This is a genomic window from Paraburkholderia sp. GAS333 (assembly GCF_050435665.1).
GTDB lineage: Bacteria > Pseudomonadota > Gammaproteobacteria > Burkholderiales > Burkholderiaceae > Paraburkholderia > Paraburkholderia fungorum_A.
The window spans coordinates 170,240-1,092,985 of record NZ_JBNDKS010000003.1 but is presented as its reverse complement, the minus strand read 5'-3'; the positions used below and the strand labels follow the sequence as shown (position 1 = coordinate 1,092,985).

803 protein-coding genes, 6 pseudogenes and 1 riboswitch (2 of these 810 only partly in view) are annotated in these 922,746 nt (G+C 60.7%); of the genes and pseudogenes, 452 read left to right on the top strand and 357 right to left on the bottom strand.

Translation table 11 applies throughout. The features are described from left to right. On the top strand, positions 1-822 hold the 3' portion of the coding sequence (lysA, locus tag ABH945_RS20660) for a diaminopimelate decarboxylase (RefSeq protein ID WP_429251748.1). It extends 420 nt beyond the left edge of the window; 822 of the gene's 1,242 nt are visible here — the last part of the coding sequence; its start codon lies off the left edge, out of view; the stop codon is at positions 820-822. A 20-nt stretch (positions 823-842) separates the two neighbouring features. Here lysA and ABH945_RS20655 read toward each other — a convergent pair whose 3' ends face one another. Beyond that, entirely contained in the window at positions 843-1,763 is a 921-nt protein-coding gene (locus tag ABH945_RS20655; protein WP_074770824.1) for a LysR family transcriptional regulator, read from the bottom strand. A gap of 117 nt (positions 1,764-1,880) precedes the next feature. On the opposite strand from ABH945_RS20655, the gene ABH945_RS20650 reads away from it, so the two are divergent. Continuing rightward, complete coding sequence (locus ABH945_RS20650) at positions 1,881-2,648, top strand: transporter substrate-binding domain-containing protein (protein WP_429251747.1); 768 nt, start codon at positions 1,881-1,883, stop codon at positions 2,646-2,648. A 40-nt stretch (positions 2,649-2,688) separates the two neighbouring features. Beyond that, positions 2,689-3,804 carry a succinylglutamate desuccinylase/aspartoacylase family protein gene (locus tag ABH945_RS20645; protein ID WP_429251746.1) on the top strand — a complete coding sequence of 372 codons (1,116 nt, stop codon included), beginning with the start codon at positions 2,689-2,691 and terminating at the stop codon, positions 3,802-3,804. An 80-nt stretch (positions 3,805-3,884) separates the two neighbouring features. Here the strand turns inward: ABH945_RS20645 and ABH945_RS20640 are convergent, their stop codons facing one another. The 3 genes from ABH945_RS20640 to ABH945_RS20630 all read right to left on the bottom strand — a co-directional run bounded on the left by ABH945_RS20640 (position 3,885) and on the right by ABH945_RS20630 (position 6,876). Beyond that, on the bottom strand, positions 3,885-4,151 hold the full coding sequence (locus tag ABH945_RS20640; RefSeq protein ID WP_429251745.1) for a cupin domain-containing protein: 267 nt from the start codon (positions 4,149-4,151) through the stop codon (positions 3,885-3,887). A gap of 132 nt (positions 4,152-4,283) precedes the next feature. Continuing rightward, a complete protein-coding gene (locus ABH945_RS20635) occupies positions 4,284-6,434 on the bottom strand; it encodes a phosphocholine-specific phospholipase C (RefSeq protein ID WP_429251744.1) in 2,151 nt (716 codons plus the stop codon). 76 nt (positions 6,435-6,510) lie between these two features. Next, positions 6,511-6,876, bottom strand: a complete 366-nt coding sequence (locus ABH945_RS20630) for a hypothetical protein (RefSeq protein WP_429251743.1) — start codon at positions 6,874-6,876, stop codon at positions 6,511-6,513. 220 nt (positions 6,877-7,096) lie between these two features. Here ABH945_RS20630 and ABH945_RS20625 point away from each other — a divergent pair, with 220 nt between their 5' ends. From ABH945_RS20625 to ABH945_RS20610, 4 genes are all read left to right on the top strand, one after another. Beyond that, positions 7,097-9,085 (top strand): amylo-alpha-1,6-glucosidase, encoded by a 1,989-nt coding sequence (locus ABH945_RS20625; RefSeq protein ID WP_429251742.1) that lies wholly within the window; start codon positions 7,097-7,099, stop codon positions 9,083-9,085. A 50-nt stretch (positions 9,086-9,135) separates the two neighbouring features. Further along, positions 9,136-11,946, top strand: a complete 2,811-nt coding sequence (locus ABH945_RS20620) for an MGH1-like glycoside hydrolase domain-containing protein (RefSeq protein ID WP_429251741.1) — start codon at positions 9,136-9,138, stop codon at positions 11,944-11,946. A gap of 215 nt (positions 11,947-12,161) precedes the next feature. After that, positions 12,162-13,775, top strand: coding sequence for a glucose-6-phosphate dehydrogenase (gene zwf, locus ABH945_RS20615; RefSeq protein WP_429251740.1), 1,614 nt, complete (start codon positions 12,162-12,164; stop codon positions 13,773-13,775). 138 nt (positions 13,776-13,913) lie between these two features. Continuing rightward, positions 13,914-14,672, top strand: coding sequence for an ROK family protein (locus ABH945_RS20610; RefSeq protein WP_074771246.1), 759 nt, complete (start codon positions 13,914-13,916; stop codon positions 14,670-14,672). A 41-nt stretch (positions 14,673-14,713) separates the two neighbouring features. On the opposite strand, the gene ABH945_RS20605 is transcribed toward ABH945_RS20610, so the two are convergent. Then, positions 14,714-15,709 (bottom strand): aldo/keto reductase, encoded by a 996-nt coding sequence (locus tag ABH945_RS20605; protein ID WP_429251739.1) that lies wholly within the window; start codon positions 15,707-15,709, stop codon positions 14,714-14,716. A 454-nt stretch (positions 15,710-16,163) separates the two neighbouring features. On the opposite strand from ABH945_RS20605, the gene ABH945_RS20600 reads away from it, so the two are divergent. The 6 genes from ABH945_RS20600 (at position 16,164) to ABH945_RS20575 (ending at position 26,386) form a co-directional block, all read left to right on the top strand. Then, a complete protein-coding gene (locus ABH945_RS20600) occupies positions 16,164-18,416 on the top strand; it encodes a TonB-dependent receptor (protein ID WP_429251738.1) in 2,253 nt (750 codons plus the stop codon). Between the two features lie 109 nt (positions 18,417-18,525). After that, positions 18,526-19,209, top strand: a complete 684-nt coding sequence (locus ABH945_RS20595; RefSeq protein ID WP_074770813.1) for a Fe2+-dependent dioxygenase — start codon at positions 18,526-18,528, stop codon at positions 19,207-19,209. Further along, a complete protein-coding gene (locus tag ABH945_RS20590) occupies positions 19,206-19,928 on the top strand; it encodes a PepSY-associated TM helix domain-containing protein (protein WP_074770812.1) in 723 nt (240 codons plus the stop codon). The genes ABH945_RS20595 and ABH945_RS20590 overlap by 4 nt, the downstream gene beginning before the upstream one ends. Before the next feature lie 360 nt (positions 19,929-20,288). Next, the gene (locus ABH945_RS20585; RefSeq protein WP_429251737.1) at positions 20,289-25,226 is read left to right on the top strand and encodes a response regulator; all 4,938 of its coding nucleotides are present in this window, start codon (positions 20,289-20,291) and stop codon (positions 25,224-25,226) included. Positions 25,227-25,330: 104 nt separating this feature from the next. Further along, positions 25,331-26,020 carry a nitroreductase gene (locus ABH945_RS20580; protein ID WP_074770811.1) on the top strand — a complete coding sequence of 230 codons (690 nt, stop codon included), beginning with the start codon at positions 25,331-25,333 and terminating at the stop codon, positions 26,018-26,020. Positions 26,021-26,074: 54 nt separating this feature from the next. Further along, complete coding sequence (locus ABH945_RS20575; RefSeq protein WP_074771244.1) at positions 26,075-26,386, top strand: high-potential iron-sulfur protein; 312 nt, start codon at positions 26,075-26,077, stop codon at positions 26,384-26,386. A gap of 28 nt (positions 26,387-26,414) precedes the next feature. Here ABH945_RS20575 and ABH945_RS20570 read toward each other — a convergent pair whose 3' ends face one another. Next, entirely contained in the window at positions 26,415-26,765 is a 351-nt protein-coding gene (locus ABH945_RS20570) for a DOPA 4,5-dioxygenase family protein (protein WP_074770810.1), read from the bottom strand. Between the two features lie 35 nt (positions 26,766-26,800). Then, on the bottom strand, positions 26,801-27,292 hold the full coding sequence (locus ABH945_RS20565) for a GNAT family N-acetyltransferase (protein WP_429251736.1): 492 nt from the start codon (positions 27,290-27,292) through the stop codon (positions 26,801-26,803). A gap of 392 nt (positions 27,293-27,684) precedes the next feature. Between ABH945_RS20565 and ABH945_RS20560 the strand changes: the two genes are divergently transcribed. The 3 genes from ABH945_RS20560 to ABH945_RS20550 all read left to right on the top strand — a co-directional run bounded on the left by ABH945_RS20560 (position 27,685) and on the right by ABH945_RS20550 (position 29,961). After that, on the top strand, positions 27,685-28,092 hold the full coding sequence (locus tag ABH945_RS20560) for a hypothetical protein (protein WP_429251735.1): 408 nt from the start codon (positions 27,685-27,687) through the stop codon (positions 28,090-28,092). Positions 28,093-28,215: 123 nt separating this feature from the next. After that, positions 28,216-28,485 (top strand): DUF1488 domain-containing protein, encoded by a 270-nt coding sequence (locus ABH945_RS20555; protein WP_429251734.1) that lies wholly within the window; start codon positions 28,216-28,218, stop codon positions 28,483-28,485. Between the two features lie 1,002 nt (positions 28,486-29,487). Further along, positions 29,488-29,961: a hypothetical protein gene (locus ABH945_RS20550; RefSeq protein WP_429251733.1), complete on the top strand. Its 474-nt coding sequence runs from the start codon at positions 29,488-29,490 to the stop codon at positions 29,959-29,961. Between the two features lie 109 nt (positions 29,962-30,070). Here ABH945_RS20550 and ABH945_RS20545 read toward each other — a convergent pair whose 3' ends face one another. Beyond that, complete coding sequence (locus tag ABH945_RS20545) at positions 30,071-32,023, bottom strand: hypothetical protein (RefSeq protein ID WP_429251732.1); 1,953 nt, start codon at positions 32,021-32,023, stop codon at positions 30,071-30,073. A gap of 430 nt (positions 32,024-32,453) precedes the next feature. On the opposite strand from ABH945_RS20545, the gene ABH945_RS20540 reads away from it, so the two are divergent. The 4 genes from ABH945_RS20540 (at position 32,454) to ABH945_RS20525 (ending at position 35,132) form a co-directional block, all read left to right on the top strand. Continuing rightward, positions 32,454-32,807, top strand: coding sequence for a YciI family protein (locus ABH945_RS20540; protein WP_429251731.1), 354 nt, complete (start codon positions 32,454-32,456; stop codon positions 32,805-32,807). A 147-nt stretch (positions 32,808-32,954) separates the two neighbouring features. Beyond that, entirely contained in the window at positions 32,955-33,371 is a 417-nt protein-coding gene (locus ABH945_RS20535) for a YciI family protein (protein WP_074770803.1), read from the top strand. Between the two features lie 51 nt (positions 33,372-33,422). Continuing rightward, positions 33,423-33,854 carry a VOC family protein gene (locus ABH945_RS20530; protein WP_074770802.1) on the top strand — a complete coding sequence of 144 codons (432 nt, stop codon included), beginning with the start codon at positions 33,423-33,425 and terminating at the stop codon, positions 33,852-33,854. A 3-nt stretch (positions 33,855-33,857) separates the two neighbouring features. After that, positions 33,858-35,132 carry an RNA polymerase sigma factor gene (locus ABH945_RS20525; protein ID WP_429251730.1) on the top strand — a complete coding sequence of 425 codons (1,275 nt, stop codon included), beginning with the start codon at positions 33,858-33,860 and terminating at the stop codon, positions 35,130-35,132. Positions 35,133-35,168: 36 nt separating this feature from the next. Here ABH945_RS20525 and ABH945_RS20520 read toward each other — a convergent pair whose 3' ends face one another. The 6 genes from ABH945_RS20520 to ABH945_RS20495 all read right to left on the bottom strand — a co-directional run bounded on the left by ABH945_RS20520 (position 35,169) and on the right by ABH945_RS20495 (position 39,878). Continuing rightward, positions 35,169-35,786: a LysE family translocator gene (locus ABH945_RS20520; RefSeq protein ID WP_429251729.1), complete on the bottom strand. Its 618-nt coding sequence runs from the start codon at positions 35,784-35,786 to the stop codon at positions 35,169-35,171. A gap of 76 nt (positions 35,787-35,862) precedes the next feature. Further along, the gene (locus tag ABH945_RS20515) at positions 35,863-36,441 is read right to left on the bottom strand and encodes a DUF4337 domain-containing protein (protein WP_074770799.1); all 579 of its coding nucleotides are present in this window, start codon (positions 36,439-36,441) and stop codon (positions 35,863-35,865) included. A gap of 209 nt (positions 36,442-36,650) precedes the next feature. After that, positions 36,651-36,827, bottom strand: a complete 177-nt coding sequence (locus tag ABH945_RS20510; RefSeq protein WP_074770798.1) for a DUF1427 family protein — start codon at positions 36,825-36,827, stop codon at positions 36,651-36,653. A 63-nt stretch (positions 36,828-36,890) separates the two neighbouring features. Further along, a complete protein-coding gene (locus tag ABH945_RS20505) occupies positions 36,891-37,856 on the bottom strand; it encodes a quinone oxidoreductase family protein (RefSeq protein WP_429251728.1) in 966 nt (321 codons plus the stop codon). Positions 37,857-38,005: 149 nt separating this feature from the next. Beyond that, positions 38,006-38,815 carry an AraC family transcriptional regulator gene (locus ABH945_RS20500; RefSeq protein WP_429251727.1) on the bottom strand — a complete coding sequence of 270 codons (810 nt, stop codon included), beginning with the start codon at positions 38,813-38,815 and terminating at the stop codon, positions 38,006-38,008. Between the two features lie 118 nt (positions 38,816-38,933). Further along, positions 38,934-39,878, bottom strand: coding sequence for an AEC family transporter (locus tag ABH945_RS20495; protein WP_429251726.1), 945 nt, complete (start codon positions 39,876-39,878; stop codon positions 38,934-38,936). A 122-nt stretch (positions 39,879-40,000) separates the two neighbouring features. On the opposite strand from ABH945_RS20495, the gene ABH945_RS20490 reads away from it, so the two are divergent. Then, entirely contained in the window at positions 40,001-40,867 is an 867-nt protein-coding gene (locus ABH945_RS20490) for a LysR family transcriptional regulator (RefSeq protein WP_074770794.1), read from the top strand. A 7-nt stretch (positions 40,868-40,874) separates the two neighbouring features. Here ABH945_RS20490 and ABH945_RS20485 read toward each other — a convergent pair whose 3' ends face one another. Continuing rightward, on the bottom strand, positions 40,875-41,525 hold the full coding sequence (locus ABH945_RS20485) for a VC0807 family protein (RefSeq protein ID WP_429251725.1): 651 nt from the start codon (positions 41,523-41,525) through the stop codon (positions 40,875-40,877). Between the two features lie 213 nt (positions 41,526-41,738). Here ABH945_RS20485 and ABH945_RS20480 point away from each other — a divergent pair, with 213 nt between their 5' ends. Then, positions 41,739-42,275 carry a GNAT family N-acetyltransferase gene (locus ABH945_RS20480; RefSeq protein ID WP_429251724.1) on the top strand — a complete coding sequence of 179 codons (537 nt, stop codon included), beginning with the start codon at positions 41,739-41,741 and terminating at the stop codon, positions 42,273-42,275. 25 nt (positions 42,276-42,300) lie between these two features. Here the strand turns inward: ABH945_RS20480 and ABH945_RS20475 are convergent, their stop codons facing one another. Further along, positions 42,301-43,032: a GNAT family N-acetyltransferase gene (locus ABH945_RS20475; protein WP_429251723.1), complete on the bottom strand. Its 732-nt coding sequence runs from the start codon at positions 43,030-43,032 to the stop codon at positions 42,301-42,303. A 121-nt stretch (positions 43,033-43,153) separates the two neighbouring features. On the opposite strand from ABH945_RS20475, the gene ABH945_RS20470 reads away from it, so the two are divergent. From ABH945_RS20470 to ABH945_RS20460, 3 genes are all read left to right on the top strand, one after another. Next, a complete protein-coding gene (locus ABH945_RS20470; protein ID WP_429251722.1) occupies positions 43,154-44,686 on the top strand; it encodes a PLP-dependent aminotransferase family protein in 1,533 nt (510 codons plus the stop codon). 267 nt (positions 44,687-44,953) lie between these two features. Then, entirely contained in the window at positions 44,954-45,286 is a 333-nt protein-coding gene (locus ABH945_RS20465; protein ID WP_074770789.1) for a hypothetical protein, read from the top strand. A gap of 131 nt (positions 45,287-45,417) precedes the next feature. Continuing rightward, the gene (locus ABH945_RS20460) at positions 45,418-45,999 is read left to right on the top strand and encodes a flavin reductase family protein (protein ID WP_429251721.1); all 582 of its coding nucleotides are present in this window, start codon (positions 45,418-45,420) and stop codon (positions 45,997-45,999) included. Between the two features lie 60 nt (positions 46,000-46,059). On the opposite strand, the gene ABH945_RS20455 is transcribed toward ABH945_RS20460, so the two are convergent. Beyond that, positions 46,060-46,545, bottom strand: coding sequence for a GNAT family N-acetyltransferase (locus tag ABH945_RS20455; RefSeq protein WP_074771243.1), 486 nt, complete (start codon positions 46,543-46,545; stop codon positions 46,060-46,062). 373 nt (positions 46,546-46,918) lie between these two features. Between ABH945_RS20455 and thrS the strand changes: the two genes are divergently transcribed. Continuing rightward, positions 46,919-48,133 (top strand): threonine--tRNA ligase, encoded by a 1,215-nt coding sequence (gene thrS, locus ABH945_RS20450; RefSeq protein ID WP_429251720.1) that lies wholly within the window; start codon positions 46,919-46,921, stop codon positions 48,131-48,133. Positions 48,134-48,346: 213 nt separating this feature from the next. Here the strand turns inward: thrS and ABH945_RS20445 are convergent, their stop codons facing one another. The 17 genes from ABH945_RS20445 to ABH945_RS20365 all read right to left on the bottom strand — a co-directional run bounded on the left by ABH945_RS20445 (position 48,347) and on the right by ABH945_RS20365 (position 65,220). After that, a complete protein-coding gene (locus tag ABH945_RS20445; protein WP_074770786.1) occupies positions 48,347-49,105 on the bottom strand; it encodes a GGDEF domain-containing protein in 759 nt (252 codons plus the stop codon). 12 nt (positions 49,106-49,117) lie between these two features. Beyond that, the gene (locus ABH945_RS20440; RefSeq protein WP_074770784.1) at positions 49,118-49,504 is read right to left on the bottom strand and encodes a DUF1987 domain-containing protein; all 387 of its coding nucleotides are present in this window, start codon (positions 49,502-49,504) and stop codon (positions 49,118-49,120) included. Positions 49,505-49,522: 18 nt separating this feature from the next. Next, positions 49,523-50,086, bottom strand: a complete 564-nt coding sequence (locus tag ABH945_RS20435) for a SiaB family protein kinase (protein ID WP_074771241.1) — start codon at positions 50,084-50,086, stop codon at positions 49,523-49,525. Positions 50,087-50,100: 14 nt separating this feature from the next. After that, entirely contained in the window at positions 50,101-51,216 is a 1,116-nt protein-coding gene (locus ABH945_RS20430) for a SpoIIE family protein phosphatase (protein WP_074770783.1), read from the bottom strand. A gap of 353 nt (positions 51,217-51,569) precedes the next feature. Then, entirely contained in the window at positions 51,570-52,403 is an 834-nt protein-coding gene (locus tag ABH945_RS20425) for an AraC family transcriptional regulator (RefSeq protein ID WP_429251719.1), read from the bottom strand. An 80-nt stretch (positions 52,404-52,483) separates the two neighbouring features. After that, a complete protein-coding gene (locus ABH945_RS20420; RefSeq protein ID WP_429251718.1) occupies positions 52,484-53,974 on the bottom strand; it encodes a DHA2 family efflux MFS transporter permease subunit in 1,491 nt (496 codons plus the stop codon). 169 nt (positions 53,975-54,143) lie between these two features. After that, positions 54,144-54,821: a glutathione S-transferase gene (locus ABH945_RS20415; RefSeq protein WP_074770779.1), complete on the bottom strand. Its 678-nt coding sequence runs from the start codon at positions 54,819-54,821 to the stop codon at positions 54,144-54,146. A gap of 113 nt (positions 54,822-54,934) precedes the next feature. Next, positions 54,935-56,158, bottom strand: coding sequence for a dienelactone hydrolase family protein (locus tag ABH945_RS20410; protein ID WP_429251717.1), 1,224 nt, complete (start codon positions 56,156-56,158; stop codon positions 54,935-54,937). A gap of 24 nt (positions 56,159-56,182) precedes the next feature. Further along, a complete protein-coding gene (locus ABH945_RS20405) occupies positions 56,183-57,823 on the bottom strand; it encodes an AMP-binding protein (RefSeq protein WP_429251931.1) in 1,641 nt (546 codons plus the stop codon). A gap of 86 nt (positions 57,824-57,909) precedes the next feature. Beyond that, positions 57,910-58,305, bottom strand: coding sequence for a RidA family protein (locus tag ABH945_RS20400; protein WP_429251716.1), 396 nt, complete (start codon positions 58,303-58,305; stop codon positions 57,910-57,912). Further along, a complete protein-coding gene (locus ABH945_RS20395) occupies positions 58,302-58,745 on the bottom strand; it encodes an acyl-CoA thioesterase (RefSeq protein WP_074770771.1) in 444 nt (147 codons plus the stop codon). The genes ABH945_RS20400 and ABH945_RS20395 overlap by 4 nt, the downstream gene beginning before the upstream one ends. Continuing rightward, on the bottom strand, positions 58,742-59,950 hold the full coding sequence (locus tag ABH945_RS20390; protein ID WP_429251715.1) for an acyl-CoA dehydrogenase family protein: 1,209 nt from the start codon (positions 59,948-59,950) through the stop codon (positions 58,742-58,744). Before ABH945_RS20390 ends, ABH945_RS20395 begins: the two co-directional genes overlap by 4 nt. A 1-nt stretch (position 59,951) precedes the next feature. Next, on the bottom strand, positions 59,952-60,803 hold the full coding sequence (locus ABH945_RS20385; RefSeq protein WP_429251714.1) for an enoyl-CoA hydratase family protein: 852 nt from the start codon (positions 60,801-60,803) through the stop codon (positions 59,952-59,954). A 25-nt stretch (positions 60,804-60,828) separates the two neighbouring features. After that, positions 60,829-61,389: a MarR family winged helix-turn-helix transcriptional regulator gene (locus tag ABH945_RS20380; RefSeq protein WP_429251713.1), complete on the bottom strand. Its 561-nt coding sequence runs from the start codon at positions 61,387-61,389 to the stop codon at positions 60,829-60,831. Beyond that, positions 61,386-62,162 carry an SDR family NAD(P)-dependent oxidoreductase gene (locus ABH945_RS20375; RefSeq protein WP_429251712.1) on the bottom strand — a complete coding sequence of 259 codons (777 nt, stop codon included), beginning with the start codon at positions 62,160-62,162 and terminating at the stop codon, positions 61,386-61,388. Before ABH945_RS20375 ends, ABH945_RS20380 begins: the two co-directional genes overlap by 4 nt. Further along, positions 62,159-64,531, bottom strand: coding sequence for a bifunctional salicylyl-CoA 5-hydroxylase/oxidoreductase (locus ABH945_RS20370; protein WP_429251711.1), 2,373 nt, complete (start codon positions 64,529-64,531; stop codon positions 62,159-62,161). The genes ABH945_RS20375 and ABH945_RS20370 overlap by 4 nt, the downstream gene beginning before the upstream one ends. A 377-nt stretch (positions 64,532-64,908) precedes the next feature. Further along, entirely contained in the window at positions 64,909-65,220 is a 312-nt protein-coding gene (locus ABH945_RS20365; protein ID WP_083380104.1) for a hypothetical protein, read from the bottom strand. A 1,452-nt stretch (positions 65,221-66,672) separates the two neighbouring features. Here ABH945_RS20365 and ABH945_RS20360 point away from each other — a divergent pair. Next, on the top strand, positions 66,673-67,428 hold the full coding sequence (locus ABH945_RS20360; RefSeq protein WP_429251710.1) for a response regulator: 756 nt from the start codon (positions 66,673-66,675) through the stop codon (positions 67,426-67,428). Between the two features lie 173 nt (positions 67,429-67,601). On the opposite strand, the gene ABH945_RS20355 is transcribed toward ABH945_RS20360, so the two are convergent. The 7 genes and pseudogenes from ABH945_RS20355 to ABH945_RS20325 all read right to left on the bottom strand — a co-directional run bounded on the left by ABH945_RS20355 (position 67,602) and on the right by ABH945_RS20325 (position 74,073). Further along, entirely contained in the window at positions 67,602-67,955 is a 354-nt protein-coding gene (locus tag ABH945_RS20355) for an EamA family transporter (protein ID WP_429251930.1), read from the bottom strand. Positions 67,956-68,213: 258 nt separating this feature from the next. Further along, positions 68,214-69,164, bottom strand: coding sequence for a helix-turn-helix domain-containing GNAT family N-acetyltransferase (locus tag ABH945_RS20350; protein ID WP_429251709.1), 951 nt, complete (start codon positions 69,162-69,164; stop codon positions 68,214-68,216). 376 nt (positions 69,165-69,540) lie between these two features. Beyond that, positions 69,541-69,654, bottom strand: a pseudogene (locus ABH945_RS20345) (IS6 family transposase); the annotation flags it as partial. 33 nt (positions 69,655-69,687) lie between these two features. After that, positions 69,688-70,449, bottom strand: coding sequence for a class I SAM-dependent methyltransferase (locus tag ABH945_RS20340; RefSeq protein ID WP_429251708.1), 762 nt, complete (start codon positions 70,447-70,449; stop codon positions 69,688-69,690). Between the two features lie 27 nt (positions 70,450-70,476). After that, the gene (locus ABH945_RS20335; RefSeq protein WP_074770750.1) at positions 70,477-71,538 is read right to left on the bottom strand and encodes a glycosyltransferase family 2 protein; all 1,062 of its coding nucleotides are present in this window, start codon (positions 71,536-71,538) and stop codon (positions 70,477-70,479) included. A 13-nt stretch (positions 71,539-71,551) separates the two neighbouring features. After that, on the bottom strand, positions 71,552-72,838 hold the full coding sequence (locus ABH945_RS20330) for a glycosyltransferase family 87 protein (protein WP_429251707.1): 1,287 nt from the start codon (positions 72,836-72,838) through the stop codon (positions 71,552-71,554). Beyond that, positions 72,835-74,073 carry a glycosyltransferase family 87 protein gene (locus ABH945_RS20325; protein WP_429251706.1) on the bottom strand — a complete coding sequence of 413 codons (1,239 nt, stop codon included), beginning with the start codon at positions 74,071-74,073 and terminating at the stop codon, positions 72,835-72,837. The genes ABH945_RS20330 and ABH945_RS20325 overlap by 4 nt, the downstream gene beginning before the upstream one ends. Positions 74,074-75,077: 1,004 nt before the next feature. Here ABH945_RS20325 and ABH945_RS20320 point away from each other — a divergent pair. From ABH945_RS20320 to ABH945_RS20265, 12 genes are all read left to right on the top strand, one after another. Next, positions 75,078-75,248: a Flp family type IVb pilin gene (locus ABH945_RS20320; RefSeq protein WP_074770748.1), complete on the top strand. Its 171-nt coding sequence runs from the start codon at positions 75,078-75,080 to the stop codon at positions 75,246-75,248. A gap of 200 nt (positions 75,249-75,448) precedes the next feature. Further along, a complete protein-coding gene (locus ABH945_RS20315; protein WP_429251705.1) occupies positions 75,449-75,976 on the top strand; it encodes an A24 family peptidase in 528 nt (175 codons plus the stop codon). A 114-nt stretch (positions 75,977-76,090) separates the two neighbouring features. Continuing rightward, positions 76,091-76,915: a Flp pilus assembly protein CpaB gene (cpaB, locus tag ABH945_RS20310; RefSeq protein ID WP_074770746.1), complete on the top strand. Its 825-nt coding sequence runs from the start codon at positions 76,091-76,093 to the stop codon at positions 76,913-76,915. Positions 76,916-76,994: 79 nt separating this feature from the next. Then, complete coding sequence (locus ABH945_RS20305; RefSeq protein ID WP_429251704.1) at positions 76,995-78,902, top strand: type II and III secretion system protein family protein; 1,908 nt, start codon at positions 76,995-76,997, stop codon at positions 78,900-78,902. A 20-nt stretch (positions 78,903-78,922) separates the two neighbouring features. Then, on the top strand, positions 78,923-79,237 hold the full coding sequence (locus ABH945_RS20300; RefSeq protein WP_074770744.1) for a hypothetical protein: 315 nt from the start codon (positions 78,923-78,925) through the stop codon (positions 79,235-79,237). 82 nt (positions 79,238-79,319) lie between these two features. Beyond that, entirely contained in the window at positions 79,320-80,528 is a 1,209-nt protein-coding gene (locus tag ABH945_RS20295) for an AAA family ATPase (protein WP_429251703.1), read from the top strand. Between the two features lie 17 nt (positions 80,529-80,545). Next, entirely contained in the window at positions 80,546-81,913 is a 1,368-nt protein-coding gene (locus ABH945_RS20290; RefSeq protein WP_429251702.1) for a CpaF family protein, read from the top strand. Between the two features lie 52 nt (positions 81,914-81,965). Beyond that, positions 81,966-82,943, top strand: a complete 978-nt coding sequence (locus ABH945_RS20285; protein WP_429251701.1) for a type II secretion system F family protein — start codon at positions 81,966-81,968, stop codon at positions 82,941-82,943. Between the two features lie 46 nt (positions 82,944-82,989). Further along, positions 82,990-83,961 carry a type II secretion system F family protein gene (locus ABH945_RS20280; RefSeq protein ID WP_429251700.1) on the top strand — a complete coding sequence of 324 codons (972 nt, stop codon included), beginning with the start codon at positions 82,990-82,992 and terminating at the stop codon, positions 83,959-83,961. Positions 83,962-84,051: 90 nt separating this feature from the next. Next, entirely contained in the window at positions 84,052-84,504 is a 453-nt protein-coding gene (locus ABH945_RS20275) for a TadE/TadG family type IV pilus assembly protein (protein ID WP_074770738.1), read from the top strand. Positions 84,505-84,580: 76 nt separating this feature from the next. Then, positions 84,581-85,036: a TadE/TadG family type IV pilus assembly protein gene (locus tag ABH945_RS20270; protein ID WP_429251699.1), complete on the top strand. Its 456-nt coding sequence runs from the start codon at positions 84,581-84,583 to the stop codon at positions 85,034-85,036. Between the two features lie 34 nt (positions 85,037-85,070). After that, positions 85,071-86,387 (top strand): pilus assembly protein TadG-related protein, encoded by a 1,317-nt coding sequence (locus tag ABH945_RS20265; protein ID WP_429251698.1) that lies wholly within the window; start codon positions 85,071-85,073, stop codon positions 86,385-86,387. A 140-nt stretch (positions 86,388-86,527) separates the two neighbouring features. Here ABH945_RS20265 and ABH945_RS20260 read toward each other — a convergent pair whose 3' ends face one another. Together ABH945_RS20260 and ABH945_RS20255 are read right to left on the bottom strand one after the other, a co-directional pair. Beyond that, positions 86,528-87,784: an MFS transporter gene (locus ABH945_RS20260; protein WP_074771239.1), complete on the bottom strand. Its 1,257-nt coding sequence runs from the start codon at positions 87,782-87,784 to the stop codon at positions 86,528-86,530. Between the two features lie 223 nt (positions 87,785-88,007). Beyond that, positions 88,008-89,690: a glycoside hydrolase family 43 protein gene (locus ABH945_RS20255; protein ID WP_429251697.1), complete on the bottom strand. Its 1,683-nt coding sequence runs from the start codon at positions 89,688-89,690 to the stop codon at positions 88,008-88,010. 576 nt (positions 89,691-90,266) lie between these two features. On the opposite strand from ABH945_RS20255, the gene ABH945_RS20250 reads away from it, so the two are divergent. The 3 genes from ABH945_RS20250 (at position 90,267) to ABH945_RS20240 (ending at position 93,031) form a co-directional block, all read left to right on the top strand. After that, complete coding sequence (locus ABH945_RS20250; protein ID WP_429251696.1) at positions 90,267-91,208, top strand: aldo/keto reductase; 942 nt, start codon at positions 90,267-90,269, stop codon at positions 91,206-91,208. A gap of 31 nt (positions 91,209-91,239) precedes the next feature. Further along, a complete protein-coding gene (locus ABH945_RS20245) occupies positions 91,240-91,623 on the top strand; it encodes a nuclear transport factor 2 family protein (RefSeq protein WP_429251695.1) in 384 nt (127 codons plus the stop codon). 415 nt (positions 91,624-92,038) lie between these two features. After that, a complete protein-coding gene (locus tag ABH945_RS20240) occupies positions 92,039-93,031 on the top strand; it encodes a TRAP transporter substrate-binding protein (protein WP_074770726.1) in 993 nt (330 codons plus the stop codon). Between the two features lie 87 nt (positions 93,032-93,118). On the opposite strand, the gene ABH945_RS20235 is transcribed toward ABH945_RS20240, so the two are convergent. From ABH945_RS20235 to ABH945_RS20225, 3 genes are all read right to left on the bottom strand, one after another. Continuing rightward, entirely contained in the window at positions 93,119-93,547 is a 429-nt protein-coding gene (locus ABH945_RS20235) for a YciI family protein (protein WP_074770724.1), read from the bottom strand. Between the two features lie 134 nt (positions 93,548-93,681). After that, entirely contained in the window at positions 93,682-94,329 is a 648-nt protein-coding gene (locus ABH945_RS20230) for a hypothetical protein (RefSeq protein ID WP_429251694.1), read from the bottom strand. Between the two features lie 22 nt (positions 94,330-94,351). Beyond that, positions 94,352-95,008: a DUF429 domain-containing protein gene (locus tag ABH945_RS20225; RefSeq protein WP_429251693.1), complete on the bottom strand. Its 657-nt coding sequence runs from the start codon at positions 95,006-95,008 to the stop codon at positions 94,352-94,354. A 199-nt stretch (positions 95,009-95,207) separates the two neighbouring features. Here ABH945_RS20225 and ABH945_RS20220 point away from each other — a divergent pair, with 199 nt between their 5' ends. After that, positions 95,208-96,080, top strand: coding sequence for an AraC family transcriptional regulator (locus tag ABH945_RS20220; RefSeq protein WP_429251692.1), 873 nt, complete (start codon positions 95,208-95,210; stop codon positions 96,078-96,080). Here the strand turns inward: ABH945_RS20220 and ABH945_RS20215 are convergent. Together ABH945_RS20215 and ABH945_RS20210 are read right to left on the bottom strand one after the other, a co-directional pair. Continuing rightward, a complete protein-coding gene (locus tag ABH945_RS20215) occupies positions 96,062-96,433 on the bottom strand; it encodes an MmcQ/YjbR family DNA-binding protein (protein ID WP_429251691.1) in 372 nt (123 codons plus the stop codon). The two genes, ABH945_RS20220 and ABH945_RS20215, sit on opposite strands and share 19 nt — an antisense overlap. 181 nt (positions 96,434-96,614) lie before the next feature. Then, positions 96,615-97,505: an SDR family oxidoreductase gene (locus ABH945_RS20210; protein WP_429251690.1), complete on the bottom strand. Its 891-nt coding sequence runs from the start codon at positions 97,503-97,505 to the stop codon at positions 96,615-96,617. A gap of 98 nt (positions 97,506-97,603) precedes the next feature. Here ABH945_RS20210 and ABH945_RS20205 point away from each other — a divergent pair, with 98 nt between their 5' ends. Further along, complete coding sequence (locus tag ABH945_RS20205) at positions 97,604-98,500, top strand: helix-turn-helix transcriptional regulator (protein ID WP_429251689.1); 897 nt, start codon at positions 97,604-97,606, stop codon at positions 98,498-98,500. A gap of 56 nt (positions 98,501-98,556) precedes the next feature. Here the strand turns inward: ABH945_RS20205 and ABH945_RS20200 are convergent, their stop codons facing one another. From ABH945_RS20200 to ABH945_RS20190, 3 genes are read right to left on the bottom strand one after another with little or no spacing between them, the layout of a single operon-like run. Next, positions 98,557-99,969, bottom strand: a complete 1,413-nt coding sequence (locus tag ABH945_RS20200; RefSeq protein WP_429251688.1) for an MFS transporter — start codon at positions 99,967-99,969, stop codon at positions 98,557-98,559. A 51-nt stretch (positions 99,970-100,020) separates the two neighbouring features. Then, entirely contained in the window at positions 100,021-101,010 is a 990-nt protein-coding gene (locus ABH945_RS20195) for a PDR/VanB family oxidoreductase (protein ID WP_429251687.1), read from the bottom strand. Between the two features lie 36 nt (positions 101,011-101,046). Continuing rightward, positions 101,047-102,363 (bottom strand): Rieske 2Fe-2S domain-containing protein, encoded by a 1,317-nt coding sequence (locus tag ABH945_RS20190; protein WP_429251686.1) that lies wholly within the window; start codon positions 102,361-102,363, stop codon positions 101,047-101,049. A gap of 291 nt (positions 102,364-102,654) precedes the next feature. Between ABH945_RS20190 and ABH945_RS20185 the strand changes: the two genes are divergently transcribed. The 4 genes from ABH945_RS20185 to ABH945_RS20170 all read left to right on the top strand — a co-directional run bounded on the left by ABH945_RS20185 (position 102,655) and on the right by ABH945_RS20170 (position 107,012). Beyond that, positions 102,655-103,776 carry an FAD-dependent monooxygenase gene (locus ABH945_RS20185; RefSeq protein WP_429251685.1) on the top strand — a complete coding sequence of 374 codons (1,122 nt, stop codon included), beginning with the start codon at positions 102,655-102,657 and terminating at the stop codon, positions 103,774-103,776. A gap of 40 nt (positions 103,777-103,816) precedes the next feature. Next, on the top strand, positions 103,817-104,593 hold the full coding sequence (locus ABH945_RS20180) for an IclR family transcriptional regulator (RefSeq protein WP_429251684.1): 777 nt from the start codon (positions 103,817-103,819) through the stop codon (positions 104,591-104,593). A 286-nt stretch (positions 104,594-104,879) separates the two neighbouring features. Beyond that, positions 104,880-105,974, top strand: coding sequence for a porin (locus tag ABH945_RS20175; protein ID WP_429251683.1), 1,095 nt, complete (start codon positions 104,880-104,882; stop codon positions 105,972-105,974). Positions 105,975-106,049: 75 nt separating this feature from the next. Further along, on the top strand, positions 106,050-107,012 hold the full coding sequence (locus tag ABH945_RS20170) for an AraC family transcriptional regulator (RefSeq protein ID WP_074770693.1): 963 nt from the start codon (positions 106,050-106,052) through the stop codon (positions 107,010-107,012). 19 nt (positions 107,013-107,031) lie between these two features. On the opposite strand, the gene ABH945_RS20165 is transcribed toward ABH945_RS20170, so the two are convergent. The 5 genes from ABH945_RS20165 to ABH945_RS20145 all read right to left on the bottom strand — a co-directional run bounded on the left by ABH945_RS20165 (position 107,032) and on the right by ABH945_RS20145 (position 112,268). Continuing rightward, entirely contained in the window at positions 107,032-108,657 is a 1,626-nt protein-coding gene (locus ABH945_RS20165; RefSeq protein ID WP_429251682.1) for a methyl-accepting chemotaxis protein, read from the bottom strand. Between the two features lie 216 nt (positions 108,658-108,873). Then, positions 108,874-109,752, bottom strand: coding sequence for an ATP-grasp fold amidoligase family protein (locus ABH945_RS20160; protein ID WP_429251681.1), 879 nt, complete (start codon positions 109,750-109,752; stop codon positions 108,874-108,876). Positions 109,753-110,355: 603 nt separating this feature from the next. Next, a complete protein-coding gene (locus ABH945_RS20155) occupies positions 110,356-110,715 on the bottom strand; it encodes a superinfection immunity protein (RefSeq protein ID WP_074770687.1) in 360 nt (119 codons plus the stop codon). Between the two features lie 42 nt (positions 110,716-110,757). Next, positions 110,758-111,036: a hypothetical protein gene (locus ABH945_RS20150; protein WP_429251680.1), complete on the bottom strand. Its 279-nt coding sequence runs from the start codon at positions 111,034-111,036 to the stop codon at positions 110,758-110,760. Positions 111,037-111,251: 215 nt separating this feature from the next. Next, complete coding sequence (locus tag ABH945_RS20145) at positions 111,252-112,268, bottom strand: alcohol dehydrogenase (protein WP_429251929.1); 1,017 nt, start codon at positions 112,266-112,268, stop codon at positions 111,252-111,254. A gap of 658 nt (positions 112,269-112,926) precedes the next feature. On the opposite strand from ABH945_RS20145, the gene ABH945_RS20140 reads away from it, so the two are divergent. Then, entirely contained in the window at positions 112,927-113,358 is a 432-nt protein-coding gene (locus ABH945_RS20140) for a CBS domain-containing protein (RefSeq protein ID WP_429251928.1), read from the top strand. A 66-nt stretch (positions 113,359-113,424) separates the two neighbouring features. Here the strand turns inward: ABH945_RS20140 and ABH945_RS20135 are convergent, their stop codons facing one another. Next, positions 113,425-114,549: an MBL fold metallo-hydrolase gene (locus ABH945_RS20135; protein WP_429251679.1), complete on the bottom strand. Its 1,125-nt coding sequence runs from the start codon at positions 114,547-114,549 to the stop codon at positions 113,425-113,427. A gap of 81 nt (positions 114,550-114,630) precedes the next feature. On the opposite strand from ABH945_RS20135, the gene ABH945_RS20130 reads away from it, so the two are divergent. Beyond that, the gene (locus ABH945_RS20130; protein ID WP_074770679.1) at positions 114,631-115,245 is read left to right on the top strand and encodes a TetR/AcrR family transcriptional regulator; all 615 of its coding nucleotides are present in this window, start codon (positions 114,631-114,633) and stop codon (positions 115,243-115,245) included. A gap of 38 nt (positions 115,246-115,283) precedes the next feature. Here ABH945_RS20130 and ABH945_RS20125 read toward each other — a convergent pair whose 3' ends face one another. The 3 genes from ABH945_RS20125 to ABH945_RS20115 form a co-directional block, all read right to left on the bottom strand. Then, entirely contained in the window at positions 115,284-116,195 is a 912-nt protein-coding gene (locus tag ABH945_RS20125) for a LysR family transcriptional regulator (protein ID WP_074771236.1), read from the bottom strand. 293 nt (positions 116,196-116,488) lie between these two features. Continuing rightward, on the bottom strand, positions 116,489-116,725 hold the full coding sequence (locus ABH945_RS20120; protein ID WP_429251678.1) for a tautomerase family protein: 237 nt from the start codon (positions 116,723-116,725) through the stop codon (positions 116,489-116,491). Between the two features lie 47 nt (positions 116,726-116,772). After that, a complete protein-coding gene (locus ABH945_RS20115; RefSeq protein ID WP_429251677.1) occupies positions 116,773-117,483 on the bottom strand; it encodes an SDR family NAD(P)-dependent oxidoreductase in 711 nt (236 codons plus the stop codon). A 363-nt stretch (positions 117,484-117,846) separates the two neighbouring features. On the opposite strand from ABH945_RS20115, the gene gstA reads away from it, so the two are divergent. Continuing rightward, positions 117,847-118,455: a glutathione transferase GstA gene (gstA, locus tag ABH945_RS20110; protein WP_429251676.1), complete on the top strand. Its 609-nt coding sequence runs from the start codon at positions 117,847-117,849 to the stop codon at positions 118,453-118,455. Positions 118,456-118,620: 165 nt separating this feature from the next. Continuing rightward, entirely contained in the window at positions 118,621-119,430 is an 810-nt protein-coding gene (gene bla, locus ABH945_RS20105; protein ID WP_429251675.1) for a class A beta-lactamase, read from the top strand. A gap of 11 nt (positions 119,431-119,441) precedes the next feature. Here the strand turns inward: bla and ABH945_RS20100 are convergent, their stop codons facing one another. Further along, positions 119,442-119,804: a winged helix-turn-helix transcriptional regulator gene (locus ABH945_RS20100; RefSeq protein WP_074770669.1), complete on the bottom strand. Its 363-nt coding sequence runs from the start codon at positions 119,802-119,804 to the stop codon at positions 119,442-119,444. Between the two features lie 143 nt (positions 119,805-119,947). Between ABH945_RS20100 and ABH945_RS20095 the strand changes: the two genes are divergently transcribed. Then, the gene (locus ABH945_RS20095) at positions 119,948-120,580 is read left to right on the top strand and encodes a glutathione binding-like protein (RefSeq protein ID WP_429251674.1); all 633 of its coding nucleotides are present in this window, start codon (positions 119,948-119,950) and stop codon (positions 120,578-120,580) included. On the opposite strand, the gene ABH945_RS20090 is transcribed toward ABH945_RS20095, so the two are convergent. Further along, positions 120,581-120,835, bottom strand: coding sequence for a hypothetical protein (locus tag ABH945_RS20090; RefSeq protein ID WP_074770665.1), 255 nt, complete (start codon positions 120,833-120,835; stop codon positions 120,581-120,583). It lies immediately after the preceding gene. A gap of 753 nt (positions 120,836-121,588) precedes the next feature. Here ABH945_RS20090 and ABH945_RS20085 point away from each other — a divergent pair. From ABH945_RS20085 to ABH945_RS20045, 9 genes are all read left to right on the top strand, one after another. Next, positions 121,589-122,566 (top strand): PhnD/SsuA/transferrin family substrate-binding protein, encoded by a 978-nt coding sequence (locus ABH945_RS20085; RefSeq protein ID WP_429251673.1) that lies wholly within the window; start codon positions 121,589-121,591, stop codon positions 122,564-122,566. A gap of 133 nt (positions 122,567-122,699) precedes the next feature. After that, entirely contained in the window at positions 122,700-123,725 is a 1,026-nt protein-coding gene (locus tag ABH945_RS20080; protein WP_429251672.1) for an amidohydrolase family protein, read from the top strand. Positions 123,726-123,808: 83 nt separating this feature from the next. Then, positions 123,809-124,654 (top strand): amidohydrolase family protein, encoded by an 846-nt coding sequence (locus tag ABH945_RS20075; protein ID WP_074770658.1) that lies wholly within the window; start codon positions 123,809-123,811, stop codon positions 124,652-124,654. Between the two features lie 131 nt (positions 124,655-124,785). Further along, complete coding sequence (locus ABH945_RS20070) at positions 124,786-126,036, top strand: MFS transporter (RefSeq protein ID WP_429251671.1); 1,251 nt, start codon at positions 124,786-124,788, stop codon at positions 126,034-126,036. Positions 126,037-126,116: 80 nt separating this feature from the next. Then, positions 126,117-127,103, top strand: coding sequence for a protocatechuate 3,4-dioxygenase (locus ABH945_RS20065; protein WP_074770654.1), 987 nt, complete (start codon positions 126,117-126,119; stop codon positions 127,101-127,103). Between the two features lie 47 nt (positions 127,104-127,150). Then, complete coding sequence (locus ABH945_RS20060) at positions 127,151-128,008, top strand: HpcH/HpaI aldolase family protein (RefSeq protein ID WP_074770652.1); 858 nt, start codon at positions 127,151-127,153, stop codon at positions 128,006-128,008. Then, positions 128,009-129,559 carry an acetolactate synthase large subunit gene (locus ABH945_RS20055; RefSeq protein WP_429251670.1) on the top strand — a complete coding sequence of 517 codons (1,551 nt, stop codon included), beginning with the start codon at positions 128,009-128,011 and terminating at the stop codon, positions 129,557-129,559. It begins immediately after the preceding gene. 28 nt (positions 129,560-129,587) lie between these two features. After that, positions 129,588-130,481 (top strand): phosphate ABC transporter substrate-binding protein, encoded by an 894-nt coding sequence (locus tag ABH945_RS20050; protein WP_429251669.1) that lies wholly within the window; start codon positions 129,588-129,590, stop codon positions 130,479-130,481. A 180-nt stretch (positions 130,482-130,661) separates the two neighbouring features. Beyond that, positions 130,662-132,566, top strand: coding sequence for a hypothetical protein (locus tag ABH945_RS20045; protein ID WP_253189778.1), 1,905 nt, complete (start codon positions 130,662-130,664; stop codon positions 132,564-132,566). Positions 132,567-132,735: 169 nt separating this feature from the next. Here ABH945_RS20045 and ABH945_RS20040 read toward each other — a convergent pair whose 3' ends face one another. The 4 genes from ABH945_RS20040 to ABH945_RS20025 all read right to left on the bottom strand — a co-directional run bounded on the left by ABH945_RS20040 (position 132,736) and on the right by ABH945_RS20025 (position 138,164). After that, complete coding sequence (locus tag ABH945_RS20040) at positions 132,736-134,172, bottom strand: aldehyde dehydrogenase (NADP(+)) (protein WP_429251668.1); 1,437 nt, start codon at positions 134,170-134,172, stop codon at positions 132,736-132,738. A 96-nt stretch (positions 134,173-134,268) separates the two neighbouring features. Then, positions 134,269-135,411: an MFS transporter gene (locus ABH945_RS20035; RefSeq protein WP_429251667.1), complete on the bottom strand. Its 1,143-nt coding sequence runs from the start codon at positions 135,409-135,411 to the stop codon at positions 134,269-134,271. A 268-nt stretch (positions 135,412-135,679) separates the two neighbouring features. Continuing rightward, positions 135,680-136,663, bottom strand: coding sequence for a hypothetical protein (locus tag ABH945_RS20030; RefSeq protein WP_429251666.1), 984 nt, complete (start codon positions 136,661-136,663; stop codon positions 135,680-135,682). A gap of 562 nt (positions 136,664-137,225) precedes the next feature. Further along, positions 137,226-138,164, bottom strand: coding sequence for a helix-turn-helix domain-containing protein (locus ABH945_RS20025; RefSeq protein WP_083380099.1), 939 nt, complete (start codon positions 138,162-138,164; stop codon positions 137,226-137,228). Between the two features lie 1,227 nt (positions 138,165-139,391). Between ABH945_RS20025 and ABH945_RS20020 the strand changes: the two genes are divergently transcribed. The 3 genes from ABH945_RS20020 (at position 139,392) to ABH945_RS20010 (ending at position 144,165) form a co-directional block, all read left to right on the top strand. Then, positions 139,392-140,417: a porin gene (locus tag ABH945_RS20020; RefSeq protein ID WP_429251665.1), complete on the top strand. Its 1,026-nt coding sequence runs from the start codon at positions 139,392-139,394 to the stop codon at positions 140,415-140,417. Positions 140,418-141,732: 1,315 nt separating this feature from the next. Beyond that, positions 141,733-142,659: a helix-turn-helix domain-containing protein gene (locus ABH945_RS20015; RefSeq protein ID WP_429251664.1), complete on the top strand. Its 927-nt coding sequence runs from the start codon at positions 141,733-141,735 to the stop codon at positions 142,657-142,659. Positions 142,660-142,992: 333 nt separating this feature from the next. After that, positions 142,993-144,165, top strand: a complete 1,173-nt coding sequence (locus tag ABH945_RS20010; protein WP_429251663.1) for a lactonase family protein — start codon at positions 142,993-142,995, stop codon at positions 144,163-144,165. 4 nt (positions 144,166-144,169) lie between these two features. Here the strand turns inward: ABH945_RS20010 and ABH945_RS20005 are convergent, their stop codons facing one another. After that, the gene (locus tag ABH945_RS20005) at positions 144,170-144,934 is read right to left on the bottom strand and encodes a hypothetical protein (protein ID WP_429251662.1); all 765 of its coding nucleotides are present in this window, start codon (positions 144,932-144,934) and stop codon (positions 144,170-144,172) included. Positions 144,935-145,212: 278 nt separating this feature from the next. On the opposite strand from ABH945_RS20005, the gene ABH945_RS20000 reads away from it, so the two are divergent. Both ABH945_RS20000 and ABH945_RS19995 read left to right on the top strand, forming a co-directional pair. Then, complete coding sequence (locus tag ABH945_RS20000; RefSeq protein ID WP_429251927.1) at positions 145,213-145,566, top strand: cupin domain-containing protein; 354 nt, start codon at positions 145,213-145,215, stop codon at positions 145,564-145,566. Positions 145,567-145,828: 262 nt separating this feature from the next. Continuing rightward, the gene (locus tag ABH945_RS19995) at positions 145,829-147,301 is read left to right on the top strand and encodes a chitinase (protein WP_429251926.1); all 1,473 of its coding nucleotides are present in this window, start codon (positions 145,829-145,831) and stop codon (positions 147,299-147,301) included. A gap of 172 nt (positions 147,302-147,473) precedes the next feature. On the opposite strand, the gene ABH945_RS19990 is transcribed toward ABH945_RS19995, so the two are convergent. Beyond that, the gene (locus ABH945_RS19990; RefSeq protein WP_253189773.1) at positions 147,474-147,815 is read right to left on the bottom strand and encodes a HigA family addiction module antitoxin; all 342 of its coding nucleotides are present in this window, start codon (positions 147,813-147,815) and stop codon (positions 147,474-147,476) included. 130 nt (positions 147,816-147,945) lie between these two features. Then, positions 147,946-148,575 (bottom strand): aspartate/glutamate racemase family protein, encoded by a 630-nt coding sequence (locus ABH945_RS19985; protein WP_429251661.1) that lies wholly within the window; start codon positions 148,573-148,575, stop codon positions 147,946-147,948. Positions 148,576-148,959: 384 nt separating this feature from the next. Here ABH945_RS19985 and ABH945_RS19980 point away from each other — a divergent pair, with 384 nt between their 5' ends. The 3 genes from ABH945_RS19980 to ABH945_RS19970 all read left to right on the top strand — a co-directional run bounded on the left by ABH945_RS19980 (position 148,960) and on the right by ABH945_RS19970 (position 152,180). Next, on the top strand, positions 148,960-149,166 hold the full coding sequence (locus tag ABH945_RS19980) for a hypothetical protein (RefSeq protein WP_429251660.1): 207 nt from the start codon (positions 148,960-148,962) through the stop codon (positions 149,164-149,166). A gap of 872 nt (positions 149,167-150,038) precedes the next feature. Then, a complete protein-coding gene (locus ABH945_RS19975) occupies positions 150,039-151,571 on the top strand; it encodes a methyl-accepting chemotaxis protein (RefSeq protein WP_429251659.1) in 1,533 nt (510 codons plus the stop codon). A 153-nt stretch (positions 151,572-151,724) separates the two neighbouring features. Further along, positions 151,725-152,180 carry a hypothetical protein gene (locus ABH945_RS19970; RefSeq protein ID WP_074771232.1) on the top strand — a complete coding sequence of 152 codons (456 nt, stop codon included), beginning with the start codon at positions 151,725-151,727 and terminating at the stop codon, positions 152,178-152,180. A 43-nt stretch (positions 152,181-152,223) separates the two neighbouring features. Here ABH945_RS19970 and ABH945_RS19965 read toward each other — a convergent pair whose 3' ends face one another. Beyond that, positions 152,224-153,615, bottom strand: a complete 1,392-nt coding sequence (locus ABH945_RS19965; protein ID WP_429251658.1) for a DHA2 family efflux MFS transporter permease subunit — start codon at positions 153,613-153,615, stop codon at positions 152,224-152,226. Next, the gene (locus tag ABH945_RS19960) at positions 153,612-154,040 is read right to left on the bottom strand and encodes a MarR family winged helix-turn-helix transcriptional regulator (protein WP_429251657.1); all 429 of its coding nucleotides are present in this window, start codon (positions 154,038-154,040) and stop codon (positions 153,612-153,614) included. The genes ABH945_RS19965 and ABH945_RS19960 overlap by 4 nt, the downstream gene beginning before the upstream one ends. Positions 154,041-154,178: 138 nt before the next feature. Between ABH945_RS19960 and ABH945_RS19955 the strand changes: the two genes are divergently transcribed. Continuing rightward, entirely contained in the window at positions 154,179-154,508 is a 330-nt protein-coding gene (locus ABH945_RS19955) for a hypothetical protein (protein WP_429251656.1), read from the top strand. 80 nt (positions 154,509-154,588) lie between these two features. Here the strand turns inward: ABH945_RS19955 and ABH945_RS19950 are convergent, their stop codons facing one another. Beyond that, positions 154,589-155,131, bottom strand: a complete 543-nt coding sequence (locus tag ABH945_RS19950; protein WP_429251655.1) for a hypothetical protein — start codon at positions 155,129-155,131, stop codon at positions 154,589-154,591. A 349-nt stretch (positions 155,132-155,480) separates the two neighbouring features. Continuing rightward, positions 155,481-155,801, bottom strand: a complete 321-nt coding sequence (locus ABH945_RS19945; protein WP_074770616.1) for a pyrimidine/purine nucleoside phosphorylase — start codon at positions 155,799-155,801, stop codon at positions 155,481-155,483. Positions 155,802-156,308: 507 nt separating this feature from the next. Here ABH945_RS19945 and ABH945_RS19940 point away from each other — a divergent pair. The 6 genes from ABH945_RS19940 (at position 156,309) to ABH945_RS19915 (ending at position 163,019) form a co-directional block, all read left to right on the top strand. Next, positions 156,309-157,283, top strand: coding sequence for a hypothetical protein (locus ABH945_RS19940; protein ID WP_074770614.1), 975 nt, complete (start codon positions 156,309-156,311; stop codon positions 157,281-157,283). Between the two features lie 240 nt (positions 157,284-157,523). Further along, positions 157,524-159,473 (top strand): putative bifunctional diguanylate cyclase/phosphodiesterase, encoded by a 1,950-nt coding sequence (locus tag ABH945_RS19935; protein ID WP_429251654.1) that lies wholly within the window; start codon positions 157,524-157,526, stop codon positions 159,471-159,473. Positions 159,474-159,494: 21 nt separating this feature from the next. After that, on the top strand, positions 159,495-159,914 hold the full coding sequence (locus tag ABH945_RS19930) for a hypothetical protein (protein WP_429251653.1): 420 nt from the start codon (positions 159,495-159,497) through the stop codon (positions 159,912-159,914). 177 nt (positions 159,915-160,091) lie between these two features. Further along, positions 160,092-160,316, top strand: coding sequence for a hypothetical protein (locus ABH945_RS19925; protein WP_074770607.1), 225 nt, complete (start codon positions 160,092-160,094; stop codon positions 160,314-160,316). Between the two features lie 356 nt (positions 160,317-160,672). Continuing rightward, a complete protein-coding gene (locus ABH945_RS19920) occupies positions 160,673-162,370 on the top strand; it encodes a fibronectin type III domain-containing protein (protein WP_074770604.1) in 1,698 nt (565 codons plus the stop codon). A gap of 208 nt (positions 162,371-162,578) precedes the next feature. Continuing rightward, complete coding sequence (locus ABH945_RS19915) at positions 162,579-163,019, top strand: hypothetical protein (RefSeq protein WP_074770602.1); 441 nt, start codon at positions 162,579-162,581, stop codon at positions 163,017-163,019. Between the two features lie 12 nt (positions 163,020-163,031). Here the strand turns inward: ABH945_RS19915 and ABH945_RS19910 are convergent, their stop codons facing one another. After that, a complete protein-coding gene (locus tag ABH945_RS19910) occupies positions 163,032-164,180 on the bottom strand; it encodes a peptidyl-alpha-hydroxyglycine alpha-amidating lyase family protein (protein WP_429251652.1) in 1,149 nt (382 codons plus the stop codon). 324 nt (positions 164,181-164,504) lie between these two features. Here ABH945_RS19910 and ABH945_RS19905 point away from each other — a divergent pair, with 324 nt between their 5' ends. Continuing rightward, on the top strand, positions 164,505-165,266 hold the full coding sequence (locus tag ABH945_RS19905; protein WP_074770598.1) for a glycosyltransferase family 2 protein: 762 nt from the start codon (positions 164,505-164,507) through the stop codon (positions 165,264-165,266). Positions 165,267-165,271: 5 nt separating this feature from the next. On the opposite strand, the gene ABH945_RS19900 is transcribed toward ABH945_RS19905, so the two are convergent. Then, a complete protein-coding gene (locus ABH945_RS19900; protein WP_429251651.1) occupies positions 165,272-166,273 on the bottom strand; it encodes a flippase-like domain-containing protein in 1,002 nt (333 codons plus the stop codon). A 243-nt stretch (positions 166,274-166,516) separates the two neighbouring features. Continuing rightward, positions 166,517-166,867 (bottom strand): DUF4148 domain-containing protein, encoded by a 351-nt coding sequence (locus ABH945_RS19895; RefSeq protein WP_429251650.1) that lies wholly within the window; start codon positions 166,865-166,867, stop codon positions 166,517-166,519. A 736-nt stretch (positions 166,868-167,603) separates the two neighbouring features. Between ABH945_RS19895 and ABH945_RS19890 the strand changes: the two genes are divergently transcribed. Beyond that, the gene (locus tag ABH945_RS19890) at positions 167,604-167,897 is read left to right on the top strand and encodes a DUF1330 domain-containing protein (protein WP_074770592.1); all 294 of its coding nucleotides are present in this window, start codon (positions 167,604-167,606) and stop codon (positions 167,895-167,897) included. Between the two features lie 104 nt (positions 167,898-168,001). On the opposite strand, the gene ABH945_RS19885 is transcribed toward ABH945_RS19890, so the two are convergent. The 3 genes from ABH945_RS19885 to ABH945_RS19875 form a co-directional block, all read right to left on the bottom strand. Further along, complete coding sequence (locus ABH945_RS19885; RefSeq protein ID WP_429251649.1) at positions 168,002-168,853, bottom strand: carbohydrate ABC transporter permease; 852 nt, start codon at positions 168,851-168,853, stop codon at positions 168,002-168,004. Then, positions 168,850-169,740, bottom strand: a complete 891-nt coding sequence (locus ABH945_RS19880; protein ID WP_429251648.1) for a carbohydrate ABC transporter permease — start codon at positions 169,738-169,740, stop codon at positions 168,850-168,852. Before ABH945_RS19880 ends, ABH945_RS19885 begins: the two co-directional genes overlap by 4 nt. A 178-nt stretch (positions 169,741-169,918) precedes the next feature. After that, positions 169,919-171,151 carry an ABC transporter substrate-binding protein gene (locus ABH945_RS19875; protein ID WP_429251647.1) on the bottom strand — a complete coding sequence of 411 codons (1,233 nt, stop codon included), beginning with the start codon at positions 171,149-171,151 and terminating at the stop codon, positions 169,919-169,921. Positions 171,152-171,492: 341 nt separating this feature from the next. Here ABH945_RS19875 and ABH945_RS19870 point away from each other — a divergent pair, with 341 nt between their 5' ends. The 3 genes from ABH945_RS19870 to ABH945_RS19860 all read left to right on the top strand — a co-directional run bounded on the left by ABH945_RS19870 (position 171,493) and on the right by ABH945_RS19860 (position 174,347). Next, positions 171,493-172,266, top strand: a complete 774-nt coding sequence (locus tag ABH945_RS19870; RefSeq protein WP_429251646.1) for an SDR family oxidoreductase — start codon at positions 171,493-171,495, stop codon at positions 172,264-172,266. Positions 172,267-172,337: 71 nt separating this feature from the next. Then, positions 172,338-173,420, top strand: coding sequence for an ABC transporter ATP-binding protein (locus ABH945_RS19865; RefSeq protein ID WP_074770582.1), 1,083 nt, complete (start codon positions 172,338-172,340; stop codon positions 173,418-173,420). 63 nt (positions 173,421-173,483) lie between these two features. Further along, positions 173,484-174,347 (top strand): MurR/RpiR family transcriptional regulator, encoded by an 864-nt coding sequence (locus ABH945_RS19860; RefSeq protein WP_429251645.1) that lies wholly within the window; start codon positions 173,484-173,486, stop codon positions 174,345-174,347. Here the strand turns inward: ABH945_RS19860 and ABH945_RS19855 are convergent. Beyond that, entirely contained in the window at positions 174,344-175,264 is a 921-nt protein-coding gene (locus tag ABH945_RS19855) for an IclR family transcriptional regulator (protein WP_429251644.1), read from the bottom strand. The two genes, ABH945_RS19860 and ABH945_RS19855, sit on opposite strands and share 4 nt — an antisense overlap. After that, a complete protein-coding gene (locus ABH945_RS19850) occupies positions 175,261-176,121 on the bottom strand; it encodes an IclR family transcriptional regulator (protein ID WP_429251643.1) in 861 nt (286 codons plus the stop codon). Before ABH945_RS19850 ends, ABH945_RS19855 begins: the two co-directional genes overlap by 4 nt. 267 nt (positions 176,122-176,388) lie before the next feature. On the opposite strand from ABH945_RS19850, the gene ABH945_RS19845 reads away from it, so the two are divergent. The 5 genes from ABH945_RS19845 (at position 176,389) to ABH945_RS19825 (ending at position 181,659) form a co-directional block, all read left to right on the top strand. Further along, positions 176,389-177,348 (top strand): MBL fold metallo-hydrolase, encoded by a 960-nt coding sequence (locus ABH945_RS19845; protein WP_429251642.1) that lies wholly within the window; start codon positions 176,389-176,391, stop codon positions 177,346-177,348. Positions 177,349-177,395: 47 nt separating this feature from the next. Continuing rightward, the gene (locus ABH945_RS19840) at positions 177,396-179,108 is read left to right on the top strand and encodes an FAD-dependent oxidoreductase (protein WP_429251641.1); all 1,713 of its coding nucleotides are present in this window, start codon (positions 177,396-177,398) and stop codon (positions 179,106-179,108) included. 54 nt (positions 179,109-179,162) lie between these two features. Next, entirely contained in the window at positions 179,163-179,399 is a 237-nt protein-coding gene (locus ABH945_RS19835; RefSeq protein ID WP_429251640.1) for a DUF2783 domain-containing protein, read from the top strand. Between the two features lie 143 nt (positions 179,400-179,542). After that, positions 179,543-180,877, top strand: a complete 1,335-nt coding sequence (locus tag ABH945_RS19830; protein WP_429251639.1) for an MFS transporter — start codon at positions 179,543-179,545, stop codon at positions 180,875-180,877. Between the two features lie 83 nt (positions 180,878-180,960). Further along, positions 180,961-181,659, top strand: a complete 699-nt coding sequence (locus tag ABH945_RS19825) for a 4'-phosphopantetheinyl transferase family protein (RefSeq protein ID WP_429251638.1) — start codon at positions 180,961-180,963, stop codon at positions 181,657-181,659. A 16-nt stretch (positions 181,660-181,675) separates the two neighbouring features. Here ABH945_RS19825 and ABH945_RS19820 read toward each other — a convergent pair whose 3' ends face one another. The 3 genes from ABH945_RS19820 to ABH945_RS19810 form a co-directional block, all read right to left on the bottom strand. Then, positions 181,676-182,497 (bottom strand): hypothetical protein, encoded by an 822-nt coding sequence (locus ABH945_RS19820; protein WP_429251637.1) that lies wholly within the window; start codon positions 182,495-182,497, stop codon positions 181,676-181,678. A 12-nt stretch (positions 182,498-182,509) separates the two neighbouring features. Further along, on the bottom strand, positions 182,510-182,989 hold the full coding sequence (locus ABH945_RS19815; RefSeq protein WP_074770553.1) for a hypothetical protein: 480 nt from the start codon (positions 182,987-182,989) through the stop codon (positions 182,510-182,512). A gap of 171 nt (positions 182,990-183,160) precedes the next feature. Beyond that, the gene (locus ABH945_RS19810; protein WP_429251636.1) at positions 183,161-183,820 is read right to left on the bottom strand and encodes a nitroreductase family protein; all 660 of its coding nucleotides are present in this window, start codon (positions 183,818-183,820) and stop codon (positions 183,161-183,163) included. 335 nt (positions 183,821-184,155) lie between these two features. On the opposite strand from ABH945_RS19810, the gene ABH945_RS19805 reads away from it, so the two are divergent. Further along, positions 184,156-185,409, top strand: coding sequence for a YbfB/YjiJ family MFS transporter (locus tag ABH945_RS19805; RefSeq protein WP_429251635.1), 1,254 nt, complete (start codon positions 184,156-184,158; stop codon positions 185,407-185,409). A 302-nt stretch (positions 185,410-185,711) separates the two neighbouring features. On the opposite strand, the gene ABH945_RS19800 is transcribed toward ABH945_RS19805, so the two are convergent. Continuing rightward, positions 185,712-186,185, bottom strand: coding sequence for an Lrp/AsnC family transcriptional regulator (locus ABH945_RS19800; protein ID WP_074770549.1), 474 nt, complete (start codon positions 186,183-186,185; stop codon positions 185,712-185,714). A gap of 390 nt (positions 186,186-186,575) precedes the next feature. Between ABH945_RS19800 and ABH945_RS19795 the strand changes: the two genes are divergently transcribed. After that, entirely contained in the window at positions 186,576-187,196 is a 621-nt protein-coding gene (locus ABH945_RS19795) for a LysE family translocator (RefSeq protein WP_074770547.1), read from the top strand. An 81-nt stretch (positions 187,197-187,277) separates the two neighbouring features. On the opposite strand, the gene ABH945_RS19790 is transcribed toward ABH945_RS19795, so the two are convergent. The 9 genes from ABH945_RS19790 to ABH945_RS19750 form a co-directional block, all read right to left on the bottom strand. Beyond that, a complete protein-coding gene (locus ABH945_RS19790; RefSeq protein ID WP_429251634.1) occupies positions 187,278-187,664 on the bottom strand; it encodes a hypothetical protein in 387 nt (128 codons plus the stop codon). Between the two features lie 622 nt (positions 187,665-188,286). After that, a complete protein-coding gene (locus ABH945_RS19785) occupies positions 188,287-189,087 on the bottom strand; it encodes an SDR family oxidoreductase (protein ID WP_429251925.1) in 801 nt (266 codons plus the stop codon). Positions 189,088-189,271: 184 nt separating this feature from the next. Next, positions 189,272-189,427 (bottom strand): DUF3309 family protein, encoded by a 156-nt coding sequence (locus ABH945_RS19780; protein WP_074771229.1) that lies wholly within the window; start codon positions 189,425-189,427, stop codon positions 189,272-189,274. Positions 189,428-189,582: 155 nt separating this feature from the next. Next, positions 189,583-190,824, bottom strand: coding sequence for a YbfB/YjiJ family MFS transporter (locus ABH945_RS19775; RefSeq protein WP_429251633.1), 1,242 nt, complete (start codon positions 190,822-190,824; stop codon positions 189,583-189,585). Positions 190,825-190,912: 88 nt separating this feature from the next. Continuing rightward, positions 190,913-191,527 (bottom strand): TetR/AcrR family transcriptional regulator, encoded by a 615-nt coding sequence (locus tag ABH945_RS19770; protein ID WP_429251632.1) that lies wholly within the window; start codon positions 191,525-191,527, stop codon positions 190,913-190,915. A 209-nt stretch (positions 191,528-191,736) separates the two neighbouring features. After that, positions 191,737-191,949 carry a hypothetical protein gene (locus tag ABH945_RS19765; protein ID WP_074770542.1) on the bottom strand — a complete coding sequence of 71 codons (213 nt, stop codon included), beginning with the start codon at positions 191,947-191,949 and terminating at the stop codon, positions 191,737-191,739. 316 nt (positions 191,950-192,265) lie between these two features. Continuing rightward, positions 192,266-192,484, bottom strand: coding sequence for a hypothetical protein (locus ABH945_RS19760; protein ID WP_429251631.1), 219 nt, complete (start codon positions 192,482-192,484; stop codon positions 192,266-192,268). Positions 192,485-192,667: 183 nt separating this feature from the next. After that, a complete protein-coding gene (locus tag ABH945_RS19755) occupies positions 192,668-192,952 on the bottom strand; it encodes a hypothetical protein (RefSeq protein WP_074770540.1) in 285 nt (94 codons plus the stop codon). A gap of 88 nt (positions 192,953-193,040) precedes the next feature. Then, positions 193,041-193,319: a hypothetical protein gene (locus tag ABH945_RS19750; protein ID WP_074770539.1), complete on the bottom strand. Its 279-nt coding sequence runs from the start codon at positions 193,317-193,319 to the stop codon at positions 193,041-193,043. Between the two features lie 415 nt (positions 193,320-193,734). Here ABH945_RS19750 and ABH945_RS19745 point away from each other — a divergent pair, with 415 nt between their 5' ends. Continuing rightward, a complete protein-coding gene (locus ABH945_RS19745; protein ID WP_429251630.1) occupies positions 193,735-195,912 on the top strand; it encodes a protein kinase domain-containing protein in 2,178 nt (725 codons plus the stop codon). Positions 195,913-195,957: 45 nt separating this feature from the next. On the opposite strand, the gene ABH945_RS19740 is transcribed toward ABH945_RS19745, so the two are convergent. Both ABH945_RS19740 and ABH945_RS19735 read right to left on the bottom strand, forming a co-directional pair. After that, complete coding sequence (locus ABH945_RS19740; RefSeq protein WP_429251924.1) at positions 195,958-197,157, bottom strand: SUMF1/EgtB/PvdO family nonheme iron enzyme; 1,200 nt, start codon at positions 197,155-197,157, stop codon at positions 195,958-195,960. Positions 197,158-197,175: 18 nt separating this feature from the next. Beyond that, positions 197,176-197,874, bottom strand: a pseudogene (locus tag ABH945_RS19735) (caspase family protein); the annotation flags it as partial. Positions 197,875-198,266: 392 nt separating this feature from the next. Here ABH945_RS19735 and ABH945_RS19730 point away from each other — a divergent pair. The 9 genes from ABH945_RS19730 (at position 198,267) to ABH945_RS19690 (ending at position 210,873) form a co-directional block, all read left to right on the top strand. Beyond that, positions 198,267-198,752 carry a DUF4399 domain-containing protein gene (locus ABH945_RS19730; protein ID WP_429251629.1) on the top strand — a complete coding sequence of 162 codons (486 nt, stop codon included), beginning with the start codon at positions 198,267-198,269 and terminating at the stop codon, positions 198,750-198,752. Positions 198,753-198,798: 46 nt separating this feature from the next. After that, positions 198,799-199,233 carry a DUF4399 domain-containing protein gene (locus tag ABH945_RS19725; RefSeq protein ID WP_074770535.1) on the top strand — a complete coding sequence of 145 codons (435 nt, stop codon included), beginning with the start codon at positions 198,799-198,801 and terminating at the stop codon, positions 199,231-199,233. Between the two features lie 267 nt (positions 199,234-199,500). Continuing rightward, positions 199,501-199,782 carry a hypothetical protein gene (locus ABH945_RS19720; protein WP_074770534.1) on the top strand — a complete coding sequence of 94 codons (282 nt, stop codon included), beginning with the start codon at positions 199,501-199,503 and terminating at the stop codon, positions 199,780-199,782. Between the two features lie 158 nt (positions 199,783-199,940). Further along, positions 199,941-201,485, top strand: a complete 1,545-nt coding sequence (locus tag ABH945_RS19715; protein WP_429251628.1) for an efflux transporter outer membrane subunit — start codon at positions 199,941-199,943, stop codon at positions 201,483-201,485. Between the two features lie 228 nt (positions 201,486-201,713). Beyond that, positions 201,714-204,305 (top strand): FHA domain-containing protein, encoded by a 2,592-nt coding sequence (locus ABH945_RS19710; protein ID WP_429251627.1) that lies wholly within the window; start codon positions 201,714-201,716, stop codon positions 204,303-204,305. Beyond that, positions 204,283-205,656 carry an HlyD family efflux transporter periplasmic adaptor subunit gene (locus ABH945_RS19705; protein ID WP_074770532.1) on the top strand — a complete coding sequence of 458 codons (1,374 nt, stop codon included), beginning with the start codon at positions 204,283-204,285 and terminating at the stop codon, positions 205,654-205,656. Before ABH945_RS19710 ends, ABH945_RS19705 begins: the two co-directional genes overlap by 23 nt. A 48-nt stretch (positions 205,657-205,704) precedes the next feature. Then, positions 205,705-206,457: a peptidylprolyl isomerase gene (locus tag ABH945_RS19700; protein WP_074770531.1), complete on the top strand. Its 753-nt coding sequence runs from the start codon at positions 205,705-205,707 to the stop codon at positions 206,455-206,457. Position 206,458: 1 nt separating this feature from the next. Then, complete coding sequence (locus ABH945_RS19695) at positions 206,459-209,515, top strand: peptidase domain-containing ABC transporter (RefSeq protein WP_429251626.1); 3,057 nt, start codon at positions 206,459-206,461, stop codon at positions 209,513-209,515. Positions 209,516-209,517: 2 nt separating this feature from the next. Then, positions 209,518-210,873 carry a sigma-54 interaction domain-containing protein gene (locus ABH945_RS19690; RefSeq protein ID WP_429251625.1) on the top strand — a complete coding sequence of 452 codons (1,356 nt, stop codon included), beginning with the start codon at positions 209,518-209,520 and terminating at the stop codon, positions 210,871-210,873. A 16-nt stretch (positions 210,874-210,889) separates the two neighbouring features. On the opposite strand, the gene ABH945_RS19685 is transcribed toward ABH945_RS19690, so the two are convergent. Both ABH945_RS19685 and ABH945_RS19680 read right to left on the bottom strand, forming a co-directional pair. After that, positions 210,890-211,660, bottom strand: coding sequence for a PP2C family protein-serine/threonine phosphatase (locus tag ABH945_RS19685; RefSeq protein WP_429251624.1), 771 nt, complete (start codon positions 211,658-211,660; stop codon positions 210,890-210,892). A 5-nt stretch (positions 211,661-211,665) separates the two neighbouring features. Continuing rightward, entirely contained in the window at positions 211,666-211,953 is a 288-nt protein-coding gene (locus tag ABH945_RS19680; protein WP_074770527.1) for a hypothetical protein, read from the bottom strand. A 481-nt stretch (positions 211,954-212,434) separates the two neighbouring features. Between ABH945_RS19680 and ABH945_RS19675 the strand changes: the two genes are divergently transcribed. After that, complete coding sequence (locus tag ABH945_RS19675; protein WP_429251623.1) at positions 212,435-212,929, top strand: lecithin retinol acyltransferase family protein; 495 nt, start codon at positions 212,435-212,437, stop codon at positions 212,927-212,929. A gap of 26 nt (positions 212,930-212,955) precedes the next feature. Continuing rightward, on the top strand, positions 212,956-213,210 hold the full coding sequence (locus ABH945_RS19670) for a hypothetical protein (RefSeq protein WP_429251923.1): 255 nt from the start codon (positions 212,956-212,958) through the stop codon (positions 213,208-213,210). Here ABH945_RS19670 and ABH945_RS19665 read toward each other — a convergent pair. Continuing rightward, the gene (locus tag ABH945_RS19665) at positions 213,207-214,085 is read right to left on the bottom strand and encodes a LysR family transcriptional regulator (protein ID WP_429251622.1); all 879 of its coding nucleotides are present in this window, start codon (positions 214,083-214,085) and stop codon (positions 213,207-213,209) included. The genes ABH945_RS19670 and ABH945_RS19665 overlap by 4 nt on opposite strands. Positions 214,086-214,407: 322 nt before the next feature. Between ABH945_RS19665 and ABH945_RS19660 the strand changes: the two genes are divergently transcribed. Beyond that, positions 214,408-214,899, top strand: a complete 492-nt coding sequence (locus ABH945_RS19660) for a DUF4126 domain-containing protein (RefSeq protein ID WP_429251621.1) — start codon at positions 214,408-214,410, stop codon at positions 214,897-214,899. 127 nt (positions 214,900-215,026) lie between these two features. On the opposite strand, the gene tehA is transcribed toward ABH945_RS19660, so the two are convergent. From tehA to ABH945_RS19640, 4 genes are read right to left on the bottom strand one after another with little or no spacing between them, the layout of a single operon-like run. Then, positions 215,027-216,034 (bottom strand): dicarboxylate transporter/tellurite-resistance protein TehA, encoded by a 1,008-nt coding sequence (gene tehA, locus ABH945_RS19655; protein ID WP_429251620.1) that lies wholly within the window; start codon positions 216,032-216,034, stop codon positions 215,027-215,029. 60 nt (positions 216,035-216,094) lie between these two features. Beyond that, a complete protein-coding gene (locus tag ABH945_RS19650) occupies positions 216,095-216,289 on the bottom strand; it encodes a hypothetical protein (protein WP_429251619.1) in 195 nt (64 codons plus the stop codon). 45 nt (positions 216,290-216,334) lie between these two features. After that, positions 216,335-216,685: a response regulator gene (locus ABH945_RS19645; RefSeq protein WP_074770522.1), complete on the bottom strand. Its 351-nt coding sequence runs from the start codon at positions 216,683-216,685 to the stop codon at positions 216,335-216,337. 6 nt (positions 216,686-216,691) lie between these two features. Continuing rightward, positions 216,692-218,197: an RAD55 family ATPase gene (locus ABH945_RS19640; protein WP_429251618.1), complete on the bottom strand. Its 1,506-nt coding sequence runs from the start codon at positions 218,195-218,197 to the stop codon at positions 216,692-216,694. Positions 218,198-218,567: 370 nt separating this feature from the next. On the opposite strand from ABH945_RS19640, the gene ABH945_RS19635 reads away from it, so the two are divergent. Together ABH945_RS19635 and ABH945_RS19630 are read left to right on the top strand one after the other, a co-directional pair. Then, positions 218,568-219,614 carry a phytoene/squalene synthase family protein gene (locus ABH945_RS19635; protein ID WP_429251617.1) on the top strand — a complete coding sequence of 349 codons (1,047 nt, stop codon included), beginning with the start codon at positions 218,568-218,570 and terminating at the stop codon, positions 219,612-219,614. Positions 219,615-219,882: 268 nt separating this feature from the next. After that, positions 219,883-220,131, top strand: a complete 249-nt coding sequence (locus ABH945_RS19630; RefSeq protein ID WP_429251616.1) for a hypothetical protein — start codon at positions 219,883-219,885, stop codon at positions 220,129-220,131. A gap of 347 nt (positions 220,132-220,478) precedes the next feature. Here the strand turns inward: ABH945_RS19630 and ABH945_RS19625 are convergent, their stop codons facing one another. Then, positions 220,479-220,796 carry a DUF4148 domain-containing protein gene (locus ABH945_RS19625; RefSeq protein WP_074770518.1) on the bottom strand — a complete coding sequence of 106 codons (318 nt, stop codon included), beginning with the start codon at positions 220,794-220,796 and terminating at the stop codon, positions 220,479-220,481. 326 nt (positions 220,797-221,122) lie between these two features. Then, on the bottom strand, positions 221,123-221,401 hold the full coding sequence (locus ABH945_RS19620; RefSeq protein ID WP_143026377.1) for a transposase: 279 nt from the start codon (positions 221,399-221,401) through the stop codon (positions 221,123-221,125). A 401-nt stretch (positions 221,402-221,802) separates the two neighbouring features. On the opposite strand from ABH945_RS19620, the gene ABH945_RS19615 reads away from it, so the two are divergent. Further along, positions 221,803-222,666 (top strand): EAL domain-containing protein, encoded by an 864-nt coding sequence (locus ABH945_RS19615; protein ID WP_429251615.1) that lies wholly within the window; start codon positions 221,803-221,805, stop codon positions 222,664-222,666. 174 nt (positions 222,667-222,840) lie between these two features. Here the strand turns inward: ABH945_RS19615 and ABH945_RS19610 are convergent, their stop codons facing one another. Both ABH945_RS19610 and ABH945_RS19605 read right to left on the bottom strand, forming a co-directional pair. Beyond that, entirely contained in the window at positions 222,841-224,106 is a 1,266-nt protein-coding gene (locus tag ABH945_RS19610) for an isoprenylcysteine carboxylmethyltransferase family protein (protein ID WP_074770516.1), read from the bottom strand. A gap of 90 nt (positions 224,107-224,196) precedes the next feature. Continuing rightward, positions 224,197-225,336: a collagen-like triple helix repeat-containing protein gene (locus ABH945_RS19605; protein WP_429251614.1), complete on the bottom strand. Its 1,140-nt coding sequence runs from the start codon at positions 225,334-225,336 to the stop codon at positions 224,197-224,199. Between ABH945_RS19605 and ABH945_RS19600 the strand changes: the two genes are divergently transcribed. Next, the gene (locus ABH945_RS19600) at positions 225,248-226,024 is read left to right on the top strand and encodes a hypothetical protein (protein WP_429251613.1); all 777 of its coding nucleotides are present in this window, start codon (positions 225,248-225,250) and stop codon (positions 226,022-226,024) included. The two genes, ABH945_RS19605 and ABH945_RS19600, sit on opposite strands and share 89 nt — an antisense overlap. A 357-nt stretch (positions 226,025-226,381) precedes the next feature. On the opposite strand, the gene ABH945_RS19595 is transcribed toward ABH945_RS19600, so the two are convergent. Next, on the bottom strand, positions 226,382-227,542 hold the full coding sequence (locus tag ABH945_RS19595; protein WP_429251922.1) for an iron-containing alcohol dehydrogenase: 1,161 nt from the start codon (positions 227,540-227,542) through the stop codon (positions 226,382-226,384). Continuing rightward, complete coding sequence (locus tag ABH945_RS19590) at positions 227,542-227,850, bottom strand: putative quinol monooxygenase (protein WP_429251612.1); 309 nt, start codon at positions 227,848-227,850, stop codon at positions 227,542-227,544. The genes ABH945_RS19595 and ABH945_RS19590 overlap by 1 nt, the downstream gene beginning before the upstream one ends. Positions 227,851-228,330: 480 nt before the next feature. On the opposite strand from ABH945_RS19590, the gene ABH945_RS19585 reads away from it, so the two are divergent. Beyond that, complete coding sequence (locus ABH945_RS19585) at positions 228,331-229,002, top strand: RNA polymerase factor sigma-70 (RefSeq protein WP_429251611.1); 672 nt, start codon at positions 228,331-228,333, stop codon at positions 229,000-229,002. A gap of 97 nt (positions 229,003-229,099) precedes the next feature. Here ABH945_RS19585 and ABH945_RS19580 read toward each other — a convergent pair whose 3' ends face one another. Further along, positions 229,100-230,605, bottom strand: a complete 1,506-nt coding sequence (locus ABH945_RS19580; RefSeq protein WP_429251921.1) for an MFS transporter — start codon at positions 230,603-230,605, stop codon at positions 229,100-229,102. A 349-nt stretch (positions 230,606-230,954) separates the two neighbouring features. On the opposite strand from ABH945_RS19580, the gene ABH945_RS19575 reads away from it, so the two are divergent. Continuing rightward, positions 230,955-231,866: a LysR substrate-binding domain-containing protein gene (locus ABH945_RS19575; RefSeq protein WP_429251610.1), complete on the top strand. Its 912-nt coding sequence runs from the start codon at positions 230,955-230,957 to the stop codon at positions 231,864-231,866. A gap of 411 nt (positions 231,867-232,277) precedes the next feature. Then, complete coding sequence (locus ABH945_RS19570; protein ID WP_429251609.1) at positions 232,278-234,506, top strand: NADP-dependent isocitrate dehydrogenase; 2,229 nt, start codon at positions 232,278-232,280, stop codon at positions 234,504-234,506. A 5-nt stretch (positions 234,507-234,511) separates the two neighbouring features. On the opposite strand, the gene ABH945_RS19565 is transcribed toward ABH945_RS19570, so the two are convergent. The 5 genes from ABH945_RS19565 to ABH945_RS19545 form a co-directional block, all read right to left on the bottom strand. Then, positions 234,512-234,676 (bottom strand): hypothetical protein, encoded by a 165-nt coding sequence (locus ABH945_RS19565; RefSeq protein ID WP_429251608.1) that lies wholly within the window; start codon positions 234,674-234,676, stop codon positions 234,512-234,514. After that, the gene (locus tag ABH945_RS19560; protein WP_074770510.1) at positions 234,676-234,906 is read right to left on the bottom strand and encodes a hypothetical protein; all 231 of its coding nucleotides are present in this window, start codon (positions 234,904-234,906) and stop codon (positions 234,676-234,678) included. The genes ABH945_RS19565 and ABH945_RS19560 overlap by 1 nt, the downstream gene beginning before the upstream one ends. A gap of 421 nt (positions 234,907-235,327) precedes the next feature. After that, positions 235,328-236,149 carry an alpha/beta fold hydrolase gene (locus tag ABH945_RS19555; RefSeq protein WP_429251607.1) on the bottom strand — a complete coding sequence of 274 codons (822 nt, stop codon included), beginning with the start codon at positions 236,147-236,149 and terminating at the stop codon, positions 235,328-235,330. A gap of 42 nt (positions 236,150-236,191) precedes the next feature. Then, a complete protein-coding gene (locus tag ABH945_RS19550) occupies positions 236,192-237,694 on the bottom strand; it encodes a DASS family sodium-coupled anion symporter (protein ID WP_074770508.1) in 1,503 nt (500 codons plus the stop codon). 222 nt (positions 237,695-237,916) lie between these two features. After that, positions 237,917-238,837, bottom strand: a complete 921-nt coding sequence (locus ABH945_RS19545; RefSeq protein ID WP_429251606.1) for a LysR family transcriptional regulator — start codon at positions 238,835-238,837, stop codon at positions 237,917-237,919. A gap of 238 nt (positions 238,838-239,075) precedes the next feature. Between ABH945_RS19545 and ABH945_RS19540 the strand changes: the two genes are divergently transcribed. Both ABH945_RS19540 and ABH945_RS19535 read left to right on the top strand, forming a co-directional pair. Further along, positions 239,076-240,335 (top strand): MFS transporter, encoded by a 1,260-nt coding sequence (locus ABH945_RS19540; protein ID WP_429251605.1) that lies wholly within the window; start codon positions 239,076-239,078, stop codon positions 240,333-240,335. Between the two features lie 238 nt (positions 240,336-240,573). Beyond that, a complete protein-coding gene (locus tag ABH945_RS19535) occupies positions 240,574-241,743 on the top strand; it encodes an alkene reductase (protein ID WP_429251604.1) in 1,170 nt (389 codons plus the stop codon). Here the strand turns inward: ABH945_RS19535 and ABH945_RS19530 are convergent. From ABH945_RS19530 to ABH945_RS19510, 5 genes are all read right to left on the bottom strand, one after another. Beyond that, positions 241,740-242,771, bottom strand: coding sequence for a LysR family transcriptional regulator (locus ABH945_RS19530; protein WP_429251603.1), 1,032 nt, complete (start codon positions 242,769-242,771; stop codon positions 241,740-241,742). The two genes, ABH945_RS19535 and ABH945_RS19530, sit on opposite strands and share 4 nt — an antisense overlap. 15 nt (positions 242,772-242,786) lie before the next feature. After that, a complete protein-coding gene (locus ABH945_RS19525) occupies positions 242,787-243,371 on the bottom strand; it encodes a TetR/AcrR family transcriptional regulator (RefSeq protein ID WP_074771223.1) in 585 nt (194 codons plus the stop codon). Between the two features lie 131 nt (positions 243,372-243,502). Next, complete coding sequence (locus ABH945_RS19520; RefSeq protein WP_429251602.1) at positions 243,503-244,624, bottom strand: Gfo/Idh/MocA family protein; 1,122 nt, start codon at positions 244,622-244,624, stop codon at positions 243,503-243,505. A gap of 78 nt (positions 244,625-244,702) precedes the next feature. Then, positions 244,703-245,449 carry an SDR family oxidoreductase gene (locus tag ABH945_RS19515; RefSeq protein ID WP_429251601.1) on the bottom strand — a complete coding sequence of 249 codons (747 nt, stop codon included), beginning with the start codon at positions 245,447-245,449 and terminating at the stop codon, positions 244,703-244,705. Positions 245,450-245,778: 329 nt separating this feature from the next. Next, positions 245,779-246,489, bottom strand: coding sequence for a FadR/GntR family transcriptional regulator (locus ABH945_RS19510; protein WP_074770501.1), 711 nt, complete (start codon positions 246,487-246,489; stop codon positions 245,779-245,781). A gap of 480 nt (positions 246,490-246,969) precedes the next feature. Here ABH945_RS19510 and ABH945_RS19505 point away from each other — a divergent pair, with 480 nt between their 5' ends. The 3 genes from ABH945_RS19505 (at position 246,970) to kdgD (ending at position 250,835) form a co-directional block, all read left to right on the top strand. Further along, on the top strand, positions 246,970-248,313 hold the full coding sequence (locus tag ABH945_RS19505; protein ID WP_074770500.1) for an MFS transporter: 1,344 nt from the start codon (positions 246,970-246,972) through the stop codon (positions 248,311-248,313). A gap of 151 nt (positions 248,314-248,464) precedes the next feature. Next, positions 248,465-249,817, top strand: coding sequence for a glucarate dehydratase (gene gudD, locus ABH945_RS19500; RefSeq protein WP_074770499.1), 1,353 nt, complete (start codon positions 248,465-248,467; stop codon positions 249,815-249,817). Positions 249,818-249,917: 100 nt separating this feature from the next. Next, positions 249,918-250,835, top strand: a complete 918-nt coding sequence (gene kdgD / locus ABH945_RS19495) for a 5-dehydro-4-deoxyglucarate dehydratase (RefSeq protein ID WP_074768106.1) — start codon at positions 249,918-249,920, stop codon at positions 250,833-250,835. Positions 250,836-250,946: 111 nt separating this feature from the next. On the opposite strand, the gene ABH945_RS19490 is transcribed toward kdgD, so the two are convergent. From ABH945_RS19490 to ABH945_RS19480, 3 genes are all read right to left on the bottom strand, one after another. Further along, positions 250,947-252,455, bottom strand: coding sequence for an MFS transporter (locus ABH945_RS19490; RefSeq protein WP_074770498.1), 1,509 nt, complete (start codon positions 252,453-252,455; stop codon positions 250,947-250,949). Between the two features lie 338 nt (positions 252,456-252,793). Beyond that, on the bottom strand, positions 252,794-253,249 hold the full coding sequence (locus tag ABH945_RS19485) for a type II 3-dehydroquinate dehydratase (RefSeq protein ID WP_074770497.1): 456 nt from the start codon (positions 253,247-253,249) through the stop codon (positions 252,794-252,796). Positions 253,250-253,306: 57 nt separating this feature from the next. After that, positions 253,307-254,710, bottom strand: coding sequence for an MFS transporter (locus ABH945_RS19480; RefSeq protein WP_429251600.1), 1,404 nt, complete (start codon positions 254,708-254,710; stop codon positions 253,307-253,309). 336 nt (positions 254,711-255,046) lie between these two features. Here ABH945_RS19480 and ABH945_RS19475 point away from each other — a divergent pair, with 336 nt between their 5' ends. Beyond that, on the top strand, positions 255,047-255,826 hold the full coding sequence (locus ABH945_RS19475) for an IclR family transcriptional regulator (protein ID WP_074770495.1): 780 nt from the start codon (positions 255,047-255,049) through the stop codon (positions 255,824-255,826). A 15-nt stretch (positions 255,827-255,841) separates the two neighbouring features. Here the strand turns inward: ABH945_RS19475 and ABH945_RS19470 are convergent, their stop codons facing one another. Then, complete coding sequence (locus ABH945_RS19470) at positions 255,842-256,909, bottom strand: SDR family oxidoreductase (protein WP_429251599.1); 1,068 nt, start codon at positions 256,907-256,909, stop codon at positions 255,842-255,844. A 275-nt stretch (positions 256,910-257,184) separates the two neighbouring features. Next, entirely contained in the window at positions 257,185-258,063 is an 879-nt protein-coding gene (locus ABH945_RS19465) for an NmrA family NAD(P)-binding protein (protein ID WP_429251598.1), read from the bottom strand. Positions 258,064-258,179: 116 nt separating this feature from the next. On the opposite strand from ABH945_RS19465, the gene ABH945_RS19460 reads away from it, so the two are divergent. From ABH945_RS19460 to ABH945_RS19445, 4 genes are all read left to right on the top strand, one after another. Beyond that, the gene (locus ABH945_RS19460; protein WP_429251597.1) at positions 258,180-259,073 is read left to right on the top strand and encodes a LysR family transcriptional regulator; all 894 of its coding nucleotides are present in this window, start codon (positions 258,180-258,182) and stop codon (positions 259,071-259,073) included. A 213-nt stretch (positions 259,074-259,286) separates the two neighbouring features. Then, positions 259,287-260,351, top strand: a complete 1,065-nt coding sequence (locus ABH945_RS19455) for a porin (protein ID WP_429251596.1) — start codon at positions 259,287-259,289, stop codon at positions 260,349-260,351. An 804-nt stretch (positions 260,352-261,155) separates the two neighbouring features. Beyond that, complete coding sequence (gene cynS / locus ABH945_RS19450) at positions 261,156-261,599, top strand: cyanase (protein ID WP_074771220.1); 444 nt, start codon at positions 261,156-261,158, stop codon at positions 261,597-261,599. 88 nt (positions 261,600-261,687) lie between these two features. Then, the gene (locus tag ABH945_RS19445) at positions 261,688-262,395 is read left to right on the top strand and encodes a dienelactone hydrolase family protein (RefSeq protein ID WP_429251595.1); all 708 of its coding nucleotides are present in this window, start codon (positions 261,688-261,690) and stop codon (positions 262,393-262,395) included. 117 nt (positions 262,396-262,512) lie between these two features. On the opposite strand, the gene ABH945_RS19440 is transcribed toward ABH945_RS19445, so the two are convergent. Together ABH945_RS19440 and ABH945_RS19435 are read right to left on the bottom strand one after the other, a co-directional pair. Then, positions 262,513-263,259 carry an SDR family NAD(P)-dependent oxidoreductase gene (locus tag ABH945_RS19440; RefSeq protein WP_429251594.1) on the bottom strand — a complete coding sequence of 249 codons (747 nt, stop codon included), beginning with the start codon at positions 263,257-263,259 and terminating at the stop codon, positions 262,513-262,515. Between the two features lie 54 nt (positions 263,260-263,313). Then, positions 263,314-264,201: an alpha/beta fold hydrolase gene (locus tag ABH945_RS19435; protein ID WP_429251593.1), complete on the bottom strand. Its 888-nt coding sequence runs from the start codon at positions 264,199-264,201 to the stop codon at positions 263,314-263,316. 200 nt (positions 264,202-264,401) lie between these two features. Between ABH945_RS19435 and ABH945_RS19430 the strand changes: the two genes are divergently transcribed. Next, entirely contained in the window at positions 264,402-265,280 is an 879-nt protein-coding gene (locus tag ABH945_RS19430; protein ID WP_429251592.1) for a LysR substrate-binding domain-containing protein, read from the top strand. 75 nt (positions 265,281-265,355) lie between these two features. On the opposite strand, the gene ABH945_RS19425 is transcribed toward ABH945_RS19430, so the two are convergent. Beyond that, entirely contained in the window at positions 265,356-265,970 is a 615-nt protein-coding gene (locus ABH945_RS19425; RefSeq protein ID WP_074770488.1) for a methylated-DNA--[protein]-cysteine S-methyltransferase, read from the bottom strand. Between the two features lie 292 nt (positions 265,971-266,262). Between ABH945_RS19425 and ABH945_RS19420 the strand changes: the two genes are divergently transcribed. Then, complete coding sequence (locus ABH945_RS19420) at positions 266,263-267,654, top strand: leucine-rich repeat-containing protein kinase family protein (RefSeq protein ID WP_429251591.1); 1,392 nt, start codon at positions 266,263-266,265, stop codon at positions 267,652-267,654. Next, positions 267,651-268,613, top strand: coding sequence for a substrate-binding domain-containing protein (locus tag ABH945_RS19415; RefSeq protein ID WP_074770486.1), 963 nt, complete (start codon positions 267,651-267,653; stop codon positions 268,611-268,613). Before ABH945_RS19420 ends, ABH945_RS19415 begins: the two co-directional genes overlap by 4 nt. Positions 268,614-268,650: 37 nt before the next feature. Here ABH945_RS19415 and ABH945_RS19410 read toward each other — a convergent pair whose 3' ends face one another. The 3 genes from ABH945_RS19410 to ABH945_RS19400 all read right to left on the bottom strand — a co-directional run bounded on the left by ABH945_RS19410 (position 268,651) and on the right by ABH945_RS19400 (position 271,021). Continuing rightward, positions 268,651-269,082: a PRC-barrel domain-containing protein gene (locus tag ABH945_RS19410; RefSeq protein ID WP_074770485.1), complete on the bottom strand. Its 432-nt coding sequence runs from the start codon at positions 269,080-269,082 to the stop codon at positions 268,651-268,653. A 107-nt stretch (positions 269,083-269,189) separates the two neighbouring features. Further along, a complete protein-coding gene (locus ABH945_RS19405; RefSeq protein WP_429251590.1) occupies positions 269,190-270,029 on the bottom strand; it encodes a metallophosphoesterase in 840 nt (279 codons plus the stop codon). 509 nt (positions 270,030-270,538) lie between these two features. Then, positions 270,539-271,021 (bottom strand): MarR family winged helix-turn-helix transcriptional regulator, encoded by a 483-nt coding sequence (locus ABH945_RS19400; RefSeq protein WP_074770483.1) that lies wholly within the window; start codon positions 271,019-271,021, stop codon positions 270,539-270,541. A gap of 65 nt (positions 271,022-271,086) precedes the next feature. On the opposite strand from ABH945_RS19400, the gene ABH945_RS19395 reads away from it, so the two are divergent. After that, positions 271,087-271,566 carry a carboxymuconolactone decarboxylase family protein gene (locus tag ABH945_RS19395; RefSeq protein WP_429251589.1) on the top strand — a complete coding sequence of 160 codons (480 nt, stop codon included), beginning with the start codon at positions 271,087-271,089 and terminating at the stop codon, positions 271,564-271,566. Positions 271,567-271,641: 75 nt separating this feature from the next. Here the strand turns inward: ABH945_RS19395 and ABH945_RS19390 are convergent, their stop codons facing one another. Further along, positions 271,642-272,130 (bottom strand): BON domain-containing protein, encoded by a 489-nt coding sequence (locus tag ABH945_RS19390; RefSeq protein ID WP_429251588.1) that lies wholly within the window; start codon positions 272,128-272,130, stop codon positions 271,642-271,644. A 151-nt stretch (positions 272,131-272,281) separates the two neighbouring features. Here ABH945_RS19390 and ABH945_RS19385 point away from each other — a divergent pair, with 151 nt between their 5' ends. Continuing rightward, positions 272,282-272,914 (top strand): LysE family translocator, encoded by a 633-nt coding sequence (locus ABH945_RS19385; RefSeq protein WP_429251587.1) that lies wholly within the window; start codon positions 272,282-272,284, stop codon positions 272,912-272,914. A 14-nt stretch (positions 272,915-272,928) separates the two neighbouring features. Here ABH945_RS19385 and ABH945_RS19380 read toward each other — a convergent pair whose 3' ends face one another. Together ABH945_RS19380 and ABH945_RS19375 are read right to left on the bottom strand one after the other, a co-directional pair. Continuing rightward, a complete protein-coding gene (locus ABH945_RS19380) occupies positions 272,929-274,248 on the bottom strand; it encodes an MFS transporter (protein WP_074770480.1) in 1,320 nt (439 codons plus the stop codon). Positions 274,249-274,281: 33 nt separating this feature from the next. Continuing rightward, complete coding sequence (locus tag ABH945_RS19375; protein ID WP_429251586.1) at positions 274,282-275,436, bottom strand: M20 aminoacylase family protein; 1,155 nt, start codon at positions 275,434-275,436, stop codon at positions 274,282-274,284. 227 nt (positions 275,437-275,663) lie between these two features. Here ABH945_RS19375 and ABH945_RS19370 point away from each other — a divergent pair, with 227 nt between their 5' ends. The 11 genes from ABH945_RS19370 to ABH945_RS19320 all read left to right on the top strand — a co-directional run bounded on the left by ABH945_RS19370 (position 275,664) and on the right by ABH945_RS19320 (position 288,255). Further along, positions 275,664-276,164: a MarR family winged helix-turn-helix transcriptional regulator gene (locus ABH945_RS19370; protein ID WP_429251585.1), complete on the top strand. Its 501-nt coding sequence runs from the start codon at positions 275,664-275,666 to the stop codon at positions 276,162-276,164. A gap of 147 nt (positions 276,165-276,311) precedes the next feature. Continuing rightward, positions 276,312-276,962, top strand: coding sequence for a PepSY-associated TM helix domain-containing protein (locus ABH945_RS19365; protein ID WP_429251584.1), 651 nt, complete (start codon positions 276,312-276,314; stop codon positions 276,960-276,962). 25 nt (positions 276,963-276,987) lie between these two features. Beyond that, entirely contained in the window at positions 276,988-277,512 is a 525-nt protein-coding gene (locus ABH945_RS19360) for a DUF2271 domain-containing protein (RefSeq protein WP_429251583.1), read from the top strand. A 122-nt stretch (positions 277,513-277,634) separates the two neighbouring features. Further along, positions 277,635-278,456, top strand: coding sequence for a DUF4198 domain-containing protein (locus tag ABH945_RS19355; protein WP_429251582.1), 822 nt, complete (start codon positions 277,635-277,637; stop codon positions 278,454-278,456). A 165-nt stretch (positions 278,457-278,621) separates the two neighbouring features. Next, positions 278,622-279,596 carry an FAD:protein FMN transferase gene (locus ABH945_RS19350; protein WP_429251581.1) on the top strand — a complete coding sequence of 325 codons (975 nt, stop codon included), beginning with the start codon at positions 278,622-278,624 and terminating at the stop codon, positions 279,594-279,596. Positions 279,597-279,670: 74 nt separating this feature from the next. After that, positions 279,671-281,227, top strand: coding sequence for a sulfite reductase subunit alpha (locus ABH945_RS19345; RefSeq protein WP_429251580.1), 1,557 nt, complete (start codon positions 279,671-279,673; stop codon positions 281,225-281,227). Between the two features lie 449 nt (positions 281,228-281,676). After that, on the top strand, positions 281,677-284,013 hold the full coding sequence (locus ABH945_RS19340) for a TonB-dependent hemoglobin/transferrin/lactoferrin family receptor (protein ID WP_429251579.1): 2,337 nt from the start codon (positions 281,677-281,679) through the stop codon (positions 284,011-284,013). A gap of 153 nt (positions 284,014-284,166) precedes the next feature. After that, positions 284,167-285,261, top strand: a complete 1,095-nt coding sequence (locus ABH945_RS19335; RefSeq protein WP_429251920.1) for a hemin-degrading factor — start codon at positions 284,167-284,169, stop codon at positions 285,259-285,261. Continuing rightward, on the top strand, positions 285,258-286,169 hold the full coding sequence (locus ABH945_RS19330) for a heme/hemin ABC transporter substrate-binding protein (protein ID WP_074770474.1): 912 nt from the start codon (positions 285,258-285,260) through the stop codon (positions 286,167-286,169). Before ABH945_RS19335 ends, ABH945_RS19330 begins: the two co-directional genes overlap by 4 nt. A gap of 115 nt (positions 286,170-286,284) precedes the next feature. Beyond that, entirely contained in the window at positions 286,285-287,385 is a 1,101-nt protein-coding gene (locus ABH945_RS19325) for a FecCD family ABC transporter permease (RefSeq protein WP_429251919.1), read from the top strand. A 39-nt stretch (positions 287,386-287,424) separates the two neighbouring features. Next, a complete protein-coding gene (locus ABH945_RS19320; protein ID WP_429251578.1) occupies positions 287,425-288,255 on the top strand; it encodes a heme ABC transporter ATP-binding protein in 831 nt (276 codons plus the stop codon). 43 nt (positions 288,256-288,298) lie between these two features. Here the strand turns inward: ABH945_RS19320 and ABH945_RS19315 are convergent, their stop codons facing one another. The 4 genes from ABH945_RS19315 to ABH945_RS19300 all read right to left on the bottom strand — a co-directional run bounded on the left by ABH945_RS19315 (position 288,299) and on the right by ABH945_RS19300 (position 291,375). Beyond that, complete coding sequence (locus tag ABH945_RS19315; protein WP_429251577.1) at positions 288,299-289,300, bottom strand: NAD(P)H-quinone oxidoreductase; 1,002 nt, start codon at positions 289,298-289,300, stop codon at positions 288,299-288,301. After that, complete coding sequence (locus tag ABH945_RS19310; RefSeq protein ID WP_429251576.1) at positions 289,297-289,635, bottom strand: carboxymuconolactone decarboxylase family protein; 339 nt, start codon at positions 289,633-289,635, stop codon at positions 289,297-289,299. The genes ABH945_RS19315 and ABH945_RS19310 overlap by 4 nt, the downstream gene beginning before the upstream one ends. Before the next feature lie 13 nt (positions 289,636-289,648). Further along, entirely contained in the window at positions 289,649-291,085 is a 1,437-nt protein-coding gene (locus tag ABH945_RS19305; RefSeq protein ID WP_429251575.1) for an NAD-dependent succinate-semialdehyde dehydrogenase, read from the bottom strand. 68 nt (positions 291,086-291,153) lie between these two features. Then, entirely contained in the window at positions 291,154-291,375 is a 222-nt protein-coding gene (locus ABH945_RS19300) for a hypothetical protein (RefSeq protein WP_429251574.1), read from the bottom strand. A 130-nt stretch (positions 291,376-291,505) separates the two neighbouring features. Here ABH945_RS19300 and ABH945_RS19295 point away from each other — a divergent pair, with 130 nt between their 5' ends. The 3 genes from ABH945_RS19295 to ABH945_RS19285 all read left to right on the top strand — a co-directional run bounded on the left by ABH945_RS19295 (position 291,506) and on the right by ABH945_RS19285 (position 293,594). Continuing rightward, on the top strand, positions 291,506-292,444 hold the full coding sequence (locus ABH945_RS19295; protein WP_429251573.1) for a LysR family transcriptional regulator: 939 nt from the start codon (positions 291,506-291,508) through the stop codon (positions 292,442-292,444). A gap of 87 nt (positions 292,445-292,531) precedes the next feature. Then, complete coding sequence (locus tag ABH945_RS19290) at positions 292,532-293,116, top strand: glutathione binding-like protein (protein ID WP_429251572.1); 585 nt, start codon at positions 292,532-292,534, stop codon at positions 293,114-293,116. Between the two features lie 70 nt (positions 293,117-293,186). After that, positions 293,187-293,594 carry an RcnB family protein gene (locus ABH945_RS19285; protein WP_074770458.1) on the top strand — a complete coding sequence of 136 codons (408 nt, stop codon included), beginning with the start codon at positions 293,187-293,189 and terminating at the stop codon, positions 293,592-293,594. A gap of 152 nt (positions 293,595-293,746) precedes the next feature. Here the strand turns inward: ABH945_RS19285 and ABH945_RS19280 are convergent, their stop codons facing one another. Next, positions 293,747-294,742: a TauD/TfdA dioxygenase family protein gene (locus ABH945_RS19280; protein ID WP_429251571.1), complete on the bottom strand. Its 996-nt coding sequence runs from the start codon at positions 294,740-294,742 to the stop codon at positions 293,747-293,749. A 260-nt stretch (positions 294,743-295,002) separates the two neighbouring features. Here ABH945_RS19280 and ABH945_RS19275 point away from each other — a divergent pair, with 260 nt between their 5' ends. Beyond that, on the top strand, positions 295,003-295,407 hold the full coding sequence (locus tag ABH945_RS19275) for a VOC family protein (protein WP_074770453.1): 405 nt from the start codon (positions 295,003-295,005) through the stop codon (positions 295,405-295,407). Between the two features lie 90 nt (positions 295,408-295,497). Here ABH945_RS19275 and ABH945_RS19270 read toward each other — a convergent pair whose 3' ends face one another. After that, entirely contained in the window at positions 295,498-296,277 is a 780-nt protein-coding gene (locus ABH945_RS19270) for an SDR family NAD(P)-dependent oxidoreductase (RefSeq protein ID WP_429251570.1), read from the bottom strand. A gap of 141 nt (positions 296,278-296,418) precedes the next feature. Here ABH945_RS19270 and ABH945_RS19265 point away from each other — a divergent pair, with 141 nt between their 5' ends. Next, the gene (locus ABH945_RS19265; protein WP_429251569.1) at positions 296,419-297,309 is read left to right on the top strand and encodes an AraC family transcriptional regulator N-terminal domain-containing protein; all 891 of its coding nucleotides are present in this window, start codon (positions 296,419-296,421) and stop codon (positions 297,307-297,309) included. 64 nt (positions 297,310-297,373) lie between these two features. Next, positions 297,374-297,832 (top strand): FAD-dependent monooxygenase, encoded by a 459-nt coding sequence (locus ABH945_RS19260; protein WP_429251568.1) that lies wholly within the window; start codon positions 297,374-297,376, stop codon positions 297,830-297,832. A gap of 27 nt (positions 297,833-297,859) precedes the next feature. Here the strand turns inward: ABH945_RS19260 and ABH945_RS19255 are convergent, their stop codons facing one another. Further along, positions 297,860-299,056, bottom strand: a complete 1,197-nt coding sequence (locus tag ABH945_RS19255) for a GGDEF domain-containing protein (RefSeq protein ID WP_074771213.1) — start codon at positions 299,054-299,056, stop codon at positions 297,860-297,862. 433 nt (positions 299,057-299,489) lie between these two features. Between ABH945_RS19255 and ABH945_RS19250 the strand changes: the two genes are divergently transcribed. Beyond that, positions 299,490-299,906: a DUF6632 domain-containing protein gene (locus ABH945_RS19250; RefSeq protein WP_074770447.1), complete on the top strand. Its 417-nt coding sequence runs from the start codon at positions 299,490-299,492 to the stop codon at positions 299,904-299,906. Between the two features lie 450 nt (positions 299,907-300,356). Here ABH945_RS19250 and ABH945_RS19245 read toward each other — a convergent pair whose 3' ends face one another. Then, positions 300,357-301,001, bottom strand: a complete 645-nt coding sequence (locus ABH945_RS19245; protein WP_429251567.1) for a glutathione S-transferase family protein — start codon at positions 300,999-301,001, stop codon at positions 300,357-300,359. A gap of 318 nt (positions 301,002-301,319) precedes the next feature. Here ABH945_RS19245 and ABH945_RS19240 point away from each other — a divergent pair, with 318 nt between their 5' ends. The 4 genes from ABH945_RS19240 (at position 301,320) to ABH945_RS19225 (ending at position 308,259) form a co-directional block, all read left to right on the top strand. Further along, the gene (locus ABH945_RS19240) at positions 301,320-302,819 is read left to right on the top strand and encodes an efflux transporter outer membrane subunit (protein ID WP_429251566.1); all 1,500 of its coding nucleotides are present in this window, start codon (positions 301,320-301,322) and stop codon (positions 302,817-302,819) included. A gap of 75 nt (positions 302,820-302,894) precedes the next feature. Continuing rightward, a complete protein-coding gene (locus tag ABH945_RS19235; RefSeq protein WP_429251565.1) occupies positions 302,895-304,151 on the top strand; it encodes an efflux RND transporter periplasmic adaptor subunit in 1,257 nt (418 codons plus the stop codon). Positions 304,152-304,160: 9 nt separating this feature from the next. Beyond that, on the top strand, positions 304,161-307,541 hold the full coding sequence (locus ABH945_RS19230; RefSeq protein ID WP_429251564.1) for an efflux RND transporter permease subunit: 3,381 nt from the start codon (positions 304,161-304,163) through the stop codon (positions 307,539-307,541). Between the two features lie 61 nt (positions 307,542-307,602). Then, positions 307,603-308,259: a TetR family transcriptional regulator gene (locus tag ABH945_RS19225; RefSeq protein ID WP_074771212.1), complete on the top strand. Its 657-nt coding sequence runs from the start codon at positions 307,603-307,605 to the stop codon at positions 308,257-308,259. Between the two features lie 139 nt (positions 308,260-308,398). On the opposite strand, the gene ABH945_RS19220 is transcribed toward ABH945_RS19225, so the two are convergent. From ABH945_RS19220 to ABH945_RS19200, 5 genes are all read right to left on the bottom strand, one after another. Then, positions 308,399-309,061 carry an acyltransferase gene (locus ABH945_RS19220; RefSeq protein ID WP_429251563.1) on the bottom strand — a complete coding sequence of 221 codons (663 nt, stop codon included), beginning with the start codon at positions 309,059-309,061 and terminating at the stop codon, positions 308,399-308,401. Positions 309,062-309,222: 161 nt separating this feature from the next. Next, positions 309,223-310,371: an FAD binding domain-containing protein gene (locus ABH945_RS19215; RefSeq protein WP_429251562.1), complete on the bottom strand. Its 1,149-nt coding sequence runs from the start codon at positions 310,369-310,371 to the stop codon at positions 309,223-309,225. 120 nt (positions 310,372-310,491) lie between these two features. Further along, on the bottom strand, positions 310,492-310,671 hold the full coding sequence (locus tag ABH945_RS19210) for a hypothetical protein (RefSeq protein WP_429251561.1): 180 nt from the start codon (positions 310,669-310,671) through the stop codon (positions 310,492-310,494). Positions 310,672-310,772: 101 nt separating this feature from the next. Continuing rightward, positions 310,773-311,153 carry an NUDIX hydrolase gene (locus ABH945_RS19205; RefSeq protein WP_074770430.1) on the bottom strand — a complete coding sequence of 127 codons (381 nt, stop codon included), beginning with the start codon at positions 311,151-311,153 and terminating at the stop codon, positions 310,773-310,775. A 141-nt stretch (positions 311,154-311,294) separates the two neighbouring features. Next, entirely contained in the window at positions 311,295-312,311 is a 1,017-nt protein-coding gene (locus ABH945_RS19200; protein WP_429251560.1) for a fatty acid desaturase family protein, read from the bottom strand. Between the two features lie 407 nt (positions 312,312-312,718). Here ABH945_RS19200 and ABH945_RS19195 point away from each other — a divergent pair, with 407 nt between their 5' ends. Further along, positions 312,719-314,524: a cytochrome P450 gene (locus ABH945_RS19195; protein ID WP_429251559.1), complete on the top strand. Its 1,806-nt coding sequence runs from the start codon at positions 312,719-312,721 to the stop codon at positions 314,522-314,524. A gap of 14 nt (positions 314,525-314,538) precedes the next feature. Here ABH945_RS19195 and ABH945_RS19190 read toward each other — a convergent pair whose 3' ends face one another. The 4 genes from ABH945_RS19190 to ABH945_RS19175 all read right to left on the bottom strand — a co-directional run bounded on the left by ABH945_RS19190 (position 314,539) and on the right by ABH945_RS19175 (position 317,734). Continuing rightward, entirely contained in the window at positions 314,539-315,588 is a 1,050-nt protein-coding gene (locus tag ABH945_RS19190; RefSeq protein ID WP_429251558.1) for a DUF2278 family protein, read from the bottom strand. A 286-nt stretch (positions 315,589-315,874) separates the two neighbouring features. Beyond that, positions 315,875-316,336: an SRPBCC family protein gene (locus ABH945_RS19185; protein WP_429251557.1), complete on the bottom strand. Its 462-nt coding sequence runs from the start codon at positions 316,334-316,336 to the stop codon at positions 315,875-315,877. Then, complete coding sequence (locus tag ABH945_RS19180; RefSeq protein WP_074770420.1) at positions 316,333-316,668, bottom strand: ArsR/SmtB family transcription factor; 336 nt, start codon at positions 316,666-316,668, stop codon at positions 316,333-316,335. The genes ABH945_RS19185 and ABH945_RS19180 overlap by 4 nt, the downstream gene beginning before the upstream one ends. A gap of 160 nt (positions 316,669-316,828) precedes the next feature. Continuing rightward, positions 316,829-317,734: a LysR substrate-binding domain-containing protein gene (locus ABH945_RS19175; protein WP_429251556.1), complete on the bottom strand. Its 906-nt coding sequence runs from the start codon at positions 317,732-317,734 to the stop codon at positions 316,829-316,831. A gap of 125 nt (positions 317,735-317,859) precedes the next feature. Between ABH945_RS19175 and ABH945_RS19170 the strand changes: the two genes are divergently transcribed. After that, positions 317,860-318,432 carry a nuclear transport factor 2 family protein gene (locus ABH945_RS19170; RefSeq protein ID WP_074770416.1) on the top strand — a complete coding sequence of 191 codons (573 nt, stop codon included), beginning with the start codon at positions 317,860-317,862 and terminating at the stop codon, positions 318,430-318,432. A gap of 99 nt (positions 318,433-318,531) precedes the next feature. Here ABH945_RS19170 and ABH945_RS19165 read toward each other — a convergent pair whose 3' ends face one another. The 3 genes from ABH945_RS19165 to ABH945_RS19155 all read right to left on the bottom strand — a co-directional run bounded on the left by ABH945_RS19165 (position 318,532) and on the right by ABH945_RS19155 (position 322,184). Further along, complete coding sequence (locus tag ABH945_RS19165; RefSeq protein WP_429251555.1) at positions 318,532-320,166, bottom strand: bifunctional 3-(3-hydroxy-phenyl)propionate/3-hydroxycinnamic acid hydroxylase; 1,635 nt, start codon at positions 320,164-320,166, stop codon at positions 318,532-318,534. Between the two features lie 140 nt (positions 320,167-320,306). Continuing rightward, positions 320,307-321,251, bottom strand: a complete 945-nt coding sequence (locus ABH945_RS19160; protein WP_429251554.1) for a VOC family protein — start codon at positions 321,249-321,251, stop codon at positions 320,307-320,309. Between the two features lie 84 nt (positions 321,252-321,335). Further along, entirely contained in the window at positions 321,336-322,184 is an 849-nt protein-coding gene (locus ABH945_RS19155; RefSeq protein WP_074770409.1) for a fumarylacetoacetate hydrolase family protein, read from the bottom strand. Here ABH945_RS19155 and ABH945_RS19150 point away from each other — a divergent pair. Further along, positions 322,104-323,054, top strand: a complete 951-nt coding sequence (locus tag ABH945_RS19150) for a TetR/AcrR family transcriptional regulator (protein WP_253189765.1) — start codon at positions 322,104-322,106, stop codon at positions 323,052-323,054. The two genes, ABH945_RS19155 and ABH945_RS19150, sit on opposite strands and share 81 nt — an antisense overlap. Before the next feature lie 72 nt (positions 323,055-323,126). Here ABH945_RS19150 and ABH945_RS19145 read toward each other — a convergent pair. Both ABH945_RS19145 and ABH945_RS19140 read right to left on the bottom strand, forming a co-directional pair. Then, a pseudogene (locus ABH945_RS19145) lies at positions 323,127-323,348 on the bottom strand (hypothetical protein); the annotation flags it as partial. 131 nt (positions 323,349-323,479) lie between these two features. Beyond that, positions 323,480-324,277: an SGNH/GDSL hydrolase family protein gene (locus ABH945_RS19140; RefSeq protein ID WP_429251553.1), complete on the bottom strand. Its 798-nt coding sequence runs from the start codon at positions 324,275-324,277 to the stop codon at positions 323,480-323,482. Between the two features lie 412 nt (positions 324,278-324,689). Here ABH945_RS19140 and ABH945_RS19135 point away from each other — a divergent pair, with 412 nt between their 5' ends. Next, the gene (locus ABH945_RS19135; RefSeq protein WP_429251552.1) at positions 324,690-326,459 is read left to right on the top strand and encodes a hypothetical protein; all 1,770 of its coding nucleotides are present in this window, start codon (positions 324,690-324,692) and stop codon (positions 326,457-326,459) included. Between the two features lie 169 nt (positions 326,460-326,628). Here the strand turns inward: ABH945_RS19135 and ABH945_RS19130 are convergent, their stop codons facing one another. Further along, positions 326,629-327,579, bottom strand: coding sequence for a helix-turn-helix domain-containing protein (locus ABH945_RS19130; protein WP_429251551.1), 951 nt, complete (start codon positions 327,577-327,579; stop codon positions 326,629-326,631). A 474-nt stretch (positions 327,580-328,053) separates the two neighbouring features. Here ABH945_RS19130 and ABH945_RS19125 point away from each other — a divergent pair, with 474 nt between their 5' ends. The 5 genes from ABH945_RS19125 to ABH945_RS19105 are packed head-to-tail and all read left to right on the top strand — an operon-like array spanning position 328,054 to position 334,689. Further along, positions 328,054-328,776, top strand: coding sequence for a response regulator transcription factor (locus ABH945_RS19125; protein ID WP_429251550.1), 723 nt, complete (start codon positions 328,054-328,056; stop codon positions 328,774-328,776). After that, a complete protein-coding gene (locus ABH945_RS19120) occupies positions 328,776-330,071 on the top strand; it encodes an ATP-binding protein (RefSeq protein WP_429251549.1) in 1,296 nt (431 codons plus the stop codon). The genes ABH945_RS19125 and ABH945_RS19120 overlap by 1 nt, the downstream gene beginning before the upstream one ends. A gap of 56 nt (positions 330,072-330,127) precedes the next feature. Next, a complete protein-coding gene (locus ABH945_RS19115) occupies positions 330,128-331,675 on the top strand; it encodes an MDR family MFS transporter (RefSeq protein ID WP_429251548.1) in 1,548 nt (515 codons plus the stop codon). Between the two features lie 15 nt (positions 331,676-331,690). Beyond that, entirely contained in the window at positions 331,691-333,343 is a 1,653-nt protein-coding gene (locus ABH945_RS19110) for a tannase/feruloyl esterase family alpha/beta hydrolase (protein ID WP_429251547.1), read from the top strand. Then, positions 333,340-334,689: a hypothetical protein gene (locus ABH945_RS19105; protein WP_429251546.1), complete on the top strand. Its 1,350-nt coding sequence runs from the start codon at positions 333,340-333,342 to the stop codon at positions 334,687-334,689. Before ABH945_RS19110 ends, ABH945_RS19105 begins: the two co-directional genes overlap by 4 nt. Positions 334,690-334,720: 31 nt before the next feature. Here the strand turns inward: ABH945_RS19105 and ABH945_RS19100 are convergent, their stop codons facing one another. Further along, positions 334,721-335,434 carry a helix-turn-helix domain-containing protein gene (locus ABH945_RS19100; RefSeq protein ID WP_074770386.1) on the bottom strand — a complete coding sequence of 238 codons (714 nt, stop codon included), beginning with the start codon at positions 335,432-335,434 and terminating at the stop codon, positions 334,721-334,723. Positions 335,435-335,611: 177 nt separating this feature from the next. On the opposite strand from ABH945_RS19100, the gene ABH945_RS19095 reads away from it, so the two are divergent. The 11 genes from ABH945_RS19095 to pruA all read left to right on the top strand — a co-directional run bounded on the left by ABH945_RS19095 (position 335,612) and on the right by pruA (position 347,310). After that, positions 335,612-336,631: a transporter substrate-binding domain-containing protein gene (locus ABH945_RS19095; protein ID WP_429251545.1), complete on the top strand. Its 1,020-nt coding sequence runs from the start codon at positions 335,612-335,614 to the stop codon at positions 336,629-336,631. 9 nt (positions 336,632-336,640) lie between these two features. Then, positions 336,641-337,459, top strand: a complete 819-nt coding sequence (locus ABH945_RS19090; RefSeq protein WP_429251544.1) for an amino acid ABC transporter ATP-binding protein — start codon at positions 336,641-336,643, stop codon at positions 337,457-337,459. Position 337,460: 1 nt separating this feature from the next. Continuing rightward, positions 337,461-338,147: an amino acid ABC transporter permease gene (locus tag ABH945_RS19085; protein ID WP_074770384.1), complete on the top strand. Its 687-nt coding sequence runs from the start codon at positions 337,461-337,463 to the stop codon at positions 338,145-338,147. After that, a complete protein-coding gene (locus ABH945_RS19080) occupies positions 338,144-338,797 on the top strand; it encodes an amino acid ABC transporter permease (RefSeq protein WP_429251543.1) in 654 nt (217 codons plus the stop codon). The genes ABH945_RS19085 and ABH945_RS19080 overlap by 4 nt, the downstream gene beginning before the upstream one ends. A 53-nt stretch (positions 338,798-338,850) precedes the next feature. Then, the gene (locus ABH945_RS19075) at positions 338,851-339,231 is read left to right on the top strand and encodes a RidA family protein (protein ID WP_074770380.1); all 381 of its coding nucleotides are present in this window, start codon (positions 338,851-338,853) and stop codon (positions 339,229-339,231) included. Further along, positions 339,231-340,487, top strand: a complete 1,257-nt coding sequence (locus ABH945_RS19070) for an FAD-dependent oxidoreductase (protein WP_429251542.1) — start codon at positions 339,231-339,233, stop codon at positions 340,485-340,487. Before ABH945_RS19075 ends, ABH945_RS19070 begins: the two co-directional genes overlap by 1 nt. A 45-nt stretch (positions 340,488-340,532) precedes the next feature. Next, the gene (locus ABH945_RS19065; RefSeq protein WP_429251541.1) at positions 340,533-341,783 is read left to right on the top strand and encodes an NAD(P)/FAD-dependent oxidoreductase; all 1,251 of its coding nucleotides are present in this window, start codon (positions 340,533-340,535) and stop codon (positions 341,781-341,783) included. A 325-nt stretch (positions 341,784-342,108) separates the two neighbouring features. Continuing rightward, positions 342,109-343,263: a porin gene (locus ABH945_RS19060; protein ID WP_429251540.1), complete on the top strand. Its 1,155-nt coding sequence runs from the start codon at positions 342,109-342,111 to the stop codon at positions 343,261-343,263. 250 nt (positions 343,264-343,513) lie between these two features. Continuing rightward, a complete protein-coding gene (locus ABH945_RS19055; protein WP_429251539.1) occupies positions 343,514-344,368 on the top strand; it encodes an N-formylglutamate amidohydrolase in 855 nt (284 codons plus the stop codon). Positions 344,369-344,463: 95 nt separating this feature from the next. Then, a complete protein-coding gene (locus ABH945_RS19050) occupies positions 344,464-345,465 on the top strand; it encodes a LysR family transcriptional regulator (RefSeq protein WP_074770370.1) in 1,002 nt (333 codons plus the stop codon). A 234-nt stretch (positions 345,466-345,699) separates the two neighbouring features. Next, positions 345,700-347,310 (top strand): L-glutamate gamma-semialdehyde dehydrogenase, encoded by a 1,611-nt coding sequence (pruA, locus tag ABH945_RS19045; RefSeq protein ID WP_429251538.1) that lies wholly within the window; start codon positions 345,700-345,702, stop codon positions 347,308-347,310. Between the two features lie 94 nt (positions 347,311-347,404). On the opposite strand, the gene ABH945_RS19040 is transcribed toward pruA, so the two are convergent. Continuing rightward, the gene (locus ABH945_RS19040) at positions 347,405-348,748 is read right to left on the bottom strand and encodes an MFS transporter (protein ID WP_429251537.1); all 1,344 of its coding nucleotides are present in this window, start codon (positions 348,746-348,748) and stop codon (positions 347,405-347,407) included. 285 nt (positions 348,749-349,033) lie between these two features. Here ABH945_RS19040 and dapA point away from each other — a divergent pair, with 285 nt between their 5' ends. The 8 genes from dapA to hutG all read left to right on the top strand — a co-directional run bounded on the left by dapA (position 349,034) and on the right by hutG (position 357,423). Next, positions 349,034-349,927, top strand: a complete 894-nt coding sequence (gene dapA, locus ABH945_RS19035) for a 4-hydroxy-tetrahydrodipicolinate synthase (RefSeq protein ID WP_429251536.1) — start codon at positions 349,034-349,036, stop codon at positions 349,925-349,927. A 52-nt stretch (positions 349,928-349,979) separates the two neighbouring features. Next, positions 349,980-351,026, top strand: coding sequence for an ABC transporter substrate-binding protein (locus tag ABH945_RS19030; RefSeq protein ID WP_429251535.1), 1,047 nt, complete (start codon positions 349,980-349,982; stop codon positions 351,024-351,026). Between the two features lie 60 nt (positions 351,027-351,086). Beyond that, positions 351,087-351,923, top strand: a complete 837-nt coding sequence (locus tag ABH945_RS19025) for an ABC transporter permease (RefSeq protein ID WP_074770360.1) — start codon at positions 351,087-351,089, stop codon at positions 351,921-351,923. Further along, entirely contained in the window at positions 351,920-352,774 is an 855-nt protein-coding gene (locus tag ABH945_RS19020; protein ID WP_074770358.1) for an ABC transporter permease, read from the top strand. The genes ABH945_RS19025 and ABH945_RS19020 overlap by 4 nt, the downstream gene beginning before the upstream one ends. A gap of 92 nt (positions 352,775-352,866) precedes the next feature. Beyond that, the gene (locus ABH945_RS19015; RefSeq protein ID WP_429251534.1) at positions 352,867-353,970 is read left to right on the top strand and encodes an ABC transporter ATP-binding protein; all 1,104 of its coding nucleotides are present in this window, start codon (positions 352,867-352,869) and stop codon (positions 353,968-353,970) included. Between the two features lie 7 nt (positions 353,971-353,977). Then, complete coding sequence (locus tag ABH945_RS19010; protein ID WP_429251533.1) at positions 353,978-355,426, top strand: FAD-binding oxidoreductase; 1,449 nt, start codon at positions 353,978-353,980, stop codon at positions 355,424-355,426. Continuing rightward, complete coding sequence (locus ABH945_RS19005) at positions 355,427-356,623, top strand: alpha-hydroxy acid oxidase (RefSeq protein ID WP_429251532.1); 1,197 nt, start codon at positions 355,427-355,429, stop codon at positions 356,621-356,623. Next, positions 356,620-357,423: an N-formylglutamate deformylase gene (gene hutG / locus ABH945_RS19000; RefSeq protein ID WP_429251531.1), complete on the top strand. Its 804-nt coding sequence runs from the start codon at positions 356,620-356,622 to the stop codon at positions 357,421-357,423. The genes ABH945_RS19005 and hutG overlap by 4 nt, the downstream gene beginning before the upstream one ends. A 170-nt stretch (positions 357,424-357,593) precedes the next feature. On the opposite strand, the gene ABH945_RS18995 is transcribed toward hutG, so the two are convergent. The 4 genes from ABH945_RS18995 to ABH945_RS18980 are packed head-to-tail and all read right to left on the bottom strand — an operon-like array spanning position 357,594 to position 361,089. Further along, positions 357,594-358,523 carry an electron transfer flavoprotein subunit alpha/FixB family protein gene (locus ABH945_RS18995; RefSeq protein WP_429251530.1) on the bottom strand — a complete coding sequence of 310 codons (930 nt, stop codon included), beginning with the start codon at positions 358,521-358,523 and terminating at the stop codon, positions 357,594-357,596. After that, positions 358,524-359,273, bottom strand: coding sequence for an electron transfer flavoprotein subunit beta/FixA family protein (locus ABH945_RS18990; RefSeq protein WP_429251529.1), 750 nt, complete (start codon positions 359,271-359,273; stop codon positions 358,524-358,526). A gap of 18 nt (positions 359,274-359,291) precedes the next feature. After that, positions 359,292-359,891, bottom strand: a complete 600-nt coding sequence (locus tag ABH945_RS18985; RefSeq protein WP_074770346.1) for a HutD/Ves family protein — start codon at positions 359,889-359,891, stop codon at positions 359,292-359,294. A 10-nt stretch (positions 359,892-359,901) separates the two neighbouring features. Further along, on the bottom strand, positions 359,902-361,089 hold the full coding sequence (locus ABH945_RS18980; RefSeq protein ID WP_074770344.1) for an NAD(P)/FAD-dependent oxidoreductase: 1,188 nt from the start codon (positions 361,087-361,089) through the stop codon (positions 359,902-359,904). Between the two features lie 372 nt (positions 361,090-361,461). On the opposite strand from ABH945_RS18980, the gene ABH945_RS18975 reads away from it, so the two are divergent. From ABH945_RS18975 to ABH945_RS18965, 3 genes are read left to right on the top strand one after another with little or no spacing between them, the layout of a single operon-like run. Then, complete coding sequence (locus ABH945_RS18975; protein WP_429251528.1) at positions 361,462-362,538, top strand: ABC transporter substrate-binding protein; 1,077 nt, start codon at positions 361,462-361,464, stop codon at positions 362,536-362,538. 57 nt (positions 362,539-362,595) lie between these two features. Next, positions 362,596-363,666 (top strand): hypothetical protein, encoded by a 1,071-nt coding sequence (locus ABH945_RS18970; protein ID WP_074770340.1) that lies wholly within the window; start codon positions 362,596-362,598, stop codon positions 363,664-363,666. 12 nt (positions 363,667-363,678) lie between these two features. Further along, entirely contained in the window at positions 363,679-365,250 is a 1,572-nt protein-coding gene (locus tag ABH945_RS18965; protein WP_429251527.1) for an AMP-binding protein, read from the top strand. Between the two features lie 72 nt (positions 365,251-365,322). Here the strand turns inward: ABH945_RS18965 and ABH945_RS18960 are convergent, their stop codons facing one another. After that, entirely contained in the window at positions 365,323-366,327 is a 1,005-nt protein-coding gene (locus tag ABH945_RS18960) for a LysR family transcriptional regulator (protein WP_429251526.1), read from the bottom strand. A 239-nt stretch (positions 366,328-366,566) separates the two neighbouring features. On the opposite strand from ABH945_RS18960, the gene ABH945_RS18955 reads away from it, so the two are divergent. Continuing rightward, positions 366,567-368,240, top strand: coding sequence for an electron transfer flavoprotein-ubiquinone oxidoreductase (locus ABH945_RS18955; protein WP_429251525.1), 1,674 nt, complete (start codon positions 366,567-366,569; stop codon positions 368,238-368,240). A gap of 580 nt (positions 368,241-368,820) precedes the next feature. Continuing rightward, the gene (locus tag ABH945_RS18950) at positions 368,821-370,557 is read left to right on the top strand and encodes a methyl-accepting chemotaxis protein (RefSeq protein ID WP_429251524.1); all 1,737 of its coding nucleotides are present in this window, start codon (positions 368,821-368,823) and stop codon (positions 370,555-370,557) included. Positions 370,558-370,671: 114 nt separating this feature from the next. Here the strand turns inward: ABH945_RS18950 and ABH945_RS18945 are convergent, their stop codons facing one another. Beyond that, positions 370,672-371,805: an AraC family transcriptional regulator gene (locus ABH945_RS18945; RefSeq protein ID WP_429251523.1), complete on the bottom strand. Its 1,134-nt coding sequence runs from the start codon at positions 371,803-371,805 to the stop codon at positions 370,672-370,674. 149 nt (positions 371,806-371,954) lie between these two features. Between ABH945_RS18945 and ABH945_RS18940 the strand changes: the two genes are divergently transcribed. Continuing rightward, positions 371,955-372,389, top strand: coding sequence for a GFA family protein (locus tag ABH945_RS18940; RefSeq protein ID WP_074770334.1), 435 nt, complete (start codon positions 371,955-371,957; stop codon positions 372,387-372,389). A 125-nt stretch (positions 372,390-372,514) separates the two neighbouring features. After that, positions 372,515-373,348, top strand: coding sequence for a class I SAM-dependent methyltransferase (locus ABH945_RS18935; RefSeq protein WP_429251522.1), 834 nt, complete (start codon positions 372,515-372,517; stop codon positions 373,346-373,348). A 265-nt stretch (positions 373,349-373,613) separates the two neighbouring features. Here ABH945_RS18935 and ABH945_RS18930 read toward each other — a convergent pair whose 3' ends face one another. Both ABH945_RS18930 and ABH945_RS18925 read right to left on the bottom strand, forming a co-directional pair. Next, positions 373,614-374,015 (bottom strand): hypothetical protein, encoded by a 402-nt coding sequence (locus ABH945_RS18930; RefSeq protein ID WP_429251521.1) that lies wholly within the window; start codon positions 374,013-374,015, stop codon positions 373,614-373,616. Further along, positions 374,012-375,388, bottom strand: coding sequence for a voltage-gated chloride channel family protein (locus tag ABH945_RS18925; protein ID WP_429251520.1), 1,377 nt, complete (start codon positions 375,386-375,388; stop codon positions 374,012-374,014). Before ABH945_RS18925 ends, ABH945_RS18930 begins: the two co-directional genes overlap by 4 nt. Positions 375,389-375,468: 80 nt before the next feature. After that, positions 375,469-375,539: riboswitch (Fluoride riboswitch) on the bottom strand. Between the two features lie 315 nt (positions 375,540-375,854). Here ABH945_RS18925 and ABH945_RS18920 point away from each other — a divergent pair. Both ABH945_RS18920 and ABH945_RS18915 read left to right on the top strand, forming a co-directional pair. Beyond that, positions 375,855-376,484 (top strand): TetR/AcrR family transcriptional regulator, encoded by a 630-nt coding sequence (locus ABH945_RS18920; protein ID WP_429251918.1) that lies wholly within the window; start codon positions 375,855-375,857, stop codon positions 376,482-376,484. Between the two features lie 84 nt (positions 376,485-376,568). Further along, positions 376,569-377,540, top strand: a complete 972-nt coding sequence (locus ABH945_RS18915) for a DMT family transporter (protein WP_429251519.1) — start codon at positions 376,569-376,571, stop codon at positions 377,538-377,540. Positions 377,541-377,787: 247 nt separating this feature from the next. On the opposite strand, the gene ABH945_RS18910 is transcribed toward ABH945_RS18915, so the two are convergent. From ABH945_RS18910 to ABH945_RS18900, 3 genes are all read right to left on the bottom strand, one after another. Then, positions 377,788-379,083, bottom strand: a complete 1,296-nt coding sequence (locus ABH945_RS18910; protein ID WP_429251518.1) for an SUMF1/EgtB/PvdO family nonheme iron enzyme — start codon at positions 379,081-379,083, stop codon at positions 377,788-377,790. Between the two features lie 119 nt (positions 379,084-379,202). Then, on the bottom strand, positions 379,203-379,859 hold the full coding sequence (locus ABH945_RS18905; RefSeq protein WP_074770316.1) for a helix-turn-helix domain-containing protein: 657 nt from the start codon (positions 379,857-379,859) through the stop codon (positions 379,203-379,205). Positions 379,860-380,542: 683 nt separating this feature from the next. Next, positions 380,543-380,731, bottom strand: a complete 189-nt coding sequence (locus ABH945_RS18900; RefSeq protein ID WP_171910317.1) for a DUF3563 family protein — start codon at positions 380,729-380,731, stop codon at positions 380,543-380,545. A gap of 301 nt (positions 380,732-381,032) precedes the next feature. Between ABH945_RS18900 and ABH945_RS18895 the strand changes: the two genes are divergently transcribed. Next, on the top strand, positions 381,033-381,332 hold the full coding sequence (locus tag ABH945_RS18895; protein WP_074770312.1) for a hypothetical protein: 300 nt from the start codon (positions 381,033-381,035) through the stop codon (positions 381,330-381,332). Positions 381,333-381,429: 97 nt separating this feature from the next. On the opposite strand, the gene ABH945_RS18890 is transcribed toward ABH945_RS18895, so the two are convergent. Beyond that, the gene (locus tag ABH945_RS18890; protein ID WP_074771206.1) at positions 381,430-382,113 is read right to left on the bottom strand and encodes a response regulator transcription factor; all 684 of its coding nucleotides are present in this window, start codon (positions 382,111-382,113) and stop codon (positions 381,430-381,432) included. A 193-nt stretch (positions 382,114-382,306) separates the two neighbouring features. Here ABH945_RS18890 and ABH945_RS18885 point away from each other — a divergent pair, with 193 nt between their 5' ends. Further along, entirely contained in the window at positions 382,307-383,638 is a 1,332-nt protein-coding gene (locus tag ABH945_RS18885; RefSeq protein ID WP_429251517.1) for a sensor histidine kinase, read from the top strand. A gap of 37 nt (positions 383,639-383,675) precedes the next feature. Here the strand turns inward: ABH945_RS18885 and ABH945_RS18880 are convergent, their stop codons facing one another. Continuing rightward, positions 383,676-383,858 (bottom strand): hypothetical protein, encoded by a 183-nt coding sequence (locus ABH945_RS18880; RefSeq protein WP_143026368.1) that lies wholly within the window; start codon positions 383,856-383,858, stop codon positions 383,676-383,678. A 200-nt stretch (positions 383,859-384,058) separates the two neighbouring features. Next, complete coding sequence (locus ABH945_RS18875) at positions 384,059-385,378, bottom strand: phospholipase A (protein ID WP_429251516.1); 1,320 nt, start codon at positions 385,376-385,378, stop codon at positions 384,059-384,061. Between the two features lie 728 nt (positions 385,379-386,106). Between ABH945_RS18875 and ABH945_RS18870 the strand changes: the two genes are divergently transcribed. Then, positions 386,107-387,537, top strand: coding sequence for a Do family serine endopeptidase (locus ABH945_RS18870; RefSeq protein WP_429251515.1), 1,431 nt, complete (start codon positions 386,107-386,109; stop codon positions 387,535-387,537). Between the two features lie 51 nt (positions 387,538-387,588). Here ABH945_RS18870 and ABH945_RS18865 read toward each other — a convergent pair whose 3' ends face one another. The 4 genes from ABH945_RS18865 to ABH945_RS18850 form a co-directional block, all read right to left on the bottom strand. Then, positions 387,589-389,007 (bottom strand): efflux transporter outer membrane subunit, encoded by a 1,419-nt coding sequence (locus tag ABH945_RS18865; protein ID WP_429251514.1) that lies wholly within the window; start codon positions 389,005-389,007, stop codon positions 387,589-387,591. Beyond that, positions 389,000-392,200, bottom strand: a complete 3,201-nt coding sequence (locus ABH945_RS18860; protein WP_429251513.1) for a multidrug efflux RND transporter permease subunit — start codon at positions 392,198-392,200, stop codon at positions 389,000-389,002. Before ABH945_RS18860 ends, ABH945_RS18865 begins: the two co-directional genes overlap by 8 nt. A gap of 10 nt (positions 392,201-392,210) precedes the next feature. Then, a complete protein-coding gene (locus ABH945_RS18855; RefSeq protein ID WP_429251512.1) occupies positions 392,211-393,413 on the bottom strand; it encodes an efflux RND transporter periplasmic adaptor subunit in 1,203 nt (400 codons plus the stop codon). Between the two features lie 561 nt (positions 393,414-393,974). Beyond that, positions 393,975-394,454: a universal stress protein gene (locus ABH945_RS18850; protein WP_074770299.1), complete on the bottom strand. Its 480-nt coding sequence runs from the start codon at positions 394,452-394,454 to the stop codon at positions 393,975-393,977. A 316-nt stretch (positions 394,455-394,770) separates the two neighbouring features. Here ABH945_RS18850 and ABH945_RS18845 point away from each other — a divergent pair, with 316 nt between their 5' ends. Further along, a complete protein-coding gene (locus ABH945_RS18845; RefSeq protein WP_074770297.1) occupies positions 394,771-395,460 on the top strand; it encodes a FadR/GntR family transcriptional regulator in 690 nt (229 codons plus the stop codon). A gap of 229 nt (positions 395,461-395,689) precedes the next feature. Here the strand turns inward: ABH945_RS18845 and ABH945_RS18840 are convergent, their stop codons facing one another. Beyond that, a complete protein-coding gene (locus tag ABH945_RS18840; protein WP_429251511.1) occupies positions 395,690-396,283 on the bottom strand; it encodes an acyl-homoserine-lactone synthase in 594 nt (197 codons plus the stop codon). A 149-nt stretch (positions 396,284-396,432) separates the two neighbouring features. Between ABH945_RS18840 and ABH945_RS18835 the strand changes: the two genes are divergently transcribed. Continuing rightward, positions 396,433-396,750, top strand: a complete 318-nt coding sequence (locus tag ABH945_RS18835) for a hypothetical protein (RefSeq protein ID WP_074770293.1) — start codon at positions 396,433-396,435, stop codon at positions 396,748-396,750. Here ABH945_RS18835 and ABH945_RS18830 read toward each other — a convergent pair. After that, the gene (locus ABH945_RS18830; RefSeq protein WP_429251510.1) at positions 396,734-397,438 is read right to left on the bottom strand and encodes a helix-turn-helix transcriptional regulator; all 705 of its coding nucleotides are present in this window, start codon (positions 397,436-397,438) and stop codon (positions 396,734-396,736) included. The genes ABH945_RS18835 and ABH945_RS18830 overlap by 17 nt on opposite strands. Positions 397,439-398,125: 687 nt before the next feature. On the opposite strand from ABH945_RS18830, the gene ABH945_RS18825 reads away from it, so the two are divergent. The 7 genes from ABH945_RS18825 to araD all read left to right on the top strand — a co-directional run bounded on the left by ABH945_RS18825 (position 398,126) and on the right by araD (position 405,446). Continuing rightward, entirely contained in the window at positions 398,126-398,248 is a 123-nt protein-coding gene (locus tag ABH945_RS18825; RefSeq protein WP_429251509.1) for a hypothetical protein, read from the top strand. Between the two features lie 25 nt (positions 398,249-398,273). Then, a complete protein-coding gene (locus tag ABH945_RS18820) occupies positions 398,274-399,212 on the top strand; it encodes an SMP-30/gluconolactonase/LRE family protein (RefSeq protein ID WP_074770289.1) in 939 nt (312 codons plus the stop codon). A 269-nt stretch (positions 399,213-399,481) separates the two neighbouring features. Further along, positions 399,482-400,651 (top strand): extracellular solute-binding protein, encoded by a 1,170-nt coding sequence (locus tag ABH945_RS18815; protein ID WP_074770286.1) that lies wholly within the window; start codon positions 399,482-399,484, stop codon positions 400,649-400,651. A 75-nt stretch (positions 400,652-400,726) separates the two neighbouring features. Further along, entirely contained in the window at positions 400,727-401,809 is a 1,083-nt protein-coding gene (locus ABH945_RS18810; protein WP_429251508.1) for an ABC transporter ATP-binding protein, read from the top strand. After that, positions 401,806-402,684 carry an ABC transporter permease gene (locus tag ABH945_RS18805; protein ID WP_429251507.1) on the top strand — a complete coding sequence of 293 codons (879 nt, stop codon included), beginning with the start codon at positions 401,806-401,808 and terminating at the stop codon, positions 402,682-402,684. The genes ABH945_RS18810 and ABH945_RS18805 overlap by 4 nt, the downstream gene beginning before the upstream one ends. Continuing rightward, positions 402,684-403,610, top strand: coding sequence for an ABC transporter permease (locus ABH945_RS18800; protein WP_074770280.1), 927 nt, complete (start codon positions 402,684-402,686; stop codon positions 403,608-403,610). The genes ABH945_RS18805 and ABH945_RS18800 overlap by 1 nt, the downstream gene beginning before the upstream one ends. A 60-nt stretch (positions 403,611-403,670) precedes the next feature. Further along, entirely contained in the window at positions 403,671-405,446 is a 1,776-nt protein-coding gene (araD, locus tag ABH945_RS18795) for an L-arabinonate dehydratase (RefSeq protein ID WP_429251506.1), read from the top strand. 123 nt (positions 405,447-405,569) lie between these two features. On the opposite strand, the gene ABH945_RS18790 is transcribed toward araD, so the two are convergent. Next, positions 405,570-406,175, bottom strand: a complete 606-nt coding sequence (locus tag ABH945_RS18790) for a short chain dehydrogenase (RefSeq protein WP_429251505.1) — start codon at positions 406,173-406,175, stop codon at positions 405,570-405,572. 247 nt (positions 406,176-406,422) lie between these two features. Continuing rightward, positions 406,423-406,875 carry a DUF3005 domain-containing protein gene (locus tag ABH945_RS18785; RefSeq protein WP_074771204.1) on the bottom strand — a complete coding sequence of 151 codons (453 nt, stop codon included), beginning with the start codon at positions 406,873-406,875 and terminating at the stop codon, positions 406,423-406,425. Positions 406,876-407,209: 334 nt separating this feature from the next. On the opposite strand from ABH945_RS18785, the gene ABH945_RS18780 reads away from it, so the two are divergent. Continuing rightward, positions 407,210-407,443, top strand: coding sequence for a hypothetical protein (locus tag ABH945_RS18780; RefSeq protein ID WP_074770274.1), 234 nt, complete (start codon positions 407,210-407,212; stop codon positions 407,441-407,443). Between the two features lie 211 nt (positions 407,444-407,654). Then, positions 407,655-408,581, top strand: coding sequence for a serine O-acetyltransferase EpsC (gene epsC / locus ABH945_RS18775; protein ID WP_074771203.1), 927 nt, complete (start codon positions 407,655-407,657; stop codon positions 408,579-408,581). 157 nt (positions 408,582-408,738) lie between these two features. On the opposite strand, the gene ABH945_RS18770 is transcribed toward epsC, so the two are convergent. The 3 genes from ABH945_RS18770 to ABH945_RS18760 all read right to left on the bottom strand — a co-directional run bounded on the left by ABH945_RS18770 (position 408,739) and on the right by ABH945_RS18760 (position 411,282). Further along, positions 408,739-409,254: a metal-dependent hydrolase gene (locus ABH945_RS18770; protein WP_074770272.1), complete on the bottom strand. Its 516-nt coding sequence runs from the start codon at positions 409,252-409,254 to the stop codon at positions 408,739-408,741. Positions 409,255-409,432: 178 nt separating this feature from the next. Beyond that, a complete protein-coding gene (locus ABH945_RS18765; RefSeq protein ID WP_074770270.1) occupies positions 409,433-409,930 on the bottom strand; it encodes a hypothetical protein in 498 nt (165 codons plus the stop codon). Between the two features lie 200 nt (positions 409,931-410,130). Next, positions 410,131-411,282 (bottom strand): porin, encoded by a 1,152-nt coding sequence (locus ABH945_RS18760; RefSeq protein WP_429251504.1) that lies wholly within the window; start codon positions 411,280-411,282, stop codon positions 410,131-410,133. A 672-nt stretch (positions 411,283-411,954) separates the two neighbouring features. Here ABH945_RS18760 and ABH945_RS18755 point away from each other — a divergent pair. Further along, positions 411,955-412,491, top strand: a complete 537-nt coding sequence (locus ABH945_RS18755; protein ID WP_429251503.1) for a hypothetical protein — start codon at positions 411,955-411,957, stop codon at positions 412,489-412,491. A gap of 280 nt (positions 412,492-412,771) precedes the next feature. Here ABH945_RS18755 and ABH945_RS18750 read toward each other — a convergent pair whose 3' ends face one another. Continuing rightward, complete coding sequence (locus ABH945_RS18750; RefSeq protein WP_429251502.1) at positions 412,772-413,206, bottom strand: hypothetical protein; 435 nt, start codon at positions 413,204-413,206, stop codon at positions 412,772-412,774. Between the two features lie 239 nt (positions 413,207-413,445). Between ABH945_RS18750 and ABH945_RS18745 the strand changes: the two genes are divergently transcribed. The 6 genes from ABH945_RS18745 to ggt all read left to right on the top strand — a co-directional run bounded on the left by ABH945_RS18745 (position 413,446) and on the right by ggt (position 420,460). Continuing rightward, positions 413,446-414,159 carry a CDP-alcohol phosphatidyltransferase family protein gene (locus ABH945_RS18745; protein WP_074770262.1) on the top strand — a complete coding sequence of 238 codons (714 nt, stop codon included), beginning with the start codon at positions 413,446-413,448 and terminating at the stop codon, positions 414,157-414,159. Further along, positions 414,156-414,983, top strand: a complete 828-nt coding sequence (locus tag ABH945_RS18740) for a HalD/BesD family halogenase (RefSeq protein WP_074770260.1) — start codon at positions 414,156-414,158, stop codon at positions 414,981-414,983. The genes ABH945_RS18745 and ABH945_RS18740 overlap by 4 nt, the downstream gene beginning before the upstream one ends. Then, the gene (locus ABH945_RS18735) at positions 414,980-415,999 is read left to right on the top strand and encodes a flippase-like domain-containing protein (RefSeq protein ID WP_429251501.1); all 1,020 of its coding nucleotides are present in this window, start codon (positions 414,980-414,982) and stop codon (positions 415,997-415,999) included. The genes ABH945_RS18740 and ABH945_RS18735 overlap by 4 nt, the downstream gene beginning before the upstream one ends. A gap of 27 nt (positions 416,000-416,026) precedes the next feature. Next, a complete protein-coding gene (locus ABH945_RS18730; RefSeq protein WP_074770256.1) occupies positions 416,027-416,791 on the top strand; it encodes an NTP transferase domain-containing protein in 765 nt (254 codons plus the stop codon). Between the two features lie 218 nt (positions 416,792-417,009). Further along, positions 417,010-418,413 (top strand): MFS transporter, encoded by a 1,404-nt coding sequence (locus ABH945_RS18725; RefSeq protein WP_074770254.1) that lies wholly within the window; start codon positions 417,010-417,012, stop codon positions 418,411-418,413. Positions 418,414-418,726: 313 nt separating this feature from the next. After that, the gene (gene ggt / locus ABH945_RS18720; RefSeq protein ID WP_429251500.1) at positions 418,727-420,460 is read left to right on the top strand and encodes a gamma-glutamyltransferase; all 1,734 of its coding nucleotides are present in this window, start codon (positions 418,727-418,729) and stop codon (positions 420,458-420,460) included. A gap of 142 nt (positions 420,461-420,602) precedes the next feature. On the opposite strand, the gene ABH945_RS18715 is transcribed toward ggt, so the two are convergent. After that, a complete protein-coding gene (locus ABH945_RS18715; RefSeq protein ID WP_429251499.1) occupies positions 420,603-421,664 on the bottom strand; it encodes a S1C family serine protease in 1,062 nt (353 codons plus the stop codon). A 318-nt stretch (positions 421,665-421,982) separates the two neighbouring features. Here ABH945_RS18715 and ABH945_RS18710 point away from each other — a divergent pair, with 318 nt between their 5' ends. Then, a complete protein-coding gene (locus ABH945_RS18710) occupies positions 421,983-422,390 on the top strand; it encodes a VOC family protein (RefSeq protein WP_429251498.1) in 408 nt (135 codons plus the stop codon). A 291-nt stretch (positions 422,391-422,681) separates the two neighbouring features. After that, positions 422,682-423,608 (top strand): polyphosphate kinase 2, encoded by a 927-nt coding sequence (ppk2, locus tag ABH945_RS18705; RefSeq protein WP_074770246.1) that lies wholly within the window; start codon positions 422,682-422,684, stop codon positions 423,606-423,608. Between the two features lie 116 nt (positions 423,609-423,724). Here the strand turns inward: ppk2 and ABH945_RS18700 are convergent, their stop codons facing one another. Continuing rightward, on the bottom strand, positions 423,725-425,311 hold the full coding sequence (locus ABH945_RS18700; protein WP_074770244.1) for an inorganic phosphate transporter: 1,587 nt from the start codon (positions 425,309-425,311) through the stop codon (positions 423,725-423,727). A gap of 343 nt (positions 425,312-425,654) precedes the next feature. On the opposite strand from ABH945_RS18700, the gene ABH945_RS18695 reads away from it, so the two are divergent. Continuing rightward, positions 425,655-426,536, top strand: a complete 882-nt coding sequence (locus tag ABH945_RS18695) for a CHAD domain-containing protein (RefSeq protein ID WP_429251497.1) — start codon at positions 425,655-425,657, stop codon at positions 426,534-426,536. Between the two features lie 210 nt (positions 426,537-426,746). Then, complete coding sequence (locus ABH945_RS18690; protein WP_429251496.1) at positions 426,747-428,324, top strand: sensor domain-containing diguanylate cyclase; 1,578 nt, start codon at positions 426,747-426,749, stop codon at positions 428,322-428,324. Between the two features lie 63 nt (positions 428,325-428,387). On the opposite strand, the gene ABH945_RS18685 is transcribed toward ABH945_RS18690, so the two are convergent. From ABH945_RS18685 to ABH945_RS18675, 3 genes are all read right to left on the bottom strand, one after another. Continuing rightward, positions 428,388-429,437 (bottom strand): VTT domain-containing protein, encoded by a 1,050-nt coding sequence (locus ABH945_RS18685; protein ID WP_074770240.1) that lies wholly within the window; start codon positions 429,435-429,437, stop codon positions 428,388-428,390. Positions 429,438-429,760: 323 nt separating this feature from the next. Beyond that, complete coding sequence (gene folE, locus ABH945_RS18680) at positions 429,761-430,396, bottom strand: GTP cyclohydrolase I FolE (RefSeq protein WP_074770238.1); 636 nt, start codon at positions 430,394-430,396, stop codon at positions 429,761-429,763. Positions 430,397-430,529: 133 nt separating this feature from the next. Further along, positions 430,530-431,459 (bottom strand): LysR family transcriptional regulator, encoded by a 930-nt coding sequence (locus tag ABH945_RS18675; RefSeq protein WP_429251495.1) that lies wholly within the window; start codon positions 431,457-431,459, stop codon positions 430,530-430,532. A gap of 454 nt (positions 431,460-431,913) precedes the next feature. On the opposite strand from ABH945_RS18675, the gene ABH945_RS18670 reads away from it, so the two are divergent. The 5 genes from ABH945_RS18670 to pcaC all read left to right on the top strand — a co-directional run bounded on the left by ABH945_RS18670 (position 431,914) and on the right by pcaC (position 436,179). Further along, positions 431,914-432,621, top strand: a complete 708-nt coding sequence (locus tag ABH945_RS18670) for a 3-oxoacid CoA-transferase subunit A (protein ID WP_074770234.1) — start codon at positions 431,914-431,916, stop codon at positions 432,619-432,621. A gap of 14 nt (positions 432,622-432,635) precedes the next feature. Beyond that, positions 432,636-433,295 carry a 3-oxoacid CoA-transferase subunit B gene (locus ABH945_RS18665; RefSeq protein ID WP_074770232.1) on the top strand — a complete coding sequence of 220 codons (660 nt, stop codon included), beginning with the start codon at positions 432,636-432,638 and terminating at the stop codon, positions 433,293-433,295. A 306-nt stretch (positions 433,296-433,601) separates the two neighbouring features. After that, positions 433,602-434,981, top strand: coding sequence for a 3-carboxy-cis,cis-muconate cycloisomerase (locus ABH945_RS18660; protein ID WP_429251494.1), 1,380 nt, complete (start codon positions 433,602-433,604; stop codon positions 434,979-434,981). A gap of 5 nt (positions 434,982-434,986) precedes the next feature. Next, a complete protein-coding gene (pcaD, locus tag ABH945_RS18655) occupies positions 434,987-435,778 on the top strand; it encodes a 3-oxoadipate enol-lactonase (RefSeq protein ID WP_429251493.1) in 792 nt (263 codons plus the stop codon). Continuing rightward, entirely contained in the window at positions 435,775-436,179 is a 405-nt protein-coding gene (pcaC, locus tag ABH945_RS18650) for a 4-carboxymuconolactone decarboxylase (RefSeq protein WP_074770226.1), read from the top strand. Before pcaD ends, pcaC begins: the two co-directional genes overlap by 4 nt. A gap of 57 nt (positions 436,180-436,236) precedes the next feature. Here pcaC and ABH945_RS18645 read toward each other — a convergent pair whose 3' ends face one another. Then, positions 436,237-436,974, bottom strand: a complete 738-nt coding sequence (locus tag ABH945_RS18645; protein WP_429251492.1) for a TetR/AcrR family transcriptional regulator — start codon at positions 436,972-436,974, stop codon at positions 436,237-436,239. A gap of 399 nt (positions 436,975-437,373) precedes the next feature. Here ABH945_RS18645 and ABH945_RS18640 point away from each other — a divergent pair, with 399 nt between their 5' ends. The 11 genes from ABH945_RS18640 (at position 437,374) to ABH945_RS18590 (ending at position 451,541) form a co-directional block, all read left to right on the top strand. After that, on the top strand, positions 437,374-438,984 hold the full coding sequence (locus ABH945_RS18640) for a 6-hydroxynicotinate reductase (protein ID WP_074770222.1): 1,611 nt from the start codon (positions 437,374-437,376) through the stop codon (positions 438,982-438,984). Between the two features lie 27 nt (positions 438,985-439,011). Beyond that, the gene (locus ABH945_RS18635) at positions 439,012-439,938 is read left to right on the top strand and encodes a UPF0280 family protein (RefSeq protein ID WP_429251491.1); all 927 of its coding nucleotides are present in this window, start codon (positions 439,012-439,014) and stop codon (positions 439,936-439,938) included. Next, positions 439,914-440,504, top strand: coding sequence for an amino acid synthesis family protein (locus tag ABH945_RS18630; protein WP_074770218.1), 591 nt, complete (start codon positions 439,914-439,916; stop codon positions 440,502-440,504). The genes ABH945_RS18635 and ABH945_RS18630 overlap by 25 nt, the downstream gene beginning before the upstream one ends. Before the next feature lie 48 nt (positions 440,505-440,552). Further along, positions 440,553-441,137 carry an amino acid synthesis family protein gene (locus ABH945_RS18625; RefSeq protein WP_074770216.1) on the top strand — a complete coding sequence of 195 codons (585 nt, stop codon included), beginning with the start codon at positions 440,553-440,555 and terminating at the stop codon, positions 441,135-441,137. A gap of 170 nt (positions 441,138-441,307) precedes the next feature. Continuing rightward, a complete protein-coding gene (locus ABH945_RS18620) occupies positions 441,308-443,260 on the top strand; it encodes an ABC transporter permease (protein WP_074771201.1) in 1,953 nt (650 codons plus the stop codon). Then, positions 443,257-444,066, top strand: a complete 810-nt coding sequence (locus ABH945_RS18615; RefSeq protein ID WP_429251490.1) for an ABC transporter ATP-binding protein — start codon at positions 443,257-443,259, stop codon at positions 444,064-444,066. Before ABH945_RS18620 ends, ABH945_RS18615 begins: the two co-directional genes overlap by 4 nt. Continuing rightward, entirely contained in the window at positions 444,063-444,776 is a 714-nt protein-coding gene (locus ABH945_RS18610; protein ID WP_074770212.1) for an ABC transporter ATP-binding protein, read from the top strand. The genes ABH945_RS18615 and ABH945_RS18610 overlap by 4 nt, the downstream gene beginning before the upstream one ends. Before the next feature lie 76 nt (positions 444,777-444,852). Next, positions 444,853-446,052 (top strand): amidohydrolase family protein, encoded by a 1,200-nt coding sequence (locus ABH945_RS18605; protein ID WP_429251489.1) that lies wholly within the window; start codon positions 444,853-444,855, stop codon positions 446,050-446,052. A gap of 31 nt (positions 446,053-446,083) precedes the next feature. Beyond that, the gene (locus ABH945_RS18600) at positions 446,084-446,608 is read left to right on the top strand and encodes a (2Fe-2S)-binding protein (protein WP_429251488.1); all 525 of its coding nucleotides are present in this window, start codon (positions 446,084-446,086) and stop codon (positions 446,606-446,608) included. Beyond that, positions 446,605-450,225 (top strand): molybdopterin cofactor-binding domain-containing protein, encoded by a 3,621-nt coding sequence (locus tag ABH945_RS18595; RefSeq protein ID WP_429251487.1) that lies wholly within the window; start codon positions 446,605-446,607, stop codon positions 450,223-450,225. The genes ABH945_RS18600 and ABH945_RS18595 overlap by 4 nt, the downstream gene beginning before the upstream one ends. Before the next feature lie 107 nt (positions 450,226-450,332). Beyond that, positions 450,333-451,541, top strand: coding sequence for an ABC transporter substrate-binding protein (locus ABH945_RS18590; protein WP_429251486.1), 1,209 nt, complete (start codon positions 450,333-450,335; stop codon positions 451,539-451,541). A 111-nt stretch (positions 451,542-451,652) separates the two neighbouring features. Here ABH945_RS18590 and ABH945_RS18585 read toward each other — a convergent pair whose 3' ends face one another. After that, positions 451,653-451,904 carry a hypothetical protein gene (locus tag ABH945_RS18585; RefSeq protein WP_007178046.1) on the bottom strand — a complete coding sequence of 84 codons (252 nt, stop codon included), beginning with the start codon at positions 451,902-451,904 and terminating at the stop codon, positions 451,653-451,655. 316 nt (positions 451,905-452,220) lie between these two features. On the opposite strand from ABH945_RS18585, the gene ABH945_RS18580 reads away from it, so the two are divergent. Continuing rightward, complete coding sequence (locus tag ABH945_RS18580; RefSeq protein ID WP_429251485.1) at positions 452,221-452,745, top strand: DUF6496 domain-containing protein; 525 nt, start codon at positions 452,221-452,223, stop codon at positions 452,743-452,745. 183 nt (positions 452,746-452,928) lie between these two features. On the opposite strand, the gene ABH945_RS18575 is transcribed toward ABH945_RS18580, so the two are convergent. Beyond that, the gene (locus ABH945_RS18575; RefSeq protein WP_429251484.1) at positions 452,929-454,257 is read right to left on the bottom strand and encodes an aspartate aminotransferase family protein; all 1,329 of its coding nucleotides are present in this window, start codon (positions 454,255-454,257) and stop codon (positions 452,929-452,931) included. A 184-nt stretch (positions 454,258-454,441) separates the two neighbouring features. Between ABH945_RS18575 and ABH945_RS18570 the strand changes: the two genes are divergently transcribed. Continuing rightward, on the top strand, positions 454,442-455,857 hold the full coding sequence (locus ABH945_RS18570; protein WP_429251483.1) for a PLP-dependent aminotransferase family protein: 1,416 nt from the start codon (positions 454,442-454,444) through the stop codon (positions 455,855-455,857). A 15-nt stretch (positions 455,858-455,872) separates the two neighbouring features. Here ABH945_RS18570 and ABH945_RS18565 read toward each other — a convergent pair whose 3' ends face one another. The 5 genes from ABH945_RS18565 to ABH945_RS18545 form a co-directional block, all read right to left on the bottom strand. Then, positions 455,873-456,496, bottom strand: a complete 624-nt coding sequence (locus ABH945_RS18565) for a LysE family translocator (protein ID WP_074770198.1) — start codon at positions 456,494-456,496, stop codon at positions 455,873-455,875. 1,535 nt (positions 456,497-458,031) lie between these two features. Beyond that, positions 458,032-458,784: a hypothetical protein gene (locus tag ABH945_RS18560; protein ID WP_429251482.1), complete on the bottom strand. Its 753-nt coding sequence runs from the start codon at positions 458,782-458,784 to the stop codon at positions 458,032-458,034. Positions 458,785-458,788: 4 nt separating this feature from the next. Next, positions 458,789-460,228, bottom strand: a complete 1,440-nt coding sequence (locus ABH945_RS18555) for an AAA family ATPase (RefSeq protein WP_429251481.1) — start codon at positions 460,226-460,228, stop codon at positions 458,789-458,791. 670 nt (positions 460,229-460,898) lie between these two features. After that, positions 460,899-461,786, bottom strand: coding sequence for a hypothetical protein (locus ABH945_RS18550; RefSeq protein WP_429251480.1), 888 nt, complete (start codon positions 461,784-461,786; stop codon positions 460,899-460,901). Positions 461,787-462,177: 391 nt separating this feature from the next. Then, positions 462,178-462,990, bottom strand: a complete 813-nt coding sequence (locus tag ABH945_RS18545) for a TatD family hydrolase (RefSeq protein WP_429251479.1) — start codon at positions 462,988-462,990, stop codon at positions 462,178-462,180. 658 nt (positions 462,991-463,648) lie between these two features. On the opposite strand from ABH945_RS18545, the gene ABH945_RS18540 reads away from it, so the two are divergent. The 3 genes from ABH945_RS18540 to ABH945_RS18530 all read left to right on the top strand — a co-directional run bounded on the left by ABH945_RS18540 (position 463,649) and on the right by ABH945_RS18530 (position 469,517). Then, positions 463,649-464,227: a hypothetical protein gene (locus ABH945_RS18540; protein WP_429251478.1), complete on the top strand. Its 579-nt coding sequence runs from the start codon at positions 463,649-463,651 to the stop codon at positions 464,225-464,227. 236 nt (positions 464,228-464,463) lie between these two features. Then, positions 464,464-466,077: a hypothetical protein gene (locus tag ABH945_RS18535; protein WP_429251477.1), complete on the top strand. Its 1,614-nt coding sequence runs from the start codon at positions 464,464-464,466 to the stop codon at positions 466,075-466,077. 146 nt (positions 466,078-466,223) lie between these two features. Then, positions 466,224-469,517, top strand: a complete 3,294-nt coding sequence (locus tag ABH945_RS18530; protein WP_429251476.1) for a DEAD/DEAH box helicase — start codon at positions 466,224-466,226, stop codon at positions 469,515-469,517. Between the two features lie 56 nt (positions 469,518-469,573). Here the strand turns inward: ABH945_RS18530 and ABH945_RS18525 are convergent, their stop codons facing one another. From ABH945_RS18525 to ABH945_RS18510, 4 genes are all read right to left on the bottom strand, one after another. After that, a complete protein-coding gene (locus ABH945_RS18525; protein ID WP_429251475.1) occupies positions 469,574-469,795 on the bottom strand; it encodes a helix-turn-helix domain-containing protein in 222 nt (73 codons plus the stop codon). 276 nt (positions 469,796-470,071) lie between these two features. Then, on the bottom strand, positions 470,072-470,218 hold the full coding sequence (locus ABH945_RS18520) for a hypothetical protein (RefSeq protein ID WP_429251474.1): 147 nt from the start codon (positions 470,216-470,218) through the stop codon (positions 470,072-470,074). A gap of 968 nt (positions 470,219-471,186) precedes the next feature. Further along, positions 471,187-471,315, bottom strand: a complete 129-nt coding sequence (locus ABH945_RS18515) for a hypothetical protein (protein ID WP_429251473.1) — start codon at positions 471,313-471,315, stop codon at positions 471,187-471,189. A gap of 282 nt (positions 471,316-471,597) precedes the next feature. Then, positions 471,598-471,879, bottom strand: coding sequence for a hypothetical protein (locus ABH945_RS18510; protein ID WP_429251472.1), 282 nt, complete (start codon positions 471,877-471,879; stop codon positions 471,598-471,600). Between the two features lie 1,628 nt (positions 471,880-473,507). Here ABH945_RS18510 and ABH945_RS18505 point away from each other — a divergent pair. From ABH945_RS18505 to ABH945_RS18490, 4 genes are all read left to right on the top strand, one after another. Then, positions 473,508-473,966, top strand: coding sequence for a hypothetical protein (locus tag ABH945_RS18505; RefSeq protein ID WP_429251471.1), 459 nt, complete (start codon positions 473,508-473,510; stop codon positions 473,964-473,966). An 80-nt stretch (positions 473,967-474,046) separates the two neighbouring features. Beyond that, positions 474,047-475,564 carry a hypothetical protein gene (locus ABH945_RS18500; RefSeq protein ID WP_429251470.1) on the top strand — a complete coding sequence of 506 codons (1,518 nt, stop codon included), beginning with the start codon at positions 474,047-474,049 and terminating at the stop codon, positions 475,562-475,564. 28 nt (positions 475,565-475,592) lie between these two features. Beyond that, the gene (locus tag ABH945_RS18495) at positions 475,593-476,654 is read left to right on the top strand and encodes an aldehyde dehydrogenase family protein (protein WP_429251469.1); all 1,062 of its coding nucleotides are present in this window, start codon (positions 475,593-475,595) and stop codon (positions 476,652-476,654) included. A 229-nt stretch (positions 476,655-476,883) separates the two neighbouring features. After that, positions 476,884-477,411 (top strand): MBL fold metallo-hydrolase, encoded by a 528-nt coding sequence (locus ABH945_RS18490; protein WP_429251468.1) that lies wholly within the window; start codon positions 476,884-476,886, stop codon positions 477,409-477,411. Positions 477,412-477,964: 553 nt separating this feature from the next. Here the strand turns inward: ABH945_RS18490 and ABH945_RS18485 are convergent. The 6 genes from ABH945_RS18485 to imuA form a co-directional block, all read right to left on the bottom strand. Then, positions 477,965-478,774 (bottom strand): hypothetical protein, encoded by an 810-nt coding sequence (locus ABH945_RS18485; RefSeq protein WP_429251467.1) that lies wholly within the window; start codon positions 478,772-478,774, stop codon positions 477,965-477,967. 19 nt (positions 478,775-478,793) lie between these two features. After that, a complete protein-coding gene (locus ABH945_RS18480; RefSeq protein WP_429251466.1) occupies positions 478,794-480,479 on the bottom strand; it encodes a hypothetical protein in 1,686 nt (561 codons plus the stop codon). A gap of 820 nt (positions 480,480-481,299) precedes the next feature. Then, positions 481,300-482,262: an SOS response-associated peptidase family protein gene (locus tag ABH945_RS18475; RefSeq protein WP_429251465.1), complete on the bottom strand. Its 963-nt coding sequence runs from the start codon at positions 482,260-482,262 to the stop codon at positions 481,300-481,302. A 44-nt stretch (positions 482,263-482,306) separates the two neighbouring features. Next, complete coding sequence (locus tag ABH945_RS18470) at positions 482,307-485,456, bottom strand: error-prone DNA polymerase (RefSeq protein ID WP_429251464.1); 3,150 nt, start codon at positions 485,454-485,456, stop codon at positions 482,307-482,309. Positions 485,457-485,462: 6 nt separating this feature from the next. Next, positions 485,463-486,932, bottom strand: coding sequence for a Y-family DNA polymerase (locus ABH945_RS18465; RefSeq protein ID WP_429251463.1), 1,470 nt, complete (start codon positions 486,930-486,932; stop codon positions 485,463-485,465). Beyond that, a complete protein-coding gene (imuA, locus tag ABH945_RS18460) occupies positions 486,862-487,569 on the bottom strand; it encodes a translesion DNA synthesis-associated protein ImuA (RefSeq protein ID WP_429251462.1) in 708 nt (235 codons plus the stop codon). The genes ABH945_RS18465 and imuA overlap by 71 nt, the downstream gene beginning before the upstream one ends. Positions 487,570-487,819: 250 nt before the next feature. On the opposite strand from imuA, the gene ABH945_RS18455 reads away from it, so the two are divergent. The 3 genes from ABH945_RS18455 (at position 487,820) to ABH945_RS18445 (ending at position 489,353) form a co-directional block, all read left to right on the top strand. Further along, positions 487,820-488,071 carry a hypothetical protein gene (locus ABH945_RS18455; protein ID WP_429251461.1) on the top strand — a complete coding sequence of 84 codons (252 nt, stop codon included), beginning with the start codon at positions 487,820-487,822 and terminating at the stop codon, positions 488,069-488,071. Between the two features lie 81 nt (positions 488,072-488,152). After that, on the top strand, positions 488,153-488,815 hold the full coding sequence (locus tag ABH945_RS18450) for a ParB-like protein (protein WP_429251460.1): 663 nt from the start codon (positions 488,153-488,155) through the stop codon (positions 488,813-488,815). Positions 488,816-488,852: 37 nt separating this feature from the next. Continuing rightward, positions 488,853-489,353, top strand: coding sequence for a DUF421 domain-containing protein (locus ABH945_RS18445; RefSeq protein ID WP_429251459.1), 501 nt, complete (start codon positions 488,853-488,855; stop codon positions 489,351-489,353). A 75-nt stretch (positions 489,354-489,428) separates the two neighbouring features. Here ABH945_RS18445 and ABH945_RS18440 read toward each other — a convergent pair whose 3' ends face one another. Next, entirely contained in the window at positions 489,429-490,463 is a 1,035-nt protein-coding gene (locus tag ABH945_RS18440; RefSeq protein ID WP_429251917.1) for a flavodoxin family protein, read from the bottom strand. A 244-nt stretch (positions 490,464-490,707) separates the two neighbouring features. On the opposite strand from ABH945_RS18440, the gene ABH945_RS18435 reads away from it, so the two are divergent. Next, on the top strand, positions 490,708-491,844 hold the full coding sequence (locus ABH945_RS18435; protein WP_429251458.1) for a glutathione-independent formaldehyde dehydrogenase: 1,137 nt from the start codon (positions 490,708-490,710) through the stop codon (positions 491,842-491,844). Positions 491,845-492,009: 165 nt separating this feature from the next. Then, positions 492,010-493,260 (top strand): phosphatidylserine decarboxylase family protein, encoded by a 1,251-nt coding sequence (locus tag ABH945_RS18430; RefSeq protein ID WP_429251457.1) that lies wholly within the window; start codon positions 492,010-492,012, stop codon positions 493,258-493,260. 144 nt (positions 493,261-493,404) lie between these two features. On the opposite strand, the gene ABH945_RS18425 is transcribed toward ABH945_RS18430, so the two are convergent. The 4 genes from ABH945_RS18425 to ABH945_RS18410 form a co-directional block, all read right to left on the bottom strand. Beyond that, positions 493,405-493,680 carry a hypothetical protein gene (locus ABH945_RS18425; protein ID WP_429251456.1) on the bottom strand — a complete coding sequence of 92 codons (276 nt, stop codon included), beginning with the start codon at positions 493,678-493,680 and terminating at the stop codon, positions 493,405-493,407. A gap of 551 nt (positions 493,681-494,231) precedes the next feature. Further along, the gene (locus tag ABH945_RS18420; protein WP_429251455.1) at positions 494,232-494,987 is read right to left on the bottom strand and encodes an esterase/lipase family protein; all 756 of its coding nucleotides are present in this window, start codon (positions 494,985-494,987) and stop codon (positions 494,232-494,234) included. A gap of 196 nt (positions 494,988-495,183) precedes the next feature. After that, on the bottom strand, positions 495,184-495,582 hold the full coding sequence (locus tag ABH945_RS18415; RefSeq protein ID WP_429251454.1) for a phasin family protein: 399 nt from the start codon (positions 495,580-495,582) through the stop codon (positions 495,184-495,186). Positions 495,583-495,855: 273 nt separating this feature from the next. Continuing rightward, positions 495,856-496,731, bottom strand: coding sequence for a manganese catalase family protein (locus tag ABH945_RS18410; RefSeq protein ID WP_429251453.1), 876 nt, complete (start codon positions 496,729-496,731; stop codon positions 495,856-495,858). An 866-nt stretch (positions 496,732-497,597) separates the two neighbouring features. On the opposite strand from ABH945_RS18410, the gene ABH945_RS18405 reads away from it, so the two are divergent. The 9 genes from ABH945_RS18405 (at position 497,598) to ABH945_RS18365 (ending at position 504,804) form a co-directional block, all read left to right on the top strand. Further along, positions 497,598-498,152, top strand: coding sequence for a low affinity iron permease family protein (locus tag ABH945_RS18405; RefSeq protein WP_429251452.1), 555 nt, complete (start codon positions 497,598-497,600; stop codon positions 498,150-498,152). Then, positions 498,153-498,419 (top strand): DUF6723 family protein, encoded by a 267-nt coding sequence (locus ABH945_RS18400; protein ID WP_429251451.1) that lies wholly within the window; start codon positions 498,153-498,155, stop codon positions 498,417-498,419. It begins immediately after the preceding gene. 73 nt (positions 498,420-498,492) lie between these two features. Beyond that, entirely contained in the window at positions 498,493-498,660 is a 168-nt protein-coding gene (locus tag ABH945_RS18395; RefSeq protein WP_429251450.1) for a hypothetical protein, read from the top strand. 9 nt (positions 498,661-498,669) lie between these two features. After that, positions 498,670-499,581 (top strand): YihY/virulence factor BrkB family protein, encoded by a 912-nt coding sequence (locus ABH945_RS18390; RefSeq protein WP_429251449.1) that lies wholly within the window; start codon positions 498,670-498,672, stop codon positions 499,579-499,581. 97 nt (positions 499,582-499,678) lie between these two features. Next, positions 499,679-500,026 (top strand): response regulator, encoded by a 348-nt coding sequence (locus ABH945_RS18385; protein WP_429251448.1) that lies wholly within the window; start codon positions 499,679-499,681, stop codon positions 500,024-500,026. A gap of 262 nt (positions 500,027-500,288) precedes the next feature. Then, positions 500,289-501,998: a hybrid sensor histidine kinase/response regulator gene (locus ABH945_RS18380; protein WP_429251447.1), complete on the top strand. Its 1,710-nt coding sequence runs from the start codon at positions 500,289-500,291 to the stop codon at positions 501,996-501,998. A gap of 36 nt (positions 501,999-502,034) precedes the next feature. Continuing rightward, positions 502,035-503,309, top strand: coding sequence for a sensor histidine kinase (locus ABH945_RS18375; RefSeq protein WP_429251446.1), 1,275 nt, complete (start codon positions 502,035-502,037; stop codon positions 503,307-503,309). A 251-nt stretch (positions 503,310-503,560) separates the two neighbouring features. Further along, positions 503,561-503,941 carry a response regulator gene (locus tag ABH945_RS18370; RefSeq protein WP_429251445.1) on the top strand — a complete coding sequence of 127 codons (381 nt, stop codon included), beginning with the start codon at positions 503,561-503,563 and terminating at the stop codon, positions 503,939-503,941. A 134-nt stretch (positions 503,942-504,075) separates the two neighbouring features. Next, positions 504,076-504,804: a haloacid dehalogenase type II gene (locus ABH945_RS18365; protein WP_429251444.1), complete on the top strand. Its 729-nt coding sequence runs from the start codon at positions 504,076-504,078 to the stop codon at positions 504,802-504,804. Positions 504,805-505,173: 369 nt separating this feature from the next. Here the strand turns inward: ABH945_RS18365 and ABH945_RS18360 are convergent, their stop codons facing one another. Continuing rightward, a complete protein-coding gene (locus tag ABH945_RS18360) occupies positions 505,174-505,794 on the bottom strand; it encodes a rhomboid family intramembrane serine protease (RefSeq protein WP_429251443.1) in 621 nt (206 codons plus the stop codon). Positions 505,795-507,424: 1,630 nt separating this feature from the next. Between ABH945_RS18360 and ABH945_RS18355 the strand changes: the two genes are divergently transcribed. The 5 genes from ABH945_RS18355 to ABH945_RS18335 all read left to right on the top strand — a co-directional run bounded on the left by ABH945_RS18355 (position 507,425) and on the right by ABH945_RS18335 (position 513,696). After that, a complete protein-coding gene (locus ABH945_RS18355; protein WP_429251442.1) occupies positions 507,425-508,528 on the top strand; it encodes a metallohydrolase in 1,104 nt (367 codons plus the stop codon). A gap of 12 nt (positions 508,529-508,540) precedes the next feature. Beyond that, positions 508,541-510,766, top strand: coding sequence for a ThiF family adenylyltransferase (locus ABH945_RS18350; protein WP_429251441.1), 2,226 nt, complete (start codon positions 508,541-508,543; stop codon positions 510,764-510,766). Between the two features lie 26 nt (positions 510,767-510,792). Next, positions 510,793-511,866, top strand: coding sequence for a DUF6765 family protein (locus tag ABH945_RS18345; RefSeq protein ID WP_429251440.1), 1,074 nt, complete (start codon positions 510,793-510,795; stop codon positions 511,864-511,866). Positions 511,867-511,920: 54 nt separating this feature from the next. Beyond that, the gene (locus ABH945_RS18340) at positions 511,921-512,586 is read left to right on the top strand and encodes a hypothetical protein (protein WP_429251439.1); all 666 of its coding nucleotides are present in this window, start codon (positions 511,921-511,923) and stop codon (positions 512,584-512,586) included. A gap of 81 nt (positions 512,587-512,667) precedes the next feature. Beyond that, on the top strand, positions 512,668-513,696 hold the full coding sequence (locus tag ABH945_RS18335) for a hypothetical protein (RefSeq protein ID WP_429251438.1): 1,029 nt from the start codon (positions 512,668-512,670) through the stop codon (positions 513,694-513,696). Between the two features lie 9 nt (positions 513,697-513,705). Here the strand turns inward: ABH945_RS18335 and ABH945_RS18330 are convergent, their stop codons facing one another. The 5 genes from ABH945_RS18330 to ABH945_RS18310 form a co-directional block, all read right to left on the bottom strand. Further along, complete coding sequence (locus ABH945_RS18330) at positions 513,706-514,062, bottom strand: helix-turn-helix domain-containing protein (RefSeq protein WP_429251437.1); 357 nt, start codon at positions 514,060-514,062, stop codon at positions 513,706-513,708. Between the two features lie 155 nt (positions 514,063-514,217). Beyond that, positions 514,218-514,352: a BPSL0761 family protein gene (locus tag ABH945_RS18325; RefSeq protein ID WP_429251436.1), complete on the bottom strand. Its 135-nt coding sequence runs from the start codon at positions 514,350-514,352 to the stop codon at positions 514,218-514,220. Positions 514,353-514,599: 247 nt separating this feature from the next. Then, entirely contained in the window at positions 514,600-515,544 is a 945-nt protein-coding gene (locus ABH945_RS18320) for an HAD domain-containing protein (RefSeq protein ID WP_429251435.1), read from the bottom strand. A 438-nt stretch (positions 515,545-515,982) separates the two neighbouring features. Continuing rightward, entirely contained in the window at positions 515,983-516,195 is a 213-nt protein-coding gene (locus ABH945_RS18315) for a BPSL0761 family protein (protein WP_429251434.1), read from the bottom strand. Positions 516,196-516,650: 455 nt separating this feature from the next. After that, positions 516,651-517,169 carry a DUF6471 domain-containing protein gene (locus ABH945_RS18310; RefSeq protein WP_429251433.1) on the bottom strand — a complete coding sequence of 173 codons (519 nt, stop codon included), beginning with the start codon at positions 517,167-517,169 and terminating at the stop codon, positions 516,651-516,653. Between the two features lie 1,522 nt (positions 517,170-518,691). Between ABH945_RS18310 and ABH945_RS18305 the strand changes: the two genes are divergently transcribed. The 5 genes from ABH945_RS18305 to ABH945_RS18285 all read left to right on the top strand — a co-directional run bounded on the left by ABH945_RS18305 (position 518,692) and on the right by ABH945_RS18285 (position 527,826). Further along, positions 518,692-519,414, top strand: coding sequence for a hypothetical protein (locus tag ABH945_RS18305; RefSeq protein WP_429251432.1), 723 nt, complete (start codon positions 518,692-518,694; stop codon positions 519,412-519,414). A 1,112-nt stretch (positions 519,415-520,526) separates the two neighbouring features. Continuing rightward, complete coding sequence (locus ABH945_RS18300) at positions 520,527-522,131, top strand: TniQ family protein (protein ID WP_429251431.1); 1,605 nt, start codon at positions 520,527-520,529, stop codon at positions 522,129-522,131. Beyond that, positions 522,110-523,039, top strand: a complete 930-nt coding sequence (locus ABH945_RS18295; protein WP_429251430.1) for a hypothetical protein — start codon at positions 522,110-522,112, stop codon at positions 523,037-523,039. The genes ABH945_RS18300 and ABH945_RS18295 overlap by 22 nt, the downstream gene beginning before the upstream one ends. 546 nt (positions 523,040-523,585) lie before the next feature. Further along, complete coding sequence (locus tag ABH945_RS18290; protein ID WP_429251429.1) at positions 523,586-525,889, top strand: hypothetical protein; 2,304 nt, start codon at positions 523,586-523,588, stop codon at positions 525,887-525,889. 1,148 nt (positions 525,890-527,037) lie between these two features. Next, on the top strand, positions 527,038-527,826 hold the full coding sequence (locus ABH945_RS18285) for a metallophosphoesterase (protein ID WP_429251428.1): 789 nt from the start codon (positions 527,038-527,040) through the stop codon (positions 527,824-527,826). A 75-nt stretch (positions 527,827-527,901) separates the two neighbouring features. On the opposite strand, the gene ABH945_RS18280 is transcribed toward ABH945_RS18285, so the two are convergent. The 8 genes from ABH945_RS18280 to ABH945_RS18245 all read right to left on the bottom strand — a co-directional run bounded on the left by ABH945_RS18280 (position 527,902) and on the right by ABH945_RS18245 (position 536,146). Beyond that, entirely contained in the window at positions 527,902-528,321 is a 420-nt protein-coding gene (locus ABH945_RS18280) for a histidine kinase (RefSeq protein ID WP_429251427.1), read from the bottom strand. A gap of 51 nt (positions 528,322-528,372) precedes the next feature. Next, positions 528,373-529,128 (bottom strand): COG4705 family protein, encoded by a 756-nt coding sequence (locus tag ABH945_RS18275; protein WP_429251426.1) that lies wholly within the window; start codon positions 529,126-529,128, stop codon positions 528,373-528,375. A gap of 287 nt (positions 529,129-529,415) precedes the next feature. Beyond that, positions 529,416-530,543 carry a porin gene (locus tag ABH945_RS18270; protein WP_171910315.1) on the bottom strand — a complete coding sequence of 376 codons (1,128 nt, stop codon included), beginning with the start codon at positions 530,541-530,543 and terminating at the stop codon, positions 529,416-529,418. Between the two features lie 182 nt (positions 530,544-530,725). Next, positions 530,726-531,421: a response regulator gene (locus ABH945_RS18265; protein ID WP_429251425.1), complete on the bottom strand. Its 696-nt coding sequence runs from the start codon at positions 531,419-531,421 to the stop codon at positions 530,726-530,728. Between the two features lie 33 nt (positions 531,422-531,454). Continuing rightward, complete coding sequence (locus ABH945_RS18260) at positions 531,455-532,837, bottom strand: sensor histidine kinase (protein WP_429251424.1); 1,383 nt, start codon at positions 532,835-532,837, stop codon at positions 531,455-531,457. A gap of 47 nt (positions 532,838-532,884) precedes the next feature. Beyond that, positions 532,885-533,925 carry an ABC transporter substrate-binding protein gene (locus ABH945_RS18255; protein WP_429251423.1) on the bottom strand — a complete coding sequence of 347 codons (1,041 nt, stop codon included), beginning with the start codon at positions 533,923-533,925 and terminating at the stop codon, positions 532,885-532,887. A 159-nt stretch (positions 533,926-534,084) separates the two neighbouring features. Continuing rightward, the gene (locus ABH945_RS18250; RefSeq protein WP_429251422.1) at positions 534,085-535,479 is read right to left on the bottom strand and encodes a sensor histidine kinase; all 1,395 of its coding nucleotides are present in this window, start codon (positions 535,477-535,479) and stop codon (positions 534,085-534,087) included. Beyond that, a complete protein-coding gene (locus tag ABH945_RS18245) occupies positions 535,469-536,146 on the bottom strand; it encodes a response regulator (RefSeq protein ID WP_074771196.1) in 678 nt (225 codons plus the stop codon). The genes ABH945_RS18250 and ABH945_RS18245 overlap by 11 nt, the downstream gene beginning before the upstream one ends. A gap of 249 nt (positions 536,147-536,395) precedes the next feature. Here ABH945_RS18245 and ABH945_RS18240 point away from each other — a divergent pair, with 249 nt between their 5' ends. The 7 genes from ABH945_RS18240 (at position 536,396) to ABH945_RS18210 (ending at position 544,694) form a co-directional block, all read left to right on the top strand. Beyond that, on the top strand, positions 536,396-537,415 hold the full coding sequence (locus ABH945_RS18240; protein WP_429251421.1) for an ABC transporter substrate-binding protein: 1,020 nt from the start codon (positions 536,396-536,398) through the stop codon (positions 537,413-537,415). Between the two features lie 39 nt (positions 537,416-537,454). Then, positions 537,455-538,249: an ABC transporter ATP-binding protein gene (locus ABH945_RS18235; protein ID WP_007178237.1), complete on the top strand. Its 795-nt coding sequence runs from the start codon at positions 537,455-537,457 to the stop codon at positions 538,247-538,249. Between the two features lie 16 nt (positions 538,250-538,265). Continuing rightward, entirely contained in the window at positions 538,266-539,129 is an 864-nt protein-coding gene (locus ABH945_RS18230) for an ABC transporter permease (RefSeq protein ID WP_074770184.1), read from the top strand. A 332-nt stretch (positions 539,130-539,461) separates the two neighbouring features. After that, complete coding sequence (locus ABH945_RS18225; protein ID WP_429251420.1) at positions 539,462-540,382, top strand: class I SAM-dependent methyltransferase; 921 nt, start codon at positions 539,462-539,464, stop codon at positions 540,380-540,382. Positions 540,383-540,862: 480 nt separating this feature from the next. Continuing rightward, entirely contained in the window at positions 540,863-541,393 is a 531-nt protein-coding gene (locus tag ABH945_RS18220; RefSeq protein WP_429251419.1) for a 2Fe-2S iron-sulfur cluster-binding protein, read from the top strand. After that, positions 541,393-542,379, top strand: coding sequence for an FAD binding domain-containing protein (locus ABH945_RS18215; RefSeq protein WP_429251418.1), 987 nt, complete (start codon positions 541,393-541,395; stop codon positions 542,377-542,379). Before ABH945_RS18220 ends, ABH945_RS18215 begins: the two co-directional genes overlap by 1 nt. Further along, the gene (locus ABH945_RS18210) at positions 542,379-544,694 is read left to right on the top strand and encodes a xanthine dehydrogenase family protein molybdopterin-binding subunit (RefSeq protein ID WP_429251417.1); all 2,316 of its coding nucleotides are present in this window, start codon (positions 542,379-542,381) and stop codon (positions 544,692-544,694) included. The genes ABH945_RS18215 and ABH945_RS18210 overlap by 1 nt, the downstream gene beginning before the upstream one ends. 100 nt (positions 544,695-544,794) lie before the next feature. Here the strand turns inward: ABH945_RS18210 and ABH945_RS18205 are convergent, their stop codons facing one another. Both ABH945_RS18205 and ABH945_RS18200 read right to left on the bottom strand, forming a co-directional pair. Beyond that, a complete protein-coding gene (locus ABH945_RS18205) occupies positions 544,795-544,950 on the bottom strand; it encodes a hypothetical protein (protein ID WP_171910314.1) in 156 nt (51 codons plus the stop codon). A gap of 109 nt (positions 544,951-545,059) precedes the next feature. Then, a complete protein-coding gene (locus ABH945_RS18200) occupies positions 545,060-546,250 on the bottom strand; it encodes an Ig-like domain-containing protein (protein ID WP_429251416.1) in 1,191 nt (396 codons plus the stop codon). Positions 546,251-546,528: 278 nt separating this feature from the next. Between ABH945_RS18200 and ABH945_RS18195 the strand changes: the two genes are divergently transcribed. After that, positions 546,529-546,999, top strand: a complete 471-nt coding sequence (locus ABH945_RS18195; RefSeq protein WP_429251415.1) for a ribonuclease — start codon at positions 546,529-546,531, stop codon at positions 546,997-546,999. Positions 547,000-547,086: 87 nt separating this feature from the next. On the opposite strand, the gene ABH945_RS18190 is transcribed toward ABH945_RS18195, so the two are convergent. Further along, positions 547,087-550,014, bottom strand: a complete 2,928-nt coding sequence (locus tag ABH945_RS18190; protein ID WP_429251414.1) for an ATP-binding protein — start codon at positions 550,012-550,014, stop codon at positions 547,087-547,089. Between the two features lie 1,029 nt (positions 550,015-551,043). Continuing rightward, positions 551,044-551,562 carry a Dps family protein gene (locus ABH945_RS18185; protein WP_429251916.1) on the bottom strand — a complete coding sequence of 173 codons (519 nt, stop codon included), beginning with the start codon at positions 551,560-551,562 and terminating at the stop codon, positions 551,044-551,046. 308 nt (positions 551,563-551,870) lie between these two features. Here ABH945_RS18185 and ABH945_RS18180 point away from each other — a divergent pair, with 308 nt between their 5' ends. The 12 genes from ABH945_RS18180 to ABH945_RS18125 all read left to right on the top strand — a co-directional run bounded on the left by ABH945_RS18180 (position 551,871) and on the right by ABH945_RS18125 (position 564,630). Next, positions 551,871-552,506 carry a hydrolase gene (locus ABH945_RS18180; RefSeq protein WP_074770170.1) on the top strand — a complete coding sequence of 212 codons (636 nt, stop codon included), beginning with the start codon at positions 551,871-551,873 and terminating at the stop codon, positions 552,504-552,506. Between the two features lie 179 nt (positions 552,507-552,685). After that, positions 552,686-554,554 (top strand): amidohydrolase, encoded by a 1,869-nt coding sequence (locus ABH945_RS18175; RefSeq protein ID WP_429251413.1) that lies wholly within the window; start codon positions 552,686-552,688, stop codon positions 554,552-554,554. A gap of 54 nt (positions 554,555-554,608) precedes the next feature. Next, the gene (locus tag ABH945_RS18170; RefSeq protein WP_074770168.1) at positions 554,609-556,078 is read left to right on the top strand and encodes a mechanosensitive ion channel domain-containing protein; all 1,470 of its coding nucleotides are present in this window, start codon (positions 554,609-554,611) and stop codon (positions 556,076-556,078) included. 121 nt (positions 556,079-556,199) lie between these two features. Next, complete coding sequence (locus ABH945_RS18165; protein WP_074770166.1) at positions 556,200-557,021, top strand: alpha/beta fold hydrolase; 822 nt, start codon at positions 556,200-556,202, stop codon at positions 557,019-557,021. A gap of 60 nt (positions 557,022-557,081) precedes the next feature. Further along, positions 557,082-557,723 (top strand): HD domain-containing protein, encoded by a 642-nt coding sequence (locus ABH945_RS18160; RefSeq protein WP_074770164.1) that lies wholly within the window; start codon positions 557,082-557,084, stop codon positions 557,721-557,723. Between the two features lie 59 nt (positions 557,724-557,782). Beyond that, entirely contained in the window at positions 557,783-558,052 is a 270-nt protein-coding gene (locus ABH945_RS18155; protein WP_429251412.1) for a DUF1427 family protein, read from the top strand. 40 nt (positions 558,053-558,092) lie between these two features. Next, positions 558,093-558,776: a YoaK family protein gene (locus tag ABH945_RS18150; protein WP_429251411.1), complete on the top strand. Its 684-nt coding sequence runs from the start codon at positions 558,093-558,095 to the stop codon at positions 558,774-558,776. Between the two features lie 70 nt (positions 558,777-558,846). Continuing rightward, positions 558,847-559,797, top strand: coding sequence for a glyoxalase (locus tag ABH945_RS18145; protein WP_074770158.1), 951 nt, complete (start codon positions 558,847-558,849; stop codon positions 559,795-559,797). A 7-nt stretch (positions 559,798-559,804) separates the two neighbouring features. After that, the gene (locus ABH945_RS18140; RefSeq protein ID WP_074771193.1) at positions 559,805-561,289 is read left to right on the top strand and encodes an alginate export family protein; all 1,485 of its coding nucleotides are present in this window, start codon (positions 559,805-559,807) and stop codon (positions 561,287-561,289) included. A gap of 57 nt (positions 561,290-561,346) precedes the next feature. Next, on the top strand, positions 561,347-563,074 hold the full coding sequence (locus ABH945_RS18135) for an FAD-dependent oxidoreductase (protein ID WP_074770156.1): 1,728 nt from the start codon (positions 561,347-561,349) through the stop codon (positions 563,072-563,074). A gap of 78 nt (positions 563,075-563,152) precedes the next feature. Next, positions 563,153-564,142, top strand: a complete 990-nt coding sequence (locus ABH945_RS18130) for an MBL fold metallo-hydrolase (RefSeq protein ID WP_429251410.1) — start codon at positions 563,153-563,155, stop codon at positions 564,140-564,142. A 44-nt stretch (positions 564,143-564,186) separates the two neighbouring features. Further along, complete coding sequence (locus tag ABH945_RS18125) at positions 564,187-564,630, top strand: DUF3331 domain-containing protein (protein ID WP_429251409.1); 444 nt, start codon at positions 564,187-564,189, stop codon at positions 564,628-564,630. A gap of 18 nt (positions 564,631-564,648) precedes the next feature. Here the strand turns inward: ABH945_RS18125 and ABH945_RS18120 are convergent, their stop codons facing one another. Together ABH945_RS18120 and ABH945_RS18115 are read right to left on the bottom strand one after the other, a co-directional pair. Further along, complete coding sequence (locus tag ABH945_RS18120; RefSeq protein WP_429251408.1) at positions 564,649-566,067, bottom strand: ATP-binding protein; 1,419 nt, start codon at positions 566,065-566,067, stop codon at positions 564,649-564,651. 13 nt (positions 566,068-566,080) lie between these two features. After that, positions 566,081-566,794 carry a response regulator gene (locus ABH945_RS18115; protein WP_074771190.1) on the bottom strand — a complete coding sequence of 238 codons (714 nt, stop codon included), beginning with the start codon at positions 566,792-566,794 and terminating at the stop codon, positions 566,081-566,083. Positions 566,795-566,988: 194 nt separating this feature from the next. Between ABH945_RS18115 and ABH945_RS18110 the strand changes: the two genes are divergently transcribed. The 10 genes from ABH945_RS18110 to ABH945_RS18065 all read left to right on the top strand — a co-directional run bounded on the left by ABH945_RS18110 (position 566,989) and on the right by ABH945_RS18065 (position 576,553). Continuing rightward, positions 566,989-568,209, top strand: a complete 1,221-nt coding sequence (locus ABH945_RS18110; protein WP_429251407.1) for an ABC transporter substrate-binding protein — start codon at positions 566,989-566,991, stop codon at positions 568,207-568,209. 38 nt (positions 568,210-568,247) lie between these two features. Continuing rightward, complete coding sequence (locus ABH945_RS18105) at positions 568,248-569,291, top strand: FecCD family ABC transporter permease (RefSeq protein WP_429251915.1); 1,044 nt, start codon at positions 568,248-568,250, stop codon at positions 569,289-569,291. Next, entirely contained in the window at positions 569,288-570,133 is an 846-nt protein-coding gene (locus ABH945_RS18100; protein ID WP_074770148.1) for an ABC transporter ATP-binding protein, read from the top strand. Before ABH945_RS18105 ends, ABH945_RS18100 begins: the two co-directional genes overlap by 4 nt. A gap of 131 nt (positions 570,134-570,264) precedes the next feature. Further along, on the top strand, positions 570,265-571,419 hold the full coding sequence (locus ABH945_RS18095; protein WP_074770146.1) for a porin: 1,155 nt from the start codon (positions 570,265-570,267) through the stop codon (positions 571,417-571,419). A gap of 254 nt (positions 571,420-571,673) precedes the next feature. After that, entirely contained in the window at positions 571,674-571,952 is a 279-nt protein-coding gene (locus tag ABH945_RS18090; protein ID WP_429251406.1) for a hypothetical protein, read from the top strand. Continuing rightward, positions 571,949-572,263 (top strand): hypothetical protein, encoded by a 315-nt coding sequence (locus ABH945_RS18085; protein WP_429251405.1) that lies wholly within the window; start codon positions 571,949-571,951, stop codon positions 572,261-572,263. Before ABH945_RS18090 ends, ABH945_RS18085 begins: the two co-directional genes overlap by 4 nt. A gap of 47 nt (positions 572,264-572,310) precedes the next feature. Then, positions 572,311-573,996: a PepSY-associated TM helix domain-containing protein gene (locus tag ABH945_RS18080; RefSeq protein ID WP_429251404.1), complete on the top strand. Its 1,686-nt coding sequence runs from the start codon at positions 572,311-572,313 to the stop codon at positions 573,994-573,996. A 775-nt stretch (positions 573,997-574,771) separates the two neighbouring features. Then, a complete protein-coding gene (locus ABH945_RS18075; protein ID WP_429251403.1) occupies positions 574,772-575,440 on the top strand; it encodes a CsgG/HfaB family protein in 669 nt (222 codons plus the stop codon). 65 nt (positions 575,441-575,505) lie between these two features. Continuing rightward, entirely contained in the window at positions 575,506-575,877 is a 372-nt protein-coding gene (locus tag ABH945_RS18070) for a DUF4810 domain-containing protein (protein ID WP_429251402.1), read from the top strand. A 10-nt stretch (positions 575,878-575,887) separates the two neighbouring features. Further along, positions 575,888-576,553 (top strand): DUF799 domain-containing protein, encoded by a 666-nt coding sequence (locus tag ABH945_RS18065; RefSeq protein ID WP_429251401.1) that lies wholly within the window; start codon positions 575,888-575,890, stop codon positions 576,551-576,553. A 197-nt stretch (positions 576,554-576,750) separates the two neighbouring features. On the opposite strand, the gene ABH945_RS18060 is transcribed toward ABH945_RS18065, so the two are convergent. Continuing rightward, the gene (locus tag ABH945_RS18060; protein WP_429251400.1) at positions 576,751-578,946 is read right to left on the bottom strand and encodes a TonB-dependent receptor; all 2,196 of its coding nucleotides are present in this window, start codon (positions 578,944-578,946) and stop codon (positions 576,751-576,753) included. A 339-nt stretch (positions 578,947-579,285) separates the two neighbouring features. On the opposite strand from ABH945_RS18060, the gene ABH945_RS18055 reads away from it, so the two are divergent. The 4 genes from ABH945_RS18055 to ABH945_RS18040 all read left to right on the top strand — a co-directional run bounded on the left by ABH945_RS18055 (position 579,286) and on the right by ABH945_RS18040 (position 582,580). After that, positions 579,286-579,717 (top strand): response regulator, encoded by a 432-nt coding sequence (locus ABH945_RS18055; RefSeq protein WP_429251399.1) that lies wholly within the window; start codon positions 579,286-579,288, stop codon positions 579,715-579,717. A gap of 385 nt (positions 579,718-580,102) precedes the next feature. Further along, complete coding sequence (locus ABH945_RS18050; RefSeq protein WP_429251398.1) at positions 580,103-581,140, top strand: MerR family transcriptional regulator; 1,038 nt, start codon at positions 580,103-580,105, stop codon at positions 581,138-581,140. Between the two features lie 25 nt (positions 581,141-581,165). Further along, the gene (locus ABH945_RS18045; protein WP_083380082.1) at positions 581,166-581,789 is read left to right on the top strand and encodes an RNA polymerase sigma factor; all 624 of its coding nucleotides are present in this window, start codon (positions 581,166-581,168) and stop codon (positions 581,787-581,789) included. A gap of 113 nt (positions 581,790-581,902) precedes the next feature. Continuing rightward, positions 581,903-582,580, top strand: coding sequence for a dihydrofolate reductase family protein (locus ABH945_RS18040; RefSeq protein WP_429251397.1), 678 nt, complete (start codon positions 581,903-581,905; stop codon positions 582,578-582,580). 73 nt (positions 582,581-582,653) lie between these two features. Here the strand turns inward: ABH945_RS18040 and ABH945_RS18035 are convergent, their stop codons facing one another. Next, positions 582,654-583,430, bottom strand: a complete 777-nt coding sequence (locus ABH945_RS18035) for a DUF4410 domain-containing protein (RefSeq protein ID WP_429251396.1) — start codon at positions 583,428-583,430, stop codon at positions 582,654-582,656. A 255-nt stretch (positions 583,431-583,685) separates the two neighbouring features. On the opposite strand from ABH945_RS18035, the gene ABH945_RS18030 reads away from it, so the two are divergent. Further along, positions 583,686-583,826 carry a hypothetical protein gene (locus ABH945_RS18030; RefSeq protein ID WP_216350619.1) on the top strand — a complete coding sequence of 47 codons (141 nt, stop codon included), beginning with the start codon at positions 583,686-583,688 and terminating at the stop codon, positions 583,824-583,826. Positions 583,827-584,179: 353 nt separating this feature from the next. Here ABH945_RS18030 and ABH945_RS18025 read toward each other — a convergent pair whose 3' ends face one another. Next, positions 584,180-584,623, bottom strand: a complete 444-nt coding sequence (locus tag ABH945_RS18025) for a hypothetical protein (protein ID WP_429251395.1) — start codon at positions 584,621-584,623, stop codon at positions 584,180-584,182. A 349-nt stretch (positions 584,624-584,972) separates the two neighbouring features. Here ABH945_RS18025 and ABH945_RS18020 point away from each other — a divergent pair, with 349 nt between their 5' ends. The 4 genes from ABH945_RS18020 to ABH945_RS18005 all read left to right on the top strand — a co-directional run bounded on the left by ABH945_RS18020 (position 584,973) and on the right by ABH945_RS18005 (position 587,735). Then, on the top strand, positions 584,973-585,398 hold the full coding sequence (locus ABH945_RS18020; protein ID WP_074770128.1) for a phasin family protein: 426 nt from the start codon (positions 584,973-584,975) through the stop codon (positions 585,396-585,398). A gap of 56 nt (positions 585,399-585,454) precedes the next feature. Beyond that, the gene (locus ABH945_RS18015; protein WP_429251394.1) at positions 585,455-585,880 is read left to right on the top strand and encodes a hypothetical protein; all 426 of its coding nucleotides are present in this window, start codon (positions 585,455-585,457) and stop codon (positions 585,878-585,880) included. Positions 585,881-585,996: 116 nt separating this feature from the next. Next, positions 585,997-586,446, top strand: a complete 450-nt coding sequence (locus ABH945_RS18010) for a DUF2844 domain-containing protein (protein ID WP_171910338.1) — start codon at positions 585,997-585,999, stop codon at positions 586,444-586,446. A gap of 11 nt (positions 586,447-586,457) precedes the next feature. After that, positions 586,458-587,735 carry a DUF3443 domain-containing protein gene (locus ABH945_RS18005; RefSeq protein ID WP_429251393.1) on the top strand — a complete coding sequence of 426 codons (1,278 nt, stop codon included), beginning with the start codon at positions 586,458-586,460 and terminating at the stop codon, positions 587,733-587,735. A 452-nt stretch (positions 587,736-588,187) separates the two neighbouring features. Here the strand turns inward: ABH945_RS18005 and ABH945_RS18000 are convergent. Beyond that, a pseudogene (locus ABH945_RS18000) lies at positions 588,188-589,252 on the bottom strand (zinc-binding metallopeptidase family protein); the annotation flags it as partial. A 428-nt stretch (positions 589,253-589,680) separates the two neighbouring features. On the opposite strand from ABH945_RS18000, the gene ABH945_RS17995 reads away from it, so the two are divergent. From ABH945_RS17995 to ABH945_RS17985, 3 genes are read left to right on the top strand one after another with little or no spacing between them, the layout of a single operon-like run. After that, positions 589,681-593,166, top strand: a complete 3,486-nt coding sequence (locus tag ABH945_RS17995) for a DUF2126 domain-containing protein (protein ID WP_429251392.1) — start codon at positions 589,681-589,683, stop codon at positions 593,164-593,166. A gap of 29 nt (positions 593,167-593,195) precedes the next feature. Continuing rightward, positions 593,196-595,874, top strand: coding sequence for a circularly permuted type 2 ATP-grasp protein (locus tag ABH945_RS17990; protein WP_429251391.1), 2,679 nt, complete (start codon positions 593,196-593,198; stop codon positions 595,872-595,874). Next, positions 595,871-596,761, top strand: a complete 891-nt coding sequence (locus ABH945_RS17985) for a transglutaminase family protein (protein WP_074771187.1) — start codon at positions 595,871-595,873, stop codon at positions 596,759-596,761. The genes ABH945_RS17990 and ABH945_RS17985 overlap by 4 nt, the downstream gene beginning before the upstream one ends. A gap of 77 nt (positions 596,762-596,838) precedes the next feature. On the opposite strand, the gene ABH945_RS17980 is transcribed toward ABH945_RS17985, so the two are convergent. Next, on the bottom strand, positions 596,839-598,464 hold the full coding sequence (locus ABH945_RS17980) for a DUF2957 domain-containing protein (protein WP_429251390.1): 1,626 nt from the start codon (positions 598,462-598,464) through the stop codon (positions 596,839-596,841). 663 nt (positions 598,465-599,127) lie between these two features. Here ABH945_RS17980 and ABH945_RS17975 point away from each other — a divergent pair. The 6 genes from ABH945_RS17975 to ABH945_RS17950 all read left to right on the top strand — a co-directional run bounded on the left by ABH945_RS17975 (position 599,128) and on the right by ABH945_RS17950 (position 604,765). Then, complete coding sequence (locus tag ABH945_RS17975) at positions 599,128-599,550, top strand: MarR family winged helix-turn-helix transcriptional regulator (protein ID WP_074770114.1); 423 nt, start codon at positions 599,128-599,130, stop codon at positions 599,548-599,550. Positions 599,551-599,631: 81 nt separating this feature from the next. Beyond that, positions 599,632-600,054, top strand: coding sequence for a MarR family winged helix-turn-helix transcriptional regulator (locus ABH945_RS17970; protein WP_074770112.1), 423 nt, complete (start codon positions 599,632-599,634; stop codon positions 600,052-600,054). Positions 600,055-600,136: 82 nt separating this feature from the next. Next, a complete protein-coding gene (locus ABH945_RS17965; protein WP_171910312.1) occupies positions 600,137-601,246 on the top strand; it encodes an HlyD family secretion protein in 1,110 nt (369 codons plus the stop codon). 7 nt (positions 601,247-601,253) lie between these two features. Beyond that, positions 601,254-602,825 carry a DHA2 family efflux MFS transporter permease subunit gene (locus ABH945_RS17960; RefSeq protein WP_429251389.1) on the top strand — a complete coding sequence of 524 codons (1,572 nt, stop codon included), beginning with the start codon at positions 601,254-601,256 and terminating at the stop codon, positions 602,823-602,825. Positions 602,826-602,835: 10 nt separating this feature from the next. Beyond that, on the top strand, positions 602,836-604,269 hold the full coding sequence (locus ABH945_RS17955) for an efflux transporter outer membrane subunit (protein ID WP_429251388.1): 1,434 nt from the start codon (positions 602,836-602,838) through the stop codon (positions 604,267-604,269). Between the two features lie 100 nt (positions 604,270-604,369). After that, on the top strand, positions 604,370-604,765 hold the full coding sequence (locus ABH945_RS17950; RefSeq protein WP_429251387.1) for a VOC family protein: 396 nt from the start codon (positions 604,370-604,372) through the stop codon (positions 604,763-604,765). 115 nt (positions 604,766-604,880) lie between these two features. Here ABH945_RS17950 and ABH945_RS17945 read toward each other — a convergent pair whose 3' ends face one another. From ABH945_RS17945 to ABH945_RS17935, 3 genes are all read right to left on the bottom strand, one after another. After that, a complete protein-coding gene (locus ABH945_RS17945) occupies positions 604,881-605,072 on the bottom strand; it encodes a hypothetical protein (RefSeq protein ID WP_429251386.1) in 192 nt (63 codons plus the stop codon). Between the two features lie 282 nt (positions 605,073-605,354). After that, positions 605,355-606,368 (bottom strand): aldo/keto reductase, encoded by a 1,014-nt coding sequence (locus ABH945_RS17940; protein ID WP_429251914.1) that lies wholly within the window; start codon positions 606,366-606,368, stop codon positions 605,355-605,357. A gap of 162 nt (positions 606,369-606,530) precedes the next feature. Beyond that, positions 606,531-607,439 carry a LysR family transcriptional regulator gene (locus tag ABH945_RS17935; RefSeq protein ID WP_074770096.1) on the bottom strand — a complete coding sequence of 303 codons (909 nt, stop codon included), beginning with the start codon at positions 607,437-607,439 and terminating at the stop codon, positions 606,531-606,533. Between the two features lie 125 nt (positions 607,440-607,564). Here ABH945_RS17935 and ABH945_RS17930 point away from each other — a divergent pair, with 125 nt between their 5' ends. From ABH945_RS17930 to ABH945_RS17895, 8 genes are all read left to right on the top strand, one after another. Further along, on the top strand, positions 607,565-608,362 hold the full coding sequence (locus tag ABH945_RS17930) for a carboxymuconolactone decarboxylase family protein (RefSeq protein ID WP_429251385.1): 798 nt from the start codon (positions 607,565-607,567) through the stop codon (positions 608,360-608,362). 49 nt (positions 608,363-608,411) lie between these two features. Beyond that, positions 608,412-609,215, top strand: a complete 804-nt coding sequence (locus tag ABH945_RS17925; protein WP_429251384.1) for a shikimate dehydrogenase family protein — start codon at positions 608,412-608,414, stop codon at positions 609,213-609,215. Positions 609,216-609,318: 103 nt separating this feature from the next. Further along, positions 609,319-610,077 (top strand): SDR family oxidoreductase, encoded by a 759-nt coding sequence (locus tag ABH945_RS17920; RefSeq protein WP_429251383.1) that lies wholly within the window; start codon positions 609,319-609,321, stop codon positions 610,075-610,077. Positions 610,078-610,299: 222 nt separating this feature from the next. Next, positions 610,300-611,577 carry a NupC/NupG family nucleoside CNT transporter gene (locus tag ABH945_RS17915; RefSeq protein WP_074770090.1) on the top strand — a complete coding sequence of 426 codons (1,278 nt, stop codon included), beginning with the start codon at positions 610,300-610,302 and terminating at the stop codon, positions 611,575-611,577. Between the two features lie 15 nt (positions 611,578-611,592). Continuing rightward, positions 611,593-611,982 carry a cytidine deaminase gene (locus tag ABH945_RS17910; RefSeq protein ID WP_074770087.1) on the top strand — a complete coding sequence of 130 codons (390 nt, stop codon included), beginning with the start codon at positions 611,593-611,595 and terminating at the stop codon, positions 611,980-611,982. Further along, entirely contained in the window at positions 611,979-612,950 is a 972-nt protein-coding gene (locus tag ABH945_RS17905; protein WP_074770085.1) for a nucleoside hydrolase, read from the top strand. The genes ABH945_RS17910 and ABH945_RS17905 overlap by 4 nt, the downstream gene beginning before the upstream one ends. A gap of 248 nt (positions 612,951-613,198) precedes the next feature. Beyond that, positions 613,199-614,134, top strand: coding sequence for a 2-dehydropantoate 2-reductase (panE, locus tag ABH945_RS17900; protein WP_074770083.1), 936 nt, complete (start codon positions 613,199-613,201; stop codon positions 614,132-614,134). Between the two features lie 98 nt (positions 614,135-614,232). Next, a complete protein-coding gene (locus ABH945_RS17895; protein ID WP_074770081.1) occupies positions 614,233-614,532 on the top strand; it encodes a hypothetical protein in 300 nt (99 codons plus the stop codon). A gap of 56 nt (positions 614,533-614,588) precedes the next feature. Here the strand turns inward: ABH945_RS17895 and ABH945_RS17890 are convergent, their stop codons facing one another. Next, positions 614,589-615,161 carry a cupin domain-containing protein gene (locus tag ABH945_RS17890; RefSeq protein WP_074770079.1) on the bottom strand — a complete coding sequence of 191 codons (573 nt, stop codon included), beginning with the start codon at positions 615,159-615,161 and terminating at the stop codon, positions 614,589-614,591. Positions 615,162-616,090: 929 nt separating this feature from the next. Here ABH945_RS17890 and ABH945_RS17885 point away from each other — a divergent pair. The 7 genes from ABH945_RS17885 to ABH945_RS17855 all read left to right on the top strand — a co-directional run bounded on the left by ABH945_RS17885 (position 616,091) and on the right by ABH945_RS17855 (position 625,135). Then, complete coding sequence (locus ABH945_RS17885; protein WP_429251382.1) at positions 616,091-617,632, top strand: peptide MFS transporter; 1,542 nt, start codon at positions 616,091-616,093, stop codon at positions 617,630-617,632. A 255-nt stretch (positions 617,633-617,887) separates the two neighbouring features. Continuing rightward, the gene (locus ABH945_RS17880; RefSeq protein WP_429251381.1) at positions 617,888-619,366 is read left to right on the top strand and encodes a PLP-dependent aminotransferase family protein; all 1,479 of its coding nucleotides are present in this window, start codon (positions 617,888-617,890) and stop codon (positions 619,364-619,366) included. A gap of 505 nt (positions 619,367-619,871) precedes the next feature. Beyond that, entirely contained in the window at positions 619,872-620,324 is a 453-nt protein-coding gene (locus ABH945_RS17875) for an HU family DNA-binding protein (protein ID WP_074770073.1), read from the top strand. Positions 620,325-620,707: 383 nt separating this feature from the next. Then, positions 620,708-622,117, top strand: coding sequence for a circularly permuted type 2 ATP-grasp protein (locus ABH945_RS17870; protein WP_429251380.1), 1,410 nt, complete (start codon positions 620,708-620,710; stop codon positions 622,115-622,117). A gap of 193 nt (positions 622,118-622,310) precedes the next feature. Continuing rightward, positions 622,311-623,261: an alpha-E domain-containing protein gene (locus ABH945_RS17865; protein WP_074770069.1), complete on the top strand. Its 951-nt coding sequence runs from the start codon at positions 622,311-622,313 to the stop codon at positions 623,259-623,261. 11 nt (positions 623,262-623,272) lie between these two features. Beyond that, positions 623,273-624,100, top strand: coding sequence for a transglutaminase family protein (locus ABH945_RS17860; protein WP_429251379.1), 828 nt, complete (start codon positions 623,273-623,275; stop codon positions 624,098-624,100). A gap of 162 nt (positions 624,101-624,262) precedes the next feature. Beyond that, positions 624,263-625,135, top strand: coding sequence for a proteasome-type protease (locus ABH945_RS17855; protein ID WP_074769892.1), 873 nt, complete (start codon positions 624,263-624,265; stop codon positions 625,133-625,135). Between the two features lie 212 nt (positions 625,136-625,347). Here ABH945_RS17855 and ABH945_RS17850 read toward each other — a convergent pair whose 3' ends face one another. Together ABH945_RS17850 and ABH945_RS17845 are read right to left on the bottom strand one after the other, a co-directional pair. Then, on the bottom strand, positions 625,348-626,523 hold the full coding sequence (locus tag ABH945_RS17850; protein WP_429251378.1) for a porin: 1,176 nt from the start codon (positions 626,521-626,523) through the stop codon (positions 625,348-625,350). Between the two features lie 409 nt (positions 626,524-626,932). Further along, positions 626,933-628,288 carry a YihY/virulence factor BrkB family protein gene (locus ABH945_RS17845; RefSeq protein ID WP_074769888.1) on the bottom strand — a complete coding sequence of 452 codons (1,356 nt, stop codon included), beginning with the start codon at positions 628,286-628,288 and terminating at the stop codon, positions 626,933-626,935. Positions 628,289-628,609: 321 nt separating this feature from the next. Here ABH945_RS17845 and ABH945_RS17840 point away from each other — a divergent pair, with 321 nt between their 5' ends. Then, positions 628,610-629,149: a YbaK/EbsC family protein gene (locus tag ABH945_RS17840; protein ID WP_429251377.1), complete on the top strand. Its 540-nt coding sequence runs from the start codon at positions 628,610-628,612 to the stop codon at positions 629,147-629,149. Positions 629,150-629,257: 108 nt separating this feature from the next. Here ABH945_RS17840 and ABH945_RS17835 read toward each other — a convergent pair whose 3' ends face one another. The 8 genes from ABH945_RS17835 to ABH945_RS17800 all read right to left on the bottom strand — a co-directional run bounded on the left by ABH945_RS17835 (position 629,258) and on the right by ABH945_RS17800 (position 641,769). After that, complete coding sequence (locus ABH945_RS17835; RefSeq protein ID WP_074769885.1) at positions 629,258-629,704, bottom strand: histidine kinase; 447 nt, start codon at positions 629,702-629,704, stop codon at positions 629,258-629,260. A 185-nt stretch (positions 629,705-629,889) separates the two neighbouring features. Further along, on the bottom strand, positions 629,890-631,377 hold the full coding sequence (locus tag ABH945_RS17830) for a SulP family inorganic anion transporter (RefSeq protein WP_429251376.1): 1,488 nt from the start codon (positions 631,375-631,377) through the stop codon (positions 629,890-629,892). 271 nt (positions 631,378-631,648) lie between these two features. After that, complete coding sequence (locus ABH945_RS17825) at positions 631,649-632,239, bottom strand: BPSL1445 family SYLF domain-containing lipoprotein (RefSeq protein WP_074769879.1); 591 nt, start codon at positions 632,237-632,239, stop codon at positions 631,649-631,651. Between the two features lie 310 nt (positions 632,240-632,549). Beyond that, the gene (locus ABH945_RS17820; RefSeq protein ID WP_429251375.1) at positions 632,550-633,938 is read right to left on the bottom strand and encodes an FAD-binding oxidoreductase; all 1,389 of its coding nucleotides are present in this window, start codon (positions 633,936-633,938) and stop codon (positions 632,550-632,552) included. Between the two features lie 414 nt (positions 633,939-634,352). Next, positions 634,353-635,114: a 3-oxoacyl-ACP reductase gene (locus ABH945_RS17815; RefSeq protein ID WP_429251374.1), complete on the bottom strand. Its 762-nt coding sequence runs from the start codon at positions 635,112-635,114 to the stop codon at positions 634,353-634,355. A gap of 1,142 nt (positions 635,115-636,256) precedes the next feature. Next, positions 636,257-637,588 carry a hypothetical protein gene (locus ABH945_RS17810; RefSeq protein ID WP_429251373.1) on the bottom strand — a complete coding sequence of 444 codons (1,332 nt, stop codon included), beginning with the start codon at positions 637,586-637,588 and terminating at the stop codon, positions 636,257-636,259. A gap of 852 nt (positions 637,589-638,440) precedes the next feature. Next, positions 638,441-639,100, bottom strand: coding sequence for a ligase-associated DNA damage response endonuclease PdeM (gene pdeM / locus ABH945_RS17805; protein ID WP_429251372.1), 660 nt, complete (start codon positions 639,098-639,100; stop codon positions 638,441-638,443). Continuing rightward, positions 639,097-641,769: a ligase-associated DNA damage response DEXH box helicase gene (locus tag ABH945_RS17800; RefSeq protein WP_429251371.1), complete on the bottom strand. Its 2,673-nt coding sequence runs from the start codon at positions 641,767-641,769 to the stop codon at positions 639,097-639,099. Before ABH945_RS17800 ends, pdeM begins: the two co-directional genes overlap by 4 nt. A gap of 186 nt (positions 641,770-641,955) precedes the next feature. Here ABH945_RS17800 and ABH945_RS17795 point away from each other — a divergent pair, with 186 nt between their 5' ends. From ABH945_RS17795 to ABH945_RS17780, 4 genes are all read left to right on the top strand, one after another. Next, on the top strand, positions 641,956-642,813 hold the full coding sequence (locus ABH945_RS17795) for a carbon-nitrogen hydrolase family protein (RefSeq protein WP_429251370.1): 858 nt from the start codon (positions 641,956-641,958) through the stop codon (positions 642,811-642,813). Between the two features lie 202 nt (positions 642,814-643,015). Beyond that, positions 643,016-643,366 carry an FKBP-type peptidyl-prolyl cis-trans isomerase gene (locus tag ABH945_RS17790; protein ID WP_253189818.1) on the top strand — a complete coding sequence of 117 codons (351 nt, stop codon included), beginning with the start codon at positions 643,016-643,018 and terminating at the stop codon, positions 643,364-643,366. Positions 643,367-643,501: 135 nt separating this feature from the next. Beyond that, entirely contained in the window at positions 643,502-643,963 is a 462-nt protein-coding gene (locus ABH945_RS17785; RefSeq protein ID WP_429251369.1) for a DUF488 family protein, read from the top strand. 174 nt (positions 643,964-644,137) lie between these two features. Beyond that, positions 644,138-645,211 (top strand): DUF6765 family protein, encoded by a 1,074-nt coding sequence (locus ABH945_RS17780; protein WP_429251368.1) that lies wholly within the window; start codon positions 644,138-644,140, stop codon positions 645,209-645,211. 81 nt (positions 645,212-645,292) lie between these two features. Here ABH945_RS17780 and ABH945_RS17775 read toward each other — a convergent pair whose 3' ends face one another. Next, the gene (locus ABH945_RS17775) at positions 645,293-645,532 is read right to left on the bottom strand and encodes a hypothetical protein (RefSeq protein WP_074769859.1); all 240 of its coding nucleotides are present in this window, start codon (positions 645,530-645,532) and stop codon (positions 645,293-645,295) included. A 529-nt stretch (positions 645,533-646,061) separates the two neighbouring features. On the opposite strand from ABH945_RS17775, the gene ABH945_RS17770 reads away from it, so the two are divergent. The 11 genes and pseudogenes from ABH945_RS17770 (at position 646,062) to ABH945_RS17720 (ending at position 658,136) form a co-directional block, all read left to right on the top strand. Beyond that, the gene (locus ABH945_RS17770; RefSeq protein ID WP_074769857.1) at positions 646,062-646,400 is read left to right on the top strand and encodes a hypothetical protein; all 339 of its coding nucleotides are present in this window, start codon (positions 646,062-646,064) and stop codon (positions 646,398-646,400) included. 231 nt (positions 646,401-646,631) lie between these two features. Next, positions 646,632-647,495, top strand: a complete 864-nt coding sequence (locus ABH945_RS17765; protein WP_429251367.1) for an H-NS family nucleoid-associated regulatory protein — start codon at positions 646,632-646,634, stop codon at positions 647,493-647,495. Positions 647,496-647,517: 22 nt separating this feature from the next. Beyond that, positions 647,518-648,003, top strand: coding sequence for a hypothetical protein (locus tag ABH945_RS17760; protein WP_074769853.1), 486 nt, complete (start codon positions 647,518-647,520; stop codon positions 648,001-648,003). 159 nt (positions 648,004-648,162) lie between these two features. Beyond that, the gene (cls, locus tag ABH945_RS17755; protein ID WP_429251913.1) at positions 648,163-649,425 is read left to right on the top strand and encodes a cardiolipin synthase; all 1,263 of its coding nucleotides are present in this window, start codon (positions 648,163-648,165) and stop codon (positions 649,423-649,425) included. A 434-nt stretch (positions 649,426-649,859) separates the two neighbouring features. After that, positions 649,860-650,634 (top strand): annotated as a pseudogene (locus tag ABH945_RS17750) (alpha/beta fold hydrolase); the annotation flags it as partial. 211 nt (positions 650,635-650,845) lie between these two features. Further along, on the top strand, positions 650,846-651,415 hold the full coding sequence (locus tag ABH945_RS17745) for a methyltransferase family protein (RefSeq protein ID WP_429251366.1): 570 nt from the start codon (positions 650,846-650,848) through the stop codon (positions 651,413-651,415). A gap of 7 nt (positions 651,416-651,422) precedes the next feature. After that, positions 651,423-652,733 carry a glycosyltransferase gene (locus tag ABH945_RS17740; RefSeq protein WP_429251365.1) on the top strand — a complete coding sequence of 437 codons (1,311 nt, stop codon included), beginning with the start codon at positions 651,423-651,425 and terminating at the stop codon, positions 652,731-652,733. Further along, positions 652,730-654,337 carry a DHA2 family efflux MFS transporter permease subunit gene (locus ABH945_RS17735; protein WP_429251364.1) on the top strand — a complete coding sequence of 536 codons (1,608 nt, stop codon included), beginning with the start codon at positions 652,730-652,732 and terminating at the stop codon, positions 654,335-654,337. Before ABH945_RS17740 ends, ABH945_RS17735 begins: the two co-directional genes overlap by 4 nt. Positions 654,338-654,348: 11 nt before the next feature. Then, the gene (locus ABH945_RS17730; RefSeq protein WP_429251363.1) at positions 654,349-655,335 is read left to right on the top strand and encodes a glycosyltransferase family 2 protein; all 987 of its coding nucleotides are present in this window, start codon (positions 654,349-654,351) and stop codon (positions 655,333-655,335) included. An 8-nt stretch (positions 655,336-655,343) separates the two neighbouring features. Then, entirely contained in the window at positions 655,344-656,879 is a 1,536-nt protein-coding gene (locus tag ABH945_RS17725) for an efflux transporter outer membrane subunit (RefSeq protein WP_429251362.1), read from the top strand. Next, positions 656,880-658,136, top strand: coding sequence for an HlyD family efflux transporter periplasmic adaptor subunit (locus ABH945_RS17720; RefSeq protein ID WP_429251361.1), 1,257 nt, complete (start codon positions 656,880-656,882; stop codon positions 658,134-658,136). Here ABH945_RS17720 and ABH945_RS17715 read toward each other — a convergent pair. From ABH945_RS17715 to ABH945_RS17680, 8 genes are all read right to left on the bottom strand, one after another. Then, positions 658,133-659,086, bottom strand: coding sequence for a hypothetical protein (locus tag ABH945_RS17715; RefSeq protein WP_429251360.1), 954 nt, complete (start codon positions 659,084-659,086; stop codon positions 658,133-658,135). The genes ABH945_RS17720 and ABH945_RS17715 overlap by 4 nt on opposite strands. After that, positions 659,080-659,880, bottom strand: a complete 801-nt coding sequence (locus ABH945_RS17710; RefSeq protein WP_429251359.1) for a MetQ/NlpA family lipoprotein — start codon at positions 659,878-659,880, stop codon at positions 659,080-659,082. Before ABH945_RS17710 ends, ABH945_RS17715 begins: the two co-directional genes overlap by 7 nt. Then, positions 659,877-660,959, bottom strand: coding sequence for a formylglycine-generating enzyme family protein (locus ABH945_RS17705; protein ID WP_429251358.1), 1,083 nt, complete (start codon positions 660,957-660,959; stop codon positions 659,877-659,879). The genes ABH945_RS17710 and ABH945_RS17705 overlap by 4 nt, the downstream gene beginning before the upstream one ends. 7 nt (positions 660,960-660,966) lie before the next feature. After that, the gene (locus ABH945_RS17700) at positions 660,967-662,913 is read right to left on the bottom strand and encodes an arylsulfatase (RefSeq protein WP_429251357.1); all 1,947 of its coding nucleotides are present in this window, start codon (positions 662,911-662,913) and stop codon (positions 660,967-660,969) included. Positions 662,914-663,035: 122 nt separating this feature from the next. Beyond that, positions 663,036-663,578: a hypothetical protein gene (locus tag ABH945_RS17695; protein ID WP_429251356.1), complete on the bottom strand. Its 543-nt coding sequence runs from the start codon at positions 663,576-663,578 to the stop codon at positions 663,036-663,038. 161 nt (positions 663,579-663,739) lie between these two features. After that, positions 663,740-664,951, bottom strand: a complete 1,212-nt coding sequence (locus ABH945_RS17690; protein ID WP_429251355.1) for a diguanylate cyclase domain-containing protein — start codon at positions 664,949-664,951, stop codon at positions 663,740-663,742. A gap of 169 nt (positions 664,952-665,120) precedes the next feature. Further along, complete coding sequence (locus tag ABH945_RS17685; RefSeq protein WP_429251354.1) at positions 665,121-665,768, bottom strand: response regulator; 648 nt, start codon at positions 665,766-665,768, stop codon at positions 665,121-665,123. Further along, complete coding sequence (locus tag ABH945_RS17680) at positions 665,765-667,177, bottom strand: cache domain-containing protein (protein WP_429251353.1); 1,413 nt, start codon at positions 667,175-667,177, stop codon at positions 665,765-665,767. Before ABH945_RS17680 ends, ABH945_RS17685 begins: the two co-directional genes overlap by 4 nt. A gap of 291 nt (positions 667,178-667,468) precedes the next feature. On the opposite strand from ABH945_RS17680, the gene ABH945_RS17675 reads away from it, so the two are divergent. Beyond that, positions 667,469-667,666: a DUF3311 domain-containing protein gene (locus ABH945_RS17675; protein WP_074769825.1), complete on the top strand. Its 198-nt coding sequence runs from the start codon at positions 667,469-667,471 to the stop codon at positions 667,664-667,666. After that, positions 667,663-669,144 (top strand): monocarboxylate uptake permease MctP, encoded by a 1,482-nt coding sequence (gene mctP, locus ABH945_RS17670; RefSeq protein ID WP_074769823.1) that lies wholly within the window; start codon positions 667,663-667,665, stop codon positions 669,142-669,144. Before ABH945_RS17675 ends, mctP begins: the two co-directional genes overlap by 4 nt. Positions 669,145-669,244: 100 nt before the next feature. Here mctP and ABH945_RS17665 read toward each other — a convergent pair whose 3' ends face one another. The 4 genes from ABH945_RS17665 to ABH945_RS17650 all read right to left on the bottom strand — a co-directional run bounded on the left by ABH945_RS17665 (position 669,245) and on the right by ABH945_RS17650 (position 674,648). Next, positions 669,245-669,928, bottom strand: a complete 684-nt coding sequence (locus tag ABH945_RS17665; protein WP_429251352.1) for a Fe2+-dependent dioxygenase — start codon at positions 669,926-669,928, stop codon at positions 669,245-669,247. Then, the gene (locus ABH945_RS17660; RefSeq protein ID WP_429251351.1) at positions 669,925-670,710 is read right to left on the bottom strand and encodes a tetratricopeptide repeat protein; all 786 of its coding nucleotides are present in this window, start codon (positions 670,708-670,710) and stop codon (positions 669,925-669,927) included. The genes ABH945_RS17665 and ABH945_RS17660 overlap by 4 nt, the downstream gene beginning before the upstream one ends. A gap of 10 nt (positions 670,711-670,720) precedes the next feature. Further along, the gene (locus ABH945_RS17655) at positions 670,721-672,970 is read right to left on the bottom strand and encodes a TonB-dependent receptor (protein WP_429251350.1); all 2,250 of its coding nucleotides are present in this window, start codon (positions 672,968-672,970) and stop codon (positions 670,721-670,723) included. A 445-nt stretch (positions 672,971-673,415) separates the two neighbouring features. Then, positions 673,416-674,648, bottom strand: a complete 1,233-nt coding sequence (locus ABH945_RS17650; protein ID WP_429251349.1) for an NAD(P)/FAD-dependent oxidoreductase — start codon at positions 674,646-674,648, stop codon at positions 673,416-673,418. A gap of 257 nt (positions 674,649-674,905) precedes the next feature. On the opposite strand from ABH945_RS17650, the gene ABH945_RS17645 reads away from it, so the two are divergent. The 4 genes from ABH945_RS17645 to ABH945_RS17630 are packed head-to-tail and all read left to right on the top strand — an operon-like array spanning position 674,906 to position 679,850. Then, the gene (locus tag ABH945_RS17645) at positions 674,906-675,703 is read left to right on the top strand and encodes a DUF3348 domain-containing protein (RefSeq protein ID WP_429251348.1); all 798 of its coding nucleotides are present in this window, start codon (positions 674,906-674,908) and stop codon (positions 675,701-675,703) included. Positions 675,704-675,713: 10 nt separating this feature from the next. Beyond that, positions 675,714-678,593, top strand: a complete 2,880-nt coding sequence (locus tag ABH945_RS17640) for a DUF802 domain-containing protein (protein WP_429251347.1) — start codon at positions 675,714-675,716, stop codon at positions 678,591-678,593. Further along, a complete protein-coding gene (locus ABH945_RS17635; RefSeq protein ID WP_074769811.1) occupies positions 678,590-679,237 on the top strand; it encodes an OmpA family protein in 648 nt (215 codons plus the stop codon). Before ABH945_RS17640 ends, ABH945_RS17635 begins: the two co-directional genes overlap by 4 nt. Further along, on the top strand, positions 679,230-679,850 hold the full coding sequence (locus tag ABH945_RS17630) for a DUF2894 domain-containing protein (RefSeq protein ID WP_429251346.1): 621 nt from the start codon (positions 679,230-679,232) through the stop codon (positions 679,848-679,850). Before ABH945_RS17635 ends, ABH945_RS17630 begins: the two co-directional genes overlap by 8 nt. Positions 679,851-679,889: 39 nt before the next feature. Here the strand turns inward: ABH945_RS17630 and ABH945_RS17625 are convergent, their stop codons facing one another. Further along, the gene (locus ABH945_RS17625; protein WP_429251345.1) at positions 679,890-680,189 is read right to left on the bottom strand and encodes a zf-TFIIB domain-containing protein; all 300 of its coding nucleotides are present in this window, start codon (positions 680,187-680,189) and stop codon (positions 679,890-679,892) included. 75 nt (positions 680,190-680,264) lie between these two features. Next, on the bottom strand, positions 680,265-681,017 hold the full coding sequence (locus tag ABH945_RS17620; RefSeq protein ID WP_429251344.1) for a TerC family protein: 753 nt from the start codon (positions 681,015-681,017) through the stop codon (positions 680,265-680,267). Between the two features lie 121 nt (positions 681,018-681,138). Here ABH945_RS17620 and ABH945_RS17615 point away from each other — a divergent pair, with 121 nt between their 5' ends. Further along, the gene (locus tag ABH945_RS17615; RefSeq protein WP_429251912.1) at positions 681,139-682,020 is read left to right on the top strand and encodes a LysR family transcriptional regulator; all 882 of its coding nucleotides are present in this window, start codon (positions 681,139-681,141) and stop codon (positions 682,018-682,020) included. A 140-nt stretch (positions 682,021-682,160) separates the two neighbouring features. Here the strand turns inward: ABH945_RS17615 and ABH945_RS17610 are convergent, their stop codons facing one another. Both ABH945_RS17610 and ABH945_RS17605 read right to left on the bottom strand, forming a co-directional pair. Further along, positions 682,161-683,321 (bottom strand): porin, encoded by a 1,161-nt coding sequence (locus ABH945_RS17610; RefSeq protein ID WP_074769801.1) that lies wholly within the window; start codon positions 683,319-683,321, stop codon positions 682,161-682,163. Positions 683,322-684,015: 694 nt separating this feature from the next. Next, positions 684,016-685,353, bottom strand: coding sequence for an MFS transporter (locus ABH945_RS17605; RefSeq protein ID WP_429251343.1), 1,338 nt, complete (start codon positions 685,351-685,353; stop codon positions 684,016-684,018). 136 nt (positions 685,354-685,489) lie between these two features. Between ABH945_RS17605 and ABH945_RS17600 the strand changes: the two genes are divergently transcribed. Both ABH945_RS17600 and ABH945_RS17595 read left to right on the top strand, forming a co-directional pair. Then, positions 685,490-686,233: an ArsR/SmtB family transcription factor gene (locus ABH945_RS17600; protein ID WP_429251342.1), complete on the top strand. Its 744-nt coding sequence runs from the start codon at positions 685,490-685,492 to the stop codon at positions 686,231-686,233. A gap of 15 nt (positions 686,234-686,248) precedes the next feature. After that, positions 686,249-686,923 (top strand): HAD family hydrolase, encoded by a 675-nt coding sequence (locus ABH945_RS17595; protein ID WP_074769795.1) that lies wholly within the window; start codon positions 686,249-686,251, stop codon positions 686,921-686,923. A 51-nt stretch (positions 686,924-686,974) separates the two neighbouring features. Here the strand turns inward: ABH945_RS17595 and ABH945_RS17590 are convergent, their stop codons facing one another. Next, positions 686,975-687,667: a hypothetical protein gene (locus tag ABH945_RS17590; RefSeq protein WP_429251341.1), complete on the bottom strand. Its 693-nt coding sequence runs from the start codon at positions 687,665-687,667 to the stop codon at positions 686,975-686,977. A 498-nt stretch (positions 687,668-688,165) separates the two neighbouring features. On the opposite strand from ABH945_RS17590, the gene ABH945_RS17585 reads away from it, so the two are divergent. From ABH945_RS17585 to ABH945_RS17575, 3 genes are all read left to right on the top strand, one after another. Then, entirely contained in the window at positions 688,166-689,128 is a 963-nt protein-coding gene (locus ABH945_RS17585; protein WP_074769791.1) for a response regulator, read from the top strand. 23 nt (positions 689,129-689,151) lie between these two features. Next, the gene (locus ABH945_RS17580; protein ID WP_429251340.1) at positions 689,152-690,582 is read left to right on the top strand and encodes an ATP-binding protein; all 1,431 of its coding nucleotides are present in this window, start codon (positions 689,152-689,154) and stop codon (positions 690,580-690,582) included. Between the two features lie 200 nt (positions 690,583-690,782). Then, positions 690,783-691,109, top strand: coding sequence for a DUF4148 domain-containing protein (locus ABH945_RS17575; protein WP_429251339.1), 327 nt, complete (start codon positions 690,783-690,785; stop codon positions 691,107-691,109). 293 nt (positions 691,110-691,402) lie between these two features. Here the strand turns inward: ABH945_RS17575 and ABH945_RS17570 are convergent, their stop codons facing one another. The 5 genes from ABH945_RS17570 to ABH945_RS17550 are packed head-to-tail and all read right to left on the bottom strand — an operon-like array spanning position 691,403 to position 698,158. Further along, a complete protein-coding gene (locus tag ABH945_RS17570) occupies positions 691,403-692,890 on the bottom strand; it encodes an MmgE/PrpD family protein (protein WP_429251338.1) in 1,488 nt (495 codons plus the stop codon). 60 nt (positions 692,891-692,950) lie between these two features. Then, positions 692,951-694,621 (bottom strand): carboxylesterase/lipase family protein, encoded by a 1,671-nt coding sequence (locus tag ABH945_RS17565; protein WP_429251337.1) that lies wholly within the window; start codon positions 694,619-694,621, stop codon positions 692,951-692,953. Between the two features lie 42 nt (positions 694,622-694,663). Beyond that, on the bottom strand, positions 694,664-695,401 hold the full coding sequence (locus ABH945_RS17560; RefSeq protein ID WP_074769783.1) for an MmgE/PrpD family protein: 738 nt from the start codon (positions 695,399-695,401) through the stop codon (positions 694,664-694,666). Further along, on the bottom strand, positions 695,394-696,749 hold the full coding sequence (locus ABH945_RS17555) for an MmgE/PrpD family protein (protein WP_429251336.1): 1,356 nt from the start codon (positions 696,747-696,749) through the stop codon (positions 695,394-695,396). The genes ABH945_RS17560 and ABH945_RS17555 overlap by 8 nt, the downstream gene beginning before the upstream one ends. After that, positions 696,746-698,158 (bottom strand): MFS transporter, encoded by a 1,413-nt coding sequence (locus tag ABH945_RS17550; protein WP_429251335.1) that lies wholly within the window; start codon positions 698,156-698,158, stop codon positions 696,746-696,748. Before ABH945_RS17550 ends, ABH945_RS17555 begins: the two co-directional genes overlap by 4 nt. A 244-nt stretch (positions 698,159-698,402) precedes the next feature. On the opposite strand from ABH945_RS17550, the gene ABH945_RS17545 reads away from it, so the two are divergent. Together ABH945_RS17545 and ABH945_RS17540 are read left to right on the top strand one after the other, a co-directional pair. Further along, positions 698,403-699,116, top strand: a complete 714-nt coding sequence (locus ABH945_RS17545) for a GntR family transcriptional regulator (protein WP_429251334.1) — start codon at positions 698,403-698,405, stop codon at positions 699,114-699,116. 81 nt (positions 699,117-699,197) lie between these two features. Then, positions 699,198-700,499, top strand: coding sequence for an MFS transporter (locus ABH945_RS17540; RefSeq protein WP_429251333.1), 1,302 nt, complete (start codon positions 699,198-699,200; stop codon positions 700,497-700,499). Between the two features lie 78 nt (positions 700,500-700,577). On the opposite strand, the gene msrA is transcribed toward ABH945_RS17540, so the two are convergent. The 3 genes from msrA to msrB form a co-directional block, all read right to left on the bottom strand. After that, positions 700,578-701,315 (bottom strand): peptide-methionine (S)-S-oxide reductase MsrA, encoded by a 738-nt coding sequence (msrA, locus tag ABH945_RS17535; RefSeq protein WP_429251332.1) that lies wholly within the window; start codon positions 701,313-701,315, stop codon positions 700,578-700,580. Positions 701,316-701,381: 66 nt separating this feature from the next. Next, on the bottom strand, positions 701,382-703,244 hold the full coding sequence (locus ABH945_RS17530; protein ID WP_429251331.1) for a cytochrome c biogenesis protein DipZ: 1,863 nt from the start codon (positions 703,242-703,244) through the stop codon (positions 701,382-701,384). Between the two features lie 86 nt (positions 703,245-703,330). After that, positions 703,331-703,846, bottom strand: coding sequence for a peptide-methionine (R)-S-oxide reductase MsrB (gene msrB, locus ABH945_RS17525; RefSeq protein ID WP_074769771.1), 516 nt, complete (start codon positions 703,844-703,846; stop codon positions 703,331-703,333). A 212-nt stretch (positions 703,847-704,058) separates the two neighbouring features. Here msrB and ABH945_RS17520 point away from each other — a divergent pair, with 212 nt between their 5' ends. Further along, positions 704,059-704,805, top strand: a complete 747-nt coding sequence (locus tag ABH945_RS17520; RefSeq protein WP_074769769.1) for a response regulator transcription factor — start codon at positions 704,059-704,061, stop codon at positions 704,803-704,805. Continuing rightward, the gene (locus ABH945_RS17515; RefSeq protein WP_074769767.1) at positions 704,802-706,295 is read left to right on the top strand and encodes a sensor histidine kinase; all 1,494 of its coding nucleotides are present in this window, start codon (positions 704,802-704,804) and stop codon (positions 706,293-706,295) included. Before ABH945_RS17520 ends, ABH945_RS17515 begins: the two co-directional genes overlap by 4 nt. Before the next feature lie 19 nt (positions 706,296-706,314). On the opposite strand, the gene ABH945_RS17510 is transcribed toward ABH945_RS17515, so the two are convergent. Then, the gene (locus tag ABH945_RS17510) at positions 706,315-707,151 is read right to left on the bottom strand and encodes a DMT family transporter (protein WP_074769765.1); all 837 of its coding nucleotides are present in this window, start codon (positions 707,149-707,151) and stop codon (positions 706,315-706,317) included. Between the two features lie 392 nt (positions 707,152-707,543). On the opposite strand from ABH945_RS17510, the gene ABH945_RS17505 reads away from it, so the two are divergent. From ABH945_RS17505 to ABH945_RS17490, 4 genes are all read left to right on the top strand, one after another. Further along, positions 707,544-708,578 carry a M14 family zinc carboxypeptidase gene (locus ABH945_RS17505; protein ID WP_074769763.1) on the top strand — a complete coding sequence of 345 codons (1,035 nt, stop codon included), beginning with the start codon at positions 707,544-707,546 and terminating at the stop codon, positions 708,576-708,578. Continuing rightward, the gene (locus ABH945_RS17500) at positions 708,575-709,357 is read left to right on the top strand and encodes an alpha/beta fold hydrolase (RefSeq protein ID WP_429251330.1); all 783 of its coding nucleotides are present in this window, start codon (positions 708,575-708,577) and stop codon (positions 709,355-709,357) included. Before ABH945_RS17505 ends, ABH945_RS17500 begins: the two co-directional genes overlap by 4 nt. Positions 709,358-709,521: 164 nt before the next feature. Beyond that, on the top strand, positions 709,522-714,360 hold the full coding sequence (locus ABH945_RS17495; protein WP_429251329.1) for an NAD-glutamate dehydrogenase: 4,839 nt from the start codon (positions 709,522-709,524) through the stop codon (positions 714,358-714,360). Between the two features lie 155 nt (positions 714,361-714,515). Continuing rightward, positions 714,516-715,421 (top strand): cation diffusion facilitator family transporter, encoded by a 906-nt coding sequence (locus ABH945_RS17490; protein ID WP_074769757.1) that lies wholly within the window; start codon positions 714,516-714,518, stop codon positions 715,419-715,421. A 69-nt stretch (positions 715,422-715,490) separates the two neighbouring features. Here ABH945_RS17490 and ABH945_RS17485 read toward each other — a convergent pair whose 3' ends face one another. Continuing rightward, positions 715,491-716,471 (bottom strand): aldo/keto reductase, encoded by a 981-nt coding sequence (locus tag ABH945_RS17485; RefSeq protein WP_429251328.1) that lies wholly within the window; start codon positions 716,469-716,471, stop codon positions 715,491-715,493. A gap of 236 nt (positions 716,472-716,707) precedes the next feature. Between ABH945_RS17485 and ABH945_RS17480 the strand changes: the two genes are divergently transcribed. Then, positions 716,708-717,781, top strand: a complete 1,074-nt coding sequence (locus ABH945_RS17480) for a purine-nucleoside phosphorylase (RefSeq protein ID WP_074769753.1) — start codon at positions 716,708-716,710, stop codon at positions 717,779-717,781. 261 nt (positions 717,782-718,042) lie between these two features. On the opposite strand, the gene ABH945_RS17475 is transcribed toward ABH945_RS17480, so the two are convergent. Together ABH945_RS17475 and ABH945_RS17470 are read right to left on the bottom strand one after the other, a co-directional pair. After that, complete coding sequence (locus ABH945_RS17475) at positions 718,043-718,348, bottom strand: DUF4148 domain-containing protein (protein WP_429251327.1); 306 nt, start codon at positions 718,346-718,348, stop codon at positions 718,043-718,045. A gap of 224 nt (positions 718,349-718,572) precedes the next feature. Next, positions 718,573-719,577, bottom strand: coding sequence for a LysR family transcriptional regulator (locus ABH945_RS17470; RefSeq protein ID WP_074769749.1), 1,005 nt, complete (start codon positions 719,575-719,577; stop codon positions 718,573-718,575). Between the two features lie 174 nt (positions 719,578-719,751). Between ABH945_RS17470 and ABH945_RS17465 the strand changes: the two genes are divergently transcribed. The 9 genes from ABH945_RS17465 to ABH945_RS17425 all read left to right on the top strand — a co-directional run bounded on the left by ABH945_RS17465 (position 719,752) and on the right by ABH945_RS17425 (position 732,535). Next, positions 719,752-720,606, top strand: a complete 855-nt coding sequence (locus ABH945_RS17465; protein WP_074771172.1) for an alpha/beta hydrolase — start codon at positions 719,752-719,754, stop codon at positions 720,604-720,606. 45 nt (positions 720,607-720,651) lie between these two features. After that, positions 720,652-721,929 carry an efflux RND transporter periplasmic adaptor subunit gene (locus ABH945_RS17460; protein WP_429251326.1) on the top strand — a complete coding sequence of 426 codons (1,278 nt, stop codon included), beginning with the start codon at positions 720,652-720,654 and terminating at the stop codon, positions 721,927-721,929. 73 nt (positions 721,930-722,002) lie between these two features. Beyond that, complete coding sequence (locus tag ABH945_RS17455; protein WP_429251325.1) at positions 722,003-725,188, top strand: efflux RND transporter permease subunit; 3,186 nt, start codon at positions 722,003-722,005, stop codon at positions 725,186-725,188. Between the two features lie 13 nt (positions 725,189-725,201). Beyond that, positions 725,202-726,797, top strand: coding sequence for an efflux transporter outer membrane subunit (locus ABH945_RS17450; RefSeq protein WP_429251324.1), 1,596 nt, complete (start codon positions 725,202-725,204; stop codon positions 726,795-726,797). Positions 726,798-727,164: 367 nt separating this feature from the next. After that, positions 727,165-728,004, top strand: a complete 840-nt coding sequence (locus ABH945_RS17445; protein ID WP_429251323.1) for a MetQ/NlpA family ABC transporter substrate-binding protein — start codon at positions 727,165-727,167, stop codon at positions 728,002-728,004. A 55-nt stretch (positions 728,005-728,059) separates the two neighbouring features. Then, the gene (locus tag ABH945_RS17440; protein ID WP_429251322.1) at positions 728,060-729,220 is read left to right on the top strand and encodes a methionine ABC transporter ATP-binding protein; all 1,161 of its coding nucleotides are present in this window, start codon (positions 728,060-728,062) and stop codon (positions 729,218-729,220) included. Continuing rightward, the gene (locus ABH945_RS17435; protein WP_074769736.1) at positions 729,213-729,869 is read left to right on the top strand and encodes a methionine ABC transporter permease; all 657 of its coding nucleotides are present in this window, start codon (positions 729,213-729,215) and stop codon (positions 729,867-729,869) included. The genes ABH945_RS17440 and ABH945_RS17435 overlap by 8 nt, the downstream gene beginning before the upstream one ends. 75 nt (positions 729,870-729,944) lie before the next feature. Continuing rightward, positions 729,945-731,147, top strand: a complete 1,203-nt coding sequence (locus tag ABH945_RS17430; protein ID WP_429251321.1) for an acyl-CoA dehydrogenase family protein — start codon at positions 729,945-729,947, stop codon at positions 731,145-731,147. Positions 731,148-731,206: 59 nt separating this feature from the next. Beyond that, on the top strand, positions 731,207-732,535 hold the full coding sequence (locus ABH945_RS17425) for an Nramp family divalent metal transporter (protein WP_429251320.1): 1,329 nt from the start codon (positions 731,207-731,209) through the stop codon (positions 732,533-732,535). 129 nt (positions 732,536-732,664) lie between these two features. Here ABH945_RS17425 and flhC read toward each other — a convergent pair whose 3' ends face one another. The 6 genes from flhC to ABH945_RS17395 all read right to left on the bottom strand — a co-directional run bounded on the left by flhC (position 732,665) and on the right by ABH945_RS17395 (position 737,175). Further along, entirely contained in the window at positions 732,665-733,255 is a 591-nt protein-coding gene (flhC, locus tag ABH945_RS17420; RefSeq protein WP_074769734.1) for a flagellar transcriptional regulator FlhC, read from the bottom strand. 14 nt (positions 733,256-733,269) lie between these two features. Next, positions 733,270-733,590 (bottom strand): flagellar transcriptional regulator FlhD, encoded by a 321-nt coding sequence (gene flhD / locus ABH945_RS17415; RefSeq protein ID WP_020068239.1) that lies wholly within the window; start codon positions 733,588-733,590, stop codon positions 733,270-733,272. Positions 733,591-734,124: 534 nt separating this feature from the next. Next, positions 734,125-735,348, bottom strand: coding sequence for a YeeE/YedE family protein (locus ABH945_RS17410; protein WP_429251319.1), 1,224 nt, complete (start codon positions 735,346-735,348; stop codon positions 734,125-734,127). 170 nt (positions 735,349-735,518) lie between these two features. Beyond that, a complete protein-coding gene (locus ABH945_RS17405; RefSeq protein WP_429251318.1) occupies positions 735,519-736,373 on the bottom strand; it encodes a helix-turn-helix domain-containing protein in 855 nt (284 codons plus the stop codon). Between the two features lie 134 nt (positions 736,374-736,507). Beyond that, on the bottom strand, positions 736,508-736,810 hold the full coding sequence (locus ABH945_RS17400) for an addiction module antidote protein (RefSeq protein WP_074769728.1): 303 nt from the start codon (positions 736,808-736,810) through the stop codon (positions 736,508-736,510). Further along, on the bottom strand, positions 736,807-737,175 hold the full coding sequence (locus ABH945_RS17395; protein WP_429251317.1) for a type II toxin-antitoxin system RelE/ParE family toxin: 369 nt from the start codon (positions 737,173-737,175) through the stop codon (positions 736,807-736,809). Before ABH945_RS17395 ends, ABH945_RS17400 begins: the two co-directional genes overlap by 4 nt. Positions 737,176-737,481: 306 nt before the next feature. On the opposite strand from ABH945_RS17395, the gene ABH945_RS17390 reads away from it, so the two are divergent. The 6 genes from ABH945_RS17390 to ABH945_RS17365 all read left to right on the top strand — a co-directional run bounded on the left by ABH945_RS17390 (position 737,482) and on the right by ABH945_RS17365 (position 740,530). Beyond that, complete coding sequence (locus tag ABH945_RS17390; RefSeq protein WP_429251316.1) at positions 737,482-737,850, top strand: nuclear transport factor 2 family protein; 369 nt, start codon at positions 737,482-737,484, stop codon at positions 737,848-737,850. A 34-nt stretch (positions 737,851-737,884) separates the two neighbouring features. Then, positions 737,885-738,418: a hypothetical protein gene (locus tag ABH945_RS17385; RefSeq protein WP_253189759.1), complete on the top strand. Its 534-nt coding sequence runs from the start codon at positions 737,885-737,887 to the stop codon at positions 738,416-738,418. Positions 738,419-738,488: 70 nt separating this feature from the next. Beyond that, entirely contained in the window at positions 738,489-738,950 is a 462-nt protein-coding gene (locus tag ABH945_RS17380; protein WP_074769722.1) for an RbsD/FucU family protein, read from the top strand. A gap of 165 nt (positions 738,951-739,115) precedes the next feature. Next, positions 739,116-739,523 carry a VOC family protein gene (locus ABH945_RS17375; protein ID WP_429251315.1) on the top strand — a complete coding sequence of 136 codons (408 nt, stop codon included), beginning with the start codon at positions 739,116-739,118 and terminating at the stop codon, positions 739,521-739,523. Between the two features lie 238 nt (positions 739,524-739,761). After that, positions 739,762-740,193, top strand: a complete 432-nt coding sequence (locus ABH945_RS17370; protein ID WP_074769718.1) for a DoxX family protein — start codon at positions 739,762-739,764, stop codon at positions 740,191-740,193. 64 nt (positions 740,194-740,257) lie between these two features. Then, positions 740,258-740,530, top strand: coding sequence for a hypothetical protein (locus tag ABH945_RS17365; RefSeq protein WP_074769716.1), 273 nt, complete (start codon positions 740,258-740,260; stop codon positions 740,528-740,530). 156 nt (positions 740,531-740,686) lie between these two features. Here ABH945_RS17365 and ABH945_RS17360 read toward each other — a convergent pair whose 3' ends face one another. Both ABH945_RS17360 and ABH945_RS17355 read right to left on the bottom strand, forming a co-directional pair. Beyond that, a complete protein-coding gene (locus ABH945_RS17360; RefSeq protein WP_429251314.1) occupies positions 740,687-742,318 on the bottom strand; it encodes an MFS transporter in 1,632 nt (543 codons plus the stop codon). Positions 742,319-742,482: 164 nt separating this feature from the next. Beyond that, on the bottom strand, positions 742,483-743,784 hold the full coding sequence (locus tag ABH945_RS17355; RefSeq protein WP_429251313.1) for an MFS transporter: 1,302 nt from the start codon (positions 743,782-743,784) through the stop codon (positions 742,483-742,485). A 357-nt stretch (positions 743,785-744,141) separates the two neighbouring features. Here ABH945_RS17355 and ABH945_RS17350 point away from each other — a divergent pair, with 357 nt between their 5' ends. Beyond that, a complete protein-coding gene (locus tag ABH945_RS17350; protein ID WP_074769712.1) occupies positions 744,142-744,834 on the top strand; it encodes a response regulator transcription factor in 693 nt (230 codons plus the stop codon). Between the two features lie 102 nt (positions 744,835-744,936). Here the strand turns inward: ABH945_RS17350 and ABH945_RS17345 are convergent, their stop codons facing one another. Then, on the bottom strand, positions 744,937-745,842 hold the full coding sequence (locus ABH945_RS17345; RefSeq protein WP_074769710.1) for a dihydrodipicolinate synthase family protein: 906 nt from the start codon (positions 745,840-745,842) through the stop codon (positions 744,937-744,939). A 347-nt stretch (positions 745,843-746,189) separates the two neighbouring features. Here ABH945_RS17345 and ABH945_RS17340 point away from each other — a divergent pair, with 347 nt between their 5' ends. The 6 genes from ABH945_RS17340 (at position 746,190) to ABH945_RS17315 (ending at position 751,419) form a co-directional block, all read left to right on the top strand. After that, positions 746,190-747,146 carry a 4-hydroxyproline epimerase gene (locus ABH945_RS17340; protein ID WP_429251312.1) on the top strand — a complete coding sequence of 319 codons (957 nt, stop codon included), beginning with the start codon at positions 746,190-746,192 and terminating at the stop codon, positions 747,144-747,146. After that, entirely contained in the window at positions 747,143-748,276 is a 1,134-nt protein-coding gene (locus ABH945_RS17335) for an NAD(P)/FAD-dependent oxidoreductase (RefSeq protein ID WP_429251911.1), read from the top strand. Before ABH945_RS17340 ends, ABH945_RS17335 begins: the two co-directional genes overlap by 4 nt. A gap of 278 nt (positions 748,277-748,554) precedes the next feature. Then, entirely contained in the window at positions 748,555-748,827 is a 273-nt protein-coding gene (locus ABH945_RS17330; protein ID WP_429251311.1) for a (2Fe-2S)-binding protein, read from the top strand. Continuing rightward, a complete protein-coding gene (locus ABH945_RS17325) occupies positions 748,824-750,182 on the top strand; it encodes an FAD-dependent oxidoreductase (protein ID WP_429251310.1) in 1,359 nt (452 codons plus the stop codon). Before ABH945_RS17330 ends, ABH945_RS17325 begins: the two co-directional genes overlap by 4 nt. A 129-nt stretch (positions 750,183-750,311) precedes the next feature. Then, positions 750,312-751,079 carry an AraC family transcriptional regulator gene (locus ABH945_RS17320; protein ID WP_074769700.1) on the top strand — a complete coding sequence of 256 codons (768 nt, stop codon included), beginning with the start codon at positions 750,312-750,314 and terminating at the stop codon, positions 751,077-751,079. Positions 751,080-751,089: 10 nt separating this feature from the next. Next, entirely contained in the window at positions 751,090-751,419 is a 330-nt protein-coding gene (locus tag ABH945_RS17315; protein ID WP_074769698.1) for a hypothetical protein, read from the top strand. 114 nt (positions 751,420-751,533) lie between these two features. Here ABH945_RS17315 and ABH945_RS17310 read toward each other — a convergent pair whose 3' ends face one another. From ABH945_RS17310 to ABH945_RS17300, 3 genes are all read right to left on the bottom strand, one after another. Next, a complete protein-coding gene (locus ABH945_RS17310; protein WP_429251309.1) occupies positions 751,534-751,794 on the bottom strand; it encodes a hypothetical protein in 261 nt (86 codons plus the stop codon). Between the two features lie 187 nt (positions 751,795-751,981). Then, a complete protein-coding gene (locus tag ABH945_RS17305) occupies positions 751,982-752,314 on the bottom strand; it encodes a hypothetical protein (protein ID WP_074769694.1) in 333 nt (110 codons plus the stop codon). Positions 752,315-752,547: 233 nt separating this feature from the next. Next, the gene (locus ABH945_RS17300; protein ID WP_429251308.1) at positions 752,548-754,431 is read right to left on the bottom strand and encodes a bifunctional sugar phosphate isomerase/epimerase/4-hydroxyphenylpyruvate dioxygenase family protein; all 1,884 of its coding nucleotides are present in this window, start codon (positions 754,429-754,431) and stop codon (positions 752,548-752,550) included. 353 nt (positions 754,432-754,784) lie between these two features. On the opposite strand from ABH945_RS17300, the gene aroQ reads away from it, so the two are divergent. From aroQ to ABH945_RS17285, 3 genes are all read left to right on the top strand, one after another. Next, complete coding sequence (gene aroQ, locus ABH945_RS17295) at positions 754,785-755,240, top strand: type II 3-dehydroquinate dehydratase (RefSeq protein ID WP_074769690.1); 456 nt, start codon at positions 754,785-754,787, stop codon at positions 755,238-755,240. 92 nt (positions 755,241-755,332) lie between these two features. Next, positions 755,333-756,211: a shikimate dehydrogenase gene (locus tag ABH945_RS17290; protein ID WP_429251307.1), complete on the top strand. Its 879-nt coding sequence runs from the start codon at positions 755,333-755,335 to the stop codon at positions 756,209-756,211. A gap of 58 nt (positions 756,212-756,269) precedes the next feature. Continuing rightward, positions 756,270-757,631: an MFS transporter gene (locus tag ABH945_RS17285; RefSeq protein ID WP_429251306.1), complete on the top strand. Its 1,362-nt coding sequence runs from the start codon at positions 756,270-756,272 to the stop codon at positions 757,629-757,631. Between the two features lie 101 nt (positions 757,632-757,732). Here the strand turns inward: ABH945_RS17285 and ABH945_RS17280 are convergent, their stop codons facing one another. The 5 genes from ABH945_RS17280 to ABH945_RS17260 form a co-directional block, all read right to left on the bottom strand. Continuing rightward, positions 757,733-758,431 carry a TetR family transcriptional regulator gene (locus ABH945_RS17280; RefSeq protein ID WP_074771168.1) on the bottom strand — a complete coding sequence of 233 codons (699 nt, stop codon included), beginning with the start codon at positions 758,429-758,431 and terminating at the stop codon, positions 757,733-757,735. A gap of 115 nt (positions 758,432-758,546) precedes the next feature. Beyond that, the gene (locus tag ABH945_RS17275) at positions 758,547-759,836 is read right to left on the bottom strand and encodes an NAD(P)/FAD-dependent oxidoreductase (protein ID WP_429251305.1); all 1,290 of its coding nucleotides are present in this window, start codon (positions 759,834-759,836) and stop codon (positions 758,547-758,549) included. 198 nt (positions 759,837-760,034) lie between these two features. Then, complete coding sequence (locus ABH945_RS17270) at positions 760,035-760,817, bottom strand: anti-sigma factor (protein ID WP_074769682.1); 783 nt, start codon at positions 760,815-760,817, stop codon at positions 760,035-760,037. Continuing rightward, positions 760,817-761,386, bottom strand: a complete 570-nt coding sequence (locus tag ABH945_RS17265; RefSeq protein WP_074769680.1) for an RNA polymerase sigma factor — start codon at positions 761,384-761,386, stop codon at positions 760,817-760,819. The genes ABH945_RS17270 and ABH945_RS17265 overlap by 1 nt, the downstream gene beginning before the upstream one ends. Positions 761,387-761,911: 525 nt before the next feature. After that, on the bottom strand, positions 761,912-762,844 hold the full coding sequence (locus ABH945_RS17260) for a dihydrodipicolinate synthase family protein (RefSeq protein WP_074769678.1): 933 nt from the start codon (positions 762,842-762,844) through the stop codon (positions 761,912-761,914). Positions 762,845-762,990: 146 nt separating this feature from the next. Between ABH945_RS17260 and ABH945_RS17255 the strand changes: the two genes are divergently transcribed. Both ABH945_RS17255 and ABH945_RS17250 read left to right on the top strand, forming a co-directional pair. Next, the gene (locus tag ABH945_RS17255) at positions 762,991-763,941 is read left to right on the top strand and encodes a LysR family transcriptional regulator (protein WP_429251304.1); all 951 of its coding nucleotides are present in this window, start codon (positions 762,991-762,993) and stop codon (positions 763,939-763,941) included. Positions 763,942-764,171: 230 nt separating this feature from the next. Beyond that, positions 764,172-767,252, top strand: coding sequence for a transglycosylase domain-containing protein (locus ABH945_RS17250; protein ID WP_429251303.1), 3,081 nt, complete (start codon positions 764,172-764,174; stop codon positions 767,250-767,252). Between the two features lie 50 nt (positions 767,253-767,302). Here the strand turns inward: ABH945_RS17250 and ABH945_RS17245 are convergent, their stop codons facing one another. From ABH945_RS17245 to ABH945_RS17230, 4 genes are all read right to left on the bottom strand, one after another. After that, positions 767,303-768,529: an ROK family transcriptional regulator gene (locus ABH945_RS17245; protein WP_429251302.1), complete on the bottom strand. Its 1,227-nt coding sequence runs from the start codon at positions 768,527-768,529 to the stop codon at positions 767,303-767,305. A 30-nt stretch (positions 768,530-768,559) separates the two neighbouring features. Beyond that, positions 768,560-769,369 carry an ATP-binding cassette domain-containing protein gene (locus ABH945_RS17240; RefSeq protein WP_429251301.1) on the bottom strand — a complete coding sequence of 270 codons (810 nt, stop codon included), beginning with the start codon at positions 769,367-769,369 and terminating at the stop codon, positions 768,560-768,562. Between the two features lie 19 nt (positions 769,370-769,388). Further along, positions 769,389-770,375: an ABC transporter permease gene (locus ABH945_RS17235; protein WP_074769668.1), complete on the bottom strand. Its 987-nt coding sequence runs from the start codon at positions 770,373-770,375 to the stop codon at positions 769,389-769,391. 117 nt (positions 770,376-770,492) lie between these two features. Next, on the bottom strand, positions 770,493-771,497 hold the full coding sequence (locus ABH945_RS17230; RefSeq protein ID WP_074769666.1) for a sugar ABC transporter substrate-binding protein: 1,005 nt from the start codon (positions 771,495-771,497) through the stop codon (positions 770,493-770,495). 876 nt (positions 771,498-772,373) lie between these two features. Between ABH945_RS17230 and ABH945_RS17225 the strand changes: the two genes are divergently transcribed. The 5 genes from ABH945_RS17225 to ABH945_RS17205 all read left to right on the top strand — a co-directional run bounded on the left by ABH945_RS17225 (position 772,374) and on the right by ABH945_RS17205 (position 777,142). Next, the gene (locus ABH945_RS17225; protein ID WP_074769664.1) at positions 772,374-773,084 is read left to right on the top strand and encodes a hypothetical protein; all 711 of its coding nucleotides are present in this window, start codon (positions 772,374-772,376) and stop codon (positions 773,082-773,084) included. Positions 773,085-773,382: 298 nt separating this feature from the next. Next, positions 773,383-774,243: a TauD/TfdA dioxygenase family protein gene (locus ABH945_RS17220; protein ID WP_429251910.1), complete on the top strand. Its 861-nt coding sequence runs from the start codon at positions 773,383-773,385 to the stop codon at positions 774,241-774,243. A gap of 58 nt (positions 774,244-774,301) precedes the next feature. Beyond that, positions 774,302-775,354 (top strand): ABC transporter substrate-binding protein, encoded by a 1,053-nt coding sequence (locus ABH945_RS17215; protein ID WP_429251300.1) that lies wholly within the window; start codon positions 774,302-774,304, stop codon positions 775,352-775,354. An 82-nt stretch (positions 775,355-775,436) separates the two neighbouring features. Further along, a complete protein-coding gene (locus tag ABH945_RS17210; protein ID WP_429251299.1) occupies positions 775,437-776,267 on the top strand; it encodes an ABC transporter ATP-binding protein in 831 nt (276 codons plus the stop codon). Next, positions 776,264-777,142 (top strand): ABC transporter permease, encoded by an 879-nt coding sequence (locus ABH945_RS17205; RefSeq protein ID WP_429251298.1) that lies wholly within the window; start codon positions 776,264-776,266, stop codon positions 777,140-777,142. The genes ABH945_RS17210 and ABH945_RS17205 overlap by 4 nt, the downstream gene beginning before the upstream one ends. A 73-nt stretch (positions 777,143-777,215) precedes the next feature. Here ABH945_RS17205 and ABH945_RS17200 read toward each other — a convergent pair whose 3' ends face one another. Then, complete coding sequence (locus tag ABH945_RS17200) at positions 777,216-777,989, bottom strand: flagellar brake protein (RefSeq protein ID WP_429251297.1); 774 nt, start codon at positions 777,987-777,989, stop codon at positions 777,216-777,218. Between the two features lie 262 nt (positions 777,990-778,251). Next, positions 778,252-779,295, bottom strand: a complete 1,044-nt coding sequence (locus ABH945_RS17195) for a LacI family DNA-binding transcriptional regulator (protein WP_429251296.1) — start codon at positions 779,293-779,295, stop codon at positions 778,252-778,254. Positions 779,296-779,487: 192 nt separating this feature from the next. Here ABH945_RS17195 and ABH945_RS17190 point away from each other — a divergent pair, with 192 nt between their 5' ends. The 5 genes from ABH945_RS17190 (at position 779,488) to ABH945_RS17170 (ending at position 786,095) form a co-directional block, all read left to right on the top strand. Beyond that, complete coding sequence (locus ABH945_RS17190; RefSeq protein ID WP_429251295.1) at positions 779,488-780,660, top strand: ABC transporter ATP-binding protein; 1,173 nt, start codon at positions 779,488-779,490, stop codon at positions 780,658-780,660. Positions 780,661-780,671: 11 nt separating this feature from the next. After that, complete coding sequence (locus ABH945_RS17185) at positions 780,672-782,657, top strand: beta-galactosidase (RefSeq protein ID WP_429251294.1); 1,986 nt, start codon at positions 780,672-780,674, stop codon at positions 782,655-782,657. 101 nt (positions 782,658-782,758) lie between these two features. After that, positions 782,759-784,015: an ABC transporter substrate-binding protein gene (locus ABH945_RS17180; RefSeq protein WP_074769650.1), complete on the top strand. Its 1,257-nt coding sequence runs from the start codon at positions 782,759-782,761 to the stop codon at positions 784,013-784,015. Positions 784,016-784,262: 247 nt separating this feature from the next. Beyond that, on the top strand, positions 784,263-785,234 hold the full coding sequence (locus tag ABH945_RS17175; protein ID WP_074769648.1) for a carbohydrate ABC transporter permease: 972 nt from the start codon (positions 784,263-784,265) through the stop codon (positions 785,232-785,234). A 9-nt stretch (positions 785,235-785,243) separates the two neighbouring features. Further along, the gene (locus ABH945_RS17170) at positions 785,244-786,095 is read left to right on the top strand and encodes a carbohydrate ABC transporter permease (RefSeq protein ID WP_074769646.1); all 852 of its coding nucleotides are present in this window, start codon (positions 785,244-785,246) and stop codon (positions 786,093-786,095) included. 79 nt (positions 786,096-786,174) lie between these two features. On the opposite strand, the gene ABH945_RS17165 is transcribed toward ABH945_RS17170, so the two are convergent. The 3 genes from ABH945_RS17165 to ABH945_RS17155 all read right to left on the bottom strand — a co-directional run bounded on the left by ABH945_RS17165 (position 786,175) and on the right by ABH945_RS17155 (position 790,031). Further along, positions 786,175-787,320, bottom strand: coding sequence for a substrate-binding domain-containing protein (locus ABH945_RS17165; RefSeq protein WP_074769644.1), 1,146 nt, complete (start codon positions 787,318-787,320; stop codon positions 786,175-786,177). A gap of 72 nt (positions 787,321-787,392) precedes the next feature. Beyond that, positions 787,393-788,394 carry an ABC transporter permease gene (locus tag ABH945_RS17160; protein WP_074769642.1) on the bottom strand — a complete coding sequence of 334 codons (1,002 nt, stop codon included), beginning with the start codon at positions 788,392-788,394 and terminating at the stop codon, positions 787,393-787,395. Beyond that, the gene (locus tag ABH945_RS17155) at positions 788,391-790,031 is read right to left on the bottom strand and encodes a sugar ABC transporter ATP-binding protein (RefSeq protein WP_429251293.1); all 1,641 of its coding nucleotides are present in this window, start codon (positions 790,029-790,031) and stop codon (positions 788,391-788,393) included. The genes ABH945_RS17160 and ABH945_RS17155 overlap by 4 nt, the downstream gene beginning before the upstream one ends. A 251-nt stretch (positions 790,032-790,282) precedes the next feature. Here ABH945_RS17155 and deoC point away from each other — a divergent pair, with 251 nt between their 5' ends. From deoC to ABH945_RS17120, 7 genes are all read left to right on the top strand, one after another. Next, positions 790,283-791,317, top strand: a complete 1,035-nt coding sequence (gene deoC, locus ABH945_RS17150; RefSeq protein WP_074769638.1) for a deoxyribose-phosphate aldolase — start codon at positions 790,283-790,285, stop codon at positions 791,315-791,317. Between the two features lie 16 nt (positions 791,318-791,333). Then, complete coding sequence (locus tag ABH945_RS17145; protein WP_429251292.1) at positions 791,334-793,739, top strand: aldehyde dehydrogenase family protein; 2,406 nt, start codon at positions 791,334-791,336, stop codon at positions 793,737-793,739. A 61-nt stretch (positions 793,740-793,800) separates the two neighbouring features. Continuing rightward, positions 793,801-794,781 carry a ribokinase gene (locus ABH945_RS17140; RefSeq protein ID WP_253189758.1) on the top strand — a complete coding sequence of 327 codons (981 nt, stop codon included), beginning with the start codon at positions 793,801-793,803 and terminating at the stop codon, positions 794,779-794,781. A gap of 21 nt (positions 794,782-794,802) precedes the next feature. Next, positions 794,803-795,852, top strand: a complete 1,050-nt coding sequence (locus ABH945_RS17135) for an ABC transporter permease (protein ID WP_429251291.1) — start codon at positions 794,803-794,805, stop codon at positions 795,850-795,852. Between the two features lie 102 nt (positions 795,853-795,954). Then, on the top strand, positions 795,955-796,959 hold the full coding sequence (locus ABH945_RS17130) for an autoinducer 2 ABC transporter substrate-binding protein (protein ID WP_074769632.1): 1,005 nt from the start codon (positions 795,955-795,957) through the stop codon (positions 796,957-796,959). 74 nt (positions 796,960-797,033) lie between these two features. Next, entirely contained in the window at positions 797,034-798,593 is a 1,560-nt protein-coding gene (locus ABH945_RS17125; protein WP_429251290.1) for a sugar ABC transporter ATP-binding protein, read from the top strand. Between the two features lie 25 nt (positions 798,594-798,618). Further along, entirely contained in the window at positions 798,619-799,677 is a 1,059-nt protein-coding gene (locus ABH945_RS17120; RefSeq protein WP_429251289.1) for an ABC transporter permease, read from the top strand. Positions 799,678-799,696: 19 nt separating this feature from the next. Here ABH945_RS17120 and ABH945_RS17115 read toward each other — a convergent pair whose 3' ends face one another. From ABH945_RS17115 to ABH945_RS17095, 5 genes are all read right to left on the bottom strand, one after another. Beyond that, the gene (locus ABH945_RS17115; RefSeq protein WP_074769626.1) at positions 799,697-800,422 is read right to left on the bottom strand and encodes a DeoR/GlpR family DNA-binding transcription regulator; all 726 of its coding nucleotides are present in this window, start codon (positions 800,420-800,422) and stop codon (positions 799,697-799,699) included. Between the two features lie 149 nt (positions 800,423-800,571). Further along, on the bottom strand, positions 800,572-801,288 hold the full coding sequence (locus tag ABH945_RS17110) for an energy transducer TonB (RefSeq protein ID WP_429251288.1): 717 nt from the start codon (positions 801,286-801,288) through the stop codon (positions 800,572-800,574). Then, on the bottom strand, positions 801,281-801,679 hold the full coding sequence (locus ABH945_RS17105) for an ExbD/TolR family protein (protein ID WP_074769622.1): 399 nt from the start codon (positions 801,677-801,679) through the stop codon (positions 801,281-801,283). Before ABH945_RS17105 ends, ABH945_RS17110 begins: the two co-directional genes overlap by 8 nt. Next, positions 801,676-802,323, bottom strand: a complete 648-nt coding sequence (locus ABH945_RS17100) for a MotA/TolQ/ExbB proton channel family protein (protein ID WP_429251909.1) — start codon at positions 802,321-802,323, stop codon at positions 801,676-801,678. The genes ABH945_RS17105 and ABH945_RS17100 overlap by 4 nt, the downstream gene beginning before the upstream one ends. A gap of 22 nt (positions 802,324-802,345) precedes the next feature. After that, on the bottom strand, positions 802,346-804,697 hold the full coding sequence (locus tag ABH945_RS17095; RefSeq protein ID WP_429251287.1) for a TonB-dependent receptor: 2,352 nt from the start codon (positions 804,695-804,697) through the stop codon (positions 802,346-802,348). A 537-nt stretch (positions 804,698-805,234) separates the two neighbouring features. Between ABH945_RS17095 and ABH945_RS17090 the strand changes: the two genes are divergently transcribed. From ABH945_RS17090 to ABH945_RS17080, 3 genes are all read left to right on the top strand, one after another. Beyond that, positions 805,235-805,441, top strand: coding sequence for a hypothetical protein (locus ABH945_RS17090; RefSeq protein ID WP_429251286.1), 207 nt, complete (start codon positions 805,235-805,237; stop codon positions 805,439-805,441). Between the two features lie 240 nt (positions 805,442-805,681). Beyond that, entirely contained in the window at positions 805,682-807,598 is a 1,917-nt protein-coding gene (locus ABH945_RS17085; protein WP_429251285.1) for an SMP-30/gluconolaconase/LRE-like region family protein, read from the top strand. A gap of 119 nt (positions 807,599-807,717) precedes the next feature. Next, the gene (locus ABH945_RS17080) at positions 807,718-808,050 is read left to right on the top strand and encodes a DUF2322 family protein (RefSeq protein ID WP_074769614.1); all 333 of its coding nucleotides are present in this window, start codon (positions 807,718-807,720) and stop codon (positions 808,048-808,050) included. 4 nt (positions 808,051-808,054) lie between these two features. On the opposite strand, the gene ABH945_RS17075 is transcribed toward ABH945_RS17080, so the two are convergent. Beyond that, entirely contained in the window at positions 808,055-809,032 is a 978-nt protein-coding gene (locus ABH945_RS17075; protein WP_429251284.1) for a LysR family transcriptional regulator, read from the bottom strand. Between the two features lie 120 nt (positions 809,033-809,152). Here ABH945_RS17075 and ABH945_RS17070 point away from each other — a divergent pair, with 120 nt between their 5' ends. From ABH945_RS17070 to ABH945_RS17060, 3 genes are all read left to right on the top strand, one after another. Then, positions 809,153-810,010 (top strand): oxidoreductase, encoded by an 858-nt coding sequence (locus tag ABH945_RS17070; protein WP_429251283.1) that lies wholly within the window; start codon positions 809,153-809,155, stop codon positions 810,008-810,010. 259 nt (positions 810,011-810,269) lie between these two features. Then, the gene (locus ABH945_RS17065; protein ID WP_429251282.1) at positions 810,270-810,560 is read left to right on the top strand and encodes a hypothetical protein; all 291 of its coding nucleotides are present in this window, start codon (positions 810,270-810,272) and stop codon (positions 810,558-810,560) included. A 75-nt stretch (positions 810,561-810,635) separates the two neighbouring features. Continuing rightward, positions 810,636-810,785 (top strand): hypothetical protein, encoded by a 150-nt coding sequence (locus ABH945_RS17060; RefSeq protein WP_429251281.1) that lies wholly within the window; start codon positions 810,636-810,638, stop codon positions 810,783-810,785. Between the two features lie 114 nt (positions 810,786-810,899). On the opposite strand, the gene ABH945_RS17055 is transcribed toward ABH945_RS17060, so the two are convergent. Beyond that, positions 810,900-811,316 carry a hypothetical protein gene (locus ABH945_RS17055; protein WP_429251280.1) on the bottom strand — a complete coding sequence of 139 codons (417 nt, stop codon included), beginning with the start codon at positions 811,314-811,316 and terminating at the stop codon, positions 810,900-810,902. Positions 811,317-811,531: 215 nt separating this feature from the next. Between ABH945_RS17055 and ABH945_RS17050 the strand changes: the two genes are divergently transcribed. From ABH945_RS17050 to ABH945_RS17040, 3 genes are all read left to right on the top strand, one after another. Beyond that, positions 811,532-812,323 carry an alpha/beta fold hydrolase gene (locus tag ABH945_RS17050; protein WP_429251279.1) on the top strand — a complete coding sequence of 264 codons (792 nt, stop codon included), beginning with the start codon at positions 811,532-811,534 and terminating at the stop codon, positions 812,321-812,323. Between the two features lie 354 nt (positions 812,324-812,677). Continuing rightward, the gene (locus ABH945_RS17045; RefSeq protein ID WP_429251278.1) at positions 812,678-813,646 is read left to right on the top strand and encodes a peptidoglycan DD-metalloendopeptidase family protein; all 969 of its coding nucleotides are present in this window, start codon (positions 812,678-812,680) and stop codon (positions 813,644-813,646) included. A gap of 990 nt (positions 813,647-814,636) precedes the next feature. Continuing rightward, positions 814,637-815,503: a sterol desaturase family protein gene (locus ABH945_RS17040; protein ID WP_074769600.1), complete on the top strand. Its 867-nt coding sequence runs from the start codon at positions 814,637-814,639 to the stop codon at positions 815,501-815,503. Between the two features lie 25 nt (positions 815,504-815,528). Here the strand turns inward: ABH945_RS17040 and ABH945_RS17035 are convergent, their stop codons facing one another. The 5 genes from ABH945_RS17035 to ABH945_RS17015 all read right to left on the bottom strand — a co-directional run bounded on the left by ABH945_RS17035 (position 815,529) and on the right by ABH945_RS17015 (position 822,063). Next, a complete protein-coding gene (locus ABH945_RS17035) occupies positions 815,529-816,710 on the bottom strand; it encodes an MFS transporter (RefSeq protein WP_429251277.1) in 1,182 nt (393 codons plus the stop codon). After that, on the bottom strand, positions 816,707-817,501 hold the full coding sequence (locus ABH945_RS17030) for a DeoR/GlpR family DNA-binding transcription regulator (protein WP_429251276.1): 795 nt from the start codon (positions 817,499-817,501) through the stop codon (positions 816,707-816,709). Before ABH945_RS17030 ends, ABH945_RS17035 begins: the two co-directional genes overlap by 4 nt. 133 nt (positions 817,502-817,634) lie before the next feature. Further along, positions 817,635-819,119, bottom strand: a complete 1,485-nt coding sequence (locus tag ABH945_RS17025; RefSeq protein WP_429251275.1) for a PepSY-associated TM helix domain-containing protein — start codon at positions 819,117-819,119, stop codon at positions 817,635-817,637. A 33-nt stretch (positions 819,120-819,152) separates the two neighbouring features. Beyond that, positions 819,153-821,552, bottom strand: coding sequence for a TonB-dependent receptor (locus ABH945_RS17020; RefSeq protein WP_429251274.1), 2,400 nt, complete (start codon positions 821,550-821,552; stop codon positions 819,153-819,155). Between the two features lie 109 nt (positions 821,553-821,661). Next, complete coding sequence (locus ABH945_RS17015; protein WP_074769592.1) at positions 821,662-822,063, bottom strand: DUF2946 domain-containing protein; 402 nt, start codon at positions 822,061-822,063, stop codon at positions 821,662-821,664. 239 nt (positions 822,064-822,302) lie between these two features. On the opposite strand from ABH945_RS17015, the gene ABH945_RS17010 reads away from it, so the two are divergent. Continuing rightward, positions 822,303-824,459, top strand: coding sequence for a tetratricopeptide repeat protein (locus tag ABH945_RS17010; protein ID WP_429251273.1), 2,157 nt, complete (start codon positions 822,303-822,305; stop codon positions 824,457-824,459). 148 nt (positions 824,460-824,607) lie between these two features. On the opposite strand, the gene ABH945_RS17005 is transcribed toward ABH945_RS17010, so the two are convergent. Together ABH945_RS17005 and ABH945_RS17000 are read right to left on the bottom strand one after the other, a co-directional pair. Continuing rightward, complete coding sequence (locus ABH945_RS17005) at positions 824,608-825,912, bottom strand: LysR family transcriptional regulator (protein WP_429251272.1); 1,305 nt, start codon at positions 825,910-825,912, stop codon at positions 824,608-824,610. Then, positions 825,912-826,613 (bottom strand): GntR family transcriptional regulator, encoded by a 702-nt coding sequence (locus tag ABH945_RS17000; protein ID WP_429251271.1) that lies wholly within the window; start codon positions 826,611-826,613, stop codon positions 825,912-825,914. The genes ABH945_RS17005 and ABH945_RS17000 overlap by 1 nt, the downstream gene beginning before the upstream one ends. Before the next feature lie 458 nt (positions 826,614-827,071). On the opposite strand from ABH945_RS17000, the gene ABH945_RS16995 reads away from it, so the two are divergent. The 14 genes from ABH945_RS16995 to ABH945_RS16930 all read left to right on the top strand — a co-directional run bounded on the left by ABH945_RS16995 (position 827,072) and on the right by ABH945_RS16930 (position 845,530). Next, complete coding sequence (locus ABH945_RS16995) at positions 827,072-827,917, top strand: gallate dioxygenase (protein WP_074769583.1); 846 nt, start codon at positions 827,072-827,074, stop codon at positions 827,915-827,917. Continuing rightward, positions 827,914-828,273 (top strand): protocatechuate 3,4-dioxygenase, encoded by a 360-nt coding sequence (locus tag ABH945_RS16990; protein WP_429251270.1) that lies wholly within the window; start codon positions 827,914-827,916, stop codon positions 828,271-828,273. The genes ABH945_RS16995 and ABH945_RS16990 overlap by 4 nt, the downstream gene beginning before the upstream one ends. Before the next feature lie 133 nt (positions 828,274-828,406). Then, positions 828,407-828,946, top strand: a complete 540-nt coding sequence (locus ABH945_RS16985; protein WP_074769579.1) for a hypothetical protein — start codon at positions 828,407-828,409, stop codon at positions 828,944-828,946. Between the two features lie 142 nt (positions 828,947-829,088). Beyond that, positions 829,089-829,637 carry a carboxymuconolactone decarboxylase family protein gene (locus ABH945_RS16980; protein ID WP_429251269.1) on the top strand — a complete coding sequence of 183 codons (549 nt, stop codon included), beginning with the start codon at positions 829,089-829,091 and terminating at the stop codon, positions 829,635-829,637. Positions 829,638-829,723: 86 nt separating this feature from the next. Beyond that, entirely contained in the window at positions 829,724-830,617 is an 894-nt protein-coding gene (locus ABH945_RS16975; protein ID WP_429251268.1) for a helix-turn-helix domain-containing protein, read from the top strand. A gap of 110 nt (positions 830,618-830,727) precedes the next feature. Next, positions 830,728-831,342: a sigma-70 family RNA polymerase sigma factor gene (locus ABH945_RS16970; RefSeq protein WP_429251267.1), complete on the top strand. Its 615-nt coding sequence runs from the start codon at positions 830,728-830,730 to the stop codon at positions 831,340-831,342. Then, on the top strand, positions 831,332-832,408 hold the full coding sequence (locus ABH945_RS16965; RefSeq protein ID WP_429251266.1) for a FecR family protein: 1,077 nt from the start codon (positions 831,332-831,334) through the stop codon (positions 832,406-832,408). Before ABH945_RS16970 ends, ABH945_RS16965 begins: the two co-directional genes overlap by 11 nt. A gap of 78 nt (positions 832,409-832,486) precedes the next feature. Then, a complete protein-coding gene (locus tag ABH945_RS16960) occupies positions 832,487-834,973 on the top strand; it encodes a TonB-dependent siderophore receptor (protein ID WP_429251265.1) in 2,487 nt (828 codons plus the stop codon). Positions 834,974-835,131: 158 nt separating this feature from the next. Next, positions 835,132-835,953 (top strand): alpha/beta hydrolase, encoded by an 822-nt coding sequence (locus ABH945_RS16955; protein ID WP_429251264.1) that lies wholly within the window; start codon positions 835,132-835,134, stop codon positions 835,951-835,953. A 425-nt stretch (positions 835,954-836,378) separates the two neighbouring features. Beyond that, positions 836,379-837,575, top strand: coding sequence for a non-hydrolyzing UDP-N-acetylglucosamine 2-epimerase (gene wecB, locus ABH945_RS16950; protein WP_429251263.1), 1,197 nt, complete (start codon positions 836,379-836,381; stop codon positions 837,573-837,575). 126 nt (positions 837,576-837,701) lie between these two features. Beyond that, the gene (locus tag ABH945_RS16945; protein ID WP_429251262.1) at positions 837,702-839,888 is read left to right on the top strand and encodes a cellulose biosynthesis cyclic di-GMP-binding regulatory protein BcsB; all 2,187 of its coding nucleotides are present in this window, start codon (positions 837,702-837,704) and stop codon (positions 839,886-839,888) included. Next, entirely contained in the window at positions 839,885-842,080 is a 2,196-nt protein-coding gene (locus ABH945_RS16940) for a glycosyl transferase family protein (RefSeq protein WP_429251261.1), read from the top strand. Before ABH945_RS16945 ends, ABH945_RS16940 begins: the two co-directional genes overlap by 4 nt. Continuing rightward, positions 842,077-844,569 (top strand): NfrA family protein, encoded by a 2,493-nt coding sequence (locus tag ABH945_RS16935; protein WP_429251260.1) that lies wholly within the window; start codon positions 842,077-842,079, stop codon positions 844,567-844,569. The genes ABH945_RS16940 and ABH945_RS16935 overlap by 4 nt, the downstream gene beginning before the upstream one ends. 151 nt (positions 844,570-844,720) lie before the next feature. After that, the gene (locus tag ABH945_RS16930) at positions 844,721-845,530 is read left to right on the top strand and encodes a hypothetical protein (RefSeq protein WP_429251259.1); all 810 of its coding nucleotides are present in this window, start codon (positions 844,721-844,723) and stop codon (positions 845,528-845,530) included. Here the strand turns inward: ABH945_RS16930 and ABH945_RS16925 are convergent. Next, complete coding sequence (locus ABH945_RS16925) at positions 845,511-846,545, bottom strand: SGNH/GDSL hydrolase family protein (protein ID WP_429251258.1); 1,035 nt, start codon at positions 846,543-846,545, stop codon at positions 845,511-845,513. The genes ABH945_RS16930 and ABH945_RS16925 overlap by 20 nt on opposite strands. 383 nt (positions 846,546-846,928) lie before the next feature. On the opposite strand from ABH945_RS16925, the gene ABH945_RS16920 reads away from it, so the two are divergent. The 3 genes from ABH945_RS16920 (at position 846,929) to ABH945_RS16910 (ending at position 848,428) form a co-directional block, all read left to right on the top strand. Further along, a complete protein-coding gene (locus ABH945_RS16920; protein ID WP_429251257.1) occupies positions 846,929-847,660 on the top strand; it encodes an AzlC family ABC transporter permease in 732 nt (243 codons plus the stop codon). Beyond that, positions 847,653-847,952 (top strand): AzlD family protein, encoded by a 300-nt coding sequence (locus ABH945_RS16915; RefSeq protein WP_429251256.1) that lies wholly within the window; start codon positions 847,653-847,655, stop codon positions 847,950-847,952. Before ABH945_RS16920 ends, ABH945_RS16915 begins: the two co-directional genes overlap by 8 nt. Before the next feature lie 146 nt (positions 847,953-848,098). Then, positions 848,099-848,428, top strand: coding sequence for a DHCW motif cupin fold protein (locus ABH945_RS16910; RefSeq protein WP_429251255.1), 330 nt, complete (start codon positions 848,099-848,101; stop codon positions 848,426-848,428). Positions 848,429-848,431: 3 nt separating this feature from the next. On the opposite strand, the gene ABH945_RS16905 is transcribed toward ABH945_RS16910, so the two are convergent. After that, the gene (locus tag ABH945_RS16905; RefSeq protein ID WP_429251254.1) at positions 848,432-849,358 is read right to left on the bottom strand and encodes a LysR family transcriptional regulator; all 927 of its coding nucleotides are present in this window, start codon (positions 849,356-849,358) and stop codon (positions 848,432-848,434) included. Positions 849,359-849,460: 102 nt separating this feature from the next. Here ABH945_RS16905 and ABH945_RS16900 point away from each other — a divergent pair, with 102 nt between their 5' ends. Continuing rightward, positions 849,461-850,882 (top strand): aldehyde dehydrogenase family protein, encoded by a 1,422-nt coding sequence (locus tag ABH945_RS16900; RefSeq protein WP_429251253.1) that lies wholly within the window; start codon positions 849,461-849,463, stop codon positions 850,880-850,882. Between the two features lie 16 nt (positions 850,883-850,898). Here the strand turns inward: ABH945_RS16900 and ABH945_RS16895 are convergent, their stop codons facing one another. The 6 genes and pseudogenes from ABH945_RS16895 to ABH945_RS16870 form a co-directional block, all read right to left on the bottom strand. Next, positions 850,899-851,198 (bottom strand): RNA-binding protein, encoded by a 300-nt coding sequence (locus ABH945_RS16895; protein WP_429251252.1) that lies wholly within the window; start codon positions 851,196-851,198, stop codon positions 850,899-850,901. Positions 851,199-851,223: 25 nt separating this feature from the next. Next, a complete protein-coding gene (gene fabI / locus ABH945_RS16890) occupies positions 851,224-852,006 on the bottom strand; it encodes an enoyl-ACP reductase FabI (RefSeq protein WP_429251251.1) in 783 nt (260 codons plus the stop codon). Positions 852,007-852,008: 2 nt separating this feature from the next. Further along, positions 852,009-853,187 carry an acetate/propionate family kinase gene (locus ABH945_RS16885; protein ID WP_429251250.1) on the bottom strand — a complete coding sequence of 393 codons (1,179 nt, stop codon included), beginning with the start codon at positions 853,185-853,187 and terminating at the stop codon, positions 852,009-852,011. Between the two features lie 13 nt (positions 853,188-853,200). Continuing rightward, positions 853,201-854,178: pseudogene (locus tag ABH945_RS16880) on the bottom strand (phosphate acetyltransferase); the annotation flags it as partial. 39 nt (positions 854,179-854,217) lie between these two features. Continuing rightward, positions 854,218-856,506, bottom strand: coding sequence for a DUF3141 domain-containing protein (locus ABH945_RS16875; RefSeq protein WP_429251249.1), 2,289 nt, complete (start codon positions 856,504-856,506; stop codon positions 854,218-854,220). 361 nt (positions 856,507-856,867) lie between these two features. Continuing rightward, complete coding sequence (locus ABH945_RS16870) at positions 856,868-857,413, bottom strand: thioesterase family protein (protein WP_074769537.1); 546 nt, start codon at positions 857,411-857,413, stop codon at positions 856,868-856,870. Between the two features lie 438 nt (positions 857,414-857,851). Between ABH945_RS16870 and ABH945_RS16865 the strand changes: the two genes are divergently transcribed. Next, the gene (locus ABH945_RS16865) at positions 857,852-858,961 is read left to right on the top strand and encodes a Rieske 2Fe-2S domain-containing protein (protein WP_429251248.1); all 1,110 of its coding nucleotides are present in this window, start codon (positions 857,852-857,854) and stop codon (positions 858,959-858,961) included. A 110-nt stretch (positions 858,962-859,071) separates the two neighbouring features. On the opposite strand, the gene ABH945_RS16860 is transcribed toward ABH945_RS16865, so the two are convergent. Next, positions 859,072-859,767 carry a mobilization protein gene (locus tag ABH945_RS16860; protein WP_074769533.1) on the bottom strand — a complete coding sequence of 232 codons (696 nt, stop codon included), beginning with the start codon at positions 859,765-859,767 and terminating at the stop codon, positions 859,072-859,074. Positions 859,768-860,454: 687 nt separating this feature from the next. Between ABH945_RS16860 and ABH945_RS16855 the strand changes: the two genes are divergently transcribed. After that, positions 860,455-861,093: a hypothetical protein gene (locus tag ABH945_RS16855; protein WP_429251247.1), complete on the top strand. Its 639-nt coding sequence runs from the start codon at positions 860,455-860,457 to the stop codon at positions 861,091-861,093. A gap of 171 nt (positions 861,094-861,264) precedes the next feature. On the opposite strand, the gene ABH945_RS16850 is transcribed toward ABH945_RS16855, so the two are convergent. After that, positions 861,265-861,942, bottom strand: coding sequence for a DJ-1/PfpI family protein (locus ABH945_RS16850; protein ID WP_429251246.1), 678 nt, complete (start codon positions 861,940-861,942; stop codon positions 861,265-861,267). A 177-nt stretch (positions 861,943-862,119) separates the two neighbouring features. Here ABH945_RS16850 and ABH945_RS16845 point away from each other — a divergent pair, with 177 nt between their 5' ends. Beyond that, complete coding sequence (locus ABH945_RS16845; protein WP_429251245.1) at positions 862,120-863,088, top strand: GlxA family transcriptional regulator; 969 nt, start codon at positions 862,120-862,122, stop codon at positions 863,086-863,088. A gap of 221 nt (positions 863,089-863,309) precedes the next feature. Next, positions 863,310-864,047 (top strand): hypothetical protein, encoded by a 738-nt coding sequence (locus ABH945_RS16840; RefSeq protein ID WP_074769525.1) that lies wholly within the window; start codon positions 863,310-863,312, stop codon positions 864,045-864,047. A gap of 88 nt (positions 864,048-864,135) precedes the next feature. Here the strand turns inward: ABH945_RS16840 and ABH945_RS16835 are convergent, their stop codons facing one another. The 5 genes from ABH945_RS16835 to ABH945_RS16815 form a co-directional block, all read right to left on the bottom strand. Beyond that, positions 864,136-864,927 carry an MHYT domain-containing protein gene (locus ABH945_RS16835; RefSeq protein ID WP_074769523.1) on the bottom strand — a complete coding sequence of 264 codons (792 nt, stop codon included), beginning with the start codon at positions 864,925-864,927 and terminating at the stop codon, positions 864,136-864,138. A 773-nt stretch (positions 864,928-865,700) separates the two neighbouring features. Next, on the bottom strand, positions 865,701-867,311 hold the full coding sequence (locus ABH945_RS16830; RefSeq protein WP_429251244.1) for an efflux transporter outer membrane subunit: 1,611 nt from the start codon (positions 867,309-867,311) through the stop codon (positions 865,701-865,703). Next, positions 867,308-870,631, bottom strand: coding sequence for an efflux RND transporter permease subunit (locus ABH945_RS16825; RefSeq protein WP_074769521.1), 3,324 nt, complete (start codon positions 870,629-870,631; stop codon positions 867,308-867,310). The genes ABH945_RS16830 and ABH945_RS16825 overlap by 4 nt, the downstream gene beginning before the upstream one ends. Then, positions 870,628-873,780 carry an efflux RND transporter permease subunit gene (locus ABH945_RS16820; RefSeq protein ID WP_074769518.1) on the bottom strand — a complete coding sequence of 1,051 codons (3,153 nt, stop codon included), beginning with the start codon at positions 873,778-873,780 and terminating at the stop codon, positions 870,628-870,630. The genes ABH945_RS16825 and ABH945_RS16820 overlap by 4 nt, the downstream gene beginning before the upstream one ends. Before the next feature lie 15 nt (positions 873,781-873,795). Next, entirely contained in the window at positions 873,796-875,058 is a 1,263-nt protein-coding gene (locus tag ABH945_RS16815) for an efflux RND transporter periplasmic adaptor subunit (RefSeq protein WP_429251243.1), read from the bottom strand. Between the two features lie 749 nt (positions 875,059-875,807). Here ABH945_RS16815 and ABH945_RS16810 point away from each other — a divergent pair. Continuing rightward, entirely contained in the window at positions 875,808-876,323 is a 516-nt protein-coding gene (locus ABH945_RS16810; RefSeq protein ID WP_429251242.1) for a DUF1697 domain-containing protein, read from the top strand. Positions 876,324-876,405: 82 nt separating this feature from the next. Here ABH945_RS16810 and ABH945_RS16805 read toward each other — a convergent pair whose 3' ends face one another. Together ABH945_RS16805 and ABH945_RS16800 are read right to left on the bottom strand one after the other, a co-directional pair. Further along, the gene (locus ABH945_RS16805) at positions 876,406-877,863 is read right to left on the bottom strand and encodes an amino acid permease (protein WP_074769512.1); all 1,458 of its coding nucleotides are present in this window, start codon (positions 877,861-877,863) and stop codon (positions 876,406-876,408) included. 324 nt (positions 877,864-878,187) lie between these two features. After that, the gene (locus ABH945_RS16800; RefSeq protein ID WP_429251241.1) at positions 878,188-878,853 is read right to left on the bottom strand and encodes a GntR family transcriptional regulator; all 666 of its coding nucleotides are present in this window, start codon (positions 878,851-878,853) and stop codon (positions 878,188-878,190) included. Between the two features lie 243 nt (positions 878,854-879,096). On the opposite strand from ABH945_RS16800, the gene ABH945_RS16795 reads away from it, so the two are divergent. Further along, complete coding sequence (locus tag ABH945_RS16795) at positions 879,097-881,367, top strand: alpha/beta hydrolase domain-containing protein (protein ID WP_429251240.1); 2,271 nt, start codon at positions 879,097-879,099, stop codon at positions 881,365-881,367. Positions 881,368-881,419: 52 nt separating this feature from the next. Beyond that, positions 881,420-882,226, top strand: coding sequence for a hypothetical protein (locus ABH945_RS16790; RefSeq protein ID WP_429251239.1), 807 nt, complete (start codon positions 881,420-881,422; stop codon positions 882,224-882,226). A 20-nt stretch (positions 882,227-882,246) separates the two neighbouring features. On the opposite strand, the gene ABH945_RS16785 is transcribed toward ABH945_RS16790, so the two are convergent. After that, positions 882,247-883,200, bottom strand: coding sequence for a quinone oxidoreductase family protein (locus tag ABH945_RS16785; protein ID WP_429251238.1), 954 nt, complete (start codon positions 883,198-883,200; stop codon positions 882,247-882,249). 49 nt (positions 883,201-883,249) lie between these two features. Continuing rightward, positions 883,250-883,501 (bottom strand): hypothetical protein, encoded by a 252-nt coding sequence (locus tag ABH945_RS16780; RefSeq protein ID WP_074769502.1) that lies wholly within the window; start codon positions 883,499-883,501, stop codon positions 883,250-883,252. A 98-nt stretch (positions 883,502-883,599) separates the two neighbouring features. On the opposite strand from ABH945_RS16780, the gene ABH945_RS16775 reads away from it, so the two are divergent. The 3 genes from ABH945_RS16775 to ABH945_RS16765 all read left to right on the top strand — a co-directional run bounded on the left by ABH945_RS16775 (position 883,600) and on the right by ABH945_RS16765 (position 887,666). Then, on the top strand, positions 883,600-884,397 hold the full coding sequence (locus ABH945_RS16775) for an AraC family transcriptional regulator (RefSeq protein WP_429251237.1): 798 nt from the start codon (positions 883,600-883,602) through the stop codon (positions 884,395-884,397). A 216-nt stretch (positions 884,398-884,613) separates the two neighbouring features. Beyond that, on the top strand, positions 884,614-885,777 hold the full coding sequence (locus ABH945_RS16770; protein WP_429251236.1) for a GAF domain-containing protein: 1,164 nt from the start codon (positions 884,614-884,616) through the stop codon (positions 885,775-885,777). 83 nt (positions 885,778-885,860) lie between these two features. Next, on the top strand, positions 885,861-887,666 hold the full coding sequence (locus ABH945_RS16765) for an NAD(P)/FAD-dependent oxidoreductase (RefSeq protein ID WP_429251235.1): 1,806 nt from the start codon (positions 885,861-885,863) through the stop codon (positions 887,664-887,666). Positions 887,667-887,740: 74 nt separating this feature from the next. On the opposite strand, the gene ABH945_RS16760 is transcribed toward ABH945_RS16765, so the two are convergent. After that, on the bottom strand, positions 887,741-888,055 hold the full coding sequence (locus ABH945_RS16760) for a helicase (protein ID WP_074769494.1): 315 nt from the start codon (positions 888,053-888,055) through the stop codon (positions 887,741-887,743). A 233-nt stretch (positions 888,056-888,288) separates the two neighbouring features. On the opposite strand from ABH945_RS16760, the gene ABH945_RS16755 reads away from it, so the two are divergent. Then, positions 888,289-889,587 (top strand): TAXI family TRAP transporter solute-binding subunit, encoded by a 1,299-nt coding sequence (locus ABH945_RS16755; RefSeq protein WP_429251234.1) that lies wholly within the window; start codon positions 888,289-888,291, stop codon positions 889,585-889,587. A gap of 36 nt (positions 889,588-889,623) precedes the next feature. Here ABH945_RS16755 and ABH945_RS16750 read toward each other — a convergent pair whose 3' ends face one another. Then, a complete protein-coding gene (locus tag ABH945_RS16750) occupies positions 889,624-890,199 on the bottom strand; it encodes a GNAT family N-acetyltransferase (RefSeq protein WP_429251233.1) in 576 nt (191 codons plus the stop codon). A gap of 564 nt (positions 890,200-890,763) precedes the next feature. On the opposite strand from ABH945_RS16750, the gene ABH945_RS16745 reads away from it, so the two are divergent. The 4 genes from ABH945_RS16745 (at position 890,764) to ABH945_RS16730 (ending at position 897,717) form a co-directional block, all read left to right on the top strand. Then, positions 890,764-892,977, top strand: coding sequence for a beta-glucosidase (locus tag ABH945_RS16745; protein ID WP_429251232.1), 2,214 nt, complete (start codon positions 890,764-890,766; stop codon positions 892,975-892,977). 175 nt (positions 892,978-893,152) lie between these two features. Beyond that, entirely contained in the window at positions 893,153-894,055 is a 903-nt protein-coding gene (locus ABH945_RS16740; RefSeq protein WP_429251231.1) for a LysR family transcriptional regulator, read from the top strand. A gap of 127 nt (positions 894,056-894,182) precedes the next feature. Beyond that, on the top strand, positions 894,183-896,123 hold the full coding sequence (locus ABH945_RS16735) for an aconitase family protein (protein WP_429251230.1): 1,941 nt from the start codon (positions 894,183-894,185) through the stop codon (positions 896,121-896,123). A gap of 124 nt (positions 896,124-896,247) precedes the next feature. Beyond that, positions 896,248-897,717: an MFS transporter gene (locus tag ABH945_RS16730; RefSeq protein ID WP_429251229.1), complete on the top strand. Its 1,470-nt coding sequence runs from the start codon at positions 896,248-896,250 to the stop codon at positions 897,715-897,717. A gap of 76 nt (positions 897,718-897,793) precedes the next feature. Here ABH945_RS16730 and catC read toward each other — a convergent pair whose 3' ends face one another. The 3 genes from catC to ABH945_RS16715 all read right to left on the bottom strand — a co-directional run bounded on the left by catC (position 897,794) and on the right by ABH945_RS16715 (position 900,325). After that, entirely contained in the window at positions 897,794-898,072 is a 279-nt protein-coding gene (gene catC / locus ABH945_RS16725) for a muconolactone Delta-isomerase (RefSeq protein ID WP_074769480.1), read from the bottom strand. Positions 898,073-898,168: 96 nt separating this feature from the next. Then, positions 898,169-899,296, bottom strand: a complete 1,128-nt coding sequence (locus tag ABH945_RS16720; RefSeq protein ID WP_074769478.1) for a muconate/chloromuconate family cycloisomerase — start codon at positions 899,294-899,296, stop codon at positions 898,169-898,171. Positions 899,297-899,401: 105 nt separating this feature from the next. Then, the gene (locus ABH945_RS16715) at positions 899,402-900,325 is read right to left on the bottom strand and encodes a LysR family transcriptional regulator (protein WP_429251228.1); all 924 of its coding nucleotides are present in this window, start codon (positions 900,323-900,325) and stop codon (positions 899,402-899,404) included. Between the two features lie 175 nt (positions 900,326-900,500). Here ABH945_RS16715 and catA point away from each other — a divergent pair, with 175 nt between their 5' ends. The 7 genes from catA (at position 900,501) to ABH945_RS16680 (ending at position 908,147) form a co-directional block, all read left to right on the top strand. After that, positions 900,501-901,436, top strand: coding sequence for a catechol 1,2-dioxygenase (catA, locus tag ABH945_RS16710; protein ID WP_429251227.1), 936 nt, complete (start codon positions 900,501-900,503; stop codon positions 901,434-901,436). A gap of 118 nt (positions 901,437-901,554) precedes the next feature. Continuing rightward, positions 901,555-902,913, top strand: a complete 1,359-nt coding sequence (locus ABH945_RS16705) for a Rieske 2Fe-2S domain-containing protein (protein WP_074769472.1) — start codon at positions 901,555-901,557, stop codon at positions 902,911-902,913. Further along, positions 902,910-903,398 carry a benzoate 1,2-dioxygenase small subunit gene (benB, locus tag ABH945_RS16700; RefSeq protein ID WP_074769470.1) on the top strand — a complete coding sequence of 163 codons (489 nt, stop codon included), beginning with the start codon at positions 902,910-902,912 and terminating at the stop codon, positions 903,396-903,398. The genes ABH945_RS16705 and benB overlap by 4 nt, the downstream gene beginning before the upstream one ends. Before the next feature lie 40 nt (positions 903,399-903,438). Further along, positions 903,439-904,461, top strand: a complete 1,023-nt coding sequence (gene benC, locus ABH945_RS16695) for a benzoate 1,2-dioxygenase electron transfer component BenC (protein WP_429251226.1) — start codon at positions 903,439-903,441, stop codon at positions 904,459-904,461. Next, positions 904,458-905,234 (top strand): benzoate diol dehydrogenase BenD, encoded by a 777-nt coding sequence (gene benD, locus ABH945_RS16690; RefSeq protein WP_429251225.1) that lies wholly within the window; start codon positions 904,458-904,460, stop codon positions 905,232-905,234. The genes benC and benD overlap by 4 nt, the downstream gene beginning before the upstream one ends. Positions 905,235-905,313: 79 nt before the next feature. Next, the gene (locus tag ABH945_RS16685) at positions 905,314-906,570 is read left to right on the top strand and encodes a GTPase (protein ID WP_429251224.1); all 1,257 of its coding nucleotides are present in this window, start codon (positions 905,314-905,316) and stop codon (positions 906,568-906,570) included. Then, positions 906,567-908,147 carry a GTPase gene (locus ABH945_RS16680; protein ID WP_429251223.1) on the top strand — a complete coding sequence of 527 codons (1,581 nt, stop codon included), beginning with the start codon at positions 906,567-906,569 and terminating at the stop codon, positions 908,145-908,147. Before ABH945_RS16685 ends, ABH945_RS16680 begins: the two co-directional genes overlap by 4 nt. A 107-nt stretch (positions 908,148-908,254) precedes the next feature. Here the strand turns inward: ABH945_RS16680 and ABH945_RS16675 are convergent, their stop codons facing one another. After that, positions 908,255-910,621: a DNA polymerase II gene (locus tag ABH945_RS16675; protein WP_429251222.1), complete on the bottom strand. Its 2,367-nt coding sequence runs from the start codon at positions 910,619-910,621 to the stop codon at positions 908,255-908,257. A gap of 224 nt (positions 910,622-910,845) precedes the next feature. Between ABH945_RS16675 and ABH945_RS16670 the strand changes: the two genes are divergently transcribed. Then, a complete protein-coding gene (locus ABH945_RS16670; RefSeq protein WP_074769446.1) occupies positions 910,846-911,271 on the top strand; it encodes a PRC-barrel domain-containing protein in 426 nt (141 codons plus the stop codon). Between the two features lie 89 nt (positions 911,272-911,360). On the opposite strand, the gene ABH945_RS16665 is transcribed toward ABH945_RS16670, so the two are convergent. The 10 genes from ABH945_RS16665 to ABH945_RS16620 form a co-directional block, all read right to left on the bottom strand. After that, entirely contained in the window at positions 911,361-912,371 is a 1,011-nt protein-coding gene (locus tag ABH945_RS16665; protein WP_074769444.1) for a DUF2891 domain-containing protein, read from the bottom strand. 16 nt (positions 912,372-912,387) lie between these two features. Then, a complete protein-coding gene (locus ABH945_RS16660; RefSeq protein WP_074771161.1) occupies positions 912,388-913,338 on the bottom strand; it encodes a DUF979 domain-containing protein in 951 nt (316 codons plus the stop codon). Further along, positions 913,338-914,027 carry a DUF969 domain-containing protein gene (locus ABH945_RS16655; protein WP_429251221.1) on the bottom strand — a complete coding sequence of 230 codons (690 nt, stop codon included), beginning with the start codon at positions 914,025-914,027 and terminating at the stop codon, positions 913,338-913,340. Before ABH945_RS16655 ends, ABH945_RS16660 begins: the two co-directional genes overlap by 1 nt. A gap of 264 nt (positions 914,028-914,291) precedes the next feature. Continuing rightward, positions 914,292-915,623, bottom strand: coding sequence for an NAD(P)/FAD-dependent oxidoreductase (locus ABH945_RS16650; RefSeq protein ID WP_429251220.1), 1,332 nt, complete (start codon positions 915,621-915,623; stop codon positions 914,292-914,294). After that, on the bottom strand, positions 915,623-916,915 hold the full coding sequence (locus tag ABH945_RS16645) for an NAD(P)/FAD-dependent oxidoreductase (protein WP_429251219.1): 1,293 nt from the start codon (positions 916,913-916,915) through the stop codon (positions 915,623-915,625). The genes ABH945_RS16650 and ABH945_RS16645 overlap by 1 nt, the downstream gene beginning before the upstream one ends. Before the next feature lie 69 nt (positions 916,916-916,984). Further along, positions 916,985-918,553: a DUF3138 family protein gene (locus ABH945_RS16640; RefSeq protein ID WP_074769436.1), complete on the bottom strand. Its 1,569-nt coding sequence runs from the start codon at positions 918,551-918,553 to the stop codon at positions 916,985-916,987. A 37-nt stretch (positions 918,554-918,590) separates the two neighbouring features. After that, positions 918,591-919,502 carry an ABC transporter permease subunit gene (locus ABH945_RS16635; protein ID WP_074769434.1) on the bottom strand — a complete coding sequence of 304 codons (912 nt, stop codon included), beginning with the start codon at positions 919,500-919,502 and terminating at the stop codon, positions 918,591-918,593. Beyond that, the gene (locus ABH945_RS16630; RefSeq protein ID WP_429251218.1) at positions 919,499-920,473 is read right to left on the bottom strand and encodes an ABC transporter permease subunit; all 975 of its coding nucleotides are present in this window, start codon (positions 920,471-920,473) and stop codon (positions 919,499-919,501) included. The genes ABH945_RS16635 and ABH945_RS16630 overlap by 4 nt, the downstream gene beginning before the upstream one ends. Beyond that, positions 920,470-921,633: an ABC transporter ATP-binding protein gene (locus tag ABH945_RS16625; RefSeq protein WP_074769430.1), complete on the bottom strand. Its 1,164-nt coding sequence runs from the start codon at positions 921,631-921,633 to the stop codon at positions 920,470-920,472. The genes ABH945_RS16630 and ABH945_RS16625 overlap by 4 nt, the downstream gene beginning before the upstream one ends. A gap of 214 nt (positions 921,634-921,847) precedes the next feature. Continuing rightward, positions 921,848-922,746, bottom strand: partial view of a polyamine ABC transporter substrate-binding protein gene (locus tag ABH945_RS16620; RefSeq protein ID WP_074769428.1) — the 3' portion only. The gene runs 223 nt beyond the window's last position; the window shows 899 of its 1,122 coding nt (coding positions 224-1,122); its start codon lies off the right edge, out of view; the stop codon is at positions 921,848-921,850.

The window sequence follows — 922,746 nt, the reverse complement described above, 5'->3', positions numbered from 1 at the left end:
GGTCACGGGCACAGCAATAAGACCAACACGGGCGGCGAGCATAGCAAGCACGGCGTCTGGCTCGATGACGTGCCGCGCGCACTGGAGATCGTGCGGCGTTATCGGTTGAAGCTGGTCGGGTTGCACATGCATATCGGCTCGGGCGTCGATTATGCGCACCTGTCGCGCGTGTGTGATGCGATGGTCGATGCAGTGACCGGTCTCGGCCACGATATCGAGGCCATCTCGGCGGGCGGTGGTCTGTCGGTGCCGTATCGCGAAGGCGAGCTGCGTATCGACACCGGCCACTACTTCACGCTGTGGGACGCCGCGCGTCGGCGGATCGAAGCGCATGTCGGACATCCAGTGAGACTGGAAATCGAGCCGGGGCGTTTTCTGGTGGCGCAGGCCGGTGCGCTCGTCGCGGAGGTGCATGCGCTGAACCGTCGGCCCACGCGGCAATTTGCTTTAGTCGATGCCGGATTCAACGATCTGATGCGGCCGTCGCTTTACGGCAGCCACCACGAGATAAGCGTGCTGAAAAGCAGCGGCGTGCCGAGCGATGCGCCCGTTGAACCGCATGCGGTAGCGGGTCCGTTGTGCGAAGCCGGCGATGTATTCACGCAAGCCGAAGGCGGTGTCGTTATCGAACGATCGATACCCGCGCCGGAAGTGGGCGACTTCATCGTGTTTCATGACGCGGGCGCTTACGGGGCGTCGATGTCATCGAACTACAACAGCCGGCCGCTTGCGCCCGAAGTGCTGCTGGAGGCGGGCAAGCCACGGCTGATCCGGCGTCGGCAAACGATCGACGAACTGATCGCGCTCGAAGCGTTCGCCTGACGCTGCACCTCGGCGAGGTGTCACCGCGCGCGCACCGTGCGCGTGTACGAAGCGATCATCGTCGCCAGTTCCTGCGCGGCGGGCGTGAGCGGAATCGCCGCGCGTTGCAGCAGGCAAACGTTCTGCTCGACTGCCCGCTCGCGCACGGCGATTGCGGTAAGCGTGTTCGCAAACGGCCCGCGCTTCACCACGACCGACGACTCCAGCGACAGACAATCTGTCGCGCCGACCAGATGCAGCGTTTCGTACAAACCTTCGACCGTCGCGATGATTTTCGGCGGCGGCAAAGCGTGACTCTCGAACAGATGATTCAGGCGATTCATCTGCGGATCGTCGGTGAGATTCGGCGAGCGCGTCGCGACCCAGGTGCAATCGGCGAGTTCGGCCAGCGACGTCGCGCCCGCTTTCGGATGACCCTGCCGGCACACGATCACCGGATCGGACGGATACAGCGGCGTCACCGATAGATCCGCCGTGTCCGTATGTTTCGACACCAGCGCCGCCGCGAAATCGAGCGTGCCCTCGCGGATCCACGAGATCATCATGCGCGACGTGCCGGTGCGCAGATGCACGGCAACCCGCTCGAAGCGCGTGCGAAATTCCATCAGCACCGGCGCGAATGCGTCGACGAGCGGTTCGGTGGTCATCCCGAACGTGACCTCGCCGACATAATCGCCGCGCAATTGCTGCACTTCCTGCTCGGCCCGCTCGCATTCGCCGATGATCGCCCCGGCCCGCTGCAACAGCCGCTGCCCCAGCGCAGTCAGCGCAATGCCGCGATTCGTGCGCGTGAACAGCGTCGCGCCGAGCATCGATTCGAGGTTCTGCAATTGCTGCGTGATCCCGCTCTGCGCGATGCCTAGCGCCCGCGACGCCGCACGAATGCTGCCGTGCTCGGCGACGGCGGTGAATGCGCGCAACTGCGAGATCGTCAATGCCATGCAGTCTTCCGGTTCTGGTGATCGGTAAAAGTGATCATGATAGTCCGAATGGGACTTCTTTGAAGCGCGGCAACCGCTTACGATGCGTGCAATCCGCCCAAAACCACACCTCGCCCCATGAAAATTCCGCTGATGATCCTGAGCGCCGCGCTGACTTTCAGCAGCGGCGCGTTTGCCGCTGAGTCGACCACCTTGCGTCTGGGCATCGACCCGAGCTATCCGCCGATGGACGCCAAAGCGCCCGACGGCAGCTTCAAGGGCTTCGACGTGGACCTCGGCAACGAAATCTGCCGGCGCATCCACGCGCGCTGCCAGTGGGTAGAACTCGAATTTTCGGGCATGATCCCGGCGCTTCAGGCGCGCAAGATCGACGCGATTCTCTCGTCGATGGCGATCACCGAAAAGCGCGAGCAGCAGATTCTGTTTTCGTCGAAGATCTTCCAGTTCAAGTCGCGTCTGGTCGCGCGGCAAGGCTCGCCGCTCGCGGGCGGTGCGAACGCGCTGACGGGCAAGCAGATCGGCGTGCAATCGGGCACGCAGTTCGAGGCGTATGCGTTGAAAAACTGGGCGCCGCTCGGCGCGCACGTGATCGCGTACAAGGGGCAGGACGAAGTGTTCGCGGACTTGCAGAACGGCCGCCTGGACGGCGCGTTGCTCGGCTCGGTCGAAGCGGACATCGGCTTTTTGCGCACGCCCGCAGGCAAGGGCTTTGCGTTTGTCGGCGAGCCGCTTTCGATGGGCGACCGTGGCGTCGGTATCGGTCTGCGCAAGGATGAAACGGCGGTGCAGGCGTCGATCAACGCGGCCATCGCGTCGATGCTCAAGGACGGCACGTACGCGCAGATCGCGAAGAAGTACTTCGACTTCGATCCGTACGGCAATTGATTCTCTTATTTCTCACTTTTATTGCGCAGGCTTTCCGCTCATGAACAGGCAATCGACTCCGCTTCTATCGCCGGCTATCGGCACGCACCGCGAACTGGTGTCGTTTCATTTCGGCCCTGAAAATAGCGGTCAAAAGATTTATATCCAGTCGTCGTTGCACGCGGACGAAACACCCGCGATGCTCACGACCGTGCTGCTCAAGCGTCGTCTGATCGAACTGGAGAAGCAGGGTCTGCTGGATGCGGAAATCGTGCTGGTGCCGGTGGCGAATCCGGTCGGTCTCGGCCAGTACGTGCTCGGTCAGTTTCTCGGACGTTTCGATCTGGGCAGCGGCAAGAACTTCAACCGGCACTTCCTGCAATTCTCGAAACTCGTCGCGCGCGCGAAAGAGGCGTTGAGTTCCGACGTCAAGGAGAACCGCCGGATCGTTCGCGAGTTGATCGCGGCGGAACTCGCGGAGCAAAAGCCGCTGACCGAATTCGAATCGCTGCAACTGGCGATGCTGAAGCTCTCGTTCGACGCCGACGTCGTGATCGATCTGCATTGCTCGCTCGAAGCCGCGATGCACCTCTACACCAGCGAGGCCGCGTGGCCCGAGTTCGAGCCGTTGTCGCGCTATCTCGGCGCGCAGGCGTCGTTGCTCGCGACCAATTCGGGCGGCGAGTCGTTCGATGAAACGCACAGCCTGTTGTGGTGGACGCTGCAGCAGCAATTGCCCGCGGACAAACCGGTGCCGAACGGCGCGATTGCGGTGACGGTGGAGTGTCGCGGACAGCGGGACGTTTCGTACGAAGTGGCGCAGCAGGACGCCGACGCGATCGTCGATTACCTCGTGTGGCGCAAGGCGATCCGGCTCGACGCGAAGCCTTTGCCGGAGTTGCTGTCGCCCGCTACGCCGCTGGCCGGGAGCGAGCAGTTTTACGCACCTGTCAGCGGGATTCTCGTGCATCGCGCGACAATCGGCGACACGATTCGTGTCGGCCAGGCGCTGTTCGATATCGTCGATCCGCTGACCGACGAGACTACGACCATCTGCAGCAACACGGAAGGTGTGCTGTATATGCGACGCGCGATCCGCTTCGTGACCACGGGTGCGCCGTTGGGACGCGTAACCGGAACGCGCGCATTCAGAACCGGCGTCTTGCTGGGCGCGTAACTTTTCATTTGCCTGAAAAAGAACGGGAGCGTTTTCTGCAAGTCAGAAACGCTCCCGTTTTTTATTGCCTGTTCGTGTGGCTATTTTCGTCCGACCAGATACGTCACGCCATTTGGACCGTAGCGTTCCGAATGCGCTTCGTTGGCCTGCAAATGGAAAACATCGCCGACCTTGTACGCGCGTTCCTGATCGCCGACGCGAATGTGCATATCGCCATCGACGATCAGCGCCTTCGCTTCGAACGGATGCTGATGAACATCCATCGCCGAGTTGGCTTCGCGGGTCACTAAAACGGCCTCGGGGAAGCCATCTTTCGTCAGGCTTTCGGTGAATGTGTCGCGATCCATGAGGTCACCATCGGGGGAAATAGTGACGACGACTTTAACGCTTTCCGCCCGATCGTGCAGGACCGTGCCGGGCTTCGATCAAGCTGTCTTGCGTAACGCAGCCACTCAACCGAAGCCCGCCGTGACACGCGCTTAACTCACCACCAGCACCGGCGCCACCGCTGCCGGATCGCTGATACTCGGGCGACCGTTCTCGACGTGCCCGGCGAGACGGCGCGAGAAGCTCGCGTCATCGTTGCTCGTTACCGTCAGGTCGTACCAGTGATGACTCGACGCCAGCACCCAGGCTTCTTCGATCGCGATACCGGCCGGCACCAGAACAGGACGCGCACGTGCGCCGTACGCGTTATCGGTCACTGTCAGACGCGCAATCCCGCCGCCGCTATTGCTGAATTTCAGGAACACGTTGCCGTTCGCGACGTCGTATTGAACGATCACTTCGGGCTGAGCCGGCTTGTTGCCGATATGCAGGCCCGCAAGCTGCGTCGTTTGCGAAGTCGCCTGCGTATTGCCCGCGAACTTGCGCACGAAGCCGTTCGGCCCGAACACTTCGAACGTGTACACGCCGTTCGTCGTCGTCAGATCGAAGGTCTCGCTGAGCGACTTGCCCGCTTCGACCGTATAGCGCCACGGACCGTCCGTGCGATTCGTCGCGTACACGTAGAAATGCGCGCCCTGATCGCCGGTGTTGGCGATCGTGATCGAGAACGTATTCTTCGACACGTTCGCCGAGCCGTTCACATGCAGTTCGTACGGCAACGCACGCGCGAAACGAATCCCGCTTTCCTGCGGATCGATCGTGCCAGGCGTCGCCGGAACGGTCGGCTTCGGCTGCGTTGCGCACTGGTTGTCGGCGATGCTCTTGTAGTTGCTGGTGTCCGGCAGCGGCGGCACTTTCGAGTCCGGCGTGCGGAAGTCGAACGCGGTGGTCAGGTCGCCGCACACCGCACGACGCCATGCGGTGATGTTCGGCTCGTGCACGCCAAAACGCGTTTCGATGAAGCGGATCACTGACGTGTGATCGAACACTTGCGAACACACGAAGCCGCCCTTGGTCCACGGCGACACGATCGTCATCGGCACGCGCGGGCCGAGGCCGTACGGATAGCCGTCGGCGGTATAGCTGCCGCCGCGCTGCGGATTGACCACGTTGTGAATCTCGCCCTCGGTGCTGACCGTCGACTTGCCTTGCGCGGCGGTGGTCGCCGGTTGCGGCGGCACGAGGTGATCGAAGAAACCGTCGTTCTCGTCGTACATGATGAACAGCACGGTCTTGCTCCACACCTCGGGATTCGACGTCAGCGCGTCGAGAATCTGCGACGTGTATTCCGCGCCGTATGCGGGCGTATATTGCGGATGCTCTGAGTATGCAGCCGGCGGACACAACCACGACACTTGCGGCAGCTTGTTCGCGAGCACGTCGGCCTTCAGGTCGTCGATCGTGCGCACGGTTTGCGCGCGCTCGTACAGCGGCGTGCCCGGCTGCGCGTTGATGTAGTTCGTGAAGTTCTGCAGGATGTTGGTGCCGTAGTTGCCGTTCAGCGGATCGGCGCCCGTCAGCCCCTGCTGATAGATCTGCCACGAAATGCCCGCAGCCTGCAGGCGCTCGGGATAAGTCGTCCACGAAAGCAACTGATAATTCGGCGGACCGTCGCCGTCCACCCAGTCGTTGTTGTCGAGCAGCGGTCCGCCCATCGTGCCGCTCGGATCGACCATGCCGGTCATCAGATACGCGCGGTTCGGGTGCGTCGGTCCGGGCAGCGAGCAGAAATACGCATCGCAGATGGTGAACGCATCGGCCAGCGCATAGTGGAACGGAATGTCGCTGCGCAGGTGGTAGCCCATCGTCATGTCGGTCTTGTTGGCCGGCCACTGATCGTAACGGCCGCCGTCGATCGCATACTGAGTCTTGTACCACGAGTGATCCAGATCGCCGACGCATTGCGCGCTGGTGGTGGCCGTGTTCAGATGGAACGGCAGCACCGGCTGGGTCGGGTCTTCCTTCGACGGCTGGTTCCACACCGTCTTGCCGTTCGGCAGCGGAATCGGGAAGCGGTCGTTGTAGCCACGCACGCCACGCAGGTGGCCGAAGTAGTGGTCGAACGAGCGGTTTTCCTGCATGAACACGACGATGTGCTCGACATCGCGGATCGTGCCGGTGCGCGAGAATGCAGGCACGGCAAGTGCGTTACGGATCGACTCGGGCAGCGCGGTCATGGCGGCAGCAGCGCCCGCCGACGAAGCCACGGTCTGCAGGAAACGGCGACGGCTATTTGATGTCATCGAATATCACCTTCTGCGGGGGGAAAGAATGGCGCGTCGTGCGCACCGGTGGAATTGGGTCGACTACCGAGGCCGTTCAGTTGCTGCTCTTGCCGTCGCCAGGTGCGTAGCGCATGACGGGGGCAATCTGCTGGTTGTCGGCAGCGAGATTGGCCTGCATGGTCTCTGCGACCGGATCGGAGGCGGCGGGGTCGGCGGCGAAAGTGGCGGACGGTGCGGACGCGCTGGGTGCGAATGCTGCAATCGAGGCGGGCATGCTTTGCTGCGCGGCGTCGTTAGCAACTTTGCCCTGCGATGAAGATGACGACGTGGCCGAAGAGGTCGTGGGCGGTGCGGAATCGTCCGCGCCACAACCGCTCAACGCTCCGCTCAGCGCGATGCTCGATGCGATCGTCGCCATGGCAACCCGTGCAGTGCGGCCCAGATGTTTGTCTCTTTTCATCTCTGCATCCGTTTTTGTGAAAGCGCGTGCAGTCTCCAATCCTTTCAAGAAATAATTGTGAAACGTTTGCGAGTAGTAAAACTTTCTCTAATTCGTCGGTTTTTCGAAAGGAAATGGAAAGTAACAGGAAGGACAATGGTCACTGAAGCGCCATTTGCCTGACATATAGCAATTCGCAGCAATTCGGAAAATTTAATGGTTTTGCATAACGGCTAATTCCATGACACGCATAGAGCGAGCTTTCGACATGGCCCGATTCGAGGACGAATGGCTGGAAGCGGATGGCTTCGGCGGCTTCGCGTCGGGCACGGTGGGCACCCTTCGTACGCGGCGCTATCACGCGCTGCTGCTCACGGCGACGCGTCCGCCTGGCGGGCGCACGGTGCTCGTCAACGGCGTCGAAGCATGGCTCGAGGCGGGCGGGCAGCGGTATCCGCTGAGCATGCAGCGTTATGCGCCGGATGTGATCTACCCGGACCTCAGCGCGAGTCTCGCCGCATTCGATACCGCGCCGTGGCCCACGTGGCGCTTCCAGTTGAATGCGCAAACGTCGGTCGTGGCCGAAGTGCTGGTGAGCAAGGTGACCCGCGAAACGGTATTGCGCTGGCGTATTGAAAACGCCGAAAAATCTGCAGAAATGATGGCGCTTGTATTGAAAGTGAGGCTATTGCTATCGGGTCGCGATTACCACTCGCTTCATCATGAGAATTCCGCGTTTAATTTCAATGCGCAAATCAGCGACGATAGCGCGTGCGTGAATTGGCAACCCTATGGCGATTTACCGGTCATTCACGCCGCAACGAATGGCGCTTATACGCACGCGCCCGACTGGTATCGAAACTTCTGCTATGTCCGCGAGCGGGAGCGAGGCCTCGATTTCACCGAAGATCTCGCGACGCCTGGCGTGTTCAGCTTCAATCTCGCCGACGCCGATGCGGTGATGATTCTCAGCGCGACGAGCGCGGCGGTGGCGTCGGCGTCTTCCTGCGTGAGCGCGCAGACGGCCGCCGGTCATGCCGCCGAACTCATGAGCGCCGAGCAGCAGCGCCGCGCGAAACTAGGCTCGCGCCTGCAACGTTCCGCCGATGCCTATGTGGTCTCGCGCAACGGAGGCCGCACGATTCTCGCGGGCTTCCCGTGGTTCACCGACTGGGGCCGCGACACGTTCATTGCCATGCGCGGCTTGCTGATCGCGTCGAACCGGCTCGACGACGCCGAGGCGATTCTGCTCGAATGGTCGGGGACGCTGTCCGAAGGCATGCTGCCCAATCGCTTCCCCGATTACGGCGATACACCCGAATACAACTCCGTCGATGCATCGTTGTGGTTCGTCGTCGCCGTCCACGACTATCTAGCGACCCCTCATGCAAGCGCTGAAACGCGAGCGCGTCTTCAGCAGGCGGTTGAAGCAATCATCACCGGCTACACGAACGGCACGCGCTTCAACATCCACGCGAGCACTGAAGACGGCCTTCTGAGCGCAGGCGTTCCCGGCGTGCAACTCACGTGGATGGACGCAAAGGTCGGCGATTGGGTAGTCACGCCGCGCATCGGCAAACCGGTCGAGGTGCAGGCGCTGTGGATCAACGCTTTGCGCATTGCAGCAAGCTGGAATCCGCAGTGGCAGCAGGCTGCCGCGCGAGCGTTGCAAGCGCTTCATGAACATTTCATCGACCCGTCCACGCAGATGTTGTTCGATAACGTCGACGTCGATCATGTAAAGGGCGCGACAGATCGCTCGATTCGGCCGAACCAGATTTTTGCGGTAGGCGGTCTGCCGTTTCAATTACTCGATGGCGCGGCGGCGCGCGCGGTGGTCGATCAGGTCGAGGCGCAGTTGCTCACGCCAATGGGTTTGAGAACGCTCGCGGCATCCGACCCCGCGTATCGCGGCCATTACGGCGGCTCGCCACTCGCGCGCGACGGCGCCTATCATCAAGGTACGGTGTGGCCTTGGCTGCTCGGGCCGTTCGTCGAGGCGTGGCTGCGGGTTCGCGGCAACACAACCGATGCGCGCGTCGAAGCCGAACAGCGTTTTCTCGCGCCGCTGTACGCGCATCTCGATCACGCGGGCCTTGATCATCTGTCTGAAATCGCGGATGGCGACGCGCCTCACGCGCCTGCGGGTACGCCGTTTCAGGCGTGGTCGCTCGGCGAGTTGCTGCGCATTGAAAGCCTGCTTGCCGGGTTGAAGCCCACGTCCGCGTAAACCGCGCTACGATGTGTGTCCCACCGCAAGCCCGATGCAAGGACGTTGTCATGCCACCGCTGCGCGCTGCCAATCTGCTCGCCACCATCGAAGGTTCCCGACTGCACTCCGCCGACTGTGCCCACTGGCAACGCTGGGGGCCGTATCTGAGCGAGCGTCAGTGGGGCACGGTGCGCGAGGACTACAGCGCAGACGGCACCGCGTGGGACTCGTTCCCGCACGACCATGCGCGTAGCCGCGCGTATCGCTGGGGCGAAGACGGCATTGCCGGTTTCGGCGACGACAAGCTGAGCTGGTGCGTATCGCTCGCGCTGTGGAATCGTAAGGACCCGATCCTGAAAGAGCGTTTGTTCGGCGTCACGAATTCGCAAGGCAATCACGGCGAGGACGTGAAGGAGTTGTACTTCTACGTCGACGGCACGCCGACGCATTCGTACATGCGCATGCTCTACAAGTATCCGCACGCAGCTTTTCCGTATAACGACCTCGTGCAGGAAAGCGCGCGCCGTGGCGGCGACATGCCGGAGTACGAAATTCTCGACACCGGCGTGTTCGACGATCTGCGTTATTTCGACGTACAGGTCGAATACGCGAAGCACGCGCCCGACGACATCGTGATGCGCGTGACCATCGAAAATCGCGCGGATCAGGCGGCGTCGCTCGATGTGCTGCCGCAAATCTGGGCGCGCAATTCGTGGTCGTGGAAAGAGAACAAAGACAAGCCATCGCTGGTCGCGGGAACCGATCACGACGGTGGCGTTCATCTGGTGGGTCGTCAGCATGGTCATGAGCCGATCGTCGTGACCGCCTGGTCGGACGACGCGCCGCAAATCAAATGGCTGTTTTGCGAAAACGATACGAACGTCAAGCGTCTTTTCAACATGGACGGCGCGGGTCCGTTCAAGGACGGCTTCAACGACTACCTCGTGCAGGGCGACCAGCATGCCATCCGCGACGACGCGGGCACCAAGGCCGGCGCGCACGCGGCGCTGGAACTCGCGCCACATGCACGTGCTGTCGTCTACATGCGCTGGCGTCCGCAGTCGGCTCCCGACGATGTGCAGTTCGACGCCGAGGCCGTTTTCGCGCGGCGTATCGCGGAAGCCGACGAATTCTATGGCGCGTTGCAGCACGAAATAGCCGATCCCGATGCAAGGCTCGTGCAGCGCCAGGCGCTGGCGGGCATGCTGTGGTCGAAACAGTATTACCAGTACGACGTGCAGCGCTGGCTCGAAGGCGATCCGCTGCAACCTGCGCCGCCTGCCGGGCGCAAACACGGCCGTAATGCGGACTGGCGGCATCTGTGCAACGCGGACATCGTGTCGATGCCCGACAAGTGGGAGTACCCGTGGTACGCATCGTGGGACCTCGCGTTTCATGCCGCGGCATTCGCGCTGATCGACCCGGCGTTTGCGAAGCGTCAGTTGCTGTTGCTGGTGAAGGACCGCTATCAGCATCCGAACGGCCAGCTACCGGCATACGAATGGGCGCTCGGCGACGCCAATCCGCCGGTGCATGCGTGGGCCGCGTGGCGCGTCTACGAGATCGACCGCGCGATGACCGGCAAGGCGGATCGCGATTTCCTCGAACTCGTCTTTCATAAGCTGCTGCTGAATTTCTCGTGGTGGGTGAATCGCAAGGACGCCGACGGCCACAATATTTTCCAGGGTGGTTTTCTCGGACTCGACAACGTCGGTATCTTCGACCGCTCGTCGCCGCTGCCGACCGGCGGTCACATCGATCAGGCAGACGGCACCGCATGGATGGCCGCGTACGCGCTCGACCTGATGCGTATCGCGCTCGAACTCGCGTACGCGAATCATGTGTTCGTCGATATCGGCGTGAAGTTTTTCGAGCACTTCCTGTATATCGCCGAAGCGGTGAGTTGCGACGACGGTTGCGATACCGGCCTGTGGGACAGCGAAGACGAGTTCTTCTACGACAAGCTGCGCCTGCCCGACGGCAGCAATATTCCGATGCGCGTGCGGTCCATCGTCGGCCTGATTCCGCTGTTCGCCGTGCACGTGCTCGAAGAACGTCTGCACGGCGGCCTGCCGTGTCTGCGCGAGCGGCTCGTGTGGTTCCTCGAACATCGTCCCGATCTGGCGAAGCTGGTGTCGCGCTGGAACGAGCCGGGCAAAGGCAACGCGCTGCTGCTGTCGCTGCTGCGCGGGCATCGGATGAAAGCATTGTTGCGGCGCGCACTCGACGAAAGCGAATTCCTCTCCGATCACGGCGTGCGCGCGCTGTCCCGATACCATCGCGACCACCCGTTCGTGTTCAATCACAATGGCGACAGCTTCACGGTGAAGTATTTGCCGGCTGAATCCGACACGCGCGTGTTCGGCGGTAATTCCAACTGGCGCGGTCCGGTGTGGATGCCGGTGAATTATCTGCTGATCGAATCGTTGTACGAATTTCACCGCTATTACGGCGACAATTTCCGCGTCGAGTATCCGACCGGCTCGGGGCAAAAGTTCTCGCTTAGCGAAATCGCCGACGAACTGGCGCGTCGCGCGACCACTCTATTCCTGAAGAACAAGGACGGCGAGCGGCCGGTGATGGGCGCTTATCCGCTGTTGCAGGCCGACCCGCGCTCGCGTGATCTGATCCTGTTCCACGAGTATTTTCACGGCGACAATGGGCGCGGCGTCGGCGCTTCGCATCAGACCGGCTGGACCGGACTGGTCGCGCTGCTGCTGCAACCGCGTGTGATGGCCGCATCCGGCAATGTGCCGGTGACGGGCGAGCCGGAAGCGGCTGCTGCCGCTGCGCCGGCTGCTGCTGCGTCTGCGCCTGTTCATGCGGCGGAGTCGGTGCCGGAGCCGGCCGCTGTCGAAGCCGGCTCGGCGATCAAGTAACTCAATTAACTTAGGTAGCGAGTAGCGCGTTTCGATCCGGGCGCACCGGCACTGCGCGTGAAACACCAGCGTCAAAGTGCGGCACATGGGGTTACATAAGCCCTACAACCTCGCGTGCCGCGCAAATCGTCAGAATCGTTTTTGAACTGTGCGGGTTCGTGCGTGGTCTTTCATGTACCGCCACGTTGTTCCATTGGCTTCCTCAAGTGAATCCCATGCCGACTACACCGAACGCTCAAGCTTCCGATCAATCCACCGTCAATCAAACGCCTAGCTGCAAGGTCAGCGCAAGCCCGCAGGAGGCGCCTGCGTCGCCGGCCGGCAAGCGGCCCGCGCCACCCTGCACGCTGGTGATCTTCGGCGCGGGCGGCGACCTGACCAAGCGTCTTCTGATGCCCGCGCTCTACAACCTCGCCGTCGATGGCCTGCTCGACAATGGCATGAAGATCATCGGCGTCAATCATGGCGAGCGCGAAACGACGGAGTGGGTCGACGACCTGCACAAGTCGCTCGAACAGTTTGCCGCCGACAAAGCCAGCACCTTCCACGCGGGCAAGCTCGACGACAAAGCATGGGACTGGGTCGCGCAACGCCTCGAATACATGGCAGGCGAGTTCGAAAGCGACGACACGTTTGCGAAGCTCAAGCAGAAGCTCGATCAATCGTCGGGCGGTAACGTGATTTTTTATCTCGCGGTCACGTCGCGCTTTTTCAAACCGATCGTCGAGCATCTCGGCAAAGCCGGATTGCTGAAAGAAGGCGACGGCGATAAAGGCGGTTTCCGCCGCATCGTCATCGAGAAACCGTTCGGCACCGACCTCGCTTCGGCGCGCGATCTGAACGCGCACATCCTGTCGTACGCGAAAGAAGAGCAGGTGTATCGCATCGATCACTTTCTCGGCAAGGACACCGTGCAGAGCATTCTCGCGGTGCGTTTCGCGAATGCGCTGTTCGAGCCGGTATGGCGGCGCGAATATATCGACAGCGTGCAGATCACGGCAGCGGAAACGATCGGCGTGGAAGGGCGCGGCAAATTCTACGAGCAGACCGGTGCGTTTCGCGACATGCTGCCGAACCACCTGTTCCAGTTGCTCGGTATGGTCGCGATGGAGCCGCCCAATTCGTTCGACGCCGAAGCCGTGCGCGACAAGAAAGCCGATATCTTCGACGCGATCAAACCGCTGACGCCCGACGACGTGGTCTTCGGTCAATACGAAAAAGGCCCTTCTGGCGTGGGCTATCGTGAAGAACCGGACGTCGCGCCGGACAGCACGACCGAGACCTATGCCGCCGCGCGCGTGTTCGTCGAGAACTGGCGTTGGGCTGGCGTGCCGTTTTATCTGCGCACGGGCAAACGGCTCGCCGCGCGTCGCACGGAGATTTCGGTGCAGCTCAAGCCGGTGCCGTTCCGTCTGTTCCGCGACACGCCGGTCGATGCGCTCACGCCGAACGTGCTGACCTTGCGCATCGATCCCGCGCACGGCACGAGCTTCGACTTCAACGTGAAAACACCGGGGCCGGTGATGCAGGTCGGCGCCGTGCAGTCATCGTTCGATTACAACGACTTCTTTACCGAGCGCGCGAACGTCGGCTACGAGACGCTGCTGTACGACTGCATGCTCGGCGACGAAACGCTGTTTCAACGCGCGGACAGTATCGAGACGAGTTGGAGCGCGGTCGACGACGTGCTGCATCCGAAAACCGGCGGCGCGGTGCCGGTGCATGGTTACGCATCCGGCAGCGAAGGACCGGCGCAGGCAGATGCGTTGCTCGCGCGCGACGGGCACGCATGGCGTCCGTTGAAGCAGGAACCGGTCGAGAAGAAGTAATTCCAGCATCCGCGATCAACATAATCGGGGGACACCTTGGCAACACGTAAAACCACAGGCAAGACAGTCAGTAAGACAGCCGGCAAGACCACGAGCGGCGCAACGCGCAATGCGAAAGCGACGGCCAGCACCGAACGTATTCTCGCGATCGACGTGGGCGGCACCGGCCTGAAAGCCGCGATCATCGACGCTGACGGACAGATGAAAACCGAACGCGTGCGTGTGGCGACGCCGCACCCGTGCACGCCCGCGCAACTGGTGGACGCGTTGTTCGCGTTAGTGACGCCGCTGGTCGAGCAGCAACCGCCCACGCTGATGTCGATCGGCTTTCCCGGCGTGGTGCGTGACAACCGCATTCTGACCGCGCCGCATTTCGGCGTGGAAGGCTGGCACGACATTGCGCTTGCGGATTCGCTGGCGCAACGGCTGGGCGGCTTGCCGGTACGCATGATCAACGACGCCGAAATGCAGGGCTTCGCCGCGATCGAAGGACACGGCCTCGAATTCGTGCTGACGCTCGGCACGGGCGCGGGCACCGCGATGTTCCGCGACGGCGAGCTGATGCCGCATCTCGAACTCGCGCATCATCCGGTGAGCAAGAAAGGCGTCGCATACGACGAATACATTGGCGACGCCGCGCGCGACAAAGTGGGCAACAAGCGCTGGAACAAGCGGGTCGAGAAAGTGATCGGCATTCTCGATTCACTCGTGAATTACGACAAATTGTGGATCGGCGGCGGCAATGCGGCGCGTCTGAAGTTCGACTTGCCGGCCAACGTGGCGACCGTTTCGAACGACGCCGGTATTGAAGGCGGCGCGCGTCTGTGGCATCCGAAATCTTTCCGCGAGACGCGGCAGTTGCCGGAAGCCAATCAGCGCAGCGGGCATTTCAAGTAGGCGCGGGTTCAGGCCTTCAGCAAGACCTGCCGCGCCTGTGACTAGCGCGCGGCATCCCCCCAGCGATACTGCACGCTGGCTTCGTCGAGTTGCGTCTTGATCTGCGGATCGAGCACGAGTTCGCAGGCCGCGAGCGTATCGCTCAATTGTTCCGCGCGGCTCGCGCCGATAATCGCCGACGTAATCAGCGGATTGGCGAGCACCCACGCGAGCGACACGCGTGTCAACGACTCGCCGGTCGTTGCGGCAATCGCCTTCAGTTGCTCGATGGTCTCGAACTCGCGTTGATGCCAGTAGCGCTCCTGATACATCGCGCCCGCCTTGCCGACGGTCTCGGTGAAGCGCCCGGTCGCAGGTGTCGCATCGAGTCGATGCTTGCCGGTCAGCAAGCCGCCCGCAAGCGGGTTGTAGGGCATCACGACCAACCCTTCCTCGCTCGCCAACGGCAGCAATTCCCGCTCGATCTGACGGAACAGCAGGTTGTAGCGCGGCTGCACCGACACGAAACGCGCCGTGCGCAACACATCTGCGCGTCCTAAGGCGCGCGCGAGCCGGTAAGCGAGGAAGTTCGACACGCCGATATAGCGCGCCTTACCCGAGCGCACGATCACGTCGAGCGCTTCGAGAGTTTCGTCGAGCGGCGTGTTCGCGTCGTCGGAATGAAGCTGGTAGAGGTCGACGTAATCGGTGCCGAGGCGGCGCAGCGACGCGTCGATTGCGTCCAGCAGATGTTTGCGCGACGCGCCCTGATCCCAGGCCGCCGGTCCCATTTTGCCGACCGCCTTGGTCGCCAGAATGAAGCGCTCGCGTTTGCCCTTCAGCCAGCGCCCGACGATTTCCTCCGTGCGCCCGGCAATATTTTCGCCTCCGCCGAGCGGATACACATTGGCGGTATCGATGAAATTCACGCCGGCATCCGCCGCCGTATCAAGAATGCGATGTGAGACGTCTTCCTCAGTTTGCAGGCCAAAAGTCATCGTGCCGAGACACAGGCGTGAAACGTTCAGGCCGGTATGGCCGAATTTGCGGTATTGCATGACTCACTCCGGGATGGACGGGGCACTAGCGCGATGCAGTGTTGCAAAAAGGATAAACGGAGTCGCGATTTAGTGTGCTTCACAACGGCAATCTGACGTTATTTATTTGAAAGAATAAAGAGACGCTTTAAATATCCAGAATCCCTATGCAGATTGGTTTTTAAATTGTCTGATATTACAAATAAGTAATAAAACGCGATGAGACATAGGCTGATCTTTACAAACACCATTCGCTCGTAAAATTCTGAAACAATTTCATTACATCCGGTTAGATAAGTCGCGATTGTAGGGTTGTAAGGCATGTGGAATGATAGCGATTCTCATTTAAAAACAAGCCAGCCACCCCGTCATCGCGTGCTCGACGAGCGCGAACGGCAGCCAGCCACTTGCGTTTTTGTCATCGATTCCATGGCATTCATGCGAATTCGGCACGCGCACATCTGACGGGATTTCCATGTTCAACCACACGCCGCTCGCGACTGCGTTAGCGCTAGCTTTTGCCATTCCATTTGCAACACCCGCAGTGGCGCAGACCGCGCCCCAGGCTACATCGCAATCCGCGACCGACAACGCAGCGACCGGCGCAAACGCAAACGCAAACGCAAACGCAGCGACGAACACAGCAACAACCGCAACGAAACCAGCCGCCGCCGACAGCGGCACCTTGCCGACCATCGGCGTCGCCGCGCAAGTCGAGCAACAGGACTTCCAGGCCGAGCGCTCGAACGTCGGCGCGAAGACGCCGACTGCGCTGCGCGACATCCCGCAGACCGTGACGGTCATCAACAAGGACGTGCTCGCGTCGCAAGGCGCGACGTCGTTTCAGGACGCGCTGCGCAACGCGCCGGGCGTGACGATCGGCGGCGCGGAAGGCGGGCAGATCGGCAACAACATCAACCTGCGCGGCTTCACGGCGCAGAACGACATCTACCTGGACGGCTTCCGCGATCGCAATCAGTACTATCGCGACACCTTCGACCTCGAAGAAATCGAAGTGCTGTACGGTCCTTCGTCGATGCTGTTCGGTCGTGGCTCGACGGGCGGTGTGATCAATCAGGTCAGCAAGAAAGCGAACCTGAAAGACTCCGCGGAAATCTCGACGACGGTCGGCACCGACGACCACTACCGCACCTCGGTCGACGTGAATCACAAGCTGAACGACACGTCGGCGATCCGCCTGAACGCGTTCGGCCAGAGCATCGGTTCGACGCGGGACGTGATGAAGAACAAGGACTTCGGCATTGCGCCGGAAGTGCGCTTCGGCATCGGCACGCCGACCGAAGTCACGCTGTCCGCGCTGATCCAGCACAACCACGACCAGCCCGACTACGGCATCCAGGCGTTGAACGGCCGCCCTGCGCCGGTGTCGCGCAACACGTTCTACGGCCTGACCAGCGACCGCACGATCCAGGACGTGCAGACCTTCAACGCGTCGATCAAGCACAAGTTCTCGGACGCGCTCACGTTCACCAACCAGACGCAGCTCTCGCACTCGATGACCGATGCGCGCGAAACCGCGCCGCAAGCGGTGTTGACCGGTCCGCTCTCGACGAGCACGGCGTTGACCAACGGCAATTTCACGACGCTGCCGCCGTCGGAACTGTTCATCAAGTTGCAGAGCCACGATCGTGTGATCGAGAACCACTCGATCTACAACGACACGATGGTCGAATACAAATTCGACACCGGCCCGATCAAGCACGACATGATCGCCGGTATCGAACTCGGCCACGACAGCTACACGAACCAGGCCTACACGCGTAACAACCTGCCGGTCGTGACGATGGTCGACCCGGCGATCATGTCGTCGCCAGCCGGAGTGACGACCACGGTCGGCAACTTCGCCGATTCGGGGTCGAACGAAATCGCCGCGTATTTGAACGACACCGTCTCGCTGAATCAGCACTGGAAGGTGATTGGCGGCCTGCGCTGGGATCGCTTTCAGGCGCAGATCCACAACACGGTCAGCCTGCCGTCCTACGCGACGCAGACTAACTTCTTCACCAGCGTCCGCGCCGGCGTGATTTATCAGCCTAGCGACTGGCAGTCGTATTACGTGTCGTACGGCACGTCGTTCGACCCGTCGCTCGAAGCGTTGACGCTGACCAACCTGACGCAGAACCTCGCGCCGGAGTCGACCAAATCGTATGAAGTGGGCGGCAAGTGGGATCTGCTGGGCGGCAATCTGTCGGTGAATTCCGCGTTCTTCCGCGAGGAAATGGACAACGCGCGCACCCAGGTGTCGACGACCGAATACGAGCTTGACGGCGACATCCGCGTGGACGGATTTCAGGCCGGCGTGACGGGTCACATCACCGACAAGTGGCAGATTTTCGGCGGCTATACGTACATGGACGCGATCATCCTGAAGGCCGCCGACGGCACGCAGGGTCACGTACCGGCCAACACGCCGCGCAATACGCTGACGTTGTGGTCGACCTACGCGATCACGCCGCATTGGGAGATCGGCGGTGGTCCGACCTACATGTCGCCGCGTTACGCGTCGAACACGAACTACGTGCGCGTGCCGGGCTATACGCGTTGGGACGCGACGGCTGCGTATCACGCGAAGAAGTACGATGTGCGCCTGAATCTGCTGAACCTGACCAACAAGGAATACTTCGACGCGCTGATTCCGTCCGACGGCGGCCGTTCGGTGCCGGGCATCGGCCGCACGTTGCTGGCGACGTTCGATTACCGCTTCTGATCGATTCACGCGAATCGGATGCGTCGGGCTTGCCGGTCTGGTTAACTTCGGTAACACGAACTCGCGAGAACACGCCGGGCAACCGGCAAGCCGACACAAAGGAAACACAATGTTGCTGCATATTCCGAACGTACTGGATACAGAGCAGTTGCGCTTCGTGCGCGAGCGGCTCGACCAGGCGGGCGACGCCTGGGTGGATGGCCGCGCGACTGCCGGTTATCAAGGTGCGCCAGTCAAGCGCAACCAGCAGATCGCCGAGTATTCGCCGGTGGCGCGCGAACTCGGCGACGTGGTTGTCGCGTCGATCGAACGCAACCCGCTGTTCATCAGCGCGGTGCTGCCGAACCAGGTGTATCCGCCGCTGTTCAATCGTTACGAAGACGGCATGCATTTCGGCAGTCACGTCGACGGTGCGGTGCGGGTCTTGCCCAACGGCGTGAAACTGCGCACCGACGTATCGGCGACGCTGTTCATTTCCGATCCGGCCGATTACGACGGCGGCGAACTCGTCATCGAAGACACCTACGGCGTGCAGCAGGTGAAGCTGCCGGCGGGCGACATGATCGTCTACCCGGCCACCAGCCTGCATCAGATCACGCCGGTCACGCGCGGGGTTCGCGTCGCCAGTTTCTTCTGGGTGCAGAGCCTCGTGCGCAGCGACACGCAGCGCGCGTTGCTGTTCGATATGGACACCGCCATTCAACGTCTGAATGCAACCCACGCCGACGATGCTGCACGCCGCAGCCTGGTCGGCTGTTATCACAATCTATTGCGTACCTGGAGTGAAACGTGAGCGTACCCGAGACTATCGATCTTCAACCGCCTGCTGGCATGGAGCGCGCGGCGCGCGAGCCGCACCGGCTCGACAGCGACGAGCTGAAGTCGCGCCAGAAGCGCTCGCGGCGCGCGACCTTCGTCAAGTGGCTGCGCAAGGTGCACGGCTGGGTCGGTTTGTGGGGGGCGGTTTTAGGCCTGCTGTTCGGCACGACCGGGTTCTTTCTGAATCATCGGGGCGGCCCGCTCAGAGTGTCGACCGGCGAGCCGCAAGTGTCGTCGATGCAGGTGCCGGTGCCGCAACCCGCGCCGGACACGCCGCGCGAACTCGGCAAATGGCTCAAGCACGAACTCAAGCTGACGGGTAATCCGGGCCGCGTGCAGAAAGAGCCCGCGCATCCGGTTGCGTGGGGCGACCGCAGCGTCGTTCAGCCTGAACACTGGCAATTGAATTTCGCGTCGCCGCGTGAGAATACGTCGGTTGAATACTGGGTCGGCAATGGCTTTGTGACGGTCAAGCGCAGCGAGAACACCTTCCTCGCGATGCTGACGAACCTGCATAAAGGCGTCGGCCTGAGCGTCGGCTGGGTGCTGCTGATCGATACGCTTGCAGGCAGTCTGATTCTTCTGTCGCTCACCGGCGTTCTGCTGTGGACGGAGTTGAACAAGCGCAAGACGGTTGGCGTGGTGCTGGTGCTAGGGTCGATTGCGGCCGCCGTTTGCATGGCCACGATGTAAGAAAAGCCCGTTTTTAAGGCTGCGAAACCGGTCGGCGTGTGAGTTGCCTCATGAAAGCCCGATCGGGAAATTCGCCTCGTACGCACTCTTCGTCGAGGTATGTTTTACCGCGATTTTCCGGCTGCGCCGCGTCGTTCTCCGACGCGGCCAACGCGACCTGGCCGAAAACGCGCAAAACCTCGCAAATCCCCGCCGTATCGGGCGTTCACGCGCCGTCTCTCCTTCCTCCGCGATGCCGCTCCATGCGAGAATCGCGCTATATCTATGGCGTCGTTCTCGTTAGTGGTCCGTCGGACCCGGGCACCGCTTTTGCGACGCCGGTCCGCACGAATCGAATGCCGCCGCGTGAAGGAGATCGCGTTGAAAGAGCCGGACCGTTTCCTGCCTGATGCACCCCCCGCCGAAGTTGCCGCGCAGTCGTTTCTCGCGGGCGGCGGCGAACTGGGCGCATTGATCCGTGCTTATGACTGGAGCCGCACCGAACTCGGCGATCCCGACACCTGGCCGCAAGGACTGAAGATCGCGATCCGCATCATGCTCACGTCGCGGCAGCCGATCTGGATCGGCTGGGGCAAGGAGCTGCTCTACTTCTACAACGACCCGTATAAATCGATCATCGGTGGCAAGCATCCGGTTGCGCTTGGTCAGCCGACGCACGTCGTGTGGCGTGAAATCTGGTCCGACATCGAGCCGCTGCTGAACACTGCGCTCGCGGGTGCCGAAGGCATTTTCGTCGAGCAGAAGCTGCTCATCATGGAGCGCAACGGCTTTCCCGAAGAAACGTATTACACGTTCTCGTACAGCCCGATTCCCGGCGATGACGGCGAGCCCGGCGGCATCATCTGCGCGAATAGCGACGACACCGCGCGGGTGGTCGGCGAGCGGCAACTTGCGCTGCTGAAGGAACTCGCGGCGGCGAGTCCCGATGGACGCGACTGGCGCGAGGCATGTCAACTGAGCGCGGCGGCGCTACGCACCAATCCGCAAGACCTGCCGTTCGCGTTGCTTTACGCGGGCGCTCCGGGCAGCGATACGGTCACACTGGTCGGGGCAAGTGGCATCGTGCCGGGGCAGCCCGGCGCGCCCGAGTCGATGCGGCTCGAAGGCGACGATAGTGACGCGCCGTCATGGCCGGTCGCCGATGTGTTCAGGATTCAGGCGCCGCACATGGTGCGCGGTCTGACCGAGCGATTCGGTGCCGCGTTGCCGGCTGGCCCGTGGCATCTCGCGCCGGAGCAGGCGGTGATTCTGCCGGTGTCGGCGGGGAGCGAAACAGCGCATACGGTGGTGCTGGTCGCGGGTCTGAACCCGTGCCGTCTTTTCGACGATGCGTATCGCAGCTTCCTGAATCTGACGGCCGGTCAGATCGGCGCGGCGATCGGCTACGCGCAGGCTTACGAAGAGGAACGGCGGCGCGCGGAAGCGCTGGCCGAAATCGATCGCGCGAAGACGACGTTCTTCTCCAACATCAGCCACGAATTCCGCACGCCGTTAACGCTGATGCTCGGCCCGCTGGAGGAATTGCTGGCCAGGCCGCCGTTGCCCGTCAGCACGGACAACGACGCGCAACACGCTAACCCCGACGACCGCGCGTTGATCGAAATCACGCATCGCAACGGCTTGCGTTTGCTGAAACTCGTCAACGCGCTGCTCGATTTTTCGCGGATCGAAGCCGGGCGTATGCAGATTCATCCGCAGCCCACCGATATCGCGTCGTTCACCGCCGAACTCGCGTCGCTGTTCGAATCGGCGATTCAGGCGGCGGGCTTGCGGCTCGAATTGCAGATTCCGTCGCGGCCCGTCATCGCGCGACTCGACCGCGAGATGTGGGAAAAGGTCGTGATGAACCTGCTGTCGAACGCGTATAAGTTCACGTTCTTCGGCACGATCCGCGTGGCCGTGCAGGCTACGCAGAACGGTGGCGTCGAGGTCAGCGTGGCGGATAGCGGTATCGGCATTGCACAGGAAGAAGTGCCGCGCCTGTTCGAGCGCTTTCACCGTGTGGCGGGTGCGCCGGGCCGTTCCGTCGAAGGCAGCGGGATCGGACTCGCGATGGTCCAGGAACTCGTGAAGCTGCATGGCGGCACCGTGCGGGTCGACAGCGAATTGGGCAAGGGCGCTTGCTTTACCGTCACGTTGCCGCGCGTCGCGGTGCTGCCGCCAACCGGCGACGAAGCGGTGAATGCCGCGATGAGTCCGAACGCGCGAACCTATGTCGACGCCGCTTTGCGCTGGAGTCCCGAGAACGAAATTCTCGCCGAGGACGTGCCGCAAAACACCGCTGTGACGGCCGAATCGGCAAGCCCCGGAAGCGCGTCGGCAACGTCCGCGCGCGTGCTGGTTGTCGACGACAACGCCGATCTGCGCGAGTACATGAGCCGCATTCTGCGCGCAGCGGGCTACGACGTGCGCGTCGCCACCGACGGCGAAGCGGCGCTCGCGGCCGCGCGCGCGGAGCCGCCCGATCTGGTGCTGTCGGACGTGATGATGCCGCGCCTCGACGGCTTCGGACTGCTGCGCGAACTGCGCGCCGATCCGGTGTTGCGCGAGACGCCGGTGGTGATGCTGTCGGCGCGTGCGGGCGAAGAGGCGCGCGTCGATGGCATCGAGCAGGGTGCCGACGACTACCTGACCAAACCGTTTTCGTCGCGCGAATTGCTGGCGCGCGTGGCGGGCAATCTGCAACTCGCACGCTTGCGCCGCGAGACCGAAATGAAGCTGCGCGAGGAGTCGCGCACGCTCGAAATTCTCAACCGCGTCGGCTCGACCGTGGCCGCCGAACTCGACCTGAAGCGCGCCGTGCAGATCGTCACCGACGCCGCCACCGAACTCACCGGTGCCGCGTTCGGCTCGTTCTTCTACAACGTCCTCGACGAAAAGGGCGGCAGCTACATGCTGTACACGCTGTCCGGCGTACCGCAAGACACGTTCGAAAAATTTCCGATGCCGCGCAACACGGGCGTGTTCGCGCCGACCTTCGGCGGCGAAGGCATCGTCCGTTCCGACGACATCACGAAAGACCCTCGCTACGGCCACAACGCGCCGCATCGCGGCATGCCCGAGGGCCATCTGAAAGTGCGCAGCTATCTCGCCGCGCCAGTGCAGTCGCGCAATGGCGAAGTGGTGGGCGGGCTGTTTTTCGGTCACCCGGAAGTCGGCGTGTTCACCGAGCGCGCCGAGCGGATCGTCACCGGGATCGCCGCGCAGGCCGCAATCGCTATCGACAACGCGCGTCTGTACGAAGCCGCGCAGCGCGAGATCGCCGAGCGTACCCGGGCGCAAAGCGAGCTGCGCGATCTGAACGAAACGCTGGAGCGTCGCGTGATCGAAGCAGTCACCGACCGCGACCGGTTGTGGGAACTGAGCGAAGACCTGCTCGTGGTGGCCGATATCGAAGGGCGCCTGCAGCGCGTGAGTCCGTCGTGGAGCAGCATGCTCGGCCACAACCTGCACTGGCTGAAATCGCGTTCGTATGTGGAACTGGTGCATCCCGACGACCTCGGCATAGTCGGTATGCATCTGGCGGAACTGCGCCGCACGGGTGTGCCGGTGCGCTACGAAAACCGCGTCAGGCGGATCGACGGCACGTGGCGCTGGGTCGCGTGGACACTCGCGCTCGACCCCGACACCGAGCGCATTCACGGCGTGGGCCGCGACGTCACGGCCGACAAGGAAACGACCGAGGCGCTGCATCACGCCGAAGAAGCGCTGCGCATGGCGCAGAAAATGGAAGCGATCGGCAAGCTCACGGGCGGTGTCGCGCACGATTTCAACAATCTGCTGCAAGTGATCGGCGGCAATCTGCAGCTGCTCGCGAAAGACGTGGCCGGTTCCGAGAAACCCGAGCAGCGGGTGCGCAATGCGCTCGCCGGCGTCGCGCGCGGCGCGAATCTCGCGTCGCAATTGCTCGCGTTCGGGCGGCGTCAGCCGCTCGCGCCGAAGGTTGTCAACCTCGGCCGCTTCGTGCGCGGTCTCGACGACATGCTGCGGCGCGCGCTGGGCGACGGCGTCGAAATCGAAACCATCGTGTCGGGCGGGTTGTGGAATACGCTGGTCGATCCGTTCCAGGTCGAAAACGCGCTGCTGAATCTGGCGATCAATTCGCGCGACGCGATGACCGGCCACGGCCGGCTCACGATCGAGGCTGGCAACGCCGCGCTCGATGACGCCTACGCCAAACGCAACGCCGAGGTCACGCCGGGTCAGTACGTGATGCTGGCGGTCACGGATACGGGCGCGGGCATGTCGCCGGAAGTGCGTGAGCGTGTGTTCGAACCGTTCTTCACGACCAAGCCCGAAGGACAGGGCACCGGGCTCGGGTTGAGCATGGTGTACGGCTTCGTCAAGCAGTCGGGCGGCCACGTGAAGATCTACAGCGAACCGGGGCACGGCACCACGATCCGCGTGTATCTGCCGCGCGTGCGCGAAGAGGAAGACCTCGAAACGAATGTCGATGCCGGTCCCGCGAAGGGCGGTAGGGAAACGATCCTCGTCGCCGAGGATGACGAAGAAGTACGCACGACGGTGGTCGAGATGCTGTCCGATCTCGGTTATCGCGTGCTGAAAGCGAAGGATGCGCAAAGCGCGCTGGCGATCGTCGAAAGCGGCGTGCCGATCGACATTCTGTTCACCGACGTGGTAATGCCCGGCCCGTTGCGCAGTACCGAACTCGCGCGCAAGGCCCGCGAGCGTTTGCCGTCGATCGCGGTGCTGTTCACGTCGGGCTATACCGACAACGCGATCGTGCATTCGGGGCGGCTCGACGAAGGCATCGAGTTGCTCAGCAAGCCGTACACACACGAAGCGTTGGCGCGCAAGGTCCGCTATGTATTGCAGACGCAGAATCCGCAGGCAGCGGAGCTTGCCGAACTCGAGCAGGAGCGTTTGCAGATCGATCCACCGGTTACGTCGGCGAGTGCCGACAGCTTTACCCCTGAGGCACGCATGCGAATTTTGCTGGTTGAAGACGATGAACTGATCCGTGTCAGCACGGCCGAATTGCTACGCACCTTCGACTTCGACATTCTCGAAGCCGAAGGCGAGGAAGACGCGAAGCGAATACTCAGCGAGCACGCGATCAACGTGATGCTGACCGACGTAGGGCTGGCGGGCAAGTCGGGCGTCGATCTGGCAATGGACGTATGCCGTGAGCGGCCGGATCTGCGAGTGATCTTTCTGACCGGCTATGACCTCGTGCTGACGCCGGAGCAACGTGAGGTTTTGCCGCACGCTATCTCGCTGCGCAAACCTTACGAACTGACGCATCTGATCGACGCACTGAACGCGCCGCAGAGCTGAGATTCGCGGCCGCACCGGAGCGTGCAGGGCTGCGAGCGGAACCTCGCCCGCTCGCGCTAGAATTCTCGCAACCTTCAAGTTGCAGGCTCTGCCGGAATCCGCCGATGACCACCCCTGCCAATCCCGTCGACGCTGCGCTTATCACGCGGCGTTCGATCCGCGCGTTTCTTCCCACGCCGGTGCCGCGCGCCGAGATCGAGGCCATTCTCGAAGCCGCCGGCCGCGCGCCGTCCGGCACCAACACGCAGCCGTGGAAAGTCTATGTGGTGACGGGCGAATCGCTCGCGGGTCTTTCGCGCGATCTGCTCGCCGCTTACGACGATCCGCAACGCGACGCGCTGTATCACGAGGAATATCCGTACTATCCGCAGCGCTGGGTGTCGCCGTATCTCGACCGGCGGCGCAAGATCGGCTGGGACCTGTATGGGCTGCTCGGTATCGAAAAGGGCGACAAGGCGCGCATGCATCAACAGCACGCGCAGAACTACCGTTTCTTCGGTGCGCCGGTGGGTCTGTTCTTCACCATCGACCGCGTGCTGGAGCGCGGCAGCTGGCTCGACTACGGCATGTTCCTGCAGTCGATCATGACGGCGGCGCGCGGACGCGGACTCGATACGTGCCCGCAGGCCGCGTTCACGCAGTTTCATCGGGTGATTGGCGAGCACCTCAAGCTGGACGAAAACGAGCAACTGGTGTGCGGCATGTCGCTCGGTTACGCCGACGAACACGCGCTGGTCAACACATTGCGCACCGAACGCGAGCCGGTCGAACGGTTCGTGCGTTTCATCGAATAACCATAACCATTGCGCGCGCGAACAGCGCGCCCCCACCTTACCCGGACCACTATGATGAAAACATCGCGCCGTCAATTTCTGATGCTGGGTGCGGGCCTCGGCTCATCGCTCGTTTTAAATGGCACGGCATTCGCCGACGCGGCCAGCACGCTCAGCGAATCCGACCCGGCTGCGCAGGCAGTCGGCTATACGGAAGACGCATCGAAGGTCAATAAGGCGAAGTTCCCTACCTATGCGGCCGGACAAACGTGCGCAAGTTGCTCGCTGTTCCAGGGCAAGGCCACGGACGCATACGGCGGCTGCACGTTGTTCGGCACCAAACAGGTCGCGGCGCGGGGCTGGTGCAGTTCGTACTCGACAATGTGACGCCACAGCGCGTGCGGCCTCTGACAGGCTAGCCAAACACCTTCAGCACAAGCTCGTGCGAGCGGCCGATCCAGACGGCCGCATCGCGATGATCGCGCAATGCGTTGCCGGTATTCGGATGCATGAAAATATCGAGCGCGCCGTGGTTCAGCGTGAGCCAACCCACCACGTCCGCAAATTGCGTTTGCGTGAATTCGAGCTGAAACGACCACATGGGATGCGGCCCGACCGGTCGCTCATGGAAGCGGCCGATCTGCAGCTTGTCGTTCCAGAAGGCTTCGATCTGTTCGCGGAATGCCCATGCGGCGTCGCGGCTGGTCGAATCGAAATAGATGTGAGCATGCCAGCTTGAGATGGCAGAGGTGTCGCGAAGAGTCATTACAGGTCCATTGTCTATCTGGCTTTATCCGACATTCATTCTGCTTCAGTTTCCGCCGACGTGCGCGCCGCGCGCCTCATGTGAAACTGTGTCTCATCTTCGCCGACGATCTCGAAGCCGAGCCGATCGTACAGCCGTTTCGCGGGATTGCCCTTGAGCACCTTCAAGGTGACGGGCAATGCGTCGGCTTCGGCGGCACGCAGCACAACCCGTAGCGCGCGTTCGCCAATGCCGCGTCCTTGCAGCGCAGGCGAAATCTGGATTTGCACGACGACCCATTCGGCGTCCGTGCGATGCGCTTTCAGCAAACCGGCGGGCACGCCGTCGAGACATATCACCTGCGCTGCGTCGTAACGATGCAGCAGACGCGCGCGATGCGCGGCGTCGTCAGCCGGTTCGCCGACGCGCGTCAGGTGGCCGGTCATCGTGGCTTTGCGCAATGCGAACAGGAAGGCTTCGTCGGCGGGAATTGCCTGGCGCAGCGTGAGGTTGGGCTTCGGGTCGGACAAGTCGGTGATGTTCTGCACGGGTGGCTGATCCGGCTACCAGGCCGGTTAGTAAGAATGGTCGTGAATTGTCGTGTTGGCAGCGCTTTTTTACCACGGGCTCATGTTTCGCTCTCTCGATCAGGGCACCCGACGCGCCTGTGTGTTTCTTGCGCAGAAGGTCGTTTCCACGGGCCGTCGGCCGGTATCGGCATGCGGCGCGTCAGGCGCGGTGTGTGTTTGCGCGGTATCAGACAGAGCGAGACCGGCGCTTGAGTTCAGATCACGATATCAGGCGCGATACGGTTCGTACTCGTTGGCATGCGCTTTGCTTTTGCCTCACTCGCGCAGTGCCGGCACGCGCAGGTTAGAGATGTCGTACGCGAAACGTCGTACCTCCGAGGAACGGGGCCAACCCTGCATAAAAACGAAAAATGCTGAACACGAAACCACACACTGTCACGCGCGTAGTCGATGGCGAAGCCGTCACGCTCGTCTTTTACCCTGATACCGGGTGTCTGCGTTTTGCGGGTGCCCGAGGCGTCTGCCATGAATTGCGGCCGCCGCATTCATGGCTCGCGATGTCGGCCGCCGCACGCGGAAAATGCCGTGACGCGCAGGCGGTAACCCACGGTTTGAGCATGCTACTGGAAGACTTTTGCGCGAAGCGTCCGCGCTGGTTGAGCGGCCCGGAACGTGTGTCGGCTGATGAGGCTGCTTTCGAGCCTGCTCGTGAATCCGTTTTTGAGCGCGCTTGCGGCACCGCGCAGGAAGCGGTTCGCGAAGTGACGCGCGAGACCGCAGGCCAGTTCGCCGATTTGCGTATTCGTGCCACGGCGTAACGGTCGCGCTTGGCGCGTCGACCGATACGATTCGATGAACGTGTCTGCGGTTATATTCAGTTTTCCCGACGACGTTTCGTTTTACACGGCGGGCAGTTTTTTTGTGATCTAGCGAGGTGGGCCATGGAAGTAATCGAGCTTGAGCCTAGCGTCTCGGCAGATGGACGCGCAGTCGTTTTCCAGCTTTCGACGCGCGGACGGGACCTCGAATGCGCGGTCACGCGCGAGGCGTTGGAACAGCACTTCTGGTTGCAGCGCGGCGCGGGCGAGGCGCGCATCCTCAAGGCGTTCGCGGATGGCCGCAAGCGCATTACCGCGGTTGCCGAAAGAAAGATGCTGGCGCGTCCCGGCGAAAAAGTTTTGCTGACCATCAGCGATTTCGCGGCGCGTTGAGATCGATTGAACGCTTATTTCGCGCGTGTTTCCGGCGAAGTTTCTTGCCGATACAAGCGCTCTGAATGAAACGGGCGACCCGGCAATCGGGGCGCCCGTTTCATTCACATCTGACGAAATAGTGCTGTTACACCCATTCGTCAAATTAGCCTGCCAAACTCCCTCGTTTCGCCCAATTGCATTCGCGCGGTCGCGCATAAACTGTTTTCCATGGCGCGACAAATCACCGAGCTCCATCGGCGCGGTCTCCCCCCGCGTTGTTTTGAACCGTACCGTTGATGGCAGTTTGCCGCGGTTGTCGAGCGGCAGGGCAGTAGTGCAGTAGGAAGTAGAAGCAAGGTAAATAACGCGTCATTCATGCAATAGGCGCGAGATTAGCTGGGGGTTGTAGCAAAGGTGGTTGAAGGCGAAGGACCTGGTTTTAATACGAAGCACAGCAGTAAGTCAGTTAGCTCCGGTAATAAAGCTTTATGCAGTAGGGGTCGCAGTAACAGTAGCAATAGCGGTGAAAAGCAGTAACAGTATGAATCGGTCAGGCAGTACCGTTTGACAGTGCAGCAAGTAAATGTTTTTGCATTCGTAGTTTCACGTTGCAACAGCTTTGTTTAGTTTTGGTGGTTATAGGTCGGCAAGCATCCACGCGCGAGTACGACTGTTCCATCCTGTCAGACCCTGTTCCCTCACCGGAACAGGGTTTTTTTTCGTTCAGAATGCGTCGGATAGCTTGCATTCGGCAGAACCGTGCCGATATACAGTCATTGCACTTCGCGGATGGACGCACTTCGTTCGGCCCGTGAACCGCAACGTGCCACGCGTGAAAACAGAGCAACGAAGTTCGATAGTTCACGCCGGTATTAAAAGTTGCTTGCTTCGACGGCTTTGTGGACTCACATTAGAGGCCAGAGTCGCCGGTGCATCGGCGGCGTTTGTCATCGGAAACCACCGGAAAAGCGCCGGAATCCGCTGATAAAGCTGAGAGTTAGAGAAGGAGTCTGAAACAATATGTCCAGTAAATCGCGAGTCCGTAAGCCCCATCAGCCGGCCATGTCGCCGCTGCTGCGCGCGTTGACCTACAGCAGCACGTCGCACGAGCCGGTCACGTCGGCGATGCTGATGCAGAGCTACAGCGCCCTCGACGCATTCCGGCGCGGCCACGGATCGCGGAATCTGCACACCACGTTGAGCCGGCATTTGCTGGTGTCCCAAGAACTCGCGCGACTCGGCCTGGGCGACGAATTTCTCGCCGACATCGAGAGCGCGCATGCGGCGATGGTTCGACTCGACAAGCATGAGCACGACGGCGGCCTCTGGACCCTGGAAGACAGCGACTACGCGCGTCTGTGCACCGGATTGGCGATTCTCGACGGCCAGTTGTCCATTGCGTCGCTGAGCGAGATCGCGAGCGCGGAGGCGAGGATGATCGAGGGCTTGATGAGGTCCGCGAAAGTCCATGCGATTGCCGAAGCGGCGGTGTGAGTCGCACGGCGTGCGTGCCGTGACGTGGGTGCCGCAAGCCTGACACCGCAAACACCGTTTCAAGCGCGCAATTGAAAAACGCCCCGAGGGGCGTTTTTTTATGCGGCGATCAATCGTTGTACTGCGTCACATCGTAGTACTCGACGCCGCTCTGCCCACCTCCCAACTGAACCGCTCGCGAGCCGCCCGTGGTCAGCGCCGGGAACGGGCAATTCGTGCAACTCTGCACGCCCTGTTGATTGACGCCCGCACTCACCGTCGCCTGATACTGGCCGGTCGTGGTGTTAGCCGGCACGCCGACAAAGAAGCCATCGACCTGCGAAGTCGAACCGCTCGCGACAGCGGCAGCCTGAATCTGCACCGACGTCACCGGATACGCGACATCCGCGCCATTCACGAGACTCGACCACGTGAGGCTCATCGCGTATTGCGTGCCGGCCAGCGAACCGCTCGGCGTCAGGAACTCGGTGGCGATGTCCGACAGCAGCGTCGGCCATTCGACCGTGCTGCCCGCCGCCGCATTCAGCGGACTGCCCGGATTGACGATCGACGACTGGCCCAGTTGCGCACCGTTCTGGTCGTAGAAGGTGACCGTGTAGGTCGAATAGAGCGGCACGGTGCTCGCGTCGACCGATGTTGCCGCGTAGGAGCCGCTCGTGGTCGGCGCCGTGAAACTCGCCGACGACGACAGCGACTTCCATGACCAGTTATACGACTCCGTATTGCTCGTGGTCGTGGCCGGGGTGACAGGCGCGGCGCTCAACACCGCGTCCGATAGCCCCAGCTTGCTGCTGCCCAGTGCGACGCGCGGCATCAGCCAGACCGGCGACGCGAGGCCCGGACCCGTCACCGAAGCCGAATAGACCGTCGGATTCAGCGCCGTCGGAATCGAGATCGCGAGACCCGACTCGTAGCGGTTCACGTCGGCGAGGCGCGTGTCGAGGAACGTGCGGCGCTGGATCTGCGAGTTGATCGCGGCGGCGAATTGCGACTGGTTGCCGATCAGATCCCACGTGAGTTGCGAGCCGCTCGCGAGCGTCACCGGCGTGGCGAGCGGTTGCGCGATGCTGAAAAGCGCACCGCCGACGCCGCTTGCGAGCGTGAACGGCAACTGCACGAGCGCGAGTTGCTTGCCGTTGCGCGTGAAGAAAGCCAGCGTTTTCGGCGAACCGAAGACCGCGCCGGTGAAGGCCGCTTCCGTCGACGCGTGCCCGATGGCGAGATCGGCGGAACCGTTTTCGAGGAACGCGGAATCGATCGCGGGCGAGCACGACGTATTGAGCGCGCCGTTTGCCGCGCAGGCAGTCAGCAGCGAAGCGAGAGGTTCGAGGTAGTTGGCCGCGACCGTGGGCGCGACCAGCGTCGTCGACGAAGTGGTTTTCGTGTTCAACGCGATGGTGGTGCCGGGCGCGGCGTTCGATACCAGCATCGAGCCGCCGTTGGCCGCCGCAACGACCGACACCGTGTCGATGACCGCGTCCACGCCCGTGTGGTTAGGCGTGAACGCCGCACCAACCGGATCGAAGCCCGCCGACGTCACGCCGTTCTGCGTGAAAATGTTGGCGAGGATCGTGTCGAGCGTGATGGTCGCGAGTTGCACGGACGGCACGGTTACTGCCGCAAGTTTGGACGTGGTCGCGAGGTCGGCCGGATTGCCGGAAGTGGTCAGCATGGCGGCGAGCGCGGTGGTCAACGTCGTGACGTTGACGGTGGCGGTCGCCTTGCTCGGCAACTGCGCCAGCACCGCCGACAACGGCGCCGAGATGCCGCGCGCATCGGTGGCGACGAATAGGAGCGGCGCGGTCATGCCCTTCACCGACATCGTGTACGCGCCTTGGGCGTCGGTGGTCGCGGTGGCCTGGGTGCCGGTGGCATCGGTCAGCGTGACAGTCGCGCCGGCCAGTGGGCCGCCCGTCGCCACCGTGCCGCCGACCGAGGTCGTGGTCACCGTCGACGACGAACCCGACGACGGGTCGGAACTGTCGCCGCTACAGGCGCTGAGTTGCAGGAAGGCAAAAGCCACGGCGGCTGCGATGCCGGTGCGCACTGACGTTCGATGCATGAATTTCCCCGATACCCGGATTATTTGATTCGCGTGCTGATTGCGTGCAATACCGGCAGATTTTGCCGAATAAGGATGCCTGGCTATGCCGCGTGGCGTGGTCGGCGCTAATGCGGATTATCCAGTGTGACTAAAAGATAAAACGGCAATTTCACGGCGAGCTTTAGCGAGTTCGGAGAATACTTCAAAGCGGCGTTAATGTGTCGGACGACAAATGTTAATGCGCGCTCTAAATGGCGCTGACGAGTCTCCGTAAGAAAACGCCATTAACCGCTGAACGAGGTTTGCCGCAGCCAGAAGCGCTTGCTAGACTGCCTTTCGCCTGGCCGCTGTCGTTGTCTTTTTTGGCGCCGTCGTTGGCGTATTGGCGACAGATAGCCCGGCTCCTGCACGACGTCCGCTTTAGCGGCGCGATCAATTTGGAGACGCCATGTCTTATCTGCTGCTCATCGTCGAACCCCCGAATCAACGGATCGAACGCGGCGAGGCGAAAGGCCGCGAAGTCTACGCCCAGATGGCCGACTTTGCCGCCGGTCTGAAGGAGCGCGGCAAGCTGCTGGCGGTCGAATCGCTCGTTTCACAGAACGACGCCGTGCGCGTGCAGGTTCGCGACGGTCAGCCGAAATTCCTCGATGGACCCTTCGCCGAGGCCAAGGAAATGATCGGCGGGTTTTTCCTGCTCGATTGCGAAACCCGGCAAGAAGCGGTCGAGATCGCGCAGGCGTGTCCTGCGGCGTCATGGTGCACCGTCGAAGTTCGCAAGGTCGGGCCATGCTTCATCTGAAGTCGCGCTTTAAAGGGCGATCGGTTTAAGGGTTTTGCCTGGTCGGTCGATTCGGGTGTCGATCCGGCTGCGCGCCGCTCGTCGTGTGAGTAAGGGGCCAGCCAGAGAACGCGGCTCCTCACCTCACGACGACAAGGAGAAGTGGCGATGCGTTTCATGATCCTCGTAAAAGCGACGGCCGCCAGCGAAGCCGGCGAAATGCCCGACGTCTCGCTGATTGCGGCAATGGGCGCGTATCACCAGCAACTGGCGAACGCCGGCGTGCTACTCGACGCCACCGGATTGCAGCCGAGTTCGAAGGGCTGGCGCATTCGCTACAGCGGCGGCCAGCGCACGGTGGTCGACGGGCCGTTCCCGGAGACCCAGGAACTGCTCGCCGGTTACACGTTGATTCAGGTGCGCTCACGCGAGGAAGCGATGGAGTGGGCGCGGCGCTTTCCCGCGCCGTTCGGCGAAGGCGCCGATGGGGAGATCGAGGTGCGTCAGTTGTTCGAACTCGACGATTTCGAGTCCGGTCCGGAGATAGAACGGTTTCGCGATCTTGAAGCGACGCGACGCGAATAGCGTTGCCAGCAAACGGTGCCCCGATTCAGCTCGCGCTCAAAGGACTCCATCATGCACAAGCAGATTTACGTCAATCTCGCCGTCGACAATCTCGACCGCTCGAAAGCGTTTTTCAGCGCGATCGGCTTCCGCTTCGATCCGCAATTCACCAATGCGCAGGCCGCGTGTCTGATCCTCGGCGACAACATTTACGCGATGCTGCTGGTCAAGCATCTGTTTGGGTCGTTCACGCGCAAGGCGCTCTGCGACCCGCGTGAGAGCACCGAGGCGCTGGTGGGTTTGTCGTGCGAAAGCCGTGGCGAGGTGGACGCGCTGGTCGCGAAGGCGCTCGCCGCCGGTGGTTCCGTGCCGCGCGCGCCGCAGGATTTCGGCTTCATGTACGGGCACGGTTTCGAGGACATCGACGGCCACATCTGGGAGTTGATCCATATGGACCCGGACGCGCACGCCGCGGCTCAGGCGGCCGCTCAGGTGACAGGCTAGGCTGTGACGGTACTGGCCACCCATCGTGCCATCGAGGCAGTCTGGCGGATCGAATCCGCCAAGGTCATCGCCCACGTCGCGCGGATCGTGCGCGATGTCGGGCTCGCCGAGGAACTGGCGCAGGACGCGCTGGTGTCCGCGCTCGAACATTGGCCGGACGCGGGCGTGCCCGACAATCCGGGAGCATGGCTAATGGCGACCGCGAAGAACCGCGCGCTCGACCGCTTGCGCCAGGAAGCGCTGCATGCGCGCAAACGCGAAGAGCTGGGTCACGATCTCGACGCGCAGGAGGCGCATCTCGTCCCCGATTTCGTCGATGCGCTCGATGCCGCGCGGGCCGACGACATCGGCGACGATCTGCTGCGGTTGGTGTTCACCGCGTGTCACCCCGTGCTGTCGACGGATGCGCGGGTCGCGCTGACGCTGCGCCTGCTCGGCGGCCTCACCACCGATGAAATCGCCCGCGCATTCCTGGTGCCCGAGCCGACCATCGCGCAACGAATCGTGCGCGCCAAACGCACGTTGTCGGCGGCGAAAGTGCCGTTCGATGTGCCGCAGGCGGACGCGCGCGCGCCGCGTCTCGCGTCGGTTCTGCAGGTGATCTATCTGATTTTCAACGAAGGTTATTCGGCGACCGCCGGCGACGACTGGATGCGTCCCGCGCTCTGCGAGGAGGCGCTGCGGCTGGGGCGCGTGCTCAGCGGTCTGGTGCCGGACGAGAGCGAAGCGCACGGCCTCGTCGCGCTGATGGAGATTCAGGCGTCGCGCACGCGTGCGAGGACCGACGCGCAGGGGCGTCCGGTGCTGCTGCTCGATCAGGACCGCAGCCGCTGGGACCCGCTGCTGATTCGTCGCGGTCTCGCCGCACTCGGCAACGCGTATGCGCTAGGCGGCGCGGGCGGTCCGTATGCGTTGCAGGCCGCGCTGGCCGCGTGTCATGCGCGCGCCCGCCGTGCCGAAGATACCGACTGGGTGCAGATCGTCGCGTTATACGACGCGCTGTTGCAGGTCACACCGTCGCCGGTGGTCGCGTTGAATCGCGCGGTGGCGGTGGGGATGGCGTTCGGCCCGGCAGCCGGTCTGGACATCGCCGATGCGCTCGCCGACGATGCCGCGCTTGCCAATTACCACTGGTTGCCGAGCGTGCGCGGCGATCTGCTGGTCAAGCTGGGCCGGCTGGACGAAGCGCGCGCCGAGTTCGAGCGCGCCGCATCGATGACGCGTAACGCTCGCGAGCGCGAGTTGCTGCTCGAACGCGTGCGCGACCTCGAGCATTGAAACGCGGCCGCATCTGAAGCAGCCGCGTAGCGTCAACTAGCGGATCAGTTGACGCACGCCCAACGCGACGATCAACCCACCGCATATCCGGTCGACCCACGCCTTGCTGCGCCGGTACGCCGATGCGATTCGCGAATGCGACAGCGTCAGCGCGACAAAGCCGTACCAGCTACCCGCCGTCACGCAGACCATGCCGAGCATCGCGGCAAACGTGCCGATGCTCACATGCGCCGGTGCAGCCGACGAGAACACGGCGGCGAAAAACGCCATCGATTTCGGGTTCGCGATATTGGTCGCGAAGCCTTGAGCGAACGACTGACGGAAGCCGCCTGCGGGCGCGTCAACGCTCGGCGCCGGTTTTCCCGCCGACGCGTTGAAGATCAACCGTCCGCCGAACCAGATCAGATAAGCGGCGCCGGCCACTTTCACCGCCAGCGCGAGCCACGGAAACGCGGCGAATACGATGCCCACGCCGAGAATCGCGCAACTCGCCCAGAACAGATTGACCAGCACGATGCCCGCGACCACCGCGAGCGCTTCGAGTCGCGTCGCCGACGCCGCCTTGTGCGCGACCGCGACGAAGTTCGGACCGGGAATCACGACACCGGCGATGTACACGGAGAAAACGCCTAGAACGGCGGAACCATCGATCACAGCACACTCCTTAAGTCGGACCTATGACGCCACGCGGAAAGCAGCGGCGCGCGCACGTCGTTATCCGCGTGACGCGTCACAGGCCGAAAAACGCAACGGCGGCGGTGACCACGCCCGCTGCCGCCACACCGAACGACAGGTTGCGCATCCAGTTCTTGCGCGTCAGCAGCGTGATCGCGCACAGCGCAATCGCGACCTGGATCAGCAGCGTGGCCTGCGCCCAGCGATGGTGGCCGTGCAGCAGCGCTTCGCTGTGGGCGTCGTTATCGAGCACTTCCTTCTCGATCTCCTCGGCCTTCGCGCGGATCGGCGCTTTCTGCTGCTTGTATTTATCGACATCCGCGAGAAATTTGGTGTGCGCGTCGCTGTTGTTCGCCGACAATGCCGCGCCGAGTTCCGCGAGGTTTTCCTTCTCGCCCTTGGCCTGATAGTAGTTCCACTGGTTCGACGCTTCGGTCTTCTTGATCGCGGCTTCGTTCTTGTAGAACAGCGCCAGATTTTCGGCGTTGCCGCTCTGGTACGCACACAGCGCGCCGATCGTCGCGAGGATCGCCGTCATCACGGCCATGCGGCTCGCAAACGGGTCCGCGTCGTGATGACCGGCGTGTTCAACCGCATGGTCGTGCAGACCGTGCACTTCGTATTCTTCAGACATCCGATTCTCCGAGGCAATGCTTTTCTTGTGGCCGGGCTGGGCACCTGTGCGTAGCGCGCAAGGTGAGCGAACCGGCGGGGCTCAATCTTAGCGTGTGAGCACCGTGGATGGAAAAGCCGCGAGTTTGGAGAGCGGATCGCCGCCGAGGTTCAGTGCGATCGACGGCGGGTTTCAGCGGGCGGGCATGCAACGCGGCATCGTCGCCGTGTTCAATGAAGGCCCGTCGCGAACCACGTCCGCACGAACGGAATCAGATGCTCCCCGGCGAGCATACCGAGCAGCCCGACCAGCGCGACGGTCGGCGGCGCGGGCGACTTTACTTCCATCACGCTGTAAATCAGGCCGACCACGACGCCCGCAGCCAGCGAAACCAGATACGCTTTCATGTTCGTTGTATCCCTTTGAGAAGGCGGTTCGTTACGGGTAACGCCCGCCGTTCGCTTTGGCCATTACATACGGATGACGACGCGTCCGCGCGTGCCGGCGGCCACGGCCTGATACGCGTCGCGGGCCCGTTCAAGCGGGAATTCCTGCGCGATCGCCGGCCCGGTCAGCTTGCCGCTTTCGAAGCCTTCGACCAGCGCCGTCATCAGCGGGGCCGATTCGGCGACGCCGAGTTTCGCGCTGTCCACGCCGAGCAACTGTGTCTCGTTGTGATAGAAATCGATCAGGTCGAACTCGACGCGGCGCTTCCCCGTTCCGCTGATCTCCAGCACGCGGCCACGGCGTTTGACGAGACTCAGCGCGGTCTCGAAGGCGACCCCGCCGACGGTGTCGTACACCACGTCCGCGCCTTCGCCATTAGTCAGCGCACGCAGCTTGTCGGTGACGTTTTCGTCGAACGGAACGTAGTCGTCGATCAACCGGCCTGCCGGGGTAGCCGCATCGAGCGGATGACGGTCGACCGCGATCACGCGAGCACCGCGCGCTTTCGCAATCTGCACGACCGCCCCGCCGACACCGCCGCCCGCGCCGATCACCGCGATGGTTTCGCCCGCTTGCAGATGCGCGTACTCGACCGTGCCGAGCCACGCAACCACGAAGTTCACGCCAATCGCGGACGCGGCGGCGTGGCTCAGCGTGGCCGGTTTGCGCGACAGCGCCGCGAGCGGAATCTTGATGAACTCGGCGTGCGTGCCGTCGCGGGTGAAGCCGATGTCGCCGCCCGTGCCCCACACTTCTGCGCCGAGCCATGCTTGCGGGCCGTCCACGACCACGCCGCTGAAGTCGCGGCCCGGCACGCGCGGCAACGTGGTGTGCTCGAAATGACCGGATACGTTTTTGACGTCGCTCGGATTGACCGATGCCGCCACGACGCGGACGACCGCGCTGTCCGCGTCGGCCTGGGGAGTGGGCAGATCGACGTAATCGAGTACGTCGGGGCTGCCGGAAGACTTGAACTGAATCGCTTTCATCGTGCGTGGCTCCTGATGGAATTGGCTGGATGCAATGACCGCATTGACTGTGTTTGTGCGGTGAATTAAGCGTCAGTCTAGGTGACCGGCGAAAAGGTATCAGGACAAAGGTTTTCGAATTTCGGACAAAAAGGGACGGGAAGGAATGGCTAGTCGGCCAGCCCGGCCGAAGCCGCCTCGCTCAACGTGCCGCCCGGATCGAAGCCGGTCGGCGGCGCACCGAGTTCACGCCGGAACATGTCGCTGAAACTGCTCGGCTGAAACCCCAGCGACCGCGCGATGCTGCTCACCGACCGTCCTTCAGCGAGCCATGACACGGCTACCGCGAGTTGCACCTGCCGCCGCCATTCCGCGAAACCGATGCCCAGCTCGCGCGTAAAGAGCCGCGCCAACGTCCGCACGCTCGCGCCAGCGGAGGCCGCGTGTTGCTCGAAGCTGATTTCAATCGACGGATTCCCGATCACCGCGCGGCATAGGGCTTCGAGCCGCCGGTCCGACGCGTCGGGCAGCGCGATGCGCAGCGACGAGCGCGGTGCGTGCGCGAGCTCCAGCATTGCAAGGCGGTAGGCGGCGTCGAGATAGACCTGATCGCGGGCACGGCTGTCCTCGTGTTCCGCGATCGACGTAATCAGCTCGCGCAGCAGGCCGTTGACCTCGAACACGTCGCTGCGCCGGCTCAGGTGGCCGACTGTGCGCTCGTGGAAATAGATGTTGCGCATCTCCACGTCGCTCATCATGTGGATCGAGTGGAGCGTGCCCGCGGGCAGCCATACCGCGCGCTGCGGCGGCACGACCAGCGCTTCGCGGCCGACCTCGACCCACATCACCCCCGACACCGCGTACAGCACCTGCGCCCACGTATGCGAGTGAGGATCGATGCGCAGCCCGCGCGAATAATGCCGCGCTAGCGAGCGGGCATCGGCGTCGTCGTCGAGTTGGGGAGGGCGGGCTTTGGGCACGGCGAGTCGGAACGCGCTTCGCGTATCGGAGGGACGCGGACCCGGGCGGTCCGTGAGCGAAGCATAGCGCGATGCGGGAAGCCTTCGCTATGTCCGCGCACGGCGGCGAACGGCGGGTTCAGGTGTGATGGCCCAACACGATCAGGAGCAGCGAGATGGTGATGACCGAGCCGATCGTCGACAGCAGAATCACGCGCGACGTGATGTGCGCTTCGCGCCGGTAGAACTCCGCGAGCATGAACGGGCCGGTGCCGGTGGGCAGCGCGGCGAGCACGACGGCCATCTCGACCATCGTGGACGGAAGCCCGAACACGCGCGCTGCGAGCCACCATGTCAGCGCGGGTTGCACGACCAGCTTGACGCCGGTCAGCAGCAGCGAGATGCCGCCCGCACCTGGTTCGGCCGGCCGCTTTTCCGCGAGGAACAGGCCGAGGCTCACCAGCGCGCACGGACTCGCCGCGCCCATCAGCAGCTTCAGAAACGTCTCCGCGCTCGCCGGCAGCGCGACGTGCAGGCTGGCGAACAGCACGCCCGCGATCGGCGACACGATCAGCGGATTGCGCGCGAGCGAACCCAGCACTTTCAGACCGAGCTTGTGCGGCCTGCGCTCGGTCTGCAAGCCGATTTCAATCAGTACGATGGCCAACGCGAACAGCACGCACGCGACGATGATCGTGGCGATCGTGCTCGGCGTGAGGCTCGCGGGGCCGAACGCGATCAGACCGAGCGGGAAGCCGATATAGCCGGTGTTTGGATACGACGCTGCAATCGCATCGACGCTGGCGTCGGCGAGATGGCGGCCGCTGATCAGGCGCGCCGCGAGAATCAGCGCGAATACGACTACACATCCAATCGAAAACGCCGCGACGAACGCCGGTTGATACAACTGCTGCCAGGTGGCATGCGCCATCGTGTCGAACAGCAACGCGGGCAGCGCCAGCCAGACCACGAACCGGTTCAGCTCCGACGCGGAATTCGGGCCGAGCACGCCGCTGCGGCGGCACGCAAAGCCCGCCAGAATCAGGCCGAAAACGGGGAGCAGAATCTCGAGAGTGGCGAACATCGGTGCAGAAAATGTGAGCGGATTGGCGAGCCGCCAGCGTAGTGGCTTACGTTGATACAATCAAATACCGTTTAAAGGCTTCGACAATACCTTTTTTGCATCGTCATTCCGGGAGGGGTTGAGTGATCGACATCAAGCCGCTGCGTTACTTCGTGACGCTTGCCGAGACGCGTCATTTCGGGCGGGCGGCGGCGCGTCTGAATCTGTCGCAGCCGCCGTTGAGCCGGCAACTCGCGGCGCTGGAGTCGAATCTGGGTGTCACGCTGATCGAGCGCAGTCCGCGCAGCGTGACGTTGACCGCGGCGGGCGAGCGTTTTTATGCCGACGCGAAAGCAATTCTCGCGTCGGTCGAACAGGCGTGTAGCAACGCGCAAGCCGCCGCGCACGGCGACGCGGGCAAGCTCGCAATCGGCTTCACGATGTGCTCCGCTTACAACGTCGTGCCCGGCTATGCGCGCGCGTTCGGGGCCGCGTATCCCGAGGTCGCGTTGAATCTGCGCGAAGTCGTCTCGAACGATCTGGCCGCGCAACTGCTCGCCGGTCAGATCGACGCGGCCATCATGTTTCCGAATGTGCCCGACCGGAGCCTCGCCACCCGCACGATCGTCACCGAGCCGCTGTGCGTGGCGTTGTCGCGCAACCATCCGCGAGCGCGTGCGCGGCGCTTGAAGATCGGCCAGCTGGCAGGCGAACCGTTCGTGCTTGCATCGGAAGAAGTCGCGCCGATCCTGCGCGCGACCATTCTCGAACACTGCCGCTCGGGCGGTTTCGAGCCGGACATCCGCTTTGAAGTGCAATTGCAGCAGACCGTGCTGAGTCTCGTCGATGAAGGTGTGGGCGTTGCGCTGGTGCCGTCGTCGATGCGCAAGGCGCAACTCGCGGGCGTGGTGTTCCGGCCGCTGGTCGATGCGCCGTTGATCGAGCAGGTGCTGGCGTGGTCGCCGGCGAATCGTAATCCTTGTCTCGCGCGGTTTCTCGAACTGGCGTGAGGGCGCGTTATCCCGTCACGGGGGGATCGTCGTCAGGCGGATAACGCAACGCGTCGCGTCTGATTAGCCTGCGGCACCAGAAGGTCCAGAGCGTCAGCCCGCCGTAGACTGCGTAACTCAGAAGCCGGGAAGCGAGCGCCGAGCGCGGATCGTTCGGCCAGTGCCAGACAATCGCGCTGCGCAGAATGTTTTCGCCCAGCATGCCGATGCCCCACACGAGCGTCATCAGGCGGATGTAGGCGGCGAGCGTGGGGCGCTCGCGCCAGCGTCGCTCGAACAGATGAGCGCTGTGGGGATCTTCGCGCGACATCGTCGAGCGCGCGAGGTAGAACGCCAGCGGGCGCGGGAGCGCGAGCGACACCAGAAACGACGCGCCGATCATGCCCGACACCATCGGGTCTTCGAGTGACTTCAGCCGAACATCGCCGCCTGCGGCCAGTGCGATCAGCGATAGCGCGATGCCGGCCAGCACGAGCGCGCTGAGCGCGTCGAAATGACGGTAGCGCGCGAGGTCCAAAGTCATCCACGCGACCGGCGGGAGGGCCGATGCGACCATGCCGCCTTGCAAGCCCCAGTGCGGGAACGCGAGCCGGTAAGCGAGCCAGGGGAGGGCGACGTTGACGAGCAGTGCGCTGAGGTAGCGCAGGCGGGGTTTCATCGGCGGGAGTTGGTGAGTTGGCAGGCGTGGCGATGTGAAGCCGGTCACGCAGACATCTGCTGGCAGTGTAGGGCGAAGTCTGGTGGCTTGTCATGGGGCGGCCACGCAAATAACAAGCCGCCACCGCCGACAAAAGCCTGGCCCGCACGAAATCTGCGATCATCGATCCCGCGCCGTTCTGAGCCATCCAGCTAACCATCCGTCCGTCAGCCAATGCCCGCCCAGCCCACCACCCTCAACACGCCCCGCCTGACCCTGCGCCCCCACACACGCGACGACTTCCTCGAAAGCTATGCGATGTGGTCCGATCCCGAAGTGATCCGCTATATCGGCGGCCAGCCGTTTACGCGCGAGGAGGTGTGGGCGCGTCTGCTGCGCTATGCCGGACATTGGGCGATGCTCGGCTTCGGCTACTGGGTGGTGCGCGAAACGCAGAGCGGGCGCTTCCTCGGCGAAGTCGGTTTCGCCGACTACCATCGCGAGATCGAGCCGTCGTTGCAGGGCACGCCCGAAGTCGGGTGGGCGCTCGACCCGTCGGTGCACGGACGCGGCTACGCGACCGAAGCCGTGCGCGCCGCGCTCGATTGGGCCGACGCGAACTGGCCGGGCGGCGAAACGGCCTGCATCATTGCACCGGACAATCTGCCGTCGATTCGCGTCGCACACAAGTGCGGATACCGCGAGCAGTGTCACACGACGTACAAAGGCAAGCCGACCGTCCTGCTGAGGCGGACGGCCAACGCGAAGTGACCATCCGCGTGACGGTGGCTCCGTTTTATTGAGCGGCGCCCCCGCGCTCGCGCGCAATCAGATCCACCAGCTTTTCCACCTGCTGGCCCTGCGCATCGAAGTTCGCCGCATCGAGCCACTGCGCGTAGCTCGCACGCAGCGCCGGCCATTCGCTGTCGATAATCGAAAACCACGCGGTATCGCGATTGCGTTCGCGATACACGATCGCCTGCCGGAAGATGCCTTCGAACGTGAAGCCGTAACGCAGCGCGGCGGTGCGCGACGGCCCGTTCAGCGAATCGCATTTCCATTCGAATCGACGGTAGCCCCATTGATCGAACACCTGCGTCATCAGCAGAAACATGGCGTCGGTGGCGATGCGCGTGCGCTTCAGGCGTGGCGAGTACGTGACATGCCCGACTTCGATCACGCCGTTCGCGCGATCGATACGCATCAGCGCCAGCGTGCCGACCGCCTTGCCGGTCGCGAGATCGATCACCGCGTGATGCAACGGGTCCGCCGACGCCGCCATGCGCGTCAGATGTTCGCGATAGGCGGCGAGGCTGTCGAACGGGCCGACCGCCAGATAGGTCCAGTCGCGAGCATCGGCGGCTGAGCGATACGCGTCGTAGAGGTCTTCGGCGTGACGGGCGACGTCCACCGGTTCGATCCGGCAATAGCGGCCTGTCAGCGGCTCGCGGCCGGGTGCCTGTGCGCCGTGCCAGCCTGGCAGGGCTGTGCCGATCGGCTGGTCGAACTCGTTACGTCTGACTTCCATGACTGCTCTCCTGTCGTGTCGGCCGCAAAGGGCCGTTGGCGATTCGTCGATGACAGAACGATACGTCAAACGTGGTATGTTCAAAAGATCCACGATTGATCGATTTGATAGGTCCACCAGCATGATCGAGATCATCGGCCCGCTGCTCCGTTCCGCCGACGCAGCGAACCTAGGCAGCAGCACTCAAAAACCCGCACCGCTGCAAAAGCAGCTGATCGAGCGGCTTCAGCAGGCGATTCTCAACGGCCGCCTGCCGGCAGGCTCGCTGCTGCCCTCGTCGAGGTTGCTCGCGGTCGAGATGGGCGTGTCGCGCAACACCGTGGTGATCGCGTACGAGCATTTGGCGGCGGTCGGTTATGTCATCGCGGATCAGCAAGGCACGCGCGTGAATCCGCTGTCGGGTTCCAGCGTGCGCGACGGCGAGATGACCGGGCAGCCCGTCGCGCCGGAGGTCGCGTACGCGACGCGAGTCGGCCAGTTCGCAGCGACCCGCACGCACGCCGACAACACGTTCCCGCTGACGCCCGGTACGCCCGCGCTCGACCGCTTTCCGCTGACCGCGTGGCGGCGCGCGCTCGAACGTTCGATGGAGCACGCGTTGCCCCTTGCGCTCGGCTACGGCGAGCCGACGGGCGAACCGGCGTTGCGCGACGCGATTGCCGCGCATCTGCGGATGGCGCGCGGCGTGCGCTGCGAAGGGGCGCAGGTGGTGATCACCGAGGGCGCGCAGGAGGCGCTGAACCTGTGCGTGCGGCTCTTCACGAATCCCGGCGATACCGCATGGGTCGAGGATCCCGGTTATCGCGGCGCGAAGGCGGCGTTCAATCTCGGCGATCTGCGCATGCTGCCGGTTCCCGTCGACGCCGAGGGCATGGCCGTGGCGCCCGGCGCGTGGCTCGCGCATCCGCCGAAGCTGATCTACACGTCGCCCGCGCATCAGTATCCGACCGGCGCGGTGTTGTCGGTCGCGCGTCGTCTCGCGTTGATCGAGCAGGCGCGGCGCAGCGGCGCGTGGCTGATCGAGGACGACTACGACGGCGAGTTTCGTCATACCGGTGAGCCGATTGCCAGCATGCAGGGTCTCGTCGACGATGCGCCGGTTCTGTACGTCGGCTCGTTCAGCAAGACGATGTTTCCGGCGCTGCGGATCGGCTTCGTGGTGCTGCCGCGCGCGATTGCCGGACGGACTGCCGTCGCGTTGCAGGAAATGCTGCGCGGCGGGCATCGGCTGGAGCAACTGGCGCTGGCGAGATTCATCGAAAGCGGCGAATTCGGGCGGCACCTCGGGCGCATGCGACGGCTGTATCGCGAGCGTCAGCAGGCGCTGCGCGACGCGCTCGCCGCGCATTTCGCGCCGGCGCAGATTCTCGGCGGCGACTGCGGGATGCATCTGACGCTTCGGCTGCCGCCGGCTCTGGACGATCGAACCCTTGCCGAACGGGCGCGCGCTGAGGGACTGAATCCGCGCGCGCTGTCGAGCTTCGCGTTGCATCCCGGTCCGGCGACGAACGGGCTGGTGATCGGCTACGGCAATACCGCCGCCGAACAACTCGCGCCTGCTGTTCACACGTTAGCCTCGCTGGCGCGCGATATGAGCGGGAAGGAAGCGCGCTCGCAAAGCGCGTCGAAAGTACGAACCCGCCGGCTACGCTGACCGCGCAGAGCGCCGCCCTAGCGCCCCGCGGCGTTGCTTGCACTTTTGAATTTGTCCGCGCGCCCCATGTCGCGCTATCGTGTCGCTTATGCGCGCCGGTTCCGGCAAACCGATTTTCGCCGGAACGTCGCGCAGATCATGCCCTGCATACCGCACCGCAACATCGCATGACAGGCGTCATGCCGGTCACGTTGCAGGCCCGGTGCGCGGGCCATGAAGCAAACCTTTGTTGTAGCTACCTTGACGATTTATCTGACCGGAGACGACATGAAGGAAATCGAACCGACCCCGTGGTTTGAGCTTGACGCCCACACGCCTGTTCACGAAGGCTGGTACGAGGTGCAATTGACGAGCGGGGACACGGCGTTTGCGAAATTCGGCGAGGGCGTGTGGACCGAGAAACCGTTGCTGGTGTTCACGCACTGGCGCGGATTGTCCGCAGACCCATCGAAAGCCGCCGAGGGCGAGGCCGAATCGATTAGCGCAGAGGCCACCGCGGCCCAGGGCGTGCGCGCCGCATGGAACGCATTCTTCCCCGGACTCGGCGAAGAACAGCACAAGCCGCTGGACGCCGTGCCCAACGGTAAAGCCCCAGATTGAGTGATCCCCGGGCGGCGGCTCGCGGGTCGCCGCCCTGAGCGCTCTCCCGCCCTCCGGGCGCGGTCCCGCTACCATCTTCGTGATCGCTGTCGCCGTTTTACCCTCTTACCGTCTCACCCAAACAAGGACGTATGAAAGTCACCCGAGAACCCGTGGCGTTGTCGCGGGCTACGCAATTGCTGAATCATGGGCCGGTCACGATCATCACCAGCGCGCACGGCGGTCGCACCAACGTGATGGCGGCGTCGTGGGCGATGCCGCTCGATTTCAATCCGCCCAAGGTCGTCGTGATCGTCGACAGCCGCACGCTGACGCGGCAATTGATCGAGGGCAGCGGCGTATTCGGCCTGCAACTGCCGAGCCGCGGATTCGCCGCACAGACGCTCGCCGTGGGCACCAACGCGGGCGCGGAACTCGACAAGTTCTCCGCATTCGGGCTCGAAACATTTCCGGCTCAGGAGATCGACGTGCCGATGCTGGCCGGCTGCATCACGTGGATGGAATGCAAGGTGATTCCGGACGATAGCCAGCGGCACGACATGATCATCGGCGAGGTGGTCGCCGCGTATGCGGACAGCCGCGTGTATTCGAACAACCGCTGGCACTTCGGCGACGATCCCGAATTGCGCACCTGCCATTACGTGGCGGGCGGCAGCTTCTTTGCAACCGGTGAGGCTTTCGAAGTGACACCGGTGAGTGCGTCGGTGGAATGATTTTTGTGCAAGCGGCTCATCGACCGGGCCGCTTGATATCCACTTGATGCGCAGACCCGCTCAGTTAGCGCCTTCGGCAAACGCCGTCAACGCGTCCCCGGCGAGGCGATAGCGCACCCACTCGCTCTGCGCGCTCGCGCCGATCGATTCATAGAAGCCGATGGCCGGCTCGTTCCAGTCGAGCACGCTCCACTCGAAGCGGCCGCAGCCGGTTTCGCAGGCAATGCGCGCGAGGTGGCGCAGCATCTGTTTGCCCGCGCCGCTGCCACGCGATTGCGGGGACACGTACAGGTCTTCCAGATACAACCCCTGTTTGCCGAGCCACGTCGAATACGAAAAGAAGTACACGCAAAAGCCGACGGGCTCGCCGTTCATCTCGCAGATCAGCGATTTCGCCGACGAGCTCGCGGAGAACAGACTCGCTTCGATATCTTTGACGGTTGCGACGACTTCGTGCTCCGCTTTTTCGTACACCGCGAGTTCGGTGATGAAGCGAAGAATCAACGCAGCGTCGGACGTATTGGCGGGGCGGATGTGAATAGTCAAGGCAAGGTACCCGGTAATTGGCGTGGCGGATCGAAGTCGCAGAAACACGTCTCTCTGCTTCGGATCGGGCATCTATCGTAGCGCTTATCGCAACATCGTGGCAGCGAGTTCCACGATTGAAGATTGACGCCGCACGGTCCGATCGTTTATCGTCGATCCATGGACTTCCACTCGATTCCCTTCGCTGCTGTCACCACCACGACGACCACCTTCACCGGCGGGTCGTCTGGAGGTTGCGCACGCTAGAAGCACGAAGCTGTGGCAAACCACCCAAGGCCCCGCCGGAAACGGACGGGGCCTTTGTCGTTTCTGGACCTCCGTTTGCGGCATCTCTTTGCATCAACCGCACTATCCGTTCAAATGGAGCGTCACCGTGGACAACATCGATCATCGTGTTCTAGGCAATAAGCTGGATCTTTTTCATCAGCAGGAAGAAGGCGCAGGCATGGTCTTCTGGCATCCGAGAGGCTGGGAGCTGTATCGCGTGCTCGAGGATTACGTGCGGGTGCGCATGCGTCGCGCGGGCTTCCGCGAAATTCGCACGCCGCAATTGCTGGCGCGTTCGCTATGGGAAAAGAGCGGTCACTGGGACAAGTTCGGTGCGGCCATGTACTCGCTCGCGGATGCCGAAGAAGGCCGCGCGCTTTGTCTGAAACCGATGAGTTGTCCGTGTCATGTGCAGGTGTTCAATCAGCGTGTGCGTTCGTATCGCGAGTTGCCGGTGCGGTATAGCGAATTCGGCGCATGTCATCGCGATGAACCGTCGGGATCGCTCGAAGGTTTGAAGCGCACGCGCGCTTTTGTGCAGGACGACGCCCACGTGTTTTGCGCGCATGCGCATATCGAAGCCGAAGTGGGCCGCTTCTGTTCGCTGCTGCGCACGATCTACGCGGACCTCGGTTTTCCCGCGTTCAAGGTCGCGCTTGCTACGCGTCCGGCGCTGCGAGCGGGCAGCGACGAAATGTGGGATCGCGCGGAAGAGGCATTGGCCAACGCCGCGCGTGCCGCCGGTCTGGAGTTCGAGATTCTCGAAGGAGAGGGCGCTTTTTACGGGCCCAAACTCGAATTTCATTTGCTCGACAGCCGCGAGCGCAGTTGGCAATGCGGCACGGTCCAACTCGACTTCGTGCTGCCCGAGCGGCTCGACGCGGAGTTCGTCAACGAACGCAATGAACGCGAGCGTCCCGTGATGATTCATCACGCGGTACTCGGCAGCATGGAGCGGTTTATCGCAATGCTGCTCGAGCATCACGAAGGATGGTTGCCGGTATGGCTCGCGCCCGATCAGGTTGTCGTCGCCACGATCAGCGACGCGAACGTGGACTACGCGCAGGAGTTGATGCAGGCACTCGACGACGCAGGTATCAGGGCAAGCCTCGACAGCCGGCCCGAGCGGCTGGAAAAGAAGATCGTCGATGCACGCGAGAAGCAGATACCGATTCTGGTTGCGCTAGGTTCGCGCGATCAGCGTGAGCGGACGATCAGCGTGCGGCTGCGCGATGGAAAGCAGTTGTCGTTTGCTTTTGCGGAGGGTGTCGAGTATTTGCGGCTGGCCGCGTTGGCGCCGGTTGTTCCTCCTCGGCCTTGAAGCACGGCGTTCGCTTCGAGCCTGGTTCCTCGTCGTTCCGGTTCGAAGCGGACGCTAGAACCGGCGCGGTAGTCGAGCGGCTCGGCGAGACCTTGCATCCCTATCACCTGCTGGGCGGCGGCACCGCGCTGGTCGGTGTGATCGTCGCGCAGAGATTCAGGCGGACCGCTCAGCAGCCAGTGGCGGTTCAGAGGTAGAGCAAGTGCAGGCCCGTCACTCCGCTTGCGGCGTGACGGGCGACGCCGATAGCGGATCGGCGAATTCCACCCGGTCCCGCCCGCCTCGCTTGGCCTTGTACAGCGCGGAATCCGCGAGCCCGTACGCGGTATCGAAGTCGGTCCGCGCCTCGTTGGCGCTCACGCCGAAACTGGCCGTTATGCGGCGATTCACCGGCGGCTCAAAGACGTGATTGCGAATGGCCACACGCATTTCATCGGTCAGATCGAGTGCATCGGCGAGATCGTGGCCCGGCAACAGCACCGTGAACTCTTCGCCGCCCACCCGGCCAATGAGGCCCCGCTCGCCGACGATCCGCCGCAGACAATCGACGATGCCGAGAATCACCGCATCGCCGACCGGATGCCCAAAATCGTCGTTGACCTTTTTGAAGTCGTCGATGTCGAGCAGGATCATCACCGCGCGGTCGATGCGCAGCGCCTTGCTCGTGCGTTCGATCACCGCGCTGCGGTTCAGCACGTCGGTCAACGCGTCGTGGGTCGCGCGATATTGCAGTTGTTGCGTGAGCGCATGCATCTCGCGCTCGGCGCGGTCGCTGCGGCCGATCAAACGGCGCGTTTCGCGCATCAAACGCTCGTAATGCCCGATCAGCTCGCCCAGCGCCTGGTGGCATGCGTGAGGGTCGGCGCTGGCGTCCGCGTAAATTTCGCGTGCCTTCTCCAGCGCCTCGCTCTCGTTCTGGAACAGATCAGGGGCGTCGTTCGAAGCGGAGTTCAAAGAGACAGTTGAAGGCACCGTTTACCTTCCTTACGTCGCAACCGGACAATCGGTGAACTGGATCGCCGTGAAGTCGGCTTGCAATTCCTCGCCGAATTCGAGAATTGTTTCGTCCTCGGCATCGCGGAACCAGTTCACCAGCACGCGATTTCCCGACGATGCCGCTTCGTCCAGCGCATCGAACACGCTGAACAGCATCTTCGTGCTCGAACTGTTGAAGTAGGTCAGCGTGACGTCCACGGTGATCGAGCTATCGTTGCAGCCTGCGAGGTAAGTGCGAAGCTGCTCGATGACAGGCGCGTAAAACGCCGCCGCATTCTCGGGATACGACTCGCCTCTGAGCGTCAGCACGTTCTGGTCGAATCTGAAATCGACTTCCGGCGACGTCGACGTGGCCGCAATATAAAAGTTATCCATGGCGCTTGTTCATCGTAATCAGATGATGGTCTTCAGGCAAAACAGTGTGGTGTCGGGAGCATCGGCGCGCGGATGAAAAGCGAATTCCAGCGGCGCGCTCGCGTCGCGAGCCATCGTCAGGAAGCCGAGCCCGGCGCCTTTGCTTTCTTCCGGCGTGTCGGCGCGCAGCGTCTGTTTGTATGCCTGCTTGATTTCTTCGAGCGACATATTGCGCAGCGGCTCGAGCCGCTTGCGCAGATCGTCCACGGCGGTTGTCGCAACAGGATTCATGCACAGCATCAGATGGCGCTCGCCGTCGTAGCTGATGCACACCGCGCCCTCGCGTATCGCGCCACCGTTGTCCAATCCTTCGACGAGTGCGTCGGACGAATAGTGAACGATATTCTGCGCGATTTCGATAAAGGACGAAAACAGTTTTCGCCGGATAGGCGCGCTGATTCCCGCTACTTCCAGTTGCAGCTTCACAACCTCGCTCATTGCCGCGACGATGCTGTGGGAGAAGTAGCCCTTGTGATAAAAAATCAGATTACGTCTTTGAGCGAGATCGAAAAACGCGCGATCCTGGTCGGAAAGTTCGAACATTTTCATTAACTACCTTAAACGCGTGCAAAGAAAAGCATGACATCGTCGCGGCGCGTCTGCGCGCCTTGCCAGTCAGCCAATGCGCGTTGCAGTCCTTCGCATAGCGCGGCTAGCGGTTGGGTACGGTGCGCGACGATGTAATCGAGCGCGCGGCGCCGTCCAAAAGAAATCTTTCGCGGACCGCCGATCTGGTCGATCAGCCCGTCTGTCGACACGAACAGCAGGCTTCCCGGCGGCAGCGAAACGTGGCTCAAGGCCCACGTATAGTCCGCGAGACTGTCGACGTAACCGACGCCCATGCGGTCGCATGCCATGCTCTCGAAGTGGTCGGCATCCGGCCGCAAAACGTGTAGCGCGATGCGTGCGCCGGCGAAATACAGTTGCCGATGGGCGGCGTCGAACCAGAAGAAAGCGGCGTCGAGGCCGTCGTTCGACTGCGGCGATTCACCTTCTCCATGCACCTGGCCCAGCAATCCCTTGACGTTGCGATTCACGGCCGCGAGCAGCGCGGCCGGATCGCGCGGGCCGAGTTTTTCGAGCGCCTGCGACAACGAAGCCGACGCCAGCAGCGTCATGAACGCGCCGGGCACGCCGTGCCCCGTGCAGTCGGCGGCGGCGCCGAACCAGCCGTCGGCAAATGAAGCGAAGTGGTAGAAGTCGCCACCGACGACATCGCGCGGTTCCCAGACCAGCGCCGCATCCGGCAGCGTCGTCGACAGCATGTCGCGCGACGCCCGCAACATGGCTTGCTGGATCACGCTCGCATATTCGATGCTCTGCATGATCTGGCGATTCTTCTCCGCCTGGATTTCCGCCACCGCGCCCAGTAGCTGAACGCCGCTGGCCAGTCCGACGAAGTGCCCTGCGCGCGTCACGATGAAGCCGTCGGACAGCGCCTTTTCACCCACTTCGACTGTCTTGAACGTGAGCGCCTCGATGCTCATGTCCGCGTCGACGATGAGCGGCTCCTTGTCCATGAACGCGATACAACTCTTCTTGTCGTAAAGCTCGCGGTGAAACGGCTTGCTCATCTGCGACAGCAGGATATCCCGGTTGATCAGTCCGATCGGGCGGCCGCTTTCCAGCACCGCGAGGCTGATCATGTCCCGCCGCGAGTAGAAAATTTCCATCGCCGATGCGTTCGTATCGGCTGCATCGATAGCGGGAAATTCCTGGCATAGATCGCCTGCGCAACGCGGGCTTCCGGAGACACCAGAGCGACCAAAATGCGCGAGCGCGGGATGCATGGCAGGGCTACCCGTTGGACAAGGAAACCAGCACGCTAATCGCTCTTTATGTCGTTTTTGTTAAATATGATGATTAGAGGAAATAATCAAAATGACGCTGTATTGGGCGGCTGCGCGCAAAAGTGCCCGGCAAACGTTTTCGGTTTGATTACAACCGCGAATCGGCCGTCAACGCGCGTGTCCGGTGGTTGCAGCGTCGGTGGTGAGGGTGTTGTTTTGATGGCGCGACGGCTGACTCAGCTCCTGAGCGGCAACCATATTTCCAACCCGCCCATCCCGCTGACCGGATCGAACTTTTCGTCGTATCGCTCGAACATCGGCGCATCGGCTGGCACATGCCCCGACGCAGGCAGCCACTGATTCCAGATCGTGTTCATGGTGCGGCGTATCGTCGAAATATGATCGCGATGCGTGAACACGACGTACCTTTGCGCGGCAATCCGCAAACGGTTCAGCTCCGCCGGCAGCGTCGAAAAATCGCTGACCTCGACACCGCACAGGTAGTCGAAGTTGCCGGCATCGTCCGCGTTGTAGCACACGCCGTAGGCCACGTTGCCCACTTGCGTCGGCACCTTGCCGAAGTACGGCCCGAAGCGCTGCCATTGCGATGGAATCGCGGTGCTGGTGTCGCACGAATAGCGCTCGTTCAGACCGGCGACGAGAAACGGCTTGCCGTCTTCGAAACGAGGCGGCTCCAGATGAGAAAGAAGAGTTTGGTCCATTTTGATCGGCTCCACGATGACGAGATTGTCGAGATGGCCTCGCGCGCGCAGTGCTTCAGGCGTCAGCCCGAACTGCTCGCGAAACGCGCGCGTGAATGCTTCGTGAGAGCCGTAACCGGCGTCGAGCGCGACAGCCAGGATATCCGGCGCACCGTCTGCGAGCCGCCGCGCGGCTTCGCTCAGGCGGCGCGCGCGGACGTAGCGCATGACCGGAAACCCGGTCGCCGCTTCGAAAGCGCGCGCGAGGTGAAAGCGCGACACGCATCCGCAGCTAGCAATGTCGTCGAGCGTCAACGCCTGCGCAAAGTGACTTTCGATAAACCACAGCGCTTTTCCAACCGGGTTCATGACGACTCTCGTGTCTGCATGGAACCAGCTTAGCCAATGACCGCTTCACGCATTTGATCGCGCTTGCGGTTTTGCAGCGCTCAATAGTTCTCCGCTGCCCTTTCGTTGCCGGCCGCGCGGGATGGTTCCGACGCTGCAGGCGCACCGTGAGCGTCCGCGCCACTGGCTTGACCTGGCCGCAATAGCAAGCCGCCCAGCACGCCCGCAGCCGCCGCGAAAATCGCGCCGCACAGGAAGGCCAGGTGATAGCCGCTATTGAGCGCCGCCGTCGCGCCCGCCGACGCCAGCATCGCGTCACTGCGCGCAGCGGCAAGACTGGCCAGCACAGCAAGCCCCAACGCACCGCCCATCATGAACGACGTATTGACGATGCCGGACGCAAGCCCCGAATCGCCCGGATCGACATCGCTCATGGCCGCGAGCAGCATCGGGTTGAATGCGATGCCCGCGCCGAAGCCGAGCAGGATCATGCCGGGCAACACGTCGGGCACGAAGCTGCCGTCGACCGGTGCGCGCGCGAACAGCGCGAGACCGCACGCCGCCACCAGCAGACCGACCGCTAGCGGACGGCGCAGGCCAAAGCGCATGACCACCCGCGCCGACAGCCCGAGCGAGAAGAATCCCATGATCAGATTGGCGGGCAGGAACGCCAGCCCGACCTGCAACGGCCGGTAACCGAGCACGCGTTGCAGATACAGCGCTGAGATGAAGAACCACGCGAACATCGCCGCGGCCCACAGCACGCCGACCACGTTCGCGGTGGCGACATTGCGCAGGCCGAACAGGCCGAGCGGCATCAACGGATGCTGGACGCGTGCCTCGATGACCAGGAACGCGGCGAGTAGCGCGAGCGCGACGAACAACAAGCCGAGCGTCTGCACGGACGTCCAGCCTGCTTCGTTGCCGTTCACGACCGCGTAGACCGCCAGCATCAGCGAGGCCGTGACCGTGACCGCGCCGGCCACGTCGAGCCGCTCGCCGTGAGCGTGGCCGCGCGCGGACGGCAGCAGCGCGACACATAGCGCGTAGACAGCGATGCCGATGGGCAGATTGACCAGAAAAATCCAGTGCCAGCTAAGCAGGTTGGTCAGCAAGCCGCCGAGCAGCACGCCGATGCTGCCGCCGCCCGCGCAAACGAAGCCGTACACGCCCATTGCTTTCGCGCGCTCGCCGGATTCGGTGAACAGATTCATGATCAGCGACAGCGACACCGCGGAGACGATCGCACCGCCCAACCCCTGCACGGCCCGTGCGGCCACCAGCAGGATCTGCGAGTTCGCCATGCCGCAAGCGAGCGACGCCAGCGTGAACAACGTGATGCCGCCGAGGAACAGCTTGCGGTGGCCGTACAGATCGCCGAGCCGCCCGCCGAGCAGCAGGCAGCCGCCGAAGGTCAGCATGTATGCGTTGACGACCCAGACCAGCGAGGTTTCGGTGAAGCCGAGATCCGCCGCGATGGACGGCAACGCGACGTTGACGATGGTCGTGTCGAGCACGATCATCAGCACGCCGAGACACAGCACGATCAGTGCTAGCCAGCGCTGCCTGCCGTGGATGGAATGATGGGTCATGCAGACGCTCCTTGGCCGCGCGCCTGAAGAGGGTTCAGGACATGCCGCCGCGCGGCGACGCGTCGGCAATCGATTGAGATTGAGAACAGGGAATTTTTCAGTCTAGCACCGGCCAGTTTTGCGTCACAACTACGAAATCCTGGGCGGCGCGTGGCGTGCGGCGCGCGTTTCAATCGCCGCCGACGATTTCGTACTTGCCGCCGCGCTCGAGCGCGCGCTGGTACGCCGGCCGCGCGTGAATGCGTTTCAGGAACGCGGTTATCGCGGGAATCTGGCCTTCCATTCCGCCGCGCGCGGTCGCGGCTTCGAGCGGGAAGCTCATCTGCACGTCGGCGGCCGTGAAATCGTCGCCGACGAACCAGCCGGTCCTGCTCAATTCCGTATTGATATAGCCGAGGTGCAGCTTCAATTGCGGATCGATGAAACTGGATTGCAATGTGGCCGCGATCTTGCGCGCAATCGGTTTGGCGAAGAACGGCATCGGCGCACCCGCAATGCGCAACGCGACCAGTTTCAGCAGCAGCGGCGGCATCGCGGAGCCTTCCGCGTAATGCAGCCAGTACGTGTAACGCAGATGCTCGGGCGTGCCCGCTGCCGGAGCGAAGCGCCCCTGTCCATATTTACCGATCAGATATTCGATGATCGCGCCCGATTCCGCGATGGTCTGTCCGTCGTCGGTAATAACGGGCGACTTGCCGAGCGGATGCACCGCGCGCAACTCAGGCGGCGCGAGCATCGTTTTCGGATCGCGCTGATAACGCTTGATCTCGTACGGGACGCCGAGTTCTTCGAGCAGCCACAACACGCGTTGCGAGCGGGAGTTATTCAGATGATGGACAGTCAGCATGGGTCGAAGGAGGTTGGCCTGTGAAGTGTCACATCATAGGGATGATGTGCCGAGGCGGGGCTCTAGTTGCACCACCCCGGTATCCCGAAGCCTTACCTATGCCACGCCCGCGCTCAGGCCCGCGCCTTGCTGCCCATCAGCGCGTTCGAAGGCAGCGTTTCATCGAGCAGCTTGCGGGCGCTTTCGATGCCCGCTACCGGCAATCCCTCAGGGTTCAGCAGGCCGACCTGGACGAGCACCGAAGCCTGATCCCAGTAGATGTGCTCGTTATAAAGCTTGTCGCCGCGGAAACAGACGACGGCCAGCATCGGCACTTCGAAATACTTGCCGGTGGGCGCGACGCCCGGCAGCAGCCAGTCGATTTCGCAGGTATGCGTGCAGCTAAAAATGAATTCGTCGACGATACGGTCGGAACCGATGGTGCGCGAAATCGGAATCAGCTTCGTGTCGACCGGATTCGAGTTGACGAAGTGATGCGTATAGAAGCTCTTGAGTCGGTCATGGCCGACACCGCCGGTCATCGTCGGAACATGGTTGACGTACGGTTGCGCGACCATGGTCGGCATGACTGCATCGACGTCGCGCGTGGCGAACTCGTGATAGCAATGCGCTTCCCACAACGCGTTCAGATCGTAGACCGGGCCGAGCACTTTGCGCAGCAACGCGAGCGTACGCGAATACGCCATCATGGCAGCTGGTTTGTCGTATTGCGCACGGGCGGGCGCCGCGAACGCGTGATCGCAACCGGCGTACACGTATTGCTCGATTTGCGGACGCGTGCGCAGCGCCGCGCTGATTCGCTCGCGCGTTTCCGGCGGACAATGCGCGTCGTTTTCGGGGAAGTGGAACACCATCGGGCAGCGAATCGCGGGCACTTCGTCGAGGTACGCTTCGAGGCCGACGCCGTAATAGCTGACCGCGCAGTCCACGTCGGTGCGCGCCGCGCTCAGAAACGCGAGCTTGCCGCCGAGGCAATAGCCGACCGCGCCGACCTTGCCCGCCTGCTCGGGCAGTGCGCGCAACGCGGCGACGGTGGCTGCGATATCGTCGACGGCGAGATCGGTATTGAATTTGCCGAGATAGCCAAGCGCCTGCTGCATGTCGGCTTCGCCGTAGCCGAGGTCGATGCCAGGTTTGATGCGCCAGAACAGGTCCGGCACGAGCACCACATAGCCTTCTTCGGCATAGCGGTCGGCGGTCGCCTTCATCGTATCGTTGACGCCGAAAATCTCCTGCAACAGCACGAGTCCCGGACCCGAACCTTGCGCGGGGCGCGCGACATAAGCGTTGAAACGGCCGCCATCCTGCGCGACGACTTCGATGAAAGAGCCAGCCATGCGATGCCTCGTGGGGTGAGTGGTTTATGTCATCTTGCGCAACTCGAAGCGTTTGAGCTTGCCGGTTTCGGTGCGCGGCAAGGCATCGACGAAAGAGATCACGCGTGGGTATTTATACGGCGCCACGCTATTTTTCACGAAATCCTGCAGTTGCGCGACCAGTTTGTCGTCGGCTCCAAAACCTGGGTTGAGCACGACGAATGCCTTGACGATCTGCCCTCGGGTTTCGTCTGCGACGCCCACCACGCCGCATTCGGACACCGCATCGTGCTGCAGCAGCACGCTTTCCACTTCGGGACCGGAGATGTTGTAGCCGGCGGAGACGATCATGTCGTCGGCGCGGGCCTGGTAGAACACGTAGCCGTCTTCGTCGAGATAGACCGAATCGCCCGGCAGATTCCAGCTGTCGCGCACGAAGTTCAACTGCCTTTCGTCGGCGAGATAGCGGCAGCCGGTCGGGCCGCGTACCGCGAGTTTGCCGACCGTGCCGGGCGGCACGGGCTGCATCGCGTCGTCGACGGCCCGCACCACGTAGCCCGGCACTGCACGGCCAATCGCATGCGGTCGGATCGCGTCGCCCTGCGCCGAAATGAAAATGTGGATCAACTCGGTGCCGCCAATTCCGTCGATCATGTCGATGCCGGTCGCGTTGTGCCACAGCAGTCGCGTCGAGTCCGGCAACGCCTCGCCCGCCGACACGGTTTTCTTCAGGCTCGACACGTCGTGGTGAGAAACGAGCGGTGCCATTTGCCGGTAGAAGGTCGGCGCGGTGAACATGATGGTTGCTTGAAAGCGTTCGACGGTTTGCAGCAACGTCTCGGGCGAGAGCTTCTCGATCAGCACGGTGGACGCCCCCACGCGCAGCGGAAAGCACAACAGCCCGCCCAGGCCGAACGTAAAGGCGAGCGGCGGCGTGCCGCAAAAAATATCGTTCGACGAAGGCTTGAGCACGTGACGTGGGAACAGGTCGCACATCATCAGTACGTCGCGATGAAAATGCATGCAGCCTTTCGGTGCGCCGGTCGTGCCGCTGGTGAACGCGATCAGGCAGACGTCGTCGGCCGCGGTGTCGCATGCGGTGAAATCAGAGGGCTTGTTGATCGCGAGCGTATCGAGCGAATCGGCGGCGTCGTCGTGGAACAGGCGCGTTTGCTTTAGCGTCGGGCAATGAAACTCGTCGGCTGGGTCGGTGCAACGCGCGAGCTCGTCGGTCAGGCGCGCGTCGCAGAGTGCCGCGCTAACCTGTGCCTTGTCGATGATCTGCTTCAATTCTTTCGCGCGCAGCAACGGCATGGTCGGCACCGCGACGAGACCCGCTTTCAGCGCGGCGAGCGCGGCGACAGCCATCTGCAACGTATTCGGCCCGCGCAGCAAAACGCGGTTGCCGGGCCGCAATCCCATTTCGTCGACCAGTACGTGCGCGGTCCGGTTCACCAGTGCGAGCAACTCGCCGTATGTGGTGACGCAAGGCTTGTCGTCCACCAGCGACCAGATCGCAGGGCGGTCACGATGACCCGCTTCGATCGTTCCGTCGAGCAGTTCGGTTGCGCAATTCAGACGCGCGGGGTAAGCCACGTCCGGGTTGTCGAGCAGAAAAACGGGCCATTGATCCTGCGGCGGAAGATTGTCGCGCGCGAAAGTATCGACGTGTGCTGACGGTTCCATCATGGGTCTCCGGGCGTTGAGCCGGCTGAATGCGCTTCGGTTGGCGTAGTGGGCTGCGTTCGGTCCTGCGGGTTCTTCGGGGCCGCTTACTGCGGGATTACGGCGGTCGCTTCGATCTCGACCTTCGCTTCGTCTTCGATGAGCGCGACGACCTGGACCGCGCTCATCGCAATGTCGTAGTCGCCGATCAACTCGCGAAACGCGCGGCCAATGTCTTTCAGCGACGCGAGATATTCGCGTTTGTCGGTGACGTACCACGTCAGCCGCACCAGGTGCTCTGGTTTGCCGCCTGCTTCGTGCAGCACGGCGACGACGTTCTTGAGCGCCTGAATGGCTTGCGCGGCGAAGTCGGTGGTCTGGAAGCGGGCCTGTTCATCCCAGCCAATCTGCCCGGCGATAAAAACCTGCGTGCCGGTGGCGGCGACGCCGTTCGCGTAGCCGCGCGGCTTGATCCAGCCTTCGGGAAGGAGAGCTTTTTTCATGAACGATGCGCCTCGGTGGAATCGGGCTGTGGAGCAAACGTCGCGAGCGCGCTCGCGATGTCGGCGGGAATATCGATCGACTTGCCGGCTTCGAGCGACGTGGTGACGAGTACCTGCTTCGCGCTGAAGCGTGTCTCGCCGTTGCAATGGCCGACGATATCGATGCTGATCGAACGGCGGCCAATCGCGGTCACGCGCAAGGTCAGCAGGATCGTTTCGCCCATCTGGCTCGGCCGCGAAAACTCGCAGTCGAGTTTGACGATGGGCAGACCGACGCGTCGCCGCGCGATCAGGTTCGCGTAGTCGATGTGAAGGCCTTCGTTGAACCAGTCTTCGACCAGAGCGTTGGTCATCACCAGATATTGCGGAAAGAACACGATGCCCGCCGGATCGCAATGCGAGAAGCGGATTTGCACGGGCCTTTCGAATGACGCGCTCATTGCGTGTTTTCCTTCGCGGCGGCGGCAGCGTGCACCTTCAACAGATCGCGACCGATAATCAGTTGCTGCACTTCGGTCGCGCCTTCGTAAATGCGCAGCGCACGAATCTCGCGGTACAGCATCTCGACAGCGGTGCCACTCTGCACGCCCATGCCGCCAAAGAGTTGCACGGCCGCGTCGATCACCTGCTGCGCGCCTTCGCTCGCGTGCCACTTCGCCATCGCGGCTTCACGGGTGACGTTTTCGCCCTGATCGCGCAACCACGCGGCGCGATAGACGAGCAACGCGCTGCTGTCGATGGTCAACGCCATTTGCGCGAGCTTGGCCTGCGTCAGTTGAAAATCGCCGAGCGTCTGCCCGAACATCTTGCGCGACGACGCACGCGCGAGGCCCTCGGCCATCGCATGACGCGCGAAACCCAGCGATGCCGCCGCCACCGACGTGCGGAAAATATCAAGAGTTCGCATGGCGAGTTTGAAGCCTTCGCCGGGTGCGCCAAGCATCTGGCTGCGCGGCACGCGAGCGCCGGCGAAATGCAGTCGCGCGAGCGGATGCGGCGCGATGACGTCGATACGTTCAGCGATCTCGAGCCCCGGCGTATCGGCGTCGACAATGAATGCGCTGATGCCGCGCGCGCCGGGCGCTTCGCCGGTTCGTGCGAATACGACGTAGAAATCGGCGATGCCGCCGTTCGAAATCCACGTTTTATCGCCGTCGAGCACGTACGCGTCGCCGTCCTCTCGCGCGGACAAAGCCATCGCGGCGACATCCGATCCCGCTTCCGGCTCCGACAAGGCGAACGCGGCGAGCGCGGTGCCGTTTGCGACGCGCGGCAGATAGTGCGACTTCTGCTCATGCGTGCCGCCGAGCGAGATCGCACCCGAGCCGAGGCCTTGCATGGCCAGGGCGAAATCGGCGAGACCCGAATGTTTGGCGAGCGTTTCCCGCAACAGACAGACGGCGCGCGTGTCGATCGTGTCGCCGTGACCGCCGTAGGCGACGCCGCCCACGCCATATTTCAGCCAGCCCGCAGCGCCAAGTTCGCGTACCAGATGACGGCAGGTTGCGTCCACGTCTGTGTGATCTTCGTGCGTGAGATTCTTGCTACACCATGCTTCGATGCCTTGGGCGAGTTCGCGATGACGCGGCTCGAAAAACGGCCACGCCAGCGCGCCATGCAGATCGATGTTGTGGTTGGCGCTCAACTCAGTCTCCTTCGAATACGGGACGGGACTTCGCCGCGAACGCGCTGTATGCGCGCTCGAAATCGCGTGTGCTCATGCAGATGGCCTGTGCCTGCGCTTCCGATTCGATCGCTTCGTCGATGCTCATGCTCCATTCCTGATGCAGCATTTTCTTCGTGATGCCGTGCGCGAACGTCGGTCCGGCGGCGAGATCGGCGGCGAGTTTCTGCGCCTCGTCGACGAGCGCCGACGGTTCGCAAAGGCGGTTGTAGAAGCCCCATGCATGACCTTCGTCGCCACTCGCCGAACGGCCGGTGAACAGCAATTCGGCAGCACGTCCCTGGCCGATGATGCGCGGCAGGATCGCGCATGCGCCCATATCGCAACCGGCGAGGCCGACGCGCGAGAACAGGAACGCAAGCTTGCTGCGTGCAGTGCCGAGGCGCATGTCGGACGACATCGCGAGAATTGCACCAGCGCCCGCGCAAACGCCATCGACTGCGGCGATGACCGGTTGCGGGCAATGGCGCATGGCCTTGACGAGGTCGCCGGTCATGCGCGTAAAGAGCAGCAGTTCCGGCATCGGCAGATCGATCAACGGCGCGATGATGTCGTGCACGTCGCCGCCGGAACAGAAATTCTCGCCCGCGCCGTGGATCACCACGGCCTTGACGTCGGTCGCATAAGCGAGATTGCGGAACAGGTCGCGCAACTCCGCATACGATTCGAACGTCAGCGGGTTCTTGCGCTCCGGGCGGTTCAGCGTGATCGTCGCGACCTTGCCCGTCACCGACCAGCCGAAGTGCTGCGCCTCGTAATTCGCGAGCGTCAGGCGGTTGCCGGCCAGCAGCGCGTCGGCGTTGGATCGTGTCATGGTGTCTCCTCCGGTTCCGCGCGCGTCAGTCTTTCAGACTGTCGAGCAGATGTTTTTTGAGCTTGCCAAGGCGCTGATGCGTGCGCGACTTGTCGTCGAGGCTCAGGCCGCCGAACAATTCGACGACCCACTGCTCGTGCGCGACCGCCATTTTGTCGAACGCTTTGCGGCCGGCCGGGGTCAGGCATACGCTGATCGAACGACGGTCGTTCGGATCGGTGTCGCGCGAAACCAGGCCTTCCTTTTCAAGCTGATCCGTAATGCCGGTGATGTTGCCGCCGGTCACCATCAAACGGCGCGACAACTCGGTCATCTTCAAACCTTCAGGCTGACGTTCGAGTTGCGCCATCAGATCGAATCGCGGCAACGTCGTGTCGAATTCGTTACGCAGACGCTTGCGCAATTCGGCCTGTACGAGGTTGGTGGTGGTCAGCATGCGCAGCCACAAACGCAGACCCATATGACTGTCCGCGCCCGTACTCATTTCGAGGTCCACGACATTCTCCGCAGGTTTGGCGATGCCTTTGCGCGGCGGTTTCGTTTCGGCCGCACCCGCGGCCTTTTTTACATTCGATGACTTGGTCACATGACTTCTCCACCAGAGATGGAAATGGATTGCCCCGTGATAGCGTCCGAACCGGGCTGGCACAACCAGAGCACGCTGTTGGCGACCTGTTCGGGACTCACGAAGCGATGTTGGGGATTCGAGCGCAGCAAGGTTTCGCGCGCCTGCTGTTCGGTGCGCGAGGTTTTGCTGGTGATCTGTTCGAGCGATGCCTGCAGCAGTTCGGTTTCCGTATAGCCGGGGCAAACTGCGTTGACAGTGATGCCTTTGGTCGCGACTTCGAGCGCGAGCGATCGGGTGAGTCCGATCACGCCATGTTTCGCGGCACAGTATGCGGCGACGTACGCATAACCGGTTTGCCCCGCCGTGCTGGCGACATTGACGACGCGGCCGTGACCGCGTTCGAGCATGCCGGGCAGCACCGCTCGCGTGCCGAGAAACACACCGGTGAGGTTCACGTCGAGCATGCGCCGCCACAACGCCACGTCGGTGTGCGTGAAAGGCGCGGCTTGCGCCTGACCCGCGTTGTTGACGAGGATGTCAACGGAACCCGCCTGCTCGAACGCATCGGCAACCGACTCCTCCTGCGTGACGTCGACACCGATACACGCGACGTCCCCGAGCACGCTGCATTTCTCGCGCTGCGTATCGAGGCGTTGCACGTTGCGGCCCATCAACGTGACACGCGCGCCTGCGCGCAGCAGTGCTTCGGCGATGGCCGCGCCAATGCCGCTGCCGCCGCCAGTGACGACGGCGTGTTGTCCCGCGAGCGTCGATTGAGTGGGTGTGTTCACGTAGTTCCCTCGGCGCGTTGCGCGCGTTCCTGTGCAGACAGCCCGGCATTCGCGGCAGCTTGCGCGCGCTCGCGTTCCAGATTGCGTTCGAGTTGCGACTTCGCGGCGGTGTAGGGCTTCGGCCACATCACATCGAAATAGCCGATTTTTGCGGCCTCATTCAGCGTCCACGACGGATTCGCCAGATGCGGACGCGCAATCGCGCAGAGATCGGCGCGACCCGCAGCGATGATGCTGTTCACGTGATCCGCTTCCGAAATCGCGCCGACTGCGATGGTCGCGATGCCTGCTTCGTTACGCACGCGATCGGCGAACGGCGTCTGGAACATGCGGCCATACACCGGCTTTTCCGCCTTGCTGACCTGACCCGACGACACGTCGATCATGTCCGCACCAGCGGCCTTGAATGCGCGCGCGATCTGCACGGCGTCGTCGGGTGTCGTGCCGCCTTCGACCCAATCGGTCGCAGAAATACGCACGGAAATCGGCTTGTCTTGCGGCCACACTGCGCGAATCGCGTTGAACACCTGCAGTGGATAACGCAGACGGTTGTCGAGTGAACCGCCGTATTCGTCGGTGCGATGATTGGTCAGCGGAGACAGGAAGCTCGACAGGAAATAGCCGTGCGCGCAGTGCAATTCGAGCCAGTCGAAACCGGCCTCTGCCGACATCTGCGTAGCGCGGACGAATTGCGCCTCGATTTCACGCAACTCTCCCTGAGTGGCTTCGTGCGAAAGCTGGCTGACGTCCCGCAGATACTGTTGCGGCGAGGCCGACACGAGTGGCCAGTTGCCCTCGGTGAGCGGTTGATCGATGCCTTCCCACGCGACACGCGTCGACCCTTTAGCGCCGGAATGGCCGAGCTGAATGCCGATCTTCGCATCCGACTGCGCGTGTACGAGATCGACGATGCGCTTCCATGCAGTGAGATGTTCGGGTGCGTACATGCCAGGGCACGCCGGCGTGATGCGCGCTTCGGGCGACACGCAGGTCATCTCCGTCATCACCAGCGCGGCCCCGCCCATCGCGCGCGCGCCGAGGTGCATCAGGTGATAGTCGCCGGCGATCCCGTCGACGGCTGAATACTGCGCCATTGGCGACACGACAACGCGGTTTTTCAGCGTGACGCCGCGCAGTTTGAACGGCGTGAACATCGGCGGGACCGAATGCGTTTGCGGGGCACGCTCGACACCTGAACGTTTTGCGAGCCAGTCTTCGAAGCCGGACAGATAATGCGCGTCGCGTTCACGCAGGTTTTCGTGCGAGATGCGCTGCGAGCGAGTGAGAAGCGAATACGCAAACTGTTCCGGCTCGAATGACGTATAGCGATCGACATGCTCGAACCATTCGGTCGAATTGCGCGCGGCGTTCTGAATGCGCAATACGCCGATGCTGCGCACGTCCGTGTAGTGCTTCAGCGCGGCGGCTAAATCACCGGGATGCGCGCCGATGCTGTTCGCGAGTTCAATGGCGTCTTCGAGTGCGAGCTTGGTACCCGAGCCGATCGAAAAGTGCGCGGTGTGCGCGGCGTCGCCCATGAGGACGACCGGCGTTTGCGAGCCGTCGGCGTTGTCGCGCCAGTGCACCCACTCGCCATTGACCACGCGCGGAAAGCGGATCCATTGTGACGAGCCGCGTAAATGCGCCGCGTTCGATAACAACGCGTTGCCGTCGAGATACTTCGCGAACAGCTTCTCGCAGAACGCGATGCTGTCTTCCTTGCTCATTTCGTCGAGACCGGCGGCGCGCCACACGCGCTCCGGTGTTTCGACGATGAAGGTGGATGTCTGGTCGTCGAAGCGATAAGCGTGTGCCTGGAACCAGCCGAATTCGGTTTCTTCGAAAGCGAAGGTGAAGGCGTCGAAAAGCTTTTTCGTGCCGAGCCACACAAAGCGGCAGTCGCGCAGATCGATATCGGGTTGATAGGTGGTGGCGTATTTCTGGCGGACCGCGCTGTTCAGGCCGTCGCACGCGATGATCAGATCGGCTTCGTAGACGCTGTCGTCTGTGACCTGGGTTTCGAAAACGAGTTTGACGCCGAGTTCTTCGCAGCGCGCCTGCAGGATATTCAGCAGACGTTTGCGCCCGATGCCGCAAAACCCGTGGCCCGACGAGCGGACTTTCTCACCGCGAAAATTTATTTCGATGTCGTCCCAGTGGTTGAATGCCTGGAGGATCGCATCGGCGCTAGGGGCGTCGGCGGCGCGCAGGTTGCCGAGCGTCTGGTCGGAGAACACGACGCCCCAGCCGAAGGTGTCATACGGACGGTTGCGCTCGACGACCGTGACTTCGTAGTCCGGGTTGCGGCGCTTCATCAAAAGGCCGAAATACAACCCCGCCGGACCGCCGCCGATACAGACAATGCGCATGCTTGTTCCCCAATGTGGACTCTGCTGTGGGGATTAATTTAGGCTTTGATAGTTTAGATGTCAAGTAAATTGAGGTGGCCGACCGGGGGGAGATGTCTTGTGTTGATCCGAGAGAATAAAGTCAGTCATTAGAGAATTAAGTCATTCATGGCGCCTCGTGGTCCGAGGCTCAAGGGGCGCCTGAGTGGACGAAGTGGAGATTCGGCGGAATCTGGCGAAGTTGGTGATGGTGGATTCGGAGGGCGAAGCTCGTTAGCGCGATTGCAAGTGAAGGCCCAACAAACGTATCGCTTTCCGGCCCTTGTCCGGTCCAGCCTCAGGGTTCACTCAAAATTACTGCATAGGTAGGTCAGGATTCAGCGCAAATCAACACTCATCTAGTGGATAGCGCTCCTGAAGACAGGATCGGCATAAAGTTTCGCCAACAATGTCTGTACGATCTGTGGGTAAGCCTGGGTTGCATTAGTAACAGCCACAAAACCTAAAAGCGACGAGTCCCAATTGCCGATAGCGGTCTTAACGCTGTCGTAGACAATGTCCGACCCGCGACGCACGACAAACCGTGCCGAGATAATCCCCTGCCCCTGCGAAAAACCTAGTGCGTCGATGTCATTCTTCAGTAGCACTCCACTTACTTCGAACTTCGCGTGCGACGACAAGTCCCCTGCAACGGCAAATTCCTGCTCCATTGCGTTTGACAGGTAGGTACCAAACGATCCACCGACTGGCGAGTGCATCCGGGCCGCGCGTAAGAAGACTGGATAAGGGTTATCGTGAGTCTCCGGTGCGTCAAACGGTTCGATACGTCCTTCGACTGGACCCAAAGACTTCAAGGCCTGAAGGTTGTCAACGGACGGTGCATATCTAGCTGCGTCGACTGACGTGCATGCGGCAAGAATGCAACTTAACGTCAAGCACACAACAGTCCTGTTCAACATCAAATATTTTCCATTGTTGGATCGTTCTACAAGTAATTGAGCTAACTTCCGGCAGCAGCGCTCAAATCAAAGCCAACAGAGCGGCTAGTGGCATCGCCCAAAAATCGATCGCACGTTGATCGTGAGAGATGGAATTGAGTGCTCAGTCACGCAGATGGATGTTATCTGAACAGGCATTGCGTTTGATTTCAGCTATTCGCTTCGATTATTGCAGTGCGGAAACAATGCGCGCCCCAACGAAACAAAGCGCTCATCATTTCGGTAAATTTCCAGCGTAATCTGCAATTCATCGACGCACGATTTATCGGCAGAATTTATTGAATCTGAAGTTACGCCTTATCGACCGGTCGCGGAAACGCGAGTCCAGCCCGTCGACAACGTCGCTTATTTGCAAGCTGCCAGATTCCGATGACGAACACGAAACGGCACGCGGGCATTTGCTGCCGACACACCCAACATGCCGTCGCCGACACTCAACGGGTGTTCGCGGAACTGTTATGACCGGCTACACATGATTGTTGATTGCGCTGAACATCTCTGAATCCTTCTTTTTAAATATTCTGAAGCATCCTTCCTTCTGGAGGGATCTTTTGGATCGAAGTCGGCAATTTTTTGTTTCCCGGGAGGTTATCTTGAATATTGGCTCTGTGACTAACACCCAATGGACCAGGCCGTCCTACCAGCCAGTTGCCCAGTCATCGGATTGGGATCCACTCGATCCATTGGTAAGCGTCGCGTGTGACATCGTTACTGTCGCGATAGCGGTAGCGCCAGTGGTTGGCCTGCTGGGAAGTATCATCGACATCTTCGTCTGATCGAGCGTCGGCTGCCCACGTCCATTTTTTTTTCGCGCTGCGCTGATTGCGATCCGCTTAAGCGCAGATCAGGCGTGGGAGGTCGTCTATTGTTTTCCAGATCGATGTAGAACGAGGGATTCGGATAGTAGAAGCACTGTGCGTACGAAGCACGCCGCTCACTTCGTGGAAAGTAGCTTCTAGCGGCTGCCGATAATCTTTCGGTTGTCTGCTTGCTGCGCTGAATCCGCTCGAGTCCAGCGATCAACTATCAACAGCACCAAAGCACGATCAGGAATCGACGTATGACGTGCTGTTTATTTCACCCCCGACATAATATGTCGCCCCGGCCCCAATCTCGATGGGCAGACGAAATCAGGAAAGCCACCATCCAGGCTAGCGTTGGGAAATGACTTTTATGCCGCACATTCTAATAGTTGATGTCGAAGAGGAAATCAGGTCCTTGCTGACCGACTTTTTCCGCAAGCACGGCCATGAGGTCAGCGCGGCGATCAACGGAGAGACGCTGTTCGCTGCAATTGAACGCCAGCCGGTCGATCTCGTTATCCTCGACGTCATGCTAGAGGGCGAGGACGCGTTCAGCCTCTGCCGGCAACTGCGCGCCACATCGAAGATACCTGTCATCATGCTCACCGCGTTTGCCGATCACGTCGACAGAGTCATGGGGCTTGAGATTGGCGCCGACGACTACCTGGTCAAGCCCTTCGACGCGAGGAAGCTATTGGCGCGAGTGAAGGCTGTTTTGCGCAGGACGAGAGATGCGGAATACACGGCAGGAAGCACATCAACAAGACCAGTCTTTCTTTTCGCTGACTGGCGATTTGACATCGCCAAACGTGAACTTCGATCGACAGACAATACGTTGACGATCCTGTCGAGTAATGAGTTCGATATCCTGCTTGTATTTGCCGAGCATCCGCAACGGATACTGAGCCGTGAACAGTTACTGGATATGGCTCGCGGTTCAACCTGTGAAGCCTACGGTCAAAGCATCGATGTTCAGGTCGGCCGCCTTCGCCGCAAGCTCGACACGCACGTGAGCGGCGAATCCGTCATTCGAACAGTCCGCGGAGGCGGATATATGTTCACTCCAGTGGTGTGCTGCGGATGGCCAGAATGCCGAGATGCTCCGGCGAATCACTGATTTGACGGTCGAAATCGAGGGGCGGGGAGATCCGTCATTTCGCTTGTCAGTGTCCGATTGCGAAGAAGCGGTCATCAGGGTTGCGCGTTTACGCCGGTTTTGCCCTTGGTGAGTCATGCCTACAGTCACGTTGCTGACTTCGCTGTTGCGTCATTGTCTGCGTGGCGTTGTTTTTACGTAGCCAAAACTAGTCCGGCCGTGACCATGACAAGCGACGTCACCAATGCGAGTGACGGCAAGCAGGCCGCTTTCACTAGTTCAATGATCGCGGCCGTAACCGGACCCAATGCCTGAAATGCTACGACGCGACTTGCATCCATCTTTGCCCGCGCCCACAACCAACAAAAATATCCTGGTCCGCTTGAAAGACCGATGAATAAAATATTGGCCCATTGCAAACCCTTGAGGGACGGCATGAGCGGCTGTCGCGTTAGTAAGCAATATCCGCTCAACAACAAAGCAGCGGCTCCCATCGCCAGTAAACAGGTTGTTAATGCCGGATAGCGACGAAGAAAGGGGCGATACAAGTTACTGGTAACTGCGCCGACAAGCTTGGCGCCCAACAGAGCGCAAAACCCAAAAAGACTGGTTATGTGAGACGACGTGTCGGTCCGACCAGTACCGCAATACCGATCAGATACCGCAGAAAGGCGAGCGTGGCTGGCGAAAGTTCACCCGCGACCGCTCTCGTGGATACCATGACCGCACTAACCAAAGCACCGGACGTTGCGGCCGCAAGTGTCGCTCTTACGTTGATGGTCATTTCGAGCCAATGCGGTTCAGGATTATTTTCCGGGTCGAACGAACTGCTGCTCGATCACCTTGATTCCCCATTGACCGCCCGATTCCTCATTCGCTAGTTCGAACCCAAAGGACTCATAGAGTCGCCTTGCCGCATCCAACCCTTTGAATGTCCAGAGCTGGGTTGCATCGAAGCCTTGCTGGTCGCAAAAATTCACGGCCGCAGACAGCAATTGCCGGCCCGCACCGCCGCCGCGACAGCCTTCGTCGAGGATGAACCAGCGCAAATGCGCTTGATTGTTGCCAAGGTCCTGTCCATCAATGGCGATTGAACCGACGATGCAGTCGTTTTGAATTGCGGTCCAGATTTGGTTGCGCTGCTCACCAAGTCGGCCTGCGAATTCGGCCACGCCAGTCGCGACCTGACTTTCAAAGAACTGCCCAAAGCCTGAGTGACGTGAATAGAACGCAGCATGCATTTCAGCGACGCGGCCGATAATGCCAGGACGATACCCGGTATCGATTTGTATGTTGCTTCGCGTCGACGTTGCCGTCCCCTCACGGCGCGCCGTCAACGCGTGGGCGTATGCGTTAAGTCCGTCAGCGATAGCTTGCTGTCGTGAAGGGTTAAGGTTTTCAAGCGCAGACGTCACCTGCATTCTGCCGTAGGAATGAATCTTGTCGAGGGTGCGCTTGCCTTTCTTGGTCAGGAAAAGCTGTTTAACGCGGCCGTCATTGTCACCAACGGCCTCCTCAAGTTCACCGGCTTCGATGAGCTTAGCCACCATTCGGCTGACACTGGATTTCTCCAGGCTGAGGGCCTGGACAAGTTGCGCGGCCGTTGAGGCACCGTTGGTACCGATTTCCAGCAAAGCGTGGACCGCCGATGGGGAGTAATGAGTACCGGCCAAAGTAGTCTGCATGAATCCAAGCTCTCGAACCATGGTGCGTGACGCGGCGCGGATTTCATCAATGAGGGACGGACGGGCGTTCATGGGTAGGCTCCAGATCAACATGGTTGCACTATACAACAATAAAGTTGCATAATACAACCAGTTGATTTGGCGTGACCGTCGTGCCTGAATCAGGCAGAACAGCGAGCGATGCAATAGCAAACAACAATCGAACTGCGAAAAGCCGGTTTCGGACGAACGTCCGCTGTCAATCAAGCACGAGCCACAAAGCAGGTCCGTTAGACCTTGGTGCGAACGTCTCGTCATGGCCCGAAACCGGAAGATCACTCTCTACCCGCATCCAACTTCTTCGCGAGGTTATGTCAACGCGTCCGGCAAAAGCGCGGCCGACAGGGCTCGTACTCGGCAGCAGTGAGTTGACTCTCCGGCGGCGAGATTGACCTTCACAGTTGGATCGGACAAGCCGGCGACTCGCTCCTTTAGCCTTCTCCAGAACCGGCAGCATCCTGATAGCCTGGCGGTGCACCGTTGAATGGTCGACAAGAATTCCGTGTTCCGTCTTTATCTCTTCCTAGTGCCGAAGAGCGGCCTGCTTCGCGCGACCTCATTCGCCCACGTCCCCGGTAGGCTTCCGCAACACAGCGAGCAACGACAAGCCGAAAGGCAGCGCACCGTGCGCAAGCCAGTGCCGTTCGACACTAAACAGACCATAGAGCGCCGCATTAAACGGTTGCGCTGGAACCGGAGCGCCCGTCGCGGCGTTGAAACCCGTCAGGCGCGATAACCACCGCGCGGCCGCCGCAAGAGGAAATAGCAGCGTATTGAAATAGCTGATGCGCTCGATGTCGTACCCGGCCGCCTCGATGCATCGCGTGAGCGTTGCCCGGCTGTAGCGTCGGTGGTGCCGCAGGAATACGTCGTGAGCGCTCCACAGACTCGGGCACGCTGGCACCGTCAACACGATCACGCCGCCTGGGGCCAGCAACGATTGCATGCGCGCGAGCGATCCAGCGTCGTCGGCGATATGTTCGAGGCAGTCGAAGAAACAGATGAGGTCGAAGCGCTCGCCGGCTGCCGTGCCGAAAGGCACGTCATCCGGGCAGCGACCGGCCCGGATATCAAAGCGGCCACCGGTTTTTCGCGCGCACAGTGCACGCGCGGTGCGGTCCATCTCGAGACCGCTTACCGTCCCGAATCCGGCCAGCATGTCGAGGTTGCCGCCGGTGCCGGAACCCACTTCCAGCACTCGCGCATTGGGTGGCAAGGCGAGGCTGCGCAGCACCGCTTGCAACACCTTGCGCCGGCCGCGGAACCACCAGTGATCGGCTTCGGTTTCGGCCATTTCCAGATAGGCGTCAGGGGACATCGTCGGCTCCTTGGCAGTGAATCCGGCTTATTGACCGACCACGCGGACGCTGGGCGCAACGCGCCTGCGAACGACCTCGGGGCGCGCCACATGAACTGGCCGTACCGGCTGGCGGTCCCGATGCAGCACGGTCACTTTGGTCTTCGCCTGATATCGGCGTCGCACGAGATAGACCGGGCGCTTTTTCGATTCGTAGTAAATGCGTCCGACGTATTCACCCACCACGCCGATGCCGATCAGCTCGATGCCGCTCATGAACAGCATCAGCGAAATCGTGGACGCGTAGCCAGGCACCGGGTTTCCCGACCACAGCGTACGCGCGACGATGTACCCGCCGTAGCAGAACGCCAGCGTTGCAATCGAGAGACCAATGTAGGTCCAGCTGCGCAACGGCACCGTACTGAAGCTGGTGATGCCTTCGAGCGCGAAATTCCACAGCTTCCATCCCGAGAATTTCGAGTGCCCGGCGCTGCGCGGTTCGCGTTCGTATTCGACGATGACAGTCCGGTAGCCGACCCACGCAAAGAGTCCCTTCATGAAGCGGCGGCGTTCGGGCAGGCTGCGCAGGGCATTGACGACCTGGCGATCGATCAGCCGAAAGTCGCCGACGTTTTCCGGCAGCTTCACTTCGGATAGCGCGTTATGGACGCGGTAATAGAGTCCCGCCGCCGTGCGTTTTGCGAAGGAATCACAGGCGCGATTGGTCCGTTTGGCGGCCACGACCTCGGCGCCCGCGCGCCAGTGCTTCACCATCACGGGGATCAGGCCCGGCGGGTCCTGCAGATCCGCGTCGATAGGAATGACGGCGTCGCCCACCGCTTCGTCGATACCGGCGGTCAACGCCGCTTCCTTGCCGAAGTTGCGCGTCAGGTCGATGACACGGATGCGCTTGTCGTTCGTGCTGGCGGCGATCAACTGGTCGAGCGTACCGTCGCTACTGCCGTCGTTGACGCAGACGATTTCGAAGCGCGTGTGTTCGATCGATTCGAGAATCGGCACCACGGCGGTAAAGAAGCGCTCTACCGCCTGTTCTTCGTTGTAGAACGGCACAACGAGCGAGATCAATGGTTTGTTGACAGGAGTGGACATGTTTTTCCCCGATCTATTTTTGTTGGTCTATGTAATGAGTGGGCATGGCACGTATTGCGATGCCGTTGCGTTCGAGCGCAATGCGTCGCACCAGCATGCCGAGTGTAGTCATGGTGAGAAGCGGCAAAAACTGGAACGGCAACCGGGTGACGATCACCATGCCGGCGAGAGGCGCGAGCCACAGCACGATCAGCCATTCGCGTTCGCCGCGCAGCCATCCACGGCGTAAGCCGTCATTGCAATACCAGGCGATGAGCACGCCGTACCACGCAAGGTCGTAGTCGTACAGATAAGGGCTGACAAGCAGGCTTGCGCAAACGAGCGTCGCTGCGCGCAGCGCATGGCTGCACGCGTTACGCCACGCATACCAGACGGCGGCAGTCGCCAGCGACGCGCTGATTGCCTGAGCCGCGTAACCGGCCGTCAACGGCGCGTGGGCCAGTTTCATCAGCGCGAGGGCGGTCGGCATGCGCGCCAGGAAGGCCCGGCCCGATTCAACGAAACCGGCTGCCATACCCGCGTTGTGCATGAATGCGACGAATGTAGCTGGGCCGAACCATATTGCTGCGAGCGCGAGCGTCGTTAAGGTGGTCAGCATGAACGCCAGCAATGCGCGCCATGAACGTGCGAAAAGCAGAGCCAGCGGAAACAGCACGACAAGATGCGGTTTCATGCATAGCAATCCAAAGCATATTCCGGCAACGACAGGCCGGCGAGGCAGCGCAAGTAGTCCGGCTGCGGCGAGTGCTGCGGTCAGCATGCCGTTTTGCCCCGCGACTGTCACCACCGCGACGCCAGGGAAGGCGAGCGCGACCAGAATCGTTATACGGTGCGGCACGATCGAGTGAATGGTTTTGACGAACAGCGCTGTCGTGCCGGCAATGAATGTCACCGCGGCAGCGTGCAATGGCAGCAGGGCGAGCGGCGACATGATCACCAGGGTGTTGGGCGGATACAGCCACGGCAGCATGCCGCCCATGGTGCGGAAGTACGGCGACGCACTCGCTTCGACGCTGGTCAACGCGTTGATGTTGTAGGCATCCACGGCATGGCCGTGAAGCGCAAGAAACGAGGCGCTCCAGAAGGGCAGGATATCCATTGCTATCGGCGGAAAACCGGCAAGCTGCTGCCACACCACGCGATAGAGATAGATGATGAAGACGGCGACGTAGCAGACCAGCACCACGGACGCATAGATCGACATACGTTTGCTGTCGAGCCAATGGGCGCTGGTGATAGCGGTGGTGCCACGCATCGTCATGCTGGTCACCGGCAGTTTGCGCGAGGAGGGCAGGCTCATGACGTCATCTCACCGGCGATCCGCACGCGGCGGAGGATCAACAGCAGCATCGACAGCAGGATGAGCGGGCCGATCTGCGGACCTTGAATCAGCCGGTTGAAGTACTCATAAAGCGGCAACAGCCACGCGAGCACCAGAACCGGCTGTTCAGCGCGACGCCATCCGTTGTCGAAGCCGGTTGCCATCAGGCAGGCAACAGCGATACCAGACCAGGCCAGTTCGTAGCCCCAAACGTAGGGATTGACGACGAGGGTGGCGACGCCCAGCGCAGCGGCGCGCAGGCGGGTGTCGCGCGTGTGGATCCAGACATGGCAGGCCGCCGCAATGGCGATCAATGCCGCGCACGCCTGCCCCGCATACGCCAATGCGAGTGGTGCGCCGCCTTCGCGCAGCACGGCGAACGGAGTGGGCGAGGCGAGCCAGTAGTCACGACGATGTTCCAGCACGACTTCTCGAGCGAGCTTCGTGCCCGCCAGAAACATCGGCAACGATTGGGCGCCGCTGGTGATGATGCCCAGAATGCCGAACAGCGATGCGCTCAATGCGGCGAAACCCAGCGTGCGCCATGCCCGCGCGGCGATCAACACGAACGGGAATAGCAACGCCATTTGCGGTTTCATCGCCAGTAAGCCGATGCACGCACCGGCGCGAGCCGGGTGGCGAATCAGCCAGTGAACGGCTAATGCGGCCAAGCCGGCGGTCAGCAGAGAGTTTTGTCCGACCACGGCGGCCACGAACACGCATGGAGAGGCAGCAACGAACAGCCACGCGTGACCCGAACGGCTCATGCTGGAAGCAAGCCGGGAGACGCCGAGCGTCGCGAATACGAAGAGCAGCGTGCTGAGTCCGATAAAAAGAAAGTAGGCGACGACAGGCGGTATCAGCGCGAATGGTCTGACGAGCAGCAGAAACGTGGGCGGATACAACCAGGGAAGAAAGCCGCCCCGTGGATACTGGAACAGCGCCTTCTGGATTTTTTCGAAGTAGGTGTAATCGTAGACTTGCCACGCGGGGCCGTGCAGCATCGCGTTCGAAGCCGACCAGAAAACCGAGAAATCGACACCCGGTTTCGGGAGATCGCCAGCAGTGAACCCGTCGCTTACCTGCGCCCAGAGCACAAAGAAAACGGCGTACAGGATCAGCATCGCGCCGCTATACACGGCCACGCGTTCAGCAATGAGAACATTGCGAATGGGTTTTGCGCGGCTGCGCAAACCGGGTTGTAGAAGGTCCATGATCCCCGCCGTTCTGTTGTCCGGATGTGATCCCGTAGATCCATCCAGATGCTCTATTTTTTGTTTCAGATTACTAATCGTATTCAATCGGCTTCGTTTGATAAGCGTTGTTTTTGCGTTGCCGATTGATTCATTGTGTGAAGAAAATTAACCGACTTGCAAGCGCCTAATTTTCTTCCTCAAGGGTGAGAGGTATCAGAGACCTCTTCTGGCGAGGAAAGCGGACACCCTTATGTGCGCTACCACTCAAACCGTTCTCAGCGCTGAGACGGGTTATGCAAAACGAATGTTCGCAGAACGCCGCTTTTCATATGAACCGAGACCGTTGCCGTACCAGGGTATGTCCTGGGTAAATCGTTTGGAGCCCCAGCCGGCGGGCCTCTACAGGAATTTCGACAAGGGCCGACGACACCGGAAACTGTCGCAGGGGTGAGACGTTTCGTGCGCAAGCGGGAGGGACCGCGTGGGGCGTCAATGCGAAACCCCTGTGTTTTCAATCTCTTGGTCGAGCTGGCATCCCGCTTGCTCTAAAGGGGATGCGCCAAGTTGACGACCCGACCAGCTCGACAACGAAGCGCCCCAGAAGCAGACCGCGAGTTTTTGAAGTCGCGACTGCTTAAAGAGAGCGCCGGCTTGGACCGGCAGCCGGAAATGACGCAATACGGGGTAGAACATGACAATCAAGTCGAAAAGACTGACTGACCATCGCAAGTGCAGGGCGAACCACACGCTCACACGCCACCAATGGCTTGCAGCCGGCGCATCTCTGTTCGCCCGCTGGCTGCAACGCCTGACCTGCGAAGCGGCCACGCTGCTCTGCCCACCGGCCTCTATTTATTCCGTTTCGCTGAAGCCTGCCCCAGTGCGGATCAATACCTGCACACAGGCGAATCTTCGTCGAACGTAATCTCGCTTCACCTATTTTTTCCTGCAGTGCCGGTAGTGCGTACCCTCGGGCCAATCCTGGTCAAGGGCATTTATTTAGACATCCATAGGAGTCTGTCATGAAGAACATCATCGCTCAAGCTTCCCGTTTTGTCCGCGACGAAGACGGCATTTCGGCCATCGAATATGCGCTGCTCGGCTCGCTGATCGCCATTGTCATTGGCACAGCAATGACATCGCTGGCGACGGCCATCAAAACGACTTTCGACAATATCGCCACCGCTCTTTAGTGCGCCCACGGGCGGGCGAACGGGAGCTTCCGGTTCGTCCGTACCGGGTTGAGAGTCAGCCGTCGATGGCGCGCCTTCCCAGGCGCTGCCAACGGTGCGGCCAGCACGCCGGCTATCCGGCGAACAAATTCTTTCCGGCTGCAGTGAAGCGTTGCTGCAGCCGTAGCGTGAACAACCAGTCCGACGGAGCGAGACCTTTCATGACACCGCTGCCCCTGCCGCCGCAACCTGTGCCTTTGTGCGTGATCGTGCTGGTCATCGTGGCGGCCAGCACCGACATCGTCACGCGCCGGATTCCGAATCGCGTGATTGCGATCGGCCTGGTGGCGGCGCTTGGCGTACAGCTCTGGTTACATGGACTGGCGAACGGAGCGCTCGCGTGGCTGGCGGGCGCCGCGTGTGGCTTCGCGTTGCTATTGCCGTTCTATCTGGTACGCGGCATGGCCGCTGGCGACGTCAAGTTGCTGCTGACGGTCGGCGCATGGGTCGGCCCCGTCATGACGTTTCATATCGCGCTGGTCACGCTCGTGATCGGCGGAGTGTGGTCGGTTGGGTTGGTGGTGGGCCGCCGTCGCGTCGCGCAATTGCTGATCAATTTGCGGCAGATCCTGACGCCGCAAACGTCGTCGAGCGGCGGGAAATTAACGGCATCGGTGGGCAGCATTCCGTACGGTGTCGCGATCGCGGCCGGCACGCTCGGCATGTTGTTCGCGGCGACGTTCCCGTAACGCAAAGAGGTTGAAAACAATCCTGCCACCGGCGAGAACCGCCTGAGGCAATCGTATCGAAAGCGGACATCCGGCGGGACCGGACGTTGTGATGAACCATGCAGGAGTGTTGCCATGAAAAACAGTCGCGCTTTAGTCATGCTTGCTTTTGCCGTGCTGGCCGGCCTCGCCGCCGTGGTGCTGGCGTCGCGCTGGCTGTTGCAGACCTCGTCGAGCGCCGTGACGCCGGTTGTAGTGGCCGCGGGCGTCGTCAACCTCGGCGAGCCGATCACGCCCGCGCTCGTCCACACGATCAACTGGCCCACGGGCAGCGTTCCGCCCGGTGCTTTCGTCGACGACAAAGCGCTCCAGGGACGCGTCGTGCTGACGAGTCTCGCACCTGGCGAGCCGGTGCTCGAATCGAAGCTCGCGCCGGTCGGTACGAAAGGTGGACTCTCGGCGGTGATCGGCTCGGGCCGTCGGGCGATCACGGTGCGCGTCAACGACGTGGTCGGCGTGGCGGGTTTTGCGTTGCCTGGCAATTACGTCGACGTGATCGTGAATACGCAGCGACCCGCCAGCGTCGACACGCAACAAAGCATCTCGAAGATCGTACTCGAACAGATTCTGGTGCTCGCGGTAGCGCAGCAGGTGAGCCGCGACGACACCGCGCCGAAAGTGGTCAACGCAGTCACGCTCGAAGTGACGCCCGAGCAGGCCGAGAAGCTCGACCTCGCGCGCAGCGTCGGCACGCTGTCTCTCGTCCTGCGCAATCAGATCGACAAGCAGACACCCTCGACGGACGGCGCGACCAAACTCACCTTGCTCGATATGCCGGCATCGGCGCCAGCGGTCGAGCCGGTTCATCCGGTGCGTGCGCACTACGCGGCGCGGCCGGCGCCGAAGCGCGACTGCATCGGTGTGCTGTCGGGCGCGACGGGCAGTGTCGAGTGTTTTTAATCCGGCGCGGCGTTCGGCACGACACATTCAAAAACGACGGTCTCGGCGCATCGGCATCGAGCAACGGGGGCATAAGAACATGAAAACAGAACTGGGGTTCTCATCCGGCAGCCGCACGCGTCGTCGCGCGCTGAGCGGGACAGTGCTCGCTGCAGCGCTGTGCGCTGCAATGGGCATGGCGCAAAACGGCGCAGCGCAGGTGATGAACGGCGCGCCTGCGCCCGGTCAGGGCGCTGCGAACGCACCGTTGCCGGTTGGGCGCGGTCCCGTGCCGATGATGATCAGCATGGCGCCGATGTCGGCCGCACCGTCGGCCGGCGGCAAGTCGATCGGCAATGCGCCGTTGAGTGGCCCAAGCTGCACAGGCGAGATTACCGATGAATCGAGTGTCGCGGTCCCGGTCGGCAAGTCGGCGCTCGTGCCGCTTGCCGAACCGGCACGCAACCGCACGCTCGGCAACCCGATCGTCGCGCAGGCCACGCTGGTGTCCGCGCGCACGCTCTACGTCGTGGGCATGACGGTCGGCACGACCAACATGATCGTGCAGGGACGCAGCGGCCGCTGCCAGATCATCGACGTGATCGTCAATGTCGATTCGGACGGACTGCAGCGAACCCTGCAGCAACTGTTGCCGTCCGAGCGCAACATTCGCGTCTCGAGTGCCGCAGGCAATTTCGTGCTGGCGGGCAATGTGTCGAATCCGCAGGCCGCGCAGCAGGCGGTGGAGATCGCCAACGCATTCGCGGGCGCGCAACCGACCCAGCAACAGCAGGCAAGCACCACGAACTTCGCCGGCGCGGCCGCCAGCCTGAGTCAGCAGAGTTCGAGCGTCAGCAAGCCATCAGAGATCATCAACATGATGACGGTCGGTTCGCCCCAGCAGGTGATGCTCGAAGTCAAAGTCGCCGAAGTCTCGAAGACCCTGCTCAACCAGTTGGGCGCGGCGGTCAATATCCAGGGCGGCTTCGGGTCGTGGACCGGCGCGCTGGTGAGCAGCCTGCTCGCGGGCGTGGGTAACGGCATCGCTGTCAGCAAGGCGAACAACCGGCCGTTCAACATCGCCGTCGATGCGCAGAAGAGCGACAGCCTCGGCAAGATTCTCGCTGAGCCCAATCTCGTGACGCTCAGCGGTCAGGAAGCGTCGTTCCTCGCCGGTGGCAGGGTCTTCATTCCGGTGCCGCAAAGCAACGGCACCGGCGGCTCGACCATCACGCTGCAGGAAGAAGAATTCGGCGTAGGTCTGAAATTCACACCGACCGTGCTGGCGGGCAGCCGCATCAATCTGAAGGTCGCGCCTGAGGTCTCCGAACTGTCGCCGACCGGGGTCACCGTGACCTCATCCGGCACCAGCGGCTCGGCGATCCTGCCGCTCATCACGACCCGGCGCGCGGCGACCACCGTACAGATGAACGACGGCGAAAGCTTTGCGATCGGCGGGCTGATCCAGAACAACATTACGGGCTCGCTCAAGGCGGTTCCGGGTATCGGTGAAGTACCGGTGCTGGGCGCGCTGTTTCGCAGCACGTCGTTCCAGCAGGACCGCACGGAACTCGTTTTCATCATCACCGTGCATCTCGTGAAGCCTCTGCCAAGCGGCGATTATCCGCTGCCGACCGACAGTTTCCACCCGACCTCCGACGCTGCCGTCTACGCCACCGGCAACATGGAAGGCCGTCAGCCTCAACAAGCGGCCCCAGCACCCACAGCGCCGAATGCGCCGCAAGCGCCGGCACCTGCACCGGTACCGGAGTCGAACACGCCGGCTGCGTTGTCGCCGCGCGATACGCAGGTCGGCCGGGAGCCTGCGGTGGCAGTCGGCTCGCCGGAGAGTGCGGGGGCGTCGATGGCGACACCGCTGCCACCCGCTAACGCACCTTCCGTCAGCGGCGCCGCACCGAATCCCGATGCGACGCAGCAGCGGTCCGCAACGGGCGATCAGCAGGTACTCGCCAAAGCGGGCGCAACCCCTCCCGCAGATGCACGTTAAAGCGTGGCCAGGAGAATCTCATGACACTCGAACATCTTGTTTTGGCTGGCCGCGCGGCACTCGTGCTGACGCTGGGCGCAGCGCTCGGCGGTTGCATGACGAGCACGCCGACGTGGGACGCGCATTTCGGCGACGCCGTGCGTACCGTCAGCCAGATGCAGATCATCGATCCGCACGCGGGCGAGCACACGCCGTCCACGCCGGGCGTCGACGGCAAGGCGGCGGTGGCGGCACAGAACGCCTACGACAAATCGTTCCAGACGCCGCCGTCCACGTCGAATGCGTTCGTGATCGGCATCGGCAATGGCAACGGCGCTGGCACCGGCGGGCAGTGATACCTGTGACCGCCCCGCGTCTTGCGCATTTCGCTGACGGCAACCTCCGTCGGTCCATCTGGTTCGTTGCGGTGAGAACATCATGATCAATGTCCTGGCCCTCTCTGAAGACAGCACCCGGCTCGCGCAGATCGTGCGTCTGATCGGCGAATGCGGCGGTTGCCGGACCACCCGCGCGACCGGCAAGCCGTCGCGTCTGAGCGAACGGGGCGACAGTCTCGATGCGTTCGATGTGCTGATGGTCGACGCGGAGTCGCTCACCGACGCCGAACTTGCCGTCGTCGAGAGTCTGCATCACGCGCATGCGCGGCTCACCTGCATTCTGGTGACGCCCGACACGTCGTCGCCAACCCTGATCGCCGCCATGCGCGCGGGTTTTCGCGACGTGCTCGGCTGGCCGCTCGATTCACGGCCGCTGGGCGAAGCGCTGCGTCGCGCGCAGGCCCAATGCGCGCCCGGCCACGCGCACGACACGCGGATCCTTTCGTTCATGTCGTGCAAGGGCGGCGCGGGCACCAGCTTTATCGCCAGCAACGTGGCGCACGCGATTGCGAGCAGCGCGCAAAAGCGCGTATTGCTGATCGATCTCAACCAGCAATTCGCCGACGCCGCTTTTCTCGTGTCCGACGAAACGCCGCCTTCGACGTTGCCGCAAATCTGTTCTCAGATAGAGCGCATGGATCTCGCGTTTTTCGATGCGAGCCTCGTGCATGTCAGCGAGCACTTTCACATCCTGGCGGGCGCGGGCGACCCGATCAAGGCGGCCGAACTGCAGGACGACCGGCTCGAATGGATTCTCGGCGTGGCGGTGCCGCGTTACGACTTCGTGCTGTTCGACCTCGGCCAGACCATCAATCAACTGTCGATGCTCGCGCTCGACAGCAGCGAGCAGATCCATATCGTGCTGCAGGCGAGCATGCCGCATGTGCGGGCCGGCCGCAGGCTGCAGGAGATTCTCGGTTCGCTCGGCTATGCACCCGATCAGATGCGGCTCCTGCTGAACCGCTACACGCGCCATGCCGAGCGTCCGCGCGCGGCGCTCGAACAGGTGCTGGGCATGCAGGCGTGGCAGGTCATCCCGGAGGATGCGGCAGTCGTATCGGACGCGATGAATCAGGGCTTGCCGGTTCTGACGACCGCTCGTAAAAGCGACGTCGCGCGCAGCCTGCAAACGCTCGCGCAAAACATTGTGGGCGGCGTGCCGGCATCGGGGCGGCAGCCCGCGGCACGCACGTCGTTGTTGTCGCGGCTGGTTAGCCGTCCGGCGGCGCCGAAACTCGAAACGATGTAACGCCAGAGGGGATCATCATGTCGCTTCGTCAACAGCTTTCCGCGCAACGCAACCCGCCGTTGGGCGCTTTACCGGACCAGGCCGATCCGGGCGCTGGCATGATGCGCGCGGCGTATCAGAAGCTCAAGCGCGAGGTTCATCAGGCCGTGCTCGAACGCGTCGAACTGGAGCGTCTGTCGCGCCTGCCCGCCGATCAGGTCCGGCAGGAAATCGCCGCGCTGATCGGCCGCATTCTCGAAGATCAGAAGGCGCCCGCTAATGATCTCGAACGCAGGCAACTCGTCGTCGATGTACACGACGAGATGTTCGGCTTCGGGCCGCTCGAAGTCCTGTTGCGCGACCCGACCGTGTCGGACATTCTGGTCAATACGCACCGCCATACCTATGTCGAACGGCGCGGGCGTCTCGAAGCGACCGACGTGACGTTCTACGACGACGCGCATCTGATGAAGGTGATCGAGAAAATCGTCTCCGGCGTCGGGCGGCATATCGACGAATCGAGCCCGATGGTCGATGCGCGTCTGCCGGACGGCTCGCGCGTGAACGCGATCATCCGGCCATGTGCGATCGACGGGCCGCTGCTGTCGATCCGCCGCTTCGCGGTCAAACCGCTCGAGGTGTCCGACCTCGTCGAATTGCAGAGCCTGACGCCGCCGATGGCAGAAGTGCTCGATGCGCTCGCACGCGCCAAGGTCAACATTCTGGTGTCGGGCGGCACGGGCAGCGGCAAGACCACACTGCTCAACGTTCTCTCGGGTTTCATTCCCGCCGACGAACGCATCGTCACGATCGAAGATGCGGCCGAACTGCAATTGCGCCAGCCGCACGTGCTGCGGCTGGAGACGCGCTCGGCGAACATCGAAGGACGCGGCGAGATCACGCAGCGCACACTGGTGCGCAACGCGCTGCGGATGCGGCCCGACCGGATCATTCTCGGCGAAGTGCGCGGCGCCGAGGCGCTCGACATGCTCAACGCAATGAACACCGGCCACGAAGGCTCGCTGTCAACGATCCACGCCAATACGCCGCGCGATGCGCTAACGCGGCTCGAAAACATGATCAGTCTCGGCGGCCTGTCGCTGCCGACCAAAACCATGCGTCAGCAGATTGCTTCGGCGATCTCGGTGGTCGTGCAGGCCGTCAGACTGACCGATGGCCGCCGCAAGATCGTCAGCATCTCTGAGCTGACCGGACTCGAAGGCGACATGATCAACATGCAGGAGATCTTCGTTTTCAAACGCTCCGGTGTCGATTCGAAAGGCACGGTTCGCGGACACTTCTGCGCGACCGGCGTGCGGCCGAAGTTCGCCGAGCGTTTGCAGGCATTCGGTGTTGCGCCATCGGATCAGATCTACGATCCGGCCCGCCGGTTCGAAACGACATGACGGGTCGAACTTTCGCGCGTGAGCGGGCGGACCGCTGTCTGAGGAGACTCGCATGAAGCCGATTTTCTACGCATCGATCGTTTTGTTGTTCGTTGCCGTGGCGCTGGCAATGGAAGGCGTCTACGAATACTGGAACAGCCGGCATGGACCGGCCGCACGCCGCGTCGATTCGCGGATTCGCGCGGTATCGGCGGGCGGACAGGTCAGCCGGGAGCGCCTCTCGATTCTGAAGACGCGCATGCTGGCCGGTTCGTCGTGGTCGGAAAGCCTCATGTTGCGCGTGCCGCGCGTGCATGCCATCGATCTGTTTCTGCAGCAGTCGGGACTGACGTGGACGGTGGCGCGGCTCATCGGTACATGCGCGGTCATGCCGCCGCTCGTGCTGCTGCTGGGCAGCCTGGTCGCCGCGCCGCTGGTTCTGACGGCGGGCGCCGCCGCGTTCTGCGCGATGCTGCCGGTGCTGTATGTGAAGCGCCACCGCAACAGGCGCATCCGCCAACTCGAACGGCAACTGCCGGATGTCTGCGACATGCTGGCCCGTGCATTGCGCTCGGGGCACGCATTTACCGGTGCGATCGACATGGTGAGCACCGAGTTCCCGGAGCCGATGAGCGGCGAATTCCGCATTACGTTCGATGAAATCAATTACGGCGTGTCGATCAGCGAAGCGTTGACGAATCTCGCGACACGCGTGCCGATTCGCGATTTGCGCTACTTCGTGATCGCCGTGCTGATCCAGCGCGAGACGGGCGGCAATCTTTCCGAAGTGCTCGACAGCATTGCCGCGCTGATCCGCGAACGGGCAAGGCTGTTCGACAAGGTTCGCGTTCTCTCTGCCGAAGGCCGGATGTCGGCCTGGGTGCTGAGCCTGCTGCCGTTCGTCACGGCGGTCCTGTTGATGCTGGTCAATCCGGGCTTTATGGACGTGCTGTGGGAAGACCCGGTGGGGATCAGGATGGTTGGGGTCGTCGTTACGTCGATGGTGTTCGGGATGCTCTGGATGCGGCACATCGTCAGGATCCGGGTGTAGGGACGCCGCGCGGAATCATGCGCACGAATTTAATCGAGGAGAGGTCATGCAAACGCTCAACGTGACGCAGATGCTGCTGCTCGCTGCGGTCTTCGCCGTTGTGTTCGCCGCCGCATTCGGCGTGATGCACTTTTTCGCGCCACGCGACCTGCGTCGGCGGATCGAGCAGGCGGGCGGCGCGCAGGTTGCGGCAGGAGGCGGCGAGACACCGGAGTCGCCGGATATTCCCTGGTTTGAAAGGCTCGCGGAGATTTCACAGCCGCTATCCAGATTGTCCCTTCCGAAAGACGGCTGGGAGAAATCCGCGCTGCGGCTGCATCTGATGAACGCGGGCTGGCGATCGCCCAGCGCTGCGCCGGTCTACTTCGCCGCCAAGACCGCGCTGGCCGTCGTGTTGCCGATGCTGGCGTTGCTCTGGCTGCTCGGCGCATCGATCGATGCAACGACCAATGAACGCCTGGCGATCCTGACGATTGTGGGCGCGCTGGGTTTTTATCTGCCGAACATCGTGCTGACCCGGCGCATTGCGTGGCGCAAGCGGGTTCTGGTCGAAGACTTTCCCGATGCGCTCGATCTGATGACGGTTTGCGTCGAATCCGGTCTGGGCCTGGATGCATCGCTGATGCGAGTGAGCGATGAAATCAGACTGAGCAGCCCGGTGGTGGCAAGCGAGCTTGAACTGATGTTGCTGGAAATGCGTTCGGGGTTCTCGAAGGAAAAAGCGTTGCGCAATTTTTCGCTTCGCACAGGCGTGGAAGATATCGATTCGTTTAGCGCGATGCTGGTTCAGGCGGAGCGTTTCGGCACGAGTGTGGGGGCGTCGCTGAGAGTGTTGTCCGACACGCTGCGTACACGGCGGCGTATGCGCGCGGAAGAGAAGGCCGCCAAAATCGCGGTGAAACTGCTGTTCCCGCTTATTTTCTGCATTTTCCCGGCGCTGCTCGCGGTGTTGCTGGGACCGGCGATGATTCATATCGTCCGTGAAGTGTTTCCGAGTATGGGCGTCGTCTCGTTTTGAGGACGGTGCTTTTGCGCGCTGTCGGAGTAACGAAATAAACGCTCACTGGACAATTGACTGACGTACTCATCGACGCACGGGGAGGGGCCAATGAAACGGAAAAATCAGCACGGCGGAGCGGCGGTGGAGTTCGCTCTTGTGCTCCCCATCCTGCTTGCGTTGCTGTTCGGCACGGTGCAATTCGGCTGGCTGGTGAACAACTATCTGACGTTGACGAATGCGGCCTCGCTTGGTGCACGCCTGCTGGCCTCGGAGCGTGGCTACGCCAAGCCCTATACCGATACGCAACAGGCCATCCTGAGTTCCACGGCCTCGCTGACAAGCGCGCTGACCATCACGATGAGCGTGGGCGGCAGCACCTGTTCGAGCGACAGCACTTGCGCGGCCGCGTTAGGAACATCGACCGTCGCGCCGACCGCTGGAACGCAAGCGAAGATATCGCTCGGATACTCATTTTCGCCCATTTTCAGCGGCACTTTATTCAACCTCAAGTCGATCATGCCGACCAGCCTGAGCGCGAATATGTCCGAGATCGTGCAATGAATATCGACCTGCACATTTGTCGGCAATGCGCCGTTGATGTCGAACACTGCTGCGCTTATGTGAGCAGGAGCCGATCATGACGTTAAAGAAACAGAAGGGCATCGCTGCCGTCGAGCTTGCCATCACGCTCCCTGTGCTTCTGCTGATCGTGCTGGGGCTCGCGCAATTCGGCTGGATGCTCAGCAATTACATGATGGTCTCGAATGCCGCATCGGCGGGCGCACGCTATTTCGCTGCGCAGCGCGGCACGACGAATCCCTATACCGGTACGCAGGCCCAGGTGCAAACGTCGGCGGCGGTGTTGAACAGCAGCAACCTGTCGATCACGGCGTCGGTCAATGGCGGCAACTGCACGAGCGATGCAGCGTGCGCCGCCGATCTGACGAGTGCCGCAAGCGGAGCCGCCGTTGCGAACGCGGTCGTGACGGTTACGTATAGCAATTTTTCGCCTTTATTCAAGGGCTCTTTGTCCGGTCTCTATTCGATGATGCCATCGGCGCTCGTTGCGACGGCAGTCGAGCGCGTGCAATAGACCAACCGGTTCGACAGTTTGGGAGGCGTGCATCATGAGAAGAAATCTGAAGTGTCGTGCTACGCCGGCGAAGCAACAGGGCGCCGTCACCGTGGTGGTGGCTTTATCGATGGTTGTTCTGTTGGGTTTTGCCGCGCTTGCCGTCGATTACGGTTATCTGGCTTATAGCCAAAAACGCTTGCAGAGCGCGACGGATGCCGCCGCGCTGGCAGGAGCCGTCGACCTCTGGACGCAACCGTGGACGACGGTCGTCACTAACGCACAGGCGTTCACGGCGGGGCAGGGCAACACCATTCCAGGCGGCGTTAACGCGGCGACGGCGACGATCACCGGGCTGACGTTGTCCAGCGTGACGTTGCCGTACAAACAGGCGGTATCGGGATACAACGGCATCAAGGTGACGCAACAGGCGACTGTGCCGATGTTTTTCGCCAAGGCGTTGGGCTTGAAATCGCAGACGATCAGCGCCACCTCGCAGGCCGCTGCGGGGGGCGGGTCCGAACCTGCTCTCTATAACGTGATGATCATTCTCGACACCACGAAATCGATGAGCACCACCACCGACAGCAATTGCAAGAATTCAAAAGGTGTCGCGCAGACAAGACTGCAGTGCGCGCAGGCGGGCGCGCTGCAATTGCTGACCGGCTTGACCAATGCCGGCGACAAGGTCGGATTGATGGCGTTTCCGCCGCAAACCTCGTCGACCTATAACTTCTCGTGCTCGGGCAAGGCGGCCACCATCGCCAGCAGTTATTCGGCTACGGGTGCCAGTTACCAGATCGCATCCGCAAGCACGGGCTATCTCGGCTCCAACATGCAGGCGAATACCAGCTCCGCCATCGTTCAGGCGCTGGGTGGCGGGAGTTGTTCCGGGTTGCCGGCACCGGGCGGCCTCGGCACGTTTTACGCTCAGGCGATTACGGCGGCGCAAACATCGCTGGCCGCAACGGCATCGACGGAAAGCCCCCCCGGCCAGAACGTGATCATTCTGCTGAGCGACGGAATAGCGGAGTCTTCGATCGCTCAACTGGGCAGCACGTACAGCAGCACCTATGGAAGTGAGTGCCAGGCGGCTATCAACGCGGCTTCTGCCGTCAAGAGCAATACGGGAACCTTGATCTATACCGTTGCTTATCTCGGTGGCGAGGCAGCGTCGGCGCCGGGTTGCGGCGATGGTAACGACAAACTCACCGCCTGCAATACGATGGCCGCCATCGCGACGAACTCGTCGTATTTCTATTCCGATACGTGTTCGAATGCCGCTGGTGGAACCAATAGTCTGAATTCCTTGTTTACGCAGATTGCCTATAGTCTGACGAAGCCACGGTTGATTCCGCTGAATGCTTCGTGATGAGGAGCGGGATGGGCGTGTCAGTCAAACCATCCCGCTATTTTTTGTGCGTTTGCCGTTGTTCTTCCTTTCGCAAAGCCAGTTTCAATCCTCATGCAAGGCAATCGTTATTCCACTCGGCTTTCACGGGAAAACCACGCCTACTGTTCCAGCAGCGTCGGACAGGTTTCCGCCACATGAGCGGTCGGAATGATCGCGTCCAGCTTGACGCGAACAAACGTCCATAGCACAGCCGCGCCGATCAGATCGAATACAGCCAGAAGAATGAAAATCGGCGTGTATCCGACGTGGCCAACCACCGCTCCGACGATCAACGTAAAGCAGAATTGACCAATAGCGCTAATGGTCCCCACGCATCCCGTCACAGTCGCAACCTCGTTTTTGCGGAACAGGTCACTCGACATGGTGATAACCGTCACCGATAACGTCTGATGAGCAAAGCCGCCCAAACATAGCAGTGCAATCGCCGTCAAAGGATGCGCAACAAAGCCGACGAGCGGTACGGGCAACATCATCAAGGCACCGAAGGTAAACGCACATCGTCGGGCGTTGACCACGCTCATCTTCGTATATTTAAGCAGTGCTCCGACGAGCGCTCCACCGAAGACGCTGCCGATATCTGCCGCGAGAAATGGTAGCCATGCAAACAAGGCAATTTGCTTGAGATCCATATGTCGCACGGTACTCAGATAAAGCGGCAGCCAGAAGCTGAGCGTGATCCACGTTGGGTCAGCGAGAAATCGCGGCAAGGCGATACCCCAGAAATTGCGTTGCCGGATGATCGAATAAATGGACGGTCGCGCAGCGCTCGCCTGCAAATGCTTTTCCTGACCGGAAAGTATGTATTCCTTCTCGCGCGATGAAATGGCGCGGTGTTTCTCCGGCGAGTCATAGAGCCACAGCCAGAGAGCCAGCCATATAAAGCCGAGCCCGCCCGTGAACACGAACGCGAACTGCCAGTTATAGAACAGCGTTGCCCAGACGACGAGCGGCGGCGCGAGCATCGAACCCAACGACGCACCGATGTTGTAGATGCCGCCCGCGAGACCTCGTTCCTTCGCGGGAAACCATTGCGACGTGGCCTTCATCCCCGCCGGATGGACGGCGCCCTCGGGCAATCCCATGAGCCCTCGTGCCACCGCCAGGCCTTGCCAGGAGTGGACCAGGCCATGAGACATGGTGATGACCGACCACGCGACGCAGAACAGCGCAAAGCCGACCTTCAGCCCAATGACATCGATGACATAACCGGTGATCGGCTGTAGTGCGTTTGTGATCGTAAAGGCGCTCAGCACATACGAGTACTGCTGCGCGGTTAGATGCAACTGCGTGGTGAGCGTTGGAGCAGTGACCGCAAGCGTGCTTCTCGTCAGGAAATTCAGGCATGACGCAAGCATGATGGTGCCGATGATCCACCATCTCAGACCGCGGATTTTGTATGTCACTTCGTCTCCTTTTTTTTAGAACGCTAATGCGTGATCGCCGAATAAAAAGCGAAGCCTGCAATGGGCCGTTGGCGATCACCGGGGATGCAAAGGTTCTGGGCATAACCTCGCAGATCGGCACAAGGCCGCTGATGCGAGGTTCACCGCTTTATCATTAACTTGCGAGGGTTGCGCTTTACGCAGGCAACGGGTGATAAGAGAAAAGTTTGAAGTCAGCCGGCTCGCGGAAGCCGAGCATGTCGTTGACCGTGATCCCTACGAAAGCCCCTGTGAAACCAATCGGGGTCGCGTATTCATCGCTCAGCTTAGTGAAATCCTTTTCAAGACCGACGTCTACCCAGGCGCCGTCGTCCGAACGATAGGAGAAGCGCAGTTTTGTGTTCTCCACGCGGACCCGCAGGCTGGTCTCGCCGCCTTCCGGCAGTACAGCGAGACGGTTTTCATAGGCAAAACTGCCCGCGTCCATTTCCATGTATGAGAGGATCTTCGTCCCGTCGTCGTCGCAAGTGATGAACAGGTAGTAGAACGTGTTCTCGTCGTATCGCGCCATGAGTCCGGCCATGTGCAGATACGAACCCGGCGAGAACTCCAGCGTCGTTTCGACTTCGAATTGCCAGTCACGCACGCGGCACGCCAACAGGCTTTGATGGAAACGCGACGTCGGCGACTCCTGGCCGCGTATTCGAAGAAAGCCGGGGCGCTCTTTCAGATTGCACCATGCGTCGTCCTTCGGTACTCGCAGACTTTGCAGTTCGAGAGGCAGCGTGGAGCAGTGGCTGAAATCGACATGCCAACTGCTATCGAGGTTTTGCTTCACATCGGAATGCACGGAGAATGACTCCGGTGGAATCACACCTGCGTCGCTGAGACAGGGCCAGTCGTTTCGCCATTCAATCGACGCAAGACAGGTCTCGCGGCCCAATGGTGAACGTTTCGTCTGCGGATCAATTGGCCGGGAACCGAGGTACGTCATATACCACTGTCCTTGCGGACCTTCGACCAGATTGCCGTGGCCGGTGCGCTGGATTCGTCCGCTTGCATCGCGTGAAGTCAGCATGGGCGTTTCCGGATGAAACTCGTAAGGCCCAAAAATCTCGCGCGATCTCGATACGCAGGTCGCATGGGTGTAGCCCGTCCCACCTTCTGCCGTGATGAGGTAGTACCAGTCACCTTTCTTCATTAAATGCGGCGCTTCGTAGATCTGGCACTTCATGAAGTAATCGGTTCTCAGATTCGCGCCTTTATAGATAACGCGCTCTTCGCCAACCAGCCTTTTCTCCTCGACCGAGTATTCGCGCAGAATGATGCCCGCGAAAGGATCTGCGTGGATGCCCCTGAAATCGCGGCGAATATATGCCAGCCACTTCTTGCCCGTTTCGTCGTGGAATAGCGACGGGTCGTATCCGCCTGACACGAGATGTACTGGCTCCGACCACGGGCCGGTAATGTCCGGGGCTGTCACGAGATAGTTGTGCATGTCGCGCAGCGGCGAAATCTTCTGTTCGCCTTTCCATGCCTTCGTGTCGGTGTAGACGAGCCAGTAGAGACCATCGTGATACGACAGCGCGGGCGCCCAGATGCCGCCGGAAGGTTGTTCCCCAATGAGGTTCAACTGCGAAAGACGGTCCAGTGGCGTGGCCTTCAGCTCCCAGTTGACGAAGTCTTTCGATTCATAAATAAGAACGCCTGGATACCATTCGAACGTCGATACGGCGATGTACCACGCGTCGTTACCGCGACATATACAGGGGTCAGGATTGAAGCCGCGCAGAACTGGGTTTTGAACAATGCTCATTAGAGAAGGGGTTTTCTTGGGGGAATCGGGGAGTGCGGTCTGATCGGCCTGGTCCACTTTCATCAGCGGGTGGACGAACTGGATCTTTGATTTGCCGAATTAAGTTACCGGTAACAATTTCGAATGTAGCACACGGCTTTGAAGACGTTCAAGCCAGATGGTGGGAGGGTATTCCCTCACTTGTGCGGGTTGCTGGCGGGACTTGCAGGCGACGAACTGCGAAGCGCCACACGTTTTCTTTTCGTGTTTTATTTTTTGCAATCGGAATCAGCTTGAGTGTGCCGTGTTGCCCCGATCTGCTTTCTGCGCGGCAAGTAGTTAATCGCAATCGATGCATCGCAAGTTTCGCAATCGACTCGAATCGCTTTTCTGGAAGTAAATGGAGCGCGAAGCAAGCCTCAAACGTACAGGGAGCGAGCGCCTCGAATATCGCGGAATTACCGAAGAATGCACGCTACCGCCCCGTCATTCATTTGCTACACTTGATCGACGACCAGGCCCTTTCGACGCCTGATTCGACACTGCAAACTTCCGCATCTCCCGCTCGCTGCGTGCTGAAAAGAAGGGCCTTTCGCCACCCTTACAGTTCCGCGCTTCCGTCTTTTACTCCAACGCACGAAATAGTGCCGGGGTGTCTCCATGAATGAGTCTGCCGATTTCCGGAGCAAAGAGATCGTGCTTGAACACGGACGCGGTTCCATGCCCGCGCTCGGATTCGGCACGCTGATTCCCGATGCCGCCACGACCGTCAGCGCAACGCGAGATGCGCTGAAAGCAGGCTATCGCCACTTCGATTGCGCCGAGCGATATCGCAACGAGCGCGAAGTAGGGGAGGCTCTTCGCGTAGAACTTGCTGCCGAAGGAATTGCGCGCGAAGACATCTTCGTGACGACGAAATTGTGGAACTCCAATCATCGGCCGGAGCGTGTCGGGCCGGCTTTCCATGCAAGTCTCGAAAGGTTTGGCCTCGACTATCTCGATCTCTATCTGATTCACACGCCGTTCGCATTTCAACCCGGCGACGAGCAGGACCCGCGCGATGAAAACGGCCAGGTCATCTACGACGAAGGCGTGACTTTGCTGGAGACCTGGCAAGCGATGGAATCTCTCGTCGACAACGGAAAGTGCGGTGCCATAGGGCTCTCCGATATTGGGCTGAAGGAGTTGCAGCCGTTATACGAATCGGCGCGAATCAAGCCAGCCGTCGTGCAGGTCGAAGCACATCCTTATCTTCCGGAAACTGAGTTGCTGGAGTTCTGCAAAGAGAACGGAATTGCATTTTTGGCCTTCGCGCCTTTGGGTCACGGAATCAGACCAGGGCCGCTCGAAGACCCCGTCATCTTGCGAATTGCCGCGCAACTTGGCAGAACGCCCGCACAAGTTCTGCTCGCGTGGGCCATTCAGCGTGGCGGAGCTTTGCTCACCACGCCGAAAACAGCCGCTCGCTCGCGAGAGAACTTCGATATCTCCGCGCTTCCGGCAGAAGCGTTCGACGAGATCAATCGAATCGAGACGCGGCAGAGGTATAACGAAGTCGTCAAAACCGGTAGTCCCGGATTTATTCCGCGACGTACGCAGTAGAGCGACGTGACCGGTTATATGGAGACATTCCATGCACGAAGAGAACATACGCGACGCGCTAATTGCGCATTGGCAGGCGTCGGCGGCCGGCGACCTCGAAGCGGAACACGATATTTATGATGACGATGTCATTTGTGACTATCCGCAATCGGGTGAGCGAATCGTGGGGCGAATTAATTTGCAGGCGTTGCGTGGTCATCATCCGGGCAAACCGTCGGGATTCGGGGTCCGGCGAATTCAGGGCGAGGGTCATCTGTGGGTCACCGAATACACCATTACCTATAACGGGCGCGCGGCCTTCACGATCAGCGTCATGGAGTTTCGCAACGGCAAAGTCGTTCACGAGACGCAATATTTCTCGGAGCCGTTCGAGGCGCCGGATTGGCGGACGCAGTGGGTTCAGAAGATTCCCTGATCGGAGATGTAACGATAATCAGGGGAGTCGGAGCATGAAAAGAATGATTGAGGAGACTTCGCTCGTCGTACAACATAAGCAGGTTTTCTTGCCGCTTATCCCGCTCGAATCTCTCTCACACGCGTAGACGATCTTCACGCGAGCGCGTCAGCACTTTGTTGCCGACAGCATGGAGAATAATCGCCAGATTCTCCCTGCGAACTCATCTGGATTGCGCCTCTTTCACGGGTAAACACCGTATATACAACTTACATCGAGCTTAATAAAATTTGTACGTTGTCATACAACGTGTTGGCTATTCGCGCACGCAGCGGTTAGGTCAATCCATTAATGCACTCGCGGCGATTAAACACGGCCCGCACGCTGGAAAGCACCGCCGCAATCCATCAGACGCGCTATTTTTGAAGAAATCACGATGAAAAAGAAATTTGCCTCTGCCCATCTTCCGACAATTATCGCGGCCTCGTTGCTGGCGTTTAGCGCAGTCTCGGCGCACGCGCGGACGTTCCGCGTCGCCGATGTGCATGGCGACACCTATCCGACCAATATGGCCGTGAAGTTCATGGGCGAAGAGATCAACAAGGCGACTGGCGGCAAGGATTCGGTGAAGGTCTTCGGCAATAGCGCATTGGGTTCGGAAAACGACACGATCGACCAGGTACGCATCGGCGCGCTCGACATGACCCGCGCTAACGGCGCGGCGTTCAACGAGATCGTTCCCGAATCGATGATTCCGTCGCTGCCGTTCCTGTTCCGCGACATCGATCATTTCCGCAAGGTCATGTACGGCCCGGAAGGCCAGAAGATTCTCGACGCGTTCCAGGCGAAGGGCATGATTGCGCTGACGTTCTACGAGAGCGGCGCGCGTTCGATGTACGCGAAAAAAGCGATTCATTCGCCCGCCGACATGAAAGGTCTGAAGGTGCGCGTTCAGCCTTCGGACCTGATGGTCGACGAAATCAGGGCGATGGGCGGCACGCCGACGCCGATGCCCACCGCCGAGGTCTACACGGGTCTGAAGACGGGGCTGGTGGACGCCGCGGAGAACAATCTGCCCACGTATGACGAAGGCAAGCACTTCGAAGTCGCAAAGGTCTATTCGGAAACGCAGCACTCGATGACGCCGGAAGTGCTGGTGTTCTCGAAGAAGGTGTGGGACACGCTGTCGCCGCAGGAGCAGCAGATCATCAAGAAGGCGGCGGCCGATTCGGTGCCGTACTACCAGAAGCTGTGGACCGCGCGCGAAAACGATGCGGCGAAGACGGTCACGAATGGCGGCGCGACGATCGTCACCGCAGCGCAAATCGACCGTCCTGCTTTCGTGAAGGCGATGCAGCCGGTGTGGGCGAAGTACGAAAAGACCCCGCAAATGAAGCAACTCGCGGATGAAATCCAGGCAGTCCGGTAAGCCGGGATATAACGTCGTGCAAAAACACACAGCACGATGAAAGTATTGCGACGCAGCGAACGCTGCGTCGCAATAAGCAAAATGTGATCAGCGATTCTGCGCGTCGATTTGCTGCCGCAACCGCTTCTCCTGTTCCTGAAGCTCCGGTGTAAAAGCTTCGCCGAAATCCGCCGCTTCATAAAACGGTCGAATTTCGACATCCGAATCGCTCATCATCGGATTCGGGCAGCGGCGCACCCAGTCGATCGCTTCATCCATCGATTGAACCTGCCAGATCCAGAATCCGGCAATCAACTCCTTGGTTTCGGCAAACGGGCCGTCATGAACGGTTCGGTCCTTGCCGGAAAACCTCACCCGCACCCCTTGCGAGCTTGGCTTCAGCCCGTCGCCGCTTTGCATGATGCCGGCGCTGACCAGCTCTTCGTTGAACTTGCCCATCGCCGCGATGAGTTCCATGCTCGGCATCTGCCCGGCTTCGGATTCGGGTGTCGCCTTGATGATGACCATGACGCGCATTTGAACTTCTCCTGAGAAAACGCTCGGTGTCGGGTGGTGTCGAGAGGCAATCGCCGCCTCTACCACTACGACGGACGGCGATCCAGAAAATCGACATGTGCCGCGCGCCGTTCGCGATTTTTGTTGCGTTTCGATCAGCGCCCGCTTTTGCCGCGGCCATTTCGCTGCCGACGCACGAAGAGAATGCCGAATCCGGCCACCAGAAGCAACGCGACGATCAGGCCGATGCTCATGCCGGTCGTGCCACGGGAGTCCACTGGCGCGGACGCAGCTGGCGCTCCCGCAGCCGACGACGCCTGTGGCGCAACCGGTTGCGGGAGCGCGACCCCGGCGGCACTGCCCTGGTGAACGAGCGAGGCCTCCGACGTCGCCACTGCAACTTGAGGGGCAACAGACGGCACCGCATCTGGTGCGGGTCCGACCGGCGCCGAGTCGGTCGACGACGCAATCGCCGGAGCCTGCGCAGCTTGCGGCGTGGCGGTGACGGACCTGGTCATCGCCGTCCACTGGGCGAATGCCACGTCGATGCAATGCACGTCCGTGCAGGCGTTACGCGATTGCCGCCACTGCGCGATCTGTGCCGCGGATATCCTTCCGGCGTTCAACAACGCTTGTTGCTGCGCGAAGATATCGTCGTATTCGTTGTTCAGAATGGCGTGGTCACAGATGACGCGTTCAGCCGGTTGCTGGGTCGACGCACATTGAAGATCGCTCGCCATTGCAGCGGTCGACCCGAACGCTGCGATCGAGAGCAGCAAAATCAGATAGTGTCGTAAATGCACCTGTACTCCTGGTATGTGATTGCTATGACTGGTTCGCCAATGCCAGATTGTGCTGCGCGGGGACCACGATGAATCCCCCCGACTCGTCGCCGTGGGCCACGACGCTTCCTTCAAGCAGCAGATTCGCGGTCAGCGCGCAAAGCGCCGCATCCACCTCGTCGATAGACTTTAGCGATATCGTCTGAATGCCGGCCTCTTCGAGAACTTGCCGCCGCTGCGTTCGCTTCTGCTTCGCCGATACCGCTTCGTTCTTCAGAAGCGCGCAGGTTATCGCGTGAGGAAACGTTTCGAAGCACACACGGTCGATAGTCTTCGCTGCATTCGTGTAAAGCGGAAAGTGCGGCGCGAACACGTCGTAGATGCGCTCGCCGTTGAACATCCATCCGTAGAAACCGCTTTTGCTGGCGAGAGCGAGTTCGCGGGTCGGTGTCGCAAACAGAGAAATTCTCAGCTGCGCGAGCGCTCTCTCGGCTTGCCTTCCGGCCTCGCCGGTTCGCCATCGACAAGGCGCATCGATTCCCACTGCCGCTACGTCGAACTGCATGCATTTTTCGAGCATCTGCTCAGGCGTTTCCTTGCGGACGTTGCAGAGGATTTCGGCGCCACGCAGGATAACGAGGTTATTTCCCTTGCTGCTTCCGCCAATATCGATTCCCGCTACTGCCCGTGGGGACTTCATGATGCAATTGCCTCCCGGCTGAATTCGCGCCAGTCGTAAAGTATGTCGGCCCGAGGCCCGGCGGCAAACTCCGCTTACTTTTATTTACCTTGCCTAACATGATTCGTGCCCGGATCACCACCGGGCCGATCGAGCAAGCGCGGCTAGGCACGATGTCCGCGCGATGCGGGACCATAACGGAAATCGCACGATCCAGACCATGCAAGCTCATACCGACGCCGCCACTGCCTACGCCAAACGCTTCGAAACCGTCCTCGCCTATATCGATGCGAACCTCGACGGCGACCTGTCGGTGGAAGCACTCGGTCGTGTAGCGAACTTCTCGAAGTTCCATTTTCACCGGCAGTTTGCCGCGTATGTGGGCGTGCCCGTCGCACGTTATGTGCAACTGATGCGCCTGCGAGGAGCCGCTCGCCGGCTGGCATCGCAGCCGCCCTGCACGGTACTCGATGCCGCGTTCGATGCGGGGTTCGACAGCCCCGAATCGTTCAGCCGGGCGTTCAGACGCGCGTTCGGCACGACGCCGAGCGGCTTCCGGCGGCAGCCGAAATGGCAGGTCTGGAGTGCGACTTTCGTTGTCCCCTATCTTTCAAGGAAACTGACCATGCAAGTGCGAATCATCGATTTTTCGGAAACGCGGGTGGCCGCGCTCGAACACCGTGGAGCCGCTGGGCTCGTCAACGAGAGCGTGCGGAAATTCATCGACTGGCGCAAGCAGAGCGGGCAATCGCCGCTGCCGTCGAGCAGGACCTTCGGCATCCCGCACAACAACCCGGATACGACGCCTGAAGATGAATTTCGCTTCGATATCTGCGGAGAAATTGACGAAGCGGTTGCGCCGAATGTCTATGGCGTGCGCGAGGTCGTTATTCCGGCTGGCCGATGCGCGGTAGTTCGGCATACGGGATCGACCGACCATGTCGGCGAGACGATCTATCCGATCTACCGCGACTGGCTTCCGGCAAGCGGAGAGGAGTTGAGGGATCATCCGCTGTTCTTCCACTACCTGAGCGTGTCCCAGGACACGCCGCAGGATCAGTGGCAGACGGATATTTATATCCCTTTGGTGTGACGGGGTATGACGGTTCGCGAAACGCGCGGCGCGGAAACCGCCGCGCAAGCCTGCGTCAACAGTTCCCTCAATGCGGCCTGCGTGATGGCCGACAGACGCACGAGCACGGACGGATAACGCTCATAGTGCCCGGTAAGGTAGTAAGTCTCGGGGTGCTGTTCCAGCAGCCGCGCGCGATGATCGAAATCGATACGCACGACGATGCAATCCGGCTCCGCCGATTTGTTGGTCGGCACACACGCGAGGATTTTGCGATCGAACTTGAGCGCGGGTGCTCCGTACGCGGTGCCGTCGGTGACACCCGGCAGACTTAGCCCGAGTTTTCGCACCGTTTCGAAGGTGAGGGTGGCCATCGGCAAGGTCCTTTTAAAGGTCCACTTTGATTCGGCTAGTGGCAGTTTGCCATGGTCGGGGTTGCCATGCGGGGCTGCGATCCGGGGCGGCGATCCTCGGCGGTCTTACGCAGATCGGGCGTCGGATCGCTGCAGGATCCGACGCCCGATTTATCAGGTTGCCGGGCGTCGCGTTGAACGATCAGGCGTCGTAACGCGCTTCGTCGAGATCGGCGATCAGCGTCGGGCCCGAGGGATGCCAGTCCAGCCGCGCCTGCGTCCACGCGCTGGAAGCGGGCATGTCCAGTCCGACGAACATCGCCATCCAGCCGAAATGGGCGGCGGCTTCCTCGGGCGCGATCGAAACGACTGGCAGTTTCAAGCCACGGCCCAGCGCCTCGGCGATTTCCCGGCTGCTGACACCTTCCTCTCCGACCGCGTGATAGCGCGCGCCGCGCTCGCCGGCTTCCAGGGCGAGCCGGTATAGACGCGCGACATCGGACAAATGACCCGCCGCCCAGCGGTTGTGGCCATCGCCGACATAAGCGGCGACACCCTTTTCTCGAATCATGCCGATCAGCGGCGTGATGAGGCCCTGCCGGAACGGATTGTGGACTTGCGGCAGCCGCACGACCGAGACGTTGAGCCCGGCGTCCAGCAGTTCATTCCCCGCCAGTTCCGACGCGATACGCGGATTCGGATGATCGATATTGAACACGTCTTCGGTGGCCGGCTCGCCGTGCTTGCCGAGGCCCATGCCGGTCCCCGACGTGATGATCAGCGGACGGTCGGAGCCCGCGAGCGCGGAGCCGAGCGCCGCGATGGCACGCCTGTCCTTCTCGCAGTTCTCGACGAATCGGGAGAAATCGTGATCGAACGCCGTGTGGATCACGCCATCCGCTTTCGCCGCGCCGCTGCGCAGGCTCTCCACGTCCTCCAGCGTGCCCCGATGCACTTCGACGCCCGCGTCGACAAGCGCCTGTGCGCCCGCGTCGGAACGCGTCATGCCGATCACCTGATGACCGGCCTTGAGCAACTCGGGAACAATCGCGGAACCGACAAAACCGGTCGCGCCGGTAACAAAAATTCGCATGATGAAGCCTCCTTGGTCATGACAGGTTCACTATCCGGCCATTTGTTATCCCGTTAAAGTAGTGACCCCATCATAGTAAAACGACTAACAGGCTCATCATGTCGGTGAACACCCCCCGATCGCTGGGAGATTTTCTGAAAAGCCGCCGCACGCGCCTCGATCCGGCGAGCTTCGGCTTTTCCGGGCGCCGCCGCACGCCGGGTTTGCGCCGGGAGGAGGTTGCGCAGCGCGCGCATATCAGCCCGACCTGGTACACGTGGCTCGAACAGGGACGCGGCGGCGCGCCATCGGCGGAAGTGCTGGAGCGGATTTGCGGCGCGCTGATGCTGACCGACGCCGAACGCGAGCACCTGTTCATGCTCGGGTTGGGGCGGCCGCCGGAGGTGCGCTACAAATCGGCCGAGGGCGTCAATCCGCGCATGCAGCGTCTGCTCGATTCGCTCGAGGCCAGCCCGGCGATCATCAAGACGCCGACGTGGGATGTGGTCGCGTGGAATCGCGCGGCGGCGGTCGTGCTGACCGACTACGGCGCATTGCCGCCCGATCAGCGCAATATTTTGCAGTTCCTGTTCCGCAATCCTCGCGTGCGTGCAAAGCAGCACGACTGGGAAACCGTCGCCCGTTTCGTGGTGGGTGCGTTCAGGGCGGATGTGGCGCGGGCGGGTCTGATGTCGGAAGCCGGTGAACTGGTGGACGAACTGAGCCGGATCAGCCCGGAGTTCGACGCGCTATGGCGCGACAACGAAGTGCACAATCACGAAGATGGAGACGGCGTGAAGCGCCTGACGCATCCGAAGCTCGGGCTGATCGAACTGGAGTACTCGGCTTTTTCCGTCGATGGCCGGCCGGATCTCGGCATGATCGTCTATACGCCGCTCGATCGCGAAGTCGCGCAGCGAATCAGGGAGCTTGCCGCGAGTGCTTCGTTGGCGACTTCCACGTTGCCAGAAGCGCCCGGCACGAATGGCCCGGAAGTCGGCATCGGGGCGCAATGACGTCAACGGCCACGATCGTCTGGAAGCGTCGTGGCCGCTGTCGCGCTTTCACGTTGTTAGCTGGCGATTTCGTCGAGCGTCCGGCCGCCTGTCTCCAGTGCGAACGCCCCCATCACGACGGCGCCGAACAGCGACACGATGCCGAAGTAGCCGAACACCGCCTCGACGTTCAGATACGTCAGCAGCGCGCCGATAATCACCGGACCCACCACCGACGCCAGCCGCGTAATCGCCGATGCAGCCCCGGCGCCGCTCGCGCGAATTCGCGTCGGATACACCTCGGGCGCGTAGACATAGACGCCGCATTGCACGATCGCGATCATCGCCACGCTGATCGACGCGAGCACCAGTACCTGTTCGGCAGGCACACGCGTGCCGCTGAACGCGAGGTAAAGCATCGGAACCGCCGCGCCGAGAAACGCGATCGAAAAAGTTTTCTTGCGACCGAGATAGTCGATCACGAAGATGCCGATGATCGTGCCGATCAGCGTCGCGATCATGCTGATCATGCCGTAGCGCAACGCGACGTTCAGCGGCAGGTGATAGACCGTTCGGTACAGCGACGGCAGCCACACCAGAATGCCGTAGGTCGTCAGGCTCGCACAGCAGGCGAGCACCCAGACCACCATCGTCCGGCTCGCGAAGCCGCGTGTGAATAGCGCGCGAAACGATTCCTTCTTTTCGGTTGCCTTCGATTCCACCATCTTCAGCGCGCCCAGCTTTGCATACTCGGCTGCAGGCATCGATTGCTCGATTCGTTCGACAATCCGGCGTGCTTCGTCAGTGCGTCCGTTGATGGCGAGCCAGCGCGGCGACTCCGGCGCGGCGCGCGGCAGAATCGCGGCGAGCACGATGGGCAGCGCCCCGACCAGAAACATCACTTGCCAGCCGTACGCGGGAATCAGCCACATCGCAGCCACGGCGGCGATCAGATTGCCGACCGCGAACGTCGATTGAAGGATGAAGATCAGCCTGCCGCGCAGCTTCGCAGGGCACAGTTCGTTCATGTAGGTCGCCGACACCGGCGACTCGCCGCCGAGTCCGATCCCCTGAAAGAAGCGCAGCGCGATGAACACCGCGTAGCTCGGTGCGAACGCGGACGCGAGGCTGCCCAACGCGAGAATCACCAGCAGCCAGCGCAACACGCGCAACCGGCCAAAGCGCTCAGCCGCCGCGCTGAAGGCCAGCGCGCCGATGAACTGGCCGACGTAGCCGCCTGCGACCAGCCAGCCCGCATTGGCCGGACTCAAATGCCACAGGCCGATCAATACCGGCAGAACAAAGGCGATGGTCAACGCGTCGAAGGCGTCGGTCATGTGGACAAAGCCGACGACCCCCAATACCCGCGCATGCCAGCGCGTGAACGGCAGCCGTTCGATGCGCGCCGAGATTGCCGCCGCGTCCTGGTGATCGCCGGTGCGCGCGCTAATTTCCGCGTCGTACTCTTTAACCGTACTCGAGAGTTCCATCATGTCCTCAAAGGGGGGAATTGCGGGGAGGTGCGCGGCTTTAGATGAAGCTCATGCGAGATCGAGGACCAGCGTTCCGCTCTTCGCGCCGGATACGCAAATCATCATCACGTTGCCTGCGTTTCGTTCGGATTGCGTCAGCACTGAATCGCGATGCTCGGGGCAGCCGCCCAAGACCCGCGTTTCACAGGCGCCGCATAACCCTTCGCGACAGCTATAGTCGACGTCGACATTCGCTTCCAGCAGAGCGTCCAGCAGCGGTTTGCCTGCGGGCACGTCGAGCGTTCGGCCGCTGCGGGCGAGTTCGACGGTGAAGCCGGTTTGCGGTACGTCGGCGACGGGTACGCTCGCGGCAAAGCGTTCGATATGAACGTTGCCGATACCGGCCGCTGCGCACGCCGTTTCGAAGCCGTTCAACATCGCGTTCGGACCGCAGCAGTACGCGTGAACGTTCTCGTTTTGCTGCGCGAGGAAGGCGGTGAGATCGAATGGCCGACCATCGTGTTCGTCGTCGAAATGCAACTGGATGTCGCCGCCGAGCGCGGACAGTTCATCGAGAAACGCGGCCTGTTTCCGGCTGCGTGAGCAATACACCAGCCGCACGTCACGCCCGGCTTCACGCAGGCGACGGTACATGCACAGCATCGGCGTGATGCCGATGCCGCCCGCGATCAAGACAGTCGACGCAGCGTTTTCATCGAGCGCGAAGTTGTTGCGCGGCTGGCCGATCGCGACGATCGACCCGCAGCGCAATTGCTCGTGCACGTAGCGTGAACCGCCGCGGCTCTTCTCGTCGTTCAGCACGCCGATTACATAGCGGCCGGTGTCATCCGGCGAATTGACCAGCGAATAACTGCGCGTGACTCCATTCGACAGATGCAGGTCGATATGCGCGCCTGGCGCGAACGGCGGTAATGCGTCTCCATTTACCGGCACGAGTTCGATACTCAGAACCCGCTCTGCTTCGTGACGTATCGTGCGAATCCGCGCGCTGAGGGTCGCGGTTCGCGCTGTCGTGCCGCCGGCTGTTTGCTCGTCCATATGTTCAGACTCTCGATAGATTGCTTCGACACGCCGTCAGGTCGACTCGGCTTCTTCTTTCTGACGCGCACCGTGTACGGAGAAGAACCGCGCGCGGTTCACCTTCTGCCCAATCGCCGCTTCATACGCGTCGCGAACATGGTCGGGCTGTCCGTATTGCCCGATGAAATCGCGCAGATACGCACCGAGCAGCGGATGCGCCGATAACGCCTCACGCGTCATGCCGCCGAGCATTTCGTCGCGACATGCCGACGGCAGAAAGACGTTGTGATTCGCCGCGCTATCCGTGATCAAACCCTTCGGCGTCTTGCCTGCCGCGACGGCTTCGAGTTCTTCGAAGAAGCGTCGACGCAGCATCACGATGCCGCGATCGCTCGCACCGAGTGTCTCTTTCGTGCGATCCGTAATGGCACCCTGACCGACCCACGCAGCGAAGTCCTGATTCGCCACGTGGCTCGTGATCCAGTCGCCGTTTTCGTCGCGAATAGGTCCGTACCAGGAGGGAATCTTCTCCTGCACGTACGGCTCCTGTTCCTTCGGCACCTTGTTGAATACCCACAGCAGACTCAGCGTGTTTTCATCGTCAATAGGCACGCGCCATTCGAAGTGGTGTCCGAGATAAAACGCATTCGGCCACAACGTCACGCGTCCGGTGGTCCACATCGGGTTCTGTTCGCTTTCATGCGCGCGCAGACGCTTGTAGACGAAGCCGTAGTCGAACTCCTCGTACTTCGTGCTCAGGTGCGTCGGCACATGTTCGGAGTGACTGTCCTGCTGACGTTCGGTCCAGTTGTTGTGCGTCCACTCGAAGTGGATCGGATCGATCGAGTTTTCCTGGCACTGAAACCAGTTGCACGGAATCTCCGCCATCACGACCTGCGCGAAGCCGTTCGTATAGTTGAAGGGCTCCCAATCCGGCAATTCCGGCGCGGGTGCCGGACCCATATACGCCCAGATCATGCCGGCCTTCGCGCGCACTTCATACGCGGTGATCTTCGTCTTCTGACGAAGCCGTGCGTCGACATCGACAATCTCTTCATACGGCTGATGCGTGCACTGGCCTTTCGCATCGAACTCCCAGCCGTGATACGCGCAACGCAGACCACATTGTTCGACGAAGCCGAACGCGAGGTCCGCATTGCGATGCGGGCAACGCCGTTGCACCAGGCCGAATTTGCCGCCCAGATCCTTGAACAGCACGAGGTCCTCGCCGAACAGGCGAATCGGCCGTACGGATTTCTGGTCGAATTCGCTGACTCCCGCGACCGGGTGCCAGTAGCGGCGCAGATAGTCGCCCATCGGTGTGCCCGGACCCACTTCGGTCAGCAGCTTGTTCTTTTCGTGACTCAACATGTTTTGTGTCCTCGAAGGTTGAAAACCTGGCGGCGCCGTAGTCGCGCACTGCCAGCGATGAGCAAATTCTTGGCGACGCCCCTGGTTCGCACAACCTCCTCAAAATCCAAAAAGGTTGCCGTTCGTCTCACGCGCTGCTGCGCTTCGTTCGTCCGATGGGGCGGGTTTTTCCTGGTTTTTTTCTGCTTGCCGTCAAAAATAATCTTGCCCAGAATGCATGTTCATTTATGTTCTATATGTTCAAAAATGAACAGATAGAGCGCGCTGACGTGACACAAAGTGAGAAAAGACATGCTGAAGATCGGAATCATCGGTGGCGGGATTGGCGGGCTGGCGGCGGCAATCGCTTTGCGCAAGGCGGGGCATCGGGTCACCGTGTTCGAGCAGGCGGAGCGCTTCGGGCGCGTCGGGGCGGATATCAACCTGACGCCGAATGCGGTCCGCGCGCTCGACGGGCTCGGCGTCGGCGCGCAATTGCGCGAGACGGCGGCGCGGCCCAACGCGCGCATCAGCCGGATGTGGGACACCGGCGAGGAGACCTCGCGTCTCGCGATGTCGGACGAAGCGGAGCGCAAATACGGCGCGCCGCAATTGACGATGCATCGCGCGGACGTGATGACGGCGCTTGAGCACGCGCTTCAGCCCGGTGAGCTTCAACTCGGCAAGCGAACCGTCTCGTTCGACCAGACCAAAGACAGCGCGACCGTTACGCTCGCCGACGGCTCGACGCACGCGTTCGATCTGCTGCTCGGCGCGGACGGCATCCACTCCGGCGTGCGCAAATTCCTGTTCGGCGACGAGCGTCCGCAGTTCACCGGCATCGTGTCGTATCGCGCGGTGGTGCCGGCCGAGAGGCTGAGCGGCGGCGATCTCGGCGCGTTCGTCAAATGGTGGGGGCCGACCGACGATCTGCAGATCGTCACGTTCCCGCTGAACCGGGGCCGCGACGTGTTCATCTTCGCGACCACGTCGCAGAGCGACTGGACCAACGAATCGTGGACCGCGCCGGGCGACCCCGACGCACTGAGAAGCGCGTACGCCGCGTTTCATCCTGAAGCGAAGGCATTGCTCGCCGCGTGCGACACGGTGCTCGCGTCGGCGTTGTATATTCGCGATCCGCTGCCGAAATGGACCGGCGAACGCATGGCGCTACTCGGCGACGCCTGCCATCCGATGATGCCGTTCATGGCGCAAGGCGCAGGCATGGCGATCGAAGATGCGGTCGTGCTGTCGCGTGCTTTGACTGATGTTTCGCCGGACGGCCTCGGCGTCGCGTTGTCGCGATATGAACACGCACGTCAGGAACGCACCGCGAAAATCCAGATCGGTTCGCGCGGCAACAACTGGCTCAAGACCGGCGGCAACGCCGATTGGGTCTACGGTTACGATGCGTGGTCCGTGCCGCTGGCGTGATCAGGCGTGCAAAACCGCGCCAACACTTGAACGCGTATAGATGACAGATACCTCCGACAATCCGAAGACTGGTGACAACTCGGCATCGCCGGTGGAACGCGCGTTCCGCCTGCTGCGCTTCATTGCCGAGGGCGGTTCGACCGCGAATCTCAGCGACGTCGCGCGGCAGATCAACGTGAACCGCGTAACGGTCATGCGTCTGCTCGACTCGCTGAAAGCGGCCGAATTGATCGAGGCCAATCCACAGGGTGGATCGCATCGGCTGGGCATGTCGTTTCTGACGCTCGCGGCGAGCGCGCTCGGGTCGTCCGATCTGATGGCGCGTGCGCGTCAGGTGCTGCCGGGGCTGGTCGAGCGGACGGGGTTGTCCGCGTATCTGGCTGTGCTCGAAGGGGCCGAAATCATCTACCTGCTATGCGAGACACCGGACACGCCGCTCGTGAGCCGGATCCGCGTGGGCAGCCGGATTCCCGCGCATCGAGCAACGCCAGGACTCGCGATGCTAGCGAATCTGCAACCGGCGGCACTCAACGCGCTCTACGCCGACGATTCCAGCGACAACGCCAAACTCGACTGGAACGCGCTCGATCAGGCACTCGAGACGGTTCGAAAAAACGGCTGCGCATGGAGTTTTTCCGGCCTCGAAGCGGGCATCGATTCCTGTGCCGCTGCCGTCAAAAACAGCGAGGGAAGCGTGTTGGCGGCACTGAGCGTCGCGGGTCCGAACACCGCTTTTTCATCGGATGAATCGTTGCGCGACACCGTCGAGATCAGCGTGAAAGCCGCTGCCGATGCGCTGTCGCGTTCGAGTCTCTAACCCGCTGTTTCGCCCTTGGTGAGTCGCCCGCCGTTCTGACGTCGCCGAATCAAAAACGGGACGATCGGATACTTTTCCGGGAGCCAAGGTCCTTGGCGCATATTTTTGCGTCACCAAGAATCTTCCCATCTGCTTGCCATGATGTGCAGAAAGACCGGCGAGCGATGCGCGATGTGCATCAAAGGAACGCAGCTTCTTCTTGCACCGCGCTTTGGGGAGGTCGATCGGCGTCGATTGCCTCCAAACCCACAATGATAAGCATTGCTGCGCAAAGGTTTGGTGAAACATGAAGGTGACAAGAACGGCTTTTTCCGCTTCATTGATGGCAGCAGTCTCCGTGCTCGCAACCGGCTACGCGCACGCGCAAAGCAGCGTGACGCTGTACGGGATTGTCGATACGGGCGTGCAGTACTACAACAACGCGGCAGGAGGCGGCTCGCTCGTCGGCATGCCCACGTTGACCGGCGAAGTGCCGTCGCGCTTCGGGCTGCGCGGCACCGAAGATCTTGGCGGTGGCTACAAGACATTCTTCGTACTGGAAAACGGCTTCGCGATGAATAGCGGTGCGCTCAATTACGGCGGACGCCTGTTCGGCCGCCAGGCGAATGTCGGCGTGAGTTCTCCGTATGGCTCGCTGACACTCGGCCGTCAGATGAACATGTCGATGTACGTGCTGACGAACGCCGACGTGATCGGCCCGTCGATTCACTCGATGGCGAGTTTCGACAGCTATCTGCCCAACGCGCGCAGCGACAACGCCGCCGGCTACATGGGCAAGTTCAGCGGCTTCACGGTAGGCGGCACGTACAGCACCGGACGCGACGCAGCGGGCCCGGCGGGACCATCCGCGACGAATTGTGGCGGCAACGTTGCCGGTGATTTCGTCGCGTGCCGTCAATACACGATGATGCTTGCGTACGACGCGTCGCAATTTGGCGTCGCCGCTTCGTACGATGTGATGCGCGGCGGCACGGGCGCATCCGCGCCGCTGTCGAACCCGGCTTACACCGACACCCGGACGATCGTCGATGGTTACGCCACGTTCGGCTCAGCAAAAGTCGGCGGCGGCTGGATTCGCCGCAATACGTCGGCGGCCGTGCATAGCCAGTCCGACATCTATTTTCTCGGCGCCACGTACCACGCAACGCCGGCGCTATCATTCGATGCACAGGCGTTGCGCTATCTGTTGCGCGAGACGTCGGACTCGACGCTGTTCGTCGCGCGCGCGAATTACCTGTTGTCCAAACGTACGATGGTTTATACGTCGGTCGGCTACATGACCAACAGTTCGCGCGGTGCGGCGGCGGTGGCGGCGGGCGGAACGGTCGGCACCGGAGAAAACCAGCTTGGTGTGATGGCGGGCATCCAGCAGCGCTTCTAGCATCGGCGGCGCGCGTCTTCTGAATGCAGTCAGTCAGGACCGGCACCACGACAGGAAGATCCACGGAGACTCACAATGGCAACAGATCTTCTGAGCGACATTCTGGCCGATCTGCGGGCGGACGCTGTCGTGACCGGGCGCTTCACGTTGAGCGCGCCGTGGGCGATCCGCAAGCCCGCTGTATCCGGTGCGTCATTTCGGATGTGTACCGGCAGTCCCTTTTATCTCATCGTGGCAGGCGAGCCGCCGGTGTATGTCAAACCCGGCGATTTCGTGTTGTTGCCGCACGGGCATGAGCACATCATGGCGTCGTCGCTCGATGTGCGGCCGGTGCCTTTCGATTCGCTGATGGCCGACAAAGGCATTCACCCGCGTTTCGACACGCCGCTCGAATTTACGGCGGGCGGCGGCGGCGAAACCAGCGAGCTTTACACCGGCATCGTCGTGTATCGCGACATCATGCGCAGTCCGCTGTTCTCGGTATTGCAGACACTGATCCACGTGCGCGCCAATGACCCCGCCGTCGCGCCGTGGCTGGTCAGCACGCTGCAAAGCTTCATTCAGGAATCGATGACGTGCCAGCCCGGCTGGGCGATCGCCGCATCACGGCTCGCGGATGTGCTGTTCGTGCAGCTATTGCGCGCGCATTTGCAATCGACCGCGGACAATTCCGGCTGGCTGCGCGGTCTCGCCGATCCGCAGATTGGCCGCGCGGTGGCGCTGATTCACCGCGAGCCGCGTCGCGACTGGAGTGTCGCGGGACTCGCGGCGGCGGCGGGCATGTCGCGTTCGCGATTCAGCGCGCGCTTCACCGAGCTGGTCGGCGATACACCCATCGGTCATCTGACCGCGTACCGGATGTATCTGGCGAGCGGTGAGCTGACGCGCGGCAGACGCACGCTGATCGAGATTGCGGAGAACGTCGGGTACACATCGGAGAAAGCATTCGCGCGCGCGTTTCACCGATGGGCCGGTATGGCGCCGAGGCGATATGCGCGCAGTGTGCGGCCTCTGGACGACCTCGGCGCGCACACCTGAGGCCGCATCAAGGCACCGGTCAGAAAGTCTGCCAGTCCATGCCGGGCTCGGCCTTGCTTCGCGGCGAGGCGGACGGACGAAACGCCGCCGCATTTGCACTCGCGCCCAACATCGACTCATCGCGCAACTTGAACACCGCCACCGCATCACGCAGCGAATTGGCCTGCTCGGAAAGCGCCTGCGCCGCGGCGGACGCCTGCTCCACGAGCGCCGCATTCTGTTGCGTGACTTCGTCCATCTGCATGACGGCGATGTTGACCTGATCGATGCCCGTGCTCTGTTCCTGCGACGCCGATGAAATCTCCTCGACGATATCGTTCACGCGCTGCACCGATCCGACGATATCGGCAATGATCTGTCCCGCGTCGCCGACGAGTGCCGAGCCCGAGTTCACCCGTTCGCCCGATTGCGCGATCAGCTCCTTGATCTCTCTCGCCGCCGTCGCGCTGCGTTGCGCAAGCGTGCGGACTTCGCCCGCGACCACTGCGAAGCCGCGTCCCTGTTCGCCCGCGCGCGCCGCTTCGACCGCCGCGTTGAGCGCGAGAATGTTGGTCTGGAAGGCGATCGCGTCGATTACCGAAATGATTTCCGCGACCTTGTTCGAACTATCGGTAATGCCCTGCATAGTCTCGACCACCTGGCCCATCATGGCGCCGCCGCGCGACGCGGTCTGCGATGCCGTGCCGGCAAGTGCGGAAGCCTGCTGCGCATTGCCCGCGTTCTGGCGGACGGTGGACGTGAGTTCTTCCATGCTCGCCGCCGTTTCTTCGAGCGACGCCGCCTGTTCTTCGGTACGTGTCGACAGATTCAGATTGCCCGCCGCGATTTCGGCGCTGGCCGTCGCGACGCCTTCGGCATTGAGGCGCACTCGCGCGACGACGTTCGACAGGCTCGCCTGCATCTCCTTCAACGCGCCGAGCAGTTGGGCGATCTCGTCTTTGCCGCTGGAATACAGGTCCATCGACAGGTCGCCCGTCGCGACAGCGCGGGCGCAATCCAGCGCACGGCCGAGCGGCCGCGAGACGGTGCGGCTGAACAGAAAGCCGCCGATCATCGACAGCGCGAGCACGACAAGCATCAGCACGACGCTGATTTGCGTTGCGTGACGCGCGTCGATGGCGGCCTGGGCGGATACCTGCGCGCTGTCGTCGGAAATTTTCTTCACGGCCTGTTCGAGAAGCGCCGAGGGTTCGCGGTCCACGCCGGCCACGGCGGTGTCGCCCGCAACCGGATCGAATCCCGCCGACCTGAACGCCTCGAAGCCCTTGCGATATCCGTCGCCCATCGACGTGTGCGCCGCCGAGAACTTCTCGATCAGCGCGCGGCTTTCGCCGTCGGGCAGCTTCGCGTTCAGTTGGGCGGCGAGCGCGTCGACAGTTCTCTCGCGTTTCTGAAAGGCCGTCCAGTATTTGTCGAGTTGTACGGGGTCCTTGCCGCGCAGCAAGGTGTCTTTCCACTCCTGCACCTGGAGCTTGAACGCGACGAGCGTGGCCGACACCATGCGCTCATTGGCGACGTTGTCCTGCACGGTGACGCTGTACGCGTCGATCGATTGATTGAGGGCGAAGATGCCGTACAACGCGCCCGCGAACATCAGCAACAGGGCGACGGCGAAGGCGAGAGGGATTTTAATGCTGAGTTTCACTGAGGATTTCTCGGAACGATGGGTCGCGGCGGACGCGCGAGCGGACCGCAGTTTATCGGCCTGGCGGCGAGAAACTGAAGGTGATTTCGGCTTTCGTTTTATTACGGAGAAAATCGCGTGAAAACTACGCGAAAAGCGAAGTGATATGCGTGGAATGCACGCCCCCGCATTGACCCTTTAAGAACGCGAACGCATGGCTGTTTTCATCGTCGCGTGTCACGTCAAAAACCGACCCCACTCGAAATCGACGCAGTCGGGCCGCATCGGAACTACGCCCGCGCCGGGGGTGAAGGTTAGCTCGCCAAAATACACATCATTGTTCGGCGCATACAGGTCGACGCGCACGTAATTGAAATCCGCGGAAAGCACGGCTGCGGTTTCCAGCATCAACTCGAGATTGTCGGGCGGCGGCGAGGGCGTCGCACTGCGAGCGTAGGGTCCGATGCCGACCTCGAGATGATTCCACTGCGCGTCGTAAACATCGCCACGGGTATCGTCTCCGAAGCGATCCGAGATCACGACGATGAACATTCTCGGCCTGCCTGCTTCGCCACCGAAGCAATGTACCTTGTAGTCGGCGGGAATCCGGCCCCGTGCGTCGAGCAGCAGATCTTCGAAGAAAATGCGTGGCTGGATCTGCCGGTAGTGACGTTCGCGCGCGATCTTGTAGAAGTCGGTAGACATCCATTGACTCGCGAGACACTGCAAATTTTCAAACGTGATCTGCTTCTTGTCCCTGACCACTTCGACAAAGCTGCTCCCGTGATTCGCCTTCATCACGAAAGAGTCCGGCAATGTATCGAAGACTGCTTGCGTGAATACATTCGGCGCAGAGATAAGCGGGACGAGATGTTTTTCGCCGACCTTGGACCGGACATATTCGCGTACCGCAAGCTTGTCGGACAAGGCGCCGTACCGCGGATCAGGCCGCAAACTGCGTTGCAGGATCTTCTCGTTGAAGGTCGTCGGTCGAAATAGTTTTGGGAAGCGGCCAACGTGCTTCCGGTGCAGAAGACTCAGGAAAATTGCATCGGGAAGAAGCTGCTTCGCACTGTCCTTCATCCGTCGAACCAGCGCGTCGGGTGAGCGGGGCATGGTGAGTCTCCCAACAATGACCTGTCATTCGTGAGTCGTCAGGCAGGTTCGCAGATAACCTGATTTTGTCTTCCGGATTCGACTGTCGGGCTGCTTTCACATCGTTCTAGCAGCGAGATTGTCGTGTTGCTACGGCGCCGCAAATTTCGCCTGAGCGTTTTTCGAAATGTCGCGCACCATGCGCGTGCACAAGTCTTCAGCAGACGAACACAGCCTTGTTGCGCTGAAGCATAGGCGCGAGAAAAGCGATTGGAAGCGGGTGGCACAAAACGAAGAGATATCGGCTGATTAGGTTGTACGTTTTGACTCTATGGAGGTGCGAGAGAAGTGCCAGGTAGAAATGTGACCGCATCGCCAGATGCGACTTGGAAGTTGGCGCGTCGCGATATTGCAGAAGGTATCTGCGAAATGAACCGGATTGGGGACGCAGAGGGAGTTCGCAAGCGTGCCCGAAATTAGTGCGGCTGCGCGCAATGATGCGAATTCAACAATTGCGGGCGCATGCGGGTATTACGCACTTGCCACGATGAGATGATTTTCCTGCGTAAATCCAGCCATATTTGGAAACGGACGTCCTGAAGTGCCAGGACGTCCGCTCTATTCCTAAAACCTTTCCTGCCGATTAGTGTTCGCCGCAATGCGTGCCACGATCGGCACCAGACGCGGATTAAACATCGGAATCGAGCTTTTCCGGCTTGATGCGCGGGCCACGATCGCATCGATCGTGACGCGCGCGACCGCGCGTTGTGCCCGTTTCGCGAAGTGCCTCATGCGACGATCGCTGACAGGGTGGCGCGCCCACACCAGCGCAGCGAACCAGCCGATCACCGTCCATCCGAGCAGGATGTTCACCATGGTCACCGCGAACGCATCTTCGCGTTCTCTTGCATCGGCGATGATCGACGGCGCGAGGTAAAGCATCACTGCGCCGAGGAACACTGCACCTTCGATAATTTTCAACATGTCGACACCTCGCTACAACCCTGGTCAACGAACCATTTCAGATTAGTGTTTCGAGTACAGGCGACCAGACGACCCAACCGTTTCGCGGCTACCGGATTCCGACGACGACGCGACCACGCCGCCATACGAATCGTTTACCGAACCCACTGCGCTGTTGTTGTGTTCCGCAGCGACGGTTTGCGCGCTCTGGCCTCGTTGCGATGCGGGCGCACCGACCGAAGGGCGATATGAAGGAGCCGGACCATAACCGCTGGCAAATGCCGGCGCGGCGATCGACGTGGCTGCTGCGACGAGCAATGCTGCAAGAAGTTTGTTCTTCATCATGACTCTCCAATCCAGTTTAAAAGGGTGCCGCGAGTCGGGTGAGACGTACGCGGCTGATGGATTGGAGTTTAGATGTTGCCTATCTTTTTTCTATACCGATAGGTTGAAATCACAATTGCTGTGAATCGAACAATGCTGTTGACGGTTGGCGTAAGGGCAAAAAAAGGGGCCGCTATTACGACCCCCTCCCGTCTAGCCGGGCAAGCCACCGTTCACGCAACCTTCAACACCACCCGGAACCGCGCCGCGCCGCTCATCATCCGGTCGTACGCTTCGGGCGCGCGCTCGAGCGGAAACTCTTCGATCATCGGCTTGACGCCGGACAACGCGCTGAACGCGAGCGTGTCCTGCGAATCGGCGGACGTGCCTGACGGCCATCCCTGAATCGAGTTGCGGCCCATGATGAACTGCGCGATCGGAACCTCGACGGGTTCTTCCGAAATGCCGACCATGATCAGCTTCCCGTTCAGTCCCAGGCCGCCGACTGCCGCGCTCATGGCCTTGCCGCTCGTGACCGTCGCGAGAATCACCCTGGCGCCGCCGAGCTTCGCGAGTTCTTCGGGAATACTCTGCGTTTTACTGTCGATGTAGTGGTGTGCGCCGAGTTGTTTCGCCAACGCGGCCTTGTCCTGTCCACGAGCGATAGCCACGGTGTTGAAGCCCATCTTGCGCGCGAACTGCACGCCGAGGTGTCCGAGTCCGCCGATACCGAGAATCGCGACCACATCGCCCGCGCGAGCGCCGCTATTGCGCAACGCGTTAAACGTGGTGATCCCTGCGCACAACAACGGCGCTGCATCCGCGTCGGACAGATCGTCAGGAATACTCGCAAGCGCTTCGACCGGGGCGACGACGAATTCCGCATAGCCGCCGTCGTAGCTGATGCCGGGCACCTGGGCTTTTTCGCAGAGAACGAAGTCGCCTTGGCGGCAACGGGCGCATCGTCCGCAATGGCCGCCGTGCCAGCCCACGCCGACGCGCTGTCCCACTTTCCAGCCTTCCACGCCCGAGCCGATCGTGTCGATGACACCGGCTATTTCATGGCCCGGTACGCGTGGAAATTGCAGACCCGGCCATTGGCCCTCTTTGGTCAGCGAATCGCTATGGCATATTCCGCACGCCTGAACCTTGATGCGAACCTGCCCTTCGCCGGGTTCGGGAACATCCAGTTCGACGAGCTTCAACGGACCTCCCGCTTCCGCTACCTGTACCGCCTTCATTCTGGCCATGGACTTCACCTCGCTGGTCGTCGTCATGATCGGCATTCTGAAGGGATGGACCGGTTGCTTCGCCATCCCGCAGCGTTGATTGAACACGCGCAAATGCAGCGCCGCGCTTCACGCGCGTCGATGTCGCCTGTTGACCATAGTTGATAAACAGACGGAATCCAACCTGTCGAATCGCGGCCGATGGGCTCAGTCGCGCCGGTGCATCGCGCTAATGACGAAACGCGAAGTGGGAGGCGGGATGTGGCTCATCGCTGGTTGCCGTGCGTTTGCATGCAGGCAATCCGGCGCAACGGCGAGTCAGTGCTGACCCGCGTTCAGCAGCATCCAGATTTGCCGCGTGGGCGGGCCGGCGAGCACTCGCACGAAGGCGCCGCGGCATCGAACGCAGGTGTAATGCTCTTCGACTCGCGTCTCCCCCGCAGCGCCCATGCCGTTGAGTGAAAGCTCCGGGTGCGGAGCGTCAGTGGAAGGTTGTCCGTAGAGGTCGGCGCACTTGGCGCAAGGTTGAATCCAGAGGTCCATCATCAGATTGCCAGTAATTGCGGCCGTTGCCGACCAGATTTGCAGGTTGGTGCAATATATACGTCCTCGTTCGAAACGGGTCAGAAAAAGGCGCGCGATGCGTCAACTCACCACTGAATCGGAAAGTAAAAATACCATGCGCATAGAAGAAATCATGACGCCGCGAGTCGTCACTGTCGGATTCGACGACACGTTGGCGTCAGTGAAGGGGATCTTCGATGCCGTGAAGTTTCATCATCTGCTGGTTGTTGAAGATGGTGAACTTCAGGGCGTCGTGTCCGATCGCGATTTGCTCCGGGCGATGAGCCCGTTTATCGGAAGTGTCGTAGAGACACAGAGGGATGTTGGAACCCTCGGTAAGAGGGTGCATCAGATAATGAGCCGCAAGCCGGTAACGTTGCGGCCCGATGCGAGTGTGGAAGAAGCGGTCAGGCTTTTTCTCGCGCACGAGATTTCGTGCATTCCTGTGGTCGATGAGAAGTTTCGGCCTGTGGGTATTGTGAGTTGGCGCGACATTCTGCGAACCATGGGCGGTGAAGCCAATAGCGCCCCGGCGGATGTAGCTTAAGAAAGCGACACTCATTCCGCAACGGGCGATATCGATGCGTCGATATCGCCCGGACAACCATTCGCTTCAGGAATTCGCCTGCCCGGCGCGGCACGAAAATCGACGGCGGGACGCCTTCGGCGTGTCCTCGACCTCGACCACGTTGCGCCACCAGCGCTCGCCCCGATGCGGCGCGGCGAGATCCAGCCGCTCGCCCATGCGCGGCGTCGACAGCGTGATGCCGCGTGCCGCCGCGAGGCCGATCACGCGCTCAAACGGCTCGTACCAGCGATGCATCGCCAGATCGAATGTGCCGTTATGAATCGGCACCAGCCAGCGGCCACGAAGATCGACGTGCGCCTGCACGGTGTCGTCAGGCTGCATGTGGACGTACGGCCATTGGGCGTCGTAAGCGCCGGTCTCGACGAGCGTGACGTCGAACGGACCGAGACGCTCGCCGATCGCCTTGAAGCCGTCGAAATAGCCTGTGTCGCCGCTGAAAAACACCCGCAAGTCCTGATCGACGATCACCCATGACGCCCACAACGTGCTGTTGCCGTCGAACAGACTGCGGCCGGAGAAGTGTTGGGCGGGCGTCGCGGTGAACGTCAGTCCGTCGATTTCCGCGCTCTGCCACCAGTCGAACTGACGCACTTTTTTCGCGTCGATGCCCCATTCGATCAGCCGGTCGCCGACGCCGAGCGGCGTCAGAAACACGCCCGTCGTGGCGGCGAGCGCGAGCACCGTGTCGCGATCGAGATGGTCGTAATGATCGTGCGACAGAATCACGCCGCGCAGCGGCGGCAAGTCGGCCAGCGCGATGGGCGGCGCGTGAAAGCGCTTGGGACCGAGCCGCCGGAACGGCGACGCGCGTTCGGCGAACACCGGATCGGTCAGCCAGAATTCTCCGCGCAGCTTGAGCAGCAGGGTGGAATGTCCGAGCCGGTACAGGCTGCGGTCGGGCGCGGCTTCGAGTTGCTCACGGGTCAATGAGTCGACCGGGAGCGCGCCTGTCGGCACGGTGCCGGACGGCTTCCTGAACAGCATGTTCCACATGATGCGCAAGGTCTTGCCGAAACCTTCGACCGGACGCGCCCGGGCGTTGCGAAAGCGCTCGCCGTCATGTTGCGCCGACGTGTGCGACAACGCGCGCCCGCGTTTCGCTGCGGTAAAACCCAGAGTACGGCCGAGGAAATCGCTGAACGAAGTCATGAAACGTCCCAAAGCGGAAAGTAGACTTGGTAGTGTAGTTTATCGTCGGGAAAAGTAAACTGCCTGGTGTAAAATTTAAAGATGGAACCGACTCTCCCCCATCAACGGCTGACCGATCGCAAGCGCCTTGCGGTGATCGGCGCGGCCACCGAAGAATTTCTCGCCGCCGGCTTCGACGCGACCAGCATGGATCGCATCGCCGCGCGGGCGAACGTCTCGAAACGTACGGTCTATAACCACTTTCCGAGCAAGGAAGCGTTGTTCGCGGCAATCCTGCAGCAGTTGTGGGACGCAAGCCACATGGGCGATGCGCAGTCTTATCGCGCGGATCAGCCGTTGCGCGCGCAGTTGCTCGAATTGCTGTCGCGCAAGCTGAGGCTGATGAATGACGAGGCGTTTCTTTCGCTTGCGCGCGTGGCGATCGCGGCGGGCATCCATTCGCCCGAACGCGCGCGGGACATGGTTGCGCGAATGGGCGAGCGCGAAGAAGACCTGACGGTATGGATTCGCGCGGCCGCTGCCGATGGACGGCTGAAGGCAGCCGATCCGGTGTTCGCGTCGCAGCAGTTGCAGGGGCTGGTGAAGTCGTTCGCTTTCTGGCCGCAGGTGACCATGGGACAACCCGCACTCAGCAAAGCGGAGCAGAAGAAGGTTGCCGAATCGGCGGCGGACATGTTTCTCGCGCGCTACGAGTAAGCGCGTGGCAGGTCGGCTTGCAACGGTGGATTGCGTGACTACGGTCCGAGCTTTTCCATCAGGAAGTCGACAAAACTGCGCACCCGCGACGATAGATGCCGCGCATGCGGATACAGCAACACGAATGGCCGCGAACAACCGCCATAGGGAATCAGCAATTCCTTGAGCGAGCCTTCCGCGATGTCCTTGTCGACGATAAAACGATAGGTCTGGAAAAGGCCCGCACCGTGGCGCGCGAGCGTCACGCCCGCCAGCACGTCGCCCGACGCCGAGCAACCGCCGCGTGTCGTCAACTCGGTCACTTCGTCGTTCAATTTGAACAGCCACGGCAGATTGCGCCCGGTACTCGGTAACGCGTATTGAATGCAGTCGTGATTCGCCAGATCGTCCGGGGTTTTTGGTTTGCCCGCACGCCGCAGATAAGCGGGCGATGCAACCACCACCAGTTCCGCATCCTCGATCGTGCGCGCGATCAGACCTGAGTCGCTTGGGGCACTTCCGCGAATGGCGAGATCAAAACCTTCGTCGGCGAAATCGATATTGCGGTTGCTGAGGTGCGTCTCGACCGTGACGCCAGGAAAACGCGCGCGAAATTCCGCCAGCAGTGGTAGCACGCGATAGTGGCCGTACGGTGTCGGCATGCTGATCCGCAAAACACCGCTGGCGGCGGTTTGCTGGCCGGTCGCTTCGCGCTCGGCGTCGGTGAGCAGGCTCAGTGCCTGCCGGCATTGCTCGAAGTACCGCCGTCCTGCGTCGGTCAGGCGGATCTGGCGGGTGGTCCGCACAAACAGGCGTACGCCGAGCCGCTCCTCGAGTCGCGCGACCGAACGGCTCACGGCAGCAGGCGTGACGCTGGCGGCATTCGCGGCGACGGTGAAACTTTCGAGTTCGGCGGCAAGGCAGAACAGTTCGATGCTGCCCAGAAGAACATCTTCAAATTGGCGCTGCATGGATTCGGGCGATCTGCGGTAGCGCGCTTGTCCGGCCTCGGCAGATGGCGCCAGGTACGGCCACGAGACGAACGCAACGGGCGGCGCGGGTCGCTTCGCTGCGTAACGAGGGTCCGGACAGAATATCAGGACGCTGGCCGAGCGAACGCTATGCGTGCAGCGTCGCGTGCAATCGGGCGACATGGCGGAATCCAGTATCGCGGGCCTGGCTTCATGGCCCGCCACGCCGGAAAGGGCGCCACGCGGTGTTGCGGGGCGCCCTGTTCCCATTCAACGCCGATCGGATGGCCGGATCAGCCAGGCGTCGAATTGCGCTGCTTGCGATACGTCTCGACCGGCAGGCCGCCCCAGCCCCAGTTCTCCATCTCCACTTCCTGAATGACGACGAACGTCGCTTCGAGCGGCTTGTTCAGCACATCGAGCAGCACCTGGCTGACGCCTGCGATCAACCTGGCTTTTTCGTCCGCGGTGACGGAATCGTTGCCGGGTTGGGACCCTTCGCGGGTCACCTGAATGGTGACGATAGGCATGTCGTTCTCCTGTGCCGTCGGTTGATGGAATCTGATGTCGAAGTCGATCAGTGGCCCGCGCTCTGGCCGCCGTCCACGTGCAGGATTTCGCCTGTCACGAAGGGCGCGGCATCGAGATACAGCACCGCGTTCACGATATCGCTCATTTCGCCCATATGTCCCATCGGATGCAGCGCGCCCAGCGCCGCGTGAGTCTCCTGCACGTGCATCGGCGACTTGATGATGCCTGGCGACACCGCGTTGGCGCGAATCCCCCGCTTTGCATACTCGATGGCGAGCGACCGCGTGGCCGCGTTCAATCCGCCCTTGGTCAGCGACGCCAGCACCGACGGTACGCCGTCGATCGCCTGGTCGGCGAGCGTGGTCGTGATCGTGACCACATGGCCGCTCGCGTTCTTCTCCATCTCGGCAATGGCCAGTTGCGTGATGTGGAAGAAGCCGGACACGTTGACGCCGATAGCGGCTGCGTAATCCTCAGCGGTGTACTGCGTAAAAGGCTTCGCGATGAAGATGCCCGCGTTGTTGACCAGCGTATCGATACGGCCAAAGCGGGCGACCGCTTCCGAGATCACGCGACGCGCGGTGGCCGGATCGGCGATATCGCCCGCGATGCTCAGGATGCCGGGATCGTCCGACGGCTTCACCGACCGGGCGGTGGCGACAACGCGGTAATCGAGCTTGCGGAACGCGCTGACCATTTCTGCGCCGATGCCTTGCGACGCGCCGGTAACGACAACGACTTTGTGTGATGTGCTCATGATGAATGCTCCAGACGGGTAGACGAGTACTTGGGATCAGGTGCGGATCGGGCCATCGGCTCCGATAGGTATGAAATCTAGGCGCATTGGCGCTGGTTTCGAATACCCGCCATGGACAAACAGTCTTTCGTACCAGGTACAAGTGAGTTGAGGAGCAGAGCGGCGCGGCCTCATGGATGCGTACTGGCAAACCCATGCGATTCGGCTTCACTGCAAGTAGATCACCGGCGAGCCGTCCGATGATTTTTTCAGCGACAACCGCCCGGAACGCAACGTGCCCGGCTACTATCCGATGCGTGCGCGTAACGGCCCTTATAGTTGGGCACATGCAGCACAATCGTTAAAATTTTTCAGGAATATTCGATGAAGCTTTATTACTATCCGGGCGCGTGTTCACTGTCGCCGCATATCGTCGCGCGAGAGGCGGGTGTAACACTGGAACTGGAGAAGGTAGACATCAAAACGAAGCGCACCGAAAGCGGCGCGGATTTTTTGCAGATCAACCCGAAGGGCAGCGTACCCGCTCTGCAGTTGGACAACGGCGAGTTGCTGACTGAAGGACCGGCAATCGTGCAGTACCTCGCCGACCTCAATCCCGAAAGCGGACTGGCGCCCGCAAACGGCACGCTTGCGCGTTACCGTCTTCAGGAATTGCTGGGCTTCATCAACTCCGAGTTGCACAAGGGCTACTCGCCGCTGTTCAACCCCGCGACGCCGGAAGCCGTGCGCGCGGAACGGAAAGAGGCTTTGCACAAGCACTATTCGTTGCTGGAGCAGCGCCTCGCCGAACAGCCGTGGTTGCTCGGCGACGAGTTCTCGGCGGCCGACGCGTATCTGTTCACCGTGACCAACTGGGCCGGTCATGTCGGTCTGGACCTGTCGCGGTTCAGCGCGATCGCGGCATTCCAGCAACGCGTCGTGACGCGCGCGCCCGTTCAGGCCGCGATGAAGGCAGAAGGGTTGATTGCTTGATCGACCGATTAGCGGTGTAGCGGCATGGGAATCGCTGGCGACGTGTAGTTCGACGCAGGGCGATTCTCATCGACATCAAGTACAAGACAACGGGACGATACAGTGACGATTTCCACAACACGCCGCAGCGTGGCCTTCGGTCTGCCTCTTCTACTCGGAATGAGCATGGCCGCGCCGCTCTTCGCCGCCGAGTCTCCAATAGCCGATATCGAACGTCGTTATGGCGGACGCCTTGGCGTATTCGCTATCGATACCGGCTCCGGAAGAACGCTCGCCTATCGCGCCGACGAGCGCTTTCTGATGTGCAGCACCTTCAAGGGACTTTTGGCCGCACAGGTACTTTCACGCGTGGACTCGGGCAAGGAAAGTCTCGAACGTCTCGTGCATTACACGGAGAAAGACCTCATCTTTACTTCGCCGGTCACCAAGGCCAATGTGATGCGCGGCGCAATGTCAGTCGGCGCTCTTTGTCAGGCGATCGTCGAAGTGAGCGACAACACGGCGGCGATCCTGTTGATGAGAAGTGTCGGCGGTCCCGAATCGTTGACCCGATTTGCGCGAAGTCTTGGCGATAACGTGACGCGCTCTGACCGCTATGAGCCAACGTCGAATGCCTATAGCGGCATGCTGGATACGACTACGCCACGAGCCATTACCACGTCTGCCAGCCGTATTCTTCTGGGCGATGTACTGAGCGTTCAATCGCGTCGTCAACTGGAAGCGTGGATGGTTGCCTGCAAGCCTGGCCTCAACCGTATTCGCGCTGCTTTACCAGCGGATTGGCTGGCCGGCGATCGTCCCGGCACGAGTGTCGAAGAAGAAACAAACGACTACGCAATCGTGCGGCCGCCAGATCGTGCGCCGCTTCTTGTCGCTACGTATTACGATGCACCTGGCGTCAGCATGGAGCTTCGCGAGACCGTGTTGCGCGAAGCCGGTCAGGTCTTCGTGAAATGGGCGGGGACGAGTGCCTGACGATCTTTCGATCAGGCCGCCGCCTGATCCTCGTCGGGTTCTTCAGTTAGCTCATATCCGGGACGCGCCTTGAGCCACAGGCCGAAATCCCGCATGACTTCGACGACGGGCCTCAGACGTTGACCGTCGTCGGTGAGTTGATATTCGACTTTCACCGGCACTTCCGGAAATACGGTCCGCTGGATAAGCCCGGCCTGTTCGAGTGCGCGAAGATCCAGTGTGAGCATGCGCTGCGATATGCCGTCGACGTCTCTGCGCAAATCGTTGAAACGTTTCGGCCCGTCCAGAAGATACGAAACAAGCAATAAGCGCCAACGTCCGCCGAGCAGGCGCATCGCTTCTTCAACGGAACAGCCGGTTGCACTTCTTTTCATCGATCCACCTTCACCCAGTATATTTTTTGTGCCTACCGCACAAACTTCTGCCTTCTTCTCTTTTTGTTCCTGCCGCGCCATATTAGCCGCGTTGCCACGAAAGCGCGTGGCAAATGCCAATCGTCATGCACAGGAGAGAACACATGAAGTTGTATCACGCACCGGGCAGTTGCTCACAAGCGATTCGAATCGTCCTGGAAGAAGCGGGAATAGAAGCGCAATTGATCAAGGTGGATGCACGCAAGCATCTGGTAGAAGACGGTTCGAACTATTACGACGTCAACGCGCTAGGTTATGTGCCGTTGCTTGAATTGGACGACGGCGCGCAATTGCGCGAGGGACCTGTGATTGCGCAGTACCTTGCCGATCAGCGGCCCGAGTTGGAGTTGGCACCCGCGCCTGGCACGATGGATCGCTATCGGCTTCTCGAATGGTTGAATTTCCTGACCTCTGAAATTCACAAGGGCTTTATTCCATTGCTGTATGCCGTCGCCGCCGGCAAGTATGTCGATACAGCCAGGCCGAAGCTCGAAAGCCGATTCGCATGGGTCGACCGGCAGTTAGCGGGAAAGGAGTTTCTGATGGGCGGCAAGTTCACGATTGCCGATGCCTATCTTTTTTCGCTAACGGGTTGGGGCCGGGCTGGCTGGATGAAATCCGTTTATAACGCGGACATCGATCTGACGCATCTCCGTAACCTGCAAACCTGGTATGAGCGGATAAGAAGTCGGGCGGCAGTGCAACGTGTGCTGGCGGTCGAGGGAATGCTGGGCTAATCAGTCAGAGCAAAGAATTCCCGCCAGCAACGCTTCGAAGACTTCGCTTCGCTCTTTGGCTTTGTCCGAATTCGCTTTCGACCATGCACCGATCACCGCCGCCTGTTGTTCAAGCGGGAGGCGTCTGAACATGTCGGCCCCAAATTCCCGTATGAAATCGTCGCCATGCAGATGAGTCAACGCATTGGCCGACAAAAGGTTGCCCGGCGCATGCGGATTCACCCGCACTCCATTGACAAAATAACCGACAGCCATCGCGTACCCCTCCGTGGGTTGATGGAAGCATCATAGGTCCGAGAAAAATAAGTCAATTTTCGATTGAAAGAGAGATTGCTCTAATAGTCACGACCGTTGCGGTTTAAATATTCAAACGGGAAAAGCAAAATCTATGGGTGTTGCTACACGGAAAATGCGGGAGTTTTTTAATCGTCCGTCTAATTTTTGATGCAACGTCTGCAACGACGTAGCGCAATCGCTCCTGTCGATTGGCATCCCGAAGCAGAATCCTCAGGCTGCAAACACCGTTTCGTGTTGCGAGCGCTTGCGGCACCCGCCCCCAACTCTTGGGCCACGCAGCGCGAACCGGTTTTCCCGATGCTGTTTTAGATCGAGCAACCTGGGTGTAGCCGACGTCAGAATCCCTGACGTCGGCGAACCGCGCTGCGCTCTGTAATCTGACGAAATAAAAGGGCCACGTCCGCATTTTTTCGCCGGCGATGGCGAAGACGCGCCACACTATTCCGGCATCACCAACCCGACCACACCCGCTTGTTTCGCCCCGGCAAGCGCTGCTCGCCGTTGGTCGCAGCCGCTGCTCAAAACCGCAGCACGCAAGCCCGTAGCCCCCGCTCGGCGTGGCTTGCGGGCCAATCCACAAAAGTGCCATTGAATGTAACTTTTGTGTAGGGACGCGCGACCCGTCCTCCAATATTCTTACCCTATCGAGACGATACGTCCGGCGCTGGTGTCTTCAACCGGTTGCTGGCGACGACTAATCCACAGGAGAGGATGTTGACCAAGAAAGTCCCGCTCAAAATTGCAATCGCTGAGCATCCGCATACGTCTGCCATCCGTAACGGTTCCATCCCCATTGAGGGCGTCGACGCCGAATTCGTGACCGTTCAGCCGCAAATCGGCGCGTTTCGCCGGATGGTGCGCGACGTCGAATTCGACGTCTGCGAGCTGGCTCCGACGACCTATATCATCGCCCGCGCTTATGGCGCGCCGTTCGTCGGTCTGCCGATTTTCGTGGTTCGCCGCTTCCACCACGGCGGCCTGCTGGTTCGCCCGGATGCGGGCATCAAGCATCCGAAAGACCTCGAAGGCAAGAAAGTCGGCGTGCGTGCGTACTCGGTTACGACCGGCGTGTGGACCCGTCAGGTGCTGATCGACGAGTTCGGTCTGGATTCGTCGAAGGTCACCTGGGTGGTCGATGACGAAGAGCATGTTCAGCAACTGAAGCTGCCGGAAAACGTGATTCATGCGCCGGAAGGCAGCTCGCTTGCCGAAATGATGGCGTCGGGCGAACTGTCGGCAGGGTTTGCCGCTGCAGCCGGTATCGGCCGCACGGGCGCGCCGACGGGCGGCTGGAAGGAAGTCGAAGCGGACTACCCGGACCTGCTGCCGAACGCGACCGAACTCGAAACCGAATATTTTGCACGCACCGGCGTTTATCCGATGCACGGCACGATCGTCGTGAAGGACTCGGTGCTGGCCGAGCATCCGTGGATCGCGAAGTCGATTTACGACGCGTTCGCGCAAGCCAAGAAAGAATGGCTGGTCCGTCTGGATGCAGGCGAAGCGACAGCGGCCAGCGACAAGAAGTATCTGGAACTGCGCAAGATCGTCGGACACGACCCGCTGCCGTACGGTCTGCAGGAAAACCTGAAGACGATCGAGACGCTGGAAGCGACCGCATTCAAGCAAGGTCTGACGCCGCGCCGCATGGCGATCGACGAACTGTTCGTTGATCCGCTGGCGAAGTAAGCCGCCGATTCGAACGCAACAAGATGCACTGGGCCGGAGCGAGGGTGGATGCCTTCAGCGCCGGTCAAATGAGACAAGCTGCATAGGACCGGAGTCAGCGCTGAAGCGCTAACTCCGGTCGACAGGAGACACCATGATTATCGATTGCCACGGTCACTTCACGACCGTTCCCGCGTCGTTTCGCGCATGGCGCGCGAAGCAGGTTGAATTTGCCAACGACCCCGCCAACGCACCGTTGCTCGACGGCGCACGTGTCAACGACGACGAAATCCGCGAAGCCATCGGCAATGGTCAACTGAAGCTGCAACGCGAACGCGGCAGCGACCTCACGCTGTTCTCGCCGATCGCCGGCCTGATGAGCCACCACCTCGGTAACGAACGCACCAGCCTCGAATGGGCCCGCGTATCGAACGACCTCGTGCATCGCGTGACCGAACTGTATCCGGACAACTTCGCGCCGGTCTGCCAGTTGCCACAATCGCCGGGCGTCGCGCCTGCGAACAGCGTCGCCGAATTGCGCCGTTGCGTCGAGGAACTGGGCTTCGTCGGTTGCAACCTGAACCCGGACCCGAGCGGCGGCTACTGGACCGGCACGCCGGTGACGGACCGTGAGTGGTATCCGATGTACGAAGCGCTCGTCGACCTCGACGTGCCCGCGATGATCCACGTCGCTGCATCGTGCAACCCGTGTTTCCACGGTACAGGTGCCCATTATCTGAACGCGGACACGTCGGTGTTCATGCAGATTCTGCAATCGGATCTGTTCAAGGATTTCCCGACGCTGCGTCTGGTGATTCCGCACGGCGGCGGCGCAGTGCCTTATCACTGGGGCCGTTATCGCGGCATGTCGCTGGAAATGCGCGACCGTCCGCTCGAAGGTCTGCTGAACAATATCTTCTTCGACTCGTGCGTGTATCACAAGCCGGGCGTGGAACTGCTGACCAAGGTGATTCCGTCGGACAACGTGCTGTTCGGCTCGGAAATGATCGGCGCGGTTCGCGGCAAGGATCCGGCAACGGGTCAGTACTTCGACGACACGAAGCGTTATATCGACGCGTGCGAGGCGCTGTCGGAAGAAGACCGCTACAAGATTTTCGAAGGCAATGCACGTCGCGTGTATCCGCGACTCGATGCACGCCTGAAGGCGCAAGGCAGGTAAGCGCGAGAACAGGCGGCTAGCAATGCGGCTCATAAAGCGGTCCGCGAGGGCCGCCTGTCAACCCGACAAGCACAGAGACACTCATGACAATCGTTGATATTCACCCGCACATCATCTCCGACAACGAATCGCTGTATCCGCCGGCACCGTTGTTCGGCAAGCGTTCGGACTGGTCGAAGGAGCGCCCGACTACCGTCGAGACGCTGATCGAATCGATGGACGCAGCCGGTGTCGCGAAGGCCGCCGTCGTGCATTCGTCGACCACCTACGGCTTCGATAACAGCTACGTCGTCGATGGTTGCGGTCAATACGCCGATCGCCTCGTGGCAGTCGGTTCGGTCGACGTGCTGCAACCTGACGCACCGGAGAAGATCCGCGAATGGGTCAAGCGCGGCCTCGCGGGCCTGCGCCTGTTCACCGGCGGCAGCACGAAGGAATTCGACCCGAGCGAACTCGACGATCCACGCTCGTTCGAAGCATGGGAATTGTGCGGCGAACTCGGCCTGCCGATGTGTATCCAGACCGGCCCGATCGGCTTGCCGCAAGTGACCGCGCTCGCCAAGCGCTTCCCGAACGTCGCGATCGTTCTGGATCACCTGGGTCGTCCGGAAGTCGCCGATGGTGCGCCGTACGCGAAGGCACAAAGCCTGTTCGATCTGGCTCCGCTGGAAAACATCTACATGAAGCTCACGCCGCGCATTTTCGGCGACGTGAAGAAGGAAAAGGCCAGCGCGGAAACGTTCTTCCCGCGTGTGGTCGAAGCCTTCGGCGCGCAACGCATGGCGTGGGGTTCGAACTATCCGACGTCGCCGGGAACGCTTGCGGAGATTCTCGCGACCGCTCAGGCAGGTCTCGCCAGCCTGAGCGAAGAAGATCGCGCGTGGATCTTCGGCAAGACGGCACAGAAGCTGTACCCGGCTCTGGCCTGATTTACCGCTGTATCCGGGCCGGCCATTCGAGGCGCTGAAGCAGGCGTTTTGCAGAATTGGCCGGCACGCAGAGTTCAAACAAACTTAAGAGAAACAAGCAGATGGAGACAAGAAATTCTGTGCGACCCGGGATGGCAAGCCGCTGGGCCGTACTCGCGCTCCTTGCGCTTGGCGTGCTGATTTCCTTCGTCGACCGAACCAGTATTTCGTCGACGCTGGCGGACCCAGGCTTCGTTCAACATTTCGCGCTGACCGACATCGACCGCGGCTGGATCAACGCGGCGTTCTTCTGGTCATACGGCGTATTTCAGGTTCCGATGGGCTGGGTGGCCGACCGCTATGGCGTGAAATGGCCGTACGCGATCAGCTTCGCGCTGTGGTGTATCGCCACCGCGTTGATGGGCGCAGTGACGGCGCTCGCGAGCCTCGTCGTGATGCGGTTGATCATCGGCATGGCCGAAGCGATTGTGATTCCCGCGAGCTATCGCTGGATCCGCAACAACTTCGACGAAAGCCAGAACGGCCTCGCCGTCGGCATTCTCGCGATGGGCAACAAGTTCGGTCCGGCGATCGGCGCACCGGTCGGCGCGTGGTTCATCGTCAACTACTCGTGGAAGATGATGTTCATCGCAACCGGCCTCGCCGGTCTGCTCTGGCTCATCCCCTGGCTGCTGATGGTGCGCAACGACCTGCCGACAAAAGCTGCCCTCACGCAGGCCAACCGCAGCGCCCGCACGGTGACGTTCGGCAGCATTCTGTCGAGCCCGGTGGTGTGGGGCGGCATGGTCACCAACTTCTGCTACGGCTACTTCACGTTCTATTGCATGACCTGGATGCCGTCGTATCTGGTCGAGCAACGTGGTCTGTCGATTACGCGCTCCGGGCTCTTCACGTTCTTCAGCTTCGCCGGCATCGCCATCGTGGCGGCGCTCGCGGGCTGGGCGGCCGACCGGATCATAGCGCGCGGCCATAACCCGATCACGGTGCGCAAGGTATTCACGATCGCGGGCTTTATCGGCGGATGCACGGTGCTGTTCGGTGCCTACGCGCCGACCCTGCAGATGGCGCTGTTCTGGAATGTGCTGTCGCTGTCGCTGCTCGGCTTCGTGACCGCGAACAACCTGGTGCTGTCGCGTCTCACGCTGATCCCGAAGCAGACCATCGGTCTCGTGACCGGTGTGCAGCAACTTGCCACCAGCCTTGCCGGTGGTGTGGCGGCGAGCCTCTCGGGCTGGCTGCTGCATGTGAGCGGAAGCTACGACCTGCCGATGATGGTGATCCTCGGATTCCTCGTTGTCGGCGCACTGGCCACGGCAATTCTGTACCGCCCCGAATGGGCCCCCAAGGTGACCGAGTCCCACGGATCGCTGCGGCGAGCCTGAGTAATCACGGCCTGGCCGGCATAGCCTGGATGGCTGACATACCGGCCTTGTTGAACACACTAATTCATTGAGAAACGTAAATGGCGAAGATCGTATTCGGGATGGCCGTGCCGCACAGCGGCATGCTGGGGCAAGCACCTGAGGACTGGCTCAAGAACGGGGAACGTGACCGCAACAATCCGGAACTGTGGTTCCGTAACCGGACATGGACGTATCCCGAACTTGAAGCGCACCGTGGCGCCGCATTCGAAAAATTCCTGACCATCGAGGAACGCACTGCACGCGCTGCGCGCTGCCGTACCGCACTCGACAAGATGGCCGAAGCGTATCGCGCAGCGGACGTGGATGTCGCGATTATTCTGGGCAAGGACCAGAAGGAAATCTTCACCGACTTCTCGCCGTCGATCGCGATCTATACCGGCCAGGAAGTACACAACGGTCCGCCGCAACGTTCGGTGTACGCGCCGGACCATCACGTCACGCACCAGTGTCATCCGAAGCTGGCGACGTACCTGATCGATCATTTCCAGCGCGAAAACTTCGATCTGACCGATCTGTTTGCATGGCCCGATAACGTGTGGATGAAACCGCTGCCGGAATATCCGGTCGTGCCGCACGCATACAGCTTCGTGTATCACCAGATCATGGGCGACAACCCGCCGCCGCACGTGCCGATCATCATGAACTGCTTCTATCCGCCGACCCAGCCGTCGATGGCGCGTTGTATCGATTTCGGCCGCGTGTTGCGCGATGCGATCAATGCATGGCCGGACGATGTGCGCGTCGGCATCTTCGCGTCGGGCGGCCTGTCGCACTTCGTCAACGACGAAGAGTTCGACCACAGCATCATGAAGATGCTGGGCGACTACGACTACGACGGCCTTGCCGCAGTGGACAACCGCTCGTACCAGTCGGGCACGTCCGAAATCAAGCTCTATGTGAGCGTGATGAAAGCGGTGCAGGAAACCGGCGCGGAAATGACGCTGGTCGACTACGTGCCCTGCTGGCGCACGGCCGCGGGCACTGGCGAAGGTATGGGTTTCATGTATTGGAAAGCGGCCGACTGATCGCGCCACGCTGACCCTACGCACCAAATTTACGAGAGAGAAAGACCATGAGCGACACCCGCCTCAACAGCATCATTCGCGCCTTCGAATCGGGCAAGACTGCGTACACCGCGTTTTCGAAACTGGACAAGCAGAACGCAATCGAAATGAGCGATGCGCCGTACGACGGCATCGTCTTCGAAATGGAGCACAACCCGTACGACGTGTCCGCTCTCGGCGATGCGTTGCAGTACATGCTGAACCGCAAGCAGATCGCCGAGTCCGGTTCGGTGGCTCCGCGTGTGACGCCGATTGCGCGCATCCCTGCGAACGGTGTCGAGATGAATCAGGCGTTTGCGAAGCAGGTGCTCGATCGCGGTGCTTACGGTGTCGTGTGGCCGCACGTCGCGACCGTCGAGCAGGCATATAACGCGGTCGCATCGTGCCGCTATGCACGTCCGAAAAATGCGCCGCTGTATGAGCCGAAGGGCGCACGTGGCGACGGTCCCGCGACGGCCGCGCGCTACTGGGGCTTGAGCATGGCCGACTACTACAAGAAGGCCGACGTGTGGCCGCTCGCCCCCGAAGGCGAAATCCTCGTCGGCCTGATGTGCGAAAGCACCGAAGCCATCGACAACCTCGACGACATCCTGTCGAACGTGCCGGGCATCGGCTTCATCCTGATCGGCGAGGGCGACCTCAGCCAGCAACTCGGCCTGCCGCGTCAGTACGAACATCCTGAAGTGCTCGACGCGATGCGCCAGATCGTCGAGACCTGCCACAAGCACAACGTGGTGGTCGGCAATCCGCACACGACCGCGAAGAATCACGACCGTCTGGTCAAGGAAGGCTACCGCTTCCTGATGTCCGCGCCGCAACGCAGCTATGGCGTCGTCGGTGCAGCACGCGAGCTGGCGGGGTATTAAATGAACGGAGCCGAAAGCCTGGTCCAGACGCTGACAGCGCAGGGCGTCGATATCTGTTTCGCGAATCCCGGCACGTCGGAGATGCACTTCCTGAAGGCGCTGGAGAATCCGGCGATGCGCAGCGTGCTGTGCCTGTTCGAAGGCGTCTGCACGGGCGCAGCGGACGGCTACTACCGGATGAAGGGCACGCCCGCGTCCACGCTGCTGCACCTGGGGCCGGGCCTCGCGAACGGGCTGGCCAACATCCACAATGCGAAGCGTGCATCGTCGGGGATGGTCAACATCGTGGGCGAGCATTCGGCTTCGCATCTGAAGTACGATCCGCCGCTCACGTCCGATATCGAAGGGCTCGCGCGTCCGTTGAGTCACTGGGTGCGTCGTGTGGAGTCGTCGCATACGGTCGCGTGGGATGTGGCCGCTGCGGTGTCGAAGGCGAGCGAACACGTCGGCCAGATCGCGACGCTGATCCTGCCGGGCGATGCATCGTGGCAGGAAGCGGGTGAAGCGGTCGTGCCTTCGCGTGCGGTGACGTCTGAAAAAGCAAAAGCGCCTGATGTCGCACGCGTCGAGCACATCGCGAAGGTGCTGCACTCGGGCGAGCCGACGCTGATCGTGCTCGCCGGTCATTCGACCAAAGGCCGTGCGGTCGAACTCGCGGGCAAGCTGAAGGCGGCCACCGGCTGCCGTATCGCGACGCAGTTCTTCAGCGCGCGGATCGAGCGCGGTGCAGGGCGCGTGACGCTCGAACGCATTCCGTATGCGGTCAATCAGGCGGTCGACTATCTGAAGGGCTTCAAACACATCATCACGGTGGAAACCACCGAGCCGATCGCGTTCTTCAGTTATCCGGACAAACCGAGCCTGCTGAAATCAGCGGGTACCAGCGTGCATGAACTGGTCGAAATCGGCGAGGACGGTGTTGCAGGACTGGAGATGCTGGTCGAAGCCGTGGGCGCATCGAACGCGAAAGCGGTGCTTCAGCAACGCGCCGATTCCACGCCGCCGACCGGCGCACTCGGGCCCGCCAGCATCGCGCAGGCACTCGCCGCCGCGTTGCCGGAGAACTGCATCCTCGTCGACGAATCGCTGACCACGGGCCGCGAAACGATGGGCTTGACAGTCGGCGCGGCGCCGCACGATCTGATCAACAACATGGGCGGCTCGATCGGCTACGGCACACCGGTTGCCACCGGCGCGGCGCTCGCGTGTCCGGACCGGCGCGTGTTCTGCATGGTCGGCGACGGCAGCGCGATGTACACGATCCAGTCGCTGTGGACCCAGGCGCGCGAGAACCTGAACATCACGACGATCATCTTCGCGAATAACAGCTACGCGATCCTGAAGGCCGAGTACGCGAACATGGGCGCGGGTGCGCCGGGCGAGCGCGCGCTGGCGATGATCGACATCGACCGTCCGCGCATCGACTGGCTCGCGATGGCGAAAAGCATGGGCGTGCCCGCTGTTTCCGTCGATACCGCCGAAGCATTCCACCAGGCCATGGCGAACTCGGCGAACGAGTCGGGCCCGTGCCTGATCGAGGTCAGGCTGTAAATCCAATCAAGCTTAAGGACCCCCATCAATGACAACGAACTTCACCGGCGTGCCGACGCTGCGCACGAACCTGGCCGATTACGCGGTCACGAAAGCGATGAAAGACGGCCGCGTCAGCTCAGATATCGTGAACCTCGATTTCTGCGGCCCGACGCCCGCGCACAACGGCTTCAAGGCGATGGTGCGCGAGAATAAATTCGACGCGGGCGAACTCGCGATCGTCACGTTCCTGCAGGCGAAGGCGTACGGCAAGCCGTACGTGCTGCTGCCGACGCCGATCTCGGGCCGCTTCCAGCATCACTGTGCGGGCTACAACCTCGACTTCGGTCACCTCGATCCGAAAGATATCGAAGGCAGGAAGGTCGGTGTGCGCACGTACACGCAGACCACGGCGCTGTGGATTCGCGGCATTCTGCGTCACGAATATGGCGTCGATCTCGACAAGGTGCAATGGATGACGCTCGGCGACGGTCACCTCGCCGAGTACCGCGATCCGAATAACTGCGAGCGGCTGCCGGCCGGTTCGTCGATCCCGGAGATGATGCTCAAGGGTGAACTGGCCGCTGCGCTGCTCGGCGAAGACATGCCGAAGGACGAGCGCGTGCGCACGCTGGTGCCGAACGCGCAGGCGGCGGCGAAAGACTGGTTCGCGCGTGAAAACGTGGTGCCGATCAATCACATGTTCGTCGTGCACGAAGACGTGTCGAAGCAGCGCCCGGATGTGGTGCGCGAGTTGTACCGGATGGTGGTCGAGAGCCGCAATCTCGCTGAAGGCGTGCCGGCCGTGTTCCCGCCGATCGGGCTTGAAGCGAACCGCAAGGGATTGCAGCTTGCGATTGATTGGGCGCTGGATCAGAAGATCATTCCGCATCGTCTTTCGGTCGATGAACTGTTCGACGATGTAACCGGAAGTCTCGGCTAAATGCCGCTGCCGTCCAGAGAAATGCAGGAAAAAAGTGGTAATACGCAAGAAGTCGAAGTAAGGAAGAAAACCATAACGCGTTGACTAGAATAGCGACGCAGGAGGCCGTTGAGCGGTGTAGTCCGCCGCTCAACCAAGCATAATTAACGGAGGCATTTCGCTGTGTATTTAAACTCGTCTTTGAAAAAGCTCCTGGCTTATTCGGCCATCGGGGGCACGTGGATTGTCATCTCGGCAGGCGCGCAGGCCGCGACGCAAACTGCTACCCAAGGCACGGCATTGCTCGACCGCCTGGGCCCGGTGACTTCCGATCTGTATGTGGCGAATGCCGACGGTAGCGACGAACACAAACTGCTGCAAACTCCCGGCTTCGACTACCACGCTTCTTTCTCGAAAGACGGTCAGTGGATCGTCTTTACGTCGGAGCGCGACGGTTACGGCGAAGCGAATCTGTATCGCGTGAAAGTGGACGGCACCGATCTGAAGCGTCTGACCGATCACATCGCCATCGACGACGCGGCCGTTGTTTCCCCCACCGATCCTAATGTCATCGCCTTTGTTTCATCGCGTCGCGGTGAAGACAAGTTCGGCACGACCAACATCTGGACGCTGAACATCGCGACCGGCGCGCTGAAAAACGTCACCGGCGATATCAAATTCGATCCGAGCAAGCCGCATAGCTTCTTCCGTCCGTCGTGGTCGCCGGATGGCAAGTGGATCGCGCTGTCTTCCGACATCGGCTCCGAGTGGCGCGGTCACAATCTGCCGGTCGGCTGGGAGCGTACGCAGGAAAGCAGCATCTACATCATTCATCCCGATGGCTCGGGCTGGAAGAAAGTGGCCAGCAACCCCGGCTTCGACGAAGGTTCGCCGTCGTGGTCGCCCGATGGCAAGCGCGTCGCGTTCTATGAAACGCCGGTCGAATCGACCTGGGGTGCGCACCGTCCTGAGTTGATCAACAAGGTCAGCTCGCAAATCGTCTCGGTCAATCTGTCGGACCTGTCGCGGACCCAGTTGACGTCGACGCCGGGCTTCAAGGTGTTCCCGCAATATATCTCGGACACCAACGTTGCTTATCACGTGAAGGGCGGCGAAACCGAAGGTCTGTACACGACCGCTGGCGCATTCCGTTCGACCGCGAACTCGGGTATCCGCTCGCCGCATTATTCGGCGGACGGCAGCAAGGTGGTTTACGAAAAGATCACGATGCGTCCGGCGCATCCGAACGGCACGCCGATGTTCAGCTTCGACCCCGCATGGAACTACCGTTATATCGACGTGTTCCCGCAATTGTCGGCGGATCACAAGAAGCTGGTGTACACGGAAAAGGCGATGGGCTCGTCGATTGCCGTCATCAATCCGGACTTCACCGGCTATCAGCGCATCTACGATCCGGCCAGCAGCGGTCTCGATCCGGACATGATCAAGAAGGGCCTCGCGGGTGCATTCCAGCCGACGTGGTCGCCGAATCGCGAGTGGGTGGCGTTCGGTATCGGCGACTGGTTCTTCACGCGTGGCATGGGCCCGGGCCGTATCGCACGGATCAAGGCGGACGGCAGCATGGACAACAAGCCGGAGATCCTGACCGACGGTTCGATCAATGCCGGTTTCCCGAGCTACTCGCCGGACGGCAAGAAGATCGTGTACCGCGTGTGGAGCCCGAAGGTTCAGGGTCTGCGCGTTCTGGATCTCGACACGCGCGAAACGAAGGTGCTGACGACCGAAGCGGACAACCTGCCGGGCTGGTCGCCGGACGGCAGCAAGATCGTGTTCACGCGCAAGGAAATCAACCCGACCGATCCGAACAAGTTCCACTACGACGTATACACGATCAAGCCGGATGGCTCGGACGTGACGCGTCTGACCACGCCGGGTGCGAACCAGGGTCACGCCGTGTGGCTTTATGATGGTCGGATTGGCTATAGCTCGGGTGTCTACGGTTTCCGCGACGAACTCGCGCTGTACGACAACACGTTCCAGCCCGACGGCCAGAACTGGGTGATGAATGCCGATGGCTCGGATCAGCACGCTATCACCGATACGCTGTGGGAAGATTCGATGCCGCTGTACGTGCCGAATCAGTAAGTTGGTTTGTGATGTGACGTAGTCAAAGCGCCGTGCGAGAGCACGGCGCTTTTTTTTATGGCGATTCAGTCTCGCTTAACACGCAGGCGACGACAAACAAAAATGCCCGCGAGAGTGGGACTCGTCGCGGGCATCCGGGTACGTCGAACAAGCTATTTATTCACCGATATCAGCAGGGACGTCCCGCGCGTTCAGCCAGCCACGCAGGTGCGCTTTGAAGCGCGACAGGCCGCAGGAAACGATCCATCGCCGCATAGCCGACCGAGGTCGTGAACGGTTCCGTCGATGCGGGCCACGGGCCGCCGTGCTGCTGGCTGCGCGTCACGGCCACGCCGGTAGGCACGCCGCTGAACAGAACGCGTCCGGCAATTTGCGTCGCGCAGCGCGTGATTCGGCGCACGTCGGCGGAATCGTTTTCTGCGCCCCACAAGGTGACCGTCAAGCTTCCGCCGACAGCGTTGAGAACCTTGACGACTTCATCTGCCGACTTCACGCGCACGACCAGGCAGGCGGGACCAAAAACTTCTTCGCGCAACGCATGATCGGCGATGAAGTTCTCTGCGCTGGTTCGCGCGAGCAACGGACGTGGCGGCGCAGTGTCGTCGCCATTCGAGTCTGATGGCAGAACAGTTTGCACACCTGGCGTGCCAGTCAGACGCGCAACGCCCGCATCGAAGTTGCGCTTCATGCCGGGCGTCAGCATCGTGTGGGTCTTTTTTGTTTGCAGCGCATCGTGCAGCGCGTTCTCGAACCGGTCGGCGTCCGCGCCTTCGAACAGAACGACGACGCCAGGACTCGTGCAAATCTGCCCAGAACCGAATTCGATCGACGATGCCAGCGCTTGCGCCAGTTCTTCGGCCTGTGCGGCGAGTGCAGGCGGCAGTGCGATCACCGGGTTGATCGAGCCGAGTTCGCCATAGAACGGAATAGGCCGCGGACGCGCATTCGCTTCTGCCCACAATGCCGAGCCGCCTTTGTACGACCCGGTGAACGCAACGGCCGCGATGGCGGGATTGCGGACCAGCGCGACGCCCACGTCGATGCTCGCACCTTCGACGAAGCCGATCACACCGGCAGACAATTCCTGCATCGTCAGTACCGATTGCGCGAGTTCGAAAACGCGGCGCGACAGCTTCGGATGACCAGGATGCGCCTTCACTACGACCGGGCAGCCGGCGGCAAGGGCGGACGCGGTATCGCCGCCCAGAACCGAAAACGCCAGCGGGAAGTTGCTAGCCGAGAACATCGCGACCGGTCCGAGCGGAATGCGCACGCGAGTCAGATGCGGACGTCCTACGGGCGGTGCGCCTGCGATGGCTTCGTCGTCGGTCAGCGAGAAGGCGCTGCCTGCTTCGATATGGTCGGCGAATCCGTTGAACTGGAACGCGGTGCGGTCGAGTTCGCCATTCAGTCGCGCGGCGCCCAGCGAGCTTTCTTCATCGGCGAGGCGGACCAGTTCTTCGCGATTGGCGACCAGCACAGCGCCCAGTCCACGCAGAAGTTCTGCGCGCGTTTGCGCGGATGACTGAGCCCAATCGTCGGCTGCGCTCGCCGCCGCCGTGACGGCAGCCTGAATCTGCGCGGCGGTGTATTCCTGAATCTGCATGACTACTCCAAAAAGGATGGAAGATAAATCTCGTATACGGATGGGCGTTGGCCGCGGCGGTTGGTGTTATCCGCATTGAGTTCGGAGCGTGTCGCTCTACGAAGTCGTCAATTTCGCCCGCTGAGCCAGCGACGGAAACAGCCTCATCCAGAGCGCCACGATCAACACCGTGCTCGCTCCGCCGACCAGCACGGAAGGAACCGCGCCGAGCCAGCCGGCCGTTATGCCGGACTCGAATTCGCCCAGTTGATTCGATGCGCCAATGAAGATCGAATTAACGGCGCTCACACGGCCGCGCATCTCGTTAGGCGTTTCCAGTTGCACCAGCGATTGCCGCACGACGACGCTGACCATATCGAATGCGCCGGTTAGCATCAGCGCGACCAGCGACAACATGAATGAGTGGGAGAGCGCGAAAACCAGCGTCGAAAGGCCGTATAGCGCGACCGAGCCGAACATCATTTTTCCGACACGCCGCTGGATCGGATAGCGTGCGAGGTAGAGAGAGACTAGTAACGCGCCTACTGCAGGCGCCGAACGCAAGAGCCCCAATCCCCACGAGCCGATATGCAGAACATCACGCGCAAAGATCGGCAATAGCGCGGTTGCGCCGCCGAAAAGAACCGCGAATAGATCGAGGGAAATCGCGCCGAGTACTTCTTTGCGCATCCAGATAAAGTTGATGCCCGCGAACAGGCTTTGGAGTGTCACCTGCTCGCGAGGCGGACGTACATGTTGATGACGGATCAGGTAGACCATCACGGCCGCGAACAGGCACATTCCCGCGCACACGCCATACACGACAGATGCACCTGCCACATAGATAAAGCCGCCAATCGCCGGCCCGATGATGGTGGCGCATTGCGATCCGGCGGAATTGATGGCGAGCGCCTGCGGTAATGCGGGCAGCGGCACGAGCGTGGGCAGAAGCGCCTGCTGCGTAGGCAACTGGAAGGCTTTCGCCATACCTAGTCCGATCGACGCGAGCAGGATGACTTCGCGCCCCAGCCAGCCTCCCAACGTGCCCGCAATCAGGAGCATGGCTACGCTGAACTGTCCTATCAGGCAAGCCATCAGAATGAAGCGGCGATCATACCGATCCGCGACCTGACCCACGATCAGACAGAGCGCGAGTGCAGGAACAAACTGCGCCAGGCCGACCATGCCGAGGTCATACGCGCTGTGCGTGATGTCATACATCTGCCAGGCGACGATCACCATGAGCATCTGATTGGACATGGTCGTCGCAACGCGGCTCAGAAAGAAGTATCGGAAAGATGAAATCTCGAGAACCGGGTTCTTCATGAAAAAAATAGACTGATAGAGAACTGCACAACACACTGCGCACGACATTCAGAACCGCGTAAAAAACGACGCGGACGTTTCGACAATGCGACCCCAAAAGTACTCAAACTGAACGGCAACAGAACATCAAACCTATTTCTCAAACGACTATTGGCGACCCGTTTAAGGAGTCGCCAATAGGCAGGTTCACTACAGACGCCGATTAGAAATGGATTTCAGCCTGGAACATCGGAACCGATGTAATCGTGCCGACCGTTTCGCTAGTCGGTGAACCGTACATGTGGTACCAGTACTCGTAACCGAAGCCCGCATAAACCGTTCGCGGATGACCGATGAATGAGCCGAGGTCTGCGAGCAACGAAGCGCGGGTGAGGAATTCGGTCTTCGTCTGAACGCCGAAGCCATCCTTGCCCTTCGGGCCGGTCATGCTGGCGAAGCCACGGAACATCAGCGGCACAGGACCCACGCGGAACGGATACAGCCACGAGCTTTCGATGTGCCATGCAGCGTTGTAGTGCACGTCCACGCCGACGATACCGTTGTGGTTGCTTTCGGTCCGCACACCTGCGGTCAGGTTCCAGAAGCCGCGCGGCAGCGCGAATTCGATAGTCGGACCGAGAACGAGCATGCGGGCACGTTGTGCGTAGGCGTCGTTCTTTGCACCGAACTCATAACCGCCGGTCAGGCCGACGTCGCGAATCACGCCGATACCGATCTGCTTGCCGAAGATCTTGCTGGCGCTCAGCGTGACGCGGCCCACGCTATACACTTCCTGCGCGCCACTCGTATTCGGGCCGCCAACCTCGGGATTCGCGGAGTTCGACACGAGATAGTCGACGTTGAATGCGTAGCTACCGAAGCGGAAACCGCCGGTCGTCGTCAGGTAGCCGATGTTCTGCGTAACCTTGTCGGCAACGCCCGGGTAATGGAAGTTGCTGCCGACGCGATAACCGATAAATGTATCGTTCCACGACACCGGCGGGACACCGGTCTGCTCGCCCGACTTCAGATCCGGAAAGGTGAGAGGCGCGTTAGCGTTCGCCGGAGTCTGCTGGGTCGACTGCGCCTGCGGCGGTGCGGACTCGGTGGGAGCCGTGACCTCTTCGGCGAAACCGAACTCGCTCAAACAGCAGAACATGGCCACGCCGAGAAGCGGCTTGCGCAAAGCTTTAGAAATTTTTTTCATGTCTCCGTCCATATAGATTTTTTTATCGGCTCCGGTTTCGCTCAACTCTGTTGATGACGTAATGGGAGCCAGATACCCGAGGCGCAGCTGTCAAAGCCGGTCGACGTACCGTTTCAGCAAAAGGCTGGCGATGTGCCAACTCGACGCTGTGCGTTTTATTTGAATGTGCTTTTTGTCTCCGTCGAAATTGGACTTTTGTTTATTGGCGAGGCGTGGCCGTTTTCGACTCTTGATTCGCCGCACCGTGGGCAACTAGCTGATCAATCCGGCACTGGACAGTTCTGTCGCGGTGGTTGGAGGGAATAGTATTGGATGGCTGCGCGTCTGCCTTTACACAAAAGTGAGATTCGCTGGCATTTTTTGCTGCACGTCGGGAGGGGGATGTCGTCCGCGATTGCGGACTGATTTGCACCGGTGGAGTTAGTGCGAAACGGGGCGCTTCAGCTTGAAGAGAGAGCTGGGAGTCGGAGAAGAATCGAGAAGAGAAAGAAGGCCGGGAAAGAGGGGGAGGCTTCGCCGCCAATAAGAAAGACGAATGCGAAGCCTCTTGCGAAGTGGCGATTTATTTCGTGCGTTGGGACTGCTCTCTGGCAGTCACCCGGAACTGACTCGGCGCTTCGCCGACCTCTCTGCGGAAGAAGCGCGTGAAGTACGCGGCGTCTGAGAAGCCGAGCCCGAAGGCGATCTGTTCTACCGACATCTCGCCGAAAATCAGATTCCGCTTCGCCTCGGTGATGATGCGCGCGTGGATCATCTTGGTCGGACTTTGCCCGGTGGCAGCCGCGCAGGCCGCACGCAACTGAACCAGAGACACCGCCATCTTCGACGCATAGGCCTGCAACGGCAGGTTCTGCCGGTAATGTTGATCGATCAGTTCACGAAAGCGGTCGGCCAGGCGGATCTCGTTGCGTGATGCACCGCCATTGTCGGGCTGGTCGAGTTGGGTTCCGCGAACCAGCATCAGGAAGATCTGGGTCAACAGGGCCTCTGTTCCGACCACATGACCGAACGTCTTCGATTCGAGTTCCTGTGCGAGACGCGTGACCAGGCCGAAGAACTCAGCGGCGGACCCGGCTGCCGAAGACAGCGCGATCATTCGGGGCAGCGACCACAACTGGATGAACTCGTGGAGTCTGGCGTTGACCTGGGTCAGATAAGACACCTCGATTGTCACGACCCATCTGTCTACGTCGATTTCGTAATCGAGTCCGTGCACGCACTCTGTTGGCAGCAGCAATACGCAGGGCCCCTCGAACGGGACGCTCGAACCTTCTAGATTCATTACGCCACGACCGCTGCGAACGAAGATCACCTGGCCGTATTCCGGGTGCGCATGAGGTTCGGTTCGCCAACGGCCCCGCTCGGTCACGTGGCCGATATTCACAAACCACTTCTCTTCTTCTTCAGGGCGGTCGACATACAAACGGACCTTCGGTACCGTTTTCAGCGCTACTTTGTTGTTCGGTTGGCGTTGATATTTTGTCATCGCACTGTGTGTCATAAAGTCTCCTTGGCGAAGATCAACGGGTCGATCTGATGAAGGCCGGTCGTCGCATCACGGCGCTTGCGCAGAAAGATTTTCCGGCACTGTCCCCTTTAAAACCCTATCTCACCGGTCAAACCGCGGCAAGTCGTTCTCGCGACGCTATGAGCGGCGGCTGACTCTGATCAAGAACCGGGTCGCAAACTTTGACGCGACGAGCAGTGGGTTTGTTTCAGGAAAACGTGAGCGCCAAAACCGCAAGCATGACATATGTCGCGACAAGGTTGCTGTCCAGCTTGCACTGAGCGCTGGATTTGGGTCTCGCTGAGCCGGACGAGGAAGGCTCCAGGAGCGATCGTGCCCTATCTAACCGACAGAAAAAAATGCCAGTGAATCTACGTTTTGTGTAAGGACTATCGATCGGGCATCAAATATTCTTACAACAGAGACAGGTCCACAGCGATGAGGCTCGCTTAGAGAGCGCTGATGGGGCACCAAACACCGCCTACATGACCATGCAAAAAATGCAGGCAACAAAGTGAAAGCCGCCGGAGACGGGCGGCTGGCATCGCTATTTTTTCGCGTCGCCTGAATGCCTGCAAGCAGGCTAAGGCGGCGCGATGCAGTAGCCGTTCAATTCCAATAAAAATGCAATGGAGACGCACATGCGGGAAGGGACACCTCGTGGCCTGTTCGGCGCCATACGAGTCATTGCCGCGAGACGGACGCGACATTGCAACTCGACGCCGGAAAGAACGGGCCGCACGGACCATGCGTGTGCGAAGGTTCGCCGAGAATCGTGCAGCGTCGCCGTTGGCCGTTCGGTTGACGAGAGTTCCTCGTTCTACCTCTGGCGTCTTCTCGCCACCTCTTCATCTGTTCTGACAGCCGGCATCTTCGACTGCTTTGGCTTCGACATCTTGCACCAGTGCTTCTACAGCGCGATTCGCATTCCACGTTCAACTTGCAGCACCGCGCTTTTTCAATTCGCCAAAGGGATGCCGATCCCACTCCGGCTGCTTAAGCCCCAACCCTCTTCTGCTCACGCTGCTACGTGCGAACTGCGCACCGGCGAGACACTCACGGCATTTCTTGTGGCTTAGCCGCCAACTTCATTCTGGTTACTTTCAAAGGCACGATGTTTTCTGGAAATTAGAAATACGAACGAAATCATAAATTCTCAATTTGGCGCAACAGACCGCTGAATGATGAATTTTAAAGAACACACATTGATTCGGAGACTAGATGAAAAAGTGGCTCACTCTCGTGTCGGGCGTTGCATCGGCGTGTGCGTTTAACGCGGCTTATGCGCAGTCGTCGGTGACGCTCTATGGCGTCATCGACAACGGCATCGAGTATCAGAATGCAGGCAGCGGCGGAGCGGTTCGCGCCACGTCGGGCGGCCTGTTCGCAAGCCGGTACGGGCTGAAGGGCAGTGAAGACATTGGCAATGGACTGCACGTCAATTTTCAGTTGGAACAAGGATTCAGCGGTGCGACGGGCGCGGCCGCGAGTGCGACGGCAGCGTTTAATCGTCAGGCGTGGGTGGGGTTGTCGGGTGATTTCGGCGAGACGCGGATCGGTCTGCAGAATACGCCGCAGTACATCTTCCTGAATCCCGAACTCGATCCGCTGGCGGTCATGAGTGTCGGGTCGCCGATGAACAACTTCAACACCTTGACTGTTCGCGTGAATAACGCGATCTCGTACTTCACGCCGACGATCTATGGTTTGACAGCGCAGTTCATGGTCGCGATGCGCGATTCGACGACCAAGCCGTCGAACGGGTTCCAGTTCTATAACGCGGTGGTCCGCTACGTCAACGGCCCATTCCATCTCGCGGCCGGTTACGAGCAGGCCGACAATGCAACTGGAACTTCGACGCTGAAAGTGTTGAACGTCGGTTCGTCGATTACCGTGGGGAATGCGCAGTTCTATCTGGCGTATCACAACGAACGTCAAACCGACAACAGCGTGAAGCGGGACGTGTACGCCGCATCGACGTCATACTCGTTCACTCCCGCCGACGATCTCTCGGTAATGTACGGTTACGCACATGACCGCACGGGCGCGGGCAATAACGCACAGCAAATCGGTCTGACTTACGAGCATCTTCTTTCGAAGAGGACGACACTGTATGCATCGGCGGGCTTTATTCAGAACCGCGGCCTCGCGCAATTCAGTCTCAATGGTACTAACTATCAGGGTCTTAAAGGTGCACCGGGTGCGAACACGCGCGGCGTAGCTTTGGGGATCATGCATCGCTTCTGATGCAGAGTGCGCCGGTACTGCGAAAGCGGTACCGGCGTCCGGGTAAATGACAGGTTTGTCGCACGGAAATGTATGGAAAAATATGAGCTGTTTCCGTGATATGTCAGCAGTGTTAGGATGGCATCGCTTCGCCGGGCGGCTTTAGTTTTTTGAAAGTTTATCCGCTATAAAAAGTGTGCTTATCCGGTTCTCGATAGAAGGTCTATGAGGCTTTCCTTCAAAGCTTGATCAAGGGTAAACACTGTCTTGATCTGCTGTTGTCGTATTCATTATTGAAGACGGAACGCAGAAGTATTCGTCAGAATGTTCGCCAACGCTGAACCTTTTTCAACGTCGGTGAGCCAACGCAGAGGCGATTTGATCGAGGCCCACGGGGCTGTTAAATTTCTGTGCCGAGCAGTGAACCTCTTCTATCGTACGACGATGGCGCGAGGCGAGGTGTAAGCCGATTCTGGATGAAGAATTGTGGTCACGTATCGAACCGTAGTTGCCGCCCTTGGTGCACATGTGCATCTGGCATGTTGGGCACAAGCTGGCGCCGCACCCGGCCGCGCTTGCGAGCACTCCGTTCGTGCTGACAATAGACTGACTCGCTCGCGGGCTCCTCAGTGGAACAGGTTATGGTTTGGGCACGACCGGAAGAGATCGGACGAGCCGAACAGAAGTTGGCGTTTGGGGCTGGTTGCTGACGGTCTTTCCAAACCCGTTGAGCGTGGTCGCCCAGATTGGCCTAAGGCAGATAGTGTTCGAGTCGTCGCCGGCTCACGCAACGGAGGCAACCGGCAGATCAGGCCAGAGTCTACTGCCCGAGCACCATACGGTTTCAGGCGTGCTGTCGCTCCCAGCGCCAGCGATATTCCTGCCGCCACGATTGGCGCGCACCTTTACGATGGCACGCAACTGCCACATCAGCCTGACACGACCTCTGCATCGCAAGAACTTCAAGGTCGATCAATCAAAAAGCCCATAGCACTTCGCGCCGAGTACAGCGGCGTCCCCGGCAAGCATCGCCGGGCGGTTTGTTCTATAAGTTCCGCCGTGTCCGTAACTGTTGCGAACGTCGCGGCGATATCCCGGGAACATTCTTCCAAACCGGTCGTGCGAGAAGGCTGCATTGAAGCGGCGCCGGTGATCGACAGTTCACTCAGCAAACCGGCTGGCAATCGCGCGATGAAGATTGGCGATCGCTCGACTAAAAAATTGCGACCCATGCGGAATCAGACAGAGAACCTTTCCGCGTGAGCCATTGCATTTCAATGGCAGCCGCCGTCGAGTGCGATGTGGCCGCCAAGGAGACTTTATGACACATAGTGCCGTGGCAAAGTATCAGCCCAAGTCCGTTCCCAAAACGAAACGGGCCACCGTTCCAAAAGTTCGCCTGTACGTCGAGAAGCCTGAAACGAAGAACTGGTTCGTGCATGTCGGGCATGTCACCGAGCGGGGCCGCTGGCGCACCGAACCCCATGCGCATCCCGCGTACGGTCAGGTTATTTTTGTTCGCAGTGGGCGCGGGGTGATGAACCTCGAAGGTAGCAGCGTGCCGTTTGAAGGCCCTTGTGCATTGCTGTTGCCGACCGAATGCGTTCATGGTCTCGACTACGAAATCGATGTCGACCGATGGGTGGTGACAATCGAAGTCTCCTATCTGACGCAGGTCAATGCGAAGCTTCGCGAGTTCATCTCGCTCTGGTCACTGGCCCGAATGATTCCGCTCTCCTATTCCGCTGAAGCCGGAATGGAGTTTTACAGCCTGATTAGCAGCCTCAAACAGGAAGTCGAGTCGGAGGCGGTAGGCCATGTGGTCGGCACTGAGGCATTGCTCACGAGTCTTCTGCTGATGCTGGTTCGTGAAACACGTCTGGATCAGACCAGCAACGAAGGCGCAATTCGAAACGACATTCGTCAGGTAGACCGATTCCGCAAGCTGATTGATGAACACTACCGGGAGAACCTGCCGCTGCAAGACTATGCGTCGATGATGGCGGTGTCCCTGGTGCAATTGCGAGCGGCGTGTGCGTCAGCGTCGGAACAAAGCCCGACGAAGATGATTCACGCGCGCATCATCACGGAAGCGAAGCGGAATCTTATATTCGGTGATATGTCGGTGGAGCAGATTGCCTTCTGGCTCGGCTTCGCCGACGCTGCGTACTTCACGCGCTTCTTCCGGCGAGAAGTGGGCCAGGCGCCGAGTCAGTTTCGCGTCGCCGCGCGGCAACAGCCTGAACGAAAGGTTTTGTCGTAGTAAGCTGCGCTCGCCAAGTCTTTATCGATGAAATGGAAAAGCTCGATCGTGGCGTCGGAGTAAGCGATGTCAACGTATCTGGTCGAACAGAAAAAATGCCAGCGAATCAGACTTTTGTGCAGGGACGCTCGCTGGTTAATCGAATACCCTTAAACCGATTGTTCTCGCCCGATGGCACTCAAAGCTCTGGTCATTTGCATGGAGCCAGATCAGCGGCATGCCGGAAAGAGAACAATGGATGACTACTTTCTCGCGGCTATCGGTACTTGACCGCGAGCAGTATTCATTTCTCTCACACCCTCTGTGTCTCAACATTACTCGAATATGACCCGGTTGTTCCAGAGAAATAGCCTGGCGCGCTTCGGCGTGCTGGCTGCACTTTCCGTGCTTACCCTGTCCGCTTGCACGCTCGACAAACCTGCTGGCGCTGCCGCAACTTCGTCGGCGTCGGCGCACTCCGAATTCGTCTACATCGGCACGTTGCAGAGCCAGATAAGCGGACTGCGCCTCGACACTTCCACTGGCGAATTAACGGCAATCGGCACCGTTGCTCAAGGCCTCAAATCCACGTGGGTGACCGCACATCCTGAACTGCCAATTCTTTATGGCGTCGACGATGACAGCGCCAAGGAAGGCAGCATCACTGCCTACGCGGTGAATCGCGGGACTGGCACGCTCAACCCGATCAACGCGACGCACACGGGCGGCCACGGCACGACGTTTTTGCGTTTCGATGTCCCGTCGAATACGCTGCTCGGTGCCAATTACAACAGTGGGTCCGTGTCGAGTGTCGCAGTCAATGCCGACGGCAGCATGGGACCTCTCGTGTCTACGGTAACGGAAACAGGGTCCGGGCCAAGTCGCCGGCAGACGAGCGCGCACGCGCACAGCATTGCAATCGATCCGACCGGGCGCTACGCGCTCGTTCCCGATCTGGGCGCGGATCGCGTGTTCATCTATCGCTTTGATCGCGCAACGCGCGCTCTGTCAAAAGATGACGGCGCCGGTCAGCATGAGTTCGTTGCGCCGGCGGGAAGCGGTCCTCGTCATCTCGCGTTCGGGTCGAGCGGTCAATACGTTTATCTGCTGACGGAGATGAGCGCGGAGATCATGGTGCTGCGTTGGGACGCAGTACAAGGTCATTTGACGCTGGTGCAATCGCTGCCCACCAGCACTCAGAACTTTCAGGGCGTGAAGAGCGGAGCCGAGATTGCGGTCAGTCACGATGGGCGCTTCGCGTACGTCGAAGACCGCGGAGAGAATTCGATCGTCGTTTATCGAATTAGCCCGGAATCGGGGGAGCTGTCGCTCCTTCAGCGCATTTCGTCCGGTGGTGACAAGCCATGGGGATTCGGTATCGATGCGTCGGGCAAATGGCTGGTGGTCGCGAATCAACGTAGCGGCAAAGTGAATGTGTTCAGCGTCGATACTGCGTCCGGCATGGTGTCGGACACAGGCAAGTCGGCTGCCGTTACGTCGCCGACCAGTGTTGCGTTTGTGAAGTAACGTGCTATGTGACGCCCTCGCTCGATGAATCGACGGGGCGCCAGCGACCTGAATCAGGGCACAATTCCGCAGGTGTCCCGTTCACCAGAATCTGTTCGTGGGCCAGTTGCAACGAGGCCGAAGACACGACATTGAATGCGATGTTCAGCGCCCGCGCGACGCGGGCGTCTTCGATTGGCAATTCCCAGGTCAGGAAGATCTGCACGCTGTCCATGTTCTGCGTGAAGTCGGCCGCATTAAAGCCGCTGCTGCCGCGCTGGATGACGCCGTGAGGCTGGCCGGTATCGAACACGACAACCGTGCCTCTGGTGATGGGAATACGCAGACCTATAGACGGAAAGTGCAGGTCCTGGCCGCTGTCGTCGCACAGAAAGAGGTTGCAGAAGGCTGCTCCCCCGTACTGCGCGCCGTCATGGTGATATCTCGCGCCCCGGCAGGCCATGAGCGCCACGTCGCTGGACGCGAGTACTTCAGGCATGCCAAGCGCGGCTGTCCAGTCCGACGCAGCCTGCACGCAGTGCTTATAGTCCGGCCATCGCATCAACGCTCGGGCCAGGGGCATGACCTCGACATCGCCGGGTTCCAGAATCACCTGCGACGATATTTCTCTTTCCCAGTCTGCTAGCAGACGTGCTGACGGTGCGGGTATGTCGACGGTGCCTGTCAGCACGATATCGCTCACGCGCCGACTGCGGATCGCGTCGCCGCTCTGGAAATAGGACGTCACTACGTCTTGCGAGGGGTGCTGGGAGGAGTTCATCCAGCGCATTGTAGCGATTCCCAGAAACCGTTTCGATGCAAGCCGGACAGCGGCAATAGACTGCAAACGAAGCGTTGGGGCATGGCTCATCGATGCGACCGGTTGCACTGAGGAAAATGCGGACGATAAAAGTTAATGAATAAAAAGTCTCATAATTTTTATGGTTCAGTGTGAAAAATATATCAGGTGAATTTTATTCGCATGTTTGTGAAATTTGTTGATTTGTTTTATCTATAAATGAGGGTTAGTCTGGGTATGTCGGGAAGGCAATAAGCCAGGTGCATGACATGATCCAGCCAATCGATATCGAAGCAATCGCCCGCGGCGACATTCAGCGGTATTCGAACCAGGTGCTGACCAGCGTGAACGACCATGACGTTCATCTCAGCATCATGCAGACGCCTTACTTCTGGCACCTGCATCCCGATTCAGATGAGACATTTGTTGTTGTCGAAGGCACGCTCGCGGTCGATATGGACGACGGAACCGTCAATCTGCAAAGAGGGCAGATGCTGAGCGTGCCGGCGGGCGTGCGTCATCGAACGAGGCCGGTGACTGCACGTTCGGTCAATCTCACGGTTGAGAGGACTGACGCGACTACCGTCCGATGTGATGCGCCGCCGCATTGGACGGGTCCATGATCCGCATCTCGGGCGACCATGCGCTTACGCAGACATCCGTCCATCTGCTTCATGACAATTTTGAATAAATTTATTAGCCAATCAATACGCATTTAAAGATCATTTTTATATTCATAAAGCGTATAAATTTATTGTTATATGCTGAATCGTCTATCAAATAGGCAAACGTTTGCCAATAATACTCTCCGCATTCATACCGGGGACGTCGAGCGTGTCGGTTTGGCTCAGCGTCTCCTTAAAAAACGGAGAAGAAATGAAAAAAATGTCATCGAGGATTCTGCTTGCATCGGCCCTCAGCGTGGGTGCCGCCAGTAGTGCGTTCGCTACCGGCGTGTATGCACCGTATGTCGACGTCACCGCCTGGCCTACGCCCGCGTTCGACGTGATCGGCGTCCAGCAAGGTATCCAGCAGTTCACCATGGCCTTCGTGGTCGCCGGCAATAACCAGTGCGTTCCATCGTGGGGCGGCGTGCAGAACATCGGCGCCGGCAATACATCAGACCTGCTTACGTCCCTCTCCACGTCGCTGACCAACTACCGCGCGAAGGGCGGCGAAGTGTCGGTGTCGTTCGGCGGCGCCAACGGCGAGCCGCTAATGCAGGCCTGTACGACTGCGGCCACGTTGCAGAGCGCGTATCAGACGGTGATCGACAGCTACGCGGCGACGCACATCGACTTCGATATCGAAGGCGGTGCGCAGGAAGACACGGCGGCGATCACGCGCAATTTCCAGGCGGTCAAGGCGCTGCAGTCTGCGATGACGGCGAAGGGCTCGACGTTGCACGTCACGCTCACATTGCCGGTCATGCCGACGGGTTTGACGCAGGACGGTGTCAATATTCTTAACTCCGCGATTGCCAACGGCGTGACGTTCGACGCCATCAATGTGATGGCGATGGATTACGGCAGCGCGTCGATCGAGATGGGTTCGGCGGCGACACAGGCTGCCACGTCGCTGTACTCGCAACTCGACACGGCGTTCAAGGCGGTCGGTCAGACGAAGACGGATGCGCAACTCTGGCAGATGGTCGGCATCACGCCGATGATCGGGATGAACGACGTGCAGGGCGAAACATTCACGCTCGCCGATGCGCAGACGGTGTTGAACGTTGCGCGCACTGACGATGTTGGCATGTTGAGCAACTGGTCGGTGGGACGCGATCAGTCGTGTCCGGGCAATGGCGCATACACGTCGTCGAGTTGTTCGGGCATCACGCAGACACCGTATGCGTTCGCCGCGATCTTCAGACAGATCAATGGTCACTGGGGCACGGGCGTGACGCAGGACGCGTCGTATAGCGGCTCGGCGGCCACCGGCAGCGCGGGTAGCAGCAGCTCGGGCAGCTCGTCGGGAAGCAGCTCCAGCAGTGGCTCCGGGAGCAGCGGTTCAGCTAGCAGCGGGTCGTCGGGATCGACAGGAACCGGTAGCACGGGAAGCTCAGGCACGACTACGCCGGCGAACGGCGCGGCATGGTCGTCCGCGCAGGTTTATACGGCCGGTATGACGGTGACTTATCAAGGCGCCACTTACAAGGCGCAATGGTGGACGCAAGGAGATGTGCCCGGGCAGGCCGCAGTGTGGACGCAGTTGTCGGGTCCGCTTGCGACGTGGTCGTCGACGATGGCTTATTCGGGCGGCACATGCGTGACCTACCTCAACGCGAAATATTGCGCGCAGTGGTGGACTCAGGGCGATACGCCGAACAAGGGCGGAGTGTGGGTGCTGTCGAACTGATTGCTTCTCACGTATTGCGGGTTCGATGTGTCGCGGACGCAAGCCTGAAATGGCGATGCACGACGTCTTCGAACGGCATCGAAGAATTGTCGCAATACGATTGTGAGAGGTAGAAAAGACTGCGGGCATCGCCGATAACTCGACGATGCCCGCGGGAGAAGCTCGAATAACGTTAGAACAATGCCTGCTGTTGCTCGGGGACGATTCGCATGACGTTGAGTTCGTCGAATCGCAAACGTGCTCTTGCAAGATCGTGAAGCAACTGTCGTTGCAGCCAGATTTCGGCACTGATGCCGAATGCCTTGTCGAGTCGCAAGGCCATTTCGGGTGAAATGCCGGCTTTGCCGCTCAAAAGATTGGTGAGTGCCTGCCTGCTGATGCCCAACGCTGCTGCGCCATCGGTGACGCTCAGGTTGAATCGGGCGAGACAGGTCTGTCGAATCAAAGCGCCAGGATGAGAAAAGTCGGAATCTGCCATGGCCCGAACAATATAAGCGATGACGATAGCTGTCAACTGACAAGCGCCTGTTGTCTGGTCTGGCTGTTGCAAAGTCGCCGCACGAGCAGGTGCATTACGAATGCATTACCGTGCGGCTTCTTATTCCGGCCTGCTCGGACTGCACTAAAGCAGCGACGCTCCTGAACTACCGAGCCGCATTGCTATCCGCAATCGCCTGCAACGCGGCATGCGGACTATCGAGTACAACACGTCCCGCATGAACCAGAGGCGCGGCCTGCGCCATCCACGGATGAGCGAATGCCACAACACTAGCGCCCGCGTCATACGCTTGATTTGCGGCGCGCGCGACTTTGGCGAGGCATGCATCGAGATTGCCGCCGGTAAACAGATCCCAGATTCCGGCGACGTTGACTACTTTCACTGAATCGACTTTCTCGTTCACATACTCCGCGAAAAGACGACGAGTGGGCTCGACGGAAGACTCGAGCGCGCACAACACAACGATGTGTCCGCCGATACGCGCGGCGGTCGCAGCTAATGCGGCGTCTGCCCGCACGATTGGGACTGGCAAATCATCAATGGCCGCCGCGACCGAACTCAATGTGGCACACGTGACGACTACTGCGTCGGCACCAGTCGATAACTCCACGAGGCAATGCTTAATCTGCCCCGTGATTTCCGCAGTGACTATTCCAGTCTGCTGGATGGCTAAGCGGAGATCAGTCCGTATTTCGTGACGAAGCTGTTCGCTCAACAAGCCCAGGTCCTTCGCCGCGTCGTCGAAAATTTTCCTGTTGCCTTCCAGCGTGTGCAAGAAAGAGATGCGCATTGTCTTTTGCTCCGTGCGGTTATCGGGGCGGGCCGGTTGCCAGCGACATGTCGGAATGGATTGTTGCAGTACTCGATTCGCCGGACAAGGCAACTGCGAATACCGGTATTCCCAGTACCTGCATTCGAATGATCTGGCTGGTCGCGCACTGAAAGAACTGATTGAAATACGGTCGATATACATCCGTTAAAGACGCAATACGATTCGGTAATTTCTTGTAAGGACTATTTCAATTGCAAGTTGTTTTACCGGGAAATGTGTCGGCTAGTCACGAATAAAAAGTACTGGTGCACACAGTGTTTCGGCTTTCTCACGAAATAACACAAAACTTTTCCACTCAATACCCAAACACGCTTGCAGGTAAGGAGAATGTTCCATATTATTTCAACGTTTCCTGCATGTGCCGAGAACCTCAAGAAGATTTGCAGAAATTGGAGTGGTGACTCCGACAGCAAAGGTCGGGAAGCCAGGCTGGTTTTAGCGCTGTATTCAATGAAATTCAACGCGGCTGCGTCGCTGAATTTCTTCATTGAGTACATGAGCGGCATCGTGCTACGAAAAACTTACTGGAAGTGACCGGTATTACGGCTCGTTAAGCGTTGGCGATTGTTGCCTGAGTGAAAACCGGTCACGACACTCGTTTCTTACTGGAGGTGTGCGTGAGTATCAGTTCCGTGGCAAGTGCCCTTTACTCACCGATGTATCAGTCGGCATATCAATCGGCCAGTCAATCGACAACGTCGTCGGCGAGTTCGAATCCTATTCAGTCCGTTGCGCGTTTCGCCAGCGATGTTTCCTCTGCCGCCTCGAGTGTGGTGCCGGTACTCGGGTTGCTAGGCAGCATCATCGATGTGTTTGTTTGAAGGCTGCACAAACGCCTTTAACCGAATAGATGTTGCAGGTAGAGAAGAGGCGCGACGGCCACGCTAATTAACGGTGGCTTGTCGCGCTCGTGACCTTCTGTCCAACCGGTTTTAGCGCGGCAAACGCCCATTGCATCACCCATACCTCGACGGCTCACCAGAGCCGCGAGCGTCTCTGCAGTCCATCCCTGCCAATTCGGTCGCCTGGTTTTTCTTGTGTTCGACAGGCGACGCCCTCGCCGCATCCGTCTATCTGAAGTTGGCCGCATGACGTCAGCTAACAAAAGTGCCATTGAAACTCACTTTTATGCAGAGACGTGTGCCCTATCCTCCAATATCGTTAGCGAATCGAGGCGATAAGTCCGGCCCCTGGCCACCCGGCCCGCGTATCGATAAAAAATCGGGTCATCGTCGAAACCTCGGCAATCGCGTCAACAATCAAGACCAGAAAGCGATTCCGTGAGATGCCTCGCCAAAAAAATTAACGGAGACCCGACACGCTTTCGATCTCGCCATCAGCTACATGGCAAAGCGTGTCGACATAGCCCGCGTTCAGCGCGTGGGCTTTACTTAAGAGGCTGATACATGAAACTGGTCCATCAACTTCCCCTGGCGTTGGGGGCTGCGTTGCTGGTGGCATCGGCGGCGGGGTTGTTCGGGGTTTTCCAGATGAACGATGCCGCCAGCGCATACGAACGGATCATCGAGGTAGATGGTGCTCAAGCCCGCCAGGTGTCCGATGCGCTGATCGCTTTCAAGAACCAGGTGCAGAACGGCAAGGACATCGTGCTGCGCGGCAAGAATCCTCAGCAACTCGACAAGTACTGGAGCGCGTTCCAGAAATACGAGCAGGCTGTGCAGTCCGCCACCGAAAAGCTCGCGGTCGAATTGCCGCCCGGCGAAGCGCGCACGAAGATCGAACGATTCAATGTTCTGCACAAGGAGATGGGGCAGGCGTATCGCAAGGCACTCGACCAGTTGAAGGCGTCGGGCTTCGATATCGCCGTCGGCGATCAGGCGATGGACGGCATCGACCGGGAGCCGGTAATCCTGCTGCGCGAGTCCGGTGTCAAGATTGTCCAGCGGGCCGTTGCGGCGGGCGCATTGGCCAGGGCGAAGCAGACGCGCGCAATCTTCGTGAGCTTCGGCGCGTTGGCGCTGACGGTGCTGGCCGGTATTGCAGGCGCCGTGATGTTTTCGCGCGCGATGACGCGCAAGCTCGGCGGCGAGCCCGACGACGCACGCGAAGCGGCGCGCCAGATCGCTCAGGGCAAGCTCGATGTCGACCTGCACGTGCAACCGGGCGACACCGAGAGCCTGATGGCCGCGATGAAGGCGATGACCGTCTCGCTCGCGGATATCGTCGGCCAGGTGCGCAACAGTAGCGACTCCATCGCGACCGGCTCGGCGCAGATCGCGTCCGGCAACGCGGACCTGAGCCAGCGAACCGAGGAACAGGCGAGCGCGCTTCAGCAGACGGCGGCGTCGATGGAACAACTCAGCGCCACTGTCAGGCAGAACGCCGAAAATGCACGTGAAGCGAGCAACCTGGCGTCGGGCGCTTCGTCGGTTGCGCTGAAGGGCGGCAACGTGGTGAGCCAGGTTGTCGAGACCATGAAGGGTATCAACGAGAGTTCGCGCAAGATCGCGGACATCATCGGCATCATCGACGGTATTGCGGCGCAGACCAATATTCTCGCGCTCAACGCGGCCGTCGAAGCGGCGCGCGCGGGCGAGCAGGGCCGCGGCTTCGCGGTTGTCGCGACCGAGGTGCGCAGCCTCGCGCAGCGCAGCGCCCAGGCGGCACGCGAGATCCAGTCGCTGATCTCGGCGAGCGTCGCGCGGGTCGATCACGGCAACACGCTGGTCGACGAAGCGGGCGCGACGATGGCGCAGATCGTCGGCGCGATTCAACGCGTGACGGTCATCGTGAGCGAGATCAGCCGGGCAAGTGCAGAGCAGAGTAGCGGCGTCGAGCAGGTGGGCGCAGCGGTGGGTCAGATGGATCAGACCACGCAGCAGAACGCCGCGCTGGTCGAACAGAGTGCGGCGGCCGCCGAGAGCCTGAGGCAGCAGGCCGCGCGGCTGGTTGATTCGGTCGCGCAGTTCCAGCTTTAACGTTGCAGGCGCCAAGCTGACATTTGTCTTCACATTGATTCGCGCCAGGCATTCCGGCGCGCGAATGCACGTGAGACCACGGACGCCAATTCTGCGAAAGCCTGCTGCGCACAGCTATAATCGCGCTCGAACGTGGCTATAGAGGTGTTATCCGTGAAGAAGATCGCTGCTTTTGCGCTGGTTGCGCTTGCATTGGCTGGTTGCTCATCGCCTGAGAAGCAGGAGACGAAGGCGCAGCAATTCCTCCACAACGAAAGCGGTCTCGCCGACGCGCAACGTAACGCGGCGGTCGATTGCGTTCCGGCGAATTGCGACGCGGCCTGGGCGCTGACCAAACGCTATATCGAGCAACACTCCGAGACGAAGGTGACGCGAGCCGACGCGGTCGCTATCGAAACCGACGCGCCTTACGACTCGGGCGAAGCCGCATTTTCAGCGAGCCGCGACGCGAAGGGCAGCGGCGCGACGCTCACGCTGTTCGCGCAATGCCGCGGCATGTACGGGCCCGACGGTGCGAAGGGTTCGGATTACGACGAATGCGCAGAGAAAATCCTCAAGACGCAGAATGGTTTTGTGCCCTTCCTCAGGACGCACGCGTCGACTCAATAAGCGTATCAGGAGCAGATCGCCGGGCCTGAATTGCCAGGATAAGTCAGGCTTCGGCGGCGCGTTGAATTCGTAGTGGAAGTAAAAGCGCCGCTGCGAAAGCCAGCAAATGCAGAGCGCTGAGTGCCGCAAAGGCCACGAGGAATTGCTGGGGTTCGGCACTAGCAGGGCTCTGTGTGGTCAACGAGATGATCACGGCGAGAAGCGTCGTCGCTATCGGGCCGCTGATTCTTTGCGCGATATTGAGCGCCGTATTGGCGACGGGCAACCTCGCTTTCGGAATCGACGAATAGGCGGCCGATATCGATGGAATGCTGATCGTTCCCTGCCCGGCGCCGGCCAGAAACAGGCTGATGACGGCCCATGTGGCCGAGAATTGGTGCGCTGTCATCCACAGGAACGCCAGTGTGCTCAGGAAGGCCAGCAACGCGCCTCCAGCCGCGACTTTGCGGCAGCCGAATCTCTCTGTCAGAAATCCCATTAGCGGAAACGAGCACATCATGCCGACGCCGGTCGACGCGACGAGCCAGCCCGCATGTGCGGCCGACAACCCGCAGCCCGCGATCAGGTATAAAGGCACCACGAGTTGCCGGCCAAACATCACGCCATTGGCGAAAAACTGCGTAATGGCGGCGACGGAGAACGTGCGGTTCGCAAAAATCCGCACGTCGATCAATGCGTAATTGCCCTTGCGCGCCGAGTGCAGCAGAAAGCCCGCCAGACAGAGGCCGCCCGCCAGTAGAAGCCAGCGTCCGTCGTTGCGCGAAGCGTTCTGCAGCCCGTAGATAACAGCCACGAGTCCCGGTGAAATAAGCGCAAAGCCGACGAAATCGAATGGGCGCTTCTGTGAGGCCAGAGTGTCGCCGGGAAGCAGCAACGCGGCCAGTGCGACGCCGAGAATGCCGACCGGCACGTTGAGATAGAACAGCCACGACCACGTGGAGTGGGCGAGAACCGCACCCGCCAATACCGGACCGAGAATGGGGCCGAGCAGAATGGGCAACGTGGCGTAGCCCATCACACGCGCCATGTTTTTTCCTGCTACGCGCGCAATCATCATTTGCGTCATGGGCGCGAGCACACCGCCTATCAGCCCCTGAAATACGCGTGCGCAGATCAACTCCGTCATTGTTTGCGCAGCGCCGCATAGAACCGACGCCAATGTAAAGCTCGCAAAGCCGATCAGATAGAGACGCTTCGCGCCAATCCGGTCGACGAGCCAGCCATTGAGCGGAAGCATTAACGCCATAGCCAGCAAATAGCCGCTGACGATCCATTGCGCAGTCGCTATCGACGAATCGAGTGCGTGGCTTATCGCCGACAGCGAGACATTGACGACGGTCGAATCGATCTGCGTCATGAACGGTCCGATCACGGCGACGATCGCCACTTTCCAGACCAGCGCGTCGACGCTATTGCTGCCGCTTTTGCCGCTCATTTCCCCGCCAGCTTTCTGATGATGTCGGCGGCTCTGAACAAGGTATCGCGCTCATCGGCGTCGAGTTCGGCGATAGCCTGCGAGAGCCACATCTGCTTGGCCTCGCGATTCTGCTTGCGCAGCTGAACGCCTTTTGGCGTGAGCTCGATCAGCATTTGCCGGCCGTCTGTTGCATGCGGTTTGCGCTTCACGATGCCCATTTCTTCGAGCGAATTGACGGTCGTGCCCATCGACTGCGGCTTCATGCATTCGGCGCGTGCGAGTGCTGCGGTGGTGGCCGGACCGTCATTCGCCAGTCGCGACATGACCACCGATTCGGTCATTGAAAGCTCGCTGGTGCCGCCTTCATTGCGGGTGCGGCGCAGCAGCAGTCCGACCGCCTGCATCAGGTCGAGGACGGATTGCTGGAAAGTTTTACTGGGCATGTGCTTCGGAGCGTATTCAGATTGAGCAGGTATCAAGCATGAATTTATTCAGCCAAACTTGCAAGGTAAACTTGCAAGTTTGGCTGAATAGTGAGAATCTTGGCTCACACGTCGTTGTGACGATGGGAGAGCGTTCAGATGCCGCCGTATCACCATTACCTTTCGTACTTCTTTGGCGGAGCGTTTGTCGCCAATGCCATTCCGCACTTTGTCAGCGGAATGATGGGCCGGTCTTTTCAGAGTCCGTTTGCGAAGCCGCCAGGTAAAGGCCTGTCCTCAGCCATGGTCAATGTGCTGTGGGGAGCGTTTAATTTTGTGGTGGGTTATCTGCTGATTTGCCGTGTCGGCGATTTCGATATTCGTGTCACGGCGGATGCCACTGCGGCCGGTCTCGGCGCGTTGCTGATGGCAGTGATGGCGGCGCATTTATTCGGGCCTTTTCACGGAGGCCTGCCCGAGGGCAAGTAATTCGTATTGCCGACGCAGGCTATGTCGGCAATACGAAAGTACTGTTATTTATGCTGTGTTGTCGCGAGCGGAGAACAGTATTACTTCGCCGCGCCGACCAGAGCGAACGCGTCGTATTTTGGATTGATTGGCGTATGCGGCATGTGCGTAATTGCTTCTTCTACCAGAGGCTCACAGGCGCTGTAATCCGATCCGATGCTGTCGCTATGCGCCTGCGGAAAGTTGACGGCGAGTACCTTGCCGCCCCAGCGATCCACGGTCGCTGTCATGCTGCATTTGCCTGCGCCGCCCACTTTCACGTCGAGCAGGACGAGGGTCATATCTAACGCAGAGTCCGAATTGGAGAAATTCCACTGAGCGGTCATCCGGTCAGTCGGGCCTCCCGTGCTAATCACTTTCATTGTCTTGTCGGGAATACCGACCGATTGCACCAGATCGAGAATATTTGACCCGACGAGTTCGCCGGTTTGTTCTCGCGCTTCGTGCATCCGGTAAGTTGCACAACCCGACAGCAGAGTGATCAGAAAGAGGACGGTAATTTTGGGGATTCGCAAGGGAGTATCTCCGTTGGCGCGCATGGACCGATACGCAGTAGATGACAGGAACAGGGCGGCGCGAATCACTCGAACAATGCGAGCCGCAGCATCGGACTGCTATTGATTGCATCATTCCCTGAGATGGATTTCAGGCACTCCCAATTGCGAGTTGGTGGATGCAGTGTTCCTGCACGAGTGCCTGAAGTGTTCACTTCATCTTCTAACGGATCGACTGTCGGCGGGATAGTTCAATGGAATATCCGACAGGCGCGCGTTGTTACCGCGAGTCCTTACGGTGCATTACGAAACGCTGATTGGATGTATGGATTTGAGCGCTGTGCGCGCGCTCCGCAATGCGTCAGAAAGCATTGCGAACAGGGTGATCAGGTTCTTCTCCGGCACAGACGAAGGTCGCCTGTGCCTTCATGCGCGGTTCTTACAGATAGCTGCAAATGTAATCGAGCGTTTCAGTCACGTCGATATCGAAGCGGCTCTTGCCCGGGACCGAAAACGATTCGCCAGCGCCATACGTCTTCCATTCTTCGCTGCCTTCGAGACGGATGCGGCATTGGCCGGCCTGAACTTCCATCAGTTCCGGCGCGTCTGTGCCGAAGTTGAGCGTGCCCGGCAGGATGATGCCGAGCGTCTTGCGCGTGCCGTCGGCAAACAGAACTGTATGGGACACGCACTTGCCGTCGAAATAAACGTTGGCACGTTTGATAACGGAAACCTGATCGAATTGGGTTGCTGCCGACATGGCTGTCTTCCTCTGAATTGTCGTGAATGGATGAATGAGCGGCGCCTCGCGGCGAATCGCTGCGCGATCTGCGTAGCCCGCCTGCGCGAACTTTCGTTGCGGCGCGAGTCCGCCATCATACCGAAAGTCCCTGCACCGGCGGCCGACAAGAGGCGCCCAGAAGCGTGAAAACCGGGCGGCATTCAGCGCAAATTATTCAGCAGCCACATATCGTTTTATTTCCGTATTTTACGCTCCATGACAACTCCGGTACTCGTGAAAATCGACTACGCTTAATGGCGGAATACAAAAAAATCGCCTTAAATCAAAGCTCTCGAAATTCGAATAATTTCATCGTCATAAATAGTAATGTTTTTTCAGGAATTTATTCGCGTAATGCGAATGCCGATTGTTAGCGTAATTCATATTGAATGAGCGAGGTCGTGCCACAATTTCCACAGGCAACGACTGGATTCGTTAGCTGTTAGCCGCTGTGCTTCCCACTACGAACCGACATCTACCACGACGATGCAATTCACGAGGATCCTTGCCTGCGCCGCTGCTGCCCTGTGCGCGCGCGGTGCGTCTGCTCAGGAGATTTCTTTCTACGCTGGCCCGTTAACCGGCGGGCACGCCCACTCCTATTCGTGGGCACTCGATTACACCGAAGGTATTAACCAGTATTTCGCAGGCAGTCTCACGTGGCTCAATGAAGGCCATATCCCCGATCATCACCGCGATGGACCGGTCGCCCAATTGTGGGGACGACTTCCGCTGATGCAGCGACGCCTGGTCTTTTCGCTCGGCGTCGGCCCTTATCGCTACTTCGATACCGAAGCCGCTTCGCAAGGTGCGGGCTATTCGAATACTCATGGCTGGGGCGTCGTTTATAGCGCGCGTGCCACGTGGTATTCGTCGCACCGCTGGACCGGCAATCTGCAACTCAATCACGTGCAGGTGGCGGGCGGGGAGTCGACTACGGCGGTCATGCTCGGCATCGGCTATCAACTGGACGCACCCGACACGCCGGGCCCGCGCGATTTCGCACTGCCGCGCACGAGCAAGGTCACGAACAACGAAATCACGTTGATGGCGGGCACGACGATCCTGAACAGTCTCGAATCGCAGACTTCGTGGGCTGAAGCGATCGAGTACCGGCGTGGACTGACCAACTATCTCGACGCCACGGTCGGCTATCTGCACGAAGGCAGCGGCCTGACCGCGCGTCGGGACGGCGCGACCGCGCAACTGTGGCTGACCCGCGCGTTCCTCGACGAGCGCCTGTCGCTCGGCGTCGGCGCGGGCGCTTACGCGGCGATCCATCATGGCGATTCGGGCGACACCAGAACGAGCGGTGACGGCATCTTGTCCGGCCTCGTGTCGATGTCGGCGTCGTATCGCGTCACACGCAACTGGTCGGCGCGCGTTACGTGGAATCGCGTGATGACCCGCTATAGCCGCGACACCGATGTGATTCTGGGCGGTATCGGTTACCGGTTCTAAACGCGCGCAACGGTCCAGCGCGGCAAAGTTCAGAGCGGTGACGACAACGCAGCCTGTGGTCAGTCCCACACAACACGTGTGAAATTTTCCCGCTCGCCGACGCGCAGACACCGGCGCTTCATGTCGAAATGCGACACTTTTGACAACACCTCCTCCCCGAATAACCTGACGAATTAAGTTTACGTAATAATTGCTGCGCACGACCGTTTGAGTCCACCAACCATCAGAAATGCGCAGGTCATGGCTTTTAGCGAACCAAGGTCTCCATTTTTCAAGTGGGTCGTGTCTTCCGCTCAAAACCTGAGCGCGGACAATCGGCAGATCCTGCTTGCAAATCTGTTCACGCGTACCTTATCGATCGTATTCGCGTCGATCTGCGAAATCAGCGTTTGCGCCACCGCGTATTACCTCTATCCCATTCCCCTCTATGCAGCGTGGGGCGGCGCTGTCATCGCGTTGCTCATGGTCCGGCTTGCGTTGATCTGGCTGTCCCGCGTGCGCAGCGCCCAAAACCGGCCCACGCCTACTTCCGCGTTTCTGCTGGCGAGTCTGCTGTGGAGCGTGCTGTTCGGATTCGGCACTCTGTTATGCAACATTAGCGGAAGCCAGACGCTCTTCCTGCTTGGAAACGTTTGTGCGGTCGGGGTGATCGGCGGACTGGCGGGGCGCAACGCCGGCACGCCGCGGCTCGCGCTTTTGCAGATCACGTTTATTCTCACGCTGCTCGGCATCGGCGCGGTGCTGTCGCCCGGTAACGGCAAGCTCGTGCTGCTGTTTCAGGCGCCGTTCTGCGCGGCTGGCTTCTTCACGGTGGCGCTGCGCAGCAATCGCGACACGGTCGCGTTGTTGCTGGCGCGCGAAAACAGCCACCGTCTCGCCCATCAGGACAGCCTCACCGGTTTGCCAAACCGCGCGCGTATCAGCGAACTTCTGCTGGAGCGCACCGAGTTGGGCGCGTTCCGGCAGGATCAGTCGTTTGCCGTTCTGCTGATCGACCTTGATGGTTTCAAGGCCATCAACGACAGCCTGGGCCACGCTGCCGGCGATCAGATTCTTCAGGAAGCGGCGACTCGTCTGCGTGAAGTTCTGCCCGGCGGCGATCTGGTTGGACGTCTCGCGGGCGACGAATTCGTCGCGATTTCCGACTGCTCGCGAGAGGTGCGGGACGCCCGCGTTCTGGCCGACCATATCGTCAAGACACTCGCGCGGCCATTCGCGCTGAGCGAGGCGCTCGTGCATATCGGCGCGAGCGTCGGCGTCGCGCTCTACCCGGAGCACGCGAAAACAGGACCGCAATTGCTGATTTGCGCCGACCGGGCGTTGTATGCGGTCAAACGCAGCGGTAAAAGCGCGTTCGCGGTGTTCGACGCCGACAAGCACGTATCGGATGAAAGCCTGAGTCTTTTGCGCAGCGATCTGGAAGGGGCGCTCAAATCGTTCAGCGGTTTGCGCATGGAGTATCAGCCGATTGTCGACCTCGGCAATGGCGCGGTGACGGGTCGTGAAGCGCTGTTGCGCTGGACGCATCCCACGCGAGGCGAGTTGCCGCCGTCCGCGTTTATTCCGACCGCGGAACGCACCGGCCTGATCCTCGCATTGGGCGAATGGGTGCTGCTGCAGTCCTGCACGGAAGCCGTGAAATGGCGCGATAAAGCCATCGTCGCTGTGAACGTGTCGCCGGTTCAGTTGCGCGAAGAATCATTTGCATCGACGGTCTCGGCCATTCTCCGCAGAACGAAGCTGCCACCTGTGCGCCTTAATATCGAGGTCACGGAAACCGTGTTGTTGAGCGACGACGTGGTTACCCGGCGCAATGTCGCGAGGCTGCGCGCGTTGGGAATCGGACTGGCGCTCGACGATTTCGGTACCGGCTTTTCCACCATGTCTACCCTCGTACGCTTCTCGTTCGACAAGCTGAAGATCGACAGTTCGTTCGTGCGAGAGTCTGTGCACGGGCGCGAATCCGCAGCGGTGGTTCGCGGAATCGTGGCGCTGGCACGGGAAATCGGCATGCCGACCACGGCGGAAGGCATCGAGACACAGGAGCAGTTGAATTTCGTGCGCGTGTGCGGCTGCACACACGCCCAGGGCTTTCTACTAGGCAAACCGGTGAGGGGCGAAGAGATTGCGCAGATCGACGAGTTGCTTGCGACGAGTTCCGAAGACACAGCCGCGAATGCCCGCCACTGAATTTCGCTACGAAGGACAAGCATGAACGCGGCTTTGCAATTTCAGTTGAGGCTGACTGTTTCGCCCGAACTCGCAGAAGCCTTGCGTGCAGATGCGACTGCCACGACCCGTCCCGCGCTCCAGGATATTTTGCGCCGGCACAACGCTTCACTGAAGTGTCAATTCGATGCATTCGCCGACTACGTGAGCGAGGCAGAGAGGCTCGGAACGGAACACTATCCGCTTTATCAGTGGACTCGCGAAACCATTGAGAACCCGGAGAAGAAAGCGAAGTATCTGCAATCGTTCACGGTCTATGTGAACGGCGCGGAGGTGTATGAAAAGAGCGTGACGGATGCATTGGAAGAGGAGCTACTTAAGCTGGTCGCCGCCAATGGTATTACGCGCGTTTCCAGGTTCGATACCAATCCGGCGAATAATCCACAGCCGCCCGCGCGTTAGCCGGATCGAGCATCTTAAGAGCTTCGGGATCACGCTCACGCTTTCGCCGTGCTTACAGACTTCGTTCGAAGCGCGAACCCTCGCGGCTGCATCACATCATTAATTCGGTTTTACTTTCCGCGACATCGCGTCGACTTCGTGAGAGGATGCAAATTCACTATTTTCACGGAGAGCGACATGGGACTTTTGGACGAAGCAGGAAAGATCGCGGGAGCAATCGCTGCCGTTGAAGCCGCTGAAAAAGTGGACCCGGAAGCCGGTCTTCTGACCAAAGGCATCGCCGCGATTGCCGGCTTTGAAGGCGCGGGCAAGCTCGAATCGATGATCGAGAAGAAAGACGACGACACGCAGCAAGCCGACAACGTCCAGGCGTCGGACGACAATACCAATCCGCAGACCTGAAAAAGAGCCGGGTACGCGTAGTACACGCAAGGTCGGCCGTTGAGTCGTATAAGCGTGAATTTGAAAACGCTAAACAGCGGCCTCCTTGCGATTCCCTGTCGGTCTCGTCGCTGCAAAAAATTCTGAATACCCGCACGTTTCTGTCAATCCGGCAGCCTTTGCCTGCCACTCAAGCAATGCTCTTTCTGTTCTGTTGTCTGTGATCCTGAGCCCTGGCGTATCCGTTTCTTTCATCTGGATGTCATAGCTTCGCAGCTAGGATCGCTGGAAACCTTCGTCACGCACTCGTCCGGCCGTGCACGATGCACGCCGCTCAGGTCCTGGCGTTCTTCCACCCCACTACAAGAACACAAGACATGTCGAACAGAAAAGTCACCAGTCCTTCTGCAACTGATGATCAGGGCGCATCCATTGTCTCGCGTCGAGGGTTTTTGAAGTTCGCCGGCGCGTCCAGTCTGGCAACGGCGGCGGGCACGCTTGCATCGGCGGCGCGGGCGGGCAGCAGCACGCCTGACGGCACGCCCGAGCAAATCCACCTGACCTGGGGCAACGACCCGGCCAGCGAGGTTATTGTGTCGTGGGCATCGCTGGCGCCGGCCGTAAAGCCGCTGGTGCGCATCAGCGGGGGAGACAGCGGTCGGCAAACGGTGCACGCGATTCAAAGCACCTATACCGACGGCCTCAACGGCGAGGTCGTGTTCACCTATCACGCGCGTCTGCGTGATCTGAAGCCGGACACGAATTACCAGTACGAAGTGACCGCCGAGAACGACAGCAACGCGGGTCAACCTTTCACCGCGAGCTTCCGCACCGCGCCGCACGGCCGCAAGCCGTTTCGCTGGACGAGCTACGGCGATCTCGCCACGCCGAATACCGGTTGGGTTCTGTCGTCGCCGCAAAGCCGCTTCGCGGTGCAGGCAGTCGAGCGTTTTCAGCCGCTGTTTCACCTGCTCAACGGTGACCTCTGCTACGCCAATCTGAACCCGACGCAACAGCCTGAAGTGTGGCGCGACTTCGGCAATAACGCACAGACGTCGGCGGCGAATCGTCCGTGGATGCCATGTCCCGGCAATCACGAACTCGAATTCAATAACGGCGAACAGGGCCTGGCGTCGTATCTCGCGCGCTATACGCTGCCGGATAATCACACGCGTTTTCAGGGGCGCTGGTACACCTTCCGCGTGAGCTCGGTGCTCTTCGTTTCGCTCGATGCCGACGACGTCGTCTATCAGGACGCGGCCGCTTTCGTCGCAGGTCCGGCACCGCTGGTGCCGGCCGCGAGCACGGGCAATCCGCCGATTCAACCGGGCACCTCGCTCTATGTGCGCGGATATAGCGGCGGCGAGCAGACGCGTTGGCTGGAAAACGTGCTGAGCCGTGCATCGAAGGACGACGACATCGACTGGATCGTCGTGCAGATGCATCAGGACGCGCTGAGTTCGTCGCAGACGGGCAACGGCTCGGACAAGGGCCTGCGCGAAGCGTGGCTGCCACTGTTCGACCGTTACGGCGTCGACCTCGTGCTCTGCGGGCACGATCACGACTACGAGCGCAGCTATCCCGTACGCGGTTGCAATCACAACAAGGGCACCGACATCGCCTCCGGGCGTCCGGTCGATACGTTGCAGCCGAAGCCGGTGATGTCGGCGGTATCGGCGGGGGCGTCGACATTCGACACGAGCCACGGCACGATTCACCTGATCCTCGGCGGCGGCGGCACGAGTGCGCCGCTCGACGTGTATGGCGTCGATGCGGGCACGGGTTTGCCGCAAGCACGCATCTTCACGCGGCCCAACCGCCCCGTTGCATCGACAACGACCGCAGGCACGTTCGTGCGAGCCGGTGCGGATGCCGTCGAAGATGCAATCTGGTCGGCGCAGCGCGACACCGGCACGGGCTACGGCATTGCGGTGTTCGATCACGATCCGGGTCATCCGGGCGGCGAGACGAGCATCACGATGAACTACTACCACGCACCCGGCGCCGATCAGACACCAACGCCGAACTATGAACTGTTCGAAACGATCGAGCTGAAAAAGAAACGCCGCGGATAGACACGTAATACGCGTTAAATAAGCAATCAATCGCGGGCCATCGTCATTCGATGACCCGCGATTTTGCTTTTCGCGCGGCGCGTCAATCCCCTGGCGTCGAGTCGCTTCATTTTGTTACACGTCTTACCGAGGTCCTGCGAGGCGGTTACAACGGGCTTTCAAAAACGTCGTTATACTCGCGCCGTCTCAAAAACAAAACTACCTCGATATGTCGAACAGATTCATCCGGATGGTCGCTGTGGCGGCACTCACCGCAGCAGCGTCGTTGTCGGCAATGGCCGGCGATATGAACAACATGCTCGGCGGTGCGCTCGGCGGCGTCGCGGGCGCGGCCCTGGGCGGCGCGGTGGGCGGCAGCACCGGCGCGGTGATCGGCGGTGCGGTCGGCGGCGGCGCAGGCGGCGCGGTCACGTCGAACCGGCGCGAGCGCACGGGTGCGATCATCGGCGGCGCGCTGGGCGGCGGTGCGGGCACGGCGGCCGGCAATGCCATGGGCGGTCGCGGAGGCGGTCTCGTCGGGGCGGCATTGGGCGGCGGCGCGGGCTCGGCGCTGGGCGGCAACATCTCGCGTTCCAACTCGTATTCGAACGATTATTCTCGTGGATACCGCTCCCGCAACCGTCATCACAAGCCACGTCATTACGACTGAGCGGCGAGTGAATCACGCGTGCAGAATCAGCTTCTGCACGCGCCAGTTCAACAGCTCGGCGACGAATAGAACATTCTCCGATGGGCACGCCATCTGATGAATCCAGCCGAACTGTTTCGGCTGCTTGCCTGCTTTGCCGAGTACGCCGAGTACCTTGCCGTCGAGCGTCATCTTGTAGATGCGGCCGGGGAATGCGTCGGCGCTGTAGAGCACCTGATTCGGTCCCGGTGAAATGCAGATGGCCCACGGTGAGCCCGGCGCAAACGTGCCCGCTGCAATGGCCGCTTCGTCGGGCATGTTGCCGATTGCCGGACGCGCGTCGGGCGGCACGGGTACGTCGATCGTGAACTGCCGTTTGAAATTACCTTCGGTGTCGAACACCTGAATGCGCCGGTTGCTGCGATCCGCGACGTAGATGTTGTCGTGCGCATCGAGCGCAATACTGTGCGGCGTATGAAATTGTCCCGGACCCGTGCCACGGTCGCCCCATGACTTGATCCAGTTGCCGTCGCGATCCACTTTGGCGACGCGCGAGTTGATATAGCCGTCGCTGATATACGTGTTGCCTGCGACGTCCCACGCCACATCCGTCACCTGACGGAAGCGGCCGGGTTCGGAAGGCAGCGGCGGATTGGGATGCTTGAGCGGCCCGGTTTCTTCGTCGGCGGCCTCCTGCTTGCGGCCAAATACCATCGCGACGCGTCCATCCGGGGTGAACTTGATCACCATGTCGGAGCCTTTGTCCGTCACCCAGATGTTGTCCTGCCGATCCACCTTGACGGTATGCGCGAACGACCACGCGTACAGGTTGTGGCCGATCTCGCGGATAAAGCGTCCGTCGGGCGAAAACTCCAGAAGCTGTGCGGCCGCTGCGCCATAGGCAGGCCCGCTGGTGTTGCCGCGAGACAGTACGAAGATGTGGCCGCGCGAATTGAGCGCGACACCGGAACATTCGCCCAGATAGGTGTCTTTCGGCAAAAGAACGGGGTTGGCAACGGAGTCGTAAGCAATCGACGGCACGTCCTGTGCATCGGCAAAAGCGGTGGGCATGGCGAGTGCCGCAGCGGAGCCGGCGATCAGACTCATGAACATGCGGCGGCTCATTGCCCGATGCTCTGTACTTCCACAACACGGACAAAACGACCCATAGTGTTCGCTCATTCGATGTCTCCTTTTGTGGGCTGTGACGTGATCGGCGTACACGGGCTCGTCACATGCAAAGGCAATCGTAGTGCACAAAACGCTTAATAGCTAAGCTGGTTTTCGCGTGGATGTATGAGAGGTTTCGAAGTGAGGCGACCATGGTTGCATGATCATGTTCAAGCGGACCGAGTGGCGGCACGATCTTTGCGAACCGTCTTTGCGATTCACGCCGGGTCACAAAAGTAGTGGGTACGCTCGCGTATGATGGGCAGCGACTCTAATACCCTTTCATTGCGCATGACGTAACAGTTATAGCGTTCAATGCACACCTTTCATTTGCCTATGACCGCCAGCTCCTCTGCATACGGTTCGCAATTCATCTCGTGCATCATCTGCGCATATAACGAAGCGCCTCGCATCGGGCAAGTACTCGCCGTCGCCGCCATGCATGCGGCGTTGGGCGAAGTCATTGTCGTCGACGACGGGTCCACCGACGGCACGGTCGATATCGTCAAACAGTTTCCTTCCGTACGTCTGATCGCGCGCGCCACGAACGGCGGCAAAAGCGCAGCGATGATGGATGGCATCGCCGCCGCACGCGGTGATCTGCTGATGCTGCTGGACGCCGACCTCAAAGGGCTTGCTACAGAGCATATTAGTGCGCTCGCGGCCCCCGTGATTACAGGCCGCGCGGATGTCAGCATCAGCCTGCGGCAGAACAGTCTCGCGATTTTTCGTGCTATCGGCCTCGACTTCGTTTCGGGCGAGCGCGTGGTCAGGAAGGCGTTGTTGCAGGAGTCGGTCGTGCAGATTCGCGCGCTGCCACGCTTCGGCATCGAAGTGTTTATGAACCGCCTGATCATCGATCGACGCCTGCGAATTGCTGTCACGCATTGGCCGCATGTCACCCAGGCACGCAAGACCGAAAAGCTCGGCTATTGGCGCGGCGTTCGCGCGGAATGGCGGATGATTGCCGACCTGCTGCGGGTGGTCTATCCGCTTGCATTGATCTCGCAGACGGTACGGTTATCGCGCCTGAGGGTCGCGCATGGGCGCGTGTCTTTTGCGACTCGCATGAGGGGCGTTCCAGACACGCCGCAATAATCCGCTTACGCGCGTTTGGTGCCGACGCGAACGAGCGCCAAAGCCGCAATGCCGAAGGCTCCCAACGCCAGCGGACAGAATAGTGTTGCGAATCGCCAGAGTATGAGGGCGGTTCCGACTGCCGCTCGCGGTACCCATGAGCCGAATGCGGCGGCAAGCCCGAGGTCGCCGCCACCGCCGCCAGCGGGAATGCCGGTCCACAGCGCGGCATGCAGGACCAGCGCCTGGACGGCCACGACAAAGCCCGGCGGCAGCGCATAACCCAACTGAAGCAGAATGAACCACAACGCGCCATAGCGGAGCAGCCATTGGGTCGTGGTCAGCAGAAGCAGCACGGCGAGTTGCCAGCGTGGTCCGGTGAGTAGATGCGTCCATTGCTGGCGCACGTTGACGACGAACGCGCGCCACTGCGCGGGGCGCTCATTTTTTATGCCGACACGTTCGAGCACGCGGTGAACACTCGCACCGAGTTGTCGCCGGTATCGCCAGATGCCGAATGCCAGCGCGATAACGCCAAGCGAAACGCAGGCCGCGACTTGCAGCGACATCGGCGCAATCAGCCCGCTCACCAAACCGATACAAGAGACGATCGAAACCGGCACTGCTATTGCAAAGAAGGCGAGATCGAGCGCCTGGTCGCCGCTGACGACGGTGGTCGCCTGGGTCCACGACGCGCCGGCGCGTTGCAATAGCCCGAGATTCACGCCATATCCCGCTGCGCCGAACGGTGAGCCCAGAAACGCCGCATCGGTGACGAAGGTGATCGCAAGCGTGCGCGGAAACCGTATGTGCAGGCCCAACGCGGTCTGCATCAATTGCTGCTTGCCTGCTTTGGCCATTGCACTGACGAGCGCACTCGCGGCCAGCATGACGATGAGATGAGGCGACGCAGCCTGCAGTCCGGCCACGATGGCATCAGAGCCCAACAGAAACGGCGCACCGATGGCGAAGCCGACGCCGATGATGGCCAGCAAAATGGTCGCACCGAGTGCAAGCGGTTTCGTCAAAGGAGTGTCCTGAGCAGGTCCGTCGGAGCAAACCTCGAACGTTACGACATACGTGTGTCGGAAAAGTGTCGGGGCGGTGTCCGGGGTATGTGTCAGGAAATTTTTGGGCTTGATTGCGCTGGGGTGGTGTGATGAGCGGTTAGTGCAAGGAGGGCGATAATCTGCTTGCGGGACTATTGCTCAACAAATTAGTAGGAATCCTGCTTGTGGAACAAGCGAAGCAGGATTCTATATATGCATCGATTAGCTACCGAAGAAAGGATTGCAAAAACTTACCGGGCCTACGCATTCCGGCGTCATCTGCATGCGTTCGGGCTTGCCGGAAGAAGAGTTGCCATTCTGGGGCATGCCGCCGTATTCGGACTGAGTGGTTTGCGAGCTATCCTGCGCGGCGATCTTTGCTTCGGCAGCCTGGATATCGGCGGGATAGTTGGCGTCGTCGCTCGTCGAAGGGTTGTAGCCCGCCTGTTCGACGCGGATCAGATCGGCGCGCACTTCAGCGCGTGTGAGCGGTGCATTCGATTGAGCGAAGCTCAGAGCGGGAACAGCCAATGCGCCGGCAGCGAGAGCGAAACAAACGAGAGCTTTTTTCATGATGGAAATTCCTTTAAACGGGATGAGTTGACTGGTAGAAATAGCCGAGACAATGCGGCGTGTTTAGCTACCGAAATATGGCGTGCAATAACCAGCGGGGCCGACACACTGTTGCGTATTCGTCGGCTTGTGTTCTTTTGCCGAAGCCTGAGTCATGACGCCAATCGAAGCAAAGAGCGCCATTGTCGCGAAGGTGAGAAATTTGAGTTTCATTGCGGATGCCTAACTAATTAATGATGAAGATCGCCGTACGCGTGAGTGCAAGGTGAAGCTGTTCGTGCGCCTGGATACGGTCCGTCTGAGACTGGAGCGGCATTCGAAGGCTTTGCCTGAATCGGCAAGCCGGATGTTTGCTGCTGTCTACGTATGGTCAAACACGATGAGGCTTCCTTTTATTCCCAATTTTTTCGATGCCATGAATTTTTTTTGACAGCGTCAGCGTGATGCCTTGGGCGAGCCGCCATACAAACGGCTGACAACATGGGGTAGAAGGTACGTGCTTATTGCTGCCTCCCCCGGCCAGGCGGTCGATACAGGCCTACGTCACGCGACGGAACAAGGGGCGTTTGCCCGAACAGCTATGAAGGGAGCGATTGCAGAAACCTCGCGCATCGCGACCGAAAAAGTACGATCGTCTCCGCTCAGGCACGAATGCCCGCGCCACCGAACCGCACCATCTCTCTTTGCTACTATGTCGGCAGCGTCAGCTTCCGAACCGAAGAACAAGGAGATTCAAATGAGCAAAGGGTATTGGGTAACCAGCTATCGCAAGACGAACGACGCGGCGAAACTCGCCGCCTATGCGCAACTCGCCGCGCCGGCAGTGGCCGCTGCCGGTGGCAAATTCATCGTGCGCGGTGTGGCGGATGAAGCGCGTGAGCAGGGCTTGAAAGAGCGGACGGTCGTCATCGAGTTTGCGACCTACGAACAGGCGGTCGCCGCTTACGAAAGCGACGCGTACAAGAAGGCGCTCGAAGCGCTGGGCGACGGTGTGGAGCGCGATCTGCGGATTGTGCGCGGCACGGAATAACGCGCGCTATCGGAATAAGGGCGCCCCGGGTGATAGCGGGCGCCCTCGAATGAATGCAAAGCGCGCGGCAGAACAAAACCTGTTTGCCGCGCGTTACGCAGGTTTTACTTAACTGCTCCCAAAGCCAGGCCCTTCACCAGATACCTCTGCAGCCAGGCGAACACAATCGAAACCGGCAAGGTGGCGCAAAGCGTAGCGGCCATCACCAGATGCCATTCGACGACGTATTTCCCCGCGACCATATCCGTCACCTGCACCGTGAGCGTCTTGTTTTCCGGCGAACGGATCAGCGTATAGACAACGGCAAATTCATTCCATGCATTGATGAACGTGAAGATCGCGGTCACGACAATTGCCGGCACCGCCAGCGGCAGGAATACCTTGAACACCGCCCGGGTGCGCCCGCATCCTTCGAGCCACGCCGACTCTTCGAGATCTCGTGGCACGGTCTGAAAGTACGACGACAGCATCCATACGGCAAACGCGATATTGAACGCCGCGTAAGACACGATCACGCCGATCTTCGAGTCGACCAGATTGCCGTCCCCAAACGGAATCATTGCGGCAAGCCTGAACAGACCGACCACCAGCAGAATCGGCGACAGCATCTGCGTGACGAGTAGAAACTGGCGATACAAACCGCGTCCGCGAAATGGAAAGCGGGCTAGTGCATAAGCGGCCGGCAGGCTCACCGCGAGCGCGAGCGCCGTGGACAGCAAGCTGATGATCGTGCTGTTACGCAGCGCCACGCCGAAGTTGGCGGCTTCCCACATATCGACGAAATTGCGCCATTGCCAATGCACGGGCAACCAGCGCGCCGGGTAGACGAAGATTTCCGAAGCCGGTTTCAACGCGGTGAACAACATCACCGCGAACGGAAACAATACGACCACTACGAGTGGCGACAACGCGAGCCAGCACCACAACGAGCGCTTCATCTTGACGCTGAGGCTCATGACGGATCTCCTTCTTTCGCGGGCTGCAGGCGCAGATAAGCGATCGAGAAAACGAACAGCATGACGAGCATGATCAGCGAGACGGCGGCTGCTTCGCCGGGACGCCCCAGCCGGAAACCAAGCTCATAGAGATACGTGACGAGAATGTGCGTGCTGTTGTCGGGGCCGCCTTGCGTCATCACCCAGATAATCGGGAACGAGTTGAACACGTAGATCACGTTCAGCAGAATCGTCATGTTGATGAACGGCTTCAACAACGGCATGGTCAGCTTGCGGAACTGCTGCCACGCGCTCGCGCCGTCCATGCGCGCGGCTTCGTAAATATCGCCCGGCACCGACGACAAACCGCCGAGCAGAATCGTCACCGTAAAGGGAATCGACACCAGAATGCCGACGGCGATCTCGACCGGAAACGCGAGTTCGGGCGTGGCGAGCCAGTGAATCGGGCCGCTAATCAGCCCGAGTCTCTGCAACGTGACGTTGACCATCCCGTAGTCGTCGTTGAAGGCCCAGCGCCAGACCACGGCGGTCATGGTCAGCGAGACGGACCACGGCAGCATCACGATGGTGCGTGCTACGCCGCGTCCATAGAAATCCTGGTTCAGCACCAGGGCTACCGGCACGGAAATCAGCACTGTGCCGCCCACGACGCTGATGGTCCAGACAATCGTTCGCCGGGCGGAGGCGAGGAATATGGGGTCGTCGAAAATCGTCTGGAAATTCTGCAGACCGGTGAAGTCGCGAATCGCGCCGAAACGCGATACCTCATGCAGCGATTGCCACACGATGTTGAAAATCGGATAGCTGATGATGAACAGCGCCAGTATCAAACTCGGCGCAATCAGCAACCAGGGCGCTTGCAGGCGCGAAGAAGCGGAACGGCTCATGCGTGCTCGATCGTAAGACGCGTCCGCGTTAGTCAGTGGGCGCGACGGGATGGGCCGGATAGTGCAACGAGTGCAGCTAGTGCATTACGACCGAAACGCGCACCGCCCTGGTCTATGGCGGCGCGCGTTCCGTATTCAGACAAAGACAAACACAATCACGAATAGATCACCGCAGGGTTCAATGACCCAACGACTTGTTCGCCTGGGTAGCCGCCGCATTCAACGCGTCGGCCGGTTGCGCCTTGCCGAGATAGACCGACTGCATTGCATCGGTCACGGCCTTCGCGGTGTCTTCCCAGCCCGTGACGGTCGGTGCGAAGTGGGCAGTCGGCAGCAACGCGACGAACGCCTTGGTGTCCGGGTCGTTGAACGCCGGGTCCGTTGCTTCAGCCTTGGTGGTCGGCAGGAAGCCTTCGGTCGTCGTGAACTCGACACGCGGTTCCTTGGTGAACAGATAGTCGAGGAACTTCCACGCCGACTTCTTCACCTTCGAGTTCTTGAACATCACGATCGAATCCGTCACGGCGTACGTGGCGTGCGTCGTGCCCATTGGAATCGGATCGATACCGTACTTCAGATTCGGCGCTTCCTTCTTGATCTGCTTCGCGAGGAACGGTGCCGAGATCATCATCGCGACGCGGCCCTGCTTGAACAGGTTCTGCACGTCTTCACGGCTGTAGCCGGTCACGCCGGGTTGCGTCAGACCCTGATCGATCATCGACTTGTACAGCGTGGCCGCCTTGATGCCGGCCGGCGAATTGAACGCTGCCTTGCCGTCCTTACCGACCACGTCGCCGCCATTGGTCCACAGCGCGTAGTAATAGTAGACGTCGGTTTCGATTTCCTTGCCTTGCAGACCGAAGCCCGCAATACCCTGCGCCTTCAGTTTCTTCGACGCGTCGATCACGTCGTTCCACGTTTTCGGGCCGTCGGGATAACCGACTTTTGCAAGCAGATCCTTGTTGTAGTAAAGCGCGCGTGCCGAAGCGGCGATCGGCAGACCGTAGGTCTTGCCGTTGATCTGACCAGGAGCGAGGAACGGACCGATGAAGCGGTTCTTGAAGCTCGCGTCCATGTAGCCGTCGAGCGGTTCGGCCACGTCGTCCTTCACGAAGTCGAGTAGCCAGCGCGTGCCGACAATCGCGAGGTCGGCGTTGGCGTTACCTGAAATGTCCGTTTGCAGCTTCTGTTGCAGCGTGTCCCAGTTCACGTCTTCGATCTTGATCGTCGTGCCGGGGTTGGCCTTTTCGAAATTGCGGGCCATTTTTTCGAAGTACGGTGCGGTCGCATCGCTGTAGTGGGCGACGGTCACGCGAACCGTGTCGGCGTGAGCCGCGACGGCGATACCTGCAAACGCGAGCGCGACGGCGACTTTGCCTAGCGCGAGGGAAGCACGGGCATGCAACGACATTTCTCTCTCTCCTGTGTCGGCCGGAGTCGGCGCTTGAGCGCTTTTTTCCGGTCCCATCAACTCAACGATGGTGGGGTGGTCTGCTGCCGTCGCCGGCCGCTTGGGGTGAATTGTTTGAAAAAATCCTACATGACGCAAAATTGCTTGTCACGTAGGGTCTGCCATATTTTTTCTCAGCCCGTTTTGTGCATAAGATGCTGTAAAGCAGGGGTATTCTGCATAACGCAATGTCACGCATACCCAAACTTCGGGATGACTAGACAAGCAGTGAACTTCGCGTTTGTAGGAAATTTACACGCTAATCCGGCGCCGGTTGGCGAAGGTCGAGGAGCGAGGCGGACATGAATCGTGTGGTGTTGGTAACGGGCGCTTGCGGTGGCATCGGCAGCGTGTTGTGCAGGCGTTTCGTCGAGCAGGGCGACACGGTGCTGGCGCTCGACGTCGACGCGGCCGCGCTGAATGCGTTGACCGCGCAACTGGGCGACGCCCATGTCACACCGGTCGTCGCTGATCTCGGCGATGCCGCCGCGGTGCAGCACGCGGTGGCCGAAGCGGTGAAGTTGCGCGGCCCGGTGGATGTGCTGGTTGCCAACGCGGGCGCGGCACAAGGGCTGACGCTCGCCACGACCGACGTCGCCACCTGGCAGCGCGACGTTCATCTGAATCTGAACGGCACGTATCACACGGTCGAAGCGGTGCGCGCGTCGATGATCGAACGGCAGCGCGGCGCGCTGGTGTTGATCGGCTCGGTGAACGGACTCGCCGCGCTCGGTCATCCCGCGTATAGCGCGGCGAAAGCGGGGCTGATCAGCTACACGAAAGCGCTGGCCATCGAGCTGGGCCGTTACGGCATTCGCGCGAACATCGTCTGTCCGGGCACGGTGAAGACGCAGGCGTGGCAGGCCCGTGTCGACAAGAATCCGAAGGTGTTCGAGGATCTGAAAAAGTGGTACCCGCTACGCGATTTCGCCACGCCCGACGACATTGCCGACGCCGTGCTGTTTCTCGCCTCGCCAATGGCGCGCGTCATCACCGGTGTCATGTTGCCTGTCGACGGCGGCCTGATGGCGGGCAACCGGTTGATGGCCGAAGAACTGACACTCGAATCGCTTTGAACCGGTATCACGCGAATTTCGCCTGATACACGAACCACGCAACGCAAACGCAGCAAGACGATGAGGACAGCATGGCAGCAGTGCAACTGAGCGGCATCTTCAAACGCTATGGCGACACGCAGGTGGTGCACGGCATCGATCTCGACATCGACGACGGCGAGTTCGTCGTGCTGGTCGGGCCGTCCGGCTGCGGTAAAAGCACGCTGATGCGCATGGTGGCGGGGCTCGAAGAGATTAGCGGCGGCGATCTGATGATCGGCGGCACGCGCGCGAATACGCTCGCGCCGCAGCAACGCAATATCTCGATGGTGTTCCAGAGCTACGCGCTTTATCCCCATCTGTCGGTCTACGAGAATATCGCCTTCGGGCCACGCATTCGTAAGGAATCCTCGGAGAGTTTCAAGCCGCGTATCGAAGCTGCGGCGAAGATGCTGAACCTGGGCGGCTATCTGGACCGCCTGCCGCGCGCTTTGTCGGGTGGTCAACGGCAACGGGTGGCAATGGGGCGTGCGGTGGTGCGCGAGCCGTCGCTGTTCCTGTTCGACGAACCGCTGTCCAATCTCGACGCGAAGCTGCGCGTGCAGATGCGTACCGAGATCAAGGCGCTGCATCAGCGGCTTAAAAACACGGTGATTTACGTCACGCACGATCAGATCGAAGCGATGACGATGGCCGACCGCATCGTCGTGATGAACGCGGGGCGCATCGAGCAGATGGGGCGTCCGCTGGAGCTTTACGATCGTCCTGCGAACCTGTTTGTCGCGAGTTTTCTCGGCTCTCCGTCGATGAATTTCGCCGAAGGCGTGATCGTGAATCGCGCGCAAGGACAAGGTCTCGCGCTGAAACTCGCAGATGGTGGCGAGATCGTGCTGGAAAGCACGCCTGCCTCGGCGAAAGTCGGCGCGAAGGTGACGCTCGGCGTGCGGCCCGAACACATCGAGACCATGACGGCCGCGCCGGACGCGGCCATGGATGTCGACGTGGTCGAGCCGACCGGCGCGGAAACGCATCTGTATGGAAAAATTGGCGGCAATACGTGGTGCGTGACGACTCGCCAGCGCTCGAGCGTCGAGCCGGGCCAGCGTGTCACGCTGCGTTTTCCGGCTCAGCATATTCATCTGTTCGATACGGAGAGCGGACGCAGGCTGGTCTGAACCGCGTGTTGCCGATAAAGGCTGCGCACCACGCGGATTCATTTAACCCTTAAGGAACACCGGGTGTCCGCACCGAACTTGATTCCCCACATCCGCAACGCATTGGTCAGCTTGCGGCCCGCCGAGCGCAAGGTCGCCGAGATGGTGCTGAGCGACGTCGATTTCGCGATGCGCGCGAGCATCACCGAACTCGCGCAGCGCGCGGAGGTGTCCGAGCCCTCGGTCACGCGCTTTTGCCGCGCGATCGGCGCGCATGGTCTGCGTGACTTCAAGATGTTGCTGGCGCAAAGCGTGGCGGGCGGACTGCCGTATGCGTCGACGGCGGTCGCGCGCGACGACGACGTGCAGACCTTGATGGACAAGGTGGGCGAAGCGGCGATCGACGGCATTACGCATGCGCGCAGCGCGCTCGATCCTACGGTCGTGGAGAGCGCGATTGCGGCTTTATCGAGCGCGGGGCGAGTGTTTTTCTTTGGCGTGGGATCGGGATCGGGACTGGTCGCGCAAGATGCGGCGCTGCGGTTTTTACGGCTCGATATCGCATCGACGGCTTTTACCGACGGTCATCTGCAACGGCTTTACGCCGGTTTGATGGAGCCCGGCGATGTCGCGTTTGCGATCTCGCATTCGGGACGCAGCGTCGAAGTGAACGAGAGCATCCAGATTGCGAAGGAACGAGGTGCTACGACCATCGCGTTGACCAATGTCGGCTCGCGGCTGGCATGGCTGGTCGATATTCCCTTGCTGCTGCGCGTACCGAGTCCGATCGATCCGAATACGCCAGGCGTCTCGCGGCTCGTGCATCTGTGCATCATGGATGCGCTCGCTATCGGCGTCGCGCTTAAAGCAGGTCCGAAGACGCTCGAAAAGATGCGGCATGCGAAGGCGCGTCTCGCGTCGCACGAGCCGGAAGCGACCGGGAATTAGGCGCTTTTCTCTGCGCCACGCTGTTCGCGGGGATGTTCGCCTATCGCCGCAATCCAGCCGAATCTGCGCGACAATCGCAATGTCGCCGCGCGCAAGGTCTGCGCCGGGCCGCCCGCCGTTTCGCTGTCGAAGCTCCCACTTGGACCCATCAACGCAAGCACGAGGCAGATGCTGCCCGTGTGATCGAGCACCGGCGCGGCCAACGTGCTGATGCCAGGCACGGGCCGGCTCAAGGCTGTGTCGATGCCGTCCGCGCGAATCTGCGCGAGGCGCTGCGCGTAGGCTTGAGTCAGCGGTGCGAGCGAGTTTGCTACGACGCCGCCACCTGCTTTCGAAGCTGCGGTCTTTCCCGCAAACACCTCCGCGGCATCGGCACCCGCGAGCCGCAGATGATCCTGCATCAGCAGACCCACACGCACGTCGTCCGCGACATAGGCGGAAAACACGCGGCCAATCGCGGTATTCACCAGCGACATCACCGTGCCGACCCGCAAGCTCACATGCAACGGCCGCGCCGATTCTTCCAGCCGCACGACAGTCGGCCCTAGCGGACCGAGCACGGCCATCGCGACACTCATCCCCGTCGATGCCGCCAGTTCGACCACTTCAGGCTCCGCTTCGCGCGTCGGCGAAAGACGCTGCAAGCCGATCAAACCCAACTCCAGTGCGAGCGGCCCCGCTGCGAAACAACCGGACGCGTCGCGGTCGAGCAAGCCGATTTTCAGCAGACTCACCAGATGCGGAAACGCCTTCGCGGGCGGCATGCCGGCAGCGGCGGCGAGATCGCGCAGGCTCAAGGGCCGCGCCGCGGCGACCAGTGAACCAAGCAACTCGCCAGTGTTGTCGAGCGACTGGATACCGCGCTGCGGTTTCGCATCGGCGGACGAAAGGGGGGAGAGGTCGGGAGAATCGGTCACGATGCGGAAGACGCTAACAGGGACGGCGCGGCGGCCAGTTCGATGCCGATATCGCGGGCGGTGGCAAGCAATGCGCGGGCTGTGGCGCTGTCGGCGGCGACGTCGATCGAACCGGTCGAGCCGATCACGGTCAACGCGAGCAGCAGGCGGCCGTCGCTATCCAGCACGGGCGCGCTCAGACTGCTGATGCCGGGGCTCGGCGCATCCACGCTGGATTCCAGGCCGCGCGTGCGGATCGCGTTCAGCGTGGCCTGGAACGCGGCGCTCTGGTCGGGCGGAATCATCGCGCTGCTGGCCGGGCCACCTGATTGATTCGCCCACATCCGGGCCAGCACGTCGGCGGCCAAATAAGCGCAAAACACCCGTCCCGTCGATGTCGCCGGAAGCGACATCAACGTGCCCACATGCAGATTGACGTGCAGCGGAAACCCCGCGTGCTCGTAGCGCACGATGGTCGGCCCCTGCGGCCCGGCAATACAGATCGCGACGCTGAAGCCAATTGCCTCGGCCAGCGCCGCCACGCGCGGCACGGCGGCGCGAAACGCGGGCTGATTCTCCAGATGCAGCAAGCCGAGCCGCAGCGACAGCGGCCCCGGTTCATAGCGCCCCGACAACTCGTCCCGCTTGATGAGGCCCAGGCGGCTCAGACTCACCAGATACGCATGGGCTTGCCCCGGCGCGATCTGCGCGGCGCTGGCGAGATCGGATAAAGCCAGCGGTGTGCGCGCCTGCGCGAGCGCAAGCAGGACGCGGCCGCCCACTTCCACGCTCTGGATGCCGCGTTGCGTCTTACCGCCGTCCGTCGTCTCGCTGCCGCCCGCGCCTTGGCCGGTGGCCGGTTTCGCTGCTTTGCCCACACCCGCGCCCGTCCGTAAAAAGGGTCCATGTTAACCGAATGGCCATCCAGTTCCGTCTCCATCTTAGGCTTCGTACAATTTGCGTATAGCGATACATTTCGCCATTGACAAATAAACTGGGCCAGCCATAAGATGCATTCACCCCGACACACCGGCGCATTCACAGAGCAGAAACGGGGCGAGACAAGTCCTCCCATATCGTCAGCCCGCACCAGCCGGTGCGCCGCCGGCCGTCTCGCCTCACGTCCAACTTCGACGGAGACAAGCATGGCAAAGGCATTCGCATCCCAGGCCGACCTGGAAGTCAAGAAAGTCACGTGGACCCAGTTGTCCGAGAACGCGTACGCGTACACCGCCGAGGGCGATCCGAACTCAGGCGTGATCATCGGCGACGACGGTGTGCTGATCGTCGACACCACCGCCACGCCCGCCATGGCGCAGGATCTGATCGCGAAGATCCGCAGCGTCACCGACAAGCCCATCAAATACGTCGTGCTGTCGCACTATCACGCGGTGCGCGTGCTCGGCGCGTCGGCCTATTTCGACGAAGGCGCGCAGCAGGTGATCGCGAGCCGCGGCACGTACGAGATGATCGTCGAGCGCGGCGAGGCCGATATGAAATCGGAAATCGAACGCTTTCCGCGTCTGTTTGCCGGTGTCGAAACCGTGCCCGGTCTGACGTGGCCGACGCTCGTGTTCGACAAGGAAATGACGCTGTTTCTCGGCAAGCTCGAAGTGCGCATCGCGCATCTCGGCGCGGGTCATACAAAGGGCGATACGGTCGTGTGGCTGCCGTCGCAAAAGGTGCTGTTTTCCGGCGACCTCGTCGAATATGACGCAGCGTGCTACTGCGGCGACGCGCAACTCGAACAGTGGCCCGCCACGCTCGAAGCGCTGCGTGCGCTGAATGCGGAGAAGCTGGTGCCGGGCCGCGGCCCCGCGCTGCTGACTCCGGCCGATGTGAACAAAGGTCTCGACTACACCAAAGACTTCGTCACCACGCTGCTGCAGGCAGGCCGTGAAGCGTTCAAGGACAAGCTCGATCTGAAGGCCGCGATGGCGCACACGCGCAAGGCGATGGACCCGAAGTTCGGCCACGTTTTCATCTACGAGCATTGCCTGCCGTTCGATGTGTCGCGTGCTTTCGATGAAGCCAGCGGCATCACGCATCCGCGCATCTGGACCGCGCAGCGCGACAAGGAAATGTGGGACGCGCTGCAGGGCTGACAGCAACGATAAGCGCAAAGCGACGCAGAGACGGATGGAGACACAAGATGAGCATCAACTACCAGGCGCTGTCGTTCGACTACCAGCCTTGCCGTGAGCAAAGCGCGCAAGGCGACGAACAGGCGGCCTATCCCGTGATCGTGGTTGGCGCAGGACCGGTCGGTCTCGTGACCGCCATCGATCTCGCGCAGCAGGGCGTGCCGGTCGTTCTGGTCGACGACGATTGTTCGTTGTCCACCGGTTCGCGGGCGATCTGTTTTTCGAAGCGCTCGCTCGATATCTTCGATCGGCTCGGCTGCGGTCAACGGATGGTGGATAAGGGCATCAGCTGGAATGTCGGCAAGGTGTTCCTGAAAGACGAACTCGTGTACACGTTCAATCTGCAACCCGAGGCGGGTCATAACCGGCCCGCGTTCATCAACTTGCAGCAGTACTACGTCGAAGGTTTTCTGCTAGAACGTGCGCAGGAAATGCCAAATCTGGAGATTCGCTGGAAGAGCAAAGTAGTGGGCGTGCAGCAGAACGGCACACCGGGTTCGTGCGATGCCGGCGTCACGCTGACCGTCGAAACGCCGGACGGTGCGTATCCGTTGCGCGGCCGTTATGTCGTCGCTGCCGATGGCTCGCGCAGTCCAATGCGTCGGCTGATGGGACTCGACAGCAAAGGCGTGACGTTCAAGGATCGCTTCCTGATTGCCGACGTCAAAATGGAAGCGGATTTTCCGACCGAGCGCTGGTTCTGGTTCGACCCGCCGTTTCATCCGAATCAGTCGGTGCTGTTGCATCGTCAGCCGGACAACGTATGGCGGATCGATTTTCAACTGGGATGGGATGCCGATCCCGTGCTGGAAAAAACACCGGAGCGCGTCATTCCACGCGTGCGCGCATTGCTGGGCGCCGATGCGAAGTTCGAACTGGAATGGGTCAGCGTCTATACGTTTTCGTGTTTGCGGATGGAGCGCTTCCGGCACGGCAACGTATTGTTCGCGGGCGATTCCGCGCACGGCGTGTCGCCGTTCGGCGCGCGCGGCGCGAATAGCGGCGTGCAGGACGCCGAGAACCTCGCATGGAAACTGGCGATGGTGCTCGACGGCCGGGCGTCGGACGCGTTGCTCGATACGTATGCGAGCGAACGCGAATTTGCCGCCGATGAAAACATCCGCAACTCCACGCGTTCCACCGATTTCATCACGCCGAAGAGTCCTGTGAGCCGCGTTTTCCGCGATGCTGTGCTGAAGCTCGCGCGGCATCATCCGTTCGCGCGTCAGTTGGCGAATAGCGGGCGGTTGTCCGTGCCTGCGGTGTTGCGTGATTCTCCGTTGAATACAGCGGACCGCGAGAACTTTGGCGGTTCGATGGTGCCGGGTGCATCGTGCGTCGACGCGCCCGTGCAGGTGAATGAACAACCGGCGTGGCTGTTGCAGCAACTCGGTCAGCAATTTACCGGCGTGCTGTTTTGCGGCGATCAGGGTGTCGATCAGGCGGCGCTCGCTTCATTGAATTCACTGCGGACCGGATCGATACCGTTGAAGCTCGTTGTCGTGATGCGCGGCGATGCGCAGGTTGGTTCCACGTTGCCGGAAGACGTGCAGGTCGCGCACGACGCCGACGGTCTCGCAAGCTCGCGTTACGACGCAACACACGGCACGTTCTATCTGATCCGGCCGGACCAGCACGTTTGCGCACGGTGGCGGCAACTCGATACGCGCGCCGTCGAGCACGCATTGAAGCGCGCGTTGTGTGTCGAAGGAACGGCCTGAAGAGCTGCGCACGCAGGCACTGCGCAATAGCGAAAAATAGCAGGAGACAAACACATGGCACTCAATATTCAACCGAATCTCGCCCGCCCGGACGACTTCTACGAGGCGCTGATCGATATGCACCGCGACCTCGACGATGCGCAGAGTCAGTCGGCCAATGCGCAATTGATTCTGTTGCTCGCGAATCATATCGGCGATTACGCGACGCTGATCGAGGCATTGCAGCATGCGCGCGAAGGGGTGATCGATAGGGTGGTTCAGAACGCGGAGTCGCATTCGCTGGCCGCCTGAAGCGGCGGCACGCGCGTGACCATTCGCGTCACGCGCAATCAAGCACGCAAGCACGAATTCAAGGAAGCACCAAAGCACGAAAGCGGCGCATCAAGACGCCGGACTCAATGGGTCCGCTGGACCCGCACGTTTGGAGATAACCGATGAGCCAATCTTTCGCCCCCGCGCTAGAGCCGGGCGTATCCGCGGCTGCGCACGACGACCTGCTGTATCGCAAGGTTTCGACGCGGATTATTCCGTTTCTGTTTCTCTGTTATGTGGTGTCGTTTCTCGACCGCATCAATATCGGCTTCGCGCAATTGCAGATGAAGCACGACCTTGGATTCAGCGACGCGATGTACGGTCTCGGCGCTGCTGTTTTCTATGTCGGATACGTGCTCTGCGAAGTTCCGAGCAATTTACTGCTCGCCCGTTTCGGTGCGCGTTTGACGTTCACGCGAATCATGTTGCTATGGGGCATTGCATCGGTCGGCATGATGATGGTGTCCACGCCCACGCACTTTTACGTGCTGCGCTTTCTGCTCGGCGTATTCGAAGCGGGATTCTTTCCCGGCATCGTGTTGTATCTGACATATTGGTATCCGGCGCGGCGGCGCGCAGCCGTGCTGTCGATTTTCTTCGCCGGCGTCGCGGTGGCGGGCGTGCTCGGCGGCCTGGTATCCGGCTGGATCATGCGCGACATGGGCGGCGTGCTGGGCCTGTACGGCTGGCAGTGGATGTTCGTGATCGAAGGCGCGCCCGCGATCGTGCTCGGCCTGCTCGCGGCGTTCTATCTCGTGGACGGCCCGCAGCACGCCAGCTGGCTCACATCGGATGAAAAAGCGCGGCTGATCGCGCAACGTGATGAAGATCGCCGGCACGGCTCGCCGGAGCACGCGCATTCGTCGCGTTCGTTCATGCAGGCATTGCGCAATCCACGGGTTTATCTCTTTGCGTTTATCTATTTCTCGCTGACCTGCGCATCGTTGACGCTCAACTTCTGGATGCCGCTGATGATCCGCGATTTCGGCATTCACGATGTTCTCGCGATCAGCCTCTATACCGTGATTCCGAATGCGGTCGGCGCAGTCGGACTGATTCTGATCGCGCGTCATTCGGATCGACAGGGCGAGCGTCGCCGGCATTTTGCGGTTTGCACGATCGGCGGCGGCATAGCGCTGTCATTGCTCACGCTGCATCTGACCAGCTTTCTTGCGATGCTTGCCATTCTGTCGGTGGCGGCCATGTTGATATTCGCCGCATTGCCTATTTTCTGGACTGTTCCTTCGGGTTATCTGTCGGGAACAGCGGCTGCGGCGGGCATTGCGTTGATCAGCAGCATCGGCATTACGAGCGGCATCGTGAGCCCTTGGGTGATCGGTCTGATCAAGACGCATACGGGCAGTATGGATAACGCGCTGTATCTGTTGACCGCATTGTTGTTCGTGAGCGGTATCGCGCTGCTGCGCGGCGTGCCGAAAGAGGCGCAGCGTATTTGACCAGGGGCATCGCCGGTTCGGACGTGATCCAGGTTAGAGTCGCGTTTATTCTTTAGCGCGCGTTTCACAACCGAACTTCTGCGATGTATTCCATCGAGCCTATTTCGCTACCTCATGAAGGGCCGTCCGACATTTCGTTGTGGCGGGTCGATCTGGCTTTTCATGTGTCGCTGGACAACGACGCTTTCTCATCGCTCAGCGATGACGAACGCATTCGCGCGCGCAAATATCTTCGTCATGAAGATACGCTGCGTTTTGCTACCGTCCGCGTCGCGTTGCGTGAGCAACTTGCGCGACGTCTCGGCATCGCGCCACACGCCGTTCGTTTTACACACGACTCAGACCGCCGTCCCCGATTGGCAAATTCGACTCTCGTCGATTTCAACGTATCGCATGCGGGTTCGCATGGGTTGATCGCGATGTCGCCGGTGCGTCGCGTGGGCGTGGATATCGAACACCGGCGTGCTCAATTCGATTGGCGTTCGGTCGCGCCGCTGACGCTCGATCCTGCCGAAAAAGCGTGGATCGAAGGACTCGAGATCGCGCAGCAGAACGTGGCGTTTTATGACGCCTGGGTCGCGAAAGAAGCGCTGGTCAAAACAACGGGCGTGGGCATTATCGAAGGATTGCAGCATTTGACCGTGCTGCCGCGCGACGCATCACGCGTGATTTTGCGCAACCGGATTCCACACGACATGCGCGTTATCTCCGCACACTGGCTTGCCGCGCCGGATTCGTATGCGGCGTGTCTCGCGTGGTCGGAGACGCCGTTCTCAAGCTAGAAGCTGCGCAGTTTGTTCATCTGCAAGGCCGATCGAACACGGTTCCCTTCGGCCAGCCGAATGTGTGCACGGCAGTCACCTGCTCGGCAATCGCGACCGCAGCGCGAATCTTGCCGCCCATCGGCAGATCGAGCAGGTGCCAATCGCCATGCTCACCGAGTTCGAGCAGGCTGTTCGATACATCGTCCGACAGCAGCGCGCCGTCGATATCCACCGGTGCGTAGCGCAACGCATTGCAGAGGCTGCTGTAACGCGCGCGTCGCCGCGATGTTTCGGATGACTCGTCAGGTTCGCCGCCGGGCGACGGCGTGACGACGCTCAACCCGAGCGTGGTCGATGCCACTCCGATCACGATCCAGATGCCGCCATACGCGATATCGATGGTGATGCCGCGACCGTCGCGAGGATGACGCGCACGCAATTTCTCGTTGCCGTCGTCCTGCAATTCGACGCGCTGCGGCTCGCAGTCGAACAGATTGCCGACGATCCATCGCACCACCACGCGTGCGCTGACGAAGCGTTTGCGCAGCGCGGCGTTCGGATGAAGCCGCGCACGTTCGCGCTCGGTTTTCGACAACCATGTGTCGCCTTCCTGAACCGGCACCGGCAGCCATTCGCACCGGAATCGCCAAAGGTGCAACTCGTTCGCGCGCGGCGCGGCGACGCCGCCCGGATAGCGCCGCGTCAGCGGATGCGAGTGGAAAGCGGGGACCGGCGTCGATGCGATCGCGTGTGCGGTCCTGGCCAGTGGTAGCGGTGCGGGGGGCGAGTCGGCGCTATCGGCGATAACTGCGTCGGATGGAGGCGCCAGCGGCGCCAGATCCACTTCCATGGGCATGGGCTGACGTCCTCAATGCATGTACGTGACGCGGCGCGCCTGCACATCGAGTTCCACGCCCGCGTCGAGCAGATCGATCGCGAACCAGCGGATCAGCTTCAGCACGCCGCTCACGGCGGGCGCGGGCAGCCATTCGCTCAACATGCGCAACGCGGCGCCGCTATGCGTTTTTTGCAGTAGCGCGATGGTTTGCAGGATCACCGCCTCGTCCTTGCCGAGATCGCTGGCGCAACGGCAGCGCATGTCGAGCGGACGATACGACACGTGTCTCAGCGAGCGCATCAGCAGATCGAAATGTTCGATGCCGTCCTGTCGCAAGCCGACGCCGCTCAGAATGTCGCGCCAGTGGACGCCGCCGCGCGCGGTCTCGCACGCCGGACGCAACCAGGTGCGCACGGCGGTGAGGACCGTGCGATCGGGTGCATCGGCTGGGTCGACCGGATGATCGTCGATCAGTTCGGGACGGCTGCTGAATTGAGAGCGGAAGTTCATCGATGCTCCTGTCTGGACACGGTCCATGAGTCGCGCCGGCCGGGTTGAACGGAAGCCGCGTCGCAGGCCAGCGCTAGAACGCGTGCGACGGACAGGCGGTGACGCCGGGCTTGCGTCGGGTGCCGGCATCGGTCGAAACCAACGCTGGCGAGTGCCCACTTCGCTTGAAACTTAGGCCAGCTGCGGAGGCAGCCATTCGCGCACGTGTGCGCTGCGGGCCGGACGCTGCGGCGGTTGTCCCGGGTTTTTCGGCGTGCCGACGAACAGGAAGCCGAGCAGACGTTCGTTCGGCGCGAACCCCAAGGCATCGTGCAGACGCGTTTCGTAGCTGTCCGGTCCGGTGGCCCAGAAGCCGCCATAACCGAGTGCGTGGATCGCATTCAGCATGTTCATCGCCGCCGCGCCGCCCGCCAGCAACTGCTCGACTTCGGGCACTTTCGGATGCGCCGAAAGCGCCGCGCCGAGCGCGATCACCAGGGGCGCGGCAAAAGCCTTCTGCCGACGATGCGCGTGCGCCGAACGCGGCTCGCCCGGCGCGCGTGCGCAGGCGAGGTCGACCAGCAGATCGCCGAGCGCGCCGCGAGCCTCGCCGCGAATCGTGACGAAGCGCCAGGGCCGCAGATTGCCGTGATCGGGCGCGCGCAACGCGGCGTCGACGATCAGGTCCAGCTCGGCATCGGCCGGACCGGGTTCCGTGAGCGGCCAATGCGACTGGCGCGACAGCAGCACGTCGAGTACCGCCGACGCTTCAGGCGTCGCGGCGCCGACGGCGGGGGCCGTGGCGGGCGGTGACGTGTCGGTATCGGCGCGGCTGAGGTCGAGCGTGGTCATGGTTGCTTGTTCGGAAGATGTCGTGGGATGAATCATCGCTTAATTTGTTGGTAAATGCAAATCATTCGCATTTGCAGGGCACCTGTTCGGTGCGTGATGGTTGTCGGGATGTTGTCCAGCGGCGAGTCCGGAGGTGTCTCTCGCGGCGCGAGTCAAACCTATTTGCGCATCGGATCGAGCAGAAACCCGAATTCTCACGGTCGTTGCAGCGGCACCCTCACTAGCGCAACTAACGGTCAAGCCAGCCCGCCACCCCCGGCTATGATGGCGAAGCGGCACATAAAAACTTTTCGCCGTCACGGCCCGCAGCATTTTTGCCCACATACACCCGCCCCATGTCACGCACTTCATTCGACGTCGCCTCACCCCATACTTCCGCCGACGACAGCCAACGCGCCCCCACCTTGATGCTGGCCGCGGCGCTATCGCTGGGCAGCGCAATCGCGCTCGGGCTCGCCCGCTTCGCCTACGCGCTGCTGTTGCCGTCGATGAAACTCGACCTCGGCTGGAGCTTCGCCCAGGCGGGCGCGATGAATACCGCCAATGCGCTCGGCTATCTGCTCGGCGCGCTGGCCTTCCCTCGGCTCGCGCGCCGCTGGTCGGCGGGCATGCTGTTCGGCGCCGGTTGCGTATCGACGGCGATCTTGATGGCGGGCAGCGGCCTGCTCGCCGACACACATTCGCTGCTCGTGCTGCGCGTCGTCACCGGCGCGACCAGCGCGGCGATCTTCATCAGCGGCGGCGTGCTGGCCGCGCGCCTGGCGTCGGCGAGACCGCGCGATGCGGGGCTTGTCCTCGGCCTCTATTACGGCGGCGCGGGATGGGGGATCGTGGCGTCGTCGATACTGGTGCCGTTGACTATCTTCAATGTCGCGCACGGCTGGCAATTCGCGTGGTTCGCGCTGGCGGTGGCGTGCGTGGTGTTCGCGGCGGTCGCGATCGGCGCGGCGCGCAGGATCGAGAGTATGCATGCGAGCGCGGGATCGGTATCGGGATCAGCGTCGGCGGCTCCGGTTTCCGGTGCAATCGACTCACCTCGCTGGTCGCGTTTCGGCATCATGCTGACGGGCTACGGCCTGTTCGGCGTCGGCTATATCGGCTACATGACGTTCATCGTCGCGCTGCTGCGCGACGCGGGCATGAGCGCGACGGTCGTGACGGGCTTCTATCTGCTGCTCGGACTGGCGACGGTGGTGTCGGCGCGCGTGTGGTCCGGCTTGCTCGACCGGATGCGCGGCGGTCGCGCGCTCGCGGTGCTCAACGCGTTGCTCGCGATTGCGACGCTGCTGCCCGCGCTGTTCACACAGCCGTGGGTGGCGTTCGTGTCCGGCGTGCTGTTCGGCGCGACGTTTCTGTCGGCGGTGGCGTCGACCACGGCTTTCGTGCGCCACAATTTTTCGGCGAGCCATTGGGCGAGGGGAATCAGCGCGTTCACGATCGTGTTCGCGTTCGGACAGATCGTCGGACCGATGGTGATCGGCTGGGTGTCGGACGGCGCGGGGCTTGCGCGCGGGCTGGTGTATTCGGCGTTGCTGCTGGCGGGGGGGGCGCTGTTGGCCTTTTTTCAGAAGCCGTTACGCGACGAGTGAGGTCGTGTGCGCGTGATGGCCGGATGCCTCGCCGCCATCGTTCGACGTTGAGCGCGTGGTTAGTCTGAGGCTGTCACGGCGAACTCATTTTCAGGAAGGACCGCCGCCGAACGCTTATCGCAGCACAACCGGCTTCGCTACTCCATGTCGCGCGCCTGAGTTAGCCAAACTTCATCCCGTAGATCGGGAGCTAAGGAAACAGCTGAGGCCTCTGCAAACCCGCCACGCAGACCATATCTGCCGCTCGCGTAGCCGACGTCATTCACTACCACGAATTGCGCTAAAAACGTCGGCGCGAAGATTCACACCGCAACCGACGGAATGCTCTTCATGCATCGAAGCGCAAACATCGAACGGCTATGTCGGATACCCGCGATCCGATAAAGCTTTTCGCGCAAAAAACGCTCGTATCCGGCGGTGCCCTGCACCGCGACCTTGATCAGGTAATCGTATTCGCCGGAAATCAGATAAGCGTCGAGCACCTCGGGCAGCAGCGCCAACTCTTCGCCGAAGCGATGCAAGGTTTCCTCTTCATGACGGTCGAGCGTGACTTCGATCAGGACCGTGTCCGAGAGGCCGAGCTTTTCCTGATCGATGAGCGCGACGTATCCGCGAATCAGGCCAGACTCTTCGAGCTGCCGCGTCCTGTTCCAGCAAGCAGTGGTGGACATTCCAACGAGGTCGGCGAGTTCGGCGTTCGTCAGCCGGGCGTTCTTCTGCAACTCGCGCATGATCTTGCGATCCTGATTGTCGATCGGACGATTTCGGGTGGTCATAGCGGTGTCGGAAGATTGTTTTGATGAATGCCAGTTTAACGGAACAACGTACCGATTTGGTAGCGAGAATGCAGGACATTCAGAAGCCTATCCAGCCACAATCCGGGTATATTTTCACCATGCATTCATGCCCGGCATCACCATCCGGGCCGCGGGTTTCCTCGCCTACGGTCCATTTCAGCCACAAGCTGCCCGATGGTGTGTCGCTGCCCTAACAGGAGGGTGGCACGCGGGCGAATTCCGGCGTCACGATCGCCGGGAGACGCGCTCGCCGGGCATGGACGCATGTTCCCAACCGAATGCTTGCCGGCGAATTTCCTTGCGCACGAGTCCTCGATTTGCGCGCTTACGGATGTCGCGCGTCGGCAATGCCGTAACCCATGCCCGCCGATGTCGATCCAGTTGTACGTCTCGTTTCTTCTCGCTTCACTCGTTCTCGTTTATTCCCCCGGCCCTGTCAACGTGCTGACGATGAGCCAGGCGCTCAGCGCCGGCTGGCGGGCCGCATTGCCCGGTGTGTGGGGCGGCACCTGTGCCGTGCTCGTGCAACTGATCTTCACCGCGTTATGCCTGAACTCGCTGCTGCTGATCGACGAGCGCGCATTGATTGCGCTTCGCTGGGGCGGCGCGGTGTATCTGGTTTATCTCGGCTTCAAACAATGGCGCAGCGGTGCTCTCACCGTTCCCGTCGATGGCACGCGGCAACGCGGCATGTTCTGGCGCGGCTTCGCGACCTCCGGGCTCAATCCGAAAACCTTGCTGTTCTTTCCGTCGTTCTTTCCGCAGTTCATCAGCACGCCGTCGGGCGACGGGCGCTGGTCGGCGAATCAGCAATACCTGTTGCTGGCCGCTACGTTTGCAGTGGTGTTCGCATTGGGAGTGGCGTCGACGGCGATTTTTTCTCATCGGCTGCGTACGGTCTTGCAACGGCCGACGCGCATGCGCGCGGTGAACCGTCTAATGGGCACGTTGCTGGTCGGAATGGGCGCGGTGATGGCGGCGGTCCGCTGAGTTAGTCAGCCGGCGTTTCGCGTTGACCGCCATTTCGGCAGGCATCTCCCGCGCCTGAAAAATCGTTTTCGGTTCCGCCAGTCAGCTTGTTTTGGAGCGCGGCTTTATTGCACTTTGCACGGCGATACTCCGGTACACATCGCGGCAAAATTGCATGCTGCCGTCGGGTAGATGAGTTGAATTTGCACCGATCGCGTGAGTCGCTGTTTGTGCCGTTTCTGCAACCGGCTCCGTAGGGACTGGATTGATGAGCGCGGCATCGACGGCGAAAGGGTCGGTCGGCGGCGCGCGCATGATGCCGACATTCTTGATCGTCACCGTTAGAGTGGGATCGTGTACTCGCGGAGCGTGACTAGCTTCGACGTTGAAGTTGATGTTGAGCGTCCATAAACCCTCGTGAATATGCTGGTCGATGATGATGGCCTTCACCACTTCCTGATGCGAAAGCGCGTACTCGTTATGTGCCATCGGTCCCTCCTTCCGCGTGACGCCGTGTCGGCGCACGTGTGCAGATATGGCATTTTTCCGGACAGGTGAAGCTAGTTTTACCTTCTATTTTCCGCAGTGCAAGAAGAAAAGATGTCTGCACCGATGCGCGCGCCACGCTTCGCAGTTCGCGATCCGATTCAGAATGCGAAAGGCGACGCGCGAATGCGGGCGTCGCCTTTCATGCAACCAGCGAGGGTCGCGAGAGAGTAAGAGAGCAGTAAGTGACGGGTCAATAAGCCCGTCGTCAATCGATCGTCTGGTTTGATCAACGACGCAGGTGCTGCGGGCTTAATGGAAAATCAGATACAGAATGACCAGCACGATCAACGGAACGCCGAGAAGCCAACCGAGAAGATAAGGCATGATGTGAACTCCTTTCGTGTCGTAGTTTGAGTACGAAGGGAATAGAGCATTAGGCGTGCCTGATTAGACTGGTGATTCGCACCGCGTGCGTGGCGTGCATGGGCATTGCACAACACGTCTCTACGTACTGCGCCCGATCGCCGATGTATCGGTGATCGGCAGCCTTGCGCATTGCAGTACTCGCTGATGTGTCATTGCTTTCGCGGTTCGACACGGCGAGTAAATCGGGAAGTCACGCTTATCCGTTATCTGCAAAACCGGGATACAAGGTCATGCCGCCATCGACGAACAGGGTGGTGCCAACCACGTAGTCGCTTTCATCTGAAGCCAGCCACACAGCGGCCTCGCCGATGTCTTCTACCTCACCCACGCGACCATACGGAATTAGTCGCAATAGCTTTTTCAACGCGGCTTCTGTATTCCACGCATCCTTGTTGATCGGCGTGCGGATTGCTCCCGGCGCAATTGAATTCACTCGAATGCCCTCCGGCGCGACTTCCTGTGCGAGCGATTTCATGAACATCTGAATTCCGCATTTGGATGCCGCGTAATTCACATGCCCGGCCCATGGAATGACCTCGTGAACCGAACTCATACAAATGATCTTGCCGAGCGCTCTGGAATTGTTTCTCTGGCCGCGTCGGCGGAATTCTTTAACGGCAGCCTGGGTCGTCAGGAACTGTCCGGTCAGATTGGTCGCTAACACCGTTTGCCAATCTTCCAATGTCATGTCGCCAAACGCGCTGTCTTTTTGCAGACCGGAGTTCGCGACCACGATATCGACAGTGTCGAAGCGTGCGCGGCACGCGTCGAACATCTTCTCGACTTGCGACGGATCGGATACGTCAGCACGAACCGCGAACGACGAGCCGCCGTTTTTTTCGATTTCGTCGGCAAGCTGTTCTGCTGATTCGGGATGCGAATGATAATTCAATGCCACCGCCGCGCCTGCTTTCGCTAGCGCCTTCGCGACGCCATAGCCGATACCGGAACTGGCGCCTGTAACCAGCGCAACCTGATTGGCGAGTAAATTTTCCATCGCGTTCTCCGTTTTTCGTTGCCGGGCGTTTCCCGGACGTGACACCGTATGACGATGTTCCGCCAATCGACATAACGAAGCCGCCGGATATCGGTGCAGCGAACTGCATCGACATCCGGCGGCCTGCTTGGCGAGCGTCGGAGTAGCTAACGCGCGCGTACGAAAGCGCTTCAACCTGCGCCGGTTATATCACTCCGACAACCAGCAACACGATGACGACAATCAGCACGACGCCGATCCCGCCCGTCGGGCCATAGCCCCATGCCCGGCTGTGCGGCCACGAAGGCAACGCACCGATAAGGAGAAGAATCAGCACGATCAGAAGAATAGTTCCCAACATATAAATGACCTCCGCCTGGTTGATTGGACCTGCCTTCACGACAGCCACGCAATGCTTACGTCGAACGCCGACTTGCTAAAGGCAGTATCGATATTTCTATTGAGCAAGCCCCGTGCCCAGGCGGAAAAACATGTCGGAATCTTATTCGCCGATACTTATCCGGTCGCACCAACCCGCCGCACAACAGCAAGACGGGAAGCCGCGAAGTCAGCAATGAACGCAAGTGCCAGCGCCACCGCACCGAGAGCAAAAATCAGCGCGTAATTGTTATTCGTGTGCGAAAAGAGAAACGAATACCCGTATCCGCCCAGCGCCTGGAAGAGAGCAAAGGCTGTCGTTGCGCGACTCCATGCGGCACGTTGCTCGGTGTGATCGTGCGGCACGAGTTCGTGAATGCGACCGAGCACGAGCGGCACGATTCCAGGCGTGAAGATACCCAGAATGACAGTCGATACAACCAGCGCTACTGTGCTGTGCGAAAACGCGAGCATCGCTACTGCCGTCGACTGCAAAAACAGCGCGATGCGATAGGCGTTGCCGAACCCGATTCGATCGGCCACGTTTCCACAGATCAGCGGTCCTGCAATCGCGGCGACGCCATACAGTACCCAGTAATTGGCGCCTGTTGCTGCACCATGTCCGAGGCCGCGAGCAATAAAGTCGACCAGCAGCACCATCGCGGGAACGAGGCCGAGCGCGTTCGCTGCGTACTGTGCGTACAGCACGCGTAACGTCAGACCATGCGGTTGTGCAACGCTATGCGTAGTGGAAGAGGCGGCAGGAGCGGGTGGATTCGTCGACGGCCAGCCGAACCAGCTAGCAGCAGTCAACACCAGCGCAAGCACGCCGAGTCCAATCCACGTGACTTGCAAGCCGTGATGCAACAACTTTGGAATCAACGTGCCGGATGCGGCAATCCCCAAACCCAGTCCAAGAAAAATCATGCCGCTGACAAAGCCGCGACGTGCCGCGGGAATATGCGGAAGAATCGAGGTCGCCACGAGCACCATGATTGCGCCGCCGGAAATGCCGGACAGCAGACGCCATGTGAAGAACCAGCTAATCGAAAGCGGAAACGCGCACGCGAAGAAAGCCGCCGTGACGACTGCCATCAACACACGCAGCGCGCTGCGGTTCGACAATGCGGATGCGAGCGGGCGGCCGATCATCGCCCCTACCAGGTAGCCCGCAAAATTCGCGGCGCCGAGCGTTACCGCTTGCGACGACGTGAACCAGTGCGCCTGGATCAGCGACGGAATCAGCGGCGTGTAGGCGAAGCGTGCAAGACCGATGGCGACGAGACTGCCGCACAGTCCCGCGAAAGTCGCGAAGATTGCGCGAGCGTCGAGTGAAGTGGGGCGGGGTGTATCTAATGACGTAGCAGGGGTAGCAGACATGACGAGTCCTTTACCGGTGCGCCCGCCGATGGCGGCGCTGCCGGATGTCGATGGAAAGCGGGGTGGAGCGCCTCGTCGGGCGCGCGGCTCAGACGTCCTGGTCGTGTGCCGGTAGGGCAGGTAAGCCGAGCAAAGCCAGCGCAGGCGACACAGCGCCGGCAAGCAGCGCGTATTGCGGCGTGACTCGCGCGAGAACGCGAATGCCGATCAACGTGGCGAGCAGATGCGAGGCGGCGTCTTCCGCTGGAACGACGGCGGCAATCTCGCCGCGATCCATTGCGTCAACCAGATTCCGCTGGAAAAACGCACGAATTTCAGCGAGTTCCACGGCGACGGTTTTGCGAAACGACTCGTCTTCCGACGACGTTTCAAGTGCCGAATTGACCAGCATGCAACCGCGCTTGTCGGGGTCTTCGATTGCGCGCTCGATGATCTCGTGGAAGAACAGTGTGATGCATTGCGCCGGCGTCACAGTGCGTTCCAGCCGGCCAATCCGCTCGCGCAGTGTGTGTTCGAGATAGTGTTCGAGCGCGCGCAGGTACAGCCCGCGTTTGTCGCCGAATGCGTTGTAGAGACTGGGCTGCGTGAGACCGGTCGACCTCACCAGGTCGCGCGTGGAAGTGGCCTCGTAGCCCTTGCTCCAGAATGCGGCGCTGGCTGCTTCGAGCACTTCGTTTTCGTCGAATCCGCGGGGTCGTGCCATGTGGAAATCCCTCTTGCGTCGCTTGAGACTGATTCTGTATCAGTCGATATAGAAACGGATTATATATCGACTGATACAAAAAGCAAGGGAGATCTCGGCGCTGACTGGCGGCCGATTCGTTGCATTCATCAGGCTAATAAACCGGCACCCAGGTTCCACTGGAGCGAGAGACAGGTGCCGGTTTTCTATTTTCGGCGCGCTCGTGCGTCCTACAAATAGGTCCCGCCGATACGGCCTTCGAAGATGGCGGTGTTGATTTCCCAGTCGTCGACATGACCGACTGCGCCGCCGGCGCCGCCGACGGAGACGACCACCGAGCGGCCGCCGCGCAGCATCTTCATCTGGTCGGCCGAGAGCGTTGCTTCGTCGTGTGCGTGGTCCGTGGAACGCGGCAGGTCTTTGATAATGACAGTGGATTTCATGGCGGTACTCCTGACAGTGGATTGGCGAGCACGGGGCGGTGCTCGCTTCTATTTCTGCAAGAGCTATGCCAATTTTCGCGAGCTTCGAGCCGCGAGGCAAAGTCTCTCTGCGATACAAGACCAGGCGGGCGATTGCGTTGCGTGTCGCTCATCAGGCTCGCAGGGAGCATGCGGAATCGCACGAAAGTGTCGGGACGTATCCCACGAATCGCGTTCGGGAAGTTGGCATGCGGCGTACGCATGCATCGAGAAAAGCAAAACGGCACGCGCAGTCGGCGCGTGCCGTTTTAATTGCGATGCCTGTACGAAGGTGAAATCAGCCGCCTTGCCGGATACGCCGCATCGCTGCAATCGCAATTTGCCGATGCGCGCCAGGGAAGCCCGGCGGATAGTCGACAACGCGTGTCGATGCGGGCACCAGAGGCGCGGCCAGGCTCGAACGCGCGCCGACTCGCGCACCGCCGACAATCGCGGCCATTGCCTCGCGATCGAGTTCGACACTGTCAGCAAGGTCTTTAATGATGAGCTTTGCCATAGCGGCTCCACAAAAGAAATCGAGCGGCTGGCCGGTGCGATGGGCCGGTCGCCGCTCGAGGGTTTTGTTCTGTGTGCAGTGGTCTCGTCGCACTATCAGTATAGGAAAAATGTGTGCAGCTTGTGGCTCGGCGATGAGCTTGCAGCAGTCGGAATCTCCCCGTATCCCGTCTACTGCGCGTCGTCACACCGTAGCGTAATTGCCGCCCCACAAAGAGGGGCTGACATTCAGATGCAGCGGCACGAAACCGGCACCGATCACGCCGACGTTGTTGAGTGCTGCAACGTTGGTGTACTGCATCTGCGTGAGGTTCTGGTTGATCGACACGTTGACGTTGGCAATGCCGCTGAGACCGGACGCCGAGGGCAGGCCGGGCACGCTGCTACCCGTGCCGCCGGACACCGCCGACATTGCGTGGCGGTCGAGCTCGCGGGTGCGGGACAGATCGCGAATCATGAGGGATGACATGGTGAATCTCCAAAGGTGCGCGGAAGACGGGCGTGACCGGCGCGAGGCGAAGCGGGCCGCAACTGCGGGTGCTTCGCCTCGTCGCGCTTTACACGTGGATGTTGTTGCCCGAGCTGATGCAGGGAGCGAGCGTCGAGTTGAGACCGGCGGCGAATGCGACGTTGTTGCCGGTGGCGTTCTGCATGTTCAACTCGGTGCTGATGAGTTGCGTGCCGTTGACGTTCTTGCTGTTGTTCGGCGCGTAGATCGGGCTGAAGTTGTAATAGGACGACGAGGGGCCGAAGCCATTGCCGCCGCGCACGGCGCTCATTGCACGGCTGTCGAGTTCTTCGGTGATGGACAGATCTTTGATCATCAGTGCGTTCATGGTGAATCTCCTGGAAGAAAAAATTTGAGTCTTTCGATTGGGTTCGAGCAACTTGTCTGCTCGAGTGTCACTAATGCATGGGCTGTGCCAGTTTTATTCAAGGATCCTGATAAATTTTCGGAAGGCTTGATATTCAAGGCTTTCGGGCCGTTTGCGGATCAACGGAGAAGTCACGCAGCGTATCCGCGCGCGAGCGAACCGATGGTCTGCGTCCGACACTTGATCGAATGCTGTTGGATACCGAACGACACCTGCCTGCAACGCGTATCGCGGGCCAATCCTGGTTTGCGAAAGCACGGACCGGGAGCTAGTATCGAAGCGGCACATGTAACTGGTTACGGAAGCTTTTCTATCGGCCTGCGTGGCTTCGGTCGCATGCGATCCGGCCCAACGGCAGCGGCGGCGCTTCACACAAATGGCTAGCCTTGCGCGTGTGATTCACGACTTTCAGAACGGCGAGCTGTCCCGTGACGAGTTCGTGGCTCAACTCGACAGCACGTTGACGACAGAAGGACTCGCGCCCACGCAGTTGCTGGAGATGCTCGGCACCGCGCATCGCAAAACACCTTTACCCGACGATCTCTACGTTGAAGTCCGCCGACGCATCGAACAGTTGCGCGTGTCCAATGTTGCGGCCGGTGGGGAAGAAACCGGCATTCAGACCACGGTGGAAATTCCGTCCGTGCGCTCCGCCAGTGCGGGCAGCCTGGGCGGTGCGGCAGGATCAGCCGGCATCGTCGGGCACGATCAGATCAAAGGCACCGGCGACACCCTGAATAACCGCTTCGTGCTCGAAGAGTGCCTCGGCGTGGGCGGCATGGGTACGGTGTATAAGGCGCTCGATCTGCGCAAACTCGAGGCGTCGGATCGCAAGCCGTATCTCGCGATCAAGGTTCTCAACGTTCAGTTCCGCGGCAATCCGAATTCGCTGGTCGCGTTGCAGCGCGAGGCGCGCAAGGCGCAGGTGCTCGCGCATCGCAACATCATCACGGTCTACGATTTCGACCGCGACGGCCCGATTGTTTATCTGACGATGGAGTATCTGAGCGGCAAACCGCTCAGCCAGTTACTGCGTACGCCCGGTTATCAGGGCATGCCCGTGCGCGCTGCGCTACCGATCGTGCGCGGCATGTGTGCCGCGCTCGCGTATGCGCACGAACGCGGTTTCGTCCATTGCGATTTCAAACCCGCCAACGTGTTTCTGACGACGGGCGCCGAAGTGAAGGTGATCGATTTCGGCATTGCTCGCGTGTTTCAGCGTCCGGAAGAAGAGAGCGACGCCACTGTTTTCGATCCCGGCAGTCTCGGCGCGTTAACGCCCGCGTATGCGAGCCCGGAGATGATCGAGCATCGCGAGCCCGATCCGCGTGACGATATCTATGCGCTTGGTTGCATCACGTATGAACTGTTGACCGGGCATCATCCGTTCGACCGGTTGTCGGCGACTCAGGCACGCAACGCGGATTTCAAACCGCAGCGGCCTGCGAATCTCGATGCCAGGCAGTGGCGCGCGTTACGCGCGGCGCTGTCTTTCGATCGCGCCACGCGGATGCCGAGCGTGACGCGTTTTATCGCCGAATTCGACAACGAGGCGCGCGCTGAGAAGTCGGGCACGCTGGCGAAAGTGGGGCTTGCGAGCTTTGCCGTGGTCTGCGCGGCGGCGGTAGGGGTATTTGCGTTGCGCTCTGGACCAGGGCGGCAGGGAGGCTCTCAGGCCGACGCTGGCACGTCGCAGGCGGCGGCAGAGGCGAGTTCACCCCCGGCCGCAAAAATGGCGGCAACTGCTCTTGCGGTGTCTGACACGACGACGGCGAAAACACCGGACGCTTCAGCGCCTGCTTCTGCGGCTTCAACGGCGATTCAAGCGCCACCTGGATCACCGCCATCGCCCGCGCCCAGACCCGCGCTGACTCTCGCCGCGGTCATGCCCGTCCTCGCGCAGGTGCCGTGTTCCGCACTATCCGCGGCCGTGCAGGATCATTCGCTGACGGTGCGCGGCTACGTCTCGCAGCGTTACGGCGTGGCGCATCTGAAGGAAACGCTGACGGCCTTGCCCGGTGTCGATGCACTCACGCTCGGAGTCGAACCGCTCGCCGACGACAAATGCGATACCGTTAAAGCACTCGCGCCCTATTGGGTCCGCAACTGGCAGGCGGGCCGCGTGGCCGAGTTGCATGTGCGGCCGCCAGGCGGCCAGTCGAATGGTCAGTTGAGCGATGGCGATCCGCTAGTGGTCGATGTGAGCACGCCGGGTTACGACTCGTATGTGAATCTCGACTACTACCAGCTGGACGGCAGCGTCGTGCATATGGTGCCGAGTCCGCGCGCGAAAGATAATCAGGCGCCGCCGCATTATTCGGCCACGATCGGCAGCGCGGGCGACTGGATCATTTCAAAACCATTCGGTTCGGAGATGGTGGTGCTGCTGATCACACCCGTGCCGTTATTCGACAAACCGCGCGCGGAAAGCGAATCACGTGCCGATTATCTACGCGCGCTTAATATGCGTCTCGCGCAAATCGGCGGCAAGTATGGGCAGGATCATCTCGTTGCCGACTTTGCGCCGATCACGACGAAACCGCGTGCGCCTTGAGTACCCCGCAATAACATGCATAACGTCGTCACCTACGTTATGCACTCACTTAAGGTCTTTGACGACCCGTAACCCATCCTGCGATTGACGCACGCCCGCGCTGTATTTGAAGCGGGTTGCACTGAGCATGTAGCTGCCGTTTTCGCGCCATGAGCCGCCACGAATGACGCGCATATCGCAGCCGGGGCTGTCCCATGAGTGTCCGTCAACAGGCGCGCCCTGGTAACTGTTGTGCCAGCAGTCGGCGGTCCATTCCCAGACGCTGCCGTTCATGTCGTACAGGCCGAGCGGATTCGGCGCGAACGAGCCGACGGATTCGGGCCCTTCCTTGTGCCACGGATCTCCGCAGTCCTTGCAGTTCGCGTTGCCCTTGCGCATCTGATCGCCCCACCAGTAGGCAGTGGTCGTGCCGCCACGGTCCGCATATTCCCATTCGGCTTCGGTGGGCAAGCGATACGGTTTGCCGGTTATCTTGCTGAGCCATTTCACGTACTGCTGCGCGTCGTCCCAACTGATATCGCGCGCTGGTGCGGTCTTGTTGGTGTTGCTTTCGGGCGTCAACTTCTGACACGCGTTGGCCGCGACGCACGCGTTCCATTGTTCGACCGTCACCGCGTATTTGCCGATCGCAAACGGCGCGGCAATAGTCACGTGATGAACAGGTTTCTCGGATGGGTCGTCGGTGTTGCTGCCCATCGGGAACGAGCCTGCGGGCACGGCGATCATGATCGGGCAGGTGGCGCAGTCCCGCTGTTCTCCGGCCACTGGCGGGTGCGTGGCGGGCTTCGGCGCGGCCAATGAAGTGGCGGGAGCACTGGCGGGTGGCGCGGCTGTCACATGCGGGTGTTCTTGCGCTGCGGCGCTTGCCGGCGTAGCGGGTCGCGTAACCTGGGGTGGTGCTACTGGTGGGGATGCCGCAACAGCCGGTGGATTCGACGCCGCCGCACGAAGACGGTCGATTCGAGCGTGTGCCAGCGTGACAAACCTGCCGTTAGGATAGGCCTTCAGATACGCCTCGTAATCAGCCGGATAATTACTGTCCTTGATTGAATTCCAGAACGTGATCTCGTACTGCTCGCTGCTGTCTTTCGGAAGAATGCCCCGGCTATGCGGGGTGACGACGGTGTCGGTATTTGCATAGGCATAGACGGGCGGCGCAATCGCGTTGCCCTGCACGCTGGCGGGGGGCGTCAAGGGCATGGCCAGCGATGTAGCGATCCACGGCCTTTGCTCTCCCTTCGTGATCTCGACAACTTCCGCAGTGACGCGCCGAAACAGCGTGGTGAGATTTTGCCGCGATGGCGTGTCGCTTAGCGCATTCAGCAAAGCGCTCGTATAAATGCCGTGGTATCTGCCGTCTGCGGCGAAGCTGCCGTTTGCCGTTGCATACGCGACCACAGTATTGGCGGGAAGCGCCGACGTGCCGCTTGCCGCGCCGCTTGTCGTGCCGGAAGAAAACGGATTGTTCAGGCACGTATCGAGAATCACGAGATTCAATTGACCGGCGCGCGGCTTCTGCATCGCATGCAATACGGCGTTTAGATCCATGCTGTCATTGATCAACGAAGCGGGTGCGTGCATATCAAGTCCTGCGGGAACAAGCAGAGTCTGTCGGCCAATTCGGATGCCGTGTCCCGCGAAATAGAAGAGGCCGACGCCACCTGCCTCCAGACGCTGGCGGAATTCGCCGAGCGCCTGCTGCATGCCGCGCGGACTGGCATTCGTACGCGTGATGACTTCGAATCCGAGTGCTCGCAATGTGTCGCTGATTGCTTCGGCATCGCGCGGCGCATTGTCTCGCAGAGAACGGGGGAGGCCACCGTACTCGCCGTTGCCGATCACAAGTGCAAGACGTGGGACGTGTGGGGCGTGTGTGCCGGATGGAGTCGGGCTCCAGTTCGTATCCTCACGTTGCGTCGCGGCATTGGCATTGCCGCAATAGGTGTGGATTGCCCCAGCCATGCACAGCAGCATGAATATTCGCCACATCTTCACATCCTGTTTGTCCCGGACAGAACCTAGGCATTCGAGGACCGCCTTGCCCGCAGCGATTACTGAAGTACCCGGCGCGAGGCATCGATGCCGCTATCGATCATCCATCTGCAACCTGTTAATAACCATAGCACGCGCTTTGTGCATCACCACTGTCCGCGTGTTCTCAATGAGATATACGGATAACGAGTGTGGCGTATCTTTTTGGCAAGTTACGTCCTAAGCTAATTCACAAAGTAGCGCAGCACGGCCGTTTTACCGAGGTGGTCGTCCAGTCATTCGCGCCCGCGATATTCAGCCGGAACGTTCGGTTTGCCCCGTGCAACCGAGGTGACCGTGACCACTCTTCAGGAGAGTGCGCTATGCGAATAAGCCTGATTCCCGTTGTGTCCAACAGACGTGATGAAATCAAAACACGCCTTGCTGCATTGCGCGTGATGCTTTGCGCGACGTTGGTGGTCGCCGGAACTCTGGCGCAAGCGGAGCAGACACCGTCGCCGCCCGGCGCGGAGGAATACATCATCTGGCCGTCGGACGGCGCGGTCATTCACGGCGGCAAGCTCTGGGTGCGAATGGGGTTGCGCAATATGGGCATTTGCCCGAAGGGCGTCGCGTTTCCCAACTCGGGTCATCATCATCTGCTGATCGATACCGATCTGCCCGCGCTCGACCAGGAAATTCCGTCGGATCGCAGTCATCTGCACTTCGGGGCAGGCGAAACGGACGCGCGCATCGAACTGCCGCCGGGCAAGCACACGCTGCAACTGATTCTCGGCGACCACAATCATGTACCGCACGTGCCGCCCGTGTATTCGAAGAAGATCACCATCACCGTGCTAAAGAACTAGCGCGATCCGTTCGCTCAAAGCGGGCCCTTCAGGACGGAGAGACCTCATGTACAGGATCATCGCAGTCGCGACGCTTGTGACGTCGGCGGCATTGGCGTTGCCCGGTTTTGTTTTCGCAGGAGCGACACCTGCGCCGGCTTCCGCTTTTGCCTATATCGGCTATCCGAACGACGGCCAGGTCGTGGCCGCCAACAAGCCGTTCAAAGTGTGGTTCGGCCTGCGCTATATGGGCGTTGCGCCGAAAGGCGTCAAATATCCGAATACCGGCCACCATCATCTATTGATCGATACCGACTTGCCGCCGATGGATCAGGAGATTCCATCGGACCGCAATCATCTGCATTTCGGCGCGGGTGAAACGGAAACCACGATTCAATTGCCGCCCGGAAAGCACACGTTGCAGTTGCTGATGGGCGACGACATGCATATGCCGCATAACCCGCCGGTGTACTCGAAGAAGATCACGGTTATTGCGCGATGAACGGTGTCGCAAGCGGGCCAACTACATGGCTTCGTATGTTGGCTTCGATCCACCATTCACAGGTTGTTCTTTAATCGATATCGACGCGCGTTTTAAGAACTGATACTCAGGAAGTCCTTTAAATAAAGGCATCCGGCAAGTTTTTGAAGAATGGAAGCTCACCCTGGCACAGCCCATGCATTAGTGACACTCGAGCAGACAAGTTGCTCGAACCTAACCGCAAAACCTGCGCAACACCGTGCAGTTTCCCTTCTCAGGAGATTTACCATGAACACGCTGATGATCAAAGACCTGTCCATCACCGAACAACTCGACAGCCGCGCAATGAGCGCCGTACGCGGTGGAAATGGTTGGGGCCCGTCGTCGTCGTACTTCAATTTCACGCCGGTGTACGCGCCGAACAACAGCAAGACGGTGGACGCCACTCAACTGATCAGCTCGACGATGAACATCCAGAACGCCACCGGCAACAACGCAGCGTTTGTGGCGGGCGTCACGACCACGATCACTCCACACATGAGCTCGAACAACAACATCTACGTGTCCTGAGCGGCATCGGCCGCGCGAAGGCCTGGCACTTCACCTTCGCGCGGCTGACCCGTCAAAAACATTTGTTATTCAATCGTTCTTTCCACACACCCTCCGCTTCACTGCCCGATCCCCATGCTGATTTTTTGCTCCGCTTCGATGCTGAAGCCGCGCGGGCGATGCTTTACTTAAAAGGGCATTTTGATTTCGCAGTGAAAAGGGTGTTATCGGAGACCATCGTGTCAGCGTCGCTTGATTCATCGGTACGCCAGCGCTTCTTCTTCACGCGATCCCGGCAGCGTGCCATTCGCGTGACGGATACGCTACGCAGCCTTTGCGTGGTATTGGTGTGTGCATTGCCGCTGTGCGCATGCATCGATGTCAGCATGCCCGACTACAAGCGGCCCGATACTCCGGCTAAAGCGTCGTGGTCGGACAGGAAAGGTGCGCTGGTATCCGCCGTCCAGACGATTCAGCCCGACTGGTGGAAAGGCTTCCAGGATCCGTATCTGGACACGCTGATTAGCAAGGCGATTGGCGGCAATTTCGATATCAAGGTATTGGCTGCCCGTCTCGATGTGGCCGGCACGCAGATCGGCGAAGCCAAAGCAGGCGCATTGCCGACAATGGATTTCGGCATGGGCGCCGATTTCGAAAAGACCACCGGACAAACTTTCGCCAAACAGTACAACGTGGCGACCCAGGTGAATTGGGACATCGATATTTGGGGCAAAGTCGAAAAGGGCGTGCAGGCGCAGAAGGCGGAATTTCATGCGAGCGAGGCGGACTGGCGCGCGGGTTATCTCGAACTGGTGTCGAACGTATCCAGCACGTATTTCCAGATTCTGCAATTCGACGACCAGATAGATCAGCAGCAGAAAACCCTCGTCACGAACCGGCAGATTCTCACGATCTACGAAGGGCAGCGCAGTAACGGCCTCGTGCCGCAAACCCAGGTGTTGCGCCAGCAGGCTGAAATCAACCGCCTGACGAACGAATTGCTTGAATTGCGGCGGTCGCGAGCTATTGCCAATAACGCGTTGTGTACGCTGATCGGCGTTCCGGCCGGCGAATTCGATTTACCAAAAGGACATTTGCAGCAGCGCGTCCAGTTGCCTGCCGTGCCGGACGGACTGCCCGCGCAATTGCTGGCGAGGCGTCCCGATGTCGTCGCGGCCGAGTTCAGGGTACTCGAAGCGTACGACCTCGTCGGCCAGGCCAAACTCGCGCAATTGCCGACTATCAGCCTTACCGGACATGCCGGCACTGCAAGTTTCGCGCTGACCGATCTGCTGAAATCGTTCACTTACGGGTTTATGCCGAGCATCAATATTCCATTGCTCGATCCCGGTGTGCGGGCTCACGTCAAGGTCACGCAGGCGCAATCGACGGTGGCCGAGCAGCAGTATCGCGTGGCCGTGATGGGTGCTTTCGAAGAAGTGGAGAATGCGCTGGTCAATCTGAATTCGCATAAGGCACAGCGCGTGGAATTGCAGCAGCAGGTAGAGCGTTTGCAAATAGTGGCCGATCAGATTCAGTCTCAATTGCGCCTCGGCGTGGTGTCGCAACTGGAAGTCTTCGAAACCGAGCGCACGTTATTGGAAGCTCAGCAGGCGTTGCTCTCCAATCATCAACTGATTCTGTCGGACACCGTTCTGCTTTACAAGGCGCTGGGCGGCGGCTGGCCGAGCGTCGACGTACAGGCGCAAGTAAAGGAACACTGAGCTAATCAACAATGGCGTAACGCGCGGATATTTAGGCCGCAGGTGACGCGCCGATTGCGTTCTTAACCGATGATCTGAAAATTGACACACGCCATGCGTGACTTAAACTCTTTAAGGAGCCAGCAAGCATGCAGCTCTTCAGAACAACGTCGTCTCGCCGTAGTCGTTCTTTCCGTTTCCGTTGCGTTCTCGACGCAGCGGGTAAACGCTTAGTGATCCAGATAAAAAATGGCCACAGGCGAAGCTCCGATTGCTGAAATGCGTGAGACCGTGGAAGCCGCATTCGACGTCGTATTGTCGCCGGTTGCATCGGCTGCATCTGCGCAACGTCCCGCGCTCGACGCGATCCGGATTGTCGACAACCTGTTCGCCATCGGACGCAGCGAAGCACCTTTCACCGACTACTCCAGCGAGCGCATCGCGCGATTATCGCGCCGTCATGCGCGGGTTTTCACGGAACACGGCGCGGTGTATGTCGCCGATCTCGGGAGTAAGAACGGCACGACGGTGAATGGCGTCGCCGTCCGGCAAACCCCGTCGCGCGTCAGAGCCGGCGACGAATTGTGCTTTGGCGGCGAGCTTTGTTATCGCGTGAGCATAGAACCGCGTGCTCGCATCGTTGCGGCAGCGAGTGCGCCGTCTGCACCGGGTCTTCTGTTGATACCGGAGCGCGACGACCTGGACTTGCAACCCATCGAGGTGCACGCTTTCCCCTTCCTCGTCAGCAAGGCGGACGACGTTTTTTCGCGCTACAAGGAGCGTTATCCGCATCAGGTGAATTACATTTCACGCCGTCACGCTCATATCTATTTGAAGGGCGGCGATCTCTATGTCGAAGATCTCGGCAGCACGAATGGAACATTCGTCGGCGGAAAGCGCCTGGACGAATCGGCGATACCGCTTGTAGAGGGCGACCTCGTTGCATTTGGCGGCGACCACTTCGTCTACAGGGTGTCGCTGCAAACGCCCCCTGAAGTCGAGCCCACCGTGACCCAGCTATTCCTCAATCCTGCCGTCGATGACGCGGCCGATTCCGACAAGACCACATTCGTCGGCGCCGCGCATTCGTTCCTCGATATCTTTTGTGTCGATCCGGCGTTGCAGCGCGAGGACGAAATCAACGAAGCATCGCAGCCGGTCACCGCACAGGCCGCGACCGTGAATAGCGCGAACGGCGCAAACGGGCTGCATAAAGCGAGCCATGCAAGTGGCGTGAACGGCTCGGGAAACGCGGCCAGCGCGAACGGAAAATCGCGACGCTGGCGTTTGCTTGCGGGCGAACTCGGCAATGCTTTTGCGGACGGCGATCGCGTCGGAATGAAGCGGATTGCGGGCTGGGGCGGTGCGGGCATTGTCCTGCTAGGCGCAATATCCGTAGCGCTTTATCTGCATGGTTCGTCGGAGCGTGAATTGAAGAACCTGCTCGCGAGCGGCGATTACAGCAGCGCGGTCGTGGCCGCGAAAGGCTATCTGTCGAGTCATCCCACGGACACGAAAGTCAGTGCGCTGGCGAGCGAGGCGTTATTAAAGGCGAAGCTTCCTGGCTGGCTGAATGCGCTGGAAAAAGCTCAATTCGATCAGGCCGACGCGCTGCTCAAGGAAATGAAATCGTTGAGCGAAAACAATGCCGATGCAACTGCGCTGGTCGGAGAATTGCAGTGGGTTGGAGATCTGGAGCGCTTCGTGGCCGCGCGCGGCGGCGTCGATGCGCCGATTCATCTGTACGCGGACGAAGCCACGATCAACAATCTGTTGCAGCGCTGGGACGACGACGCGAAGGGTCATCAGCGTGCGCTCGACCGGATCGCTTCGTATGTACCGGTATTTGCCGAGCCGTATGCGCAGGCGCTAAGTCATCTGCGAAAACTGGAGAGCGACGATTCGGTGTATGTCGCGGCTATAGACCGGTTGAACGGCACAATACGCACCGAACTGGCGAACGATAAACCCGACGCGTTGCCGCCGGTACTCGATGATTACGCGCAGCGTTATCCACGTCTTGCCGGCCTCGATCAGGTGCGGGCGGATTTGCGGGAGTACACCGCACTCTTGAATGCCGCGCTCGGTCGTCAATTGACCCCTTTGCTTGCGATGCTGAAATCGGCGCATTTCAGCACGCCGCCGTTTCAGTCGCAATTCCAGCAACTCGCAGCGAGCCGACTGCCTTCATCTGACGTGATCCAGCGTCAGGACGCGGTGAACGCCGCATGGCAGCGCGGCGATGCGCAACAGGCGCTGGCCGGTTTGCAGGCCATGCCTGCGGGGCCATGGTCAGACGTACTCGCTGCAGAACTTGCACACAAGAAAGCCCTGCTCGATCAATTCGACGATTTGCAGAAAGCGCGCGGCAGCAAGGATTACGACCAGCGCCTGCTGTCGTTCTACGCGAGTCTCGACCCCGCAGCGGATTCCTGGTTCGTGCAATCGATTCAGAAAGACGTGGCCGCATTACACGACAAGGCATTGGCGCGCGCACAAGATCTGCTGTTGCGCGCACAGAGCCTGTGGAAGCAGTATCGCGCGAGTGGCCCGATTGGCGGAACGCAACGGCTGGAGGCGGGCATATCGCCGGGATTCCGCAGCGAGGCGCGATTGCTCTCCGACGCACAGACGTCGGCGCAACAGGGCATGCGTATCTACACTCAATTGAAGGCCGATCACCCCGCGGATTTTGACCGCCTTCTCGCGGATATCGAAGCCGAAGCCGATTTACAGCGCCGCTCGCTGACGGAATTGCGCATGGTGCTGGACCCCGGGCTGCTGAAAGCAAAACTGAGTCTGATCGGAGGCGAGCAGAGTGAAGCGCGAGAATCACCCTAGGCCGTTGTCTGAGGCGCTGGAGGATCACAGCGTCGAAGGCATCGCCATTCTGACCGCCGAGCCAGTGAAGATCGCGCGGGCCCTGATCTGGGCGATGGTCGCGCTGGTGGTCGCCGGGCTGTTGTGGTCGTTCGTGGGCCGCGCCGATGTGATCGTGTCCGCGCAAGGAACGCTGTCGCCGGAATCGGAAGTGCGCCGCATCTATGCACCGATCGACGGCGAGCTTGCCGATCTGTATATCGCCGAGGGACAGCCAGTGTCGAAGGGCGACGTGCTCGCGCGATTGAACGCACGTGGCGCAATCGAAGCCGCAAGCAACGCGCTGCAGGCGCAACTCAAACTTGAAGACGCCGAACGTGACTGGAAGCAGTTTCCCGAGAAGAAGGCGTTAATGGAGCGCAAAGCGGCGGCGCTCAAGGCACAAATGGAAGTGGAGGCGCGGCAGCACGAAAACCGCGTATCCGAAGGTACAACCAAGCTTGCGGAAGGACAGAAGGCCGAACTGGACGAAGCGCGCAGTGTGCTCGACAACGCTCGTCGCACGCGCGAGGCAGCGCGTCAGGAATTGGACCGCTATTCGAAACTGTTCGCACAACCCGGCGGCGGCGGGATTGCCGAATTGCAGGTCGAGCAGAAGCGCACCGCTGCGATGGAAGCCGATAACGCGTACCGTGTCGCGCAATCGAAGCTCGCGGAACTGGACTTCCGCCTCAGTCACGAATACGCGCAGGCCAACGCACAACTCGAAACCAGTGGCCAGCAAACTACCGACCTTCAGCTTCAATACGATTCGGCAGTGCGCGATATCACCGACGCTGAAGACAAACTGCGTTTGCAATTGCAGACCGCGCGACTCGTGTCCGAAGCTGCTGCGCGAATCCGCTTCGAGAACATCGACAAGGACAATTTCCTGCTGATTCTGGCGCCCGTTTCGGGTGTCATCACGGACGTGACGTCGACCCAGCGCGGCGACAAGATCCAGGCCAACGCGCCACTTGGTGGCATTGCGCCGAAAGATGCGCGGCCTGTGCTCAAGATCGAAATCGCCGAGCATGATCGTGCTTTTCTGCATGAAGGCTTGCCGGTCAAGCTGAAATTCAACGCGTTTCCGTATCAGCGCTATGGGCTGATCAGCGGCACGCTGGCTTATATCTCACCGGCCACGAAGCCGTCGCTACAGGATAAGCAGCCGGTTTACGAAGGCCGTGTGACGCTCGACAGAAATTACTACCAGATCGCCGATACGCGTTATCCACTGCGCTACGGCATGACGGCCAACGCGGAGATCGTGGTGCGCGAGCGGCGCCTGATCGATCTCGGTCTCGATCCGTTCAGGCAGGTAGCGGGTTGAGTACCGCTTGAGCACGCCGATTACACGTCAATTAAAGGAGCCGATGAAATGACCGCGATAGTGCGTATCGATGATGAAGTCGTGGATGTGGCCGAGTTCATCCGTCTTCTGAAACTGACTGGTCAGTTCGAAAGTTTGATCGAGCAGATCGTGCGCGACAAGCTCACAGTGCACGCTGCGAAAAAGCAGGGCATTGTCGTGACCGCCGATGAAATCCAGCAACGCGCCGATCAGTTCCGCCGCGTGCGGGGGCTGCATCGCGCGACGGATATGAATCAGTATCTCGATGTTCTCCGTGTGAGCCTCGACGAATTCGAGGCCTTCGTTACCGATGGCTTGTATCAGGAGAAGATGCTCGACGAGGTCGGCAACGAGTCGGCGATCAAAGACTACTTCGCATTGAATTCACCGAAGTTCGACTCGATCGAAGTGAGCCATATCGTGCTCGACAGCGAGGGTAAAGCGAAGGAAATGATCTCGTATCTGCACGACGACCCCGACAGTTTCGCCGACATGGCGCGCGAGCATTCAATTGCGGACACCCGCGAGGCCGGCGGTGTGATCGGAAAAGTGCTGCGTGGATCGCTGAAGCCGGATATCGAGGCCAAGATATTCAATGCGGCAGTGGGCGATCTGCTCGGCCCATTTCCTTCGGCGGATCGATCGTGCTATGAGATTTTCGCCGTAACGGCGAAGTATCCCGCCACGCTCGACGCGGATGTGGCCGCCGAAGTGCGGCGCCTGCTGCGTGAAAGCTGGCTGATTGCGCGTGCGCAGGAGCACGTTATCGAGGCCCGATAACATGGATGCACCCCAGACCGCGCCGTCCGCTGCCGAGTTTCTAGCTTCGGTGGAAATTCTCTCGCCGTTTTCACGCGACGAGATCGAGCGTCTTGCCGACTATGCGCAAGCGCGCTTCTATTCGTTTGGCGAAACGGTCTGCTCGATGGGAGAGGTGGCCGAGGGGCTTTATGTCGTGCGCTCAGGCTCGGTACGTATTTTCACCGAGGAGCACGGCAAGGAAACCAGCATGGGCGTGCGCAAGGCCGGCGAGATTTTTGCCGACATAGCGATGCTGCGTACGTATGTGCATGAAGCATCGGTGCGCTCGTCGGCGAAAACCGAATTGCTGTTTATCCCCCGCAGCGCGATCGAGCCGGTGATGGCCGGCAATCAGGCCGCATTGGCATTTGTCGCGAGCTATGTCGCGATCAATTCGGCAGGCGGTTTCGTCGCACAATTGTTCGACCTGCGCGGCAAACTGAATAAGGCGGAACTCGAAGAGTATGTGCGCAGCGTCGGCGTGAAGCGGGTCGCTGCGGGCAAGGAAATTCTCAAGCAGGACGGTCGCGACGACCGACGGCTTTACGTGGTGCGCCAGGGCGAAGTTCGCATTGTCAGACATGAAGAAGGCCACGACTACACGCTCGCGACGCTTGGCGAAGGCGAGATATTTGGCGAGAAAGCGTGTTTGATGCGGCAGGAACAGATGGCTTCGGTCGTGGCGAGCATCGACACGCGGCTATTGGTCATACCGGAGCGGACGGTCCACTTCATTCTTGAACGCAATCCGAAATTGCGTGAAGTTCTCGACGAACGGATTCGCTACGGCGACCGCGAATTGCAACGGCAAAAGCGGCTCGAGCAGCGTCGAAAATTGCCGTTGATGCTTGATTTGCAGAGCAAGCCTGAATTCGGCGAGAAGCTGATCAAGCGCTTTGCACTGGTCGAGCAGGCTGAAGAAATGGATTGCGGCGCGGCGTGTCTCGCGATGGTTTGCCGTCACTACAGTATTCCGATGACGCTGGGCAAATTGCGCGAACTAGCCAACGTCACCACCCAGGGCGCCACGCTTGATAGCCTTGCGCGTGCGGGCGAAGCGCTCGGCTTCACTGCGCGCGGCGTGCAATGCACTTTCGATTCGCTACGTGGGTTTGATCTGCCGTTCATCGTGCACTGGGAGGGTTATCACTACGTGGTGGTGTATGGTCTGTCGAAAGACTACGTATGGGTCGCCGATCCCGCGCTCGGGTTCAGGAAATTGACGGTCGAAGATTTCGAGCGTGGCTGGAGCGGTACTTGTCTGTTATTTACCGGTGGTCCGCATCTGCTGCAGATGTCAGCAGCGCGTTCGCCGTGGATACGTTTTGTCGGCTACCTCAAACCTTATAAAAAGATTCTCGGTCATTTGTTTCTGGCTACCTTTGTGATTCAGGTGCTGGGCGTCATTCCGCCTCTGATTATCCAGAACATTCTCGACGGTGTGATCGTGCATCAGAACGTGAGCCTGCTGCATCTGCTGATAGGCGGTCTGATTATCGCCAATGTCTTTTCGCAACTGATGTCGTCGGTTCGCGCATATCTCGCCAATTTCATGGTTCGCAACATGGACTTCGCGATGATGTCGCAGTTCTTCAAACACACGCTGTCGTTGCCGTTTTCGTTTTTCGCCAAACGTAAAACCGGCGATATCTTTGCGCGCTTCCAGGAGAACCAGACGATCCGCGCGTTTCTGACCGAGTCGACCGTCACGACTGCACTCAACCTGCTGATGGTGTTCATCTACTTCACCATCATGTTCGTCTACAACGTGAAGATGACGCTTGTACTAATTGCATTCGTCATTCCAATCATGGCGTTAACCGCGTTGGCCACGCCAAAAATAAAAAGCTACGCACGCGAGGTGTTCACTGCATCGACGGAATCGAAGTCGTTTTTGATGGAAGCACTTGCGGGCGTGGAGACGATCAAAGGCATGGGCATCGAGCGGCCAGTGCGTTTGCGCTGGGAGAAGAAGTACGCGAAAGCGCTCGAAGTGCAGTACCGCGCGCATGCTTTCAATATTCTCGTCGGACTCGGCAGTCAGTTGCTCAATGCGGCGACGACAATCGCCATTCTGTGGGTGGGTGCAAACCTGGTGTTGGCGCGTGAAATGACGATTGGTCAGTTGATTGCATTCAACGCTTTCATGGGCAGCGTATTGAGTCCGTTAATGGGACTCGTCGGTCTATGGAGCATGCTGAACGACGCGGGCGTTGCAATGGAACGTCTCGGCGATGTACTCGATATTGAACCAGAACAGAAGCCGCAGGATTTACCGTCTCGCGTCATGCTGCCCGAGTTGCAAGGCGATATCAGCCTGAGTGGGGTGTACTTCCGCTACGGCGAAAACGACTCGGCGTACGTGCTGGAAAACATCAGTTTCGATATCAAGCCGGGAGAACTGGTGGCAATCGTAGGCCGCAGCGGGTCCGGTAAAACCACGCTGGCAAAACTGTTGGTCGGATTTTATGCCCCGAGCGAAGGCAAGATGACGATAGACGGCTATGACCTCGGTGTCGTCGATAAAGCGTATTACCGTGCGCAGATCGGCTATGTGATGCAGAGCAATCTGCTGTTCTCCGGCACGATTGCGGAGAACATTGCGAGTGGCGACGACGCGCCTGATCGGCGGCGCATTGAAGAGGTCGCGAAGATGGCTGATGCGCATGCATTCATCAGCAAGATGCCGCTCGGCTACGAGCAGATTGTCGGCGAACGTGGAATAGGCCTTTCTGGCGGGCAGATTCAGCGGTTATGCATTGCACGCGCGCTGTATCACGACCCACGTTTTCTCGTATTCGACGAGGCCACGTCAGCGCTCGATTCGCAATCGGAAAGCAATATTCTCGGCAACATGCACGACATCCTGAAGGGCCGCACTGCGGTGATCATCGCGCATCGGCTGAGCACCATCATGCGAGCGGACAAGATTCTTGTGCTGTATGAGGGCGCGATTGTCGAACAGGGCCGTCACGATGAACTGATTCAGCGCGGCGGCATGTACTATCAGCTGGTCCAGAAACAGTTGAGTGCGTGAAGATGAAGATACTCGACCAGATTGAAGAGGCCAGCCCCGCAATCTCGTACGCGGGACTGATCGAACGAATCGAGATTCTGCGCTCGACGCTGCGCTGGTCGACGCGGCTCGAGCGTGCCGATATCGACAAACTGTTGCGGCAGGCCACTTCGTTACGCGACGAGGTGATGCAGTTATCGCATAAGGAGCGCTTTGTGCAGGCAGCGACTTCGGCCGAGCCGCAGGAGCGCGCCGATCAATCGCGCGGTGCAAGGCGCAAGGCGTTGCTCGAACGCAGCTTCATTTTCGAGGGCACGTTTGGCGATAATGCGCGTTTGCTCGAATCGCTTGAAATTGCCGAGAAGGCGGCGCCGACCGACCTGCCCGTGTTGATCGACGGTGAGAGCGGCACCGGCAAGGAACTGATGGCGAAAGTGATTCACGCGAACGGCTCGCGCGCGGATAAGCCGTTTATCTCCGTGAACTGCGGCGCGATTCCGGACAATCTGCTGGAATCGGAATTGTTCGGGCATCGCAAAGGGGCATTCACCGGGGCGTCGAACGACCGCAAGGGGAAATTCGAAAGCGCGCATACGGGTACGATCTTTCTCGACGAGATCGGTGAGTTGCCGCTGGCAGGGCAGGTGAAACTGTTGCGCGTGCTCGAAGCGCACGAGATTCAACGAGTCGGATCGGACGAAACGATCGCAGTCGACACGCGTATCGTCGCGGCGACCAATCGCAACTTGCGGCAACTCAGCGAAGAAGGCAAGTTTCGCGAGGACCTGTTCTATCGGCTCAGTGTGATCCACGTCACGCTGCCACCGTTGCGCGAGCGTCGCGATGAAATACCGTTGCTGATCGCGTGGTTCGGCGACGAGGCCGCCGGAACTTTAAAGCGCAGGCCAGTCAGATTGACCCCTCGTTTAAGGGACTTTCTTCTGAACTACGCGTATCCGGGAAATATTCGCGAGTTGCGTAATGTGATGTATCGGGTGTCGTGTCTCGCGGGAGATATGGCGGACATCGATCATTTGCCTGTGGACATGCGTCCGGCGTCACCCGGTTCGTCGGCCTCCGCAAATGTCATGACATCGGTAAGCGGGCAGGAGCCGATCAGCGTCGCGAATCTGATGTCGCTGAGCGACGCAAAACGGGCCGCCAGTGACGATGCAGAAAAGGCCTTTCTTGAACGCGGACTTCGCGAAGTGCACGGTACCGTCGCCGAACTGGCGAGGCGGATCGACATGAATCGCTCGCATTTGCAGATGCTTTTGAAGAAACACGGCTTGCACTCGAAAGACTTTCGCCATCGCGCAATGTCGCCTGCAAACCGGAATGGCGCCGATGAGCACGACGACGAAGAAGGGGACGCGTAGTATTAAACGGCCTGCTTCAGGGTGCCGGATTCAGCAGTGTTTTGTCCGTGGCATTGGGGTCTTCCGCCTGAACGACGACAGCAGTGATGTTGTCGCGGCCACCTTTTGCCAATGCCAGTTCAACCAGTTCTTCAGACGCATTCTCCCGTTCCGCGGAAGTCAATACCGCAATTATCTCGTCGTCGCTGAGTTCGTTACTCAGACCGTCGCTGCATAGCACGAACACATCGCCGTCGACGACTTCGATTGCGTCGTCGTCGAGATCCAGCATGTCCGTGGCGCCGACCGCGCGCGTAATCATGTGTTGTGCCGGATGATGTCGCGCCTCTTCATCGGTAATGACGCCGAGCGATTTCAGTTGTTCCACCTGGCTGTGATCGCGCGTGAGTTGCTGCAACTGGCCGCCGCGATACAGGTAGATGCGGCTGTCGCCTGCCCAGACGTAGCCGCAGAACCGGTCGCAAGCGAGCAACACGACGACCGTGCTGCCAATGCGCTGCACCTGACGACGCGCGGCTTCGTCCCTCAGTTGACGATTGGCGGTTTGCAGTCGCGCGCGGGCATCGGCGATCAGCGTTTTCATGCTGACAGGTGACGCGATCCGGCTTAGCGCGTCGATCACCAGGCGGCTCGCCAGATCGCCGACCGCATGTCCGCCCATGCCGTCGGCGACGGCCCAGCGTCCGATGCCGGGCTGGTCGAGGCAGGCGTCTTCGTTGATCTCGCGAACACGTCCGGCGTCGGAGCGCGCGGACGACGTCCAGCGAAATTGGCTCTTACAGGTCACAAGATTTACACCGAATTGTTTTTGCTGAGGGCGTCGGGTGCGACTGCGATGTTCGAGTTCGCGCCGGTATTGCGCACGTCCACCGACTGGAACTGGTTGATCATCTGGTTAGCATAGAAGTTGTTGGACACCTCGTACAGGTTGACGACGGGTCCAATGCTCGGCGTGTCGCGAACATACGGCTGGATCCAGCCATATACCCACGGCGCACCGCCACCGCCGCGAATTGCTGCCATTGCTTTGCGGTCAAGCGCGAGATTCAGCGAAAGATCGTTCACTGTGATATGAGCCATGTCGTTCTCCGGTTGGCCTCGCGCGACTTATATAAAACGCGCGCGGTTTAAAGGAATTTGAACGTGATGGTGCAAATGCCATGCCAATTTATGGCTTTAAATCATGGGCGGTCGCAACGTCTTGATTGTGCGGTGATTCCGTGCGGTTGCGCACGGAAGGAGGGCGCATGCGCCGCAACATAGGTCGGCTTTAAACCAACAGGCGCGAATCGAAACCGGTGTGAGGTCCAACACATTTGGCCTGCATTTCGCGTTGTTCGATCGCGCCTCACATTGCCACTGTTCTGCTGTACTGCGTGACGCCTGGAGATCGTCACACACCAACACTTCAACACAAAATCTGTCGGCTCATAGCTGACACATTTCGGACCGGCTATCGGCTGAAAACGTGAAAACCCCTTTAACCAAGGGCTTTTCAGCACATGGCCCGGAACATGCAAAAGACCTCGCAACAGTGTTGGAATTCGAAACGAGGCCAGCGATGAACACTCTCTCTCTTCAAACAGGCAGCGAAGTTTGCCCCGCAACATCGTCCACGATCGATTTGCCGATCGGCGCGCATCTCGTCATTCAACGGCGCGGTTACGAACACCACGGCATTTACGTAGGCAATGGTCGCGTCGTCCATTACGCGGGCTTTGCGGGTTCAACGCATCGCGGACCGGTGGAAGAAGTGGAGTTGTCGCGCTTCGCCGCCGGCCATCCGCTGTCGATCCGCACGACACCGAGTGCCCGCTACGCCGGCGATGAAGCGGTGCGCCGCGCGCGCTCCCGTCTCGGCGAAAACCGCTATCGCCTGCTGACCAACAATTGCGAGCACTTTTGCGCATGGTGTCTGTTCGGCGAAAGCCGTAGCGAACAGGTGCATTGCTGTCTGCGTCATCCGCGTACCGGCGTGCATGCGCTGGTGTGTCTCGTGAAGGCCTTTGTCGAGAGCAATGCGAAGGGCGACGAGGTTGCCGCGCAACTCGTGTGAGCACGTCGAAATTCGAGGAGAACATCATGGTCGCCGCAGAGAAAACCTTGCACTGGGCCGTCGACAAATGGCTCGCTCCCACTCCTTCGATGCCCGCACGCGTGGTGCAGTTTTGCCACCGCGCGTCGCAGCATCAGCGCTACGTTTGCGTCGAAGCGCTGCGCCCCGGCGGCCTGCTGTCGATCTTTTTCTTCCGCCACGACGACGGCTCGTGGAACGTATTTCCGCCGCAAATCGAGCGGCCCGCGATGAACGGTCACCGCCGCGCGTCGCTCTGCTAAGCCGGTGCGTATTGCGCCGCTTCCTTGAGTATCCATTGGCTGAACAGCACCATCGCGGGCGTCATCGGTTTGCCCTTCAGGCTCGTCAGCCAGTAACTGCCCGCATGAACCTCCACATCGAATGGACGGACGAGACGGCCCGTGTTGATCTCGTGATCGAACATCAGCGCGGGCGCGAGTGCGATTCCTGCGCCTTGCATTGCCGCTTCCACCATCAATCGCGACGAATCGAAAACCGGTCCGCGAATCGGGCGCGGCGTGATGCCCGCGGCGTTGAACCAGCTTGTCCAGTCGTCGGCGCGATAGGAACGCAGCAGGGTCTCGTCGGCGAGGTCGTCGGGTTTTGAAAGACGCGCGGCAATCTCCGGCGTGCACAGCAAGGCGAGCGGCGCGTTGAGCAAACGGGTGGCTAGCGAGCCGGGCCATGTGCCGTCACCAAAGCGGATCGCGAAATCGAGTCCCTCGGTGGCGAGGTCGACCAGATTATTGTTGGTCAGCAATCGCAATTCGACGAACGGGTGCGCGTGGCGAAACGATTTCAACCGGGGCATCAGCCAGCCGACCGCGAACGTGCCGACCACGCCGATCGTCAATACCTCGTGAAAATGGCCGTTTTCGAATTGCCGGAGCACTGCTTCGATGCGGTCGAATGCATCGGTCAGCACGGGGCGTAGCGCGAGTCCTTCGTCGGTCATCGCAAGGCCGCGCGGCAGGCGCTTGAACAGCATCGTGCCCAGCCGCTCCTCCAGCGATCGAACCTGCTGGCTGACGGCGGCCTGCGTCACATTCAACTCAAGCGCGGCACGCGTGAAACTCAAATGCCGCGCGGACGATTCGAACGCGCGCAGCGCATTCAACGGAAGATTCGGTCTCATGGAAATGCATTAGATTTTCTTGTGAGCCGGCTAACTTATCACCGTTTGAACGGGATGTGCGAGAGCGGCTCAACGCAAAGCGATGCGCGATGCAAAACCGCCGCCACATGCGGGCACACCCGCTGCATTTCGTCCGTCGAATTGTGCGACACTAGGGCCACCCCGAAATGGGGCAACCGCGCGATCAACTGCGGATCGTCCCGATTGATGCGGTGAGAAGTTGACTGTCCAGGTGAAATGCTCGACACGTTCTGCCGACGTTCGTCCATGTAAGCCGTCGGCTTGTCCAACCGCGCATCATTGCCCCGATTCGGAGTCCACTATGTCCGTGTATGTCCTGGCATTGTTCATCGGCATCATCGCCGGCCTTCGCGCGATGACCGCTCCCGCCGCCGTCAGTTGGGCGGCTTATCTCGGATGGTTGCCGCTGGCGGGAACCTCGCTCGCATTTCTCGGTTTCAAGGCCACGCCTTATATCTTCACCGTCCTCGCTGTCGTCGAACTGATTACGGATCAATTGCCGGAGACGCCGAGCCGCAAAGTGCCGATGCAATTCGGCGCGCGCGTGATTCTCGGTGGCTTGAGCGGCGCGGCGATCAGCGGCGCTCACGGCGGGCTTGCCGGCGGCTGGATTGTCGGCGCGCTCGGCGCGGTGGTGGGTATCGTCGGCGCGGTGATCGGCACGTTCGGCGGTGCGACCGTGCGGGCTGCGATGGCGCGAACCTTCGGTCGGGATGCGCCCGCCGCGCTGATCGAAGACGTGGTGGCGGTGGTCGGCGCGGCGTTGATCGTGGTGTCGCTGCACGGGTTCTGAAGCTTGTCGGCGACTCAGTCGTCGCTTTGCGCCGCTGCGGGTGCCGCGCCCGCCGGGCTGATGTGGCGATGCAGCGAAGCGCCATGCGCCTCGCTGCATCGATTGACTGACTGGCCCTTGTGATGCGTCAGTGGGCGGTCGCCTGCTTGATGACGGCCTGGCTCGCCGCGGTTGCCGTTCCACCGGCAGCGGGAACCAGCTTGCCTTGCACCAGCAGACCCAACGTCTTCACCACCAGGATACCGACAATCACATTCGCCGCGATGAACAGAGCCGGCGCGGCCCATTCCACCGGACCCGTCGCGCCTCGTTCGACCATCCGCAGAGCCATTGTCGGCAATGCGGCTACGCCGAAACTGAAGGCCCAGTAGCCAGGCACGAAAGCCTGCTCGCGAATCCACGGCAGCAAACGCAACAGCATCAGCGCCTGATACAGACCATAGCCGAGCAGGATCATCGCGAACAGATCAGGCGTGCCGCTGGTCAGGCTCAGGTAGGTCACGCCGCCCACTACGGGCGGTGCGAGTTGCACGCCGAGAATCGGGCGCAGTGCGGCGGGCAGCGGTTCATGAACGGCCGCGCGATGCAGCACCATCGATTCGATCGCGAGCCACGACAACAGCCCGGCCCCGAAAAACAGTTCGCCCAGTTGATGGAATCCGAACGCAGCCGCCGCCGTTCCCGCGACAAAGCTCGGCGCGACTGTCGGCAGATAAATGGCCGGGGTGGTCATTTCGGGCTTGCGTCCGCCTTGCCAGAGCCGTCCGTGCAGATACGCGCCGAGCGCCAGTTGCGCGATCACGGAGACGACGAATAACGTGAGCGCGGCAGTCCGGGCATACGGTTGCAGAAGTTGCGCGGCCAGCATGCTCGACACCGGCCCGAGCGCCGCAAACGACGATTGCACCGGATGCTGCATTTCCGCACGGGCCGTGGCGGCGTCGGTCAGCCACTTGTGCCCGTACGCGGCCAGAACGACGAGCCACACAGCGAGCGACGCGACCGTCAACAGGGTTCCCACCTCGGCGGGCAGGTGCCATACCCTGATCGCCACCCGCCACAAGTTGGCGAACGCCAAAGCGCCCACCGCGATCCCGAAGAAAGCAACTGGAATCGAGCCACGATTGCTGTTCATCACCGAGTCCTCCGAAAGTTGCGACGCGCTCCGAAGTTCTGGCCGTGCGCGATCGATGAGCTACTTTAAAAGCCGGCAGCTAATCGGAGAACGCTGGAAAAGCTCGGGAAATGGCGCGATCGTCTCAACGTGAGAGCGCCCAGGTTGGCCGCGTTCGCAGGCGGTGGGATTCGCGATTCGTGAAGCGGGATGCAGGAAAGCGAGGGATGCGCCGATTTCCGGCACGACTTCAATAAGAAGATGTTCATCAGCCATGCCGGTCTGCAATGAAGAAGACCGGCACGGCTGTCGCGTGCTTCGTCAAGCTTCCATGCGCTGAAGCATGGCGAGCAGTTCGTCGAATGAAAGCGGCTTGCGCGCGTAAGCGATATGAGGATTCGGCTGCACGGGAATGTCCGAAGCCGCGCTGCACAGGATGATCGGAATGGCGCGCAGATCGGGATCGGCGTACAGCGCAGCGCACAGTTGCAGCCCCGACATGATCGGCATCATGCAATCCGACACGATGACGTCGGGCCGGGTCTTGCGTATCTGTTCAAGCGCGGCGGCCCCGTTCGACGCCGTCAGCACCGTATAGCCGTGCCGCTCCAGCAGCAGCCGCCATACGGTGAGTATGTCGAACTCGTCGTCCACAACCAGAATGGTTTTCATGAGGGGCTACGTCGTCCGTCGCGCCGGCAGCGTGGCCGACAGGCCCAGCGCCAGATGCGTACCGGCAGCGCTGCCCGGACCTTCGATCACGTCGAGACCGTCGGACGAAATCACCAGCTCCCGCAGCGAGGTGTCGTGAGCACTTTCGCGTTGCTTGACGACGGAGATCATCCGCCGCAAACCCGCATCCGATTCGGCATAGCGCAGCAACACGAGGTTTTCGGTCAACGCGGAAACCCGCACGCTCTTCGCATGGCCGGGGTCGGCGTAAAGCGGCAACTCTTCGGTTAGCAACGTGGTGACGGCAGCCTCGCGCAACTGGTGCAGCAGCGCGTTCAGGAACAGGCCGAAACGCTCGGTGCGCAACGCGGAGTCGCGAAAACCTTCCACGCCGTCGATCACGATCCGCGACGCGCCGATGCGCTTGACCGTGGCGAGCGCGGTAGCCGCGAGTTCGTCGACAGCCAGTTCGATCGCCGGCTGCCATTGGATGACGAGGCGGCCGTCCTCGTAAGCATCGGTCAAACCGATCGAGACCGCTTCCGCTTTGCCGATCAGCCGCTGCAGTCCTTCGTAAAAACCGAGGTACAGGCAGCGCTCGCCGCGCGCCACGCCCGCCGCGAGAAATTGCAGGCAGAGCAGGGTTTTGCCGACACCGGACGGCCCGATCAACGTAGTCGTCGATCCTTGCGCAAAACCGCCGCCCAGCAGATTGTCGAGATGCGGCAGGCCGAAGCCCAGACGCGTTTTCAGATCGACCGGACCTTGCGGCACCGCGCCTTGCGCTTCGAGGCGCGGGAACATCAGCAGGCCGGTTTCGGCGATGCGGAAAAAATGCTTGCCCATCAGATGGTTGCGCGCGCGCATCTTGTGCACTTCGATCTCGCGGGCGCGGCGCATGCCGTCGTTGTAACGGTTCAGCTCGATCAGGCCGTCGACGAGCGTGTGTTCGGGATGCGGCTCGTTGCCGGAGAGCGGCGCGAGCAGCAGCGTGGTGCAATCCATCGCGGCGACCAGCGCATTCAACTCGTGGATGAACTTCGATAGCGACAGTTCGGTTTCGCTGAATTCGCGCGCGCTGCGAAAGCCGTCGATGATCATCAGGCTCGGGCGGTAGTCGTAAATGCTTGACGCGATCAGCTTCAGGAAGCCGTCGAGACCGTCCTGCATCAGCTCGTGATAGCCGGACACGAACAGCATTTGCTGCGCGACCGCTTTCTCGTCGAAGAAGCTGAGGCCTTTCAGATGCCCCAGCAGCTTGTCGTGCGATTCCGCGATCAAGGTCATGTACAGCACCTTCTCGCCCTGGCTTACACGATGAAAACCGATCTGGCTCGACAGGATTGTCTTGCCCGCGCCGGCCATCCCTTCGAGCAGATAGACGCCGCCGCGCACCAGCCCTCCGCCCAGGATCTCGTCGAAACCAGGTACACCCGTCTCCACGTTGGAGCGCGCCGCGTCAGACCGCATCGCGCCAGGCCGGGAAGACGTCTGGGATTCGTGGTTCGTCATTGTAGATATGTCATTCAAAGTGCCGGAAAACGACGGCCTGGCCCCAAGCCGTCTGGTGCTAAAACAAACTACGATAGCAATTGGCGTTCCCGCGATGGAGCGGCGGCGCTCGCCGTGACCGGATGCGGGAGATTTTATCCGGGCAGACGGCGCTTGGCGATCCGGCGGCGTTGGCGGGCGTGATCGTGCAGGGCTGGGCTGGCGCTTGAATCAGCGGCGGCGCGCGACGCGTTGAAACCCGGCCGACGGGAGGCAGCGCGGACTGGTTGTCATCGTGGGGTGAAAACGTTTCGCCGTATACAATTCGGCTGCGCCTGATTTCGAGCCATTTTTGTGCTGGCTCCTGCCTAACATCGACCTGAACCATTCCATGCCGAATCCGACCCGGGCCTTCCTTCTCGGCCCGCTCCTGAAAGGCGTTTCACGCTCCTTCTATCTCACGCTGCGCGTATTGCCCGCGGGCATGCGCGACCCGATCGGCCTCGCATACCTGCTCGCGCGCGCGGCCGACACGATCGCCGATACCTCGCTGATCCCGCCCGAACAACGTCTCGCGTTGCTGTTGTCGCTGCGCGATCGGGTGAACGGCGCGACGGACGACGACGCGCTGTTTCAACGCATGGCCGCCGAAGTGGCGGGTCAGCAGAATCAGTCGGACGAGAAAGTCCTGCTCGAATCGCTCGGACCCGCGCTTGACGTGTTGATGCAGCTGAGCGAAACGGATCGCCAGGCAGTGCGGGAAATCGTGTCGACGCTGACCGAAGGCATGGAGTTCGATCTGCGCACTTTCCCCGATGAGCGCTCCGGCCAGATCGCCGCGCTGCACGAGTACGACGAACTGGATCGGTACACGTATCTGGTCGCGGGCTGCGTCGGCGAGTTCTGGACCACGATGACTTACGCGCATCTGCCGGGAACGTTGAAAGAAGTACCCGACACGATGTCGCGTCGAGGGGTGCGTTTTGGCAAGGCGCTGCAGATGACCAACGTGCTGCGGGATTGCGGCAAGGACCTGCGGATCGGCCGCTGCTATCTGCCGCAGAGCATGCTGGATCGGGCCGGCCTGAGCGCGCAGGATCTGTTGCTGCCCGCAAACTCGATGCGCGCGCGGCCGCTGATGGTCGAACTTTTGCGCAAAACACTCGATCATTTCCGCGAAGCGCTGGACTATACGCTGGCGATTCCGGCGTTTTCCATCCGCTTGCGGCTCGCCTGTTTGTGGCCGATTCTGATTGGTCTTGAAACGCTTTTGCTGCTCGTGGATAACGACGCGTGGCTCGATCCGCAGAAAGTGTCGAAGGTACGGCGCAATCGCGTGTATGGAATTATCGGGGCGTCACTGCTGATGGTGCCGTCGAATGCAGTGGTGCGCAGCGCGATCGAGAAGAAGATCGCGCAGATCGAAGCGCGCTTTTAAGCGTGGTTTTGAGCACTGAGGCGCGCGCTGTTTTAATGACTCGCGCTGTGTATCGAAATTGGCTGTTCGGGCAGAAAACGATGCACGTGCAAGCAGATTCGTATCGATTTCGGCGTACTACGGGTAAAACCTGATCCATACGTCGCAGAGCGAATCGCGCCGCACTTGAGGCGATTTGATCCGCATCACTGCCTAACTATTAATCGGGAAACCCCTAGGACCAGGCATCTCCGGTTCGCGTTAGTCTCTTCTAAAGAGGAGGCGAACCATGAGACAAGCGTTCAATATTGCCGTTGTGCTGTTGCTCGGTTATCTGATGGCTGATCGAGCCTTGATGCGCGCGCAGGCTGGCGAAGTAGGGACGATAACCTGCCACCAGGGCGCGAAGATGGTGAAGTCGGACGCGTTGAAGAAAGGTTTTGGGGACGTCGGGGCCAGCAGTCAAGGAGAAAATTTCCTGTCGAACTGCCTTGTCACAGGCCGTGGTCAGGTGGGCCAACTGGTCGCGCGCGACTGACGCGGTGACGGGCTCGCTAACAAGGGCGCCGCAGTAGAGCGCCGCGAGCAGGATTATCAGGGCTGCAAATCAGGGCCGAAAAAAATTATCCGGCGCTAACGAGCGCTGTGAAAAAGCGCCCGGACCGCGAAGGCCCGGGCGAAGTCATCGGTAGCCGATGACGGAGGTAAGCAATACACAACTGGCCCGCGATCGGAGAAACCCGGTCGCGGGCCAGTTTGTTTTATGTCTGGTCGCGCGTCTGTCGACGCGCTGAGATGCACATTCGCGCTTCACTTCCGGCGCTTCGTGCTTGCGGTTCTTACCGCTTGAACGCTAGTTGCAGTGCAATTAGCTTTCGCGACTATTTACTGGCCGAAGTAAATCGACTTCTGACCGTTCGCCTGAACGGCATGGCCGGATTGCGACGAACCACTTGCCACACCGCCGAAGCCGCTTTCGGCTGCTTGTGCAGTACCGTTCTGAACGTTCACACGAGCTTGCGCTGCTTGAATGTCAGCGGGGTAATGCGGGCTGGAAATGCCCGGGTGATAACCGGCTTTCTCGAGTTGAACCAGTTCTGCGCGAACTTGTGCGCGGGTCACCGGCTGGTTCGATTGAGCGAACGATGCAACAGGAGCGGCCAGCACGGCAGCGATAACAACAGCTTGAAGAAGCGATTTCATTTTGAACTACCTCCAGTTCGATTTTTTGTCTTGCTGCGAACGTTGTTGTTCGTAGTCAGTGATTGCATTGTAGTTTTGCAAACTGGAGAGAGTAATGACCTATTCAGGGAAGGTTTGTTGTTAAATTTGAGACAAAGGCGCTGGGTGAGAAAAAGCGGGCGCTTGGGGAAATTCAGGGCCGTAGCGAATTTATCGCCGGCATTTGCGGTGCAGCAGTTTTGTCAGGTGGTCGTTCGAATAGAAAAGGATCGCTAAGCATTCTGTCTGCTCCGCATGCCGTCGGACGTTTACGCGTTCATGCGGCAAGCGGAGCGATTCGAGTTGAATCAGCAGCCGGATAATTCAGGTTCCACAGCGAAGAGAAGTTCATTTACCCGTTCTAAAACACCGGTCTTTTTCCATTCGGTATACCGCAAGTAGCAGGTTTGTTGCGGCGGGAATGTTGCGGGAAGCCGATGCCATTTTTCCTTTTGTTGTTGCACCCAAAGTATCGCGTTGAGAATCTCACGATTGCTACGTCGAGGTCGTCCGCGAGTGGACGGTAATTCGGGAAAAAGGCCTTCAACGCGAGCCCAGTCAGTGTCGGAGAGAGGAATTTCTAGCATTGGCTGAATCGTGACTGTTTTGGTGACTATTGAAGAAATTTGCAGTCGTTGTTGCTGCGTTTTGCGGATACTAGTCAATCTTTTTTAAGCGGTCAAATGCAATTGTGCGGCGTTATCAGGTAAAAAATCCTGTGCGATATGGCGCGTTTTTTGGGTAACAGTGAGCGTTCCCGTCTCAACTTTGAGATGTTCCGTTACGTCACGGCGTGGAGCTACGTAACGTGAGCGAAACGCAAACGTTTGGCGAGAAAGGGTAACGCAGCAACCGATTCGCGAATAAGTCGTGAACCGCAATGTAGACGGCACTTTCAGCGAATTAAGCGTGCGCTCCGTGGCTAAATTGCGCCGACTGGCACGACATGTGCGTAGGTTGGCCGGGTTAAAAGAAATCGCCATTTGCCATGCACACCCTCGACTATTCCAGACACGTCTCGCTCGCACGCTCGTTCATCATGCCGACCGTCGAAAGCGTTGCCAACGATCCACAAATCTCCAGCGATCCGTCGATGGGACTCAGCGAACTCGAAAGCCGGGTATGCGACGGCTTGCGCGCAGGCGAATTTCATCTCGTGTTTCAAGGTGCTTATCGTACGAATGATGGCGCACTGGCACGGCTCGAAGCGCAGGTTCGCTGGGCGCATCCCGACTATGGGCTGCTGCTTCCCGGCATCGTCAATATGCCGCTTGAGAACCCGCAAGTTGCGCGTGAAATGGCGGCTTTCGTCGTCGATAGCGTATGCCGTGAATTGCGTGCATGCCTCGACGCAAACCTGCCGATGCAGCCGGTTGCGATCACAGTGCCCGCGCAAATCGCGTTGCTCGATTCGTTCGCCGACGATCTCGCGCGCGTGGCTGAGTCTTACGGCGTACCGCTCGATCTGTTTGAAATTGAAGTGACCGATAGCGCTGAAGCGGCAAAATTGCTGACCTTGCGCACGCTGACCGAGGGTCTTCGCGATGCGGGCGTCGGTTTGTCGCTGGGCAAGTGGGGGAGTGGGGCGTCGTCGCTGGCGCTGCTGGGCGCGCTCGATGTGGACACCATCACGATTGCGCGCGAATTGATGAGCGCGGTGCCGCGCGACAAGCGCGCGTGTGCGGTGATGGCATCGTTGCTGGACCTGCTGCATTCGCTGGGAATGCGGGTAGTGGTCGACGGTGTGGATACGAAGGAACAGTTGCAGTGGTTGAGCAAGTGGCCCGATGCGCTGGCGCAGGGATTTGTGTTTTCGCGTCCGCAGGCGGGGTTGAGGAAGGCGGTGGCGTAAGCCATAGTCCGTTACGTAACGTCGCCTGGAGGCGTGGTAGCTCGATGCATTCCTCTGCATCGAGCTTTTTGTTTTCAGGTGTACCGCAGTCGAATGCGAATCGCTGTTTGCAGGCGCAGGAAAATAACGCGGGCGTTGAATCGGGCTACATCATTCGATAAGCCCGCGTGCTGCTCAAAAGACGCGCGACAGCTTCGCTATCAACCCATTACGCGCAATCCACTCTGCGTACGCGCGATAGTCCGGGTCGTTCATCAAGTGCTTTTCCTCGGTTTTCGCGCGCACCAGATACAGCAGATTCACCGCCACCAGCGACGCGCAATGCATGATCGCCACCTTCCATCCCAATGGTTCGATGAACGGCACCGAGATCATCCAGTACGCCAGATTCTTCGTGATATACGCCGGGTGCTTCGTAAATCGATAGGGTCCCGAAGTAATAATCCCGCGATTGGTCAGGTTGGAAAACCGCAAGCCGAACGAGATCGTGGCGAGCGCATAGCACAGCAGCAGCGCGACGATCACCGCGCCCCACGCGATCCGCACGAGCGGCAGCGAGATCAGCCAGTTGTCCCAGAACACCGAGCCTTCGTAGTGAATGTACTGGTTTGAAATCAGCGACCAGAACGGCTGATAACAGATAAGCGCAACCAGCCAGCCGAGCGTGGTCGGCTCCGCGCTGCGTACGTGGCTGTCGAGAATACGAAAGGTGCATAGATAGCCGACGGTGCCGAACATCAGGTCCATTGCAAACGACAGGTCGTACATGAAGCGGAACGACGCGAGCGAGAACGGCGCGTCGAGCGCGGTTGTCAGCGATGCATTGAGATGATCCGCGTTGGTCGACAGGTAGACGGTCATCAGCGGCAGAAAGAACGCCTTCACCATCCAGCCCGCCAGCATTTCGCGCACCGGCTTCCAGTTCGACGGGCGCTCTCCGCGAAACAGCAGGCGCGCCCATACGAGATACGCGTCGTCGGTCTCCCGCTGACGCCGGTCCATCCACGCAAAGTAAAACGGCGCGGCGACGGCGACGTACGGTGCAAGCGTGCGGATCAGCGACCAGAACGGGTCGTAGAACGCGCCGTGATATTCGGGCAATAGCCAGTAGAGCAGGCCGATGCCGGCATAGATCGAAGCCAGTGCGCCCAGCCGCAAACCGACGCGCGCAATGCTCAGCGGGCGCAGCGCGGTGCTCGCGAGCCCGGCGCTCGGGCGCAGATAGACGCGCGCGACAAAAAGCTCATAGGCGGCGATGGTCGCGATGATCGCGAGACTGGCGATCGTGCCGCGAGTCGCACCGTTCAGTGCAGGCGTGTCGCGCAGCAGCCAGAGTGAGAGCAGGCCGGCTGCGATGCCGAGCAGGCCGACCGGAAACGGCGTGGCCGAACGCGGCCGCGGATCGTGGATGGGCGCGACGGTTTCGAAAGTGGAGTTCATGTCATCCTCGTAGTCATGACACTGAGGCGGCCGGGCTGTTGATTTTTTGACGCCCGGCCGCTTTATCGAAGTAACGCTTTGATGTGATGCCTATTTGCCCGCTGCCGTGACGCCGCCGAGCAATCCGCCGACCAGGTTCGTCACCGGCGCGAGCGGGTTCTTGCTGGTCGACGTGTTGCCGGTGCCGCTCGCGGTGCCACCCGTGAGGCCGCTGATGAGCGTGGTCAGCGGATTGGACGTCGAGCCGTTTTGCGTCGTGGTCGTCGTGGTGCCGCTGCCTGCGGTTGCGCTGATACCGCCGGTGACGGTCACCGTCAGCGAGCCGACCAGATTGACGACCGGCGCGAGCGGGTTGGTCGTGCCTGTGGCGCCGCCCTTGCCGAGCAGGCCCGTGATCGGGCTGAGCAGGCCGCCGAGGCCGGTCGTCCCGCCGGTGCTACCGGTGCCACCCGTCCCGCCGAGCGAGCCGAGATTGCCGAGCAGGCCGGTCAACGGCGGAATCGAGATCGCGCCGCCGCTGCCGCTGCCGGTGCCGCCCAGTCCGCCGAGTACGCCCGTGAGCGGCGCGAGCGGGTTGGTCGTCGCGCCGGTGAGCAGGCCGCCCGTGCTGGTGACCGTATTCCCCAACTGGCTCACGATTCCCCCGACATCCTTGCCGAGCTGATTACCGGTCGCGCCGGACACCTTCGCGCCAGCCGAACTGAGTCCGTTGCCGAGCGTGCCGAGCAGGTTGTTGAGCGGCGCGCCCAGTCCGGTGGCGTTACCGATCGTTTGCGTCGTATTGGAGACGGTGAGGGTAATCGGGTTGATCGCCGAACTGAGTTGCGTCTCGATCTGCTGAACGGAGCCGCTGGAGAGCGCTTTGTTCAGCCCCGAGCCGACCGCGATGACACCCGAGCCGACTCCGCCGACGACGCTGCCCAAGGTCGATGTCACCGGTGCGAGCGGGGCGAGGGGGCCGCTGCCGAGGCTCGTCACGACGCCGCCGACGGCCTTGACCGCAGAGCCGGCATCCGAGACGACGGTGGAGGTGGACGTCAGCGTGGGTCCGAGCGGATTGGCCGAGCTGCCGAGCGTGCCGAGACCGGCGACTGTACCTGCGCCCAAGGCTTTCACGCCGTTGCCGAGATCGGTGACGGCGGTGCCGAGGTTGGCCGTCGTCGCGCCGTTGAGGCCGGGGACCGATGTGCCAGTGACCTTTGTGCCGGTATCGGAGACGGTGGTGCCCACGGCGGTGATGAGATTGCCGGCGTTGGTGAGGATGTTGCCGAGTGGGGTGGAGGAGGTGCCTGAGGTGCCTGAGGTGCCTGAGGTGCCTGAGGTGCCTGAGGTGCCTGAGGTGCCTGAGGTGCCTGAGGTGCCTGAGGTGCCTGAGGTGCCCGAAGTACCCGAGGTGCCCGAAGTACCCGAAGTACCCGAGGTGCCCGAAGTACCCGAAGTGCCCGAAGTACCCGAAGTGCCCGAAGTACCCGAGGTGCCCGAAGTACCCGAGGTGCCCGAAGTACCCGAAGTGCCCGAAGTACCCGAAGTGCCCGAAGTACCCGAGGTGCCCGAGGTACCCGAGGTACCCGAGGTACCCGAGGTACCCGAGGTGCCCGAAGTACCCGAAGTACCCGAAGTACCCGAGGTGCCCGAAGTACCCGAAGTACCCGAAGTGCCCGAAGTACCCGAAGTACCCGAAGTACCCGAAGTACCCGAAGTACCCGAAGTACCCGAAGTACCCGAAGTACCCGAAGTACCCGAAGTACCTGACGTACCCGAGGTGCCCGAAGTACCCGAAGTACCCGAAGTACCCGAAGTACCCGAAGTACCCGAGGTGCCCGAAGTACCTGAAGTGCCCGAAGTACCCGAAGTACCCGACAAATTACTCCCACCTAGCCCGCTACTCGGCGTCGTAAGCGTGGACCCGCAGCCATAGAGCGCGAGTAACGTAGATGTCGCCACCGCGATGGCTGTCCGACCGGCAAATTTTTGCATGATGTCCCCGTTGAACGACTGTTGATGGGGACATCAATGCAAATTGCACGCCAAACGTGTTTTATAGCGTCGATTTATCGATCGGCAAACAGATATTCGGAGAGTAATAAAAAGTAAGGAATATTCAGCGTGGAAAACCGCTTTTCGCGAGTGGCGGTGATGCCATGTTCCACGCCGTGCTACGTAACGTTCGAGTTATGCGTAACGGTGTAAAGCCGCCATCCCCCGGTCAGCGGCTCCCATCCAGAAACGCAGCAACGAAACCCGGCAACTAAACGTTGCAATGAAAACGCCGCGATCAAAACGCCGCGAGATAAATCTCCAACGCATCCTGTTCGCTAACCGGCCGGGGATTGTTCACCAGCAGCCGCGTCTGCAACATCGCATCGGCGGCCATCCGTTCGAGGCCGTCACGTTCGATGCCGACATCGCGCAGCCGCGCCGGAATCGAGGTTGCCGCGATCATCTGTTCCAGCCGCTCAATTAGCGCCGCCGTCTTGCTCTCGACACTGCCCGTCACGCCCGGCACCACCACATCGGCGAGTTCGGCGTAAAGATGTGCCGCCGCGTCGGCGTTGAAGCGCAGCACGTGCGGCAGCACCAGCGCATTCGAAAGACCATGCGGCACGTGATAAATGCCGCCGATCGGATAAGCCAGCGCATGCACGGCGGCAACCGGCGAATTGGCGAACGCCTGGCCCGCAAAGGTCGCGCCGAGCAACATCGCTTCGCGCGCGTTGCGATTCTGGCCGTCCTCGCACGCACGCAGCAGATTGCGCGACAGCAGATCGAGCGCTTTCACCGCGAGCAGATCGGAAATCGGATTCTTCAGATGCGCGGACGTGTACGCCTCGATCGCATGGACCATCGCATCGACGCCGGTCGCCGCAGTCGCCGCCACCGGCAGGCCGAGCGTGAGTTCCGCGTCGAGAATCGCGAGATCGGCGATCAATTGCGGCGCGACCACACCCATCTTCTTCGCTTCGCCGACCGTGACAATCGACACGGCGGTCACTTCGGAGCCGGTGCCAGCGGTCGTCGGCATCTGCACGAGCGGCAGACGCGACACGCTGACCTTGTTCACGCCGTACATTTCGCTGAGCGCCTGCTGTTGCTGCGGCGCGAGCACGGCGATCAGCTTCGCGACGTCCATCGACGATCCGCCGCCAAGGCCGAGCACGATCTCCGCGCCGGCGTGCCGCGCGCGCGACGTCGCGTCGAGCACGATGTGTTCGGGCGGATCGGCGATGACGTCATCGATGACGATCGCGTCCCAGCCGTGCGCGGCAAGATCGGCGAGCGCCGGGTTCAGCAGGCCGCTCTTGTGCAGGAAACCATCGGTGACCACGCAGACGCGCGTGAGCGCCGGAAATTGTCCGCGCAGCAACGCGCCGAGCCGGCGAGCAGCGCCGAACTCGACGACCATCGTCGGAACGGTTTGAAACCTGAACGTGTTCATCATGCCGGGTCTCCCGGCACCATGTGGCTCGACACTTCGCGCCGGTCGAGCAGCGGAATGATGGTGCCGAATCCCAGGCGCTGAAAATGCTCGGTCTCGCGATGCGCGGTGAGACCGTTGGCGTCGCTGTACTCCTCCAGGATCACGAAGTGATCGGGATCGAGCGGCGAGCGGAAAAATTCGTAGTACAGGTTGGCGGGCTCGGTGCGGGTAGCCACCGCCAGTTCCGTGAGCGGTGCCACGAGCGCGTCGCCGTTGCCGGGCTTTGCGTAGTAATGCGCGATCACCTGCAGGTAAGCATCAGCCATCTATCACTCCATCAAGGCGGGCCGGCCGGCGTTTGGACGTCCGGCACCCGGGTTATCCATACGGTTTGTCGTCGCGGGGCCGGGCGCGGCGACTGCATTTTTATGCGTGTCGAAACTGGGCGCTCTGCCGAATACGACGCAGGCGGCGCGTGTGGCGTCGGCGGAGGCACGCTCCTGCTCGCTTGCTCCAATCGATGCAGGAATATCCACAATTTCGGTACAGCCTTCAGTTGTACCAGATTCGGGTCGATTTGCTCCACGCGCCGGGTTGACTCGCGCCACAAGCCAATGCGCCGCGAATAAGGTTGCGAAAGAGTCTGCACTTGCCACTGACTAACCGTCCGGTTGCCACGCTCAACGGCACCTGTCGAGAGGGGATCGAAGTCCACGAAACCCATGCCAATTGAATTCGTGTTTGAGAATGATTCGCGTTTACGATAAATTGACGTTCTGTCCTTTGAAAACAGCGGGAGCGAATTCATGGCTGAGGTGCTGGTCCGGCAGGAGCCTTCAACGGCATTACCAAGGAAGCCGGTTCTCAGCGCGGGGAGCGCCTGCACGTCGGTGGCGCGTCGCACGCGCGGTGCGTCCGATGGCGTGGCATGGGAGAAGGGCACCCTGCTTGACGTGCTGATCGACAATCGTCCGGCGCTGGTTCAACTGGCTCAGGACCTGATCGGCTGCGCAAGTCTTGCCGAGGACGTGGTCCACGATGTCTTCATCAAGCTTGTCGACTTCCGGCAACAGGACGCCGTGCGTCAGCCGGTCGCGTACGTGACCCGCATGGTGCATAACGCGGCGATCGATGTTTGCCGTCGCCAGAGTCAGGAGGGCTGCGACGAGCCAACCTGTTGTGCCGAAGAAAACGAGTTGCACGCGCCATCGCCGGAAGACGCAATCCTCGCGCGGGACGCGTTGCGGCAAGTCTTCAACGCGCTGGAGCAATTGCCGCCGCGCAGCCGCACCGCATTCGAAATGGTACGCGTGCGCGAGGAAACGCTGGAACACACGGCGCGCGCGCTCGATGTGTCGCAAACGCAGGTGCATTTCATGGTGCGCGACGCGGAGAGACATTGCGTCGATTGTCTCGACGCGAGTAATCGCGGAGTGACCGGCCCGGAGTATTGCGGAGGGCGCGTGCGTCGGCGGTGAGGCGCGAGCGCCTGCCGGGCGCCGTTGCGGAATGAAGCGCGCGGCAAGCCGCTGAAATCGGCCCGCCGGGCGCTTCAGTTTCAGTTTTAGCTTAGCGTCAGCAGGAATCGCAGCGTGCGGCCTGCTGCGGCTGCGCTTTATTCAGCCGTCTGGAAGAACCTCCTGAGATCGCAAAACTCAACGCTGCAAGCACGGCGACGCCGATCCCGCCGTACAGCATCACCCAGCCGAACCCACGCATCAACGCGGCGTGCACGATCTCTCCTGACGGATCGATCCGCGCCAGCCCAGGCATCTCCGTCCCGATTCCACCGACATTGCCAGCGGCAATTTTTTGCGCGAGTCCGGCGAGTTGCGCTGCGTCGAACGTGGACGGCAGATTCGCTTTCAGATGAAACAGAATCCCGCCGACCAGAATCGCGCCCATCAACGCAATGTTGATCGCGAGCGTGATCATGCGCGCGCTCATGTCGATGCCGGACGCCATCCCGGCTCGCTGCGCGGGAACGGCGGCGGTCGTTGCATTGGTGACGGGCGTGTTGGTGAGTCCGAGGCCCGCACCCGCGACGATGCAACCGGGCAACATGCTCACCACGCCCGGATGCGCCGCGCTGCTGCCGTATCGCATCAACAGGAAGCCGGCCGCGATCGTCAACAGCCCGGCAGGGATCGCGATTCCCGAACCGTATCGCACGATCAGCCGTTCGCCGAGCGGCGGGAACAGCAGCGTCGGCAGCGTGTAGGCGAGTAGCGCGAGACCCGCGTCGACGCTGTCGTAGCCGAGACCAATCTGGAAGTAGATCGGCAGATAGATCATGAACGGCCAGAAACTGAAGTTCATCCCGGCAGAGCCCATCAACGCGCCGGAGAACTGCGGAATCCGGAACACGGAGAAATCGAACATCGGGCGCGCGCTGAATTTCTCCGCGCACAGAAAGGCCGCGAACGCGAGCGCGGTCGCCGCGAGAATGGCGAGCGCGCGCGGGTTCGCGAAGCCGAGATCCGGCACCTGGGTGATGAAATACACCAGGCCGAAAACCGCGAGCGACAGCGTGACGATGCCCGCGACGTCGAGCGTATGAGCGTGTGGATCGCGCGATTCCTGCACGCCGCCGAACACGAGCAGCAACGTGACGACGGCGAGCAGCGCGTGTACCCAGAACACCCATTGCCAGCCCGACACCGCGACGATCATCGCGCCGATGATCGGTCCGAAACCCAGCCCGATGCCGAAGATGATCCCCCACGCGCTGAACGCGCGAGCGCGTTCGGGGCCGCTGCTGAACTGATGCGAGAGCACGGCGACCTGGCAGATCAGCATCGCGCCGCCGCTCGCGCCTTGCAGCAGGCGCGCGGCGATCAGCGTCGGCACGCTTTGCGCGAGGCCGCAGATCAGCGACGTCACGCCAAACAACGCAATGCCGATCACGAAAATCTTGCGGCGGCCGAACCGGTCCGCGAGCGTGCCGGTTGCCATCAGGACGGTCGTCACGGCGAGCGTGTACGCGTTCATGATCCACTGCATGCCTTTGAAGTCGCCGTGCAGCACGCGTTCGAGCGTCGGGAGAATCACCGGCACGCTGGAGATTTCGAGGCCGAACATCAGCGACGCAAGGCAGATCGCGCCGAGTGCGAGGAGGTTGCGGTGAAGGCCGAACACGTGCGTCGACGGACCGACGTTGTCTGCGGCGTCCTGTTGCTCGTTCCGGGTTGTTGCCGGGCCGCGCGCTGGCGGCATTTTCGACGCTGCCGGGTCGGTTGCCTGACGGGCGGGTTCGTCACGCCGCGGCGGCGCGTTCAGATGACTGGACATGGATTCTCACCTCAATGGTCGATGGCCTTGGCCATTCGTGAATGAGTAATATAGAGGGAATCAAACTCCCCATTGGCGCATGTAAATCCTGTTAATGCGTCTCATGAGGAACCAATAAAGCAGAAATCTGGCGAGAAATATGAGCGACATCCTTGATGGAGTGACGACCTTCGTTCGCGTCGTCGAAACCGGCAGCTTTGCGCTGGCGGCTGAACGCATGAACCTGACGCGTTCGGCGGTCGGCAAGGTGATCGTGCGGCTCGAAAAGCGGCTCGGCGTGCGTCTGCTGAACCGCACGACGCGCAGCCAGAGCCTCACCGAAGACGGTCAGGCTTATTACGATCGCTGCGTGCGCGCGCTGGCCGAACTCGAAGCCGCCGAAGCCGATCTCGATTCGGGGCGGCGCGAGCCCCGAGGGCGCTTGCGGGTCAGCGTGCCGCAGGCCTTTGGTCATCATTGCGTCGCGCCGGTGCTGCTCGGACTCGCGCGCAAACATCCGCAATTGAAGATCGACATTTCGATTACCGACCGCTTTGTCGATGTGATCGAAGAAGGTTTCGATCTGGCCGTGCGTGTCGGGCCGCTCGCCGACAGCGCGAGCCTCGCGGCCCGCAAGCTCGGCATGCAGCACGCGAGCATCGGCGCGTCGCCCGCGTATCTGGCGCGGCACGGCACGCCGCGTAACGTCGACGAATTGCGCGGACACGCGGTGATCGCGTACTTGCGCGCCGGAACGGCCCAACCGTGGGACGTGGTCGATACCGACGGGCAGATTCGTCGCGCGCAAGTCCAGCCGCAACTGGGTTTCGACGACATGCAGGGCATCGTGGACGCCGCGCTTGCCGGGTTCGGGCTCGCGTGGCTGCCGAGCTGGCTGCTCGCGCGCCACGCAAAACGCGGCGAACTCGTGACGGTGATGGACAACTGTTTCCGGCCGTCGCAGGACATTCACGCGGTGTGGCCGGCGAGCCGCTACCTCGCGCTGAAGACGCGCTGCGCGATCGACGCGCTGGTCGCCGAGATTCCCGCGATGCTTGGAACGGCGGTCTGACACGGATTTGCCTGCGCCGCAGGCAGCGTGCTACTTCGGGGTATGGGGGTGGACTAACTCGAATAGAAAAATATTTAGCGCAATCAAGCTAAATATGCGGCACCGCAGCACCGGAATGTTGCTTCAAGTCATCTATAAGACACAAGTCTTAAAAGAGGGTGTATTTCGCTGTAAGCCTTATCTGGCGGGGCTCGACCCCATCCAGCGCGTTTCGCGGATATGTTTGTTTAGCAGCGAATAGAGGAAAACACGCATATACTCACGGTCTGGCCGTAAAAAGTGGTGCCGTGGGTCGCGCGGCGTTTTTGCTGCGTTTTTGCTACGTTTCGCCGGGTTGTATGTTCCGTCGCAGAACGCCGGCTCAGCGCGACCAACGCTCTGTCTATCACCTCACTTAGCAAAGCATCAAACATGTCCACATCGCCGAAGATCATCTACACCCTGACCGATGAAGCGCCTGCACTGGCGACCTATTCGCTGCTGCCGATCGTTAAGGCGTTCACGCGCTCGTCCGACGTGATCGTTGAAACGCGCGATATCTCGCTGGCCGGCCGGATCATTGCTGCATTTCCCGACTACCTCACCGCCGAGCAGAAAGGCCCGGACGATCTGGCTGAACTGGGTGGGCTGACCACGCGTCCGGAAGCGAACATCGTCAAGCTGCCGAACATCAGCGCTTCGGTGCCGCAACTGAAGGCCGCGATCGCCGAACTGCGCGACCAGGGTTACAAGCTGCCGGCTTACCCGGACGTCGCCTCGACCGACGAAGAAAAGGACGTTAAGGCCCGCTACGACAAGATCAAGGGCAGCGCCGTGAACCCGGTTCTGCGCGAAGGCAATTCGGATCGCCGCGCGCCGCTGTCGGTGAAGAACTACGCACGCAAGCACCCGCACAAGATGGGCGCGTGGAGCGCGGACTCGAAGTCGCACGTCGCGCACATGAGCGGCGGCGATTTCTACGGCAGCGAAAAATCGGCGCTGATCGCAGCGGCCGGCGCCGTGAAGATCGAACTGACGGCCGCCGACGGCTCGAAGACGGTCCTGAAGGAAAAGACGGCAGTGCAGGCGGGCGAGATCATCGACGCGTCGGTGCTGAGCAAGAACGCGCTGCGCAGCTTCATCGAAGCGGAAATCGCCGACGCGAAAGCGAACGGCGTGCTGTTCTCGGTTCACCTGAAGGCCACGATGATGAAGGTCTCCGACCCGATCATCTTCGGTCACGTGGTGTCGGTGTTCTACAAAGACGTGCTGACCAAGCACGCTGAAGCGCTGGCCAAGGTCGGCTTCAACCCGAACAACGGTATCGGCGATCTGTACGCGCGTCTGAAAGACCTGCCGGCAGAGACGGTTGCTCAAATCGAAGCCGACATCAAGGCGCAATACGAGCAGCGTCCGCATCTGGCGATGGTCAACTCGGACAAGGGCATCACCAGCCTGCACGTGCCGAGCGACGTGATCGTCGACGCGTCGATGCCGGCCATGATCCGCGAGTCGGGCAAGATGTGGGGCGCCGACGGCGCACTGCACGACGCGAAGGCTGTGATTCCGGACCGTTGCTACGCCGACGTGTACCAGGCTGTGATCGAAGACTGCAAAAAGCACGGCGCATTCGACCCGGTCACGATGGGCACGGTGCCGAACGTCGGCCTGATGGCGCAAGCTGCCGAAGAATACGGTTCACACGACAAGACGTTCCAGATCCCGGCGAACGGCGTGGTCCGCGTGACCGACGCAAGCGGCGCGGTGCTGATCGAGCAACCGGTCGAAGCAGGCGACATCTTCCGTATGTGCCAGACCAAAGACGCGCCGATCCAGGACTGGGTCAAGCTGGCCGTCAACCGTGCCCGCGCTTCGAACACGCCGGCCGTTTTCTGGCTGGACGCGGCTCGTGCACACGACGCGCAGATCATCAGGAAGGTCGAGCAGTACCTGAAGAACCACGACACGAACGGTCTCGACATCCGTGTCCTGACGCCGGTCGAAGCCACGAAGTTCTCGGTCGAACGTATCCGTGCAGGCAAGGACACGATTTCGGTCACCGGCAACGTGCTGCGCGACTACCTGACCGACCTGTTCCCGATCATGGAACTCGGCACCAGCGCGAAGATGCTCTCCATCGTCCCGCTGATGGAAGGCGGCGGTCTGTTCGAAACGGGCGCGGGCGGTTCGGCTCCGAAGCACGTTCAGCAACTGGTCGAAGAAGGTTTCCTGCGTTGGGACTCGCTGGGTGAATTCCTGGCGCTGGCTGCATCGCTCGAACACCTGAGCAACGCGTACCACAATCCGAAGGCGCAGATTCTGGCCAGGACGCTGGATCAGGCTACGGGCAAGTTCCTCGACAACGACAAGTCGCCGGCGCGCAAGATTGGCGGTATCGACAATCGCGGCAGCCACTTCTACCTCGCGCTGTACTGGGCCGAAGCACTGGCCGCGCAAACCGAAGACGCGGCGCTGCAGGCGCAGTTCGCGGGCGTGGCGAAGGCCATGGCTGAGAACGAAGCGAAGGTCGTCGCTGAACTCGGCGCAGCGCAGGGCAAGCCGGTGGATATCGGCGGTTACTACCGTCCGAACACGGAATTGACGAGCAAGGCAATGCGCCCGAGCGCAACGCTGAATCAGATCGTTGATTCGGTAGCTTAACAAGCTCAGGCGAAGCTCAAGCTGGCAACAACTGCGACTGAAGCCGCGACGTAATTCGCACTGACGTAAGCAGTCAACACGACGATGGCGCTCTCGAGCGCCATCGTCGTTTTTCCATCTGCGTACAGATTCACATCGATGAGGCCAGCCGTCGTGCTCGCCATCAGCATCAGACGTGAACGATTTCCCAATCCGCGAGCTTCTCGGGGATTTCAAGCATCGACGTATCGTCGCCTTCCGACAAATGCGGGCACGTCAAACCGCGTGCGAGGTCGTCGGCAGCCTGTTGCGGGCTGTTGAATTCACCAAGCGTCTCATTGCCGTAAGTGGCCTCCCAACCATCCTGGCCCGGCAAAATGTAGAACGCTCCCTGGGTCGATCCAAAGCGAAAGCCTTTCATTTTTCTATCTCCCAATTGCCATTTAAAAACCGCGGTGCCGAGGCTGCCTGTTGCCCAGGTTGTGGGACCAGTCAGGCGCTGTTGCTGCCGTTCCGTTCGACTCAACCGTGTAAAGCGTCGGCTCTTGTAAAAGAGTCTACGTCAGCGTCCGGCGGTGCAAGTGGGTGTTGAAAGCTTCGTTTTGCAAAAAAATATCGTTAAAAAATAACGAGTTATGAGATTCGTTTCGCGATGTGCAACGCTAGGCGACATCGTGAAATGCCGCGTTTGTGCCACGCACCACGATTTTTTACGAAGCGCGCGTTCTTATCACATCGTGAAATTTTGGAGGTCCAGCGCGCGGTTTTGCCGCAGACGGGCGTCGATGTGACGCAGTGGGGCGGCTCACTCAAGCGAGAGCCACCCGGCAACTCACCACCTATCAGGGGACAACACGCCGCAGAAAATCGAGCACCGTGCGATTGAACAGCGCCGGCCTTTGCAGTGGCGCGAAGTGGCTAACGCCGGGCAGCGCGACCAACTGCGCCCCCGGAATGCTGCGGGCGATGTGCTCGGCGTGCTCCGGTTTGATGAATTCGTCGTGCTCGCTCTGCGCCACCACGACCGGCACGTCGATCCGCGCGAGATCGTCGGCGGAGTAATTGGGCTGCGTTTTCTGCATGTGGCTGACGGCGGCGACGAAGGCGTCGAAGTCATCCGGCGTCGCTGAGAGCAGGCGGTAGTCTTTCGTATGCCGGCTGAAACATCGCTCGATGACCGGCGTCAGCACGAATTCCTTCGTGCCGCCCGGGTCCATGTTGCAGCCGAAGTAGAACACCCCTGCCACGCGCTCGGGCGCGCTCGCGCCGAGAATCAGCGCGACGCACGCGCCGTCGCTCCAGCCGACCATTGCGGCGCGCTCTATCTGTAGCGCGTCCATCACGGCGAGTACGTCGGACGCCATCAACTCGTAGCTGTACGGACGGGCGTCGCGCGTGCTGCGGCCGTGGCCGCGGCTGTCGATCGCGATCACCCGGTAACCTGCGTCCACCAGCGCCGGCACCTGGTAGCCCCAGTTGCCGCTATTGCCGAGGCCGCCATGCAGCAGGATCACCGGTGCACCCGCGCCGTAGGCCGCGTACCAGATGCGTGCGGCGTCGTGCTCGACATGGCCGCTGTCATTCGCTTCGGGCAGCGGCGCCGCGCCGCTTGCATCGAAGTTTTCGAGGGTGTCGTCGTCGCTGGATTGCTTGGCGGATTCCATGGGCAGTCTCCTTTGCAGGCTCTCAGGTTTTGTAGTCGGCGTTCACAGCCACCCCAGCCAGCGCCACCACGTCGCGGCGAATAGCAGAAGCAGCAGATATCCGACGATCGTCATCACGATGCCGACGCGCGAGAACTGGCGCGCGGTGAAGGTGTCCGTGGCGAGGCAGACCATGTTTTGCGGCGCGTTGATCGGCAGCACGAAGCCGAAGCTGACCACATAGCCGAGCAGCATTGTCATGCCGAGCCGGTTGAACTCACCTTGCATCGATTGCAGCACGGCGATCAGGATCGGCAGCATCGCGGAGGTCAACGCGGTCGCGCTGGCAAACCCCAAATGGATGACGATCAGGAACGCCGACAAAATCGCAAACGCGGTGAACGCGCTCGCGTGATCGAGGCCGCTGTGATGCGCGACGAGATCGCCGAGCCACTGCCCGGCCGTGGTCGTCAGCAGCGCGGTGCCGAGACTGATGCCGACCCCGAACACGATCACCGTTCCCCACGGAATGCGGTTTTGCACCGTCTTCCAGTCCATCACGCCGACGCGCGGCAGCATCAGGATCACCAGCCCCACATAAGTGACGGACGTGGTGTCGAACGGATGCAGCTTGCCTTCGGTGGCCCAGAAAAACAGCAGGCCGATCGCCACCGCAAGCAGCCGCTTCTGCGGCCCCGTCATCGGACCCAACTCCCGTAGCGAGCGCGCGACCGCCTCTTTTCCTCCGGCGATGCTGTCTGTTTCGGGCGGCAGCATCTTCAGCACGACGACCAGCAGCACCGCAGACATCACGATCGCCCACGGCGCCCCGGCGATCAGCCAGTCGAGCCATGTGACGCGCGCGCCGAGCATCTTGTCCATGAAGCCCACGGTCAGCAGATTCTGCGCGGCGGCGGTCAGAATGCCGACGTTCCAGATGCTGGTGGCCTGTGCGACCACGATCATGATGCCGGCCGCGATGTTCGAGCGTTTGTCGACGCCGAACGCCGAGATCACGCCGATCATGATCGGCACGACGCAGGCGCTGCGCGCGGTCGCGCTCGGCACCACCAGCGACAGAACGATGGTCACCGCAATCGAGCCGATCAGGATGCGCCGCGTGGTCGTGCCGATCAGCGACAGCGTGACGAGCGCGATGCGCCGGTCGAGCCCGGTGATCGTCATGGCTGCGGAGATGAACAACGCGCCCGCGACCAGCGCGAGCGCCGAATTCGAAAAGCCGGCGAGCGCCATGCTGATCGCCGCCGACGTGCCATATAGAACGGACGGGTCCTTGATGGTGGGCGCGGTGCCGATCAGGAACGCCATCAGCGACGTGATGATGATCGCGCTGGCCTCGTACGACACGGCTTCGGTCAACCAGACGACCACGGCGAACGCGAGAATCGCGAGCATGCGGTGTCCGGCGGGCGGCAGCGAAGCGGGTAACGGGAGCAACAGGACGACGATCATCGCGACGACACTCGCGATCAGGCCAATGGGCAGACCGCGTTTGGCCGGAGCAGGCGCCGCGCCGGATTGAGCTTCGGGTTTCGATGCGCTCATGCTTGTCGCTCCGTCGTTGGCCGTGGTCGACCTTGGGGCTTCACTGGCTTGCGTCGTTCAGTGCGCTTTCCCGCCGCGTTTCAGGCGGCTTCCGCCTGAAGTACGAAGCGTAGGCGATGCGCCGGACGATTGGATCACCGAATCGTCGTAGGGGTCAATTGCGGGGGGCGTTGCGTTCATCTCACGCCTGGCAGATGTGCGCTTTTCATGCGCCGCGCATTGTTATTGGCGCGACGGGTCTTCCCACGGCGGCAGCGGCTGCCATGCGTCAACGAGGTGATCGATGAAGAGACGCACCTTCGGCGTCAGATGCCGCCGCGTCGGATAGACCGCGCGAATCGGCAGGCCGTCCATCGCGAACGATTGCAGCAACGGCCGCAAGCGGTCCTGTCTGATTTCGGCGTCGAGCAGATACGAGGGCAGCGTAACGATGCCCGCGCCGCGCACGGCAGCGCCGATCAATGCCTCGGCGCTGTCCATTCTCAATCTGCCGCCGGTTTCCACCGGCGGTTGCTCGAAACCGTTGAACAGCCACGGCTGCGGCCGCCCTGCGCTGACGAAGTGAAGGCATTCGTGCTGCGTCAGATCGGGCGGCGTCGCCGGTATTCCCCGGCGATCCAGATAAGCGGGCGACGCGCAGGTGATCAGCCGTTGCGTCGCCACCGTGCGGGCGATCAGCCGCGAGTCCGGCTTCGGTTCGCCGACCCGGATCGCAACGTCGAAACTTTCATCGACGAGATCGACGAAGCGGTCGGTGAAGCTGACTTCGGCCGACACCGCCGGCCACCGTTCGAGAAACGTTTCGATGACGGGCAGGACCTGCCGATGCCCTAGTCCGATGGGCAGGCTGAGGCGCAAGGTGCCGACCGGCGTTGCACTGCGCACGACCATCGCAGTTTCGGTCTCTTCGAGGTCGTCCAGAATCTGCGTGCAGCGGGCGAAGAAAACGGAGCCGTCGTCGGTGAGACCGAGACTGTGCGGAGTGCGATGCAACAGCCGCACCTGCAAACGCGCTTCGAGCCGCGCAATGATTTTGCCGACCGCCGAACGCGTGAGTCCGAGTTGCTGCGCCGCCGCCGTGAAACTGCCGGCTTTGACCACGGTGACGAAAGTCGCGATGTCGTTGATATTGCCGAGCGCCAAAATCGGAGCCCTCCGGGGTGGATGTCTGCCAAGCGAGGGAAACGCGTGAGTCGAGCCGTTGCTGGCGGCAGGTGCGCGTCCCGATGATATCCCCAAGGCCCATCTGTCGCGTTGATGGGGAGCCACATTCCCCATCGATCCTTCTACTCTCCGTTTCAGAAAGCCGTATTGACCGGCGGTCACGTCAACGCAGTGCGACGGTCCGCCGGTTCCTTATTTTTCGAACCGGAGAATTTCCATGGATGCCAATCAACTAGCCTGCCCATCCGCGCCACAGGTGGCCGCGGGCGAAGGCGCAGCACTTTTATCGACACTCGATGCCTCCACACGTGGACCATCGTGGCTGGCGGTTTTATCGGTCGCGATCGGGTCGTTCGCGTTCGTGGCAACCGAATACATGCCGGTCGGCCTGTTGCCGCAGATCGCGCACGATCTCGGCGTGACGCCGGGCACCGCCGGGCTGATGGTGACGACCCCGGGCGTGATCGCCGCGATCTCCGCGCCCGCGTTGCTTCTGGCGGCGGGGCGGATCAACCGTCGGCTGATCCTGTTGCTGCTGGCCGCGCTGTTACTGGCGTCGAATGTGATGTCGGCGCTCGCACCGGGCTTTGCCGCGATGCTCGCGGGCCGCGCGCTGCTGGGCGCGAGCCTCGGCGGCTTCTGGACGGTCGCGCTCGGCGCGTCGGGGCAACTCGTGCGGGAAGACCAGGCGGCTCGCGCCGGCGCGACGATCTTCATGGGCATCACGCTGGCGACGGTGGTCGGCGTGCCGCTCGGCACCTTGATCGCCGATCTGAGTTCCTGGCGCGTGTCGTTCTTCGCGACCGCCGTGCTCGCCGCGCTCGCGCTGGCGGCGCAGGCCGTGTTCCTGCCGTCGATGCCGCCCAGAGCGGCGATGCGTCCCGACGATTTCCGCGCGATGCTGGCTCGCCCGGTCGTGCGCCGCAGTCTGTTGCTGGTCGGCTTGCTGTTCGGCGCGCACTTCGCGGCTTATACGTACATCGCACCGTTTCTCGAACGCGATGCGTCGTTCGGTGCGTCGTGGATGACAGCTGTGCTGCTTGGCTTCGGCGTCGTCGGATTCGGCGCGAATTTCGCGGTCTCGGCGCTCGTGACGCGGCATCTGAAGGCGTCGTTATTGACGTTGGGCGCGTTGCTGGCGCTCGCGCTATTCGCGTTGCCGATGTTGCACGCCTCGCCTGCTGCGGTGATCGCGGCGGTGATGCTGTGGGGCATCGCCTACGGCGCAATTCCGCTGAGCCTGAGCATCTGGATGCAATGGACTTCTCCGGATCGGCCGGAAGCGGGATCGTCGCTGTTCGTCAGCACGGTGCAGACCTCGATCGCGCTCGGCTCGCTTGCTGGCGGCGCGGTGGTCGACCACCTCGGCATTGCATCGACGATGCATCTCGGCGGCATTCTCGCCGTGCTCAGCCTGTTCGTGATCCTGACGTTCGGCACGCGTCACGCGAGTCTCAAGGATGCGCTCGGCAAGTAGGCGAGGCGGCGCGCGTTGAAACACTCAGGCTCCGCCATCGCAACAATCTCTGTATGCCGCGCATCGCAGCACCAGAAGGCTTCCAGCGCATTGCGGACCACGCGGTCCGAAGTCTTCGGAGGCGCGGCCCGTTTTTCCCGACGGGCCGCGCCTATAGATTGTCATCAACGCCGGAGAACGCATCGCGCGCCTGGCGGCAGTCATTCACCGGATAACTTTCGAGAGACGAGAAACCATCATGAGCAAGCTTTTCACGACCGTCAAAGTAGGACCTTATGAATTCGCGCACCGCGTCGTGCTCGCCCCGTTGACGCGGATGCGTGCCGAAGACGGCGCGCGCCCCGGCCGTCTGATGGCCGAGTACTACGCGCAGCGCACGTCGCCCGGCGCGTTGCTGATCGGCGAGGCGACCATCGCGGCCCCCAACGGCAACGGCTATCTCGGTGCGCCGGGCCTGTACGACGACAGCCAGATCGCCGGCTGGCGCGAAGTCACCGACGCCGTGCATGCGAAGGGCGGCCGCATCTTCCTGCAGCTTTATCACGCGGGACGTCAGTCGAATGCACAGTTGCAGCCCGATGGCGGTCAGCCGGTGGGGCCATCGGAAGTGTTGCACGGCGGTGTCGCCTATACGGAAGCCGGCTGGGTTCCGAACACGCCGAACCGCGCGTTGCAGACCGACGAGATCGCCGCGATTGTCGAGAGTTTCCGCAGCGCCGCCGAACGCGGCGTGAAAGCGGGCTTCGACGGCGTGGAATTGCACGGCGCGAACGGTTATCTGTTCGACCAGTTCCTTCAGGACGGCAGCAATAAACGCACGGACGCTTACGGCGGCTCGTTCGAAAATCGCGCGCGTCTGCTGATGGAAGCGACCCGCGCGGTCATGTCCGTGTGGGGCAGCGACAAGGTGGCGGTGCGCCTGGGGCCGAGCGGATCGTGGGGCGATATGTCCGATAGCGATCCGGTCGCGCTGTTCACGTACGTCGCGGCGGAACTCGCGAAGCTCGATCTCGCGTATCTGCATCTGATCGAGCCGCGCATCGCGGGCAATGTCGAGGACGAAAGCCGCAACCAGGCGCCGGTCGCCGCGCAGACGATCCGCAAGCACTATCCGGGGACGATCATCGCGGCAGGCGGTTTCAAAGGCGACTCGGCGGAAGCGATTCTTGTCGCGGGAGACGCCGACCTCGTCGCGTTCGGCCGTGACTTTATTGCGAATCCGGATTTGCCGGAGCGTCTGCGTTTGAAGCTGCCGCTCAACCGCTACGACCGTCCGACGTTCTTCGGCGGCACGGAAGTCGGCTATACCGACTATCCGTTCTATCGCGAAGAAGCCGAAGCTGAAGCCGAAGCCGAAGCCGAAGCCGAAGCCGAAGCCGAAGCTGAAGCCGAAGCCGCCATCGTTTAAGGCAGCTGCGCCTTAACCGCCGTCGCCGAAGCCTGAGCCGGAAACAGATGTTCGGTCAGATAGTCGATGAAGACCCGGGCCTTCGGCGACATCTGCCGGCCCGACGGCCACAGCGCGCGAAACGCGCTGGGGCTGTCCAGAAACGGCTCCAGCACCGCCACGAGCGAACCTTCGGCCAACCGCGCGCGCACGGTGAAGTCGGGCGCGCAGACGAGGCCGAGCCCCTGTTCCGCGAGCAGGATAAGCGGCTCGACGGCGGTGACGATCGCCACGGTCGGCAGGTCGATATCGAGCGTCTCGCCGTCGCGGCTCAACGGCCAGCGCCGCAATTTACCGGTGGTCGGAAAGCGATGCTGAAGGCACGCATGCTCGCGCAACTGCTCCGGTTCGGTCGGCACGCCGCGCCTCGCGAAGTACGCGGGCGAGCCGACAATCACCTGCCGGAACGTGCCCATCGTGCGCGTGATCAGCGTGGAATCGGCGACATCGCCGGTGCGGGTCGCCACGTCGAAACCCTCTTCGATCACGTCGACCATCCGGTCGGAGAAATCGATGTCTAGCGTGATGTCCGGGTACGCGATCATGAATGCGCCGATCACCGGCATCATCAGCGTGCTCACCATGGGCATGCTCACGCGCAGTCGTCCGCGCGGCTCGGCATTCGCGAGCGCCAGTTCGGTTTCGGCAGCCTCGATTTCACCGATGATCCGCTGACACCGCGTCAGGAAAATCGCCCCCTCGGGTGTCAACGCAATGCTGCGCGTGCTGCGATGAAAGAGACGTACGCCGAGCCGTCCTTCGAGCCGCGAGATGGCTTTGCCCACCGCCGACGACGAAATGCCCAACTGCCGGCCCGCCTCGGTGAAGCTGCGGGTTTCGGCGGCGCGCACGAACACGTTGAGCGAGCCGAACCGGTCCATGGCCCCCGGCGACGATGCGCCAATTTCGCCGACTGCAGCAGGCGCCGCCGGCGCGAGCCGCGCGGTGGCGGAAACGGCGGAGCGGCTGGCCCGATCGGGCGTCGTCATGAGAACTCCTTGGGTTCAGGCGCGTTGCAAGACCTTCGAGAACAGCACTTCCTTCAGATTGACGACCGGCGCAGGATCGCGTTGCGTGCGCGCGAGCAGAAACGCGCCTTGCATCGACGAAACGATGAACGTGGCCAGTTGTTCGCAATTCGTGTCGGCCCGCAATTCGCGCGCGGCGACGGCGGCTTCCAGGCAATATAGAACGCATCTTTCCAGTTCGGCGAAGATCTCGTTCAGACGCGCGCGGATGGTGTCGTTGTCGCTCGAATCGGCGGCGAAATTGCCGAGCAGGCAGCCGTTGCGCGCATCGTTCAGGCCGATCAGGCGGATATGCACATCGACATATTTGCCCAGACGATGCAGCGGCTTCAAGTCGTCGTTCAGGAGCGTGTCGCGCAGGTCGCCGCGCGCACGTTCGGCGTACAGATCGATCACTTCGAGACCAAAGGCTTCTTTTGACGCGAAGTGGTTCGTGAAGGACCCGTGCGGCACGCCCGCCGCCTTCACGATGTCCCGCACGCTCGCGCCGTTGAAGCCGAATTCGTGGATGACACGCATGCCTTCGGTAATCAGCGTGTCTTTGTGTGAGGGTTTCGGCATGGTCGGAATGTCGTGGGCGTTTTCATACGATGAGGTTTGCGTTGCGCGAACGCCCCGCATTGTGTCATGCACAAGGCGGGGCGAGGTTGCGGGCAGGCGGTGTGCGGCGGCTTGATTCTGCCGTGTTCGCTTTAGCCCAGCGCGATATGCCGCCCGCTTTCCGACGATTCTACGGCGGCGTCGAGCAGCTCATGCAGCCGCACCGCGTGCTCGAAAGTCGGCGCCGTGTGGCTGCCGGTGCGGACGTCGTCGGCGAAGGCTGCGTAGAGTTGCGCGAGTTCCAGCACGGCGGACGGCAGGTCGGATTCAGGCAGGCGGTCATACGAAGCGGGCACCGGTAACGGTACAAGCGGCAGGTTATCGCCGTGTGCACCTTCCACCACGTAGTCGTCGCCGAGATTGCCGAACGCCGACCGGTTGGTGATGCGTAAATCGCCTTCGGTGCCCGTGATGTCGATCTGCACGCCCGAGCCGTTGCGCTTGCCGCCTTCGATATGCACCGACACCACCGCGCCGTCCGCGAGACGTCCTGCGAGAACGAGCTGATCGGGCGTCGTGGTCGGCAAGACCTCGCCGGTTTCCCTGATCGTCACCTGATCGAACTGATTGACGCTGAGCGCGCTGATCGACAGCGGCCAGCCGGTCGCTTCGAACAGCATGTCGAGAAAATGGCCGGCGTAGATGGCGATCACGCTGGAGAAGTTTTCCGGCGGCACGGTCCAGCGCAATGCGTTCGAACGCAGCGCCTGGAAGTAATTCATGCTCACGTGAATGCGTACCGAGCGCAGCCGGCCGACGTAACCCTGCGCGAGCAGATCGCGGACGTAGCGGTTGTGCGGCGCGAGCCGCCGCTGCAAGCCGACTACATGGCGCACGTTTTTTTGCCGGGCGAGTTCGACCAGCTCTCGCGAAGTGTCGACGCTGGGCGTCAACGGCCATTCGCAATACACATCCTTGCCGGCCGCGATGGCGGCGCGCACGCCTTCCGCGTGTTGCGGCGCGGTGGTCAGCACGATCACCAGATCGACTTCGGGATGATTGACGAGGTCGTCGAGCGAATCGGCGACGTATTTGAAGCCGTAACGTTGGGCGACCTCGTCGGCCGCCTCGCGGCGCTGGCTGAACACGGCGGTCAATTCGTATTGCGGCAGCAGGCTCAACACGCGCACATGGCCGTGCCGCGCCCAGTTGCCGACGCCGACGATGCCGACCCGGATCGGAGCGTCGCCGGTAGTCAGGGAAATTCGAGTCATGGGATACCTCGCGCTGACGCGCGACAGGGCGGCTCGCAAACCGCAATCCGTTGCGGCTGCGAGGTCCGCCGACAAACGTTATACGCCGGTGAACTGGTCGTTGAATTGCGTGACGAAGGCGGCTTCGTTTGGCCCCGCGTTGTTGCGCAGCGGACGCGCGATGTCGACGATCGCTTCGTCGGCATCGGTGCCGAGTTCGCGCATGGTCTGTTCGATGAACGGCGCGAGCGGCATGGCGCGCGGTTCGTTCCTGCTGTCGAGCAAATCGGTCTGCACCCACGGCGGCGCGATTTCGACGACGCGAACCGACGTGTCCTTGAGCTTGTAGCGCAGCGATTGCGTGTACGAATGGATCGCGGCCTTGGTCGACGAGTAGACGCCGGAAATCGCCAGCGGCACGAAGCCGAGTACCGACGACACGTTGATGATCGTCGCATCGTCCTGCTGTTGCAGATGTTCGACCAGTTCGCCCGTGAGGCGGATCGGGCCCATCAGGTTGGTGGTCAGCGTGGCGACGATCAGCGCATCGTCGACGGGCTTGCTGAGGTCGTCGATCTGCATGATGCCGGCGTTGTTGATCAGCACGTTCAGCGACGGATATTTCGCGATCAGCTCGCGCGCGACCGCAGCGATGTTTTGCGGATCGGTGATGTCGAGTTCGACCGCCTGCATGCCGGGGTTGGCGGCAATCGTCTCGTCGAGATTGGCCTTGCGCCGTCCGGCGATGATCACCTGATTGCCGAGTCGATGGAATGCTTCAGCGAGTGCCCGGCCGATGCCCGAGCCGCCGCCGGTGATGAAGATCGTGTTGCCTGTGAGTTTCATGATGTGTCTCTTGAGGAAATTGAAGGTCCGCGTACCAGTGAATGTCGCCGTCAGGCGATGTGTGGAATATGGACGAACGTATTGGGCGCATCAAGAAGCCCGGGGCGAATGGACAATTCGGACGGGCAGAACAATGAAATTACCGGCTGCCCGTTTATGGCGGTGGCTCGCGAATCAGCCGGTATTGGCCGGGAAAGGCAGCCGGTCCGGCTGCGCAGACCGGTTCGGAAGGTGGATCAGGCGGAAATCAGTACGATTGTATTTTTATGTGGCGATGGTAGCCACTGCGCGTAGCCAGGTAATAACGGCGCCCAGCCGCGCGCGCCACCTCACCCGCCAACTTTACTCATCTCATGCGCGCGCCGCAGCCTCTCGCGGCTATTGCTCAAATGCATGCGCATCGCCGCACGTGCATCGTCGGCATCCTGGCGCTCGATCGCGCGATAAATCGTCTGATGCTCGCCCAGCACATTGCGCAGATGTTCGACATGGTCGAGTTCCGCGATCTCGGCGGACCCGAGCCGGGTGCGCGGACTCACCGCGCGGCCCAACTGGCTGAGCACGTCGAAGAAATAGCGATTGCCGCTCGCGCGCGCGATCTGCAAATGAAACTCGATGTCGTGCGCGACCGTGTCCGTGCTGCCGCGTTCGAGTTCGGACTCGAAGCGCGTCAGCGCAGCGCGGATCAGCTTGAGGTTCTGTTCCGTGCGGCGCGTCGCGGCGAGCGCGGCCGACGCGGCCTCGACATCGATCCGGAATTCGATGATCGCCATCACGTCGAGCATGTTGGACAGATCGGCGGTCGGCAACTGCATCGGCTTTTCGGACGCGGGCGCCAGCACGAAAGTGCCGATGCCGTGACGCGTCTCGACCACATTGGCCGCCTGCAGCCGCGAAATCGCTTCGCGAACCACGGAGCGGCTCACGGAGAGCTGCTTCATCATCGCGACTTCGGTGGGGATACGGTCGCCTGGCCTCAGGACGCCGCGGCGAATTTCATCGGAAAGGGTGGCCACCACCTTCTCAGTTAGGCTGCTCATTTTTGTGGCTTGTTTGACTAATCGACGGTGAATGCACGCGTTATTGCAGGGGCGACGGCACGGGCCGCAACGGCCTGGCCATCGTGACTCCGGTCGACATCGCAGGCGATGCCGTGGCCCGGCTCCTCTTAAAGTATGGCACAGGACGTTTTCCGAGTCCTATGTGAAGGGCGCTGATTGCAGTAAAGGAATGGATTGACCCACGCCTTCCCGCTGCACAACGAAGACAGGATAAAATCTAAGTCATCAGACGTCTTAGTTCGTGATGAAAAGTCGATTTTTCGTTATGTGATGCAGCACGGACACTATATTACATGGTGATTTACAGGGTAAACACCACATTGGAATCGATCTCAAAAAAGAGTAGACTGTCGTCAGACAACGTATCACGATTGCTGGAGCTAACGTAGTCAGTTCTGACCAGCCGCGCCGCGTTGCACCCGATCCGACGCGCCCACGTGGCCGATACTGGAGACAACCTTGACCTCTGCTCTCAACCCGGCGGCCGACCCGCTTGAATCCGCAGTATCGAAGGTCAAGCGGCACGTGTTGCCGCTGTTCCTGATCATGTTCATCGCCAACTACATCGACCGCGTGAACATCGGCTTCGTCAATTCGCACATGCAGACGGATCTCGGCATCGGCGCGGCGGCGTACGGCCTGGGAAGCGGACTGTTCTTCATCGGCTATGCGCTTTTCGAAGTGCCGTCGAACGTGTTGATGCAGAAGTACGGCGCGCGTGCATGGCTGACGCGGATCATGGGCACGTGGGGGCTGGTGGCGGGCGCGATGGCGTTCGTGTGGAACGACACGTCGTTCTATGTGCTGCGGTTTCTGCTCGGCGTGGCCGAAGCCGGGTTTTTCCCCGGCGTGGTCTTCTACTTCACGCAGTGGCTGCCGCAGAAAGAGCGTGGCAAGGCGGTCGCGGTTTTTCTGTCGGGCTCGGCGCTCGCGTCGGTGCTGTCCGGTCCGATCACCGGTTCGCTGCTGTCCATTCGCGGACTCGGTTTGCAAGGCTGGCAGTGGATGTTCCTGATCGAAGGCGCGTTTTCGATCGTGTTGTGCGCGGTGAGCTGGATGCTGCTGAAGTCGCATATCCGCGACGCACACTGGCTGACCAGCGAAGAGCAGACCGTGCTCTCAAGGTCGATCGCGATGGAGCAGGCCGAGCGTGACGCACGCGGCGGCGCGCATCTGCCGACCATGAAGCTGCTGAAGGACCCGCAAATCCTGCTGTTCTGCTTCCTCTACTTCGCGATCCAGTTGACGATTTACGCGGCCACGTTCTGGTTGCCGACCATCATCCGCAAGATGGGCGGTCTCACCGATTTCCAGGTCGGCATGTTCAACGCGATTCCGTGGCTGATCGCGATGGCCGGGATGTACGGCTTCGCGGTGCTGTCGGCGAAATGGCGCTTCCAGCAGGCGTGGATGGCCGTGGCGCTGGTGATCGCGGCGTGCGGACTGTTTGCGTCGACGTCGGGCAATCCGGTGTGGTCGTTCGTGGCGATCTGTTTTTCGGCGATCGGTTTCAAGGCAGCCTCGTCGCTGTTCTGGCCGATTCCGCAAGGCTATCTCGACGCCCGGGTCGCGGCCGGCGTGCTCGCGCTGATCAATTCGGTGGGCAACCTCGGCGGCTTCTTTGCACCGGCCACCTTCGGTTATCTGCAGCAGCACACCGGTTCGATTACCGGCGGCCTGTACGGATTGGGCGTCGCGTCGCTGATCGCGGCGGCGGCAGGTTTCCTCACCCGCAACCGTCGCGGCGATAGCGGCAACGACAACAACGCGCTGCCGGATTCGCTGCACAGCAAAGCGCATTGACTACACTGATTTTCACGACCGTTTTTCATTACCGTTAATCGACCGATAAGCACTGACTGATTTCCACCCGGAGCGGGTGTCGAACGCGACGAGCAACCATATCGCCCTGCGTTTCGCCCACCGGATTTTTCACTCTACAGAACCTATTCTCATGTCATCGAACCTCTCCGAATCGAAGAACGCCACGCCCGTCGTCACCGAACTGCGCGTCGTGCCCGTCGCCGGCCGGGACAGCATGCTGATGAATCTGAGCGGCGCGCATGGCCCGTTCTTCACGCGCAACGTCGTGATCCTGCGCGACAGCGCGGGCAACACCGGCGTCGGCGAAGTGCCGGGCGGCGAGAGCATCCGCAAGACGATCGACGACGCGCGGCCGTTCGTCGTCGGTCAGTCGATCGGCAATCTGCAAGCCATCCTGAACAAGGCGCGCACCCAGTTCGCCGATCGTGACGCTGGCGGCCGCGGTCTGCAAACCTTCGATCTGCGCACCACCATCCACGCGGTCACCGCGCTCGAAGCCGCGCTGCTCGATCTGCTCGGCCAGCACCTCGGCGTGCCGGTTGCGGCGCTGCTCGGCGAAGGCCAGCAACGCGACGAAGTCGAAATGCTCGGCTACCTGTTCTACATCGGCGATCGCAAGAAGACCGACCTGCCGTACGCGAGCGGCGCCGATGGCCGCGATGACTGGGATCGCGTGCGCACCGAAGAAGCGATGACGCCGGAAGCGGTCGTGCGTCTCGCCGAAGCCGCGCAGGCGCGCTACGGTTTCAACGACTTCAAGCTGAAGGGCGGCGTGCTGCCCGGCGACGCCGAAATCGAAGCGGTCACCGCGCTCGCCGAACGCTTCCCGGACGCGCGCGTCACGCTCGACCCGAACGGCGCATGGTCGCTGGCCGAAGCGGTGCGCCTGTGCCGCGACCAGCACGACGTGCTGGCCTACGCGGAAGACCCGTGTGGCGCCGAAAACGGCTATTCGGGCCGCGAAGTGATGGCCGAATTCCGCCGCGCAACCGGTTTGCCGACGGCGACCAACATGATCGCGACCGACTGGCGTCAGATGGGTCACGCGATCCAGTTGCAATCGGTCGACATTCCGCTGGCCGATCCGCACTTCTGGACGATGCAAGGCTCGGTGCGCGTCGCGCAGATGTGCAACGAGTGGGGCTTGACCTGGGGTTCGCATTCGAACAACCACTTCGATATCTCGCTCGCGATGTTCACGCACGTCGCGGCTGCGGCTCCCGGCAAGATCACCGCGATCGATACGCACTGGATCTGGCAGGACGGCCAGCGTTTGACGCGTGATCCGTTGCAGATCGTCGGCGGCAAGGTGAAGGTTCCGGAAAAGTCCGGCCTCGGTGTCGAACTCGATATGGACGAACTCGAGAAGGCGCACGCGCTGTATCAGCAACACGGCCTCGGTGCGCGCGACGACGGCGTCGCGATGCAATACCTGATTCCGAACTGGAAGTTCGACAACAAGCGCCCGTGCCTCGTGCGCTAAGACTGTCGACGCTGATTTCGACGATCCGGGCGGCGGCACGCCAAGCTGCATCGTGCCGCCCAACCCCGAAGCCATTCACGCATTTCACACGATTCACGCCATGACTACACCTCAAGAACTCAAAGCAATCGTTTCGGAAGGTCTGCTGTCCTTCCCCGTCACCGACTTCGACGCACAAGGCAACTTCCGCGCCGACACGTACGCTGAGCGCCTCGACTGGCTCGCTCCGTACGGCGCATCGGCGCTGTTCGTCGCGGGCGGCACGGGCGAATTCTTCTCGCTCACGCATGACGATTACTCGAAGGTCGTGAAGACCGCCACCGAAGTCTGCAAGGGCAAGGTGCCGATCCTGGCGGGTGCAGGCGGCCCGACGCGCGTCGCGATCGACTACGCGAAGGAAGCCGAGCGTCACGGCGCCAACGGCATTCTGCTGATGCCGCATTACCTGACCGAAGCCTGCCAGGAAGGTATCGCCGCGCACGCTGAAGAAGTGTGTAAAGCCGTGCCGAACATGGGCGTGATCATCTACAACCGCGCCAATTCGAAGCTCAACGCGGACATGCTCGAAGGTCTGGCAGAACGCTGCCCGAACCTGATCGGCTTCAAGGACGGCGTGGGCGAGATCGAAAACATGGTGACGATCCGCCGCCGTCTGGGCGACCGTTTCTCGTACCTCGGCGGCCTGCCGACCGCGGAAGTCTACGCAGCGGCATACAAGGCGCTGGGCGTGCCGGTGTACTCGTCGGCAGTGTTCAACTTCATCCCGAAGACGGCGATGGACTTCTACCGCGCGATTGCCGCCGACGACCACGCAACGGTCGGCAAGCTGATCGACGACTTCTTCCTGCCGTACCTGAAGATCCGCAACCGCCGTGCTGGCTACGCAGTCAGCATCGTCAAGGCTGGCGCGAAGCTGGTCGGCCACGACGCAGGCCCGGTCCGCGCACCGCTGACCGATCTGACCGAAGAAGAAATGGGCATGCTCGACGTGCTGATCAAGAAGCTCGGCGCGCAGTAATGCAGCCGCCACGGTCGCGGCAACATCGCGGCCGTGCGAATTTGAAGACCATGAAAAAACGCCCGGGACAATTGTGTCGCCGGGCGTTTTTTATTCGAGCGGATGTTGTGGCTAGCTCTTGCGAAACACCACATGCGAGATACGTTGCACCAGCAACGCAGCGACCAGCGAAGCCACCGCAGTCAGCCACACGCCGATATGAATCGACTGCACCAGCGCATCGCGTGCGGAATCGATCAGTGCCAACGTGTCCAGCCCTGATGTTTTCATGTCCGCGATCAACTGCGTGCGCGAAGCGTCGTCGATAAGAATGCGCAGGTCGACAAAACGCGGCCGCCATTGCGATGCCGCCGGCTCGCCGAGCACGCTCATCGTCCGCGTGACGACGTTGCTGTAGTGATGCGACACGACAGTCGCGACGATGCTCGTGCCGAGCATGCCGCCCACCATCCGCGTGGATTGCAGCAACGCGGTCGTGATGCCGAAGCGCTCGCGGCCGGCAATCTCCTGGGCGAACACGTTCAGATTGTTGAGGATGAAGCCGAGGCCGATGCCGACCGCCGCCATCGGCAATTCGATCCGGAAGGTCGGCGTATCGGGATTCGCGAACGCGATGCCGATCGATGCGAACAGCAACAGCACGAAGCCGATCGACAGAATCTGCGTGGGCTTCTTCATGTGAACCACAATGCGCGTATTCAGCAGGCTGCCGAGCGCGATGCATGCGGCAATCGGCGTGGCGAGCAACCCGGCCTGTTGCGGCGACAAGCCGAAGCCGCCCTGCAACAGCAACGGCGCGAAGAAGATCAGCGAAAACATCGTGAAGCCGGACAGCATGCCGAGCGTGAACAGCGTGACGAGTTGCGGGTCTTTGAACAGATCGAGCGGGATGATGGGATGCGTGGCGCGCTTCTCGCAGATCAGCAACGCGACGGTGCCCGCAATCACGCATACCCCGAGGATGAGCATGCCCACGGTCAGGCCATGTTTGGGCACACCTTCGATAAACGCCTGCAAGCCGCCGAGCACACCGGCGACCAGCGCCGCGCCGAGCCAGTCGATCTTCACCTCGCCGTCATGCGGGCGACGGAAAGCCGGCAGATGCGCCCAGATGAAGTACAGCGCCGCCGCGCCGACCGGCAGGTTGATCAGGAAAGTCGAGCGCCAGCCCCAGTGCTCGCTCATCCAGCCGCCGAGCGACGGACCGGCGGCCGTGCCGATGCCGTACGCGGCGGCCATCACCACCTGCCAGCGAACCCGCGCGCGCGGATCGGGGAACAGATCGGGAATCGACGCGAACGCGGTGCCGACCATCATCCCGCCGCCGACGCCCTGCAAGCCGCGCGCGATCACCAGAAACAGCATGTCGTTGGCGACGCCGCAAAGCACGGAGGCCACTGTGAACACGATCACTGCGGCAATCACGAAGCGCTTGCGGCCGAAGTAGTCGCCGAGACGCCCGAACACCGGCACCGTCACGACCGACGCCAGCAGGTACGCGCTGGCGATCCATGCGTAGTACTCGAAGCCGTGCAGTTCGGCGACGATCGACGGCAATGCGGTGCTGACCACGGTCTGGTCGAGCGCGACCAGCATGTTGACGAGGCCGATGCCGAGCATCGCGAACAGGGCGTTTCGAAACGGAAGGGCGGTCGTAGAGCTGGTCGGGGTCGAGTTCACGGAGCGGGCCGGGGGCGGTTCAGGTTGGGCACTGCGCGGCGTGGAAGGGGCGGCAGGCCAAGGATCATGACGACTATATCGTGAAGTTGTCTGACCTCTTGGTAGGGAATTATACGGGTTTTCCCTTAGTCGAAATTATTTTCTCGCGCCGCCGAGCGAAAATTGGACGCAAAAAAGCCGTGCGGCGCGCGCACGGCTTGGTGAAGCGGGATGGTTATACGATGTCGTCCGCTAGGGCGAGTGTTGGTTTTACGTCAGCTGCTCGGACGCTCAGCCGCTCAGCCGAAGCTCGGACTTTTGCCCAGCGCCATCGCCATGGCCTGCATCGCGACGAGATAACCGCTCGCGCCGAGTCCGCAGATCACGCCGGTCGCCGCGCGCGAGATCAGCGAATGGCGATAGGTTTCGTCGCGCTTATGAATATTGGTGATGTGCAGCTCGATCAACGGACGCTCGATCAGCTTGACCGCGTCCAGCACCGGCACCGACGCAAACGAAAATCCCGCCGGATTGATGATGACCGCCGCATCGCGCTCGAATGCTTCCTGCAGCCAGTCGACCATCGTCGCTTCGCTGTTGGTCTGGCGGAATTCGCATTGGAGTTCGAGCCGGTTCGCGAGCGCTTCCACCTGCTGCTGGATCTGCGCGAGTGTGGTCGTGCCATAGAGATGCGGCTCGCGCTTGCCCAGCATGTTCAGGTTCGAGCCATTCAGTACATAAACGAGTTCAGTCATTATTCAGTCGCCTGTTTGCAAAATTCAGTGTGATGCGGGACGGCCCGATGCGGGGCGTTACATGCGGTGGCTGTTGCTCACGCCCGCCGTTGCAAAATCCGCGTCGCCCGTGACGGCCGCTGCCGAGTCGGTGCGATTCATATCGATGCCGAGCGTTTCGCGAGCGGTCAGGATCATCACGAGCGAAATCACGTTGAAGACCACGCATACCGCGACGACGCCCCATGGCGAGCCGTTGCAGACGGAAAAGAGCCACACGGCCAGCACCGGCATCGGACCGCCCGCCACCAGATTGGCGCCGGTATAAGCGAGCGCCGAGCCGGAATAGCGCACGTTGGTCGGAAAAGCTTCGGCGAACGCGACCGGCTGAATGCCGCTCTGGAACTGCGTGAAGCCGAGGAAGAAGCCCATTGCGGCGAGCATCGGCAGGAAGCTGCGGGTGTCGAGAATCTGGAAGTACACGAAGAGCATCAGCAGCGTCGCGGTCGAGCCGATCGCGAGCGCCTTCTTGCGGCCGATCCGGTCGCTCAGCATCCCGCCGGCCAGCGCGCCGACGATCGCGCAGACGTTCGCGCCCATCAGCAGCAGAAAGCCCGTTTGCTTCGGAATCGCCAGCGTCTTCGTGATGTAGCTCAGCGAGAACACGACGATCAGGTAGAAGATCGCCGCCGGGCCGCAGAAGAACAGCATCCAGCGCAGAACGGTGCGCCAGTGAAGCCGCAGCGCGTCGCGCAACGGACTGCCGACGTGCACGACGTCGGTTTTGCGCAGCGCGACGAACGCGGGCGTCTCGCTCACTTTCAGCCGGATGTACAGGCCGACGATCACGAGAATGAAGCTCAGCACGAACGGAATGCGCCAGCCGTACGATTCGAACGCCTGCGCCGGCAATGTCGACGACAGCAGCAAGAGCACGCCGTTCGCCATGATCTGGCTCAGCGGCGAGCACAGGCCGAGCAGTCCCGAGTATTTGCCGCGCCGGTCGGGGCTGGCGTGTTCGATCGCCATCAATTGCGCGCCGGTCGATTCGCCGCCCAGCGCGAAGCCTTGCAGAATCCGCAGCAGCACGAGCAGGACCGGCGCCCATACGCCGATGCTCGCGTAAGTCGGCAACAAGCCCATCGCCATCGACGCCACGCCCATCACGGTGACGGTGCCGAGCATCAGATTGCGCCGGCCGAGTTTGTCGCCGAGATGTCCGCAGATGATCGCGCCGAGCGGCCGCGCGGCAAGCCCGACGCCGAAGGTCGCGAGCGACGCGAGCAGCGCGGACGTGGGGTCCATCGACGGGAAAAAGAGCCGGGGCAAAATCGTTGCGGCGAGCGCGCCGTACAGCGTGAAGTCGAACCACTCGAGCGCGGTGCCGATCGCGGCGGCGGTCACCGCTCGCGTGCGCATCGCGGCGGTCACCGCTCGCGTGCGCATCGCGGCGTGCGTGCCGGGTTGTGCGTCCTGAATCATGTCGTCTCCTTGACCTTGGGCTGCGCGGAATGTCGGGTGAAGAGTCGTCGCCGTTCACCTGCTTCCGCGCTTTTGTCTGTTTGTTTCGTTCGATAAAACCGGCGCGTTTTCGCGGCTTCGAAAGCGGCTTTACAAGCTGCGTCAAAAGCCGTCTCAAACCAGAATCGCGACCGTGAAAACAGCTTAGCACCCCTAGGTGGGATGCCATTCCAGGGTGGAATTCGATCTCATAATGTGCAAAACTGCCTTTCGCCAGATCGCGTTCAAGCGACGCAAACGCACGCAGGAATGCGCGCGACAACACACGCCACATCAAACGAAAAAACGGAGACAGACATGCCCGGCGTCACCGAACGCACCCTCGCCGTCCTCGAATTTCTCGCCACGCAGATGGAGGGCACGCCGCTCGCAATGATCGCCGACGAACTCGATATTCCGAGAAGCGCGTGTCACCGGCTGCTGGTCGATCTGAAGCAATGCGGTTATGTGCGGCAATTGCGCGAGCACGGCGATTACGTGCTCACCACGAAACTCGTCGGCCTCGGACTCGGCTTTCTCGCGACGTCCGGCATCGTCGACATCGCGCAAACCATGCTCGACCGGCTGGCGGAAACATCGGGCGAACTGGTGCGGCTCGCCATCGTCGACGGCGACCGGTTGACGTGGGTCGCGAAGGCGCAAGGCGCGCTGAAGGGATTGCGCTACGACCCCGACATGGGCATGGACACGATCCTGTCGTGCAGCGCCACGGGCCACGCATGGATGATGACGATGACCGACGAACGCGCGCTCGAACTCGTGTCGCGCCAGGGCTTCGGTCAGCCGAAACAGTACGGGCCGAACGCGCCGACCACGATTGCGGGATTGCTGACGTTCGTCCACGCCGCGAGGGAGCGAGGCTACGCGACGATCAACGAGGTGTTCGCGCCCGGCATGACGGCGATGGCCGCGCCGGTGCAGCGGCGCGGCTATGCGGCGATGGGCGTGATCAGCATTGCCGGGCCGCTGGTCCGGCTCGACGAAAAGCGCATGGAGAAGCTGGGCCCGACGCTGCTGGCCGCCGCGTCGGAACTGGCGGCGGCGAGCCACGCGTCGCCGCTGTTCAGCCGGCGGTAATCAACCGCGCGGGGTTTATTGCGGGATGATTCGCTCGGCTTTCAGACGATCGAACAACGCGAAGAACGCATCCGGCGTGCCTTGATAATCGAGGAAGCCGGCTTTGCGGCTCTTCGTCATATCGGTAAGCACTTCCATCGGACGGCCGAGGTCGGCGTCGGTATGCCACCACGACGCGAGCTTGCCGATGTCCGCTTCCTTCAGATCGAAGCGCGCCGCGATCCCGGCCCACGTCGTTCCCGCGTCCTGCATACGGCCTTCGAGCGGACGCGTTTCGCCGTCGAACGGCGCCGCTTCAATGCCGAAGTACGCGGCGAGCTGCGACCACATCCATTGCCAGCGAAACACGTCGCCGTTGACCACGTTGAAATCTTCGTTGCGTGCATTCGGGGATGTCGCGGCCCATTCGAGATGCCGCGCGAGCAGCGTCGCGTCGGTCATGTCGGTGAGACTGTTCCATTGCGCCGCCGACCCCGGAAAGACAAACGGCTGACCGGTTGCCTTGCACAACGATGCATAGACCGCTAGCGTCACGCCCATGTTCATCGCATTGCCGAGCGCGTAGCCGATGATCGTATGCGGACGATGCACGCTCCAGCTGAAGCCGTAACGCTTTGCCGCGTCGAACAGCCGGTCTTCCTGCTCGTAGTAAAAGTTGTCGACCGGCTGCCGGCCCTGCTCCTCGCGAAACGGCGTGATCGGCACCGCGCCGGTCGCATAGGCTTCGAACGGTCCGAGATAGTGCTTCAGACCGGTCACGAGCGCGGCATGCACGAGCGTGCCGGACGGCCCGATGGCGTCCATCACGTTCTGCACCATCGCGCCGTTCACGCGAATGTTTTCCTTTTCCGTGGCCTGCCGCGACCAGGCGGTAAAAAACACGTGGGTGAACGACTTGCCGGCCAGCGCCGCGGTGACGGAGTCGGCGGAATTCAGATCGGCGGTGATCGACTCGATCGACGGCGAGACGGGCGTGCGGCCGCGCGACAGTCCGCTGACGTGCCAGCCGTTGGCGACCAGCCGATCGGCGAGATTACCGCCGACAATGCCGCTCGCGCCAATGATGAGTGCTCGTTTTTCCATGAGAGTGATGTCGTCGAATGAAGGCTTGTGGACACGGTGAGGTTCTGCGACCAGGTTGAACCGCGAGCTAAATGTCTCCAGCATCAAAAGGGACCTGCGTTAGGGCGAGCGGTTCAGCGGGAGGCCGGGGCAACGCGAGGTCCAGTGCCGCGATTATCGGCCTGTTTGACGATGAGCGTCCGGTCGCTGCCGGCGGACGCTTTTATTGGAAGGGGGTGAGCGGGCCGGCCCGCCAGCCAACCCGCCCGCCAGCAAGCCAGCAAGCTGGGTAGCGCTCAGTCCTTGACCCATGCCGTGGCCATCTCCCGCGCGAAGTCCCGATACGAGCGCGGCGCTCGCCCCAGCAAGCTCGTCAGCCGTTCGACCTCGGCCGCCGATGCCGCCGCGCCGTCCTGCTGATAGCGGCTCATCATCAGACGCATGTCATAAGCGAGCCACGGCGGCGCGGCTGCCTTCAGACGTTGTTCGAGCAGGTCGAGATCGTCGCCGCCGTAGCGCACCGTCCGTCCCAGTGCTTCGGCCCAGATCGACGCCACGGTTTGCGCATCGATTGCGTCAGGGCCGACGAGTTCGTAGGTCTCGCGCGGCAGCGGGCCGGCGGCGCGTTCGCGGCGCAGCAGTTCGCGCGCGGCAGCGTCGCCGATATCGCGGACGTCGACCATCGAAATTCCCTTCGAGCCGATGGGCATCCCGTACACACCGTGCGCGAGCAGCGGATCTTTCTGCCGCACGTCGTTCTGGATGAAGTACGCCGGGCGCAACACGGTGGCCGGAAGATCGCAATGCTCGATCATCCGCTCGACCGTGTATTTGCTGGTGAAGTGCGGCACGTCGACATATTCCGCACCTTTGAACACCGACAGATACACCACGCCTTTCACGCCGGCCTCGCGGGCCACGCTCAGAGCCTGAAGCGCTTGCGTGAGTTCGTCGGCGGCATTCGGGGCGAGCAGGAACAGCGTGCTGACGCCGTTCATCGCGCGACGTAAGCCGTCCACGTCGGACAAATCGCCCTGAACCGCCGCGACGCCTGCGGGAAACTGCGCTTTTTCCGGCGAACGCGTGAGCGCGTGAATCTCCACGCCGCTGCCGTTCAGATGATCGAGAACCTGCTTGCCGATGACGCCTGTGCTACCGGTTACGAGAATGGCCATGACTTTCTCCTTGGATGGTGGGACTGGAATCAGTCCGTCAGGGAGAACAATAGGCGTTCCACTAGCGCACCGAAAGTGCCAAAATTCAGACGAACCGTCTCATTTATGGAACGATTATGGATCTGACTTCACTAGCCGATTTCAATGCGGTCGCGCTGCATGGCGGCTTTGGGCCTGCGGGCCGGGCGCTGAATCGTCCGAAGGCCACGCTGTCGCGGCGCGTGGCGGAACTGGAAGAGCAACTCGGCGTGCGCCTGATCGAGCGCGGCTCGCGCACGCTGCGTCTGACCGAGGAAGGCCGGGTTCTGCATGAGCGCACGCGCGGCCCGATGACCGAGATTCAGGAGGCCGGCGAAGACGTCGCGTCGAGTGCGCCGGTGCCGCGCGGACGCTTGCGAATCAGCGCGCCAATCGTGTTCGCGCATGTGGTGCTGTGCCGGATCGCGACGCGTTTTGCGCTGGCTTATCCGCAGGTCGAACTGGAAGTCGTCGCGGAAGATCGCCGGGCCGATCCGGTGGAGGATGGTTATGACCTCGTGATCCGCATCAATCCTCCGCGAGACGAGTTGCTGATTGGGCGGCGCATTTACAGCGACGAACGGATGGTGGTCGCCGCGCCGGCGATGGCGCGTCCGCCGCAATCTCCCGCCGATACCACTGCGTTGCCGGTGCCCGCTGTCGTGCTGTCGGCGGCGGCCGGCGGCTCGATCTGGACGATGCGAGCCGCCGACGGCTCGCTGGGTTCGCTCGCGCCGATGCCCGTACTGCGGCTCTCGTCGCTGCTGATGGTGCGCGAAGCCGTGCTCGAAGGCGTGGGCGCGGCGCTGTTGCCGCGACTGCTGGTCGAGCGGGATGTGTCCGCCGGACGGCTGGTTTGCTGGGGCAAGCCCGAAGAGCCGCCGGTTGAAATCTGGGCGCTGTACAACTCGCGCCGCTTGCTGAGCGCCAAGGTGCGGGCGTTCATGAATCTGCTGGACGATTTGCAGGGATGGGAGCGCGGGGCGGCGTGACGTGCGCGAACGCACATCGCTGCTCATTGTCCGGCCGACACAATGAGCGGTCCGCGCGCGAGCCGCCGCTGCGAATCTGCGCGCCGCGTAACCATGGGCGGCGTTTTGCTTCGCCCGTCGCGACGCCGCATTCGTTCCAATGCTCCCGGAGGATTCGATCTGTATCGCGCTCCGACACGCTTTCTCGCAATCACCCCGCGTGGGCACACCGCGATGCAGACGCACGCTGGACAGCCCCGCGCGCGTTTGCGGCTGTGTGTGGGTGTCGTCGGCGGCGTGGCGCTGCTCTTTTGCACATCCGGCGTCGCGGCGCCTGACGGAAACGGCGGCTTCGTGTCGCTATACGGCGTGCTCGACACCAGCATCGAAATCACCGATCCGGGCTCCGGGTGGACGCCGCGCATGGACTCAGGCGCCTATCGCGGATCACGCGTCGGCCTGCGCGGTTCGGAGCCGATCGGCGACGACACCGCGATTGTGTTCACGCTGGAAAACGGTTTCGGCTCAACCGACGGCACGTTTCAAAGCCCCGGCGTGCTGTTCAACCGCCAGGCCTGGATCGGCGCACGCGGCCCGTGGGGCGAGGTGCGTTTCGGTCGCCAGTATTCTCCGATCTACATCCCGTTCAAAGGCGATCTCGATGCTTTCGGCGCAGGCACGATCGCGTCCGGCCTCAACAACCTGTCGAAGATCACGCCGTACGCGAGTAACGCGTTGACGTATCTGTCGCCCGTGGTCGGCGGCTTCGACGCCACCGTGATGATGGCGACGCGCGATCCATCGGAGGACGACGGCAACGGGATCGACGGCTACTACGTGACTGCCGGCTATCGGTTCGATCGGCTGAAACTGCTTTACGCGCGTCAGCAGACACACGGCGCGGGGGCATTGCGGGCGAATCTCGGCGGCGCGAGCTACGCGTTCGACAAGATCCGCGTGTGGCTCGCGTTCTTCAATGGCGATGGTGGCACGCCGCTCTATCACGGCGCGGGCGGGTCGGTGTCCGCGCAATACAGTTTTTCCCCGCGCGCGCGGGCGTCGCTCGGCTACGCGCACGTGCGCGATTATTCAACCGGGAGCGCGAGCGCCGACCAGTTCAGCGCGGCATTCGAATATGAGTTTTCGCGGACGTTGCTGGTCTACTTCAGCGCCGCCTATCTGTCGAATCACGACGACGCGCGCTTTACGTTGCGAGGCGTCAATGTGACCGGGTTGCCGGTTGCATACCCGGGCGCGCCGGTCGCGGGCGTGCAACTCGGCGTGGTACAAAGGTTTTAATGTTTCCGGCCAAGGCGTGAGGGCCAGCGGAAACATCGGCCACGCCAATTTACATGCACGGATTCATTGCGTCGCCGGATATCCGCGCGATTGAAAAATCGATTGAATTTTGTCGATCCGCTTTCGGCGAGTTCGAGAAAGATGACAGGATTGCCATCTAATCAAGCCGGCAATCCGCTTTGTATTATTTTGTAAAATTAAATTAACAAAAAAAATGGCCGACACAGAGTGTCGGCCAAAAGATTCTGGCGTCCGAGGGATGCTTGCCAGAACCTGAGAGACGGTAATCAGCAATTTCCCGACGATTTAACAATTTGCCGCGGCGATATGACGGGACGTTAAGTTGATATCGGAAAATTGCAACGGTTTGGTTTCGATGGGTGGCGCTTTTGAAACGCTGAGGCGGCCTGCATGGCAGCACAGCGGCTCTGCTGGGCGTGATCTTAAACCAAAACGCATCAACGTGATTATATGGATGTCGATAAATTTTGTCGTTGAGACCGGTCTTAATTAATCTGGCGCTACATCTGATAAATACATAGGGTTTTCCCTGATCTAGGCGAATTTTTGTTCAGTACACTGATAGTAATTACTCACTGAATCAGATCGGCATTTCTCGGAGGACCAATACCTATTTCGATCAACCCACATTTTGGGCATTCGTGAATTTCACGCTGCGCAGGCGTATCCGGATATAACGGGCATAGCGAACCGTCAATGCGCTTTTTGACGCGCCTCGCCGCCGGTTACTATCGACTTGCCACATCTGAAATGTGTATCCCGCCCATTCAAAAGGACGCAATCATGGATCGCAATGAAGTCACGAAGAAAATCGTCGCCGCCAAAGTCGCGGGCAAGATGACGTGGAGCGAAATTGCCGCGAAGATTGGCAAGAGCAAGGAGTGGACGACCGCCGCGCTGCTCGGCCAGATGACGCTCGACGTGAAGCAGGCGGCGGTTGCGCGGGAGTTGTTCGATCTGACCGACGAAGAAACCGCGTGGCTGCAAATCGTCCCCTACAAAGGTTCACTGGAGAGCGCGGTACCGACCGATCCGCTGATTTATCGCTGGTATGAAATCGTCAACGTGTATGGGACCACGATCAAGGAACTGATCCACGAAGAATTCGGCGACGGCATCATGAGCGCGATCGATTTTTCGATGGATATCCAGCGCGAACCCAATGCAAACGGCGACCGCGTTCAGGTCGTTCTGAGCGGCAAATTCCTTCCGTACAAGTCGTATTGAATACGCGGAACGCCTGCCGTGCGGGCATCAGCAGAATCCATCGCAGTGAAGCTATGCTAGCGGTTTCGTCCACCCCAAGGAGCAATCGATGAAACAGTCAGCAGGTTCGATGGTCACGTTCAGCCGCCCCGATGGTCAGCAGCTTCAGGGCTATCTGGCCAAGCCGGAGAAAACGGAAGGCGCGCCCGCGATCGTCGTGATTCAGGAGTGGTGGGGCTTGAACGACCAGATTCGCGGCGTGGCCGACCGGCTCGCAGCGGCGGGCTATCTGGCGCTGGTGCCCGATCTTTATCGCGGCAAATCGACGGTCGAAGAGGAAGAAGCGCACCACCTGATGAGCGGGCTCGATTTCGGCGACGCAGCCACCCAGGACGTGCGCGGCGCGGTCCAGTATCTGAAGCAGCAGGCGGACAAGGTAGCCGTGACCGGCTACTGCATGGGCGGCGCGCTCACGTTGCTCGCGCTGTGCAACATCCCCGAAGTGGCGGCGGGTGCGGTGTGGTACGGCTTCCCTCCGCTGGACTACATCGATGCATCGAAAATCAAGGTGCCGGTGATCGGTCAGTGGGCGCTGCAGGATGAGTTCTTTGCCGCCGAGACGGTCGACGCGCTGGAGAAAAAGCTCAACGAAGCCAACGTCGATGTCGAGTTTCATCGCTATCTCGCGCATCACGCGTTCGCGAATGAAACGGCGGTCGGTCCGGGCCGCATTGCGAAGACGCAATACGATCCGGTTTGGGCGCAGCAGGCGTGGGATCGTGTGCTGACGTTCTTCGGCCGCACGTTGTGGAAGTGAGCGGGGTTTAAGAATGTCCGGCGTGCGTGCGTGAAATCTGAATCCGCGTGGCACGCCGGAGCGTTTTCCTGTCCATCTTCCGCAACTGCAATCACAGCTTCAGCCTACGCGGCAGGCTTAAAGCTTTGAGCCGCCATCCACATGCAGCGTTTCGCCCGTGATCCAGCGTGCTGCATCCGACGCGAGAAAGGTCACTGCGCCAGCAATGTCGTCCGGTTGCGCGACGCGTTTCAACGCCTGCATGCCTAACGTCACGGCGCGTCCCGCGTCCGTTTTCGTGAAGTTCGACATATCCGTTTCGACGACGCCCGGCGCGACCGCATTCACGCGAATGCCGCGTTCGCCGAGTGCGGACGCGAAGTGCGTGACGAGCGTGCTCACCGCGCCCTTGGTGGCTGCGTAGGCCGGCAGCGTGCCGACAGCCGCGCGCGCCGCGAGCGACGACAGCAACACCACGCTGCTGCCCTCGCACATCACCGGCAACAACTGCTGGACGAGAAAGTAGGGCGCACGCACGTTCACCGCGAACAGGTCGTCGAAATCGGCGACGGTCGTGTCCTCGATCGTGGCCGCTTTTGAAATGCCTGCGTTCGCGACCAGGATATCGAGGCGCTGTCCGATGACGGCGCGGACCTGTTTGGCCAGCGCATGCGGGCCGTCCGCGTTGCGCAGATCGGCGGCGACCTTTTGCGCATTGCCGCCCGCCGCGCGAATTTCCGCGACAACGGCATCGGCTTCTTTCTCCGCGCTGCTGTAGTGGACGAGAACCTGCGCGCCCGCGCTGGCGAGGGCGAGTGCCGTGGCGCGGCCGATGCCGCGTGATGCACCCGTGACGAGTGCGGTTTTACCGGCGAGATTGTTCATGATGAGGCTCCGTTAGATCGGTTGAAAAGGTTGCGGTTGGCGTGTCTGGGCCGCTCATTCGCCGTCGCTTAGAAACTGCTCGACGTGCGTGACAAAGCGTTCCGGGTACTGATAAAGCGAGCCGTGATTCGCATCGGGATAAATGATCAACTGCGCATTCGGAATGTTTTGCTGAAGAATCCACGAGTTGATCGAGTAGATGATCACGTCGTTATCGCCGTTGATCACGAGCGTCGGCTGCTGAAGCGCGTGCAGATAGTCGAACGGGTTTTCGCGCGGTGCGCCCCATTTGGCGAGCGCCGCCAGTTGAGCCGGCGCGACTTTCTCGTTGGCTTCCGGGTCGCGCCCTTCGCTGCGCAGACGAAAGCGCTGCACGAACATGCGGCCTGCCGCCTGGCTCGCCGCCGACGGCGAGAAGTGCACGCGCAGCCACAAATCGTCCGGTTGCGCATACGTGGCGCCGAAGATGTCCTGCGCTTCGGGCGTCAGCGAATTCATCGCTTCGCCGCTGCGCGGGCCGGTGCCGACCAGAATCAGACGGCGCACCAGCTGCGGCTCGGCGAGCGCAAGCGTTTGTGCAATCAGACCGCCCATCGAAAAGCCGAGCACGTCGACCTTTGTCAGGCCCAGTGCCTTGATGAACGCGGCGGCGTTGGCCGCCATTTCCTCGATCGATTCCGGCACGTCGCCGGACGTGCTCGAAATACCCGCGTTGTTGAACAGGATCACTTCGCGATGCTGGGCGAAGCCGTCGGTCACGGCCGGATCCCAGTGATCCATCGTGCCGGTGAAGTGGATGTTGAACACCAGCGGCACGCCGCCCGCCTTGCCGAAGCGGCGGTACGCAAAGCGGATGCCGTTGGCGTCGACGTACTGCGTCGGGGCCGTTTGATGGGTATGGCGGGTTGCGGCAACTTCATTCGAATCGACGGGCTGGTTCATTTCCGGTTCCTCTGCGATATAGATGAAAGGCATGGTGCGGCGGCGCTTTACGGCGGGTGTTGTGCGGTGAATTCTCTTCGCGTCGCTGCCTGATGTGTAATGTAGCCAGACCTTGCGCAAAGGAAAAAGACTTTGTAGGCTGGAAGGCATGCCTATGAGGCATACCACCGCCTACCCCGCCGACCGAATCAAGAGGATGTATGGAGCTTCGACATTTGCGTTATTTCGTGGCCGTCGCCGAAACGGGCAGCCTGACTGTCGCGGCGGAACGGCGTTTGCATACGTCGCAGCCGTCGCTAAGCAGACAGATTCGCGATCTGGAAGACGAAGTGGGGGCGGAGCTGTTCAGCCGCAGCGCGCGCGGTGTCGAACTGACGGCGGCGGGCAAGGCTTTCCTCGATCACGCGCGACTGGCGTTGACGCAGGTCGACGCCGCCACCGAAGCCGCACGCCGGGCGGCGCGCCCGGCCAAGCCGGTTTTCGCTTTAGGGTTTCTGACCGGGCAGGAAATGACGTGGCTGCCGCGCGCGATGCAGGTGCTGCGCGACGAACTGCCGAATATCGACGTCACGGTGTCGAGCCACTATTCGCCGGATCTCGCCGACTCGCTCACGCGCGGCAAGCTCGATCTCGCGTTTCTGCGCGCCGAGCCGGGTTTCGATCTCGACTATCGCGTGGTGAGCCGCGAGAAGCTTGTCGTGCTGATGCCGAGCGATCACCGTCTGACCCAGCGAACCGCGATCCGCCCGGAGGACTTTGCCGGAGAGACGTTCATCATGGCGTCGAATAAGGCGCGGGTGCTGCACGAGGTGATCGAGCAGTATTTGCGCGAGCATGGGGTAAGCGTCACGTCCACGCACGGCGTCGACAATCTGGCGATGGCCATGTCGCTGGTGGCGTCCACGCGCGGGCTGGCGCTGATGCCGGAGTATGCGAACAATCTGCTGCCGTGGTCGGTGGTCAGCCGGCCGCTGGAGGGTGACACGCCTACCGTCGATCTGGTGGTGGGTTATAGCCGGGCGAATACGTCGCCGGTATTGAAGCTGTTTTTGTCGAAGGCGGAAGAGTTGGTGTTTTGATGCGCGATGGCATCCAGTCAAAGCGACGCCGATCCTTGTGCAAGGCGTGACGTCGCTCCGACGCGTGCGCGCCTTTCAGTTGCCGAACAGTGAAGCCTGCACGCCGTAGTCCGGCGTCGTCGCAGCACGCGCTGGCCTGGTGCGCGGCTTCACTTCCACTGCTCGCGGTTGAGTTGGCATCTGCCTGTCGGCCGCTGCTTCCAGCGAAGTCTGCCCCGCCTCCAGCGACAGCAGAAGCATCTTGTTGGCGAGACCGCCGGCAAAGCCGGTCAACTCGCCCGACGCACCGATCACGCGATGACACGGCGCCACGATCGAAATCGGATTCCGGCCATTCGCCGCACCGACCGCGCGCACCGCATTCACATTGCCGATTTGCGCCGCGATTTCCGAGTAGCTGCGGGTCTGGCCGAACGGAATGGTCAGCAGCGCGTGCCACACCTGCTTCTGGAATTCGGTGCCATGGAAGTCGAGCGGGAGGTCGAATTCGTGCCGCGTGCCGGCGAAGTATTCGGTCAACTGCCGCGCGGTTTCGACCAGCACGGGACGGTCGTTGGCTTCGACCATGTCGCCGACGCGCACGCGATTCGGCTTGTCGTTTTCCCAGAGAATGGCGGCGAGGCTGTCGCCGTTGGCGACGAGGGTCAATTGACCGACTGGAGAATCCATCAACTTGTATGCGTACTTCACTTGTCCTGCTCCTGACTGGTTGGAGGCACAGATGCCGCGAGGCGAGGTGAGGCGGCTGGATGAATCGCCTGAAGTGCACCGATATTTGACAGTGTGAACTTCGCGCCCGCTGACGTCGCTCCAGATCTTGCTATCTAATTCGCCGTGAAGATGGCTGACCTGTCACTGTACCGCCCTTTTCGATTCTGTTCATCAGATGCAGCGCATGCTGTACGACGTTTCACTCGCGACTCAGTAGAATCGATATCTTCAGTACGACCCACGCTGCCATTCAGAGACCCCATTCGCCACTGTGACGACGACACTAGAACAACTGCGTAACGGACAACTCGCAGGCGCGCGCCAGCTCAAACTGGCGTGCGGACTGAGCGAATTTCCGCGCGAAATTTTCGATCTCGCCGACACGCTCGAAGTGCTCGATCTATCGGGCAATGCGCTGACGAAGTTGCCCGACGATCTGCACCGCCTGCGCAAATTGCGCATTTTCTTTGCGTCGAACAATCCGTTCACCGAGTTGCCGGAAGTGTTGGGCGAGTGTTCGCAATTGAGCATGGTGGGTTTCAAGGCCAACCGCATCCGCCAGGTTTCCGGCAACGCGCTCGCCGCGCAATTGCGCTGGCTGATTCTGACCGACAACGAAATTGAAACACTGCCCGCGGAAATTGGCGCCTGTTCGCAATTGCAGAAGCTGATGCTGGCGGGCAATCGCCTGCGCGAACTGCCGGAAGAACTGGCGGCCTGCTCGCGGCTCGAACTGTTGCGGCTCGCCGCGAATCGGCTCGAAGAATTGCCGCGCTGGCTGCTGCGTTTGCCGCGACTCTCGTGGCTCGCTTTTGCGGGCAATCCGTTTAGCGAAACGCGCGAGATAGCGGCGCTGATCGACACACCTATCGCTGAAATTCAATGGGATCGGTTGACGCTCGAACAGCCGCTGGGCGAGGGCGCGTCGGGGGTCATTTATCGCGCGGCGCTTCGGCAGAATAGCTCCGAGGCAGCACGGCCGGTCGCCGTCAAACTGTTCAAGGGTGCAGTGACCAGCGACGGTCTGCCCGACTGCGAGATGGCCGCTTGCATTCAGGCCGGCGACCATGCGAACCTGATTCCGGTGACCGGAAAAGTAACGGATCATCCGGCGGGAACGCACGGCCTCGTGATGGAATTGATCGATCCGCAATTCGGCAACCTCGCTGGTCCGCCGAGTCTCGCTTCATGTACGCGCGATATATACGCCGACGGCACGCGCTTCGATCCGGCCTCCGCATTGAGCATCGCGCATGGCATCGCGGCAGCGGCGGATCATTTGCATCGACGCGGTGTGATGCATGGCGATCTGTACGCGCACAATATTTTGCATGACGGACACGCGCATGCACTGTTGGGCGACTTCGGCGCAGCGTCTTTCTATTCGCCGGACGATCGCGAAATCGGCGGCGCGTTGCAACGGATTGAAGTCAGAGCATTCGGCTGCCTGCTCGAAGAATTGATCGAACGATGTGAGGGTTTGGGTTCGCAACCGAACATCGCGACGAAGCTGATTGCGTTGAAGGAAGATTGTTTGAACGACGATATCGGCAGTCGTCCGTTATTCGCCGGGATCGCTGCAAGTTTGCTGGCACTGAAAGGACATTCTTCGGAACATGTTGCGGCTAATAGCCAGCCAGACCCGCGAGGAGAGAATCCATGATCCAGACGATGCGCCGTCGCGTGCTGTTTGCCGGCGCGCTGGCCGCGGCCGGTTTGACCGGGTCGGCACGTGTCGAGGCTGCGCAACCCGGCAAGCTGAAGATCGCGCTCGTGCTGAAATCGCTAGTCGATCCGTTCACGGTGGCGATGGCGGACGCCGCGCAGAATTATCAACAGCATTACGCATCGCAATTCGGGCTGACCATTCGAGGCACCGCGAAAGAGACCGACACCGCCGCGCAAATCCAGATGGTCGACTCGATGATCAAGGCGAAGATGAACGCCATCGTCGTCGCGCCGACCGACTCGCACGCGCTCGCTGCTGTCGTGGCGCGTGGGGTCAGGGCAGGCATCATCATGATCACGATCGACAATCCGCTCGACGACGCGGCTCAGGCGGCGGCTCATATTTCGGTGCCGTTCGTCGGTCCGAATAATCGCAGCGGCGCGGCACAGGTCGGCCAATATCTCGCCACGCATCTGAAAGCGGGCGATCAGGTTGGGATCATCGAAGGCATTCCCGTCGATCGAAACGCGCAGCAACGCACGGCCGGCGCAACAGACGCGATGAACGCCGCGGGCATCAAGGTAGTCGCCGTCGAGGCGGGCAATTGGGAATATGGAAAGGGCCGTGACGTCGCGTCGAAGATGCTCAACGACCATCCGCAGATTCGCGGGCTGCTGTGCGGCAACGACAACATGGCGATGGGTGCCGTCGATGCGATTCGCGACGCGGGCCGCAGCGGCGGGGTGTATGTCACCGGATATAACGCGATCGACGCCATCAAGCCGTTACTCGCCGATGGCCGAGTGCTCGCGAGCATGAATCAGTTTGCCGACCGGCAAGCCATCTTCGGAATGGATATAGCGTTGAAGGCAGTGACCGAGCAGAGAAAGCAGAGCGAATTGTCGAGGGTGATCGAAACGCCGCTGCAACTGGTCACTGCTGACAATCATTGAAATGGTGGCGACTGCCGGTCGGAGTTTCAGGCTGCGGTTAATCCGTCTTGACCTTGTGCGGTTTGGTCGCCTTTTCGAGCTTGTTGTACTCGAATTCCGGCACTGACTTCAGTGCATCCTTCGTCGCGCCCGCGAGGAACAGATTGCCGTCGCGGATCTCGAAGTGATCGACCGGAATCGCGACATAGTGCTTGCCCATGCCGAGGAAGCCGCCCACCGACACGACCGCATACGTCGCCTTGCGATCCGGTGAAATGATCACGTCGTAGATGCTGCCGATCTTGTCGTTGAGGTCGTTATAAACCGGTTCATCGACGAGTGCGCGGCGCACGCTCCAGCCCTTGAGCAGCGCGTTGGTCTGTTCGACTGTGCCGCCGAGCGGCTGCAATCCGGCAACTTGCGCGAACGCCCCTTGTGACGCACAAACGGTGGCGAGAACAGTCGCGCAGATCAGTGTTTTTGCTTTCATTTTCGGCTCCCTGGATGTCGTTGGTTTGCGTGGCTATCTGTCGAATAGCCGGGTTCATTCCGCGGAAACAGGAAGCACGCGACGTGCCCGCCATGGGCGCAAGCCACTCACACACCCGACTCCGCCGGATAGTTTTTCGAACCGGCAGGCGCGGGCTTTCCACGCGACGCGCGGCTTAGAAGCATGGGTATTTCATCGAGCGCGAGCAGTGTCAGGTTGCCGCCGTAGACGAGTCCTGTATCGACGTTGATGACGTTCGCGCGGACGATGGGCTTACGTGTCGGCGTGTGTCCCACGATCACGGCAGCGACGCCTTCGACGGGGCGGGACGGATCGCACCATCCGGGCGCGCACCGCCGGAACAGTTGTGCCACCACGTGCCGGACCGAAGCGAATCCCGCCGACCTGCGTGACTTCCATCGCGACCTGTCCCAGATCACTTTGCGGCGAATCGGGCCGTCGCGGTTTTCCCGTTCGAGCGCCTGGACCATTTGCGCCCACGACGGCATCGGCACATTCGCGTGGACGATCCCGACCAGGCCGTCGTCTGTTTCGATTTCGATTGCGTAAGGAAGGGCGGCCATGTACGCAACGATGTCGTCCACCGCCTGCGTGTCGTCCGCCATGTCGAGCAGCCATTCGCCGCCGTTGCAACGGATCGACGAATCCTTGCCGCCATGCCGATGCCAGCGGACGATCACATCCTCGTGATTGCCTCGCACCGACTGAATGCCGTAGCGGCGCACGATGTCCAGCACGAACGGCGATTCATGGCCTCGGTCCACGAGATCGCCGACAGCGAACAGCCTGTCGCGCGACGGGTCGTACTGGCGCGATTCGAGTTCCTGGCGAAGCTGGGCGAAACAACCGTGCAGATCGCCTACGACGAAGTCACGGCCGGTGGTGTTCTTTTTGAAGCGTCGGACGGGTAGGAAAGTATTCTGCATGTTTTTTACCGACATAAAGTTAGCGTGAATACGGCGAACGCGACCGGACAAATAACGATGGGTCCAGGAGATACAGGCGGTTTGATCTGAGGCGGAAAACTTGCCGCGCGGCGACGCGGTACGCGAGCTTGCAATGGCCTTGCAGCAGCCTTGTATTTCTTGCTGATCAGCTTGACGACTGGCTTGACGGACGGCTTTGCGGACTGAGTCGGATACCGTGCATGCACGACTTTGGGTTCAGCACATGTATGAATCTTCGGCTCGCGATGGAGTGTGGATTGCCAATCGACGGCGAGCGGTATCGATTTGTAACGAGGTGTGTTCGCGTAAAGAGAAGGCGCATGCCTGGAACGGTGTTCCGGGTTCGATGCGGCTTGAGCGGCTTGGCGCTGCGGGGAGGTGGGGCGCAATAACCCCGCTGAGGCGGTGCGGGATTGCTTACCCTCGGTTACAAGTGATGCCGTTGGATTCCCGATGTTCGTCTGGCGACGACTGAAATACCAAGCCGATCAGTCCATCTGCTCCGTTTTAAGCGCAATCAGAACAAGCCATTTTCGGACCGCCCGCTCTTCGGCCGCCGACAATCCGTCGAGCAACCCAGCCTCCGCCTCGGCGACTGCAGCCTTACAACCCGACAGGAATTTCTTGCCTGACTCGGTAATACCGATGAGCTGAATACGTCCATGCTCCGCGTGCGGTTGGCGGAACACCATGCCGTCCCGTTCCAGATTCGCGACGATGACACTCATGGTTTGCGGCGTCAGCAGCGACAGCCGTGCGAGATCGGCGCCGGACACACCTGGGTAGGCCGCGATCATCGTCAGCACGAGGAACTGGGGGACGGTCATGCCCGTGTCCCGCAGCGCCTGTTCCATGCGGATACGATGAGCTGCGGAAGCTTGCCGCAACAGATAACCGATATGGCCTTGCTCTCCGCGCTTTCCTTCGCCGATTGCGGGAATCGTCGGGGACGTCAGTGGCTTCTTGCTCATGATGTAAGAATTCGAATATTATTGAAGATGTACGAATTCTTATATTACCTGAGAAGGAGAAGTGAATGACGCAGGAACATCATGCCTTGATCGACATGCCGGATTTCGAACGTGAAGCCCCCGATGTGCTTGCCGCGCTTGCCGCGCTGGGAAAGGCGGTGGACAACTCAGGACTCGAAAAATCGTTGACGGAGTTGATCAAGGTGCGCGCTTCGCAACTGAACGGCTGTGCGTTCTGTCTTCAATATCATCTGAATTACGCGCGCAAGCTGAGAGTCACGCCTGCCAAACTCGATCTTGTCGCGACATGGCGTGAAGTCGGTTTGTTTTCGGCGCGCGAGCGCGCGGCGCTGGCGTGGACGGAGGCGCTGACCTTGATGCCTTCGCGGCATGTTGACGACGCCGACCACGCGGAAGTGCAGACGCAATTTTCGAAAACGGAGATTGCTTTCCTGACGACGGCGATCGGCGCAATCAATGCGTGGAACCGTATCGCGGGCGCGTTGCGTTTCTCGCCGCCTATACCTGCTGATCGACTCGATTGAGGGCCGTCGCGATGAACGGCTGCACCCGCCGTATGGCGCGCAGTCGATGAATGAAACGACGTGCGCGCGGTGCCGTTAATGCACGTTGCCGCCTCGCGTGACCACCGTCAGCCGGTTGGAAACGGACCTGACGCCACGCACCGATCGTGCGGCACTGCTAGCCCTTGCGATCTGCGAGCGTTGCGGTACTCGGCCTGTTAGCGTCACGGCGGCGTTGCGCGAACGCACATGAATTCCCGACGGATTCAGTCCCGGCGTTCGCGAGAGCGCGCGGCGCACGTCGCGAACAATGTCGTTGTCGCTTCTACGGTGTACCGATGAGGTGGTGATCGACTGGCCCGACACGGCTGCGCCGTTCGGCGCATCGTTGGGTGTCTGCGCTTGCGCCGAACTCGTGCCCAGCGCGCAAATGCTGATGGCCAGGGCGGCCAACGCGCCGGTTATTCTATTTGCGCCACTCGTTTTCACAATGCCTCCATTGCCGTTTTTCTGAATCCGCTTCTCCGTCGCGTGATGTCGGCGGCGGCGAGGCAGCGAAACGCGATGCCGTACAAAGAGTGCCATGAGTCTAACTGATCGGATTATAGGCCGCGATCATGGGGCAATTGTGTGAATCTGCTGACCTTATACTTCAGGGTGGGACCGGGGGATTTTATTCATGGCATTATCCCGAGGTATTGGCGACAGCCTTCAAAATAAACCCTCTGAGCGCGCAATGTCATTTCACACCTGGCTTCTCTTCGCTACCGCATATCTCATTACGACGATCTCACCAGGTCCGAATGTTCTACTCGTGATCCGCAATACGGTGCGTTATGGAAGCAGCGGAACGGCCTCGACCATTGCGGGGAATCTGCTGGCGCAGTTCGTCGTTGTCGCGCTAGTTGCGTTAGGAGTTGGCGCGATTCTGGCGGCATTGCCGGTACTCTTTGTCGGCATGAAGGTGACCGGCGCGGCGTATCTCATGTACCTCGGCGTGAAGCAATTGCAAGGCGGCAAGGCGCGCACCGGCCAGCCGCCCGCTACCTTGCCCGTGTACACGCTGGACAGAAGGAAAGTGTTCCGCGAAGCGCTACTGGTGTCGGGCAGCAATCCGAAGACATTGATTTTCCTGTCCGCATTCATGCCGCAATTCATTGCACACGATCGCGGATTGCCGGAGCAGTTCATCATCATGTATCTGACGGTGGCCGCAATTGTCGCGATCGTGCATACCATTTACTCACTCAGCGTGCGTGGCATTCACAACCGTCTCGGTGCAAGCCGCTGGCTATCCGCCGTGAAACGGTGCAGTGGCCTGATCTTTGTCGTGCTGGGCATCAAGCTTCTGACGACCAGGCGGGTGTGATCCGGCGCGCCTCGTTACGACGCCGCTCGCGCACGCAGGCTGCCGCGACTCGCTTCAGGCAGTAGCACCGTACTCACCACGCCGATCAGAAGACTGAACATCACGTAGTACAACGGCGCGGCATTGCTACCTGTTACCTTGACCAGCCAGGTGTTGATGAACGGCGCGAGTCCGCCGAATAACAACACTGCCAGATTGTAGGTCAGCGCTGCGCCAGTCGAACGCACGCCAACCGGAAACACTTCTGTCAACACGATCGGTACGGGCGCCCAGATAAAGCTCATGAAGAACGACACGCCGATTTGCAGCATCAGTAGCGACTGAAACGACGGTGCGCTGATGAAGTGATGAAAGAGAAACCAGGCTGCGACGCCATATCCCAGCATGCCGGGTAGCAATATCGCCTTGCGTCCGTAACGATCCGACAGATAACCGGCCAACGGACAGAACACCAGAATGACCGCAGTGCCGACGAATGTCGAAAGATTCGCATCGGCTGTCGCAATTCCCAGGCGCTGTTTAGCGAAGATCGGCAGGAAGAACACAAAGACGTACGCAGAAACAGTGCCCACCACACAAATGCCGGTGCTCGAAATCAACTCGCGCGGGTACTTTCGCAGAATGTCGCGTAACGGCGTTCGTGTGGCCTGCTCCGACGCATTCGCAGCCGAACGGCGATAGGCCAGAAACTCCGGCGATTCGTCGACCTTTGAGCGAATCAGCCAGCCCACTGGTCCGATCAGGATGCCGAACAGAAACGGCAGACGCCACCCCCAGGTTTCGAGTTGCACCGGGTCGAGATGCGTGGTGAGCAAATACGCGACGGCTGCACCTAGCGAAAACGCCAGCGCCTGCGAGCACATCTGAAAACTGCCGAAAAAGCCGCGGCGATGAGCCGGAGCGAATTCCACCAGCATCGTAGTCGCGCCGCTGAATTCGCCGCCCGCGGACATGCCCTGGATCATCCGCGCGAGCACCATCAGGATCGGTGCGGCGACGCCAATCGCGGCGTAGGTGGGCAACAAGCCGATCATGCCGGTGCCGACCGCCATCAGCACGATGGTGACCGACAGCGCCTTCTTGCGGCCGACCCGGTCGCCGTATAACCCCAGCAAGACGCCACCGAGCGGACGTACCGCGAAGCCAATGCCGAAAGTCGCCAGCGTGAGCATCAGCGAGGCGAGCGCGTTGTCGGCGGGAAAATACAGCCTCGCGATCGTCACCGCGAAAAGCCCGTAAATGGCGAAGTCGAACCACTCGAACGCATTGCCGAGAATGGAGGCAATCACCACCTTTCTCACCATTGCCGGTGACGGCGTGGGGTTAGCGGACATTCCTGTTCTCCTTGAGAGGTGGTGAGCGTGCGTTCAACCTAACCGGCTGCGCACGATTTCGAGGAACACGGCCGCGCCGGCAGGTGCAGTGTCGTCGTCGAAATCGAATTCTGGATGATGGCAGGTCAAGCCGTCGTGTCCGAGGAAAAAGTATGAGCCGGGCCGCTGCTGCAACATGAAAGCGAAGTCTTCTGATGCCATGAGCGGCGCCACGTCGGGAATCACGTTGTCGGCGCCCAATACGTGTTCCGCTGCGGCGCGAACGATTTCAGTCTGTTCGGGTGTGTTGACGGTTGGCGGCGAACTCTGAAGATGTTCGAATTCGACCCTGCATCCATACATGCGGGCAGCGCCGTCGCAGATATCGCGCAGACGTTTCAGCGTCAGTTCCTGCGCGGCGACGGACAGTGTGCGCACTGTCCCTTCCAGTAGCGCCGTGTCGGGGATCACGTTGATCGCGGTGCCTGCAATGAACTTGCAGACGCTGACCACGGCGGTGTCGAGTGGATCGATATTGCGGCTGACAATGCTCTGAATGGATTGCACGATCGCCGCGCCGATCATCAACGGATCGACTGAACGGTGTGGCATCGCGGCGTGGCTGCCGACGCCCTGAACGGTAATCCTGAAGAGATCGCACGCCGAAAGAATCGCGCCGCTACGTACGCCGACTTTGCCGGCGGGCAGCGCGTTGTTGTTGTGCAGCGCGTAGATTTCGTCGCAATGAAAACGCTCGAAGAGACCATCGCGAATCATCTCGGACCCGCCGCGCAGCGTTTCTTCAGCCGGTTGAAAGATCAGGTGGACAGTGCCGCGAAACGCGCGATGCTCGGACAATTGCTTCGCAACGCCGAGCAGAATGGACGTATGGCCGTCGTGGCCGCAGCCGTGGAAAACGTTGTCATGTTTCGAACGATGCGCAACGGTGCCCTTTTCCTGCATCGGCAACGCGTCCATGTCCGCGCGCAGTCCGATCGACAAACCCGCGCCCTGCGTGCCGCGAATAGTGCCGACCACGCCCGTGCCGCCGACACCCGTCTGCACTTCGATATCCCAACCAGTCAGAAGATTCGCGACCATTTCGGCGGTGCGGTGTTCGTGAAAACCCAACTCGGGATGCTGATGAATATTGCGTCGCCATGTGCGCATCGATTCCGCGAGCGCATTCCATTCCACATTTGTCTGCATGCCGGCATCCTTCGAATCATGATGAAAATAGAACCGTCGTTCGCGGGAGCGGGGCGATTCAGTTTCAGGAAGATACTTCAATAGTTGCAAGTTTCAACTAGTGATTTTACGGACACGTTAGTGCGACAAAAAAGTTTCGTCTATCATCTGTTCTGTCCCGAACACCTCGTCGTGAGGTGCGTGGGCGACTCTAGTCACCTCTTCCGATCTGGGAAATACGAGCCGGTATGTCACCAGCCAAGCCGAAAAGCAGCGTTGTCACCGAAGACATGAAGTTTGCGCATTTCCTGACGTTCAAGCTGGACCTGATCAGGACCGAGATGATCAGCCGCGCCAATGCTGTGTACAAGCCGGCGTGCGGTCTCGATGTGCGCTCGCTGCGTGTGCTGAGGATCATTTGCGACGCGCCCGGAATTACGGCGACGGCTGTGAAGGAGCAAACGCTGATTGAAAAGACGCTGCTGTCCAAGGTGATGGCGGATCTGATCGAGCGCAAACAGGTGCGCCGGACCATTCATCCCGACGACGCGCGTCATTTCCAGTTGTGGCCTACGCCGGCAGGCAAGCGCACGCGCGCGGCCAGCGACGAACTCGGGCAGGCGCTGGAAGCCGAATTGTTATCGGTGCTCAGTCACGACGAACATACGGCGCTCAACCATATCGTCGACAAACTCGTCGACGCATTTCGTGCGTCGGCGCAGCGCGAAGGTGTCAAGTCTTCGAACTGAAGTACGCCGGCGTTGGCAGTTTCCCTACAAATTACTTGGTTGAAACATTCCGTAACCTTACAATCTTGTACGTGAAAATGATAACAATTATCATTCACCGCTAAGCAAAGACATTCGCGGCAGGCAGGTCGTATAAGCAACGGGACAATGGAAACTCAACTCAACGGGGGCATGGCGCCTGCCAAAGTACCGCAGCGCCGGGCATTCTGGCTTCGGCATCTACACCGGTGGCACTGGATCAGCTCGGCGGTCTGCCTGATCGGCATGATGCTGTTCGCGGTCACGGGCCTCACGTTGAATCACGCGGGCAGCATCGAGGCGCATCCGGTCGTCAAGCGGCATAGCGTGCATCTTCCGGACGGAATGGCGCATGCAATAAGTCGGATTCCTAATCGGGAGAAAGCCGGAATTCCCGCTGAATTAAGTACGTTTCTGGACCGTCAACTTGGTATCGATACGCAGGGCCGCACAGCCGAATGGTCGGGCGACGAAGTCTATATCGCGCTTCCCAGGCCAGGCGGCGATGCCTGGGTCAGCGTGGATCTTTCGAACGGCGACGTGCAATACGAACTGACCACGCGCGGCTGGATTTCCTATCTGAACGATTTGCACAAAGGACGCAACACGGGCGGCGCGTGGAGTCTCTTTCTCGACGTGTTCGCGCTCGCGTGCCTTGTTTTCAGCATCACCGGGCTGTTTCTCCTGAAACTGCACGCGCGCAATCGCGGCGCAACCTGGCCACTCGTTGGATTGGGGGTCGTCATACCGCTGTTGCTCGCGATCATCTTCATTCACTAACTATTCAATCTCTGAAAGGTTTGCAATGCGTCGATTGCTCGCCGTCACGCTGACGGGCCTGGTTACAGCGCCGCTGGCCGGTGCTGCTGCCGCGGCTGAAATGAACGTTACGGTGGACATTCCGCACCTCGACGTCGCGGAGTACCACAAGCCTTATCTGTCGATGTGGATCGAGAAGGCGGATCAGACACCCGTGACGACGCTGGCGGTGTGGTACGACCAGAAGAAGAAAGACGGCGAGGGCGCGAAGTGGCTGAAGGACATGCGTCAATGGTGGCGTAAGGCAGGCCGCGATATGACGATGCCTGCTGACGGCGTGTCGGGTGCGACACGCGCGCCCGGCGAACAGGCAATCACTTTCGCCGATGGCAAAGCGCCGCTCGGCAAGTTGCCGGCCGGCGAATATCAACTGGTAGTGGAGACCGCGCGCGAAGTCGGCGGTCGTGAACTCGTGCGCGTGCCGTTCACATGGCCGCCTGCATCGGCGAAAACATTGCAGGCGAAGGGCGATCACGAACTCGGTTCCGTGACGCTGACCGTCAAACCCTGATTCCGAGTCGAACCGGACAACGTGCGCGCGGTGCGCAAGCCGCATAGGCCGCGCTTTTTTTTGCCGCGTGCATGTGCCCCGGTGCGATTTCGCCAGATTCTTATCGCTGTATAGGTGCCCTGATGAAACTCTCCCTGAAGAAACTGTCGGTCCTGTCTGTATTGGCGATCTCGGCGCTTGCCCCGCTCGCCGCTCACGCTCATCGCATGTGGTTGCTGCCGTCGGCGACGGTCCTGTCGGGCAACGATCCGTGGGTCACCGTGGATGCGGCTGTCTCCAACGATCTGTTCTACTTCGATCACTTTCCACTGCGTCTCGACGGCCTCGTCGTCACTGGGCCGGACGGCAACCCGGTGAAGGTCGATAACGCAAATACGGGCCGCTATCGCAGCGTGTTCGACGTGCATCTGACGCAGGAGGGTACGTACAAGATTGCCGTCGAGAATCACGGACTGGTCGCGAGTTACAAGCTCAATGGTGAGACACGTCGCTGGCGTGGCAACGAACAGAGCCTGGCGAAAGAAGTGCCCGCAGACGCGCAGGATCTTCAGATTACGCAGACGGAAGCGCGTGTCGAATCGTTCGTGACGCGCGGCAAGCCGACCACGACTGCGCTGAAAACTACGGGGCGCGGCCTTGAAATGACGCCTGTCACGCATCCGAACGATCTCGTGGCAAACGGCGACGCGAGCTTTCGTTTGGTGCTGGATGGCAAGCCCGCGTCTAACGTGAAGGTTGAAGTTGTGCCGGGTGGCGTTCGTTATCGCGATCAGGTCGGCGAGACGACTGTGACGACCGATGCCGATGGACGCTTCAACGTGAAATGGCCGTCGGCGGGAATGTACTGGATGGAAGCCAGCGTGCAGGACTCGCAGACCACGATCAAAAATGCGAAGTCGCGTCGCGTGAATTACGCCGCGACGTTTGAAGTTCTGCCGCAGTAATTGCCAGACGAAAGCATGACCACGAGTCCCGCGACTTCACGTACCGAAGGTGCGAAATTCTTTGCTGCCGAAGTTGCGCGACGCGTTCTCGTACCTTTGCAACTGTTGTGCGCCGGGATCACCGCAGGCGTGACAGGGCGTGTGGCACGATTGTGCGGTGACACAATGGGCACGACGTGGACCGTGCAATACGTAGTTCCTGCGGGCGAATCCGGGGTCGCGGCAATTGACCTGCAACGCAATCAGGATGAAGCGACCGAGGCGACGATCCGCGCGGTGCTCGACTCGGTCATCGCCGGGATGAGCAACTGGCGCGGTGACTCTGACATAAGTCGTTTCAATTGCGCACCAGCGGGAAGCTGGGTGACGTTGTCTGACGCATGCTTCGATGTCGTCGAAACGGCGTTGAAGGTTGCACGTCTCACCGGTGGTGCATTTGATCCTTGCGCCGGACCACTAATCAATTTGTGGGGATTCGGTCCGGCAGGGCGACGTGAACACGCTCCATCTGCGGCGGAAGTAGAGGCGATCCGGCGCTATTGCGGGTGGTCGCGCATCGAACTGGATCGCTCGACACTGCGCGTTCGGCAACCCGGTCACGCATCGCTCGATTTGTGTGCGATCGCCAAAGGTTATGCGGTCGATGCCGTTAGCGAAGCATTGACGCACGTCGGCATCGGTCATCATCTGGTCGAAATTGGCGGCGAATTGCGAGGTGAAGGCGTGAAGCCGGACGGCATGCCGTGGTGGGTCGAAATTGAAACGCCGCTGCATGTCGACGTGCTTCATGACTCTCGCAATACACTGCCGACGCATGATCTGATCGCACTGCATGGTCTTTCCGTGGCGACGTCGGGCGACTACCGCCGTTATTTCGTCGACCGCGATGCACAGCGTCAATACGCGCATACCATCGATCCACGCACTGGCTATCCGGCGAACCATGCGTTGGCGTCCGTCACGGTGGTGCATCGCGAATGCATGCTTGCCGACGCGTTATCGACTGCATTGATGGTGCTCGGCCCGGATGCGGGTATGGCGCTCGCGCATCGGGAACGGATTGCCGCACGCTGTGTGACGCGCACCGCCGATGGTTTCGGCGAGACCGTCAGTCCCGCCTATGCGGCGATGCTCGAGTGACGTTGCGTGTGTTCCGTCCGGACGGTTTCCGATCCACATTAATCTGGTCCGCGTTGAGTTTAATCGGCGCGGGCATGGCGTATTTCGGCGAGACGCGACTTGCGATGGCGGCCGGCGTGATCGTCGCTTATCTGGCGATGTGCGTTGGCGTCCTCCGTGCCCATGTCCGACGTTCGCGTCAGGTTGGGTCGAACACCGTGCGCGGCAATGCCGACAACACGGTTGTATTGGTCGCATACGCGAGCCAGACCGGGTTCGCTGAACAACTCGCCGCACAGACTGCGCAACTGCTGCAAGGCGCAGGTCGTGTCGTTCAGTTGGAGTCGCTCGACACACTCGGCTTCGATGCGCTCATGCGATATTACCAGGCCTTGTTCATTGTCAGCACGACGGGAGAGGGCGATGCGCCCGACAACGCCGTGAGCTTCGTGCGCAAGGTGATGAGCGCTGGCGCGGCGCAGTCGCTGCAGACGTTGCATTATGCGGTGCTTGCATTAGGCGACCGGAATTATCGCGATTTTTGCGCGTTCGGTCACATGGTTGATCGTTGGCTGCGCGATCGTCGCGCGCAGTCGCTGTTCGACCTGATCGAAGTGAATAATGGCGACCCGGCCGCATTGCGGTTGTGGCATGAGCGTCTCTCCTCGTCGGCGTTTGAAGGTGGCGACGAAGTACTTACGCCCCTTTCAGGCACGCGCTGGATTCTTGATAAGCGAAATTTGCTTAATCCCGGTAGCGCGGGAAACCCGGCGTTTCATGTCTGTCTCAAACCCGACGATCTAGCCGCACTGAACTGGCAACCTGGTGATATCGCGGAAATTCGTCCGCAACATCCAGAAGCTGTTGTAACGGCATGGCTGCGCATGCTGTGTCTGGACGGCGACACGGCTGTCGATTGCGATGGAGACATAATCAAGCTATCCGAAGCAATTTCAACACGCACGTTGCCGGTAAAAGTCGACGTGTTGCGCGGGCAGTCGCCTCAGGTCATCGTCGATTCATGCGAGCCGTTACCTTCGCGAAAGTACTCGATCTCGTCTTTGCCGGCTGATGGTCGGCTCGAATTGCTTGTGAGGCAGGCGCGTTATCCCGATGCGTCGTCCAGTGAAGGTGTCGGTCTTGGACTCGCCTCGGGCTGGCTGACGCGGCATGCTCCACCCGGCGCATCGATCAGCGTGCGCGTGCGCACGAATCGTGGCTTTCACGCGCCATCGGATGATCGTCCGCTGATCCTCATCGGTGCGGGGACGGGACTCGCGGGTTTGCGTGCGCATCTGAAGCATCGGGCCAAGTGCGGTCATCGTCGAAACTGGCTGATTTTTGGCGAACGCAGCGCCGCGCACGATACGTTTCACGCGGACGAAATTGCGCATTGGAGGGCTGCTGGTGTGCTTGAGCGACTGGACCAGGTGTGGTCGCGCGATGGCGGTGAATATCGCTACGTGCACGATGCAATCCGCGGTGCGGCCGGGCATGTGCAGCAATGGGTTGAGGGCGGCGCATCGATCTACGTATGTGGTAGCGCGCAACGAATGGCGCAGACGGTGCAGGCTGCTTTGGTCGATGTTATCGGCGAAGCGCGAGTGGACTCACTGCGCGAGGCGGGGCGATATCGGCGCGATGTTTATTGACCAGGGCGGTTGGCGACCGCGAATTTATATGTCGCGCTACCGTTTCGTCGAAATCGGTTTCTTTGGCAGTCCCGCAGCATCGCTTCGTGATGAATAACTCCAGTGCGAGTTTCGTACAAATGCGCAACTAACGGTCAGTCTCATGCACGTCCACGTCAAGCCCCAGACCGCACTCTCTGCGTATCTTGCTTACAACGCGCACCAGAAAACTAGTTACAAGTGATGCCGGAAAATCCCTTTCTTGCCGGCGCGATCTGGTCCTCGTCGGCCATTTTTCGCCGTCATATCAACATCTTCCAATCATTTAGAAAGCCCGATTGAAACAATCCGTAATCTAATTCAGTAAACGCAAATAGCAATGATTCGCATTCACACATTACAATTCGACTCCAGATTGCGCAGGTGAGTCATGCGAAGGGCGCATGACACCGCGGACGGGGAAAGAATAAATGTACATAAACAGATGTTTGTTCAAGATTGTCGTGCCGGCCTTGCTGGCGGATATTTGTGTAGCGCAAAACGGCGGCGCGTACGCAGCGGAGTTACAGGCTAAAGCCGACGCACCGGTCGCGGCGAGCGCGCCCGCCGCATCGGCACCGACCGCGATCCAGGCGGACCGTCAGTTGAAAACGATCAGCATGACCGCGAACCGGGTCGGCAAAGTCGATCTGAATCGCACGGCGGCAACGGTCTCGGTGATTACCAGCGACGACATCGACGATAACAACGCGAAGGACATCAAGGACGCGTTGCGCTATGAGCCGGGCGTCGAAGTGCGTCGCCAGGCGTATCGTCCGGCGGGCATTACCGGCTCGTCGGGACGCGCGGGTAACGAAGGCATCAACATTCGCGGCCTCGAAGGCAATCAGGTTCTGATGCTGGAAGACGGCATTCCTTTGCCGCAATCGTATGCATTCGGCTCAGGTTCGGCCGGTCGTGGCGACTATCTGAACACCGATCTCTATCAACGTATCGAAGTGCTGCGTGGACCTGCGTCGGTGCTATATGGCAGCGACGGCCTGACCGGCGCGGTCAATTTCGTCACCAAAGACCCGGCCGATCTGCTGTCGATCTACAACAAGCCCACCTATTTTTCGGTGAAAGCGGGCTACGATTCAACGGACCGTAGTTGGGGATCTACCGCGACTGCCGCGTTCGGCAACGACCGGATTCAGGGCATGCTCGTGCTGAGCGGCCGTCACGGTCACGAGACCGACAACAAGGGCGACAGCAACGTGCTGGGCGCGAACCGTTCGACCCCTGATCCGCTGACGTATAACAATCGCAGTGCGCTCGGCAAACTGGTGTTCAACCTCACGCCACGCGATCAGCTGAAATTGACTGCGGAAACGCTGAATAACGCCAATTCAAGCGACGGCCTCACGCAATTGAACGGCGGCTACACGTGGAGCGGCTACTCGGCGGACGTGTACAACACCGTCAACCAGGTGACCAGCAACCGCGTGAAGCTCGAATACGATCATCACGACGACACCAATCCGTGGATGCAGCAACTTAAAGCTTCGGTGTACTACCGTAATGCGCAGACACGTCAGTCTCTGTTGATCGATGGCGTAAATTCGGCTGGCGCGGAAAGCAGCCGAACTCGAACCAACGAATACGGCGACAACATCTTCGGCGGCAGCGTCGTCGCGGAGAGCGCGTTCAGGACCGGTCCGTTGTCGCATAGCGTGACATATGGCTTCGATGCCAGCCTGTCGCACTACAGCACCAGCAGTTCAGCGGGCTCGGAGTGGAGCACGCCGACAGACGGTTATCCGGAAGCATTCCCGAAAACCTCGCAAATCAACCTCGGCGTGTACACCCAGGATGAAATCCGTTGGAACAAGCTGAGTTTCGTCCCGGGCGTGCGCTTCGATTACTACAAGATGACGCCGCATCCCGACGCAACGTACGAGGAAGTGAGCGCAAGTTCGACCAAGCCGACGACCGGTTCGAACGGCAACGCGATATCGCCGCGACTGGCGTTGCTGTATCAGGTGTCGCCGGCATTCATTCCGTATGTGCAATATGCACGAGGTTTCCGTGCGCCTAGCGCGTATCAGGTCAACAGCTTCTATAACCCTGCGGGCTCGTACGGTCTCTACTATCAGCAGGTCGGCAATCCGAACCTGAAGCCGGAAACCAGTAATTCGATTGAAGCAGGTTTTCGCGGCAAGCTCGGAGTTGGTACCGGCATCCTGAACTACAGCGGAGCTGCGTTCGCTGGGCGCTACAACAACTTCATCGATACCAAGGTTATCGGCGGCAGCACGTCGTCCGCGACGAATCCGTACACGGTTCAGTACGTGAACTTCACGAAGGCGTCGATTCATGGCTTTGAAGGCAAGGCCGACTGGATCGTCAGCGATTCGATCGAAGTGAAGGGCGGTTTTGCCTATATCAAAGGCACGGAAACCGAAGACGGCAAGACGACCGGACTCGATACGATTCCGCCGCTGGCGGTGGTGCTGGGCATTCGTTACACCGGCGGCGACCGTTGGTTTGCGGGCGTGGACATGACGTACAACTCGCGCAAAGACAAAGACCAGATGTCGAGCGCGTCGTATTACTCGACCCCGTCGTACACGATTTTCGACCTGCACGCAGGCTACAAAATCACCAAACACGTCAGCGTGACAGCCGGTATCGATAACCTGTTCGATCGCAAGTACTGGATCTGGAATGACGTGCGAGGCCTTGCCGATAGCGACGGCTACGCGAAGATTTCGGCTCTCACCGCACCGGGCCGTAACTTCAACGTCGGCATGAAGATCGACTTCTGACCGGCGTCGGGTTCTTCGCAATCTCGGCGCGATTACATCGCTCTGCATCGCGTGATTGACGAATCGAATCCGGATGATTCGCGAGTCCGGCACGACGCATTAGTGACAGCGTGCCGGACTTTCCCAACTTTCAGCATGAAGCTATCCAATCCAATGACAATCGTGAAGAACAGCTATACGACCCAACCAGAATCGCTCGAACAATTGCGCAACGATTTTGTGCGTATCAAGGCCGAGCAGAAACTGCGTAACCGCGAAGCCGCGTTTGCGCTCGGTATCAGCGAAGGCGAGGTGCTTGCCGCATTTGTCGGCGAACACGTCGTGCGACTCGACACGCGTTTTATCGAGCTGTTTGAAGAGGTGCCGATGCTCGGCTCGGTGATGGCGCTGACGCGCAACGACGCCGCCGTGCACGAGAAAGATGGCCAGTTCGCCAATATGAGCCATGAGGGGCCGACCGGCATTGCACTCGGCGATCCGATCGATCTGCGGATTTTCTACAGCAAATGGGCGGCGGGTTTTGCTGTCACCGACGTCACGCCGCGCGGCACGCTGAAGAGTTTGCAGTTCTTCGACGCGCAAGGCCACGCTACCCACAAGGTTTATCTGCGCGAGCACAGCAATCACGCAGCCTACGCGGCATTTGTCGAACGCTGGGCACATGCGGAGCAGACGGCGGGAATGACGGTGACGGCCGCGCCCGCTGCGCCAGTGCCGACGCCCGAAGAGGACATCGACGTGCACGCGTTTCACGCTGCATGGCATGCAATGACCGACACGCATCAGTTCTTCGGCTTGTTGCGCAAGTTCAGGCTTGCACGTACTCAGGCGCTGCGTCTTGCCGAGTCGCGTTACGCGCAGCGCGTCGCGAACGACGCGATCGCAACGGTATTGAATCAGGCCGCACAAACTGAATTGCCGATCATGGTGTTCGTCGGCAATCACGGCATGATCCAGATTCATACTGGACCTGTGAAGACGATCCAGTCGATGGGTCCGTGGCTTAATGTGCTCGACCCCGGTTTCAATCTGCATTTGCGCACCGATCTGATCGATAGCGCGTGGGTGGTCCGCAAGCCGACCAGCGACGGCATCGTGACGTCGCTTGAATTATTCGACTGCAAAGGCGATAGCATTGCGATGCTGTTCGGCGCGCGCAAACCGGGTTCGCCGGAACTCGCAGGATGGCGAGAACTGATTGCAAACATCGCGCCGGTTATGGAGAACATTGCCGAGGTGACCGCATGAGCCGGCGCGGCTTCGACATTCATCGACGCCGCATCGTGGTCGGCGGCGTCGCGGCGGTAGTCGGTATGGCCGGGCTGAATTCGCGAATGGCGATGGCAATAACAAAGACCGCTGCGCCGAATCGCGTGATCGTGATCGGCGGTGCGCTGGCCGAGATCGTGTATGCGCTCGACAAAAGCACGATGCTCGTCGCCACCGATACATCGTGCACGTTTCCCGCTGCCGTGCTGAAACTGCCGAAGGTCGGCTATCAGCGAACGTTATCGGCGGAAGGTGTGCTGTCGATGCATCCCGATCTGATTCTGACCTCCGCCGAAGCGGGGCCGCCAGGTGTGCTGCAGCAGATCCGGCAAACAGGCGTCAACGTCGTGTCGTTCACGGAAACACATAACGTGGATTCGCTGCGGAAAAAAATCGACGGCGTCGCGCGCGAACTCGGCGCGATGGAAGATGGCGCGGCATTGCGCAAACGTGTCGATGCCGAGTGGGACAACGCGATAAAAAACGTCGCCGCCTCACCGCTTGCGAGCCGCGCGCAACCGCTGCGTGTGCTGTTTCTGCTGAATCCTTCGGGTAGTCAACCGATGGTCGCGGGGCAACACACCGCCGCCGACGCGATGATCAGTTACGCCGGAGCGCGCAATGCCATTCAGGGTTTCGATGGTTATCGCAGCCTCTCGCCGGAAGCGTTGATCGCCGCCGCGCCCGATGTCGTGCTGACCACCGACGACACCCTCGCCGTATCGGGCGGAGCGGCGGCGATTCTCGGCACGCCGGGTTTCGCATCGACACCCGCAGGCAGAAATTCGCGAATCGTCTCGCTCGACACATTGTTCCTGCTCGGCTTCGGTCCGCGCTTACCGGAGGCTGTTATGGCGCTGAACCGGCAACTCGTGTCGGCGGCGTGAACGCCTTGGTCTGCACATCGCCGCATGCAAGCTGCTCGCGACGAACCTTTATTTGCGAAGTGCCATGAGCATCGAAAAAATCTCGCGTGTCGGAGGCGGACCATCGCCGGGCATCATGAAATCGCGTAGACCACGGGCTGTTTTCACGCTGTTCGCCGGTTTCAGATCGAACGGCGCACGCAATCCGCTTAGCGTGATGATTGCGCTGGGCGCGCTGCTATGCGTGTCGAGCGTTGCCGCAATCTGTCTCGGTGCGTACCGGATAGCGCCCACGACGCTATTAGCGGCCCTGTGGCGGCCCGGCGCACTCGGCGTGGACCCGACGATACTCGACCAGGCGCGTGCCGTTCTACTGTCGATCCGCCTGCCGCGCGTCGTGCTCGCGCTGATCGTCGGCGCCGGGTTCGGCGCGGCGGGCAGCGCGTTGCAGGCACTGCTGCGCAATCCGCTCGCCGATCCGGGTTTGATCGGCATATCGAGTGGGGCCGCGCTCGGGGCATCGCTCGCGATCGTCTGTGCGCCGTGGCTGTTGTCGCACTTTGGATTCGCGGGCGATAGCGTGACCGCGTTCGCTGCGTTTGCTGGGGCGCTCGTCGTTACCGCACTGGTCTACCGTTTGTCCGCGCGGCGAGGGCGCTTGAGCTTGCCCGTGTTGTTGTTGTCGGGTATCGCGCTGAACGCGCTTGCAGGTGCAACGATCGGCGTAATGACGTATGTCGCATCGGATTCGCAACTGCGTTCGCTGACGTTCTGGAGCCTCGGCAGTCTCGCGGGCGTGCAGTGGCGCACGATCCTGATTCTGCTGCCGCTGGTCGCACTGAGCGCGGCGCTGATCGGAAAATGCAGTCGCGCGCTCAATGTGATGCAACTTGGCGAAATGGAAGCGCATCATCTCGGCGTGCCTGTGCAGCGAGTCAAACGCATCGTGTTGATTGCGGCTGCGTTGAGCGTCGGCGCGATCGTCTCGTGTACCGGGCAGATCGGCTTTATCGGTCTCGTTGCGCCGCATTGTGTGCGCCTCGTGTGCGGCCCGGATCAACGCTGGGTTCTACCAGGAGCGATGTTGTTCGGCGCATCGCTAACCGTTCTGTCCGATCTGGCCGCGCGTACGATTGCCGCGCCCGCCGAAGTGCCGCTCGGCATCCTCACTGCATTGATAGGCGGTCCGTTTTTCCTCGCGCTGATTCTTCGCAACCGCGAGCGGCTTGGTGCGTGACGTGCTCGAATCGAACGGGATTTTGTTGGGAGAACGCGAATGCTCGAAGTAAAGAATGTGTACGTCAGATACGGCGATCGCACGGTGATCGACAATGTGTCGCTTGCGGTTCGGCCCGGCGAATTCACCGTGGTGCTGGGCCGTAACGGCGCGGGCAAAAGCACATTGCTCAAAGCACTTGCAGGCGATTTCAACGCGCCGTCGGTGCGAAATTTTTTCGGCTACAGCGGGACCACGCTGCTGAACGACAAGCCGATCCATGCCATCGCCTCCGACCGGCTTGCCCGGACTCGCGCGGTGCTGTCGCAAACGTTCCAGAATAGTTTTCCGATTCGTGTCGAAGAACTCGTTTCGATTGGACGGTATCCGCATTTATCACGTGTACGCAGCAGCGTCGGCGAGCAGATCGTTATTGACGACGTGCTGGGTTTGGCCGGCATCACGCACCTTAAAACGCGCGATATAACAACGCTATCGGGCGGCGAACTGGCGCGGGCACAATTCGCCAGAACGCTCGCGCAACTGTGGCTTTCCGACGATGCCGATTCGCAAGAGAGAGCCACGCGATTTCTACTGCTCGACGAGCCGACCGCTGCGCTCGATCTCGTTCATCAGCACAAACTGTTCGCGACGGTGAAGGAGTTGACGCGTAGCTGGGGCATCGGTGCATTGGCGATTGCACACGATTGCAACCTGGCAGCGCGTTACGCAGACCGGATGATTTTTCTCGCAGACGGCCGGCTGATCGCGGAAGGTGCGCCGCAAGAAGTAGTCAGCGAAACGGTAATCGAGCAGTGTTTCGGGCTTGCGGTGCGAGTAGTCCATGACGATCTGGACGGGACGCCGTATCTGATTCCGGCATCCCGATAGCGAAGCGGATATTGGCGCGGTTCGCTTCGCATCGTTCAGTCCGCTACGACACGCTCTCTACATCCATCGTCAGAATGATCTTGCCGACATTCGCCGCCGACTCCATCCGTCGATGAGCATCGGCGGCACGCGCGAGCGGGTACGTGGAATCGACCACCGGCTCAAGACGCGCGCCACCATCAAAGCGTTCCAGCCAATGCTCGCGAAAACGCTTCACCATGTCGTGCTTTTCCGCTTGCGGCCGTGATTTCATCACCGTGCCGAGAATCTGCAGGTGCTTGTACAGAATCTGTTTCAACTCGACGCTGACGGTGCCTCCACCGCCAAGAATGCCGACCTGAACGAGTCGCCCGCCATTCGCGAGCGATGCAATATTGCTCTTGAAATACGGTGCGCCGACAAAATCGATGACCACGTCCACGCCTCGCCCATCGGTCGCTTTGGCGATCACTTCCGCGAAATCCTGCTTGCGATAATCAATCACCACGTCTGCTCCCAATTGCACTACACGCTCCAGCTTGTTGCCGTCGGCCGTGGCGAAAATCGACGCGCCGGTTGCATAAGCAAGCTGAACGGCGGCCGAACCGACGCCGCCCGCAGCCGCGTGAATCAGCACCGAGTCGCCGCGTTTCAATCGGCCGAGATGCATCATCGCCTCATGTGCGGTGACGAATACTTCGGGTATCGCGGCGGCATGCACGTAGTCGAGCGATTCAGGAACCGGCATCGCCATTCTGTAATCGATGCGCGCGATTTCCGCGTAGGCTCCGCCGCCGACGACGCCCATCACGCGGTCGCCCACCTTGAAGCCTTGAGTCTCACTGCCGGTTTCGATAACTTCGCCCGCGATTTCGAGTCCCATGATCGTCGAGTCGCCGAAGTTCGGCCGCCCGTAACCGCCTCGCCGGTGCGTGAGATCCGCCCGGTTCACGCCGGCGGCATGAACGCGGACGAGCAGGTCGGCGGGACGCAACTCCGGCGCTGGCGCATTGTGAAGTTCGAGTACATCGGCTTCGCCAAACGAGTTGAATGTAATTGCTTTCATACTGATTGCTCCTTCGTTTCGCCGAGCGTTGCGTTGGCAACGGCCGACGCTGAAATTGCCGCTGGAAATCCTGCATAAAACGCGAGGTGGGTGATCAGGCCGCTAAGCTCGACGCGTGTGACTCCGTTGTCGATCGCGCGACGCAGATGTGCGGGCAGTTCATCGGTCTTGCCAAGCGCGACCAGTGTGGCGACAGTAATCAGACTGCGATCACGTAACGACAGATCGGCGTCGGCCCAGATTTGCGGAAACAGAACCGTGTCGACGAACTCGGAAAGTTTCGGCGTAAAAGCGCGCGCGGCTTCGCGCGGGCTGTGAAATTCGGAGTGGGGCATGATGGCGTTCCTGTTAAACCTGGCTGATGAATTTGTGGGTGAGGTAGTACTCGATGCCTTCAGCGCCGCCTTCCGAACCATGGCCGCTTTCTTTCATTCCGCCGAACGGAAGCTCGGTAGCGATGATGCGGTACTGGTTGATGCCGATCATGCCGGCTTCCAGGCCGTCGGCCACGTCAATCGCCGTGCGCGCATTGCTGGTGAACGCATACGCGGATAACCCGTACGGCAGGCGGTTGGCTTCGGCGAGACCATCCTTGAGCGTGTCGAATGGCATCAGGATCGCGATCGGGCCGAACGGTTCTTCGTGCATGACGCGGGCGTCCATCGGCACGTCGGCAAGCACGGTCGGCTCGAAGAAATAACCCTGACCTTCGATACGTTTGCCGCCTGTCAGAACGCGTGCGCCGCGAGCCACGGCGTCGGCGACAAGTTCTTCCATCTTTGCAAGTTGCCGCGGATTGGCGAGCGGGCCGACCTGCGTACCAGGCTGCATGCCGTCTCCAACAACGAGTGCTTCAGCCGCGCTGACGAAACGCTCCACGAATTCGTCATATACGCCGCGTTGAATCAGGAAGCGGGTCGACGAAATGCAAACCTGGCCGGTGCCGCGAAAGCGATTCGCCGCACCATCGACGGCGGCTTTTTCGACATCGGCGTCTTCGAATACGAGCACCGGACCGTGGCCGCCCAGTTCGAGGGTGATCGGCTTCACGCCTTCGGCGGCACGTGCGGACAGCAGGCGTCCGATAGGCACCGAACCGGTGAATGTGACCTTGCGAATGACCGGCGACGCGATCAGTTGTCGGGAGACCGCATCGGGCACGCCGAAGACCACTTGCAGGACGCCCTTCGGCAATCCGGCATCATCGAGAGCCCGGGCCAGTGCGAGGGCCGTGGCGGGGCTTTCCTCGCCCGGTTTGATGATGACGCTGCAGCCTGCCGCGAGCGCGGCGGATAGCTTGCGTGCCGGCGTGATGGCGGGGAAGTTCCACGGGGTGAATGCCGCGACCGGGCCGATTGCCTGACGTTTGACGAGTTGCTGCACGCCAGGGCGATTCGAAGGCACTACGCGACCGTCGATACGGCGTGCTTCTTCTGCGAACCATTCGAAATAATCGGCGGCGCGCAGGACTTCGTCGCGGCTCTCGGCAAGCGGCTTGCCTTCTTCGAGGGTCATCAGGGTGGCCGTGCGCTCGGCGCGTTCGCGCATCAGATCGGCTGCGCGTTTGAGGATGCGCGCACGTTCGTTGGGGACGGTGTTGCGCCACACGTCGAATGCCCGTTGCGAAACGTTGAGCGCGTGATCGAGATCGGCCGCGGTGGCGAGAGGCACGCGGCCGAGTTCGACCTGTGTCGCCGGATTGATGACTGGCATCGTTTCGCGGGCGTCGGCGCCGATCCACTCGCCGTCGATGAAAAGATAGAGCTTGTCGTAAGTTGCGTTCATGACTGTTTACCTCCATTAGTTATCCGATTGATTCGGCTCGGTGAATCGGCGGGTGACAGGTACTTCGATCACTGCCGGTTGCCGTTCTGCACCGGGTGCCGGGCTACGGAACGAAGTCTAGGGAGGAACGGCAAGCCGTTTAAGATGGGCCGCTGCAAATCATTTTTCTTTTGAACAGTAAAATCCGGCGGCCTGCGCTTGCCGGTGGCAAAAATCTGGCTTCCGCCGCGCCGTTCATGTTGAATGCTTGACGACAGGAAACTGTCGGATTCATCATGCAGGCTTTCCACGCGTCATCCGCATTGGCAATGCAGGCTCGAGCCGGGCGGCGGTCGAAAGGGCGCCGTCATACGGAAGCAGTGCTTCCGCAGACGTGTCACGCGAATGAAAGAAAAATGAAAGAACGACGGGAGCGTTGAAATGGACAAGTTTTACAACATGTCGGTATTCGCGCGAGTGGTCGAGATGGGCAGTTTCACCGCGGTCGCGAATCATCTGGATTCGACCGTTGGAAACGTTTCACGCGCTGTGTCGACACTGGAAGAGGCGCTCAATACGCGTCTGCTGCAACGGTCTACCCGGCGTTTGTCGGTCACGGATGCGGGCAGGCGTTTCTATGATCGTTGCACGGAGATTCTCGCCGATCTTGAACATGCTGAAGCCGAGGCGCGCGATGCGATGCTGGAGCCGCGCGGCAGGCTCAGAGTGCATTCGGTGCCCGGTCTGGGACGCACGCATTTGACTGAAGCGGTGCTCGCGTATCGCAAGGAATTTCCGGAAGTCACCGTCGACCTGATGTTGTCGCAACGCATGCCGAATCTGCTCGAAGATCAGCTCGACCTGTCGGTCGTTATCGCTCGCACGCTGCCGGATTCGGCCTACGTGAGCCAGAAAATAGGCGCGAGCCAGTGTGTGCTGGTTGCTTCGCCCGACTATCTCGCCGAACATCCCGCACCCACGCGACCGGAAGAACTCGTCGACCACAACTGCGTGTTGCTAGCCACCGTCGACTATGCACCTGACGAATGGCATCTTCAGAGTGCGGCAGAAAGTGTCACATTTCGCCCCACAGGTCCGAACTTTGGCGTGAACGACATGGAGGCGATGTCCGTTGCTTTGCGCGCGGGTGCCGGCATTGGTCTGCTGGCGGGCTTTTCCGCCGTCGAGGAATTGCGCGCGGGCAGACTGGTTCGGGTGCTGCCGGATTTCCACACTTACGCGCGGAATGTGTACGCGGTGTATTTGTCGCGGCAATTCGTAGATGCAAAGATCAAACACTTCGTTGAAACATTGAAGACTCACGTTGGAACGAAACTCGACGCTTACGCGCGAGAACTTCACATTCACGTTGCAGAATAAGACACTGAAAGCAACGCTGTTCGCGTCTCGGCATAGCCCTTGCTGCAATGAATGGGTTATCCACCTGAACGAAAGGAGACACCTGTCATGAAGCTCTTTTATTCACCGGGCGCGTGCAGTCTCGCCGACCATATCGCCATGCATGAAGCCGGTATGACGTTCGACCGGGTTCGCGTCGACCTGAAGACGAAACTGACCGAGACCGGGCAAAAGTTCGAGGAAATCAATCCGAAGGGCTATGTTCCGACGCTCGAAATGGAGGATGGCCAGATACTGACGGAAAACGTGGCGATTCTTTCGTGGATTGCGCAACACGGTGCATCGCTCGCGCCGCATGGCGAGTCGGGCAGATTGAGATTGCTTGAAATGCTCGCGTTCATCTCGACTGAAATACACAAACAGTTTGGGCGGATTTTCAAACCGAGTTCCGACGCGGAAGCGGCAGCGGCGCGCGAGAAAATCGGCCAACGTTTCAAACTGATTGGCTGCCAGATGAAGGGCGACTATCTATTCGGCAACGATGTAAGCGTGGCGGATGCTTATCTGTTCACCATGTTACTCTGGGCCGATAAGGTCGGACTCGACGCACCGCAGGTACTCGTTGATTTCGCGCAGCGTATGCGGGCGAGGCCGGCCGTTCAACTTGCTTTGAAGCACGAAGGACTGGCATGATCGAGTGGAGGCTTGGCATGGATCGCCAACCTCCTCACTGTTACCGCATCATTTTTCATGGGATACACACATGAAGTCGAGGAACATCGTACCGCTTCTGGTCGTTTCATTACTGGGCACCTCTGTTGCCGCATTCGCGCAACAGCACGACGATAACCATGGCGGGCATGGCGGTCCGCAGTCGCACGGAGGGCCTGGCCCGAGTCACGGTGGCCCGCAGCATGGAGGCGGTCACGGACCTGCGCCTCGCGAAGCATCGATCGACCGTCCGGGTGGGCCCGTTCCTCACAACGACTGGCATAAAGGCGAGCGGCTGCCGCAAGAATATCGCGACCGCAATTACGTGGTCGACGACTGGCGCGGACATGGATTGCATCAGCCGCCGCGTGGTTACCAGTGGGTCGGCGTGAATGGCGATTACGTTCTCGCCGCCATTGCAACGGGCGTCATCGCAAACGTTCTGCTCTCCGGTCATTAACCGGAATTCTCAGGCGATGGTGGTGAGCGAAAGCTCAACCACCATCGCCAGTCGAATCAATTCAAACGAATACCATTATTTGCATCGAATAGATGCGCGTTTTCTGCACGCGCTATCAAGTCGTGCGCGGCTGTTTGTCATCGCCCACAGGTTCACGCAGCAGAAGCAATAGCTTCACGAAGAGCAGCTTGCGACTGCTCGTTCGAATCCGCTTGAGGCTGCTGTTGCGGATGACGAAGCGTGCGGCTGCGTTGCCCATCCACGGAAACCGCGCGCTCTCCCGCAATGGTGACGCGACGTACAAGACGCTCTTGCGTGCCGTAATCGTTGACCGCGTAGTGCTGGGTTGCGCGATTGTCCCAGATCGCGACATCGTTCTGACGCCATTGCCAACGCACCGTGTTTTCAAGGCGAATCACGCGGTTTTGCAGAATCTCGAAGATGCGAGCCGACTCCGAACTCGACAGACCCACGATGCGTTTGATGAAATGGCCGAGCAACAGGGCTTTTTCACCCGATACCGGATGCACGTGGACGAGCGGGTGTTCCGCTTCATAGACGGCCGAAACAAACACGTTCTGATGATGCGACAGACGTGACGCGGCGGATTGCGAATCCGTGCCCGCAACGCGTTCGGCACCGTAGTCGTAATCGTTGGTGTGCACGGCCCAGAGCGACTCTGCGAGGCGCTTCAGATCGTCGGGCAGGCGCTCGTACGCGACAGCCGTATTCGCCCAGACCGTATCGCCGCCATATGCCGGAATCTTGACGCCACGCAGAATGGAGATCTTCGGAAACGCATCGATAAAGGTGACGTCTGTATGCCACGAATCCGCGCGGCCGCCACCTTTGGATGCATCCAGTTCAAACAGTTTCGTGCCTTCCGGCGAGGGTACGGTAGGGTGCGCGATCGTATCGCCGAAACGTGCGCCAAAGGCCTGATGCGCTGCGTCGTCCAGATGCGACTGATCGCGAAAGAACAGTACCTTGTATTTCACCAGCGCGCGGTGCAGCGTGTCGATGGCGGCATCGTCCAGATTGGGAGAGAGCCTGATGTCCTGAACTTCTCCGCCAATCAATCCAGCAACGCGCCGGATACGAAGGTTTTCAAATGACGTGTCCAGATTCGTTTCGGCGGAAGAACTCACAGTCTCGCTCCTGTAGGAAGAGCTAAAAGTGTAGGAAACTGAGCACGGCGTTCAAACCAACGAATCGGAATATCGATTCCATCGCAGTCAAATGCGAGCAAGCCATGCGCAAAAAAATGTCGACCGCGCTATAGCGCCCACTCCACGGGCGCTGAAGCCGCCTAACGTCATCACCTTGATGCGAGTATTGAATATGAGCGTTTACTCGTAACATTCTCTGGACGGAACGCAAGGAGCGATCCGCATCAACGGAGATCGACATGACTGAAATCACCACGACCATGAAGCTCAATCACCTGAGTTTCCCCTCGTCCGATGTGAGCGCCACCGCCACGTTCTTCGAACAGCACCTTGGCTGCACTGTTGCGGGACGCGGCACAAGCTGGTTTCTGAAGCGCCCTGGCTTCGACATCGTGATCGATGACGCTGCGGCTCACCCGGTCGAATGGCCGCACAATTTCCACATTGGTTTCGAACTGCAATCTCTCGATGAGGTTCGCGCGCTTTATCAAAAGATGTTCGCGGCTGGCGTCGCGATGAAAACCGACGTATTCAAACACGAACGTGGCTCGCGATTTTTCTGTGAAGTGCCGGGTGGCGTTCTGGTCGAAATCAATACGCGCTCGGATGCCGACGAGCAATATCGCGGTACCTTCGACCTGTAAAAATATCGGCCTGAAAAAGCAGTGGGCGCTTCTTGTGAATCAAAAGCGCCCACTGTTCACTGCATTTTTTCTACTGCTCGCAAAACGTCTTTAAAGAACCATTCCACCCGATACTTCAATGCGTTGCCCGTTGATCCACCGGTTATCGTCCGCCAGCAATGCGGCAATCATTGGTCCAATATCGTCCGGCTCGCCGACGCGGCCAAGCGCTGTCATGTCCGCCACGCGTTTGTTCACCTCGGGGTTGTCGCGCACCATACCGCCGCTGAAATCGGTAGCGATTGCCCCTGGCGCAACCGTATTCACGGCGATGCCTCGTGCACCGAGTTCCTTCGCCATGTAACGGGTCAGCACTTCGACAGCACCTTTCATCGATGCATACGCGGATGACCCCGGAAGCGCAAAGCGCGCCAGCCCCGACGAAATATTGACGATCCGGCCGCCATCGTTGATGAATGGCAGCAGCTTCTGCGTGACGAAGAACACGCCTTTGAAATGAACCCGATAGACGGTGTCCAGTTCGTCTTCGGTTGTACTGTCGAATGCATTGTGCAGCGACGTGCCTGCATTGTTGACGAGGTAGTCGAAGCGCGAGGCGCCCAGCTCGCCCAGTGCGCGCTGTACATCTTGCACGAACTGATCGAAGGAGGCGGTATCGCCGACGTCCAGACGAAGCGCGACTGCGCGGCGTCCCGCTGCTTCGACCGACGCAATGACCTGATCGGCTTCGGCACGATTCGAGTGGTACGTGATAATGCTGTCGACGCCGCGTTTAGCCAGATTCAACACGGTATTGCGGCCAAGGCCGCGGCTGCCGCCGGTAACGATTGCAATTTTCGGGCTTGACGTTGATGTGGTATCGGTAGGCATTGCGCGCTCCATGAGTTAGTTTGGCGTGAAGAAAAGATAGCTTTTGCGTCATGGGGAGTGAATGCCGGAACTCGCCTGTTTCTTGCCTAATCCTGTCCGGTGACCTATAACGTCCACGCGATCCACACTTGAGGCCAAGCCATGCTCGACGCGCTAATCGACGCCGTCACCCGCTATACCGACGCGCAGAGCGGCGACAACCCGTATGTCACAACGGTCGAAGGTCTGACGATTCTTCGTTCGAGTCTGGAGACGCGGCCGAGTCACCTGATTCACAAACCGGCGCTCTGCATCGTCGTACAAGGGGCAAAAGCCACGACCTTCGGCAATCGGCGTTTCGATTACAAGGCGGGGCAGGCACTCGTTGTGAGTATCGAAACGCCAGCGTTTGGCCGCGTTATCGAGGCTAGTCCGGATAAGCCATTTCTCGGCATCGTCATCGAATTGAATCTGTCGATCATGCGTGAAGTCGTGGAAGCCTTGAAGACGCTGCCCGACCCGGACATGGCCGCGCGTTCGGCGGTATTCGTTGCAAATTTCGACGGGCCATTAGCCGATTGCGCGCTGCGCATGGTGCGGCTCGTCGATACGCCGCAAGCTATTCCGATGATCTATCCGTTGCTGATGCGCGAGATCAGCTATTGGCTTCTGAGCGGCCCGAGCGGCGGCGAGATTGCGCGTCTTGCGCTGGCAGGCAGTCATTCGCAGCGCGTGATGAATGCGATTCACTCGCTACGTGAGCGTTTCGCCGAATCGGTGAGTATTGAAGATCTGGCGCGCACGGCGCAGATGAGCGCTTCGGCATTTCATCGGGAATTCAAGGCGATTACGTCGATGACGCCGCTGCAATACCAGAAGCAGCTTCGCCTGATTGAAGCGCGTCGCTTGATGACGGCTGATTCGACGAACGTGGAAACAGCCGCGTTTCAGGTCGGTTATGAAAGCGCATCGCAGTTTAGCCGCGAGTACTCGCGCATGTTCGGCGCGCCGCCGCGACGTGAGGTGGTAGCACTGAAGCGCGTCGCGTCGTGAGTGGAAGCGCCGCGTCTTTAGTTACGTCTCTGTCTCCCACCGGTAATCCTCGACGAGGCCACGCATGAATGGAAACGTCCTGATTTCAGGTGCTCGTGTCGCCGGGCTTGCTCTGGCTTATTGGCTGGATCGAGCGGGATTCGGCGTGACACTGGTCGAACGTGCTTCCGAATTTCGCCGGGGCGGCCAGGTTGTCGACATTCGCGGTGTCGCGCTGGACGTGGTACAGGCGATGGGATTGCTCGACGACGCCCGCGCATTACGCACGCGTCTAAAGGGGATGTCGATGCTTGACGACGACGGCAACGAAATCGAACGCACCGAGGAGCGCATTCGCGAACTGGTCCGGCATTGGGAGAAGCCGGTGCAAGCGTTCGCCACCTATGAAGCGCTAATGAGACCGCACGTGAACCTTAATCAGGCGCTTGTCGATCTGACGCGCCAGGGCCCGGTGCCGGACGATTTGCTGACCCATGCGAAGAACGGCATCGATCTGCGTGACTTGTTGAAAGAGGTGGACTAGACGGTACGCAAGCGCAAGCCTGTGCGCTCAACCGGCTTCTTGCGACGATAAGCCCACGTCGTCGGCGACACTGTCGGACTCCGGCTTTCGCTGATCGCGCTTCTGCCCGTTCTTCTTGTTGCGCTTCGCGTCGTACATCGCGGTATCGGCCAGGCGCAGCACGGCGTCGATATTCGTGTCCTCCGCGCTTACGTTTGCAATGCCGACGCTTGCCCCGATGGTTACGACGAGACCCGGCGACAGCTCGAAAGGCTGCTCGATCGTGCGCGCAATCGCCGCTGCCAGATCTTGCGGAGCCTGGCCTTCCCCGATACGGTCGACGATCACGAATTCGTCGCCGCCCATTCGCGCGACCAGCGCGTGTTCACTCGCGAGCGCCCGCAAACGTCTCGCGACCTGAATCAGCAGCTTGTCGCCCGCTTCGTGGCCGTGAGCATCGTTGACCGGCTTGAAGCCGTCGAGATCGAGATAGAGAAGCGTCATCCCCGCGCGGACAGGCGGCACGTCGTGCGGCCCTGTTGCCTTGAACAGCCCCTCACGGTTGAGCAGTCCGGTGAGCGCGTCGTGGCGTGCACGGTGACTGTTCTCGCGCTCGGCTTTCATTGTCGAAATGAGCATGCCGTTAAGGCGCTTCGCGGCGACGCTCATCGCAAACATGTAGAACGGAATCTGCAAAAGCGTGAGAAGAAGCACGGGTTCGCCCGCGAGCAACGCGCCGAGACAGCACGGCCCGAGCGAACAGAAGATCATCACCGCGACGAGGCGCGGCGCAGCGAAATTGCGGAAACATATGCCGCCGACCATCGCGGCCGCCGACAGGAACGACAGCGTCGCGGCAACCCAGTCGCCGCTGACCGCGCTGACAAATGCGCCATAGCCGACCGTGATGCCCCACAGCGGAGCCAGCAGGATGTAGAGGTCGGTGGGCGTCGTTCTGGCCTGCGCCGCGCGGTTCCGGGCGATGGCGAGCACACACAGGCGCACCACGCAGACCGCGATTTCCGCGCCGAGCCATAAACGGAACGGCCAGGTGGGATGCCGGTGCGCGAGAACCCACGCAACCGCGATCGTGTTGAATACGCCGCCGAAGAAAATGGGTAGTGTGCCGAACAGCGTGCCGACCAGTGCGACGCGAATCTCGAACGGTGTTTCCTGTCCAGGAGCCGCCAGCCATTGGGCCAGTCGGCCACGCGGCAAAGAGTAGATTTTTTTAGTACTTGGCACGAGCAACACCTTATTTGCGGGCCAACGCCCGCGCCTGATCTCGAGGCGACGACAAGCAAGGAGGCGGTCCACATCCGCTATGGTGCGGTGCGGTTGGGTCAGCGTTTTCCCCCGAATACACTGCCACGCCGCCATTATCTGGATGCCTTGACATCCATTGCCCGAGTTTAGCAGGCTTCGTGCTGGGCCGAATACGTCAGCGGGGTCGGCTTTGAGGTCTTTAACAATCAGTGGTGTTCGCGCGACGAACCTCCGATTGGGCCAGAAGCTCAGATCCAGCTGACGCAAATTTAACGGCGCGTGCACATGGGGTTAGCGCACGTTATAGCGCGGCCCATGCCGTTGGATCTCCGTGATCGAAAGTACGGATAATGGCTGCATCATGCGGAAAATCGTGTTGTATGCGACACGCCTGCCCTCCAGGGAGACTGCCATGAACGACACCCGGCGACTCGCCGCCTTGCGCATCGTTCTGATCGTTGTGGGACTGATCGCCGTGTTCGGGTTCTGGCCGCTGATGATCCTGTGGCCGTCCGGCTGGGCGTGGCACAGCGGTCATTCCGACTATCCGTTAATGATCGTGGGTATCTACGCGACGCTTGGCGTATTCCTGCTGATGGCGTCGCGCGATCCGCTGCGGCATCTGAGCCTGATCTGGTTCACCGTGTGGTCGAGCATCGTGCATGGCGCGATCATGGCCGTGCAGTCGTTCGGCGTGGAGATGGACGGCGCGAGTCACGTCGGCCATCTGGCAGGCGACGTGCCCGCGTTGTTCATCGCGGCGGCCGCGCTGGCGTTCTTCACACCGCGCGGCGAAAAGGCGCGCACGCTGGCTCGCATGACGGGGTAGACGGCGAGTGATTGAAAAGACCGCCGCCCTGACAGATTTGATCGCTGGTAATGGCTCGTATTTGCTCTTTAACTGATTCAGCGCCGACGGGATATGCTGCTCATAAGGCCATTGACAGAAACACCAAATATTGTTTGCCGCGCAGTAGATATACCGATCCGATATATGTTGCTGGAATCTTCAGTAGAGACCAAACCCTATACGGATGCGAGAGCACGAATTCCGTTTGCTCTTGCATTGACAGCATTGCATTCTCGCGGGGTGATATAAAAACATTCACCTGATTTATATCGTTTTCCCGTTGAACCCGGGAATTGTCGATTGCTATTTCATTAGAACCGGTTTTCCCGGATTCCCGGTCTTGATCGGAATGGCAAAGGGTCGGTAGTGAAGAAAACGATGCCGGCAACGACGAACACGGTCCAATATCGCACCGGCCTTCTGCGGATTTCACACCGCGGGTCCCTTATCGTCCAGCGCAACCGAAAACCCGCGTTGCACGCCGGGGCGCTCGAACAGGGTCGCATACCATCGCTTGACGTTCGGGAAGTCGTCGAGCGAAACCTGGTGGCGCTCGTGCCGCCACGCCCAGCCGAGAATCGCAAAATCCGCGACGGATAGCTCGCCGGCGACGAATTCGACATCGGCGAGCCGCCGATCCAGCACGCCATAAAGGCGCCGCGTTTCGTCCGAATAGCGCTTGAGCCCGTAACGCCGGTCAGCCTCGGGCTCGACCGTGCGGAAGTGATGCACTTGTCCCGGCATCGGGCCGAAGCCGCCCATTTGCCACATCAGCCATTCGATGACCGGCACGCGCTCGCGCAAATTCGTCGGCAAAAACCTGCCGGTTTTTTCGCCGAGGTAGAGCAGAATCGCGCCCGATTCGAACACGCTGATCGGACGGCCATCGGGTCCGTCGGAATCGACGATGGCCGGAATGCGGTTGTTCGGGCTGATGCGCAGAAAATCGGCTTCGTGCTGTTCGCCCTTCGAGATGTTCACCGGCTTGACGGTGTACGGCAGATTCATTTCTTCGAGCGCGACGCTGATCTTCCGGCCGTTAGGCGTATTCCATGTATGAAGGCTAATTGTCATTCAGTGCGTTCCATTTTGAAAGGCGGGTTTGCGTAACGTGGTACCCGGCTCGTTGTAGTAATGCCATAAATAAATAGGTGATTCTGATCATTCATCGACAGGTGTGGCGGAAATGGCCTGACCGGTTATGGTTTGTAATCACAATCGAGATTGATATTTATTTTTAAGGTAGTTAAATATACAGGGTATTTTTCGTCTCTCGTGCCGTACTACCGTTCTGGTGAACAGGGGAATTGCGTGCAGAGTAATTCGCAGACCTTGGAACTCGCTTACGAAGGTAATACACGCTCTCAATCGCGGCGCGTGATCAGGTGTGCAATGGCGCTCGTCATTGCCACTTCGCTGGCTGCATGCATGGTCGGGCCGGACTATCGCAAGCCCAAAGTCCAGATACCCGAAGGATTCAAGGAGGGGGTGGACTGGCAGCGCGCGCAGGCGAATCCGCAAGCCGCGATCTCCAGCACCTGGTGGCGCATGTACGGCGACGACAAGCTCAACGGTCTCGTCGAGCAGGCATTGCAGGCCAACCAGTCGATTGCCGCCGCCGAAGCCGCCTACCGGGTCGCGCTCGCCACCGTCGAATCGAATCGCGCGGGCCTGTTCCCCGTCGTCACGGCCGGGCTGTCCGGGGCACGCTCGGGCGGCAATCTCGCGGGACTCGAAGGCATCAGCTCGGGCACGTCCAGCCCGCCGAGCAACAGCGTGATTGCCAGTGGCACCGTCAGTTGGGAACTGGACCTGTGGGGACAGATACGGCGCCAGATTCAGGCGTCGCAAGCGAACGCCCAGGCATCGGATGCGCAACTCGCGGGCGAGCGCATTTCGATTGCGGCGAGCGTCGCGACCGACTATTTCCAGTTGCGTCAGGCGGACGTCAACATCCGCATGCTGAAGGAGCAGCAGGACCTCTACGGCCGCATTCTCGCGATGACGCAGACCGGCTTCAAGGAAGGCTTCGCATCCGGCGACGACGTGCTCAACGCGCAGGAGAATCTGCAGATCGTGATCGCCGATCTGCAGACGAGCGAAATCTCGCGCGAGCAGAACGAACACGCGATCGCCGTGCTGACCGGCACGCCGCCGGAGTCGTTCGCCATCGCGCCCGATCCGAACTACCAGTTCGTTTCTCCCGATGTGCCGTCGGCACTGCCGTCGCAACTGCTGGAGCGGCGCTATGACGTGGTGAGCGCCGAACGCACGGCGGCGGCGGCCAACGCGAGCATCGGCGTCGCCGAAGCCGCGTATTTCCCGACCTTGACGCTATCCGCCGAGGGCGGCTTCGCGCACAACACGTTCGCGCATCTCTTTTCGTTACCGAGCCGCTTCTGGACCCTCGGCCCCGATCTCGCGGCCACGCTGTTCGACGGCGGCGAGCGCACGGCGGCGGTACACGGAGCGCGCGCAACTTACGACGAAGACGTCGCGAACTACCGGAACACGGTGCTGACCGCATTCCAGAGCGTGGAAGACAGCCTCTCGTCGATGAATCATCTGCGCGCGCAGGCCAGCGCATTCGCCAGCGTGTACGACAGCAGCAACCGGCTGTTCGCCAGCCAGCAGGCGCAATTCAACGCCGGTGCGGCCAGCGAGCAGAACGTGCTGACGCAACGGTTGACGTTGATCCAGGCCGAGGAAAGTCTGCGCGACACGCAGGCGCAGCTCGCCGAAAGCAACGTGCTTCTCGTCAAGAATCTGGGCGGTGGATGGCAACGCGATGACGCCAGCGTGGCATCGGCGCCGTCTGCCGCCTCCATGCCTGCTTCAACGCCCGCTCCGGGCGCAGTCGCCCAGCCCGCCGCGCAGCCGTCCGCGGACTGACTCGCATGCAGTTTCGTACGATCCGGCAAAACGCGTAGTCTGCGGACGCCGGCCTCAAGCAAGAACGGAGTTCTCATGAAGTCACGCCTTCAGCGCGCGTCGCTGTCGTACCTGTGTCTGATCGTGCTCGCCGCCTGCTCGAAAAGTGCGCCGCCGCCTCCGCCGCCGCAGGTCGCGACGTTCAAGGTGCAGTCGCAGTCGGCGCCGTTGGAACGCCAGTTCGCCGGCCGGCTGTCGGCGTACTACAGCGCGAACGTCACGGCGCGCGTGTCGGGCGTGCTGCTGCGACGGACCTACACCGAAGGCTCGCAGGTGAAAGCGGGTCAGTTGCTGTTCGAGATCGATCCGGCGTTTTATCGCGCGCAACTCGATAACGACCTCGCGCTACTGGCGCAGGATCAGGCCACCTATACCAACGACCGCATCACCGCCGCCCGCAACCGCAAGCTGCTGCCGGTCGGCTCGGTGTCGCAACAGACCGTCGACAACTCCGATGCCGCCGAACGCAGCGCCGCAGCGAAAGTGAAGGCCGACCAGGCGGCAGTCGAGACCGCGCGGATCGCGCTGAACTACACGCGCGTGACTTCGCCGATCAGCGGTATCGCCGGACAGCAGCAGGCGACGGCGGGCGCGGTGGTCGGCACCAGCACCACCGACACCGGCGGCAACGGCACATTGCTGACCACGGTCCAGCAGATCGACCGGATGTACGTGAACTTCACGATCAGCTCATCCGATCTGGCGACGCTGCAGCAGTTGCAGAGCAACGGCGCGGTCGAATTGCAGCAGCAGAAGCAGACGGCGGTGCGCATCAGGCTGCCCAACAATACGCAATACGGCACGGCGGGCACGCTCGATTTCTCCGACGTGTCGGTGAATGCGGCGACCGGCGCGATCAATATGCGGGCGCTCATCGTGAACTCGCAGCGGCGCTTGCTGCCCGGCATGTACGTGACGCTGATCGTCGATTTCGGTCGGCAGAACAATGTGTTCCTGGTGCCGCAGCAGGCGTTGCAGCGCGATACCGTCGGCGGTTATGTGTACGTGGTCGGCGCGGACGGCAAGGTCGCGCGCAAGGACGTCGAGGCGCACGACAGCCAGGGCAACAACTGGATCGTGACGCACGGCCTTTCGGACGGCGACGAAATCATCGTGACGGGCGTGCAGATGGCGAAGGAAGGCGCGCCGGTGAAAACCGTCGCGTGGCAGCCGCCGGGGGCGGCTTCGGATGCGGCGGCCGCGTCGAGTCCAGCGGCAGCAGCGGATTCGGCTGCATCGGTATCGGCACCGGCTCAAGCCTCAACCCCGGCTCCGGCCAGCAAGGCGGAGTAGGGGACCGCCATGCCGAATTTTTTCATCAACCGTCCCGTCTTCGCGTGGGTCATCGCGATCCTGATCTGTCTGTTCGGCATCATCTCGGTGCACAGCATGGGGATCGACTCGTACCCGGACATTGCGCCGCCGGAGGTGACCGTCACCGCGAACTATCCGGGGGCGAGCGCGCAGACGATGGAATCGACGGTGACCCAGGTGATCGAGCAGCAACTCACCGGCATCGACAATCTGCTGTACTTCAGCTCGTCGTCGAGTTCGAACGGCCAGACGACGATCACCCTCACGTTCTCGACGGGCACGAACCCCGACATCGCGCAGGTGCAGGTGCAGAACAAGGTCACGCTGGCCGAGCCGCTGTTGCCGACGCAGGTCACGCAGCAGGGCGTGGTGGTGGCGAAGGCGAGCCCGGACATCCTGATGTTCGTCGCGCTGCAATCCAGCAATCCCGCGATCGATGCAGGCCGTCTGAGCGACATTCTCGCGTCGCAGATCCAGCCGAACATCGGCCGCGTGAGCGGGGTCGGCAATACGACGCTGCTCGGCTCGGAATACGCGATGCGTATCTGGCTCGACCCCGACAAGCTGCAAAGCTACGGGCTGTCGACCACCCAGGTGCTCAATGCGGTGAGCGGCCAGAATGCGCAGTTCGCAGCCGGTTCGCTCGGCGCGGATCCGGCGATCAAGGGGCAGGTGTTCACGGCGACGGTGACCGGCGATCGCCTTTTCTCGTCGCTCAAGCAGTTTCAGGACATCATCCTCGTGGCAAACAGCAACGGCACCGTGGTCAAGCTGAGCGACGTGGCGCGCATTTCGTTCGGCTCGCAGACGTATGGCTTCGCGCCGGTCTATAACGGCAAGCCGGCGGGAGGCATGGCGGTGTTCCTGCTGCCGGGGGCGAACGCGTTGTCGGTTGCGAAGGCGGTCAAGGCGGAGATGGCGATCCTCGCGCGCGACCTGCCGCAAGGCGTCACGTGGAGCGTGCCTTACGACACCACGCCGTTCATCACCGCGTCGATCATCGACGTGATCCGCACGCTCGTCGAAGCAATCGTGCTGGTGTTCTTTGTCATGCTGATTTTCCTGCAGAACCTGCGGGCCACGATCATTCCGACCCTGGTGATACCGGTCGCGCTGCTGGGGACTTTCATCGGCCTTTCGGCGCTGCATTACACGCTCAATCAGTTGACGCTGTTCGGCATGGTGCTGGCCATCGGTATCGTGGTCGACGACGCCATCGTGGTGATCGAAAACGTCGAACGGATCATGTCCGAAGAGCACCTTGAGCCGCGCGCGGCGACGCGCAAGGCGATGGGGCAGATTACGGGCGCCATCATCGCGATCACGGTGGTGTTGTCGGCGGTGTTCATTCCGTCCGCGCTGCAGCCGGGCGCGACCGGCATCATCTACGCGCAGTTTGCGCTGACGATCGCGGTGTCGATGGGCTTTTCCGCATTCCTCGCGATGTCGTTCACGCCTTCGCTGTGCGCGGCGATCCTCAAGCCCGAGCACGAGAAAAAGAAGAACGTGATTTACCGCTGGTTCGACCGGACCTTCGACTGGACTTCGAAAAAATATCTCGGACATGCGGCCAAAGCCGTGACTCACGCGCCGCGCTGGATGGTGGTCTTCGTGCTGGTCGTGGTGCTGACCGGCTTCCTCTACACCAAACTGCCGACCAGCTTCGTGCCTGACGAAGATCAGGGCTTCGTGCTCGCGCTGATCAACCTGCCACCCGGCTCGACACTGCAACGGACCAATCACGTCATGGACGAAGTGCGCACCACGCTGCTGAACAGCGCGGTCGGCAAGGACATCGTGGGCATTTTCCAGCCGGAGGGCTTCAGCTTCGTCGGCACCAGCGAAAACGTGGGTATGTCGTTCATCAAACTCGCGGACTGGGACAAACGATCCCGCACCGCGATGCAGTTGATTCCGCAGATCAATGGCATCTTGCACGGCATTTCCGATGCGCAGATTTTCGCGGTGAATCTGCCGACCATTCGCGGTCTTAGCCAGTTCGGCGGCATCGACATGTATCTGCAGGCGCGCGCCGGACAGACACGCGAGGAACTCGCCCAGGCACAGGGCACGTTGTTGATGGCGGCGGCGAAGAGTCCCGCGCTGTTCGGGATTCGCCCTAACTCGCTGCCGAGCGCGCCGCAACTGGACGTCGCCGTGGATCGTGCGCAGGCCGAGGCGATGGGCCTGTCGCTGACCGATGTATACGACACGCTGCAGATGCAGCTTGCGCCGTTTTATGTGAACCAGTTCACTTACGGCGGCCGGGTCAAGCGTGTTTATATTCAGGCGGACGCACCTTTCCGCATGGATATCAACGCGTTCCAGCATCTGTACACACCGAGCCTCTTCACGAACAGCACCGGCACTGGCACCGGTACGACCGCGAGCCAGTCGTCGGCCACCACGACCTCGGCGAACGGCTTCACGACGCCCGTGGACCCATCTCCCGCGAATACCTCGATCAGCCCGTACAACATGGTGCCGCTTTCCAGCGTGGTGAATGCCAACTGGACCTTCGGGCCGACTGTGCTGCCGCGCTACAACGGCTATTCGGCGATTGAAATTGTCGGCAACTCTGCGGCGGGATATTCGACCGGACAGGCGATCGACGTGTTGCAGAACATCGTCGACCGGCAGTTGCCGACCGGTTTCGCGGCGGACTGGACCGGGCAGTCGTTCCAGGAGTTGCTGTCGGGTTCATCGGCGACGACCTTGCTGATGCTGTCGATCGTCGTGGTGTTCCTGTGCCTCGCGGCACTTTATGAAAGCTGGTCGATTCCCGCTGCGGTGCTGCTCGTGGTGCCACTTGGGATGCTCGGCATGCTGGTGTTCTGTCTGTCGTTCAGTGTGCCTAACGATATTTACTTCAAGATCGGTCTCGTCACTGTGATCGGTCTTGCGGCGAAGAACGCGATTCTGATCGTCGAGTTCGCCGTCGAGGGACAGCAAAAAGGCATGACGTTACGCGATGCGGTAATGACTGCTGCACGGCTGAGATTGCGTCCAATTTTGATGACGTCGGCGGCTTTTATCCTCGGCGTTTTTCCGCTGGTGATTTCTTCGGGGGCGGGCGCGGCGTCGCGTCATGAAATCGGCACCGGTGTGATCGGCGGGATGCTGTTTGCGACTGCGTTCGGTTTGCTGCTGATTCCTGTGTTCTATGTGGTCGTGCGGCAACTGCTGGGCGACAAGCTCGACGAGGTATCGAAGAAGATGCCGCATCACGATGACGACGGCGATGGCGGTCACGATCCGCACGACGGCGGCAAGCCTGGCGGCGAGGGTGGACACAGTGGCGGTCCAGGCGGCAGCGCAAGCGGCGGCGCGGGTAGCGCAGGCCCTGCTGGGGAGGGCACACCGGCCTGACGAACCGGAGCGCGCCGGACGCGGCGCGTGGTCGGCGAGTCACGCAGCGGCGCAGCGACAGATGAGAAAAACACGGCAACAGGCGCAGGAAACGCGCAATCAGATTCTCGACGCGGCCGAGCGGGTATTCGCCGAGCGTGGCGTCGCGCACACGTCGCTGGAAGATGTGGCGGCGCGCGCGGGCTTCACGCGCGGCGCGATTTACGGGCATTTCCGCAACAAGGGCCAACTGTTTATCGCGGTGACGAATCGCGTGATGCTGCCGATGGAGATGCTGGTCGCGGCATCGGTCGATCCCGTCGAGCCGGACCCGCTTGGTACGATCCGGCGGCTTCTGGTTTTCTGCCTTGGCAAGGCGGTGGTCGAGCCGCACAGCCGACGCGTGTTCGACGTGCTGTTCACGAAGTGCGAGCACACCCGCGACATGGATCTCGTCTTCGATCGGCAACGAAACGCCGCGCGCAACGGACGGGAGCAACTGGAACTTGCATTGCGTAACGCGATTGCGAGAGGGCAATTGCCGCCTGACCTGGACACGGTGCGGGCGTCAGGGGTGGTGCCTGCTTTTATCGGCGGCGTGTTGCGGGACTGGCTGCTTGACGAGGGGGCGATCGTCCTTCCAAGAGACGCGGAATATCTCGCGGATGCATGCCTCGGCATGCTGCGGCATTCGCCTTCGTTGCGGCAGCGGTGTGACGACGTTCATCCGGTTGAGTGATTCGTTTGGGTTGCGTTACCGTCAATCAAGGTTGCGATGCCTGATCTGGATTCGCGGGTAGTTCAATTAGGGGGCAGGCCATCGACCTTGCAAGTCTTCACCCAACATTGATCTTGCACACGAGCATTGCCCGATCGCTTCACGGTTCCCACTCAATCGATTCCTTGAGCACTGCCAACGGCATCCCTCCAATGATTGTGTTCGGCTGACGGTGTTTTCCTGTCACCGTGCTAGTCGCCGCCACGACGATGTTGTCGCCAATTTCAGAGCCTTTAAGGACGGTGCAGCGGCATCCGAACCACACGTGATTTCCGACTAGTATCGGCCGGGCATCGTTCACGACTTGCCGATCGACCATGATCTTGTGGAAGTCGTTGTCCATGAACATGCACTCCCACGAAATCAGTACGTCCGATCCAAACTTTATCTGACGATTACAGATAATCTGGCTCTCGGCTGTCATCACAAAGTTATTGCCCAATACGAGTTCGCCTCCCACGTGTATCCGGGAGCCGTGACCGATATGGGCGGTTCCTTCAAAGGTGACTTCTCCATCGACACACCACATTGTCCGTGAACGATGTTGATCGAATGTGTAGACCTCGCCGAAACCGATCTGGATCATGCCGCGTGTCAGCGGCGCATTGATGTGCACCTTGCCTTTCGTCAAGAGCAGGTACGTATTGCTGGAGACAGCAAACGGCAACTTTATCGCCTGTGAGAAGGGCAAATAGCGAAAATTGAAATAGAGGGTCTTGGGGATGCTGCGAAATCTCAACCAGGCTTTCTCGATGCGATTCATGGTTTGATACGTTATTAAATTGTTATCTGCCGATGGCGGCCATTTGCACAATGCCCCGCCATCGCGCGCTGTTTGACGGGCGCTTCGTTCGATAATTATACGGACCATCCTTGCAGACGCCCGCTGGCAACTTGTCCGGGTTGAAAACAGCCACGCGTGAATCAACGGACGATCTTCATCATCCGGTCGCCGAGCAAAATGCCCAGAGCGGTCATCTGTTTTCCGCGCAGCAGTTGACGGGTTTCCCATTCAGCGAGCGCCGAGTCGATTGTTTCGCCGTTTCTTTGCGCCGACAGCAACGCGAGCGCCAACGCGTGCGCATTGGCCGCCGCCTTGGCCGTGCTGCCCGCCGTGTGCGGACGCGGAACCGAAGCCGCGTCGCCGAGCAGCAGCGCCCGGCCGAACACCATCTTCGGTACGAGCAGATCGACAATGGGCTGCATGAACGGCTCGACGGTGGCATCGACCAGTGCGCGGAATGTCGGCCCCATCATAGTCGTTGCGTCGTCGCGAAGCTGCGCGATATCGGCGCTTTTAGTCGAGCCTGGCGGCAACGAGAACGAGCGCTGAACGCCATCCCGGTCAACCAGTAACTGACCGACTGCCTCGCGGCTGTATTTGCGATACCAGACCCAGTTCCAGCGACGCTCACCGGCTACGGTCGAGTCGTCTTCGCCCGGAATCAGATAGGCGAGTCCCGAATGGCCGTCGCCTTCCTGAAACGAAAAGCGCTCGCGCAAGGTGTCGGCCGCGTGCATCGGCAAAGCGGGTTCGTCGACAAGTCCGCGCCACGCTACGTAGCCCGCGTAGACGGGGAAGATGCCGGGCAGCAGACGCTCCCGCAGCGTCGAGCGGATGCCGTCGGCGCCGATCAGCAGATCCGCCTGCTCGCTGCGTCCGCTTTCGAACAGCGCGACGATCTGCTCGCCATCCACGCGGAAATCGACGAAGGTTTCGCCTGCATGCAGGTGCTGTTGCGGCAGCGCGTTTTTCATCGCGCGGTAAAGCAGGCTCCACGAAGTCTGCGTTTGCGGCATGTACATTTCCTGCACGCGATTGTCCTCGCGGTCCAGATAGATGCGATCGCCCGATGGCACGCCCGGCGGATCGGGCAGCGCGACACCGGCAAACTGCAATGCGCCTAGCACGTCCGGTTGCAGCACGACACCGCCGCCGCGGCTTTCAAGCTGGTTCGGCGAAGCTTCGAACACGTCGACCTGCCAGCCGGCCGCTCGCATCGTGGCGGCGGTGACCAGGCCGCCCAGCGAGCCGCCGATCACGAGGGCGCGAGGTTTCTTCAGAGTGCTCATGCTGGCTCCTCAATGCTGCTGAACGCAGCGCATGGAAGAAGACCACTGGCGTTTGCACGCCGCTGATCGGCTTGTCGTCGACGAGCGTGGCCGCCCGCTCACGGGCTGCGTCGAGCTTGTCTATGTCTTGTCGTCGGTGGAAAACAGTGAGGCGCGAACCGCGTCCCCATTAAAACCCTGTTTCGTCGCGATCGCAATCGGTGTGTCGAGCGCGCCGATGTCGCGGCCTGCGGGGACCCAAATGGAGTAGACGACGGGATATAGCGCGGCCATTTGCGGTGCTTCGTCGTGCTGCTGCACGAATTGCATCCGACGATGCGCGAGGCGCGTTGCCCGCTGTTCAGATCGACCGGCTACGGATCTCGTAGTTAATTATCGAAGCCGGTCGTTGCATTGCCGCGTTACTTCCCCCGGGAACCGGAGCGTTTTTCGCTGAGCGCCTTGACGATGACTTTCGTCGGCGCGCTGGTCGTCAGGCGGGCGATGTCTTCAAGGTGAACCCAGCGGCATCTTGCAATTTCGTTGCTCGCGCGAGCTTTGGCCCGCTTCGAGACATCGCAGGAAAAAACGTGATGGTGTTTCTGCGCACCGCGATATTGGAAGAGATATTTCGCCGACTTGCCCGAAAGGCGCGTCTCCTCTTTAAGCTCGCGCAGCGCGGCCGCCGACAGATGCTCACCGTGCTTGAGGATGCCACCCGGCAACGCCCATTTCGATTGACGTCTTGCGACCAGCAGAATTCGCTGGCCTCGTCGACAGATAACAGTGGCTCGTTTCCTCAAGTGCGCTCCGGTAATCTTTCTCTATACGATTTGAGAGGCGGGGGTGCCCTGGTTGTGGTTCGTAGTGTACCGAATGCGAATTTTGACGGGGAAGAAAAAGAGCCTGTTCGTCGCGTCTTTTCCACGGGTTTGAACGGTTTTTTATCGCGTACCTGAAGTCCGGTTGAGCACCTTGCCGAAGCGTAGAAATTGCCGGAGTGCCGCGCCAAAGTACGACGCCCCCGAATCTGCTGACGATGGCGGCTGCGCGTTATCGCGTGAGAGCGCTGGAAGCGCAGTCCAGGGCAGCGTCGGATAACGGTGATGCAACTGATGCAAATGATGATTCATCAATATCGGGCGCCAGAGGGCAGGAACACTGAAATTTCGCGCGCGTTGAGGTTCGTCGAGCGAGACGTCGTAGTGCGGCAGGTTGTCGGCGAGCGAAAGCCACACGCCCCGCAGATAAATCGTCGCGACAAGCGCGGGCCACCACTTGCCATAAAGATGCAACGCCAGCACGTGCACGCAGAGCGAAAGTATCCAGTCGCGCCGGATACGGCGACGCCGATCCACGTTAGTCGCGAAGCCGACGAACAGACGTTGCACATCGCTACCCGACGGACCATCGGCACCGATGCTCCGCGCGACTATTCGCGCCGCGAATGCGGGTGGCAGAAAAGCCAGAAGCGGAATGGCCAGTTCCGCTACATAGAGTCCGCCCAGCAGACGCAAGGTGTAGGCCAGTCGCGCCGCGATCCGGTTCGTTGCGAGGTGGTGCACATCCGGTTGATCGTACGGTTCACGCGTAAATCGATGATGCATCAGATGACCGAAACGCACTGCATCGAAAGGCAGCCAGTAGGCGATGGCGAGCGAGCGGCCAAGCAACTCATTGAGTCGTCGTGTGCCGAGCAACTGGCCATGAATCGCCTCGTGGATCAGGCCCCAGTGAGTCGGCGCGAATAGAACGAGAGGTAACGCGAGCCATAGAGCCGCGGCGCCGTAACGTGTCAGCAGATACGGCCATACGATGAACAGCAGCACAATGGAAACTGCGACCGCACACAACAGGATCAGGTTAGCCCTTAGATCAATCGCGATGCGCTGCCGGATGTGTGGCGCGTGCTCCGCATTCGGCGTGTTTGAAAACGTCTTCGCGGATGTCTGTAAGTCCATCGTGGTCCCGTCGAGAATGATTTTTCGCCGCAGACATTAGCAACGCATCGTGACAATGTGACGGCTGATTCCGCCATACGCCACGGCACAGACAGGCGCAGACGCGCACAACCCTGTGCCGCGGTTGTTGCACCGCCAGACCGCGTTGCTCACCCGAACCTTTCCGCAACTTTCCCTGCTTGCCCGCATGCTGTTTTTCGATGCGGCCGAGAATGACTATGAACGGCCACCCGGCCGCTCGACGCAGAGCTTGTCGGCGACGCCATAGCACCTATCATTGTTCGTTGAATCTCGTTGCGGCATGGCACGTGACGCGCGATCGTACCTGGTCGTACCGCTGTTCCTGAACCGACATTTTCTGACGCGTAACGTCTGTGGCCGAGGATGCACGCGCGAAGGAGCGGGCAATGGAAGTAAGCACTGGTATAGGCAATCCGCGTCACCACGAAACAATCGTCGTGGCCCGGATGCCCGAGCTTGTCGAAGACAGCGTCACCGCGGCGCAGGCCGAAGGCGTCGAACTCGTCGTGATCAGGCACGCGGATGCAATCACCGTTTTCGAAGGCCGGTGTCCTCACCAGGGCACGCTGTTGTCGGAAGGATCGATCCGCGATGGCGTGCTGACCTGTCGGGGACATGGCTGGCAGTTCGAATGCGGGTCGGGTTGTACGCAGGGTCATGGCGGTATGCGTCTGCAAAAGTTCGGTACGCTGCTCGACGGCGCCGACGTGCGGGTCGATAGGGATGAGTTGCTTAAGTGGAAAGCCACGCACGCAAGCGCAGGTACGCCGCCGCCGACCGCGCCGCACGCGGTCCGTTCGCTGGAACAGCTTCCCGGCCCCAAGGGGATTCCGCTTCTGGGCAACCTGCTCCAGCTGCATCCCACGAAATTGCATCTCACGCTGGAGGAGTGGTGCCGCGAGTTCGGGCCAATTTACACGTACAAGCTGATGCATCGCCCGTTCGTCGTGATCGCCGATCCCGAGTTGGTGAATCAGATCCTGCGTGACCGGCCGAAAACCTACAGGCGCTGGAACGCGATCGAAAATATCTCGAAGGAGCTCGGGATGAACGGCGTGTTCTCAGCCGAAGGCGACGCGTGGCGCAGGCAGCGCTCGCTGGTCGCGCAGGCGTTGAACCCGGCTCATCTGCGAAGCTTTTTTCCGACGATGTGCAAAGTGACCGCGCGCCTCAAAGAACGCCTCGACAAAGCGGCGCGTGAACACCGGACGGTGGATATCCAGAAGGACCTGATGCGCTATACCGTCGACGTGACGACGAATATCGCTCTCGGCTACGACATGAACACACTGGAGTGCGAAGGCGATGTGATCCAGCGGCATCTCGAATGGATGTTTCCAATGCTCAATCGCCGGATCAATTCGCCGTTTCCCTATTGGCACTATTTCAAGCTCTCCGACGACAGGGAACTCGATCGCGCAGTGAAGGCGCTTCGCGAGATCGTCGGCGGATTCATTAGCGACAGTCGTGCGCGTATGGCGCGCTCACACGAACTGGCATTGCGTCCGGCCAACTTTCTGGAAGCCCTGATCGTCGCTCAGGAAGACGGCGTGGCGCCATTAACCGACGACGAGGTGTTTGCTAACGTCTTTACGATACTTCTGGCCGGCGAGGATACGACGGCGAACACGATCGCCTGGATGACCGATTTCATGTGCCGCTACCCCGAGGTCCAGCGGCGCATGCAGGACGAGGTCGACTCGCTGTTGGGGCAGGCGGCCTTCGTCGAAGAATTCGGCGATACCGACCGGCTTGCGTTTCTCGACGCCGTCGCCAACGAAACCATGCGGCTCAAGCCGGTTGCTCCGCTTCTGGCTCTCGAAGGCAATCGCGACGTGATGATCGGCGACGTCGAGGTGCCGGTGGGGACCGTCATCATGCTGCTGATGCGTCATTCGGCGCTGGTGGACGCAAACGCCGCCGATGCGGAGGGCGACTCGTTCGCTCCCGAACGCTGGCTCTCCGGCGACGATGCCGCCGCGCGCCATCGTGCCGGTTTCGTGCCGTTCGGGTCCGGGCCTCGCCTGTGCCCCGGGCGCAGCCTTGCGCTGCTCGAAATACGCTCCGCCGTTGCGATGATCTGCCGGAACTTCCATCTGTCGGAATCCGCAGGCGGGAGCCCGGTGGAGGAGGTGTTCTCGTTTTCGATGATGCCGCGCAATCTGCGTGTCGATTTCACCGCGCGGCATTGAGCGATATCGCTCGTTCACGTCGCGAAGCTCGTACTCCATCCGGTAGCGGGTCCGCCAGGGTATGCCACTCCGTCGACCCGCAATCCACGCGCATCGAGTAGCGAGAGAATGCCGCCCGTATCGACGACGAACCCGCTTTGCAGCGTGACCGACAGCGGCTGGCCGGGCGCGATGGTTGTTGCGGCCAGATCGACTGACGCGTCGGGCGTCGTGACCTTCCAGCCGGAAAGATCCAGCGGCTGTGTCGACATGTTCGCGACGACGAGCTGGCTGCTGCCGTCGGCGAGACGGTTGAGCGAGGTCAACTCGGCAAGCGGCGCGGGCGCGGGAAGCGGATTGCCCAATTTCCCGCCCGTCAGGTCATAGCGTGGCGCTTCGAAACCGGTGGTGCCGTCCAGCGCCTGGCCGTGGGCATCGGTCTGCCAGGCCTGCGTCTGGAACGCGAGAAAGATCGCGGTGACGCGGTCGGTGGTGGTGCTGAAAAGAAAAATCGCGCCGTCGTGCCACGTGCCGTTTTCGTGGAGCTTCGCGTCGATGTCGGGCGGATCGCCCTGGGCCATATGCGTATTGTCGATGCCGAATGCGGGCGTCTCGCCGAACACGGCGTCGGTCTGACCGTGCGACGTAGCGAACTGACTGCCGACGATGACGATGTCGTCGTTCTGATCCCGTGCGAGACCGAACAACGCCTGCAAGCGGCCGATCAGGCTGTCGCTACCCGCACTCTGACTCGGCAGAACACGCATTTTGCGCGGATCGAACAGATTGCCTTTGATGTAGTCGAGCGCGCCTGCCCCATAGGTTCGTTGCTGCTGCTTCAAACCAGGTTGCAATTCGCGCAGATGATCGACGATCGGGTGACGATAATCGTCGTCGACGAGAAAGTTGAGATAGGTCTCGGCGACGGGCGAACCCGGCGCGTCTTTCGACGACTGGATATTGACCGTGGCGAAGAACGAATCGGAGCCTGCGTCGATCAGCATCCACAGATGAGGATTACCGGCTGGCGCTGGCTTGAAACGGTCGATTTTTCCTTTCAGGCAACTGTAGTTGATCTGTCCCATCGTCTCACTCCGTGGTGGATGTCGTGATCGAACTACTTTAGCGGCGGCAGATGTCCAACTGACGACATATATGCCGCGTAGCTCGCGTGTGGACGCGTGCCACGCGGCGCTCAACGCGCCGTTTTGCGTCGCGTTTTTCGTCGGTGCCCAGCGTGGCGACACGCGGACGGCCTGATCTTGCGGGAAGGGTCAGCGATTTTTTAATACTCGTCGATATGATATTGGTACTGCCTGGTATATTTTGACGACTGACGCCACGCTCGAAACAGGTTGCCGCCTGGGTCGTTCAGTTCGCCAGCCCATCATTGCCTTCCCACCCGGCAACAAAAGCCTCCAGCTTTTCGAACGCGCCGCTCCAGCCAACCCGATGACCATCGCGAGCCGCCTCGTCGAAAAACTGCGCATGCGTGAACGTCATCTCGGTGCCTGTATCGATCGGGCGCAACTGGATCGTCACGAGAGAGCGCCGCTCCGGCAGCGTGACCCACTCCCATGTAAAGACGAGTTTGCGATCAGCCTCGACCTGCTGGTATTCGCCGCGGCAGTCGTGCGTTTCGCCGTCCAGTGTCTGGAACACCACGCGAAAATTGCCGCCCACGCGCGGATCGGCTTCGGCGCTCAGCACCGGTCCGGCATCGGGACCCCACCAGCGCGTCATCAACTCCGGACGCGTCCAGGCCGCGTAGACCTTCGCTGGGGACGCCTTCAAATACCGCACGATCGTCAGACTGGGCTTGCTTTCGCTCATTCGTCTTCTCCTTCGACAAAGTCGGCGAGCCGGTCGAGACTCGCGGACCAGAAGCGCTCATAGCGCGTGAGCCACGCCATTGCCTCCTGCATCGGAGCGGCGACAAGTTCGACCGATACGGTCCGGCCGCTCTTCGTGCGCGCGATCAGGCCGGCATCGCTGAGCACGTCGAGATGCTTCATCACCGCCGGCAGCTTGAGCGGCAGCGGACGCGCGATATCCGTCACCGACAGGCCGGGCTCACGCTCCAGCCGCGCGAGAATGGCCCGCCGCGTGGGGTCCACGAGGGCGGAAAACGTACGATCGAGTTGACTGACTGGAGACTTCGCCATATGGTGAACAGTAGAGCGCTCGATGAGCGGCGTCAAGTTTTTGTGTGGATAGGGAGATGCGTCGCAGCGCTCTCGCAAGGCCGGCTAGTCCAGCTCCGCTGGCCCGGCGGCGAAGCGATCATCAAACAGACCCAACGATGAACACACCGCCAATCACCGTCTACTCATCGGCCCGGCTGCGTTTGCCGCGTTGACGGGCTAACGTCAAAAAAGCGCGCACCGCCCCCGAGCTTTCATCCACGCGGCTGATTCTCATCAGGTCCATCGACAATCCAGGCAGATCGAGCGGTTTGTAGACCACGCCCGGGAGCGTTATCTGCGCGATCGGTTCGGGCACGAGGGCAATGCCGAGTCCCGACGCCACGAGCGCGAGGACGCTCAGCGTGCTGGCAGCCTGATAGGTGACCTCTGGCGGGCCGTCGAGCACCTGGCGCAACGCGTGAACGAGGCTTTCATCGGCGTCCTGAGCGGCATAGACAATCAGGGGCGCGGCTTTCAGCATGCGGGCAGTCAGGCGTTTCCTGCCGACCAGTGGATGATCCCCCGGCAGCGCGACCAGAATTCGCCATGCGCCGATCGACTCGTAGATCAGGCGCTCGTCGCGAGCGATGCCCGGATCGGGCGTGTAGCCGATATCCAGTTGACCCGCGACGACGGCGTTCGCCTGCAATTGCGGCGCCATTTCCCGCACGATCAGATCCGCGTCAGGATACGTGCGATGAAACGCCCGCAAATCGTGGATCAGTTTGCCGCTGAACACGGCGTTGCCCGCGAAGCCCACCCTGACGCTGCCAGTCTCGCCGCGTATCGCGCGCTGTACGGTGAGCCGCGTGTGTTCCGCCTGGTCGAGCGTGCGACGCGCCTCTTCACGCAGCAGCAAGCCGGCTTCCGTGAGTTCGACCCGGCGGCTGGTGCGCAGGAACAGCGGGCCACCCAACTCTTCTTCCAGCGCGCGAATCTGCATGCTCAACGCGGGCTGGACGATGTTCAGGCGGCGCGCGGCGCGTCCGAAATGGCCTTCTTCGGCGACTGCAAGAAAGTAGCGCAGGTGGCGTAAATCCATCATCGACCTCGGCAATCAGTTTTTATGATCAATCGTTCATTTCAATCTATTTGATTTAGCAGTCATTGTGGACGATTCTTGAAGCCATGCGCACGCTTCGCGCCATAACCACGAAAGGAAAATTCATCATGCAAACCCTTGAAGACCGTATGCAGATTACCGACCTGATCACGGGCTGGATGCATCGCGACCTCGGCGAGTGGGATCAGCTACGCGGCCTGTTTCATCCAGACGGCGTGATCGAAGTGACGTGGTTCGAAGGACCGTTTGCCGATTTCATCGCGGGGTCCATCAAGATGGGTGCGTCGGATCTCCGAACCAAGCATCTGATCGGTACGCCTGTGGTGAGTTTCAACGGCAGCAAGGCGATCGTGGAAACGAACGCAGTGATCATCGCGGATAACGTTCGGCTGGATCTGGGCTGCGAGACGCACAACCGGTTTTACGATCTGGTCGAAAAGCGCGACGGCCTGTGGAAACTGGTTAAACGGCAGAGCGTTTACGACATGGGGACGTTTACTTTCCCTCGCGGTCCCGTGGAAATCGACCGGGACGTGGTAGCGAAATATCCGCGTGAATACGCTGCATTGGCCTATCTGCTGGAAAAAGGCGGCTTTCCTGTGCAGCGTGTCTTCGCGACTCGCGGGAGCGAGCTGGAGCGCGAAATGAAAGCGGGCGGACAACGTTGGCTTGCCGCGTAAGAGGCTGATTCATCCGCATGGTGCGATGCCGCTTTTAAAGCGGCTCAAGCAGTTCGAGCGACAGCGATTGTGCTGTCGCTCGAGTGACCAGGGCTTGCATCAAGCCGTGGCGGCTTCTTGCCCTGCGTCGATTTCAACTTCGACTTCGACGCCCAATTGCGACGCAAGATCCGCGACGAGAGCGGGCAAGTCTGCAAGCTTCTTCACCGCACCGAACACATAGTAATCGGGCCGCACGATCACGGCCTTCACACCGTGCTCGTTGAAGAAGCGCTGATATTTGGCACGCCTGTCCAGCAGCACGCGGCCCGCCACCGCCTTGCCGATGTCCGAAGTGATGCCGATAGTCCGCGCCCCGATGCGTGCGAGCGACGCCTGCGCAACGGCATCCAGATGCGACTCGGGGTCCGCATCGATCGCGATGACGTGAAAGCCGTTCGGCAGTACATTGTCGAAGCGCATTTCCTCGCCGTCGTTCTCGATCTGGCCGTGCACGCTCAGCAACCCGGCAACGGTATCGACGGAAAAATTCTTCTGCCTGCAGATCACGCCATCGGCGAGGCCGGGGAAGGGCGGCAGCGGCGGCACATCACCCGCGAGATACACGGCGTCGCGGCGCGCGGCTTCTTCAGGATCGGAAATGCACACGACCTGGCCCATTGCAATCGACGCATCGATCACCGCACGCACTTGCGGACGACGCTCCAGCGTATAGCTTTCCAGCAAACTCGACGGCGCGATTCCCTTCAGGATCAGATCAAGACGCCATGCGAGATTCCATGCGTCGCGCAGGCCGGAACACATGCCCTGGCCCATGAACGGCGGCATCTGATGTGCTGCATCGCCGGCGAGCACGACGCGGCCGCTATGCCAGTTCTGCGCAAGCAGGGAGCGGAATGTGTAGACCGCGTAGCGCACCAGCGTCGCATCGTCGGGCGTGACCCACGGCTTCAGTAGCTCCCAGACCTTCTCCCGCTTCTGCAATTCGTCGAGCGTTTCGTGCGGCAGGCGCATGAATTCCCAGCGCCGATAGCCGGGGCCGCCGGGCACCATCGTCGTCGGCCTCGCGGGATTGCACCATTGGCCGATGTCCGGCACATCGAGTTTGACGCCCTCATTCGGCTTCAGATCGATCACGAGCCAGTCTTCCTGAAAGCCCAGGTCTTCGAAAGCGATGCCCGCCGATTTGCGCACGAAGCTGTTCGCGCCGTCCGCGCCGATCACGTAGCGCGCGCGTACGGTTTGCGTTTCGCCGGTCGGCGTCCACAGGCCTGCGATCATCGATCCCTGGCGCAACGTCACTTCACAGCAGTCGGCGTGCTGATGCAGCGCCGTCGCTTCCCAACCCTGTTGCACGCTGACGCCAGGCAGCGACTTCGCCTTGCTGTCGAACAGCGCTTCGAGCGACGGCTGGTTGAACAGGTAGCCGACCGGGCCATCGCTGATCGATTCCGCCGACCAGTCGATTTCGACCAGTGTCTTCCAGTCCGCGTTGAACCATTGATACATCGCAGAAGGTTGCGAGATCTTTTCGACTTCTTGACCGATACCCATCGCGTGAAAGACGCGGCGGATTTCGTGATCGTGGAACACGGCGCGCGGCAACGGATACAGCGCGGGCCAGCGATCGAACACCGCGGCGCGATAGCCGCGTTCGCCGAGATGAATCGCCAGTGATTGACCGACAGGTCCGTATCCGACGATGACGACATCAAGAATATTCTGGTCAGTCATTTGAGTTCACCTGCTAAAAGAGAGCGAGTTTTTCCCTGGCGCCAGTCGATCTGGCTGCCATGCGATCAAGAGAACGAACGAAAGGACGCTTGGCCCTTGGGCCTTACTTCATCGACCGGATGACCGGTCGGGACGGTAAATCAGCGCGACGCTTCGTAGTTGTGCACGAAGTCATCCGGTACCTGCGGACCCCACAGATAGAGCGAGTCTTCCGGCGGAAAATCACCTGCTGGCCATGCGTGCCCGGCCGAGACGAAATCGATATCCGCCGAGTATTCACAGAACGAACCCCACGGGTCCTGGACGTAGTGGAAGTAGTTCGAGCCCAGCACGTGGCGGCCGGTGCCCCAGCCCTTGCCGAAGCCGGCCGCCTGCATTTGCGACGCGCCTTCGCCGACCATGTTGACGTTCTCCACGTCCCACGCGGCGTGATGCCAGCCGCGCGCGTTGCTCTTCGCAAAGGCGACCAGATGGTGGTCGCTGCCGTGCGGCGCGTGCGTGAACGCAATGATGTCGATCGACTTGTCCGACAGACGCAAGCCGATGGCGTTCGCGTAGAAATCGAGCGCGCGGAGCACATCGGGCGTGAACAGCAGAACATGCGAAAGGCGGCGCGGTTTGACCTGCGTTGCAGCGGATCGCGTATGTGAGCCGCGTTGGTCGGCGGCGCTGCCGGTGACGACGCAGGGCGTCTTTGCCGACGGACTGGTTTTGGGGCCGATCTTTACCTGAATCAGGTTGCCATCGGGATCGTGAAACCAGAGCCCGGCGCGATTGCCTGCAGGGCCGTCGACGATCTGCGCCGCGCTTGCCCGCACCTGAGCCGCGATGGCGGCGAAGTCTGCTTCGAAGCAGTTGAAGCTCAGATAGGCGAGCGATTTTCTGGACGCGGGCAACACTCGCGCCCAACGATGACCGTCGGCGGCCCGCAGTTCGAGTTCGCGCGCTTCGTTGCCGCACGAGGTCACGTCGAGTCCGAATGCGCCGAAGAAGCGTTCGGCCTCGTCGAGGGAAGGAACGTTCAGCGCGAAGTGATCGATTGAATGAACACTTGCGACGGTACGCACATTTGCTGGATCAGCCATGGTCGTCTCCATTGATGATGTGTTGCGCGGGCTCTGAGGCCGCTTGCCTGCCCGGTATTCCCGGGCAGATACAACGGACGTTATTTACGCTTTGACTTCGTCTACGATCACGTTCTTCAACGTGCCGATTTTTTCGACGCTCACTTCGCACACGTCTCCAGCTTTCATCAGCAGTTTCGGCGTGCGCGCCCAGCCGATACCCGACGGCGTGCCGGACACGATGACATCGCCCGCTTCCAGCGTGATCGCTTCGCTGATGATGCTGATCAGGCTCTCCACGTCGAAGACCATTTCGTCGGTGCTGGCCGATTGCACGACTTCGCCGTTCAGACGCGTTTCGAGGCGCAAGCCTTTTACGCCTGGCGGCAACTCGTCTGCGGTGACGAGATCGGGGCCGAATGCGCCGGTGCCGTCGAAGTTTTTGCCGACTGTCCATTGCGGCGTTTTGAATTGATACTCACGCACCGAACCGTCATTGAACACCGAGTAGCCGGCCACGTGAGACAGCGCGTTTTCCTTCGAAATATGCCGGCCGCCCTTGCCGATCACCACCGCGATTTCGCCTTCGAAATCGAGGCCTTCGGAGTCGGCCACGGCCGGACGCACCATCGGCTGATCGTGAGCAATCAGGCTCGTGTTGACGCGGAAAAACAGCGTGGGATAGTCAGGCTGCGCGTACTTGCTTTCCGACGTGTGATCCGCGAAGTTCAGGCCGACGCAGATGATCTTCGGCGGCCGTTGCAACGGCGGCAGGAACTTCAGATCCTTGACCGCGACTTTCTCGTCACTGGCGTGCTGTGCTGCGTAGTCGCGCAGATTCACACCCCGTGCAAGCAGCGATTCGAGCGTTTCATGGCCGATTACGCGCACCTGCTCACCGTCGCGGATACCGAGTACCGCTTTTCCATCCTGCTCGAAACTGATGAACCGCATAGCTGTCTCCTGAAGATTTTCGTGCCTGATTCAACGCACCACAATCAAAATGACGAATTTGTCATTTCGTATTCTAGTAGAGTTGACACATTCGTCAATGTGAAAAAGCTCGGGATAAACCCGCATGCGGCTGCTGGTAAAATTCGGGTTGAATCAATGGAAAACACAATGGAAGAGCTACCACCGGTCGAAGACCATCGCACGCGTGTCGGCGCCATGCGTCGGGAGAAGACGCGTAACCGCCTGCTTGAAAGCGCGCTCGTGGTGTTCGCGGAGAAGGGCCCGGACGCGCCGATGATCGATGACTTCATCGCTGCTGCCGGAGTCGCGCGGGGCACGTTCTACAACTACTTCCGCACGACCGCGGACCTGCTATCGGCGGTGGCCGGCGAGAGCAGCGACGAGGTGCTGGCGGTGATCGATCCGCTGGTGCGCGGAATCGCAGATCCAGCTCAGCGTGTCGTGATCGGCTCGCGGTTGTATATGCGCATGGCGTCGCGCTATCCGCTGTGGGGGGCGTTCATTACGCGCGTCGGCACCAAGCGCGGATCGCGCGGGCGTCTGCTCGACGAATACCTGACGCGAGATCTGCAACTCGGACTGGAAGAGGGGCGTTTCAAGGTCGCCGACGTGGTCGTGGCCCGTGATATCGCACTGGGTTCGATCCGCTATGGCATTGAAACCCTGCTATCCGAAGATGCCCCGGCCGATTACACCGAGCAGTCGATGTGCGCTCTGATGCAGGCGTTCGGCATTCCCGCGGAAGAAGCGCGCGCGCTCGCCTATGCGCCGATTGCCGATTGTCCGGAACCGCGCGGCGCGATCTTCGAGCGGATTGGTCGTGGGCGTGAGGTGGGTGCGCTGGATTAGCGCGTGGGGTGAGAGTAAGCCCATTTTTTTGAAGTTGCCTCCCCGGCAACACGGCCGGGGAGGCTATCGACACTACTGAGCCGACGCTGCCGCCGAAGAGCTGGGGAGAGCCGCAACACTTCGGGTGTAATCCGCGTTGGGTCCCGAAGGCGGCGTGAGATCGGCGGATGCGCCCCACGTAGTCGGTGCGGTAGACAGCGTGTAGGAGAGCGTGCCGCCATTGGCGATCTGGGCGACCGGCAGCCACGAGCCGCTATACGTTTGACCGTTCAGCTTGAGTTCCTTCACATAGGAACGTTGCTTTGCTGAAGTTTTTTAGCGGATTGGTGAGTGAATAGAGAACCGATGGCCTTCGAGACCATCGGATCGTTTTGAATTTGCCTTGGAATTCGAATGCACTGTGTTTCCGCAAACTTCCGTGAACATCAAGAGACCAGTGCGCCGCTAACCTCTCGAATTCGACTGAAAATAGCCTGCGCCGTTGCCTGCGCGCCAGCGAATGTCGGATGGAATGCGGTCCCGATTTTCGGAAAGGCGCCGTTCACCCACGGTTCGTTTCCGCATACATCGTGATCAGCCGACAATGCAGCCATGTCCACGATCGTCGCCCCAGCATCGACGGCGGCAATACGGGTTATTTCGGCCAACTTCTCGCCGACGGGCAACATGAGTTTGATCTGATCATCGGTTAGCCCAAGTTCCTGACACCGCGCATTGGTTGAGAGCAGGGTTGGATACGTCGCGACGATGATCAGTGCGTTCGGCGACCTGCGACGTATCTCGGCAAGGGTTGCACGCATGTTTGTATCGAGCGAGTCGAAGTCTCGCTGGTCAAGAGACTTCGGGCCTTTCCAGAGAAGCCGGAATAGAAAGCCAATTACACCTCTGCGATTCCGGTAAGCCGAAAACATGAGATCGCCGATATATCCGACATCGTTGCCGCCGGCAGTAAGCGTGACGAGACGGGTGTCGGGACCGAGTGCCTCCACCTGCGGGCCTAGATACCACTGGCCGCCGTTCAACACCTGATGAACGGTCGAGCCGGAAGAAGTCATATCGGCAAACGTCGACACATCGAGAAGGCGAGCGAGTAGATGTGGGTAACCGTTCTGGCTGCGCTGCGAAACTATCGGACTTCCTGGCGCGCGAAGACCGAGTCCGAGACCAGCCGCGAATGAACTGCCAAGGGCAACGTAGTAAGCATTGTGTTGCGAAAGCTTCATGCTGCACTGGCCTTATGGAATAGATAGTTCATGAATGTAGATCTGTGCAGTTAACCGGGAATTGGGTATTCAACGAAAGTTGTGGCCTGGCGTCGGCAATTCGCCAGGTTGGTGCGCCATGTTGACGAACAAGCGGCTTGCGGACGGTCGAACCATCTCCAGAATTCCTGCTTCATCTCCAGCTGATTGACGCCCAGTCTGCCACGCGACTTGGCTATCGGTCACTTCGTTTTTTGCGCGGCCCCGAGCGTTCGGGAAAACCAGCAGCCCAACAAAAAGTGCCAGCGAAGATGACTTTTTCGTAACGCGAAGAAAGTTATCTCACAGCTAGTATTCACGTAGAAATAAAAATCCCTCGACGATAACCAGTTGGGGGCGATGGTTCATTAAAATAATTCTGGAGATGATCTCAATGAAAGTTGCACTGGACGTGAAGAAGTATAGATATCTGGCCGCATGCATGATTTCCGGAATCGCACTTTCCGGCTGCGGTGACAGTCACTCGCTGACACCTTCAACGATTAAAGCCGACGACGACATATCGAGTGTTTCCACGATTTCGTTCGTCGATCTCGACGGCCCAAAGGTTCAGGCAATCGTCGTCAAATACAAGGACACGCTGACAGCCGGCTCGGTGAACCTGAACACCTACAATGCCTACAGTTACGCCAATCTTGCGCAGAACTACGACGATTCCGCCGCGGCCACCCGGAATGGTTTGAATGGCGCGTATCCGGCCTTCGCACAACAAACCGGTACGCCCGGCGCGCCTGCCTACGTCTATGTGAACTCCACGCCGACGATTGATTCGACGAATCACACGGGTGCCGCAAGCGGCAATTACGTGATCATCGAACTCAACACCAATTATCTGCTGGCGGACGCTGTTCCTTACTGGAGAGCCGGCGTGGCTGGAGGAATAGAACAGAAAGCAGCCATCACACTCGCCGACGACGTGACCGTTAGCCCCAGCACCACGGTGAAAAGTAACTACGTGTCGGACTATTACTATAACTTCGCTCCCGACGGCAGCGATAACTCCGTGTACCTGGACACGGTTCTGGACGAAACGTCTTACGTGATAAACGGCATCACGGGATATAAGCTTTATACAGACGCGGTGACGCCTTCCTATTCGGGTACGACGTCTAATGGGGTTGCGATCACCTATCCCAACGCAACCATACTTTCGATGGTGGCGGGAACTCCGTTTCAGGCTACTCATTGCTTCAGCGAGTATGACGGCCAGTACCACGACGTCAGTCTGAAGTACAGCCTCTTCGTTCCCGCCGATTACGATGCAAGCAAGAAGTACATGGTTGTACTGCATATTGAGGATGCGGGCGGCCTGGGCGACGATCCGCTTATCAGTCTGACCGAAGCGCAGGAAGCGGCGAACTATGCTTCAGACAGGGTGCAGGCACTGGCCAAGGCTCAAGGTTACGCGGGACTGATCGTCGTCATTCCGCAGATACCTAACTCGGGTCAGAGCGTGGCCGATAACCTGACGGGCAACGAATATCTCCCCGCCACCTGGCAACTGATGGACTACATTACGTCCACCTATAACATCGACACCAATCGTATCTATGCGTCCGGTCAGTCGATGGGCGGCATGCAGTTACTGGATATGGCAGCCCAGCGCGACAACTACTTCGCGGGCATCTGGGCAATCGCGTCGCAATGGGGCAACAACTACAACAAGAGCGCCAGCTATAACGGCAAATCGTACTTCACGTACCCAACTGACGGAACGATCATTACCAACCCGAACTGGCAGAACTGGTACTACTCGATTTCCGACGACAACATTCTCGCCACCAACATGACCGGCGACGCCACAGCCACCGGCTACTGGAATCAGACACAAACGCTCTTCACCAGTCTTGCCGGCGTCACCATTCCGTATGCAAGCTGGGACCCGACGACCACGTCCGAAACGGAAGAGAACACGCTGCTGAGCAATCTGTTGGCGACGTCCACGAAATTGGGCATCTACTGGGATGCGCTGGCTAACGGCAGCCATAAAATGACGTGGGTGTACGCCAACGGCATTACTTCCAGCTACGACTGGCTGCTGAGTCAGACGAGGCAAAGCGAGGTGGCTCGCGGCAAGCTGAATCTCAGCGGATCGTATGCGAACGGACTCGGCACCGATGGTTACAACAGCATCAGTTATTAAGCTGATTACCGTAACGTTGTAAAAAATCGCCAACCAGGAAGAAAAAATTAGGGGCGTTCAAGTCCAGATGTGGATCTTGGACGCCGCTTTTTGTTTGCCAAAAGTACTACGACGCGGCGCCACCACATCCGGCAAGCTACTTTTCTGGTCTAGAGAAATGCCATTGCTTCTACGTGACAAGTAGATCAGAAGATGTCTGCCGTCGCGATGCAAGACGAAACTCGGACGGTGCCTGACCTGTTTCTCGACGGAAAAAATGCGTGAAATAGGCGGCATCTGCAAAACCAAGACGGAATGCAATCTGCGAAACCGACATGTCTCCGAAAATGAGATCTCGCTTTGCCTCCGTCATGATGCGCGCATGAATCATTTTTCTTGGACTCTGTTCTGAGACTGCCGCGCACACCGCCCGGAGTTGAGTCAAAGACATCCCCATTTTTGACACGTAGTCTTTCAGCGACAGATTTTCCCGAAAGTGTTCGTCGATCAGCTTGCGAAATCGCTCCGCTTTGCGGACATCGCTCCCCTTTGCGTTTTCGACCAAGTCTTCCTCAAGACGTGTCTGCCGGACAAGCATGAGTTGCAAATTCGTCAACCGCGCTTCGGCTCCGATCCAGTGACCCATCGCGTCGGACTCGGCTTCCTGTTTCAGAGCCGAGATGCTGCGGTAGAGCCCGGCAGCCGCCTCGTCATGATCGGGCAGAGGAATCATGCGCGGCGTTCTCCACAGTGCGATGAACTCGTGAAGCCGGGTATTGATTTTCGCCAGATATCCCAGTTCGATCGTGACGACCCATCGTTCGACATCGATCTCGTAGTCGAGACCGTGAACGCAATCAGGCGGCAATAGCAACGCGCAGGGTCCCTCGAATGGAACGCCTCTTCCTTCCAGATTTATCGTCCCACGGCCGGTACGCACGAATATCACCTGACCGTATGCGGGGTGAGCATGGGGTTCGGTTCGCCATCGTCCCCGATCCTTGATGTAGCCCACGTGCACAAACCAGTTATCTCCCTGAGGCCGGTCGACGTAAAGCCGGACCTTGGGAACTGGAGCCGCCGGTGAGATCGGGTGTGGGTTGCGTGGAGTTGCTGATGGGGATACGAGAGTCATATTCATGCCGTGTCCGTTCTACCAAACCTTTACAGCAAATACAGAAGCACAATAAAAAGGCGGTTGGCATTCCTCTGAATATTGGAAGATGAGTGTGATGTCTTTCCTCTACACGTAAGCGTCATGTCGGGCTGCGGCAGAGTCCAACGATAGGGGAGCGTCCGAAAAGCATCAACCGGCTATTAGGTTTGAGTCGACATTCACACATTGTGTCGAGGTAGACACAAATTGCACGACGGCGAACAAGCGTTCTACTTGGAGTCTTTTCATGAAATCGCGTCTTTCGGGGAATCGATTAAGCTACTGATTTATATGTATATTTCATAATTGTGTCGGGATTGACATACGAATCCCGCTCCCAGCGAAAACGTTTTGCGGGAAAATCACAGGTTCGACGTCGATGGTCTGGCGCATCGCAGCGAACTGCATCGGCCGCACAGCGTCTCCAACATCAAGCAACATTTGCCGAGGCGGATTGAATTGACCGACACACATATCCTCCTCGTCGAGGACGACCCTGACATTGCCGGGCCCCTAGCGGACTATCTGGCCGAGAAGGGCTACCTGGTTCAAATCGCGGGAGACGCACAGGCCGCCGACGACATCCTGAAACGCAGCCCGATCGACCTGGTGCTACTGGATGTGATGCTGCCCGGCGAGGACGGCTTCGAGATCTGCCGCCGCATCCGTTCTTCGGCGAATGGACCGCGCGTCATCATGCTCACGGCGTTGTCCGAGCCGACCGACAAGGTGGTAGGTCTCGAACTGGGTGCGGACGACTACGTGTCCAAGCCTTTCGATCTGCGCGAACTGCTCGCGCGAATCCGCGCGGTGCTGCGTCGGCCCGACGCGGTCGATACTCCGCGAAATCAGTCTTCCGCCGAGCTTGTGCTGAAGTTTTCCGAGTTCACCTTTTACCCATACCGCCGGTTATTGCGCTCGGGAACCGGCTTGCGCGTGCCGCTAACGGGCGCGGAAACCGATCTGCTGCTCGTGCTCTGCCAGAACCCACGGCGGGTACTGTCGCGTGAAGAACTCATCAATCTGACGCGAGGCAAAAATTTCCCGATTGCCGAGCGCTCGGTCGATCTTCTGATCAGCCGGCTGCGCCGCAAACTGTCCGGCGACAATCGCCTCGAAGATCCCATTCGCACCGTGCGCGCAGATGGATACGCGTTCCAGCTCGACGTGACGGTTGCCTGATGCGACGTTATTTCAGTACGACGCTCGGGCAGATTCTGACGATTGTCGCGGGCTCGTCAATCGTGACCTTCGCGATCTTCATCGTGTTGCTGTTCGTCACGGGCAGCCCGCCGACTCCGCCGTGGCCCTGGCAGCCCACGTACCGTATCGCCAGTGTCGTGCAGATACTGCGCGGTGTGCCCGAGCGCGATCGGGAAAGCGTGATCGCCGCATCGCAGCGGCCGGATTTCTCACTCAAGCTCACATCGGTGAATCTGCCCTGCGAGCATCGAACGCTCAATTCGCGCGACCTCGAATCGGCGTTGCGATACCAGCTTCCCGACCTTCCTGGCCTGACCGCGCGTTCGTGCAGTAGCGATGACGACACGCCGGATATTCAGGTGCTCGTGCCGATCGGCCACGACACCCTCGAAGTGCACATCAACCGGGTGGGTTACGAGCCGCCCCGGCTGACGTTCCCGTTCTTCGGCGCGCTGGCTTTCCTGTGCGTCGGTGTCGCCGGTTTGTCCGCGTGGGCCGTGTCGCGCGTGATCCGGCCGTTGCGTCGCCTGTGTGACCGCGCTGAAGCATTCGGGCGCGACATCGTGATTGCACCGATCGAAGAGGAAGGGCCGCTTGAAATCCGCCGCGCCGCGCACGCATTCAACCTGATGCAGGAGCGTATTACCGCATCGATCGAAGGCCGGACGCGCATGCTGGCGGCAATCAGTCACGATCTGCGCACGCCGCTCACGCGGATGCGTTTGCAGGTCGATACCGGCAAGGAGATCGTGCGCGACAAGCTGCTCAGGGACATCAACCTGATGCAGAAAATGGTCTCGTCGGCGCTGGCTTTTCTGAGCACTTCGAATGCGGAGGCCGAGAAGAAGGAGTGGCTCGATCTGGGTGCGCTGCTTGCTACGCTGTGCGACGAATATGAAGATTCCGGCGCGCGAATCCACTACGAAGGACCGGACCAGATTCCGTTTCTATGCCGCCCCGACGCGATGCAGCGCGTGATGAGCAACCTCATCGAGAACGCGTTGCGCTTTGGTGGAATCGTGGTGGTGATTGCGTCGGTGCGCGGCAAACACATCATGATCGATGTGACCGACGACGGTCCCGGCATACCCGAAGAGCGGCTTAAGGACGTTATCGAACCGTTTGTTCGTCTCGATGCGGCGCGCACAGGTCAGCCGGGAAGTGTCGGGTTGGGTTTGTCGATCGTGAACGATATTGTTCGCACGCATGGCGGCAAGCTGGTGCTGTTCAATCACAAGCCGTCGGGTCTCACCGCGCGCATCACGTTCGACTAAGCGCCGCGTGGTGTTGCCGCTATTTTTATCCCGACTACTGCGAGAGTTCTTTATCGATGTCATCTCCCTCTGCGAGAAGCACGCCAACGCCCGACGCCGCCGAAGCCAGCCAGGCTATTCCACTGTCACAACGACGGCGCGTTTTCGCGGGCCTGATGCTCGCGATGATTCTGGCCGCGCTCGATCAAAGCATCGTATCGACCGCACTGCCGGTCATATCGGGCGATCTGGGCGGCTTGAGCCATCTGACGTGGGCCGTCACGGCATTCATGCTGACCTCGACGATCAGCGCGCCGCTGTACGGCAAGCTCTCCGATATGTACGGACGCAAGCCGTTTTTCGTCGCGAGCATTTCGTTGTTCGTGGTCGCGTCGATGCTGTGCGGGGCCGCTCAATCGATGCTCGCGCTGATTCTGTTCCGTGCGTTGCAGGGCCTCGGCGCAGGCGGCCTGATGACCTTGTCGCAGACGCTGGTCGGCAGCATCGTGCCGATGCGCGAACGGGGCCGTTACCAGGGCCTCGTGACGGGCGCGTTCGCGATTAGCAGCGTGGCCGGGCCGCTATTGGGCGGCTTCATCACGAGTCATGCGTCGTGGCGCTGGATCTTCTATATCAACTTGCCGGTCGGCGCGGCCGCGCTTGCGCTGGTGCTGTCGTCGCTGCCGAAAGTGGCGCGCGGCAGCGGTCATACCATCGATTACGCGGGCGCGATACTGGTTTGCATCGGCACTTCCGCGTTGCTGCTGCTGTTCAACGCGAATACGTCGACGTTGTTGTCGGGTACCGAGGCCATGCTGATCCTGCTGGTCGTCGCGCTCGCGAGTTACGCATTGCTGGTGCGGGTCGAACGTTCGGCCGCGGAACCGGTAATCGATCTGAAACTCTTCAGGATCATTCCGTATGCGACGTGTGTGGCCGCATCGGGCGTCATGTCGTTTGCGATGATGGGCTCGCTCGTGTTCATGCCGCTCTATTACCAGCTGGTGTTGCATCAGACGCCCGAAGAATCCGGCGCGATGATGTTGCCGCAAGTGTTGATGATGCTGGTGACGTCGGTTACAGCGGGGCGCTTTTCGGCCGGCGCGCGGCGCATCACGATACTGCTTTCGGTCGGCGTCGGCCTCGAATGCCTCGGCCTGGTTCTGCTTGCGCTGTTTGCGCACATCGGCGCGAGCATCGGGCTGTTCCTCGTCTCGATGGCGATACTCGGCGCGGGCATGGGCATCGGTATGCCCAATGCCACGGTGATCGTGCAGAACGCCGTGCCTCAGGCCGTGCTCGGCACCGCGACGGCCACCATGTCGTTCGTGCGTTCGTTGGGCGGATCGCTCGGCGCGGCGCTCTCGGGCGGCATCATGAGTTTCGTGCTGAAGAAGCAGATTGCCGACTTGCCCGCGTCGTTCGATAGCAGTGCCATGCTTGATCGCGGCATGGCCGCGATTGGGCAGTTGCCCACGGATCAGCAGACGCAAATCGTGTCGATCTATCGGAGCGCGATCGGTTCGAGTCTGATCGCCGGTGGCATTGTGATGTTCATCGGGTTTGTGCTGGTTCTGAGTCTGACGAGACGGCCGGTCGAGCGCGCAGTGACGAACAAGCCCTGAATGAAGGATAGAAACATGAAATTGATTCGAAGCGGCAGCCACGCTGAGTGGATTGTCCGCAGGTTGATGGCGGGATTGCTGGCGCTGTTCGCAGCGTGTGTTTCCACCGGCGCCCATGCAGCGGATGCCACCGACTCATGCAGCAAACTCGCATCGCTCGCATTGCCCGACGCGACGATCACCGCTGCTGAAACCGTCGCGGCGGGCCAGTACAAAATGCCCGAGAATCCGCTGACACGGCTGGGTGGTCTCTCGGGTATGAACGTCGCTGGTAAGACGGCCAATGACCCCAATCCCGCGTTTTGCCGGATTGCAGCCACGCTGAAACCCAGCAGCGATTCCGACATCGAGATCGAAGTCTGGCTGCCGCTGAACGGATGGAACGGCAAATTCCTCGGCGTGGGCAGCTTCGGCTGGGCCGGCGCGTTGATGCTGCCCGGCATGTTGACGGGAATCGAGCAGGGCTATGCGGCCGCCACGACGGACACGGGACACGACGGCTCGACTCCCGAAGGTAACGGCGGACGATTCACGCTGGGTCATCCGGAGAAGCTGACCGACTACGCGTGGCGCGCCGACCATCTGATGACCGTGAACGCCAAGATGATCATTCGCGCGTACTACGGCAAGCCACCGCTCAAATCGTATTGGGTGGGCTGTTCGCTCGGCGGTCTGGAAGGGCTGATCGAAGCAAAGCGTTTCCCGGATGACTACGACGGCATCGTCGCCGGTGCTCCGCCGAACCCCATCGTGAATTTCAACGCGGCGCAGTTGTGGCCGAGCTGGCTCGTCCATCACGACCCGAGCCTCGCGATTCCCAAGGAAAAGTTCGACATGGTCAACAAGGCCGTGATCGAAGCCTGCGCGTCGCCTGCCGGGCGCAAGCAGGGTTTTGTCGACGAACCCGACCGGTGCCTGTTCGAGCCGCGGCAACTGCTGTGCAAAGGCGCCGACGCGCCCGGCTGTCTGACCGCGCCGCAGGTGCATCTGCTGGAGCAGATTTACGCGGGGCCGGTCAATCCGCGCACGCACGAAGTGATTTTTCCGGGGCCGGCGAAGGGTAGCGAATCGCAACTCGCGGGTTTTGCCGACGGCAAGCCATTTCCGGTCGCGCTCGATATTTTCCGCTATACCGCGTTTCAGAATCCCGACTGGGACTGGTCGGGCATCGACTGGGACAAGGACATTGACAAGGCCATCGCGAACGTCGGGCCGTTGCTTCACGTGGATGCAGACCTGAAGCCGTTCTTCGCGCGCGGCGGCAAGCTGCTGATGTATATCGGCTGGAACGACTATCACAATCCGCAGGAGTTGATCGGCTACTACCGGACCCTGATGCGCAATGCCGGCGATACGACGCGGGCGTCGGCGCGGCTGTTCACGATTCCGGGCATGGGTCACTGCTTTGGCGGTGCGGGTTGCGATACCTTCGACAAGCTGGGCACCATCGATAAATGGGTCGCGCACGGTGTCGCACCGCAGCGCGTGGTGGCGTCGAAAGTCGATGGCGGGAAAGTAGTGCGGACGCGTCCGCTGTGCGCGTATCCCGAAGTGGCGCGCTATACCGGTCACGGCGATATGGGTAAGGCGGCGAGCTTTTCGTGCGTTGCGCCCCATGAAGGGGTGCACGTGAAGGCGTCGCTCAACGCAGGAGCGGAATCTGAATGACGCTTCTGCGGCGCTATAAAAAATTGCTGCTCGTGACGGTCGCGCTCGTGTTCGCATCGGCATGCGAAGGCGCTATGGCGGCAAGCCTTCGCGCGGGAGCGGGCAGGGCGGCTATCGAAATCGGGCAAGCGGATTTGCCCGTCGACGGTTACGTGAGCGTGCACGATCCGCTGCAGTCGCGAGTGATCGTGCTCGATAACGGCACGAATCGAATTGCGCTGGTCACCGTCGATCTCACTTCGATGCCCGACACACTGGTCGCTCAGGTGAAAGATATTGTCGGCCACGCGGCGCAGATGCGAGCCGCCGATGTCGTCGTATCAGCAAGCCACACGTTCTCCGTGCCGCATGTGCAAGGCCCCGCGCCGGACCCCGCCGAACAGCGGCGCAAGCAGCAGATCGTGCAGGCGATCGAAACGTCGGTGACACAGGCCGCGACGATCGCGATGCAAGACATGCAGCCCGCGAGCATCGGCTTCGGCAGCGGCACGAGCAACGTCAACGTGAATCGGGATGTGCGGACAGCCGACGGCTGGTGGCTCGGTGCGAACGACGCGGGGTTCTCGGATAAAAGCGTGAACGTCATCCGTCTGGAAGGCAGCGACCGTCACCCTATCGCTATCGTTGTGAACTACGCGGTGCAGTCGTCGATCATGAACGAGTCGACGCTGCAAGGTGGCGGCATGCAGATTAGCGCGGACCTCGCGGGCGCGGCGACCCGTTACGTCGAGCAGCAATATGGCGACGGCACGGTCGCGTTATTTCTGGTCGGCGCAGCCGGCGACCAGGCGCCTTATCTGACGGCGAAGCGAAACCGGTTGGACCGTGACGGACATTCGAGCACCGTCGATATCCATGAAGCAGGCTTTTTACTCGTCGATCTGCTGGGCGAGCGACTCGGCGGTGAAGCGTATCGCGTTGCGCAAAATATCGCGGACAACAACGCGAACGCTCCCGTGCTCGCGGTGACCAGCGGCAAGGTGCGCGTGCAGAGCCAGGCGTTTTCGCCGAACGCGGCTTCCAAGCGGCCGTCCACGACCTATCGGTTCGAGGCCGGCAAACCGGTCGATGTGCCGTTCTGGATTGTCAGGCTCGGCGCAATTGCCGTGTTCGGGTTTCAGGCGGAGTTGTCGAGTCAGACCGCCGTCGACATGAGGGCGCGCTCGCCGTTCGCGCACACGCTGGTCGCGACGATGGTGAACGGCGCGGCCAAGTACCTGCCCGATGCAGGCAGCTACGACCGGATCACTTATGAAGCGATGAGCGCACCGTATTTCAAGGGCTCAGCTGAAGAGGTCCGGGATGCCGTTATCGAGTCTGCCGGACGTCTTCTGAACGCTCGTTAAATCGATTCAGGCTCCCACCTCGACTCAACCCTCAGGGCTTCGCCACGATCGATAGATAACGCGCGGGCATCTGCACGCCATAACAGGCGTGCGGCGTGCCCGCGTCAAAATAGACGCTGTCGCCCTTTTCGAGCGTGAGCGGAGCATAGTCGCGCATCATGAAGATGAGCGAGCCTTCGGTCACGAAGATGAACTCCTGGCCATCGTGCGCGGCGAGCACATGCTTGCCGGTGTCGGCAATGGCTTCGATCAGCGTGGGCTCCATCGACTTGGTCACGAGTTCCGCGCCGAGCCATTCGAAGATACCCGTCGACGTGGGATGCTTCACGCCGTGACCCGCGCGACTCACCGCGCGGCAACCCTGCGCAAATGACTTCTCGTTGCCCCCGACCATATCCGGCCAGCGGATATCGAGCGCCTTTGCCAGCCGCGACAGCACCGAATACGTCGGCGAAATGCGGCCATTCTCGATGCGCGAAATGGTCGAGATCGACACCGACGACAACGCCGATAACGCCGTGAGCGTCATACCGCGCGCGTGACGATGGCGCGCGATCGTCTCGCCGGGGCTTGCTTCACCGGCGTGCTCCACAGGTTCCGCAACTGCAACGGCATCCGCATTTGCAGCCGCCGGATCGATCGGCACTTCCTTGTCGCGCCTCGTTGCGACTTTCGACGCCGCACCGGCCACCGGCTGCCGGCCAGCCTTCTGTCGCGCCTTCTTCGGCGATTCCTCTGTTTGCATGCTGTCTCTTATCGTTCATCTGGTACGCGACGGGGGACGCGTCACATCCGGATAGTGACACAGGACGATGCCCTTTTGCAAAGTTTGCAGATATGCAAATTTTTTTCTTGACCCTGAGTTTTTAGCTCCATACGATGGTTTGCATGGTTTTGCACAAATGCAAAACCCGCCGACGTTATGCAGTTACCCATTCAATCCACTCAGGAAGGGCTGACCACCATGTTCGACGAATTCTTCAACAACGCGCCCGATGCCGCCAAACCGTCCCGCCGGAGTTTCCTGAAGACGGCAGGCTGCGGGGTCCTCACCGGCGTCGGCGCAAGCCTGCTCGGGCAGTCTGCATGGGCGGCCTCGCCCGCGTCGCCGATCAAGACCGTGCGCCCCGGCTACCTGACGGCCGCGTGTCTCGGCGACATGCCGATCGCGTCGGTGCGCGACGGCAAGCTGGTCGGAACGGACTTCGAGATGCTCCAGTTGATCGCCGAACGACTGCAACTCAAGATCGACGTCCAGCAGATGAGTTTTTCCGCCGTGATCGAAGCGGTGAAGTCGGGACGGGTGGACTGGTTCGGCGGCAATTTCGCGTGGACGCCGATCCGCGCGAAGCTGTTGTTGCTGACCAACCCCGTGTTCTATACGGGCGCCTACGTGATCATGCGGCAGGGCCAGACGTCAAAAAGCTCGCTCACCATCGTAGACCTGAGCGGCCACACCATCGGCACGGCCACCGGCTATTCGGTGGTGCCGGACATGAAGCGGGTGCCCGGCATTGTCGACGTGAAGCTGTATGACGGCAGCGATTCGTGTCTGCGCGACGTGGTAGCCGGACGGCTGGACTTTGCCGTGCTCGACGCACCGACGGTCGACTACATGATCCAGCAGAACCCGTCGTGGGGTCTCAAGCAGATCCCCATCGCATTCGATGCGAGCTATCCGAGCCTGACGGGGAAATTCGCGTCGATCTGGGGCGTGAGCCCGGACAAGAAGGATCTGTTCGACGGCATCAACGAAGGCATTAGCTGGCTATGGCGTACCAACCAGATCAAGCCGATCCTCGCTAAATACGGCATCACCAATCCCGATTATCTGGTGCCTCTGCCCACCGATCCGCGCCTCGGCGTGGATCGCGACGCCAAGGGTGCGCTGATTGGCCCGTTTGCGCACGAGTCGCGCGATTTCAGCAAAGCCTTTGCCTGAGACGAGATCATGGGACACAGCGATATGTCTGCCACGCTAACTGCCATTCCCCCAGTCGATACGCGGCAACTGGTGCGCATCGACGGGCTACGCAAGTCCTTTGGCGCGCACGAGGTGCTCAAGGGAATCGACCTCGACGTGATGCCGGGGCAGAAGGTATCGCTGATCGGACCGAGCGGCTCGGGAAAGACGACGCTGCTGCGTTGCGTGAACTTCCTCGAAACGCCGAGCGCGGGCCATGTTTTTATCGACGGCACGCCGATTGGCGAGCGCCGCCGGGAAGACACCTTTCTGCCGATGTCGGCGCGCGAGCTTGCGGCGATGCGTGCCAACATCGGCATGGTGTTCCAGCGCTTCAATCTGTTTCCGCACCTCAGCGTGATCGACAACGTGTTGCTCGGCCCGCGCAAGGTGCAGAAACGCACAGGCAGCGACCTGATCGACGAAGCGCGCGCGTTGCTAACCAAGGTCGGCATGGATGCAAAGCGCGACGCGTTTCCCGATCAGTTGTCCGGCGGTCAGCAGCAACGTGTGGCGATTGCCCGCGCGCTCGCCATGAAGCCGCGCCTCATGTTGTTCGACGAAGCGACTTCCGCACTCGATCCCGAACTGGTCGGCGAGGTGTTGGGCGTGATGCGCAAGCTCGCTGAAGAGGGCATGACGATGATCATCGTGACGCATGAAATGCGCTTTGCCGAAAGCGTCTCGGACAAAGTCGTGTTCATGGCCGACGGCAGGATTGTCGAAGAAGGACCGCCGCGGCAGATATTTCACGAAGCGAAGGTCGAACGCACCCGCGCGTTCCTGCGCGCGGTGCTGGAGCACTGACATGGCGCTACTGAACGCGTGGGCTCACAGCTTGCACTTTCTCCCGTATTTCGTTCGCGTGCTGTGTGTCAGCGCGCTGACGACGGTGGCGCTGACCGCAAGCGCCTTCTGCGTCGCGTTCGTATTGGGCTTCGTGATCGCGCTGATGCGGCTGTCGCGCAATGCCGTTCTGAAAGCGGTGGCGAATGTTTATCTGGAAGTTTTTCGCAATATCCCTTTGTTGACGCAATTGTTCGTTCTGTACTTTGGGCTCGAGCGAATCGGCATTATGTTGCCCGCGTTCGTCGCGGCGACGCTCGGCTTCGGCCTGAACGGCGCGGCGATTCTCTCGGAGATTTTCCGTTCGTCGATCAACGGAATCGATCGGGGTCAGCGTGAAGCGGCGCTCGCGATCGGCATGACCTGGCCGATGGCACTCACCACGGTCGTGCTGCCGCAGTCGATGCGCCTCGCGCTGCCCGCGCTCGCCAACTTCGCGATTGGCTTGCTGAAGGATACGTCGCTCGCGTCCGCCGTCGCGGTGCCGGAACTGGTGTTTCATGCGAGGGCGCTGGTCAGCGAGACCTATCAGAGCAACCTCATCTATTTCATCGTGGCGATCATTTATCTGCTGCTGAGTCTCGCGCTCGCACGGTTGTCGACGGCGACCGAACGTGGACTTCACAAATCGAGGACGGCGCTGTCATGAGCTATTCCGAACTGTGGTCGTCGATGCACGTCGAACTGTTCCAGGCAGCCTGGGCGACGTTGCGTCTCGCGCTCGGCGCGATTGCCATCGGCATCGTGCTCGGCCTGCTGCTCGCCGTCGTCAGGATAAGCGGTCATCGCGTGGCGGCGCGCATTGCCCGCATTTATATCGAACTGTTTCGCGGCACGCCCGCGCTCGTGCAACTCTTTCTCGTGTATTTCGGGCTGGTGTCGATCGGCGTGCGTTTCGATTCGTATCAGGCGGCGGTGTTGGGACTCGGCATGAACGCCGCCGCCTATTTCGCCGAAATCTTTCGCGCGGGCATCGAAGCCGTGCCTCGCGGACAAAGCGAAGCCGCGTGGAGCATCGGTATGACCGGCAGTGCGGCGATGCGCTGGGTCGTGCTGCCGCAGGCGATTCGCCTCGTGCTCGCACCGTCGGGCAACATCGCGATCTCGCTGCTGAAGGACACGTCGGTCGCCTCGCTGATCGCCGCGCCCGATCTCATGCTGCGTGCTCAGGATCTGAGTTCGCAGTACTTCATGCCGTTCGAAATCTACGTCACCGTGGGTGCGTTCTATTTCGTTCTGTGCTACCCGCTGTCGCAACTGATGCGTCATATCGAGCGACGTCACCCATCGCACGGGTGACGGGCGGGGTTTTCAACTCAAGCTGAATCACTCAAATCATAAGGAGTACTTTTGTGAGAAAGGTAATCGAAACCGGTCTGCCGAACGGAACCGCGCCCGTCGAATGGGCGACTGTGTCGAACGGTACGTTGTACACGGCCAGCATTCCGATTCGCGCAGACGGTTCCATCGAAGACGGCGATATCACGACGCAAGCCGAGTTGACCTTTGCGAATCTCAAGCAGATCGTGGAATCGGCGGGCGCAACGATGGACGACGTCACCCAGGTGCAGGTCTTCCTGACCGACAAGAGCTATTTTGACGGGATGAACGAGGTGTACCGCCGTTTCTTCACGAAGCCTTATCCGAACCGCGCGACCATCATCGCGGATCTGATGGTCGCGGGCGGCAAGATCGAAATTCTTGCGCATGCCGACGTGAGCGGTGTTGCCTGATGAAGCATGTGATCGTCATCGGTGCAGGCATCATCGGGACGACGACCGCGCTCGCGCTTGCGGGCGCGGGCATTCGCGTCACAGTGATCGACGGTCAGCCGGAGGCGGGAAAGGGCACCAGTTTTGCCAACGGCGGCTTGCTGGCCGCCAATAGCGCGTTGCCCTGGTCATCGCCTGGCACCCCGACACAATTGTTCAAATGGCTCGGCCGCGAAGATGCCCCCCTTCTGCTGAGACCGCGCGCGATTCCCGGTCTCGGCATGTGGGGCGTGCGCTTTCTCGCGAACTGCCGCGCCGCGAAATACCACAGAACCGCCGCGACCTTGACCGCGTTCGGTCAGCAAAGCCTGGCGGCTATGGAGCGTCTGCTCGGCCAGAACAGAATCGATGCGGGCATCCAGCGCGGCGGTCTGCTCGAACTGATTCGCGGCAAAGGTGCGGAAGGCCGCGCGGAGTCGTTTGCGCGGATGCTCGAACGGATGGGCGCGAAGGTGCAGCGCCTCGATGCAGCGCAGAGCGTCGCGCTCGAACCGTCGCTCGCTCCGGTTGCTCACACGATCGGCACGGCTCTGCTGCTGGAATCCGATGCTTGGGGCGACGCGCACCAGTTCAGCGTGGCGGCCGCGGCGGCAGCGCAGCGTGACGGCGTGACGTTTCGCTGGAATGCCAAAGTGCGCGGCATCGACGTGCAGGGCGGTGCGATTCGCGGCGTCCGTCTGGAAGACGACTATCTCAGCGCTGATAGCGTGGTGGTGTGCGCGGGAGCACTCTCGCCGTCGCTGGTCGGTCCGCTCGGCATACGCCTGCCGATGGCGCCGGTCAAGGGCTACTCGTTGACCCTCTCCGCCGATGAACTCGGCTTCCTGCCGAAGCGGCCGATTGTTGACGACTACGAGCATATCGGCGTCACGCCGCTCGGCGACAGATTGCGCGTGGCGGGCACGGTCGAGTTCGACGGCTTCGACACGACGCTGAGACCGGCGCGAGTCGAAAACCTCAAGCACGCGCTGAAGCGACTGTTCCCTTGCATGCGGATGCCCGACGAGGTACGTCCGTGGTGCGGTCTTCGTCCGATGGCTGCGGACGGCCTGCCGATCATCTCATCCACCGCTGTGCCGCGACTGTTCGTCAATACGGGACACGGCGCGCTGGGCTGGACGCTCGCATGCGGTTCCGCCGACCTCGTCACATCGTTGGTGACGAGCAAAGCCAACACACGGGACACGCCGTTCGATCTCGGACGCAGCTTCTGGTAACCGTCAGGGTATTTTTCAATCAGCTCATCAACGCGAGAGCACATCATGCAGGGTAACGAGAAGCGCGAAGTCGTCGTGATCGGTGCGGGAGCGGTGGGCGTTTCGTGCGCGCTGTGGTTACGGCGCAAAGGTTTCGACGTGTTGCTGGTCGACAGGGGCGACATCGCGGGTGCCGCGTCGTTCGGCAATGCGGCCACGATTGCGGACTATGCGTGTACGCCCATTCCACAGCCGAAGATCTGGCGCGATCTGCCGGGCTTGTTGTTCGGCGTGGAGTCGCCGCTGTCGATTCGCTGGTCGCGGCTGGGAAACTTTGCGACGTGGCTTGCCGCGTTTCTTGGCCAATGCAACCGGCGAGCGTATCTGTCCAATACCGGCGCGCTGGCAGCCTTGCTGCGCGGCACGCATGACGGTTACGCGCCGCTGCTCGATGACGCGCCCAACGCGGCGGCGCTGGTCCGGCGCGAAGGTTGTCTGTACGCATATCAGACGGAAGCCGCGTTCAGGCGTGCCACCGATGACATCAAGCTTCGCGCCGAGCTGGGTGTCCGTCAGGAGATGTTGAGTGCGAGTGAACTCGCGCAATTAGAGCCTGCGCTTCATCAGCGCGCGGTGGGTGCGGTGCTGTTCCCGTCGGCGTCCCATCTGGTCGATCCGCAAAGCTTTGTGTGGGAGTTGGCAAAGCCGCTGATTGCGGAGCAGCGTCATGTACGGATGGATGTGAGCACGATCGCGACCAGTGCGGCGGGCGTCAGCCTGCGCTCGGCGAAAGGAGAAGAGATACGCGCTGACCGGGTGGTGATCGCCGGCGGCGCATGGTCGGCGAAACTCGCGGCGCAGTTGGGCGACCGTATTCCACTAGGCGCCGAACGCGGCTATCACGTCGAGTTTCAGTTGAAGGAACCGTTGTTCACGCGCCCAACCTGTATCGCGGAATCCAGCTTTTATATGACGCCGTTGCGCGACCTGCGACTGCGCGCGGCCGGCACCGTCGAACTCAGTGGATTGCGTTTGCCGTTGAATCCGGCGCGTACCGATTTTATCGAGCGAAATATCCGCAGGAATATACGGCTGGATGCGCCAGTGACGAGCAGTTGGCTGGGCATCAGGCCGACCATGCCGGATTATCTGCCGGTAATCGGGCACTCGAGCGCAGACGAACGGGTGATCTACGCCTTCGGCCATCAGCACCTCGGCATGACACTCGCGGGAACGACCGGCGACATGGTCGCGCGGCTGATCGAAGGAAAAAAACCGAAGGAGCTGGAGCAATTTTCCGTCGCCCGCTTTAAATGAGCGGTGCGTGACGCTGACATGGCTGTGAGCAGGCTGGGTCGGCGGTCGCACCTTTCCATTGCCGGATTAATCGATCAATCAGACCTTTGGCGAAACGGTGGTAGCGCCAAACGTGCGCCGGGCGATGCCGTGCATCGACTCATCATTAGCATTGTTTCTGTAAAACATAAAAGATTGGAATTGAAGTCACGTCACAATTTTGCGACCCCTAATCTGGCTGCGGTCGTTAACACCAAGTTGTTTCGTCATTGTGACGTAGGGACGGCGCTCCCCCTCCAGGGCCAACGCGCGGCGTCTCCGCAACCTTCAACCCGGTCAGATACTAATGAAAAAGTCGCTTCTCGTGCTCGCTTCCCTTAGCGCGCTGTCCACGGTCGCCCACGCGCAAAGCAGCGTGACCCTGTATGGTCTCATCGACGTCGGCATTACCTATGCCAATAACGCTGGCGGTCACAGCCAGTACCAGATGAGCAGCGGAAACATTCAGGGCAGCCGCTGGGGGCTGCGTGGTACCGAAGACCTGGGTAACGGACTGAAGGCCCTGTTCGTCCTCGAGAATGGCTTTAGCGTGGCGACCGGCAAGCTGGGACAAGGCGGTGACGAATTCGGACGTCAGGCCTATGTCGGTTTGTCGTCGGCCAGCGCGGGTACGGTGACGTTCGGTCGCCAATACGATTCGATCGCCGATTTCACCGGTGTTTTCGAAGTGGCCGACCAGTGGTCGCCGTACTTCGGCGCGCATCCGGGCGACCTCGACAACATGAACAATACGAACCGCGTCAACAACGCGATCAAGTACAAGAGCCTGAATTACAACGGCTTTTCGTTCGGCGGCATGTATAGCCTGGGCGGCGTGGCAGGGCAGTTCAGCCGCAACCAGATCTGGTCGCTGGGAGCGGGTTACCTGAATGGGCCGCTCGCGCTCGGTGTCGCCTACGTAAACGTTAAAGATCCTAACTATTCGTACTTCGGCAATAACTCGACATCGAGCACGACTGCGTCGAACATGACGGCGAGCCGCGTGTATTCGGGCTATGCGTCCGCGAAGACGCAGCAGATTTTCACGGCTGGCGGTGCATATACGTTTGGCGCGGCGACCTTCGGTGCAACCTATAGCAACACGCAGTTCAAGGACATCGGCGCGGAAACCGGCCTGCCTGCAACGGGGTCGGGCGGCAACGCGAAATTCCACAACGTCGAAGTCAACTTCAAGTATCAGATCACGCCGTCTTTCCTCGCGGGCGCGGCGTATGACTACACGAAGGGCTACGGCGTCAACGATGCGACGTACCACCAGGGCGTGCTCGGCCTCGATTACTTCCTGTCGAAGCGGACCGATGTCTATATCGACGGCGTATATCAGCACGCTTCCGGCACGGATTCGACCGGCGGCCGCGCGGTAGCCAACATCAACTTCCTGTCTGCATCGACGACGCAGAACCAGGTGCTCGCCATCGTCGGCATGCGGCACAAGTTCTAAGCGCACTCGCATCGGCCCGGGGATAAGTCGGGCACTCCGGGCGATGCGCAGCTGACTGTCGGCAATTTATTGGGGCACGGCGTTCACGCGCGTCGTGCCCCAACTTCGTAAGACGCGCTTATAAACAGATAAACCGCGGCTTACGAACCATGCCTCGGAATTCTGTTCGGTTAACGTCGCAGGTATCACGTCACGTCCGGTCACGCACGCGCGCGCCAACGCACGTCGATGCGAACCCGAGGGTATTAACATGCAGAACCTGCCGTACGGCCAGATTTTCCCAGGCGACTCGCCAGTGCTGGTCGTCACTCCGCATATCGGAACGTCCGTGCCGGCGCCGTTGCAGTCCAATTCCGCATGGGGTCCCGTCGAGGGACGGCTCGCCGATCCATTTGGCGCGTTGCTGCAATCGGTCGCGATCGGCAGAGGCGTGACGTGTGTGTCGGCGCTCTACCATCCCTGCGTCATCGACTACAACGTGGCTCTGGATAGCCGGCCGTTATCGCCCCGGCTCAATCGCGTGGGACTGTGCCGGACGCACACGTCCCGAGGCGAAGCGTTATACCCAGAGGGCCAGGAGCCGTCGGAAGCGGAGGTGAGCGAGCGGGCGGACATGTACTGGAAGCCGTTTCACGCGGCGGTCGCGAGAGAGGTGGTGCGGCTGCGGAACACGCATGAAAACGTCCTGCTGCTCGTCTCGCACGCAAGCTCGTGGCTCTCGCCGTATCGCGAACAGCCGGGTGCCGCAGACTGCAACATCGGCACCAATCGCGGCACCGCTTGCGACCGGCGTCTGGTGACGGCGCTCACGGAATCGGTGCAGGCGTTCAGCCGGTCGTGGGTGGTCAATGGCAAGCTCGCGGATGCCTTCACCGCGCAGCACTACGGTTTGCCGGTTAGCGGCGTTCACGCGATCGAAGTCGAAGTGGCGGGCCGTTGGCGTCTGGATTGCGAACAGCGGAGCACGGCGCAACCCGAATTTGATTCAGGTGAAACAGGCGCGGCGCTCGGAGTCGCACTCGACGCGCTGGAGGCCGTTCTGAAAAGCATGGAGGGAAGCCGGCAAGCGGTGCACGCCGGTACCGAACCAGACGGGCGCGCGTAACACGCGTAGGGGCATAGCGGCGCAAAGTGCGTAACAACCGTCTGTTCGCGCGGGCGGCAATATAATTGGACTCCACTGCCATTCCATTGCCGACCATGAAAGAGAGCGTACCCGAACAGTATCCAGACTGGGACCTGCTAGCCAGTTGGGTCGCCGTGGTCGAAGCCGGTTCCATCTCGGACGCGGCGAGCCGCCTCGCCATTTCACAAGCCGGCGTCTCGCAGCGCATCAAGGCGCTGGAGACGATTCTCGACACCACCCTGCTCGATCGCGCGACCCGTCCCGCCCGTCCCACCGCCGCAGGTCAACGTCTGTTCGAGCATGCCACCGTGTTGCTGCAGGGCGCGGACCAGATGGTCGAGAGCGTGCGCAACGTCACCCGGGCGAAACGTGTCGTCGTTCGGCTGGGATGCGTGGATTCGTTTGCGGCCACCATCGGCCCGATCATCATCAAGGCGCTGGCCGGTACGTCGCATCAGATCCGTTTGTGGTCCGGCATTACGCCGACGCTCGACGGCCAGCTCGAAGCGCGTCAGCTGGACATGGCGGTGACCACCACGGGTCTCGCGCAGGCACCTGGTATCCGTCGCCAGAAGCTGTTTTCCGAGCCGTATTTCGTGGTGCTGCCGAAAAGCTTCGAGGTCGATCGCCTGACCACGCTGGCCGACCTGAGTCGTCATCTGCAACTGATCCGCTATAGCGCGCGATCGGTGATCGGCCAGCATGTCGACGCCTATCTCGCGTCGAATTCCGAAAACGTCGAACGCACCTGCGAATTCGATGCCACCGACCCGATGCTGAGTCTCGTCGCCGCCGGCCTCGGCTTCGCGATCACCACGCCGCTGTGCGTGTGGCAATCGCGTCATTACGTGCCGGACTTGCGCGTGGTTCCGCTGTCGGCGTTCTCACGCAATGGCAGGCCGCACACCGCGCTTAGCCGGTCGTTCTATCTGGCGTTCCGGGAAAACGAACTGGGCCAGCTTCCCTCCGATCTATACGACCTGCTGCGCCGCGCGTATGAACGGCAGGTTTCGCGCGACATCGCCAAGGCGCTGGCGCTGAATCCCGAAGACGTGTGCCTGCCGGAAGCGGATTGAAACCGGCGATACCGCAGCCGTTGCAGCGGGCCGCCGACGCGTTTTCCATAACTGCGTCCGATTCAATTCATAACCGCCGGTTTAGCAAGCACCGCTTCTTTTTGCAACGACTACTCTCGAAACTGCAGTCAACCGTCGCAGCGACGCGGCGGCGTAGCGCGCAAAACCTTGCGCCGGACGCCGCGGCCCAATGCTGCAATCGGTTCAATTAACGGCTTTTCTTAAGGAGTAGGCGTGATTTCAGGTCCACAATTTCCGTTGCCGGCTAACGAGCCGGAAGTGCATTTCGGCCGCGGAACGTCGGCTGCCAATGAGCTGACCAAAGCACTCGAACAACGCGACGTCGTTGAAATCCCGACCGTGATCGGCGGTAAGCGCTATTTCTCGAACGATGTGGTGGAAGTGCGTGCACCGCACGACCATCAACGACTGCTCGCCCGCATTCATCGCCCGACTGAAGCGCAGATCGGCGAAGCGATCGCCAGCTCGAAGTCGGTTGCGCGCGACTGGGCGAACCTGACGCACGCGAGCCGCGCGACCATCCTGCACCGTGCCGCCGAAATCGTCGCCACCCGCTCGCGCATGAAGATCAACGCCGCGACCATGCTCGGCCAGAGCAAGACGGTCGAAGAAGCCGAGCCGGACAGCGCCTGCGAACTGATCGACTTCCTGCGCTTTAACGCGTACAACGCGCAGCGCGTGTATGCAGAGCAGCCGATGTCGGTCGCGAGCGCGGCGAACCGCATCGACTGGCGTCCGCTGGAAGGCTTCGTGTACGCCGTGTCGCCGTTTAACTTCACGGCGATCGGCGCGAACCTGACCACCGCGCCGGCCATCATGGGCAATACGGTGTTGTGGAAGCCGTCGGAGAAATCGGCGCTGGCCAACTACATCTTCTTCGAAGCACTCGAAGAAGCCGGTTTGCCGCCGGGCGTCATCAACTTTGTGCCGGGCGAAGCCGAACTGACCACGCGCGTCGCGCTGGGGTCGCAGGACCTCGCGGGGATTCACTTCACTGGCTCGTCGGCGGTGTTCCAGTCGCTGTGGAAGGGCGTGGCGTCGAAGGTGGACTTGTTCCGCACGATTCCGCGTCTGGTCGGCGAGACGGGCGGCAAGGACTTCGTGCTCGCGCATCCGTCCGCGAACGCCGCCGAGGTTGCGATCGCGCTGATTCGCGGCGCGTTCGGCTATCAAGGCCAGAAGTGCAGCGCGGCGTCGCGCGCGTACATTCCGAAATCTCTGTGGAGCGCGGTCGAACAGGAACTGCGCGACCGTCTCGCGCAACTGAAAGTGGGCGACGTCGCCGATTTCAGCACGTTCATGGGCGCAGTGATCTCGCAGGCTTCGCATCAGAAGCTCAGCCGCGTTCTCGCGGCGGCGAAGGAAGACACGGCGGTCAAGCTGGTCTCGGGCGGCAAGGTGTGGTCCGAGCCGGGCTACTTCGTCGAGCCGACCGTGCTGCAGGTGTCCGATCCGAAGCATGCGCTGATGACTGAGGAACTGTTCGGCCCGATCCTGTCGCTGTTCGTCTACGAAGACGGCGCGTGGGAAGAGACGCTCGAACTGATCGACGCAACGAGCCCGTACGCGCTGACCGGTTCGATCTTCTGCACCGACCGTTTCGCGCTGCATCAGGCGGAAGCGGCGCTGGTCAACGCAGCCGGCAACCTGTATCTGAACGACAAGCCGACCGGCGCGATGATCGGCCAGCAGCCGTTCGGCGGCGGTCGTGCAAGCGGCACCAACGACAAGGCAGGCTCGTATCTGAACCTGCTGCGCTGGGCGTCGCCGCGCACGGTCAAGGAAACTTACCTGCCGACGCGCGACTGGAAGTTCGGCGCGTAAGCGTAAACGCACGGTGTTTCAATCGGAAGATTGAAACAGACGACAAGGCCAGGCTTTCCGCCTGGCCTTTTTTATCCCTCCGTGTTTTTCCCGATCAGGCCGTGCGTAAGTCGCGGCGGCTGTTCATCGCGCGCGCGGCGAAAAAAGCGAGCATCGCCGACGCCATCGCGTTGAAGACGAACAGCCCGCTGGGCCCGATCACGCTCATCAACAGCGACGCCAGCGCCGGGCCGACCATTCCGCCGAACGAAAACATCAGCAGCAACGTGGCCGTGATCGCCACCCGGCGGTGCGGCTCGGTCCGGTCGTTCACGTGCGACACGATCAGTCCGTATTGCGTAAAGGTGACCGCCACGTAGGCGAGCGTCGCGATCCACACGAAGCTGCGCTCGTGCAGCACCGCGAGCGCGGCGCTCAGCAGCGTCGAAGTCAGCGCAATGCGATACACCAGCCGACGCCTGTCGATGGTGTCGGACAAACGCCCCATCGGCCATTGCGGCAGCAGCGCCGAAAACAGCGCCGTGCCCATGAACGCGGATAGCTCCGCAGTCGAGAAACCGGTGCGCGTCAGATAAACCGGCGTCATCGAATAGAAACTGCTGTAGAGAAAGCCGGCGAGCACGCAGCCGGGAATCGCGAGCGGCGTCGAGGCTTTCATCGCCAGCACGCTGTCCTTCCACGTTTGCGTCGGCATGCGCGTCAGCGCCGCATCGGACACGCGCAGCGGCCAGCCTTCGAGCAGCGTCACCGGCAGGATCGCGGCGGCGAACAGCGCGGCGACGATGGATAGCTGCGCGGTGCCGGACGCGTCGCCGGTATTGAGCAGGAACTGGCCGGAGCCCACGGCGAGATAGTTGATCGCCGCATAGGAGCCGAAAACCTGGCCGCGCCGCTCGTTTCTGACCACGCCGTTCAGCCAGCTCTCGATGGACGTGTACAGGCCCATGAACGCGAATCCCGTCATGAAGCGGATCAGCGCCAGCGCCGGCAGCGATTCGAAGCGTCCGAATGCCAGCGCCAGAATCGCGACGACCGATGAAAACGCGACGAAGGTCCGATGCTGGCCGATCCGGTCGATCAGCCGTCGGTTGAACACGGCCCCGACCATGAAGCCCGCGTAGTAGCACGATTGAATCAGGCCAACCGCAAACATCGCCGCGCCCGCATTCAGCAGTCGCAGAGGGATCAGCGTCTGGAACAGACCATTGCCGAGCGTCAGCAGCGCATAGCCGCCCAGCAGGCCCATTAACGCGCGATATTCGCTTGGCGGCGGCGAACCCGCAGGCGTCTGAACGTCTAACGTTAGCGGCGGCGTTTTTCTTCCCAGCAGCTTGGCTTCCGACAGCGGGCCGGTGCGTGGCGTCTCCAGATTGATGGGTTCTGCGGGTAATGCAGGGTCGTGGCTTTTTTGAACGGATTCTTCGTTTGTTTTTGACATGACACTCTTCGAGGTTCCGCATTCGCTGGGGAAGGTCGGCTCTGGCCGCTCTGACGGCACGCCCCCGGAGTCTTCCGGCAGGCCGCCGGACAAGGGTTTGTCCCAGTTACAGAATCTCTCGCACGAGCTTCGAAAGCGATTAGATAACGGCGTCTTATGAAGATGGTAACGGTCTGTGATGGTGCAACACCCTTGTTTTTGACTTCCTATCGTGTCAACTATGCGCAGTTCAGTGACCAGCGATGACGAAGCGAATTTTCATCAGATAAGGGTGTACAGATGAGCATGAAACACAAATACGCGGGCATTCTGACCGCGGTCCCCACCTCGCTGGACAAGGCGGGACAGTTCCAGCCAGCACCGTTGTATCAGCACATCCAGCGTCTCGCGTCGGCCGGGACCGACGGTGTGGTGCCGTTGGGCGGCACCGGTGAATACACGTCGCTATCGGCAAAGGAACGGCTGCGCGTGGTCGAGACCTCGATCGAGGCAGGCGCGGGCAAGCTTCATGTGGTGCCGGGCATCCTGTCGCCGGGTATCGGCGATGCGGTGGACAACGCAAAGGCGTTCGTCGCCGCGGGCGCCAAGGCGCTGATGGTCGTCACGCCGTACTATTTCCGCCCGACCCAGGACGGCATTGTCGACTACTACAAGAAGTTCTCCGATCAGGTCGACGCCGACATCATCCTCTATGAAATTCCGTACCGCACTGGCGTATCGCTGCACTACGAAACAGTGGCGCGGCTGGCCGAACTGACGCGTGTGGTCGGCATCAAGGCATGCAACCCGGATCTCGCGCAGCAAATGCGCGCGGCCGAACTGAGCGCGTCGAAGATCGCCATTCTGAGCGGCGAAGAAGACGTGCTGCCGCTGCATGTTGCAATGGGCGCGGTCGGCGGGATCATCTCGAGTTCGAATCTGATTCCGAAGCAATGGGCGAAGGTCCTGTCGCTCGCATCCAGCGGCAAGCTTCAGGAAGCCGTTGCGCTGCATGCAACGTTGCGTCCGCTGATCGACGCCATTTTCGCCGAGCCGAACCCGGCCCCGATCAAGGCCGCGCTCGCGCTGCAGGGTTATGACTTCGGCGACGTGCTGCTTCCCATGTTGCCCGCCTCCGACGCGCTCCGTGCCCGTCTGGCGAGCGTCGTTGCGCCGATCGTCGCGCGCGAATCCGAGTAGACCACTCACCCAATAAAAGGCCAACGCCATGTCAGCTGATTCGAAAATCATCATGCCCCGTCGCCGGTTCTTGCAGGCGGCGGGCACGACTCTCCTCTCGACCGCCATCGCTGCGCCGATGGTCATCACCTCGCGCAAGGCCATGGCGGCCAGCAACCTGACGGTGGTGAGCTGGGGCGGCAACTATCACGCCGGCGTCGAAGAAGCGCTGGCGAAGCCGTTCGAGAAAGAGTTCGGCGTTCACGTGACCCTCGTCGATACGCCCGACCTCGCGAAGGTCAAGGCCCAGGTGATGACGAACAACGTCCAGTGGGACGTTTTCGACGCCGTCGGCCCGATGGCGATGACCGGCGCGAAGAACGGCTACTGGGAACCGCTCGATCCGGCGCTCTTCAATCGCAGCGACCTGATCGCGCCGATGACGAAATACGCGGTGCCGTTGTACGGCTTCACGGGCGGCATCTGCTGGGACAACAGCAAGTTCCCGGACGGCAAGCATCCGCAGACGTTCGCCGAATACTTCGACGTGAAGAAGTTTCCGGGCCAACGCACGCTGCGCAATCGCGCGAGCGAGACGCTGGAAATCGCGTTGCTCGCCGACGGCGTCGCGCCGGACAAGCTGTATCCGCTCGATGTCGACCGTGCTTTTAAAGCGCTCGACCGCATCAAGCCGTTCGTCGGCAACTGGGTGGATCAGACGCCGCAAACCGTCACGCTGGTGGAAACCGGTCAGGTCGATTTCAGCTACACGTACTCGACACGCGTGAAGGCGGCGCAGGAAGCCAGCAAGCCGATCGACTTCTCGTTCAAGCAGAACCTGATCGGTCTCGAATACCTGGTGGTTCTGAAGAACTCGCCGAACAAGGCGAACGCGATGAAGTTCGTGCAATTCGCCCTGCGCCCGGACCGTCAGGCCGCGCTGATGAATGCGCTCGGCAATACGCCGGCCAGCCGCAGCGCGATGCCGATGTTGAAGCCGGAAGTGCGCAAGTGGATGTCCGACCCGTTCAACAAGATGAACGTGATCAGCAACGACGCATGGTGGGCCGATCACTACGACGAACTGACGTTGCGGTTCAAGGAATGGGCGCTCGGCTGAACGTGTTGTGGTCCCGATGCCCGCAGTCGGGGCATCGGGAGTCATGGTTAAGGAGGGGTTATGAAATCACGTGTTGACGGACTGTTATACGTCGGGCCAGCCACCGTATTCCTGTTTTTCGTCCTGTTTGTTCCGCTCGCCTACGTCGTCTATACGAGTTTCTGGATTGGGGGCAGCCCCTCCTTGTCCGCGTATCAGCGGTTGCTGGGAAGCGACCTGTTTCTGCGCACGCTTTGGTCGACGTTCCAGATCAGCATTACGGCTTCGGTGGCGAGCCTGTTGCTGGGTTATCCGATCGCGATGCATCTTGCGAAGCAGACGCCGCGCAAGCGCGCGCTGTACATGGTTCTCGTGCTCGTGCCGTTCTGGACCAGCATTCTCGTCAAGAGCTATGCGTTCACGGTGCTGCTGGGCCGCGACGGACTAGTGAACCAGTTGCTGTCGGCGGCATTTCATACGCGGGTGCAACTGCCGATGCTGTTCAACCGCTTCGGCGTGATGGTGGGGATGACGAACTACCTGATTCCGTTCATCGTATTTCCGGTGCTGGCCAGCCTTCTGTCGATCGACAAATCGCTGTACCGCGCGTCCGAAATCATGGGCGCGAAACCGCCGCGTATCTTCTTCCGCATTACGTTGCCGCTGAGCCTTCCGGGGATCGCCGCTGCGACGTTGAGCACCACCGTGATGTCGATGGGCTTCTTCGTCATACCGGCGCTGCTGGGCGGACGCAAGGACGCGATGATGTCCAACCTCGTCGACTTCTATACCCGCGAGACGATGGACTGGAACATGGCCTCGGCAATCGGCGTGATCCTGCTTGCTATCGTCACATTGGCGGCAATGGGCGCGGAACAGTTTCAGCGGCACGACGCGAAGAAAAAGGTGATGGCATGACAACATCGATCGATATGGATCTCCGCACGGCGACAGCGCCGGGCGTGGTGATCGACAGGCAGGAGCGGCGCTACGCGAGGCTTCGCAATGTCATTGCGTTTGCGGTGTATGCATTCATTCTCGTGCCGACGCTGATCGTGATTCCGATCTCGTTCGGCGGCAACGGTGAACTGACGTTTCCGCCGCGCGTGTGGTCGCTCGAGTTGTACGAGCAGTTGTTCAGTTCGTCGGCGTGGGTCGGGCCGATACTTCAGAGTCTCAAGGTGGCCGGTTTGACGATGGTCGTGTCGATCCTGATCGGCGTGCCGGCTTCGTATGGCCTCGTGCGCTTCGATTTTCCCGGCAAGCGCTGGGTGATGTTGCTGCTGATGAGCCCGATTCTGGTACCGGTCATCGTGATTTCGCTCGGCCTGTATCTGTATCTGTCGCGGTTGCATCTGGTGGGCACGACGGCGGGGCTGGTCGCGAGTCACGTCGCGTACGTCACACCGTTCATGATGATGACGGTGATGGCGGGCGTCAAAAAGCTCGACCCGGCACTGGAGTTCGCGACGACCATCATGGGCGCGAATCGCAGAACCGTGTTCTTCAAGGTGGTATTGCCGCAGTTGCGGCCATCGATGTTCGCGGGCGCGTTGTTCGCGTTCCTCGTGTCGTTCGACGAAGTCGTGATCGCCTGGTTCCTGACGAGCCCGACGACAACCACGCTACCCGTCAAGATGTACAGCAGTATCCAGTGGGATATATCGCCGGTGATTGCCGCCGTCTCGGCATTGCTGACGGTGCTGTCCCTCGTGTTCTGCTGTCTCTCGGTATTTCTGCAGCCAGCAGCATCTGAATCGTCACATTGAGGTCGGAGAAAAGCATGTCACACGTACTGCTCGAGAAAAATGGGCGGCCTTCGGCCCGTACGAATTCATCGGTCAACGGAAACCTGGACACCATGTCGACCTCAATCAACGCCGGGGACAACATGATCGTGTTCAACGGCATCAGTAAGAGTTATGGCAATTCGGTCGCGTTGCACACCACCGATTTCACCGTGCGTAAAGGCGAATTCCTGAGCCTGCTGGGTCCGAGCGGATCGGGCAAAAGCACGATCCTCAACATCATTGCCGGTGCGGTCGCGCCGTCCACGGGAAGCATCCTGCTGGACGGCAAGGACGTATCGACGGTGCCGCCGCGCGAGCGTGGTCTGGGCATGGTGTTTCAGAACTACGCATTGCTGCCGCATCTGAACGTATTCGACAACGTCGCGTTTCCGTTGCGAATTCGCGGCGTGGCGAAGTCGGAGATCCAGCAGCGCGTGCGCAATGCGCTGGAACGGGTCGGCCTGACCGGCTACGAAAACCGCAAGCCGCGCGAGATGTCCGGCGGACAGCAGCAGCGCGTCGGTATCGCGCGTTGCATCGTTTATTCGCCGTCGGTCATTCTGATGGACGAACCGCTCGGCGCACTCGACAAGAAACTGCGCGACCAGCTTCAGGGCGAGATCAAACGCCTGCACCGCGACCTGGGAACGACGCTCGTCTACGTGACGCACGACCAGGAAGAAGCGCTGAATCTGTCCGACCGCGTGTGTCTGATGAACGGCGGACGCATTGCGCAACTCGGCACGCCCGATGAGCTTTACTTCGAGCCGGTTAGCGAATTCGTCGCGGACTTCGTCGGCGAATCGAATCTGCTGGAAGGCGTCGTCGTGTCCGACGACACGGTGGCGATCAACGCGAAATGGTCGATCAAGGTGCGGAGCACGGAAGGGCACTCGATCGGTTCGAAGGTGAAAGTGCTGGTCCGGCCGGAGAAAATCTCGGTGCTCGACGACAACGAAACCGACGTCACAGGTGCCGGCGGCGCGAACGAATGCACCGGTGTCATCTCGCAGATTTCGTTCGTGGGCGGCATGACCCGCTTCGAATTGACGACAACCGATGGCCCGACGCTGCTGGTCAAGACCATCTCCGCACGCGCCGCCGAGCGCTCGCCGCTGGGCCGTCCGCTGACGGTCCGCTGGTCGGCTCGCGACAGCGCTGTTCTGAAAAAATAAATCCGCTATGAATTCATCCAGCCTTATTGCAGCAATGATGGAGTTGGTGGGCGACGCCAACGTGATCGACGCGCCGTCCGACATGGAGCCGCATCTGATCGACTGGCGCAAGCGTCATTCGGGAAAAGCCGCGTGCGTGGTGTTTCCGCGAACCACGGAGCAGGTGTCGAAAGTGCTCGCGTTCTGCAACGACAACGGCGTCAAGGTGTTTCCGCAGGGCGGCAATACCAGCGTGTGCGGCGGTTCGGTGCCGGATCACAGCGGCCAGAGCGTGCTGCTGAACATGCGCAAGATGAACCGTATCGTCGAGCTGAATCCGCGCAATAACTCGATGACGGTCGAGGCCGGTTGCGTGCTCGCCGACATTCAGTCGGCCGCGCTCGAAGTCGACCGCCTGTTTCCGCTGACGCTCGGTGCCGAAGGCTCGTGCCAGATCGGCGGAAATATTGCGACCAATGCGGGCGGCACGAACGTGCTGCGCTTCGGCAATACTCGCGACCTGATTCTCGGGATCGAGGTGGTGCTCGCGGACGGCCGTATCTGGAACGGCCTGCGCTCGCTGAGAAAAAACAACAGCGGCTACGATCTGAAGAACCTCTTTATCGGGTCGGAGGGAACACTCGGTGTGGTGACGGCGGCCACGCTGAAGCTGTTTCCGAAACCGCACGCCATCGCGACCGCGATGCTCGGCGTGGACACCGTGTCCGCCGCCGTCGATGAAGGCCTGAAGTTGCAGGCCGCGTTTCCGGGCGAACTGGTCGGTCTCGAACTGATCTCGCAAAGCGAATTCGACATCTCGCTGCGGCATGCCGAGAACGCGCGCAACCCGTTCCAGAAGACGCCCAACTGGACCGTGCTGGTCGAACTCGCCGCTGCAACGGGCACGAGCGAAGCACTCGCGGAACGGTTGACCGACGCCCTCAGCGGCTCGTTCGACAACGGCGTCGTGCAGGACGCGCTGATTGCATCGAACGAACAGCAACGCGCGGAGCTTTGGGGCATCCGGCATCACGTCACCGAGGCGAACGGCCGCGAAGGGATGGGGCTGACGCACGACATCGCCGTACCCACTTATCGCATTCCCGACTTCGTCGAACTCGCCGGGCAGGCGCTGGCCGAACACTATCCGGCGGCGGTGCCGGTCGTGGTGGGCCACATGGGCGACGGCAATCTCCACTACATCGCGATGTTCACCCACGAGTACTGGGCGAAGGTCGCGGACAAGGCGGCCGTTCAACTGAAGCTGAGCCATCTGCTCTACGACATCGCTGCCGGAATGGGTGGCACGTTCAGCGCGGAACATGGCATCGGCTCGCTGCATGTTTCGGAAATGGGCATCTACAAAGATGCAGCCGAGATCGCGCTGATGCAACAGTTCAAGCAACTACTCGACCCGAAGGACACGATGAATCCGGGCCGCGTGCTGCCGAACCAGGTGGCCGCTCAGGACCATTGAATGGCACTCTCCAGCGTTGCCGATTATCGTCGGGCGGCGAAGCGATTTCTGCCGGATTTCGCGTTCAGCTATCTGGAAGGCGGAGCGGAAGACGAAGTCACCATGCGCCGCAACCGAGCCGCGTTCGAGCGGGTCACGCTGGCGCCGCGTGTGCTGGTCGACGTTAGTTCGGTGAATACCGGGGTCACGCTGGCGGGTTCCGACGCCGCGTGGCCTGCCGTGGTCGGCCCGACGGGTCTGAACGGTCTCTACCGGCGCGAGGCGGAGGAGACGCTGGCCCGTTCCGCGAACGCGGCGGGTCTGCCGTTCGTGCTGTCCACCGCGTCGACGAGCCTGCTCGAAGACGTCCGTCGTGCATCGGACGGCGATCTCTGGCTACAACTCTATGTGCAGCAGGACCGGCGTATCGCCGAGGACATGATGGCGCGCGCGCGAGCCGCCGGTTTCTCGACGCTTCTGCTGACGGTCGATACGCCTGTCACCGGCCAGCGCGATCACTACGCCAGAACCGGCTTCACGCTGCCTCTACGCTGGTCGCCGACACTGCTGTGGGACATCGCTACGCATCCGCGCTGGACCGCCATGGTCGGCGTGCATGGCGTGCCGGAACTGGTCAACCTCGCGCGCAGTGCGCGGCTAGGTCCGGGGATCGAAGCACAGGCCGCCGCGCTGAGCCGTCAGATGGACACGTCGCTTAACTGGAGCGACCTGGCGTGGGTGCGCCGTCACTGGCCCGGCAAGGTTCTCGTGAAAGGCATCCAGACGGCCGCCGATGCCGTCAACGCGTCGCGCCACGATGTCGACGGCGTCGTGCTGTCCAACCATGGCGGCCGTCAACTCGACGGCGCGCCCAGTTCGCTTGAAATCCTGGCCGACACCGTATCGGCGACTCCCGACGAATTCATTGTGCTGATCGACGGCGGCATCCGGCGCGGCAGCGACATTGCCAAAGCCGTGGCGCTGGGCGCCGACGGCGTTTTGCTGGGCCGCGCGCCGCTGTACGGCCTGGCCGCCGATGGCTCGCGCGGAGTCGGCGACGTTCTGTCGATGCTCAAAAAGGAACTCGAGATTTGCATGCGGCTTCTCGGCTGCCCCGACATCGGATCGCTCGACGCGAGTTACATCGCGAGCCTGCGCGATCCGTATGCACGGCACGCCTTGTCGGAAGCCGCCGACTTGACGGAGAAATTGTTGTGACTGAATCTGTTTTCCGCTTTCACCAGGGCACGCTGCCCTTGCTGATTTCGATCCCGCATCTGGGTACCGACATCCCGGACCCGATCCGCAGCCAACTGACCGATGTCGCGTCGCAGGTCGCCGATACGGACTGGCACCTCGACACGCTGTACGACTTCGCGAGGCTGTCGGGTGCGTCGGTACTCGGCGCCCGATACTCGCGCTACGTGATCGATCTGAATCGCCCGTCGAGCGGCGAGAGTCTTTATCCGGGACAGACAACGACGGGGCTCTGCCCGACCGAAACGTTTCGCGGCGAACCTCTTTACCTTTCAGGGAAGGGGCCGGATAAAGATGAACTCGCGGCGCGGCTGCAAGACTACTGGAGCCCTTATCACGCGAAATTGCGTGAAGAGCTTGATCGTCTGAAGGCACAGTTTGGTGCCGTGCTGCTGTGGGAAGCGCATTCGATTGCCAGCGTGCTGCCGCGTCTGTTCGACGGCAAGCTGCCGGATCTGAACCTCGGCACGAACTCGGGCAAGAGTTGCGATAACCGCATTCTCGACGCCGTCACGCAGAGTCTCGAAGGCCAGCCGTTCACGTGGGTGACGAACGGGCGCTTCAAGGGCGGCCATATCACGCGCGAATACGGTTGTCCCGAGCAGGGCATTCACGCGATCCAGCTGGAGATGTGCCAATCGACGTATATGAACGAAACGGCTCCGTTTGCGTATCGCCCGGATCTGGCCGCGCAGGTGGCGCCGGTGGTCGAACGCATGGTCATGGCGGCAGTGGATACGATGCTCGCTCTGCCTGACTGATTCAGCAGATAGTTCGAGTAGCTCAAAGCACGTCGAATACGACGTGCTTTTTTATTGCCGTGATCGCTACGAAAAAAGCCGTCTCTGCATCAGCGATTGCAGAGACGGCTTCGCATTTCCACTTCGAATAAACCCATGCGGCGCAGCAGCCGCATGAGATACCCGAGCACTTACAACGATCGCGTCAACGACGGCACCACCTCGAACAGATCGCCGACCAGACCGTAATCGGCGACGCTGAAGATAGGTGCATCGGCATCCTTGTTGACCGCCACGATCACCTTTGAGTCTTTCATACCCGCCAGATGCTGGATCGCGCCGGAAATGCCGACCGCGACATAGAGTTCGGGCGCGACGATCTTGCCGGTCTGGCCGACCTGCCAGTCGTTCGGTGCATAGCCGGAGTCGACCGCCGCGCGCGACGCACCGACAGCCGCCCCGAGCTTCTCGGCCAGCGGGTCGAGCAACGCGAAGTTTTCCTTGCTGCCCAGACCACGGCCGCCCGATACGACGACACGCGCGGCGGTCAGTTCAGGGCGATCACTCGTTGCGACCTCACGGCGGACAAATGTCGACAGACCCGAATCCGCAACCGCAGGCACGGTTTCGATCACCGCATTGCCGCCTTCCGCGCGGGCTGCATCGAAGGCCGTCGTGCGAATCGTCGCGACCTTGACCGGATCGCCCGACTGCACCGTGGCGATCGCGTTGCCCGCATACACGGGACGCTGGAACGTGTCGGCCGATTCGATCGCGATCACGTCGGAAATCTGCGACGCGTCGAGCTTTGCCGCGACGCGCGGCGCGGTGTTTTTTCCGGCGGCCGTCGCGCAGAAGAGGATGTGCGAGTAGTCCTTTGCCAGCGCCAATACCTGAGCGGCGATGTTCTCGGCCAGGCCTTCGGCCAGCTGAGGCGCATCGGCGAGGATGACCTTGTCGACTCCCGCGACCTTGCTCACCGCATCGGCGACGCCCTGTGCATGGCTACCCGCCACGAGAACATGGACGCCGTTTGCAAGCTGCGTCGCAGCGGCGATAGTGTGAAGCGTCGCGCTTCTGATTTGAGCGTTGTCGTGTTCGGCAATAACGAGCGTCGTCATTTAAATCACCTTGGCTTCAGTTTTCAGTTTTTCGACCAGCGCAGCGACGTCCGGCACCATCACGCCGGCCTTGCGCGCGGCGGGTTCGACCACCTTCAATGTCTTCAGGCGCGGCGCCGGATCGATGCCGAAGTCGGACGGCTTGACCACTTCAATAGGCTTCTTCTTGGCCTTCATGATGCTGGGCAACGTCACGTAGCGCGGCTCGTTCAGACGCAGGTCCGTGGTGATAATCGCGGGCAAACGCAGCGATACGATTTCCACGCCGCCGTCCACTTCGCGGGTGACCGTGGCCATACCGTCGACGATGTCGATGTTGCTTGCGAAGGTGGCCTGCGGCCAGTCGAGCAGCGCGGCGAGCAACTGGCCGGTCTGGCCCGCGTCGTCGTCGATGGCCTGCTTGCCGAGAATCACCAGTTGCGGCTGCTCTTTGTCGACGACGGCCTTCAGCAATTTGGCGACGGCGAGCGGTTGCAACTCGGCGTCGGTCTCCACCAGCACGCCGCGATCCGCGCCGATCGCCAATGCGGTGCGCAGCGTTTCCTGGCTCTGCGTCAGACCGCACGACACGGCGATGACCTCGCTCGCGTGGCCGGCTTCTTTCAGGCGCGTGGCCGCTTCGACGGCGATTTCGTCGAACGGGTTCATCGACATTTTCACGTTGCCGATGTCCACGCCGCTTTGATCCGCTTTCACGCGGACCTTGACGTTGTAGTCGACCACACGCTTTACCGCGGTAACAATTTTCATCTCATCTTCCTCATCAATTCAGTCGTTTATGCGGATGCGGGACGGCTCGATGGTCACGAGCACGGCGAGTCGCGGCGGCTCGCCCGACGCCGCGACCGCCTTTGCGGCGTTCAGTTCGAGGGGACGCGTCACGTCGTTGACGATCAGCACTTCGCCGGACTCGACATGGCCCGCGCGCCCGGTGCCGTCCTCGCGGAACGAGCAGCGGCTATCGAGCGCGACGACGACGGCCGCGCAGTTCAGCGGCACGGTCATCCGGTCGACGATCGCGCGAACCCGGGCCCGGTAGCGGCCCCGGGCGCTCATGACATTGAGTACGGTGACCGGTCCGTCGATCAGCGACGCATTCCATGCGGGGCCGCCGTCGAACTCGACGGCTTCGAACGGCTTGAGCATGACGGTCGCGTGGGCGTCGCGCAGCGCGACTCCGCCGCCGCGCATCACCAGCGAGATCCGCGAGATGCCTTCGAAGCGCGAGTACGGGCCGTCGCGCTCGACCTCGGCCAGACTGATGCGCCATTGATCGCTGCCCGTCGCCAGGGTTCGGGTGACCCCGCCGCCGTTGCGCCAGGGCTCGCCGGGAACCGATGCTAGGGGGCGCACATCGATTGCAGACATGATGTTGGCCTCAGGACACCGCGCCGAGACCGTACTTGCCGGTCAGCAGTTCGCCGGTCGCAAAGCGTTCGATCGAGTACGGCTTCAGCGAGACGTCGGTCGGCAGGCCGAGGGCTTCCTGCGCGAGTACGCGCCCTACAGTCGGCGAAAGTTTGAAGCCGTGGCCCGAGAAACCGTATCCGACTACCAGGCCTTCGATGCCGGGCAATTTGCCGAGTACGGGATTCCAGTCCGGCGTCACGTCATAGACGCCCGTCCACGACGACGCGATCCCCGCGGTCTCATATTCCGGGAAGCGTTCGGCAACCTGCGCACCGACTTCGACGATGTAGTCCATCGGAATGTCGCCTTGCTCGACTTCCGCCGTATTGAGTTTTTCGCCGACGATGCCTTCGCTCACCAGCATCTGGCTGCCGCCGTAGCTGCGGTAGTAGAGCATGCCCGGCGACGCCAGATCCTTGAACACCGGCATCGAGAACGTGTATTTGGCCGCGTCGCATTCGAGCGCGAGCACCGCGTGACGTTCGGGCATGACCGGCAGTGTCTTGCCGGTCCATCCCGCGAGTTCGGGGGTCCAGATGTTCTGCGTGCTGATCACCATCGAAGTCTTGAAGTCGCCGATGCTGGTCGACACGCCGACCACCTTGCCGTTCTCGATCAGGATCCGGTTGACCGACGCGTTCTCACGAATCGTCACGCCGCCGCGACGGGCCGCGCGGGCAAAGCTGGTGGCCACCAGGTAGGCGTCGGCGAAACCCGCTTCGGGCTCGTAGCCGATCAGCGCGGCATCGCCGAAGCGCGCGATGGGCAGCAGTTCGCTGGCCTGCTTTGCATCGAGCAGTTCGAGCGGAATGCCCTGTTCTTTCTGTTGATCCAGTGACGCGCGCAGCGGTTCGAGCTTGTCGCCTTCACCGGCGACGATCATGTAGCCGCATTTGACCAGGCCGCACGACGCTTCGTCGTCGCCGAGATAGGACGAGAAATTGTTGAACACGTCCCACGATTTACGCGCCAGCTCCACATTTTCCTTCACCGAGTAGTGGGTGCGCAAAATGCCCGACGACTGCGATGTCGTTCCAGCCCCAATCGTGCCCCGGTCGAGCACGAGCACGTTCTTCGCGCCGAGTTTCGCAAGCTGGAACGCTACCGAACTGCCGATAACGCCCGCTCCGATCACCACCACATCATATGTATTCACGTTCCGCTTCCTTTTGAGCAAGGTGTGAGCGAAGTGTGATGCGGCAAAAACAAGGGTCCAGAAATATAAGCGGATTCGATTTTTAGCAAAAGCGCCCGTCAGGATGCGGATCGGCGGCGCGCACCTTCGGGGTGAATCGACGCGGCCACGCCGCTCCCGCAGGCGTCAGGCGGATGAAAGACTGCGGCGGCACATCAAGCGTGCTTATCCAAAGAATAAGAAAGTGTCGTGAAAGATGCCGTGGGTTTTTTGCGTGCATAGCCTGTGTGTCGACGGTATGCGGTTCAGCCGGAAACGCCCTCAGGCGAGGGAGCTTTCGCAGTCGCTTCACCTCGCCGATCGGGTTTCACCACTACGTGTGAGAGGCCAGTCATGTCGAAGTCGAATCATCCCGCCCAGTCTCCGGAGCGGCGGCAGTTCCTGACGGGAGTCGCGGGCATTGCAGTCGCCGCCGCCACCTCGCCATTGCTACTTCATTCGAAACGCGCGTTTGCCGCCGATCAGCAGATGACGCTGGTCACCTGGGGCGGTGCGTACCGGCAGGCGCTGGAAGAGTCGGTGGTCAAGCCGTTCAGCAAGGAGACCGGCATTCAGGTGACGATCGTCGATACGCCTGACATGGCCAAGCTCCGTGCGCAGGTTCAGACGAACAATGTGCAGTGGGACGTGTTCGACGCGCCCGGCGCGCTCGGTGTGGCCGGCGCAAATGCGGGTTTGTGGGAGCCGCTGGACCCCGCGATGTTCGATCGCGGCGACCTGATCATCGACATCAAGAACAATCTTTTGCCCTGGTATGTGTTTGTCGGCGGCGTGGCGTGGGACCCGAAGAAATATCCAGCGGGAAAGCATCCGAAGAATTTCGCCGAATATTTCGACACGAAGACGTTTCCCGGCCGACGCACGTTTCGCAATCGTCCCAGCGAGACCTTCGAAGCCGCGTTGCTGGCCGACGGTGTGTCGCCGAAACATCTTTATCCGCTCGATATCGACCGCGCGTTCAGATCGCTGGAGCGCATCAAGCCGGACGTGGTCAAGTGGATCGACCAGACCCCGCAGACCTTGACCCTGCTTCAGACCGGCGAGGCGGATTTCACTTACACGTATGCGTCGCGCGTGCGACCCGCAAAGGCGGGTGGCCAGTCGGTCGATTTCTCGTTCGACCAGACGGTAAACGGTTTCGAATATCTCGCCATCGTCAAGAACGCGCCGAACAAAATAGCCGCGACCAAATTTCTCGCCTTCGCCGCACGTCCCGACCGGCAGGCGGCGTTCATGGAACTCATCGGCAATACGCCGAGCAGCAAGAAAGCCCTCACGCTGATGAGCGCGGACAGCCGCAAATGGATCCCCGATCTGCAGTCCGCCAACAGCGTGCTGATGGACGACGCCTGGTGGGCGAAGAACTTCGACGACGTGACGCGGCGCTTCAAGGAGTGGGCAATGTCGTGAGTCGAACACGGCAGCCTGTAGATGTTTTTCACCGAGACATTCAGTTAAGGAATTGAGATGCAGACGAGAACAAACAACGACGACCTTGCTCAACTCAAGCGACGCGTCGATATGGCGGGGACATTTGGCTGGTCGATGGTTTCCGGTATCACCGCGATCGTGTTGCGTGAGAAGGGCGAAGCTGCGCTGAACAACGTCTGGCGAACCTTGATGACGGCCGAGCAGTCGCAGCGCTTTGTCGAGGCGCTCGACAAGCTGGGCATCGTCGGCGATACGCCTGCCGTGACAGCGGCCAAGTATCACTATTTCAGCAATTCGATTGGCGGCATCAACATGCAGTACATGGAGGAGTCGCCCAAAAAAGTGTGGATACGCTATCTGCCGCCATGGGGATCGTTTCCGGGCATCTCGGCGCTGACCGTGCCGACGTCGGTGCGCCGAACGATTCTGTCGACGTGGCATCCCCGCAATGGCGAATTGCTCGGTTGCCCGCGCCTGGGTTGGGTGGCGACCAAGTTCGTCGCGGAAGGTCATCCGTACGACGAAGGTTATTTCCTCGAATACGACCACGATCTGAAACCGGAAGAGCGCTTCCGCGTGCAGCACGTCGAGAAGACACCAGAATTCGATGCGTCGAAGGCGCCGAAACTTGACCCCGTTGCCTGGCCCGAAGCGCGTGTTCTGAAGGGAAGTGCGAACTACGCATCGGATTACGTCACGCATGTGATCGAGGCCGTCGTTCAACTGTTCGGAATTAACGCGGCCTGTCAGATCGTCGAATCGGCGATGAGACTGCTTGCCGTGCAATTTACGCCTTCGCTGAAGGCGCTTTCTGGTGTGGAAGGCAATCGCCCTGCGGCGCTGGCGCAGATGTACGCGACGATGATGGGTGCGTTCAAAAATGCACCGCAGTGGAAAAGTACCGGAGACGATTCTGCGGAATTGATATTCGATACGTTCGAGCCGTTCCCGTTCCAGCGATCGGACCAGATGCGCCGCGCTGTCTTCGCGTTCTTCGATATCGGCGTGCGTACGCTCAACGGCCACATCAAACTGGAGCGCGAATTCGACAGCAGTACCGGCATCGAGCGATGGACATTCGTCGATACTCACACATGGCTCTGGTAACGGGATACCGAAATGAACTACTTCTCGGCGGATGAGAGTATTCCGGGCCTGTTACGTGAATGCGCGCGGGACAATCCCGCGCATGTTTTCTGCCGGTCCGATGACTTCGCGTTGACCTACGCGCAACTCAATGAGCGCGTCAACCGGCTTGCCAACGGCCTGGCGAGTGTCGGCGTCGCGGCTGGCGACCGGGTTGCGGTGATGCTTGCGCATCACATCGATCACGCGCTGGCGTTTTTTGCGCTGATGAAATTGGGCGCGGTGCAGGTGCCGGTGAATACGCATCTCAAAGGCGCCGGTCTCGAACACGTCGTCATGCACTCGGACCCGCGCTTCGCGATTGCGGACGATATCTACGCAGATGTCCTCGAACCGATTCTGAGCGCGACGTCCAGCTTGAAAACAGTGTGGCGCGGCGCTCGTCCGTCGTGGTCGCCGGATGCCGAAACGTTCGAAACGCTGGCCGCGCACGTCAACGCGGACGAGCCGTCATACGAAGCCAAAGACCCAGACCTGCGGGCCATTCTCTACACCTCCGGCACGACGGGTCCGGCGAAAGGCGTGCAGATGACCGACCGCATGTACCGCGCGGCCGCGCTCGGTTCATCGTGGATCGGCTCGATTACGCCAGGCAGTGTGCTGCATTTCTGGGACCCGATTTATCACGTGTTCGGCAGTGAAGTGCTGGTGATGGCGTTGATGCAACCGGTTACGCTCGCGTTCGTGCCGAAGTTCAGCGCGTCGAAGTTCTGGGACGAAGTGGCCCGGTATCAGGCCACGCATCTGCACTTTGTGGGCGGCGTGATGCAATTGCTGCTGAAGCAGCCGCCATCGGATGCGGACACGACACACGGTCTGAAGGTGGCATGGGGCGGCGGTGCGCCGGTCGACGTGTGGGCCGAATTTCAGCGGCGTTTCGGCGTGCCGGTCCGTGAAGGCTATGGGATGACGGAGACGTCGAGCTTCAGCGTGATCAATATCGACGGCAAGCTTGGCTCGATCGGCAAGGCAGTCGATTATTTCGACGTGGAGATCGTCGATGACAACGGTCGTCGGCTGCCTGCGGGTCAGATCGGCGAAATACGCGTGGCCGAACGGGAGCCGGGAACGCTGACGCGCGGGTACTTCAGGAGCGACGACAAGACCGCCGAGGCGATTCGCGACGGCTGGCTTTATACCGGCGATCTCGGACGCGAGGATGAAGAAGGATATTTATTCTTTCTCGGCCGCAAGAAAGACAGCTTGCGGCGGCGCGGTGAAAACGTCTCGGCATGGGAAGTGGAAAATGTCGTGAACTCGCATCCCGATGTGGAAGAAAGCGCGCTGATCGGCGTGGTCAACGAGTTCTCTGATGAAGACCTGAAGATCTTCCTGAAGCTGAAATGCGAACCTGCTGCTTTCGATCACATCGCGTTCGTCGCGTGGTGCGAAGAACGGATGGCGCGCTTCCAGGTGCCGCGTTTCATTGCGATCGTCGAAAGCTTTTCGAAGACGCCGACGCAGAGAATCCAGAAGCAGACGTTGTCGGCGAAGATGGACGATTGCTGGGACGGCGGCGCGCAGCGCGTCGTAACGTCCGCATAACGGTATGAATCGACAGGCGGCATTATTGCCGTTTGTCGATAGCATCGAAGCGCTCTTGAAGTTCTGTTCGCGTTACACGGCTACATGTGCTTCATCGAGCTTCGCGGCATACGAATCAAAAATCCCGGGCGGCAGCTTCGGCAGCGCCGATCGCAAAGAAGGTGCAATCACGTCGCGAACGATAGCAATCGACTCGCGTGTCACCGACTCGGCGACATCGGACCACTCCGCGCGGCGCGTTAGCAGATAAAAGTGCCGGTGCCCGAGTCGCGTCTGCGGCAATGGAACGATGCTGATGTCGCCGAGATGCACGCGCGACTGCCACAGGCAGAGCGGCGATGTAATCGCGCAGCCGAAGCCTGAGGCCACCAGGCTCAGAATCGGATCGGTATCGTCGAATTCGTAACGCCGGGGCGCGTAGAAATTCATGTGGGTGATGAAACGTTCGATCTGCTGCCCGATCACCGATCTCGCCGTGTATCGCAGCAACGGCAGTTCGCGCAGTATCTGCTGAAACTCGATGGGCGCGCTCGAATTGCGCCTGTTTTTAGGCGCAACCGCGACCAGGCATTCGGAGAAAAGCGGCCTCAGTTCGACCCGTTTGGGATCGAGTGTGGCTTCGGTGCAAATGGCCAGATCGAGTTCGCGATTCACCAGTTGCTCGCTGAGCGCGGGTGTGAGACCCGACCACATCGAGAAGTCCTGCGCTTTCTCGGGCAAGCGCCGAACGAGATGCGGGCCGACCGTGGCCGCATAAGAGTCGACACAACCAATGCGCAGATTTGCGACGCCGGTTTTGGCCGCGGCGCGTACATTCAGTGCAACCGCTTGCGCGTGTTCCAGCAGCGCGCCCGCCTGTTCGAACAAAATTTTTCCCGCAGCATTCGGGCGTACAGGCCGGAAGTCGCGGTCGAACAACGACACGCCCTGTTCGCGTTCGAGGCTGGCAATCAGCTGACTGACCGCACTTTGAGTGACGCCGAGGACGCGCGCGGCCTCCGTCATCGACTTCGTTTCGCAGACCGCGACGAATGCCTGAAGTGCCCTTAAATCGACGCCATTGATCGAATTTCGCATGCTTTTTTCCTCCGCATGCCATGCTGCGGCCGCGATAAAAGTTCGACGGCAAAGCAAGCCGCGATTGTGTGGAGCATAAGAAATCCTTATGTCGCGAAGCGGGTGTTTCTGGAGTTTTACGATGGCCCGGCCTGAGATGCGCTAATGGCTGCACTCAGTGTCGAACGGCGCGCGGCGACGATGACGACGCACGTTGCGCCGACGGCCAGAAAAACCCTGCAATGAAACGCCTCTTTCACATGAACACACAGACTCTTGTCGAGAAATTTGGTCCGCGCGAATCGATGGAATACGACGTTGTTATCGTTGGCGGCGGTCCGGCCGGACTCTCCGCTGCGATACGGCTCAAGCAGATGGCCGCGCAACGCAACGCCGAAATCAGTGTCTGCGTGCTTGAAAAGGGTTCTGAGGTAGGGGCGCACACGCTCTCCGGCGCGGTGATGGACCCACGCGCGCTCAACGAACTCATTCCCGACTGGAAAGAGCAGGGCGCGCCGTTGAATGTCGAAGTCACCGAAGACCGCTTTCTGTTTCTGTCGGAGAAAGAGGCACGGCAAGTGCCGAACTGGTTGTTGCCCGATAACTTCATGAACCACGGCAACTATGTCGTGAGTCTTGGCAACGTGACGCGCTGGCTGGGTGCGCGTGCCGAAGAACTGGGCGTCGAGATTTTTGCGGGATTTCCCGCGGCCGAAGTGCTGTATGGCGAGCGAGGAGAAGTTCTCGGCGTCGCGACGGGCAACATGGGCCTCGGAAAAGACGGTGAGCCGACCGACGCGTTCCAGCTCGGCATGGAGCTGCACGCCAAGTACACGTTGTTCGCCGAAGGCGCACGCGGACACCTCGGCCGTCAGTTGATCGAACGATTCAGGCTGGATGAAGACGCCGATCCGCAGGTCTACGGTCTGGGCATCAAGGAATTGTGGGAGATCGATCCGGCGATGCACAAGCCAGGTCTCGTCATTCACACGGCGGGCTGGCCGCTCGAAAACGACACCTATGGCGGCTCTTTTCTCTATCACCTCGATAACAATCAGGTGGTGGTCGGCTTCGTCGTGGGACTTGGATATACGAATCCGTTTCTGTCGCCGTTCGAGGAGTTCCAGCGCTACAAGACGCATCCGGCGATCCGCAAGTTTCTCGAAGGCGGCAAGCGCGTTTCGTATGGCGCTCGCGCGATCGCGGCCGGCGGACTCATGTCGCTGCCGAAGCTGGTGTTCCCCGGTGGCGCATTGATCGGATGCGAAGCCGGCTTTCTCAATGCGTCGAGAATCAAGGGTAGCCACGCGGCTATTTCGAGCGGCATGCTGGCTGCGGAGGCGGCATTCGATGCGCTGCAAGCGGGACGTCAGCGTGATGTGCTGGTCGAGTACCCGGAGGCTTTCGACCGGTCCTGGTTGAAGCAGGAACTGCATCGTGCCCGCAATTTCAAGCAGTGGATGAGCAAGGGGCTGCTGGCCGGAACGTTCATGGTCGGGCTCGAACAGAAGCTGTTGGGCGGACGTGTGCCGTGGACGCTGCATCATCGGCATTCGGATAACGAGACCCTGAAGCCCGCCGCCGAATGCAAACCGATTGTCTATCCGAAGCCCGATGGGAAGCTGACTTTCGATCGTTTGTCGTCGGTGTTTCTTTCGAATACCAATCACGAGGAAAATCAGCCGGCGCATTTGACGTTGAAGAATTCGTCCGTGCCGATTGATGTGAATTTATCAAAGTATGCTGGCCCGGAGGCGAGGTTCTGTCCAGCCGGTGTTTATGAATTTGCGACGAACGGCGACGGGAAAGAAGCGCTCGTGATCAATGCGCAGAACTGCGTGCATTGCAAAACATGCGATATTAAAGACCCGACGCAGAACATCGTGTGGGTGACGCCGGAGGGCGGCGGCGGGCCGAACTATCCGAATATGTGATGGGGGTGCGCGGTGCGGGTTTCGATTCGCGCTGTGCGAAGATGACGATGCGGCTGAGCTGCGGAGTATTCGATTGAATGGACACTCCGCAGCTCAGATCAACGGCGTGGGCCAATACGAAGCGTTCGAGTTCGCTGCATAAAACTTAAAACCGCGCTGATACTTGAACCAGAAGCTGCGTGCCCCGTGTGTGCTCAAAGCACGGCAACGATTTCAATCGGTTCAGGCACGTGTCACAACTTTTCCCGTTGGAAAAACTGCAGGGCTCCCACTTTATCTTGCCGCCGGTGAGCGATGTAATCCGGCATTTCGAAGACTCGATGGGCGTACTGGAAAATTTCGACTTTAATGGATCGAGATATATACACGAACGTTCGTTAATTAACCTAACTGAATAACTTGCATCAACGCACAAATCATCTGCCGTGCAGGCAGGACGGTTGAAAGTTTGATCCCGATCAACGTTAGCAATAAGGAAAAATAAAACAAGCCTTCAATTACCCTTCAGAACTCCAGAGTAGTGCCGTAACTACATGCATAACCATCCAGCTACGTAGTGCGCATTTCCCTCGAGAAGCATATGAAGAATACGAAGTTGTCGACGCGCCTGATCGCAGGTTTTTCCCTCCTGACGGTACTGTTGATTGGAGTGGCCGGACTTGCGTTCTATGGTTTGTCGCAGTTGAACAGCCGGCTCGACGATATTGCGCGGGTCAACAACACAGAGGCGCGTCTCGCCAATGTTTTGAAATCTTCGATTCAGGATCGCGCAATTGCTGTCCGCAACCTCGCGCTTCTGGATAATCATCAGGATCTGCTGACTGAAGTCGATCGCATCAGGGCACAGGATCGAATCTACGCAGACGCCGCGCGCCAGCTGCGCGATATGTTCTCGCAGGAAGCAGGCACGACCGAAGGCGAGCGCAAGTTACTGGCGGAGGTCGATCAGCAGGAGACACTTGCGGTTCCGCCGATGAACCAGGCTGTTGACCAGGCAGTCGCCGGCGATATCGCAACTGCGGCTCGCACGATCATGCACGAGGCGCGTCCTCCGCAGCGGGTGTGGCTCGCGAAAGCTGTCGCGCTTGCAGATCGGGAAGACGAGGAAAACGTCGAAGCACAAAAAGAAGCCGTGGCAACCTACGCCAGCATCCGCGTGCTGGTCGGTTCGCTGGTAGCCCTGGCTATCGCGGTCGCTATCGTCACCGCCGTGATCCTTACTCGCAGCGTACTGCGTCAGTTGGGCGGAGAGCCGAGCGACGCGCAGCAAATCGCCGGCGAAATCGCAGCGGGCAACCTGCGTGTTCGCATTGCATTGGCAGATGGAGACGACCGTAGCCTGATGGCGTCGCTCGAAGCGATGCGCGCACGTTTGACCAGTATCGTCACAGGCATCAAGAGTTCTGCTGAATCGATTTCGGTGGCGGCGGGAGAGATTGCACAAGGCAATCTCGATCTGTCCCAACGTACCGAAGAGCAGGCTGCGTCGCTCGAGCAGACCGCGGCGAGCATGGAAGAATTGACATCGACGGTCAAGGCGAATACGGACAATGCACGTCAGGGAAGCACGCTGGCTCATACGGCGTCGCAGACGGCATCTGCCGGAGGCGATGTCGTCCATCGCGTGGTGAGCACGATGGACGACATTTCATCGAGCTCGTCGAAGGTCGCGGAAATCATTTCGGTTATCGAAGGAATTGCTTTCCAGACGAACATTCTTGCGTTGAACGCAGCGGTGGAGGCTGCGCGTGCAGGCGAGCAGGGTAGAGGCTTCGCGGTCGTCGCCGGAGAAGTGCGCACGCTCGCGCAGCGCAGCGCCACGGCCGCGAAAGAGATCAAGGATCTGATCGGGACGTCGGTATCGCATGTCCGGGACGGTTCGGCTCTCGTGCAGCAAGCTGGACAGACCATGAGCGAGGTGGTGCGCTCGGTTCAGCGGGTCACGGACATCATGGGGGAAATCGCGTCGGCGTCGGTCGAACAGAATACCGGCATCGAACAGGTCAATGTCGCCGTGACCCAGATGGATGAAGTCACGCAACAGAATGCCGCGTTGGTGGAACAGGCGAGTGCCGCTGCGCAGGCGATGGCCGATCAGGCGGAAACGCTCCGCGTGGCCGTGTCGATTTTCAAAGTGGAGGAGCCGGGCCGCCCACAGGCTGCAGTGGCTGCGGCCGATTCGAAATCGGGTGTAAGCGATCTTGGTCGGCAGGTTGCCGTCGCGACACGGAAAACGACCGCAGGGCCTGCAGCGAACGGTAACCCGGTGCAGCAGTCGGCCATGGCGCCAGCGGGACACGACTGGCAAAGCTTCTAGTCCCACCACAACCGCTTTCGAGCAATTTGCTTATGAGGCGTAGTGATCGATTCACGCTGACGCACAGCCGGTTGCTCTTAAGCGCGACAGCCTGCGAACCGCAACAGGGCAGCGCTACGCGCTCGGACTTTTAGACGCGATGGCGGATGGGTCAACACCGCAAACCGCAGAAGCGGCGGAGCCAACCTCCAGTCGGTCCTCCAGATTCGCTGCATCACGCGCGGAACAGAAATCTTCAGGGTCGGTAACGTCTGACAGCGCATCGACGCCTTCCGCCAGTCTTTGATTGCGTCGCCAGCTTGCCGGCGGTGTGCCAAATTCTCGCTTGAATGCGCGATTGAACGCTGCCTCGGATTCATAGCCGACGTGCTGTCCTACCGCCGCAATCGACCGCGTTCCGGTGCGCAACTCCTGGGCCGCGACCTGCAGGCGCCATCTCGCCAGATATTGCATTGGCGGCTGGCCGAGCAGTTGCGTGAACCGTTGCGCCAAAGCCGAACGCGAGAGTCCCACCTTGCGCGCAAGTTCGTCGACCGTCCAATTGTGAGCAGACTGCGCATGCAGCAGCGCGAGGGCGCGTCCCACGAAGCGGTCGCTGACGCCTGCGAGCCAGCCCTTGCGGTCATCGGGCAGCGCGTCGATACAACGTCGTACGGCCTCGACGAAAAGCAGTTCCGAGAGCCGCGCGAGCACGATCGCGCTACCCACACGCCATTCCGCCGCTTCGGCCGCCGCGAGCTTGAGCGATGACTCGAGCCACGCCGATTGCGGATCATTGCGCATATCGACTTTGAAAATACGCGGCAGCGCTGAGAGGACAGGATTGGTCAACGAATCGTCGCAGGCAAGAAAGCCGCAAATCAGACGTGTGCGGGTGCCGCCACCCCCGTAGCTCAATTCCATCACCTCACCGGGCGTCGTTTTCATGTAATGGGACAGCATCGTGTCTGCGGGTGCGGGCGTCAGTTCGAGCGAGCTACCCATCAGATGGGCTTCCCCTTGCGGCACGACAAGCAGTTCGCCCGCGTCCAGATGGATTGTCGAAGCAGGATCGTCGACAAGCCGGGCACGACAGTTTCCTTCGGTGATGAGGTGATACGAGACGATGCGCTCGGCGCGCGGCAGGAAGGTGGCGCACAACGCCTGAGTGACGTTACCGACCACGCACCACGGCGCTGTGAAGTCGCCGTTTAGATAAACCGCCCCACCCAGACGAACGAAGCGCAGTACATCAGAAAGAGCATCCATAGACTCGCTCATCCATTTCGGCATCCTGCGCAAAACATCTGGACGCCTGGTCATTCATCAATACGTCTTGCGTCCCGATACTAGCACTCAAGGAAACGAGCAACAACGGACCGTCAAGACGATCCGCAAACCGCGACCAGGAGGCCGACGTGAATCAGGCGAAGACGTTTAAAGGGCAATGCTTTTGCGGAGCTGTGCAGTTTGATGTGACGGGGACGCCAGCAGGCATGGGCTATTGCCATTGCGAGTCGTGTCGCCATTGGTCGGGTAGCCCCATCAATGCGTTCACGTTGTGGAGGCCGGAGGCGTTGCGCGTCACACGTGGCGCTAACGAGGTTGGCACTTACAACAAGACCTTTAACAGCTATCGAAAATGGTGTCAGGTGTGCGGTGGACATCTCTTTACGGAGCATCCGGGTCTTGGTCTTATCGATGTGTACGCAGCCGTTCTGGAGGACTTTCCCTATGAAGCCTGCGTACATGTCCACTATTCCGAGGCCATATTTCGTATGAAGGACGGCTTGCCGAAACTGAAGGATCTGCCGCGGGAAATGGGTGGGTCGGGCATCGGCGTCGTGGAATAGCCGTCGGGTCCATTAGAAGAGATCGCACGTCGCCCGATCGTCGCGCGGGCGTGTGCGCAGTGCAATTTCGCGGCGCGATCGGAATGGGCAGCAACGCGCCGCCCATTGTTTCTCAGGAGTGTTTCATGTCCGCTTTTGATTCCTCTCTTTCACCTGTTATCGACTTCAGCGCTGTCAAGCGTCGTCAGCAGGTTGCGTGGTCGACGGGTAATTACGCTGTGGTTGGCACGACGCTGCAGATCGTCGGAGAACATCTTTGCGAAGCGCTCGACTTGCGCGCCGGAAGTCGCGTGCTCGACGTGGCGGCCGGTAACGGCAATGCGACGCTTGCTGCCGCGCGCCGCTGGTGCGATGTCGTGTCGACTGATTACGTGGCATCGCTGCTGGAGTCGGGACGTGCACGTGCGTCAGCAGAAGGGCTTCCCGTGGTATTCGAGGAAGCGGATGCCGAAGCGTTGCCTTATGCAGACGGCTCGTTCGACGTCGTCATGTCGACGTTCGGTGTCATGTTCACTCCCGATCAGGAAAGGGCTGCAGCCGAACTCGCGCGCGTTTGCAAACCGGGCGGCCGGATTGGTCTTGCGAACTGGACACCGGAGAGCTTCATCGGACAGGTATTCAGGACGATCGCAAAGTACATTCCTCCGGCGGCGGGCGTGGTGTCGCCTGCGCTATGGGGGACGAAGGCGCGACTGGAAACGCTGTTTCAAGGGAATGCCAGCAATATTGTGACGACGAGCCGCTACTTCACGTTTCGTTACCGTTCGCCGGCGCACTTCATGGAGATATTTCGTGCGTACTACGGACCGGTGAACAAAGCGTTCGCCGCGCTCGACGAAAATCAGCAGGCTGCGCTCTTCGCCGAGCTGATGACGCTCATCGGAAGCCGCAACCGGTCGGGCGACGCAACGCTTGTTCTGCCGAGCGACTATCTCGAAGTCGTGGTGGAGCGATCATGAACGCAATCAGGCGCACGATCCGGGCGCTAATCAGCGTTGGCGTGCGCCTGTGGACGATGGCGTGGCTGATGAGTTTGCAGCATCGCCCGCTGCTAGTCGCATTGCCGTTGTGTTCATCGGTATGTTTTTTCAGTGTCAGGTTTGTTTTGTCGACGCTTGGTATCTCGGTCTAATTGGGTGGATATAAGCCGGTCACTTCGCCGCGTCGGATTCGCGGCGAAGTGACGATGCTGATGGCGACAAGCTGGCACACCGAAGCCATGACTCACCCGAGGCTTGAGGCCGATTGTGCATGAGGTGCGCGGCTCTGCGTCAGCGGCAATTCACCGAGCAGCAGCACCGCGTGAACCTTGCGCAATTCATCCGCATGGTCGCGCATGAACTGACGTAAGCGCGCTTCGGTGTCCACCAGTTCCAGACACTGTGGATGCCGCATCCCGCTGATTTCTGGATGGTGATGAGAAAGCCGCTCGCCTGGCAGATACCCTGCACTGATGTGATGCGACATCGCCTGCAGGATATTGGCACGCTTCGCGAGGGCGATAAGGTGATGCGCGAGCGCAGGCGCGCTGAGGTGATGCCAGAATCGCGTTGCTCGTGCACGGGTCGCGAGCGGGAAGTAAAGCCGCAGCGCTGCAATGCGCTGATCGTTGCTTTCCTGGATCATTGACCGCGTTCCTCTGTTGTCGCAGCGATATCAGCCGGCATGCCCGATTGCTTCTGATTCGCGGCCGGTGCGTCCGCCGCGGCTTTCTGCCGGCGGAATCCGCCCAGCTCGGCGATCCGTGTTCCGTCTGGTACGAGGAGCCGGTGCTTGCGATGCTTGCTGTGTCCGACGCGCTGCGCGTGATAGATGCCGGTGTGGCCGGAGAACAGATAGGCGGTCACGCAACCGATCGCAGCAAGCGGGCCGATGCCGGTGCCGAACAACTCCATCGCCATGATCGTGGTGGCGAGCGGCGTGTTGGCCGCGCCCGAAAACACCGCAACGAAGCCGATGCCGGCCATCAGCGCGAACGGCATGTGCAACAGAGGCGCGAGTGCATTGCCGAGGGTCGCGCCGATATAGAACAGCGGCGTGACCTCGCCGCCTTTGAAGCCGGTCCCGAGCGACGCAACGGTAAAGCCGAACTTGCCGAGAAAGTCCCAAGGCTGCATCGGCTGCTGAAACGAGCGGACGATGTCGGGGATGCCCAGGCCGATGTAGTGATAAGCATCCAGGGCCCATACCGCAATCGCGATGACGATCCCGCCTACGAACGGACGCAACGGCGCATAGGTGATGGTGCTTTTCACCAGCGTGCCGAGCTTGTGGACCGTGGTGGCGAAAGCCATGCCGACCAGACCGAATACGATGCCCGCGATTACCACCGCGACGACGCTCCATGCGTTGATCGGCGAGATCGCACCGATCGCATAGTGCACGTGATGAACGCCCCAGGCCAGGCAGACCTGATCGGCGACGATACCCGCCACGATGCAGGGAAACAGCGCGTCATAGCGCATCCGGCCGATGGCGAGCACTTCCAGGCCGAACACCGCCCCGGCGAGCGGCGTGCCGAATACGGAAGCGAATCCCGCGCTCATACCGATCATCAGCAGGATGCGGCGGTCCTCGTGTCCGAGGCGAAACACGTGGGTAAGCTGATCCGCCAGCGCGCCGCCCATCTGCACGGCCGTGCCTTCACGCCCAACCGACGCGCCGAACAGATGCGAGACGATCGTGCCGCCAAGCACGAGCGGCACCATGCGCAGCGGCACGACTTTCTTCGGGTCGTGAATTTCATCGATGAGCAGGTTGTTGCCCGCATCGACCGGTTTGCCCAGCAGATAGTACGTATAGCCGACCGCGAAACCGGCTACGGGCAGCAGCCAGATAATCCAGCGGTGCGCCTCGCGCCATGCGGTCGCATGATCGAGAGCAATGAGGAAGAAAGCCGACGCGCTGCCCGCGAGAGCCGCGGCGACGCAGGCGATCAGAAACCACTTGCCCAGATAAGGCAGCAGTTCGAGTTGTTCGAAGCGATGGAGTTTGCGCATTGGTCATTGTGCCGATGTTGCATGGCCTGACCAACGGGAAGCTTGTGGACGCGAGCGCCTACAGCCCCAACGAAAGTCAGGTAACTGTAGGCGTCATTAACCGCGAGATAAGTGCGGTGGTTAAAGGAGGAACGCCATCTCCTGAAAGCGGACTATATCGCATCCGGTCGTGGCGAACAACCGGCCCATCCGCCCTGATCTGGCTTTGGGGTTGCTGGATGCGTTGGGCGGTAACGGAGTGGGCCTTTTTGAAAGGCGGCTGAAATCCGCTAGCGGTTGTTGCATTGGATGTTCGGCGAACGGTAGCTTCAGTGTCGACTGCGGTGCAAAGCGAGCCTGAAACCGCACCGATGCGCGAACCAGAAGCGGGTTGTCCCCTGTGTGATCGCTCGTGCCAAACATCCCTTTATAGGTCAACCCTCGTGGGACGTTGATTTTGAGACTGAATAGTCCTAATATCGGTTGCATGACCAGATCTGACACACACCGCTCTCGTGGAGGGCGTACCGCCGAGCGCGGGCGACCGCGAGAATTCGACATCGACCACGCGGTCGATGCCGCCGCGCGAGTATTTTGGGAGCACGGCTACTATGCGACTCCCGTCGACGTGCTATGCGAAGCGACCGGAGTCTTTCGCGGCAGCCTCTACAGAACGTTTGGTGATAAGCATGGCTTGCTCGTCGCGGCGTTCGATCGTTACGCAGAAGGGGCCGTTGCGCGGCTGAAGGAGAGGTTGGCCGCCGACTTGCCCCCACGACAGGCACTGCGCGAAGCGCTTCTGCACTATACGAAGGTGAGCGCTAACCTGTCCGCGCGGCACGGCTGCTTTATCACCAATACGGTAATCGAGCTTCTGCCGGGCGATCATGCTCTGCGGCCACATATCGAATCGACTTTACAGCGCATCGCGATGCAGTTCAGTCTCGCGATAGCCAGAGGTCAGCAGGCAGGCGAATACGATCGCCGTCTCGACGCCGAGGAGGTCGGACGCTTTCTGCTCTGCATGGTTCAAGGCATACGCGTGCTCGGTAAGGTAGACATGAACGAGGCCGCGCTCACATCGATCGTCGATATGGCATTGCGCGCCCTGACGTAATGCATGCTCAATTGCCTTAGCGGATCGGCGGCATGCCGCGAAAGTGGCTGCCAAATTTTTTGCCTATTTTGAGAACGTTCATTCATGAATTCATCGACCGATCTGGCTTTATCGTCCGCCAACTACTGGAAGGGGATTGCTGCGTGCCTCGTCGCGACAATCCTGTTTGGGGCGATGTTTCCTGTCATGACCGACGCCCTGCGTTACATCGATCCTTTTACGTTTACGTCGTTCCGGTACCTGATCGCAGGCGTGGGCTTCGTGGTCCTGTTGCTCCACCGGGAAGGCGCCGGTGCGTTGCGAGCGGACAGCAAGTCATTACTTATCGCCTGGTTGCTCGGATCGATCGGTTTCTGCGGGTTTGGTTCGTTTGTCTTTCTGGGGCAGCAGTTGGCCGGTGAGCAAGGCGCGCTTAACGCATCGATCATGATGGCCACGCAGCCGATGATGGGGATGCTGGTCAACGCGGCAGTGCGAAGATCCGCGCCGCCGCTTCCTTCACTGCTGTTCGTTGCCGTCTCGTTCGCGGGCGTCGCGCTGGTCATCACGCGGGGTGATCTGCGGGCTGCGCTGCTCGCGCCACAGCACTACGCGGCAAGTGGCCTTATCGTTCTGGGCGCAATCTGCTGGGTTGTCTACACTTTCGGCGCGTCGTACTTCACGCGATGGTCAGCGCTGAAGTACACGACAATGACGACATGGCTAGGCTTGACCACGATTGTCGGCGTGAACGTGCTGCTCGTCGTGACCCACGCAATATCTGCCCCCAAACTCGCAGTACTGTGGACGATTGCGCCGCATCTGATCTACATGGGCCCGGTCGCGGGTTTCGCGGCAATTCTCTGCTGGATTTTCGGCAACAAGACTCTCGGGCCGATGAATGGCGTGCTGTTCATGGACGTGGTGCCGGTCACGACGTTTGCGGTGTCGGCATTGACAGGCGTTGTGCCCGGCGGAGCACAGATATTCGGCGCGGTGATGACTGCGTCTGCGCTGGTTCTCAACAATCTGTATTTGCGGCAACGCGCCCGATTAGCGGTAGCTGCCACGACCTGACGCTAAGGGAGGCTTTCTTCGATCAGGCCCGTGCGAACGATCGTCGGCAGCTTTGTCTTTGCCAACGGAAATTGATTTTCGGACCGGCTGAAAACGGTCTGCCGGTTGAAAATTTTCATTCGCCAAAAACGGAAGCGGATATTCATTCGCGAGAATCGTGTTGCGAATGTCGGCAAGGCTGTCTCGAAGTGGAAACTTTTTCGATAGGCCTTAATTCGACTCTCCGCTTCAACTCATGCTTCAGTCATCAATTCCTCACGCACCGGAACCCCGCATAAACATACTGATATCGCGGTTGGAACCAGTTGCGAAATTCCGGCCGCAACATGCACTGCGCAGTACGTGCGGAGCCGCCTTTCAGCACGTAGTGCTGTCCGTCGAAGAAATTCGCAGAGTAGCCGAGATAAAACGGAAACGCTTCAAAGCCGGGCAACGCGTCGAATAACGTCGATGTCCACTCCCAGCCATTTCCAAACTGGCCTTCCGCGCCGAATGCGCTGACATTGTCGGGATGCGCATCCACCGGCGTCGGGTCCCAGCTACGAAAATCGAAATTCCCCGACGCGGCATGCGGCGCGCCGTGCGCCGCGCGCTGCCATTGCGCTTCGGTTGGCAACGCCTTGCCGGCCCAGCGCGCGTATGCGCTCGCTTCAGCATGACTGACGTACACAGGCCAGTCGGCCGGCAGCGGCACTTCATCGAACATGGTGCGCAGCAGCCAGCGGCTTTCGCCGTTCACCTCGCGCCGCGACCAGCATGCCGGGTGTTCGATCTGCTCAGCCTCTTTCCACGCCCAATCCTTCCCGGTCCACCAGTTGGGTTCGCGATAACCGCCCGCGTCGATGAACTCGCGAAACGCGCCGTTCGTCAACATATGCCGGTCGATTTCGAACGCCGGCACGTCGACCCGCAATTCGCCGAACTCGTTGTCCCAGCCAAAACGGCCCGCTTCGCGCGACATGCCGAGCACGGTCGCGCCGGCTGGCACGCTCACCATCGACGACAACGCGTCCCGATGTTCCGTGCGAGTTATTACCGGCTCGCGCAACCCGGCGACCTTCTGCGCCAGCGGCAATTGATGCAGCATGTACGCCAGCGTTTCAGCATGCATCAACCGGTGCTCGATCGCGACGTTCAGCAACTGCCGCGATGCGTCAGACTGTGCCACGTCATGGCCGGAAAGACCGTTGAACGCCCGATCGATCTGCTCACGGGCGCGCAGCGCATAGTCGCGGACGATATCGAGCGACGGCCAGTCGCCAGGTTGATCGGTGGGAAAGCCGCCATCCACGGGATCGATGCCGAACGCAAAAAGCTGGTCGAGTTCGGCACTGAGCGCGGGCAGATCGCACACGCGCTGGTCGAACAGATTGCGGTCGAACGCTTCGAGATGGCCGACGTAAAACACGATCCGGTGACGTTCACGGATCGGCCGTTCATACAGAAATTCGGGTTTGACGATGGCAAACAGCGCGTCAGTGACCTGACGCGCGTCGATCAGACGCTGGATAAGCGGGTGATGCGGGGCGCGGTCGCGATTCATTTCGCCGGGTCTCCTTGCGGGGGAGGGACTAAAGACTGTACCCGCTCGCAGGAGCCATGCCAAGGTGACGCGCGCTAAAAGGGCGCAGGCACGCGCCCTCAAGCTGGCTCAGGGCGGGCTCAGACTTGCCGCAAGCCTTCCAGATCGACGATCCGGATGTGCTTGCCCTGCGTGTCGATCAGACCGCGTTTTTGAAATCTTGACAGGGTGCGGCTCACGGTTTCGAGCGTCATGCCGAGGTAGCTGCCCATATCTTCGCGCGTCATGCGCAGATTGAATTCCGCCGACGAATAACCGCGCTGCGCATTTCTCGCGGACACGTCGAGCAGGAACGCGGCGACGCGTTCGTCGGCGGACAGCGAGCCGAGCACCATCATCTGCGCTGCTTCGCGGACGATCTGCTCACCGAGCAACTTATGCAGACGCTCCTGCATCGAGCTGATTTCGCGGCACAGAAGTTTCAGCGCGCTATACGGAACGATGCAAACGGTGCTGTCTTCGAGCGCGACGGCGCTGCATGCGTGAATGTCCTCGCTGATGCCGTCGAGGCCGAGCGCTTCGCCGGCAAGGCGCAGGCCGGTCACCTGCTCGCGGCCGTCGCGGTGCGCCATGACGGTTTTCATCGAGCCGGAGCGTACGGCGTAGATGTTGTCGAATTGATCGCCACTGCGATACAGGGCCTCGCCGCGCTGCACCGAGCGTGCCGAGCAGATCAGCATTTCGAGCTTCGACAGTTCATCCTGCGACAGCCCTTGCGGCATGCAGAGTTGCCGCATGGAACAACTCGAGCAGCGGGCGGCGGTTCGCGTGGCGGCCCGCGCGGGCGCCGCTTTGCGAACGCGGCGCGCCGGCAGGGAGCTGTCGGCGGAATCGTCGGTGCCGGCGGAGCGGGTATCAGCGTAGGAAGTAAGCATGGTCTGCGGGCGGGTGCCTGAGGATTGACGGATTGTCCCACCCGCAACGCCTGACCGTGATGACAAAGTGACGCGTGCCTCTGACTCGCATCCCGATGTCACGCCGTGGCGGCCCTGCCGGGTAATGGACTGCTGTGCATTTCATGATCGGGAGGTTCGGTGGTGCTGTGACTTATCCGCGACATTTCTACGGAAAACCGCCGTGGCAGATGCTCAACGAACCCGGGCGAGTCCTGATCGAGATCAAGAATCTGCGCGACCCGACCAATGGATCATAGCCGTAGCGACGGGGTGCGCCTGGAGCGCGGGGGCGTAATTTATTGATCGATATCAAGTTTTGGCGTCATAGGTGACAGGGCGACTGCGTAGCGGGCGAAGTTTCTGAAAGATTTTTGTAATTAAAGGTGTTATTGCGGGATAGGGGGCAACCCGTGAGTCGCCTTCTCGCAGCATTCGTTCGAGTCGCCTACGGCGGCGGTGCCTTCGTCAATCGGCGGATCGTCCGGCTGAATCCTGTTCAGCCGGACACCGACTGCGTTCCATGCTCAGAAAGCGCTAACGTCGCGAGACGCCGCCGACGAATAGCAACGCACCGGATAACGATTGGTTTCGACGATATGCATCCGGTGTTCGAGATCGGCGAAATCGACCGACGACGCCAGATACGTATCCCGTTCGTATTCTTCGGTCGTGACTAAAAGTGCGCTGATTTTGCGGGCGAATTCAGCAAACATGATGTGCTCCAGTTTCCGTTTCGATTCCATCTTCATGAGTGTTGCGACCGGCTTGACTGATCGCAACGTTGGCGACGGGCGTTCAGATCCGGCTGCTGGACCCCAACGCCGTCCGTCGATGAACCGAATCGTAGAGACGAAGAATGAGCCAGAAATGAGCACGACATGCGTGCAGATTTCGACAGGCGGTACACGAAAAACGGCTTGAAACGAGGCGCTAATTCTCTGCTCACTTTGCCTGTCCAAAATGCAGTCATTCGATGCGGTCAACAGATTCGCATCGTCCGACAAGGAGTGAGAGATGAAAGTCGTTCGCCATCTGGTTGTTGCCGCAGTGCTCGGCGCGGGCTTCGTGAGTTGCGCTGAAGCGCATGTGTTCGTCGGAGTGGGCTTTTCAGCGCCAGCGGTTGCGGTGCTGCCGGTCGCGCCCGTGGTGCCTGCTGTGCCGGTTTATGCACCGCAGCCGGTCTATTACGCGCCGCCTCCGCCGCCTGTCTATAGCGCGCCGGTCGTGGTCGGGTACTACGGTCATCCGCAGTGGTATCCGCATTACTACGGCGGTTGGCATTCCGGCTACGCGTACGGCTACTGGCGCCGTTGATGCCCCCCGATGCCCGCGCGCTATGGCTGGCGCGTATATCGATCTGCGCGGGCTGGGCGGATTAATACGCGTGCAGCCGTAGAAGAGAGGGCCACATTCACGACGCCGGTCCTTTCGTCGCATCGCCGAGCATCACCGTCCAGCCGAGACCTCGCACATTGCGAATAACCGATAAGCCGAATTTCTTGCGCACCGAATGGATCAGCACATCGACGGCATTGCTTTCGACCTCTTTTCCCCAGCCGTACAAACGGTCTTCGAGTTGTTCGCGCGACAGGATCGTGCCAGGACGTTCGAGAAAAGCGAGCATCAACGCGAACTCGCGTGCGGAGAGGACCGTGGTCGCGCCATTGCAGGTCAACGTGCGTTTGTCGAGGTCGAGTGCGAGCGACTCGTCGCCGAGACGCGACGATGCGTAACCGGCCTTGCGCCTCAATACCGCACGAATTCGCGCCAGCAGTTCGGGGACGTCGAATGGCTTCAGAAGATAGTCGTCCGCGCCGACATCGAGTCCCTGTACACGCGAATCGAGATCGTCGCGGGCCGTGAGGATCAGCACCGGCACCGCATTTCCCGCTGCGCGCGACGCTCTCAGCAGTTCGATGCCGCCCAAGCCGGGCAGGCCGAGATCGAGTAGTACAACGGTGTATTCGGTATTGGCCAGCGCATCGCGCCCGGCCATGCCGTCTCTCACCCAATCGACGCTGTAGTCGGCGTCTTTCAGCGCACGCAGCAGGCTTTGGCCAATCTGCAGGTCGTCTTCAACGAGGAGAACTCTCATGATCGTCCTGTTGGCAATAATCCGGTAGCGCCTGATTGGCGGCGCGCGCTTCACAGCAGAACCACGCCCGGGCGATAGAATAATAGCCGACGCACGCGTTGCCGCCATGTACTCCCGCGCGTTTGGAGCCGCCGGTTTGCAGCGTTCCGTGGTCGCGCGAAATGCCCAGTTTCGACTCTATTCAGACATCGATATGAAAAAAAGAGGCTCGCTTGGCACGCAGTTGGTGATTGCACTGAGTGCCGTCGTCATCGTGGTCGGCCTGGTTCATGCGGCCGGTTCCTATGTGGTGTCCAGCGCCGCGACCAATGCGCTGCTCGACACGCGTCTGAGCGACGTGGCGATTCGCCTTGCCGCCGGCATGGCCGACATCATCAGCAAGGCGCCCGAACCGGGCGTGCAGCGCCCGCAAGACTTGCAGATCCAGATCTGGAGCGGCGACGAAATCACTCCATCTCGCGCCACCGACCCCTCTATTCTTTTCAATCGCAACGCGCAGCCGGGCTTTTCTCAGCAGGAAGCCGGCGGCGACGCGTGGCGAGTGTTCACCGTGCACAGTGCGAACCGCATCGTCGAAGTCGGCCAACGTGTAAAGGTGCGTGAGGCCGTAGTGCGCGATGCGGCGCTCACCACGCTCTGGCCGACGGTTTTATTGATGCCGCTGATGTGGGTCGCGGTGATCATCGTGGTTCGCGCGACGATGCGTCGTGTCGACCGACTGGCGAACGAAGTAAAAGCGCTCGACGTAAACCATTTGACGCCGATTTCGACGGACGAAGTGCCGGCCGATCTGCTGCCGTTTGTCGACTCGATCAATTCGCTGACTGCGCGGCTCGGCCGCATGGTCGAGTCGGAGAAGAAGTTTATCGCCGATGCCGCGCATGAACTGCGTTCGCCGATTACCGCGTTGCAGTTGCAGGCGGACAATCTGCGGCATTCGATTTACCCCGTAAATGCAGAGCGTTTTGAAGAATTGCGCGGCGGCATTGTCAGAAGCGCGTATCTGGTGAGCCAGATGCTGAGCCTCGCGCGCGCTGATACGCGCGCGAGCACTACGCAACTTGAAGACGTCGACGTGCGCGAAGTCGTCACCGATGTGATCGCCGCCAATCTGCCGATTGCGATGGCGCGAAATATTGACCTCGGCGTGGATCAACTCCATGCCGCGGTCGTGCGGGCGACGAAAACCGACGTGCGGGTTGTCGTTAAGAATCTGGTCGAAAACGCACTGCGCTACGGACCCGAAGGGGGCACGGTCGACCTGCGCGTGACGACTGACAACGCGACCGTTGTCATCGAAGTGATCGACGATGGTCCGGGGATCGCGCCGGAATTGCAGGAGCGCGTGTTCGAGCGCTTCGTCCGCGTGGGTGCGACCGACGTAGAAGGCACGGGGCTCGGACTCGCTATCGTGCGCGCGACGCTGGCCAAATATGGCGGCCATTCCAGCGTTTCGAGCCGAACCGATGGACACTCGGGACTCGTCGCGCGGGCTGAATTTCTACTTGCGCGTGCGAATCCTTGAGCGTTCACGCGATGCCATCGCCGGCGTGTCATTCGGTTCAATAGCTTCCAGCCATCGAGAGAAAATAAAACGGCATTAAATCTTCGTCCGATAGCGGGTCTTGCTGTTCTGCAGCTGTTCCGGTGTTCGTTGCAGTTTTGACGATGTCGACGGAGGCTTTGTCGGTAACGCTAGCGGCGATGTATTCGCACGTGACAGGAAGGGTGATCTGGGCGGCCACGATTGCTAATCCTCATCAGGTTTGCACTGCATCTGCGGAGGTCGTCGAGGACGGTTCCGTGCGGTGCAATGCAATCCTGATCCTTGGGAATTAGCGGGAAATTACGGTCAGCAGTTTTACTGAGACGTAGATTTTGCATCGCTCAAACCGGCTTCACGCGGGAAGCCGGGATGTTCTTTTAGCCCATGAAACAGGGCGATTTAACGTGCAACGCTATAACCGATTCGCGCGATCCAGCGGTGCTGGTTGTAATCGAGAATGTCTTCGCCATAGCCGGTAAAGAACCCGACCCACAGGAAGCCGCCCCACCGGCTGTTGATCAGCTTCGACAATGGATAGGTGAATTGCGTGTCGACACTGCCGTACGTGGACTTCATCCCCTTTCTCAAGGTCGTAGCGAGTTGCCAGCCGTCGTTGCTGCCGTACTTGATCAGCAGGTCCATATAGCCGCGATAGTCGGCAATGTCGTGATTCTCGCCGGCGATGTGAGCATAGAAGTAGACCTTCGGCGAGACAGTCAGATGGTACGTATCCACATCGCCGAAGTCCCATGTCGGGCGCACAAAAAATATGTCGATACCGCGCGATTCGGGACCATCGCGGCCGTTCGATTCGTGCTCGTAACCGGCCATGATTCCCATCTTGCTGAACCACGAACTCTTCCAGCCAGTGTCTGACAGGTAGTAGAACAACTGAGGCATGTAGCTCGTGTCGCGGAAAGGCGCGGAGTACTCGCCGAGATCCCACAATGAGGTCTGCGTATAACCAAAATACAGGTTGTCGACGAAGCCACGCGATCTCGGATCATCCGGTATGACCATCCGGAATTTGAAGCTCAACTGGAATTTCGCGAGATTTTCTCCATTCGAGCCATCGGCAAAATACATGGGTTCGAAAGTAGAGAGACGGCTGACGAGGAAGCTGTTCAGGTCCGGTCCCGACGATTTCGCCGCAGCGGAACCAGCGGAAAGCGAAGCCGCTGTGACCGGCGCCTGAGGCACTGTCGTTGCTGCCGACACATCGCCCTGCGTGCTTTCCGCAGAAGCCAGTGCTTCTGGTTTCGCGGAGTGGGGCGGCCGCGTGAGCAGGACAAAAGACGGTGACACGTCGAGTCCGGGCACGTCGATCTTCATCGCGCCGCGGGCCCAGTCGGGCCATTGGCCGCTGTAGCGGATCGCTTTGAGTTCGCCGTTTGCCAGCTTGAGGTGATCTGGCGCGCCGCTTTCGCGTGTGAGCGCCAATGGTTTGGGCGTGATGTCAGTATTACTGATTGCGACGTTCAGCTCTGCAGGAACGTTGACTTCGGTGCCGTCCGGTTGATCGCCGGAATAAACGATTGTCACTTCAAGCGGTTTGCTGGAGACCGCTTCGCGCGGCGGACGCAATACCGAAACGCCCGCGACACCATAGACGGGATAACCCGCGCAAAGCATCAGAACGCCAAGGCTTATAGATAACCGGGATAAACGCGAGCCGCGTTCGCTGACTACCGGAATGCTGTCCTTCTTTACCCGAGACATCAATTGATTCCCCACGCGGAACTCCCATTGGTCTACGAATTAAGTCGCTGTGAAACGATAACGTCAAAGCGCGATATTGGGTGAAAAAAATTAGGGTACACGCAGGGGTCGAAACGGAAGCAAAGCTTGACAACGCTGAATCAGCGGAAGAATGCGAGGACGTTGCTGAAGGCGTTAGCGGCAGGTTGTGGTCCACAAATAACGGCCTGGCTATTGATTGAAATCCTCTCAAGGTTTTTACGCGTATCGAACCCGCTAATCGCGATGGTTGATTGTTAAATCCCATCCCTGAAAATTCGACCGGTGCAACGCGCAAAAAAAGCAAAATGGTGAGTTACCCGTTGCATTTCTGCAACGGGTAACTCACCGTACAAAAACTTGTTTATCCGCACTACATCCAGGCGCTTTGTCATTCCGATGAATGGCTTTGTGATGTTCCACTTTCCTCATTTCATTCATGCGAACGCACGAATTTCAGGCGATCCAGGATTAAAAAAAGCTTGCAAATGAAGCTGCGGCTCTGGTAGTTACACGCGCGGAAATAGCTGTCTTTCCCCTTCGAAATGAGAAATTCTGTTCGGTCTTCTCAGTGTTTTCCATTGCTCAAAATTGTCGCGGGAGCCGCCTCGTGCGGGTGTTTCGAGGCATCGCCGTTTTTTAAGATTCCTTTAAGTGGAGGCAACTACATTACGCTTCCTTCACGTCAAACACCGCAACAGTACCCACATATGGCCACTAAAAAACAATGGCGCGGTAGCGCTGCCGCTTGCGTCGTGCTCGCGCTCGCAGGTGGCTATGCGATTAGCCACCGCGGCGCCGAAGCATCGGCGAGCGATGTTCACAGCGATCACGTCGCCGTGAGCGCCCCCACCGCAACCGCTGGCGCGCGCGCGTCCACCCCGGACTTCTCCGGCATTGTGTCTACCTATGGGGCTGCGGTGGTGCACATCGGTGCAAGCCATGCGGCTTCCCGCGACGAAAACGGCGAAAGCAGCGGCGGCGGAGAGGCTCTCGGCTCGGGGTTCATCATTAGCCAGGACGGTTATGTCCTGACGAACAATCACGTTGTCGATGGCGCGGACAAAGTGACCGTCAAGCTGACGGATGGCCGTGAATTCCGCGCCCAGGTGATCGGCACGGACAAAACGTCCGACGTCGCGGTGCTGAAAATCGGCGCGTCGAATCTGCCGACCGTGAAGATCGGCGATCCTGCCAATAGCAAGGTCGGCGAGTGGGTGGTCGCAATCGGCTCGCCGTACGGCTTCGACAACACGGTGACGTCCGGCATCATCAGCGCGAAGTCCCGCACGTTTTCGGACGATAGCCCGATCCCGTTCATTCAAACGGACGTGCCCGTCAATCCGGGCAATTCGGGCGGCCCGCTGTTCAATCTGAACGGCGAAGTCATCGGCATTAATTCGATGATCTATTCGCGCACGGGTGGTTTCCAGGGGCTGTCGTTCGCCATCCCGATCGATGCGGCGATGCACGTGAAAGACCAGCTCGTCAGCACCGGGCACGTGAGCCGTGGCCGGATCGGCGTGGGCGTGCAGCCCGTTACCGAAGAACAGGCGAAGTCGCTCGGCCTTGATACGACGCGTGGGGCGCTGGTCGGCTCGATCGACCCGAGCGGTCCCGCACAGGCGGGCGGGTTGCGCCAGGGCGATGTGATCGTCGGCGTGAATGGCGCGCGGATCGACAGCACGCGCGATCTCATTGCGCAGGTTTCGCAACTCGCGCCCGGAACGACCGCGACGATCAACGTATGGCGTAACGGCGGCGAGCATAAGCTCGCGGTGACGGTGGGTGAGCAGTCTGCCCAGGTCGCATCCGCCGAACCGCGTATGCAGCGGAACCCGGATCAAGGCCAGGGCCGAAGCCAGGACCAGTCGCGTCCGCGCCTCGGCGTCGCGGTGCGGCCGCTGACGGCGGACGAACGGCAGGAAGCGTCGCTGCCCGGCGGCGTGGTCGTGCAACAGGCCACCGGTCCTGCTGCTGCAGCAGGCATTCAGGCTGGCGACATCATCGTCGCAGTCGACGGCACCGTGATTCGCAACGTCCAGCAACTGAAGCAGATCATTTCACAGGCCGACGACAGCGTATCCGTCACCGTGGTTCGTGATGGCGAGCAAGCCTCGGTCTCCGTCAATCTCGGCTGACATATAGCCGATTCATGCGGCGCGCTCCGATTCGAGCGCGCCGTTTGTCGTTTACGGCGAATCGGGTCCACCGCCCAGCGCGACGTAGAGCGATACGCCATTCTGCAATGCCGTCGCGCGAAGCTGGATCAATTGCTGTTCGGCGGCGAAAAGACTGCGGCGTGCATCGACGACTTCCAGGTAGATCGAGATGCCATTTTCGTAGCGCAGCTCGGCGGTTTCCGCGAGCAAACGCTGCGCTTCGATAGCGTGCTCCTGCGCGGCGATCTGTTCCGTATAGCGCTGCCGTGCAACCAGAGCATCGGATACTTCGCGAAACGCCGTCTGCACGGTGCGCTGATAAGTTGCCACCAGTTCGTCGTGCCGCGCGCGTGCCTGAGCGAGTTGAGCCGAACGCTGACCCGCATCGAAAATCGGCATGCCGATAATTGCGCCCATCGACCACGCCTGTTTTCCCGGCACAAAAAAGTCGCTGAGTTCCGACGACACATAGCCGAAGCTGCCCGTCAGCGAAATGCGCGGAAAGAAGTCGGCGCGCGCAGCACCGATGTCGGCGTCGGCGGCACGCAGTTGCTGTTCGGCCTGCAGAATGTCCGGCCGATTGACGAGTAGCGCGGAGGGCAGGCCAGGGTCCAATGCACCGAATTGCGCGGCATCCGCAATCGACGACGCGTGCGGCAATTCATTGTCCAACGGGCCGCCGATAAGAACCGTCAGTTGATTCCTCTGCTGCGCGGTGGTTCTCTGCAATTCCGCAAGCTGGGTCTGCGCCTGCGTGACGAGAATGGCGGCCTGCTCATAATCGACCGACGACGTGACGCCCGCATCGAGACGAAGCTTCGCGACATCCAGCGCGTACTGGCGGCTTGCAACGGTCCGCTCGGCCAGCTCGATGCCTTCTTCTCCCGACCGGATCGCGTAGTAGGTCGCGGCCACATTGCCGATCAGCGATAAGCGGAATGCACGCTGAGCTTCTACCGTAGCCAGATATTGACGGCGCGCGCTTTCGCTCAGATTCCGGACACGTCCCCAGAAATCCAGCTCGAATGTGGCGACGGCAGCCTGCACGTTGTACTGATTGAATTGAACCGACACGTCGGTATTGTCGAATTCGGGATCGATCGAGCCGAGCGGCGCTTTCGTGCGGGTAGCGCTGCCGTTCACGTTCACTTGCGGCAGGCGTGCAGCATTCTGGATGCGATAAAACGCGCGGGCCTGCTCGATACGCGCCGTCGATGCCACGAGATCGCGGTTACGTTGTAATGCTGTCGAGATCAGCAACTTCAGTTGGGGATCCGCGAAAAACGTGTCCCAGTCCACCTCTTTCGCGAGATGCGCCTGTTCGAGGCTCCCGGTAGGAAACGTGTCGAAATGATCGGCCACCGGCAGATCGGGCTGACGATACGGCGGCGCGAAATTGCACGCGGCCAGCATGCCGCAGACGAGCGGAATCAGCAGACGCTTACGCATCGCGTGGCCCTCCGCCTGGTTCTTCGTTACCCACTTCGGGCGCGGACAGATCGTCGTCGGGTTCCCGATTGCGTTTCTTGCGACTCAGCCAGCGGCGAGCGGCCACATAAAACAGCGGTGTAAAGAAGATACCGAACAGCGTCGCGGTGAGCATGCTGCCCATCACGCCGGTGCCGACCGCGCGCCGGCTCGCTGCTCCAGCACCGGTGGCGAGCACGAGCGGCATCATGCCGAGCACGAAGGTGACGCTTGTCATCAGAATCGGACGCAGACGCTGTTGCGCGCCGTTTTTCGCGGCCGTGATCGCGTCAGTTCCTTCGGATTCCTCCTTGATCGCGAACTCGACGATCAGAATCGCGTTCTTCGCGGCGAGCCCGATGATGGTCACCAGCCCGATGTTGAAGTACACGTCGGCGGACAGCCCGCGCATCATGGTCAGCAATACCGCGCCGATCACGCCGAACGGAATGATCAGCAGCACTGCGGCCGGAATCGCCCAGCTTTCATACAGCGCGGCCAGCAGCAGGAACACGACCACCAGCGACAAGCCGAGCAGCAAGCCGATCTGGCCGCCCGCCTGTTTCTCTTCGAGCGCGGTGCCGGTCCATTCGTAGGTGAGATTGCCGGTCAATATGTGCGACGCGATGCGTTCCATTTCGGCGATCGCCGCGCCGCTCGACCGTCCCGGCGCAGCCTGACCCGACAGCGTGGCGGAAGGGAAGCCGTTATAGCGTTCGAGCTGCTGCGGACCGGAGATCCAGCGAATGCGGGAGAACGCCGAAAACGGCACCATCTCGCCGCGATTGTTGCGAAGCCGCAGCGCGCTTACGTCTTCCGCGCGCATTCGTTGCGCGGCGTCGGCCTGGATGAATACTCGCAGCACGTTGCCTTCGAAAACGAAGTCGTTCACATAGTTCGAGCCGAACGACAGCGCCAGCGCCTGGTTCACCTGCCCAATCTGCAGCCCCAGCGCACGCGCCTTCACCCGGTCGATTTCTACATAGAGTTGCGGCGCCTCGGGCATGCCTTCCGGCCGCACGCCGGCCAGAATACTGCTCTGCGATGCCTCGATCATGATTCGCCGCGCGGCCAGTTGCAGTGCGTCGCCGCCCACGCCGCTGCGATCCTGAATCTTCATCGTGAAGCCGGTTGCGGTGCCGAGGGACGGAATAGGCGGCGGATCGAGCGCGAAGATGATCGCTTCAGGAATCTGGCGGACCGCGCCATTGACGCGGCGAACCAGCGCGCTCGCAGAGTTATCTTCGCCGGAACGCTCGCCCCACGGCGTCAGATCGACAAACGACAACGCCGCCGATTGTCCCTGGCCGAAGAAGCTGAAGCCCGTCACCGAGGCCACGTTGCGAACCTGCGGCTGGGTTCGCAGGAACGCTTCGACCTGATCGACGGCCTGCCGTGTGCGTTCCTCGGTGGACCCAGGTGCGCCGGTGTAAGTGATAAATATGTGGCCCTGATCTTCGGTCGGCAGAAATCCGCCGGGCAGGCGCACGAAAAGAAAGCCGGTGATCACGCATGCGACGACAAAAACGAGTAGCCATCGCAGCGGCCGCTTCAGCATCGAATCGACGCCGCGAATATAGCGGTCGGTGCCCGCGCCGAGGCCGCGATTGAATCCGTCGAATACACGATGCAGCATTCGTGACGCTGGATTCTTCGGCGCCGCGCGATCAGCCGTTTCGTTGCGCAGCAGCGCCGCGCATAACGCTGCGCCGAGCGTGAGCGCGAGCACGGTCGACAGGATGATCGACACGGCCAGCGTGACGGAAAACTGCCGGTAAATGCCGCCGACCGAGCCCGGAAAAAAAGCCATCGGAATGAACACCGCGACCAGCACCAGTGTGCTCGCGATCACCGGGCCGGTAATCTGGCCGACCGCCTTCACGGTCGCGCGCGGCGCACTGAACCCCTCTTCGCGCATGATCCGCGCGACGTTTTCGACCACGACGATCGCGTCGTCGTTGAGGATACCGATCGCGACCACCATCCCGAACAGCGACAGGATGTTGATCGACAGGCCGAACAGGTAAAGCCCAGCGCAGGTGCCGATCAGCGCGACCGGCACGACCAGCGTCGGGATCAGCGTGGCGCGCCAGTCCTGCAGGAACAGGAACACGACCACGGTGACGAGCAGCAGCGCTTCGATCATCGTGCGGATCACGCTGTGAACCGACGTGTTGATGAACGGCGTGGTGTCGAACGGCACGGTCCAGACGACGCCGCGCGGGAATGTCGGCTGCAGTTGGGTCATGCGCGCGCGCACGGCGTTGGCGACGGCCAGCGCGTTCGCGCCGCTCGCCAGCTGGATCGCGATACCCGCCGACTCCTTGCCGTTGACGGTCAGCCGGTTGCCGTAGCTGTCGTTGCCGAGTTCGACTCGCGCGACGTCGCCGAGCCGCACCGTCGAGCCGTCGGGATTCGCGCGCACGATGATTTCGCGGAATTGCTCCGGCGTCGAGAAGCGGCTTTGCGTGACGATTTGTGCGGTGAATTCGGACCCGGCGGCGTTGGGCTGGTCGCCGAGTCCGCCGCCCGCCGTCTGACTGTTCTGCTCCTGCACCGCCGACAAAACCTCGCTCGCCGACAGCCCGAAGCCGGTCAGCTTGCGCTGGTCGAGCCAGATCCGCATCGCGTACGACGAGCCGAATAGCTGCACGTCGCCGACCCCGTCGATCCGGCGCAATTCGTTGACGATGTTATTCGACGCGAAGTTGCCCATCGCGACCGCGTTGGTCGCGCCGTCGGTGGTCTGTAGCGCGAGTAGCATCAGGAAGCCGGTCGACGCTTTCGTGACGGTCACGCCAAGCTGCCGCACTTCGAGCGGCAGCCGTGGTTCGACCCGGCTCAGGCGGTCCTGAACCTGGGTCCGCGCGATGTCGAGGTTGGTGCCGGGTTTCAGCACCACGGTGATCTGCGCGGTGCCGTTCGAGCGGCTGATCGACGACATGTACAGAAAGTTCTCGATGCCGTTCATCTCGTCTTCGATGATCGACGTGACGCTGCGCTCGAGCGTGCGCGCGTCGGCACCGCTGAACACGGCCGAGATGTTGAGGGAGGGTGGCGCGACATCGGGATACTGTTCGACCGGCAGAAGCAGCACCGCAATGCCGCCGAACAGTACCGTGAAGAGTGCGATGACCCACGCGAAGACGGGGCGGGAAACGAAGAATCGATTCATCGAGCCGCCCTCAGCTGGCGGCAGAAGCGGGAGCCGGGGCCGTGGCTGGCGCCGTGGCCGCTCCAGGCGTCGGCGCGGGGCGCGCCTCGACATGCTGGCCTGGCTGGACCTTCTGCCACCCGTCGACGATCACGCGCTCGCCTGGCTTCAAACCATCGCGGACGGCCCACTGTGCTTCGCCCTGTTCGCCGAGATCGATGTTGCGATGAACGACCGTGCCGTCTTCCGCGACCAGCGAGACGCTGGCCACGCCGCCGTCCAGCTGCACCGCGCGTTCGGGGATGCGAATGCCCTGATGATTGCCCGTCGTGATGATGCGTCCCCGGACGAACTGGCCTGGCAGCAGCGTGCGCGACGGATTGGCGAAGCGGGCCCGCACAGTCTGCGTGCCGGTAGAGGGATCGACGACCAGGTCGGCGAAATCCAGATAGCCGAATTCGTCATAGATCTGACCGTTGGCGAGCACGAGCTGCACCTTGACTTGCTTCATGTCGACGGCTTGGCGCGTGCCGGACTGGATCTGCTGCTCGACGTCGAGCAGAGCAGTGTTGGACTGCGTGAACACCGCGTTGATTGGCGTTAGCTGGTTGACCTCGGTCAGAAGTGTCGCCGCGCCCGCGCTGACGAGCGCGCCCTCGGTGACTTGCGCGCGGCCCACGCGGCCGGCAATCGGCGTGGTGACCGTGCAGCGGTCGAGCCGCAATTTGGCCAGTGTGACCGCCGCATTGGCATCGGCGACGCTCGCCTGCGCCTGCTGCATGGTCGCAAGCGCCGCGTCGTATTCCTGCGCGCTGACCGCATGGCGACCGACCAGCGGCTGGAAGCGCGCCACCACTGACGCCGCGTTGTCGCTGACGGCTTTGGCGCGCGTCAGCGCGGCTTGGGCCTGCTGCAACTGCGCGCGATAGTCGCGAGGATCGATCTGAAATAAGGGCGTGCCCGCCGGCAGGTCGGTGCCTTCCTGATACAGCCTACGCTCGACAATTCCGTCGACGCGAGCCCGGATCTCCGCCGAACGGACCGCTTCGATCCGGCCAGGCAACTCGACGACATCGGCAATCGATGAGGCCACGACGGTCACGACCGTGACAGGAACCGGCGGTATGGCCGCGGGTGTGTCCTGCTTGTCACCGCATGCGGCGGCCGTAAGCGACAAGCCGAGGATCAGAAACGAAACGACACGACTACGCAGGCTGGATGCAGGGCAGGGCAAGAGAAACTCCTTGGTCAAGGCACTCTTTTTTTGCGCTTCAAATCGGCTACGGTCTTACGGTCGGCGGTATTTAATGTTTGTTGTGCGGGTTTGCAAAGCATCTTGCGACGCTGGACATTTAACCCGTTTGTCAAAATCCCGACCGCTGCTGCGAATGAGCAGGCGAGAAGCGGGAAGTTGGCGGATCAAGTCTAATCGAAATGATTGAAGTGCGGTATACGGAGGCGGGGCGGCAAGTCGCTTCGGCTTGTCTCTTTTGTTTTCGCCGATGGTGCCAGATAGTGGGCATTGATCTGGATGGCGAGTCTTTTTGTCATAAGTGGGCGGGCCGAATCTTACGCTTTCATAATGGGCACGATTGACCGCCAGCGAGTAAAAGCGACATTTGTAATCCTAATTAAGTCGCTCGTTGAGCGCGGTTATAAACAGCGAGAGTGCTTCGCTCGAAAGGATGTGCGGTCTCGCACGGATGCGCGTGCGAGACCGGTGTGCAATGCGGGTATTCAGCCAGAAAACGGCCACCCGGGTTTCAGATGGCGCTCACAACCTGGCGCAATCAGCCTACGCTTTAGGCTCGCTCGGAGACTGCGGCTGCGTCGCGGCAGCAGGAATCAGCAGCACGGGCAGAGTCGCCTGGCGCACGCAACGTTCGGCGACGCTGCCGAGAATCAGGCGCTGAAAGCCGCGCCGGCCATGCGTGCCCATTACCAGCAAGTCGGCCTTGAAGTCGGTCGCTGCATTGAGCACGACCGCCGACACGTCGTCGAGCGACGACGCTTCGCCAACCGCGAGTTCGCCTTTCACGCCTTGCTCGATCATGGCTTTCGCGAACTCCGCGCCCAACTCCTTGCCTTGTTCGATCAGACGGTTGCGCAGCACGGACGGATCGTAGCCCGGCGCTTCAAAATACATCGGCGTGTTTTCGACGACATAGAACGGCTGGAGTACAGCGTTGTTGGACTTCGCGAGATCGAGCGCCGCGTCGAATGCGCGCCGTGAGGTATTGCTGCCGTCGACCGCTACAAGAATGCGTGTGTACATATCAACTCCGCGTCTGGAAAAACCGGATGCCGTGGCCGCTTTGTGCGCTGGGTCGTTCCGTGCGCTCAACGCTTTCCGGCGACCAGGCCCATTGAACTTTTATACCAGCGAAGCTTAGATGATTGCCGGAAAAGATGCATTCGGCAGGATGTCAATCAAACTCTTGTCAAATTCGTGGACGACACACCATTGCCCGGCATGCCCAGTCCACCGGCGTCTACGAGATATCGTGGAATCCATAGTGCATATCTCTGATGAAACCGGCAATGGGTTGGCCTTACAATTAAGCTCTACCCAGACAAGTTTTAGCCCGCTGATGAACGAGCGCAGAACCACGGGCCTGCCCGAGAAGATTTACGGCGACATCCTCAATCGCATTCTCGAAGGCGAGTACAAGGAGGGCGAGCGACTGCCGACCGAGCACGCGCTGGCCGAGCGTTTTGCGACGTCGCGGCCCACTGTGCGGGAAGCGTTGGCGCGTCTGCGGGCGGACGGCATCATCATGACGCGCCACGGTTCGGGCACGACCGTCGCGCGCCGGCCCGACCCTGACGTGCGCCGCTTCGCGCCGCTGGAGACGCTGTCGGATATTCGTCGTTGCTACGAATTCCGCATGGTGACCGAGGCGGGCGCGGCGGGGCAGGCCGCGCTCAAAGCCGATTCCGACGACATCGCCGCGATTCAGCACGCGTGGCACGAACTTGAGCAGATCATCGAAACGCAAGGCATCGGCACGAAGGACGACTTCATGTTCCACCTCGCGGTGGCGCGCGCGTCGAAGAATCCGTTCTTCATCACGATGATGTCGTTTATCGAAGAGCAGATTCTCTTCAGCATGAATTTGTCGCGCAACCTGTCGCTGGTCAAGACGGTGGAGCGGCAGCGGCTCGTTCAGGCTGAGCATTGGGCGGTGCTCGACGCGATCCGTCGCGGGGATGCGCCGGCAGCTTCGGCGGCGATGCGGACGCACCTGGAAAATGCGCTTGAACGGATGTTCGGCTCGTGATTTTTTCGCTTCCCGACTGGATGCGGTGTGACGTGTAATTCGGTTCGGTGACAATTCCGCCAACATACTGATTTGGCGTTTCGCGACAAAACATCAGTGTTCTAGTGCACTACGCATCGCCATAAAGCGGCAATTCTGGCGACCCGCAGTGCAATGCAACTAACTGGCAATCAGCGCAACGAGGTCAAGCTCGCACGTTGATTGATGCCTAATGTGCAACTAACGGCAATTAAGCTGCGACCGCTATCGGCCCGAACAACGAGGTCATTGTCTTCGGACTCACCGCGACGTTCAGCGCAACCGCCCGCTCGACGCCGATCTGCAAGGGTGCTCCGAGACGGCTAATGTCGATGCCGGTTCTACGCAGCAGTCGCTCAATCGGCGTGGTCGTCACGGTGACGTAGTCGGTGATGCCCATGCGTTTTGCGAACAGCATGACTTCCTGGATCGCGTGAATCGTCATGTCCGTGAAGCCGAAAGACTGTTCCTCGCCACCTGTTTCGATCGCAAAACGGCTCAATTCCCAGATGTGCCGCCCGACCGGGGCCTGCGCGCCATGCAGCAATTGCGGAAACGTGTCCTTCAGCATGTTTGGGCCTTCTGTCGGCATCAGTCGCCAACATCCGCGTAACTTTCCGTCTTCGCCCTGTATCAGCATGTAATAGGGGCCGAGCGCGTCATATCCGTCGATTTCCATGCCCGCGATGGTCGGGATTTCCCAGCCGAGCCGCCCGTGAAACACCCGGGCCCGTAGCCGGTACATCTCGTTGATGTCCGAGTTATCGAATTCCTGACGCATTCCAATCCGGATTGCTGTTTGCATGACGTTCTCCTGAACGAGTGGGGGGCCAATGTCAGGAAAACTTATGCATTTTGAATCGATCTGCCACCTACCTACCTGGATAGGTGCGCATGCTTTTCGGATATCGCAGAATTCGAACCAGCAGCGTACTTAACCGACAGGGCTCGAAAATGGAACTTCTCGAAAATCATTGGCAACCGCAAACCGGCCTCCAAACGCGCCCGGCGGAGGCATCCTCGGCGGTGGATCGCGTGCTGATCATCGCTTATCGCAAGAAGAAAAAAGAAAGCCAACGCCGCTTCTGGGCGCGCTTTGGCGTCACGCAGTCGCGTGGCAGCCGATTCGAATCGGGCGCTGAGATTCCGGCGCCGGTGTCGATTCTGCTCGGCCTGTATTTCACCAAGACCGTTTCCGACGCCGACCTGGGCCGTGCCGAGCGCGTGCTGTACAGCCGCGACGCGGCAGCCTTCCTCAACCCGGGTCAATAAGTCCGAGCTGGGCGGCTATCACGGCGGCCGCCCGCCGCGAATTCACCCCGAATTTGGTCCTGATGTTCTTCATGTGGAAGTTCACCACGGCTTCCGAACAATTCAGGATCTGGGAGATTTCCCAGGTGGATTTGCCGCGTGCGGTCCATTTCAGACACTCTCGTTCGCGCGGCGTGAGCTTGGGCAGCAGGGTTTGCGCGTGCGTATCCAAATGACGCTGGCTGGTGTCCACCACCAGGTCGCGTAATAGCACCAGATTCGGCAACGTAGCGTTCACGTGACGGCGGAATGCGTCCGTCGGCGCGCTATCGTTGACGAAGCACATCATTCCGGCTTCCTGGTTCGGTCCGTGAATCGGCACCGTTACCCCGGCGCGCAAACCGTAAGAGCGCGCCTCTTCATACATCGATTGCTGTGGTCTGGTCGAGAAAATATCCGGCGACCAGATCAGCGGTGCAGTGCGTGACATGCAGTGATCGACGGTGGGGTCGATATGAACCAGGCCGTCCTTGTCATACGTCTTGCGCCAGTCCGGTGCGTAGGTGCTGCGGATATAGGCGTCTTCCAGACGCATGGTCGGACGCGGCAGCATGGCGACCAACAGCCTATCGAATCCCCATGTCTCGGCAAGGCCCGTGATGGCACCGAGCCATTCCGCTTCGTCGGCGGCGTCCAGCAGCGGTGCCATCTGCTCGATAAAATGTAGCGACAATTTTTTGACTCTCTCAGGCTCGCAAACATCCCGTTGCGGTTAATTGTGGCAGCCATTCATCCGGCCGCTTTTAGCTCCACAATTTATCACTAAAAATTTTTCCGCTGCGCCAGAGGTACGCCCTGACGGCAGGGCGACGCCAACGGCTCCCTCAGGAAAAGAACGAATTACTATCGATATCCGCTTCGTGGCGCAATTGAGATTTCCAAAGCGCTGAAACGGATAATTTTCTTGTGGCTGTTATTCAATCGACAGTATTTATTTTAAATTCCCTGGCGTGAACCGCTTCCGTCGATGGCGGCCCAAGTCACGTTGCCCCATATTGTCATACAAAAATGACGATTCACACTTGTGTGGCTCGGTGAGCGTCACATTAAATCCTGCGAGACGTGCCCACTTTGTAGTTGTTTGACAACATCGCGACGCCGATGCGACTTCGATCGCCCGGTCTTTGGCCGATTCGAGGGCGTTTTGAGCGAATCCCCGTTCAGCGATGGAGGGTTCACCGCGCCGCGTCGTGACACTGCTGCATTCGCTCAGATAAGGCAACGGCTCAACCGCCCAGGCTCTAAGCGAAACCTCCAGGTCGCTCGAAATCGTGCGCGACGACATCTCGCTGATCCACGTGCTGCACGATGCCGTCACGTCTCCAGAATCGCCGACATGACTCCGCATCCGCCGCTGCCCGGTTCGACGCCGCCGGAACATCATGCGAAGATCGCGCGTGCCGCACGTGAGTTGCCCGCGCTGAACCGCGACTTCGCGCGGGCCGATCCATCAACCTGAAACACCATCCAATCGATACCCAAGCATGACCGACAACAGCCGACGCTATCCCGACCCCTCCATCCGCGTGTTCGATCCGCGCTTCAAGTCGCTGATCCTGGCCTCCGCCTCCGTCGAGTGTCTGTACCAGGGCGCGCGCTGGTCGGAAGGGCCGGTCTGGTTCGGCGACGGTCGTTATCTGCTGTGGAGCGACATTCCGAACGACCGCATCCTGCGCTGGGACGAAACCACCGGCAATGTCAGCACGTTCCGTCAATCGTCGAATAACGCGAACGGCCATACGCGCGATCGTCAAGGGCGGCTCGTCAGTTGCGAACATCTGACGCGGCGCGTCACTCGCACTGAATACGACGGCTCGATCACCGTGCTGGCCGATCGTTATCAGGGCAAGCGCTTCAATTCGCCGAACGACGTGATCGTGAAATCGGACGGCTCGATCTGGTTCACCGATCCCACCTTCGGCATCGCGGGCTTCTACGAGGGCGAGCAGCAGGAGTCGGAACTGACGGCGTGTGTGTACCGCATCGACGCGCAGTCGGGCGAGGTGTCGATGGTTGCCGACGACGTGCTCGGCCCGAACGGCCTCGCGTTCTCGCCGGACGAGTCGGTGCTGTACATCGTCGAATCGCGTGGCGAGCCGCGCAAGATCCGCGCGTTCGACGTAAGCAGCAACGGCGCCACGCTGTCGAACAACCGCGTGTTGATCGACGCAGGTCCGGGCACGCCGGATGGCTTCCGTGTCGATATCCACGGCAACCTGTGGTGCGGCTGGGGCATGGGCACGGACGAACTCGACGGCGTGCGCGTGTTCAATCCGCAAGGCGAAGTGCTCGGCCACATTGCACTGCCTGAGCGTTGCGCGAACGTTTGCTTCGGCGGACGTCACCGCAACCGCCTGTTCATGGCGGCGAGTCACGGCCTCTACTCGCTGTATGTCAACACGCAAGGCGTGCAGGGCGGTTGAGTGCAGAAGGGCGGGCTGACCGGACCGGCTGCGCCCAATCTCCCGAATGACTCCGGGTTTGCCCTCGATACAACTCGCTAGCCGTTGCGCGACAACGGCTCCGCGAGAAAACCCCGTATTTTCCCGGGGCAAACGCGCAAAAAGCATTTGCTTGACACCGGCTGTTCCGCTTCGCTATGTTCCATTGGTAGAAGTAGAAAGACATCGCCCGCAGCGTGTGCGCAACGCGACTGAGCGGCGACTTCCATACCAAGAAGCGAGGAGACGCAATGACTGTTTCAGACAGGTTGTCGCTCGGGCTGGTGTCGGTATTTCTCGCGGCTAGCGCCGCTTTCACGTCGGCGGCGCACGCGGCCGATCCGGTCACGCTCAACATCGTCGACGTGGCCGGCAATCTCCAGCTCACGCAAAAAGGCTTCGAGGCCTTCAAGGCGAAATACCCGAACCTCGTCGCCAACATCACGTACACCAACGCACCTGCTCCGCAGCTGCCAGGCAAGATCAAGGCGATGCAAGGCGCGGGTCGCTCCGACATCGATCTCGTGCTGACCGGCACCGACGCGCTCGCCGCGGGCATCGAACAGAATCTGTGGATCAAGCTGCTGCCGGACAACGCCGCGCAATTCCCCGGCGTGCTCGACAAATACGCGCCGGGTCCGCGCAAGATGCAGGATCTCGCGCAAGGTTACGGGCTGGAGGTCGCGTATATGCCGGCCGGTCCGCTGCTCGAATACAACCCCGCGAAGGTCAGCGATCCGCCGAAAACGCCCGAGCAGTTGTTGCAATGGTGCAAGGCGCACCCCGACAAACTGATCTACGCGCGCCCGGCGAATTCAGGCCCGGGTCGCACGTTCCTGATGGGCTTGCCGTATGTACTCGGCGATAAAGACCCGCAGGACCCGATTCACGGCTGGGACAAGACATGGGCCTTTCTCAAGCAGTTGAACGACTGCATTCCTTATTATCCGGGCGGCACGTCGGCGGTCATGAAGGAACTCGGCGAAGGCACGCGCGACATGACTGTCACCGTGACGGGCTGGGACATCAATCCGCGCGCGCTCGGCATCGTGCCGGCGGAATTTCGCGTGCAGGCATTCGACAACATGACGTGGGTGAACGACGCGCACTACATGGTGATTCCGAAGGGCGTGCCGAAGGAAAAGCTCGACGTCATCTACAAGCTGATGAACTTCATGCTGGAGCCGGCGCAGCAGGCGTTGACCTATGACGACGGCTACTTCTACCCCGGTCCGGCGATCAAGGGCGTGACCGTCGATCAGGCTCCCGCGCACAGCCAGGACGTGCTGAAAAAGTACGGCCGCCCGGAATACGCGAAGCTGCTGGCCGATCGTCCGCATGCGTTGCCGTTGAATGCGACCGCGATGGTCGCGGCGTTCAAAAAGTGGGACACCGAAGTCGGCGCGCAGAAGACCAAGTAAGCCGCGCGAGAGCCATGCCATGCCGTGGCTTCTATCGTGCAGCGCCTGACCTGTCCCGCGTATCAGGAAACCGCCATGAAGCATCACTTTGAGCAGTTGCGGCTCGACTCGGTGAGCCGCAGTTTCACGAACGCGGAAGGCCAGCCGGTCGCGGCATTGCAGGGACTCGATCTGACGATCCGGCGTGGCGAGTTCATCGCGTTGCTGGGGCCGTCCGGTTGCGGCAAATCCACCGCGCTCAATTGCATCGCCGGATTGCAGCCGCTGACCGGCGGCGGTATCTGGCTCGACGAAAAACGCATCGACGTATTGCCGCCTGAAAAGCGCGGCTTCGGCATGGTGTTCCAGAACTACGCGCTGTTTCCGCATATGAGTGTGCTGGATAACGTCGGCTTCGGCCTGAAGATGCGCGGTGTCGCGAAGAGCGATATCGCGCGGCGCGCGCGCGAAGCTTTGCAGCTCGTGCAACTGATCGGGCATGAGCACAAACTGCCCGGACAACTGTCTGGCGGACAGCAGCAGCGCGTAGCGATTGCGCGCGCTATCGTGATCGAGCCGCCGCTGATTCTGATGGACGAACCGCTGTCGAATCTCGATACGAAACTGCGCATTGAAATGCGCGCGGAAATTCGCCGTATTCATAGTCAGCTCGAACGCGCGACGCTGTACGTGACGCACGATCAGGACGAAGCGTTGTCGATGGCCGACCGCATCGTCGTGATGAAAGAGGGCGTAGTGCAGCAGGTGGCGTCGCCGCAGGAGGTCTATACGCGGCCGCGCAATCTGCATGTTGCGCGTTTCATGGGTTATCGCAACGTGGCCGAATTCACGCTCGAAGGCACGCAAGGCGAAGGCGTCGCAGTCAATGCGAACGGCGTGCGCCTGATAGGCACGCCGATGGCGGGCTTCAACAGCAAACGCGTGAATGTAGCGCTGCGTCCCGAGGATATGGAACGTGCCGCGCCGGGCTCGGAGAATGCGTTCGATGCGCACGTCACCACGGTCGAATACGGCGGCCACGATTCGCTCTTGCGCGTGAAGACCGCATTCGGCGATGTATGGGCGCGCGTGGCCGGCGACTATATCGAGGGCGAGCATATCCGCCTGCGGGTGCAGCCGTCGCGTGTGCTCGTGTATGACGCCACGGACGCGTCATGAACACGCCCACGCTATCGCCGCCGCTCGCCCCGCGCGACGCCAAAGCCTGGCTCATCGCACCGGCGTTTCTCTTCATCGTCGCGGTATTCATTTACCCGTTTGCATACGGTCTGGTGCTGTCGTTCCGGCCGATGAACGGCGGCGGCCTGTGGGCCAACTATCTGACGTTCTTCACCGATACGTCGATGTGGCCGACGATCTTCGTCACGCTGAAACTCGCGGTGCCGGCCACGCTGATCAACGTCGGCGTGTCGGTGCCGGTGGCGTTTGCATTGCGCCGGCACTCGCCGTATCAGAAGCTCGTCACGACCCTGCTGGTGATTCCGGTGACGCTCGGCACCGTGCTGATCGCCGACGGCATGCTGACCTATTTCGGCCCCAACGGCTGGTTCCCACAGGCGTTGCACGGCCTGCATCTGTACACACGCGAGGTGCGTCTCACGCATAACTATTGGGGCGTACTGATCTCGCTGATCGTGTCGGGTTTCCCGTTCGCGTTTCTGCTGACGCTGTCGTACGTGACCGGCATCGATCCGACGCTGGCGAGCGCGGCGGCCACGCTCGGCGCGAATCCGTGGCAGCAGTTCCGGCGTATCTATCTGCCGCTGCTGGCGCCGGGTTTGACGATGGCCGCATGCCTGTCGTTCGTGCAGGCGTTCTCGGTGTTTCCGTCGGCCGTGCTGCTCGGTGCGCCTGCGGGGCCGACCCGCGTGATGTCGATCGCCGCCGCTGAAGCCGCGTTCGAAAGCTACGACTACTCGCTCGCGTCTGCCATTGCGATGGTGATGGGCTTCGTGCAACTGCTGGTCGTCGCCGCGTTGCTCGGCGCGCGCCGCTTCTTCTACAGCGGACCGGTGAGCGGAGGCAAAGGCTGATGACAACCGAGCATCGTACTGCGCAGCATGGGTGGTCCGCGTCATCCGGTTCGAAGGACGACGGTGCGCGCGAACCCGTCAAGCGCTACCGGCAGCGCAGCAGTGTGGCAGGCCGCCTCTGGAAAGCGCTGGTATGGGGCGTGATGGTGTTTTTCCTCGTCAACGTGGTGCTGCTGATCGCGACCGTCGCCGTCAATTCGATCGCGACGCGCTGGTTCGGCACGCTGTTGCCGCAAGGCTTCACGCTGCACTGGTACGTGCAGGCGTGGAGCGATTTCCAGTTGTCGAGCGTGTTGTGGGTCACCGTCGAAGTGGTCGGCGCGGTGGTGGTGCTGTCGGTGCTGCTCGGCGTGCCCGCCGCGTATGCGCTCGCGCGCGTGCAGTTTCCCGGCAAGCGCATCGCGATGCTCGTGTTCCTGTTGCCGCTGATGGTGCCGCCCGTCACATACGGCATTCCGATGGCGACCGTGATGTACAAGGTCGGCCTCGCGGGCACGCTCGCCGGTGTGATTCTCGCGAACCTGGTGCCCGCGCTCCCGTTCGTGATTCTGGTGATGACGCCGTTCATCGAACAGATCGATCCAAATCTCGAAGCGGCGGCGCGCATTTTCGGCGCGAATACGTTCCGCTATTTCCGCTACGTGCTGTTGCCGCTGCTGGTGCCCGGCATGCTCGCGGCCGGACTGCTGGTGCTGGTGCGTACCATCGGCATGTTCGAACTGACCTTCTTCACTGCGGGGCCGTCGACGCAAACGCTCGTGGTCGCGTTGTACTACGCTGTATTTTCAACCGGCGTGCGCGCGCCGCAATCGATCGACGCGATGGCGATGATCTACATGGCGATCACGCTGATCTGGGTGCTGATCGCGCTGCAATTCGTCAGCCCGACGCAGATCGTGTCGCGCGTGAAGGAGCAGCGGCGCTAAAGCGCTCGGGCGCTCAGGCGCTCAAACGCCGGATCATGCAGGCCAATCGTGGAGCACACGTTGACGAAGCGAAAGACCCCCGACGAATTGCGCAGCCATCGCTGGTACGGCGTGAACGATCTGCGCTCGTTCGGCCATCGTTCGCGCACCGCGCAAATGGGCTACAACCGCGACGAGTACGCAGGCAAACCGGTGATCGCGATCCTCAACACATGGAGCGAGATCAACGCGTGCCATACGCATTTCAAGCAGCGTGTCGAAGAGGTGAAGCGCGGTATCTGGCAGGCCGGCGGCTTTCCGATCGAACTGCCGGTGCAGACGCTCTCCGAGCCGTTCCAGAAACCAACCACCATGCTGTACCGCAATTTTCTCGCGATGGAAGCCGAGGAAACGCTGCGCTCGTATCCCGCCGACGGCGTCGTGCTGATGGGCGGTTGCGACAAGACCACGCCGGGTCTGCTGATGGGGGCGATTTCGATGGATCTGCCCGCGATCTTTCTGCCTGCCGGTCCGATGCTGCGCGGCAACTGGAACGGCGTCACGCTCGGCTCCGGCTCTGATTCGTGGAAATACTGGGCCGAATTGCGCGCGGGAAAAATCACGCAGGAGGACTGGCAGGGCATCGAGGGTGGCATCGCTCGCTCGCCGGGCCATTGCATGACGATGGGCACCGCGTCGACGATGACGAGCGCCGCCGAAGCGCTCGGCTTCACGCTGCCCGGTTTCGCGTCGACTCCCGCCGCCGATTCGCGTCACGCGCAGATGGCGGCGAAAACCGGCATGCGCATCGTCGAGATGGTGTGGGAAGACCTGAAGCCGTCGGACCTGATCACGGGGAAATCGGTGGATAACGCCGTGATCACCTGTCTGGCGCTATCCGGTTCGACCAACGCCATCGTGCATATGATCGCGCTGGCCCGGCGTGCCGGTATCGAGTTGACGCTCGATCGTTACGACGAGCTTTCGCGCCGTACGCCGGTGCTCGCGAACATCCGGCCGACCGGTGCGTATCTGATGGAGGACTTTTTCTATGCAGGCGGTTTGCGCGCGATGCTCGCCGAACTGGGCGATCTGATCGACCGCTCGCAGCAGACCGTCAACGGCCATACGCTGGGCGAGAACCTCGAAGGTGCGCAGATTTTCAACGACGACGTGATTCGCCACCGCGACAAGCCGCTGCTGCCGGACAGCAGTCTTGCAGTGCTGCGCGGCAATATCGCGCCCGACGGCGCCGTGATCAAACCCGGCGCAGCCGAGCCACGCTTACTGGTGCATACCGGCCGCGCGGTGGTGTTCGCCGACTACAACGAGATGGCCGCGCGGATCGACGACGAAGCGCTCGATATCGACGAGACCTGCGTGATCGTGCTTCAGCACGCCGGTCCGGTCGGTGCGCCCGGCATGCCCGAATGGGGACAACTGCCGATACCGCGCAAACTGCTGCAGAAGGGCGTGCGCGATATGGTGCGCATCTCGGATGCCCGGATGAGTGGCACGAGTTACGGCGCGTGTGTGCTGCATGTCGCGCCGGAATCTTTCGTGGGCGGTCCGTTGGCGCTGGTGCAAAGCGGCGACATGATCGAACTCGACGTGCCCCGGCGCAGGCTCAACCTGCTGGTATCCGACGAGGAACTCGCGCGCCGCATGGCAGCGTGGATCAAACCCGCGCCGCGTTTCACGCGAGGCTATGGCGCACTGCATCAGCAGCATGTGATGCAGGCAAATCAGGGTTGCGACTTCGATTTTTTGCAGCGAGGCGGCGCGCACGCGGCCTCGGCCCTGGCTCCGGTTTCGCCGCAGGACGGGGAGAAGCCTGGCGAGCCGGAAATTCACTGAGTTCACCTGGGGGCCGTTGCCAGTGCCGTGGAACTGCCGGAGAGCGGCGACACGTCGAGAGGGGGAGCGCGATGCGGCGGCGCTGCATCGCGTGATTCCCTTCAGCATTGCAATTGCTACAACTCAGTACCCCACGCGATACACGCGCCCCGTTTGCGCCCCTTCCAAGCTACGCAGATACGCCTGCGCTGCACGCTGCGCGCTCACCGGTTCGAAGCCGCGAAAGTAAGGCGCATAAGCTTCCATCGATTCGGTCAGCACAGTCGGGCTCACGAGATTGATACGGATGCCGCGCGGCAATTCGATCGCCGCGCCGCGCACGAAACCTTCGAGCGCGAGATTGACGGTCGTCGCGTTCGCGCCCTCGCGAATCGGCTCGTCGGCGACGATGCCGCTCGTCAGCGTGAACGAGCCGCCGTCGTTCACATACGACTGCGCGGCCAGCACGACGTTGATCTGGCCCATCAGCTTGTCGCGCAGGCCGATCCAGAACTGTTCGATGCTCATTTCCGTCAACGGACCGAAGTGCAATTTGCCCGTGGTAGTGACCACGCCATCCACCTTGCCGATCTCGCGAAAGAGCCGCTCGATGCTCGCGGGGTCGGTGCTGTCGACGCGATGCGCGCCGCGTGTCGCGCCCACCTCGATCACTTCATGACGCGCCTTCAATTCCGCACTGACTGCCTGGCCGAGCGTGCCGGTGGCGCCGATCACGACGACCTTTTTCATCTGCTGCTCCATCTTGGGTTGACTTGCCGACGATTGTCCTGGTGCAGGGTCGAAAGAAAAAGTCGTTGCCGCGCGCAGGTCCTTAAACCGTGGGTTTCCAATCGAAGGGGGTGAAACAAAAGCAATGACGAACGCAAAGCGCGGACAAAACAATACGCGCACCATTATTCAAACGGTGCGCGCAGCGTTATTCGCTGATTAATAAGACGAGACGCCGGAATTCAAACATCGGCGCCCGCTTCAAAACCTATTTCACGCGATGTAATTCGATCACGCGAGTCGGCCGTAAATGATTAAGGGCGTAATGAATGCGTCCACGATCGCGCCAGCTACCAGCGGGACGCGAGTCGTCGAATTGGTGATCCTGCGAATAAGGGGCTTGCGGCTCGACCATGCCCTTGTCGATCACCGTGTATCCCGGTTCTAGCGCGAGCAGCAAGTGATTGCCGCCGACCCGGCTGTCGAAGCCTGCCATGCCGTCGCGCGACTCGGGCACGCTGTTGACGTGCGTCGCGTTAGTGGTGGTGATCTCGTCGGCTGCAATCGGGCTGTGGCCCGCTATGCGCGCGGCTTCGAGGTTCTTGCCGTCGGTGTCGACCGTGCTGTCGTGCGTGCGGTCGTTATGCAACTCGGTCGAATTCGGCCCGCTGGTGCGCGGTTGAGTGCCGGTGTCTGCTTGCTTGTCGATATCGCTGTTCATCATGCAATCTCCTTGAAGAGGACATGGTTGAAGTGCAGCAAAACCCGTTCCGCCTGATGTCAGGCTCACGCATACGCTTGCCTGAAAGACCTGCAATGCGCCTGCAACGCGGTGCGCAGCGTGTCATTTCATCCGGTGATTGCGTCGTGAATTCTTTTCGTTTTTTTTAATGGACGCGTATTTTCTACAGAGTATGATCTTACTCCGACGAGTGAAGCACGGTTAAATTGACGACATGGCCCCGACTAATTCATCATGGTCGGAAACAACGAAAAGGCCAACGAAAGGCCGCGCTACTCAAAACATTTTACGGGGCCGTCAGGGCGGGTGACACATGCACTTCGATGCTGCATTCACACATCGCGGCTATTTGTTGAATTGCGCGCCGGCGCGCGCGGGCGATGGAACATGGCAACCTTATGTAGTCATCTCACGCTCGAGCGACGGCGAACTGGTCGCCAACCGCTTCTTCCCCTCAGAGCTGCGCTTTCCCGATGAAGCCGGAGCCATCGCTCATGCGCGTGACTGGGCGGTGCGCTGGATCGACGCTAGCAGCGTGACTATCTGAAGCGTTATCCGTCTTCATTCCGAACGCCGCAGATCGTGAAGCGGCCCTCAAGTCCATCGTTGCCTCTTAGTGTCCCGTGCAGTCGTCATGCCATGCCGCATGTACGCGAGCGGCGTGCCAGTTCTGGCCGGTGTCGCGCGAACTGCGGGAAAACGCGGTAATCTCTTGGCATATTTCACTTCGAACCGTGTTCATGCACGGTGCTGTCTTTATGCCTAATGTGCCCGACCATAACTGGGGTCTCGAACAGATCGTCGCCGACCTACGGGCGTCGCGTGAAGAGTTGCATCGCACGCGGCATCCGCTTGGTATTCGCGAGTTGCCTTCGCGCGAAGCGGTGGTCAATATCGTCGCCGGTTTGCGCGCGGCGCTTTTTCCCACGCATTACGGCGCGCCCGATCTGACCGACGAAACCGTCGACTACTACGTCGGCCATACGCTCGAAAGTACATTGCGGCTGCTCGCGGAACAGATTCGCCGCGCGTTGCGGTTTCTGCCGGAGTTCGGTGCGACATCCGAGGCCGAGCTGAAGCAACGTGCGTTCGATGTCGCGCGCGAATTCGGTACGCAGTTACCGGGGATTCGCGCGCTGCTGGTCAGCGACATTCAGGCTGCGTTCACCGGCGACCCCGCCGCGCAGCACATCACCGAAATTCTGCTCTGCTATCCGGGCGTCTGGGCGATGACGCATCATCGGCTCGCGCACGCGCTGCATCGCCTTGGCGTGCCGTTGCTCGCGCGTTTCATCAACGAGATCGCGCACTCGGCGACGGGCATCGACATTCACCCTGGCGCGACGATCGGGCCGAGCTTCTTCATCGACCACGGCACGGGTGTCGTGATCGGCGAGACGGCGATCATCGGCGAGCACGTGCGTGTGTATCAGGCGGTGACGCTCGGCGCGAAGAGCTTTGCCGCCGATAACGACGGCACGCTGATCAAGGGCAACGCGCGGCATCCTATCGTCGAGGACCACGTCGTCATTTATGCGGGCGCGACGATTCTCGGACGCGTGACGATCGGGCGCGGCTCGGTGATCGGCGGCAATGTGTGGCTCACGCACAGCGTGCCGCCGGGCAGCAGCGTGTCGCAGGGGAAGGTTCGCGAAGGCGAGCGCACCGACGCGGGCGGGAAATGATGCGGGCGTTATTCGCCTCGTTGCCGCAGGGCGAATAAGTTGCTTTGGGTGCGGCTACGTTCATCTGCTTCTTCATGCAGTTGAGCGCGGCCGCCAGCATGCACCACTCATGTATATAAACGCCGTGACCTTCGCATCAGGCGCTACGCACCCGGCGTCAGCCGTTTCGCAGATACCGCAGCAAAGGCATCTCGTGAACGCCGTGCAACCACACATGCTCGCCGATAAAAAACGCCGCCGCCCACGACGCGGCCACGACGATCAGATCGCAACTGCCGCTCTTCCACAGATTCAGCGAATGACGTCCGGCGATCCACGGCACGCCTAGCGGATTCGGCCAGTCCGCGAACAGATGCATCAGGCCGCCGCACGCGAATCCGAAAGCAGGCGCGGCATACAGCGAATGCCCGAGCCAGTGATACGACCCGGCGAGCAACGCGAGCCATCCCACACCCCAATGAGTCAACGTGCGATGCGTGATCCACAAACGTCGCGCGCGTGACCACCACGCGACTTCGAGCCAGTCGGGCGCCGTGCTGCCCCAGATGCCCGTGAGGAAACTCAACAGTACGTCGAGATGAAATGCATTGCTGCCGCTGACGCGGGCGACGACTGCCGCTGCGATGACGCCGGCTGCGAAACCGGTTGCGTGATGTGCTTTGCTGGATGCCATCGAAAGACTTGCGGCGCACTACGTCGCCTGAAACCGGAAGGGCGGCTATGTTCGCAGATGAGCCGATAAAAAAATAGCCGCTACGCGAGATAAAAAATTCGCACAGCGGCAGGGTCTTCTGAATGCGATGACGTTGCAGCGGCATCGCACTCACATTGCAATCACACGAGGCCGAAACTCAGGTCGCGCAGCGTGCAATATCGAAGCGCATTTCCGGTTCCGGTGGATCGTCCGGCGCATTAGCGGGATGCATGACCTTGATGACCGAGCCGGTATTGGTTGGCGTCAGCGTGACGAAGTACGAGTTGTTCGAATCCGAGCCGACCGCGAGTTGCGTGGCGATGCCGGCGTGCGACGTGCGTACGCGCGACAAACGTCCTTCGAGGCAGTTGGCGATATCGGCGGGCGCGCGTTGCGAGGACACGTACACGAGCGGGATAGACGCATCGCGCGTAGGGCCGGAAGAACCGCAAGCGGTGAGGCAGGCAGTGACGGCGGTGAGGGCAACAGCAGGGGCGAGCAGGAGAAGTCTTTTCATGGTCCGATCGTCGGCGTTTCCGATGATGCATGGAAACGTGGTGCGCGGGCGAAGCGCGACGCGGTTCAACTCGAAACCCGACTCGGCGTCATGCTTCGCGACGAAGCTGTCATTCACTTGCAACCGACATGCAAGCATGAAGGCAAGCGAGATAGCCGAAGTGAGTATACCCACCGCAGGTACGCGTAGTCACTATCCGCGATCATCGCGACGCATCGTTATGTTCATATCGAACGGGTTGAGCGTATAAAAAAACCCGCGACGTGATCGTGTCACGCGCGGGTTCGACGGCAGCGCAGACTCATCAATCCGCGCTGCCGATACCACATCGAAAAAGCTTAGAAGCGGTGACGCAGACCGACAGCCGCCGCCACCTGGTTGCCCGTGCTCGACGGAGCCAGCGAGTTGATCGACGCAACGTTCGCGCCGAAGTTGCCGAGCTCGCCCGTAGCATGCTGATACACACCTTCCACGTACACGTCGGTACGCTTGCTCAGCGAGTAGTCGCTTTGCAGCGACACCGTATGCCACTTCGGATCGCCCGAACCGTTCGAGCCGCTCATCTTGCCATCGGTGAACGTGTACGACGCCGCGAGGCTCAGCGCCGGCGTCAATGCGTAGCGGCCGTTCAACTCGTAGTTGTCCAGATGCAGGTTCGTGCCCGAGATGCCCGGCAGCGTCGCGCCGCCGACATCGATACCCGTGATGCCGTCCAGTTGCGTGTGCGTGTACACGAAGCCCGCCGTAGCCGGACCGTACGTGTAGTTGATGCCAGCGCCGAACGTGCGCTGCAGGTTCGCCGCGATCTGCGCGGTGCCGTCGCCTTGCGTCACCGCGCCGCTCAGGTTCGAGCTGCCCGACTGGTTCAGTTGCAGGTAAGCGGCCGCGACGCTCAACGGACCGTTGTCGTACGAAGCGCCCGCGCTCCATGCACGATTGTTCGAGAACTCGCCGGCCGAGTTGCTGAAGCCGTACAAGCCGCCGAACTTCAGGCCCGCGTAATTCACGCTCGAGTACTTCACCGCGTTGCGCACGGAGAACGAGTTGTCGAGGTTGTCGTTGTCGAACGGATGAGCCGCGAGGTTGTTGCCGTAGCCCGCGCCCGCTTCGGACAACGGCGCCAGATAGTCGACCACGGAGTCATATTGACGGCCGAGCGTCAGCGCGCCGTACTGGTCGCTCTTCAGTCCGACGAAAGCCTGACGGTTGAACAACGTGCTGCTTTCCGAGTTCTGACCGTTGTTGATGTTGAAGCCGCTTTCCAACGTGAAGATCGCGTGCAGACCCGCGCCGAGGTCTTCGCTGCCGCGCAGGCCGAAGTACGTGTTCGACACCGAGCCGCTGCCCTGTTGCCAGTTGCTGTGGCCGCCCTGGTTGTTCGAGTAGACGAGGCCCGCGTCGAGCGTGCCGTACAGCGTGACGCTGCTTTGTGCGTGAGCGTTGATGGCCAACGCGCTCAGGATGCCTGCTGCAAAGAGGATTTTTTTCATATTCAGATAACTCCGGGACAGTGCATGGAGAATCGCAAGCCAGTGCTTACCGTTTATTGCGCCGGCAGTCCGGCGATTCGCTGCGAAGTGTATTCCGGCCATTCGAATCTTTAATCCCGTCTGACGCAACAATGTGTTTTTGAATCTGTAAAAGTGAATTCGAATTAGATAAGTGCAGATAAATAAACGGAAAATGTATTTGAAAATGGTCAACGCGACGTGCTGTCAATGATCGGCGTGTTGCTCAATCGCGACGATCCTCGCCAGGCCTTGCGAGACGGGGGTTACGGAGAATTACGTCGAATCCTTCGATTCATTGTGTTTTTCGCAACGCAATTTTACGAATAACAGTAGTTATTCGAGGGAATGGCGGCCTTACAATTCGCGTCACCCTTTGACCGAGGGTGTCTTTTTCATTCTTTATACGCGGCTTTCGGGCCGCGTTTTTTTATGGGTTTTCTGTAATAAACAAATAAGTTCCTGAAAAAGCCGAAATAGAGAATTTCAGCGCAAGATTGATTGATGTTCGATTGCGCGTGCGATTGCATGGGAGCCGGGTCAGGCGCAATGAGGCTTGTCCGTTCGTCAGGGGGCGAGGGCCGGCGCGCCCGGGGCAGGTAGAATTGCGGGCTTGAGATGTGTTTCCGCCCCGCGAACGTGAGTAAACCTGTAATGACCGATACACCCCTTCCATCGTCCGATAGCGCTGAAGATTTCACGACGGAAGGTTCGTCCGAGCTGGACGAAAGCGTGCATGAACCGCGTCTGTGGCGCGACGACGGCTGGACTGCGCGCGTCATCAAGAACGAAGACGACGAAGGCTGGGCCGTCGCGATGATCAAGGACGGCGAGGCCGAACCCGCGCTCGTCGGTCCGTGGACCATGGGCCGCAACAAGAAGGACCCGAAGCCGCTCGACACGTCGGCGTTCAACACGCTGGTGAAAACCGCGTCGGAAGTGCTGCGCCGTCACGAGCAGCAACTTCGCGCGCAGCTGCATAAGGAAGTGCGGGTCGCGAGCGCGGACGGTAACGACGAACTCGATATCACGCTGGACATCATCCCCGACGAAATCGAACCCTACGCGTTGCTGACCGCGCTGGATCTTTTTGGCGAACAGATCGCACAGGTGCAGGTCGCGCCGAATTTCAAGCTGAGCAAGGCGAGCGCGTCGGCGTGGGTCGAGAACGAATTCAGGCGTCCGGGCTAGGCGACGCCGACCGACCGCCTGGTGCGGTATTACGAAAGACTTTCGCGTTTCCCCGGCGTTGCCGTTCAGGTTGCGCGAGAGTGGTTTCGGGACCACGAAAATTCAATTCAGCGTGTCGGCGATTGAGAAACTCCGTTGCAACGCGTGATCCAATCGAATCGCGCTCTGCTGCACGGTATGGCGGAATAGGGTTGTCGAAAGGTCTTCGACCTACGCGCGAACGACCACTCTTTTATAGAAGCCTATAGAAACGAACCGCCGTGCAAACACCCGCGTCGGCCTAACTCCGCTTGCAGAAAATCGCCGTAACGAGCGGCGCGACGTGATGCACGATCGCCGTGCTGCCGCTCCCGGCAATCGCGTGGCGCACCTTCGATTCGCTGCCGAGCACCACGACGCCGTAGGCCGAACTCGCGACCGGTTCGCCGTCGCCGACGCGGAACATCGGGTCGTCTTTTTCATAGCCGACCACCGCGAACACGTGAAAGCCAAACGCCGTCAGATCGGCGCCGGACGCGGGCGAGAACGCATTGATCGAGTTACTTTCGACGCGCATCGGCTTCGGCTCGATCATCTGCTGGTCGAGCAGATCGGCGATGAACTGATGGCCGCTTTCGTTGCAGGTGAGCGGCGTGTCGAGGGCCGCGGCGAAACTGATGTGGGGCAGTGCGGCAGTTGCCAGAAGAAGGAGTACAGATGAAAAAAGGCGTTTCATAAGTGCAGTCGGCGACCTCGATCGATGTAGTGGTTTCGCAACGGGCGGCGGCGAGTGGCCGTGACCCAAAAGACGTTGCGCATCGAAGGAATTCCGCATTACGGGCGCAACTGGGTTTGCACTTTATCGCGATTCGGCAAATCTTGCTTTGCTGCTAGCACATCCAGGTAACGGACGGACCTCAAAGAAACGAGCAGGAAGAAAGCAATCTTTTTCGATCCCGTATATATTTCCGGGTTATGACTTCGCGACCCCAAACTCCAATTAATGTTCCGCCGCCCCGTACCTGGGACGCCCGGCTCGCTCGCCGGCTTGTGACTCCGCTGGTGAATACCTGGGTCACGCCGAATCACCTCACTACGCTGCGACTGTTGATCGGGCTTGCAGGCGCGCTGTGCCTCGCTCATGGCGATTTCGCGTGGACCAATGCAGGTGCTCTGCTGATCGTGCTGTCGAACTTCGTCGACCACACCGACGGCGAGCTTGCGCGCATCGGCGGCAAGTCGAGCCGGATCGGTCATTTTTACGACCTCGCATGCGACGCGATCGTCACCATCATGTTGTTTATCGGCATGGGCGTTGGGGCAGGAACCGCAGCCGGTGCAACTCATGTCGGCGGATTGAAGGTGATGCCGGGCGTGCTCGGCGCAGTGGCCGGTGTGGCGATTGCGCTGATCTTTTTCCTGCGCATGCGCATCGAGGAAATGGCGGGCAAGGCGGGCACGAAGCAGGCCGCAGTGGGCGGCTTCGAAACCGAAGACGTGTTGTACCTGCTACCCATTGTCACGCTGACGAGCGTCGTGCTGCCTTTCGTCGTGGTCGCTTCGATCGGCGCGCCGCTTTTTGCCGCGTGGGTCGTGGTGGATTACTGGCGCGTGTCGCGCCGTGCCGCTCGCCCTGCGGTTGCAGTCGGTAGTGCTTCTGAAAACAGTCAAATGTGGGCCAGTGAATGAGTACACACGCCGAAGATGACGTGGTCGCGCCAGCATCGATTCAACCTTCCTCCATGGCGGCGCAGGCCGCGCCGAACGCCGACCGTGCGGTCGCGGGCAAGACGCGCGAGCTCGACACGCCGCGCTTGCGCAAGGACTTCGCCGACCAGGGCGCGTTCCTGTATCTGGAAGATTTCCTCGCGCCTGAAGTCACCGCGCAACTCGCGCACAGCGCGCGGTCGCTGCTCGACGAGGTGAACCGCAATTATCTGCCGGGTCACAAGCAGGGCGGCAGTGTGAGCCGCCATACCATCGACACGCTCGCGCCGTTCATCGCCGAGTTGTATCGCTCGAAGGAACTGATCGGCTGGCTCGAACAGCTTAGCGGCGACAAACTGCAGGTCTCTCCCGCCGACGACCCGCATGCGTACGCGCTGTATTACTACACGCGGCCGGGCGATCACATCGGCTGGCACTACGACACTTCGTATTACGACGGCCGCCGCTACACGCTGCTGCTCGGCGTGATCGACGATTCGTCGTGCCGCCTCGAATACGAGTTGCATACCCGCAATCCCGATGTGCCGGATCAACCCGGCTCGGTGCAATATCCGCCCGGCAGCCTCGTATTTTTCGACGGCGACAAATTGCGTCATCGCATCACGCCGGCCGGCGCGAACGAGATGCGCGTGTCGCTCACGTTCGAATACGTCACCGACCCCAACATGCGGCCGTGGCGCCGTTTCATCTCGAACATGAAGGACGCGATCGCGTACTTCGGTTTCCGCCAGGTGTTCCGTCAGATGACTTCGCGCGGCAAGACCGCCGGCAAGGGCCGCGCATGAGTCGCGCGGCCCTGCTTCTGCTGTCGATCGGGACGGCGCTGTTTGTCGGCCTGCTCGCATGGCAAGGCTTCGGTTCGGTTGCGTCGACGCTGCTTGCGGCCGGTTGGGGGCTCGCGCTCGTCGCGGCGTTCCACGTCGTGCCGCTCGTGCTCGATGCGGGCGCGATCTCCGTGTTGTTCCATCCTCGCCGCGACGGCGTGCATCACGATCTGTCGCTGCGCGATGCGCTGTTCGCGCGCTGGGTTGGCGAATCGGTGAATAGCCTGTTGCCTGCGGGGCAGATCGGCGGTCCCGTCGTGATGGTGCGACAGCTTTCGCAGCGCGGCATGCGCATGCGCGACGCCGCTGCGGCGATCACGGTCAGCACGACCTTGCAGGCGCTCGCACAAATCGTTTTTGCGCTCGGCGGCCTGATGCTGTTCGGCGCGTACGCGGCGCACGGCGCGCTGCACGATCTGCAAACCGCAACGCTGATCGCAACCGGCGTGCTCGGCGCGATGATCGTCGGCTTCTACTATGCGCAGCGGCGCGGCCTGTTTGGCCGGCTGCTCGGCGTGGTGTCGAAAGTATTCGGCAAGCGCGACTGGTCCTCGCTGATGAATCGCGCAGAAGCCGTCGATGCCGCCGTGCAGGCCATGTACCGCGAACGCGGCCGCGTTGCGGCGAGCTTCGCGTTGAGTCTCGTGGGCTGGATCGTCGGTACGGTCGAGGTGTGGCTCGCGCTGCGCTTTCTCGGTCATCCGGTGGATTGGGTCGACGCGCTGTTGCTCGAAAGTATCGGGCAGGCCATTCGCGGCGCTGCGTTCATGATTCCGGGCTCGCTCGGCGTGCAGGAAGGCGGTTATCTGCTGCTCGCACCGCTCGTGGGGTTGCCGCCCGACGCGGCGTTGGCGCTGTCGCTCGCCAAGCGCGCACGCGAAATCCTGCTAGGCTTGCCGGGTTTGCTGGTTTTGCACTTCAGCGAAAGAAGCTGGCAACGGCGGCGCGCCCTGGGGCGCGTGCCGGTTATCGATTAATCTCCGTATTTTTTCAAAGGACCGCGCATGCGTGCCATCATCCTCGCTGCGGGCCTCGGCCTGCGTCTTCAGCAACCGCCGCAAGCCCAGTTCCCGAAGTGCCTGTTGCAGTTCGACGGTATGAGCCTGCTCGAACGGCATCTGCAAATGCTCGAAACCGCAGGCGTGACCGACGTCGTTCTCGCGCTCGGTTTCCAGCCGGAATCGGTGCAGGCGGAACTGGAGCGCATCAACTGGCCGCATCAGGTCGAGACCGTGCTCAACACGCGCTATGACCTGGGCAGCGTGCTGACGGTGCACACGGTTGCTGACGCGCTTACGCGCGGCGGCGACGTACTGCTGATGGACGCCGACGTGCTGTACGACGAGCGCATTCTCAGCGCCCTGGTGGCGGGCGAAACGGTCAACCGTCTGCTGATCGACCGTGATTTCGAAGCGGGCGACGAGCCCGTCAAGCTGTGTCTGAAAGACGGCGTGCCGGTCGAGTTGCGCAAGCAGCTGGCCGTCAATCTCGAGTACGACACGATTGGCGAATCGGTCGGCTTCTTCCGTTTCCGCGAAGAAGCGGCGCAACGTTTCGCGCAGATCGTCGCCGGTTATATCGACAGTGGCCGGGCGAATCTGCCGCACGAAGAAGCGGTGCGCGACCTGCTGCTGGAGCGCAGCCAGGTGTTCGATACCGCCGACGTGACCGGCGCTCCGTGGATCGAAATCGACTTCCCGAACGACGTTGCGCGGGCAAGCACCGAGATCCTGCCGCAACTGCAACCGCTGGTCAGCGCGTCGCGCTAAGCGGCTGTACGACGTATTTCCTCGCATGATGTGGCGAGCCGGCGTGATGCCGGCTCGCCATTTTTTTCGTGCGCTGTCGATGGGCATAACTCACGCCGCGGCTTACGTGCCTGGGAAATGCAAGTTCACTAAAAGCGCCAGAGCAACAACATTTGTTGCCGCTGCGATGCCATAATCGACGCTTTACACCGACGGCCTAGCACCCCGTCGTCATGCCAATGCCTCTCGCTTTAGGCACTTTCATCGTTCCGCTGATCGTCGCGTGCGCGATGTTCATGGAGAATGTGGACGGCACGGTCATCGTGACCTCGCTGCCTGTTCTGGCGCGCGATCTCGGTCAGGACCCCATCACGCTGAAGCTTGCCGTCACGGCCTACGTGATCGGCCTCGGCGTGTTCATTCCGATCTGCGGCTGGGTCGCCGACCGCTTCGGTTCACGCACGGTGTTTCGCACGGCCATCGGCATTTTCATGGCCGGCTCGCTGATGTGCGCGGCCTCCACGTCGCTCGGCACATTCGTGGTTGCGCGCTTCGTGCAAGGCATCGGCGGCGCGATGATGGTGCCGGTGGGTCGCATCATCATCTTCCGCTCGGTGCCGAAATCGGACTTCATTCGCGCGGTCAATTATCTGACGGTGCCCGCGCTGCTTGGGCCGGTTGTCGGGCCGCCGCTCGGTGGTTTCATCACGACGTATCTGCACTGGCGTCTGATTTTCTTCATCAATATTCCGATTGGTCTGCTCGGTATCTGGCTTGCCAACAAGCACATTGCCAATGTGCGCGAGGCGCATCCCGGACGGCTCGACTGGACCGGCTTCGTGCTGTCGGCGGGCGGAGCGTCGCTGTTCATGCTGGGGCTTTCGCTGATCGGCGGCGAGCTTGTGACGACGAGCGTGTCGGTCATCATGTGCCTGAGCGGCGTCGTGTTGCTGCTGCTTTATGTGCTCTACGCAAGTCGCGTCGAACTGCCTGTGCTCGATCTGCGGCTTCTGCGCATCCCCAGTTTTCACGCGAGCGTGGTGGGCGGCTCGCTGTTCCGGATCGGGCTTGGCGCTGTGCCGTTTCTGCTGCCGCTTGCGTTGCAGGAAGGTCTCGGCATGACGGCGTTCAAGGCGGGTTCGATCACGTGTGCGTCCGCGTTCGGCGCGATCTTCATGAAGACGGCGGCCATGCGCATTCTGCGGCGCTTCGGCTTTCGCACCGTGCTGTTGTTCAACGCGGCGTGCGCGGGTCTTGTCATCGCGGGCTATGGGCTGTTCTTTCCCGGTACACCGCATTGGCTGATCTGGTGTGTCGTGCTGGTCGGCGGGTTCTTCCCTTCGTTGCAGTTCACGTCGCTGAACTCGCTGGCGTATGCGGATATTCCGAGCAGCGAAGTCGGCCGTGCAACGAGTGTTGCGAGCGTGATCCAGCAGATATCGCTGGGACTCGGCGTGACGATTGCCGGCATCGTGCTGCAGATTTCGCACAACCTGCAGGGCCATCCGAAGATCGTGTTCACCGATTTCTGGCCGGCGTTTCTCGTGGTCGGTCTGTTCTCGTTCCTGTCGATTCCGGTCACCGCGCGCTTGCCGCACAACGCAGGCGACGAACTCTCGCGCGGTAGTCGCGGCACCGCATGAGTAGTGCGGGGGCGTGGGTTTAGCTGCGCCACCTTCACGCCTCCGTTGCCACGTCACGTCAGCCGCTGCGCCGTCGTTTGATGGAGACGCGCGGCTCCGTTCGCCTGCGCATTTCCCCTTCCTGTTCCTGCTGATTCCCATTGTTCCAAATCCGCGCGGCACGTTTGTTGCTGCGCGCGTTGTCGTGCCACCGCGCACTCTTTCGTGAGCGCGTCACGCGCGATGCACCTCGCGCCCGACCATCTACTTGCACGTTGTAAGAAAAACGCGAATCGCTTATCGTCTGACGAATCGATGTTCTGGGGGATTTTCAATGAGGTTGTTCCGCAGCGCCAAGTCTTCAGCCAGCGGTCTCACGCTGGTCGCACTCGTCTCCGTTTCGACTGGCTTTCTCGAAGCCTCGCCTGCCGTAGCCAAGGCGGCCGCCAAAACCCCGCCTGCTGTTCTCTCGGCCTCTGCCATTGCGGTCGCCGACAAATACAGCGCCGACGCCGCCGAGCAGATTTTCAAGGAAGGCGGCAATGCCGTTGACGCGGCTGTGGCGATTGCCTTCACGCTGGCCGTGACCTATCCGGAAGCGGGCAACATCGGCGGCGGCGGGTTCATGACGCTGTACGTGGACGGCAAACCGTACTTCCTCGATTATCGCGAACGCGCACCGCTGGCCGCGACGAAAAACATGTACCTCGACGACAAGGGCGCGGTCATCAAAGGCATGAGCGTGATCGGCTATCGCGCGGTGGGTGTGCCGGGCACCGTTGACGGCATGTGGCAGGCACAGCGCCGCTTCGGCAAGCTCAAGTGGAAGCAGGTGCTCGCCCCGGCCATTCACTATGCACGCGACGGTTTCGAAGTGAGCCAGCAATTGCAGGAGCGCCGTGACGATGCTGCCAAAGACTTCGCGGGCAAGACCAACTTCGACACTTACTTCGGCAATCTGAAACAGGGCGTCAACTTCAAGCAGGCGGATCTCGCCGCCGTGCTGCAACGCATTTCCGATCAGGGCGCGAAGGACTTCTACTCGGGCAGGACGGCGGATCTGATCGCGGCGTCCATGCGAGGTCACGGCCTCATCACGAAGGATGATTTGCAGCAGTACAAAGCCGTCTGGCGTGAGCCGGTTCAGGCCAACTGGAACGGCTATCGCGTGATCACCGCGCCGCCTCCGAGTTCGGGCGGCGTCGGCCTCGTGCAACTGCTGAAAATGAAGGCCGATCTTGCGCCCGACTTCAAGGACGTCCCGCTCAATTCCGCGCAATACGTGCATCTGATCGCCGAAATCGAGAAGCGCGTGTTTGCCGATCGCGCGCAATATCTCGGCGATCCAGACTTCTACAAGGTGCCTGTTTCGCAGTTGATCGACGACTCGTACAACGCGAAGCGTGCCGCTGAAGTCAACCCGACTACGCCGTCGGACACGAAGAGCGTGCAACCGGGTCTCGGCACGAACATGCCGGAGAAAGCGGAAACCACGCACTTCTCGGTGATCGATAAATGGGGCAACGCGGTGTCGAATACGTACACCATCAACGGTTATTTCGGCTCGGGCGTGGTGGTGGATCAGACCGGCATTGTGCTCAACGACGAGATGGACGACTTCTCGGCGAAGCCTGGTGTCGCGAACGAGTTCGGTGTGGTGGGCAAGGACGCGAATTCGATCGAGCCGAAAAAGCGCCCGCTTTCTTCGATGACCCCGACCATTCTGACGAAGGACGGCAAGGTGTCGCTCGTGATCGGCACGCCGGGCGGCTCGCGCATTTTCACGTCGATCTTCCAGGTGATCAACAACGTGTACGACTACAACATGCCGCTGCAGGACGCGGTCGGCGCGATGCGCTTCCACCATCAACTGTTGCCGCCGAACACGATTTTCTGGGAGCCGTACAAGCCGATTGAAGGCGAACTTGCGCAGCAGATCGAAGCGAAGGGTTACAAGCTCGAAGGGCAGGATTTCAGCGGCGATATCCAGGCGATCAAGGTGAACGGGGATACGCCCGAGGCCGCTGCCGATCCGCGTGGGCGAGGCGTGACGCGGGTGATTCCGTAACGCTTCTGGTCGCACGCATGGAGCGCCTTTTGCGACCGCGGCAGATTCGCTGCACGCAAACAAAAAACCTCGCGGCTAAGTAAAGCGCGAGGTTTTTTACTGTGCAACGAGCCGGCCGATGAAAGACAAAAACCGGGTTGCGTCAGGCGGTCTGCTCGACCGGCGTCAGCGTCAATTCGAGCCGTTGCGCGCCACGCAGCACTGTCACGTTGACCGGTTTGTCGATACGCGAAACATCGAGCGTGCGTTGCAGGCTGTCGACGTCCTGCACCGGCAGCGCGTCGATTGCGACGATGGTGTCGTCGGTGCGCACGCCCGCGAGCGCGGCCGGGCTGCCTTTGACTATCTCCATCACATGCACGCCGCTTTCCGAATTCAGGCCGAAATAACGCTGCACCCGACGCGACAGCGGCGTCGTCGTGCCGGCCACGCCGATATAGGCTCGCCGCACGCGGCCATGCGCGAAGATCTGCATGATGACCCACTTGGCCGTGTCGATCGCGGTCGCGAAACAGATTGCCTGCGCGCCGGGGATGATCGCGGTATTCACGCCGATCACCTGGCCTGCCGAGTTGATCAGCGGACCGCCGGAATTGCCGGGATTGAGCGCGGCGTCGGTCTGGATCACGTCGTAGATCATCCGGCCGGAGTTCGAACGCAGCGAGCGGCCGAGCGCCGACACCACACCGGTCGTGACGGTTTGCGCGAGGCCGAGCGGATTGCCGACGGCAATCGCAATCTGCCCGACGCGAAGTTTCGACGACTCGCCGAGTTCGACGTGCGGCAGCGGTTCCGGCGAGCCGATACGCAGCACGGCGAGATCGCTGCCGGGGTCGTCGCCGACCAGATCCGCGTCGAACTTCGCGCCGTCGGCGAGCGTTACCTGAATGTGCGTCGCGCCGTGAACGACGTGGCTGTTGGTCAGCAGGTAGCCGTCGGGCGTGAAGATGAAGCCGGAGCCGGTGCCGCCGCGAGCGCCTCGACCACGGTCGCGCTCGGGCACGCGGCCAGACAATTCGCCGGGCAGCCGGCGTTCGACGGAAATGAAGGCGACCGCCTGCTGCACGCGTTCCAGCGCGCCGATCACGGTGCGGGAATAGGCGTCGAGCAGGGCGTCGTCGGTTAAGGGGTTGAGCGGGTTTGGCCCGGGGGCGTCGGATGCGGCGCGCGACAGGTCATCGATGAAGCGTGGACGGCTTCCCATGGCGATGCTCCGGATAAACGGACCCGCAGATGCGGGGCGCGGCAGGCGTTTTCAAGGGTGATTGAGCCGCCCGGTCGGCAGCCGCCGCGAAGGGTCGCGCGGCGGCGGTGAGATGTTTTTTACGGGCACGCGTTCTGCGAATGGCAAAGTGTTATGTATCGGAAAACCGCTGTGGCCGGATCGGAGGCACCTCCCGGCTGGCTCTATAGCGTCGACCAGAAGCTGAACCCGGGCGTTGCCCACGTTCGGAGCCAGAACCGAATCCGCAAATGCCGCATCAAACCTCAACCGCCCTCACCAAGCCAAGGAGCCCCCGCGATGAACTCCGCCAAGCCATTCTCTTCATCGGGCGAACCAGCCGCCTCCGACGACCCGCAAATCCAGTCCCTGAGCGCCATCACACTCGCCACGCGCGACATGTCGCGCGCCGTGGCCTTCTACGGGGCGCTCGGCTTTCCGATGAAATTCGGCGGCCCGCAGGAGGCCTTCACCTCGTTCGAATTCGGCGGCTCGTATCTGAACCTGATCGTCGATACGCGCGCGCCGGTCAACTGGTGGGGCCGCGTGATCATCTACGTGTCCGATGTCGATGCGCTCTATCGCAAGGCACTGGCAGCGGGATTGAAACCGTCGCTGGAGCCATCCGACGCCCCTTGGGGCGAGCGTTATTTCCACATCACCGATCCGGACGGCCACGAGATCAGCTTCGCGCGGCCATTGCGTTAGTGCCGGGCGTCCTGTGTAAAACTCGCTATCATGGTTGATGGCCCGCCCACTGACGCCCCGCATCCACGTGGTCGCTGATAGTTGATAGCGGATAGCGTACAGGCGCCGGCGCATGGCGCCAGCCGTCAATTCCAGCAGGAAACCGCGAAGTAGCCGGAAAACTCGCCGTTAATGGCCGCGAACGTAGCCGTCGCGGTAACACGGCTGACACCTGGCGCTTCGATAATCGAACGCGTTCGCGTCGCGCATATCGCCGCGCGCCTAACCATTTCTGTTGCCAGGAGAGCCGCAATGAAAGAGCAGGATCCGAGACCTGAAGCCGAATGGCTCGCGGAGCGGCAACGCCGTTTCGAGGAAGACCTCATCGATGCGTACGACGAGGAACTCGAGATGGAGGTCGATGACCGCATCATCGACGGCGCGGATGCAATGACGGCGGAGAACCGCGAATCCCGCAAGATGTATTTTCGCGAGTTGTTCCGCCTGCAGGGCGAGCTCGTGAAGCTGCAGGACTGGATCGTGCAGACCGGCCACCGGCTGGTCGTGATCTTCGAAGGACGCGATGCGGCTGGCAAGGGCGGTGCGATCAAACGTATCACGCAGCGGCTCAATCCGCGCGTGTGCCGGGTCGCGGCGCTGCCTGCGCCGAATAACCGCGAGCGCACGCAATGGTATTTCCAGCGCTACGTGTCGCATCTGCCGGCGGGCGGCGAGATGGTGCTGTTCGACCGCAGCTGGTACAACCGCGCGGGCGTCGAACGCGTGATGAATTTTTGCAGCGATGAAGAGTACGAAGAGTTTTTCCGCTCGGTGCCGGAATTCGAAAAGATGCTGGCGCGCAGCGGCGTGCAGATTCTCAAGTACTGGTTCTCGATCACCGACGAAGAGCAGGAAATCCGCTTCCAGAACCGCATTCACGATCCGCTGAAACAGTGGAAGCTCAGTCCGATGGATCTGGAGAGCCGGCGTCGCTGGGAAGCCTATACGCAGGCCAAGGAAGTGATGCTGCAGCGCTCGCATATTCCCGAAGCGCCGTGGTGGGTCGTGCAGGCCGTGGACAAGAAGCGCGCGCGCCTGAACTGCATCCAGCATCTGCTGAGTCAGGTGCCGTATCACGAGATCGAGCATCCGACCATCGAATTGCCGGACCGCGTCTATCACGACGAATACAGCCGTCAGCCGGTGCCGGCGTCGATGATCGTGCCCGAGGTGTTCTGACACGCGTCGTTTTCAGCCAGCAGTCGACCATAAAAAAGCGCGGCCCATTCGGGCCGCGCTTTTTTTCATGCTGAGGCCGATCGTCACTGACGACCGGCCTCGCCTGCAATACATCGTCAGAACACCGCGCGGAACACCCAGTACAAGCCCGCAGCCAGCGCAATCGACACCGGCAGCGTCAGCACCCACGCCATGATCAGGCTGCGCACCGTGCCCCATTGCAGCCCGGAGCCGTTGGCCGCCATCGTGCCCGCCACGCCCGACGACAGCACGTGGGTCGTCGAGACCGGCAGACCGTACATGTCGGCGGCGCCGATCGTCAGCATCGCCACCACTTCGGCCGATGCCCCTTGCCCATACGTCAGATGCTGCTTGCCGATTTTCTCGCCGACTGTCACGACGATCCGCTTCCATCCGACCATCGTGCCGAGGCCGAGCGCAATCGCCACCGCCACCTTGACCCAGGTCGGGATGAACTTCGTCGCGTGATCCGTTTGCGCCTTGAAGTTGTTGATGATCTTCGCGTTTTCGGGCGAAAACGCCGGCTGTTGGGCCTTGTTCATCAGACGGATCGCTTCGGACGCCACGTACATGTTGTTGCGCACGTTATCGACGATGTTTTGCGGCACGGCGGCCATCGAGCCCGAGTCGCCGACCTGCTTGCCGATCAGCAGCGTCAGTTGCTGCAGCGCCGGCACCGTGGTCGGCGTCAGCTGATGCGTGCGCACGAACGTCTCGACTTCCGCACGCGGATTGGCAGGAGCCGCCACGCCTTGCGTGTAGTTGCCGAGCGCGGTGGCGGTTTGCTGCGCCACAGCCACGAAGTTCAGCGTTTCCGACGGCGTGACCGCCTTGTTCAGCGCGTACGCGGTCGGCACCGTGCCGATCAGGATCAGCATGATCAGGCCCATGCCTTTCTGGCCGTCGTTCGACCCGTGCGCGAACGACACGCCCGTGCAGGTCAGAATCAGCAGGCTGCGAATCCAGAACGGCGGCGGCTCCTTGCCCTTCGGCTCGGCATACAGCGCGGGAACCCGCACCACGGCCTTCAGGATCAGCAGCAGCAAACCGGCGGCAAGAAAGCCGACCAGCGGCGAAAACAGCAGCGATTTGCCGACGCCGAGCGCCTGGTTCCAGTCCACGCCGCTGGTGCCGTTGGTGCCGTGCATCAACTGGTTCATCAGACCCACGCCGATGATCGAGCCGATCAGCGTATGCGAACTCGACGACGGCAGGCCGAAGTACCACGTGCCGAGATTCCAGATGATCGCGGCGATCAGCAGCGCGAAGACCATCGCGAAACCGGCGCTGCTGCCCACTTGCAGGATCAGCTCGACCGGCAGCAGTTGCAGGATGCCGAACGCGACCGCGCCGCTCGACGTCAGCACGCCGAGGAAATTCCACGCGCCGGACCACACCACCGCGAGGTTTGGCGTGAGCGAATGGGTGTAGATCACGGTGGCGACCGCGTTGGCGGTGTCATGGAAACCGTTCACGAATTCGAAGCCGAGCGCAATCAGCAGCGCCACTCCGAGCAGCAGGTACGGCATGAACGAGGATTCGCGGACTGGCGCGAGATCGTCGAGCAAATGGACCGCGCAGTAAATAGCGCCCGCGAGGATGACTACGATGAAGACGAAGAGGCCGATATTGCGCCCTTTACCGCTTGCTGCGCCTGGCTGCGGGTACGAAAGTTCCGGCATGACGTGAGCCCCAAAGTTTGTCGCGGAACTTCCGATCCTGCGTGCGCCGTGTGTCGTAATGATGACAGCGAGGTGACACGCCGGGAGAGCCGCATCGCGCGGGGAGGGGCTTGCAGCAAGGCTTCGCGCCGATTCACCCGAGGAGTTTGCGGGTGGCGGATACGGGCGGGCGGCGGTCCGAAAAGCACTGGCTGGAGGCGCGCGTTTGGGGATAAGTCGATGCAGGCGAAACAGCATCTTTCGCACGCCGACGAACACCGACAAACGCGACCCATGCGTCGCAAACACCGGCAGGGTCCCTTTTTTGCTACCTTTCCTGAAAGGCCCATTCAAAGGAGGATCGATGAAGCGGGACAACGGGAAGGAGACAAAGCAGTCTGCCGTCAGCGAGCCCGACCAGCGGGACACCTCGGCGCAGGCGGCGTTCGTGTCGTATGCCGCGCCGCTCGTCGATCACGCGGTCGAGTTCGCCGGTGCGTTGCGCGGCGATCCATCGCCGGAAGCGCTGCACAAATTACGCGTTTCGCTGCGTCGCCTGCGGTCGCTGTGGTGGGCATTCGAGCCGCTGCTGGAAAAAAGCGAGGACCAGGCCGAAGCGTCGCGCGAACGGGCTGTCTACAAATTTCTGGCAACTGCAGCCGGCAAAACGCGCGATTGGGACATCCTGATCGAACTGCTCGAGAATGAAAAAAGCGGCGCTGGCGAACTCACGCCCCGGCTCCACGACGCGCGCGGCGCGGCGCTCGCCACGAGTCGCGAAACGCTGTCAAATGCCGACGTCAAACATTTGCTGCACGACGCGTTGTCGATTACCGCCAGAGAACTGAACACTTCGCACGATCGGGTGCTGCTGCGCAAATTCGCCGAAAGACGCGTGGCGGCTGCCGAGCGCTCGCTGAAAAAACGGATGAAGCGTGCGCGTGGCGCCAAACGGTCCAACTACATCGCCTTTCACAACGTCAGGAAAGCGGGCAAAAAAGTGCGCTATCTGCTCGAATTTTTCGAGCCGGTGTTGAAGGGCGCGCACAAACGCACGCTCAAGCGGCTGAAGCAGATCCAGAAACGCTTCGGTGCGCTGAACGATGTCGTCGCCAGCGAACAGTTGTTGCGTGACAATGCCACGTCGATTCCCGGCTCAGCCGATCCCAGCGCCGCGCTCGATTGGCTCAGGACGGAGCGCAAACGCCGCATACGCTCGGCGGCCCGGCTGCTGCACAAGCTTTGATAAAGGCGGAAAGATGGGCTGTGAAGGCGTGAGCGCTTTTGGGTCGCTGCGGGAAAGACGGTAGCCCTCGCGTTCGCACCTGCCCTCCGCCCACACGAAGCCCATACGAAGCCCGCGTGAAGCCGCGCGCAGGACCGTCCGGCAACGACATAAACCACGCATCCCCGGCACCCGGCGATGCACACCCATTGCGAAGGAGGCGACGCGCACGTGGTACATCAAACGCTTTCGCGGCGTCGCCGGTGGCGCAGGTTGCTGCGCAGAACTCGTGACAGCGTGACGCGAAATGTGGGCAATCATCCGATGGTTGCGGGCGTGGCCGGCACGTTGATCGCGACGGCGATGGCAGGACTGACGCTGCTTACCCTTCAGATGGGCCGCGCCGACGCGCTCGATCACGCGCGTCAGACTTCGCAGAATCTCGTCTCGATCATCTCCAGCGACCTCGCGCGCAACGTCGAAATCTACGACCTGTCATTGCAATCGATGGTGGACGGCGCGCGCGATCCAGTCGTCAACGCTTTGCCGGACGACCTGAGGCGCTCCGTGCTGTTCGACCGCGCGACCACCGCTGCCTATCTGGGCGGCGCATATGTGATCGGTCCGGCGGGCGAGGTGAGCGCATCGCAGAACGCCGACATCAATACCGCCGTTCGCCTCGCCGATCGCGATTACTTCCTGGCGCATCAGCGCAGCCCTGTCGTGGGGCTGTACTTCTCGCATCCATTCCACTCGCGACTGCGCGACGGAAAACTGTCGATCGGCCTGACGCGCCGTATCGACGATGCCAAAGGCGAATTTGCCGGCGTCGCGCTGCTCGCGATCCGCATCGAATACTTTCAGCATCTGCTGGAGCGGATCGACACCGGGCAACTTGGCGCGGTATTCATCGTGATGGACGACGGCACCCTGCTCGCACGCAAACCGCTGATCGGGCGCGATATCGGCTCGAGCATCGCGAAGTCGCCGACCTTCCAGATGATGGCCGCGCATGCCACCGGCTCGTACGTGGCGGTGTCGGCGGTGGACGGCGTGCGCCGCATGTACACGTATGCGCGCGTGCCGGGTACGCCGTGGATCGCGTCGGTCGCGCCCGCCGTGGACGAAGTGCTCGCGCCGTGGTGGCATCGCAGCCGGGTAGCGGGTCTGCTCACACTGACTCTCGGCGCGGCGTTCGTGATGGTGTCATGGGCGCTGGCGTTCGCTCTGCGCGACCGGCAGCGCGCGCAGGCGGCGCTGGTTCGCCTCGCCGCGACCGATCCGCTGACCGGTCTCAGCAATCGCCGGGTGCTCGACAACCGGCTCGACGAAGAGTGGCGGCGCGCGCGGCGCACGAAGCAGCCGCTGTCGGCGCTCTTCATCGACATCGATCACTTCAAGCAGTTCAACGATGCCTACGGTCACGCAGCGGGCGATGAAGCGCTGATCGCCGTGGCCGAATGCATTTCGGCGACCGTACGGCGTTCCGTCGACGTGGCCGCGCGCTACGGCGGCGAGGAATTCGCGGTTCTGTTGCCGGAGACCTCGGCGGAAGGCACGCTCGTCGTCGCGGAAAAAATCCGTCGCAAAGTGCAGGCGCAGACCGTCGTGCAAAGCGACCGCAAGACGGTTCCGGTGACGGTGAGTATCGGTTGCGCGACCTTTGTTCCGATTGACGGCGCCCACGCGCTCGATCTGCTGGCTGCCGCCGATCGTCAGCTCTATGCCGCTAAAGCAGCTGGCCGCAACCGGGTTTGCTCGGAGTTGCAGACGACCGCGCAGTCGGTCGAGCAGAACTCGTCGTCGTGAATGCGCGCTTTATTCGTGCTTCGTGGCCACCTGCACAGCGCGATGTTCGCGCGGTCTGCGAAATCAAGTGCTCTGGCTGCTGCGTGGCGCGAAGCCGCGCAAGGTGATCGCGCCTTGCGCATTGCCGCGAGTAGCGGGTGCGCGTTTGCCGGTGGTCACGTCGTCGGCGGGAGCGAGCGGTTCCACCGGAAAGCCGCGCCGCTGCCACGCATCGAGGCCGCCGCGTAGCGCGCGAATCCGCGTGTAGCCATTGCTGCGCATACGCTGCGTCAGTTCGACAGCGGTCGCGCTGTCCGGGCAGATGCAGTAAATCACCATGTCGTACGCACGCAGTGCACCGTCGATCTGCTCAGGTGAGTGCGGATCGAGCGCGAGCGCGCCGGGAATGCGCGACTGCGCGCCGGAGGCGGGTTCGTCGGGGCGGGCATCGAGTATCCGCGACGGCGCGACGCGCCGCCATCTGCCGCCGGCCGCCCGCGCCGCCGCTTCGGCCGACGCCGCATTGGCAAACAGGCGTCGCTCGCGGCGTCGCTGATACAGCCGGTAGACCAGAAAGGCGGCCGCGGAGATCACCAGAATGTCGAACACCGTGCCGCCGCGCGACGTGACGAACGCGAGCAGCATGTGCAGTTCCCGTTCCGCCGCCGCGCCGCCAAGCAGCCAGAACGTCGCCCACGCGACGGCCCCGCCGATATCCCAAAGCGCGTAGATGCGGATATCGACGGCGGTCGTGCCCATCAGCGGCGGGGTGATGAGGCCGAGCCCCGGCACGAACTTCGAAATCGACACGAGCGGCACGCCGAAGCGCTCGAATAGCGAGCGGGCGGTTTCGACTTTGGAATCGACGGCGGGAGACAGGCGGCCGAGCGCGGCCAGCAGCTTGCGGCCATAGAGACGACCGGCGGCGAACCACGCGCCGTCGCCGATAGCGGCGGCCAGCACGGCTGAGCCAAGCACCGGCCAGAACGACAGCGTGCCGGCTGCGATGGCCGAGCCGGCGAACAGCAGAACCGGGACGGCGGGGATCGGCACGCCGAGGCGCGTCAATAGCACGTTGACGAAGACGACCGCGCCGCCCCAGGTGACCACCGCCGAAGTCGGAATCTCTAGCAATTGAGACGCTCCTGTTATTGCGGTTGGGCGGGCTGGTTTCGTGGATGGCTCAACGGCACGCAAAGTGCGTTCCTGACGGCGCGAATCGGGCGCGTTTTCAGGCCGGCAGACGCTTTGTCTGGTGAGAATAACCGATGGATGAGGCGGTAGCGGGCGGCGGAGAGGCGGGAGTTCTGGAGGGGTTGGAGCTAAGACGTGATGTGTGTTGCTGGAAGGAGGGCGGTGGCGCATCTGGCGTGAGCACCAACGATGAACAACGCGGTTCAAGCGGCGGCCGGCGCAGCAAACCACCAGGCCGCCTCACTGCCGCCCCTCCCAACCTGTCAGGTATTCGCCACCGCCACCACGCCAGGATTACCCACGATCGACAGAAACTCGCGCCGTGTCGACGGATCGGTGCGGAACGTGCCCAGCATCCGCGACGTCACCATTGTGACGCCGGCCTTATGCACGCCACGCGTCGACATGCATTGGTGCGCGGCTTCGAGAATCACGCCGACGCCCGCCGGTTGCAGTACATCGTTCAACGTATCGGCGATCTGCACGGTCATCTTTTCCTGGATCTGCAGACGCTTGGCGAATGCATCGACCAGACGCGCCAGCTTCGAGATGCCGACCACCCGATGCTGCGGTAGATACGCCACATGCGCGCGCCCGATGATCGGCACCATGTGGTGCTCGCAATAGCTTTCGAAGCGGATATCTTTCAGCACGATCATTTCGTCGTAGCCGTCCACTTCGGAAAAGGTGCGGGCCAGAATCTCGCGCGGATCGACCTGATATCCCGCGTAGAACTCCTCGTACGAGCGCACGACGCGTGCGGGTGTATCGATCAGACCTTCGCGCGCCGGATCGTCGCCAGCCCAGCGCAACAGCACGCGCACGGCGGCTTCGGCTTCATCGCGGCTCGGACGCTCCGCTGCGGGTTGAGTTTTCTTCTTTGCCTTGCTGCTGGTCATGCGTCGCTCCTCTGGGATCGCGCGTCGACGCCGTACGGAGCGCGCGGGTTCAATGAGTGCGGCCATTGTTCCATGTTTTGCGGTCCATCGTGCCGATGTCCCTTGTTGCTGTCGGGGCGCTGATTCATCCCGGTCACTTCGGCCACTCGTCCATCGCGTCGTTGAACAGTTCGGCGACCACGCTGCGCAGCCAGCTCGCACGCGGATCGTTGTGAAACTTGCGATGCCAGTGCTGCCGCAGATCGAAACGCGGCAACGGCAGCGGCGGTTCGACCAGCATGATCGACGCATGCTCCGACACGTACGCGAAGCCGATGGCGTGCGGCACGGTCGCGAGCAGATCGGTGTGCGCGAGGATGAACGGCAGGCTCATGAAGTGCGGCGTTTCCAGCACCGCGCGACGCTTGATGCGCTTCTTCTCCAGATACTGTTCGAGGACTTCCTGGCTGCGTCCCTCGGAGCGTACGACGGCATGCCCCGCCGCCACATATTGCGCGAGCGTGAGCGGCGCTTTCGCGAGTGGATGCCCCGAGCGCATCAGGCAGATGAACCGGTGAGTGAACAGCCGTTGCTGAAAGAAGTTATTCCCCGCCAGATCGGGGAAGTAGCCGACCGCCAGATCGACATCGCCCGATTCGAGGCCGCGTTCCACCTGCAATGGCGACAGCGTCACCGAGCGCAGATTCGCGAATGGCGCGCGCTCGGAGAAAAGCTGCAGCAGACGCGGCAGGAAGACGATTTCGCCGACATCGGACAGCGCAATCGAAAACGTGTGGGTGCTGGTGGCCGGCTCGAAGTCCTGCACGTCGAGCATGCCTTTCTCGATACGCAGAAGCGCGTCGCGCGCGGCGGGCAGGATCGCGAGCGCACGTGGCGTCGGCTCCATGCCTTTCGACGTGCGCACGAATAGCGGGTCGTCGAAATATTCGCGCAAACGGCCCAGCGCGGTGCTCACGCGAGGCTGGCTGACGCCAAGCTGTTCGGCGGCGCGGCTGACATTGCGGGTGTCTTCCATCGCGACCAGATAGGGGATCAGATTCAGATCCAGTTGTGTCTCGGACATGCTTTATCGCCTGCGAAGCGGGGTGGGTCTATTTGTTATCCGCATAGAGGGTAGTCTAAAAATATGCCCGGAGGATAGTGGAGTTCAATTTTTCCTGGCCTGCAGGTGGCACCTTGCCGGGCTTTCGAAGCCTGTGCTTAACCCCGCCTCGCGCGCCTTGGCAATGCACGCAAGCCGCCATTTTTGCGCGCAAGAACCTATGATTAAGGGGATTTCCCTGCCTTGACAACCCGCCCGAAGGACAACCATAATCGCCTGAGCGTTCGCTAACCGAATCCATGTTCATATATCGAACAAATATTGAACCGGCCGGCAGCGGACAAACCGAAGGCGCCAGCTTGCATCTCCCACCGGCGAGCCGCCGCCAGCATTGGCCCGGAGACCGTCTCGTAGAAGCCCTGCCGGCCACGGCAGTCAGCCTCGCGGCACGCAGCGCCCCACAAGGAAATTCGACATGATCAACAAGATTTTCGAGTCACTTCAGTCGGCGGTTGCCGATGTCCAGGACGGCGCGACCGTCATGATCGGCGGCTTCGGCACGGCCGGCATGCCGTCGGAATTGATCGACGCGCTCATCGAGCAGGGTTCGCGCGATCTCACCATCGTCAACAACAATGCAGGCAACGGCGACATCGGCCTGGCTGCGCTGCTGAAAGCGAAGCGCGTGCGCAAGATCATCTGCTCGTTCCCCCGTCAGACCGATTCGTATGTGTTCGACGCGCTCTACCGCGCCGGCGAAATCGAGCTGGAACTCGTGCCGCAGGGCAACCTCGCAGAGCGTATCCGCGCAGCGGGCGCGGGCATCGGCGGCTTCTTCACGCCGACCGCTTACGGCACCAAGCTCGCCGAAGGCAAGGAAACCCGTTTGATCGACGGCAAGCATTACGTGCTGGAATCGCCGCTGCATGCGGACTTCGCCTTGATCAAGGCGTACAAGGGCGACCGCTGGGGCAACCTCGTGTATCGCAAGACGGCGCGCAATTTCGGCCCGATCATGGCGAGCGCGGCAAAAACCGCAATCGTGCAGGTGTCGCAAGTCGTGCCGCTCGGCGCGCTCGACCCGGAAAACATCGTGACGCCGGGCATTTTCGTGCAACGCGTGATCGAAGTGCCGCAAGCGGCTCACGCCCCGATGCCCAATCCTCACGACGCTGCCGCCTGAACCGGAGACCCGACATGAAAAAACTGACCCGCGATGAAATGGCCAAGCGCGTTGCACAGGACATCCCTGAAGGCGCTTATGTGAACCTCGGCATCGGCGTGCCGACGCTGGTGGCGAACCACCTCGCCGCCGACAAGGAAATCTTCCTGCACAGCGAAAACGGTCTGCTGGGCATGGGCCCGGCGCCCGCCAAAGGCGAGGAAGACGACGAACTGATCAACGCCGGCAAGCAGCACGTCACGTTGCTGACGGGCGGCGCGTACTTCCATCACTCGGATTCGTTCGCGATGATGCGCGGCGGCCACCTCGACTTCTGCGTGCTCGGCGCGTTCCAGGTGTCGGCGAAGGGCGATCTGGCGAACTGGCACACCGGCGCGCCCGACGCGATTCCGGCTGTGGGCGGCGCGATGGATCTGGCGATCGGCGCGAAGCAGGTCTACGTGATGATGGAACACCTGACCAAGCAGGGCGAAAGCAAGATCGCCGCTGAATGTTCGTATCCGGTGACGGGTGTGGCCTGCGTCGACCGTATCTATACGGACCTCGCGATGATCGACGTGACCGACAAGGGTCTGGTGGTGCGCGAGATTTTCTCGGACATCGATTTCGATGCGCTGCACAAGTTGACCGGCGTGCCTCTGATCGACGGTACGCAGGCGGCTCGCGCGGCTTAACGCGGCGCTCGGCGTCAATCGCCAGGGGCATTGCCGCACGTGGCGACGCGCAAGTTTCACCGTCACGCCAGCACGCATCGAGCTAAACCTCCTTCGTGCTGGCGTGTCAGCTTCAGCGACGGCGCCGCCGCGTTTGGCGCACAATACGTCGCTACTTCGCGCTCGCCGCGCCGTTCACGATTCGTGCGGTATGAGCGGTGTTTTGCGTCAGATGCCCGAGATTGATCGCGGGTATCTCGTCGCACACATCGGACCGCTCGCCGCGCGACTCCATCACTTCCGATTCTCTCGATCATCGACGTCAACATGCTCGACTCCAGTGCCCGTCTGACCGGCCTTCTCTGCGGCACACAGCCGATGAACGACATCTGGGCGCCGCGCGCGACGCTGCAACGGATGCTCGACGTCGAAGCCGCTCTCTCGCGCGCTTCGGCGGCGCACCAGGTCATTCCCGCTTCCGCCGTACCCGCGATCGAAGCCGCCTGCCACGCCGATCAACTCGACGCCGACGCGCTCGCACGTGACGCTGCGCTCGGCGGCAATCTCGCGATTCCGCTTGTCAAGCAACTCACCGCGCGCGTCAAGGCGGCCGACGCCGAAGCGTCGAAATACGTGCATTGGGGCGCGACGAGCCAGGACATCATCGACACGGCGACGGTGCTGCAACTGCGCGACACCTTCGACCTGCTCGACAGCGGTCTGCAAGCCACTTGCGACGCGGTCGCGACACTCGCCGCCGCCCATCGCGCGACGCCGATGATCGGCCGCACCTGGTTGCAACAGGCGCTGCCGATCACGCTCGGTCTGAAGTTCGCGCAATGGCTCGACGCGTTGCTGCGACATCGCGAGCGGCTCGATGCGCTGCGCGCTCGCGTGCTGGTGCTGCAGTTCGGCGGAGCGGCGGGCACGCTCGCGAGTCTGCGTGACGCCGCGCCGCAAGTCACGCAAGCGCTGGCGCGTGAACTCGGCCTGACCGTTCCCACGTTGCCGTGGCACACGCAGCGTGACCGCATGGCCGAAACCGCGTCGCTGTTCGGCATGCTGATCGGCACGCTCGGCAAGATCGCGCGCGATATCTCGCTGCAGATGCAAACCGAAATCGACGAACTCGCCGAGCCCGCCGCGGCAGGCAAGGGCGGTTCGTCGACGATGCCGCACAAGCGCAATCCGGTTGGCTGCGCCGCCGTGCTGACCGCCGCGACGCGCGCGCCGGGGCTGGTGGCCACGGTCTTCGCCGGGATGGTGCAGGAGCACGAACGCGCGCTCGGCGGCTGGCAGGCCGAGTGGGACGCATTGCCCGATCTCGCGCGTCTCGCGGGCGGCGCGCTCGCCAACATCGAGCAGATCGCGTCGGGCCTGAACGTGAACGTGCCGCGCCTCGCCGCCAATCTCGACATCACGCACGGGCTGATTCTCGGCGAAGCGGTGATGCTCGCGCTCGGCGACAGCATCGGCCGGCTCGACGCGCATCATCTGGTCGAGCGGGCGTCGAAGGCTGCGATTCGCGACGGCAAGACGCTTTTTGAAGTGCTCGCCGCCGACGCGGCCGTCACCGAACATCTTCCGCTCGAGCGCCTGAAGCAGTTGCTCGATCCCGCTCAATATGTCGGCCAGGCCCACGCTTATGTGGACGCCGCGCTGGCACTTCACACCGCGCGCATCGAGCGCGCCCATTCCAAGGAGTAACCGGCATGCCCTACGCCGCAGTCAACGGTACCGAGCTTCACTATCGAATCGACGGTGACCGTCACGGCAACGCACCGTGGATCGTGCTGTCGAATTCGCTCGGCAGCGATCTGTCCATGTGGACGCCGCAAGTCGCGGCGCTGTCGAAACATTTCCGCGTGCTGCGTTACGACACGCGCGGTCACGGTCATTCGGAAGCGCCGAAGGGGCCGTACACGATCGAACAACTGACCGGCGACGTGCTCGGCCTGATGGACACGCTGAAAATCGCCCGCGCGAATTTCTGCGGACTGTCGATGGGCGGCCTCACGGGCGTCGCATTGGCCGCGCGTCATGGCGATCGCTTCGAGCGCGTCGTGCTGTGCAACACGGCGGCGCGTATCGGTTCGCCGGAAGTGTGGGTGCCGCGCGCCGCGAAAGCCCGCAGCGAAGGGATGCTCGCACTGGCCGACGCGGTTCTGCCGCGCTGGTTCACCGCTGACTATTTCGAACGCGAGCCGGTGGTGTTGTCGATGATTCGCGACGTGTTCGTGCATACCGACAAGGAAGGCTATGCATCGAATTGCGACGCGATCGACGCCACCGACCTGCGCCCCGAAACGGCGGGGATCAAGGTGCCGGCGCTGGTGATCAGCGGCACGCACGATCTCGCCGCGACGCCCGCGCAAGGCCGCGAACTCGCGCAGTCGATTCCCGGCGCGCGCTATGTCGAACTGGACGCCTCGCATATTTCCAACATCGAGAAGACCGACGCTTTCAACAAGGCCGTGCTCGATTTCCTGACGGAGAAGAAATGAACGACGAAGACCGTTACGAAGCCGGAATGACCGTGCGTCGCGCGGTGCTCGGCAGCGCGCACGTCGACCGGTCGCTCGCGAACCGCACCGAATTGACCGACGAATTCCAGAACCTGATAACGCGTTACGCGTGGGGCGAAATCTGGACGCGCGAAGGGTTGCCGCGTCACACGCGCAGCCTGATCACCATTGCGATGATGGTCGCGCTCAACCGCAGCGAAGAACTCGCGCTGCATTTGCGTGCTGCAAAGAACAATGGCGTGACGCGCGAGCAGATCAAGGAAGTGCTGTTGCAAACCGCGATTTATGCCGGCGTGCCTGCGGCGAATTCGGCGTTTCACCTGGCCGACAAGCTGTTCCGTGAAGACGACGCTGCGGCGGCGAGCGCTGCGAAGCCGTAACGCGAACTGCCGGGTTGCTTTGAAAAAACGCGCGCCGGTAAAACGGTGCGCGTTTTTTTATACCGCGCCGTGGGCGCTTTCCTTCTGCTGTTCTCTATTGCCGGTTTGCGTCGGCGCTGCACTCGCAGCTACGGGCGTTTGCAAACGCACTGCGCGCAACACCGTGTCCTTGATGACATCGAGCCAATGCGCCAGCGCGGCTTTGTCCATTAACGGCTCGCCGAGAAAAGCCCCCAGCGTGTACTGATTGGCGTTATAGAAATAACCGAGCGACGCGATCATCAGATACACATCGCGCGCTTTCACGTCAGCGCGAAAGACGTGCAGCGCTTGCCCCGCGTCCAGCAACTTCTGCACGACCGAAATTGCGTAGCCCGAAATCTCCTTCAATTTGACGGACTTTTTCGCGTGCTTGCCCTGATGCAGATTCTCGCTCGACAGTAGCGTGACGAACTCGGGGTGATCGAGGTAATACTGCCAGACGAATTCGACCATCTGCTCCAGGCCATGCACAGGGTCGTTCAGATCGAGATTGAGTTTGCTTTCCGCTTCGTTGAATTGCGTGTAGATCGTTTCGAGTACTTCGACGAACAATTGCTCCTTGCTGCCGAAGTAGTAATAGATCATGCGGTCGTGCGAACGCGCGGCCTTCGAAATGCTTTCGACGCGTCCACTCGCATAGCCTTGCTTGGCGAAGACCTTGATGGCCGCTTTCAGAATCTTGGCGCGCGTATCCTGCGCCTGTTTCGCACGGATGCCGGTAGCACCCGGCTTGCGGGCGACGGTGGAACTCATGGCGGCCTCGAATTGCTTTGTTAGCGTCAGATTAAAACGACATGCGCGCCGGCCGGTCACGCACTAGCGCGTCTTCATCATACAGCCCGCATTGGCGCTTGCGGCAGGCGCTGCGCGATTCATCGCACAGGCGTAGATTGAAGCGCTGGCCGAACCGCGATTCATCTGGCGATGCCGCGTTGCACCATTACGTTGCACATCGGGAAACCCGTTGCACAGTCTATTTTGATCGGGTAGATTTAATTCAAGTTTGGTGTAGAAGATACTACATGAACGGTGAGTGACCGCAACATGAAAATAGAAAGGTCACGCGAAAGTGCCTTGAAATAAGGGCTATTCGTCAGCCGCTCAGGACCGCTTGTGATGTCGTCGCCTGTAATGTCGTATGGGAACCCCACCATGACAGAACACACGAAGGTCGATTTCGGTGCGGACAGTGTCGACGGCGAAACCGCGTCGACGCCTGGACCGACCGTGCTCGAAAAGGCGGCTCCGCGCAGCGAGCGGATGGCGTCGAACAAGATCGAATGCAATGCGTGTCCTGTGCTGTGCCAGATATCAGAGGGGCGCACCGGCGCGTGCGATCGTTATGCGAATGCGGAGGGGCGGCTGATTCGCGTCGATCCCGTGGTGTTTTTGTCGCGCGCGGCTTCTGCTGAAGCGGGCGCAAAGCCGACCGACACACTAGTCGAATTCGATGCTTCGTCCGAAGCGAAAGAGCAGGAATATGCCGCTGAACAGGGGCTATTCGTCACCGGCGTCGGTGCATCGTCTACCTATCCCGACTATAAGCCTGCACCTTTTATCGTCGCTTCGAAGCTCGACGATGTCGACATGATCACGGTCGTCACCGAGGGCATTTTCAGTTATTGCAGTTTCAAGGTGAAGATCGACACCGACCGCTTCCTCGGGCCGGAGCAATCGAACGTGCGCTGTCATGGCGAGATTGTTGGCCACGTCACCACTGCGGAATACGGCTCGCAGATGCTGAGCCTGGGCGGCGTGCATCACCTCACGGGCGGCAGCAAGAAAGAAGGCCGCGTGACCTGCGACATGATGCTCGCGCTCGGCAATAAGGAGCCGGTGGAGTTGAGCATCGACGGCGGCGCAAGCCTCGTGATTCGCGCGGGCGCCGCACCGGTTGTCGACGGGGTGGAAGAGCAGCGCATGCGTGTGGGTTGCGGTTCCGCGACCATCGGCATCTTCGCGAAGCAATGGTTCGGTCATGCCGACGAAGTGGTCGTCGTCGACGATCACATTACCGGCGTGCTCACCGAACACCAGGCGGGCCGATGCCTCGGCATGACGCGTTCGGGTCTGAAAATTCGCGGACGTAAATCGACGCCCGGCCGCTATTTTCAGGTGGCGAATCCGGGCACCGGTTGGGGCGGCACCGACATTCAGGACCCGCTCGCGATTGTCGAAGGTTTCGATCCTGGCGTCGCAAAACCGGGCATGCGTTTGCTGATGGTGTCGACCACCGGCGAGCACGCGCAATGGTATGAGCTGGATCAGGATCTCGTGCCGCGTATTGCCGAGATGCCTGACGCGGTGCGTCGAACGGTCGAGCGGATTGGTGAGAACTGTGAGCCTTCACTGGCTACCGTGCTGTTTCTCGGCGGCGCGGGCGGCAGTCTGCGGGCCGGCGCCACGGAGAACCCCGTGCTGCTCACGCGCGCGATCAAACAGAAGCTGGTCAACGTCACGTGCGGTGGTGCGCCGGCTTATGTGTGGCCGGGCGGCGGCATTACGGTCATGGTCGATGTGTCGCGTATGCCCGATCGTTCGTTCGGCACGGTGCCGACGCCCGCGATTGTCGCGCCGATCGAATTCACCATGACGTATGACGCGTATCGCGATCTCGGTGGTCATCTCGACGCGGTGCGCTCGCTGGAAAGCGTGCTGGCAAATGGGCCGGAACATACGGAAGGGGCGCCGCTCGCGCGTCGAACCTTGGCGCGTAATCCAGACAATCCGTGGCCGCCTTCGATGCCGCCAATGCTCGGCTAACCGCTTCCCGGATCAACACAAAACGTCATGAACCCCACCCGCACCCGACTCGATGCAAGCCGTTGGCACTGGCAACACGGGCCGATCGATCTGATTCTTAGCGCGGACGGCGAGCCTGCCGCATTGCAGGCCGCGTATGACGCCTGCTGGGTGCGTTTCACCGAAGTGTTGCCCGAACTGGTCGGCGAGTTGAAGCTGTTGCGGCAGCCTGTACAAATGGAAACCGCATTGAAAGGTCCGATTGCGCGACGCATGTGGTCCGCGTGCCATCCGCACCGTGCGCGCTACATCACACCAATGGCAGCAGTCGCAGGCAGTGTCGCCGATGAACTGATCGCGGCTTTCAATCGTAAAGGCATCGAGCGCGCTTACATCAACAACGGCGGCGATATTGCGCTGTATCTGGCGGAAGGGCGGCAATACCGCATTGGCGTATTCGCCGATCTGGCGCAGTACGCCGGCAAACGCGCGGCCGACGAAAACCTCGCGCTCGACGCCAACTTCACGCTCGACGCCAGTCGCCCCATTCGCGGCGTTGCGACCAGCGGCTGGCGCGGCCGAAGTTTCAGCCTTGGCATTGCTGACAGCGTGACCGTGCTAGCACCCACGGCTGCCATCGCCGACGCCGCCGCGACGATCATCGCCAACGCGGTCGATCTGGACCACGCGGCAATCGTGCGCCGTCCGGCGTCGTCGCTGAAAGACGATAGCGATCTCGGCGACCTGCCCGTCACCGTCGACGTCCCATCTTTACCGCAACCGCTCGTCGATTTCGCATTGTCTCGCGGCGCACAGGCCGCGCAGCATCTGCGGGAAATTGGCTTGATAGAATGCGCCGCGTTGTTCCTGCAAGGGCGGGTTCGCGTCGTCGGCATGGATCGCAATGGCGCGTTGCCAACACCTCGCGCCGATACAACAACGGAGGCAACGTGTTCGAAATACGCCGCGTGCTGACGCACGTCGAAGATATCTTTCATGAGTTCGGTCCCCCGCCCGCGCAACCATTGAGACGCGGTGCAATCGCCGCGGTGATGACGAACCCGTTCGCTGGCCGCTACGAAGCGAAAATCGAACCCGCGATGGAAGCGCTGAAGCCCATCGGCTTCGACATGGCGCAGCGGCTGCTGGCGGCGATGAACGTGCCGCATGCATCGATTGAAAGTTACGGCAAGGGCGCGATTATCGGCTCGCGCGGCGAACTCGAACACGGCGCGTTATGGCACGTGCCCGGCGGGTACGCGATGCGCGAGTTGCTCGAGAAAAACGGCGTGCCGACCAACGCCATCGTACCGTCGACGAAGAAGGTCGGCGCACCGTCCACCGCGCTCGACGTGCCGCTCACGCACGTGAACGCGAGCTACGTACGCAGTCATTTCGACGCGATCGAAGTGCGCGTGCCAGGCGCGCCCGCCGCCGATGAACTCGTGTACATCCTCGTGATGAGTACGGGGCAGCGAGTGCATGCGCGCGTCGGCGGGCTGGCGAAAGAAGCGATTGTCGGCAAGGACGGCTTGCGCTGACACGTTGGCGTGGAAACTCGGAACGAGCATCGAAACCCGGAGAGTGAAATGGCAATCAAGCTTCGCAAGCTGATCGTGCAGGTGGATGAAACGCGCATTGAAATGGGGCAGACTATCGATCCGCCGACCCGTCGCGCGGTGGCGATTGCGGTAATCGACAATCCGTATGCGGGCCGCTATGAAGCGAAGCTCGACGCACTGATCGAAGCCGGTGAAGAATTAGGCGCGTTGCTCGGCAACAAATGCGTCGAAGCGCTCGGCATCGAGCCAGGCGACGCGCAAAGTTACGGCAAGGCGGCGATTGTCGGCGAGGCGGGCGAACTGGAACACGCCGCCGCGATCCTGCATCCGAAGCTGGGTGCGCCGTTGCGGGTCGCGGTTGAAAAGGGCGCGGCGCTGGTGCCGTCGGCGAAAAAAATGGGTACGCTCGGCACCGCGATCGACGTGCCGCTCGGTCATAAAGATGCCGCCTTCGTGCGCAGTCACTTCGACGCAATCGAAGCACGCGTTGCCGACGCGCCGCGTGCGAATGAAATTGTCGTGGCGGTGGCCGTGACGGCTTCGGGCCGACCGTTGCCGCGTATCGGCGGCTTGCAGGTGAGCGAGATCAAGGGCGAAGACGGTTTGCGCTGAATCGCCCGGCTGTTTGCGTTTGCAGGCCCGTTGAATCCAGTCCCAAACCGGACAGGCTGTTTTACCGTTGACGCGTGCGTGCATGTCGCCCCACGCGCTGCAATATCTGCCGATCGTGCAGCATGCGCCACGCCGCGCATGTGCCGTTCGGCAATCTGCCGAGGGGCGTGATGCTTTCGAATTTGCTGGTACAGCTGGTCAACGGACTCGCCGATGCGTCGACGTTGTTTCTCGTCGCCGCCGGCTTGTCGCTGATCTTCGGCGTGACGCGCATCGTCAACTTTGCGCACGGCTCGTTCTACATGTTCGGCATCTATGTCGCGTACAGCATCGCCAGCCGGTTCGGGCACACGGTGGGGGGATTCTGGTTGTCAGTGCTGGCCGCCGCGCTGGTCGTCGCGGTACTCGGCGCGCTGGTCGAAATGATCGTGTTGCGGCGTATCTACCAGGCGCCCGAATTGTTCCACCTGCTAGCCACTTTTGCACTGGTACTGATCTTTCGCGACGCCGCATTATGGCTGTGGGGCCCCGACGATCTGTTCGGCCCACGCGCGCCGCATCTGACCGGCGCAGTCGAATTTCTCGGTCATCAATTGCCGACCTACGACATCGCGTTGATCGTGATCGGCCCGGTGGTTCTGCTCATCCTCTGGTACGCGCTGACGCGCACACGCTGGGGCACGCTCGTGCGCGCCGCGACCCAGGATCGGGAGATGCTCGGCGCGCTCGGCATCAATCAGGCGTGGCTGTTTACCGGCGTGTTTTTCGTCGGCGCCTTTCTTGCAGGGTTGGGCGGCGCGTTGCAAGGACCGCGCATGTCGGCGAATCTGTCGCTCGATCTCGAGACGATTGGCAATGCGTTCGTCGTGGTCGTGGTCGGCGGCATGGGGTCGATTCCGGGCGCGTTCGTTGCCGCGCTGATCATCGCGGAGATCAAGGCGCTGTGCATCGGCATCGGACACGTGTCGCTGTTCGGCGTCGATCTGTCGTTGAGCCGCTTCACGCTGGTCGCCGAATTCGTGGTGATGGCGATTGTTCTCGTCGTGCGGCCCTGGGGGCTGCTCGGCCGCGCGAGTGCCGCCGTGCGCGGCATGGCTGCGCCGGAAACGCCATTACGTCCCGCAGGAAAGCGCGTGAAGTGGCTCGCGGCAATCGTGCTGCTGGTTCTGGTGCTCGCGCCGCTCGCCGCGGGCGCGTTCCCGTACATGCCGGTGCTGCTGGTTGAAATATTGATCGCGGTGCTGTTTGCAACGAGCCTGCATTTCATCATGGGACCGGGCGGCATGCATTCGTTCGGCCACGCCGCTTACTTCGGATTGGGCGCGTACGGTGCGGCGCTGTTCCTCAAAGTCCTGAATCTGCCGATGGAAGCTGCGTTGCTGCTCGGCCCGTTATTGGCGGTAGCCGGCGCGCTCGTCTTCGGCTGGTTCTGCGTGCGGCTCTCCGGCGTCTATCTCGCGATGCTGACGCTCGCGTTCGCGCAGATCGTCTGGTCCGTCGTGTTCCAGTGGGACGACGTGACGGGCGGCAGCAACGGGCTGCTCGGGCTGTGGCCGTCGAACTGGCTGGCGTCGCCGGTGGCGTTTTATTACCTCACGCTGGTTTGCGCGGTGATCGGCGTATGGCTGTTGCGCAGAATGTTGTTCTCGCCGCTGGGCTATGCAATGCGCGCGTCGCGCGATTCCGTGCTGCGCGCCGAGGCGATCGGGATCGACGTGAAGCGCGTGCAGTGGGCGGCGTTCGTGATCGCGTCGCTGTTCTGCGGGCTCGCCGGATCGCTGTATGCGTTCTCCAAGGGCACGATTTCGCCGGAGGTGATCAGCGTGAGCCGCTCCGTCGACGGCCTTGTGATGGTGCTGCTCGGCGGTTTGCAGACGCTCAGCGGGCCGATTGTCGGCGCGGCTGTCTTCACGTGGCTGCAGGACACCGTCGCGCGACAAACCGACTATTGGCAGGCGCTGCTCGGCCTCGCGATCCTGCTGCTGGTGATTGCGTTTCCGCAGGGTATCGTCGGCTTTATCCGCGAACGTTTCGGCGACCCCGGTGACGATACCGCCGATCAGCGCGACAGCAGCGCGGCGACGCCTTCGCAACGCGCGGCTGCGATCAAGGAGGGGCTATGAGTTTGCTGCGCGTCTCCTCGTTGTGCAAATCATTTGGCGGCTTGAAAGCGGTAGACAACGTTTCCTTCGATCTCGAAGCAGGTCAGCTATTGGCGCTGCTCGGACCGAACGGTGCGGGCAAATCCACCTGCTTCAACATGGTCAACGGTCAACTGTCGCCGTCGTCCGGTTCGATCAGGCTGAACGATCATGAACTGGTCGGCATGCGTCCGCGCGATATCTGGCGGCTCGGCGTCGGCCGCACTTTCCAGATCGCCGCGACCTTCAATTCGATGACCGTGCTTGAGAACGTGCAAATGGCGCTGGTGTCGCGCGAACGCAAAACCTTCGGACTCTGGAAGCCCGCAGGCTCGCGCTATGCCGATGAAGCGATCGCGCTGCTCGAACAGGTCGGTATGGCCGCCGACGCGAATCGCGCGTGCGGCGTGCTCGCTTATGGCGACGTGAAGCGCGTCGAACTCGCTATCGCGCTCGCCAATCGTCCGAAGCTGCTGCTGATGGACGAACCCACCGCCGGCATGGCGCCGAAGGAGCGCAACGAATTGATGGCGCTGACCAAGCGGCTCGTCACCGAGCACAAGATCGGCGTGCTGTTCACCGAGCACAGCATGGACGTCGTATTCGCTTACGCCGATCGCATGATCGTGCTGGCGCGCGGCAAGCTGATTGCCGAGGGCGATGCCGAGACGATCCGTAACGACCCGCGCGTGCAGGAAGTGTATTTCGGCACCGGCAAGACTTTTCAGCCGCGTCCGCCGTTGCATGACACGGCGGGCGGTCATCAGGGACAGGGAGCGCTGCAATGAGCGAGCCGATGCTGAAAGTCTCCGGCCTCAACGCGTTTTATGGCCGCGCGCATATTCTGTTCGATGTCGGCCTCGAAGTCGGACGCGGAGAAGTGGTCGCGCTGATGGGCCGCAACGGCGCAGGCAAATCGACGACGATGAAAGCCGTGATGGGACTGCTGCCGCGCCGCCAGGGCGAAGTCACGTTTCGCGGACAGAACATCACGGCATTGCCGCCGTACAAAATCTCGCGGATGGGCATGGGTTTCGTCCCCGAAGATCGACGGGTGTTCGCGGATCTGACCGTGATGGAAAACCTCGATACGGGCCGTCAGCCACCGCGCGAAGGCGCGCCGCGATGGACGCCGGAAAAGCTGTTCCGGCTCTTCCCGAATCTCGGCGAAATGCCGACGCGTCCCGGCGGACAGATGAGCGGCGGCGAGCAGCAGATGCTGACCGTCTCGCGCACGCTGATGGGCAATCCGTATCTCGTGTTGCTCGACGAACCGTCAGAAGGCGTGGCGCCGGTGATCGTCGAACAGATGGCCAACATGATTCTCGAACTCAAGCGCGAAGGGCTGTCGATTCTGTTATCCGAACAGAATCTGCACTTCGCCGAGCTGGTCAGCGACCGCGCGTATGTGCTCGAAAAAGGGCAGATCCGCTTCAGCGGCACGATCGGCGAACTCGCACAGAACGAAACAGTCAGGCGCGCTTATCTGAGCGTGTGATTCCGTTGGCGCGCGTGGCGTGCATCCTCGACGCATGTAACGCGTAGCCGGGCAGTCGTTGCGAAAGGAGAGGCAGATGGCAGCAGAGACGTTGACGGGTTTGTCGGGCAAGGTCGCTATCACGAACATCGGGCTGCTGTTATCGGGCGATATCGACCGGCCGATTCTCGACGCGACCACGCTGGTGATCGACGACGGCGTGATCGTCGCGGTCGGCCAGGAGAAGGATTGCGACCTCGAAGGCGCGAAGACCACGATCGATTGCAAGGGCACGACGGTTGCGCCCGGCCTGATCGACTCGCATGTGCATCCTGTATTCGGCGACTGGACGCCGCGCCAGAATCAGATGGGCTGGATCGAATCGAACCTGAACGGCGGTGTGACGACAATGATCTCGGCCGGTGAAGTGCATCTGCCTGGCCGCCCGAAAGACGTGCTTGGCGTGAAGGCGCTGGCGATTACCGCGCAACGGTCGTTCGAAGGGATGCGCGGCGCGGGTGTCGGCGGCGGCGTCAAGGTGATGGCGGGTGCGCCGGTCATCGAGAAGGGCATGGTCGAAGAGGACTTCAAGGAGCTGTCCGAGGCGGGCGTGAAGCTGCTGGGCGAAGTCGGGCTCGGCAGCGTGAAGGGCGGCGAGGAAGCCGCGCAGATGGTCGCGTGGGCGCGCAAGTACGGCATTCAAAGCACGATTCACACGGGCGGTCCGTCGATTCCGGGTTCGGGGCTGATCGATCGCGATGTGGTGCTCGCGGCGGACGCCGACGTGATCGGCCATATCAACGGTGGGCATACATCGTTGTCGTATAAGCATGTGTGCGATTTGTGCGAGCAATCGAGCCGCGCATTGGAGATCGTTCACAACGGCAACGAGCGGATCGCATTGCTGACCGCGCGTCATGCAATCGAATTGAAGTGCCCGCACCGGATCATTCTCGGCACCGACAGTCCCGCAGGGTCCGGCGTGCAACCGCTCGGCATCCTGCGAATGATCGCGCTGATTTCCAGCCTCGCCGACGTGCCCGCTGAAATCGCGTTCTGCTTCGCCACCGGCAACACCGCGCGTCAACGCAATCTGCGCCAGGGGTTGATCGAAGTGGGCCGTCCCGCTGATCTCGTCTTCATGGACCGCGCGCAACACACGGCCGCCGATACGCTGCTCGAAAGCGTCCAGCTTGGCGATATTCCCGGTGTGGGCATGGTGATGATCGACGGTCTGATCCGCTGCCGCCGCAGCCGCAACACGCCGCCGGCCACTGAAGTGCCGGTCGTGCTGTGAGTACGCGCCGACACGCGTGGGCGGCATCGCGATGACACGCTCCGCGCCACTGGTGCTGAACGTGAACGGCGCGACGCACCTCGTCCACGCCGATGCCGACACGCCCTTGCTCTACCTGTTGCGTAACGACCTCGCGTTGAACGGGCCGAAATTCGGCTGCGGTTTGGGCGAGTGCGGCGCATGCACGGTGTTGCTCGACGGCGTGCCGACGCGCGCCTGTGTGACGACCGCAAAGGTCGCACTGGGCCGCGACATCACGACGCTCGAAGGACTCGGCACGCGCGCCGCGTTGCACCCCGTACAACAGGCGTTTATCGAAGAACAGGCCGCGCAATGCGGCTACTGTCTGAACGGCATGATCATGACGGCCAAAGCATTGCTCGATCGCGATCCACAGCCGAGCGTCGCGACGATCCAGCGTGAGTTGTCGCGCAATCTGTGCCGCTGCGGCACGCATGTCGAGATCGTGCGAGCGGTGCAACGCGCTGCGCAATTGCTGGCCGCGCAAGCTGCGCCAACTACTGCGCCGCTCGTGCATGAAGGAGCGCGCACATGACCGGCCCGGACGTCAGCGTCGATCGACGCACGCCGCCGCCATCGCGCAAACAGCTCTATGACGCGCAAAGCGTGCTGATCGTGACGCGTCCGCCGCAAGGTCCGGTGAAGGCCGCGATCGGACAGCCGGGTTCGCGTTCGTCGTTCGTGCCGACCGAGGCGGATCTGTTTCTCGTCGTGCGTGATGACGGCAGCGTGGTTGCATTCAACGGTCACGTCGATCTCGGGACGGGTATCGGCACGGCGCTCGCGCAGATCGTCGCGGAAGAACTGGATGTACCGCTCACGCGCGTATCGATCGTGCTCGGCCACACGGGTGAAGCGCCGAATCAGGGGCCGACGATTGCCAGCGCGACGATTCAGATTTCGGCGGTGCCCTTGCGGCAGGCGGCGGCGCAAGCGCGTCAATATCTGCTCGCCGAAGCGGCAGCGCGTTTGGGCGCTGATGCTGACCAACTGGATGTGCAGGATGGCAAAGTATTTCTGCATGATGCAAAAAGCGAAGGCGTCGCCGCGAAAAGCATTCCCTATGGGGAGCTGGTCAGCGGACGGCGCGTCGAACTGAAACTCTCCGCCGATGCGCCGTTGAAGTCGCCCGACCAGTACAAAGTCGTGGGCAGGAGCACGCCGCGCGTCGACATCCCCGCGAAGGCAACGGGCGAGCTGATTTTCGTGCACGACGTGCGCGTGCCCGGCATGTTGCATGGCCGCGTGGTGAGGCCGCCGTATGCGGGCATTGCGCAGGGCGACTTCATGGGCAATAGCCTGCTGCACGTCGACGAAAACTCCGTCAGCGAGTTGCCCGGCATCGTCAAGGTCGTGGTGATTCGCGATTTCGTCGGCATCGTCGCCGAGCGAGAAGAAGTCGCGCAGCAAGCGGTAAAACGACTGGACGTGCAGTGGAAAACGGTTGAGGGTTTGCCATCGCTTGAAACGAGCGAGGAGGTGGAAGCCGCGTTGCGCGCGAATCCTGCTACACGTCGTGATCTTTTGATCGACGGCGATGTGGATGCCACGCTCGCGCAAGACCCTGTGCGCACTCTGGAGCGTACGTATGTATGGCCGTTCCAGATGCACGCGTCGATTGGGCCGTCGTGCGCGGTCGCCGATTATCGTGAAGGCGCGTTGAAGGTCTGGTCGGGCACGCAGAATCCGCATTCGCTACGCGCCGATCTCGCATTGCTGATGGCAATGGACGAGGCGCACATCGAGATCGTGCGAATGGATGCCGCAGGATGCTACGGCCGCAATTGCGCGGACGACGTCGCCGCCGACGCCGCGTTGCTCTCGCGTGCAACCGGCGCGCCGGTTCGCGTGCAACTGTCGCGCGAAGACGAACACACGTGGGAGCCGAAAGGCGCCGCGCAATTGATGGATGTGCGCGGCGCGTTGAGCGCGGAAGGCGAACTGGCCGCGTACGATTTCGCGACGCGTTATCCGTCGAACGATGCGCCTACGTTGGCGCTGTTATTGACCGGCACGATCCCCGCGCAGCCGCAGGTGTTCGAAATGGGCGACCGCACGGCCGTGCCGCCGTACGACTATCGCAGCATGCGGATCGTTTGCGACGATACGCCGCCGATCGTGCGTGCTGCCTGGTTGCGCGGCGTGTCCGCGTTGCCGAACACGTTCGCGCACGAGTCGTTCATCGACGAGCTCGCGGCCGAGGCGGGCGTCGATCCCGTCGAATTCCGGCTGAGGCATCTGACCGATCCGCGCGCGGTCGATCTGGTCAAGGCGGTCGCGGAAAGAGCGGGCTGGGAGCCGCGCGATCCATCGGCAACGCGGGAGCAGGAAGGCGATATTGCACGGGGCAGGGGCATCGCGTACGCCCGCTACGTGCATAGCAAATTTCCCGGCTTCGGCGCGGCGTGGTCCGCGTGGATCGCCGACGTCGAAGTCAATCGCAAAAGCGGCGAACTCGCGGTGACGCGCGTGGTGGTCGGCCAGGACACCGGCACGATGGTGAATCCAGACGGCGTGCGTCATCAGATACACGGCAACGTGATTCAGGCGACCAGCCGTGCGTTGAAAGAGCGCGTGACGTTCGGTGAAAACGCGGTGACGAGCCAGGAGTGGGGCGCGTATCCGATCCTGACATTCCGCGAAGTGCCGGTGATCGACGTGGTGATGATGCCGCGTCACGGCGAGCCGCCGATGGGCGCGGGCGAATCCGCGTCGCTGCCCGGCGCGGCGGCAATTGCCAACGCGCTTTTCGACGCGACAGGTGTGCGTTTTCGCCGACCTCCGTTCACGCCGGAAACGATCCGAGCGGCGCTTGCCGATGCGCAGGCCGAAGACGCCGCAGCCCGCAGGAAAAAGCGCTGGCGACTGGGTTTTCTCGGCGCATTCGCAGCGGGCGCGGCGGGCTGGCTCGGTGCGTTGTCGCTCACGCCGCACGCGATCGCACCGATCACGCCGCCGCTTGCCAGCGCGTTCGCCCCCGATCTGGTGGCACGCGGCAAGGTGCTCGCATCGCTCGGGAATTGCGCGGTTTGCCATACCGCGCATAACGGCGTGCCGAACGCGGGCGGCAAACCGCTCGCGACGCCGTTCGGCACCGTCTACAGCACCAACATCACGCCGGACGGCCAGACCGGAATCGGCAACTGGTCGTTGGAAGCCTTCGTTCGCGCGATGCGGCAGGGCATCAGTCGTGACGGTCACCGGCTGTATCCGGCGTTCCCGTACACGTCGTTCAGGAACACTTCCGACGACGACCTCAAAGCGCTCTACGCGTATCTGATGTCGCAAACGCCGGTGCGCTCACGGCCGCCCGAAACGAAGCTCGCGTTCCCGTTCAGCGTGCGCCCGCTAATGGCGGCATGGAATGGCCTGTTCCTCGGACGCACCACGTTCAGCGCGGACGCGGCCCAAAGCGCGCAATGGAATCGCGGCGCGTATCTCGTGAACGGCCTCGGCCATTGCAGCGCGTGTCACTCGCCGCGCAACGCGTTCGGCGCCGAGAAAACCGGTGCGGCTTTCATGGGCGGCGGTGTTGCGGACGGCTGGGAAGCGCCCGCTTTATCCACGCTTTCGAACGCGCCCGTTCCGTGGAGCGAGGACGAACTGTTCAGCTATCTGCGTCACGGTCACGCGCCGTTGCACGGCGTTGCAGCGGGGCCGATGGCGCCCGTCGTCGGCGATCTGGCGGCGCTGCCCGACAGCGATATTCGCGCGATGGCGACGTATCTCGCGTCGCTCAGTCCGCTCGAGGCGAACGCCGATCCGCAGGCGGTCGCGCGTCAATACGAGCAGGCCAGCGCGATTAGCGGCGCGCCGTCCACGCTGGGCGCGCGTCTCTTTGACGGTGCTTGCGCCGCGTGTCATCACACGGGCAGCGGGCCGCAACTGTTCGGCGCGCATCCGTCGCTCGCGCTTAACACGAATCTGCACAGCGCGACACCCGATAACCTGATCCGCGTGATTCTCGACGGCATCGGCTCGCCTGCGCGCCCCGAACTCGGTACGATGCCGGCTTATCGCGACAGTTTCAACGACGCCCAGGTGGCCGAACTCGTGTCGTACCTGCGTCAGCAATTCGCCGGTGGCAAACCCGCGTGGCAGGACGTCACGGCAAGCGTCGCCAGAATTCGCGCGACGTCGCCAGCGGAATGAAACGCCGGCCGTTTTTTCGCCTGATATAAAGCGGAAAAGCGCGCGGAACAGCGAGCGCAACAACAACGAACAGCTTTCACGCAATCCTTCTGATAACGGAGAAACGCATGACCACGCGCGCAGGATGGATCTCTCGCCTCACGGTGTCGACGGTGTTCTCGTTTGCCGCCTTGGGCGCGAGCGCACAGCAGACCATCAAGATCGGCGAGATCAACAGCTACAAGGCGCAGCCCGCCTTTCTCGGGCCTTACAGGAACGGCTGGAATCTGGCGCTCGAGCAGGTGAATGCAGCGGGCGGCGTGCTAGGCAAACAACTCGAAGTCGTGTCGCGCGATGACAACGGCAACCCCGGCGACACGATTCGCGCCGCACAGGAGTTGATCGCGGGCGAGCAGGTGCAGTTGCTGTTCGGCGGCTTCCTGTCGAACACGGGCCTTGCGTTGAGCGACTTCGCGAAGCAGAAGAAGATTTTCTTCCTCGCCGCCGAGCCGTTGACCGACAAGATCGTCTGGGCCGATGGCAACAAATACACGTACCGTCTGCGTCCTTCGACGTATATGCAGGTGGCGATGCTGGTGCCCGAAGCGGCGAAGCTGCACAAGAAGCGCTGGGCACTGGTGTATCCGAACTACGAGTACGGGCAGTCGGCGGTCGCGACGTTCAAGAAGCTGCTGACGGCGGCGCAGCCCGACGTGCAGTTCGTCGTCGAACAGGCGACACCGCTCGGCAAGGTGGATGCGGGGGCGGTCACTCAGGCCATTGCCGATGCGAAGCCGGACGCGATTTTCAACGTGCTGTTCGGCGCGGATCTCGGCAAGTTCGTCCGTGAAGGCAATACGCGCGGTCTCTTCAAGAACACCAGTGTGGTGTCGTTGCTGACCGGCGAGCCGGACTATCTCGACCCGCTAGGCGCTGAAGCGCCGACCGGCTGGATCGTCACCGGCTACCCGTGGTATTCGATCGATACGGCCGCGAACAAGAAGTTCGTCGACGCGTATCAGGCGAAGTATCACGACTATCCGCGCCTGGGTTCGGTGGTCGGCTATTCGGCGCTGATGTCGATTGCGGACGGCATCAAAAAAGCGGGTTCGACCGATCCGGACAAACTCGCCGCTGCGTTCAAGGGCTTGAATGTCGATACGCCGTTCGGGCCGATCATGTACCGCGCGCAGGACAACCAGTCGACGATGGGTGCGTATGTCGGCGTGACGGCGGTGAAGGACGGCAAGGGCGTGATGACGTCGTACCGCTATATCGATGGCGCGAGCGTGCAGCCATCGGATGCCGAAGTGAAGAAGCTGCGGCCGGCGGACTGAAGCGGCCGCCGATGTAACGATGCTTCGTGTTTGAAGGCCTGCGGCGCGTGACGCCGCAGGCTGTATTGAAGGAGCGTCTCAGGCTCCATGAAAAAGCGCAGTGCCGCCTGCTCACTCTTCCGCGTCGTGCTCGATCACGAAGCGCTTCAGATAAGCCAGCACGGCCGCCTCGACAGCGCGGTGATCCGCAGTGCTTTTGGACCCCGCATTCTCTTCGTCGCCGAACAATGTGGACGGCGCGTTGTGCACATCCACCTCCTGGCCTTCGCGAAACACGCGAATCTCGTGAACGTCTTCGGCGTATTCGGCGATCCAGTGCACGCCTTCGATGTGCGCACCTGCGCGAACGGTCGGTATCTTCATGTGACGTCTCCCGTCGGGCCGGACCACGGCGCCAACCCTTGCTGACACCATACGCCGTCCTTCCGGCGCGCGCGAGTGCTGCGCGGCAATTCGCGCGAATCCCGCTGCGATTCGAATCGATTGGCGAATTTCTGTCGAAAGTAAGCGGATTCTTTTGAATTGATGGCGAGTGACTTTGAAACTTGCTAGGCTTCACGTTGAGCGTGGGTTTCCAATCCGCCGCTCTCAATCTGGGCACACGTTGCGGGCGTTCAGATCGCGCGGCACAGCCGTTGCTGCATGACAAAACACACCTTAGCCAAACTGGAGGACCGTCATGCCCGAGCAGAAAACCCTCAAGCGTGCCCAGGCCGACAAGCGTGCCGGCAAGGCACCGAGCACCCAGGCGGGAGAGTTCGTCAAGGAACAGGTCGATAAGGTTCGCGCCGGCAAACACGGTGTCAGGTCGGCGAAACAGGCGATTGCGATTGGTCTGTCGGAAGCGCGTCGCGCGGGCGTCGCGGTAAAGTCGCCAAAGAAGGGGACCGCGAGCGAAGCGACCCGCAAGAAAGCGGACAAGGACAACGCCGCCGGACAGCACAAAGGTACGGCAAGAAAGAGCGCGAGTACCGAATCGACTGCGAAGCGCTCACGCGCCGCTAGCAATGCGCTGAAGCGCGAAAGCACGGCGGGCGCGTCGCCCGCGGCGATGGCGAAGCAGACCCGGGCTGCGGCGGCCAGACGTCCGGCCGCTAGCCGCTCGGCGGCGGCGAAGAAGGCGGCTGCGACGAAGGGAGCTGCGGGACGTTCAGCCGCTGCGAAGAAGGCAGCGCATACGCGGGCTTCGCGTGCGCATCATTAGGCTGGAAGGTGGAGGGTGCGCGGCGTGGAGGTTGCCGCGCATCGGGTGAAGCGAGGCGCCCATGTGGACTTCGCAGCGCACTCATTGCCGACTTTCGGCGTGGGGAAAAAGCGGGTAGGGCGATTCTGGAACCTGTCCCGGCGAACGTAGAAGGACCGCATGCGGTCCTTCTACCGAACTGCGTTATTGCACCGTCGCCAGCACGTCCCCTACCGTCTTGAAGATGTGCGCGATCTGCTCTTCGTTGATGATCAGCGGCGGTGAAAACGCGAGGATATCGCCGGTGAATCGCACCAGCACACCCGCCTCGAAGCACTTGACGAACGCCTCGTAAGCCCGCGCGCCCGGTGCGCCGTCGCGCGATTCGAGTTCCACGCCCGCGATCATCCCGAGATTGCGCACGTCCTTCACATGCTTCGCGCCGCGCAGCGAATGCGCGGCGGCTTCGAACGTCGGCGCGAGCGTGGCCGCGCGCTCGAACAGACCTTCGCGCTGATACAGATCCAGTGTCGCTACCGCAGCGGCAGCCGCCGCCGGATGCGCCGAATACGTATAGCCATGGAACAGTTCGATCGCGCCAGGCGCGCCATTATTGACGACCGTGTCATGAATCGTGCGGCTCGCTGCTACTGCGCCCATCGGGATCGACGCGTTGTTGATCGCCTTCGCCATCGTGATCAGGTCCGGCGTCACGCCGAAATACTCGCTCGCCGTTGCCTTGCCGACGCGGCCGAAACCGGTAATCACTTCGTCGAAAATCAGCAGGATGCCGTGCTTCGTGCAGATTTCGCGCAGCTTCTGCAGATAGCCTTGCGGCGGAATCAGCACGCCGGTCGAACCGGCCACCGGCTCGACGATCACGGCGGCAATCGTCGATGCATCGTGCAGCGTGACGATGCGCTCCAGCTCCTCGGCGAGATGCGCGCCCCAAGCGGGCTGTCCCTTCGAAAACGCGTTGTGTTCGAGGTTATGCGTGTGCGGCAGATGATCGACCGCCGGCAGCAGCGCGCCCGAAAACGTCTTGCGATTCGGCGCAATGCCGCCGACCGAAATGCCGCCGAAACCCACGCCGTGATAGCCGCGCTCGCGGCCGATCAGCCGTGTGCGCTGGCCTTCGCCGCGCGAACGGTGATAAGCCAGCGCGATTTTCAGCGCGGTATCGACCGATTCGGAACCCGAGTTGGTGAAGAAGATGCGGTCCAGCCCTTTCGGCATCAGTTCGGCGACCTTGGTGGCCGCTTCGAACGCGAGCGGGTGGCCCATCTGGAACGTCGGCGCGAAGTCGAGCGTCGACAGTTGCTGGGTGATCGCAGCGACGATTTCCTCGCGGCCGTGGCCCGCGTTCACGCACCACAAACCCGCGCAGCCGTCGAGCACTTCGCGCCCGTCCGTGCTGCGGTAATACATGCCCTTGGCCGATTCCAGCAGGCGCGGCGCGGCCTTGAACTGACGGTTGGCGGTGAAGGGCATCCAGAACGAGGACAGGTCGTCGATCACGGGGCGCGAAGTCATGGGTATCTCCGGAAAGTGGCGCCCCATGGGAACCTGCGTCGGGGCATGGCGAAACTGTAGCGTCCGCGGTTTAATGGCGGCATAAACAGTTGACGTAGTGTGGTGCTAACTGTATTGGTGGATTGCTGCCAACTGTGTCGATCGATGCAGCCCGCAGTTTTCGTTTCCGACTTCGCCTGAATCCATGATCGAACTAGAACTTGAGCGCGACCGGCGCGCGGCCCCCACGCTTGTCGAGCAGGTCGTACAAGGCTTTGCGAGCGCCATCGAGGCGCAGTCGCTGCGCGCGGGCGCGTTGCTGCCGTCGGTGCGGCAACTGGCGCAGAGCCACGAACTGAGCACCTTTACGGTGACCGAGGCTTACAACCGTCTGGTGTCGATGGGCCTCGTGATCGCGCGGCGCGGCTCCGGTTATCGCGTGGCGGCGCGCTCGCAGCCGGTGCGTCCGGCCGCGACCCACTGGCAGCCGCCGAGCCTCACCGCGACCTGGCTGCTATCCGACGTATTCGCCGATCATTCGGTGCCGATCAAGGCCGGCGGCGGCTGGCTGCCGAACGAGTGGATCAACGAGACAGGCTTGCAGCATGCATTGCGCGCGACCAGCCGGGTGCCGGCGGCGCGTCTCGGCGATTACGGGCACCCGTACGGTTTCGCGCCGCTGCGTGAGCGGATCGCGGAGCAGCTCGACCGGCGCGGCTTGCCCGTGGACGTCTCCAACGTGCTGCTTACGCAAGGCGCGACTCAGGGGCTCGATCTGATCGTGCGCACGTTGCTGCGCGCGGGCGATGCCGTGATCGTCGAAGATCCCGGTTATTGCAACCTGCTGCAGATTCTGAAGCTCGCCGGACTGGTGGTGCATGGCGTGCCGCGTACGCCGTCGGGCATCGATACGGAGGTGCTCGAAGCGCTGGTCGCGCAGCACAAACCGAAGGCGATCTTCGTCAACACGACCTTGCAGAATCCGACTGGCGCGACGTTCGGCATGTCCGCCGCGTTCCGTCTGCTGCAGATCGCCGAACGTCAGCGTATGTGGGTGATCGAGGATGACGTGAGCCGCGAACTCGCGCCGTCCGGTGCGCCGCTTTTTGCCGCGATGGAAGGCTTGCAGCGCGTGCTGTATGTCGGCGGATTTTCGAAAACGGTGACGCCGGGGTTGCGCTGCGGCTACGTGGTCGCCGAGCAGGCAGTGCTGCGCGAACTGGCGCGCACGAAGATGGCGGTGGGTTTGACGTCGTCGGAAGCGATCGAGCGGATCGTCGACAAGGTGTTGCTGGAGGGGCGTTACGCGCGTCACGTCGAAACCGTCAACGAGCGTCTCAAACTGGCGCACGCGACGGTCGAGGAGCGGCTCGATTCGCTGGGTCTTGAGGTGTTTCACCGGCCGCGCGCGGGGTTGTTCCTGTGGGCACGTTTGCCGATCGAGCCGGAGCGCGCAGGCGAAGTCGCGACGGCGGCGCTGACGCACGGTATCTGGCTCGCGCCCGGCTCCTACTTCCGTCCAGACGACGCCCCGAGCGCGTGGTTCCGCTTCAATGCCCCATACTCGACCGACGACGCGTTGTGGCGCTTCATCGAGCGAGTCGGGCAGGGAAAATTATGACGGCGAGGGCCGCGGTCAGCCGCCGTGGCCCAGCAGTTTCAGCGCGATCGGATAGAGCGAGAACACCAGCAGCAGCGCCATCACGATGTTGAAAATGCGCAGCCGCTTCGGGTCCGACAGGACCTCGCGCATGGCCGTGCCGAAACCGGCCCACAGGCAGATGCACGGAAAGCCGATCACGTAGAACACGACCGCCATCGCGACCGCGTTCATGCTGTAGCTCTCGCTGAGGTGGACGGTCGTGGCGGCGGTCAGCACCATCATCCATGCCTTCGGATTCACCCATTGGAACGCGATGGCCTCGTGGAATTTCATCGGGCGGCGCTCGCCGTTTTTCACTTTCAACTCGCCCGACGTGCCGATTTTCCACGCGAGATACAGCAGATACGCGACGCTCGCGACTTCAAGCACCGTGTACAGCACGGGAAAATGGACAAAAGCTTCGCCGAGGCCGATACCGACCGACAGCATCAACAGGACAACGCCGGCGCTAATGCCGGACAGATGCGGCAAGGTGCGGCGAAAACCGAAATTCACGCCCGAGGCCAGCAGCATCGTGTTGTTTGGGCCGGGCGTGACGGAGGTGACGAGCGCGAACAGGATTCCGGCGGGCAGCGCGCTGAGGCTTAAGTAAGACATTGAAGCTCCGGGGTCGGCGGTAGAACGGTGAAGTCATTCTAGCGACATGGCCCGGTACAGTACCTGTACGGTTTGTGAGATGGTGTCCGGTACGGGTTTCGCCGTATGCATTGTCTGGAGGCTCGTGCTGTCGATGGAAAATAGAAGCGTTTCTCCGCCGCTGAAAATTTATCCCGCGCGGTCAGGGTGCGGCTCCCTGCAAGGCTCTGCCAACACGGCCTAGAAACGCTTTTATTGCTGTCCTCAATCAGCCATTTCTTAACAGCGAAAACGCCCCTCAGAAAAATCCAATTTCCTTGTCAAATCCCGCTTGAGACGCGTTCTCCACCGTCTCCCACCTCCCTATCTCTGGCGCGTTCCCCTTCCCAAAGCGCCTTGGACAGAGTTGTCACCGCTGGCCCGCAACTCGCAAATTTGTCGTTGTGGCAATGCAAAGGCGCAAGTCGCCCCGCACACGGAAAGCTCGCCCGCCGTACCGGGAACTTCCCGATGGACTGGTTCGACGCTCGTTGAGAAAGCTGCAAGAGCTCGCGAAGGGCGAGTTCTTGAGACGAAGGGCTGCGCGGTCGCATTGCGCGAAGAGAACAAACTTGTGCGGGTAGCAGCATGGCGCGACGTCCATCCATCGAAACCCGCGCAACGCAGCGACGGACGACCGCGAACCTCGCATAAAAAGCAATGAGTCAGCTAACGTAACGTGTTTGACAATCGTCGTCTCAATCACGAATGAAGCTGTAGTTCGCCGTACTCGCCGCATCCTTCTCGGCCGCTGCAATTAGTAGCACCCTCACACCCGCCGCCGCTGACGTCCTAAACCTCCAGCACTGGGCCGCAGCCGCCACCGCGAAGTCCACCAGCTTCCAGAGTGACGCGTCCTACCAGCTGTCCTTCGTACCCGATGGCGCGCATTGCCAAGACCTCCTCGATTCTGCAATCGACGAACGGGTTAGCAATTGCGCGTGCAGGCCTACTCGTTCACGAGCGCATTGATTGCATCAGCAATCGAGCGTGCGAAGGACTGCGGCGTCGACGAGAAGGTCATCCTCGACAAAAGCTAGGTCTCGCGGAAGTATCCCGGAGCGGCCTACCTGCGCAACGCCGGCATTGATGTCGTCATCGACACCAAGCCGGCAATCGCGCACAACAAGGTCATGATTTTCGAGTGAAAGGCCTTGTTAGTTAGCTATTTCAACTTCGCAAAAGCGACGCAGCGGCAGAACCTGGAGAATGGCATTCCTGTTCGCGATGACGACGCGCTGACGATGGTATATCTCGCGAACAGTCATCGACAGCCCGATGCTTTAGCTCGGGCTTGCCTCGATAGCCTCAACTTGCGCGCAAAGCGTACTATCTTGCCGTTACTGCCTCTTCCCTAATCGCCAATTGCCTATTTTGGTAAGCGGCTTCCGTTTCAACGACACAGAACCGCCACCCTTCAGCGTTCTTTTAGTGAAGCAATCAACTCGCGATTTCCAGTGGCTCAAAATGGTCTGCTGAGTAGACGAGCAGGCAGCTAAACCGCGGCCGGTCAGCTTTCATCGGTTTGCCGACGCCGCCTCTTCCTCTGCGATTTCCTGTGCGAGTCGGTCGACAATAGCTAAGGCTGGGGCAAGGTTGCGCTGGGCAGCAAGTGCGCGAAGGAGTTCAAGATGCTCCCGTTTCTTTTTTAAGGTACGAATTTCATAGAATTGCCTCAGATACTTTTCCGCTACCCTTCTTCCCGATGCAAAGCTGTCTGATAGCCTCGCTGAATTGAGAATAGAAATTTTGCAAACATCAATAGTTATCTTTCCTTTCGCGCTACCAGAAACAGGCACGATTCGGCTGATTTCGTCAAATTTAAGATGATGTGCCCAATCATCTAAATGCGGGTGAACTATCTTATAGCTAACCGACTGGATTGGAACCCTGTCAGTCTTCGTGCCCTCTTCGAGCACAGATTTTTTATTCTTTGCGCGATTGCAAGGACGGCATGAGGCTGCGAGGTTATTCGGGTCGAACATAAATTGCGGGTAAGTGTTCTTGTCGAGAACGTGTTCGGCGTCGAAGGTGCTATGGTCACTTGCAAGTTCGAAACTGCAATAGCAACAGCGTCGCCCCTGCTCAGCGCGATAATACTCTTTGATTTCAGCCTTGAAACGCTTGAAGAATGGCTTGACTTCCTCGGGATGCGATTCCCAGTAATGTACGTCTGCAGCGCCGCCTTCGCGCAATGTAGCATGCTGCTCAGGCGAAACGCTTTCAAGTGCTATCAATGGAGTTGCTCTGTTGCGAGTTTCAGCTTGCATATACTTACTCCCCACCAACTTTAACCAACCGAATCGCTCGCTGTATCAGGTCTAAATCTTCCTTTTGAGTGACGATGCCTTGCGAATTTTGATAAAGAGACTCGAGCCACTCAAGGCGAACGAGGGTCTCCTTGCGAATTTCGGAGCTTGCTGTCTCCGACACGGAGACCATCTCAAATAGTTCGTTCGCAAGATACGCGCTACCAGTTACCGGCGTGCCAAACACTTCGAGCAGAGTACCTTCGACGGAAGCGTGTGACTGGTCCCGAAGAGGATGATTCATCTGAAAGTTGGGAGTATCTGCCCGTAGCTGAATCACCTCAAAGTCACGTTTCAAAGCACTCTGTACGATTAGGGGTGAGTGAGTTGCGATTATCACGTGACAGCCTTCAAATGGCTGCAGAATTGCGTCGAGGCGTTCAAAAAAGCCCATTTGCCATGTGGGGTGGAGGCTGAGTTCCGGCTCGTCTATCAGAACAAGGGAGTTTGAGCTCAACTCACCAAAAAGACCGAATAGAGAGCAAAGCATCTGCTGTTGTCCAGAGCTCGCGTCGGCCAAGTCAATCTGTTTCCTTAAGTGTGGGTAGAGCTCACAACGTTCCAACGTCAAGGCGTCTAGTCGCCGCAAAAGCGACAATGCTTTCAAAGCCGCGTAGTTTAAAGATGCTTGTTTTTCCCTGAAATCCAAAACGAACTGGAATCCGTCTCTATCAAGATATCGCTCCAATGCGCTCAGGACATTTTCTAATAAGTTGGACAATGACTCGATGCCGGTGTCGCGTATTTCGCGTCGAAGTGATAAATCCACGCTAATTCCATGGACATTCGAAGCAAAGGTCTTTTTCCCAGAAAGTAAGTCTCTTAGATGGCCTTGGGTATAAGCCGAAAACAAACTTTCACCTATCGCGTTCTTCCGATACTGGAGATTTATTCGCCTTTCGAATCGAAGTGAGTCCAGCACGGACCCAAGATTTTGGGTTTGCTCAGGTGCCTCAGAGAGGCGAAAAATGCCTTGCTCGAGCGTGAGCTTACCGAGTGGGCCACCGACGACTTGCGTCCCACTATGGATACCAATAGTGCGATAGAGGCATTGCTCCGTGGTCTGGTTGGCATAGACATCGAAAAGTGTTCGAGTATCTCGTTTTGGCGGTGCGAATCGCGAGAACGGGCTGAACGTCTGCGCAATGACCCGCGGTGGAAAGTTTTGTTCGTCATACGGTCCCCAAGTTGGAGCTAGGGGTGTATCAATCTTCCAACGCACGTGGAGGTGCTCCGGTGCCTGTTCCTGGGGCAACCGCGAGAACCAGTCGGACAATGTCTTTAATATCTCAGTCTTGCCAGAGCCATTCGGGCCCGTTATGACGGAAACTTGATTAGATTCTCGAGTTCGACTGGAAAATTTCAACTTACAGCGAGGCGAAGACACCTCTTCGATACGGAACATTACGCTTTTTCCTTTTTTCGTAGCGTATAAATCAGTGGTAGTTACAATTTTATGTGGAATGTGTCTGAATCTCTATCGAATTTGTGCATAAGTCAGCATATCGGTAGAACGGATATATGCAATTCGCTTAGATTCACGCTGGAAAAATGGCCCTTCTGCTGAGCCTTTATGGGTGAAACGTTTGCGAGCAGCTCAAATAACGACAGAGTCAAACGCAGGATTGATGCTAGTTCGAAGGCGTAGGCACGAAAGGCTAGAATCAACTGCTATGTACCTCCCCCGCGTGTCACGTCATATCCTTCGCGAACCGGAGCGCGGCCGGTCCGCGCAACTGAACGCCAAGCCTACGGAGCCTTAGTGATGAACATGGCTACGGGCCTTCCTTTAATAGAGTGCCCCATCGGCCGGCTTAATACTGAAACAACGTGCGCAATTAACACGTCGGATTCGGAAATAAATTTCCTGTACCTGGCGTGACTTTTTTTAGTTTTCGTAGTTCTCGGTGCTGCTCTTATTCGATAGTTTCGTGTTGGGCAAGGGAAACCGCTTTTATCCTAGTTGCTGAGGGGAGGCCATATTACGCAAGGTGTCGGCAGGCAGGTGCTCACGGGCCTAACATTCGTAGTAGCATTGTTAGCCACCGACTACGGGTCGGCCGTCGTCACTACCCTTATTTGAACATGCGACGGATAAACACGAGTACGCTCAGGAAAATCAAGATGCCCGCAAAGAGAACGGACTCGGTGGTGAAAACACTACTGATGCTGTGGTCTCGCACGATGTAAGCGTTGGCATTACACCGGGTTTCGGCGTAGTGTGGCCCATCACAATGTTGATTGACCAAACGCTGTTGGGCATTGTTACCTGCGTCGCGCGCCAGCGGGAGGAGGGTGCTTGCGACCAAGCCACCCGCCAAGCCAGTGCCAAGCGCTATGTCGGCGTCCCTTTCAGCCTTTCTCTTTTGAGTACAAGAGCCCTGGTAAAGGTCACGGTACTTGTCGGATTTTCGCTGAATCTTCCGCAGATGCCGTCCGGTCGCGGGGCTGGGGCAACTCATGCTATGAGAAGCATCGCATACGAATAAAAGTGCAGATATGTGCCGACTCAAACGACGGTTGCCACAGTCCCCAGCGAACTCGTTTGAACTTCTGGCGTAATCAATCACAAGTACACTTTCGTTAAGCCCGCGAAGCGGGCTTGAGTGCGGCTTCAGGATAACTGCAATGCTGCCGTCAGGATGCATCTCGTACCGCAAGCTTGCCGGTTCCTCTTGCTCAAAAGTGACCGACGTTCCGTTAGCAAACGGAAGCGAACTAGATGAATACAAGGTTTCGCTGCTGGCCACTATCTCGAATCCGGGCAGCTTATTCCATTCGCTATTTGTCGCGGAGCTGCTAAATGTGTGTCGTTCCGTCGGACACGCTGTCAGAGTCTTTGCAAGTGCCTGAAGGCGCGTTTGTATATCGACTCTCCACGTGAGCTCCGACGCCTCAGCTAGGAAATTGGAACGTCGTTCACGTTCATAAATGCGGGCGGCTTCTTGTTCGATGCTCTTCATTTCAATATTTTGTTCTCGGTGTATTTCGCTTCAAATTGAAGCGATATTTCTTGCCTCGAAGTGTGGCGATTCCGGGTGGGGAGCGATAGCCATCCATGCGTTTATATCGGCCAAAATGAAGAATCCTTTATATCTTATCCGTCAACTGGTTCTCGACCGGTTCGACGGAAATAGATGACTATTTGGCAGTCTGCAAGCTTTTGCTGGAGTGTGCTAGCGAGGTACTGCGTGTTGCTGAGCGCGTCGGCACAACAAGGGTGGTCGAGTGTAGATGAACGTATGAGCAGAGTGTTGACCGCATATTGTCGGCGGCATCAAATCGACCTCTCCCCGCTTCAGCAAATCTTCGCCGCAGTCCGGCTTTCATCCACGTCGAGTCAAGACCGGGTCGTCACAGATGTAACCCCTGATTCGAAAACCCGAAAAGTCGTTCGCTGTTGCGGGTGCACGCCTGCGCCACGACAAGTTCGTCGACACCGTGCAACTCCGCGATGGCACGCGCAATCCAAATAAGGTTTGCTGGTTCGTTGTACGGTCTGCGCTTCTTCGCGTTCTTGGGACCGAGATACGGCGCATCGGTCTCGAGATGCAGCCTGTCTAGTGGAGTGCTCTTCACCGCTTCTCGCAGAGTCTGTCCGCGTGCAAGGTCGGTCACCCAGCCCGTGACGCCAATGTCGAGCCCCAGTTCGACGAACGCTTCGGCTTCATCTTCGCTGCCGGTGAAGCAATGTACGACCCCACGCGCTCCGCCTGCGACGGCATCTCTCATCATCGCAAAGAAGTCATCGAAGGCATCCCGGCAATGTAGGAACAGCGGCTTGCCAGTATCGGCTGCTAGTTCGAGTTGAGCCCCAAAGGCTCGACGCTGGTTGGCAGGCGTCGAAAAGTTGCGATTGTAGTCAAGCCCAGTCTCACCAACCGCGACACATGCCGGGTCTTCCAGTAACGTGAACAGGAGTTCAAGCGCTGTGTCATTCCAGCCGTCCGCTGAATGCGGATGCACACCCGCAGTCGAATATAGATAACCGGGGTGTTGGTGCGCAAGTGCGAGCTCTGACTGGCTGGACTCGACGGAGGTGCCTGTTGCAAGGATGGCACCCACGTTTGCGTCCTTCGCTCGCGCGATGAGCTCGGGCGCGAGGCCCGTCAACTGCTTGGAATGGAAGTTCACTCCGATGTCTACGAGGGGCGTGGCAAGAGTCATCAGGGGTTTCGAGTGTGAGTTCGAGAAGGGCAAAGCTGTTCGCGCCGCTTTGTCCAAAGCGCGTGCTAGGGTCACCTGTGCGACGAGAGTTTATGCGAAATGCAGTGTCATCGGAACGCAGCGCTTGCGGGAGCGGCGCGATGAGGCGGCCGCATCGCGCGCATCGCTAAGAACCCTGACTGTTTCGTGGATAGGCACGAGTTCTATGATGAACCTGAAAATGGATTCACCCACTTCACGAACATCAGCAGGCACATTGTGCCCGGCATCTGCTGCCTGGATGATGGCACACCGCACATCGTTAAGTTCGATGGGAAGACTTTCCTAGCCTTTAAGGAGCGAGTGGCGGAGTCGTCACAAACGTCCAACATTCCCGAAACGATGTGAAAATTGCCGGCATCTTGGTGTCAGCGAGTGCGTCGATTGTTCGGTTCATTCCGTCGTATGTAGTCGTAGACGCTCTCGCCAGATTGGCGCAATCCAAAAAAAACGGAGGTCGACCCGAATTTTCGGGAGCCGACGGCCGAGGGAAAGGACTTCCTCGAGGAAATGGCGCGAGTTATGAACAACCGCTAAGTCTCCGCTCACCCCGACACTCATCGTTGCGTTGCGAAGCTGCTAAACCGCTCGCTTCGAAAGTCACAAGCGCGCGCGATGAATGCGAACGGGCCAAGCGTCTTGCGGTAAAACAACAACCTCAACAGTCGTCGCGCCCGCTTCTTCACCGAATTTCTGGGCGGCGTTCTTCGAGCCGTCAAATAAACCTCGAAGGTTGGTTATCGAGCCGTTCAAGTCGCGCAGCGTGTTGCCGCCGACAGCAACATGGACCGCGGCAGACCGCAAACAGCTCCGGCGTGCCGGTATTAACTCTCTGCTGGTTATCGATGGAAAAGTCTGTTTTCCTCTCGGTGGCATCACCTCAGCGGCGACTTCGACCTTGGCTGTCGAGGCTCAAGGGCAGCTACGCAAAGACCTCAAGTCCATTGCAGAACACGTGCTCAACAGTCAAGAATTTATGAGCGTCATCCCTTCGGATGCGAAGCCCGAAGAGTCGTTCTCTTTGGCTTTAACATCCCGTGGGACTACGTCGATTTGCGAAAGTACAAACTCGGGAGGGCCATTTGCAGATGCAAAGCATGACGGCACGGATGGTCCATTTGCGCGCTTGGGGTATGTCTTTACTGCGCCATGGATTAAGGCGGCCTTAGCTGCAAAATGCGAGCCTCCGCGGGAATAAGAAGGCGAGGCGCACAACCCTCTTGCGAGAATTCGCAATTTATGATTTCATCTTGACTGTGCAGCCCGGAGCCAGTCAGTTGCGCAACCGCTTTCGGGCGGGTACGGCAAATCCGGTGTAGGCCATCTACGGTGGCTATGGCTTGAACAACCCCGTGACCGCCCATTCAGGCAAACGGCAACGCGCAGCGCCTCAGATTGTAAGCCTGAACTGAGCGACCGATACGGAGTTGTGCCATGGCACACGCTGATTCTCTGCGCGCATCCGCGCAATCCGCTGCAACCGTCCTCTGCTCTTATCTCGCCGCAAAAGGCCAAACGCTCGCGCTGGCATCCGCTATTGAGATTTGCAACCGTCTGCCTCTGGCGGGTCAGAATGATATCAAGCCTTTGGCACGGCCGCTTCGCGTCGCGCTGAGCGAACACGCTATCACGCTGAAGCAGTCGCATGCTCTCGAGGTGCTGGCGCGAATTGCTGGGCACGACTGCTACATGCGAGCCAAGCAGGCCAGCGCTGAACCCGCTGCCGTCTATGTCCTTTTATGCACTGTCGATGGCACGATGCGCCCACCAACAGGTTTCCCTTCTATTGGGGAGGCGGTCACCGCCATGCTGGGGACTGCAATCGAGCTCATACCGTCACGTAGCCAAAGTGCATTTTGCACGATGTCGCGCTATGAAAGCGGAGTGCAGTTAGAGATGAGCCAGCAAAGCGGCTCGTGGCTCACCATCCAATTGATTAAATTCCGCGAGGACAGCTTGAGCCGCGAAAGTGTCGTTCCGCTGCCGCTCGGCGAGGAATCGCTACGAGTAGCCCTGCGGAAGATTGTCGGTGGTATCGAACATGCGCGCCCAGCAACCCTGGTTGTTCGCGGCACCGTTGCGGACACGCTCCCTCCGACGTTCTGTGCAGCCTTCCATTTGACAGCTCTTACGAACAGAGCAGCACGTCTGGTATCTGACGAACGCGAGTTGTTTCTTCTGTTTGACGCGACAGGCTGCGACCGGATTCGCTCAGACCATGGTGACTGTATTGTCGAGGGGCGAGACGAGAGCTATCGCGTTGAAGTCGCATGGGTTGATGTCACCGGCGCTGACCAGCAGGGAAGAAAGACGGAACTTACGACGACGATGCAGAGTGTATTTGACCGATACACACGGTATCGACAAGCGCTGCCGGGAACCGTCTCCGAGGCTTTGCTTTCCGTTGGCGGCTCCAGTAACTTAGGCTGGAGTGCGCACGCGGACTATAAAGTCATCGAGTCGTTGAGCGCTGAGCAGGGCAAGACCATTGCAGACCTTGCAGCCATGGTCGGCGTCGAGTTCCGCGATGTGATGCGGATAAAGGACTTCGAGCTTGCAGCTCCTTCGCTCATTATCGAGCTTGCGGTCGCTCTGACTGTTGCTCCGAACAAGCTGCTCCTGGAACGCGAGCACAGTCTTGGTTTCTCTGCGGACAACGCTGAGCAGTTCACCAGAATGGTCTCAGGAGCCATGGCTTATCGTTGCATCGAAGGTGATTCGCTCGGCGCATTGCACCTCGCCGAAGCCCGTAGGTTCCTCGAAACGGCCAAGGACATTGCTGAAATCATCGCGTTTGACTCAGGCGATTTTGCAATGATGGACGGTGACGAAGCGACAGAGCCGACGTCTCGTCACGACGCTATGGCCGCTGAGCTGTTGGAGGACGCGTGTGCTTGCGGCGTCAAGCTCATATTCAGTCGCGAAGTAGAGTTCGTGCCGACCGGTAACAAAACAGTCGATGGCGGATTTCTGGCGATGAACGTGCTCACGATTTGCGCAGAGCGAAGCGACGGTGCCAAGCCGGCTATGTGGTCGACAATAGACTAGCCTCTGAATCCTCCAGAAGGCGATGTCGCTGACATGCGCCAGTAGTACGCTAACTGAACGAACCAGTTCCAGCGGGCGACGTGCGGGCCGATGCATATCGGCTCCGTGCAGGGACTGCTATAACTATCAAAACAAAGGCTTCTGAAATGAGAGTGCGGCTTCCACGGGTTTATGCAATCAACAAGAAGGTCGAGAAAAATTGGATTCGCCAGGTCGCGAGTCCTGAACTGGAAACCGAAGCAGATATCGTCCGGTTTATCGTTGAAGGTGCTGAGGGCTATGAAGTTTCTGCCGAGTCACTCCCGTTTCGCATTTTGGTACTGCGGGACGCTCCTCGCGACTTGACTGCTTTGAATGACTCAGCTGTGCTTAAGTGTTCGGCAACATTGGGCGAGGATGGAACTCTGGACACGGTGACGGGGACCTGGTTGCAGCATCCGTCCCAGCCTGCGGCTCCAAACGCAAGTCTCGATGCGAGCGCGAAAAGCGCCATAGCATCGTGGCGAGGCGCATTCAGATACGTTCTCGAAGATAGGGCTGCCGATGTGGTAGGCCTGCGTCCTCCGCAAGCTGGAGCCTTGCACGCGATACACGCCCATTGGTCGACCAGCAACGAAGTCGCGTCGGTGGTGCTGCCTACAGGCACGGGGAAGACAGAGACCATGCTGGGAGTTCTGACATCGACCCCATGCGAGCGGGTCATTGTTGTGGTCCCGACAGAAGCACTCCGTACGCAGATTGCTGAAAAATTCTTGACCCTAGGGCTGCTCAAGGCACACCAGAGCAACATCCTCGCTGAGAATGCACAATTACCGGTCGTCGGGCTCCTTGAGCACAGCATCCCAACTGTTGAAGGTCTGGCAGCTTTCTTTTCCACGTGCAACGTCGTTGTCACCACCAGTCACATTGCAGCCAAGATGACGCTGGAATGCCAGGCCCGCGTCGCCGAGCTGTGTTCGCATCTGTTCATCGACGAGGCGCATCACGCAGAGGCCCGAACATGGAAGCAGTTCAAAGCTCAGTTCGAAAAGCGGCGCGTCCTGCAGTTCACGGCGACTCCGTTCAGAGATGACGACAAGCAGATAGATGGCAGAATCATCTATCGCTATCCTTTGCGGCAAGCGCAGCGAGATGGATACTTCCGTCCGATTATCTTCCGGTCAGTCTTCGAGTTCGACCCGCGGAAGGCCGACCGAGCAATCGCCGAAGCCACAATTAGCGAGCTCAATGCCGACGCGACTGGCCTTCATGTTGCAATGGCTCGGGCATTAGACATATCGCGAGCGGAGCAGGTCTTCAAGACTTACGAAGAAATCGGTCGCTACAATCCCGTGCTGCTCCACAGTCGGCTAACGGCTTCAGAGCGCCGGGAGGCACTCGCGAAACTTGCGTCGAGAGAGTCACGGATAGTGGTGTGCGTCGATATGCTGGGCGAAGGCTTTGACATGCCTGAGCTCAAGATTGCAGCATTCCACGATACCCGTAAGAGCTTGCCCGTCACGCTTCAGCTTGCAGGACGCTTCACTCGAGCGAGAGCGGATTTGGGTGATGCAACTTTTATCGCGAATATCGCGAACCCGAGCGTAAAAGGGGACCTGGAAAAACTCTACAGCCAAGACCCAGACTGGAACGAGCTCTTGCCGGACCTGAGCGATTCTCAGATAGATGACCAGATTGAGTCACGCAAATTCCTCGAAGGATTCGAGCCGTTCTCGGGTGAAATTCCCATTCAGGAGATTCGCCCAGCCACCAGCATGGTTGTTTACCGCACGCGCTGCAGCGTCTGGAAGCCGAAAGACTTCCGCAAGGGTATCCATGGTGTCAAGGCGTCCGACAAGGTGCGCCATACGGTCAACCAGAGCGAAAACATGCTCGTGGTTGTCGTCGGAAGCAGCAAAGACGTTTCGTGGACAGATATTGAAGCGGTTCAGGATTGGCAGTGGGAACTGCTCGTTGCCATCTGGGACAAGGAGCGAGAGCTACTCTACATCCACGGCTCGTCGAAGAGCGGTGAGTATCGAACCTTAGCCAAGGCACTGTGCGGTGAGGACGTCGAGTTGATTCGCGACCCTGAGTTGTATCGTTGCTTTCACGACGTGAAGCGCCTTCTGCTCACGAATTTGGGCATGAACGAGCAGTTCGGTCGAAAGATACGATACATCTCGCGCATGGGTGCCGACGTCGCATCACAGCTTTCGGAGAAGTCGAAGAGAACTGCGCGTCGCGCGGTCATTTCAGGAATCGGCTTCGAACAGGGCGCCACGGCGACCATTGGTGCGACTAAGCGCGGTCGCGTCTGGTCTTTTCAGCGCCTTCGTCTTGAATCCTTTGCTCGGTGGTGCAGGCACGTAGGCGAGAAGGTCATCAACAAGGACATCAATCCAGAAGATGTCCTCAACGGGACCCTCATCCCGAAGCTGGTGAAGCAGCGTCCAGACGTTATGCCGATTGCAATCGAATGGCCGGATAGCATTTATCAGGACCACGAGAGTGTGTTTTCCGTGAAGGTCGGTGAGCACGGCGTCAAAACTGATTTTTGGGACCTCGAACTCGAGATGGTTGAGCGGTCCGAAACCGGAGAGTTGCGGTTCCGAATTGCGAGCGATTCGATGGAAACCGTTTTGCGTCTGGAAATCATTCCGGTTGCGGACGATTCGGTATCTACCTATCGCTTCGTGCAGGAGGGAGAGCCGGGATTACTGCACAGGCGGATGAAAGCGTGGACTCTGGCTGAGTTCTTCGAAGAGAATCCGCCTCAGATTTTCTTCGCCGATGGTTCCTATCTGGAAGGTAACCTACTCGTGACGCTGCCAGATACGTATGCGCCGTTTGACGCTTCTCGGATTGATGTTTGGGACTGGTCGGCGGTAGACATCAAAAAGGAAGCGCAGGGCGCAACCAGGGAGACGGATTCAATCCAGTACAAAGTAATCGAGGACCTGAAGGCTGCGAACAGATACGACCTCATCTACGACGATGACGGCTCGGGCGAGTCCGCTGACGTAGTTGGCATCAAGGTGACGGAAGAGGATGCACGTACAACCATCGCCGTCGATTTCTATCACCTCAAATATTCGCAAGATAGCGTTCCGGGCAGTCGAGTCGGCGACTTGTACGAGGTCTGCGGTCAGGCGCAAAAGAGCATCAGTTGGCTACAGAATCAACTTCGACACACCGAACTGTTCCTTCACCTGTTGCGGCGCGACCCGAAGGTGCGCAAGGGAGTTGCCCTGTCGAGGTACCAGACCGGTGACCGTGACATGCTTGTCGACATAAAAAACCAGAGTCGAACGGCGGCATTAAGGCTCCGCGTTTTTATTGTGCAACCTGGCCTGTCGCGCGAAAAAGTAAGCCCTGAGCAACTTTCCTTGCTGAGTGTGACCGAAAACTTTCTGCTCGAGACATATGGCGTGCCGTTCAGCGTGATTGGAAGCGCTTGAAGCTCGATACGCTCCCGTGTCCAAATCCACTCGTTCAGCATAAGCGCTGGTCAGTGTCAAAGAGCAAGGACCATCTGGCTACCGGCCGCATGGACCTGGGATTTCGTCGTCGCACCATCGTTGATGCCTTTTGCATTGCCTGTAAGCGTGTAGAGCTCAACATTGTGGATGCGCCAGCAAACCGACGGTTGATTGGCCCACGAAGTGATGATGCTGAAACCCTCCTCGCGGAGTTCAACCACGCGTGCGCGAGGGTCAACGATGTCGAGGAAGCGCATCGCCTCCAGTGTCGTTATCCCCGTGTACAGCTCATCGCCTCAAGCAGGCGTGCCCGCTGATGGTCCGCGGTGTTGTCTGGCCAGTTGGCGATAATGCGGTCGAATGATTGGAAGTTCTGCGGGTTGATGTGTTTTTACATTCAATGCAGTGTGAGTTATGACAGGACGTATTGTTCGCCTGTCGGCTAGAAACACTGCTACCGAAATACCATGCATTTCAGGCGCAAAAAATCCGGAGGAAATAGGATGGAAAACGGACGCTATTTCCTCTGGTCCTCACCGCTCGGCCGGATCCCGCTCTATTCCGAGTTCTGCGGCCACGGTGCTGAGCGCGTCGTGACGCACGATGGCCGCGGTCTCATCCGCGAACCCTCCCACGATGTTGGGAGCCTGAGCCTGAGCCTGCCGCTGGCTGTCGGTCATGGTGTCGGACGTCGGCAAACTGCGTTTTCGCACGACACTTGCCCCACTCATCGCCAGATGTGCTGTGTTCTCGCTGTCAGCTTTGGTTTTTTGCGCTTCGCATCAACGAGCGCTCGGATACTGTCGCGTTCGGCGGCAGTTAGCACCTCATAGACTTGACGTTCCAATGTCTCTTCCCACGCGCGCGACCACCGTCGTGATGAGTTGAACAGGTATTTCGCCGCAAGCTTCGTAGATGGAGTAGGCGAGGCGAAGAATGAGAGTGTGGCGCTGTTTCATCGGCAAGCTGCTAGCGGTCCGGGCCGGGACAATCGACGGCATGGTCTGGAGCCTCCGCAGCGGCTCTTGGAAGCTGCGTGTTCGGGCATCAGGAGTAAGCCAAAAAGTGGGCGCTGCAGTCAGCTCGGTTGCAAGGTCAGTCGCACTCTTGATGATGTCGCACACTTCGGACCCGGTCGGTGCCGAGTCAGGCTCCCCATCCTCGATACAGTCGACGAATCTGGCTGCGTTCGCACTTGAACGTGTTAAAAAGACCTACCCAATTGCGGAGACGGCAGCTCAAGCCGCAGGTCGAGTTGCGCACAACGCGATGCTCAAGCGTCAAGACTCCTGACCACAGTCTCAAGAGGGACAACTAGTCATGTACGACGACAAGTCCACGCATCAAGTAGAATTTTTTTGAGGCCCACCGACTATCTATTCGTATGGCGAAGTCTATTTCGAAGAAGCGGTGAAATACACATCACCAGGCGAGGATTGGCCTCAGGCGAATGTGCGCTGGCTGTTGACTGACCTCTCCAGCAAGCGCAGCGGCTAGCGCGACCTTGCATGAAAAGAACCGGTCTGCTATGGCTAATTTAAACCCAAGCCGGACTTGGAAGTGACGATTCAACTACAAGGCGATTTCTGGCGCCGCAACATAAAAGAGGGCGTTTTCGTGAGATTAAGCGTTCGATTCATCTGTCCGCTCATTTTTCCCCGCGACGGCCCACATAACGCTCTTTCACAAGAAGCAGGGCAGCGGCAGCTAAGGCACCGATGGTCGGCACCAGCAAAAGCGCGGGGTTCTCCAGCGCAAAGGTTAGAAATTCGCTCATGTCCGCATCAGTGTTGCCGCGCCCATTAAGCAAGCCAACAGGGTTGCTATTTCTGGACGTATCTAATGATTGAGGATACGCTTTTTTTACCTCGATGCGCGCGACGCGGGTGAGCCGCGATGACGACGGTTAATATCTACGTGGCCCGCGCAGGCGGGCACATGCTTCTTCGAGCAGCCACTCCTTGAAAGCAACGATGTATGCTGAATTCTCGTTACCCTATCTGGCGATAGGTGGCGCGTAGCTTTGTCCGCCAGTAATGAGAGCGTTCCCATCCCTGAACTAATAACTTTCTTGGGGCAGGGTTGGATGTTCGGTCAGCTTTGTCAGGCGGCCCGGAAGCGCTTCTGCATTGGCAATCCGTATCGAGCGCGGAAGAGGGGCCTCGAACCCCAATAGTGCGTGCAAATCAGTCGCGGCATTGTCCGGGCGCGGTCTAGACCGTTCTTGTGAAAAATTCGACCTTTCGCAACAAAATTGCCGCTTCACCGCGCCGGCCGGATAATCCTGCGGCCACCCCTTCGCCAGCAATTCCACCGCATCCCTCATAGCCATCTGTCGCATCTCGGCCTCCTTGCACGCCTCCTTAGAGTCGCCCACGCCTGTACTCTCCGTCCTCATTGCCTCCAGAAGCGATTGCACGCAAGCAACCCGGTCCATCGCCCGACGCATACGCACGAAACAGGCACCAGAAAGTCCAGCATCTCGTGCAGCGACCTCTGCGTACATGACGACGTCTGTCAGCAAAATCGCGAGCAGCTCTACGGCACTAGCTCGACATCGGTGGGTGCGAACTTGCTTCCAAACGCCTGCGCCTCAGTGTTCTTCGTGACCATCCCCTGTAAAGCGAGGCTGTTTAAACGCCCCCGCGTCGTCTCACCGAGCAGACCGGAGCGGCGGCAGCTTTGCCTTGAACTGGTCTTCTTTTGACTGCGCGGCATCAATGACCTTAGATGTATCTCAGGCGGATGCTTCCCGTCGAAGTAGGTCGATTGCGCGAGGTGAGCTATGAGCAAAAGCAGCGGTAGCAAGGGCGGGTAATCTGAGGGCAAGCGGTCCGCAGGCAGCGGTTCAAAGGCCGGAAGTCCCGCTGGAGGTCGTGGACCCACCGAATTCCTTGGTGGCAACTGGCCAAGCACCACCGGTGCGAAGTCGGGTGGCAATCCGGGAAACGCAATACCCGCTGCGGGCAAGAAGTAGCTGAACCATCCGTTGCTCGACATTCGTCTGGCGGCGATGCGACGCACCGGCCAGGTCCTCCACCCTCAATACGTTTTGCGAGCAAGTCCGCCGCATCTGCCGGTCCCACAAGCCTGTCGCCCAGATTTGGGAGGCGTTATGAGTGACAGCGGCGGTGCGAAGGGCGGACAAGCGGCAAGCCGTCATTCCGCCGGAAGTAGCTCAAAGGCGGCCAGTTCTGGCCGAGACCGTGTGCCTACTGGACTCGTTGGCGGACACTGTCTGAGCACTGCCGGCGGGAAGTCTGGCGGCCGTCGACGAAATGCACCATCTGGCACCAAAAGGTAGAGGACGCAAGAACAACTGTCTCCAGCCGATGGTTGTATAGGGTCGGATGAAGTTGCCCTTCTGCGGTCCAAGCAACGATGTCGATTGCTCCACTGGGCGCTCATGTAAAAGGTTGAATCGAAGGGACGCGGCCAAAATGGTAAGTTCGTGACCAGCAAAACTCGCCCAGTGCCAGTTGTGGCCAGTCTTAACTGATAAACGACTGAATCCGCATAGAGGCTGTTGTGGTCTTGCGACAGTACAACTCCGATGCTTCAGAATCTCAGGACATTGCGATATCGATGGGGCAAAGTTGGTATCGCGCTCTAACCACCGGGCAGAAACGACAAACATGTTGGCTGAGAGCGACGATTTCTGTGTTCAATTGAACGGAAACGGCGGACAGTAGAAGTTCCGCCGAATGATGGAAACGCTCTCTCATTGGGTTCGCCGGCCCGCACACAGTATGGATTGCCGGAGTATTATCGTAGTTAACACGCACCGAATTTTGCGCATGTTACACACTGGTATGCTCCGTGCTGCGACACGGGGGTAGGGCCGCACTAAGACGCGCCTCCGTCCGCGCCTCACATGGACGAGGGCTTTTGTTCTGCACGTTATGCAGAATATTTCGACGAACCGACTTGTTCCGAGCGGGCGTCGTTAGTCGTAGTAGGAGAACTGTCATGGCGTATTCCACTGACTACGAGTTAGTTGCTCTCGATGCAGGAAGCTTCGAGCAGTATGACGCGTGGATTCAGCAGTTGGCTATACGCTTTCGGAATGCTTTCGGAATGGCGCAGGAGTCATTCGCTCCTCCTGATATACGCCCGTCCTGCGAGTTCGACGATATTTGGGCGACTCAACCCGACAGTGGTCTGCGAGTTGCGGTGGTCGCTGGCGTTGACCGGGCGCGCGATTTGTCCGCCAAACTCGTCGCGGACCTGTGCGAACCCCGCACGGGAATGGCACGGCTGTTGATACCGAATTACATGCCGCTTCGGGCATTCAATCCGGTGGCGACGAAATTTAGCGATTTCGGCATAGTTGTTCAAAAAAGTGAGCAGAGTCGGCCGGACGAGATGTACGGTGAGGCTCGCCAGATTCTTATAAGGCATATCGAACAGCTTAGCCTGCCAGCGTAGCACCTACAACCGTTGCGAAATAGAGCCGCCAGTCTGTTCATCGACTGGCGGCAGACCTATGCATTCGTGGAGGGGCTCCGATGCCAAGAAATCAGATGCTGGGATTTCATCGTGTGAATACGCGCATGTATGACCTCACTGGACTTCGAACGGGTAGCGTGCGCGACCAATTTGTCCGCGCTATATCGCTGATAGAAGGTCTGTTTGATGATGTTAAAGAACTTTCCATCGCCAAGCCAGATATTGGTGTCTTGATTCTCGGCGCAGGTGTCTCTGGAGTTGCATGTGCAATGGTCGCCGCACAGAGAGGCATTGCAGTTACCGTTATTGAGAAAAAGCCGAAAGAATTTACAACGCTGACAGATGCGCGATTTCGTCGCGTGGCCCCCTATGAATATGATTGGCCGAGACCAGCTCCTCAATCGTTGAAAATGACATTTAGGTCTAACTTTCCGCTTACGTTTGAATCGAAAAGCGCGGCTGATTTGGCTATTGAGTGGCAAACGAAACTGGACCAGTTTGTAAAAACAAATTCCAATCTTAAAATACTTAACGGACTTAATGCGCGCAATTTTAACTTCGTGCCCACAAATGGATGGGTGGAAGCTTTTGGGCCTTGGATTAAAAATCAACCTTCAAGCACAAAAACTTTTGGCGCCGTTATCGCGTGCACAGGATTTATGCGCGAGCGTACGTGGGTGCGACAGAAAAGCGGGAATTACGCTCTCGTCCAGTTCGGTACAACTCGTTCCATTCCATTGCGAAGCTATAAGGGCTATAGATTTTGGTTAGATTCAGACTCTCTCGATGACAGAAATTTTGGAATTTCACCATTTGGCCCAAGCGTCAACTCGATACTTATATCCGGAGGCGGTGATGGGGCAATGCAGGACCTGCAACGGGCTGCGACGGGCTTGTTTGGAGAAAAGCTTTATGACCGGTTGAATAAATACTTGTGCGGAGAGTGTGTAACGGACAGACATCTTCTTGAAATCGTTTCTGCAGAGGACCGCGCTCGTCGAGCATGCGCTTGGAAAATGTCCAATCCCAACGATGCCTCGCCGGATTCAGAAATGCAACTTTGGGATGACGCCTTTAAAAAGGTAGTCAATGAAATTATTGGGTCGCACATTGAAAATTATCGAATCAGGCACGGACTTTCGAGGCACGTAGCTCGTGAAAGAGCATTAAAATACTTGGCTGAAAATTTGTTAAGGCAGGATTTTGGTTATCAAGACCAGCCGAAAATCACCTGGGTCACTAAAGAGCGTCATCTGGGTTTCGCGTATGCGTTGAACAGATTTCTTTCTCTTTTATTGATAGAAGTAATGGGTGGGGGATTTGCGGAGCCACATCTAGAACTGCGCTTAAATTCAAAAATTACTCGAATTGTGCGTGATGACCCAGCGGTCGATTGTTGCCATTATCCGGACAAATGTCACGGAAGAACTCATCATGTTGAGCTAAATAAGAGTGGTTCATTAGCACCATTTCAGATAATTATAATTCGACACGGCCTAATCTTTCCCAAGAACCCGTATCTTGGAGCCAAAGCGCCAGTACCTGAGCAATTGGTGCCGTACGAAGTTCCTTACTGAATCATTGTGCCCTTTTGTGACGTCAAAGGTGAACGAGCATTACGACGGTCAAGCATGCTTCAAAATGGATGGCTACACGCCGATTGGCGTGGTGGGAGCAATCACTCCATGGAATTTTCCTCTGCTGCTCGCCGTTTGGAAGCTTGCCCCGGCGCTGTTGGCCGGCAATACAGTCGTTCTCAAGCCGTCGCCGTACACGCCGCTGTGCACGCTGCTCTTCGGAGAGCTCTCGCGCGACATCCTGCCGCCCGGCGTACTCAACGTTGTATCGGGCGGCAACGAACTCGGCCAATGGCTCACCGAACACCCTGGCGTTGGCAAAATTTCATTCACCGGGTCGACGGCCACTGGCAAGTTGGTTTTGAAGAGCGCGGCCGCCAACATGAAGCGGGTGACGCTCGAACTGGGCGGCAATGACCCCGCAATTGTCCTGCCGGATGTGAATCCCGAGGAAATCGCCCGCAAGTTGTTCTGGGCGGCCTTCCAGAACAGCGCGCAGTTCTGCGTGGCGACGAAGCGCCTCTATGTGCACGAAGCCGTCTACGATGACCTGTGTCGCGAGCTCGCGGCGTATGCAGCAACCGTGGTGGTCGGCGACGGAGCGCAACGGGAGACACAACTCGGGCCGCTCCAAAACAGGATGCAGTACGAAAAAGTATGCGACCTGCTGCGAGACTGCGTTGCTGAAGGGCAAATGCTTCTAGCAGGCGGCGTCCCGAAGCACGACTCGGGCTATTTCGTACCTGTGACCCTCATCGACAATCCGCCGGACGATGCACGCTGCGTGACGGAAGAAGCGTTCGGTCCGGTGCTTCCGATTCTGAAGTATAAGGATATTGACGACGCTATCGCGCGTGCGAATGAGACCTGTTACGGTCTCGCGGCCTCTGTCTGGAGTACGGATACCGAAGCCGCAAACAAGGTCGCGGAAAGGCTCGAAGCGGGCACTGTATGGATTAACCAGATTCACCAGTTCTCGCGGCATGTGGCGTTTGGCGGCCACAAGGAGTCCGGTCTCGGAATAGAGAATTCGCTGCATGGACTTGCTGAGTATTGCAATCTGCAGACCATCATGACAGCGCAGCTCTAACGGCGGCTCACGGGCCAGTTGAGCAGAACTGCTGGCCTGCGTTGTTTGGAGTTCCAGCTCTCGCTGGAGTCTGCGTCAGGACGAATCGTTAGTTTCCATGCTACCTATAGCAAATCGTTGGTTCGAAACGGAGAAAATCTCTGACGGCATATCGCGCCTTTGGGAGCCGCATGCCGTTGAGCTTGTCAGATGCAACATTTGGCATGTGAGGGGGCGCGACCGTGACCTTGTGATTGATACTGGACTTGGTGTTGCCAGCCTGTACGATGCGCTCAACCGCACTGTCGGAAAGCCTATTACTGCGGTGGCTACACACACTCATCTTGACCACGTCGGCGGTCATCACGAGTTCTCACACACCGTTGTTCACCAGGCAGAAGCACAGAATCTTCGTTCCCCAGTGTGGCGAGGCACCTTGCTGTCGTCGGGATTGGGCGACGATTTTCTACAGTATCTGGATAGAGTAGGCTATCCCATTGAGGCAGACCTGCTTACTGCCTTGCCACATGCCGAGTACGACATGGCGAAGTATCAGGTGCAGGACTCGCACGTAAGCGAGATAGTAAAAGAGGGTGATGTAATCGACGTCGGAGACCGGGCGTACGAGGTTCTTCATCTGCCGGGTCACTCACCCGGTAGCATCGGACTTTGGGATGTGAGCACCGGTACGCTGTTTTCAGGTGATGCCATTTACGACGGGCCGTTGCTTGACGACATCGACGGAGCAGATGTTTCCGAATACATTCGCACACAATGAAGCGCTTGCGAGAACTGCCCGTCAACGTTGTGCATGCTGGCCACAACGAAAGCTTTGGGCGTGAGAGGTTGGTGCAGCTTATCGATATCTATTTGTCGAAACGGGAGTAGGTTAGGTTGTTCCTTGTCCGTGAACAGGAGGTGCGACTGCACTGCGCACACCGTTCAGTCCCGCTGTCGATTCGTTTGCTGAATGGTTTCGATTGTTCAAGCAGCAAGTCGACGCTCGTAGTACGGCGGGTTCCGGTCGTCAAGAATCGCGTACATCGCATTCAGATTCTTCGGGCTGGGATTCAGCTATGCATACATGTTCTCGGGCTCCCTCGGAATAGTTGTTCGGTTCCGTCTCAATGCTGCTTGAACCGCAATGGAAAGGGTACCAGGCTGATATGAGCGGTTGGGCTAACGCAGGGAACTCCGGTTGTTCAGAAAAAATGAGCAAGAGGCGTTGGACCGAAGAAAATTCCAAACTGGAGTGCGGGCTGCTCTACTACAGCTCGTGTATCGTGAGTCGCGCAAGGGACCCTTCGGTCAAACCTGCGTAGTAGGCCTCATTACGGAGAGCGAGCCTTGGCAGTCCGTGCAGGCGGTGGATGGAATATGTTGCAAAGCATTGGGACGATGCGAAGACACTTGGTTCCCATCGCAGATTTCACGCTTTCGTATGCGACCCGAAGTTCTTCGTGCGTGTCGGCGGAAAACTCCACTATGTAGTCGTATGGCCCTAATACCTCTACGCAGGTTCGGTCTGTGCTATTGCAGCATTCGGCAAGCGGCTGCTTGCCAGAGATTCCTTCACTGCCAGGTTTGCTTTGAATCAAAAGAATTCCCACCCGCTGTAGTGTGGGGTGCTCCTCGCTAGGGGTAAGTCCGCGTGCCTTCACGTCTCCAACGAATCGGGGATATTCGAGTAGTGTGAGGGAGCGGTTAAGGTACATCTTAAAGTGCTTACGTCCCGCGAGTACGCGCCCTGCGACTTCATCGAGTGCTACATACCGGAACTTCATGAAATAGAGATAATCTGGATGACAGTCACAAGCTTCTTTCTGGTTAGCATCCGGCGCCTCAGTATTGTCGGTGTCGTTAAGCCTGTCCCGGTGTACGGGCTCTCCAGATTGCTGTCCGCTCCGCTTCTCGCTGGCCAAAGGCGCCTCGCCGACGGCCGCATTCGAGGCTGGCCGCAACTTTTCGAGCGTCCCGCAAGCCAGATAGCGATATAGAAATTCCGACTTATTTTCTGCAATGAATTGCGTAGCGTGTTCCGTGACTTGGGACCTGTTATCGGTGTCGGAGCTTGAAAATACGTAGCACAGGCGCATTTCCTTTTGCGACAGACCGCCTTCCTCCTGCGTAGACTCTGGCATGCTAGGTGCCTCCTCGCAACTAAGGTGCTTCGACGAAACGGGTGAAGTCAAGAAGCGCCTGAGTCTCCAGGACGCCCTCGACGGGCCTTATCTTTGCGTTGATGGTAAGCGCAAGTTCGGCTAACTCTTTTCCATCATCTAAAGGACGCTTCCTTCGTAGTGGCCAGCCTGAGATGGCTCCCGGAATTTCCAATTTTGCGAGCAGGTCAAATTCCCCGTAGAGCACCGTTGCCGTGATGTCTTCCCGCGACAGATGCTGCAATACCTTTTTGGTCTCTCCTGCCTTGACGCGAATCAGGACGTAGGCCGCGAGATTGCGCCTCATCAAAAGCCGGGGAACGAGGAGCGAGACGATTGCGAAGATAATTGTGATGGGTGCTTTTTCTGCGCCTTGAGGCGCGCCGGCGACTACCGCGCTCAAAATCATTGCGAGAATCGCGTATTTCGCGCTCTGCTGAAGCCATTTGTCACTAAGCGTGTTCTCCCAAACAGTGGTGAACACTGGGCCGAAGGCAACCTGGATTAGGATTGCACCTAATGCGATGGTGAGGGCGGTGTCGAAGGGACCTTGCTGGGCAAGATGGAGTTTGATGTAGATGAGAACGGCGGCCCATAGCGCGGTGAGCAGATAGGCGTAGGCGAACTGGAAAAGCAGGACGACAATCGCTGCAAAAAGATTGGTGCTTTCCCGAACGATGATGGCCGCAAGATTCCAAACTCCGAATCCGCTGTAGATGAAAAGTCCGTAGATGAGGACGTCGGCAACACCGAAGTCCGCGCGGGCAAGCGCGACACCGACAATCATAGGCGGCAAAACTACAAGATTAAGTACCAACATCCGAACGCTCTTCCGTCTCAATGCTTCTCGCGTTGAAGGTGGGCTGCTCGACCGCTTACGCCGGTAGACACTCCAGAGTTCAAGAAGCGTTCTGTGTTCCTGAAAGTAGCCATAAAAAAAGAACCCCAATCCGCACAATGCGACCAGTAGCAGATATCCGCTTACCGCAGCCTTGGTCTGAGGTGCCTCCCTCCCACTCGCCGCCAACTTAAGCTTTCTCTCTTCCTCTATCTTTTCTTTCGCGAGGCCGTCCTCTCTATTACATGCATACCGCGTGTTTTCAAGAGGTTTGTTATTTTCGACGTGCAATGGGACCGTCGGAGCGAAGGCCAAATTTGCGATTAGCACGAAGACCCCCGTTACAACTATAAGCGCGGGCACCCAGGTGTCTTCGACAATAGAGGCGATTCCCTTCCTCGCGCGGTGGCTCGTATCGGCAAAAGTTTTTGGAATAAAGACGTTAAAAATAACCAGGCAAGCCCCAAATGAAAGGGTGACGAGGTCCATCTGATTGAAACCGGCGCCACCCAAACATCGTTGGTATTTTTCGCTGTCGAGAATAGGAATGCCGTCTCTATAGATTGCCATGCAGAATTTGTTGATGCCGGCGACCAGCAACACGAGCGCGAGCGCCATCCAACTTACTCGGCCCAAAGCAGGGCGGACCTCCTGGGCTGCGGCGAGGTGTTGTTTTCCGCGTAGGAAGATTTTCTGTAGTGTGACGACAAAAAGCGTTGCTAGCAGTCCGACCCCGACCGAAACGCCGAGTAAGGAGAACGGTCCATAGTTGACGGCAACAAGAATAATCCCGCAAATGAGGGGGATGGCGCCAGTTCCAACTTCCGCCCAAGTCAGTTCTTTTTCCATCACCACCTCTGTTCGTTTTTAAAAGCTTCGAAGACCGGTGAAGCGTAAAAATCGACTGATACGCCGAGAATCGGGCGCAAGCGCGCGCTGGCGGCAGGGAAAGCATATGGGGGTTATAGTAGGTTTGCGCTTGAACCGCGAATTATCGATAACCTCCGTTTGACAAGCACGTTCGGCGATAGCACATGCCCGCCAACCTTCATCATTTTTGGCGCTTATGTTCTCGTGAAGAGTTACTGCCGTAAGCAAAACGTCAAAAAATCTCGTCGTGTCGAAAGATGTTTTCACCAGAAGGCGTGCTGGCAAAGAGGGCTCAACTTGAGATTCAAAGCCGGCGGCCGATTCGTCATAGACCTTTGAGCCGAGGCAATGGCGGCGTCGATATTTAACGCATCTGGGGAAGTTTTCTCGGAGGACGATAAAACTGCTACGACAGATGGCAATTCCGGCTGGGCGGGTTTATTTCGAAGTTTTGAGCTGGACCAGATTCGGCGAGACGGCGACCAACCTGGCCGAATTCATGCCTGAGGCAATGTCGTCGATGACTGCTTGAGGTGTACCACCGAAATTGACGCAGTTCCAACCATTCTCAAGGGCCGACAACGCGGTGGGATTCCACGTGTTGTCGACAATGCCAAAGTATCGGTTAGTAATCAGGCGCAGACTATCCGAGTTGGAATCTTGACGAGCGCTGTCCATCTTGTGCTACGCCCCTGTTCGACGATGCGTCAGAAGCCAGCCTCGATGTACTAGGGCCACATTGGAAACCTCAGGCGCATGGTGGTGATATGGTGATGCCATAACTTAACCGCCAAATGGCTCAAGCAGCAAGTCGATGCTCATAGTACGGTCGGTCCCGGTCGTCAAGAATCGCGTACATCGCATTCAGATTCTTCGGGTCCGGGTTAAGCCATGCGTCTATATTTTCTGGCTTGATAGGAATGATGCAGCGGTCATGACCGGCGGCAGCAATTTCGGGCGGTGGTTCATCGGTTACCGCTGCGAATGAGAGCAAGTCTGGTTGGTCGGGCGCGCTCCATCGAGACCACAGGCAAGCGACATGCATCAACTCGCCGTTGCTTGGACGAAACTCGAGAACCACATTTTCGTTTTGTTCGTGGGTCTCGGATAGTGTCCCTTCGAAAGCCGCCTTTTTGACGTTTTCGTAAAAGACATCAACGAGCATCACTCCGTGCGTGTAGCCGAAGCACGGCTTCCAGAATCCCTCCAAGTTGTCTCGGCGGGCGTTATATGTGCCGGGATACTTCACGTCGTAAGCGGGCGGTTTGCCAGCAATTCGACATTGATAGCGCATTGGTTTCACGACGCGCTGTCCATTCTCCATCACCATGACGGGCGCGTAGTGGCCGGGAAAGATGCGCGAGTCGCGGGGCCTGAGTTCCGCGCGCTGAATGTCCTCAAGCTTGCCGAGAGCCCAGGCGATTTTGTCGGTGGCTATTCGCTGGCTTTCTGACGCCGCCTTGGTTGTCTTTGTCTGCAACGTCCGCTCTGCGTCAGCGAGGCGTTTGCGCTGCTTGAAAAGGTCCTGTTCAAGCTTTGTGGTCTGGTCGCCGTTGAATTGGTCGATGGCTGCTTTGATGGCGCGCTCTTCGTCGGTGTTCGGTTGCGCAAATGCATCCTCCATCGCCTTCGGCACTTTGGCTTTGCTCGCGCCCTCGGCTCGCTCGAAAAACAGGCGTGCGAATTCGTGGATGTCCATCAAGGCGCCGAACATGCGCACGAATTTTCGATAGTCCGCCACGATTTGAGCCGAGTAGCACATGAATGCCTCCGTTTCGTCGTCTCATAATACGCACATGCAGGGTGTCAGCAGAAATTCCTGCTTGCCGTGATAAGTCCACCGAGCAGGTGCGACATGTCGACCAGGCGTTGCGCAACGAGATGTCGCACTTCACCCTGGCATTGCCACGTCCCGTACACAGCCAGTAAAGACGCACCGAGCGCTTCCTTTCGCTGCTTCTCGAGAAGACTGGGCCAGACAATAACGTTCACGTTGCCCGTCTCGTCTTCGAGCGTCACAAACATTACGCCTTTTGCGGTGCCGGGCCGCTGGCGGACTGTCACCAGGCCGCACCCCCGAGCCAGTCGACCATCGCAGTAAGTGCGCAACGTCGATGCGGGCATTAGTCTGTTCTCAAGCAGTTGCGGTCGCAGCAACTCAAGCGGATGCCGCCCGAGGGTGAGTCCGGCAGAGCGGTAATCCGCAACGATGTCGTTCGCCTCCGTCGGCGCGCCTAGTTCCGGTGTTTCATCTTGGATTGCAGCAACGGCAAGCATATCCCGGTCCGGTACCGCAGCAACGGATTGCCACAATGCCTGCCTTCGATTTCCTGCAAGCGAGGTCAGCGCGTTGGCGTCCGCCAGCACGTGCAGGTCCTTCCGGTCGAGCTGAGCCCTGCGAGCCAGGTCGTTGACGCTTTCGAAGGGGCGGACCGCCCGGGCATTCTCAATCCGCTCAGCAGCCCCGTCCTTCATGCCGCGAAGCAGCGACAGACCGAGGCGAACGGCTGGACGCGGTGCACCTGCGCGCGATTCAAGTGACGAATCCCATCCGCTTATGGTCACGTCCACCGGAAGCACTTTGACTTCATGTCGTTGAGCGTCCTGCACCAGCTGCGAAGGCGAATAGAATCCCATCGGCTGCGAGTTCAGCATCGCTGCGAGAAATGCCTCAGGTTCGTGACATTTCAGCCAGCTACTCGCGTACACGAGCAACGCGAAACTGGCCGCATGGCTTTCAGGGAACCCGTATTCGCCGAAGCCCTTTATCTGCTCGAAGATGCCCTCCGCGAACGCCAGGTCGTAACCGCGTTCCTGCATGCCGTTCACGATACGGTCGTAGTATTTTTCCAGCCCACCTTTGCGTTTCCATGCGGCCATCGCCCGTCGCAACTGGTCAGCCTCGCCGGCAGTGAAGCCCGCAGCCAGAATGGCAACCTGCATGACCTGTTCCTGGAAAATGGGGACGCCGAGCGTCCGGCCCAATGCGGTCTTCAGGGCGTCGCTCGGATATGTGACCGGTTCAAAACCCTGCCTGCGCTGCAGATACGGATGAACGGCGCCACCCTGAATTGGGCCGGGCCGCACAATGGCTACTTCGATGACGAGGTCGTAGAACGTCCGAGGCTGCATGCGTGGCAGCATCGACATCTGCGCGCGAGATTCAATCTGGAACACGCCGACTGTATCGGCGGCAGAAATCATGTCGTAGGTCGCAGCATCTTCCGGCGGGATATCCTGCATCTCAAAGCGCTCACCACGCTGCTCCGACACAATGTCCAGAGTGCGACGAATCGCAGACAGCATACCCAACGCGAGCACATCGATTTTCAGAAGTCCAAGCGCTTCGAGGTCGTCCTTGTCCCATTCGATGACGGAACGGTCAGCCATTGCTGCATTTTCCACGGGAACCAGCCGCGTGAGCTTGCCTCGGCTGATGACAAAGCCACCGGAATGCTGGGACAGATGCCGGGGAAAGCCGAGTAACTGCGACGCGAGTCTCGCCCATGCCTGGATGAGTGGCTTCTCCGGGTCCAGCCCGGATTCTGCAAAGCGTGCGAGCAGGTCCTGACTCGTATCGAACCAGTGATGGCTCTTCGCGACCACATCGACAATCTGCGGGTCGATGCCCAGCGCTTTCCCTGTTTCGCGCAACGCACCGCGTGGTCGATAGGTCGACACGGCAGCCGCAATCGCTGCGCGGTGGCGACCATATTTGCGATAGATGTACTGGATGACTTCTTCCCGTCGCTGGTGCTCGAAGTCGACGTCGATATCGGGCGGCTCGCCGCGCTCCTTGCTGATGAATCGCTCGAAGAGCATGTTGCCGCGCGCCGGGTCGACTTCGGTAATGCCGAGGCAATAGCAGACCGCGGAATTGGCAGCCGAGCCGCGACCTTGACACAGGATGTGCTCGCCACGGGCAAAGCGGACGATGTCGTAGACGGTCAGAAAGTACGGCTCGTACTGAAGGTCCGCGATGAGTCCGAGTTCGTGCTCTATCTGCTCCTGAACAGTGTGCGGAATGCCCGACGGGAAACGTCGTTGCGCACCAATGTATGTTTCCTGCCGAAGATAGGCCGCCGGTGTGAAACCTGACGGCACCAGTTCGTCCGGATATTCGTAGCGCAGTTCATCGAGCGAAAACGTGCACCGACTCGCGATGTCCACGGTCGCGGCGAGCGCGTCAGCAGGGTAGAGATTGGCGAGCCGTAATCGCGAGCGCAGATGCTGCTCGGCATTTGGCGCGAGGTCATAGCCGCACTCGTGCACCGGCTTGCGGACGCGGATGGCGGTCATGGTGTCCTGCAGTGGCTTGCGCGAGCGCACGTGCATGACTACGTACCCGAGCGCGACGACGGGCACATCCAGATTGCGGGCAACGAACTCGACCGAACCGCGGTGGATGTCGTCCATCGCTCGTTGATGTAGCACCAACCCCACCCAGGCGCGGCCGGTAAAGGTGTCGTCTAGCCACTCAACCTGTGCGGCGAGCACGTCTTCCTTGACCGGGAATTCGGGTACCAGGACAGCGAGACAATCCGGCATCCCGTGCAGATGCCAATATGCCTTTTCGGGTCGCGACAGGTCCTGCGGTGTCAGGCGATATTCCCCTTTCGGCGCGCGCGTACGGGCGAGCGTAACCAGCTCAGACAGGTTGCCGTAGCCTTCCCGATTCTTCGCCAGCAGAATCAGCCCGAACGCGGGGGAGCCGTCGGCATTGACCAGCCGGAAGTACGAGCCGACGATAAACGGCAACCCGACTTTCTTCGCGGCGACGTGGGCGCGGACGACGCCTGCGAGCGAACATTCGTCGGTGACCGCGAGCGCTGAGTAACCCAGTTGTGCGGCACGCTCAGACAGTTCCTCGGCATGGGACGCTCCATGCAGGAAGCTGAAATTCGAGAGGCAGAAAAGCTCGGCATACGCCGGCAGGACATTGAATGTAGTGTCCATGACGCATCAGCCGAACAGTCCGTGCAGGAACCAGCGCTGCTCTTCCTCGGCATCGCGGCTGCTAACGCGCTCGCGGTATATCCAGTAGCAGCTCTGGTCGTGCGCCTGCGCAACGAAGTAATCACGCGTCACCAGTTCACCATCAAACCAGCCGGCTTCGATGCGCTCGCCCGGGGAAACCATCCGCAACGGAGAACCATAGAAGGGACGATGCTGACGCATCAACAGCCTAACGGGGTTGTCCAGCATCCACGTCGGCCTCGGAAGGCCCAGCGGAAGTGCGTCCTGCTTTGACTTTTGCGCTACCGGGAGCCAGCGGTTCGCAATCTCAGGGCGATGGTCGGCACTCGGTGCGGCCCGAAGAACATTCTCTTCGCCCAGCCGCGCGACGAGAAGCTCAAGAAGCCTTGCGTGGTCTTCCTTGGAGCCGCCGGGCTCCGGGAAGAGCGTGTCTGAAGCTGGCGCCGCGGACTCCACCCGGGATGCGTCGAGCCGCAATGCGATGACGGGCGCAGTAAGCTCAATGCGGTGGAGCCGCTCCTTGAGCAACCTGACAAGATGTTCCTCTTTCCACGTAGGCTCGCCCAATGCGATGTCGATGGCCGTCGGCGCGATGGCGTCGCGGCCACGCTCATGCTCTAGGAGCAGCCTGATGCCGGTAACAGCCAACTGCTTGGCGCACAGCCAGCCGCACAGTTGAACTATGAGCCGATGTGCAGCACACACGGCACCGTCCGCATGCTCGATGCGGTCTGGCAATTCGATGCGCACCGAAAAATTGGGTGGCAATTCAAGCCACTCGAACAGTTCGGGCGCGGTTCCGAACGCACGGTCCAGCGAGTCGAGCAGGTGTTCACCACATCGTTTCTGCAAGCCGGCGCGGGGCAGGCGCCTTATGTCGGCGACGGTCTCGCAGCCGAGCCCTGAGAACCACTCACCGAACGGCCGCACTTCGGGAACCGCCATCATTGGGAGGGAGGACAGGCGTTGCTCGAGCGATGCCAGTTTGAGTACACGACGATTGCCAGACTTGGCAAGCAGCCATCCGCCCTGACCGGTGGGCGCTGCGCTAATGCGAGCAGTTAGCCCGAGTGTCCTGAGTACAGCCTTCGCTTCGCGACACAGCGCAAGCAGCCCGCCAAAGAGCCGCAAGCTGGCGCCGACTTCGACTACGACGGTCGCTTCAGCGAGCAAGGCAACCTCCGGTGAGAAGCGCATCAGTGCAACTCCGACTTCCCGTTGCGCGGTGTCCTCCTTGCCCGCGTCGCGTTCGTGCATCTCGGTTTCTGGCGATAGCGTCAACACACCGCCGCGCTTCATTCCGAGGCGTACTCCTGCAGCGCGAGCCGCGTTGTCAGCGATGACAACCTTGTCTTTCTCAAGGACAGCACTCCCATGCGGCGGCTCAGGTGACCACTTCGGTCGGAAGACCTCGAGCGGCAACTTCGGCAAGTGGACGGCGAGAAAGACGCGCATGTTGGGAAAGCAGAACAGGAGTTGGCTGAAGGGGAATCGACAGAGGCTCTGCGCGAGAGGGCCCTCGTCGTTTCACAATGTCGACGGTCAGACCGTCCGCTGATGGTCTCAAAGCGAGCCGCAATAGCGCGGGCGATGAATCCTGCGCGGCGGCCAGTGGTCTGACCATCACAAACAGGGTCTCGGATGATTGCGCCGCCAGATGCAGCCGGCGAAGCGATGAGGCTTGCGCGTACTGCGTCCAGAAAATGAGTGCGCCGCAGCTACCTGCGCGCAGAATCTGCTCGGCCGACCAGAGCGCATCGGCTGTCTTCTGCGCTTTGACCCGCAGGACCTGCTCGATGGGAAGTCCGATGTAGCTCAATCCGAGTCCGCTTGGCGTGTGGGGCGGCTGTACGAAAGCAACAGGCCGATTCGCACTCGCACTCAGTGCTGGGCGCAAAAGCCTTAGCTCTCCCACGCCGGGTTGCTGGACCAGCAAATCGATAAGCGCGCCGACGGGCCAGCCTCCGCCGGGAAGCTCTGCGGATAGCGCCGCGTAGCCCGTTTCGACAACGCGGCCGCGGCCACGCGCGAGCTGGGACGCTCGCCATAGCGACGGATGAATCTCTTCGGCGGTGGCGGCTGCGCTAGTCACGTGGCATCAAGGTACTGTATATTTATACAGTATCGTACACGCAAATCCACGAGAGTGAACTGACACTTTTAAACTCTTGGCGCGGATATGTAAGAGTTTTCTGCTGGGCAAACGGGTCAGGAATGGTTGGCAAATCGCCGACAGTGTCATGCGCACCCGTTGGTCGCGGGCGAAAATTCGGAGCCGGGCGAGATATTAGGCATTCGACCGGACGGAACATATGACCTACGTCATTTGAAGGGGCTGAATCATGAGAGCCGATGAATGGGTTCGGGAAGCAGAACGGGAAACGAAGCTTGTCGATGCGTTGTACAAAGCTCGTTCCCTTATTTCGATGCACAACGGTATGACCGTCAAATGCGACGGCGAAGAATGGCCGCTTGACTTCGGCCTAGAGCTGAACATGATTGATGCAACGTTGAAAATGGTCGGGGTTGAGACCCGGCGCGTCGATTCGGCGTCAAGCAGAGTTGAGCAAACGCCAATTCCTAGCGCAAAATAAAACTTGCTGTCGCGTCAACCTGTGGAAAAACAACGCCGAAGTCGCGGCGAACGACATCACGGTTGCTTGCAGGGAGGAAAAATGAAAACAGTCGCCATCAAGGACATTCGCCCGACGCAATTCACGCACGGTCTTCGCGAAATACTCCAAAAGACCCAGTTCTATAAGTCGCTGTCTGGTCAGGACCTGAAAATGGCCATCGCCGAAAAACCGGTACCGCTAGTCCTTGGCTCCGGCGGGGTGCCGTTCGCGATTGACCATCATCATGTAGCGACTGCCCTGCGGCGCGCTGGGATAAAAATGATGCCTGCTGTCTTGGTGGCCGATTTGTCGAGTCTGTCATATCAAGATTTCTGGCTGTCGATGGACAACAATCGCTGGACCTATCCATATAACGCCACAGGGCAGCGGCAAAGTTTTGAGGACATGCCCTTGCACATATGGGAGCTGGAGGACGATGTATTTCGCAGCCTCGCGGCATCGGTGCGCGATGCTGGTGGCTATGAGAAAACTACCGTCCCGCTGGAGGAATTCAGATGGGCCGATTTCTTCCGTACGCGACTACCAATTCCGGATACTGAAGACGAGTTTTTGTCCGTGCAGCGACGTGCGGTCAAGCTGGCGAAAAGCAAAGCTGCAGCGGGATTACCTGGATTCGTAGGCGGCGTCCCAGGTTGCAAGTCGCGGAGAAATGCAGGCTCAGAAACTGAGAGGAATCGTTCGAGTCCGAGTATTGGACATTGACTTCGCTAAGCTCTCGAAAAAAAACAGGAAGGCAATCGTGGATGCACTTATCGCGCTGTTCGGAGAAGGAAAGGACCTCTCTTCGTTTCAGATGGGAGCACGCGCCGCAGGGACATTTTTCACGGCACTTATTTTCATTCGTATTTCCGGGCGCCGTTCATTTGGACAACGTTCACCTTTCGACTACGTTGTCGCCATTCTGCTCGGAGCAACGATGAGTCGCGCAATCGTCGGCGCATCCCCTGCATTGCCGACATTTGTAGCGTCCCTTGTCATCGTACTCATGCATCGAGCTTTGGCTTGGGCGTGCGTCCGGTCACATACGCTGGAAGTGTTTGTTGGAGGTGTCGAGCGAGAGCTATTCCGCGATGGAAGTTTCGACAAACAACAAATGCTGGCTGCGCTGGTCTCGCGAACTGACATCCTCGAAACCGTGAGGAAGGAACTCGGCACAGAAGCGCTCGATAAAGTGCATGCCGCGATTCTTGAGCGCAATGGTGAAATTAGCATTATTCGGAAGCCAATCGCTGACAGATGAAAAGGCCGCGAGATTCGTCGCTCGGACTTAAGCCCATAGCTATTCAAATAGTGCGCGTTGACTAACATCAAGCATTCACTTCGCTCGCGGTGTCTTGAGTTTCGCATCAGGTTCCTCAAGCTTACCCGCGCGGATAGCTGCAACGGCGTTCGCGACGGCAAGCGCAACGTTCACAACTTCCTTTTGCATATCGTCGTCTGCATCTAGCGTGGCGTGACTGGTTGCATAGGGTTCGTAATACCCGATGAACCGGTCGAGGCGTGACTTACCTCCCGCTTCGACGAACCCCATCCAGTCAAGCCAATCTGTCAACGCACGGCGGGACCCTTCGATGCCTGCGACATCGCCGTGGACGACGAGCCCATAGGCGCGGCCTGCAAGGTGCTTCGGGTAATCCCACCCGGCGAGTTCCAAAGCCTTCGCCTCTTCCGCCTTCTTGCCATGCGTGCTCGTCGGGTCAGGATTTCCACCATCCGCGCAGACAAGCCTGTCCATGAGCAACTTAAGAGGGCTGCTGACCTGGTACCAGTAGACGGGTGTAATAAAGATGACCGCGTGGGCGGCCACGAACCGCTCGTAGATTTCATTCATCCAGTCGTTGACCATCCCAAGCGAATGATTGGGATAGCAACTACACGGCCAGTGACAGAGAGGCATCGCTGTGGAAACGCAGCCTTTGCAGGGATGAATATGTAAGTCATGGTCGGACGTAAGCCGAGATAAGTCTAGCAAGTCTACTTCGATGCCGTCGGGTTCAAGCACGCCTTGCACGAGCTTTGACATCCGAAAGCTCTTGGACATTTCGCCCGGACATGAATGGTCATTCCGTGACGAGGCATTGACGATGAGAACTCGGCTCGTCGACGCCGGGTCAGACTGCTTGCGCTGGGCGCTCTTGATTCGCTCACTTGCATCACGCCATTCGACCGATAAATCATAGTCAGGGTCCGCGAACCCCGGGCCAGCTTTTACCGTGATGGGGGACTTACGTCCTTCCATATACGCATCCCATGCGATTGCCTCGAGCCGGGTGAGTGATGCGTCCTCGGAACGAAATTCGGGGTCGTAAAAACGGGTCATGAACCGCTGCTTGAATTCCTCGCGCGACATTTTTTCAGTCACCTGACCCTTGCGAACCACGACCGCCTGCCCGCTTACGAGATTTTTACCGTCCTTGCTATTTGCCATTGCCGGTTCTCCAAGATGTGTGCATCCGTCGCACCCTATTTTTCGAGACGCGAGCAAGCACCGGACCAGCGTCAGAGAATGATTTTTTGCATCTGAGGCACGACCGATGCTGCACTGTTCGCTACGCTGTCCGCGCGACAGTTCCGTCAATTCAGTGAGGTGAAGAATGAAAGCACTCGTATATGAAGGACCGCGCAAAGTGGTTGTGAAAGATATGCCCGATGCAAATATCGAAAAGCCAACCGACGTTCTCGTCAAAATCACAACGACCAACATATGCGGCTCAGACCTCCATATGTATGAAGGCCGAACAAATATGGAAACCGGCCGTATTCTCGGCCACGAAAACTTGGGCATAGTCGCGGAGGTGGGCAAGGGAGTCGAACGGGTCAAGGTCGGCGACCGTGTGTGTCTTCCGTTCAATATTGGGTGCGGGTTTTGCAAGAACTGCGAGAAAGGATTGACTGGTTTCTGTCTCACCGCAAACCCGGGGATGGCCGGCGCAGCATACGGCTTTGCCGGAATGGGCCCCTATAGTGGCGGGCAGGCCGAGTACCTTCGAGTTCCGTTCGGCGATTTCAACTGCTTGGTGCTGCCGCCGGACGCCGAGGAAAAAGAGAACGACTATGTGATGCTTTCGGACATCTTTCCGACTGGTTATCACGCAACGGTGCTTGCTGGGGTTGAACCAGGCGACAGCGTCGTCATTTATGGCGCTGGGCCCGTCGGACTGATGGCGGCGCTTTCTGCCTCAATAAAAGGCGCAAGCAAGGTAATGGTCGTTGATACACACAAGGACCGCTTGGCGCTCGCCGAAAAACTCGGAGCGATTCCGATTGACGACAGCGATGGCTCATCGGCTGACCAGGTGATGGAGTTGACCGGCGGCGAAGGTGCAGACCGTGGCTGCGAATGCGTCGGCTACCAGTGCAGTTGCAAGGGGCACGAAGTCCCAAATGCAACGATGAACAATCTTATTAAGGCCGTTCGTCCCACCGGGGGAATTGGCGTCGTCGGTGTTTTCGTTGCAGAAGACCCGAAAGCTGAGGATGCGCTTGCCAAAAAAGGCCAGCTCGCGCTCGACTTCGGCCAACTCTGGATGAAAGGTCAACACATCGCCACCGGCCAAGCCAATGTGAAGGCGTACAACCGCAAGCTGCGTGACCTGATTGCCGCGGGCAAGGCAAAGCCTTCCGAAATCATTTCTCACGAGCTGCCGCTTGAGAAGGCTGCAGATGGATATGCACACTTCGACGCCAGAGATGAAGGATGGACTAAAGTTGTGCTCAAGACGGCCGCGTAACAGGTTCGGGCAACGAACCTAGTCGAGAACACATGCCGCGAAGACGTCAGCCGCTGGTGTGCCACACGGTACCCAGCGGCGCTCGCTCGTGCATTTCGGTGTTGAGCAACCTACGTAGGCCAATTTCTTGTTGAACGCCAGCACCCGAAAGTGGAGGTACAGCAAATGCCTGGTCCATCAGAAAGCACTCTCGAAGAACGCCGCCGTCTGGGCGGCTGGTTGCCACGCAAGGAAGCTCAACTCGTAGAGTTCAGGAAGGACCTAGCCAGAGAAGCTCACGAACGCGCCGGCATCACCCCTCGTACTTCTGCCGTCGAGGAGCTTGCGAGCTTGGTCGACGGCGACCCCATTCACCAGATGAACCTGACACGAGCTATCACTGAAGCAGCGGACGCAGGATATGAGCTTGGGTATTCATCCATCGGTGAGTTGATGGACATCATTGACTACCTGATGACCTACGCGCCGCGGTTCAGTGAAGCCAGTCTGATTCATTGTCCGCTGAACGCGGTCCTTGATTGGCCTATTTGCATGCCCTCCGGGTATGCGCTGTTCCGCGACCCGGTCGTCAATGCAAAATTCAAACAGGTGCTCAACGTTTGGTCGGGATTTCTAGATGGACCCCACTCACGTACTCATTTGAACTCATCGGCTCCTGAAGGATGGCTTTCTGAGAAAGCACAAAAGCAACTTGGCCTATCGCAATTCGTTTGCGAGCCAGCCAAGCCATATTGGGGATTCGAATCATGGAACAGTTTCTTCACACGCCGATTCCTTCCCGACGCTCGTCCGGTGGCTGGAGCGGGTAATCACAAAATCATCGTGAGCGCATGCGAAGCGTCCCCCTACAACATCCAGCACGACGTCAAACTGCGCGACCGCTTCTGGATTAAGTCTCAACCTTATTCGTTGCGAGACATGTTCACAGCACGCGAGACGGCGCTAGCCGAGCAGTTTGTTGGAGGAAGTGTCTATCAGGCTTTCCTGAGTGCGTTCAATTATCATCGTTGGCATGCACCGGTCAGCGGGAAAATCGTCAAGGCGTATCACGTTGATGGGAGCTATTACTCCGACGCTGAATCTGAAGGCATCGACCCAGGTGGACTAAACGATTCACAGGGTTATACAACGGCAGTCGCTGCAAGAGCCGTCATCGTCATCGATTGCGACGACGCGGAAATTGGCCTCGTAGGTTGCTTCTTCGTAGGTATGGCGGATGTCTCGTCGTGCGTTCTCGAGGCGCTCCCTGGTCAGCAGGTAGTAAAGGGCGATGAATTAGGATATTTCCAATATGGTGGCTCAACGTGCTGCCTGGTATTCCAGCCTGATGTCGTGCAGAGTTTCGTAGCCCATCCGCCATTCGACGACGAAGCTCCGCCGATTAAGGTTAGTGCGCACGTTGCGACAGCCCGGTAGACCGACCACATGAAAACGCCCGCGAAGCAGTGTTGGCTCGCGAGCGATTTTCGTACTCGGATACTCCAACAGCGTTTTGATTCCGTCCGAGATGATTCCGCTAAAGAGAACGGCCTACATGCAGCCGCCCGCGACAGATATCGGTTAGCTGCCGCCTGACGCGGGATTGGTAGCTGATGCCGGCATGGCGGCGTTCGATTTTTTATTCATCTTCTTGTGCGAAGTGGCTCCGGCAGGCGCCATCGTATTTGCTCCCGACGCACCCGACACCGTATCGGTTGAGCCGCTCGTACTCGGTTTGCTCATACCTGTGCCGCCTTGCCCACCTCCGGCTCCGCCGCCCGCGCTTTGCGCGTACGCGGCACCCGAAATACAGATAAACAATGCGGAAACCAAAATCCCTTTTGTTGAGCGTGCCATGGTTGTCTCCTCAAGCGCATAGCGGTCATAGTCACCGGAAGGTGTGAACCCGCTATGGGAAGAGCGCAATCCGTATGCCGCACCACGGAATCTGCTCGTATCGTGTCATCAGCACAGCAATGCTAAGCATTGGAACTTCTACGTGCCAATTTTCGTTTGTTACGCTATGAGTCTGTGCGTGGAGATTTACCGGCTGGGAGCGCGACCTCACTGCCCGTCGTGTAACACCGGACCGCCGAAGCACCGTTATTGTTGCCACGGGCGTCCAGCCTGTCCGCAAGAGCAATTAGAAATCTGCCCAGCTCGACGCTCCCATGTTTGAGCACAAAACTCTGTACCAACTCTTCGATACACGCCGTGCGGGATGCAACGTGGAGCATGCTAGCGATATGTGAAGTCCCTACAGCAAGTTCAACCTCGAACGCGACTTCAATGCAAGCTTCCCTGACAGTAACAGGCTTGCTATTTGCGCTCACGTTCTTGTCTCCTTTTCGCGGGAATACTTTCCCGCTAACGGGCCAATTCACTAGCGGCCTCGTTTCATTGTAGGTCTAAAAGACGGTGGCAATGCTCTTTTCAAGGAGGTCGCAGGCGGGGCTAAGCTGAGGTTCAGCAAGCAAACCCGCAACAACCTGCAATACCTCGGGGCTGTGCAGCATGCCCCAATGGCTAACATTCTCAACCGCTACATTGCGATGATATTCGGATGCGATGCCTACACATCCCTCCCATCCTACGAGACCATCGGATAGTGAGTAGACCGATGTGCATCGCACATCGGGGACGATGCTCAATTGCGAAAGCTGAGCCCCATCCAGCGGAGAAACGCCGCCGTTAAGTAGCGTTAGAAGCCAACCTGCATGGGTGGAGTTTGGCTGGTCGGCGAATGGCGTTGCTAACGTGATGACCTGCCGGACAAGCTGCGGATGGCGTTTCCCAAGTTCGCGGGCGTACACCCCGCCCAAACTCCATCCAATCAAGGAGACGTGACGGTCATTTTGCGCATGAAGGCGAATCAATTGCGCAGCAAGGAGGTCGAGAAAACCATCGAGGTTGTCCTCAGGCCATTGATTGACTCCTTGGTCCCAATCGTGAACGTCGTAGTCCAATCCGCACAGCCTGTCCCGCATCGCTTTTGTGGCAGTTCCATCCGAACCTAGACCCGGGAAAAAGAGCACCGGATGGCCATCTCCGCGCGGCAGCGAAATTGATGAAGCCGTCAAACCAGCGAAATAGTCTGAGATGGCCCGCAGCGGCTCCAGCGCAAGCAGAAACGCTGACGGAGGCGCAAATTGAACCGCTTCCATTTAATCCCCGAGGATGCAAGTCAATTGATTGACCAAGTGAAGGACTGTATAAGCTGTCGCGCACCGTTGAAAGTGTGACTCTTAGTCTGCGCGCCGACTTCTTCGGCTTCGCTCGCCACCCAACGCGCCTTCGCTCGCTCATTTGCAAACAACACGCAGGTGGGTCTGCCTGCGAGCACATCGTCCCCGTGGACAATTACTCCGTCACGGGTACATCCGTTCCGGCCGAAGCGGCTTTCGTGAGGTCTGCGACAAAGCCCTTGGCATCTTGCTGGTAACGCTGAAGCTGTGATTGACTTGCCGAAGTAAGCCCACCCTGTACATCTGCCATGATTTCCTGTACATGCCGCCCGTACGCTAGGCACTTTTCCGCAGTCGGTTTCCCGAGGCTTGCCGAAAGTGCAAACAATTCGTCCGGCCTTGACGACAATGCTTTCATTGCAAGCGCGTGATTCTCAGCAAGCGTTGCCTTGAACACCTGGAGATTTAGCGCCGTCAGCTTCTCAAAGCCTTCAAACACCTTCGTCGAAAACCCGAACAACTGTTGAATGTTTGCCTGTGCTTCGACCGCATGTTGGGGAATAAGCGTGCTCATGACTGCTCCAGAAAGAGATGCGGCGAGTGCGGTGAGACTGAGGCGTTCGACCGAAAACGTGCACACGCCGTGGACCGAAAGGTCCATTGCTGCAATGCAGCAAAATTCATTGTAGGCGCATCAGGAAGGAAGTCAATTGAGCCCTGGTTGTCTTTTTTGCGAGCGCATCTGATGTGAAGGTAGCGGCGGACCTCACCGCGCCGACGGGGTCAAAAATCATGACAACCTGATGAAAGGCCCGCAATAGGCCTTTCATCTCGTCCCTCGCTTGGCCTATTTGACAGCCTGGCCGGCGCCTAAGTCTGCACCGGTGAGTGGGTCAGCAGATGTATCAGAGGCCGTGCGCGAAGCCATTGCACTTAAGACCTCAACAACGTCATTCGATACGTTGACGCTTGCCAGCCCGTCGCCACCATCAACCGCCGGCTCCGGGGATTCAACAAATTCCCAATCCGGTCCCTCGTTCCATGGACCCCTCGGAGAATCATCGCCTTTGGACATGTTGTAATAGACGCTTGTGAACTCCGGTACGCCCGGGAGCTTGCCTTGCGGAAAATTGGGCTGAATCGAATGAAGCGCCTTTTCGAAAGACTTCTGGTGAGCAATTTCTCGCGTCATCAGAAAACCGAGTGTTTCCCTGATGCCAGCGTCATCCGTTACGTTAATCAACCGCTCGTACACAATCTTGGCCCGTGCCTCGGCCGCGATGTTGGAGCGCAAGTCCGCAGTGGGTTCCCCAATGGTGTCCACATAAGCCGCTGACCAAGGGACGCCGGCGGAATTCGTCAGCGCTGGGCCGCCGCCATAGAGTAACGAGGTCGTGTGTGAATCGTTACCGCCGCCTGTCATGGAGCGATATAGCTCTGCCTCGCTTTCGACCGCTTCAGCGAGCTGGCCTTTAGCGCCTTTGTTCAGCATTGCGATGATAGAGCCGATGATTTCCAGATGACTCAGTTCTTCCGTCGCAATGTCGAAAAGCAGGTCTTTCCGACCGGGGTCATCTTCGCTGACTGCTTGCGTAAAGTAACGGCAGGCTGCACCCAGCTCACCTTGGGGGCCGCCGAACTGCTCGAGCAGCAGATTTGCAAGACCAGGGTTCGGGGCGGCAACGCGCACCGTGTACTGCAGACGCTTGTTGTGAATAAACATGATGTAGTCCTTTCAAAGCCATGGCTAAACGGAGGACCGTCTGTAGCGCCACGGGCGAAACGGATTTCGGGAGCCGTGAAAGAAGCACCGCAGGCTGGCGCGGCTGTTCTCGGCTGGAGTCTCAGAACGAATAGTTCTGGCGAGATGCGGCGACACGCCGCGAGGTGTCAGGAAAGTCTCCTCACACCCCCGCATGACGTGTTCCTGAAAGCAGATTTGCGAGCAAAAGGTCGTCGTCAGTAACGGACCTTTTCAGCACCAGAGAATTCGCGCACGCAAGGCGGCTTGAGGGTGGCTTGTCAGTACCGGCCGCTTTACCATTCAAAGAACGCAGAACACTAGCCGTCAGCAAGCGAACTCATCAGGCACCGTCCACGCCAAGTGGCCGCCGCGCGATTTCGCCGACGTAGTGCAGCGAACCAGTAGCGTGAGGAGGGCCGCCATCCATTCTGGACAGAAAATCAGTGGAGTAATTTGGCGGCGGCTTAAACTTTGCGTTTGCGTTCTTTTTCCAGCGCAGCATTTGCGACACCCGCTGATATGAATCGACGAATCTGGTTGTTCGGCTTGTGTCGCTGTCTGAATAATTTAATTTTGGCGCATTGCAATATCTCGGGACGGCGCGTAGTTTGAAATCACGTCTCCTCCATGTCTCCAGACGTGGATTCAGCCCGCGCCGTGCGCGGGCTTTTTTATCCGGCTTCTGACAACAAAACCTGGCGCGATGACTTCGCGGCACGGATATTGCTGCGTCAGTAGCTATGCATCTATGCCTTAGACGGCATACGCGTATTTACTCCGTGGCCACCTGCGCTGACATTCCTTGCGTGCGAGCTAAACGGCATTCACTCAGTTGGAGACATTCCATGCCAGACTCGCTGCATCACACGTCCGTTGACCGGCTAGATTCCGTCCCAAACACATCGAGTCCCGCTTACGCATCGCGAAATCCGATAACGAAAGCGTTCGACCTGTTCGCTGCTTCTGTGACGCGGTGGGCGGGGTCTCCTGTCGCCTTTGGCGTCGCCGTCCTGTCCGTGGTCGTCTGGTTAGCCTGTGGCCCCATCTTCAAATTTTCAGAAGATTGGCAGTTGGTTATCAACACTGGAACGACCATCGTCACATTCCTGATGGTTTTTCTCATCCAGCAAAGCCAGAACAAAGACAGCGTTGCGGTTCACCTCAAGTTAAACGAGCTGCTGGCGTCAAACCGCACCGCGAGCAATCAGCTTATCGGTATCGAAGATGCGTCGGAGGAAGACTTGCGGAGAATTGCAACCGCTTACCTCGAACTTGCCAAAAAAATCGGTGGTCGAGACGGGTCGCCAGATAGCGTGGAGAGTTGTGTCGAACAGGCGCGCAGAAACTCAGAACCAAAAAGCCGTCGTGTCGAGCAAGTGGCAGCCGAGGAAGTCAAGTAGATGGTTCGTCGACTTTCCTTGCTGGGCCGACCGGCGCCGCCAAGTACCACCGATGACTACGCCGTAAGTGTTGCGAGCAAAAACGTCCACAAAGGTATCTACTTTGGGACACTCTCGGTTATACGAAAAACGGATGGCCGTGTTATCCATCCGTTCGATGGCGCCCCAGACATCGGACCTTTCCCGACATTCGAGGAGGCACGTAGTGCAGCCCACGGGTTTGCTTCACGCCTCATCAGTTCGGACCTGTTGAATCCGGAAGACTAGTTCCGTTGTGTCGACACTGCATGCCATTCGGAATGCCTTTCCGCACCACGATGCACCTACCCAAGAGGAAAACATGACCACTAACCCGAAGGTCCAGAATCCGGGCGACGAAAAATCCGAGAAAGACATCGACAAAACAGTTGAGGATTCTTTCCCGGCAAGCGACCCGTCTCCTACCGGCGGCACGACACGGATAGGCTCCGAGGATGGCGAAGAAGTTGACGAAGACCCGACCGAGTGACGGAACGTCATGAACACGCGGGTTACGGCGCCATCTGGCCGAGCATACCAGCGAGGTTTCTTTAAGGTGTTTCGCGGCGCGGTCGTCGGTTTCATTTCAGACCGCTGCGCAACGCTGGCGGCCGGTATCGCGTTTTATTCCGCTTTCTCTTTAGCCCCAACGTTGCTCATCGTCCTGGCAATCGTGGGATGGTTCTTCGGACCTGACGCTGCTCAAGGGCGCCTGTTTAGCCAGATTAAGAATATCGCTGGTCCCGAAGCCGCCAGCGCGATGCAGGACATCGTCGCCCATGCCCATCGAACGAGCGGCAGTGGAGTCGCCACCGCCTTCTCAATCGCATTTCTTATCGTCGGTGCAACCGCGACATTCTCATCGCTGAACACCGCCCTTAACATTGTTTTCAAGGTGCAATCGCCGAAAGGCATTTCCGGCTTCGCGCTGCTTCTGCGTGCGAGGCTCGTTTCGTTTGCACTTGTGATGGGGTTTGGTTTTCTTCTCGTGGTTTCTCTTGTGCTGGATACCGCCATTCAGGCGTTCGGGCACACGGTGCTCGGGAGCGTTACCATGACTGCTCTTGTAACGGCGGCTCAATTCAGTTTTGGATTAGTCGTGTTAACCGTCGGCTTCGGCGCCCTCATCAAGTGGCTGCCAGACAAGCATGTTTTTCTTGGCCATGCGCTTATCGGTGGTTTGGTGTCAGCCGTATTGTTTTCCGTAGGCAGGCATCTGTTCGGGTTTTACCTGTCACATGCAGGTGCAGCCGGCTCCTTTGCTGCGGCAGGCTCACTCGCCATGTTGATGTTGTGGCTGTTCTTTTCGGCGGCCGTATTTCTGTTCGGCGCGGAAATAACTGCGGCTACCATGCCTGAAAAGCCTTCTCAGCAACAGGCGACAAATCTCACCGCAGGTTGGCCGTCTTGAGCCGACGCTTGCAAGTCCCAGCTACACCAACACAATCCGTGGAGATTACTCACGCGGGAACGTCCGTTGCGGCCTTTTATGGCAAAGGGAGCAACTCATGACGTTGGTACTACTCGTAGAAGATGACGTAAATTTGCTTCGGGCGCTTGAGACACTCGTTACGGATGACGGTTATCGCGTGCATACTGCGGCCGATGGCCAATATGCAATGCTTGAAGTGGCGCGTGAAAGGCCAGACATCATCGTCTCCGATGTCATGATGCCCAGGATGGATGGTCTTGGCTTGGTCCGCGCGCTACTCGCTATTCCGGCGTTATCCGGTATCCCCGTGGTAATGACTTCCGCAACGGCCCTCAGCCCCGCCATCCCCGTCCACACATTCCTGTCCAAGCCGTTTTCCGCGGTACGCCTGTTGGAAGTCTTACGTTCCGTGCAGGGACCCTGACACGGCTGAGGGGCGGTAAATTTGACCCTTAATTTGGTTCGAAGCGTTCCTGAAACGCATGAATACCCGGCCATTGACCCAGTGCAACTTTCGACCGATTCCCGTCGACCTAACGTGGCAAAATAGGACTTTAGCGCTGGCTGTTCTGCCGCTGCTTGGCGGACTGGTCCGTTCGCCGCTCGATACACGCTCGGTACGACTACCTGGTGCAGTTGACGGCCCTTACGTCTGGCACCTTCCGAACCCCGATTGGCTCATCATCATGGAACGCAATCGCGCACTCGACGGTCGTGACGAACTTTCGTCGCGACCCGCCCGGCCGCCTGACCATGCCGCTGAAAATTCGGCGTTGGTGCATCTTGCTGCGGTCCAAACGGGCCCTCGCGAGAACCTTCTCGAAGAGATTGCACGGTCTGCGCTTGCCCTATGCGATGCAGGGAGTGCTGGCATCAGCCTTGTTGAAAGCGTCGGCGACAGTTCGCAGTTCAGGTGGTTCGCCGTAGCTGGACTTTGCGCGGAATTGCGTGGCAAGACGACCGCATGGGACGAGTGCCCCTGCGGCATCACTCTGCAAGCAGGCGAGCCGCAACTCTTTGTCAGGCCACAAGACTGGTTTCCGAGTCTTCGGTTTCCTGGAGTGAGCGTTCCCGAAGGCCTTGTGGTGCCGATAGCAGCCGATGGAAAGCAACTCGGCGCATTGTGGGTGATGTCGCACAACCCGTCCCGCCGGTTCGACCGGGAAGACGTCCGATTGCTTTCAAACCTTGCTGTATTTGCCGGCGCTGCGCTGACCGTCGTCAATGAGCGCGACAACGGAATTGCAAACGACCAGCGACACGGCGAATTCATTGCCATGCTGGGCCATGAACTTCGTAATCCGATGGCGCCGATTGACAGTGCTATCGGTGCCGCAAAAAAATTGTGCGCCGACAATGCGAAGGCTGTTGAGGTCCTCACGGTGGCGCAGAGGCAGGTGCGGCATCTTCGGGCACTTGTAGATGACCTCCTCGATGCAGCGCGTTTGAAGCACGGCAAGCTTGCCATCAGGCACAGCGACACGTCCTTTAATGACATCACTTTCGATGCGGTCACAACTGTTCGGCATCACTTCGATTCCCGACGCCACACCCTGAAAATCAGCGGACTGGATGCTCCTATTCCTGTCTACGCGGACCACGTTCGTCTTAGTCAGGTCTTGGGCAACGTTCTCTCGAATGCGGCCAAGTACACCCCGGCTGGCGGCACTGTAGAAATGACGGTTGGAATCGAGCGACTTGATGAAAACCAAGGCGCGCGTGGCACTGTCACGGTCTGTGTAAAAGACAACGGAATAGGGATTGACTCGGCTGCGCAACCGCACATCTTCGAGCTATTCGCACAGTCGGCCCGAAATCATGCCCGTTCTGACGGTGGTCTGGGTATCGGCCTTGCCGTCGCAAGGCGGATGGTCGAATTGCACGGCGGCACGATATCCCTCCAGAGCGAGGGACCAGGTACGGGAACGGCAGTCACATTGCGGCTCCCAATATTCCGGGGCGCGCAAACATCTGTTCCGCGCGACACTGAACGTGAAAACGCGATGCCCAGTTCCGTTCGACTGCTTCTGGTCGATGACAACCCGGATGCACTGATGGCGTTGGGGCTCCTCCTGGAACTCGAAGGACACAGCGTCAACACTATCGATAACGGCCGGGATGCCATCCGTCTGATTTCCGAGACTCGGCCCGAAGTCGCGATTATTGATGTCGGCATGCCAGACGTCGATGGATTTGACGTGGCGCGTGCCATTCGGGCTGACAAAGGGCTAAGCGGCACACTCCTCGTTGCTTTGACCGGTTACGCTGCGGAATCGGACAAATCCCGGGCGCTCGCCGCTGGCTTCGACTATCACCTGACCAAGCCGATGTCGCTAGAAAAGCTGCATCACATTATCCAGAATCGGACAGAGTTGGGGCTCGGCGGGATTGTTTGACCCAACGTCAATAACTTCCTGAAGCAGGACTGCGGTATGGCCATTGCTTCCTTCAGGGGAGGACGCGCCGCTCCAAGACGGTTTCGCTTTTTGCGAAATTTTTCGTATATGGAACATATAGGTCTATCCGTGGATTCATCCGAAGCGCTGGCACGTGACATCGGCGCGATAGCGCGCATCGGCGGCGTTCCGTCGATGCTACAAATGATTTGTGACGAGACCGGTATGGGTTTCGCCGCAGTGGCGCGGGTGACGGATGCGACGTGGACCGCGTGTGCTGTCCAGGACAACATTGGGTTCGGCCTGAAGACCGGTGGACACCTTGACCTTCATACGACGCTCTGCTTCGAATCGCGGGTTGCACGTGCCCCAATTATCGTAGACCGGTTCAGCGACGATGTTTCATATAAAGGACATCACACGCCCGCCATTTACCGGCTCGAAAGCTATATCTCGGTGCCAATCATTACGCCAAGCGGCGAATATTTCGGCAATCTTTGCGCAATCGACCCTCGGCCAGCAAAGGTATCCGAACCACGCGTGGTACGCATGTTTGAAGTCTTCGCCAATCTGATTGCGATGCAGCTGGACAGCGAACAGCGTCAGTGGACAACCGAGGCGGCGTTGAAGGACGAGCGGGCGACCGCGAATCTTAGAGAGCAGTTTATCGCGGTACTTGGCCATGACCTGCGTAATCCATTGTCTGCTGTCAATGCGACTGCCGAAATGTTGGTGCGAGGCCTTCCGGACGCCGATTTGGTCGGAGCTGGCCATCGCCTGAAACGTACGGTTCAACGCATGACCCGGCTTATCGACGATGTAATGGATTTCGCGCGAGGCAGACTTGGCTCTGGAATGACAGCATCAATCCAGCTAGTCGATGACCCGACGGAGTCGCTGCGTAGCGTGGTCGACGAACTGCGTGACGCAAACCCTTCACGAAAGATAGACGTCAACTTCAAGATTGACCGACCGGTCAATTGCGACGTCAACCGGATACAGCAACTTCTATCCAATCTTTTAGGGAACGCACTCACATACGGTGCGGTAGACCTGCCCGCATCCGTAAGCGTGAGCGTTGATGCCAATTCCATGACGCTGTCCGTCACGAATGGCGGTGACCCGATTCCCCCGCATATGCTGGCGAAGGTCTTTGAGCCTTACTGGCGGCCACCGTCTAGCACCCCAGGCGGCGGTCTTGGCCTTGGACTGTATATCTGTAAGCAAATTGTCGAAGCTCACCAGGGAACGCTCGAAGTGTGCTCGAACATTACGGACGGCACGTGCTTCACTGCGAAAATCCTGGCTTAATGGTGTCGATGGCAACGCGGTAAGAGACGCAAAACTTCGAGGTTTCAACCTCAACGCCTCGAGAACTGAGTGCCGTCGGCTCGGCACTCTAATTTTCCGCAAGTAGCTATCAGCGAAAGCGAGCGTGGGCTCCGGAAAATCGGCTATAGAATTACGTCGCCTAAAATGGCGAAGACCCTTGAAAACTAAATTGGAAGCAATCAAGCATGGCGCAATACCCCGCAGCCTGCCGTCGGTGGAGCACGAGAACTGTGGAGCTTCTGAACAAGCGTCCTCGTGTGCTGGTCATTGACGACTATGGTGATTCAGCGGACGCTCTGGCCGCCTTACTGACGTACGAGGGAATGGAGGCGCGCGTAGCCAAGGGCTGTGATGAAGCACTAGCTTGTGTTCACGTCTGGGTACCGGACCTGGTCATTGTCGACATCAAGCTGGTTGGCCGGGACGGATTCGCAACTGCGAAAGCCCTGAGAGATTATTTGCCAACCGAAAATCTCGGAATCGTGGCCTACACGTCTTTTGACGAAAGCAACGTTTTGAAAATGAGCGACAATCCGCAAGTCCTCGATGGGTATTGCAGGAAAGGAAATCCGGGTGCGCTCCTTGACCTCATCGCCGAAATTTGGAAATGACAGATGTCATTCCGTCGCATTAGTTGTTCCAAGGCGTGCTGCATCCTCAAAACGGTTGTCGACTGGCACAGGGCTGAAAGCATCCCGACCGCATTCAAGCAAAACTGTTCAACGCGTCAACCATGAGGCCGTGAATGAACAACGAATCCCGTATCAAAGCCCTGTTGTTTGATGTCTTTGGCACCGTCGTTGATTGGCGAAGCGGGGTCGCGCGCGATGTCGCCTCGTTCCTTAGCCGCCACGCGGTTTCGGTCGATACCTTTGAGTTCGCGGATGCATGGCGACGTCAGTATTCGCCTGCAATGGAAGAAGTTCGGAGTGGTCGACGTCCCTTTGTGAGGCTCGACTTGTTGCACATGGAAAACCTCGTGAAGGTGCTAGCGGAGTTTGGCGTGAACGCGGACTCCGTTCCCGTGCAGGAATTGGCCGAGTTGAATCTGGCTTGGCATCGTCTTGACCCATGGCCTGATTCTGTCGAGGGTCTGTTGCGGATGAAGCGTCGATTCATCATCGCGCCGTTGTCAAACGGAAACATACGTCTGATGGTCGACATGGCGAAAAGAGCAGCGCTTCCGTGGGACGCAATCCTCGGCGCTGAGGTCGTGCGAGCGTACAAGCCGACGCCGCGAGTGTACTTGGACACAGTCGAGATTCTCGGCTTGGAGCCCTCCGACGTTTGCATGGTCGCGGCGCACAACGGCGACCTCGCTGCTGCACGGCAATGCGGATTAAATACGGCCTTCGTTGTCCGCCCGCATGAACACGGGCAAGGTCAACAGACCGATTTGAAAGCCGAGCAGGACTGGGACTACGTGGTTGGAAGTCTGACAGAGCTTGCTACGCAGTTAGGTTGTCCCACTTGACATGCACTGTGCCGTACTAAAGCACTTGCCTGCGACGATTTCCCACCGCTGATGGGTAAGTCCAGCAATAGTCCTCGCGAGCGTCAGATGCACGCGGCTGCAGCAGCCGATTCAGGATATTCGCAAATGCAACCACACTTTTACAAAGGGTATGAAGTCTGGGGGCATGCTATCCCGAACGACGAGCGGTTCGATGCCAGCGGCACAATAACGTCTGGCAGAAAACTAATCGAAGGCTCGGGCATACTCGCTACCTGCGAAACCGAGGAAGAGGCACGGGCCTTCGGAATTTCGTGGGCGACCGCGTGGGTGGATACTCACGGCTAATCTGTCCGCGTGCTCCACGTTGCACGCATGGATATGTTGCTGCTAGCGTCGGTTGGCGCGCGGCACCCGACCCGCACGGGCTGCCAGAATCCCACCAATCGCGCCACCGACATGACTTTGCCACGAGATGCCCGGCGTCAGTGGCAATGCGCCGATAAACATCGTCATTCCATACGCTGCGACCACAACGAGCGCGACCGCTACCGAACGCATGTCGCGGATATACAGGCCGCGACCTACAAGGTACGCGGCATAGCCGAAGACCAGTCCGCTTGCGCCGATGTGAATCGTGTAAGGCGCTCCCAGTAGCCACGCACATAACCCTGCTCCAAGCATCGAGCCTATCGTGGCATCCCAGAAGTTTGAGACCTTTGGCCAGGTGCAGAGCCAGCCCAGCACAAGTAATCCTGAGGTGTTCGCCAGGATATGGCGAAAGTTCGCGTGTAACCAGGGGGCGAACAGGATTCCCTGCAATCCGCTGATGGTGCGCGGCTCGACGCCATGTGTGTCTAGATGTAGCCAAGGAAACAATACAGACAGGAAAAAGACTATCCACATTGAACCGACGAAACTTGCAAGCAGGGAAACGCGTGCTTTTAAGTTGACACCAAGTTCCTGAATTTTGCTTTTCATCGCACCGTTGGATAAACGTTTGAAAGGCATGCCGGCCAGCTAGTCTGCCCGAAAAACTGCTGCTCGGGTCGACCACCGTGACTCTGTCAAGCGGCGACGCGAGCACTCGAGACGGAGCCATCAGAAAGGCAACGGAACCCCAGCGAATAGTGGCGCTAAAAATTCACTCTTTGGTCTAAGGGCGATTTCTGTCGAACGAATTTGAATCGAAAGATAGTTGCTGAGAGCCATGGCGCGCGCGAAGTCAGAATGCTATAAATCGCTTGTCACGCGTCGCCGAGCATGAGCCGTCCGACGTCTAGGGGCGCCCCTTCCGATTGAAGGGCTTCGGCGAGTGACCGCTAGCGCGGACGAGGAGTGACCGGTAGCGCGCTAGGGAAATCCGTACTACGGGGAGGGGTCCTGAGAAAACGGACGCGCTGGCGAAGCTAGAGGCGCGGGACCCGAGATAGTCTGGCGGAGCTGGTGTAACGGCGGAAGGGACCTTCGACGATTGCGTCTAGGGGACCCGATGCTTACCTATAGATTTCAAACCAACCCTCAAAAAAGATTTCTTTATTGAGGATGGGGTTGCTATTCGCACGTTGCCTTTCGCAGGCTATTCCTTATTGAGTCGCGCCGACTGGTGGGTGGTGGAATAGCCGAAGTAACTGGCATGCGAGCATCATTGACCGCTGTGCGGCTGCTTACCAGGGGGGCGCTATGGGGCGAGGCAGGGCGTTGGCATCGGTGGACCGGGGGGGGCGCGAGCGCTGTCGATGCGATTTCGAGTTCGCCCGCAAAGGGCTCCTTCCCTGGTAAGCCGGCTTTTATCGTCGAACGCTGAGCAGGAATGGGGCTAGGTAGGGCAGAGTCTGAGGACCTTGCTCGCAGCTAGGTTGTCCCACCTCAGCACGAGCTAGGCCCCTCTGGAGCTCCGATTAAACTCACCAATTGCAGTGGTCAAGCTGCCCCGCGGCCGAGTCCATCTTCCACTATTCGCCGCCCTACACTGAAGCCTCGCATAAACGAAACCTCTTTGTGGAGCGGCGTGGCGTCGTCCACATCTAGCCGTTTAAAGGCGACGCAGACCATTCGGGTTGTCCCGCTCATTTCAGAATACAACCCTCTGTATTCCACTTCGGCGATTGGAAATTTCGCATCTGAAATTTTCGGAAATGGTTCTGAGTGAAATTTATGCTTGACCCGACCGAAGCTCATCAACGACACCTCATTCAGCAACGCAAGACTTTTTCCATTCCGCCACAAACGGCGTGCCCCCGAAGAACGGCCCAATTCCGTCGATACGAGCCGTACGACACTCAACTATAAACAGGGCCAGAAAAATCAATTTTCCTCTGTGCGTCATGGAGACAAAGCCGCCTACGCAAACGTTCAACCATTACGGCCCTAAAATCGGTCGAAATGACCCGCCTCATGCATTTACCCAAACGGCATATTAAAACGCTTGAAAATCAAGACTATTAGCGGCTTGCATACAAAATATAGTGTCTGCAAAGAAAAATACACAACATATTGTGATGTTTTGTAATATTATTCGGTTGTTAGTACGGTAAAAGTTGCCGCGCAAATTTGACGCGGCGTACATCCTTCTACGTTCAAAGGACGGTCGGCTATGGCGACGCCGGAGATAACCTTTTTCCCCGTTGGAAATGGGGACATGACGCTCATCAGATTGTCGAGCGGTCGTACGATTCTTATCGACATCAACATTCGGCAGCCAAGCGACGACGTCCGTGACGTGCTCAAGGATTTGCGCGAGCGTCTCAAGGAGGACGAGGAGGGGCGTCCATATGTCGATGTGATGGTGTTGAGCCATCCAGACCAAGACCATTGCCGCGGCCTGCGCGACCATTTCTGTCTTGGCCCGCTAATTGACTATCCAACGCAGGGTGAGGCGTCAAAGATAGTAATCCGCGAGATGTGGTCGTCGCCGTTGGTGTTCCGCCGGGCCTCGAAGCACCATACCTTGAGCGAGGATGCTCGCGCATGGAACAAAGAGGCGAAGCGCCGTGTTGCGCTTTTCCGCGAAGAAGGGGAGCTTGAGGATGGCGACCGCATACTCATTATGGGTGAGGACTCCGACGGAAAGACCGATGACATTCTGGACATTGTGGTGAAGACAGACGAGCGCATCACCGCGGTGGCCGGCAAGCATGAAGATAACTTCAGCGGTTTGCTGTTGGCTCCGATGGCTGCTGATGACGAGGAAGATGCCGAAGAGCTGTCAAAAAACGAATCGAGCATCATCATTAACTATTCGGTCGGAACGGGCGCTGTTCCTGACGCCGTGAAATTTCTCTCTGGCGGCGACGCAGAAGTCTACATTTGGGAAAAGCAATGGAACCGTCACAAAGACGATATATCGGCTCTCGAATATGACCTGCTTTCAACGCCACATCATTGTTCATGGCACACGCTTTCGTGGCATAGCTGGAGCAAAATGAAAGAAGACGCTGAGGTCTCAGAGGGCGCGCGAAAAGCGCTGTCTCGGACACGTGATGGCGCTCATATTGTGGCCAGCAGTTGTCCGATTAATGACGATGACAATGACCCGCCGTGTATCCGTGCGAAGCGCGAGTATGAAGCCATCGCAAAAGAGGCAAACGGAAAGTTTCTCAATACGTCGGTTCATCCGAATGAGAAAAATCCTGAACCAATGGTTTTCGAAGTGACCTCTGGCGGTGTGAAGGCGAAGTGGAAGGCAGCAGCAGCGCCGGCAGCTGCCGCTGCATTCGGTTCGCAACCGCTGTCGCATGGCTAAGGCTGACCTGCCGTGAATGCCAAATTGCTGAGTGCAATTCGTTGCATCGAGGCACACCCCGCCGTTGCATCTGTTGCCGTTGAGGAAACTCAAAACGGTGGGGCGAATGTTCTCGCCATGTTTCGCGTAGACCTGCCGTCGCGATGGGCGGCGGCAGGAGCCAGCCAGAATGGTGTTCGGGTGACGGAAGAAGTTCTCGTCGAGTTTTTTCCTGAATTTCCCACCAGCGCACCACGTTTTACTTTGCGTGAGGATTTCCCAGACACGCTCCCGCACATCTACTATCACAAGAAAGGCGAGCGAGTTCCACCATGCATAACGTTTGGCGACAAACGCGACATCATGCATTCGGACGGGATGTTTCGCCTGGTGGACCAGATGTCGGATTGGCTGAATAAGGCTGCGCTGGACGAGTTAGCCGCTGACGACAAAGGCTGGGAACCTAGCAGGCGTGAAGTCGGATTCAATTTTTTAGAGTTGGACCCGCATGGGCTTTTCCCGAAGCCTCCGTTTGGAGGCTGGCGTATGTTTTCGTGTAAGGCTTTGTGGAGTCAGGACGGAAAACTGTCCATGGCGCGCGACCCTCAGACCGAGGCGCCGCTGCTCAAGGCGACGTTCCTTGAGGACCTGCTACATACACTGGAGTCTCATGAAACCCTCACCTCAGGACGCGTGCCTCTAGTTTTTTTCTGGCCACAGGTCGGTGCTGATAACCAACCCGAGATTCACGCGCAATATAAAGCAGACACTGTCGCAACGTTCGCGGAGTTGGCGGAACAGGCAAGTGAATGGAAATGTCGCGTCGCGTTCGATGATTTCGTCAGCAACTTCAATCGTGTACTCGACCGGTCGCGCGCAAAAGCCGAAACCATGCTCTATCTGGCGTTTCCAGTGCGCCGCCCGAAGCAAATCATCGGCATGCAGAGTGACTTCGAGATGATTGCGTACCGAATGCCGCTTTCGCTGCCCGCGAAGCTTTCTGCCGCTGACGGGACATCTGTGTCCCCGGTCGCTTTCATTTCTCCTATATCGGGAAAACTTTTGAAGCGAACATCCGCACTGAGAGAGGCAGATAGCGACCTACAGATGACTTTCGTTGGATGCGGGAGTCTAGGCTCTAAGGTCGCAATGCATGTTGCGCGGGCAGGGGGGCGTGCAGTTCTTCTGATAGACGAAAAGCGGCTCGTCGCGCACAACGTTGCACGTCATGCCCTTCTGCCGGAGGATGTGGCCAGGTTGCAAAGCAAGGCAGAACGACTTGCAAACATAATGGGGAGCTTCGGGGCGAAGCGCCCAAAAGTTTTCATCGACGACATCCGAACTCTCGACTTCACCGCGGCGAGATGTCGAGAGTTTTTTCGCGGACATCAGAGCGTAGTTATTAACACGACCGGGTCGTCCGCTGTTCGCGAATTCCTTTCCGCAGCGCCGTTTAGTGCGCGTATCCTCGAAGGAGCGCTCGTGCATCAAGGCACGGCAGCTTTTTTGACGATTGAGGGCCCGGACAGGAATCCATCAACCACGGACCTTGTTTACCACGCGTATGAAGGCCTGCGTCGTGCTGGCGTACTTCGGATTGCTGCCGGCTCGGAAACAAGTATTCTGGAAGTAGGCGTTGGGTGCCACTCGGTGACTATCCCCATGTCGGACGCGCGCCTATCGCTTGTCGCTGCTGGAGTTGGTCAGCGGCTGCTCGAGTATGGCCAAAATGGGCTGCCGAAGAGCGGCGTGGTTGCTACCTCAACGGTTGGCTCGGATGGCATGTCCATCGCGTGGTCAATCGATAACGTCAGCGCGACCCATCTGGCGCGTGTCCACGACGATGCTGGGTGGACTGTGCACGTACTGGGCGCTGCTCACGAGAAGATTGTCAGCGAAGTTGCTCAGCACCCCGGGGTCGAAACCGGTGGGCTCATAGTTGGCAGCGTTTCTTCGTTGACGCGTAAGATTTTTATTACTGACGTCCTCCCTGCTGCGCCGGACAGCGTTCGTGAGCCGGCTCGATTCGTTTTGGGAACGCAAGGCACGGTGGAAAAAATTCGCGAATACGAAGTCTTGGGTGGACGAACGCTTTGGTGCCTTGGCACTTGGCACAGCCATCTTGCTGTGAGCGGGCCGTCCCAAATGGACCGGGACACAGCGAAATCGCTGAAGGGATTGATTCGGCGTGCAGCGCTTCTACTCATTCGGCACCCAGCAGGGTATGTAGCTCTAGTCGAAGAAGGATTTTCTGTTTAAAAAATCGAAATAAGGGGAGACCAACTGTGAACATCGATTTTCATTACGGGATTGTGTACGTTGTATCCAGGCTCGGGGGACTGCCACCCGACGAAGCAACGACGGTTGCTCACGCGTGCCAGTACGTCGACGATGCAACAACATCGGGGTTGCTTCATTTTTCGGGTGGCGAGCGATTTGAGCGTTTCGCGACTGCACACAAGTTGTTCGACTATGAGAATGTGTATAACGAGAAGAATCGGCTGGTTTGGACGCCGTTTCATTTTCTGCCCTCCGGTGAAGGGCAGACCCTCGAAGAGCGCGCTATCTGCCGAAAAGATAGTCCAGTAGCACGAGAAATCGTGCGGCGCGCCCTTTGCCACAAGGGAAGCGACAACGCCCTTCATCGGCTGGGTGTAACACTTCACACCTACGTGGATACATGGGCGCACCAAGGATTTTCGGGTATCGAGTCGGATTTCAACCGCGTTTCTCACCTTGAAGCAGATGACTGCACGCCCGAGCAGTGGCTCGATGCGATAGCTCGCTTCACGAAGAATCTGGTGGGCAACGTCGAGTCGGAAGTGCTTTCACGTGCTTTTCCTCTCGGTCATGGAGCAGCGTTGCACTATCCTGACCAGCCGTGGGCGAAATGGAGCTACATCGATGGCAAGGGAAATTCCGTTCGAAGAGACAACCTCCCAGATTTCGTCGCCGCTGCGGACATGGCTTGCCGTGCTGTCCAAGCATATGTTGCCGGGTCCGAAAATTTCGTAGACCAATCCGGCCTGAGCTTAGATGAAAAGAACGCGCTGACCCAATTGCTGTCGACCAACACAAATACCGACGAGAAGGTTCGACTGGAGGTAATTCGCGATTCGTTGGTCGCAGGCGCCATCTCGGGGCTGAAAGAACCGCTTCCGCTGTACGTAGGGAAGGGCGTTGCTTCCTGGAAGCATACCGCGACAGGCATTGCGGACGAGGGCGATGGTCATACGCCGCCGGTTTGGAGCGAATCGTTCGAAAGTAGCGACTATCGCAAATTTCACGATGCCGTGAAAGAGCACCGATTCACGGTTGTGCAGGAGGTTCTTCCGGAAAGGGGGCTTCGCCTGGTTTGAACTGCCGAGACCGCGCAATGCTTTTCCCATTTAGCAAGGAAAAAGGACGTCCGCATGAATGACATGACATCGACAGCCGCAGAAGTGCGGTTGGAAGAAGATGCCAAGAGCGCTCAGACGCCCGACACTCGCGATGTGAGTCGCGCAAAGCCGGGCTGGATAGTCATCACGCTTCTGTCGCTGTATCTGTTGCTCTATCTTGCAGGCGCTGCGGCGGCAATTCTCTCCATGTGCTTAGGCGACCTGGAAGGGCGCTGGGCAGCGCTGCGGGTCGGATTGATGTGTGCAGCCGTTGGCGCCGTTGGTGGCTGTCTTTATTGTCTTCGCGCGGTCTACCTGAATCGGTGTGTTCGAAAAACTTGGACGAACGAATGGGCTGCGTGGTATCTCATTCGGCCCATCGTTTCGACATGCTGTGGCGGCATTAGCTTTCTGTTTCTGAAGGCCGGACTGCTGGTTCTGGAGTCGGGCACAAAATCAGATGCCAGCGAAATAGGGTTCTACGCGTTGGCGCTAGTTGCTGGCCTCAACGTGGACAAGTTCGTCGCGAAGATTGAAGACGTAGCGCAGGCGGTTTGGGGTATCGACCAATCGAGAACTCGAAAGGATGCTTCGCCTACGGAAAAACCAGCAAAGAGACAGGCGGGGGCGCCGGAAGCCGATGCCGCTGGCCCGTCTGAATCCTCTGCCGTAACGGGCGGCAGCCCGAGCGCGGAATGATGGAGCTGCTTTTTGTTGCCTTGCAAAGCATAAATCGCTCTCGCAATGCAATCCAAAGCAACGGGAAATCGGACAATCTACATGAGCACAATTGACGCTTCTCACCTTTCGGTGATTCCATACCTCGACATGTCGAGCGTAGACGGCCGATTTATCAGTTCGGCTACGTTCTTCGCCGAGGGTCAATGGAGAATGTGGGTTCCTGCGGAGGATAGGTTCCTTGAGCTGAAAATTGTTGAGCCAGTAGAGATGTTTTACTGGAGTAAGGCGCCGCAGTCGAATCATGACGTGTACATCCAACTGCTAGATTTCGTTGCACAGCAAGCTGCTCTGCCGGGGCTGGAACACGCCGTAACAGGGATGATGGATGATGTTCTTAACATGACTATCCTTCCCGCTAAAATCGACGTATTGCATGCGTCACGCAATTCCGTTGGTAGCGGCATCAGGAGGATGGTGACGACCGAGGTAGAGTATCTTTTCTCTCTGTGTCGAAGCTTGTTTGACCTCCTTCAAGAAATAATTGCTGGCGTATGGAAAACGGTTATGTTGCACGACAAGACTGTCGTGAAGAGACCGCTCAAGGGTAGCTTCCGTGAAATGGTAGTGTTTGAAGGGAAGCCTGTGACGTCTCAGTTGTTGGAATCGCGATTCGGTCTGCCTACGTTGATTGCACAAACGTATGTCGGAGCATCGCGATTTTTTCTTGACCTAAAGACGATGCGGGATAACCTGGTTCATCACGGGTCCCAAGTTCAGACAATCTTCGACGGAGAAGACGGATTTTTGATTGCCGGGCATTTACGGCCGTTCGCATCGATAGCTATTTGGCAGGAAGAAGAAAAGCAGCCCAACAACCTCGTGCCTTTACTTCCTGCGCTGACAACAATGATTTATGGGACGCTTGCCGTGTGCGGAGCCTTCAGTCATGCAATGGAACAGACAATCGGTTGTCCACCACCGCTTGTTCCCGGCATGAAGCTTTTTCTTCGGTGTCCACTTTCCGAACGCTTTTTGGCAGCAATGCAAGACTGCGCAGATAGGGGCGTCTTTAACGAACAGCAAAGCGCAGACGAAAAGCCTTCAGAAGAGAACCGCTCTGCGAAGTGAATTGGCTCGTCACGATTTTTTGCGTCTGGGGTTGCTGGCACGCTGGCGAGGTACGGCTTTGCGGGTCAGCATGACCGGGTTAATGCTCGGCACCGGAGCAATCGTGTTGAACCATGATTCGCGCCCTAGTACACGAAGGACGAGGATGAGGGTGTGCAGTGACGAGCCATCGCCATTCTCGAGGTTTCGTAATGACCTGACGCTGATGCCCGCGCGCGCTGCTACCGTGACTTGGTCGAGATTCTTGTTGATACGCAACGCCCTTAGGCTGTGTCCGATGTCAGCCGCTATCTCGTCGGGCGTTTGTATTCGAATCCGGAATTCCGCTGGTTTCAAAATTCTGCCCTTTCTATTTTGGAGGCTCACCTGCATCGCTCGGCAAGAAGTTGCCTGTTAAAGCCGAAAGTGCACACAATCGGAAAATATCTGCCGGTTGCTCCGAGGAGCCTCGGAGGCCTGCTCATTTCCTCATCGGGTCCACATATCCGGTAATGCATTCGCTGTCAGATGTATGTGCGCGTTCAGCGGTGCTCGAGCAAGCGAAGCGCCTCTTCGCGGACCGCGTGATGCGCTATTTCGTCAGGCGCGACAACCAGCGCTTCGAGAAGGTCCCGCGTCTGAAATAGGGCTACGGTCCGTTCGTACGGTCTGGTCATCTAGTATTTCTCGAAAGAGGGAAAATTACTGCGTTGGTGCTGGGGAGGCAACGTTCCTTTACATGCTTGTGAGGTAAGCGAAAGGCAGGGCAATCGTGATAGCGATGCGAACAATCGTAAGCCACGTCAGACGAATGGCGTCTATATTTAGCGCGCCGGACGGGTCTTTTGGAAGGAGCTCATTCAGTCTTCTCGAGTTCACCAACTTCTTCACGTAACCGCACCGACGAATAGAAATCCTGCCGCTTCAGCTAGCGTCATGGCTTCCCCGTTTGCTATCTTTCGCTGACCAGAGTTGCTTCTCCTCGCTGCCAGGTTCGAGCTCGGCCTCGATGTGAACATCGGACAGCCATTGCGAGATACGCCTCAATGCGTCGTCATCGCTGATACCTTTGGAAGGATTGAGCAGGAGGAAATGGTCGACTAGCTCTCCCGGCACATGCTCGAATCGCTCGACACCGCGCACTGCATCGTCGATTGCGAGCCAATGCTTTAGGCGCTTTCCATACGCATAACTGCGGATGACGTCGGTGCGCTCTGTGCCATCCAGCACATAGCTACGTCGGGGCTTGATGCTGCTGGTCGTGCCTCCCACGCGCGGTCGGAGTTCGGGCGGCAGGTAAGCTATGACGCGCTCCGCTGGTAAGCGGCGAGCCCATGATGTCGTCAGTACAATCTTCACCCTTGGATACGGCGCGAGAAGTTCGAGGAGCAGCGGCGCGAACTCCAGCAACGGGCGGCCAGTGTCGAGAGTTATATCCCCGTCCTCGCCGAGGTACGCATTGCCGACGTGGAGCGTTCCATCGAAATCGACGAACAGCGTGGGCGTTGGGTTGTCCATGACTAGTGGAACAAGCTTCGGCTGTTCTCGCCGCGGAGAAAGCCGCTCCATGACGTCATGCCAGTTCACCGTATGGCCGACGGCCTGTAAGGCGCCTTCGACGTCGATTCTCGGCATTACCAGCATTGCAAGGCCAAAGCCTGTCATCACCTTGAACAGGCGCTCCGTCCCTACAGATTTTCCATTTTCGATGCGAGTAAGTACGCCTTGCGAGATACCTATCGAGTCGGCGGCGTCGAGTACGCTGAGTTCGCAGCTAACTCGCCTGTTTCGGACAAGTTGTCCGAGAGTCTGCAAGTCGACTGCAAGTGGATTTGCATTGGCGACCGACTGCGAAGAAGTGAGAGGCATGGCGTCGACGGTCTCAATGGCTAGCTTTCTGAAAAGCAAGTTTGATAAATGAGGACGTTTTCACCAGCCAAGCAGGACTCGTAGATGCTGCATGAGCCACGTCAACTCGTCTGGCGATACCCAGTCTTTGCGTGCAACTGACACCCGAACACGCTCGAGCGTCTGGTCCGTCGAGTGCTGCGGGTGTGACGCAGCGTCTTTTCTCGCAACTGGAACGAGCTGCTTTGAAAGGTCTTCGCAGATTAGCCATCGTTCGAATCGCTCTTCGTCATTTTGCCCAGCGACATAGGCGCCATCAATCAGCCTGACGCAAAGCTTCGGCTGCGCGGCCGGAACTACGGTCGGCATCGAGTCGCGTGGAAATCCTTCCGGCACGTCGCTGGTTTTCACGTCGTTGGCACGTTATCAGTCAGGAGCAGTTTTGATACGCGATAGTAGTCATCGCACATTGTTAGTTTTTGGCGGGGCCCAGAGTTCCGGCATCGCTGCGGCGGAGACCTCGAGGTCTACATCGAGCGGGTAGTGCCGAAGCAGACATACGGCGACTGACTGGACGAGACCGCGGATGGTCACCTCGTCGGCACGCGCGAGCGTTTGCAAAAACTTGCGCGTTTCGACGACCGATTGCGTGCGTTCGTATGCGTTGGTCAATTTTCGCCCCAAAAAGTAGCTGCGTACTCTCTGCCGGGAGGGGGCTCAACGAGCCATCTGCTGCAACGACGAATTGCGCTGGTTCGGCATGTGGTGACTTCGCAGGCATCATCGTGGTCTCTCGTCCGTAACGCTCGTTACACAGCCTTTGGCCGCCTTGACTGAGATGCCATCAGACTTGTCACTCATCTTCATCGCGCGAAGGGCTCGTTAAGAGACCCCGGAGACGTCGCCGATTTACAGGATTCGCCATTGCAGCAGCAAGCCTATGGTGGGGCAGCGACTGCTTCTAAAACGGGCATCGAAATCTCCGTTCCTGTCGTCACTTGACGTCCGCGTCCCCGGCGCGCTCTGCGCAGAAGTAGTACGAAAATACTCTCAAAATCAGCGATAAAAATCGCTCTTTATGAGTCTACAAAAGTTTTGTAAAAAGACAAGGCGAACTTGAGTTGTGGCTACTTGAGCTCGGCAAAGGGTGATGTTGAGGCAGCTGCGACGAGGTCCTCGTAGTCGACGTAACGCTCAAGGCTTGAGCTGCCGAGTGCAACGAGACATTGAAGAAGTTCAGGCAACGACAGCGTTCCTTCCGTGAGATGGGCGACTATCGTCTTCTCCGTCAGGTCAGCGCCAATACGGACCATTCGTTGTGCGAGTTCTTCAATGGTCACGATTGGATGTCGTGACAGTTCAGCGCCGACAATAGCTCCCGCGCGGTCCTCCCAACTGCCGGACATTGACATCGCATCGGCCCATAATATTGGCGCCTTTGCATTCGTCACGCTAAGGATTTGTAGCAGCAAACTTGCTTTGATTCGTCCGCGCGACACGCGTGACGCTAGCGACCGTTCGGTCTCATTGGTCCCAGCTAGTGTCAGGGAATTCGACAGTTGAGCATAGCTGACGTCGCGGCGCGCGAGGATGACGCGTATAACGCGGGAGGCGAGGGCTGCCCATTGCGTCTCAATTTCAATCACAAGATTCTCTTGCCCCCGGGGAAAGATTGACTAAGATTAAATGGCAGTAAAAATCGCTTTTTAGGAAATGTGACGCTTTCCAGGCATCGGCTTGGCGTCGCAAGAAGGATTCGAGAGCGTGTTTGAGTATTGTACCGGGCGACCAGGCGCAGGCATCCTCAAGCGTATCTTGAGTCTAAGAGATTGCGAAGGAGGGGCTTGGGGGGATTGTGGTACGGCAAGCGCAATGGCTTACACAGTTCACTACAGAGAATATGCGCGCACCGACCTGCCGCTCGCATGGTTGCGAATTGGGCACAAGTCGGATATCATGAAAGTATGTAAGTAAGAATTTACTGCAAAATAGTGAATTTGTCAAGTCGTTGTTGTGTGCCGACTTGAAAATTTTCGACCCTCACTGGGCCTCCCTGAGGCACACCCGAAAAGTATCGCCTATCGAACGCAGCGAATTCTTGGTCCCAAAATGAAAAAACGGAGGCAAGGGCTGCAACCCGAACCTCCGTCTTAATGGCGCACCTGACTGGGCACACCGACGTACTCACGCGCGTAGGGTCTCACATTAGGTGCGCAACGTCAACCCCTGCCCAGAAGGTTTTGAAGGCAGGGTGTTGACCGTCGCCCCGAAATTATGTGAGGTAACTATGTCAACGCCAATTCCACTTGCTGTGGACGGCCTTAGTCCGTCTATGGCTGTCTTTGTCCTCTGTCCTGCGAGCGCGCTCAAGAGTCGTGTGCCCAACACTGGCTTTGAAGGCACGCGTCGCATGCGTTCGTTCCGTTTTGGTCCGGGCCAGAACACGCGTGTTCGTACCTGTCACGGATGTGCCGACAAATGACCAGCACGACAAAGAGCACGAGCACGAGGCGTGAGCGCGCGCTTTCGCCTGTTACGCTGGAATCTGGCGAACTGACCGTCAGAAACGAACCTCCATTGCTACGAGCTTATCCAGGCAGCAGACGACTGGAGGTACTGTTTCAAATACCAGCTACGGACCAGCTTCGGGCGGCACTGCAACACCGTGGTGTAGCAGCCGACCGAGAGCTGTGGCACGCAGACACCGCTCAAAAGCTTGACGCAATGTCCTCGTTTCGTACGTCTTTTCTGTCGACGGAGGAGAGCACCACATTCGTGGAAATCGTACTCGGTAGAGTGCGTCGGCATCTGGCATTGAAGAATTTCGGAGACGAACACTATCGTAGGTTCTACCATCAGACCGTTAATGTAATGAGAGGAGCATCATTGGTTCCGCTTCCTCCTTCGATGGCGTCTCTTAAGGGAGGGTGTCTTTCACTTATTGGGCCGTCAATGACTGGCAAGACGGCGCTCTTACAGCGCATTCGCGCAATGCTCGGCTCACCGTTTCAGGTCTCATCGCGGACGCGCGCGTCTTCGAGCGAGCCCGCGCCCGCTCTGATTAACGTGATTCCATCCTTGAATATAAGATATCCTGAATGTAACACCCTAAAGGGATTTCTCAGGGACATGCGGGAGCGCCTCATTCCGTGCATTAGCACCGATGAGATGCCGCCGCAGAAGGTTCTGACCGACTTGCTGGGAGCGAATGGTGACAATGCGGCAATCGCCGCGTGTATCTTGCTGAACGTCAGCCTGATTACGGTTGACGGAGCAAATTTCAATTCGATTGGCGGAAATCCTTTCGAAATTCCGGCCTTCCTTCTTAAGCTGCAAGAATACTCAGGTATACCGGTTTTGTTTTCCGGCACGTGTGCATTTATGCACTTTATGTCGCTAAAAGGCAGTCCAAGTGCAAATCTGTTTGGTGAGCCGTCGCTTCATTTGGACCCGAACGAAGCGCCGAAACTCGGCGAAGACCAGCGGCCGGTAGGCGAAGGTGTTTGGTATCAAAAGAACGTATGGTACTGGTCATTAGGCATGTTCTCTCGAGATATTCCGATGCCGGAATATCTGCCGGTGTGGACTTATCGCGCGGCGCGAGGTCGAGATGGTTGGCTCGCAGAAGGCTTTGAGGCATTGCACACTGAGCTTATTAAAAAGCCGCGCCTGCTCGAGCCGGAGAAGCTGACGGAGGAGGCCGTCACCAAAATATTTGAGTTGCGGTTGCGAGCGCAAAGGGAGGCGCGCGTCGCCATAACGCAACAACAGGAGCAGGACTACGTCGAAGACGAGGAAGATTTCTTCAACTTCATGGACCACTTCCCGCTCTCTTTTATTCGGAACAAGACGAACAAAAGCCGGATTCGCGCCGCGATGGGGTCAAGATGAACCGTGTCCATTCGAACGTTCTGTTTATGCCGGCGTTTCCCGACGGCGAGTTGGTTCCTCATTTTCTACGGCGCTTATGTCATGGTGCGCATTCGCTTTCGGCGCCGCCCGCGAGTATGGGGCTGCTCGACACCCCTCCGGTGCTCAATGCGATGCCGAATGACCTTGCTCGGTTCCATTGTGAGTTTGGTCACCTGTACGGCACTATCGATGAGCTATTGGACCGCCACACGCTGTGTGACCTGCACTGCTGCGGGCTGCCGGTAGACCGTATTGGTCTTCAGAGAGCAAGGCTCAAAAGAAAACTGTTCACGCCCACCAGATTAAGCCGTTTGCCTGTTGTACTTGCTCCGACCGAGTGGACGGACTTGCGGTGTCCGGAGTGTGAAGTCGAGCAGGAGCGAGAATATGGTTTCTCGTTCACGCATCGGTGTACGGAGCCGCCATTCGTTGAGGTATGCGGCATTCACGAAACGGCATTGAGGATTCGTTCGGAAGATGCGTGCCCGTACGAAGCTTGTCGCCGGAATGTTCCGAGCAATCGGCAACAAAATATGGCGCTGGAATACTCCCGACGGGTTTGCGTCGCAGTCGAGATGCCGGCGGCTCAGTCCCAGTACCACAAGGACTCTGTTGCAGAGCGGCTCCTCGTCTCGGGCTGGGCCTCACCTGCTCGACGTGTGTATTTCGATGACCTGCTGCCCCGATTCTCCTTCTTTTTCAAGGACGCGTTCTCTGACGGGCGACTAGCTCAGCTTGTGGAGCGGCCCGAGTTAGTTGACACCGCTGTTCGGGCGTTATTTCGAGGGGACCGAAGTGTCCATCCAGTCTGGTGTGTCCTCATGCTCTGGTTCGCAGAGAACTGCTGGCGTGAGCGGTGCGTAAGGGAGAGTCGCCCAAGTTCACGACGTTGTCCACGAATAATCAAGGAGTCTGACTGTGCACGGGATAAGCGCTCGCAAATGCACTGAGCACGGCGCCGTGCTCAGCTTGCCGGTAATTGGCCCAGTGCGAACCGACCTAGGTGAGCGATGCCTTATATGAAACGACTGATGGCGCCTTTCATAGGAAAGGCATGTTGGATACAGAATTCTAGTTCAGAGGTTTAAGCAGTGTCGAGTTGGTACGAATCAAGCTTTTTCTTTAAGTTGCAGATAAGGGATGAAGAAGACATCGCTGGATTTTTTATGAATCATGCGTCCATGAGGACTTCTAGAGAGCATAAAGATACTAGGACGGGGACAAAAGAACTTTCGTTGCGCTTTCCGCAAAACCTGGCAGAGGTCGTCGAGAGCTTTCCGAATGAATTGCCAGGCGTCGAGCACGTCATTGACAAACACACCCGGTTCAAGATTTATCGAGCTTTCATGGACGAGCTTCAGGCGAAAGAAATGTATGACTATCACCTTCATGGGATACCAACGGCGAAGCTCCGCTCGTTTGGAACGCAAATGTTGAAGCTGAAGAGAGACATTAAATTCTGTCCAGATTGCGCGGAGGATGACTGCGCCAACTACGGATATTCAATTTGGCGTCGAGGGCATTTAATGCCTGGAGTTTTGACATGCGTCACTCATCAAAGAATGCTAGTGACATTTTGTGAATACTGCGAATCGAAGTTCGGTTGGTTGATGCCTGCTTCTCAGCCGACTCTGCGATGCTTGTGCGGTGGGGCTCTTAAGTCGGTTGCGCGAGTAGGAGATATTGATGTCGCCAAGTCGATTGACATTGCGACGATGGCAGAAGACCTGCTTCGCGATGCAGCCCCGAAACGACTGACGTCAGAGAACTTGTCTTCTGCAATTGGCCGTCAGCTTGGTACGGGTTCGCTCCAGGACTTGCGCAGACGGCTTCGTGATGCGCTATGCAGCACCGTCGGGGAGAAGGCAGTTGAAATGATGGGAGTCCGTGAGACGACGCTCGACCGTTTTATTGGGCGGCAAGCTAATTTGCGCCCGGTACGAAATCCAATCCAAAACTTGGCCGTCATTCGTGCACTTTTCGGCGGCTGGCAAGGTTTGAAGCATGCAATGGATGAAATCGAGCCGATAGAAGCCAAAGAGCGCTCGCGTCGCCCTTTCGTGCGAGGGGAGAAGTCGGCGGAGGGACTTCATCGAAGAAAATATGTGGAGCACTACCGCGGTCTGACAACTGGTGAGGCCTCGGCTTTGCGAGACAAACATCGTAGGTGGCTACTTAACATTATTGGCCAGGACCCTTCAGTGAGGCGAATGGATTTGGCGAAATTTTCAGGCTATTGGCCGGCAATAAGGCATCTATTAGGAATCGACAGCGAATGGTTTGAACGTACATTGCCTGACCGTAACGCGCTAAAAAGTGGCCGGAAATCGCAACAAATGCGTGTCGCTAAGCAGGTTGCGCAGGTTGTGGCCCATATCTTTGAGCGTCGAGACCTCGCTATAAAAACACGTCCAATGTCTCGAATCGCGAAGAGGTATTTGGTATCCGCTGTCCGTGGCGCATATAGGAGTCGCGGAGTGACCAGTCATCCTGACGTCGAGAAAGCGCTCAAAGATTGCATCGACACGCATGAATCATGGCGAGCGAGAGTCACGCGAGACATCGTTGAGCGCGTTCGTCTTCTTCGCTCAGATGGACATAGATGGTCTGATGAATCATGGTGGAATGCAAGAAGAAAGGAAGCGTTCTTTAACAATTCTAGTAAGGCAAAGCGATGGCTGAGTCAAAACAAATAATTGTCGGCGACTGTAGTCATCTCCCATTCTCGCGAGGCGAGGCGGCGAGATTGCGCGCATATAGGAACGAGGTCGAGACCAAGGTCCTGTTTGACCCCTCACAGGCAGAGAAACTTTTTCTGCGTAGGTTGGGGGGGCGTCCCGTCCTTGATTGGCCGGTAGCGCTGCCGCCGCGCGACCCGCGAGGTGTTGAGGGCGCGGAAACGTTCGAATGTTGGAAGAATGCAAGCGCAAGCAAAGTGGGAATTGCCGGTTCGTATTTCAGCTTTAAGGCTGGAGGCAAAACAGCGCTTCACTCACATCTCGAAGCAAAGCTGCTGCGTTACTTCGAAATGTGCCCATTCGTTACAGAAATACGCACGCAGTACCCTTCATGGGACCGTCAGAAGTACCTCTGGAGCTGCGAGCGTGGCCAGCGTATGCGCAAATCGGATGTGATGACCGTCGACTTCATGCTTACTTTGCAAATTCCCGGCTACCCCTTCAGGGTTTATCACGGTGTATCGGGAAAGCCCGCAGCATTGGTACACGACGAGGCAGTATTGAGGCGGCATCGCCGCGAGGAGGGCAACCTATGGAAGTGGAGATGTACGCATGAGGTCATGACCGAAGAGACGATTCCGGAAACCGAGTTCAGGAACTATCGGCGCCTGTTCGCGTTCATGCTGCATACCGAGGATATCGGAAAGGACGCGCTTGCAGCAAAGGAGTTCGCCTGCGCGCTTTACGCGACAAATGCAAGCGGCAGTCTCGAGCGTGTATTGGGCATCATTGCTAAGCGCTTCGGATGGAGTCTTGCTCGTGGTTATAGACTCTTCGGCATCGGGCACTTTCTCGGTCATCTCACATGGGACCACCGATATCTGCTGGGCCGCGACCGCCCCATGATGTTAGCTAGGAAGTATTGAAGATGAACCCGAACCGCACTAGCTCATCGGTGTTTTCTGAGGGTTGTCGCCGCGACGCCTTGAGCTCCGCGCCCTGCGGAATTTGCGTCCTTGTTGGTGATAGGAAGACACGAATAGCGTGTCGATTTCTCCGCGACGGCGGTGCCTCGGCGGGGATGAAGGGGCTCGGTCAGTCAGCGAAACGCGGCATCGGGTTGCGCACGCGGCCTACGGCAACCACATTTCGATTCAAGTGGACACCTGACGATGTGGTCTGTCTCATTAGGGGAGGTCGATTGCATTTCATCAACGAGGAATGCATGCCTCGTCAGATGTTGGTCGAATCCATTCCGGAGCGAATCGCAAGCATCGTTGGATATCGGGATTGCAGAGTGATTGCCGAGCCTTTGGCGTATGTCAAGGCGTTCCGTGATGCGGGCAACCTTCATGGCCTTTCAGTTCCGACGATGCGCAAGCGGCGGGAAATAAATTTCTTCTATGGCAGGCGTCCGAATGCGACGATAAGTCAGGGAGCGCGATGCGGTGGCAAAGGAGGCGCTGGCAGTTATGGATACGACTAATTCTCCTTCGGCTACGGGACGAGATGAAGTTGGCGCATCTTGCCTCAAGCTCAGTCGACACGGCACTTGGTTCCATATCGGTTCTGCCGGCAAGCAGACAGCCTATCGGTTCCTCTGCGAAGACGGTGCCTGGGTGTGGATGATGAAACTCGGTGAGCAGACGGAGCACGGCATCAAGTTAAACCCACCGCCTAAAACAATGAAGCTTCGAGTCAGGTGGAAGGCCGCGTATGTTCGAGACCTGTTACGGACTGGACGGCTATATCAAGCCACCGAGCGAGGTATTCCTCCGGAGATGCCCACGGAGGCTATTCTGGACGGCATTGATGCTGAGCTGGACAAGAAGCGTTCGCTGGTGACGTATATTTGCGCTCATTGGGGTGACTCTGTCATTACGGACCCGGCTGCATACGCAGAGGCAATTTCCAACGCAGTTGATATCTACGATGTCGCGGCTCCAACGGCACGGAAGTGGCTGGAGATGCATCTTTTCTATGGAGAGCACCCTAACGCGACGATGCAGCACAGCTGGCGGAAAGGAGGACCGGGCTCGTCACGACGTAACCTGCGCGACGAGTCGGGGAATTACGTTACGAACTTGGGACGTCCTACCGACAATGAGCGCCTTGACAGCAATACACGACATAAGCGTAGGCGCCTTTTGCCTCCGCTCGCCGTAGCGTGGGAGCGTTTCATCCGTGTACAAGCATGGGAGAACGATGACCCAATTACGATGATTCTCGGCCGCTTTAAGATAACGCGCGTTGCATATAACCGTGCTGCAGACGGTGCAACAAGGGCGTACCCGGTTGACCCGAAGTATTTGCCTGAGGATGCAAATATGTTGCGTTTCGGGCGACCAATTCTCTATGCTGCGCGCCACGAGCGAGACGAGGCGCGGAAGTACGAGGCCGGTCGTCGTCGGCAGCTCAGTGGTGGGAGCTCACGCGATTTGGTCGACGAGGAACTGTCTGTCCTCGATATTGATGCGACGCCCGCAGATATCTATTTGCGCTATGGAAGCGAGACTATCTTCATCGATGGAGTAGGCAAGCCAACCGTCTTCATTGCAAGCGACCGCGGAAGCAGTGCAATCGTCGGGTGGTACGTCACTTTTGGAACGGAGAACGGCGACGGGTATAAGAGCTGCATTTTCTCTGCTTACACGCCGAAGGAGCGCGAACTACTCAAATGGGGTGTCCCGAACTTGGCAGGTTTGGTGTACGGCTGCGCAAGCCAGATTTTCATCGACAGAGGACCTGGTATATCGAAAAAAACACAGGCGGCAGTGGTAGCACGTCTGCGAACTGATTCCTTGATGGCGCGGCCGGGCGACCCGAGAGGTAAAGGGCTTGTCGAAGGAATTATGCGTTATTTTCAAGACGAGGTTGCCCTTATCCCGGGCTCGACTCGTCCCAGAGGGAATCCAGATGCTGACAGGCGGCGCAGAATGAACGCGAAAAAAGATGCCATTCTGACGAAAGAATCCTTCATGCGTGCGTTGCTGACTGCTTTCAGTAAATGGAATACGTCGGCTGACGTCAGGCATCTGCTCACCCCCGACATGATTAAGGCTGGGTGGGTCAAGCCTATCCCTGCCGACATATATCGGTATTACAAGGGCATCCGTACTGATAGCTACGAATGGGATTGGTCAGAAGAGAGAATCTTCTTGACGCTTTGCGAGAAACATAATCGTGCGGCGCCGGGCGGAGTTGTGACGGTGGGTCGACGGCTCTACACCTCCGAGGGCCTAAAAGGCATGGCTCGAGCGTTCGAAAGCATGAATCGCGGGTCTAAACCGATTGGTTCCTATACCGCTACTGTCTATGAAATCCCCAATGCACCCCTACACCTTCTTTGGTTGAAGCCAGATGGGACGCTGAGCTGCTTGGATGCGACTGAAGCGACAAAGAAGCAGTTTCACGATGATTCGCGAGGCATACATGATTTCCTGACCATGGTTGGGAACGCGAGAAAGCGAGTGGCAGCGCATGCCAACAGGAGAAATCTGACGGTCGAAAGGGTGATAAATAAAGATGCGCTATCTGCGGCGAAGCAGAAGAAAATTGACGACATGGAGAAGAACGCGCATCTCGTCGACAGTAGGGAAACGGCCGTCGACAAGCGGAGGAGAGCGACCTCGGCCGCCGCAGCGGAGCGTGTTGCAGACTTGCGTGCCCAGTTTGGGCTAGCTGGCGAACAAGCGCCGCAGGTCAATCCGGGCAATGAGATAGGTGCCGAGTATTCTTCGGTCGATGATTCGCAGAAGTTGATTCTTGATTTTTGAAGTTCGCGGCGTGCGCTCGGACTAGGTCGACCTAATTTTGCCGAGCTTCTAGTCCGAAGCGGTGAAGTGAAAAATCCCACTGTCATCCAACTAGGCACCGCGACCAGTGCTTCGGGCACGGTTTCGATTGTTCGTCGAATTGCATCAGAGGATGCGACGCACGCCGGATAGTAGGAACGTCCGCTCACTTCGGCGGAAGAGGCAACGATGCGCCGATGTGAGTCTCATGGCGTGACAGCAAAAGTGTCCTTTGAAAAACCGTCGCACCACGCAGTTCGAGGTCCGCAGTGAGTCTTCGACGATTGGATGGAGCCACAGCGATGAACGTCTCGGCGTTTCGCATATCTTGCGCTGACTGCCTCTCTGGCGACAAATCGTTCTTCATCGAAGCCGCGCGGCTTGTCGCGGGCGCTCGACTGCGGAGACCATGCTTAAATCCGCTGGGCAGCCATTCGACTCATTTTTGCTGCATCCATAGTGGCTCAATCCCGCACTCGAGCAGGATGGCTCGGGCGGCAGCGCCGAACACGTGACTCAATGACCTGTCGGCAGTCATGGACGGCAAATCAAGGGGCGATGGGTTCGCGGCATAACCGCGTCAATCGCAGCATGACGAGCTGATTTGTTCGTTGCGTTGGCGACCGACAGACTAAGCCAGCCGCGGAAAATCTTGTGCGAGAGGGGGCGGCGGAAACTGGGTTCGCATTCGCGACGCCTTGAAGGCTAGGCAGAAAAAACATCCTAAGTGTTTTCCGGGTCGGTTCAGCCGGAACGCCTTGCTAGGCAGGGCGAGAAACGCATCTATTATTTTGTGCCCCACTTTGGGGAATCGGTCGTATAAGGGGGCGTTTGACGACCGGGAGACGGAGGTCGAGATGGCGCAAATCCTCACTGGGCTTGGCTCGCGCCGTATCATACTCTGGTAGGGAAACGTTTTTATTATCTCGGGACACGTGCCTGGCTGGAAAGCCGCGGTGCCTCCGCGCATCGGCGGAATAAGCGCTTCTTAAGCTGTTTGCTGTAGAACGGAGCCTTGCTGCAGGCCGTTGATCGTACCGCCGTGGCGCAAGTGACTTACATCAGTTGTGGCCGCCGGCAAACGATGCCTGCGTTGTCGGCCATTCCGGCCCATCACCCGATCAGAATAAATGCGCATACAGATTGCTTCAGATCTGCATCTCGATGTCGTGGAGAGCAGATGCATCGACATATCGCCGCTGGACGTTGCAACCGATGCCGACGTCCTCGTACTCGCGGGCGACATTCATCGCGGCACCGGTGCGGTCGACGCCTTCGCGAATTGGCCGGTCCCTGTGGTCTACGTATCGGGGAATCACGAGGCATACGGATCACGCTACTCCGCGCTCGTGGACGGACTTCGCGCAAAAGCAGCAAACACACAGGTCAGATACGTCGAGCGTGAGGCGATCGTGATAAACGGTGTGCGGTTTCTCGGCAGTTGTCTCTGGACCGATTACGAACTGTATGGAGACAGCGCATCGTCGATGGACTACGCGCGGCAGCATATGTCCGACCATTCGTTGATCTGGATGACGCATCACGAACGCTTTGCGCCTGAGCACGCATTGGTCGAGCATCGCACATCGATTGACTGGCTGACTCGTGAACTGGCGGTGCCTTTCGATGGCAAGACGGTTGTGGTGACGCACCATGGTGTTTCCCCGGATTCGATCCACCCTCGTTTTCTCGACCATCCGGTTAATGCAGGATTTCTCAGCGATCGTCGTGATCTGCTCGATCAGGCGGATTTATGGATTCATGGGCACGTACACGACTCTTTCGACTATCGTCACGGTAAAGCGCGCGTCGTTGCGAATCCGCGCGGCTATCCGTTAGCGGTTGATTGCGGCGGCGTATCGAAGCAGATTCGCTGGGAAAACGACGCGTTCTGCGCGACGAAGGTCGTCGATATCTGATCTGCTTTCTGTTGCGAAATACGTGCGTTGCCGCCAAGGCAACCGAACTTTTCCTCGCAGGCCAGGCAGAGCGCTTCAGCGGGCTCCGCTCATCCGGTCCATGGTTGCGAGCAATTCACTGAGCGACTGCTTGCATTGCGCCGCGTCGGGCGTGCTCGCGCGCAACGCACTCAACGACCGGTCGATTGCCTTGTCGACGACGTGCCAGTCCGATGCCGCGCGCGGCTTGAGCGAAGCCTCGGCATCGTCCCACGCCAGTTCGAGATCTTTGATTCGAGCCTTGCCGCCCTTCAGGTCGCCTTTGTCGACCAGCGCCGCCGTATCCGCTGCGATCTTGCGGAACGGCGACAGGTCGCCGAGCTTCGACGCGCTGACCGACTCGGCGGCATTCGCGGATAACACAGCAATGCCATTTCTATCGATATGTCCAAAGCTGACGGCGGACAATGCAATGAACGAGCCGATGATGGTTTGACTGAGGGTTCGTTGGTTCATGATAGGTCGTGCTCTTAAAGTTGACGGGAGAATGATCGAGGTGTTTCTGGTTCAGGACTCGCGCGCGGTATCCGGCTGATCGGGTCGACGTCCGGTGAAGGTGGCGAGCAGAACCAGAACGACAATGGCAAGAAGAAAGACCACGCTCGTGTTGATCGTGCCCAATCCCATTCCGCCGTACGTACGGGACTGCGACAGCAGATCGCCGAACGATGCGCCGAGCGGCCGTGTCAGGATGTACGCGAGCCAGAATGTCAGAACCGGGTTGCCGCCTGCATAGTAGATCGCGCTAATCAACGCGATCAGCGCGCTGAATGCCACGACACCGATCATGAATCCGAGTCCGAGTGCTTCAGTGGCGAGATCGCCGGCGGCAGTGCCCAACGCGAAAGTGAACAGCACGGCGGCCCAATAGAAAAGTTCTCTGCGCGTCGTGAAAATGGTGTGAATGGAGAGCGTTCCCTCGCGGCGATACCAGAGCGCAAATACGACAATCAGCGCGAGAGCGAAAACAATTGTGCTGACGTAAAGGCTGATGTCGAGTTTGTCGGTCAGTGCATCGGTGATTTGGGTTCCGACGACACTCACGAGGACTACCGTGAGCCAGTAGATCCACGGTACGTATTTGCGCTGTCGAAGCTGAAGTGCGAGCGCCGCCAATAAAAGCGTCACCATGATGCCGTCGGTCAATGCGACACCCAGGCCCGCGTGGACAGCAAGATAGTCCGCACCGGTTTCGCCGACTGTCGTTGCCATGATCTTGATCGCCCAGAAAACGAGTGTCGCCTCGGGTACTTTATTGCTCATCAGAGCAGCGCGATATGTCGAGGTTTCGAGCAACTTGATTCTCCTGTCGATAAGTACCGGATGCGGTATGCCGATCAATGCATTTGCAACTCAATTAATGAGCCGACTATGCATTCGAGAACCTTAAGTAAGGCTTATGGAAGGAATGGGTTGAATTGCGATTGCGACAGAGGTTTCTTTTGCGGGAGTTCCTGCGTTTCGCGAAGAACCTTAGGAGATGCTTAACGGAGGAGGGGGCCGCCGCGCTGGAGTGGCGGCAGCCCATCTGGAGGGAAAAGTGGAGCGGATTAGAAGCGGGTACGAATACCCGTGGTCAGCTCCAACTGGTTCTTTGCGCCGAACGTCGTTGCGACGACGTAACCGTTGTGCAGTTTCATGTAGTCACCGGCAACATAGAGTTCAGTGCGTCGCGACAGGTGATAGAACACCGACGCGTATAACGTTTCCTTGTAGCCGCTGCCCGTGCCGGTATCGGGATTGAAGCCGAGGTTGGCATTGGCCGTACCACCGTTGTCGTCGAATGCGGCATTGGAAGCGTGCATCTGCTGATAGCCGATTGCGTAGTCGAGCGGTCCTTTCGGCGACAGTTTGAACGAGACTGTCCATGCATTGTCACGACGCTGACCGAGTGCGCCCTGATCGCCGGTGTAGTGGAAATAGCCGGCGTTCACGCGAAAAATGCTGTACGTGTAGTTGCCGCCGATCGAATAGGCTTTGTTCGTGAAGCCATTGTTGTTCACGTGGTTGTAGAACGTGGAGAGGTTGAACGGCCCTCCGTTATATCCCAGTGCTCCTGTGTAGGTCGCGTTGTTGCCGAAGCTTGTCTTGTTGCCGAACGCATAACCTGCGGCGGCGAAGATGCCGTTCGTAAAGAGCTTTTTCCACACCAGGCCGTTTTCATAGCGTGTGCCGGTTGCACTGCCCGCGTAGAAGATCAGTTGCTTGAAGTTATTGGTGTTGGTCCAGCCGCCTTCTTCCGTGCTCAGCGACGCGCTGGTGTAGGGGTCGCCGTAAATGGCGGCTGCATCGCGTGCCACGGTGTTCTGGAAGCCCGCTGTGAATTTGCCGAAGGTCTTGCTCTCGACGCCGACCCACGCGTCGCGGTCGAATAGCTGACCGGGGTCTTCCATGCCGCCGTCGCTCACGCGGTATTCCGCTTCGAGACGGAAGATCGCTTTCAGGCCGCCGCCGAGATCTTCCGAGCCTTTCATACCGAAGCGGCTGCCGCTAAACCAGGGCTCGCCGTTGATCCCCATTGAAATGGCATGCCGTCCATCTGCGTTCGCATTGGTTTGATACGACACTGCGCTGAGATCCATCAAACCGTAAAGCTGTACGCTCGATTGAGCATGAACACTGCCCACTGCCAATGCACTGCTGCTTGCCACCAGCAACAGCCTGGTTTTTTTCACCATCGTCTCCTCCAATGCAGCTATGTTGAATTGATTTGAAATCCATTGAGTAGCAGAGCCAAGGATAGTCAGACCAACCCTTCACGCCTCTTTCGCGGAAGTGCGACGAATGTCAGTGAAAACACCAGAAACAATACGGTTGACAGAGTAGGGTCAAGCGAGCCGATTAACGATGCCGAGAATGGTCACGCGGCGGCAAACACCTCGCGCGGTTCTTCTTCGCGCAAGATGTAGCCGAGTCCGCGCAGTGTCATGATCTTTGCCGTCGAATCGGCAAGATGCTTGCGCAGGCGGTGAATGTAAATGTCGATCGCGTCTGCACTCGGTTCATCGTCGAGAGCAAAGACTTTGTCGATGAGCGTGGATTTGGAAACGGTCTTGCCCTGCTTTAGCATCAGCGTTTCAAGAATCGCATGTTCGCGGCGGCGCAAAGGCAGTGGCTCGTTTCGCAACACGAATTCACGCGAGTCGAACAGATAACGCAAATTGCCGCATTCGATGGACTGCCCTTTGTCACCCGTCGCCTGACGGCGAATCAATGCCTTGATGCGTGCCACCAGTTCGCGTGCATCGAACGGTTTGACGACATAGTCGTCCGCGCCAGCAGAGAAGCAGGCCACTTTGTCATCGGTCGAGCCGTTCGCGGTGAGCATCAGCACCGGCACGTTATCGCGTTTGCGTCGCAGACGCGCAAGCACGGCCTTGCCGCTGATGCCGGGCAGGCGCAGATCGAGCAGCACGGCGTCGTAGCACTGCAGGCTGAGCAGCGTTTCGGCGCGTTCTCCGGTCTGCGCCCAGTCGATCGAAAATTGTTCGACCTGCATCAGGTTCGTGACCCAGCGCGCGAGATCGGCGTCATCTTCAACGAGCAGCAGTTTCATGGTTCTCCCTCATTCGGCGAGTTGTGTGGCGCTTTACGTTGCGCCCGCCCATACGCGCATTTCGACTGTCGCGACAAGGCCGACGCCGTCGGCATTCGATTCAAGCGTGACGGTTCCACCCTGTCGGTGTGCAATTTCCCTCACGATAGGAAGGCCGAGTCCCGTTCCTTCCGCGTGACTCGACGCACGATAGAATCGTTCGAAAACACGCGCTTGCGCTTCGGCTTCGATACCGGGTCCGTTGTCGATCACGCGCACGATTGCCATGTCGCGGCAACGCTGCGTCTGGACGGTGACGCGTCCGCCCGGTTGCGTATATCGCAACGCGTTGTCGACCAGATTCGTCACGAGGGCGGCGGTCAATGCTTCGTCGCCGGTGACGAACAGATCGTCGTCAAGCTCGGCACCCAGATCGATGTCGCGGGATTGCGCGAAAGCAATCAACTCCTCCAGTACACCGGCGGTTAAAGCGTGTAGATCGACCCGTTCGCGCGCACCGGACGGCGCCGCCGATTCGGCCTGCGCGAGCAACAGCAGTTTGTTGGTCAACGTGGTCAGCTTGCGGCTGCTTTTGTGCATGCCCGCCAGCGCTTCGGCGAGCGGTACGTCGCGGTTGTCGCGCTGTCGTGCGAACTGGATTTGCGCCACCAGCAGTGCGAGCGGCGTGCGCAACTGATGCGCAGCGTCGGAGATGAATTGCCGCTGGGTGGCGGCCTGTTGCCCCATTCGCGCAATGCACTGATTGATGGCCTCGACAATCGGCCTCAATTCGACGTGCAAACGTGCGACGCGAATAGGTTCGAGTTGGGATGGTTTGCGATCGGCGACATCGTCTTTTACTTTCATCAACGGCAGCAGTTCGAAGGTCAGCCCGAGGTACACGAATACCATCGCGAGCACTAGCGTGAGCACTTCGCTGAACAATTGCGGACGCAGCAGATGCCACACCATCGCGTCACGTGAGCCTTCGGTCTTCGCGACTGCAACCACGACTTCTTCGGTGCGTCCTGAATCGTAAAGCTGCCTCACATACGCGACGGCGCGCAGCGCGCGTCCGTCTTCGAGACGGGTGGAATAGAGCGTGGGCGCGTCGCCTGCGTGCGGCGGCAACGGTAACTCGGGATTACCTGCCAGCAGCCGGTGGCCGCTCGCCTCGACGCGATAGAAGACACTGTCCTGCTCCGGCGACTCGAACAGTTCGAGTGCGGCAGGCGGCACCTGGATCGACACCGAGCCGTTATCCCAATCGATATCCTCGCCAATGATCCGCATCGACGACAGCAGCGCATTGTCCTGCACGAGATCGGCCGTGGTCTGCGCGAAGCGGTATGAAATCGCGCCGGAAATGGAAACGAATGCCGCGAGAGGCAGCAGAAGCCACCACAGCAATCGTCCGCGCAAACTGCCTGAAAACACGATGGATTGTCCCTTGTTATTTCAAGCCGGCGCGTCATGCGATCCGTTCACGGCTTGACGCCGTTGACGAACTGATTGGTGAATGTCCGCGACAGATCGATATGCCGGCTCTTCACTGATGGTTTGAACGCCGACAGCACTTTCAGCACAGTTTCCGGTCCGTCGGCAGGCATCTTGCCGTCCACTGTGAACATCGGCAGCGAAGCCTTTAGCGCGCTCAAATAAAGCGCCTTGTCGTTGCCGGCATAATCCTTCGGCATTTGCGCGGCGATTTCTTCGGCGCTGTGCGTATGCAGATATTGCAGCGTCTTCACGAAGGCACGCGCGAGTGCGGTAGCTTCGGCGGGATGTTTGTCGAGCCACGTGCTTTGCACGTAGAGGCTCGAAGCCGGATACGTGCCACCAAGGGCCGCGCGGGTTCCTTCGACATTGCGCATATCCACGAGAACCTGTGCGTCGCCGGTCTTCAGCAACTGCGAGACGGTCGGCTCAGTGGTCATGCCGGCGTCGATATGTCCCTGCCTGATTGCTGCGATAAAACTATGGTCCGCGCCGACCGGCAGCACGTTGTACTGCGAAGCCGGCACACCGTTAAGTTTCGCCAGATATTGCGTCAGAAAATTGGTCGATGACCCGAGGCCGGTTACGCCGAGTGTTTTACCCTTGACGTCCGCCATGCTTTTAATCGAGCCGGCGGCTTTCCTGGAAACCATCATCACTTCGCCCGGCACCTGGCCGAACACGACGATCGCCTTCACTTCCTTGCCTCGGGTTTGCAGATCGATAGCGTGGTCATAGAAGCCGGCCACCGCCTGAACGCTGCCCGCCAGCAACTCGGTTTCTGCGTCGATACCGGCCGGTTGAGACTGCAATTCGACGTCGAGCCCTTCGGCCTTGAAGTACCCCAGCCGCTCGGTGAGTTGCACCGGCAAATAGATGAGCTTGGAGATGCCGCCGACCATGACAACGATCTTTTCCGGCACGTCTGCGCGCGCCGGCGAAGCCGGTTGCGCGAGCAGACAGAGCGTGACTAACGTCGCAGCCGTGGCGCGGGCGGCGCGCGAAAGTCGCGTCGAAGGACGAGTCATTGTGAGTTTTGTCTCCGTTATATCGCGCATCGTCGAGTGGCATTCGATGGCGTGCTGCCAGAAATTCTAGCGGCTCAAATCCTTCGCAATGCTTTCGCCAGTGCGTGTTTCTTTCTGATTGCGGGTTTATCCCGAGTACTTTTATTTGAGGCGGCGGATTCAGCCGGTCGACGCGCGCAGGGCATTGGCGCGCGGAAACGTGACGCTGATGTCGACGCCTTTGCCTCCGTCGCCCGGCTTCAGGCTGATCTCGCCTTGATGCGCGTCGGCGATTTCACGCACGATCGCAAGGCCCAAACCTGTGCCGTCGGTATCTGTCGAGGCCCGGAAAAACGGTTCGAACACCCGGCTGCGCGACTCGGCTGGAATACCCGGACCGTCGTCGAGCACACTGACGGCGACGGTATGCGCGGTGGCGTTGACGGCGACAGTGACGTGACCGCCGCTGCCGGTATAGCGGATCGCGTTCTCCGCGAGGTTCTGGATCAGCGCCTGCAGCAAGCCCCGATGACCCGCCACCGCTGCAACGCCGGTCAGTTCGGCGCCAAGGTCGATACCACGCGCCTGCGCGAGGAGCGCGAGGTCTTCCACGACCTCCATCGCAAGCGGCACGAGGTCGACGCTCTCTACCGCGAGTTGCGTCGTGTCGGCCGCTTCGGCTTGCGCCAGCAGCAGGAGTTTGTTGGTGAGCCCGACCATCGAACGATTGCTACGATGCATCGCAGCGAGCGCTTCGTCGAGCGCGGGATTCAGGCCGTCCTGCTGTCGCGCGAACTGCAACTGCGTGCCGAGCAACGTGAGCGGTGTGCGCAACTGGTGCGCGGCATCGGCGATGAAGCGGCGCTGCGCGGCCACCTGCACGCCGAGCCGCGCAATGCACTGATTGATCGCTTCGACGATAGGCCGCAATTCGGTATGCAGCCGTTCGACCCGAATCGGTTCGAGTTGCATCGGATCGCGGTCGGCGACATCGTCTTTCACCTTCATCAGCGGCCGCAATTCGAAAGTCAGCCCGATGCAAACCAGCGCCACTGCCAGCACGATCATCTCGATCTGCCGCACGAGTTGCGGTTGCCATAGCTGCTGGGCCATCGCATCGCGCGAGCGGACAGTTTTGCCGACCGTCACCCGCACGCGGCGCGTCACGCCATTGTCGTACATCAGACGCACGAGGCCGACTGCGCGCACTGGCTTGCCTTGCAGCGCGGTATCGTAGTGATCGGGCGTGTCGGGCGCCTGCGCGGGACGCTGCGGGAAATCCGGCGTACCCGCGAGCAAGGCTCCGTCTTCGACGCGCACGCTGTAAAAAACCTGATCGCGATACGGCGATACGAATATTTCGAGCGCGGCGGGCGGCACATCGACACGCAGAAAACCGTCCAGCCATTCCACTTCGCCCGCGATCATGCGCGCCGACGAAATCAGCTGATTGTCCTGCACCAGATCTGCGGTGCGCCTGGCGTTGTCGTATTCGGCCTTGCCGGTGACGAACACATATAACGCGAGCGGCACCAGCAGCCACCACAGCAGGCGCATGCGCAGGCTATTGGTCATCGTCTTTCTTGCGCAGCAGATAACCGAGCCCGCGTAACGTCACGATTGCGGCCGAACTGCCGTCGAGCTTCTTGCGCAGACGGGAAATGTAGATCTCGACCGCGTCCTCGCTCGGCTCGTCGGCGAGCGTGAAGATCGCGTCGACCAGCGCCGGTTTCGTCACCGTTTTACCGAGCCGCAGAATCAGCGCTTCGAGCACCGAGCGTTCGCGCGGCGTGACATTGAGCGGCGCGCCTTTCAGCGTGAACTGGCGTGTGTCGATGTGAAACGCGAGATCGCCGCAGATCACCTCGCTCGCTTTCGACGGCGACTGCCTACGGATCGCCACCTTGATTCGCGCAATCAGCTCGCGCACTTCGAACGGTTTGACCAGGTAGTCGTCTGCGCCCGCGCCGAGCAGTTCCACCTTTTCGTCGATCGACCCGCTCGCGGTCAGAATCAGCACAGGTGTCGCATCGCCGCGCTGACGCAAACGGCGCAGCACGTTCTTGCCCGACAGCTTCGGCAGATTCAGGTCGAGCAGGATCACATCGTAGCGACTGGTGCTCAGCAAACGGTCGGCGGCGTCGCCGTCCTGCACGGTGTCGAGCGCGAACGCTTCCTGCTCCAGCATCTTCGCGAGCCAGTGCGCCAGGGTCGGATTGTCTTCTATGAGCAGCAGTTTCATCACGGACACGGCAAAAGTCAGGTCGTCGATTGTGCCGTAAAACAAGGGCTTTGCGCGCTTTACGTGTGGTTGGGAGTACACATGCTCGCGCATCCCGGTGACCTGTCGCGGCGTTGCGGGTTAACACCCATGAATTGGGTACTCCCCAGAAAGCTGGCAGAAGGTTTCGCATTTCTATAATCGCCGTCATCTATTCAGAAAGCGCCGCGTGCACTGCCCAGCGGCGACCAAACCTAAGGAGACTGCATCATGCGTAACTTGCGCCAGATCGCTGCTGTGTCAGGTGTTGCGTTTGCTCTTGCTGCTGCGTCGGCCGTCGCTCACGCCGAAAAACTCACGATCATGGTCGGCGGCGCCACCAAGATCATCTACCTGCCGGCCAAGCTCACCGAACAGCTCGGCTATTTCAAGGACGAAGGGCTCGACGTCGAAATTCTCTCGCAACCGGCAGGCGTCGATGCGGAAAACGAACTGCTGGCGGGCGCGGTGCAAGGCGTGGTGGGCTTTTACGACCACACCATCGATCTGCAAAGCAAGGGCAAGGAGATTCAGGCACTCGTGATTTTCGGCCAGGTGCCGGGTGAAGTGGAAATGGTCGCGACCAAATCCGCCGACACGCTCAAAAGCATGGCCGACACAAAGGGCAAGACGCTTGGCGTGACCGGACTCGGTTCGTCGACCAGCTTCCTCACGCAATACCTCGCGCAGCGCGCGGGCGTGCCGTCGACGCAATACACATTGTTGCCGGTGGGCGCCGATAACAGCTTTATCGCGGCCATCAAGCAGAACCGTATCGATGCGGGTATGACCACTGAGCCGACCGTCTCCCAGCTGCTGAAAACGGGTGACGCGAAGGTGCTGGTCGACATGCGCACGCTCAATGGCACACGGGCCGCGCTGGGCGGCACGTATCCGGCGTCGAGCTTCTATGTTCAGCGCGCGTGGGCCGAGTCGCATAAGGACGACGCGACGAAGCTCTCGCACGCTTTCGCAAAAACGTTGAACTTCATCGCGACCCACAGCGCGGAAGAGATCGCCGACAAGATGCCGAAGGACTACTACGGCAGCAACCGGGACCTGTATGTCGGCGCGCTGAAGGCGTCGCTGCCGATGTTCACGAAGGACGGCAAGATGCCCGCCGATGGCCCGGATACCGTGCTGAAAGTACTGTCGGCGTTCAATCCTTCGGTGAAGGGCAAGCATATCGATCTGGCGAAGACGTACACCAACGACTACCTGTCGGCCCCGGTCAGGACGGCGGCGAAATAACGCCCATTCAACATCACGAAAACAGCGAGGCATCAGCCGATGAATCAACCTATGTCACGCGATACGCCCGCCATTGAAATGCGCAACGTATCGTGCCGTTTCATCTCGCCCGACGGCAAGGCGACAATCGCATTGCGCGACTTCAGCATGTCGGTGGCACGCGGCGAGTTCGTCGCCGTGGTCGGGCCGACGGGTTGCGGAAAGTCCACGACCCTCAGCATGATTACCGGGTTGCTGAAGCCGACCACCGGTGAAGTGCGCGTCATGGGCGCACCGGTGGACGGCATCGATCCGCGCATCGGCTTCGTGTTTCAGGCCGACGCGGTGTTCCCGTGGCGCTCGGTGCTCGACAACGTGGCAGCGGGTCCGCTGTATCGCGGCCGCTCGAAATCGGCCGCTTATGACGAAGCCAACGAATGGCTGCGCCGCGTGGGCCTCGACAAGTTCGGCAAGCACTATCCGCATCAATTGTCGGGCGGTATGCGCAAGCGGGTGGCGCTGGCGCAGACGTTCATCAACAAGCCGGAAATCCTGCTGATGGACGAACCGTTTTCCGCGCTCGACATGCAGACCCGCACGCTGATGCAGGATGAACTGCTGCAATTGTGGGGCGGTGCCGGTTCTGTCGTGTTCGTCACGCACGATCTCGAAGAAGCCATTGCGCTCGCCGATCGTGTGTTCGTGTTGACGGCGCGTCCCGCTACGTTGAAGAAGGTGTACGAAATCGATCTGCCGCGTCCGCGCGTCACATCGGAAGTTCGCTACGACCCGCGTTTCATCGAGATTTCGCGCGATATCTGGCATGACCTGCGCGAAGAAGTGCAGATCGGTTAATCAAGGAACGGCAAACATGTCTACTACCCCTCAACAGATGATGCCTTCCGGTATCGATCCCACGTCGCTCGCTCAGGTCGAACGGGTTGCGCAGAAGCGTATCCGTCAGCGTCATGCTTTAGTGATTTCGCTACGCGTTCTCGTTCTCGTAATCGTTCTTGGCGGCTGGGAACTGTCCGCGCGGCTTAAGTGGATCGATCCATTTTTCTTCTCGATGCCTAGCGCGATTTTCGAACAGATCGTCGACTGGTTCGTGAACGGCACGTCGCAGGGTCCGTTGCTGACACAAGTGTGGGTCACGCTCGAAGAAACCGGGCTCGGCTTTATTATCGGCTCGGTTGCCGGTGTGTTTTGCGGCATCGTGCTGGGCCGCAATAAGCTTCTCTCCGACGTATTCAGCCTCTACATCAAGATCGCCAACTCGATTCCACGAGTGGTGCTCGGCTCGGTGTTCGTGATTGCACTGGGACTCGGCATGGCATCGAAGGTGGCGCTGGCGGTGGTGATGGTGTTCTTCGTCGTATTCGCCAACGCGTTTCAGGGCGTGCGTGAGGCCGATCGCTACATGATCGCCAATGCGCAGATTCTCGGTGCATCGCGTCGCCAGGTGACCACATCCGTGGTGATTCCGTCGGCGCTGAGCTGGATTCTCGCGAGCCTGCATGTGAGCTTCGGTTTCGCGCTGGTCGGTGCGGTAGTCGGCGAATTTCTTGGTTCGAAGCAGGGTATCGGGCTGCTGATTTCGACCGCACAAGGTGCGTTCAATGCCAGTGGCGTGTTCGCCGCGATGATCGTGCTGGCGGTGGTCGCACTCGCTGCGGACTATCTGTTGACTGCCGTCGAACAACGGCTGTTGAAGTGGCGTCCGGCGGCGGTTTAAACAGGCTTAGGCGTTGATAACGCTATCGCAGTAGAGAGAGTGGTCATTGAGAATGTCGCCCGGTTCGAGACCTGGCGGCATTTTTTTATGGGCGTGCGTTGTTTAACTGAAACCGTGCGTTGAAACTTCAGCATCGACGACATTCGCGTCCGGGCACTCGAAACAATGGCAGAGAAGATTCATCCTCAAGCCGGCTTTCCACAGAGTCGCCTTTAACCTCAGGCTTTCTTAAGGTCCATTCACTATATTCACGAATCGCGTGAATCCACGGTTGACGCGAGCATTCCCTCCAGGACGCGCTGGCGATCTAACCAATCTTCGAAAAACGATCAATGAACATTCCGCAGCATGCAAACCCCGACTTGTGGCGACAGTGGTTGCTATGCGACCGTTTTGCTGCCGACCATGAGCACGAGCGGCAATTGCGCGCGGAAGTCGCCAGAATTGCAGACCGTGTGCTGGATGCAGCGAAACTTGCGCCCGGTACAACGCTAGTGGATGTGGGAACCGGCGACGGCCTGCTGGCGTTTCGGGCAATTGCGCGGATTGGCGCAACTCTTGGCGTGTATCTAGCCGATGTTTCTCCGCTGTTGCTGGAGCACTGCCATTCCGTTGCGACAGAACGCAACATTGCGGATCAATGCACGTTCCTTCAATGTTCCGCCGATGATCTGAAAGAGATACCGGATGCGACTGTCGATGCTGTCACCACGCGCGCGGTGATCGCCTATCTTCCAGATAAGGCGAAAGTACTGCGCGAGTTTCATCGCATATTGAAGCCCGGTGGCCGAATCTCCATCGCTGAGCCTATTCGCCGCGACGAGGCCTTCGAGACACTTGCCCTGCGCAAATTCATCGATGCAGGACCGGCGGTTTCGGACGATCGTTTTTTCCGGCTGCTGCATCGCTGGAAAGCTACCCAGCTTCCCGATACCGAAGAGGATATTGCCGCCAATCCGATGACCAATTTCAACGAGCGCGATCTGGTTCGTCATGCATTGGACAGCGGTTTCGCCGACATTCACATGGAGTTTCATATTGACGTTGTCCGTTCGCTGATCCGCTCGTGGGACCTTCTTCTGAAGAGCACGCCGTTTCCATGGGCACCGCCACTAGGGACGTTTCTGGAACAGGCGTGTTCAGATGACGATCGCATGCTGTTCGAGAAAATATTCCGGCCTCGTGTCGATTCGGGTCAACTTTTCGGGCCGGAACGAACCGCTTATCTCAGCGCAATCAAGCCGGGAAAGTGAACGTTGCTGGAATAGATTTTTTGGCAGCGGGCGCGTTGGACAATATGAGCGACGGATGCCACAACGCATTTCTCGACCGATAACTTCCTCGCACTCGTTGTAGCGGCCGGTGACATAGGCCGAGCGCCCGCCTCGCCGCTTATCAACAGAACTCTCCTCAATCGCGCGCAGCCATTCGTCAGTCGAATGAAGCGCTCGCCAATCTCGTCCGCAAAACGAGTCCGCTTTCGCCACACCCATCGCAAGGCCCGCGAATTGCTCCAATCGCAAACTGGGGCTGCGCGACCCGGCCGGCAACTTGTCCCAACGACCCGAATTGCACATTCGGTCTCGCTCCGCGCGGACATTCCATTCCCCATCGAAGCAAGTCCAGCAAGGAACTGCAGCCAAACACCGCCGGTCATTTCCGGTGTATTTGCCGCACGAACCGGGACGCGTCACCGTACGCGACGCATGCCCGAATTTACAGGGAGTGCAATCATGCATTTCGTCATAAACGGCAGCGAGGTCGAACTTGATTTCGATCCGAGGACGTCGCTGCTCGATCTGCTGCGGGAGCAACGTCATCTGTTCGGCGCAAAAAAGGGCTGCAATCAAGGCGCTTGCGGCGCGTGCACCGTGCTGGTGAATGGAGCGCGCATCAACAGTTGCCTCGCGCTCGCCGTGCAGTATCAGGACTGCGAGATCACCACTATCGAAGGACTGGGCGAGCCGGGCAGACTGCATCCGTTGCAACAGGCATTCGTCGAGCACGACGGCTTCCAGTGTGGTTACTGCACACCCGGACAGATATGTTCGGCAGTCGGGATGGCCGAAGAGTTGAAGTGCGGCGTGCCGAGCTATGTCAGCGAAGACGTCGCGGCGGAAAGCTTCTCGCTGACCGACACAGAACTGCGTGAGCGAATGAGCGGCAACCTGTGCCGCTGTGGTGCGTACAACGGCATCGTCGATGCAATCCAGGACACTTTTGGCACGTCCGGCAGCGGCCCCGACAAGCGCGAGGCCGCCTGATGAATCCATTCACCTACGAACGCGCTTCCGACCGGCAGGAAGCGCTTAAGCTCGGCGCGCAACCGGGCGCCAAATACCTCGGCGGCGGCACCAATCTGGTCGACCTGATGCGCGAGACCATCGAACATCCGGTGGTGCTCGTCGACGTCACGCGCCTGTCGTGCGCCATCGAGGCGACCGATGACGGCGGCCTGCGTATCGGCGCCGGGGTCAGGAACACTGCGCTGGCATCCGACCGGCGCGTGCGCGAGAGCTATCCGGTGTTATCGGAAGCTGTCCTGGCAGGGGCGTCGGCGCAAATCCGCAATATGGCGACGGTGGGCGGCAACCTCCTGCAGCGCACGCGTTGCGGCTATTTCTATGACGACGCCGCGCATTGCAACAAACGCGAACCCGGCACGGGCTGCGACGCATTGGAAGGCTTCAATCGCATGCACGCGATTCTCGGCGCTTCCGCTGCCTGCGTTGCCACGCATCCGTCCGACATGGCTGTTGCACTTGCCGCCCTCGACGCACAAGTCACCGTCGAGGGCCGCCATGGCGAACGCATCATTCCGCTGGTCGATTTTCATCTGTTGCCCGGCGAAACGCCGCACAGGGAAACAGTGCTCGACGAAGGCGAGTTGATCACCTCGGTGACTCTGCCGGCTGGTCTCCCGGGACGTTCGAGCTATCGCAAGGTGCGCGATCGGGCGTCGTACGCGTTCGCGCTGATTTCGGTCGCGGCGGTTCTGGACGTGCAGGGCGGCATAGTGCGTGAAGTGCGGATCGCCCTGGGCGGCGTCGCTCACAAACCGTGGCGGGCCGCTATCGCGGAGGCGGCGCTCAAGGGCGCTCCGGCGACCGAAGCCGCGTTCCGCGCGGCCGCACAGGCAGAACTCGCTTCCGCGCGAGGCCTGCGCGACAACGCGTTCAAGATCGAACTGGCCCAGCGCGTCATCACGGACACGCTGGTGAAGTTGACTGCTCTCCAGGAGACTCGCTGATGCCTATCCTCAAGGACGCCATGCAGGCGGTGATGAAAAAGGCCATTGCTCTCGCCCCTGACAGCTTTATTCCCGGCGGCCGGCCTGATCCGCTGATCAATCACAAGCACGGTCTGATCGGTGCGTCGATTAGCCGGATCGATGGACCGTTGAAGGTGTCGGGCCGCGCAGCGTTCGCTGCGGAGTTTCCGCTGGAGGGAATGACTTACGCCGCGCTCAGGTACTCGTCCATTCCCCGTGGCCGTATCGTCCAGATGGACACCGATGATGCGCAGGCCGCGCCAGGTGTCGTACTGGTGATGACCTACCGTAACGCCCCGCGTCTGAAGCCGATGCCGGCATTCATGACGCAGCCTAAAGCGGCCGGCGGCGACGATCTGCCAATCATGCAGGATGACCAGGTTCACTGGAATGGCCAGCCCGTCGCGCTGGTCCTCGCCGACACGCAGGAGCAGGCCGACTATGCGCAGTCGCTGATCAGGATCAGCTACGAGGCGGATAGCGACGCCGTTACGTCGCTCGAGGCGGCGAAAGCGAAGGGTTCGGAGCCGGGCGTGTTTCAGGGCGAGCCGCTCAAGCTCGAAATCAACGATGCCGAGGCGATGCTGGCTGCTGCGCCGCACAGAATCGATGCTCGCTACACGACCCCGCGCCACAATCACAATCCGATCGAACTGCATGCGGCGACGCTCGCGTGGGAAGGCGACACGTTGCGTATCCACGATACGGTTCAGGCGGTCGCGCACGAAGCGTGGACCATCGCGCATGTTTTCGGCATCGACGAGAAGCAGGTGCATGTGACTTCGCCGTATGTCGGCGGAGGCTTTGGTTCGAAAACGCTGTGGCAGCATCAGGTGCTGGCGGCAGCGGCGGCGAGGCTCGCGCAGCGCCCCGTGCGGATCATGCTGTCGCGTGAGGGTGTGTACCGTATCGTCGGCGGCCGTACGCTCACGGAGCAGCGCGTCGCTTTGGGCGCTCAGGCCGACGGCACGCTGGATGCGCTGATCCACACGGGGACGGTCGCGATGACGCCGCACAACAACATGCCGGAGCCGTTCATCCTTCCGGCGAAGAGCGCCTATGCGTCCCGCAGTTTTCTGCTCGATGTGGAGACCGTCAAAATGAACATGACGGCCAACACGTTCATGCGCGCGCCCGGCGAGGCAGTTGGCACGTTCGGGCTTGAATCGGCGATCGATGAACTGGCCCACGCGATGGGCATGGACCCCATCGACTTACGTATCGCGAACGAGCCCGACAAGGACCCAACCTCGGGCCTGCCGTTTTCGCAGCGCGGTATCGTCGATGCATGGAAGGCAGGCCGTGAGCGATTCGGCTGGGCCTCGCGCGCGCTGCCAGGTGCGCGACGCGACGGCGACTGGCTGGTCGGCATGGGCTGCGCCACGGGCACCTATCCTTACTACCGGATGCCGGGCGGCGCCGCGCGGATCACGCTGACGAACGCAGGTCGGGCGAAAGTCAGCATTGCTGCGCACGAAATGGGGATGGGGACCTCGACCGCCCAAACGCAGGTGATCGCGGAGCGTCTTGGCCTGACGATGGACGACATCGACTTCGACTACGCCGACTCCACGTTGCCGGGCGTCGTGCTCGCGGGTGGCTCGCAGCAGACCGCCGCGATCGGTGCGGCCGTGATCGCGGCGCATCACAAGCTGGTCGGCAAACTGTTGCAGTTCGCCGGCAATACGTCGCCGCTGTCCGGCCTGCTGGCGGACGAAGTGGGCGGCCGCGACGGCGGTCTCTGCGCGCTTCAGGACGAAAGCCGGTTCGAGAGCTACGTCACCTTATTGGCGCGGGCGAGGCAGCAGGAACTCAGTGTCGAGGCCGAGGCGCCGATGCCCTTCGAGTTGCAGCACTGGTCGATGCACAGCCACAGCGCGCTGTTCTGCGAGGTGCGGGTGAATGCGATTACCGGCGAGATTCGCGTGAGCCGCTTTCTCGGCTCGTTCGATTGCGGCCGGATCATCAATGCGAAAACTGCTGCGAGCCAGTTTCGCGGCGGGATCATCATGGGTCTCGGTCTCGCGCTGATGGAGGAGACCTTGTTCGACGAGAGAACAGGCCGCGTGATGAACCCATCGCTGGCGGACTATCACGTGCCGGTTAATCTCGACGTCCCGCAGATCGACATCATCTGGAACGACGAAGCGGACCCGCATACGCCGATGGGCGCGCGTGGCGTCGGTGAAATCGGCATCACGGGCGTGGGCGCCGCCGTTGCGAACGCGGTTTTCAATGCGACCGGCAAGCGCATTCGCGATTTGCCCATCACGTTGGACAAGATGATTGGCTAGCACGGCAGCGATAGACGAACGGCGGCGGTAAGGCCGACCGCAAGCAGAGATGGCATGGCCGACGCCCAGGGGCCGAAGTGCTTTAGGGCGTCGGCGCCGCCTACGGTTGATCGTCCTCGACGTCGGGGTCGATAGAGGGATCGAGTGGCGGATCATCTGGATCGGCAGACGGCCCTATATCAGGCAGATCAGTTTGCACGACATCCGACTGATCCGGCCGGATCGGATTTTCGTCTTTGTTGGGTGTGGTCGACATGATTCGTCCTCCTTGAGTTGATGTCTACTGGAGGAGCAAGCGCCGATCCCAGGCGGGTTCTCACGCAGGCATCGTCCGCGTGTCAACCTGCGTTCAAAGCTGCCTGCCTTCAAAGATTCGCCGCCTTGAAATCGACGACCGCCTTGAACCATCCAGCCGTGGTGTCGATAACCAGCAGCACGCCCGTTGACGGGTCGATCTGCTCACTCGATATCCACAGAATGCAGCCGTCCGCGCCAGCCGCCTTCAGCGCGTTCAGCCGGTACATCATCTGATCGTAGGTCAGAATGTGGGTCGTTCCGGTACTGTCGGTCCAGACCGGCGTGATATACGGAAGGACTTTCTTGCTCGTGCCATTGAGGGTGTCGAACGCGCGCGACTGGTCAACGGCATACACCGCCGCGGAATTCCAGGTTGCGTCGCCACTCGCGGTTCCGTCATACCCGTAGTTGTAAAGCGAGGGACTGTAGTAGTCCACCAGCGCCGCCACCGATGCGTACTGCGGATTCAGACTGTCGTAGGTTTGTTCCGACGTCGCGCTCCAGGTGAATGTGTTCTGCGGGACCTCGGCGTAGAGGCCCACCACGGCGCCGGGATTGTCGGCCTTGAACGCCGACACGGCATCGCTCAGATTCTGTACGATCGTCTTGCCGTTTCCGGTTGCCACCGTCGGCGTGAAGCGGTCCGAATCCCACACTTCCAGATCGAGCGACACCGGAGTGCTGCCGGTGGAATCCGCGCTCGCCGCCTCCGCAGCGACCTTCGTCGCATCGACCTCGTATTCGTCAGTACAAGTCGTGAGCGGGCACGTGACCAGATTGCTCGAGTAGATCAGATTCAGCGGCGAGATGCCGAGCGTCCCGAACCAGGCGTCGGTGATCGAGTGCACGCCCGTCGAATCCTGATACGACTTCAGCTTGAGAAACTCCAGCACGGAAAACGGTTTTTCGCAGGTGAGCGTTCCATCGCCTTCCTGTCCGTTTGCCGTCGATGCCTTGATCGTCGACGATCCCTGCGCGACGCACGTCGCGACTCCGCTACCGGAAACGGTCGCGACCGTTGCGTCGCTGCTTGTCCACGTGACGGCCGCGTCTGTTGCGTCGGCGGGCGTGACGGTCGCTGCGAAGGTGCCGCTGTTACCCAGCGCCAAAGTAACCGACGTGGGGGCGACGGATACGTTAGTGACGGCAATCGCAGTCGACGATGTCGTGGCATCACTACTCCCGCCGCCGCAACCTGCCAGAAGCGTAAGAAGCGCGATCCCCAACATCTCGCGGCGAAAATCCAGAATCTTCGACAATTAACTTGCTCCGGGTTCTTTGAAGGGGCGCAAGTATCGCCCAACGGTGGAGATCGTGCAGCGCCGCTCGCGTTGAACGTCGACGGGCGGGCGGAGATTTACGACGGGCTTGAAACCTGCGTGATTTGGGTAGTTCGCTGAAGCCCGGAAGAGCGGTTGGGTCCGCACATTGCGTAAAGCGCCTCTGGTGCTACGGCACGTTGATTCACCCGCCGATTAGCGATACCCTGAAACCGGTCGTAGTTGTCGAGTGCTGGTCAACCCGGGGGCACCGTTTCGTGAAACGAGCATGGGTTTTTTCCTGCATCCTTGCCTTGAGCGCGATCCTCGGTGGATGCGGCAAAGGCGGATCGCAAAATGCGACTCAGGACGCGGGCGCGTCCGCGAGTCAGGCGGCGAGCCAGCCTGGGCAAACCGCGAGCGACGCAGCGGCCGCATCGGGCGCCAAGGTGTCGGGTGCGCTGCCTGCCGTCACCCAGGCGCAGTTGCCGGGCGAAGCCGCCGAAACACTGCGTCTGATCAAGGCTGGCGGTCCTTACCCTTTCGGTGAGGACGGTGTGCTGTTTCGCAATAGCGCGGCTTTGCTGCCGGAACATCCACGCGGCTATTACCACGCTTACACGGTTCGCACGCCTGGCGCGGCGGATCGCGGGCAGCGACGCATCGTGTGTGGCGGACCACGCAAACAGACCGGCGATTGCTATTACACCGAGGATTACTACACCAGCTTCAAACGCATCGCGGGATAGCTTAAACAGAATTGACGACAACGCCCCGACACGTTCATAAGTGGACAACGGGGCGCTGTATTTTCAGAAATCGAAAACTGTGCCGCGCTACGCAACGGCATGCATCGCCAGCGCCGTTTGTATTCCACCCGACGCACACGCATCGCAAGTGCGCGCATGCAACGAATCGATCAAGTCGAATAGCGCCTGAACATCGCTCGCCGTGGATGTGCGCCTGAAGCACGGCGCCAGCGCGTCGAGAAGGTCGAGCGCTTCGCCATTGCGGCCCTGTTCGTGCAGCAACTTCGCCATCGCAATCGACGATCGCAACTCCCACAATCGTGCACCTTGCTCTCGCGCCAATTCAATCGATTCGCGAAAACACGCGGACGCATGCTCGATCTTTTCGACGAATGCCTTATCTCCGCGAACGTGCTCGTTCGCCTGAGCCTGCGCTACGATGCCGAGTGCCCGCCAAACCTCGGGCAAGAAAAACAGCTCGCCGTTGTTTCTGCAGAATTCGAGCGTGTCGCGCAGTCGCGCGGAGGCTTGCGCCAACCGTCCGATAGCAACGAGTGCTTCCGCGCTCGCGACGATAAACGGTGTGACGAGTCGTCTGAAGCCGCGTGCGAGCAGCGCGTCGAGACCGGCTTCGAGGCGCGGCAAACCGGTTTCGATCTGACCGTCGAGAATGTCGCTGCAACCGGCCAGGCATTCGCAGCAGTCGTTCCACGTGTCGAAGCGATGCAGCGCGGCTTGCGAGCGCATGATCTCGAGATAGTGCCGACCGCGCCGAACATCGCCCGAGATCAGCGCAAGCGGCACCGCCACCGTACCGAGCACATGCGTGAGCGACGGCTCCATGGTTTCCGCGCCGACCAGATCGACCGTTTTGTCGACGATCATCATGGCCTTCTCGGGATCGCCCTGAAGCAGAACGATGCGCGCCAGCGTGCCATTGCAGAACACGAGCGGATCGACTGCAAAACGGCCGCCCGGCCGCGCGTCGTCACGCAGCGACGCTGAGCGTTCCAGCACATTCATCAACCCGTCGCGAGCCTCCGCATGCTGACCGAGGCAGTGCAGCGAAATGGCCGCCAGTTGGTCCGCGAGAATCTGCTGCCACGCCGTGCCGTGCGACTGCGCCCATGCCTGGAATTGCGTGGCGACCTGCATCGATTCATTGACGCGTCCGCTCGAAAGCAGCGCGTTCCACATGCCCCACAATGCACGCGCGTGAAACTCGGCGTCGCCCGCCTGGGTGGCCAGGTCGAGCACCTTACGCCAAAGTTCGAGCGACCTCCGCACAGGGCCGCGTACGTGCGTAAGCGCGGCCGCCAGTGCCGCGCGAACGCGTAGTGCACCGGTGACGTCGACAGTACCGGCGGGAAGCTGTTCGATCGCTTCCACAGCGCGTTCGGCGAGTGCGCAGCACTCTTCCATCAAGCCCCGGTCGAGCAACGCGCCAGCCAGATTCGACGCGAGTTCGATGCCGAGTTGCATGTCGCCATCGGAAGAGAGAGCCCAGTCGAAAGCACTGCGCGCGTCGTCGAATGTCTGTTGAACGTCTGACGGACTGCCTGAAGCGGCCTGACGCGTTTCCGCCGATTGCGCCTCGAAACAGTTGGACAGATACCGCGCATGAAGTGCCGCGATCCTGCGCGCTTCTCCTTCTGCCTGCAACTTCTCCAACGCGTACGCGCGCGTGCATTCGGCAAGCCGGTATTTGGCAACCGGTCCGTCGAACTCGACATTCACAAGCGACTTCGAAACCAGCTCGCTAATACCGTGGATAGAATTGCCGACCGTCAACTCGATATCGCAGGCGACCGCGCACATTGCCTCGAAAGTGAAAACGCCGCCGAATGTCGAGAGTCGCCGGAACAACGCCTGAGTACTCGAATCGAGCAGCGCAAAGCTCCAGTCGAATGTGGCGCGCAGGGTTTGATGACGCGGTAATGCAGTCCGGTAGCCGCCGGCGAGGATCGCCATGCGGTCGTCGAGCCGCTGATGCACGCCCTCTACGCCGAGTGTGAGCACGCGCGCCGCAGCCAGTTCGATAGCCAGCGGAATGCCGTCGAGTCGCCGGCAGATTTCGCCGACCAGTTGAATCTCCGTGCTTTCGGGGCCAGTCTCTCTCTGCATCGAATGAGCGCGCAGCAGGAACAGATTGACCGACGAGCGCGCGAGAATTTCCGCATCCGTGGCGTGCGGCGGCGGCACGTCGAGCGGATCGACTCTGAACACCGTCTCCGGCATGATGCGCAGCGGTTCTCTACTCGTGACGAGCACGCGCAACGCTTCATTGTCCGCGACAAGCAACTCGACGATTTCCGCGACGTGGTCGGCGACATGTTCGGCATTGTCGAGCAGCAGTAACCGGTGTGCTTCGGGCAGTGCAAACCCGAGTTGCTCGGCTTCGCTTCCGCAATTGGGCGATGACGGCAGTCCCCAGCCGTCGACAATTGCGCGCACGATCGCCTCTTTACTCGTCAATGCAGCCAGTTCGACGAAACAGACCGGGGTGGGGAAGTCCTGCGCCGACTGGCGCGCGACCTCGATCGCGAGACTGGTTTTGCCGATGCCGCCTGCACCTGCCAGCGTCAGAACACGGGTGTTTTTCAATATCGCGCGGATTTGCGCGACCTCGATGTCGCGTCCGACAAGCTGCGCGTTGGGGCGTGGCAAACGACCTGTTCCCAACAGTTGCGCATTGGCCGCTGCCTGCGTGTCCGGCGCGGATTCTTTCTTCCGTTGCAATAACTGATAACCGCGCCCGGGCACGGTCAGAATCAGATCGCGATCCGGGCCGAGTATTTTCCGCAACGCGGATAAGTGAACCTGAATGTTGTTTTCTTCGACGATCGTTTCGGGCCACACTGTATTCATCAACTCGTCTTTCGTGACGAGACGTCCACCGGCCGACGCGACCGTGGCGAGGATGTCGAAGGCGCGAGATCCAAGAGGCACGACTTTGCCGTCCTGCTGCAAAGTGCGCATTTCCAGATCGATTGTGAAGCGGCCTATTTCGATCATGTCAATTTCAGATTCAGAAAAAGGAGCATGCCAACAAAAGGAATGGCGAAGCCATGGCTATGCGGGTGTCGTCGTGTGACGAACCGCATCGCGCATGGGCTCTTTTTGCCTGCTATCCTCATACGGATAATGGGTAGTATCCGCCAATGCCGATTGCACTAATTGCTACTGGCCGATGAAGCATCAAGGCCGGTCGCGGGATGTCGATAAGATGTCGATAAAGACGGTGATTCAGCGAATTTCTGAAGGCGCGTCGTTTATTGACGTGTGGGCGATGCAAGATTATCTCGCACGCCGGAGTGAGCCTTTCAGAACATTACCAACATGATTGAACTTACCCTGGCAGAATCTGTACGTCTTGAATGTTAGTGCGGTGCTTTGTAAGAAAGTCCATCCCGAGTATTCGTGCCAGGCGGCGCAGTGCCGTGAAATCAATTTGCCGATATGCGCGAACGAAATAGCCGCGCGACAGATTGCATGCATTGTGCAAATTTTTCTATTGAAATCTTGTTTTGTGCTTTGCAGGGAAGCATGTCTTATGCATGTACTTTGTGCAGTGGCGAAGCCGGCGACTCTTCTACTCTTCTCGAATTGCGGCCACGCACCGGAACTTCTCAATCAGGTAAGTGCCGGGCGATGATAAAGATGGGCGGCGACTGCATCTTTGCGCTGGCATGCGCAAAGGTGTAAAGGCTAGCCGAAATTTATCTGAAATAAAACCACGGGAGAAGATTGCGAATGACATGGCAATGCGATATATGGGTGCGGGGTTCCCGATCGCGGACGCGACGGCCAGTACGACTGGTGCGGTCGCACCCGCACCAGTCGTACCCGCGCCCGCAATCCGGAGTTGACCGCGATTAGCCGGCGGAACTCCAGAAGCAGGCTCAGCCAACTTTCTCCACTCTTGTGTTGTTGTTGATATACGGTTTGTGGGCTCGAATCGTACCGCATCAATACCGGTCACGAACTTCAGAACGATTAATTCTTATGAAACGACGCAGTCGTGGCGGCCGCCTCGAATAACATTCAGGTATTGCGCCCGGATTCGAACAGGAACCAGACGCGCTGTTCTGCTTCGTCGATCCATTCTTCGAGCAGGCTGGCCGTAGCGACGTCGCCATATTCGTCGCATAGCGCGTGGGTTTCGCTCATATAGCCGCGCAACGCGAGATTGTCTTCACGCAATTCGGCCAGCATGTCCGACGGCGTGACGAATCCCGCATCGTTATCGGCAATGCGTTGCAGCTTTGCAATCTGACCGATGGAATGGAGCGTTCTTCCGCCAATCTTGCGTGCACGTTCTGCGAGTGGATCAGTCGTCGCGAAGATCTGGCTGGATTGGTCGTCGAGTAGAAGGTGGTAGTCGCGGAAGTTCGGCCCGGACATATGCCAGTGAAAGTTCTTCGTCTTCATATAGAGCGCGAGCATGTCGGCGAGCAGCGTGGTCAATGCCGCTGAGATGTCGCGGGTTGCGTCTTCACTTAGACGGGTTGGGGTTTTCAGCGGCGCCGAACGATGCGCGGTGGCCTTGAGTTCGTCTTTCATCATTGTCCTCTGACGTGTGGATGGAATGCGGTCAATTTCCGAATCCGGCAACGACAAGTGTAGGAACGCAACCTCAATAAAGTCCCTCAAAAAATATGAATTCTTCTGATTCGAGTTTCATGCATCAATTTCGAATTCTGCTTCGATAGGCCAATCTTCGTACTCATTCTGTTTAAGAACTATTAAGGGCTCTGGACAAGGACCGCGCAAAAATCCGTCGCTAGAATCGCTCTCAGTTTTTATCGCTACTCAAGCGAGTGAGGCAGATCGTTCAGCGACTGCCATATCCATCTAATACGGAGCCCGTAATGCCGAAAGAACTCTTGACACCCGATTCATGCGCCGTTGCACTCATCGACTATCAGCCGCAGATGTTCTTCGGCACGATGTCGCATGAACGCACCACGATCCTGCATAACGTGCAGGCTATCGCGAAGGCATCGAAGCTCTTCAAGGTGCCGACGATCCTGACGACGGTGGCCGCCAAGTCGTTTAGCGGCGACATGGTGCCGGAAGTGCAATCGGTATTTCCGGAATACACGCCGATCGACCGCACGTCGATGAACTCGTGGGAAGACTCCAACTTCCGCAAGGCCATCGAAGCAACGGGTCGCAAGAAGATCGTGATTGCGGGTCTGTGGACGGAAGTGTGCGTGTCGTTCCCGACCATCCAGATGATCAACGAAGGCTACGAAATCTACGTGCCGACCGATGCATGCGGCGACGTCAGCACCGAAGCTCACGAGCGCGCAGTGCAACGCATCATCCAGGCGGGCGCAGTCCCGATGACCTCGTTCCAGTACATGTTCGAATTGCAACGTGACTGGGCGCGCTCGGAGACGTACGAAGGCTGCATGGACATTCTGAAGGCGCACAGCGCGTATGGCATTGGCGTGCGCTACGCGAAGTCGATTCTCGGCGAGCACGCGAGCGAAGCGGGCTGATCTGCATCGATCGGCATACCCGTCCCGATCGATGCGGTGGCAAACGAAAAGCAGGGTCGACGTTTGCCACCGCCAACAACCAGTTTCTGAATGCAGCAAGGGAGGCAGTCCGTGAGGGCTTTGTCTTCCTGGAATAGCTCGCGCGTTAAAAACGCGGAGCGCTCCCTATGAGGATCGCCATGACTTCGAATACTCACGAGCCGACGCCAGCCGACGTCGTCTTCTTCAACGGCAAGATTGCCACTCAGGACGACAAGCGCTCGTTTGCCGACGCGGTAGCAGTGGCGAACGGCCGCGTTATCGCAGCGGGGGCGCGCGACATCGTGATGCGCCACGCGACGCAGCGTACCCAGCAGGTCGACCTCAAAGGGCGCACCGTTATTCCCGGCCTCAACGACTCGCATTTGCACGTGATTCGCGGTGGATTGAATTTCAACATGGAGTTGCGTTGGGACGGCGTACCGTCGCTAGCCGACGCATTGGACATGTTGCGCAAGCAGGTGGCAAGAACTCCGGCGCCGCAATGGGTGCGCGTGGTGGGCGGCTGGAACGAATTCCAGTTTGCCGAGCGCCGTGGTCCGACGCTGGAAGAGATCAATGCAATTGCACCGGATACGCCGGTTTTCATTCTGCATCTTTATGACAGCGCGTTGTTGAACGGGGCTGCTCTGCGTGCAGTCGGTTATACGAAAGACACGCCGAATCCTCCAGGTGGCGAAATTCAGCGCGACAGGCGCGGCAATCCGACTGGCATGCTGATCGCGCGCCCGAATGCGGGCCTGCTGTATGCCACGCTCGCTAAAGGGCCGAAGCTCGCGCCGGACGATCAGCGCAATTCCACGCGCCATTTCATGCGCGAATTGAACCGGCTCGGCGTGACGAGCGCGATCGACGCGGGCGGCGGCTATCAGGCTTATCCCGACGACTACGCGGTCATCATGGACATGGCGAAGCACAACGAACTGACTGTGCGGATCGCCTACAACCTGTTCACGCAGAACGCGAAAAAAGAAATCGAAGATTTCGCGAAGTGGGTGAAGCTGACGAAGCCCGGCGAGGGCGACGATTTCCTGCGCATGAATGGCGCGGGAGAAATGCTGGTGTTCTCCGCCGCCGACTTCGAAGACTTTCTCGAACCGCGGCCAGATCTGCCCGATTCGCTGGAAGAAGAACTCGAAGCGGTCGTCAAGCTGCTGGTCGCGAACCGCTGGCCGTTCCGCCTGCATGCAACCTACGATGAATCGATCAATCGCTTCCTCAATGTGTTCGAACGGGTGAATGCGCAAATTCCGTTCAATGGGCTGCGCTGGTTCTTCGACCACTGCGAAACGATTACGCAGAAGAATATCGACCGTGTTCGCGCACTCGGCGGCGGTATTGCGATTCAGCATCGGATGGCGTATCAGGGCGAGTACTTCATTCAGCAATACGGCGAAGAGGCGGTCAAGCACACGCCGCCGATGCGTCTGATGCTCGATGCCGGGTTGCCGGTAGGCGCCGGTACGGACGCCACGCGAGTCGCAAGTTTCAATCCGTTCGTGTCGCTGTACTGGATGGTGTCGGGTAAGACCGTCGGCGGTACCGCAATGTATGGCAGCGCAAACCGGCTCGATCGTATGGAAGCCTTGCGCCGTTACACGGTCGGCAGCGCGTGGTTCTCGAATGAAGAAGAGCGCAAGGGCGCACTCGTTCCGGGCCAGTTCGCAGACTTTGCCGTGCTCAGCGAAGACTACTTTTCTATCGAAGAAGATCGCATCAAGTTCCTCACGTCGAATCTGACGGTGGTGGGCGGCAAGGTCGTTTATGCCGACGACGAATTTGCGCCGCTCGCACCGCCCGATTTGCCGGTCAGTCCGTCGTGGTCGCCGGTTGCGGAGTTTGGCGGCTATAGCCGCTACAAGCCGACAGCGGTGGCCTGCGTGGATGGCTGCGTGAACCTGTGCGGCGTGCATGCGCATGCACATGGTTGGGCATGGCGTAAAAACGTGCCGGTCAGCGATTCGAACGGTTTCTGGGGCGCGTTGGGCTGTAGCTGTTTCGCGTTCTGAGCAATACGAATCCGCGACCAGCCGACTAGCGAGAACGAAGGATAGAGGGCCACGATGCCGACCTTGAACGACGGTGTGCTGTTTGGAATCGGCATACTGGTCCTCGACTTTCTCGCATGGCGTTTCATGGGACGCCAGAGCCAGCAATTGCGTCTCGCGTTTCGCGCACTGATGTTCGGCCTGTCGTCTTACGTGCTGTTCAGTTCGGGGATGAACCCGCTGCGGGCGGCGCCGTGGTCGAATGAGCCGTTGCGGCATCTGCTCGCGCAGATGCTGGAACTCGTCTGGTGGTTACAGGGCGCGCGCCTGTTGACAGTTCTGCTGGATCGGCTGGTGTTGCCCGAAGCGTGGCATAGGGAGCGGCTGTTTCAGGATGTGCTGGGCGCTCTGGTGTTTCTCGCCGCGGCAGTCGGAGCCATTGCCTATGTACTCGAATTGCCGGTGCGAGGTTTGCTCGCAACCTCGGGTGCGCTCGCCGTGGTACTCGGACTCGCAATTCAGAGCACGCTGAACGACGTGTTTTCCGGCGTTGTGCTCAATGCAACACAACCCTTTGCGCTCGGCGACTGGGTGACGATAGGCGAGGTGGAGGGCAAGATCGTCGAAACCAACTGGCGTGCAACCACGTTGTTGAATGCTCAGGGCAATCTCGTCGTCATTCCGAATAGCGTGGCCGCGCGGACCAACATCATCAATGCCAATCAGCCGTCGCATACACATGGCATTAGTGTGGTGTTGCCGGTCAAGCCGTCTATTCGCCCCGCGCTGGTGCTTGCGGCGCTTGAAGACGCCGCCGCCAGTGCCGACGATGTACTGGACGATCCCACGCCAATGGTGAGCGTGCGCCGCGCAACGAACGATTCGATCGAGTACGAGATCGTTTGCTATGTCGGCGAATTGAGTAAAAAGAATGCCGTGAGAAACGATCTGTTCGATCTGGCGCACCGTCACCTGGCTTCGCGTGGCGTTCTATTGCGATCGTTGTCTGTGCCTGAAACGCAGTTGAATACCGTGGACGAAAAGCGTCGCCTGTTGCGTAATGTCGCGATCTTCCAGACGCTCGGCGACGATGAGATCGCAGAACTCGAAGCGAAGCTCACGACGCACGAGTTCGACACCGGACAGACTATCTACGACGCCGCCGATGAAGGCGGTCACGAGCTTCATATCCTGGCGCGCGGCGTGGCGAAGGTGAGTGCGCCCAGGAGCGATGGCGAGATCGAATTGCGCAGACTTGCGCCCGGCGACTCGATCGGGCAATCGGGCATTCTCACCGGTATCAGAACGGATGTGATGGTTCGCGCGATGACCCGCGCAACGGTATTCCGGCTGGACAAAACGGCATTGACGCCGATTCTCGATCGACGCCCCGAAATCGCAAGAGAAATGTGCCGGCTGTTATCGGAGCATCACGCAACCGAGAAGCTGTTGCTGGCATCGGCTGAAAGCGTCGTTGACGAAGCCGGTGGGCTATTCGGCTGGTTTCGCGACGGCATGAGGCGGTTCCACCAACTCACGCAATGAGCTGTGAAAAAAATGCAGCAGGTCTTAAGGCTTTTTAATAGTGCGCCAAGGTCTTTATCCGAATAATTCGTTACGCTGCATTCGGGCATGAAATCACACAATCGACCAGGGAGTTTTTCACGTGAGTACTTTCACCACATCGGACGGCGTCCAGCTCTACTACAAGGATTGGGGAACCGGTCAGCCAATTGTTCTGGTTCACGGCTGGCCGCTGAATGCCGACATGTGGGAATACCAGATGAAGTTTCTCGCGGATAACGGCTTTCGCGTGATTGCGCATGACCGTCGCGGTTTCGGCCGGTCGGATCAGCCGTGGTCGGGTTACGACTACGACACCTTCGCGCGCGACGTCCACGAACTCATCGAAGCGCTGGATCTGAAGGACGTGATTCTCGGCGGCTTTTCGATGGGCGGCGGCGAAGTGGCCCGCTATATCGGGCGATACGGTACGGGGCGAATCGCCAAGGCGGTGTTGCTAAGCGCGGTGACGCCTTTGATGATCCGTCGCGAGGATCATCCTCAGGGCATGGACCCGGCGATTTTCGACGGCATTCGTGCGGGACTGTTGAGCGATCGTCCGAAGTTTCTCGACGAGTTCGGCCCGCTCTTCATGGGCTCCGATCAGGAGGGCACCAACGTCACGCAGCAGATGCTGGACTGGACGTTATCGCTAGGACTTCAAGGCGGACTGAAGGGCTCGCATGACTGCGTAGCGGCTTTTTCTGAAACCGATTTCCGGCCTGATCTCGCCAGATTCGATGTACCCACTCTGGTCGTGCACGGCGATGGCGACGCCGTGGTGAACTTCGACATAACGGGCAAGGCCGCTGCGGCTTTGATCAAGGACGCGACACTGCTCGTGTACGAACACGCACCGCATGCGCTGTACGTCACCCATAAGGACCGGCTCAATCAGGATCTTCTGGCATTCGCGCGGTCCTGATCGTTGCCCGCCAGAGTTGGGGGGAGCGATTGACCGCGTGTCTGACACGGATGAGTTGACATGAAAAAAAACATTGCGGGGGTCGACATTCCCGACAGTGCAATGGCGCAGGCAGCGACCAGTCACGTCTGCGCGATGCAATCGGAGTCGATGTTTCATCATTCGCTGAGGACGTTTCTGTTCGGCGCACTCATCGGATACAGCGACGAACTGGCGTTTAATCCGGGCCTGCTGTATGTCGCGGCGATGTTTCACAACATCGGTTTGAACTCGCAGTATTACCGGTCGCCGTTCAGATATGAAGTAGACAGCGCGAATGCAGCGCGTGATTTTTTACTGCAGTACGGCGTGGCGCAAGCGGCGATCAAGGAGGTGTGGGATGCGATTGCACTGCATACCACCCCGGGCATAACCGAGTACATGTCGCCGCTGGTGGCGCTGGTTAGCGCCGGCGTGCAGATGGATGTGCGGGGTGCCCGCTATGACGATCTCAGTGCGCAGCAGCGCGACGAGATCGTGCGGGCTTATCCGCGCGAGACGGGTTTCAAGAAGTCGATTATCGAAGCGTATGCGCGTGGTATGGAACAGCGGCCTGAGACAACTTTCGGCACGGTCAATGCCGATGTTCTGGATCGCTGGGATCCGACCTATCGGCGGCTGAATTTTTGTGGGCTGGTACTGGGATCGGACTGGCCTGACTGACCGCCTGCAAGATGCGCTGAACGCGGCAGCGCTATACGGGAAACTTTGAGGACAACAGCATGGGTTACATCATTTCACTCGGTGTCGGATTTGGCGTCGGGCTCCTTTACTGGCTGCTGAAAGTACAGTCGCCAGCGCCGCCGCTGATCGCGCTTGCCGGATTGCTTGGCATGGTGCTGGGTGAGCATGCGATTCCGGTCGTGAAGGCGCAGTTCTTTGCGCAGGCTGCTGAGGTTCAGGTCGCCGGGGAAGCCACAAGCGCGACAGTATCTGAAGCGAGGTTATCAGCGAACCCGGCCAACGCATCCAGTGCAAAAGGCCGTAGTTAATGCACGGGCAAATCCATCGCCGCTCATCGGAGGTGTTCGCGTGAACAAGCACGAGGACACCATTCTTGCGTGGATCGCAGGGTACGTCGACACGCTTGGCTTTATCGCGTTGTTCGGATTGTTCACTGCGCACGTCACGGGAAACTTCGTGCTGATCGGCGCGGAAGTCGCAGGCGTCGGGCAAGGCGTACTGCTCAAGTTGCTGGCGTTTCCGTCGTTCATTGTCGGCATTGCCCTGAGTAGCGTGATGTTCAAATTTCTCGAACGGGGTCACGCGGAACATGCTGCAAGTGCGCTTTATCTGCTCCAGGCGGTATTGCTGATCGCGTTCATGATCGCAGGCTGGGCCGCAATGCCTATCGAGAATTCCACTGCGTCGGCGGTGTTGCTCAGCGGTGTAGTGGGAACGATGGCAATGGGCGTGCAGAACGCGCGCGGTCGACTGCTACAGAGCGCGGGACTACCGAACACGGTGATGACCGGCAATGTCACCCAGGTTGTACTGGATGTCATCGAACTGATTCATCGTGGTGCGCGCGGCGGACATGGGCAGCAAGTGCGTGAACGGCTCATGTCGACGCTCGCGGCGATGGCGGGGTTTGCCGTCGGAGCGATTTGCGGCGCATTGGCTTTCGTGCGTATTTCGTTTATCGCCATCGCGTTGCCAGTTTGCCTATTGCTGTTGCTGGCCTGGAGCAGAAGAGCGCTGAAAAACAGCGAATAAGTTTCTTTTACAGCGGCGTTCCGCGTGAGCGCTGCCGGTTCAACCATTGCCAACACTACTGGGTAATTCAATGCTCAAATCGCTTTATCGACTCCGTTCCGTTAGCGTTCTGTCGGCCGCTCTCGTCATTGGCCTCGCGCCGTTCTCCTCCGCATTTGCCGATGCGGATTCGCGCGACGTCGCGAATGCGTCGAGCGCAATGGCCGCGCAACAGCCGAATGTGGCGGTTGGTCCGCAATACGACACGACTCACGTGTATGTCGCTTCCGCGGATCTGGACGCGTTCGTCAGCAGCTTCCTCGCGACGTTTGGCGGCAAGGCGTCGCCTCGCGCAGTATTTACGGTCACGCCGACGCCGAGCAAAACCGCATCGCAATATGTGCAGACGCCGGTCGGCATGCTGTCGGTATTCGGCTTCGAAACGCCGGTGCCGTATCCGTTCGGTAATGAACGCACCGGCTATCTCGTCACCAATATCGATCAGGCGTTGAAAGCGGCACGTGCATCGGGCGCCGACGTGCTGGTCGATTCGTTCGACGATCCCATCGGCAAGGACGCGATCATTCAATGGCCGGGCGGTCTGACGATGCAACTCTACTGGCACACGAAGGCGCCGAACTATGCGCCGTTGCAAAGCGTGCCGGATAACCGTGTGTATGTGTCGCGCTATGAGGCGAAGAACTTCGTGCGTCGCTGGCTGCACTTCTCGCACGGCAAGGTTGTGTCGGACAACGCGCATGCAGACGCTGGTGTGATCGGTCGTCCGGGCGAGACTGTGCGCGAGATTCGTATCGATTCGGGCTTCGGCAAGATGGTGGTGTTCGTCACGGACGGCAAGCTGCCGTTCCCGTTCGGACGCGAAACGACCGGCTACGCAGTCGCGGACGTTGCACAGACGCTGGACAAGGCGCAAGCGGCGGGCGCGAAGGTGCTGTATCCGGCGTACGGCAGCGCGTCGGGCAAGACGGCAATGCTCGAATTCCCGGGTGGCTATATTGCTGAAGTTCACGATGGCCAGTAATGCCGTCATGAGAAAAAAGCGCGGGCCGCTGCACGCGGTTCGCGTGCTGCTGATCAGCTCGGGGCTGGCGGCGGCGCTGCCCGCCTCGGCGGCGGATATGGCCGTGGGCAGCGCCGACGACACCACGACAGGCAGCGCGGCCACCACCGCGAGTGCAGCCGCTGCGTCGGACAAATCGTGCGCGCGTCCCACGGTGATGTTCAATCGCTGGCAGGAGAACTGGTCGGCGCTGGCGAACCCGTGCGTGCCGAAGCGCCCATTCGACTCGCTGAAGTACATTCCGCTATTCGGTAATCCCGACGCGTATATCTCGCTCGGGATGGTGCTTCGCGAGCGGCTTGAAATGAACGACGCGCCGTTGTTCGGCCTCGGCTCGGGACGCGACGACACGTATGTGCTGCAACGTCTCGAAGTTCACGCGGACGTGCATCTCAACTCGCATGTGCAGATCTTCACGCAATTCGAAGACGCGCGGCCGTTCGGCAAGGACAACGTCACGCCGGTCGACAGGAATCCACTCGATCTGCGCCAGGCGTTTGTCGCGATTACCGAGCCGCTCGGGCCGGGCGAATTCAAGTTCCGCGTGGGCCGCCAGGAGATGGCATTCGACTTGCAGCGTTTCGTATCGGTGCGCGACGGCCCGAATGTCCGTCAGGCTTTCGACGCGATCTGGGCCGACTATGAAACGGGTCCATGGCGTTGGATCGCTTATGCCACGCAGCCGGTTCAATACCGCGACCAGTCCGATTTCGACGACGTTTCGAATCGCGATCTGACGTTCAGCGGCGTACGCGTCGAGCGCAAGAGTGTGGGGCCGGGCGACCTGTCGGCGTATTACTCGCGATATAACCGCAGCAACGCGAAGTTTCTCGATGCGACCGGCAATGAGCACCGCGATGTTTTCGACGCGCGTTACGCGGGCAACGTGAACCACATCGACTGGGATGTGGAAGCGATGTATCAGTCAGGACATGTCGGTAGCAAAACGATCGGCGCGTGGGCGGTGGGATCGCTGGCCGGCTACACGCTGGCGAGCGTGCCGTGGACACCGCGTTTCGGTCTCCAGGTCGACGCGGCTTCCGGTGACACTCATCCCGGCGATGGCAGGATCGGCACATTCAATCCGCTGTTCCCGAACGGCTATTACTTTGCGTTGGCGGGTTATACCGGCTACACGAACGTGATTCACGTCAAGCCGTCGCTGATCGTCAAGCCGAGTAGCAAGCTGACCTTGCTGGCAGGCGTGGGTCTGCAATGGCGTGAGACGACGGCGGATGCGGTGTATGGGCAAGGGTCGTCGGTCGTGCCGGGCACGGCGGGAACGGGTAATCGCTGGACCGGGTTCTACACGCAACTTCGGGCCGATTACGCGATCAATGCGAATCTCGCCGCTGCGCTCGAAGCCGTGCATTTCCAGGTGGGACCTTCGCTGCGCGACGTGGGCGCAAAAAATGCCGACTACGTCGGCGCCGAATTGAAATTCAGCTGGTAGCAATAGCTTTACAGATGAGCCCATGGCGAGCGCGATGGGCGACACGAGGTCGACACTATGAGCACCCCGGATTTGTCTTCTGACGCGTTTGCACCGTCCGAACTCGAACTGCCTTTTTCGTCGCTGGAATATCGCCAGCATCAGATGTTTCCACGCTTGTCGGCGGCGGAGATTCAAAGCGTGCGTCGTTTTGCGCGGCCGATGTCGTTCAACGAAGGCGAGTTGATTTTCGAAACCGGACGTGTCGCGATAGGGCTGTTTGTCCTGTTGCGCGGGCGCGTTCGCATCTATTCGCGCGATAGTTTCGGCCGGTCCACGCTCGTCACCGAACATGAAGACGGCCACTTCATGGCGGAGATGGCGCAACTGTCGGGCAAGCCCGCGTTGATCGACGGTATTGCGTTGACCGATGTCGAGACGCTGGTGATCGAGCCGGACAAGCTCAGGGCGTTGATCGTCGCGGATGCGCAACTCGGCGAGCACATCATGCGCGCGTTGATCTTGCGGCGGCTCGGACTGATTGAACAGGGGCTGGGCCCGATCATCGTCGGCAATGGCGACGATGCGCGACTGGTCAGCTTGCAAGGTTTCTTGCGCCGCAACGCCTATCCGGCGACGGTCATCGACGCACGCAACGACCCGGAAGCGATCACGCTTTTAAGCGGCATGACGGCCGGCCCAGACGATTTTCCACTGGTGTTCTGCCCGAACGGCAATGTGCTGCGCGCGCCTGACGAAGTGCAACTGGCTTCGTGCCTGGGGCTCGTGCCGACCTTCGAGCCTTCGCATGTGTACGACGTCGCGATTATCGGTGCGGGGCCGGCAGGGCTCGCCGCATCTGTCTATGCCGCGACTGAAGGATTGTCGGTCGCCGTATTCGATCAGCGTGCGCCGGGTGGCCAGGCGGGGGCGAGTTCGAGAATCGAGAACTATCTCGGCTTTCCCACGGGAATTTCAGGCCACGCATTGGCCGCGCGCGCGTTCCAGCAGGCGTTGAAATTCGGCGCGCATCTGGCGATTCCCGGCAAGGTGACCGAAGTCAAAAGACAGAACAATGCGTTCGCGCTGACGCTGCTCGATGGACAACGCGTGAACGCGCGCACGGTCGTGATTGCGAGCGGCGCGGCGTATCGCAAGCCGACTGTGCCCGGCTTCGAGCGTTACGAAGGGCGCGGCACCTACTATTGGGCATCCACGATCGAAGCGAAACTGGTGAAAGGGCAAGACATTGTTCTGGTGGGCGGCGGCAATTCCGCGGGCCAGGCGGTGGTGTTTCTTGCCAACTTCGCGCGCAGTATCCGCATGCTGATTCGCGGCAAGGATCTGAACGCGAGCATGTCGAAGTATCTGATCGACCGGATCGGCTCGTTGCCTAATGTCACGCTTTGCACGGGTTGTAGCCTGCTAGAACTCGACGGCGACGATGCGGGGCTCACGCAAATCCACGTACGTCATGAAGATGAAAGCGAAGTGGAAGTGCTGGAATCGCGGCACCTGTTCCTCTTTATCGGCGCGGATCCGAAGACGGACTGGCTGAGTCCGAGCGGCGTCGAACTCGATAATCGCGGCTTTGTCGTGACCGGTTTCGCCAGAAGCGCGCATGAATCGCCCGATACCGGTGTGCGTTTCCCGCTTGAGACCAGTTTGCCCGGCATGTTCGCGGTCGGTGATGTGCGCTCGGAATCGGCCAAGCGCGTGGCGTCGGCAGTGGGCGATGGCGCGGCTGTCGTCAGCCAGATTCATGCGTACCTGAGTCGAATGGCGACGCCGGTTCAGGACAATTAATAGAAGATTAATAACGGCTCCGGGTCGCCGCCGTTATGCTTGTTCGACGGAAATCAGGGTGCCGGGAGAAAGTCAGTCATGAATCGCCAGAAATGGTCTGTACGGTGGAGCGCTTGCCTGATTGCAGCGGTATTCTGCGGCGCGGCGTTTTTACCCGAGCTTGCATCGGCTGCGGCTCCGCAGGTCAAAACCCAGGCGCCGGGTTTTTATCGCGTGATGCTCGGCGATGTCGAAGTCACTGCGTTGAGCGACGGCACGCATCCGTTTCCCATCGACACGGTGGTTCAGGACGTGCCGAAAGCTGAAATCGCCCGCGATCTTCAGCGCGACTTTCTTCAGGCGCCCGTGCAGGGGTCGATCAACGCGTTTCTGATCAATACCGGTTCGAAGCTCGTGCTGATCGACAGCGGTGCAGGCGTGCTGTACGGCAATTGCTGCGGACGACTGCTCGCGAATCTGCGCGCAGCGGGTTATCAACCCGAACAGGTCGATGAAGTACTGCTGACGCATCTGCATAAAGATCATGTCGGCGGTGTGATCTCGAATGGCGCGATGGTCTTTCCGAATGCGGTAGTGCGCACGAGTCAGACCGAGGCAGACTACTGGCTGAATCCGGCGAACAAGAGCAAAGCGCCTGCGTTCCTGAGTACTTTTTTCGATTCGGCGATTGCGTCGGTTGCGCCTTATGTCGCTGCAGGACGCTTTAAACCGTTCAACGCCGATAGCGAATTCGAACTCGAACCTGGCATTCGCGTGATTCCAGTGCCGGGCCATACGCCGGGGCACGTCGCTTATCTGATCGACAGCGGCAAGCAGGATCTGCTGGTCTGGGGCGATATCGTCCACGTTGCGGCGATCCAGTTGCAGAACCCGAAGGCATCGGTCGAATACGACACCGACGCGGCATCCGCGCAACGTTCGCGCCGTTACGCGCTTCAACTCGCGGCGGATAAACACTATCTGGTGGGCGCCGCGCATATCGCGTTTCCGGGACTGGGGCACATCCGGAAAAACGGCCGCACGTACGACTGGGTGCCGGTCAACTACGAATCCGCGCCAGGTCGATGAATCCTGCGCATGCCAGTCCTCTCATGATTTGGAGGAAACGATAAATGGAAACAGACAGGATCGCGATTGCTCAGATTGCACCGGCTGCGCCCGCCGCATTTCACGCAAGCGGGGTTGCCGTGTGGAGTCACGTGATCGACGCGCTAGTGGGCGGATTCGGCAACGCGGGCGAGGGCGCTCGGTACCTGGAGCCGCGCGCGGACTGCAAACGGCCGTACGTTCTGTCGCCGCACGTACAGGTGAACGTGATCGAACGTTTGTCGGATACGTCGGTGTCCGTTCGATGGCGCGATGCCACGCGTTGCCGCTATGACGATCAGATCTGGATCAGTTGCCGCGCGCGCAGCGGTGGCCGTTGCGCGTTGAGCGGCACGACGATCCGCCGGCACGATTTCGTCTATAAGCCGCGCACGCGCAGTGTCGTGCCCGCGAATGCCAATGCGATGATTCTCGCTTCACTGGTTGAGCGGGTGCCTGCGTTGACGTGAGTTTGCAAGGCCACGCGTCTAGCTATCCCGCTGGAGTGTCAGTACCGCATCGAGACCACCACCCGGACGGTTTCGCAGAATCAGCGTGCCGCCGTGCGCGGCGGCGATGCTTCGTGCAATCGTCAGGCCGAGTCCGGTGCCGGTCTGTGCGTGCGCCTGTTCCGCGTGCGTCGTTTCGAGCCTGAAATAAGCTTCGAAAACCCGTTCGAGCATCGCTTCGTCAGCAATACCGGGACCGTTGTCGCTGATAACAATCGTCACGGCTTGGCCTATATCGCTCACCTTTATCGCCGCGTCTCCACCATAACGGATCGCGTTGTCGACGAGATTTTGCAGACATCGCTTCAGATTGCGTGGATACCCCGGAAACGGCTTCAATACCTTTCCTTCGACCGTCACCGAGTGCCCGGCCTCGCGTGCATCTTCGGCGAGGCTGTCGAGCATCGACGCGAGATCGATGTCGTGACGCGCTTCGGTAATCTCCGCGCCTTGCACGGCGTGCAGCGTCGCGCGCACCATCGCTTCCATTTCGTCGAGGTCGCCGCGCAGGCGCTCCCGCCATTCGGGATCGGGCAGCATCTCCGCGCGCAGACGCAGGCGCGTCAGCGGCGACCGCAAATCGTGCGATACGGCCGTCAGAAAACGCGTGCGTGCCGCGATGCCTTCGGTCAACTGTTCCTGCATCCGGTTGAACGACTGCGCGGCGGTGCGCACTTCGAGCGGCCCCACTACGGGCAACGGCGAACGGTAGATATTCCGGCCTAACGCCTCGGCGGCTTTTGCAAGCTGTTTTAAAGGCCGCACGGCGAAACGCACCGCGACGAGCGCGATCAGGAATACGGCGGTGAGTCGGACGAAATAGATTCGCACCAGATAGTCGAGCACCAGCGACCACGGCTGCGTCTGCATACCCGCCTGTCCTTCATTGGCCTCGACATCGAGCCAGGGACCGTCCGGTACTTTCAGCTGAACGTGAAAATCGCCGGTGGGCATACGCGAATCGAACAAGCTGAAAATGCCCTTATGGTGGCCGGATTCGTCACGCAGATGCGCGTCGAGCAGGCGCACCTCGACCGGTTCGCCGAGCCGCCGCGCGATCACGCCAGACACCAGATTGCTCACCGTGTGCCGCGCGACCGAACCGCTGTCCGGCGCGTCGGGCAGATCGGCGGGTATGTCGATCGGGCGTAGCCGGTAGCGCGCATCGCCGAGCTGATCGATGATTGTGTGGCGCATGGCGTCGTCGGGTGCGTGCTGCAGCAGCCGCACTGTGTCGGCGAGACGGCTGGCGAAGAGTCGCGCGGGAATTTCCAGCGTACGGTTGTCGTGCGTCTCGAACCAGATCGTGCTGGTGAACAACTGGCCGCCGAACATGCCGACCACCAGAATCAGCACGAGCCGTCCGTAAAGCGTGTCGGGCCACAGGCGCAGTTTCATCACAGAGCGCGCTTCATGCTTCGTAGCCGACATCGGCGACCAGCATGTAGCCCTCGTTGCGCACGGTGCGGATCAGCGCCGCCTGCCGCGCCTGATCTTTCAGATGCTGACGCAACCGGCTGACGCAGACATCGATTGAACGGTCGAGCGGCGTGCGTTCCTTGCCGAAGACCTGGTCGAGCAGAAACTCGCGCGACAGCGGCCGGTTCGGATGATCGAGCAGCGTGCGCAGCGTCCGGTAATCGGAGCCGCCGAGCGACACGATCACGCCATCGGGCGACAGCATCTGCTTCATACGCGTATCGAGCCGCCATCCGGCGAAGCTGACATAGGTGCTCGCGTCCGCGCGCGGCGTGACCGGCATGGCGCGCGTGCGCTTGAGCACGGCCTTGATCTTGGCGACCAGTTCACGCGGATCGAACGGCTTGGGCAGGTAATCGTCCGCGCCCATTTCGAGTCCGAGAATGCGGTCGAGCAGCCCGCCGCGCGCGCTCAGGATGATGATCGGCACGCTGTGTTCGCGCCGCAATTCGCGGGTGATATCGAGTCCGTCTTCGCCGTCGAGCATCAGATCGAGCACGACCAGATCCACTTGCGACGAACCGATGATCCGCGTCATTTCGGCGCCGTTGCCCGCCGTGCTCGCGTCATAACCCATCTCGCGCAGATAGTCACGCAGCAGTTGGCGGATGTTGGGATCGTCATCGACGATCAATATGTGGTCCATCTTCAGGCTCTTGTTTTTTTGCCCCTGGTGCCCGGTGCCGGGTGGTGTTTCCAGGCGGGGCAGCAGGGCGTCGGACGCGGCCAGGCCGCTCCAACACATTCCATTACAAAACAGCGTGTTTTCAACACATCGCCATTACATTGCGCGGCTAAAGTGACGCCAAATGCCAATCATTCTCATTAACTAACTATATCATGTCGATTTTTAAGACATCTTCGAGCCGGCCCGCTTTTGCCCGGCTGGCAAGCGCCGTCGCGGTTTGCGCGGTGTTCACGCTCGGTTTCGCCGGGGCCGACGGGTTCGCCGCGACCGCTACGGATACGACGGCCGCTGCGCCCGCAGCAGGCACCGTCACCGATCTGGCGGGCCGCACCGTCAGGATTCCCGCGAATCCGCACCGCATCCTGCTGGGCGAAAGCCGTCTGCTGATGGCGACTGCGCTGCTCGAAGGCAAGCAGCCGCTCGCGCGCATTGTCGGCTGGCAGGGCGACCTGCCGGCGATGGACCCGCAGACCTTCAACGCGTACGCGGAAGAATTCCCCGGCATCAAACAGATTCCGCTGATCGGCAAGGCGACCGAAGACAGCATCAGCGACGAAAAAGCGCTGAGCCTGAAGCCGGACCTGGCGATTTTCAGCCTCGCCGGCCACGGTCCGAGCCGTTATAGCGCACTGGTCAAGCAACTGGAAGCGACCGGCACGACGGTGGTGTTCGTCGACTTCCGTCTGCATCCGATGCAGAACACCATTCCGAGCATCAAGCTGCTCGGCGCGGTGATGCATCGCGAGAAAGAGGCCGATGCGTACGCGCAGTTCTATCAGCAGCATCTGGCGCGGGTGGAGAGCGTCGTGAACGCGGTGCCGCAGTCGCAACGTCCGAAGGTGTTCGTCGATCTGCTCGCGGGCGTGTGGGATGCGGGCTGCTGCCACACTGCGGGCAACGGCAATTTCGGCGAGTTCATCACCGCGGCGGGTGGCCGCAATATCGCTGCGGGCCTCGTGCCCGGCGTGCTCGGCGACATCAGCATGGAACAGGTGATCGCGTCGCAACCGGACGTGTACGTCGCAACGGGCAGCCGCACGAAGCCGGGTCTCGCGTCGCTGCGCGTGGGCGCGCTGACGAGCGACGCCGATGCGCGCGCGAGCCTCGGCACGCTGGTGTCGCGGCCGGGCTTCGACACGATCAAGGCGATCCACGACGGCCGCGTGCATGGCATCTCGCACAACTATTACGACTCGCCGTACAACATCGTCGCAATCGAAGCGTTCGCGAAGTGGTTCTATCCGCAGCAGTTCAAGGACCTCGACGTGCACGCGACGCAAACCGAGTTGTACCGCCGTTTCCTCGCAGTGCCGCCTGATGGCGCGTACTGGGTCGACAGCCCGGCCAAAGCCGCTCCGCTGGCCGCACGCTAAGAGATTCGCCGATGTCCACGCTTGAACCTTCCGCGTCGATGCACGGCGCCGTAGTCCGCGATTACCGGCGGCTCGTGCAGCGGCGCGTCGTGTGGCTGCTCGTCGTGGCCCTGTTGATCCTCGGCTCGCTGCTGTTCGATCTGCGCTCCGGGCCTTCGGGGCTGCCTGTCGCGACGCTGTTGCGCACGGTGTTCGAGCGTGGTTCCGCCGATCCCGCGACCAGCGTGATCGTGTGGCAGATCCGCTTGCCGTACGCGGTGATGGCGCTGATCGTCGGTGCGTCGCTGGGGCTGTCGGGCGCGGAAATGCAGACCATCCTCAACAATCCGCTCGCGAGTCCTTATACGCTGGGCGTGTCGGCGGCGGCTGCATTCGGCGCGTCGCTGGCGATCGTGCTCGACATCGCGATTCCCGGCGTGTCGCAAACGTGGATCGTGTCGGCTAACGCATTCGTGTTCGCGTTGCTGTCGGCACTGGTGCTGGACGGTGTCGCGCGCTGGCGCGGCATGAGCACGGCGGGCGTCGTGTTGATGGGCATTGCGCTGGTGTTCGCGTTTCATGCACTGGTCGAGCTGATGCAGTTCATCGCGTCCGCCGACGCATTGCAGGGCCTCGTGTTCTGGACGCTCGGTTCGCTGGCGCGCGCCGACTGGACCAAGATCGGCGTATTGAGCGCGGCGCTCGCGATCGCGCTGCCGCTGTCGATGCGCAACGCGTGGACGCTCACCGCGCTGCGCCTCGGCGAAGACCGCGCGGCGAGCTTCGGGATCGACGTGCGCCGTTTGCGCCTCGGCACCTTGCTGCGCGTGTCAGTGTTGTCCGCGCTGGCGGTGTCGTTCGTCGGCACGATTGGTTTTGTCGGGCTGATCGCGCCGCATATCGCTCGGACTTTGTTCGGCGAAGATCATCGCTTCTACCTGCCGGGCAGTGCGCTGATCGGCGCACTGATGTTGTCGCTCGCGTCGATTGCATCGAAGCTGATCATTCCAGGCGTGCTGATTCCGGTCGGCATCGTCACGGCGCTGGTCGGCATTCCGCTGTTTCTCGGCATCGTCGTGCGTTCGCAGGGGCAACTCAATTGAGCGGCCTGCACATCCACGATCTGAGCGTGAATTACGGCAAGCGCCCGGTCCTCGTTTCGCTCGACGCCGGCCCGTTGCCGCGCGGACAGATCACCGCGTTGCTCGGCCCGAACGGTAGCGGCAAGTCGACGTTGTTGCGCACGCTGGCCGGTCTCACGAAGGCGAACGGCGGGTCATTGTCGCTAGACGGCGAGACGCTCGCGCTGTCGGCCGTCAGCGCGCGTTCGCATAGCGTCGTGTACCTGCCTCAAGCGCTGCCTGCGGGCGTGCGTCTGCAGGTGCTGGAATCGGTGCTGGTGGCCGCTCGCGCGACGCGGGACGGGTCACTTCAGGCACGTGGCAGACAGCATGCAAGCAATGGCGAATACGCCGCAAAAGCGCACGCGGTGCTGCAACGCCTCGGCATCGAAGCACTCGCCGCCCGTTCGCTCGACGAATTGTCCGGCGGACAGCGACAGCTGGTCGGCATCGCCCAGGCCTTGATCCGCGACCCGCAAGTGCTGCTGCTGGACGAGCCGCTGTCGGCGCTCGATCTGAACCACCAGTTTCACGTGATGCAGGTGCTGCGCGAGGTTACACGCGAGCGCGGCATCGTGACGGTCGTCGTGCTGCACGACATCAACGTCGCGATGCGTGCGTGCGACCGCGCGATGCTGCTGCATGACGGACATATCGTGCATTTCGGGCCGCCGCAAGACGTCGTCACGGCGGCGAGCCTCGCACGCGTTTTCGGTGTTCTCGCGCGAATCGAGCCGTGCTCGCGCGGACACCATCAAGTGCTGATCGACGGTCTCGCCGATCGCACGGGCATCGCCAACCGCATGGGCGCCGTCAGCCCATAACCACGCGGCCAGCCAGCCCACTTCTCAAGCCGTTTGCCGTGCTTCTCGTGGCGCCCTTTAAACAGGGCGCTGCGTGTTCGCGCGCGAACTGCAATCTCGATCTCATAGACGATTAACAGACCAGGAAAAAGATGAAGAAGGTTCTTGTGATTGCCGCATGCGCGGCGGGGTATGCCGCGAGTTTCGCGACGGCGGCGCATGCGCAGTCGAGCGTGACGCTGTACGGGATTATCGATGCGGGGCTGTCGTACACGAATAACCAGGGCGGTAGCAGCAACGTGCAGGCGGGCAGCGGCACGGTGACGGGCAGTCACTGGGGCTTTCGCGGGCGTGAAGATCTGGGTGGCGGCACCGCCGCGATTTTCCAGCTCGAAAGCGGCTTCAGCGTGATGAACGGTACGCTGCGCCAGGGCGGCCGGATGTTCGGCTATCAGGCGTACGCGGGTTTGACGAACGACCGCTTCGGCACGATCACGCTCGGCCGGCAGTATGACTCGGTGGTGGACTATCTCGCACCGCTGAGCTTCACAGGGCACCATCCTGGCGGCAACAACCTGTCCGCGCATCCGTTCGATAACGACAACCTGAACAACTCGTTCCGCGTGAACAACTCGGTGAAGTTTGCGAGCAACGACTATCACGGCCTGCATTTCGGCTCGTTGTACGGCTTCTCGAACGAAGCGGGCGGTTTCTCGGACAACCGTCTGTACAGCTTCGGCGCGTCGTATAACAACGGCCCGTTGAGCCTCGGCGCGGGTTATCTGCAGGCGAACAACGGCGGCAGCACGACCAACACCAGCGGCGCGATCACGCTGACCGACCGGACCTTCATCGCGGCGCGTCAGCGCACCTTCGGCGCGGGCGCGAACTACACGATCGGCGCGGCGACGCTCGGTTTCGTGTGGACGCGTACGCAACTCGGCGGCCTCGATACGATCAATGGTGCGAACAGCCTGGGTATCGCGGCGAACGGGCAGGGCATGAGCTTCAACAACTACGAAGCGAACGCGAGCTATGCACTGACTTCCGCGTTGAGCCTGCAGGGCGAGTACACGTACACGTCGGGCGCGATGTCGACGGATACCGGCGCGCATCATCCGAAGTGGCATGAGGTGTCGCTGATGGCCGACTACTCGTTGTCCAAGCGGACCGACGTGTATCTGCAAGGCAGCTACCAGCACATCAGCGCGGATGGCTCGGGCCTGACCGCCGATGTCAGCGGACAAACCGCGTCGTCGACCAATCAGCAGGTGGTGGTGGCAGCGGGGATGCGTCACCGCTTCTGATGCTTTTGATGTTGCTGATAGGGATGGCGGTGCCGGTTCGGGCCGCTGTTGCCGGTCGCCGTGGTGTTGGGAGACCGCGCCACGGTTTGTAAACGTTGTACTTCCAGAACCGGATCGACGCGGGTTTAACCGCGAATGAGCCCAGGTTAGGCGGTCCCACGCCCATCGGCCACTCAGCCGAACGACTCGCTTGCGTGTATGATAATCATTCTCATTAATATGGCTTCGCCGCCACGCACGCGTTTCGTTGAATCATGGGCACTGTTTTGATCGTCGCGCCGGCTTTTGCCGGCGCTTTGCTGTTGTACGTCAGCTCGCCCGCGCAGCGCTGGCTGCGCGCGCCGTGGCCCGCCAGGTCCGCACGTCTGGCCGCGCTAGTGTGCGTCGCGATATCGCTGGTTTGCGCGGCTCGCGCGTTGCAACCGGCGACGTCGCTGTCGGTCGTCGTGACCGTGCTGATGGCGTGTCTGACCGCTGCGCCGTTCATCGGCGCGCTGATCGACCACAGCCGTTCAAAGCGCGCCGCATCATGACGCGCGCATCCATTTCCCGCCGCGCGGCAGGATCGATCGAACGCGATCTGATGATGAAATTCGTCGCCGGTGTGATCGGCGGCTTTGGGCTGGCGCTGGCGGCGAGTGCGCTGTTCGTGCGTCTGTCGCCGGGCGGCCTGACTGCGGCGAGCAAATTTCACGTCGCCATGTGGCTCGTGCCGCCGCTGTGGATTGCGCTCGCGTCCGCCTCGTTCATGTTTCGCAGCGGCGCGCGCGCATTCGGCTGGCTCGGGTTAGCCAACCTGGTCGCGTTCGCACTGGTGCTGCTTGTTCAGCGCGTGCCGCTCTGAACGTTTTTTTCGTGCTTTAGCCCTCCATTCTTCGAGCGGCGCGCCGCTTGTCTCACCTTCCGTTCAGCATGCGCAGCGACATTCTCCGCGTTTATAAGACCGTTCATACGTGGACCGGCATCGTTGCCGGCCTGCTGCTTTTCATCGCGTTCTACGCGGGCGCGATCACGATGTTCAAGGATTCGCTGACCGACTGGACGACGCCGCCCGCCGTCAGTGCCGCGCCGTCGGTGCCGCTCGATCGCGCGGATGTTCTGATCGACCGCACGCTCAACGCGTATCCGGCCGCGCGCAAGCTGTTCACGCTGGCGCTCGTTGACGGTGAACGCGTACGGATGTCGTGGCAATCCGCGCCCGGCCAACGCGAGGATGCGTGGCTCGACGACCAGGGGCAACTGCATACGACGCAAAGCCGTCCGTCCGACGCGGCGAGCTTCATCGACCTCATCCACATGACGGGCGGCGTGCCGGGCGGCTACAACGTCGGCGTCGGCGTGATGGGCGTGGTGTCGCTGCTGTACGGGCTGGCGCTGGTGTCCGGCGTGATCGTGCTGCTGCCGACGCTGGTGAAGGATCTGTTCGCGCTGCGCATCGGTAAAAATCTGAAGCGGATGTGGCTCGACGCGCACAACGCGGTCGGCATTCTGAGCCTGCCGTTTCATCTGGTGATGGCGCTCTCGGTGGTCGCGTTCGGGCTGAGCGACTATATCTTTGACGTGCAGGACAAGCTGATCTACGAAGGCACACTCCAGCCGATGATGGTCGCGCAGAACCCGTACTTCGCGAAGGCGCCGGTCACGACGCATGCCGCCACCGAACCTGCTCCGTCGATGCTGCCGCCGGCGCAACTGCTCGCCCGCGTGCGTGAACGCGCGCCGCGTTTCGAACCCACGGCGCTGCGTTATCGCCGCGCGGGCGAGGCGGGCGCAACCGTGTTCGTCGCGGGAGACGATGCGCGTTTTCTTGCGCGCGACGGCGGCTTTGCGCTGATGGACCCGTTCAGCGGCAAGTTCCTGAATGCGCAATTCCTGCCCGACGGAGGCGGCGGCACGAACTGGTCGTCGGCGACGAGCGCGTTTTACGCGCTGCACTTCGGCACCTATGGCGGCGCGCCGGTGCAATGGGGCTATTTCGCGCTCGGGCTCGCGGGCGCGTTCCTGTTCTACTCGGGCAACCTGTTGTGGATCGAAAGCCGGCGCAAGGCGATGCGGCGCGACGGCGTGCCGGTCACGCAGCGTCGCGCGACGTTCGTGATGGCCTCGCTGACCGTGGGCGTGGCGCTCGGCTGCATCTGCGGAATCTCGCTGACGCTGGCGGCGGGCAAGTTGCTCGCCGGGCGCGTGGACACGCTGCACGCGTGGCATGTGTGGATTTACTACACGACGTTCATCGCCGCGATCGTCTGGGCGATGGTGCGCGGCGCGGCGCGCGGCTCGGTGGAATTGCTCGCGCTGGCGACTGTTTCGACGGCGGCGATTCCTCTGCTGAGCGTGATCGGTGCGCTGGCGCCGTCGAGCGGATTATGGTTTTCCGCGAATGCCGGGCCGCTTGGTGTCGATCTCGGCGCGGCAATCGGCGCGCTGTGTTTCGCGTGGATGGGGTGGAAGACGCGTCAGCGGGTTGGGGAGGGTCGGGGCGATAGCGTGTGGTCGGTGCGGGCAACGGCAACGGCTGATGCGGCGTTGGAAAAGGGTGACGCCCGCGAAGTTGTCGATACGCGGCAAGGGCGTTGAGCATTGCGTTTGGGTTGCGGGCGTGAACGGCTGTTTGAGCGGAGCGGCCTTGTCGCTTTAGTTGCGCGTTTTTGTTCGACCGGACGACCGTGCGCGCAGGCCGCTTCAGCCCAGATGGGGCATCGACTGGTGCGTGGCGCGAGGGCGACTTGCGTAGGTCGCCAGTACGTCGACAAATTATTTTAGTTAGGATGCTTAATATATGAAATTAGTAATTTCATTTCCATGAAAACTATAAAAAACTTTTGATAAATTGAAATTCTTATTTATTTAATAAAGTAAAATAAATTTCGAATAAAAATGGAATTGAGGGTATTCGTTGATATTGATCGTGAACGGAATTTCCATCTCGACACATGCCGATATGAAAAATCGCCATTCTATTCAGAATACTTTAGTTTTCGTCGCTAATCGTCAAAAATCGTCAAAATTATAATAATTCGTACTCGTACGATGGCAGCCCTGTGATAGGTTTGCTAGCTTAGCGCGCTAAACGATCAAACCAATTCGATAGATCGCATGCGTCGACTCGACCCCCGTTTCAAGCGGCCATTCTCTGACGGAAAAGACAGCGCAGACGGTGAGCTTAAAAATCCAGCGTCTTTTCACGCGTACCCAGAACAATGTCTTCGCTGCACCATTCGCAATGACGAAATGCTTTGACGAGGACTTAGTCGGAGCTGCGGATATCGATCAAATGAGTTTTTGCCGGCGCGCCAATCAACAGGCTTTTATTTAATCATCATTGACTGACAAAAAAAGGAAATTAATAAGTATGTCGAAAATATATGGAGTTTCGCTGGTCGCCGTCTCCCTCGCATTGGGCGGATGTACAGCGGAGTCGTCGCATTCGCTGCCGGTCCAGCCGGTGAGCATTTCGCAGACGCCTTACGCGGGTCAGCGCATCGAAATGGCCGTGGGCAAGTTCGACAACCGCTCCAGCTATATGCGAGGCATTTTCTCCGACGGGGCCGATCGCCTTGGAGGCCAGGCCAAGACGATTCTGATTACCGCCCTTCAGCAGAGCGGTCGCTTCAACGTGCTCGATCGGGACAACCTCGACGAAATCCGTCAGGAAGCCGGCTTCATGAAGAAAGGACAGGCAATCAAGGGCGCGAATTTCGTCATCACTGGTGACGTCACCGAGTTTGGACGCAAGGAAGTGGGCGATCGCCAGCTCTTCGGCATTCTCGGCAGCGGCAAGAACCAGGTGGCTTATGCAAAAGTGAGCCTCAACGTGGTCGATACGACGACCTCGGAAGTCGTGGCATCGAGCCAGGGGGCGGGGGAATACAGTCTGTCGAATCGCGAAATTATCGGCTTCGGCGGCACGGCCAGTTACGACTCCACGCTGAATGGCAAGGTGCTCGACCTCGCGATCCAGGAGGCGGTCAACCACCTGGCTGCGAAGGTCGACGAGGGTGTACTCAAGATCTCGCGATAAACGCGCCATGCAACGACGTCGCACGCATCTTCCTGCGGCACACCACCACTCCGAATGAGTTCACGATGAAACAGACAAGCACGATGTGGGGCCTCGGACTTCCCGCAATGACGGCAGCTTTGCTCCTCGCCGGATGCGCGGCAAGCCGCCCGCCACCCCTTTACCAGTGGACGGGCTACCAGCCCGCGGTTTACGACTACCTCAAAGGTGGAAAGGATCCGCAGCAGCAGATCGACGCTCTGGAAAAAGCGCTGCAGGAAATTCGCGCAAAGGGCGCCACGCCTCCGCCGGGTTTTCATGCGCAACTCGGCATGCTGTACGCGAGCGTCGGCAAGGACGGCCCGGCCATGGAGCAGTTCGGGGACGAGAAGCAATTGTTTCCGGAGTCCTCGACCTACATGGATTTCCTGATGAAACCGAAGACGAAACAGCCTTGAGCGAATTGCCATGTCCAGATTGCTTTCTTTAAAACTGTGGTTTGCCCTCTCGACGTTCGCATTGCTGGCCGCCTGTGCGCAGCCCGTCAAGCATGCCGATTACACGGCGTTCAAAAACAGCCGGCCACGTTCGATCCTCGTGCTGCCGCCGGAGAATGAAACGACCGACGTGCAGGCAAGCAGCAGCATGCTTTCACAGATGACGATGCCGCTCGCCGAGTCGGGTTATTACGTGCTGCCCGTGGCGGTGATGAACGAGACTTTCCGCCAGAACGGACTGACCGTCCCGGCGGATATTCAGGCAACCTCGCCCGCGAAGCTACGTGAGATTTTCGGCGCCGACGCGGTGCTGTATTCGAAAATCACGCAATTCGGCACCGTGTACCGCGTGCTTGCCAGCGCGACGGTGGTCACGGCGTCCGCGAAACTGGTGGACCTGAAGACTGGCGAGGTGCTGTGGCAAGGTAGCGCAAGCGCCAGCAGCAACGAAGGGAATAACTACGGCGGGGGCGGTTTGATCGGCATGCTGGTGACCGCGGCGGTCCAGCAGATTGCGGATTCACTGACTGACAAAAGCCACGATATCGCTGGGCTCACCAGTTACCGGCTGCTGCACGCAGGACCACCCAATGGCCTGCTGTATGGGCCGAGATCGCCGAAAGTCGGGACGGACTGATCGGGTCATTCTGATGGCGATCCTCGCTGGGGCGATTCACGCGCGATGCGCTGCTCGTCGGCGGCGCACCGGCGGATAGATCCCGGCAGCCATCCCAACAAAAAAACGCCGCCGGGCCTCAAGCCCTGCGGCGTTTTTCATCATGCACGCAGACCGCCGCAAAGGCGATCCGTCGCCGACAACTACATCGACTGCAATCAGAAGTCGGTGGTCATCGACATCAGGAACGTGCGCGGCGCACCTTGCGTCAGGTAGCCGCCGGTCGTCGACGACCAGTAAGCCTTGTTCGCCACGTTCAGCACGCTGGCACGGAACGTGGTCGGCTTGCCGAACAGCACGGTCGCGTAGCGCGCGCCGAGGTCGACCGTATCCCATGTCGGAATCGACAGCGTGTTGGTCGTGTTCAGGTACTGCGGACCCGTGTGCGTCCAGCGCGCGGTCAGCGTCAGGCCGTTGACCATCGGCACGTCGTACTCGCCGCCGAGGTTGAACATGAACGTCGGCACGCCGATCGGACGATTGCCGTCGGTTCCACCGGTTCCGGTGTCGAGCTGCACGGCATTGATATAGGTCGCGCCAGCGATCAGGCGCACGCCCTTGTAAGGCTCGCCGAACACCGACAACTCGACGCCGCGATGGCGCTCGGTGCCGTTCGCGACGAAGATGTCCGCGCTGTTCGTGTAGGTCTGCGGCTTCTCGATCTGGAACGCAGCGAGGGTCGCGCCGTACTTGCCGTTGTCGTACTTCGCGCCGACTTCGTATTGCTTCGAACGCTCAGGCGCGAGCATCGTGCCGTAGTTCAACGCGGACGACGGTGCAGTATCGCCCATCGTCAGTGCTTCGCTGCGGTTCGCGAACAGCGACACGTTCTGCATCGGCTTGATGACGAGGCCGAACAGCGGTGTCGTGATCGACTGGTCGTAGTTGGCGGTCTGCACGCCGGTGTAGTCGAACGTGTTCGACAGGATCGACTGATGACGCGCGCCGACCGTGAACAGCACGCGGTCGTTCAGGAAGCCCAACGTATCGGAGACCGACACGCTGCGCATGAGCGTCAGCGCCGTGGTTTGCGGATCGTCCAGATTGCCGCCCTGATACACGGTTGCCGGGAACGGCACCTGCACCGGGTTGTACAGGCTGGTGTCGAACGAGCCGCTCAGCGTGTACGCCGACTTCGCGTCGACGCGCACGATCGACGCGCCCGCCGTCACGAAATGCGAAACCGGACCGGTGTTGAAGCGGCCGCGAACGCCCGCTTCGGCGGAATTGGCGTCTTCCTGGTGAGGCACGCCCAAACGCGAGCCGGTCGTGCCGGTGTCGCCGTAGTAGGGCGTGAAGTATTGGCCCTGCTCGTTGGTGTGACGCGTGCCGCCGGTGACATAAGCCGTCCAGCCGGGCAGGAAGTCGTATTCGGCGCGCAGGATGCCGACGGTGTCTTCCAGCGTGCTGTTCGCCCAGGTCTGCGAGTAGTTTGAGGCGGCCGACGGCACTTCCGGGATCGAGTCGCCGGTGACGAACACGACCGGGCGGCCGTTGTCGACGGTCTGACGCTGGTACAGGAAGTCGCCGGACAGGCGCAGTTTCTCGCCGCGCCAGTCGAGCGAGACGGCGGTGGTGTTGTCGCGGCGGTTTTCGCCGTCGACCGACGTTTCGCCGTCGTGGTTCGCCTGGTTGAAGCGGATCCCGAACTGGTCTTCGCTGCCGAAGCGGCGGCCCACGTCGAGGTGCGTGCCGATTTCACCGGTGCCGCTGGTTTCCAGCGTGACGCGCGTGAGCGGCTTGTCGTCGGCCTGCTTCAGTTGCAGGTTGATGCCGCCGCCGACCGCGCTGCCAGTCGGCGAAGCGCCTGCGAGGAACGCGTTTGCTCCCTTGAACACGTCGACGCGTTCGAGCGCGTCGGTCGCCACGAGCTGGCGCGGCGTGATGCCGTACAGGCCGTTCAGCGAAATATCGTCGCCGTTCAGCTGGAAGCCGCGAATCACGAACACTTGCGCAAAGTTGCCGTAACCGTAGGCCGTACGCACGGCGGGGTCGTTCGCGAGCACGTCCGCGATGGTGCGCGCCTGCTGGTCTTCGATCAGCTTCGACGTGTACGACGTCATGCTGAACGGCACGTCGATGTTCTTCTGCTGACCGAGCACGCCGAAGTTGCCGCCGCGCGCTACCTGGCCGCCCGCGAAAGTCGGGGCCAGATCGCCCGGCAGGGCCTCTTTGGCGCCCTGAACCTTGACGGCGGGCAACGTGCTGTTAGGAGCGGAAGTCGTGTCGGTCGACTGGGCAAATGCCACTGCCGGCATGCTGAACGCGACTGCGATGGCGGCGAGGATAGCGGCGCGGCTGGCGGCCGTTTTGGCAGGCGCAACCTGCGGTTCGTGCAAACGTGAAGCTGACATGAAGTGGAAATTTGGGTGGTCGTCGATCTTCCGTCCCGGGGCGCGTGTGGAATCCGGGCGGCATTTTTCTGGCTGCTTACGCGTACTGGCACGGCTTTCGCGCGATTCTGTACACGCTTACAACTCGTGGTCGGCGAGAATTATAGTGCAAATGCGAATCATTATTATTGAAAATAACGTTGACGTCGCTTATGTTGCGGCTATGCAACATGGCTAGTCTGGAAGCGCTTCCGGCGCGCTGCGCTGGTGGGCGGAGAGCGTGTCGGGGCCTAATGGAAAGGCAAGTTGGCACGTGGTTTGCTGGTTGCAACAGACGTTTTTTGATCGCGAGTTGCCTGCATGTCCCGAACACCGTCTACCTGCAAACGATGGAGCGCCCGCGAGGTCCGGTTGTTACACGAAGTGCCGCGCGTTCTTGTCGTCGACGACAACGCGGGTGCGGCCGAGGCGCTCGCCACCTATCTGTCTTATGAAGGCGTGGAGGCCCGCTCGGCCAACGGCTGCGCGGAAGCGCTGCGCTGCGTGAAAGACTGGGTGCCCGACGTGGTGGTGCTCGACATCATGATGCCGGAGCGCGACGGCTACGAAACCGCGAGTGCGCTACGCAGTTATCTGCCGACGCCCAGTCTGGGGATCGTCGCGTTTACGTCGCTCGACGAGGATCACGTCAAGGAGACCGGTAAGGCGCGCCACAATTTCGATGGTTATTGTCAAAAAGGCACGGCGCCGACTGCGTTGCTGGCGTTGATGCGGAATCTCTGGCGGGGTTAAAAAATTGTTTTGATATGAGTGTGGTCGCTGTGTCTCGTAATGCGTTTCGTCATGACTCGTAATTGTTTCGCTGAATCGCTTTCGGTGACGATTTTGTGATAGTGAGCGCAACGCGCTCGGCCGCCTGACCTTCATTTGCTCGCCACTCCTCGCGGCGGCGTTACGAAATCTAAAGCCCTCCAGGTAGCCCAATCTGGCCGCGCGGTCTCTCGCTCCGCGCGACCATCCCGGCTGGCTGCGCCTGCGCGTCTTAAGCAGAACAGCCTTCGAAACACCGGTGCATCAAAACCCCGTTTCAATATCGATATTGAATCGATAAAACGTTTCAAAAGACCGCTAATTCGCGTATTCTTGAATCGAAAAGCGAATTATGGGGCGTTTCATCATGACTTCAAATATCGAGCGTAATTCCGATAAGCACAGCTACCGAAGCGGCGAAGCAGCCCGTCTGGCAAAAATGCCAGTGACGACTCTGCGCATCTGGGAGCGTCGTTACGGAGTGGTCGGTCCGGCCAAGACCGCATCAGGTCAGCGTCTGTATTCGGAAGACGACGTCCGGCGACTCACGTTGATCAAATTGCTGGTCAACCGGGGTCACGCAATCGGCGCGATTGCGCGACTCGACCGCGAACAGTTGCAGATGCTCGCATCGCGTAATCCGGGTGACGGCGCTTCTGCGCACGCGGACCACGGCGTGCCGGGCGAAATCCGCATGGCCTTCGTCGGTAGTCAGCTTGCGCAGCATCTGCAAAGTGCGGGTGTCGACTTGCAGCAATACGGCGTGACCACGCTGACCACCTTCGACGATCTCGCCGACGCCACCGCCGCCAACGACAACGGCGAACGCCCGGCGGCGCTCGACGCGCTGCTGGTCAGCGTCGACTCGCTGCAGGAAGACGTGGCCACGCAGATCATCGCGCTCGGCGGCGTGGTTCGCGCGAAGGCGATCGCCGTGGTCTACGGCTTCGGCACCGGCCCGGCAGCGGAAATATTGCGCGCGGCGGGTGTGCGTCTGCATCGCGAGGCGGAAAGCCGCACCGAATTCCGCCAGATGCTGGCCGACCTGTGCGAGCGCGTCCATCTTCAGGAACGTAGTGGCGACGACGTCGTGTGGTCGCGCGTGGGCCGCCGTTACGAAGACAGCGAACTCGAATCCATGGCAACCCGCTCGTCGACGATTGCATGCGAATGTCCGCGCCACCTCGTGGAACTGGTGATGAAGCTGTCGGCGTTCGAACGCTATAGCGACACATGCACATCGCGCTCCGCTCAGGACGCCGCGCTGCATCGCTACCTCGGCGACGTCAGCAATCGGGCCTGCGCGATGGTCGAAGCCGCGCTCGAACGGGTCGCGCGCGAAGAAGGCTGGTTCGGGTTCGCCGAACCGCAGCCGCCGCAGTCCGCTCACGACGCTCACGAGTAGCACGCACCGTCGCACAGGAGGCGCCATGCAACATGATGCTTCGCAGGATGCGGCCGCGGGCGCGCTCGGGCTGCAGGAAAAGAACGCGTATCTCGCGGCGCTGCTCAGGCGCGTCGCGAAGCACGATGCGGGCGCGTTCGAGGCGTTGTACCGCGTGTCCGCGAAATCGCTGTTCGGGCTCGCGTTGCGGGTGACGCGCACCACCGAATCTGCGGAAGAAGTGGTGCAGGATGGCTTTATCAAAATCTGGCGCTTTGCCGGCACGTACGATTGCGCGATGTCGTCGCCGTCTACGTGGATGTCGGCCATCGTCAAGAATCAGGCGCTCGATTATTTGCGGCGCAACGCGTATTCCGGTTTCTATGTCGAAGATATCGACGAGCACCTCGCACCGGTCGATCCCGACGACGATTTTGCGCTGCAGTTTTCCGTGGACGCCGAACGGCTGTCGCTCTATCTCGGCCGTCTGACGCCGGTTCAGCGGCAGGCGATTGCGCTCGCGTATTTTCGGGGGCAATCGCAATCGGAAATCGCCTACGCGCTCGATGCGCCGATCGGCACCGTCAAAAGCTGGATCAGTCGTGGGCTCGAATCGTTGCGCGTGATGATCGACGCACGGCCCGCGCCGCATCATGGCGGGTCGTACTGAGTTAAACGCTGTGCTTCCGGGTAGCCGGTCGATCGCGGAACAGCCCTTGCTGCAAGGTCTTTTCATCGACTTGCGCGCAAACCCGCGCGTCGACCTTACACGGAGGCTCCCGCATGAAACCCTATATCGTCGCTCACATGATGTCCTCGCTCGACGGCCGCAGTCTGACTGACGGCTGGAACCTCGACTTCGCCAGCGATCTCTACGAAACCACCGCCGCCACCTTCGAAGCCGATGGCTGGATCTGCGGCCGCGTGACGATGCAGGAGATTTCGCACGGCACCGATTATCCCAGGGGCCTTGCAAAAAGCGCGATTCCGCGCACCGATCATTTCGTTGAACGCGACGCGTCGCAATACGCGATTTCGATCGATCCGCAGGGACGTGTCGCGTGGAAGAGCAACACGGCGCTGAAATCGCATGTGATCGAAGTGCTGACCGAGCAGGTTCCCGACGACTTCCTCGCGTACCTGCAATCGATCGGCGTGTCTTATGTGTTCGGCGGCAAGAGCGAGATCGATCTCGGCAAGGTGGTGCAAACGCTGGCCAGCGAACTCGGCGTGAAGAAGCTGATTGTCGAGGGCGGATCGCATGTGAGCGGTGCGTTCGTGAACGCCGGTCTCGTAGACGAAGTCAGCGTGCTGATCGTGCCGTTGGTGGATGGTCGAAGCGAGCATCCATCGTCGTTCGAGGTGGCGATGGAGAAGTGGCAGAAACCCGCTTATCTGAAGCTGACCTCGGTCGAGAAGCAGGAACACGATGCTGTGTGGCTGCGCTATACGAAGGCTTGAAATTGAGTGAAGCGCGCCTGGGCGAATGCTGCATCGCCCAACGCGCGCTTGTGTGTGATGCGATTCGCTGCGATCAGCCCTTCATATGTGAGGTAGAAAGCCATCCACCGTCGACGCCAATCTGCGCGATCTGTTTCGCGACGGCATCGCCGAGACGTTTTGCATCCGCCGACACCCCCGCGCGTTTCGTTTCCGATACGGCGTGCAAGCTGCCACCCACTGCCGCCGATGTCGCGACAACACCCGCTGCGGCGCCCACGCCCGCGGTCTCCACCATGCCGGGCGCCTTGCCGCTGTCGGCATCGGCGGTGAAGCTTTGTACCAGACGCGCTGCGCCGCCCGCCGGTTTGTACAGAATCTGCACGGAACTGCTGACCTGGCTCTTGCCCGCGCCGAGGCCGATCAACATGCGGCGACGGCGATTGCCAGAGTCGATCGTGTCGAAGCTGCCTTGCACCAGCAGCACGTTCTGATCGGCGGGAGCGGGGACGTCCGAGCGAATCGCGTGCAGGCCCATCGACTGCAACTGGTGCACGATTTCGTTCGCGACCTGTTCACGCACCTGGTCCGCATCGGCGACCTGTTTTTGCGCGGCAGAAGAACCTTCGAGTTGCGTTTTCAGTTTCTGCAACATGCCACCGTCAAGTTTCACCTGATCGGGGTTGGCGTCGAACGTGTAGACGTAAATGGTGTCGGGGCGCACGGGTGCTTGCACACTCGCCGAACTTGCCGTGCTCGCATTCGTGATCGCGCTGCCGGCGCAACCGGTGAGCAGCGCGCTGCAACAAACCATCGTCACGCCAACAAAACGTGCGGCATTTTTTCTGATGAAATTCACTGAATTAAACATGGTCATTCCTGGCTCGGCACGCAATGCCGGTAGTTCGAACGCACTCGCCGATGATCGGGCAACCGTAGGATCGTTGATCATCGGCGAAGCGATTCGCACGTGAAGCACTCTTGATCTCATGCGCGTTGTTTCTCGCGCACCGGCAGCGAAACGAAGTATGGGCGAGCCGCTTGCCGAACTCCATTCAACAATTATTTCGCGCGATGTCGCGACGAAAAACGAACGGACGTAAAGGCGAAAACAGAGGAGTTTGGATTGACCGCCTTCAGCCAGGCGCTGGATGCGGTCGTGAATAGAGAGGAAGTTGGCGAGCGGGTTCGACGATCAGTTCAATGCGAGCTTGACGATGCATCCAAGGACAAAAACAAGCAGCACGGCAGCGACGATCAGATTTAGCGGATAGCGCATTCTTCACCAGGCACTCACGTTGCAGTGCTCTTATCCTAGCCAGCTGAACGGAGATGAAAAGTCGCCAGTAATCGGTAGTGTGGGGCAGCTAACGCATTAACCCAATGTTCTTCGCGCGAGTCGGCGGGGCGCTTCAGATCAAACGGTTGTTGGATCGGAATTGCCGTTTCCTGTTTCGCAAAACGGAAAAGAAGGACTGAACAGCGAGAGGTTGCAGCAGAAAAAGGGCGCGCATCGGGTGGGGATTTTGATGCGGTCGAGCGTCGTCACAACGAGCGCTTGCAACTGAAGTGAGAGAGGCGCGCGAGAACCGCGCGCCTCTTTGGTACAGCGCTTTTTGCTTACTGAGGCTGAGCCGGCGGCGCGCCATGAGGCGGCTTGTTCGCCGCCGTCAGGTCTTCCGCGAGACTGGTGCGCAGTGTGGCAATCGCCTGTTCAGGATTGGCCGGCTTCAACTGCTCGCGAGCCAGCGAATCGTAGACGTAGTGACGCAGCATCGGGTCCTGCGTTTTGCTCAACACGTCGTGATATACCGCGATGATCTCGCCTTCATGTCCGCTCATTGCGTACAGGCGGCGCAGTTGTTCCAGATCGTTGATGACCGCAAAACCAGGGCCGCGCGGCCCCATCATCGGACCATGTTGTTCATGCGGGCCGTCGCCGTGTTCAGGACCGCCGTGCATTTGATGAGGAGCAGGAGGCGCGGACGCATCCTGCGCGAATGCGGCCGTCGCGGCCATGCTCAGAAAGGCGGCTACTGCCGCGCCGAAAATTGCTTTTTTCATGATGTCGCTCCCTTCGGGACAACGTCGGCGCCACAGTGCGCCAACACATGAGCAACGATAGACGACCTGCGGATTCGTAGGGTTACTGAAGCCGTTATGTAACTTACCAAGCCTTGCATGTGCCGCATCTTGCGCGGACCGGCCCGGCGCAATGACGCGGGCGAGCCAGGGAGAGTCCGCTGGCGCAATAATTCCGGATAGCGCATGATTGACCCGATGTGCCGTCCGACCCCAGAACCGGCAAGGCTTTGCGGGTCGCGCGGCACACGTCGCGGCCACGTGTACGTCACAGAAACATGTCACGACGATGTACGGGCAGCGAGTATTTAACCGTTAAGGAGGATTTCGCATGGACCGACCTGACGCCGCCAATCCGTTTGGCGATTTCACCAAAATGCTGGAGCAGTTCAAGCTCCCCGGCTTCGACGTACCCGCCATCATGGAAGCGCGACGCAAGGACATGGAAGCGCTGGTTCAGGCGAATCAGACGGCTTTTCAGGGCATGCAGTCGCTCGCGCAGAAGCAGGCCGACATGTTGCGCTCGACGCTCGGCGAATTGCAGTCGCTCACCGGGCAGTTGTCGGCCGGCGGCGCATCGCCTTCGACGAAAACGGCGGAGCTGATTCAGCAAAGTCTGCACAAGTCGCTCGCCGACATGCAGCAACTCGCGCAAGCGGCGTATCAGACGCAGGCGGAGTCGTATGCGGTGATCGCAAAACGCGTAGAAGAGAATGTGCAGGAGCTGAAATCGCTTTTGCAGCAGCAGAAAAAGTAGTGCGCCTGCCGTGCTCGAATCGGTGATTCGAGCACGGCGAGTGTCGTTACAAAAAGATGCCAGCCGCGAATGACCGCCAGGTCATTCGCGGCATTTTTTTGCGTGTAGAAAGAGACGCTCATGGGGCTGGCTTCTCTTCACACAAAACCCTTTTGAATGCGGCGTATTGTCAGAGGAAAACCGCGTTTTCAGCCTATCTTTTAAATATATATTTACAAATTGCAACATATGCGGGACGGATGGAATTATTTCTGATGTGCCCTCGCCATGCCGAACGGCTGTTTGGTTCAAACGCCGCGAAACGCATCAAAAACCGCTGCATCGCCAGCCCCGGCTGGTTACAACCCGTGCGACCGCACGTGTTCGAACGGTGCGACAACCTGCAAAGGTTTGAATCGTCCCGCAAACGATTGCCCGACGCGCTCACACCCACTAAAGTTTCGCGCCGCCACTCCGTAGACGCATTCACGCAGCTCGACTGACCCGACAGCAGTCACGGTATTCCCGGTCAGTCGAGCGCCCCTGAATTCACGCTCGCGATCCGTTTTTATCGCCAGGGCCGCGAGCGTTTCACGTCGAAGGAAATCTCTTGAAACCGATGCTCCTCACCTGCATTGCTCGCGCAATGCTCGGGGCGGGTTGCGCGCTGTCGTTTGCCGCGCACGCCACGCTTGGCCAGAACGTCAGCACCGTCGATAGCGACCAGACGCGCCTGCGCGCCGTCGCTCATTCGGCGATTACGCAAAGCGCGTATTCGGTGCATCTGATCACGATGCCGTCCGGCACCGAGGTGCGCGAATACGTCGCGTCGAACGGGATCGTGTTCGGCGTCGCGTGGGACGGCCCGACGCTGCCCGATCTGAAGTCGATGCTCGGCGCTTCGTTCGACACCTACGTCGCGGCTACCGCGACCCGGCGCGGCACGCCGCTCGCGGTGTCGAACAGCGACCTGGTGATTTTCTCCAGCGGACATCTGCGTGCGTTTTCCGGCCATGCGTATCTGCCGCAAGCCGTGCCCGCTGGCGTCGATGTCAGCGTCATTCAATAACGGAGCAGATCATGCGTCATAGCTCTTCGTTCATTACCCTGGTCGGCGCGGCACTGCTCGCGCTGGTGGTCAGCGCTTGCGGCGGCGGAGGCGGTGGTTCCAGCGGCGCCAGCACCACGGCTAATTCCAGCAACTCGACCGGTTCGTCGACGACGTCCAGCGTGACCAGCGCGGCGCCTTCGTCGCAGGTGCTCGCGGCCAATGCGGTGCGCGTGACGGTCGATTCCGGCGTCAGCAACGTGCCCAACATGCCGTTTGTCAGCGTGACGATTTGCGCGCCCGGCACGAGCACCTGTCAGACCATCGACCATATGCTGGTCGATACTGGTTCGTGGGGAGTGCGGGTGTTCGCCAATCAGTTGCCCGCATCGATGACCCTGCCGCAGCAGCAGGACGCGTCCGGCAATCTGGTGGCCGAGTGCATGCAGTTTTTCGACGGCTACACGTGGGGTTCGGTGAAGCTCGCCGACGTGCAGATTGCGGGCGAAACTGCCGCGTCGTTGCCGATTCAGGTGATCGACCCGAGCTACGCGTCGGTGCCTTCCGATTGCGCGAGCGTCGGCGCGTCGCGTAATACGCCGTCCACATTGCAGGCCAACGGGATTCTCGGCATCGGCGTGTTCAAGCACGACTGCGGCGCGAACTGCGTGCAGCAGGCACTCGCGGGTACGTACTACGGTTGCACCGGCACCGGCTGTACGTCGATTCCGCTCGCCGAGAAATATCAGGTCGCCAATCCGATCCCCTACTTTGCGACCGACAACAACGGCTCGTTGCTGAGCCTGCCGACGGTCTCGGGCGGCGCGCAATCGGTCAGTGGGCAACTCATATTCGGCATCGGCACGCAGAGCAACAACACGTTGGGCGGTGCGCAGGTGATCGGCGTCAGCGCGTCGAATGGCACGTTCACAACGGTGCAGAACGGCACGACGTATTCGCGCAGTATCCTAGACAGCGGTTCGACCGGGCTGTTCTTCCAGACCAGTCAGATGCCTGCGTGTGCCAGCCCGAACAGCGCGTATTACTGTCCGTTGTCGACGGTGCAGTTGGGCGCGACGATCGAAGGCGTGAACGGCGTGACGAGCGCGGTGAGCTTCTCGGTGGGCAATGCGACGTCGATCGCGCAGACTTATGCGGGCGACTCGGCGCTGCCTTTGCTGGCCGGTCCGGCTTTCGTGACGTCGTCGGTATTCGATTGGGGGCTGCCGTTCTTTTATGGCCGCACCGTCTACGCCGCCGTCGAGCAGCAGCCGACGCCCGGTGGAACGGGGCCATACGTGGCTTACTGATTGATGGTTGTCAAGCGTTCATACTGATGACGAAAGCCCGCTGCCGGTTGATCCGGCGGCGGGCTTTCTTGTTGGCATGGCGGCTTGATGGAGGCTTCGATAAAAGCCTCGGCAGAAGCTATGCCTTTGCGTCATTGACTCTGCGGCACAGGAGCTTCGCCGGTGGCGGGCGGTGTCGTTTGGGGTTGTGCGCCGGTTTGCTCCGATGCCGATGGCGCGACCGGTGCAGCTGGATCAACCGGAGGCTGAACAGGAGCGACCGGCGCTGAAGTGGTTGCGGGCGCGGGCGCCGGTGGTGGCGATGGCGGCACGACAGCCTGTGCGCCGGATTGAGCATCTGCTTGCCCTGCGTTCGGCGCCGCGACCGCAACCGGCGCAACCGCAGCCGCAGCGTCGAGCTGAACCTTCCCCTGCGCCACCTCACCCGCAGGCGTCGCCGCTTCCCTTGGCTGCGACTTGTCCCCCGCACCCGCAATCACGCGATGCACGAAACGCAGCTTTTCCACCACCGGAACCGCCAGCGTGAACGGATATCCGTCCGCCATGCCGAGACTGCGGTTCAGGCTGTTCAATGCATAAGTGAGCGGAAACCAGCGCTTCATCAGATTCTCGAAGCTCGCGTCTTCGACCGGCGTGCGGTCCGTCAACGTCGGCTCGCTCGGATCGTCCGGCAGCAGGGCGACGCCGTAAGAAGTAGACGTATCCAGCACGTCGACGATCAGCATGTAGTGCGCCCACGTCTCCGCCCAGTCTTCCCACGGATGCATCGTCGCATACGCGCTGATATACGACGCCTGCCAGTCGGCCGGCGCGCCGTCGCGGTAGTACGCGTTCAGCGCCTCGCCATAGTCGGCGCTTTCGTCGCCGAACAGCTTGCGGTACGGTTCGAGCCAGCGCGGATTGTTCTCCACTAGCTGGCTGAAATAGTAGTGCCCTGTCTCATGACGAAAATGGCCTAGCAGCGTGCGATACGGTTCGCCCATCGCGGTGCGCACCTTTTCGCGGTAAGCGTCGTCGGCCTCGGCGATGTTCAGCGTGATCAGCCCGTTGTCGTGACCGGTCATCACGTGCGCGCCGTCGCCGCCGTCTTCGAGAAACTCGAACGCGAGGCCGTGCTCCGGGTCCGCCTGACGCGATTTCACATCGAGACCGAGTTCCGCGAGCGTGTAAAGCAGGCGCCGCTTTGCCATTTCCAGCCGATACCAGTAGAGCCGGTTATCCGGCGCGCTCAGGTTCGGAATCGTGCGGGTCAACTGGCACGCACGGCACAATGTGTCGGGCGAATCGGCGGGGATCATCCAGTTGCAGACGTTCTCGACCGCGTAGTTGTGGCACTGGCGGAACAGCGCGCCCTCGGCGGCTGGATGCAGGCTGCGCCAGCGGCCTTCGCCGGCATCTTCGAAGGCGCTGATTTCCTCGCATTCAGGCACATAGCCGAGCAATGACTCACAGCGTTCGCAGCGGACGTTTTCGTAGAAAACGAGGTGCGAGCAATGATTGCAGTGGAAAGTTTTCATCGATCGGGCCCGGGGTGATGGGTGGCAGTCGTAAGTGGGATGAATAACGTGAACGAGCCGATGAGGCCGCAATCTTCATGCCGCGTTTGCCATCCGTCACTCGTTTAACGCACATTACGTGCATGATCGTGCACGGGCGCTGCGCCGCTTTGGTGCGTGGCGCGGCGGCGGTCTTGCAGAAGTCCCGAGGCGGGCTCGCGGCGGTCTTGCATCAGTGTCGCCGCAGTGGCGCAAAAGGCGGGGAAAAGCTGCGTTAATCGTCCGACCGGGCGCGCATGGCATGCGGCACACTTCGCAACAGGCGGTGATCCGGGCAGATAAGGCAAGCTAGAAGCGGTACGACAGTTCATCACAGTTCACGCGGTTTTCGATCAACGGCATGAAGCTTGCTTTTTGGCGGGCTGCCATCCTTCATCCAGGAGTCCGGTGTGTCCATACGCGTCGCGTTGCATCACGTCACACATTACCGCTACGACAGGCTGGTCGCGCTGTCGCCCCAGGTCGTGCGTCTCAGGCCTGCGCCGCATTGCCGTACTCCGATCCTCTCGTATTCGCTGCGAGTCGAACCGGCCGAACACTTTATCAACTGGCAACAGGACGCATTCGCCAACTATCAGGCGCGATTGGTCTTTCCCGAGAAGACGCGCGAGTTCAAGGTCACCGTCGACCTGATCGCCGAGATGGCGGTCTACAACCCGTTCGACTTCTTTCTGGAGCCGTCGGCCGAGCAGTTCCCGTTCGAGTATTCGGAAGGGCTCGCCGTCGAACTGGCGCCGTACCGCATCAAGCGTCCGATGACGCCGCGTTTCGCCGAGTTCGTCGCGAGTATCGACCTGACGCCGACCGTGACCGCCGACTTCCTCGTCGCGCTGAACCAGCGGCTGCAACGTGAAATCCGCTATCTGATCCGAATGGAGCCTGGCGTGCAGACGCCGGAGGAAACGCTGGTGAGCGCGGCGGGTTCGTGCCGCGACTCGGGCTGGCTGCTGGTCGAGACGTTGCGGCAACTGGGACTGGCCGCGCGTTTCGTGTCCGGTTACCTGCTGCAACTTGCGCCCGACGTCAAATCGATCGACGGCCCGAGCGGCACCGAAGTCGACTTCACCGACCTGCACGCGTGGTGCGAGGTGTATCTGCCGGGCGCGGGCTGGATCGGTTTCGATCCGACTTCGGGGCTGCTGGCGGGCGAAGGGCATATTCCGGTCGCGTGTACGCCGGAGCCGGGCAGCGCGGCGCCGATTTCGGGCGCGGTCGATGAGTCCGAGGTCGAATTCAGCCACGAGATGTCGATCGAGCGGGTGCTGGAAACGCCGCGCGTCACCAGGCCGTACACGGAAGAGGTGTGGGGCGACGTGCTGAAGATGGGCGCCGAGGTCGACCGGCAACTCGCCGACATGGACGTGCGCCTGACGATGGGTGGCGAGCCGACCTTCGTGTCGGTGCGCGACCGCGACGCCGCCGAATGGAACACCGACGCGCTCGGGCCGACCAAGCGCGGCTACGCGGTCGCGCTGATGGAAAAGCTGCGCGCGCGCTACGGCGCGAACGGCTTCCTGCATATCGGCCAGGGCAAGTGGTATCCGGGCGAGCAATTGCCGCGCTGGGCGATGTCGCTGTACTGGCGCGCGGACGGCGAGCCGTGCTGGCACGACCCGTCGCTGTTCGCCGACGAACGCGAGCCGGGCCGCTACACCGCCGCCGACGCGCAGCGTTTCCTCGCGCATCTGGCAGGCAAGCTGTCGCTCGAAACGGACACCATCCAGCCCGGCTACGAGGACACCTGGTACTACCTGTGGCGCGAGCGCCGTCTGCCGGTCAACGTCGATCCGTTCGACACCAAACTCGACGACGAACTGGAGCGCCTGCGCCTGCGTCGTGTGTTCGATGCGGGTTTGAGCGGCGTGACCGGCTATGTGCTGCCGCTCGGACGCGAGCGCGATATCCCGGGCGAAGCGCCGAAGTGGGTGAGCGGCCGCTGGTTTTTCCGCGACGAACGCATGTACCTGATTCCCGGCGATTCGCCGATGGGCTACCGCCTGCCGCTCGACTCGCTGCCGTGGGTGTCGAAGACCGATTATCCGTATCAGCACGCGCACGATCCGTTCGCGCCGCCGGTGCCGTTGCGCGCCGCCTCACAGTTGCGTCTGCAATACGACGGCACCGAAGCCGCCGGTCAGCGCCCCGCGCTCACTACGGAAAACGCGCGCCGGGCCGCCGCGTTGTCGTTGTCCGCGGGGGATCTGCTGAGCGGGATGCCCGGCAGCAGCGTGCTGGCTTATGCCCGTCAGCCGGCCGAACAGCCGCCGGCGCGCGGCGTGTCGTCGAAGGAAACGTTGCGCACGGCCATTTGCGTCGAGGCGCGCGATCCGAAGCGCGCGGCCGGTCCGAAGGCCGAGGAGAAGACCTTCGGCAGCGGCCGTACGCTGCTGCATGTGTTCATGCCGCCGCTGACCGAACTCGACGATTACCTCGACCTGCTCGCCGCGATCGAAGCCACAGCCGCCGATCTGAAGATGCAGGTCGTGCTCGAAGGCTATCCGCCGCCGCGCGATGCGCGTCTGAAAGTGCTGCAGGTGACGCCGGACCCGGGCGTGATCGAGGTGAACATTCATCCGGCCGCGAACTGGGACCAGCTGGTCGATCACACCGAGTATCTGTACCAGTCGGCGTCCGAAACCTATCTGAGCAGCGAAAAGTTCATGACCGACGGCCGCCACACCGGCACCGGCGGCGGCAACCACTTCGTGCTCGGCGGCGCGACGCCCGCGGACAGTCCGTTCCTGCGACGCCCCGATCTGCTCGCGAGTTTGATTGCTTACTGGCACAACCATCCGTCGCTGTCGTATCTGTTTTCGGGGCTGTTTATCGGGCCGACCAGCCAGGCGCCGCGCGTCGACGAAGCACGCAACGACCAGGTGTATGAACTCGAAGTCGCGTTCCGCGAATTGCAGCGCCAGATCGACCTGCTCGGCGGACGCGACAGCGCGAACCTGCCTTCGTGGATGATCGACCGCTCGCTGCGCAACATCCTGATCGACGTGACGGGCAACACGCACCGCGCCGAGTTCTGCATCGACAAGCTGTATTCGCCCGACGGCCCGACCGGCCGCCTCGGTCTGCTCGAATTGCGCGGTTTCGAAATGCCGCCGCACGCGCGCATGAGCCTCGTCCAGCAACTGCTGCTGCGCGCGCTGGTGGCGCGTTTCTGGCACACACCGTACACGCAGCGGCTCACGCGCTGGGGCACCGAGTTGCACGACCGCTTCCTGCTCGGCACCTTCGTCAAGATGGATTTCGACGATGTGATTGGCGAACTGAACCGCGCCGGTTTCGCGTTCGACAGTAGCTGGTTCGCGCCGCACTTCGAATTCCGCTTCCCGCTGGTCGGCGAGACCACGGTGAACGGCGTGTCGCTGACGATCCGCAATGCGCTCGAACCCTGGCATGTGATGGGCGAAGAGGGCTCGCCGGGCGGCACGGTGCGCTATGTGGATTCGTCGGTGGAGCGGCTCGAAGTACACGCGCTCGGGCTGAACGGGAACCGTCATGTGCTGACGGTGAACGGTGTGCCGGTGCCGTTGCAGCCGACCGGCCGCGTCAGCGAGTATGTGGCGGGCGTGCGCTTCAGGGCGTGGGCGCAGCCTTCGGCGCTGCATCCGACGATTGGGGTCGACGCGCCGCTCACCTTCGACCTGGTTGACAATTGGACTGGCCGCTCGGTGGGCGGTTGCCAGTATCATGTCGCTCATCCGGGCGGGCGCAACTACGAGACCTTCCCGGTGAACGCCTACGAGGCGGAAAGCCGGCGGCGCTCGCGTTTCTTTGCGTCGGGTCATACGCCGGGACCGCTCAGGGCCGATGCGCCGCATCGCAGTCTCGAGTTTCCGTTCACGCTCGATCTGCGCTACTGGTGAAATCCAACCACTCTTAAAACGACACCATCTTGGCTTTTCAATCGACTTTTCCCTTCGAAACGTCCGCGGCCCACGCGGACGCTTCGTCCCTGTTACGCCTGTTGCCGGGCTACGAGGGACATTGGGACGAGTTGCGCGACGCCACGGGCGCACTGCGCGAACCGTGGCGTCAGTTCTTCGAGCGGCTCGGCGAAGATGGCGTGGCGCGGCTGGAGGATCACGTCGCGTCGGTCGCGCAGCAGATCCGCGATAACGACATCAGCTACAACGTCTACGCGGATAACGGCGAGTCGCGTCCATGGGCGCTCGACCTGCTGCCGTTCCTGATCAGCGAGGACGAGTGGGCGCATATCGAGCAGGGCGTGATGCAGCGCGCGCATCTGCTCAATGCAATCGTCGCCGATATTTACGGGCCGCAGACCCTGCTCGAACGCGGGCAGTTGCCGCCCGCGCTGGTGTTCGGGCATCCCGGCTATCTGCGCCCGGTGAAAGGTTATACGCCGCCGGGCGGCCAGTATCTGCAGGTCGTCGCAGTCGATCTCGCGCGTACGCCCGGGGGCGACTGGACGGTGATGCAGCATCGCACCGAAGCGCCGTCCGGTCTCGGTTATGCGCTGGAAAACCGGCTCATCGTGTCGTCGCTGTTCGCCGATCCGTTCCGTTCGATGCGCGTGAGCCGTCTCGCGCCAACCTATTCGCAACTGATCGCGACGCTCGCGCAGGCGGCCCAGGCCACGATGCGGCACGACGACAGCACCGAGGGCAGCCGCGCCGATACGTCGCCGCATATCGCGTTGCTCACGCCGGGGCCGTATAGCGAAACGTATTTCGAGCACGTGTTTCTGGCGCGCTATCTGGGCGTCACGCTGGTCGAAGGCAAGGACCTGACCGTGCGCGACGACAAGCTGTATCTGAAGACGCTGGCGGGGTTGGAGCGCGTGCATGTGGTGCTGCGCCGTCTTGACGACGCGTTCTGCGATCCGGTCGAATTGCGCGCCGATTCGAGCATCGGCGTGCCCGGCTTATTGCAGGTGATGCGTGCGGGCAACGTGATCGTATCGAACGTGCCGGGGTCGGGTTTTGTCGAGTCGCCCGCGTTGCATGGGTTTTTGCCCGGCATCGCCGAAACGCTGCTTGGCGAAGACCTCGTGCTGCCGAGCGTCGCGACCTGGTGGTGCGGCGAAACGGCGGCGCGCGAGCACGCGTTCGCGCGGCTGGACGAGGCGTTCATCGTGCCGACATGGCCGGTCAGCGGGCGCGATGCACCGCCCGGCATCGAGCAGGGCCGGCAGAAGCTGGACGCATGGCGAGAGCGGATCGAAGCGCTGCCCGATACGTTCACCATCCAGCAGCCGCAGCGATTTTCGTGCACGCCGCGTTACGAAGAGGGCACTATTGGGCGCCGTCCGAGTGTGCTGCGCGTCTATGCAATCGCCGACGCCAACGGCGGCTGGCATGTGATGCCAGGCGGCTTCACGCGGATGGCCGCCGAGCGGCAGACCACGGTATCGATGCAGTACGGCGGCAGCAGCGTCGATACATGGGTGCTGTCGAGCCAGCCGACTTCGACCTTCACGCTGCTGCCTTCGCCGATGCAACCCGCCGACCTCGCGCGCAAGCATCGCACCGTGTCGAGCCGCGCGGCGGAAAATCTGTTCTGGGCCGGACGTTATGGCGAACGCGCGGAAAACAACGTGCGCCTGCTGCGGCTGATTCTCGGCTCGCTGGAAGGCAACGACGCCGACGCGATGTTCCCGACCCTGGTCGAACTTGCAATGCAGTGCGGGCTGGTGCAATCCGGCGACCTGTTTTCACCGCATTCGCCCCAACACTTCGAACGCGCGCTGATCGCGAATCTGAGCGAAAGCGCGGGGATGGCCAGCATCGGCCAGAACCTGAATTGTCAGGCACGCTCGAACGGCGAAGTGCGCGGGCGGCTGTCGAACGATCACTGGCGCACGATTCTCGCCGCGCGTAACGATTTTCGCGATGCGTTGCAGACGTTGATGCCGGTGGCTGCCGGGTTGAACGGCGGTGGTTTGTCGCAAGCGCAAGCGCAGTCGCAGTCGCAATCTCAATCGCAGAGCAATGGCCGCGGCGAGCGTCACGATCGCTACGACCGCGTTACGCTGGTGAATGCGCTCGAACACCTGTCCGTGCAGCTATCGGCGATCAGCGGCGCACAGGGCGACCGCATGACACGCGACGAAGCATGGCGTTTGCTGTTCGTCGGACGTCACATCGAGCGCGTTTCGTCGATGGCATCGTTTCTGCGCGTCATCGCCGACAAAGGTCAGCTCGCGACGCCCGCCGGTTTCGACCTGCTGCTGCAATTGTTCGACAGCACGCTGACGTATCGCTCGCTGTATCCGGGACGTTTCGAAGTGCCGGCGCTGCTTGACCTGCTGGTGATCGAGCCGACCAATCCGCGCGGCATCTACGGTGTGTACGACCGTTTGCGCAAGAAGCTCGATGAGATCGCCGTGGCGGCGGGCAGCACGCGGCATCGCCCGTTTGCGGAATTGATGCCGCCGGCTTCGTCGTTGCCGTCGCTCGAATCGCTGTGCAGCGTCGACGAAAACGGTTCGTACGAGCGTCTGACCGGCGTGTGCGATCTGATCGGCGGCTTCGTCGGGGCGGCCGCGCATGAAATCAGCGCGCGCTATTTCAGTCACGCGAGCACGGTGGCGTCACAGGTATGGTCATGAAAAACGCACCCGTCGTCCTGTCGGTTTCGCACCGCACTACTTATCGTTATTCCACGTATGTCGAGACCGCGCAGCATCTCGCGACGATCCGTCCGATTGCGTGTTCGTGGCAGCGCGTCGTCTCGCACGACGAGCGGATCGAGCCGGAGCCGTCGTATCTGAATAGCCGTATCGATGCCTTCGGCAACGACGTGCTGTACTTCGCGCTCGATACGCCGCACGAGCGCCTGCAACTCGTCAGCGAAACGACGGTGGCGCTCACGCCGCGCTGGACCGATCTCGATCCCGACGCGACGCCCGCCTGGGACGAAGTGGCCGACGCATTGCGGTTTCGTGTCGGCGGACAGTTTCGGGCGGAGGTCGAGTTCTGTTTCGCGTCGCCGAATATCGCGCTGCGTGCGTCGCTGCGCGACTATGCGTTGCCGAGTTTTCCGCCCGGCCAGCCGGTGGCGGCGGGCGCGATCGATCTGATGCATCGCATTCACGAAGACTTCGCGTATAAGCCGTCGGCCACGATGTTCGATACGCCGGCCGAGCGCGCTTTCGAATTGAAGAGCGGCGTGTGTCAGGATTTCGCGCAGGTGATGATCGGCTGTCTGCGTTCGCTAGGGTTGCCCGCGCGTTACGTGAGCGGTTATCTGCGTAACGACCCGCCGCCGGGGCAGCCACGCCTGATTGGTGCGGACGCGTCGCATGCGTGGGTGTCGGTGTATTGCCCCGGCAGCGGCTGGATCGATCTCGATCCGACCAACGACGTGCTCGCCGACCTCGATCATGTGACGCTCGCCATCGGCCGCGATTACAGCGACGTGTCGCTACTGCGCGGGATGATTCTCGGCGGCGGCGCGCATCGCGTGGAAGTAGGGGTGACGGTGCTCGCGCTTTGAGTTTGGTGTGAATGAAAAAAACGGCTCGCCGGTTTATCCCGGCGAGCCGTTTTCATTTCGCGTAGGCCGATGCGGACTTACTCGACAAACGCGCCGATCGCGAGGAACGGGTTGACGTGGTAGACGTTGCTCGGGTCGTTGGTCAGGTACGTTGGGTTGATGCCGTTCATCAGCAGCCCGTACACCGGACCGACCTTGACCATCACGCCGGTATCGCCCGCCTTGAAGATGGACGTGCTGCCGGACATCAGGTCTTTGTTCGCGGTCACGTTGATGAAGCCCGGTTGCGTCTGCGTGTAATCGAGCGCGAGATTGCTCGATACCGACGACGTGAACGGATTCAGCAACGCCGCCGTCGGATTCTGGAACAACGTGGCGCCGTAGTTCACGCCCGCATTGAACGACGCGCTGCCGTCGCTGCACGAACCCGTCGCCGCATAGACGTAGGTACCGTTGTCGTAAATGGTCGACGGATTCTGGCCGATCGTGGTCACCGCGCCGCACGCCGACGCACTATTCGCGCCGATATAGCCGCCCGTCAGCGTGGTCTGAGCGACCGTGGTCGCGGGCGCCAGCAGCGAGATGCCGAGTTGATCGTCGAGCGCGTTGTTGAAGATGCTGGCGATATCGGTACCGGCATCGGTGTGCGCGTAACCGACGCGGATCATCACCGGCACAAGCTGGTTGTTCACCTTGCCGACAATCATGATGCCGTGCGCAAGGCTCTGCGCGAACAGCACCTGCTCGGTGCCCACGCCGACTGCCGGGTAGCCGAGGGTCGGCGAAGTGGCTGGCGTATTGCTGATGAAAACATTGTCCGGCGTGCCGTCGGCATTGGTGCGCAAGGTCCACGGCGTGCCGGTCAGCGAGCACGAGTAGAGCGATGAACTCGACGTGCAGGTGCCGTCCGCGTTGAGCGTCTCGGTGGTCTGAATGGCGGTCGGCGCCCAGCCGGTCATGGTGATGCCGCCATCCGTGCTCTGCACGGTCGAGCCTTCGGGATTCACCCGGAAGCCGACTTCGTTATACGTACCGGCTACTTGCGAAAAATCGGTGACGGTCTCGCTGAAGCCGAGGAACGGATATGAGTCGAAGGTGCGCGACGGCACCAGGCCAATCGGGAAGCCGAGTGTGCTGATGCCATCGAACTGGATCGTCGCGCCTGGAATGCCGCCGCCGAGAATCCCCTGGCCGACGAACAGCATCGGCGGATCTTGCGGATTGATCGTGACGCTATAGCTGCCGTCGGCGGTCGCGCCGTTTTTCAGCACGATCGCGCAGCGGTTCTGTTCGGCGGTCGGTAATGCGAGCGCGCCGCTGGGGTTGTCGTAGTCGCCGGTGATCGTCAGGCCCGCGCGCGTGGTGTTCACCTGTCCCGCCGAGGTCGGCACGGCGGAATCGATGAAGGTCATCTGGTATTGCTTCTTCGTCGAATCGAATTTCACCTTCACATATTCGCCGCTGCCCGAGCCGCCGGTGTAGGTGGTCGAGTAGTCGAGCGTGTCGGGGCACAGCTTCGCGGCGACCGCCGGCGTGCTCGGCGGCTGGCCCTGGGCCGGACAGGTGCTGCCCGAACATTGCGGGACCGCGACAGCGGCCGGATCGTCGGGTTTGCCGCCGCCGCAGGCTGCCAGTAGCACAGACAGCGCGAGTGCGCTGAGCACAGTTGGAGCGGACGATTCACTCCGCAGTCTGAAAGTCATTGTATGTCTCCTCGATGCTGTCTTTCGCTATTAATGCGCATGGAATATCTGAACCATGCGAATACTTCTGGTTATTCGGCGAATGCTAATTGCCCACGTGGCGACGTGCGCGGATTGGCGGGCGAGTCGCGGGATAATCGGCTGAAAATGCGCGCGAAACGATTACCGTGAGTGCTGGCCGGATCAGCACGGTTTGCAGTTCTCAAATACGCGGAGCCATGACTGGCGGGCGTGATGGACCCTGCACACCAATAGCCACCGGCAATGCCGGTGATTACGGCTTTCTCAGGTAAACCAGTCGGGGATCAATGCGGTTGAAGCGGTATTAATACGGAAATCCGCATCGGCATATGCCACCTGGATTGCGGTCCTCGATGATGCGGCGTGGGATGACATTAACGTCTCCTTGATCTGTTTTTAATTTTTAATGTTGGCGGCTGAACATTAAGCCGCTACTGAGCAATTGTATATAGTGGCGTTAATCCAAACTCCGGGCGTGCGTTGTCGCTACGCGCGGTGCGGCTTGCGGCGAAATTTCAAACGGACGTATGTATGAAGAGCCGTTTTTGATGCGCGGGTAGGCCGTGGGTTCGCAGGTCAGCAGTCAGCGTCGAGATTCAAAAAAACTTGACTCTGTGCGTATGCACACATATGCTACTTTTCATGACACGTCCCATCTCTTACGACGAATGCAACTGTTTCGCGCTGCGCCAGGCGGCGCGGCACGTCACGCAAATCTACGAGCGCCATCTTGGCGTGGTCGGGCTGACGGCTGCGCAGTTCACGATTCTCGCCAAGCTCGCGCGCACGCCGAACCTCGCCATGGTGGATCTCGCCGACGCGATGGTGATGGAACGCACCACGCTGGTCCGCGCAATGAAGCCGTTGCAGCGCGATGGCCTGGTGTCGACTGAATCGGCGGAACATGACGGTCGTACGTTTCTGTTCAGTCTCACGGAGAAAGGCGAAGCGACCTTCGATCAGGCCGCGATTGCATGGCGCGCGGCGCAGGACGAGTTTGAGCAGAAGTTCGGACAGGGGCGCGCGAAAACACTGCGCGCAGAGTTGTTCAGCATCACAGGTTAGTCGGCACGTATATGCCCGTTTCGACGGGCATTATTTCGCGCTGTTATGTGCATACGCACTCATGAACCGGGAAGCACGGCAATGGAAGGTCTATTCGACGACGACTGCTTTGCGATACGTCAGGCCGCGCGTTACGTCTCGCAGCTTTACGACCGGCATCTGGCGAATGTTGGGCTGACCATCACGCAGTTTTCGTTGCTAGGCCGCCTGAAACGCACAGGTCCGATGACGATGAAGCAAATGGCCGAAGCGATGCGGATGCAACGCACCACGCTGGTCCGCACGATTCAGCCGCTGCGGCGCAATGGCCTGATCTCGGGCGAGACCCTCGGCGCCGACGGACGTACGCTTTCAATCGTGCTCACGGCGGCAGGCGAGGAGCGCCTGAAAGCGGGGCGCACGCACTGGTACGCCGCGCAAGCCGAGTTCGAGAACCGCTTCGGCGAGCAGCGGGCGGCGGCGTTGCGCGGGGAATTGTTCGCGATCACGCGGGATTCAGTTTGAAGCACGAATGAAGAGTTAAAGAAGGCCGGCGCATTGCGCCGTTTTTTTCAACGCACCGAGTGCATACGCACATATCGACATCATGTCCACTACACCTTCGACTATCGCGCCGCCCAACGCGGCTCAGACCGCCAGACAGGCAAGACGCATTCCGTGGATGCTGCTCTCGGTCATCACGGTCCTGATCGCGCTGGCGCTGGCCGTGTCTTACTGGTTTTTCGTCGGCCGCTTCGTCGAAACGACCGACGATGCGTACGTAGGGGGCGACGTCACCGTGATGGCGCCGAAGGTGAACGGTTTCGTCACGGACGTGCTGGTGCAGGACAACCAGTTCGTGCACGCGAACCAGGTGCTGATCCGGCTCGATGCACGCGATTACGATGCCCGCCTCGCACAAGCCAGTGCCGAAGTGCAGAGCGCGCAGGCGGCGGTCACCGAGTTGCAGGCGAAGAAATCGCTGCAGCTTGCGACGATCAACGAACAGGCCGCCGAGGTTCGCGCGTCGGGCGCGGAATTGACCCGCAGCGCCGCTGATCAGACGCGTTATCGCGAACTCGTGAAAGACGACGCGGTATCGAGCCAGGTGGTCGAGCGGGCCGACGCCGATCTGACCAAGGCGCACGCCGCCGTGGATCGCAGCAGCGCGGCATTGATCGCAGCGCAGCGGCAGATCGCGGTGCTCGATGCGCAGATCGGCGACGCCGAGGCGCGCATCGCCACCGCGCAGGCCGCTCAGCGCGTTGCAGCGCTGAATGTCGAGTACACCACGATCCGCTCCCCAATCGACGGTTATGTAGGCAATCGCACCGCGCGCGTGGGCCTGCTGGCGAATACGGGGGTTTCGCTGCTCACGGTGGTTCCGTCGAGCGGGTTGTGGATCGACGCGAACTTCAAGGAAGACCAGTTGAAGAAGATGCGTGTCGGTGATGGGGTTGATGTAGATCTCGATGCATCGAGCAAGCGGATTCATGGCGTGGTCGAGAGCCTGGCTCCCGCGACCGGTGCAACCTTCAGCGTGCTGCCCGCCGAAAACGCCACCGGCAACTTCACGAAGATCGTGCAGCGCGTGCCGGTGCGAGTGCGTCTCGATGTTCCGAAGGACATGCAAGGCGTGTTGCGGCCCGGCCTCTCGGCCACGGTGAAAGTCCACCTCGGTGCCGGCGATTCCAGCAATGCCCCCGCTCATGGATAACACGATCATGACTCAGGTTCTCGACAATCCCGCCGACCAGCCGACGCGCACGAAGGTACTGGCGTTCGCGCTGATGTGCGTCGGCTTTTTCATGGCGACGCTCGATATCCAGATCGTCGCGTCATCGCTCAGAGATATTGGCGGCGGTTTGTCCGCGAGTCAGGATGAACTCTCGTGGGTGCAGACGTCGTATCTGATCGCGGAAATCATCGTGATTCCGATGTCCGGGTGGCTCACCCGTGTGTTCTCGACGCGCTGGCTATTTACGTTTTCCGCACTCGGTTTCACGATTACCAGCATGTTGTGCGGCCTCGCGTGGGACATCAATTCGATGATCCTGTTTCGCGGTTTGCAAGGCGCGCTCGGCGCCGCGATGATTCCTACCGTGTTCACGACAGCGTTCGTTCTTTTCCCCGGCAAACAGCGTCTGATTGCGTCGACCACGATCGGCGCACTGGCGTCGCTCGCGCCGACTATCGGCCCGGTGATCGGTGGATGGATTACGTCGCAATGGTCGTGGCATTGGCTTTTCTATCTGAACCTTGTGCCGGGTATTGCCGTCACGGTACTGGTGCCGAAGTATGTCCACATCGACAGGGTCGATCTTTCACTGCTGAAAAGAGGCGACTATCTCGGCATTCTGCTGATGTCAGGCTTTCTCGGTTGCCTGGAATATGTGCTCGAAGAAGGGCCGCGCAAGAACTGGTTCGGCGACGACGTGATCGTCTTCTGTGCGTGGGTGTCGGCGATATGCGGCTTTCTTTTTCTCGTGCATGCGTTCACCGCTAAAGAGCCGATTGTCGATTTGCGCGCACTCGCGGTCCGCAATTTTGGCATTGGCAGTTTGCTGTCGTTCATTACTGGCATTGGAATTTTCTGCACGGTGTTTCTGACGCCCGTGTTTTTAGCGCGGGTACGTGGCTTCGATTCGTTGCAGATTGGCCTCGCGTTGTTATCGGTCGGCTGTTTTCAGTTGCTGGCGTTGGGCGCTTATTCGATGCTGGCGCGCTTTGTCGATATGCGCCTGCTGATGGTGTTCGGACTCGCGCTGTTCGGCATCGGCTGCTACCTGTATGTACCGTTGACCAGTGACTGGGGCTGGCAACAGTTGCTGATCCCGCAAGCATTGCGCGGTATCGGCCAGCAATTCTGTATTCCGCCAATTGTGACGATGGCGCTCGGCGCATTGCCGCCGTCGAGGCTGCGCTCCGCGAGCGGTCTCTTCAATCTGATGCGTAATCTGGGCGGCGCGATTGGCATTGCAGTGAGTAGCACGATGCTCAACGATCGCCTGAACTTTCACTATGAACGTCTCGATGAACATCTGAACGCGGGACGCCCAGTAGTCGAATCCATCTTGCAGAAGCAGGCCGACTATCTCGCATCGGTTGGCGGAAACGTGTTGAATGCGGCCAACGCGGGACTCGGCGAATTGCATTCGGTACTGATGCGCGAAGCACTCGTGCTCACTTTCTCCGACGCTTTTCTCGCCGTAGCACTTTGTTTCGTGGTGGGTTTGTTGAGCGTGCTGTTCTCTCGCCCATTCGGCAATACCGCGCCGCCGCCGGAAGCTCACTGAGGAAATCGATATGAAGCCCATTCTGATGAAAGTACTGGCGAGCGCTGCATTGTTGACGCTCGCTGCGTGCGCGGTGCAACCGGCAACGCACGCGGATTTGCCGCAAACCGTGAAGACCATCGCGCCGGCCGCGTGGAGTGTCGATGCGCCTCAGGACAGTGTGAATGCCAATACATGGTGGGAGCAATTCGGCGACCCCGTGATGCATCAACTGGTCGAGTCGGTATTGACGGGTAATCTCGATGTGCAAGCGGCAGTGGAGCGCGTGAAGCAGGCACAGGATCTGGTCACGCAGAATCGCTCGGCATTGCTGCCCGAATTGAATGCGAACGCCACCGCGTCGAACACGCGGCAGAACACGCCGCCACCGCTCGGCTATGTGCGTCAGGCGGGTATTGGACTGACGGCGAGCTGGACGCCTGATGTGTTCGGCGGCGAACGTCTCGCGGTTCTCGCGGCTCAGGCGCAAGTGTCGGGACGTCAGGCCGGGTTGAATCAGGTGAGGCTTGCTCTCGCGGCCAACACCGCAGCAGCTTATATCGATCTGCGCTGGGCGCAATCGCAATTGCAGATTCTCAGCGACAACGAGCAGATTCGCGCTCGCGCGCTGAAGCTCACGCAGGAGCGGCTGCACTACGGACTGTCGACGCAACTCGACGTCGCGCGTGCGCAGAATCAACTCGAAGATTTGCAATCGCAGATTCCGCGGATTCAATCTGCCGTGCAACATCAATTGAGTTTGATTGCGGTGTATTCGGGGCGTACGCCCGAGAGCATCGACAGTTTGCTGCTCGCCAATGCCCGCGATATTCCCGTGCCCGCGCAGAGCGCGCCGCAGGTGCTGCCGTCCGACGCGCTGTTGCAGCGCCCCGATGTGCGCACCGCATATGCGACGGTCGAACAGCGTGCGGCGGAAGTGGGGGTTTCGAAAGCGCAGCGCTATCCGCAGTTCAAGATCAATCTCGCGGACGGCCTGCTTGCTTCGTCGTATCTCGGCATGCCGACGCTGACCGACAATCTCTTTAGCGCCGCATTGAATGCAGCGAGTCCGATTTTCAACGCCGGTCGAATTACCGCGAATATCGACGCAAGCGAGAGCCGCATGCGCGAATCGCAACTCGGTTTGCAACAGACGATGTTGCAGGCGCTAAAGGAAATCGAGGACAACCGTAGCGATCTGGTGAGTGGTGGAGTTCAGGTGCAACGGCTGGGTGGCGCATTGGATGCATCGAATCATGCGCTGAAGTTGTCGACGGAACTATACAAGAATGGTGCATCCAGTTTCCTCGATGTTCTCGCTGCGCAGGAGGCGTTTTTGCGTGACTCGGAGTCGCTAAACCAGGCGAAGCGCGAACACGCACTCGCGGCGGTTGCTTTGTATCGGTCGCTCGGAGGCGGGTGGGATGCGGCGGAAACGGTGGCCACGGCATCGACAGGTCAGTGAGGGAATAGCGCGCGTAGCGCAGGAACGATGATGGAAGTCGACTCCAGTTCCGCCGTGGTAATGTGGATCAACATCACTGCCTGCTCTGGAGACGTACACGATGATTTCACATGTTTTTATCGGCGTGAACGATTTTGATCGTGCCTTCAGATTCTATTCGAGCGTCATGAATTCGCTCGGGCACAAGCTGAAGTTCTGCGAGCCCGGTAGACCATGGGCAGGCTGGGTGGCCGATGGGGCAACTCGCCCACTGTTTCTGATTGGCAGGCCACACGACTGCAATGCGGCAGAACATGGAAACGGACAAATGGTGGCGTTGCTCGCGCCCGATCGGCGAACGGTTGATAGCACATACGCTCGCGCGCTGGATAACGAGGGTGCTTGTGAAGGGGCACCCGGTCTTCGACCCGAGTACCACCCCGATTACTACGGCGCGTATTTCCGCGATCCTGAAGGGAACAAGATTTGCGTTTGCTGCCACGATCCGCAGCGTTAAGGCGAATCGGCACGTGTAGAGCCGCTGCCGACAGGGAACAATGGCGCGATGTTATTTACCGGCGAACCGAAGAGGTGCCCACATCATTCAGGACATGAGCTTCGGCTTCGCAACATCAAACCTTATCTTCCGCCACCGCATAGCGCCATTTGCTCGCATTGGAATCGATACGCGCATCGTTGGCGCTTCGTTGTTCTGCTCTTGCGCGGTCGGCCTTGTCGAGCGCTTGCGCCTGGGCCTGTCGCGACAGAGCAAACTCGCTCACTTTATCCGCCGTATGTGCAATACCTTTAGTCGATGGTCGCATGATGTCTCCAGAAATGAGGACCACCGGGTGCGATCCATGCTTGGACTGTATACCCATACAGCGGTGCAGGCACGATTTTTCCGTCGCTAATTGCATTGATTCAATTGTGCAGTACACGACCTGGATTAATACGGTAACAAATTCCTTGGCACATCGAGTTATTCGATGATTTCAAGTATGAATTGCCAAAAAATAGCCACGCATTAAGTCCTCGTAGCAGCAACAAACGCACAATCACATCTGCGCTGTACCAGGCTGCTACGGGTTGTGCAAACCAGCAGATCAACCAGTCACTTGTCGGCCTTCAACCGGATAGTTGGGATCCGTATATCCCGGCGTCGACGCATGACCCGGAGGCACCAGACTGTCCACAAACTTCTCATCGTCAGGACCGAGTTGCAGTGTCAGTGCATCCACATAGCTGTCCCAATGCGCTTCCGTGCGCGGACCGGCAATAGCGGAACTCACAAGCTTGTTCTTCAACACCCAGGCAATAGCGAACGCGATCGAAGTCGTTCCGCGTTCAGCAGCGTGTGCCGCGACTTTCTGCGCAATAGCGAGCGATTCGGGACGCCACTCCGTCTGCTGAATGCGCTTGTCACCGCGACCCGCGCGCGAATCGGCAGGCGGCGCGCCGTCGAGCGCGTATTTGCCGGTCAGCACCCCGCGCGCGAGCGGGCTGTAGGGCACGACGCCAATGCCGTAGTGTCCCGCAGCAGGCATCAGCTCGACCTCGGCCGTGCGGTCGACCATGTTGTACACCGGTTCGAGTGCAACAGGGCGATCAATGCCGAGCTGATCGGCGAGACGCACGACTTCCGCAATACGCCACGCGCGGAAATTGGACAATCCGAAGTAACGCACCTTGCCCTGGCGAATCAGGTCGCCAATCGCGCGTAACCCCTCTTCGAGAGGCGCATCGTTCAGCGAGCGGTGAAAGTAGAGAACGTCGATGTAATCGGTGCCCAGACGCTTCAGGCTTGCATCGACCGTCTGACAAATCCATTTGCGCGACTGCCCCTGTTCGTTGGGACGAGCAGTAGCCGAAGCCGGATAACCAAACTTGGTCGCCACGACCCAATCGTCGCGTCGCTGCGCAATCGCGCGTCCGACGATTTCTTCAGACCGGCCGGCGTGATACACGTCGGCGGTGTCGATAAAATTCACGCCCTGATCGAACGCCTTGTCGATAATCCGGCGCGAGGTGGCTTCATCCGTTTCGCCGCCGAACATCATCGCGCCCAGGCAGAGCGGCGAAACCTTGAGGGCGCTGCGACCCAGATATCCATAGTCCATCATCATCTCTCCATGCAGGGTGGGCCTGCGGTTGCGAGAGCGCTTCGTGCTCGATGCCGTGAGCGCCCGTTCGTCGTTAGAGAGAGATGATAGAGAGCTTATATCTAGCGATAAAGCCCCTAAAACTGCAAGCTCCCATGAATTGAGTTCATGAATCGTATTTCATGTTTTCGATTCGTCATGGCGATAACGGATTGCGTCGATCACTACCGTCATCGCCCGCGAGAATTCGCGACGGGTTGCATAGCAGGCATGTAAGCCGGGGAAGACCGGACACCATTCTTCGAGTACCTTGACGAGACGACCCGCTTCGACGTGTTCCTGGGCCAGGTCGGCCGGGATATAGGCGAGGCCATATCCCGACAGCGCAGCCGCCAGCATCTGGTAGGTCCCGTTGAACGCGAGTTGTCCATCGACCCGGACCTGCACTTCGCGGCTCCCCTTTTTGAGTTCCCATGGATAGAACCCGCCCAGCGTCGGCAAACGCAAATTGATGCATTGGTGTCGCGTCAGGTCCTGCGGCTTCTTCGGCCGCGCATGTTTCGCGAGGTATTCCGGCGTGCCCACGATGGCCATACGCATTTCCGGCGCGAGGCGTACCGCGATCATGTCCCTGGCGACCTGATCGCCATGGCGAACGCCTATGTCATAGCGATCCGCGACGATATCGGAGAGACCATAGTCCGTCGTAATCTCGACCTTGATATCCGGGTAGTCGTGCAGGACTTTCGACAATCTCGGCCACAGGACCGTTTCGGTCGCGTAGTCAGTCGCGGTAATGCGGATCGTGCCCGCCGGTTTGTCCCGGAACTCGGTGACGGCAGCCAGTTCCGCATCGATCTCTTCAAACCGGGGCGCGATGGTTTGAAGAAGGCGCTCGCCCGCTTCGGTCGGCGCGACGCTGCGTGTAGTTCGGGTCAGCAACCTCAGCCCGAGACGGGTTTCGAGCGAACGAATGGTGTGACTCAGCGCTGATTGCGATACGCCGAGTTGTGCGGCGGCACGCGTAAAACTGCGCTCCCGCGCGACGACGATAAGAGCCAGCAGATCGTTATAACTTTCGCGACGCATTGATGAACTCACTTCATAGGTGTTTGCCGATTCTAGCGCCTAGTCGTACATGAGTGAGTACATTACATTTGCAAGGGTAGGCGGTGAATCGCAGGGACGCGCGAGCACCAATGAGGAGCCGACTCATGAAATCACTCGTTGTAACGATGCTGACGCTCGCGCTCGGCGTCGCCGCCTGTTCGCAAATCGATAGGAACACTGATATGGATAATTCGAACCGCTCCACCTCCGCGAACGCATTCGAAGGAATGCGCGCCGTTTCCCCCGCTCTCGAGCGCTATACGACTGACATAGTGTTGGGCGACCTCTGGAAGCGGCCGCAACTTTCGGCACGGGATCGAAGCGTGGTCACGCTGTCGGTGCTGATCGCGCGAAATCAGAGCACGGAGTTGCTGTTCTACCTCGATCTCGCACTCGACAGCGGCCTCAAGCCCAGCGAGATTTCAGAGATCATCACGCACCTTGCGTTCTATTCCGGTTGGGCCAATGCGACTGCGGCTGTGAAGGTAACGAGCACCGTATTCGAAAGGCGTGGAATTACGACGGCGCAGCTTCCGCAGGCGTCCGTTGAATTTCTTCCCCTCGATAAGGCCGCAGAAGCACAACGTGAGAGCACGGTGCAAAACAACTTCGGCGCGGTGTCGCCGGGTGTCGTTCAATTCACGCGAGACGCGCTGTTCAACGACCTGTGGCTGCGACCGGGACTTGCGCCGCGCGACCGTAGCCTGGTGACGGTCAGCGCGCTGGTTGCAAGCGGGCAGGTCGCGCAACTCACTTACCACTTGAACCGGGCTATGGATAACGGACTGACCAAAGAACAGGCCGCTGAAGTCATGACGCAACTGGCGTTCTATACGGGTTGGCCGAATGTTTTCACTGCGCTTCCGGTCGTCAAGGATGTGCTTGAAAAAAGACCCGGTTGATCCGCCTGAAGCGAACACGGCTTGCAATGCTCGACCAGAGAGAAACCGGATGCCTGAAAAGCTCGATGGCGCGACGCGTCTGTTTCCGATCATCGGCGACCCGATCAGGTTCGTGAAATCACCGCAGCAGTTGAGCCGTGGTTTCGCAGCTCGCAATTACAACGGTTTATGCGTGCCGATGCAGGTCGCGAAAGCCGATCTGCAACCGGCCATGCAGGCACTGACGCTGACAGCGAACGTCGACGGACTGCTGGTCACGATGCCGCACAAATCCTCGGCGTTCGCCTACTGCGCCACCACTTCCGATACCGCAAGGCTGCTGGGTTGTGTCAGTGTCATGCGCCGCAACGTGGACGGTACATGGCATGGCGACATGCTCGACGGTCTCGCGTTCGTGAAAGCGCAAACGGACCACGGCGCTCACGTGAAGGATGGCCGCGCATTGCTGGTCGGCGCCGGTGCGGCTGGCAGCGCGATAGCAATCGCATTGCTCAAAGCGGGTGTGCAAGAACTGATCATTAGCGATACAGATGAATCCCGGGCAATACATCTGAAGGAGATCGTGTCGCGTGTTAGCGAGGGGCGTGTGCGTGTCGGCCCCGCCGATCCAACAGGATGCACGCTGGTATTCAACGCGACTCCAATGGGATTCGCCGACACCGATCCTCTTCCTGTGAGTGCGGATCTGCTGGATTCATCCATGTTCGTCGGCGACGTGATTGCCGGGCACGGTGTGACGCCGTTTCTGAAAGCGGCTCAGTCGGCAGGCTGCAAGACAGCGAACGGCGCGCAGATGGTCGATGCGGTCCAGCAAATGATGCTGGATTTTCTGCTGTGCAAGCGGGCCGGGTAAGAGCCGGCCAAACCGCTTCGCGCCATATCGAATCACCCCCGATTCAATTGGGGGAACGTCAGCCCATGCGCTGACGACAACATCAACCTCCAGGACTATTGATATGAATCCCACCTACGATTTCAGAGGTCAGGTCGCGCTAGTGACGGGCGCCAGCTCGGGAATGGGTTTGGAAACGGCCAAGGCTTTCGCCGAAGCAGGCGCTGCCGTTGCACTCGTCGACCGCGACGCGGAAAAACTCAACACGGCAACCGGGATGTTGACAGCCGCCGGACACCGGGCCATCGGCATTGTGTGCGACGTCACCGATGAAGCGCAGGCCAAGGCCGCAGTCGATCGCACCGTCGCGGAGTTCGGCCGCCTCGACATGGCCTATAACAACGCTGGCATCCTCGGCCCGATGTGCGAGATGTCAGCGGAACCCGCCGACGGTTATGACGAAGTGCTGGCCGTCAATCTGCGCGGCATCTGGACCTTCATGAAACACGAACTGCTGCAGATGAAGAAGCAGGGTAGTGGCGCAATCGTGAACTGCTCGTCGCTCGGCGGCCTGGTCGGCCTCGCGGGTCGCGCGGCGTATCACGCCAGTAAGCACGGCGTGATCGGTCTAACCAAGAGCGCCGCTCTCGACGTCGCGGCGCAGGGCATACGCGTGAACGCAATCTGCCCGGGTTGCATCGACACGCCGATGGGTGACGAGATCGATCCAGAGGCGATGAAAGTGTTCCTCAAGGATCAGCCTATCGGTCGGATGGGCAAGTCCGAAGAGGTTGCGGCGGCCGTGCTCTGGTTATGCAGCCCCGGTGCCAGTCTGATTGTCGGCGTAGCGTTGCCAGTGGATGGCGGCTTCGTCGCACACTGAGGTTTTGGAACTGCGCGGCCGGAGGCTCCATTGCAGGCTTCCGGTTCGTGCGGTGCGCTGAAACCTCAAACACTTCACTCGAAAATTCGCTACGCATCAACCGTAAAAATTCTCTGCCAGATAGAGTCGAATAGAGCCAAAGATTTGGATAAAGTTTTTTAATCCGCGCCGGTTTCGTTTAGCATCAGTGCCACTTAAACAAACAAGAAAAGATCACGAGACATGGCACTTATCGCGCGAAACCTTCTGGCTATAGTCGTATTGCTATTTATTGCCTACCTCTTCTCCACCAATCGCCGGGCGATTCGCTTACGAACTGTAATCAGTGCGTTGCTTGCGCAAATCGGCATCGGCGCATTCATTCTTTTTGTGCCGGTGGGCAAGACGATTCTTTCGGCCGCCGCGTCCGGCGTCAACGATGTACTCGGCTACGGCAATGCCGGTATCGAGTTCCTGTTCGGCGGACTCGTTCAATCGAAAATGTTCGAGGTATTCGGCGACGGCGGTTTCGTATTCGCGGTGCGCGTGCTGCCGGCCATCATCTTCGTCACCGCGCTGATTTCGGTGCTGTACTACATCGGTATCATGCGCTGGATCGTGATCGTACTCGGCACGGTGTTTCAGAAACTGCTGGGTGTATCGAAGCTCGAATCGTTTTCGGCGGTCACAACCATCTTCCTCGGTCAAAGCGAAATGCCCGCCGTGGTCAAGCCGTTTGCGCGCGACATGACCGGCGCTGAACTGTTCACGGTGATGTCGAGCGGTATGGCGGCGGTCGCCGGTTCGGTGCTGGCCGGTTATGCAGGCCTTGGCGTACCGATCCAGTACCTGCTCGCCGCGTCGTTCATGGCGGTGCCCGGCGGCTTGCTGTTCGCAAAGATCATTCACCCGACCACCGAGCCGAGCCGCGTGCATCTGGAGAACCTCAGCTTCGACGAGAAGCGCCCGGCCAACGTGATCGAAGCAGCGAGTTCCGGCGCGACGGTCGGCCTGAAAATCGCTGTGATGGTCGGCGCGATGCTGATTGCGTTCGTCGGGCTGATTGCGCTGGTGAACGGCATCGTGGGCGGCATCGGCGGCTGGTTCGGCCATCCGCAACTGTCGATGCAATCGATCCTCGGCACCGTGTTCGCGCCGCTCGCTTATCTGATCGGCGTGCCGTGGAACGAGGCCGCGATTGCCGGTAATTTTCTCGGGCAGAAGCTGATTCTCAACGAGTTCGTCGCGTATGCGTCGCTGTCGCCGTATCTGAAAGACGCCGCGAGCGTGACGGCGGCCGGTTTGCAGGTGCTCGATCCGCGTACCATTGCTATCCTGTCGTTCGCGCTGTGCGGCTTCGCGAACTTCGCGTCGATCGCGGTGCTGACGGGCGGCTTTAGCGCCGTCGCGCCCGAACGCCGCGCCGAAGTCGCGCGCTACGGACTGCGTGTCGTGCTCGCCGCGACGCTCTCGAACCTGATGAGCGCGACGATTGCGGGCATGTTCCTGACGCTGAACTGAATCGAGGATCGCTGTATGAAGATGGAACAATTGCTGGAACGCGCGGGCGTCGCACGAGAAAAGGCCTATGCGCCTTATTCGAAATTCAAGGTCGGTGCTGCGCTGCTGACTAAAGACGGCAAGGTATTCGACGGCTGCAATGTCGAGAATGCGTCGTACGGTTTGTGCAATTGCGCGGAACGTACCGCGTTTTTCAGCGCAATTGCGGCGGGGTATCAGCGTGACCAGTTTGCGGCACTGGCTGTTATCGGCGATACGGACGGCCCGATTTCGCCTTGCGGCGCGTGCCGTCAGGTGATCATCGAGCTGGGCGGCCCCGATCTGCCGATCCGCCTCGGCAATCTGCACGGCGCGACACGCGACACCACCGCGCGCGAGCAATTACCGGACGCGTTCTATCTATGAGCAAGCACAAGATCATCTACGACACCGACCCCGGCGTGGACGATGCAATGGCGCTCGTGTTTCAGGCGTTGCATCCCGATGTCGAATTGCTGGGGCTGACGAGCGTTTTCGGCAACGCCACGATCGAAACGACCACACGTAATGCGCGTTTTCTGGCCGGGCGTTTCGCACAGGGCGTGCCGGTTGCGCAGGGCGCCGCTGCGCCGCTCAGGCGCGTAGCGCCCGAACCGCTCGCATGGATTCACGGCGACAACGGTCTGGGCAATATCGAACTGGATACAACGGACGAAGCGCCGCTCGACGCCCGTCCCGCGCATCGCTTCATCATCGACACCGTACGCGCGCATCCGGGCGAGGTGACCTTGCTCGCGGTGGGGCCGCTCACGAATCTCGCACTCGCGCTCGCCGACGATCCGCAGATAGCGCCGCTCGTCAAACAGGTGGTGATCATGGGCGGCGCATTCGGCATCGACGGCGTGCTCGGCAACGTGTCGCCCGCAGCGGAGGCCAATATTCTCGGCGATCCCGACGCGGCCGATATCGTGCTCGGCGCAGCGTGGCCGGTTGCGATCGTCGGGCTCGATGTCACGCAACCCACGATCATGAGTCGCGAGTATCTCGCTTCGTTGCGCGATCGCGGCGGCGTGCCCGGTGAGTTCGTGTGGCAAGTGTCGCGGCACTATGAGGCTTTTCACGAACAGAGCGCGCAACTGCAAGGCATTTACGTGCACGATTCGTCAGCGGTTGCGTATGTCATCGCACCGCATCTCTATACGACGCGCAGCGGTCCGGTGCGCGTGCTGACCGACGGCATCGCGGTCGGGCAGACCATCCAGAAGCCGTCGACCCTGCCCGTTCCCGCGCCCGAGTGGGACAGCCGGCCCGACTGCAAAGTGTGTATCGCGGTGGACGTGCCCGGCATGCTCGCGCTCTACGAAGACACGATCTGCGGCACGCTTCCGGCTTGATGCGCTGGAACTGCATACCGCCCGTTTTCGCGCGCGGCGATCGTTGCAACGTGCCGCGCAGCACAATCGCACGATTGATCTGATTTAAGCCGCCTTTCGCAACAGTGCATTGCAGCATGTCGAAGCCCGCAATCGTGCGCGATGCCCTACGTCATTCTTTGCTACATTTCAGCACACGCACTGCGCGCGCGGCCAGCAGGAGATCATCGCCGCAGCGCGCGTGACTGAAATCTATCAAGAGGCCAAAGATGCGAATTCTAGTAGTTGGGGCGGGCGCGGTAGGCGGTTACTTCGGCGGACGTCTCGCGGCGGCGGGTGAAGACGTGACGTTTCTCGTGCGCCCCGGCCGTGCGGAAAAGCTGCAGCGCGACGGACTGGTCATCAAAAGCGTGCGCGGCGATCTCACGCTGCACGGCGTCAAAACCATTCTCGCGGGCGTCAATGCCGAGCCTTTCGATCTCGTGCTGCTGAGTTGCAAAGCCTATAGCCTCGACGACGCAATCGATTCGTTCGCGCCGCTGGTCGGCGAGTCGACGCTGATTCTGCCGATGCTCAACGGCATGCGCCATATCGACGTGCTCAAGGAGAAGTTCGGCGCGTCGCGCGTGCTCGGCGGCCAGTGCGTGATTGCCGCGACGCTGAACGCGCAGCAGCAGATCGTGCATCTGAACGACATGCAGGCCGTCACATTCGGCGAACTGACGGGCGGCACGTCCGAACGCGTTCAGGCGATTGCCGACGCGATGGCCGGCGCGAATTTCGACGTGTCGGTCAGCGACAATATTTTGCTGCGCATGTGGGAAAAGTGGGTGTTCCTCGCGACGCTCGCGGCGAGCACGTGCCTGATGCGTGGTTCGATCGGCGATATTCTGGCTGCGCCCGACGGCAAGCGCGTGATAGAAAATCTGTTGGGCGAGTGCCGCGCGGTGGCCGAGCATCAGGGCTTCACGATGGGCCCGGATTTCGACACCCGCGCCACGCAAACACTCTTTACGCCGACGCCGCTCACTGCGTCGATGCTGCGCGACGTCGAAAATCACTCGCATACCGAGGCGGATCACATTCTCGGCGACCTGATCTCGCGCGGCGGCGATGCGCAAAAGGGCGAGCACGGCGTGTCGTTGCTGCGTATCGCCTATAGTCATCTGAAGACGTATGAAGCGCGGCAGACCCGCACGTCCTGAGCGGGTGAGGTAGCGCGGGAAGCATGACGGAAGCACGAGGAACGCACGAGCAAAGCGGAGAAGGAAGCCCGTCACAGCCTAATCACCGGAGGTGAAGCATGCCGAGTCCAGCCGGATCCGTGCCCGCACTCAGTGGGGCGTCGGCAACCATCTTCTCGATCGGTATCGTGTTTCTCGGCTACTGGGGCATGTATGAGCCGACACGCTGGCGCGTCATCGACATTTTCGTTTTCGTGTTTGCGCTGATCGGCTTCGCCTGTCTCGGACTCGTGCCCTGGATGGCCACGAGTCCGGTCGAGCCGGAAACCAGCGATTCGCGCGTTCGCATTGCGCGACATCTGTTTCTGTCGGGCGTGATAGCGCTCTGGCTCGCGGTGGCGCTGTCGGTGATCTTCTGAACGGCGCGGTTATCCGCTGAACGCGTGGAACGTGCCCAGCGGTTTTCAACTGCCCGTTAAAACAGGCGCGGCGTTCCCACCCACACCACCACCGACTCCTTGCGCGCCGTGTTCGCCCAGCTATGCGGCACCGTCGATTCATAGTGCGCGGTGTCGCCGGCTGCCAGCACGAACGTCTTGCCTTCGAGCGTCAGCGAAATCTCTCCGTCCAGCACGTAAAGGAATTCTTCGCCCGCGTGCGTGGTGACCTCCGAACGCTTCTGCCCCGGCGGCATCTTGACGAGGATCGCTTCAAGCTGCCGGCCGCCCGTCAGGTTGGTGAGCCGCGCAAACAGATTCGCCGAGTCTGCAAAGCCGAAGAACTTCAAATGATCGCCCCGGCTCACGCTGCGTTCTTCGCTCGGGGTGTCGACGAAATACTGGACGTTGACGCCGAGCGCGTGCGCGATTCCCGCCAGCGACGTGAGAGAAGGCGACGCCAGCCCGCGCTCGACCTGCGACAAAAACGGTTTGGAAATGCCTGCCGCAGTCGCGGTGTCGTCCAGCGTGCGCTTGAGCCGTTGCCGCAGCGCGCGAATCTTGCTGCCGATTTCGAGTGCGGGATTGCTTGTTTGAATTGTCGTAGCCATAGCGAGTGGAAGTGAGCCCGTCAAAATTTGTTTGGTAAAGGTAAATATGTTTTGATACGGTGACGGTTTTGAGCCGGTCGGCCGGCTGGCTCCGGTGATGCAAACAACGCATTATTTTGAAGCAATACGCTTATGTTGCCAGAATTGAAACTCGCATCAGACGAATTGACCGGCGGCTTTCAGGTCGTCGTAAGGGCATTCGGTAAAAGCGGGAGTATCCGCCGTGTAAGTCCGATTTAAGAAGAGTGAATATAAATCGGCCTAACGAATTGATGCAAAAGAGATTTTTTCAAAGGCAAGCCCACGCTTCGGCTACGTGTGCGAATGAAACGACAAGTAATGAACTCCAAATCAGTGGATTCCCTGAGTGACGTCAGCGGGGTCTTATTTGCAGAATTGGCGCCGTTTGCGGAACGATGCCGGCGAGCAAAGCGGAGGCAAAATTGCCTGTCGAATCGCACGGCTATCCGACCGCTGTTTATCATTCCGCCCGCAGCGATCCTGCGGGGCGGAGCGTTGTCCGGCACGTTCCATCCGAACGGTGCCGGGCGTAAGGACACGATCATTACTGCCGACACTTCCCCGCGCGGGCGTACAGCCCGCCAAAGCCCTCGCCGGAGCCCGGTTTTCCGCGATGCTTTATCATTGAGCCCGCTCCGCTGGCCGGAGCCTGAGGCCGAGCTTGAACCCGCGCCTGAGTCCAATCCGGCGCAGCTTGCCGCGAGGCGGGCCTCCATACCCCATCTTCTGGTTTTTCCGCTGGCCTTGGCGAATTAGCGCGTGGCCGTTGCGTCGATGACGACGTGCCGGACAGCGCCGACTTGCCAGCCGAACGGCGCAATCTTCGCCGACTGTTTTTCCAGATCCCGTATTTCGCGCCGCGCGGCCAGACCGTGCGACGCCGTAACCGTTTGAACTAGAGGTACACGATGATTTCATCCCATCCGCCGGGCGCACGCGTCTCGCAGACCCGTTCGTTTTCGACGGTCTTCCTGATCGAGATGTGGGAGCGCTTCGGCTACTACGGCATGGCCGCGCTGCTGGTGCTGTTCATGATCGACAAGCTGAAGTTCGCCGACAGCCAGGCGACGCTGACATGGGGCGCGTTCACGGCGCTCGTGTACGCGGCGCCGTCGATCGGCGGCTGGATTGGCGACAAGGTTCTGGGCGCGCGCCGCACGATGATTTTCGGCGCGATCGTGCTGTCGGCGGGTTATCTGATGCTGGCGTTGCCGAACGACCAACTGTCGTTCATGTACGCGTCGCTCGGCGTGATCGTGGTCGGCAACGGCCTCTTCAAGGCGAACGCCGCTAACCTCGTGCGCCGCATTTACGAAGGCGACGACACGCGCATCGACAGCGCGTTCACGATCTATTACATGGCGGTCAATATCGGCTCGACCGTGTCGATGCTCGCCACGCCGTGGATCAAGGATCACTGGGGCTGGCACGCCGCGTTCGCCGTGTGCTGCGCGGGCATGCTGCTGGCAGTGCTGAACTACTTCATCATGTTCCGCACGCTTGCCCACATCGGCTCGGCACCGGATGAGCAACCCGTGCGCTGGACGCGCGTCGGCGCGGTGGCGTTGGGCGGCATCGCGCTCGCCGCCGCAACGATGTTCGTGCTGCAGCACAAGGCGATCGCCGTGGCCTGCGTGTACACGGCGGGCGTCGCGATTCTGGCGATCTTCGGCTACATGCTGATGAAAGCGGAGCGCTCGGAACGCTCGGGTCTCGCCGCCGCGCTGATCCTGACCGCCCAGGTCATCCTGTTCTTCGTGTTCTATCAGCAGATGTCGACGTCGCTCACGCTGTTCGCGCTGCGCAATGTCGATCCGCGTTTCGTGCTGTTCGGGCAGACGTGGTTCACGTGGAGCGCCGCGCAGTTCCAGGCGCTCAATCCGATCTGGATCATGCTGCTGAGCCCGTTGCTCGCGATGCTCTATACGAAGCTCGCGAACAGCGGCAAGGACGTGCCGATCGCAGTGAAATATGCGTTCGGCTTCGCGGTGGTTGCGGCAGGTTTCTTCGTTTATGCAGCGAGCGGCAAATACGCGGTGAACGGCCGCGTGTCGTCGTGGTTCATGGTGGGCGGCTACGGCTTGTACTCGCTCGGCGAACTGCTGGTGAGCGGCCTGGGTCTCGCGATGATCGCGCGCTACGTCCCCGCGCGAATGAGCGGTTTCATGATGGGCGCGTATTTCGTGGCGACCGGCGTGTCGCAGTATCTGGGCAGCGTGGTGGCGAATTTCGCGCAGATGCCGGCCGGCGATCTCGATCCGCTCGAATCGCTGCCGCTCTATACGAAGCTGTTCACCGGCCTCGGCTGGCTGGCGGCGGCGGGCGCACTGGTCGCGATCCTGCTGTTGCCGCTGATGGGCAAACTCTCGCGTGAGCATCAGCGTTGCTCCGCGCAGGCGCGTGAGGACGAGCGGCAAAATGCCGCTTCGCATGCCGCTGTAGCGGAGTAATTCGACAGATAGTCGGCATGGAAAAAATGGCGCGCCTCTTCATTTGAGGCGCGCCATTTTGCATTCTGGCGGCCCGACTTCTGTCTATACGTCTGCATCGATTCGTGAGCGACATCGCTTTTCACGCGTACTTCCGCACGGGAATAGCGCTGATCGTAAAAGTCCGCCTGACGGCATCGACCGGCGTTAAGCTAACGCCTTCAATCTGGTCATCAGAAAAACCCCCCTCTCCCGGTCGTCGAGGTAGCCACTCGCATGGACATTCATATCGCTGTCGAAGGGCATCACGATCTGTCCGGACAGATTTATCGCCAGTTGCGCGCCGGTATCCTCGAAGGACGTCTTGCGGGCGGCACGCGATTGCCGTCCACGCGCGATCTCGCCACGCAACTGGGCGTGTCGCGCAAGACCACGCTCGACGTTTTCGAGCGCCTGCTTTCCGAAGGCTATCTGAGCACGCGCGCCGGGTCGGGCACCTTCGTTGCCGATGGTTTGCAGCGTTTGCCGCTGGAGCGCTCGTCGCATGCGAAGGCGGCCGAGTCGTCGCGTGAGCGCACGAAGAAGGCGCGGGACGCTGCCGCGCGTCCGCAGCCGCTGTGGGAGCAGATGCCCGAGAGCTTCCCGTTGCCGCGTCCGTCGGTGCCGTCGCCGCAAGACTTCGTGGGCGGTGCAACCGACAAGTCGCTGTTTCCGTTCGACGTGTGGCGCCGCTGTGTGAATCACGCGTTGCGTACGCAGGCGCGCGGTACGGGCATGTATCGCGAGGTGGCGGGCGAGCAGGAGTTGCGCCTCGCGATTTCGCGCTACCTGGCGTTCAACCGGGCCGTGACGAGCAATTGGGAGGACGTCATCGTCACGCAAGGCGCTCAGCATGCGCTCGACCTGATGGCGCGTATCACGTTGCGCCCAGGTGAGATCGCCGCGATCGAAGACCCCGGTTATCCGCCTGCGCATGCATGTTTTACGGCGACCGGCGCGCGGGTCGTGCCGGTGCCGGTGGATCGCGAAGGACTGATCGTCGGCCAGCTGCCGGACAAGGCGCGGCTCGTCTACGTGACGCCTTCGCACCAGTTTCCGCTCGGCATGCCGATGAGTCTCGAGCGTCGCGTCGAACTGCTCGAATGGGCGCAAAAGCGCGGCGCGGTGATTATCGAGGACGACTACGACTGCGAATACCGCTTCGAAGGACGGCCCATGGAGCCGCTGAAAAGCCTGGATCGCGCGGGGCTCGTCGCCTACGTGGGGACGTTTTCCAAAACCATCTTCCCGGAATTGCGGATGGGTTACGTTGTGCCGCCGGCGTCGCTTTACGGTCCGCTGCTCAAGGCACGCCAGATTGCCGACTGTCACGGCTGCACGCTGACGCAAACCGCGCTTGCATCGTTCATGCTCAACGGCGACTTCGCCAAGCACCTGCGACGCATGCACAAGACCTACGCGGCGCGCCGGGCGACGCTGCTCGACCATCTGCAAGGCGATCTCGCCGCATGGTTCGAGCCGATCGTGCCGACTGCGGGCATTCACCTGGCGGCGTATCTGAAAGCGCCGTTGACGGAGGACGCGGTCGTCAACGCGGCGCGTTCGGCATCGATCGGACTGTACGGGCTGGCGCCGTTTCATCGGGAGATGAAGCCGCAGCCGGGCTTGATGTTCGGGTACGGCAGCATCGCGGTCGAGCATATCGACGCGGCGCTCGCGAAGCTCGCCGGGATTCTGCCGCGCCTCGTGAAATAGCGTTTGGCCGATGCGAGAATGGTGCCGACGATCGCCCGCGTCGCGCTGCTGCGACCGTATTTTCTCCGCTGTATAAAGCGTGATTGTGAATGCAGCGGGCGCGGGCCGCGACGGCAACGCCACGACACGGCGGCTGAAACATCAGTCGCCCGAGCGCGATTCATGCGTCTCTCATCGGCCACCCGAAAGCTGACGGGCAACCATCTTTTGACGATCTTCCGACTTCTGTCGAACCCTTCCCGAAGACGAAAAGTGTCTTTATTCATGCATCGAAACGATCTGTAACGAGCGTTACGTGTTCGTGTTGCCAGCTCGCGCAACGCACGTTTACCCGCTAAAACAAGGCTCAAAATGTGTTGTGGAGTCAGCGCCGCGCAACAAACCTTCGCGCTGATACACAAAAGAGTCGCGCAAATCGCATTAGCGCTTGTAGAATCCGGCGTTGAAGCGTGCACATACCGTATGCGCTTCGTGCAATTCACTGACCACTACAGGTAGGAGAAACATGCCGACTTCCGCAAAAAAGGTGGCCAAGAAGGCTGCTGCCCCGGTACCGACCAAGAAGGTTGCTGCAAAGAAAGTTCCTGCGAAGAAAGCCGTCGCAGCTAAGAAGGTCGCCGTGAAGGCTTCCAGCGCACTGTCGCCGATCAAGGACACCTTCACGAAGGCCTCGCTGGCTGCTCACGTCGCTGAAAAAGCCGCTGTGGAACCGAAGACCGCCAAGGCTGTTCTGGCCGCGCTCGAAGACACCATCCTCGGCGCAGTGCACAAGAAGGGCGCTGGCGAATTCACGTTGTCGGGTCTTCTGAAGATCGTCGTGCAAGCTGTTCCGGCGAAGAAGAAGCGCTTCGGCAAAGACCCGTTCTCGGGTGAAGAGCGCTGGTTCCCGGCCAAGCCGGCTAGCGTGCGCATCAAGGCACGTCCGCTGAAGAAGCTGAAAGACGCTGCAGCAGGCTGATCGTTTCATCCGTTGGCGCGAGTCGAAGTTTTCTTCAATCGCGTTTGACGTTTGAGCAGATCCGCAGTGCAAGTAGTCTGAATCCCCGTGGGTGAAAATCCACGGGGATTTTTTATGTCCGTTCACAGAAGCGTCATGTTCTATGCGTCGTGCGCGTTGTGCGAATGCGCACCGCGGTGCTACGTATGCACCGTACTAGCGCATCGTGATCCGCCGCAGTACGATGGCGGCGAAGCCGTGCCGGTCGGGATGCGCCGTTAGCGTGCATGCAACGTGTTTCAACACGCTAAAAGCTCAATGGCATAGCGCTTGCTTGATCGATTGTCGAACACCGAATGCGCAGCGCATTCGCCTTCTATCCGACAACAAGAGCGGGGCGTGACATGCGATGCTATGACGAGATGCGTCATCATGACGATGCCGTGCGGCCACACTATTCGCGCTTCGAGCGATGGTTGGTCCAGCAGGGCAACGAGGCGATCGCACGCAAGCGTGCGGAAGCCGATCTGCTGTTTCGCCGGGTCGGAATCACGTTCGCAGTGAACGGCGATCTGTCCGGCACCGAGCGGCTGATTCCATTCGACCTGATTCCGCGCATCATTCCGCGCGGCGAATGGTCCACGCTGGAAGCCGGCCTGCGTCAGCGGGTGCAGGCGCTCAATCTGTTCATCCACGATGTCTATCACGATCGCAATATCGTGCGCGCGGGCATCGTTCCGGCCGAGCAGGTCTATACCAATGCGCAGTACCGGCCCGAGATGCAGGGCGTGAATGTGCCGCTCGGTGTTTACGCGCATATTGCCGGGGTCGACGTGGTGCGGGCCGGCGACGAGGGCGAGTTCTACGTGCTCGAAGACAATCTGCGCGTGCCGTCGGGCGTCTCCTATATGCTCGAAAACCGCAAGATGATGATGCGGCTTTTCCCCGAGCTGTTCGTGCAGAACCGCATTGCGCCGGTCGCGCATTATCCCGATCTGCTGCTTGATACCTTGCGTTCGGTCGCGCCCGAAGGCGTCGACGATCCGGTGGTCGTCGTGCTCACGCCGGGCATGTACAACTCCGCGTATTTCGAGCACACCTTCCTCGCGCAGCAGATGGGCGTGGAACTGGTGGAAGGCAAAGACCTGTTCGTCGACGACAACTATGTGTTCATGCGCACGACGCAGGGGCCCAAGCGCGTCGACGTGATCTACCGTCGCGTGGACGATGACTTTCTCGACCCGCTCGCGTTTCGCGCCGACTCGGCGCTCGGCGTGCCGGGTCTGCTCACTGCGTATCGCGCGGGCCGCGTGGCGCTCGCGAACGCAATGGGCACCGGTATCGCCGACGACAAATCGATCTATCCGTACGTGCCGGAAATGATCGAGTTTTACCTCGGTGAGAAACCGATCCTCAATAACGTGCCCACGTTCCAGTGCCGCAAGCCCGACGACCTCGCGTACACGCTCGCGCATCTGCCGGAACTGGTCGTCAAGGAAGTGCACGGCGCGGGCGGCTACGGAATGCTGGTCGGGCCGGCCTCGACGAAGGCTGAAATCGAGTCGTTCCGCGAACGTCTGATCGCGCGTCCGGCCGGTTATATCGCGCAGCCTACGCTGGCGTTGTCCGCGTGTCCGACGTTTGTCGAAGCGGGCATCGCGCCGCGCCATATCGACCTGCGGCCGTTCGTGCTGTCCGGCAAGACCGTCACGATGGTGGCCGGAGGACTCACGCGCGTGGCGTTGCAGGAGGGCTCGCTGGTCGTCAATTCGTCGCAGGGGGGCGGCACCAAAGATACGTGGATGGTCGACTGACGCAGTTGCCGATGCGCTCGCCATGCCGTCCGCAGCCGGGCGGCCAGGCTGGCGCTTCGCCAACCCAGCGCGCCGGGGTAGCTCGCACGATGCGACACGCAACATGCAGCACGCCGCCGGCGCACACGGATAACCAGCGCGAGCCTTCTTACTTCGACTTAAGGCCTCGCGTCATCAGATACGGAACGCCGTCATGCTAAGCCGCACTGCCGATCATCTTTTCTGGATGGCCCGCTACATGGAGCGCGCGGAGAACACCGCCCGCATGCTCGACATCAATCTGAAGGCACTGCTGTTGCCGCAGACGACCGAACAGGAAGCGCGCGCGCAACGTTCGGTGCTGCGCATCTCCGAACTCGAAACCGCGTTCGCGCAGCGCTACGACGAACCGACGCACGAACACGTGCTGCATTTCATGGTCGCGGATTCGACCAACCCGTCGAGCATTCATTCGTGTCTGCAGGCCGCGCGCGAAAACGCCCGGGCCGTGCGCGGCACGTTGACGACCGAATGGTGGGAGACCATCAACGATACGTGGCTCGAATTCAACGAGCGCATTTCGTCGGGGCAGGCGGCGAGTAATCCGGGCGCGCTGTTCGAGTGGGTCAAGTTCCGCTCGCATCTGTCGCGCGGCGTGACGATCGGCACCGCGTTGCAGGACGACGCGTTCTTCTTCACGCAGCTCGGCACCTACCTCGAACGGGCCGACAACACCGCGCGGATTCTCGACGTGCGTTTCGCCGACGTCGAACCGAATTCACGCGACGCCGCGCGTCAGCTCGAAGATTTCTACTACTGGACCTCGATCCTGAGTTCGGTGTCCGCGCTGGAAATTTATCGCAAGGTGTATCGCGATGTGGTCACGCCCGCGCGCGTGGTCGAACTGATGATCCTGAACCAGCAGATGCCGCGTTCGCTGCTTGCGTCGCTTGAAGGCGTCTGCGCGAACCTGGCGATGCTGCGCACTTCGGGCTCGAATCAGTGCGAACGTTTCGCCGGCAAGCTGCGCGCCGAACTCGTGTATTCCGACATCCGGCAGATTTTCGAAGCCGGCCTGCACGCCTATCTGACACAGTTCCTGGCTCGCGTGTTCGAGCTGGGCAATATGGTGGCGCGTACGTATCTGATGCTGCCAGTCGCCTGACGGAGTTTTTTATGTACCTGACGATCCGCCACGACACTTCCTATCGCTATGAAGCGACCGTTCACTATTCGATCCAGCAACTGCGTCTGACGCCTGCAAGCGGCGCCGCGCAGGTGGTGCGGCGCTGGCACATCGACGCGCCGGGCAAGCTCGATGCGACCTTCGACGCGTACGGCAACGTGCTGCACACGCTGGTGATCAACAAGCCGCATAACGAGATCCGCCTGCATGTGTCGGGCGAAGTGGAGACGATTCCTCTCGTCGACGGGCTTTTGCGCGACGCGGTCGGCCCGATTCCGCTCGAACATTTCACCTGCGCGACGCGGCTGACCGAGGCCGACGCGGCGATCCGCGAACTTGCTCAAGCGGTGCCGGCTCTCGACAGTTCGAGCAGCCTGATCGCGCTGTCCGAGCAGATCGTGCAGCGCGTGAAGTACAACTCGGGCATTACCGAAGTCACCAGCACGGCCGCGCAGGCGCTGGCGTTGGGCAACGGCGTGTGTCAGGACCATGCGCATCTGATGCTGGCCTGCTGCCGCGCGCGCGGAATTCCGGCGCGCTACGTGAGCGGCTATATCGAACCGGGCGAGATTTCTCCGGCAGCGGCATCGGTCGAGACGCCTCACGGCGCGAGCCATGCGTGGGTGGATGTGTGGCTCGAGGGTAAGGGCTGGATTTCCATCGACGTCACGCACGCCGCGTTTGCCAGCGAGATTTATTGCCGCCTGGCGGTCGCTCGCGACTATGAAGCGGCTGCGCCGGTGCGTGGGCGACGCATAGGCGGGTTGGAAGAGGAGCTGAAGGTGTCGGTGACCGTTAGCGCCCAACAGACGCAGTAGGCGGTTATTTGAGCTGCTCGTGAGCGTGCCGCTGTCCACTCTGGCGAGCGGCAGCGCTCACATCTCTTCAGATTGAGTCCGCAAAGGCCGTAATACGGAACAGAGGCGCATGCGCGCCGCATTACAATAGCGCCGTTCAGTGGTTTTTTGCGGGACTTTCCTATGACTTACTGTGTCGGCATGGCCGTCGACGACGGGCTCGTATTCCTGTCGGACACCCGCACCAATGCGGGCGTCGATCACATCAGCACCGCGCGCAAGATGTCGGTGTTCGAGCTGCCGGGCGAGCGCATGCTGGTGCTGATGGGCGCCGGCAACCTGTCGCTCACGCAAGCCGTGCTGCACGAGTTGTCCGAGCCCGCCGACCCGTCCCAGCCCACGCTCTGGAGCGCGCCCACCATGGCCGACGCGGCGCGGGTGATCGGCCGCGCGGTGCGTTGCGTGCATCAGCGGGAAGCGGAGGCGTTGCAGGAGTTCGGCGTCGACTTCAATTGCAGCTTCATTCTCGGCGGACAGATTGCGGGCAACCGGCCGCGCCTGTTCATGATCTACGCGGCGGGAAATTTCATCGAGTCGTCGTCGGTGAATCCGTACTTCCAGATCGGCGAGGCCAAATACGGCAAGCCGATCATCGACCGGGTATTGACGCCGTCCACGCCGCTCGACGAAGCCGCCAAATGCGCATTGATCTCGATGGACTCGACGCTGCGCTCGAACCTGTCGGTCGGCTTGCCGCTCGATCTGCTGGTGTACGAGAAAGACACCCTGCGCGTCACGCGTTTCGTGTCGATCGATCACGACAACGCGTACTTCGAAATGATTCACCGCACGTGGGGTGAGCGCCTGCGTCAGGTATTCGGTGAGATTCCCGACCCGGACTGGCAGGATTCGCCGAGCGTGCCGGTGTTGCAAAGAGAGCGGGCGCTGGTGCTGTATCGCGCGCCGGTGGGCGCCGATGGCATCGAGCATGAGCACGATGTGAAGCCTGCGCAGACACTGGCGCAGGCGGAGAAAGGGAAGTCGCAGCGGCGATAGGGGGTGTCTGGGGTGCTGCGGGTTGTGCCGGGCACCCTGCGTCTTCCAGATCAAGGCCGCCTGCAAGTCCGATAACGGGTTTGCAGGCGGCCTTCTTCTTTTGCGGCTGTCGGCAATAACGCAGAATCGCAAGACGAAAAAAAACCAGCCATCGGCAATGCCTCTGGCTGGTTTTTCACTACGCGCGCTTTTCAGCTGCGTAGCAAGTCCATTTAGAACTTGTGACGGATGCCGACGCTAACCATGATCTGGTTGTCCGTGGACGACTGATTGCCGTACGAACCGATCGAGGCCGTTGCGCCAACCAGACCGCCGCCCACGCCAGGCACGCGCTGTTCGCCGCTTGCATGTTGCCATGCGCCAACAGCGTAGAAGTCAGTGCGCTTGGACAGCGAGTAGTCCGCGCCCAGCGACACCTGGTTATACGTCGCCGATGCGTCGCCAGTGCCCTTCGTGTACGCGTAGCCCAAGCCCAGCAAGGCTGCCGGCGTTACCTGATAGCCAAGGTATGCGCGGCCGACGTTGAACTTCTGCGTCGAACCGAAGGTCGATGCTGCGTCCGGCTTGTATTGCGCGTTGCTGTAGCTCAGGTTACCCGTGATCGGGCCGACCACGTACTGAACAGCCGCCGAAGCGATGCCGATCGACTTTGCGGTCGCATAAGCTGCGTTGATGCCTGCATTGGCCGCGAACGACGAGTCGAACGTGCCGCCTGCCGTGCTGGTCCACGTATCGCGGAGAGCTGTCGTGTTGTTGTTGTCTGCGCGGAGGTAGCCGGCAGCGATGCTGAACGGACCCGTTGCATAGGTTGCTGCGCCTGCCCACGTCTGGCCCGAACCCGTCGAACCTGCGGCGCCGCCCAGTGCGTACATACCTTCGAACTGGAAGCCCGAGAACACCGGCGAAACGTATTTGATCGCGTTGTTGACGCGGAAGCTGTTGTCGTTGTTGTCGACGTCACCCGGCGTAGCGAACGTGCTGCCGAAGTAGTTGTCGCCCGTCAGCGGCTGAACCAGGTCGACGATCGGGTCGTACTGGCGACCCAACGTTGTCGTACCGAACGAGTCCGACGTGAGGCCGACGTACGCTTGACGACCGAACAGCAGGCCGCCGTTCATCGAACCGTTATTGACGTCAAAGCCATTTTCCAACTGGAAGATCGCCTTCAGGCCACCGCCGAGGTCTTCCGTGCCTTTCAAGCCCCAACGGCTACCTTGCAGGTTGCCTTGATACAGCTTGACCACGCTGCCGCCTTGCGGGGTGGCATTGTTCACGTATTGGACCGATTCGTCGATCAAGCCATACAGGGTAACGCTGCTTTGAGCATGGGCCACGCCGGTGACGCCTAGAAGCGCCAGCGAGACGGTAGACAGTGCGATTCGTTTCATCATTTCTCCACGCGATGATTAGTTTCGTTGTTGCGAAAAGGAGAATAGCGCACCGACCTGATCGGCAAGAACAGGAAAAAAAAGACTGTCTCCAAAAACAGACAACGAGCGCAAAGCCTTGTATTTAAAGCGTGTTAACGATTATTTCTGTTTTAGCAATATTTATTCGTTGACGCGGCATTATTGTTGTTTTGTTGACAGTGATGATGTCGGCGCCTTGACTTCGATGCGTCGCTCGACGTCCTTCACATGGTTGGGATGTCTAAATGAGCGTCTCGCTGCGTAGCGGAATTGTAAAAACGGTGAGTGTTTTACGCGACTGTCCAGCTAGACATGTTCGACGCTTTGTGTGCACGCGCGACCCACAGGGCTGCGCAGCGCAGCCCCTGTTTACTGGTGGCCCGAGCGCTTACTGATCTCGCGTGCTGTCAGCCTCACCGATGTTGCGACGCGCAAACGTGGCGGCTGCCAGACCAGCGGCAGCGGCAAGCGCTACGGAAGTCCATGGATTGCGCCTGACGAAGCGATCGGCCGCTGCCGCCTTTCGGCTCGTTTCAAGCAAGGTGACGGCGGCGATGCGGGTCGCCTGCGCTTCCGCCAGCAGAACACTGCGGCCGACCTTAAGCGCGGTCGCGCGTGTCGCAAGATTCTTCCGGGCCTGTTTGCGGAAAAACGTAGCTGGCGCGGCAGCGGAAAGTGTGCGCGCGAGTCCGCCCGCCGCAGCGCGGGCAGACGGCGCAGCAGTCGAGCCGGAACCGGAGGCCGCTTCATGCGTTACGCGTGACTCGCGGTCTGACACAGCATCGGCCGATACCGTCGACGCCGCCAGCACCGAAGCCAGCATCGCGCGGCTTCCCGGCGGCGATTCTTCCTGCATACCCCAGCCGCCGCGCGGATCGTGCATACGTCCGCGCGCTGCCGAAAATTCCGCGCCGAGCAGCAGCACCGCCGCCGAGAAATACAACCACATCAACAGAACCGCGAGCGAACCGGCCGCACCGAACGAACTGGCCATGCCGGCGTGCGCGAGATAGAGCGCAAACAGTTTCTTGCCCGCTGAAAACAGCACGGCCGCGACAATCCCGCCAACCAGCGCATCGCGCCAGCGCACCGTGGCATCCGGCAGGAACTTGAGCAGGCCGGCGAACGCGAATGCCAGCACCAGCAAGCCGACGCCCAGTTGCAACAGGTTGCCGATCACTACATATGGCGAATTGCCCCAGAGCCATTTGCCGATGAACGTGATGGCGGTATCGAGCACCAGCGACACGATCAGCAGGAACGCGACGCCGAGCACGAGTCCGAACGAGATCAGGCGCACCCGCACCAGTGCAATTACGCTCGACGTACGCGGACCCGTGTTGGGCCAGACCAGATTGAGCGCGCTGTTGAGCGATGAAAACGTGGCCGACGCGCCTATCGCCAGCATCGAGAACGAGATGATCGCCGCGATGCCGCCGGCGCTGCCGCTGTGATGCGCGTTTTCGACGATGGTCTGAACGCCCGCCGCCGCCTGATCGCCGAGCAGGCCGTTGATGTGGCTGTACAACTCGCCGCGCGCTGCTTCGGCGCCGAAGAACCAGCCGGCCACCGCGATCACCATGACGAGCGTCGGCGCGAGCGAAAATGCCGCATAGAACGCGATGCTGGCGGCCATTGCCGCGCAGCGGTTTTCGCCGAACTGCCTGAATGCGCCCATCGCCCAGTTGGCCTGATTGCGGGCGGTCTGCTGTAGATTTTCGGCGGAAAGGGTGTCGATATCCATGATCGTGTTTCTCGATGTGATGCTGCCGCGGATGGGCTGTTTGCGAACCGTCACCTGCAAGCCGGTCAGCTTCGGCGATGCCGTTGGCCGATGAAGCCGCCCAGGCTTTGCACTCCCTTTCAGCTTTCGCAAACCTTGTGCCTGTCACTATACAAGCTGGCGGCCGTGGCGGAATCGTGGCGAACTCGTGGCGGGTGCGCGGCGAAATGGCGTCGCGTGCGCGTCCTGGTTCGCGGCACGCATCAGGTTAAGCGTCCCGCTAGAATGCGGAAGAACCGCCTGATGGCCTGCTCATTCACCTCATTTCCTGACTCGCACACTATGCACTCGGACGAACTCGTCAAGCAGTTGGACGTCATCGCCGCAGATCAGTTGAACGCGCATTTGCCCGCGCACGTCGTGGCGCAATTGCCGGCGGAGGGCGTGACGGTTTTCGCCGTCACCGACGACGCATCGGACACCGCAGAATTCAGCGCACGTTACGGTTTCGGCCTGGAAGACTGCGCGAACACGATCGTGGTCCGCTATAAGAAAGAGGGCGCCGAACATTACGCGGCGCTGGTTTCATTGGGCTCGTTGCGGCTCGACATCAACGGCGCGGTGAAGGCGGCGCTCGGCGCGCAGCGGCTGTCGTTCGCCAAAAAGGAAGCGGCGGTGGAACACAGCGGCATGGAATTCGGCGGCATCACGGCGTTCGGCTTGCCGGCCGACTGGCGCATTCTCGTCGATGCCGCTGTGATGGAGCGGGCTCAGATCGTCATGGGAGCGGGGGTGCGGGCGGCCAAGCTGCTGCTCGCGCCGGATGTGCTGCGGCAATGGCCGCGCTGCGAAGTCGCCTCCCTGACGTTGCCGCCGCAGTGAGACCAGGCGCGAACTATCGGCGCGGATGAAGCAGCCGGAGCGTTTTGCGTCGATCGCGACCGGCAGCTTTATCGGCTCATCGAGCGCCAACGATGAGTTTTACGCCGCTCAGGCCGGGGCGAAATAGCCTTCCAGAATGTCCACTACCCGCCAGAGTGAGCAGGGTCGGCGGCAGTGCCCGTCAAAACCGGCTTCCCGCAGATGAGCAATCTGGTCGAGCGGCCAGATATTGCTCATGGCCAGCAGCAGCATGTCGGCGTTGGATCGCTCCGCGCGTACGCCGCGTGCGAACTGATAGTTCGCGACGGAATCGAGCCGCGTGTCGAGCAGGACCGCATGCGGCTTCCACCACTTCAGGAAAGACTGCACCTTGATCAGGTCGGCGGCATAGATTGCGTCGTAGCCCTTCAGCGACAGCAGAAGCACCAGCGATTCGCCAATCGCCTTGTCGCGATGGCCGATCAGAATGCGTCGTGATTGCGACGCAGCGGGTGAAGCGCGGCGTTTCCAGATCGCGAACTCGGTTTCGTCGTCCAGGGATACGCGTCTTGTCACAGGTGTTCTCCAGTGGAACTGGGCGCGGAACATCTAATGTAATCAAAAAGAATGGTTACAGGGAAGATTTACCTTTGATCAATGTTTGCATAAAGTGCGCAAATTTTACTTGCATGCGGGCGGAATTCTGGCGGCGTGTTTGAAACGGCAGCCAACCACACGGACGTAAAGCAGGCTGCCTGCCCTCAGGCCAGCCCGATTCCGGCTCGGCTCAACAGCCGCTTATTGCGCTCCGACAGATTTTTCATCCGCAACTGCTTGCCGGCTTTACGGTAGCGCTCGACCAGCCCCTGCAACGCCGCGAGCGCGGAATGATCCGCCAGCAGCAAATGACTGCAATCGACGGTGACCTGCTCGGGGTCGTCGAGCGGGTCGAACAGTTCGTGAAACCGGGTAGTCGATGCAAAAAACAGCGTGCCGCGCGGCACGTAAGTCTTGTCGCCGGAGCGGTCTTCGACGTGCGCGTGAATTTCGCGCGCGTGCTGCCACGCAAAATTGAGCGCGGCAATCACGATGCCGCACATCACCGCAATCGCCAGATCGGAAAACACGGTGATGACGGTGACCGCCACGATCACCAGCGCGTCGTTACGCGGCACCTTGCCCAGCACGCGCAGCGAGCCCCACGCGAAGGTCTGCTGCGCGACCACGAACATCACGCCGACCAGCGCGGCGAGCGGAATCCGCTCGATCAGCGGCGACAGGAACAGGATGTACATCAGGATCATCACGCCGCTGACAATGCCCGACAGCCGCGACCGGCCGCCCGAATTCAGGTTGATCATGGTCTGGCCGATCATCGCGCAACCGCCCATTCCGCCGAACAGGCCCGACGCGATATTGGCCGCGCCCAGCGCGAGGCACTCGCGATTCGGCTGACCGCGCGTCTCGGTGATCTCGTCGGTCAGATTGAAGGTGAGCAGCGTTTCGAGCAGGCCTACGATCGCCATCAGCACTGCATAGGGCAGCACGATATAGAGCGTGTCGAGCGTCAGCGGCACGGCGGGCAGGCTCAGCGCGGGCAGGCCGCCTGCGATGTGCGCCATGTCGCCGAGCGTGCGTGTCGGCAGATGCAGCAGTTGCGTGAACACACCTACACCGACGATCGCGACCAGCGCGGGCGGAGCGGCGCGTGTGAGCCGCGGCAGCAGATAGACGATCGCCATGGTCAGCGCGACGAGGCCGCCCATCATCAGCAACGCGCTGCCGTGCAGCCATTGTTCACCTTGCGGCGTGCTCTGTTTGAAATGCGCCAGCTGCGCGGTCGCGATCACGATCGCGAGTCCGTTGACGAAACCCAGCATGACCGGATGCGGGACCATGCGGATCAGTTTGCCCAGGCGCAACGCGCCGAACAGCACCATCAGGATGCCGCTGAGGATCACCGTGGCGAGCAGATATTGCGCGCCGTGCTGCACGACGAGAGCGACGATCACCACCGCCATCGAACCGGCGGCGCCGGAAATCATGCCGGGGCGGCCGCCGAACAAGGCCGTGATCGTGCAGATGAAGAATGCGCCGTAAAGGCCCATCAGCGGATTGAGGTGGGCGACCAGCGCGAAGGCGATGCATTCGGGCACGAGTGCAAACGACGAGGTCAGCCCCGCGAGGACATTGCTTTTGATGCCGGGCAGCCGGGCAAGCCAGGCGTGGGAAGGACTAGCGGTGTTCATCTTCGACAAGTGGGGCGTGGGCGGGCGCAAGGTGAGAGCGACGCGGGGTGCGGAGTCCGCACGGAATGAGTCCAGCGGCCGGGCCAGAAATAACGGTTCAGCGGCGCGGCCGGAAGATGACAAAAGAGGGGGATTTTACAGCAGGGTGCCCGTGGAGACCTGCGACGTGGGCGAGCCGGCCACAAGGCAGGGTGAGACGGCGAAGTGAAAACGTCACGCAGCCGCCGGAGCGGCTACGTGACGTTCAATGCGACTGAGCTTTGAGCGCTCTTTAGATGACGAGCCGCGAGACCTTCGTGCCTTCCAGCGACACGCCGGCCATCAGGCCGCCGTTCGTCAGCACGAATGCTTCGACGGGGCTGGTGGCGGTGGACGTATCCACGGCGCCGTTCGCGCCGACCTTCAGCACGGCGACGGTCGCATCCGCGCCGGCCGCCCAGCCCTGGCTGCTCATGAAGCCGTTGAGCGCTTCCTGGGTCATGAACAGGAACACCAGCGCCTTCGATTGCGCGCCGATCTGCAAACCGAACGAACCGGCCACGGTGCTGTAGTAACCGGTCGTGTGGCCACCCACGCGCAGCGCTCCTTCCCCGTACTGCCCGCCGACCCAGAAGCCCGCCGAGATCACGGACGGGAACACCAGAACGCCGCGTGCCTTGGCGACCAGTTCGCGCGATCCGCCGACGTTTTCATAGAGACGCGCGAGCGTCGAATCGACCCCTGCGTTGATCGTGTCGCGCTTGCCGGCATTGGCCGAAGGCGACGCGCTCGAAGAAGGCGACGTCGTCGTGCAACCGGCGAGGCTCAGGCCCACGGTGGCCAAAGCAGCGCTGCCGGTCATGATGAATTGTCGTCTGCGCATGATGGTTTTTCCTTTTCCTTTTGCGTTATGAAAGCTGCTTTTTTCGCTTGATGGCTGGGTTCGTTGCCAGCCTGTTGCGTGACTCTTATCGGCTCGTGGTCTACCTGCCAATCACGCGCCGCAAGGTGTTGCGGTTGCGTAGCTGCACGCTGACTTGCCCCGACGCCGGTTACGGTAATGCGCCCGGCGGCGAAAGCGATTCAGCATTTAGCGTGCCTGACACCACCGCCCGAGCAGGGACGGCGCACCCAGACCCGTCCCCACAAAGATCCTGCGGGCTTTCGGCACCGATTTTCCCTGTCGCATAGGACTACGCAGCCGGACGAATGTTCTGGTTATGACGGAAAAGGTTGTACGGATCGTAGCGGCTTTTTACAGCGACAAGCCGTTCGTAGTTCGGCCCATAAGCTTCGGCGATCCGGCTGGTTTCCTCCTGCGTCATGAAGTTCACGTACACGCTGCCCAGCGCGAATGGCGCGGCGGCGTCGGAAAATGCGCGGGCCCACGCGATGCAGCGTTCGTCGTCGGCTGCGTCGTCCCAGCGGCCGTGCACGTTCATCGCGTACTGCGTGTCGCGGCTCGGGTACGCGGTCCCGTCGACCGGCACGCGCTGCGTCTGGCCGCCAATCTGGCCGAAAAAAATTTCGCATTGCGCGGACGGCAACTCGCCGATCGAGTGAAGCAGCGCGTCGATCAGGCCGTCGTCGATGGCGGCGAGATTGTGCGATTTCCAGTAATTGCGCGCGCCGGGCGTGAGCAACGGATCGAACGCCTGTTGCCACATCACATACGGCATCGGCCCGAGATGTTCGCCGACCGGCGTGCCGAAACCACGCACGGCTTCCAGCAGCGACGGCCCGCTTTCGACCGGGCCGCAATAGCACGTTGCGAACACGATCACCGGTTTGCCATGCACCTCGGGCGGCAGGAACGGCAGCGGCGGCGCGAGTCTCAGCACGGCCCAGACGCTGAGTTCTTCCGGCATGCCGGCGGTCGCCGCGCGATATTTGACGAGCGCGTCCTTCGCCTGATCGATCGGCAGCACGACGAGGCCGCCATAAACGAGCGGCCCCACCGGATGCAGCCCGAACTCGAATAGCGTGACGACGCCGAAATTGCCGCCGCCGCCGCGAATCGCCCAGAACAGGTCTTCGTGCGAATCGGCGCTGGCGTGGAGCAATTCGCCGTCGGCAGTGACGACGTTGGCCGAGATCAGGTTGTCCACCGTCATGCCGTATTTGCGGCTGAGCCAGCCGAAGCCGCCGCCGAGCGTCAGGCCCGCGACGCCTGTCGTCGAGTTGATGCCGAGCGGGGTGGCGAGTCCGAACGCCTGCGCTTCGTGGTCGAAGTCGTGCAGCGTCGCGCCCGGTTCGACGTAGGCGCGCCGCGCGGCCGGGTCGATACGCACGGATTTCATCGACGACAGATCGAGTACGAGACCGTCGTCGCACAACGCGCTGCCGCCGATGTTGTGACCGCCGCCGCGAATCGCGAGCGGCAGATCGTGGTCGCGCGCGAACGCGATGCCGCGGCGCACGTCCGCCGCACCCGCGCAACGCAGGATCATCGCCGGATGTCGGTCGATCATCGCGTTCCAGATGCTGCGCGCGGCAGCGAAGTTCGGGTCGTCGGGAAGCAGCAGTTGGCCGCGAACTGCCGATTTCAATTCGTCGATAGCGCTACTGGATACTTGAGCCATGACTCATCTCCTGGAGAAAAAAACGCAACACGCTTCCGGCTCGCTGCGGGCTGGCGCTGTGGTATTTCAGCATTAGCCCGCAGTGAGATTGAAAGCGTATTGAGAGGTTTATTTGCGTCCAGTAAACGGGCTTGCCTCGCCAAGTCAAACGAAGGTATACCCGCGTTTTCCGTCGATTTCGCGCAGGTGCGCGCGTGACAAGCATCTGCGGCGCGCATCGGCATTGAAGGCCGGGCGCGGTGCTGCGGATGGTGGAAATGCTTCGGAAAAAGATCGCGCAGCGAAGTGTTGGATATGCGCAATCTGATGGTTGTACAACGACACTTTCACGGCGCCGCGCGGGCACGCGGGCCGTTTTTCATATGGGCTTTTCTGCCGTGTGTAACGCGGTCGGCAGCCAGCTCCGCTACCCGTTCAGCCCTTGACCAGACCGCCGTCGACGATCAGGTTCTGACCGGTCACTGCGCGCGACCACGGTGACAGGAAGAACAATACGGCGTCGGCGAATTCATCGGGCGTCGTGACGCGGCGCACCGGCGTCGAACTGGCGATCAGATCGAAGACGAATTCGGGCGTGGCCGCGCTGGCGTCGGTGGTGCGCAGCAGGCCGCCCGACACCATGTTCACTGTGATGCCGTCGGGACCGAGATCGTGCGCGGCGGTGCGGGTCAGCGACAGCAGCGCCGCTTTGGCCGCCGTGTAATCGTGATACGGGACGACAGGGTTCTGAAACAGATTGGTGCCCACGTTGACGATGCGGCCGAAGTTTTTCGAACGCATGCCTGCCGCCGCAGCCTGAATCGTATTGAGCGCACCTTTGAGCGATCCGTCGAGTTGCTGCTGGAAACGCGTCCAGTCGATGGAGTCGATGTTAGGGCGCGCGTCGCCGTCGAACCGGAAGTCGGCCAATGCATTGTTCACGACCGACACGATGGGTTGACCGGTTTGCGCCTGTGCTGTGTCGAACAGACGCGCGACGGCAGCTTTGTCAGTGATGTCGGCCTGGAGCGGCAACACGCGGTCGCCGAACTCGTCCTTCAATGCGAGGGCCGCGGTTTCGCTCTTGTGATAATTCACGACCACGTTCGCGCCTTCGCGCACGAGTGCCCGCGTAATTGCTGCGCCAAGTCCGCGGGCGCCGCCCGTCACCAGCACCCATTGTTCTGATAGAAGCATCGGTATTCCTGTTGTCGATTGAGTTGCGATGTTTCTATTGTCGCCTGAAGTCGGCCGGCATGGGATCGCGTTCGCTCTGTGGGGTAACGCACGCAATGCGAGTGAGCGGCTTTTAGCGATGTTTCCGGTGAACTGGGGAGGTGTGGTCAGTGTGGCTTCGATCCTGGTTTCATTCGCGGGTCGATCGACGGCGGCGCGAGTGACGGGTCGCCAATGGTTGGCTCATCCAATTGATGATCGCCTCACGCGCCGGGCTTCCCTTGTGCGTTGTCTGTGTGATTGCGCTCACTGCGCTTCGGCAGTTGGCCGTTTTCGTGCGGATAAACACCTATCTCGATCGATTGAATAGATTAAACGAGCCGTTGTGCGTTGCACGCTTTGTGAAATTGCCGATCACGAGTGAGTGATTTTTCTAAAGACAATGTGCCGGACTTTGCGAAATATCCGGCTTGTTTACGTGGAGTTAAATAGTTTGGATTCCATATCTAAATATAAAAAGTTCCACTGTTTTTGAAAGTCGGTAATTAACGATTCTTGACAGTCAGATCGACGCAATCGTGTCGAAACACACACCTGATATCGCATTGCGTGGGCTAACGCACGGTGGCTGCGGGGCGCTCCGAATAACTTCAACGTCCATCAAGCCTCGTTGCTCCGATCTAACGACGATATTCGGATGCAGCCAGTCGGTTCTCCCGGATCACGCCAAATCAGGCCGGGATTTCAGGCGATGGGGGGCGTCGTACATCACGCGGATTTAGCGTGATGTACGGCAATACCGACTGGGCTTTGAATTTTCGTTTTTTAACAGTGAACAGAGATTCACTCGTTATCTGGGCCGGTCTTTCTGGGTGCATGGTTAGGAGAATGAAATGAAAAAGCAAAACGGGGACGCTCGGATTCTGGGGACTCGGCGGGCGGTGTTGGCGGTTGCCGTGAGTCTTTACGCGGCGATTGCGGGTGCTCAGACAAACCCGGTGAAACCAGCCGTGCCGTCGACGGGTTCTTCCAGATTGATGATCGCGCAGGCATCGTCGATTGATTGCGGACCATTCGATACGCTCGGTTGCAAACTGGACAACGGTGGATTGCTTGCGCCGAACACCATTGGCATTGCGGCGGCGGGTCTGGGAACGGGTTCGTCAGCGGCGTCGCAAGGCGGTAATGGCAGTGGCGCTGGGGCGGCAGGTTCGGGAGACAACGGTAGCGGTGCTAGTGGTGGGTCTGGCTCGGGCTCTGGTTCTGGTTCTACAGGACTGGGGGCGGGGAGCACGGGGAATGGTGGGAAGGGCGGGGCTGGTAGTGGTGACAGCGGAAGTGGTGGCGCGGGCAGTGGTGGAACGGGCAGTGGGGGCGCCGGTAGCGGTGGCGGCGGTAACGGTGGAACGGGTAGCGGTGGCACCGGTAGTGGCGGGACAGGAAGTGGCGGAGCCGGGAGCGGTGGGACTGGCGGTGATGGAACAGGTACCGGCGATGGTGGTAGTGGTGACGGCGGCGGTGATGGTACTGGTGGCGACGGTGGACATGGTCACGGGCATGGCCATGGCGATGGTGGTCATGGTGATGGTGGTCACGGCGACGGCGGCCATGGCGATGGTGGTCACGGCGGTGGTGGTCACGGAGACGGCGGCCATGGCGATGGAGGTCACGGAGACGATGGCCATGGCGATGGAGGTCACGGAGACGATGGCCATGGCGATGGCGGCCATGGCGACGGTGGTCACGGAGACGGCGGTCACGGAGACAGCGGTCACGGAGACAGCGGTCATGGCGATGGTGGTCACGGCGACGGCGGCCATGGAGATGGTGGTCACGGAGACGGTGGCCATGGCGATGGTGGTCACGGCGATGGCGGTCACGGAGACGGTGGCCATGGCGACGGCGGTCATGGCGATAGCGGTCATGGTGATGGCGGCCATGGCGATGGTGGTCACGGAGACGGTGGCCATGGCGATGGCGGTCATGGCGACAGCGGTCATGGTAATGGCGGCCATGGCGACGGTGGTCACGGCGACGGCGGTCACGGCGACAGCGGTCACGGCGACAGCGGTCATGGCGATGGCGGCCATGGCGACGGTGGTCACGGCGACGGCGGCCATGGCGACGGCGGTCACGGAGACAGCGGCCATGGCGATAGCGGTCACGGAGACGGTGGCCATGGCGATGGTGGTCACGGCGACAGCGGTCATGGCGATGGTGGTCACGGCGATGGTGGTCACGGCGATGGCGGCCATGGCGATAGCGGTCACGGCGATAGCGGTCACGGCGACAGCGGTCACGGCGACAGCGGTCACGGCGACAGCGGTCATGGCGATAGCGGCCATGGCGACAGCGGTCATGGCGATGGTGGTCACGGCGATAGCGGTCATGGCGATAGCGGTCATGGCGATGGCGGCCATGGCGATGGTGGTCACGGCGATGGTGGTCACGGCGATGGCGGCCATGGCGACGGTGGTCACGGTGATGGCGGCCACGGCGGCAGTGGCTCACATGGCGGTGGCAATGGTCACGGCGGCAGCGGCTCCAACGGCGGTGGTAATGGAGGCGACGGCTCTGGCGGCAATGGCAACGGCAACGGAGGCAGCGGCCACGGCGGCGGTAACAACGGCGGAAACGGCTCCAGCGGTGGCGGCAACGGAGGCGGTAGTTCCGGTGGCAATGGCAACGGAGGCAGTGGTCACGGCGGCGGTAACAGCGGCGGAAGCGGCTCCAACGGCGGAGGCAACGGAGGCGGTGGTTCCGGTGGCAACGGCAACGGAGGCAGTGGCCACGGCGGCGGTAACAATGGCGGAAGTGGCTCCAACGGCGGAGGCAACGGCGGTTCCGGTGGCAATGGCAACGGCAACGGAGGCAGCGGCCACGGCGGCGGTAACAGCGGCGGAAGCGGCTCCAACGGTGGCGGCAACGGAGGCGGTAGTTCCGGTGGCAATGGCAACGGAGGCAGTGGCCACGGCGGCGGTAACAACGGCGGAAGCGGCTCCAACGGCGGAGGCAACGGGGGCGGGAGCTCCGGTGGCAACGGCAACGGAGGCAGCGGCCACGGCGGCGGCTCCAACGGCGGAAGCGGCTCCAACGGCGGCCAAGGCCATGGTGCAGGCGCAGGCGGTGGCTTCGGAGGCTCCAACGGTGGCCACGGAGGCGGGTACGGCGGCGGCAATGGCGGCAATGGCGGTGGTCACGGCGGCGGAAGCCACTAATAGAGCAAGAGCAGTCATCGCCACGAGCGAGGAGGTCGCCAGTCCGGCGTCTTCCTCGCCGGATTCAAACCATCAAACCCAAAAAGAAAGCGGACAGGCTCCCCCTGTCCGCTTTTCTTTAAAAAGACCTCACCCCACCCCAATCACCCGATCCTGCACAACCAGAAAAACCTTTTCCCCAGCAACACGTCCTTCTTCCCGCGCCCCGCCGGTAAAACTTCCAAACGCTGGCAGTACCCCGCACTCGGCCCCAAACCGGAAACACGGCACACGCACCGAGTCAGTCCGCGTCGCAACCCGATAAACCGGATGCACGTGACCGGCCAACGCATACGCACTATCCACCCGCTGCGGGTAATGACACAGCGCCCACGGCCCCAAACGCCAGGGCTCCTTCACATACTCAACATCCAACGTCCGAGGCAGAGCACCGGCGTGCCGGTCATGATTGCCTTCTACCAGCACCAGCCGCAAATCCGCATGCCTCGCGCGCCATTCATGCAGTGCGTCGAGTGTCCGCGCGGCATGCGATTCGCGTGCATGTAGCAGATCGCCGAGAAACACGATCATGTCCGGCTCAAATCCGGCGATCAGGATATCGAGGCGCATCAGATTGTCCGCGGTCGAACCGATCGGCACGGGAATACCGCGCGCCCGAAACACCGCGTCCTTGCCAAAATGCGCATCGGCGATAAACAGACAGCGCAGCACTGGATCGAAACACGCACGCAAGCTCGACAGCACAAGAGGATGCCCGGCGATTTCAATTGCCAACGATGCCGGCTTCATACGCGAGCCGCCTTCTCCAGTTCAGCCAGCATTCGCTCGACTCGGTCCGCGAGTTTCTCGGTACTCACTTTCTCGCGCAGACGCCCGACAATCAGCGGAAACGCAAACGGTGTCGGCTTTTTTGGTCGCGTCACGATCACGCGGCTCGTGTTCATCCGTTCGAGCGCAATGCGAATGCGCTGGACGTCGAGTTCCTGCAGCAGTACTTCCGTGTCCGCCTGATTGAGCAGCAGATTGCCACTATCATGATTGCGGAAGATCTCATAGAAAAGACCACTCGACGCCTGCAATTGCCGCGCACTTTTCTGTTGCCCCGGATGTCCCTGAAATACGAGGCCCGACACTCGCGCGATTTCGCGAAAGCGTCGCATCGAAAGTTCGGAAGAATTGAGGCTCGCGAGAATATCGTGATCGAGTCGATCGACCGAGAGAAGGCCGCTTTCGAGTTGTCCTGCCCAGTCGAAAGGTTGCGCGGACAATAACTCGAAGCCATAGTCATTCATCGAAATGGAGAAAGTACCAGGCTTCTCGCGTGCGACCCGCCACGCGAGCAACGCACCCAGACCGATGTGCGCGGTACGCCCCGCAAACGGATAGCAGAAGAAGTGGTGCCCTTCGCGCGATTTCAGCAGTTCCACCACCAGCAATCCAGGCTCGGGCAATGCCGACCACTGCTGCTGCAGTTCGAGCAGCGGCCGCACGGCGCGCATTTCCGGTTCGTCGTAGATGCCACTGGCAGCACACGCCAGCATCGTCAGCGTGGCGTCGGCGAGTTCCGACGACAACGGCATGCGACTGCCCGCCCATTGCGGCATCGCTCCACGCGATGAAGTGGCACGCCGTACCCACGCCGTCATATCCTGCACGCGGATCAATTCGAGAGCACGCCCACCGAAAGTAAAAATATCGCCGGGTTTGAGCCGCGAAATAAACGATTCTTCAATGGCGCCGATTCGTCCACCGGACAGATACGCGACATTCAGCGTGCCATTCGCGACGATCGTGCCGATGTTGTTGCGATGCCGCCGCACCAGATCCTCGCGCGGCACGCGGTACAGTCCATCTTTTTCGCGCATTACGCGATGGTAGTCGGGGTACGCCCGAAGCGCGGTTCCTCCGCCTTCGACAAACCCCAATGCCCAATCGAACTCTTCCTGCGTCAAATTCCGGTACGCGTAAGTGCGACGAATTTCTCCATACAGTTCTTTCGCATCGAAACCGCCGCCAATCGCCACGGTGACGAGATGCTGCACCAGTACATCGAATGGCTTCTCGGGCGTTTCGCGCCCTTCAATATGACGCTGCTCGACGGCTTCTCGCGCGGCGGCGGCCTCGACCAGTTCGAGTGCATGCGTCGGCACAATCGTCACGCGCGAGGGCCGGCCAGGCGCGTGTCCCGAACGTCCAGCGCGCTGCATCAAACGCGCGACGCCTTTGGGCGAGCCGATCTGAAACACGCGTTCTACTGGCAAAAAATCGACGCCGAGATCGAGGCTCGACGTGCATACCACCACTTTGAGCAAACCGCTCTTCAGACCACGCTCGACCCAGTCGCGCACTTCCTGATCGAGCGAGCCGTGATGCAATGCGATCAGTCCGGCCCATTCGGGGCGCGCTTCGAGCAGTGCCTGATACCAGACTTCGCATTGCGAGCGCGTATTCGTGAACACGAGCGACGTTTGCGCTTCGCCAATCGCGTCTGCCACTGCGCTGACCTGGCGCATGCCCATATGGCCGCCCCACGGAAATCGCTCGATGGTGTCGGGAATCACCGTGTCGACGATCAGCGCTTTGGGCAGTGCGCCATGCACGTCGACGCGCGGTGTGTCGACCGGAGCGAGCAGCACGTCGGCGGCGAACGGCAGGTTGCCGAGCGTCGCGGATAGCCCCCATACCTGCAATTCAGATCGCCAATGCGCGAGACGCGCGAGTGCGAGTTGCGTTTGCGTGCCGCGCTTATTGCCGAGCAACTCATGCCATTCGTCGACAATCACTAGCCGCACGTGCGACAGCACTTCACGCGCGTCAGGCCGCGTGAGAATCAGCGTCAGACTTTCGGGCGTCGTGACGAGCGCGGACGGCATGCGCCGGTTCTGCCTTGCGCGCTCCGCTGACGATGTGTCGCCGGTCCGCAGTCCGACGCTCCACGGTACTGCCAGTTCGGCTGCCGAGCTTTGCAGTGCGCGAGCGGTATCGGCGGCGAGTGCGCGCATCGGGGTGATCCACAGTACCGTGAGCGGTTCGGGCTGGGTGCTCTTTGTGCGTTTTGTATTGCCACGCGTCGAGGATTTTCGATCGGCAAGCGCGCTGGCATTCGCGAATGTGGCGAGTGCGCCAAACCATACCGCCCACGTTTTGCCCGCACCGGTTGTCGCGTGTAGCAAACCGCTTGCGCCACGCGCTATTTCCCGCCACACGTCGCGTTGAAACTCGAACGGCTGCCAGCGGCGTGCATCGAACCAGGCCTGGAGTCGATCCGGGAAAGGGCGCTGCGCGGCTTCGTCGTCGATGGAAAAGGGTAGTGGCTCGAAGGCGGGTTCGCGTGCGTCGAGTCGAGCCTGCTGCGCGCGAGTGCGCGGAACCCGCCGGGGCCGGGGCGCGCGACGCCGCTCCTGCGCACTGGGCGGCACAGGGACGGTGTTGTCGTCGGAATCAGCCGGCTCGGTCATCGACAGTACTCTTCCGTTCTGGATTCGCACATTGGCGAGCGTGCGCACGAAGGATGTATCAGGTGGACCGCGAAGCCGTGCAAGTGGTTCACGAATGTCTCGCCGCATTTCCGCGGGCGATGCAGTCCGTGATTAAATGCCGGGGGCTCGCTCGCCTATATGGATTCTTTTATCACGGAGTTCGGCTTGAATCGCAAACAAATATCGCTGCCGCAGACGTCGTTACGAATTGCAGCGGCACAAGCGCAACCCATTCCTGGTGATGTCGCTGCAAACATCGCCAGAACGGTCGAATTGACCGGCATTGCCGCCGATCGCGGCGCGAAACTGGTGGTTTTTCCCGAAAAATTCCTGAGCGGCTACGAGCCGGACCTGATTGCCTGCGACCCTGCGAAGTACGCGTTCGACGCAAACGATCCGCGTCTCGCGCCAATTCGCGAAGTTTGCCGCCGACGTGAAATCGCCGTAATAGTCGGCGCGGCGACACGCGCAACTGCGGGTCTTCGTATTTCGTCGCTGATATTCAACCGCTCGGGCGAGCAGATCGAGCCGTATCACAAGCAATATCTCTATAGCAGCGAAGCACGCATTTACCATCCGGGCACGCAAGGCCACATGCTGGTACTTGACGGATGGCGGCTCGCTGCCGGTGTCTGCTATGACTCCGGGTTTCCGGAACACGCGCGGCTCGCGGCGGTGAATGGCGCGCACGCATATCTGGTGAGTGCGCTTTTCAGCATGAAAACGGGCTTCCACCAGTCGCGCATCTGGTTCCCCGCGCGTGCTTTCGACAATACCTTGTACGTGCTGTTGTCAAATCACGCCGGCACGACCGGCGGCTGGGAAGCGTGCGGAGCAAGCGCGATCTGGAATCCGTATGGCGACGTGATGGTGCAGGCGAGCCGTGATCGCGACGAAGTGATTACCGCGCTACTCGATCCTGCGTTGCTGGCCGATATCCGAGAAAGGGAAACAGTACTCGCGGATTTCAACGCGCGTGGCGACGTGATTCCCGGCGGCTATACGGTACAAAGTCTGGATTGACTCTTTATTCACACTCGCGCGGCACGCAAGTAACACCACGGCAATTAGCGGCGCATGCTCTTTGTCAATCCGGGCAACCGGCAACGCCCGACAGAAATATGCAACATACGATCCGTTACAATGGGATGCACCACCCAACTGGAGACTTGCTTTGAAATCTATCGTTGCCTTGCTGGCCGCAGCTGTTCTTTCTTCGACGGCAATGGCCGCTGCACCCACTACCGAGAAACTGCCTTCAGGCGTCATCGTTGAACATCTGACGCGCGGCACGGGCGCTCAACCGTCCGCCACCGACGTCGTGAAGGTCAATTATCGCGGCACGCTGCCCAATGGCACCGAGTTCGATAGCTCCGCCAAGCATGGCGGCCCGGCTACGTTCCCGCTGAATCGCGTGATTCCGTGCTGGACGCAGGGTGTGCAGACAATGAAAGTGGGCGGTAAAGCCAAGCTCACCTGCCCGTCGGCAACTGCTTACGGTGAACGCGGCGTCGGCCCGATTCCGCCGAATACCGACCTGACTTTCGAAGTCGAACTGGTCGACATCGTCAAGTAATAGAGCGCCTGGTGCGCCAGAATTGAGCCCCGCTCCGGATGCCGAAGCGGGGCTTTTTCTTTTCATGGCGCGTCATTTGCTAATTACCAATTGGCTCCGGACGCTTACCTGCCGGTGAACTGTCGGAGATTCGTAATGAAACTTGAAGACAACGCCGTGCAGGTTGCCACCATCGGCTTCACCGGAAAGAGCGCTCAGAGGTTTTTCGATTTGCTGAAGCACGCAAAGGTTCGTACGGTTCTGGACGTCCGGCTGCACAACACGTCACAACTCGCGGGTTTCGCGAAAAAGCAGGATTTACGGTACTTCCTCGAAAATTTGTGCAGTGCCGCGTACGTGGAAATGCCCGAACTGGCACCCGAACCTGCGTTGCTGAAACGTTATCAAAGCAAAGAGCTGACTTGGGACGAATACGAGGCTGCTTATCTTGAGCTGATCGCGAAACGCCGGGTGGAAAAGCAATTGGATATCGATCTGTTTCGTTCCGCCTGTGTACTTTGCAGTGAACATTTACCACATCACTGTCACCGGCGCATCGCGGTGGAGTACCTGAATACTCAATGGAACAGCGGGCTGAAAATCACCCACCTGTGTTGATTTTCTTCTTCGATCTTCTTCCCGGCGACTCTCTCCGCAAAGAGAAAATGCGGTGGTTTTTTGAAGTCCCACCGCGCTCGGTCGTCTACTATCTACTCACCCGCTTACCCTGAATCGTTCTTCCCGCACGATCGAACGTCTCTCGTCATTCGTCGCGTGTCAGGAACTCCTGCCATGAATATCGATTTTCACTACGGTGTGGTTTATGTCGCGGCCCGCGCTGGCGGAATGACACCGGAGGATGCCTGTACGGTCGCGCATTCCTGCCAGTACGTCGACGATGCGACGACTCACGGAATACTGCGCTTTAAGGGCGGCGAAACGTTCGAGCGTTTTGCCACGGCGCACAAGTTATTCGATTATTCCAATACGGAGAACGACCAGAACCGGCTCGTCTGGACGCCGTTTCACTTCTTGCCGGCGGCAGAGGGCGACACGCTGGAGGAAAAGGCTGTTTGCCGCCCCGATAGCGAGGTAGCGCGCGAAGTGATGCGAAGGGCGATTCGTCAGCGGAACACGGAGACGGGTCTGCATCGACTTGGCGTGACGCTTCACACGTATGTCGACACCTGGGCGCATCAGGGATTTGCAGGAATCGAGAGCCCGTGGAACCGGGTGCATCTGCTGGAGGCTCAGGATTGCACGCGAAAAGGCTGGCTTGCGGGTCTGAAGGCGGCCACTGAACATCTGGTGGAGCGCATCGAAGAAAATGTGCTGACGCTTGCCTTGCCTGTCGGCCACGGCGCCGCGTTGCACTATCCCGACCAGCCGTGGGCGCATTGGCATTACATCGACGGCCGGAACAACTTCGTCTCGAGACACAATTTGCCCGAGTTCGTTCAGGCTGCCGAGATGGCCTGCCGCGCGGTGCGAGGGTATCTGGCCGGGCGTGAAGATTTCGAAACGCAACCGGGGATGCCGGAGAGCGTGAAAGAAGAACTCTCCCAGTTGCTCGATATCAATCGCGACGCCGACGACAACCAGCGTTTGCAGAGATTCTGCGAATGGGTGAAAGCCGGACGTATTCCCGGTTTGAAAGAGTCCATTCCCCGCTATGTGGCGAAAGGACCCGGCTCGTGGAAGTGCAATGCCACCGGTTTGCAGCACGACGATGACACCGGAGATCAGCCGACGTGGACAGACGCATTCGAGAGAAGCGACTATCGGCTCTTTCACGACGCAGTCAAACAGCACCGTTTCGTGACGACTCAGGAAATTCTTCCCGCCCGCGGTTTGCGAATCGCGTGAGCCGGGACAGAGAAACGCCGCCGCCGAAGTCGATTCAATGCGCGTGATTGACCTGGAGGCGGCGTCCGGTACTTCTCCGACTTATTGCATTCTTGCTTCCTGCTGACGTTGCGCCGCCTGTTCCTCTGCGTGCTTCTTCGCCATATGACGTCCCACCAGGCAGCCGCCGACTGCGCCGACCACGGCGTGGTGCCCGGCATAGTGTCCCGCCACTCCTCCCACTACTGCGCCCTTCATGCAACCGGCGGCGTTGGCCGTGCCGATCATTGCCGAGGAGAGTGCCACTGCCGCGAGAGCGGCTTTGATGTAACCAGCTTTCATCTGAAAAGTACCGTGCTGTTAAGAGGAGCGAAGGTGGTGCTATTCGAGGTCTTTTCAATAGCCTCCACCGAGATCGCGCTCCCGGGATTCATGTTCCTGACATTTCCGCGAGCCGGAATACCGGCCGCGGAGCAACTATAAACAGATCTTTCTGTTCATAACCCGTTCTTCATGCTCATCGAAGCAGAGTGCATACGCCTGTTTCCAGTCGGAGCCGGTCTGCTGGAAGCCACTCGACGAGCACGGTCCGCAGTGTAGGGGAGCAGAGCCGACACAGGTGAAACAGTGCTGCGAGATCAGTAACGCTCAATTACGGATGACCCTTGCGAGTCGGGCCATCTGCCGGAAAGGACGGTTTTTTCCATTGCGAATAGTGCTTTTTAAAGCCCTGCCACTCAAAAAGCGACATTTGCAATAAAAAATGGACTACTGTCCTTTGATTATTCAAATGCTTGCCTATAGTAGAAGCGACTATTGCTGCCATGCAGAGCAGACGTCTTTTCGTTGATGCAGGTAACGGGGAACCGGAATGACGCCATCGAACGCTGCGACTTATCAGTCGAACGCCGCCACACCCGAATCGTTGCGGACGCTGGCCGGTTATCTGGAATTGGCACTCGACGAAGGCGAAAGTGTGGTGTTGATGAGAATCGGTGTTCAGGTGCGCAGTGTGTATGTTGGCGATCCGTCCGGGAACCTGGAGGATCTGAGAGAGTCCGGTGTAGTAGATGCCCAACAGGCAGATGAGATGCTGATGCTCACCTGTCTGGGACTCAACCGCATAACGGCGGACGGTCAACAATACCGTTTTGTACGAAGTGTGCGGTACATTGCCGATCGCCAGGCCGTCGTTTTTACGCCGACCTGAGTATTAGACGAGTATTAGCAGTTGCAATACGGGAAGTCGAAAAGAAGAGTCCGCAAGAAGAGCCGGAGCACGGAGAAAGGAAGATAGATCGGGAAATTGGATAGTGGGCCTGAAAGCTTGCTGTCCAGATGGAATGTAAGAGGCGGATTCAATGTATCAAAAGCCACATACCCTGCCTTTCTTTTTCTATTCATGGCATAGTTTGACGATTACCACATAGGGAGGAATCAAATGCCTACACTAGAGCAGATTCAAGCCAAACTGAAAAAACTCCAGGCGCAAGCCGACGTGCTGATTGCCAGAAAAGCACAAGTCGCAGTCGATCAGATTCGTGACCTGATGCTCAGGCACGGTTTGACTACTGAGGATATCGAAGCCAAAGCAAGGGCGAAGCGTGCCGCGCGAGGTCTGAATGGCCACGCCACCGGCGTCAAGGCGAAAGCTCCCGGTTCGGCTAAACCAGCGAAATACCGCGACCATAATACAGGCGCCACCTGGACGGGCCATGGCCGCGCGCCTGGCTGGATTGCCAATGTAAAAGACCGGACTCAATTTCTGGTCGACGGTGCAAGCGAATTGAAGTCGGTGGCAAAGGCGGTTGTCAGTTCCGCAAAGAGCAAAGGCCAGCCGAAAGGCGCGCAACCTCCCAAGTACCTGAACCCGAAAACGGGCGCGACATGGAGCGGCCGTGGTCCCGCACCCGCCTGGCTCGCAAGCGTCAGGGATCGCAGCAAATTCCTGATCGACAGCGCGGCGGCAGCGGCTAGCAATACGGCGAGTAAAGCGGCGAAGAAGGTGTCGGCAAAAGCCGGCAAGACGAAATCGGCGGCCACTAGTGGTGCAGTGAGCAAGAAAGCGGCGGCAAAGAAAGTCGTCGCTAAAAAGGCGGCCTCCGCTAAAAAGACTGTCGCCAAAAAGGCAACCGCGGTAACCCGCAAATTAGCGGCGAAGAAGCCGGCAGCAAAAAAAGCGGCGACTAAAGTGGCGACCAAAGCAGCAAAGAAGGCTCCGGGCCGCAAAGCAGCCGCTAAAACCGTCGCTCCTGCTGCTCCCGCAGCCGCGCCGCAAACCCCTGCGGTACAAGCAGGCGCCTGAGCGCAACGGAGTTGTGAAGTAGATGACCAGCACGTTCGATTCAACCCAGCAGGAAGACCAGGTCGTCCTGCTGGACTCCGTTCCTCATCCCGCAGCCGATGCCGCCGAACCCTTCATTGTCGCCAGCGACCGCCGGGTAATTCTGGCTTATCCGATCGCGGAAGCGGACTTTGAGCGATTCGGCCCATTCGATCCCGACGACGATCCTTTCTGTGCGGTCCTCTTTCCTGACACCGTGTTTCATCGGCTGGGGCCGCCGGGAGAAAGCGATCTCGACATTCATCCGCTCGTTGCGCAAGGCCTGCTCGGTTACTCGGTTCACGAAGTAGTGAACTCGTCGCTGACGGCGGAGATTGCAGCGGTTGCATCGGCGGGACCTACGCCGCGTCATTTCGTCATTACATTCCTCGGTTCGACGTTTGAATGTGTGGCGTCGGACGTTACCGTGGTCGGTGTCTATGGCGCCGGTGAAATTGCCATCCGGGAAGCTTTCTCGCTGGTCAGATAAGTGAAATAGAAAGGGGAGTAGCAAAGCGCGGTCCCGCAATGGGCACGCGCAATGCGTGCTGCCTGCGTGGTTAAGAGCCGGACCCGCGGTCCGGTACTCTTTCGTCAAACCGCAGGCGCACATGGGCGTCCTGCCGACTAGCATCGAGGCCCACGCATGCTGCTGACTATTCTCATCACCGCGTTCGTCACGCTCATCGTCATTCTGGTGATAGCCAATCTGTCGAGCGGCGAGAAGAAGATCGAACACAAGATCGAGCGTCTCTACGCGAGCGACGATCCACAATTCCTCCGCTCGATGGGGCTTCTGCTCGGTCCACCGGTTATCTCGGGCAATCGCTTCGAGATGCTGCTCAACGGCGATCAGATTTTTCCTTCGATGCTCGAAGGTATTCGTTCCGCGCGTAAATCCATCACGTTTGAAACGTTCATTTACTGGTCGGGCGACGTAGGCGAACAGATTGCGCGCGCCCTCGCGGATAAAGCACGGGAAGGTGTCGCCGTCCACGTGCTTCTCGACTGGGTCGGGTCGTCGAAAATGGATAAGCGCTACCTGAACATGTTGCGCGACGCGGGCGCGGAAGTTATCCAGTATCACAAACCGCACTGGACAGGGCTCGGCCGAATGAACGACCGCACGCACCGCAAGCTACTGGTGATAGACGGACATATCGGCTTTACTGGCGGTGTCGGCATTGCGCCGGAATGGACTGGTCACGCGCAGGATGAAAAGCATTGGCGCGATTCGCATTTTCGAGTGGCCGGTCCTGTGGTTGGACACATGCAAGCCGTTTTCATGGACAACTGGGTAAAGGCCACCGGCAATGTACTGCACGGCCCGGACTACTTTCCTCACATGGACGCTCAGGGTGACGGCCTCGCGCATATGTTCAGCAGTTCGCCGTCGGGCGGCAGCGACGACATGCAGTTGATGTATCTCATGGCGATTACAGCGGCCACCAACAGCATTCATCTCGCGAGCGCGTACTTCGTGCCCGACAAGCTGACTATCAATGCAATCGTCGAGGCCGCGAAACGCGGCGTGAAAGTGCAGATCATCACCCCGGGAAAACACATCGATACGCACACGGTGAGAGAGGCGTCGCGTGGCTGCTGGGGCGATCTGCTTAAGGCAGGAGTCGAAATATACGAGTACCAGCCGACCATGTTTCACTGCAAGCTACTGATAGTGGACGAGTACCTCGTCTCGGTCGGCTCCACCAATTTCGATAGCCGCTCGTTCAAGTTGAATGACGAGGCCAATCTGAATATCTATGATCGCGACTTCGCGAAACAGCAGACAGCCACGTTCGCTGACGACATTACAAAATCCCGGCAAGTCACGTTTGAAGCATGGACGCATCGTCCGCTCACGGAGAAGCTGATCGAGAAGTGTGTGCGTCTACTTGATACGCAGCTTTGAAACAGCAGGGCAACGCATTGCATGCCTCATGCATGAATTAGATTCGAGAAAAAAATAGTTTTGAAATTGTTTTAAAAAGGAGTTCTCTATCGTATATTGACATCTAGTCTTCACGGCTTTGGGTGCAGACTGGTTGGTGAAAAGGAACGACTGTTTTTAAGTCATCCTTTCAAATAGTTTATATAAGAAATTTACGAGGCATCAAAAGAGCCCGGTTTTGGTGCGCATTGCGTTAAAACGCATTGCAAAAAACCGATGCGCATTTCTTCGGGGGTGCGGCTCTGATGTAGCAGCGGTCGGGGTGGATCGGATTTGCCGGCAGGAAAAGGCAAATTGCACGGGCCTGATCCCCTGTTGTACGGCCGCAAAGCGCCCGCCAATGCGGGCGCGGTATCAGTACGCGCGTGCTTTGTGCATGCGCATGCGAATACGCCATGCCCATCGAAAAGCTCCTTGTTCCGCTCCCTGCGGGCCTGAAAGTCTACGTTGAACGTCACGTATTCGATCCGGCCTTCGAGAGCGTGATTCTGATCAACGGCGCGCTTGCCACTACGGCGTCGTTTGGCCAGACCATTAAATATCTCGGCGAACGCTATAACCCGATATGTTTTGATTTGCCTTATGCGGGCCAATCTAAAGCGCATAACGCGGGTAACTTCATTCTGACAAAAGACGATGAAGTTGAAATCCTTCTTTATCTAATAGATTTATTCGAACCGGGCTTTCTCGTGTCGGTATCGTGGGGCGGGGTTGCGTCGCTGCTCGCGCTGTCACGAGCGCGGACCAGCGTGAAGCGCGCGGTGATCGCGTCGTTCTCGCCGCGTCTCAATGAAGCGATGACCGCTTATGTGAGTACAGCGCGCGACTATATCGCCGCGGGTGAAAACCTCAAGGCCGCGCAACTGCTCAACGATACCGTGGGCCGGCATCTGCCGCGCATCATGAAGCTCTACAACTTTCGCTATCTGTCGTCGCTGCCGCGGGACGAGCAGCAGCAGGTTGCGTTTCACGTCCAGCAGATTCTGGCGATACGCCCCGAGCATTATCTGTGCGAGTTCCGCAATATCGACTGCGGTCTGAAGTTCCTCAATGGCGAACTGGACGAATACACCACGCCTGACGATGTCCGTTCGCTCGCGCCGCATCTTCAGCGAGCCGAGTTTTCGACTATCGCGCAGGCGGGGCATTTTCTCGATCTTGAAGGGAAAGCGGCTTTACGTCAGGTGCGTAACGAGATTTTCGACTATTTCGGGCCGCCGCCCGTACAGCCGGCGAATCGTGCGCTCGACTGTTTCGATGCGCTCGCCGCGCGTTCTTCGATGTTACCGGTGCCGCAATCCGCAATGACAAACGTCTCGAATGTAGCGAACGTTGCATTGCAAGCCACCGCCGATCACTCGTTACAACAGGTTGAACTACCGTGAATATCGCTCAGAGCATGGCCATCGTCGTACCGTGGACGTTGTGGCTGTTGTATTGGGTCGCGACGTCGAAACAGGTCAAGGAGACCGCGCGCAAGGAAGCTTCGCGATCGCGCACGCTGCAATCCATTCCGCTGATTGCCGGTGGTGCGCTGATCGTGTTGCCGGATCTGAACGGGGCGGCATGGTCGTTCAATTTGGAGTCGATTGGCTCGCTTCAGTTCGCCGGTCTCGCAGTGCTGCTGGCGGGGCTCGGTTTTTCCGTCTGGGCGCGGCTGCATCTCGGCACCAACTGGAGCGTGTCGGTAACGCTGAAGGAAGGCCACGAGCTGGTGCGTAGCGGGCCGTATGGACTGGTGCGTCATCCTATCTATACCGGCTGTCTGCTGGCGCTGGCAGGGGCGGTTTTAATCGGCGCGGAGTGGCGCGGCGTGGCTGGCCTGCTGCTGATTTTCGCATCGCTGGCGTACAAGGTGCGGGTCGAAGAAAGCTGGTTGAGCGGGCATTTCGGCGGTGCCTACGCGCAGTATCGCCGCGACGTGGCTGCGCTGATCCCCGGTCTGTTCTGAGCGCGCCATGACGAAGGTCATCATCACCGCGATAGGGTCGGCGGGCGACGTGCATCCGCTGCTCGGCATCGGCGCGGCTCTGTATTCGCGCGGGCACGAGATCGTGTTCTGCAGTCATGCGCCGTTCGAGGGCGCAGCCACACGGCAAGGCTTTGCATTTGTTCCGATTGGAACGGCTGATGAATACGCTACGGCAATGGCGAATCCGGCGCTATGGCATCCGCGTACTTCGTTCAGAACTTTGTGGGCGTTGATTGCGCCGACGCTGAAGCCGCATTTCGACAAGCTCGCTTCGTTGATCGACGACGACACGATCATGGTCGGCACGTTATGGGCTTTTTCGGCGCGACTGATACAGGAGTTGTATCGCGTGCCGCTGGTGTCGGTACAGGTGTCGCCGTCCACTTTGCTGTCTGCGTATGCGCCGCCGACTCATCCGCGATTGACCATTCCGCGCTGGTTGCCGCTCGGGGTGAAAGCAGGGCTGCTGCGGTTAATCGAATGGCAGGTACTCGACAAGGTTTGCGGGCCGGCGCTGAATGCATTGCGCGGTCAACTCGGGCTCGATCCGGTCACGCGAATATTTGGTCGGTGGCTGCATTCGACCGACGGCGTGCTATGTCTCTTTCCGGAATGGTTCGCGCGTTCTCAGCCGGATTGGCCCGAGCCGCATCGGCTGAGTGGCTTTCCGCTGTTCAACGATGCGGAAGGGCATACGCACGATCCGCAACTGAACGCGTTTTTAGACGCGGGTGAACGTCCTGTCGTTTTCACGGCCGGCTCGACCCTGACCGATCACGCACGTTATTCCGCGACCGTCAGCGCTACGCTGCAGAATACGGGACTGCGCGGCATTCTGCTGACACCGAACGTGCGTGTCGAATCGCATGACGCTCCCGCGTTGATAAAACGCCGTTATGTACCCATGCAAACGCTTCTGCCGCGCTGTCGTGCGTTGGTGCATCACGGCGGCATCGGCACAGCGGCGCTCGCGTATGCAGCAGGTATTCCGCAGATCGTCACACCGTTTGCACACGACCAATTCGATAACGCGCAGCGGGTCGCTGCCAGTGGCTGCGGCGTGCGGCTCGATGGTCCGCTGCAGCCGCAAGCTTTGGCGCGCGCATTGGAACAGGTGCTCGGTTCGCCGTCCATCGCGACGCAATGTGGCCGGATGCAGGACCGGCTCGCAAGTTCACCGGACGGTTGCAATGTCGCCGCGCGCTACATAGAAGGATTCATGCACGCTGGTGTTCGCGGGTCGGGCACGGGACGTGTGCCGTCTTTCGTATTGGCCGCCAGCGGGCACGGCTCATGAGCGCGACATCGCCATTACAGGAAAGCGACCATTTGCTTTCCAATGGATTGCCCCGGGCACCGAAAGTGGCCGGCATCCACGGAGCACGTCTCGCGTTGCTCACGTTTGCGTTGTCGCTCGCGACCTTCATCGAAGTTCTAGATTCGACCGTCACCAACGTCGCGGTACCAGCTATTTCCGGCAGCCTCGGCGTGTCCAATAGTCAGGGAACGTGGGTGATCAGTTCGTACTCGGTGGCGGCCGCGATTGCTGTTCCGCTGACAGGTTGGCTTTCGCAACGGGTCGGCGAAACAAGGCTGTTTCTTTCCGCCGTGATTCTTTTTACGCTGACGTCGCTACTCTGCGGCGTAGCCGGTGACTTTCATCTTCTGGTGGTATGCCGCGCCTTGCAGGGGCTTTTTTCGGGGCCGATGGTGCCGTTGTCGCAAACCATCCTGCTACGCACTTTTCCACCCGACAAACGCGTCGTAGCACTCGCTCTGTGGGCCATGACCGTGCTACTCGCGCCGATCTTCGGCCCGGTAGTGGGCGGCTGGCTGATCGACAACTTTACGTGGCCGTGGATCTTCCTGATCAATCTGCCGATAGGCATCTTTTCGTTCACAGTATGCATGACGCTGTTGCGTGGCGACCCGCGCGAGACAGCCTCCGTTCGCGCTGAACGTGCCGCACCGATAGATCTGCCTGGCATCGCGTTGCTGGTGTTGGGTGTCGGATCGCTGCAAATCGTGCTCGATCTCGGACACGATCGCGGCTGGTTTGATTCGCCGCTGATTCTCGTACTGTCGATTGTCGCTGTGTTGTCGATCGTATCGCTGCTGATCTGGGAAGCGGGCGCAGCGCATCCGGTGATCGACCTGAGTCTGTTTCGCGACCGCACCTTTTCATTCTGCGTGTTGATCATCTCTCTCGGCATGATGAGTTTTTCGGTGGTCGGCGTGGTGTTTCCGCTGTGGTTGCAGGCAGTAATGGGCTATACCGCGTATCAGGCCGGACTCGCCACGGCGCCGCTCGGCGTGCTCGCGCTGGTGTTCTCGATTCTGGTCGGCATCTATTCACCCCGTTTCGACGCACGCGTACTCGCGACATTCGGCTTTCTCGTGTTCGCATCGGTGCTGTGGTGGAACGCGCACTTCACGCTGACCATGACGTTCACGCAGATCATCACGCCTGGGTTGATTCAAGGCATTGGCCTGCCGTGCTTCTTCATTCCGCTGACCGCTGCAACGCTGTCGCGCGTATCGGACGACAAACTCGCTGCCGCGTCCAGCTTGTCGAATTTTTTGCGCACGTTGTCGGCAGCATTCGGCACTGCGATGAGCGTCACGCTTTGGGATAACCGCGCGCTGTTTCACTACGACGTGATCGCGCAATCGGTGACGAAATCGTCCGGCAATACGCAGCACTTCGTTCAAAGCCTGCACGGCATGGGTATCGACGGCACGCGCGAGCTGGTCACTTTGCATCACGTCGTGCAGCAGCAGGCGTACATGATGGCGACCGGCGACATGTTCTACATGGCGAGCATGACCTGTCTCGCGCTCGCCGCGATGATGTGGCTCACGCGTCCGAAACGCGGCGCGGCCATGACGCTCGGCCACTAAGGAGAATTTCGATGACGACCCTCGGCGCATTGATCATTCTGTTTCACCCGGACGAGGAGCAATTGTCGCGCGCAGTCGCCATGCGCAGCATGTGCGACCGGTTGCTGGTGGTCGACAACTCGCCGCAACCCGACCGGCGCGCGGCGCTGCGCTTGCACGAAGCCGGTATTGCGCTATTGCAGAATGGCAATCGCAACGGCATCGCCGGCGCGTTCAATCGCGGCCTGAGCGCGCTATTTCAACTGGATATCGATGCCGTCGCGCTATTCGATCAGGACTCGACTGCACCCGTCGACTACTTTCCTGCGATGCGCGCCCACTGCGAGTCGTTAGGCGGTCGCGCATTTTTAATGGGCCCGCGCATTTTCGATGAAAGCGATCAACGCTTCCTGCCCGAACTGGCAACCAGCGGTCTCGCGGTCGAAAGACTTTCTCTGCGTGCAGACGTGCCGTTGCAGCGCTGCGCATTTCTGATTTCATCAGGCTGTGTGATTTCTCGTGAGGCTTACACGCGGCTCGGCCGTTTCGACGAGGCGCTGTTTATCGATCACGTCGATACCGAATACTGCCTGCGCGCGTTGTTGCGCAATGTGCCGGTGTATGTGGTGCCGTCGCTGGTGTTGCTGCATCGGATCGGCTCGCGTCGTCGCCATAAACTCGGCTCGCTCGAATTGACGACGATGAACCATCCGGGCTTTCGTCGCTATTACAGCGCGCGCAACGCGATGCAACTGGGGCTGCAATACGGCCTGCGTCTGCCGGTCGCCATCGTGCCCAATGTGCTGACGTTATGGCAGATCGTGCAGATCGTCCTCGCGGAAAACGACAAGCTGACCAAGCTCAACGCGATTGCGTGGGGTTTGGTCGACGGATTGTTCGGGCGCATGGGGCCGATCGAAATCACCCGTCCGCGTCTTGCCGCAAGGGCTGCAAAAGCGGGCGCGCTTGCAGGATCAACTGAAGGCGACGCTGCGATGCATCGTCCGCGTCATTCATGAAATTGCGTATGAAACTATTAGTCGCCTGGCGCATGGTGCCGTTACTACTGGTGGCCGCTGCATTGAGCGGTTGCATCAGCGATGCAGGTCTGCACGCGAGTGTCGATCCGATCAGGCCTGCTGTGGATACGCTCGCGCAAACCATCGGGCCGGATGCGAACGGCGCATGGCCCGCACCCGACTGGGTGAAGCGCTACCGCGATCCGCAACTCGACAAACTGGTGGCCGAAGCGTTGCAGCAGAACCCCGACTTGCAGATCGCAAAGGCGCGTGTCGGTGCTGCACAGTCGCAACTGGAGCAATTTTCTTCGCTGACCGGACTGACCGGCACGGCGGTCGCATCGGTGAGCAAGGCACGTCTTCCTCAACCCGACGACGTAGCGAATGTCTCTGTCGGCGGTCAGCAGATTCCGGTGCAGTTGTTCAACGATCCGGTGGTGTCGCCTGCTGCGTTGATTGCAGGTTTGAGTTATCAACTCGACCTGTGGGGCAAGAATGCGGCATTGACCCGCAGTCTGTTGTCCACGCGCGACGCCGCGCGTATCGACGCGGAACAGGCGCGTCTCACGCTGACGGTTGCGCTGGTCACGTTGTACTGCGAACTCGACCGCGCCTTCACGATGCAGGACATTCTGCTGGAGAAACAGCAGGCGGCGGATCGTGTCGATGCCGTGCTGCGTGAGCGGGGTGCGCGCGGTATCGACAATGCGTATGACTCAGCCGACGCCGATCTCAAACGCAGCCGTCTCGCGTCGCAACAGGCGCTCAACGACGAGCGCATCAAGCTGACCGAGTTGCAGATTGGCGTAATGACCGGACGCGGACCGGAGCGCGGCTTGGCGTTGCATCGTCCGCAATTGTCGGCGGCTGCCGATGCGCCCATGCCCGCGCAATTGCCGGTCGATCTGCTTGGGCGGCGCCCCGATATCGTCGCCGCGCGTTTGCGCGCGGAAGCCGCGCTCGCGAATACCGACGCCACGCGCGCGCAGTTTTATCCCGACGTAAATCTCGTCGCGTTTGCCGGTTTGACCGCGTTGACACCTGCCGCGTTGTTCTCGCGCGCGGCATTGACCGGCTCGGTCGGCCCGGCAATTTCGCTGCCGGTGTTCGACAGAACCCGCTTGCGCGCGCAACTGGGCGGCGATTACGCGAATGTCGACGCGGCTGTGAGCCTTTACAACAAGACCGTCGATGAAGCGCTCGGCGAGGTCGCGCGTCAACTGACGTCACTGCGTACCGTCGACCGGCTCGCGGACGAACAGAGCCGCGCGGTGCAATCGGCGTCGCGCATCGTCGCGATTGCCGAGGAGCGGCATCGTCGCGGAATCGGCATGCAGAAGGATGTGACGCTCGCCGATCTTTCGTTACTCGATGAGCGCGCGCAACAAGCCGATCTGCAAGGCCGGCGCATGTTGTTGCAGGTGGCGCTGGTCGGCGCACTCGGCGGTGGATTCGATGAAAGCAAGGTCAGCGGCGCGCCGATTGTTCATTCGCAATCGGCCGCTTTCTCCCACGCACGCATCATGGATACGCACTTCGACTGAATGCATAACGACAAACAGGCACAGCATGCCGCCGGCTGGACGCAGGAACATTCCGGGCTGGCGAGCAATACGGGCAATCCGAACGATCCCAATGATCGCAACAGTGCGCACGATTCGAAGCGAATCGTGCGGCGCCGCCGCTTCGCCATTTTCTTTGGCGTGGTGCTGTTCGCAGGCGCGGCGTGGTTCACGTACTGGGGATTGAGTGCGCGCTTCTTCGAGGAGACCGACGACGCGTACGTGGCGGGCAACATCGTGCAGATCGCCGCGCAAATACCGGGTACGGTCACCGATATTCTGGTGGATAACACCCGCCAGGTGCGAGCCGGCCAACCGCTCGTCAAGCTCGACGACGCCGAAGCGGCCGCCGCGTTCGCGCAGGCTCGCGCGCAACTCACGCTGGCCGTGCGTCAGGTTGCGAACGCGACGATTTCTCGCAAACTCTACGTGCAATCAATCGACGCGCGACGTGCCGAGCTGGCATTGGCTCAGCGTGCGCTGGCGGCGCGAGATCATGCGTCGGTGGAAGTCGTATCGCCGGAAGAACTCGCGCGTGCGAAGGAAGCGGTGGCTGTCGCGCAGGCGAATCTCGCGTCTGCGCAGGTTCAACTCGACGCGGCACGCGCGTTGGGCGGCAAGTTTCCGATCGCCTCGGCACCGCCGGTGTTGCAGGCGGCGGCGCAATTGCGGCTGGCTTACCGTAACCTGCAACGCACGACCGTGGTGTCGCCAATCGACGGCACGGTAGGCCAGCGTTCGGTACAGATCGGCCAGCAGGTTGGACCGGGGCTTGCTCTCATGTCGATCATTCCGCTTGAACGCCTGTGGGTCGAGGCGAATTTCAAGGAAGGGCAGATTCGCAGCATGCGGGTGGGTCAGCCGGTGCGTATCGTGTCGGATGTGTATGGCTCGCAGGTCGTTTATCGCGGACGCGTCGAAGGCTTTTCAGCGGGTACAGGTAGCGCTTTTTCGATGTTGCCTTCACAGAACGCAGCGGGCAACTGGATCAAGGTCGTGCAGCGCGTACCCATAGTGATCTCGCTCGATCCTGCCGAGCTTGCCGCTCATCCGTTGCGACTGGGCTTGTCGATGCAGGTCTCCGTGGACACGCACGAGCGCGGCGGTCATCTGATCGGTAACGATACGCCCGCGGCCACGCAGGCGACACGTGTTCACGACAACGTGTCCCGCGATGCCGACGTACTGATCGAAAAGACCGTCCGGGAGAATAGCGAACGATTGAGCGCGGTGGATTAAATCGCCGCGCCGCTCAGATACGTTTCGACCTTGGCAGCCAGCGGCGCATCGCTGCGCTGATAGTCCGCCGGCAAAGGAACCGCGAGTAAGGCTTTCGCCCGCTGATAGGCGCTCACGAAGCCGCGCAGTTCCTGCGTGACGGGCCGGTCGTCCAGGCGGCGTCGCGATAGTGCCTGCTCGACACAGCGGCCGATCAACGCGATCTGACTGTCGATATAGTCGATACTCAATTGGCGGCAACGCTCGGAAGTACTCGCCACCGCGAGTAGCGCGGGCACGATGGAGATAGTCAGAAATCCGCCCGCTGGAATGCGCGCCAATGCAGCAGGCGAATTGAACAGATCTTTACGCAGTGATTCGAAGACGGCCCGACCCCACACGTCGCGCTCTTGTGCGAGTGCGCTGCGGCGACGCGTTAGTGCGTCCTTGGCGCCGGTATCGACGATATCGCCGTCGGCAACCAGCAATGCAGCGTCGGCATGCTCGCCTTCCTGAATGCAATTCGCGCCGAAATACGCGCTGCCCTGATTACGTGCCGCCAATACAAGATGCTGCAACCGGTCCGGCACGAGCGGATCGAGCGGAACCACCTCGCACGTCACCGGCTTGCCGCTGAAATGAATCGCGCAGCGGCCGTCGTCTTCCAGTGCTGGGCAACGTGCGACAGAAGGGTAGTCGTAGCCCTGCGCCGTGATGCTGAAGGTGTCGCCTGCACGATGCAACAGTGTGTCTGCGATCGAGTCGAACGCCGCGATGTCGGTCGCGTCGAGCATACTTTCGTGACTGCCCACGCGCAGTCGTTCGCCTTCACGTTTGCGCGGCACACGTCCAATCGCGAGACAGCCGATGAACAGATCGCGATGCCGGAACAGTTCCGCCAATGTCATCGACGGCGGCGTATTGCAGCATTTGCCGCATGCCGAGCACGCGAACGAAAACGCGTTCACCATGGCCGGCGCACCGAATCCTGATAGCGGGTGAGGATGAAGTGCGCGACATCGTCCGAGTGATACGCCGATACCAGTTGCGAAACCCAGGGCTGAGTGCGGTCGCTGTCGCGCACGGCGAGCACGTTCGCATACGGCGAACGTGCGTCTTCGAGACCGATGCTGTCGCGCGCCGGATAGAGGCCTGCACGCGCGGCGTCGTCGCTATCGATTACCGCGAAGGCCACGCTATTCAACGAGTCGAACAAACGCGCGCGCGGCACCTGACGTATCTTCAGATTCAGCCTGTTACTCGTAATGTCGTGAGTTGTCGCGTGGAGGCCTGCACTGTCCCTGAACGTGATGAGCGTGTAGTTCTGCAGCAGGATCAACGCGCGTGCGACGCCTTCACGGTCGTCGGGAATCGCGATGGTCGCGCCGCGTTGCAACTGGTTGATGTTCGCCAGTTTGCGCGAGTACAGCGCGACCGGAAACGTCACGGTCGTCGCGACGCCGCTCAACGCATAGTCGTGCTGTTTGCGCTGCGTTTCAAGGCTCGGTTCATCTTCGAAGCTCGCTGCGTCGATCTGCTTCGCAGCGAGGGCGGCGTCGATGGCGCCGGGTTGATCGAACACGACGACATCGAGTGCGAGTCCGCGAGTCGCCGCGACACGGCGTACCTCGTCCATGATCTGCGCATGCGCGCCGGGCGTGACGCCGACCTTGATGACCTGCGCTTCATTGGCAGCTTGCGCTGGCGGGTGAAGCGCCGCAAAAGTCATCAAGGCCACTGCGGCCGCGATTAAACGTGGCTTCATGATGCATCCCTCAACACGGTGCGAAAGCCGATATGCGACGCCGGCAGATCCGCTTCCTGCTGTTCACGCGACGCCGCGCGATAGCGCACGCAATAGTCCTGCGAGCAGAGGAACGAGCCGCCCTTGATCACCATCAGCGTATCGTGTTTGCGGCTGAGCGGCGCGACGGCGGCAGTGTCGCCATTCGTATGCGATTGATGCGGACCGCTATAGACATCTCTCGTCCACTCCCACGCGTCGCCGATCATGTCGTAGAGCTTGAAGTCGTTGGCCGCATAGCAGCCGACCGGCGACAGGCCCACATGTCCGTCTTCTTTCGTGTTCAGCACAGGAAACACGCCTTGCCAGTAATTCGCACTCGGTTTGCCGTGTTCGTCGCGCGGCGCGGTGTCGAGATCCGCGCCTTCGTGACCGGCCTTGCCCGCGTATTCCCACTCGGCTTCCGTCGGCAGATCGCGGCCGAGCCAGCGCGCGTAAGCGAGTGCGTCGGCTTGCGTGACCATCGTCACCGGCTGGTTCATGATGCCGTCGAGATTGCTGCCGGGTCCGGTCGGATGATTCCACCCGGCGCCCTTCACCCAACTCCACCACGCCAGATCGCGCGCATTCATTTCCTCGCGTGTCGGCGTGTGGAACACCACGGCGCCGCCCTGGCGTTCTGAATCGCTGACATAGCCGGTCGCTTTCACGAAGGCCAAAAATTGCGCGTTCGTCACGTCGGTCTGATCGATCCAGAAGCCGCTGACGCGCGTCTTGCCGTCACCGGCCGGGCGCTCGTCTTCGTAACCGAGTTTGCTGCCGAATACGAAGTCGCCGCCATGCAGATGCACCATGCCGGCCTTCGGATCGTCGCGCCAGCGCGCGGGCAGGCCGCCGTAGCGCCCGCATTGCTGTTCGGAGCCGAGGACGGTCAACGCGCGGCCGTGGTTCAGATCGTCGAACCCGCTCGCCTTGCCGCCGCTGAAAACCGCCGAGGCGGCTGTCGCGGCGGTAAAGGCGGCGGCGAACGCGACCGTGGCGATTGCCGCGTAAGCGCCGTAAAGCGCGGTGCGGCCTTTAAGCTTGAATCGTACGGTCATCGCTTACTCAGTAATAACCACGCGGACGCAGCGGCTCGACGCCGCCGACGCTCGTCATGTAGCTGTTCCACTGCTGCACGAGGCTGTCGACCACCGACGGATTCTGCGTCGCCACGTCCTGCGTTTCGCCACGATCGGCGGTCATGTCGAACAGTTGCCAGTGACCGTCCACGGGACCGAGCGGCGGCTCTGTCCACAAGGCTTTCCACTTGCCGTCGGCGCTACGCAGATAACCGCGGCCGTAGGCTTCATCGCCGAACGAAGCGGTATGCACCGCGTTCGTGGTCTGATCGTTCAACAGCGGCAGCAGCGACTGACCCGTGATCGGATACACGTAGCGATTGTTGTAGACCACCTTGCCCTTGTTCTGATCGACGCCGGTCAGCGTATTGATCAGTGCAGGCGCGGCTTGCGTAGGCGGCGAAATCTGCGCGACCGCGAGGAACGTGGCGGTGTTGTCGGTCACATGCGTGAAATCGCGCAAGGTCGCCTTCTGCGTGGTCTGCCCCGGCAGGTGGACGATCAACGGCGTGGACACACCGCCTTCACCCGAATACCCCTTCGTCAGACGGAACGGTGTCGCGCTCACTTCGGCCCAGCGCAAACCGTATTGCAGACGCTTTGCATTCTGCAGACCGTTGTCGGTGCCGAGCGTCGAATAGACCGGGTCGGCGGCGTTGGCGGTATCGGTTGCGGTCGGGTCCGCGCCGGAGTCGATCGGCCAGCCTTCCGCGCCGTTATCCGACTGGAACATGATGAACGTGTTGTCGTATTCGCCGATGTCCTTCAGATGCTGAATCAGCAAGCCAATGTTGTGGTCGAGGTTCTCGACCATGCCCGCGTAGATTTCCATGTAGCGCGCCTGCGCTTTCTTCTCGGCGGGCGAGAGGCTGTCCCACTTCTTGTTCACATAGCCGGGGCCGTAGTCGGTATAGCCCTGCGCGGCGCTGTGCACCGCGCTCACGTATTTCGCCGACGCCGTGCCGTTGTTCGCGGTGGCCGCGGTCGCGACGAGCGTTTCCGATGCGCCGCCGTACGGCACGAAGTCGTTCGGAATAATGCCGAGCGCTTTTTGCCGTGCAATGCGGGCGTCGCGGATCGCGTCGTAACCGGCGTCGTATTTACCCGCGTAATTGTGCAGATACGGCTCCGGCACCTGCAGCGGCCAATGCGGCGACGTGTAGGCCGCGTAGGCGAAGAACGGCTTGCCGTCGCCCTTATTCGAGTCGATATAGGAGATCAGGCGCTGCGTATAGAAGTCGGTCGAATAGAACACGGCAGGGCTGCCGCCTGTGCCGCCCGGTTGTCCCGGCTGGCCTGGCTGAACGTACTTGCCGTCTTCGGTGTAGTTCTGCGAACCGGCGGGTTCGTGCGCGAAGTGATTTGTCGCGGCGCCGCCGAGCAGCGCGTAGCTATGCTCGAAACCCCACTGGTCCGGCGTCTGTCCGCTGCCCGTCGCGCTGCCGACAATGCCCGAGCCGATGTGCCATTTGCCGGCCATGTACGTGTGATAACCGCCGTCCTTCAGCAATTGCGCAACCGACAATGCGCGGTCGTTCAGGTATCCCTCGTAGCCGGGCAGTCCTTTGCGTTCATCGGTCGGCACACCCATCGTGCCTTCGCCAACCAGGTGGTGATCGGTGCCGGAAATCAGCATCGAACGCGTAATCGCGCAGACGGTGCCGGTGTGGTGATTGGTCAGAATGCGACCCGATTGCACCAGTGCATCGAGATTCGGCGTATTGATTTCGCCGCCGAATGCGTGGATGTCGGAATAGCCGAGATCGTCGGCCATGATGTACAGGATGTTCGGCCGCTTCTGTGCGACGACCGGTGCCGAAGCGCTGGGAGAGATGCTGCCGTCGCCGCACGAAGCGAGGGCGACGAGGCTGGCGACGGCTGCGCCGACGATGCCGAGACGAAGTGTTGAGTGTTGCGATCGATATGTTGTCATTGTTGTACTGACCGAAGATGTCGGGTCGCCGATGTTAGCAACGGTAACAGTACGTCCAAAGTTTGATTTCTGCGTTGCTATGCCGGATTGTCGATATAGATGTTGTGGCGTGCAGCGCGGTTCTAGTTGCCTGGATCGAGTACCGGCTTGTCCGGGTTCGAAAGCATTTTGTAGGGGAGTTGCGCGGCGTGCGGATCGCTCACCGTGTTGTCGATAACGCGCTCGACGTCGGCCGTTTTGGCGAGTTCGGTGATGAACGTATGTTTGTCGAATCCGGGTGCCACGCAGCCTTCCACGTAAATGAAGCGACGTTGCAGCGTGAGCCATAGCGTCGTTTGCTCGCGCCAGTGCGTGGCGAGATTGATGCTGGCGAGACGACGTGGCACGGCTTCGGCGATTTCCGCGTCGTACAGATACGCGTTCGATAAACGGCAGCGGCCTTCTATCCAGCAGCTATTGCCGCGCTCGATCCGGTAATGGCTGTCGTCGAGCCATTCCTTTTCGGTTTCGAATGGACCCAGCGGAGTGGGGCAGTCGCCGATTGCTTTGGAGATCTGAAAGAACGGATCGTGGCCGCGATTGCTGCGAGGCTGTTGCGCATGAGCATGAATAGCGGCGATGCCGATTAGCAGACAGCCCAATCGCGCAATGATCTGGCGTTTCATCTTCGGTCTGCTTTCGGTAGTGGGGTAGCCGAAAAGGAGAGAGGCGAAGTTCTATTCTGGCACTTTCGTGCAGCGGAGTGAATGAGGCGAGTGACGCAGAGTACTTTGCGACAACAGGTTTTTATTTTTATTGTCGAGCCTGAAAACGGAACACGCCGTCTTTAAACCGTCGTTCCGCGACGACGTGCCGTGTCACTATCCGCCGAATGCGACTTCGCTGCGGTTTGCGCCAATTCCAGCCGGTTGCCACCGAGCGATTTCGCGCGATATAACGCCTGGTCGGCGGCTGCGAGCAGTTCGCCGAGCGTCAATGCTTCGCTCCCGGATTGTGCGAGGCCGATGCTGACCGTGGCCTGTATTCCGGCGCCGTCGATCCGGTGAGAAACCGTCGCAGCAAACCGCTTGACGATTGCGCTGCCCAGTTCTTTAGCGCGGCGGCTGTCTTGCCCCGGCAGCAGCGCGGCAAACTCTTCTCCGCCGATGCGCGCGAGTATCGCGTCGGCGCCCAGCACGCTTCGTGCAATCTGCCCGAACGACTTCAGGACCTCGTCGCCGGTTTCATGGCCGTACCGGTCGTTGATCGTCTTGAAGTGGTCGAGGTCGAACGCAAGCAGCGAGACGGACTGCGCCGCGCCGCCGTCGCTGATCACGCGCGTGCCTTCTTCGAAAAAGCGCCGGCGATTGCCGAGGCCAGTCAGATAATCGGTTTGGGATTCCAGCAATAGCTGCTCATGCGCCTCTTCGCGGACGAGTTTCAGCAGGGTCATCGGCAGGACGACCGAATACAACACGCCCTCGTACATCGTGATCTGGCTGGCGACAGAAAATATTTTCGGCCCGAACTGCGTGGCGAGCCAGGGCAGGATGAAAGCTCTGAACGCATAAAAAAGCGCGTGTCCGCCGGACACCCACGCAGCGATGCGGCGCGACTGGAATCGCTTCAACGCGTTGTTTCGCGACAACTCCAGGGCCGTCATGCCGCAGGCTATCGCGATCGGAATCGCGCTGACGTAGCCCCACATCAGCGCTTCGCCGCGCGTGCCCGCCACGGCCCAGGTCAGCGCGAGAAGAGCGACCAACGCGATCGACCCGGCTCGATATTGCCGGCCGCTCAGCGCGGCGGCGCCGTGGAGGATCAGCAGATAGCCGGTAACAATGACGAGATTGCTCAACGCAGCGCCTGTCACGCCAGGCAGCGTATGACGAAACGCGGCGGCCGCGCAGCCAATTGCCAGCGTGGCATAGGCCGCCGACAGGATGCTTAATTCCTTGCGGCGCGCAGGGTGGGTGCGGCGCTCCCATAGCGTCATGGCGGAACTGGCTAGAAGCGTTCCGATTGCAAGGAGATAAAGGGTAATGAGGTCGACGTGCATCGCAGATGAAGGGCTATTCGCCGGTACATCGCGGCGGCACGCGCATTTTACGACGAAAATAAGACGGCAGGACGATAGTCGGACTGCGGCATATATGCGTAAGGAATGTATTTGCCGCGTGCATTAATACGTTTCAGGTAAATGGCGCGGCAACGCGCAACGCATTAGCTCACCGCTTCGTTCGCCGGTTTTCTACCGCGAATTTAATCAGCTCCGCCTGTCCCTCTATATCGAGCTTGCGCTTCAGATTCAGCCGATGCGTCTCCACGGTACGCACCGACAGGTCGTTGCGCTGCGCAATCTGCTTGCTCGACAGGCCCTCCGCGAGCGCATCGAGAATATCGCGCTCGCGCGGCGTCAGCCTTTCAATTGGCGATTGCGTCGCCGACGCCTGGATCAGACGCGCGCCCAGGCCGGCGCTGAAGAAAGTTTTACCGGAGAGCACGGCGTCGATGGCCTGAATGATTTCGGTCGCGGGCGAATCCTTCAGCACATATCCGCCCGCTCCGGCGCGAACCGCCTGCGTCACGTATTCGAGGTTGTCGTGCATCGACAGCATCAGCACGCGGATGCCGGGAAAACGCTCATGAAAGAGACCGGCGAGCGCGATGCCGTTCATCCCCGTCATACCGACGTCCATCAGCACGAGATCGGGCGTCTGACTGTCGGCAAGCGCGAGCGCTTCCTGCGCATTGCCCGCTTCGCCGACGATTTCGAAGTTGCGCACCGCTTCGAGACGGGCCCGCAAGCCGTCGCGCACGAGCGGATGATCGTCGACGAGAAGCAGGCGTGCGGTGGCGTGGGAAGTATCGTTCATGATCGGATTGGGTCGGCGAGGGCGGCGGGTTCCGGCGTTCCAAGCGGCACACGTGCGGTGACGAGCGTGTGCCCGGCTTGCGAGTTCAGCGACAGCTTGCCGCCGAGCGGTTCGAGCCGCTCGCGCATGTTGCGAAGACCGACGCCCGAGCGCCGGCCGACAAAAGCGTGGGTCACGTCGAAACCGCGTCCGTTGTCGGCGATGGTCAGCGTGACGGCGTCGTGCGAGATTTCGAGCGCCAGTGCCGCGCTCGTTGCCTGCGCGTGCCGCACGATGTTGGTCAGCGCTTCCTGGGCGATGCGGAACAGCACGGTGTTGACCGCATCGGGCAGCATGGCCGCGTGCGTGTGCGCGATCTGCGTGAAGCCGATTTCGATGCCGGACTCGTCGCTGAGTTCGCGCGTGAGTTGTTCGAGCGCGGCCGCGACGCCGAGATCGTCGAGCATCGACGGACGCAGCGCGTGCGAAATGCGGCGCACTTCGCGCAAGGTATCGCCAAGACGCGTGAGACTCGTGGACAGCGCGGCTTCGGCGGCGGGCACGCGCGACTCGCTGCGCTCGAAGCGCGCCAGCGCGGATTCGAGCAGCAGTTTCACCGACACCATCATCTGGCTGATGCCGTCGTGCAGTTCGCGCGAAAGCCGCGCCCGTTCGTTTTCCTGCGACTCGACTACCTGCTGCGCGAGGCGCTTCAGTTTGGCGTCGGCGCTACGGTATTCGGTGACGTTCAGCACGAGCGCGCACAGCGCGATCACCGCCAGTCCAGCCACCGCGATCGTGTCGATCCATTTCATCGTACGGTCGATGTTGGCCGCCGCGCCTTCGTCGATATGCGCGAGCGTCGTGTCGACGTCGTCGAGATAAATGCCGGTGCCGATCATCCAGCCCCAGCGGGGCAGCGGCACTACGTAGCCGAGTTTCGACGCAACCTTGCCGGTCGACGGCCGGTGCCACAGATAGCGCACATAGCCGCCGCCATTCGACGCCGCCGCGATCAGCCGCTGGATGGTCGGCACGCCCTGGCTGTCGCGCAGCGTCCACAAATCGCGACCGACGAGGTCCGGCTCGCGTGGATGCATCAGCGAACGGCCATGCATGTCGTAGACGAAAAAGTAGCCGTCCTTGCCGAAATCCATTTTCTCGAGCACGTCGAGCGCGCGGGTACGCAGCAATGCGTCGTCGCGCGCATTGTCCTTGCCGGCGTCGTAAAGCGGCTCGATCGCCGTGGTCGCGAGTTCGACGTAATGCTTGAGTTCGATTTCCTTGCTGGCCAGATAGGCCGCCTGGGTCGTCGCGTGCTGCCGCTCGGCGAGCGCGGTGGCCTGCTCGCGCACGCCCATTTCGATGCTGGCGATGGCCGCCAGAAAGGGCACGATCGCCAGCAGCACAATCTTGGCTTTGAGTTTCATCGTCGGAAAGACAGCGAGCCGGCTACGTAGTATTACGTAGCCGGCTTACGTAGTTGCGCGCTTGTAAGGTCGCTCACGAAGGCGAATACTACAACGCCGCGGCGTACCGCGCGTCTGGAGCGCGGGCGCCGTCGCCTATGCGCCATGGCGCAGCGGGCCGGTCCGGCATTCTCATGCCATGACAGGAGACGCCTGAATCGGGTTTTACACCTGATATCAGATCACCGGTTTTCCGCGTATCGGGCCACAAGCCACGCTGCGCGGCGTCAATAATAGACTTAGGAGAAGTTCGTGGAGACCTCCCCCTCCGCCAGCCGTTCATGGCTCTGGCTCATTCTGCTGTTCCCCTATATCGCGTTGCTGTGGTTGCCGTTTTATAACCACGCGTATCCGTCGTTCGCGGGCTTTCCGTTCTTTTACTGGTATCAGTTCTTGTGGGTGCCGTTGACCTCGCTACTGATTTACGCCGTGTACCGAGGTGTCAAATGAGCGATATCAATCCTGTGAATCCGGTCGCGATGACCGTCTTTATCGCGTTCTTCGTGCTGGTCACCGTGATCGGCTTCTTCGCTGCGCGCTGGAAGCGGGGCGACATGACGCAATTGCACGAGTGGGGTCTGGGCGGCCGTCAGTTCGGCACGGTCATTTCGTGGTTCCTGGTGGGCGGCGATTTCTACACCGCTTATACGGTGATCGCAGTGCCCGCGCTGGTCTACTCGGTGGGCGCGTACGGCTTCTTCGCTTTGCCTTATACGATCATCGTTTACCCGTTCGTGTTCGCGGTGATGCCGAAACTGTGGAAGGTCGCGCATGCGAAAAACCACATCACGGCAGCCGATTATGTGCAGGGCGAATACGGCGGCAAGTGGTTCCCGGCAGCGGTCGCATTGACAGGCATTGTCGCGACGATGCCGTATATCGCGCTGCAACTGGTCGGCATGCAGGTGGTGATCAAGGGACTCGGCGTGACCGGCGAAATGCCGCTGATCGTCGCGTTCGTGATTCTCGCGCTGTACACGTATGCGAGCGGCCTGCGTGCTCCGGCGATGATCGCGTTCGTCAAGGACATCATGATCTACATCGTCGTGATCGCGGCGGTGTGGCTGATTCCGGTGAAGCTCGGCGGTTACGCGCACGTGTTCGACATGGCCGATGCGCACTTCAAGGCGAAGGGCGGCGCGACCGGCATTCTGCTGAAGCCGACGCAGTTCACCGCGTATGCTTCGCTCGCGTTGGGTTCGGCGCTCGCGGCGTTCATGTATCCGCATACGATGACGGCGGTGTTGTCGTCCGCATCCGCGAAGACGGTTCGCAAGAATGCGATCTTCCTGCCGGCATACACGTTGCTGCTGGGTCTGATCGCGTTGCTCGGCTATATGGCGATCGCTGCGGGCGTGAACGTGAAATCGGCGTCCGACGTGGTGCCGGCGCTGTTCGGCACGCTGTTCCCGTCGTGGTTCGTCGGCTTTGCGGCGGCTGCGATTGCGATTAGCGCGCTGGTGCCCGCTGCGATCATGTCGATTGGCGCGGCCAATCTGTTCACGCGTAATTTGTGGCGTCCGCTGGTGTCGCCGAATATTTCGCCTGAAGGCGAGGCGTCCACCGCGAAGATCGTTTCGCTGGTCGTCAAGTTCGGCGCGCTGCTGTTCATCGTGTTCCTGCCGACGCAGTACGCGATCGACCTGCAACTGCTCGGCGGCGTGTGGATTCTGCAGATTTTCCCGGCCATCGTGTTCACGCTGTACACGCGTCGCCTGAATACGCCGGGGCTGTTCGCCGGCTGGCTGGTGGGGATCGTGATCGGCACGGGCCTCGCGATCTCGCAAGGGCTCAAGCCGGTGTACGCGCTGCATCTCGGCGACGCGGTTTATCCGCTGTATATCGGGTTGATTGCACTGGTGGCGAATATCGTCGTCAGTTTTGCGGTGTCGGTGGTGTCGCCGCGTAGGGCGGTGGTAGCAGCCTGAGCTGCGCGCTCTATCGAGCCTCGATGAGAAACGCCGCGGAGCAGTTGCTCCGCGGCGTTTTTTATTGGCACTTCCATTCCGCATCATTGCACGCGCGTTCTCAGGCGTCGGCCCAGCGACGTAGCAGATTGTGATAGATGCCGGTCAGGCTGACCACGGTGGGATCGTTCGAACCCTTCTCGGCAGCGAGGCGCTGCACGTCGTTATCGAGTTGAAACAGCGTGGTGCGCTCGCCGTCGTCGCGCACCATGCTTTGAATCCAGAAGAACGAAGCGAGCCGCACGCCGCGCGTCACCGGACTCACATGATGCAGGCTCGAAGCCGGGTAGAGCACCATGTCGCCCGCGGGCAGTTTCGCGCGATGCACGCCATATGTATCTTCGATGCACAGTTCGCCGCCGTCGTAAGTGTCCGGTTCGGCGAGAAACAGCGTCGCTGACAAATCGCTGCGAATGCGGAAATCGGTGCCCTTCAACAGGCGGATCGCGTTGTCGATGTGGGTGCCGAAACCGTCGCCGCCCGCATAGCGGTTGAATAGCGGCGGGAATACTTTCAGCGGCAACGCAGCGGAAAAAAAGCGCGAGTTCTGGCCGAGAGCGTCCTGAATCGCGTCGCCCACCGCGCGTGCGGCGGGCGAGCCTTCAGGCAGTTGCTGGTTGCGTTTGGCTTGTGCCGATTGCGCGCCGGACGTCGCATTGCCATCGGCCCACGGCGCCGCGTCGAGCACTTCGCGGCATTGCGCGACCTGCTGTTTGGTCAAAACACCTTTCAGATGCAGCATCATGTGCGCGACTCCCAGAGAAAGCGGGCCGGTCTGCGGGCGCTCAGGTTCATTTCATTACCCAGCGCGCGCAACGCGCTGACTGGCGACGCCGCAAGCCATGCCTGCATCTTCGCGATGAATGCTGGTGTCGCAGTGAGCGGCACGCGCCGCAACCAGTGCAGCGCAGTGTCGATATCGCCGCGTTCGGCCATCAGTCGCGCGTAGTTGAATTGTCCGCGGAAGTCGCCGCCTTGCGCGGCGCGATGGTAGAAGTCGAGCGCGATATCGATGTCTGCGTCGACCTCCCAGCCATCTTCGTAAAAGCTGCCGATAAAGTTCAGCGACTTCGCGTGACCGAGACCGGCCGCGCGCTGGAACCACTGCAACGCCTGCGCGCGGTCACAGGTAATACCGTTACCGAGCGCCAGCGCCGACGCATAGTTGTACATCCCCCAGTCCAGCCCCGCCTGCGCCGCGAGCCGGTACCAGTACACGGCAACCGGCGCACATCGAGCCGTGCCCCAACCATGCTCATAACAGCGGCCCAGCATGTTCATCGCCATCGGATGATCGCGCCGCGCCGCGTGTCTGAACCACGTGAACGCTTCGTCAACATTGCGTTCGACTCCGTGGCCGTCGAGCAGATACTGCCCATACACGGCCTGCGCTTCGACAATACCGTTGTGCGCGGCCGCCGCCACCCAGGCGGCAGCCTGGGCGGGCGGCCCGGCGAGAATCGCGGCGAACTCGTCGTGCGACACGTTCGCCAGCGCTTTCAAGGTCACTTGCGTTGCGGGTTCCATTACGCCGTGCTTAGTAGTGCGCGTTCAGCGTCAGGAACGCGGAGCGTCCCGGTGCGATCGACGCGTAGTGCGACGCGTAAGCCTGGTCGTAGTACGTGCGATTGAACATGTTCTGCACGTTCAGTTGCAGATCGACATGCTTGTTCACGCGATACGTCGCGACGCCGTCGAAGCGCCAGTAAGCCGGCACCGCGCGCAGATTCGCCGTGTCGCCATAAACCTGCGACATGTAGAACGCGCCGCCGCCAATCGTGAACTTCGGCAGAACTTCATACGTGGTCCACAGGCTGATGCTGTTCTTCGGCGTATTCGGGAACTGGTGGCCGTTGTCGGTCGTCGTTTTGCCGTTGTCGCGCAACTGGCTCTTCAGGTACGTGTAGCCGCCGAACACCTGCCACTTGTTCGTCAACTGACCCGCCACGCCGAATTCGAAACCTTGCACGCGCTTGCTGCCGACCATCGCGTAGCTGTTGTCCGGCAACGTGACGCGCGCGTTGGTCGTGTCGATCTGGAACAGCGCGCCCGTCAGCGAGAGCTTGTTGTCCAGCACGTTCCACTTGGTGCCCACTTCGATGCTGCGGTTCTTCTCCGGTGCGAGATCGGCGGCGTTAGCGCCGATGCCGCCACGGCCCGGCGTCAGCGACTGCGTTTCGCTACCCTGGCCGAGCAACGCGCCGGCCGGCGTCGACGAGGTCGAGATCGACGTATAGATGCTGCCGTTCGACGCCGGCTTGAACACGAGGCCGAGCTGGTAGTTGAACAGCGTGTCGTCGCGCGAAACGCGGCCTGCGCCGTTGGCCACGGTGTTGCGGAAGTCGGTCGAGTAATCGTCGACGCGCAGGCCGACGTTGGCTTGCCAGCGCTTCGTCAGCTCGATCGTGTCGAACGCATAGAGCGACTTGGTGACGGTGCGTTGCTCGCTGGGATCGTTCGTCTGCTTGACCGAACCAGCCCACGGGTCGTTCGGATTCGGCGAGTACAGACTCGTGCAGTTATAGCCCGACGCGACGCCGATGCCGTTGGTCTTGCAGATCGCGCCGCTCGCCGCTGCGACCGTGTACGAGTCGTTCACACTGGTTTCGCGCGACACTTCGATGCCGGTCGTGAAGCTGTGCTTCAGGAAGCCGGTGTTGAAGTCGCCGTACAGTTCGGTCTGGTTGGCGAGGCTGTAGACGTCGCTGGCACGCGTATTTGCGCGGCGCCACACCATGCCGTTCACGACGTTGCCCTGACTGTCGTCGGGCTGGGTCCAGATGTAGTCCTGGGTCGACTTCGTGTAGCGCGTGGTGTTGCGAATCGACAGATTGCTGTTGATGTCGTGCTCGATCCGCACCGTGCCGACGTCGGACGTGGTCTTGCGGAAATCGCGGTCGATCAGTCCGTAGAAGTTGTGACGGTTCACGTCGGCCGGGTAGATGGTGCTGACGTTGGCCGGCTTATTGGTCGTCGTGTAGAAATACGGGATGCCGCTGTCGGGCAGGTCGTCCGTTTGCAGATGGTAGTAGCTCGCCGTTACGCGGGTGGGCGTGCCGAGGCCGTACGTGAACGACGGCGCAATGCCCCAGCGCTCGTTGTTGACGGCGTCGCGGCCGGCCACGTCGTTGTTGTGGCTCATCACGTTCAGGCGGAACGCCGCGTGATCGGCCACTTGCCAGTTGCCGTCGGCGGTGAAGCGGCGGTAGCGGTCGGTGCCGAGGCCCACGCTGCCGTCGGCGGAATTGCCCAGATGCGGGGCCTTGGTGATCAGGTTGATGCTGCCGCCCGCGCCACCCCGGCCGCCGAACGCGCCATCGGCACCCTTGGTCACTTCGACGCTCTGGATGTTGAACACTTCGCGTGTCGTTGCGCCGACGTCGCGCATGCCGTCGACGAAGGTGCTGCCCTGCGCGTCGTAGCCGCGAATGAACGGCCGGTCGCCGAGCGGATTGCCGCCTTCGCCCGCGCCGAACGTGATGCCCGGCACGGTGCGCAGCGCTTCGGTCAGCGTCGAGGCGCCGGTGCTCTGGATCAGTTCCTGTGGGATGACCGTCACCGATTTCGGCGTATCCAGCAGCGGCGCGGTGAATTTGATCGACGACGAGTGGTCGGTCTTGAAGGCGCCGTCCGACTGGCCTTGCACGGCGATCGGCACGAGCTGGCCTTCGCTGTCGGGCGGCGCGGTGGCCGCGGTACTTTGGGCGAGAGCCGGCCCGGCAGCGAGCATGCTGCAAAGGGTCGTGCTGATTTTGCCGAGCTTCGGATCGTCGGACCGCAACTTCATTTTCATCCCCGTCGAGTTTCAAAAAGAAGGTCGAGCGGACATGAGAAATCCTTACCCGGCCATTCCATGTTTATTACAAAGTGATTTCGAGGCGCATTCTATTCAATCACGTTGTAATTGAGAAGCGTTCTCAATGAATAAACTTGGGATGGGGTGGTGGCGATGGGTTGGGAAAGCCGATTTTGTGATTGTGATAGTGTGTTTTAGGATAATTATTGCGTTATTTGTGCGCTGTTTTGATCATTTTGTGGCGACTACATAACATCGAGAATGCACCCGCTGTGTTGATGTAATGCAACAAATCGGGGTACGCAAAACGAGGAAAGTGTAAGGATCGACCACTGGGTTTGGGCCGATCCGGGTCCATAAAATTGACCTTTCCTTTCAGGATGTAACAGTTCGACGATGTCCCGCATGAGCCGTCCGCCGCCGCGCAAAACGCGCGCTAGAACCGCTCCACCCGAAACGGCCACGGGTCCACCACCGTCTCTTCACCCGTCATCATTTCCGCGAGCAGGCGGCCCGTGATCGGCCCCAGCGTCAATCCGTGATGCGCATGACCAAAGGCGAACCACAAGCCCCGATGATTTTTCGCCGGCCCGATCACCGGCATCATGTCCGGCGTGCAGGGGCGGCGGCCCATCCACGGTTCGTCGTCGAGACGTTCGCCTAGCGGAAACAGTGTGCGCGCAACCGGCTCGACCGCTGCGAGTTGTACCGGCGTTCTGGCCGCATCGCGATGAGCGATTTCCGCGCCCGTGGTGAGGCGGATGCCGCGCGCCATCGGCGCCAGCAGGTAACCGTTTTCGACATCCAGCACCGGGTGATTCAGGCGCGCACCGTCGCGCGGCGCGTAGTGCATGTGGTAGCCGCGCTTCACGGCGAGAGGGAGGCGGTAGCCGAGTTGCGCACTCAGCCGGTCCGACCACGGCCCCAACGCGACGACTGCCGATTCCGCCGAGATCGTTCCCGCTTCCGTATCGACCTGCCAGCCCTCGCGCAATGTGTCGGCGTCGCCGATAAAGAAGCGGCCGCCTAGCGCCTCGAAATATTTCGCGTACGCGGTGACGAGCGCATTCGGATCGCTGACCGAATCGGATGCCGTATAGCACAAGCCGCCTCGCAAGCTCGTGTCGAGAGCGGGTTCCATCTGTTGCAGGCGCGCGGGATCGAGGGCGTCGAACTCGACGCCGTATTCGTCGTGCCATCGTTCGACGAGCCGCGTCTCGGCATCCCGAACCGCGTCGGTGCGAAACACCTTGATCCAGCCGATCGGACGCAGCAACGCGCTCGCACCGGCATCGGCGGCGAGCGCGCGGTGCTCGCTCACGCAATGTTCGATCAGCGTGGAATAAGAGCGCGCGATTGCCGCGTGTTTTGCTGGATGCGAATTGCGCCAGTACTGCCACAGAAACGGCATGGTCTTGAAGATCGCGTCGGCATGGTAGCGAACGTCCGGTGACTGGTTGCGCGCGTAGCGCAGCAGCGTGCCGAGTCCGCGCGGAAACGCATACGGATAGACGCCTTCGCGCTGGATCAGCCCTGCATTGCCGAACGACGTTTCGTTGCCGGGCAATTTGCGGTCGATCAGCGCAACCTGGCGGCCGCGTTTCTGCAGATGCAGCGCCACGCAGACGCCGACTATGCCCGCGCCGAGCACGACGGTATCGAAATTCATGCTTCCTGTCTGGGTCACGTCGGGTGTCACGTTGCCTCGCCTGGAATGGTGGTGTTAAGTGCTTGCAGCAGGTGCATCGTACCTGCTGCAAAAACGCGCGGGATTCGGGTTTGCACGTGCTGTCGCGAGCCGTCGAACTAGCCTCGGATTGCGGTTCGATCGGGTCCAGAAGCACCGTCAAAATACCCGCCAGATCAAACCACAGCGGCACCCACCTCGCCAGCGTGTAAACTGCTGACTTTTTTGCCTCCGGTGCTATGTTGCAAGCTTCCCAGCGCACAGCGCTCAGTGGCCCGGCCCTCATTCGCTTATTGGCCCGTCTGGCGGATGTCGATGTTCCCGAATCCCGGCAGTCGCTGTCGGACCGGCTGAGCCAGTGGCTCGGCTGGACCGACGCGATTGCTTTGTCGTCGGCGCTGAGCGGTAAGCCGCCTGCGGTCCCTGCCAACGCGCGGGCGTTCGGCCGCGTCGAAGAGGACGAATGTCTTCGCGTGCGGTCGTTGCTGGGCAAGGCCATCGCCAACGACAGCGTGCTGGTTGCGTCGAAGCGGCGCGCGGCGGGGCCGGCGTCGGCTCACGTCGTTTCCACCGATGCGCCGGCCGACTACGCGGTGTTCCGTCAGCGCTATCTTGCGCAGCAGCAGTCGATGGAAACGGCGGTCGGCAATCTACGCGGCCGTCTGCGTGGGATGCTCGCCACCAGAACGCCTGCCATGGCCCGGCTGGCGGTGGTTGACGCCGTGATGGAGCGCGCGCTGGGCGAGCGCGAGCGGAATCTGCTGGCGACGGTGCCCGGTCTGCTCGCGGGCCATTTCGAGCGTTTGCGCGACGCAAGTCAGAAGGCGGCCGCGATCGTCGACGATCCCGAACACGCGAGTCAGGCCGATGCCGTCAAAGACGTTGCGCCCGCCGCCCGGACTGCGCCGCCTGCGCCAACCGCACACGACGCGTGGCTGGACGTTTTCCGCAAGGATATGCAGAGCGTCCTGCTGGCCGAACTGGAAGTTCGTTTACAACCGGTCGAAGGGTTGCTCGCAGCTCTTCGCACCCGCTAACTGGAACACTATGTCCAGATATCGTATTGATTTCGTTGTTTTTCTGGCCGGCCTGGCCGCTGCGTGCTGGATTGCCGCCAGCTATGTCGGGTCGAACGCGCTGGCGCTGTCCGTCACGCTGCTGATCGTCGTCTGCTATCTGGCGGGTGCGCTCGAATTGCGCCGCTATGGGCAGGCCACGACCACGCTGACGCGCGCCGTCGACGGACTCTCCGCGCCACCCGCGAGTCTTTCCGCGTGGCTCGAACCTTTGCACCCGAGCCTGCGCAACGCGGTGCGGCTGCGGATCGAAGGCGAGCGCGTGGCGCTGCCCGGACCGGCGCTGACGCCGTATCTCGTCGGCTTGCTGGTGTTGCTGGGGATGCTCGGCACGCTGCTCGGGATGGTCGCGACGCTGCGCGGCACCGGCCTCGCGCTCGAAAGCGCGACCGATCTGCAGGCGATTCGCGCGTCGCTGGCCGCGCCGGTCAAGGGCCTGGGTTTTGCATTCGGCACCTCGATTGCGGGCGTTGCGACATCGGCGATGCTGGGTCTGCTGTCGGCGCTGTGCCGCCGTGCGCGGCTCGACGCCGCGCAGGCGCTCGACCTGAAGATCGCGACGAACTTGCGCATCTATTCGCAGGCGCATCAGCGCGAGGAAAGTTTCAAGCTGATGCAGCGCCAGGCCGAGGTCATGCCGACGCTGGTCGATCGTCTGCAAACGATGATGACCGTCATCGAACAGCAAAGTCTCGCGCTGAACGAGCGGCAACTGGCGAGCCAGGAAGCCTTCCACGGCAAGACGGAGGCGGTTTATACGCGCCTCGCGGGTTCGGTCGAGCGCTCTCTGAGGGATAGCGTTGCCGATAGCGCCAGGGCTGCCAGCGCCGCGTTGCAGCCGGTCATGGAAGCCACGATGGCGGGTCTCGCGCGCGAGACTGAGGCGTTGCACGGCGCGGTGTCGCAGGCCGTCCAGCGACAACTCGACGGATTGTCGAACGGCTTCGACGCGACCACGGCCAAAGTCGCCGGGATCTGGAGCGACGCATTGGCCGGGCATCAGCGTTCGAGCGAGGAATTGGCCGGGCATTGGCGCGGCTCGATGGAGCGTGTCACGGAAGCGTTCGAATTGCGCTCGGCGGCGCTGCTGGACGGCGTGTCCGCGCGGCTCGATGCGACGGCGGGCAGTGTGTCGCAGGCGTGGAACGACGCGCTGTCGCGTCAGGAACGCGCGGGCGAAAAGCTGGCTCTGGATAACCAGCAGGCGTTGGCAGCGGCAGCGGCGACTTTCGAGCACCACTCGGCGTCGTTGCTGCGTGGGGTCGGTCAGTCGCATGTGGACTTGCAGACCGAACTGGCGTCGCGCGATGAACAGCGCCTTGCTGCATGGACCGACAAGCTCGGCTCGATGGCATCAACGCTGAGCGAAGAGTGGGCGCAAGCGGGCACGCAAACCGCGCAACGTCAGCAGGAAATCTGCGAAACGCTGGCGCAAACCGCACGCGATATGTCGGCGCAAACGCTGGCGCATGCGAGCGACACGATTGCCGAAATCAACCGCCTGGTTGATGCAGCGGCTGAGGCACCGAAGGCCGCAGCGAATCTGCACGCTGAAATTGCCTCGCGCGATGAACAGCGCCTGGCCGCATGGACCGACAAGCTCGGCTCGATGGCATCAACGCTGCGCGAAGAGTGGGCGCAAGCAGGTACGCAAACCGCGCAACGTCAGCAGGAAATCTGCGAAACGCTGGCGCAAACCGCGCGCGATATGTCGGCGCAAACGCAGGCGCACGCGAGCGACACGATTGCCGAAATCAACCGCCTGGTTGATGCAGCGGCTGAAACACCGAAGGCCGCAGCGAATCTGCACGCTGAAATTGCCTCGCGCGATGAACAGCGCCTGGCCGCATGGACCGACAAGCTCGGTTCGATGGCCACCACGCTGAGCGAAGAGTGGGTGCAAGCAGGTACGCAAACCGCGCAACGTCAGCAGGAAATCTGCGAAACGCTGGCGCAAACCGCACGCGATATGTCGGCGCAAACGCAGGCGCACGCGAGCGACACGATTGCCGAAATCAACCGCCTGGTTGATGCAGCGGCTGAGGCACCGAAGGCCGCAGCGAATCTGCACGCTGAAATTGCGTCGCGCGATGAACAGCGCCTGGCCGCCTGGACCGACAAGCTCGGCTCGATGGCATCAACGCTGCGCGAAGAGTGGGCGCAAGCGGGCACGCAAACCGCGCAACGTCAGCAGGAAATCTGCGAAACGCTGGCGCAAACCGCACGCGATATGTCGGCGCAAACGCAGGCGCACGCCAGCGACACCATCGCTGAAATCGGCCAACTGGTGCAAGCGGCGTCGGAAGCGCCGAAGGCCGCCGCCGAGGTCGTCGCCGAACTGCGTCAGAAACTGTCGGACAGCATGGTCCGCGATACCGCGATGTTGCAGGAGCGCAGCCGTCTTCTCGAAACGCTTGAGACCTTGCTAGATGCAGTGAATCACGCATCCGGCGAGCAACGCACGGCCGTGGACGCGCTGGTCGCGACATCGGCGGATCTTTTGGAACGCGTGGGCACGCGCTTCACCGATCATGTCGAACTCGAAACCGGCAAGCTCGGCGCGGTCGCCGCGCAGGTGACGGGCAGCGCGGTCGAAGTCGCGAGCCTCGGCGAAGCGTTCGGTGCCTCCGTGCAGATGTTCGGCGAATCGAACGACAAACTCGTCGCCCATTTGCAACGCATCGAAACCGCGCTGGACAAATCGCTTGCGCGCAGCGACGAACAACTCGCGTATTACGTCGCACAGGCGCGTGAAGTCGTCGACCTGAGCGTGATGTCGCAGAAGCAGATCGTCGAAGATTTGCAGCACCTCGCCCGCCAACGCTCGTCTGCCGGAGTTGATGCGGCATGAGCGAGGAAATCGACGGCGGCGTGGAGCCGGGCGCGCCGATCTGGCCGGTTTTCGGCGACCTGATGTCGGTGCTGCTGGGCGCGTTTGTGCTGATTCTGGTCGGCGTGATCGGCGTGCAACTGGAGCTATCGAACAAGCTCGATCAGGAGGTCAAGCAGCGTCAGGCGGAAACGCAGCGCCGCAAGACGCTGGAGCAGGCGCTGGCCGGACCGCTGGCGGCGGGGCGCGTGACGCTGGTCAATGGACGCATCGGCATTAGCGGCAATGTGCTGTTCGCGCTGAATTCCGCGCAGTTACAACCGGAAGGGCGCGATCTGCTGAAGAGCCTGGCGGGACCGCTATCCGCGTATTTGCGGGCCAGCGATCAGATTCTGATGGTCAGCGGCTTTACCGACGACCAGCGTTTGCGCGAAGGCAATCGCCGCTTTGCGGACAACTGGGAGCTCTCGGCACAGCGCGCGTTGACGGTCACGCGTCAATTGATCGACGCGGGCGTGCCGGCGTCGTCGCTGTTCGCGGCGGCGTTCGGCTCCGGGCAGCCGGTGAGTTCGAATACCGACGAACCGGGGCGGGCGAAAAACCGGCGTGTGGAAATTGCGCCGGTGCCGCGGCCATCGACTGCAACGGTGAAGTCCGGTGAATAACGATAACGTCGATTCCGCCGACGTCGCGCGCCACGCCCGAGCGACACTCGACGCGTGGCGCGAATGCGGTGCGGATCGTCTGAACCCGGTGCGTTTTCAATTGATCGTGGCGTTGGAGCGGCGCGCGGCTGCCCACGAAGGCGATGTACGGCGGGTTCTCGACGAGCGCGTGGCGAAGCTGATTCACGCGTATTCGGCTGACGTGGCGCGCGCAACGCCCGATGCGAAGGTGGCGGACCGCGGCGCCGCCGAATCGGAATCGCTAGCGGGCCTGGTCAGGCAACTCGCGAGCAACACGCACCGATCCACCGCCTATCCCGAACTGCCTGAACTCGATTACTTCCGAGGTGTCTGGTCCCGGGTACGCAGCGAGAAACAGATACGCCAGTCGCTCGCGCCGGTGTCCGGCAACGCGGGGCCGCTCAATTCAAGCAGCCTCGTGCATCGCGCGCTTTCGTTGATGAGCGAGTTGTCGCCGGGGTATCTGAAGCAGTTCATGTCGTACGTCGACACTTTGTCGTGGATGGAGCAGATGAACGGCGGCGCGCCTGCAGCCAAAGAAACGCCTCGTTCTGGAACTACCGGCCGAAGCGGTCGAAGCAAAGCCCGCTAGCGGCGATTGCGCGAAGCCGCCGCAGACACTTCGCCAGAATCAGTCGAAATCGAACACGTCGAAAATCGAGCGCTTCTTTTTGTGCCCGCGATAATCCGCGCGGCGATCGTCATACCCGCGATGGCGTTCGCCTTCGTACGAGTGTCCACGATTCTGGTGCTCATCCCGGCCCGCGCGTGACGCGGCGGGCGCATCTCCAATTCCCGCGTCCTGCGCGATCAGCTTGTCCAGTTCGCCGCGATCGAGCCACACGCCCCGGCAGGCCGGGCAATAATCGATTTCGATCGAGCGGCGCTCGGTCATCAGCAGATCGGTCGTTGTACAAACGGGGCACTTCATCGTCACGCTCCTTGAAAATTCCAGACTTCAAACGCTCGGCCTGAGCGCGTCATTCACTAATCGCTCATGCGCCATTCATTCGCTGCCACTCGCCGCGCGTTTCGATTTCGCGCGACGCACCAGCATGTTCATGCACTCGACAAAAGCAGAGAACGCCATGGCCGCGTAGATGTAGGCCTTTGGCACGTGAGTGCCGAAACCATCGGCGATCAGCGTCATGCCGATCACCAGCAGGAAGCTGAGCGCCAGCATCACGATGGTCGGATTGCGGTCGATAAAACGCGACAACGGCAGCGCCGCGAACAGCATCACCAGCACCGCGACGATGACGGCGACGAACATGATCGGCATGTGCTCGGTCATGCCGACCGCCGTGATGATGCTGTCGACCGAAAACACGATATCGAGCACGATGATCTGGCCGATGGCCGCCGCGACCGTCAACTGAACCGTGGAGGCTGCTTTATCGGCAGCCTCGTCCGAATGAGTGACATGGTGGCGAATTTCGCTCGTCGCCTTCCACACCAGAAACAGACCGCCACCGAGCAGAATCAGATCGCGCCACGAAAACGCGTGATCGAACAGCGAGAACGCAGGCGCGGTTAGCTGCGCGATCCACGCGACCGTGCCGAGCAGCGCAAGCCGCATCACCAGCGCGAGCATCAGGCCGATGCGCTGCGTGCGCGCGCGTTGCGCCTCGGGCAGCTTGTTGCTGAGGATCGAGATGAAGATCAGGTTGTCGATGCCAAGCACGATTTCCATCACGATCAACGTGACGAGCGCTGCCCACGCAGCGGGGTCGGCCATCAGGGCGAGTAGGGAGTCCATGGGATTGTTATAGAGGCCGGTGCGGTTAATGTCACGGAACCGCTATCTTCGTCCCGGGCAAGCTTCGAATAAATCAGTGATAAGCTGAATGACATATCGATTTTTGCGAACTGTCAGCGGCATGCTCAACTATCGTCATCTCTATTATTTCTGGATCGTCGTCAAGGAAGGCGGCTTCGCGCGCGCCGCCGAGCGGCTCGACGTGGCGGTCCAGACGGTCAGTGCGCAGGTGCGCGAACTGGAGAAATCGATTGGGCGTCAATTGCTGAAGCCGGCGGGACGAGGCGTCACGATGACCGAGGCCGGCGAGACCGCCTTCAATCGCGCGGAGCAGATTTTTCAGCTTGGCGAAACCTTGCTCGACGAGATGCGCGAGCCGGGCGGCGAGGGCGCGGCGCGGCTAGCGGTAGGTCTGTCGGACGGCATTTCAAAACTCGCCGCGCATGCGCTGCTTGCGCCAGTGCTCGGTACGCCGTCGCTGAGGCTGTTGTGTCACGAAGGCGAACATGCGCAGCTTATGTCAGAGCTGGCGCTGCATCGGCTGGATCTGGTGCTGGCTTGTCAGCCTGCACCGCATAACGCGGATTTGCGCGTGACGAGCCAGCGGATTGCCGGCTCGCCGGTCGACTGGTATGGCCCGGCGGACATCGTGCGCAAGGCCGCGCGCGCCGGTTTTCCAGCATGCCTGGCCAGTCTGCCGGTGCTGCTGCCTACCCGCCATGGCGCGCTGCGGGCGCGGCTCGACCGCTGGTTCGAGAGTGAGGGCATCCGGCCGCGCATCGTCGGCGAATTCGAGGACAGTGCGCTGATGGCCGTGTTCGCCGCGCGCGGGCTGGGCGTGTTTCCGCTCGCGGAACTGGGCGCGGAAGACCTGTCGCTGCTGCGTGGTTTGCGGTTGCTGGGTCGCGCGGAGGGCGTGATCGAAGAGGTTCACGCAATCCGGTCGCGGCGCGGGCAGCATCACGTGCTCGCGTCTCAGGTGCTGGCCGCTGCACGTTCGTGATCGTGCCGGGCGCGCAATGTGAAAGACTGATGGTCTGAAAATGGACTATGCCCGGACGAAGCCGGGCATAGGTCTTTACCGCTTACGCACTGATTGCGCGGCGCTGAAGCCGCGCAATCAGACGCGCATCACAAGCCCGCTTAGAACGCGTGACGCATACCCACCGTCACAGCGACCTGCGAGTTCGTCGCAGACGGCGACAGCGTGTTGAGCATTGCATGCGACAGCACCGAATCCGCCGGCGCGCCGTGCACGTTCTGATACACGCCTTCCAGATAGAAGTCGGTGCGCTTGCTGACCGAGTAATCCGTTTGCAGCATTGCCGTGTTCCAGCCCGGCGACGAACCGTTGTACGCGCCGTGCGTGAACGTGTACGCACCCGACACGCTCAGTGCCGGCGTCAGTTCGTACTTCGCGTTCACTTCATAGTTGTCGAGGCGCAGCGAGCCGCCCAGCGTGCCCGACGACGTGTCGCCCGAACCGAGGTAGGTGCCCGTGCCGAACGAGAACACGCCCGACGCGTTGTCGATCTGCGAGTGGCTCCACACGAGGCCGACGGTAGCCGGGCCGAACGTGTAGTTACCGCCCAGCGACCAGATACGCTGACGTTCGGCGATGAAGTTCGCGCTCGTGTCGCTCGACGTGACCGCGCCCGAACCGCTGCCCGCGTTGTTCAGTTGCAGGTAACCGGCAGCCAGGTTCACCGGACCCATTGCATACGACAGACCGAAACCGTACGAGCGGTTGTCCGCGAACGCGCCAGCCTGGTTGCTGAACGAGTACATCGTCTCGAACGTGACGCCGTGGTAGACCGGGCTCGCGTACTTGACCGAATTGTTGATGACGACCGAGTTCGCCGCCAGGTTGTCGTTTTCGAACGGGTGCGCCGCGATGCTGCCGCCCCACGTGTTGAACGCGGACGTCAGCGGGCCGACCGTGTCGTTCATCACGTCGAACTGGCGACCCAGCGTGACCGTACCGTACGCGTCGCTTTGCAGGCCGACCCATGCCTGGGAACCGAATGCGCTACCGGCGAAAGCCTGCGAGCCGTTGTTCAGATTGAAGCCTTGCTCCAGTTTGAAGATCGCGTGCAGACCGGCACCCAGATCTTCCGAGCCCTTCAGGCCGAACACCGTGTTCTGCGTCGAGCTGCTGCCGAGCTGGTAGTTAGCGTGGCCTTGCTGGTTGTTGGTGTACACGAATCCTGCATCGATGAGGCCGTACAGGGTGACGCTGCTCTGCGCATGCGCCGTCATCGTAAAGGCGCCGCACAGGGCTGCCGCGAGTAGACACTTTTTCATACTTGTTAGCTCCGTGATTAAACGGTGATTGATGGATTCAGTAGCTTGTTCAACAACGCCACGCACGCGCATGCAATAGATTCGCAATCGTTGTTGCGAATGTCGCAATAGCGAGGGTTATATTTTTGCGATTATTGCGTGCAAGCCATTCCAATGACTGGTCAATGGCGCACGCCGGTCGACTGCCTTGTTTTTCAAAATCGGCGATGCAGATACGCTCAGCCGGATGCGAAAAGTGACAGCGCAATCATATGGCGGTGGAAATAAAATCGGTGCCGGAAAAAATAAAACGCGTGGCGCGGAAGAAACATTGAGGGCCCGAAGCTTACCGCGTTCGATCGCATGCTGGGAGGGCTCTGTGACGTTCTTACGACACAATTTCGCATGAAGACGTGGGTTTTGTATCGAATGCGGGATGTTGAATGGCAAATCAAACCTGAAGTGATTCGTCAAGGCGGCTTAACTCGCCATTTATTTTGAAATATTAAAGAAAGGCTAATGTAATTAAATAATGATCGGAATATCGACGGAATCTGGAATTGCTTTTGTAAAGCGATGGTCGAAATCAATGCCGGAATTCCAGTCATTCCAATGCTGATTTTTTACGCAATTAGTCCGCATTTTGCGGCGACAGCGCGCGCTACTTACGAATTATTCCGCGGATCGTTGAGCCGGATTGCGTCGACGCATGCCATCAGATTGCGCCCGCTATCGCCGACATCGTGGCGGCGATCAGCAGGACGGCCTGCATGGCGTCCAGTATCGACGGACGAGTCGCGATCAACGCGCCCGAGATCGCCACGCCCAGCGCCGCGCCGGTCTGACGCGCCGCGTTCAGCACGGCCGCCGCGACTCCCGCACGATCGCCGTCGACGCAGCCCATCAACGCCGCGGTCGTGGCCGGAGTGATCAGACTCGCGGCGAGGCCGATCGCGGGCAGCGGCAGTGCCAGCATCAGATACGGCGCCGCCGGGCCGACCGTCGTCAGCATGAGAAAGCCGACGGCGGCCAGCACGAAAGCACCAGCGACCAGCCATCGCGGACCGAGCCACTGAACCGCGCGCTTCGACAGCAGGCTGCCGACCGGCACCACAATGGTGAGCGGCAAAAACGCCAGCCCGGCGCGCAACGGCGTGTAGCCGCGCTGTTGCTGCAAATAGAGGCTGAGCGTGAAAAGCAGCCCATAAAACGTGAACGCCGACACCATCGACGCGATCACCGAGCCGGAAAACAGCGGCTGCCGGAACAGGCTAAAAGGCAGCATGGGGTGCGTGCGGCGGGTTTCGATCGCGACGAAAAGCGCGCCGGCGCCCAAGGTTGCGGCGACACATCCGGCAAGCGCGGCGGAATGCCATCCGTAGACCGGCGCTTCGATGATCGACACGTTCAGCAATGCCAGCGTGGCGATGCCCGCTAATTGCCCGGCGAGGTCGAATGTACGCGGGACGTGGCGGGGTGCTTCGGGCACAGCTCGCGGTCGGACTCGCCACGCCATCACCAAGCCCGCCAGGCAAACCGGAACATTGACCAGAAAGATGCCGCGCCATCCGCTCAAACCGATCAGCACGCCGCCCAGCAGCGGCCCGGCCGCCATCGCCACGCCGCCGAATCCCGCCCACAGGCCGAACACCGCAGCACGTTCCCGCCAATCCGGCCAGCTCTGGTTGATCAGCGCCATCGATGCGGGCACCAGCAATGCGGCGCCCACGCCCTGCAACACCCGGCCCGCGATCAGCAGGGCGAGGCTGGGCGCGGCTCCGCATAGCGCGGACGCCACCGTGAACGATGCGAGCCCGGCCATATAGACGGCGCGCGCGCCGAACCGGTCGGCGAGTGTCCCGCCGCTCAGCAGCAAACTCGCGAAGCTCAGCGTGTACGCGTTCACCACCCACTGCAAACCGGCGACGCTGCCCGCGAGGCCGGTCGCGATCCGCTCGAGCGCCACATTGACGATCGACGTATCGAGAATGACGATCACGTAGCTGATGCTCGTCGCAAAAAGCACTTGTCGTTGCTGCCGGTCGTTGTTCATCTGCCTGAATTCCCCGCGTGTAATTGACTGGTGTCTGCCGGAGTATTGGAGACGCACGCGCAACGATGCTTCGACACGTATCGAAACGTGCCGCGTTCAATGGCGCTATGCTCGATCCGATATCACGGAGACCGTCATGCATGCGCAGCCGAACCTGTCCGCTACCGCCTTTCTCATTTCAGACGCCGCCCGCGCCGCCATGCTGATGGCGCTGGCCGACGGCCGCGCGCTGCCGGCGGGCGAACTGGCGCACGCCGCTGGTGTCACCGCGCAGACCGCGAGCAGCCATCTCGCGAAGTTGCTGGACGGCGGCCTCCTCGCGGTCGAACAGCAGGGACGCCACCGCTACTACCGGCTCGCCGACCCGCAGGTTGCGGTTGCACTCGAAAGTCTTGCTTCGATTGGCGCGAGGCGGCCGGTCCGCCGGAAAACGCCGACTCGCGACGCCCGGAAATTGCGCCTCGCGCGCTGTTGCTACGACCATCTGGCGGGGCAGGCGGGGGTGGCGATCACGCTCGGTCTGATCGAGCGCGGCTTCCTTATGCCCGCGAGCGACAAGACGTTCGACGTGACGCCAGCGGGGTCGGCGTGGTTTGCCGGCATGGGGCTCGATGTCGGCGCGCTGCGGCCCGGCCGTCACGGGATCGCGCGTCAGTGCCTCGACTGGACCGAGCGGCGTCATCATCTTGCCGGGCCGCTCGGCGTAGGATTGCTCGACCTGCTGTGTTCGAAGGGATGGCTGCGTCGCGCGAAAGCCTCGCGGGAAGTGCAGATCACGCCGGACGGCTGGACCGGATTGCGCGAGCAACTGGGACTGACGCCGGAGTCGATTGAACGGGCAGGGGAGGAAGCCCTACAGTCACCCCAGACACACGATTAACCAACGGAGCACACCATGCGAATCCAGACAGCATTTCTCTTCGACCTCGACGGAACGCTCGTCGACAGCGTCTACCAGCACGTGCTGGCGTGGAAAGAGGCGCTGGACAGCGAAGGGATCCCGCTGTCGGTATGGCGGATTCATCGCAAGATCGGCATGAGCGGCGGCCTGTTCACCGACCAGCTGATGCGCGAAACCCACGGCGAAATCAGCCCCGAACGCGGCGATCGGCTGCGTCAGGCGCATGCCGACGCATATCAGCGGATGCGCGCGCAGGTGTGCCCGCTGCCCGGCGCGCGCGCCCTGCTCGACGCGCTGACGCAAGCCGGCACGCCGTGGGCCGTGGCTACCAGCGGCCGGATGGAAACCGCCGCGTTGAATCTGGAGGCGCTCGGCGTCGATCCGGCGAAAGCCGTGGTCGTCACGCGCGACGACGTCAAATACGCGAAGCCCGACCCGGACCTGTTCGTGGCGGCCGCGGAGCGCCTTGGCGTGCATATCGAGCACACGGTCGTGGTCGGCGACAGCATCTGGGACATGCTCGCCGCGCGGCGTTGCCGGTCGCTGGGCGTCGGGGTGCTGTCGGGCGGTTATGGCACGGAAGAGCTCGAGCGCGCAGGCGCGCTGCGGGTCTACGACGATCCCGCCGACCTGCTGGCGCATCTGGACGAGGTGGCGTCGCGGCCGTGATTCATCGGCGGGACGGGTTGTAACGCGGGCCAGCTTGGCCGACGCCAGGTTTCAATGCTTGCCGTATTGCGAGTTGGACTGCGGCGGGGCGTTCACTCTGGAGGACTCCCTGACCAGCTGATCGGTCATCGCCGCCGCGACCGGATGTGAACCGTGCGCGCTCGACGGCGGCAGCGGCAGCGACGGATCGGGTTTGGCCGATTCCTTGACGAGCCGCGCGGTCATCGTCGCCGAGACGGATTTCGATTGCGACTTCGACTGCGGCTTCGTTTGCGCCTTCGACTCGCGCTGCTTGCGGCTGTCGCCCTGCTGGGCAAGCTGTACGGTTTTCGATTTCGCGCGCGCATCCCGGCGAGCTTCGGCCGATGCCTGCGTGCGGGACGTGGCGGGCGGTTTATCCGCGAGACGAGGCGTTGCGCGCGTCGAGTGTGGCGTCGCCGCCACGACCGGCGGGGGTGGGGCGCGAGGAGATTCTGGGGGGGCCAGGGACACAAAAGGCACCGAAGCCGGCGCGGCAGGTTTGTCCGCCGCGCCGGTCTCAGGCGTCGCAGCGAGCACGCTGCCCGAGGCCATGCGCGCCGCGCTGGCCGGCAGATCGAGCCGGGGCGGAATCTCTGTTTCGCTGACCACCGCGCCGGTTGCGGCGGGCGGTCGTTCATCGTCCTTTGGAAAAAGCAGATAACCGCCGACGCCCAGATCAATCACGAGCAGGCCGATTATCAACACCTTGCCGGTATTCGTCATATTTAACCAACCGATTATTCCGATAATGCAATTAATCGATGATAAACGACTGCCTCGGAAAGCCAGATGTACGCCATCTGGAGGCGGTATTTGATGTCGGAATGAACCTGGGATGACCCTGAATGGTGCAGTTCACGGGTGGCGCAACTACCGGTGAATTTAATCTGCATACGCTTATAACGGCCGCGCGCAAGTTTGTACTTTTCGGGCAAAGTCCCCTGTACTATACGGCTCAGCGGGGGAGCAGCCGGCAGTTGGCGTTGGGTATCCGGTGGAGGGCCGGATGCCGGGCGCCAGGACCTGTTCCCCATGAACAACCGGCGACGACCGGAAGCGGCAACAGCACAGCGCTGATCACGCGGTTGACGGTAGGGGTACCGGCCACCGTCGGGAGCCAGGCCATCGCGCCACGGCTTGCCGCGCGATCAGGTCGTCTGACTGGCTTGCCGGCTTGCCTCGGGCGTCCCACGGCGGCGGCGTGAAGAACCACGTGAACATATGAACAACTTTATTCGACCACCTGTTTTCTATCCGGCAACGGTTGTATTCGTCGACGACAGCGACAGCTACCTCGACGCATTGCGCCGGTTCTTTCCGGACACTTTTACCAATCTGTTTTTCACGCGGCCGCAAGCCGCGCTCGGTTTCATCCGTCAGCATGCCCGCGAAAATGCGCTGGAGTTTGCGTCGTCGTCGGCGTGCCTGAGCGAGCCGGGTGTCGAGCGCTTCGTCGAGACATCGGCTGAAAGGGACATCGTGGCGCGGCCGTCGCGCTTCGAAGAAGTCGCGGCGGTCGTGGTGGACTACGACATGCCGGGCATGAGCGGCGTCGAATTCCTGTCGTCGATCTCCGGGCTGCGCTGCGCGAAAGTGCTGTTGACCGGTGTCGCCGACGAGGCCGTCGCGGTCAAGGCATTCAACGCCGGGATCGTCGATCTTTATCTGCGCAAGACCGATCCTGATTCGGCCAACCGGCTCGTGCATTTCCTGAAAGACGCCAAGAGCCGGCACTGTTCCGAATCGGGCTGGCTCGCGCTCGGCGAGAACGGCATGACGTATTGCGACCCGAGAACGCGCAAGGTAATCGACGAGGTGGTGGCCCGCGAGGGCATCGTCGAGTATTACTGGCGGCCGGAGCAGAACGCCATCCTGATGTTCGACCGCGCCGGCAATCCGAGCGTGTTCGTCGCGTGGGCCGAGAACGACTGGATTTCGCAGGGCGAGATCGTCGCCGACGAGAGCGGTCCCAAAGAGCTTCTGCGGCAACTGGCGACGCGCGAAGCGATGCCGCTGTTCTGGCCGGACCTCGCGTACCGCTCCGGCATGGAATTCAGAACGCTGACGCCGCACGGCATCCCCGGCTGGGACGACGCGTTCTATGGCTGGACGCGGATCGAGACGGCCGAGATCGGGCAAACCATCCTGACGTTTGCGCAATGGCGGAATGAGCGTAACCGGTAAGTCCGGCTGACGTGTCGAGCCATATGTACGCCATTCCTCCTGCCATCGTGTCCGCGATGTTTCTGGTGTTTGGCTTATACATCCTGATTACTCAAGGGGTCACGCGCCTTACCGTCCCATTCATTCTGATGTGCGTGACGACCTTCGGGTGGCAAGGCGCGTGGACACTGCTGTTCCAGACCGACAACCCGGAAGTCGCCAGCTGGCTCGTCAGGTTGGGTTATCTGTTTATCCTGTTTCTGCCGACGGCGTTCTATCACTTCGTGATAGAAGTGGCGGGGCGCCGCCGCGAGCAGCCGCTGCTGCTGGTGTCGTACGGCCTGTGCGTGGGGCTTGCCGCGCTGCTTCCGGGCAACGAGGTGATCGCGGGTTATCAGCGGCATTTCTTCGGCTTTTATCCGATCGCGGGACCGTTGCATCCGGTGCATGTCGCGCAAACCGTAGTGCTTGCCGCACGTTGCGCGCAGATTCTTTTCGCCGCGCGCCGGCAATCGGCTGGCGAAGTGCGCAAGCGTCTGAACCTCTGTCTTGCCAATCTGTGCCTGTACTCCTTTGCCGCCGTCGACTACGCGGTCAATTACCGCTATTCGTTTTATCCGCCGGGCGTGTTGTTCGTTGCGCTGAGCCTCGGGTTGCTGGCTATTACGATTGTTCGCTATCACCTGATTCATCCGTATGCGCTCGCGGCCACCATCGCGCACGAAATTTCGACGCCGCTTGCCACCATCGGCATGCACGCCGATGAAATCGCCAGCGTGTGGGCGCATGTGTTCCAGGGTTACAGGCTGGCCGTTGCGCACGGTCTTCATGAGGATCGCGAAGGGTGGGCGAAGTCCGAGCGCATCAACCAGCTTGCCTCGGCGATCCGGCGCGAGGTTGCGGGCACGACCGCGATGGTCGAAATGGCGCTTACGTCGTTCACGCTGGAGCGCCTGGACCGTAGCCGGTTCGGCGTGCATCTGCTGCAGCATTGCGTGACGGCGGCGCTCGAAAGCTACCCGTTTCGCGGCGACGAACGTTCGCGCGTCACGGTCATTTCGATTCCGCCGACGGTGAAATTTTCGGGATCGGACACAGTGGTGATTTTCGTGCTGTTCAACCTGCTGAAAAACGCTCTTCACGCGATCCGGATCGGCGGCGACGGCCAGATCGTGATCAGCGCGGTTCTGCAGGACGACTTCTGCGTGCTGCAAGTCCGCGATACCGGGCCGGGGATTGCGCCGGACGTGCTGCCCCGTATCTTCGACGCCTTCTATTCGACCAAGCAGCACGGCAGCGGCGCGGGCATGGGGCTCGCGTTCTGCCGCCGCGCGACCGGACTGCTCGGCGGCAGCATCGACTGCAGTTCGGTGCCCGGTTTGCACACGACCTTCACCGTACGGCTGCCGGTTCCCGGCACTCCGGCCGATCGTACCTCGCGCGAAACGTCGATGCAGTTTGCCCGTCAGCATTAACGCGGCAAAGCGCATAGCTGCGCGTTATGCGATCCAAAAATGGCAAAGCTGCCATCTAACAGTCGATTATGACGTTTCCAGCAACAGTGAATTCATGGACTAGGTATTTACCCTAGGTCGCGGCGCTCCTACACTCCTTCCATTCGCTGAAGACACACAGGTTTTTTCAGCGCACAAAACAATCTCTGGAGGTAGGAATCATGAAATCGCTGATCGAAGCTGCTGTTATCGCCGCCCTTATCGCTGCGCCGCTGGCCGCATTTGCACAAAGCAATCAACCGGTGACCCGTGCTCAGGTGAGCGCGGAACTGGTCCAACTGGAAAAGGCCGGCTACAACCCGGCGACGTCGAACGCTTACGACTACCCGGGCAACATCCAGGCCGCCGAAGCACGCGTTGCCGCTCAGAACGCCGCCGCTCAAAACAGCGGTTATGGCTCGACGGCTAACGGTTCGTCGCAGGCAGGCGCCCGCACCAGCGAGCAGCCGACTTCGTATTCGGCACCGGTTGTCAACTACGCTCGTTGATTCTGGTGAGTGGGTTGCAGAGTCGGTTTTGTAACCCGTGCCTCGTGTCGAGTTTAAGCAGTAGTGAAGTAGTGATGTAGTGAAGCAGCAGAGCAGTAGTAAAGCAGCAGTAAAGCAACAGAGCAGTAGTAAAGCAGTGAAGCAGCAACTAGCCGTTAGCAAACGTGAATGGCCTGCATCGCCCGAGGGTGACGCAGGCCATTTGCGTTGGCGCAGCCGGATTCGTCAGCAAACCGGCTTCGACGCGACCCGCGGGCAGGCCGGCGCGCCACTCACGTCGCCCGCGTCCATCCCTACACCGTGAACAGCGGGCGAAGCTCGCGGATGTCCTCCACGGTCTCCAGCCCGTTGATCCGCTCGATCAACCGGTCGGCCTTTGCCGCGCCGAGCACCGGCGCCATCAGATCGCGCGCTTTTGCGTTGACGGCCTCCGTGTTCAACGGATTCTCCTTCGTGCCCGGCGGAAACTTCGTGAAATGGCTGACCTTGCGGCCATCGGTCAGCGTGACTTCGACAATTGCGCCGCGCGGCGCGGACGGGTCCATCAACGCGGCATCCGGCGTCACGGTGACTTTTGCGCGCTGCGCGAGAATGCGCGGGTCGTGCATCAACGCAACGTCGTGACTGTCGACGAAAGACACCGCGCCCTTCACCAGCGCAAGCGCCACGAGATGCTGGCAATTGACATCGGGCATCGCACTCTCGCCGACGATGCCCTCGGCGTCGGTCGGAATCTTCACGACGATACTGCGCACGTTGTCCGGATTTAGCCCGTACTGCTTGCGCAACGTCAGCAGCGCATCAAGCGGCGACTGGATCGGGTAGCCGACCGAGTAAGTCTTGATCGCCGTCTCCGTGACATAGAAGCGGCTCCCCAGGCCGTCGAGCATCGCCTCCGGTTTCGGACTCGTCGATAGCGCGATGAACAGGTTGTTGGTGCCGTCGAGCACGTCGTAGACGCCCGTCAATCCTGCCTGCACCATGTCGACCGCTGTCACGCCGTTGCGCGCGCCCATGCCCGCGAAGTCGAATGCCTTTTCGATGTGGTCCTTGTCCTTCACCCAACTCCAGATGCCCGACACCTGTTGCGCCGAGTACGAAATCGCGTAGCGCGTGCGCAGTTCATCCAGTTGTGCGAGCGATGCCGCCGCGCCCAGCGCGCCGAAAGTCGATGCCGTGCCTTCGGCGCTGCGGTGCGTGCCGCGCACGAGGTCGGGCCCGAGCGCCATCAGCAGACGGCAGGAAAGGTCGTAGCCGAGCGTCACTGCGCGAATAAGCGCCTGGCCGCTACGGCCTTCGCGCTCGGCGAGCGCCAGCGCGGCCGGCACCACCGAGCTGCCCGGATGCGCCTTGGTGACCGGCTCGAAATCGTCGGTTTCGTCGGAATGCGCGCACATTGCATTGGCGAGCGCGGCGTTGATCGCGGTGGTGCGAAAGCTCGCGCCGATCACCGACGCCTGCGGCTCGCCGCCGAGTCCGTGCACGTAGTTCACGGCCATCGTGCCGGGCCTCATCCGCGCGCCGGATACCATCGCGCCGAAGGTGTCGAGAATGCGGTGCTTGCAGGCGAGCACGACCGCGTCGGGCAGCGCGGTGTCGCGCGAGGCCACCATGTAGCGTGCAAGGCGTCCGGTTATGTCGGCGCCGTTAGTGGTGCTGTGGTTTGCGCCGGGGCTGGCCGCTTCATCGGCGGCGAAGAGGCGGGGAGACAGCGCCAGCGCAGCCATCGCGCCAGCGGATTTGAGCATGCGGCGGCGCGCCGGCATGTGAAACTCGGCCATGTATTTCCTTTACGGTGAGGGTGAACCAGGTGATCGAATCAAACGAGCCGCTTCGCCGTGCTATTGCATCGCGGCCCAGAATCCGCAGTGATGTTCTTTCGCGTAGGCGTCGCCGGTGATGATGTCGGTCGCGCCGCCGGGCAGCAAGCCGAGCCGCTGCGTTTTCGCGGTGTCGTAGCGCGGCCAGTCGGGTTGCGTCGCGGTGTTCGGATTGCCGGTGCGCGCGAAGCTTGCCCAGTACGTCTGCATCATCTGCGAGAGTCGGCTCTGTTCGGGCGAGAGCGGGAGATAACCGCTCGACTGTCCGCTCGACACCGGCGTGGCGGCGTCGCCGCGCCAGATGTATTGCAATTCGGACGAGTGCGCCGCGCCGATCTCGAACGACGGCGGCACCACCATGTACGGCGTATGCGGCGCGGTGTCGTCGCGGAACTCGTAGGTGTAGGTGGGCACCCAGGCCGACAGCGCATCCGCGACCGGCACCGAGCCGCACGCGAAGCGCGAATCGGTCTGCACCGCCGCGAGCGCGACGCCCGCCGACGGATACGCATTCAGCGGATATTCGGCGAGCACGCGCGAGGCCTTGTCGCCCATCTGCGTCTGCACGGACGAGCGGTAGCCATCCGGCGTCAACGGTTGGCGCACCATGTCGTTGCCTTCGTAGACGAACACGCGCGTCTCGTGCCGCACGTTGCCGACCAGCACCGGCACGCGATTGAAATTGCCCGAACGGAACGCGTCGAGCACCGGCACCGGTTGCGCGGAGCCGCCGGTGACCGGACGCCAGGTAAGGTTGGTCTTGACCTGCGCGTCGATGATGTCGGCCGGGCTCTTGCGGCGCAGACACGCGATTTCGGTCGACGGGTCCGTGCAGCCGAGCGCTTCGGCAAATGTCTTGCCTCGCGTGGTCGCCGTGTCGTGACTGACGATCGCGCAGTCGCCGATACTTTCGATGATCGCGCGGTTGAACAGGCCTTTAGCCGCCGGCGACGCCAGCAGCCAGCACACCGATCCCGCGCCCGCCGACTGTCCGCCAATCGACACATTGTCGGGATCGCCGCCAAACGCCGCGATGTTCTGCCTGACCCATTTCAACGCGCTGATCTTGTCGAGGTCGCCATAGTTGCCGCTCGATTGCCGGTCGGACGATTCCGCGTCGAGCGCGGGCAGCGCCAGATAGCCGAGCGCGCCGAGCCGGTAGTCGACCGTCACGACGATATTGCCCTGCGAGGCGATTTGCACCGGCTGCATGTCCGCCCCCGCGCCGTTGATCCAGCCGCCGCCGTGGAACCAGACGATCACGGGCAGATGCGCATCGACGTGACGGGGTTTCCACACGTTCAGATTCAGACAGTCTTCGTGCCAGCTCGCGCCGTTGCCGGGCCGCCAGAACGTGGCCGACTGCACGCAGGCATTGCCGGGTTGCGTAGCGTCGCGGATGCCGGTCCACGATGCCGCGGGCTGCGGCGCGCGCCAGCGCAGATCGCCCACCGGCGGCGCGGCATACGGAATGCCCTGATAGACATCGACGACGCCATGTTCGACGCCGCGCAACGCGCCCGCGCGGGTGGTGATGACGGCGGCGTCATCGGCGTTGTCGGCGTGAGCGGGCCACGCTGTCAGCATCGACCAGGCACAGACCGCGGCGATGCCTTGCCGCAGGAACGTGCGCGCCAACCGCCGTGCGGGACGATTCGAGCGGGCATCCGATGCCTGTTTGTATGCCGTCATGCCGGGTGTCTCCTGGTGTTTTATCAGCGGCGCGTTGCTGCGTCAGTTTAACGACACCCAATGCGAACCCAGTCCCTCGGTGATCGACGCCGCGTCGAACCGGTAAGCCATCAACGCAGCGAATCCGCGGCGGCCGTCGATCGATGCCGCCGCGCTCGTGAAGCCATGTTTCGCGAGCAACGCGGCTTCGATGGCATCGGCGGCGGCCTTGCCGGTTTCGATCGCGGCCATCGTGCTGCCCGCGTTGCGCGCGAGTCCGGCGGTCTGGGTGGCGGCGATGCCGAGAGCGTGGCGCGTGCGTGTGCGGTCAAGCTTGTGCAGACGCGCCATCGCCAGCACTGCGCCGAGCACGCCGACCGTCGACGCGGCATTCCAGCGCGCACGGAACTCGTCGCTATCGACGGCGGCGAGAATGCGCGCGGCGGCTTCGATCCCGACAGCGGCGGCGGCCGCGATGTCGTCGGCGGATGCGTCGAGCCGGTCGCCCGTCGCGATCACGGCGGCCAGCACGGGCGCCGAAGGCGACGCCGATTCCGGCCGCGCCGCCAGCGTCGCGCCGAGTACCCACGCGTGCATCCGCGTGTCGTTGCGCGACTCGCCGCCAGGCGCTTGCAGTAGAGCGGCGACCTGCTTCGCGGCCTCGCCGGCTGAGGCGATCCGCTCGCGCGCCTGTGCAACGGCCTGGCGGGCGACGGTCTGCACGCGCAGATCCATCAACGCAATCGCGGCGAATCCGGTCAACGCATCCGACACGGCGGAATGAGCGGCGGGGTTATGCATGATTCAGTTCCTCGTTCGGCGTGCACAAAGCGAATAGCGCATCGAGATCCGGCGCGGTGTCGAGTCCTTCGACGATGGCCGCGAGACGCGCGGTCGTGCCGCTGCCCAGACGCGGGTCGATCAGCAGACGCACCTTGTCCATCAGTTCATCGACCGTGAGCGGCCTCGCTAAACTGCCGCGCGCGTGTTCGACGTGGTGGCTCAGCGTCGAGCCGTCCTTCAGCCGCGCTTCGATGAACACTTCGTCGCGCTGCACGGACGCATCCGGCGACAGCGTCGTTTTTGCGCGCACCTCGCGGACGTCGTCACGCAGCACGCGTTCGTCGTCGTATTGCGCGAGGCCGACCTGCCGGTCGCACAGCGCGGCGGCGACGCCGTGAATCGCGCTGAAGCGTGCCTGCAGACCGTCCTTCGGCTGCGGGTTGCCCATCAACTCCGGCACCAGCGGATGACAGCGCAGCGTGATGGCGTCGATCGACTCCACGTCGTCGATTTGCGTGGACAGAGCAAGCCCGCCGTCGATGGCCGGATGCGCGACGATTCCGCACGGATACGGCTTGTACGTGTTGAACAGCAACTCCCAGCGCTCGCCGAAATCGTCGTTCATCAGCGCGAAGTCGACCTTGGTGGACAGCGAGTGCGAATAGCCGCCGGGCGCTTCTAAAATGTCCGTGGCCGCGTGCACGCCGCGCTGCGCGAGACGCGCGGCGGCAATGCCGTTGGCGGCCGCCTTGCCGGGGTGATAGGGCTTGGTCATCGTGCCGAACGCTTCGCGCTGTCCGACGAACATCGACGCGGCGATCGAGACTGCTTCGGTCAAGCCGTGCTGATCGAGTCCGAGCAGCAGCGCCGCCGTCACCGCGCAGCCGATCACTCCGCATGTGCCGGTGATGTGCCAGCCGCGATCGTAGTGTTCCGGCGAGATCGACACGCCGGCCCGCAACTGCGCCTCGCAGCCGAGCGCGAACGCCGTTAGCGCACGCGCGCCGTCCGGCTGGGTTGCTGGCGTCAGCGCGGTCAGCACCGCGAACACCGAAGCAGCGGGATGAATCACCGTGGCGAGATGGGTATCGTCGAAATCGTCGAGATGGGCGGCGAAGCCGGTCGCCAGTGCGGAAAAGTGGCTGTCGACGCGCTCGCCGCGTCCCGGCACGGGCGCGATTTCGTCGACGCCAAGTTCGCGCGCGGTGGCGAGAATCGCTTCGACGCCGGGGTGCGTAGACGCGCCGATCGACGTCCCGATCACGTTGATCAGCGAGCGCCGGGCTTCCTGCGCGACATCGACCGGCAATGGACGCTGCGCCAGACGGAAAAGACCCTGCGCGAACGTGGCGGCAATGGAACTCATCGGGACAACTCCTCAAGACGAACGCCGTTGGTCCGTGGCCCGAACAGGCCGACCATCACGACGATCACAAGCATGGCTGACGAAATCAGCACGAACACGGCCGGCACGCCCGAATGTTTGAGCAGGGCCGCCACCCAGAAGCCGACGAAGATCGAACTCACGCGGCTCCAGCTAAATACGAAGCCGACCGCACGCGCGCGGATACGCGTCGGATACAGCTCGGCCTGATACGTGTGGAAGATGCCGATCATCCAGTTGTTCGCGATCGTGACGATGCCGCCGAACAGCACGATCAGCACCGGCTCGCGCGCCATCCCGAACAGCACGCCCGCCACCGCCACCGCAATCGCGCAACCAACCAGTTGCCACTTACGCTGAAGCCGCTCCGCGCAGCACATCGCGCCGAGTGCGCCGAGCGGCGTCGTGAACGCGATCACCATGGTGTAAAGCAGCGAGTGCGTAATCGTGATGCCCTTCGAGTACAGCAGCACCGGCACCCACGCGCCGAACCCGTACACGCCGAAGGTCTGGAAGAAGTTGAACATCGACAGCATGATGGTGCGGCGCAGATAGCGGCCGTGCCAGATTTCCGACCACGAGCCTTTTTCGCCGCGGCACGAGCCGGGCGCGTCGAGGCTCGGCGCGGCGAGCGCCTGGCCGGTTTCCGCGATCACGCGCGCCTCGATCGCGTCGACGATTGCATGCGCTTCCGCCTCGCGGCCCTTGCTTTCGAGCCAGCGCGGCGACTCCGGCAGACCGCGCCGCATGAACCAGATCAGGATCGCGCCCGCCGAGCCGATGATCATCACCCAGCGCCAGCCGTCGAGTCCGAGAATCGCGTGCGGCACCAGCAGATACGACAGCACCGCGACGATCGGCACCGAAGTCAGGATGATCAGGATGCTGAACGCGGAGTAGCGTCCGCGAGCGCGATAGGGCGTCAGTTCGGAGATGTAAGTGTCGACAGTAATGAGTTGCACGCCGATGCCGAGCCCGGCGAAGAAGCGCCACAGGTCCATCGCTTCAGGCGAAGTCTGGAAAGCCGAGACGAAGGTCGCCACCGAGTAGATCAGCATCGCGCCGGTGAACACCGCACGCCGTCCGAAGCGGTCCGTGAAGCCGCCCAGCGCGACCGTGCCGACGAACATGCCCGCGAAGAACGAGCCGAGAAAGCTGGCGAATCCGTTGACGTCGAACAGCCCCGCCGTGGTTGCCCGGTACAGACCGCTGCCGATCAGCCCGAGCGAGATATAGGCCGCCATGAACATTTCGTAGAACTCAAACCAGCCGCCGATGGCGATCCGCACCACGAGGCCGCGAAAGTAGCGCGTGGGCGGCAGGCGGTCGAGCCGCGCCGACACGCTGGGCGCGGCGTGAGCCGTCCCGGCGATTTCCTTTTCCATGTACATGACGTCTCCTGGTCTGTATGGAATGGGCTTGGTCGTGTCGTTTTGCTGGTTCGTGGTTCAAGTTTTAGTGTCGACACTTTTGACATGATAAAGCGGTATTTGCTCAAAATTCAAGAGTCGGGCAAATCATCTGTGTACACTTTGTCGAAGACGGTGCAGCGTGGCGCGCGCTAGAACATTGGCCGCCGTTTGCTAGAATCCGCTGCTGCGCCGGTCTCCGGCGCGCCCCAGACAAGGACCCGCGATGGACGAAGATGTCGACAAAAGCACCTTGGCGGACGACGGCGAGGCGTCGCCCGTGGCGGAGATCGTCGACTGGGTGGCGCGCGGGATTATCGAAGGAAGGCTCGCGGCCGGCGACGATCTGAACTCGGTCGATCTCGCCAAGCGCTTCGGCGTGAGCCGCACGCCCGCGCGCGAGGCGCTGTTCGTGCTGAGCCGCGAAGGGCTGGTGGACTGGGCGCCGCGTCGACGCCCGCGCGTGTCGGCGGTCAATCTGAAAGACGTGCGCGAAATTTACCAATTGCGCGCGATCCTTTACGCGCAGGTGTCGCTGGCCATCGTCGAACACGCGACCGACGACGACATCGCCTCGCTATGGCGCGCGCACCAATGTCTTGCCGACGTGGCCGCGAAGGGCGACGTCGACGGCTATTTCTGGGCCAATGTCGCGTTCCGCGACGAAGAATTGCGCGTGTGCCGCAACGGCATTTTCAAGGAAGTGCTCGATTCGATGCGGATGCGGACCAACCGTCTGCGCCACCTCAGCACGACGCTGCCAGGCCGTTTGCAGCGCTCCTGCTCGGATCATCAGCGGCTGTGCGAAGCGTATGCCGAGCGGGACGGCACGCTGGCGGCGGCGTTGAACCGGTCGATCGTGCTGAGCGCGTTGCACGCGATCGAGCAGGCATGGGCGGAAAGCCCGAACGGTGCTGGTTCATTCGTCAAAAGAGATTGAATCGATCCTTTAAATTCATTTTTCAGAATGATTGATCATGCGTACTCTCGCGTTATGAAACAGGCGGGAAACACGGCAATCATGAGCGATCAGATGAATCCTCCGGTGAACGGACTGAGTACGGCGGCGTCGGCGTCGGCGTCGGCGTCGGCGCCGCCTTCCCACAGCAGCTACGCGCAACGCAACGAGGCTTACTGGAAGCGCAATCTCGCGGTCTGCGTGTTCGGATCGTTCACGACGCTCGTGAGCCTGAGCATGCTGCTGCCGTTCCTGCCGCTCTATGTCGAGCAACTCGGCGTCGCTTCGCCGGCTGCGGTGGTTCAGTGGTCGGGCGTCGCGTTCGGCGCGACCTTTTTCGGTACCGCGATTACCGCGCCGTTGTGGGGCCGCCTCGCCAACCGCTACGGCCGCAAGCCGATGCTGGTGCGCGCGGCGATCGGCATGGCGGTGGTGATGTCGCTGATCGGCGTCGCGCGCAACGTGACCGACCTCGTGACGCTGCGGTTGCTGGCGGGTTTGATCGGCGGCTATGCGTCGGCGTCGATCGTGATGATCGGCACCCAGGCGCCGCGCGAACGCGCCGGATGGGCGCTCGGCGTGCTGTCCATCGGCGCGTTGTCGGGCAATCTGATCGGACCGTTGGTCGGCGGCTTTCTGCCGGGATGGGTCGGCATTCGCGGCACGTTCTTCGTCGGCGGCGCGATGATCGCCGTGGCTGCGGCGGCGACCATGCTGCTGGTGCGCGAAGACTTCGATCGTCTCGCGGATGCGAAACAGCGGCTCGCGGCAAGCGGTTCGTCAGCGCCGAAAGCGAACCGCGCGGTGATCCCGGCCTTGCTCGTCACCGCGATGATGGTGTTGCTTGCGAACATGTCCATCGAGCCGATCATCACCGTGTACATCGGACAGTTGGGCGTGCCGCACGCGCATCTCGCGCGGACGGCGGGGATCGTGATGGCGGCGTCCGCGTTCGGCAGCATGCTGACCGCGCCGCGGCTGGGCGCGCTGGCCGATCGCGTCGGCGGGTGGAACGTGATTGTCGGATGCCTTGCCGCCACGGCGCTGGTGATGCTGCCGCAGGCGTTCGTCACGCACTGGTGGCAACTGGCGGTACTGCGCGGCGTGATGGGAATGACGATTGCCGGATTGCTGCCGTCGATTGCGAAACTCGTGCGTCAATCGGTCGATGAAAGCCACTCGGGGACGACCTTGGGGTATCTGCAATCCGCGCAATTTTCGGGGCAGGTGATCGGTCCGCTGATCGGCGGACAGATCGGCGCGCATATCGGTTTGCAGCCGGTGTTTTTCGTGACCGCGTTTCTCTTGCTGGTGTGCGCAGGGATGAATCATTGGGTACGGTCGCGTCATGCGCAAATGGCGTGACCGCGCCGACTTCAAAAAGCACGTTCGATCCCGCGCCAGCGGTACGGAATCGAACGTCGTGTCTCTCTTGCGTGACCGTTATGCGCCGACTTTCAGCAACACCGGATCGTTGCGATACAGGTCGGGAAACATCCGCTTCAACTCGCTGACCTTCGGCATATCGTTGATCGCGATATACGGATAGTCGGGATGTAGAACGAGGAAGTTCTGGTGATAATTTTCAGCCGGATAAAAGCCCTTGAAGTTCTCGACCCGCGTCACGATCGGCCCTGAAAACACGTGTGCCTTATCGAGTTGCGCGATATACGAAGTCGCGACATTCCGCTGCTGCGGATTGGCCGGGAAAATCGCCGATCGATATTGCGTGCCGTGGTCCGGTCCCTGGTAATTCAACTCGGTCGGATCATGCGCGACCGAGAAGAAAATCTGCAACAGGCGTCCGTAGGTAATCTGCGTCGGGTCATAGGTGATCTGCACGGATTCCGCGTGGCCGGTGTCGCCTCCGCTGACCGTTTCGTATTGCGCGGTGCCGGCCGCACCGCCCGTGTAGCCGGACGCCACCTGTTTCACGCCGCGCACATGTTCGAATACGCCTTGCACGCCCCAGAAGCAGCCGCCCGCGAACACGGCGGTTTCGCTGTGCGTTGCGCCGACCTGTTCGTCCTGAACGGGCGGCGGAATTTTCGTGGCCGCTTCGGCTGAATTGGCGAAACGCTGCGCCGCGAAAACACTGGCCGCAATCGCGATGCATCCCGCGATCCGGGTGATCACCGTACGCTTCTTTAATGAAGCCTTGCTGGAAGGTGTCGCTTGCATGATGTCGGTTCCTCAGATGTTCATTGATTCACTTCACGTTGCACATTGGATGCTTCACGCGCTGCATCAGCCGAACGTGAATGCGTAGGCCTGCACGCCGGGATCGAGAAATTCGATCGAGAACGTGTGATCCGCGACGTCGCCCGTTTGCCGCACGAGTTGATACAGACGCTGCTCTGTGACCACGCCGCTGCCGTCGGCGGCGACGTCGGTGCCGTGGGCCGCGCCGGGTGCCTTGCCGTCCACGCTGACGCGAAACCGCACCGGCTTGCCGTCGTCGCCCGGACCCAGCACGAGGTGCAGATCGCGCGCATGAAAGCGGTAGACGATGCGGCCCGACGCCGCCGCGAGATTCGCGTGCTCCGCGCCGACCTTCCACGAACCGGCCAGCCCCCAGTCGTTGACCGCCGGCTGGGCAGGCGCGGCGTACGTGTGCACCTTGTCCGGCGTTTCACCGCCCGGCGACGCGAAGTTTTCCGCGCGCTGGTAGCCGATATAGGTCTCCGGCGATTGCATGTCCGCGCCGTCGGCGGCGGCCTGCACGCCTTGCGCACTCGTCGCGGAAATGCCGAGCGCGACCTTCGAGGCATCCGCGTGACCGGCTTCGGCAAGCAGTTGCTGGATCACTTTTTCCGATTCCGCGTAATCGCCTTCGCCGAAATGGTGGTAACGGATCTGTCCTTTCGCATCGACGAAATAGTGGGCCGGCCAGTACTGGTTGTTCAGCGCGCGCCAGATTGCGTAGTTGTTGTCGATCGCGACCGGATAGTCGACGCCGAGGTCGTGCGTGGCCTTCTTCACGTTGTCGATATTGCGCTCGAACGCGAACTCGGGTGCATGTACGCCGATCACCACGAGCCCCTGATCCTTGTACTTCTGCGCCCACGCCTTGACGTACGGCAGCGACCGCAGACAGTTGATGCACGAGTACGTCCAGAAATCGACCAGCACGACCTTGCCGCGCAAATCCTGGGTGGTCAGCGGCGGCGAGTTCAGCCACTGGACCGCGCCGTTCAGCGACGGCAATTGACCTTCGACGGGCAGCGCCGGCGCCTGATTTGCCGTGTTGGCGGCGGCGCGCATCATCGAGCCGGAGGCCACCATCGCGTTCTGGCCGGCAGCGGCCGGGTTGGCGGCCATCATCGCGCCGTTGCCGGAGGTGTCGATCGAACTGCTTGCAACCGCGGGCTGACTTGGGGAGGATGACGGCGCAAACCGGTCGACCAGCTTCTGTTCGAGCCCGCCGGTCGCCACCGTCGACACCCGCGCCAGCACGCCGGTATCGAGCCCGAGCGAAATCGCGACGACGCCGAGCAGCATCGCCGCGCCAATCCCGCGCCGGATCCACTCACCCGCACCGAGCGAGCGCTTCATTGCCGTGAACACCTTTCCGCCGATCAGCAACGCCACCGCCAGCGACGTCGCCGCACCCGCCGCATAAGCCGCCAGCAGCAAGGTCGTGCCGACGCTCGCGCCGCGCAGCGCGGCGCCCGTCAGCACGAGCCCGAGAATCGGACCGGCGCACGGGGCCCACAGCAGCCCCGTCGCGATGCCGAGCAGAAACGACGAGCCCGCGCGCACCTGCTGCCCGTCACCCTGCGCGAAATTCGACAGCCGGTTACCGGCGCTGACGAACGGGCGCATCAGGTGATCGGCGAAACGCGGCAGCAGCAGCGTCAATCCGAACACGGCCAGCAAGACGATGGCGAGCCAGCGGCCATACTGATTGGCCTGCGTGACCCAGCCGCCGCCGACCGCGGCCAGCGTCGCGACCAGCGCGAACGTGAGCGCCATGCCTGCGAGCAGCGGCAAGCCGCTGCGCACGAATGGCTGATCGGCGCGCGCGAACACGAAGGGCAGCACGGGCAGAATGCACGGACTGAGGATCGTGAGGGCGCCGCCAAGATAGGCGAGGACGATGAGTAGCATGTCGGTTCCGGGCGTTTTGTTTGAATTCGCGTTTGAATGGATTCGGGGTTGAGCGTCGTAAGCGTGTCAGGCAGGTTTGAGCGGGCTCAGGCAGGCGTGAAGGTCATCGCGACGCCGTTCATGCAGTAGCGCAGGCCGGTCGGTTGCGGGCCGTCATCGAACACATGGCCGAGGTGGCCGCCGCAGCGCACGCAATGCACTTCCGTGCGCGACATCGCGAACGAACTGTCCGAGCGGGTCGCCACTGCGTGATCGAGCGGCGCCCAGAAACTCGGCCAGCCGGTGTGACTGTCGAACTTCGTGCGCGACGGGAAAACATCGAGCTGGCATCCCGCGCAGGCGAACGTGCCCACGCGGTGCTCGTTGTTCAGCGGGCTGGTGTACGGACGCTCCGTGCCTTCCTGCCGCAGTACGGCATACTGGTCCGCCGTCAGCGACTTGCGCCATTGCTCGTCGGTGCGGGTGAACGGGAAATGCTCGCCGGGTTTGGCAGCATCGGCGGGCGTGGCGGCGAGTGCGCGCCAGCGGCCCGTGGCCGTCAGCGCGGCAAGCGCCGCCGCGCCGGAAAATGCGGATAAAAGGAAGCGCCTTCTGCGTTGCATGATGTGCCCCTCGACTGTCGATGTTGCGGAAAGTGGCGTCATCGTAGGATGCGCCCGATCCCGAAGTCCTCACGAAAAGTTAAATTAAATGTGATAACTGGCGCAGTGAAAATTTTGCACAATGAGGCTTCGGTGCGGGGCGGCGGGAGCCGGTTTTGGCCCGTGCGCCGCCTTCGTAGAGCCACCCGAGAACACACCAACCCACGCCCTCCATGGACCATCCGAAGCGCATCCTGATCGTCGAAGACGACGTCGACATCGCCAACGTGCTGAGCCTGCATCTGCGCGACGAGCGCTATGAAGTCGTGCACAGCGCCGACGGCAACGAAGGTTTGCGGCTGCTGGAGCAGGGTGGCTGGGACGCGCTGATCCTCGACCTGATGCTGCCGGGCGTCGACGGTCTGGAAATCTGCCGCCGCGCCCGGGCGATGACGCGTTACACGCCGATCATCATCACCAGCGCGCGGTCGAGCGAAGTCCACCGGATTCTCGGCCTCGAACTCGGCGCCGACGATTACCTCGCGAAGCCGTTTTCGGTGCTCGAACTGGTGGCGCGGGTCAAGGCCTTGCTGCGGCGCGTCGAGGCCATGGCGAAAGATTCGCGGATCGACGCTGGCAGTCTGCACATCGCCGGTCTGAAGATCGATCCGCTGACGCGCGAAGCCGCGGTGGACGGCTCGCCGATTGAACTGACACCGCGCGAATTCGACCTGCTGTACTACTTCGCGCAGCATCCCGGCAAGGTCTTTTCGCGGATGGACCTGCTCAACGCGGTGTGGGGTTATCAGCACGAAGGCTACGAGCACACGGTCAACACGCACATCAACCGGCTGCGCGCGAAGATCGAGGCCGATCCGGCGCAGCCCGAGCGCATCCTCACGGTCTGGGGACGCGGCTACAAGCTGGCCGTGCCCGGCGAAACGCCCGCACCGGCCTCTGCTCACAAGGACGCGCCGTGAACCTCACGCTGACCCAGCGGCTCTCGCTCGTCTTTTCCGCGTTGCTGCTCGCATGCTGCGGCGCGTCGGCGTGGCTGCAAATCCGCTCCAGCGATCTGCACGAAATGGAAGTCGTGCAGAACCTGTCGAAGAACCTCGCCGACCACATCGCGCACCGCACCACGCTGATGGACGCGAACGGTTTGCGGCCCGACGCGGTGCGTCAGCTGTTCGGCCAGTTGATGATGGTTAATCCGAGCGTCGAGGTGTATCTGCTCGACAATCAAGGCCGCATTCAGGGCGACGACGCTCCCGCCGGTCACGTCAAGCGCGAACAGGTGGACCTCGCGCCGATCCGGCGTTTCATCGCGGGCGACGCGCTGCCGATTCTCGGCGACGACCCGCGCAGCCTCGACGGCAGGAAGGTGTTCAGCGCCGCGCCGTTGCAGACCAACGGTCAGCCGCCGTCCGGTTATATCTACGTGGTGCTGCTCGGCGAAGAGCACGATGCGCTCGCCGCACGCGTGGCCGCCAGTTCGGTGTTGCGCACCACGTTGTGGTCGATGGCGCTGGTTGCGTTGCTGGGGTTGCTCGCCGGTCTGACCGCGTTCGGTCTGATCACGCGTCCGCTGCGCCGTCTCACCGACGCGATGCGCCGCTTCGATGCGGAAGGCGAGCCCGACACGCAGCCGAGCGTGCCGCGCTCCGCGCCCGCCGGGCGGCGCGACGAAATCGCGGTGCTGGAGGCCACGTTCGCGCAGATGGCGAAGCGGATCGGCGAACAATGGCGCGCGCTGACGCGTCAGGATCAGCAGCGGCGCGAACTGATCGCCAATATTTCGCACGACCTGCGCACGCCGCTGACGTCGCTGCACGGTTATCTGGAAACGTTGTCGCTGAAGGCCGGCACGCTCGGCGAGACCGAGCGCTCGCGTTATCTGGCGATCGCGCTCGCGCAAAGCGTCAAGGTGGGGCGGCTCGCGCAGTCGCTATTCGAACTGGCGCGGCTCGAACACGGCAACGTGCAGCCGGTGTTCGAGCAGTTCTCGCTGGTCGATCTCGTGCAGGACGTGTTCCAGAAGTTCGAGTTGCCGGCCGAGGCTCGGCATATCCAGTTGCGCGCGGGTATTCCGCCGCGTTTGCCGAGCGTATGCGCCGATCTGGGGATGATCGAACGCGTGCTGACCAACCTGCTCGACAACGCGATTCGCCACACACCGCGCGACGGCGCCATCGACGTCGATCTGGCGAGCGAGGACGGCAAGGTGTCGGTCACCGTCAGCGATACCGGGCCGGGCATTCCGGTGGAACTGCGCGAAGGGTTGTTCGAGCGGCCGTTCAGTTTGAGCGGTGGGCATCGCGGCGGCGGGCTCGGTCTGCTGATCGTGCAGCGGATGCTGCAACTGCATCGCAGCCAGATACGCCTGCTCGATCGCGACGGCACGGGTACGGCGTTCCGCTTCGAATTGCCGACCACGGAGAAACCGGCCACCGCAGATTCAAAGCTTTGAGCGTTCGCAGGGCGTCGATTCAGATGCGGATCAGCACCGCGCCCAGCGTCACCAGCGCGCACGCGACGATCCGCCGTGGCGTCAATTTTTCGCGCATGAACAGCCAGCCGATCAGCACCGCGAAGATCGAACTCATCTCGCGCAGCGCGGACACCGTCGCAATCGGCAGATAGCGGTACGCCTCGATAATCAGGCAATACGCGCTGAGTGCCAGCACGCCCGCCGCGATCCCCTTGAGCACCACCGCACGTCCGATGAAAAGTCCCCTGGCTCCGCCGCGCCAGTGCCACGCGAGCAGAAACTGCGGGATATTCCAGATCAGATAGACCCACATGATGTAGCTGAGCCCGTTGCCTGCGACGCGCGCGCCGATTCCGTCCACCACCGAATACGCTGAGATGAACAGGCCCGTCAGCAGCGCGAACGGCACGCTTTCGCCGGAAAAGCGCATGCCCCGGCGAAACGCCAGCGACACGATACCGAGCGACACCAGCGCCACGCCGACCGCCGCGAGCGGCTTGAGCGCTTCGTGCGCGAACACCAACGCGCCGGCGAACACCAGCATCGGCGAGAGACCGCGCGCGATCGGATAGATCTGCCCGAAGTCGCCGCTTTTGTATGCGCGGATCAACGCCAGCAGATAGCCGAACTCCAGCACCACCGACGCGATGATGTAAGGCCACGCAGCGGGCGCGGGCATCGGCAGCACGATCACACCGACGGCGCTGACGGCGATATACGGAATCGCCATCATGCCGAGCAGCCAGACCCGGTCTTCGGACAGATGCAGGAATGCGTTCCAGGTGGCGTGAAGGAGGGCGGAAAGCAGGACTAACAGGACGACAAGGGATTCCATCGACGACCGGAGGAAAGTGGGCGGCCATAAGCGGCAAGGCCGTGATTATTCCAGCGGATGGCGGGCGCGAGGGAGTGGGCGACTAGATTGAAGGGGCTTTATGTGGCGAAAAACGGCAATTTGTGGTGTGTAGAAAATCTCAGGACACTAGGTCTGACGGGATTTTTGAAGTCCTCGCCACGAACTTCGGCCCTGCGGCTGGCGGCATCTTTTGTGTCTTTTTAGAGTCGTCAGCGAGGCAGAAAGAAGTCAGGTTTTCGAACAAAAAATGACGTCCTCGTGACGCGATTTACGCGGCCGCAAGCCATCAGGCATGATCGCCCGCAGCCAGGCTATATTGCGTGATCCAGCATGCAGCCCCTAATAATCGTGCCATTCCTTGCGATGTTGTCATGAAGCCTTTGAGCTTTCTCCCCGACAGTTTTGCAGAGTACGAAGATCTCAAAGCGATCCTCGACCAGGGCAGCGCCAGCTTTGAAATCCACACCGCCTGCGAAACGTCGGTGCGCGGCCGGAATTTCGCCGTCTATACCGCGAGCATCGGTTCGACCGATCCGCTCGCGCCGGCTATCGGCTTTTTCGGCGGCATCCACGGACTGGAGCGGATTGGCTCGCAACTCGTGCTCGATTACATGCGCGCGCTGCTCGCCCGCCTCGAATGGGACGAACTGCTGGTGCGGCAACTGCAATCGATCCGGCTGATCTTCGTGCCGATCGTCAATCCGGGCGGCATGTGGGCGTCCACGCGCGCCAATCCGAACGGCGTCGATCTGATGCGCAACGCGCCGCAGAACGCCGACGAACGCGTGCCGCTGCTTGCGGGCGGCCAGCGCGTGGGCGCGTGGCTGCCGTGGTATCGCGGCCGCGAAGGCGGTCCGATGGAAGCGGAGGCCGCGGCGCTCCTGCAGGTGGTCGAAACGCAATTGAACACGCGCCCGTTGAGCATCGCGCTCGATTGCCACTCGGGCTACGGCTGGCGCGACAGCATCTGGTTTCCGTACGCGCGCACCCGCAAGCTGATGCCGCATCTGCCGGAAATGTACGTGCTGAAAACCATGTTCGAGCGTGCGCATCCGCATCACGGCTACGCGTTCGAACCGCAGAGCCATCAGTACCTGCTGCACGGCGATCTTTGGGATTTCGCGTACGACCGCGCCCCCGCCGACAACATCTTCCTGCCGATGACGCTCGAACTCGGCTCGTGGCTGTGGATCAAGAAGAACCCGCGCCAATTGTTCTCGCGGCAGGGCATGTTCAATCCGGTCAAGGCGCACCGTACCGAGCGCGTGTTGCGGCGTCACGCGAATCTGCTCGACTTTCTGGCGCGCGCGGCGTTTTCATCGCAGCGCTGGTTGCCGCTGGGCCATCGCCGCGAGCAACTGCTGCAAAGCGCAATCGACCACTGGTACAGCCCGGTGGTCGCATGAGTACGTGGATTCTGCTGCGCGGACTGACGCGCGAAACGCGTCATTGGGGACGCCTGCCTGAGGTGTTGCGTGAAGCGGTCGGCGGCGACCGGTTGCTGCTGCTCGACCTTCCCGGCAATGGCGAATTCGCACACTTGCGCGCGCCGTCCAACGTAGCGGGGATGGTCGATTTTGTCCGCGATGCTGCGGTGCAAATGAATGTGCGCGGCCCATATTGCGTGCTGGCGATGTCGCTCGGCGGCATGGTCGCGACCGACTGGGCGCAACGCTTTCCCGGCGAGATCGAACGGCTGGTGTTGATCAACACCAGCATGCGGCCTTTCAGCCGTATGCAGGAACGGCTGCGCCCGTCGGCGTGGCTGGGCCTCGTCGATATCGCGGCCCACTGGCGCGACGCGCCGCGCGCGGAGCGTGAGATTCATCGTCTGACGTGCAATGAAACCGGCACCTTGAACGCCGATCTCGACACGTGGAGCGAAATTCGCCGCAGCGCGCCCGTGAGCCGTGGCAATGCATGGCGGCAGTTGTGGGCCGCCGCGCGCTTTGCGGCGACTTCGTCGCAACCGTCGTGCCCGCTGCTGATTCTCTCTTCCCGTGCCGACAAACTGGTCGATCCGGCGTGCTCGGCGAAACTCGCAGCGGCGTGGAGCGCCCGGCATCGCGAGCATCCGTGGGCCGGTCACGACCTGCCGCACGACGATCCGGCGTGGACCGCTGAGCAACTCCACGCATGGCTCTCCGATGCACCGGCGAAAGCTGCGCCTGGACACGTGAGCTAGGCGGCTCGGCCGGGTCGTCACGCGGTCACGGCACGGCCACCTTCAGCGGGTATAACCTGGCAGAGTGCTGCGGTCGCATGGCGGACAGCAGGCGCATAATCCCGTTCAGACGATGCATGCGAATCAGGCCGTACTCGCCATAGCCACCCGCCGTGGAGTTGATCATGCAAGCCAAGAACGAAGAAGCCGTCACGCACTTGCTGAACGATGTCGTCGAATTTGCGCGCGGGCGGCTGCCCGAGCCGACCTTCAACGTCGTCGAGCCCTTTCTGCGGCACTACTACGATTTCGTCGATGCCGACGATCTGCAAAGCCGCTCCATCGCCGATCTTTACGGCGCGGCGCTCGCGCACTGGCAAACCGCGCAGCGCTTCGTGCCCGGCGCGCAACGGTTGCGCGTGTATAACCCGATCCTCGAACAGCACGGCTGGCATTCCGATCACACGGTGATCGAGATCGTCAACGACGACATGCCGTTTCTGGTCGATTCCGTGTCGATGGCGGTCAACGGACAAGGACTCGCGCTGCATTCGGTCGTGCATCCGGTGTTCCGCATCTGGCGCGGTGCGGACGGCAGTATCGAGCGCGTCAGTCAGGGCTCCGAAGATGCCGCCGACACGCGCTCGCATCTGACATCGTTTATTCATTTCGAAGTGGATCGTTGCGGCGACGCCGCAAAGCTCGACGCGTTGCGCGACGACATCGCGAAGGTGCTGGGCGACGTGCGCGCGGCGGTGGAGGACTGGCCGAAGATCGTCGAACTCGCGCGCGCGACCAGCCGGAACATGAAGGCCGCCGAAGCGGGGCCGGATGGCGTGGAAGCACGCGCCTTCCTCGAATGGATGGTGGCCGATCATTTCACCTTTCTCGGCCAGCGCGACTACGATCTCGTGCAGCACGACGGCGGCTATGGATTGCGCGCGGTGCCCGGCTCCGGGCTCGGCATTCTGCGCGACGCATTGCGTCCCACCGGCGCGACCGAGGTCACCGCGTTGCCGCCCGCCGCGGCGCAGGTGATCGCGAGCGCGTCGCCGATCTTTCTCACCAAGGCCAACGCGCGGGCTACCGTGCACCGGCCCGGCTATCTGGATTACGTCGGCATCAAGCTGACCGGCGCGGACGGCAAGGTGACCGGCGAACGGCGCTTCATCGGGCTCTATACGTCCACCGCGTATTTCGTGTCGGCGGCGGAAATTCCGATCGTGCGGCGCAAATGCGCGAATATCGTGAGACGGGCTGGTTTCCTGCCAAAAGGTCATCTGGCGAAATCGCTGGTGACCGTGCTCGAAACCTATCCGCGAGACGAACTGTTTCAGGCCGACGAAGATCAGCTCTACGACATCGCGCTAGGGGTGCTGCGTTTGCAGGAGCATCAGCGCACGCGCCTGTTCGTGCGGCGCGATCGTTTCGACCGCTTCGTGTCGTGTCTCGTGTTCGTGCCGCGCGATAAGTACAACACCGATCTGCGGCAACGTATCGCCAATCTTCTCGCCGACGCGTTCAACGGAGAGAGCGTCGAGTTCACGCCGCTGCTGTCGGAATCGACGCTCGCGCGCATTCACTTCGTCGTGCATGCGAAGCCTGGCGGCATGCCCGATGTCGATACGCGCGAACTCGAAGCGCGACTCGTGCAGGTGTCGCGCCGCTGGCAGGACGATCTCGCGGACGCGTTGCTCGATTCGTACGGCGAAGAACACGGCAATCGTCTGCTGCAACTTTATGGCGACTCGTTTCCCGCCGGATATCGCGACGATTATCCGGCTCGCACGGCGGTGCGCGATATCGAATTGATCGAACGCGTGCAGGGCAGCGAGCGGCTCGCAATGAACCTGTATCGCCCGATCGAATCGGGACCGCGTGCGTTCCGCTTCAAGGTGTATCGCACGGGTTCGCCGATCGCGCTGTCGCGCAGTTTGCCGATGCTCGAACATCTCGGTGTACGGGTCGACGAAGAACGGCCGTATCTGATCGAAGCGCAGGATGCAACGCCTGCGTGGATTCACGACTTCGGCCTCGAACTCGCGGACGATGCAGAGTTCGACATAGAGCGCGTCAAGGATCTGTTCGAGGAAGCGTTCGAGCAGGTGTGGACCGGCGCAATTGAAAGCGACGATTTCAATCGCCTCGTCTTGCGCGCGCAACTGAATGCGCGCGAGGTGACGATATTGCGCGCGTATGCGAAGTATTTGCGTCAGGTCGGCTCGACCTTCAGCGATGCGTATATCGAGCGTGCGGTGACCGGCAACCCGGCAATTGCGCGCATGCTGGTCGAACTGTTTATCGCACGCTTCGATCCGGTGTTCGGCGACACACGCGAGGCACGCGTGGACGGCTGGCTGCATACGATCGACAGCGCACTCGATCAGGTGCCCAATCTCGACGAGGACCGCATCCTGCGGCAGTTCCTCGGCGTCATCAAGGCGACCAAGCGCACGAATTACTATCGCTACGATGCAGAGGGTCATCCGAAGCCGTATCTGTCGTTCAAGTTCGATCCGTCGCAAGTGCCCGGTTTGCCCGAACCCAAACCGATGTTCGAGATATGGGTGTATTCACCGCGCGTCGAGGGCGTGCATCTGCGCGGCGGACGTGTCGCGCGTGGCGGATTGCGCTGGTCGGACCGGCGCGAAGATTTCCGCACGGAAGTGCTCGGCCTGATGAAAGCGCAGATGGTGAAGAACGTGGTGATCGTGCCGGTCGGCTCGAAGGGCGGCTTCGTCGTGAAGAATCCGCCGCCGCAAAGCGAGCGCGATGCGTGGATGCGCGAAGGCGTCGCGTGCTATCAGACGTTCCTGCGCGGACTGCTCGATCTGACCGACAACCTCGCGGGCACGACCGTCGTGCCGCCGCCCGACGTGGTGCGGCATGATCCCGACGATCCCTACCTCGTGGTCGCCGCCGACAAAGGCACGGCCACCTTCTCCGACTACGCGAACGCGATTTCGCAGGAATACGGTTTCTGGCTCGACGATGCGTTTGCGTCGGGCGGCTCGGTCGGTTACGACCACAAGAAAATGGCGATTACCGCGCGCGGCGCGTGGGAATCGGTCAAGCGGCACTTTCGCGAAATGAGCGTCGACACGCAAACGATGGACTTCACCGTGGTCGGCGTGGGCGATATGTCGGGCGACGTATTCGGCAACGGCATGCTGTTGTCGCCGCATATCAAACTCGTGGCCGCGTTTGATCACCGGCATATTTTTCTCGATCCGAATCCCGATCCTGCAGTCAGCCTTGCCGAGCGTGCGCGGCTTTTCAATCTCGATCGATCGAGTTGGGCCGATTACGATCCGTCGCTGATCTCGGCGGGCGGCGGCGTGTTTCCGCGCAGCGCGAAGACGATTCCGTTATCGCCCGCGGTGCAGGCCGTGCTCGGCATCGGCACACCTGCGCTCGCGCCGGCGGAATTGATGCGTGCGATTTTGCAGGCGCCGGTCGATCTGCTCTATAACGGCGGCATCGGTACTTATGTGAAAGCGAGCCGCGAGACGCATCTGCAAGTCGGCGACCGAGCGAACGATGCGATCCGTGTCAATGGCGCCGATCTGCGCTGCAAGGTGGTGGCCGAAGGCGGCAATCTCGGTTTGACGCAACACGGGCGCATTGAATTCGCGCAGCGCGGCGGCCGCATCAATACCGATGCAATCGATAACTCCGCGGGCGTCGATTGCTCGGACCACGAAGTGAACATCAAGATTCTGCTCGGGCTGGTCGTCGCCGATGGAGAAATGACCGGGAAACAGCGCAATGTACTGCTCGCCGAAATGACCGACGAAGTCGGGCTGCTCGTGTTGCAGGACAACTACTACCAGACTCAGGCGCTGTCGATTGCGGGCCGCTATGGTGTCGAATTACTCGATGCCGAAGCGCGGCTGATGCGCTATCTCGAACGCGCGGGACGCCTGAATCGAGTGATCGAATTCCTGCCGACCGATGACGAAGTCGCCGAACGTCAGGCGGCAAAGCAAGGCCTGACGACGCCCGAACGCGCGGTGCTGCTCGCGTACAGCAAGATGTGGCTATACGACGCGCTGCTCGACTCGTCGATGCCGGAAGACCCGCTCGTCAGCGACATGCTGGTCGAGTACTTCCCGAAGCCGCTGCGGCAGCGCTTCAGTGAGCCGATGCAGCGTCACCCGTTGCGCCGCGAAATTCTCGCGACGCACCTGACGAATGCGCTGGTGAATCGCGTGGGTTGCGAGTTCGTGCATCGGCTGATGGAGGAAACCGATGCGCAGCCGGGCGATATTGTTCGCGCCTGCATCATGGCGCGCGACGTGTTCGATCTGGACGACGTATGGCGCAGCATCGACGCGCTCGACAATCGTGTCGCCGACGATGTGCAGGCGCGCATGTTCGTCGAAGTCGCGCGGCTGGTCGAGCGCTCGGCGCTGTGGTTCCTGCGGCAATTGCAGTCGGGCGCGGTCGGCGACGATGTAGCGGGCCTGCTCGCGCGATGCCGCGATGCCGCGCAACGTCTTGCACCGCAATGGCCCGCGCTTTTGCCGGCCGCCGATCTGGAGGTGTTGTCCGAGCGTCAACGTGTGCTTGCCGATGCCGGCGTAGACAGCGAACTCGCGGTACGGATCGCGAGCGGCGAGATATCGGCGGCATTGCTCGATATTGCCGAAGTGGCATCGACTTGCGGGCGTAGTCTCGAACTCGTCGCGGGCGTGTATTTCGAGCTTGGCACGTTGCTGAATTACAGCTGGATCAGCGAGCGCGCAGCCGCATTGCCCGCGCCCACGCATTGGGACATGCTGGCGCGCGCGTCGGCGTTGGCCGAACTCGCGCGGCTGAAACGCGCGCTGACCACGAGCGCCCTCGCCGATGCCGACGATGCTTCGACACCCGATGCACTGGTCGAAGCGTGGCGCGAAAAACGTGCCGCGCAACTCGAACGCTATGCGCGCTTGCTGGCCGATTTGCGCGCGACGGGAGGCGCGAGTCTGTCGATGCTGCTGGTGATCGTGCGGGAGATGGCGGTGCTCGAACGAGCCTGAAGCAAGTGCGCGGGGAGGCGCGGCTCAGCTTACGGGCAAGAAGATGCGTGCGATGCGTACAACGGCCGGGTTGGACGCATCGCGTTCGGCGTGCCCATAATACGGGTTCCTGCTAACCGAAAGCATTTTGCAAACTCCCGGACACCCTCCCGACGATGAAAGAAGAATCGCCGAAAGCCATTTTCTATGCGCTCGCCGCCAACCTCGGTATCGCCATCTGCAAGTTCGCGGCGGCTGCATTCACCGGCTCCGGTTCGATGTTCGCCGAGGCGATCCACTCGACCGCCGATTGCGGTAATCAACTGCTCCTGCTGTTCGGTCTGCGTGAAGCGCGCAAGCCGGCGAGTCCGCTGCATCCGATGGGCAGCGGGCGCGAAATCAACTTCTATTCGCTGCTGGTTGCGTTGTTGCTGTTCTTTGTCGGCGGCGCGTTTTCGGTGTATGAGGGCGTGCATCGGCTATTCGCTCGCGAGCCGTTGCAGTATGCGTATGTGGCGTTAGCGGTGCTGGGCGTTTCGGTGGTGCTCGAGGCGTTGTCGCTGTGGGGCGCCATCAAGGAAATCCGCAAGACGCATCCGGATAAAAGCATGTGGCGCTGGTTTCGCGAAACGCGCGAGTCGGAACTGCTGGTCGTGGCGGGCGAAGATATCGCCGCACTGGCGGGCCTCGCGATTGCATTCGTCGCGGTGCTGCTCACGATGATCACCGGCAATTCCGTGTATGACGCATTGGGTTCGATCGGCGTCGGCCTTCTGCTGATGTTGATTGCGTGGCTGGTGGCGCGAGAAGTGAAGTCGATGATCGTCGGCGAATCGGCAAGCCCGGAAGTGCGCAGCGCGATCGAAGCGCATTTGCGCGCACGCACGGAGATTCGCGGCATCATCAATATGATTACGCTGCAGTGGGGGCGTCACGTGGTGGTGGCGGTTCAGGCGGAGATGATCGACTACGCGAGCGGCCGCGCGATGATCGATGCGATCAATGTGATCGAAGCGGATTTGCAGGCTACGTTTCCGCAGGTGCGGTGGGTGTTTTTCGAGCCCGATGTGCCGCGCGTTTGAATTGGTCGACGCTGGCGGATTCCGAAGTGGCTCCCGCTCAGCGTCGTTCATTCAATCTGGCGTGGCCGGTTATTTAAAGCCGGTCACCGCATGCGGTACGTAGAGTTCTTCCAGCTTGCGGATTTCTTCATCGCTCAGCTTCAACGAAAGCGCGGCCACCGCGTCATCCAGATGATGCAATTTGGTCGCGCCGACAATGGGCGACGTAATCGGCTTCTTCTGTAATACCCACGCTAGCGCGACCTGCGCACGCGGCGCGCCACGCTCCTTCGCGATCTCGCTGACCCGTTCAACAATCTGACGATCCGCGTCCTCGGTATGCGCGTAAAGCGTGCGACCGAATTCGTCGGTTTCGGAACGCGCGCTTTCGGTGTTCCAGTCGCGCGTCAAACGTCCGCGAGCAAGCGGACTCCACGGAATCACGCCGATACCTTCGCTTTCGCACAGCGGCAGCATCTCACGCTCTTCCTCGCGATATAGCAGGTTCACATAGTTCTGCATCGTCACGAAGCGCGTCCAGCCGTTGCGCTCGGCGACGTGCAGCGCTTTGGAGAACTGCCACGCGTACATCGACGACGCACCGATATAACGGGCCTTGCCGGCCCGCACGACATCGTGCAGCGCCTCCATGGTTTCTTCGATCGGCGTGGTGTAATCCCAGCGATGGATCTGGTACAGGTCGACATAATCCGTACCGAGACGCTTCAGGCTCTGATCGATTTCCGACAGGATCGCCTTGCGCGACAGCCCCGCACCGTTCGGACCGGCATGCATGCGGCCATGCACCTTGGTGGCCAGCACGATCTCATCGCGCTTCGCAAAATCTTTCAACGCGCGACCCACAATCTCTTCACTGGTGCCGTCCGAATAGACATTCGCAGTGTCGAAAAAATTGATGCCGTGATCGAGCGCCTGCTTGATGAAAGGACGCGAGGCTTCGTCGTCGAGCGACCAGGGATGCGGGCCGCGCGCGGGCGCCCCGTAGCTCATGCAACCGAGGCAAAGACGCGATACGTCGAGACCGGTGCGGCCGAGTTTCACATAGTCCATCGTGGTGCTCCTGTTGAGAACTGCACAAAGGCGGTGCGTGCTGCGAGTTTTCGATTATAGGGAAACGCTGCGAATCGCGTCGTGAGCCGGCTTACTAACGTGACAGCGGAATTCGCATGCAAAACGGGAAATGGTGCGCAACGGCGTGGCAAATAATTTCTTCGCACCTATACTTCTTTCGGTTTGAAAGCAGCACTCTTTCCCAACCTGCATCACAAGCAAAGAGGAAGATCATGATGCTGACTCGCTCACTCGGTGTTTTCTGCGCCACGGCACTCGCGGCTTGCGCGGCTTTTTCTTCAGGACCGGCCAGTGCCGACGACAACGACGGTTTCTCGCGCGGCAACGGCGATTCGCATGGGCAGCCCGTCAAGGTAATGATTATTTCGATGTTCGGCCCCGAGGGGCAAGTGTGGCTCGACCGCCTAGGGCCATGGCGCGAAATCACCGTGGACGGACTGTCGCCGGATTATCCGACCGTCCACTGCAACAAGCAGGAAGTCTGCGTGATGACCACCGGCATGGGCCATACCAACGCCGCTGCCTCGATCATGGCGCTGACGTTTTCGCCGGTGTTCGATTTACGGCATACGTACTTCATGGTGGCGGGTATTGCCGGGATCGATCCGCAGCAGGGCACGGTGGGGTCAGCCGCGTGGGCGAATTATCTGGTCGACTTCGGGATTCAGTGGGAAATAGATGGACGCGAGATTCCGTCGAACTGGAATACGGGCTATCTGGGCATCAACACGACGAGCCCCACGGACAAGCCGCCACTCGACTATCGCACCGAAGTGTTCCAGTTGAATACGCGTCTGGCCAATACCGCATTTGCGTTGTCTCACAGCGTGACATTATCCGATGACGCGCAGGCGCAGGCCGCGCGGGCAAAATACTCTTATGCGCCGGCCAATCGTCCACCAACGGTGATTCAATGCGACACGCTGGCTGGCGACACGTGGTGGTCGGGCACCTTGCTGGGTCAGCGAGCACGCGACTGGACAAAAATTCTGACCGACGGAAAAGGCGTTTATTGCACGACGCAGCAGGAAGACAACGCAACCTACGAAGCGCTAAAACGCGCGGCGTCGGTGCATAAGGTCGATTTGAATCGCGTCGCGGTGCTGCGGGCCGGTTCCGATTTCGACCGCCCCTACGATGGACAGACCAGCTCGGACAATCTGCTCAACTATGCCGCGCAAGGCGGCTTCACGATCGCGATCGAAAACCTGTTCCGCACCGGCAATCCGCTGGTGCAGGACATTACAACTCATTGGAGCGATTGGCGTGAAGGCGTGCCGAAACGTTGAGCGGCGAGTCGTCACGGCTTCCTGATAGCAAATGTGCCCGCAGCAAAAACCCTGCGGGCACATAGCTACAACAACACCTGCCGAATTTCGCGCTCAATGTTGCGGTGCGCGGTACGGCGTCCATACCGGGATATCGCTATCCCAGTCATCCAGTTCGGATGGCGTCATGATGTGCTCCTTTTTGAAGAGTGCATGAATGGCGCCGCAATGATTATTTCTTTTGGAAACCGAATCATTGTGGCGTCGTCGCTTGACTGCATTTTATTGACCGTTGGCGACGCGCGTGACGTCGCTGCTATTGCCTTCCTGCAAAGCAATGCGTGCAGCCTGCGTTTGACCGATCAGGCCTTTGTTCGGGTACGACGTGCGATTCAGCGAAGGCAGCGAGCCGTCGCGATACGCTTCGACGATTTCGGCTTTGACTTCCGCGCGAGTCTTCACGGTCGTGCTCGGCGTAGGCGCCGTTTCGTAAGTACCTGCACGGCCAATTCCGCCGCCACCTTGTGCAAATGCCGGTGCGCTGATGATCAGCGAAAGAGCCAGGCCAGCTAAGAGATTGCGTTTCATGATTCACTCCTGTCGATTCGTTTGCAGCACGTGGGGTGCTGCGACAGGGTGAAATGTAGACTTTGACGCCGAGCGGATAAATCGCGGAATCGCGAAATGAATTGTCGCGAATCCGGAACAATGATGGAAATAGCCTTTAAAACCGGGCCAAACGCAGCATTAGAGCCGCGGTTGGAATTCACTGTTCCAGATTCTGTACTTCTATTCGCAAAGACTTCAGATCCTTATGCAACCCATTCGGTAATCACCGGCGTATCGAGCATTGGAGCGGACTCGCGTTCTTCGAAAGTACGTTTCGTGCAGGTTGCGTCGAGGCTGCCGCGCCCGCTGAGCAGTGGGCAGCGGTCGAACAACTCCGCGATCCAGTCTACGAAAACACGGACTTTCGGCGACAGATGGCGACTGTGTGGATAGACCGCGGAAATGGGCATCGGCAGCGGTTTCAGTTCCGGTAACACTTCGACCAACTGACCCGAACGCAAATGCGGCAGCACCATGAAGAGCGCCGGCTGAATCAGGCCGAAGCCCTCCACGCCGCAAGTCACATACGCGTCTGCATCGTTCACCGACACGATGCTCTTCATCTTCACTTCAACCTCTTTGCCTTCCACCATAAAGGCCCAGTCGATCGTCCGGCCTGTGCGGCTCGAGAAGTAATTGACCGCCTTGTGATTCTCCAGGTCTTCGAGTGAGGTCGGTATGCCGGCGCGTTCGATGTAGTCTGGCGCCGCGCAGGTCACGCCTTCGAACAGGCCGATACGCCGCGCCACCAGCGACGAATCCTGTAGCGCGCCGACGCGCACCACGCAGTCCACGCCTTCCTGCAACAGATCCACCGGCCGGTCCGACAAGCCGAGTTGCAGATCGATATCCGGGTAGCGCGTGTGGAATTCACACAGCGAAGGAATCACCAGCAGGCGGCCAATCGACCCCGGCATGTCGATGCGCAGCTTGCCGTGCGGCTTCTTATTGCCGCTCTGAAAACTGGCTTCGGTCTCTTCGACGTCCGCGAGGATGCGCACGCAGCGTTCGTAATAAGCGGCGCCGTCCGGTGTCAGCGACAAACGCCGCGTGGTCCGGTGCATCAGACGCGTGCCGAGGAACGCTTCGAGATTCTGAATGATCGTGGTGACGGATGCGCGCGGCAGGTCGAGCGTTTCTGCTGCACGGGTAAAGCTATTGGTGTCGACGACGCGCGTGAACACTTGCATGGCCTGAAGCCGGTCCATTGCAAACCTCCAGAAAGGGGCGGGCGCATCGGGCGGAATGAGAATCCGCAGAGCAATCACACTCGATTGTTCAGAGGCGCCGAATTGTGATGACGGATTATAGGCATTTATTTAAGGCTCTGCCGAACCCACAATTCGCACCATTGAAGTTCTATGCGCATTGCGCGGCTCGACATGGATGCATTTAAACCGCCGTACTCCTTTGTGCCCGCCGACGGCGGGTTGTCAGAGGCTGATGACACGGCTCTCGACGTCACTGACGTGCAGATTGAAGGGCACGCGCAGGACATTACGTTGCGTTTGTACCGGCAGGCGAAGAAAACCGCACTGCCTGTACTGCTTTATTTCCACGGCGGCGGCTTCACCAAGGGCTCGATCGATCAGGCCGACTATGCCGCGCGCTATTTCGCAGAACACTTACCGGCATTAGTCGTGTCGGTGGGTTATTCGCTTGCGCCGCAGTTTCCGTTTCCGGCCGCGCCGGAGGACGCACATCGCGCTGCATTGTGGGTGCAGACGCGCGCCCGTGCCTTTGGCGGCAATAGCCGGAAGGTTGGCGTAGCGGGCCACGACGCGGGCGGGCAACTGGCTAACTGCCTCGCTTTTATCGCGCGAGATCGCGGCGATGTGCAGATTTCAGCGCAAGCGTTATTCGGCCCAATGCTCGACCCAAGCCTCACACGTCTCGGCGACGAAAAGCGTTTGGGCTCGGATATCACCGCAAAAGAGTGCGCGGCGTGTTATCGCGCGTATCTGCCGCAAGCGTCGCAACGCATGCATCCGTATGCCGCTCCGCTCGAGTCGGCGCGGCTTGCGGGCTTGCCCGCCACGCTGATCGCGACGGCGCAAAACGACGTGCTGCATGTGGAAGCGGAGAAATACGCGAGCAGTCTGATCGACGCGGGTGTGCTGACCCAGGTGGTCCGCTATCCGAGCGTTTCGCACGCCGCGCTCGCCGATCATCCGCCCGCTTTGCAGGAAGCGGTGCGCTTTTTTCAGTGGCGATTCGACGCGCGCGCCCATCGCTGAAACCGACATAAACAGAAATTCAATCAACGATACCGGGAGCTTCTCATGACTATCCTTCCTCTTTCCCGTCGCCGTGTGGCGATTGCCGCGCTAGCCGTGGTCGTCGTGGCCGGGTTGGGCACATTCGGCGCGATTCGCGTCGATGCAAGCTCGCCTGCCGCACCGACCATCGTGCCCGAAGTCGATGTGGCCACCGTGGTGCAGAAAACCATCACCGACTGGCAGAGCTATTCGGGCCGTCTCGAAGCGGTCGAAAAAGTGGACGTTCGTTCGCAGGTGCCGGGCACGATCGTCTCGGTCAACTTCAAGGACGGCGCGCTGGTGAAGAAGGGCGACACGCTGTTCGTGATCGACCCGCGTCCGTATGCCGCCGAAGTGGATCGCGCCGAAGCGCAACTCGCTGCCGCGCAGGCGCGCACCGGTTATACGCAGAGCGACTGGGAGCGCGCGCAGCGATTGATCGCCGATAACGCCATCGCCAAACGGGATTATGACGAGAAGCAGAACGCCGCCCGCGAGGCGAGCGCGAACCTGAAGGCCGCACAGGCCGCGGTCGAAACCGCGCGCATCAATCTTGGCTACACGAAGATTGTCGCGCCGGTTGCGGGCCGCGTGTCGCGCGCGGAAATCACGGTGGGCAACGTGGTCTCGGCAGGGGCGAACTCGACGCCGTTGACCACGCTCGTGTCGGTATCGCCGATCTACGCATCGTTCGACGCGGACGAACAAACGTATCTGCAATACCTGAGCCGCGCGAAAGACGGCAGCAAGGTGCCGGTCGAACTCGGTCTCGCGGACGAAAGCGGTTACTCGCGCAGCGGCACGATCGAGTCGGTGGATAACCGTCTCGATACGTCGTCGGGCACGATCCGCGTGCGCGCGCGTTTCGATAACGAAGACGGAGCGTTGATTCCCGGCCTCTATGCACGGGTGAAAGTGGGCGGCAGCGCGCCGCATGCGGCACTGTTGATCGACGACGCAGCGGTCGGCACCGATCAGGACAAGAAGTTCGTGCTGGTGGTCGATCAGAACAATCACGTCGTGTATCGCGAAGTGGCCGTCGGCGACATGCAGGGCAATCTTCGCGTCGTGAAGGGCGGGCTGAAGGCCTCCGACCGGATCGTCGTCAACGGTATTCAGCGCGTGCGTCCGGGCGATGCGGTGCGCGCCCATATGGTGCCGATGACAGCCGATCAGGACCCCGACAGCGCGCCGCTCGCGCAAACGCAAACGCCAGCGCCAGCGCCAGCGCCGAAAGCAACGCAGCCACAGACTGAAGCGCAAACGCAGTCGCGCACCAAAGCAGCGGGCAAGAACTCGTGAGCCTCGTGCGCCGTGCGCATCGATAGCGCGCGGCGCATGCTCAAACCGCATGCTTCAACGTTAAGAGCTTCCCATGAACATATCCAAATTCTTCATCGATCGGCCGATCTTTGCTGGCGTGTTGTCGGTATTGATCCTGCTCGGGGGCATCATTTCGCTCTTCAAGCTGCCTATCTCGGAGTACCCGGAAGTTGTGCCGCCTTCGGTGGTCGTGCACGCGCAATATCCGGGCGCGAATCCGAAAGTGATTGCAGAAGCGGTCGCGTCGCCGCTCGAAGAGCAGATCAACGGCGTCGAGAACATGCTGTATATGCAGTCGCAAGCGAATAGCGACGGCAATCTCACGCTCACGGTGACCTTCAAGCTCGGCACGAACCCCGACCTCGCGACGCAACTCGTGCAGAACCGCGTCAATCAGGCGTTGCCGCGTTTGCCGGAAGACGTACAGCGGCTCGGCGTCACGACCATCAAAAGTTCGCCTACGCTGACGATGGTAGTCCACCTGATTTCGCCGAATAACCGCTACGACATGACGTATCTGCGCAACTACGCGCTGCTGAACGTCAAGGACCGGCTTGCGCGGATTCAGGGCGTCGGCGAAGTGCAGTTGTGGGGTTCGGGCGATTACGCGATGCGTGTCTGGCTCGATCCGCAGAAAGTCGCGCAACGCAATCTGACCGCGACGGAAGTGGTCAATGCGATTCGCGAGCAGAACATTCAGGTGGCGGCCGGTGTGATCGGCGGATCGCCTTCGGTGCCGGGCACGCAGTTGCAACTGTCAGTGAATGCGCGCGGCCGTCTGAAGACCGAAGGCGAATTCGGCGATATCGTTGTCAAGACTGCACCTGATGGCGCGGTGACTTATCTGCGTGACATCGCGCGAATTGAACTCGCGGCTTCGGAGTATGGGCTGCGTTCGCTGCTCGACAACAAACCGGCCGTGGCGCTCGCAATCAACCAGGCGCCGGGTGCGAACTCGCTGGCAATTTCGGATCAGGTGCGCGAAGCGATGAAGGAGTTGTCGGCGGACATGCCCGCTGGCGTCGAATACCGCATCGTCTATGACCCGACGCAGTTCGTGCGCTCCAGTATCGAAGCGGTCGTGCATACGTTGCTCGAAGCGATTGCGCTGGTCGTGATCGTCGTGATCGTGTTCCTGCAAACGTGGCGCGCGTCGATCATTCCGTTGATCGCAGTGCCGGTGTCGATTGTCGGGACGTTCTCGCTGCTGCTCGCGTTTGGCTTCTCGATTAACGCGTTGTCGTTGTTCGGCATGGTGCTTGCCATCGGGATCGTGGTGGACGATGCGATCGTGGTGGTGGAAAACGTCGAGCGGAATATCGAAAACGGGCTGAGTGCGCGCGACGCGACGTATAAAGCGATGCAGGAAGTGAGCGGGCCGATCATCGCCATTGCGTTGACGCTGGTTGCCGTGTTCGTGCCGCTCGCGTTCATGACGGGTCTGACGGGGCAGTTCTACAAGCAGTTCGCGATGACCATCGCGATCTCGACGGTGATCTCGGCATTCAACTCGCTGACGTTGTCGCCCGCATTGTCCGCATTGCTGTTGCGCGGTCACGGCGCGAAGGAAGACGTCGTGACACGTGCGATGAACCGCGTGCTCGGCGGCTTCTTCAAGCGCTTCAACAAGGTGTTTCATCGTGGCTCGCAGGCTTATGGACGCGGCGTCACCGGCGTATTGCGCCGTAAAGGCGCGATGCTCGCGGTCTACGCGATCCTGCTCGGCGCAACGGTGCTGATGTCGCGTCTCGTGCCCGGCGGCTTCGTGCCGGCGCAGGACAAGGAGTATCTGATTGCCTTCGCGCAGTTGCCGAATGGTGCAACGCTCGATCGTACCGAGAAGGTGATTCGCGACATGAGCGCGATTGCGCTGAAGCAACCGGGCGTGGAAAGCGCGGTGGAGTTTCCGGGTCTGTCGGTGAACGGCTTCACGAATAGTTCGAGCGCGGGGGTGGTGTTCGTCAAGCTCAAGCCGTTCGCGGATCGCCCCGGCAAGGCGTTGTCGGCGGGTGCGATTGCGGGTGCGTTGAATCAGCAATACGGCGCGATCAAGGACTCGTTCGTCGCGGTGTTTCCGCCGCCGCCGGTGCTCGGTCTCGGCACGCTCGGCGGTTTCAAGATGCAACTGGAGGACCACGGCGCGCTCGGTTACGCGGAGTTGAACAAGGCCGCCGAAGTCTTCGTGAAGCGCGCAGCGCAAACGCCTGAACTCGGCCCGACCTTCTCCAGCTATCAGATCAACGTGCCGCAACTGAACGTGGATCTGGATCGTGTGAAGGCGAAGCAACTCGGCGTGCCGGTCACGGACGTGTTCGACACGATGCAGATTTACCTCGGTTCGCTGTACGTGAACGACTTCAACCGCTTCGGCCGTGTGTATCAGGTGCGGGTGCAGGCGGACGCGCCGTTCCGTCAGCGTGCGGACGACATCCTGCAACTGAAGACGCGCAATGCTGCTGGCGATATGGTGCCGCTGTCGTCGCTGGTGACAGTCACACCGACCTACGGTCCAGAAATGGTGGTGCGTTACAACGGCTACACCGCTGCGGATATCAACGGTGGACCCGCTCCGGGCTTCTCGTCGGGACAGGCGCAGGCCGCAGCCGAACGCGTCGCGGCAGAAGTGTTGCCGCGTGGCGTGAAGCTCGAATGGACCGACCTGACGTATCAGCAGCTTCTTGCCGGCAACGCAGGCATGTGGGTGTTCCCGATCAGCGTGCTGCTCGTGTTCCTCGTGCTCGCCGCGCTGTACGAAAGCCTGACGCTGCCGCTCGCCGTGATCCTGATCGTGCCGATGAGCGTGCTGTCCGCGCTGACGGGCGTGTGGCTGCTCGGCGGTGACAACAACATCTTCACGCAGATCGGTTTGATGGTGCTGGTGGGCCTGTCGGCGAAGAACGCGATCCTGATCGTCGAGTTCGCTCGCGAACTGGAGCATGACGGACACACGCCGTTGTCGGCGGCCATCGAGGCGAGCCGTCTGCGTCTGAGGCCTATTCTGATGACGTCGATCGCATTCATCATGGGCGTGGTGCCGCTGGTGTTGTCGAGCGGAGCCGGTTCGGAAATGCGTCACGCGATGGGGATTGCGGTGTTCTTCGGCATGCTCGGCGTCACGCTGTTCGGGCTGATGCTGACGCCTGTGTTCTATGTGGTGCTGCGCACGCTCGCTGGCGGGACGATTCACGTCGCGCAGAAAGATTCGCCGCACTATGGCGCGCCGGTGACGGACGCGTGAGGAGAAAACAATAATGGAACGCTTTGAAACTAGCATTGCACCGTTGAGCGGATGGGGCCGCGCGGCTGCCAGCGCATTACTGGTCGCGCTGCTCGCTGCGTGCTCGGTCGAGCCGACATACAAGCGCCCGGACGTGGATACGCCGGTCGCGTTCAAGGAAGCACCGGCTGCATCGGCTACTGCTGTGGCGTCCGCGCCATCCGCGCAGGACAACGGCACGTGGAAGCCGGCGCAGCCCGCCGACGACGCGCATCGCGGCGAATGGTGGACGATTTTCGGCGACTCGCAACTGAACGCACTGGAAGAGCAGGCCGCCGCCGCGAACCAGGATCTGAAGGCAGCGGCAGCACGTGTGCAGCAGGCACGTGCGGTGACGCAGGCAGCTAAATCGGACTGGTTCCCGAAGCTCGATGCGGGCTTTGGTCCGACGCGCGAGCGGGCGTCGGCGGCGTCGCAATTCCAGCCGGACAGCGCGGGCGGTACGACCGGCACGATCTGGCGCGCGCAAGTCGGGGCGTCGTATGAAGCGGATCTGTTCGGGCGCGTGAGTTCGAACGTGAGCGCATCGCGCGCGGATGAAGGGCAAAGCGAAGCGCTGTTCCGGTCGGTGCAACTGTCGCTGCAGGCCGACGTCGCGCAGAACTACTTCCAGTTGCGCGAGCTGGATACCGATCAGGATCTGTACCGCCGCACCGTTGCGTTGCGCGAGGACACGCTGAAGCTCGTCGAGCGTCGATTCAAGGAAGGTGATATCAGCGAACTGGATCTGGCGCGGGCTCGCAACGAACTCGCGAGCGCGCGTGCCGACGCTGTTGGTGTGGCGCGTCAGCGCGCGGCGTCCGAGCACAGTCTCGCGATTCTGCTCGGCAAGCCGCCCGCGGACTTTTCGTTTGCTGAAGCACCGCTCACGCCGGTGACGGTGCGCGTGCCTGCGGGATTGCCTTCGGCATTGCTCGAACGTCGCCCGGATATCTCGGCGGCAGAGCGCGCGATGCAGGCGGCGAATGCGCGTGTGGGTCTCGCGAAATCGGCGTTCTTCCCGAAGCTGGATATCACCGGCGCGGCGGGTTTTGAATCGGCGACACTTGGCGATCTGTTCATGTGGTCGAGCCGCGCGTTTATTCTCGGGCCGTTCGCGGGCACCGCGTTGACGCTGCCGTTGTTCGACGGCGGTCGCCGCAAGGCGAATCTCGCGCAGGCCCGTTCGAAGTACGACGAGGATGTCGCGCAGTATCGTCAGCAGATACTCGTCGCGTTCCGCGAAGTCGAGGACAACCTGGCCGATCTGCGTCTGCTCGACGATCAGATGCGCGAGCAGAACACGGCGGTCGACGCGTCGCAACGGGCGGCGCATCTGTCGCGCACGCAGTACACCGAGGGCGCGGTCAGCTATCTGGATGTGATCGACGGCGAGCGGCAGGTGCTGATTTCGCAATTGCAGGCGAGCCATTTGCAGGGCACGCAGGCGGTGGCGACGGTGAATCTGATCCGTGCGTTGGGCGGCGGTTGGGGCAACGTGCAGGCGCCCGATACGGCGGTCGGAGCGGTGTCGCCGGCTTCTGGCTCTACGCCGGCTTTGGCATCGGCGCAGCAGGTGGCGAAGCAGTAGCCTGCTGAGTGACGCACGCATCGAAGAGTATCGAACGCCGGGCAGTGCAATCGCACCGCCCGGCGTTTTTTTGTCCAAATCGTTTTTACCGCTTTCCTTCGGAAAATCCGTTCGTAGACCGCCCGTTTCTCGCCCTCTATGATGATTCGCACCTCATCTGGAGAGAGGCGATGACCTGTCCGACCTTCCGCTGTCCCCGCTGATCGATCCGTGCGTTGAGCGCTTTTGTCGCTGCCACGCTGTGGTTCAGCCACTCATTGCAGATTTCCGTTTTTCCGATGCCGACCGGCATGCCTGATCGAAACTCAGTGCACGCAGGTGGACCGGCTCGTCCCGACACAACACGTAGCAACTCTGCGAGTCCATCATGCGCATTTCTCTATCTACCATGCGGAAATTCTTCTACACGCCCACGCTCGCATTGATCGGCGCATTCGTTCTGTCGATGGAATTGCCCGCCACGCAGGCGAACGCCGCCGACGCACCCACGCTTAAAATCGGCACGTCGACCAGTCCGCAAATCGAGGCATTGAAAGTCGCTGCGCGCGAGGCGAAAGAGCAGGGACTCGATGTGAAGATCATCGAATTCACCGACTGGAACACGCCGAACGCGGCGCTCGCGAACAAGGATATCGACGTCAATTACTTCCAGCACATTCCGTTTCTCGAGAACGCGAAGAAGCAGGGCGGCTATAACTTCATCGCCATTGCGCCTGGCACGATCATGAAGATCGGCTTGTACTCGAAAAAGATCAAACGTTTCGACGAATTGAAAGACGGCGCGACCGTGGCAATTGCGAACGATCCGGTCAACGGTGGCCGTGGTTTGCTGTTGCTTCAGCGCGCGGGGCTGATCAAGCTGAAGCCGGGCATCGACTATCGCGCGACGACGCTCGACATTATCGACAACCCGAAGCATCTGAAGATCGTTCAGCTTGAAGCGTCGCAATTGGCCCGCTCGCTCGACGATGTCGATCTTGCGCAAGGCTATCCGAGCTTCATCAAACTTGCAGGCACCGCAGACCCGAATAGCGCGTTGCTGTTCGACGGTCTGGAGAACAAGAATTACGCGATTCAATGGGTCGTGCGCCCGGAAAGCGCGAACGATCCGCGTATCCGCAAGTTCATTTCGATCTACCAGCATTCACCGGCGGTTCGCGCCGCGCTCGACAAAGCCTTCGGCAATCTCTACGCCGTTGCGTGGTAACGCGGCGTCTTGCATCGCAGTAGAAGTCGAAGTCTGAAACGAAAGGAACGCAGTCATGGCCAACTTTTTCGAACCGCCGCAGTTCATTGAAGACGCGCCGTCGTTCGCGCTGAGCGATGGTTCCGCCGATGCGACGATTCAAGCCGCCGTGATATTCGACAACGTCGGCAAGGTATTCGGCGATGCTCGCGGCGTGGCGAATACCGCTCTCGCCAATGTCACACTGACAGTGACGCGCGGCGAAGTGTTCGGCATTATCGGCCGTAGCGGTGCTGGGAAATCGACCTTGCTGAGGTTGGTCAACGGTCTGGAAAAGCCGAGTTCAGGCGCGGTGCGTGTGAACGGCGTGAGCGTCGGCGAACTCGATGAACGCGGACTCGTCACGCTGCGCAGGCGCATTGGCATGGTGTTTCAGCACTTCAACCTGCTCTCGGCGAAGACAGTACGCGAGAACATTGCTTTGCCGCTGAAGATCGCAGGCGTGCCGAAAGTCGAAATCGAAAAAAAGGTCGATGCGTTACTCGATCTGGTCGGCTTATCGGCGAAACGTGACGCTTATCCCGCGAGTTTGTCCGGTGGACAGAAGCAGCGCGTGGGCATTGCGCGCGCTTTGGTGACCGACCCGGACATACTTCTGTGCGACGAGGCCACCTCCGCACTCGATCCCGAAACGACACAGGCCATTCTCGCGTTGCTGCGCGACATCAACCGGCGGCTCGATCTGACCATCGTATTGATCACTCACGAGATGGAAGTGATTCGCGAAGTGTGCGATACGGTCGCAGTGATAGAGCGCGGTGAAGTTGTAGAAAATGGGCCCGTGTGGCGCGTTTTCGGCAATCCGCAACACGCGGCGACGCATGCCTTGCTGCGCACACTGGTGCACGATCTGCCCGCGGATCTGGCCGCGCGCATCAAGCCATTCAGCGACGTGGCAGCCGCAGACGCGCAGATTCTGCTGGACGTGCGCTTCACCGGCGCAGACACGCAAGAGCCGGATCTCGGCGGACTCACGTCGGCGTTGAGTATCGACGGTGGGCGTGTGAGTTTCGTTCATGGCGGCATCGACCGGATTCAGGGACACGCGCAAGGGCGGCTGGTCGTGTCGGCGCAATTGCGGGCCAACGTGAAAGAAACCGCGCAGCAGCAGGTCGCGGCGTTGCTCGACAACGCGCGCCGTTTCGCGAACCATGTCGAGGTGCTCGGCTATGTCTGATCTCTGGCTCTCCGAACTTGCCGACGCGATTCGCGACACCATCGTGATGGTCGGCGTATCCGCTTTTATCGCGGCACTGGTGGGCATTCCGCTCGCTTTGGTGCTGGTGACGACGACACGCGGCGGCATCGCTGAAAAGCGGTCGGTGAATAGCGTGCTCGGTGCACTCGTCAACGCGTTTCGCTCCACGCCGTTCATCATTCTGCTGGTCGCGCTGTTGCCGCTGACGCGATTTCTGATCGGCACCACCATCGGCGTATGGGCGGCCATCGTGCCGCTCAGCATCGCGGCAATTCCGTTTTTTGCGCGCATCGCCGAAGTGAGTCTGCGCGAAGTGGATCGGGGTTTGATCGAAGCTGCGCAGGCGATGGGTGCGCAACGCAGGCACATCATCTGGCATGTGCTGTTACCCGAAGCACTACCCGGCATTCTCGGCGGTTTCACGATCACGGTGGTCGCGATGATCGGCTCGTCGGCGATGGCGGGTGCGGTCGGGGCGGGCGGCCTCGGCGATCTGGCGATCCGCTACGGCTATCAACGTTTCGATACGACCGTGATGGTCACCGTGATCGCATTGCTGATCGTCATCGTGACAGCCGTGCAGTTCGTCGGCGATCGCTTCGTGAGGCGGCTCGCGCAGCGCGCATAATAATCGCGATGCTTCGCGTCGGCGAAAGTGGCGGGCGCGCTGCCGTTCAACCCAATTCTCTATCTGGACATTTGCATGAACGAACCCCGTCATGCCGACGCGTCGTCGACGTGCGAGGCATCCGGCGCATCTCAGGTGCGCGATCTCACCGGCTTGCTGAACGCGTTGCGCGCGAGCGCGGCGCAACGCGATCGTGAAGGCGGTCATGCCGCGCAGGAAAAGCAGTGGATCGCCGATGCGGGATTGCTCACGCTCGCGGTGCCGCGCGAATTCGGCGGTGCAGGCGCGCGCTGGCCGGACATCTACGAGACGATTCGAAAGATCGCGCAAGTCGACAGCGCGCTCGCACATTTGCTGGGATTCACCTGCTTGCAGGTAGTGAGCATCAACGTGTGGGGCAACCCGGAGCAACGCGCGCGCTATCTCGGCGACACGGTGGAACAGCGCTGGTGGTGGGGCAATGCAGTGAATCCGCTCGATACGCGGCTCGTTGCAACAGCCACCGCTGACGGCGGCTACCTGCTCGACGGTCAGAAGGGTTTCTGTTCAGGCACGCGCGGCTCGCAGATGATGACGATTTCCGCGCACGACCCCGTCACCGGTAAATCGATCTTCGGCGCGGTGCCGACCACGCGCGAAGGCATCACCGTTCACGAAGACTGGAACCCGATCGGCCAGCGGCAAACCGACAGCGGCAGCGTGTCGTTCGCGCGGGTCAGGGTCGAGCCGCACGAAGTGCTGCATAAGGCCGACACGCCGTACGCGAGTTTGCGCACGCTGATTTCGCAACAGGTGTTGACCAACCTGTTCGTGGGGATTGCGCAGGGCGCGCTCGAAGAAGCACGAGCGTATGTGACGCAGTATGGCCGGCCGTGGATCAACTCCGGTGTCGACAAAGCCACCGACGATCCGTACCTGATCCAGCGTTTCGGTGAAATGCGTCTGCAGGCGGTAGCCGCCGAGGCGCTCGCCACGCGCGCGGCGCAAATACTCGACGACGCGTGGCAGCAAGGTCCGTCGCTTTCTGCCGAAGCACGCGCCCATGTCGCGCTCGCCACCTCGGAAGCGAAAATCGTTGCGCACCGCGCGGCGCTCGACGTCAGCGAAAAACTGTTCGACGCGTGTGGTGCGCGCGCCACGCATGCGCCGCTCGCACTCGATCGTTTCTGGCGCAACGCGCGCGTGCACACGCTGCACGACCCGCTCGACTACCGCGTGCGCGACGTCGGCCGCTACGCACTGAGCGGGACATTGCCGGAAGTTTCTTTGTACACTTGAGGCGGCTCGCGGTGGCATGCGTATGCACCGCGTTTTATCCCCTTCAAGAGACCTACGGATTGCCGTTCAAATTACCAACTACCGCCACGGCGCCGTTTTGCCCTTCCGAGGTGCAAGGCTCGGTCGCCGTCTCGCAAGGCGCGCCGTTCTGGAAGAAGATCCTGCAATTCGCAGGCCCCGGTTTGCTGGTATCGATCGGTTACATGGACCCGGGCAACTGGGCCACCGCGATCGAAGCCGGTTCGCGTTATGGCTACAGCCTGTTGTTTGTCGTGTTGCTGTCGAGCCTCGCGGCGATGGCGCTGCAATGTCTGAGCATGCGTCTCGGTATCGCCACCGGACGCGACCTCGCGCAATTGTCCAGTTCACGCTATTCGCCGGGCGTCGCGCGTTTTCAGTGGTTTCTCGCGGAACTCTCCATCGTCGCGTGCGACCTGGCCGAAGTGCTCGGCGGTGCGCTCGCTTTCCATCTTCTGTTCAATTGCTCGCTGACCACCGGCGTGCTGCTCACCGCATTCGACACGCTGATCGTTCTCGGTCTGAAGGGCAAGAATTTCCGCGATCTCGAAGCGATCATGCTCGGCCTGATCGCGACGATCGGCATCGGGTACATCATCGAACTGGCGTTGGTGAAGCCGCACTGGCCGTCGGTCGCGCAAGGGCTGATTCCGTCGTGGCAGGCGCTGAATTCGCGCGAGCCGATGTACCTCGCAATCGGCATTCTCGGCGCAACGGTGATGCCGCATAACCTGTATCTGCATTCGTCGATTGTGCAGACGCGCGCGGTCAAACGCGATCCGGCCGGTATCCGCTCGGCGATCAGCATGTCGCGAATCGACACCATCGCGTCGCTGGTGCTCGCGCTGCTGATCAACATGGCGATCCTGATTCTCGCCGCCGCGGCATTTCACGCAACAGGCCACACGGAAGTCACGCAGATCGAGGACGCGTACAAGCTGCTCGCGCCGATCGTCGGCACGGGTTTCGCGGCGGTGCTGTTTGCGATCACGTTGCTGGCGTCGGGGCAAAGCTCGACGTTCACCGGCACGGTGGCGGGGCAGGTGATCATGGAAGGCTTCCTGAAGATGAAAATTCCGTGCTGGCAGCGGCGTTTCATCACGCGGGCACTGGCTTTGATTCCCGCGTTGATCGGCGTGCAGATGATGGGCAACGGCGCGGTCGGCCGGTTGCTGGTCGCGAGCCAGGTTGTGCTGAGCCTGCAACTGCCGTTCGCGCTTTATCCGCTGATCCGCATGACCAGCGACCGCTCGTTGATGGGCGAATTCGCGAATAAACTGCCGACGCGGTTGCTCGCGTGGTCGTTGTTTGGCGCGATCAGTGCGGCGAATCTTTGGCTGGTAGTGCAGACGGTGGGCCTGGCGGGCTGAGCCAGCTGCGGATTTTTTGAGCGAGCGGTTGAGGGCAAAAAAAATCCGCGCAGTGCGCGGATTTTCATAAGGCTTCGGTTTCTGCTTCGCCTCGGGCGGACCAGCCGTTGGCGAATGACATCAATTCAATCAGGCGGCTTGAGCGACCTGTGCAACCTCGGCAACCTGCGCTGCCTGGAGTGCTGCTTCCTGGCGAGCGGCCGCTGCTTTCTTGGTCTTGCCTGCACGCGACGGCGGCTGGCATGCGCCACATACGACGTTGTGCTGCAAATCGTGCTTGTGCGCGACGAACTTGCCCGTGCAACGGCAGCACTTGGTCAACTGCAGAATGTCGGCGTCGAAGAAACGCACCAGCGTCCATGCACGCGTCAGATCGAGCACCGGCTCGCTTTCGCTGTGCTGGCAATGTTCCAGATACAGCCGATACCCTTTGGTCAGCGCATCCAGATGCGAGCAGCGCGCTTCGTTCTTCAGGAACAGGTACGTGTTGTAGAACAACGACGCGTGGATGTTCGCCAGCCACGTCATATACCAGTCCGCCGAGAACGGCAGCATGCCCTTGGGCGGCGATACGCCCTTGACCTCGCGGTACAGGCGAATCATGCGGTCCCGCGAGAGCGTCAGTTCGCTCTCCAGCACCTGCATGCGCGCGCCGAGTTCGATCAGCGCGATCGCACGGAATACATCCTGTGCGTCTTCCGTCAGACTACGTTTAAGCATCGCAGTCACCTCGATTAAGCAAACTGCTCAGCGGGCTGGCCTGCAAGCAGGATGGCCGCGTGAGTGGGGGCAACTGCGGTGTGCTTCGTCGTTTGCGTCAACGCCGACAACATCGAGTGGTCGTTGAAGCGGAAGAAGCACAAAAGCTGATCGGAAGAGGCCAGCTTGACGATTTGCGCGAGCGACAGCCCGGCAAGCAAGTCAGCCAGTTCCGACGACAAACCCAGACGGAACATCCCGATCGGTTTGTCCTCACGCAACATACGTTGCGCAAGCATGATGTAAGACAAGTTAATCTCGCGGATTGAATCCAGCGTCTCGCTGCTACGGTCCATTTTCTGTGTTTCCGAAGCCCCGAATTACCAAGTCGGCTTTTTTTGCCGTTATCTCTTTTGTGCCTCGCCGGAAACGATGTCCTCCGGCTACATGTCACTGCCTGATACAACTTACTTTGCTTTTGATACAAGGCGTTACATTTCGTAACAGCTTGGGACGAATTGTATGAAGGGTAAAACAGGAAATCAATCCCTTCTCAAAAAAATATCTCAAAAAGATACATCAATTATCGGTAACTCTTTCACGCGCTTGTAATAGATGATGCAAAGAGAATTTTTTGCACTGCGAGAATTTGGAAAGATCCATGAAAACCCTTGTCATACGGGCGTTCGGCTTAATTGTCTAATCAAAGAATTGCGGCGCGCGACATGCGGTTAAATGCCACGGCGTTTATAAAGGCGGGAAACGGCGCTGCAAATATACCGTAATAAATACCGTAATTTAGGGCCGTTTTGGGGGCACATCAGAGGTGTAACAGGGTGGTGCGGCCCCGGTTACAAACGGGGCCGTCTTTGTAACTTCTTTGGTAAGGATTAGCAGCCGGTCTGACGGATGCGTTCCACTTCGAGGCCAAATGCCGGCCGCAGACGCGTGCCGAGCACATTGCCGACGAATGCGGCAACGAGCCATAACCAGCCGTGCAGGCTGCCTGACACGATCCCGCTAAAGTACGCGCCGATGTTACAACCGTAGGCTAGGCGGGCTCCGTAGCCGAGCATCAGGCCGCCGACAGCCGCCGCGATCAACGATTTGGCAGGTACTTTCCAGACCGGCGCGTAACGGCCGGCGAGCGCCGCCGCCGTCATTGCACCGAGGACGATGCCGATATCCATCACCGAGGTGACGTCATGTGTAACAGGGGCGGCGAGGGAGCCCGCATTCGCGTGCGATGCCCAGTACGGCCAGTTGGCCACGTCGATACCCAGCGCGGCGAAAATCTTGGCGCCCCACAGCGCGAACGCCGACGTCACACCCCACGGACGACCCGACAACGCCAGCGTGGCGAAGTTGAGCAGAACCAGCGCGACCGCCCCGACGAACAGCGGCCACGGCCCATGCAGCCAGGGCGACGCGTGCGGCTGGCGCAGCGGCTCATTGACCAGCTGGCCGTGCCTGCGACGTTCGATCACGACGGTAAGCGCCGCGATGGCGGCAAACACGATCAGATTCAGCACGATGGCCCAGACTGCGCCCAGCGTAGTCACCATGGAAAGCGGTTTGAGCGAGGGCAATGCGGTCCAGAACGGCATATGCGCGGTCGCGACGACCGAGCCGACGATAAACGCAGCCAGCGTGACGATCATGCGTGTGCTGCCGCCGCCCACTGTATATAGCGTGCCCGACGCGCAGCCGCCGCCCAGCTGCATGCCGATGCCGAACATGAACGCGCCCACGAGCACGGACGTACCGGCCGGCGCGACCAGCCCGACAACCGGCTGGCCGAACAGCGTACCGGCCGCGAGCGCCGGGAAAAACAGCAGCACGCCGAGCCCGAGCATCAGCATTTGCGCTCGCAGACCGGCGCCCCGGCCATCGGCGATGAAAACCCGCCAGGCTGACGTGAAGCCGAACGCCGCGTGATACAGCGACATGCCCAGCAGCGCGCCGACCACGTAGAGCGCCGCCTGGCGGCCGCTTACGGTCTGCGCGAGATAAATGGCGCCGAGCGCGATAAGGATGAGCGCGGCGCCCAGCGGCTTCGGATTGATATCGAAGCGGCGTGGTACGCGCGGAAGCGAAGTGGAGAGGTCTGACATGATTAGTTGACTGACAAGCGGGTAATCGAGAGGCGGCCACGGAGCGGCCGGGGGAGCGAGTTTGGGGTTGGCAGGAGGGAAAGGCAATCGAAAAAAAGATAGCACATGGATGGCGGGGGCGTGGCCGCGCTACGGGTGCCAGTGTCAGGCACCGGTTTCGGAAGCCAGCGTCAGGTTCTTGCGTCCCGGCCCTCCGCAGCCTTGCGCAATGCTGCTGCTGTGTGCTGATCGGCGGGGAAAAATGCTTCGATGGCGAGTTCCGATAGCGTGACGTCCACCGGAGTGCCGAACACGGTCGTCGTGCTGAAAAAAGACAGCTCGCCTATCGGCGTACGCAACCGCAGCGGGACGGCGATCTGCGCGACGGCGGTGTCGCCGTGCTCGGCCGGTTCGGCGCCAGCAGGTGCAGGATAGGCAGCCAACTCGTCGCGCAGTGTGCTTAACGCGCCGTCGCCGCTCACATCGATTTGCCGTTGCAGTCGCGCCAGCACATGCTCCCGCCACGCATGCCAGTTAATGATCGATGCCGCGATTCCGTCTGGATGCAAGCTCAGCCGCAGTGCATTGACTGGGGGCTTCAGCAGTTCGGGACTCGCGCCTGACAGCAAAGGCGCCAGCGCGTTGTTGGTCGCGACGATATTCCAATGCCGGTCGATCGCGAGCGCCGGGTAGGGTTCGTGTCCGGTGAGCACCAGTTCGACCGCCTCCCGGGCGGCGGCCAATTGCGGATCGGACAGAGGCCGTTCACGAAACAGTGGTGCGTATCCTGCCGCGACCAGCAGCGCATTGCGCGCGCGTAACGGCACGTCGAGCCGTTCGGCAAGATGCATGACCATTTCCCGGCTTGGCAACGCGCGCCCCGATTCGACGAAGCTCAGATGCCGGGTTGAAATGTCGGCCTCAGTGGCAAGCAGTAACTGGCTCATGCGACGTCGTTGCCGCCATTCGCGCAGCAGGTCGCCCACCGTGCGGCTGGTGGCGAACGCAGGGGGAGGAGCGGCTTGCGCGAGAGAAAGTGTATTCATGCCACCGATGATAGTTAAAGCACGTCAGTAATCCATTACGTTGGAGGTAAAGAAACACTCGCCCTCCAGCTACGAATACTCAGCAGCACAAGCACGCTCACGTACCAGTTGGTCGAGCCGATAAAAAACACGAATCAGGCAGCCGCCACGCCTTCAGGCACCGCATTGAGCTTGACGCCGAGCGCGCGCAGCAGTTTGAACACCGTGTCCATACGCGGCTTCGAGCCGGGCGCCAGCGTTTTATAAAGACTTTCGCGCCCGAGTCCTGCGTCTGCGGCGACCTTTGCAATACCGCGCGCTTTGGCGATATCGGCGATGGCGGCGAGAAGAAGGTCGGCGTCGCCTTCTTCGAGTGCTGCATTGAGATATTCAGCGATCATCTCCTCGCTATCGAGGTAGTGCGACGCGTCGAACCGTGCGGTTTTGATCTTGCTCATGACAGTTCCTTCCTGATTGCTGCCCACATTGTTTTGGCATGCCTGATGTCGGCCGGCTGGGTGGCTTTATTGCCACCGCACAGCAGCAGATACACCATGCGACCTTCGCGTGCGAAATAAACCCGATAACCCGGACCACAGTCGATACGCATCTCGGACACGCCGTCTTCCAGCAGCTTGGTGTCGCCGAAATGGCCTCGTTCGGCGCGCCGGATTCGCACGAGAATTTTCGCCCTCGCCCGCAAATCGGCAAGCTGCGCAAGCCAGTTGTCGAACACCTCGGTACGGTTGACTGCGAACGCCGGTGTCTCGATCTGTTGATGAGTGTATCCTTGTGGATACTTGTTTGCAAGTGTAGAAATCATATTTTTAAAGCAGCTTTGCGATGCCCCCGTTGATTGCGTGACCTGCCGCGCGCAGGCTCTGCGCGGCTCCCCATTTCCCGCATGAGGTTAGCGGCCGGCATCGCATCTGAAGACTCGGCCAGATGGCCTATCCCGCTGAAAAACGGGAGTCGTGTTCGCATGAAGATTCGCGGTCGCGCGAGCGAATGCTTACCTGTGAAGTAATCGACGCAGCGCTTCCAATCCACGAATCTTGACTCCGAGCCTGCCGCGGACAACGTGTCCGTCGAGCGGAGTGCTCAGTCATGCCAATCAAGGAGTCCGAAGATGAACACGCATACCGATCTGATCGACCGTTATTTCGATGCATGGAACGAGACCGATCACGCGCGCCGTCGCGAGTTGATCGCGGCCACCTGGACTGCCGATGCCGACTATCGCGATCCGCTGCTTGCGGGTACCGGGCACGACGGCATCGACGCGATGATCCGCGCGGTGCACGAGCGCTTTCCGCAGCACCTGTTTCGCCGCACGACGCAGGTCGACGGCTTCGCGAACCGGTTGCGCTTTTCGTGGGAGCTGACCACGCCCGCTGGCGACGCGATCGTCAAGGGTTCCGATTTCGGTGTGGTCGACGCGCACGGCCGTCTTCAGGCCGTCACCGGTTTTCTGGACCAGGTGCCAGACGGAGCCTGAGCTTCGACCTGTTCTCAACTTCATGGAGACGATCATGGATGACCCCGTTGCCGTTACGTCCCGCCGAATGCTTGCCACGTTCGCGCGGCTGGGGTCGGAGGCCGTCGATGCGCTGTCCAGCGCGATAGCGGGCTTCGCGTTGCTGGCGGGTGCGCGGGCGTTCATGTTCACCGCGCTGCTGGGCTGGCGCGAGCCGGTGCTTGGCGGCGCGGGACTCGTGGTCCTGGCGCTGGTCGGATGGTTGCGGTGGCGATGCGGGGCCGCGGCTTGCGCGGCGGTGTCGGGCGCGCGGCACAGTGGGCCGGGTGCGAACGGCGTCGACGGATCGTGCCGTGGGGTGTTCCGGCCGACAGCGCCGGTACGGGACGCACGCACGGAAGCCCGCAACGATGCTTGCTACAATCGGTTGAAGCAATGCGATTCGAGCGGCCCGGCCTGGTCGGAATCAGATGTCGTGAAACCGGAGGCCGGCTCCCGTTCGAACCTGAATGCGAGCGGCGTAGCGATGCAACTCGCGCAGACAATCGTATTGCGTTACCCGAATCTCACATCCGCGACCTCGCGATAAACCGCAGGGCGCGATGCATCTGAGACCGGGCCACCGATCAACCGGATCAACCGGACAGGAAGGAGACACCGTGCTGAAGAATCTGGACCCGCTGCTGAACGCCGACATATTGCATGCACTTCGCTCGATGGGCCACGGCGACGAACTCGTCATTTGCGATGCGAATTTCCCGGGCACATCGGTGGCCAATGGGACGGTGCTCGGCAAACTGCTTCACCTCGACGGCGTAAGTGCGCCGCGTGCGATTCGCGCGGTGTTGTCGGTGCTGCCGCTGGACACCTTCATCGAGCAGCCCGCGTCGCGGATGGAAGTGGTCGGCGAGCCGCACACCATTCCTGCCGTGCAGCGTGAAGCGCAGATCGAGGTCAACGCGGCGGAAGGGCGTGAGGTGCCGTTTGCATCGATTGAACGGTTTGCGTTTTATGAACGCGCGCGCAAAGCGTATTGCGTGATCGCGACCGGTGAGGAGCGGGGCTATGGTTGCTTCGTGTTCACCAAGGGCGTTTTGCTGGCTCCGGACGCGCCGCGTTAAGCGAGCGTGGTTTGCCGCTGCTGCAAACGCGGCTCGGTTCCGGTCGGCATGTCGACATGAGCGGTGACAGCTGCGGCATGAAATTCGCACAGTGCTTCGTCGGTTGCGAAGACGAGGCATGCGGATTGCCTGCCCGCTGGCGTTTCTCTTCACGGTGACAACATCATGAGCTTTTCGATAGACACTCTCGATCATCTTGTTCTGAATGTCGCTGACGTCGAGGCGAGCGCTGCCTGGTATAGCCGCATGCTCGGCATGCAACGCACCGAATTTGCGTCGCGCACCGGCATGCGTGTGGCGATGACGTATGGCCACCAGAAGATCAATCTACGTCCGGTCACAGCGGATACCGTCGCGTGGTTCACGGGCCGCGAGCCGGTGCCCGGCAGTGCCGATCTATGCTTCGTCACCACCGCGAGTCCCGCCGACGTCAAGGCGCACTGGCTCGCCGAGGGCGTCGAAATCGAAGCCGGTCCGGTCGAGCGTGACGGCGCGCGCGGCAAAATGACTTCGGTGTATTGCCGTGACCCGGACGGCAATCTGATCGAGGTCGCGACGTATCCTCAGGCTTAACTGCCGCATACCGCTCTCGCCAGCGCTGAGTCTGCATTTGCAGCAGATATCGCAGTCAAAAAAAGCCGGTCTTCGCGAATTTCCTGCGCACTTTTCCTTTCCAGGCACTCCGGTTGCTTGCCCGGGTGGGTCCATCGAACTTGGAAAAGGCTGCCATTCCACATATTCTCAGGTGCAAAGCGGGGAACTGCGGCCCTTTCGGCGGGTCTGCTGCTTATTCATTTACAGGAGCCCCTCCATGACGCGTCCCGTCGATTCCGGCATCATTTTCATCGCACGTATTGCTCTGGCCGTGCTGTTTTTGTGGAGCGGCGTGATGAAACTGCTGGGTTATGCGGGCTTTGTCGGCTACCTGCATTCGAAGGGCGTGCCGTTCGTGCAGATCGCCGCGCCGATCGCCACCGCGGTCGAAGTGCTCGGCGGATTGCTGCTGATCGTCGGCTTCAAGGTGCGGCCGCTCGCGCTGCTGATGGCCGTCTACACGGTGGCGACAGCGGTGCTCGGCCACGATTTCTGGAATGTCGTCGATGCCGCCTTGCAGCGCGATATGGTGATTCATTTCTGGAAGAACATCGGTATTGCAGGCGGTTTCCTGCTGCTGTTCGTGACGGGCGCGGGCCGTCTTAGTGTCGACGGTGCACGTGCGCCACGTAGCGGCCTCGGTCTTTGATGCTGAGCGTGCGGTCGTCGATACCCACTGCTTTTGATTCTGGCTGTAACCAAGGGAGCAAATAATGATTCAAAGTTTCGAGCAAACCATTGGCGGCAAGGTGACCCAGTTGTGTGCGAGCCTCGGCGAGGGGCCGACGCCGCATCGCGTGATCATCAGTCTGGCCGATTCGGCGAAGACGCTGGTGATTCTCGATGCGTCGGGTTTTCTTGGCGCGCTGAAAGCCGAGATCGAGGAGCCCGAGAAGCTGATCGCCGATGGCATCGCGAAAGCGCAGAACGACGGGTTGATCGAGCGCGCGATCGATACCGGCACGATTCAGGAAGCGACGCTTTAATTTGCGTTCGAAGCGTCCAGTCGCGCAGTCGCGGGTAAGTGGCTGCTGCGTCGTCTGAGAAAACCCCCGCTTTGCGAAAGCATCGCGGGGGTTTGTTTTTTTGCGCGGGTGGGCGCGGCGTTGGGATAGGCGTGAGGGTCCCGCAATCCATCGCTCCTAGCGCGATTCCATTCTCGTCCTGTCGGCCTCGACAGCGGTCGTCCGCGAATCCGTCTTCGAACTCTCTGCCGACGCATGCGGTTGAGGACGCACCAGGCAGCCCAATCCCACCCCCAGCAGCAGAAGTCCCGCTGAAATAGCCGTCGCGGTCTGCATGCCCGACACGATCTGCGCGGCCGCCGAGCCGCCCGCCAGCGCACCGAATGCGGCCACACCGACAGCGCCGCCCGCCTGCCGCGCCGTGTTCAATACTGCAGACGCCGTGCCCGCGCGCTTCGCCTCGGTCGATGCCAGCACGGCGGTGGTCATCGCCGGAACAGCCAGGCCCATGCCGGATGGAATCAGCAGGAACGGCAGCAGCAGTCCGATCAGCGGCGTGGCGGCATCCACCCGATGCAGCAGGCCGTAACCGAACGCGGCGATGACCGCCCCCACGATCATCGGCACCCGCACGCCGAACCGGCCGACCGCCCAGCCGCTCGCGACGTTCGAAACGAGGAAACCGCCCGTCAGCGGCAGGAACGCGAGACCCGCCTGCAACGGGGTGTAGCCGCGCACACGCTGCAAGTACAGGCTCAGCACGAACACCATCCCGTAGTAGGTCAGATTCACGCAGATGCCGAACAGCACCGCTGCGCTGAAAGTGCGTTTTCTGAATAGAGAAAGCGGCAGCATCGGCGACGCGATGCGCGATTCGACGACAATGAAGGCGCTCGCGGCGAGTAGCGCGAGTACGAAGCCGCCCGCCACGAACGGGTGGGCCAGTCCCAACGGCCGCCACTCGATCACGGCGGCGACGAAAGCGGTCAGGGCGACGATCGCGAGACACTGGCCGCCGAGGTCGATGCCGCGCGATTTCGCGCCGGCTGTTGTGGGCGGCGCCGTATGTTTGGTGATTGCAGCCTTCCTGGCGATTCCAGCTGCGGCTTGCGACGAGCCGATGGCTGAGAGGGTTCCGACTGCGGTTCCAGCTCCAGCCCCATCGTCGGCTCCTGCTTCCGCCATTCCAGCTTTCCCATCGCCAGCTTGTACATTCCCAGTCCCCTCGTCTCGTGGCACCCAGAGCCACGTCGCCACCAGCCCCGCCGCGCAAATCGGCAGATTGACGAGGAAGATGCTGCGCCAGCCAAACGCCGCGATCAGCAAGCCGCCCGCAACCGGCCCCGCCGCAATCGAAATCGCGCCCGCAGCGGTCCACAAGCCGACCGCCCGCGCCCGCAGCCTGGGATCGTGTCCATAGGCACGATTGAGCAGTGCGAGCGAGTTCGGCAGCATCGCGGCTGCGCCGACGCCTTGCAGTGCGCGCGCGGCGATCAGCATCGGCGCATCGAGCGCGAGCCCGCAGGCCGCCGACGCCAGCGCAAACAGCGCGATGCCCGCCGCATACATGCGCCGCGCGCCGAACCGGTCGCCGAGTGCGCCCGCCGACAGCATCAGCACCGCGAACGCCAGCGTGTAAGCATCGACGACCCATTGCAGGCCCGCGACGTTGGCGTGCAGATTCGCGCCGATTCCGGGCAACGCGATATTGACGATGGTCACGTCGAGTTGCGTGACGACGAAGCCGACGCTGACGGTCGCGAGAACGAGACCGAGGGCGGGCGAGGCAGGGGGATTTGTCGAGTTCATGCGATACATCGTAGGTCCGATGCAGCGCACGATGTTTCGGGCTGGCGTGAAGTGTGGATGTCGCGATCAACAGCGGGCGCGGCCACGTGCGCGGGTGCGCCGCTACAAATGACAACGGCGCTTCGAGGAGCGCCGTCGTTGAAACAAACAGAAGAAACGCGAAATCAACGCTGCTTCGCGAAGTCCTTGATAAACAGCGTCGTCAGCGCGCCAAGCACGCAGATCGCGGCCACGTACATCGGCGCGGCCATCGGGTTGGACTTCATCATCAGCGACACAGCGATCGGCGTCAGACCGCCAAACACCGCATACGCGACGTTATACGAGAACGAAATGCCCGAAAAACGCACGACCGGCGGGAACGCCTTGACCATCACGAACGGAATCGCGCCGATCACGCCGACGAACAGACCGGCCAGCGCATACATCGGCACCAGTGCCGAGGTATCGACAGCGAGACGCTGGAACATCACGTAGTAGGTGACCGCCAGCGCGAGGCCGCCGATGAAAATCGTCTTGCCCGCGCCGATGCGCCCGGCGATCGAACCCGCCATCACGCAGCCGATCGTCAGGCACAGCGTCGCGACGCAGTTCGCCAGCAATGCCGTGGTCGGGGCAATATGGAATTGCTTTTGCAGCAACGTCGGCGTCATCAGGATCACGACGACGATGGCCGCGGACAGCATCCACGTGAGCAGCATCGACACGATCACAGCGCGGCCGTGGTCGCGCAGCACGGCCTTGAGCGGCACTTCGGCGGCAATCGCCTTGCGTTGCTTGAGTTCGGCGAACACCGGCGTTTCATGCAGCCAGCGGCGCAGATAAACCGAGAACATGCCGAAAACGCCGCCCACCAGGAACGGAATACGCCATGCGTATGCGGAAATTTCCGCAGACACAAAGTGATGATTCACCGCCGACGCAATCAGCGAACCGAGCAGGATGCCCGCCGTGAGACCCGCCGTCAGCGTGCCGCACGCGTAGCCGATGTGCCGCTGCGGCACGTGCTCGGACACGAACACCCACGCGCCCGGCACTTCGCCGCCCACGGCAGCGCCCTGCATCACGCGGAACAGCAGCAACAGCACCGGCGCGAGCACGCCGATGCTGGCGTACGTGGGCATGAGGCCCATCAGCAGCGTCGGCACCGACATCAGCAGCACGCTGAGCGTGAACATGCGCTTGCGGCCAAACAGGTCGCCGAAGTGCGCCATGATGATGCCGCCCAGCGGCCGCGCCAGATATCCCGCCGCGAAGATGCCGAAGGTTTGCACCTGACGCAGCCAGTCCGGCATTTCAGTCGGGAAGAACAGCTGGCCGATGGCCGGCGCGAAGAACACGAAAATGATGAAGTCGTAAAACTCCAGAGCCCCGCCGAGCGCGGCGAGGCCGAGCGTCTTGTAGTCGCTGCGCCCAAGAGGGCGTGGGGTGACAGCCTGCGCTCCACCCAGATTTGTCGCTTGCATTGCTATGTCGTGTTTTGGAATTGAGAGCCACACTTGGCGCGTGGAAATACGGCGGTCGTCGGGCGAGAAGTGTGGCAGGCGCTGGGTAGAGCACGGGACACCGGCGCGCCGCCCGGGTAGGGCGGACACGAGGACGACTGGGGCCAGGCGGGGATTTTACAGGATGAAAGCCGTTCGCTTCGGGAAGTGCTTAATTAGATTGGAGAAAGTTCCCTTAAACATACATTTTTGGGTGTCGGGAGGCGCGGCGGGCTATCTGTCAGCGTTACCGCCGGTGAATTCGGATTGTTCCTATGGGGATCGCGGGATGCGCCTCCGAGAATGGCCTCCGGTCCAACCATCCTGAGCCCACATCCCATGCGCATTGCTGTCCTGCAGTCCGACCCGGTCATGCGTCTGTCGATCGAACACGTTATTTCGAGCGCCGGCCACACCTGCGAGGCTTTCGACGACGGGCTCGCATTGTCGAAAGCGCTCGCGCGATCCAGCGTCGACCTGCTGGTGCTGGACTGGCGGGGGGCGCGCCTGTCCGGCATCGAAGTGCTGAGATCGGTCCGCGGCATAGGCGGTGACCGGGTGCCGGTGATCTTCGCGTCGGGCGACACGTCGGAGGTCAGCATGGTGCGCGCGCTCGGCCAGGGCGCCGACGATTACGTCGGCCTGCCGGTGCGCGCGGGCGAGTTCCGTGAGCGCATCGGCGCGTTGTTGCGGCGCGCGTACCCGGAACGCTTTGACAGCGCGAACCTGACCGTCGGGCCTTACCGTTTTGATACCCAGCGCCAGCTCGTCATGCTGCACGGCCAGCCGATCCAGCTATCCGGCACGCAGTACCGGCTGGCGTCGCTGTTCTTCTCGAACGTCGGCCGCGTGATGTCGCGCGATCACATTTTCGCAATGGTCTGGGGGCGGGAATTCCGCGAATTCACGCGCACCATCGACAGTCACGTTTCGCGGCTGCGCCTGCTGCTCGAAATCGACGCGCAGAACGAGTTCCGGCTGCAACCGGTTTATAAAAGCGGCTACCGGTTGCTGCATCTGCGGGAGGGGTGATGGGGCGGGGGCGCGGAAGTGGACGCAGAGGCACCAGCAGGTTTGTTTGGGGCCGCTCGCGCGTGCTGGTGCTTTGGCCGGCTCTCCAAGCCGGCGTTATCTTCAGATGTGCGGCAAAGCAGGCCGGGTTTCGATGGCCGCACGGATCAGCGCTTCGACGGCCTTGCGTTCGTCGCCCGCCAGCGGCAGGCGCGGTGGCCGCACCGGCTCCGTCCCCAGACCGACAATCGCTTCCGCCAGCTTGATGTTCTGCACGAGTTTCGGCGACACGTCGAGCGCCAGCAACGGCGCGAACCAGCGGTAAATCGCGCGCGCTTCCTCCAGGCGTCCTGCCTTCAGCAGTTTGTAGATCGCCACCGTCTCACGCGGAAACGCGCACACGAGACCCGCCACCCAGCCATGCGCGCCCATCAGCATGGCTTCCATCGCCAGATTGTCGACACCGCACAGGATCGCGAAGCGGTCGCCGACCACGTTGATCAGATCGGTCACGCGCCGCACGTCGCCGCACGATTCCTTGATCGCGACAATTTTCTTCTCGTCGGCGATTTCCGCGAACATTTCGGGCGTCATGTCGACGCCATAGGCGAGCGGGTTGTTGTAGATCATCAGCGGCAGCGCGCTGGCATTGGCGACGCTGCGGAAATGGTTCAGCGTCTCGCGCCGGTCCGACAGATAACGCAACCCCGGCAGCACCATATAGCCCGCCGCGCCGTGACGGCTGCCCGCTTCGGCCTGGCGGCAGGCGTCGAGCGTGCTGTTTTCGGCGATCGTCAGCAGAACCGGCACACGGCCGCGCGATGCTTCGACGGCGACGTCGAGCACCTCCAGCTTTTCGTCGAGCGACAGCGTCGACGCCTCACCCAGCGAGCCGCATACGATGATGCCGTCCACCCCCGCGTCGATTTGAGCTTCGATATTCTTGCCGGTCCACACGCGGTCTATGCTGAAATCCGCGTGGAATTTGGTGGTGACTGCGGGCAAAACGCCTTCCCAGATATGCGCCACGACTGCTCTCCTGAGTGTGATGTGTCCAGCGCAGTGTAAGTAGGGAAAATTTCGCCGTCTTGCGTGAATCGCGCGCGGCGGATGACGATTTCGGCACAGGCGGAATGCCTGATACGCCGGCATATTGCGGCTGGACGCCCATCCCACCCGCGCAATACGCGACGTGCCGCGGCGGGCGCGCAATGCGCTTAAGCTAAATAAGAGCGGTTTAGCCATACCTGTCCCGGCAACCACTTCAAGCCGCGTTCCGCTCCTAAGAACACCCGCCACGCAGCGATCCGGCTATGCCGAAATCGTCACAATCCACGCGCAAGCGCACCAAGACCCGGCAGCCCGGCGTTTCTACCATGGGTGTCATGAAAACCTTAGACATCATCGACTCGCACACCGGCGGTGAACCGACCCGCCTCGTGGTGTCGGGCGGCCCGGATCTCGGCGGCGGCACGCTTGCACAACGGCTCGACGTGTTCCGCACGCAGTTCGACGACTGGCGCGCGGGCATCGTCACGGAGCCGCGCGGCTCGGACGTGGTGGTGGGCGCGCTGCTGTGCGAACCGGACGATCCCGGTTGCGCCGCCGGCGTGATTTTCTTCAACAACGTCGGCTACCTCGGCATGTGCGGACACGGCACGATCGGCCTCGTCGTGTCGCTCGCGCACATGGGACGGATCGGGCCAGGGCGTCATCGGATCGAGACGCCGGTCGGCATGGTCGAGGCGACGCTCAACGAAGACGGCAGCGTCGCCGTGCGCAACGTGCCGGCGTATCGTTACCGCGCGGCGGTCGAGGTGGACGTGCCCGGCCACGGTGTGCTGACCGGCGATATCGGCTGGGGCGGCAACTGGTTTTTTCTGGTTGCGGATCACGGGCATTCTCTCGAAGCCGCGAACATCCCAGCGCTGACCGGTTTCAGTTCGGCGATCCGCGACGCGCTGATCGCGCAGCACATCACCGGCGCGGAAGGCGCGCTGATCGACCACATCGAACTCTTCGGACCGGGTTCGCGCGACGGCATCGACAGCCGCAGCTTCGTCCTCTGTCCCGGCAGTGCGTACGATCGCTCGCCGTGTGGCACCGGCACGAGCGCGAAAGTCGCGTGCCTCGCCGCCGACGGCAAACTGGCCGAAGGCTCGGTGTGGCGGCAGGAGAGCATCATCGGCAGCGTGTTCGACGCGAGCTATCGTCACGCGGACGACGGCGTCTCGGTGATTCCCACCATCACCGGCCACGCGTATGTGACGGCCGAAGCGCGTCTTTGTTTCGACGAACGCGATCCGTTCGCGTGGGGCATCCGCACGGCATGAGCGCGGACGCGTTGATCGTAGGAGCCGGCATCGTCGGCGCGGCGTGCGCGGCGGAGCTGGCCGCGCTCGGCATGCGGGTCGACGTGATCGATGCCCAGAGCGTCGGCGGCGGGGCGACGGCAGCGGGCATGGGTCATATCGTCGTGATGAACGACTCGCCGGCAGAGTTCGCACTGAGTCGTTATTCACGCGATTTGTGGCTGCAACTCGCGCCGCAGTTGCGTACGCGCGATGCGTTTTCGCGCTGCGGCACGCTCTGGATCGCCGAGGACGAAGAGGAATGGCAGGCGGCCCGCGCGATGCATGCCGCGTTCGACGCGCAAGGGATTGCGGCGGAGTTGCTCGATGCCGCTTCGTTGCGCGCGGCCGAGCCGGCGCTGGCGGAGTCGATGGCGGGCGGATTGCGGATCGCGCACGACAGCATCGTGTATGCGCCGACGGTCGCCGAATGGCTGCTGATGCAGTCGCCCCACGCAGCGAATATTCGCTTGCGGCTCGGCACGGAGGTGGCGTCGATCAGCGCGGACAGCGTCACGCTGACGACCGGCGAGCGCGTGACTGCCGCGCACGTGATCGTGGCGAACGGTCTCGGCGCACAGCGGCTCGCGCGCTCGTTGCCGCTGCAGCCGAAGAAGGGGCATCTGCTGATCACCGACCGTTATCCCGGGCTGATCCGGCATCAACTGCTGGAACTCGGCTATATCAAGAGCGCACACCATGCAACGGGGACGTCGGTGGCGTTCAATGCGCAGCCGCGTCCCACGGGGCAATTGCTGATCGGTTCGTCGAGGCAGTTCGACACGACCGATTCCGCCGTCGAGATGCCCGTGCTGGCGCAGATGCTGGAACGCGCCGCGCGCTATCTGCCGGTCCTGCCGACACTCAACGGGATTCGCGCATGGTGCGGATTTCGCTCCGCTTCGCCGGACGGTTTGCCGCTGATCGGCCCGGCGGGTGATTTCGCGCCGGGGGTTTGGCTAGCCGTCGGGCATGAGGGCCTGGGGGTGACGACGTCGCTCGCCACGGCGAAATTGCTGGCGGCGCAGATTGTGGGGAAAGCTGCGCCGATTCCCCTGGAGCCTTATCTGCCAACGCGTTTTGCGATAGGGGAGAGTCATGTTCGGGGTTGAGGTTGTGCCAGTTCGCGCGACGATAGCTGAGGGCCATGTTGGCGTCGAGGAGGGCGCAGCGAAAGTTGCCGCCGCGCCGTGCGTCGTTCGTGCACGAGTTCTACGAGCGGCTCGACCTATGCCCAACAAGCAAACAACGCAAATCCGCGTGACGATAGACGGCTGGCGCGTCGGCGGCGAAGCAGATGCAGCCGCGGCAGCCGCCGCACTCGATGTCGCAAGCCATGCAATAGCCCCCGCGCCTCTCTCGTGCACGAGTTCTACCGGCGGCTCGACTTATGCCTAACACGCCCACAACGCAAATCCGCATGACGATAAACGGTCAGCTTATAGGCGTGGAAGCCGGTACGACCGTGGCCGCCGCGTTAGTCCTCGCAGGCTTGCGCGCCACCCGGACTTCAGTCGGCGGCGAGCCGCGCACCGCGCTTTGCGGGATGGGCGTGTGTCAGGAGTGTCGCGTGACGATCGACGGCCGCGCGCACGTTCTGGCGTGCCAGACACTTTGCCGCGAAGGCCTGATCGTCCACACGCTGGATCAGGTGAAGGTATGACACAGCACTTCGATGTCGTCATCGTGGGCAGTGGCCCGGCGGGCCTGAACGCTGCCTACGCGGCGGCGCGCGAGGGCGCGACGGTCGCGCTGCTCGACGACAATCCGCGCGCCGGCGGGCAGATCTGGCGCCAGGGGCCGGGTCATCCGCCGCAAGCGCCTCTTGCCAATTTGCTCGCTGCATTGAAAGAGCAACGCACGCTGACGCACTGGACCTCGACTCGCGTGATCGCACCATTGGATGCACAGGGTTTGCTGCTGGAATCGGCGGAGCGGGGCGGCATTTGCGTCACCTATGGCCGCCTGATTCTCGCGACCGGCGCGCGCGAGCGGTTGTTGCCGTTCGAGGGCTGGACGCTGCCCGGCGTGACCGGCGCTGGCGCCTTGCAGGCGCTGATCAAAGGCGGCATGCCGGTGCGTGACGAGCGGATCGTGATTGCGGGCAGCGGACCTTTGCTGATCGCCGCGCTCGCGACTGCGCGGGCGGCGGGCGCTCGCGTGATAGCGGTAGTGGAGCAGGCTTCCGCTTTCGATGTCGCGCGTTTCGGCGCTTCACTGCTGATCGAACCCGCGAAGCTGCGGCAGGCGCTCAGCATGACACGCGGTTTCGCCGGACTGAATTACTGGACCGGCAGCGTGATCCGAAACGTGCAGGGTAGTGGTCGCGTGGAGCGTGTGACCATCCGGCGAGGCAACGGCAATCGCGAAGTGACGCTCGATTGTGACCGCGTCGCGTGTGGCTTCGGTCTTGTGCCGAATATCACGCTGGCGTTGGCGCTGGGTTGCGAGATCGGCGAAACGGGGGGAATCGTCGTCGACGATGCGCAGCGAACCTCCGTGGACAACGTGTTCGCAGCCGGAGAATGCACGGGGATCGGCGGCGCGGAACTGGCTGCCGTGGAGGGCGAGATCGCGGGCCTCGTCGTCAGGAGCGCGGCGGCATCGATTGCAAGCGGCGAGCGTGTCACGAGCGATCACTCTGCCAGAAACGCTACGCGTGATGACATCGCAAGTCTCTCCGTGCTGCAAACCCGGCGTGCCCGCTGGCGCCGCTTCGCGCAACGCGTCGAACGGGCCTTCGCTTTGCAGGACGCGGCCCTTACCGTGCCCGCCGACGACACCTTGCTGTGCCGCTGCGAAGACGTAAGCATCGGCGAAGTGCGCGCCTGCGCAAACTGGCGCGACGCCAAACTGCATACGCGCTGCGGCATGGGCGCGTGTCAGGGGCGCATCTGCGGATCGGCGGCAAGCCTGTACTTCGGCTGGCCGGCCGTCATACCACGACCGCCGTTCAATCCCGCGCAAATCGGCACGCTGATGATGACACCCGCCGCCGACCCGACCTCCGCCGAATAACCTCGGCAGCACGATATTGACGTCACCTGCACCGCTCTATAATCGTTCGCACACGTCGGCGGCCTCGCCGAACCGGCGAACTCATCCGCGAACGCACTCATTCACGCTCGGATCAACGGGACCCGCACGATGAACACGCTGGCTCACTCGCTCGCTCCAGACGATGCAACCCTCTCCGGCATGCTGTCGCACTTCCGGTTGCTCGAACCGGTGTTCGACGCGATGCCGGATGTGGTTTTCTTCGTCAAGGACGCCGACGCGCGCTATGCGCTGGTCAACCGCACGCTGGCCTCGCGCTGCGGTTTCAAGGAGAAGGCGGCGCTGCTCGGCAAGACCGCCGAAGACGTTTTCCCGCGACGCTTCGGGCGCATTTACACCGCGCAGGACAAGGCGATCATCGGCGTCGGCAACCAGATGCTTGATCAGCTGGAACTGCATCTGTATCCGGGCCGTCAGCCGGGCTGGTGTCTGACCTGCAAACAGCCGCTGCGTGACCCGTCGGGCAAGGTGGTCGGTCTCGCCGGCATTTCGCGCGATCTGAAGGCGGATGAAAGCAGCCACCCCGCTTACAGCCGGCTTGCCGCGGTCGTTCAATCCATCCAGGAAAATTACGTGCAGCCGCTGAATCTGAAACAGCTTGCGGCGATGGCGGACATGTCGGTCGCGCAACTGGAGCGCTATTTTCACAAGGTGTTTCACCTGACGCCGCGCCAGGTGTTGCTGAAAACGCGTCTGGATGCGGCCACGGCGTTGCTGGTTTCCGAGGACAAGGTTACCGATGTCGCCGCGCTCTGCGGATACACCGATCACAGCGCGTTCACGCGGCAATTCAAGGCAACGGTCGGCATCACGCCGACCGAATACCGGATGCTGCTGCACGGCACATCGCGGAGCTGAGCGGTTGCATATGGGGCGTCGCGGGAATCACTATTACGTCTATGTCGTCGCGCTAGACGACACCGTCTGGAACGAAGCGCGCTTTCGTCGCGCGAATCCGGATTACCGGTTCGACAAACCTTGCGTCTACGTGGGGATGACCGGGCTCGACCCGGACCTGCGCTTCGACCGGCACAAGGCGGGTATTCAAGCCAACCGCTACGTACGCGATTACGGCCTGCGGCTCGTGCCGGAATTGTATGAAGTGTTCAATCCGATGCCGTATCGCGGCGCTCAGGATATGGAAGTGGAACTGGCGATCGGGCTGCGCGAAGCGGGATACGGCGTCTGGCAAGCCTGAAGCATTCGCGACGTGGAGAATTTGCCCGTCTGGGCGAAGGGAGCGTGGCAGGCGTCCCTCGATGAACTGCTGCGCGCGAACAACGCGCAAATTACGAAAAACCTTCAAAAAACCTTATTTGATGCCAAGTCCGCGCAAAACGGCATTGCCTTCGTGCGTGAGGCGGATATGCGAAGCGCCTGCGTCGCCGGAAACGGTTTCGATCAGACCGGCTTCGTGAAGCTGCGGAATCTCGGGTTTCGCGGATGCGTCGATCGGCGCGTGCAGCAACAGCAGCAGCGTTGCCAGTTCATGGTGGCTCAACAGACGGCGCAAGATGGTAGGGCGCTTGGTCGGTGCCGCAGTTTCGTTCGTGTTGTAATCGGGCTGGTTCATGGTGCGCACCTCGTGCGGGGTAAAGTCCGGTGCATGATGCGGACGAAGTCTTAAACGATTCTTAAGACTCCATTGTCCTGTAACACCGTGACACGAAGATTGCACTGGAACAACTTTCCGACACGTCGCAGGCGATTTTGTGTCGCCGAAGCTTACGGTATATTACGGTTCGTTGCGCCGCCAGGCCTTACGGAGCGCAGGTTTTACCCGCCGCCTCGATCCACAGATTGTTGACGTGACGCTTGCCCGCGTAAAAACGGTACGTGGTCGCGCCATTGTCGCTGCGCACCTTGACGATGTTCGAATCGCCGAAATCCAGCATCTGACCCTGAGGGATCTCGGTGGATTTGAACGAGGCGTTGTGTTTGGTCGCCACTTGCGTCATGCAGGCAACGACGTCGTTGACCGAGCGCTGCGTGGTGGTATCCGTGACGGGCTCGCCGGCATCCGGATTCTTCTGGAAGTACGCGCAAGCGCTGAGAAGCAGGGGAACTGACAGGACTACGGCAAACTTCTTCATATCTCTCCTGGCGTTTTCATTCGGCCGACTGACGCGGCCGGGCGGTATAGGCCGGTAAATCAGCCGCACATTATATCGGGGCGGCGCCGTTGACCGATCCGGAGTCGCATGTGCCGTGCCCGGGAGACCGACACGAGCGGGTCGCGCACGGTTGTTTGAACGGCTGAAAAAAGAAACGCCCCACTGTCTGAATCATCCAGAGGGGCGTTCCGCGCGGGCACAAGCCCGTTTTCTTACTTGCGACGCTGAGCCTGCGCTGCCAGTCTCACCGCGGCATTCGCCGCGCCGTATCCGTCATACCCGCCGCGTCGCTCGACGATTTCCAGGAAGAAGCGCTGATCCAGTTGCTCCGTATAGGCGTGGAAAAACTCGCCGCCGCGCTCGTCGCGGTCGTACAGGATATTGTTCGCGCGCAACGCGTCCAGCATGTCGTCGGGCAGCGCGTAGCGCGCCGCCAGATCGTCGTAATAATTGCGCGGAATGCGCAACACCGGCAGGCCATCGGCGACGAATTCGGGGATTGCGCTGAAAATATCGCCGGTGCTGAAGGCGACGTGATTCAGACCCGAGCCGTGATACGTGTGCAGCGCCTCGGCCACCGCCGTGTGGTGATCGACGGACGCGTTCAGCACGATTCGCACCGAGCCGTCATGGCTGCGCAATGCGCGGCTGCGCACCAGTCCGTACGGATCGGGCACCAGCACGCCCGGCTCCGCCTGGAAACCCAGCGCGGTTCGCAGGAACAGCACCCAGGTATCGAGCGAATTCGCGGGCACCGACAGGCAAACATGGTCGATCCGGCTGAGCGGGCCCACTTCGGTCGGGCCGTTGACGTCGGTCAGCACGAAATCGGCTTCGAACAGCGTGGGCTGGTCCGGTGTTTCGTCGACGAAATAGTTCAGGCTGCTGTCCGGTGCCTGCACGGCAGGCAGCACGCGTTCGTTCGGGCCGATCTGCCCCGAGAACGGCGCGTAGCCAAAACCGGCGGCGCGCTCAAACGCCTGATTGGCGTCGTTCACCCGGAACGCAGACGCGCACAGCGACAAACCGTGTTGCTGGAAGAACGCATTGGCGAACGAATCCGGTTCGGCGTTCAGCACGATCGACGCCGCGCCGTGCTGATACAGCGTCACGTCTTTCGAACGATGCTGGCCGGCCTGGCGAAAGCGCAGCTTGCCGAGCCAGTCGACGAGTTGCGCGCGGGTGGTGTGATCGACCGCGAATTCCAGGAACTGGTAGCCGACGTGGGCGGGCGCAGCGGGCGACTTGTACAGATCGCCGACCGGCTGCTGCGCGGCATCGAGCACCTTGCGGGTCTGCTCTTCGAGAAACAGCAGCGAGCGATGGCCGTCGGCCGCGGTAATCGTGGTCGGCGCGGCGCGAAAACCATCGTTGAAAATTTCCAGCGATAGCGGGCCTTTGTAGCCCGTTTTCACAACTTGCGCGGTGAAATTCGCCAGATCGAAATCGCCTTGACCCGGGAAGCAGCGGTAGTGACGGCTCCATTCGAGCACGTCCATCGCGAGCTTCGGCGCGTCGGCGATCTGCACGAAGGCGATACGGTCGCCCGGAATCTCGGCGATCGCGTCGACGGTGTCGTTCAGTGAAAGCGTATGAAAGCTGTCGAGCACCAGCCCGAGATTCGGGTGATTGACCGCGTCGACCAGTTTCCACGCGTGGCGATAAGTCTTCACGTGCTTGCCCCACGCCAGCGCCTCGTAACCGGCGATCACACCGGCCTCGCCGGCCGCGCGGGCCAGTGCGCCCAATTGGTCGATCATCAGCGAGTCGTCGCCGATGGTGTCAGGCGACACGTTGCTGCACACCAGAATGCGGTCGGTGCCCAACTCATGCATCACGTCGAACTTGCGCTTTGCACGGTCGAGATTGCGTTCGAGACGCTCGGCGCTCACGCCGTCGAAATCGCGGAACGGCTGGAACAGCATGATCTTCAGCCCGAGATCGTCGGCGATGCGCCGCACGTCGGCGGGCGAGCCGTCGAAGTACAACAGGTCGTTCTCGAAGATCTCGACGCCTTCGAAGCCCGCCGCCCGGATCGCGGTCAACTTCTCGACGAGGGTTCCGCTAATCGACACGGTGGCAATCGAACGTTGCATGAACGGCTCCTGCATTAACTATCAAACGGCGGTTGAAGAATACGTACGACGGCTAGCTTGCTTTGAAGGCAGCGATGCGGCGATGCGCAGACAGGCAAGCGGCGCTGGGCGCTACACCCGCGGTGGACAGACCCGCTACACACATTATGCGCATTCCACGCTTGCAAGACGCAGGCCAGACTGACCCACACTAACCGGAGTTTCGCCAGTGTATACAAACTAACTAGATGGTACAAATTCGTAGAAACCCCGAATGACGGCGGCGGCCAATGCGCGCACACTTCGCCACACGTTGTAGAGCAACCGCGGATGTCGTGGTGCGCTTTGCGCCTTACTTTGCAGGAGCCGCTGTCATGAGTTTTGCCTCCGTACTGGTCCTGAATGGACCGAACCTCAATCTGCTCGGCACGCGCGAGCCGGCCGTCTACGGCTCGGAAACGCTCGACGACGTCGCGAAGCTGTGCCGCGATGCAGGCGAGCGACTCGATCTGTCGATCGACTTCTGTCAGTCGAACGCCGAGCATCAACTGATCGACTGGCTGCATGCGGCGCGCACCAAGGTCGACGGCATCGTGATCAATCCGGCGGCTTATACGCATACGTCGGTCGCGATCGCCGACGCGCTCACCGCCATCGAGAAGCCGGTTATCGAAGTGCATATTTCGAACGTGCATCGGCGCGAGGCGTTCCGGCATCACTCGTATGTGTCGGCGGTGGCGGACGCGATTATCGTCGGCTGTGGAACCCAGGGTTATGTGCTCGCGCTGGAGCGCATGGCCACTATTCTTAAGAATAGGGCGGCGAAGTGAACCTACAAGCGAACGTACAAGCGAACCTGCAAACCAGCGCGCCAACAGACGCATCCGCCAACCTTCCGGCGAACTCGAAATCGGGCATCCCCATGAACGCACAAACCAGCTCCCAGGCCACTCCGCATTCCTATCTGGTCGGCCTGATCGGCTCGGGCATCGGCGGCTCGCTGACGCCCGCGATGCACGAAGAAGAAGGCAGCAAGCTCGGGCTGCACTATGTGTATCGCCGCATCGATCTGGAAGCATTGAAGCTCGACAGCGCCGCGCTGCCGGATCTGCTCACCGCCGCCGAACGCATGGGCTTTAACGGCCTGAACATCACGTATCCGTGCAAGCAGGCAGTGATTCCCCTGCTCGACGAACTCTCCGACGACGCCCGCGCACTCGGTGCGGTCAACACAGTGCTGTTCAAGGACGGCAAGCGCATCGGTCACAACACCGACTGGTCGGGCTTCGCGCGCGCATTCCAGCGCGGCTTGCCGGATGTGTCGCTGGAACGGGTGGTGCAGCTCGGCGCGGGTGGCGCGGGTGCAGCGGTCGCGCATGCGGCGCTTAACATGGGCGCGCAATCGTTGACGCTGTTCGACGTGGACGCCGCGCGTGCCAGCTCGCTCGCCGACGAATTGCAGAAGCGCTTTCCGGCCGCCAAGGTCAGCGCGGGCACCTCGCTGGCCGAGTCGCTCGCCGCCGCCAACGGCCTGATTCACGCGACGCCGACCGGCATGGCAAAGCTGCCCGGCCTGCCGTTGCCGGTCGAATTGCTGCACCGCGATCTGTGGGTCGCGGACATTGTTTACTTCCCGATCCGCACCGCGTTGCTGCAGGCCGCCGAAGCGCTGGGCTGCCGCACGCTGAGCGGCGGCGGTATGGCGGTCTACCAGGCGGTCGACGCAATGCGTATCTTCACCGGCCTCGAGCCGGACGCCGAGCGCGTGTACACCCATTTCCAGTCGTTGCTGGGACGCTAGCCGGCAGCGAAAGCCGGAATACCAAGACTGAGCCATAGACTGAGGAGAAACCTACCCCATGCCGCAGCCGATTCAATCCACTCCCGCCGACGCCGCCTTGCAGAAGGGCGCCACGGTGAGCACTGCCCGTCGTTCGAAAGCGCGCTATCAGGTTCTTGCGCTGCTCGCGGTTGGCACGATGATCAATTATCTGGACCGCACGGTGCTCGGCATCGCCGCGCCGCAGTTGACCAAGGAACTCGGCATCAACGCCGCGCTGATGGGCCTGCTGTTCTCCGTCTTCTCGTGGAGCTATGTGGCCGCGCAGATTCCGGGCGGCCTGTTCCTCGACCGCTTCGGCAGCAAGCTGACCTATTTCCTGTCGATGACGTTCTGGTCGCTGTGCACGCTCGCCCAGGGGCTGGTGCACGGCATCGGCGCGCTGTTCGCGTTCCGGCTGGGGCTGGGCGTATCCGAAGCGCCGTGCTTTCCGACCAATAGCCGCGTGGTCGCCACCTGGTTCCCGCAAAGCGAACGCGCGATGGCGACCGGCACGTACACGGTCGGCGAATATATCGGCCTCGCGTTTTTCAGCCCGTTCCTGTTCATGCTGATGGGCGCGTTCGGCTGGCGTTCGCTGTTCTACGTCGTGGGCGGCGTGGGTCTGGTGTTCGGTCTGATCTGGTGGAAGTTCTATCGCGAACCGGCCGATCATCCGACGGTGAATCAGGCCGAGCTGGACTATATCGAAGCAGGCGGCGGTCTGACGCAGCGCAAGAAGGACGCGGACGCTCCGGCCGTAAAAGCAAAAAGCGGCTTCGAATGGCGCACGATCGGCCGCCTGCTCAAGCATCGTCAGTTGAGCGGTATTTGCCTCGGCCAGTTCGCGGGCAACTCGACGCTGGTGTTCTTCCTCACCTGGTTCCCGACCTATCTCGCGACCGAACGTCATATGGCGTGGCTGAAGATCGGCTTCTTCGCGATCATGCCGTTCATCGCGGCGTCGATCGGCGTGATGTTCGGCGGCTTCTTCTCCGACTGGCTGCTGCGTCGCGGCAAGTCGCCGAACGTCGCGCGCAAGCTGCCGATCATCACCGGCTTGCTGCTCGCGTCGACCATCATTCTCGCCAACTATGTCGAGAGCAACGTCGCGGTGATCGCGATTCTGTCGGTCGCGTTTTTTGCGCAGGGCATGGCCGCGCTGGGCTGGACGCTGGTGTCCGATATCGCGCCGGAAGGTCTGCTCGGCGTGACCGGCGGCATCTTCAACTTCGCGGCCAACGTGGCGGGCATCGTCACGCCGCTGGTGGTGGGCTTCATCGTCGCGGCGACCGGTTCGTTTGTCGGGGCGCTCGTGTTCATCGGCGCGGTCGCTATGATCGGCGCGCTGTCGTACATCTTTATCGTCGGCGATATCAAGCGGATCGTGCTGGTGGACTAACCGTCCGATCCACACACGCAGAAAAAAACGGGACGTGGCGCAAGCCACGTCCCGTTTTCATTTTCGTTTCAGCCGGATTTCAGCCTGAAATTAGCGCGGGTTCAACTTTCCTTGCGCACAAAACGCAGCACCGCATCGACGATCATCGCGCGATGCCGCGCCCGCAAGCGTGGATGCGAAGGATCGCGCCCGAACGCCGTGCCGAACGTATGGCGATTGCCGACACGGTGAAAGCACAACGAGCTGATCATCAGATGCAGGTCGATCGGGTCGAGGTCGTCGCGGAACTGCCCGGCTTCGATGCCGCGCCTGAGCAGGTCTTCAATCGTGTGAATCACGGTGACGTTGCGGCCTTTGAACGTCTTCACCTGCTCGACGTATTTCGCGCCGTGAATATTTTCGATCGTCACCAGACGCACGAAGTCGCGCTGGCGGTCGTGATAATCGAACGTGAATTCGACCAGCGCACGCATGCCTTCAATGGGATCGAGTTCGCTGACGTGCAGGTCCTGTTCGAGCGCACGAATGTCTCCGTAAACCTTTTCCAGCACCGCCTGATACAACCCTTCCTTGCTGCCGAAGTAGTAGTACAGCATGCGCTTGGTGGTGTTCGTGCGTTCCGCGATCGCGTCGACGCGCGCACCCGTCAGGCCCATCGCGGAGAACTCCTGCGTCGCGACATCGAGGATGTTGCGTTTCGTCTGTTCGGGGTCGTACTTGCGCCGGGCGTCGGGGCGCGGCGAGGTCTCCGACAGGATGCCGTTGGTATCAGGCTCGGCGGCCTTGCTTCCCTTTTTCATTGTGTATTCGAGCGGCATTGACGGCGCATTTTAGCACGCGCAAACCGGCCTCCGGCGCGGCTTTCGGCCATCAATGAGCCGGTTTTGGGCAGATCCGGCGGCGTATTGCGATAGCTCATACGATGGAACGCGCAGGCTGGCGACGCGCGGCGAATGCATCGCGCGTCTGCATGGTGGTGTAGGTGAGTTGCGCGGCGGCGAGACCGAGCGCGCCGTAGGCGGGCGTCAGGCCGAACGCGGCGAACGCGTCGGGCACCGGGCGTTCGCCTGCAATCGCGGCCGCCAGCAACTCGCCGGAGACGGTGGTCGGCGCCATGCCGTGTCCGCCGAAACCGACTGCGTACCAGACGCCGTCCGTGCTGCGGCCGATTTGCGGCATCTTGTGCCGCGCGTAGCTCATCAGGCCGCCCCATGCGTAGTCGATCCGCACGCCGCTCAATTTCGGATACACCTTCAGCAGATCCCGGCGCAGAAGGCGCGAGATGACCTCGGGCGAGCGCTCGCGTATCGAGATGCGGCCGCCCCACAGAATGCGCGTGTCGGGAAGCGGGCGGTAATAGTCGAACGCAAAGCGGGTGTCGTAGACGGCGGCGCGGGTGTCGATGGCGTCTTCGAGGCGATGGCCGAGCGGCTCGGTCGCCACCACGTAGGTGGCGATGGGCAACACCGCGCGTTCGACCCGCGCGTAGACGTTGCGCGCGTAGCCGCCGCCCGCCATTACGACATGCCGCGCGTCGAGCGTGCCTTGCGGCGTGCTGACCTGGAAGGCGGCGCCGTCGCGCTTGAGCCGGATCACGGGCGAATGCTCGTGAAGGGTCACGCCCTGGCCCGCAGCTGCGTTCGCGACGCCAAGCACGTATTTGAGCGGATGAAAATGGAACGCGTTGCGCTCGAACAGGCCGCCGTGATAGCGGCGTGTTTTCAATCGTGACGCGAGTTGCGCGGACGTAAGCGGCTCCCAGTCGACATCGAACGAATCGCGCATCAGGCGACGCTGGGTTTCCAGCCGCGCCGGTTCGTCGAACCAGTTGGCGAGGATCACACCGGCGTCGGTGGCATCGCAATCGATCCGGTAGCGGGCGATGCGCTTGCGCATCAGATCGACGGCGTCGGTGGTGAGCGCGTAGAGTTCGCGAGCGCGAGCCGGGCCGAGCGCTTTCAGCAGATCGGCGCAATCGAGGCTGTAGCCGCCGAACACGAAACCGCCGTTGCGCCCGGACGCGCCGAAACCAACCTGTTGGGCTTCGAGCACGACGACATCGGCGATACCGCGCTCGGCGAGTGCCAACGCCGTGGACAACCCCGCCAGTCCGCCGCCGATAATGCAGACATTCGCGCTGCGTTTGCCGGACAGCGGCGTGTAGCAGAACGGGCGCGAGACCGTGGCTTCGTAAAAGCTTTGCATGGGGCTAGGGTAGCGGGGATTTTGCGTTCGCGTCCAGGGGCCAGTTGAGCGCGAAGGCGAGGGCCGCCGTGGACGAACCGTCAGCGTTACCAGAAAGCATGACTCAAACAAAAAGCCGGCGCTCGCCAAAGCGAACACCGGCTTTTGTCATGTGCCGGGGACCGGCTCCAAACCGGCAACCCGGCCACGGCTGCGACCTCAAGACACCGGCAACAATTTCCCGCTGAACACCACCGGTCCGCTCGGCGCATTCGGATTCGGCGACCCGCCCGGCGCTTCGATCGACACCGCCAGCGCCGCATAACTCTCCGGCTTCTGCTGACCGGCGGGCACCTTGCCGCTCGCGCTGTCCGGCAACATGCCGAGCGCCACCGGATGCCCGCTCGCCGGAATCCCCCACAACTCCAACGCGCGGCCCGCAGGCACGTCGACCTTGCCCAGCGGATGCAGCGTCATCGTGGAGTGGGTTTCATCCCACGCGACCAGCATCACCGGATGCGAGTCCTGGTTGTTCAGCACGGCCACATGCGAGACAGCGGCCTCAGGCTGTTGCGCGACGGTCGGCGCGGCAGGCTGCGTCGTCGCGGACGGCAACAGCGAGCGCACGGCGACCACCACCGCGACCGCCGCCAGCGCGGTCACGCCGATCGCCCAGCCACGCCAGAACGCGAGGTTGTCGAACAGACTGCGCGACGGACGCGCCGGTGTCTCCACCACGGTACGCGGACGCGTGGCTTCACGTGCATTGGCGATGCCCAGACGCCGCTCGATCGCCTCCCACACGGCAGCGGGCGGCATGCGCGGCTCCGCGAGTTCGGCCATCGGCGAAATGCGCCGCTGCCATTCGTCGACGGCGCCGCGCACCGAGGTGTTCTGATCTGCATAAGTCTGGAAGCGCCGCCGCGCGCCACCGCGCAAGGTGCCGAGCACGTACTCGGCCGCCAGCAGATCGACAAGCTGAGGATAACGAGTCAGGTTCATCACTCGCCTCCCAGGCAGGTTTTAAGCTTGGCGAGGCCCCGTCTGATCCACGACTTGATGGTGCCGAGCGGCACCGTCAGCACTTCGGCGATCTCGCTATGGCTCTGATCGCGCAGATAAGCGAGAGCGACCGCCTGACGTTGGGCAGGCTCCAGTTGCTGCATGCAGCCCGCAAGCAAACGTGCCTGCAGACTGACCCCGGTCAGCGTTTCGGGATCCGGGTCGCTGGTTGCCACGAGATCGTCCAACGCATCGCTCCATTCTGTTTCCTGCGAGTTGACTCGCCGCAGGTGATCGAGAGCACGGTTTCGGACGATCGCGGACATCCACGTCATCGGCGCGGACAATGCGCGGCGATAGTCGCCCGCAAAGCGCCAGATATTGACGAAGCTGTCCTGCAACACTTCTTCTGCCCACTCGTGTCTGCTCAATATACGGAGGGCGAGGCCAAACAGTTTCGGGGCGGCGAGATCATATAACTCGCGCAATGCCACGGCATCTTCTTTGGCAATGCGTTCGAGCAGCTCGGCGAGGGTTTCCGGCGTCAGTTCTCGAGGATTGGCGGTCATGGAGAGAGGTAGGTTGAGCTTGCCGGCCTATGGTACTCAATTTCTCGGTCCGCTTATATGTGGTTTTTCCCGCCATTCGTGCATCTGTTTGACGAAGACGCGCGTACATGGCGGCAGGGTCCAGGATTGCGGGTGCGCACGCTCGACGCAAAAAAGCGCGGCGGCGCATTGCCAGGCCGATGAACACGGGGTAGGTGTGCTGGGAGACCAGTCCCGTTGCACGAGCGTTGCACGAGCCGCCGGCAACGGAGCCACGCGATGCGGGACGGATAAAGCATCGCGGGCGAGCGGGTGTTGGGTCGGGAGGGCTGCCTGTTCCGTTTGAGGCCCGGACGCTGGCTGATAATGTCAGTCGACGTCCGGGTTGGAGCAGGTGGGCTTTCCCGAGCTTTGCAGTTGTTCCGGGCCTGCGCTTGTGCGTTTGAAACGGAGCGCAGCGGAGTTGGGCGGAGTGAGAAAGTCTGAAGCGTTGAAGTCAGCGCGTTGTAGAAGAACGCGCTGCAAAAATGCACGTTAGACCGACCCTCAACGTCCCCAGCGCAACACCAGCGGATCAAGCCGTCGCGCGACCTTCAGCAGCCCTTCACGCGTCGCCGGATGCATGGCCGGCAACGGATGACGCACCGCGTCCGAGCGGATCACGCCGCCTTCCTTCATCAACGCCTTGCACGACGCGAGGCCGCCCTGGCGGTTCTCGTAGTTGATCAGCGGCAACCACTGCTGATAATGCGCGGCGGCGGCTTCGGTATCGCCAGCAGCATAAGCATCGACAATCAGACGGATGCCGTCGGCATAACCGCCGCCCGTCATCGAACCGGTCGCGCCTGCGTCCAGATCGGCCATCAGCGTGATGGCTTCTTCGCCGTCCCACGGCCCCACGATTGCATCGCCGCCGAGTTCGATCAACTCGCGCAGCTTGTTGGCTGCCTGCGGCGTTTCGATCTTGAAGTACGACACGTTGTCGATCTCGCGCGCCATGCGGGCGAGAAACGGCGCGGACAACGCAGTGCCGCTGACCGGCGCGTCCTGGATCATGATCGGAATTCTGATCGCGTCGGACACGGTGCGGTAAAACTCGAAAATCCCCTTTTCGCCGATGCGGATCGTCGCGCCGTGATACGGCGGCATGATCATTACCATCGCGGCGCCCGCGTCCTGCGCGGCGCGGCTGCGTTCGGCGCACTGGTGCGAACTGAAATGCGTGGTCGTGACGATCACCGGCACGCGGCCCGCGACGTGGTCGAGCGCGAGGTGCATCAGCGTGTTGCGTTCGTCGTCGGACAGCGCGAATTGCTCGGAGAAGTTCGCCAGAATGCACAGGCCGTTCGAACCCGCATCGATCATGAAATCGATACAACGTTTCTGGCCTTCGAGGTCGAGATGACCGGCTTCGTCGAAGATGGTCGGAACGACCGGGAACACGCCGCGCAATGCAGCAGGGTGATTGGTTTGAGCCATGGTGGGTGTCGTTTTTGAAGAGGAATCGGACGGTTTCTGAATGTCTCCAGCGCCGACTATACGGCGGCGTGCACGGCAGGTATATTGAATTGTTTCCATCTTGTGATCGCTTTTTCGACTCACCCCGGTCGAAGCCGCCCGCACCCATGAAAGACACCTTCAACGTCCTGTTATCCCGCTTGCGGATGAAGCAATTGCAATTGCTGATCGCGCTCGACGACCTCAAATCGCTGCACAAAGCGGCCGGCGCGATGTCGATGACGCAATCGGCGGCCAGCAAGGCGTTGCAGGAACTGGAGTCGATGCTCGACGCACCGCTTTTCGAGCGCTCGAAAACCGGCATGATCCCGAACCAGCTCGGCCATTGCGTGATTCGCTACGCGCGCCTGGTGGCGACCGATCTCACCGCGTTGTGCCAGGACGTCGCCGAAATCCGCTCGGGGCGCGGCGGGCGGCTCGCGGTCGGCGCGATCATGGGCGCGATTCCCGAGTGCGTGGTGCCGGCGCTGAACCGGCTGCATGCCGGGCAGCCCAATCTGTCGATCGAGGTGATGGAGGACACCAGCGCGCGCATGTTGCCGCAACTCGACGACGGACGGCTCGACCTGGTGATCGGCCGCGCGGCGGTCGCGGCCGATCCGTCGAAATATCACTATCGTCCGCTGGGCGACGAGCCGTTGTCGGTGGTGGTGGGTTACGGTCATCCGCCGTGGCAGAAGAAAGAAGTGAAGCTGCGCGATCTGGCGGGGCATCGCTGGGTGATGTATCCGTCGCATATGCCGTTGCACGCGCTGCTCGAACGGGAGATGGATCTGGCCGGTCTCGACATGCCGGACAACCCGATTTCGACGGCATCCACGTTCGTGACGGTGGCGTTGTTGCAAAGCAGCGCCGACCTGGTGTCGTTACTGCCCACGGCCATCGCCGCCATGTTCGTTCGGCAGAAGATGTTGCGTGTGGTGCCGGTCAAACTGAAGTCGCCGTCGCAGACATTCGGCGTGGTGACGCGCAAGGGTGGCGTGCTGTCGCCACCGGCCGAGCAGTTCATCGAGTTGCTGAGGGAACAGGTGGTGTCCGCGCAGGGTGAAACGGTCTAGATCGACGCGCGGGAAAAGTGAAAAGTTTCAGCGTAGTGCGGGTTTCTCACGCACGCGAAAGACTTTCAATATCGCATGGCAATTCGCGCTTTGCCATAGGTTGAAATGAGGTGTTGTAGCCGCGACACTCTCGGGTAAATCCGGGCCAATTAGGACTTCGCGTTCCGCGCTAAACTGCTTTGAACGCGCGCCAGTTTCGAGAATATGGCGCCCGCTCGGGGGGAGCAGCCATGAATCGGCCATTGGTTCGGTTACCGCTTCGCGCAACGGTCGCAGCGCCGGTTCGCAAGTGGCTCAAATGGGGGCTGGCGGCAGCGTTATTGCTCGCGCTGGCGTGGATCGCCCGGCTGGTTCAGGTGGAGATAGAAACCTCCCGGCTGCAGGCGCGCTATCTCTCCGAATTGACCCGCGACGTGGGTTTCTCCGTCGAGCCCGGGGCCAGTCACACGATCTATTTTCCCCCTGCAGACAAAGGCCCTTACGATAGCCGCCTGGGCTACGCGTTGCTGCCGTCCATCCAGCAACGCTTATTGGAACGCGGGTTTGAAATCAGCTCGCAGGCACGTGATTCCGAACGGATGCTTTCGCTTGCGAGCAATGGTTTGTTTTTGCCGTACGGGGAAAAAGATCAGGCTGGCTTGCAACTGTTCGACGGCACCGACGCGCAGCTTTTCAGCGCGCAGTTTCCAGGCCGTGCATATGGCAACTTCGATGCGATTCCGCCGCTCGTCGTGAACTCGCTGCTGTTTATCGAAGACCGCTATCTGCTCGATCCGTCGCAACCGAACCGTAATCCCGCTATCGACTGGGGGCGCTTTAGCCGCGCGCTGGTCGATCAGGGCGTGCGTGTGTTCAACCGTCATCAATCGACACCGGGCGGCAGCACGCTCGCCACGCAAATCGAAAAATTCCGCCACTCGGCAGGCGGCCGTACTGCAACGCCGCCCGAGAAATTGCGGCAAATTGCGTCCGCTTCGTTGCGCGCATATATGAACGGTCCGCAGACGATGGCCGCGCGTCAGCAGATCGTCGTCCATTATCTGAACTCGGTGCCGCTCGCGGCGCAGCCGGGAATCGGCGAGATCAACGGAATCGGCGACGGTCTCGCCGCGTGGTACGGACGCGATTTCCGCGACGTGAACCGTATTCTGAAAGCGCCGTCGACCGGAGCGAATCTCGCGGAGCAGGGCGTCGCGTTTCGTCAGGTTCTGTCGCTGATGATCGCGCAACGCGCGCCGTCGTATTTCCTGCAACATAGCTATGCCGAACTCGAACGGCGCACCGATAGTTATCTGCGGTTACTTGCTAGCGGCGGTGTTATTTCGATTCCGTTGCGTGATGCCGCGCTGGCGGCACAGGTCGAATTGCATCGCACGCCGGCCAGAACGCAGAGTGTCGATTCGTTCGTGTCGCGCAAGGCCGTGACGTCGATGCGCTCGCATCTGCTGGCGGCCCTCGGCCTGCGCAGTTTCTATGAACTCGACCGGCTCGATCTGCAGGCAAAAGGCACGTTGAATAACGCGGTACAGCAGGCGGTCAGCGAAAGACTCGCCGCAGCCGCCACGCGTGACGGAGCAAAAGCGGCGGGCCTCGTCGGCTTCGAAATGCTGCGTCCTTCAGACGACCCGTCGAGAATCGCCTACAGCTTCACGCTGTTCGAAAGACGTGGCGGCGCGAATCTCGTGCGCGTGCAAACGGATAGCGTGAACCAGCCGTTCGACATCAATTCCGGCGCGCGTCTGAATCTTGGCTCGACGGCGAAACTGCGTACCGTTGTCACGTATTTGCAGATTGTCTCCGACCTGCATGCGCGTTATGCCCCGTTGAGCATAGCGGAGCTGAAAGCCGTCAAAACCGATCCGAACGATCAGTTGACGCGTTGGGCGCTCGACTATCTGGCCCATACATCCGACCGCTCGCTGCAATCGATGCTCAACGCAGCGGTGGAACGCAAATATTCGGCGAGCCCTGGCGAGACTTTCTATACAGGCGGCGGCGCGCAAACCTTCACCAACTTCGAATCCGACGACAACAGTCAGATCCTGACCGTCCATCGCGCATTCCAGCATTCGGTGAATCTGGTGTTCGTGCGCCTGATGCGCGATATCGTCCACTATGAAATGGTGCAGACCACGGGGCCTTCATCGCAATGGCTCGGCGACCCGGCCATCCGCAAGATGTATCTGACGCAGTTTGCCGATCAGGAAAGCCGCGTGTACATGAGCCGCTTCTACACGAAGTATCACGGCAAGACGCGCGAACAGGCGCTGGCGTTGTTGCTGCTCGGTGTGCGCAAATCGCCGCCGAAAGTAGCGACCGTCTTGCGCAGCGTTGCACCTGACGAATCGAATGCATGGTTCAACGCCAGGATGCGCGAAGCGTTGAAGAACACCCCGGCCGCTTCGATTCTCGACGATGAAGACCTCGCGAATCTGTACACCAAATATTCGGTCGACCGCTTCAATCTGAACGACCGCGGCTATATTTCAAGTGTGCATCCGCTGGAGTTGTGGGCGCTCAATTACCTGCGCGAACATCCGGACGCCACCCTCAAAGAGATTCAGACCGCGAGCCGCGACGTGCGTCTGTCGACCTATTCTTGGTTGTTCAAGACGCGCTATCACGCAACACAGGATCGCCGCATCAAACGGATGGTCGAGTTGCGCGCGTATGACGCAATCGGCAAATCGTGGCAGGCGCTCGGTTATCCGTTCGCGACGCTCACGCCTTCGTATGCGGCGGCAATCGGCGCTTCGGGCGACCGGCCTGCGGCGCTCGCTCAACTGATCGGCGTGATTGCGAACGACGGCAACAAGGTGCCGACCGAGAGCCTCACCGAACTCGAATTCGCCAAAGACACGCCGTACGAAACGCACTTCAAACGCGCAGCCGTCGCGCCGGAGCAGCAGTTGTCGCCGGAAATCGCGGGGGTGGTGAAGGTGCTGTTGCGCGATGTCGTCGCGGGCGGAACAGCGAAACGGCTCGCGCAAGGCATGACGTTCCCGAATGGTCAGACGCTTGAGGTGTACGGCAAAACCGGCACCGGCGATCAGCGCTTCAACGTATTTGCCAAAGGCGCGCGGCTGATCGAGTCGCGCAAGGTGAATCGCAGCGCCACGTTTGTGTTTGCGATGGGCGACCGCTTTTACGGCACGTTGACTGCGTGGGTGCACGAACCGTATGCATCGCATTACGAGTTCACGAGTGCGCTGTCGGTGCAATTGCTGAAGTCGATGGCGCCGGCGTTGCAGCCGCTACTCGACGAGCCGTCGGTTAAAACCGCGTCGGTGACGAAGGTGGCGGCGAAGTGAGTGTTTCTGTTTTCGCGCCCGGGTCACACGTTATGGTGAAACGGGCGCACTCAATAATCGCTATCGGTCGCGGGCTTTAAAAACAATTCATGCACCGGCGCGAAATGCGCATAGAGCGGCAGAATCGCGCCGCCCATCGCGCGGGCGTCGGCGCCGATGGTGCCTTCCAGAAGCTGCGGACGCACCATCCCTTCCCATTCGAAACGGTCGAGCACGCGCTCGGTGCGTCGAATGATTTCTCTGACTAATTGACGGTCGAGTTCACCGTCGATCACGACCGCTTCGAGGTCTAGCAGCGCGGCCGCGTTGGTCAGCGCGTTGGCGATGGCGGGGCACGCACTGTCGAGCCATTGCTCCGTCTGCCGCCAGAGTTCGGGCGATAACGCGCGATGATCGTGCGCAGCGGCGGCAGGCGCACCCGCATCGCTCAACAGCTTTTCGAGCACGAAGCCGGACGCCGCGTGCAATAACTGTCGCGCGGGTTTGCGAGCGGTGCCGTCGCGCAGCGGAATCGAACCCACTGCGCCGGCGTTATCGTGGGGTCCTCCGTGCAAGCGGCCGTCGATAACCAATCCGCCGCCAATGAACGTGCCGACGAACAGATACAGAAAATTGTGGATCCCGCGCCCCTGGCCCATCACGAGTTCGGCCGCGCAGGCGGCGGTGGTGTCTTTCGCGAATTCGACCGGCAGGCCGGTCATCGTCGCGATACGGGTGCGCAAATCGATCTCGTTCCACGCTTCGAGTGCGTCGGGCGGCGCGCCGAGAAAGTCGCGCCAGCCGCCGAGCCACAACGGCGCAGCCACGCCTACGCCGACCACCTTGGCCGCCTTGTCGCCAAGGGCCTGATTCACGCGCGCGAGTTTGCCTTCGAGCGCGGGGAACAGCGTGCGCGGATCGGGATACGCGTATTCGAATACATCGCGACATACGATGCGGCCCGCGAAATCCATCGCCAGTACGTCGAGACTGCGGCGTCCGACCTTGATGCCGATGGTGTACGCGCCGTCCGCGCGCAACGCGATCGGCACCGAAGGCTGGCCGATTCTGCCGCGCACGCGCGCGTGCTTTTCGAGCAGGCCGTCGTCGATCAGACGGTCGGCGATCATCGACACCGTCTGCATCGACAGACGCGTGAGGCGGCTCACGTCGGCTTTCGGCAGCGGACCATGCAGGCGGATCGCCTGCAATACGATGCGCTCGTTGAACTGCCGCATGCCAACCTGATTCGAGCCGACCGTGCGTTTGAGGGGCGAGCGGGTGCCGGTGGTGTCCATGGTGGCGGCCCGCTCAGAAAGAGGCTGTCGTCATGCAATCGCCTTGACGTCCGCCTCTTTTGCGCCGGTCATGATCGCGACCGCTTCGGACATGTGCACGTCTTTCGTATTGACGAGTGCCGCGCGCCGGCCCAGCCGTTGAATATGAATGCGGTCGGCGACTTCGAATACGTGCGGCATGTTATGGCTGATCAGAATGACCGGCAGCCCACGCTCGCGTACCCGGCGGATCAGTTCGAGCACCATGTTGCCTTCCTTCACGCCGAGTGCGGCGGTGGGTTCGTCGAGAATCACCACGTGCCGCGCGAACGCCGCACTGCGTGCAACCGCGACCCCCTGGCGTTGACCGCCGGACAATGTTTCGACCGCCTGCCGCATCGAACGGATGCCTATTTGCAGGTCTTTCATGTGCGCGGTCGCTTCGTCGAGCATGCGGCGTTTGTCGATCATCTTGAAGATCGAACCGCGCCAGCCTGGTTTGACCAGCTCGCGCGCAAGGAACAGATTTTCGGCGATGCTCATCGCGGGCGCGACTGCGAGTTCCTGGTACACGGTCTCGATACCTTGTGCGCGCGCGTCGAGCGGACTGCGAAATTTGACCGGCTTGCCGTCGAGCAGAATCTCTCCTTCGTCTGGCACCGTCGCGCCGGAAAGTGCCTTGATCAGCGACGATTTTCCCGCGCCGTTGTCGCCGATCACCGCGAGAATTTCGCCGGGCAGCACTTCGAAATCGCAACCGTCGAGCGCGGTCACATTGCCATAACGTTTGATCAATCCGCGCGCCTGCAGAACGGGCATGGCGGCGGGCATCGTGAGAGAAGCGGAAGTGGGTGTCGACATGATGCGCTCCTGTAGATGCTCAACCGCGACGATGAGAAAGTTTGTCGGCTGCGACGGCGAGAATCACGAGCATGCCGGTAATCAACACCTGGTAGACCGACGAAACGCCGATCAATGTCAGGCCATTGCGAAACACGCCGACAATCAACGCGCCGAGCAAGGTGCCGACAATCGATCCGCGTCCGCCGAACAGACTCGTGCCGCCGAGTACGACCGCAGTAATGCTGTCGAGATTTTCGGTTTGCCCCGCCTGCGGATCGCCGACGCCCGTGCGCGACACCGACAGCAGCGCGGCAATGCCGTAAATCGCACCGGCCAGCGAATACACGGTGAGCAGGATCTTCTGCGATGAGAGGCCCATCAGGCGCGCGGCCTCCGCGTTATTGCCGAGCGCGTACAGGTGCCGGCCGGGTACCGTGTCGCGCAAAACGAACCACGTGGCGAGATACATCAGCAGCGTTAGGACGGTGCCGTAGGTGACATCTGCGGGACCGAGCTTGAAGGTATTGCCGAAGAACATGATCGCGTCCGGCAGATTGGACACGCTCTCCGCATTCGAGTAAATCTGCGTGAGCGCGAAGGCGATATTCAATGTACCCAACGTGACGATGAATGCAGGCAGTTTGATTCGCGTGATCAGCACGCCGTTCAGCGCGCCGAACAATGTACTCGCCGCGATGCCGCACAGAATCGCGAGAATTGGCGGCACGCCTAGCGTGACCGCAAATTTGGTCATGATGATCGAGCCGAACGCCATCACCATTCCGCATGACAGATCGATGCCGCCGGTCAGCACGATCAGCGTCTGACCGATAGCGATGACCGCGACCACCATGGTCTGTTGCAGGATCAGCGAGAGATTCTGGAACGACAGGAACCGGCTGCTCTGGGAGATGAAGAAGCCGCAGGCCAGCACCAGGGCGATCAGCGGACCGACCTCGGCAAGCGACGGCAGACGATCGGTGAAGGTGCGCGAGTGACCGGCGGGCGCGGAAGGAGTCGACATGATGGATGTCCTCGAAACTCGATACATGAGCGTGGCCCCGGAGTGGCGGCTCACGCGGCAAATCAGTCGGCGGCCCGCGATGACGGGCCGCGATGTGAAGCGATGCGCGCTACAGCGTTACTTGTTGCCCCAGCAGTTGTCGAGGCCGAACTTCGTGTCCTTGCTGTCGATGCCGGACATCGGCTTGTCGGTAATCAGCGTGACGCCCGTGTCCTGATAGCCGGAAACCTTCTTGCCGGTTTTCGCGTAGTCGACACCGGCGGTTACGCCGAGCGCCGCCATCTTCAGCGGATACTGCTGCGAGGTTGCTGCAATCGCGCCGGCCTTTACATTGCGCACGCCTTCACAGCCGCCGTCGATCGACACGATCATCACGCTCTTGTCCTTGCCCGCCGCTTTCAACGCGCGATACGCGCCCGCAGCAGCCGGTTCGTTGATCGTGTAGACCACGTTGATATCCGGCGACTTCTGCAGGCAGTTTTCCATTGCCGTTTGACCCTTCGCCTGGTCGCCGCGCGTGTCCTGGCTGCACACGATGGACGCGTCGCCTTCCTTCACGCCGAAGCCTTCCAGAAAACCGTTATGACGCAACACGCCGACCGACACGCCCGGCGCGAGATCGAGCGTGGCAATCTTTGCGGGCTTGCCGTTCAGCGCCGCCTTCGCGTATTTGCCGATCAGCACGCCGGCCTTGAAATTGTCGGTGGCGAAGAGGGCGTCGGTGGCGTCTTGCGGATCGGTTGGCGTATCGAGCGCGACCACCATCACGCCAGCCGCGCGTGCTTTCTTGATGCTCGGCACGATCGCCTTGGTGTCGCTCGGCGTGATCAGAATCGCTTTCGCACCCGCCGTCATCATGTTTTCGATCGCGGTGACCTGACTTGCGTTGTCACCGTCGAATTTGCCGGCGGCCGTGAGCAGTTTCGCGCCGTTTTTCGATGCAGCGGCTTCGGCGCCCTGTTTCATCTTCACGAAGAACGGGTTGGTGTCGGTCTTGGTGATGAGGCCGACGACCGGCTGGTCGGCCGCCTGGCTCGCGCCTGCACACCACACGGCCGATGCCGCTACGCACATCGACACGACTTTCCTGGCGACGGGATGCCTGCGGGAATTCAGATTCATGGGACGCTCCTCCAATTATTGGCAACGACGGTGTACTGCGGACAGTTGCGGGCGCGAACGCTGCGCGCGGGCAGTTTGAGTTCAGGGTTTTGCGCCGTGACCTCCTGGGACTAAATCACGACGATGGATTTAGTACAGCAGGCGCGTTGTCCAGAGTCAACGCAAACCTTTCGCCGCAATGCGGCGTAAGTTGCTTTGGCATTTCGGGGAGAAGCCGACGAATGGGCGGTCTGTAGACTTGGTGCGTTGCGAGAGACGCGCGGCGCTTTTACGGGTAACTCCTGGTTAGCCGAATGGGGAAGTGGCTGACTGGCGGGGCAGGTTGGCTTTGTCCGCCACAGTAAATGCCGAATTAAATCGGTGCCAACCGACGGGCATTATTTTTCGCCGGAACAGGGTCGTCTGACATGCATTGATTGGGAAAGTAAATTTTATTCGTGCCATTTAAATCAATTGATTTGTGTCAGCCAGGTTAATGTAATTAAATGCCGCGTACATTTAAATATTAATTAGACCTCTGTCAAGTCTGACAGCTATCGGCTGCACGTCGGAAAAATGATACTTGAAGCGAAATGTGTCGGAGCGTCTACGAATATCGGGAAATTAACGGTCGTAAATTGAATTCCATTCGGCGTATTGAAATGTGCTGCGGTAAGCATGTGGGCGTAAATAATTAAAAAATCCGCACATATGTATTTGCTCGAATCCACTATAAAAATACCCAATTCATTACACACCGGAGAAATCGCCACTCCGGTCGCGACAAAACCCATATCCAATTTTAATGAATTGGTTTTGTCGCGGAAAAAATGGCGTTTTTATTGCCGGCGCGAGCCTTGGACAGGCGGGCGAATTCAATCACTTCAGGAGGTTTTGATGTCTTCGACGAATTGGAATAACGGACAATTGATCACGCTCTCCCCGGGCGATACCGCGACTTGCCAGCAACTGAACTCGAATCAACTATACGGGCTGATTTTCTATAACAGCGCAGGCAATGACGCCGGGGCCAACATCTCCGTGGTCTGGAGCCAGTCGCAGCCGCCGGCCACGATCCACGTGCCGGGAACAACCGGCAATCAGGGTCTGGCATCGGTGCTGTTCGTGAACGGCTCCGACACGACGACGGTGTCGGCGGCCATGCTGCAGAACCAGCCCGGCGCACAGGTGCAAACCTACATCGCCAGCGTCAAGTTGCCGACGGACACGAACGGCATCAACAACCAGTCGTTGCCCGCCGACGGTCAACCGCACTCGTTCAACAAGTTCACCCGCTATTACACGGTGCCTGCATCCCACTGGTATCAGGCGCAGATTCAAAGCAACATCAACCAGTTCATCACGATCCAGTTCGCGGAACAGTCGGCGAAGGTCCTCGTCGTCAACTCGCTGGTCGACCCCGGTACGCAGATCCAGTCAGTAGGCCGCGCGAGCAGCCAGGTGACGCAGACAGTCGTTCAATACCAGACGGCTTCGTGGTCGCTGCAAGGCAATGGTCAGCAGATCGTGATCGTCAATGCCGATAGCGTTCAGAACTCGCAGAACGCCACCATCTCGCTGCAATCGCTAAGCGCGTTGTATTCCTGATCCACGGGAAGCGGGTTGCGTCCGGCAGGTGAGGATGCAACTCGCTGCGCTCAGGCGACGGCTTGACTCTCCGCGCAAAAACTTTCAAGCCCCCTGCGAAATTGCTGAAACCCGTTAAAGCATCGGGTTTATCACTCCAGCAGATAACCGTATCGGATTTGCTTCGTTGTCGGCGCGCGCGCGCACCGGTAAATTCGTCTGACTGCGCCACTTACGGCGTCCTCAGAACAGACTAGACGAAGAGTTTCCTGTGACGACTGCCTTTGCTCCTGCTGCCACCCGCCACGTCGACGAGACGATCGAAAACCAACCCATCGAGATTCGCGCATTCGACGGCCCCGTCGGCGCGGAAGTACTCGGACTCGACCTCGGCAAGCCGCTGAACCAGAGCGATTTCGCGCGCATTCATCGCGCGCATCTCGATCATCACGTGCTGGTGTTCCGCGATCAGCGCATCACACCCGATCAGCAGATCGAATTCAGCCGACGCTTCGGCGCGTTGCAAATTCATGTGTTGCATCAATTCCAGTTGCCGGGCCATCAGGAGATTCTGGTGGTGTCGAACGTGGTTGAAAACGGCAAGCCGATCGGCCTCGGCGATGCCGGTCATTTCTGGCACTCCGATCTGTCGTACAAGGAAAAGCCGAGCCTCGGCTCGTTGCTGCATGCGCAGGAGTTGCCTGCCGAAGGCGGCGACACGCTGTTCGCAAACATGCATCTCGCGTGGGACACGTTGCCCGCGCATTTGCGCAGCGCGGTAGAAGGGCGCTCGGCCGAGCATTGGTATCTCGCGAAGTACGAGGAATTGCAAAAGCGCAGCCCGTGGCGGCCGAATCTGTCGGCGGAACAGATCGCGCAAGTCAAACCGGTGGTGCAGCCGATTGTGCGCACCCATCCCGAAACAGGACGTAAAGCGTTGTTCGTCAGCGAGCACTTCACCACGCGCATCATCGACCTGCCTGAAGACGAAAGCCGCGCTCTGCTCGAGGAAATCTTCGCGCATAGCGTGCGGCCGGAGCATCTCTACCGGCATCAATGGCAGGAACACGACATGGTGTTCTGGGACAACCGTTCGCTGATGCATCTCGCAGCGGGTACGCCCGATCATCTGCGCCGCAAGCTCTATCGCACGACGATTGAAGGCGACGCGCCGTTCTGACGGCGACGTCTCCCCTCTTTAGCCACGCCCGCCACGCCACATGTTGACCGGAGTTCCGATGCTTGCCAGGTTTCATCCGACCGCCGTACGGTCGTCTTTTGCACGCCGATTCACCGCGACGTTGCTGACTTTATCGACGGGCGTGGCCGGCTTCTGCGCAGCCGCACCTGCGCATGCCGAAGGGCAGATCCGCATTGCCGAACAGTTCGGGGTGGTCTATCTGCTGTTAAACGTTGCGCGTGACCAGCAATTCGTCGAGAAAGAAGGGCGTAAGCAGGGGCTCGATATCAAGGTCGACTGGGTGAAGCTTTCTGGCGGCGCTGCGGTGAACGACGCGTTGCTCTCGGGTGCCGTGGATATTGCGGGCGCGGGCGTCGGCCCGCTGCTGACGATCTGGGATCGCACGCATGGTCATCAGAATGTGAAGGGCGTTGCGTCGCTCGGCAATCTGCCGTATTACCTCGTCAGCAACGATCCGAATGTGAAGACCATCGCGGACTTCAACGAAAAAGACCGTATCGCGGTGCCGGCCGTGAATGTCTCGGTGCAATCGCGCGTGCTGCAATATGCGGCCGCGAAACGTTGGGGCGACAAGGATTACAACCGTCTCGACAAGTACACGCAGGCATTGCCGCATCCCGACGCGGCCGCCGCGATCATCGCGGGCGGCACTGAAATTACCGGACATTTTGGTAATCCGCCGTTTCAGGAACAGGAACTGGCGGGCAATCCGAAAGCGCATGTCGTGCTGAATTCGTACGACGTGCTGGGCGGCCCGAGTTCGGCCACCGTGCTGTACGCGACCGAAAAATTCCGCGACAACAATCCGAAAACCTATCGCGCGTTTGTCGATGCATTGGCCGATGCCGCGCGTTTCGTGACGGCGAATCCCGATGCCGCCGCCGACATTTATATCCGCACGAATCAGTCGAAGATCGACCGCGCGTTGTTGCTGAAGGTCATCAGGAATCCGCAGGTGCAATTCAAGGTCGCGCCGCAGAATACGTTTGGGTTGGCGCAGTTCATGTACCGCGTCGGCGCGATAAAGAACGAGCCGAAGTCGTGGAAAGACTATTTCTTCGACGACCCGGCGACGGCGGCAGGGAGCTAAGCATGACTCTTCCCGTTAATGATTTTGCCGCGTCTTTATCGACTCGCGGAGTCGGTCTGGTCCGCTTGCAAGGAGTGATCTGATGGTGGCCAATCCCACGCTGCTGTTTCCTGACCGCATCGAACAATCGAGTACGGCAACCAGCGAAAAATTGCTCGCGGTCGAAAACGTCAACCTCGAATACCGCACGCGCGAGCGGATCGTTCGCGCGACTCATGACGTGAGTTTCGATGTCTATGGCGGTGACCGTTTTGTGTTGCTCGGACCGTCCGGTTGCGGCAAATCTACTTTGCTCAAAGCGGTGGCCGGATTTATCCAGCCCACGTCAGGCACTATTTCGCTCGATGGACAAACCGTGCGCGGCCCAGGCGCCGATCGCATCGTCGTGTTCCAGGAGTTCGATCAGTTGCCGCCGTGGAAAACGGTGCTGCAGAACGTCGCGTTCCCGCTGCGCGTGGCAAAGAAACTCAAGCGTGCCGAAGCGAATGAGCGTGCGCTGCATTATCTGGAGAAGGTCGGCCTGGCTTCGTTCGCGAATGCTTATCCGCATACGTTGTCAGGCGGCATGAAGCAACGCGTGGCGATTGCGCGCGCACTTGCAATGCAACCGCGCGTGCTGCTGATGGACGAACCGTTCGCCGCGCTCGACGCGCTGACACGCCGCAAGATGCAGGAGGAGTTGCTGCGTCTGTGGGAAGAAGTGAATTTCACGCTTCTGTTCGTTACGCATTCGATCGAGGAGGCGCTGGTGGTCGGCAACCGGATTCTGTTGTTGTCGCCGCATCCCGGGCGCGTGCGTGCCGAACTCAACAGCCATCAGTATTCGCAGGACAGCTTCGGGCGCAGCGATTTCCAGCGCAGCGTCGCGCGCATTAATCACCTGTTGTTCGAACAGACGGAGACCGCTGAATGAGCTCGCCCGCCACCTTGTTACCGCCGGTTCGCGACGAGTACGAACGTCCACTCGAACCGCTCGGCGAACTCGTTCTCGAAGCGCCGTTGCCGCTCGCCAAGCGGCTCTTTGCGCAAAGCTGGCTGCGCAAGACGCTGATCGCGCTGGTGTTGATCGCTGGCTGGGAAATCGCTGCGCGCGCGGTCGATAACGACTTGCTGCTGCCGACCTTCGGCGCGACGTTTTCGGCGTTCGTGCAGGGCGTCTGGTCAGGGGAATTGCTGCAGAAAACTGCGGTGTCGATGTCGGTACTGCTGCGGGGTTATCTGCTGGGCGCGGCGCTCGCGTTCGTGCTGACTTCGCTTGCCGTATCGACGCGCATCGGCCGTGATTTTCTGTCGATGCTGACCGCGATGTTCAACCCGTTGCCGTCGATTGCGTTGTTGCCGCTCGCGTTGTTGTGGTTCGGACTCGGCACCGGCAGCCTGCTGTTCGTGCTGGTGCATTCGGTGTTGTGGCCGCTCGCGCTCAACACGTATTCCGGTTTTCAGTCGGTTCCTGCGACGCTGCGCATGACCGGACGCAACTATGGATTGACCGGTATGCGTCACGTGCTGCTGATTCTGGTGCCGGCCGCATTGCCGTCGATTCTGGCCGGTCTGCGGGTGGGTTGGGCATTTGCATGGCGCACGCTGATCGCCGCCGAACTCGTATTCGGCGCGAGTTCGGGGAGTGGTGGCCTTGGCTGGTACATCTTCCAGAATCGCAACGAGCTGTATACGGATCGCGTTTTTGCTGGACTGGCGGCGGTGATCGTGATCGGTCTGCTGATCGAACATCTGGTGTTCGATACGCTCGAACGCGTTACGGTACGTCGTTGGGGCGTGCAACAGTAATCGCCTGAAACGCGCAGTTATCAACGTAAAGCGGACGCATCGGGCGTCCGCTTTACGTTACGTACCACGACAATCACCCACGCGGCGACAGCCTTTGCCGTTTCGTTTCAAGCTGCGTGACAACACGTTGCAACGTTCTTTCAGCTGGGCCCAAAGCCCCGACAAACTTGCAACCGATCACAAACCGCTGGTCGCCTTTCGGCGTCGTCACGCGACGCGGCGCGACGATTTCCAGATCGAGTTGCAGTGTCCCGAAACTGCCCAGTTGCAGCGATACGTCGCGCAACACCGTGCCGCTTTCAAGCGAGCCGAAGTGCGTATCCGCAGTCTTCAACGCCACGCCGCCCAGCGACAGATCCTGCAATTCCAGACGGAACGAGCCGCCATTTTCATACGGACCGCTTGCGATATACGGGTCGAGCAGCGGGGTCTGCACGCGGAAAAACTCGCGGCGCTGAACGTAGTAAAGCAGCGTCGGAAAGGGCGCCTCGAAAGCGGGCAATCCTTCGAATGTTACGGCTGTTGCGCCGAGCGTCGTGAACTCGGTGCGAATACCGCCAGGCACGCTACGGAACGACAACTCGCGGGCCGCAGGAATCGCCGCGTTATCGTCGGCGACGCTGCCTGCATCGAAGATAAAACGCGCGTTGCGGGAATCGACGTCGAGCACTTGCGTGACGATCTGCCGGCCGTCGAATTCCACTGTCACGAAGTCCTGTCCCGACACCAGATTGCGCAGGCAGACAGCGATCTGCAACGGGTGGCGCTGCGCGAAATTCGCGTCGGCGTCGTGGGCGGCATCGGCGGTATGGGCGGCTTCGGCATCCAGCAGGAGAGCGGCGGTCATTTTGGTATCCATGCGCGTGGTGGCCGTGATCTGGCCGGTTAGCGAGTGCGGGCGGCGGGTAAAGCGCCGGCGCCCGGTCTTTTGCATGGGTTAATGCAGAGACCGTGCCAACTGCATGGAGAGCCGCGCCGAAGCGGCATACAGGCCGCGCAAACGCGTTGGAACGGGCGTTTGCGGGTGACGGACATCAAGACGCGCACGACAGGCGAGGGAGGCGAACGGCGGCTCGCTACGTAACGTCCGCGAGGCTGTTACGGACACATCACCGCGAACGCGGAACACCGGTGGACGCACGCACGACGAGTTCGGGCGGCGACGAAATCCGCATCGGCACGCTGGCCGTTTCCTGGCCCGCGGTTTTTCCCGCCTGCCCGTACGACGACTCGATCAACTCGCGCAACAGCGACACTGCGAGCCCCGCGACTTCGACGGTCGGCACGGCCACCGTCGTCAACGCGGGCCGCGATTCGCGTGCGAGCTGAATATCGGTAATGCCGATCACGGAGAGGTCCCCCGGCACGTTCAGGCCAAGGTCGGCGGCAGCGTGCATTGCACCGAGCGCCGGCAAGTCGTTGGTCGCGAAAATCGCGGTGATTTTCGGGTCGGCTTCGAGCAAGGCGCGCGTCGCGTCGTAGCCGCCCTGGATCGTATCCAGTGCGTGTTTCAAGCGGTTTTTCGGCGCACCCGCCGCCCGCAACGCGCTGACGAAACCCTCGTAACGGGCCGCGTGAATGCCCGACGCCTTGCTGCCGACAATCGCGCCGATCCGACGATGCCCAAGCTCCAGAAAATGCGTGGCGGCCAACTCGCCCGCCAGCCTGAAATCGACCGCGACGCAGGGCAGGCCAGGCGGTTCGTGAGGCCGCTCCCACATGCACAACACCACCGGCGTGCCGCGCGCTTCGGTCGTGTGGAGGTCGGCGAAATCGAGGTTCGCGTTCGTCACCAGCACGCCTTCCGACAGCGTGCCGGCGATCTGGTCGAGATAGGCGCGGCCCGTGTGCGGATCTTCGTTCGTATTGCAGATGATCACGAAATGACCGCTGGTGCGCGCCGCGCGTTCGACGGCCAGCGCGAACTCCGGATAGAACGGATTGGCGATGCTCGACACCATCAGCGCGAGGGTCGGCGCGCGGCCCTCGGCGAGCGCGCGGGCCGCGAGGTGAGGGCGGTAGCCGAGCGCCTCGACGGCTTCCAGAACGCGTTGCCGGGTCGTCTCGCCAACCCGGCCGCGATTGCGCAGCACGTTGGACACGGTAGCGGGCGTAACCCCGGCGTGACGCGCGACTTCGGTGAGTGTGGGCATGTTGTCTCAATATTTGGGATGTTGGCCCGACATTTGCGTCGTGGCTCAAGGCGCGGCACCATCTGTCGACCAGACAAAAACGATATCGGAGACAAGGCAGGCCTGACGATCCCAAGCGATCGATTTTTTTGGCCTGTCTGATTAAGCGCTTAATCTCCGACTTCGAAATGATTAAATCACGGAGTCGATGCAATGGCGAGCATTTCGTTAAGAGGCGTGCAGAAGGCATATGGCGACGGCGCGCTGGTGATCCGCAACGTCGATCTCGAGATCGCGGAGAACGAATTCTGCGTGTTCCTCGGGCCGTCGGGCTGCGGCAAATCCACGTTGCTGCGGATGATCGCGGGCCTCGAAGACGTCACCGACGGCGACCTGTCGATCGGCGGCAAGCTCGTCAACGACGTGGCCGCTGCGCAGCGCGGCGTGGCGATGGTGTTCCAGAGCTACGCGCTGTTTCCGCACATGACCGTGTTCGAGAACATGGCGTTCGGGCTGAAGCTCGCTAAAACCCCCAAGGACGAAATCGACCGCAAGGTGCGGGAAGCCGCGCGCATTCTGCAACTGGAAGCGCTGCTCGACCGCAAGCCGAAGGCGCTCTCGGGCGGCCAGCGTCAGCGGGTCGCGATTGGCCGCGCGATCGTGCGCGAGCCCGGCGTGTTCCTGTTCGACGAACCGCTGTCCAATCTCGACGCGACGCTGCGCGGTCAGACCCGCGTCGAAATCGCGCGTCTGCACAAGCAGTTCTCGAAGGCGAGCGTGGTCTACGTGACGCACGACCAGATCGAGGCGATGACGCTCGCCGACAAGATCGTGCTGCTGCACGCGGGCAAGGACACCGAGCGCTACGGCAGCATCGCGCAGATCGGCGCGCCGCTGGAGTTGTATCACCGACCGAAGAGCCGGTTCGTGGCGGGCTTTATCGGCTCTCCGCGCATGAACTTCCTGCCGGGCCGCATTGCATCGGTCGATGCGCAAGGCGTGAGCGTCACGCTCGATCACACCGGCGAAACCGTGCGCGTGCCGGTTCGCGGCGATGGTCTGCAAATCTCGCAGCCGGTCACGCTCGGCGTGCGGCCTGAACATCTGGAATTTGCCGACAACCTGACCGGCGACGATACCGCCGCAGCCACGCCCGCCAATGGCGTGCTGGTCCGCACCGTGTCGCTCGTCGAACAACTCGGCGAGCACAGCTATGTCCACCTCGATCAGCCCGGCGGCGCCGCGCTGATCGCCAAGGCGCCTGGCGATACACGCCTCGTGCCCGGCGACCGCGCGAGCCTGCGCGTGCCGTCTTCTGCCTGTCACCTGTTCACCGAAGACGGCTTTGCCGCCGCTTCGCTTGAATCCGTCGAACACTACGCTTAAAGGATATTCGGATGCGCCTTGGAGTCTGTTACTACCCGGAACACTGGCCTGAGTCGATGTGGGAAGACGACGCTCGCCGGATGAAAGCACTCGGCATCGAGCAGGTGCGGATCGCCGAATTTGCGTGGAGCCGCATGGAGCCGTCGCCCGGCGAATACGATTGGGCGTGGCTCGATCGCGCGGTCGATGTACTCGGCGCAGCCGGGCTGAAGGTCGTGATGTGCACGCCGACCGCGACGCCGCCGAAGTGGCTGATCGACCGTCATCCGGACATTCTGCCGGTCGGTGCCGATGGACGTCCGCGTGCGTTCGGTTCGCGCCGTCATTATGATTTTTCGTCGCCGTCGTACTTCGAGGCTTCGCGGAAAATCTGCACGGCGGTGGCCGAGCGTTACGGCAAGCATCCCGCCGTGGCTTTCTGGCAGACCGATAACGAATTCGGTTGCCATCACACGGTGGTTAGCTATTCGCAGGCAGCAGTGCAGCGTTTCCGCGAATGGCTGAAAGCGCGCTATCAAACGGTCGATGCGTTGAACCAGGCGTGGGGCACGGTGTTCTGGAGCATGGAGTACCGCAGCTTCGACGAGATCGACGCACCGGTCGCGACCGTGACCGAAGCGCATCCGTCGCACCGGCTCGATTACCGCCGTTTCGCGTCCGACGAAGTCGCGCGCTATAACCGCATGCAGGTCGAGATCATCCGCGCACATTCGCCGGGCCGTCCGGTCGCGCACAACTTCATGCAGTTGTTTACCGAGTTCGATCACTACAAGGTCGCGGCCGACCTCGATATCGCGAGCTGGGACAGCTATCCGCTCGGTGCGCTCGAAGAGCAATGGTTCGCGCCGGAGATCAAGGCGCGCTGGTTGCGCAGCGGTCACCCCGACTTTGCGTCGTTCAATCACGACGTGTATCGCGGCATGTCGAAGCTGCCGTTCTGGGTGATGGAACAACAGCCGGGTCCGGTGAACTGGGCGCTGTGGAATCCGGCGCCGCTGCCGGGCATGGTGCGGCTGTGGAGTTGGGAAGCGTTCGCGCACGGCGCGGGCTGCGTGTCGTATTTCCGCTGGCGTCAGGCTCCGTTTGCACAGGAGCAGATGCACGCAGGTTTGAATACGCCGGATAACCGGCTCGACGTGGGCGGTAATGAGGCCGCCAAAGTCGCCGAAGAAATTCGCACCGTGCTCGCGGCGAATGCCGACGCGAACGCGACGATTCGTTCGAAGGTCGCGCTGGTTTACGACTACGAGGCGAAGTGGCTGTTCGAGATTCATCCGCAAGGGGCGGACTTTCACTACCCGCGTTTCGCGTTCGAGTACTACTCGGCGCTGCGCTCGCTCGGTCTCGACGTGGATGTCGTGCCGGTCGATGCACCGCTCGACGGTTACAGCCTGATCGTCGTGCCGCCGCTGCCGGTCGTGCCGGCTGATTTCGGCGCGCGTCTCGCGAATTCGGGGGCGCACGTGGTGTTCGGTCCGCGTACGGGTTCGAAGACTGCGGACCTGCAGATTCCCGCGAATCTGCCGCCGGGTGCGTTGACGCTGGTGTTGCCGCTACGCGTGTGGCGTGTCGAATCGATGCGGCCGAACGTGACGGAAGCGGTTCGTCTCGCGGGTGGCAGCGACGCGGATCAACAAGACGGCGTCGCGCGTCACTGGCGCGACTTCATCGACACAGAGAATGCGGATTCGCTCGACGTGCGCGCGCGTTTCGCCGACGGCCATCCCGCGTATGTGCGTGGCGGCAAGTTCCACTACCTCGCGAGCCTGTTCGACGACGCGCTCACTGCGCGCCTGTTCGAACAGATCGCCGCCGACGCAGGCGTTAAAACGCAGGCACTCGGCGACAGCGTGCGGATCAGCCAGCGCGGTGCACTGAATTACGTGTTCAACTACGGCGACACGCCGCACACGCTCACCGATGTCGCCGACGGCGCATTCGTGATCGGCTCGCGTGTCGTCGCGCCGCAAGGCGTGAGCGCGTACAGAAGATCATGAGGGCGAGCCCGCCAGAATCAATTCCACGCAGTAAAGAGAGTGACGCAACAGTACGACGCAAATCACGACGCACAATCAGCGCATAAAAGGAGACAGGCAGCATGAAACTGAAACCACGCAAGATTCTGATGGCACTCGCTCTGGTCGCCGCGACGGCAGGCACTTCGTTCGTCAGCACGGCGAGCGAGGCCAGCACGCTCACGGTCAATATCGCGTTCAAGGGCGCAAGCCAGCGCGCGGTGTGGCAATCGGTGATCGACCAGTTCAAGAAGACGCATCCCGGCGTCGACGTGAAAGTGTCGTTCATCGATGAAGAGGCGTACAAAGTGCAGTTGCCAGGCTGGCTGTCGACGGTCGCGCCTGATGTCGTGAACTGGCATGACGGCGAACGTATGGCGTATTACGCGCAACGCGGCCTGTTCGACGACCTGAGCGGCGACTGGGCGAAGAACGGCTGGAACGACATGTATGCGTCGACCAAGGAAGCGTCGTCGTATAAGGGCAAGCAGTACGCCGCGCCGACCGTGTATTACTCGTGGGGTATGTTCTATCGCAAGGATCTGTTCGAGAAGGCCGGGATCAAGGGCGAGCCGAAAACCTGGGACGAATTCCTCGACGCCGCGAAGAAGCTGAAGGCCGCGGGCATCACGCCGATTGCTGTGGCGGGCCGCGATGCGTGGACGCTGGCGGGCTGGTTCGATTATCTCGATCTGCGTCTGAACGGCAATGCGTTCCACCAGAAGCTGATGGCGGGCGAAATTCCGTACACCGATCCGCGCGTGAAGAAGGTCTACACGACGTGGAAGCAGTTGATCGACGCAGGCTACTTTATCGACAACTCGCTGTCGTACGATCTGGATTCGGTGCAGCCGTTCCTGTTCCAGGGCAAGGCCGCGATGATGCTGATGGGCACGTTCATCACCGCCGGTTTCCCGGCGAACGTGAAGCCGGAAATGGGCTATTTCCAGTTCCCGATCATCGATTCGAAGGTGCCGACTGCGGAAGATGGTCCGGTGGAGTCGCTGCACATTCCGTCGAAAGCGAAGAACAAGGCGGACGCGCATGCGTTCCTCGCGTTCGTCGAGACGCCTGAGATCGGCGCGCAACTCGCCACGGGGCTGGGATCGTTGTCGGCGAACAGCAAGTCGCCGGAACCGGAAGATCCGATTTCGAAGATCGGCTTCCAGATTCTCGCGAACACGAAGGGCGGTATTGCGCAGTTCTACGATCGCGACATGACCAAGGAAATGGCCGATGAAGGGATGAAGGGCATGCAGCAGTTCATCTCCGATCCGTCGAAGATCGATGAAGTGCTCGCGCAGCTGGAGCAGACGCGCAAGCGGATTTATAAGAAGTGAGGGAGGGGTGGGAGTGAAGTAGTGGCTCCCACTGGCAGCTTTGCATGGGGTGGGAGTAAGGGCTAGAGCGCTAACTCCCACCGACAGCTTTGCATGGGACCCAAGTAAGCGCTAAAGCGCTAACTCGGGTCGACAGCTTTGCATGGGGCGGGAGTAAGCGCTAAAGCGCTAACTCCCACCGACAGCCTTGCATGGGACCCGAGTAAGCGCTAAAGCGCTAACTCGGGTCGACAAAGGAGAAAGTATCGTGGCGCATTCCGTCAGCCGGCAAACCGTCGGCGGCCCAGTTGAACCAGGCGGCCCCGGCATGCCCGCACCGGGCGGCGCAGTGGGCGGCTCGGGGACCACGCGCAGACGCGGTCCTACGCCGACCGCGCGACGTCAGCGGCGGGCCGCGTTCCTGTTCCTCGCGCCAGCCTGTCTGATGGTCGCCGTCTACGTGGTATGGCCGATCCTGTCCACCATCCGTCTCAGCTTTTTCAACTGGGACGGCATGACCGATCCGTCGTTCGTCGGACTCGCGAATTACATCGAACTGTTCCAGACGCCGACCTTCTACACCGCGCTGAAGAACAACCTTATCTGGCTCGTGCTGTTCCTGCTCGCGCCACCAATGGGTCTCGCCGTCGCGCTGTATCTGAACCAGGCGGTGGCGGGCATCCGCATCGTCAAATCGCTGTTCTTCGCGCCGTTCGTGTTGTCGGGCGTGGTGGTCGGTCTGATCTTCTCGTGGTTTTACGATCCGACCTTCGGCCTGCTCGCGGTGATTCTCGGCCACGGCGTGCCCGTGCTCGGCGATCCGCGCTATGCGACGCTCGGCATCGTGTTCGCCGCACTATGGCCGCAAACCGCCTATTGCATGATCCTTTATCTGACTGGGCTCACGTCGCTGAACGCCGAACAGATCGAGGCCGCGCGCATGGAAGGCGCGAAGGGTTGGTCGATGCTGTGGCACGTGATCCTGCCGCAATTGCGGCCCACCACGTTCATGGCGATCGTCGTGACGATCATCGGCGCATTGCGCAGTTTCGATCTGATCTCGGTGATGACCGGCGGCGGTCCGTTCGAAAGCTCGACCGTGCTCGCCTATTACATGTACGACCAGGCGATCAAGTACTACCGGATCGGTTATTCGGCGGCGGTGGCCGTCGTGCTGTTCGGCATCATGCTGGTGTACATCGTTTATCACTTGCGGCGGATGCTGCGCGCCGAGCAATAAGGAGCCGACATGTTTCCGATCCCGATCGACAAATGGAAGCCGGTCACGCGCCGCGCCTACAAACTGACATTGCCTATCGCACTGCTGATCTGGCTGCTGCCGATGATCGCCGTGCTCGTCACCTCCGTGCGCTCCACTGAAGAACTCGCCGAAGGCAATTACTGGGGATGGCCGAAGCACTTCGCGATGTTCGACAACTACCGCGAGGCGTTGACGACATCGCCGATGCTGCATTACTTCTGGAACAGCGTGCTGATTACGGTGCCGGCCGTGGTCGGCTCGATTGCGCTCGCGTCGATGGCCGGATTCGCGCTGGCCATCTACCGTTTTCGCGGCAATTCGACGTTGTTCGCGACGTTCGTCGCGGGGAATTTCGTGCCGGTACAGGTGCTGATGATTCCGGTGCGCGATCTGTCGTTGCAACTCGGCCTGTTCAATACGGTCGGCGCGCTGATTCTGTTTCACGTGTCGTTTCAGACGGGCTTTTGCGCGCTGTTCCTGCGCAATTTCATCAAGCAGTTGCCGTTCGAATTAGTGGAAGCCGCGCGAATCGAAGGCGCAAACGAGTGGCAGGTGTTCTTCAGGATCGTGTTGCCGCTGATTCGTCCCGCACTCGCCGCGCTCGGCATTCTCGTCTTCACGTTCGTGTGGAACGACTATTTCTGGGCACTGTGTCTGACCACCGGTGACGACGCCGCGCCGATCACCGTGGGCGTTGCCGCGTTGAAAGGGCAGTGGACCACCGCATGGAATCTCGTTTCGGCAGGATCGATTCTGGCCGCATTGCCATCGGTCGCGATGTTCTTTGCGATGCAGAAGCATTTCGTCGCCGGGTTGACGTTCGGGGCGACGAAAGGCTGAGCGTAATTCGTTAATGGGCGTTCCGGGCGAAATAGCGGGTTTCGCCCGGAACGTGTAGTGCGATCTAATTAACCGCAAATCAACCGCAGGCCGGTGCCGCTTTCTTGCAGGCGTCCGCGAGTTGCGGCGGCGGGTCTTTCTTGAACACGATCTTGTAAGACTCCAGCACGTTCGACTGAACCACCGGCAACGACTGCACCCCGATCCACGCAGGTGGCGTCTGTCCGATCAATGCCTTCATCATCGCGGTCGCTTCGGCCACGCCCTGGTCATACGGACGTTGCGAGCCGGTTGCCTTCAGCGGTCCACCTTTCGCAATTTCAATCGCAGACTGTAGTCCCAGATCGACGGTCGTCACGGGAACGTTCACGCCTTGTGCGCGCATCGACGTGAGCGTGTCGAGTGCGGGTTGATCCCACACGGCGAATAGCCCTTTCACGTCGGGATTACCGGTCAGAAAATCGCCCGCAATCTGCCCGACTTTCGACGGATCGGTGAACGCGACCTGCTTGACCTTGATGTCCGGGCGATTCTTCGCGATCCAGTCATTGACGGCTTTGGTGCGCTCGGTCGTGCTGAAATAATCCACGCCGAAATTCACGAGGCCGATCGTCGCGCCCTTCGGCACGCATGACGACAGCACCTTCGCGGCGATCTGGCCGTTGCCTTCGCTGTCCGCGGAAATCATCGACGCGTATTGCTGCGGATGCTTCAGGCCGGTCGGCACGTTGTCCATGAACACGAGCTTGATGCCGGCTTCGGACACTTTCTTGTACGTCGCGGCCGTTGCCGTGCCATCGACTGGAATAGAGATGATGCCGTCGGGATGACGCTGAATCGTGTTCTCGATATCGGCAATCTGTTTGTCGACCTGGTACTCAGCCGATGCCGTGCCGATCACTTCGACGCCATATTTTTTCAGCGTGTCGGTAATGCCTTGCACCTGCAATTGCGACCAGTCGAGATTCATCGTCTGCATTGAAATGCCGACTTTGAATTTGCCCGCCTTGATCTTGGCGATATCGGCGTCGGTCAGTTTAATCGCGTCGACGGAAGCGGCCTTTTCACCGTTTGGCCCTTGCCCCACGATGTTTTTCGGCCCGATCGATCCTGTCGGCAAGCTCGTCACGCATTGCGCGTAAGCGGTCGACGAAAACAGTGTCGCGACGGCGGCCGCCGCGATCGCGCTCGCTAATACCTTGCTTGAACCACGACGATGTTTCATGAGTCTCCTCCATTGGTCTTCATGTTTGTGCTTCACGTCCGTGCCGGGTTTGTCTCCACCTTCACCTGCTGTTTATTTCCTCGTAAATGCCACCGCTGCAACGATAATCACGCCCTTGATCACCAGTTGCAGCGATGAACTGACGCCAAGCAGCACCAGCCCGTTATTCAGCGTGCCGATAATCAGGCTGCCGAGCAGCGTGCCGAGTACGAAGCCGCGTCCGCCGAACAGGCTGCAACCGCCGAGCGTCACCGAAGCGATCACATCGAGTTCCATGCCCTGCACGACATCGGGCCGGGCTGCATGCGAGCGCGCCGACAGCACGAGCGCGGCGAGTCCGGCGAGCATGCCGGTCAGAATGAACGCGAGCGTCGTCACGCGCCGCGTGTTGATGCCCGAGTACAGCGCGGCGGTCGGATTGCCGCCGGCCGCATAAATCTGCCGGCCGAATACGCTGTAGTGCAGCAGCAGAATGCCGGCGATCACCGCGAGCACCGTCCAGATAATCGGCACCGGCACGCCCGCGATATCGCCTTCGCCGAAGATCGCGATAAACGAGTCGTTGGTGATGATGACGGGCTTGGTAGTTGTGACCATCAGGGCCAGGCCGCGTGCGGCGCTCAACGTGCCGAGCGTCACGAGAAACGATGGAATGCTCAGCCGCGTGGTGACGACACCGTTAATCGCGCCGACAATCGCGCCCGTGCCGATGCCCGCGATTGCGCCGATGATCCAGTTGTCGCCGACATACGACATCGCAAGCGCCGCCGACATGCCCGATAACGCGAGCGTCGAGCCGACCGACAGATCGATCTGCCGCGCGATGATCACGAATGTCATGCCGATCGCGATGATCGACACCAGTGCGGTTTGCCGGCCGATGTTCAGGAAGTTGTCGATGGATAAAAACCACGGTGACGCGAAACTGAACACGACCAGCAAAATGGCGAACGCACCGTATAGCGCGTAAGGGCGGTCGCCTTGCAGCAGCAGTTGAGCAATGCGCCGCATACGGCTCTTCTGCGCCGGCAACGTCTGCCGGTCGGCGGCCAGTGGCGTAACGGAATCGTTCATGTTGCATGGGCCCTGAGGGGAGTCTCCTTGGAGGACTCGATGGAAGAACGGGACAGCTGAATCTGATGATGCAGCGCTTCGGCATTGGCAAGTTCGGCGCGCTCGATGGTCCTGACAATGCTGCCGTCCGCGACGATCGAGATGCGGTCGCACAGGCGCAGCAGTTCATCGAGATCCGACGAAACGACCAGCACGCCCGTGCCCGCGTGCGCGGCGTCGTTGACTACGCCGTAGATTTCCTCGCGCGCGCCGACATCGACGCCGACTGTCGGTTCATCGAGCAGAAGCAGTGTGGGGCGAGGGTGATTCCACTTTGCAAACACCACTTTCTGCTGATTGCCACCGGATAAAAACTTCACCGCCGTCGATGAATTCGGCGCCTTCACCGAGAGTTCTTTCATCGAGCGCTTCGCCTGCTGCACGGCGGCCTGACTGCGCAGCCATCCCCAACGCGAAAATTGCGGCAGTCGCGGCAACGTGAGATTGCGTTCGATCGAGTGATCGAGCACAAGGCCTTCGAGGTGGCGATCTTCCGGCACCAGCGCGATGCCACGCTGGATGGCCGAGGCAGGCGTGATATCCGCGCGGGAATGACCGTCGAACTCGATTGCGCCGGTGTCGACGGAACGAAGCCCGAAAATGGTTTGCAGAATCTCGGTGCGGCCGCTGCCGATCAAACCCGCGAGCCCGTGAATTTCGCCGCGACTGACCAGCAGACTCACATCGTGCAGGCGGTCGTTGCTGACGTTGGACATTTTCAGAACGGGGGCGCTTTGCGCTGTATCGACCGAAGCGTGTTCTGTGTTCGCCGCTTCATTGCTCGCTGCCGGGCCGACTCCCACGGCGGTTTTCTCCCGCGCCTGCAACGCCGCATGCGCAGGCCCGACAATCGCGGCGACCAGTTGTTTCATATCGGTCTGCGCGGTCTCGAACATGCCCGCATTCGCGCCGTCGCGAAACACGGTCACGCGCTGTGAAATCTTGAACACCTCGTTCAGGCGGTGCGTTACGTAGATCACGCCGACACCGCGCGCGGTCACCGCATGAATCGCGTCGAACAGAATCTGCTCCTCGCCGCCGGTCAATGCCGAAGTGGGTTCGTCGAGAATCAGTACGCGCACGTCGCCCATCAACGCCTTGCAAATCTCGGTCATCTGCCGGTAGGCAAAAGGCAGCGCACTTACCGGCGTTTTCGGATCGAGCGGAATGCCGTGCGAGCGGAGAAATTCGCCGACGGTCGCCATCAGTTGCCGGTTCCTGACGAAGCCGAGCCGCGTGCGGGGTTCGCGCCCCAGCATCAGATTCGCGCCGACCGACAGCGATTCGACCAGACTCAGGTCCTGATAAACGACGGCAACACCGGCGTCGCGCGATTGCTTCGGCGATTCGAACGCAACGGCCTGGCCTTCGATCTCGATCACCCCGTCGTCGTAACTGTGGACACCGCTGAGTATCTTGATCAGCGTGGACTTGCCCGCGCCGTTCTCGCCGAGCAGCGCATGCACTTCGCCGGGAAACACTTCGAGGTCGACGCCGCGCAACGCCTGCACGCCGCCAAATCGCTTGGTGACGCCCGCCACGCGAATCAGTGGAACCCGAGGCGATGACACGGCCGCGACCGCAACCGGCTCACTCATCTGGCATGTCTCCTTCGTCTATGTGACGAAATTCTTTTCTTTATCCGACGTGTTTTGCATACGTCGTGTTGTGATCTTCGCATCATGAATATGGTGCGTCAATAACATTCACGGCGCTACACACCGCTTAAGTGCCTGCTTATGTCACGATTGCATCGTAAAGCTTGTGATGATTCTATCAATCGTTGTAGCATAAGTGCGAACAAATTGTCGGCGGCTGTTGTGCGTCGCATCAAATTTCTGGACGTTTTATGCCCGAAGCCCCTGCTTTATCTTCATTACTTTCGTCGCCGCCGTCGTCGGCGGTTCTTGCGCTGCGCGGCAGTGCGCCCGCCCATGCGCAGCGCAATCCCGGCATGGCGTTCGACGCTTCGTGGCTCGACGGCTTGCGCGTCAACCAGTCGGCGGTCGAGCGGCGCACTGCGACGCTCGTTACACGGCGCAGCGTCAAGAAGGATGCGCAGGCGGCGTGGCTGCTGAAAGCGGTTACGTGCATCGACCTGACGACGCTCAATGGCGACGACACCGAAGCCCGCGTGCGGCGCCTCTGCGCGAAAGCGCGTCGTCCCGTGCGCGCCGATCTGCTCGAAGCGCTAGGTATCGCGCCGCAAGGCATCACGACCGGCGCGGTGTGCGTATATCACCGCTTCGTGGCCGCCGCAGTCGATGCGTTGCAAGGCAGCGGCATTCCGGTCGCGGCGGTATCGACGGGCTTTCCTGCCGGGCTGATTCCGCATCCGCTGAAGCTGAAGGAGATCGAGGCGTCGGTTGCGGACGGCGCGCAGGAGATCGACATCGTCGTCACGCGTGAGCATGTGCTGACCGGCAACTGGCAGGCGCTGTACGACGAAGTGCGCGATTTTCGCGAGGCCTGCGGGCCCGCGCATCTGAAGACGATTCTGGCGACCGGCGATATCCGCACGCTCTCCAATGTGGCGCGTGCGTCGATGGTCTGCATGATGGCGGGCGCGGATTTCATCAAGACGTCGACAGGTAAGGAGGGCGTCAACGCGACGCTCGACGTGTCGCTCGTGATGGTGCGGATGATCCGCGAATACCAGGAGCGCACGGGCGTGCCGATCGGTTTCAAACCGGCGGGCGGCGTGTCGAGCGCGAAGTCGGTGCTGTCATATCAGATTCTGATGAAAGAAGAACTGGGCCGCGCGTGGCTCGAACCGGACCTGTTCCGGGTCGGCGCGTCGAGCCTGCTGGCCGATATCGAGCGGCAACTCGAACATCACGTGAGCGGTCGTTACTCCGCTTTCAACCGTCACCCCGTAGCCTGAATAGAAGACCGATCTCATGAGCGTAGCCGAGTATTTTTCATCGATGGAGTACGGTCCCGCCCCCGAGGACGATCAGCCCGCACGCGAGTGGCTCGCGCAGCACGAGTCGGGCTTCGGGCATTTCATCGGCGGCGCGTGGCACGCGCCGGCAGCGGGCGAGCGTTTCGTTTCGCACGCGCCCGCAACGGCTGAGCGGCTCGCCGATATCGCGCAGGGCGATGTCGCCGATATCGACGCCGCCGTCGCCGCCGCACGCGCCGCGCAACCGGGCTGGCTCGCGCTGGGCGGTGCGGGACGCGCGCGGCATTTGTATGCGCTTGCAAGAATGGTGCAGCGGCACAGCCGCCTTTTTGCGGTGCTCGAAGCGCTCGACAACGGCAAGCCGATTCGCGAGACACGCGATATCGATGTGCCGCTGGTCGCCCGGCATTTTCTGCATCACGCGGGTTGGGCGCAGTTGCAGGACAGCGAATTCGCGGACTACGCGCCGCTCGGCGTGGTCGGTCAGATCGTGCCGTGGAATTTCCCGCTGCTGATGCTCGCGTGGAAAATCGCGCCCGCCATTGCAACGGGCAATTGCGTCGTGCTGAAACCGGCCGAATACACGCCGCTCACGGCGTTGCTGTTCGCCGAGCTTGCGCATCGGGCGGGTTTGCCCGCAGGCGTGCTGAACGTCGTGACCGGCGACGGCAGGACGGGCGCGGCGCTGGTCGAGCATCCCGAAGTCGACAAGATTGCATTCACGGGTTCGACCGAAGTGGGACGGCTGATTCGCAAGGCCACTGCCGGCTCGGGCAAATCGCTGACGCTCGAACTCGGCGGCAAGTCGCCGTTCATCGTGTTCGACGATGCGGACCTGGACGGCGCGGTGGAAGGCGTCGTCGACGCGATCTGGTTCAACCAGGGACAAGTGTGCTGCGCGGGCTCGCGCCTGCTGGTCCAGGAGGGTGTCGAGGCGCGCTTTATCGCGAAGCTGAAACGCCGGATGGAAACGCTGCGGGTGGGTACGTCGCTCGACAAGAGCATCGACATCGGCGCGATTGTCGATCCGGTGCAACTCGAACGCATCCAGTCGCTGGTGGAGACGGGGCGCAGCGAAGGGTGCCCGGTCTGGCAGTCGCCCGATACGACGATGCCTGCGGGCGGCTGTTTTTATCCGCCGACGCTGGTCACAGGAGTCGCACCTTCATCGACGCTCGCGCAGGAGGAAATCTTCGGCCCGGTACTGGTGACGATGAGTTTCCGCACGCCCGACGAAGCGATCGCGCTCGCGAACAATTCACGCTATGGACTCGCCGCGAGCGTGTGGAGCGAAACGATCGGACGTGCGCTCGATATTGCACCGCGTCTTGCGTGCGGCGTCGTGTGGATCAATGCGACCAATCTGTTCGATGCAGCAGTTGGCTTCGGCGGTTATCGCGAATCGGGCTACGGCCGCGAAGGCGGACGTGAGGGCATTTACGAATATCTGAAGCCGCGCGCGTGGCTCAATCTTGCGAAGCGTGAGGTGCGTGATACGCGTGCGGTGAGTGATGCGATGGCCGATTCGCCGCTTGCGAATGTCACGTCGAATGTCACGTCGATCGATCGTACCGCGAAACTGTTTATCGGCGGCAAGCAGGTGCGTCCGGACAGCGGCTATTCGCTGCCGGTTCGCGCGCCGGACGGCACGCCGGTCGGCGAAGTGGGCGAGGGCAATCGCAAGGACATCCGTAACGCGGTCGAGGCCGCGCGTGCCGCGCAGAAATGGTCGCAGGCGAGTACGCACAATCGCGCGCAGGTGCTGTTTTATCTGGCCGAAAATCTCGCAGTGCGCGCGGACGAATTCGTGCGTCAGTTGCAGATCAGAACCGGTGCGACGCAAGCGGCGGCGCAGGCCGAAGTGGATGCGTCGATCTCGCGTCTGTTCACCTACGCTGCGTGGGCCGACAAGTTCGACGGCGCAGTGCATACGCCGCCATTGCGCGGCGTTGCGCTGGCGATGCACGAACCGCTCGGCGTGATCGGCATTGCGTGTCCGGACGAAGCGCCGCTGCTCGGCTTCGTTTCGTTGATTGCGCCCGCGCTGGCGATGGGCAATCGTGTGGTCGTGCTGCCGAGCGCCGCGTGTCCGTTGACGGTGACCGATTTTTATCAGGTTGCCGAAACATCGGACGTGCCGGGCGGCGTGCTCAATATCGTGACTGGCGAGCGTAGCGCGTTGCTGCCCGCGCTCGCAAAACATGACGATGTCGATGCCGTGTGGTGCTTCGGCAATGCGGCGGATTCAACGCTGGTGGAGCGTGAGTCGATCGGCAACCTTAAGCGAACCTTCGTCGATTACGGGAGACAGTTCGACTGGTTCGACCGTTCAAGCGAAGGACGGCCGTTTTTGCGTCAGGCCGTGCAGGTGAAAAACATCTGGATACCTTACGGAGACTGAACGACAGTCTGCGTCAGACACTGAACGATATGCACGCCAACCAGAAAATGGAGGAGACAACGTGCTGAAGAATCTGGATCCAAATACGTCATCGCAACGAAAAGGGCGCGTCGTCATTCTCGGTATCTTCGTGACCGATTTGACGTTTCGTGCGGCACGTATGCCGCTGATCGGCGAGACGATTGCCGGTAGTGCGTTCGCGATGGGGCCCGGCGGCAAGGGCTCGAATCAGGCAGTGGCCGCGGCACGCGCGGGTGCGGACGTGGTGTTCTGCACGCGTCTCGGCAACGATGCGTTCGGCGCGATTGCTCGCGCAACGTGGGCCGCCGAGGGCATCACGGCGCGTGCGTCGGTGATCGACGGAATCTCCACCGGCGCGGCCCATATTTTCGTCGACGACACGACCGGTATGAACGCGATCATCGTGGCATCGGGCGCAGCGGGAACGATGGATGCCTCCGACGCCGACGCAATCGAAGCCGATATTGCCGCAGCAAACGTGTTCGTTACGCAGTTGGAGCAGCCGTTGCCGGCTGCGCGACGCGGGCTCGAAATCGCGCGGCAGCACGGCGTCATCACCGTGTTCAACCCGGCACCGGCTTTTACGCTCGACGACGATTTTTTCCCGCTGTGCGACTACATCACCCCGAACGAGACCGAGGCGACCGCGCTCACGGGAGTGCCGATCGCGAACGCCGACGATGCCCGCCGCGCTGCCGATGTGCTGCTCGCCAAAGGAGTCGGCACGGCGATCGTGACGCTGGGCGAGGGCGGCGCGTTGCTGCATTCGGCAACGCAATCGGTCCTCGTGCCCGCGTATCACTGCGGGCGCGTAGTCGAAACCGCCGGCGCGGGTGACGGTTTTACCGGCGGTTTCGCAGCCGCGCTCGCACGCGGCGATGATGCCGTTGCGGCGCTGCGTTTCGGCTGCGCACTCGCCGGCATTTCGGTGACACGTGCAGGCACCGCGCCGTCAATGCCGTCGCTCGAAGAAGTGAATCGCGTGCTGGGCGAGTCGGCCGGTTTGCCGCAGGCATCCTGAGCGAGAGGGGACGTCATCATCATGAAGGCTTTGTTTAGCGCAGGAAAATGGTCCGGCTGGTTCGGCGACCGGCAACTGAATTTCCTGCTGATCGTCAACGTGCTCGTCGTGCTGGTCGCGACCTGGCTCTCACGCGGCCAGTTCGTCGATATCGACAACCTTCAGTCGATGGGCGGCCAGTTGCCCGAACTCGGCCTGCTTGCGCTGGGCATCATGCTGTCGATGGTGTCGGGCAATGGCGGCATCGACCTGTCCGGCGTCGGCCTGGCGAATCTTTCGGGGATGGTGGCGGCATTGGTGGTGCCGCGCTTCGTCAATGGTGACGACTCGCCCGCGCTTTACACCGCACTGTTCTGCGTGATCGTGGTCGCGATGGGCGTGCTCGGCGGAGCGCTGAACGGCGTGGTGATCGCGCGTTTGAGGCTGACGCCGATTCTCTGCACGCTTGGCACGCAATTGCTGTTCACCGGTCTTGCGGTGGTGCTCAGCAACGGCGCGTCGGTGCATGTCGATTACGTGGATCCGCTGTCGAATATCGGCAACGGTACGGTGTTTCAGGTGCCGATCGCATTTTGTATCTTCATCGCAGCGGTCATTGCGTTGGGGTGGCTGCTCAAACGCAGTCCGTTCGGTTTGCGTCTGTATCTGATGGGTACGAATCCGAAAGCTGCGTTTTATGCGGGTATTCCGCGTACGCGGATGCTGATTCTCACGTACACGATGTGCGGCGTGCTTGCTTCGCTGGCCGGCTTGATCAGCGCAACGCATACGTCCAGCGCGAAATGGGATTACGGCAACTCCTATCTGCTGATCGCGATTCTGATCGCGGTGATGGGCGGCGTGAATCCGGCTGGCGGCAACGGCCGCATCATCTGCGTATTTTTTGCGGCGACCGTACTGCAATTTCTGTCGAGCCTGTTCAATCTGATGGGCGTCTCGCAGTTTTTCGGCGATTGCGCGTGGGGCTTTCTGTTGCTGCTGTCGCTGGCATTCGCGGGCGGCGAACGGGTGCGCGCGATCTTCGGTTTGAGTGGCGGCGAGACGAGCGCAGGTGCGGCTTCGAAGCGCTAGGGGAAACCTGCGCGAACTCGGTTTCAGTACACGACGGACAACAAGCCCTGGCTGTCCGTGACGATGGAATTGGGCGACATCGAACGATAAAGGAGACACTGCATGAAACTGACTCGACTGGGTGCCGCGCTTGCCGCAGGCGCTCTGACTGTGGGCGTGATCGCCGCTGCGCACGCCGCCACCAACGAGACGATCGTCACGGTCGTCAAGGTGACCGGCATCAACTGGTTCAACCGGATGGACGACGGCGTGAAGGAATTCGCGAAAGACAATCCCGGCGTGACCGCGTATCAGACCGGTCCGGGCCGCGCGGATGCGGCCCAACAATTGAAGATCATCGAAGACCTGATCGCGAAGAAAGTCACGGCGATTGCCGTGGTGCCCTACGATCCGCCGACGCTCGAACCTGCGTTAAAGAAGGCGATGGATCGCGGCATCAAGGTCGTCACTCATGAGGCCGACAACGCGAAGAACACCATGGTCGACATCGAGGCATTCGACAACACCGCATACGGTGCGGGGTTGAACGAGCGTCTTGCGTCGTGCATGCACAGCGACGGCAAATGGGCGGTGCTGGTCGGCTCGCTGGGCAGTCGCTCGCAGGTGCAATGGGCCGATGGCGGCATCGGTAACGCGAAGGCCAAATACCCGAAGATGGATCTGGTCGAACCGAAGCTCGAAACCAACAACGACGGCGAGCGCGCGTATGAAGTCGCGAAGGAAGTGCTACGCAAACACCCTGACCTGAAGGGCTTCCAGGGTTCGTCGTCGCTCGACGTGATCGGCATTGGCCGCGCGGTGGAAGAGGCGGGCATGCAGGGCAAGATCTGCGTGTACGGCACGGGGTTGCCGACTGAAGCGGGCAAATTCCTCGAAAGCGGTGCGATCAATGGCATTGCTTTCTGGGATCCGAAACTCGCGGGCATGGCGATGAACAAAGTGGCGCAGATGCTGATCGACGGGAAGACGGTTGAGAACGGCGCCGACCTCGGCCTGCCGGGTTACACGAAAGTCACGGTCGCGAAGGGGCCGGGCAAGGGCATTATCGTGCGCGGCCAGGGCTGGGTGAACGTCGACAAGTCGAACTACAAGCAGTATCCGTTCTGATTGCGTGTTTCGATTTGTAGCGCGTGCCCGGTCGGGCACGCGTGAGCCGGCAACCATGCTATTCATTTGACACCATGAATCAGGACGTTTTGTCATCGCAGCCCTCGCTTTCAGATGCGACGCAGCCTTTTTTGCAGGTTGTCGGCGTGCATAAGCGCTTCACTGGCGTGCACGCATTGCGAGGTGTGAGTCTTTCTTTCGAACGTGGTCAGATCTATCACCTGCTCGGCGAGAATGGCTGCGGCAAGAGCACGCTCATCAAGATCATTTCCGGTGCGCAGCCGCCTGATGAAGGCGAACTGGTCATCGAAGGCGTGCGTCATGCGCGCCTGTCCGCATTGGAATCGCTCGCGGCGGGAATCGAAACGGTCTATCAGGACTTGTCGCTGCTGCCGAATATGAATGTCGCGGAGAACGTCGCGCTGACTTCGGAACTCGCCACTCATGAAGGACGGCTCGCCCGCACGTTCGATCGGCGCGCGCTGGCGCGCACGGCGGCGCGTGCACTCGAAGCGGTGGGGCTGCCCGGCGACGCCAATTTTCAGGCGACCTTGATCGAACAATTACCGCTGGCCACACGTCAACTCGTGGCGATTGCGCGTGCCATCGCGAGCGAAGCGAAGTTCGTCATCATGGACGAGCCGACCACTTCGCTCACACAAAAAGAAGTCGACAATCTGATTGCCGTGCTCGCCAATTTGCGTGCGCAGGGTGTCACGGTGCTGTTCGTGAGTCATAAGCTGGACGAATGCTATGCGATCGGCGGCGAAGTCATTGTGTTGCGCGACGGTCAGAAAATGGCGCAAGGGCCGATTGCGCACTTCACCAAAGCACAGATCAGCGAGTTGATGACGGGACGTCATCTGTCGAATGAACGGTATCGCGACGGTGCATGTTCGCAGGATGTCGTGCTCGACGTGCGCGGCTATACGCGCGCCGGTCAGTTCAGCGAAGTGTCGTTCGCGCTGCACGGTGGTGAGATTCTCGGCGTGACGGGGCTGCTGGATTCGGGGCGTAACGAACTCGCACGCGCATTGGCTGGTGTCGCGGCAGCGCAATCGGGCGAAGTCATGCTCGACGGCAAGTCGATTTCGTTGCGCACGCCCTCGGACGCGAAACGTCATCGCATCGGCTATGTGCCGGAAGACCGCCTGAACGAAGGGCTATTTCTCGACAAGCCGATTCGCGACAACGTGATCACTGCAATGATCTCCAGTTTGCGCGATCGCTTCGGTCAGATCGATCGCGCACGTGCGCAGGCACTGGCAGAACAAACCGTGAAAGATTTGCAGATCGCGACGCCTGGTGTCGACAAACCTGTTCAGTCGCTTTCCGGTGGTAACCAGCAGCGCGTGCTGATTGGCCGCTGGCTCGCCATCGATCCTCGTGTACTGATTCTGCATGGGCCGACTGTCGGTGTCGATGTGGGCTCGAAAGACATTATTTACCGCATCATGCAGGGCCTGTCGCAACGGGGCATCGGCATCATTCTGATTAGCGACGACCTGCCAGAACTTCTACAGAACTGCGACCGCATTCTGATGATGAAAAAAGGCCGCGTAGCAGGCGAATATCAGGCCGACACGTTGAGCGAAGCCGACCTGTACCACGCATTGCTTTCAGACGCCGCATAGCGTCGAATAAGGAACCTTATCCGCCATGAACTCGCGCATCGATCCGCGCATGAACCAGTCTGCAAATAGTCCGGCAATAGTTGAAATTGCCCCCGACGTCAAGCCGCCGAGCCTGAAGGAGAGGCTTGCGCGTAACCCCGAGTGGTTCACCGTCGCATTGATCGTGGTGACGTGCCTGATTGTCGGCGCGATCAATCCGCGCTTCTTTCAACTGGCGACGCTGTTCGATTTACTGCATTCAGCCACGACGATGTCGCTATTCGCGCTCGGTACGCTGGTTGTGCTGGCGTCGGGCGGTATCGACGTGTCGTTCACCGCTATTGCCGCATTGACGATGTATGGCATTACTAAAGCGGTATTCGCGTGGTGGCCCGACGCGCCGTTTACACTGATTCTCATCACGGGTGCGCTCGGCGGAATCGTGCTCGGCGTGATCAACGGATTGCTTGTGCACCGGTTGAAAGCGCCCTCGCTGATCGTCACGATCGGTACGCAATACCTGTATCGCGGACTGTTGCTGACCTTCATCGGTACGACGTTCTTTATGAACATTCCGCACAGCATGGATCGCTTCGGACGCGTGCCGCTGTTTTTCTATCACACGGCAGATGGATTGCGCGCTGTGTTGCCGGTCTCGGTACTCGCGCTGGTAGCGGCCGCTTTATTCACGTGGTGGCTTCTGAACCGGACGATGATGGGGCGCGGCGTCTATGCAATGGGCGGCAGTCTCGCGATTGCCGAGCGTCTCGGGTACAACCTGCGCGCGATCCATCTATTCGTATTCGGCTATACGGGCATGCTCGCCGGCATTGCGGGCATTCTGCACGTGTCGAATAACCGGCTCGCCAATCCGTTCGACCTGGTGGGCTCGGAACTCGATGTGATTGCGGCCGTGATTCTCGGTGGTGCTCGCATTACCGGCGGCACCGGCACAGTGGCGGGTACATTGCTGGGCGTGGTGCTGGTTACGCTGATCAATAGCGTGCTGATTCTGGTCGGCGTGCCAAGTACATGGCAGAAGGTCATTATTGGCGCGTTTATTCTGATTGCCGGAACGCTGTTCGCCTTGCAACGCAGGAGCTAACGACACGACCGCAAGCGTGTTAATTGCGCTTGCGGTAATCCTGCCCCTTCTCTGTGATGATCGAATCGAAGTCGTCGATCTGTGAGAAGCGTACTGCCTTGACGACGCCGAACTTGCTCTGGTCCACCACCAGATGCCGTTCGACCGCGCTCGCCATGGCGGCCTGCTTTAGCGCGACTTCGTGAAAATTCCAGCAGGTGACACCGCGCGCGTTGTCGACGCCGCCTGCGGAAATAAACGCCTTGTTGATTCCCATACGGCGCAGCATCTCGAGACTTTCTTCGCCCGCGAACGAGTCGGAAGAAGGCACATAGACGCCGCCTAGCAGGATCATTCGTACATTCGGCTTACGCCGCAAAATCTCCGCGACGTTTAACGAATAACACACGACGGTGACGTGACGCTCCACCGGAATCAATCGCGCCAGTGTGGTGAGCGTCGTACCGCAGTCGATAAAAAGCGTTTCGTTATCGCCGATGAGTGTTGCTGCAATCGCGGACGCTTCGGCTTTGGCCTGCGCAAAATGGTCTTTTTCTTCTTCTAGCGAATAACCGGCGTTATAGGGCACGTCGGTTGCGCTGACGATGTAGCCGCCGAGATAGGTGAAGCGTTCGGGACTCGTTGCGATGTCGCGGCGAACAGTCATTTCCGAAACACCTAGCAGGCCAGCGGCGTCGCGTAAGCGCATTACGTTTTGCCTGGCCAACGCATCGGCGAGGGCGCGGAGGCGGTCGGGTTTCAGCATGGAGATCCTGTCGCGCAGTGGAGGGTAACGTTATGTTTTATTCGAGTTGGTGAAAGAATTATAACAAGACGTTGTGTGCGCGGCGAGCGTTGATGTGCGTGTCGGTTCGTATGTTTCGGCCTTGTTTCTAGCGTGATTCTTTGCTCGTATCAGTCGACGTTGAAATGTACTCGAATCTCCTGTTGGCTTTCTATTGGGTGGCCGTTCTGCAATGCGGGGAAAAAACGCCACCGATGAAGTGCTTCGAGAAGAATCTGATTGAGCCGGGGGCTCGATGTCGGCTTGATGAGTTCGACATCGACGGAGCCGTCTGCGTGGATCATGAAGCGGGCGGTTGCAACGGTTTGATAGGCCTGTTCGCGCAGATCATCCGGGAGAGCGGGCAACGGTTGCGCGATTGAATGCGCCGCCGAGTTGACTGGAGATGCGGTCGGTTGGGCAGAGGGCGCGTTTTCCGGAGTAGTAGGCCCTGTATGCGGAGCCGTATTGCTAACTGGTTTTGCGTCCGGTGTTGTTGGAGTGAGGTTTTTTTGCGGTTGCGGCTCGGGTTTTGGTGACGTTGTCTGAGCAGGCTGTTTTTCGCGCAGGGTTTGAGGGTGTTGCTGCGGCACACGCGTTTTAGGCGGCATAGCGGGCATCGGGTGATTGGCCGCAGGCGCCGCATTCTTCATGGGCGGCGGCTCCAGTTCCACCATGCGCATCTCCAACGGCTTCTCATGTACCGGCATGGATTGCGTTGTCGCTATCCAGCGCCCCATTTCGACCAGCACAGCCAGCCATACCAGCAAGCCAGCACTTATCCCGAGTGCCAGGCGAAACTGTGGTGCATTGTCGAGCAGGGTTGAGAAAGACGCGCGGCTACTCACGATGCACCGCGACCAGAAACCGCTGCGCACCGGCACGCCGCGCCGCAAGCATGGCCTGAACGACAGCACCGTGCCCCGCTGCGTCGTCCGCAGCGATCACGACGACACCATCCGGCTGCAACAGCCGCTTTACCGCTGACTCAACCTGCGCCGCACTCACATGCAGATGATTGACGAACACCTCATTGTGGCTATCGACCGAAACGGTCAACGGATCATGCGCGGCCATCTGCTGCGCGCGCCCCGTTGGCAACGTGATTTTGACCGCATCGAGCCTCTGCATCGCGAGCGACGCCAGCATGAAGGTTGCGAGCAGGAAGAACATCACGTCGATCATCGGAATGATCTCGATTCGGCCGCGCCGGGCCGCGCGGGATCGTTTGAACTTCACCGCAGTGTCTCCACGCTATCGGCGGCAAGACGAACTTCACAAAGCCGCTCATTCGCGAACGATTCGAGTTCATCCATCAGACGCTCGAGCCGGCGCGAAAAGTAGTTGAAAGCGAACAGTGAGAATAGTGCGACGACGAGGCCAATCGCGGTCGCCACAAGCGACTGTGCAACGCCACCGGTCACGCCGCCCGGATCGACGAGCCCCGAGCCGCCGAACAACTGGAACGAATGCATCATGCCCACGATAGTGCCGAGCAGGCCGAGCAAAGGCGCTGCCGTCACGATAGTTTCGAGTACCCAGAAGCCTTTGCTCATATCGCGTTCGATTTGCGACGCTACTGATTGCGCCTGTGCTTCGCGCAGCCAGAGTGGAGCTGAAACGGCAGCGTTCCACGGGGCATTCATCCGTCTGAACGCATTTTGGGCAGGTGCACTGCTCAAGCTCTTTTGCAGATCGGCGCTTGCTCCGTCACGAGAGAAGATGCGTGTCTTGTCAGGCGAAAACGGCATACGCCCCAAACGCACGAACACGTACGAGCGATCGAGAACGATCGCGATGGCGACGACGGCGAGTATTGTCAGCGGATAGATCACCCACCCGCCTACTCGCAGTGCCGCCAGAATGCTGGTCCATTCCTGCATCATCGATCCTGTTTTTAACCGGTTAGAAGTGTTTGGTCACGCCGGCATAGACGGCAAAATGCGGACCGTATTGCGGTGCGCCGACGCCGATTCCAGAACCGTCACGCAGTTCGTACACGCGATTGAGGGCATTGATAACCAGAAGCCGTGCATCGAATTTGCCGAGAAACGGCTGAATGAAGTGATGGATCACGCCGAGATTGATCTGCGTATAGAACGGGAGGTTGTCCGTATTCGCAAAGCCGCTGCGCAGGCCGCTGCCGACGATACCGTCGAATGTGAAAGTCGTTTTGCCAAGATCGTAAGCGCCGCCGAACGATGCGGTAATACGCTGATCGTGATCCAGATAGACCCAATGATTGCTGATGTAAGCGAGTTCTTCGGGGTCGAAATTGAACTGGGCCGAGTCGATCTGTTTGCCCTGCGCGCGGCTAAACGCAAGATTCATATACGCCGATACATTGTTCTGCTTATAGTTTGCGGTGAATTCGACGCCGTACACGCGGCCATATTGATAGTTGAACGGCGTGTAGATCAGTGCAGAGCCAAACTGTCCTTCATCGAGCAGGTTAGTGGATTTCTTATAGTAGGCGTCGAGGCCCACCGTCACGGTCGAGCCGAGACGCTGCGTTACGCCGAGATCGAAATAATGACTGCGTTCGGGTTGAACCGGATCGTTCTGACTCGACGGACTTTGATTGGTCGTCCCTTCGAAGCGGCTAATTGTCGATCCCGAGAGTAGTTCAAAAGCAGGCGGTGTGAAGTAGCGCGCATAGCCTGCGTGAAACGTAGTGGTCGGAGTCAGTGCATAGACCAGGCCGATTCGCGGACTCAACTGGCTCGCGCTGACGTACTCGTCCATCTTGTCATAGCGAAGCCCGTAATTGAGCGTGAGTTTGCTGGTGATCTTCCATTCGTCCTGTACGTAGGCGCTATACAGGTAGCCTGTTTTGCTGCTCGAGTCCTGAATCGTAAAAGGCTGGTCCGAGAGCTGATTTCCATCGGCGTCCGCGGAGAACACGTCGACGCTGTCGTTGAACACCGCATGTTCCTGCTGAAAGAAAATGCCCGCGCGAATCGTGTGTTTGTCGTTCAATCGCCAGGTGGTGTCGGCTTGTACGCCATTGGCCGAGTTGCTGTGAAAGTCCTGCGACGCAACACCGTTGAACAGCAGATCTCCAATTGGATCCGGATTGAACTGCGTGCGCGTGTACCGCGTGAAGAGGGCGGCCTGATAGTCCAATGCGCCACCATTGGTGCCTTGTAGCGCAAGCACCGCAAAGTTATTCAACTCCGATTGCGTTTCGTTTAACTGGCTCGAATCGAACGTGTTGTTACCGTTGAGCGTGAAGCCTGGTTGCAGACCCGGTGTATTCGGAATTTCAAATTGATTGCTGGTCGTGCCGAACATCAGGCTCACGCGTGTGAGTGGATTGATGATGTACGACATATAGCCGAATGCATCGCCTTGACGCGTGTGATCGTGAATCGGGCTCGCGCTGGAAGTGGGGTTCTCGATGCCGAGGTTATTCACGCCCAGCGAACCGCTGAAGTAATAGCTGAATGGCCCCTGACTGCCGAACACATCGGCACTCGTCTTGAGTGTCTGGTGACTACCGCCGAATACGTCGATTGTGCCGCCGTTGCCCATATCGCCCGTTTTCGTGCGGATGTCCACGACACCTGCGGTGCGATAGCCGTACTGTGCGGGCAGCGCGCCAGTCAGCAGGTTCACCTGATCGATGATGCGCGTGTCGAGCGACTGCCCGAATCCGCTGATCGGTTCGGGAATGATCACACCGTTGATGCGGTATTGCAGATCCGCGTGATCGCCGCGCACATGCAATTGACCGTACGAGTCGCTCGCCACGCCGGGCGCCTGAAGCAGTACCTGATTCAGCGGCGTGTTCTGACCAGCGGGCAGCGCGTCGATATCTGCCTGACTGAAGCGGTACACGCTGCTGCCTGTCTCCGGCAACAAGTCGTTGCGGGCGCGGTCGAGACGCTTTGCATTCACCTGAACGTCGAGCGCGTCGCTCTTTGCAAGACTGAAACTCGCGGCGCTTGCAGCGCCCGCTGTCGTGGTCGCGATGCTGTTTCCGCTCGCGAATCCCGGCGCAGTGACGACGATTGCATACGTGCCCGGCGTGACGTGCGCGACGACGTAGCGGCCCGCCGCATCCGTTTTCGTTTCGTCGATGGCAGCGCCGCTGGCGTTCTGAACGCGAATGGTGGCGTTGCTGATCGGCTTGCCGGCTGCGTCGGTGACGGCGCCGGCTAATGATCCTTCATCCTGTCCAGTGGTGGCGTGGGCGTGGGCGGCGATGGCGAACAGCAGCAAGGCTGCGTGAGAGACGCGTGTACGGTTTTTCATTGTTGTTGATTGAGTGTTGAAGACTGGTCCGGGCGTTTTGTATGGCTGCTGTGTCTGGATTAGGCTCGGTTGGTGGACCGCTTGCATCAGTGGTGTCGATCAGGCGATCCACTGTATTTTCGAATGGGAATGTTATATCATTACATCGAGAATTGAAAATGACAAGCCACATGGCGGACTACCAAACGTGCGCGGCGAGGGTGTGGAGGTGAGATTCGCGTGTCCCGTACGTGCAAGGCCGGGTTGCGCCGGCTCGTTCAAGGGGGCAGGAGAGTTCGTGACTCGCCGGTTGAGTCGGTAAAGGAGAGGCAACGAGCGGACGCGGAGGGTTTTCAACCACCGGAGGATTGGCTTCGTTCGAATTGAAGCTACGGGCGATCACGCAACATCGCGCTGGGAACGGACTGAGTGTTGGAAAGTTATGTACCTGCAGATCCGAGGCCGGCTGTGTGAGTCGCGTTCTTCTTTGCCAGGCGGGAACTCGCGGTGTCGAAAGAAACAACGACATCGTTACCGGTTCGCTGAGCCATGATAATCATGACAGTCGCCGGAGCAATTGCGAATGCTGATTTTTTGGCAAATCATGTCGCTTCAAGGCTTAATTTAATTGATGTTTTTGATCGAATTTTAGTGGTTGATTTTTATTGTATTTTATGTAATTTTAAAAAAATGATTTCATCAATTGTTCGGACTGAAGTAAAACTGATTTTTGTCTTTTTCCTGCTACCGCAGTCGGTCATATGAAAGTGCTGAGGCAACTAATTCTGACCTCGCGATACCGCTTGCGGCAAATCGACGTTGAAGATTCTTGGACGCTGGAACATCGCGGTCATCCGTAATTTGCAAGGTCAGTAAAAAATATTCGATATGAATTAAAAAATGATTTGGAATTATTTGTAAAATTAAATGATTTATTTAATCGCCAACATTTAACGTCTATCGATGTACCCTTGCTGGACAAGAGTCGTTCGGAGAGCATCACTCATGATCAGCAAGTCAATTCGTGCCGCGCTGTTGTGCGCCGCTATCGCGATATGGGCACCCGCCAGCTATGCGCAATACACCACTGACTGGCTAGCCAATACATTCGGTACCCTCGCCACGCATGTCGGCAATACCGCACGCTCGATGTGGGTCGCGCCCGAGGGCGTCATATATACGGCATCGCTGTGGGACGAAAACGAGGGCGGCGTTGCGATCTATCAGAACGGAAAGAGTGTCGGGTCAATTGGCTCTCACGCAGACTTCCAGGGCAGCGCGATTACCGGCAATAGCACGTCGATTTTTGCGGCCTTGCAGTACAACACGTCGTTCGGCAGTGGATCGGTCGGGCGTTACAACCGCTCGACGCAGACACGCGATCTCGTGATCCCTGTCAGTGTGTGGACAGGCATTCCGCATGCCGACGTCATTACCGGCCTGGCCACCGCCGGCTCACTTCTTTACGCGAGCGACTTCTACGGTAATCGCGTCCGGGTCTTCTCCACCGACGGCGTCTGGCAGCGCGATATCAACGTCACTGCGCCAGGCGCACTTGCACTGGATAGCGCGGGTAATCTCTGGGTCGCGCGGCAAAGCGCGGGCGAGGTCGACGAATTCAGTGCGGCCGGTGCGCCGCTGAACGTCATTCAGATGTCGGCTACGGCGCGACCTTCTGCGCTGTATTTCGATGCATCGTCCACGCAACTCATGGTCGGCGATGAAGGCCCGGACATGAACATCAAGCTCTACAACGTGGCGGCAGCACCCGCGCTCGTCGGCACGTTCGGCATTCAGGGCGGCTATCTCGACACCACCAGCGGCATCAAGGGGCAGGTGGGTGACAAGCGCTTTACCCGCGTGGTAGGAATAGGTAAGGATTCTTCCGGCAATCTTTACGTGCTCAACAATCCTTGGGGCGGAAGTTGGGACCTCGGCCGCAACGGCGCGACCGATCTTCATGCGTACAACAGCGCGGGCACGCTGCAATACACACTACAGTCCCTCAATTTCGAGGGTGTTGCCGCTCCCGACCCGTCCACGGACGGCGCCTATTTCTACGGCGGCACGAACATTTATACCGGCACGGCGGGCGGCACTTTTGTTGCGAATACGGTCGACCCGTTCACCTATCCGTCCGACCCGCGCCTGAACATGAACGATACGCAGCGCGACGAGCACTTCGGCCAACTCGTCACGGTCGGCGGGAATCGCATTCTTGTCGCGTCCGGGCAGAACCCCGGCATCTTTTACTTCTTCCATTTCAACGCGGCGAATGGCTACATTGCGATACCGGATGCGTCGATACCGGGAACCGCTTTCAATACGACGCTTCAGGTTACCGGCGGCTTTTGTATCGACAGTCGAGGTGACGTGTGGGCCGGTCTCGACCGCACAAATCACATTTACCACTACCCGCTGACGGGTTTCGACGGCGAAGGCAAACCGACGTGGGGACCGGCCACCACAATCTCGATTCCTGAAAGTATTCGTCCATTGACGCGGATCATTTATCTTCCCGAGACCGACACGATGATTCTCGCGCAAGGCATTGCTGGAAGCTGGGACTGGACGGCCATGCAAACGCGGATCGAGGTGTATCACGGGTGGAGTGCGGGCAATATCAGCCAGCCGAATCCGGTGATCAACCTCACTAGCGCGAATCCAAAATCGATTACAGCGGCCGGAAACTATCTGTTTGTCGGCTACGTGCACACGGTTCCGAACATCGACGCTTTCAATCTCACAACCGGCCAGATCGATACCACGTTGACGAACGCAAATCCGGCGACGGTCGACGTGGGTAACGATGTCGATTCGATGTACGGCCTAAGGGCGTATCTGAGAGCATCGGGCGAATATGTGATTACGAAAGACAACTACAACGGCGCGAGCATTGTTGTTCATCGCTGGACGCCGTGAGCGGATTGAAATGTTCTCGAGGTTCGGAGTTCAACGCGGCAGCATTCGGGTATCGCAGCACACCCTATCGTTTAAGATACGGCCCGCATGCAATTTTCTGAACCGAAGGAGTATTTTCAATGATTCAACCCAGCAATGTGTTCAAGGAGAATCTGGCGCAGATGCCGTCTATCGACGGTATCGAGCGTATCGATCTGGTCGATGGTAAAGGCGCTGTTGTCGCGAACATCGAGAACAAGCCGGGCAAGCAGGGCTCGCTCACGGTGTACAACTATCTGAAGCAGACCTTCGGCACGCTCGACGCTAAAGCGGCCGAACACGGTCTCGCGCTGTTCGCCGAACATACCGCCGACGCCCGTAATCGCCCGGGCGCGCATCCTAATGTCGACATCCTGCTGGCAATCGCCGCGGGTGGTGAAGCGCTGCGTATCGACGTGATCGCCGCAGCGTAAATCATCATAAGGCGCCGCGCTTATTCACAGCGCGGCCACTTCGTGCGGCACTCGCCGCGCGAATCTCGACCGGATCGAGAAAGAACGCACGGTTATCGGCTACTCGCTCGATCATGAAGTCGATAAAAGTCTTCACGCGCAGCGGCTGTTCGGTCCGATGTCCGTAGTAGATATAGATCGTGCCGTACTGCGTGATGTGCTGCGTCAGCAGTGCAATGAGCCGGCCGCTTCTAATGTGGGGCATCGCGTTAAAGCTGCCCAACTGTCCGATCCCGAGACCCGATAGCACTGCCTGCGTCTCCATCTCCGTGTCGTTCACGCAAATGACGGGCGGTACATCGCGATAAACAATTTCGTCGCCCATCTGAAACTGCCATTGCGCAAGCTTGCCCGTATTCGTGCGCCGATATCCGGTGCAACGGTGCTGATCCAGTTCGTCGATTGTTCGCGGCGCACCATTGCGCTCGATGTATTCCGGCGACGCGCACACGATCAACTGAATCGGCACGAGCGGACGCGCAATCGAGCCGCCCGACGGCGGTGGTCCGCCGCGAAACCCGACGTCGGCACGGTCGGTGACGAGGTCGGTGAAGTGATCGTCGAATTGCACTTCGAGTTGCACGTTCGGATGTAGCTGCTGGAATTGCTCGAAGTACTTCCATAGCACCGGCATGCCGAGCGCGCGCGGTGCGCTGACGCGCAGCAGTCCGCCGATTTCTTCTTTTGAACGACGCGCCTCGTCGAGCGCCGACGAGAAAATGGACAGAGCCGGCTTGACGCTATCGAATAGCCGCTGGCCTTCCTCCGTCAGACTGAGCTTGCGTGTAGTGCGATGAAAAAGCCGCACGCCCAGTTCCTTTTCCAGCTGCATGACCGCCTGACTCGCCGCTTGCGGCGAAATGCCCTGATCGACCGCGGCACGCCGCAGACTGCCGAGCGTGGCGGCGCGCACAAAAGTGGTGATTGCACGAATTTCGTTCATGGGCGGCGCGCGGGATTCGCAAGTGAAAGTTGATTATCAGTCTAGCAATTGACGACTAGTACGTGTCAATCGTCGCTCCTACCATGGCATCACTTTCACCTCATCACCAGGAGCGAGATCATGGCGGACATCCAGAAAAATGCTTTCAAACGTGTATGGTTCATTACAGGTGCTTCGCGCGGCATCGGCGCATTGATGGCGGAGGCGGCGCTCGCAGACGGCAATGCAGTCGTGGCGGCAGGGCGCAACGTCCGTGCGATTGTCGAGCGTCTCGGTCAATCCGCGGGACTGTTGCCGGTTGCACTGGACGTGACCGACGAGGCGCAGGCGAAACTCGCGGTGCAAGCCTCGTTGGAGAAATTCGGCCGCATCGACGTGCTGATCAACAACGCCGGTTTCGGTCTGCTGGGTGCGGTGGAGGAGTCGGCCGACCGTGACATTCGCCGCATGTACGACACGAACGTGTTCGGCCTGCTGAACGTTACGCGCGCCGTGCTGCCTGTCATGCGAGCGAATCGCGCGGGGCACGTGATCAACATTTCGTCGATAGGCGGTTATCGCGGTGCTGCAGGCTTCGGCGTGTATTCATCGACGAAGTTTGCCGTGGAGGGGATTACCGAAGCGCTGCGCGACGAGTTGAGGCCGCTCGGCATTCATGCGAGCGTCGTCGAGCCCGGCTACTTCCGCACCGACTTTCTCGATACGTCGTCACTGACAGTGGCATCTGATGTGATCGCCGATTACGACGACACGTCGGGCGCGGTTCGTCGCAAGGCTGCGCAAATGAATCACAACCAGCCGGGCGATCCGAAAAAACTGGCGGATGCGGTGGTCGCTCTCGTCGACGCACCGAGCCCGCCGCTGCGCCTGCCGCTCGGCACCGATACGCTCGCCGCGATAACCGCGAAAAATGCCTACGTGATGCATGAAATGGAGACGTGGAGAACGCTGTCGGCATCGACGGATTTCACGGCGTAAGGGATAACGTGGACAGGTGCATTGATTTGGGGCGAACTCAGTATTTGCACTATGTTTTGCGGCTATTCGTTCGGCGGATCAGCGATTTTTATGGTGTTTCGCCGGTCACTTTTACCAGTTTTAATCTCGCCCCACTTTAGAAGGAATTAACGAGTTTTCGACGGGGCGAGATTGGCTTAATATTCGGCTTCTGTTCGACCGATTGAAACCCGTGGCCCCGGCGCACACTGGATTCATCCAAGCGCGCAAGGAGCTCGCAATGTCTTCCCGCCAAGACGAAAACCCGCATTTCGAAGCCGGTCTGCCGGACTTGTCCGCGCCCGAGCGAACCAGCCCGTCGGTCGATTCCGATACCGCCATGCTGCGCGAGCTGCAATTTGCATCCGACACCGTATTGCGCCTCGCGACCCGAACCCATTCAGCCGTCGCGCGACACGATGCCGCAGCGGCGCAGGAAGTGCGCGCCGCACTCGAAAGGCAACTGGCCCAGACCACCGGCCTGATCGACGAAATATTGTTCGGTAGCAGCGACCCGCTTACAAAACATTGACCCGTCGTTGAGGCGGGCGTCTCCCGGGGGGTAGCCGGGTGTATCAACTAGCAGACTTGATCTTCTGAAACTGAAATGAACGCTTTGACCATCATTCTTGGTAGCTGGGCAATACTTGCCTTTTGCTCGGTTCTCTTTATTCGTGGCGCGACCGCACGCGTCGAAAAACCCGTAAAGGAAGCGCCGCAAAGCAGCAGCCCGTCGCGGTTTTCAATCGCGGAATAAAGGGTTTTCCCCTCATTCGAACGTATCAAACGTAGGCAGTGAATTTCCATTGCGGCAGCTTTTCCGTTAGACGGAGAGTGCCGATGGGATGCGCGGACCGGTTGACAAGATCACCTAACTATAATTAGACGATCGTTTAAAACCTGTTCCGCCAGTTAGTTGTCTCGCGATGAGTTGCGAATCGGACGGACGGTCAAGCCGGATCGCCACGTCAATCCACTCGCTTCGCAGGTCGACATAATGCTCGTCGAGCGGAAATGCCGATATCGACCTGCAGACGCTCGCGCTACGTAGCGCGTCACAACATCCTGCATATGCATTGCGCCGAAGCTGACCGGCGCGGCCACGCGCAGCTTGCCGCTCGCCTTGCGGTTGGCGTCGTCGAACTCTTCCAGAATGTGTTTGCAGCGCAGGTAATACGCGCCCGCCTGCGTCCGTCAGGCTCAGATTGCGCGTGCATCGCTGCATCAACTGGACCTTGAGGTCCGCTTCGAATTGACCCAAATATTTGCCGGCCATCGAAGCCGACAATCCTGCGCGTCGCCCGGCGACTGCGAGACTGCCATCGTCGATGGTCGCTACGAATACGGGGTGCCTCCAAAACCGTCTAAAGCAACTTCAATCGATAACCTGACGATCAGGTGATGATAAGGAACGGTAGATTATCGCCACATAAGATCGAATCTACCATTGCATCTGTCGACCGTTGAAGGTTGGCAAACTTCAGTGTGAAAGGAGTCAGGCAGATGAAAATCGATTCGAATGGTGTGCACATCAACGTCAGGGAACTGGGCTTCGGCAATGTCGACGCGCCCGCCTTGGTCTTTCTGCACTACTGGGGCGGCTCGTCGCGCACATGGGACGACGTGATCGCCGCGCTTCCGAACGTGTACCGGACGGTCGCGACGGATCATCGCGGCTGGGGCGATTCGGACAGGCCCACAGAGCATTACGCACTCGCCGATCTCGCCGACGACACTCAGCGCGTGATCAACGCGCTCGGTCTGCGACGCTTCGTACTGATCGGCCATTCGATGGGCGGGAAGGTCGCGCAATTGCTCGCGGCGCGGCGTCCGCAAGGGTTGGCCGGACTGGTGCTGGTCGCGCCGTCGCCGCCGGTGCCGCTTGCACTGCCGCCCGAAGCGCTCGCGGCGATGGAGGGCGCGTATGGTTCGCGAGCGTCTGTTGAGGCGACCATCGACGGCATGCTGTGCGCGAAACAACTGAGTCCGGCACGCCGCGAGCAGGTGATCGAAGACAGCCTGCGCGGTGGACCCGAGGCGAAGGCCGCATGGCCGCGTCACGCGAGTCAGGAAGATATTTCGCGCGAAGTCGCTTTGATCGACGTGCCGACGATGGTGATCGCAGGCGAGCTGGATCGCGTGGATAGCGTGGCGACGCTGCGCGACGAGTTGTTGCCGCGAATTCCGCATACGCGGATGCATGTGCTGCCAGGGACCGGTCACCTGTCGCCGCTCGAATCGCCGGATCGGGTGGCGGCGCTCATTCACGCGTTGATCAACGATATTTCGCGTTGATCGTGTTAATGGGGACGGCACGGTCACCGAACCACGGCGTGTGAATCGCAAGTTGCGCGGGGGCGGGCTTGCGGCGATCCGCTCGTATTAGAGGCAGATTCAATACTGGCCGCTAAGCACTCTACATCGCGCGGATAATGGGGGCAGCTTAAGCCAGGCTTAAGAAACCATCCCTAGGCTTCCCGTCAGCCTTATGCAGCGTCCCATGCAATGACCGGGGCGCTGATTCAATGAACCCACCTGCTCGTGCGTACCACCGCCGCACGCGACGGTCGACCGCTTATCTAGTCAATGCCTCTCTCTGTAGCTAGCGTCCTGCCCGGACGTGCCGGCAAGATCATTTTTGTGTGTGCAATGAGCTCCGTGTGCGCGGCTTACCTCGTGAGCCAGCATCGTGCTGCGCGCACCGAGGAAGCCGACGTGTCCTTGATGAGCAAGGACTCTTCGCGACCGGACGCCGCTTCGCCCGCGAGTGCCGCAGCGGGAGGGCCAGGTATATCGGCAGCGCCGGTTGCTGCGCCTACCGCGCCGGCGAGCGACGCACCCGCTTTCACCGTGAAGAATGCGCCGGTCGAACACAGTTTCGCGGCGGCGGCGCGCAGCATGGGTGTCGATGCGGCCACCACCGCGATGCTGGCTCAGGCGTTTCACGGCGACCTCGATCTTGCACGCGACCTGCGCGCCGGTGATCGGGTCAGCGCAGTGTTCGACAAAGACGGGACCGATGGAGCCCCAGGCGCGCCGCTCGCGGTTCGCATTGCCCGTGGCACGGTGTCGCACGACGTGTTTCTGTACAGGACGCTGCAGGGCAAACCTTTCTATTACTCAAAAGACGGCGCGAGCACGACGCCGACCTTCGAGCGATACCCGCTGAATTTCTCGCGGGTATCGTCGCAATTCGCGTTGCGCCGTCTCGATCCGGTGACGCATCGGTGGCAAAGCCATGACGGCGTCGATCTGGCCGCGCCGTCCGGCACGCCCATCCACGCGACCGCGCGAGGCGTGGTGCGCTTCATCGGTCAGCAAACCGGCTATGGGAAGGTGATCGTTATCCAGAACCCCGCACCGTATTCGACGACGTTCGCGCATCTGTCGCGTTTCGCGAAGGGGCTGCATCGGGGTAGCCGGGTGAGCCGCGATCAGGTGATTGGTTACGTCGGTGAAACGGGTTGGGCGACGGGGCCGCATTTGCACTATGAGGTGCATGTCCATCACGTGCCTAAGGATCCGCTGAAGGTTCAGTTCCCGCAGGCGACGCGGCTCGGCGCCGCCGAGTTGCAGCAGTTCAAGGCGCGCGCCGCGGAATTGACGGCATTGCTTTGAGTTGATGTTTGAAGTTTGAGTTTGAGGTCGATGACGGCGGAATGGGTGGGCCGCAACGCTCCTGCAAAGCGTGCGCTCCCAAGCCAACATCGGCGCTGCAAGTTTGTATCGAACCAGGCCGACCCCGTCTCAACTTTGCGACATTTCGGTCCGCATGCATCCGGTGCCTGGCCACCCGACCGGACACCGGTTAATTCCGACAAAATCATCGGCAAACCTTTGCGGAGCCGTCCGCGTTCGGGTTATCCCACGTTGAAAAAAATACCGGCGACCCGAGCGTTCATGCTCGACGACAACCGGTCGCTGCGTCTCATTTCTGAGCCATCGCGTGCGGCGCGGCGTGCGCGAACCCTTCGTCCAGTTCACCGTTCGTTGACCAGCAAGGGTTTCGGCCCTCATGGCACAGCCATTGCGATAAGGTGATTACAAGACGAAATACGTTGCGGCCGGAAAGCAGAAAGTCGGTACATGCAGTGCATATCCGGACGACAACAGAAGTCTTCGTGAATCGCGGTCGGGGAGGTTAGCGCGTTTTACGAGGTGCGGCGGGGCCAACAAAAATACGAATGTGAAAAACGACGCGGGCGGCTGACAGAAATCCGTCAACCGCCCGTGATCGCGACGGCGTGAGGCGATGACCTCGCCATTTTTTTAAGTCAGGCGATTGCGGGCCGTCACGCGCGGCGTGGCTTACGTCGATAAGCATTTCGCCACAGACCGACCAGCTTGAATCCCATAGGCGCTCGACCGGAAGACTCGTCCGGCAGTCCATCATTGAATCGACGCTTGCGCGCTGAAGAACAGGCTGCGAAGATCGCATTAAAGCGTAGCGCAATGCACATAACCGCTCTAATGCTAATGCTGGTGATTGACGCACCGGCCATCGCGCCCGCACTCCGCTTATAAGCTTGAGAGCGCTTGCAGGCGACAAACACATTTCGAGCAGCCAGAACGCCGGGCGCATCACGCGCCTCTTGACTGGGGAAGCACATGTTTGCGTCGAGCCCGTTTCCTGATCTGCTGCATCACGCCAGCCTCTGGTTGCGCGCCTACGCGCTCGTGCTTTTCATGATGCTTCTCGGCGCCGCGCTCGAGCGCCGCTGGCCTGCCGCGTTGCTGCAATCGCGCTCCGGGCAGCGTTTCAACGCGATATACGCGGGTTTATATATGGCGCTCGCCGAGTCTGTGAAACCGCTTACAGCAGCAGCGAGCGTTGCAATCGTGAATTCATTCGGCGGCGGCATGGTCGTGCTGGTGTCTCGCGGCTGGGGTGCGTTGGCATCGTTCATCATCGTGCTGCTGACAATCGATCTGCTCGAATACGCGTTCCATCGTTTGCAGCACACGTGGCCCATCTTGTGGAAGCTGCATTCGCTGCACCATAGCGCAGTCGATTTCAACGTGACCGTGACCTATCGGCATCACTGGCTGGAAGTGCTGATCAAAGGCTGTCTGCTTTATCCGCTGGTCGGTGTGCTGTTCAAGGTCGACCCATGGATTGTCGGCGCGACTTCGTTCGTCTTCATGATCGGCAATTACTTCGCGCATCTAAACATGCGGGTGGATCTCGGCCGTTACGTCACGTGGGTCAACAATCCGCAATATCACCGCTTGCATCATTCGATCCGTGCCGAGCATTTCGATCACAACTTCACGCAGTTGCTGCCGCTATGGGATCACCTGTTCGGCACGCTATGGGTGCCCGCGAAGCACGAGTGGCCGGCCACCGGACTCGACGATGGCGCGCAACCGCGTACGCTGCTGGCTGCGCTTACCTGGCCGCTGCGGCTGCAGCCAGAACGCGAGGTGGTGCCGGTTCGCAAGTCTGTCGTGATACTGGATAAAGAGATCAAGTGAAACCGGCGCGGTGCAATATGCGCTGTTACGCGAGCCTCGCGCTGCGTACCGCCTTGCCACCCAGCAATCCGACGACCAGCGTCGCCATGACGAGCACGCACAGCGCGGCGCGCAAACCGAGCAGGCCGGCTCCCAGACCGATCAGCGGCGGCCCGACGAGGAACCCCGCATAACCCGCCGTGGCCGCCATCGATACGCCGATTGCCGGCGTGACCGTGGAGCGGCCCGCCGCACTGAAAATCACGGGAACGATGTTGGCGAGGCCGACGCCGACCATCGCAAAGCCCACGAAAGCGGTCAGCATGGTCGGCAAGCTCAGTACCAGCACGAGCCCGGCGACGGCGATCAGACCGCCCATCGCGATGACCCGGCTCGAACCGAAGCGCCGCACCGACACGTCGCCGATGATCCGGCAAGCCGCCATCGAAAACGCAAACGCGGAATAACCGATAGCGGCGACGCTGGCCTCCTGGTTCAATGTCGAACGCAGATACACGGCGCTCCAGTCGGCCACCGCGCCTTCGACCAGCATGCACAGGAACGCGAGCATCGCGAGTTTCATCACGCCGCCGCTGGGCCACGCAAAACCGCTGGACGTAGGCGCTTCGCGCGACTCGCCGAGATCGCGCAACGCGAGCAGCGCGGCGCTCACGATCAACAACGCGATGAACGCGTCCGGCACCAGCAGTCCGCCCGCAACACCGACGCCCGCTCGTTGCAGCATCGCGCCGCTTGCCGCGCCCAGCAGTCCGCCGGCGCTCCAGGCCGCGTGAAACGACGACATGATCGGCGAGCGCCACTGCGTTTCGATCGTGCTGGCGTGGCCGTTCATCGATACGTCGAGCGCACCGTTGGCCGCGCCGAGCGCGAACAGCACGAGGCACAGCACGGCCATGTTGGGCGCGAAAGCGGGCAGCGGCAACGCGATGACGAACGCCGCGCCGAGCAGCGCGGTCGCGCGGCCACTGCCGAAACGCGGCGCGAGTTGGCCGGCCAGCGGCATCGCGACAATCGCGCCCAAGGCAAACGCGAACAGCGCAATGCCGAGCGCCGTGTCGCTGAGCGCGAGGCTTTCCTTGATGCGCGGCACTTCGACCGCCCACGCGCCGATCCCGAAACCGTTTGCAAGAAATACGGCGATCGTCGCAATACGTTCCTTCACAGGTTTCATGTTCGTGTTCATCTGAGTCGTGGCGAGTGTGGTCATGAGCGGGCCACCATCACGTTGTCGCAAACCGCTTCGAGGCTCGCGAGGCGTGCGGCCGGCACGTCGGTTTCGACGAACAGATAATCGACCGCCGACGCGGGCGCGACCGCGTACGGTGCTGCGGTCATCAACTTTTCCGAGGTCAGCGCGATGGCGACCTGGCCGCTCGCCTTGACCATCGCGCGTTTGAGTTCGGCGTCTTCGGCGTCGAATGCGGCGACGCCCTCGTCCGGGTCGAACGCACAGGCGCCGAGGAAGCAGACGTCGGCGCGAATCTGCTGGATTTGCAGTAGCGACGTGGCGCCGAGCGAACCCGCCGCGCCGCGCGCGATGCGTCCTCCGACCAGAATCACGTCGAAACCGGGACGGTTCAGCAGGCGAGTGCAGGCTTCGGGCGAATTCGTCACGACGGTCAGGTCAGCGTTGTCGGGCAGCGCGGCGGCGATCGCGACGTTGGTCGAACCCGCGTCGAGCAGGATGATCTGCCGGGGCCGCACGATCGACACCGCCGCAATCGCGAGGCGCGCCTTGCGGTCGGGCGCTTCATTCATGCGCACAGCGGCGGGTTTGTCGGCCGGGGACGTCAGCAGTGCGCCGCCGTACACGCGCTTGCAGTGGCCCTGTTCGGCCAGATCGCGCAGATGGCGGCGCACCGTGTGCTCGGAGGTCTGCAATTCGGCGGCGAGCGCGGCGGCCAGCACGCGGCCGTTTGCGCGCAGGCGCTCGAGTATTAGCTGTTCGCGCTGCTCGGGTAAAAGGCCGCTTTCGGCTTCCTGCCGCGTTCGTTGCATGTGTCCCCCTTTGAGATTCGCTTAAATCGATCATAAACGAGCAAAATGTATCGTAAACGATCTTCGGGGGCAATGCGTTAGTTGTTGGCTGCTGACCGGCGCGGTGATTTTTCAGATGAATCGGCTTGTCGGCTTAACTCGCGCTTACGCTACGCCTCGTCGCCCGACCGAAAACCAGCCGGTCTGCGGTCCACACGGCCAGCATCGTTGCGCCCATCAGCGGAAATACGATGCCGAGCAGAACGAGGCCGGTTCTCCAGCCGCGCATCGGCGGTGCGGCCCGTTCGCGCGACGGTGCGCCGAGCGAGCGCTGCGGGCGCCGCTTCCACCACATCACGAAGCCGGTGACGGCCATTGCCGCGAGTCCGAGCGAAATGGCCGCGCAGATAACCTGATTCGCCACGCCGAAGTAACGTCCCATGTGCAGCGAGGTGCCATACGACACCGCTTTCGATACCGCGCCGTAATCGTCGTAGCGAATGTCCTTCAGTACCTTGCCGCTGTATTGGTCGAGATACAACGTGCGCTCGTCTTTCGGATCGGCGGGAAAATACGACACCGTGTAGACGCCGGTCGCGGATGTGGGCAGCACGATGCTGTAACCGTCCGTCACGCCGATCGACGCGGTCAGCGCCACGATGCGTCCGAGCGACAACGGCTGCGCGGCTTGCGTATCGCTCGATGAAGAGTGAGGCACCGGTGCGTTGCCGACGGCCCATGGAGTCAACGGCAAAGGCAGGTCGTCCATCACCATGCCGGGCATCGAATTAGTATCGGCCGCGTGTTCATGGTGTTGAGCGTGAGTCGCATCTGGCGCATTGGCGGATTGCGCTCCAGGCAGCACGGAGCGCAAAGGCAAGCCACCCCACGAGCCTTCCGGCGCGCCGAGATTCGCCGCCGTCGCAAGCGTCTTGAACTGCTTGCCCCACGAACCCGACCACGGGAGTCCGCTCAGCACGAACGCGAGTGCGCCGAGCGCGAGCCAGAGGCCCATCACCGCATGAACGCTCTTCCAAAGCGCGCGGCCCTTCAGCGTGAAGCGAGGCAAAAGTGCCCTACGTATAGCTGTTTTCTCACGCGGCCACCATAGCGCGATGCCTGTGCCGATCATCACGAGCGTCCAGCATGCGGCAAGTTCCATCAAAAGTTCGCCAGGCTTACCGAGCAGCAACTTGCGATGCAGCATGCGGTCCACCTGCATGAAACGTCGCTCGACACTCAAGGTGCCGAGTACATCGCCGTTGTACGGGTTCAGGTAGACGCTTTGCTTGTCGCCGTCGGCGAGACGGAAAATGAATTCGGTGCTGCGATTGGGGTCGCTGGCGATCATTGCGGTCAACGCGACAGCGCCTTGCGGCATCGCGGCGCGCGCTCTGGCGAGCAACACGTCTTCGCTGAGTCTCGGCACGGCTTGCGTGTCGACAACCATCTGGTGACGATAGAGCAGCGGCTCGATCTGTGGCTGAAAACAGTACAACGTGCCCGTTATCGCGAGCACGATCAGAAACGGCATGACGAACAGACCGGCGTAGAAATGCCATCGCCAGAGTGTTCGATAGCCGGGATGAGTGGTGCCCGTTGCCGGGCTTACGCGTTGAGCGGCAGTCGTGGTGGACATGGAATCCTCGTCAGTCGGAATGGGGTTGCGCGCTTACATGCGCAGCTTGGCTTCCACGTAAAACGTGCGGCCCGGATACGGGTGATAGACGAAGTAGCGCGCATCGAACAGGTTGTCGACGCCAATGCCGACTTCACTCAGCTTCGTCGGACGGAAGGTGAATTTCGCATCCGCCACCGTGTACGAACTGGTGCCGCCGAATACATCGGGATTGGTGTCGGTGTTGGTGAGCGTGTTGTACTGGCGCCCCGAGTAACGCGCGGCAAGCGTGAGCGCCGCGCGTTCGCTGAAGCGATAGGTCGCCGCGAGATCCGCACGCCATAGCGGAATCCGGTAAAAGTACTTGCCGACCGAAGCAGGGTTCTGCGCATTGGCGATGATTTTCGACTGCGTATAAGCCACGCTTGCTAGCAGATCGAGTCCATGCACCAGCACATCCTGTCCCGAGTAACTGGTTTCGACGCCACGCGAACGGACTTTGCCGATGTTCTGAAAGTTCGTCACATTGGGAATCACGGTCGTATCGGTCTGACTGAAGATCGTGTTCTTCACGTCGTCCTGAAACAGCGAGAAGCGGAACACGCCGTTCCAGTGCGCCCATTCGGCAGTGAGTTCTTTCGAAAGATCGTCTTCGGGTTTCAGATTCGGATTGTTATTGACGATCGACGATCCGTTGATTTGCCCCTGGAACAATTCGCTGACTGTAGGAAATCGATAAGCGCGGCCAATCGACGCGCGTAAGGTCAGATCGTCGGTGACGTCGAACGAGAGTGATGCTTTCGGCGAGAAGTGGTGCTGGTTTGCATCGCTGTAGGCAATGCTCTGGCCAGGCAGCCCTTGCGCACCGCCATAAGCCTGCCAATCTTCATAACGTACGCCGTAGACCAGTTTCCAGCGCGGTAGAAAACGCCACGCGTCCTGCGCGTAGAGCGCCTGGGTCTGCGTCTTGCCGACGAATGAATTGGCGAACGACGTGGCTTCGCCATCGCGCCAGTTCAGCGTGTTGTAACTCTGGTTATCGAGGAAGTAATTGTCGTAGTGATAGCCGAAACTCAGCGCGTGATTGGCGAGTCCGGCTTGCGTGCTGAACGGCGTGTACGTGCTGCGTAAATCGAGTGTTTTCCAGCCGGTGCCGTCGCCGAAAATCACCGTGCCGGGACCGTTGCCCGGCGCGCCGGAGTTGGCGGTGCGCGCCACGCTATTGCTCACGTCGTAATACGACGCGATCGCTTCGCCGTTCCAGCCTGTGGCGTTGCGCGTTTTCAGCGACACGCCATACAGCCAGTTCTCGCTATGACCGAGACTCGGTGCAAAAGCCGCGGCGGGGATCGTGTATTGATAGCCGCCGATCGAGACCGTGCCGCTATAGACAGGATTGCCGTCCGCGTCGCGCAGGAAGCTCGACGTCGCGCTGTTATAGGTCTGATGCCAGTAGCCGAGCGTAAATCCGGCTTGCAGTGTTGGCGTGAAGTCGTACTGCGTTTTCAGCTTGAACTGATCCTGCACCGTGTGTTCGATGCCTTCGCCGTTGACGCCGAGTACGGCCGTCGGCGTATTGGTCTGGTTGTTATAGAAATACGCGCCCGTCACGGGTGTTGCGGCGGCCGTCGCGGGCGTGCTCGACTGCGCGAGCGTCGCGAATTGCAACGGCTGACTCGTATTCTCCAGGTGATTGACAGCAAGCCGATAAGAGAACTTGCCGATCCGGTCGCCGATCGACGCGCTCATTTCACTGCCGTTGAAATTCTGATTCACGCCATACAGGCTGAAATGCTGGGTGAACGCCTTGATGTCGGCGGTGGCCTCGAGTTTTTTCGGCATATAGGTGCTGATGAGCACCGTCGCACCGAGCGAGTTGCCCGGATATAGCGCCGAAAACGGCCCGTAAATCACGTCGACCTGCTGGATCTCGTCGGGCGACACCATCGACCAGCGCGGCGCAAACGTAAAGCTGTTGCCGAGCAGATTGCTGAGCAGCAGACCGTCTGCGTAGACGAGACCGCGTGCACTTTGCGAATTGCTCGTACCACGTACGGCTATCAGCGAGTTCACATCGCCGATAAAACGCTTGCGCACAGCGAAGTTCGGCATGTACTTCAGCGTGTCTTCGGTGTTGACGACGTTCCAGTTGCTGAACTGCTCGCGCGTCACGGTTTCGACGGAGGCGGGCAGGTTCGGGGCGACGGCGCGGGGCGTGGCCGCCGTATTTGAAGCGCTGACGCTGACCGCGGGCAAGGTGGCTTCGGTATTCGTACTGGCGCTTTCCGCATGAGCCACGGGAGCAACGATTGCGGGAATCAGCGCAGGCCAGCAGGCCTTCAGATCAGCGCGGAAATACGACGAAAAAAACGGTTGTGACAACCGGTTGGACGCGAGGCCGCGCGCGCCTCTGCGGGCGCAAAGGGGCAGCCTTCGCAGCGCGAAGTTGAACATGAAAGTTTCCTTGATGCATTGGACAGGCGATCGCGCGCCCCCTCGTCGGAAACGATGGGTGCGACAGGTGCAATAGACGCGAAAAACGCGCGATCAGAACCGGCAGTGATCAGGAAACAGCAGGCGGGTCTCTGGGGCGTCCCGAAGGGAACGCGCCGAGCGGAGTAAAGCGGGTGGAGAGTGTGGGCGGCGCGGTGCCGGCCAGCGCGAGGGCTGCCGGCGGTTCGATTGCTGCGACTGTCGGCATCGCGACATGATGCTCGAGCAGATGACAGTAGCCGCACGCGCCGAATGCGTCGTCGTGACTGAGATGTACCGGCTCGGGACCGGCATGACTGACCAGCGTTGCGTCGCTCGCGCCGGACGGATGGAGCGCCGAACACAGCGCGGCGATAGGCTCGTGTGCCTGGTTCGCCACCAGCATCTGACTCACGAGCGGCGCGAACACGACGAGCCACATGGCGAACAGGCCAAGCCATGCGGTCAGGTGGTTGCGGGAACGTAGCGTCATGATGGTCGGGATAAAGGCGGGGCGATTTTAGCATTGCCTTACAGATTTATCTCGCGTGATTCCGCGTATAGCGCCAGATTAGACGGCAAAAAGCCGCTCAGTTCTTCGCGTTGGTCCAGCGCCGGTTCCCGTAAGCTGTGTGGTAGCCGTTCCTCTTTCCGTCCCGGGCCGGAGGTTCGTTATGTCCGCGAGGGAAGAGCGCCGAACCGCGCCTCGCCCCGATTTCATTCCTACGACTCATGACGCTCACGCAGACGCACGCATCCCCGATTGCCGATATTGCCGACCTCAACCAGCGGGCCGTTTCGTTGAGCTCGGCCGGCCAGTTCGCCGACGCTTTGTCGCTGGTGACGCCCGTTTGCGAAGACGCGACGCTGCCAGCCGACGCGCGCGCGCAAGCGTTGAATATCGCCGGTGCCTGTTCGCTTGCGCAACTCAAGGTCGCCGATGCGGAAAACTACTGGCGTCAGTGCCTGCAACTCAAACCCGGTTTCGCTGAGGTGTACAGCAGCCTCGGCTCGCTGTACAAGTCGCTCGGGCGTTTGTCCGCCGCGAAAGCGATGTATCGCGAACTGGTGTCGTTGCGGCCGGACCAGGCCGAAGCTCACTATCAGCTCGGCATCGTGCTTTACGGGCTAGGCTACCGGCAGGAAGCGGAAGCGTCGTACAGCCAGGCCGTGTCGATTCGCGCGGATTTCGCGGAGGCGCATTACAACCGGGGCATCGTGCTACGTGACCTGGGCCGTCCGCATGACGCGGAAGTGTCTTATCGCAAGGCGTTGCCGGGTCTTCAGGGGCATGCAGAGGTGCATAACAACCTCGGTAGCGTGCTGGTGGAACTCGGCCGCGCCGACGAAGCCGACGCGGCCTATCGCGAGGCGTTGACGATCCGCCCGCAATACCCGGAAGCACTCAATAATCTCGGCGGCGTGCTGAAGGCGGCCAACCGGCTCGTCGAAGCGGAACTCGCTTGCCGCCTCGCGCTGACCATCCGGCCCGAGTTCGCGGAGGCGCATCTGAACCTCGGCGCGGTGCTGATCGAACTGGAGCGCCTGACCGAAGCGGAAGCGGCTTATCGCGACGCGATCGTGCATCGTCCGCAGTATGCCGAGGCTTATTACAACCTCGGCATTGCCCTGTTCAAACAGGAGCGTCTCGCCGATGCCGAACAGGCTTATCGCGACGCGATTCGTTTGAACCCCGGCATTGCGCATGCGCATAACAATCTGGGCTGCGTGCTGCGTCGTGTTGACCGTTATCCGGAAGCCGTCGAGGCGTTCCGGCAGGCGATCGAAGTGAATCCGCAACTCGCCGAGGCGTATGCCAATCTCGGCAACGCGCTGGCGCAACTGAAGCGATTGCCCGAGGCGGAACGCGCGTATCGCGAGGCGCTTGTCATCCGTTCCGATTACGGTGAAGCCCGCTTCGGTCTCGCGGTTCTGCTGCTCAGCATCGGTCAATTCGAAGAGGGTTGGCAGCAATACGAGTACCGTTACGAACAGCCGGCTTTCATCCACTACAAGACTCGGTCGATGCTCAGTTGTCCGCAGTGGCTCGGCGAACCGCTTGCCGGTAAATCGGTGCTGGTCTGGCAGGAAGACGGACTCGGCGACATGCTGCAATTCGCGCGTTATCTACCGCTGCTAAAAGCGCAAGGCGCCGCTCATATTGCGTTCGCGTGCGCGCCGGGTTTGCATCGGTTGATGACGGGAGTAGCCGGTGCCGACGAGATGCTGGATCATGCGACGGCGATGGCTCGTATGTCGCGTTACGATTGCTGGACGAGTCTGCTGAGCGCACCGTTCTATCTGCGCACAACCATCGAAACGATTCCGCGCGCCGTGCAGCTTAAAGTCGATCCGGCGCTGCGCGAGCAATGGCGGCCGATGCTTGACATGCTGCCGGCGGGTCGCAAGATCGGTTTGGTGTGGAAGGGCAACACGAAACATCACAACGACGCGAATCGCTCGATGCCGTCGCTCGCCACGCTTGCTCCGCTGTGGAGTGTGCCGGGAGTGAGCTTTGTGAGCCTGCAAAAAGGGCAGGGCGAGGACGAGGCGCGTAATCCGCCGGCCGGTCAACCGTTGCTCGATGTCGGTACGCTCGTCACCGATTTCGCGGACACGGCCGCGATCATCGATCAACTCGATCTGGTGATTGCCGTCGATACGTCCACCGCGCATCTGGTCGCGTCACTGGGTAAGCCGTGCTGGGTGATGCTGCCGGAAAAAGATGTCGACTGGCGCTGGATGCACGGCCGTGACGATTCGCCGTGGTATCCGCACACATTGCGGGTGTTTCGCCGTGCACCGGGGGAAGGCTGGGCGGTGTCGGTGGAGAGGGTGCGGCAGGCATGTGTCGAGCGCTTCGGCGCGAAGGTGCATGCAGAAGCGTAATGATCGTGTTGGGGGCGCCTGCAGATGGTGTAGGCCTCACCAGCACTATTCGAAGCACTTCTTAATCGGCTTGCGCGACAACCGGATCGTCTACTGCCTTTAGGTTCAGGCAGAAGAGCGAAGCGGGCCGAGTCGAACGGCCCGCTACCTAGTTCGCGCCGATGTTGATGGTGCGCGTCACGTCCACCACCGAGAGCCGGATCGCGTCGATCAATGCGCGCGCGGCAGGCGAGGGCGTGCCGGCGGCGCGAACGGTCAGCCCGATATCGCGGCGGGTATTGTGCAATTGCACGTCGAGCACGACTAACTGACCCGATTGCACCTCGTGATGCAGCTGCTGCGCCGACAACGCAGCCGCCATGTCCGTGCCGAGCAGCAATCCGCGAATCACTGCGAGGTCCGCAGTCTCGACCGTGGGCAGCGGCGGCTTCACTTTCAATCGCTTGAATTGCGCTTCGAACAGCGCGCGGGCGGGCGCGTTACTGCGCGGCAACACCCATTGCGCGTCCCGCAGACCCATGATGGTCAGATCGCGTTCACGCGTCAGCGGATGATCGTGGCGCACCAGCACGACCATGTCTTCCGACATCAAACGCTCGTTTTTGAGGCCGCTGCTGGCGTCGTTATCGCGCAGCGCACCGAGAATGAAATCGATGTCGCCTGCACGCAGACCCGCGACGAGCGTCTCGTATGAGCTTTCGTCGGTGGCGACGCGCACGCCCGGATTTTCCGAGGTCATTCGCGCGATGGCTTTAGGCAGGATAAGCGTGCGTCCAAGCGGCAATGCGCCGACCGTGACCGCGCCCTGAATCTTGCCGTGCAACGCGGCAATATCGTCAGGGACGTGGCGCAGTTCGTTCAACGCGCGGCGCACGTGAAGCAGGAAAGTTTCGCCTTCCGCAGTGAGCAGAATGCCGCGCGGGCTGCGATGAAACAGACTCAAACCCGAGCCGCTTTCCAGTACACGAATCGCAGTACTCACAGCCGGTTGACTGATGCCGAAGGTTTTAGCCGCGCTCGGCATGTGCCGATGCCGTGCAAGCGCCGCGAACAGTTGCAGCCGCCGCGTATTCAACAGATAAGCGGGCAATGCGCCCTCTGCCGCAGGCCTGCGACGTGCCTGGCGTGCAGCACACCATTGCGCGAGTTCTTCGAGTTCCGCGAAAATCCGCTCGCAGCGCTGCAAAACCGCACGCCCGACGGGCGTGGGCAGCATGCCGGAAGGGCCGCGATCGAACAGCGGTTCGCCGAGCGCCGACTCCAGTTCCTGCACGGAACGCGTGACAGCCGATTGCGCGCGAAACAGCGCGGCGGCCGCGCGGGTCGCGCTGCCCATGTCGGCGACGAGGCGGAACGCGCGCAACTGCGCGAGATTGAGCAGGTCTTTGCCGCTCGCCGACGACGCTTTAACCGCCGCCGGATTGTTGTCAGCAGTAGAAGTATTCGTGCTCATCATGCAGCGCCTGCAATAAGGTGCAAAGACGGCAGCGAAAGATTCAGGCTCTCTTTCGAAATGTTCGTGTGCTCTTTCATCAACGCGTCCACGCGCGCACCTTCGCCTTTTTTAAGTGCATCCACGATCGCATGATGCTGGCGTTGCGCGTACATCAGCATCAGAAACTGCCGCTCTCGTGCGGATTCGTCGAATGCGATCGTGAACGGCGACACGAACGGGATTTTCTCGTTCAGACTCAACGCGGCCTTGACCGCCATGTTTTGCGACGCGTCGACAATCAGCGCGTGAAAGCGTCCGTTGATCTCGGCGTAACGCACGTCGTCGGCCGGTTTCAGATGCTGTTGCGCGAAAAGCTCGTCGCCTTCGCGCAGGCATTCGTCGAGCGAGGCCGCCAATGCCGGGCTGACTCCGCTCTCGGCAACCGACCGCGCGGCGAGTCCTTCAAGCACGCCGCGCACGTCGATCGCGTTCAGGATGTCGTGCACGCTAAAGCGCCGCACGACATAACCGCGTGCACCCGAGCGGTCGAGCAAGCCTTCCGACGACAGCACGCTCAGCGCATAACGCAGCGGCGTGCGCGACACGCCGAGCCACTGCGCGAGTTGCGCCTCGACGAGGCGCTGGCCTGGCGACAGTTCGCCCGCGAGAATCTTCTCGCGTAAGGTCTGCACAATCGCCTGCTGGGTGGTCTCGTTCATCGGTCTCGCCTCGTTTGGAGCAGTGAAGTATAGCCACGGCGGCGGCACTTCACCACGCCTCAAAAGCATGCTCGCGGACCTGCTTGCGAGTTGTTTTCAAGGCCATCTGTTTTATTTATCGGTGGCTACACGACAAAAAGCCGGCCGGAATGCCCCGGCGGTCACTCGGGATACCAGAAAAGCCGTTCGCCATGGGGCTTGCCGCTTGACCAGGGACGACGCATAGCGGCATCCCATAGCGGTTTGACCCGGCAATTTGCGGCTGACCGTGGTTTACCCGAGCTTTCTCGAAAGCGGCACAATTTCTACCTTTGTATCCCAAGGCGGTCGCGATAGCTACCTGTGAAAAAGCGGTGACCTATCCGATTGGCGCGCGAATCCGGCGCAACGGTCAGCGCGTACGTAGAGCACACTCAGCGCACGTTCAGTGCAGCACGAAGTAACGGAAGACAACGAATATGGCAAGGATCATTGGTGGCATCGGCACCTCGCACGTGCCGACTATCGGCATGGCGTACGACAAGGGCAAGCAGAACGATCCCGCATGGGCGCCGCTCTTCAAGGGCTACGAACCGGTGGCGAAATGGCTTGCCGAACGCAAGCCCGACGTAATGGTGATGTTCTACAACGATCACGCCAACAGTTTCTTCTTCGACTGCTATCCGACCTTCGCGCTGGGCGTGTCGGGGAGCCACGAATTCGCGGACGAGGGCGCGGGCAAGCGTCCGTTGCCGGATATCGCTGGGCACCCCGATCTCGCGATTCACATCGCCGAGCAGATGGTGGCCGACGAGTTCGACCTGACGATCTTTCAGGACCGTCCGCTCGATCACGGTTGCAATTCGCCGCTTTCGTTGATGTTGCCGCATGACGGCGGCTGGCCGATGTCGCTGGTGCCGCTCGAGGTGAACGTGCTGCAATATCCGCTGCCTACCGCAAATCGTTGCTACCGTCTGGGGCAGGCGCTGCGTCGCGCGATCGAATCGTACGAAGAGGATCTTGATGTTGTGGTGGTCGGCACGGGCGGCTTGTCTCATCAGGTGCACGGCGAGCGTAGCGGCTTTAACAATACCGAATGGGACATGGAGTTTCTCGACCTGATTGTCAACGACCCGCAGCGTCTCGCGGCCATGAAGCACGTCGACTACGTGCGCCTGGGCGGCGCGGAAAGCGTGGAGACGATCATGTGGCTCGCGATGCGTGGCGCGCTGGGTCCGAAGGTTCGCGAACTGCATCGCAACTACTATCTCGCGACCAGTACCGCGATGGCCGTGACCATCTATGAAGACGAGGTGGCGCAATGAATCCGCAACTGATCGGCGTTGAAGAACTGACGGGCACGTACCCGTTCGATATTCGCCAAAGCATCAAGGCGATGCGACTGAACCGCTTCTTCTGGATGATGCGTGAAGCGCCTGCGCGTACGCTGTGGCTCGACAATCGCAGCGCGGCTTACGACGCGGCGAAACTCACTGATGAAGAACGCACGCTGGTCGACAACACAGACTGGCTCGGCCTGGTTCGCTACGGCGTGTGCTTTTTCGTGCTCGAAAAATTCGCGCGGGTGGTGAAGATCACGAACCTCGGCATGTACGCGAGCATGCGCGGCGAAACGCTCGAAGCATTTTTGAAAACGCGTCGGGTGCCGGAGGCGGTGTAAGAGCGGTCTAGTGAGATCGCGTTGATCCACGTGGCTCGTGACGTTACCCGCTGAGTATTGTTTGCACGAAGGTTTGCACGAAGCGCTTGGGTTTGTACAAAGCGCGCTTCCAGGATTTCCAGGAGGGGTGGATATGGGCAGCAATTTTGGCGTAACCGAGACGGGCCTCGACAAACGATTCGGCGCAGCGGGTTCCGAATCGCCTAACCGCGCAACGACGCTACGCGCCGGTATAACCGGTGGTCTGGTCGGCGCTGTGTTTATCTGGATTTACGAGGCGCTAGTCTGGGTCGGCGCGCAGCATATGATGCCGCTGGCGGGCATTCCGCGAAACGCAACGGGCCTGGTGTTCGGCAAGGCGGTACAGGAGTCGCTGGGCATCTGGGCGTATATCGTGGGCACAGGTATTCACTTTGTGTTCGCGGCGGCGTGGGGCGTGCTGTTTGCGATGATCTGGCCGTACTTCCGTCGACGTGGATATGAAGCCACCTTCGTAGCATTGTTTTATGCCGTGCTGGCGTGGATCGTCATGCATGTCGCGATCATGATTTCGTCGGACAATCACCCGAACTACTACGATCCGGCGGTGATTATCGGCGGCTTCATGTCTCATATCTTCTTCACCGTGCCGCTCGCGTTGACCGTCAAGCGGTTGATGGAACCTCGGCGGTAAAAGCGGGCAGGCCGCCGCTGTCGGCGCAGAAAATCGCCATGCCTTTATTACATGTGAGGTAATTGGCGAGCAGCATCCACGCACCTAATCTTCGGTTGTCGCGCGGTTCATCCCGGGCCGCGCTCACTACCGAGGACGCATCATGTCGACGTTTCCGATTCATTCCATCGATTCCGCACCGGCGCAGTCCGCGCCGGTATTGCGGCAACTCGAACAGACATTCGGCTTCATCCCCAACATCGCAGGCGCCATGGCGGAATCGCCCGTGCTGATCGGTGCATTCATCGATCTGTTCCAGAAGGTCCACGCAGGCACGTTCACCGAAGCGCAAATCCAGACCCTGCTTCTGACGAATGCGGTGACCAACGCGTGCTCGTGGGCGGTCGCATTTCATACCGCGCTGGCGCTCGACCAGGGCCTCACATCCGCTGACGTCAACGCGATTCGCGAGGCACGCGTGCCGGCGGATCGTCAGCATGCCGCGCTTTCCACGCTGACGAGGACCGCGATTGAAAAGCGCGGGCATCTCGACGCGCACGATCTGAACGCATTTCTCGAAGCAGGCTTTCGTCGCGATCAGGTGCTCGAAGTGCTGGCTGTTTCCGCAGCATCGACCATCACGAATTACGTGGGCAACATCACGCAACCACCGCTGGAAGCGCAGTTCCAGACGCACGCGTGGCACGCGTGAGCCGCCTTGCAGCCGGGCAGGGTATGCTGGCTCACCACTGAGAGCCCGCATGCCTTCGAGACCCACGGACGACGGACAACCGAGCGATGAACCCTGCGAATACGAATCGAGCCATCAATGCATCGTCGAACGAAATCGGCCCGCTATTGCGTCACTGGCGGGATCTGCGCGGAATCAGCCAACTGGATCTGTCGTTCAATGCAGGCGTGTCGCAGCGTCATATCAGCTTTATCGAAAGCGGGCGTAGCGTGCCCAGCCGTCAGATGTTGATCGATCTCGCGCAGACGCTCGACATACCGCTGCGCGAGCGCAACGCGCTGTTACTGGCGGCAGGGTACGCGCCGATCTACGCCGACACGGCACGGAACGCGCAGGAAATGCAGAGCGTGACGAAGGCGCTCGAACGGATGCTGCGGCAACACGAACCCTTCCCGGCTCTGGTCATGGACCGCTACTGGAACGTGCTGTTGACCAACGACGCGGCGCCGCGTTTTTTCAACTGTTTCATCGACATGGCCGCGCGCAAGGGGCCGCGCAATATGCTGCATCTCGTGTTCGATCCCGACGGCATGCGGCCGTTTATCGCCGATTGGGAGCGCGTGTCGGAGAGTCTGATCCAGCGGGTGTATCGCGAATCGGTAGGGCGCGTGATCGACGATCCCACGCGCGACCTGCTCGCGGCCTTACGGGCGTATCCAGACGTATCGACGCAGCGAAAGGCTTCTGCGCAATCCGATACCGATTCCACTGCCGACTCTGCGTCAATGCCCGTTATTCCAATCGGCTTCATGAAAGATGGCCACGTGCTGAACTACTTTTCGATGGTGGCCAGCGTGGGCACGCCGCTGAGCGTCGCGGCGCAGGAGCTGCGGATCGAATGCATGTTTCCCGCCGACGATGAAACGGAAACGCGCCATCTGGCGATGCTCGACACAGACAACACTCGCTCGAAGCCCACCACGCACCGTCAGCAACCTTAACCCCGCTTTCCATGCAAAATGCTTGCAATTTTCATTTCAAATGATAATAATTCGCATTTGCATTTTGTCGTCCACCGGCTCGACAGCCCTTCCTGGTCGAGCGCAAAACCGTGCCTATTCCGAACACTCTCGCCAGTGCGTTCATCGCGCATTACCACTCGCTGCTTGCGTTTGCCAGGCGTCGTGTGGCGTCGGCCGAGTCGGCGGCGGACATCGTGCACGACGCGTTCGTCCGGATCGCGACACTGGAAGCACCCGAGCGCGTCCAGCAGCCACAGGCGTTTTTCGTGAGGATGGTCGAGAACCTGGTGATCGACCGGTTTCGCGAACAGCGTGTCGCCGACAAGGTGATCGTCGCCGACTACGCGATGAACGACGAGCCGGTCGATTATCCGAGCGACGCGGCGCGGCCCGACCTGCTGGCCCAGGCCGCCCAGACTGCCCACAGGATCGATACGATGGTTGCCGCTTTGCCACCGCGTTGCCGCGAAGTGTTCCTGCTGCGGAAAATCGACGGCCTCTCTCATGACGACATCGCGACCCGGCTGAACATCAGCCGCAACATGGTCGAAAAGCATCTGCGCCGCGCGCTGCTTGTGTTCCAGAGCGATGCCGGCCATGACGGCCCGCTGGTTGATTCGTCGCACGGCGCCGCTAGAATACCGGCATCTCCGCAATCCGCTCTACCAGCACGCCACGATGACGCCTCGCTCCATGACGCCTGATTCACGCGACGCATCGTCGCCGGTGGGCATGCCCGGCAAGGGACCGCAGCGTCTGAAAGCGGAAGCCGCCGTGTGGACGGTCAGGCTCGATTCCGGCCGCGTGAATCGCGACGACAGTCGCCTGGTTCGCTGGCTTGCGCGCTCGGAAGCGCATCGCCAGGCGTTCGATGCGGCATCGGCGGCGTGGCAGGCCGCGGGCGCGCAAGTCACAAAAACGGTGGCTGTGCACGAAGAAAATGCGCGCACGAAGCCATCATCGTTCGAAGTTCACGCGAGCACGCCGTCCCGTCAGCGGCGACACAATCGCAATCCGGCCCGCTGGCGGCCTCGCGCGTGGCTATCTGGTCTGCGTATGCCCGTGATCGCTTCGGTCGGCGTGGCGGCCCTTGCCGTCGCGACAGTGAGCGTCGTGCGTCAGCCGGACTGGTCGACGGCGACGGGCGAGCAACGCACGATTGCGCTAGATGACGGCAGCACGGTGAAGCTCGACGCGCAAAGCGCAATCGATGTGAAGTACACCGCTGGTGAGCGCCGGATCGTCTTGCGCAAAGGCCGCGCGGCCTTCCACGTTGCACACGATGAAGCGCGACCGTTCCTCGTTGTTGCGCGCGACGGCACGACGCGCGATATCGGCACAGTCTTCCAGGTAGACCGGCTCGACGAAGGCCGCGATACGCAAGCGCCGGTTGTCGACGTGGTCGTGACGGAGGGCCGCGTCGAGGTCGCAACGGCGGGCGGCAGGGAAGTACTTCGCCCCGGCGAGGCCGCGCAATATCGTGGAAGTGCCGCGCCTGCACCCATGCAGCAGGCCGATATCGCCGCGCTCACCGCATGGCAGAAAGGGCGTCTGCGTTTCGACGACGTGCCGCTGCGCGACGTGTTGCAATCGTTGAATCGCTACTATCCGCAGCACTTTCTTTATGTGCGTGGTCCGGCGGCAGCGCTGCGCGTGTCGGGCAATTTCAATCTCAACGATCCTGCGGCCGCGCTCAATACGTTGTGCGATGCGTTCGGACTCGACCGTCTGACAGTTGCCGACCGGCTGATCGTCCTCGCCAGAAAATAATTCTAAAAACGACCTCCTGTTTTTGAAGGCTGCTGCGTCTAGCAGACATAAGGTCTTCAATTACACGGGGAAATCATCTTGTCGAAGCTGGATTCACAGTCATCACGCGGACTGCGTTCGTACACGCACGGCCGCACCGCCAACCGCCTGCGTCATCGCCTGATCTATCGCGCCGTGCTTGCCACGTTAATGATGGCGCCGTTGGCGCATGCGCAATCCAGTGCAACCGGCAGCGCCGGTTCGTCATCGTCGTCCGCAGCGGCATTGCACGAGTTTCGTATTGCACCGGGCTCGCTGAATAGCGCACTCAATGCATTCGCGGACGTGAGCGGCGTGCAGATCGCCTATGCCGCCGATCTCACAGTGGGGCGGCAGTCCCCCGGCGTGAAAGGGAGCATGTCCAGTGCGAACGCGCTCGATGCGCTGCTCGCGGGCACCGGTCTCGTCGCCCAGCAAGGCGCACACGGCGGCATCGTGCTGAGCGTGAAGGCGCAGGACGTCCCAGCATCCGGCGAGGTAAGCCCCGAGGGAAAGACGTTGCCGCCGGTCGTGGTGAGTTCGTCCGCGGTCTCCGCCGATGAACCGGTCGTGAGCCGCGCGGGCACCAAGACCTCGACCGCTCTGAAGGACACGCCGCAGTCGGTCACGGTGATCGATCGCGCGCAGATGGACGCGCAGGGCGTGCAAAGCGTCGCGCAGGCGTTGCGCTATACGCCCGGCGTGGTGGCCGAGGCGCGCGGTGTCGGCGAGCGCTACGACAGCGTGATGTTGCGCGGTTTCGGCGGCTTTGGCGGCAGCGCGAGTTACGTGAATTTCCTCGATGGACTGAAGCTCGGGCGCGGCCTTTCGTATGCGGTTCCGCAAATCGATCAGTACGGTTTGCAACGCATCGAAGTGCTGCGCGGACCGAGTTCCATTCTGTACGGTCAGGCAAGTCCGGGCGGCGTGATCGTGATGGAAAGCAAGATGCCGGAAGCGAATCACGTCAACGAAATCGACGTGGCGGCGGGTACGCACAATCTCTGGCAAGGCGCATTCGATCTGGGTGGCCAGCTGGACGACGGCAAGGTGCTGTACCGCTTCGTCGGCCTCGCGCGCGATGCGGACACGCAGGTGTCCGGCACTAAGGAGCGTCGCATCTACTTCGCGCCATCGGTCACGATCAAGCCCGACGCGGACACGTCGCTGACTCTGCTCGCGAGCTATCAGTACGATCCGGAAAATGGCTATTACGGTTTTCTGCCGCGTTATGGCACGGTGTCGGCGAATCCGAACGGTCAGCTCGGCACGGGTTTCAACGATGGCGATCCCGACTACGACACCTTTAAGCGGATGCAGGCGTCAGTCGGCTATCAGTTCGAACATCGCTTCAACGACGTGTGGACCGTGCGGCAGAACGCGCGTTACATGCACATGTGGTCGAACTATAAAACCGTCTATTCGAGCGGCTACACCGACTCGACCCAGCGCTATCTGAATCGCCTGACCAGTGGATCGTATGAACACGTCGACAGCATTTCCGTCGACAACCAGGCCGAAGCGCATTTCAAAACCGGCGCGCTGGAACACACCGTATTGTTCGGTCTCGACTATCAGATGACGATGGCGGATCGCACGCTCGCATCCGGTAAAGCGGCGGCGCTCGACATTCTGAATCCCGATTACAGCATCGCCATCGCGGACCCGACGACGGCAAGCTACACGCGCCAGCGCACCGATCAACTCGGTCTGTACGCGCAGGACCAGGTGCGCTTCGGCAAATGGTCGTTCGTGATCGGCGGTCGTGAGGACTGGGCGTCGACGGATTCGAACGAGCTGATCAAGTCGACCAGCACGCATCAATACGATCGCGCGTTCACGTGGCGCGGCGGCGTGCTCTATTCGTTCGACAGCGGAGTTACGCCGTATTTCAGCTATTCGCGTTCGTTCCAGCCGACTACATCGGGCACGACATCGGACGGCGCGCCGCTCAAGCCGACCACCGGCGAGCAATACGAGGTGGGCGTCAAATATCAGCGGCCGGGCAGTGCGAGTTTCACGACGGTATCGCTGTTCGATCTGCGTCAGCGCAATGTGTCGACCATCGATCCGAACAACAGCAATTATCGTGTGCAGACAGGGCAGGTCAATAGCCGCGGCGTAGAAGTGGAGGCGCATCTTGCGTTGACTCACTCGCTGAACGCAATCCTCGCCTATACGTACACGAGCGCGTATGTCGCGTCGGCTACAGATTCGTCTCTCGGTCATACGCCGGCCGCCGTGCCGCGCCAGATGGCGTCCGCGTGGCTCGATTACACGCTGCATGCAGGGCCGCTGAGCGGTCTTGGGTTTGGCGGTGGGGTTCGCTATATCGGCAATACGTATGGCGCGGCGGATAACTCGTTCAAGGTCAGTTCGTACACGCTGGTCGATCTCGGTGCGCATTACGACTGGCGCAACTGGCGCTTCTCGGTCACTGCGTCGAATCTGTTCGATCGCGAATACGTCGCTGCGTGTGCGAGCGCCACGCAGTGTTTCTATGGATTGCGTCGCACCGTGATCGGTCACGCGACTTATCAATGGTGAGCGTTTTTATGCACGGCAATCGAAGCAAAGGATCAAAAAAAGGGCGGCTCCTGGTTGGGCTCGTCGCGGCAATGGGATTCACGCAAGGAGCGGTTGCCGCTTCTTCGTTGCAATGCGCGGCGACGGAGCTGTCTGCACCGGTATCGAAGATTGAATTGATGCCTGACACGCTCGGCGTTGCGGTGGAGTCGGCGGTCAATGGACAGCGTTATCAGATCCTGATTCATCGGCCGTCCGCGACGGTCAAGGAACCGCCGGGCGGCTTTCCGGTGCTCTACGTGCTGGATGGCAACGCAACGTTCGTACTGGCGGCGCAGGCCGCACGATTACAGGAGCGGCTGACAGGTGGCCTGATTGTGGTCGGCGTCGACGCGCAAAGCAATGCGCTATTCGATCCGCCAGCACGTTATCGCGACCTGACGACTCCGGCCGCCGACAACGCGTGGGGTGTTCCGAAAGACAGGAACGGTGGACCGCTTAAAACAGGCGGTGCCGATGCGTACCGCGACTTTCTGGTCAACGAGGTCGCGGCAGTGGTCGATGGATGCATGCATGTGAACAAGCAGCGCACGACGTTGTTCGGTCATTCGCTCGCCGGGCTATTTGTGTTGCACACGCTGTTGACGCATCCCGATAGCTACGATCGCTACATTGCTGCAAGCCCTTCTATCTGGTGGAACGACAGGGCGGTGCTGAACGAACTGTCGTCTTTGAGAACCGATAGAAGCGGTGGAAGAAAAGCGCTTCACCTGATGGTTGGCGGCGCGGAGCAGACTCTGGCCGCCAGTGCTCCGGCGGTCCGTGTCGACCGCGTGACGCATGCGGCGATGAACGACAACGTGCAATTGCTTTATACCCGCCTTAAGCAGGAGCACAGCGACGATGTAGACGTGGCACTCGACGTTTTCAGCGGCGCGAATCATGTGTCGTATCTTCCCGCCGCGTTGAGTGCGGCGGTGACCGAGGCGGCTACGCGTTAGCGACTGCCGGTGGATTGTCCGCAGTGGCGGCACTGCGGACAATTACACCTTGTTCGCATCGTATTTGCACTTCCTTCGAATTGAGTCTGCATGCCGGTTATCAATGCCGTATTTAACATTTCGATTCGATTGGCAATAAATACGTTAATTCATGTTTAGGATTAAGTGATACACCGTGACTCATTTTTTATATGAAGGAATAAATTACTTATCCAGGTATTGGTGTGGAAATAAAAACCTATAAAAAATGTAAAGATTTGGCTTGATTTTCGGCATTTAATTCCGCTATAAAATCTTCTAAAAAGCTTTAAAAGGGAAAATTTCCCGGTTAATGTTTTTTACATTTTTTATAAATACCGAAAACATGTCGAGTGCTTAAAATCCGATGCGTCGTGAGTCAAACAACGCACGGATAACGCACACCAATGACTAAAAAAATACTGTCGATCTTCGGCACCAGGCCAGAAGCAATCAAGATGGCTCCGCTGATGCGCGCACTTGCGGCAGAGCCGGGAATCGATTCGGTGGTCTGCATCACGGGCCAGCATCACACCATGTTGCAGCAGGTTCTCGATCTATTCGACATTGCACCCGATTACGATCTGGCCGTCATGACGCAGAATCAGACGCTCAATTCGCTGACTGCACGCGTAATTGAAAAGCTCGATAAGGTGATCGACAGGGAGAAGCCCGATCGTATTCTGGTTCACGGTGACACGACAAGCGCGTCATCGGCCGCGCTTGCTGCATTTCATCGCCGTATTCCGGTCGGCCATGTTGAAGCGGGATTGCGCACTTATGATCCCGGTCATCCGTGGCCAGAAGAAATTAACCGACGCATCGTGGATACCGTTAGCGATCTTCTGTTTGTGCCGACGCATCGGTCTGCCGCGAATATAGCGGCGGAATCGCTGCAAGGATCGACCATCGTCACGGGTAATACCGTCATTGACGCATTGCTCTGGATGACAGAGCGCATCGACAGTAATACCGCTTTACGCGACAGCCTCGACGCGCGTTTTCCGTTTCTCGACCCCGGTCGGCAGATGGTGCTCGTCACCGGGCATCGGCGTGAAAGTTTCGGGCAAGGTTTCGCCGATATCTGCGCCGCGCTTACGCATATCGCGCAGCGCCCCGACGTGCAGATCGTGTATCCGGTGCATCTGAATCCCAATGTTCGCGGACCGGTCACGCTGGCACTCGAACGCGTGCCCAATATCCATCTGATCGAGCCGCAAGGCTACGACGGCTTTGTGCGGTTGCTACAGCGCGCGACGTTGATCCTCACCGACTCCGGTGGCGTGCAGGAAGAAGCGCCCGCGCTCGGCAAGCCGGTTCTGGTGATGCGCGACGTCACCGAGCGTCCCGAAGCCGTGCAGGCCGGCACGGCGTTGCTGGTCGGCACGAATCCCGCAACGATCGTCAATGCCGTCATGCAGTTGCTGGACGATGCCGGCGCGCGCCACGCCTTCGCACAGCGCATCAATCCGTATGGCGACGGCCGTGCTTCTGCGCGGATCGTCGCGGCGCTTGCCGGCCGACCTTTCGACGCATTCGCGCCGCCGGGTCTGCGCAGCGTCGAAGTTGACATTCGGCCCGCAAGACTCAGAGCAAGCCTCTAAGGCCCCAGGTCGTTCCGACGTAGCACGTCGATGGACGCTTTCGCTGCGCACGCCGTGCGTCGCAAGGCGGGTATCAGATCGCGCGGCGGCAACACGGCATCAAACCTTCTACGAGACAGGATTCCGATGATTCAATTCTTTCGCCCACGCGTGCCGCAAACCATGCTTGCGCTGGTCGTCGCATTCGGCGCAGATTGCAGTCATGCCGCCGCTGCGGATATCGCGGGCGGCTTCAGTCAACTGAGCCAGGGCATCAGCGAAACGCGGGTCGTCTCATTGAAAGAACTCGGGCTGCTGACCAGCGTCACGTTGACCGCGCCGGATACGCGCCGCGAATTCTTCCTGCCAGTGCCGGCCGATGTGCCGATCTCCGATGCCACGTTGCAATTCGACGGCGCTTACGTGCGCGGCGACGGTGGCCGCACGACGATGCTGCTCTCGCTCGACGGTTCACCCGTGTTGTCGCGCTCGTTCACGCAGGCGAACGGCGGCGCGTCGCTCAGTATCGGCGTGGACGGTGCGCCTCGCTCAGCCGGCTATGTGCGGCTCGGTCTGGGCTTCGCGTCCGTGATCAACGACAACGTCTGCACCGACCAGACCGCGATCGGCAACGTGCTGCGGGTCGATCCGAGCACCCGTCTGTCCTATCGCTTCAATCCCGCCGATGTCCACGATCTGCGCACCGCGTGGAGCGCGTTGCCGTACGCGCCGGTGCTGGCTATCGCCGGTGACCGGCTCGGCGCGGCCTCGCTCGATACCGCGTGGCGTACCAACGCGCTGTTGCAGCGCGACGGCAAGCGCCCGGTGATGCAGACCTTGCCCACAGTAGGCTCGACAGTCGACGTGAGCGGCACCGACATTCCCGCGGCGTTGCACGGTGTTCCCGCATTCGACGCACTCGCGAGCGGCGGTTCTCACGTGATCGCCGACGAGGCCGAGTTGGGCGCCGTGTTCGCGCTCGCGCCGCGCGCTGTTTTCGGACCCGATGTAGTTGTCGTGGACCAGCCGATGCGCAACACGCTGAACGCGGCCGTCGACGCACTGCGCGCGCAGGTCGCCACGGCGTCGCCGCAAGCACTCACCGAATTCGACGCGTGGCGCGCGCATGCAATCGACGCCGTTGCGTCACCGCTCGCGCGAGGCGAAGCGCGCGTCGCGCATCTCGGCGGACGAGCGGTGATCGTGATCGGCGACAACGAAGGGGCCGGTGTTCTCGCGCGCGGCTGGAGGCCGATCGACGTGTCCAACCGCGTCGTCGTCCATCAGATCGACCCGGGCGCACGTACGCCCGGCGACACGATTCCGCTGTCCGATCTCGGCGGCGATCCGCGCAGTGTCGACGTGCACGACACGGCTTCGTGGGAAGCGAGTTTCGACATGGCCGCTGCGTCCGGCAAGGGGCAATTGCCGAAGGAGGTCGTGCTCGACCTCGCCGCGTCGCCGACACTCTCGAACGGACGCGCGACTGCGACCGTCTATTTCAACGACGTGATGATCGGCGCAAAGCTGCTCGACGTGGATGGACGGCGTCAGCGCCTCGATCTGCAGATTCCGCGCTATGCGCTCGCGCGCACCAACAATCTGCGCGTGACGTTCCGGCGGCAGCCCGACGCCGGGTGTCAGGCGCGGCAGTCGTATCCGGTGTCGGTGCTGCCGAGCAGTTATCTGAAGCTCGCGCGCGGCACGCCGGACAACGACTTTGTCGGCATGGCCGCGCGTTACGCATCGTCGGCGACGGTGCTCGTGCCGCACGCGTATCTCGACGACGCCGTGCACAGCGTGCCGCGTCTCGCCACGTTGACCGGCGCAGCAGGCGTCGCGCCGATGCCCGCTACTTTTGCGGTCGTCCCTGACGGTGCCAGGGCACAGCCCAACGGCCCGTTCCTCGCCGCCGACGTGCCGCTCGACGACGAAAAAAACCATGTCGATTTTTCGAAAGATCACCTGATGCTGACCTCGTCCTCGGGCGACAAGCTGATCGACGTGTCGGGGCTCAGCAAGCTCGCCGTGGTGAGCGTCGCGCAATCGGGCGAGCAGAGCGGCATCGTCTACCGTTCGACGGGCGACGCGCCGGTGCTGACCGACAAGCTGCAACTGTCGCGCGGCGATATCGCGGTGGTCGATGCGAGCGGCGTGCTCAAGCAGTTCGACACGGTGCATCCCGACGACCTGCTCGCCACCGGCAATTCGAGCACGCTGTGGGTCACGCGGCATTGGGCACGATGGGGCATTCCCGGTGTGCTGCTGATTCTGCTGATCGCGCTGATTCTGTTCGCGCGTCATTCGCGTCGTAAAAACCGGGCTAAACCGTGATTATCGCCACGCTGAAGTGGTATGGCGCCGTTTTGCTCGCGCAGTATTACCAGACGCTCGAACAGATTTCGACAGTCGTCGCGGCAATCATTCTGCTGTCGAGCCTCGACGATCTGTTCATCGATCTCTGGTACTGGGTGCGCGAAACGGTGCGGCGCTTCACGGTCGAGCGGCAGCACAAGCCGCTGACCGTCGCGCAACTCGAACAGCGCGACGAGCAGCCCATCGCGATCATGGTCCCCGCGTGGCAGGAGTACGACGTGATCGCCGCGATGATCGAGGATGCGGTGCGAGTGCTCGACTATCGCGCTTACACCATTTTCGTCGGCACCTATCAGAACGATGCCGCGACGATTGCCGAAGTAGAGCGCATGCGGCATCGCTACAAGCATCTGCATCGTGTCGAGGTGCCGCACGATGGACCGACCTGCAAGGCCGATTGTCTGAACTGGATCGTGCAGGCCATCCTGCACTATGAATTTGAAGCGGGGATCGAGTTCGCGGGCGTCGTCATGCACGACAGCGAAGACGTGCTGCATCCGGTCGAATTGAAGTTCTTCAACTATCTGTTGCCGCGCAAGGACATGATCCAGCTGCCGGTGGCGTCGCTCGAACGCGAATGGTACGAACTGGTGGCGGGCACCTATATGGACGAGTTCGCCGAGTGGCATGCGAAGGATCTGGTGGTACGCGAGAGCATGGCGGGGTCGGTGCCGTCGGCGGGTGTCGGCACGTGTTTTTCGCGGCGTGCAATGCTTGCGCTGATCGAGGAAACACAGAGCCAGCCGTTCAATACAGAAAGCCTCACCGAAGACTACGACGTCGGCGCGCGCATCAGCAAGCTCGGCATGCAGTCTATTTTTCCGCGTTTTCCCGTTCAGTTCGCGACCCGTCGACGGTCATGGTTCGGGCTCGGACCCGAGCGCGATATCACCGTGACGATGCCGCTGTGCGTGCGTGAGTTTTTCCCGGATACGTTGCGCACCGCGTATCGGCAGCGCGCGCGCTGGACCCTCGGCATCGGTCTGCAAGGCTGGAAGCAGACTGGCTGGAGCGGGTCGTTTGCGAATCGTTATCTGCTGCTGCGCGACCGGAAAGGGGTCGTCACCGCGTTCGTCGGCATGCTGGCTTATCTGCTGGTGCTGCAGTTTCTGCTATTCGCGGTGGCGTCGTTTATCGGCCTCACGCCGAATCTGTTTCCTTCTCCCTTTATCGATTCGACGTGGACGCAATTCCTGCTTGCGGCCAACTTCATATCGCTGGCGTTGCGCGTGCTTCAACGCGTGATCTTCACGACGCGGCTTTATGGTTGGGAGCACGGCATCCTCGCCGTGCCGCGCATGGTGATCAGCAATTTCATCAATTTTCTCGCGGTGTTTCGCGCGTGGCGGCTTTTTCTCGTGCATATCGTGACCGGCAAGCGGCTCGCGTGGGACAAGACGATGCATGACTTTCCGAGCGCCGACGGTCTGCGCAACACGCGGCAGAATCTTGGCGAATTGCTGCTGTGCTGGCAGGCTATCGATCAGAGCAAACTCGATATCGCCTTGAGCGACGAACGCTCGCGCGAAGCACCGCTTGGCCGTGTGTTGATGGCGCGAGGCTGGCTCGATGAGGAAACGCTGGCCGAGGCGATAGCGTTTCAATCCGATCTGCCGCGCGGCAAATTCAATCCGGCATTGCTACGGGATTCACGCGACGATGTGCCCGTCGAGGTGCTCGTGCGGATGCGCGTGCTGCCGCAAGGCACCGACGAAAACGGGCACATGGTGTTCGTTGCCGCGAGTCTCCCCGCCGACGATGCGCTCGCCGAGTTGCATGAACTCACTGGCCGCACGGTCGCGGTGCATATCGTGCGCGAGAGCGAAGTGACCCAGGGGCTGCGGGTGTTGCGCGATGTCGAACAGCCGTCGCTGGCAATGGCGGGTGGCGCGGACAGCGACGCGGATAGTGAAACTGTGCAGCCGCACGAAACGATCATGCGTGGCGTGCCGCTGATCGGCGATCTGCTGATCGAGATGGGCCTCGTCACGCGTGCCGCTTTCGAGGATGCGCTGACCAGCTATCGGCCGGATCGGGACGGCCGGATCGGCGATTACATGGTCGCGCGCCACGTGATTTCGCGCGACGCGCTGCGGCTCGCGATGGCCGAACAGCGGCGCATCCAGCAGGAACAGGCGGCCCGCCGATGAACGACACGATCATGCGCCGCCGTCGTCAGTCGATCCCGTCATGCCTCGGACCTCGCTGGCGCGCGTGGGCCGCCGCGTGGGCGATGACTGCGTTGTCCGCGATTCCTGCGCTGCCGGTTCACGCCGATGAAAACTTGCCGTTGCCGCTGGAGGGTGCAGCTTACCGGGTCGCGCAATCCGCGTATGAGGCGTATGGCGCGCACCGTTATGCCGACAGCGCGAGCCTCGCCCGCGAAGCGATCCGGCAACGGCCGGACCTTGTGGAGCTTCGTCTGCTGCTCGCCAATTCACTGGCGGCGGATGGGCATCGCGAAGCGGCGAGCCGCGAATTGTCGTCGGCGATTGCGATGCTGGGTGCGCAACCTGCGTTGACCGAACGTCGCGCGCAGATTGACCGTTTGATCGCGGCGGGCGAGGCGGGCGGCGATACCGGCGATCTCAATAGCGCCGCGTTCAAGGCCGCCGGGCGCGCATATCGGGCATACGCGCAAAGGGACTATGAGGCGGCGATCAGCGCGTCGCGCGACGCAATTGGCGAGGCGCCGGATGCGGAGCGGTTGCGTTATCTGCTGATCGACGCGTTGCTCGCGACGAATCAGGACGCGGACGCGTATGCGGAAGCCGTGGACGCAACCCGGCGTTTCGGCGATAGCGAAGCGCTGCGGCAGCGCCGCGACTATGTCGGCGCGCGGCTTGGGCAGCAGCTTTCCATCCAGGCATCAGCGGCACGCGAGCGCGGCGATTTGACGGGCGCAACGAAGCTTGCTCAGCAAGCGGTCGATCACGCGCCCAATCAGTTCAATTTCCGCCTGCAACTGATCGACCTTCAATTCGGCCAAGGTGACCTCGCCGGTGTCGAGCAAACGGCTTCAGGGGCCATCGAGCAGAACGATCGCGACGTGCTCGCGTGGACGTTGCGCGGTTATGCCCGCGCCGCGTTGCAGGAAACGGGTGCGGATGGCGACTTTGCACATGCGCTCAGCGAAACGGATGCGTCGGCCAATACATCGCCTCGCACCGCGCGGATTGCCCGCATGATCATCGCTGATGTGTGGATAGCGCAAGGCCGCGCACAAGCTGCGCTCGACCTGCTGGCGCCGCTCGCTCAGGCGCATGACGACACCGACGCGGCGATTTCGCTGCGTCGTCATCGTGCGCACGCGAAGCTCCGCGAAGCGGCACCTGCAGCATCAGCAACCATCGCAATCGATCCCAAAGCGCGCCCGGTCTTCGATTGCCGCACCGACCAGTTCGGCGCCGCTTGCGACCTGTACGCCGCCGATCCCGGTTTCGACGCCGCACGAAAAGCGCGCCTCGCCGCGAGCCAGGGCGATCGCCGCGCAGCCGTCGAAGCCGCGCGCGAAGCCGTGGCGGCCGCGCCGGACGACCCTCTCCATCGCACCGAACTGATCGATGCACTGGTCAACGAGGGCGACGAGCGGGGCGCGTCGGTGCAAGCCCGCAGCGTGATCGACGCAGGCCTGCTCGACGGCATGACCGACATGCAGGCCGGTTTCATCGCGCAACGGGCGGGCGACAGCCGCCTCGCACTGCATTACTTCGAACAGGCCGATCAGCATGGCGACCTGCCAGCGTCGGCATTCGCGGATGCCGGCTACGCCGCGCTGCACGCGCACCGCAACCCGCAGGGCGCGGCCTACCTGGAGCGCGCAATCGATGCCGGCACACATCCCGCCGACGGCGAACCCGCGGCCACGCCGCAAACCCTCGCTGACGAACGCGCCGCCCACGCGGAAGCCACCCGCAACTGGGGCTTCAACACGTCGCTGAATTACCGCAATGGCGGCGCGCAACCGGGTTTCGCGTCGAACCCCGTGCCGGGCGTAGCGAACAACTGGCAGACCGCGACCGAAGCCTGGTGGCGGCCGTTCGGCAGCCTCGGCGAGCGCGATTTCCAGGTCTACGCTCGCGGCTATGAAAACTTCGGCGTCAAAGGAGACGAACCTTCCGGCGCCGATACGTTGCAGGCTGCGGTGGGCGCGCGCGTGAAGCCGTTCAGTTCGATCAACGCGGTATTCGCGTTCGAACGGATTGTGCCAATCGGCGCCAGCGTGCGCTCGGACTGGCTCGCGCGTGCTGCGTGGTCCGATGGATTCGGCACCGCGTTGCGCATCGACCGGCCGAGCTGGTGGACGGGTATCGCGTACGCGGAAGCCGGTCGCTATCTGCAGCATCCGTCCACGTATGCGACGGCTAACGCGCGGCTGGGCCGCACATTCCGGCTCGATTCCGTCGATTCCAATCTCACCGTGTTTCCGCATCTGGTGGTGGGCGCGGACTACGACTCGGCGGTCGATCACAGCGTGCCGGTCGGCATCGGGGCAGGGGTGTCGACGCGCTGGTGGTTCCGCGGCGGCCCCTACGATGCGCCGCGTTCGTTCGTGGATCTGTCGGTGCAATACCGGTTCCGGGTGGCCGGGGATGCGCGCGCACGCGGTGTATTCTTCGGGGCCGTGCTGGCCTACTAGGCGAGCTTTCCGTGAACGCCGATGGCGGGCACGGAGCGCTCACCGCCATCTGACGACGACCCAACCGATGCGAGTCAAATTCCGTCCGTCCTGTTGTCGAACGCCGGTCCGCGTGGCGCTGGCATTGCTGCTCGCCAGTTTCGGAACATGCATGCCGTTGGCGCATGCAGAACCCAAAACGCCTTTGGTGGACGGAATCATCTGGCAGCCCGATAACGCGCACGCCGATCCGCATGGCGACTGGGCGCATCTCGGCGCGCACGAGTTGCTCGTGCAATGGACGGCGGTGGACGGTGTTGCTTTCGTGGCTGGTTCCGGGCTGCCCGACGCGCCGCATCAGCCGGACTGGCGGCGCATCGCGGGCGAGCCATGGGCGCGCGATGTGATCGTCGGGTTGGCGGGGCGGTTCAGCGAGCAGGCCGCGCGCGGCGCTATTCCCGAGCTTCTATCCGAGTCGTTGCGGGTCGCTGCTGCCAGGCCGCCGGTGCATGTCACAGGCTGGTATTTTCCGGTCGAAGTCGACCCGACCTGGACCAACGCGCGCGAGTTGCGCGCGGTCCTCGACCGGTTGCCGCGTCCGCTGTGGATCAGTGTTTATGATCGCGCGAATATCGGCGGCGCGACGCTGGCGAAATGGCTGGACACCTGGTTGCCGAAAGATGTCGGCGTGTTCCTGCAGGACGGCGTCGGCGAATATGCGCGCGAGCCGCGCGTCGCGCGACAGTATGCCGACGCGTTGTCCGCGACGCTCGGCAGCAAGCGGGTACGGGTGATCGCCGAAGCGTTCCGGCCGCAACCGGGCGGCGGGTTCCGGGCCGCGACGGCGGATGAAATCGCAACCCAGCTGGCGGCCTACGGCGGCTATCGGGTTTATCTGTTCGACGGGCCGCACTATGTTTCCGACCAGACCGTGCAAGGTCTGGTCGATGCCGCCGCGAAGCTCAGTGTCCCAGTCCGCTAGCCGCGATCTGCTGCTCCACGTATTGCGCAAAAAGCGCATGCACATGCGTCGTCGGATGCAGGTCGTCGGCGAACATATAGGTCTGGTCCGCGTTGGCGGTCGTGTAGGTCGCGGGCGAGCAGAGCAGGGATGTATCGTCGGGCGTCTTGTTCGGATCGCAGGCCATCGCGGTGTTCGACACCGTGAATCCGTTCGCCTGGAAATTGGAGATGATCCCGTTCAGCCACGTGTACGCATCGACCTGAATCACCTTGCTTTGCACGCCGTCGGTCTGCAACGCGGCGTTCAGGGTCGTGTTGAAGAGTTGCGATAGCTGGGTCAGATTGGCGCCGCCATCGGATGAAGCCAGGCCCTTCGGCGACAGCCCGATATTCGGCAGATTGACCACCACCACATGCGTGGCGCCGGCCTGAACGATCTGCTGGACGAGCTGCGCGAGCGCGGTCGCCGCCGTTTCCACGACCGGCCCGGCGGTGGGCGGCAAACCGGCGCGCAGCACGTCGTTCGCGCCGGCCCAAACGAGCACCAGCTGACCGGAGTTGAAACTCCCATGCGCGCTCAGATAGCTCGACACCTGCTGGTTGACGGGCATCTCGATGTTGCCGATTACATCGGTCAGGAAGTCGTATTGATCCGCTGGCGTGGCTATCGTCGAGCCGCCTTCCGCGTAACCGAAGCCGCCTTGGGCGCTGAGTTTGTGGGTGATGTCGATCGTGTACGCGGCGCTTAGCGTGTCGCCGTAGTATTGCGCGACGTTCTGCGACCATACCTGCCCGGGATTGGTCGTGAAGCGCCCGCCGCCCAGCGCGCTGGCGAGCGGCGCGTAGGTGCCGACGTCCGACAAACTGTCGCCGAAAGAAACCACCTGCAGCTTCACGCCGCCCGCCGGGGTGGCGGCGGTGCTGCCTGAACCGTTACTGGATGAATCGTCTCCGTGTCCGCCGCCGCACGCGGACAGCAGCGAGATTGCGACGGAAAATATTGCAGCACGTACTGTGTCATTTATTGCACGCATGGCTATTCCTCGTTGGCCGCCGGGGGAGCTATGACCGCGTTGCGGCCCGATTCTGGATGTCGTGCTCCCGGTAAGGGTTACGTCCAAGCAAAAAACGTGCACCGACGCGGGGCTTCGCTGAATAACCGCAAGAATGTACAAGTCCGGCGCACCGCGTTCGGCTACCCTCCCGGGTCGCTCACGCCGCGCATGGAGCTGCTACGCCGTGAGATTCGCGCAGCCGCTGGAACGCCATCGCTTATCCCCGCAAGTTTCGATCAATGGTGTCGCGTTCATGGGTTCGCGACGCTTTGCCATTGCTGTCAGCAAAGCCCAGGACAGGCCCGTTAATCCGCGTGAAATCTGTTTTTGCAGCAAATGTTTGACGTAAAAGGAAGTGTGTAATGAGTAGTGTGTATTCGCCGACGGTGGCGGCGCAGCAGCCGTCACGCGGCGCGGAAGTCGCGCGCGGCATGCGGGCCGCGCTGCCCGTCATGGTGGGTTTCGTTCCGTTCGCGCTGGTGCTCGGCGCGCAAGCCGCACAAAAAGGCCTCGGCGCGCTCGAGGTGCCGCTGATGACCGGCCTCAACTTCGCAGGCGGTTCCGAGTTCACGGCCGTCCGCTTGTGGACCTCGCCTCCGCACATTGCGCTGATCGTCGCGATGTCGCTGCTCGTGAATGCGCGGCATATTCTGATGGGGGCAGCACTCGCACCGCGCATGCGCCATCTGCCGTTGCCGAAGGCGCTCGCCGCGCTGTTCCTGATGTGCGACGAAAGCTGGGCGCTGACACTCGCCGATGCCAATGCACGCAAAACCGAGCAGATCAGCGTCGGTTACTACATGGGCGTCGCGATCAACCTGTGGATGACATGGGTCGCGTTCACCGCGCTGGGCGCAATCCTCGGGCCGGTTTTAGGCGACATCGAACGATACGGCTTCGACATGGCCTTCACGGCGGTATTCCTGGTTCTTCTGAAAGGCATGTGGAAGGGCGCGAAGGCGTGCAGCCCGTGGCTGGTCAGTCTGGTCGCCGCCGCGCTCACGTACCGGCTGGTGCCGGGCGCGTGGTATGTCGCGGCCGGAACCTGCGCAGGCCTCGTCGCGGCGGTCGCGCTGGAGAAGCGCGATGCCTGATCTCGCGATTCTGACCACCATCGTGTTGATGGCCGCGTCCACGTACGCAACGCGAATTATCGGCTACGTGGCGCTGCGCGACCGCACGCTCAGTCCGCGTATGCGCGCGGTCATGGAGAACGTGCCAGGCTGCGTGCTGATCTCGGTGATCGCGCCGGCATTCGTGTCGCGCGATCCGGCGGACCTGATCGCGCTTGCGGTGACGTTGTTTGCGGCCAGCCGGTTTTCGCTGCTGCCGACGGTGGTGATCGGCGTGGTGGCGACGGGTTTGCTGCGTTATCTGATGGGATGACAGCCTGCGCTGTAGCGGTCGATTCTCCGGAAATCTGTATCTGAAAAACCAGGCGTTCAGTCGCTACAGTCATGTGGCGCGGAACGTTTTGTGCATCCCGTTCATGGACGGCGCAACGCCGCGCCACATTCAGAAGAAGCGATCACATGCAGATAACAGGCTTTCCCTTCGGCATCACCGACTGGGACACCGTTGAAGAAACCGAACACCCCGGCGAATGCGGCGTCGCCCGCTGGCGAACCCAGACCTTCGGCGCAATGCGTGTGAGAACCGTGGTGTATTCAGCGGGATACATCGCCGATCATTGGTGCGTGAAGGGACATTTTCTGCTGTGCGTCGAAGGCGAGTTGCGCACCGAACTCGCTGACGGACGCCAGTTCGTGCTGAAGCCCGGCATGAGCTACCAGGTTAGCGACGATGCCGAGCCGCATCGTTCGTCGACGGAAACCGGCGCGAAGCTGTTTATCGTCGACTGATTTTCAACGTGCACGGCGAGCGCCGCGACGCGGTCGCCGCGCATCCGCCTGTTCGCGGATCAGGTCGATCAACGCGCGCAATCCGGCCGGCATGTGACGGCGGCCCGGATAGTACAGACACAGGCCGTCCAGCGGCGGCGTCCATCCTTCCAGCACGCGGATCAGCGTGCCCTCCTGCAAATCCGCGGCGACGTTCCACTCGCTCATATACGCGAGACCGACGCCCGCCCGCGCGGCCTGCAGAATCAGCCCCGGCTCGTCGAGTGTCAGCGGGCCTTTTGCGTCGATGCGCAACGCCTCGCCGTGCCGCTCGAATTCCCATTGATAGATCGAACCGCTCGGCATCCGCATGCGGATGCATTGATGCGCGAGGAGGTCGGCGGGCGTGCGCGGCGGCTTGTGCCGCTTGAAATAGTCCGGGCTGCCGACCACGGCGAAGCGTTGCGTGTCGCCGAACGGCACTGCGATCATGTCTTGCGGCACGGTATCGGCGAGACGGATGCCCGCGTCGAAGCCGTCGGCGACGATATCGATCAGCTTGCCTTCGGTCACGATATCGAGCTTCATCTCCGGATACCGCTTGATGTAGTCGAGAAACAGCGCCATCACCTGTTTCGCCGCGCCTGCCGACGTATTGATGCGCAGCACGCCCGACACCGTGTCGCGAAAGCTGCCCGCCGTGTCGAGTGCATCGCGGATGGTGGAAAGCGCGGGCGCCACACTGTCGACGAACTGCGTGCCCGCCTCCGACAACGACACGCTGCGCGTGGTGCGATTGAAAAGCCGCACGCCGATGCGCGACTCCAGCGCGGCCACCGAGTGACTGAGCGCGGACGTGGAAACGCCCAGCTCGCTCGCCGCCGCACGAAAGTTACGATGCCGCGCGACGGCCAGCACCGCTTCGAGTTCACCCAGGCCAGACGTTTTCATTGTCCTAAATCCTTCAACGTTACATGCAAGATTGTACGGCTAGTCAGCGCAATGAAGCGGGTCTATTGTGTGTGGCATCCAGAACGTTTTCCGGGAGCAGTCATGCAGATCATCGACAGGATTTATATCGACGGCGAGTTCGTCAAACCGCACGGCGACGAGTATTTCGACCTTTTCAATCCGGCGACCGAGCAGGTGATAGGCCGTGTGCTGCTCGCCGACGCGCAAGACGCACGCGACGCCATCGCCGCCGCGAAGCGCGCGTTTGCGGCCTTTTCGCGCACCAGCAAGAGCGAGCGGATCGACATGCTGAAGCGTCTGCATGCGGCCGCCGTCGCGAGAGAGGATGAGTTGTACGAGGCCATTACCGAGGAGTACGGCGCGCCGGTTTCGCGCGGCCGATGGATGGCCCGCCACGCGAGCGACGTGCTGGCGGGCGCGGCAAAAGTGCTGGAAGACTATCCGTTCACGCGCCGTGCGGGCACTGCGGACGTGGTGATGCAGCCGCTCGGCGTGGCCGGACTGATTACGCCGTGGAATAGCGACGCGGGTTTTATCTGCGGCAAGCTTGCCGCTGCGTTGGCCGCGGGTTGCACGGCCGTGATCAAGCCGAGCGAGATGAGCGCGATTCAGACTCGCGTGATTACCGAAGCGTTGCACGAAGCGGGTCTGCCACCGGGCGTTTTCAATATCGTCACGGGTCGCGGCGACACGGTGGGGGCCGAGATCAGTTCGCATCGCGATGTCGCGAAGCTGTCGTTCACCGGTTCGACGGCGGTCGGCAAGACGATTCTGCGCACGGCGGCCAGCACGTTGAAGCGCGTCACGCTCGAGCTAGGCGGCAAGTCGCCGGTCGTCGTGCTGGACGACGCAAATTTTGAAGAAGTGGTTCCGCTGGTGATTCAGGCGGGCTTCATGAATAGCGGACAGGCGTGCATTGCGGGTACCCGCATTCTCGTTCCGCAAAACCGGCTCGCGGAATTCGAATCGCGCCTTCGTGACGAAGTGGCACGCACGCATTCAGGCGATCCACGCGATCCGCAAACCAGCATCGGCCCGATGGTCAGTCAGAAACAGTGGGAGCGAGTGCAGCGTTATATCCGCATCGGTATCGATGAGGGCGCGCGTCTGATCGCGGGCGGTGAAGGACGACCGGACGGTTTGCAGACCGGTTGGTTCGTACGTCCCACCGTTTTCAGCGACGTGCGCAACGACATGACGATTGCCCGCGAGGAAATCTTCGGACCTGTACTGTCGATTCTCACGTACCGCGATATCGAAGAAGCAATCGCGATTGCCAACGACACCGACTACGGCCTGCAGGCGTACGTGTTTTCCGCCGATACGAAGCGTGCTCGCGAAGTCGCATCGCGGATCGAAGCGGGCCGGGTTCTCGTCAACACGCTCGCGCATGAACCGGCTGCGCCGTTTGGCGGCTTCAAGCAATCGGGCATCGGTCGCGAATATGGCACATATGGACTGGAGGCGTTTCTCGAGCCGAAGGCGGTGATTGCGGCCGCATGAACGCGCTGTGTTGCCGCTAACCCGGCAAGGCCGTACGCGTCATCCGCTTCGCCTCGGCCGCATTGCTGACGTCCCAGAACGAAAGAATCTGCACGCCGAGGCGGCAGCGATGCCAGTACATGCCATGTAGACGCTGGCGAATATTGTTCAGCGCCATCCACGTGGCGCCTTCGATCTCGACCAGCGCGGCGGGATGATCGTCGCCTTCGCCGATCAATTGAATCTCGTGGCACGCAGCGTGCGAATAGCGGAATATCAATTCACGTAATTCGTCGGCCGTGACGTCGTGGGGCAGTCCGCTAACCAGCAACTTCATGACGGTACTCGCAGGGAAAGTGGCGTTAGCCGTTCATGATGCTGACGCCGCCGTCGACGAAGATCGTGTTGCCGGTCATCCGCCGCGCGTAGGGTGTCGCGAGAAAGGCGCAGGTGTAGCCCACATCCATGATGTCGACGAGTTCGCCGATCGGTGCAAGCTCGGCCGCTTCGGTGAGCAGAAGATCGAAGTCTTTCAGGCCCGACGCGGCCCGCGTTTTCAGCGGACCCGGCGAAATGGGATGCACGCGAATGCGCTGCGGCCCGAGTTCGTGCGCGAGGTAACGGCACGATGCTTCGAGCGCGGCCTTGACCGGGCCCATCAGATCGTAATTCGGCACGACGCGCGTCGCGCCGAGATAGCTCATCGCGAACAGCGAGCCGCCTTCGTCCATCAACGGCGCAGCAAGCCGAGCCATGCGGATGAACGAGTGGCACGAGATATCCATCGCCTGCGCAAATCCCTGCGCGGAACTGTTCAGCAGGCCGCCTTGCAGGTCGTCCTTCGGCGCGAAAGCAATCGAATGAATGCCGACATCGAACCGTCCCCATGTCGCGCGAATCGTTTCGAACACCTCTTCCAGTTCGCCGGCTTTCGATACGTCCAGCGGCAGAAAAATCGATGCGCCCAGTTCCTGCGCGAGCGGTTCGACGTAGGTCTTCGCCTTGTCGTTCAGATACGTGATCGCGAGTTCCGCGCCAAGTTCGCGGAACGCTTTCGCACATCCATACGCAATTGAATGCTCGTTCGCGATGCCGACGATCAGCACCTTGCGCCCCGTGAAAGGCTGTGCAGAGAGCTTGTCCATGCTTACTCCTCCAGTCGGTGCAACGCGTGTCGCGCGATCATCAGTTCTTCGTTGGTCGGGATGACCCACACGTCGACAGCGCTTTGCGGGTCGCTGATAAGCGGGCCGTGTTTCGCGTTCGCCTGCGGGTCGAGCAACACGCCGAGCCATGCCGCTGCGCGGCACACGCGCTCGCGCACCGGTGCCGCATATTCGCCGATGCCCGCCGTGAAGACGATCGCGTCGAGACCGCCGAGCGCGGCCGCGAGCGAGCCGAGTTCGCGCGAGATGCGATAGCAGAACAGATCGACGGCTTCGGCGGCAGCGGGCACGTCGCTCGCGAGCAGCGTGCGCATGTCGCTCGATACGCCCGAGACGCCGAGCAGACCCGAGCGCTTGTACAACAGCGCTTCGATCGCGCGCGCGTCCATGTGCGCTTCTTCCATCATCCACAGCACGACGCCGGGGTCGAGGCTGCCCGAACGCGTGCCCATTACGAGTCCTTCGACGGCGGTGAAGCCCATCGTGCTGGCGACGCTTTTACCGTGATTCAGCGCGGTCATGCTCGCGCCGTTGCCGAGATGCAGCACCACCGTTTTGCCGTACGCGGCACGCTCGTCGTATTGCGGCAGAACGCTCGCGATGTACTCATACGACAGACCATGAAACCCGTAGCGCCGCACGCCGCGTTGCGTGATGTCGGGCGGCAGCGCAAAACGCGTGGCGAGCGCCGGTTGCGTGTGATGGAAGGCGGTATCGAAGCAGGCGATTTGCGGCAACTGCGGATTGCGCGAGCAGATCGAACGGATTGCCGCGAGGTTGTGCGGTTGATGCAGTGGCGCGAGCGGCACGAGCGATTCGAGTTGCGCGAGCACTTCGTCATCGACACGCACAGGTTCGGAATAACGTTCGCCGCCGTGTACCACGCGATGGCCGACCGCGAGCAAGGTCGCGTCGCCCGCGTGTCCGCGCAACCAGTCGAGCAGGAACGCGATGGCGTTGTCGTGGCCGAGACGCTCGCCCTCCGGCCAGCGTTTCTCGTCGACGATTTCGCCGTCCTGGCGTTTCACCTGAAAGCGCGGATTGCTGTAAATCTCTTCGAGCTTGCCACCGGCAATTGGATCGAGCACGCCGCCGTTCACCGAGAATGCGTGAAATTTGATGCTGGACGAACCCGCATTGATGACCAGAATGACGTCCATGCGAGCGCCCCTCTCAGACGATGACGGAAGAAAGGTTCTCGCGCCGCGCCGGCGCAACGAGCGACGCGACCGCGCACGACGCGAGCCTCGTCATCACCGAATCCGCGCGGCTGGTGAGGATGATGGGAACCCTCGCGCCCAGCACGATGCCCGCAGCATCCGCGCCCGCCAGAAACGACAGGCTCTTGGCGAGCAGGTTGCCCGCTTCGAGGTCCGGCACGACCAGCACGTTGGCGTGCCCGGCGACCGGCGAGCGGATGCCCTTGGTTTTCGCGGCTTCTTCGCTGATCGCGTTGTCGAGCGCGAGCGGGCCGTCGAGAATGCCGCCGGTAATCTGCTGGCGATCGGCCATCTTGCACAGCGCGGCGGCATCGAGCGTGGAGGGCACTTTCGAATTGATGGTTTCCATTGCCGACAGAATCGCAACCCGCGCAGCCGGAAAACGCAATGCGTGAGCCAGGTCGATCGCGTTCTGCACGATGTCGCGTTTTTCGTCGAGCGTCGGCGAGATGTTGACGGCTGCGTCGGTGATGATCAGCGGGTCTTCGTGTCCTGGTACGTCCATCACGAAGCAGTGGCTGACGCGCCGCTCGGTGCGCAGGCCCGTGCCGCGCGCGACCACGGCGGCCATCAGTTCGTCCGTGTGCAGCGAGCCTTTCATCAGCGCCTGCGCGCTGCCTTCATGCACGAGTTGCACCGCCATGTCGGCGGCCGCGTGACTGTGCGCTACGTCGACGATGGGCAGATCGCCCAGATCGAGATTGCCTTCGCGGGCGGCCGCTTCCAGCTTCGCGCGCGGCGCAACGAGGATCGGCGCGATCAGATGAAGCCGGGCGGCTTCGATGACCGAAGACAACGAATCGTGATCGCACGGATGCGCGACGGCGGTCGGCAGCGGCGGTAGCGTTTTGGCGAAGGCGATCAGGCGTTCGTACTTCTCGCGTTTGTGTTCCATGTGCTGGGCCCTGGATTGGCGTGTCGATAACGGAACGGTTCGAACCGCTCGAACCGTTCAACCTGCCCGAACGATTCAGACTTTCTGACGCACCTTGTCAGGCGGCGCTTTTTTTGTCTTTGACGCAGATTCAAAAATGGTCAGCACGCGAGCCAGATCGGCGCGCTCGTTGTCGTCGAGCGGTAACGTGGTGCTGAGTTTGTCGATGTGACGTGCAGCCTGATGGATTTCGGCAGGTGCTGTGCCCGCGAGCATGCCGGGCAGCGCGTCAAGCGCGGCGTCGGCATCGAGGCGCAGCAGTTCGGCCTGGTCGCGAATCACCTGTTTGAACGAAAGAACGCCTTGATCGGACAGGGTGCCGAGCATGGCGCGCGCCTGGTTGAAGCGGCGCTCGTCGGCGACTCCATGCGTTCTGCGCACAAAAAGCAGCGCACGTATGCTTGCTTCGACGAGTCCGCCTTTCGACATGGTCTCGCGCAGCCGCTGCTGTTCAATGGCAACCGGTACGTGTCGCGCGTTGACGTCGTGTGATGGCGCGTGCGCGCTGCCGTGCTGCGGAGCGAGGCCCGCGAGCGCCTGGAGCCATGGCGATCCGTAGACCGTTTCGAAAATCTGTTCGACCGCGGCGTCGCGCGCGTCGCGATACAGGTTCAGGGATGTGACGATCGAATCCGACACCGCATTCTGCATTTGCCAGAACGGGTTATCGACGGCGGCGGGTTCGCGCGTTTCCTTGACGCGTTCAGCGGCCTGCGCAACGCCCGAGGCCAGCGGATGACGATCCGACCACGCTTCATACGGCACCCGCAGCGGATGCAGGCGGCTCGCCAGCTCCGCGCCCCACGGTGTCGCGCACAAACGCACCCACGGCTGGACGAAGCCGCGATACAGGCCGAGATTCAGATTCGACACATAAGCGGCGGTGGCGAAGCGTCGATCGCTTTCGTCGTCCGGCTGCACGATCGCGCGCACGTCTTCGATGCTGCGCGGTGAAATCGACAGTACATGGTCGCCTTCGACCAGCTCCGCGTGCGGCGTCGCCTCGGTTTTCGCGCCCATTTGAGCTTCATACAGACCGGATGGCAGCAGGTCGATAAGATCGATGTTGCTGACGAATTCGCGATGCTCCTTGCGCCCGGTGCTGCTCGACACGAAGATGCCGAGATGGCCGATATTGTCGTGCGTCGCGTAGACGATGGTCTGCTTGTGTCCGAACAGTTCGGCGTCGTCGTGATACAGGTCCGTGATCCAGCCAAGCGCCTGCGGCGGCGGTGTGATGTTGTCGCCATACGAACAGAACACCACGATCGGCGAGCGGATGTTGCGCAGATCGAGGCGCACCCCGTCCGACAGCACGATATTGCCGCCTGAAAGCCGGTTGCCGACAAACAGGTTGTCGACGATGTACTGCATTTCCACCGCGTTCAGAAACACGTGGCCGCCCCAGTACTTTTCGAAGCCCAGATAGCGGGGCGCTTCGGTGTCGATTCTGGCGTACAGGTTGTAGTTCTTTTGCCAGAGCGTATTCGCCGGATTGAGGTTCTCGAAGTTCTGCACGAGCCACGCGCCGTCGAAGCGGCCGCCGCCGAGATCGCCGGTCAGCGCGGTGAGCCACGAACCGCCGAGCATGCCGCCGGAATAGCGCATCGGATTCTTGCCGCGCCAGCCGGCCCAGTAAGAAACCGGAGCGCCCGCGACGATGATCGGCCCGAACAGGTCCGGGCGCATCGCGGCGGTCATCAGGATCTGCCAGCCTGCCTGGCAATTGCCGATCACGGCAGGCTTGCCGGGGCTACCCGGATGCAGCTCGATCACTTTCTCGAGAAACGCGGCTTCGGCGCGCATCACGTCCTCGACGGTCTGACCGGGAACGGGATTGGGAAGAAAGCCGACGAAATAGCACGGATGTCCCGCGCGCAACGCAGCGCCGATTTCGCTGTCACGCTTGAAGCCGCCGATTCCCGGGCCGTGTCCCGCGCGCGGATCGAACACGACAAAGGGCCGCAGACGTCCGGGATCGTGCTCCTCGACCGGATCGTGATGGGCTTGCAGATCGGCGGGGGCGACGATGCGCACGAGTCCGTAGTTGACCGGGCGCGGCAACGTGCGTCCGTCGACGATTAATTCGACGCTGAAATCGAGCACATTGGGCGTGCGTTCGTTCAGATGCGTTTCGTACTGGTTGCCGCGCTCGCGCATCACGTCGGCGAACAGCACGGAGCGTTGCCACGCGTCGATCGCGTAGTCGGCGGCGGCGTGCGCGAAAGCCGTGAACGGCGGGAATGCGTACGGCGAAGCGATGGCGGGATGAGCGGATGCGTCAGGCGTATCGGGTGTATCGAGTGGCTGATTGGAGTCGTGCATGCCGCTTTAACCTCCTCGAAGAGTCGGCGCTACTGCGTGGCTGCTCAGGTGTGGCCGATGCTGCGGAGCCGCTTCTGCGCGGCATTAGGACCGGATTGCGGGCCTGGCATGAAAACACGCGGATGTTGCCCATGATCGGCAAAAGCCAGGGCAAAGCAATGACATGTGTGCAGCTGCGCCGACTAGTTGTCACGCGGCCCGGCCCGTGGTTTTAAACGGTCATGTGCCGCGTGTTGCACTGCGTCATCTTACGGAGTCTAGGCGGTGACAATTGATCTGGCAAACCGGAATTCGAGGAGATTTGACGGCGCGCATAAACGATTGAAACGGACGGGTGCGGCTGACATTTTTAGCCGATCGTTTACTGTTTTGGCGAAGACGCCGGCTGGAACGCCATGCCGCCTTCCGCGTCGCTCCAACGGGCGACCCATTCGGGCAATACCGGCGATGGCTGTGATACATCCGCGAGTTGCATCAATTCGGCGGTCGTCACGATACCGCCGCTGCGCTTCAGAAATCGTGCACGCACGACAGCCAGTGCAATTTCGACGTTATCGCGGACGAATCCCTGCTCGATGAAGATATGTTTTTCGTCCCAGCCGATAACACGGGTACGCACGTCGTAACGATTGCCGAGTTCTAGCGAGCGGTGAAATCGAATTGTTTCCAGCGTGACCACCGGATACCAGCGTTGCGTGTTCAATTGCCGCCACAGGCCGCTGCGCATCATCAGATCGACGCGCGCCAGATCGAGGATCGTCAGATAGCGGCCGTTGTTCATGTGGAGCAAAACGTCGAGGTCGTTTAGCCAGACGCGAAACGGGGTGATGCAGGTGTCGAGCACGTTCAACCGGCTACGGCGACGGCTGGTAAAAATCAGAAGCAATAGACGAAACAGAAGACTCATGCGAAAGCCCGGTCATGGAGTGCGCCGCAAGCGGCAAGGAAAACGTGCATGGTAGTCGGGCCGATGCGCTTTGGGAGGTGGAGGGCCGGGCAAATCTATAGAGCGCTCCTTCGAATTGAGAGGACCGAATTGCTTACACGTCCCCGCAAAAATGCGGGCTTGCGAGTGATTCAGGTACATTGGCTGTCGTCGAGCAGGTTCGTCGATAGCCGCACGCATTCTCGCGGAATACGGCTGCCTGTCGACGCGTACGCCGTGGTCGCATGCCTTCGTAGATGCGGCACGCGGCGCGAGTTTTCGCGTCGCCCTCGTCAAAGAAGGCGGCGCACCTGAACCAGTCATTGCCCGATTGTTCTCCGTCGAGATCGGCGTGCAGAACCTGTGCGTGTGGCCACCCGGCCACGAAGCGCACCCGGGTAGTGTGCAATGCTTAACCCAATGCTAAAAAATCTCTGGTACGTCGTCGCTCCTTCTGCACAACTCGGTTCCGCGCTGCTGCCGGTCAAACTGCTCGGTCAGGCGTTCGTTGCCTTTCGCGACGAACACGGCGCGGCGCGTCTGCTGTCCGATATCTGCGTGCATCGCGGCGGGTCGTTGTCGGCCGGCACGAAGGCAGCGCACACCGTGCAGTGCCCGTATCACGGCTGGCGATTTAACGGCGATGGCGTCTGCACTCAAATTCCCGCCCAACCGGACCTGCGCATTCCCGCGAAGGCGCGCGTGGATGCGTATCCGGTGGTCGAACGCTACGGCTGGATCTGGGCGTTTCTCGGCGATCTGCCGGAGGTCCAGCGGCCACCGTTGCCCGCACTCGACTGGGTCGACGATCCGGCGTTCCGCGTCGTGTCCGGACACTTCGACTGGGACGCCAGTTGGGATCGCGTGATCGAAAACGGGCTCGACTTCGCGCATGCGCCGTTCGTACAGGGGTCGACTTTCGGCGACCCGGATCATCCGCAGATCGACGCATTCGAGGTGCGCACCGATTCCTGGAGCGGCGACGCCACGATGACGATGCGCAGACCGGTCAGGCAAGGACTGCTGCGTCGCCGGGCGACGGGACAGGCGGTGGCGGTCGAGACGCGGCCAGGCTTTCATCTGTCGGGGCCGTGCGTGACGCTCGAATTGCGGCCGCGTGATGGATGGACGATCCAGATCGTGTCGGCGCACGTGCCGGTCGGACCGAACCGGACTCGCACATGGTGGATGATGGGGCGCACGTTCATGCGTTCGGCGCTGTTCGACCGCGTGACCGTGAATCGCAATCTGCGTATCTTCCGCGAGGATCACGAGATATTGCGGCGGGTTAGACCCGAGCGCGTCCCGGATGACTGGCAACGGGAAGTGTCGGTGAAATCGGACGCGTTGCAGATTGCGTTTCGACGCCGGGTCCTCGAACTCGAAAAGCAGGGGTGCCGGATCGACGAGGCGCGGGTGGAGCGCGACTATCGCGGCCGCCTGGCCTGCGCGATTCCCGGGCCCGCGCGGCGCGAAGTCAGCGGATGGGCGATCGATGCGATTCCGGTCGTGGCGGCGCGAGAGGATTGATGTCGTTGCGGGTTCGCCCACCGGAGACGTTTGTTCCAGTGGGTGAACCCGAATGGCGGCCTGCTTTGGGCGTCGGTTTTGACGTCCGCGTTTTCGCTATGTTTCCGCTCTCAAACCCCGACCTTCGCCAGCTCCCCATACACGCGATGCAGCCAGATTTTCACGCGCTGCCGGTCGAGCAACCCGAGAGCGGCCCCCGCGCCGTCCTGATGATTGACCGCCGCCCAGAAACTCGCGCTGTGCCGGTCGACCTTCTGCATCGTCGCGTCGGGCAGACGGCGTAACGTCACCACGCTCGCGCCGAGTGCTTCGGCGCGCTCGCGTTCGCCGGACGCGTCGAGGATGTCGAAGCGGTCGCCGCGAATTTCATTCAGCACGATCACCAGCTTGACGCGTCCGCCGAACTGGTCGAGCCACTGCCGCAACAGGTCCACCGAATCGCGTCCGGCGTCCATCACATGCCACCACGTCAGCGTCAGACCGTGTTCGGTGGCCAGGCCGACCGCATCCGTGTCCTCCAGCCATTGACCGAGCGCCTGCTGCGTCTGCGCGGCGAGATCGACCAGAACCCGCTGCCCGGGATTTTCCAGCGCACGTTCGATGATGGGATCGAGACTGTCGTGCCGGTCCAGCACCGCCGGAACCGTGAAGTCCGAGTAGAAGCGCAGCAACGCGCCGTGGGATCTGTCGGTGTCGAAGCCGACGAACGGAATGTTTTCGTCGATAAAGTACTGGGCCAGAATCCGGGCTACCAGTGATTTCCCTACGCCGCCTTTCTCGCCGCCAATGAAATGGATGACGCTCATCTGTACAGATCCTTTGTTGTGAAACCAGCAGGGTGGAAAGCAGAAGCTAGCAAAGAAAGGAGACAGTACTGCGACCAGGGCATCGGAAAGAAAAGAAAGGTGAGAAATAGTTGGCGGTTCTCTTCTGTCTCGCGCGGCAACGTACAGAAAAAGAGAAGCTGGAGCGTGGCCGGAAGTACTCGTTTGCGTATTCGCCTGGCGGTTTATTCCTGAAAGCACTCGGCCGGCAATCTGCTTTATACGCCGCAATTAATTTGTCAATTCTCTTAAACGAGTATTCGCAAAACCGTTGATAAAGCAATCAACGCGGCTTCGTCATCGGTTGTTTTTTCCGCTTCATCTTACGTCGGCTCGCCGGGAAGCTGACAGTGCGCTAACCGCCTCATATATATAGAAAAAAATGTGCCACGGTCAATGGAATGTGCTAGAAAATAGCTATTGCACGGCGCACGGATAATCGCCGCACGGGGCAACACAAGCGAACTTTGTTTTTTGAATTCTTAATCGGCCGCGAGGTGGATCGTGAGAATAAAAACGCTTTTAGGGTTTGGGGTAACGACGGTTGCCTCTGCGCTAACGCTACAGTGCGGCCCGGCATGGGCCGACGGTCCCGAGACGGCTTATGCCGACGAGGATGCACCCGCGGCGTCGCTCAGTCCAAACGAGTATCAGGTCAATGCGGACGGCATGAAAGAAGATCCGAACGCGAAAATGTCGGACGTGGCGCGCGCTTATCGCAATGGCTATATCAACCGCGGTAAGGAAGATCAGGCGGGCTACAACGCAATGATCGACTCGCATAACCACGGTCAGCGGCAACCTGCGAAGACGGACGTGGCCCGCGTGGATGTACCGCCGCTGCCGGCCGGCGTTCCTGAAGACGACAATTCGAAGTACACCAGTATTCCGGCACAACCTCGCCAGTACGCGCAACGCCAGGTGCCGCAACCTCCGCAGCAGCCACAGCAATATCAGCCGCAGCCACAGTACCGGCAGGCTTATCAGGCGCAGCAATACGCTCCCGCGCCGATGCAGTATCAGCCCGCGCCTCAGTATGTTCAGGCTCAGCCGCAGCCGGTCTATGCGGATAGCCAGCCCGTGTACGTGCGGCAGGACTATGCGCCGCCGCCTGTCCAGTACGTTCCGGTCTACGGTCAGCAGCAGTACATGCAGCCGCAATACGAGGAAATGCCGGTGGTGGATGTCATGCAGCCCATGGCGCCGCCGGTTGCGTATCAGGTTTACCGGCCGCCAGTTTATGTCGCGACGCCGCGTATGTACGCGTACCGTGCGCAGCCGGTGATGAGCTACGGTATGTGGCGCTAGGGCGTGACGGGATTACCGCATAGTCGACTGCGTAGTCGCCAGAAACAGCGGAGAAGCCTGGTCGGGCGCGTGCAATGCGCGCCCGATTCGCACTTCTTCGCTGTGTGTTTATCCGCGCTATTGATTACTCACTGATCTTTTCTTTTATTCGCGCCGAGAGTGCCGGGCGCATCAGAACCCTGCGGCCACCCGCGCGACAATTTCTTCGCGCCGCGCTATCGAACCCGCAAACCGTCGGCGCACCGACTCCACGACTGCCTGCGGTGCGCTCTCCGGGCTGCCGGCATCGAACGGTGGAGCGGGCGCGTATTCGAGCAGTAGCTGAACCGCTTGCGCTTCCTGTTCGCCGATCAGTTCTTTCGCCAGCGTCAGCGCGAAATCGATTCCGGCGGTAATGCCGCCGCCTGTCACCCGGTTTCTATCGCAGACCACCCGCTCGCGCACGGCAATCGCCCCCAACGGCTCAAGCAGATGATGCGACGCCCAGTGCGTCGTCGCGCGATATCCACGCAGCAAGCCCGCCGCGCCGAGAACGAGCGAACCGGTGCAGACCGACGTGACGAAGCGCGCGTGATCCGCCTGACGTCGCAGGAAAGCGAGTGTTTCAGCGTCCTCCATCAGATCGCCGACGCCGGCGCCGCCGGGTACGCAAATCACATCGAGTGCCGGGCAAGTGTCGAACGTGGTATTCGGGACCAAGGTGAGCCCGCTGCTGGCCTTCAGCGGCGAGAGATCTTTCCCTACCAGATGGACGGCGGTATCGGGCAGCGACGCGAATACTTCGTGTGGTCCGGTCAGATCGAGTTGCTGCACGTCGGGGAACAGAAGAAAGCCAATCTGAAGCGTCATCGCGGAACCTCGTCGGGTAAGGGTTGGTAAGGGGTGTTGAGCAGGTTGCGGTGTTCTGCCGGGGTGCCGCAAACCGGAAGCAGATAGCGGTGATGGACAACCTCACTGTACCCAGTTACCGTATGGCGGGAATGACATAGAGCCCACATTTTCCGCCATCCGCCTGAACACTCAACCATGCGCGCACAGCCCCGATCGATCGACATCCTCGCTTTTCCCGACGTGCAACTGCTCGACGTCACCGGACCGCTGCAAGTGTTCGCCTCCGCGAACGAACTCGCGCGTCAGCGTGGTCTTCCTGCTCCTTACGTGCCGCGCGTGATTGCCGCGCAGTCGGAGCCGGTGGTGTCGTCGGCGGGATTGGGACTCGCCGCGTATCCATTGCCGTCGGCGAACGAGCGCTCGGACACGCTGATCGTCGCGGGAGGGCGAGGGGTTCACGCGGCCTCGCGGGATGCGCGCCTCATCCGCTGGGTCCAGCGACATGCGGCCAACTCGCGGCGCGTCGCGTCGGTCTGCACGGGTGCGTTTCTGCTAGCCGCAGCCGGTTTGCTCGACGGACGCCGGGTCGTCACGCACTGGGCGCACTGCAATGAACTCGGACAGCAATACCCCGCATTGCAGATCGAGCCCGATCCGATTTTCATTCAGGACGGGACGGTCTGGACTTCTGCCGGCGTCACCGCCGGTATCGATCTCGCGCTCGCGCTGGTCGAAGAAGATTCAGGCCGCGCGTTGGCACTCGACGTCGCGCGCGAACTTGTGGTCTTTCTCAAGCGGCCAGGGGGGCAGGCGCAATTCAGCACGACCTTGCTGATGCAGAAAGACGGCGATCAATTCGGAGAACTGCACGCGTGGATCGTCGAACATCTGAACAGCGATCTCTCAGTTGCCGCGCTCGCCGGGCGTATCGGAATGAGCGAGCGGAGTTTCATGCGCCACTACCGCGCGAAAACCGGCAAGACACCTGCGCGGGCAATCGAACAGATCCGCACTGAAGCCGCTTTGCGTTTGCTCAGCGAAACGTCGCTGCCGGTTAAACGCATTGCGGTACGGTGCGGATTTGGCAGTGAAGAAACCATGCGGCGCAGTTTGCTGCGGGCCGTCGCCGTTACGCCGCAGGCTTATCGGGAGCGCTTTGCGTAGAGGCGTAAAGCTTGAAGGAACGCCCAAAACAATAGAGCGCGCTATTCAATTCAAATCGCCTTAACGGTATGGATTAGATAAGAAGAAAGTTAATCGCGGTTTGTGCCGGGTGTTCCGGCCGGAACATCTGTTTGCGTTCGCTGCCGTACATTACATGCGTCTGACAAGGAATATTTTGAGGCTGATTCTCGTTCTCACCCTTTTTCGGCAACCACATAAATATGCGCTCCTTGTCAGACGCAACAGGTCAAACCGTGGCGAAAAGAATTCGAATCGACAAAGGCGTTGCACTGCAGTCTTATCACAGTGTGATTCCAGTTGAGACAATCGCCGCAATTAACGAGATGATCGACCGCTCATTCGGTAACACGCCGCAACGGACGCAGTCAGGAGAGACCGCGGCCGAGTTGATACGCCGTGGCGATGCATTTAAAAAACTGGAGGAGACAGTTTGCGCCGATGCGCGCGAAAAGGCCGCAAGAACCGGACAGATCGATTTGCCGTTAAAGCCTTTTCATGTACTCCGTTGTGCAAGCAAGGCGAGTGGAGCCGAAAGTAACAACCGTCACTACGATTCCCATTTACTGACCTTTCTTATTCCGCTGCAACTCGCGCCGGACGGTATTTCCAATGGCGATCTGGTGATGTATCGGCGTCCGCGTCTATCGGTGACAACGCCGGGCAATATGATCTGCAAGATGCGTCATGGCTTTCTGCGCAGCCTGCCGCTAACGTGCCGCAGATGGCTGACGTTGCGCGATCTGCGTGTCGGCAATTGTTCGCGCATACCCGTGCAGGTGGGCAGCGTCTACGCATTCAATGGATTCGCGATCCAGCATGGCAATCTGGATGTCGAAGTAGGGCAGCGCCGCACGCTGCTCATTCATTATTACGACCCGGGTCATTCGCTGGGATTGAGCGAAATGCTGCGCCGCGAGCGTATCCCGGCCACGCGCTGAAGATGTGCCAACCGGCGCGGACCGACCGAAGCCAGTCGCGTGCCGCCGGTTCATCGCACTACTGCGGCAAGACAATCGACAGACCCCGTCAGCGGGTCGAGCCGCGAATGCGGTCCACCTGATCGTTGAGTTGCGTCACCGAATTGGCGAGAAACTTGGCGCGCGCGTCGAGATGAAACACCAGCAGCGTCGCGACCAGAATGATGAGCGCCGAAGGAATCACGGCGGCCGCCAGCCATTCCGGCCGGATGCCACCCGTCGCACCGCAAATCGCGTCGGGCGCGAAATTCGCCGCCGCCATGCCGGTGTAATGCATGCCCGCAATCGCCACGCCCATGATGCAGGCCGTGCCGATCCGCTTGCGCATGACGTGCTGATGATCCGTGCCCCGCAGCGAGTGCGCACCCCAGAGCGCCGCCGTCGATGCGGCGATTGCGATCAGGATCGACAGCGCGAACACGACGGGGTCGTAGTGGATAGCGGGATGCATCAGCATCGCGGCCATGCCGACGTAATGCATGCTGGCGATTCCGAGTCCCATCAGAATGCCGCCGGCGAGCAGCCGGCCCAGACCGAGCCGTTTGCGCGTGACGATAAACAGCGCGAACCACGAAACGAGTATGGCGATGATCAGCGAGTAGCAGGTCACCGCGAAGTCGTAGCCGAGCGGTATGGTCAGCGAGAACGACAGCATGCCGATGAAGTGCATCGACCAGATACCGATGCCCATCGCCAGCGCCCCGCCTGCGAGCCATATCTGTCGCGAGCGTGCGTAGGCGAGCAGGGAAATCCGGTCGGCAAGGTCGAGCGCCGTGTAGGACGCGAGTGTCGCGATGATGAGGGAAAACGCGACTAACCCCAGGTTGTAGCTACTTTGCATAGTCGGCGGCTTTTTAAAAGAGCTCGATTAATGTTATTGACAGCATGGCAGGGATTCTCCTGTGACGAAGAACCTCGGCTCCGCCCATCGCACCGGCCCGTGCGATTGTGACGTGACGCTGTGTCTCTCCCGCTACAACCGGATCGCACTCCGTGCGGAATCACGAAGCTATCCGTACGATGTCCCGGGATTGTGGGTTGGGGACGTCATGCGGATATCCGGTTGAGCAAAGTTGATTCTAGTGCAAGTTCATCGGAAGCTAATCGAAAAATTGAAGCCGAATCAGGCCTTGTTTCAGTTAATTCGATGCGAAATGCATTGCCGGTTAATTCGGTGATCGAATGGGCATAAGTCATTGTCGAATAAGGAAATGACAATGGAAAAAGGGTGCGCTTTTCTATGTAGTCGTTTCAGATTGCCGCCGGTTGCTGGGGCTATCTGAAAGATTCAGGAGTGAATTGTTCGAGCGGCTATGGCGGCGCTATTGCTGCGTCGAAAGCCATCCGTTCATGGCAGTGGGGTGACTCTCATCGCCGTCTGCGGGTTGACGGCACGAAGAGCGGGTTCTGGAGCATCAAGCAGGAGATTTTTTCCGCCGATGCATCGCGCATTGGAATTGCGTGACTAGGTGGGAAATCGGCGCGAAGAATGTGCGCCGGGAAGGGAATTGAACGAGTGGGTTTGGCAAATCGAGGTAAGGACGCGGCGTCGGTTTTGACGCGCGTCGTCCGGTGGACGACGCGCTTGAGCGACCGCTTTTTAATGCCGCAAAATCACTGCGGTTGCACGCCGGTTTTCTGCGTGGACGCATCGCCCGTTTGCACCGGTGCCGGAGTCGGTGCCGGCGCCGAACCTGGCGCACCGGGATGCCGCGGATCGTGAAGACTATCCGCTGACCAGCCGCCGCCCAGGTCGCCGAACAGCGAAGCCGAATCCAGCAGACGTGTCTCCTGCACATTCAGCGCGGTCTGCTGGGTACTCAACTGCGTAGCCTGCGCGGTCGCCACGGTGGTGTAGTCGACGGTGCCCGCCTGGTACTCGTCGAGCGCGATCTGGGCACCGCGATTCGCGTCGGCAACAGCCGAGTCGAGCACGACCGTCTGCTGCGCCAGAATCCGCAAGCCGGACAGATCGTCTTCGACGTTGCGGAAGGCCGTCAGCACCGTGTTGCGATAGTTGGCGACAGCCGAGTCGTAAGCCGCCTTCGCTGCATCGACGTCCGCGCTGCGCAGGCCGCCGTCGAACAGGGTTTCGGTCGCACTGCCGCCGAGCGACCACACGTAGTTGCCGACGTTCAGCAGGCCGGCCAGCGGCGACTGTGTAAAGCCCGCGAGCGCCGACAGCGAGATGTCCGGGTAATACGCGGCCACCGCCACGCCAATCGCCGCATTCTGCGAAGCCATCTGACGCTCCGCCGTGGCGATGTCGGGGCGGCGTTCGAGCAGCGTCGACGGCACGCCGATCGGCACGTCGGGCAGCGTCGGCATGGTGGTGCTGTGCGTGATCGACAGTTCCTCGGGGTTCTTGCCGACCAGCACGGCAATTGCATGCGCGTACTGTGCCCGCGCGACGCCGAGCGCGATCAGGCTCGACTGCGCGTTGGCGAGCTGGGTGCGCGCCGTGATCACGTCGCTGGGGGCGACCGTGCCCGCCTGGTCCTGGTTGGCCACCACCTCCAGCGAGTGCTGATATGCGTCGACCGTTTTTTGCAGCAGGTCGATATTGGCGTCGCTGGTACGCAGTTCGATGATCGCGGTGGCGAGCGCCACCTGTTCCGACAGCGTCGCATTCGCGAGTGTCGCTTCGCTCGCCTGCGCAGTCGCGGCGCTTTCTTCGATCGTGCGGCGCACCGAGCCCCACAGGTCCGGCGCCCAACTCACGTTGCCTTCGAGCGAACCCGCGTTGACCACCTTCGCCGCGTTGCCGCTGGCGGCGCGCTCCTTGGTGGCCGAGCCGGTTGCGCCGATCGTCGGGAACAGACTGGCGTGCGCGACCCGCACTTCGGCGAGTGCTTCCTGATAGTTTGCGTAGTCCTCGCGCACGGTCTGGTTCGATACCGACACCAGCGGTTCGAGCTGATCGATCAGCGGATCGTGAAACGCAGTCCACCAGTCGCCCTTGGGACCGGACGCCGACGGCACAGCCTGAGTCCAGCCGGGCAGTTCCGAGAACGTGGCGGGCACGTTGACCTGCGGGCGGTGATAGTCGGGGCCGACCATGCAGCCGCTGACCAGCAGCGCCAGCGCGGCGGCGGCCAGTGGCCGGAGCGGAGCAAGCAGCGGCGCAGCAGGGCGCCGCGTCGCATCAGTGCAATTGAGCTCACTACCCGAGCCATCGACGACATCTGTGCCGCCAAACCGTTTGAGGGAAATCTTCATCGTCATGCCTTCGTATCCGGTTGTCCGGGTTGGTCCTCGTTCCGGTTCCAGGGCAGGTTCGCGGACCACTTGACCAGCTTGCCGCGCAGGCGGTCGAGATAGAGGTAGATCACCGGTGTCGTGTACAGCGTAAAGACCTGGCTCAGGATCAGCCCGCCCATCACGGTGATACCGAGCGGCTGACGCAGCGACGCGCCCTGGCCGATACCGATTGCGAGCGGCACCGCACCGAGCACGGCGGCGAACGTGGTCATCATGATCGGCCGCAGACGCACCACAGCGGCCGCATGAATCGCGTCGCGCGCGGGCATGTTTTCGCTGCGCTGCAACTGGATCGCCACGTCGACCATCATGATGCCGTTCTTCTTCACGATGCCGATCAGCAGGATGATGCCGATCAGCGCAATCACCGAGAACGGCGTGCCGAAGATCAGCAACGCGAGCGTCGCGCCGATGCCCGCGGACGGTAGCGTCGAGAGAATGGTCAGCGGGTGGATCGAGCTTTCGTACAGCACGCCGAGCACGATATACACGACGCCGAGCGCAGCGAGAATCAGCAGCGGGATCGTCCCCATCGACTGCGAGAACGCCGCCGCCGCGCCGGCAAACGAGCCGTGAATGCTCGCCGGCATGCCGATTTCGCGAGCCGTGTTGTTGATCGCCTCGGCGGCCTTGCTGAGCGAACCGCCGGCCGGCAGGTTGAACGAAACCGTCGCGGCGACGAGGCCGCTCTGATGGTTCACCTGGGTGGCCGTATGGCTGTTCGCGAACGAGGCCAATGCTGCCAGCGGCACCATGGTTTCCGCCGACGTACTGTCTGCGCTGCCGGTCGAACTGCTGCCCTTGCTGTTGGAAATGCTGTTGGTGGTCGCGTTGGCCTGCGCGTCCGAGTTCAGCGAGTTGGTGGCCGACGACGTGCTGGTGCTGCTCTCAGTGGTCGCCGTCACGCCTGACACCGTGCCGCTCGGCATCTGCGTGCCCGCCGTGCCGGTGGCGTTACCCGCCGCGGTGCTCATGTAAATCTGGTTGAGCATCTGCGGATACTGCCAGTAGTCGGGCGCGACTTCCATCACCACGAAATACTGGTTGAGCGGGTTGTAGATGGTCGACACCGTGCGCTGGCCGAACGCGTCGTACAGCACGCTGTCCACCTGATTCGGCGCGAAGCCGTAACGTGCCGCCGTCGCGCGATTGATCGTGACGTAGGTCTGCAAGCCGTTCTGCTGCAGGTCCGAGTTCACGTCGAGCACCGTCGCGTGTTCCTTGGCGAGCGCGGCCACGAGCAGAGGCGTCCACTTGAAGAGCGCGGCGGAGTCGTCGCTGGTCAGCGTGTACTGATATTCGGCGGCCGACTGCCGTCCACCGATCCGCAGATCCTGCTGCGCCTGCACGAACAGCCGCGCGCCCGACACCTGGTTGAGCTTGGGCCGCAGCCGGTTCACGACCTCGGTGGCGGTGACGTGCCGCTGCGCGAGCGGCTTCAACTCGATGAACACATTCGCGGTATTCAGCGCGCGTCCACCGGTGAAGCCCGCGACCGATTCGACCGCCGGGTCTTTCTGCACGATCTCCTGCAATTGCGCGAGCTTCTTCTGCATCGCCGGGAACGAGATGCTCTGGTCGGCGATGATCTGGCCGATCAGAATGCCCGTGTCCTGCTCGGGGAAGAAGGTGGCGGGCACCAGCTTGAACAGGAACACGTTGCCCACCAGCAGCGCGCCGAGCAGCAGGATCACGAGGAACGCATGATCCAGCACGGCGGTGAGCGAGCGTGCGTACATGTCCTTGAAACGGTCGAACTGCTTTTCGACCCACAGCGCCCAGCGCGCTTTCGAATGCCCCGCGTTCTTGCGGCTCAGCACGTACGCGCACATCGCGGGTGTGACGGTCAGCGAAATCAGCAGCGAGATCAGGATCGCGATGGACAGCGTGACCGCGAACTCGTGGAACAGCAGCCCGACGATGCCCGGCATCAGCATGATCGGCAGGAACACGGCGATCAGCGAAAGGCTCATCGAGATCACCGTGAAGCCGACTTCGCCGCTGCCTTTGAGCGCCGCTTCCTTCGGACTGAGGCCGAGCTCCATGTGACGCACGATGTTTTCCAGCACCACCACCGCATCGTCGACGACGAAGCCGGTGCCGATGGTCAGCGCCATCAGCGAGAGGTTGTCGATGCTATAGCCGAGCAGATACATCGGCCCGAACGTGCCGACAATCGACAAGGGCAGCGCGACAGCCGGCACCAGCGTCGCGCGTGGCGACTGCAGGAAGATGAACACCACGCCGACCACCAGCAGCACGGCGATGAACAGCGTGCGTTCGGTGTCGCCGACGGACGAGCGCACCGATTCCGAGCGGTCGATCGCGACGCCGACGTGGACGCTGCTCGGCAGCGTGGCTTCGATCGCCGGCAGCACCTTGCGGATCTGCGCGACGGTGCTCACGACATTGCTGCCGGGCATCGGATACACGACCACCAGAATCGCGGACTTGCCGTTGAACAGCCCCGCATTGCGGATGTTTTCGTTCGAGTCCTTGACGTCGGCGACATCGCGTAACTGCACTGGCGCGCCGTTCCGGTACGCGACCACCAGGTCGCGATAGGGCGCGGCGTGCGTGATCTGGTCATTGGACTTGACCACGTAGCGCTGATCGCCCACGTCGAGGTGACCCTTCGCGCTGTTCGCGTTGGCCGCGCTGATCGCCGCACGCACGTCTTCGAGACCGATGCCGTAGCTGTTCAGCTTGCCTGGCTGCAACTCCACCCGCACGGACGGCAGTGCGCCGCCGCCCAGCGTGATCTGACCCACGCCCTTGACCTGCGAGAGCTGCTGCTGGATCACCGAGTCGGCGGAGTCGTAGAGCTGCGCTTTGGTGAGTGTGTCGGAGGTGAGCGACAGCACCATGATCGGTGCGTCCGCCGGGTTGTACTGCCGGTAGGTCGGATTGCTGCGCAGCGTGGTGGGCAGGTCGGCACGGGCCGCCTGAATGGCGGCTTCGACGTCGCGCGCGGCGCCGTTGATGTCGCGGTTCAGGCCGAACTCGACGATTACCATCGACGAACCGACGTAGCTGATCGACGTCAGTTCCTCGACGTCGGCAATCGTGCCGAGCCGCCTCTCGAGCGGCTCCGCCACCGTGGACGCCATGATGTCCGGGCTCGCGCCCGCCATGTTCGCCTGCACGACGATCACCGGAAACGCGATGTTCGGCAGCGGCGCGACCGGCAAGCGGAAGTACGCGAGCGCGCCGGAGATCAGGATCGCGATGGCAAGAAGCGCCGTCGCGACCGGTCGCCGGATGAAGAGGGCCGAGATGTTCAACGCGGGTCCTCCGCGCCGTTGCCTGGCAGATCCGGGGTGTGGCCGGTGTCGTCATCCGTGCCGTTGCGGTTGCGCCAGCGCTTCACGCGTTCCGCCATCCGGTCGAAGAACAGATAGATCACCGGCGTGGTGAACAGCGTCAGCATCTGGCTCAGCGTCAGGCCGCCGATAATCGCGATGCCCAGCGGGCGGCGCAATTCCGAACCCGTGCCGGTGCCGAGCAGCATCGGCAGTGCGCCGAGCATGGCCGCGAGGGTGGTCATCAGGATCGGCCGGAAACGCAGCAGCGAAGCCTCGAAGATCGCTTCGCGCGGCGCCTTGCCGTGATTGCGTTCGGCGTCGAGCGCGAAGTCCACCATCATGATCGCGTTCTTCTTGACGATACCGATCAGCAGCACGATGCCGATAATGCCGATCACATCCAGGTCACTGCCGGCGATCATCAGCGCGAGCAGTGCGCCGATACCCGCCGACGGCAGCGTGGAAAGAATCGTCACCGGATGGATGAAGCTCTCGTACAACACGCCGAGCACGATATATACGGCCACCAGCGCCGCGATCAGCAGATACACCTCGCTGGAGAGCGAATCTTCGAACGCCTGCGCCGCGCCTTGCAGCGACGACGTGATCGACGGCGGCAGATTCACCGCCTGCTCGGCCGCGTGAATGTCCTTGACGGCCGTGCTCAGCGACGCGCCCTTCGCGAGGTTGAACGAGATCGTGACCGACGGGAACTGCGCGAGATGGCTGATCACCAGCGGCGACTTCGTGATGTTGATCTTCGCGATGCCCGACAGCGGCACCTGGCCCGTGCTGCTGGTCTGACTCGGCAGATACAGGTTGCCGATCGACTGCACCGTCGGCAGCGATTCAGGCTTCGCGACGAGAATCACGCGATACTGATTCGACTGCTCGAAGATGGTCGACACGATGCGCTGGCCGAGCGCGTCGTACAGCGCGTTGTCGATGGTCGCGGGCGTGATGCCGAAGCGCGCGGCCAGTTGCCGGTTGACTTCGACGTTCACGCTGAGGCCGTCGGTATTCATGTCGCTCTGCACGTCGGAGAGCGATGGAATCTGTTTCATCCGCTTCAGCAGTTCCGGCACGTACGTCTGGAATGCCTGCTGGCTAGGCCCGCGCAACACGAAGCTGTACTGGTTCGGCGACACGGTGGTGTCGAGCGTCAGATCCTGCTCGGGCTGCATGAAGAGCTTCACGCCGGGCACGTGCGAAACCTCGTCCTGCAGGCGCCGCGCGATTTCCTGCGCGGTGTCGGAGCGCTTGTCGCGGTCACGCAGGTTGATCAGGAAGCGGCCGTTGTTCAGCGTCGAATTGGTGCCGTCGATCCCCACGTAAGAGGTCAGCGACACCACGTCCGGGTCTTTCAGGATCGCGTCGGCGAGTGCAGTCTGACGCCTCACCATCGCCGTGTACGACACCGAGTTGTCGGCCACGCTGATCCCCTGGATCACGCCGACGTCCTGCACCGGGAACAGTCCCTTCGGAATCACGACATAGAGAACGCCGGTCAGCACGACGGTGCCGACCGCCACCATCAGCGTCAACACCTGGTGGTCGAGCACCCAGCGCAAACCGCGTTCATACGCATTGAGCGTCTTGTCGAACAGGCCCTCGCTGATCCGCTCGAAACGGCTCGGATGACGCTCGGCCTGCGCGCGCAACATGCGCGCGCAGAGCATCGGCACGACCGTGAGCGACACCACGGCGGAGATCACGATGGTGACCGCCAGCGTCACCGCGAATTCGCTGAACAGACGGCCGATCACGCCGCCCATGAACAGCAGCGGAATCAGCACGGCGATCAGCGAAATGGTCAGCGACAGAATCGTGAAGCCGATCTGCCCCGCGCCCTCGAGCGCGGCTTCGAGCGGCGTCTTGCCTTCCTCCAGATAGCGGACGATGTTCTCGATCATCACGATCGAGTCGTCGACCACGAAACCGGTCGCGATGATCAATGCCATCAGCGAGAGGTTGTCGATCGAATAGTTGAGCTGGTACATCACGGCCAGCGTGCCGATCAGCGAGACCGGCACCGACACGCTCGGAATCAGCGTGGCGGGCACGTTGCGCAGGAACACGAAGATCACCGCGACCACCAGCACGATCGCCAGAATCAGTTCGAACGCCGCGTCGCGCACCGACGAGCGGATCACGCCCGTGCTGTCCGACACGACCGTGACTTTCATGCCGGCCGGCAGCGTCGATTCGAGTTGCGGCAACTGCTTCATGATCTGGTTGACGGTCGCGATCACGTTCGCGCCCGGCTGACGCTGCACGTTCAGCACGATCGCGGGCGAGCCGTTGTACCACGCGCCGCGCTCCACATCCTGGGCCGCCTGGCTCACGCGAGCAACATCGCGCATGAACACCGGCGCGCCGTTCTGATACGCGATCACCGTGTTCAGATAGTCTTTCGGATCGGTGATCTGGTCGTTGCCGTTGATCGTGTAGTCGAGATCGGGGCCGTCGAAATTGCCCTTCGGCTGACTGACGTTCACGTAGCTGAGCAGCGTGCGCAGATCGTCGATATTCAGGCCGTAGGCGGCGAGCTTGTGCGGGTCCGCTTCGACGCGGATGGCGGGGACGTTGCCGCCGCTCGTCGTTACCACGCCCACGCCCGACACTTCGGAAATCTTGGTGCCGAGGCGGTTGTTGGCGACGTCTTCGAGTTGCGTCAGCGACATCGACTTCGATGTGACTGCGAGCGTAAGAATCGGCTGGTCCGCCGGATTGACCTTGGCGTAGGTCGGCGGCGCGGGCAGGCCGGTCGGCAGATAGCTGTTCGACGCGTTGATGGCCTGCTGGACGTTCTGTTCGGCAATGTCCAGGTTCAGCGACAGGTCGAACTGCAACGTGATGACCGATGCGCCGTCCGAGCTATACGACGTCATCTGCTGCAAGCCGGGAATCTCGCCCAGTTGCACTTCGAGCGGCGCGGTGACGGTGGTCGCCATCACGTCGGGACTCGCGCCCGGATAGAAAGTCTGCACCTGGATCGTCGGATAGTCGACGTTGGGCAGCGACGAAACCGGCAGCACGCGCATCGCGATGAGGCCCACCAGCACGAGGGCGATCATCAGCAGCAGCGTCGCTACCGGCCGGAGAATGAACAGTCGGGAAATATTCATCGGCGAGCGGGCCTGCTACGACGAAGCCGCATCGGCGGACGAGGCTGCGGAAGCCGCCGCCGCGCCGGAGGCGGGTTCGGACACCGCATCCGAAGCGGCGCTTGCGGCGGCAGCGCCGCTCGCCGCTGCGGCGGGCTTCGGCGCAGCAGGCTGGATCTTCGCGCCGTCGTTCAGGCGGTCGGTGCCGTCCGTCACGACTTCATTGCCCTGCGACAGACCCGACACGATCACCGTGTTCTTGCCGTCGCTCGGACCGAGTTTGACCTTGTGCACCGAGACCGTGTGATCCGCGTTGACGAGGTAGACGAAGTCGCCAGGCGCGCCGCTTTGCACGGCGGCGGTTGGCACCAGCACCGCGTTCTGCATCGTGTCGACCAGCAGCTTCACGTTGACGAACTCGTTGGGGAAGAGCGCTTCGTCGTCGTTGGCGAACGTGGCCCGCAACGTGACGGTGCCCGTGGCGGTCGCCATCTGGTTGCTGACCGCGTACAGCGTGCCGGTTGCGATCTGTTTCGAATTGTCGCTGCTGTAGGCGGTGACCGGCAGCGTCGCGCCGCCGTTCAGGCGTTGCACGATCGAGGCAAGTGCGTCTTGCGGCACCGTGAACTGCACGGTGGTCGGCTTGACGGTGGTGATGACCACGATGCCCGTGCTCGACGACGCCGTCACGTAATTGCCCGGATCGACCAGACGCAAGCCGACCTTGCCCGCGACCGGCGCGGTGATGCGGCAATAAGCGAGGTCGAGATCGTATTGGGCGATGCTGGCGAGATCGGATTTGACGGCGGCCTCGTCCTGCTGCACGAGGAATTGCTGATCCGCGAAAGTTTGCTGCGCGATCGACTTGCGCTCGTTCAACAGCGTGTAGCGTTCGAGATCGGCACGCGCCTGGGCCAGCGTCGCGCGATCTTTGGCGAGCGTCGCTTCGGCCTGCTGCTTGCTGATCTGATATTGACGCGGATCGATCTGCGCGAGGAACTGGCCTTTCTTCACTTCCTGGCCTTCGTGGTACCCGACCTCGGTGAGGTAGCCGCTCAATTGCGGCAGCACGGTGACCGTCGCGGTGGGCGTGACCGTACCGAGTTCGCTCAGCGTGACCGGCATCGAACCGAGCGTGGCGCTCGATACCGTGACGACGATAGGCGCGGCGTCGCGCGTGGGCTTCTTGCGGGTCAACAGGTGAACCGCGACCACGGCGATCAGGACCAGCAAGATCACCACGACCACGATGAGCCCGCGTCGGGAGCGCTTTGGCTGCTTGGACACGGTGTCACTCATAGAACTCTCCGGAAACTTGTACTGTCGTTAATGTGTAATTGGGGCAGGGTCCGCTCGCGCGACTGCCGGAAAATGCCATGGTTCTTATGCGTTGTCACCATCGAGCGAACCCCTGGATGCGTGTTATGAAAACGTAATCTGCATGGACGTGACAGCGATGTCGCGTCTTGCCCGGCATTACGTCTTGTGAATGGTGGCGCGCGACGACGGCCGCGCTTCGTAACGAGCCGTAAACGATCAACAAAGCCGCTCCCGCGCATGGCGCGCAGAAAGAGGCGCAGATTGCCGCACGGCTGGCGCGAGGGCCGCTGTAAAACGCCGTGTGTTGTTCATGGTTACCTGAGTAGCAGCGCGTGGTTGAAGAATGAAACGGGTTATGGCGTCAATGTACCTGGCTCGGCCGAGCCTTGAGTTACACCTTTGCAACATTGTCGCTGTCAGAAAGACTCCGTTACATGTCGACCGATCTGTCGTTCATATCGACCAATGGGAGAGCGCTCTTTAATCATTCTGATTGGCGACGCTTGCGAGTCATGACAGATGGACTTGAAGCTGACGAATAGCTTTCTATTGACTAAGCTTGCGATCTTTTTCGACAGCCACGATAGCAGAGAGGTGTATGTGTCCATGAATGATGAGTAATCTGATGAGCCGCCCCCGTGAACGGCGTCATGGGCAGTAGCAATTACTGTTCCGCGATCTCCGCACGCAGCGATCCCGCAACCCTTCACTCTTGACGGCTTTACCCGATGACTCGATACGTCGCCTTTTTACGCGCTGTGAATGTCGGAGGTACTGGAAAACTTCCCATGGCCGAACTGCGCGCCATGTGCGAGTCGATTGGCTGTTCCAATGTGCGAACCTACATTGCAAGCGGCAATGTGGTGCTGGATAGTCGACTAGGGGAAGCATCGTTGAAGAAACGGCTTGAAGATTGCCTGATGAACTACGCGGGCAAACCGGTCGGCGTTCTCGTACGAAGCGGGGCGGAATTGGCGGCGGTTCTCACCGGCAATCCTTTCAAATCCGCTGCGCCGAATCGAACGGTTGCCATCTTTCTCGATGCAAAGCCACCTGCCGATTCGGCAAGCGATGTCAGCGGATTGCAGGGCGAAGAGCTTGCGCTGGGCAAGCGTGAGATCTACGTGCACTACAGCAATGGGATCGCGCATTCGAAACTGAAAATCCCGGCTGCGAAAAACGGCACCGCGCGCAACATGAACACGGTGGCGACTCTCGTCGAGTGGGCGGCAAGTTCAGATTAATGCGCTTCTACCGCGAAGACGATGGATGCACAAAGAGCGTCGGCCCCCATCGTCTGGTCGCTTGCGGATTTCAAGGCGGCGTTTAACGGCGTTCCGGAAAACGAAGCCTTGAATGCTTTCTCCCGTACGACATATAAATGACCATGCCGATCACGAGCCACACGACAAGCCGCAACCATGTGACGAGCGGCAAGCCGACCATCAGCAGCAGACAGAACAGAATGCCGAGCACCGGCACGATCGGCACGCCAGGCACACGGAACGGCCGCATCGCATTCGAGTCGCTGCGCCGCAAATAAATCACCGCGCCGCACACGAGAATGAACGCGAACAGCGTGCCGATGCTGACCATTTCCCCGAGCACGCCAATCGGTGTGAGCGCTGCCACAACCGCGACAATCGTGCCGATCAGGATCTGGCTCCGGTGAGGCGTCTGCAGCCGTGGATGAACCCGCGCGAAAAGCGGCGGCAACAAGCCATCCTGCGACATCGTGAAGAAGATGCGGCTTTGTCCGTAGAGCAGCACGAGAATCACCGTGGTCAATCCGGTCAGCGCACCGATCTTGATCAGAATCGAGAACCAGTTGAGGCCGATTGCGTCGACGCCCTTGGCGATCGGATCGGGGACATTCAATTCGGCATAAGGCACGAGTCCGGTGAGCACGCCTGCGACGAGGATGTACAGCACCGTGCAGATGACCAGCGATCCCAGGATGCCGATCGGCATATCCCGCTGCGGTCGTTTCGCCTCCTGCGCAGCGGTGGAGACCGCGTCGAAACCGATGAACGCGAAGAACACCACGGCAGATCCACGCAGAATTCCGCTCATGCCGAAGTTACCGAACTCGCCGGTATTGGCCGGAATGAACGGATGCCAGTTTGCCGGCTTGATAAAAAATGCGCCGAGCGCGATGAAGGCCACTACCACGACCAGCTTGACGGCCACCATCACGTTATTGAGTCGCGCGGATTCTTTCGTGCCGAGCACGAGCAAGGTGGTCAGAATCGCGATGATCACGATGGCGGGCAGATTGACGATGCCGGTGGTGGTCGTGCCGTCCGCCAGTTTGATGACGGTGCCTGGCGCGGCAGCCATCACCGGCGGTATATCTATGCCGATATTACGCAACAGACTCACGATATAACCGGACCATCCGACCGCGACAGTCGCCGCGCCCATTGCGTATTCGAGAATCAGATCCCAGCCGATGATCCACGCGAATATCTCGCCTAACGTCGCATACGTATAGGTGTAACTGCTGCCGCATACCGGCAGCATCGCCGCGAGTTCCGAATAGCACAGGCCGACGAATGCGCACGCAATGCCGCCCAGTACGAACGACAGCATGATGCTGGGCCCGGCGAATTGCGCGGCGGCCGTGCCGGTCAGCACGAAGATACCCGCGCCGATAATCGCGCCGATTCCCATTGCGGTGATACTGGTGGCACCGAGCGTTTTCGATAAAGAGTGTCCCTCCGCGTCGGCGCTTCCCACGATATCGGCGACGGATTTCCGTGCCATGTAGCTCGTATCAGCCATGATGAGTCGTCCCGTTCAAATGGTGTTTGGACACGAGCCGACCCGGCTGCTTCGGCTCGCGGAGCACGACAAAAGCATCTGTTGCCGAAGATATGCAGCGGGTGAAATGGAGAGAACTCTGGAATTCAGTGTAGGCCGAAATAAAAGCAAAGTGAAAGCGCGCGGGAGAATCGCGCGCATCTTTTGCGATGGCGGATATTTTTTTGTCGGGCTATGCGTCAGGCGCGTTGCGTTCTGAACGTGAAGGTTTCAACCGTCCTTTTTTTGATCGTTAAATCCACGCGCTTTCGTTCTCGCCGGGAAGTGAATGCGACGGTGCAACCTTCACTGCGCGCCGACTTGTGCGAGTGCCGCAATCAGGTCGCCGAAACGTTCTCCCTGAACCAGAATATGTCCTCTCAGCGCGGCGGCTGCGGCGTCGCCGTCGCCTGCTGCAAGTGCATCGACTACAGCCTGGTGTTCGTCGAACGATGCGGAAACCCGTCCTTTGACGCGCAATTGCAGACGCCGGTAAGGACGCAGCAGCTTATGCAGCGCTCTTGCCTGGTCGTGCAGAAAGCTGTTGTGACTGCCCTGATAGATCAGGCAATGAAAGCGCTCATTCAGATGGAAGTATTCGTCGGGATTGCCGGCGTCGCGCGCTTTCTGACATTCGACATGCGCGACGCGCAACTCTTCGAGTTCCTGCGCGTCCATGCGGCGCGCGGCCAGACGGCTCGACATCGCTTCCAGTTCGGCCATCACTTCGAACATTTCGATCAGTCTCGGCAGACTGATCTTGGCGACCACCGCGCCATGCCGCGGCCGCATTTCCACCATGCCCGCCGCCGCGAGTTGCAGAAGCGCTTCCCGCACAGGCGTGCGGGAGACGTCGAAACGCGCGATCAACTCTGCTTCATCGAGCCGCGCACCGGGCGGAAGATCGCCGGTTGCAATGGCTTCTTCGATGGACTCTCTTAGCTGATCTGCAAGCGTAAGCCTGTTTGTCATGTTTGGACTCCCCACGGAATCGAGTTGACCACAACGAGCGCGCCGTCACCGTACGCGTAAACGATAGTTGAGAACGGTGTCCGGCGAATTATAAATACGTACGCAGGCCATAAATATAAAAATAGGCGATTTACAAAATACTGACAGGGCTTCCGGGCATATTTGCAGCGAACGCCTTCAGTGACTGTCGTCCATTCCATACGCGGGTATTCCTGTTTCTTGACCCTGTCGGAGGACCTGATCATGAAGGTGCAGTCGGTAGCGATATCGGTGGGAGTCGGTGTGGGAATTGCGTTGATCGGCGGCTGCGGCAATGACAGCATTACGCCGCCACCGACGCCGGTGTCCCACGGCGCAGGCTTCGTCAAGAGCTTTCAGATCATTTCGAGCGCACCCGCATTTGGCGGTGCGACACCGGCAGGCGCGGCGGGTCCGTATCAGGTGATTACCGCCGTCGTGCACGGCGAGCTGGACCCGAACAATCCGCTCAACGCGGGCATCGTCAATCTCAAGAATGCGCCGGTGGGCAGCGACGGTTACGTCGCGTATTCGACCGATGTCGTGATCCTGCGGCCGCAGAGTGCATCCGCTGCGAAACGCGTGCTGTTCTATGACGTCGTGAATCGCGGCAGCAAGATCGGCGCGGCGTCGTTTGTCGGCGGCGGCGCGCTCGACACCGGCGCGGCGCCGTCGTCGAGCTTTCCGTCATTGCTGCGCAACGGCTATACGGTGTTGTGGAGCGGCTGGCAAGGCGACGTTCCGCTCACCGGCAATAGCACGCTCGCCGGAGCCGGATTGCTCGGCGTGAGCTTCCCGGTCGCGACCAATAAAGACGGCACGCCGATGACCGCATTGAGCCGCGAAGAATTCATCCCCGACTATGCGGGCGGCCCCGCGACCACCATTCCGTTGACCTACGCACCGGCCAATCTGAATGACAAGACCTCGGTTACCTTCACCGCGCGGCAGTCGTGGCTGACCTCGTACGGCAGCATTCCCGGCGGCGTCGAAACCTATACGGCGCCTTCGGTGCCGGTTGCGACGTGGAGTTACACCAGCACGCCGAACAACGTCTATGAAGGCAATTACTCGGTGACGTTCACGCCGCCGGCGACCGTGCCCGGACCAAACGGCACGCAGGTTCCACCCGATGCCGGGACTATCTACAGCTTCGTTTATCAGGCAGCCGCGCCGACCGTCGACGGTATCGGCTTTGCGGCATTGCGCGATCTGGTGTCGTTCCTTCGCTACGATTCGGCCGATGCGTCGGGCGCGGCCAATCCGCTGAACGATCTGAAGCAGGCGGGATGCGTGGCGACCACGTGCTCGACGAGCACCAACTTCGACATTGCAATCGGCGAGGGCATTTCGCAGTCGGGCCGCTTCATGAAGGACTTCCTGTATCAGGGCTTCAACGTCGATACGAACGGCAAGATCGTGTTCGACGGCATGTTCCCGATTATCTCGGCCGCGCGCCGTACGTGGACGAATGCCGCGTTTGCACAACCCGGTCGCTGGTCGAAGCAGCACGAAGATCACTTCATGCCCGGCTTCCAGTTCCCGTTCACGTACGCGACGATGACCGATCCTGTCAGCGGTGTAACTGATGGTCTGCTGAAGCAGTGCACGGCGACTAACACGTGTCCCAAGATCATGCAGCTCGACGGCGCGTTCGAATGGTGGGGCGGCGGAGCTTCTCTGGTGGTGACGGACGGACGCGGTAACGACATACAGTTGCCGTCGAACGTGCGTTATTACCTCGTGCCTGGCACGCAGCACGGTGGCGGCAACGGCGTAACGACCGGTACGTTGACGGTGCCCACAGCGGGCAGTCAGTGCCAGTTGCCAGGCTCGCCGGTTGAAGAAACGCCGGTGGAGCGCGCGCTGATTCCGGCGCTGGTCAAGTGGGTCGGCACCGGTGCACAGCCGCCCGCGTCGCAGTATCCGACGGTGGCGTCGGGCAATCTGGTCGCGCCGACGCAGGCGACGGTGGGCTTTCCGTCACTGACCAACGTGATGGTGCCGAGCGGCACGGCGGCCACGCCCACACAATTGCAACTGACCTTCAACGGCGAATACAACCAGCTCTTCGTGACGGACTACAGCAACGCGGTTCCGGTCGTGAACACGGCACAGGCGTACACCATTCTCGTGCCGAAGGTGGATGCCAACGGTAACGAGACGACCGGGGTGCTGGTGCCCGATGTCAGCGTGCCGCTCGCCACTTACACCGGCTGGAATTATCGCGGTGCAGGGCATGCGATCGGTGACGGCTGCATTTCGAACGGCGCGGCGATTCCGTTGGCGGTGAGTGCCGCTGCGCAAGCGGGCGGCACCGATTCGCGCGCGACGTTGCAGACGCTTTACGGCGGCAGCCGTGCGAAGTATCAGGCGGCGGTGGCGTCGGCGGCGAACACGCTGGTGAGTCAAGGTTATCTGTTGCAGGACGACGCCACCAATGTGTTCATTGCGAACGCAGCGAGTGTTTCCGCGACTTTGTTGCCGCAGCCTTAAGCAGTGAAATGATGATTATTTGCCCTATATCGCGATCGATAGAGCTGACGTCATGACGCGAACCATCGTCGGATGGACCTCCGCCGTGTACGCCGCTGCGCTGTTGCTGGCGGCGTGCGGCGGGGGCGGCGGCGGCGATTCGTCGGGCGCTGCTGACACGCCGCCCGTGACGCCACCCATGTCGGTTTATCAGAACAGCGTCACGCTCGGCAGTACCAGCACGGTCTCGCTGTCGATCATTCCTGCGACGACTACAGCCAACGCGATCCTGGTCAGTCCGGTCGTCGCGCCGCTGCTGATGGCTGGAAATAACTCGCTGGTATCGATGCATCTGTCGACGACGACATCGGGTAGCGGCATTGCATGCGTGTCGGCGGCAACGAACAGCATCGGCACCGTGACGGGCGTCAATGCAGGCGTCAACATCAGGAGCGTGGCCGCGCTGCTGGACAACACATGGAGCGTGTCGGCTTCGCCATCTGCGGACTGGGCGACGCTCGGTGCCAGCGCGGCCATCTTCGACGGCTGGGAGAATTGCGGCGCGAAGGCGGAAGGTGCGCCATCGCCGTCATCGACGTTGATCGTCAATGCAGACGGCAGTTTCTCCGACAACGTATTCGACGGCAATCCATCGACCACGGTCACGACCGTCGGTCAGAGTTTTAACGCGACGCAGGCCGCATCGCTATTGTCGAACGACGGCTATCTCGACATGAGCCAGCCGGCCACTCCGCAAATAATCCGTCTGCGGCTCTATCACAACGCCGCGCGTCAAACGGTGCTGGTCGAGCAGGGCATTCCGGTGAGCGGCGCGACGAACCAGACACCTGGGTTTATCGCGATTTATTTTCCGCGTTGAGCGAATCATCTTCACGGTACTCACGGAATGAAAACGGTCCGATAAAGACTATCGGTGTTCTCCCAATGCGCACTCAGTTCCGCGAGCGGGAAGGCTTGCGTCGCCACCTGCAATCCTGCGGGGACGGCTGCGTCGAATACTTTTTTCATCGTGTCGAAGAGGCGCATCAACGGAATGCTGCCAATGCCGCTGCCCAGCAGCGTAATGGCTTTCGAACGAAGGATGGCGGCGGGCAGCTTGATGTCCGGTCCGCTGATCGCGCCGATCTGCACGAAGCGGACATGGTAGTCATCCGCCGCTGCGCGAGCGGCGGCGAATAGCAGCGACTCGGCGCTCGTTCCCCATAGATAATCCAGTACCACGTCGACGCCCCGGTGAAATTGCGCTTCGAAGGCTTCGATCAGCTTGTCCTTGCTCTGCTCCAGCGAAATCGTGATGTCGGCACCGGCGAGTGTCAGCGATTCGAGCGCGACTGCATTGCGGCCCGTCACGATAATGTGCGCTGCGCCAAGGTGTTTTGCGATCTGAACCGCGAGTCGCCCCGAAGTGCCGGTTGCACCGTTAATCAACACGGTTTCACCCGCAACGAACCCGGCCCGCTCGACGAGCGCAGCCCACGACGACATGCCAGGAATCGCGAGCGCGGCTGCGGTAACGTCGTCCAGTGAATCGGGAAGCGCGATGCACTGCGTTTGCGGCACGAGAGTTCGTTCGGCCATCGCGCCGAATGGTGCGCGTGGCTTGAAGAAGTACACACGCTGGCCGCTTTCCACGCGCCCCGTACCGTCGACACCGGCAACGAACGGATAGCTCTGCGCCGACGAATAATGCGCACCCGATGCTCTGGCGCGGGTGACGTGACTAAGCGCGGACGCGCTGACATTGATCAGACAATGCCCTTCGATGACCGCTGGCTCATCGAACTCGCCATAAATCGGGCGCTCGCCCATGCTTTTGACAACAGCTGCTTTCATGATTTCTTCCTTGACTATGAGGTCGTTAAACCGGCGCGATCAATACTGTTCAATGCGCGAATACCCACTCGCGCAGCGACACATCGCGAATCTCGAACACGTCGAATAGCCCGAGCGCACGTAGCACCGGCAACGCGTCGGCCATGTCGGTTGCGGCTGCGGCGCGCGCGCCTTCGCTGGCTTGCGGATCGCTCCAGACGCGCGCGTTAGCAAGAAATGCGGCGACCGTACCTTTGCGGATCGTCACGCCGCGCAATTCGACGTGGTCGACGTTATCGGGGAGAAGCTGTTCGGCTCGCATCGCGTTCAACTCCTATCGCTTGAGGGATGCAGTCAAGTGTAGACGTGCAGGCGCGGCCAGACTCCGGTATAAATGCCATTCAATACTGTTTTCCGGCCATGGCAGACCATCTTATTCGCCCCGACCTCGTGACCTCTTCGGAAGGTCCCTTTCTCGCTGCGGCTGAACTGACGCAGAGCGAGGCCCGCGCGACGTTGTCGCATAGCCATCCGCGCGGCCAGTTGATGGGCGCGTTGAGCGGCCTCGTATCGGTCGGACTCGACAGGCAGCACTGGGTTGTCCCCGCCATCCACGCGATCTGGATTCCGCCGCATTTCGTCCATTCGGTGCGCTCCTACGGGCCTTTTTCGGGGTGGAGCGTGTTCATCGCCGAGCATCGGTGCGAGCAGTTGCCGCGAGAGCCTCGCGCGATCAGAACGACGCCGCTGCTGCGCGAAGCGGTCCGGCGCGTCGCGACATGGCCGGGCATCGAACTCGATTCATCGCAGACACGTATCGCCGAAGTCATCGTCGATGAACTCGCGGCGTCGCGCGCTGAATCGTTGGACCTGCCGAGTCCTGAAGATCCGCGGCTGGTCCGTATTACCGACGCACTTGCCAGCAATCTCTCCGATAACCGCCGGCTCGAAGAATGGGCCGCGTGGGCGGGACTCGCACCGCGTACGCTGAGCCGCCGCTTTGTCGCGGAGACTGGCTTGAGCTTTGCGCAATGGCGGCAGCAGGCGCGACTGCTTCGCGCTTTGGAAAGAGTGGCGGATGGCATACCGGTCACGACCATTGCGCTGGAACTGGGGTATGACAACGTCAGCGCGTTTATCGACATGTTTCGCCGCGCGATGGGTACGACGCCAGGCCGCTATCTGGCGCAGGAATCGCAAGCTGAAGAGCGCGGCTGAGCCGCGCAGCAACGGCGCGTGAACGTGTCGCGTCACGTCACGCAGCGTTGAGAAAAAATTCTCACACGCCATCATGGTGCACTGCAGTGTGATCTCGCAGAACCATCATGCTAAAAACGCACTGTGGGTTCTGGCTCTGAAGACATGACGCGCCGCAAGTGGCGCACAATGCGTCCAGCACCTGACCAGCGCGCTGAATTCGCCCGGAGACTCGTGATGCCGTATGTTCCGTCCACCCGACATATCGACCGCGTATGCAACGTCATCGAAGGGCGGACGGTGCGTCCCGGTGCGGACGGCAAACGGCTGGCGTCGTCGTACCGGCGCTCGCTCGAGCAATACCACCTCGACCCTGGCGCGACCATTGGTCCACGCATTCTCACCGTCCCTGAATTGCGCGATGTGCAGCATCGCGAAGAAACGTTTTTGCGCGCGTCCGGGCAGTGTCTGTCGCGCTTGCATGAAATGGTGCGCGAAGCCGATTACTGCGTGATGCTGACCGACGCGCAAGGCGTGACCATCGACTACCGCGTCGACCGCGACCGTCGCCAGGAATTCAAGCGCGCGGGTCTTTATCTCGGGTCGTGCTGGTCGGAAAGTGAAGAGGGCACCTGCGGCGTTGCAACGGTGCTGCTCGACGCCGAACCGATCACTGTTCACCGGACCGATCACTTTCGCGCGGCATTCACTACGCTCACTTGCAGCGCGTCGCCGATCCTGGGCTTGCATGGCGAACTGCTCGGCGTACTGGATGCGTCTGCGGTGCGCTCGCCCGACGAGCGCGAGAGCCAGCGGCTCGTCAACCATATCGTGCGGCAAAGCGCATTGCTGATCGAGGACGCTTTCTTTCTGAGTGCCGCAACCGATTGCTGGGTACTACTCGCGCATCGCAACCGGCACTATGTCGAGGCTCAGCCAGAAATTCTCATTGCCGTCGATGCCTGCGGCAACGTAGTGGCGGCGAACCGTCGCGCGCGTGAATGCGTGCCGGCACTGAACCAGTTGCCCTGTCCGGTGGCGGCGCTTTTCGATGTTCCGTCGGAGCGTTTATTCGACACAAGGGCAAGCCGTGGAATTGTTTCGCTCAGGCTGAACGACACGGGGTCGCCTCTCTATGCACGCATACGTCCGCCGGTTGCGCGCATGCAGGTTCGTACCACAACCGCACAAACGCCGCGCGAAAACGCTGCGACAACGCAGGCGACATCCGCCAGGTCGGCGCTGTCGGACAGCGATGTACTCGAACGCAATCGCATCGTAGCCGCGTTGGGCGAAGCGAAATGGCGCACGGACCAGGCTGCAACGGCACTCGGCATTTCGCGTGCGACGTTGTACCGGCGTATTGCCAGATTGGGCATTGTGCCGCCGCATAAGTGTTAGACGCGTTTCATCGATTTCTCTAGCGGGCATAGAACCCGCGTTTCCTGGCGATTCATTTATCCGTTCTGTATGGAGGAGCAACCATGCCTGATAACAACGTCAACCGATCAATCTCCAGTGTTCTGGAATCACTTGAAGGCGCTTTGCGACGGGGCGATACCGCCGCCGCTATCGAGTTATTCCAGCCCGAATGCTATTGGCGCGATCTGGTCGCATTCACCTGGAACATCAAGACCATGGAAGGCCGCGAACAGATTGCCGCGATGCTGGATGCGCAGCTCGGCGCGATCAAACCGTCGAAGCTGAAACTCGCGGAAGAGAGCGAGCCGCAAGCCGATGCGAATGGCGTGACGCAAGGCTGGATCACTTTCGAAACCGAAGCCGCACGCGGTAGCGGATTCATTCGACTGAAGGACGGCCTGATCTGGACGCTGCTCACGACCATGGCCGAACTCAAGGGTCACGAGGAGCCGAAAGGCCCGAAGCGGCCGATGGGGGCCGAGCACGGCGCCCGTCCCGATCGCACGAGTTGGAAAGAGAATCGCGAAGCCGAACTCGAAGCTCTCGGGAGTTCGACGCAACCGTATTGCCTGATCGTCGGCGGCGGGCAGGGCGGTATCGGGCTAGGTGCGCGGCTTCGGCAGCTTGGCGTGCCGACGGTGATCATCGATAAGAACGAACGGCCCGGCGACGCGTGGCGCAAGCGCTACAAGACGCTGTGTCTGCATGATCCGGTCTGGTACGACCATATGCCTTATCTGCCGTTTCCGGACAACTGGCCGGTGTTCACGCCGAAGGACAAGATCGGCGACTGGCTGGAGATGTACACGAAAGTGATGGAGTTGAACTACTGGGGCGCGACGACCTGCAAGTCCGCGCGCTATGACGAAGCAAAGGGCGAATGGGAAGTACAGGTCGAGCGCGAAGGGCGCGACATTACGTTGCGGCCCAAACAGCTGGTGCTTGCCACCGGCATGTCGGGCAAACCGAATGTGCCCAGCTTCAAGGGCATGGATGTGTTCAAGGGCGAGCAGCATCACTCGTCGAAGCATCCCGGGCCGGACTCGTATCGCGGCAAGAAAGTCGTCGTGATCGGCGCGAACAATTCGTCGCATGACATTTGTGCCGCGCTGTGGGAAGCCGGTGTCGACGTGACGATGGTGCAACGCTCGTCCACCCATATCGTCAAGTCGGATTCGCTGATGGAACTCGCGTTAGGCGATCTCTATTCCGAGCGCGCAGTGGCGTCCGGGATGACGACGTCGAAAGCCGATCTGACTTTCGCATCGATTCCGTACGCGATACTTCATCAGTTCCAGATTCCGGTTTTCAACGCGATCAGGGAACGTGACGCCGATTTCTACGACCGGCTCGAAAAGAGCGGCTTCATGCTCGATTTCGGCGATGACGATTCCGGTCTCTTCATGAAGTATCTGCGGCGCGGTTCGGGCTATTACATCGATGTGGGTGCATCCGAACTGGTCGCGAGCGGCAAGATCAAGCTGAAAAGCGGTGTGGATGTCGTGGAATTGAAAGAGCACTCGGTGTTGCTGAGCGACGGCACCGAACTCGACGCGGACGTGGTCGTCTATGCCACGGGATATGGCTCGATGAACGGCTGGGCCGCCGATCTCATCTCACGCGAGGTCGCCGACAAGGTGGGCAAGGTTTGGGGGCTCGGGTCGAATACGACGAAAGACCCGGGGCCATGGGAAGGCGAGCAACGCAATATGTGGAAGCCAACGCAGCAGACGGCGCTCTGGTTTCACGGCGGCAATCTGCATCAGTCGCGACACTATTCGCAGTACCTGTCGTTGCAGTTGAAGGCGCGGATGGAAGGAATTGCAACCCCTGTGTTCGGCTTGCAGGAGGTCCATCACGTGTCATAGCAGTGGGAAGCGATGCCGTCGAGCAGGAACGCCGGGTTACTGGCGGCGTTCCTGCGATGGTGACGCTGTCTGTCTTACGCGTCTTTCAACCAGGGCATTTCAACCGGCGACACCACCAGCTGCCGCAGTTCCCGCTTCAACTCGAAGATGAATCCGACGAGGATCATCGAGTCGGCGTAAGGGATCGGGAACACATGCGGATTATCCGCGGAACGCAACGGGCGTGCGGGGGTTTCCGCCGTCTTGGCGGCGTTTTCGCGGACGCTTTCCAGCTCGTCTGCCATAGCCTGCCCACTAACCTTCAGGACGCGGCTACGCAGGTCGCTAAACGGTTCGATGCGCGCCCCGTCTTCGTTGTATTCGGGCACTTCATAAATGAACCAGGACATGTGCGTCTCCTGAGAAAAGGGCCGCTATTCTAGCAGTGGGTGCCGGAGATTATCGCCCGATGCGAAGCATTGCCCGACGACTTTTGCAAAAAAGATAATCTGGTATCGTAAAGCCGAAGCAGCGAGAACTGACCGGTGATCCGCCCATGCCACTCCGCTCAGGGGCGGCCTGACAGAGACGGCTAACGATGCCCAGACAAAATCCAGCGCTCCATCGTAGTCAGAAACCCCCGATGACACGAGGGCGCCGGCGGCTTCTGATCATCGGTTCAATCGTGCTGCTGGTGCTGTTGGGGTGGACGCTCGTGGTCGTCCTCAAGCCCGCGTTTCAGCGCAAGATCGTCATTACGACTGGCGCGGACAACGGCATTTATCGCGGCTTTGCGGATCGCTACGCGCCCATTCTGAAGCGCGACGGCATCACGCTCGATATCCGCAGTTCTTCCGGTTCGGTCGAGAATTATCAACGGCTGACAAACCCGGATAGCGAATACGAAGTCGGCTTCATTCAGTCGGGCACCATCAGCCCGAAAGACACCGACAATCTGCAAACTATCGCCGCGGTCTCTTATGAGCCGATCTGGGTGTTCTACCGGGGCGACACGATCGTCAACCAGCTGGCGCAACTGCGCGGCAAGCGGATTGCGGTCGGCGTTCCGGGCAGCGGTCTGCTCAATGTCTCGATGGTGTTGCTCGGCTATAGCGGTATCACCGGCCACAACACCACGCTGTTGCAGATGGACGCACCCAATGCGTACCAGGCGCTCGAAAACGGTCAGCTGGACGCGGCTTTCTTTATCGGCAGACCCGACGCACCGATTCAGAAAGCGTTGTTGACCAGTAACCTCAAATTGATGAGTTTCGCGCAGGCTGAAGCACTGATTCAAAAGTTTCCGTCGCTCTCAAAGATCGTTTTCCCGCGCGCGTCGACCAGTATCGTCGATGATCTTCCGCGCGCCGACGTCACTTTGCTGGCGGCTACGGCGCTGCTCGTGTCGAAGGACACGTTGCATCCCGCACTGGCGTATCTGCTGCTGGATGCCGCCAAAACCGTGCATGGCGGCGAAGATTACTTTACGCCGCTGGGTACGTTTCCGAATCTGAACAGCGGCGAATTTCCGATCTCCGACGAGAGCACGCGTTACTTCAAATCGGGCCGCCCGTTCCTGCAGCGCTACCTGCCGTTCTGGCTGGCGAGTCTGATCGAGAGACGGTTCCTGATCCTGCTGCCTTTCATGGCGCTGTTGATCGGCTTACTGCAGGCGTTGCCGCGTCTGATCGAGGCGCGCATCAAAAGGCGGCTGGTGGTCTGGTATCGGGAGATCAAGGCGCTGGAAGACGAGATATGGCGCAATGAGAAACCCACGGCAGCGCAGATTGCGAAGTGGCGTGACGAGATCGAGGATATCGATGCCAACGCCAGTCAGATACGGATTCCCCATCGCTACTTTCAGGATGTTTATGCTTTGAAGCAGGCAATCGGTATTGTGCGCGACCGGATTGCCCATGTGGCTGAAAAGGCGAAGGGGTGAGGAGGGGGAAGGAGGGGTGAGGGCGACCCACACGGTTCAATTGAAATCGGCTGGATTGATTTTCGACGTCAGCACGTGATCTGCCCACGCACCGTCGATCTGCAGGTACGAGCGAGCCAGCCCTTCCTTCTCGAAGCCGAGTTGCACGAGCAGGCGTTCGCTGCGAATATTTTCAGGCCGATAGTTCGCCATGATGCGATGCAGTCTCAACGTCGTGAACGTATGGTCGATTGCTGCCGCGAGACCTTCACGCATGAGTCCTCGTCCTTCGAACTCGCTCGCGATAGAGAAGCCGAGATGACACGCCTGAAAGGGACCCCGGACGATATTCGTGAAGTTGCACTCGCCGATCAACCGGTTGCCTTCGTGTTCGAACATCAGCAGATGAAGCGCATGGCCGGTTGACGTTTGACGGGCCATGACACGCAGCCGCTCAGAGATCGCGTCGAGTTCGAAAAAGCTCTCTGGCCGCGAAGGTTCCCACAGTTGAAGATGTTGCCGGTTGCCCTTGTAGTACTTCAGCAACTCAGTTGCATGATCTTCGTGAGCGGCACGCAAAATGGTGCGTTCGGTCGCAACGCCTTCGGCAGGATAATTTGTTGCGGGCATCATGGTTCTGTTTTTTTTAAATGCGGATCGAATTGAATTAGATCAGATAAAAAATCGGTGTTCAATGTTGCTGAATTGATTTTGTTGGGATGGATTTCCATGTGATAAATAATCGGAATATTTTTGAAAAAATGTAGCCATCTTTCGGCTAAATTTTTGGAAGTGCTCCAAAAAAATCACTCAATACGCCTGCGAGGTGGCCAGTTAATCCAAAAAATGGATTCCTGGATCGGAAAGCCTTTTGAATCAAATTCAATCATAAAAATGCAAATAGCATTCAATACCCATCGAGCAAATCTGCTTAATTACTGTTAGCCTTCAATTGCCCTGCCATTCCGCATAAAGTCAAAGGGAATTAGTAAAAATACCGATGCTGTAGTCAGACTACATTCTTACATTGTCTTCCACGGAGAATCATTACAGCTAATCCGGCTGATCCGATTGCTCCCTGGAAAGCAAACGTTTGCGCAGACACCCTGCATTGCCTCCATTCGCGTCCGCATCAAACCCAATCGACGCGCGCCAGCTTCGCATTCCCCTAAAAAGCACAATCTCGGAGAGACACTGATGCAGAAGAAACTATGGCCAGCGCTCGCATTCGCAGCGTTTGCATGTGCTGCCGCGCATGCGGACATCACTAATTTCCTTCCGGATTTCGCACCGACCTCGGCGGTCATGAATGCCTTCGACTCGGCAGTCGCGCACCGGCGCGCCGACTCGCTGGTCGCCAAAATGACGATCGACGAAAAGCTGCAGTTCATCCACTCGCAATATGCGATGGCCAATGTGCCGGGCGGCGGCGGAGGCTACATTCAGGGGGTGCCGCGCCTGGGCATTCCCGATCTGAACATGGTCGACTCGTCGACCGGTTCCGGCAGCACCTCGCAACCAAGCACGACATTCCCGGCGACGATCGGCGTCGCGGCAAGCTGGGACCGCACGCTGTCGTCCAACTACGGCAAGCAGGTCGCGATCGAACTGCGCGCGCAGGGCTTCGGCATGGGACTCGGCGGCGGCGTCAATCTCGCGCGCGAACCGCGCGGCGGCCGGCTATTCGAGTTTCTCGGCGAAGATCCGCTGCTGGCCGGCGAAATGCTCGCCGAGCGAACCGACGGTACGCAGAGTCAGAAAGTCATCGCGACGATCAAGCACTACGTGGGCAACGAACAGGAACATGGCCGCAGCGGCGGCAATAGCCAGATCGACGAACGCACGCTGCGCGAAATCTATCTGTTGCCGTTTGAAATCGCCGCAAAACGCGCGCAACCGGGCAGCGTGATGTGTAGCTACAACCGGGTCAACAGCGTTTACGCGTGCGAAGACTCGCATATCCTGAACGACGTGCTGAAGAACGACTGGCATTTCGAAGGACAGGTCCAGTCCGACTGGGGCGCTACGCACAGCACGGCCGCCGCGATCAACGCGGGTCTCGACGAAGAAGAAGACGTCGGTTCGACGGTCTATCTGACGCCCGATCTGGTCAAGCAGGCGATTGCGAACGGTTCGGTATCCACAGCACGTCTGGACGATATGGTGCGCCGCAAGCTGTACGTGATGATCCGCACCGGCGTGATGGACGACCCCGCGAAGCCAGGTGGGACGATCAATTTCGCGGCGGCCAATCAGTTCGCGCAGTCGGTGGCGGAGCAGTCGATGGTGCTGCTGAAGAACGACAACAACCAGTTGCCGCTGTCGGCAGGCTCGCTGTCGCACATTGCCGTGATCGGCGGACACGCGGATGCAGCCGTGCTGACAGGCGGCGGTTCGGGCAACACGCGCGACCCGGTCACGGGAAATTTCGCGGGTTGCGGCGGATTGACGTTCGGTACGTCGTCGGGATGCAGCTGGTGGACCAACCCGTGGATGAAGCTGGCCACGCCGATCGTTTCAGCCATCCACGCACTCGCGCCGTCGGCCCAGGTGAGCTTTGCGGGCAATAGCGATCAGCAGTCGCCGTTCGCCGCGTACACGCAGGCGCAGATCGACCAGGCGGTGGCGCTCGCGCGTCAATCGGACGTGGCGATCGTCGTCGTCGCGCAACCGGCGGGTGAGGATTTCGGCGATCTGCAAAGCCTGAGCCTCGCGAATCCGTCGAACCAGGACGCGCTCGTCGAAGCGGTGGCGGCGGTCAATCCGCGCACGATCGTCGTCGTGGAAAGCGGCAACCCGGTGCTGATGCCGTGGAAGGACAACGTCTCGGCCATCGTCGAAGCCTGGTATCCGGGCGAGGGCGGCGGCAAGGCGATTGCGAACCTGCTGTTCGGCAAGGTCAATCCTTCGGGCAAGCTGCCGGTCACGTTCCCGGTACGCGATCAGGACACGCCGACGTGGGGGCAGAACGGCACCTACGAGAACGACCCGGTCTACGCGGAAAAGCTCGACATGGGGTATCGCTGGTATGACGCGAACAACATCACGCCGATGTTCGAATTCGGATATGGCCTGTCGTACACGCATTTCTCGTACTCGGGTCTTTCGGTGGCGCATCTTCCTGGCGGTTTTCTCGATGTGTCGTTCAACGTGCGCAACGATGGCCGCGTGGCGGGCGCGGAAGTGCCGCAGGTGTATCTCGGCGTGCCGTACAGCGGCGAGCCGCCGCGGCGTCTGGTCGGCTGGGACAAGGTCGGCATGAACCCGGGCGAATCGCGTCGCGTGCACATTGCGGTCACGCCGCGTATGCAAAGCGTGTGGGACACGTCGCGCAACAACTGGCGCTATGTGTCGGGCAGCGCGGTGTATGTGGGTGCTTCGTCGCGTGATATCCGGTTGCAGGCGCATTAGGCGTTGAGGTTTGTGTGACCGCATCCGGGGCGCGCGATGTTGCGTGTCCCGGATGCGGGCTGAATCCCGGTACTGGCAGCGCTGGTTTTAGCCCCGTATGTCCCCATCGTTTTGGCGAATGACGCAATCCGCGTCACAATCCTTCTTCCCCGAAGATCGAGCGCCTGACGACATCATGGAAAACCTCCTCAAGAAACTCGACCTGACTTCGCTGCGTCTGTTCGTCGCCGTCTGCCAGGAGCAGAACATCGCGCGCGCGGCCGAGCGCGAGTTCATCGCATCGTCCGCGGTGAGCCGGCGTATCGCGGAGATCGAGGCCGTGATCGGCTTGCCGGTGATCCAGCGGCAGTCGCGCGGCATTACCGTGACGCCGGTCGGCGAGACCGTGTTGCGCTACGCGTTGGCGATCATCGGCAATATCGAACAGATGAGCGCGGAGTTGTCGCGCTTTTCGTCGGGCGCGAAAGGGCGCGTGCGGGTGGTCGCGAATCTGTCGTCGATCGTGCAGTTTTTACCCGAGGATGTCGCCGCGTTCGGGCGCGCGTTTCCGGAGGTATCGATCGAACTGGAAGAGGAGAATAGTGCCGACGTAGTGCGTATTGTCGACGAACACGGCGCGGACTTCGGCATCTGCAATCCGGTCGCCGGCAGCGAAGCGTTCGAGCAGGTGCCGTACCGGCAGGACCGTCTCGCGGTACTGGTGCCGGGCGGTCATCGGCTTGCGGCTGCGCAGCGCGTGGCGTTCGACGATCTGCTGGACGACAGCTTTGTCGGTCTGCGCAGCGAGAGCGCGCTCACGCGTCTGCTGACGCAACAGGCGGCTGTCGCCGGCCGTCAACTCGACGTGAAGATTCGCGTCAGCAGCCTCGACGCGTTGTGCCGGATGGTGCATGCGGGGCTCGGCATCGCCGTGGTGCCGGAGCAGGTCGGGCTGCTTTACGTCAATGCGCTCGACGTGCGCGTGCTGTCGTTGAGCGACGCCTGGGCCGTGCGCCGCCTGGTGATGATTTTCAAGGCGCGCGATCAGTTGAGCGCAAGCGCAGCGGCGCTGGTCGGGTTTCTCGGCACGGGCAAATAGCGCGGTTGCGTGGACCGCATGCGTCGTCGGGTATGGATGCATCTCCAGACGAGAAGTCTGCGTTGCCGCACCAGCACTTCGGCGATGCAACATCGCGCCGTATAGTGTTTGCAAGGAGAACCTTGCCATGACCGATACGATTCGACTGGACGGCCGCGTGCTGTACCTGTCCCAGGACCCCGCTGTGATCGACGCGCAACTCGCGGGCGAAAACTTCACGCGTGAGACAGCAGGTGCGCTGCGCGATAACGTGTCCACCGACGAAATCACGCCCGTCACCGTGATGCTCACGTACGACGAACGCCTCGGCCAGTTTCCGTATGTCGGCTTCAAGGCCGGGGAGCGCATGCCGATTGGCCGCAACGCGATTCGCGACGGCGGCTTCCAGGTGACCGTGGCAGGCAAACGCTATGGCAAAGGATCGTCGCGCGAATCGAGTCCGCTGGCGGAGTTGTCGGCGGGCATCAGGCTGATCGTGGCGGAAAGTTTCGAGCGGATCTATCAGCAGAATTGCGACAACATCGGCATTCTGACCACCACCGATTTCACCGTGCTCGACCGTCTGATCGCGGGCGAAGCGATCTCCATCGAAGAGTTTCTCAAAGGCCGCGACGCGCTCACGCAGCAGATCGTGCGCAGCGGTGGCCTGCTCGCGTATAGCCGTTTCGCGGACTGGCCCGCGCCGCGCGTGAGAGACAACGCAACGAGCGCCACCCCAAAGACGCTGGTCGAAAAGATCATCGACCGTCATCTGCACCCGGGTATCGCCGGCGCGCAGCGTGGCGACGGCGTGTTCATCGCCGCCGACTGGCGCTTCAGCCACGACTATTTCACGGGCATGTGCGCGCATCTGATGCACCGCGCGTTCGGCAAACCCGCGCCGCTGCATGCGCCGGATCACATCATCGCGTTTCAGGATCATCTGGTGCTGGCGCCGCAGAGCATTCCGCATGTGCGCGACGGACTGTTGCCCGGCGTTGCGAATCTGATGGAAGGCCACACGTCGTTTTCGCGCGACTATCCGGTGCGCTCGCACGGCGCGCTCGATAACTTACCCGGCTCCGAAGGCATCTGCCATGCGTTGATGGCCGAGCAATACGCGTTGCCGGGACAGGTGGCGTGCGGCACCGATTCGCATACGCCGCACTCGGGCGCGCTCGGCTGCCTCGCGTTCGGCGCGGGCGCCACGGAAATCGCCAATAGCTGGGTGACCGGCTACGTGCGCTGCAAGGTGCCGGAGACGTTGCGGATCGAGATCGACGGCGCATTGCGTGACGGCGTGACCGCGAAGGACCTAGTGCTGCATCTGCTGCGGATGGACGCGATCCGCTCGGGCAGCGCGATCGGCCTCGTGTTCGAATACGGCGGCGCGGCGGTGCGCGCGATGTCGATCGACGAGCGCGCAACGTTGACGAACATGGTCGCGGAATTGGGCGGGTTCACCGGCATCGTCGAGCCTGACGAGCGCACGGTGGCGTTTCTGAAGGAGCGGCGCGGTGTCGATTTCACCGTCGAAACGTGGATGAAAAGCGACGCGGGCGCGACGTATCGCGACACGATTCATATCGACGCAAACGCGATCGAACCGATGCTCGCGCGACCCGGCGACCCCGGCAACGGCGTGCCCGCACCGCAACTCGAACAGGACGTCGCGGTCGATATCGCATACGGCGGCTCCTGCACCGCCGGCAAGCGCGAGGACTTCGACTTCTATCACGAGGTGCTGCGCTGGGGTGTCGAGCGGGGTATTCGCGTGCCCGACGGTACGCGCCTGTACCTGCAATTCGGCACCATGGCGGTGCGCGCGTATTGCGAGGAACAGGGCTATCTGCCGGTTTTCGAGCGCGCGGGCGTGACGCTCGTGATGCCCGGCTGCGGATCGTGCGCGAATTGCGGCCCCGGTCAGTCGGCCGCCGCGAACGAGGTCACGATCAGCGCGATCAACCGTAATTTTCCGGGCCGTTCGGGGCCGGGCGACGTCTGGCTGGCCAGCCCGTACACGGTGGCAGCCAGCGCCCTGGCCGGAAAAATCACCACCTTCGAACAATTGAAGCGCGCACGCGGCTAGAATGCTCGCCGGACCCAGGGTCCGGCAGCGTGGTGCGTGCAAGGCGCAAAAGGTCGACAGGCCGGCACCAGACCGGCCCCGGCGAGCCTCATATTTTCGCCTGCATCACCAGGAGACAAACAACATGGCATCACCCGATCACACCGGGGCCGTCACCCGCAACGGCGCTCATGCGGCGGCATCGGCCGGCGCTCTGGAAGGGGACGCGACCAGTGCGGCGTCGCTCGACGCAGGCAGCATTTCGGCACGCCTCGACCGGCTGCCCGCTACCCGTTCCATCTGGAAACTGGTGGTGCTGCTGAGCCTCGGCTTCTTCTTCGAACTCTACGATCTGCTGTATTCCGGCTATATCGCGCCGGGCCTCGTCAAGAGCGGGCTGCTGACGGCGACCACTCACGGGCTGTTCGGCACGACCGGCGTCGCGAGTTTCATTGCCGCGCTATTCAGCGGGCTGTTTATCGGCACGATTGCATGCGGTTTTCTCGCCGATCGCTTCGGACGCCGCGCCGTCTTCACGTATTCGCTGCTGTGGTACACGGCTGCGAACGTGATCATGGCTTTTCAGGAAACGGCCACGGGGCTGAACTCCTGGCGCTTTGTCGCGGGCATCGGCATCGGCGTCGAACTGGTGACGATCGGCACTTACATCTCCGAACTGGTGCCCAAACAGATTCGCGGCCGTGCATTCGCGTGTGAGCAGGCGGTGGGTTTTACCGCTGTCCCTGTCGTGGCGTTTCTGTCTTTTCTGCTGGTGCCGCGCACGCTGTCCGGTCTCGACGGCTGGCGTTGGGTCGTGCTGATCGGCGCGCACGGCGCGCTGTTTGTCTGGTGGATCCGCCGGGCGCTGCCGGAAAGCCCGCGCTGGCTCGCGCAGCAAGGCCGCGTTGCCGAAGCCGACCGCGTGATGACCGAACTCGAAGCGAAGGTGCGCCGCGAATACGGCCGCGAGTTGCCGCCGCCTGCTCCGCCGGTGCCGGTCGCGCCGCGCGGGAGTTTCCGCGATATGTGGGTGCCCCCATACCGCAGCCGCACGCTGATGATGACGATCTTCAACATCTTCCAGACGGTGGGTTTTTACGGCTTCGCGAACTGGGTGCCGACGTTGCTGATCAAGCAGGGCATCACGATTACCACGAGTCTGATGTATTCGAGCGTGATCGCGCTGGCCGCGCCGCTGGGTCCGGTGATCGGGCTTTTTATCGGCGACCGCTTCGAGCGCAAGACGGTGATCGTGGTGATGGCGGGCGTGAATATCGTCTGCGGACTGTGGTTCAGCCAGGCGTCGGGTGCGGTGTTGCTGGTGAGCCTGGGCGTGTGTCTGACGCTCGCGGGCAATATCATTTCCTACAGCTTTCACGCGTATCAGTCGGAGCTTTTTCCGACCAGCATCCGCGCGCGTGCAGTGGGCTTCGTGTATTCGTGGAGCCGGTTTTCTGCGATCTTCACGGCTTTTCTGATTGCCGAGGTGTTGAAGCAGTTCGGCACGGCGGGCGTGTTCGTGTTTATCGCGGGTGCGATGCTGATTGTGATGCTGGCGATTGGGTTGATGGGGCCGCGTACCAAAGGGCTTGAACTGGAGAAGATTTCCCGGTAGTTCGCCTGAAGCGGTTTGCGGAAGGTTGGGCTACAGCGGTGAAACCGTTCGCCGCTGTAGCAACAACGTTGCCTTATCAGCGTATCGAAGAAGGATGACGCGCGAGCGCCGTTACCTTCATCGTCATATACGGGAAAAGCGGCAAACCGGAAAGAATCGTGTGAAGCTCGTCGTTCGATTCAACATCGAACACGCTGTAATTCGCGTACTCGCCGACGACACGATGCAACTGCTGCCACTTCCCTTGCCGTTGCAATTCCTGCGAGTAAGCCTTTTCGCGCGCCTTGATTTCGTCGGCCTGAGCGGCGGGCATATCGTGCGGCAGATGTACGTCCATTCTTACGAGATAAAGCATTGTCTTCCTCTGCGAAATAAGGCAAATGAGACGCTCCCGCAGGCTAGCAAAGCGGGAGAAGTCGGCGTGAGCGGTTTTGCGTCGCGCTAGTGGCAGTCAGCTTTTCTTGTCGCGACGATAGAAGGCGAGCTTGTCTTCGTCGATATGAAGACCCAGGCCCGGACCCTCCGGCAAATGAAGGTCGAAGTCCCGATATTGCGGCCGCGCCGTGACGATATCGTCCTTCACGAGCAGCGGCCCGAATAGTTCGGTACCCCAGGCAAGTTGCGGCAGCGCGCAGAATCCATGTGCCGACGCAATCGATCCAATGCTGCCTTCGAGCATCGTGCCGCCATACAGCGAGATACCTGCCGCATCCGCGATAGCTGCTGCGCGCATCATTCCGTAGATACCGCCAGACTTCGCGATCTTCAACGCGAACACGTCGGCACATGCGTCGCGTGCGAGTTCGAGCGCGTCTTCCGGGCCGGTCACGGCTTCGTCTGCCATGATCGGCACGATGAAGCGCGCGGCCAGCCTCGCGAGCGCGCCGCGCTGCTCGCGAGGTGTCGGCTGCTCGATCAGGTCGATGCCGGCGGCTTCGAGCGCCGCGATGCCGAGCGTCGCGTCAACTTCACTCCAGGCCTGATTCACGTCGACCGTGACCTTCGCGCGATCGCCGAGCGCCGCCTTGATCTTCGATACGTGAGCGACGTCGTCACGCACGCTGCGGCGGCCGATCTTCAGTTTGAACGTGTTATGGCGGCGTTCGGCGAGGAGCGTCTCCGCTTCCTCGATATCCCGTTGCGTGTCGCCGCTCGCGAGCGTCCAGAGAACGGGGAGCGTCTTGCGCACAGCGCCGCCCAGCAATGTCGATACGGGCACGCCCAGGCGTTTGCCCTGCGCATCGAGTAAAGCGGTTTCGATCGCGCATTTGGCGAAGCGGTTGCCTTTCGCGACCTTGTTCAGCTTGAGCATCGCGCTGTTGATATTGGTCGCGTCCTGGCCGATGACCGCCGGTGCAAGGTAGGTGTCGATAGTCAGCTTGATGCCTTCAGGACTCTCGTCACCGTACGACAGCCCGCCGATCGTGGTGGCTTCGCCAAGACCTTCGATGCCGTCGCTGGAACGCAGCCGGACGATGACGAGAGTTTGCTGCTGCATCGTCGCCATGGCTAGCTGATGCGCGCGAATGGTCGGGAGATCGACCAGAATCGCTTCGACGGAGGTGATTTGCGGGTTCATACCTTGGGTGACGGAGTGGATGAGTTGCTGCAGTATTGCCCGCGCAATAATCGGCTGTCCAACACCATTAACGTCTAGTGCGATACCGCAGAGGTATGGCGGCAGTCACGGAGCCCGCTCGACGCGAGCTGTGTAGGGGATATCTTCTTCCTCGTACAGTCGGTACACGAGTTCGAGCATTTCGCGGATGTCGCGCGATTCGTCGAGCGCGCGCATGCTCATGATGATCGGCGACACCAGCGTCGGGTCGTCCAGTTCCTTGTAGCTCACGTCGTCGCGCTTGAGGCCGTTCACGCTGCTCGGAACAATGGAAATGCCCTCGCCCGCCGCCACGAGTCCCAGCGCGATCTGCAATTCGCGCACTTCGTAAATCTTGCGCGGCTTCAGCGCGCGGTCGTGAAAGGCCGCGAGCACCTGGTCCGCGTAACTGGGGCGGGGCGACTTCGGGAAAATGATCAGCGTTTCGTTAGTCAGATCGCGCAGGGCCACAACGGGTTTCGCCGTGGAAAGCGGATGGCCCTCCGGCAACGCCACGATCATCTTCTCTTCGCGGAGAATCACCCGGCGGATGTTCGGGTCCTCCAGCCGGATACGGCCGAAACCGACGTCGATCCGGCCGTCCTTCAGCGCCCGGATCTGGTCCATCGTCGACATTTCGTGCAGGCTCAACTCGACGGTCGCATTCTGGTCGCGAAAGCGCCGGATGATTTTTGGCAGCATTCCATACAGTGTCGACCCGACGAACCCGACCGACAGACTCCGCTCGATATTGCCCACACGGCGGGTCATGGATTCGAGATCGGCGGTCTGCGCGAGCAACTGGGCGGCATGCGAGTAGAAGAACTTGCCGGTCTCCGTCAGCTTCAGCGGACGTGAATTGCGCTCCAGTAACTGGACGCCGAGCGTCTCTTCGAGTTGCTGGATCTGACGGCTTAAAGGCGGCTGCGCGATGTTGAGCCGCTGCGCCGCACGCGTGAAATTGCGTTCCTCGGCCACCGCGACGAAATAACGAAGATGCCGCAGTTCCATTTCAATACCTCCTGGATATAGCCCGATACCAAATCAGTGTTGGACGCGGCTTTGTACTGTCCATTATTCTGCATTCACACTCTGTTTCAGCACCCAATTATACCTTTCAGACATATCTAAGCGTGTGCCGGATCAAGGGTTAACCCCCACCATAAATAGAGATTCAGGAGCAGACATGAGCGTCAAAGTGTTCGATACGAAGGAAGTGCAGGACCTGTTGAAGGCCGCTGCCAACCTCGGAAGCCAGGACGGCAATGCTCGCGCGAAGCAGATCGTCAATCGCCTGCTGGGCGACCTGTTCAAGGCCATCGACGAGCTCGACATGACGCCCGATGAAATCTGGGCGGGTGTCCACTACTTCAACAAGCTGGGCCAGGACGGCGAAGCCGCGTTGCTCGCCGCCGGTCTCGGTCTGGAAAAATTCCTCGACATCCGGATGGACGCCGAAGACAAGGCCGCCGACATCATCGGCGGCACGGCCCGTACGATTGAAGGTCCGTTGTACGTCGCCGGCGCACCGGTGCGTGACGGCGTAGCGAAGCTCGACGTCAACCCGGACGAGGATGCAGGACCGCTGGTCATTCGCGGCACGGTGACGGGTCCTGACGGCAAGCCCGTCGCGGGCGCGGTGGTCGAATGCTGGCACGCCAACTCGAAGGGCTTCTATTCGCATTTCGACCCGACGGGCGCGCAGAGCGAGTTCAATCTGCGTGGCGCGGTGAGCACGGGTGCCGACGGCAAGTACGAATTCCGCACGCTGATGCCGGTCGGCTACGGCTGCCCGCCGCACGGCGCGACGCAGCAGTTGCTGAACGTGCTGGCGCGTCATGGCAACCGTCCCGCGCACGTTCACTTCTTCGCCACCAGCGACAAATACCGCAAGCTGACCACGCAGATCAACATCGAAGGCGATCCGCTGATCTGGGACGACTTCGCGTACGCCACCCGTGAAGATCTGATTCCGCACGTCGTTGAAAAGACCGGCGGCCTGGCGCTCGGCATGAAGGCCGACGCGTATAAGGAAATCGAGTTCAACATCGGGTTGACGCCGCTGGTGCAGGGCAAGGACAACCAGCTCGTCAATCGTCTGCGCGCGTCCGCGACAGCCTGAGCGTCCGACGCGCTCACGCGGCTGCACCGTCGTACCCCTGCTGCCGCTCAATTCTCCGCCCATTTTTTTCTACACCGATGCGCGTGCTCCGTGAGGAGTACGCGTAGGGAGAACACTTATGTCTGCCACTATCGACAAAGCCCAGCAGCTGGATGAACTGCTGAATACCGCCGTTCAGGATGACAGGGAAAACGGCGTATTCCGTTGCCGCCGCGACATCTTTACCAACGCCGATCTGTTCGAACTCGAGATGAAACATATCTTCGAGAGCAATTGGGTTTATCTCGCGCATGAGAGCCAGATTCCCGAGAACAACGATTACTACACGACATGGATTGGCCGCCAGCCAATCGTCGTCACGCGTGACAAGACCGGCGAACTGCACGCGGTGATCAACGCATGCGCGCATAAGGGCGCGATGCTGTGCCGCAAGAAGCACGGCAATAAAGGCACTTTCACGTGTCCGTTTCACGGCTGGAGTTTTGCCAATACCGGCAAGCTGCTGAAAGTGAAAGATGTGAAAACCACTGAATATCCGGTGCAATTCAATACCAACGGTTCACACGATCTGAAGAAAGTCGCGCGCTTCCAGAGCTATCGCGGCTTCCTGTTCGGCAGCCTGAATGCGGACGCGATGCCGCTGGAAGACTACCTCGGCGAGACTAAAGTGATCATCGATCAGATCGTCGATCAGGCCGCCAACGGACTCGAAGTATTGCGCGGCAATTCGTCGTATATCTACGACGGCAACTGGAAAATGCAGATGGAAAACGGCTGCGACGGCTACCACGTCAGCACCGTGCACTGGAACTATGCCGCGACGATGGACCGTCGCAAGGTCGACGGCACGAAGGCCGTGGATGCGAATAGCTGGAGCAAATCGGTGGCCGGTGTGTACGGCTTCGACCACGGCCACATTCTGCTGTGGACAAAAACGATGAACCCGGAAGTGCGGCCGGTCTATCAATACCGCGACGAGATCAAGGCGCGCGTGGGCGAGGTGCAGGCGGATTTCATCGTCAACCAGACGCGCAACCTGTGTCTGTATCCGAATGTGTTTTTGATGGACCAGTTCAGCACGCAGATTCGCGTGGTGCGTCCCATCAGCGTCGACAAGACGGAAGTCAGTATTTTCTGCTTTGCGCCGAAGGGCGAGAGCGCAGCCGACCGGGCGACCCGCATCCGTCAATACGAAGATTTCTTCAACGTCTCGGGTATGGGCACCGCCGACGATCTCGAAGAATTTCGCGCCTGCCAGGCCGGTTATGCGGGCACTACTGCGCTGTGGAACGATCTGTCGCGCGGCGCGCCGTTGTGGGTCGAAGGCGCGGACGCGAATGCGAAGACGATGGGTCTGAAGCCGCGCATTTCCGGCGAGCGCAGCGAAGACGAAGGCTTGTTCGTCTGCCAGCACGAATACTGGGTACATGTCATGCGCGACGCGCTGAAAAAAGAACACGCGGAGGTGCCGGCATGAGCTTCGACTACCAGAAAATCTGCGCGATGCTGTATCGCGAAGCGCGTCTGCTCGACGACCGTCAATGGGACGACTGGCTCGCCTGCTACACCGAAGACGTCACCTACTGGATGCCGGCATGGGACGACGACGATCGGCTCACCGACGACCACGAGAGCCAGATTTCGCTGATGTACTACCCGGATCGCGGCGGCCTGGAAGACCGCGTGTTTCGCATCAAGACCGAACGAAGCGGTGCTTCGATGCCCGAGCCGCGCACCAGCCACAACGTCACCAACGTTGAGGTGCTGGCTGCGCGCGATAACGAAGTGGACGTGCGCTACAACTTCAACACGCTCAGCCATCGGTATAAAAGCACTGATCAGTTCTTCGGCACGATGTTCGTCACGCTGCGAAAGGTCGACGATGCCCTGCTGATTTCGTACAAGCGAATCGTATTGAAGAACGACTATATCCGCCAGGTGCTCGACGTTTATCACGTTTGATAACGGGTATCTGAAGGAAACAGGAAGACCAGGAGGCAAGATGTCCAGCTACAACATTGCACTGAATTTCGAAGATGGCGTGACCCGCTTCGTCACCTGCAAAGCGGGTGAAAAAGTACTCGACGCCGCCTTTCGCGCGAAGATCAACCTGCCGATGGATTGCTCCGACGGCGTGTGCGGCACCTGCAAATGCCGCGCCGAAAGCGGGCGTTACGATCTCGGCGATGACTATATCGAAGACGCGCTGAGCGAAGACGAGAAAGACAGCGGGCTCGTCCTCACGTGTCAGATGGTGCCGAAAAGCGATTGTGTGATCGCGGTGCCGGCATCTTCAACGGCTTGCAAAACCGCGCAGAGTAAATTCGCCGCGACAGTTTCGAAGGTGGAGCAGCACAACGACGCGGCGGTCGTACTCGAACTTGACGTGGACACAGCAGCGCCAGTATTCCTGCCGGGGCAGTACGTGAATATCGACGTGCCAGGCAGCGGGCAGCATCGCTCGTATTCGTTTTCGTCGGCGCCGGGCGAGTCGAAAATCAGCTTTCTGATCAAGCGAATCAGTGGCGGCGTGATGAGCACCTGGCTCGAATCGGCGCAGCCGGGCAGCCAGGTCGAGTTGACCGGGCCGCTCGGCAGTTTCTATTTGCGCACCGTGGAGCGGCCATTGCTGTTTCTCGCGGGCGGCACGGGCCTTGCACCGTTTCTGTCGATGCTGGAAGTACTCGCACGCACTCATGCACAGCAGAAGGTTCATCTGATTTACGGCGTGACGCGCGATCTCGATCTGGTGCAGGTCGACGCCATTGAAGCTTACGCAGAGAGGCTGCCGAATTTCAGTTTCAGCACGGTCGTCGCCGATGCGCAATCGTCACACCCGCGCAAAGGTTGGGTCACGCAGCACATGCCGGCCGAAGCGTTGAACGACGGTGACGTCGATGTTTATCTGTGCGGGCCGCCGCCGATGGTCGATGCCGTGCGCAAGCATTTCGACGACACCGGCGTGAAGCCGAACAGCTTCCACTATGAGAAGTTCACACCCAATGCAGCGACGGCGGCCGTATGAGCGTGCAACGATTCGCGGGCAAGGTGATGGTCGTGACCGGGGCGGCGCAGGGCATCGGCCGTGGTGTGGCGTTGCGTGCGGCTGCCGAGGGCGCGAAGGTGCTGTTCGTCGATCGCGCGGATTTCGTCGGCGAAGTGGCTGCTGAAGCGAATACGGCCGACACAGCGGGTATCGTCGCCGACCTGGAAACCTACGAAGGCGCGGCATCGGCGATGGCGTTTGCGGCGAGCCGGTTTGGCGGCATCGATATTCTGATCAACGGCGTGGGCGGCGCGATTCGCATGCGCCCGTTTGCCGAATTCGAGCCCGCGCAGATCGACGCGGAAATTCGCCGCTCGCTGATGCCGACGCTGTATGCGTGCCATGCGGTGTTGCCGCATCTGCTGAAGCGGGGTGGTGGAACGATTGTCAATGTGTCGTCGAATGCGACGCGCGGTATTCGACGCGTTCCGTATTCGGCAGCCAAGGGTGGCGTCAATGCGATGACCCAGTCGCTCGCGATGGAATACGCGGAGCACAATATTCGCGTGGTCGCCACGGCGCCAGGCGGGACCGATGCGCCGCCGCGACGCGTGCCGCGCAACAGCGCCGGCGATAGTCAGCAGGAAAAAAGGTGGATGGGCGAAGCGGTAAAACAGGTGACCGATTCCACCTTTTTGAAGCGCTATGGCAGTATCGACGAACAGGTCGCGCCGATTCTGTTTCTCGCGTCGGACGAAGCGGGGTATATCACGGGTACGGTATTGCCGGTGGCCGGTGGCGATACGGGCTGAACGAGGCTGACATAAGTGAAGCGTCGAGATTGAACAATAAACCGGAGACGACAGGTGGCGATAAGCGAAGGAGTGCGCTTTGTCTGACGAAATTCGCAAGCAGGCAACTCGCGATGTGATATCTGTTTTGCCCGGCCGGGCTGACGACATCACGCGTCTCGTCACGTTGATCGAGAACGGTAAACCCATCGTCACCGTCATCGGAAAGTACAACCACGGTAAGAGTCGCCTGCTAAACGAACTGATCGGCCGCGACATTTTTTCGGTGGCCGACAGGCGAGAAACGGTGAGACTCGCCGATAACGTTCATAACAGCGTGCGCTGGCTCGACGCTCCGGGTCTCGATGCAGACGTCGGCACCGAAGACGACCGCCACGCTTTTCACGCCGCGTGGTTGAAGGCGGATATTCGCCTGTTCGTGCATGCTGCCAAAGAGGGCGAACTCGACGCCCGCGAATTGGCATTGCTCGACGAACTGCACGCCGACGGTGACCGGACGCAACGGGCGACCCTGTTCGTGCTTTCGCAGATCGATCAGTTGGCCGACGACGCAGAGTTGCAGAAAGTCGGCAACACGATTGCCGCGCAATTGCCGGGCATGACGCTGCACGCCGTGTCGGCGGTGCGCCATCGCAAAGGGGCGGACGAGGGCAAAAAGCTGATGCTGGAGAAAAGCGGCATGCCGTCGTTGCGCGTCCTGCTCGACGCGGCACTTGCTCGTGTGCCACAAGCGCGAGTGCATGAAACCGCGCTGCTGTTCGGCGAAATCCGCGCAGAACTCGAAGCGCTTCTCGCCGTGCAGAACCAGACGCGCGATGCGTTGATCCAGTTACAGAGTCGCCAGCAACTGGAATTCTCGGAAGGGCTGAAAGGCGTGATCGGCAAAGTGAGCGTCGATATCGAGGCCATGCTGGATGCGCTCGGAACTGACCACGCGATCATCCCGGACTCCGCGAAAGATGCGTACGCGATCACCGCCGGGAAGCTGGAACGCGCGCACATCCAGATCGCTTACTCGCGCGCGTGCATCGCAATCGACAGCTTTCTGGCCGGGCACGGCGTCATTGGATTGCCCGTCGAGCAGGAAACCGTCGCGCGCGCACTCAACTCCGTGATGGTTGCGGTGATGGGCGTGTCGGTCAAGTTTCGCAAAGACCTGCGCAGGATGTTCTGCGAGCCTGCTGGCAGGGAGCGGATGCAGCGTGATTTCACTCGCTACTACGAGTTGTCTGCGGACAGAAAAGCGCTGGCGGCGCAAATCGCGGATGTCGAATCGACGGTCGTCGCTTGCGGTAATGCGTTGTCCGCATTGCACTCGCTGGAGGCATTCGCATGAAGGCGGACGTGACCAGCGAGCAACGCTTCATCGCCGATGTCGATGCATTCGAGTTCATCGACAGCGAACTCGAGACCATCCTGCATCTGCTCGAAGACTGGCTCGCGCGACTCACTACCACTCTGCAATTGCAGCACCTCACGAGTGCCGGATTGACGCAGCACAACTCATTGGCGACGCTCGCAGAAGCCACCAACACGTTGCTGCGAAATAGTGTGCCTGCATGGGCGCAGCAATGGGCCAATCTGAAACCGGCCCAGGCGCTGGCCGAATCTTTCGACGACAAAGCACTGCTGCTGGTCTTCGGCAAGTTCAACGCGGGGAAGAGTTCATTCTGCAATTTTCTCGCCGATCGCTTTGCGGCATACAGTAAGACGGTCGAATATTTCTATCTGGATGGCGGTCGTATCGTCGCGACCCCGGAGCGTTTCAGTGAAGGCGTCACGGAAACCACGGCACGAATGCAAGGCGTGTGTCTCGGCGGAAAACTCGTGCTCGTCGATACACCGGGTCTGCATTCCGCGACACCCGACAACGCGGCGTTGACCCAACGCTTCACGGATAGCGCCGACGGTGTGTTGTGGCTGACCAGTTCCACGTCACCGGGGCAGGTGCAGGAACTGGACGAACTCGGCCGTGAACTGCATCGGAACAAGCCGCTTTTGCCGGTCGTCACGCGAAGCGACGTGTACGAAGAGGACGAGATCGACGGTGAAATTCGAAAGTGTCTGCGCGGTAAAAGTGCGCAGAATCGCGCCGAACAGGAGAACGACGTCAAGGCCCGCGCGGAGGAAAAACTCGTAGCAATGGGCGTGTCGACCAGTCTGCTGAAATCTCCTGTGTCGATCTCTGCATACCTCGCGCGTGCGCAAAATCAAACACCGGCAGCAATGATCGAGTCGGGATTCGAAAGGCTTTACGACGCGCTTCTCGATGTCGCCGAGGCGACGCTCGCGTATAAGCGGCGCAAGCTGGCCGAGATGTTTCTGCATCATCTGGAAGAGAACGTGTTGGGGACGTTATGTGTCGACGCAATGTCGATGCTTGCGCAATTGCAGTCGTTGTCGGCGGCGGCGCTAGATGATCTCGAACGACAGCAGGAACACATCATTCGATCGGTGTGGCGCAGTGTGGTAGCGGCGTTGCCCGATTTGCTGGAACAACATTCGGCGACGCGCGATGTCAACGCAATCTGCAATAGCCTGTCGCAATCCGTCACTGCTTCGTTTTCGTGCGAAGTGAATCAGCGGTTGGGCGATTACGTCATTGAGCCGGAGGCCAGCGCGGCCGGAATCGAGCCAGGTGAAGATGCGCAATTCGAGGATATCGTGATCGAATCCGATACGACGTCGGGCCCGATACGCAAAGTGGTTGGTGTCGACTATCAGCGCCTTCATGCCGCGCTCGGCAAAGCGATTCAACAGCACATCGTGCAACTGTCCAGTCATGCTGTGGGGCAGTGCAATGCGTCGATCAAACAATTGATGCAACGCGCGAGCTCTCTGCAAGATTCCCTGCAAATGCACGAAAGCGATTTGCTCAGCCTGAAGGCAAAACTGCGAGCCGACTTTGCCTGAACCGAACAAATAGCCGCATGATCAATTCCGCTCATCGTTAAGCGGGTATCGGCTGTACGACACGCAGCAGTAGTCCAAACGCCGTCTTCTCCATCGTGAGAAGGCGGCTAGAACAACTGCCGTTGCCCCGACATCAGCGTCGTGAAGTCATCGCGCAGTAGTGGCAGGATTGCATCGGCGACGGGTTGCAACTGCCGCGTCAAATAGTGTTCGTAGTCGATTGCGGAGCGCAGTGTTTCCAATGGCTCCGGCCCCGTGACTGTCATCACGTAGCTGATCCAGCCGCCGTTCTGGTACTGCAAAGGGCGCCCCTGCCGCTGGTTGAATTCGTCGGCGACACGGGCCGCGCGAACATGAGGCGGAACATTGCGCTCGTAATCGCCTAGCGATCGGCGTAGACGTTTGCGATACACCAACTGATCATCGAGCTTGCCGTCCAGCGTGTCGCGCACATAGTCGCGAACATAGTCCTGATACGGCTGCTGTTTGAAAATGCGCTTGTATAGTTCCTGCTGAAACTGCTGCGCGAGCGGCGTCCAGTCGGTGCGTACCGTTTCGAGTCCTTTGTAGACGATCTCTTCCGTGCCGTCCGGCAAAACGGTGAGACCCGCGTAGCGCTTCTTGCTGCCTTCCTCCGCGCCGCGAATCGTGGGCATGAAAAAGCGCTGATAATGCCGCTCGAACTGCAATTCCAGCGCACTGTCGAGCCCGAACCTTTCGCGCAGACTCTGCTTCCACCATGCATTGATATGTTCGACCAGCGCGCGGCCGATAAGGCCCGCGTCTTCGTCGTTATGTGCGTGTTTCAGCCAGACGAAAGTCGAATCGGTGTCGCCGTAGATCACTTCATAACCCGCAGCGGTAATCAATTCGCGCGTCTTGTGCATGATCTCGTGGCCGCGCATCGTGATCGACGACGCGAGACGCGGGTCGAAAAAGCGGCAGCCGGTAGAGCCCAATACGCCATAGAAGGCGTTCATGATGATCTTCAGCGCCTGCGATAAAGGCTTGTTGTTCTCGCGTTTGGCCGTTTCCCGGCCTTGCCAGACCTGTCCGACGATCGACGGCAGACAGTGGTTGAGACGCGAAAAGCGTGCGCCGAGAAATCCTGGTACCGAGTGGTCGTCATCCGGTTTCAACATGCCTTGCACGAGGCCGACCGGATCGATCAGAAACGTGCGGATAATCGACGGATACAGGCTCTTGTAGTCGAGCACCAGCACCGAATCGTAGAGACCGGGACGCGAATCCATCACGAAACCGCCGGGGCTCGCCGCACCGGCTACATCGCCGAGATTGGGCGCGACGTAACCGAGCCGATGCATACGCGGCATGTACAGGTGCGTGAATGCGGCAACCGATCCGCCGCTGCGATCCGCGGGCAAACCGGTCACGCTGGCGCGTTCCAGAAGAAACGGCAGCAACTCCGTCTTCGCGAAGATGCGCGTGACGAGTTCGCAATCTTTCAGGTTGTACTGCGCGAGCGCCGGTTTGTCTTCGTCGAAACGGCGCTGGATTTCATCCATGCGCTGATACGGATTGTCGATCGACTTGCCTTCGCCGAGCACCGAGCGCGCGACATATTCGAGGCTGAACGAAGGAAAACTCCACGTCGCGGAACGCAGCGCTTCAATGCCGTCGATAATCAAACGTCCCGCTGCGCCCGCAAAAAAATGATTCTGCGTCAGACCATGCTCGCGCCATTCCATCACCGCGCCGCCGCGTCCGAGCCGCAACGGTACGCGATATTGTTCGGAATGCTGCTGCAGCACGCGCAAATCGAACTGCACCAGATTCCAGCCGATGATCGCATCGGGGTCGTGCCGCTCCATCCACGTATTCAGTTTTTCGAGCAACTGTGCACGGGTTTCGCAGTATTCGAGCGCGAAGTCGATTGCGCCTGCGTCGCCGTTCGGTGGCCCGAGCATGTACACCTGACGCTGCCCGCACCCTTCGAGTGCAATCGAATAAAGCTCGGCGTGCGCGCTGGTTTCGATGTCGAGCGACACCAGTTTCAACGGCGGACGGTAACCGCTGGCCGGTTTCAGTTCGCTGTTGAGCAACGGGCCGTGCTTCTGCGATTCACCGCTGAACCACACGGGCGCGGTGATGAATCGCTCCATCATGTAGCGTTCGGGCGGGAAGACATCGGCTTCGTAGACATCGACGCCGCCGCTTTTCAGGCGTTTATCGAAGCCTGTCAGTTGCCGGTACTGCGGGCAGTAGAGTCCCATGACCGGCCGGTGCTGGAAGTCGCACAGTTCGAGCGGACGCAGATCGAGTGGCGCTTCGCGGCGCAGGATCGTTTCGGCGCGCTCGCGATGTTCGACGGGAATGAAGGCCACCGAAGGCTGGGGCCGCAGACGGATGTGACGAGGCCCGCTGTCCGTTGCCAGCCAGAAATCCACTTCGGTGCCGGCGGGTGTGTCCCGCCAGTGTCGGGTCAGAATGAAACCCTGCTCAAGCTCTGTCAAACCGCCACCTCTAAACAGGCATCATCGCCTGGTGCGATTTTACCGCCATGCGTGCCGGGCGGTGAGCGTGTTCGTGGCATCAGGCGGGCCGTGTCGCCGGGGCGTGGTCGTTGGTATGCCCCCCTTACTGCAGCCGCAGCGTGCAGTCTGTATGATCGTGCTGCAACGATTTATTTGGCGCGGAACGCGCGCCGGTCAAACCCCTCAGGAACGGAGTGAACGAAATGACGTTGGGCAAATTATTTGTTGTCGTCGCGGTAGCAGCAACCAGCCTGGGTGCTCACGCGCAAGTCGCGGGCACGCAGCCGCTGAGCGTCACGGTCGAGCAGTCCACCGCGCTGTTGAACGGCTGGAGCGTGAAGAAGAGCATCCTCGGCAAGACCGTGTACAACGACCAGAACGAGAAGATCGGTACGGTGCGCGATCTGGTGGTTGCACCGGACGGCTCGCTGTCGGCAGCGATCGTGTCGGCGGGCGGCTTCCTCGGCGTGGCGTCGCATGACGTTGCGGTGCCGATCGCCGCGCTGGACATTCGCGGCGGCAATTTCTATCTGGCCGGCGCTACCAAAGACGCGCTGAAGGCCACGCCGCAGTTCCAGTACAACAAGGTTCAGGCGCCGCCGAAGCCGAAGAAGGTCGCGGACCAGTAATAGTCGAAGTAATCGCCCGAACGGCGATTAGCGATGGCGAGGCCTCCATGCGAGGCCTCGTTTTTTTGAGCATTTGAATTACGTTTCGATCACGCTTCGAGAGCCAGCGTCGCAAAAGTGCCCAGCCAGTGTTCGCCCATATAGTCGCCGGCCACATGCGCCAAAGCGCTTTGCAGATGACGTTCGGCGGTATCGAATAGCACCGTCCTGCGGATATCGCCAGCGGGCAGCGCGCGCGCCAGCGAACGTTGGCACCATGCACGGCTCAGATTCAACCCGTCCAGATGCGCAATCTTGCCGTCGGTACGGTCCGTGACCGTCACCGGCTCGAACAAGGTTGCGGGCTTTTGCGCGCCGAGGTCCGGCAGAAAGCGTCCGAACCATTCGATGAATTGCGCAGGCGGCAGCACGCGGCGCATCAACTCCGCTTCCATCAGCGACGGCGACAGGAATTCGTCACCGGCCGGTTCCCACGCCTGACACGCGACGTCGTCGATAAACCAGCGCTCGGCGGTATTCACGATCAACGCTTCGAGCGATTCACGCGAAGTTTGACGCGCGAAATCCAGCGTGAGCGACAACGCAAACGCCATATTGAAGTGCGTTCCGACGCGCAACGGGTAGGTCGCTTTCGGCAGGAACTCCTCGAAGCGTTCGACAAAGGCTTCGGTAAGCGGCGCAAAAATCTTCGACCAGCGCGCGGCATCCGCGAGTTTTAGCGAATTGAGTTGCGCGCTGAGTGCAAGCAGCCAGGCCCAGCCATACGGCCGCTCGAAGCCACGATTGTGCGGCAGGTCGAGATACGCCAGTTCGCCCGCAACATTGGCCTCGGTGAAATGCTCGTCGACCACGGCGACGATGCGTGCCGCCTCGGGCAGATCCGGAAAACGGTCGAGCAGATGCAGGATCAGCCAGTAGCCGTGCACGCACGAATGCCAGTCGTAACTGCCGTAAAAAATCGGATGCAGCGCTCGCGGACCCTGCACGTCCTGCGGCCCCGCGAGCGAATGCGTCAGCTTGTTCGGATATTCGCGCGTCAGATGAGAGAGCGCGAGATTGGCGAATCGCGACGCGAGTTCGGGAGTGAGTTGAAGGGTCATCGGCGGCTCCTCGGAATCAAAAGCGGAATACAAGCGCGTACAACAGTATGGTATTGACGATCAGCAATAGCAAAGCGGTCGGCCATTGCGCCTTGATCACGCCATTCTGATCTTTCAGTTCCAGCAGCGCTGCGGGCACGATATTGAAGTTCGCGGCCATTGGAGTCATCAAAGTGCCGCAGAAGCCGCACAGCATGCCGATAGCGCCGAGAATGGCGGGGTTGCCGTTGAACTGATGCACGATCAGCGGCAGGCCGATGCCCGCAGTCATGACCGGAAACGCGGCGAACGCGTTGCCCATGATCATCGTGAAGATCGCCATGCCGAACGTGTAGGCGGCGACCACGGCAAAGGCGGAGTCGACGGGAATCCAGGCTTTTACGAGGTCGGAAACGACATGGCCCACGCCGGCCACCGCGAATAACGCGCCGAGCGCGGCCAGCATCTGCGGAAGAATCGCGGCCCAGCCGACGGTGTCCATCGTATGTCGTGCGTCTTTCAACGCGTGCACCGGCGAATCGCGCAACATGAACAGCGCGGTGCCGAACGCGACCAGCGTGCCCAATACCAGCGAAATCAGCGTGACGTTCTTCGCTTCGACAAAAGGCGCGTATTTCAGCGTCAACGTGCCGAGCAACGTGATGACCGGAATCAGCAGCGCGGGAATGAACAGCTTGTTGCCGAAGCGTTGAGCTTTTGCTTCGCGGCGCGCGGCGGCCGCCTCGCTCGTGCTGTCCGTTTTGCCTTTGCCGAGTTTGCCGGACCCGGCGATCAACGCGAGCGCAATCGCGAGGCAGCCCATCACGAAGTGCGGCAATTCTCCGCCGAACATGAAGGTAATCGCGTAGATGCCCCAGAACAAAAAGTTGACGACGCGGCGCGGATTCGTGCGGTCCTGCAGATTGAACAGCGCGAACGCGGCGAACATCAAACCGGCCAAAACATAGAGGGATTCGAGTTTGATCATCATCGCGCGGCACCTCGTCCCAGTGCATTCATCTTGTGCGACAGGTTACGGTCGAGCAGCATCAGGCGGATCAGATGAATCACGAGTGCGGCAACGGCGGTAGGGATCGCCCAGACGGACACGTGCAACGGCTCGACCACGATGCCGTTCTGTTCGAGAAAGCCCTTGATCAGCAGGATCGACTGGATCGCGATGAAAATGTCCTCGCCGAAAAACACCGCGATGTTGTCGACTGCCGACGCATTCGCGCGAATCTGCTGGCGCACCGCGTCGGGTAATTCGCCGTAGCGGTTCGCGGCGGCCGCTTCGGCCATCGGCGCGATGAGCGGGCGCACCATCTGCGCATGACCGCCGAGCGACGTGAGGCCGAGCGCGGCGGTGACCTGGCGGATCACGAAATACAGCATCAGCACGCGGCCGGTGGTGGCGGCATGCAGGCGTGAAATGAGGTGCCTGGCCTGTTCCTTGAGACCATTGCGTTCGAGTAGCGCGATGACCGGCAACGTGAGCCAGATGAGGCCCATGTAGCGGTTATCCGCGAACGCTTTGCCGAATGCGCTGACGATCTCCACTGGATTCAGACCGCCAGCCACGCCGGTCGCGATGCCCGCGATGGTCACGACCAGTAGCGCGTTGAAACGCAATGCGAAGCCGAGTACGACGATCGGCACGCCAATCAAAACCCACATCCCGTTCTCCTTGCCATGTCGTGGCGATCCGTTGCCGCGTGGTTTCTGCCGCACGGGCGACGAAATCTAACACGATAATTTATCGATAAATAGTCGGTAAATTATTGATTCCGGGTAAACGCCAGGCACAGGGGCGAAACAGGGGGAGGGAGCGGTGTGAGTGACGGAGAAGGGCTTTTTTAAGTCTTAAACCGGGAGACTGCCGCGATGACTCGTCGGAGCGGCGCGCGTGCGTTAGCCGTGCACGCGGCGCCGGATAGTGCTCTAGAACAGTTCCATGATCCGGTGATACATCATCCCAAGCTCCAGTGCCGGACCGCGCAGCGCAGGGCCGCCCGGAAAGCGCGCATGCCGCAATCGCGCGAACAGGTCGAACGTGCCGGCGTCTCCAGCCATGGCTTTTGCCACGCTGCGCGCGCCGATTCCCGTCAACGCGACACCGTGCCCCGAAAAGCCCTGTACGTAGTAATAATTCGGATCGATCGAACCGAAGTCCGGCGCGCGATTACGCGTGACGTCGACAAAACCGCCCCACGCGTAGTCGATCCGCACATCGCCGAGTTGCGGAAAGACGTCGATCATCCGCTGACGAATCTGGTCGCTGAGTTGCATCGGCGATGCGCCGCCCGAACTGGCGCGTCCGCCAAACAGCACGCGATGGTCCGCCGATAAACGAAAATAATCGAGGAAGAAGTTGTTGTCGCAGATTGCCTCGCGTTGACGGATCAACGCATCGGCGCGCTCCTGGCCGAGCGGTTCTGTCGCGACGATGTACGACGCGATGGGTGCGATCCGGGCGGCTACGGTTGCGGGCAAAACGTCGCCGATGGTCGCGTTGCCGCAAGCCGCGACGAACCGGCAGCGCACTTCGCCAGCCGCTGTCCGCACGACAGGACGCGTGCCTCTCACCACTTCGACGACCGGCGAATGCGCGAACAATTGCGCGCCTTCACGGCGAGCGGCGTCAGCGAGGCCCAGGCAATATTTCAGCGGATGCAGATGCCCGGACAGCGGATCGTAGACGCCCGCGAGGTAACGCCGCGACGCGACCCGTGAGCGGATCTCGTCGGTATCGAGCCAGGCGAGTTTGTCGTAGCCCCAGCGCCGCGACGCCGACTCCATCCACGCACGCAGATCGGGCACGCGTTTGGGTTTGGTCGCGACCGTCAGATAGCCTGGCGTGAAGTCGCAATCGATGCCGTACCGCGCGATACGCTCGCGCACCAGCGCCACGCCTTCCACCGACAGCGCCCACGCGGCGCGCGCGCCGTCATTGCCGAGTTGCTGCTCGATGACATCGTCTTTTGCGAATCCCACGAGCGTCTGTCCGCCGTTGCGTCCCGACGCGCCCCAGCCCGGCCGGTGTGCATCGAGCACGATCACCGACATGCCGCGCGCGCGGCATTCCAGCGCCACCGACAGGCCCGAGAAGCCCGCGCCGATCACGCAGACATCGGCCTCCAGCGCGCCGGACAGAACTGGATCGTCGGCGGCTGGGCGCGTTGCGCTCGCTTCATAGTAGGAGTTGGCGACCAGCGCATCGGCGCGCTGGTCGAGCGAGACAGTCGAGTTGAAGCGGAAAGTCGAAGCATTCATCAAAGCAGATCCTTCATTCGATACCAGGCCATCGCGAGCACGAGGGCAGGGGTACGCAGCATAGCGCCACCCGGAAAATCACGGTGACGAATCTTGCCGAACAGATCGAAGCGCGATGCCTGACCGTCGATCGCTTCGGCAATCAGTTTGCCCGCGAGTCCGGTCGTGTTGACACCGTGCCCTGAGAATCCCTGGGCGAAGTAAACGGTAGGCGAGTGGCGGCCGAAATGCGGCGCGCGGTTCATCGTGATATCGACAAAACCGCCCCACGCATAGTCGATTCTGACATCGTGGAGTTGTGGGAAGGTCTTCAGCATATCGCGGCGCATCGCTTCGCCGAGGTCGCGCGGCGCGAGCGTCGAATAGCTGACCTTGCCGCCCCATAGCAAGCGGTTGTCCGGCGCGGGGCGAAAATAGTCGAGTACGAAACGGCTGTCGCACACGGCGGCTTTGGCGGGCATCAGTGCTTCGGCGCGGTCGGCGTCGAGCGGCTCGGTGGCGATGACGTAGGTGCCGACCGGCATGATTTTTTTCGCGACGTCGGGCGCGAGCTTGCCGAGCCAGGTATTGCAGGCCAGCACGACAAATCGGGAACGCACACTGCCACGCGCAGTTTGCGCGACCTGCAGGCCGTTTTCTTCACGCAACGCGTTCACGCAGCTATCTTCGAAGATGCGCACACCCGCTTCACGTGCCGCGCGCGCAAGACCGAGCGTGTAGTTGAGCGGGTGCAGATGACCGCTCTGCGCATCGAACAGACCACCCAGATAGCGATCGGATTGCACGTAGTTGCCGAGTTCGTCCGCATCGACGTAATGAAAGCTGTCGTAGCCAAAGCGCTGTTGCGCTTCGTCGCGCCATTGCTTCAGCGCATCGGCGTCACGCGGTTTGTTCGCGGCGGTCAGATAACCGAAGCTCAGATCACAATCGATCCGGTGTTTCGCCACACGCTCCTTCACGATGTCTAGCGTTTCTATGCCCATATCCCAGACGCGCTTCACGTCTTCTTCGGGCATGAACTTCGCGAACGTATCGATACCGCAGGCAAAGCCACCTATCAACTGTCCGCCGTTGCGCCCGCTGGCCGCCCATCCCACTTTCGACGCTTCGAGCACCACGACCGAATAGCCGCGCTCGGCCAGATTCAAAGCGGTAGAAATGCCGGTCAGCCCCGCGCCGATCACGCAAACGTCGACGTTCAGCGTTTCTTCTAGCGAGGGATGGCGAGTGGCGTCGTTGGCGGTGGCCGCGTAATACGAGGGGACGTGTGACTGATTCGAGAATCGGAGCATAGGCGCGAATACAAAAGAGCCTGAATGCGCGGCCTTTCATCAAACAGGCCGCGCGTCAGGCAATACGGGTTAGAACGAGTAGATGAACTGTGTCGCGAGCAGGTCGTTCGACTTGCCGTACGAACCGTCGCTCTTCAGGAACACCTGCTTGTTGGCCCAGTCATGGCGATATTCGACTTTGACCGTGATCTGCTGGGTCGGGAAGAACAGCAGATCGAGTGCAACGTCCTGACGCGTAGCGCCTTTACACTCGAAGCCGAAGCCGCCGCCGGCCTTCGAAGCGGCGAGACAGTCCGCGCCGATACCGAAACCGTTAGACGTGTCCATGCCGTTCGAATTCAGCGCAATGCCGCCACCGCCACCGCCATTCTTGCTATCGACCAGCACGTCATAACGCGCCGTCATGCCCATGCGGCCCAGCATCGGCAGATTGAACTTGCGGTGCGCGAGCAGCGACAGGCCGTACCACTGCGCCTGGCCGCCGTTGAACGCCGCGTTCTGCTGCTGACCGTAGTCGATTTCGGCGTTGTACTGCACGTCGGCGAGCAGGTAGGTCAGGTCGGCTTCGGTGAAGAAGAACGTACCGCCCGAGCTAGGCGACTGTCCGCCTACACCATAGGAAACCGCACCCGTATCCGCATTGATCGCGCTCGGCAGCGTCTGACGGCCAATATTGAACGAGCCGCCGATATCCAGTGCGCTCGACCACGTGTAGTCGGTGCGTGCGGTGAAGCTCGGAATCTTGTTGCTGGTGGTGATCGGATCGCCCAGCGCATTGGTGCCGGTCTGCGTGATCGCGCCGAACGTGCGGTACTGTTCGTTGCCGAGGAAGAACTTCCACGCCCAGTCACCCTTCGTATAGTTCGCGCCGATCCCGACGTAGCTGCCCGGGTCCGAGAAGTCATACAGCAGGTTGTGCGTGAGCGTGAGCATCTGGTTCGACTGCTGCACTTCATAACCGCCGAAGCTCGGAATCAAACCGGTGACGAGCGTAGTCGTCGCCGTCAACGGCACGTTGACGACAGCCGTGTTCAGGATGTTGTTGCCGATGTCGCCGTGCGAGTTTTGCAGCAGCGTAATACCGTTGCCGCGGTTCGGCATCAGCGTGACTTCCGCCGACGGCGCCATCGGCCCGACACCGAAGGTCTTCTTGATGTCGAGGTACAGATCGCCGAACGTGCTGTTGTAGTACGTGTACGCGTTTTCGTGGTTCGCGAACAGGAACGACGAACTGCTTTGCGCGCGGTTGTAGATGTAGGTCGGATCGATATAGCCTGTTACCGACAGGCCCGCGATCGGCCCGGTCTGCGCCGCGTCTTCGAGCGAGTCCACCTTCAGTTGCTGATTGGCGATCTGCTGCTTCATCGTGGTGACTTCGTCGTTGGTCAGCGTGGCCTGCGCGCGGCCATAATCAGGCGACGAAATATCCACTGGCGCGGCTGCTACCGCTGGGGCCACGGGTACTGCCGCCGTGGCCGCCTTCGGCTTGGTAGCGACTTCGGCCCGCAACTGCTTCACCTCCTTTTGCAGTGCATTCAACTGGGCCTGCAGCGCCTTGATCTGGTCGCTGGTGGTATCTGCGAAGGCCATGCCAGGCAGACTCCCCGCCACCAACAGACAGATGAGCTTCTTTCTCATGCAAATTCTCCTTATTGGTCGTATTGCAAAAAAATGCTTATGCGCGAGCGGCGTCGAGCGGTTTTCGAGCGGTGGTGTGTTGTAGGGATGACGGCAACGGGTCGGCGGATTCGGCGATCGCGAAAGCCATCTGCATGTCGCGATTGCGTTTGCGTTCACGCAACTGCATCCAGCGGTTCACGACGATCACCCCGATCGTCACCGTGGTAATGAAGATCGTCGCGAGCGCGTTCATCTCCGGGTTCAGACCGAGGCGCACTCGCGAAAACACCACCAGCGGCAGCGTGGTCGAGCCGGGGCCGGACAGGAAGGCGGACAGCACGAGGTCGTCGAAAGAGAGCGTGAACGACAGCAGCCAGCCCGACATCAGCGCCTGCGAAATCAGCGGCAATGTGATCAGGAAGAACACCTTGAATGGGGTTGCGCCGAGATCGAGCGCGGCTTCTTCGAGCGACTTGTTGAGTTCCTTGACACGCGACTGCACGATGATCGCGACATACGACACGCACAGCATCACGTGACCGATCCAGATCGTGAAGAGGCCGCGACCCTTTGGCCAGCCGAGCATCTGTTCGAGCGCGACGAACAGCAGCAGTAGCGAGATGCCCTGAATCACTTCGGGAATCACGAGCGGCGCGTTGATCATGCCGGCGAATAGCGTGAAGCCGCGAAAGCGCCCGAAGCGAGCGAGCACGAAACCCGCCCATGTACCGATCACGACGGATGCGCACGCGGTCAGCAAACCGATCTTCAGCGAGAGCCATGCGGCGCTCAGCAATTCGCCGTCCTGCAACAGCGCGCCGTACCATTTGAACGAGAACCCGGACCACACCGTGACGAGCTTCGACTCGTTGAACGAATACACCACCAGGCTGATGATCGGAATGTAGAGAAAGAGAAATCCGAATGTGAGCACGCCGTTGGAAAGCGTTCTATTAGGCTTGATCATTTCGTGCCCTCCAGTTCCCGGACCTGGTAGTACTGGAACACGGCCATCGGCACGAGCAGCAGCAGAACCATCGCGACGGTCACGGCGGACGCCATCGGCCAGTCCATGTTGTTGAAGAATTCATCCCACATCACGCGGCCGATCATCAGCGTGTCGGCGCCGCCCAGCAGTTCCGGAATCACGTATTCGCCGACTGCCGGAATGAACACCAGCAAACTGCCGGCGATAATGCCGTTCTTCGACAACGGCAACGTGATGCGCGTAAAGGCGGTCCACGGTTTGCAGCCGAGGTCGTAAGCGGCTTCAAGGAGAGTCAGGTCCATCTTCACGAGGTGCGCGTAAAGCGGCATCACCATGAACGGAAGGTACGAATAGACCATGCCGATATAGACGCCGATATCCGTGTGATAGAGACGCAACGGCGAATGAATCAGACCGATCGACATCAGCGTGTGATTGAGCAGGCCGTCGTCTTTCAGAATGCCGACCCATGCATAGACGCGAATCAGGAACGATGTCCAGAACGGCAGCATCACGCCCATCATCAGCAGGTTGCGGCGCGACGGTTCCGAGCGCGCGATGTAGTACGCAATCGGATAGCCGATCAGCAGACAGAAGAAGGTCGACACAGCGGCCATCTTCAGCGAGCTGATATACGTAGCGATGTACAGATCGTCTTGCAGCAGGAACGCGTAGTGGCTGAGCTGCATCGCAAAATGCACCATGCCGTTTTCGATCGTCACGAGATTCGTATACGGCGGAATGCCCATGCGCTGATCGGCGAAACTGATTTTCAGCACCAGCACGAACGGCAACGCGAAGAACACCACGAGCCACAGGAACGGTACGCCGATGACAGTCGTGCGGCCGGAGGGCAGCAGCATGCCGATGCGCTTTTTCAACGCGCCTAACAAGCCGCTCGCGGATGGCGCAGCGAGCGCCGCGCTGGAGGAGGTGGCGGGATTTTTCATTGCGTCAGCACCACGCCGCTGTTGGGCGACCAGTAGACGAACACGTCGTCGTTATAGGAGGGCGCACCTTCGCTCATCAGATGCGAGCTGGAGAGATTCGACACCACCGTCTTGCCGCTCGGCAGACGCACGTGGTACAGCGAGTAGCTGCCCATGTATGCGACATCGGAGACCACGCCGCGCGCCCAGTTATAGGGCGCGGCCGGTTTATCGAGCGACACCTTCACGCGCTCGGGACGCACGGAGATACCCACCGGCATGCCAAGCGGACCCGTTACCCCGTGGCTCACGTAAATGCGCGATTCCAGATCCTCGCTTTCGACGAAAATGTGATCCGGTTCATCGGCGACGACGGTGCCTTCGAAAAGATTCGTCGAGCCGATGAATTCCGCCGAGAAACGGCTATTCGGAAACTCATAGACCTGGCTCGGCGAGCCGATCTGCACGATGCGGCCTTCGCTCATCACCGCGAGACGGCCGGCCATCGTCATCGCTTCTTCCTGATCGTGCGTGACCATCACGCAGGTCACATCGACCTTCTCGATGATGTTGACGAGTTCGAGCTGGGTCTTCTGGCGGATCTTTTTATCGAGTGCCGACATCGGCTCGTCGAGCAGAAGAAGCTTGGGACGCTTGACCAGCGAACGCGCAAGCGCCACCCGTTGTTGCTGCCCGCCCGACAATTGATGCGGCTTACGCTGCGCGTATTTGCTCATCTGCACGAGATTCAGCGCATCGGCGACGCGTTCCTTGATCTCGTTCTTCGGCGTGCCTTCCTGTTTCAGACCAAAGGCGACATTCGCCTCGACGCTCATGTGCGGGAACAGCGCATACGACTGGAACATCATGTTGACCGGGCGCCGGTAGGGCGGCATCGCGGCGAGATCTTCGCCGTCGACGAAAATACGTCCTGACGTGACCGTTTCGAGCCCCGCGAGCATCCGCAACAGCGTGGACTTGCCGCAGCCGGAGCTGCCTAGCAGCGCGAACAGTTCGTTTTTCGCGATGCTCAGATTGACGTTGTCGACAGCGGTGCTGTCGCCGAATTTCTTCACGACGTTTTCGATGCGGACGAATTCGTCCGGTTTCGATTTTGTCGCCACTGCGGGCCGGGTCATCTGGGTGACGCTGGCAGTGTTGTGTGAGGCCGTCGAGTTCATGATGTAACCGTTCCTTGCGAATCGCGGGCGCAAGTGTCTCCCTACGAGGCGCGGGACGCGTCTCGCAACGTGCGCTGCGATTGGAAAACATGGGACTGCGCGCGAATCGGACTTTGAAAGCGCGCAGGCTGACTACCGTGACTGCATTTCATGCGCTCAGGTTTCGAGCGATCCCTGAGCGCGGGATCGGATTTCTATCAGGCGGTTTAATTGATCAATGGCCGGTTTTAAGCTGTGCCCAAAGCCGGTTTTCGAGGCGCAGAATGTCGGTCGGCATCGGCTTCATCAGCGTCATCTTGCTGAGTACTTCGTCGCCCGGATAAACGGTTTTGTCCTGCGCGACAGCCGGAACCACGAACTGGCGCGCGGCCTTGTTCGCGGTCGGATAGAACACCTCGTTGGTGATCGCCGCATTGACCTTCGGGTCGGAGATGTAGTTGATCCACTTCAGCGCGGCTTCGGGGTGCGGCGCGTCTTTCGGAATCACCATCACGTCGAACCACAGCAGACCGCCTTCCTTCACGTTCGAGAATTTGATCTGATACGAGCGTTTGGCTTCTTCGGTACGGCGGCTTGCAATACCGACGTCGCCCGACCAGCCGAGTGCGACGCACACATCGTTGTTCGCGAGATCGTTGATGTAACCCGACGAATTGAACTGCGTGATATACGGGCGGATTTTCTTGAGCACTTCGAAAGCGGCCTGATAGTCGGCGGGGTTCGTGCTGTTCGGGTCTTTGTGCATGTATTGCAGCGTGGCGGCGAAAACGTCGACGGCCTGGTCGAGAATCGACACGCCGCAGCTTTTCAGCTTCGAGAGGTTGGCCGGATCGAACACGAGCGACCAGCTATCCACCGGCGCGTTCGCGCCGAGCGCCTTCTGCACGGCCTGCACGTTATAGCCGATACCGTCGGTGCCGTACGCCCACGGCACACCGTACTGATTGCCAGGATCGGCGTCCGAGATCATTTTCATCAGCACCGGATCGAGATTCGCGAGATTCGGCAACTTCGACTTGTCGAGCTTCTGATAGACGCCGGCCTGAATCTGCTTGGCCATATAGTTCGAGGTCGGCACCACGATGTCATAGCCCGAGCTGCCCGCCAGCAGTT

Bases quoted from the DNA above. Each gene is read 5' to 3' on its own strand.
- ABH945_RS20655 (WP_074770824.1), bottom strand. From the start codon at position 1,763: ATGGCATTGACGATCTCGCAGTTGCGCGCATTCACCGCCGTCGCCGAG.
- ABH945_RS20650 (WP_429251747.1), top strand. From the start codon at position 1,881: ATGAAAATTCCGCTGATGATCCTGAGCGCCGCGCTGACTTTCAGCAGC.
- ABH945_RS20645 (WP_429251746.1), top strand. From the start codon at position 2,689: ATGAACAGGCAATCGACTCCGCTTCTATCGCCGGCTATCGGCACGCAC.
- ABH945_RS20640 (WP_429251745.1), bottom strand. From the start codon at position 4,151: ATGGATCGCGACACATTCACCGAAAGCCTGACGAAAGATGGCTTCCCC.
- ABH945_RS20635 (WP_429251744.1), bottom strand. From the start codon at position 6,434: ATGACATCAAATAGCCGTCGCCGTTTCCTGCAGACCGTGGCTTCGTCG.
- ABH945_RS20630 (WP_429251743.1), bottom strand. From the start codon at position 6,876: ATGAAAAGAGACAAACATCTGGGCCGCACTGCACGGGTTGCCATGGCG.
- ABH945_RS20625 (WP_429251742.1), top strand. From the start codon at position 7,097: ATGACACGCATAGAGCGAGCTTTCGACATGGCCCGATTCGAGGACGAA.
- ABH945_RS20620 (WP_429251741.1), top strand. From the start codon at position 9,136: ATGCCACCGCTGCGCGCTGCCAATCTGCTCGCCACCATCGAAGGTTCC.
- zwf (WP_429251740.1), top strand. From the start codon at position 12,162: ATGCCGACTACACCGAACGCTCAAGCTTCCGATCAATCCACCGTCAAT.
- ABH945_RS20605 (WP_429251739.1), bottom strand. From the start codon at position 15,709: ATGCAATACCGCAAATTCGGCCATACCGGCCTGAACGTTTCACGCCTG.
- ABH945_RS20600 (WP_429251738.1), top strand. From the start codon at position 16,164: ATGTTCAACCACACGCCGCTCGCGACTGCGTTAGCGCTAGCTTTTGCC.
- ABH945_RS20595 (WP_074770813.1), top strand. From the start codon at position 18,526: ATGTTGCTGCATATTCCGAACGTACTGGATACAGAGCAGTTGCGCTTC.
- ABH945_RS20580 (WP_074770811.1), top strand. From the start codon at position 25,331: ATGACCACCCCTGCCAATCCCGTCGACGCTGCGCTTATCACGCGGCGT.
- ABH945_RS20575 (WP_074771244.1), top strand. From the start codon at position 26,075: ATGAAAACATCGCGCCGTCAATTTCTGATGCTGGGTGCGGGCCTCGGC.
- ABH945_RS20570 (WP_074770810.1), bottom strand. From the start codon at position 26,765: ATGACTCTTCGCGACACCTCTGCCATCTCAAGCTGGCATGCTCACATC.
- ABH945_RS20560 (WP_429251735.1), top strand. From the start codon at position 27,685: ATGCTGAACACGAAACCACACACTGTCACGCGCGTAGTCGATGGCGAA.
- ABH945_RS20555 (WP_429251734.1), top strand. From the start codon at position 28,216: ATGGAAGTAATCGAGCTTGAGCCTAGCGTCTCGGCAGATGGACGCGCA.
- ABH945_RS20550 (WP_429251733.1), top strand. From the start codon at position 29,488: ATGTCCAGTAAATCGCGAGTCCGTAAGCCCCATCAGCCGGCCATGTCG.
- ABH945_RS20545 (WP_429251732.1), bottom strand. From the start codon at position 32,023: ATGCATCGAACGTCAGTGCGCACCGGCATCGCAGCCGCCGTGGCTTTT.
- ABH945_RS20540 (WP_429251731.1), top strand. From the start codon at position 32,454: ATGTCTTATCTGCTGCTCATCGTCGAACCCCCGAATCAACGGATCGAA.
- ABH945_RS20535 (WP_074770803.1), top strand. From the start codon at position 32,955: ATGCGTTTCATGATCCTCGTAAAAGCGACGGCCGCCAGCGAAGCCGGC.
- ABH945_RS20530 (WP_074770802.1), top strand. From the start codon at position 33,423: ATGCACAAGCAGATTTACGTCAATCTCGCCGTCGACAATCTCGACCGC.
- ABH945_RS20515 (WP_074770799.1), bottom strand. From the start codon at position 36,441: ATGTCTGAAGAATACGAAGTGCACGGTCTGCACGACCATGCGGTTGAA.
- ABH945_RS20510 (WP_074770798.1), bottom strand. From the start codon at position 36,827: ATGAAAGCGTATCTGGTTTCGCTGGCTGCGGGCGTCGTGGTCGGCCTG.
- ABH945_RS20505 (WP_429251728.1), bottom strand. From the start codon at position 37,856: ATGAAAGCGATTCAGTTCAAGTCTTCCGGCAGCCCCGACGTACTCGAT.
- ABH945_RS20495 (WP_429251726.1), bottom strand. From the start codon at position 39,878: ATGTTCGCCACTCTCGAGATTCTGCTCCCCGTTTTCGGCCTGATTCTG.
- ABH945_RS20485 (WP_429251725.1), bottom strand. From the start codon at position 41,525: ATGAAACCCCGCCTGCGCTACCTCAGCGCACTGCTCGTCAACGTCGCC.
- ABH945_RS20480 (WP_429251724.1), top strand. From the start codon at position 41,739: ATGCCCGCCCAGCCCACCACCCTCAACACGCCCCGCCTGACCCTGCGC.
- ABH945_RS20475 (WP_429251723.1), bottom strand. From the start codon at position 43,032: ATGGAAGTCAGACGTAACGAGTTCGACCAGCCGATCGGCACAGCCCTG.
- ABH945_RS20470 (WP_429251722.1), top strand. From the start codon at position 43,154: ATGATCGAGATCATCGGCCCGCTGCTCCGTTCCGCCGACGCAGCGAAC.
- ABH945_RS20465 (WP_074770789.1), top strand. From the start codon at position 44,954: ATGAAGGAAATCGAACCGACCCCGTGGTTTGAGCTTGACGCCCACACG.
- ABH945_RS20460 (WP_429251721.1), top strand. From the start codon at position 45,418: ATGAAAGTCACCCGAGAACCCGTGGCGTTGTCGCGGGCTACGCAATTG.
- ABH945_RS20440 (WP_074770784.1), bottom strand. From the start codon at position 49,504: ATGGATAACTTTTATATTGCGGCCACGTCGACGTCGCCGGAAGTCGAT.
- ABH945_RS20435 (WP_074771241.1), bottom strand. From the start codon at position 50,086: ATGTTCGAACTTTCCGACCAGGATCGCGCGTTTTTCGATCTCGCTCAA.
- ABH945_RS20430 (WP_074770783.1), bottom strand. From the start codon at position 51,216: ATGGAAATTTTCTACTCGCGGCGGGACATGATCAGCCTCGCGGTGCTG.
- ABH945_RS20425 (WP_429251719.1), bottom strand. From the start codon at position 52,403: ATGAACCCGGTTGGAAAAGCGCTGTGGTTTATCGAAAGTCACTTTGCG.
- ABH945_RS20420 (WP_429251718.1), bottom strand. From the start codon at position 53,974: ATGACCCATCATTCCATCCACGGCAGGCAGCGCTGGCTAGCACTGATC.
- ABH945_RS20415 (WP_074770779.1), bottom strand. From the start codon at position 54,821: ATGCTGACTGTCCATCATCTGAATAACTCCCGCTCGCAACGCGTGTTG.
- ABH945_RS20410 (WP_429251717.1), bottom strand. From the start codon at position 56,158: ATGGCTGGCTCTTTCATCGAAGTCGTCGCGCAGGATGGCGGCCGTTTC.
- ABH945_RS20405 (WP_429251931.1), bottom strand. From the start codon at position 57,823: ATGGAACCGTCAGCACACGTCGATACTTTCGCGCGCGACAATCTTCCG.
- ABH945_RS20400 (WP_429251716.1), bottom strand. From the start codon at position 58,305: ATGAAAAAAGCTCTCCTTCCCGAAGGCTGGATCAAGCCGCGCGGCTAC.
- ABH945_RS20395 (WP_074770771.1), bottom strand. From the start codon at position 58,745: ATGAGCGCGTCATTCGAAAGGCCCGTGCAAATCCGCTTCTCGCATTGC.
- ABH945_RS20385 (WP_429251714.1), bottom strand. From the start codon at position 60,803: ATGACACGATCCAACGCCGACGCGCTGCTGGCCGGCAACCGCCTGACG.
- ABH945_RS20370 (WP_429251711.1), bottom strand. From the start codon at position 64,531: ATGCGCATTGTCTGTATCGGCGGCGGTCCGGCGGGGTTGTATTTCGGC.
- ABH945_RS20365 (WP_083380104.1), bottom strand. From the start codon at position 65,220: ATGGAGCAGGAATTTGCCGTTGCAGGGGACTTGTCGTCGCACGCGAAG.
- ABH945_RS20360 (WP_429251710.1), top strand. From the start codon at position 66,673: ATGACTTTTATGCCGCACATTCTAATAGTTGATGTCGAAGAGGAAATC.
- ABH945_RS20350 (WP_429251709.1), bottom strand. From the start codon at position 69,164: ATGAACGCCCGTCCGTCCCTCATTGATGAAATCCGCGCCGCGTCACGC.
- ABH945_RS20340 (WP_429251708.1), bottom strand. From the start codon at position 70,449: ATGTCCCCTGACGCCTATCTGGAAATGGCCGAAACCGAAGCCGATCAC.
- ABH945_RS20335 (WP_074770750.1), bottom strand. From the start codon at position 71,538: ATGTCCACTCCTGTCAACAAACCATTGATCTCGCTCGTTGTGCCGTTC.
- ABH945_RS20330 (WP_429251707.1), bottom strand. From the start codon at position 72,838: ATGAGCCTGCCCTCCTCGCGCAAACTGCCGGTGACCAGCATGACGATG.
- ABH945_RS20325 (WP_429251706.1), bottom strand. From the start codon at position 74,073: ATGGACCTTCTACAACCCGGTTTGCGCAGCCGCGCAAAACCCATTCGC.
- ABH945_RS20320 (WP_074770748.1), top strand. From the start codon at position 75,078: ATGAAGAACATCATCGCTCAAGCTTCCCGTTTTGTCCGCGACGAAGAC.
- ABH945_RS20315 (WP_429251705.1), top strand. From the start codon at position 75,449: ATGACACCGCTGCCCCTGCCGCCGCAACCTGTGCCTTTGTGCGTGATC.
- cpaB (WP_074770746.1), top strand. From the start codon at position 76,091: ATGAAAAACAGTCGCGCTTTAGTCATGCTTGCTTTTGCCGTGCTGGCC.
- ABH945_RS20305 (WP_429251704.1), top strand. From the start codon at position 76,995: ATGAAAACAGAACTGGGGTTCTCATCCGGCAGCCGCACGCGTCGTCGC.
- ABH945_RS20300 (WP_074770744.1), top strand. From the start codon at position 78,923: ATGACACTCGAACATCTTGTTTTGGCTGGCCGCGCGGCACTCGTGCTG.
- ABH945_RS20295 (WP_429251703.1), top strand. From the start codon at position 79,320: ATGATCAATGTCCTGGCCCTCTCTGAAGACAGCACCCGGCTCGCGCAG.
- ABH945_RS20290 (WP_429251702.1), top strand. From the start codon at position 80,546: ATGTCGCTTCGTCAACAGCTTTCCGCGCAACGCAACCCGCCGTTGGGC.
- ABH945_RS20285 (WP_429251701.1), top strand. From the start codon at position 81,966: ATGAAGCCGATTTTCTACGCATCGATCGTTTTGTTGTTCGTTGCCGTG.
- ABH945_RS20280 (WP_429251700.1), top strand. From the start codon at position 82,990: ATGCAAACGCTCAACGTGACGCAGATGCTGCTGCTCGCTGCGGTCTTC.
- ABH945_RS20275 (WP_074770738.1), top strand. From the start codon at position 84,052: ATGAAACGGAAAAATCAGCACGGCGGAGCGGCGGTGGAGTTCGCTCTT.
- ABH945_RS20270 (WP_429251699.1), top strand. From the start codon at position 84,581: ATGACGTTAAAGAAACAGAAGGGCATCGCTGCCGTCGAGCTTGCCATC.
- ABH945_RS20265 (WP_429251698.1), top strand. From the start codon at position 85,071: ATGAGAAGAAATCTGAAGTGTCGTGCTACGCCGGCGAAGCAACAGGGC.
- ABH945_RS20260 (WP_074771239.1), bottom strand. From the start codon at position 87,784: ATGCTTGCGTCATGCCTGAATTTCCTGACGAGAAGCACGCTTGCGGTC.
- ABH945_RS20255 (WP_429251697.1), bottom strand. From the start codon at position 89,690: ATGAAAGTGGACCAGGCCGATCAGACCGCACTCCCCGATTCCCCCAAG.
- ABH945_RS20250 (WP_429251696.1), top strand. From the start codon at position 90,267: ATGAATGAGTCTGCCGATTTCCGGAGCAAAGAGATCGTGCTTGAACAC.
- ABH945_RS20245 (WP_429251695.1), top strand. From the start codon at position 91,240: ATGCACGAAGAGAACATACGCGACGCGCTAATTGCGCATTGGCAGGCG.
- ABH945_RS20240 (WP_074770726.1), top strand. From the start codon at position 92,039: ATGAAAAAGAAATTTGCCTCTGCCCATCTTCCGACAATTATCGCGGCC.
- ABH945_RS20235 (WP_074770724.1), bottom strand. From the start codon at position 93,547: ATGCGCGTCATGGTCATCATCAAGGCGACACCCGAATCCGAAGCCGGG.
- ABH945_RS20225 (WP_429251693.1), bottom strand. From the start codon at position 95,008: ATGAAGTCCCCACGGGCAGTAGCGGGAATCGATATTGGCGGAAGCAGC.
- ABH945_RS20220 (WP_429251692.1), top strand. From the start codon at position 95,208: ATGCAAGCTCATACCGACGCCGCCACTGCCTACGCCAAACGCTTCGAA.
- ABH945_RS20215 (WP_429251691.1), bottom strand. From the start codon at position 96,433: ATGGCCACCCTCACCTTCGAAACGGTGCGAAAACTCGGGCTAAGTCTG.
- ABH945_RS20210 (WP_429251690.1), bottom strand. From the start codon at position 97,505: ATGCGAATTTTTGTTACCGGCGCGACCGGTTTTGTCGGTTCCGCGATT.
- ABH945_RS20205 (WP_429251689.1), top strand. From the start codon at position 97,604: ATGTCGGTGAACACCCCCCGATCGCTGGGAGATTTTCTGAAAAGCCGC.
- ABH945_RS20200 (WP_429251688.1), bottom strand. From the start codon at position 99,969: ATGGAACTCTCGAGTACGGTTAAAGAGTACGACGCGGAAATTAGCGCG.
- ABH945_RS20195 (WP_429251687.1), bottom strand. From the start codon at position 101,010: ATGGACGAGCAAACAGCCGGCGGCACGACAGCGCGAACCGCGACCCTC.
- ABH945_RS20190 (WP_429251686.1), bottom strand. From the start codon at position 102,363: ATGTTGAGTCACGAAAAGAACAAGCTGCTGACCGAAGTGGGTCCGGGC.
- ABH945_RS20185 (WP_429251685.1), top strand. From the start codon at position 102,655: ATGCTGAAGATCGGAATCATCGGTGGCGGGATTGGCGGGCTGGCGGCG.
- ABH945_RS20180 (WP_429251684.1), top strand. From the start codon at position 103,817: ATGACAGATACCTCCGACAATCCGAAGACTGGTGACAACTCGGCATCG.
- ABH945_RS20175 (WP_429251683.1), top strand. From the start codon at position 104,880: ATGAAGGTGACAAGAACGGCTTTTTCCGCTTCATTGATGGCAGCAGTC.
- ABH945_RS20170 (WP_074770693.1), top strand. From the start codon at position 106,050: ATGGCAACAGATCTTCTGAGCGACATTCTGGCCGATCTGCGGGCGGAC.
- ABH945_RS20160 (WP_429251681.1), bottom strand. From the start codon at position 109,752: ATGCCCCGCTCACCCGACGCGCTGGTTCGACGGATGAAGGACAGTGCG.
- ABH945_RS20155 (WP_074770687.1), bottom strand. From the start codon at position 110,715: ATGTTGAAAATTATCGAAGGTGCAGTGTTCCTCGGCGCAGTGATGCTT.
- ABH945_RS20150 (WP_429251680.1), bottom strand. From the start codon at position 111,036: ATGAAGAACAAACTTCTTGCAGCATTGCTCGTCGCAGCAGCCACGTCG.
- ABH945_RS20145 (WP_429251929.1), bottom strand. From the start codon at position 112,268: ATGGCCAGAATGAAGGCGGTACAGGTAGCGGAAGCGGGAGGTCCGTTG.
- ABH945_RS20140 (WP_429251928.1), top strand. From the start codon at position 112,927: ATGCGCATAGAAGAAATCATGACGCCGCGAGTCGTCACTGTCGGATTC.
- ABH945_RS20135 (WP_429251679.1), bottom strand. From the start codon at position 114,549: ATGACTTCGTTCAGCGATTTCCTCGGCCGTACTCTGGGTTTTACCGCA.
- ABH945_RS20130 (WP_074770679.1), top strand. From the start codon at position 114,631: ATGGAACCGACTCTCCCCCATCAACGGCTGACCGATCGCAAGCGCCTT.
- ABH945_RS20125 (WP_074771236.1), bottom strand. From the start codon at position 116,195: ATGCAGCGCCAATTTGAAGATGTTCTTCTGGGCAGCATCGAACTGTTC.
- ABH945_RS20120 (WP_429251678.1), bottom strand. From the start codon at position 116,725: ATGCCTATCGTCACCATTCAGGTGACCCGCGAAGGGTCCCAACCCGGC.
- ABH945_RS20115 (WP_429251677.1), bottom strand. From the start codon at position 117,483: ATGAGCACATCACACAAAGTCGTTGTCGTTACCGGCGCGTCGCAAGGC.
- gstA (WP_429251676.1), top strand. From the start codon at position 117,847: ATGAAGCTTTATTACTATCCGGGCGCGTGTTCACTGTCGCCGCATATC.
- bla (WP_429251675.1), top strand. From the start codon at position 118,621: ATGGCCGCGCCGCTCTTCGCCGCCGAGTCTCCAATAGCCGATATCGAA.
- ABH945_RS20100 (WP_074770669.1), bottom strand. From the start codon at position 119,804: ATGAAAAGAAGTGCAACCGGCTGTTCCGTTGAAGAAGCGATGCGCCTG.
- ABH945_RS20095 (WP_429251674.1), top strand. From the start codon at position 119,948: ATGAAGTTGTATCACGCACCGGGCAGTTGCTCACAAGCGATTCGAATC.
- ABH945_RS20090 (WP_074770665.1), bottom strand. From the start codon at position 120,835: ATGGCTGTCGGTTATTTTGTCAATGGAGTGCGGGTGAATCCGCATGCG.
- ABH945_RS20085 (WP_429251673.1), top strand. From the start codon at position 121,589: ATGTTGACCAAGAAAGTCCCGCTCAAAATTGCAATCGCTGAGCATCCG.
- ABH945_RS20080 (WP_429251672.1), top strand. From the start codon at position 122,700: ATGATTATCGATTGCCACGGTCACTTCACGACCGTTCCCGCGTCGTTT.
- ABH945_RS20075 (WP_074770658.1), top strand. From the start codon at position 123,809: ATGACAATCGTTGATATTCACCCGCACATCATCTCCGACAACGAATCG.
- ABH945_RS20070 (WP_429251671.1), top strand. From the start codon at position 124,786: ATGGCAAGCCGCTGGGCCGTACTCGCGCTCCTTGCGCTTGGCGTGCTG.
- ABH945_RS20065 (WP_074770654.1), top strand. From the start codon at position 126,117: ATGGCGAAGATCGTATTCGGGATGGCCGTGCCGCACAGCGGCATGCTG.
- ABH945_RS20060 (WP_074770652.1), top strand. From the start codon at position 127,151: ATGAGCGACACCCGCCTCAACAGCATCATTCGCGCCTTCGAATCGGGC.
- ABH945_RS20055 (WP_429251670.1), top strand. From the start codon at position 128,009: ATGAACGGAGCCGAAAGCCTGGTCCAGACGCTGACAGCGCAGGGCGTC.
- ABH945_RS20050 (WP_429251669.1), top strand. From the start codon at position 129,588: ATGACAACGAACTTCACCGGCGTGCCGACGCTGCGCACGAACCTGGCC.
- ABH945_RS20040 (WP_429251668.1), bottom strand. From the start codon at position 134,172: ATGCAGATTCAGGAATACACCGCCGCGCAGATTCAGGCTGCCGTCACG.
- ABH945_RS20035 (WP_429251667.1), bottom strand. From the start codon at position 135,411: ATGTCCAATCAGATGCTCATGGTGATCGTCGCCTGGCAGATGTATGAC.
- ABH945_RS20030 (WP_429251666.1), bottom strand. From the start codon at position 136,663: ATGAAAAAAATTTCTAAAGCTTTGCGCAAGCCGCTTCTCGGCGTGGCC.
- ABH945_RS20025 (WP_083380099.1), bottom strand. From the start codon at position 138,164: ATGACACACAGTGCGATGACAAAATATCAACGCCAACCGAACAACAAA.
- ABH945_RS20020 (WP_429251665.1), top strand. From the start codon at position 139,392: ATGAAAAAGTGGCTCACTCTCGTGTCGGGCGTTGCATCGGCGTGTGCG.
- ABH945_RS20005 (WP_429251662.1), bottom strand. From the start codon at position 144,934: ATGCGCTGGATGAACTCCTCCCAGCACCCCTCGCAAGACGTAGTGACG.
- ABH945_RS20000 (WP_429251927.1), top strand. From the start codon at position 145,213: ATGATCCAGCCAATCGATATCGAAGCAATCGCCCGCGGCGACATTCAG.
- ABH945_RS19995 (WP_429251926.1), top strand. From the start codon at position 145,829: ATGTCATCGAGGATTCTGCTTGCATCGGCCCTCAGCGTGGGTGCCGCC.
- ABH945_RS19980 (WP_429251660.1), top strand. From the start codon at position 148,960: ATGTTCCATATTATTTCAACGTTTCCTGCATGTGCCGAGAACCTCAAG.
- ABH945_RS19975 (WP_429251659.1), top strand. From the start codon at position 150,039: ATGAAACTGGTCCATCAACTTCCCCTGGCGTTGGGGGCTGCGTTGCTG.
- ABH945_RS19965 (WP_429251658.1), bottom strand. From the start codon at position 153,615: ATGAGCGGCAAAAGCGGCAGCAATAGCGTCGACGCGCTGGTCTGGAAA.
- ABH945_RS19960 (WP_429251657.1), bottom strand. From the start codon at position 154,040: ATGCCCAGTAAAACTTTCCAGCAATCCGTCCTCGACCTGATGCAGGCG.
- ABH945_RS19955 (WP_429251656.1), top strand. From the start codon at position 154,179: ATGCCGCCGTATCACCATTACCTTTCGTACTTCTTTGGCGGAGCGTTT.
- ABH945_RS19945 (WP_074770616.1), bottom strand. From the start codon at position 155,801: ATGTCGGCAGCAACCCAATTCGATCAGGTTTCCGTTATCAAACGTGCC.
- ABH945_RS19940 (WP_074770614.1), top strand. From the start codon at position 156,309: ATGCAATTCACGAGGATCCTTGCCTGCGCCGCTGCTGCCCTGTGCGCG.
- ABH945_RS19935 (WP_429251654.1), top strand. From the start codon at position 157,524: ATGGCTTTTAGCGAACCAAGGTCTCCATTTTTCAAGTGGGTCGTGTCT.
- ABH945_RS19930 (WP_429251653.1), top strand. From the start codon at position 159,495: ATGAACGCGGCTTTGCAATTTCAGTTGAGGCTGACTGTTTCGCCCGAA.
- ABH945_RS19925 (WP_074770607.1), top strand. From the start codon at position 160,092: ATGGGACTTTTGGACGAAGCAGGAAAGATCGCGGGAGCAATCGCTGCC.
- ABH945_RS19920 (WP_074770604.1), top strand. From the start codon at position 160,673: ATGTCGAACAGAAAAGTCACCAGTCCTTCTGCAACTGATGATCAGGGC.
- ABH945_RS19915 (WP_074770602.1), top strand. From the start codon at position 162,579: ATGTCGAACAGATTCATCCGGATGGTCGCTGTGGCGGCACTCACCGCA.
- ABH945_RS19910 (WP_429251652.1), bottom strand. From the start codon at position 164,180: ATGAGCGAACACTATGGGTCGTTTTGTCCGTGTTGTGGAAGTACAGAG.
- ABH945_RS19905 (WP_074770598.1), top strand. From the start codon at position 164,505: ATGACCGCCAGCTCCTCTGCATACGGTTCGCAATTCATCTCGTGCATC.
- ABH945_RS19895 (WP_429251650.1), bottom strand. From the start codon at position 166,867: ATGAAAAAAGCTCTCGTTTGTTTCGCTCTCGCTGCCGGCGCATTGGCT.
- ABH945_RS19890 (WP_074770592.1), top strand. From the start codon at position 167,604: ATGAGCAAAGGGTATTGGGTAACCAGCTATCGCAAGACGAACGACGCG.
- ABH945_RS19885 (WP_429251649.1), bottom strand. From the start codon at position 168,853: ATGAGCCTCAGCGTCAAGATGAAGCGCTCGTTGTGGTGCTGGCTCGCG.
- ABH945_RS19880 (WP_429251648.1), bottom strand. From the start codon at position 169,740: ATGAGCCGTTCCGCTTCTTCGCGCCTGCAAGCGCCCTGGTTGCTGATT.
- ABH945_RS19875 (WP_429251647.1), bottom strand. From the start codon at position 171,151: ATGTCGTTGCATGCCCGTGCTTCCCTCGCGCTAGGCAAAGTCGCCGTC.
- ABH945_RS19870 (WP_429251646.1), top strand. From the start codon at position 171,493: ATGAATCGTGTGGTGTTGGTAACGGGCGCTTGCGGTGGCATCGGCAGC.
- ABH945_RS19865 (WP_074770582.1), top strand. From the start codon at position 172,338: ATGGCAGCAGTGCAACTGAGCGGCATCTTCAAACGCTATGGCGACACG.
- ABH945_RS19845 (WP_429251642.1), top strand. From the start codon at position 176,389: ATGGCAAAGGCATTCGCATCCCAGGCCGACCTGGAAGTCAAGAAAGTC.
- ABH945_RS19840 (WP_429251641.1), top strand. From the start codon at position 177,396: ATGAGCATCAACTACCAGGCGCTGTCGTTCGACTACCAGCCTTGCCGT.
- ABH945_RS19835 (WP_429251640.1), top strand. From the start codon at position 179,163: ATGGCACTCAATATTCAACCGAATCTCGCCCGCCCGGACGACTTCTAC.
- ABH945_RS19830 (WP_429251639.1), top strand. From the start codon at position 179,543: ATGAGCCAATCTTTCGCCCCCGCGCTAGAGCCGGGCGTATCCGCGGCT.
- ABH945_RS19825 (WP_429251638.1), top strand. From the start codon at position 180,961: ATGTATTCCATCGAGCCTATTTCGCTACCTCATGAAGGGCCGTCCGAC.
- ABH945_RS19820 (WP_429251637.1), bottom strand. From the start codon at position 182,497: ATGCCCATGGAAGTGGATCTGGCGCCGCTGGCGCCTCCATCCGACGCA.
- ABH945_RS19815 (WP_074770553.1), bottom strand. From the start codon at position 182,989: ATGAACTTCCGCTCTCAATTCAGCAGCCGTCCCGAACTGATCGACGAT.
- ABH945_RS19810 (WP_429251636.1), bottom strand. From the start codon at position 183,820: ATGACCACGCTCGACCTCAGCCGCGCCGATACCGACACGTCACCGCCC.
- ABH945_RS19805 (WP_429251635.1), top strand. From the start codon at position 184,156: ATGTCACGCACTTCATTCGACGTCGCCTCACCCCATACTTCCGCCGAC.
- ABH945_RS19800 (WP_074770549.1), bottom strand. From the start codon at position 186,185: ATGACCACCCGAAATCGTCCGATCGACAATCAGGATCGCAAGATCATG.
- ABH945_RS19795 (WP_074770547.1), top strand. From the start codon at position 186,576: ATGTCGATCCAGTTGTACGTCTCGTTTCTTCTCGCTTCACTCGTTCTC.
- ABH945_RS19790 (WP_429251634.1), bottom strand. From the start codon at position 187,664: ATGGCACATAACGAGTACGCGCTTTCGCATCAGGAAGTGGTGAAGGCC.
- ABH945_RS19785 (WP_429251925.1), bottom strand. From the start codon at position 189,087: ATGGAAAATTTACTCGCCAATCAGGTTGCGCTGGTTACAGGCGCCAGT.
- ABH945_RS19780 (WP_074771229.1), bottom strand. From the start codon at position 189,427: ATGTTGGGAACTATTCTTCTGATCGTGCTGATTCTTCTCCTTATCGGT.
- ABH945_RS19775 (WP_429251633.1), bottom strand. From the start codon at position 190,824: ATGTCTGCTACCCCTGCTACGTCATTAGATACACCCCGCCCCACTTCA.
- ABH945_RS19770 (WP_429251632.1), bottom strand. From the start codon at position 191,527: ATGGCACGACCCCGCGGATTCGACGAAAACGAAGTGCTCGAAGCAGCC.
- ABH945_RS19765 (WP_074770542.1), bottom strand. From the start codon at position 191,949: ATGAAATCCACTGTCATTATCAAAGACCTGCCGCGTTCCACGGACCAC.
- ABH945_RS19760 (WP_429251631.1), bottom strand. From the start codon at position 192,484: ATGGCAAAGCTCATCATTAAAGACCTTGCTGACAGTGTCGAACTCGAT.
- ABH945_RS19755 (WP_074770540.1), bottom strand. From the start codon at position 192,952: ATGTCATCCCTCATGATTCGCGATCTGTCCCGCACCCGCGAGCTCGAC.
- ABH945_RS19750 (WP_074770539.1), bottom strand. From the start codon at position 193,319: ATGAACGCACTGATGATCAAAGATCTGTCCATCACCGAAGAACTCGAC.
- ABH945_RS19745 (WP_429251630.1), top strand. From the start codon at position 193,735: ATGGCTAGCCTTGCGCGTGTGATTCACGACTTTCAGAACGGCGAGCTG.
- ABH945_RS19730 (WP_429251629.1), top strand. From the start codon at position 198,267: ATGCGAATAAGCCTGATTCCCGTTGTGTCCAACAGACGTGATGAAATC.
- ABH945_RS19725 (WP_074770535.1), top strand. From the start codon at position 198,799: ATGTACAGGATCATCGCAGTCGCGACGCTTGTGACGTCGGCGGCATTG.
- ABH945_RS19720 (WP_074770534.1), top strand. From the start codon at position 199,501: ATGAACACGCTGATGATCAAAGACCTGTCCATCACCGAACAACTCGAC.
- ABH945_RS19715 (WP_429251628.1), top strand. From the start codon at position 199,941: ATGCTTTACTTAAAAGGGCATTTTGATTTCGCAGTGAAAAGGGTGTTA.
- ABH945_RS19710 (WP_429251627.1), top strand. From the start codon at position 201,714: ATGGCCACAGGCGAAGCTCCGATTGCTGAAATGCGTGAGACCGTGGAA.
- ABH945_RS19700 (WP_074770531.1), top strand. From the start codon at position 205,705: ATGACCGCGATAGTGCGTATCGATGATGAAGTCGTGGATGTGGCCGAG.
- ABH945_RS19695 (WP_429251626.1), top strand. From the start codon at position 206,459: ATGGATGCACCCCAGACCGCGCCGTCCGCTGCCGAGTTTCTAGCTTCG.
- ABH945_RS19690 (WP_429251625.1), top strand. From the start codon at position 209,518: ATGAAGATACTCGACCAGATTGAAGAGGCCAGCCCCGCAATCTCGTAC.
- ABH945_RS19680 (WP_074770527.1), bottom strand. From the start codon at position 211,953: ATGGCTCATATCACAGTGAACGATCTTTCGCTGAATCTCGCGCTTGAC.
- ABH945_RS19675 (WP_429251623.1), top strand. From the start codon at position 212,435: ATGAACACTCTCTCTCTTCAAACAGGCAGCGAAGTTTGCCCCGCAACA.
- ABH945_RS19670 (WP_429251923.1), top strand. From the start codon at position 212,956: ATGGTCGCCGCAGAGAAAACCTTGCACTGGGCCGTCGACAAATGGCTC.
- ABH945_RS19665 (WP_429251622.1), bottom strand. From the start codon at position 214,085: ATGAGACCGAATCTTCCGTTGAATGCGCTGCGCGCGTTCGAATCGTCC.
- ABH945_RS19660 (WP_429251621.1), top strand. From the start codon at position 214,408: ATGTCCGTGTATGTCCTGGCATTGTTCATCGGCATCATCGCCGGCCTT.
- tehA (WP_429251620.1), bottom strand. From the start codon at position 216,034: ATGAACAGCAATCGTGGCTCGATTCCAGTTGCTTTCTTCGGGATCGCG.
- ABH945_RS19650 (WP_429251619.1), bottom strand. From the start codon at position 216,289: ATGGCTGATGAACATCTTCTTATTGAAGTCGTGCCGGAAATCGGCGCA.
- ABH945_RS19645 (WP_074770522.1), bottom strand. From the start codon at position 216,685: ATGAAAACCATTCTGGTTGTGGACGACGAGTTCGACATACTCACCGTA.
- ABH945_RS19640 (WP_429251618.1), bottom strand. From the start codon at position 218,197: ATGACGAACCACGAATCCCAGACGTCTTCCCGGCCTGGCGCGATGCGG.
- ABH945_RS19635 (WP_429251617.1), top strand. From the start codon at position 218,568: ATGCCGAATCCGACCCGGGCCTTCCTTCTCGGCCCGCTCCTGAAAGGC.
- ABH945_RS19630 (WP_429251616.1), top strand. From the start codon at position 219,883: ATGAGACAAGCGTTCAATATTGCCGTTGTGCTGTTGCTCGGTTATCTG.
- ABH945_RS19625 (WP_074770518.1), bottom strand. From the start codon at position 220,796: ATGAAATCGCTTCTTCAAGCTGTTGTTATCGCTGCCGTGCTGGCCGCT.
- ABH945_RS19620 (WP_143026377.1), bottom strand. From the start codon at position 221,401: ATGCTAGAAATTCCTCTCTCCGACACTGACTGGGCTCGCGTTGAAGGC.
- ABH945_RS19615 (WP_429251615.1), top strand. From the start codon at position 221,803: ATGCACACCCTCGACTATTCCAGACACGTCTCGCTCGCACGCTCGTTC.
- ABH945_RS19610 (WP_074770516.1), bottom strand. From the start codon at position 224,106: ATGAACTCCACTTTCGAAACCGTCGCGCCCATCCACGATCCGCGGCCG.
- ABH945_RS19595 (WP_429251922.1), bottom strand. From the start codon at position 227,542: ATGAACACGTTCAGGTTTCAAACCGTTCCGACGATGGTCGTCGAGTTC.
- ABH945_RS19590 (WP_429251612.1), bottom strand. From the start codon at position 227,850: ATGGCTGATGCTTACCTGCAGGTGATCGCGCATTACTACGCAAAGCCC.
- ABH945_RS19585 (WP_429251611.1), top strand. From the start codon at position 228,331: ATGGCTGAGGTGCTGGTCCGGCAGGAGCCTTCAACGGCATTACCAAGG.
- ABH945_RS19580 (WP_429251921.1), bottom strand. From the start codon at position 230,605: ATGTTCGGCCTCGAAATCTCCAGCGTGCCGGTGATTCTCCCGACGCTC.
- ABH945_RS19575 (WP_429251610.1), top strand. From the start codon at position 230,955: ATGAGCGACATCCTTGATGGAGTGACGACCTTCGTTCGCGTCGTCGAA.
- ABH945_RS19570 (WP_429251609.1), top strand. From the start codon at position 232,278: ATGTCCACATCGCCGAAGATCATCTACACCCTGACCGATGAAGCGCCT.
- ABH945_RS19565 (WP_429251608.1), bottom strand. From the start codon at position 234,676: ATGCTGATGGCGAGCACGACGGCTGGCCTCATCGATGTGAATCTGTAC.
- ABH945_RS19560 (WP_074770510.1), bottom strand. From the start codon at position 234,906: ATGAAAGGCTTTCGCTTTGGATCGACCCAGGGAGCGTTCTACATTTTG.
- ABH945_RS19555 (WP_429251607.1), bottom strand. From the start codon at position 236,149: ATGGAATCCGCCAAGCAATCCAGCGACGACGACACCCTCGAAAACTTC.
- ABH945_RS19550 (WP_074770508.1), bottom strand. From the start codon at position 237,694: ATGAGCGCATCGAAACCCGAAGCTCAATCCGGCGCGGCGCCTGCTCCG.
- ABH945_RS19540 (WP_429251605.1), top strand. From the start codon at position 239,076: ATGGATGCCAATCAACTAGCCTGCCCATCCGCGCCACAGGTGGCCGCG.
- ABH945_RS19535 (WP_429251604.1), top strand. From the start codon at position 240,574: ATGAGCAAGCTTTTCACGACCGTCAAAGTAGGACCTTATGAATTCGCG.
- ABH945_RS19530 (WP_429251603.1), bottom strand. From the start codon at position 242,771: ATGACGACGCCCGATCGGGCCAGCCGCTCCGCCGTTTCCGCCACCGCG.
- ABH945_RS19525 (WP_074771223.1), bottom strand. From the start codon at position 243,371: ATGCCGAAACCCTCACACAAAGACACGCTGATTACCGAAGGCATGCGT.
- ABH945_RS19520 (WP_429251602.1), bottom strand. From the start codon at position 244,624: ATGACTCGAATTTCCCTGACTACCGGCGACGCTCCGATCCGGGTCGGC.
- ABH945_RS19515 (WP_429251601.1), bottom strand. From the start codon at position 245,449: ATGAAACTCACAGGCAACACGATCTTCATCACCGGCGGCGGCTCGGGC.
- ABH945_RS19510 (WP_074770501.1), bottom strand. From the start codon at position 246,489: ATGAGCAGCCTAACTGAGAAGGTGGTGGCCACCCTTTCCGATGAAATT.
- gudD (WP_074770499.1), top strand. From the start codon at position 248,465: ATGTCATCGAACCTCTCCGAATCGAAGAACGCCACGCCCGTCGTCACC.
- kdgD (WP_074768106.1), top strand. From the start codon at position 249,918: ATGACTACACCTCAAGAACTCAAAGCAATCGTTTCGGAAGGTCTGCTG.
- ABH945_RS19490 (WP_074770498.1), bottom strand. From the start codon at position 252,455: ATGCTCGGCATCGGCCTCGTCAACATGCTGGTCGCGCTCGACCAGACC.
- ABH945_RS19485 (WP_074770497.1), bottom strand. From the start codon at position 253,249: ATGACTGAACTCGTTTATGTACTGAATGGCTCGAACCTGAACATGCTG.
- ABH945_RS19480 (WP_429251600.1), bottom strand. From the start codon at position 254,710: ATGATTCAGGACGCACAACCCGGCACGCACGCCGCGATGCGCACGCGA.
- ABH945_RS19475 (WP_074770495.1), top strand. From the start codon at position 255,047: ATGCCCGGCGTCACCGAACGCACCCTCGCCGTCCTCGAATTTCTCGCC.
- ABH945_RS19470 (WP_429251599.1), bottom strand. From the start codon at position 256,909: ATGGAAAAACGAGCACTCATCATTGGCGCGAGCGGCATTGTCGGCGGT.
- ABH945_RS19465 (WP_429251598.1), bottom strand. From the start codon at position 258,063: ATGGCCATTCTCGTAACCGGTAGCACAGGCGTCATCGGCAAGCAGGTT.
- ABH945_RS19460 (WP_429251597.1), top strand. From the start codon at position 258,180: ATGGATCTGACTTCACTAGCCGATTTCAATGCGGTCGCGCTGCATGGC.
- ABH945_RS19455 (WP_429251596.1), top strand. From the start codon at position 259,287: ATGCAGACGCACGCTGGACAGCCCCGCGCGCGTTTGCGGCTGTGTGTG.
- cynS (WP_074771220.1), top strand. From the start codon at position 261,156: ATGGATCGCAATGAAGTCACGAAGAAAATCGTCGCCGCCAAAGTCGCG.
- ABH945_RS19445 (WP_429251595.1), top strand. From the start codon at position 261,688: ATGAAACAGTCAGCAGGTTCGATGGTCACGTTCAGCCGCCCCGATGGT.
- ABH945_RS19440 (WP_429251594.1), bottom strand. From the start codon at position 263,259: ATGAACAATCTCGCCGGTAAAACCGCACTCGTCACGGGTGCATCACGC.
- ABH945_RS19435 (WP_429251593.1), bottom strand. From the start codon at position 264,201: ATGAACCAGCCCGTCGATTCGAATGAAGTTGCCGCAACCCGCCATACC.
- ABH945_RS19430 (WP_429251592.1), top strand. From the start codon at position 264,402: ATGGAGCTTCGACATTTGCGTTATTTCGTGGCCGTCGCCGAAACGGGC.
- ABH945_RS19415 (WP_074770486.1), top strand. From the start codon at position 267,651: ATGATCCAGACGATGCGCCGTCGCGTGCTGTTTGCCGGCGCGCTGGCC.
- ABH945_RS19410 (WP_074770485.1), bottom strand. From the start codon at position 269,082: ATGAAAGCAAAAACACTGATCTGCGCGACTGTTCTCGCCACCGTTTGT.
- ABH945_RS19405 (WP_429251590.1), bottom strand. From the start codon at position 270,029: ATGCAGAATACTTTCCTACCCGTCCGACGCTTCAAAAAGAACACCACC.
- ABH945_RS19400 (WP_074770483.1), bottom strand. From the start codon at position 271,021: ATGAGCAAGAAGCCACTGACGTCCCCGACGATTCCCGCAATCGGCGAA.
- ABH945_RS19395 (WP_429251589.1), top strand. From the start codon at position 271,087: ATGACGCAGGAACATCATGCCTTGATCGACATGCCGGATTTCGAACGT.
- ABH945_RS19390 (WP_429251588.1), bottom strand. From the start codon at position 272,130: ATGGCACTCTTTGTACGGCATCGCGTTTCGCTGCCTCGCCGCCGCCGA.
- ABH945_RS19385 (WP_429251587.1), top strand. From the start codon at position 272,282: ATGTCATTTCACACCTGGCTTCTCTTCGCTACCGCATATCTCATTACG.
- ABH945_RS19380 (WP_074770480.1), bottom strand. From the start codon at position 274,248: ATGTCCGCTAACCCCACGCCGTCACCGGCAATGGTGAGAAAGGTGGTG.
- ABH945_RS19375 (WP_429251586.1), bottom strand. From the start codon at position 275,436: ATGCAGACAAATGTGGAATGGAATGCGCTCGCGGAATCGATGCGCACA.
- ABH945_RS19370 (WP_429251585.1), top strand. From the start codon at position 275,664: ATGTCACCAGCCAAGCCGAAAAGCAGCGTTGTCACCGAAGACATGAAG.
- ABH945_RS19365 (WP_429251584.1), top strand. From the start codon at position 276,312: ATGGAAACTCAACTCAACGGGGGCATGGCGCCTGCCAAAGTACCGCAG.
- ABH945_RS19360 (WP_429251583.1), top strand. From the start codon at position 276,988: ATGCGTCGATTGCTCGCCGTCACGCTGACGGGCCTGGTTACAGCGCCG.
- ABH945_RS19355 (WP_429251582.1), top strand. From the start codon at position 277,635: ATGAAACTCTCCCTGAAGAAACTGTCGGTCCTGTCTGTATTGGCGATC.
- ABH945_RS19350 (WP_429251581.1), top strand. From the start codon at position 278,622: ATGGGCACGACGTGGACCGTGCAATACGTAGTTCCTGCGGGCGAATCC.
- ABH945_RS19345 (WP_429251580.1), top strand. From the start codon at position 279,671: ATGGCGTATTTCGGCGAGACGCGACTTGCGATGGCGGCCGGCGTGATC.
- ABH945_RS19340 (WP_429251579.1), top strand. From the start codon at position 281,677: ATGTACATAAACAGATGTTTGTTCAAGATTGTCGTGCCGGCCTTGCTG.
- ABH945_RS19335 (WP_429251920.1), top strand. From the start codon at position 284,167: ATGACAATCGTGAAGAACAGCTATACGACCCAACCAGAATCGCTCGAA.
- ABH945_RS19330 (WP_074770474.1), top strand. From the start codon at position 285,258: ATGAGCCGGCGCGGCTTCGACATTCATCGACGCCGCATCGTGGTCGGC.
- ABH945_RS19325 (WP_429251919.1), top strand. From the start codon at position 286,285: ATGAAATCGCGTAGACCACGGGCTGTTTTCACGCTGTTCGCCGGTTTC.
- ABH945_RS19320 (WP_429251578.1), top strand. From the start codon at position 287,425: ATGCTCGAAGTAAAGAATGTGTACGTCAGATACGGCGATCGCACGGTG.
- ABH945_RS19315 (WP_429251577.1), bottom strand. From the start codon at position 289,300: ATGAAAGCAATTACATTCAACTCGTTTGGCGAAGCCGATGTACTCGAA.
- ABH945_RS19310 (WP_429251576.1), bottom strand. From the start codon at position 289,635: ATGCCCCACTCCGAATTTCACAGCCCGCGCGAAGCCGCGCGCGCTTTT.
- ABH945_RS19305 (WP_429251575.1), bottom strand. From the start codon at position 291,085: ATGAACGCAACTTACGACAAGCTCTATCTTTTCATCGACGGCGAGTGG.
- ABH945_RS19295 (WP_429251573.1), top strand. From the start codon at position 291,506: ATGGACAAGTTTTACAACATGTCGGTATTCGCGCGAGTGGTCGAGATG.
- ABH945_RS19290 (WP_429251572.1), top strand. From the start codon at position 292,532: ATGAAGCTCTTTTATTCACCGGGCGCGTGCAGTCTCGCCGACCATATC.
- ABH945_RS19285 (WP_074770458.1), top strand. From the start codon at position 293,187: ATGAAGTCGAGGAACATCGTACCGCTTCTGGTCGTTTCATTACTGGGC.
- ABH945_RS19275 (WP_074770453.1), top strand. From the start codon at position 295,003: ATGACTGAAATCACCACGACCATGAAGCTCAATCACCTGAGTTTCCCC.
- ABH945_RS19270 (WP_429251570.1), bottom strand. From the start codon at position 296,277: ATGCCTACCGATACCACATCAACGTCAAGCCCGAAAATTGCAATCGTT.
- ABH945_RS19265 (WP_429251569.1), top strand. From the start codon at position 296,419: ATGCTCGACGCGCTAATCGACGCCGTCACCCGCTATACCGACGCGCAG.
- ABH945_RS19260 (WP_429251568.1), top strand. From the start codon at position 297,374: ATGAATGGAAACGTCCTGATTTCAGGTGCTCGTGTCGCCGGGCTTGCT.
- ABH945_RS19250 (WP_074770447.1), top strand. From the start codon at position 299,490: ATGAACGACACCCGGCGACTCGCCGCCTTGCGCATCGTTCTGATCGTT.
- ABH945_RS19245 (WP_429251567.1), bottom strand. From the start codon at position 301,001: ATGACAATTAGCCTTCATACATGGAATACGCCTAACGGCCGGAAGATC.
- ABH945_RS19240 (WP_429251566.1), top strand. From the start codon at position 301,320: ATGGCGCTCGTCATTGCCACTTCGCTGGCTGCATGCATGGTCGGGCCG.
- ABH945_RS19235 (WP_429251565.1), top strand. From the start codon at position 302,895: ATGAAGTCACGCCTTCAGCGCGCGTCGCTGTCGTACCTGTGTCTGATC.
- ABH945_RS19230 (WP_429251564.1), top strand. From the start codon at position 304,161: ATGCCGAATTTTTTCATCAACCGTCCCGTCTTCGCGTGGGTCATCGCG.
- ABH945_RS19225 (WP_074771212.1), top strand. From the start codon at position 307,603: ATGAGAAAAACACGGCAACAGGCGCAGGAAACGCGCAATCAGATTCTC.
- ABH945_RS19220 (WP_429251563.1), bottom strand. From the start codon at position 309,061: ATGAATCGCATCGAGAAAGCCTGGTTGAGATTTCGCAGCATCCCCAAG.
- ABH945_RS19215 (WP_429251562.1), bottom strand. From the start codon at position 310,371: ATGAGCACTCTGAAGAAACCTCGCGCCCTCGTGATCGGCGGCTCGCTG.
- ABH945_RS19200 (WP_429251560.1), bottom strand. From the start codon at position 312,311: ATGGACTTACAGACATCCGCGAAGACGTTTTCAAACACGCCGAATGCG.
- ABH945_RS19195 (WP_429251559.1), top strand. From the start codon at position 312,719: ATGGAAGTAAGCACTGGTATAGGCAATCCGCGTCACCACGAAACAATC.
- ABH945_RS19190 (WP_429251558.1), bottom strand. From the start codon at position 315,588: ATGGGACAGATCAACTACAGTTGCCTGAAAGGAAAAATCGACCGTTTC.
- ABH945_RS19185 (WP_429251557.1), bottom strand. From the start codon at position 316,336: ATGAGCGAAAGCAAGCCCAGTCTGACGATCGTGCGGTATTTGAAGGCG.
- ABH945_RS19180 (WP_074770420.1), bottom strand. From the start codon at position 316,668: ATGGCGAAGTCTCCAGTCAGTCAACTCGATCGTACGTTTTCCGCCCTC.
- ABH945_RS19175 (WP_429251556.1), bottom strand. From the start codon at position 317,734: ATGATGGATTTACGCCACCTGCGCTACTTTCTTGCAGTCGCCGAAGAA.
- ABH945_RS19170 (WP_074770416.1), top strand. From the start codon at position 317,860: ATGCAAACCCTTGAAGACCGTATGCAGATTACCGACCTGATCACGGGC.
- ABH945_RS19165 (WP_429251555.1), bottom strand. From the start codon at position 320,166: ATGACTGACCAGAATATTCTTGATGTCGTCATCGTCGGATACGGACCT.
- ABH945_RS19160 (WP_429251554.1), bottom strand. From the start codon at position 321,251: ATGGCTGATCCAGCAAATGTGCGTACCGTCGCAAGTGTTCATTCAATC.
- ABH945_RS19150 (WP_253189765.1), top strand. From the start codon at position 322,104: ATGGCCGATTACGCGCACCTGCTCACCGTCGCGGATACCGAGTACCGC.
- ABH945_RS19155 (WP_074770409.1), bottom strand. From the start codon at position 322,184: ATGCGGTTCATCAGTTTCGAGCAGGATGGAAAAGCGGTACTCGGTATC.
- ABH945_RS19140 (WP_429251553.1), bottom strand. From the start codon at position 324,277: ATGAAGCTTTCGCAACACAATGCTTACTACGTTGCCCTTGGCAGTTCA.
- ABH945_RS19135 (WP_429251552.1), top strand. From the start codon at position 324,690: ATGAAAGTTGCACTGGACGTGAAGAAGTATAGATATCTGGCCGCATGC.
- ABH945_RS19130 (WP_429251551.1), bottom strand. From the start codon at position 327,579: ATGAATATGACTCTCGTATCCCCATCAGCAACTCCACGCAACCCACAC.
- ABH945_RS19120 (WP_429251549.1), top strand. From the start codon at position 328,776: ATGCGACGTTATTTCAGTACGACGCTCGGGCAGATTCTGACGATTGTC.
- ABH945_RS19115 (WP_429251548.1), top strand. From the start codon at position 330,128: ATGTCATCTCCCTCTGCGAGAAGCACGCCAACGCCCGACGCCGCCGAA.
- ABH945_RS19110 (WP_429251547.1), top strand. From the start codon at position 331,691: ATGAAATTGATTCGAAGCGGCAGCCACGCTGAGTGGATTGTCCGCAGG.
- ABH945_RS19105 (WP_429251546.1), top strand. From the start codon at position 333,340: ATGACGCTTCTGCGGCGCTATAAAAAATTGCTGCTCGTGACGGTCGCG.
- ABH945_RS19100 (WP_074770386.1), bottom strand. From the start codon at position 335,434: ATGCAAACAGAGGAATCGCCGAAGAAGGCGCGACAGAAGGCTGGCCGG.
- ABH945_RS19095 (WP_429251545.1), top strand. From the start codon at position 335,612: ATGCAGTTACCCATTCAATCCACTCAGGAAGGGCTGACCACCATGTTC.
- ABH945_RS19090 (WP_429251544.1), top strand. From the start codon at position 336,641: ATGGGACACAGCGATATGTCTGCCACGCTAACTGCCATTCCCCCAGTC.
- ABH945_RS19085 (WP_074770384.1), top strand. From the start codon at position 337,461: ATGGCGCTACTGAACGCGTGGGCTCACAGCTTGCACTTTCTCCCGTAT.
- ABH945_RS19080 (WP_429251543.1), top strand. From the start codon at position 338,144: ATGAGCTATTCCGAACTGTGGTCGTCGATGCACGTCGAACTGTTCCAG.
- ABH945_RS19070 (WP_429251542.1), top strand. From the start codon at position 339,231: ATGAAGCATGTGATCGTCATCGGTGCAGGCATCATCGGGACGACGACC.
- ABH945_RS19065 (WP_429251541.1), top strand. From the start codon at position 340,533: ATGCAGGGTAACGAGAAGCGCGAAGTCGTCGTGATCGGTGCGGGAGCG.
- ABH945_RS19060 (WP_429251540.1), top strand. From the start codon at position 342,109: ATGAAAAAGTCGCTTCTCGTGCTCGCTTCCCTTAGCGCGCTGTCCACG.
- ABH945_RS19055 (WP_429251539.1), top strand. From the start codon at position 343,514: ATGCAGAACCTGCCGTACGGCCAGATTTTCCCAGGCGACTCGCCAGTG.
- ABH945_RS19050 (WP_074770370.1), top strand. From the start codon at position 344,464: ATGAAAGAGAGCGTACCCGAACAGTATCCAGACTGGGACCTGCTAGCC.
- ABH945_RS19040 (WP_429251537.1), bottom strand. From the start codon at position 348,748: ATGTCAAAAACAAACGAAGAATCCGTTCAAAAAAGCCACGACCCTGCA.
- dapA (WP_429251536.1), top strand. From the start codon at position 349,034: ATGAAACACAAATACGCGGGCATTCTGACCGCGGTCCCCACCTCGCTG.
- ABH945_RS19030 (WP_429251535.1), top strand. From the start codon at position 349,980: ATGCCCCGTCGCCGGTTCTTGCAGGCGGCGGGCACGACTCTCCTCTCG.
- ABH945_RS19025 (WP_074770360.1), top strand. From the start codon at position 351,087: ATGAAATCACGTGTTGACGGACTGTTATACGTCGGGCCAGCCACCGTA.
- ABH945_RS19020 (WP_074770358.1), top strand. From the start codon at position 351,920: ATGACAACATCGATCGATATGGATCTCCGCACGGCGACAGCGCCGGGC.
- ABH945_RS19015 (WP_429251534.1), top strand. From the start codon at position 352,867: ATGTCGACCTCAATCAACGCCGGGGACAACATGATCGTGTTCAACGGC.
- ABH945_RS19010 (WP_429251533.1), top strand. From the start codon at position 353,978: ATGAATTCATCCAGCCTTATTGCAGCAATGATGGAGTTGGTGGGCGAC.
- ABH945_RS19005 (WP_429251532.1), top strand. From the start codon at position 355,427: ATGGCACTCTCCAGCGTTGCCGATTATCGTCGGGCGGCGAAGCGATTT.
- ABH945_RS18995 (WP_429251530.1), bottom strand. From the start codon at position 358,523: ATGACGACGCTCGTTATTGCCGAACACGACAACGCTCAAATCAGAAGC.
- ABH945_RS18990 (WP_429251529.1), bottom strand. From the start codon at position 359,273: ATGAAAATTGTTACCGCGGTAAAGCGTGTGGTCGACTACAACGTCAAG.
- ABH945_RS18985 (WP_074770346.1), bottom strand. From the start codon at position 359,891: ATGTCTGCAATCGATGTGCGCCCCCTAGCATCGGTTCCCGGCGAGCCC.
- ABH945_RS18975 (WP_429251528.1), top strand. From the start codon at position 361,462: ATGTCGAAGTCGAATCATCCCGCCCAGTCTCCGGAGCGGCGGCAGTTC.
- ABH945_RS18970 (WP_074770340.1), top strand. From the start codon at position 362,596: ATGCAGACGAGAACAAACAACGACGACCTTGCTCAACTCAAGCGACGC.
- ABH945_RS18965 (WP_429251527.1), top strand. From the start codon at position 363,679: ATGAACTACTTCTCGGCGGATGAGAGTATTCCGGGCCTGTTACGTGAA.
- ABH945_RS18960 (WP_429251526.1), bottom strand. From the start codon at position 366,327: ATGCGAAATTCGATCAATGGCGTCGATTTAAGGGCACTTCAGGCATTC.
- ABH945_RS18955 (WP_429251525.1), top strand. From the start codon at position 366,567: ATGAACACACAGACTCTTGTCGAGAAATTTGGTCCGCGCGAATCGATG.
- ABH945_RS18950 (WP_429251524.1), top strand. From the start codon at position 368,821: ATGAAGAATACGAAGTTGTCGACGCGCCTGATCGCAGGTTTTTCCCTC.
- ABH945_RS18945 (WP_429251523.1), bottom strand. From the start codon at position 371,805: ATGGATGCTCTTTCTGATGTACTGCGCTTCGTTCGTCTGGGTGGGGCG.
- ABH945_RS18935 (WP_429251522.1), top strand. From the start codon at position 372,515: ATGTCCGCTTTTGATTCCTCTCTTTCACCTGTTATCGACTTCAGCGCT.
- ABH945_RS18930 (WP_429251521.1), bottom strand. From the start codon at position 374,015: ATGATCCAGGAAAGCAACGATCAGCGCATTGCAGCGCTGCGGCTTTAC.
- ABH945_RS18925 (WP_429251520.1), bottom strand. From the start codon at position 375,388: ATGCGCAAACTCCATCGCTTCGAACAACTCGAACTGCTGCCTTATCTG.
- ABH945_RS18920 (WP_429251918.1), top strand. From the start codon at position 375,855: ATGACCAGATCTGACACACACCGCTCTCGTGGAGGGCGTACCGCCGAG.
- ABH945_RS18915 (WP_429251519.1), top strand. From the start codon at position 376,569: ATGAATTCATCGACCGATCTGGCTTTATCGTCCGCCAACTACTGGAAG.
- ABH945_RS18910 (WP_429251518.1), bottom strand. From the start codon at position 379,083: ATGAATCGCGACCGCGCCCCGCATCACCCGCTTATCCAGCGTCTGATC.
- ABH945_RS18905 (WP_074770316.1), bottom strand. From the start codon at position 379,859: ATGCGGCAACTCTGCATGCCGCAAGGGCTGTCGCAGGATGAACTGTCG.
- ABH945_RS18900 (WP_171910317.1), bottom strand. From the start codon at position 380,731: ATGTTTGCTGAATTCGCCCGCAAAATCAGCGCACTTTTAGTCACGACC.
- ABH945_RS18895 (WP_074770312.1), top strand. From the start codon at position 381,033: ATGAAAGTCGTTCGCCATCTGGTTGTTGCCGCAGTGCTCGGCGCGGGC.
- ABH945_RS18890 (WP_074771206.1), bottom strand. From the start codon at position 382,113: ATGAGAGTTCTCCTCGTTGAAGACGACCTGCAGATTGGCCAAAGCCTG.
- ABH945_RS18885 (WP_429251517.1), top strand. From the start codon at position 382,307: ATGAAAAAAAGAGGCTCGCTTGGCACGCAGTTGGTGATTGCACTGAGT.
- ABH945_RS18875 (WP_429251516.1), bottom strand. From the start codon at position 385,378: ATGTCTCGGGTAAAGAAGGACAGCATTCCGGTAGTCAGCGAACGCGGC.
- ABH945_RS18870 (WP_429251515.1), top strand. From the start codon at position 386,107: ATGGCCACTAAAAAACAATGGCGCGGTAGCGCTGCCGCTTGCGTCGTG.
- ABH945_RS18865 (WP_429251514.1), bottom strand. From the start codon at position 389,007: ATGCGTAAGCGTCTGCTGATTCCGCTCGTCTGCGGCATGCTGGCCGCG.
- ABH945_RS18860 (WP_429251513.1), bottom strand. From the start codon at position 392,200: ATGAATCGATTCTTCGTTTCCCGCCCCGTCTTCGCGTGGGTCATCGCA.
- ABH945_RS18850 (WP_074770299.1), bottom strand. From the start codon at position 394,454: ATGTACACACGCATTCTTGTAGCGGTCGACGGCAGCAATACCTCACGG.
- ABH945_RS18845 (WP_074770297.1), top strand. From the start codon at position 394,771: ATGAACGAGCGCAGAACCACGGGCCTGCCCGAGAAGATTTACGGCGAC.
- ABH945_RS18840 (WP_429251511.1), bottom strand. From the start codon at position 396,283: ATGCAAACAGCAATCCGGATTGGAATGCGTCAGGAATTCGATAACTCG.
- ABH945_RS18835 (WP_074770293.1), top strand. From the start codon at position 396,433: ATGGAACTTCTCGAAAATCATTGGCAACCGCAAACCGGCCTCCAAACG.
- ABH945_RS18830 (WP_429251510.1), bottom strand. From the start codon at position 397,438: ATGGCACCGCTGCTGGACGCCGCCGACGAAGCGGAATGGCTCGGTGCC.
- ABH945_RS18825 (WP_429251509.1), top strand. From the start codon at position 398,126: ATGACTCCGCATCCGCCGCTGCCCGGTTCGACGCCGCCGGAACATCAT.
- ABH945_RS18820 (WP_074770289.1), top strand. From the start codon at position 398,274: ATGACCGACAACAGCCGACGCTATCCCGACCCCTCCATCCGCGTGTTC.
- ABH945_RS18815 (WP_074770286.1), top strand. From the start codon at position 399,482: ATGACTGTTTCAGACAGGTTGTCGCTCGGGCTGGTGTCGGTATTTCTC.
- ABH945_RS18810 (WP_429251508.1), top strand. From the start codon at position 400,727: ATGAAGCATCACTTTGAGCAGTTGCGGCTCGACTCGGTGAGCCGCAGT.
- ABH945_RS18805 (WP_429251507.1), top strand. From the start codon at position 401,806: ATGAACACGCCCACGCTATCGCCGCCGCTCGCCCCGCGCGACGCCAAA.
- ABH945_RS18800 (WP_074770280.1), top strand. From the start codon at position 402,684: ATGACAACCGAGCATCGTACTGCGCAGCATGGGTGGTCCGCGTCATCC.
- ABH945_RS18790 (WP_429251505.1), bottom strand. From the start codon at position 406,175: ATGAAAAAGGTCGTCGTGATCGGCGCCACCGGCACGCTCGGCCAGGCA.
- ABH945_RS18785 (WP_074771204.1), bottom strand. From the start codon at position 406,875: ATGAACAGCGATATCGACAAGCAAGCAGACACCGGCACTCAACCGCGC.
- ABH945_RS18780 (WP_074770274.1), top strand. From the start codon at position 407,210: ATGCACTTCGATGCTGCATTCACACATCGCGGCTATTTGTTGAATTGC.
- epsC (WP_074771203.1), top strand. From the start codon at position 407,655: ATGCCTAATGTGCCCGACCATAACTGGGGTCTCGAACAGATCGTCGCC.
- ABH945_RS18770 (WP_074770272.1), bottom strand. From the start codon at position 409,254: ATGGCATCCAGCAAAGCACATCACGCAACCGGTTTCGCAGCCGGCGTC.
- ABH945_RS18765 (WP_074770270.1), bottom strand. From the start codon at position 409,930: ATGCTTGCATGTCGGTTGCAAGTGAATGACAGCTTCGTCGCGAAGCAT.
- ABH945_RS18760 (WP_429251504.1), bottom strand. From the start codon at position 411,282: ATGAAAAAAATCCTCTTTGCAGCAGGCATCCTGAGCGCGTTGGCCATC.
- ABH945_RS18755 (WP_429251503.1), top strand. From the start codon at position 411,955: ATGACCGATACACCCCTTCCATCGTCCGATAGCGCTGAAGATTTCACG.
- ABH945_RS18750 (WP_429251502.1), bottom strand. From the start codon at position 413,206: ATGAAACGCCTTTTTTCATCTGTACTCCTTCTTCTGGCAACTGCCGCA.
- ABH945_RS18745 (WP_074770262.1), top strand. From the start codon at position 413,446: ATGACTTCGCGACCCCAAACTCCAATTAATGTTCCGCCGCCCCGTACC.
- ABH945_RS18740 (WP_074770260.1), top strand. From the start codon at position 414,156: ATGAGTACACACGCCGAAGATGACGTGGTCGCGCCAGCATCGATTCAA.
- ABH945_RS18735 (WP_429251501.1), top strand. From the start codon at position 414,980: ATGAGTCGCGCGGCCCTGCTTCTGCTGTCGATCGGGACGGCGCTGTTT.
- ABH945_RS18730 (WP_074770256.1), top strand. From the start codon at position 416,027: ATGCGTGCCATCATCCTCGCTGCGGGCCTCGGCCTGCGTCTTCAGCAA.
- ABH945_RS18725 (WP_074770254.1), top strand. From the start codon at position 417,010: ATGCCTCTCGCTTTAGGCACTTTCATCGTTCCGCTGATCGTCGCGTGC.
- ggt (WP_429251500.1), top strand. From the start codon at position 418,727: ATGAGGTTGTTCCGCAGCGCCAAGTCTTCAGCCAGCGGTCTCACGCTG.
- ABH945_RS18715 (WP_429251499.1), bottom strand. From the start codon at position 421,664: ATGGGAAGCCGTCCACGCTTCATCGATGACCTGTCGCGCGCCGCATCC.
- ABH945_RS18710 (WP_429251498.1), top strand. From the start codon at position 421,983: ATGAACTCCGCCAAGCCATTCTCTTCATCGGGCGAACCAGCCGCCTCC.
- ppk2 (WP_074770246.1), top strand. From the start codon at position 422,682: ATGAAAGAGCAGGATCCGAGACCTGAAGCCGAATGGCTCGCGGAGCGG.
- ABH945_RS18700 (WP_074770244.1), bottom strand. From the start codon at position 425,311: ATGCCGGAACTTTCGTACCCGCAGCCAGGCGCAGCAAGCGGTAAAGGG.
- ABH945_RS18695 (WP_429251497.1), top strand. From the start codon at position 425,655: ATGAAGCGGGACAACGGGAAGGAGACAAAGCAGTCTGCCGTCAGCGAG.
- folE (WP_074770238.1), bottom strand. From the start codon at position 430,396: ATGACCAGCAGCAAGGCAAAGAAGAAAACTCAACCCGCAGCGGAGCGT.
- ABH945_RS18675 (WP_429251495.1), bottom strand. From the start codon at position 431,459: ATGTCCGAGACACAACTGGATCTGAATCTGATCCCCTATCTGGTCGCG.
- ABH945_RS18670 (WP_074770234.1), top strand. From the start codon at position 431,914: ATGATCAACAAGATTTTCGAGTCACTTCAGTCGGCGGTTGCCGATGTC.
- ABH945_RS18665 (WP_074770232.1), top strand. From the start codon at position 432,636: ATGAAAAAACTGACCCGCGATGAAATGGCCAAGCGCGTTGCACAGGAC.
- ABH945_RS18660 (WP_429251494.1), top strand. From the start codon at position 433,602: ATGCTCGACTCCAGTGCCCGTCTGACCGGCCTTCTCTGCGGCACACAG.
- pcaD (WP_429251493.1), top strand. From the start codon at position 434,987: ATGCCCTACGCCGCAGTCAACGGTACCGAGCTTCACTATCGAATCGAC.
- pcaC (WP_074770226.1), top strand. From the start codon at position 435,775: ATGAACGACGAAGACCGTTACGAAGCCGGAATGACCGTGCGTCGCGCG.
- ABH945_RS18645 (WP_429251492.1), bottom strand. From the start codon at position 436,974: ATGAGTTCCACCGTCGCCCGCAAGCCGGGTGCTACCGGCATCCGTGCG.
- ABH945_RS18640 (WP_074770222.1), top strand. From the start codon at position 437,374: ATGACAGAACACACGAAGGTCGATTTCGGTGCGGACAGTGTCGACGGC.
- ABH945_RS18635 (WP_429251491.1), top strand. From the start codon at position 439,012: ATGAACCCCACCCGCACCCGACTCGATGCAAGCCGTTGGCACTGGCAA.
- ABH945_RS18625 (WP_074770216.1), top strand. From the start codon at position 440,553: ATGGCAATCAAGCTTCGCAAGCTGATCGTGCAGGTGGATGAAACGCGC.
- ABH945_RS18620 (WP_074771201.1), top strand. From the start codon at position 441,308: ATGCTTTCGAATTTGCTGGTACAGCTGGTCAACGGACTCGCCGATGCG.
- ABH945_RS18615 (WP_429251490.1), top strand. From the start codon at position 443,257: ATGAGTTTGCTGCGCGTCTCCTCGTTGTGCAAATCATTTGGCGGCTTG.
- ABH945_RS18610 (WP_074770212.1), top strand. From the start codon at position 444,063: ATGAGCGAGCCGATGCTGAAAGTCTCCGGCCTCAACGCGTTTTATGGC.
- ABH945_RS18605 (WP_429251489.1), top strand. From the start codon at position 444,853: ATGGCAGCAGAGACGTTGACGGGTTTGTCGGGCAAGGTCGCTATCACG.
- ABH945_RS18600 (WP_429251488.1), top strand. From the start codon at position 446,084: ATGACACGCTCCGCGCCACTGGTGCTGAACGTGAACGGCGCGACGCAC.
- ABH945_RS18595 (WP_429251487.1), top strand. From the start codon at position 446,605: ATGACCGGCCCGGACGTCAGCGTCGATCGACGCACGCCGCCGCCATCG.
- ABH945_RS18590 (WP_429251486.1), top strand. From the start codon at position 450,333: ATGACCACGCGCGCAGGATGGATCTCTCGCCTCACGGTGTCGACGGTG.
- ABH945_RS18585 (WP_007178046.1), bottom strand. From the start codon at position 451,904: ATGAAGATACCGACCGTTCGCGCAGGTGCGCACATCGAAGGCGTGCAC.
- ABH945_RS18580 (WP_429251485.1), top strand. From the start codon at position 452,221: ATGCCCGAGCAGAAAACCCTCAAGCGTGCCCAGGCCGACAAGCGTGCC.
- ABH945_RS18575 (WP_429251484.1), bottom strand. From the start codon at position 454,257: ATGACTTCGCGCCCCGTGATCGACGACCTGTCCTCGTTCTGGATGCCC.
- ABH945_RS18570 (WP_429251483.1), top strand. From the start codon at position 454,442: ATGATCGAACTAGAACTTGAGCGCGACCGGCGCGCGGCCCCCACGCTT.
- ABH945_RS18565 (WP_074770198.1), bottom strand. From the start codon at position 456,496: ATGTCTTACTTAAGCCTCAGCGCGCTGCCCGCCGGAATCCTGTTCGCG.
- ABH945_RS18560 (WP_429251482.1), bottom strand. From the start codon at position 458,784: ATGCAAGCTGAAACTCGCAACAGAGCAACTCCATTGATAGCACTTGAA.
- ABH945_RS18555 (WP_429251481.1), bottom strand. From the start codon at position 460,228: ATGTTCCGTATCGAAGAGGTGTCTTCGCCTCGCTGTAAGTTGAAATTT.
- ABH945_RS18550 (WP_429251480.1), bottom strand. From the start codon at position 461,786: ATGAAGAGCATCGAACAAGAAGCCGCCCGCATTTATGAACGTGAACGA.
- ABH945_RS18545 (WP_429251479.1), bottom strand. From the start codon at position 462,990: ATGACTCTTGCCACGCCCCTCGTAGACATCGGAGTGAACTTCCATTCC.
- ABH945_RS18540 (WP_429251478.1), top strand. From the start codon at position 463,649: ATGCGAACGGGCCAAGCGTCTTGCGGTAAAACAACAACCTCAACAGTC.
- ABH945_RS18535 (WP_429251477.1), top strand. From the start codon at position 464,464: ATGGCACACGCTGATTCTCTGCGCGCATCCGCGCAATCCGCTGCAACC.
- ABH945_RS18530 (WP_429251476.1), top strand. From the start codon at position 466,224: ATGAGAGTGCGGCTTCCACGGGTTTATGCAATCAACAAGAAGGTCGAG.
- ABH945_RS18525 (WP_429251475.1), bottom strand. From the start codon at position 469,795: ATGCGCTTCCTCGACATCGTTGACCCTCGCGCACGCGTGGTTGAACTC.
- ABH945_RS18520 (WP_429251474.1), bottom strand. From the start codon at position 470,218: ATGACCGACAGCCAGCGGCAGGCTCAGGCTCAGGCTCCCAACATCGTG.
- ABH945_RS18515 (WP_429251473.1), bottom strand. From the start codon at position 471,315: ATGAGCGAATTTCTAACCTTTGCGCTGGAGAACCCCGCGCTTTTGCTG.
- ABH945_RS18510 (WP_429251472.1), bottom strand. From the start codon at position 471,879: ATGCGACAGATGGCTATGAGGGATGCGGTGGAATTGCTGGCGAAGGGG.
- ABH945_RS18505 (WP_429251471.1), top strand. From the start codon at position 473,508: ATGGCGTATTCCACTGACTACGAGTTAGTTGCTCTCGATGCAGGAAGC.
- ABH945_RS18500 (WP_429251470.1), top strand. From the start codon at position 474,047: ATGCCAAGAAATCAGATGCTGGGATTTCATCGTGTGAATACGCGCATG.
- ABH945_RS18485 (WP_429251467.1), bottom strand. From the start codon at position 478,774: ATGCCAGAGTCTACGCAGGAGGAAGGCGGTCTGTCGCAAAAGGAAATG.
- ABH945_RS18480 (WP_429251466.1), bottom strand. From the start codon at position 480,479: ATGGAAAAAGAACTGACTTGGGCGGAAGTTGGAACTGGCGCCATCCCC.
- ABH945_RS18475 (WP_429251465.1), bottom strand. From the start codon at position 482,262: ATGTGCTACTCGGCTCAAATCGTGGCGGACTATCGAAAATTCGTGCGC.
- ABH945_RS18470 (WP_429251464.1), bottom strand. From the start codon at position 485,456: ATGGACACTACATTCAATGTCCTGCCGGCGTATGCCGAGCTTTTCTGC.
- ABH945_RS18465 (WP_429251463.1), bottom strand. From the start codon at position 486,932: ATGCGCGTCTTTCTCGCCGTCCACTTGCCGAAGTTGCCGCTCGAGGTC.
- ABH945_RS18455 (WP_429251461.1), top strand. From the start codon at position 487,820: ATGAGAGCCGATGAATGGGTTCGGGAAGCAGAACGGGAAACGAAGCTT.
- ABH945_RS18450 (WP_429251460.1), top strand. From the start codon at position 488,153: ATGAAAACAGTCGCCATCAAGGACATTCGCCCGACGCAATTCACGCAC.
- ABH945_RS18440 (WP_429251917.1), bottom strand. From the start codon at position 490,463: ATGTCGCGCGAGGAATTCAAGCAGCGGTTCATGACCCGTTTTTACGAC.
- ABH945_RS18435 (WP_429251458.1), top strand. From the start codon at position 490,708: ATGAAAGCACTCGTATATGAAGGACCGCGCAAAGTGGTTGTGAAAGAT.
- ABH945_RS18430 (WP_429251457.1), top strand. From the start codon at position 492,010: ATGCCTGGTCCATCAGAAAGCACTCTCGAAGAACGCCGCCGTCTGGGC.
- ABH945_RS18425 (WP_429251456.1), bottom strand. From the start codon at position 493,680: ATGGCACGCTCAACAAAAGGGATTTTGGTTTCCGCATTGTTTATCTGT.
- ABH945_RS18420 (WP_429251455.1), bottom strand. From the start codon at position 494,987: ATGGAAGCGGTTCAATTTGCGCCTCCGTCAGCGTTTCTGCTTGCGCTG.
- ABH945_RS18415 (WP_429251454.1), bottom strand. From the start codon at position 495,582: ATGAGCACGCTTATTCCCCAACATGCGGTCGAAGCACAGGCAAACATT.
- ABH945_RS18410 (WP_429251453.1), bottom strand. From the start codon at position 496,731: ATGTTTATTCACAACAAGCGTCTGCAGTACACGGTGCGCGTTGCCGCC.
- ABH945_RS18405 (WP_429251452.1), top strand. From the start codon at position 497,598: ATGCCAGACTCGCTGCATCACACGTCCGTTGACCGGCTAGATTCCGTC.
- ABH945_RS18400 (WP_429251451.1), top strand. From the start codon at position 498,153: ATGGTTCGTCGACTTTCCTTGCTGGGCCGACCGGCGCCGCCAAGTACC.
- ABH945_RS18395 (WP_429251450.1), top strand. From the start codon at position 498,493: ATGACCACTAACCCGAAGGTCCAGAATCCGGGCGACGAAAAATCCGAG.
- ABH945_RS18390 (WP_429251449.1), top strand. From the start codon at position 498,670: ATGAACACGCGGGTTACGGCGCCATCTGGCCGAGCATACCAGCGAGGT.
- ABH945_RS18385 (WP_429251448.1), top strand. From the start codon at position 499,679: ATGACGTTGGTACTACTCGTAGAAGATGACGTAAATTTGCTTCGGGCG.
- ABH945_RS18380 (WP_429251447.1), top strand. From the start codon at position 500,289: ATGGAACGCAATCGCGCACTCGACGGTCGTGACGAACTTTCGTCGCGA.
- ABH945_RS18375 (WP_429251446.1), top strand. From the start codon at position 502,035: ATGGCCATTGCTTCCTTCAGGGGAGGACGCGCCGCTCCAAGACGGTTT.
- ABH945_RS18365 (WP_429251444.1), top strand. From the start codon at position 504,076: ATGAACAACGAATCCCGTATCAAAGCCCTGTTGTTTGATGTCTTTGGC.
- ABH945_RS18360 (WP_429251443.1), bottom strand. From the start codon at position 505,794: ATGCCTTTCAAACGTTTATCCAACGGTGCGATGAAAAGCAAAATTCAG.
- ABH945_RS18355 (WP_429251442.1), top strand. From the start codon at position 507,425: ATGACGCTCATCAGATTGTCGAGCGGTCGTACGATTCTTATCGACATC.
- ABH945_RS18340 (WP_429251439.1), top strand. From the start codon at position 511,921: ATGAATGACATGACATCGACAGCCGCAGAAGTGCGGTTGGAAGAAGAT.
- ABH945_RS18335 (WP_429251438.1), top strand. From the start codon at position 512,668: ATGAGCACAATTGACGCTTCTCACCTTTCGGTGATTCCATACCTCGAC.
- ABH945_RS18325 (WP_429251436.1), bottom strand. From the start codon at position 514,352: ATGACCAGACCGTACGAACGGACCGTAGCCCTATTTCAGACGCGGGAC.
- ABH945_RS18320 (WP_429251435.1), bottom strand. From the start codon at position 515,544: ATGCCTCTCACTTCTTCGCAGTCGGTCGCCAATGCAAATCCACTTGCA.
- ABH945_RS18305 (WP_429251432.1), top strand. From the start codon at position 518,692: ATGCCGCCGCAGAAGGTTCTGACCGACTTGCTGGGAGCGAATGGTGAC.
- ABH945_RS18295 (WP_429251430.1), top strand. From the start codon at position 522,110: ATGGCTGAGTCAAAACAAATAATTGTCGGCGACTGTAGTCATCTCCCA.
- ABH945_RS18290 (WP_429251429.1), top strand. From the start codon at position 523,586: ATGGATACGACTAATTCTCCTTCGGCTACGGGACGAGATGAAGTTGGC.
- ABH945_RS18285 (WP_429251428.1), top strand. From the start codon at position 527,038: ATGCGCATACAGATTGCTTCAGATCTGCATCTCGATGTCGTGGAGAGC.
- ABH945_RS18280 (WP_429251427.1), bottom strand. From the start codon at position 528,321: ATGAACCAACGAACCCTCAGTCAAACCATCATCGGCTCGTTCATTGCA.
- ABH945_RS18275 (WP_429251426.1), bottom strand. From the start codon at position 529,128: ATGAGCAATAAAGTACCCGAGGCGACACTCGTTTTCTGGGCGATCAAG.
- ABH945_RS18270 (WP_171910315.1), bottom strand. From the start codon at position 530,543: ATGGTGAAAAAAACCAGGCTGTTGCTGGTGGCAAGCAGCAGTGCATTG.
- ABH945_RS18265 (WP_429251425.1), bottom strand. From the start codon at position 531,421: ATGAAACTGCTGCTCGTTGAAGATGACGCCGATCTCGCGCGCTGGGTC.
- ABH945_RS18255 (WP_429251423.1), bottom strand. From the start codon at position 533,925: ATGACTCGTCCTTCGACGCGACTTTCGCGCGCCGCCCGCGCCACGGCT.
- ABH945_RS18250 (WP_429251422.1), bottom strand. From the start codon at position 535,479: ATGACCAATAGCCTGCGCATGCGCCTGCTGTGGTGGCTGCTGGTGCCG.
- ABH945_RS18245 (WP_074771196.1), bottom strand. From the start codon at position 536,146: ATGAAACTGCTGCTCATAGAAGACAATCCGACCCTGGCGCACTGGCTC.
- ABH945_RS18240 (WP_429251421.1), top strand. From the start codon at position 536,396: ATGCGTAACTTGCGCCAGATCGCTGCTGTGTCAGGTGTTGCGTTTGCT.
- ABH945_RS18235 (WP_007178237.1), top strand. From the start codon at position 537,455: ATGAATCAACCTATGTCACGCGATACGCCCGCCATTGAAATGCGCAAC.
- ABH945_RS18230 (WP_074770184.1), top strand. From the start codon at position 538,266: ATGTCTACTACCCCTCAACAGATGATGCCTTCCGGTATCGATCCCACG.
- ABH945_RS18225 (WP_429251420.1), top strand. From the start codon at position 539,462: ATGAACATTCCGCAGCATGCAAACCCCGACTTGTGGCGACAGTGGTTG.
- ABH945_RS18220 (WP_429251419.1), top strand. From the start codon at position 540,863: ATGCATTTCGTCATAAACGGCAGCGAGGTCGAACTTGATTTCGATCCG.
- ABH945_RS18215 (WP_429251418.1), top strand. From the start codon at position 541,393: ATGAATCCATTCACCTACGAACGCGCTTCCGACCGGCAGGAAGCGCTT.
- ABH945_RS18210 (WP_429251417.1), top strand. From the start codon at position 542,379: ATGCCTATCCTCAAGGACGCCATGCAGGCGGTGATGAAAAAGGCCATT.
- ABH945_RS18205 (WP_171910314.1), bottom strand. From the start codon at position 544,950: ATGTCGACCACACCCAACAAAGACGAAAATCCGATCCGGCCGGATCAG.
- ABH945_RS18190 (WP_429251414.1), bottom strand. From the start codon at position 550,014: ATGATCGAAATAGGCCGCTTCACAATCGATCTGGAAATGCGCACTTTG.
- ABH945_RS18185 (WP_429251916.1), bottom strand. From the start codon at position 551,562: ATGAAAGACGAACTCAAGGCCACCGCGCATCGTTCGGCGCCGCTGAAA.
- ABH945_RS18180 (WP_074770170.1), top strand. From the start codon at position 551,871: ATGCCGAAAGAACTCTTGACACCCGATTCATGCGCCGTTGCACTCATC.
- ABH945_RS18175 (WP_429251413.1), top strand. From the start codon at position 552,686: ATGACTTCGAATACTCACGAGCCGACGCCAGCCGACGTCGTCTTCTTC.
- ABH945_RS18170 (WP_074770168.1), top strand. From the start codon at position 554,609: ATGCCGACCTTGAACGACGGTGTGCTGTTTGGAATCGGCATACTGGTC.
- ABH945_RS18160 (WP_074770164.1), top strand. From the start codon at position 557,082: ATGAAAAAAAACATTGCGGGGGTCGACATTCCCGACAGTGCAATGGCG.
- ABH945_RS18155 (WP_429251412.1), top strand. From the start codon at position 557,783: ATGGGTTACATCATTTCACTCGGTGTCGGATTTGGCGTCGGGCTCCTT.
- ABH945_RS18145 (WP_074770158.1), top strand. From the start codon at position 558,847: ATGCTCAAATCGCTTTATCGACTCCGTTCCGTTAGCGTTCTGTCGGCC.
- ABH945_RS18140 (WP_074771193.1), top strand. From the start codon at position 559,805: ATGAGAAAAAAGCGCGGGCCGCTGCACGCGGTTCGCGTGCTGCTGATC.
- ABH945_RS18135 (WP_074770156.1), top strand. From the start codon at position 561,347: ATGAGCACCCCGGATTTGTCTTCTGACGCGTTTGCACCGTCCGAACTC.
- ABH945_RS18130 (WP_429251410.1), top strand. From the start codon at position 563,153: ATGAATCGCCAGAAATGGTCTGTACGGTGGAGCGCTTGCCTGATTGCA.
- ABH945_RS18125 (WP_429251409.1), top strand. From the start codon at position 564,187: ATGGAAACAGACAGGATCGCGATTGCTCAGATTGCACCGGCTGCGCCC.
- ABH945_RS18120 (WP_429251408.1), bottom strand. From the start codon at position 566,067: ATGAAACTGCGCCTGTGGCCCGACACGCTTTACGGACGGCTCGTGCTG.
- ABH945_RS18115 (WP_074771190.1), bottom strand. From the start codon at position 566,794: ATGGACCACATATTGATCGTCGATGACGATCCCAACATCCGCCAACTG.
- ABH945_RS18110 (WP_429251407.1), top strand. From the start codon at position 566,989: ATGTCGATTTTTAAGACATCTTCGAGCCGGCCCGCTTTTGCCCGGCTG.
- ABH945_RS18105 (WP_429251915.1), top strand. From the start codon at position 568,248: ATGCACGGCGCCGTAGTCCGCGATTACCGGCGGCTCGTGCAGCGGCGC.
- ABH945_RS18095 (WP_074770146.1), top strand. From the start codon at position 570,265: ATGAAGAAGGTTCTTGTGATTGCCGCATGCGCGGCGGGGTATGCCGCG.
- ABH945_RS18090 (WP_429251406.1), top strand. From the start codon at position 571,674: ATGGGCACTGTTTTGATCGTCGCGCCGGCTTTTGCCGGCGCTTTGCTG.
- ABH945_RS18085 (WP_429251405.1), top strand. From the start codon at position 571,949: ATGACGCGCGCATCCATTTCCCGCCGCGCGGCAGGATCGATCGAACGC.
- ABH945_RS18075 (WP_429251403.1), top strand. From the start codon at position 574,772: ATGTCGAAAATATATGGAGTTTCGCTGGTCGCCGTCTCCCTCGCATTG.
- ABH945_RS18070 (WP_429251402.1), top strand. From the start codon at position 575,506: ATGAAACAGACAAGCACGATGTGGGGCCTCGGACTTCCCGCAATGACG.
- ABH945_RS18065 (WP_429251401.1), top strand. From the start codon at position 575,888: ATGTCCAGATTGCTTTCTTTAAAACTGTGGTTTGCCCTCTCGACGTTC.
- ABH945_RS18060 (WP_429251400.1), bottom strand. From the start codon at position 578,946: ATGTCAGCTTCACGTTTGCACGAACCGCAGGTTGCGCCTGCCAAAACG.
- ABH945_RS18055 (WP_429251399.1), top strand. From the start codon at position 579,286: ATGTCCCGAACACCGTCTACCTGCAAACGATGGAGCGCCCGCGAGGTC.
- ABH945_RS18050 (WP_429251398.1), top strand. From the start codon at position 580,103: ATGACTTCAAATATCGAGCGTAATTCCGATAAGCACAGCTACCGAAGC.
- ABH945_RS18045 (WP_083380082.1), top strand. From the start codon at position 581,166: ATGCAACATGATGCTTCGCAGGATGCGGCCGCGGGCGCGCTCGGGCTG.
- ABH945_RS18040 (WP_429251397.1), top strand. From the start codon at position 581,903: ATGAAACCCTATATCGTCGCTCACATGATGTCCTCGCTCGACGGCCGC.
- ABH945_RS18035 (WP_429251396.1), bottom strand. From the start codon at position 583,430: ATGTTTAATTCAGTGAATTTCATCAGAAAAAATGCCGCACGTTTTGTT.
- ABH945_RS18025 (WP_429251395.1), bottom strand. From the start codon at position 584,623: ATGAAAAAAGCAATTTTCGGCGCGGCAGTAGCCGCCTTTCTGAGCATG.
- ABH945_RS18020 (WP_074770128.1), top strand. From the start codon at position 584,973: ATGGACCGACCTGACGCCGCCAATCCGTTTGGCGATTTCACCAAAATG.
- ABH945_RS18015 (WP_429251394.1), top strand. From the start codon at position 585,455: ATGCCAGCCGCGAATGACCGCCAGGTCATTCGCGGCATTTTTTTGCGT.
- ABH945_RS18010 (WP_171910338.1), top strand. From the start codon at position 585,997: ATGCTCCTCACCTGCATTGCTCGCGCAATGCTCGGGGCGGGTTGCGCG.
- ABH945_RS18005 (WP_429251393.1), top strand. From the start codon at position 586,458: ATGCGTCATAGCTCTTCGTTCATTACCCTGGTCGGCGCGGCACTGCTC.
- ABH945_RS17985 (WP_074771187.1), top strand. From the start codon at position 595,871: ATGAAAAACGCACCCGTCGTCCTGTCGGTTTCGCACCGCACTACTTAT.
- ABH945_RS17980 (WP_429251390.1), bottom strand. From the start codon at position 598,464: ATGACTTTCAGACTGCGGAGTGAATCGTCCGCTCCAACTGTGCTCAGC.
- ABH945_RS17975 (WP_074770114.1), top strand. From the start codon at position 599,128: ATGACACGTCCCATCTCTTACGACGAATGCAACTGTTTCGCGCTGCGC.
- ABH945_RS17970 (WP_074770112.1), top strand. From the start codon at position 599,632: ATGGAAGGTCTATTCGACGACGACTGCTTTGCGATACGTCAGGCCGCG.
- ABH945_RS17965 (WP_171910312.1), top strand. From the start codon at position 600,137: ATGTCCACTACACCTTCGACTATCGCGCCGCCCAACGCGGCTCAGACC.
- ABH945_RS17960 (WP_429251389.1), top strand. From the start codon at position 601,254: ATGACTCAGGTTCTCGACAATCCCGCCGACCAGCCGACGCGCACGAAG.
- ABH945_RS17955 (WP_429251388.1), top strand. From the start codon at position 602,836: ATGAAGCCCATTCTGATGAAAGTACTGGCGAGCGCTGCATTGTTGACG.
- ABH945_RS17950 (WP_429251387.1), top strand. From the start codon at position 604,370: ATGATTTCACATGTTTTTATCGGCGTGAACGATTTTGATCGTGCCTTC.
- ABH945_RS17945 (WP_429251386.1), bottom strand. From the start codon at position 605,072: ATGCGACCATCGACTAAAGGTATTGCACATACGGCGGATAAAGTGAGC.
- ABH945_RS17940 (WP_429251914.1), bottom strand. From the start codon at position 606,368: ATGGACTATGGATATCTGGGTCGCAGCGCCCTCAAGGTTTCGCCGCTC.
- ABH945_RS17935 (WP_074770096.1), bottom strand. From the start codon at position 607,439: ATGCGTCGCGAAAGTTATAACGATCTGCTGGCTCTTATCGTCGTCGCG.
- ABH945_RS17930 (WP_429251385.1), top strand. From the start codon at position 607,565: ATGAAATCACTCGTTGTAACGATGCTGACGCTCGCGCTCGGCGTCGCC.
- ABH945_RS17925 (WP_429251384.1), top strand. From the start codon at position 608,412: ATGCCTGAAAAGCTCGATGGCGCGACGCGTCTGTTTCCGATCATCGGC.
- ABH945_RS17920 (WP_429251383.1), top strand. From the start codon at position 609,319: ATGAATCCCACCTACGATTTCAGAGGTCAGGTCGCGCTAGTGACGGGC.
- ABH945_RS17915 (WP_074770090.1), top strand. From the start codon at position 610,300: ATGGCACTTATCGCGCGAAACCTTCTGGCTATAGTCGTATTGCTATTT.
- ABH945_RS17910 (WP_074770087.1), top strand. From the start codon at position 611,593: ATGAAGATGGAACAATTGCTGGAACGCGCGGGCGTCGCACGAGAAAAG.
- ABH945_RS17905 (WP_074770085.1), top strand. From the start codon at position 611,979: ATGAGCAAGCACAAGATCATCTACGACACCGACCCCGGCGTGGACGAT.
- panE (WP_074770083.1), top strand. From the start codon at position 613,199: ATGCGAATTCTAGTAGTTGGGGCGGGCGCGGTAGGCGGTTACTTCGGC.
- ABH945_RS17895 (WP_074770081.1), top strand. From the start codon at position 614,233: ATGCCGAGTCCAGCCGGATCCGTGCCCGCACTCAGTGGGGCGTCGGCA.
- ABH945_RS17890 (WP_074770079.1), bottom strand. From the start codon at position 615,161: ATGGCTACGACAATTCAAACAAGCAATCCCGCACTCGAAATCGGCAGC.
- ABH945_RS17885 (WP_429251382.1), top strand. From the start codon at position 616,091: ATGATTTCATCCCATCCGCCGGGCGCACGCGTCTCGCAGACCCGTTCG.
- ABH945_RS17880 (WP_429251381.1), top strand. From the start codon at position 617,888: ATGGACATTCATATCGCTGTCGAAGGGCATCACGATCTGTCCGGACAG.
- ABH945_RS17875 (WP_074770073.1), top strand. From the start codon at position 619,872: ATGCCGACTTCCGCAAAAAAGGTGGCCAAGAAGGCTGCTGCCCCGGTA.
- ABH945_RS17870 (WP_429251380.1), top strand. From the start codon at position 620,708: ATGCGATGCTATGACGAGATGCGTCATCATGACGATGCCGTGCGGCCA.
- ABH945_RS17865 (WP_074770069.1), top strand. From the start codon at position 622,311: ATGCTAAGCCGCACTGCCGATCATCTTTTCTGGATGGCCCGCTACATG.
- ABH945_RS17860 (WP_429251379.1), top strand. From the start codon at position 623,273: ATGTACCTGACGATCCGCCACGACACTTCCTATCGCTATGAAGCGACC.
- ABH945_RS17855 (WP_074769892.1), top strand. From the start codon at position 624,263: ATGACTTACTGTGTCGGCATGGCCGTCGACGACGGGCTCGTATTCCTG.
- ABH945_RS17850 (WP_429251378.1), bottom strand. From the start codon at position 626,523: ATGAAACGAATCGCACTGTCTACCGTCTCGCTGGCGCTTCTAGGCGTC.
- ABH945_RS17845 (WP_074769888.1), bottom strand. From the start codon at position 628,288: ATGGATATCGACACCCTTTCCGCCGAAAATCTACAGCAGACCGCCCGC.
- ABH945_RS17840 (WP_429251377.1), top strand. From the start codon at position 628,610: ATGCACTCGGACGAACTCGTCAAGCAGTTGGACGTCATCGCCGCAGAT.
- ABH945_RS17830 (WP_429251376.1), bottom strand. From the start codon at position 631,377: ATGAACACCGCTAGTCCTTCCCACGCCTGGCTTGCCCGGCTGCCCGGC.
- ABH945_RS17825 (WP_074769879.1), bottom strand. From the start codon at position 632,239: ATGCGCAGACGACAATTCATCATGACCGGCAGCGCTGCTTTGGCCACC.
- ABH945_RS17820 (WP_429251375.1), bottom strand. From the start codon at position 633,938: ATGGCTCAAGTATCCAGTAGCGCTATCGACGAATTGAAATCGGCAGTT.
- ABH945_RS17815 (WP_429251374.1), bottom strand. From the start codon at position 635,114: ATGCTTCTATCAGAACAATGGGTGCTGGTGACGGGCGGCGCCCGCGGA.
- pdeM (WP_429251372.1), bottom strand. From the start codon at position 639,100: ATGAAGCCGGCATCGTTGGCAATTGAAATCGCCGGGCATCCTCTTGTG.
- ABH945_RS17800 (WP_429251371.1), bottom strand. From the start codon at position 641,769: ATGACCGAGCCGGCTGATTCCGACGACAACACCGTCCCTGTGCCGCCC.
- ABH945_RS17790 (WP_253189818.1), top strand. From the start codon at position 643,016: ATGGCCGCTGCACCCACTACCGAGAAACTGCCTTCAGGCGTCATCGTT.
- ABH945_RS17785 (WP_429251369.1), top strand. From the start codon at position 643,502: ATGAAACTTGAAGACAACGCCGTGCAGGTTGCCACCATCGGCTTCACC.
- ABH945_RS17780 (WP_429251368.1), top strand. From the start codon at position 644,138: ATGAATATCGATTTTCACTACGGTGTGGTTTATGTCGCGGCCCGCGCT.
- ABH945_RS17775 (WP_074769859.1), bottom strand. From the start codon at position 645,532: ATGAAAGCTGGTTACATCAAAGCCGCTCTCGCGGCAGTGGCACTCTCC.
- ABH945_RS17770 (WP_074769857.1), top strand. From the start codon at position 646,062: ATGACGCCATCGAACGCTGCGACTTATCAGTCGAACGCCGCCACACCC.
- ABH945_RS17765 (WP_429251367.1), top strand. From the start codon at position 646,632: ATGCCTACACTAGAGCAGATTCAAGCCAAACTGAAAAAACTCCAGGCG.
- ABH945_RS17760 (WP_074769853.1), top strand. From the start codon at position 647,518: ATGACCAGCACGTTCGATTCAACCCAGCAGGAAGACCAGGTCGTCCTG.
- ABH945_RS17740 (WP_429251365.1), top strand. From the start codon at position 651,423: ATGACGAAGGTCATCATCACCGCGATAGGGTCGGCGGGCGACGTGCAT.
- ABH945_RS17735 (WP_429251364.1), top strand. From the start codon at position 652,730: ATGAGCGCGACATCGCCATTACAGGAAAGCGACCATTTGCTTTCCAAT.
- ABH945_RS17730 (WP_429251363.1), top strand. From the start codon at position 654,349: ATGACGACCCTCGGCGCATTGATCATTCTGTTTCACCCGGACGAGGAG.
- ABH945_RS17725 (WP_429251362.1), top strand. From the start codon at position 655,344: ATGAAACTATTAGTCGCCTGGCGCATGGTGCCGTTACTACTGGTGGCC.
- ABH945_RS17720 (WP_429251361.1), top strand. From the start codon at position 656,880: ATGCATAACGACAAACAGGCACAGCATGCCGCCGGCTGGACGCAGGAA.
- ABH945_RS17715 (WP_429251360.1), bottom strand. From the start codon at position 659,086: ATGGTGAACGCGTTTTCGTTCGCGTGCTCGGCATGCGGCAAATGCTGC.
- ABH945_RS17710 (WP_429251359.1), bottom strand. From the start codon at position 659,880: ATGAAGCCACGTTTAATCGCGGCCGCAGTGGCCTTGATGACTTTTGCG.
- ABH945_RS17705 (WP_429251358.1), bottom strand. From the start codon at position 660,959: ATGACCGTACGATTCAAGCTTAAAGGCCGCACCGCGCTTTACGGCGCT.
- ABH945_RS17700 (WP_429251357.1), bottom strand. From the start codon at position 662,913: ATGACAACATATCGATCGCAACACTCAACACTTCGTCTCGGCATCGTC.
- ABH945_RS17695 (WP_429251356.1), bottom strand. From the start codon at position 663,578: ATGAAACGCCAGATCATTGCGCGATTGGGCTGTCTGCTAATCGGCATC.
- ABH945_RS17690 (WP_429251355.1), bottom strand. From the start codon at position 664,951: ATGCACGTCGACCTCATTACCCTTTATCTCCTTGCAATCGGAACGCTT.
- ABH945_RS17685 (WP_429251354.1), bottom strand. From the start codon at position 665,768: ATGAACGATACTTCCCACGCCACCGCACGCCTGCTTCTCGTCGACGAT.
- ABH945_RS17680 (WP_429251353.1), bottom strand. From the start codon at position 667,177: ATGAAACTCAAAGCCAAGATTGTGCTGCTGGCGATCGTGCCCTTTCTG.
- mctP (WP_074769823.1), top strand. From the start codon at position 667,663: ATGAGCGATATCAATCCTGTGAATCCGGTCGCGATGACCGTCTTTATC.
- ABH945_RS17665 (WP_429251352.1), bottom strand. From the start codon at position 669,928: ATGATGCTGCATCTGAAAGGTGTTTTGACCAAACAGCAGGTCGCGCAA.
- ABH945_RS17660 (WP_429251351.1), bottom strand. From the start codon at position 670,710: ATGGAACCCGCAACGCAAGTGACCTTGAAAGCGCTGGCGAACGTGTCG.
- ABH945_RS17655 (WP_429251350.1), bottom strand. From the start codon at position 672,970: ATGAAGTTGCGGTCCGACGATCCGAAGCTCGGCAAAATCAGCACGACC.
- ABH945_RS17650 (WP_429251349.1), bottom strand. From the start codon at position 674,648: ATGAATTTCGATACCGTCGTGCTCGGCGCGGGCATAGTCGGCGTCTGC.
- ABH945_RS17645 (WP_429251348.1), top strand. From the start codon at position 674,906: ATGTTGCAAGCTTCCCAGCGCACAGCGCTCAGTGGCCCGGCCCTCATT.
- ABH945_RS17640 (WP_429251347.1), top strand. From the start codon at position 675,714: ATGTCCAGATATCGTATTGATTTCGTTGTTTTTCTGGCCGGCCTGGCC.
- ABH945_RS17635 (WP_074769811.1), top strand. From the start codon at position 678,590: ATGAGCGAGGAAATCGACGGCGGCGTGGAGCCGGGCGCGCCGATCTGG.
- ABH945_RS17625 (WP_429251345.1), bottom strand. From the start codon at position 680,189: ATGAAGTGCCCCGTTTGTACAACGACCGATCTGCTGATGACCGAGCGC.
- ABH945_RS17620 (WP_429251344.1), bottom strand. From the start codon at position 681,017: ATGGACTCCCTACTCGCCCTGATGGCCGACCCCGCTGCGTGGGCAGCG.
- ABH945_RS17615 (WP_429251912.1), top strand. From the start codon at position 681,139: ATGCTCAACTATCGTCATCTCTATTATTTCTGGATCGTCGTCAAGGAA.
- ABH945_RS17610 (WP_074769801.1), bottom strand. From the start codon at position 683,321: ATGAAAAAGTGTCTACTCGCGGCAGCCCTGTGCGGCGCCTTTACGATG.
- ABH945_RS17605 (WP_429251343.1), bottom strand. From the start codon at position 685,353: ATGAACAACGACCGGCAGCAACGACAAGTGCTTTTTGCGACGAGCATC.
- ABH945_RS17600 (WP_429251342.1), top strand. From the start codon at position 685,490: ATGCATGCGCAGCCGAACCTGTCCGCTACCGCCTTTCTCATTTCAGAC.
- ABH945_RS17595 (WP_074769795.1), top strand. From the start codon at position 686,249: ATGCGAATCCAGACAGCATTTCTCTTCGACCTCGACGGAACGCTCGTC.
- ABH945_RS17590 (WP_429251341.1), bottom strand. From the start codon at position 687,667: ATGACGAATACCGGCAAGGTGTTGATAATCGGCCTGCTCGTGATTGAT.
- ABH945_RS17585 (WP_074769791.1), top strand. From the start codon at position 688,166: ATGAACAACTTTATTCGACCACCTGTTTTCTATCCGGCAACGGTTGTA.
- ABH945_RS17580 (WP_429251340.1), top strand. From the start codon at position 689,152: ATGTACGCCATTCCTCCTGCCATCGTGTCCGCGATGTTTCTGGTGTTT.
- ABH945_RS17575 (WP_429251339.1), top strand. From the start codon at position 690,783: ATGAAATCGCTGATCGAAGCTGCTGTTATCGCCGCCCTTATCGCTGCG.
- ABH945_RS17570 (WP_429251338.1), bottom strand. From the start codon at position 692,890: ATGGCCGAGTTTCACATGCCGGCGCGCCGCCGCATGCTCAAATCCGCT.
- ABH945_RS17565 (WP_429251337.1), bottom strand. From the start codon at position 694,621: ATGACGGCATACAAACAGGCATCGGATGCCCGCTCGAATCGTCCCGCA.
- ABH945_RS17560 (WP_074769783.1), bottom strand. From the start codon at position 695,401: ATGCATAACCCCGCCGCTCATTCCGCCGTGTCGGATGCGTTGACCGGA.
- ABH945_RS17555 (WP_429251336.1), bottom strand. From the start codon at position 696,749: ATGAGTTCCATTGCCGCCACGTTCGCGCAGGGTCTTTTCCGTCTGGCG.
- ABH945_RS17550 (WP_429251335.1), bottom strand. From the start codon at position 698,158: ATGTACATGGAAAAGGAAATCGCCGGGACGGCTCACGCCGCGCCCAGC.
- ABH945_RS17545 (WP_429251334.1), top strand. From the start codon at position 698,403: ATGGACGAAGATGTCGACAAAAGCACCTTGGCGGACGACGGCGAGGCG.
- ABH945_RS17540 (WP_429251333.1), top strand. From the start codon at position 699,198: ATGAGCGATCAGATGAATCCTCCGGTGAACGGACTGAGTACGGCGGCG.
- msrA (WP_429251332.1), bottom strand. From the start codon at position 701,315: ATGCAAGCGACACCTTCCAGCAAGGCTTCATTAAAGAAGCGTACGGTG.
- ABH945_RS17530 (WP_429251331.1), bottom strand. From the start codon at position 703,244: ATGCTACTCATCGTCCTCGCCTATCTTGGCGGCGCCCTCACGATCCTC.
- msrB (WP_074769771.1), bottom strand. From the start codon at position 703,846: ATGCAACGCAGAAGGCGCTTCCTTTTATCCGCATTTTCCGGCGCGGCG.
- ABH945_RS17520 (WP_074769769.1), top strand. From the start codon at position 704,059: ATGGACCATCCGAAGCGCATCCTGATCGTCGAAGACGACGTCGACATC.
- ABH945_RS17510 (WP_074769765.1), bottom strand. From the start codon at position 707,151: ATGGAATCCCTTGTCGTCCTGTTAGTCCTGCTTTCCGCCCTCCTTCAC.
- ABH945_RS17505 (WP_074769763.1), top strand. From the start codon at position 707,544: ATGAAGCCTTTGAGCTTTCTCCCCGACAGTTTTGCAGAGTACGAAGAT.
- ABH945_RS17500 (WP_429251330.1), top strand. From the start codon at position 708,575: ATGAGTACGTGGATTCTGCTGCGCGGACTGACGCGCGAAACGCGTCAT.
- ABH945_RS17495 (WP_429251329.1), top strand. From the start codon at position 709,522: ATGCAAGCCAAGAACGAAGAAGCCGTCACGCACTTGCTGAACGATGTC.
- ABH945_RS17490 (WP_074769757.1), top strand. From the start codon at position 714,516: ATGAAAGAAGAATCGCCGAAAGCCATTTTCTATGCGCTCGCCGCCAAC.
- ABH945_RS17485 (WP_429251328.1), bottom strand. From the start codon at position 716,471: ATGGACTATGTGAAACTCGGCCGCACCGGTCTCGACGTATCGCGTCTT.
- ABH945_RS17480 (WP_074769753.1), top strand. From the start codon at position 716,708: ATGCTGACTCGCTCACTCGGTGTTTTCTGCGCCACGGCACTCGCGGCT.
- ABH945_RS17475 (WP_429251327.1), bottom strand. From the start codon at position 718,348: ATGAAACGCAATCTCTTAGCTGGCCTGGCTCTTTCGCTGATCATCAGC.
- ABH945_RS17470 (WP_074769749.1), bottom strand. From the start codon at position 719,577: ATGGACCGGCTTCAGGCCATGCAAGTGTTCACGCGCGTCGTCGACACC.
- ABH945_RS17465 (WP_074771172.1), top strand. From the start codon at position 719,752: ATGGATGCATTTAAACCGCCGTACTCCTTTGTGCCCGCCGACGGCGGG.
- ABH945_RS17460 (WP_429251326.1), top strand. From the start codon at position 720,652: ATGACTATCCTTCCTCTTTCCCGTCGCCGTGTGGCGATTGCCGCGCTA.
- ABH945_RS17455 (WP_429251325.1), top strand. From the start codon at position 722,003: ATGAACATATCCAAATTCTTCATCGATCGGCCGATCTTTGCTGGCGTG.
- ABH945_RS17450 (WP_429251324.1), top strand. From the start codon at position 725,202: ATGGAACGCTTTGAAACTAGCATTGCACCGTTGAGCGGATGGGGCCGC.
- ABH945_RS17445 (WP_429251323.1), top strand. From the start codon at position 727,165: ATGCGCATTTCTCTATCTACCATGCGGAAATTCTTCTACACGCCCACG.
- ABH945_RS17440 (WP_429251322.1), top strand. From the start codon at position 728,060: ATGGCCAACTTTTTCGAACCGCCGCAGTTCATTGAAGACGCGCCGTCG.
- ABH945_RS17435 (WP_074769736.1), top strand. From the start codon at position 729,213: ATGTCTGATCTCTGGCTCTCCGAACTTGCCGACGCGATTCGCGACACC.
- ABH945_RS17430 (WP_429251321.1), top strand. From the start codon at position 729,945: ATGAACGAACCCCGTCATGCCGACGCGTCGTCGACGTGCGAGGCATCC.
- flhC (WP_074769734.1), bottom strand. From the start codon at position 733,255: ATGCTTAAACGTAGTCTGACGGAAGACGCACAGGATGTATTCCGTGCG.
- flhD (WP_020068239.1), bottom strand. From the start codon at position 733,590: ATGGACCGTAGCAGCGAGACGCTGGATTCAATCCGCGAGATTAACTTG.
- ABH945_RS17410 (WP_429251319.1), bottom strand. From the start codon at position 735,348: ATGTCAGACCTCTCCACTTCGCTTCCGCGCGTACCACGCCGCTTCGAT.
- ABH945_RS17405 (WP_429251318.1), bottom strand. From the start codon at position 736,373: ATGAATACACTTTCTCTCGCGCAAGCCGCTCCTCCCCCTGCGTTCGCC.
- ABH945_RS17400 (WP_074769728.1), bottom strand. From the start codon at position 736,810: ATGAGCAAGATCAAAACCGCACGGTTCGACGCGTCGCACTACCTCGAT.
- ABH945_RS17395 (WP_429251317.1), bottom strand. From the start codon at position 737,175: ATGATTTCTACACTTGCAAACAAGTATCCACAAGGATACACTCATCAA.
- ABH945_RS17390 (WP_429251316.1), top strand. From the start codon at position 737,482: ATGAACACGCATACCGATCTGATCGACCGTTATTTCGATGCATGGAAC.
- ABH945_RS17385 (WP_253189759.1), top strand. From the start codon at position 737,885: ATGGATGACCCCGTTGCCGTTACGTCCCGCCGAATGCTTGCCACGTTC.
- ABH945_RS17375 (WP_429251315.1), top strand. From the start codon at position 739,116: ATGAGCTTTTCGATAGACACTCTCGATCATCTTGTTCTGAATGTCGCT.
- ABH945_RS17370 (WP_074769718.1), top strand. From the start codon at position 739,762: ATGACGCGTCCCGTCGATTCCGGCATCATTTTCATCGCACGTATTGCT.
- ABH945_RS17365 (WP_074769716.1), top strand. From the start codon at position 740,258: ATGATTCAAAGTTTCGAGCAAACCATTGGCGGCAAGGTGACCCAGTTG.
- ABH945_RS17360 (WP_429251314.1), bottom strand. From the start codon at position 742,318: ATGAACTCGACAAATCCCCCTGCCTCGCCCGCCCTCGGTCTCGTTCTC.
- ABH945_RS17355 (WP_429251313.1), bottom strand. From the start codon at position 743,784: ATGCAAGCGACAAATCTGGGTGGAGCGCAGGCTGTCACCCCACGCCCT.
- ABH945_RS17350 (WP_074769712.1), top strand. From the start codon at position 744,142: ATGCGCATTGCTGTCCTGCAGTCCGACCCGGTCATGCGTCTGTCGATC.
- ABH945_RS17340 (WP_429251312.1), top strand. From the start codon at position 746,190: ATGGGTGTCATGAAAACCTTAGACATCATCGACTCGCACACCGGCGGT.
- ABH945_RS17335 (WP_429251911.1), top strand. From the start codon at position 747,143: ATGAGCGCGGACGCGTTGATCGTAGGAGCCGGCATCGTCGGCGCGGCG.
- ABH945_RS17330 (WP_429251311.1), top strand. From the start codon at position 748,555: ATGCCTAACACGCCCACAACGCAAATCCGCATGACGATAAACGGTCAG.
- ABH945_RS17325 (WP_429251310.1), top strand. From the start codon at position 748,824: ATGACACAGCACTTCGATGTCGTCATCGTGGGCAGTGGCCCGGCGGGC.
- ABH945_RS17320 (WP_074769700.1), top strand. From the start codon at position 750,312: ATGAACACGCTGGCTCACTCGCTCGCTCCAGACGATGCAACCCTCTCC.
- ABH945_RS17315 (WP_074769698.1), top strand. From the start codon at position 751,090: ATGGGGCGTCGCGGGAATCACTATTACGTCTATGTCGTCGCGCTAGAC.
- ABH945_RS17310 (WP_429251309.1), bottom strand. From the start codon at position 751,794: ATGAACCAGCCCGATTACAACACGAACGAAACTGCGGCACCGACCAAG.
- ABH945_RS17305 (WP_074769694.1), bottom strand. From the start codon at position 752,314: ATGAAGAAGTTTGCCGTAGTCCTGTCAGTTCCCCTGCTTCTCAGCGCT.
- ABH945_RS17300 (WP_429251308.1), bottom strand. From the start codon at position 754,431: ATGCAACGTTCGATTGCCACCGTGTCGATTAGCGGAACCCTCGTCGAG.
- aroQ (WP_074769690.1), top strand. From the start codon at position 754,785: ATGAGTTTTGCCTCCGTACTGGTCCTGAATGGACCGAACCTCAATCTG.
- ABH945_RS17290 (WP_429251307.1), top strand. From the start codon at position 755,333: ATGAACGCACAAACCAGCTCCCAGGCCACTCCGCATTCCTATCTGGTC.
- ABH945_RS17285 (WP_429251306.1), top strand. From the start codon at position 756,270: ATGCCGCAGCCGATTCAATCCACTCCCGCCGACGCCGCCTTGCAGAAG.
- ABH945_RS17280 (WP_074771168.1), bottom strand. From the start codon at position 758,431: ATGAAAAAGGGAAGCAAGGCCGCCGAGCCTGATACCAACGGCATCCTG.
- ABH945_RS17275 (WP_429251305.1), bottom strand. From the start codon at position 759,836: ATGCAAAGCTTTTACGAAGCCACGGTCTCGCGCCCGTTCTGCTACACG.
- ABH945_RS17270 (WP_074769682.1), bottom strand. From the start codon at position 760,817: ATGAACCTGACTCGTTATCCTCAGCTTGTCGATCTGCTGGCGGCCGAG.
- ABH945_RS17265 (WP_074769680.1), bottom strand. From the start codon at position 761,386: ATGACCGCCAATCCTCGAGAACTGACGCCGGAAACCCTCGCCGAGCTG.
- ABH945_RS17260 (WP_074769678.1), bottom strand. From the start codon at position 762,844: ATGGCTCAAACCAATCACCCTGCTGCATTGCGCGGCGTGTTCCCGGTC.
- ABH945_RS17255 (WP_429251304.1), top strand. From the start codon at position 762,991: ATGAAAGACACCTTCAACGTCCTGTTATCCCGCTTGCGGATGAAGCAA.
- ABH945_RS17250 (WP_429251303.1), top strand. From the start codon at position 764,172: ATGAATCGGCCATTGGTTCGGTTACCGCTTCGCGCAACGGTCGCAGCG.
- ABH945_RS17245 (WP_429251302.1), bottom strand. From the start codon at position 768,529: ATGGACACCACCGGCACCCGCTCGCCCCTCAAACGCACGGTCGGCTCG.
- ABH945_RS17240 (WP_429251301.1), bottom strand. From the start codon at position 769,369: ATGTCGACACCCACTTCCGCTTCTCTCACGATGCCCGCCGCCATGCCC.
- ABH945_RS17235 (WP_074769668.1), bottom strand. From the start codon at position 770,375: ATGTCGACTCCTTCCGCGCCCGCCGGTCACTCGCGCACCTTCACCGAT.
- ABH945_RS17230 (WP_074769666.1), bottom strand. From the start codon at position 771,497: ATGAATCTGAATTCCCGCAGGCATCCCGTCGCCAGGAAAGTCGTGTCG.
- ABH945_RS17225 (WP_074769664.1), top strand. From the start codon at position 772,374: ATGTCTTCGACGAATTGGAATAACGGACAATTGATCACGCTCTCCCCG.
- ABH945_RS17215 (WP_429251300.1), top strand. From the start codon at position 774,302: ATGCTTGCCAGGTTTCATCCGACCGCCGTACGGTCGTCTTTTGCACGC.
- ABH945_RS17210 (WP_429251299.1), top strand. From the start codon at position 775,437: ATGGTGGCCAATCCCACGCTGCTGTTTCCTGACCGCATCGAACAATCG.
- ABH945_RS17205 (WP_429251298.1), top strand. From the start codon at position 776,264: ATGAGCTCGCCCGCCACCTTGTTACCGCCGGTTCGCGACGAGTACGAA.
- ABH945_RS17200 (WP_429251297.1), bottom strand. From the start codon at position 777,989: ATGACCGCCGCTCTCCTGCTGGATGCCGAAGCCGCCCATACCGCCGAT.
- ABH945_RS17195 (WP_429251296.1), bottom strand. From the start codon at position 779,295: ATGCCCACACTCACCGAAGTCGCGCGTCACGCCGGGGTTACGCCCGCT.
- ABH945_RS17190 (WP_429251295.1), top strand. From the start codon at position 779,488: ATGGCGAGCATTTCGTTAAGAGGCGTGCAGAAGGCATATGGCGACGGC.
- ABH945_RS17185 (WP_429251294.1), top strand. From the start codon at position 780,672: ATGCGCCTTGGAGTCTGTTACTACCCGGAACACTGGCCTGAGTCGATG.
- ABH945_RS17180 (WP_074769650.1), top strand. From the start codon at position 782,759: ATGAAACTGAAACCACGCAAGATTCTGATGGCACTCGCTCTGGTCGCC.
- ABH945_RS17170 (WP_074769646.1), top strand. From the start codon at position 785,244: ATGTTTCCGATCCCGATCGACAAATGGAAGCCGGTCACGCGCCGCGCC.
- ABH945_RS17165 (WP_074769644.1), bottom strand. From the start codon at position 787,320: ATGAAACATCGTCGTGGTTCAAGCAAGGTATTAGCGAGCGCGATCGCG.
- ABH945_RS17160 (WP_074769642.1), bottom strand. From the start codon at position 788,394: ATGAACGATTCCGTTACGCCACTGGCCGCCGACCGGCAGACGTTGCCG.
- ABH945_RS17155 (WP_429251293.1), bottom strand. From the start codon at position 790,031: ATGAGTGAGCCGGTTGCGGTCGCGGCCGTGTCATCGCCTCGGGTTCCA.
- deoC (WP_074769638.1), top strand. From the start codon at position 790,283: ATGCCCGAAGCCCCTGCTTTATCTTCATTACTTTCGTCGCCGCCGTCG.
- ABH945_RS17145 (WP_429251292.1), top strand. From the start codon at position 791,334: ATGAGCGTAGCCGAGTATTTTTCATCGATGGAGTACGGTCCCGCCCCC.
- ABH945_RS17135 (WP_429251291.1), top strand. From the start codon at position 794,803: ATGAAGGCTTTGTTTAGCGCAGGAAAATGGTCCGGCTGGTTCGGCGAC.
- ABH945_RS17130 (WP_074769632.1), top strand. From the start codon at position 795,955: ATGAAACTGACTCGACTGGGTGCCGCGCTTGCCGCAGGCGCTCTGACT.
- ABH945_RS17125 (WP_429251290.1), top strand. From the start codon at position 797,034: ATGAATCAGGACGTTTTGTCATCGCAGCCCTCGCTTTCAGATGCGACG.
- ABH945_RS17120 (WP_429251289.1), top strand. From the start codon at position 798,619: ATGAACTCGCGCATCGATCCGCGCATGAACCAGTCTGCAAATAGTCCG.
- ABH945_RS17115 (WP_074769626.1), bottom strand. From the start codon at position 800,422: ATGCTGAAACCCGACCGCCTCCGCGCCCTCGCCGATGCGTTGGCCAGG.
- ABH945_RS17100 (WP_429251909.1), bottom strand. From the start codon at position 802,323: ATGCAGGAATGGACCAGCATTCTGGCGGCACTGCGAGTAGGCGGGTGG.
- ABH945_RS17095 (WP_429251287.1), bottom strand. From the start codon at position 804,697: ATGAAAAACCGTACACGCGTCTCTCACGCAGCCTTGCTGCTGTTCGCC.
- ABH945_RS17090 (WP_429251286.1), top strand. From the start codon at position 805,235: ATGACAGTCGCCGGAGCAATTGCGAATGCTGATTTTTTGGCAAATCAT.
- ABH945_RS17085 (WP_429251285.1), top strand. From the start codon at position 805,682: ATGATCAGCAAGTCAATTCGTGCCGCGCTGTTGTGCGCCGCTATCGCG.
- ABH945_RS17080 (WP_074769614.1), top strand. From the start codon at position 807,718: ATGATTCAACCCAGCAATGTGTTCAAGGAGAATCTGGCGCAGATGCCG.
- ABH945_RS17075 (WP_429251284.1), bottom strand. From the start codon at position 809,032: ATGAACGAAATTCGTGCAATCACCACTTTTGTGCGCGCCGCCACGCTC.
- ABH945_RS17070 (WP_429251283.1), top strand. From the start codon at position 809,153: ATGGCGGACATCCAGAAAAATGCTTTCAAACGTGTATGGTTCATTACA.
- ABH945_RS17065 (WP_429251282.1), top strand. From the start codon at position 810,270: ATGTCTTCCCGCCAAGACGAAAACCCGCATTTCGAAGCCGGTCTGCCG.
- ABH945_RS17060 (WP_429251281.1), top strand. From the start codon at position 810,636: ATGAACGCTTTGACCATCATTCTTGGTAGCTGGGCAATACTTGCCTTT.
- ABH945_RS17050 (WP_429251279.1), top strand. From the start codon at position 811,532: ATGAAAATCGATTCGAATGGTGTGCACATCAACGTCAGGGAACTGGGC.
- ABH945_RS17045 (WP_429251278.1), top strand. From the start codon at position 812,678: ATGAGCTCCGTGTGCGCGGCTTACCTCGTGAGCCAGCATCGTGCTGCG.
- ABH945_RS17040 (WP_074769600.1), top strand. From the start codon at position 814,637: ATGTTTGCGTCGAGCCCGTTTCCTGATCTGCTGCATCACGCCAGCCTC.
- ABH945_RS17035 (WP_429251277.1), bottom strand. From the start codon at position 816,710: ATGACCACACTCGCCACGACTCAGATGAACACGAACATGAAACCTGTG.
- ABH945_RS17030 (WP_429251276.1), bottom strand. From the start codon at position 817,501: ATGCAACGAACGCGGCAGGAAGCCGAAAGCGGCCTTTTACCCGAGCAG.
- ABH945_RS17025 (WP_429251275.1), bottom strand. From the start codon at position 819,119: ATGTCCACCACGACTGCCGCTCAACGCGTAAGCCCGGCAACGGGCACC.
- ABH945_RS17020 (WP_429251274.1), bottom strand. From the start codon at position 821,552: ATGTTCAACTTCGCGCTGCGAAGGCTGCCCCTTTGCGCCCGCAGAGGC.
- ABH945_RS17015 (WP_074769592.1), bottom strand. From the start codon at position 822,063: ATGACGCTACGTTCCCGCAACCACCTGACCGCATGGCTTGGCCTGTTC.
- ABH945_RS17010 (WP_429251273.1), top strand. From the start codon at position 822,303: ATGACGCTCACGCAGACGCACGCATCCCCGATTGCCGATATTGCCGAC.
- ABH945_RS17005 (WP_429251272.1), bottom strand. From the start codon at position 825,912: ATGAGCACGAATACTTCTACTGCTGACAACAATCCGGCGGCGGTTAAA.
- ABH945_RS17000 (WP_429251271.1), bottom strand. From the start codon at position 826,613: ATGAACGAGACCACCCAGCAGGCGATTGTGCAGACCTTACGCGAGAAG.
- ABH945_RS16995 (WP_074769583.1), top strand. From the start codon at position 827,072: ATGGCAAGGATCATTGGTGGCATCGGCACCTCGCACGTGCCGACTATC.
- ABH945_RS16990 (WP_429251270.1), top strand. From the start codon at position 827,914: ATGAATCCGCAACTGATCGGCGTTGAAGAACTGACGGGCACGTACCCG.
- ABH945_RS16985 (WP_074769579.1), top strand. From the start codon at position 828,407: ATGGGCAGCAATTTTGGCGTAACCGAGACGGGCCTCGACAAACGATTC.
- ABH945_RS16980 (WP_429251269.1), top strand. From the start codon at position 829,089: ATGTCGACGTTTCCGATTCATTCCATCGATTCCGCACCGGCGCAGTCC.
- ABH945_RS16975 (WP_429251268.1), top strand. From the start codon at position 829,724: ATGAACCCTGCGAATACGAATCGAGCCATCAATGCATCGTCGAACGAA.
- ABH945_RS16965 (WP_429251266.1), top strand. From the start codon at position 831,332: ATGACGCCTGATTCACGCGACGCATCGTCGCCGGTGGGCATGCCCGGC.
- ABH945_RS16955 (WP_429251264.1), top strand. From the start codon at position 835,132: ATGCCTGACACGCTCGGCGTTGCGGTGGAGTCGGCGGTCAATGGACAG.
- wecB (WP_429251263.1), top strand. From the start codon at position 836,379: ATGACTAAAAAAATACTGTCGATCTTCGGCACCAGGCCAGAAGCAATC.
- ABH945_RS16945 (WP_429251262.1), top strand. From the start codon at position 837,702: ATGATTCAATTCTTTCGCCCACGCGTGCCGCAAACCATGCTTGCGCTG.
- ABH945_RS16935 (WP_429251260.1), top strand. From the start codon at position 842,077: ATGAACGACACGATCATGCGCCGCCGTCGTCAGTCGATCCCGTCATGC.
- ABH945_RS16930 (WP_429251259.1), top strand. From the start codon at position 844,721: ATGCCGTTGGCGCATGCAGAACCCAAAACGCCTTTGGTGGACGGAATC.
- ABH945_RS16925 (WP_429251258.1), bottom strand. From the start codon at position 846,545: ATGCGTGCAATAAATGACACAGTACGTGCTGCAATATTTTCCGTCGCA.
- ABH945_RS16920 (WP_429251257.1), top strand. From the start codon at position 846,929: ATGAGTAGTGTGTATTCGCCGACGGTGGCGGCGCAGCAGCCGTCACGC.
- ABH945_RS16915 (WP_429251256.1), top strand. From the start codon at position 847,653: ATGCCTGATCTCGCGATTCTGACCACCATCGTGTTGATGGCCGCGTCC.
- ABH945_RS16910 (WP_429251255.1), top strand. From the start codon at position 848,099: ATGCAGATAACAGGCTTTCCCTTCGGCATCACCGACTGGGACACCGTT.
- ABH945_RS16905 (WP_429251254.1), bottom strand. From the start codon at position 849,358: ATGAAAACGTCTGGCCTGGGTGAACTCGAAGCGGTGCTGGCCGTCGCG.
- ABH945_RS16900 (WP_429251253.1), top strand. From the start codon at position 849,461: ATGCAGATCATCGACAGGATTTATATCGACGGCGAGTTCGTCAAACCG.
- ABH945_RS16895 (WP_429251252.1), bottom strand. From the start codon at position 851,198: ATGAAGTTGCTGGTTAGCGGACTGCCCCACGACGTCACGGCCGACGAA.
- fabI (WP_429251251.1), bottom strand. From the start codon at position 852,006: ATGGACAAGCTCTCTGCACAGCCTTTCACGGGGCGCAAGGTGCTGATC.
- ABH945_RS16885 (WP_429251250.1), bottom strand. From the start codon at position 853,187: ATGGACGTCATTCTGGTCATCAATGCGGGTTCGTCCAGCATCAAATTT.
- ABH945_RS16875 (WP_429251249.1), bottom strand. From the start codon at position 856,506: ATGCACGACTCCAATCAGCCACTCGATACACCCGATACGCCTGACGCA.
- ABH945_RS16870 (WP_074769537.1), bottom strand. From the start codon at position 857,413: ATGAGTCTTCTGTTTCGTCTATTGCTTCTGATTTTTACCAGCCGTCGC.
- ABH945_RS16865 (WP_429251248.1), top strand. From the start codon at position 857,852: ATGCTAAAAAATCTCTGGTACGTCGTCGCTCCTTCTGCACAACTCGGT.
- ABH945_RS16860 (WP_074769533.1), bottom strand. From the start codon at position 859,767: ATGAGCGTCATCCATTTCATTGGCGGCGAGAAAGGCGGCGTAGGGAAA.
- ABH945_RS16855 (WP_429251247.1), top strand. From the start codon at position 860,455: ATGAAAGAAGATCCGAACGCGAAAATGTCGGACGTGGCGCGCGCTTAT.
- ABH945_RS16850 (WP_429251246.1), bottom strand. From the start codon at position 861,942: ATGACGCTTCAGATTGGCTTTCTTCTGTTCCCCGACGTGCAGCAACTC.
- ABH945_RS16845 (WP_429251245.1), top strand. From the start codon at position 862,120: ATGCGCGCACAGCCCCGATCGATCGACATCCTCGCTTTTCCCGACGTG.
- ABH945_RS16840 (WP_074769525.1), top strand. From the start codon at position 863,310: ATGCGCTCCTTGTCAGACGCAACAGGTCAAACCGTGGCGAAAAGAATT.
- ABH945_RS16835 (WP_074769523.1), bottom strand. From the start codon at position 864,927: ATGCAAAGTAGCTACAACCTGGGGTTAGTCGCGTTTTCCCTCATCATC.
- ABH945_RS16830 (WP_429251244.1), bottom strand. From the start codon at position 867,311: ATGACGATGAAGATTTCCCTCAAACGGTTTGGCGGCACAGATGTCGTC.
- ABH945_RS16820 (WP_074769518.1), bottom strand. From the start codon at position 873,780: ATGAATATTTCCCGACTGTTCATTCTCCGGCCGGTAGCGACGCTGCTG.
- ABH945_RS16815 (WP_429251243.1), bottom strand. From the start codon at position 875,058: ATGAGTGACACCGTGTCCAAGCAGCCAAAGCGCTCCCGACGCGGGCTC.
- ABH945_RS16810 (WP_429251242.1), top strand. From the start codon at position 875,808: ATGACTCGATACGTCGCCTTTTTACGCGCTGTGAATGTCGGAGGTACT.
- ABH945_RS16805 (WP_074769512.1), bottom strand. From the start codon at position 877,863: ATGGCTGATACGAGCTACATGGCACGGAAATCCGTCGCCGATATCGTG.
- ABH945_RS16800 (WP_429251241.1), bottom strand. From the start codon at position 878,853: ATGACAAACAGGCTTACGCTTGCAGATCAGCTAAGAGAGTCCATCGAA.
- ABH945_RS16795 (WP_429251240.1), top strand. From the start codon at position 879,097: ATGAAGGTGCAGTCGGTAGCGATATCGGTGGGAGTCGGTGTGGGAATT.
- ABH945_RS16790 (WP_429251239.1), top strand. From the start codon at position 881,420: ATGACGCGAACCATCGTCGGATGGACCTCCGCCGTGTACGCCGCTGCG.
- ABH945_RS16785 (WP_429251238.1), bottom strand. From the start codon at position 883,200: ATGAAAGCAGCTGTTGTCAAAAGCATGGGCGAGCGCCCGATTTATGGC.
- ABH945_RS16780 (WP_074769502.1), bottom strand. From the start codon at position 883,501: ATGCGAGCCGAACAGCTTCTCCCCGATAACGTCGACCACGTCGAATTG.
- ABH945_RS16775 (WP_429251237.1), top strand. From the start codon at position 883,600: ATGGCAGACCATCTTATTCGCCCCGACCTCGTGACCTCTTCGGAAGGT.
- ABH945_RS16770 (WP_429251236.1), top strand. From the start codon at position 884,614: ATGCCGTATGTTCCGTCCACCCGACATATCGACCGCGTATGCAACGTC.
- ABH945_RS16765 (WP_429251235.1), top strand. From the start codon at position 885,861: ATGCCTGATAACAACGTCAACCGATCAATCTCCAGTGTTCTGGAATCA.
- ABH945_RS16760 (WP_074769494.1), bottom strand. From the start codon at position 888,055: ATGTCCTGGTTCATTTATGAAGTGCCCGAATACAACGAAGACGGGGCG.
- ABH945_RS16755 (WP_429251234.1), top strand. From the start codon at position 888,289: ATGACACGAGGGCGCCGGCGGCTTCTGATCATCGGTTCAATCGTGCTG.
- ABH945_RS16750 (WP_429251233.1), bottom strand. From the start codon at position 890,199: ATGATGCCCGCAACAAATTATCCTGCCGAAGGCGTTGCGACCGAACGC.
- ABH945_RS16745 (WP_429251232.1), top strand. From the start codon at position 890,764: ATGCAGAAGAAACTATGGCCAGCGCTCGCATTCGCAGCGTTTGCATGT.
- ABH945_RS16740 (WP_429251231.1), top strand. From the start codon at position 893,153: ATGGAAAACCTCCTCAAGAAACTCGACCTGACTTCGCTGCGTCTGTTC.
- ABH945_RS16735 (WP_429251230.1), top strand. From the start codon at position 894,183: ATGACCGATACGATTCGACTGGACGGCCGCGTGCTGTACCTGTCCCAG.
- ABH945_RS16730 (WP_429251229.1), top strand. From the start codon at position 896,248: ATGGCATCACCCGATCACACCGGGGCCGTCACCCGCAACGGCGCTCAT.
- catC (WP_074769480.1), bottom strand. From the start codon at position 898,072: ATGCTTTATCTCGTAAGAATGGACGTACATCTGCCGCACGATATGCCC.
- ABH945_RS16720 (WP_074769478.1), bottom strand. From the start codon at position 899,296: ATGAACCCGCAAATCACCTCCGTCGAAGCGATTCTGGTCGATCTCCCG.
- ABH945_RS16715 (WP_429251228.1), bottom strand. From the start codon at position 900,325: ATGGAACTGCGGCATCTTCGTTATTTCGTCGCGGTGGCCGAGGAACGC.
- catA (WP_429251227.1), top strand. From the start codon at position 900,501: ATGAGCGTCAAAGTGTTCGATACGAAGGAAGTGCAGGACCTGTTGAAG.
- ABH945_RS16705 (WP_074769472.1), top strand. From the start codon at position 901,555: ATGTCTGCCACTATCGACAAAGCCCAGCAGCTGGATGAACTGCTGAAT.
- benB (WP_074769470.1), top strand. From the start codon at position 902,910: ATGAGCTTCGACTACCAGAAAATCTGCGCGATGCTGTATCGCGAAGCG.
- benC (WP_429251226.1), top strand. From the start codon at position 903,439: ATGTCCAGCTACAACATTGCACTGAATTTCGAAGATGGCGTGACCCGC.
- benD (WP_429251225.1), top strand. From the start codon at position 904,458: ATGAGCGTGCAACGATTCGCGGGCAAGGTGATGGTCGTGACCGGGGCG.
- ABH945_RS16680 (WP_429251223.1), top strand. From the start codon at position 906,567: ATGAAGGCGGACGTGACCAGCGAGCAACGCTTCATCGCCGATGTCGAT.
- ABH945_RS16670 (WP_074769446.1), top strand. From the start codon at position 910,846: ATGACGTTGGGCAAATTATTTGTTGTCGTCGCGGTAGCAGCAACCAGC.
- ABH945_RS16665 (WP_074769444.1), bottom strand. From the start codon at position 912,371: ATGACCCTTCAACTCACTCCCGAACTCGCGTCGCGATTCGCCAATCTC.
- ABH945_RS16660 (WP_074771161.1), bottom strand. From the start codon at position 913,338: ATGATCAAACTCGAATCCCTCTATGTTTTGGCCGGTTTGATGTTCGCC.
- ABH945_RS16655 (WP_429251221.1), bottom strand. From the start codon at position 914,027: ATGTGGGTTTTGATTGGCGTGCCGATCGTCGTACTCGGCTTCGCATTG.
- ABH945_RS16650 (WP_429251220.1), bottom strand. From the start codon at position 915,623: ATGAATGCTTCGACTTTCCGCTTCAACTCGACTGTCTCGCTCGACCAG.
- ABH945_RS16645 (WP_429251219.1), bottom strand. From the start codon at position 916,915: ATGCTCCGATTCTCGAATCAGTCACACGTCCCCTCGTATTACGCGGCC.
- ABH945_RS16640 (WP_074769436.1), bottom strand. From the start codon at position 918,553: ATGAGAAAGAAGCTCATCTGTCTGTTGGTGGCGGGGAGTCTGCCTGGC.
- ABH945_RS16635 (WP_074769434.1), bottom strand. From the start codon at position 919,502: ATGATCAAGCCTAATAGAACGCTTTCCAACGGCGTGCTCACATTCGGA.
- ABH945_RS16630 (WP_429251218.1), bottom strand. From the start codon at position 920,473: ATGAAAAATCCCGCCACCTCCTCCAGCGCGGCGCTCGCTGCGCCATCC.
- ABH945_RS16625 (WP_074769430.1), bottom strand. From the start codon at position 921,633: ATGAACTCGACGGCCTCACACAACACTGCCAGCGTCACCCAGATGACC.